Below are 726,083 nucleotides of genomic sequence, written 5' to 3' on the forward strand. Positions count from 1 at the left end.
AATAGCAAGACTAGGGAGCTTGTCAGGTAGTGAAGCGACTATTTCAACCTCACCTTTAAACGACTCTCTAACCGTTCTAATGTTGTCGAGTTTGGCTTCTACCGTTGGACCTGCGTCGAACAAGTCAACATAGCCACGGTGTTCAAACCCTTCTTTTTGTAATAAACGCAAAGCAGGCTTGGTTTTCTCGTGCACTTTACCTATCACAGTTTGTGCTTCTGGACTTAGTAGGTTTGCATAGATGGGATACTTGGGCATAAGTTCACAAATAAAAACTTTGTCCCCGAGACCGACCAAGTGATCTGCTTGCGGAAATTCAATGCTAAAAAAGTGTTCTTGCAGCCACTGCCAAAATGGCGAATGGCCATGTTCGTCACTTACACCACGCATTTCTGCAATAACGGTATCGCTAAAGCGCTCGGCATGTTCTGCCATAAATAAGAAACGGCTTCTTGAAAGAAAGCGACCAGCTAACCCTTGGCGATGACCTTCACGTAAAAATAGTGTGCAGATCTCAGAGCTTCCGGTGTAGTCGTTACACATCGACAGAATATCGACGGTATTATAGACACCCAAAGTTCTTGAGTGATGTACTGTTTTGCCAAGATGATAGTGATATAAAGGCACAGACATACCTACCGCAGCTTCGATCGCAGTGGTGCCTATAATTTCGCCCGTTTGTGTGTCTTCAAGGACGAATAAATAGCCTTCGTCGTATGGTTTTGACACTGACTTTGCAAAGCTTTCAACTGAGCGGTTAATTTTATTAGACAACAATTCGTCATCTACTGGCAGTGAGGTAAACCCATGGCCAGACTCAACCGCAATAGTTTTTAGCGCGTCGAAGTCAGTTTTTTGTATTGGTCTTAATACTAACATGAGAAAGAGGAGACCGAGGTCCCCAGCTCCTTAGCCGTTTACTACTACAGCAACCGCTTGTTCAAAGCGTGCTAGACCTTCTTGGATCTCTTCATCAGTGATCACAAGAGAAGGCGTAAAACGAACTACGTTAGTGCCAGCAACTAACGACATTAAACCGTGCTCTGCACTTGCTACTAGGAAGTCGCGTGCACGGCCTTCAAAGTTGTCATTGAGCACTGCACCTAGAAGAAGGCCTTTACCGCGCACTTCAGAAAATACATTGTATTTGTCGTTAATGGCATTTAGACCATCTCTGAATAGTTGCTCTTTGGCTTTTACGCCAGCTAACACCGATTCTGTATTTACTGTGTCAAATGCAGCTTCCGCTACCGCGCATGCTAGTGGATTACCACCATAAGTTGAGCCATGGGTGCCGACTTTAAGGTGAGCTGCAATTTCAGTGGTGGTAAGCATAGCGCCAATAGGGAAACCGCCACCTAGTGCTTTTGCGCTAGTAAGGATATCAGGTGTTACACCCAGTCCTTGATAAGCATATAGATCACCAGTTCGGCCAACACCCGTTTGTACTTCATCAAAAATAAGTAGCGCGTTGTGTTTATCACATAGTTCGCGCACAGCTTGGACAAACTCAGCATTTGGAGAAATAATCCCGCCTTCACCTTGAAGCGGTTCCATCATGACTGCGCAAGTATTGTCTGAGATTGTTTTTTCAAATGCAGCTAAATCGTTATAGTCGATATGAGTGATATCAGCAGGTTTTGGACCAAAACCATCAGAATAGGCTGCTTGACCACCAACCGTTACCGTGAAGAAAGTGCGACCATGGAAGCCTTTGTTGAATGCGATAATTTGCGTTTTTTCTGCACCAAATTTATCCAGAGCCCAACGACGCGCAAGTTTAAGTGCAGCCTCGTTTGCTTCAGCGCCAGAGTTTGCGAAATAGACTTTTTCTGCGAACGTTGCATCAGTTAACTTTTTGGCAAGGCGAAGCGCCGGCTCGTTGGTCATCACATTTGATAAGTGCCAAATTTTTTCGCCTTGTTCTTTAAGTGCAGAGACGAGCGCAGGATGACAATGGCCTAGACAGTTTACGGCGATACCGCCTGCAAAATCGATGAACTCTCTACCTGTCTGATCCCATACTCGAGAGCCTTGGCCTTTAACTGGAATAACGGCTGACGGGTTGTAGTTTGGAACCATGACTTCATCGAATAATTCGCGATTTGCTTGCATGACGCTTTCTCCTAAATTGTTATCATTGTGCGGTATTACTGTCGGGCAGAAGCTGATTACTTGTTGTTCTGCTCACAGTCAACTTGCTATTTCTTCATTATTACGCGCTTTTGTAATAATTTGCAGTGCAATAATTCACATATTTGCTATCATTTATGTCAAATTAACATGGTTAAATTGCAAAATGATTAGTTCACAAGACGAAAAGCTCATTGCACTGTTGCGTAATAACGCACGAGAGAGCATCTCTGAGTTGGCACGTAAGTTAGACCTTTCCAGAACCACAGTACAAAATCGTATCGCAAAATTAGAGCAAAATGGTGTAATTAAAGGCTATCGCGTAGAGTTTGCTGAGCAGTATATGGATGATTTAGTATCTGCACACGTTTCTATCAAGGTAAAACAAAAACTTACTACAAAGGCGAATTTAGCATTACAGCAGTTGCCAAATGTTTCTGCGCTTTATGCCATTAGTGGGGAATATGATTTGATTGCTATTGTTGAAGCACAGAGTTTGGAGCAGTTGAGCCATCTGCTAGATGAAATCGGTAATTTAGAGGGGATTGAGCGTACCAATTCGTCGGTTATCCTAGAAACCAAATTTAAGCGATAACGCGTTCTCCTGATCTTAATGAATATTGGATAATCAAGCTCTGGGAAGGTGAGGCCAGTCCTTTTCATAAAGCTCGACTTTGAAGTTTGTTAATTTTACTTTCTCAAATTGATCTGGAGAAATAAGGGCCCTTTCTTTGTTAAGAAAATATATGAGCTCACATAGAGCGTTCGATATAACTCGCAACCTAGTTAGAGTGAAATTATTGCTTTGTTTCAACTGGCTTAATATCAAAAGTTCTTTCAAAGCAGCAAAGCTTTCTGAGGATTTTATAAGTTCATCGTATACCGATAAAAACTGCTTATAGGACATACACCCTGCGCTATCTTGGGCTAAATGCTCACCAATTTCAGTTTGCATGAATTGAAATATAGGTCTGTCAACTTTGACTCTGCTGTAAAAGTACTTTTGAATGTCTGTATCAGCCAAAGCCCGTTCTATTTTTTTCAAGTAATAATTAAATTCATTGGTTTTACTATCATCCCCAAAATCTAAATAGCTAAATTCAGTTTTGAGAGACTCAACCCAATAAAAATATCGTGCAAACATATAAAGAGTAGATGATAGATAATGTTTTTTTGTCATAGGCCAAGCACCATACATAGGTTGACTATCATCATCTACCAAAAGAACGGGGTTTTTTGAATTGGATTGTCTTTGACAAACGTGCCACAGCCGATCTTGGAGGTCACTAGCGGATAGTAAAATTTTACCAGAATACTTTCTAACGATAGCTTCCAGTTGTTTTTTGATTTCTACTTTATTGTTGTAATCAAGTTCCCTGAGTTTTAAACCCGATTTATACTTTTCAATATCCCTTTTAAAGATATTGCTAGCAACATTTTTGGCTAAAAATACAACGATAGCTGTTCCTGCCGCAATACCTCCACCGAATCCTAACCCTGAAGCTATTTCTCGAATGAACCGCTGTGAAAAGTCAATTTCTGCCATGCTTTAAGATCTCCGTTTCAACGTTAGAATTGTATCTGCTTTGTTTAAAGTGATTTGCAGCAGCATTCAAACTGAAGGTTTCGCTAATACTAACAAGTGTAGAGTGTATAAAGTCAGTTACCCAACTTGCTCTGGTAACCAAATACTGGTGCCGGTGGCTGCGATATGATTCACATTGCCATTTAACACTTTGCTACCCACATTATTTGAGCTTTCCGGCCGGCTAACTAAATACCCCTGTACACAGCTGATCCCTAAGTTTTTAACTAGCTCAAATTGTTCGGTTTGTTCAACGCCCTCGGCAACAATCTTTAATTCTAACTGCTGTCCAAGTTCGCTGATGGAATTGAGGATCTTACGATACTTAGGGTTGCTATTGGCTTGAGTGATAAACAGTTTATCGATTTTTATCACATCTATCGGTAAATCGGCGAGGGTGCTTAGTGAGCTAAAACCTGTGCCAAAGTCGTCAATCGCGACACTTATTCCTGCATCTCGGCATTGTTGCAATTGTGAAATCGTTTCATTGCTGGCCTTGATAAGAGTGGATTCAGTGATCTCCAACATCAAAGCGGTGGCTGGTAAGCCGGTTTTCTCTAGGGCAGCATTTACCCATTCAAAGACCTTTCTGTGCTTTAACTGTATTCCAGAAACATTAACCGAGATCTTTACCTTTTTCATCCCTGCATTATGCCATGCACACATTTGCCTACACGACTCAAGTAGGATCCAATCACCAAGCTCTAAAATTAAATTAGACTCTTCTGCAATTGGAATAAATTCGGCTGGTGGAATTTGTCCTTCTATTGGGTGGTTCCAACGAATAAGCGCCTCAAAATAGTCGATAGCACAATCTTCAACATGCACTATTGGTTGGAATGACAGATAAAAGCTTTGCGCAGAGATAGCGAGTCGTAACTCTTCTAGGAGGTAGTGATAACGTCGCATTTTCGACCCCATTTCGGGGGAATAAACTTTAAAAATTCCACGACCATCCGTTTTTGCTCTATACATGGCAACATCAGCCATCTGCAATAATGAGTTCGGAGTTGCTGCACTATCTGGGTATACCGCGATACCGATACTTGCTCCAATTTTGACAAGCTTATTGCCAAGCAAGAAATCACGCTCTATATCACTAAGAATGGACTGGGCGATTTCTGTGCACAAACTTGGATTGTTTAATTTGGGAATAAATAGCGAAAATTCATCGCCGCCGAGTCTTGAAAGGTTTTGTTCAAGGCTATGAATAGGGTGGCGATCTTCTAAACCATATTGGCGAACCACTTTTGAGAGCCGAGCAGCAACTTGGATCAGAATTTCGTCGCCAAAACTGTGGCCAAATGAATCATTAACTTGTTTAAAGCCGTCCAAATCAATAAATAGCAGGCCACATTTTTGTTGCGCCAACTCAGCTTGCTTTAACTTTGCCTCAATATGGTCAATATATGCATGTCTATCTATAAGCTTTGTGAGCTTGTCTTGAAAAATTTGAGACTCTGAATGGCGTTTTACGCGAGCAAGATGGCTAGACAAGTCGTGGATCGCATGGCTGAGCTTGGCTAGAGAGGACTTATGATGTAGTGGCGCACTATCAACCTCTAGACGTGTCAATATTCCTCCAACGTCCTTATTCACCTCGCTAATATCTTCATCTTGATTACGGTAGCGGCGCTCTGATTTAAAAAGATACGCAACAATCGCGAGTAAAGTTGCAATTGAAATGAGAGTGATTGGAGAAGTAAATACGGCATACCAGACTGTACTTACATCCAGATATTTGGGTATTCCGAGTGTTGACTCTACCGCAACATAAGTGTGGTTTCCGTTTGCTGCAAAGTTCAAACCGTGCAGTAGTGGGGAATACCAAGGTGATACCATTGATACTGTAAGTTGCTCATTTAACGGGGTTGTAGCGATCAGCTCAAGCACATGGGTCTTAAAAGACAGATGCAGCAATATGACAACAAATAATGTGCCCAGAAGTAGGGGACTTATTAGTCTTATCGCGTTTGGCATGAATAGGCTTTCCTTAGTAATTCAGACTCTTGCATACTACGGAGTAATAGTACGCAGATGCGATCTTCATCGCAAAAATGTAATCTGAAATTATAGTTGCTAACCTAGTTTTTTACACACTTTAGCATTCAGTTGCAAACTTCATCGTGCAAAAGTACTAAAAATTTCACTTTGCAGACTGCTTTATATGAGCGGGATCAATTATTAGTTAAATTCACTTTACATGATAACCATTCTTAACTAGCTTTCTTGTTGACTCTTAATGTGATTGGCTCAGTGATTGCAAGGAACTCATAGCAAACTGAAATCACTGCTTATCTGATTTAGATTGCGCCAAAGCGGTGCAAAATTGCACCAAATTTGTACTGTCATACAAACTCAATATTTGTTTGCTGTACTTAGGGCTGTTGATTTTTAAAGCGAACGGTGAGTTGCCAGCTAATTAAAATTTAATTTTGCAATTTAATTTCACTTAAATCTCAATATGCTCGACATAAATCGTACACAGTTACCAGTCGTTTGCAGTATTAGCGTACGTCACTGTGAAATAAGGACTCACAAAAGGTAAACGGGGGTTATATGCTCACTAAACGGTTTTTCAAAACAAAAGACGAAGCAGAAATTACATTTTCATTTTCACACCCAGAAGCGAAAACGGTGGAACTTGCTGGTGATTTTAATGATTGGCAACCTGAGCCGATGAAATTCATCAAAAAAGACAGTGCGTTTAAGCTCAAACACCGTTTACCAACCGACAAAGATTACCACTTCAGATATTTGATTGATGGTGAAGTTTGGGACAACGATCATCAAGCAGATGATTATGTGCCCAACGGCTTTGGAGAAGACAACAGTGTTGTGTCCACAGCGAGAGCGTAACATTATAAATGGACAACATTGCCCAGCTTCTTTATCTCTATGGTATTGGTTATGAGTACCATAAATACACGGGTGATCATGTGGTATTTGATCACCAAACTCGCCTACAGGCATTGCAGGAGTGTGGTGTTGATGTCAGCAATCTAGATGAAATAAATACACTCAATTTTGAGCTGGATATTGCTAAGTGGTTAACGCCAGTTGAAGCCATTACTTTGGTTTGCAAAGAGACGCCAACTATTACGATAAGAGTGGATGCCGGCCTGCAAATTAACGAACTAATTGTGTCGATCCCCGCATTGGGTTATTGCTGTGTTTGCGATCCAAACAAGCAAGTAGCGATTGGGGATTACCGCTATCAAGATACACGTTATGTTCAACTTGAAGTGCCAATAAACGCGATTGAAGTCGGTTATCATAGCACTGAGGTAATGTTAAATGGTGCGCGGTTTGAGACAGAACTTTGGGTGACGCCTAAACAGTGTTATGACCCGATTGAACAACATAAAAAGCTCCTTGGACTGTCTATTCAGCTATATTCGTTAAAGCCTGCTGGCAGCAAGCTAAGTGCGGATTTTTATGAGCTAAAGCAATTAGTTGAGGCTAGCGCAGCTGAAGGGGTTGATTACATTTTGTTAAACCCACTGCATTTGTTGTTTGTTGATGAACCAGAAAAAGCGAGCCCGTACAGCCCAAATGACCGCCGCCTACTGCACCCTTTTTACATTTCTATCGAGCTTTTGTGTGAACAATTTGGCTTAGATGTGAGTGTGTTCGCCGACTATTTAGACGTCTCAAAGAGTAACTTGAACGCGACATACCTTGATATGACTCGTTGTATGGAAAGTAAGCTTAACGCGTTACGTTTTGCGTGGCAGTTATTGTGTGAACAAACTGGAGCGTGGCGTGCAGACTTTACTCGATTTTGCCAGGCTAAGCAGCAAGAGCTTAAGGCATTTGAGGACGATGACTTCGCTAAATTTTTACAATGGCTTGCGTTTGAACAATTAACGCAATGCCAGTCTTCGGCACTGAATGCTGGTATGGCTGTAGGTTTAATCAATGATTTAGCCGTTGGTTGTGCTGACGGCTCAAGTGAATACAACAGCAATAAAAATTTGTATGCCGCACATGCTCGCGTGGGCGCGCCTCCAGACCCTTGGGCAGAACTCGGTCAAAACTGGGGGTTACCAGCGTTAAACCCCGTTAAGTTAAAAGCGCAGCGCTTTGCATTTTTTAAACAGCTTATCCAAGCGAACATCACCGGTGTTGGGGCATTAAGAATTGACCATGTGATGGGCCTAAGAAGGTTGTGGTGGTGCTTTTATCAAGATCAGCAGCAAACAGGTTGCTATGTATATTATCCATTTGAGTACCTTTTAGCGATCCTCAAAATTGAGTCTGTCAAACATCAAGTAATGATCATTGGTGAAGACTTAGGGGTTGTTCCAATCGAAATCAAAGAAGCAATGTCTGAGTCTCATATATACAGCAATATTCTTTTTTACTTCGAGAAGGATTATCACGGTCAGTTTTTAGCACCTACGCACTATAAGCACAATGCGTTACTCATGGTTGCTAACCATGACGTCCCGCCATTTTTTGGCTGGTGGAGCCATGATGACCTTAGGTTGAAACGCGAATATCAGTTATTGAGCGAACCCCAACTAACAAAAGCGGATGAAGAGCGAACATCCGAGCGAGAGAAGCTTTGTCATTGGCTTAGTCGCTATGGTGAAGTGAGTGTCAGCCTTGCGAGCGAAGCCCGTTATGTGTATCAGTCGCTTATCAATGTGCTCGCCAAGTCGCCTGCAAAAATGCTGACAATTCAGTTTGATGACCTCGACGAACAGAAGTTACCAGTGAATATTCCTGGTACTGACCAAGAGTACCCAAACTGGAGAAGGCGACTTAATCAGACATCAGCGGAAATTATTGCAAGTTCTCGGCCGCTGATCCGAGATGCGGTAACCAGCAGGAAAGAATAGATGAATACAAGAGCAAAAATAGAAGACGCCCAAGTAGATGACTACATCAGTCAACTAGCCGCTTTGGAAGCCGGTAAGTGTCGCGACCCATTTGCCTTCTTAGGGTTACACCAGCTAGATACGAAGCGCTCAGTCGTGCGCTGTTTTATTCCAGGTGCGACAGAAGTTAAGGTGCTTACCAGCGATAGCAGCTATGCGCTTGAACGGTTTCGCAAAAGTGCGCTATTCACATTAGATTTTAAAGCGGATGACATCAGCAAAGATTACCTGCTTGAAGTGCACTACCCAGAGCAAACCGTCACTGCGAGGGATGTATATAGTTTTGAAAGTTGCTTGGCTGATGATGCTTTGTACTTATTTAATGAAGGAACACAAGCCCAAGCTTATTTGCATTTAGGAGCACATCAAGTAGAAATAGAGGGTACAGTTGGGTTTCGATTTGGTGTTTGGGCGCCAAATGCGTTGTCTGTTTCTGTGATAGGTGAGTTTAATCATTGGCAGGCCGTGCAGCATCCAATGCGATTACATCCAGCCAGTGGTGTATGGGAGCTTTTTATTCCAGCACTGGAGGTTGACTGTTGCTATAAATTTGCAATCACCACATTTGAGGGTGAACGCATAGAAAAGGCCGACCCCTTTGCATTTAAAATGGAACAAGCACCGGGCACGGCGAGTATAACTCAGGCTCGACCAGCCGCTTTCACATTGAGCCAAGCAGATCATGATAAAAAGGCGCTGCGTAATAAAATCAATGCACCCATTAGTATTTATGAGGTGCATTTGGGCTCTTGGAAACGCCGAGAGGAAGAAGGTAATCGCTATCTTACGTATCGAGAGTTAGCGGACGACCTTATCCCCTATGTAAAGGCTCTGGGGTTTACCCATTTGCAACTGATGCCTATCAGTGAATATCCTTTTGATGGCTCCTGGGGTTACCAACCGGTGGGATTATTCTCGCCAACCAGTCGCTTTGGTGGCGTGGAGGATTTTGCTTACTTCGTTGAGTGCTGTCATCGTGAAGAGCTCGGATTACTTATCGACTGGGTACCGGGACATTTCCCATCAGATCCTCATGGTTTACATAAATTTGATGGCACACACCTATTCGAACATGCTGATAAGCGGCAAGGATTTCACCCAGATTGGAACACCTATATTTTTAACTACGACCGCGCTGAAGTAAAAAGCTTTTTGCTGTCGAATGCGATGTATTGGATAAAAGAATACGCCATCGATGGCTTAAGAGTGGATGCTGTGGCATCGATGCTTTATTTGGATTACAGCCGTAAACATGGGGAATGGGTGCCAAATCAATATGGCGGCCGTGAAAACCTAGGTGCAATAGAATGCCTCAAATCAGTCAATACCCAATGTTATGGTGTTGATGAAGGTATTATGATGGTCGCTGAAGAATCTACAGCTTGGCCCGGTGTTACCCGCAGTGTTGAACACGATGGTTTGGGTTTTGGTTATAAGTGGAATATGGGGTGGATGAATGACACGCTAAACTATATGTCCAAAGACCCAATTCATCGCAAGTACCATCACCATGAAATGACCTTTTCGATGGTGTATGCCTATTCTGAAAATTACATCTTGCCATTAAGTCACGATGAAGTGGTACATGGCAAAGGTGCGCTACTGAGCAAAATGCCAGGAGACGATTGGCAGCAATTCGCTAATTTACGTGCCTACTATGGCTTTATGTTTGCTCACCCAGGTAAAAAGTTGCTGTTCATGGGCGCTGAACTTGCCCCCCGAGAGGAGTGGGATCATAACCAACAACTCAACTGGAAGTTGCTTGAAAGTGAAGCGCACCAAGGCGTGTATAAGTGTGTCAAAGCGCTCAATACGACCTATAAATCAACGCCGCAACTATTCGAGTGCGATAACAAATCAACAGGATTTAATTGGATTGATGGGGGGAACGCTGAGCAAAGCATATTTAGCTTTGTACGCTACGGACGAGATGGTGTCACACCGCTGGTGGTGATCGCAAACTTTACGCCACAAACCCATTTTCAATTCCGCTTAGGCGTGCCGTCAGCGGGTGTGTATCAAGTTATCTTAAACACGGATGACAAAGCGTTTTGGGGGAGCGGCATTGGAGTCGTTGCACATAAACAACAACTCATTGAATCGAAAAGCATAGCAAGCCATGGCTTTGAGCAAAGTATCGATATAACCGTTCCGCCTTTGGCAACCGTGTATTTGCAGCTGATCTCTGGTGGCACATGCTAACCAGTTATCGCGGCGATCATCAATTATTGGGTGCAACGGCCAGTGATAAAGGCGTTAACTTTTGTGTTTATGCACCGAAAGCAAAACGCGTAACCCTGTGCCTGTTCGACAAAAGCGGCCATAGCGAAGTGAATCGGATAGGGATGTTTCGGCATGAGGGCGGGAATTGGTCACTGTTTATCGAGGGAGCACAAGTCGGAGACTTATATGGCTATCGTGTAGACGGAGAGTATAGCGCGGAAAAAGGGCTGCTTTTCAATGCCAATAAGTTACTCTTAGACCCATATTGCCGCGACTTTTTTGGTGAGTTTACTTGGAGTGAACGACATTTTTGCCATTTGCCAGTAGGCCATATAAACCCATCTGATAACGCCTGTGATATGCCAAAGAGTAAAGTGACGGCGATTGAGAAGTATCAAGGGAAGCGACCTAAGACTCCGTGGAGTAAAACGGTGATCTATGAATGTCATGTTAAAGGGGCAACTGTTAGGCATCCAGATATTCCAAGTAAACACCAAGGAAAATACTTAGGGATTGCAGAACAAACTTTTATCGATCACCTCAAGCATATTGGTGTTACTGCGATTGAACTGCTACCTGTGCATGCGTTTATCAATGAGCAATTTCTTACGACCAAAGGACTAAAAAATTATTGGGGATATAACAGCCTCAACTTTTTTACGCCACACAAAAGTTATCTCGTTAACGACGACATCAACGAATTTAAGGTAATGGTAGAGCGACTCCATCAAGCCGGCATTGAGGTTATTTTGGATGTGGTGTTTAACCATACTGCGGAAGGTGGCTTGGATGGCCCGACAATTAGCTTTAAAGGGTTTGATAACCTGACTTATTACAGCACCTTGCCGAGTAAGCCCAATGTCTACATTAATGACACCGGCTGTGGAAACACAATGAATATCTCGAACCCTGTGGTATTAAGACTTGTCTTGGACAGCTTGCGCTATTGGGTGGAATACATGGGGGTGGACGGTTTTCGCTTTGATTTGGCGACGATCCTTGCTCGTCAAGCCTCGGGATTTTCAAATCAACATGCATTTTTGCAAGCGATCCATCAAGACCCAGTGCTTAGCAAAGTAAAACTGATTGCCGAGCCTTGGGATATTGGTCCTGGTGGGTATCAACTTGGACAATTTCCTTCTCCGTGGCGTGAGTGGAATGATAAATATCGAGATACCGTTAGGCGCTTCTGGCGTGGTGATGAGGGAGTATTGCCAGAGCTTGCGATGCGTATTCATGGCTCCAGTGACCTATTTGAACATAACTTACGGGGCCCTTTGAACTCCATAAATTTTCTTACCAGTCATGACGGCTTCTCATTGTTTGATTGGACGGCTTACGAGCATAAACACAATGAAGCAAACGGTGAGGCAAATAGAGACGGCCACAGTGAAAACTTTTCATTTAATTGTGGGGTAGAAGGGTTCAGTGCAGACCCTCAAATCAATGAATTGCGTCTCAGTATGCAGAAAAATGCATTACTCACTTTGTTTTTGTCCAAAGGGATCCCGATGATTTGCGCGGGAACCGAAATGGCACATACGCAAAGTGGCAACAATAATGCTTACTGCCAAGACAACTGCACTAGCTGGCTGGCATGGAAAAACCACCAGCAACACCACACGTTAACTTTTTTTATCCAAGATTTACTTGCGCTTCGTAAGCAATTTGCCGCGTTTTCTCACTCATTTTATGTCCATGACAGTGACAGTCGTTTTGCGGTGAATTGGTTTAATGAACAAGCAAAGCCGTTATCGCCTGAACAATGGCGAGAGCCGAGCCGCAAATGGTTGAGTTACACCATTACCGATCAGCAGTTAGGGCAAAGCTTATTGATAATTCTGAACGCCAGTGAAAGTGCATTGCAAATAAAGCTGCCATTTAGTGCATTTTCATCTCATTGGCAGCAAGCAATCACCACTGCGGTTGAGCCGCATCGACCAGAGTTAGATTCTTATTTACAGGTTCCAGCTAAGTCAGCATGGATATTTACATCAATCAAAGGGGATGAAAAGCATGGCTAATAAAAGTGCGCCAGTATGCGTGGTAAAACATTGGCAAGATGCACCAAAGATAGATGAAAACACCTTGAGTGATGATTTGACTCGTCACTTTTACTACACCTTAGGTCGAGACAAAGTAGGAGAGTCACGACTGTATTTGTACCATGCATTAGCCTTGACTATTCGTGACCGATTAGTCGCCCGTTGCCGGGCAACAAAAGAGCACATTAAGAGTAAAAAGACGCGTAAAGCAGCCTATCTCTCGTTGGAGTTTTTAATGGGTAGAGCACTGTCTAATGCGGTGTTAAATCTAGACTTAGAAGAACAAGTTCAAGCGGCATTACAAGAATACTGTACTGAGCTTGAAGAGGTCGCGCAGGCTGAACATGATGCAGGTCTTGGTAATGGTGGTTTAGGCCGCCTTGCAGCTTGCTTTTTGGATAGCTGTGCTTCATTAGCCCTTCCTGTTGTTGGTTACGGTTTGCGTTACGAATTTGGGATGTTTAACCAAACCTGTGAACAGGGTCACCAAGTAGAACAGCCAGATAACTGGCTCCGTGAAGGTCATCCATGGGAGCTTGCCGCACCAGAACAAGCCCGGAGAGTTAAGTTTTTTGGTCATGTTGAAGTACATACCGACAAAAATGGTAGGCAGCATCGTGAGTGGCTTGATACGCAAGATATTCTCGCCGTGCCTTACGACGTTCCTGTGCCTGGATATCGTAATGAGGTGGTAAACACATTAAGACTATGGAAATCAGAGGCAACCGATGAGTTTGACCTCAACGAATTTAACGCTGGTAGCTATTCAGAAGCGGTGGCGAAAAAGAATCTTGCTGAGCAGATAACGATGGTGCTGTACCCCAATGATGCCAGTGAAAATGGTAAAGAGCTGAGACTAAGGCAGCAGTACTTTTTATCCAGCGCGAGCTTGCAAGACGTGATCGCAACGTGGGTTGAGCAATACGGCGATGATTTCAGTGATTTTGCGGACTATCACGTATTCCAACTCAATGATACCCATCCAAGTATTGCCGTAGCTGAACTAATGCGTATTTTATTAGACGATTACGCGCTGGAGTGGGATGCTGCGTGGAAGATAACGACATCAACCATGGCATATACCAACCATACTTTATTGCCTGAAGCATTAGAGCGCTGGTCTGTGAGTTTATTTGAGCGCTTGTTACCAAGGTTGCTAGAAATTATCTATGAGATCAATGCCCGCTTTTTGTCGGAAGTTGCACTGAAATGGCCCGGTGATATCGAAAAGCAGCGCGCGCTGTCACTCATTGAGGAGTCTAGCCATCCTCAAATTCGCATGGCGTATCTTGCGATTGTAGGCAGTTATTCTGTCAATGGTGTTGCTGCACTTCATACCGAGCTATTAAAAGCTGGTTTGTTTAACGATTTCTATCAACTGTGCCCAGAGAAGTTTAATAATAAAACGAATGGGGTGACGCCAAGACGCTGGTTATCGCACTGTAATCCAGAACTGGCGCAATTGATTAGTGATAAAATTGGTGATGGATGGCAAGCTGATTTTTCTAAAATTAGTGAACTACGTCGTTTTTACGATAACCACGCCTTCCAAAAGCAATGGTTAACAGTCAAACAAAACAACAAACAACGTCTTGCTGAGCTAATTGCCCATGAATGTCAGGTAGAGTTTGATCCAACTATGATGTTTGATGTTCAAGTCAAGCGTATTCATGAATACAAGCGTCAGCTACTTAACGTATTGCACGTTATCCATCTATACGATCGGATCTGTCGTGGTGATGTGGCAGAGCTCGTTCCTCGTTGCGTACTGTTTGGAGGTAAGGCTGCACCCGGTTATTACATGGCGAAGAAGATCATTAAATTAATCAATAATGTTGCCAATGTTATCAACAATGACCCAGCGGCGAGGCCCTATCTTCGAGTGGCTTTTATGCCCAATTACAATGTCTCAAAAATGGAAGTGATTTGTCCTGCAACAGACTTATCAGAGCAAATTTCAACCGCAGGAAAAGAAGCGTCTGGCACAGGCAACATGAAGTTTATGATGAATGGTGCAATCACCATAGGCACCTTAGATGGTGCCAATATTGAAATACGAGAATGCGTTGGTGCAGACAACTTTTACTTATTTGGTGTAACTGCTGAACAAGCACAGCAAGTGCGCCAAAATTATCAGCCCCTTAAGATAATAGAAAGCAACAATGACCTTAAACGTGTTATGGCTTTGCTCGAAAGTGGGCACTTTAACCTATTTGAGCCTAATATCTTTGATGACGTAATTAACTCAATTAAGAGTAGTACCGATCCTTGGTTAGTGGCACAAGATTTTCCTTCCTATGTTGAGAGCCAAGATCATGCGGCTCAAGCATACAAAGACAAGGAACATTGGCTGCGCATGAGTATTCTCAATACCGCAGCAAGTGGAAAATTTTCTAGCGATAGAACAATTCAAGATTACAGCGATGATATTTGGCGCTTGAGCCCAATGCAGTAGTCACCGCAAAAAAGTTATGGAGAGAAGAAATAATGCCTAATTATGCGAATCGTTATATTAGTACCCTCACTCGAGAAACATATGCTTTAATACTTGCGGGTGGAAGAGGTTCGCGCCTTCACGAGCTCACCAATTGGCGAGCGAAACCCGCTGTTTATTTTGGCGGCAAACATCGAATTATCGATTTTCCACTGTCTAACTGCATTAACTCAGGGATCCGTCGGGTTGGCATTGCCACGCAGTATAAGTCGCACTCCCTTATTCGTCATGTTAATCGCGCATGGGGACACTTTAAAAAGGAGCTGGGAGAATCTGTAGAGATATTGCCAGCATCACAGCGATATGGTGATGAATGGTACTGCGGCACAGCAGATGCAGTTTTCCAGAATATGGATATTATTCGTCATGAGCTTCCCAAGTACGTTATGATCCTATCGGGTGATCATGTCTACAGAATGGATTACGGTGGCTTGCTTGCAAAGCACGTTGAGACAGGTGCAGATATGACCGTATGTTGTATTGAAGTGCCCTGTGAAGAGGCTGCAAAAACGTTTGGTGTAATGACGGTAGATGAAAGCAACCGGGTGCGTCGCTTTGATGAAAAACCGGTAGATCCGACGTCAATCCCTGGAAAGCCAGGTGTATGTTTGGCGTCTATGGGGAACTATGTGTTTAACACTGAGTTTTTATTCGAGCAGTTGAAAAAGGATGCGGAACGAGAAGGGTCTGGCCGTGACTTTGGTCATGATATTATCCCATCCATCATAGAAGAGCATAATGTGTATGCGTATCCATTTTGCGACCCATCACATGAAGGGCAGCCATATTGGCGAGATGTAGGGACGCTTGATTCATTCTGGGAAGCAAATATGGAGTTGGTTTCTCCTGAACCACAACTTGATCTCTATGATCCTCATTGGCCAATTTGGACTTATCAGGAACAGTTACCACCAGCTAAATTTATATTTGATGATGATGATAGACGCGGTATGGCCGTAGACTCAACGGTTTCTGGTGGCTGTATTATTTCTGGCTCTAAGGTTAAGCGTTCATTGCTGTTTTCCAATGTGCATGTTCACTCGTATTGTGAAATTGAAGGAGCCGTTGTGTTGCCTGGTGCCAAAATCGGGCGTAACTGCAAAATCAAAAACGCAATCATTGACCGCAGTTGTCAAATACCAGAGGGGATGACAATTGGTTACGATACTGACTTAGACAAAGAGAATGGCTTTAGAGTGTCGAATAAGGGGATCGTATTGGTGACCCGAGATATGCTCGCAGAGCTTGCGGAAAAAAATAATAAATGATCCATGTAGAGGTACTATGCATGTAATTTTAGTGGCAGCCGAAAACGATCGGTTGCCAAATTGTAAGGTAGGGGGCGTCGCAGATGTAATACGTGACGTGCCTTATGCATTGGCGCAGCTTGGCATTAAAGTATCGGTGGTGACACCTGATTATGGCCAAGCTGCTTTAAATCGAAACCTAGTCGCTGATATTGCTGTCCCTTTTCGTCAACACCTAGAAACGGCGACTCTTTGGTCTGTTGAAGAAAGCGACAATGTCACTCAGTATGTCATTTCACATTCATTGTTTAGTGAGCATCATGGCGCTATTTACTGTAATGATCCTCACCAGCCCTTCGCCACGGATGCAAATCGATTTGCGTTTTTTAGTGCGGCAGTTGCTGAACTTATTGAACATGAGTTGATAGCAGAGATAGATGTTGTACACCTACATGACTGGCATGCTGCTGTCGTTGCGGTACTTCGTCAGTTTAGTCCAAGATTCAAACGCTTAAAGGCGCTGAAGACAGTCTATACTGTGCATAACCTTGCGCTTCAAGGGATCCGGCCTTTTAATCAAGACTTTTCCAGCCTTGAGTCTTGGTTTCCGACACTCACCTATGATGGACTCAGTATTTGCGATCCTAAATATCCTCACTGCTTTAATCCGATGCGAGCGGCTATTAACCTGTCAGACAAAGTGCATGTTGTTTCTCCTAATTACGCCAAAGAGGTAATGATCCCAAGTCATCCGGAGCTTGGTTTTTTTGGTGGCGAAGGGTTAGAGAGCGACATGCAGCATGCTTCTTATGAGGGACGGTTAGCAGGTATTTTAAACGGTTGTGTGTATGATGAGTCAGGTGACGAAGAGAATCTAACTCTTGCTGACTATTTGGCGCTTGCTGAGCAGCATGTGTTTCAATGGATGGCGAAGTCTAGCCAAGTATTATCCCGGTTTTACATTGCCCACCAACGCATACTCGCTTGGCGCGGTGAAGCCTTTGGTGGCAAGCTAATTACAAGTGTTGGTCGTCTCACCGATCAAAAAGCACTTATTTTAAGACAGCCTACCCAGTCAGGCATTGTGCTCGATGACATTGCAAAAATAGCCAAGCACCAAGGAGCACGTATTGTGATTGTTGGCTCTGGTGACCCAAGTCTTGAGCAGCTATTTACCGAAGTAATGGCACGCCATAACAATGTCTTGTTTTTAAATGGTTATGGTAAAGCACTCGGCGAACAACTGTACCCGTTAGGTGATTTATTTTTAATGCCAAGCTCCTTTGAACCTTGTGGTATCAGCCAAATGCTTGCTATGCGTGCAGGACAACCTTGTATCGTGCATAAAGTGGGTGGACTATATGATACGGTAAAACACAATGAAACAGGCTATTGCTTTGAAGGAGAAACACTCGCTGAGCAAGGTAGCCAGTTTATTGCGATTTTTGAATTAGCGCTTGCTGATCTGATGAACGATAGCGAAAAATATCAACAACTCAGGCTGCAAGCTCGTATGCAGCGCTTTGACTGGTCTGATGTTGCACAAAAATACTGCGAACAATTATATAGATAGCGAAAATGTAGATAAAAAATTTTCGCATCTGTGTTAAGTATTTAGCAATTGGCTCAGTTGCTAAACAAAAAACTAGGTCAAAGGTATCAAAAGATAGCTTTGGCCTTTCTTTTTTGTCATTTTGCATTATCTTTTAAGCTATTATTTTGATTCTTAATAGCTTAGGTTGATTTTCTTTATCATCATAAAGGGTTAAAATCTAAAAATTGCTAAACCAAAAGTGTGATTGTTCACTTTAGGTACAAAGGAGTTTTTGTTTGAAGGTTTTTGTGGCCCGCCAAGCCATATTTAATCGTAAAAAACAAGTTGTTGCATACGAATTGTTGTTTCGCGATGGTGTAAAAAATAGCTTTCCAAATATTGCAGATGATGCAGCGACAGCCAAGCTGATAATGAATAATCAACTTAACCTCGGCATGCGATATCTCACTTCGGGAAAGAAAGCGCTAATTAATATTGGTCCAGACTCGTTACGTCAGGAGCTGTGTGAGTTTCTCCCAGCAAATGATGTGATCTTGGAGCTATTGGAGACTATTCCGCCAACAAAACAAAATTATGAGCGGATAAGAGGCTTATTTCACAGCAACTTTAGACTCGCGTTGGACGATTTTGAATACTCAAAAGAGTGGGAACCTTTCTTAAAGCTCGTTAGGTTGATTAAGTTCGACGTCATGGAAAATCCGCTGGATACTATAGTGCCAGTAATTGACATGATCAAAGAGCGAAAGAACATCAAACTACTAGCGGAAAAAGTCGAAACCGAAGAAGAATTCGAGCAAGCTAAAAAGATGGGGTTTCAGTTCTTTCAAGGCTACTTCTTTGCAAAACCAAAGATGATTGAGCAAAAAGACATTACTATTAATTATGTGATTGTCATGCTCATTTATGAAGAAGCACTTAAACCGAATATGAGTATTACGCGATTAGCCGAATTGTTTGCTCAGGACACTGCGCTTGCGTACAAACTGCTAAGGCTAATTAATTCCGGCGTATTTCCAATCAAAAGTCGTATCGAATCTTTAAAACAAGCCTTGGTATATTTAGGAAACGAGCGTGTAAAAAAGTTTGTAAACTTAATTATGACAGCCCACGTAGCAGAGGGAAAACCGACAGAATTAACACGCCTCTCTATCGTTCGTTCGCGATTTTGTGAGCTTATCGCACAGCAAATTTCGCCAGGACTTGCCAATATGAGCTTTATGACAGGGTTATTTTCTCTGCTTGATGCCATTCTTGACAGGCCAATGGAGCAGGTTGTAAACAAGCTACCTTTTCCTGAGCAGCTTCATGATGCTTTGATAGGTAAACCCAACACGCTATATTATATTTTAAATATCGTTAGAGCCTATGAGTCTGGAAGCTGGTGGACTCTGCAGGATGCGTGCAGTTATCTAAACTACAAAGACGAAAACCTTCCTGATTTTCATGCTGCTGCGATAAACTGGGCTGATATGTATAAAAACCGTGTGTATTGATGAATAGAATTATTGCGATGGATGCGATCCGAGGGTTCGCGCTACTTGGCTTGCTTTCCATGAATATGGTACATATGGCCAATTTTGAGTTGGGCTATGTACCAGCCCAAACAGCCCACAATCTTGATCCGTTCTTCGCAATGGTTAATAGTATTTTCTTTGATGGTCGATTCAGAACCTTATTTGCAATGTTATTTGGAGCGGCATTATGTATTCAGGTAGCAAAGACGAATGATCAGAGCCTTGCAAGGCATCGACTAACATGGCTAATGGTCTTTGGCGTGTTACACGGCGTGTTGATTTGGCCAGGAGATATTTTATTTAATTATGCGTTGAGTGGATTTGTCGCGCTTCGATTTATTAATGCGAGTGACAAAAAGTTAAGTCGCTATGCAATAGGGTTCATTTTAATCCCTTCTATTGCTATCAGCTTATTGCTGTTAATTGATCCAGAACCACAAATAAATAGAACTTCAGAAGTCTACCTCGAGTTTTTGCAGCAAATTCCAGCAAACTACCTAGAACTGCTCACCCTTAATGGTCTCTACTTTATCATTATCAGTTTACTTATCCCGGTTATTACTTTGTGGTATACCGCGGGGTTAATGCTACTCGGTATGCGTTTATATCGAAGTGGAATGTTTGATTTAGAGCGTACTGAACCTGTTCGTAAAATTAACTTGTTTGCCGTGATAGCCATTATTTTGTCATTTGTCGGCTTTGTTCTTGAACGTAAGCTAGGCGTCGAGTTTTTTGAAGGAATAGATTGGATCCTTGCAGTACCCGTTGCGTTGTTTTATGTCGTCGTAATTAAGGCGGCAATGCGAGGTACAAAACATCAACTTTGGAGTCTCCAATGTGTTGGGCGTCTCGCGCTTTCGCTTTATCTTCTCCAGTCAATGGTGTTTGTAAGCTATTTTTACTTTATAAACCCGAGCGCTATCAGCATTTGGGAGCGGGTGGATTATTTCGCGGCATTTGTAATTGCGTCTATAATTCAATTAGCCCTTGCGGTGGTATATTGTAAGCTGTTTAAGCAAGGTCCATTTGAGAAGTTATTGAAGGTACTAGTGCTACGAAGAGCCCGCTATGATTAAAAAAGTACTAATTGGGTTAGTGCTATGGATGGTGTGTTTTAGTGTTGATGCTAAACAGTCTTTAAATGTCTTGTTTGTTAATCCTTCTGTGCCTGGTGAACCATTTTGGCAGCGCGTCCAAGGCATTACAGAAGCGGCAGCGGATCAATTCGATATTAGATTAGATGTGATCTATGGAGAAGGAAACCGAATTATACAGCTCGCTGAGCTTAAAAAATATTTGAGTTATCGTGCTACTCCCGATTATGTCATCCTCATTAATTATCCTGGTGGTGCTGAAGAAAGCCTAAAGCTTTTAGAAAAATATGGGATCAATCATATTACTTTAGAAGAAACGATTTCTGGCCCTGAAAGGCTCGCGATAGGTAATCCAAAAGAACACTATAAGTATTGGCTTGGGGAAGTGCATCATGATAATGACCAAGCTGGTTACGATCTGGCAAAGAAACTATACCAACAAGCTAAAACTAACGGTCATGAGACAATTTATCCTATTGCTATCAATGGTCACTATGGCACAGAGTCAGATATTAGAAGCAACGGTGCAAAGCGCTTTTTTGATGAAGTTGGCGTGGTGGTTCAGCAAACTGTCTACGCTGGGTGGTCAAAAGAGCAAGCGCTTGATAAGACTAAGAAATTGTTGCACCGCTATCCAAAAACAAACCTTATTTGGTGTGCGTCAGATTTGATGGCGATGGGAGCTATCACCGCAGCTGCATCAAGCACCTCACAAATAGTGTTTGGCGGATTTGATTGGTTGTCGGATACTTTTGAGCTTATTGAACATAATGAGATGCAAGCATCCGTTGGCGGGCACTTTATGATGGGGGCTTGGGCGTTGATTTCGGTGTACGATCATTATTATGGGCACCCCTTTTGGAAGGATAACACTGAACTTGCGTTTGACTTAAGCGTAATCACCAAGGAAAATCTAGCGGACTATTACTGGATAAAGTCAGCGAAAAACTGGCAATCTATTGATTACAAGGCTATGAGTCTTAGAGGAAAGCCTAAAAAGCAGTATCATTTTTCTCCTGAGCTATTAAGAAAAAGTTTGCAAAAGTAGAAATGCAGTAGTGTAAAGCGGTTGAAGCGATTACAATACGGGTTTTTACTCAAAGTGGTTGTATCGTGACAGAGCAAAAGCGCCTCAATAAATACATCAGTGAAACAGGATTCTGCAGTCGTCGAGAAGCTGATGACTTAATCGCCTCAGGCCGTGTCAAAGTAAATGGAATTCTACCAGAAATGGGCACCAAAGTGTCTGATGCTGACACTATCATCATTGATGGTAAGCCTCTGAAAGCAAAGCCAAAGGCTGTATTTATTGCTTATAATAAACCTGTTGGTGTAACTTGTACCACCGAGCGCAAAATCAGAAGCAATATTGTCAGTGCAATCAACTATCCTGAGCGTATTTTCCCTATTGGTCGCTTAGACCGTCCATCCGAAGGATTAATTTTCTTGACCAACCAAGGCGATATGGTCAATAAAATCCTTCGCGCCGGCAATAACCATGAAAAAGAATATGAGGTTGTGGTCGATAGGCCCATTGATGAGCGCTTCGTAAAACGTATGTCCTCAGGTGTTCCAATCCTTGGCACCGTCACAAAGCCTTGTAAAGTACGTAAAACCGGGGCTAAGTCTTTTACCATTGTATTGACGCAAGGCTTAAATCGTCAAATTCGCAGAATGTGTGAATATCTAGGATTTGAAGTAACACACCTTAAACGTATTCGGATAATGAATATCGATCTAACCGGCCTTAGCTCTGGTAAGTGGCGTCACCTTAACGAAAACGAAATGCGAGCGATTAATCACGCAACAGAATCATCGAGTAAAACACAAGAGGCATCAGCGGGTGCTGGTGCGGGAAAACAGCATGATAAGCCTAGAAGTGAAGTTAGTGAGGTTGGTCGTCCAAAGCAAGATAGGCGAGCGCATAACAGCAAAGATCGAACAACTGAACTCGACAAGCAAAATAGCGTTAAGCCTAAGCCAAAAACGCGAAATGGTGAACAAAATCACAGTCACAACAAACGTAAGTCAAGCCCAAAGCCCAATGCTAAGCCTGCAAAAAGGGTCAAAGGTACTTTGTCCTTAAATAAGAATAAGTGACCTGAAGTTCGGATAATTAAGCAAAGAGTAGGGCAATGTAAAGCCCCTTGACAGCTTAATTAGAATGGGCAAAACGAAATTAATAAGGGCTATAGAAATAGCCCTTATTACATTTATTCAAACTGTTACTTTTCATCATCAGGTAGAGTGACGTTCAATTCTAATACTGCTAAATCATCCTCGTTTTGTTCAAACTGGACGTTGACGGCATCTGAATCTACTTTTACGTATTTGCGAATAACATCGAGGATGTCTTGCTTAAGTTGTGGTAAGTAGTCAGGTGTACCACGCTTTGAGCGTTCGTGCGCAACGATGATTTGCAGTCGCTCTTTCGCTAATGATGCGCTATTTTTTTTCTCAGAACGAAAATAATCTAGTAATGACACCTTACCCTCCAAAGATCCGTTTGAAGATACCTTTCTTCTCAACTTGTAAGAAACGGAAATCAACGACTTCACCTAATAAGCGGTTAATTGCATCGCTATATGCTTGGCCTGCATCAGACTCTTGGTCTAAGATAACCGGTTGCCCTGAGTTAGACGCATTAAGTACTGCTTTTGATTCAGGTATTACACCTAGTAAGTCAATCGCTAGAATTTCTTTAACATCGTCTACCGACAACATTTCACCGCTATCTACACGCTCTGGGTTATAACGTGTAAGCAATAGGTGTTCCTTAACCGGCTCTAGGCCCATTTCAGCGCGCTTCGACTTGCTTTGTAGAATACCTAAAATACGGTCTGAGTCACGAACGGATGAAACTTCAGGGTTAGTTGCTACCACGGCTTCATCAGCGAAGTACAATGCCATCATTGCGCCTGCTTCAATACCCGCTGGTGAGTCGCAAATGATGAAATCAAATTCTTCTTTCATCTCATTTAGCACACGCTCAACCCCTTCTCGAGTGAGGGCGTCTTTATCACGAGTCTGAGAAGCTGGAAGAATATAAAGTTTTTCAACGCGCTTATCTTTAATCAATGCTTGATTTAGATTTGCTTCACCGTTGATAACGTTGACAAAATCATAAACAACGCGACGCTCGCATCCCATGATTAAGTCGAGGTTTCTAAGACCAATATCAAAATCGACAATGGCTGTTTTATAACCCTTTAGCGCTAAGCCAGTACCAATTGCTGCACTTGACGTTGTCTTACCAACACCGCCTTTACCTGAAGTTACGACAATAATTTTTGCCATCTGATTTATCCTTTGACCAAAGCTGTAATTTTTAATGATTCGTCTTGTTGTGTTATTTGAGCAGCTTGACCCCAGTGTTCACCTTGCAGCGAATCACTGATCCAATAACTCCCGTTTATAGACACCAGCTCAGCTTCTAAGCGCTGACAGAATATACTCGTGTCTTCTTGGCCTTGCGCACCTGCGATTGCACGACCACGTAAAGTACCGTAAATGTGCACGTTACCATCGGCGATAACTTCTGCACCATGACTTACAGCACCTAGCACGATCAGATCACGGTCTTTAGCATAAATTTGCTGACCACTACGTACCGTTCCGTTCACAATTTGAGCAGGAAGATAAACTTGTTTTTCTACTACTTCTGCTGCTTGAGATTGTGATGGGGTACTCGGTTGCACATCCCTTGAATAGTTTAGTACAGAAAACCCGGCTTCTTTGGCTAAGTCGTGCTGACTTTGAGTACCGCTACACACACCCACTGGATTGAGCTGTAAATCGACCAGTGTTTGCTTTAACTCTTTGAATTCTACAGTTTGCTCCTGAACATCAGCTAAATTAACCACAATTGGTGCACCTTGAAAAAATTTAGGCGCTTGCGAAATTTTGCTATCAAGATCTTGCCTTAACTTGGTCAGATCTAAAGAAAACAACTGCAGCACAGAGAGTGTAAATAGATTTCCTTTTAGTTCGAATGTTTGATTTGCCATATGTACTCAAATTTCTGTTACAACCGCCGCTAAAGCCTTATCTAGCTGACTTTAGCGCGTAGTAAAACTTTCCACAACTTACTAATAGCATGGTATAGTGACCGCCCATGATTAGCAAGAATTTATAGGCTTATAATGCTCACTGCCATATACAAAAGTCCAAAAAAAGCGGATACCTATCTTTTTGTAACTAAAAGAGATGATTTTTCCAATGTCCCTGCACCGTTAATGGAAACTTTCGGCACTCCTATCTATGTCATGATCATTGACCTTGCGAGAAGAACAAAATTGGGAATTGCTGATCTTGAAACGGTTAAGCAAAAATTAACTGACGATGGGTTTTACTTGCAACTTCCACCGCATACAGAAAGCTTGCTTGATGAATTTAGAAAGCAAAACGGAGTAACAGATTCGTGATAAAAAAAATTTCCCTACTAGTAGCCTCAGTTTGCTTGTCCACATCAGTCTTTGCTAACACTCAAGCGAAGTTTGATGAATACCTCAAAAACTTAAAACAAGAAGCGGTTGACAAGGGCTATACACAACAATTAGTTGATGAGGCTTTTGCAACAGCAGTATTTAAGGAAAAGGTGATTAAGGCTGATAAGTCCCAGCCAGAAATTGTCGAAACACTAGAAACTTATTTACCCAAGCGCGTCCCTGAATGGAAAATCCAACAGGCCCGCAAACTCTACAAAGAACACCAAGAATCTTTAGAAAAAATAGCAAAAGAATATGGCGTACAGGCACGGTTTATTGTTGCCCTATGGGGCCTTGAAAGTAACTTTGGTCGTATTCAAGGTGGCTATCCAGTCATTAGTGCGTTAGTGACGCTTGCTTTTGATGGTCGTCGAGAAGCTTTGTATAAAAGACAGTTGTGGGCTGCGCTGGATATTTTAAGGGATGGTCACATCGGTCTGGGTGATTTCAAAGGATCTTGGGCAGGAGCAATGGGTCAAACTCAGTTTATGCCAACTTCATTTAAGTCTTATGCCGTTGATTATAATAAAGATGGTCGCAAGGACATTTGGACGACGCAAGAGGATGCTTTTGCGTCAATAGCCAATTACCTGAAAAGTGTGGGCTGGAACGATGATCTTACTTGGGGTCGCCAAGTTAAGCTACCTGAAGGCTTTGACAATAGCTACATTTTAAAGCGTGGCACCAAATCACACAAAGAGTGGCTTAGTGAATGGCGTAAGTCTGAGCGTTCATTGCAGGAGTGGCAAGCGCTTGGTCTTCGCAGAATGGACGGCACTGACTTGCCACAAGTGAATATCACAGCCGCTTTAGTGATGCCAGATGACGCCAATGGCCGGATGTACTTGGCTTATGACAATTACAAGGCTTTAATGAATTGGAATAGATCTTATTACTTTGCCTCAAGCGTTGGATATTTATCTGACCGTATAGGCTATCCAAAAATTTAGCCTAGAAAATCTGATTTAGCCCGTTCTAGCAACGGGCTTTTTTATGCATTTTTATTGGTGGATATAGCTTGGTAAACAGAAAGACATATAGCTGAGGCGAGTATTATTCTTAATGCAATAAAAAAGGCAGCGTCCAACTCGCTGCCTTTTGGTTGGGCTAATGTATGCAAGTGTCAATAGTAGGACAAAGGTTGAACCTTGCCCCAAAAGACTCGGTACGAAAATAACGTATATGCAATTAAGGTCGGCACCACAATGACTACGCCATATAATAAGAAAGTAAGAGCCGATGCGTCAGCGACCGCTTCGAAGATGGTTAGCTTGCCCGGAACTACAAATGGGTAAAAGCTATAAACTAAGCCGAAGAAGCAAAGCACAAAGATAAATGCTGAAATCAGGAATGGTAGCCAAGCCCCATTATCTGGTGACTTTGGTAGTTTCTGTAACACAAGTTCTAAAATTACAAAGAGCGACAAGCAAATAATCGGGGCTGGTAATACGACTAAGGCCATCGGGAGGTCAAACCAACGCTCATAGATCCACTCATTAATCGCTGGGTTGATGATAGAAACGAGCAACACCCCAACAAAGGCTACTCTCGCAAATTTTTTGCACCAGCTAATAGCATCTTGTTGCAATTTCCCTTCACATTTCATAATTAGCCATGCTGAACCAATTAAGCCATACGCGCAGACAACGCCAATTCCACTAAAGATTGCAAATGCATGGGCAAGAGGGGTATTTTCAAAGCCTATGACATAAAGCCCCAGCATATACCCTTGCGCAAACGAGGTGAGTAGCGACCCAAATTTAAATACTTTGTCCCACCGCCTTTGGCGTTTAACTCTCGCTTTTGCTCTGAAATCAAAAGCGACACCACGCATAATTAAGCCAAAGAGTAAAAACACTACAGGAATGTAGAGCGCCTGCAAGATCATGCTATGGGCTTGAGGAAATGCGATAAATGCAAGGCCTACAGCTAAAACTAACCACGTTTCATTAGCATCCCAAAATGGACCAATAGAGGCTATCATAGTGTCTGCGGTTTCTTTATCGTCCAGCGGGATCATCATGCCAACGCCAAGGTCGTAACCATCTAATATTGCATAAACAAGCACTGCGAGTGCCATCAAACCGGCATAGATGAGAGATAGATATTCCGGATTAAACACGAGTCACCTCCTCAGCAAATTCCTTCATGTCGTACTCTTCCACTTCTACAGACTTGCTAGCAGTGTGGAACAAAGTGCGAATATAAGCGTACAGTAAGATTGCATATATCGTCAGATAGCCAATGAGTGTAAATAAGACGTTTTCTGAGGCAATTGTTGTGACTGCATCTTCAACTCTTAAGATCCCACTGACGATATAAGGTTGGCGGCCAATTTCTGTGACATACCAGCCTGCGAGGGTAGCCACCCAGCCTGAGAAAGTCATCGCAACAAGCGTTTTCAGTTGCCACTTAGGTAACTCGCCCTTTTTCCATAATGTAAAACGAGTAACAAACGCAACTAAGATCATCAGCATGCCCATCCCAACCATGATTCTAAAACCGAAAAAGACGGGCTTAACAGGTGGGTGTTCACCTTTAAATTCATTAAGCCCTTTAATTTCACCGTTAACGTCGTGGGTAAGAATAAAACTTGCCATGTTAGGAATACCGAGCGCAAAGTCGTTGCGTCTTTCTTCCTCATTCGGAATTGCGAATAATAATAGTGGTGCACCTTTCTCTGTTTCCCAAACCCCTTCCATTGCTGCAATTTTTTGTGGTTGATGTTTTAGCGTATTTAGGCCATGCAAATCGCCAACGAAAGCCTGCAATGGAGTAAGCAGCGCCGCAACTGTTAATGCAACGGTTAGCGCTTTCTTGGGGGCATGTTTTTCATCGTTTTTCAGCATTCGATACGCACTGACACCAGCTATCAAAAATGAAGCCGTCAGCGCACTAGCTAATAACATATGGAAGAAGCGATAACCGAATGAAGGATTGAAAATAACTTCGAACCAGTCCGTGGGATATACGATACCGTCTCTAAGTTCAAAGCCTGTCGGGGTTTGCATCCAACTATTCAAAGACAGGATCCAAAATGCGGAAAGCGTTGTACCTATGGCGACGATAAAAGTGGCTAAAGTATGTATTTTAGGTGGTACGCGCTTCATGCCAAACAACATGATCCCTAAAAATGTTGCTTCCATAAAAAATGCGGTCAATACTTCATAACCGAGCAAGGGACCTGCAATATTGCCGACTTTCTCCATAAAGCCGGGCCAGTTTGTACCAAACTGGAACGACATGGTAATGCCGCTTACGACACCGAGTGCAAAGGTTAATGCAAAAATTTTGACCCAAAAGCGATAAGCTCTTAACCAAACCGGGTGTTCGGTTAGGTCATACTTGAGTTTAAAAAACGCCAGAAACCAAGCTAACGCGATGGTTATCGTGGGAAAGAGAATATGAAAACTAATATTTGCTGCGAATTGTATTCGCGACAACAACAACGTATCAAGCATGACGCACCTCGCACTTTAAGACTTACGTAATAATTTATCCTTTAAATCTATTACTTTACTCACAGAAGAACCGAGCTTCATCAACGATTGCAATTGCTCTGGTGATAGGCGTTGAAGTTCCGCTGACCACTTAGTGACGGTTTCAAGTAGGTCATGAATGGATTGCATTTGCTGCTGTGCATACACTTCTTCAGGTGAGTTGGCGCTATCTAGGATTTGGTCACGAAGTAGAGTGAGTGTTGGGTCGATTTCCCTTTTTCTTCTCTCTTCAAATACGCGGTTAGCGAGATCCCAAATAGAGCCGTTTGGAGAGTAGTATTCTTTACGGTCGCCGGGAATATGATGCACCTTAACTAGTTGCCAAGATTGCAATTCTTTTATTCCCATACTCACGTTACCGCGTGAAATTTTTAACGCATCGGCGATTTCGTTCGCTGTTAATGGTTTTTCATTAATAACCAACAAACCAACCATTTGTCCTATAGTTCTGTTGAAACCCCAACGGCTTCCCATTTCGCCGCAATGAAGTACAAAATTTTCTATTTTTGGTGATAAGTTCATTGTTCTAAACTTTCAGTAATTATTGAAACTTTAATATAAAGGTCACTTTGACTTAGATCAAGCATTAATTAAGCTCAACTACAACATAGTGAAAGTTAACCCTCCCCGAATATCTATAATTGCCATCCACTGACCGCAAATCAATATAAATTTCAAATCATTGTGATTTAATGCGGCCGCAATCACACGGATTATGCTGCACAGCCTCTTACTTTTGCAGCGGTACTCACATGACACGGGAATTTATACATGCTAAGAATCCTCCTTTTCACCTTATCTATCTTTAGTTGCACTGCCTTTGCTGAGCGCGCGACAACCATATTGATCTCCATCGATGGATTTAGATGGGACTACATTGAAAAACACGATGCAAAGAATATTGCAAATCTTGCGAAGCAGGGCGTCCGAGCGACTAAGCTATGGCCTCAATATCCGACTAAGACATTTCCAAATCACCTGTCTATTGTTACGGGTTTAAAACCAATCAATCACGGCATCGTCGATAATTACTTTTGCGATAAGAAGCGTGAAGAGTGTTATAAGATGGGGATGGGTAAAGTGGATAGCTCTTGGATAAGTGGTATTCCCTTATGGAATCTTGTAAAAATGCATGGATATAAATCTGCCGCTTATTTTTGGCCAGAATCAGACGCTAGAATCAATGGTATGACGCCTGACTATTACTATCATTATTCAAAGAAAGCCGATTACAAGAATCGTCTTAATGAAATACACAATTGGCTAAAATTACCAAAAAGCGAAAAACCATTGTTTGTCGCCAGCTACTTTTCTCTAGTGGATTCTATGGGTCATGGATACGGACCTGACCATGAAAAAACGAGAGAAGCAGTACAATTTGTTGATGGCTTAATCGGAGATTTTGTCGTTGCTTTGAAAAAGGACAAAATTAAAGTGAACCTAGTACTCGTTTCTGATCATGGTATGGCAAGTATAGAGCCAGACAAAGCTGTGATCCTCGAAGAGCTAGATATACCTAAAGAATGGACTATCAAAAACAGTGGAACGAGAGTGTCGCTTTATGCGCTAGGCGAAGAAAAACTTGAAGCTGAGACACTTATACAGCAGTTACGTGAAAAAGCGGAGGGTCGTTATGAGGTGTTGAGTAGTGAGCGAAAACAGCAACTTAATGGCGGTGAGTCTTCTCGTATCGGTGACATTATCCTGCAAGCAAAAGCACCTATTGTCTTTATGCAGAAAGGCAAGCAAGGCTATTATGGTACACATGGGTATGAGGTAACAGCTGATATGGCCGCATTTTTTGTCGCAAGTGGCCCCGCCTTTAAATCGGGTGTAACGATAGAGCAAGCTAGCAATTTAGAAGTTTACCCAACACTTACACACATTATGGGGCTTAAGCCACTTAATGAGCTTGATAGTAGGGGAGAAAATCTATTAAAGCTGGTTAGGCAGTAAAACAAACTATTTATGATGTTCAGGGCTAATGCGTAACTTAGCTCTGAACTAGGTGAGTAGAGTAAGTTACTTTTTATTGGAAGATTTCATCAACCGTTTTGCTAAAGCAAATACAATATAGACAAGAACCAAGGAATTAAGGACAAGCAATGCATCTTTATCAGATACGAACATCCATATCGCCGCAAGCGCAAGGCAAGCAAGTGTAAAGTGGCCAACTAGTGGATTGGTAGTCTTTTTCTTCATTAAGAACTTCGCTGTATTTATGTTCAGATTATTTTACACCTGATAGCTGAGACAATACCAATAATCCGTTCAAAAAACTAAATATTTTTAACCATGTGGTTATAATACGGGCACACAGAATGTGGACGTTCTAATTCGTTATTGGTCTGACCAGAGTTTGATATAGATTAACTGTTTCACTCAAACGAATAGCTAAAATGTCATGGAAGTACATTAAAGAGAATTTTTAGTGGTACAAATAAATAAAGCAAAACATTGGTTAGACCTTAAAAAGCTGATACTCATTCTTGCCACATTATGCGTATTTACATCGTTACTAAACGCATTGTTTTCGAGCTACCAAGTGCAAAAACAGGTGATGGTAAAAGATACGCTAGAGGCAAATCGTGCCTATGCAACTAAGTTAGCAGATGTTACCGATCTCTTCTTGCAATCAGTATTGATGCAACTAAAAGCGTCGAGCGAAACCATTGCGACGCAGCTAGATAACCCTGAGGTGGTTAATAAAGAGTTGAGTCAAATGCTTACAAGGACACATAGTTTTGACTCTATCGTGTTAGTAAACGCAAAAGGTGAAATTATCGGTGCCCAACCAAGTTCACTTGGTGTGATAGGAGCTACACTCAAAAATGAAGTCGAAACTTTGCCACTTCGTGAAAAAGCCCCTTTTATTGTAGGTCCATTTGTTTCGCCGGCTGGGAATTTGATGGTGAGCCCAACTCATCCAATGTTTGACCAAGAAGGAATATTCGTAGGTTTTATCGCAGCTGGGATTTATCTTAAAGGTGACAATATCTTAGGCCGATTATTAGCAAACCATCATCACCAAGACAAAACCTATATTTATGTTACTGGCCCCAACGGTAAACTCATTTATCATCATGATGATCATCGTATTGGGCAAGACGTCACCAAAAATGAGGTCGTTGAATCATTACTCAGCAAAACTTCAGGTTCCGCCCAAATCGTCAATACCCAAGGGGTAGCAATGCTAGCTGGGTATGCTTCAGTACCGACGAGTGGTTGGGGGGTCGTGGCACAACGCCCATTAGAGGTCACGATGTCACAATTAGCGAACACCATGCGGCACGTCTTAAAAACGACCATTCCGTTTACCGTATTCTTGCTGATTTGTGTGCTTGGACTCGGAACCTTAATTGCTAAGCCATTATGGCGATTAGCTAAGTTATCAGAGCAAGTGCAAGATGGCAGAAACATCGATTTTCCACATGTATCCACATGGTATTATGAAGCCGCGTGGCTTTATCAGGCAATGCACAGTAGTGTTAAAAACTTAGGAGCACAGATCCAGCGCTTTGACGATGAAAGAAAGCAAGATCAGCTGACTCATTTATTCAATAGACGAGGAATGGAAAAGTGGCTAGAGACTGCCTATGAGCAGCAAACTCCGTTTAGCATTATTGCGCTCGATATCGATCACTTCAAACACGTGAATGATACTTACGGCCACGATGTTGGTGATGTGGTAATCAGAAAACTCGCAGAGCTGATGCGCACTAATGCACGTGAACAAGATCACCTATGTCGTAGTGGTGGTGAAGAGTTTTTGATGTTTCTACCGCATGTAGATATAGACAAAGCAGATAGGATCGCTGAGCGTCTGCGCGCATGTACCGCTGAAACTGAGTTTGGCGAGGCGGGACATATCACGATTTCTCTTGGGATCTCTCATTGGCCGCTATGCTCTGAGGATTTGCATCACGCACTTAAACTAGCGGACCGTAGTTTATATCAAGCGAAGGCTAACGGTAGAAACCGCGTAGAGCATGCCGTTTTAGCTAATCATAATGTAGCATAATTGGAAATTCGATATTAAAAAGTGAAATCTGCTCCGAATATCGGTAAGATGCGTTGCAATTTTTACCGTTACCTAATTTGGAGCTGTACTTTCCATGGCAAAAACATTGAAAGTTCCTCATACACTAGTCTTATTGCTAGGTATGATGCTAATTGCATTGCTGTCGACCTGGATTATTCCACAAGGCTTTTTTGATACTGCAACCACTGACACTGGCAGACAAGTTGTACTTGCTGGCACCTACCACATTGCAGAAGAATCTGTTCAACTTACTCCTTGGGATCTGTTAAAAGCTATTCCTCGCGCTTTTGCCGCCGCGCAAGACGTTATCTTCTTTGTGATGATAGTGGGTGGTGTACTCGCAATTGCACGTGCAACAGGCACTGTTGATGCATTGATCGGTCGCTTACTTGAGAAAAATGGCGATAAACCACAAAAGCTGATTTTTATGGTGGTGTTTTGTTTTGCAATCGCGTCAAGTGCGATAGGTACTGCAGGTGAATACATTCCGTTTGTGCTGATTTTAGTTGCGCTCTGTAAGGCAATGAAGCTAGATGCCATGACTGCCGTTGGCATGATCATCGCAGGCTACGGTATTGGATACGGTGTTTCAGCATTCAACCCATTTACGGTATTAATTGCCCAGCAAATTGCTGAAGTACCAGTATATTCGGGCATATGGTTAAGATTTGCTATTTTTGTTCCCTTTGTACTGATTGGCTTTCATCATGTATGGAGCTACACCAAAAAGGTACAGCAAAATCCTGAACACTCGATGATGAAAGATGTGCCTTGCCCACTGGCGGGTCAGGCCGCACCTAGCTATCCGCAGCTTAACGGTCGTCATAGAACCATTTTGCTTACTTTTATTGTGACACTTGTTTGTGCAGTTTGGGGAATTGCCACTCAGGGGTGGTATTTATACGAGCTAGGTGGTTTATTTATCGCATGGGGTGTCGTGATTTCAATTCTTGGTAAACTTTCAGCAGACGAAGCTGCAAACCGTTTTATTGAAGGGGTTTCAGACTTGGTCACTACTGCCGTGCTTATTGGCGTAGCTCGTGGTATTGCCCTTATTCTTGAAGATGGTCAAATCCTTCACACGATTGTGCATGGACTTTCAACTCCTCTTTCTTATGTTGCTGCAGAAGTTTCGGCCGTTGGTATGTTACTTATCCAAACGCTTTTAAATATGTTTATTCCGTCGGGCTCAGGTCAGGCATATGTGACTATGCCACTGATGGTGCCGGTAGGCGACTTAGTTGGTGTACCAAGACAGGTTGCGGTACTTGCGTATCAGTTTGGTGACGGCTTCTCAAATATGATAGTGCCAACAAATGCGGTATTAATGGGGATACTCGGCATGGCTGGCGTCCCTTACACACATTGGTTTAGATTCTGTATGCCGTTGATGGCTAAACTCATGGTCGCTGCGGCAACTGTACTGGTACTCGCTGTGATGTTTGGTTATGGTTTGGACGTACAACCGCAACTGTAGTTAAACAAATTTTCTTCTTAGATAGCGCCAATCGGCGCTATCTAACCTTCACTAGACTCAATTTCTCATCACAAAGCAAATTTATTGATCTGTATTTATATTCTATGTAGTTTATTAAGCTATTATTATTTATTAAACAAAAATCTTGGTCGGGAATGAGCCATACAGACTTCTATGAATTTAACGTTTAGCCATTTTTACAATTTAACATCCACTAATCAGCGATATCAATTTGCATTGAAACAGTTGTATGAACGATTTGATGCGGATCATTGTTTTGTGGGTAAATTTATCGATAACGATAAGCGCGTAAAGACCGTGATGTACCTCGCGGATGGTAAAGAAGTCGATAATATTATTTATGACCTTGAAGGGACACCTTGTTTTGATGCTAAAGCAAGCAATGATGTATGTTGCGTCACAAGTGGTTTACAGCAACTTTATGAAGAGGATGAGATCCTTCGCGTTTTAAGCATAGAGGGTTATCTTGGTTTAACTTTGCGAGCATTAGATCATACACCCATAGGAATAATGGTCTGTTTGTTTAATAAAGAAAAACAAGTTAGCCTAGAAGAAAAACTATGGTTTCAAGAATTAGGACACCTGATCTCAACGGAGCTTAGCCACAATTTAGAATTGACCAAACAAGGAATTTTACTCAAACAACTTGCAAAAGGTGAGCAAATAGCGGACTTATGCACTTGGACTTGGCAACTTAAACAGAACAAACACTACTTTTCCCCCCACCTAAATCATCTACTTAAGACAAAAGCTCATTCTCCGTCGCTGTCATTATTGCTCGATAAACTCACGATAGAAGATAGTGAACGACTGCGGATAGCTTTAGAGAAAGTCAAACTAGGTGGAACTCGGCATGTTGATTTACAAGTTTCGTTGACCTCTCGCACCGAACACTACGGGTTATTAAGAATTATTGGTCAAGTAGAGTCTGATGAGCAGCATAGCGATGAACTTGTATTCACTGCGACTATTCAAGATATTAGCTATATTTCATCGCTAAATAAACAGCTCGAACTCACTAATGTTGTGTTCGAGCATGCTACAGAAGCCATTATGATCACCAACAATGAAAATAAAATCATTATGGTGAATCGTGCTTTTGAGCGGCTAACGGGTTATACCGGCTACGAATTATTGGGCCAAGACCCCGCGGTGTTATCATCTGGTAAACAAGATAAATCATTCTATGAAGCCATGTGGGCATCATTGAGCACGGTTGGCCATTGGAAAGGAGAGATCCACAACCGTCGCAAGAACGGTCAGATTTATCCTGAGGAATTAACACTGAGTGTGGTGAAGGATGAGCAAGGTCGAGTTGCTAACTACGTCGGCATTTTTAGAGATATTACCGAATGGAAGCGTAACGAGTCTCAACTTACCTTCTACGCTAATCATGAACCATTAACCGCGCTGTTAAATCGCCGTAGCTTTATGCAGCGCTTAGAAGAACAAATATCGGGCTCAAGAAGTAACAATACCAGTTGCTCATTGCTTTTTATTGGCTTGGATAGGTTCAAAGAAGTCAACGATGTCTTTGGTCCGGAGATTGGCGATAAGGTACTTATTTCTGTAGCTAAACGATTGAAAAATGCGGTTCGCCAAAATGATATTATCGCAAGATACGGTGGTGACGAGTTTGCGTTACTACTTACGTGCAGCGATGTGGAAAGCGCGCTTAAGATTGCTCAAAAGCTTTCACAGAAACTCTCTCAGCCCTATGTATTTAATGAAATTACCATAGAAGTCACTTGCTCGACAGGCATAGCTCAGCTTGAAGCTGGCTCTCGGATCACCGCAGCAAATTTACTCAGAAACGCTGCGCATGCACTTAACAGTGTGAAAAAGACCGAGCGTGGACAGGTAGCCCTACACAATGCCGCAATTCAAAATGCCTATTTAAATAAAATAAAGCTTAAAGACAAGTTAAAACAAGCACTGAAAGAAGGAGCGCTTACCGTTTATTATCAGCCGATCGTTAATGCTGATACCAACCACATCACAAAGTTTGAAGCCCTAGTACGTTGGTTTGATGATGAATACGGAATGGTATCACCAGGTACTTTCATTCCTATCGCCGAAGAATTTGGTCTTATTCATTTAGTTGGACAGTTCGTGCTTGAGCGTAGTTGCCAAGACTTAGCAAAAATCCACCAAGCTGGTTTTACAGAGGTTGGGATCTCTATTAACCGTTCTGTTAGTGAGTTTAAAGCCAGTATTAATCAGGTGAAGTTAATTACCTCTGCCATCGAAAAAGCAAAGATCCCGTATGAAGCAATTACCATTGAAGTTACCGAATCGCTTGCCACAAATCGTTATACTTGGAAAACGCTTAATCAACTAAGAGAGCATGGGATAAAGGTTTCGCTTGACGATTTTTGTACTGGCTATTCATCATTAAGTAACTTGATAGAAAACCAAGTGGATTACCTAAAAATAGACAAGAGCTTTGTCGACAGCTTAATGTCTGATTACAACAAACAAGTAATGATAGACTGCCTCATTAAGCTCAGTGATAAGTTGGGAATTGGTGTGATAGCCGAAGGGGTAGAGCAGTTTACTCAACTCGAAAAGTTAAGAGAGCTCGGTTGTCATCACATTCAAGGATTCTTTTACAGCCCCGCAAAACCAATAGATGCCTGCCTTGAGTTACTCACAACAGACGCTTTTGTTGAACAAACACAAAGTGCGTTAGAAAAATAAAGGTGTGATATTTTGATATCACACCTAAAAAATAGCAGATTGCCTCTGTGCCTTTATTACAACAGTGGTTTTATCAACGCAGTGATTGCTTTAATGTGATCATCACGGTCGTTTAGTGCTGGAATATAGCGATACTTTTCACCGCCAGCAGACTCAAATATCTCACGGTTTTCAACTTCTAACTCTTCGAGTGTTTCTAAGCAATCGGCACTAAAAGCTGGGCTTAAAATTGCGACGTTTTTAATACCTTGACTCGGATAACTCTCAAGTGTTTTGTCCGTATAAGGTTGCAACCATTCTGCTTTACCAAAACGACTTTGGAAGGTCGTCATCACTTTTTCTTTATCAAGATTAAGTTTTTCAACGACTAAGCGAGTCGTTTGTTGGCAAAAACAATGATACGGGTCGCCTCTATCTAAAAATAACTTTGGTGTTCCATGATATGAAAAAACCAATTTATCTGGCTCTCCATTCGCCTCAAGATCTTCTCTAATGGAATTAGCTAAAGATTCAATATAAAGCGGATGTTTGTGATAGCCATTAATAAAATGCAGTTCTGGTACCCAGCGCCAACCTCTTAGCACCTTTGAGATCTGATCAAAGGTTGAACCTGTTGTCGCGCTGGAATATTGAGGATATAGCGGCACAATGATAATTCGTGTGATGCCTTTTTCTCTTAACTTCTCAAGCCCTGATTCAATTGACGGGTTGCCATAGCGCATGGCAAGCTCAACTTCGATGCCTTCAAAACCTTCACTGCGTAATTGCTTTTCTATTTTATCAGTTTGCGCTCGACTAATGGTTATCAAAGGTGAGCCTTCATCAGTCCAAATTGACTGATAGGCGTGTGCAGATTTTTTAGGGCGAACACGTAAAATTATGCCATGCAAAATCATTAACCAAATTAGTCTTGGAATTTCGACAATACGGGGATCGGAAAGAAACTCAGCGAGATAAACTCTAAGTGCTTTAGCCGTTGGTGCATCTGGGCTACCTAAATTTGTAATAAGAATACCCGTTTTGGAATTAAATCGGCCTTCATGGGGGTTATCTGTTATGGCTGAAAAGCGAGACACCTAACGCTCCTTAGATTATCATTTTAATAGGATTATTTTACAAGAAAGGCTATACGGGAGTAAGCCTAATTTCGATCTAAACTGGCATAAATCAATTTGCGCCTAAAATTAACTCACACTATAGTTGTAATTATCATTAATTAATCCCTTCTCTATTGCTATTCATGGATTGAGGGCGTATTTTCCTGCAAATCTTTAAGGGAAAATCAATTTTTTGTTAGTTTTGGACATGTCTAATGAGAACCAACCACCCAGTAACCCAAAGAGAAAAAACCTTTTCTCGCGATGTAAAACTCATCTCCGTCACTGATCTGAAAGGTAATATTGTTGACTGCAATCAAGCGTTTATTGATGTTAGTGGATTTTCCCGTGATGAGTTAGTTGGACAACCTCATAATATAGTACGACATCCAGATATGCCACCTGTGGCGTTTCAAACCATGTGGGCGCAGCTTAAAACAGGTAAGCCATGGATGGGGATCGTAAAAAACCGCTGTAAAAATGGTGATCACTACTGGGTCGATGCCTATGTAACCCCAATAACAGAAAATGGCAAAATCATAGGCTATGAGTCGGTTAGAAGCTGCCCAGATAGGGCGACGGTTGAACGGGCAAGTCAACTTTATACAAACGTAAATACTAATAAAGGAAGCAGTTTCAGTCTTCCCAAATTACGTGTTGTTTGGCCAGTATTTAACATCGTCTCGTCACTGGCACTTTGGTATTTTGCTTCAGAATCTGCAGGCTTTTTTTGGTTAATGGCCAATATGTTAGCATATTCAGCTTATGCAACTTGGCGCGATAAAGAACAGCTGAGACGACTAGAATCTGAGTTGGCGCACAGTTTTTGCGATGAGATATCTGAGCAAGTTTATTCGACTTGGGATGGCACCATGGCATCAATCCAAGTACGCTTAAAGAGTGAAAGGGCACACCTAGATACAATTCTTACGCGTGTTGAACATGCGGCGCAAAACGTATCAAAAGGAGCGCATACGGCGAGTAAAGAAGCGCGAGCAACTTATGCCGATTTACAAAAGCAGCAAACTGAGACTGAGCTTGTTGCTACTGCCATGAATGAAATGACAACAACCATCAACGATGTCTCTAACAGCGTGCAATTGAGTGCTAAAGATGCTCAAAACTCCCTTGATTTGACTTCTCAAACAGAGCAGATCGCTAATAAAACCAAAATTGCTTTTGGTGATTTAAGTAATACCATTGCCGATATCCGCAATTCTGTTGAAGGTGTCTCTAAGCAAACTGATAAAATTGCTGCCGCCGCACAGATTATTGAACAAATCGCTGAGCAAACTAATTTGCTAGCACTAAATGCAGCAATTGAAGCTGCGCGAGCTGGTGAACAAGGTAGGGGCTTCGCAGTAGTTGCTGATGAAGTTAGACATCTAGCACAGCGTACTCAAGAGTCGACTAAAGAGATCCATGCAATCATTGAAGAGCTAACCAGCAGCACACAAGCGTCAGTAAATATTGCTCAGCAAGGCCAAGAAGAATCGCTCCATGGTATTGAACAGCTGAATCAAAGCACCGATATGCTACAACAAATCACCCAAGCAGTTATCCAAATTAGTGATATGTCGATGCAAATTGCAACTTCTGTTGAGCAACAAGCGACCGTGTCTGATGACATTAATCAGCAAGTTGTGAATATTGCTCAGCTTGCGAACAATAGCCTGGATAGTGCAGACAAAGTACATCAAGAGAGTAAAGATTTAGAATCGACCGCAAAAGAAATGTACGAGCTGATTGTACGCTTTAAGCGTAAGTGATGCTATTTAGTTGAGTTAAATGTAGTAGTTCAATCCATCGCTTTTTTGCTAAGACACTTAAATGATAAAAAGGACATCAGTGGATGTCCTTTTTCATAATTATTTTCATAATTAAGGCTCATAGCTTAGTAGTGACAATACTTTTTCAATCGCCGCATCTTTGTTCTCTTTTCTAAATGTGATGTCGAAGGGATCGACTTCAACGTCAACAGGAACACCTAGCACCTCCACATTCAAATCCAAACTGTTTTCATAGTACTCATTACTAAGCTCATAAATCCAACCATTAGGCAGCATCCGTGGAAAAGTATCGGAGGTAGCACCAGCCGTAGCGCGTCCTACCAATGTTACTTGAGGGAGCGCAGACATCGCCAACGCAAAGGTTTCGCTAGCACTGAAAGTACCGTTTGAGGTTAGGAGATAAATATCTTTAAGATAATATGGCCTGTCATTATCAGGCTCTGCATAAACCGATGTCAGCTGATGTAACGCCCCAGCATAAAATGTACTAATATCCCAAACAAGCGTATTTTGTGAGATAAAGCGCTTGATTAATTCTAGTGCTTGTATGTCATGGCCACCTTCATTATCGCGAATATCAATAATCAGCTGATTAGTACGGGATAAGTCTGTGAAAATTTCATCCAGTAAATCGTTGAAAGCCGCATTGGCATAACTAATATCTTGACGCTCAATACCTGCTACATCAATAAAGTTTTGAAAATGATAGAGTTTCAAATAACCAATATGTTGACCACCAGTGTTAATCACTCCCCAATTAGGGCCATTTGGACTTTGCTGCTTACGCATTATAAAGTCTTGCTTTGTCTCTTGATCCAGATATTGTGCAATCGTCATTTGTAGTTGATTCGTTTGCGTTTCAATATATTTTTCAGCAAGTTCACCACTCAAGTTTAGAGCAACCGCTTCTCGTTCTAACCTTTTGGATAGGGTAGGTTTAGCTTCAAAATTTATCGGTTCTTCTTCAAGGCTAAAATAAAGCCTGGTGTGACCATCATTTAGTAGCTCAAGTATTTCACGAAATACGCCTAGTAGTTTTGTCTCATTGGCATCACTTAGCTGCCCAGCATACTGGTTATAAACAGCGTCCCAATCTATATTACGCTCAGAGAAAAATGCATAGTGATTTTTCATATCCAGCCAAAAAAGTTCAAAGATTGCCTGTGCGTCAAAGGTATAGTCACTTTTATCTGAGGTAGATATAAATCCGTCTTTACAGACTTCATCGAGACTGGATATTTCAGTGTATTTTACAGGGCCAGAATCGTAGGGTCGTTTATAGGTAAGCAAGCCTGCACTTTTGGCGCTAAACGCATCAAATAACGGAAGAGGGTCTAATGTCAGAATTGGATAGCAAGAGGAGCCTGTTACTTGCCAGGTCACTAGACGCTCATCAACTATTTGTTTTATTTCACCATAATGTTCCGAATACCAAAGCTCATTTCTTTGCGTTTGTTGAACAACCTCTACGCTGCTTTTATTTTCGTCAAAGTGGCAACCAGCAAGGACGATACACAAGATTAAAGTGATGGGTCTTAAGTTGAATTTTTTCATCATAACTTCCTATCGATTAAAATATGAAGTTATTTTAAAGTGTAAGTGGTGATTTGATTGTCGCGGATTTGTCAGGGGTTTGTCATAGTTAATAGATCAACATTGGGGACAAATTGATAGTTAGACATGCGCCACCGAGTTCACTTCTGCTTACCGAGACCTCAGCGTCATAGTTCAATAAAATTTCTTTTACGATGGTCAAGCCAAGGCCTGCACCCCGTCTTCTTCCTGAGCGACTTTCATCTACCGTAAAAAAGGCTTGGAAGACTAACTCATGTTTATCTTCTGCAATGCCAATGCCATCATCTTCCACAGTTAAGAGAAGTTGAGCGTTACATAAACTTAGTGAAACACGGATCTGCTCGACTGCAAATTTATCAGCATTAACAATTAAGTTATGAAGCACGCGTTTAACATCTGTTTGGCAGGCTCTTATCCATACTGAGTTTGGACAATTTATAATTATAGGGTGATTACAATACTTTTCTAAAGTGACGATGTATTCATTAATTAGTGTACTCAAATCAAAATTGGAAACGCTGGTCTTTGCGGAAAACTGTTCTACTTTACTGAACTCCAAAATCTCATGCACCAGCATTTCAAGCTCTTCACATTCCTCAAATAACTCTCGAACCAGATTTTTGTTCTTTGGTGGAACATCAAGCAACTCAAGCTTGAGCTGAAGTCGGAATAATGGCGTTTTGAACTCGTGAGATACGGCTCTGATCATATTCCTTTGCTGTGCAAAGGCACACTCTAATTTTTCAGCCATTTGATTAAAGGCGTAATTGACACGTCCGACTGCTAAAAGTCCGGTATCAGCACGTTTAGATAACAATCCGTGTGCAATTAATTTACTAGCATGTTCTAACCTAGAAAGTCGAAATTGCAACCAAAGTGAGTGCAACAAAAATAGGACTAGGATTAGTCCTAAGGGTAAACCATACTGAATAAAATTGAGGATCGCCCCTGCAGAGCCTTGCACTCCAAGCGCAGAAAACGCTATTAACTCTTTACCTTGTATTTTTGCGATTACGGTTTGTAATTCCTCATCATAAACGTTTTCGATGACTAACTTAGTCGTTTGCTCAAATGCAGGTCTATCTAGTGTCTGTACTTTTAGATTACTTTTTTCTGAGATCTGGGCAAGTAAAGCTTGCCACTGAGCATCATCCAAGCCAGGACGAGCTGCATCTAAAGCATAAACATAGGCTAGATAATCTAGCTCTACATCCATTTTCAGCTCTTTTGAGAAATAACTTGTAGCTAGAGAAGTCAAAAGGGGGTTTATCACTAAAAACAAACTAACAAAGAGTAAGCTTGCAAATGCTAAACGTATGCTTGTCATTCAGTTTCCTTGCTATTTACAAAAATATATCCTTTCCCTCTTACAGTGATGAGGTGTTGATAGGGCATTTCATCACCGATAATCTTTCTTATCTTCATTATTTTATTGTCAACTGTACGATCGAAACCATCAAATGAGCGGCCGTACAGCTGAGTTGAAATTTGGTCGCGACTTAGAATAGAGTCAACATTAGACGCCAAAAAATGGAATAATGTGTATTCACTGTCTGAGAGACCAAGCGGTATACCATCTTGGCTTGCTTGCCTTGTCGATGAGTTAAATGAGAAGGGGCCAACACGGATCACGTGCCCATTTTGCTGTTTATTCTCACTTTCTTCTGCTAAGCGAACTAGTTTTCGAAATCTCGCTAGGATAATTCGTGGGTTGACTGGCTTATGAATAAAGTCATCAGCCCCCATTTCTAATAGCGTAATTTCGTCTATATCATCGTGACTCGCGGTTAACACAATCAATTTACCATTGTACCTGTTTTGTAGTGACCTACAGATCTCGAAACCATCTTTATTTGGCAACATCAAATCAAGCAATACAAAATCTGGCTGAAGTTTCAGGACATGCGCCAATCCGCTCACTCCATCATTTTGGATACTCACGATAAAACCATGTTTTTCAAAGAAGCGCCTAAGCAGTTCCGCAAGGCCTAAGTCATCTTCAATTATTACCAATGATCTTGAGCTCATATATACTCCTTAAAATCCAGACCGAACGCTCAGAGCCTAAATCTTCCGTTTCAAACCCGATTTGGCGCGTTCTTTAATATTGGTTTGAATATAAATTTGATCTGTTGTTGCGATTTTAGCGTGACCTAAATCTTCAGATAGATGCTTTAGCGGTCGGTGTTGCGCATCATGCGTTGCACCTGTATGTCTTAGCCAGTGTGAAGTTGCGGCTTCGAGTTGCTCTGACTCTTCTGTAAAGCCATCTTCCTTTAGTTTAGCCACTGCTAAGTCAAAACTTTGCTGAACAATACGGCGTAATTGACGAACGTTCATACCGCCTTGGCCCCTTAGTTTATGAACAATTGGGTAGGGCTCATCAACGCGAGGTAGGGCGCTTAACCCCCGGTACTGCCGGTAACGCTTTAAATAACTGATAAAGTCTTCGCTAAGCGTTACATCCCTTAGCTTATTGCCTTTACCCATAATTCTTAGGTACCAAAAGTCATCTTGATCTTGCCAAAAGTGGCTCATTACTGGTGACCAATGAGGGCGGTCAGATAGCTCTGAAATGCGTAAATACAAGCCTTTTAAGCAAGCTAATACGAAAAGATTTCGTTCTAGGTCCGGCTGCTGTTCACTTAAATCACGTGTTACACCAAAAACATATTCCCATTGCAAATCACTCAGCGTATCAGGAAGATTGATTTGCGATTGAACCACTAAATACGGGCTATTTTTCTTAACCACTGGAACAAAGTTAGCAAATGATTTTTCTTCTAAAATGGCAAACTTGTAAAACACATTGAGCGCGGTAAACATTGCTGCCAACGTTTGCTGGCTAGCGCCGTTTTCTTTGAGAACAAATGGCCGCCAATTTTCGTTAACCTGACGGATACCTTGGTTTTGCTTATAACGCCACTGCACAGAAGTTTGTGTCCATGCGTTATCTGGCTCTACCACAAAATCCACATATGCCTCGATGTCTTCGCGTTTTAGCTCAAACACTGACTTCTCAGCAACCAGCCACGACCATAAATAAAAGCGCTCAAGCTCATTACGAAAGCGGTTAAAAGTTGCTTCAGACTTACGACCGTAAACATACAAAAACTGAAATAAGAACTGTAGCTCGCTATGTACCGGTAGTGATTTACCATGACGAGCCAAGAATTTTTCCAGCTCTGGATATTCATGCCCAAGCGTATCATCTTCAAGATGGGCGATTTGATACCTAAGCTGCTTTAAAGTGTCGACCAGTGGTAAAATCATGATAAGTCCGATATTGGTTAGTATTGGACATATTATAATAATTCAGATACGTATTATGCAATACTGTATAAATAATCCCATAATTTATATTATGTTAAATTTGTTGTGTGGCGTTTTTGACCGTCATCTGAGACCCCTATTGTAAGGGGTTGTTCATTTCTAGATTTGAGTATGGATCGGATTCCAATGAATGGATGCTCTGAAGCCCCTATTAAATCTGGACCTCAGATAATTTCGCTTTAAATCTTTAAAATCTCATCAGGCATTTGTTTTTAGACAAAACCTGATCGTTTTGCCTCATTTCGCGATCATTCCTGCTCAATGTACGTTTAGAATTAGATCGAAATTCGCCGTTTTAAATTGAGTTTAAACGACCTTTAAACGGACATTAAACACGGTTTAAATCTTGTTTAAAGCAACCACACGGTTAAAGTCACTTCCAATCTGCACTGTGATCATCACACCATCAATGGCCAGTTTGACCACGCTTTTATTAAACGAAATGAACTCGCCAGTTTGTACAATGCGCATCAATTCAGATGCTTTCTCAAACCCTAATAAATTGATAGCTGTCATCAGTACTGAGTGTTCAATGACGATGAGCGTACTCTTGGTTTGTGGTGCTACCTTTATTATATGGTTGAATACTTTGCTTTGCATGTGAGCAAGCGTAAATGCGGTTCCTGAGTCTACCTTGTTTAATACTTGCTTTGCAGCTGCGGTAGCCATTTGCTTTTTGAAATGACTTTCACCTTGGTTGATGATCTCGTTAAAAATGGGTGTAGTAACTTCGCGTAAGTTCTTGTCCAAGCGCCCTAACATTTCCCCCGTTGATTTATCGGCACCTAACCATGCTTTGCCAGGATTGTAGTTCCAGCCTAGGTCGATGCCTGACAACTTTTCTAACTCTTCGCCTGTTTCTGGATCAGCCACTTTAAACGGTTTTAATAATGGGTCGACTACATTGTCTGGCGTTACGGTTAAGCCCATGCGTTTAATATCAGCATCACTTAGGCTCACAACTTTACAGCGGCACATCCATCCGTTTGGTGGGTAATGCGAGTCCCAAAACTTATGATCTAAAGGCAGTAATATATAGTGCCACTTTTTATGCTCCGTTCTTACACGCTGATCACCTGCCGTTAAGTATAGAAGATATGGACGTCTGTGCTTTAGTCGCTCTTGCTGTTGCCAGCGCCCAGCTGCTCGCGCTGTATTTTTGTTATTTTGGTAGATAACGCGTGTTCGCCAGCCGCGCTTACCGTTATATGACCAGCCATGTTTTGCAACTACCTCATCAAATCGCTTTCGAAAGGATGTGATAGTTTCACCTTGCTCAATAGATGCTACTACTGACTTATATAGGTCATCCAACAGCTCTGTTTTTGTAGCGCCTGCAACTGTGAATGCTCGCGCATGAATATGGCCCTGTAGGTCTTTATATGACTCGGTGGGTATTTGGATTTTTTGTTTAAGGTTGGAAATGGCCTCATCGAATTTAACGAGTTGGCCATGCTGGGGAGATAAACCTGGCATACGTGCCCTACTTACTCAGCAATTTATTGGTTTTATCCTTGGATCCAAGGCTTGAACCATAGAAAAACTGCAGGATTGCACCAAGTGTGGTACCGAGTAAAAAGCCTAAAATGGTATCGGCATAGCGCCTTGCGGGCTCTGAGATGTCAATAAAAGTAATGCAGCCTATATAAATGAAGGTTGCGACCGTTAAAAACCACGCGTACTGGTAAACAAATCGCTTTGCCATTTTGTCATCTTGATCTAGCGCTTTGTTTTGCATATTCCGAGCGCTATCCAAATTTTTGAATGCCAGCTCGGCTAGGTTCTCTTCCTTATTTAGTACCGCGAGTCTAAATTGGGTTTGTAGCTCGCTGTTTTTGCTTATCTTATCAAACGCCTTTGTTGCATCGCCTTCGCCTGTAAGCGTTTGCGCCATATCTACCACTTTTGTGGCTACCTCTGCGCCATTATCACCACCAATCCATTGGCCTATCTTTTTATCCAGGCCGGTTAGCTTAGCTAGGCCCAAAGCAATCGTAATTGGTTCCATAACTCACCTCACAGCTTGGCTATATCAAGCGAAACAGCATTGTCATTGCCGTGATCATCTTGCTTGTAAAAGCGAATAAAGCGCACACTATCTATTACGTTTATTGACTCAGCCAATATGTCCATTGCACGATGCCATTTGCCTGTTTCATCAACGATTTCCAAGCGGCGTAAACCTAAAATACGCTGCGGATTTACTTTGCCCTGTTTGTCAGTAGAGAACGCTTTTTTGACGACAGCTTTAATATTTTGATTACTACCTTCTGACCATTCATCTAGACACTGGAATATTAACTCTGTAGCTAGCTTTTCCTCTGGACCTAGCTCGATACGCTCTTGAGACTGTATGCTTACGGCAAGCTTATTATCGAACGAGCGCAGCGTTACATTCCCTTTCTTACCACCCAGGTTAACGTCGTATTCTTGGGCTAATAACTCCATAAAGTTATCGGCTTGTTCCATCTGCAAACGCTTAAACTCGGCAAGCTCTTTTTGCTGTTTTTCAGCCAACGCTACGGCCTGTTTTACAAACTCGTCTTTAATTAGGTCGGTTTGCTTAATATTGGCGATGGCGACTAAGTTGCCCTTGCCGTCTTTCATGTAACCTTCAGGTATATCAGTCATCGTTTATCTCCGTAGAATTGGCTTCATCCATCCCTTGTAAAAACTCCAGTTCAAACGCTTTACTGGCAACGTCAGCCAGTGCGGTTCCACTGAGGTTTGGGAATTCAGAAAGGATTTTGTCTTTTAGTTCGGTTAGGCTTGCTGAGTGCTTGGCAAATTCAAATATCTTGGCAATTTCCACATCAGTTGCCTGGTCAAATTCATCAAAGGAATTCACATCCATGTGGTTGCTATCCTTCGCTGCAAAGTCCTGTTTTGCAGCTGTGGCAATTCCAGCACCATCGTCCCTTACTTCTAACACCGCCTGACCTTCCTGTGGCTTTGGTACTCCTAGTGTTTTATAGGCGTGATCTTCAGTTACTTTTATCAACTTGGCGGTTTCTCTAATGACATTAACCGCGTCTAGATTGATCTCTTTTTTGTCTCGCCAAATGTATTTGGGCGGCTCTCCACCATCAAAGTTAACGTGATGAATAGCCTCTAAAATTTGATTGCGATAACTCGATACACGTGCCCTATCCGCCCGTTGGTTTTCGCCTGCGCGCTTAGCGTGTGTTTCGCTCGCCGCGCGTGCGCCAGACTTTTGCTCAGTTGCCAACGTTTGTGAGGTGAGTGCTTTACTCATCTCCGCATTACACATATCTATCAGCTGTTTTTGTACAGGCTCACCGCTGAGCTTGCTTTCGATGATCTCAATAGATGAATCATCCGGTATGGTCGCGATACCATCGGTAATAAGTTTTGCTAATCCATCAATTAGCTCATCTACTTGGTCATCGGTCTTCCCGACAGGGTGCTTGCCAACAGGAAATGGCACGCCAAAACGCTCGCAAAGCTGTACAAAAAACTTAAAACCACCGTGCTTAAACATCCATGGCCAAAAGCAGCTACTCAATAGGGCTACACCGTACGGGTTCTTAGCGCTCGGCATATGTCTAACACACGTCCAGCGCTGGTCTACCAACTCCTCGCCGTGCGGGTTGTCACGGGTTTTGAGTAGTAGTTCGTGGTCGGGGGTAAACACGAATCTGCTTGCTGGCCACATCTCAATTTTGTTTGGTAGCCAAGTGTTGTCTGCCTTTTCATACGCGCCGAGGTGAGTCACAGCAAACCCATGCAAAATAGCGCTGTAGTTGTGCCAGTCTACGTCCATCCATTCGGTGTTTATTGCAGGCTTTCTTGCCATTAGCGTCTTTGCTAGCTCATAGCTCTTTTTACTCGCTGCATCATCACCGCCAGGCACCAATTCAGCTGTAAACGCAAACATGCCAGAGCACAGTGTGCGTAGCTCACCAATTACATGTGCATCAGCGGCAATTTCGTCATAAATTAGGGCGCTTTTGCCAGCTTTACGCAGTATTGGGTCTGGGTTTGGTAGTTCACGCATCATGGCCCAGTGATTTGGGTCACTTTGGCTCATGTTGAACATTTTTTGCAGGGCTCTATAACCCCGATAACTTAAATGAGGTTTAGACATGGTAGCCCCCTATGGTTTTTGTTACTTTTTTGCTGCGTACTCTGGGCATACCACCTGCCCCAGTGCTGGCAATCATCCATAATATGGTGAGCGCACAGCTCAAGTCGTAGTGGTGTGTACTTTGTTTGTCGGGCCAGTTATCTAGCTCATCCATAACCAGTGGGCATTTTGAATTAAACGCAATTTGGGCAGGTACGTTGGTCACAAAGGGCTCCAATCCCTCTATACGTTCTTCCTGACTTACCGTTGCGGTTACCCCGCGTAAAGGCAGTGCAATACCTTCGTCTAATCCGCGTTTTATGTAGTCTTGGCGCATGTATTCAAATGCATTGTTATTCTCAAACCCCCACACCAAACAGTTATATTCACGCTGTAGGCGTATCAGGTCATTAAGTAGCTTGCTCGTGCCTCGCACCTTGCGGCTTTCGTACTCAACATGCAGCTTGCCCAGCTCTTTACAAAACAGGCCAACCAGCAACGCGCTAGGGTCTGCCCCTGCTGTTTTACCCATGCTTGGGTCACATGCGCCGTAGGGCGTCCAAAGATTTAGTCGGTTTACCCAAAATTCAAATTGAAAGAAGATCTGCTCTTCATCGCTCTTAGCAATACCCTGCATTTCACGGTTAAATTCGCGCTTGTTTGACGCCCACATCACCATTAAGTCATACAGGCTACGCACGCTTGGCCATGATGTTTTTGAGCCTTTACTCATTTGGCGCTTTTGCTTAATCCAAAACTTAAACGATGGTTTATCTTCTTTGGCTACAGCTTGGCCTTTTGCTGCCGCTTTTTTCTCGAACTCTTTGTCTTTAAAAAGCATCAAATCACGGCATTCTTCCCATAAATCCATGCGCTCAGGGAATTGCTCAATGGCTTTAAAGCGGTGTACTAAATGGCCAGGTGCGTTTTCAGCACGCGAGATTGGGTCGTCGCTGTTTAAAACCGTGTTTACACCAAGGAATTTTACCGTGCCATCAGGTGGGCCAAGGTATTGCACAGCGGCTTCTAAAAATCCCCAACGTGAATCTCGCTCAGTGGCTGAGCGGGCTTCTTTATCCGTAATAATGTCATCGGCCATAAGTAATTTGGGGCGGCTAGCGCCGTGGAATGCACCACGAACAGACTGCTCAGCCCCTCGGCTTTCAAAGCGTACGCCTTGCGCGGTAACAAACTCACCAATCTTCCATGTGGGGCTGGTTTGGCAAACCTCAGGAAAGTCTAAGAGCAAATTATTATTCTGCAGTAACTCAGTTTTTACCACTTCCAATGTTTTGGCGGGCATCTTGGCTTCAGCGCCAAACAAAATCGCGTAATCAATAAAGAGTGCGGGCTTTGGTAAATCCAACTCTTTGCAAACATCATCGTCTTGTAGCAGGGCCAATACCGCCACATAAACAGGTGATATTTTCACGCCCAGCGTTGATTTACCCTCACCACGAGGCGCAACAAACCAGTTTTTCCAACCATTGGTTAGCTTTAGGGCCTCAGGAAACCAGTTCATAAAGTAGCGCTGAAACTCGCTAGGCTCTTGCCCCTCGTCCAACCACATATGGTGCGGAAAATACGTATACACAAAAAACTCAAAGTCCCCGCCGAGCACGCGCTTACGTCTTGCCTTTATGGCCTCTGGGCTTGGGTCTATGTCACGCTGCTTAGCCTCAATGTCTAACCGAAGGCCTGCGGTGATCTGCTCAAGCTCTGCCAGGAACTCTTTACTATTTAAGTCGCCCATCAGTCATCCATAATGTTGACAAGCTGCGGGCCAAACGCGGTTAAAATCACAACCAGTTGCGGAGAAAAGTCAGGGTGGTGCTTGCTTACAAAGGCGGTCAGTTTCTTGATCACTTCTACCGCCACCGTACGGCGCTCAATGGTTTTGTTACCCCCACTAAGCTTCATAACCTTGCTATACATGTCACTTAGCTGCGTAAGCACTTTTACCCGCTCAGCTGGCGTCATAGCGGTTTCTGGGTCTCTGAGTAGGCTAAACGTTTCACTGGTTTGAATGGTAAATTCTTCGATAAAATCTTGAGTAAACTCCCCTGCTGGCCCTACCGCTTTTCTGGCTGCTGTGCGCGCTAAATCCCAGTCATCGCCACTGGCTTTGGCTTCGGCTTTCCAACGTCTTGCGGTGCCGTCGGCTACACTATGTTTTACAGCGGCAACAGATAGCGCCAATAGCTCATTAACGTAGCTGTGGCGCACTGCATTTTTAATATCAGCAGAGTGCGCCATATCAACCTCCGGTTTTAAGCTTTAGCAGCTCAACGGCAATCGCAACCGCAAGGCCAGCGCCACCGCCAAGGCCCGCAATTTTTACACGGTTGTTGGTCACATGGCCTTCCACCTTTTCAACACGCGTTTCTAGGCCGTCAACCCGCTTAGTTAAATCGGCTTTAATGTCGGTGACTTCTTTGAGGATTGCGGTTTGTGTCGCTTGTATTTGGCCAATAGATAGGAATAACTGGTTTTCTTGTTCTGGGGTCATAGGTACCACTCCCCTGAGGCCATTTGCTCGGCGAGTTCATCTGCACGATTGCCAACTTGCACCGCCCAACGAGAGTTAAGCATTTCATGGGCTGCTAGCTCCCAATCTCCGCTTTCAACTGCTGCAATCGTATTTTTAAAGTTGAGCAATCCAGTAATGCCAAGGTTAAAGGCCATGTTGATTAGCACGGCTTCGCGGGCAGGATTACATTTTGTGGTGTTAATGTTGCTGCGAACGGCGTGGGTGAACTCTGTAATGTCATTACTGAGTAAATAGTCCGACTCGGCTTCAGTGATGCCGCGCTGCTCTAAGTTCCTACCAACACCGATTGTGGCGTACCCTGCAGGGCAGTTGTACACCGTTAGGCGCTCGCCTTCGTGCCGTTTTAATTGGTTAAATAGGTTAAAGTCCATGGGCAGTCCTACGCTTGAGTTTGGTTTTAACTTTTACAAAGCACTCAGGCACAGGTTTAGGTGGTTTTACGGCACGTTTTTTAGCAATCAGTGCTTTCACACTATTGCGTAACAGCTGTAAATATCGTGGCTCACAGGTTGCTGCAATCGCTTGCTTTTCTTCACGCGTTTTTGCTGCAACGATTAGCTCCGCCAACACCCACACAGGCAATGATTTTGCTTTGCTCATGGGGTGATGATCGCGTAATCATCTTAGGCCAAACATATGGAAAGTAGTTTTCAACGGGGGGGAGTAAAGCGGTTAAATTAGGCTAAATTAAAATCGGCCATACTTCAATACTGGCCGCATTAATACTAAGTATTAGTCATGTATACATAGAGGTTTAAGCTATCGTAGCTGCGAGCTCTACATATTTGAAATATGAAGGAAATGTTAAATAAGGTACATTATCGCTTATTTGGCCGGAGTAAGATGCCGATAAACTATCAGACTCAAATTGGTTTAATAAATGTACATTCTTTTTTACGTGTTTAGTCATAGTCTTTGAGTCTTTTAGATTGTGATAAGTGAATTCTAGTGCGACTTTGTGGTACTCAGTAGAACTTGCGTCTGCTTGCCGGTGATTCAACAGTGCTGCGATTGCAATAGTCTCATACGAGGTAGATCTATAATCTCTATCAAGTTTCATTGCTATATCTTTGGGAATATATTGGTTCCCTTTCTTTTTATGTTCATAAGAAAAGTGAAACTCTGGATGGGAAAATTCACATAGAAGTTGAATGAGAAGATGTGAATCAAATTTTATGCTCTTGCCTAGAGAGAGTAAAATGGACTCATATTTATCGATTAGTTGTTTGACCCTACGTAATGACAAGCCATAACAATTTGCAACCTCTCCAAATATTTCAGCTAGGTGATCTAATTTAGTACCATTTTTAAGAAATGGTAAAAATAAACCGTCTAACAAGGCGTTGATATTTGAACGCGCGATCAAGAATTTTGCAAACGTTGTTTTATCTGGTTCAGGAAGCTTCGCACTTCTCCCAAAAAAACGCGATAAATATTCACTGCCATCAAAGGTTGCGCCATATATGGCTTTAATAGAATGGCTTAACTGTTCTGTATCGGTAGCAACCACAAACACTAAGCCATCAATATCGAAGATATGCTTAATAGTTTCTAAAAACTCTACTGCATAATTTGGTCTGCATCTATCTAGTTCATCAACTAACACAAAAACTTGTTTTTCAGGTGTGGCAAGAACAACTTCCCTTAAAACCTTTCTCAAATCTTTTAACGCTTGTTGCTGCTCAAAATAAAGTGAAGATAAATCTTCTTGCTCTTTTGTCTCTTCAAGCTGCATATCTTTACCAATTGTGTAATAGATTGCTTGTCCAGAGGCTATGGAAGCCGTTGCCCCCAGTAACTTAACAGAGCTGTTGTAAAGAGATTTAAGCTTTTTCAGGGCATAATTTATATTGCCTTTAACGTTTTGTTTAGTGCTGACCATCTTAACTTGGTTAAGTATCTCAGAAACTATTACAAGCAGCGGGTCATTTGAAAAGTCAGACTCCCACGCGTTTATGTAGATAGTCGGTAGCTTTTCCTCATAGCGCAGTTGTGTATATATTTGTCTTAAAAAGTGGGTTTTGCCTATACCCCACTGGCCGTTAATATTTAGAGTCAGTGCCTTTTTCTGCGATTTAATATAATTGCTAAGGAACATTCCATACTCTTTGTTGCCAAGCTGACAATTTTCCCATTTGTACTCTTCTTCCCAACTCTGGAATGGATCTGCTGACATAACTTTCCTTCGAATTTTGTATTTATGATTTAGATAGGTAGAGTAGAGTAAAATGAATGAGCTTGGAAGAGTCCAAGTTTCAATCACATAGCGATTGAAACTTGTGATTTTGAATAATTGTTATAACTTAAACTCCATCTGTTGCTCCTTGTAAGCGTTGTGCTCGTTTAGGATTTTCATGATCCACTGCCTTGTAATGCCAAAACGTTTAACCAGGGCTTGAATGGTGGTCCCGTTTTTCACCTCTTCAACTATCACCTGGTCGCGTAGCTGTATCAGCACCTTGTTTAGCATGGGCACTTGGTACTGGGTCTCTGCATAGTTGGCCAGTGCTAGGCACATTTCCTCGCCAAATACCTTTACAAAGTGGCTCTCTGGGTTAGCTGCTTTTGGTATATAAAACATCTGGCCTTGGTGCTCACTAAGTAGTTGAATGGTTTTTTCAACGCCTAGTACTTTTACAAACTGCCTAATGCCTGCAGGCAGCGCCCGTAAGTCAATGTTTAAGTCACTCATCAAACAGGCCCTCCACGCTGTATTCGCGCTCTATGTCGCGCCTGTCTTGTAGTGCCTCTAAACGATGGCGGGTGCGGCTGATAGCAATATCCTTTTTACTTGGTTTGCGAGCGGTTAGGTTTTCGCTATAGCGCTCGCGGTTTACCACAATCGTAAATTCGTTAAAGCTGTTGCTGTTTGCCATTGCCTTGCCCTCTTGCTAACCAGCCTTTGAGTATTTCAATCAGCTGTTGCCAGTTGTCGCTAGCGTCTTGTAATGGCACGCCGTCAGTGTGCTTTTTACAAAACGTCTCGCATGCTTGTTTGCTGTCTATCTTTACCAATCCCGCTTTGGCTAGTAATCCCCAAAGACGGTAAATATGGCGCAGTGCTGAGGGCATGCGCTTACGTTTACGTGTGTTTGGGTTTAGCATGCGGTAGCGCTTAAGTAGCACTTTGCGCTCGTCTGTTGTGAGCTTGGTGCTGGTAGACACGCGAAACTTGCTCACCTCCAATACATTTTGGCGGTGGGCATCATCACTAATGTTTGCGTAGTGCTGTGCGGCTTTAATTTGCTGGACTAAAGTCATGCTACCTCCTCGATTGTAAAGTCTGGTAACAGGCTGAATTTAATGATTTTTACATCCCATGGCTTGTCGTCACTGGTATGTAAACGGGCAATATCTGAATAACGCAAGGTAAATTCGTTGGTAAAACTTACCGATGATTTTACCTTTTCTAACTGCTTGCATTCGTATAGCTTTATACCCAAGAGGATGGCAAACGCCGCTTTAATGTTGCCGTTTACGCTATCCAGAATAATGCCTTGTGTGTCGTGCTTACAGATTGCCGCCAACATTTGGGTGTTGTTTTTGGTATCGCTAACCGCAAATTTGGCGCTAAAAAAACCTTCGTTTACTTCGATTGAAAATGCCATTGTCTTTATTCCTGTTTACTTAGCCTTGTTGCAGCAAGGCTTTTTATTTCAAAGGTATACGAGTGACTACTTACCCAAACCACCGGAAGTACTTGAGGTTCGCGTTGGCAGCTCGCAGGTCAATTGCTCAAAGCTTTTCTCAAACTGAGATTGACGCGCTGGGTCTTGAGCTTGCTGGCTGGACTTTGCGTGACTTTCACGCTTGGCGCACTGGCAACAGTCTTGAGGTAAATGCATTTCTAGAGGCGGTGAGTTCTGCATCTTCCTTATCTGCGCTATCTCCTCAGCCGTTAAAAATTCGCTTAGCCGGCTATCATGTTCTGTCTGAGGCGGTTTCATTGCTGTCTCCGTTAATTGAGTCTTTGGTGCTAGAAGTTGAGGACACTTATCCTGGTCAACTTTGCTCGTTGAGTGAGGTATATCAAAAGTCGCGTTTAACGCTTGATGCTGTATGGCCATTTGGCTCCCCTTGTCCGTTTCAATTTAAATAGTGGGTTTGTTTAAAATCGCAGAGAAGATAGAGTTCACCATAAGGCGGTCTACTTTCTTGTTTGGGTTCTTGCGTATATGGGTAAGCAAGTGTGGTAAAAGGTTTTCAACCAGCATGCGAGCATTACCCTCAACGCGTTTATGTAGCCACTGCCACCACTTGTCGTTGTCTTCAGCAATGGTGATGGTGTTTTGGGTTAGCTCATAAAACAGGGTTTTTATGTCTGCGACTGGCAGCTCACCAACTGGGCTTGGCCAAAAGCACACTCGGCTTGAAATCAACTCGTAGCGCTCTTCACTTTGTAGCTTGTCGATGAGCTTAATGTTGCCAACCAACACAACGCCTACGCGTGCTTGGTCTGAAATAGTACGCAATGGGTCTAGTGCATTGGGGCGGCACTTGTCGGCCTCGTCCAAAATAATCAGCCGCTCAGAATCCTTTAGCGCATTAATGATTTTTTGCAGTCGCTTGTAGTTAGACGCTTTAGGAATACCCAGTTGTATTGCCAGGCTCTCTAGCACTTGGGTTGAAGCGGTTTCTTCGCTGCCGTAAATTAGCAAGGTGTCGTCGTGGTCTTCGCAATAACGCTCAATGCCTTTGGTTTTGCCAAGCCCTGCTTGCCCTGCAAATACCGCAATGCGGCGTCTGTCTCGTGCTTGCTCACACGCGGTTTTAATCAGGGTAGGTACACTGGTTTTTACAAAGGGCACTTCACCATAACGAATGCGAATAGGCGGTTTAGCTTCTGGTTCTTGCTGCTCTGTGGGTTTTTCATCTACCGTTGTCGGCTCTAAAATACTCCATACTTCATGCAAGTATTTACTCGGGTTGGCGGCGTACTTGCCGTTTAACAGCTGGCTAACCATGCCCGTAGTTTTGCGTAAACGCGAGGCCAGTGAGCTACTTGTAATGCCTTCTCCGCTTAGTTCTTTGTCTTTCATCCGCTTTTTAATACGCGCAAGCACTAGCTTGTCATCTTCTGAGTAAGTTGGGCTGATGTCTGTTCCGCCTGCTAGTTGCTCAGCATCAAACTCACCAAAAAAGTGTGTCCAAAGTGCATCAACCACTTTGTTTGGTTTTACCGGGCTTTGCCCAGCTAGTACCTTGTTTACTTGCGCTAATGGCCAACCAAGGCAGTACTCTGTCTCGGCAATGTTAAACAGGTCTATCTCGGCGTTTAATACCGCGACTTGTTTTTGTTGGGTTGCACTGTAGTGCTCTGTAAATTTCATTCGTCATCCTCCAATACAAACGCTTCAGCTAGCTCAGGCTCGTACTCGTCAAGGTCAACCGCAAAGTCGTTTATATCAATGCTGTATGTTTGTGGGGCTTGGTGTGTAAGGGCACTGGTGTCGGCTGCTAATGCTTCAACGGCCGCAACGTCTACAATGCGCTTTTGTGCCGCACGGGCTTGTTTTTCTGCTAAGTGGTTAAGCAAGCGTTTTTCTTGGTTAACCAAACGCTCGCTTTGTTTTTGCTCAATACGAGAGGTAGGAATAGCGTGTGACTTGTTCTTAAGCTGGCAAACCATAATGAACTCACCCGTTTTCTCGTACAGGTTAATAAACGTGTCGTCGTGTAGGTCATACCCTGCTACTAGCTCTTGGCCATTAAACTGGTGCAAATAGTCAGCGCTGTAATAGCGGTTATGTAGGCGAATACGGCCACGGCGCACATTGACCTTTTCACGGGGTAAAATCACAAAGTCGGTAGCTGGCGGCGCATCTTGCTGTAGCCCCTCTTCCCACACTTCTATGCGGGTTTTGCCTTTTATTTCTGGGTGTGGGCTGTTGTGGTAGTCGTGCAAAAATGCCGTAAACTCCGCAACCCATTCATCTACTGTGGGTAAGGTGCGTTTACCTTGGCGTACTTCTTTAAGCACTAGCTGTTTGTGGCGGTCGTTATGGTCGCGGCCACAATAACTCGCAAAGCGTTTACCAACGCGGTCTTCCATATGTAAAAAGAAGCGCTCAATCCACTTTGCTCGGGCGTTACCTGGTATGGCAAAAATGGTGTCTATATCAAACTGGGCATATACACCCGTGCACTCGTCGGCCATCATTTGGCTTTTATAGCCAGAGCCGTTATCTATATACAAAATGCTTGGTATATGGCTGTGCGTTCTAATTGAACGTGTTAATGCAGTAAGGGTACTGATTGACGACTCAGCCTCACCTAGCTCCCAACCAACAATGCATCGGCTGGCTACATCCTGAAATGCAGTTAGCTCTGCGCGCCACGGTTTACCCGTATTTGGGTGTGCAAGGTAAACGTCCAGCGTATGACCATCGCCGTTATACAAAAAGCCCGGCGGAATATGCTCGGTTGAGCGTATGAGGTGGTCTTTGTGCTTTTCACGGTAAAGTTTGTTACCAATACGATAAGGGCTTTGTGGGCCAAGCTCATGCGGTAGGCCATTAATAAAGCGGCGTACTTGGTAGTCTTCCGCTTTGTAGCCCTCTTTAATAAGTTGATCAGCCACTTGAGCAAAGCTAGGAGAGTTAACCGCATGGTATAACTCAAGCGCACGGTGCGCCCAGTTAGGCTGTTTAGCCGCCCTACCCTTATTATTTGGCAGTAACCCCTCCATGCCATACTCTTTATACGCGTTGTGCCAGTTGTACAAGGTTGCGCGAGACGGTAACTTGCCAACGGCATTAATGGCTTGATGTATGGCAGGGGTAATAAGGCCAGTTTTAACGCTACTCGTTAGTTGGTTAAACGCGGCCTCGAACGTACAGTTCATGGCAGCTAAGTGCTTAATAATGGTAGCGCGTGCCTGCGCTTTTTTACGTGCACTGTCGCTGGCTTGGATCCAGTTCTTTGTGCCTGGCAAGCTAGGTAAGTTTTTAAATTTAGCTACGGCAGGATGCATTATTTGTCTCCTTTACTTAGGCGGAACGACTCCAGTAGGCGCTCGCGTTCGGTGTCTACGTATTGCCATTCGGCGTCGTCGAATTTGGGTAAGTTCTCTATGCCTTGCACGTACTCACCAAACTCCATATGTAGTTGGCTGAGCATGGTGCCTATTTGGGTGTAGATGCTGGCGTAGGCGTGGTGCACCACTTGAGCCGCTGCAATGCGTGCGGGTAAATCAAGGGACCGAAACTCAACTAACTGCGTCACCCCTGCTTGGGCCTGTTGCAGCGCGTCGTTTAATAGCTCGGTGGTACAAATAGCGTCTTTGCGGATCTCGCTTACAAACACCGGCATATCAAATCGCGTGGTTGGCACTTTGCGCAGGCGCTCGTGCTCTAGCTCATTGATGGTGTGGGCCAGCGTGTCTTCTAGCTCTGACTTTTTGTCGATAAGCTCTGCGACTTGCTTTTTTATCGCTGAACCTGATGTTTCAGCTAAAACCTCATAGTCTTCATCATCCAACTCTTTAAGTGTTTCAATGGGAACTTTGGTTAGCTCACTAAGTTGATGTTGTGACATATTCAAAAGTGACAATTTGTCACTTTTACTTTTCGGTAGCATGATTAGCATTTTGGCTACAGCCATTGCACGAGCTGCACTTCGGTAGTGAATACCTCTATCAGCAATAAGGTCTTTTAACTTTCCGTGAGGAACTTGTGCTTTCACATTTAGCAATATAAAGCCCATTTCAGCAGCATCCGTAAACTGCCTGTTTGCTAGGAATGTGATGCGCGCCATACAGTCTTCAACCGTTTCTGGCATAACAATATTTAGCGCTGATGTATGCTTTGAAACTTGATGCATAATCTCTTCTGCAGACTCGTCGCCTACCATGGCGGCTAGCTCTTTACTCATTGCAACCCCCAAATTTTAGATAGATCTTGGTCTTTGATAGTCATGTGAATACTGGCCTTAGTTCTTAATTGTGAGTTCTTCTAGGAGTGCTTGTTTTTGGTGTTTAAGCTGTTCGATTTGTACATCATATTCAGCAGACTGCTGCAGCTTTTGGGCTCTTAGGTCTACTGCTTTGTACATAAGAGGGCCAAGTAGAATATTTGAGGGCTCCATGCTTTTAAGTGCCCAGCATAATGCTGGTAGCAGGTGAATAGGCATGTGCATTGTTTGGCTTGGTGCAAACCACTTGTTTAGTTTTGTTTCGTCAACTTCTACTTCTAGCACTTTAAGTGCTTGGTTCATTCGAGCAGCTAGCCCTGCTCTGGTATATCCACAGCGGCGCATACAGGCATTTACGGTATGAACAAATTGGTGATACACATCGCAATCAGGTGGAATATCTGAGTCTAAAATATCTGCTAATAGGTCAGTTGCAGTCATGGTAAGAATCTCCCCAAATTAACCTAGATTTAATTGGCACTTAAAGTCATGCTTGGTTTAGGCACTGGCTTACCGGCTTTAATGGCTGTTATGATCTCTAATTTTCTAATGCTTCTATCTTTAGGACCTCTCTTGGATGGCGTGGCGTATTCATCGCCGAACACATCAACCATACTTTTATCTAGAGCCAAGCATATAGCTTCAGCAACGGATTCAGATTTCACTTTCCCTTTAGCTACATTCGAGACGTGCGCTGGTGTGACATCCTTAGCAGCTGCAATATCTACAAATTTAACGTCTCTTTTTGTTAGCTCTTTCTTGATTACTTCAAATGTCATTTTCTGCTTTGCCATGATAGATTTACCTTATACTAAATTTGTTTGCCAAAATTATTTAGCGCCATTCTTAAATTCAAGCTAACGCTAAATATATTTGTTGTCAAGTTAGATGTTAAATTTAAATGATAAATAAAATAGGTATTGACTGCTAAATATGTTAGACGCTAATATTGCAGATACAGAGATCGATAAGGTAATTGAACTACTTCACGAAAAATTTGACGTAAGTAGTGATAGGGCTTTGTCGCTAAAGCTAGGGCTTTCACATAGCGGCATAGCAATGGCTAAAAAAAAGGGAACCTTGCCTTATGCAGCAATAGTAAACGCCTGCATAAAAAATGAGATTTCTTTAGATGAGGTTTTTGGGATAGCAGTAAATCAATTGCAAAACAGAAGCCCTAAAGATAAAAAAGACTCATCATTACCAAAAAACAGTGTAGAAGACGCACTTGTGGCATTGGCTCTTGTTGAGAAAATAACCGATGATCTACTTTACTCCAAAAATTTGGACGCTGAGCGCGAACTATTAGTCCGAAAAAAGTTGCAACCAATGCTTATTCAAAAGGCATATGAGCACAACTTTAATGAAATAATGATTCGGACTATTGCTGAGGGAGCGCTCTACATGACTTGATAAAAGGATAGAAAATGATTAAGAAAAATTTACTAGCGGTAGCTTTGATCTGCGGGCTAAGTACTACAGCAGCATATTCATTAGAACCATTGAAAGAAAGAGCTAGAGTGCAACGTATGAATGCAGACCTTCTCTTACCTGACGGTAGTATTCTAAATGTTGATGTATCATTTGATTGTGGTAGTGATTATCAAAATACTGCAATTATGGTTATGAGCGACTCCGGTGCGCAACTAATGGCAGCCGCATACACATATTTATTTGGTGAGCGCGCTGGTAAATCAGTCATTCAAGCGTGGGAAAACAAACAGAATAAATCAGATCCTAGAAAACCAACCTACCTATTTATCCTCGCACCAAGAGAGCAGCAATTCAATTTGGAAAATAAAATTACAAATAAATTTAACAAAGAATTATCACATGTTATTATGTCTAGTAGTAATTTAACCAAGTCCGAAGTTGAATCCATTCCAGAAATACCAATGGTCATAGCTGGATGTGGTGTCAGAAACCATAACCCTGTAGTGATTCAATAGTTAATTGGGGGCTTTGCCCCCTTAGCAAGAGAGGATTCTAGCTATGTTTTCAGCAAGGATAATAATTGCTGCAGCCGCAGCAATCATATTTACAGCTAAAGCAATTGAAGTTGAGCACTTGAGTAGTGTTGCGCAAGATAGCAATGACTATTTTTACCTTCCTTCTCATGAAGGGCTTCTAAAATATGATGGACAGCACCTCTTAAATCTGAGCCAATACTCGGATCTTCCTCAAGACTTAGCAAGAGATATAGAAATAAGTAAACGAGATATTGCTTTCGTTCTTTATAACTCAGGTGAAATCTGGAAAGTTAACTTGAAAAACCTATCGGCAGAGAAGTTTGCAGATTCTGAAGCTACGAATATAGAGCTAAATCAAGATAGCTTAATCCTTCAAGAGGAGTCTAGGGTTTTAGAATATGATATACAGTCCAAAAAAATTGCAGTTTTACTTGCTGGAAAAGACCGAATATTTGATCTAAGCGCTGGCTTCGGAAATGTTTACGTTCTAGCTAATGATGGGCTTTATAGAATAGCTAATAAACAAAGCCAAATCGTTTTAAATGAGAACGTTCGAGCTGGAAATTTAGAGGTCACGCCTCATGGCGTTGCCTATTTTGCAAATGAGTATTTAGCTTACTACACACACTTACATGACCGTGTAGTAAAAAACTCTGATATAAAGAGTGCTGAAAACTTAACCTATGTATCCCCCTACTTTATTTACTTCACTGACGGCAATAAGGTCAATGAAGCTTTGCTATCAACGTTAGAGGTTACTCGTACCAATATTAATTCGGACAAAAATACATATATATCGCTATTTGCGGACAGTTCCCAACGGCTCTGGGGAGTGAATATTAATGAGTTCGCTATTGTGGAGGGTAATACAAGAATAACCAGTCTTGATTTCGGGTCTGAATACAATGTGATTGAACGAGTTGATTCTGAGTGGTGGATAGGGACTACTAAAGGAGTCTACATATACGATAAGCCTGCAAAGTGGCTTAATGATCAGCTCATAGGTGACGAAAGAGTCTTCTTTGAAGTGACAGCAATAAAGCACTTTGGTGGGAAAGTCATTGTAATGGGTGACAGCGGTGCATTTATAGTTGATATAGAAAATAAATCAGTGAATAGGTTGTACGAAGGGTATGTAATTAACGCTAGTATAATTGGTAAAAACCTTTATTTAGCAACTGATAAAGAAGGTCTGATTAGTTTCAATGAAAACTTTGTTCTTGATGACTTGAGCACGATAAACGCAGTTTTGCCTAGTCGCGAAATTATTAATGTAAAGCAAATTGAAGATAAGCTCTATATCAGCACGAGCGCAGGGCTCATAAGTACAAACCCCAATAATTATGCGAAGTATGAGTATCTAAGCGATGCAAAAGCAACCGATATTAGCAAACTACAAGATACTCTTTACCTAGCTACTTATGGCGACGGACTGTTAAAAAAAGTAGGCTCTGATTGGCATAAAGTTCCATCCCCAAAGTACATCAAAGAATTAGTCGAGCATCAAGATGAGTTGCTGTTGTTGACAAGCAATGGAATACATTCAATTGGCTCAAATAAAGATACAACAAAGCTAATTCATGAAACAAGAACACATTCATTCATGATTGGTGGTGTAAAGCTTTTTGGCAACAAATTAATTGCAGTAAGTGATCGTGCACTCATTGAATTAAACCCAGTACAAGACTATTCGATTACACCTCCTCAAGTGAGTTTTGTGAAGTCTAAACAGGGCCTTCATATAGACAAAGGTGAGGTCGAAATCGCAGTTGATGATTGGCTCAATATAGCCGTAACTAGTCTAGGTTATTTCGAGGTAGCAGACATAAACTACGAATACCGATTAAATAGTGGAGACTGGGTACATTTAGCAAGTCCGATGATACAACTGAATAACTTGGCTCCAAATGCTTATCAGCTCGACATCAGACAAAAAATTGGGAACTTCGTTAGTGATAATGCTGAGTATAAGTTTTATGTCCGCTCGCATTGGTATAGTTCTCCAACAGCAATGGTTGCTTACTTTGTTATTATTTTACTTATCACTATAGCTATCGTTATATACGGATATTGTTGGGTTGAGTCATTCCACCGAGTTTATCGGAAAAACCAAATTAAATATCAATCAGATAAGTTAAGCCAAGCTGTTTTTTCCTTGGAACAGGTAAAAGTACTCTGTGGTGGTGATGATACTATGCTTACTGAAGGCCTTGTTAAACTTGAGGCTATTACAAAGGCTCTTGAACCAATGGCGCACTGTAATGCCAGTCTAGGCGAACAAAGACTTGGCTCTGGTCTTGATATGTTGCAACTTCAGACAACATTACAAGCTAAGATAATGACTAAGTTTGAAGTAACAATCGGGAAAGAGAGGTTAGCAGAACAATTAGAAAAAGACATTTATTCTGTGGTTTATCACGCTGTCCAAAATGCGATAGCATACTCTCATGGAACTTTAGTTAAAGTTAATGTGCACAAACTTCGAGAGAATATAGAAGTTGTTGTTGAAGATGACGGCACAGGAATACCATTTAAATCTAGGCTGCACTTTGGGGCTGGTTTCTACACAATGAGACAAATAGCAAAAGCGTATAAAACCAAGCTAAAAATTAAAACGGGTCGTAATGGTACCTGTATATTAATGAACTTCCCCCTCATTGAAGCTAAGAGTAAAAAGCCTGTTAATCAGCAAGTAGCTAGCTTTTAATAGGTGTAAGAGCCAGCTACTTACACCTAACTTGTTACCCTAATTTTTGTTTAGCTTCAGCGATCCGCTTCTGCCAATCCCCTGCCCATCCTTGTTCGTCGGCCTGTTGGCATAACTCGATCACCTTTTGCCATTCCTGCTGCTTTTTGTAGATGACGGCCAACTGATAGTAGCCTACGTGCGATGGTATATAAAACGGCGTTTCCCTTGGTGGCATCCCCCACTCGTCTAACCGTTTTAACATGGCTTTATGTTCGCCTTGCATCGAGAGTATGGCCTTGGCCGAGTTGTCTATTTGCTTTTGGCAATAGAAAATAGCCCTTTGCAGGTTGTTACCTTGCTTGCGGTGTTTGTAGTAAAACTTAACCGCGCGGCCGTATAAAAAGTGTAGGTCGGTAGAGCTGGTGTATGGGGTTACTGAGTCTTCAGCTTTGTTTAGGATCTTTTGGCAGAGCTCAAAGTCACCTTCTTTGCTTAGGAACCAGCCCGCTAATGTTTGCAAGAACCTAACTTTGGTGGTTGATGTGCTGTGGACTTTGCCTTCGTCAATTTTGTTGCTACCACCCAGTGGGTCGTACTGGTCGTGTATGCGCTTTCGCTCGTATGGCTCTATCTCATTGAGCCACCATCGCTCTAGGCCAAAAAACTTAATCAATCCCTGTGGTGCCGCTTCCTGTTTTGGCTCTACAAATTTAAATACGCTTTCCATGATTTATCTCCTTTATATCTAGCGTTTTATCATTATAGTGTGTCTGGCGTAATTACAACTCGCAAAAAACTAATATATAAGCAAGCAGGAGAATACATTTGAGAGAAGCAGAGTTCGCTATATCTATTTGGGAGATGACTGAGAACGGGCCTACAGGCTTATTCAATATGACGCAGCCTTTCTTTGACCTACCAAGACGCCAAGACATCATCGTGTTAGATGGCAATTACTTCCGTGTGTGTGAGGTTGTGCAACATCATCAAAAACCATTTGAGCCTGAGTTGTTTGTTGAACGCTTGGGTGAGTGGGAGGACTTTGAGCGTAGCGATATCTTTAGAAAGCAAGCTTAAATGTTGTGGGGCTATCGAAGCCCCAATAATAGAATTAAACTGGGCCACAGAGCAGATGATTCAAAAAATTATAGAAAGCACAGGGAAAACTATATTCACCTATTGGGTATTTTGGGCCTTTATACTAATACCTATTATCTTATCTTTGATACTAATGTGTGCTATCGCAATTGGTGATGCGCTTGAATTTACCAAGATTACGAAGACAAGCCTAGACACTTTTATTGAGTACCAGAAAGTGCCGCTAGTGATCCTTGGCCTCTCTATTCCTTTTGGAACCTTAGCTGCTGCAAACTTTAGAGCTAAGCAGTTTCATAGGAATCTTGAGCGACAAGAGTATGAGCATCAAATCGATTTATATCATAAAGAACTAAGCTTTTTTGAGAAGAAGTTTGAGGGGGCTCTTTTACCAAAACGGATGACTTATGTTGCTAAGCACCATGCTGCATTACTATTTAGTAAGTCTAGGGAATTTCCAGAAAAAGGTACTCTTTTCGACCCTTCTCCTGTAACAAAAAATGGTGTTTACATAGCGAGTTTGATTAATCCAGCATTGCAATACCTATACAATATACATACTCAGAACGATGAAAATCATTTAGCTACCGTTGATAGTGAGCTATTCAAAAAGTTCTTTGTGCATTTAGATCAATATCCACCTGAAAGTCATATAGATTTAGAGTTATTAACTTTCATGACCAAGTTTCACGTTATGATCAACAAGGTATCGAACCACATTGGAATCGATAAACCTCGCATCAATGATACTTTTATTGAGTATGTTCGCTTTTACAGAGAAGCAATTGAAGTACTGGCTACTGTATACCAATTAAATATGTTTAAAGATTTTCCACTCGCTAATGATGTATTTACATTGGTACCAGAAATCGCTGATAGAAGTGATAACTTTGATAGAAATACACTCACAATTAGGTTTATTGCAGACCATTACATGCTGAATTACAAGTTTGACGACTGGTAGCAAAACACACACGATTAATCATGATAGTTACCATCAAACAGAGTGGTTATATTTGCCACCCTATCCACTACTACAATTACTCGCAATATATTAAAGGTATATCAGTCCACCTTGTTGTATATCTGGGTGATAGAAACTCTCTTTTCATCGCCCAGTCGCTATTTTGAACCTCGCTCCCTAGCCTTGCCGCTGTAACTCCGTAGCGTTTGTTAATCTCGTCTAGCACACTCATTAGCTCAGGTTTATCGTTTGACTCGTTAAACATATCCGCTTGCAGAAAGTTGTCGTCTTCTAGCTCAAAAGCGCCTATTCCCGCTTTGTAATATCGCACGCCGGGTTGGTATAGCTCTGCAAACACTTCATTCACTGCGTTTGCGAAAACCATGCTGTCGCACGATGCAACTGGTAGTGACGTAATGAATGACTTTTTAAAAAAGCCTGTTTCAAAAGGCGATGAGTGAGCAAATATAATAATCCGTTTTGCTAAAGATTTTTGCCGCCGTAGTTTTTTAGTAACAATGGAACAATGAGTTATAAGAGCTGCCTTTAATGCGTCGGCCTGCGTTATACGTTCTCCAAAGCTTCTGGTGCTGTATATCTCTTTTTTGCGTTGTTTTACTTCGTCCCAGGTTAGGCACTTATTACCGTTTAACTCTTCAATCGTACGTTCTAGCACTACACTAAACTGAGTTCGCATATGCCTTGGGCTTTGGTTGGCCAAGTCTAAAGCGGTGTTAATGCCCATTAGTGTTAGCTTTTTAGATAAGCGCCTACCTACTCCCCATACGTCACTTACTGGCATTCTTTTTAATATGGCTTTGCGTGTTTGCTCATCTTCAATTACAGCTACGCCTGTGGCATCGCTAAACTTTTTTGCTGCGTGATTAGCTGCCTTTGCAAGCGTAGGGGTTGGGCCAAAGCCAACCCCTACAGGTAGTTTTGTAGTACGCCATACTGTTCGGCGGATTAATTGGCCATAGTTATACCAGTTGTTAATTAGTGATGTGTAGCCATCGAACTTTAAGAATGCCTCGTCTATTGAGTATACGTACTGTTGGTCACTAAACTGGCTTATGGTGTTCATCATCTTTTCTGACAGATCTGCGTACAACTCATAGTTAGAAGAGCGAATAATTACGCCATGTTGTTCTAAAACATGTTTAAGTTTGAAGTATGGCTCAAATTTTGGGATCCCTAGTATTTTAGCCTCTGGTGACGCTGCTACGATGCAGCCATCGTTGTTAGACAGTACAACAACTGGCTTTTTACGAATACTTAGATCAAACACCTGCTCTGCACTTGCATAGAATGAGGTAGCATCTACTAGCGCATACATCTGGTGAGTGCCACATTTTGTTTAAACATTCGGACAGCGCTGATAACAACGCCTTCAAGCTGAAAGGTGTCTGCTTCTAAAATTGATACTGGCGGGAACGCCCTAGACGCCGAAACCAGCTGCCGTCTTTGCATATCTAGTATTTTACAAACGAACTCACCGTTATAGTTGGCTACTATGACGTCGAAATGTTTTGGCTCTACTGAACGGTCTACAATCAGTATGTCTCCGTCAAATATACCAAGACCTTGCATTGAGTCACCAGAAGCTAAGCCAATAAAGGTTGCATTAGGGTGACTTATAATGAGTTGGTCTAGCGATAGCCCCAGCTCTTTGTATTCTGCTGCTGGAGACTCAAACCCAGTGATCCCAGCCTGAACTTTGATAGGAATAATTTTCATACACTGCAATTTATACTGTACACATATACAGTATATTTATAAATCCTACAATCTGCAATGAACTTACTAAGGTTTGCCTGTTGTACCGTTTACTACCTACCAATTTAACGGTTCTAGTAAGTTTGATAGCTACTATTACCCCAAAATGCTAAATAACGTCTCAAACGCCTGCTAAGCGCTTTAAACTAAATTGCAGTAGACTGATTCGTCTCGAAGTGGTTTAAACAAATTTAAACGCCGTTTAAACGTGTTTTAAACATGGTTGCAGTTGAATGTGTTGGGTTGGTTTGTGATTGGGTGGTAAAAAGCGCGGTAAGAGTTACCGCGCTTTTTGCTACTTGGCATTGATTTTATCGGCTACCTCATTTGGGTAGTTACCTACCAGCACTTGAGTACCATCATCTAAATGCAGCATTGAGCCAGTGCTAGTGTTACTACTATATGGTTCAACGTAGGTAATGCGTTCAGTATTGACGTAGATGCGTTCACCAAGGCCATATGGTTCAAACTGGATTAGCATCACTTTTACTCCTGTGCTCGCAGTTTTCTCTGTAGCTTGTCAATTTCTGCTGCAATCAACGCCCCCGCTTTAGTTAGTTCTTTTATCCTAGACTCTAGATCGTCTTTAGGCTCTAACTTGGGGTTACTTCCGTCCCAAGGCCAATGATGAACTCGTTGCCCTTGTTTAAAAACCTGCCTGTATTCTTCCCTTAGCTCAGGAGAAACACTGGCAACAGTTGCGTATACAATTCCAGCCATTGCAAGTGCGCCATTTTTATATTGGTCGTCTTGCTCTGTACTGTGCCCCTCTTCAATAAGCTGGCGGTTACGCTCACGCGTTATCAATAGGGCTCCGTTTACAAACCGACTTATCACTTTATCGGACTTTAACGCTACTGCACGCGGGTAGTCACCTACCAATACCGTAGTGCCATTGTCTAAATAGATAATAGAGCCACAGTCTGTTTCACCTGAGTGGTAGGGCTCAGCAGTTAAAATACGTGCTGTGTTTACGTATACCGGAGCGCCTTTGCCGTAAGGTTTAAATTCAACTAGCATAATTAACCTAATCCCACGAGCCACTATCAGAACTGCTAGAGCATGATGAGCTCGAACCCGAATCATAGCCAGATGACCAACTTGAGCTGCTATTGCCACTTGGTAGGTTAGACACGGCAGAATCAAAGGCGCGTGATGCGCTATCGCTAGATAACGGGCTGTGTTCACTAGTAAACGGAATGTTGGAGGCGTCAACGGTGCGTGACGTATCGTCAGATTTAGCGAAGTCGCAGCCTACATCATAATGGCTTGGCATGTGGTCTAAACCCCCATGAACAACACTTTGCGTAACGTTGCCTATGGTATCAATGAGTGCGTGGTGTAAATCTGTTTCGGTCACTTGCTCCCCCGCTGCATCAAATACGTCATCAGCAATTAAATGCCAGGTTAGCCATTCATTTGTTGCTGTATGATAAACCTGTGTACGGCCCCTATGTACACGACGAAAACTAAACTCAGACAGTTTGTACTGTTTCTTTGGCTTCTTTTTAAAAAATTTGAATAGGTTAAACATGGTCATCTCCTACTTAGACAAGTAAATGGAAAACGTGGGTATATCGCCTTTACGGGGTGTTACGGCATCGAGAACTGAGCGCATTAACTTGTAGGTTTTTGGGGCCTTTTTAGACTTTTCCCACTCAAACCCTGCCTCATCCAAAAAGCATTGCTCTATTTGGTCCCAATGCTCGACTAAAGCCTCCCAATAGGTACTGACTTTACTCATGCTTTGTAGGTTGCTTTTAACTGCAGGAACGGCATAAATCATCCGAAGGCAGCGGTTAAAGTCTGCGGGGTCGCGTGGGTGTGAAGTTTCGGTTGTATTTAAGCTAAGCAGGTTAAACGCCAGCGCTTGTGAGGAGAGACCGGTTTTGCCTTCAGCAATCAACGCCAGGGCTTTACTGTGTTGCTCATGTAGATAGTACATAGTCATTGTGATTTACCAAATATGTTCAACGGCTTCGTCTGCCGTCATGTCTGGGCTTAGTGTGTCGAAAATGCTGTCTATTGAGTTTTGATTTATTGAATCAAATATTCTGTCTCGTTCATCCCAGCAGCGGTCAATGTCGGCCTCCAGTTCTATACCAAAATCCATTTCTACATCGTCGCTAAAGCGGGTAATGATTGACACCTTAGGCACGGTGCCGTCGTTGGTGTCGAGCGTTGATTTTTTAACGAGTACTTGAAAGCCGTTAGACTCAAACAGTTTTGCAAATTGGTTCATTGGGACCTCATAAAAAGTTGTTGATCGTTTTTTACAGCCTGTTTAGTCTAAATAACTGGTGCAGTTGCACACTATGTAAACCAGTTTCCCTACTCCCTCCCCGCTATTCCATCGCTAACCTAGCTCCAAGATTTAAACGTGAGCAAAGGCAATGGCGCAAAAACGACCCAACACAAAACTCAATTGGTTTGAAATTTTTAGAGCCGGTGAACATACCGACTCAAACGGCAAAACGGCGGAGTTTAGCCAAACAGACCTACAAAGCGTGGTAAGCAACTTTAAAAAGCGCAGCTCGCCTTTGGTGGTTGGCCACCCTAAAACAGACGACCCAGCATGGGGTTGGGCTGAAGAGCTAAAAATTGAGGGCGACACCCTTTACGCCAAAGCGGAAGAGGTGGACGCTGACTTTGCTGAGGCGGTTGAAAAGGCCCGCTACCCTAACCGCTCTGTGCGCCTACGTAAAACCGACAATGGTTACGAGCTCGGCCACATTGGATTTTTAGGCGGTAAGCCCCCTGCCATTGACGGCATGCAATGGCTGTTTAGCAAAGATGAAGACGGTGAAGCTGTTGTCCTTGAGTTTGCTGCCAGTGACCGAATTGAGCAAGTCGCCCTAGATGGCGCGCAAGGCTTAGTGCGCCTTGTTACCAACCTTAAAACCTTTATTACAGACCGATTTGGTGCCGAAGAAGCCAGTAAGGTTTTTGCCGACTGGGAAGCTGAGCATATTCAGCAGCAAGTGACGTTGGCAGAGCATGAGCGCCATCAAGAAAGCATAGCTAACCCGCAAAGCGAGTTTGCTGCCCCGCAACAAGAGGAAACCGAAGTGAGTGACAAAAAACCAACCGAAAAAGAACAGGCATTGCAGGCCCAACTGGACGCGGCGAATAAACAAAATGCTGAGCTCCAGTTTAATCAGCGCAAATCAGCGGCACAAACGTTTATTGATAACACGCTCAATGGTGGTAAAGCGCCGCGCATAACCAATACCGAAGGCTTGGCGGAGTTTATGGCGCACCTGGAGCAAGATGCTGAGCAAACATTTGAATTTGCAGCGGCTGACGGTGACAAAACCAGTAAGCCAGTTGATTGGTTTAAGGGCTTTTTGCAAGCGTTGCCAGAGCAAAAAGGCTTAACCAAGGACTTTAGTAAAGACGACAAAGACGAACCGGGCGACCTTACTGCTGAGCAACTGGCCACCAAGGCGGTTGAGTTTCAAAAGTCGGAAGCCGACAAGGGCCGCACAATCTCCATTAGCGCGGCAATGGATCATATTAAATCGGAGGCAAGCTAATGGCCATTCCTGGATTAATTCGTAATTTTGCGGCCACAAGCGAAATAAAACCTAACCGAATTGTGGCGGTATCCGTAGGTGACTTTATGGCAGCCGCTGCTGCAGGTGTCGCTGATAATGCGCTGGGCGTAACAGAGCAAGGCACAGATAACCACTTACGCGTGGATGTGGTGATGGACCAAATTGCGCCCGTTGAGCTAGGGGGCGACTTTGACGGTGGCGAGTGGGCGGTAAGCGATGCTGATGGCCGAGCCATTCCGTTTGATAAAGCAACGTTTGCTGAAGACGACACCATTAACGTGGTGGGCAAAGTGCTCGAAGCAGGTGACGCCGGCACTATTGCTGACATTCACGTTACCCCATTTTTAATTGTTAAGTAAGGATTGAGTTATGAGTAATGGCATGCCATTTATCCCAGTCACCCATCAAACGGCGATTGCAATTGCGTACAATAACCGTGCGTTGATCGCCAACACCTTGATGCCGTATTCGTCTGTAAATCGCCGCGAATATAAATGGGGCGAGTACGAGAAGGCCGCAAAGTTTACGCTACCAGATACTAAAATTGGCCGTAAGTCTGGCCCTAACCAGGTTGAGTTTACGTTTAATGACCAAACCGGTTCAGTGACTGACCACGGGTTATCGGATGTTGTTCCCAGCGATGATGTAGACAACGCACCAGAAGGCTATAGCCCACTAAGCGTGGCTACAGAGAATATAACTGATTTAATCTTATTGGGCCGTGAAGTACGCGTAGCAGATAAGTTTGCAGATCCAACTAACTTTGGTAAGCACCATAAACTCAGTGCCGCTGGTTTTAAACATATTGATGACCCTGATTTAGATATTTTGCCATGGTTGCTTGAACTACTAGACGAACCACTCATGCGCCCTAATGCCATGACCATGTCTTTTAAAGTGGCCACCAAACTTAGAACCAACAAACGGATGATTAAAGCGTACAACGGTTCGTTAGGTGATGAAGGCTTAGTGCCTTGGCAGTTTATTAAAGACCAATTAGAAATTGAGCATATCAATATTGGTCAAGCCCGTATTAATACCGCTAAAAAAGGTAAGTCGCCAGTATTTGAACGAGCCTGGCGTGACAACCTCGCCTTTACATATCACGACCCATTAGCTGGGTTTGAAAACAAGCGTATGACTTTTGCGTTGACCGCTCGATACAAAAACCGAGTGTCGGGTAATCGGCCTGTTTCTGCAGGCCTGTTCGGTGGTACTGAGGTAATGGTAGGTGAATCAGTCGAAGAGCAAATTATTGCTAAAGATTGCGGCATGCTACTAACCGACGTGCTAACACCAGCACCTTAATTTCCATACTCCTTAAAGTAGAGCCAAAGGCGGGTTCGCCCGCCTTTTATGAGGTCACTATGTTTGTATCTGCCACCCACATTATTAGTTTACTTGGTATGTCTACCCTACTGCAGTTTGCGTCTGGCCGGATAGAACCAGACTACGATAATCGCCTGACTGCAGATGACATTAACGCGGCACTATTAGGTGAGCCGGTTGGTGAGAACCAAGTACAAATCTCCAGTTGGTTTAATGCAGCAGCCGCCAATGTGAACGCGGTGATAATGGGTTATGTGGCTAAGTTTGAGTTAACCGAGCTGCAAATTAATAGCTCTCCGCTCCCAAGCATTGCCACAGATTTAATGTGGTATGAGCTCAGCAATAATCCGGGCGATGAGTTACTGGCCCGTAAAAGTGCAGCGCTCAAAATGCTGGATAAAATCAATGCTGGCACCATTCAAATTAAAAAACCGATACCAAAAAGCCACGGCACAATGCGCACCGTAAAGCCTACTTCTAACTTTGATTGGAGCAGGTTCTAATGGCTGGGGTGTTTGTTGAAGTCTCCGGTGATGCGCTCGACATACTGCAGTTGCTGCGCCATAAGAGCGGCGACCCAACTGACATCCTAGACGACATAGGTGCATTTTTAGATCAGGACGTAACCACACGATTTTTAAACGAGCTTGCGCCAGACGGTACCAGATGGGAGCAGTCTGAAGCGGCAAGAACTGGTAAAGGCCGAAACCCAGAAAAGCCTGGTTTAACACTCACAGACAAAAGCGGTTTGGTGGGCTCGGTAACGCACAAGCCTGAGGGTGATGAGCTGATACATGGCTTGGGGGAAGAGTACGCCGCTATTCACCACTTTGGTGGTAAGGCTGGCCGTAATCATAAGATTACCCTGCCCGCTCGCCCAATTATAGGTATAGAGCAAACACAAGCCAGCACCATTGTTGAAATGGTGACCGGGTGGCTAGTTTAAACGAGGTTTAAATGCAGTTTAATTTTGATTTAAACAAGGTGGAGCGACTTTTAAAACAGCTTAATTTACGCGTGGGAGCCGCTGCCGATTTTAACGAGGTGCGCAATAACCCCATTCAAACTGCCTCTGTATTTGTGCTGCCACTAGATGATGACTACGCGCCAGAAGACGCAGTTACAGGCCAGCAGGTTTACAACATAACAGAGCTGTTTGCCGTGATGATTGTAATACCGTGCCATGGTGGCAACCAATACGCCAATAACCAAATTGCAGAGCTGCGTAACAAAATAAAAGCGGCGCTTGCTGGCGTTAAATTTGACGACTGGCAACCCATAGCACCCCACAGAGGCCGGATTGTAGAGTTTAACAGTAAGACCAATACCCTAATTTACCAGTGCCAGTTCAAAGTAACCGGCTACGTAACCGTAAACGCGAGGCCCATGCCATGACAAAATCTAAACCAACAGAAACCAAGCCGTCAGAATCAACACAAAAGGTAACGCGAGATGTGGCAAACAATGCGCTTGCGCTACTGGCTGAAAAGCGCCGTACGCAGGATGTAAGCGGTGCATACAAAGTTGAGGGCAACACTCTCCTACCAGGAGGTGATGCATGAGCAGCTGGCGATTTAAAGACAAGTTACTACTAGTGGATGCCCTTGGCACCACGCTCACAGGCCAACATGCCGTGTATGCCAGTGAAGTGGAGTTTGCCATCGAGTCTGAGACTGAAGCTGATGAGCTTGAAACCGCACACAGTGGTGCAAGCCTGGATGTGATTTTTGGTAAGCACGTAACCTTAAATTTTAAAACGCCACTCTCAATGTGTGGCACACCCGGGCAAGCCCCTGCCATCGCACCACTGTTATTGGCCTGTGGGTTTGTACAAGTAACCGATGCTACCAGCGTGACGTATGCATTAGGCGATGCGAGCAAAGCCAAAGCTTTAGTGCGCTTTGGGCAAAACACCCATGAAATCAGTGAAATGCTAGGCAATGTATCACTGAATCTGGAAAAAGGTATACCTAAGCTTAACTGGCAGTTTAAAGGCTTGTTTAGCCCTCCTGTGCAATCGGCCGCAGCCCCAGCTGTTGACTGGAACCGTTGGCAGCGCCCTGAGGTGCTGGGCGTTGAATGCGCCTCGGCTTTTACCCTTAATGAGGTATCACGCGTGCTGCATAAGCTCACTGTAGATGTTGGTAATAATGTGATCTTCGACCGCGCCATTAACCATGAGGCTATTATGCTTACCGGGCATGAATCGAAAGCCCAAATGACGGTAAGTGCTGATAGTTTGGGGAATTTCAACCCATTTAACGACATTGGCAAGGTGCAGCACTTTGAGTTTAGCCACGGTACTACAGCCGGTAAACAGTTTACGCTCATTGGCCGCTACCAACTCCCTACACCTAAATACACCAATTTAGACAGTGAGTTAACGGGCTATGAGCTCGATGGCAAACTGGTGCCAAGTGGCGCTGGTTACGATGAACTAACGTTAGTATTTGAGTGATCCAAATGAAATTAAAGAAATTAGAGCAATTAAAAAATGCAACCATCCTAGCCCCCATCAATTTTGCATTTGGTGGCGTGGATTTTAAGTTTGACGCCAAGATAAAACTGGTACCAGAAGCTGAGATGACCAAATTGGTCGATGGCAGTAAAAAGGATGATGCCATCGTGCGCGAACTACTGACTGGTTGGGACAACTTTGTGGATGACGGTACCCAAGTAGCATTTAGCAACGATGTACTTAACGAGCTACTGAGTTATGGCGCTATCGCTGGGCGGCTCTCGATTGAATGCGTAAACGCACAATATCGCGTACAGGAAAAAAACTAGTCGACGTTGCTAGGTGGTATGTGGGTGACCTAGCAACCAACAACTCAACACTTGATGACGATGAAGCCCACTTTGGTGCGCCAAGTAAAACCAAGCCACAGGCCGACTCGCTCTATGTACTCCCTGAGAACTGGACGGCGGTCTTGGCACTGAGCACTGCCGGCACACAGTGGCAGTTGTGTAAACAGGGCATGGAACTCGCTTTGGATTACGCTCGTGCAGAAGTGGCTTGGCGCTACGCCGACATAACACTCACACCAACGGATTTTAGCAAGCTGCAACAATTAGAGCGGTTAATAGTAGGATTAATAAGGCGGCCCGATGAAAAACCAACTGAACCTAGCGTTACGCTTAAAGTATGATGGTCGAGCGGTTACATCTGGGACCGCCAGAAACCTACGAGATTTAAACCAATTACCCCAAGCACTAAATCGGCAGGTAGCGGCTAACCAACGTTTAGGAGCAAGCCAAGGACAGTTGATGCGCCAGCAGTCTGCCATGGGCAGTCAATTGGGGTTATTAAGCTCTGGCTATGACCAGTTAGCGGGCAGTATTGCCTCTATTGTGAGCCTTGGAACGGCTGCCATGTTTGTGCGAGATACAGGCAATGCACAGCTTTTAGACACACGGTTACAAGGACTCACAGGTTCTGCTCAAGAGTACAATGCCGTTCAAAACTATTTGTTTGCGACTGCAGATAGACTCAATACCAAGTACACCACTCTTACGAACTCGTACGCAAAGCTTTTAAACTTACAAGAGTCTGGCCTGCTTACGCAAAGTGAAGGTATAAAAATACTTGAAGGCTATGCAAACGCTGCTGCTAAAACAGGTTCAAGCGCAGTGCAACTAGAGCAAAGTCTATTTGGTTTAGAGCAAGGTATGGGTAACGGTGTTATTCGTGCTGAAGAGTTTAACCAAATAACAGATCCTATGCCTGGACTACTTCAAAAGATAGAAAAGGCAGCAGGACTGGCCGGAGGTGGCTTGCGCAAAATGGTCAATGACGGCCAAGTCACAAGCCAAATGTTTAAACAGTACCTTATTAAGGCATTTGATGAGTATGCCGGTGCAGCTGAAGCAACAGAGGGTAAAATCAATGCCTCGTTTGCTGAAATGAGCAACGAGTACCAACGCCTCATACGCCACTACGAGCAACCCGTAAACTTTGCAGTAACTACTGTAGTGAGCAGCATTACCGAGGCAATGCAAGCGCTGCGAGAGAACCAAGAGATTGTAGATGGGCTAACCACATCGGCCACCCTACTCGCGGTTGTGATTGGTAGCCGCTTAGCTGGGAGTGTGTATCGCTCTGCGGCCGCATTTACAACTAACGCAGTTTCAACGCATAAAGCGCTCCAGGCACAAGTTCAACTTGCTGCACAAACCAAGCGCAACGCCGCTATTGAGCTGCAACACTCTATACAACAACAGCAAGCCGCCCAGCGTCAACTAGCCATGGCACGCAATACCGTGATGCGTACCAATGCCATCCATAACTTGGCGCTAGCCAATCAACGTGCAGCCGCTGCACAAGCAGTACACACTGCGGCTACTTCGGCATATACGACCGCTGCAACCAGAGCAAGCTTTGCAACTCGTGCGCTAACTGGCGCAATGGGGTTATTGGGTGGCCCTGTTGGCCTTGCGGTTACAGCAGGCTTAGCAATAGCTTACTTTGCTAGCCAAAGTGATGAGGCCAGCACCAGTAGCAAAAAACTAAAAGTGCATTTATATGAGCTTGGAGACGCGTTTGACTCTGTAGGCAATGCATCTAGCATGGCCCAAATCAAGCGCGCACAAAAAGAAGCCGCTAACTATACCAAGAACATTGAGGAAGCGTACACCAAGCTAGCAACTCTTAAAAAACGTCAATCTCAATCTGGTAGTGACCGTAGTAAGTTTGTCTATGCTCAACAAATAACGGAAGTTGAGCGCTACATCACTTCCCAATCAAAGCTACGCGCAGAAAAGTTAAAGTTAGCCAACGAAGCGGCAAACCTGAATAGCAACCTCAATAGCATTGACTGGAAAATGCTGGAGGAAAATGCCACCTCAACAAGTTCCGCGTTACCTGAAAACATTCAGCGCTTGCAGCTGAGTTTGCTGGATGAAGAAGCGCGCTTAAAGGCAAGTCATGAAAAGCGCCGGCAAATGGTAATTGCTGCACGTGAAAGTGATGCTACCAATAAAGCAAAATACGATGCCATTTTAAAGCAGCTAGACGCAAAGCACACTGAAGACGTAAAAGCCCTGGCACAAAAGCGTGAGAATGACAAAACCCGCATACAAAACCAAGCAGAAGAAAAGCGCCGTAATGATTTACGCGCAGCGCTTGAAAACCGCATAGCACAAATTAAGGGCCATGCGAACCGTGAGGCACTCGCAGCCTATGAAAATGAGCTGGCGGTTGAGCAAGCTAGGCAACAGGCCCGCATCGATGCAGCACGCAGACAATCCATTGGCTTAGCGGCTAATGACGAGTCAGGCGAAATTAAATATAACGCCGATAACCAAATCCGCGACATCGAGCGCCAACAGGAACTGCTCGCTGCTGAGGGATTCCATTCAGAAGTCGAGAAACGCGAATGGGATCATCAAGAGCGGTTGATGCAGTTAAAGACCAAAAACACCGGTGCAATGCAGCAGCACTTAATGCAATTTGCCAACTGGGAGAAGAAAAACGCCGCTGAAAAGTCTGATGCAGTTCTGGGGTTAGGCGCTGCTGGATTAAAAGCACTTGGCCAACAAAGCAAAACCGCCTTTAAAATGTATAAGGCGTTTGCCATTAGCCAGGCATTAATTAAAACGTATGAATCTGCTACCAGTGCGTATGCATCGCTTGCGTCTATTCCGGTTGTGGGCCCTGCCCTTGGTGCGGCCGCAGCAGCTGCCGCCGTCGCGATGGGCTTACAACAAGTTCGCCAAATTAAGTCTCAACAGCCGGCAGCGGGTATTGCCCATGGTGGTTTAGATTACGTACCAAATGAAAGCACCTACCTACTACAACGTGGTGAGCGGGTGTTATCGCCCAAGCAAAACATTGAGGTGAGCGCCATGGCCCGCCACTACAACGCAGGGAACAGAGCACAATCAGGTGGTGGCAACTTAAGCTTTAACATTACCAACCATGTCGTCGTCCAGGGCGCAACAGACGAAGCCAGTGCACAAAGAACCGGAAATGATGTGGCAAATCAAATTAGAGGTTTGATCCTGCAAGACATACAGGAAAATGGTGTTATTATTCAAAGCATTCGACGTGTGGCATAGAGTGGTGACAAATTTATGAAAAAGCAAGAGAGGCATTTAATTTCAATAGTAGAGCGTATGTTAAACTCAAGGTTTGTAGTGAAGTTTTTAACTAATTTTTCAAAATTAACATCAAATCGAAATGGCACAATTTTGCTAATTTCTATAGCCTATATGGCTTTGTTTATCATTGCGCCTTTTATTGGAGTATTTGGTATAGATTTGAATAATAAAAATTTATCCGATTGGGTGAATGTTGCTGTATTTTTCAATAATGCTTTCACACCTTTCTTTCTTCTTACGACTGTTTTCCTGCTTTTCGCAACATGGAATACTAGTAGAAGGGAGTTTGAAGAAACAAACAAGCAACTAGCGCTACAAACTAGTGTTTTGCTTTATGACAAGGTAACAGATGTTTTACCTACAGTAGTTAAAGAAATTGATGAGTGGCTTGATTCGCCAGTAGACAGTAAAGTTATGATGAAAGCACGTAAAAATGTCAAAAATTTACCTTACTATGAAGAGTTAACCCAAATATCAAAATCTCAAGACGATTGCGTAAACAATACTATGACAAACAAAGCTGTATTTAGTGGTCTATGGCACTCAGTAAGCAAAATACGGTCAAACCCAAAGCTCTTTCGAAATAATGCCCATCAATGCTTGTATGCTCACGCAATAATTGCTGACGCTAATTTCGTAGAAGAGGCATGTAAACACTATGTGTTGCTTATAGGGCTGCTTACATCCTTAGAATCAGATTCATATAGTCGCTTACTTTACAAAACATTTTACTCTAATCTCAATGAAGAAAGTCAAATACCTTATTTTTTAGAAATCGTAAGCTTTAAAGCCCCGACAGTTGCAAATGATAAGTTATCCCTTCTGCTGAATATGTCACCCGTGTCAGGCAAAATTAAAGGTAAAGATATGTATTTTGAGCAAGCTCTATTTGGTATGTAAACCACTTTCCCTACTCCCTCTGGCTCCATTAATTTTTACACTCGCTCTAACGATTCGAACACGAGCGATGAGAAATAATGGAGCATCTGCCACTACCTAAGCCCCCAAAATCTTGCATTTTTAGACTGGTACCCAATAGCCAGCTTCACATCAATAAAGTTAATAATGCCTCTGAAGTGTTTGATAACGAGGGCGCATATTGGGAGTTTGATATAGAGCTAACCAATGTGCCAGAAAGCGATGCGCTTGAGCTAGATGGCTTTTTGGCCGCTTTGCGTGGCAGTGTTGGCCGGTTCTTGATGCATGACTATCGCCGTGAGCAGGAGCATTTAGATACCATTGCGTTTGTTAGTGGTGGTTATCAAGACGGCGCGAGCCTTGCTGTTACTAATTTACCACCTGGGCGAATTTATGCACGAGCCGGTGAAAAAATTCAAATTGGCTCTGGTGCAGCGGCTGAGCTAAAAATCTTAACCGAAAATGTACTCCCTGCAGCCACTGGCGCGACTATGCTCCGTTTTGAGTCGCCCATGCGCCGCATACCTGCTCATAACTCCCCTGTTTATTTTGTTCGCCCTGCTGGCGTATTTAGGTTGATTGATAATAAGCAAGGTTTGGCCGATGCCCAGTATAAAAACGGCGTGGTAACCAGTTGGCGAATTCGTGGGCGGGAGGCGTTTTAATGGAGGCGGTAAAAAGTTCGCTTATCGCGCAGTTAGACCGTGGCAACCCGCGCTATTTTGTCGACCTGAAGTTTAAATCAGGCAATTTGCGTTTGCATACCGGTGTGGGTGAACGCCGTTTTTTACATCAAACCTGGTATGGGCTAGGTGCCCTTGGCCAAGTGAGTGAAATCCCCGCCAATGACAACAACTCTGTGAGTAATATTCGGCTTACCCTCACTACTCCAAACTCTGAGATTTTAGGTGAAGTAGCCGCCAATGACCCCGTTGGGGTTGAGGTAGATATTTGGCTGGTTGTGGTTGATGAGCATTACCGCGTTGAGGGCTACCAGCTTATTGAAAGTGGCAGTGTTGCCGCTTGCGATAGTGAGCGCGGTGCACTTTCAAAGGTTGAGCTAACGGTGACTGGTGAGTCTCAACGCTGGCAGCAAGCTCGATTGCATCAACGTTGGAATGATGCAACACAAAAAGCGCTATACCCGGGGGATGAGTTTTTTAACGAGCAAGCCGCTGCGAACAGTACTATTTTGCCAGACACACAACCTGGTCGCCGTATTGGTGGGGGGCGCTATGTCCAAAAACACTAAGCTGCATGCGTATTTGGAAAGCTGCTGGCACAAGCCATTTAAGTTTGGCGAGTTTGATTGTTGTTTGTTTGTGGCTGATTGGATTAAGTATGTCCATGGGTTTGACCCAGCGCCAGAGCGTGGTGCTTACACCACGTTTAAACAGGGTTTAAACATCATTAAAAGCGACTTTAAACAGACCTTTGAAACCCGTTTAAACGTAGCGCCTATTGCGATTGACTACGCAGACCGTGGCGATGTGGCATTGTGTGAGTACGACGGTGAGCTGGTTGGCGGCATTGTAGGCCTTGGTTGCGTGTATTGCGTGTCTGATGAGGGGGTGACTTCCCTACCACTGGATGCGCTGCGTTACGTTTACCCATTGGAGCTTATCCATGAGTAAAGTAGTCGATGTGGTTGGTGACGTTGTTGGCGGCATACTAGATATTACAGGCGTTGGTGCACTGTTTAGTGGTTTGATGCCTGACCAAACTCAGCCTGAGCAGGATGTTGCGACACTCGCAAAAGGGCTACAAAAAGGCATTGACCAACCAAGGCGTATCACCTTTGGCCGCGACCGTGTGGGGGGCGTGATTGCACACCAAGCAACCAAAACACGAGATGAAAAAGAGTTTATACAACTCATTATACTGATTAATGGCGCACCAATTGATGCACTGGAAGATGTGTACATTGCAAACAAACCGCTCAGCAGTTACCCCCGCGCCTCATACAATTATGCTGTTGCAGATGGCCGCCACACCAAAGCGATTACTGTTGCGGTGCAAAAAATGGCGGGTTGGACAGATAAGCACATTGGCCGTGACCAAGCGCACATTTTTTTAGAGCTTGAAAACAATCGTGAAGTATTCCCAGATGGCGTGAGCGACTGCGAGTTTTTAATTCGTGGTGCACGTGTGTGGGACCCACGAGATGCAAGCCAAGACCCAGACGATAGAAATACATGGAAGTGGTCACAAAATGCAGTGCTATGTACCCTGCACTACGTTAGGTTTTATGGGGCAAACCAAGTGCCGGTTAGTCACCTGCCTATGAATTGGTGGATAGCTGCGGCTAATGTGTGCGACGAAGATGCCGAATACACCGATAGCCAAGGCGTAACTCATAAAGAGCCACGCTACACAATAAACGGTACCTTTGCGTTTACGTCTCGACCACTTGAGGTTTTACAGCAACTTGAACGTAGCTTTGCCGGCAAAGTATTCCGCCAGATGGGCCAGTGGTATGTGCGTGTTGGTGCCTGGTATGGTGCACCCACCTACACCGTCACCATGGCGGATGTGCTAGGCGATGTAAAAATAAAATGGCACGCGGATTTGCGCGAGCGTGCCAATACTGTACGTGCGCAATTTGTTGACCCCAAACAAAACTATGAGCGCACAGATGCGCCGCCAGTGATTGCACAATCTTACTTAGAGCAAGACGCCCAGCCGTTAGAGCAAACGCTATCTCTCCCCTTTGTACGCAGCAGTGCTACAGCTCAGCGACTTGCAGCAATACAGCTAGAGCAAACACGCTTAGGTGCCATTGAGCTACCGCTTAGGCATACCGGCCTACGTGCGGCTGTTGGTCGCACTATCAAGGTAAATATCCCCGAGTATCACATCAATAATAAAATCTATCGTGTAATAGACCGCCGTTTTAGGCTCGACCGTGGCGTGACTATCCGCTGTATTGAAGATAGCCCTGGGATTTGGGCTGATGGCATGGTGCCAGGTGTTGAGGATTTAACACCCAATACGGATTATGTGCCTGGTCAGTTATTGCCAGTTGAGGCGCTTTCAGTCAACACCCGGGAGGATGGTTATGTGGTTCTGCGCTGGGAGTATGGTGCAATTGAGGCCGTAGAGCATTTTAACGTTGTTATACAACGTGCGGTTGATGGACAAACACAAAAGGTGCACTCACAACGAGTCAACTACATTGAGGCGGTGTTACCCCCATTACAAGTTGGCCAATACCATGCTCTAGTGACAGCGGTTAACGTGTTGGGTAAAGCAAGCGTTGCCAATGCACTCACGTTTACACTAGATGTGCCCACAGCGCCCACCATAGATATTGAGACCACTGACAATAGCGCGATGCTCACGGCCGATATAGGTGATGCGATTGGTGTACAAGCTGAGTGGGTATGGCTAGGTCTTGCTGATGAACCCAACCCAGCGCCTGCGGTGCGGACTCCTATTTTGACCAAAAACAATCTAGCGCCAGATACGCACTACGCTGCAAAGTGCCGAGCAGTAACGCATAAAAATAAAAGCGCCTGGGCAGAAGTTGTGGTTATTACCAAAAAGGCCAAAGCGCCTGTTGAGGTGGTAGACGTGGTTTTTGGGGTATCTCAGCAAGCTACTTGGACGGCACTTGCCACAAATTGGTTGCCCCCATCACTTACAAATACCGTAACGATTAAGGCTGTTGATAAAGTTTCAAAAAACGTTTTATCTGAGCGGATACTCAAGGTGCATTTAGAGCCGGACAATGGACTCATTAGTATTGAAATTGAAGACCAGGCTCAAGTTCACCCGATTGAGTTAGCGTATGAAGGGGAAGGCACAAACCACCTCACTATTACTGCGATTTACAATGGCGTACTGAGCCGGCAGTCGTTTAATGCAGCTGGCGTAACCGTGGGTGACATTAATAAGATTAAGGACAATTTGGCCGCTGTTGATGCCGTGGCTGAATCTATTTTAGAGCAGGCCATTGCTGATAACGCCGCACTGGTTGCTAATTTGCAGTCTCGTGGTGAGTTTAACCAAAAAGCCGCTGCCATTATTGCTCGCATCGATGAGGATGGCGCAGTCACTCAAGAACAAATCACCCTACTGCAGTCATCACTGGAAAACGCGTCAGCAACGTTAAGCGAGCTGGAACGTACCGTTGCAACAGAGGACGCTGCACTCAGTGAGCGAGTATCGTACTTAACCGCTGAAGTTGGTGAAAACAAGGCGCAGATAACTACGGTTGAGCAAGCACTCGCAACAGAAACCGAGGCCGCAGCACTGAGAATGTCGGCCATTGAGTCTAGCGTGGGTGATAACAGTAGCAAGATAGTCAACATTGAACAAACCAGTGCGACGCAAAACGAAGCGAATGCGCAGCGCTTTAGTGCGATTGAGTCCAGTGTTGGTGAGAACGCAGGCAAGCTTGTTACGGTTGAGCAAACCATGGCGAGTGAAGATGCTGCCCTCAGTGCGCGCATTGAGCAGATAAGCTCACAAGCAGATGATAACTTTGCGCATTTAGAAAATTACTATTACACCGCAGTAGACACAGACGCCGCCATCTCTGCGTCTAAACTAGAGCTACAGTCGCAAATGGATAGTAACCTCGCCTACCTCAACAACCAGTTTTATACAAAATCTGAGTCTGATGGGGCCATATCCAGTGCTATCTCTACCCTATCAGCACAAGTCGACGGTCAAGTTACCGCAGTAAACCAGCGGGTGAATAGTGCTGAGAGTGATATTTACGGCAACTACCTCGCTATCAATTCGTTGCAGCAAACCGCTGGCAATTTAGATGATGGCCTGAGCGCACTCAACTACCGCGTTGGTAGTGTTGAAACCACAGCTGAGGGTAATGCTAACGCTATTCAGGGGCTTACTAGCCGCGTCACCAATGCAGAAAACGATGCGGCTAGTGCACATTTAACGCTCAGCGCTCATGCAAACCACTTGGGCCAACTTGAGGCCCGTGCAGAAATTGGGGTGAACTATAACGGCTTTGTTACTGGCATGGATGTAACACCGGGTAAGGTTAAGTTCGCAGCTGAAACGTTTGAATGGTATGCGAGTGATGCATATACCAGTGCAGAGCATGTTATACGGTCTCGTAATGGTGGGATGGCGGGCTTTAAAAATGGTGTGTATCAATGGAGCATATCCCAAACGGGAGCGTTTTATGGGAATTATGCAGAAGTTACCGGCGTAACTGCAGGCTCTGACACTCGAAAGTATGCGGTAGGCGTAGATGTGAAGGCTAGCTATATAGGGGTAAGAGCCACAGCAAAAGACTGGGCGTTTTATGCAACACAAGGAGAGATTGGCCCACATACCTCAGCGCACGAGTGCTTACTCCCGATAGAAGTAACGCCAGAGGTTGGTGATATTTTGTGTGATGACGAACTAATGCACATCGCAAATATCTCCAATGCTATTTGCACAGCCAAACTCAGCTCTACTCCGATGGAGGTAACGGTAAGAGGTATCTATACCCGCAGAAGGCCGCTTACCGATAGACAACCCGCTGGCCTTGTCGGTTTTGATGAGTGGGAGCAACTTGCCTATTTGTACGACATTGCCAGTTTTAACGCCGGCGGTGAAGGCGCGATGAACGTATGCGGTGAAGGCGGAAACCTTCAAACGGGTGATTTGATCTGCGCAAGCTCAATGCCAGGGAAAGGGATGCGCCAACCTACTCAATCTGAAGAGCGATATACCCTAGCTCAAGCCCGTCACAACGTCATTTTTGAATCAGCAGATCAAGTTAAACAGGTCGCTGTCATCTACAAGCGAGGTTAGCTATGGCCTATAGCATCGGTACTATTTCAATCACTGCGAATAGCAGCACAATTACTGGCAATGGCACTTACTTTGTACAAGTTGCAAAGGCGCAAAAAGCAGATTTACTGTTTGTGCATTACGAAGGACAAGACCGCATCCTGCAGGTAGTAAATGTGGTGGATGACTCGTCACTGCAGGTTAAGCAACTAGATGGCTCTGTATTTGAGCCTGGTGCTTCAGCTTCAAATTTAAAATATGGGCTTGTACAAAACTTTACTGATACGGTTACTGCAAAACTAGCGCAGCGTGTTGCTGATTTACAAACCCAGTGGTTTACGCGCGAGCAACAGATGACCGGTTGGTTTGAGTCCAACGAAGACACCTACCCTGTTACTGGCTTTTTGGGCGAGCAAGTTAATATACCCACCCCGGCTAAGATAGCGGCATTGGCCCAAGTGGCCATGGAAGCGAGCGACGCGCTTGCGCAAATGGCAACTGCCATCGAGCAAAACCAAACAACCTTGGCCACTGTTGAGCCAAGGCTTACCACTTTTGAGTCACAATATCAGTTTGTTGTTAGCGCAAATAACAACGTTACTCAAAAGCACAATGAGGTGGTGCTCAAACACAGTGAAGTGTTACAAGCCAGGGCTGAGGTAGCACAGAGCCTAAATACGATAACTCACAACGCTGAGGCTAGTTATGAGTATAAAAACGCAGCAAATCAAAGTGCTACTGAGGCCAAGTTAAATCAAGAACAAGCACTGGCAGCAGCCTCGTTAGCTGTATTGGCACAAAGTGAAGCAACTGAGGCTCAAGACCAAAGCGCTACGATTAAAGGTGAAATTCAAACTCTGAAGGCTGAATTTGAAAGCGCTTCTACCCAAGCGGTTAATAGTATTAATACGGCAGCAAGCACCGTACAAGAAAGTGCTCAACAAACAACAGCACATGCAAACCAAACCAAATCTGAAATAACCGATTTTGCGCAAGGCATACAACGGACAATTGATGACCGAGTATCGTCATTAAATCAGTTAATGACACGTTTTAACTCGGGAATACAAACCGTTGAAGCAAAGGTACTGGAGCATAAGCACCGTGCAGTAGTCGCTGAAAACAATGTGATCGTCTCTGCAGATAACGTTTTCGATTCAGAGCTGAGTGTATTGAGCACTGCAGTTGAAGTAACAGCTACAGCCTCTGTTGTTACACAGCATAAAAATACCATCGACGCTGTTGCTATACGTATCCATCTATCTGAGTTACACGCTCGGGCCCATAGTGCTATTGCAGTATTGGCCACCGAACAACTTGTATCGATTAATTCAAACCTGAACACCGCATTTAGTGCCGTATTAGCCGGCACATTAACCACTCAACAAATCAACGATCTATTTTGAGGTGAACAATGGCAGATCCAAACACCCTACAAGACGCCGTTTCGGCACTAAATCAAGTCGCAACTGGTCAAGAGCAGCTGCTTACGCAGTTTCAAGGCAAACAAGCTGACATAGAAGCAAACAACCAGGCAATGCAGGACTGGCAAACGCAATTGGGGACAGTTGATTTTATCAACCCTGATGGTTCAGTCCGCACGGTAAAAACATTGCGCCAGCTAATGGCAGATGCGCAAATGCAAATTGATGAAACCCACCCCCACCCTTACGCGATACGCAAATCTACCTTTGAAGCTATCCGCGCTGTAAATAATGAAATGTTCGCTGCCAGTGGATTTGTGCACTTTGGAATGCACAACTCTGCAAATTCAACCTCTATAAATGAGGGGCTACAGTCATTTGGGAGCTTCTTAGATCCAGCTACTGCAAACCTTATACTAATGGGTAGGAACAAGCTAGCGACTGCAGGTGACTGCAAATCAAAATCAGAGTGCGCGATTATCAATATCGCAGGTGTGACTACAAAAATAATAACTAAAGATATCTTAGACTATCATCACGCATCAATTAAATTTCCCCCTCCAGAGGACGGCTCAAGAACGTTTGATACTTTGATAGGGCAAAGCGTTAAACACTCTTCAGCTGAAGTCGCATTTGCAAGTGTTACAGAAACGAATAAAGTTGTTACAGATCGAGTTGATATGTGGGGGTTTGAAGTCTTTCTGAGGGAAATTAATGAGAATGATCCCTATGTTTATGCATACGGTCTTATTCAAAGTGAGCTCACTAAGATAGATTCGGTTCCAACTCAACAAAATTTAACAAGACCTAAAAGTTATTTTGCATGGTACAAAGGTGATGAGGCGACAATAGGTAGAGGTGTTAATTGGTTAACGGCTAGTGAATCGCAAAGAAAGGTTATAGCTAAAAACCCTGATAATAATATCTTTTTCGATGATAATACGGGTAAATTCTACCAATGGAGTGTTGCCGGTTGTTCATTTGCGGGCAATGGTAATGGAGACTGGTGGAATTTAACATCAATGCGAACCGGGCAATTGCAAATGTCCTCATCAGGAATAAATCAAAGGCTTCCGCCAAAAGGTAACTTAGACGTTAGACCCGAAAATGGAGGACTTGGGCAATATTACGCGGCAACTTTGAATCACCAGTATAACCCTGCACCTCATCTTGGGATATTCACAGCCCAACCAGAGAAAACTTACGGAGAAGAGTGTTATTTTTTAGTATGTGGCACTGTTAACCGGTTAAATCAAGGAGCGTATCATCCAAGCTTTAACCCTCTTGGTACTAAACTAATAAAAAACAAAGATATTGACGGGGGGGCTACATGGGATGATGAAAGCGCTCATTCGATATCAGAAAAAAAAGAATGCTTTGTACAGGGAAGCGCTTCAACCCCTGGCTATCAAGAATCTACGGGAGGGATTGGGCAAGTATCAGGGCGCCCAGATGAAAGGTCGTTTGACGCAATTTATTCTAGTGGCCAAGGAGGTGTTTGCATTGATATGCGATACTCAGCTTGGGGAGTATCACAAGCTGAATTGTTCAATAAAGACTTTGACGTAAAAAGAGGGGCATTCCGAGGTAGAGAACTACTAACTAGCCCATTGAAGGTAGGAATAGCGCCTTCAAGAAGTAGTCAGGTTTTATATTTTGATGGTGAAGCTTTGCCAGAAAAAGTTGTAAACTCTGGGCTTGGTGAAAGAGTGCTCCTTAGGGTCACAAATTGGGTTGGTGTAGTCTTCACTGATGAATATCAATCACTGTCATCTGGGGATTGGCATGAAATGCTAATCTCCAATCATCCAAGTTCTAGCCGGTTAGTGCTGATCATTGCAGGGAAGTCGCCGAGAATAATTGAATCAGGAGAAGCTGATAATTTAAAGGTTGATATTATGCTTATTGGAAGCAAAATGGGCTATCTACCGTCTTACGCTATATCAGTATCCGGTTTATATAGCCACATGGAAGTTGTCGCTAGTCCAACGAGCGTTATGATGTGTAATGATTTAAAGGATGGTTGGATAGGCACTTACACTAAACCGCATCAAGGGCCCATAAAGCTCTCTAGACCAGTCAGTGCGCATCCTGATCACCGTCGATACTTTTCGGATGATTATGGAGTAACATGGTCAAAAAGTTCAGTGAACATTGATGTAAAGTCAAATACAGTAAGCTCTCTTGTCGAGAACAATAACTTTATAGAAATTTTTATTTACAAAACCATGGCGGTCATGACAAGAAGTGCGGCAAATAACAGAATTTACAACTCGACTGATTCTGTATTCTCAACAGCATACTATCATGACAATTTAGGTAGGCTATTTAATTACTCACTGACAAAGAATGTGGCGAATGGTGAGGTTTTCAATGGCGGTCCGATTGTACCAGAAGTGCCACTGCTGATTTCAAATATACGACCGTTATCACTGACTTTAGATGATATCCCAAGTAGAGAATGTGAGCATGCACCAATTAAACTTGCTTCTCAATCATCGCCTGGCATGAAAGCTCTAACTTACTTTTCTGAACATAACTCTCAAGTCTATATTTATTATGCATTCACTGAGCTGGTTCATAGCGAAATTGGTTGGGGTGATGACAGTAAAATTCATATAAGTGATTATGAAACGACTATGCTCGATGAAAATGGTTGTACCGTTTTGGTTGGTACGGCCTGTACTATAGAACCATTAGGGTGGGTGAAAAATGATAAATAACCTAGAGCCAATTATTTTTTTTATAAAGCTTGGTCAAAATGATATTCCACTGTTAGGTGAACATGGGTTACCTCAATTAATTCCCCGCCCTATTGGAAAAGATATCGGTGAACTTGTAAGAAAAGGGAAATTGAATGATTTAGAGCGTTTTGCTGAAATACAGATTCAACAGGAGCAATGGGATTGGGCTAAGTCCTATCTTGACTACCTAGTAGAATTAGAGGCTGTGGAGCAATACAACGCTGAACTGCCTGAAACCACGCAAGATGCAGAAGGTAACGAACCAAAGCCGCTACCAGTTGCGCCGGAACGCCCCGCAGTTAGAACTGTCGAGGCAGTTCTGTCCCCCTTCAGAAGGGAGGTTTTCAAGCTACAACGTACTAATTACGTTGCTAACATCAAAGTCGAGCTAAATGGAAAGGTTTTTGACGGTGATGAAGCTAGTCAAGATAGAATGGCCAGAGCCTGCCAGTTTATGTCCGATACTGACGAGATAGTTTGGGTACTAGCGGACAATAATCCTTGCTCTGTGACTAAGTCAGAATTAATGGAAGCCGGCAGACTTGCTGGCTTAAAGCAAGCTGAGCTATGGGTGGAAAATAAAGATGATAATTAGTAATTACACAGCTCGAAACGGGACAATCTATACTGATGTTTTTATAACTCTATCAAAGCTCATAGTTTCGAACTCATCAACTATTGAGTTAAACCTAAAATCAAAACAGCTTGAACAGTCTCTAAAGGCAGCAACGGTTCAAGCTCAATTTCTGGTGTTTAAAGATCAGCAAGCTTTCGATGACGACTTTGATGCAATAGAGGAGCTAAAGTTGCTGAACCCTTATTACAATCCAGAGCACAAACACTCAAATAAATTTGTATCAATTTTACAGTTTAAAGTTGATAGCGAATTAGAAATGGAAGAAGCAAAGCTGATTGCGTTCGAGAGGCTAAAAGAACACCTCAATACAGCTTAAAACATCACTATTTAACATAATGGACGAGTTTAATTAGCTCGTCCAAAAACAAATGCCTTTTTATCTAATTTCTCGCGCCGCATTACATTTGGGTAGGAATTATAAAATAAAAAATTAGCTCTTAACTAAGTGTTTACAGTTGGTGCTCTACAGATCAACAATAGTAGAGAGAAGATCTTTAAAGATTAAGCTCACAGTACTTTTGTAGTTGAAGATATTTTAGCTGCAAATAAGATGGTAGATGTGGTCTTGCAAATTATGTTTTCATGCGAGATCTGCATACCGTAGCGTGGCCTTCTAACACTTAAACAATCCATGTCATTGTTGTAGGAGAAATTCTCTAGATACGACTCAATAACGTATTGGTTGAAACTGTTGATGAAGGGACGCATTTTATGACTAAAAGGAAATCTCTATGTTTAAAAAGATACTACTTCCAATCGCTGCAACTATGTTTTGTATTAGTGCTGCTAACGCCCTAACTCCACTAGAGGACCGTGCTCGAGTTTCTAGGATGAATGCCGATTTGCTGTTGCCTGATGGTTCTACATTAAATGTAGACGTGTCATTCGATTGTGGTAGCGACTATAAAAATACGGCGCTTATGGTGATGAGTGATTCTGGAGCTCAGCTATTAGCGGCAGCCTACACACATTTATATGGTGTTGAAGCCGGCGAAGCGGTAATGCATTCTTGGAATAATAAAAAGAATGAATCTGATCCTCGTAAACCGACCTATTTGTTTGTACTTGCTGAGCGTGAAAAGCAATTTGATTGGGAAAAATCAAAAGGTGACAATCAAAAACTTAACAAAGGCTTAAAGAGTGTTACAATGGAGCGTAATATAGTTGATAAAACGGCATCTGGAGAAACTAAGAACGATTTGCCTATCGTCGTAGCGGGTTGTGGTGTAAGAGATCACAATGCGTACGAGGTCAACTAGGAAGTAAGGCCAGCTCTTGTGGTTGGCCGTATTTAATGAATGGATTGTTTCATGCGTATCTTCGTATTTTTATTTCTTACTGCCCTTTCATTGCAGTTACAAGCGTTCCAATTTGAACATCTAAATGGCGTCGTTCATGACTCAAACGATAACTTTTATTTGTCCTCGCACAATGGAGTATATAGATACGATGGTCGTCATTTTCTTCCTTTAAGTAAAGCTGCTGGATTACCAAGCGGTTTAGTTCGTGATATTAAACTGCAACATAAAACTTTGTTTTCTTTGTACTCTAATGGTGACGTTTGGATCACGGATCTAACAAGTCTAGAATCTAAAAAAATAGCGTCTGTGGAAGCGACAAAACTTGCCTTAACAAACTCATCGCTTTTCACTTTAGGAAAATATGATGTTAAAAGGATTGATCTTGATTCTGGAGTAGTTAGTACAATATACAGCAGTTCAAGCCGAGTTTTAGACATTGACGCGTTTGCAAACTTAGCCTACCTAATGACCAGAGATGGTGTGTTTATAGTACAAGATGGTGTGATTAAAACTGTTGAAGCACTAAGCATTGATAACGGAAATTTAGCGGCAACACCACATGGCGTTGTTTATTTCGTTAATAATAGGATGAGTTACTACTCTACCCTACAGCAGCAGCTTATCTCTAATATGGAAATACACAATGCTGATAATATCGTGTTTGCTTCCCCCTATTTTATCTACTTTACAGATAACGAAAGTGTCAATGAAATCACACTCACAGACCTAAATATTACGAGAACCGGTATTAATACTAAGAAGAAAAACTACAGCAAGTTACATGTAGATGGTAAAAATCGGGTGTGGGGTTTAAGTCTAAACACATTCGAACCTATCGAAGTTGGTCTTAAGTCTTCTGAGTTGTCGCTAGGGTCTAAATACAACGTACTTGAAGGCGTTGCTGGAGAATTGTGGGTTGGCACTACAAAAGGCATTTTTCAAAAGGCCGACAGAAATCATTTTGAGCCATTAACTTGGTTAAATAATCAAATATCTGCACAGGCATTTGAGGTCACGGCCTTTCAACTATTCAATCGCGGTCTCGCGATAGGAACCAATGTGGGTACCTATTTTGTGGATTTAGCGAGTAAGAAAATAACAAAAGTTCATGATGATTATGTACTAAATTTTTCAGTGATCGATAATAATTTGCATATCGCAACAAATGGTTATGGGGTTGTGGAAGTTGATTCACACTTAGAATTGATCGTAGATAAAAAGCTTAGACAATTGCTTCCTAGTTTAGAAGTTTTAGACATTAATCATAGTGGGAACTATATCTATGCAAGCACCAAACAAGGGTTGTTGGTTGTTGATACACAAGACTGGACGCACCGTCTATTTGAAGACGGTGTAGTTGTCACTGACAGTTTTGTTACAGAGGAAGGCCTATTTGCAGCGACTTATGGAAAAGGTGTCTGGTTTAAACCCAATAGTGGAGTTTGGCAAAAGTTAAGCTCACCAAATTTTGTTAAGGAGTTTGTGGAGTTTAATGACAATTTGTATTTAGCGACCAACAATGGTGTCCACATTATAGAAAGAGGCGCGGATCATACAAAATTGGTACCTGGAACAAAAGCGCACTCTTTTACGATAGGAAGTCTTAAGGTACTGGGCGACAAGCTTTATGCTGCCAGTTCAGATTTTATATTTGAGCTGACAACGGCACCTTCAGTCGATCTTTATGCTCCAAAGGTAACAAGTGTCACTCTGGATGGTAAAACCTATTTGGAGTTTTCTGAACTGGTTAGTCAGCATCCAGCTATTGAGATAACGATTAGTGACTACAATTTTGTAGATCAGCATGTCAACTCGTTTGAAGCAAACATAAACGATACTGGATGGCAAAAATTGTTAGCTGCAGGAATCCAACTTAGCAATTTAAAGCCAGGAGGATACGATATTTTATTTAGGGTTGAGAATAAGGGACGCTTCAGTGATGTTACGGCGCTGACTTTTAACGTGGCTGCGCCATGGTATTCAACACCTTTAGCTATTTCAATGTATGCTGCTTTGGTCTTTATCCTAGTAATTGCGATTTCTGTGTATATATATATTTGGGTGCAGAGTTTTCATAAAGTTTTCAGGAATAATCAACGCCAATACCAAAAAGAAGACTTGAGTGATGCTGTCCTTAAAGTTGCCGAGGCTAAAAAGTTGTGTAGCGGCAATGACATTATGATTTCAGAAGGTTTAGACAAACTCGACCAAGCACTTTTGAAGCTCGAACCACTGGCACGAGGTCATGCGGCACTTGGAAAAGAAAAACTGAGCGTTGCTATCGGTATGTTGCAGGCTCATTGCTCATATATGAGTGATATGGAGCTTAATTTCAATATTTCTATTGGTGAGACACAACTTAAAAAACAGTTGGAAAAAGATATTTACAGTGTAACCTACCATTGTATTGATAATGCGCTTAAACACTCAAAAGCAACGCAACTCAGCCTGTCCATTAGCAAACAACAAGATCAAATTCACGTAATTATTTCTGATAATGGCAAGGGAATGGCGCTTTATTCACGACTTCATTTCGGATTAGGGATATATACCATAAAACAAGTTGCGAAAAGCTATAAAGCCAAGTTGAGTATTAAAAGCTCAAAAAAAGGAACTGCTATTCGCTTTGTGTTTCCTCTTTTAGAAATTGGCAGGCCGAGCAAAGAAGAAATTCAAAAAGAGGTTTTAGAGAGAATGAAGGATTAGACACGCTAACCAGTCTTTTTATCTTACAGATTTTATATGTCTTGGAAGTATCAAAGCGGCTTCGCTAAGGTCTTTACAAACTTAATCTTCTAATATAAAACAATCAACTACTTTAGCTATAAACAAAAAAGCGAGGGTTCCCCTCGCCTTGCTTAATTAGATAGACCTATTCGCAGTAATTCGCTACATACGTTAAATCGTTGATGTGCTCCGGACCATCCATAACAAAGGTCGCTTGTGCCGTATTTGGATCTAGTGTGTAGATCTTCGCGTCTTCACCTGAGTTACGGCCAGATACGTATAACGTGCCGTCTGAGCTTACTGCTAAACCCGATGCCCAATTTACACCATGCTCGCCAACGAGATCTAAAGACATGTCGCCTTTATCTAGTGTGTAAAGTGCTTTACCTGTTAGTACGTAAATCACGTTAGTATCTGCTGAATAGGCGATATCACCGTGTGAGAAGTCGTCACCTGCATAGCTTAGTTTACCAAGCACTGTTTTTGCGCCTGTTTGTATGTCAAACTCATAAAGATAGGTTTTGCTGCTTGCGAGTAATTTTGTACCGTCTGGCGTTACAGCTGAACGGTATAATGGCCATGAAATCGCATTAGCAGCTAGAGTCTGTTCTGCACTATCTAGTGAAACTTTCCAAAGTGATGATGTTTTAGTTGCACTGTCATTTTGTTCCATAAAGTAAAGTGCGCCATTGTGCGCAGCAATATTTGAGGCTGTGTTAGCGACGCCGTCAACGTATGCATAGGTACCATTAACCATGTCGAATTTATAAACATAGCTATTGCTGTCTTCACCAAAGTTATTGATGCCATACACGCCTACTTTACAGATTACTGGCGGCTCTGGAGGTGTAACTTCCTCCTCTTCTGTTACGACGACGTTGTCTAATAACGCACCATAAGAGTCAGAAGTACCTAAACCCTGAAAACGTAACTGTGTCGAACTACCTATCGCTTCAACTGTATACTCGTACTTTGTCCAGCCACGGCTCGTTGCATTCATTGTTACTAGTGTATTATCGCCAAACCATGCACGTGCGCGATTAGTTAAATCATTGTTTACCACTCGAGGTGAGTAATAAAAACTCACTTTATACTTTTTACCAGTCGTTGTAGGGATATTCTGGTAGATTGTATAATTTGCAGTCGAGTCAAGCTCTAGGTATTGGTTGCCGTCTTGAGGTACGACAATACCAAGGCTTTGTTTTTGAATTTCGAATTTGGCACCTTCTCTGCTCCAACCTTGGAGATTGTCAAATAACGCCCAATCACCAGAAATATTGCCTGATGTTTCAAACGAGCCGTTAACGACTAAATTGTCGGCTGCACTTGCTGTACCAACAACTGACATTAGCGCTAGGGTTGCAAAGTTAAGTTTCATAGCCACTCCAATAAAATAGAGTTAATGTAAATTTTTTGTTTACATTAACATCACTTAATATACTACCATTGTCGTATTTTTTAAGTTTGCGGTCAATGAATAACCGAAAAACCAGATTTTATGATGTTTTACGTCTCTAAACAGGTTTTTAAATTGATACTTTAGTATTGTTTTTGTGGCGTGAAAAATAGATGTTGAAACCTTTCCGTTATTTTGACTGAAGCTTAGGTTACGTATAACAAGGTCATTAAAGCTAGTGGTTAACGGTACATCTAAGAATGTTTGTTTGATTGCAGTAATGAAAGTCTAAGTAGTAGTTATCCTCGGAGGGTGCTTGGCCAAGTGCTATCGTATTATAAAGCAATTCAGCTCCTTTTCGGCCCATTTCATAGGGGTTTTGGCCAATATTGATTGTTGAAAGTCCCTTTCCCAAAGCTTTAAGTTGCATCTCTTCTGTATCTGCGGAAATGATCACAGCATTGTAATTCGTGATCTTCTCTTTGTAGGGTAAGACGCGCTCAATATAATTAGAGTGAAATTGGGCGAAGCCTGCTACAGCAATAAAAATCGGGGGGTTTTCATAACTTAGCAAGGTCAATAGTTGGCTTATCGCATCTTCGCGTTTACCCATAGTATAGAGTGGGCATCGTTCGTACTCTCGCCACCCCTGCTTGAGATCATTTTCTGTTTTTGTAAGGTTATCTATTGTATGTGTGGAGAGTGCATATCTAACGCCTTTAATTCTTTTATCTAAATTAGGTGTTGAGTGATGACCTGTTTGAATACAAAACGATTGAAGCGCAGCCTTTTTATAAGGCTTGGCGGCTTCTCCTAGTGCAACACCAAACGCAAAGTTATCGGTTCCTACATAGGCGAGACGGTAATCTTTATGCTCTGTTAAAAGGTCCGAGTCAAAAGTGATCACTGGGATCTTCAATTGCTTCGCCTTTTTGAGTGAACGTGACACGAGATAGTTTGAATCGGTAGTTGATATTAATAACCCATCTACCTTTTTATTCAATAGTTCGTTAATGATAAGGCTTTGCGTTCTAAAATCTTGATAGTCGTCAGCACCATCGTAGATACACTCTACATTTGGATGTTGTTTCGCAAAGTCTACACACCCTTTATACGATTGTTCATAAAAGGTGTCATTTTTAGTTTTGCCTACAACCGCAATGGTTATTTCCGCTTGAGTACTTTGGCTCAGTATCGCAAACAATATTAGCCCAAATATCAAGGTACAACGGGAGAATAGATTTTCCTTTAACTTCATGTTTAGAGTGAAATAATTTTCTTAAACTACTGCAAGCATAACGTAGATTTTTAGTAACGCAAATGAGGACAACATTCCATCTGGCGCTCACTAGTGCATCGCAGCATTTTTCAATACAAATTGATGAGCATCCATATAGCTTTTAATAGCACTTTGCGCAATTCGTATCGTCGCGGGCACATCAGTACTACCTTTATGAATGCAAAATACTTCCACTTTTTCCAGCTCGAATTCGGGATCTACTCGCTCTAGGTTATGATTATTAAATGCGATGATCTCTGGTACTAACCCGATACCCAAACCGCTTTCAATGAGCCCTATTGTATCGCTAACGGAATTGGTTTTGTGATGTGCTTTGAATGAAAGCGGTTTAACGATATTTTGTGTGGTATGGATAAATTCATAATTTGTGACTTTACCTTCCCAAGAGTTTGCAATGTAAGGAGCGGTTGTGTCGTTAAATTCACTGTCCTTTGCTTTATACAGCACGTCTCTAAATGAACCAATATATTGCTGTGATTGCTCCACATCTGCGCTTTTTCCCACTCTAACAGCAAGATCTATCCCCCGCTCTACTAGATTGAGAGGGCGATCTTCATTAATTAAATTCAGGCGGATCTTAGGATGCGCTTTAATCAGCTTACATAGTGCAGGTGCAACGATGGTTTGCATCAAAGCATAGGATGTTGTCACTGTTAACTGCCCTGCAAGTACTGATTGCTTAGATCTTGCTTTCTCCCAAGCTAATTCTGATAAATGGCTGATTTCAAGGCAGTATGCATAGAAGTCTTTACCAACGTTGGTCAATGATTGGCTTCGTGTGTTTCTATATAGTAGTGGTGTTCCTATCTCATCTTCTAGTTTCTTGAGATGTTGGCTGATCACTGATTTAGACAAAGATAACTTCTCCGCGGCTTTGGTCAGTGAGCCTGACTCTACCACCCCCTTAAATATCATCATTCTTCTTAGTTTGTTCATTTTGACTTCTCTTTTCACGTTACTTTATAAGATAAAGACCGCCACACCTAAATAAAATTACATAAATATTACATAAATTAAACATGTATTTTTAATAGTTATAAATGAAATGCACTTTTTGGTCTATACCAAATTAAGCGGCACTTTCCCAACCTAGCTAAAAGTGGTTATTGATAGTCTGCTTAATCGTTTTAGATTTAATCTTGTTTGAATTTTTAAGTCATTTAGATAACTTAAAGTAGCTGCGTTAACGGGCAGCTACTTTGATTTTTCGTAACAAGATCAGATGGCTGACAATAGATTTAATTTATTTTTTCAACAAAGAATGTGCGTCTAATTTACAGTGGTAGAAACATTGAGTTCGATTTTATGAAACAGTTTAATAAAGGTTGAATTTTGAGCGAAAGCGGCTGTAAAAATAAACTGTCGACTATCTGTCTGGAACAACACCCCCTACATCTATAGCTATGGATGGCCAGATTGTAGCTGGTTTTTGTTAACTTTCATTTACTTAATTTGTTATTTTGTAGATTGTATACTGTGGTGTTTGGTGTTATTGAAAATGCAACTAAATCCCTCAATTTGTTAGAAAGTGTAGAAGTTCTTCCATTCTCATTGTCCCTATATCAATAATATTAAAGGTACATTTGGTTAACATTTTAACTACATGCACTTTTATCTTCAGTTGCACCTTTAGAGACCAAAATAGGTCTAGTGCAACTTAATAGTTAGAACACCGATTGATTAAGGAATATGAAAGATGAAATCAATTAAGTTAAAGAAAAGCGCAATTGCTATCGTAACGTCACTCCAATTATTTGGGCTTAGTCAGCTCGCAACTGCGAATACCGACGTCCCAGAAATCTCACCAATTATGTACGATACACTTCAAGGTGATATTGAAGGTGCACCTTTGTTTGTAGATGTTGGTTCAGATGATTTTCTATTAACACAGGAGCAATGGCACACAATTCAAGTGTTCGCTCAAGCTGCTGTTGGCTTACCAAACAACGAGTCTGCATTTAGAAGTTCAACGCGCTACCCTGACAACACGCCTTTGAATAACCACTACAAAGCGTTAATGGAAACGTTTGGAGAAATCAACGCATCTGGTCAAAACTGGAATCATAATATCTACCCTAGCGTTATTGATTTAGCGACAAAACTTGCTAACTACTCAGACACTCATGCACTGTTAATTAACCCTTTTATCAGCCAATTAACCAACTTACATAACGCTTCACTTACGGGGGATATGCAAGCTGCTGAGCAGAGTCGCCAAGCCGCAATTTCATTTCTCAATACTTTTATGAGTTTTATTGATTCAAACCTGAATAAAACAGAAGAAGTGGTGAATGAACTTGTTAGTTTTCAGGGGGGATTGACTACGCATACAGGGGAATTGGAAACGCTTGAGAGTACATTTGCTGATATCTTGAATAAAGATCAGCCTGCGAATATTCGCGAAAAAATTAGTACCTTGCAAAATCGCCTAAACAGTCTTAACAACGAAAAAGACACTAAGTTGAAGATAGTTGCAGGCCTCTCTGCTGGAGGTCCTTTAGTGTTGTTAATCGGCGGCTCGGTGCTTGGCAGCCAAGTCGAAGAGCTTAAAGATGAAATAGATAAGGTTCAAGCACAAATTGATAGTTCAAACAAAGACCTAGCACATTCTGTGAGCCTGGCCGCATCTTACGAGATTGCAAAAGGTCAAGTAGATGGCATGAATGATAAGATCCTCAAAGCAATCGATAATGTGCGCTTAGTGCAAGTGCATTGGCAGTCTCTACTAGGAGATATGCGGTCACTTAAAGAAGTCTTGGAGCAACTAGACAGTGAAAATGCACTTCGAAATGCTAATGTTGTGGTAGCTGGTATTGTTTCATCTCCGCTTGCTAGTAGCGCAACAAACTCGTGGAAAGACATTTCAGACAAAGCGAGAGCATTTTTGCAAAACGCTTATCTACCTATCTCTGAGCAGTAATCAAATACAACATGCATTCCTTTCTTATTGCTATAAGGAATATATCACCGTACCTGAGCTAAATATGCTCAGGTACATAAGGAGTTACTATGAAACCAACTTTACTCAGCCTATTGATTGGCTGCGCTTTTTCGAGCCAAGCTGCGACTTGGAACGAGCTATATAATCTTGAGCTAAGTCAAAATCTACCGAGCGTTACGACTTCAAATCAACAACAGATAGACACACAAAATTATTTGGTCTCGGCCTTACATGTAAATTTGAATGACGTGCTTACCAGTGCAAGAGATCATAATACTATCGTCATTGCGGCTGACACTGTAGAAATCGACCGAAACATGATTTTCGATGCACCAAACAAACGAATTTTTATCGTTGCACGTAAAATAATGGGTAATGGTACGGTGAGTATCAATTTAGACACCCAAAATGCTCAAGCATCAACATTGGTATTTATGGCTGATAAAGTTGAGGCCAATATCAATATAATCACAGCTCATTCGCCAAGCGATGGTGAAATTGAACGTTTTAGTATTGCACCGGACTCGTTTGGTACGCTATATCAGGTAATACAAGGCAATAAGTTTGCAACGCCTGTTTCGCCAGCGTTAACGTCACTTATCTCTGTGCATAAAGAGTACTTTTTAGATGCATTTGAAAAGTCATTCGATATGGCGGCTTCTATCTATGATCAAAATCCAGCGTTGAGTATTGAGATGTTGAGCTGGCCTGAATCTATTTTAAACGCAGCTCATGATGTTAGAGAATCTTCCGTTCAAGCAAAGAATTTTTACTTGCAGCTTGCTAACTTTAAACAGTTTTTGTCGTACGCAACACTTAACAAAAACTATGTGCCTAGTCTATCCCGCGACTTTTATGAGTTAACGATTAAAGCATATATTGACGCGATGGAAGCATATCAGGATAGCTACAACAATTTTCAGCAACAAGGCCGAAGTTTAGAAAACAAGCGCCAAGATCTCACTTTGATGCAGGATAACCTATTCGACGTTGCATCTGCTGAGCAACGAATTATCTCTCGCTCTGTTGAGCAACTGACGAGCTTGGTAAAAACACTTGATGAACAAAAAGCATCATTCAGCGGACAAGAAAATAATGTCTTCTATTCAGGGGTCGAGTTTCAACAAGGAATTTTGGACTACAAACTAGATAAAATCACTGAAATTGGGCTTAAAGTACTTGAAACCGTAATTAGTGCGGGCACTGCATTTGCGGGGGCAGCTGGGGGTGACACCAGCGGTCTGAAAGACTTGGTCGCGAGCTTGCCCGCCACAATCCAAGAGATCAATGAGTTAAAAACCAAAATTGATGATATCGCGTCATTAATGGATAAAGTACAAACGGTTAGCGGCCAGTTAAACGTGTTATCGCAAAAAACCGCGGATCCGTTTTCTAGTAGTGAGCTTGCACAAGAGTTCAATCGTCTTAATTCACTGATTCCGACCAAAGAAGAGGCAAATCGAATTTGGGACGAATTTTTGATAACTGCTAAGGCACAAATGAAAAAGGCCATAGATGAAGACATTGATGGTGCACGTGACTACCTTGTTGCTATCGAAAAGTTGATTAATCATGGTAAGGCAATAGTTGCTGTAGAGATTGATATTGCCCAGGAGCAATCTAGACAGATAGATTTGCGGATCACCGCTGATGCAAAGCTTAAACAGATCAATCGTATAGATGCATTTTTACAAAACACTCAAAACAGTCTAGATGAAATTCAGGACATGGAGGAACAGCTATTCCGGACTTTGAATAATCTAAAACGTCCGATATTTGTTGCATTAACAAACTATCAGGCGGCATTTAGCTACTGGTCTCTTGATGACACCATAGTGACACCAAGCCTTAATCAAAGTTATCAAGAATACCGTCACGACTTAGCTTTACTACGTGAACAAGAGGCCGCGTCATTATTGCGTTTTAACCCTCGACCTCAAGATTTTATGCTCACCATAGAAGAGTTAGATGCGCCGCAGCAATTGCTGGATTTTGCGCAAGACGGTGAAATGAGTTTTACGCTGTCGTTGGAAGATATTGATTTTTCCCAGTTTGATCGAGTTAGATTAGACGAGGTCAATGTTGTACTAGAAGGTTCTGGGTTAAATGAGAGCCAGCGCTATGATATCGAAGTAAGATCTAGTGGTTCATATCAAGATAGGTTTAAAGGGCAACCCTATCAATTTAGTGCAGAGTCGTTATACCGATTGGTAAGTTACGAGCTGTTAGATAGTGAAACGACGCGCATAGATCCAATCACCAGTGGTGCAATCGCAAATGATTATGCAATTAATTATTTTAAACCAACTCCGTTTACCACTTGGTCAATTAAGCTGAAAAATCCACAGCTTTATGACTTAAGTAAAGTGACGAATATCAGAGTGTCGTTTAAAGGTAATGCGATCCCCAAACAATAGTGTAGCACTTGCACTTTACAGCCTAGTAGGGGCCACTTCACGTGGCGATCTGTTAGCAAAAGCTCGCAGGGTTAACCTGTTCCTACTTTGGTGAGGTTTGAATATTTGCTAAACCAGATCGCCTTTTCGTAGGAGTCACTTCACGTGGCGATCTGTTAGCAAAAGTCCGCAGGTTAAGTCTGCCCCTACTTTGTTGGGGCTTAAATATTTGCTAAACCAGATTACCTTTCGTAGGAGCCACTTCACGTGGCGATCTTTAACAAAAGCTCGCAGGATTAACCTGCTCCTATTTTAGTGTGGCTTGAATGTTGGGTAAACCAGATTACCTGTTCGTAGGAGCCACTTCACGTGGCGATCTTTTAACAAAAGCTCGCAGGGTTAACCTGTTCCTACTTTGGTGAGGTTTGAATATTTGCTAAACTAGACCGCCTTTTCGTAGGAGCCACTTCACGTGGCGATCTTTTAGCAAAATTCCTCTGGATGAGCCGCCACCTACTCTACAACTTGAGCCCTGTTATCTAGATGGCCACTAAAACGGGTTGCTAATAAGGCTGCAGCGCTAATAAGTGCCCCTACCCAAGCGGTGTCCTGCAGCGACATATTTTCAACAATTTGGCCACCTAAAACAGAACCGAGCGCAATGCCAACGTTGAAGGCAGTGATATTCAACCCTGATGCGACATCCACCGCTTTTGGACTAAACTTTCCGGCTAGCTGTACAACATAGACCTGAAGACCAGGTACATTTCCAAAAGCAAATGCTCCCCACACTAGTACTGTGATCACCACGCCTATTTTCGACTGCATGGTAAATGTCAACACAGCCAAAATGACCGAGAGTAACGCGAAGATGATGGTCAGAGCGCTTACCGGCCCTTTTTTATCGGCTAATTTTCCGCCATAGATATTGCCAACAGCAACAGATACACCATAAACCAGCATAATAATACTGACTGTAGCGGCGTTAAAACCGGCTTCCTGTTGTAAAATTGGCGCAAGATAGGTGAATGCCGTAAAGGTTCCACCGTAGCCGAGTATGGTCATAAGATAGACGAGCAGTAATCTGGGTTGCAACAATACCTTTGCCTGCTCAGATAGACTGGCAGATGCGCTTTGCTTTAGGTTCTTTGGAATTAATAAAGCACTTCCCAATAGAGCGATAACACCTAAAGCAGAAACTACTAAAAAAGTGGCTCGCCAGCCAAACTGTTGGCCAATCCAAGTACCCAAGGGGACACCTGTTACGAGCGCAACGGTCAGTCCCGTGAACATAATGGCGATGGCACTTGCCTCTTTGTCTTTTGAGACCAAGCTAGTTGCAATCGTAGAGCCAATCGAGAAGAACACACCATGAGCGAGCCCTGTCATGATCCTCGCTAAAATGAGGCTTTCATAACTTGGCGCTTGCCACGCAAGCAGATTGCCAAAGACAAAGAGTGCCATCAAGCTAAGTAATACAGATTTCCTATTCCATCGCCCTGTCAGTGCGGTTAAAACGGGCGCACCAACAGCAACGCCAATGGCATATAAACTCACCAGTAAACCTGCACTTGGCAGCGAAACTGATAAATCGGAAGCAATGGTCGGTACTAAACCAACAATGACAAATTCGGTGGTACCAATGGCAAATGCGCTTAATGTCAGCGCCAGTAATGCAAGCGGCATAAATAACCCTTTTAACGTGATAAGCAATAAGTTGGTGTAGTGTGAAAGCTTTTTTATTTGCAAAAAATAGCGAAAATGACAAAATACTTTTGTAGAAAATGAAAAGGAATACACATGACCGTTAGCTCAAAAACCGAAGATCTAGAAGCTTTTATTTGTGTTGTCGATACTGGGAGTTTTTCCGCTGCAGCAAATCTGATGGACGAACAAGTTGCAAAGGTTTCAAGAGCAGTAACTCGACTGGAAAAGTCCCTGTGTGTAACCCTATTCAATCGAACGACTCGACGGATAGAGTTAACCGAAGAAGGAGAGCTATTTTTACGCTATGCGCGGCAGGCACTCAATACCATTGAGCAAGGTGAAGAGGCGTTAAAGCTGTTACGATTTTCACCAGCTGGTAAATTAAGAGTGGATGCTGCAAGTCCTTTCGTTTTTCACCAGCTTACGCCTATATTAAAAGGTTTTAATGAGGCCTTTCCCGATATTACTTTGGAAATAACGAGTCATGACAGCATTATCGATTTGTTAGAGCATAAAACCGATATCGCAATACGAATTGGTGACTTGGCAGACTCTAATCTTCATGCGCGTTTGCTAGGTCGCAGTAAACTTCATCTTGTAGCCAGCCCTGACTATTTAAGTAAATTTGTAGGTAATGAACCACTGATTGATCTTCCATATCATAACTTGATAGGTTTTACCGATGCCCCACATCTCAACGTCTGGCCTTTACTAAGTCCGCAGCAGCTCAAGTTTTCCATTAGCGCATCCAGTGGTGAGACCGTAAGGCAATTGTGTATCGCAGGCCATGGCATTGCACTGCTATCTAACTTTATGGTGAGGCAAGATATAAAAGCCGGAAGACTTGTTGAAGTTTTTACCGAGCAAATTATTTCGCCAAATCGCAGAGAAGCAGTACAAGCCGTGTATTATCAAAATAGTGGTGTATCCTCTCGGATTTCGGCATTTCTAGACTACATTGCGCCTAGGCTCACGCTATAGTTTTTTCATTTTTTACAAATATATTTTGTATTTATTGCGGTTAATGAACATATTTTAAATCGTTAAGCTTCTCATAGTGAAAATAAACGTTGAGGAGGCCAAATGGCTGATTTATTTGAGTCGATTAACTTAGCTGGTAAAACATTGAGCAATCGCATAGTGATGCCGCCTATGACCCGCTCGCGGGCGAGTCAACCTGGGGATACCCCTAACAATTTGATGGCAACCTATTACGCACAACGTGCAACGGCTGGTTTAATTATTAGTGAAGGGACACAAATATCGCAACTCGGTAAGGGGTATGCTTGGACACCGGGGATCTATTCAGACGCCCAAGTTGCTGGCTGGAAACAAGTCACAAAACAAGTACATGATGCTGGCGGTGTTATGTTTGCGCAGCTTTGGCACGTTGGGCGCGTATCGCACAAAAGTAACACCGGTGGGATTCAGCCGATTTCAGCTTCAGCAATTCAAGCTCAGGGTGTGAAAGTTTTCATCGATGAAAATGATTCCCCTGATTTTATTCAAGCTCAAACACCTAGAGCAATGACCCAAACAGACATCAATAATGTAATGAACGAATATCGACACGCTGCACGAAACGCGATGCAAGCAGGCTTTGATGGAATTGAACTGCATGCAGCGAATGGTTATTTGATTAATCAATTTTTAGACTCTCACTCAAATCAAAGAACAGATGGCTATGGTGGCTCTGTTGATAACCGCATTAGCTTTTTGCGTGAAGTCGTAACGGCGGTGAGTGAAGAAATAGGCAGTGACAAAGTGGGCGTTAGACTTGCGCCGCTTACTACCTTAAATGGTACAGTAGATGAAAACCCTGAGCAGACATACCTCGCGGCAATTAAACAGCTAACTGTGCTCAACGTATGCTACGTACACATCGCAGAAGCGGATTGGGAAGACGCGCCAGATATGCCTCTGAAATTTAAATACGCAATTAGAGAGGCTTTTAATGGCGTGTTAATTTATGCCGGAAAGTATACGAAAGCGCGCGCCCAACAAGCTCTTAATGAAGGTTGGGCTGATATGATTGGGTTTGGTCGTCCTTTTATCTCAAACCCTGATTTGCCCTACAGGCTGGCAAATGACTTGTACTTAAACGAACATCAGCCTGAGACATTATTTGGTGGTAGCGAACAAGGTTATACCGATTACCAAATTCACGCCTCAAATCCAATAAACGTAAAATAGACAAAAAGTTAGCTTTCAATCTGCGTACGCATTAACTGGTGTGTACGCAGCTTTCATTTCAACGGCGTTAAGGTGAGAGCAATGTAGCGAACTTTTGCTCTCACTTTTCCTAAATTGTCGCTAATGATAGTGTATGCCAAAGCATATAGATTGGAGTTTAGCCTCAAAATAGGGAATAATGTCGCCAAATTAAAGACACATAAAACATTCTACATCTTATCTAAAAATGAAAAATATAATTCTATTTGCTATTGCACTTTTATGCACTAGCTCTGCTAACGCCCAGTTACCTATTGAAAGTTACGCGCAACTCCCTAATATGAGTAAAGTTTCACTCTCACCCAGTGGTAAAGCCGTTGCGTATTTACAAAATTATGATGGAAATCTAGTACTTACTGTTCATGACCTAAAAACTCATAAAAAAAACTATATATTGCAAACTGATAATAAAACGATAGCACTTGGTTGGTACGATTGGGCCAGTGATGACATGCTCTTATTTGGTGCTAATTACACCAAAGTGCAGCGAGGCGTAAAGTACACAACATCTCGTTTATTTAAATTTGATTTAAAAAACCCTACGGATGAATTGGTTCAAATCAACCGTGCTTATCGCAATGAAATTCCTGCCCAATTTCAAGACGATGTCATTAGCATACTGCCAGAACAACCAAACAAGATATTGGTACAAACTGACTTCGATATGGCAAACAAGCCGAGCGTTTATATCTTAGACATAGCTAAAGATAGACGCGAGAAAGTTGTTCGCGCAAGAAGAAAAATATCTAGCTGGATAGCCGATCAACAAGGCAATGTAAGAATGGGTTATGGGTTTGAAGGGATCACTGCCTATTATATGCTCTATGATAATGAGACGAAGGATTTAACCGATTTCTATACCTTTCAGGCTCGTGGTCCGGAAGCTATCCATATTCTTGGATTTGATAAAGACCCAAATATTATTTACCTCACCGCACTTCATAATGGTAAAAATGCGCTGTTTAAAGCAGACATTACTAAGCGCCCGCTTTTACCTCAGCTTATTTTCTCCGATCCAGACTATGATTTTGATGGCAGTCTCCTTTATTCACACGACGGTAGAGCCATAGGCTTCAGCCATTCCAATCTTGATAACTCGAGAGTCTATTGGGACGAAGACCGCAAACTCCTACAACGCTCACTCAAGGCGGCATTACCAAGCTACGACACCGTTGTAATAAGTATGAGTGCGGATAATAAAAAATACATTGCGTACGGCGATTCTGACCAAGACTCTGGTACGTACCTGATTGGTGACAGAGAAACCAGCTCTTTAGCGGGGTTAGGACGTTTATATCCAGATATTACTGGTGACAATTATCTGGGCAAACAAAGGGTATCGTTTACAGCGCGTGACGGCCTTGAAATTGAGGGTTACTTAACCTTACCTAAAGCATTCGATGCGGCTGCTCCCACAATCATCTTTCCACACGGTGGACCATACTCTCGCGACTACGCTGGCTTTGATTACTGGTCTGAACTATTGGCAAGCCGAGGCTTTGTGGTTTTCCAACCTAACTTCAGAGGCTCTTTTGGTTATGGTTTTGACTTCTTTAATGAAGCAAATCAAGGTTGGGGAGGAAAGATGCAAGATGACTTACAAGATGCGGCAAACTGGTTGGTTGCAGAAAAGTATGCACTCAAAAATAAAATTTGTATAGGTGGTGCAAGTTACGGCGGCTATGCAGCACTAATGGCTGTGGTAAAACATCCTGAAACGTTTCAATGTGCAGCAAGTTTTGCCGGTGTTACAGACTTAGAATCGATAGTCAGTCGTGCGCGCTTTTTCACAAACAAAGAGCTTGTTCGTGACCAATTTGGACAAGATACTGATAAACTTGAGGCACAATCTCCTGTTAACTACGCTAAGCAGATTAACCGCCCCGTGTTACTTATTCATGGTGATGACGATAAAGTCGTGCCTGTGAATCATAGTCGTGACATGGCAGATGAACTTGAAGATAATGACAAGAAGTTCAAATACATAGAGCTCGAGGATGGCAATCATCATCTGAGTTATCAAGCACATAGAGTGAAGACGCTTACTGAGTTTTTAGCTTTTTTCGAAAAACATCTTAAGTAGCAAAGCGCCGCAATTAGCGGCGCTTTTTATTGAGAGAGTAACTTCTTCTGTCACAGAGTTGATGTATGATAGAGGGGTAACATAAAGGAGAATTATTGTGCAGCTCGTTAAATTATTCGCCATGGCATTGATACCTATGCTCAGTGTATTTCAGGCCTCGGCAACGTCGTTTTTAGTCTTTGGTGATATGCCCTATACGGAGATAGACAGAGGCATGCTGATGCCAAATGGTGCTCTGCAGGAAAAGGTAAATGATATACAGCATGATTTTATGGTGCACGTAGGTGATATGAAATCCGGTGCTGAGCCCTGTACAGATCAACTGCTTAAAGATAATTATGCCCTGATCTCAAATGTGAGTAGCCAACCTTTTATATTCACGCCCGGAGACAATGATTGGACTGACTGTGACCGCGAAACTCTGACCCCTAGGTTTGATGAGTTGGAAAGATTGGATTTCATCCGTAAACACTTTGCGGTGCAAATGCCTGACCTACCAAAGTTTAAACGCCAGCAAACAGTACCTGAAAATCAATCTTGGATAGTGGATGATGTGCAGTTTTTAACTTTGCATGTACCTGGCACCAACAATGGTCGCAGACAAATCTTATTATCCGATAAAAAAGTAGTGCACGAAGAGTCCCATCGTCGTGATGTAGAGAATATTAAGTGGTTGGATAGCTTGCTAACACCAAGCCATAAGGCCGCGGTGATATTTCTACAAGCTGACCTTTATCAAAAAGAGAAGCACTCAGGACGTTGTGATAAAAACTCAAAAGCTAAGTGCGATGGTTATCAGTTATATCGAGAGACACTTGAAGAATATGCGGCTCAACTCAGTTATCCGTTGCTGTTGATACATGGAGATACGGGAGAGTTTTGCTTTTCTGAACAGTCAAAGAATTTATGGCGTCTTAACGGCCCTGGAGACTTTCAATATTTAGATATTGCAAAGGTTAAAGTTAAGGGAGGTAAAAAGAAGCCATTTAAGGTAACACCGCTTCTTTCGCAAGATAAAATAGCTAAATGCAAAGGGCTGTAAAGCCCCTTTACACACTTTCTACTCAGCTGTACATAAAGCGTAGCGCGAATAGCTTGCCGTACTTACAGTAAAAGCTCGCTCTGTTTATTGTGGCTTTCAAACTGCTCTTGCTTAACTGTATTGACAAAATGCCACTCACTTTCCACCTTCTCTTTTGTGAAATTAAGCGTTAAATAACCACGCTGATGAATATTGGCATATTCAAGATCATCGACTAGTAATTGCAATACCTCAGCGAATTGTAGCGCCTGCTCATCGCCTAATTGTAAGTAATACTCAAGCCCTGGAGAACTGACAGAAGCAGTCGCATATTCTTGACCACAAACAGCTCCGCTTGCATCGCAGAGCTTACCAGCCCAGGCGTTGTGTGTATCTCCAGCAACGACTATTAAATTTTTACTGGCCGCTTTTGCTGTTTGTAAAATTACTTCACGTTCAACCGGGTAGCCGTCCCATGCATCCAAATTATAAGGAGCGGTAAACGTGACTCGCGCTTTTTCTTGCTCTGACAACGTTGAGTCACCAGCAAGCATTCTCCCCTTTATTTGAGCAAGCTCTGTTAATTGCGTCGACATTTGTGCAGAAGGGTTGGCAAGAGACATGAGCAGCTCGGCTGGGATCATCATTTTGGTCATCAATACTTGTTGCCCTAAGACTTGCCATTTCGCTGCAGATGTCTTTAAGTTATCTGTGAGCCAAGTCAATTGGTTTACGCCTAAAAGCTGTTGCGAAGGCGCAGTTAGATCCGCCTGAAATCCGGCAAAATCTACTTGTCCTGTACTAGGGTCAATGTAATCTTGATAGTCGAGTGCTTTAGCGCGACTCTCGTGACGTGTATCTAGCATATAAAGTGATAACAAGTCGCCAAATTCAAATTTACGATAGAGGCTTTCGAGTTGGTCCTTAACCATCGGACGCACAGGCATCCATTCATAGTAAGCTTGCAGCGCAGCAAGTTTACGGGCAGCGTACTCCCCTTCTCCCTCGTTATGGTTCTCAGCGCCATCCATGTATGAGTCATTGCATACTTCATGGTCGTCCCATACCGCAATGAATGGCGTACTGGCGTGGAGAGCTTGCAGACCAAGGTCCGTACGATATTTTGCATAGCGACGACGATAATCATTTAATGAAATAATCTCGCTCGCATTATCTGCATCCAGCCCTCGCCCCATAGCGTCGGCATTTTCAGTGGCATACCCACCCATACCATATTCGTATATGTAATCACCTAAATGTAACACTGCGTCTAAATCGCTGCGTTTTGCAGCCTCTGCGTAAACATGAAAGTAACCAGCCGGATAATTTGCACAAGACATGACGGCAAGTTTTACCTGAGTTACATCGTTAACGGGTAAGGTTTTGCATTTACCTATGGGTGAATGCGTTTCCTTAGTGACGAAGCGATAAAAGTAGCGGCTATTTGCAGTCAGGCCATTAAGATCTACTTTAACGGTGTAATCGTTTTTTGCTAATGCGGCGAGCTGGTGGCTTTGTAGTAAGACGCCAAAATCTTCAGATTCTGATACTTGTAGAGTGACAGCCACACTGTTAGGTGTACCTTCAGGTGTGACTCGCGTCCATAATATAATGCTATCAGCTAAAGGATCGCCACTTGCGACACCATGGTTAAATGCGACAGCAAAACCGTTGCTTGCAACCGCTTTACTATCACTGCTGCCGCAACCTACTAACGAGACGCTAATTGTCGCTGCGCCAACGCCCATTAATGCACTTTTGATAAAATCTCGACGGGTAAAACTTGCCATTATTATTGTTCCTTAACTGCAAAATGCGCCATATTGGGCGCACTTATCTACTACTTAAAGGAACTAGCTTAGTTAAGCATTATTACAATTTAACGATTGGCCTTAATTAGTGCGGATTTGGAACAACTCGATTTCTGCCACTGCTTTTGGCTTCTAGTAACATTGTATCTGCACGACGAATAATGCTTTCAACACCAGACTCACCTGCGCCAAATTCAGCAACCCCAAATGAACTGGTAATATCGACCTCTTCACCGACCGCAATTTGAAATGATGCCTGCTCTATCATAATGCGTGCCCGCTCGGCGACTAAGATTGCCCCCTCTAAGCCGGTATTAGGCAGTATCAGGGCAAATTCCTCTCCACCTAGCCGAGCTATTAAATCCGTGTCTCGTAACATGTCAGAGAGTAGCGAGCTCACGTGAACCAGCACTATGTCTCCCGCTTCATGGCCAAATTGCTCGTTGATTGCACGGAAATTATCGAGGTCGGTCAGTATCACACTAAATGGTGTTCTGTAACGTTCATATAACCTAATTTGACTGTCAATTTTATCGCTTAGCTGCCTACGACTGGCGACCCCCGTTAATGGATCAGTTTTGGTAATAAAATCAAGTTCTTTACGTAAGTGATCGAGTTCGCTATGTATTGCTTTTGTTGTGGTAATGTTGTCTCCGTAGATAACAAAGGCATCATCTTGTAGCGAAAAACATCGTAATCTGAAGAACTCACCGCTTAAGGTATCAATTTCAATTTCTGGATAGTCTAATTCGCAGCCGTTGCTTAAGCCTAAAAACCATCCCGTGAGTTCATCCCCGTCGATTCTGTCATCAAACGTATCGTCTGTTTGGGGGTCGAAGATATTACTCAGTGTGCGTCCTGTTATGTGAGACGAGGGTTGTCCAATTAGCCTCGCCATTGCTTTATTGCAAAATTCAAGAACCGACTTGTTGCTAACAATAGCAACTGCATCGTCACTTTTATTGAGCACGCCACTCAGTAGGGATTGTAAATGGTTAGCGTTAGACATAATTCAATTCCGTTAGGCTTTTTGTTATTTTAAATCAATCGGGAAGATTTATCTTAGATCTCGCGAAAATCACACAAAAAAGACATTTTGATTTCGTTACCTACATCGATTGATTCTAATTTGACACCAATCATATTCCATTTCACTTATGTTTAATGCAACAAATGAAACGTATAGTTACCTCCATACACAAAGGAGGAACTATGTTAAAACCAACGCAACTCGCAACGATTATTTCTGCTTTGCTACTGCTAAGTGCATGTGGCGAAGCTGAGCAGGCAAGCAGTCAAACTCCGCCTCTTCAACCAATTGATGTAGCAGCAACACCGCAAATTAGCATTGCTGATTGGCACACCTATACAACACGCCTTTCTTCTCCAAACGAAGTCGCACTTCGCGCTCGTGTCACGGGAGTGATCGGCTCGGTAAACTTCAAAGAGGGAGATACGGTGCACCAAGGCGATGTTCTATTTGAGCTGGACGATAGAACTTTCTTGGCTGAGGTTGCCAGCCTTGCCGCACAAGTGAAACGTGCCGAAGCAGCCCTTTCGCAAGCAAAAAGTGAGTCAGCGCGTGCGCTTCGTTTAAGCAAGCAAAAAGCGATTTCAACCGAAGAAGTCGATGCCCGTGTTTCGCTTACCGCGCAGCGTGAAGCCGAACTAGATGCACTTAGGGCTTCATTTAAAGCGGCTCAGTTAAACTTAGAGTTTAGCAAGATCACAGCACCAATCAGCGGCAAAATTTCATTTGCTGAGGTCACTCAAGGTAACACCATTAGAGCAAACGACACCTTGCTTACAACGATAGTCGCAACTGATAAGATGTATGCGTATTTTGATATCGACGAGCGCACTTGGAATAGCCAGTTTGCATCAGTGACGGAAGGTGAGCCGCTTCCTGTGAAATTACAGCTACTCGGCCGTGAGTCACAGCCAGTCATGGGTGAGCTAGACTTTATTGACAACGCCATTGATGACCACTCTGGAACCCTAAAAGTACGCGCTTCTTTTGATAACCATAGTGGACAATTACGACCTGGCTCGTTTGCGCGAGTAAGTCTTTCATCCGGTGAGCAAAACGATCGAGTATTAATTCCAGACCGCGCAGTGGGTACAGATCTTAAAAATCGTTTTGTTCTTGTCGTCAACGACGCTAATACACTTGAATATCGTCTAATCACACTCGGTAATCGCTATGGCGAATTTCGTGCTGTTGAGTCGGGTTTAGCCGCTGGAGAGCGTATCGCGGTGAATGGTCCAGCGCGTGTAGGCCCAGGTATGCCGATAAGCCCAAACTCCGTGACGCTTACCTTGCCAGATAACATTGCCACAGAAGTGGTTGCGATGACGCCAAGCGATTCTTCACAAGGATTAAACTAATAATGAAATTTTCCCATTTTTTCATTAAGCGCCCTATTTTTGCGGCGATGATGTCGCTTGTGATATTAATCGCAGGGGCCATTTCCCTTTTTCAGCTTCCCGTGAGTGAGTATCCAGAGGTGGTACCGCCGACGGTTGTGGTATCTGCAACCTATCCCGGTGCAAACCCAAAAGTCATTGCTGAAACCGTTGCAACGCCGCTTGAGCAAGAAATTAATGGTGTTGAGAACATGCTGTATATGTTTTCTCAAGCAACCAGTGATGGTCGCTTAACGCTTACCGTGACTTTTGCGCTTGGTACTGACTTGGACCGTGCCCAAGTTCAAGTACAAAACCGTGTAAATAGCGCTATTCCAAGGTTACCGCAAGAAGTACAACGTTTAGGGGTTGTGGCTGAGAAGGCGTCACCAGATCTCACTATGGTGGTGCATTTGGTATCGCCAAGTGGCTCGCATGATACAAGCTACCTCTCAAACTATGCCGATATTTATGTCAAAGATCAGATAGCGCGCTTGCCGGGAGTTGGTGATGTAAAACTATTTGGCGGCGGTAAATACGCGTTGCGGATATGGCTAAACCCCGAGCAATTGGCTGAAAGAAACTTAACCGCAAGTGATGTGGTCCGAGCAATCCAACAACAAAACCGCCAAGTAGCAGCTGGCTCTTTGGGTGCTCAACCCACAACCAATGAAAATCAATTCCAAATTCTGTTAAACGTTAAAGGGCGTTTGGCAGATACCAGTGAATTTGACAATATTATTGTTAGCGTATCGAGCGATGGCGCGATCACTAGACTCAAAGACATTGGCCGAGTTGAGCTTGGACAAGATAACTACGCGTTAAGAGCTTTGCTAGATGGAAATGAAGCGGTGGCAATGCCGATTTTCCAGCGTCCTGGTTCTAATGCGATAGAGCTGTCGGATCAGGTGCGTGAAACCATGAAAGAGTTATCAACACGTTTTCCTGAAGGGGTTGAATACGATATCGTTTACGATCCGACAATCTTTGTTCGCGGCTCAATCGATGCGGTAATTTCGACATTATTAGAAGCCATTGTACTTGTGGTATTAGTCGTTATCTTATTCTTGCAAACATGGCGCGCTTCGATTATTCCGCTGGTAGCGGTGCCTGTATCGTTAGTTGGTACCTTTGCTGCAATGCAGTGGCTTGGTGTTTCTATCAATACGTTGTCGTTGTTTGGTTTGGTACTCGCAATCGGTATCGTGGTTGATGATGCCATCGTCGTGGTTGAAAACGTTGAGCGTAATATTGAAAACGGCCTTGCGCCCTTCGAGGCCACTAAACAAGCGATGTCAGAGGTGACAGGCCCTATTATAGCGATTGCATTGGTGCTTTGTGCGGTGTTTATTCCAACTGCTTTTATTACCGGCTTGTCAGGCCAGTTTTACAAACAGTTTGCCCTCACGATCACAATTTCGACGCTGATCTCGGCATTTAACTCATTAACATTATCACCAGCGCTAGCTGCACTACTATTAAAGCCGCACGGTGCTAAACCAGACAAACTCACAGTAGTGTTAGATAAATTGTTTGGTCAGTGGCTATTCAAACCGTTTAATCGCTTTTTTGATAAGGCAGCTCACGGCTATGTCGGACTGGTAAAAAAACTTATTAGACTGAGCACCATTGTTTTAGTGGTTTATTTAGGGTTAATTTTTGCTACTACTAAGTTGTTTAGCACCATCCCTGGCGGCTTTATTCCGCAGCAGGACAAACAGTATCTTGTTGCGATTGCCCAACTGCCAGACGCTGCGAGTTTGGATAGAACAGAAGCCGTTGTACGTGAGATGGAACAAATTGCGCTTCAGACTCCAGGTGTTTTACATTCCGTGTCTTTCCCTGGGCTTTCAGTAAATGGTTTTACAAACAGCCCAAATAGCGGGATTGTATTTGTTGCCCTAGATAAATTTGAAAATCGTACGTCACCAGAGTTGTATGCGTCGTCAATCGCTGCGCAGCTTAATCAGAAGTTTGCCATCATAGATGAAGCGTTTGTCGCGGTTTTCCCACCGCCACCAATACAAGGATTAGGCACCACAGGTGGTTTTAAACTGCAAATTGAAGATAGAGCAAACCTTGGCTTTGAGAAGCTATTCTCTGACTTACAAGCCGTGATCGCAAAAGCACGGCAGCAACCGGAGCTAATGGGACTGTACTCAAGCTTTAGGATCCAAGTACCACAAATGGACATTGATATCGACCGTGAGCAAGCAATGGTGCAAGGCGTACCGCTCGAGGAAGTGTTTAATGCATTACAGATCTATTTAGGTTCAATGTACGTCAATGACTTTAACTTATTTGGTCGCACTTATCAGGTTACCGCTCAGGCTGACGCTAATTTTCGCTCAGATCCTGCACAGATTCTGTCTTACAAAGTAAGAAACAACTACGGTCAAATGGTGCCACTTGGCGCGGTACTCAAAGTCACGCCGACAACGGGGCCTGATCGTGTTATGCACTATAACGGGTATCCTACTGCCGAGTTAAATGGCAGCCCTGCGCCCGGATATTCTTCGGATCAAGCGCAAATGGCAATTGAAGCAGTGCTAAACGAAACGCTTAGCGAAGGCATGGCATTTGAGTGGACTGAAGTCACCTATCAGCAGATCCTCGCGGGTAATGTGATGGTGTATATCTTCCCACTGGTTGTACTCTTGGTATTTATGGTTTTGGCATCGCAATACGAAAGCCTAAAGCTACCATTTGCAATCATCCTCATTGTGCCAATGACCATACTGTCAGCATTGGTTGGGGTGTGGCTAACAGGTGGTGATAATAATATCTTTACCCAGATTGCTCTTATCGTTTTGGTTGCTTTAGCGTGTAAAAACGCAATCCTAATGGTGGAATTTGCAAAAGAAGAGTACGAGCAAGGCAAGACTAATTTAGAGTCAATTATTGAGGCATGTAAACTACGTTTACGTCCTATTTTGATGACGTCAATTGCCTTTACCGCAGGGGTTGTACCTCTGGTACTTGCAACTGGTGCGGGTGCTGAAATGCGCGAAACCATGGGGATTGCAGTATTCTCAGGAATGATAGGGGTTACTTTATTTGGTCTATTGTTTACGCCTATTTTCTTTATGGCGATGACGAAGCGATTATACACGCCAAAAATACGTGAAGCGCAGAGTCCCCCCAATACCATTCCAGTAAAGGATTAATAACTTGTAATCATGTTTAAAGGCCCGTTGGGCCTTTTTTATGCTGCTTTTTATTGCCTTGTAACCACACTATTCACCTTAACTTCATCCGCTTACGCTAAATTATCAGATACCGTCTTTTTCTCGCCGGAGTCTGTTTATGAAATCTCAAATTGCCTTTGCCGCTTTAATTACCACTGTTCTCAGTGCGTGTAGCGAGGACATCTCAAATCGTAAAGTTGAGCTTAGTGAAACACTTAGCCGCTATCAATGTGATAATGATTCGGTGATAAAGGTTGACTACAACGACAGTGATAAGGCAACTGTCCATTTTAACGAACAAGTGGTTAAGATGAAGATTGCTCGTTCAGCCAGCGGTGCAAAATATCAAGGTGATGGGTTTGTGTGGTGGACAAAAAATGACGAAGGTATGTTGCTTAGACAGGAAGAAGATAAAAACAACCGCATCATCGCACGTTGCGAGATGCGGCCCAATGAAACCTTAACAGTGAAGGCGCAATCAAACTGATTATAAATGCTCGTCCCAATAGGCAACGTCACTTATATAGAATTAGGATGTCTTATACCGACAACTTTTCAGGTGTAGCTAAAGTACTTTTTACAAACTCAATGGCAGCGCTTACATCAGCAAATAAAACTTGATCTAATGGCTCTGGCATGCCAATTTCTTTGCGCATTTTTTCAATCTGGCTTTTCGCAATTGCCGACTTCAACACATACGCAGCACTAACACAGCCTAACTGCAAACAGCGCTTCGCTGTGTTTACCAGTAACTTATAGGCTTCTGGTGTCGCAGCTATGGCCTTTTCGGAATAACTTACGTAACCCCATGTCGAAGAATGAATCTCAGTTCGACATTGCTCTAATGCCCTAGAAAAATAATGGATCATAGACTCATTAATATTTCCTTCGAAACAGGCAAAGAGGATATTTTGCTCGGCCCAGAGGGTTACTTTCCCGCACCGAGTTTGATAACTATATTTTGACATTAATCCTTATCCGGCTCCTTTCGAAGTGCGGATTATACATCAGCACGACAAGGTTAAAAAAGAGCAATTGCTACTTTTTTAACCTAAATCGCATATTACGCTTATGGCTCAGCGAGTTGCTGTTTCGCTGCCTCAGATTCTTCTTTTAGGTAGTTGTTAAACGACAAGCCTAAAAACTGCGGTAAAGTTGCGCTAATAGCCAAGGAAGACAAAGTACCAATGAGAATGCCACAACACAACGCCATGGCAAAACTATTAAGTCCTGCACCGCCTAACCACCATATTGCCAACACCGTTGTGAGCGTTGTCAAAGAGGTGATCAGCGTGCGGCTCATTGAATCCTTTATCGCTTGGTCTATGGTATTGCCCACGGGACTGGTTTTCCACTGCTCTTCGAACAAAAGCTCTCTAACTCTGTCACCAATCACAATCGAATCGTTGAGTGAGTAACCAATAATCGCCAGCAGCGCTGCAAGCACGGTTAAGTCAAACTCTACTTGCGTTATTGCAAACAAACCTAGCGTCACAATCACATCATGAAAAAGCGCGATACTTGCGGAGACAGCTAAGCGCCACTCAAATCTAAACGCCAAGTAAATCAATACACTAAGTAATGCGAATATACCTGCAAGGCCACCTTGTTCGATTAACTCATTACCCACCTGCGCACCAAGATAACTGGCGTCTAATACGCTTGCTTGCCATTGTGTTTCAAGTCCTTCTATCCACTGTTTGACGTGTGTTTCATCGGTGGACTGAGGGGTTTGGAAAACTCGCCAGCTACCATCGTTTTGTAGAGAGATTCGCGCATCTTGAACACCAAGATCAGCTAGCTTGTTTTGCATTTCTGTTTGGCTCTGTTGTTTGGGTAAGTCGATAACCGTAACGTAACCGCCGGTAAAGTCTTGGCCTAATACAATGCCTTTTTGGGTGATGGCTATGAGACTTGCAAGGACAAGTAACAATCCAGAAATTAGCCCGACGAATCTAGCCTTTTGCGTTTTACTCGTCATTTTACTTTGCACCTTTACGTGATTTTGAATAAAGAGATTCTGATAACATACCGGAGACGACCACACCGGCGAAAATACTGGTTACTATGCCCAGCGCCAAAGTGATCGCGAACCCTTTTACTGGTCCATAACCGATACCAAGTAGGATAAGAGCAGTTATCATTGTGGTTAAGTTAGCATCGATAATACTCGACATGGCTTGTTGATAACCTTGCTTTAATGCAGTAACCATCGCAATGCCTTTACGCCTTAATTCGCGAACTCGCTCAAAAATAATCACATTGGTGTCGACCGCCATACCGATAGTCAAAACTAGGCCCGCAATGCCGGGTAAGGTAAGCACAACACCAGGAAGCAGCGACATTAATCCAATCAGGCAAACTAAGTTTACCAGTAATGAGGTAATGGCCACTGCGCCTAGCTTGCGATACCATACTGCCATAAACAGCAAAGTTAGGCTTAGCCCTAACGCCAAAGCTTTAAAGCCGCTTTCAATATTCTTTTCGCCTAATGAAGGACCAATGGTTTGCTCTTTCACAATGGTGATTGGGGCGTCAAGAGAACCCGCCCGCAACAATAATGCTAATTCCTGCGCACGTTCCATTGACTGCATATTGGTAATACTGAATCGGGTATTTAATACTTGTTGAATAGTGGCTACTGAAATCACTTCCGTTTTGCGCTTAATCTCTCCTTTTGGATCCGCGTAATATTCGCTGAATACAGTAGCCATTGGCTTACCAACATTGTTTCTAGAAAATCGGTTTATCTTTTCACCGCCTTGAGAAGATAAGAATAGTTGCACTAAAGGCTTTCCGTATTCGTCTCTTCCTGCTGTTGCGGACTCTATTTCATCCCCGCCAAAAATGGCAACTGGGTCGACTGAAACCAAAGCGCCAGATTTATCCTTTAATTTTTGACCTCCCATTTCTTGTAATGCATGAAATGAAAGCTTTGCTGTTGCGCCGATAATACGCTTGGCTTGTTCTGGGTCTTGCACGCCAGGTAGTTCAATTCGTATATAATTAGTGCCTTGACGTTGCGTAACCGCTTCTGTGATCCCAAGTTCCTCAATACGCGAACGTAAAGTAGACAGCGCTTGGGTCATTAACTGCTTATCGAACTCTGCTTTTTTCGCTTCGGCAAAACGGAAATTCACTTTCGTTAAACTGCCTTGTTTATGAGTTGTACTGGTAAATTGTGGGTAGAGTTCGCGCAGTGTCGCAGTAAGCGCAACGAGTTCATTTTGCCCTTGCGCTTTCGCTATGACCTCAACCTGCTCACCACTGATAACTTGAGGAATAGATAGGTTACGATAACGATTTTTGATCCGTAGGCTATTGGCTTCGTCTGCGAGTGACTGCAGTTTATTTTTCGCTGCTTGTTCTGTGTCAACCTTGAGCACGAACAACACACCGCCGTCCAAGTCGAGTCCTAGCTTGATAGGTTTGAGTCCAGTGCTTTCTAACCACTGTGGCATCGTTGAAGCACTAACAACCTTAACACTTAGCTTTGAGTGAGACTCAGCCATATAAGCACGCGCTTCGGCGGTTAGCGTGCGGTTTTCAAGTTCAACTAAATAGCCACCTTGATGAGACTCGATTTGCTTGACTTTGAATCCCTCTCCTTCTAGCTGAGATTTAAGCTCAGGCAGCGACAGAGACACAACCTCGTTACTACTTGTTTGAATTTGAATCAAATTCTTATTGGGATACAAGTTTGGTAGTGCACAAAGGATCAACAAGAACACAATAAGCGCAGTAAAAAAGCGTTTTACACGCGCGGTGGCTCCACGAGGGGTTGATGGCCTCGTTGGCGAATTTATATCTTTCATATTTTTCTCATTATCTATCTGAGCGATACCGATTTGCTAACGAATACTGGTCATACAGACGTTAGGTGCTGGTATCAAAAACTACTATTTGGGTGCTTTATTGGTAGTCGATAATGATTAAGAGGCGAAGTTGAGACTGCCTTTGAAGGTTAAGTTTGCCGGCTTACAGTTGTCGATAAAGCCATTATTTGGTCGAGTATCACACATGTACCAAGGCACGGGCTTAGGTCTATTGATGTCATAGACTGAGGCCGGTATATATTTTTCTGCTGCAAGCTCAAATACAAGCGCATATTCGGCTTGTTGTTTAGGATGCAGAAAATAACTAGGGTGGCTAGTACGCTCACGTTCCGGCAATAAGCCCTTTTCGTGATGCGTGGTTTCACCACTGAGCTTTATTGGACTCGCAGGACTTGGTTTACTGGGTAACTGATTGGCGTCAGCGAGGCCCTTTTGGGTGATGTTTTCGAACCTTGTGCTGTGCGTATCGGGAGTATGGGATAAGTGAGTATCAGGCGTTCCTGTCGCGCACGCAGCAGCTACCCATAACAACATGAGTAATGACATAACGGCGAAAAGGTTAAAACGCTTCATGAAAACTGATTAAACAACTTATTAGATAAAAACACGAGATTGGGGCGATAGTAGCAAATTCAAGATAGCGCTATCAATTATAATGAATATGAGAGGCATAAAAAAACCTCCAACTTGGGAGGTTTTTCTTGTCCAGCGAGTGGATTAAGGATTTACTTGGTCTTTTAGGCCTTTACCTGCTTTGAACGAAGGAATGTTCGCAGCTGGGATTTGGATTTCAGCGCCAGTTTGTGGGTTACGACCAGTACGCGCAGCGCGCTCTTTTACTGAGAATGTGCCAAAACCAACTAAAGCAACAGAACCGCCATCTTTTAGTGTGTTAGTTACTGCGCCAGTAAACGCTTCTAAAGCACGGGTTGCCGCTGCTTTTGAAATCTCTGCGTCTGCCGCCATCTTTTCAACTAGTTGAGCTTTATTCATTATTAGATTCCTATAACTTTATAATTTGCCTAAGCAAAACCTATGTTTATGCATTTTGCGTTTATGTGCAACCCCAAAATTGCGAAATTCGACGAAATATTTATTATTTTATTGCGTTTCGCCCCGGATCCTGTGGGTTTGTAATCAAACGCTATCAATTTGCTGGCAACTGCGCAAGCTTTGTACCCCATAAAATGCGATTAAAACTCACTATCAGGTAGAACCCCACACTCCACAGTGCGCCAAATGCTGGCCAAAAAATGTACCAAGGTGTTGAGATAGAAACTACATCAAAGTTAGCTGCGCCAAGATAGCTAGGTGGCGCGCAGACCAAAAATACCACTAATAATATCGGCGCTTTGAGCGTTAATAGTTTGGAAAGTGCATTATTTATTGTCAGCACCAATGCTATCCACAAAACCCAAAGCCAAAGCGGAAGTAATTCACTACCTTGGTAACTGAGGAGCTGCGTTTTGACCGCAATTAATTCAATGCTCATTCCTATGGCGGAACCTATGAGTGAAAGCACCAAATTGAGGCGTTTATTTTGGTGTCCTGCGAGCATGACGAGACAACCAACCAACATCAACCAAAGCGCGTCTGCTTGAAAAAATAATGCAGCAAACCAAATACTTTGGAAGAGTAGCGCGTTAGTAATCCAATGTTTGAGTACAGACATTTGACTGGTATCTTGGTTTTCTGGCGACTAAATGCACGGCACTGGTTGCTCTTTGTTTAAACGCCCCTTCGCAGTAGCATAAATAGAATTGCCAAAGGCGATAAAAGCGTTCATCGAAACGTTTACTATCAAGTGAAGGCCATGCTTTTTCAAACCGAACACGCCAGTCGTTTAGCGTTCTAGCATAGTGCAGACCGATATCATGGAGTTCGTGGACAACCATATCGGTGGAATTTAGGATTTGTTTGCTCATTTCACTCACGGAAGGAAGGCAACCGCCAGGAAAAATGTACTGCTGAATGAAATCCGATTGCTTGAGGTAATGTTGATAACGCTGGCAGGCGATGGTAATGGCCTGAATCAGCATCGCGCCTGTCGGTTTTAGCAAGTCATTGCATTTGGCAAAAAAGCCCGATAAATAGGCGTGTCCAACTGCCTCAATCATTTCGATAGACACCAGCTTGTCGTATTGGCCGTCCAATTCGCGATAATCTTGTTTTAGTAGTGTGATGTGCTGCTGCAGCCCTTCTTTTTCAATCAGTGCTTTTACGTAGGCATGCTGCTCTTCAGAAATAGTTGTCGTGGTTATATGGCAGCCGTAGTTTTTAGCAGCGTAAACCGCAAATGCGCCCCACCCGGTGCCAATCTCAACAACTTTGTCTGTTGCCTGAAGATCCAAGCGCTCACAGATTGCGGCTAATTTATGTTGCTGCGCTTCTTCAAGCGATGCCTCCTTTGAGGGATACACTGCGCTAGAGTACAGCATTTCTTCACTTAAAAATGATTCATACAGGTCGTTACCAAGGTCGTAGTGGGCGACAATGTTACGCTTTGAGCCTTGTTTTGAGTTTTTATTTTTAAGGTGCTTTATCTTATTCGCAATGCCGGAGAAAAATGCAAACTTATTTTCAAAGGCATCCAGCTGAGCTTGGTTTAGGACGAAGATCTCAATCAGTTTGGTTAAATCCGAACAACTCCAGTGACCAAGAATGTATGATTCACCCGCTCCGACACTGCCGCCAAGTGCAAATAGCTTATACATTTGCGCTGAATGAACTTGAATATCAACGCTTAGGCTTGTTTCTGACTCACCAAAACAGTATTTTTGGTCGCCTTCGACAAGTACCACTTTTCCGGTTTCTAAGGTGCTCAACGCGCCAAAGACGAGCTTTTTATACAATCTGTCGAATGTAGAAGGCGAAATTGATGAGGATATTGTCGTGGTATTTTCCATCTTATACTCTTCCGGGGTGCCCAACAAAAGGCACTTTTTTTAAAAATAACTTCAACGCTTGCCAGTAGATGCCTTTAGCTATGCTCCATGTCATTGCAGGAAACTGCTTAAGCAATTGATTAATATTTGCTTCATTGAGCTCCTGCTTTTTGAGCGTCATCGTGGCATCAAATAGCAATTCGTCACCTTTTCTGTTTTCAATATGGATTAGCGTATTGCTACCGGGTGGCTTCACTTTCCAATGGTAGTGCATATCCAAATTCATAAAAGGTGATACGTGAAATTGCTTTTTAAAGTTCACTTCTTTATTTAATTCAACTAAATAAAAATGACGCTCATTCCAAGGCGTGTTACTGACTTCTGCGAGCATATGGCTAAAACCAGCCCCCTTCTCGTCTTCAAAAAAGTAGAAATTAACCGGACTGAAGTAAAAGCCTAAACAGCGTATTTGCGCCATTAAATATACTTTGGTTTGTGATGAAACGGGTTTGCCTAGCGCATTTGACTTAGCACGTGCGCGCTCAACCAAGCTTTCGCCTTCTGCGAGGATATAGTCAGCTTGATTGAATTTAAGCAGTTTTAAGCCGGATGTACCAAGCTTTGACGAAATACTATTGAGTGCGTCGAGCTCACTTAAATCTAGCCACATCATATACATGGGGTAAGAGAAAGCATGCCCGGCATGAGCGAATCGCCGATGCCGAACTTTACCAACCAGTATTGCACTATTCAAAATGAGATACCCAATTGCTCGGCCACATCTACCGCACTTTTCACCCCATCTTCATGAAAGCCGTTGAACCAGTACGCACCACAAAAATAACTATGGTGTTTACCATCAATATCGGCTTTACGTTTTTGGGCCGCAATGCTGGTGGTATTGAAAACCGGATGATGATAAACAAAGCGACGGATCACTTTGTCTTCAGCTATCCCTTCATCGTGATTTAACGTGACACAGTATTGATGTTTAGCGTCAAACCCTTGCAGTATGTTCATTTGATAGGTGACGACAGCGGCTTTGTCCGTCGCTTCGTTTAACAAATAGTTCCAACTGGCCCACGCCAGCGGACGTTTTGGCAATAAACGGGTGTCAGTGTGCAGCACTACAGAGTTCGCAGTATAAGGTATCGCACCAAGTATCGCTTGTTCATCACTCGATGGGGTATTTAGTAATGCTAATGCCTGATCGCTATGACATGCAAAGACGACTTTATCGAAGTACTCATTACCGCCATCTTTGAAGACGATGGTCACACCAGACTCATCACGAACCACTGTCTCGATGTCGGCATTAAGCACAATATTGTCTTTAAATTCTGCTACTAATGGTTGAATGTATTCCCTGGAACCACCTGGGATAACATACCATTGAGGGCGATTTGTGATGTCCAAGAGCCCATGATTGAAGAAAAACTGGACAAAGAACTTGGCTTCAAAATCGAGCATTTCTTTGATACTGGTTGACCAAATAGCGGCGCCCATCGGCAAGATGTAGTGCAGCTTAAAAAACGCATTAAATTGGTGTTGCTGTAGCAGTTTGCCAAGCGTTTCAACACCTCGATAGTCGTCTTTTTCATACAATGACTTACAAAGACCGTTAAAGCGCACAATATCCTTTAGCAATCGCCAAAAGGTTGGTCTCAATAGGTTACGCTTTTGTGCAAATAACGTGCGAAGTGAATGGCCATTGTATTCAAACTTCGATTGACTGTTGTAAACACTAAAGCTCATTTCAGTCTCTTGGCGACTAACACCAATTTCAGCTAGCAATTTTTCAAACTTTGGATAGGTTCTGTCGTTAAATACGATAAAGCCGGTATCAACCGCGAGCTTTTCACCTTGGTATTCAACATCAATAGTTGCCGTATGTCCGCCAATATAATCATTTTTTTCAAAGACTTTCACGTCATATTGACGACTTAACAGGTATGCTGCGGTCATACCTGAAATACCGCTTCCAATTATTGCAATCTTAGCCACGGGCTATCCTTTTTGCGAGAGGTAACCACAACGAAAACGGCAGTAACCTGAGAAGTTTTAAAAATAGAGTAAATCTTTTTGGGAAATGTATTTCCTTGCTGCGCTTTTCTATTCCTTTGCTAATGTAACTCACGGCCTCATCGACACTTACAATAAATGGCATCGGAAAGTCGTTTTTATCTGTCAACGGCGTTTCTACAAATCCTGGGTGAACTAAGGTCACATCAATGTCTTTTAATGTTGCTGTTAGAGTGCGAGCTAAATAGCTGACAGCCGCTTTCGACGCACCGTACGCTTCGGCGCGAGGCAAAGGTAAAAATGCACTGCTGGAACTTACGATGCAAAGTTGCCCGCCTGATTTCATTTTTGGCAGTAAAACGTCTAGGCAGTGGCCGATTGAGATGACGTTGATATGCATTACTCGCTCAAACAAATGGCCGTCAAATTGGTTGGGATTATCGATATACTCACAACCACCTGCGTTGAGGATCACAAGATCCAAGCCGTCAATATCTTTGAAGTTATCTTCTATCTCTTCGCGGTTTGTTAAATCAAATGCTTTGCTCTTTGCACCTACGCTGCTTTCTAATTCGTCTAACACTTTTTGGTTGCGGCCACAAGCAGTTACTTGATGTGACTGTTTTGCATAAAATTCCGTAAGACCTTTACCTATCCCTGATGTTGCGCCAGTAATTAAGATGTTGCTCATGCCGTGATCCTTTTATCTAAAAGCCGAATAACACCACCGAGTAGTGGAACTTGGCGATACAGCATTTGCGCACTGTCAAAGTAATCCCGATGTTGCGCCACTTTTTCGCCAATAAAACTCAAGCGGCTATGACCATCGACTTCTATAAGCTTACCGCCGTTTAACTTGGGATGTTGGTAGGACATAGTCCAGTAGATAAAGCTGACGTCATCAACTTGATAGGCGTTCGTAACAAGAAATTCGATTTCAGAGACATTTTCATATAACCCTTGAAAATAACTCGTTAGCGCATCAAGTCCTTGAATTTTATGTAAAGGATCTACGAAACTGATGTCCTCAGTGTAAATTGAAGCCAATTTACCGAGACAGTATTTGTCTATTTCATTATAAATTGCCACGAATCGCTGCGTTCTGTGATCCATACCTATTTAAACCTTAAATGCGTCAAGTGCTCTTGCCCTTGCTTCTTTATGATCAACCAGCGGCTCTACATAGTCATCCTTTCCGCCAAATGCCGCTAAATAGTCATGGGGAAAATGAATATGCTTTGCTGGAACATTTTTTAATTCAGGCACATATGTACGAATAAAGGAACCATCGGGATCAAACTTTTCGCTCTGCGTGATGGGATTAAAAATACGGAAATAAGGCTGGGCGTCACACCCCGTACTTGCAGCCCACTGCCAGCCACCATTATTACTGGCAAGGTCGCCATCTATTAACTTTGACATAAAATAAGCTTCACCTTTTCGCCAGTCGATGAGCAAGTGTTTGGTTAAAAAGCTGGCAACAATCATGCGTAGCCGATTGTGCATCCAGCCAGTTTTATTGAGCTGACGCATTGCCGCATCGACAATCGGGTAGCCAGTTTGACCATTACACCAGAGCTCAAACGCTTGGCTGTCGTCACGCCACCTAACCGCGTTATATTTATCATTAAAATTAAAACCTTTACATAAACGCGGGAAAGCGACGATAAGATGGCGATAAAACTCACGCCAAATGAGTTCGTTCACCCAACAAAACTCCGGCTTACTTGGGTTTTCAAGCACTTCAGGGTGATGAAGTTGGATCTGTGCGATGAGCTGCTTGGGTGACACAATGCCTAATGCCAAATATGGGCTGAGCCCCGAAGTTCCTTTGATTGCAGGGAAATCACGGTCATCTTGGTAGTCTGCTAGTTTGTCCTTAATAAAACGATTTACAATCGTGACAACGGCATTATCATCCACTGGCCACTTTTCAGATCCATTGGTCATCTCGAAAAAAGTTGGCTTTTTGAAGTTTGCTTCATGTTGTTTGTCCAATGGCCAGCTAGTGAAGTGAAATTGCTGCCCCACAAAACGTTTTAACCATGCTTTTTTAAAGGGGGTAAACACCTTGAACATCTCACCGGAGCCCGTAAGCACAGAGCCTGGTTTGGCAATGAGATCGCCATCGAATAATTTTAACGTGATCACAGTTTCACACGCTTCATCGCGCGCCACTTCATTTACTTCATATTCTTTATTTGCATATAAGCAATCAATGCCTTTATCGTCACAAACAACTTGAAGCTGCGCCGGCAGCTCAGCGAATGTGCTCGCTTCAATGATATGTAGCCTAATGCCAAATTCACTAAGCTGACTGCCAAGCTCAATTAATCTGCGCTCAAGTAGGTCGAGCTGAATACTGGCTACGTTGTGTGACTGCCACTGTGGCTTGCAATAAAAAAAGAGCGCATCGCGTGCGCCCTCATTCACGGCTTCAATCAAAGCCTCGTTGCCGTAAACCCTGAGATCACGGCGAAACCAAAAAGCTGTTTTCATTATTAAATTCCGAATCTTAAACGCAGTTCGTTGGGGTATGGGTCAAAGTACACTTGGCTTTGCAAATACGCTTTAGGATGCACGGTGAGATGATGCTTGAGCAAAGTCAACGGTACATATAAAGGTACAATACCTTTGCGATATTGATCTATTGCACTGCACATCTCTTGCTTCTCGATACTGGAAAGCTCGTTCTTAAAATATCCCTGTAGATGCGTTAACGTGTTTGCTTGATTTTTGCGATTGGCAGGCTTGCTCAGTGCCGACATCAAACCACTGATGTATTTATGTTTCAGCGTCTCTCTATCAAATTGTTTGCCATCACCGAGTAGACGCCCTAGATCTTTATAGGCTTGGTAATTATGGCTCATCAACAGATATTTGTGCTTAGCGTGAAAATTCGTCAGCTCGTGTAGACCGATGTTTTCCGATTGAGTTAGTTCCTGCCAGCTTTTATAAACAAATACCCGCATTACGAAGTTTTCTCTGAGATGCATGTCATTCAATCTGCCATTTTCCTCGCAAGGTAAAAGCGGATTGTGTTTTATAATTTGCTCAGCAAAAATGCCAATACCTTCAGATGTATTACCAGTTCCTGCTTCGTTATAAACCTTAACACGCTCCATTCCGCAGCTTGGGCTTTTGGCGCAAAACACAAAACCGGAAAGGCTTTGTGTTTGTGAGGTTGCAACCTTTTCACCAAACTCCTTAAGTTTAGGTGCGACATCTTCTTTACCGTCGGGGCGACTAACTTTGATAATGTCGCCTACACGGGTCTGTCTGATGGTTGGTCTTGGAATTGGCATGCCTATCGCAACTTCCGGGCAAAAGCGCACATACTCAACATGTTCGGCGAATTCATCCATACAAAAGTTTGAACGCTTGTGGCCTGAATCAAATCGTACTTTGTCTCCAGCCAAACACGCGCTAATGCCAATTTTTATTGGTGATGAAAATTTCATTTCGCAACTATTCCTTTAATAAATCAACTTACCAATTGGGTTTAACAGCTTACTTAACCCTTTATTAAAGTGTAGTGCACTGCTTACCACGGTAAAGCACAGGCAGCCTTCTTTAGTGCGCGGAGAATGATTATGTTTGCCGTCTTGCCAAATAAAGTCGCCCGGTACGTATTCCCCAGCTTCATCTGCAAAATCGCCGTCAAGTAACAAGGTGATCTCAAAGCCCGTGTGGGTGTGCTCTGGAATTTCGCCTTCCGCACCAATTTGTAAAAGACTTGAGCGTAAGTCGCCATCTTCTAGCAATAACCGAGAGCGGGCGATTTTGCCTACACCTGAAAACTTGGTGCGATCGATATTCGCAATAGCCCGAGGTAACTGAACATCCCTGCCCTGATAGTTAAATGTGGGTTGGATATATTCTTTCACTTCGTCTATTTCATCATCCAGTGTTATCGCTTGCATCATTGCCTCAAAATCGCTGCTTAGTGCAGAGTCCATATCTCCTCCAAGCTGAACTCTCGCTTCTTGCGCTTCAAGCTGTTGGGTCTTTTTCTGGCAACAAGGGCATAGTTCGACATGTGCTGCAATTGCGACACTGATACTTGCAGGCAAATTACCTTCAACAAATTGGCTTAATAATGAATCATTAGGGTGATGCTTAATCATGCTTGATCTCCCATCTCTGCGCGAAGTTTCTGTAAAGCAAGCCGTAAACGTGACTTAACTGTCCCGACAGGTATATTAAGATGCTCTGCCAATTGTTCTTGAGACATTTCTTGAAAGTACACGCCTTTGACTATGTCTCGTTGTGCTGGCGGCAACTTATTGATGTATTTTTGAATTTGCGCCGTTTGCAAGTGATCTTGAAAACCGTCGTCGTCAGCCTGTGAATCTTGAATTATCGGCCAGATGTCTTCGCTGATGTGTTCTTCTTTATTACTCTTCATTTTACGCAATGCATCGAATGACGCGTTACGCATTACGGTATAGATCCACGTTGTGGCTGCGCCTTTGTCATGATGATAAAGGTGTGCTTTACGCCACACTGACGTCATCGTGTCTTGTACGAGCTCCATCGCTTGGGCGTCATTACCAAATTGCTTCACACCAAAGCGCCTGATTTTTGGCGCAAAGTACTCAAACAAGAACGCAAAAGCTTTGCGATCTCGTTTTTCTGCAACCTTAACTAAAGCGTCCGATAACGCTTGAGAGGGAGTTTCTTGCACTGCTTTGCGAGTTCCTGACTGAACGTTGCAATCAATAGATTGCTGTTGGCCTAACATAGCTCACCTTCCAATTTATAATTATAAGCTGTAGTACGCTGGAAAACTTGGCATGGATCACTATTTCTCATCTAATACAGTATGTAAGAACTCTGCCACCTGTTCAAATGTTTGTGCTTGTTTTATTTTCAGTTTTTGGGTCATCGAGATAGGTAAGATTTCTAGCCAACGATAAGCAACCCAAAGAGGTTGAGTAAAATGCTTGTCGCGGTACAAATCATCAAGGATTGGGTTGGCGATAAAAACACTCTGAAGCTTATCAACAAGAGTTTTGTCAACTAGACTAAATGCTTCCTCGCTACATTGCCATGGCGGCCCATCAATAACGTCACAATCGCCATAACGTAAAGATTGTGAGTCTACTTCCACATTACTGATCGCGACGCGCGATAGTGCCTCAACATCAATGAGCAGCTGACCATCATCATCTTGTGAAAAGTCGACGATTTTAACGTGCACGCCTTCTTTTGACACATTGTTCGGCGTATCCGCGAGGTATGGGCACAACACAAAACCTTGCTCTGTTTTCGCGGCCTCTTTTACCATATATAAATAGCGCTGCTCAAAGATCCGCAAGCGGGTGAACCCGCCTGGAAGCAAGAATATTGGCAATGGAAATAAAGCGAGTTTCATAATTCCCGTTCAAATATACAAAAACTAACGATAATTACGACTGCCCTATTTATCTGGATCAGTTAACGCTAAATTTATAACTATTCCCAAACACAGTGTTTAGCTATCACGTTACTAATTGAGAATGTGACGCCCTCAGCTTGCAAGCGCGATTTTTGCTCTTGAAATTTACTACTGTCTTGAGGAAATGAAATACGCCGTTGGCTATTTACTACTCTGTACCATGGTAACGTTGAACCTTGCGGTAGGTTTTTTAATAACTGGCCTACTTTTCTGGCATGTTTTGGGGAGCCAGCTAATCTCGCTATTTGCCCATACGACGCAACTTTTCCAAATGGGATACCGCCGATTACGGTGAAGACTTTTTCAGCGAGTTCTTGCTGAGGATTGCTGCTTTTCATATTGAATATTTAACTCTTTTAATTTATCCCAAAAATATCTTGCTACTGGCCCATGGTGGGAAATATGCAAACGATACGCGTGGATCTCGGCTTCAAACTCATCCTTTCTATCAAACACCCTCACTTGTTGCAAAACACCAGACTCTAATTCTTCTCTACAAAGGTCAAGGCCGATTAGGGCATAGCCCATACCTTGCAATAGGTATCTTTTTATTGCCAAAGCGTCATCGAGTTTCATGACATTGTTACTGTTTCTGTATGCCAAGCGCTCACTGTCAAACTTGAATTTACTTTCTTTCATTGCAAGAGATGGGTATTGCGCAAGCTCCGAAAAACTAAGCTCTGGTGGCATATAGCCCGTTAATGAGACTAAGCCTAATTTTACGTGTCCAATCGGCATTGATTCTAAATCGCCAGTTGAATGAAAAAGATCAAACCAAGGGCCAATGCCAAGGTTTGCAATCCCCTGTGTGACTTGCTCAAGCGCAAAAAAACGTTTACCACTTGAGATGTTCATTTCAGTTGCGGGAAACTTAATGAAGGCATTGCCTAATACTTGATCAATCTGGTTTTGATATACGATCGGTTCGTAACAGATGTTAAAGCTTGGTTCATTACCCGCCGCGAATTCAGTCGCGAGTAATGACAAATCTCTATGATGATTAAGCAATTTTTCGGCTTCAAAATAAAATCGACGACCTTGCTCTGTTAACACATTGCGATATTTCTCACGCTCAAAAAGGGCAAATCCCAAAGATTGTTCTAATCTTTTAATTGATTGAGAGACCGCAGGCTGCGTCTTATGAAGCTTATTTGCTGCTTCGGTAAGGCTAGGCGCTTCAACAACGGTGCAAAACGCTGCTAAGTCCGAAATCTTCATAAATAAATCTTATGCAGTATAGAATGTTTTATAATTTTTATTTTATATGTAATTCCATTATTCTGCACGCATTAAAATTGACGTTGTCATGGAGAACAATATGTTAAGAGTGTTTTCTGGAATTGTGCTGGCTACCCTATTAGTGGGCTGCCAAGAGCAAGCAGAACAAGCCCCAACAGAAGCCCCTAACCGACCAGTTAAAATTCATACGGTTTCGGATCCTAATAGCAGCACGCTTCGTAGTTTCCCTGCTGAAGTGGTGGCAAACCAAGGCTCCTACCTAGCCTTTCGTGTGAATGGTGAACTTATCGAGTTTCCAGTTCTCGCAGGCCAAGATGTACAAAAAGGGCAATTGCTTGCAAAGCTTGATCCTGAAGATTTCAACCTGCAATATGAACAACGTAAAGCCCAATTTGAACTGGCTAAATCGCAGTTATCGAGAATTGAACCGTTATTTGAAAAAGGCATAGCGACTAAAGCTGAGTTTGATAAAGCAAATGCAGACAAGCAAGTTGCGGAGTCTGCATTTAAAATTGCTAAAACAAACCTCGAATATAGCGAACTTAGAGCACCGTTTAGTGGTACTGTTGCCAAGGTATTTGTCAAAAATTACGAAAACGTCGTAGCAAAGCAAAATATTCTTCGCCTTGAAACACGCGATATGATGGATGTGGTTATTCAAGTTCCTGAGCGCATCGTTGCACGTGTTGATAAAGATTCTGATTACAAACCGACCGTTGTTTTTGATGGCTACCCAAGTAAGTCTTACCCGCTTACGATTAAGGAATGGGATACGCAGGCAGACCCTGCAACCTTAACCTACAAAGTCGTATTTAGTCTTCCAATCCCCGAGGACTTTAATTTGTTCGCAGGTATGACTGGCCATGTTTACGTCGACCCAAGCAAAATTACGAACCGTGAAAATACGGCAATTATCGTACCTAACCAAGCAGTATTCTCCGATAAAAAGCAAGGCACAGAGGGAAATAGTTACGTATGGGTATATCAAAGCGATAAACAGACCGTCACAAAACGCGAAGTTACCGTTGGCCAACTGAATCATACCGGTATTGAGGTATTGTCGGGTCTTGAACCTGGTGAAGAAATTGTTGCTGCGGGCGTGCATTACTTGCAAGAAGGCGCAAAAGTGAGACCTTGGACTAAAGAAAGAGGTCTGTAATATGAGTTTAGCCAAATGGTCAATTGAGAATAAGGTAATCAGTTGGATGTTTGCCTTGCTCCTGCTTATTGCTGGGGCGGTATCCTATTTGGGCTTAGGCCAACTAGAAGATCCTGAATTCACACTAAAAAAAGCCATGGTCGTGACTATGTATCCTGGTGCATCGCCACAACAAGTGGAAGAGGAAGTCACCTTCCCGATTGAAAATGCAATTCAGTCTCTGCCGTATGTTGATTATGTTACTTCGATTTCTTCTCCTGGTAAATCGCAGATCACTGTTGAGATGAAGAGTAAGTACCGTAAGAAAGACTTACAACAGATCTGGGATGAGCTGCGCCGTAAAGTAAATGATCTCTCGCCGAAGCTACCGCCAGGTGTTAGGTCGCCAAGCGTTATCGATGATTTTGCTGATGTTTACGGTGAACTCTACGCGATCACTGGCGAAGGCTATTCGTATGATGAGCTAAAAGACTACGTTGATTTTTTAAAGCGCGAATTAGTGCTAGTTGAAGGTGTGAGTAAGGTCACTGTTGCGGGTGAGCAGCAAGCACAAGTGATCGTCGAAATATCAACACAAAAACTGTCACAACTTGGCATTGCGCCTAGCTACATTTTCTCGTTGCTACAAGCTCAAAATACGGTATCTAATGCGGGTAAAATACGAGTTGGAGACGAGTCTATTCGCCTGCACCCTACTGGTGAGTTTACAGACGTTGCTGAGCTAGAGGGGTTACTTATCTCAAAGCCCGGTGCCAAAGAACTTATTTATTTGGGTGACGTGGCAAAAGTGACACGCGAGTATGCGGAAGTGCCGAATCATATTACACGTTTTGATCAAAAGCGTTCACTGCTGGTTGGGGTTTCTTTTACTTCTGGTGTAAATGTTGTTGAGGTGGGTAAAGAAATCGAACATCACTTACAGCAACTAGAATATCAGCGCCCATACGGTATTACGATCAACACGGTTTACAATCAACCAACAGAAGTAGAAACCTCGGTTGACGGTTTCATCGTTAGCCTTTTAGAGGCCGTTGCCATCGTAATTATCGTTCTGCTTATCTTTATGGGTGTAAAGAGTGGTATTTTAATCGGCGGTATTTTGCTTATTACTGTGCTAGGTACCTTTATCTTTATGAAGATATTCGCCATTGATTTACAGCGTATTTCATTAGGTGCTTTGATCATTGCTCTGGGGATGCTAGTCGATAATGCCATTGTAGTGACAGAAGGCATTTTGATTAACATTAAACGGGGTCAATCTAAAGTAAAAGCTGCTGTGAACATTGTTGAACAGACAAAATGGCCACTTCTTGGCGCAACCGTTATCGGGATCACCGCTTTCGCGCCGATTGGTTTAAGCTCAGATGCCAGTGGTGAATTTGCTGGTTCTTTATTTTGGGTGTTGTTAATTTCATTGCTACTAAGCTGGGTAACGGCAATCACACTGACACCATTTTTTGCCAATATGATGTTTAAAGGACCGAAGGAAAAGTCATCAGATACCAGCGAAGAAGACGACCCCTATAAAGGTGTGATCTTCACTGTGTATAAATCCATGCTTACCTTCTGCCTTAAAAATCGCGCTATTACCATTATTTCTATGGTACTGCTATTAGTGGCTGCAGTTGTTGGCTTTAAATCAGTTAAGCAGTCCTTCTTCCCGGCTTCAAATACACCGATGTTCTATGTGGATTATTGGCATTATCAAGGTGCAGATATACGCAGCACGGCGCAAAATGTTGAGAAAATTGAATCCTTTTTACTGGCCGATCCTATGGTTAACGAAGTAACGGCAACGATTGGTCAAGGTGCGCCTCGTTTTATGTTGACCTATTCGCCTGAAAAACAATATGACGCTTATGGTCAGTTAATTGTACGTGTAAAAGACCGAGAAGCTGTAGTGGCTATGATTGCTAAGCTTCGCGATTATGAGCTTGAAAATGAGCTAGACGGACGTCTCAAAATAAAGCGCATGGAAATAGGTCCTTCAACCGACGCAAAAATCGAGGCTAGGTTCTCGGGACCAGATCCTGTTGTGTTACGCCAACTAGCTGAAGAAGCCAAAGGTATTATCAGCCAAGACGATAAAGCGTTTAATATTCGTGATAACTGGCGACAAAGAACCAAGTTGATCCGCCCACAATTTAATGAATTGAAGGCGCGTCGTTTGGGGATCAGTAAATCTGACTTAGATCAGTTGCTACTGACTTCGGTGTCAGGTAACAAGGTAGGGTTATATCGAGATGGTACGCAACTGTTGCCTATCATTGCACGCTCTCCTGAGGAAGAGAGACTCAATGTTGAAAACCTTGGTGACTTACAAATATTCAGCCCTGTCCTTAGCGTTTACGTGCCAGTTTCACAAATCGTGGATGATTTTAGTGTCACTTGGGAAGATAGCCTGATCATGCGCCGCGACCGCAAACGTACCATCACGGTAATGGCTGATCATGACGTGATAGGTGATGAAACCCCAGCGAAGTTATTTGCAAGAGTGAAGGCGGATATCGAAGCCATTGAACTACCCCAAGGGTACGAGATGCAATGGGGCGGCGAGTATGAGTCGTCAAGCAAAGCGAAGAAAGCTATTTTTGGCTCATTACCAATCGGCTATTTAGCGATGTTTATGATCACTGTATTGCTCTTTAACTCTGTGAAAAAGCCATTAGTGATCTGGTCTACAGTGCCGCTTGCTATTATTGGGGTAACGGCAGGCCTTGTATTACTGCAAGCACCATTTAGCTTTATGGCGCTGCTAGGCTTGCTAAGTTTATCCGGCATGTTGATTAAAAATGGTATTGTACTGATGGATCAAATAAATATCGAAATTGACTCTGGTAAGTCCCCTTACCAAGCGGTATTTGATTCTGGTGTGAGTCGTGTAAGGCCGGTGTCTATGGCTGCTATCACAACCATACTGGGTATGATCCCGCTATTATTTGACGTGTTCTTCCAATCCATGGCGGTCACCATTATGTTCGGTCTTGGTTTTGCGACCATACTGACGTTGATTGTATTACCTGTGTTACATTGCGTGTACTTTGGTATCGAGCAACCAAAAGACTAGTTGAATAACATCCACCTTCTTCGGAAGGTGGATGTTATTATCGCTTTCGCTGTTTATCTTTCACCTTTTAAGCGACAGGAGTGCTACTGCCACCAACTGTCTAGCTTATCTGCAACAAGCGCAGCCCTCCAGCCTAACGCAAGATCGGGTTTCATCAGCAATTGCTTTTCTTCCGGTGACTTTTTCCACGACCAGCTGATCACCTGATTGATTTGTTTTTTCGAAGCAAACACATCAACCGGAATATCGTTAGTTTTGGCGACTTCGGCGATAATCTGTTTAATATCCTTGCACGCTGCTTTGTAACCTTTAAAGTCGATAAGCCTTCTCACGCGTTGTGGACAATCTTGTTCACTTACTTCTTTTGCTTTTTCTATACAGGCGAGAATTTCTTTACCAGAGCGATTAACTTCCATTGGCTCAACACCTGGAACATTACGTAAACTGCCCAGTGAGCTTGGACGACGTTTGGCAATTTCTACCATGTTATGTTCTTTAAGCACGAAATTTAGCGCTAAGTTCTTTTTCTCTGCCTTGGCTCTACGCCACGCTGCAAGTTCTTTTAGGATAGCAAGATCTCTAGGCTTAAGTTGCCACACGTTTTTGACATCAAGATAAAGTACTTCATCTGGTTGACGGAAGCTCCTCTTTTGGGCAAGCAACTCACTCTCTTGAAGTACTATGTTAAATAGCTGCTTTTCATTTACTCGTGCTTGAATAGTCTCAAAACATGGCAGTAAATGATATACATCGGAGGCGGCGTAATCTAATTGGCTTTGAGTTAAAGGGCGGCGTAACCAATCTGTTCTGGATTCACTTTTGTCAATGTCAACGTCTCTAAGTTGCTTCACCATATTAGCAAAACCAATACAACTACCCTCACCTAACAACTGTAAAGCAAACTGGGTATCGAATATTGGTGATGGGATAAAACCTGCAAACTTTAGAAATACTTCGATATCTTCTGATGGAGAATGAAGTACTTTTAAAACACTAGTATCTGAAAACAACGTCCACAGCCTACTAAAATCCATATCGGCTAGTGGATCGATAAGGGCAAGGTGGTTACCATCAAAGATCTGTAACAGAGCAATTTCTGGGTATAAGGTGCGGCGACGCATGAATTCGGTGTCGACGGCGAGCACTTTGGCTTTCGAAATAGACAAGACAAATTCATCTAGTGCTGTTTGGCTTTCAATAACTTGATACTGCACTGTTACTCCCATGCAATTTACATAACTAGCGATATCACGCTAGTTATAAAAAAGCCGGCTAGTGCCGGCTCTATTTGTTATTCTTTTAACGCTCTACGCAGTATTTTACCAACGTTAGTCTTTGGCAGTTCATCTCTAAACTCAACTAGCTTTGGTACTTTATAGTTCGTTAGATTATCTCGGCAATGTGCAATTATATCTTTTTCTGTTAAAGATGGGTCTTTTTTAACAATAAAAACTTTAACTTGCTCACCACTAACCTCATGTGGCACGCCAACCGCTGCAACTTCTAACACGCCTTCGTGCATAGCAACGACTTCTTCGATTTCATTAGGGAAAACGTTAAAGCCAGACACTAAGATCATGTCTTTTTTACGATCAACGATGTAGAAGAAACCGTCATCATCATAAGTAGCGATATCACCCGTTGCAAACCAGCCGTCTTTTAAACATTCGGCGGTTGCGTCTGGACGGTTGTAGTAACCAGCCATAACCTGTGGCCCTTTAACACACAGCTCACCGGGCTCACCTTTAGGTGTTTCATTGCCGTTGTCATCAACTATCTTAATGTCAGTGCTTGGTGCAGGTAAACCAATAGAACCGTTGTAGGCTTCAAGATCATGTGGGCAAATAGTAACTAGCGGCGCACATTCTGTAAGGCCATAACCTTCCATCAGTTTTGACTTTGTCACCTTCTGCCAGCGCTCAGCGACAGGGCGTTGTACGGCCATACCACCACCTAAAGACATTTTCAGGGTTGAAAAGTCTAGGTCGGCAAAACCTGGTGTGTTCAACAAGCCATTAAATAAGGTGTTAACACCAGTGATAGCGGTAAATGGCACCTTTGCAAGCTCTTTTACAAACGCAGGCATATCACGCGGGTTGGTGATCAAGATATTGTGACCACCGTACTTCATAAAGGTCAAACAGTTCGCTGTTAATGCAAAGATATGGTAAAGCGGTAGCGCCGTGATAACGACCTCTTTTCCTTTATCTAGTACTTTATCTAAACAGCCAGAGACCTGCTCAAGGTTTGCTACCATGTTGCCATGAGTAAGCATCGCGCCTTTAGATACGCCAGTTGTGCCGCCAGTGTATTGCAAGAAGGCAAGGTCACTTAGCGTCACATCAGGTTTCTGATATTTTGTTGGATCTGCTGCAATTACTTCTTTGAAAGGAATGGTATTTGGCAGGCTAAAGTCAGGCACCATTTTTTTGAAGTGCTTAACAACAAAGTTCACCAAGTGCTTTTTGAAGCCACCTAACATGTCACCAATTTCCGTCAGCACTACGTGCTTCACACTGGTTTTTGGTAAGGCCTGCTCCAATGTATGGGCAAAGTTTGCAAGAATAAAGATAGCTTTTGACTCGGAGTCATTTAGCTGATGCTCTAATTCGCGCACTGTGTAAAGCGGATTGACGTTTACAACAGTACAACCAGCACGTAGTACACCTAAAATGGTAACTGGGGTTTGCAACAAGTTTGGCATCATGACCGCAACTTTATCGCCACGGCCAAGTTTCAATTCATTTTGTATATAACTAGCAACTGCTTTGGTTTTTTCATCAACTTGCTGATAAGTCAGTGTCTTACCCATATTGGTGTAGGCTGGATACTGAGCATAATCTGCAAAACTTTTTTCAAATAATTCAAGCAATGAGTTGTAATGCTCTGGGTCGATAGTTTCAGGCATACCTTCTGGGTAGCGCTTAAGCCAGATTTTTTCCACTCTTAGCTCCTGTGTTCTCGTTATTTTTATATTCACCCTAAACCATAAACGATGTAAGGCACTTTAACAATTGAGCAAATACTCTAAAAACGCCATATTCCCACAATATCTGAGGATTTACAATCTAGATGCTGTTGAAACGTGGGCTTTAGCGCTCTTTGTGAACTTTTCTTTCCATGATTAGTTTATTCTTTACGCTCCTTCAGTTGTAAACGCTGTTTTGTCGCGGTTCTGGTGTGCTTCAATTAGCTTATAGCAAATTTCCGGGTTTTCCATATGGCAATGGTGGCCGCCAGGTATTTTCTCAAGCCTGAGTGAGTCGAAACAGCCCTTAAATTGACTATATTGTCTGACAATCATGTCATAGCCTTGTTCCGCTAACACCAATAAGGTTGGAATGGATATCCCATTGAGCGCCGACTTTGCTTGAGAGATGGAATACCTAAATCCAGAGTGATGCTTTAGTCGGGGGTCCAATCTAAGTTGCACGCCATCAGGATGCGGCTGGGTATTTCTTGTCACAAGTAGCGCTGCTATTTCTTCAGAAACATCACTGATTTTACTGCGTAGTTGCGCAAGTGTATTTATATCAGGATAAACCCGTGGTTCAGATTGTTTTAATTTATCTCGGGAATTAAACGCATTAATGAGCTGGGTTTTGGTATCACTCTCTGAGGTACTCATAATCCCTATTCCCTCGATTAGTACCAACGATAAACAGCGTGTTGGATAGCAGCTTGCAAACAAGTTAGCTATCATCGCCCCCATAGAATGACCAACAATATGGCACGTTTTGATCTGTGCTAAATCTAAAAAGCACTTTAAGTCATAGACATAATCGATAAAGTAATAAAAGGCGTCGGCACTTTTCCAATCTGAATGTCCATGACCTGGTAAGTCAAGCGCTATATGCGTGTATTGTTTATTGCAAAATGGCGCAAACGGCACAAAACTGTTGCTATTATCTTGCCAACCGTGAAGGTAGATAACGGTTTGCTCTCCTTCTCCCCAGTGTTGGTAGGAGAATGGCCCGATTTTTTGTTCTTTTATCGCATATAGAGACATCGACGAATTCTTTTAGTGTTCATTGTACCATCATTGATTTATCATCTTACCGTGACATATTTGAACTTACTACTTTGATTTGTTGAAAATATTTTTATCGAACATCCATTTTATTACGAATGCGTTTAAATTGATCAAATAGTAGAGAATCACAAACCTTCATCACGATAAGTACACGGGAATAACAATGAATTTCAAAACTAGCCTTTTGGCCTCATTTGTTGGATTAGTATTTGCGGCTCCGACATTGGCTGCTCCAAAAAACATTATTTACATGATTGGCGACGGTATGGGGCCGGCTTACACAACGGGCTACCGTTATTTTAAAGATGACCCTTCCACGAAAGTGGTTGACCCAACGGTTTTTGACTCTATTTTGGTTGGTATGGCGCATACCTACCCAGACGACGACACGGTTGTAACAGACAGTGCTGCGGGCGCAACCGCCTTAAGTACAGGAACGAAAAGCTATAATGGCGCAATTGCGGTAGATACCCATAAAGAACATTTGGAAACGATGCTCGAAGTGGCGAAAAGAAAAGGTAAAACAACCGCGCTTGTTGCAACATCGCAAATCAACCACGCAACACCTGCAAGTTTCGCGTCTCATAATGAATCACGTCGTAACTATGACGACATTGCCAATGATTACATAGACAATAAAATCGCAGGAAAATTACCTGTAGATCTTATGCTTGGTGGTGGCACTAAATACTTCATTCGTGAAGATAGAAACTTAGTTAATGAATTTAAAGATGCAGGTTATCAATACGTCGATGCTTTATCTAAGCTTGATACGCTAAATAAAATTCCTGCGATGGGTCTGTTCGCAGAAGTAGGTCTGCCATTCGCAATTGATGATGAGCCGCAGCGCCTAACTAAAATGACTAAAACGGCTTTATCATTATTGGAAAACCAGAATGATAAAGGCTTCTTCCTAATGATTGAAGGTAGTCAGATTGACTGGTGTGGACATGCTAATGATATCGCTTGTGCTATGCATGAAATGGACGACTTTGCAGAGTCAATTAAGCTGGCAAAGGCTTTTGTTGATAACAACCCAGACACTATCTTGGTGATCACAGCAGATCACTCTACCGGTGGATTAACGCTTGGTGCGAATGGTCAGTATCGCTGGGAGCGTGATGTGGTAGCTAAAGTGAAAGGTTCAGCGGGCGAGATAGCAAAAGCACTCGCAAAGACAAAAGACGTTAAAGCAACATGGCAAGATCTCACAGGTCTTGAGTATGATAGTGCGACTGAGCTAAAAGTAAAAGAAGCACTTTCACAAGATCCGAAGGCGCTTAGTGTTGTCGTTAAAGAGGCAATTAGTGATGCATCTTTCACTGGTTGGACAACGGGTGGTCACACCGCTATCGATGTACAAGTGTTTGCCCATGGTAAAGGTAAAGAAGCGTTTATCGGCTCGCAAAACAATACCGCAATTGCTGATAAACTGATTGGATTTATTAAAAAGTAAAAATCTTCATTTACTTTCGAAAACAAAGAAGGTCAGCATTTGCTGACCTTCTTTGTTTTTGAGTCTTGAAAGAAAGATTACGCGTAAACAGAAACGCCAATCATACTTTTGATCTCATCTCGTCTTGCTTCCGTTGCAATTGCTTTGTATTCACTAATTGCTTGTCCAGTACGAAAGTTAGGGCGGTCGTAGATAGTCGAACGTTGCTGCGATTGGAACTGCTCCACCAACGCAATGCCCTTTTCACTGGTTTTGATCTGAGCGGTATTGAGCTTAGCCGTATTTCCTTCTTCAATAGCAGGGCTCACCGCCTTTTTAGGCTGTGGCTTTACTTGATATGTACCTGCTTGTTGAATGATTGAATTTAGTTTCACGGTTTAGCTCAATAAATACGAAGTGCTTGTATAAAAATACGCCTTTATTCTCGACCTGGCAACTTTTTCCACGTCACAGTATCCCTCACATATTGCGGCTGGGCGTCAGCTGGATCCACAGATAAGCCTTGTGTGAAACTATCGTCAGCTATAAACAGCATGTAATAAGCATCAGGTAACGTGATATTGTCAATGATTTCGCATTCAAGCTGTGTGGTAAGCTCTGAGAATGCTTGCCATCCTGTACCAACACCGGCCGCACCACTTGATGTGAAGTCGATATTTTCAGGTTTAATAACTGTTTCTTCGGTGCTTGGTTGAATAACACCACTAGTTTCGCCGTTGTATTGGCATAAGTAGATCTCACCCATACGTGCATCTATTGCCGACACTACGCTGGACTTGCCTGCTTCTATGTATGCCTGTTGCGCCATCGCCTGCAAAGTTGAAACACCAACTAACTTAAGACCTGAAGAATATGCTAAGCCTTGCGCAACCGCTGTACTTATTCTCACCCCAGTGAAGCTGCCAGGCCCACGTCCAAATACAATGCCATCAAGCTCACTAAGGGTGATATCGGCTTCGCGTAAAATACGTTCAACTAAGGGAAGTATCTTTTGGCTATGCTGCTGTGGGCAAACCTCGAAGTGGCGAATAAACTTGCCTTCATAGTGCAATGCAATACTGAGTGCTTCGGTGGAGGCGTCTATGGCCAACAGGTTATTTTTCATTTTTATCAATATTCTCTAAAAATCGAATTGCCTTATTTAAGTCTCTCGTGCGAGACATATCAGGCAAACTACTTAAAAACGTCTGGCCGTATTTTCTCGTAACTAAGCGATTATCGCAAATAATCAGTACACCTTTATCGGTAGCATCACGAATTAATCGCCCAACCCCCTGTTTCAACGCGATAACAGCTTGGGGGAGCTGTATTGCATCAAAGGGTTCTAATCCACGCATTTCAGCGTCTCGCATGCGCGCTTGCAACAAAGGGTCATCTGGTGAAGCAAATGGTAGCTTATCAATGACAACACAACTCAAAGTGTCACCTCTTACATCCACGCCTTCCCAAAAAGAAGCTGTACCAAGTAGTACGGCGTTACCGTGCCGAATAAATTGCTCTAAAATTATCCGTTTCGATGCTTGACCCTGCATAAAAATGGGGTATTGCAGTGCCGTATTCAGCCCTTCGTACACTAAATGCATCGCCCGATAGCTGGTAAAGAGTAAAAATGTACGCCCTTTTGCAGCTTCAATCACCTGTTTTGCAAGCTTTACCAGCGCATGTAGCATTAAGTCGTCACGGGTTTCTGGCAAATAGCGTGGCAGGCAGAGTAAAGCCTGCTGCTTATAGTCAAATGGACTATCAACAATAAATTGTGAGGTCGGCTTGAGTCCTAAGCTACGACTAAAGTGCTTCAGGGAATTATCAACGGATAAGGTGGCGGAGGTAAATACAAAGCTTGCCTCAGTGGTTTTGACAATTTGTGCAAACTTACTTGATACATCAAGCGGCGTGATATGAATAGATAAAAAGCGTCTTGTGGTTTCGAACCAGTAACTAAATCCAGTTTGACTAGTATCGAAGGCACGTTCAAACTGATTTTTAAAGGTCATGACCTTTTCAAATGGGTGTTCTATTTTCTCGCTTCTATCCAGACAAAGCTTGAGCACTTTATAGAGAAAGTCTAAGTTAGCTATCACTCGATGCATGGCATCGCAAATCGGTTTATTCGCTAGCGCCTCACGCCAATCACCACGAGCACCATCGCCACCAAATACCAAACGCAAATCGGCGACACTAGTTTCCAATTTATTGAGCGTTTTGCCTAGTTGCAACATATCTGGAATATCAGAACGGTAGATCACCCTTAAATCGTTAATAAGCGCCTGCAAAGCTTTAGTGCTGATAGTCTCACCAAAATAGTCACTGGCTATTTCTGGTAATTGATGTGCTTCATCGAAGATATAGCTATCCGCGGTTGGCATGAGCTCCGCAAAACCTAAATCTTTTACGGCCATATCGGCAAAAAATAAATGATGGTTGATCACCACAACATCGGCATCGACTGCTTTTAATCTTGCCTTTCGAATATAACAGTCTTCGTAGTCTGGGCACTCTTTCCCTAAACAGTTATCTGCAGTTGAGGTAACGTAGGGTAATACCTTTGCGTCTTCTTCGATACCCACACAGTCGGCTAAGTCTCCACTGTGTGTTTCAGAAGCGAACTTTGCAACCATGGCAAGTTGGTGCATAACATCTGGGTCGTCGGTTGGCACATGGCTCAAATGCTGTGATAAGCGATAAGGGCAAAGGTAATTGGCCCTACCCTTTAGCAAAGTGACTTTTTTCCCACTGCCAAGCACCTTTTTTAAGGTCGGCACGTCTCGATGGAATAATTGCTCTTGCAAGGCCTTAGAGCCGGTTGAGACGATGACTTTACCTTTAGACTCAAAGGCAGGAATGAGGTAGGCAAATGTTTTCCCCGTCCCTGTTCCTGCTTCGGCGATGCATTGTCCACCATTTTGTATGGTTTCTTCTACCGCAATAGCCATATCAATTTGGGGCTGCCTTGGTTGATAGCCCGGGAAATGCTGGGCTAAAGGCCCCTTAGAAGAGAAAGTCGTAGATACAGCCAAAGTAATGTAGTTTGCAAACAGACAGGTCGCGAAATTGTATGTGGCTAAGCATCAGATCGCAACCGCTGTTTGGCAATAACTGAGTGTGGATACCAATTGAATTAATTCTCTAATCAATTTGAAGGGTGAAATAGCATATTAGCTTCGTTAAAAACTTCTCATTTAGAACAACTAAATAGCAAAATTTTGCCTAGCTACTAAAGCTATTTCCCCTCTTCGAAATAGATCATTTACTTAATACAACTGATATTACCTGTTGAGTTGTCGTTTAACCTTAATCATACCTACCCCACAAATAATGAAATACACGAGATACAAAGCGATGCGGTTAAGCCAAGTAGGTTCTGGCGAAGGCATGATAACACGCAAGTAATCGTTCAAAACCAGCATACCGACACCGACAATGATTGCTGTCAATTGAAAGTGGCGGTGATTGGCTGAAGAAATGGTAAACAAGGAAACTAGGAGCAGTACAAGGCTTAAGTAAAATGCTAAAACAGCCATGCTACCAGGCACAACACTGGGGGCTAACGCTAGCGCAGACAGACCTACAACGAGCCAACCTACGAGATTTTTTACTGATTTATACGACATGTTATTTCTCCTTAAATAAATGGTCGTTAATTTATGCAACCTTGTTTGATGTATTGAATACAAACAGAACTATCAAATGTATCGGTATCGAAACAGAACATGGCGAGTGTATCGATAATGGCACGCAAAATACAGTAAGAGTAAAGCGATAACAGCCTACATCATATTGATTGTATGAATAAAAATATAAAAAGTAAAAGCTGGTATCAAAACTGCAAATTAAGCTTACGTTAGAAAACACACAATAGTGATAATGGACACACTAAAAAGGACACAACATGTTTATTAAGTCGCTTATATATACCTCTTGCACGGTTATTATTTTGTATTGTGCTTTAACATATGCACAGCAACCTAATTCTCAAATAACAATGCTGGAGTCTGCTTTTTATCATCGTCAGTATCAGCAAGTCACTAAAATGCTTAACACGCTAAACGATAAAGAGCTTGATGCTGAAATAATGGCCGTGTCAGTTGCGGTTGCGCAAAATGATGATAATAAAGAAACACTGTTAAACATCTTAATTAAGCGCCATATAGACAATGCAAAGGTGCATTTTACTGCGGGTAATTTATGGTATCAAATTAAACAGCAGTCAAACCTTTTTAATAAACTTAGCTTAGTTGAAAAGTCTAACAAGCACTTTATAAGAGCCGCAGAATTGGCGCCAAATAATCCTGAGTACTTAGTATCTGCAGCGAAAGCATTAGCTATAGAAAGTGGCTTTTGGGATTCTGAAAAAAAAGCATCAAAAGCGATAGTTGATAGGCTAAAAGCAATGGATGACCGTTACTATAACTTGGCTTTGATGGATTACTTACAAAACACACAAAATGAAGAGTTAGCCCTAAAAACGGTAGCTTCTGTGGGTCAACATTATGCACAAGATATCATTTTGATCCATCGAGCTGCTAACTTATTGTGGACTTTTTCAGCGAAAGACGCAGCGCAGAGTTTATTCACTAACGGGTGCCTGATTGAGCAAATCGCATTAAGCCAACTACCAACGTGGAGAGATGCTTGTATTTCATCGGCTTATTTAGCGCTTCAGCAACACGGTGATAAGCGTAGGGCTGTTGATGCTATGGAACACTTATTGGAAAAAGAGCGAGTACAGGATGAGCAGCATATAGAGTATTTAATGCTTCAGGCTGATTTGTACCGGGAGCTCAAACAAAGCGAAAAGGCTAGAAGTGCCTACCTTCAGGCATTGAATCTCACCAAAGAGCGTTCAATAGAGCGATATATTCACCGGGCTCTCGCTGGACTAGACGATACATAAGCTGGGTTCGAAAAAGCGGGTGGGATATGTTGGGGAATAGATAAACCCTGGTATTGAAAGATGTTCAACAGGTTATTTTATGCAAAACAAATCTACGCCCATGTATCTAGATTCTCACCCTTATGTTCTTCATGAGATTTTTCCTCCTCATCCTCTTCATCTTCGCTTTCTTTAATTTTTTCATGCTCAGCAGCTTGGTGTTTAAGTTCGATCTCGGTTTTTAGATCTTTCTTAACTTTTTCAATCTTATAGTGCTGCACACCAGCTACATGAAATGCAGACTTATGAGTTACATCTAGCCGTACGATTGGGCCTAAAAAAGGTTTGAATGCATCCATCTGTTCCCCCACTAACCTACTGTTGGTCTTACTTATTATCGGCTGTTATAAGCTATTCTTTAATTTGCGTTAAAAAATGATTGCCAAGTAGAACAAAATTATGTTTATCTATAAATGAACTTTTTGAACAGCAGATATATTACAAAGGTAACATCATGCTAATGACACTGACAGCAATTCATCATCACCATCATCATACGGGATAACCTGTCAGTTATTTCGCTGGTGGGTTATTCCTTAAAGGAACCTCCGGCGAAGCAAAAAGTATAGTCAAAGTTTATTTCGCCCCGAGGTTCCGCCTCGGGGTTTTTCGTTTAAAGAATTAGGAAATAAATAATGAGCAACAGCAACCGTTTAAGAATCGCAATCCAAAAATCAGGCCGTCTTTCAAAGGATTGCCAAGCCCTACTCAAACAACTTGGTGTAAAACTAAATCTACGTGAACAGCGTTTAATCGCCCACTCCACTAACATGCCTATTGACGTACTTAGAGTGCGTGATGACGATATTCCAGGCCTTGTAATGGACGGCGTTTGTGATTTAGGCATTGTTGGCGAAAACGTGTTAGAAGAAGTTCAAGCTGAGCGTGTTCGCAACGAGCAGTTCGCTGAAGTCACTAAGCTTTCAAAACTGGACTTTGGTTTTTGCCGCCTAGCGCTGGCGTGGCCACAAGAGCTAGGTCAACAGGAAAAAGCGTGGTTTAACGGCAAACGCATCGCAACCACCTACCCTGAGATTTTAAAGCAATATCTAAAACGTGAGAACATCGATGCTAGCGTGGTCATGTTAACGGGCTCGGTAGAAGTAGCACCTCGAGCAGGCCTTGCTGACGCGATTTGTGACTTAGTATCAACCGGTGCAACGCTTGAGGCTAATGGCCTTATGCAAGGCGATACCATCTTAGAATCTAACGCTTGCCTCATTCAAAATGCAGCATTGACTGACCAAAGTAAGCTTGCGCTTATCGATAAGCTAATGCCACGCCTTAAAGGGGTGAAACAAGCAAAAGAAAGCAAGTACATCATGATGCATGCACCAAAGAATAAGCTAGATGAAGTATGTGCATTACTTCCAGGCACAGGTCAACCAACTTTACTTGCACTTGCTGGAAGCGATGAATATGTTGCACTTCACATGGTCAGCTCTGAAACCTTATTTTGGGAGACAATGGAAGAGTTAAAGGCGCTCGGTGCTAACTCTATTCTCGTCATGCCAATTGAAAAGATGATGGAGTAACAGCATGTTTGATTGGCAGCAAGCCACCAGCGAGCAACGCAGCGAATGCTTGAGCCGTCCAGCGGTCAAAGTGGGCGATAAGGTAAAAGCAGCAGTTGAAAAGATAATTGATAACGTCGCTCGCAACGGCGACAACGCATTACTTGGTTATGCCGAGCAGTTCGACACACGTATTAATCCAAGAATACGGGTAACGGGATCAGAGCTTATTGAAAGCGAATTTGCGTTAACAGCTGAACTTAAAAGTGCTATTGACCAAGCGTATAGCAACATTAAGAAGTTTCACCAGTTGCAGTTACCACAAAGCAAGAAAATTGAGACTCAGCCAGGCGTGACCTGTGAGCTCAGATATCAAGCGATAGAAGCCGTGGGTTTATATGTGCCAGGTGGTAGCGCGCCACTGCCTTCTTCTGTATTGATGCAAGGCGTGTGTGCGCAGCTAAGTGGTGCAAAAACAATCGTGTTGGCAACGCCGGTTAAAGGCGATAGCCAAATACATCCTGCGATTTTGTATGCGGCTAAATTGTGTGGCGTTACCGATGTGATTGAATGTGGTGGTGCAGGTGCAATTGCTGCCATGGCGCTAGGTACTAACAGCGTACCAAAAGTGAACAAAATTTTTGGTCCAGGCAATAGCTTTGTCACAATGGCAAAACAGCTGCTTTCTCAGTCAGTGCCGGGACTTGCGATTGATATGCCGGCAGGCCCTTCGGAGGTGTTAGTGATTGCAGATAAGGGCGCTAACCCAGAATTTATCGCCGCCGATCTACTTTCTCAAGCGGAGCATGGGGAAGACTCGCAAGTCATATTATTGGCGTCTGACAGTCAACTAATCGAAGAAACTGAAGCTGCAATCGAGCGTCAACTAAGCAAGCTTAGTCGCGCTGATATTGCCAGAGATGCGCTTAAAAACAGCACGCTGATTTTAGTTGAGAGCATAGAGCAAGCCTTTGAGATCTCAGCAGAGTATGGGCCAGAACACCTTATCTTACAGATAAGAGATGCAGAGCGTTTCCTGCCGCTAGTAAAAAACGCGGGCTCAGTATTTGTTGGTGACTATACGCCAGAATCAGCAGGTGACTATGCGTCAGGCACCAACCATGTATTGCCGACCTATGGTTATTCAAAAACCTATTCAAGTTTAAATCTGATGGATTTTTATAAGGCTTACACAGTACAAACCATCACAAAAGAAGGGTTGAGTAAGTTAAGCACAGCGATTTTACCTTTGGCACAAGCTGAGGGCCTAGATGCACACGCGAACGCCGTTAAAGTGAGGTTGGAGAATAATAATGACTAATATTGCGCTACCAAATAACATTGAAAAGCTTAAGGCCTACAGTTCTGCGAAAAGTGCAAAGCTAACAGGCACCACGTGGCTCAATGCCAATGAAAGTCCATACGCTCGTGTGCTTGAAATGCGCTTTGATAACTTAAACCGTTATCCAGATCCGCAGCCACAAGCGGTAATTGATGCCTATGCAGGCTACGCTAAGGTCGAGCAAGCAAATGTACTGATGACGCGTGGTGCCGATGAAGGCATTGAGTTATTAATACGCACATATTGTGAACCGGCTAAAGATAGCATTGCAATCTTTACCCCTACCTATGGTATGTACAAAGTTACGGCAGACACCCACAACATCGCTATTAATGAATTAAGCCAAACGCAGCTTGCCAATGACGATGTGGATACACTAACCGCTGCAATTGGCGACGCTAAACTTGTCTTCGTTTGTAATCCAAATAACCCAACCGGTGCAATACAACCTGCCAGCAAAGTCGCTGCACTTGCAGATAAGCTTAAAGGCCGTGCAATCGTGGTCGTAGATGAAGCTTATATTGAGTTCTGTGAAGAAAAAACCTGTGTTGAGCTTATCAAAGAATTCTCAAACGTTGTTGTGCTGCGTACGCTATCTAAAGCGTTTGCACTGGCAGGTCTTCGCGTTGGCTTTATGTTAGCGAGTGAAGCGCTATTGGCACCGGTGAGAAAAGTGATTGCGCCCTACCCTGTTTCTACAGTAGTGGCACAAATAGCAGCAACAGCGTTAACGTCAGATGCGATAACGCAGATGCGCCGGCAAGTCTCTATTTTGAACCTAGCAAAAAAGAAGCTTATACAATGGCTACAAGACAGCGAGTTCGTAAGCGCAATATTATGCGGCGAAGGCAACTTTGTTACTTTACAGCTAACCGACAAACAGTTTGTGGTTCAAGCGATGCGCCAAGGGTTAATCATGCGGCCATTTGTGCTGTTTGGCGAGGACAACTGGCTGCGGATCTCTATCGGCAACGAGCAGGAATTAAAACAAGTAGAAAACTGGCTGAAACAATGCCAAGTCACTGAGGAAGTATTATGAGCGCCCCCTATTTATTCATCGACCGCGATGGCACTATTATCGAAGAGCCAATAACCGATAAGCAAGTGGATAGCCTAGAGAAATTGGCACTATTACCCAATGTGATCCCAGCGTTATTACAACTGCAGTCGTTTGGTTACAAGTTAGTGATGGTATCTAACCAAGATGGTCTCGGTACGGATAGCTTCCCTCAAGCTGATTTTGATGCTCCTCAAGATAAAATGATGCAAATCCTCACCAGCCAAGGGATCCGTTTTGAGGAAGTTCTGATCTGTCCTCACTTTGACGAAGACAACTGCCAATGTCGCAAACCTAAAACAGGATTACTCACAGAACTGATGCGTTCTGGTAAAGTGAATCTTAGCAAATCATTTGTTATTGGCGATAGGCAAACCGATATTCAGCTTGCAGAAAACCTCTGCATTGAAGGTATTCTCTATAAAGATAACTGGCCTGCTATTGTGACGCAGTTAACCACCTTAAATCGCAGTGCACAAATTGCTAGAAATACCAAAGAAACACAGATTTCGGTAGCGATAAATCTGGACCAACAAGCCAATGGAGAGATTTCAACAGGGCTTGGTTTTTTTGATCACATGCTAGATCAGATTAGAACTCACGCTAATCTTGGCCTGAATATTCAGGCGAAAGGTGACTTACATATAGACGAGCACCACCTCGTAGAAGACATCGGGATTGCCCTTGGTCAGGCCTTTAAGACCGCGCTTGGTACAAAATCACAAATCGCACGTTATGGCTTTGCGTTGCCTATGGACGAATGTAAAGCAGAATGTCAGTTGGATTTATCTGGACGCGCGTCTTTTGTACTTAATGCTGACTTTACACGAGATAAAGTGGGTAACTTGGATGTTCAAATGGTTGAGCATTTCTTTAAATCCTTCGCGGATAATGCGGCAGTGAGTTTAATTTTGAGCGTAAGCGAAGGTAATGCCCACCACCAAGTTGAGGGCTTATTCAAAGCATTTTCTCGTGCTATTCGTATGGCAATTGCAGCAGATGCGTCACAGCAAATGGCAAGTTCTAAGGGGTGTTTATGATTGCAATTATTAATACTGGTTGTGCCAATATTAACTCAGTGCGTTTTGCATTTGAGCGCCTTGGTGTCACGCCTGAAGTGATCACTGCACCTGAGAAATTAGCCCGCTTTGAACGAGCCATTTTACCCGGCGTCGGCCATGCTAATGTGGCAATGAAGCGCTTAAATGAGCAAGGCTGGGCAGAGGCAATAGCTGACTATCAACGGCCTTTGATGGGGATTTGTTTAGGAATGCAGCTGCTTTGTGAGTCGACTGAAGAAGGTGATATTCCGTGCTTAGGTCGCATTCCGGGAAAGGTTGAGTTATTAGAGACTAACGAGTTAACTGCACCGCATATGGGCTGGAATAATCTTCGTGTGGTGAAGCCCCATGCGCTCACTACAGGGCTTAGTGAACAAGATCAAGTGTACTTTGTGCACAGTTTTGCGCATACCATCAATCAATCGACACTGGTTTCGGGTAAGTACGGTCAAGCGTTTTCTGCGATTGTTGCAAACGACAATTATGCCGGCATGCAATTTCACCCTGAGCGCAGCGGCAAGGTTGGCGCGCAGCTTTTACAAAACTTTATTAATTGGCAGCTATAAAAGGACGAACAATGATTATTCCCGCTTTAGATGTATTAGAGACCAATATTGTTCGTTTGTATCAAGGCAAGTACGAAACCGCACAGTTTTACCCATTTAATTTAGCCGAGCGTTTACTTGAATACCAAAACGCAGGCGCAGCCAAGCTACATTTGGTGGATTTAGAAGGCGCTCGTGACCCGAGCAAAAAGCAATGGCGCACTATCCAAGCGGCGACTAAGGCTTTATCTGTTCCCTTTCAGGTAGGCGGTGGTATTCGCAGTATTGACGACGTAAAGCAATGGCTAGATGCCGGAGCCGCCCAAGTGGTGATAGGCTCGATGGCGGTCGATAAACAGCAAGAAGTTGCTGCGTGGATTAAAGCATGTGGCGCCGATAAATTTGTGATAGCACTTGATGTGAACAAAACCGAAAGTGGCTGGTCCCCTGCCACTCATGGCTGGCTAAATGATGCGAAAAGCGATCTATTCGAGCTATTAGATTTTTATGTTGAGCAAGGTGTAAGTGATTTTTTATGCACGGATATCAGTAAGGATGGCACGATGACAGGTCCATCGTTTTCCTTATACGAAGACATCACTAAGCATAACAGTGCAATTAAAGTACAAGCATCAGGGGGCGTGAGCTCTCTTGACGATATTGCACGGCTTGCAAAGCAACAAGTAGGTGGAGTGATACTTGGCAAGTCGCTACTTGAAGGTGTATTTAGCGTTGAGGAGGCTTTAGCATGTTATCAAAACGCATAATTCCTTGTTTAGACGTAAAAGACGGTCAGGTGGTCAAAGGTGTTAAATTTCAAGGCCATGAAGTCGTCGGTGATATTCTTGATCTCGCCCAGCGTTATAGTGAGGCAGGTGCTGATGAACTGGTGTTTTATGAGATAAGTGCTAGCGTCGAAAAGCGTTTGCTCGATGTCAATTGGGTAGCTGAAATTGCCAGACATATCGATATACCATTTTGCGTCGCTGGTGGGATTAAATCGGTGGCTGATGCGGCTCGAGTGCTTGAGCAAGGCGCAGATAAGATCTCCATTAATAGCCCGGCCATTGCAAGGCCTGAACTCATTAAAGAGTTACATGACGAATTTGGCAAGCAATGTGTGGTTGTGGGCGTAGACAGCTTTTATGATAAGCAAACTCAAGAATATTTAGTATACCAGTTAACTGGCGATCCGAATGCGGCAAGTCGTACTCGATACAAAACGCAAGAATGGGTCAAACGAGTTCAAGATCTTGGCGCTGGAGAGATTGTACTTAATTGTATGAATCAAGATGGCGTGCGTAATGGCTATGACATAGCGCAGCTGAGCGCGATTAGAGCGCTGTGTAAAGTGCCACTTATAGCCTCTGGCGGCGCAGGCAGTATGCAAGACTTTGTTGATGTATTTAAACAAACTAATGTCGATGGTGCTTTGGCTGCAAGTGTATTCCATAAAGGTGTGATTGACATTCCAAAGCTCAAGCAGTTCTTAATAAATAATGATGTGGCGGCACGACAATGATAATTAATAAACAAAACATAGCAGAAGTAGATTTTGATAAGTCAGCACTCATTCCCGCTATCGTACAAGATGTATTAACAGGTGTAGTGTTGATGCAAGGCTTTATGAACAGAGAAGCTCTTGAGGCGACGCTAGAAAAGCAGCTAGTCACTTTTTATTCGCGTTCAAAATCACGCCTTTGGACCAAAGGTGAAACCTCAAACAATATTTTAACCTTGGTGGAAGTACATACTGATTGCGATAAAGACAGCTTGCTGATTTATGCAAAGCCACAAGGTCCAACTTGTCACCTTGGCAGCGAAAGCTGCTTTGCGGACACCATGCCAGAGCTTGCATTTTTAGGTAAGCTTGAGCGAGTGATTGCCCAGAGGAAAAATGCATCCCCTGAAAGCAGTTATACCGCCTCTTTATTTGCTAAAGACTTAAGTCGTAGTTGTCAAAAAGTGGGAGAAGAAGGGGTTGAAGTGGCGCTGGCGGCGATGAAAAACGACAACGAAGAGTTGCTCAATGAGTCCGCAGACTTACTGTATCATCTTATTGTCTTATTACAGCGACAAGGGCTTACGCTCAGTGAGGTGGTCAGTACGCTCAAAGATAGGCATAAGTAATTTGCCCTTTGGGTAAGTAATCCTTTCGCCTATCTTTTCGTTGGCTTGTTCCAGACATCGTGCATTAACAAGCCAACCTACCATAATCGGGATAAATCTGTAATTAGATCAACCCCTGTTCATATAAATAAGGTAAACTTCTCATAGTCTTACAACTATGCAGTGGCAAAATATTAGTCTAACTTTAATGGTGCGACTGCGAACAGTATGGAACGGTTTATGAAAACAAGATTACTTGGTCTAATGCTGGCAGGGTTGACAGCTGCCGGATGTTCAACATTGACCCCTGAGCAACAAGAGAAGCTCGATGATATGTCTAATTGCGAGAAACTTAATGCACTTCTAAGTGCATCACCCAATGGGTTTTCTGCGCTTAAAGGTGCTGAAGTCGGCGCAAAGTTAATCAACTCTTGGCAGGCCAAGGCACATCTAGTTGGCAATAAATGCCAAATCATAGAAAGCGCTTCTGGAAAATCAAAATATACCTGTTCTGAGCAGTTCAAGGAATATGAAAACGCGGTAAAAATCCATAACTATGCGCAGAGTCTCGCAAAGCAATGTTTAGATCACTCTTGGGTTGGTGATAGCCAAAAGAGTGGCCAGCTAATGCGTACGGAAATTATGTCACCGAGCTCTACTAGCAAAATTGCAATTGAACTAGGCAAAGGCCTCGACAAAGTCACGCCATGGATCGTTACGTTTAATGTGACTGAAAAATAAGATGTAAAATATGGAGAAGCGTTGTGCTTCTCCTACCCTGTCCCCTAGCATTCCTCCTTTGCAATCCACTTCACTTTGTCTGTTTAAGCGTTAATAAATTTTTAATTGTTGCTTTACTCGATTCTAATGTCGCTTCGTGTGGCGTCTTTTATATGAAAATATTGAATAGTAATTGTGGTGTAACGCGATAAAAATTTAGAAAAAATAAGCAGTATATATTTTGAGTGGAGTTGGGATCTGCAACAGTCTATATTTAATTGATGCTTATTATGCATTTCTTTGGTTTTGATGTGTTAATAAAAAACTTGTTTATTAAAAAAAAGTAGCATTTAATTCAGCTGCTATTTTTGTTGTTAGCGCTAAATTAACTACTATTTTTAAAGGAATTAAGATGAACACATTGATAAAGTTGTCTGCTCTATCCCTCTCTCTTGCTATGTTTTGTAACCCAGCTTCGGCTAATGAACAAGCTAAGCCATTTGAGTATACAGTAAATGGCAGTGTATATGAGATCCCCGCTTCTCAAGCTAAGAATCTAGATGAGATAATTGCGCTAATAGAAACTAATAACGATGTTTCAGGTTATGACGTTACTGAGACTAAGTTAGCAAAAACTGAGCGCACAGAAATTGCCAGTGATTTTTCAACGCTAGCTGGTGGTAACTTACGTGTTTATAGTGAACTCAATACGGGGTATTTAAATGATTTTGACCAAGCATTTACTTACACTTGTCCAAGTAATATGTTTATAAAATCAATTTCAAGCTACCATCAAGATAAACAAGAAGACAGACGTTTTAGCTTAGTCTGTGCAAAATTTACAACGGATAGCGGCAGTCGCATTTATCGTAAAACGAAAAAGTGGAGCGGTTACGTAAATTCATACGACCAAGCGTTTAACTTTGTTTGTCCTAATGGTCAATTCTTTGTCGGAATGTCAAGTCGTCACGATAATGGCACAGAAGACCGTTTGTTTAACTTTAATTGCGCATCTATGGCAACCTCGAGCACAGGCGCTGCACTATTCGCTGAATCATGTATTACAACTCAATACACAGGCTACGACCAACCTTGGACATTAGGTGGTAATGGTGCAATCATCGGCATGTCAAGTCGCCATGATAACAGAACGGAAGACCGTCAGACTGCAGTGAGTTATTGCTCAGCTGCGAGTGACTGGTAATACTTTCTTATAGAGTAGGGTTAATACCCTACTCTATGTCAGAGTTTCGTCATTTCACTGTCATACAAAAGTCGCACACTCAAAATGTAATTAGTTAGCGGATTTAAGACTCATTGTGACCAAACCGAATATTTTTCTCATCAATTTAGATTCTTGTACTGATAGACTCAAGGAATCTACTCTCCAGTTTGATAAGTACTCTCTACCCTTTGAAAGGATAAGCGCTGTAAAAGGTGCAGAGCTGAGCGCAGACGTTTTAGATACGAGTTATTGTAAGTTAAAAAACGCTAAGCAATATTTCCGGCCTTTAACATTAGGAGAGATAGGTTGTTATTTAAGTCATATAAAAGTACTGAGCAAAATTGTTGAGTTAGAACTGCCCTATGCTTTTATTTTTGAAGATGATTTCCAACTACACGACGACTTAGCACAGATTGACCAACTGATCGCTTCATTGCCATTTGATTGGGATATGATCAAGCTATTCCAGTCTCAGAAGAACAAGCGCACTCCGATTGCAAGCTTTCCGCTAAATAAATCACTATCGTTATTTATGCAAAATAAGGTACCAGCCGGAACCGTTGCCCAGCTTGTAAGTCTCAAAGGGGCAAAGAAAATATTATCCACATCAATTCCTTTCGGCAGACCGATTGATATTGATTATCAACATTTTTGGGAAAAAGATCTGAGTGTTTTTGTAATGAGCCCTTGTCCTGTTAGCCATGGTGAAAAGTTTGCGAGTACCATAGATAGAGCTCCAAGTGTTACAGGAGCAAAACGGTATTTTTGGCGCAAACAATTGCTACAGATACATAAGTTTATAAAAAACAAGTTTTATCGCGGGCTGGTTCTCAAACGCTATCAACAACACTTCTAGTTATATGGTGCGAAAGCCGCTGTACGCCTTTTGAACAATGGGTTTTATACTTGTACGTAATAGAGAAAAATTCGTGTTAAAAGTGTAATTTATGGGAAGACTTCTGAAAAAGATGTGCTAGTATCTAAGATTATTGCAATAAGTTTAACTTTTTGCTTAAACCATTAATAATAACAACGTTGAGGGAGCACAGACGTGTCTATAGAAATCAACTTTGAACTCTCTGATTCAGATCTTGAACACTTCCGTGGAATGATGAAAGCTGCTATTGAAAAAAGTGGCGATGTAAGTGATGCCGAAATCATTGCTAAAGCGCGTGATTTAGTGGCAACAATGGAAAAATCCAACCTTCCTGAATTTGTAAGCACTCGTCTAATTTCGTTACAAACGCTAATTGACGCAGTGTTAGATGAAGAATGGCAAATGCCTGAAGATGAAAAGCGTGAGATCATGGCTTCTCTTGCTTACTTCAGTGAGCCTGAAGACATCGTTCCAGATCATATCCCAGTATTGGGCTATGTCGATGATGCAATTATGATTGAACTTGTGTTACAAGAGCTGTCGCTAGATTTAAAAGCATACCGTGAATTCTGTGGCTTTAGAGCTACTGAAGAAGCAAGACGTGGTGATAATGCTAAGGTCGATCGTGAAAGCTGGCTTGCGGGCACACGCGCTCAGATCCGTTCTTCTATGCGTAGAAGTCGTTCTAAAAACCGTTCACGCTTCTTTTCTCGCATTATGTAAGTTAAGTGGCCCTAAGCTTAGCTAATTGCTTTTTAGCTTAGGGTTGTGGACTATAAAAGGGCTGATAATCATCAGCCCTTTTTGATTGCCATTATTTTATTTCATTTGGGTGAGAAACCCCCATCCACGCTTTATAAATTAACGCTTGCTCGCTTGATGGGTTAGGTGTAAATGTTATCTTTTTAGGCTTATCATGGTCGCGGTCAAGCTTGATTTTCGTATTCATCAACTTATCACGACGGATAAAATCTACCGTGATTGTTTGACCAGGCTTGAAGTTTTCTAAGCTCGCTTTTAAATCTTTACGAACATGGTGTTTATCAAATGCAACGATAAGGTCGCCTGCTGTTAGCCCCGCTTGCCATGCATTCCCATCTCGAGCTACATGGGTCAGCTCCAGTAATTCACCCTTTTGTCTTGCCATACCATCTAAGCTAGCGATCATTTTAGCCGACTCTGGATAATCATAAACAAGTCCTACTTTGTCGAATAACTTGTCAAAGTCTATGTTCGCTGGTGTATTAACATATTCATTCCACCAAGTATTGTAATCTTGACCGGTAAGCGCTTTTAGGATGTTTTTAACATCTTCACTGGTGAAGCTGTTTGGCAGTTTATGCTGTTGGTAAAGCGCTTTATGAACGTCACGGTAGCTAATTTTTCCGTTTGACTTTTCGAGTAAATCGATATCAAGTGCCATGGACACCAACGCACCTTCTGAATAGATATTGGTGCTGTAATTTATCCCATGATCGCCACCTTGATTGATCCATTTATCAAAGCTCGTTGCAGCAACCGACTGAACATGACGACCAGGAGTTTTCAAATGACGATTAACACGCTTAGTCAGCATTTTAAGGTATTCGTCATTGGTGGTGATCCCTGCACTTAGCAGCAAATAATCCTCAAAGTAGCTGGTTGAGCCTTCAGCTAGCCACAACAAATCCGTGTAATTTGGTGCGACGTAATTATAAGGAACCATACCCGCAGGGCGATAGTTTTTGACATTCCACGTGTGGATGAATTCATGTGCTGCTGTAGAGATAAAACCAATATAGTCATCTCTTTCTTTAAAACTGTCTCTATGTCTTTGAATAATCGTCGAGTTTAAGTGCTCTGTTGCCCCTCGTGCACCACTGGTTGCATGCACCATAAAGACATAACGGTCATAAGGATAATCGTGCCAAATGAGCGTGCCGGTTTGAACGAGTTTTTTAAGATCAGCGAGCATTTGGTCAACGTCATAGTTGCCCTCGCCCCAAATAACTAATTCATATTTGCGGCCATCTACTTCAAATTTGTGTAGCTGATTAATACCAGTTTCAATAGGGGAATCTAACAATATGTCGTAGTTATCGGCTTTGAAGCTGTGTTTTGAATCGGCAAAGTCCATACCAGAGACAGAACGCCAGCCCTTAGGTACATTGAGTTCAACAGAAACAGGCTCAGATCTGAAAGATTCACTAAACATCAAAAAGCCAGATGCATCAATAAACGCGTGGGTGTCATCTATGTGTCTGGCTCGAAGACCTAACTCATTGGCATAAATCTGATATTTAACCGTCAGCTCGGTAGGCTCGCTAAGGTGTACACGCCATGTGTTTTTATCAATTTTTTCCCATTTTTGTGCTTGCCCGCTTTGAGATTTTGCGTCAAAAAAGCGTACGCCGTTGGCTAAATCCAATATCTCGTAGCGACCTGTACGCCAATCTGGAAGTTGCACATCAATGCTTGATTGTGAGGATTTTGGAAACTTAACTTCTACTTCTGCAAGGTGATGCTGTGGTTGTGTAATTGAAATATGGTAGTCGACGTCAGCATAAACACTAAAGGTTGCTGTACATGCTAAGGCAATAAGACTTTTCTTCATTATTTTTGTTTCGGTAATTCGAGATAAAATCAATTTACCAAATCAGCGACTTACACGCGAAGTAATATCGATGAGTAAACAGCAAACTCCGATACTTTACCGTGTTAAATTTCTGCGCATAACGGCGTAATTTGTTGTAGACTTAGTAACTAAGAGATTATTTTATGATTGGAAATCTGTGACTGACAATGCCGTAATGCTCGAGCAGAAATTAAAGCAAGCCATAGAGGCTAGAAAAACGCTTGAGGATGCAAGAAAACAACAAGTAGAACTCCTTACTCAATTTGCTGCAAAGTTATCTTTAGCCTGCAAAGGGCAAGATGTTTCACTTGATAATCAGTTAGCTAAATTTCGTATTGCACTTAATAAAGGCGTCGATTTTGAGCTGCTTGTGCCTTTTATTGACGGAATTTCCGAGCCGCTAAAGTCACAAGAAGTGACCAATTCAAATAATCAAAAAGCATTGCAAACGGCAATTCAGCAAAGCGGAAAGTTACTGCAGAAGCTCAAGGGATTACCAGATGAGTCGCGCAGAAAGTTGCGTCATTTATTGGATGTAGAACTTGAAGATATCAACTCTACTAATGCTTATATCCCCGCGTTAGAGTCTTTGGTTTCTATCTACCATACGGTTTTACAATCAAAAGTAGAAATTACAGAAGAAACATCTCATAGCCATCACCCAGAACTAGCTGCTGAACTTCAAGCTTTGATCAACGAATTAATTTTCGAAGATGAAGTAATAGAAAAGGTTAAAGAGATCCGCGCAAGCGTTGCGGAAAACAACAGTTTAGATAATTTATATTCAGCAGCGACAGAAATCATTAAAATTATTGCGCAAACGATTGCCAAAGAGCGCCAATCCGCACAAGGTTTTTTGGTTTCACTGAATCAAACACTGGAAGAGCTACATCGCTCTATTGTTGAAACTACGGCGCGTTCAAAATCAACATCTAAAGAACTTCAGTCGTTAAACAATAAAATAGAATTAAAAATTCAAAACTTAAATCAGCAAACCCAAAACGCTAGCTCAATAACTGAGCTTAAAGCCTTGGTCGACAATGAGTTGAAACTCCTGAGTGCTGATTTGATAGAGCGTGAAAAGCTTGAAAAACATGAACGAGAGGCGCTGCTTGACTCGTTTGATGCAATTAATAATCGTATTAACACCTTAGAGTCTAAAGTTTCAAATTATAAAAAGCGACTCAGCGAACAAAAGTTCAAAAGCCTATTGGATAGCTTAACTAAGTTACCAAATAGAGCTGCTTTCGATGAGCGTCTAACCCATGAAATGCACCTATTTGAGATAAACGACTCAGATGTAACGCTGGTTGTTATCGACGTTGATCACTTTAAATCTATCAACGACCGTTATGGTCATAGTGCAGGCGACAAAACATTGCAAGTGATCGCACGAGCCCTTAAAAAGTCTATTAGGAAAAGCGATTTTATCGCACGCTACGGCGGCGAGGAATTTGTTTTGCTAATGCCAGGTATGCCGCTCACTCATGCTCAAAAACCGCTTGAAAAAGTAAGGCAAGTCATTAAATCTATACCATTCAAATTTAAAGAAAAAGAAGTCGAAATTACGATTTCTCTCGGTGCTACTCAGTTTGTCAAAGGGGACACTGCGTTGGGTGCCTTTGACCGAGCTGATGCAGCGCTTTATGAAGCGAAAAATAGCGGGCGAGATAGATTGTGTTTTAAGTAAATAGGGTTAACTTGGGTAAAGGCTGAGTGGCGAGACATTATGCTCGCCCCCGTTTTGCTTAGTTATGCCAATTCGCTGCGCATTACAAACAAGGAGTAAGCCTATGCAAGTAGAGCTAAACCCAACTGGGGTTCTTAACTTATTATCTAGATTGGAAGTCGATTTACTTCAGCAGTCAACCACAAGTGAGAGATATAGGCTTTTTAGAAATTGTGCATTGGCGGTATTGAATGTAGGTAGTCATACCGATTCCAGTTCTGAAATCTACGATAAATACGAAGATTTTGATATCCAGCTACTCGCACGCGAGCGAGGAATAAAAATTGCGTTAAGCAATCCCCCCGAGTCAGCTTTTGTCGATGGTCAAATAATCACCGGTATTCATGAGCATATATTCTCTGTGATCCGCGACATACTTTTTATCTGTCAAAAATACCACGGTGAAAACAAATCGCCGGTAGAAATTACCCATATGGTTTTTGACATGCTGCGTAATGCTGATGCGCTTGAAGTGAATAAAGACCCTAACATGATTGTCTGTTGGGGTGGTCATTCAATTAATGAAGTTGAATACAAATACACCAAGGAAGTGGGTTATCAACTTGGGCTTCGTGGCCTAAACATTTGTACTGGTTGTGGGCCGGGCGCAATGAAAGGCCCGATGAAAGGAGCAACAATTGGTCATGCTAAGCAACGGATCTCGAATAACCGTTATTTAGGCCTTACCGAACCCAGTATTATTGCCGCTGAGCCGCCTAATCCTATTGTTAATGAATTAGTGATTTTGCCTGATATTGAAAAACGTTTAGAAGCGTTTATACGCATTGCGCATGGCATCATTATTTTCCCAGGTGGCGCTGGAACAGCTGAAGAGCTGCTTTATTTATTGGGTATTTTGTTACATCCAGAAAACGAAAAGCAATGTTTACCTGTGATATTAACAGGCCCTAAAGAGTCGGCTGCATATTTTGAAGAACTCAGTGCCTTTGTTGAAAAAACACTCGGGAAAGAAGCTCTTTCTAAGTTTGAGATTATCGTAGACAATCCAGAGCTGGTAGCCAAAAAGCTCAAACAATCGATGGCAACGGTGCGCGAGTATCGTAAGTCTGAAGGTGATGCCTATTACTTTAATTGGACATTAAAGATTGAAAATGATTTTCAGCATCCATTTGCACCAACCCATGAAAATATGTCGGGCTTAGACCTACACCTTGAGCAACCAAAACAATTACTGGCCGCTAACTTAAGACGTGCTTTTTCTGGTATTGTTGCCGGTAACGTGAAGGATGAAGGTATTACAGCAATTAAACAACATGGTCCGTATGAATTAAGTGGTGATAAATCACTGATGGCCGATATGGATAAGCTGCTAGGTGCATTTGTGACTCAGGGGCGAATGAAGCTACCTGGAAGTAAATATATACCGTGTTATAAAATTAAAGCTTAGAGTGAATGAATAATTTGTTGTTAATAGATGCGCTTAACCTTATCAGGCGCATCTATGCTGTTAACGAACCAAAAGGTAATAAAGAACAAGAGGCCCATATAAAGGCCTCTTGTCTTCGTGTAGAGCAAGCTACTCGTAGCTTGTTACGTAAAACGGGAGCGACACACGCCGTTGCGGTCTTTGATGGTGATAAGAGTTGGCGTTATCACTTCTACCCAAAATATAAAATAAGCCGTCAACCAATGCCCGAATTCCTAAATCAGAACCTCGATAGGTTTTCAGAAGCGTTTGCAAGTGTTGGTGTTAAATCATTTAACCCGGAACATGATGAAGCTGACGATGTGATAGCGACGCTTGCCTGTAAAGCCGCTGCTGCCAACGTTAACTGCACGATAGTATCGACTGATAAAGGCTTCTTACCCCTGATAAATGATGCTATCTCTGTGTACGACTATTTCAAAAAGTCGATAATTTCTATTGAAGATATCAAAAGTCGATTTTCTGTCACCCAAAGCAAGCTCGAAATGTTTTGGGCACTAAGTGGCGACAAGACGAACGATATTCCAGGTGTGACTGGGGTTGGGGTCAAGACGGCGCAAGAGCTGCTGGCAAAGCATGACGACTTTGAAAGTATGCTAAAAGATGAGACCGTAAAGCCTGCTGTAAAAGCAAAATTAGAGGCCGGAGCAAGCGACTATGTTACCAGCCTTGCGCTAGTGACACTAAGAAGAGATATTGAAATTGGCTTTAGTTTGAAGGATATACGAGTGGTTTGAAGGGACTTTTGATTAGCAATGTATTACATCGTCGCTAAGCGCTAGGCGAATGTAGATGACTTTGATATATTGCATACAAGCGTATCTCAGTTATTGCAGATACAAGGTCCGTTTTACCCATTCTTTATTGAGCAGTTAGATGATTAGGAAAATACTACAGTACATATTTCTTGGCCTTGCGGTTTACGTTACTGTGGTGTTTCTCGTGATCAATTATTATAAAGATGACCCGCAAGCGATGATTTGGCAGGACCGAGAAGCGTTTAACAATCGTTTCATTCGTAATCTTAGCCTTGAAAAGCCGACTGAGTTAGACACTGTGTTAGATACCTTGGGTAGCCCGGATCTAACGTATGTAAAGAAGAAACAAGACAATACGATTGTACAAATTGTGTTTTATCGTACTCAGCTTGTAAAACCAGATGGTATTACTACGGAAGATGAATGCACCGGATTATTGTTTGAAAATGGCATATTAAAGCTTTGGGGACCTGGTGCTCGGGTCACATTTGATAAAGTGTGATACCAATTAGATTAATTTTCCAACCAATTTGAAGGGTACAATACCATATTAGCTTCGTTAACAACGCCTCATTTAGAACAACTAAATAGCAAAGTGTTTGCCTTGCTAACAAAGCTATTTTACCGTTTTAAAATAGAGCGTTTACTTAATAAAATTGGTAAAGATAGATGGATGCAAGGATAGTTACTAGTAAAACGCTGTTCGCGATAGCCCAAGGTACACACAAAGTATTACGTCTTTATTATCACAAAGAGAAGTGGTCTTCTATCTACCCCACCCTAGTTAAACTTGCACAGCTTTATATGGACTGTTATGAGTCCTCGCCTAGTAGCATGCATGGGCAGCTTGGACTGTATTCACAAAACTTAGGTTACAACACTAATCTGGTCATGAATCAAAATGTGTTGGTTTGTATGGCTTGTCATCACTTAAAGTTTTCTCGTGCGGTAACCGAAGAGCTATTGCTTGCAAGCTTTGCGGACTATTTATGCGTAGCGAGAGAAAGCGATCAACTCGCAGCAGGTAAAAAGTTAGATGCACAGCAAGATAAGCTTTGGAAAGTTCGCCATCAATTGGCCGTACAAATACTGAGTGATGGGCAAACACCTAACTTGCAATGTTTGCGAATTTTATCTCGCCTTTCAAACTACGACAGCAAGCTAGTGGCTTCTACCCCTCAGCGCTTTAATGACCATGCTTCTTTGATTGTTGCAATTGCTCACCGATTAGCAAGCTTAATAACGCCAACACACAAGCAAAATTGCGTGGCTTTAGACAGAGCGATTAAGCTTCTTTATAGCAAGCTCAGTTATGCTTTTGCATTAAAAGTGCTGAGTGCAATTGCAGGGGCATTTGTTAAACATCCTGCGGGGTTGCTGTGCGAGATTAAAGGCGAAGTGGGCTTTTTGGTGATACAAAGCAATAGTGAAAAAATAATTGCTGTTGTCGAACAAGGGCAAACCAAAAAGCTGGCGAAGGCCAACCGTAAATTCCAGTTTCACTGTGGTTTAACTGCAACAACAGATGCAAAGCTACTTTACAATATCTGGGACCGAGCTGCTGAACCAGCAGCACTTCCATTCGGTTCTGAACATTTACATCTACTAGAAACAGTAAAAGCCTTATCTCACAGTCAATTTCAAAGTATTCGTGCACTTGAAAAGCTGATTTGCGAGTTCGATTCGGTGTCAAGTGCATTGCAGATCGCAGCAAAGCAGTATAACCGTGAAAATCTAAAAGCCGCATCGGTTAGGCACTCTCTCGCCATGGTAGGACTTGATGCAGCTGGATTACTGGCGCAGCGAGTATTGCTTGAGCAGATCATAGCCAATCATAAGCTTCCTTTCACAGAAGATATCGTGCATAAATATGGCGTAATTAGTCAAATCATCGCCTTATATGTTGGTGAAAGTTATGGTGAACAATTTGAGCGTTTATTGTCGCCATTTGCAGCGGTTATTGTATTTTTAGTGACTAAACAAGGGGTAGAGATCCAACATGCCACGGCACTCCATTCTCGTGAGTATTCAGAAGAACTAGTATCAATTGCTAACCTATTTGGGATCCGCGCAATAGCAAAAGATAAATACTTAGACTTTAATCAGCAGTACTTTGAAAAAAGCATTCTTCATAAGGCAATGCTAGATAGCGAAACGTTAAAAAAATCTCAGACCAACACACAGTGTAAACTATTCATTTTTATTAAACTGATTGCACTTAAAGTGATATCCCCCACTTTTGTGTTAACAGCATGGCAAAAACAATTAGTCGATGACGTATTAGCTGAAAGTCGTTTTGTTACCGCACAAAAGTTTGATGTAGCGCTACTAGAGGCCGGATTTTACTCATCTATTGCCTGATATTTATTCTATAAATACTATCAATAACAAGCATAAATCATATGTATGTCATTTTTTCATTCCATACTGGAATAAGACCTAATTAATTGCTATAAAACGCGGCTTAAACAAGCGAACGTACACCTTTGTTAATTTCTACTAAACTTAGTCTGCAATTCTTCTCGGGTGTATTCCAACTTTTGATAAAGGAAAAAACATGGCACAGCAAACCATCACAGTTATCCGTGGCGACGGCATTGGCCCTAGCATCATCGATTCAGCAATCGAGATCTTAAAAGCCGTAGGTTGCGACTATGAATACGAGTACGTAGACGCAGGTTTGGCTGCTTTAGAAAAAACAGGTGAATTACTTCCAGCAGCAACGCTAGAAGCAATTGAGCGTAACAAAATCACGCTAAAGGGCCCACTAACTACACCTGTTGGCGAAGGTTTCACTTCAATTAACGTGACATTGCGTAAGCATTTTGGCCTTTACGCAAACGTTCGTCCAGTTAAGTCATTTGAAGGTACTAAAGCACGTTACGATGACATTGATATCATTACCGTACGTGAAAACACGCAAGGTATGTACTCGGGTCTTGGTCAAGTTGTTTCTGAAGATGGCAACGAAGCGGAAGCAATGTCAAAGATCACTCGCGAAGGTGCCGAAAAGATCGTAACTTTCGCTTATGAGTTAGCACAGCGTGAAGGTCGTAAGAAAGTAACAGCGGTTCACAAAGCGAACATCCTAAAATCAACTTCAGGTCTATTCCTTAAAGTTGCTCGTGAAGTGGGTGAGCGTTACCCTGAAATTGAATCAGCAGAAATGATCGTTGATGCCACTTGTATGAAACTTGTAATGACACCTGAAGAGTTTGATGTGATCGTCACAACAAACCTTTTCGGTGATATCCTTTCTGATCTTTGTGCGGGTCTTGTTGGTGGTCTTGGTATGGCGCCAGGTGCAAACATTGGTACTGATGCTGCCATCTTTGAAGCGGTTCACGGTAGCGCACCAGATATCGCAGGCAAAAACCTTGCAAACCCAACTTCTGTTATTCTAGCTTCAATTCAAATGCTTGAGTACTTAGGCGAAGCTGATAAAGCGGAAAAAATCCGCAGTGCAGTAGCTGACGTTATCAAGAGCGGTGACCGTACAACGCGCGACCTTGGTGGTAGCCACGGCACTACCGATTTCACACAGGCGGTAATTGAGCGTCTTTAATTCTTAACGCTCAATTTAATCCTTGGGTGGTGCGTTAGCACCACCTTCTTCTTAATCCCACTAGTACTCCACCAATTAACGCAAACCATCCGATACTGCCGCCAGACGATCCGCTATCACCAGAGTCCGTCGGCGTTGTTGTTGGTGCCGTCACTGTGATCTCAACAGTGCCTTTCGCGCTTTGATCTGCACCATCCGATAGCGTTAACACGACATTATATGTGCCCGCTTGAGTGTAACTGTGCGTTGTAGTTAAACCAGAACCTTGCGTGCCATCACCGAAATCCCAATTAGCTTGATAGTTACCATCACCACCAGCAGCAGTTGCGACAAAGCTTGCCTGTAAGTTAGATGTGGTCGCTGTGGCTTCAATGCTTAGTGGTACTACGACTGTCACTGAGGTTGATTTAGTTACCGCTTCACCTTCGGCGTCTTTCACATTAAGTGTTACCGTGTACGTGCCGCTTAGCTCATAAATATGTTCAACTGAGTTAGATGATGCTGTTGTCCCATCACCAAAGTTCCATTCAAGCTCATAAGGCGCTGTGCCACCGATAATTTCGGCACTGAAGATAAAGCCTTGCCCTACTGCGGCTGCTTTGATATCGCCGACTGCAAGCGGGATTGGCTCGATGTTGCCAACGCTAACATTTGAACTTAACGCTGAACTGCTCCCGTCAGCTTTGGTTCGTGTGAACATTACCGTATAGTTGCCAATATCTTGATAGCTGTGAAGAGGTGAAAGCGCGTTACTTGTTTGACCATCACCAAAGCTCCACAAAAAACTATCTGATTCGTTTAATGCTAAACCTTTGACATTAAACTTAACGGTGTTCTGAGATTGTACTTGAGTGATTTTAGGGTCGCTGAGATAAATTACACCGACTTGCGCACTGCTTGCATCTTCTTCTATGGTATTCAATCTAAGTTGAACACCAAAACCAGGCAAACTAACACCTGACTCTTTTTGGATGGAGAAAGTGTAATCCTGAGTATCATCAAACGTACTGATTGGCGTGAGATGTTGATCGCCAAGACCTGCTTTTTGAGTATCTAAACGCAGTGTTGCATCTTTGACCTGAATAATACTCGTTGCAGGTGTCGTACCGTCGGCTTTGAAAATTGGGTTTTGGTCTTGGTCAATTACCAACATATCGCCAGAACCTGGGTGTAACGAAGTAGAATTATTGCTTTGTCCATCGTTGCTGTACCACATCAACACACCAGAATTATAACCAGACAAAGACAAACCCGCATCCAACCCTCTAAATGAGCGTAAATGCGCGTAGTAAGCGTTACTAGGTTTAGCTCTGTAACCTGATATTTTACGAAAACCGTTGTAGACTAAGTCGTTTGTTGGCTCTGCGGTATTGGTATAAATTTGCGTACCATCCGCTGTCACTGCGATGTTATCTAGTAATACCCCTTTAAGTGTTTCAAAATCGTCAGTTTGATAAACGAATGTTACGGTGACAGTTTGTCCTCGGTACGCTGAGATATCAAAATCTAGCGTAATTGGGTTAGCCCCAAAAGCAGACGACTCGCCATCCATGTAATTAGTGACACTGGCATAATTTGGATGATTTGATTTTGTGGTATTGCCTGCAATTGGCTGTCCATTTACCGCCACTTGGAAAATATCGTAGTTAAGCTCGATACTATAATTTGCAAGCATGGATAATGAAATTTGGCTTGCGTTAGGCAAGCTTACGGTAAAACTTGCTTGGTTATTGAGTTTGTCGTCTTGTCCGGAGTAATAGTGATAATTTCCATCAAGTGGCGTTACAAATTCCTCTAGTTCCGCAGGCAAATTTATCTTTATTTGATTCGTAGTACCATTGTTCGCCCCAATATCTGTGAGTGTTACCGTTTGTTCTGTACTCAAATCATCAAACGTGTACTCGGTTTGGGTTAACCAATTACCTGCGTAATTTTGTTGCAAAAACTCAAGGCTTTTAGGGGAGAACTGGGTGGGTTGCGAGCCACTTAATTGACCTAAGTAACTGCCTGAAGACATGACTGACCAAAGCGCAACAGGTTCACCTATGTCATTGGAATTTAAGTCGTATTCGTCCGGTAATCCGAGGTCATGACCAAACTCATGGACAACCACACCGATTGCAGCATCAATAGGATTAATAGTGTAGTTATAAACCTTGTAATTGGTATCTGGAATTGTCTTTGGCTGGTTGTTTTCATCAAATACGAAGAAGCGATGTGACCAAATTGCGTCAGTATCTAATACGCCGCCACCTGCTTCTTGACCGATACTTGAATGAAATAACATGACATGGTCAATAATGCCGTCAGGCTCAAGGCGGTTGCCATCACCATCTATGTCATTCAAATCTGTTTTATCGTACTCAGATAAGTCGATATTAAATTGGGTCACAGCTTTGCTTACAGCTTCGAATACCAACTCTTCCGGTCGTAAGTCTCGGGTATCGCCTTCTTGTTCACCATAGTAGGCTGCATTTTGAGCGGCTCTTACCCAGCCAAATGCATTGCCAGATACCTTAAAGCTGCCCCCTGAGGCCGCTTGATAAAACTGGGTAGCGGATTGCAACGATTCACTGTTCGGTCCGTTATAGCCACTATCCGAATACAATAATGATTGGTAGTGAGACGCGGGGTAGCTTGGGTAGTACATATCCGTATCACCCGGGTTTAGTCGGTTTTGGTCGTTAGGCAAATCCGGGAAATCGACCAGAATAGCAAGGATTTTGGCTTCATTAAGTGTTTGCGCCGTGCCTACCGCAAATTGTTTGCCCAACTTAGTATTGCCAAGGTGCACATTTTTAATTGCATAAGGTGTTTTTATTTGGCTGGCAATGGGCTTTGTTTTGGTGAATTGCTCAATTGCAATTTTCCGCTCGTATTCACTCAGTGTGCGGCCGAGCTTTTTCTCCTGCCAGTAGATAACCTGATCTTTGTAGAGCACCTGCGCTGACGCAGCACTTGATAGCAGCGTGACCGATGACAATATGCTTAGTTTAAAAATATTCATCTAAGAGACCCCAGTACAATTGAGTTTTAAGTTTAGCATTTTTATCGCTTTGTTCCCGTATAAGTGCTACTAAATAAAAAATCTAATTGGTGGTGAATTTTAAATTGAAATGTAATATTTCAACATTTGAAAGGTGGAAAGGTGGAATTTATATCTAATACTGTGTAGGCTAACTTTGAAATCAACTTAAAGGCAAAATAATGACTAATTTCTTTCAACTAATCGTTCTCGTGGTGGTACTGGTCTCTTCATAGAGTTCAGCGGGGAGCTATTACTTGAAAGAAATACTCAAACCCCGCAACCAGCGGGGTTTTTTTTTGATTTTAGAAATATAACAGGCACGCACAGTCAACGAGGAATGAGGTAATGGCAGAGCAATACAACGGCTCCGAGCTAGTAGTAAAAGCATTGAGCGCATTAAAAGTAAAATACATATTTGGTTATCCCGGCGGATCGGTTCTTGATCTTTATGATGCCTTGTTTCAGCAATCAGATATTGAGCATATCTTGGTTAGACATGAGCAAGCAGCAACCCACATGGCAGACGGTTATGCCAGAGCGACGGGAGACGTCGGTGTCGTCCTTGCGACCAGTGGCCCTGGTGCCACTAACTGCATTACAGGGATCGCGACGGCTTATATGGATTCAATCCCAATGGTTGTGCTCTCAGGGCAAGTACCTTCAAACCTAATCGGCGATGATGCGTTTCAAGAAACGGATATAGTTGGTTGCTCTCGTCCTATCGTTAAACACAGTTTTAACTGCCGCGATGCGACAAAAATCCCAGAAGTATTAGCTAAAGCATTTTATCTAGCAAACTCTGGTAGACCGGGACCTGTTGTGGTTGAGCTGCCAAAAGATATTTTAAACCCTGCGCTTAAATTCGATTATCAGATGCCTGAACAGATTGATATGCGTACTTACAACCCGAGTGTAAAAGGGCATTCCAAGCAAATCCGCAAAGCGGTTGAAGCCATTATTGAAGCGAAGCGTTTGGTTATCTATTCTGGCGGCGGCATTATTCTTTCGAATACCTCGGAAAAACTAACTGAGCTGGTTGAGAAATTAAACGCGCCTATCACCAATACCCTAATGGGTCTTGGCGGGATCAGTGGCACACACCCTAACTTTATTGGCATGTTAGGGATGCACGGTAGTCTTGAAGCGAATAAGGCGATGGCGAATGCCGATGTTATCTTAGCGTTAGGGGCGCGTTTTGATGACCGTGTGACCAATAACGTTAAGAAGTTTTGTCCGGATGCCAAAATTGTTCACGTTGATGTGGATCCAACTTCAATTTCTAAGACCATTCAAGCGCATATTCCAGTTGTGGGCTGCTTAGATACAGTGATGGAGCAATTGCTACGCGGTATCGAAAAAAGCGAGAAGCGTATTGACCGCGCCGCACAAGAAGATTGGTGGCAAGCAATTACCACATGGCGTGCTCAGAAATGCTTGTCGTTTACTGCGGGTGTAGAAAAAATCAAACCGCAAACGGTTATCGAAAAGCTATACCAAATGACCAGTGGTGACGCGTATGTTTGCTCAGACGTTGGACAACACCAGATGTTTGCAGCGCAGTACTATCCGTTCAAATCACCTCGTCAATGGATTAATTCAGGCGGCCTTGGCACCATGGGATTTGGTTTACCCGCTGCGATGGGCGTAAAAATGGCATTTCCGCAAAGTGAAGTATTGTGCGTAACTGGGGATGGCTCTATCCAAATGAATATTCAGGAACTTTCAACCTGTTTGCAATACGGCCTTGCTGTCAAGGTCATCTCGTTAAACAACCGCTCGCTTGGTATGGTACGCCAATGGCAAGACATGATGTATGAGGGACGTCACGCAAGCTCTTATATGGAATCACTGCCTGATTTTGTTGCGCTTGCAGAGAGTTATGGCCATATCGGTATTCGGGTTGATAAACCTGAGCAACTTGATACGGCGCTGGAAAAAGCAATGTCGATTAAAGACAGACTTGTATTTTTAGATATTTTGGTTGATGAGTCTGAACATGTGTATCCGATGCAAATTAAGCAAGGTGCGATAGACGAGATGTGGTTGAAAAAAGGAGTAAAAGCATAATGAGAAGAATACTATCGATTTTATTAGAGAATGAACCTGGCTCTCTTTCTCGTATTGTGGGTTTATTTTCTCAACGTGCGTACAACATTGACAGCTTAACAGTGGGTACAACTGCAGACAAAACGCTATCTCGTATTACCATCACGACCCAAGGCGATGACCGCATTGTTGAACAAATCACCAAGCAAGTTAACAAGCTGGTGGATGTGCTTAAGGTTATAGATTTAACTGATATGCAGCACATTGAAAGAGAGCTGCTACTGGTAAAAGTCTATGCCAGGGATGAAGTAACACGAGCTGCTATCAATCGTGTTGCTGAGGTGTTCCAAGCCAGCATTATAGATATGGGCAAGCAAAGTTATATATTACAGATGGTAAGCTCAGCCGACCGTCTTGAGTCTTTCTTGGATCTATTACGTCACGAAAGCGACATTATTGAACTTGTGCGCTCTGGCGCGGTAGGTATTGGCCGTGGTGACAAAGCGCTGAAAGGATAAAACAACTTACCTTTTAGCTGTCACGATTATCTTTTTGCGCGGGTAAGCACGTTGTATTACGTACAACCCGCTGCAGTTATTTTGCATGGCAGCTTCGATTTACTCTCATTAGGTTAGTGGCTATAATCTCGTTTTTATCAAGTTAGATTATGCACATGGAACTCGAACGCTTCTGGCAGCTTGTCACCGCCCCCGATCATTCAAACGATAATGAATATTTAAAAACGCGTTTATCACCGCTAAGTTCAGAAGAAATTGCTCAGTTCGATGCATTATATACCAAAGAACTAAGAGCACTGTGGCATTGGGATAACTGGAAAGTGGCCTACGTGATTGCAGGCTGTAATAGCGAATATGATTTCTTAGATTTTTGTAATTGGATTATCAGTCGCGGCCCTGAAGCGGTAAGCGTACTCACTGCGGAACCAGACGAATTAGCTAATAAGTTTGCTATTCCGAATAAAGACGACCTGCCCTACCCGTTTATTGACGAATTAGATTTAGTTGCAGGGTTGCTTTTTGAAGAAAAAAATCAAGACGAACTCCCATATCACAGTGTCGTGAACTTTCCGCCGCAAGGTAAAAAGTTTAAAAATAAACCAAAACAGTTAAAGGCTGAACTACCTCAACTGTTTGGTCAATATTGGCTTGGATAAGGTTTAGTTTATTGTTTTATATGATGGGTTTTAGTTGTTCTAGAGTTAGACGCTGAAACTCATCATTACCATCACAAAATGTCACTGCTCCAGACGCTTATCAATCCTTCTCGCCAACAAAAAAACTTAAGAACACAACCTCTTGTTAAGTCGTAAGCAGTGGAATACTATGTTGATTCCCTATATCGAAAACAAAAAGAATAATGATGAAAGCCCCCTCCTCCTCTATTTTAAAATACTTCCCTAGTTTGGCGTTAGTGATAGCCTGTCAAAGTATGGCTGTGCAACAAAAATTGGTAGCCGATGATGGTAAAGCAGAAGATCAGTTTGGTTATAGCGTAGCGATAGACGGCACAACTGCATTAGTTGGTGCCCATAAAGTGGATGCAAATACGAGTCAGGATATTGGTGCGGCTTACCTATACACGCTAGGTGCGTCTGGCTGGCAGCAACAAGCAAAGCTCATCGCGCAGCCTGCCAATGCAGGCGACACGCTTGGCGGCAATGTTGCCCTTAAGAATAATATTGCCATGCTTGGTGCGATAAATCGGGACGATAAAGGAGAAAATGCCGGTGCGGTGTTTGCTTTTGAGCGCACAGAAAATAGCTGGGTACAAAAACAAATTTTAACCGCCAACGATGCAAAAGCGGGTGATGCCTTTGGACAAAGCATTGCCCTCACCGAGCAATTTTTAGTGATCGGCGCACCACATAGCGATGCGCCACACAAAGACTCAGGTTCAGCGTATGTATACGAGAGAGAAAACAATAGCTGGCATTTTCAGTCAAAGTTGACGGCAAGGGATGGTGCTGATGGGGACTTATTCGGAATTAGCGTAGCAATAGATGGCGATACTATTTTAGTCGGCGCAGATTTAAATGATGAAAAAGCAGAAAAAGCTGGTGCGGTTTATGTTTATCAATTCGATGGTAAAAAGTGGAATTCGCAAGCAAAACTGATGGCAAATGATGCTGGGAACACCGATATTTTTGGTGTTCGCGTGGCTATTTTTGGAGATACAGCCCTTATTTCTGCCAGAAGAGATGATATCGACGGTATAGGTAAAGATGCCGGCTCTGCTTATCTGTTTGAGAGAACAAATGATAAATGGACACAAACTCAAAAATTAGTGGCTCCAGATGCCAAAGCGGATGATAGATTTGCACGCGGTGTTGCGTTAAGTAAGGACATGGCGTTTATCACCGCCATGCACCATGATGAAAAAGGTAATAACGCGGGGGCACTTTATCTATACAAAAAACAACAAGGCCAATGGCAATATGCGTCTAAGGTATTTGCCAATGATGCAGCGCCAGAAGATAGGTTTGGTTGGAATATTGCGGTTTCAAATAACACCGCCATCATCGCAACTCCCCATCGCGATGACAAAGGAGAAGGCTCAGGTGCCGCCTATATTCTGGATTTGGTGGAATAATAGCGATTTATAATGTCTGAGCTGGCGCGGATAACGCCAGCAATGGGATCCTTCATGCTAAACCAACAAAGCGCATCGAAATTCACAACAAAATCGTCGAGTGTAACGGGTTACCTTTATTGCTTTGTTATATTTTTAGCCCAGCTGGACTATCCCACTTCCCCAATCACCATCGTCTAGCACGGTAATTACGAGATTGATTTTTGTCAAAAAAGTACTCTCTTTTGCCATCCATTTGACGAGTTTAATCTTAGAGTCGTTACCTTTGTAATCCTTCTTTTTTATATGGGACTGTAAAATATCTTGTATAGTGCCGGCTGCAAAATCTGTAACGCTTAGCAAGTCACTTGTTAATGGGTCATTGTGAAAGGGTTTGGCGAAACCTAGTATATCAAATTCATAATCACAGTACATATTTAGCACATTAACATATATTTTTTGAGTGTCTTTAAATGACCGTTCATTGCCGTCCTCATTTATTGTATCATTGTCGCAAAGCCACAAAGTCTTCTGTCCATGGTGCCCAAGTGCGCTTAAAAACATGCAAAGCGGATGTAGCACTCTCAAGAGCTTTTCTGCGTCCTTACCTTTCCAACCTGAAAAACTATGATTAGACAATAGAGCTAATAGCTCCTTATATGAGGCTTGTGTATTCAAGCCAAATACAGTATCAATATTTCGGTCAATCGAGACTGTCACTAGAGCACCATGTATATATTTATCCACTAATTCCAGATATTCCGATAATGCTCTTTTGATTGGACCGTATCTCAAATCTTTATAATTAAGCTCTTTGAATGGTTCATTCAAAGAATGTCTTTTTCTGAGCTCTTTGACATGTTCTTCAAATACAAAGCGTTTATCCGCAGATACTATAAGAAATGCATAGGTTGAAAAGTCAGCACCTTTATGTTCACCCCCAAAATCTGACAATATAAATAGCCCGTCATCGCAGCTAAAGTCAGGTAATTCTGGAATTTTGACGATATCTTTAGCAAGCAGTCTAGCGTACAAAGGATAGCTATCGTTTATACGTTTAAACTTGTATTCGTTTGGTTTTCTAATCCTCAAGCAAATTCTCCATCGGCCAAAAAGATTACTGATAGCTTCTTTGCATTGATACAATTGTTAGTGAGCATTACTTGATTCGCATGCACTGACTCGCCATTATATTCAGTGAGAAATTCATCAGACACTTCGAATCCGTATGCCTTGTATAACTCCTTTGCAGGCTCATTTGTCTTGGCGACAAAAAGGTTCGCCCTGCCGCATATTTGTGACAAAAGGAATTCAAGTATTTGTTTTCCGATTCCATTTCCTCTTGCACTAGGGCAAACAAATAACGCTCTAATCTCTGACCCAAATATTGCTCCAAAACCAAGAATATTTCTATCATCAAAAACGTATATCTTTGATTCCTTCAGCGCTGGTAGTCTCTTTTCATCATTTTCTAGAGGTAAGGGCTTAAATGTCTTTTTCTCAAAACGAAGCTCAACCAGCTTAGATTTCGAATAGAACTCAAAAATTCCCGGATAGTCTTCCTCTGTCAACTCTCGAATATTCATAGGGTGCTAGCTCTTATCAATTTTAAATATATCCATTGTGCGTTGTAGCGTATCGCTATTTAGTTTCATATCTTTAAACAATTCATTTAACGCTTTTGACGTATCTAATTCATGGTTTGCAGCGTCAAGTACAGCAGCGGTATTTTGTGATATATCGGCGGCAACTTCTGATTGTTCGCAGGCTGCGGTGGCAACAGAGGTCGTGAGTTTTTCAACATGCGCACTGTGCTCGTTTACTTTGAGCGATATCTTCCGCGTTTCCTCCACCTCGGTCATGGTATTTTGTGTGAGCAGTGTATTTTCTCTGATTGACTTAACAACGTTTTGGCTTATCTCTGACAAGCTAAGTAGTAGCGTGGAAATTTGCTCTGAAGATTGTTTACTGTTGTTTGCAAGTCCTCGCACTTCGTCAGCTACGACTGCAAAGCCACGGCCATGTTCGCCTGCGCGGGCTGCTTCTATTGCGGCATTGAGTGCTAGCAGGTTAGTTTGTTCGGCAACACTGCGAATTGAATCCAAGATAGTGTTTATTTCAGATACCTGCTTTTCCATACTCGCGGCCATCTCGTCGACGGCGTTCATACTCTTCGAGAGGGTTTTCATGGTATCTAAGTTCTTTTGGTTGTCTGCAAGTAATTGCTGTGATTCGATGTTAAGTTGGTCGCTGGCATCCAGGGTATCTTGCGCGAGTTTTGCAATTTCTTGGCTGGTTGCGGCCATTTCTTCTATTGCAACCGCAATGGAAGATGCCATGCCTTGGGTTTTTTGTGCATCTTCGTTCACATTAGAGGCCGCTATATGCATTTTTTCGCCAAGCTTAGTACCTACCTTTACCGACTTTGCCAAGCCTACCATTAAGTCTTTGAAAGCATTTATTGTGTTATAAACCGACTCGGAAATCTGTCCTAACTCATCACTTGTATTTAAACGCATATCTAAAGTTAAATCCCCCTCTTCCGCTACCTTTTTTAATATGTGCGTCAACTGTGAGAGCTGAGACCTCAGCGAGCGGATTAAATGGAAATTGATCAGCACGATAAAGCCAAGCACGGTGACGAAGAGCACGAACGTAAAAATGCTTTCAAAGGCAATATCAGATTTGCGCTGTTTACTATCTTTAATTGTTTTTTCCCATACCGAGTCAAGTTTGGCTTTTAGTTTGCCGATTAAATTAGTTGCGGTTGCGAACCACTCAGCACTTGATGGTAACTCATCGAAATCAATGTTCCCTTGAGTGTCGAGTTTATCCAAAATACGCTTGAACTCTTTCGCTTCCCTTGAAGATAAAAATTCGTTTAAATTGTTTTGGTGAGTACCTTCAAGGGCAGTTTCCAATTGATGTAATGACATCTCTAGCTGTTGGCGATAGTACTTAATATCGTCCTTAATGGTGTTTGAGATTGCTTTCCTTGCAAGTGCTCCATTAACCTTGCCACGGATCTGACCAAGGCGCTCTTTACTTTGGGCAATAAGGAAAGCAATAGAAAGTTCAGAAGATAAGGTTCTATCTGATACGTAGGCTTGAATTTTTGCTGCTGTGTTTAATGAAACTTGATTAAGTTTGCTGTAGTAAGCAAAGGCATTACTGCCATTCTTCCTGTCGACCTCACCTCTTACGCGGTTCTTATTGGCTTCCACTTCAAAAATATAAGGTAACCATTTTTGCACATTTTTATCTTTAAGAAACAGTGAAGAGTGAATACTCTTAAGCGTTGATATTGTTTGGTCGGCAATTTCACGTTGCGCGTCGACCTTTCGTTTGTTATCACTACTTGGATTACCAAGGAACCCTGCCGTTAAGCCGCGCTCTACCGCATGGTGATGCGCTACTTTCTCAATGGCGTCGAGCAAAACGACATAGTTGATATTTTGATCGGCCGCATTGTACTGTCTCCAGTTATTCAAAACGTTTTTGCCAACTAAAAATAGTAAAAATGCAAGCAGTGAGAAAGAACTTATCATCGTGAGCTGCATAATCGAGAATCTTTTCAAAATACCCATTCGTCTCTCCGTAGCGCGAGCGTAGATTATTGTTTAATCAAGGTAACTATAGTCCAACAAAATTAAGGTGAGATATTTTGTAACAAACATCGTAATTGAATTAGCGCTTTGAGGCAGTAAGGATATGATAAATGTTACTTTAAGTAATTTTTCTGAAAACAAATGGTAATGCAGTGTTGCTACATTCTTGTTGCTAATAATGGTATTGGCGTCAAAATTAAATAGAGGAATGTATGAAAGGATTTATCAAACTAATGTTAGTGAGCCTTGCGCTTATCTCATTGAAGTCATATGCGGTTGTATTTACGTGTAAAGGCATTGTGTACGACCTATATTCAAATGGTAATAATAGCTACGAAGTTAGGTTTGAGCGTGAGTCCGGAGTCGATCTTGAGCCTGTTATTATTTATCCAGAACAGCACTACCTTTTGGCTCCGGTTTTAGATGCTATCCGTGAAGGTGAAAAATACCGCACTGTATATCGCTTAGTTATTGAAAATAGAGATAGCGGTGATACTCGATGCCACGATGGTGAGAGTGAAAATGCCTTAATCGGTCTTACAAAAGTTATCGATTAAAAAACAAAAGGCGCCAACGGCGCCTTTAGAAATTAACCTGTAATGATCCTTAACATTCTACGAAGTGGCTCTGCCGCCCCCCATAAAAGTTGATCACCAACAGTAAATGCACTGATATATTTTTCACCCATTGTGAGCTTTCTTATCCTGCCTACAGGAATACTCAGTGTGCCAGTAACATTTACAGGAGTTAGCTCTTTTGCCGTAATATCACGCTCATTTGGAATAACGCGAACCCATTCATTATGTGCCGCTAGAATTTCCTCTATTTCTTCGACGCTTCGATTTTCACGTAACTTGATGGTGAGCGCTTGTGAATGACAGCGCATCGCGCCAATTCGTACGCACAATCCGTCGATAGGAATAGGCTGCTTTGACGAGCCAAGGATTTTGTTTGCTTCTACTTGTGCTTTCCATTCTTCTTTACTTTGACCAGACGGCATTGGAACGTCAATCCATGGAATTAAGCTGCCGGCTAACGGCACACCAAATTGATCTTGTGGTAAAGATTCATCTTTGATTTTTTCTGCCACTAGCTTATCGATTTCTAAGATGGCTGAACTTGGGTCGTCAAGTTGTGCTTTAACCGAGCTGTGGATCTCACCCATTTGAGTGATGAGTTCACGCATATTTCTTGCGCCTGCACCTGATGCCGCTTGATAGGTCATCGGGCTCACCCACTCTATTAAGTCTTGCTCGAATAAACCACCAAGCGCAAGTAGCATAAGAGAAACTGTGCAATTACCACCGACAAAGGTTTTTACACCTTGTTCAAGACCTTGTTGAATGACATCTTTGTTGACAGGGTCAAGCACAATAATACTGTCTTTTTCCATTCTCAGTGCTGAGGCTGCATCTATCCAATAGCCTTCCCAGCCCTGTTCACGCAATGAAGGATATACAGATTTGGTATAATCTCCGCCTTGGCAGGAGATGATAATATCCATTTCGCTAAGCGATTGAATATCGCTTGCGTCTTGAAGCGGCTTTGGCTCACCACCGCCTTTAACAACGGGGCCGAGTTGACCTGCTTGTGAGGTAGTAAAGAAGTGTGGATCAATGACATCAAAGTCATTTTCTTGCTGCATACGCTCCATTAGCACGGAGCCAACCATTCCACGCCAGCCGACGAGTCCTACTTTTTTCATGTTATGTGCCTTAATTCTTGATTATACGGATCATTGCGTGAGTCGTATGTCTAGATGGCTACCATAGCAAAAGAATACGCGGTGGACTAGCTAGAAATTAGGAATTTAATAAATAAAAAACCCCGCATGGCGGGGTTTGGATACAACATGTAAAGGTTGTCCTAATTAAACGCATTTGCGTCAACAAGAACTCGGTACGAAACGAGCTATGGTTTTGTTTTTAAAGCTCTTAAATAATGTTACTGGTTAAATATGACAAGTATATTAACAACCTAGTAACCTACTGAAGTATTTGGATATATTTTTATATATAGACCAACTATACACAAAGTTACAGAACTTAGTCCATGAAATAATGAATTAGTGGGAAAAAATATCTCGAAGATTGATAAAGATCAAAAAAGCCAAGGCTGACCTTGGCTTTGGTTAAAGCTTAGTTGTTCTTTAGAACTCGTAGCTGTAGCTCAGGCTAACAGAGGTACCGACATCTTTTTGTCGCACCACTACGTCAGATTGAGTTACTTCTTGATCTTCATTTAGCAAGTTCTTGACTTTAAATTTAACTTTAGAGTTAAAGTCAGGATACCAAGTATATACTAGGTCAAGTGAGTGGAATGGTTGCTCATAGGCATCATCTCTACCGCCGATCCCTGAAGCCAAAATACGCTCACCAAAGACGTTATACACTAATGAACCACTGTGTTGACCATCAGCCGAGTCATAGTTTAATTGCATATTAACTACATACTCTGAGTGACCCGTCATACGCTTCGTTGGGTTGGTTAAGTTACCAGCACGAGCAGGATCTATCGATACTTCAGAATCACTCAGGGTGATGTTACCTGACGTAAAGAAGCCACTCGCAAGGCCCGATAAGTCGTATAACCATTCGGCTTCGATACCGTATACTTCACCTTCCTCACCGTTTACGAAGGTTGCTGTATAGTCTTCATCACCAACGCGCAAGATAGTTTCTATTGGCGCCGTAATATCTTTATAGAATGCCGCAACTGAGAAGTTATCGCCATTATCCATATAGTATTCAAAGCGCGCGTCATAGTTTTTCAGGTCGCTACTCTTAAGGCCAGCTACACCGAAGGTGCGAATATCGGTTAATGGATCATAGTAGGCAACCGGTACTAACTCACGTAAGTCTGGACGTACAGTGGTTTCACCATAACCAAAACGTACTTGATAGTTACCGTCTGAAAGATACGTTAGCGATAGTGCGTTAAAGAAGTTATCTTCGTTAACGGTACCAGCTAAAATGCGCTCTTCGTCGTAAATCGTTTCCATTGTTACGCGGTCGAAGATCAGACTCGATGTCGCAAGTGACACCTGTTTAAAGTCTTCGTAACGAATACCACCACTAATACGCCAGGTATTATCAAAGAAGATATCAAACTCACCATAGCCCGCATCAATCTTTTGAGCCGCGATATAATCGTCTGCCGCTGGTGCTTGAGGTTCGTTGAAGGTCAACAAGAAAGTGTTGTTGTTCAAAAACTCATCGTCAAGATAACCCGATAATCCATAGATCTCAGATTCATCAAAGTTTACTGGGATGGATATGCCACTTTTGTTATTTACAACGAAGTTACTGGTATTGTAAACACGCGCTCTATCCATAAAGTCATAACCACCTTTAAGGGTAATTTCTATGCCCTCGAAGGTTAACGGTAAGGTGACATTGCCGCTGTAAGACTTTACGTTGTCTTCCATGTCTGTAAAGGCGTACGTTATACGGTTATCATCACCGGTAACGATGGAGTTTTTATAAGAACCGTCTTCGTTATAGTTATCAATAAACTTAAAGTCGATTTCTGTTGGAATATCGGTTTGCGCTTTTGACTCTGTATACTGCCAGTCAAAGCCAATCCCCCAATAATCGAGGAACGTGTGTTGACCAATCACTTGGTCGATATCCAATGTGCGTTCTTCGTAATCAAACTGATGTGAACGCTGTGCAGCGCCCGTTCCCGCAATTGTTCTAACGGTACTACCGTTAGGGCTTTGTAACACGGAAAACTCTGATTCGGTTTCGTTATCTTCGAGATAAATCTTAGAATAAGTAATGCTATGCTGATCTAAGCGGTAACCGATATTGAATACACCATTTAAGCGTTCAGTTTCAGTCGTTACTTTAGATTCTTTAAGTGTCACATAGCAGGAATTGGCTGTGTCTTCTGCGGTTTCTAGTTTTGAAGTACAGTTTTCAGCTAATGTGTCGTCAATAACGCCCGTCGTGCGGTCGCTATAATTCCAATCGTTGTCATAGGAACCTGCAAGCATAAAGCCTACCGTGCCGCCTAACCAATCTTCTTGGAAACTATTGCCAATGTTGGCTTTTACATCAAAGTTTGGATCTAGGGACTCTTCTTTGACTTGAATATCGCGAGGAAGTGAAGACACAAACCCTTTGATCACGTCAATTGCTTGATCCGCACGTGTTAGCCCGTCTTTATCTTTGAACCCGTTTTTGTCTACAACTTCACCGATGTCAAAGTTACCACGATATCTTACAACCGCATCTTGTAGTACTTGAGGTATACCTTCCGCGGTTCCGCTGTAGGTAAAGCCTTTATCAGAATTAAAGTTTTGGCCAATACCTACCTCAATACCCGCGGTGAACTCCGATGGTACAGACTTAGTACGGATATCGATGTTACCACCACCGAATGCAGCAGGCATTGACGGAGAATAAGCTTTTTGTACCGCTAGACTTTCAATAATGCTCGCTGGAAAAATATCGAGTGGAATAACGTTTCGGGTTAAGTCCGGGCTCGGTACTGCGGCACCATTCAGGCGAGCACTTGAGTAACGCTCACCTAGACCACGAACATAGATAAACTTGCCGTCAACTAACGTAAGACCGGTAACACGACGTAGCGCGGATGCTGCATCACTATCACCTGTTCTAGATAGCTGCTCTGCGCCTAAGATATCCGCAACGAAGGCTTGGTTTTTACGTTCTTCAATTACCGCCGCAGCACTACCTTGCAAACGAGTACCTACCGCAACAACTTCTTCGATTGCCTGTTCTTCTTCTGCAACGCTTGGTAGAGAAGTTGCGACTGTGAGTGCCGTACTGATGGCTAAAGCAACTTTTTTAAATTTCATTTGAGTATCCATATGCAATCCTGCCAAAAATCATAAAAAAGGCGCAATGACTGCGCCTTAATTGTAATAACTAAGGTCATTACGGATAATTAGTCAGCGTTTGAAGCCTCAATTGCTTTCTTAACCCACTGATACCATTCAGAAGATGTATCTTTATCAGATACCGCACCAATGTAATCAACAGTCGTGAAGAAGTTATCATTTAGGCTGCTTAGGTCGTTTGCTTCTACAGTGATAGCGGTAGAGCTTGAATTTGTTGAGAAGCCGTCTGCTGCAAGTACGTCAGCTGCACCGTTTAGAATTTGGTTCGAACCTGCGTTAACAAACCAGTCTTCTTTACCTTCACCTGCAGGTAATGGGTCAGAACCATTTTTAAAGTTTGCTGCACAAGCAAGTACAGAGCTTACATAGTTAAGCGTATCGGCTTCAGCGTTTGCCGCTGCATCTGGGTCTTTGAATTCTAGACATTCAGTGCCATTCGAAGCTGATGATTTAACTACTAACGCGTTGTAATACATACCACGGATTGCATCGTCAAACTTCATGCCTTGTGATTCGTCATCATCACGGATAGAGTTACCATCAGTCGTTATCACAGTTACGTTTGCGAAATTAAGCGTAGATGCTGGCGCTTGGCTATAATCAGGGCCTGCTGCTTTTTCACCATCGGTTTCAAAACCGTTGTTACCCATGAAGCCTTCTGTGCCTGCAGGGATTAGTACCGCGTCGCCGTTATCATCAGCATAAGTAACGTCACGCTTTGTTTGAATCGTACCGTGTTTAACAATAATGAACTGACCTTTACCCTGCCAGCCCGCATCAACGTCGATACCATCATCTTGAGTATCTGTTACTACGATATTTTTGATGTTTGCAGCACCACCGAAGAATTCGATACCATCGTCAAAACCTTGGTGAATGTGAAGGAATTCGAAGCTTGAACCAGAACCCACAGCATTCAGTGTTAGTGAGTTTAAATCGTCCCCAGGGCCGCCATCACGAGGACCAGAGCCTGCATACCAAATGTGCGCATATTTGATTTGACCGCTGCTATCTGCATTGTTTTTACCGCCATAGTAGCTTGTTACACCTTCAGAATCTGCATTACAAAGGTTGCCATCGCGCTCTGCATCAGTACATTCGTTTGTGATACCAAAACCGTTAACCATGATACCACCCCAGTCAGCAAACTGTGGACCGATACCTGCTAGGTTAAATGCGTCAAATTCTGCTGCTGAAGTGAAACGAATTGGCTCAGCTGCAGTACCAACTGCGTTAATTTTCGCACCACGCGCGATACGAACCACTGACTCACCAGAAGTGAATGCCATTACTGCACCTGGCTCTACAGTTAGTGTTGGACCGTTCGCCTCGATTGTACAACCAGTTGACGTGTTACAATCTTTACCGATTAAAAGTGCACCTTTGAATACGTGAGCGCCACCATTCTCAAGCTTTTTGAATGTCACATCAGCTTGTACCTCTAGTGATTTAGAAGCAAAGTCAGTGCCGTATACACAGTGTGGTGCTTGGAACGTACCTTGAACTTCAGTGCTTCCTACAGCGCGAGTTGTACAAGGGTTAGTTGTGCCTGTATCGCCACCTGTATCACCGCCCGAATCGCCATTGTTTGTTGTATTGTTTGAATTGTTAGTGCTGTTATCGTTTACAGTAGGTGTAACTTCGATGTCACCACCACAACCAGTAAGTGCCATAGCAGCGACGATTGCAGAGACTCTGAAGAGGTTTTTTAGTTCCATTGCTAACTCCAATAGTAGACTTTTAAAAAATTATTTTTTTACTGTGTTTAAATGATGTGACTAAATTAATGGGGTTTTATTACACGAAGATTACACAAAATGATTGTAATTAAATCTTCATAATAAAAATTGGAACTTTTAAAAATAAAAAAACCGCCCGAAGGCGGCTTTGGTGTTGCGATTATAAAATATTATAATAAAGCTTGTTTTAGTGTTTCAGCATGGACTTTTTCTCGCTTCACATATTTAATCCATTGTTTAGCGAGGTTTGCTGATTTTTTGTGCTTTTCGGCTTGTTCGAATGCCAATATAGAAGCATCAAAGTTTTGCAAGTTAAACTGTGCCATTCCAAGTGCAACATAGGCGTTAGACTCAAACGTTAAATCGCCTTTATTGAGAGCAAGTCGGGCGTGATCTGCGGCTTCATCATACTTTTCAAGATTTAAGTAGATCTCTGCAAGTCTCTGATCTAAATTGCCATGTTCAACTTTTTCAGTTGCTGCTAGGAAGAAAGGTAGTGACTTTTTATCTTCTCTTGCTTGAACGAAAGCTTCTGCGATAAAAGTTAAGTTTTTGGCACTGTCTTCAACGACACCTGCTTTTATTCCGTTATCAAGTGCTTGCGCTGCTTTAAAAGGCAAGGCGTTCATTAAATAAACTTGAGCAAGTTGCATATAATCAGACTTTGATTTTATAAAGCCCCTTTGCTTCGCAGTTTCAAATGTTGCAAGCTGTTTTTTCTCGGCACCTATTTCACCGTACATACCGCCAAGCTGGATCCAGTATTGTGGTTTGTCATAAAGGGTAACCATTTTCTCTAAAACAGCCGCCACTTTTTTCGGCTGATTTAATGAGTAATATATCGCTCGTTGAAGAACTAACCAGTTTTCTTTTGGTAGTTCACCTTCGGCTTCAACTAAATCAATCGCAGTATTTATATTGCTTATCGCGTCATTATATTTTTTTAGTTGATATTGCGCTTGCGCCTTTAAAATATAAAAGTTGCTTTTTGGGGCTTGCGTATTAACTTCTTTCCACTGATCAAGGAATGATAATGTACTTTCAAAATCATTGTTTGCCATGGCCAATTGAGCCAAACTAAATGTCGTAGAAAGACGCAGGGATTCAGGAATAGACTCTTCCGCAATAACTGCTTTGAAAGATTCGATGGCCTTGTCGAGCTTGTTCTCGTTGTAATAAATAAAACCATAGAAGTTATACATCATTGCCACTTCGTAGCTATTCATACTCGAAACGCGTTCTTTCACCGAATCTAATGCGGCGAGGCCTTCTGCAACTTGCCCATCGTCTGCAAGTTTTTGCGCGCGGGCCAGTTGACTATACACTTTTTCGCGTAGCGCGGGCACACGCTTGGTTTTAGTTTCTGAGTCAGCATAAGCCGTTGCCAAATTAACATTTGGTATGACCGATATGAGACTCGGCGCTATTAAACCTGTGCTAAATAACGCACTTACTAACGTAATTTTTTTAAACATTTTCATAATCGCAATCCTTAATGACGGTTAGCCATTAATTTGAAATGAAATCTTATTTTGAACACCCGCAACTTCAACCGGTTCACCGTTAACTACGCGAGGTTTGTATTTAAATTTCAACGCCGCATCAAGCGCTGCTTGGTCGAAGATTGATTCCGGTTCGGCGCTTACTACAACAGGGTTTCTCACAGTGCCTTGTTTAGTTACAATGAACTCAACAATCACATACCCCTCAATTCCGCGTGATAACGCACGTCTTGGATATACCGGTGCAACTTTAACGATTGGTAGATATTCACCATCACTGGACTCAAGTGCTAAACCACCCGCCAAATCTACGTCAGCGTCCACATTGGCACTGAAATCAAAGTTGCCGCCTGTTGCGTCAAGATTGTTATTCTGTGTTTGTGGTGCATCCATTGGTGGAGGCGGCTCTTTAGGTGTTGGTGGCTTTTGTGGCTTACGCTCTTTTTTCTCCACCGTCTCTTCTTTTTTAAGACGGACGAAATCTAGTACTTGTCCTTTTACAGGATCTGTCATTGCTCCTTCCCCTCCTTGGATAAGCGCTTGCATACCCAAGAAAAGGAAAAAGGTAACTATGCCTGCAATTACTAAAGCAATTAAGTAACGCATGGTATGTTCCTATGACTCCTGTGCTGCAATCGAAACATCAAATGCGCCAGCTGCGCGTGATGCATCCATTACTTTAATTAGCGTGTCAGTAGTTGCCTTTTTATCAGCTTGAATAACCACACTACCCTGCGGATTCTCCGCTTTAAGACGCTCGATGTTTGCTTGAACTGCACGGATGTCTACTTGGCGTTTGTTAATCCAAATTTCACCAGTATCTGAAATTGCAACCAGGATATTGGCTCTTTGCTTTTTCACCGCAGTAGCCGCTTCAGGGCGGTTAACATCAATACCCGCTTCTTTAACGAAAGAGGCCGTTACAATAAAGAAGATAAGCATGATAAATACAACGTCCAGCATTGGCGTCATGTTGATTTCTTCTGCTTCTTCTTCTTGGAATACTTTTGCAAGTGGTGCTCTCATAATTCTTTCCTCACACGACCGATTAATGGTCTAGTAGCATTTTATCTTCTAACAACTCAACTTCACGCTTGGCTTTACGCTGAAGGTAGGTCGATGCAAATACACCCGAAAGCGCGCCAACCATGCCTGCCATTGTTGGGATAGTTGCTTTTGATACCCCAGATGCCATCGAACGTGCACTGCCTGACCCGGTGATCGCCATTACATCAAATACTTCAATCATGCCGGTTACCGTACCTAGGAGTCCTAGTAAAGGACACAGTGCCACCATGACATTGATATATGGTAAGTTGGCGTTGAGTTTGATCCCCACGCGAGAGATAGTTGCTTGTCTTATCTGCTCTGCGTTCCAACTGTTACGCTCATTTCGAGAGTTCCAAGCTTGTAGGACTTCGTTTTTGTAGCCTCTGTATTTACCGAACACAAACATGAAGCGCTCGAGAATAAGTAGCCACATGGCGAAGGTTACGAAGCCGATGACCAGGAGAACCTGGCCACCTGTATCAAGGAATTCACGTAAAGCGTTAATTGCATCAAGCAATAAAACCACGATTACGCTCCTTTCTCGCTACGCTCTGCAATGATCCCCGCGCTCTGCTCTTGAAGAATAAGGAGCAAGTTACGAGAACGTGTGTTTAGTAGTGTGTAAAGGAATACGGTTGGGATAGCGACAACCAGACCAAGTACGGTGGTTACAAGGGCCTGAGAAATACCACCAGCCATGAGTTTAGGGTCTCCCGTACCAAACAAGGTAATTGCTTGGAAGGTGTTGATCATACCGGTCACTGTACCTAGTAGACCAAGTAGCGGTGCTACGACTGAAATAATTTTGATTAAAGTTAGGTTACGAGTGATCTTTGGCATCTCACGAAGGATTGCTTCGCTTAACTTAAGTTCTAGCGTATCGTAAGCCACATCTGGGTATTGCTCTTTCACTTTCATCACACGACCTAGCGGGTTGTCGTCACGGGCAACACTATCTTTAAGCTGACGGTTGATTTTAGAACCCATCAACATGAGTGATACAAAACGCTCAATTGCAATAAGCAGTGCAAGTAAACCAACACCTAGGATCACATAACCTACCGCGCCACCTTGGTGTACTTGTTCTTCGGTATTTGGCGCTTGTACTAGTAGACCGAGAATTGAGCCGCCTGTTGGGTCAAGGGCAAAATCAACAGAACCTGTCTTCGCATTTTGTAATTCACCCGCTGTTGAGGTGAAACGAGACGCTGGCTGACGAGTCAGTTCAGAAAGTGTTTGTGTATCGTTGTTGTAAGTCAGGTATTTACCATCAGCGATTAAGTTAAATGCACCAACGCGAAGCACTTCTTTATTTTGCTTGGCACCACCGGCTACGATAACTTCGGTATTAAAGCGCGACACTTTACCTTGTTCCGTCATTTCACGTTGCATCTCAAACCAGACTTTTTCAATGTCTTCGATTGATGCTAGACGCGATGTTGAGCCCATCTTTTTCGCAAGCTCAGTCATGTAATCATCACGACCTTTAATTTCAGCTGATACAACTGAAGTTGCGAACTTATTTGAACTATCGCCAGCTACTTGTTGAAGCACACCGAATAGCTCTTTTAATGTACCCATACGCTTGCTAAGCGTGTCACTTAGGTTGGCCAGTTTTATTTCGTTTTCTTCGAAATTGGTTTCTAGACGCTCTGATTTAGCCAACGCTTGGTTACGTTCACCCGTTAACGCATTTAACATTTGGATTTGGTTGTTTTGCTGCGCTTTGAACTCGGCTTCACGTTGTTTGTTTTGGGCTGTTTGTGCCGTTTGCCCTTGCTCTAAGGTTTTTAGTAGTGAATCTAAATCTAATGCTTGTTCAGCATGCGCAGATGCGGTTAACGCAAGGGTTGTTGCGAAAATAGCGTGTTTAGTGAATTTTTGTACGAATTTCATAGTGGTCTCACCTATTACTCTGCGGCCTGAACTGGAAGCGTTAACATGTCAGGTGCTAACTGCTTACGTGCGATGCGAATGCCTTTATTGATTTGGCTGATGTTGGTATCTGGTAATGCGTCAAAAGCGTTACTTTCTTTGTTCCAAAAACCAGCTTGGCTGCCATCTTTTGTGACATAAAGCAGTTCAAGACGACCAATTCGTAGGAAATCTACTTCACGTTCTTGTCCATTCACGTCAAGTAATGAGGTGTAAGCTTCGATAGTACGTCCGTAGTCCACTTCAACTTGGTAAGCTTCAAGTACGCGGCGGAACTTTTCGCTTGATGAAATATCAGCACGGTCCATCAAGTTAGTTAACTGAGTAATGCGCTCAGCACGCTCTTTGGGAAGGAAAGGCACATCTAATTCAACGAACTGTTTCAGACCTGTGATCATGCGCATCATGAGAGGTGTGATTTGACGCTCGATCACCGAAACCTGATCCATAGAGGTGTTAATTGCCGCCATTTCTTCAAGTTGGTTTTTGATTTGTTTTTCTAATTGAGCGTTGTAAACAGATAGGCCGTCGATTTCTTTGTTCAACGTCTTGAACTTTTGCAAACGAGACTGCATATCGTCTGCAATACCATCGATTTTTCCTTGAGACTTTAATGCAGATTCATTGATAGCTGCACTTTTGTCCATCGCTTGATTTAATTCTGTTGCTCCGGCAGAGGCCGTTGCTAGCATACCTGCTATAAGCAAGTGGTTAACGCACTTCATCGCATACACCTTATAAATTATTGCTAGTTGCTAAAAAACTGGGTGCAGTCTAATTACGAAAAATGACAACCATGTTGCGCAACTAATACACAAATATGACAGTTGTCATTGAAATTGCATTAATCAATTAACTTATTGGTTTTAATGGGATTTTGTTGGTTAATGAGATGTTGCAGGTGTTTTGTGTCATAAAAGGATCACAAAAAAGCCGCTTTTGTTAAGCGGCTTTTAAGCATTATTGGAATGGCGTTAGACTCTAAACTTGAGCACCATTTGTTCTAATTCGTCGAACTGTAGTTTCAATGACTTACACTCTTCAAGGGTTGCGGTTAGGTTATTACTGCCTTGCAGGCTGAGGTCACTAATATGATGAATGTCGCTATCTAATGTTTGGATAACGGTGTTTTGCTGGTGTGTGGCGCTGGCAACTGCATGGTTAACGCCGTCTATGGCATCAATCGAATTGCTCACCTCTTGCATTTTAGTACCAGAAGCATTAGCTCTATCGGCGCTTCTCGCTGAGTCTTCTAAACTCGCTTTCATTACAGCCACAGCTGAAGCCGAGCCTTGTTGTAGTTGAGCAATAGTGCTTTCGATTTCTTGCGTTGACTCTTGCGTGCGCTGTGCCAATTGCCTTACTTCATCGGCAACGACAGCGAATCCACGCCCAGCCTCACCTGCCCTAGCGGCTTCAATGGCTGCATTTAACGCCAGTAAATTGGTTTGTTCGCTAACTCCTTTGATCACTTCAAGTACTTGCCCTATGCTGCCTGAGAGTTTATCTAACCCGTCCAGCGTGTCTTGTGCCTGAGACATTTTTTGTGTCAGTGAAGCGATTTCTTCGATATTTTGAGTGAGTGAATGTTGGCTTTCAACAGAAAGCTTGTTGGCATTACTGGCAAGTTCTGAAGCATGGGTTGCATTGTTTGAGATCTCTTGTGCACTTGAAGAAAGCTCGTTGATGGCTGTCGCGACGCTATCGGTGCGCTTGGACTGATCTGTATACATAGATAAGGTATCTTGCGTTTGTGCAACCAAACTATTCACCACGTTTTCAAGTGTTACTGTAGTATTTTTTACCTGCGTAATTGAGGCATGAATTTTGTCGATAAATTGGTTGAAATAATCGGATAACTCGCCAAATTCATCTTGATTTTCTACAACTAATCTACGAGTAAGGTCACCTTCACCTTGGGCAATGTCTTTGATGGCCGCGTTGAGATTGTACATCGGGCGCATCAGATACTTAAGCAATAGTTGTAGCATCACCACAATCGCAATCACGCCAAGTAGCATATAGATAGCAGCCATATTTCTAAAAGACGATACGGACGAATAGGCAATTTCTTTATTAATGACAACGCCAAGATACCAGTCGACATTTTTGATGCCTTTCATTTTTACAAATGAAACGAGCTTTTCTGTGCCATCAATTTCAAGCTCCGTGAAATCCCGATTTAATGACAGGCGTTTACCAAACAGCGCTGACATCGGCTTGTCATTCAGTTTAGTATCTGGATGACTGAGTATTTTACCGCTTTCATCAAGTAAAAAACCGTAACCAAACCCTAAAAAGTCAATTTCGTTGATGATTTCTGTGATGGTTGACATGTCTATGTCCCCCCCAGCCACACCTGCAAATCGGCCTCCCTGTTTCACCGGTACAACGGCAGAAATAGTGAATTCGTTGGTGGTGACGTCAATATAAGGTGCGGTAAATGCGGTATCTTGTTTTTGCTCCGCGAGCTCGTACCAAGGGCGGCTAGTCGCATCAAAATCAGCAGGAAGTTGGATACTTGGATCGTCCAACACAAATGTACCATCTGGCGTGCCAATGAAAACGTTTTTGAAATCCCCCGCAGTGTCTGCGGTTTGTAACCGTCTTCTTATCTGTTCAGTGGAGTCATCAGCTCTATGTCCATCAGCAATCGAGACCACGATTTCAAGTCTGTCATTGAGCCAATTTGCGATATTTTGTGAAACCGAGCTGGAAATCTCTTGTAAAACCAAGGTAAGCCGAGCTTGAGTTTGGTCTCGCATAACGAGAAAGTTGTTTACGGTAAATAAGCCGAGCACAATCACTAACACAAGGGAGGCTGCTACGGTTACTTTGGTTGTGAACTTTAGCGCTTTAAACATCATGATCCTGTTGAACTTGTACTTTTCTTCAGCTAAACAATAAACTTGTTGGCCGATTATAATTAATAGATTTAGGAATTGGATTCCTTTGTAACTATTTTTATCAAAAACTCAAAGGTTTGTCTTTGATTATCGGCAGGAAATGAGAGAGGTTTAGAGTGAATGTTAAATAAAGGTGAGACTACGCTCACCTTGCGTTAAAGTAACGACGCTTGATAACGTCGCCAAGCAGTATCTAATTTAACACCTGCTGACTGCTCGAAGTATTGCCAGTCCCACTTTATGTCGTCATGTGGGTCCAACTGAGCATTGATCTCCTGAAGTAGGTCTCTATTACTTTGCTTCGATAACCAATCGATAAAGAATGCAGTATTTTTATAGCCATCTTTATAATTGCCACCAGGATTTTGGATGTCATCAGGAATATATCCAGCTTTTAGTCTAACAACATCCGCTATTCCCTCAATGATTGGCCCTATTTCCTTGTAATTATGATCATCTAGTTGATAAGCATGGGCAATTTCATGATAGAGAATACCGATAAGTTCGTCGACGGATTCTGTTTCGCTATGCGATTTAGAAAAGTTTTCCATGTAGTTTGCGCTGATATGGATGGTTGCGCCGTTAAAATCGCCCTCCTTATATGCAACCCCTTTTAGGTCTTCAAAGACGATATGGAGTGTAGGTAGTTTAGGCGCCATTCTCATATCTTTATACAGTAATCTAGCCACATTATAACTTATCTGCTCTATTACTTTGTTATCAATTTCTTGCCATGCGAAATGGTTAATTTTAGTTGTTTTGCTGAGCGAGACGGCAGGCAGGGGAAATTGACGCCATGCTAAGTCTGACTGAAACGCGATCGGTTTTAATTGCGCTGCGGCATTATCGATGTCATTTGCAAGTGCGAACGGCGCACTTGCAAATGTGGTCATAGCCGCAAGAAATATTCCTGCTTTAACCATTATTTATACTCCGACAATGAAGGCGGTCTTTGCGTTTTGGATTGACCCCATGCTTTATTAGGCTTGCTGGACATTTGATACTCCAATGTACCACCATTCATGATGTCGTTATGTGTGATGTAGCTACGCTTAAGTGGCTTGCCATTCAATTTAACGGATTTGATGTATTTGTTTTTATCACTGAAACCTTTAGCAACGGTTTTAAACGCTTTACCGTTTGCAAGTTTCAAGGTAACTTCTGGCACCTGAGGTGCACCAATCGCGTAGCTTAGGTCGCCTGGCGCTACGGGATAAAAGCCCATCGCTGAGAATATATACCAAGCAGACATCTGACCTACATCGTCATTTCCTGCAAGACCATCCGGTTTGTCTGAGCTTAAGGTATCCATGATCTGACGAATACGCTCTTGGGTTCTCCACGGCTTACCCGCGTAGTTATATAGATAGGCAATATGATGGCTTGGTTCATTACCATGGGCATAGTTACCAATCAGACCTGCAATATCTTCGTGCTCTTTGATCATCTCTTCAGAAAGGTGGGTATCAAACAGTGCATCTAGACGCGCTTCAAATGCATCATCACCACCCATTAATTCAATCAGGCCAGCTACATCATGCGGCACATAGAAGCTATATTGCTTAGCGTTACCTTCGGTGTATGGGCCCATGTATTTTGCTTCAAACGGGTCAAATTCCGGATCCCAGTTTCCTTTTGAATCTAACCCTTGCATGTAACCGGTTTCTTTATTGAACACATTTTTATAGCTCATTGCACGTTGGTAATAGTCTTTTGCTTTGCTGGTATTGCCCATCGCTTCGTACATTCTTGCAATGGCAAAATCATCGTAAGCATATTCAAGTGTGATAGAAATAGACTCAGGAAGTACGTCCATTGGTACATAGCCAAATTTCTTGTATTCAGGGATGGCATCGTACACTGGGTTGTTAGCCGTGTTTTCAATTGCTTCTACTGCTAAATCAATATCGTAATCTCTGATCCCTTTTAGATATGCATCGGCAATGACTGAAACCGCATGATAACCAATCATGGTCCATGTCTCGTGGGCATGGAACGACCAAATAGGTAACATTTTTTCATAGCTTTGCTGATAATGTACCAGCATTGATTGGATCATGCCGGATACGCGGTCTGGGTCGATATAAGTGAGTAATGGATGTAATGCACGATAGGTATCCCACAACGAGAATAAGGTATAGTGCTCAAAACCTTTGCCGTCATGAATTTCACCGTCAACGCCTCGATACTGTCCGTTGACATCTTGGTAGATATTAGGCGCTTGTAGCGCATGGTAAAGCGCAGTGTAGAACTGACGTTTTTGCGCTTTGGTGCCTTCCACGTCGACTTTATCTAAATAATTTGCCCACTGAGACTTGGCATTAGCGCGAACGGTATCAAAATCCCAATTTGGCACTTCCGTTTTAAGATTCTCTAATGCATTTTTGCGGCTAACTGCAGAAAGTCCGACCTTCACTAACAGCGGCGTTTCGTCTAGATCATCAAAGCTTGCAACAAACTTAACGGCTTTACCTGCTGTCATTTTTACTGCGGTATTCTCAATCGTAGAGTGTTTGCTGTCTTTTCCTAAGCAATTCATACAACGATAACGGTTGTTGTCTAGATTATAAAACTGATAGTCAGTGATAGGTTTTGAAAACTCGATGGCAAAATACATTTGGCGGTTACGCGCCCAGCCATTAGTTGCACGGTAAGCAACCAATGTGGTGTCGTTTATTTTGCGGATGTCGCTCCAAATCACTTTGTTTTCAAAATTATAGATTGCTGAGGTCAAATCAAGCAATACATGGCCTTGTTTTGCTTTATTGAAGCTGTATTTATGCATACCCACTCGCGTGGTTGTGGTGACTTCGGCTTTCACACCATAGTCAAGTAAGTCAACGCCATAATAGCCAGGCTCAGACCATTCTTGGTCATGAGAAAAGCGTGAGCGATACCCTATGTCTGGATTTTCAGCGGTACCAGCATCGAGTTTTACTTCGCCTGTCATTGGCATGATCAGCAAGTCGCCAAGATCTGAGTGACCAGTACCAGAGAAATGCGTGTGGGAGAAACCAACAATAGTATGGTCGTCATAGTGATAACCAGCGCAGCGCTTGTAGATTTCTGGTTGAGGGGAAACACCGCGCATAGGGTTATCTGTATCTGGGCTTAATTGAACCATACCAAATGGGACGACAGCGCCTGGGAAGGTGTGGCCATCACCGCCAGTACCAATGAAGGTATCGACCCACTGTGTATTTGATTCAGTGGCGTGAACTGTTGCGCTTAACAACACACTTTGTGTGATTGCCAACGCCCAAGTTTTAGCTCGCATTACTCTCTCCTAGTTTTTGTTTTGAATTGGAGCGTTCCAATTTCATTTTATAATACCCTTTATGAATACGTATTCAATACTCTGCGACGAAAAAATTATGCAATAAAAAAGGCGAGCTATGCTCGCCTTGTAAACTTTCGTTAACTTAATTCAGTTTTGCTTGCCACTTTTGCGACAGCTTAACCACGTTTAATCCGTACCATGCGATGTAGACATAACAAAGCAATGGCACAATAAAGCTGATCTGAATATGGAATTTATCCGCAACCACACCTTGAATAAGCGGCACAATAGCGCCACCGACAATGGCTAAACACAGCCAGCCAGAACCTTTACTGGTTAGTGAGCTCAAGCCTTCAATTGCCATTGAGAATATTGTCGGGAACATAATAGAGTTAAACAAGCCAATCGCGAGTACGGCAATCATCGCAATGTTGCCACTGGTGCTCATGGTCAATGCCAGTAATAAAATAATAACGACAGCGTTAAAAGCCACCGCTTTTGAAGGTGCAATAGTCTTTAAGGCAGCAGAGCCGATAAAGCGCCCTACCATAGCACCACCCCAGTAGTAACCGATAAGTTTTGCCGCGGCATGCTCTTCAAGTCCTGCGATTTCAGGTTCTGCGAAGTAATTTACAAGGAAACTCCCAATCGCAACCTCTGCACCGACATAGCAGAAAATAGCTACTACCCCCATTACTAAGTGTGGCGCTTCAATCAGGTTATGGTGTTTCGCTTTACAATCTACCGCTTCAGTATGCTCAGCAATGACAGGCAACTTTAAAAATGCGAATACAACGGCGATAGTCAATAGTGCAGCGGCCAAAATAAGATAAGGTACTTTTACACCCTCTGCGCTTGCCGCAGCTTCAACGGTTAACGTACCGGCTGAGCCAAACAATAAAAAGCCACCAACGATTGGGCCAATAGTGGTACCTAATGAATTAAGCGCCTGAGCAAGGTTTAAGCGACTTGATGCAGTGCGAGGATGTCCGAGTGCTGCTACATAAGGATTCGCTGATACTTGCAAAACAGTGATACCAGATGCAAGCACAAAAAGGGCTGAGAGAAAAATCCAATATTCGTGAACAACAACGGCAGGATAAAACATGATGCAGCCAATGGATGCCACGATTAAGCCCGTTAGTACGCCATTTTTATAGCCAAAGCGTTTAACTAAATACCCAGCAGGTAAAGAAATAATAAAGTAGGCACTAAAAAAGCAAAACTGGATCAGCATTGCTTCTGTGTAGTTAAGGTCAAACACGCCTTTTAGACGTGGGATGAGGACATCGTTTAAAACGGTGATAAATCCCCAAAGGAAAAAAAGCGTTGTCATTGCAATAAGCGGAAGTCGATAATTATTATTCTCGGTATTCCCGCTTGTGACGAAGGTTTGATTTGTATTTATTTCGCTCACAAGTGATACTCCAATCTGTTTTCACCTTGATTCTACACACTGTTACATGAAAATCACAAATGTTTTGTTGGATCGTTCCATGTTTTATCTGCTAAAGTAACGGAAATGTTCAGCAGTAGGTTAAAAGTTAGATGAATTTTAGAACAACGCAATTTTTAGAAGCACACATTAAAAAGACGCTCAGCTTTTACGCACCAAATTGCGTGGATGAACGTGGTGGCTTTAATCACTTCTTCAGGGATAATGGCGAGATTTATGATGCGAATACGCGTCACTTGGTATCAAGTACCCGCTTTGTCTTTAACTATGCTATGGCCTATGACTATTTTAAAGAGCCAACTGACTTAGACAAGGTTAAGCATGGTATCAATTATTTAGAAACTGTCCATAGACAAGAAAATGGCGGCTATGCGTGGCTGCTTGAAGGCGAAAATGTTATCGATGGCACTAACCATTGTTATGGCCTTGCCTTTGTTTTATTGGCTCATGCCTGCGCGCTTAAGGTTGGTTTATCGGACAGCAAGTCTGCAATCGAGCGAGTATGGCAGCTGTTAGAAGAGAAGTACTTTGAGCCTGAGTTTGGACTCTATAAGGATGAATTCGATGTGGACTTTAATCAGGCAGATAAGTACCGAGGTCAAAATGCCAATATGCATACCTGCGAAGCGCTAATTGCTTGCTTTGAAGCAACCCAGGATGAGAAGTTTTTACAGCGTGCATATTTGCTTGCCGACAATATGGTAAATCGTCAAGCCGCTAAGGCAGAAGGGCTAATTTGGGAGCACTATGATAGTCTATGGCAAATCGACCTTGAGTATAACAAAGACGATCCCAAACACTTATTCAGACCTTGGGGATTTCAGCCAGGCCATCAAACTGAGTGGTCAAAATTATTATTATTGATTAACCGCTACATGCCAAAGTCATGGCTTGTGGAAAAAGCCGTGCACTTGTTTGATGAGTCATTAAAAGCTGCTTGGGATAGTGAATTCGGGGGAATTTGCTACGGTTTTGCGCCGGATAAGTCTATTTGCGATGATGATAAGTACTTTTGGGTTCAGGCGGAGTCATTCGCTGCGGCTGCGCTACTAGCACTTGAAACTGGTGATGAAAAATATTGGCAGTGGTACGACAGAATTTGGCAATATGCTTGGGATAACTTCGTCGACCATGAATACGGTGCTTGGTATCGTATTTTGAATAACAAGAACGAAAAGTACAGTGATGAAAAAAGCCCGGCGGGCAAGACCGATTATCACACCATGGGCGCGTGTTACGAAGTCCTGCGTTCAATGAAGCTAAAAGGCGAATAATATGGCACTTGTTTGTTTTGGTGAGGCGTTGATTGATTTTTTATCGGATGGCAAAACACCAGAATCATTTACTAAATATGCAGGCGGCGCGCCTGCAAATGTGGCAGTAGCTGCGGCAAAGCAAGGCGTTGATGCGTATTTTTGCGGCATGTTAGGCAATGACATGTTCGGCCAGTTTTTAGCTGAAGAGCTACAGGCTAATGGCGTAAATACTCGTTACCTTGAGTATACAGATAAAGCCAAAACGGCATTGGCATTTGTCTCTCTAGATAAACAAGGTGAAAGAAGCTTTAGTTTTTATCGGCCACCAGCGGCGGATTTGTTGTTCAGGCAAACACATTTTTCTGAGGATATGTTTACAGAGCATTCTGTATTACATATATGCAGTAACAGTCTTACTGAAGAGAATATCTATAAAACCACAGTTTATGCGCTCGAGCATGCGCGTGCAAACAACATGCTTGTTAGTTTTGATATGAACCTCAGGTTGAACCTGTGGAGTTCGACTGCGCATATTCTTGATAGAATTTGGCATTGTATCGCGCTAAGTGATGTCGTTAAACTCTCACGCGAAGAATTGGAATACCTGAACGCGAATAGTCATTCGGGTAAAACCGAAGCGCAAACCATAGCCGCAATTATGGATAAGCAAACTCAATTATTATTGATAACCGACGGTGCAAACCCCGTTGAGATTTATCTACCAAATGATAGTGCTAAAGTCGCTGCGCCAAATGTTGTCGCGGTGGATACCACGGCTGCGGGAGATGCGTTTGTAGGGGGGTTACTTGCTGAGGTCATTCGAAAGTTTAAACCTACCCGAGATACTGAGTTTGCCATCACACTAAATGAGGCAAAAGGCTTAGTCGCATATGCTGCAAAATGTGGTGCGTTCGCCGTTCAACGCTACGGTGCATTTGCCGCGTTGCCGTCTAAAGCTGATATTGGCGAATAGAATACTTTTTCTAGGATAGATGCACGCTCGCATTTATCCTAGTCCCTGTTTCTTTAGTCGCAGTCTTTGCGGGGCCACTCTACTATATGCGCTTCAAAATCAGACTCTAAGTCTACCTCCAGCTCTGAGGTTGCCTTACCAAAAATACTGATCCCCGCATCTATCATGGCTTGTTTGGAACCATTATTTCTAAGAGGATGCCAGCTTGCCAGTCCCCTGCCCTCATGAAGTCGTCGATAACTACAACTGTTTGGCATAAAAAAGATATCTTTGAGGTTTTCTTTGGTTAGCTGTACGCAAGACGGAACTAGAACTTGCCTTTCGCTGTAGCGGCTACAACCACAGCTATTTTTATCGTTATATTGGCAAACAACATCAGTGTAGAGTAACTCTTCACCTTCGCGTAAAAAGTCGGTGCTTTCAAATGATTCATCTTCCTCATCGCTGTCGATAAAAGAGTGTAAACAGCATTTACCACAGCCATCACAAATCGCTTCCCACTCATCTCTAGTCATTTCTTCGAGTGTTTTTTCTTGCCAAAAGCTCATTACTTTGCCCCTTCATTACGCTTTTTTGCATCATATTTGATTTGTGACGTTGGAATCGATCACATCAAACAAGCGGCGCATTCTATAGGATAGTTGAACGTAATTCAAAATTGGCGAACTATTTATGGCTGACTATGATTAAAGTACTATTTTTATTTCATAATCTTCGGCGAGAGCGCTATTTGTCTGTGATTATGGGACGTAGAGAGGGTGGTTGATTGAGGCAAAGGTACGTCTTTTTATTGTTTGTACTCCTGTTGTCTCTGTGTCGTCAAGTGGAAGCTGCTGGCAAAGAGACGTTGCAACTAGAGTACGTGGCTTCAAATGCTAAAATTGTCGACGTCATAAATAACCCAAGTATCCATTGGCAAACTACCGATGATAAAGTGCTGAACTTAGGTTATTCCAACCTAAGTTACTGGGTACGTACGTCGTTAAATATTGATGAAAAAGAAGGGCCTTATTTACTTGAGATAGCCTATCCGGTGCTGGATCAGCTTGATGTTTACATGCTACAAAAAGGCAATATATTTGTTCATCAGCAATTAGGAGATAAGCAACCTTTCATTGACCGCCCTTTTGCGCATGAGCATTTTATTATACCACTCCCAAACGGCACGCATGGTAAGGTAGCACTATACATTAAAGTACGCTCATCCAGTGCGTTGCAACTTCCCGTGGTACTTTGGACAAATCATGACTTTTTGATAAATGACCAAGTTTTCCGTATCGTGATGGGGATCTACTTTGGTTTGATGGGAATAATGGCAGCTTATAATGTGCTCCTCTATTTTACCATTCGCGAATCCACATTATTTTACTATGTTTTATACGTTATTTGTTTAGCGCTCTTTTCCGCTTGTTTATCTGGTTTTGCCTTTCGATATCTTTGGCCAAATAGTCTTTGGTGGAACGATCAAGCAATCTTGTTTTTTCTTATCAGTTCGGTGTTAACCGGCACTTACTTTGTTATGACATTGCTCGAGATTGGTATTTCTGACAAGTGGCTTTACCTAGGTTGTCGCTTAATCTTGGGATTAGGGTTGGTACTCTTATTTTCTTCTGTGTTTTTTGACTATGCAGTGATGATAAAACTTACCATAGCGTATGCCGTATCAGCTTGTATCTGGGGCGTTTTCTGCCGTATTTTACGTTTGGCTGGGAAAAGCCGCTTAGCGACATACTATTCGATTGCTTGGAGCTCAGTGCTTATTGGCGGGATCATTCTTGCGCTAAATAAATTAGATTTAATCAGCCAAACTTGGTTTACCGAAAATGCGCTATTGATAGGTACTGCCATTGAGGTGGCCTGTTTGTCGATAGCAATAGGTGAAAAGCTCAATACCGAGAAAAACAAGCGCTTTCAGGCGCAATTAACGGCGTTCAATGAAATCCAAAAAGTAAATTCTCAATTAGAAAAGACTGTCGCCATCCGAACTCAAGCGCTACAGGAAGCTAACGATAGACTGGAGCTTGCGAGTCGCACCGATGCGCTGACTGGCGTTGCCAATAGGCGAGCGCTAGACGAAGCCTTGCATAGTGAATGCTTAAGAGCAAAGCGTTTTGAACACGATCTTAGTGTTATTATGATCGATATCGACTTTTTTAAGCAGGTTAACGATACCTATGGTCACGAAGCGGGAGACGATTGTCTGATTCACATCGGACGTATACTGTCCAATTGTGCTACGAGAGCGGGAGACTTTGTCGCACGGTATGGCGGCGAAGAGTTTTGTATTGTACTTGCACAAACCGATAGCTCGCAGGCTTTTGACCTTGCAGAGAAGATCAGAATGACATGTGAGGCTAGCCCATTGATAAGCAAAAGCTATAGTATAGAGATGACATTAAGCGCAGGATTACATACTCAGACTAAGCCACCATACATCGGTAAAGAATTGCTCGCCTCGGCAGATCAGGCGCTTTATTTTGCCAAGCGTAATGGTCGTAACCAAGTGGCAATTTCAGGAGAGTTGTAAAGTTGGTATTCGGCTGTAAATGAATTAGCTAAGTCACCATAGAAAAGGATATAAGATGAAGACACTTCACAGAATCGCTATTTTATTGGCTCTCCTCATTGGTGCAGTAGCTGCTTATAGCTATAGCAGCCACACTGGGATGTTTATTTTTGTGATATTGGGTGTGGCACTTGAAATTGCATTTTGGCTTAAGCTAATACCGCGACGAAATAATAAAACGTGAGCGCGAAAACACACTGTTGTATATCAGTTAAAAGCAGGCACTTTAGTTAACGGAAGCTTGATCTCCATGTTCAATCCGCCTAATAGACTATTAAAGGATTCAATTTGTCCACAGTGAGCTTCTACCACTTTTTTGCACATCGCAAGGCCCATCCCTTTGGATTTTCCCGAATTGGTCCTCGCAGATTGTGATTTGTAAAGCGGGTCAAATAGCTGTTGGTGCGCCTCATAGGATAGCGGAGTGCCTGAGTCTTCAATGCGAATGATTAGATTGCTGTCTACGCTAAAGAAACTCATCTTTACTTGGACCTTATCTCCTCCATGCTTAATCGCATTACCTAAGATCTCGAGAACGCAGTTAGTTATCGCGTCTAGGTCGATGGTTATCTTTTCTGTACCAGATATTTGATAGTTAACCTCTAATTGCTCCTTATTATCCTTAAATAAACCCGCGGCCTGAGTATGTACTTGATTTACCAGCTTGCAGATCGTGAAGTCTCTTAGATTAAGCATAGTTGCTAACTTTTCATTGTCAGTGACCAGCATCAATTGATTAATAAAGTGATTTAGCTCGTCAATTTTATCCATGAGCTTGCCGTAGCTTTCCTGAACATTCTCTACAATATTGTATTGTAGAGATTCAACTTGTACCTTCATCACCGTTAGGGGGGTGCGCAGCTCATGGGAGAGATCGGTAAATAAACGTTGTTCTTTCTTTTCTAACGCCTGCTGATTTTGACGGTTGAACTGCTTTTCTGTTTGTACTGTATTCGAGAGTGCATTCACCTGAGTTTGTAGCGTTGATAGCAGATTATTTTGGGCTGACTTATTTTGTTGCGCAAGTGCCAGCGTAAATAACATGACCTCTATTAAGTAGCCAAATTTAATCGCGCTTGATATATGATAAACATTGATAAAGCCCGCATACATTGTCCCACCGATAGCAATGAAATTTACAAAGATGACATGGTTTAGCAGGCTGAGGGAAAAAGTGACAGAACCAGGAGCCCTCTGTTTCAAAGACCAATAGCTGGTATAAAGAAATAGCGGGATGATACTTAAGCTTAATACTAAGTTGTAGTGAACCGATTTTGAATAGATTGCTACTGGAATAAGCAGTAGGTAAGCCGCTAAAAATCCATTATATAAAAGGTGTAAGGTTTTGTTTCTTTGCTTTAATTGCAGAAATTGTTTGATGAAAAGAAGATGAAACACTGGTACAAAAGTCATCAAACAAGCCGAAAATAAGGTGGCAAATTTGCCTTGTGAAGGCCAAAAATATTGAAATGTGAGCCCCGACATATCCAACACAATTAGCAAAAACAATAGCGTCCAAATACAATAATAAGCGTTGGTCGCGTTGGCATTAAAGTAGAAGTTGACCAATACAATAACAAACACGGCTACTATGATCCCGCTTAGTGTAGCATTGGTAACCGTACTGGTAAGAACATTACTGTTTAGCTCATTATCATTTATTAATCTAAGGTCAGCGGGGGCATTCGCAAAAGTCTGATAGCGGACAATAAGACTTGCCCCTCCTAAGTGTTCTTTTGATATTGGTAGATATAATTGCGGTGCTTCTACTTCCCTAATATTAAACGCGGTATTCAGGGTGTGCTGCGTTAAAAATGAGACCTCGCCGTTGTTAACCAAAGCAACACTTAGCCAAGGCAATCTTGCAAAACCAAATGCGATGTAATTTTTGCCCTCGGATATAAGCATATTTGGGGTGATCAACGCCCACTGATAAGACTCATTCTTTAGCTCAGGTGCTTTGCTTGAAAGTATCTCTGCAATAGATTGGCTTTCGCGCTCATTTATGCCGAGCGTTGAAGATAATTGCGCAGCATCGACTTCTCCAAAATGGACTGTTAATGGTTCACTTACTCTATGCTCGGCACTAGGCGTAAAGTCAACTGCACCAGCCGCCATAGAAAAAAGCATAAAAATTAACGAGAAAAGTCTTAACATAGTGATATAAGGCACAATAATTATAGCTAAATCCTACTTTTAAATAGTGAAGCAAATGTGGATCAAATTTGGAGGAGTAAACAAATGTAAATGCATCACAGAACTAATAATCAGTAAAAACAGCATATTACTACTATTAGTTACCATTGTTTCAAAAAATGCGATGAGAAAATGAGCATACGTGTCGAGTTACATAAAACTGAAATATAACTGTAACAATTGGGTGGTTAAATGCGCGGCTGAAATAAAAGTGTAATGAATGAACATTACTTACTCTAAGAGCGAAACTATGGTTAATCAATCTCAGACTTCAGCATCAGCTAAACTTTTTAACTGGCTGTCAATCGTATTACTTGTTTACTTAGTCTTAGTCGCAGTTGGCACTGTGAGTGGCGGTTTTAAATTGGCCTCAGGTGGAAGTGAAGGCGCGAAGGAAATCTTCGCATTTGCAACCAATCCAATCGTCGCCCTACTCTTAGGGGCTTTAGCAACTGCATTGGTGCAGTCCTCTTCAACGGTGACTTCTGTTATTGTTGGCCTCGTTGCTGGTGGATTACCTATTAGTATCGCAATTCCTATGGTGATGGGCGCAAATATTGGTACGACTATTACCAACACGCTCGTTTCTATCGGCCACATTCGTAGTAAAGAAGAGTTTAGAAGAGCGTTTGCCGCATCCACCGTACATGACTTCTTTAACTTATTAGCCGTTGCTATTTTCCTTCCTTTGGAAATCATGTTTGGCATGTTAGAGAAACTTGCGTCAGGACTAGCCCATGTATTTGTTGGTGATGCTGATTTATCGTTAAAAAGTTACAACTTTATCAAACCACTAGTGAAACCAGCGGTTAGCGTGGTAAAAGATGGTGTTAGCTTCTTAGATTCTACGGCAGCAGGTATTGCCATGGTTGTTATCGGTATCATGATGATCCTGTTCGCTGTGACTTACTTAGGTAAATTACTCAAAAAGGCGTTGGTAGGTAAAGCGAAAGAATTATTACACAGTGCGATAGGCCGAGGTCCTGTTGTAGGTATAAGCTCAGGCGCGTTAGTTACGGTAATGGTACAATCGTCTTCGACAACAACAAGCTTGATGATCCCACTCGCTGGCAGCGGCGTATTTACCACTCGCCAAATATATCCGTTCACTTTAGGTGCAAATATAGGCACTACAATTACCGCTTTGTTAGCAGCAACATCTATTACAGGTCCTGCTGCAGAAGTCGCATTAACGATTGCTCTTGTACATGTTATGTTTAACGTTTTTGCGGTAGCACTTATTTACGGGTTACCACTGCTGAGAGAAATCCCACTTCGTCTAGCTGAGAAGTTAGCTGAGATTGGTGCGCAGAATAAACCAGCAGCTTTGGCTTACGTATTAGGTTCGTTCTTTGTATTTCCGGGACTCATTATGCTCGCAGTACGATAAATAAAACGCACAAAGAATGTATTTAAAGCTCGGTATTGCCGAGCTTTGATTTTTTAGCCTTAGGGCGATAAGTCATAATTTTGTAATCTAGCTTTGAGATAATTAACATTGTCTTGTAAATAACGAAAGAAAGTAATGAGTAGCAAACCTAGTATTTTTAGTTTTAATGCAGCACAGATCACAAGTTCTATGAGGGGGCAGTACCGTGCTGTTCAACCCTATGAGAAACTTAGTCTGCAACCAGGTGAGCAAGGACTTTCTTTGGTGATAGAGTTGCCAATGGATGCGCGTATTGATGACCGAGTTAACGTTGTACTAACAAAGCACGGCGAGCGAAATGCGAAGTGCGAGGTCTCTTTGGTGGTTGATCCGGAGTCTTATCTCACTAAGATTGTAGAAATCAAAGTAAAGCAATCGCTTGATGCAGGTCCTTACTTTATGCAATTGAATCTAGTGGGACTCCACGATTACCTAAAGAATGCGGCTGAGTTTGATATCATTTTGAATGAACGAATTTTCGTAAGCGAGCCTGTATCTGAAGCGGTTACAACTCAGACTACTGGCTTCAAACGTATTTTTAACTCGGCGGTCAGCGCTGTATTATCCGTTTTTTAGCGACTACGTTGGTAATGAAATCTTACCCATAGAAAAAGGCAGTCCATCGCTATCACCTGATATGGTTTCATTCGCAAGTAGCGCAAATAACGCGGCCTCTTTGGCATCAGGGTTGACACCCAGTTGTGAGAAATCCTTGATTAAAACACGGTTACTCAGATGGCTTTCAATTCGCGCCATTAAAAACACATTATGAATTCCACCTCCGCTAACATATAGCTCTAATTCAGTTGTACCAAGCTCGTTCACCGCATTTGCGACGGTGATAGCTGTGAATTCTGTCAGTGTCGTGATGATATCTTCATGATTATAATCTTTTCCATCCAATGCATGATGCACGAAGGTTTGATTAAATAACTCTTGTCCAGTTGATTTTGGAAGTGGCTTATCAAAGAATTCGTGTGACAGTAAGGCTTCGAGAAAAGGAAATTGAATTTTTCCACTTGAGGCTATCTCACCATCTTCATCGAATGGCAGCCCTAATACGTGGCGACAATATTGGTCTACTAATGTATTTCCTGGACCGATGTCACTACTCATACTCTGCGTAAGTGTACAATTTTTTGGTAAATAAGTAAGGTTTGAAATACCGCCAATATTGAGTAAAACCCTATCGATACTCGTGCTCGAATATAATAGGTAGTCACCATATTGCACGAGAGGCGCTCCTTCATATCCCTTGGCGATATGCTTTTGTCTAAAGTCTGCGATGGTGATGATGTTCGTTTTTGTCGCGATAATATCGGCGTCAACGATCTGCAACGTGCTATTTAATTTTTCTAAGTCTGCAAAGGCTTGTTTTGGACAATGGTAAAGTGTTTGTCCATGACTCGCTATTAAATCAACAGTGTCGGCTGCGACTTGCCATTCTTTCAAAGCATTATTGATTAGACTTGCGTACAACTCGCCGAGCCACGCATTTAATTGACATAATGTTTTAAGATTTACCTGAGATTTAGACGCATGCTCACCGAGAAGCTGCTTTTGCGAAGGGGTGTATTCTATCGTGGTAAATTGTTCGACCGTTAGCTGTGTACTTTTCCCGGCACCTTCAATTTTACATAACGCAATATCTAATCCATCCAATGAGGTACCGCTCATTAGTCCGACTATATATTTGGTCTTTTTTTCCGCGATCGTGGCGAGTTTAATAATATCTGTTTTCATTTATAATGCGCGCTCCATGATCACTGCTTTTACCTGTTCATACTTTACACCGGACAAGCTGCCAAATCCTTCAAGTTGTCTGAATTTATATTTAGTAAAATAGGGGCAATTTAAGCCTAGTAAAAACAACGTTTTGAGGTGAGTAGAAAAATTTACGCCGCGTTGCGATGCAAACTGCGAAGCGTCTCTTAAAATATTTCGTGTTGTTTCAATATCTAATTCGTGGCTATCTTGTGCATTGACGATCAAATGTTTACCGCCGCAGACCCCGCAGTGACCGCATTGTTCTGGTGCGTGCATATCGCCGAAGTAGCTGGCAAGCGCTTTGTGATAGCATGAAGTCAGTTGGAAAAATTTGAGTAAATGTCTTAGCCGTGCAAGTTCGCCTTGCTCTTTAATTTGTGATTGCTGGTAGAAAGACTCAACCAGTTCATTAATGTTAACTTGTTGGATAGGCTTTGCATAAACCGACGTATATTTAGCGACTTTTACGTCAATCAATTGTTGGTTTTGCAAATACTCAACGACTTCTTGGGCTTTAGCCTGTGGGATGTTTTGCTCGCTTAATGCTTGATGTGAAAGTAATCCCCATTTCTTTTTGAATTCAAAACACGAGAATAGCTGAGTCAAAAACAGTTGCCGCTCAGGCGAATACTTAGCTAATATTTTATCTTTGTCTTGGCTGAATGCGATGCTTAGATCCGCAAAATAGCTGTAGTTTACTTGTAAGTAACCTTGCAGTTCGAGCTGGACAATAAGTGTTTTTAGTACCAATTGATTAATATTGGTTTTATAGGCGAGATCGTATTCATTGAGGTGATAATCTGTAGCTGGATCACCGAAAAGTTCATTAAAAAGCAGCGTTAATGACTCTCGCTCTAATGTACTGGCATAAACGAAGTTCTCTAATGTGGCAATTTTTTCATTATTAATTAAAGCAACGCAATGTGCATTCTCGCCATCTCTGCCTGCCCTACCCACCTCTTGGCTATATCCCTCAATAGATTTTGGCATATCATAATGTAGTACCCAGCGAACATCGGGTTTGTCTACACCCATACCAAATGCAATGGTAGCTACAACGATAAGATTAGCTTTCGCTAGAAAATCTGCTTGAATTTGGGCCTTTTTCTCACTCTGCAATGATGCGTGAAAAGCTTCTGCAGGAAAGCCACAAGCAGTTATCATTTTTGCTACTTCTTCTGCTTGCTTTTGCTGCGTGACATAAACGATACCAGCGCCTTTTGCCTTTTTTAAAAAGGCGAGTAAATATTCGTCTTTTTGAGATTCGCTAATATGCGCCGCACTTAAGAATAGATTCTTCCTGTAAAAGCCCGTTCTAATGATATTTTGATCGGATACATCGAATTTACCTGCCATATCGCGTGCAACTTTATTTGTTGCTGTCGCGGTGAGTAATAGCACTTGGTTGATACCAAGTTCATGGCGATATTTGGCCACTTTTAGGTAATCTGGCCTGAAATTATGTCCCCACTCAGAAATACAATGCGCCTCATCAATGACAAGAAAAGAGATATTGCTTTGTGATAACAAGGTACGTGCTTTTTGGCTATTCAGTCGCTCTACTGAAATAAAGAGGACTTTAAGTGCATTGTCTCGCACCGCATTTTCTATGCGCAACGTTTCCTCTTTGCTTTGAGTACTGTCAAGACAAGCAGTCGCAACCCCTTTACTTTGTAGGTAATCTCGCTGCTCGTGCATTAGTGCCAATAGTGGTGAAACGACTAAGCACATCCCTTGCTTCAATATTGCTGGTAACTGATAACACAACGACTTGCCTGCACCAGTTGCAAAAATAGCGATTGCACTTTGGCCTTGAAGTATAGATTCAATGACTTCCGATTGCCCCGGGCGAAGTGTGGTATGTCCAAATGTACTTTGTAGTGTTTGAAAGAGTTGCTGCTGTTGAGTCATCCTGAATCTTTTCTATATTTTTCTGAGATATTCGCTATTGTGCCATTTAAATTGGTGATTGCTTCATTAACGCGCTCAATGTCACTACGCTTAAATGCATGACGTCCAAGCATAAAATGTATAGCGTTATCGTTAACTACATAAGGGTGTAGCTGAATGCTTTGGTAGCCTAGCTTGTTGATATAGTAGTAGCCTGCGTCCTCATCTTCAATCAGAAAATCGACGCGGTTTTTAGCCACCATTTCTATTCGCCGGTCTAAGCTCGCGATTTCAAACAAACGCCTGTCGTACCAATCGATTTTTTTTATTTGTTTCACTTCCTCACCGTAGTAGGCTCCAGGATTGGCCGTGAATGTATAGCCTGCAGAAAACAATTCGATTAAGTTGCTATCGAGATCTATTTCCTTGTTAGCAAACAAGCGCATTTTTTCACGCCGATATGGCGAGGAGAAGTAAGCGATTTTTGCTCTATCGACGCTAAAACTTGCGGATGGCAGGACATCAATTAAGCCCTTTTCAAGTTCAGTGATCCCACGAGCCGATGAAGGAAGCTGAATGAACTCGATACAAAACCCGGCTCGTTCAAAAACTGCTCTCGTGATATCTACGTCTATGCCGTAAGGACGAGTGCCATACATAACAAAAGGCGGCCAGCTAGAGCCAATGCCGATTTTTAGGGATGACTTATTCGCGCAGTCGGACGCGTAGCTTTTTGGAAAAACTAAAACGAATAATAAAACGGATAGACGAATAAGCACTGCCAGAACTTATGACTCTTTTATGAAGTTCATTATGTCATTATGAAAGACCAAGCAGAAAAAGAAAGAAGAAATTGGTGATAAAAGCCAGATAATGGGTAACTTTATGTTTATGTGAATAAAAAATGAGCTTGACTGGCAAGCTCATTAATTGGGGATGGTTAGATTAGTTAGTTACTGCTTTCCATACATCAGCGGTTCCAGGTTCTTCACCTTGAGTCCACCATTTTGCTTCAAAGACATTGCCGTTATGAATTACTCGGTCGCCACCGACATATACTGTAGAGCGATCCCAAGTCGGGTATTGGGCGCCACCGTCTTTAATCGTAACATTAAATGTTGTATCAACAGCGTTCACCCCGTCTGATACGGTAACGGTTACTGGGACGGTTGTGTCGGCAGTGACATTTGCAGCAGTAATAGTCGCTGAGCTACCATTTGCTACTACGCTCAGCTCGGCTGGTGCACTCCAGCTATAGCTAAGCGCTGCGCCTTCAGGGTCAGTTGCTGACACATTGACAGTAGCCGAGGCCCCTTCATTAACCGAAATATCTGAAACCGGTGTAACGACAGGCGCTGCATTTGCACCTTCTGGGTTTACAACAACAACGATTGTTTTGGTTGTTGATAACACGCCATCATTGACCGTTACAGTCAAGTCGTAGCTTGTCTGTTGATTGACTGAAGGCGCGGTTACAGCGACAGCTGCGGTGTTGTTAGCAGATAAAGCCAAACCAGGGGCAGCAACCCATGAATAGGTTAATGGATCATTGTCTAAATCGCTTGCTTGCGCATCGACATTCACAACCTGACCTGAGGTCACATTGATTGGTCCAGAAACTCCGATAGAAGGTGCACGATTAGGGATCTCACCTGCTGTAAGGCCATCATACATTGCATTTAGAATGTCGCCATTATCAGCGTCAATTTCCCAACCAAATAAACCAGCCAGTTGATGAGTGTTTGCATACTGACCTTTTGCGATAACGCTGCGTGGGCTATCGTAAGTGATGAGTTTACCGTTACTTCTGTTCCAAACATATGCTGCTTGTGCTTGCTCATCGTAGCCTACTTCATAACCATTAACACCTGAACCACCTTGGCCTACAGCGTTCGCTGCAATTGCTTTATAATCCATAATGCCTGGTTCCCACACGCCTTCAGAGGTGGAACCTGTCAATGGGCCATTGCCCGGCGCCGTCATCGGATTACCAGGAATGGTTGCATTTGCATCTAGCACACCTTCCCAGCCGCGGCCGTACATTGCAACGCCCATAACGAGCTTAGAGGGCTGCACACCTTGTTGAAGTAGCAATTGAATTGCATGGTCGCTAGTATATGCTGGGCCTTTGCGTGGCACACCCTTGTCGTCAACGCCTGTCCCGTTACATTCATCAGTACTGAGATGAGAGCCACAGTAGATACCGGTTTGATGACCCGTTTCATTGTTCCAAGCGCCATAGAAGTCATAGGTCATCGCAAAGATATAGTCCATATACTGCTGAGCAGCTTGGTAATCTACATCTTCAATCTTGTCATAACCTGCACCTATTGCAGAAGTGAGCTCATATTGACGGCCGGTTTCAGCTTCTAATTCATCTAGCATTGCGCGAAGCTCTTGCATTAGCGCCACATAGGCTGGACCGTCGTTAATTGGATCGCCTAAGTCTGGATTTGGACCATCACCACCTGGGAATTCCCAGTCGATATCTACACCGTCATAAAATTTCCACGTTTTAAGGAATTGTTTTACAGACGCAACGAAAGTGTCGCGGTTTGCTTTATTTGTAAAGCCATGGAACGGATCAGATAGCGTCCAACCACCCACTGAAGGCAGAATTTTAAGGTCTGGATAACGTTGTTTTAGCGCCATTAATTGAGAATATACACCGCGAATAGGATCTTTTGCATCCACCCCTGGCATAGACTTTTGCACTGCAGCCCAAGGGTCGTGAATGACGACTTCATAATCTTGAGAGTCAGCACATGCAGTTTGAAGCGCTCTCCAACTATTACCATTTTCGATGGATTTTAGCGACTCGTTAGGTCCGCAAATCGGAATAAAGCCATATAAAATGTGCGATAGGTTATGAGCTGGGATCTTAGTTACGTCGTAATTACGGCCATAAATGCCCCATTCAACGAAATAAGCACCCGTTACACGGCCTGGTATTGTACCGTTATTACGGTTGTTCGGATCTACATTCATAGGAAGTGGCGCTAGATGTGCACCGTCAGTGTCGGCAATGACGATTTCTTTCCCTGCGCTTCTTGCACATACGGTACCTTCACACAGTTCTAAATAAAGCTGATGGCGACCCGATTTAGTGTAGGGGAATTGTACTACTCCGCTTTTAGTACCAGCTGCAAGCGTACCTTGGTTTACGAGTAGATCATCAAAATATACTTTATAGTTATCACCGCCAGAGCCACTCCAAGCATTCCATTTGATGCTAATATCGACAACATCTTTGGCTTTTACCAGTTGCTTGTAAGAGCCAAGCCCATCGACGTTAACTTCTACGAACGAATACTGTTGTGGCTGCCAATCTAATGTTGGTGTAGAAGGGGCTGCAAGTGCCCCGCCACTCAGTAAGGCAAGTCCTATATAGCTGGTTATTTTATTAAGTTTCATATCTTCAACCTTATTGTAGTTACATGTTGTACCCAATTAATTTGGGTTTTCTTTAAATTGCTTTCCAAACATCGGATGCGCCGGGCTCTTCTCCCTGAGTCCACCACTTGGCCTCATACACTTTCTGTTGATGCGTTACTCTGTCGCCTGCGACATAGGTAGTTGTACTATTCCAAGCTGGGTATTGGTTATTGGTGCTATCTTGAACGGTAATTGAGAAACTTACGGTCGTGCTTGCTTTGCCATCGGTGACATTAAGTTCAGCCTGAAAGGTTTGATCAGCCGTCACTTCAGGTGTTGAGATGGAAATCGTGTCACCTTCGCCACTAAAGCTAAGCGGTGCAGGAATACTCCATATGAATGTCAGTGGGTCATTTTGGTCGTCAAACGCATGAGCATGCACTGTCGCTTGGCTATTTTCTGCGATGCTTTGGTTAGAAATTGGATTCACCGTAGGCGCGGTGTTGTCACCCCCTTTTACAACGCTAAGATTGCTGGTGTAAGCGGCATGTGGCAAAAATACTTCGTTTGCTAATAAGGCATTTGCATCAAACGCAATTGAACCGTCCGCTTGCTTAACACCAATGTTGACCTTATTTCCGTAATTGCTATTAAGATAAAGAGCCAATTCAGCTTGCCATGTTGATGCATTAGTGGAGGTTACATTCAAGTTATGGCTAATTAATTCATTTCCAGATTGGTCAAACGTCCTAAACCACACGCTATCACCGACTTTAGCATCTTGCCCTTGCTTTAAGAAATAGCCGCTGCTCACCCATTCTGGTGGCGTGCCTGTTGAGGTTATTGTGATATCAGAGCAATTGTAAAATCCCTCTCCTGCGACATCAAACCGCTGCCAACGGGTATATAAAACTGCATCGCCCTCACGGCCTTGCGGTATATCTATTTCCATTTTATAGAAGCGTTTACCTTCAGGATCCACAACGAAATCAATATTGCCAAATTCATTAATAAGCTCTAAGTCATTCCAAGTCAGAGGAGATGTATCGCCATCGTAGTTTGGCTTTGACAAGAAGAACTGCCAAAAACTGGGATTATGAGGTGTTGTCGCCCTAAAGCTAATGGCAAGTTTATTTTGAGCGTTTGGCTCTACAACTGTACGCTGCCAGTGTGGTGAGACAACACTCATACCACTTTTGTTTGGGTCACCAGCTGAGCAAAGCGTACCATTGGGGATATTCGCTTTTACCGCCTCTAGGTTATTGTAGTCAGCGGTATTAGTCGAAAATTCATGTTCTTGCACAAACTGAAAATGGCCTGAGTCTAGAAAAGCTGCTCGACACGCTAGGTTTGGGATATTTGAGCCATCATCCGGCCACCAATAACCTCCTTGCGCTTGACAGATCGCTTGCCTTGCTTTGGGAAAGTCCATAAAACCATGAGCTGAAACTGCGCTTGAAAGCAAAACTGAGGTTGCGCCAAAAAGACCAAGCGCATATTTACGGTGTAAACTATTCATGCTTATTCGCCTTTTATAAAGGGGAGCAAAGCTCCCCATTTATTATTTACAAGTTGCAAACCTTGGTATAGTCGCTACTGACTGATGGTTGCTTATTACTCCACCATTTCGCTTCATACACCGCGTTTCCTTCAACAATTAAATCTCCTTGAGCTGCATGTGTGCCCTGTGGCAAGTTCGGGTAAACCACAATTTGACTGATAGGTGTACCTTTACAGCTAGTTACCGGATCTGTTGGCCCTGTACCAGGTGTCGCGATTGGTAGGTCGGTATATTCGCTGGTAAATGCATAGCGATTACCGTCTTTCTCAACCACAAAGTTAACGGGCCCAGAAATCGGCATGTAGTACATGACTTGGGCATTGATGGTTTCGCCGGGAGCAAAAGACTTAGGCGTACCACCCCACTCGTTTACAAGGGTGATAGAGAATCTGTGGAATTCGTTTTCGAAGCCGCCAATATTATTACCCGCAGCATTTGAGCCATTTACGTCCACTGCCATACCAAGCTTTTCTTGTGCATTCCAGTTAGATTTGAAAATTGCTGATGTTGCAACAGGAACATCAAACGAAATTTTTGCGCCACTCAAATCTATCGCTGAGTTGTTGGTAAAGGCAAAAGTTGGTGCAATTGGATAGTTAGCATCTCCGGCTGGGAAATCTTTAGCAACGAATGTGACATCAACTGCAGAAGCTGGTTTTACAAAGGTCTTATTTCCTTGTTTAACCGAGTATGGCGTGCCACTTTGATTAAACTTGTTGTAGGCTAAGCTTGTTAGCGATGAACCCATGAAGTATTCATTTTTGCTTACATCATAATCGAAGTCACCAGCAAGCTCCCAGAACATGATTCCGCCTAGTTCTTGGTTGATGACATAGTCGACTTTCGCAGCCATTGACTCTTCATCTTCAATGGATAAGAAAACATTCTTGCTGGCATTCCAGAGCCAAGGAGCAACCGCTACTGAATCATAATGGCGGGCATAGGTACCGCTAATCTGATGCTCTGGGTTGTTAACTGGATCTAGTCCATAATCACTTAGGTAACTTCCTAACACGCCATTTTGAAGGTTTTTAACATGCCAAAGCGGATTAGAACCTGCGGGTACTTCTAAGCCAACACCGTTCTTGTCGTGCCACAAGTTATCGATACCCACAGCACCATTACCACACTTGTTCTTTTCACCGCTGCCAGTCCCCGGAGGACAATCAGCTTGGTTAGGTAATGCAGCTTGCCCCCAAAGGCCATTTGTACCACCCGTTACATCTCTAAAACCACGAGTATAATAAGGGATACCGATGTTGATGCGCCCTGCAGAGACAGAGCCTCTGAAATATTTGACCGCCCAATCAGTGTTTAGGTAACCAATACCTTCAAACTCTTTGGTGCCGTAAACATTCCACTGTTTTAGCTCGGAATCTTCGCCGGTGTCGAATAGCGATGCGTTATGACCAACGTGCTGGTTCCACGCTCCATGTAAGTCATAAGACATGATATTGACGTAGTCTAGATACTTGGTGACTTGGAATGTCTCCATACCACGTAGAAGGTAACCAGAAGACGGTGATGCGATCGTCAATAGATAGTGTGTATTGTCTTGCTGACCTGCTTGATCTAATGCTTCTCTTAGCTTCTTCATTAACACTTGATAAGAAGCATTCAATGCCGCTCGACGCGGGTTTGATATCGCAAAATCATCCGGGTGACCTGAGTCGTTCATAGAAGATGGATATTCATAGTCGATATCGACACCATCAAAGTTATATTTACGGATAAATTCAACTGAACTTGCTACAAACGCGTCAATACCAGCGTGATTCACGCTGCCATCTGCATTGGTCGTCATCGTATAGAAACCGCCGCTGGCAACTCGCTTACCTGTTTCGTCGAAGTAGCCACCGGTTTCTGCCCAACCGCCGACTGAGATCAAGGTTTTAACATCAGGATGCTGTTTCTTAAATTTGTTTAGCAAGTTAAAGTGACCGGTATAGGGAAGAGATGGATCCATCTCTGCACCAGCAACCCCCGGCCAAGTCATATTCGTCGCTGCATTGTTAGGAGCTGTTGGATTACCTATTGAAACCTTGTTATTGGCATCAACGTGCGCGAAAGCGTAATTGATATGGGTGATCTTATCCCATGGAATATCATCAACTAAGTAGCTCGGTTGACCATTCTTACCTGTCCTCCAACTGGTAAAGTAACCGATGACGCGTCTTGGGTGATCGGTTCCCATTTTTTCTCGACCGCTTTCGTCATAAATATCACAGTAATTAGGCGATGTGTTTGGAGTCTGATAAAGACCATGCGGAACACAGCTGTTTACAACTGGCGGTGTTTCAACCACATTTGCGTTGAGTATGCTCTCTGCTGTCGCACCGGTATTATCTTCAACAACAAGCTTTAATGTTACTGTGCCCAGTTGCGTTGGTGTCCAAGTATGTTGAGCTGGTGCTGTTGCACTTTCAAATGCGACTTGGTCGTTAATAAGCAGGGTTAGTTTTGCTATTGAGCCGTCTGGATCTGAACCATCAAGAACGATGTCTACAGGCTGATTAATAACCAGATTATTACCTCCGCCTAACGAAAGGTTTGCTGTAGGTAACTGATTTCCTGCCGTATTAACGATGACATTGGTTATTAATGTGTTGGACACAGCTTGCTTGTCATCTGTTGCAACTACTGAAATTGCGTGTGTTCCAGCGGTTGCTGACCAATTAAATGAAAAATTATCACCTGTCGCTGTGGTATCAATACCAACTGACGTGCCATCTACAAAAAACTCTACCTGTGCGACTTGGCCATCACTATCTGTTGCATTTACAGAAATGGCAACGCTGTCATTTTCGTTAAAAGCGCTGCCATCAGCTGGAAGTAAGCTCTGTACTGTGGGTGGTGTGTTTGTGACAACGCTGTCACAGTCGCCCAATTTTTTCCAATCATCCCACTGACCGGAATGGGTAACTGGATCAGCCTGAGTCCACCATTTCGCTTCAAAAGCTTGTTGCGATTTTTGTACTTGAGCGCCGCCATTATATGCCGAATTTTGTGACCATTCAGGTAAGCCATCACAATTATAAGCATATGAGTTAGCGCATAAAATGGCTCCGAGGATAGAAGCCATTTGCGATAATTTAAGGGTCTTTACATGTTGTTTCATAGTTTGGTTCTCCAACCATTTATTGTATTTGGTTAACAATAACAACATAAACCTAACACATAAAATCAATATGGCAACAACATTTTTCTCTAGCTGATAACGTTAACGTAAGCGTAAATTGGAGCTTGCTTTTCATCAAAATGTAATACTAAATTGTTGATTAATATGCTTAGTTTTAGTTTTCTGATACATAGAAATAAAACTGTAATTATTTAATATTAAGCGATAGTTACTAGCCTACTTCTCTAAAGTTTATACAGTTACTAGTTTGTTTTTTAAGCATATATTGAAAAGTTATTAATAAGGTTGAAGGGTAATATTAGACTTAAGGCGTATTTTAATGGTTTCTTGTCGTGGCTTCCTTTTTGAACTAAGTTTAAATTAATTCATTTAGGAGATTGAACTTTGGAATTTGCTGAGCTATCAACGACTTCAAATGAAGCGATACGAGTGCTTTGTCTCGATGATGAGACGAATGTGATACGGTCATTAAATCGATTATTCCGTCAAAATGGAATACACGCAGAGCTCTGTAGTGATCCACAGCAAGCCTTGGCGCTGATCCGAGACTCCTCATTTGAAGTTGTTATTAGTGATATGCGGATGCCTGAAATGGATGGCGCTACATTTTTGCATGAAGTAAAGCGTATATGCCCGGACACGCAACGGATATTACTGACAGGATACTCAGATCTTGCTTCAACAATTAAAGCCATCAATGAAAGTGGGATCCATGCATATATTCAAAAGCCTTGGGATAACGATATACTCGTACATACCGTGAGAGAATGTTCAGAGAAATACAGATTAAAAAGCGTAAATAAGAGACTAAATGAAGAGATAGTACAAAAAAATGCGCAACTCACTGAGTTAAATGAAAACCTTGAAGGACTTGTACAAAAACGCACTGCGCAGATCCGCAAAGTGTTAAGTCAATTAGAGCAAGCTAATCAAAAAGAACGTAAAGAACATCGGGCTACCGTCGAGTTACTTTATAATTTTCTGAATGCAAATCCATTTATCGATGGTAAAAAAGCGAAGAGCATAGCCAAATTATGTAAAATTATAGCTAATAAGCTAGAACTTTCTAGTGAAGTAGCTGAAACGGCTATGATGTCAGGGTATTTAGCGGAAGTAGGTTTACTTGCTATGGACCCAGAAATTTATAAATCGCCACCCAGAAAACTAAGCGAAGCACAAAAGAAAATTTATTATACGCATCCTTCCATTGCACAGCTTATGTTGATGCCAGCGCAGCACTTATCTGACGTATCCGAGGCGATTTATCATCAATTTGAAAAATTTAATGGCCAAGGGATCCCTAAAGGTCTTAAAGGCAAAGAAATTCCTTTGGGCTCACAGATACTTGCTGTCGCCCGAGATTATTATGACAATTTATACAGCGCTAACGGTTCTGATAAAGAGAAAGCCGATTTAGCGCTAGATCTTATCCGAACCTATAGAGGAAATTTCTACTCCCCAGAAGTCGTTGATATTTTAGAGAAAGCAGTGAGTAACAACGAGCTAGGCCAAGAGCAAGTCGGTTCGGTTGATATATTGACAACTGAAAAACTCAAGCCTGGCATGATATTAGGTTTAGCGCTTCACAGTAATCAAGGAATTTTATTGCTACCAAAAGGCCATATCTTTACTGATAAGTCGATAGATAAACTTAAGCAGTTGGAAACACAACGCCCAATCCCCTTTCGAATTATGGTCAAGCGATAATAATAGCTTATCGACTTATCGACTTATCGACTTATCGACTTATCGACTTATCGACTTATCGACTTATCGACTTATCGACTTATCGACTTATCGACTTATCGACTTATCGACGACTGTACTATCGAATACTCGTTTGCTGGTGTTGTATAGATGATGGTAAATATAGCTTTTGAGTCTTTAATTGGATCAATATTATTGAGCGGTTCAATTATACTGGTTCGAGAATAAGGAACTTGTATTCGCGCAACACCGTCTAAAGAACACATCATACAAAAAAGTGAATTAACTCAGTTTATCTTCAGCTAAAACTATTAATAGAAAAAGCCCAGTAAACTGGGCTCGTTTGGCTACTACATTAATCTAGTAGTTTATTAAGTGCTTGAAGCGGATGTTTTGGTTTTTCTCCACTAAAGCGTTTAACCTGACATCGACAAGAGAAGCCAGTCACTAATATTTCATCTTGAGCTGCGTTATCAATATGATGCTGCCATGAGGATTCATAGAGCGCTTTTGAGTTTTCCTGATTTTGCGCTTCGTGGCCATAAGTTCCCGCCATGCCACAACATCCCGTATTAACCGCTTCTAAATTAGAGTTCAACTTATTAAAAATACCTTGCCAAACATTTTTAGATTCAGGCATCGCTGTTGTTTCTGTACAGTGACTTATCAACGTAAATTTTGATGGACTGATTGTCGCAGCCGTTGGGATATCGACTGTTGCAAGCCATTCATGCGCTAATTGTACCTTAAAGCCTCCCCTGCTCTCTTTGAGAATATCATTATATTCATCGCGATAGCACATCACCAAAGAGGCATCGAGCCCAACTAAAGGCCTGTTATATTCACTGATTGTATTTAAAAACTGTGCGGCAGTCTTCGCAGTCGATTTAAATTCCTTTAAAAAGCCTTTGACGTGTTGTGGCTTACCGTTTGGTTTGAATGGTAATACAAGTGGATAAAACCCAAGTTTTGATATAACTTGCACAAAGTCCGATACTAATTCTGCTTCATAGAAACTAGTAAACGGATCTTGAACAACAAATACCACGCTTTTTTGTTCTTCATCGCTTAACTTTTCAAAACTGCGCTCTGAATAGAAATATTTGTTCGGCACTAACTTGCTAAGCTGCACCTTACTTAGTGCTGGCGAATCAATATAGCCGATCATCCGTTCAACGAAAAAGTTTGATATGCGATTACTCTGTAGAGCGTTAACTAAATTTGGAAACTTAGCCATGGTAGGCAGTGCTCGCTCTATATTCGCAACTAAGTAGTCTTTAAGTGGACGATTATAACGGCTGTAGTAAAAGTTTAAAAACTTAGCTCGAAACGTAGGAACATCCACTTTTATTGGGCATGCCGTTGTGCACGCTTTACAGGCTAAACATTCATCCATTGATGCTTTAACTTCATGGGAAAAGTCATATTCGTTTTTCTTTCGGGTATTGAGAAAGCGCTCCCACCAAGTGGTATCATTTTCATGATTGATTAATTGCTTTTCTGCAGCAATCAAATCGACCCCTTTATTGCTTTGTAGTCGTAACCACTCTTTAAATAGCCCAGCGCGTCCTTTTGGAGAGTTTCTACGATCTTTGGTTACCTTGTACGATGGGCACATTGGTGAGTTGTCATCATAGTTAAAGCAAAGTCCGTTACCATTACAATTGATTGGCGCTTCGTAGTTTACTTTTACTTCAGTTGGGATTGTACGGTCAAACCAAGCTCTCTTCTGTGCATCGACTGACACTAATTGATCACTTGAATCCAGTGGTGTACAAATTTTTCCAGGATTTAGGCGATTGTTTTTATCAAATAAACTTTTAATTTTACGAAGTTCATTAAAGAGTTGCTCACCGAAAAACTCTGGTCCATATTCACTTCGGTAACCTTTTCCATGCTCTCCCCACATTAGTCCTCGGTATTTTGCAGTTAACGCCACTACTTTATCGGAGATCGCACGTAGTAATTTTTCCTGTTCGGGGTCGCACATATCAAGTGCAGGGCGCACATGTAAAACTCCGGCATCAACATGACCAAACATACCATAATCTAATTGGTAACTATCAAGTAACTCTCTAAATTCAATGATAAAATCAGCAAGGTTTTCAGGCGGAACGGCTGTATCTTCGGCAAAAGCAAGTGGCTTTTTATTACCTTTTGCGTTACCCAATAAGCCAACTGATTTTTTACGCATCGCATAGATCTTAAGGATATCCGCTTTATCGTTGGTAAGCTGATAACCAATAACACCCGCCTCTTTATTAGCAATAAGCTGATCTAGTCGTTGACATAAACTATCGACTTTAGACGAAATTTCATCTTCGGATTCACCATTAAACTCAACCATGTTAAGACCTTGCATCTCAACACCTGGTACATCTTGAATTAAGTCCGATACCGAATGCCAGATGATGTCTTCTTTGGCAAGACCTAGAACTTTACTATCTACAGTTTCGACCGATGTAGCATTAGCGGAAACCAAGAAAGGGCTGTTTCTAAGCGCTGATTCAAATGAGTCATATTTGATATTTATTAGGGTTTTATATGGCTGAATTGGCGTTAAATTAAGTTTTGCTTCGGTTACAACACCAAGGGAACCTTCAGAACCCGTAATAATTCGAGACAAATCAAAAGTAGTTAGTGAATCGTTGAATACATTTTCGAGGTCATAACCAGTTAAAAAACGGTTTAGTCTTGGAAATTTTTCTAGTATAAGTGCTCGATTGCTTCGACAAATCTCGATGACATTCGCATAAATGTGAGAAGTCTTTGAATTTTGCTCAGCTAGTAGCTCGGCTTTATCGATTGCTAACTTCGAGGTATTTAGCTCTGTTCCATCCACTAAAAAGGTTTTAAGCCCAAGAACATGATCGCTTGTTTTGCCATAAACGAGTGAACCTTGGCCCGATGCATCTGTATTTACCATACCACCTATTGTTGCTCGGTTACTGGTGGAAAGATCTGGAGAAAAGAAATAGCCGTAAGGTCTTAGAAAGTCATTAAGCTGATCTTTGATCACACCCGCCTGAACTCGAACCCAGCCTTCTTGTTCATTGATCTCAAGAATTTCTCTCATGTGTCTCGATAGATCAATCACGATACCGGGTGTAAGTGATTGACCATTCGTACCAGTTCCTCCGCCTCTAGGGCCAAAAGTGAGAGACAAAAATGGGTCTTGTTGGGCGATTTCAAGTGCAAGTTGTACGTCTCGATTTGTTCTAGGAAATAATACTGCTTGAGGGATTTCCTGATAGATACTATTGTCGGTTGACGTAACAAGACGAGTTGCATAACTCGTATCAATGTCCCCACTAAAACCTGCATCAGTTAGTTTACTTTGATAGAGGTTGATAAGTTCGTTTGCAGAATCCTGCTGACTAATATTTGCGATCATGACGGTATATTTTACTTGCTTTGAATTAATTGTATCACGAAGGATTAATGATCAACTTGAGAATTTTATGGTTTGTTACAATTGGAAATAGTTTATTTCACCACACACCTTATACTCATATTGTATAGGAGGAAATAACATGAAAATTATTTACGACCTTGCTGGTATTGTGTTTTGTATTCTAGCATTGATCTTCTTTGTTGTGCCCGGTCCATCGGTTATCTTTTTACTTGCGGCCTTGGTGTGTTTCTCGATGAATCATGAAGGCGCAAAGAAGCACCTAAAAAATGTGCAGCGTCTGTTTAAGCTTGGCTGCGAAAAGTTAGATAGGACATTTCAGAAATGAAATAGCCCCAATGTGTTGCATTGGGGCCATTAAATTATTTAGTAAACTTTTCAGCTAGATAAAGCCAAGTTTCAAGTACTGTATCTGGGTTAAGTGAAACAGAGTCAATCCCCTCTTCAACTAACCAAGCAGCAAAATCTTCATGATCCGATGGACCTTGACCACAAATACCTACATATTTGCCTTTCGCTTTAGCAGTTTGAATTGCCATTGAAAGTAGTTTCTTGATAGCTGGGTTTCGCTCATCAAACAGATGCGCAATAAGACCAGAATCGCGGTCCAGACCAAGTGTTAACTGGGTAAGGTCATTTGAGCCTATCGAGAAGCCATCGAAATATTCTAAGAACTCATCAGCAAGCAGGCAGTTTGATGGAAGTTCACACATCATAATGACTTTTAGACCATTCTCGCCACGTTTTAGACCATGAGCTTCAAGGATTTCAATAACTTGAGCCGCTTCTTCTAGGGTACGAACGAATGGGATCATGATTTCAACGTTGGTTAGATCCATCTCGTTGCGAACACGTTTAATGGCTTCACACTCTAATGCAAAACACTCTCTAAAGTCTTCAGAAATGTAACGAGATGCGCCGCGGAAACCAATCATTGGGTTTTCTTCTTCCGGCTCATACTGCTGGCCGCCAACCAAGTTTGCATACTCGTTTGACTTAAAGTCAGACATACGAACGATTACACGCTCCGGAGCAAATGCTGCACCTAGCGTAGAAATACCTTCAACTAACTTGTTGATATAGAACTCTACTGGTGATTCATATCCCGCGATTAGCTCTTTAATTTCAGCCTGTAGCTCTGTATCTTGCTTATCAAAATGAAGTAGTGCTTTAGGGTGAATACCAATCATACGGTTGATAATAAATTCAAGACGCGCAAGACCGATACCTGCATGTGGTAACTTCGCAAAATCAAACGCGCGATCTGGGTTACCTACGTTCATCATTATCTTCATCGGAATAGCTGGCATAGAATCGATGCGAGAAGAAATAACATCGAATTCAAGTTCACCTTTGTAGATATAACCTGTATCGCCTTCGGCACATGATACTGTTACCGTGTCACCATTGGTGATTAAATCGGTTGCATTACCACATCCAACCACGGCTGGGATCCCCAGCTCACGCGCAATGATTGCAGCGTGACAAGTACGTCCACCACGATTCGTTACGATAGCAGAGGCACGCTTCATTATAGGTTCCCAATCAGGATCCGTCATATCAGTAACAAGTACATCGCCTTGCTTTACCGAGTCCATTTGATCAATTGAAGACAGGACTTTAACTACGCCTGAGCCAATCTTATGACCGATTGCACGACCTTCAACAATAACTTCAGACTTTGATTTTAGCTGGAAGCGCTCCATTACGTTCGCATCTTCATTTGAACGAACGGTTTCTGGACGGGCTTGTACGATATAAAGCTTGCCGTCATTACCATCTTTTGCCCATTCGATATCCATTGGACGACCGTAGTGCTTTTCGATAATAACAGCTTGTTTTGCTAATTCTTCTACCTCTGCGTCTGTAATCGAGAATTGGTTAGATAGTGCTGAGTCTACATCAACAATCTCAACTTGCTTGCCGTGAGACTCATCACTTGAGTAGATCATTTGGATTGCTTTTGAGCCAATATTTCTCTTAAGAACAGCAGGTTTTGCTTTTGCAAGCGTTTGCTTATGAACATAAAATTCATCTGGGTTTACTGCGCCCTGAACTACCATCTCGCCCAAACCATAGCTAGAAGTAACGAAGACAACGTCTTCAAAGCCTGATTCAGTATCGATTGAGAACATAACACCAGACGACGCTTTGTCTGAACGCACCATACGCTGAATACCAGCAGAAAGCGCCACGCCTCTGTGATCATAGCCTTGGTGTACACGATAAGAAATTGCACGGTCATTGAATAGCGAAGCAAAAACATGCTTGATAGCGACCATTACGGCATCAATGCCACGAACATTTAGGAAAGTTTCTTGTTGGCCAGCGAAGGAGGCGTCTGGCATATCTTCTGCTGTTGCTGATGAACGAACAGCAAAGGAGACATCTTGGCTTGCGTCACCGTGTAACTGGCTATACGCCTCACGGATTGCTTTATCTAATTCTGGTTGGAATGGTGTATCGATAACCCACTGTCTAATCTGGGTGCCGACTTTGGCTAATTCGTTGACATCGTCAACATCGAGAGTATCTAGGATTGAGTGGATTTTTTCATTGAGGCCTGATTGCTCAAGAAATTCATTAAACGCATCAGCAGTTGTTGCGAATCCACCAGGTACTTGTACACCAGCGTTAGCAAGGTTAGATATCATTTCACCTAGAGAAGCGTTTTTACCACCAACTCGAGGTACATCTTGCATACCCAACTCTTGATACCAGAGAACGTAGTCTTGCACGGAACTGTCTCCAAAACAAATTGTATTAAATGTGAGAGATTAATTGACCTTTCCACTTGGTCAAGGGCATTCTACAACGGTAAGGCAGTCTTCGTAAACCGCGATGGCTTATTTTCAACAATTTCTGAATGAATAATAGCAAAATGAGAACAGCATTTTATATTTCCGATGGTACCGCTATCACCTCTGAAGTGTTTGGTCACGCAACGCTTTCAATGTTCCCTGTAGAATTTAATCACCAAACGATACCATTTGTAGAAACAGTAAAAAAAGCAAATGAAATCAAAAAATTAATAGACTCGGTTGCTGAGACTTCAGGTGAAAAACCATTGGTGTTTTTTACATTCGTTAATCCAGAATTGTCCGATATTATTTTATCGTCGCAAGGGGTTTGTTACGACTTTTTATCTTATGCCAGCGAAATAGTAAAAAGGGAGCTAAAAGTTCAGCCGGTGCCAAAAATGCACCGGACACATAGCATTCACGAATCTTCTTATGATTTTAGAATAGATGCAGTTAACTACGCACTTGCAAATGATGACGGCGCAAATATTAAAGACTATGACGAGGCAGATATCATATTGGTTGGTGTCAGCCGCAGCGGTAAAACGCCGACAAGTTTATATTTAGCATTGCAATATGGTATAAAAGCCGCGAATTATCCGATGACAGAGGATGATTTAGAAAGTGGAAAACTACCCAAATGTCTAGATAAATACAAAGGTAAGCTCTTTGGTTTAACCATAGATCCCGAAAGATTAGCCGCAATAAGGCAAGAAAGAATGGCTAACTCCAAGTACGCATCAATCAGACAATGCCGTATTGAAGTCAAAGAAGTTGAGATGCTATTTAAAAAGAATAGAACGCCTTACTTGAATAGTACACGTTATTCCGTTGAGGAAATATCAGCAAAGATTATTTCTGAAACTGGGTTAAAGCGCCATAAATACTAAAAAGGCCGCAATGCGGCCCTTTGTTTGTTGTTTATACTGTTTTACGAGCGTCTTTTAGTAGATCAGCAACTAAAAATCCTAGCTCTAAAACTTGGTCTGCGTTTAGACGCGGATCACACTGGGTGCGGTAACGCTGAGATAAGTCTTCGTCTGATAGACCATAGGCACCACCAACACACTCAGTGACGTGTTGCCCTGTCATTTCTAAGTGCACACCGCCAGGATAGCTACCCTCCGCTTTATGCACTGCGAAGAACTGACTGATTTCTCTTAGGATATTGTTAAAGCTACGTGTCTTATATCCAGTCGTCGCTTTTTCAGTGTTTCCGTGCATCGGATCCGAAGTCCAAATAACTTTGCGGCCTTCTTCTTGAATTCTGCGAACTAATTTAGGGAGTTTTTCCGGCAACACATCTGCACCCATGCGAGTGATAAGTGTTAGACGACCAGGAATATTATCAGGGTTAAGCGCATCGACAAGCTTAATTAACTCATCTTCTTGCATCCCTGGGCCAACTTTTACGCCAATTGGGTTTTTAATACCACGGAAAAATTCGATATGAGCGTGATCTAGCTGACGCGTACGTTCACCAATCCAAACAAAGTGAGCAGAACAATCGTACCAGTCCCCCGATAAGTGGTCTCGTCTAGTTAACGCTTCTTCATAACCTAACAATAGCGCTTCGTGTGAGGTATAAAGCGGAGTTTCCTTTAGGCTTGGTGCTACTGTTGAATCGATGCCACAAACTTCCATAAACTCAAGTGCTTCTTGAATACGCTCTGCGAGCTGTTGAAACTTGTCTTTTAACGGATTTGCAGCTACGAAACTCATATTCCAGCGATTTACCTGATGCAGATCAGCAAGACCACCCTGCGCAAACGCGCGAAGTAGGTTAAGTGTTGCTGCTGACTGATGATATGCTTTCATCAATCTATCAGGATCTGGGATACGCGCTTCTTCCGTAAACTCAAAACTATTAACGATATCACCACGGTATGAAGGTAAAGAAACACCATCAATAGTCTCAAAATCTGAAGAACGTGGCTTAGCATACTGCCCTGCCATTCGAGCAATTTTAACTACCGGGCATTTACCGCCATATGTTAATACGACAGCCATTTGTAAAAGTGTCTTGAACGTATCACGAATATTAGCGGCACTAAAATCTGAAAACGATTCTGCGCAATCACCACCTTGCAATATAAAAGCTTTACCTTCGCAAACATCTGCTAGGCTTTTATACAAGCTCCGCGTCTCTTCTGCAAAAACGAGCGGTGGTGCTGAATTTAGTTCTTTTTCAACTGATTTTAACTTCTCTGAATTTGGGTATTCAGGTTGCTGCAAGATAGGTTTATCTCTCCAGCTATTTGGGCTCCAATTAGCCATTGTATTTTCCTCATTCCAATATGTGTTACCACCATTGAACAGTACCCCAAGCCCCCTTATTCATCAAGGAAAAACTTTAGTTTGTTTTCACCAAGGAACACATCATACACATATTAATCTTATAACTTGAAACATTCGCTAAAACTACTTAAGAAATTAATCACAATATCGACCTCATTAAGATATGATGTTTTTTAATACATCTTTCCAGCGAGCACAAAACGGGACTTAAAGTTGACGAGTATCGGACTTTTATATTCTAGTCTTTAAGTCGCTATAATGAGTACGATCACTCATTTTAGAGTGAATTGAAGACCCTGGAACCTATACCAATATCAAACATAATCTTGTCGACGTCTTGTTTTTCACTTTGAGTGTCTTGATTAGTTGCGCTGACGAATGGAAGTCAATTCAAGAATTTGTGATCAAGCGGAATGCCCCAGCCTACCTCTTCAGCAAATCGTCTGATAAAGCATTTATATACAAAGATGACACACTGACTTTAGCTGGAGCGTTATGTTAAATTGAAGGTTTATTTAAGTTCAGACTAGTAATCTAATCCCTTCAACTCAGTTACAAGTCATTGGATAACAACTCGTCGTATTTTATGAGTAGGAAGGAAGCAAGAAAAAATGAGTCTATAGTGATAGCTATGAGTACGAATCACATCTGGTATATAATTTTTGAAAGTAGTGACGCGTAAAGATACTTCCAATAGGCCTATCCTCCAATGAGAACTCAACACTGAAAAGATTTTTCTTCAATGCTCTGGGTTATTTAAATAAAATAAATTTTCTTGATTAAGCTATCTTATTGAAACAACGAAATCTCGCTGGGCAACGTAGTAACGCAGTGCTTATCTCTATAATCAGATAAAAATAAGTAAAGTATTCTACTGTCAAGAAGGTAGTATTGATAACAAGAGTACTACTGAGTTTGCTATTGACCCTCACTCTTTTCTTTATGTCTAACACAACGACTTTTTTATTCTTACAGTATCAAGAGATAGTCACTTTGCCTAAAATAATTAGGTATAAGGTTACTCGCTCAATAGCTTAATGCTATTTTCCTTTCCAAAAATCTCACTATTTTCGGGACAGTTAATTTCAGAAATATTTTCCCATTAACAGTTAGCACATCTAGCTTGACTCGCTCTCAAGCAAGTTGTTCAGACGCTTGAAAAGATCTCTGTCGACTTTGCTCGTTAACGATCAGACCATGAATTCAGGTGTAAAAACGATATGATATTTAAATAATAAAAGCACAGGAGTAGTGTCTTCTATCTACTCGTGTTTTTCCGTTATTTTAACTTCGCTACAAATCGAGTACGGCATTGACATTAGTATTTATTCCGGCGAAGTTTGAATAATAGTAAGCAATCACTGAAGTAGCTGGTTTAGTTACTATAAAGTTAGTACTAGCGTTGCAACTCCGAACTGAACATATGCATGAAGCAAAAGAAACTTGTACTATAACCGTCTTCGTGTTTTAGTCAGGTACGACTACAAAAGTGCGGATGTTACTCGAAGATTCATAGCCAAGAAAAAGAAGTGGTAAGGTTGTTCTCTTTGAAAGTGCAAAATTAAACTCAGTATTCTACTCTATAATTTAGCCAATCCCATTAAAGGATCCCAAATAATGACTATTGCATAGTGAGTACTCACTTACTAACCATCTATCATCTTCCCTTTCCGGCCTAACTAGAATTTATCAAACCTTCATGCCTACGGAAAAGTGCTCGGTCGAAACAAAATAAGTGAACACTTACTATTGTTTTTCACGACTAAAATCTGAACAAGAAGAAGACTTTGTCAGTATCAAAAGTTGACTTTAATTTATGAAAAAGAGTATTATCGCGAGGAACCTTAAGGAACACATCATACAATTTAGATAATTTATATAAAATCATTACCAAATTTAAAAATTAATCAAAAAACTGATAAGTAGCGTTGTCATCCTGAGTGATCACTAGCCATCGCTTTTAAATGACTATTGCCCGTTAAGAACTCCCTCCAAAATTTATCAAAATCCAATTTTATAGGAGAAATCCAAAAAAATTTGATATAATTATGGCCTACCCATAAAGAACACATCATACGTAGATAAATGAAACAATCTCAGTTCCACAAAACTAATTAGCAGTTTCAACAAGACAACATAAAATCATTTTCCTATTTTAAAATTTACTAGCTAATATTTTATTTCTCAAAAAACCTAGACGCTCCGAATAAAAGCTTAATAAGTGAAGATAAATATGAGCTATCAGAGTATTTTTGATATAATTTGTATACATCTATTGGAACACATCATACTTTTATAAATAATAAGCATTTACTTCATCACTAAAATATTCACGAATAATTAATCAGATACCTAACTTCTCAAACTGATATTCTAATAAGGTATCCAACTTAATTCAGAAAATGGAGGTCTAGTGCAAATGATGTTGTTAGTTTGTTCCATTAGGGACTCATAGTAAAATCGCTTAGCGAGATTTCATTATTTTTGATATAATACTAAAGAGATAACTAGAACACATCATACAATGAATAAATTTAATATACGTTCAACTTTCGATATTCTTAACGAGCATATTAATCAGCTATGCCATGAACTGACTGAAGCCGATATAAAAAAAGCAACTTTTTATGAACTGCCTGATATAAAAAAGCAAGATGAAGAAACCGCTCCAACAAATATAGCAGTTACAAAAATAGAAGGTGAAAAAGCACTCTCTAAATGTTTAGATGCTTATCGCGATCTCTATTTGAACGACCGCGAAAGCGGAAAGTTGTTGCAAAGGTTCCCAGGTCTTTTGTTAGTCAATGACTCTAAAGAAATTATCAAGTCTAGGGTGAATGCTGTGAATCTTGCCAAAGAAAATTTTAAAAATGCTATTCTGGAAATTTCTAACAATGATGCCAGATTCGAAGCTGTTCATAGTGCAGTTCCTAACTTAATGACTTTGGCTGCCTATCGAAAAATACATAGCGAATCCACAGCTCCCTATTCCGTTCGATTTACCTGGATGAAAAAACATGCAACCAGAGTTTTGAGTAAAGAACTTGCTATGGAGATGTTGAATCGCTCTTCACTTTATTCAAATCCGAGGATGATAGATCAGGAAAAATGGCAACAGCTAGTAGAACAAGAAAAATATAGAGTTTCTAGTCTATCAGAAAATGCAAAGCTCAGAATTAGAAGGCCAACCAGAGTAACACCTGAGGTGAATGTGAGATATACAGCTCAAAATCGCTATCATGTAAGTGCCGCACTTCCATTTATACTCTTTAACCCGCATCCAGACACAAAACTTGGAGAGTTAAGTCATTTTACACAAAAAGATGATCATCCAAGAAAGCGAGAGTACAACTTTCTAGTCGATAGAATTTATTTAGAAAGATTTGAATAACAATAAGGTATAATTAATACGGAATTTAAAGATAGCACGTAATTTAACATAATCCTTATGAATAAGCATAGTCCATGGTAGGTGCTAACTGACTTAACCTTAATAAAGTACGATGTGTTCTATACCACTTTAGAACTTATAGGCTAAGATGAAATCGTTATCTTCACAGATTAAGTACTAAATTTCTTCAGGTTAAATTTTGATTTATCATTAAATTTTAAGCTCTGAAATAGCTTATCGACCACGGACTCGTATCTAGAAATCACTAATAAATCAACTACTGTTGCATAACAAATTTTTTCTATTTGATTGTTCTAAATAGGAAGATTTGAATTATTGATATGCTTCTTCTCTCCCAAAGATAAAAAATTAATTTGATCCGCTGATGTAGTTTCAAGATTTATTGATGTCAGTATTTTTACATTACAGAAAATTTTTAAGAAGGCTTTTAGCTCTTTAGACTGCATCGTTTTGAAGAATTAGATAGTGATAAATTTCGGTCGGAAAGTATCCTCAGTTGGGATAGAAATTAGCTTTGATATCAAAGTTCTTTATTTTGGCTAGAAATACCATTCTAGCCAAAATGGGAAATCTTATTTTTTGACGATTTCTTCTAATGTATCTTCATCAATTACTTCGACATTTTCAACGATACGTTTTCCACCTTGAATTTCGATACGTTTATGGTGTTTATTAAGAGCCAATATTTCGTCACAGAACTGAGCAGATGGGTGCATTTCGTACACATAATCAACGATTTTTCCGGACTTTTCATCCTTAACATTTGAAATATTGTATTCGGATATCGCCCCTTTCTCGATCAAATCTTTCATTGTTGTGGTCATATCACGACGAAGTGCCTTCAATTTATTCTCTGTAATTTCATCATCAGAATAAATTGAGCCGTATTTTTCCATAATTGAAATTAGGCGAAAATGATAAGTTTTACCTGGAGCTGCGTAACGCCATAGATGATACAAACGTAGCATCATCCAACGAGATAAACCACGTTTTAACTCTTGAGCACTATTGAAATAATAGCCTTTATACTCCAAGTTATCGATCATGTTATGAACAAATGCATTTAAACATGCAACACATTTGATGTTGCCGCCCTGTCCTTTTTTACCACTAAAATGTAGTGAGGACAGAAAGTTCATGTTTGATTCGTAAAATGAATCATCAATACTTGGGTTTTTAGTATCTGTAGCCGTATATTTGAACGAAAGTTTAGAACCTTGAAGGGCTTCCAAAGATTCCTTAATTTGCGGATAAGGCATTGATTGACCAACAGCTTTTAATTCTTGAGCAAGCTCGTTCATCGAAAAAATAACTGCGTATTGAATACCGGACTTAAAATTTATTTTAACAATCTTACCTTTAGAAGCTAGACGGATCAGCGCGCGCTCGACCTTTTCTTCTCGGTCAGATGGCCAAACTAAAAACTCTTCGTCATCACCATCTTTTTTAGTACTAACAACAGCTGGCGTAATTTTTATCTCACCTTCGTATAGAATACCATCTACTTTTTCAGATATTTTTCTCGTTACGATCGTTTTTTTAGGCGCTTCTTCTAACGGTAATTTTTTATGTCCCGAACGAACAAAGCGTCCCCATAAATCGTAATGATTAAAGGTATTAGAATAAGCTCTTAACCCATGGGCAGCATTTTCTAAAGATACTCGAACATCTTTATTATCCGTAAACAACGCCAAACTTTCGTTATCGATTGCACTTTCTACACCATGGATCTGTCCACGAAGTGAATCGGGCAAATTGTCAACAGAGATGTTCACCTTCCGGCTCATTGTTTTACTTCCAAATTTTCATGACGTCTAATAACAACATATTCGACAGAAAAAGTTAATGATTAAAGTTAGTAAAAAAGTGATCCGAAGTAATTTTTTTTGTTGGGATCATTTTTTTACTAAGTAGGCGCTATTTTCAGATCAAACTTTTACTAACAGAGGTAAAATTAACGCTGAAAAACCTTTGTTTAAGCCCTATTTAGCGGAATTACAACGACAAACCAGACGTCCTTGTGGAAAACTCTATCATTAATTAGTAAAGATCTGATCTATGCTAGGTAGAGATCAGATCTATACATACCTTAAAGCACATGATCTTATATCATCTGTGCATAACTATTTGATCTTACTTAGTAAAAAGTTGATCTCCACTACCATATCTGTGAACAATTCTGTGCATAAGCTGTTTATATATAACTTTTTGAAATAGTAGTTAGTAAAATTTCGATCTCGGAGTTATAAGAGATCTGATCTTAACCTAGTAAAAAGTAGATCTATAAAAATTTAAAAAAGTTATGTAAAACAGTTGGATAGGTCGTAATTTCTTTGCCTTAGCCTTTAATACCTATATATTTAACCATATCTAAACTTTCTTATTTATACTTAGATGTAAATCAAAATTACAAATGTCTTTGTTTTTTTGTGTTTACAGCAAAATATATGGACATTATAATAATCGTTATCAAATAAAGGATAATGTGTATGTCTATAAATAACAATGCGCTATCAACGTACCGGCTCTTAAAAGCTACTGCAGAAGTAGCAGAACAATCACTTGCTGGTCGTATTCAACATTATAGAGCTCATCTTAAAACTGAAGAAAAAGAGCTTAGAACTTACACGCAAAAAGCTGCTGCAGATCTACTTGGTGTAAATAATAGAACACTCAAAAGACGTCATGACCAAGGTGACTTTGATACCATCAATATAAAGAAAGGCGCAAACGGTCATTATGCATACACATTAGCAAATATCTTTGCGATGGCAGATGTTCTCGGTGTAAATGCTGATCAACGAAAGTCTAGCGATAAATTACAAGTCATCGTGATTAATAGTTTGAAAGGCGGTTGTGGTAAAACAACAAGTTTAGTGAATATCGCAGCAGCACTAGCTACAACTAATATTAAACGCTATCGCATCGGGATCATTGATCTTGATCCACAAGGATCGTCATCAAGCTTTTTTCCATCTAATGATCATGAACCGATCACTGTTGGCGATCTGATGAGAGATTGCATTGAATTAGATGAAGGTGAAACATGGAAAGATCTGGTCTCTAATTCATTCCAAGAAACCCACATTCCAAATATTCGCGTATTACCTTCTGGTATGGATGACTTTTACTTTGAGCACGAAACAGCAACAGAGTTAAAAGAAAGTTCAAGCTACGAAAAGACACGTCATTACCATAAGCTTAAAGAGAAGGTTATAGAGCCTGTACAAGACGAGTTTGATATTATCCTCGTAGATACCGCGCCTTCACTTAATTTTATGTTCTACAACGCATTGATGGCGTCTACGGCTATGTTAATACCTGTACACCCAGAGGCCGTAGACTTCGACGCTAATAATAAATACCTGAAGCGTCTTGGTGAGATATACCATACTGTTGCAGCTCTTGGTCATGAAGGCTGGGACTTTATGCAATTCTTGGTCACTAATTATGTTAAAGGCAACCATTCTCAGCGCGATATAGTTAAAGATGTACGTAGTGCTTTTGGCCGTCAAGTAATGAGTTACCCAATCAATCACAGCTCTGCAATTACAGCGAGCTCTTCATCGTTTAACACTATTTTTGACCAAAAGACTTCAGATAGTTTGGCAAGTCGTGAAGCATTGCTAAAAGCGCAAGAAAATATCAAAGACGTGGTTGATGAATTAGAGATGCTGATCCGTTCAAATTGGCCTTCAACACAATCCTCGCTAGCAGAATAAAAAGGTATTAATAATGGCTAGAAAACGTAAAAATGACACACGAATAGATCCTTTTGCTACTGCGGTTGAAGGCAGTAGCCTCGATGATCTTTTAGATCAGGCTAAAGTGGGCGATGTGGTTACTATGCCTGCGCCAAGCGATCCGACAAAAACCATAGTACTAACCTGTGAAGTAGTGCCGTTTAGCGAAATTGAGAGTAAAACCACAGTTTATGGGCAGAATCGCCGCGAGCAATCTTTATTAAGCGAAAAAGCAGTCGCAGATATATTACCTGCCATTAAAAAAGATAAGCGAAATCTCCACCCTGCTCTATGTTGGCATCACAATGGCAAACTTCACGTTTTATCAGGCTCAAGACGCCGTAAAGCCTGTTTGCTGGCTGAAGCAGATTACGTGGTGTTGAGCTCGAAAGACTTTAGTGACGAAGATGCAAAAACATTAGCGGTATCTTCCGATCAATACATCGCCCCGAGCCTTTGGGAATTGGGTAAAGCCTATTTTGATACTAAGCATAACTTGATCGAACAAGGCCAAAAAGGATCGTATCGAGAAATCGCTGCCGTGGAAGGTGTTTCTCACACAGCTATCGCAGACGCATTGAAAGCTTATGAAAGCATTCCGGTCGAAGTATTGCAGTTGTATCCAACTGCGAATCATTTAGGCCGTGAAGCGGCTAAAAAGCTCATCACTGCGAAACAAGAACAACCTGAGCAGTTTTCAGAGCAAATTGCTGCACTTAAAGCGCAAGATTTTATGACTGAAGAGATGTCAGATGAGAAACGTGCTGTTCAGATCACCAAATTCTTGACTACTTTCGGAAGTAGCGACTCACGTGTGGAATCCATGCTAGAGAACGACTACATTCGAGTACAAAGAAATCTTAAAAGCGGTGATGTTACCGTGAAAATAGATAATCGAGTATTGACTGATAAGCGTTTGGAACAACTGCAAAAATTACTTAGCAGTTATAATTAAGGTTTGTTCAAAAATTGCCGCGTTGGTTGAATTATCAAGCAACTCGGCGCTTTTTCTAGTCAGTTGACCTCCAACCAGTCCTTTTTTAGCGAATTTCTCGCATTTCTCTCTTTAGCTCAAATCACTAATTTCATATACTGGCTTTTTATTTTAATTTTGACGTGCACTTAATGTCTTCGCAGTTATCTAAAGAGCAACTTTTCGCCTTATTTGAAGAAATCAAACAGGAGCAGGCTAATCAATTTCCTTTGTCTGAACGTTTTCTTCGTCAGTACTTCAATTCAGCTTTACTTGCGAAAGCTAAGGAGTATTTGAAAGACGAACAAGTCTGCTACCTTCAACACAGCGAAAACTTTGCGCAAATCGACGCGCAGGTATTGGGAAATTACGGCAATACCTTCACTCAGCACATCAAAATAAACCAATCACAAGGTACCGTTTCGGTCGAAGCAAACTGCTCTTGTTCAAATAATCCTAAATGTCGGCACATTGCCGCGGTATTGCTCAAACTTAAAATCGAACATTCTGGTGGCTTTGGTGAGGCTTATTTGGTTAATGACTGGTTTAATGAACTCGGGCAGTTGCAGCAAGTCGATAAAGCAGACGCGGAAAACGTCTTACTCTTTGTGTTAGAGCCTCGAGCAAACGAAGTCCTTGTAAGTCCTAAGGTATCGCCAAATCGGCCCGATGGTGTTTACCCCTTAGGTCGAGTGTTAACCGAGCAGCAGCTTAACAGTCAGGTCGCTCCTGCTGGTTTATTAGAAAACGATTTTCGCTTATTTAGCTGGATCCGCTCGCAAAATACACCGGGTCATTTTGAGCTATTTGGCGCCTGGGGCTTTAATGCACTCACACAACTTGTACATACCCATCGCTGTTTTTATCGCAACCAGCGCCAACCTTTGGAGCTTGGGCACAAGCAAACGCTAGATTTTTACTGGCATCAAGAAGGCAAAGAATACCAACTGAAAAGCCGTCTAGCGAATGTTGAACACTGGCGCTTGATTAAAACCGAACCTCCGGTGTATCTAGATACCGAAAACTTGGTCGTCGGCCGAATTGAGTCAGAGCTTACCGCGCAGGAAATCGCCCACCTTCATACTATGCCTACCATCACGGCTGAAAAGCTAGAGCAGGTAATGGCACGTTTCCAAGATATCTTTACGGATGATGTCATTGCGCCTCCTGCAGGGTTTTCGCAGTTAGCGAGTAAGCAATCTAATGTTGCTAAGCTTATAAAACTAGATAGGCCAAATAAAATTCGCTTTGCAATTGAGCCACTTGGAAAAGGCGCGACGAAAAAGCAGTTAGCAAGGCTGGAGCAAGTACTCACAGGTCTGGGCTTTGTCCATGAGGGCGACGAATTTTTATTACCAACTGAGGATGGCGTTGAAGTCCATTGGTTTAACCGGGAGATCAGGCCGCTTTTACAAGGTAAACGTTGGATTGTTGACGAGCTGCCAAGCAATGGCCTCGTTGTTACACCTAAAGTGCTGTTAAGCCTTAAACGAGATAAACAACATCATGTGCTCGGAAAGGTGATGTTAGATGACAAGCCCGTTACGCTCAACTGGGATAAGCATCCGGTTCATGAGCTTAACAACCTCGCCCATGAATATCGCTACGTCGAAATCGGCGAGCAGTTCTATGCCATTAGCAAATCCATATTTGATGAATTGCTGGAGCTGAAATCTCGTTTTAGTTATTACCTTTCGAGCTCACAATTTAAATTTCCGTTGTCGTATGCCAAAAAGCTGTTTGAACTGACTCATATTCATGCTGACTCAGACGATCAAAAGCTGCTTGAATATCTCGCTGAGCTAGATAAACCGATAGAAAATCTTGACGTGATCCCTGCCAGCGAAGGACAGAGCTTCACCCTACGAGATTATCAAGTGCAAGGTGTTAACTGGCTTAAATTCCTTAATCGTCATCAGCTAGGTGGCATTCTGGCCGATGATATGGGCCTTGGAAAAACGCTTCAGGTTATTGCTTACTTTATTTCTCAGCACAATACGCTAGTGACACAACCAAGTTTAATTGTCTGTCCGACGAGTTTAGTGGGGAACTGGCGTGACGAATTTAAACGTTTCGCACCGCACCTACCTCTCACTATTATTCATGGCTCCAATAGAGAGGAAGCACTTACTAACTTGTCTGGTGCACGATTTATTCTAACGACGTATCCGCTACTTAAGCGTGATGTGGCGTATTATAAAGGGCTTGATTTTGATTCGATAGTGTTGGATGAGGCGCAATATATTAAAAACGAAAGCGCACAAATATCTAAATGCGTAAAGAGCCTATCCGCGCGTTTCAAACTTTGTTTAAGTGGCACACCGGTAGAGAACAATTTACTCGAGCTTAAATCGCTGCTCGATTTTGTCATGCCTGATGTGCTGGGGACTAAGCAGCAGTTTAAACAACACTTCCAGATCCCAATAGAAAAAGAACAAGATCGCCCTAGAGCTCGAGAACTCAGATCGCTGATCGCACCTTTTATTCTTCGTCGTACAAAAGCTGAGGTAGTGAAAGAGTTACCCAATAAGACAGAACTCATCAAAGAATTAGAGTTCTCTGATGAACAACATAAGCTATATCAAGGTGTTCAGCACCAAGTAGAAAGCAAATTGCTCAATCTATTTCAGGAGCAAGGCGTTGAAAGAAGCAAGCTGGCATTCCTCGATGCCTTGTTAAAGTTACGTCAGATCTGCTGTCATCCACAATTGGTTGATAAATCACTGACCGACCAACATGGCGCTAAATTTGAGTGGCTTGCACAACACCTGCCTGTGCTACTCAGCGAGGGCCGTAAGATAATTATCTTCAGCCAGTTTACCAGCGTGTTAGATCTCATTGCTGAGCAGTGCCAACAGCAACAGTTGAAATACACCATGCTGACAGGGCAGACAAGGCAACGGGATAAAGCCATTGAGGCGTTTACTCAAGGCAAGTGCAATGTCTTTTTGATAAGCCTAAAAGCAGGGGGAACTGGTTTAAATTTGACTCAAGCAGATACGGTTATCCATTTCGACCCTTGGTGGAATCCTGCGGTAGAAAATCAAGCAACAGATCGCGCCTATCGTATCGGACAAGATAAGCCGGTATTCGTGTACAAGTTGATTATGGCGAATTCTATCGAAGAGAAAGTGTTTAAGATGCAGCGCGATAAACAAGCCCTTGTTGACGCCCTATTTGCTGAGTCTGGTGTCAATCTTGGTCAGTTTGACGAGTCGCAAATGCTAGCGCTGATAAAAAATTAAAAATAATTTGGAACTAATCAACAAAGGTGAAGGTCTATGATAGTGCTTGTTGTGACATTGTTGAAACAGTAGGCATATGTTGATTTTCCCCCTTTGTTACTGATTGTAATAAGCCAGCTTAATTAAGTTGGCTTTTCTTTTTTCTGGCTCTAAAACATCTTTCACTCCATTTTTATTCCATAATCTCGCGCTTTAATAGCTACAACGGATAAACGCCATAGACCAATTAGGATAACGTTATGCTTTGCTACGATGCGACAATTTCACACTTAAACTTTATTGAGACACAATCAGAATCAGACTATGATCTACTTAATGAAGTTGCGAGTTCAGAAGACTTGTCCAGTATACTAACCATGTTACTGTTCGATGACACGCTTTCAGACAAGTTAAAGCGTCAAGTTAGACAACAATTGAAAAAGTTAAAAGCAAAGAGTAAATAAATCCTATGTCTACCCCATCAAGAATTTTGCTCGTCGAAGACGACCAAGATATTGCAGAGCAGGTGCTGTTGTTTTTTAGAGCATCCGGTTTTGAAATGTTTCATATTGCAGACGGTGCAGAAGTTGTATCTTGGGTAAAGTTAAACCAACCAGATGCAATCTTGATGGATATCATGTTGCCGAACCAAGATGGCGTAGAGTGTATGCGTCAAATTCGAGCGTTTTCTGAAGTACCTATTGTGATGCTGACTGCCAAAGTGGCAGAAGCAGACCGCTTAAAGGGCTTAGAAGTCGGCGCAGATGATTATGTATGTAAACCTTTTAGCGCCGCTGAATTAGTGATGCGCATGAAAGCGATCTTACGTCGTTGTGTGAATACCAATGCGTATCAAAAGCCTATCGAAGTAAATCGCGAAGAATTAACGGTTAAACTGAATGGCAGTACATTAGGCTTAACCAAAGTTGAGTTTGACGTCTTTGCGCTTTTATATGACGCACCAAACCGCGTCTTTTCAAGACAGCAAATTCTTGATTATATTCAACCGGATAACTTTGATATTTCGGATCGTGTAATCGACAGTCACATTAAAAATATCAGAAAGAAAATCAAAGGATTAGATTTATCTCCTAAAATTGTAGAGTCGGTATATGGCGCCGGATATCGCTACAATGGTCAACAGATCACTGAATGACTAAGTGATTGAAATTTATATCTAAGGTATTATCAAAGTAGAAGAACCGATGAGATCTCAATATGCTTTGGTCAATGCTCTCCAATACGCCTGCATGGTTTAGTCTTGCGCTATTTGCAGGCGGTGCGGCTACCCTACTTCCCGTTGTTTGGGTCATGCGCAGCACTTTCAAAAATCAACTCAATACTCAACTCGCTTCCGAGCAAGCACTTAGGTCGCAACTCAGCCAAGCCGAGCAACTCGCTGAGCAATTAAGAGCGCAGCAACTACAAAGTCATGGCCAACAGCAGCAATTGCAAGCAAGATTAGCTGAGCGTCAACGGCAAGCTGCTGAATATCAGCAGCTGTGGCAGCGAGAGCTAGATGCCAAGGAAGAAATTCAAGTGCATGCTCATGAGTTAGAAGTTGAAATGGCCAATCTGCAAACCTTGCTGGAGCAAAAGCAACTAAGCTTTGAGCAGCAGCTCGCGCAGCTTGAGCATGCGAAAGTCCAGTTGAAAGAAGAATTTCACAATCTCGCGAATCAAATATTTGATGAGAAAAGCGAGCGCTTTAGTCACCAAAGTAAAGAAAAAATCCAGCAATTGTTGCAGCCAGTACAAGGTGAGTTAAAGGGCTTTAGAGATAAAATGGAAGCCATTCATAGTGAAGAGCTTAAGCAACGAGCGTCATTGAAAACTGAATTGCTGCACTTACAAGCCAATAATAAAGCCATGACTGAGCAAGCAGATCGTTTGACCACTGCGTTACAGGGCCAAAAGAAAGCACAAGGTAATTGGGGCGAACTCATGCTCGAAAATGTGCTAGATAGCGCTGGGCTACGTCCGGGTTACGACTATCAGCGAGAAGTCAACTTTAATACCGATGAAGGCAAGTTTCGCCCTGATGTCGTGGTTTACTTACCGCAATCTCGTCACCTGGTAATTGACGCGAAAACCTCATTGAATGCCTATACAAGGTATATTAATGCCACAACCGATAGTGAAGCGAATCAAGCCATAGTGGCACACACTGAAGCCATCACTACACGGATCAAAGAGTTGGGTAGTAAATCTTATGAGCGCTTACCAGGTCTTAACTCCCCAGAGGTGGTCATCATGTTTATCCCTGTGGAATCTGCATTTGTTGAGGCGGTTAAGCATAAGCCAACGCTTTATCAGGACGCTTTACAAAATAATGTATTGGTGGCAACGCCAACAACGCTTTTAACCAGTCTTAATATCGTTAAACAGTTATGGCGTTTTGAAGAGCAAAGCAAGCACACCAGAGAGCTGGCGCTTCGAGCTGAGAAGTTTTATAACAAGCTCAATAGCTTCCTACATAGTATGGAAGGGGTGGGTAAACAGCTTGATAAAGCAAAAGAGAGCTACGAGCGAGCGTTTTCTCAGTTATATATGGGTAAAGGCAACTTAATTAAGCAAGCTTCTGAATTTAAAGAGCTAGGCGTTGCCGTAGTCAAGGAGCTACCCGAAGAACTCGAAGAAAAAGCTAAACTTGAGCTCGAGCCGGTAAGTCAGCTTGGCAACCACGATAGCTCGAAATAACGCTTGAAATCCAAAAAAGGCCCATTGGGCCTTTGAACGAAAGATAAAAGAATTTAACCTGAAATGATTAAGGTGCCTTGCACTTGGCATAGTCACTGTGGCGTGGCGTATCCGAATACAAGTGCATATAAAGCGCAAACTGGCTGACATCACGCCAAACATTGCTACTGGCCGGTGGGCATAGTGACTGCTCGATATAACCCTTAAGTGCCTGTCCCGTTAATGCAAGTTTAGTCGGGATACGGATAAACACATTGATGTCATCTTTACTGGTTTTTAAATGTGAGAACTGCCAGCTACCAACCATATACTGTTTGGTAAAGTAGCGGTTGATACGCATTTGGGATTCTTTACTAAGCTGCTGAGTGGGTGCCTCAGGCGTTTCGGTAACAAATGCCCATGCACTTACCAGTGAAATAATAGTGGCTAGTACAAAAGTCCAAATCACAGCAGGTGATAGTTTATTTTTTGGCTTTATTTGAAGTTGCTGCTGGCTCGCTCTAGATTCAACAATTTTTAACCACTCAGCATGTTTTAGCGTCCGTTGTGTCATTGGTACTCTCCGTTTCTGCATACTGGTATTTAAACGCTTCAATGTGGAGTAAAGATGGAGTGGGCAAACATCAGACCAGTGCCCTTATGAGGTATAAGGTAGATCAAAAAATTCTTTATTATTGATGAAAGAATAATTCTAAAATCCGCGTCTTTTCTTATGATAGTGACCTAATTTTAGGCTGGTATTGAATTAGTAAGTACCAACATTTTGGTCATAAGTTGAATGGGTACCGTACCACATTTTGTGTTATTTACTTGGGTACCTTATTCAGTCTTGATTTATCTTTATATCGACTAAATTAAGTAGTAATCGGTCTTTTACAGACTCTGCGTTCAACATATTCACGGGACAAACTATGCAATTTATTAATAACAAGCTGGAAAACGCTGTTCGCAAGCCAATCTCGTTGGCTGTCGGTGCCGCGCTTCTTTCAACTATTTCAATTCATGCGCAAGCAGAAAGTAACAACACTGAAGCCAAAGAAAGTGTTGAAGTCATCGAAATCACTGGTACGCGAAGAAGTCTTCGTAGTGTCGCCGAGAGCACGGTGCCGGTAGATGTGATTTCTTTAGAAGATATGCAAAGTACAGGTCAGCTGGAGCTAAGCCAAGTACTAACAACTCTAGTGCCTAGTTTTAACTTCCCAAATTCAACGCTGGCGGATGGCACGGATCACGCCCGTCCGGCAGTGCTTAGAGGTTTAGCACCGGATCACACCTTAGTGCTGGTAAATGGTAAACGTCGTCATGCTGGCGCATTATTGAATTTAAATGGTACCGTTGGTCGTGGTTCAACGGCGGTTGATTTAAATACCATTCCTGCTGCCGCGATTAAGCGTATAGAAGTACTACGTGATGGCGCTGCTGCTCAATACGGCTCCGATGCCATTGCTGGCGTTATTAATATTGTGCTTAAAGATGCAGAAGAAGGCGGCAGTATTAGTGTGACCTATGGTGAGCACGATACACAGATGGCAGGTGTCCCTGACTTATTACAAACCCGTGCAAACGCTGAGGGCGATTTAGACTTTGTATTAGGAGATGACCGCAAGCGTAATGATGGTGGTACTACAACGATTGGTGCCAACATTGGTTTTGCTTTAGGTAATGATGGTTTTATTAATCTGTCTGCCGAATATAGAGATAAAAAACCAACTAATCGTTCAGGCTTCGATCCAAGAGAGCAATATGCTCGTGATGAAAATGGTCAACTTGACTCAAGAGAGTTTTCATTCGATCGCTACAACCACCGTTTTGGTAAAGCCGAAGTGGAAGACTTTGCACTATTTTACAATGCGGGTTACAACCTAGATGCGGAAACCGAGCTTTATTCATTTGGTAGTTACTCGACACGTGAAGGTAACTCCGGTGGTTTCTATCGTCGCGCAAATGACAGCCGCAACTTAACTGCGGTATACCCAGATGGCTTCTTGCCTCAAATCGTCAGCGATGTAGATGATTACTCTTTTGCGGTTGGTGTAAAAGGCACTCAAGGTGAGTGGGATTACGATATCAGTACAAACTATGGTGTGAATGACTTCGCTTTGGGTGTCGTAAATAGTTTGAATACTTCGATGGGGGTAACAAGCCCGACTGAGTTTAATAACGGCGCTTTAGTTTATTCACAGTGGCTTGTGAATGCTGATGCTAAAACGGCATTGGATTTGGGCTTACCGGATGACGTATTTTTCACGATTGGTGCAGAATATCGCCGCGAAACCTATGAAATAGAAGTCGGTGAAGAAGCTTCTTACCTCACCGTGCTTGATGCAGAAGGCAATCCCGTTGCAGCTGGTGGTGCGCAGGTGCTCGCTGGTTTCTCACCAGCAAGTGCTGTCGATGAATCTCGTCATAACATCGCTTTATTCGCAGAGTTTGATACCTACTTAACGCAGGACTGGAATGTCGTCTTGGCGGGTCGCTTTGAAGATTATAGTGATTTTGGTAGCACTTTCACCAGTAAACTGGCATCGCGCTATGTGGTGTCGGATAACTTTTCACTACGTGGTGCAGTAAGCACAGGTTTTAGAGCGCCTTCATTGGCTCAAACGTCCTATAAATCAATTGCTACGGTATTTGAAAATGGCGTACCGAGTGAAGTTGGCCACTTCCCTGTTGATACGGCAGCTGCAAAAGCGCTGGGTGCTCGAGAGCTTGAACCGGAAGAGTCGGTCAATATGACGGCGGGCTTTGTCTACACACTAGACGCGTTCTCATTTACAGTGGATGCCTATCGAATTGACATCGACGATCGCATCGTCCTTTCTGAGAACTTAGGTGGTCCTGAGGTCATTAATATTTTGCAGCAAGCGGGTGAGCTCAATACGCAAAGTGTAAGGTACTTCACTAATGCTATCGACTCGCGTACTCAAGGTGTGGATATCGTGGCAACGTACAGTTTTGATCTTGCCGACTACGGTGATCTGCGTTTAAGTGCCGCGGTAAACATCAATGACACTGAAGTGACGCATGTAAAAGCAAACCCTGCTGAGCTTGAAGCCCTTGGTGACAGCTATGAGTACTTTGCTCGTCGTGAAATTGCACGATTTGAAGATGGGACACCAAAAGACAAATGGAACCTAGCTGCAATTTGGCAATTTGGCGATTGGCAGACGACATTACGTGCCACACGCTATGGTGAAACGGTAGATTCTTCGAGCGCAGTAGAGGGCGATGAAGTATTAGACGCTAAATGGATCACTGATTTAGAAGTGGCTTATAACCTAGGTGACAACTGGAAGTTTGCTGTAGGCGCTAACAATCTATTTGATCAATATCCACAAGATACTGTTAGTAATATTGGTTATACAACGTTTAACCAGATCTTTCCTTACTCTGCATTCTCGGCATATAACACCGATGGTCGTTTTGTGTATGGCAACATCAGCTACCGATTCTAAGCAAGCTTAGAAAGACGAAAGGCCAAGCAGATGCTTGGCCTTTTGTACTTTACTTACTTAATATCAACTCGCATTTTATGCGGGTACTTTATGCTGGCACATCTATCGCATGAGGTAAGTTTATCTGAATACACAAACCGCCATACTTCCCGGACTTCACTGTGATTTTTCCATTCATCGCTTCAATTAAGCTCTTACAAATAGATAAACCAAGACCTGAGCCTCCTGTTGCACGACTTCTCGATGCCTCGACACGGTACAAGCGTTCAAACAGTTTGTTTTGCTCGGCCTCAGATACGCCTGGTGAGCTATCATCTACTTGTAGGAATAGTCCTTGTTTATTGACCACGGCTTTAAACCTTACCTTGCCGGGTTTATCTGTGTATAAACATGCATTCTTAGCAAGATTATCGATAACCCTATCCAGCTTTGGTTTATCAATGTAAATACTCATATCATCGACGTGAATGTCGGCGATAAATTGCAGCTGATTACTCGTTACTAATCTTTCAATATCGTACACATAGCTTTGGATAACCGTTTTCGCGCCATGCTGTTGAGGGTGGATCACAAGCGCGTCATGATCAGCTTGAGACAATTGATATACGTTCGAGATCAATTCATTTAGCTGATTTATCTTGTTGTTGATCTTGGCATATGCAATCGTGCTGTCATCAATAAGATTGTGTTCCATCGCTTCGATATGGAGTTTTAAGACACTAAGTGGCGTACGTAACTCGTGGGAAATATCGGCCAGCATTTTATCTTTATGCTCAATATTCAATTGATACATTTTTGCTTTTAGCGCCGCATTTCTATGTTTGACGACAAAAAATCCGACTAGAAATAATCCAGCTAAAAAGGTCGAGATTGCTGTGATCACCCACATTTGTGTGGAAAGCTTTGCATTTTGTAAGTTAACCTCGGTTATGGCTTGTGCAGAGCGGGCTTGTTCCAGTTGTTGAGATTGAATAAGCGCGTCAATACTGGCTTTATAGGTACTTACTTGTTTTTCGAGTAACGCTTCATGAAGTTGAGTCTGCAGCTCTGAAGTCGACTTCATAAACTGATAGGCTTGGGCGTATTCATGATGTGCAGCAAGCGTTATCGCCTTAAGGCGATGATATTTTTCGAGCAGTAGCTCTGCCGTTTCAATTTCGGTTAGGGCGTCCAGCTTGGTGAGGAGTGTTTTTGCTTTGACTAATTCTTTGCGTTTTAGCCTAACTTCTAGCTCCGTCAGGTAGGCGTAAAATTGTTGCAGCGTTGAACTGGTTTGAGTGGCATATTCAATGCCTGCAAGTGCATCCGACAGGGCATTGTCTAAGTCTGCCTTGGCTATATGGATCAATGCGGAGTTACGATATGCTCTAGCGAGTGAAACCCTAGCATTGAGTTCTTTTAGAAATTCAATGGCCTCTTTTGTTTGCGCTAATGCTTCGTTCGTTTTTCCGTTCTTAAACTTCAGCTCTCCCAAGCGAAGGGCCGTGCCTGCGACATTACGTAATTCTTTTGAAGCTTTATCTGCAACGAGAGCTTGTTGGAAGAAATACTCTGCATTTTCCTCATCCCCCATACGCACAGAAATATCACCAAGATTGTAAAAATTAGCCCCTTGCTTTTCGTACTGATCAGTTCCTTTTAGTAATTCATAGGCTTTTAAATGATATTGCATAGATTGCGCAAGCAGATTTCTGTGGTCGGCAACAACACCTAGATTATTATAGGTTTGCGCCACTAAACTTGACTTGTTCATCGCTTCGGCTGAAGCGAGCGCTTTTAAGTAAAAAGACTCAGCCTGCTCAAGCTGGCTTAAGTTACGATAGTTAATTCCTATCTCTCTGTATAAATCATATTTGCGCGCTTCGGTAAGGAAAAACTGCTTTTCGATATAGCTAAGGGTAGATATTGATTTCTCATATAAGTCTTGCTTTCGATAAATCATGGCCTGCAAATAAATCGCTTGATATCGCGTTTCTTCTTCTTCACTGACGCTGGCCGTTTCAATTTTAACTAAGGCTTCGGTGTATTTGCCTGCCTTTTCTAAATCTTCTATTTCCTTGATAACTGTATTCCCAGCCTGACAATGCATCGCTGTAAGCAGTGCTACTGCTTTTATTAAGTTCTTGATGGGGGTCATGTATCAACTTCAACGTACTGTAATCAGTTTATAGTTTTACATGGAAAAGTGGGGTAAATATGGAAAGTGTAAAGGGGGTTTACAGCAGAATGAAGTGCTCATAAATCTGAGGTTAGTCATATTTTGATTTTTAGTCAAAATAAACTCAGAACAAAATTTTACTAAGTAAGTTAGTAAAAATGTGACCTGTCGCTGGTTTAGTTAGTAAAATTTTGGTTTGTGAAAGTGAAAAAAGTCACAAATGCGCTCTTTTTTGTCTGGATCTTAGATCTTTACTGTAAAGATCGGGATCGTTAGGTGTTGAGTTAATAAAATTCTGATCTCAAATAGGTCTAGGTTAGTAAAAATATGATCTGAGTAACTGACGTTGGTAAATACGTGATCTAAGTTATCAGAAGCTAGTAAAAATCTGATCCACAATAGATAAAAGGGCCTGACGGCCCTTGCTGATTAAGGAACTATATAAGTCGTTATCTAAATCGAATATTTAGAACTGGTTCATGGTGTTGGCTTCACCACCTGCTTTGAGTGCGTTCTCACCAGAGAAATACTCTTTGTGCGTGTCACCGATATTAGAGCCTGCCAAGTCTTGGTGTTTAACTGATGCTTGTTCGCGACGGATTTCTTGTCGTTGCACATCGCGTACATAGGCAAGCATACCCGCGTCACCAAAATAGCCTTCAGCCAGAATATCAGTGCTGAGTGCTGCTGTATGGTAAGTTGGCAGTGTAATAAGGTGGTGGAAAATCCCCGCTTCTCTTGCCGAGTCACGCTGGAAGTTTTGCACCAGTAGATCGGCTTCTGTTGCCAATTCGGTTGCGTCTAACTCTGGCGCCATCAATACTTTTGCATCCGCGCTTGGATTTGGGTATGCCGATAAGTCTTTACCTTGCTCCTGCCATTGTTGGTATACCTGTTCACGGAATTTTAATGTCCAGTTGAACGATGGCGAGTTGTTGTATACAAGCTTAGCGTTAGGCACTTGTTCGCGAACTCGGTTAACTAGCTCGGCAATTTGCTCGATATTTGGCTTTTCGGTTTCAATCCACAATAGATCTGCGCCTGATTGAAGACTGGTTACACAGTCTAGAACCACACGATCTTTTTCCGTGCCTGCTCTGAACTGGTATAAACCGTTGTCTAAGCGAACTGGCTTTTGCAGTTCGCCACCCAATTTAATTGCCATCTCACCTTCTTGTAAGTCAGCGGCCGAGGTAACTGGCGTGGTGTCTAAATAGCTGGTGTATTGGCTCGCAAGGTCGCCCTGCGCTTTTGATACTGGCACTTTTTGCGTCAAACTTGCACCCAATGAGTCAGTGCGTGCGACGATAACGCCATCTTCAACACCAAGCTCAAGGAAAGCATATCGTACAGCGTTAATCTTAGCTAAAAAGTCCTCATGGGGAACCGTTACTTTACCTGCTTGGTGGCCACACTGTTTTGCGTCCGATACTTGGTTTTCGATTTGAATTGCACAAGCACCCGCTTCAATCATTTGTTTAGCTAATAGGTAGGTTGCTTCTTCGTTACCAAAACCGGCATCAATATCAGCAATGATAGGCACTACATGGGTTTCGAAGTTATCGATTTTGCTAAGGATCTCTGTTGTATCTTGGCCTTTTGCTCTCGCTGCATCAAGATCTTTGTAGAGATGATCTAGCTCTCGCGCATCGGCTTGCTTGAGGAAGGTGTAGATCTCTTCAATCAAAGCTGGAACCGCTGTTTTTTCATGCATACTTTGGTCAGGTAGTGGGCCAAACTCTGAGCGCAGTGCAGCAACCATCCAGCCACTTAGGTATACGTAAGAGCGTTTTGTGGTTTTATTGTGACGCTTTACTGCCATCATCATTTGTTGCGCGGTAAAACCGTGCCAACAACCAAGCGATTGCGTGTATTGGCTGCTATCTGCGTCGTACGCTGCCATGTCTTCACGCATCACTTTTGCCGTGTATTTTGCAATGTCCAAACCGGTTTTAAAACGGTTTTGTAGGTGCATACGGCTGGCATACTCAGGACTGATAGACTGCCAAGTTTTTCCTTGGCTTTGGCATAGACTAGAGAAATGATCTAACTGAGTTTGATACTGAGACATAATTAGCTTCCTTTGAACGGGTACTATAAATCAAATTAAATTCTGGTTGTTTGTTACACGAAACCAACTGGTGTGAGAGTGGTTGGCTGCGGGCTTAATTAAACACTAGGCCGATAAATTAGATTTTTTAAATTTATAGTTATTATTACGAGTATATTTTTTGTGAATGGGAAAAGGGGTTCGTTTTTCCAAAAATTGTTTTATGTTTGACCTATCCCGTTCAAAAAATGTTAATCAAGGACTCTCCATGAGCAAGTATGTCACTCATTCAGGCTTCCAAATTGCGACTCCACTGGCGCAGTTTGTTGAGCAATCTTTACTTCCCGGTACGGGGATCGCGGTCAATCAATTTTGGCAAGGCGTAGTGGATATTTTTTCGGAACTTGGGAAGCAAAACCAAGCGTTACTCAACAAACGCGATATCCTGCAACAGCAAATTGACGATTACCACCTCTCTCATCCTGATTGGCAATCTGCAGAATATCGGACATTTCTTGAATCTATCGGTTATTTGCAGCCTGAGCCTGAAGATTTTGCCATCAAAACCGAACATGTAGAGCCTGAAATTGCGAGCGCAGCCGGTCCTCAGTTAGTGGTGCCTGTCAGTAACGCAAGGTTTGCGCTCAATGCGGCGAATGCGCGTTGGGGCTCCTTGTATGATGCGCTCTATGGAACGGATGTCCTTGGCGAAGAGGATGGTGCTGAGCGTACTCAAGCCTATAATCCGAACCGTGGATTTAAAGTCATGGCTTATGCTAGGCAATTCCTCGATAAAGCACTGCCGTTGGCTGAAGGTTCTCACATAGAAAGTACGAACTACGCGATTCTAGACGGCAATTTGGTGATTACACTCAACGACAGTACCCAAGTTGCACTGCAAAAGCCTGATCAGCTAGTGGGTTATCAGGGGGAGGCACAAAATCCAAGCGCGGTATTGTTGCGCCACCATGATCTGCATATTGAGATCCAAATTGATCCACACCATCCGATCGGACAGGCAGACAAAGCCGGGATCAAAGATGTCGTCCTTGAGGCTGCACTTACGACAATCATGGATTGTGAAGACTCAGTTGCGGCGGTGGATGCACACGACAAAGTATTGGTATACCAAAATTGGTTAGGCTTGATGAAAGGGAGCTTGAGTGAGACCTTCGAAAAGTCAGGTCAATCGCTGACTCGGACGCTAAATGCCGACCGAAGTTACGTAGATACACAAGGCCAGCGTATGACACTAAAAGGTCGCTCTATGATGTTTGTGCGCAATGTTGGCCACCTAATGACAACGCCAGCGATACTGGATGCAGAAGGAAACGAGCAGTTCGAAGGGATCTTAGATGCCATCATGACAAGCACGGCTGCGCTGCACGATTTACAAGGCAATAGTCCGTTTAAAAACTCGACGGCAGCAAGTATCAATATCGTGAAGCCAAAGATGCACGGGCCTGAAGAAGTCGCTTTCACTGATACCCTATTTAGCCGAGTTGAAGCGCTGCTCTCGCTACCCAAAAATACCATTAAAATGGGGATTATGGATGAAGAACGCCGTACTTCGGTAAACTTAAAAGCGTGTATTGCTGCTGCTAAGCAGCGTGTAGTATTTATCAATACTGGCTTTTTGGATAGAACGGGCGATGAAATTCATACCTCAATGCTGGCGGGCCCTGTATTGCCCAAAGTGGCAATTAAAGGACAATCTTGGATAGCGGCCTATGAAGATCAAAACGTGGATATTGGCCTTAAAACCGGTTTTAGGAAAAAGGCACAAATAGGCAAAGGAATGTGGCCAATGCCAGATAAAATGGCGCTGATGATGGAGCAAAAGCAAGGCCATCCTGAGTCTGGTGCTAATACTGCATGGGTGCCCTCTCCTACCGCAGCAACGCTCCATGCGATGCACTATCACTATGTGGATGTGTTTGCACGCCAACTTGAGATAAAAACACGTCAGCAAGCATCGCTTGATAACTTACTTACGCCCCCGCTGATGTTAGAAAACGATTTGTCTGCGGAGGATATTCAAGCCGAATTAGACAATAATGCGCAGGGCATTTTGGGCTACGTGGTGCGCTGGATAGACCAAGGCGTAGGTTGCTCAAAAGTGCCTGATATCAATCACGTTGGATTAATGGAAGACAGAGCAACGCTTAGGATCTCAAGCCAGCATATCGCTAACTGGTTATATCATGGCATTTGTAGCGAAGAACAAGTAGAAAAAACCTTTAGACGCATGGCCGCTGTTGTAGATGGTCAAAACGAAGGTGACAGCCTCTACCAACCAATGCTCAATGACCATAAACCGCTTAGTGAAAACCTCGCCTATAAAGCGGCGTTATCTTTGGTATTTGAAGGCCGAGTACAACCCAATGGTTACACCGAGCCGCTACTTCACGCTTATCGACAAGCCTACAAATCGCAGGCTAGTTAGCACCTTTTCATTTCGATGTCACTCAAATCAAGGCTGGTCAATCCAGCCTTTTTGGTTTTTCTGCTTGTGTCGAGGTAAACCTCGACCTACGTTGGATTTGTAGGTCGTGATTTATCACGACGAGCTTTTTCATCTGGATTGTTAAGGTGCTTGTCGAGATATGTGTTGAGATACGTGTCGAGGTAAACCTCGACCTACGTTGGGTTCGTAGGTCGTGATTTATCACGACGAGCTTCTTCATCGAGGATTATTTAGGTGCTTGTCGAGGTTTTTGTTGAGATATGTGTCGAGGCAAGCCTCGACCTACGTTGGGTTTGTAGGTCGTGATTTATCACGACGAGCTTCTATTTATATCTCGCAGTTATAGGCTATATTTGCGACACGGTAATCAAAGGTACTCGTGTTGAAACACCGTTGAGTGCAATTTTGTGGATCATTTCATCTATGGTAGTGCAGCAATCACTGAGAATGTAGACATTGTACTGCTCCGCCGATTTCGATAGCGCGGTATGGGTTACACAGTTTTGTGTCATCATGCCGCAGATATATAAAGTGTCGATACCTTTAGATTGGAGCAAATCGTTTAAGGAGGTTTGCTCAAAGCTGTCGGCGTAGGACTTTACGATATGGTGGCCGTTTTCTCGCGCTTGGCGTAGGCCATTATGAAGCTCTACACCGCTTGTGTCGGCATTGAAAAATGGTGCTTTTCCTTGCTCTGGATTAGCTATGTGCTGGACATAAATGACTTCCATATTTTGCTCTGCTGCTTTTTTGATAGCTGAATTGATGTTTGCTAGTGTATTTTTGGTATTCCATAGCGGGAAAAGCCCTCCAGGAAAGTAGTCATTTTGAATGTCGATCACCAATAGTGCGCTGTTGTTCATTTTTTTACCTCGTTAGTTAATTTGCAGAGGTATTGTGCTGGAGTTGTAACTTTGACTGGAGTGTCTAAAATGACATTTTTGAGTTCAAATTCGACAACGTAGATGAAACCAATCAAAGTGGCGATTTGTCACTATCCTTATGCGATGAAGTCGGCTGTGTATGGTCTAGAAGAGTTGTTTTTTCTAGCAGATAGAATTTGTATCGAAGAGTCACAGGATACCCGCTTTACAGCACATGTTGTCACCTTTAGTAGTGCTGTAAAGGGGGATTACAATATTGTGTTATTGCCGCCGAGTGTTAGTTCTGATTACTACCTCAAACCTGAACCTCAATTACTTGCTTGGTTAACCGAGCAGCACCAACGAGGTGCAGTTATCGCTTCTGCTTGTGCGGGGGCTTTTATACTTGCGGCCTCGAGGCTAAGTCATCAGCGCTTACTTACCACGCATTGGGGGTTAACTGAGGCATTCAAACGGCACTTTCCTAACCAGCCTATCGATACGCGAAAAATTTTAATCGATCACAATGATATTATGTCGGCTGGCGGTATGATGTCATGGCTTGATCTTGGATTAGAGCTAGTCAAAAAATATAGCGGTCACTTAGTCATGCGCAAGTTAGGCAAAACGCTTGTCGTAGATACGGCTCAGCGGGAGCAGAGCTACTATCATCAATTTCAGCCAAACTTTCAACATGGTGATGATGCTGTGCTGCGCGCTCAGCAATACATTAACACCCATTATGGTCGCAATATTTCAATTACAGAACTAGCTGATATCGCTCTACTTACGCAAAGAACCTTACAGCGACGTTTTGCTAAGGTGCTCGGACTCAACCCAAATCAATATCTGCAACGGTTTCGGGTGCAGAAAATGTGTGATTTATTAGAAAGCACGAGTAAGCCATTTGATTGGATTGCGCACCAAGTCGGATACGAGGATACGACAGCCTGCCGCAAGGTGTTTAATAAGTGTATGGGCTTAACACCAAGCGAGTTTCGAAAACGTTTCTAGTTAACCGAACCCGGGATAACAACTTGTTCTTTAGCAGCTGTTATCCCTTACTACTGCGTTAAGTTTGCTTGCAATAGGCCAGCTATTGACGCACAAATTTGCCTTGTATTAAGAAATAACTTCTGGCTAGAGTGATATTACACTTTTGAGCTTAGGTATTTTAGTTTAATAACTAACTTCTTATCCCAAGTTCAGGTTGGTTATTTAAACTTGACTTAAAGTAAAAAATGTTTGACTTATGGTTGGGCAAAGCTTACGCTTTTAATGTAAAAAATACTTAACCTTGAGTAAAGTGAGGGTAACATGGAAAGCAACAATAAGATTAAAGCGTTTTTAGACTCGTTGAGTTTCCGTGACTTAACGATTGCGATAGAGTTTTTGGTAACAGGTTATATCTTGTATTTTTATTTAGGCGAAATAACAGCGGCTACAGAACAGTTACGTCAAGATCCGAGTTGGGTATCAGGATTGTTGCTCAAGGTGATTGTTATTTCTATCGTGACATCTATTGCAGGTCAGCTGCTACTGAGCTTTGTTAGTGATAAAGATATGGATAAGCCGTTAGATGAACGTGAAAAATTGATTGCGCTATCTGGGTGCAAACCTGCCTACTGGGTGCTTCAGGTTGGTGTGTGTATCTCTATTTTCCAGTATTCTGCCGAAGCGCAAGATTGGTCGCAAGCGCTTCCTTTTGAACTACCATTTGCACCACTTCATATTTTAGTGATTGCATTTTTGCTGGCTGAATTGGTCGGTTATGGAACTCAGCTCGTCAAAGCTCGTTTGGGAGCTGTGTATGGCTGATTTACCAATAAAAAACAAAATCAGAATGCTGCGTTTTATGAGCGGTGAAATGACACAAAAAGAGCTTGCTGAGCGAGTGGGTGTTACGAGACAAACGATTATGGCGATCGAGGCTGCAAAATACTCACCTTCGCTCGAAGTAGCATTTAAGATAGCGCATGTATTTAATGTCTCTATTGAAGAAGTATTCGAATATCAGCCATAAAGTGCCAAAACAAGCGTGATGTAAAGGGGGTTTACGTCACGCTTTTTTGTTTCTGTGAGCACGGATACGTTTTTTGATTTAAATAGTTTAATAATTAGGCATTGTAATCTAGGCTTTAGGTAAATATATTGTTACTACTAAAGATAGTGCCTATGCAATGAACAGAGTCGTCATGTTATAAGGCCGATTGTCATAGACTTGCTCACGAGGTGTCATGGTTAAGCAGTACATATCAGTGAATAACTTGATTGGCACGATTATTTTGGTGTGGGGCTTGGTAATTCCCCCTGCCAGTGCAAGTGAATGCAGTAAAACGGTGAATATCGGCGTTGTTGCCGATTGGCCGCCATTAACTGTATTTGATGAGCTTGGACCTTGGGGCCTAGACGTAGACATTGCCGAAATGGTGTTCCAGCATGTTGCCGTGTGTACCACCTATATTCGCCTCCCTTCCAGCGCTCGCACTTTTGAAGAGATGTCAAAAGGAGTGATAGATGTCGCGGTAATGGTTAGCTACACTAAAGATAGAGAAGCATACGGAGATTTCTCTCTGCCCTACCGTTTTGAACGTATGCGATTATTCTCGTTATCACCTCCCACAGCGCTTGCCGATCTCGCTTCATTACTAAAGCAATCGAAAACCATAGGGTTAAGCATCGGATCTTACTATGGAGAGGAACTTAATAAGCTTAAACAAGATCCCCGCTATAAAGATCAATTTGTGAGTATTGCCAGTGCGCAGCGGCGGGTTGAAATGCTAATGAAAGCGCGCGTTGATTTTATTGTGGATGATATGATCACGGGGAACTATTTTATTAAAGAGCGAGGACTTGACGCTGCACAGGCTTGGCCTTATGTGGTACATGATAACCAAGTACATTTTTTGCTGCGTAAAAATGTTTTTAGTGCGAGGCTGAAAAGTAAAATTGATGAGGCGATCTTAGCGCTTAAGCCTAAGATTGAATTGTTAGTGGCGAGTTATCAGTCAAACGCGTCTTTTGGGGTTTCAACTGTCTCAAATAGATTTCCTAGTTACCAATCGTTACCGCTTTCAAATCTTAACTAGCAAGGATGTTTAGTCTTACTCAGTTCCATTATTTGATTCGGTTTTGATTGTTTTATAGTCAAACCAAGCTTAATCAAATTGTCACATCAAAACGGTAAATTATCGCAAATACCTGCAAAATCTCAGATTTTTTAAAATTTTTTAAGATTTTTTGTAATCCTTTAAAACCCCTTAGCTATCATGGGATTAACCTAGGTACAAACGTCAAAAATTTGGCTTTTTACAAAAAGTCAACCTTGAAGTCTCATCTTTATCACCCTAAGATTTATTTTAATTGAACGGTCAATTAATAAAAAGCTATGCCAAAAGTCGGAATGGAACCTGTTCGTCGTCAGCAGCTAATTGACGCCACTTTAGAGTCAGTTGCCGAGTTAGGATTACAAGCAACCACGATTAATAGTATCAGTAAAAGAGCCGGTCTCTCATCAGGGATCATCAGCCACTATTTTGGTGGTAAACAAGGCTTGATTGAAGCAACCGTGCGCTATCTATTAAACAACTTGAAATACAGTTTGTTGGACAAGACCTACGGAGGTTGTGGTGCCGAGCAGCGACTCATGTATATCGTAGAAGCTAACTTTGCCATGGTGCAGCAGCAGTCAAATACGACGCGCACTTGGTTGAGTTTCTGGGCGCAGTCCATGCACGATGACGAGCTACACCGACTACAGCGTGTTAACAGTCGCCGTCTGCAGAGTAACCTAGCGACTTCGTTTGCTGCTTTTATGCCGCGAGCACAGGCAAAAGAAGCGGCTGAGCTTGCCGCCGGTATGATTGACGGACTCTGGTTAAGAGCTGTGCTAAGCAAAGCTGACCATCATGCGTTTCATCACAGTGAAACGCTCGCAAAACGCTACATTCAATCACTTATTAAGCAGTTTGGAGGATAATGTGACAGTCCCTGTATATCAAAATTTTATTCATGGCCAGTTCTTGGCAAACCACTCAGGCGAAAAGTTTGCAGTAAAAAATCCAGCAACGGATGAAGTGATCTATGAGGTAGAGGTTGCTGACAGTCATGTTCAGCAAGCTGCGATTGAAAGTGCTAAAGCGGGCTTTGCATTATGGTCAGCGATGGCGCCAATTGAGCGTAGTCGTGTTTTACATAAAGCGGTATCTCTGTTGCGCGAGCGCAATGATGAGCTTGCTAAGATTGAAGTGTTAGATACAGGTAAACCTTGGCAAGAGGCTGAATGTGTAGACATTCAAACTGGCGCTGATGTGATTGAATATTTTGCAGGGTTGGCTCCCGCTCAAGTTGGCACTCAGCAGCCAGTGGGAGGGGACTTTTTCTATACTCGTAAAGAGCCCTTGGGGATTTGTGCAGGCATTGGCGCGTGGAATTATCCACTGCAAATTGCGTGTTGGAAATCAGGCCCTGCACTTGCCGCTGGTAACGCCCTCATTTTCAAGCCATCGGAAGAAACACCACTAGGCGCGATTAAGCTGGCCGAAATCTTTATTGAAGCCGGTGTCCCTGCGGGCGTATTCAATGTGGTGCAAGGTGCCGCTGAGGTGGGCCAATGGCTTACTACCAGCCCTGATATTGAAAAAGTATCGTTCACCGGTGAAGTGGGAACTGGCAAAAAAGTAATGCAAAGTGCGGCAAGCAATTTAAAAGAAGTGACGATGGAGCTAGGCGGCAAATCACCGCTTATCGTTTTTGAAGATGCTGATATCTCTCAAGCGATAAGTGCCGCGATGTTGGGCAACTTCTACACCCAAGGTGAAGTGTGTACCAACTGCACACGCGTATTTGTTCAGCGTAAGGTTTACGACGCCTTTTTAGCTGAGTTAAAGCAGCGTACTGAACAAAATATCATCGCGGGCGATCCGCTCGATCCAAACGTAAATCTTGGCGCTCTAATCTCAAAGCAGCATCACACACTGGTGATGGATTACATTGCAAAAGGCAAAGCTGAAGGCGCAACCGTACTGACCGGTGGTGAGGCACTTAGTCCTGAAACGGCGCCAAACGGCTACTTTGTCGCACCGACCGTATTTATCGACTGTCATGATGATATGACCATAGTGAAAGAAGAGATCTTTGGTCCAGTGATGTCGGTATTGGTATTCGATGACGAGGAAGAAGTGATTCAACGTGCAAACAACACCCACTTAGGTTTGGCTGCAGGTGTATTTAGTAAAGATATTCAACGTGCACACCGTGTCATCCACCAGCTAGAAGCTGGTATTTGTTGGATCAATAGTTATGGCAACTCACCCGCCGAAATGCCCGTTGGAGGCTATAAGCAGTCGGGCATTGGCCGCGAAAATGGTATCGAGACGCTAGATCAATATACTCAGACTAAGTCCGTGTATGTAGGTATGAGCGATATTGAAAGTCCATTTTAATCGAGGAGTATGATGACTGATTTTGATTATATTATTGTAGGTGCAGGTTCTGCAGGCTGTGTGCTTGCAAACCGCCTATCGGAAAATCCAGCGCACAAAGTGCTACTACTCGAAACTGGCGGTAGTGATAAGAGTATTTTTATTCAGATGCCAACCGCGCTATCTATTCCAATGAATACCGATAAATATGCTTGGCAGTTCCATACCGAGCCCGAGCCGCACTTAGACAATCGCGTTATGCATTGTCCTCGCGGCAAGGTACTTGGTGGTTCATCGTCAATCAATGGCATGGTGTACGTTCGAGGTCATGCTAAAGACTTTGACGAGTGGCAAGACAGTGGTGCACAAGGTTGGGATTATCAGTCTTGTTTGCCTTACTTCAAGCGCGCTGAATCTTGGTATTTAGGTGGCGATGAATACCGTGGTGAGCAAGGTCCGCTTGGCACCAATAATGGTAATGAAATGGCAAACCCGCTCTATCGCGCCTTTATTAGCGCCGGTGAGCAAGCGGGTTATGCGTTTACTAAAGACTATAACGGTGAGCAGCAAGAAGGCTTTGGGCCAATGCATATGACCGTCAAAGGTGGTAAACGTTGCTCGTCTAGCCGAGCCTATTTAGACCCCATTAAACATCGCAGCAACCTCACCATAGTCACGGGTGCCTTGGTACAAAAAGTACAGTTAGATGGCAAAACCGCTACAGGCGTTGAATACAGTGTGAAAGGAAACCTGAAAAAAGCGAATGCAGCGAAGGAAGTGATCCTAAGTGCAGGTTCAATCGGTTCACCGCACTTATTACAATTATCTGGCATTGGCGATAAAGAAGCGTTGACTGCCGCAGGCGTTGAAGTAAAACACCATTTACCCGGAGTGGGCAAAAACCTTCAAGATCACTTGGAGTTTTATTTCCAATATAAGTGTAAGCAGCCTATCACCTTAAACGGCAAGCTGGGGTTAATTTCTAAAGGTTTGATCGGTGCAAGATGGTTGCTTGATAAATCAGGTCTTGGCGCGACCAATCACTTTGAATCTTGTGCCTTTATTCGTTCGAAAGCAGGCGTTGAGTGGCCAGATCTTCAGTACCACTTTTTACCTGCGGCCATTCGCTACGATGGTAAAAGTGCCTTTGATGGTCACGGGTTCCAAGTTCATGTCGGCCACAATAAACCAAAGAGCCGTGGTGAAGTAACGATTAAATCAGCAGATCCAACGGTGGCGCCTAAAATACGGTTTAATTACCTAGCTGAACAAGAAGACATCGAAGGGTTTAGAGCATGTGTCAGATTGACTCGTGAAATCATTGAGCAGAGTGCGTTTGATGACTTTCGGGAGAGCGAGATCCAACCAGGTGAGCATATCCAAACCGATGAAGAAATCGATGCCTTTGTGCGTCAAGCGGTAGAAAGTGCTTATCATCCTTCTTGTTCATGCAAAATGGGTGAGGATGAAATGGCGGTTGTTGATTCACAAACCCGTGTGCACGGTGTAAAGGGGCTACGTGTTGTGGATTCATCTATTTTCCCGACCATTCCAAACGGTAACCTCAACGCGCCGACTATTATGGTCGCGGAAAAAGCAGCGGATATGATTTTAGGCAATTCGCCACTTGCCGCTGAGGGAGCAAACGTTGCTATGACACAAAACTGGCAGCAGGTTCAACGTAGTTCGGAGATCTAGTTTCGCCACTCGTATGGGAAAGTTCGTGCCCCATATGAGGCCTGCAGTGGCATGCAGTGCAAATCGTTTGCACTGCATTAATGCGGGAATAATGTAAATAAAAACAACGGAGAAAAAAATGAGTTACTTCTATCAATTTTGGGAGGGTGACAATGACAGTATGGCTTAGTGCAGGCATCATTTTCACCCTATTGGCAATTGCCTTTATTTTATTGAAGTGGGGGAATTTACAGTGCGTTGGTGTTACACCGGTTAAAACGTTCACTTTTATTGCAATCTTATTTACTTCTGGCCTAGATGTTGGCCTGATCATGTTTCCGCTTACGGAGTTTGCGGGTTACGCAGACATAAAAGCAAGCCCAGAGTATGCATTTACTAATCCGCTGGCCATAGAGTTTGGCTTTTGGGGATTTTTAATCTGGGGGTTCTACTTTCTTACGTGCTTTTATTTCTGCGTAATAGAGCCCAAAGTGAAATTCTTTGAAATTCCTTGGGTTAAATTCATTAATAACCTAGTTATTATCGGTACTTGTGCGTTTACCGCATTCTTATTGTTGTCTAATCTACCTTGGTATTTGCCAAGCTTAGGTGACGGTGAGTCGGTTATTCCTAGTTTCTATTTGATAGTGTTTGCGGCGATTGCTTTTGCGGTTTATTCAAGCACCAGCCTGAAGTACGTGCGCTTTTTAAGCATTACGACGACTTGGGTCTTTATCGGTTTAATCGCCTTTATGTGGGCGTCAGCGTTTGTCTTTGGTGACAGTGCAATGTCGAGTTATACCAACAACTTGGCGCTGATCGGTGGCTATTTTACTAATTTAGATCAGTTTGTGCTGCCACTGAATGACTATCACGAGTTCTATCTATTCTGGTGGTTTGCGTGGAGTATCATGATTGGGCAATTCACATCGCGTTTTGTCGGTGGTTTGAAAACCTATCAAGTGCTAGCGGCGATGTTGATTTTCCCGTCTATTCCAATCGCAGCATGGTTTAGTGTGCTTTATCACTACCATGAGGCTGGGATCCCAACTGCGGGTATTAAAAACTTTGCAATGGTCTTTGTTGGCGTGGTGTTTGTAATTAACTCACTCGACTCTTTGATCCGCCTATATACAGACAACCTAAACCTTACAGTTAGCCGTTTAGGAAAAAGAAACTATATTTTATTTAATATCGTGGCGTTATCACTGCTTACGCTGTTATTTAAACTAAACTTTTTACAGATCCAATGGGTTGGTGCGTTAGTCATAGGCTTGTTCTTCTCATGTTTTGGTTACATTGCATATAGCAAATACAAAACCGTGAGCAAGATTGATAGCTCGCCAAAAGACAACCTTATCGACTTTAGAAAAATTGAATCTGTAAACTAGGGATACAACTACATGACAACTTTAAAGAAAACACTTTGTGCACTCCCACTGGTACTCGCGTCTAACTATGCGGCGGCAGACTGGTCTGCAACGCTTACAGGTGCATCTGACTATACCTTTAACGGTGTGAGTCAAACGCAAAATGATCCAGCTCTACAAGGCAGCATCGATAAAGCCTTTGCTAATGGCGTGTATGCTGGGAGCTGGGCGTCTAACGTCGATTTTGGTGATGACACGTATCTAGAGTGGGACTTTTATGTTGGCCGCTTTATCGAGCTGAACCAAAGCTGGAGCCTTGACTATGGTATTGCTTACTATTCTTATCATGGTGGTGACAACTCAAGCGATGGTAACTACCCAGAGATCTATACTAAGTTTGGTTACGCGAGTGAGTTTGGCCAAACTGAGTTTAATTTTTGGTACAGCTGGGATTATTTCGGAACTGAAGCGGGTCATACTATTGCGATGGTAGCACATACTTTTGAAATTGCAGAAGGTCATGCACTACGAGCAAGCTTTGATATTTCCAATTCATTGGATGGCGATAAATATACGTGGGATGGTAACGATAAGTCTTACAATCACTATCGCCTTGCTTACCAAACTGCATTTAAAGGGTTTGATATTGAAGTGGCAGCTGAAAACACGAGCTTAGATTGGGACACGGCTGATGAACGTATCGTACTTTCTGTGTCGAGAACATTTGATTTATAACTCGCATTAAGATGTGATGATTGTAATACCAGCCTAACCTAGGCTGGTATTTTTTTGCCTACAAGGCACAATGATTCAGTATTGTTATAAGGATGATGATTATGAATCTTAACCAAGTTACCCTGCCCGTTGATAATATGGATGCAGCTTGTCAATTCTATCGAACGCTAGGTTTTACTCAAATTGTTGATACACCTCACTATGCTCGATTTGAATGCCCTGAAGGTAATGCAACCTTCTCGTTATCTTTAGAAACGCCTCCCATCAAGAATGGTGCGGTTATTTACTTTGAGCATGAACAGTTAGATGAGTGGGTCACTGAGCTTGAGGCCCGGGGTATCGTATTTGAGCAACTGCCTACAGAGCAGCGCTATCTGTGGCGAGAAGCCATACTGTTTGACCCCGCAGGGAACAAGATCAAATTATACTGGGCTGGTGAAAATCGACTGGATCCTCCTTGGCGTGTGGAACTTAAAGGATTTTAGTAAGTTCATTCTTGTTTATTTAATGTTAAAATTTGTTTTACAAACATTGTTAAATTGTGTAACTTTAATGGTGACTGTACAACTGGGTAAGAAGTCCGAGTGGAGTCGCTTAAGTTAGGGGATTTTTCACCAATCGCCTGATGGATTGTTTTGAAAGATTGAGAACGACGTATTGAACATTTCTACAGATCAAGTTGTACCATTCTCCCAATTTGCCGTTACCAGATAAACGGATGTGCTGTTGCGGCAAATTATTTCTCTATCCTTGACTAATTGCTAGGCCCAAGTTTCAAACTTATGAACTTTCTAAAAGGTATTCCAGCTGATGTAACCGAAGAAATTTTTGAAACGGTGCTGTCTCGTCCAAATATTCGTATTGAACGGATAGTATCAAACGGTCATACCTCGCCAAGCTCTGGATATTACGATCAAGACGAAAACGAATGGGTATTGGTATTAAAGGGCTGTGGTGAGTTGACTTTTGATGATGGTAAAATAGTAACCTTAAAGGCGGGTGATAGTCTTAATATTCCCGCACATCAAAAGCATAAAGTAAGTTATACAGACACTTCTGAGCCAACTATATGGCTCGCCATCTTTTATTAACTACCAAAGTTCAACTGAGCGAAGCTTAGATAAAACTAAAGTCGCCAACAAACACTTGGTTGTCGTTGGAAACTTGGGTAAACCACTCTTTTAGGCTTTCAATGGCAGCGGTTGTTTTTGCCGCAACGGTATCGCGATGCGGCGTCACGGCGTAAACGCTATATTTTTGTAATGACCACTCTGAACATAGCCGTTTTAGCCTCCCTGATGAAAGGTGGTGCCTAATTTCTGGTTCAGGTAATACCCCATAGCCAATGCCATCTAGGGTGAGCTGAATACAAGCCTGCATATTATTCACCATAAAGCGCGCTGCCGGCAGCGCTATTTGCTGGTGGGTTTGTTGGTGGCTCAAATGGTAAGGGTTTTGTTTACTACTCGAATGACCAATCAAGGCGTGAGGCGCTAAGCTGTCTGGGTGCGATATATTGAGTTGTGCCAGTGGATGATGGCAACTGACACAGGGGATTAGTTGCCAGTCAGCAAGGTGACGGGCAATAAGGTTTGAGTCCTGTAAAGGGCCTATACAGATAGCTAAGTCAACGCCTTCAGTGATGATATCGATGGGTTCGTCGGTTAAGATCAAATCAACTTTTATTTGTGGAAACTGCTCACTCAAGTAGCGCAGTGGCTTACTGAGTAGCCCTCCTCCAAACCCGATGGGGGCAGAGATCTTCAATATGCCAGAAGGCGTATGTTGTAATAACTCGAGTTCATGCTCCGCTTGCTCTGCGGTTTGCAGTATTTGTATCGCGGATTTGTAATAGATAGAGCCCGCTTCTGTGAGCGTGAGGTTACGAGTATTTCGATTAAATAAACTTAGGCCTATGTCTTGCTCTAATTTGCTGATCTGCTGGCTGACAGCCGAGGTGGTCATATGCAATAAGTCAGCGGCTTTACTCATACTGCCAGCTTCTACTGTTTTTGCGAACACTTTAAGTCCGCGAGTCAATTTCTGATTCATTGTTAAGACCTGCTTAAAATACCTTTAAGAAAAACCGCATTGCTCCAAAATACGCAATCATCATACCATTACAAATGAAAATAATTGTTATTTGTCTTGTATTCTATCATGGAGGTTTCTCGATGTTGATGGCCTGTCGTAGTTTGGCGCCACTCTCTTTAGCTGTTGCAGCTGCCCTGCCTTTTTCCTCACTTGCACAAAGTGATGCAAAATCAGAAATAAAAGAAGAGATGGAAGTGATCGTCGTATCCGCTTCTGGATTTGAGCAACTGCTAAAAAATGCGCCGGCGTCTGTTAGCGTTATCAATCAAGAAGCGCTACAGCAGCGCTTTTATCGAGACCTTACCGATGCCATGACAGATGTTCCCGGAGTTGTAGTAACTGGAGGCGGAGACAGGGAAGATATTAGCCTTCGCGGCATGGGCAGTCAGTACACGCTTATCTTAGTCGACGGGCAAAGACAAAGTTCGCGTGAGACTCGGCCAAATAGTGACGGCCCTGGTGTTGAAGGTGCATGGACGCCTCCTGTTGCTGCCATCGAACGTATCGAAGTTGTGCGCGGACCTATGTCTTCGCTGTATGGCTCTGATGCAATTGGTGGTGTAATTAACATTATCACTAAAAAAACGCCTGACGAGTGGCATGGAGAAGTCAGAGTTGACGCAACCAGCCAAGAAAACAGTCGCTCAGGTGATATTTATCAGGCTAATTTCTTTGCTGCCGGCTCGCTAATCAAAGATACCTTAGGGGTACAAATTTACGGCCAAACTACGCACAGAGACGAAGACGAAATCGTGTCTGGCTTTAGAGGTCGCGATGCCGACACGTTGAAGGTAAAACTGGCCTATACACCATCAGATGAACACGAATGGTTATTGGATTATGGTATTGCTTCACAAACGCTTGATGCCACGCTAGGTAAAACGGTAGCAATGCTTGCGTCAGGTGAGCCGTGTGGCCGCAGAGGCTGTCCTGAGTCCACCACAACCGAATACGATAGTGAGTCAATCTCTTTGACGCATAACGGTTACTGGTCATTTGGTAGCTCTCGTAGTTACTTAAAACATGAAGAGTTTGACAATAAATCCCGTGAGATGACGGTTAAAAACGTAGATTTCCAGTCTCTTTGGACGTTACCGCTTGGCGAGTCTCATACTAGCTCAATCGGTGTTGCTTATCTCAATGAAGACTTGACCGACAAAACCAGTAACCGCATTAGTGATTTGCAGCAAGTCGACAACGATCAATGGTCGGTATTTGCTGAGGATGAGTGGCGCATCGTTGAGCCATTTGCCCTAACTATGGGCCTACGCTACGACAAAGACGGTAACTTTGGCGGCCATGTTAGCCCGCGTTTATACGGTGTTTATACTGCATCAGACGTGGTGACCGTTAAAGGTGGGATCTCAACCGGCTTTAGGGCGCCGAACTTGCGTCAAAGCACTGCGGCGTGGGGCCAAGTGAGTCGTGGTGGTAATATTTATGGTAATCCAGACTTAAGCCCTGAAACCTCAATTAATTACGAGGTAGGCGTATACGTTGAGCTTGCTAAAGGGATCAGCACCTCAGCAACGGTATTCTATAACGAGTTTGACGATAAAATTTCACGGGTTTCATGCCCACTAACTCAATGTACGGACGGCCCTAACGAGTTTGGCTCGTTACCGACAACTTATGTCAATGTTGATGAAGCCGTAACCCAAGGGGGTGAAATTAGCTTCTCGGGTCAATTGACGGAAAAACTAAAGCTTAGCGCAAACTATACCTACACAGATTCGGAGCAAAAAACCGGAGTGTATGCTGGTAGCCCATTAAACCAGTTACCTAAACATCTGTTCCAAACTTCGCTTAATTATCAGTATTCTGATGAGCTAAACACGTGGTTACGCTTCCATTATCGTGGTGAAGAAAGCCAGCCTGTAACAGGGCCTTCGCAAAGTAGCTTAGTCGCACCTTCGTACAACCTAACTGATTTAGGTGCAAATTATCAGCTGAACGAAGCGATCAAGCTTGGATTTGGGATTTACAACCTTTTCGATGAAGAAATTACTGAAGCAGAATACGGCTACTTTGAAGATGGTCGTCGCTATTGGGCTTCATTGGCGTGGAGCTTTTAATGACACGAGTTCGCTCAGCGGCTAAGTCGTCGAATCGGCGATTTAAAAAGCTGTTTGATTGGCGCACTTGGCATTGGATGAGTTCAGCCGTGTGCTTGGTGGGAATGCTGCTATTTGCCGTGACTGGGATCACCTTAAATCACGCAAGCCAGATAGAAGCTGCACCTACTACATATGCCAAAGAAGCGGTGCTGCCAAGTGCTCTGTTGACCCAGCTTAACGCGGCGGCAGAGCAGACAGCGCTGCCACACAGCTTTCAATCTTGGTATCAGTCACACACAGGCGCGGCGTTACCTGCACTACAGCAAGTGCAGTGGAGCGAGTACGAATTGTATGTTGCGCTACCGAGAGCAGGTGGCGATGGCTGGTTTAGCATCGCCCTTGATAGCGGTGAGTTTTATCAAGAGATCACGGATCGTGGTTGGGTATCATACCTTAACGATCTTCACAAAGGACGTAATACAGGATTTGCATGGCGTATGTTTATTGATGTGTTTTCAGTAGCTTGTGTAGTGTTTTCACTCACAGGGTTATGGCTTTTATACAAGCATTCTCGAGGAAGAAAGTCGACCTGGCCGCTCGTCGCAGCAGGCTTTGTATTACCTGTTTTGGTGCTGATGGTACCCGCGCACGCTAAAGCTGATGAAGTTGAAATCACGATCCCGCGTTTAAACGTTGCGGAATATCACCCTCCTTATGTAGCAGTATGGCTGGCAGACAGCAAACAACAGCGAGTTGCCGATATTGCCGTTTGGTATGACGTTAATATGGCGGATAAAGAAGGTGAAAAGTGGCTAAAAGACTTACGCCTTTGGTGGCGTAGAAGCGGCCGTAGTCTATCCATGCCTGTAGATGGCGTGACTGGTGCGACAAGGCGTCCAGGTACGGCAAAGATTGATTTAACCCCTTGGCGTGATGAGTTTAAAGCTTTACCTGCGGGTGAATACACGCTGTTTGTGGAGGCTGCTCGTGAGCTTGGAGGTCGTGAAGTATTGAAACTGTCAGTGACCTTACCTATCACTGCGCCTGTCACTGTGATTGCAGAAGGTAAATCTGAACTCGCTACAACAATTTTAACAATGGAGCCTTAATCGTGAAAATTTCAACGTTAGTTTCTGGTGTCTTAGTTGCCTTAGCTGCATATAGCCCGTTAAGTGAAGCACACCGAGTATGGATAAAGCCAAGTACCACCGTGGTGTCTGGTGACAGCGAATGGATCACGTTTGATGCTGCCATCGCCAATGGGATCTTTAACCCAGATCATTATGCTTATCCACTAGAACGTTTATCTGCACTGTCCCCTTCTGGTAGCAAGGTCGAGCTTAAGAACGCCGCAAAACTTAAGTATCGTAGTGTGTTTGACATTGAGCTCAATCAGCAAGGCACTTACAAAGTGTTTAACCAAAGTCGCTCACTGGTGGCGCGCTGGACTGATGAAAACGGTGAAAAGCATTACTGGCCAGGACGCGGAAAAATTGGCTCAGTAGAAGCCTTTAACAAAGAAGTGCCAAAAGCGGCGAAAGATTTAAGTGTGACCGACGTTGCAAGACGATTAGAAGTATTTGTAACTTTGGGCGCACCAAATAATACCGCGCTTAAGCCAACCGGCAAAGGGCTAGAACTAAACCCGGTTACTCACCCTAATGATTTGTACACCGGTGAACCAATTACCTTGCAGTATACGATGGATGGTGAACCTGCAAAGGGGGCAGAAGTGATAGTGGTACGTCAGGATGAAAAGTACCGTGATAACAGCCAACCAAGCAAATATACAACGAATGCCAAAGGTGAAGTGACGCTAACGCTATCTGAGCCAGGCATGTATTGGTTTGAAGTGGAATATGAAGACGACAAAGCACAAGCACCCGCCACAAAACGTGCTGGCAGCTATGTCACTACCCTCGAGGTATTACCGCTTTAACCCATCGTCCCCATGTGGTTTGAGACGTGCAGTCGTCTCAGCCCATTTAATTTAGTGGTCATAACAGAGACGCCACTAAGTGCCCAAAGGGGGAGGCGTTCCTTCCTCCCCCTTTTCTTCCTTCTATGACTATTGATCACGCAGCGGTAGAACTTTTATGTTGGTAAGCTGAGTGCAAAAATATTCATTGTGAGAGACAAGTATAAATCCACAAGGAAGCTGATTAAGCATGGCAGCAAGCTCTTCTTGTGCTTCGAGGTCGAGGTGATTATCCGGCTCGTCAAGCAGTAAAAAGCCTTGCAGTTGCACTGCCAGCACGATGGCCGCTTTCATTCTCTCGCCACCACTGAGACTCGTGATAGGTCCTGAAATCTTATCTAGACTCAGACCAACGCTTGCAAAGCTGGTGATTAAATTATGATGTGGCGTGTCAAGTGAGCGCTCGGCAATATCTAAAACGCAAGGGCCATGCTCAAGCCAAGCGCAATGCTGATCTAAGTAAACAGATGTTGTTGGGCGCTGGATTTCTCCGCGCTTTAACTCTAGCTTACCTGCAAGGGTTTTAAGCAAGGTCGATTTTCCGATGCCATTTTCTCCAATTACCCTGAGCTTTTGTGTTGTATCCGTAAAAAGGTTCAGTGTCTTTTCCGGTCCAAAGCACAGTTCGGCTTCACATAAGCGGATCTTTTCTTTTGCTCGAAAAGTTGAGTTAAAATGAAACTGCTGTTTGTCTTCTCGATAGTAAACCGCATTTTTCTTAACCCTATCTTGAGCTTGCTGAATTTTATGGGTTTGTCCGGCATGACGCTTACTTCCTCTGTCTGACTTAAAGTCAGTAACTAGTTTACTTTGGCTACCAGCACGCACTTGTGCTTTTCCTTTACTGGCTTGCCTTTGATGTTGCAGATCCGCTGCAATTATGGCTTGTTTAAGTGCTTTTTGTGCCGCGCGATTTGCCAAGTGTTGTTGTTTTTGTCGAGCTTGAGTTTGAAGTAGCGTTTCTCTAAAGGCGTCAAATCCAAGCGAGTGATGAGTTAGCTCCCCCTGTTTTATGTGCAGTATATGGTCGGCTGCGTCCAATAAAATAGGATCGTGTGTGACGGCAACCACACCATGCTTGTGATGCTTTAGTCGCTCAGCTAGCCAGTGCTTATTGACGCTGTCCATGTGATTACTCGGCTCATCCAGTAATAGGATTGCAGGCTGAGATTGTAGTATCTCAATATAAACACGCATTCGCTCTCCTGGACTAAGCCTTGTAAAGGGGGTTTCCAAAGTGAGTGCTAGCGGTGCAAGTGTTGCTTGCCAAGTTGATTCTAACTGCCAATCATCTGAGATTAAGTCAAAATCGTGCTCAGAGGCTAATCCCTGATGGGCTCGATGCAGTGCTGCTAGCTTCTCTTTAAGCCCGAGTAGTTCAGAAACGGTGGTAAAGCGGTTAGTTGCATCTTGTGGGAGATAAAAGCATTTCCCATGACTTTGGCGCTCGCCCGAAGTTAGAGGCTGTTCACCGGATAGGGCTTTGAGTAAGTGTGATTTTCCTGCCCCATTTGGGCCTGTTATCGCAATAAATTGTCGCTCTATTGTTAGGTCGACATCGCAAAATAAACATTGACCATTTGCAAGCGTCAAGCTTGCTTGCTTTACCTGTATCCAAGGCATCATTCTGCTCCTAGTCGCAGCAGTGCAAAAGGCTAAAGGCACAAAGACTCGTAAAAGCCGTAAAAAGTAAAACAGAAAAAGAGTCTATAGATTGGTCTGAGAAGCCCCAAAGATAACCATAAGCCTTGCACTGGAAATTAATAATAAGTTCGTCAGTTACAAAGGGCTTAGTTATTCATTGTGATGGCAGCTCCTAATGAGGAAATAAAACGAATAGAGGCAAATAATTAGCGATAGATCGTGCCTACGTTTATTTTGCAGGCACAAGGGCCTGTTGATCTTTGCTGTTTGACTTTTGTTCTCCTGAGTGTGTTTTGGTCGCGACGCTCGACTTGCCGCCTAGTAATCTAGGCAAAAGTTGAGCAACAATGAACAAAGCGCACTCAGGTGAACCCAAAGGGCAGCGCTTGATTAGCATTTCTACTGTGTTATCGCCTGACTCACATAGAATAACTATGCTACGCAGGCTCTGCCTTGTATAAATACCAATCAAACTGCTGCAAAAACAAACTTGAAAGATACACAGGCCCTAGATTAAATGTCAAGGCGTGGAATTGATTAAATTACAATTGAATGGGCATAAATGGTTTGATTAAGACGCCGACCACAAGGGCCTGCAACACACTAACAAGCGTACCCAACATCACGTATTCGGTGAGCTTTCTGTCTTGGCTTTGGGTTAGATCGCCAAAGCGAAACACCGATTTAGCGGCGAGAATAAAGCCGATAGCAGCCCAGCTATCCAGTAACACGCAGCTCAGTAGTAATACACGTTCAAGTTGACCAATTAAACTTCCTGCTTGCGGCAGGCTATCAAGAGCTGAATTATTGAGTTGCCAACGCTCAAGCAGCATGCTGGTGAATATCGATGCAGGATGCAATACCATTAAATAGCCCACAACCAATATTAGCAGCTGGACATTGGCAAAAGGCTTGGTAAAGGCACTGAGGGCAATCTCAGGCTCTGCAATTTGCCAAGTGACGGCCACTAATATAGTGATATGTGCACATTGGTCTAGCACAAAAGGAATAACGCCTTTGCTAGAATAGGATTTAGCTAAGTCGATACAATAGTGGCTAATACCTACCGCTAGCGCAAAGAGCAGCGCATTCCACTGTACTCCCCAAAACAAAGTCGACTGCCAAAGTAGGATGATTGCAAGTGCAGCCCCGCCATGCACCACACTATGCCACAACAACTTGATGGACTTATAGTGGCGGGTATTTCTGTCATGCACCCAGCTCATAGGTTGGAGGTAAAAGTCAGTGATTGTGTGGCCTATTACTAACCACAATAACAATACTTGCCATTCGTTCATTAAGTCCACCTCGTGATATGTAAGTGTTGAGCATTCGACTATTGGTGCGAGCGTGCAATTGCTAAAAATTGATCTAATAAAGTGTAGTGCGCGCTATTGAGTAATTTAGTCACGTTCACCCGACTGGTGTTGAGTTGTTTTGCAATATCGGCATGGCTCAACTTAGGGTGTGAAATATGAATGAAAGCGGCCTCTGCTTGTTTTTGGGTTAAGTTCGAAAGTAATAAATCCACAAATGCCAGATTTAGTGCAAAGTGGGCATTGCTGCCATTGTTATACCTGAGTCTTGCTTGTCCAATTGCGTCCAACCCTCGGCCTGCAAGTACCAGCGCAGCACCTGTTGCGGTTGATAAATCTGCTGCTGTGATATTAACTTCACCGACCGCGAGGCTGAGCCTGGCATCGCTATGTCGGCTAATTAAAAACAACCGTAGCTGTAATGCTACATTGAACAGTTTCGTCGCATCTGGCAACACAAGCTGAAAACCGTCGCCGCGGTAAAAACTATAATAGCCCTGCTCCGCAGTCGCGATTTCAGCTAAGTAATCCTTTAACTCGCTTTGCAGACTTGTAAGTTGTAGTTGTGACAGCGATTGTGAGCCGACAATGTCTGCTGTGATCACCGCACCTTGAGGTATTGATGTCATAAAGGTAACTTAATTTGGTTACATTTAAGTAAGTAACTAATATTGGTTACATTTATTCTGGTCTGAAGCTGAATAAAAAGCAAGCAGTCGGTAAGGTTTGTTCGCTTTGGCAGTATTTTACCAAAGCGAACGCAGGTATGGAGGCAGACAAAGCTTCCGTATATGTGAGAAATAGGCATTTATCACATACGCTAAGGATTACATTATTGAAATATTTAAGATTTTGTTTTTATTGATTTTTGTTTCTAATTTCATCAATGATTTTAGCGTCCACCCAATAGATGTCGACGTTGTTATTTGCTTTATCAACAGCACGGTTGAACAGCAGGTATTTGCCATCTGAGGTGACCGTTGCATAAGCATCCCACTTATCTGAATTAACGTTTTCCCCCATATTTATTGCAGGTCCCCATATTCCATCAGGTTGCTTAAAGCTGATATACAGATCGGAGTCACCAAAACCATCCTCACGTTCACTATCCCAAATTAAATAGCTTTCGTCTGGCGCTATGAAAGGGTGTGCTGATTTTTTCCCTGAGTTAATTTCACTGCTTAAAAGTACTGGCTCTTGGCGCATACCATCTTTTACTGTTGAAATTCTAACCGTATTTATTTGCTTAAAATTATCAAATACATAGGTTCCAGTTGCGGAAGCGGACAATCGCATTATCCCCCATTCAGGGCGGTCAAACATGACTCCCAGGCTGGTAAGTTCAGACCAATCATCACCTGCTCTGTCTTTGTATTTTTTTGCCATGTGCATGCGTTTACCATCTGGTGAAAAGCTTACCTCTCCGGCACGAGGAAACTCAGTGTATTTCTCCCACTTATTATTAATTAGTCGAAAACCAATGATAGTTGGACGAAATCCAGTTTTATTTTCAGTGTTGTATACACCACGGTCTAAGGTGAAATAGAACTCTTTCATGTTTGGAGCAAATACGCCTTCTAGCTCCCATCCCGACTTAGAGATAATTCCAGGTGCGAAAGGTTCTGCTTTTAATCCAGGAGGTTTTTGTCCCATTAAAGGACCTTCCAGTATCGGGAATTCGTCTTGTGCCGAAGCTCGATGACTGAGAGAAGCAACAATCGTTAGTAAAAGAAACATCGGTGCTAATTTCATTGTTGACTACTCCCATAAATAGATTTTAACCAATTGATACTACGGATTACGGTTTCAGGGAAAGCGGTTTGATGTGTGCCATCGGGCATTGTCTTGTGCAGTGATAAGCTGTCACTTTGCGTGCTTTTTAGATAGTCGATAAATGCGTCGATTTGCGGTGCTAACTTATGTTCGTCTGTACCAACAGAGATAAACACTTTCCCTTTGAGTGGTTGTTTGGAGCTAGAGAGTGTTTTTAGCGCATCCAGTTGTCTAACAGATGGACTGCCTAACATATAGTTGTCAAAGGTATTTGGCTGGGTGAGCAGTATATAGGCGCCAAATAGTCCACCGAGAGAATAGCCAAAATAACTGCGACTATTGGACTTTACCGAGTAATTGCTTTCAACATACTTAATAACTTGATTACGAATAAAGGCCGCGTGGGCATTGGCTTGGCCAAATTGGTACTTGTGCTGTTGTTCACTGTTTTTTGACTTTGTAAAAGAATAATCAGCGTAACGGCTAACAAAAGGGCCTTCTTCTTGAAGCTGTGTGGTGTTGATATTTTTCCGCCAAGAGATACCAACGAGGATCACTTCATCGAACAAAAAGAAGGTTGCCGAAGACAATGCTTCGATATGCCATACCGCATCGGTAAAGTAGAGTACAGGATAGCTTTTATCTTTTGAGTATTCCTCAGGCAGCTTGATATAAAGTTCATATTGATGGCCGGTAGTGATATCTTTTAGTGGCACAACTTGTGTTCCGGGCATCGCATATTGCGGTACTTCACTGGCATGTAGCAAGCTACAGAATAGGAGTAATATCAGCATAAACAGCAAACGTTTCATCACACATTTCCTTCTTTCATGTTATTTTTAGACTAGTGAATAAGTATCTCGTACTGGCAACTTAGCAGCTGAGAACAAAAATGCATGACGTTTACATGATGTTGTGCTGAATTGTGACTTTTAAATAAAAAACTATTTCTATCAAGTGGTTATGTTGTTGAGTTTCGATTGCTTCAAGTTTATCCTTATACTGATAATTATAATAATTGGCGTGGTTAGTGCGTGCGCTAGGCACATTGGGGATTTATGGTAGAACAATATTGGGTTGGTGATTTTTTTGTAGATTTATCACGTAACCAGATTTCACACCAAGGTGAATGTCAAACGCTTGCACCAAAGGCCCTGGCAGTACTCACTTGCTTGGCTCAGAATCAAGGCAAAGTGATGAGCCTTGATACCTTGCTCGATACAGTATGGCCAGATACGGTGGTCTCTCCTAATACTTTGCAGCGTAGTATTGCGCAATTGAGAAAGGCGCTTGGGGATGATGGTAAGGTGCAAGGTTACATCCAAACGCATGCTAAAAAAGGGTATAGCTTAGAGTGTGAAGTACGTTGGGGAGGGCAAACGAACGAGCGGACGAATACTGAGCCGCAACTTGAGGTGATGCCAACCCCTGAACCTGAAATGCAACAAGATAAACACCTCAATCAAAGTCAGAATAAAAACAATCTCAGTCCTTATGTGTTTGTTTTACTTGCCTTCACTATTTTGCTTGGGGCTATCGGTTATCAATATTTTTCCATCAAAAAACCTTCACCACTGTTCTTTGATACTTTGCGCTCATTGACCGCAACTGACGATAAAGAATTTGATGCAAGCTATTCCCCAGATGGTCAATACATCGTTTTTCACCGCTATTTAGATAAGTTTTGCGATAATAAGATATGGGCAAAAAAGGCGGATACCCAGCAAGAGATCCTGCTCACAGAGCGCTTTGGAGCATACGGCAGGCATAGTTTCTCAAAAGATGGTGAGCAGTTACTGTTTTTGGCCACCGACGCTTGTAGCGAGCCCGTTACACAAAAGCGCTGCTACGACCTTGTAACACTCGATTTTACTAAAGCATTGAAAAGCCCTCAGCAGCCAAAAGTTATTCTCCAGTGTAAAAACTCAGTGGTTGATAAGCCTATCTGGCTGAACGATGGCAATGTGGTATTGAAGCAAAAACAAGGCGAGCGCTGGAAGCTGATCAATTACTCCATTGATGACGACAGCGGTGTCGATCTTTATACCGTAGAAGACGGGACGTTGATTGATTACGCTTATTCCCCTCAAGATGATTTAATCGCGGTCAGTAGTATTCATGCCGATGGCCTACATTATATTGATATGCTAAAACCCGACGGTGAGTTGATCTCTAGCCATCAGATCCAGCTGCCGCCGGAAATTACTAAATTTCACGATATCTACCCAAGTTTTGACCCACTCAACCAGCAATTGATTTTCAGTACCGGACGTCAGCTATTTAGTCTGACTTATGAAGGACTTGTGAGTAAAATTCAATTGCCGTTTTCAGATCGAATGAGACAGCCTGAATTTCGTCCTGATGGCAAAAGTGTACTGATGATCAAAGGGCCTTACGACAGCGATATCGTCAAATTACCGCTGACACAGTTAGCACAAGGCGCTCAAACATACACCAGCTTTGCGCGAACCAACCTTGGTGAAGATTATGCTGTCTTTCAGCCAGATGGAGATTTAGTGGCATTTTGGTCAGAGCGCTCTGGTACTGAACAGGTGTGGTTAAGCGATGGCAATAACACGCGACAACTGACTAACTTCCCCTTAGATACTTTTGTTCGCGGGATCCACTGGGCTGAGGATGGCCAAAGCATATTGGTCAGTGCCAGTGGTGTACTGACGCGAATTGCTTTAGATGGCAGCTTGACATCTTACCCGCACGCCTACCCTGTTTTACGCTTATATCAATGGAAAAGTGCAAAACAACGTGCGCTAACACAGATTCGGGTAAAGGGAGAAATGAAGTTAGCTGCTTATGACTTTGCTCAACAATCGTTTGAAATACTGACGCAGCAACCTGTGCTGTGGGCACTTGAAAGTGAACACGGTAAAATTGTGTATAAGGATAGACTTGATCAGTTTTGGCAAATCGGCGCTGTTGAACCTCAGCGGATCAGTGCACTAAACAATCAAGGCGGCAGAGGAAAATCTTTTGTAATGCGCGGCAATGGGATATATGGCGTCAATGAAGATAATCAACTTTGGTCCTATGATCTGGACAAGACGTCGTTTACTATACTCGGTGAAGTGCCTACCAGTGTTGACTATCTCACCGATATTAACGATAACGATGTACTATTGATAAATCGAATATCGGCCAAGAAAGAAGTGGTAGAGCTTACGGTTGCGAATCAATAACTGGAGTATAAAATGAGCCAATTAGCTCAATATCAGCGTTTTAGGCAAGAACTGGGGCAATTGCTCGCACAATACAAAGGCTATGGGTTTGTACTCGGTTTTTTGCTAAATCTGAGTATTTGGCATATTGCATCTCAGTTTGTTGCTGATCCCTTTGTCTCTAACTTTTGGAATCAAGTGTTTGTTTCCTTGCTCTTTTCTGCGGTTTTTTATCTGCGCTCAGAGCGTACGGTAAGTTGATGTGGCGCTAACTCCTCATTCTGAGTTAGTTCATAAAGTTTGGGTCCACTTAAAAGCTAATTACTTGTTGTCATAGCTTTTAAGTGGATCATTCAATTAAGTGAGCTGTTATAAGACTAAAGCTCTGATTTTAGAATATCAATGGCACGTTCTACTTGATTATCAGTACCATTGATTATGCTCTCTCTAGTTCTTGGCACTAAATAATCTGGCGCAATACCTGCGTTGATCAGAGGGTCACCATTATAGCGGCTTGATAGAGTATTGGTGTAATGAAGTTCAACACCTAAATTCCCCTCTCCTACTCCCCCGAAAAAAGGGATCCCAAATACTGTTCCGTTAATTCCTGATGTGTGTTCTCCTAATATGGGCAAGCCGCCACTGCGTGCAAATATTAACGCATGTTCCCCTTGGCTTTGGCTTCTCCTAGAGGAAAGTACAATGGCGGGTATCGAGAGTGGGTTGGCATCTCTATGAATTATTTGCTGAAATGACTGAGCCTTTTTATCTGCTTGATTTGGTGCTCCTTGCCATAGCACAGACAAAGTATCATTAATCGCATCTTGTTTGATAAACCAACTTAATACGCTTCGCCATCCGTCCCAGCTTTGTGGGTAATGGCGAAAGTCGATCACGACGGCTTGTGCATTTTTTAACGTTTCTTTTATCGCGTTCAGGTCATCTGGTGTAACGTTATAGATATTGAGTTTATATATATTGTCACCCAGATATTCAATGTTTGATGGTGAGTGAGGCACGTAGGGTGAGCTAACAAGAGGTTTTATTTCACTGGGTTCTATTGGCGTTATAGTTGCTTGATAAGTAGTGCCCGTTGACTTTTTAAGGGTAAAACTAAGCGGGATCTTTTCTGTAAAAAAGAACTGCTGTCTCGCAGTATGACTCAATCTTTGTAATTCACTTTTCAAAGAGTAAAGCGCTTTCCTTGAAAGGTACTCAATAATATCTTCACCATTGACGGTAAGTAGCTCATCTCCAACCTCAACGCCATTTGGATCATCTTGTTGAGCGCTTGTAACAATCGCTTTGCCTTCTACTATCTCGTAATAAAAAGTACCATAATATGTATTGTTATTCGTAAGCATATTAGTCGTTTTGATTATGATGTGGTTGTCATTCAATTTTGTGAACTCGGTATTAATTAGTTGCAGCCTTTTATTTGGCTCTTCAATTAAGCATGCGGCTAGTAGTGGATTCAAACTTGCTGGCCAGTCGACATCAATCTGTTCAAAGTAAGGCCAGAAATGTTGAATGTTGGCCCACATTCCTGACACAGTAGCCATACATGTTTCAATATGCGCGAAGTTAGGTTCAACTTGCCATCGTCCTAACTCTGTATATGTGCCACCTGTGAGCTCTGTTTTAACTGGTAGGTAGAGTGGTAAGTAGAGGGAACTCTGATAAAAGTTGAGGGTTACAAACAGTTCGTTGGGCGCGAATTCTCTCTCTTGAAGCTCGTTAAACGAGCCTGCGGTAAGCAAACTCGTATAAGCACTTACGTTTGCCGGCGCATTTTGTATCCAAGTATATGTTTGCGCATTGGGTAACAATTTTGGAATGTGATTTTGTTGTGTAACCAAGTAAGGCGCAATTTGTCTTAAGAGTTCAATCCCTTTTTCTCTGCGCTCTGTACTCGATGTTTGGTTTAATTCGACAATGCTTTCTGCGATGAAAAGTGACCAATCTGAGCCTCTCACCTCGGCAGAAGGATAAAAATACTGAACAGCATGCGCTAATTTAACAAACTCAGAAACATCATCAATAAAGCTTTGGTCAAAGCTCATATTAGGAAGAGGTGTGGGTGATGATGGTAAAGGCGTATTTGTTGGAGGCTTGTTAGAGGTTATATCTGTTGGAGTTGTATCACTTGTGTCACTGCCACATGCCGTCAGTACAAAACATAAAATTATGCTAGTAAGTTGCTTTATCATTTTTATATCCTTACGCAATTTTTTAGGTACAAGTTAGCTGTTATTTGAACAGCTGTAAACTTTAAGGAGCAAATGGGCAAGTTTGAATTGGCAAACGTGTAGCTAGATTGCCTAATTTTACTGTTATTAATTCAATTCATTTGCTGTGTTTAAATTCATTAATGCCAGTTGAAATTCGGTAGCAGGAGCATGTTTATTGTTTCATGCGAGTAACCAATTAGGGGAAGAATCACTTTGACTAATTAAAGTGAGACGTATACCTTAAGGCTGTTGCTGAGATGGAGACGGGATTTAATGCAAGCAATTGAGGGTAAGGAAAATGCGGTTGATTTCATTGAAAACTATAAGTTTGACGAAGCTGTACTGGAGTGGTTTGACTGGTATATAGAAACGCACTTGGAATATAAATTATCTGATGATGAGATCCAGGTGGTCGTTGAGGGTCTAAAAGACTATCTAATATTTGTGGTTATTTCACCACAAGCAGTTGCTGCAGCAAGCAAGTTAGTTGATGAGTTATTCCATGCATTTATTTTGCATACAGAACTATACCAAGCATTTTGCAAAGGTGTTGGGCAGTTTATACACCATTATCCAATTAGAAAAAAGTGGTTCTCGGGAATGAAACTCCACTAGAAAATATTGAATATAATGATCATTACCAATCCATAATAAGAACATACTGTCTAGCTTGTCAGGCATCAGATCTCGATCCGCTAACCACTAATCAAGTTCCCTACTTATTTAAAGTCGATTCAATATTGCCTGAAAAACACGCCGCCTTATTCGACATCAAGTTTTTTCAATCTGTACTGCCTAAGTTAGGTGTACATAACTTTATAATTCAAGAGTAAAGGAGATAGTCATGTCATATTTAAAAAATCGTGCTAAGCGTAATGAAGCTGCCCATTCACAAGTTGAGATTGAGCTGACGAAACCCAAAAAGTTTGTAGATGTATGCCTAGCAGGTGTTTGGCCTCGCAAGTAAGTAGCGCATAAGCAAAGCCGGTTTATGCTGGCTTTTTGGAAAGAGTATGCTGGATAAAATTGAAGCCTTAGAGCGAGCGTTACATTCGCCAGAGCTACGAAAAAATATTAATCTGATCTCGGACTACATCCATGATGAGTTTTCAGAAAGTGGACTATTTTGTGATGGTATGACAAAAGATGACATTATTGAAGGCTTGAAGAGTGAAGATCTCAGCGAGCATAAAATAATTAGCGAGGATTATAAGTTAGTTGAGCAGAGTCCCAATAAGGTTGTGATTGAGTACGTCTCCGCACTGGAAAATACCTTGGGTGAGAGGTCTTATGACGCACTAAGGCAGTCTATTTGGTATTTATGTAGCGATGAAAAATGGCGGTTGATAGGTCACTCTGCAAATTTGTTATAGCGCCAAGCCTGTAATCTATTGATAAAAGAGTGGATTGAGAAGCGCGAGGTAGAAGCACGCATCCTGCGTGCCTATTCAAAGTTAACTGGGCGTGGCTATAAGCAATATTGTGAGATGATCTTATACACTTGGTTGATATTGTCGCCTGCTTTAAATTCTTTACTAATCGGCGTTGGATCTGAGCCAATCCAGATTTTTAATTCCGCATCAAGGTCGAAGTGACCCGCAGATTCTTTGCTGTACTTTGTGATTTTGCTATACGGGATACTGAGCATTTCTACTTTGCTGCTCGTCATGCCTTGCTTGTCGATTAAAATTAGGCGTTTGTTGGTAAAAATAAACAAGTCGCGGATCACCTTGTAAGCTTGTGCAACTTCTTCTCCTTGAATTAGCGTATCTGCTAATAACTTATCTACTTCGCTATTGTCTACTTCGCTTGCATTACCGAGTAGACCACTTAATAGTCCCATTGTTATTCTCCGTTTTATTTCAATTCGTCTTAGGCTGATCGCAAGATAGTGCTTAGGTCGAAATGAATTAATGATGAAAGTGCAAAACCAGCATAGAAAAGCGTGCTGATTTTGCCAAATAAATAACCCGAGTTTGGAGTAAGGAGTTAGCTTATATCTCTTATCAAACAAATTTTGCCATCGCGAAATGCAAACTCTGAGCGGCCTTGTAAGGAGATGCTTTGTCCTGCTTTCATGCCATTGGCCAAGTCTTGGGCTAATTTAGCTTTGTAGGTCACATGAACAATAAACAGATCATTGTCTTGCGTGGCAGCGGTTAAAGATTGATTGCGTTCGGAAAATAACTTAGCGGACTGATTTGCTAATTCTGCAAATTCCATTTTACTGGTTGTACGCGTTGTAATTTCACCATTGGCGAGATTCTCAAACACGACATCATCCGTGAGCTGAGCTAGCATTCCCGGAATATCAAAATGATTGTAGGCAGAGATATAGTTTTTCACTAAGGTTTCCATTTTTTCCTCCTTGGTGTAATGGATGCTAATAAAAACTTAGATCGGTTTGTTCAATTTCGCACACTCTTTTTACCACTTTTTGCTGTGCCATCATTCGCATAAATCGGCCCAAATGTGCATAGCTTTTTGGCGCAGTATTAAACCCACTTGCCCAATGGGCTAGCATAAACAAATAATAGTCACAAAGCGTGAGCTGCTCACCAACTAAGTAGGTGTGTGTTGCTAACTGTTTGTCGATAAGTGCAAACATGTCGCCGACTCGTTGCTCAGCGGCTTGAGACATGGTCTTGCTGCTCTCTGGTGACAGCTGATATTTTTCAGGATAGAAATACAGCATGAGTTCTGGCTGAACCGTCGTGGTTAAATAAAAAAGCCACTGATAAAACGTGGCTCTCTGTGGGGTTGCTGGCGCTGGGATAAGCTGTCCTTCAGGGTGCTTTTCACATAAATGCAAACAAATTGCTGCACTCTCGAAGATGATTTGGTCACCGTCGACCAATGTCGGGATCCGTCCTGTTGGATTGAGTTCTAAATAGGTCGCAGACTTTTGTTGTTGTGTTTTTCTATCGACCAAGAGCAGTTCTTTTTCTAGTTGTAGGTGCTCAAGTACGAGATGCGGTGCCCAACTGGCATTACGAGGGTAGTAAAATAACTGATACATCTTTTGCTATTCCTTGACGATACTTTTTGTTAGCGTGCAATTGGTATTAGATGGTTGCAACTTTTACGGAGGCTGTAAACCGTTATTTTGCTTTTAGCTGGAGAATCAAAAATGTATATTGGCAAGCTGTCAAAGCAAACTGGGCTGTCAGTAAAGACCATTCGCTTTTATGAAGAGAAAGGGCTTATCCCTACCCCGGAGCGTGTTGGTAAATATCGCGTCTATTCTCAAGTAGATGTCGATCTGCTGTTATTAATAAAAGAAGCAAAATCGCTCGGCGTGTCGATTAAGCAATTACAGCAGGTGATTGAAATTAAAGGGCGGCAAGTCAACTGGGTAGAAATCAACACATTTTTAGTTGAATTCAAAGCATCCTGCATAGAGCAAGTTGCGCAGCTTCAGCAAAAAATACAGCGTATTGAACATTGCATCGCATCGCTTGATGAATGTCCACAAATAAAACTATCCTAACCTGAGGTTTGGATAAGGAATGTTCCAACTCATTGTTGCTAAAGCACAACTTAGTTTTTTCCTTGTCTAGCCAGCAAGATTTAGGGAAAACACCGCTTCCGCGTCCTGCTCTCGCTAAGGTACCTACATCCTGTAGGCAAGGCGAATTTACGCACCAATAGCTGGCTATTGGAAGTGAATTCAACGCAGTTAGCACTAAAACTGGCTGCTAGAAAGGCATTAATTATCCGCAGCTCAGGTAGAGTAACTTGACTCTCCCGTTAAGGGGAGACAGTACACTCGTTTCTCAGTCATGTGATAAGGAAACGACGATGAAAAAAATACTGCTACTAAACGGTAACCCCAAAACCAAAAGCTTGTGCCACGCTATCACCACAAGTTATGAGCGAGCTGCAAGCACCCAACATCAAGTACGCAGAATGGATCTTAGTGAAATGCACTTTGAAATCAATTTGATGTATGGTTATGAAGCGAGCCAACCATTAGAGCCATGCCTCAAGCAATTCCAAGAGAACTTACTGTGGGCGCAGCACATTGTGATAGTAAGCCCAATTTGGTGGTTGGCGTTACCAGCCAAGCTCAAAGGGCTAATAGATAGAGCATTACTTCCAGGCTTTGCTTTTAAATACAGTGAGGCCGGCACTGAAATTGAAAAGCTTCTACCGCATAAAACCGCAAGAGTCATTCTCACCTCAGACACGCCGCAAACTTATTTGCAAGAAGTTGCTGCTGGGCTTATGGCTCAGCTAGAACATGGGACATTGGGATTTTGTGGTATAGAGCCAACTCAACATACGCTATTTGGCCCTGCGCACTTAGCAACGCCTGAGGTAATTGATAACTGGCTGAGTGAAGTGACAAGCCTAGCCGTGCGGGGTGAGTGAATAAAAACACATAACTTCTATTGCTAAGCTTATTTTAAATCAAAATTTGCAATGCCGAATGTTGCTATCTTTTACACCAAGATGGCAACTTGGGCGGAGTGTATGCGAATTTGGAGTTTATTTCTTTTTGCGTTTCCATTATTGGGAGCTGCAAATGAGCCAATTCTGCCACTTGAGCCTGCAATAGGACTTGATGCCGATAAAGTTAGCTTGGGCAGATCACTTTTTTTTGATAAGCAGCTTTCCCGAGGAAACCAAGTCAGCTGTGCGTCATGTCACCAATTACTCACTCATGGCGCGGATGTAAAGCCCCTTTCCAGTGGTGTTAATGGCGCACTCGGTGAGCTAAAAACTCCAACTGTTTACAATGCGGCTTTAAATATTCGTCAAGCGTGGGATGGCCGTGCGCAAGCGCTTTATGATCAAATCGACTCACCTATCTTAAACCCAAAAGAGCATGATATGACGTGGCCAGAAGTCGTTGCCAAGTTAAATCAAGATAAAACGCTGGTCGCGCAATTTACTAGAGTGTACTCGCAGGGAGTAACGCAGCACACGATAAAAGACGCAATAGCGACTTTTGAAGGGTCGTTAATCACGCTTAATGCGCCGTTCGATTTATGGCTTAAAGATAAAAGCGTAAAACTGCCTAAGTCGGCTATTGCCGGTTATGAGTTATTTAAACGGTATGGTTGCATTAGTTGTCATCAAGGGCGCAATGTTGGTGGCAATATGTTTGCCAAAATGGGCACCTTTGGTGATTATTTTGGCGATAGAAATACACCAATTCAAAAAGCGGATTATGGTCGTTTTAACGTCACTGGCAATGAGCAAGATCGTTTTGTGTTCAAAGTACCGAGCTTGCGACTTGCTAGCAAACAAGCATACTTTTTTCACGATGCTAGTCATAGCAGCCTAGAAGCCGCCGTTGCGACCATGGCCAAATACCAACTTGGCCGCAATATCTCAGACTCCGATATTAACAAGCTAGTTGCCTTTATTGACAGCCTAGCAGGACATCACCACGAAATGGATTTGGAAAACCACGAATGAAGAATAAGGCCTTCATTGGCGTGCAAGCGTTACTGCTGTGCGCGCCAATTGCGCTTTTTGCGTATTTTTACTCGCAGCAAGAGCTCAGCAGTCAAACACACCAAGCACGAGTTACCCTGCTCTTTGAAGCCAAAAGTATTGATGCCAAACTGGATGCCGCGGTGTTACAAATGCTTAGTGCACAGCTCAATCAATATGATGAGTTAGCGCAATTAGCGCATGCAATTGATGCTTTGAATACACCACAGCGAGATGCATTATTTGCAGAAGCTACGCCTGACATTCGACAGCAATTTGATGCTTATCGTCGGCTACTCAGTAATAAAGTATTGCAAGTCGAGTCCATTAAAACTGCGGCGGCAAATATTAAAAATAGCCTGCTTTATCTTCCCGAGTTGCTAATCGAGCTGGAGCAGAGTGAGCCCGAACTGGCAACCCACGCCAATAGAATGCTTGCTAATTTAATGTTGGGTCAGCTCTACGAATTTGTCGCAGAGCCTTTAATGACCATCAACTCTGAAAGTAGCTTAGAGCAGCTTATCTATCAGCATTTTAATGTTGCCCTTGCTAACAGTGCAGAATTAAAGAAGGCAAAACAACGCTTTTTGTCTTTGCCGAGTGACCAAGCTTTTTCAGCACTTTACGCGGCATATAGCCAGCACCACAGTGAAACCATAGAAAAAACCAAGCATCAAAGTGAATTACTCTTACTGCTGACCATTGTGCTATTTTTGCTCTTGATTGTGTTTGCAAACCGGCTTTATGTGGCCAAAAATAAAATTCTGAGCACCAGCCAAACTTTGTCCGATGCCGTTGCGCGTTTAACCGAAGGCTTTGCTCTTTTTAGTCGCAGCGGCAATTTGCTGCTCTGTAACAGTGCTTGGCGTAATCATTTCGCAATTGCTGATAGCGAAAAAATGCCATGCAAACTAGAAGAGTGGCAGCAGCAGTTTGGAGAAATTTTTAACTCCGATGCCAATTTGCATCAAACCGAATCTGGCGCTTGGTTACAGGTAAAACAAACGAACACGCACAACAATGGCCAAGTGTTTGTGAGTGTTAATGTCTCCCTTTTTAAACAAGCGGAAGAAGAGCTTCGCAAGTGGGGCCATGCCATTGAGCAAAGCCCCTCCTCCATTGTGATCACTGACCCTCGTGCTCGCATTGAATACGTTAACCCTAAGTTTGAACAAGTTACTGGGTATTCACTTGAGGATGTGAAAGGACAAACACCCAAAGTACTAGGCTCCAAACAAGGATTTACCGACTACAAAGCGCTGTGGCAAACCATCAAACAAGGCAAAGTCTGGCGTGGTGAGTTTTACAATCGCCGTAAGTCTGGAGATTACTATTGGGAGTATGCGTCTATTTCCCCGATTAAAAACCAACAAGGGGAAATCATTAACTTTATTGCGATCAAAGAAGATATCACTGCACAAAAAAGCGCAAGTGCACAGCTTAAAACCGCAGCGGCGGTATTTAATGCAACGCAAGAAGGGATCATGACCACCAACGCAAAACTTGAGATCACCGCGGTCAATCCTGCTTTCACCAAAATTACTGGATACGAAGAACATGAAGTGCTTGGTCAACGACCTAATATTTTAAGTTCGGGTAAGCATGACAAACATTTTTATGAGCAGATGTGGCGCACCCTCAACTCGCACGGACAGTGGGCAAGTGAGATCTGGAACAAGCGTAAAGACGGTACTTTATATCCAGAGTGGCTAGCAATCAGTGTCGTGCATGATGACAAAGGGTTGGTGCAGCAATACGTTGCCATATTGTCTGATATGACCGAGCGCAAAGCGCAAGAGGAGCAGATTGAATATCAAGCCTATTACGATGTGTTGACCGGACTGCCCAATAGAACGTTATTACTCGAGCGCATTGAGCAAGATATTAAACGCATGAGCCGCACTCATCATCAAAGCGCAGTGTTATTTATTGATTTAGATAGGTTTAAGCGTGTCAATGACACCATGGGTCACGAGGCCGGAGATGCCTTACTTATATCCGTAGCCAAGCGCTTAAACGGCCTGCTGCGTAAAAGCGATACCTTGAGCCGCTTTGGTGGAGATGAATTTGTATTGTTATTGAGCCAAATTGCGCATCCGGATCATGCAGCTCAAGTAGCCGATAAAATTGTCAAAGCACTGAGTGAACCATTTGTGATCAACGGCTTTGAGGTATTTACCGGGGCAAGCATCGGGATCGCGATTTTACCAAGTGATGCAAAAGATCAAAAAGAGCTATTACGACTTGCCGATTTAGCCATGTATAAAGCAAAAGAGGCGGGGCGCAATCAGTATCACTTTTTTGCGCAAGAAATGCAGCAACAGGTGAATCGTCGAGTTGAGTTGGAGCAGCTGCTCCGAGCTGCGCTTGAACATCAGCGCTTAACCGTACACTACCAACCGATTGTCGATACGGTGTCGGGTAAATTATATGGTGTCGAGGCGCTCATGCGCTGGCCAACTGATTTCGGCCAGTATATTTCCCCTGCTGAATTTATTCCAGTCGCTGAAGAAAGCGGCCTAATTGCTCCTCTTGGTGAGTGGTTACTTGCTAAGGCATGTAATGATATTCGCAGATTAAATAAAGCGCTCGGTATGAATTGTTATTTGACGGTAAATGTCTCGAGTCAGCAGTATCGACTCGGCTTTAACGCCACTATCATTAAACAAATCATGCAGCAATCAGGCTTTCTTCCAGAGAACTTAACGCTTGAAATCACAGAAAGCATCTTACTTGAAGATGATAAAGCCGTAACCGCTTGGCTGCAAAGCTTAAGGGCAACGGGGGTCAACTTAGCAATCGACGATTTTGGCACTGGCTACTCTTCGCTTAGCTACCTGAAACGCTTCCCCATCAATATATTAAAGATAGACCGAGGTTTTATTCAAGATATAGATCAAAACCAAGATGCTGCCGTTTTGGTCAACGCGATTTTGTCGATGGCAGAGAGTTTATCGCTCAAAGTGATAGCTGAGGGCGTAGAACAACAAGGACAACTAGATTGCTTAAAAGGCTTGGGCTGTCAGTATGTACAAGGATACTTTTATGCCAAACCAATGGCGATTGAGGGATTAATTGATTGGGTTGAGCAATTTGCCATTGCATCGGAGCGAGCATCTCCTAAGTTGTGGTTGGATTGAAGTGTGTGGCTGTTAAATTGCAATATGGAGTGTTGTGATCCAATTAGAGCTGATATCTGGGTCCGTGAATAGGTTCCCAATCAAATGGCAACCCGTTCTAAATAGGTTGGCAAAGCTGTTTAGCTTTGCCAACTACTCAACGCAAAATGGCAGTTAGTAAAATTAAGATCTGTAAAAGTAGGCAAAGTACATTAGTAACAATGATTGCCATTCGCTGAAATCTCAGCCCATACATCAGCCAAAAACTAAACACCAACACATACCCGATTAAAAACGTAAAGGACAAGTTGGTTGGGCCTTGGCGCTCAAGTTCGCTAAGTAGCTGGCCGAATAATGCGATAAAACCGATACCGCCGAAGAACACACCGGCGAAATCCCAGTAGGTATCTTTCGTTTGATAAAAGCCTGTCAGCCATGTTTTCATTCGCTTACTTCCTCTGATAAGTAGATATCACTGATAGTGATTGATACGGGCAACAATATGGTCATGGTGAATAGTGCAAAAACGGTTAACTACGATTACGTCACAGCCAGCGCTAAGTGCAGATCTTACCCCTTGATCTGAGTCTTCAAATGCAAGACATTTAGAGGTTGCCACTCCCAGTCGTTTGGCCGCCAATAAAAATGGCTCAGGGTGAGGCTTACCTTGCCCAACATCATCTGCGGTAATTAATATTTCAGGAATAGGTAAACCTGCTGTGGTGAGTCGTGCAACTGCATTGTGACGATTTGCAGAAGTTGCAACGGCCCACTTGCGTTGCTGTGCTTTTATTTCGCTCAAAAACGATTTAGCTCCAGGAATGGCTGTGACGGTATGGGCAAGGTCGGCTTCTGCTTGTTCCAACAGCTCGACTTCATGCTGGCAATCTAAATGCGGAGTAAATTGTTCTATAAAGTCTTTGAAACGTGCACCTCTGCCCGTAGTTAATACCATTTCTAAATCGACATGATGTTTCTCACACCAAGGCGCGACGGCCTGTCGTACTGCAACTTCAGAATCAACAAGTGTGCCATCCATATCGAATATCAATCCCTGATAATGGTTCAGGTTGAGTGAATTAAGTGCCATTTTTACTCCTTATGATAATGTTTCATGCATAAACAAGCGTTTGTTGATGTTAAACCGGCTTTACCATGCATGTTCATGCAAATAATACGCTTGTATCTCGATCTTTTTCAAGTAAAATTACGCAAAAACATGCAGGAACATGCAATGCTATTGGCAGAACGTCATCAATTCATTCTCGATCAGCTTAATTTACAAGGGCGGATCACCTCAGTGTCCTTGGCGCAAACGCTTGATGTGAGCGAAGACACAATCCGTCGGGATTTAAACAAACTGGCTGAGTTTAAGCTCCTGCGGCGTGTTCATGGTGGCGCTTTAGCGCTGCAGGATAATACTCCTGACTATATCGAGCGTTTAGATAAACCCGATACTAGTAAAATTCGTTATATTGAACCTGCCTTAGCGATGCTCGTGCCTGGACAAACGATAGTGATTGATTCTGGCGAGACGTGCCGTTATTTGGCACAACACTTACCTAAAAATATGCCGTTGACTGTGGTTACGGGTTGTCCACTGATCGCCAAAGAGTTGGCCTATCATTCGCTGGTGGATGTGATTTTACTGGGCGGCCCTATGTTTAAACCAGCAATGCGGGTGGTAGGCATGACGGCGATCGAAATGGTGAAACGGATCCGTTTTGATATTGTTTTTATGGGGATTTGCTCGTTCCATATTCATCACGGTTTTAGTGCAAGCTATATCGAAGAAGCGGAGATCCTCTCTGCGACTATTCGTCAAAGCGATCACACTGTGATTATGGGACCGAGTAATAAACTAGATAAAGTCGCTACTTATCAGATTGTTACAGCTAACGAAATTGACACAATTATTACCGATGAAGAAATCAATCCAAGCTTAAAAAAGCAGATTGAGTCGCTAGAGATAGCGCTGACTTTGGTCTAGGTTAATAATGAAGCCAACAAATTAATATGGATCTACTTAGCAACTAGGGTCGCCGACTGACTATTGAGCTAAGCAGCTGCATACCTAAGGCTTTAATAAGGCAAAAATGTGATTGTTATAGAAACGCTCATTTTTGAATATAGCGCGTTTTAACACCGCTTCTTGCTCAAAACCTGACTTCTCTAGTAGCTTCATTGATGCATGATTGTCGTCAAATACTGCGGCAAAGATCCGTTCAATATTAGTCTCGTTAAATACCTCTGAGGTAATGTGCAAAATGGCTTTATGAGTAATTCCTTTACGCCAATGGCTTTTTGCGAGCCAATAGCCTATTTCACCAGAGCGCTCATATTCAAACTCGCCAGGGTTAACACCTATACAGCCGATAAGCTGCTGACCATCGCAAATCGCCCGAACATAGCCGTGTTTACTACCTTCATTTACCCACCACATGGCATCTTGCTCGGTGTAAGGTTGCGGAATTTTTGTTGATAAATACCGAACGACATCGGGATCGTTCAAAATCACGACCATGTTGGCAACATCATTGGCTTGGAACGGTCTTAGCTTGAACATTGAGCTCTCTTTCAATAAATTTAAACGTAAATTCATCAATAAGTTACCATTCCTTTTCGGGGTATACAATGCGTGCTTTGTGCAGAGAAAAGCAAGCTGGGGTTGATTGTCGTCATCTGACTTTATTTTGCGTATTCTGATTGCATTAAATAAGGTTAATTATTTTATGGACGAGGAATCTACAGTGCTCACTTTAAACCTTGCATCGCAAATTCTTCAATTGAGATTACCTAACCTTAACTCGGAATAAGAAGTTAGTTAAGCTACTAAAATACCTAAGTTCAAAAGCGTAATATCACTCTAGCCAGAAGTTATTTCGTAATACAAGGTAAATTTGTGCGTCAATAGCTAGCCTATTGCAAGCAAGTTTAACGCAGTAGTAAGGGATAACAGCTGCTAGAGAACAAGTTGTTATCCCGAGCTCATATATGGTCTCCTCCCTTATTGCAAGGCTTCTTTAGTAAATAACAGGGTCAGGATTGCTGTCATATATACGGTCTGTTAATGAGTTCTATTTGAAACTCTGACCTAGATGTAAATCGCGCATATTGTCCTAATCAGGTTATCGGTATTTAGCTACCCCTGAGCTCGACAGGTTTTCAATATGCCGGTTTGACCTGTTATGTCATCTACTTCAGTCACTTTCGCAATTCGGTGAAAGAAATCTACTTATCTTGCTTGATATGCCTCTTTTGATACTGTAATTGCCCAAGTCACTCCAGCCATTTTATTCGCATAAGCGACACAGGCTTTGTTATGCCCTCGCGTTTGTACAAGTCGATTTATCCAAAGACTAAGTTGGTCTGTTTTATACTTTGCTCTCGATACAACCGATTTCGCCCCTTGAATAAGTAAACACCTCAAATATCGATTACCACGCTTACTTATCCCGAGCAAAACTGATTTTCCACCCGTACTACGTTGCTTGGGCACGAGACCTAATGAGGCTGAAACATCTCGCCCTTTTGTATAACCACTACCATTACCCACTTCGTTAAAGTAACTACTTGCAACTATTGGCCCTATGCCCGGAATACTCTGTAAATTGACGCATATCTCATTGTTTTTAACTTGCTCTTTTATCTGTTGATTGTACGTTTCAATACTTTCATCAAGCACTTGTAGGAGTTTATAGAGTTGGCTAAGCACTTGTTTAAAGCTCGTGGTCAATACTCGCTCCTCACCTAACAAAGCAACCACTTCTTTGCGAACATTTTCGATACCTTTAGTAATGGCAATGCCGTACTCAAGTAGCAAACCTCGAATTTGATTACTCAGTGCTGTTCGTTGACCAATTGCAAGCTCTCTCACTTTATGGATTGTTTGACTATCTTGCTGCTCTAATGTTTTCACTGGAACTGAGCGAATATGTGCCTGCTGTGATGCAATTAAAATTGCATACGCATCGTTGTAATCATTTTTATTCCCCGTCAAAAATGGCTTCACGTGTTGTGGTGGTATGAGCTCAACTTGAAAACCTAATTGGCTAATTTCACGACCCCAATAATTAGAGGTTCCACACGCTTCCATGACTAATTTACAATTTGGCATTTGTGCCAAATAAGTCAGTAGTTGACGACGTTTAATAGCTTTCTTTACTACAATCTTATTGGATAGGTTACATCCAATAAAATGAAAAATATTTTTTGCGATGTCGATACTGATTGTTGTAATCTGCATTTGGTCTTCTCCCATTTTGATTGTTTGCAATTCAATCATGGCACACCGATGCCGAGTGTGGGAGGAGACCATTACATCAGGTTACCTATATTGTTTTTATTTTGTTTGCCCTAATTAAGAGAGTGGGATTACAAATTAATTGCAAAGGACTAGGAAGAAAAAACGATGGATAAAAATACCTTAATTGAATTGGTGACTGAGTACTTTAAAAAGATTGATGCTGGAGATTCAAGCTATTTAGACTTATTTCATGATGACGTGACTTTCTTTTTTCCAAAGTTTGGTGACGCTGTTGGTAAGCAAGCATTACTTGAGTTTGGCGATAAAATTGGCAGCTCACTCAACAGTATTTGGCACGATATTGCGCATTTTAATTTCATTGTGTCTGGAAAAACTGTTGTTGTTGAAGGGCGCGAAGGCGGTGTGATGCGTGATGGTACGCACTGGCCTGATAATCAAATTTCATCTGGCCGTTTTTGTAGTGTGTTCGAATTCTCTGATAACTTGATCACAAGAATGCATATTTATGTTGATCCAGACTTCTCAAGCCAAGATAGTGATAGAATTTCAATATTATCGCGCTAATGTTGAGCGTTTTGATAAATAAAAGGATAGCTGAATTATGGTTTTCTCTGAAAGTGAAAAAGACACCTTACTCGCACTCAAGGGAGTTGGCCCTACGGTAATAAAGCGTTTTGAAGAAATCGGTATTTGCAGTTTGAGCGAACTTGCGACTTATGAAGTTGAAGAAATTGCTGAGCGGGTCGCTTCTATGTTGCGAACAACTTGTTGGAAAAACAGCCCACAGGCCAAAGCTGCGATCCAAGCTGCTATTACCAAAGCCAAAGAAGTAAGTTAACTGACTGGTTTATGGGTGGTGTGATGTAAAGCCCCTTTACATTTAGTGGGTTAGATTTATGGGTTTTACCGCTCTATCATCCGCAGCTGAGAATATGAGTTAACCATCGTACATCGGGTTGCAACTTAAACTACAGGTTTTTAAATCAGGGCTCCTTTGAAGTGATGAATAAGGGAGTGTTTGCAAGAAAGCTCCCTTATTATTTGTTGCAACGAATAATCAATCTGCTGCGATAAAAGTAGCTTACTTTTCGTGTTGTAGAACATTCACTAAGTAGCCAAAAGGATCCCGAACATAAAAGCGGCGCACACCCCAGGGCTCCGACACGGGTCCATACTCAATCTGTATTTGCTCCGCAACAACTCTATTCAAAGCGGTGTCAAGGTCGTCGACTTCTATGGATAATTGAGGCACAGGCGTTCCTGATCCCCCTTCAGATGCCACACTAATTTGTGCGATCATTTCTTCACCTGAACTAAAAGTTTTAATCCAGCCATGGTCCATGACAAGTTCAAGACCAAAGACACGTTCATAGAATACTGCGGCATCCTCTGGGTTGGGGGTGTTAATATTTGAAATAATCCGTTTTACTTTCATTAGACTAAGCTCCAAATATGTCTAAGCGTGTGCTTAAAACTTTGTTTCACCGCCCTACTGAGAAGCGGCTGCTATAAAGTTGAGATCAAAACGTCCGTCCGGATCTTCTACTTTGATAAGCTCGTTAAACGGTTTGTTTTTTAACGCCTTATTTTCAGCAAAGATGTCTAGTAATAGTGGTTTTACTTCGTTTCCGCATAGTGCCTCGGCGAGCGCTTCATGAGATAGCTTGAACAACATATCCATATTCTCGTCCTCGTCTTCAACGAGTTCTATATCTTCCCAGCTCTCGAAAATGTCTCTCAGTTTACTGACTTCTGGACAATCATCTTCAAAATCAGACAAGATGATAAACTCGTCTGAAGCAACGTTTTTATGCTGCTCGAAACGGCTGTCGGGCAGGCTGTAGATATTCCAATTTACATCGTAATGCCAAAATTCAACAGATAACGACATATGAGAATAAGTACTTTGATTTACATAAAATTTTAACTCGTTGATACGCTTTTTAATAAGCGTAATTAAAACGTTTTCGTAGGCTTCAATAAGCGTATTTTTATCAAACATAATGTATCCTAACTGCAGTCTTAAACAATAAAACTACGTGCTCCTAAATTGGTTCTCAGTATTAATTCCACTCTACTATGTAAATGTGAACTTTTGTTACTGGTGTTTGCTAAAAGGAAATTTATCCAAAACAGATCAATTTAACCATCAGTGTAGAAAAAATACCAGATTATGCAGAGCCTGTATGGCTTTAATTTGACAGTATAGGTTTACTCAGAATAAGTTAGCTGTTTCGTTATAAAGCCACTGCACAATAGGGCCTTTACTTTGTTCTCTGCGTTGCACTATGCCCATTTCGACGACCAAAGAGTTAGGAATATGCTCGGTTGACAGCTCGAATAGTTCTCCCATGTACCAAGGCGTATTGACAACATGTTCAGGTACTAATGCCCAACCAACGCCTCTAATGACTAAACCCATGATGTAATAGTAACTGTCAATGTGCCAATGGCTTGTGGATATGGCTTGTGACTGAGTATTACCAATGCGGTCGCGTATTACGAGCTGCCGATGTCGATTTAGCTCTTCAATACTCGGGGCTGGATGTTGTGCCAGCGGGTGGTGAGGGGAGCAGATCAAGATTTGTTTAAAGCTGTTTATCGAAGTGAAATCCAGCGATTCTGGCAATGGTTTTTGGTGAAATAAAATGCCTATTTCTGCCCTTTTTGCGCTTACCCATTGTGCAATGTCGTCTTGAGAGCCATTAATAATGGCTAATTTTAATAACGGAAATTGCTGAGCCAATCGTTCAAACAAAGATTCAAATGCGATGATGGGTACTGCTTCATCCATGGCAACGGTGAGAGACACCTCTTCGCCACTATTAAGAGAATTGGCTCTTGATTGCAGTCGCTGACACTGCATGAGCACCGCTTCGGCTTCTTTAAACAGATCGAGACCAGCTTGATTTAACACTGGCAGTCTGGCGGAGCGGTCAAAAAGTGCAAAGCCTAGATCGGCTTCCAGATTGGCAATTGCGGTGCTGACCCGAGATTGTGCCTTCCCCAAGTGTCTTGCTGCAGCTGAAAATGACCCCAACCTGACGGCGGTGACAAAGGCTTCGAGTTGATCGAGTGTCCAATGCATGATTATTTAACCTATCCGAATTCCGGATGGATACTAATTTTGACCAATCTCAATTACAAGGATAATAACCGTTTTTCTTGCTTAAGGATTTCATCATGCTGTTAGATTCAGCGAGCAAAACCCCCACAAAAGACGCTAACGTTACCCGCACTTTTTGGCGTTATACCATCCCTGCCGTTGTCGCAATGATGGTCAATGGATTGTACCAAATCGTCGATGGTATTTTTATTGGTCACTACCTTGGTGCTCAGGGGTTGGCCGCTGTAAACCTTGCTTGGCCCATTATAGGGATCATTATTGGTTTTGGCGTTTTAGTCGGGATGGGAGCTGGCAGTTTGCTGTCGATTTATCGTGGCGCTGGCGACAATACAGGTGTGCAGCAGCTGATGAGCACCAGCTTTTGGCTCATCGCTATATTGGCTGTGGTTGCAATGATTGTCCTTGTATTATTCGGACCGAGTTTGCTCGAGCTTCAAGGTGCATCGGGCGAACTTTTACATTCCAGTTTGGCCTACTTACAGGTATTGAATTGGGGAGCTGGGGTTACCATTGCGGCAGGTGCGCTGCCGTTACTACTAAGAAACAACGGTAAACCAGAAATGGCAACAGCGTTGCTAATTATAGGGGCGCTCAGCAATATAGTGCTCGATTATTTTATGATTGTGAAAATGCAATGGCAACTGCCCGGTGCTGCACTTGCTACGCTGATTTCACAAGGGATAGTCGCACTGGCGGCGCTCTACTTTTTGCTCACGTCTAGTGACGAAAGTAAACCCAAAGGCGCGTTTAATCAGCCACTAGCTCTGGAAATACTAAAGCTAGGCGCTGCAGGGTTGGTGATGTTTTTATATTTTGGCTTTATCGTTGCGTTACACAACAAGCAGTTGCTGATATTTGCCAGTGAAGTTGAGGTGGCAGCTTTCGCTGTGGTTGGTTACCTTGGCGTTATTTACTATTTTATCGCAGAAGGCGTAGCGAATGGTGTCCAGCCGCCCATCAGTTATTATTATGGAGCAGGCCTTTACCAGCGCATTCACACTATGTTTAAGCTGGCACTCAAAGTGAGCTTGGGTGTTGGTGTGATGATGGTAACGATGTTTTATCTGTTTCCGAAGGATGTACTTGGGGTCTTCAGTGAGGATTTGGCTTTGCTCAGCGCGGCCGAGCGTGGTTTGCAGCTGCATCTATCCACGTTATTCTTGGATGGCTTTATATTTCTTACCTCGATGTACTTTGTTGCGGTAGGCAAAGGCGGTAAAGCGTTGGCTATTTCGCTTGGAAACATGTTGGTGCAATTGCCGTTTTTATATTTATTGCCCTTCTGGTTTGGTGTTGATGGGGTGTGGCTTGCGGTACCTATCTCAAACATCACGTTAACCGTTATTATCATCCCTCTGCTTTGGCGTGATTTATATCAGTTAAAGCATGCAGATATGGAGGCTACGTCAGGTGATAAGCAGTGCGCTTAGTTGCATACTGTAGGCGCTTATTTTAAGCGCCTTCTTAGGGTTATCTTTGGCGTATGTAGTAATTTTTTACCACGCAATCTAAATATCTCACAGCATTCACATGTCTAAATTTAAGCGGTTCGTTTAATCCTCCGAATAAAGGTATTCCGCCACCTAAAATAGTTGGAATGGTCGTGATAATTAGCTCATCAATGAGATCTTGTTGAAGAAAGCTTTGTATGGTTTTTCCGCCATCAATGTAAAGGTTTTTAAAGCCCTGCTGAGCCAGTTGTTTGACGATATCTGTCAGTTCACCTCGTACAAGCGACACCTTATCTGAAAAGGCTTTTGGTACATCTTTAAGCGTATTACTTAGTACAAAAACAGGTTTATTGTATGGCCATTCGCAATCAAATCCTTGGATTGTCTCAAAGGTATTACGTCCCATGATGATGGCATCTACGCGGGCCATAAAATCGGCGAACCCCAAGTCTGAACCTTCAGGGTTGGGTAAATCGTGTAGCCAGTCTAAGCAGTTGTTTTTATCCGCGATAAAGCCGTCTAGGCTTGCCCCAATATAGACGATGTTTGCCATTTTATACTCCAATTGAACCCCAAACCATTTCAAGATAAAATAAATTCTACGGTGTAGAATTTATTTTATCTTAGCGAGAGTAAACAATGAGTGTCAAGGATAAGAAGCGTGGCCGACCGTTAGCGGAAGGTGAAGCACTAAGTCAGGAGCGGATCATACAAGCAGCCAAATTGCAGATGAAGGAAAGCAGAAAAGTGCCTAGTATTCGAGCGTTGGCGAGCAGCCTAAATGTCGATGCGATGGCAATTTATCATTACTTTAAAAACAAACAGGCTTTGCTCGAAGCTTTGACCTGCTCTTTAGTCGATGAAATCTATGAACCTAGCTGCGCTGAAAAGTGGCAAACAGAACTACAAAAGCTCAGTGCAAGTTATTTACAGCTACTCGATGACTATCCAGGGTTGTTAACTGTGCTGCTGTCAATGGACTCAGTAGGTCCAGCTCAAGTATTTCAAACTCGATTTGAAGAAGTGACTCAAACGCTTGAATTACCAGGGCAGGCACAACAAGATGCGATTTGCTTACTGGTTGATTATTTACATGGGGTAGCACTCGCTATGGAGTGTAACCCAGATAGAGAAGCGTTAAATGTCTCGATGACAAGCGGTGCAATTGCACTAATTTGTAAAGCGATTGAGGCTTAAGTGTCATTGCGTTGTGGCGTTGTGGCGTTGTGGCGTTGTAAAGGGGCATTACAACACATAGAGGCGAAGTACCTGTTAGGGGCGCTTGAGATAACGGTTGGGAGTGGTGCCGATTATTTCTTTAAAATCTCTTATAAGGTGGGACTGATCGGTATAGTCCAACTGAGCAACAATATCTGCCATCGTAGTCACATTGGATTCAAGCAGTGCAAGTGCTTGGTGCAGGCGATACTTTCGAATTAGCCATTTAGGACTAAAACCTATGTAGTGTTGGCAAAGCCTTTGTATTTTTCGTATTGGCATGTCGCAGTGTTTAGCAAGTTGCTCAACCGTAAAAATATCGCTGTGATCTTGCAAGGTGTTGAGAATATATTCAGCCATAGCAGCACCTGTGCTTTGAGGGAGTGTAAACGACATTAAAAATTGTGATAGCACTTTTACCCGCTCTGCATCATCACTTGCCATGGTTAATGAAGAAACCAGCGGACTCGATGGCACATCGCAAAGATGCTCCCAAGAAAAGGTTTTATCGACACATGCCAAAGGGGTGATATTAAATTGCTCCACTAGGGCACCGACCCTAAATTTAACCCCCAAGAGCTGCCCTTTTCCACGCATTGTGTAATCGTATACTTTGCTTACAGGGCCAATAATTTTTATTTCATCGGTACTTTGCAGCAAATGAAAGTTGGGATCTGGTAAGTTTCTTTGTGTATGAGTTTTATTATCCGGCAAACACCAGTCGACAAACCAAAATTGCTCGACAAGATCTTTTAACTCTGTGCATGGGAAATACCGTCTAAGCTGGTAGTTTGGCGCGCTTTGTTGTTGGTGAAGTACGCCGTTGATTGGGCTAAGGTTAGATTTCATCGCTGCCTTGTTATGGATAGAGCTTATTGTTTGTTGTCGTGTTTTTACAATACCAATTTTAAATTGCGTGCTAGATTTAAAACAAGCTGCATGAAACTGCAGAGCAAGGTCAAACTCTTCTACTATAAAATTAAGGGAAATGCGATGCAACTAACAGGTGTGTACGAAATTATCAATTGGCAAGAAACCACAGAAAAACAATTTGATGATGGTGCTAAACTCTCCAAAGCCGTGGTGAGCCTCAGTTATGAAGGCGAAATTGAAGGCAGTAGCGAAGTTTATTATCAGCTTCACTATACCGAAGAAGGAGATGTTGAGTTTAATGGCTTTGAAGCAGTAACCGGGGGCTTTTCTGGGCAACAAGGTAAGGTTGTATTGATGCACGATGGTCGTTTTAAGCACGGTAAAGCACATAGTAATTTTACGGTGGTACAGAGCGATGTTGACGCGATTGCGGTGGGTGACAAAGGGTCATTTGAGTCGACTGAGGGAAAAAAGGCAAACTACCAAATAACACATAACTGATAGCTTCAATGTTATTGCGCTAGGCTAAGTAGCGGTGTCTTCTCATGTCTAGCGTGTACAGCGCATCAACTAACTCAGCAAAGTGACTAATGACGACATCTGCTTGCTCTGCGTAGTGAGGTTTGTCATTGGGGGCAAACAAGCATGACGGCATATTGGCGTTATGTGCCGCCTCTATATCGTAGAGGTAATCGCCAACATAAACACATTGATAAGGTGGCACTTGCCAGGTCTGAGCAACTTGCAGCAGTGCGGCTGGGTCTGGTTTGGCTGGCGCGTCGTCTCTCGTTAAAATCAATGGAATTGGCAATCCCGCTGTTTTAAGCTTCAATCGCGCCGCTTTTGCAAAGTTTCTGGTCACAACGGCAAGCGGGACACCCATTCTCGAAAGGTGCGCAACAGACTCCTTAACCCCAGGAATAACTTCACAGTGCTGTGCGTCACATAATTCATGTTGGTGGACGATGTTCATGGCCTCTTCACGCATGTAAGGTGAAGGCAATGTACTGATAAAACTGAGTAAGTCTTGCCCTACCGGACAGCCAATTTGTGCCCGAATAAGTGAGAAGTCGAGTTCAGATGTCACTAGTGTGCCATCTAGGTCAAAAATGATGCCTTTAACCGGTATCCTATCCATTTTTAATATCCTTTGGTTTCGCATGTGTACTGCGTAGCCCTACTTAAAGGTAGGTACGTAATTGAAGTTTGTAAAGATCAAGACGATGGAGTTTTGCTTTTGCGAGATGAGTGGCTCACTGAGGGTAACGGTGAGCCACTTTTTAGACTTTTCGAAGTTTTATGTGAGTTTGCGTAGTAGCCCTTGCGTGTTTTGTTTCATAGTGTTCGCCACCATAAAGTAACCAATCACAGCGACGAAAGTTGCGCCAGTTGCAGGCCCTAATAGCCAAATATAGGGGTGCAAGCGGCCATCCACATCGAATGTTTGGACTTGGATCACAAAAAGTGCAATGTCACTGACCACGGCTGCTACCAGCCCTGCTAATCCGCCAAGTAATAAAAACTCATAAAGTGTGGCGAGTTTTATCAAACGACCTTTGGCACCGAGTGTGCGCAAGATAACGATTTCTTGCATACGTTCGGCAAGGCTCGCCTGAACCTGAGAAATGAGCACCAAAGAACCGCTGATAAGCACGATACTAAGTACAAAGCTAATCGCCAGTGAGACTTGAGAAATCATCGACTGCGCCTGTTTGAGCTGGCTTTGAATGTCGATCATGCTAATTGTTGGATACGCTTTCAAAAACTGACTAATAACCTTAGTGTCAGCTATTTCAAGCTTGGCGGCAGTAAAGTAAGTCACTGGGAATTGGCCGGCGATTTTATCGTTAAATATCATCACAAAGTTAGGTTTCAGCGAGCCCCAATTGACACTACGTAAACTCGTTACTTTGGCTTCAATTGTTTGGCTATTGATTAGGAAGCTAAGCGTGTCCCCTACTTTTATCCCTACCCGCTCGGCAAGCCCTTGAGCGACGGAAACTTGAAGCGCATCAGAGTCGTCAAACCACTCGCCATCGACTACTTCATTGCCCGCTGGCAATTCATCTAGCCAGGTAAGGTTGAGCTCTCTCCCTACCCCTTCTCGTGCGTCTTCGTCTTTTTCTTCACCTTCTTGTAGTGAGACCCTGCGCGCAAATTCTTCGCCATTCAGCGCATTTACACGGCCCAAAAAGACGGGATAAAAATGTTCATGCTTGATACCACTTTCATCGAGTTTGCTTTGCATTGGCTGAATTTCTTGTTCCATGATATTGATAAAAAACGCATTGGGTGCGTCTTCTGGAACTTGCATCTGCCAATCTGAGATCATGTCATTTTTCAGCACCACTAAAAACAACATTAATTTGATAGCCAGAGCAAAGCTAATAAGCTGTACCGCATTTGCATTGGCACGTTTTTGCAGTGTGGCAATGGCTAAAGACCAACTTGAGCCCGGGCTCAACCCTAGTTTTCTGCCCGCTGAAAATAATAGTCGTGAGATCACGTATAGCACGGCCATGAGTAGCAAGGTTGCGCCGAATAAAATCGCGGTGATCTTAATATCGCGACTAAATAGCCACATTAACCCAAAAATAGTTAACACTGAAAGTGCCATATGAATTCGACTAATCGCGATGGTGTCTCCAAGGTTGCGTCTTAGGACGCGCAGCGGCGGGATATCAAATAAATCTAATAGTGGTTTTAATGAAAACATCATTGCGCATACCACACCCACGGCAATGCTCAACAGCCAAGGCCTAAACCCTGCTTCAGGCAGGGCCGTATCCATAAAGTTAATTAGGTAAGCGGCTCCTATACTTTGCAGTCCGTAACCGATAGCAAGACCGGCTACAACGGAAAAAAAGGTCACTAAAGAAAGGTGTAAAAGATAAATACGGCGGATGGTTTTGCGACTACCACCGAGCGTTTTCATCATGGCGACGGGATCATATTGGCGCTCACAATAGCGCTTTGCAGAAACCGCCATCGCTACGGCAGCGAGCATGATCCCAAATAGTCCAGCAAGGAGCAAAAAGCTCTCTGAGCGAGCTAAGTTTTCACCCAAAGGTGATTGCCTGTCTTTTATTCCCTGCCAAGATTGATTGCTCTTGAGTTGCGGCTTGAGCCAAGTGTAGTACTCTCCCAGCTGCTGCTCTGAGCCCGAAAATAGTAGGCGGTAAAATACTCGGCTCCCGGGTTGAATGGCTTTAGTCACCGCAATATCATCATAATTAATAAGGACGCGTTTGTTCCCCGCCAGCGAGAAGAAAGGGGCATCAGGCTCGCTAATAAGCACCTTACTCACGGTAAACTGCCCTGCCCCTATTTCTACCACGTCGCCAATGTTAAGGCCAAGGGAATAAAACAAGCCTTCGCTGAGCCATACATTGCCCTTTTTCGGAGCGGCTTGAACTTGGTAATTCTCACCATTAAGGCTATCTCTTAAAGTAAGCTTACCTCTAAGTGGATATGTCTCTGTCACTGCTTTTAGCGCGCCAAGTATTAACTCATCGTTGGCAAATAACATCGAGTCAAAATACACTTGCTTAGCGGTATTTAAGCCAAACTCTCGTGCTGTGGTCAGTACTCGGTCGTCGAAATCATGGTTGCTTGAAAGCCGCCTGTCAGCAGCAATAAAATCTGCGGATTTTTGTTCCAAATTCAAACGGATCCGCTCGGTAATGGAAGACAAGCTAAACACAGTCAATACTGCAAGCGCAATTGCAGCTAGGATGATGGTGAGCTCGCCTCGTCTAAATTCCCTAGAGAATAAAGTAAGTGCTAACTTAAACCACATTGACAGCCGCTCCTTGTTTTATTACTTCTAGTTTTCCAGCTTCAATATGAATAATGCGATCACACTGTTGAGCGAGTTGCTCATCATGGGTAACAAGCACCAAAGTGGTGCCATTCTCTTTGTTTAGGTCAAACAGCAAACGCTCGATAAGATGGCCGTTTTTACTGTCTAAATTGGCCGATGGCTCGTCGGCGAATAAGATTTTGGGTTTGCCAACAAAGGCTCTGGCGATGGCCACTCGTTGCTGTTCGCCACCCGAAAGTTGTGAAGGGTAGTGCGTTAGACGATGAGACAAGCCAACCTTTTCTAATAACTCTGTCGCTTGATTTTTTGCACCTTTGTCCCCAGCTAATTCAGCAGGAAGCATCACATTTTCAAGCGCCGTTAAGCTTTGCACTAACATAAATGACTGAAATACGAAGCCGACTTTTTCTGCTCGCAGTTGAGCTCGAGCTTCTTCATCCATTTTTTGCAATGATTCGCCATCTAAATGAACTTCTCCTTTGGATGCGATATCTAAGCCGGCAAGCAAACTAAGTAAGGTTGACTTACCAGAGCCTGAAGCGCCAACGATTGCCACGGACTCACCTGACTTGACAGTGAAATCGATATCACTAAGGATAGTGAGATTACCTTCGACGGTAGAGACCTGTTTAGTAAGGCCTTTTACTTGGATCATATTTAACTGAGAAAGCACTGACATGAAGTACTATTTCCTAAAGTTGTTGTTCATACTTGTTATTGTAATGACGCCGTTAAGCGCAAATGCCAAGCAAAAACTCATGATAGTTGGTGATAGCTTAAGCGCCGCTTATGGCCTGAAACAAGATGATGGTTGGGTTAAATTGTTACAAAATAAATACGAAACAGAACAAAATCCGATCGAAATTATCAATGTTAGCGTTAGCGGTCAAACAACAGGTAATGCTGTGGCAAAAATAAATCAGCAATTGAAAACGATTTCGCCTACTCATGTATTAATCGAGTTGGGCGGTAATGATGGCTTGCGCGGTTTCCCTGTAAAAAGGTTAAAGGCAAATCTCACACAGCTGGTGCAATCTAGTCAACAAGCAGGCGCCAACGTTGCTGTAATGGAAATCCAAATACCTCCTAACTTAGGTCCACGTTATACCAGTATGTTTACCGAGAGCTACCAACAAGTGACAGAGCAAACCGGTAGCTATCTAATGCCCTACTTTATGTTAGAAGTGGCGGACAAACCGGAGTTAATGCAAAACGATAACCTACACCCAAATAAAGAAGCACAACCTCTAATCCGCGACTTTATGTATCAAGAAATAAATCAATGGCTGGCAAAGTAAGCACGAAAAAAACCCGCTAAGAGCGCGGGTTTGGGTGTGTTTTAGTTTGAAACTTGAACGTAAAGCGATTACTTGAAGTTTGCGATGCTCGTTTTAGTCGCATCTACCGTTTTCCAAGCATATGATTGACCAACGACACCGTAAGGCACACCGCCAAGAGACCAGTTCGGGTTTGCGAAGTAGTCGTACTGTGTTGCATTACCAAATACATGTGGGTAAGCCATGATACTGGCGAAGTTGTCTTGTACACCGTGGCCCATGCCATCAACGTATACACCACCGCTGGTGTCACCTTGTTTGCGTGAATGCGCTAGACCTTGATTGTGGCCAAGTTCATGAACAAATGTTGTTGCACCACAATCGATACCTGTAATGCTGAACATACGGTTGCTCATGCTTGAATATAGGTTGCCATTGCTACCTTGACCTACCCAAGCTAGACCACATGTGATGTAGTTACCATTGCGCTCACCTGTACCAAGTACTGCGACCATATCTGCACGCCAAGTATTACGTAGGTTAGCTACATAGCTGCTGTTAGTCACAGAGTCTAACCAAGCACTCGTTGGTGTGATGTTGTAGTTACCTAAGTTTTGCGTACCTGCAAGGCGTAGTTGCAGATCGATACCGTTCTGGCTGTAAACTTGGTTTGTAAACGCAATCAACTGGTTGATTTTAGTATTAATGTTTGATGTAGCAGCCGCTGACTGGTCAGTATAAAGAATACCGATATCAACGGTGACTGCTGATGCGCTTGCAGATAGAGCGAGTGCTGTTGCCAGCGATGCTGCCTTTACTGTTGTATTCATTGTTTTTCCTTTCTTTTAGTTAACGTTACTTTTGGGTTGAAAAATATCTTCCTTCACAGAAACTGAGTTATGTTCTGTTTCGTCATGACTATCATGCGGATGCAGTTCTTCTTCTTTGTGAGAGCGATATAAGTCTCGCTTGGCTGCGATCCAGCCAAATTGGTCTTTTGATTCGAATACATAGTTGCCGCTTGGTGCGGTGAGTTGACCATATACGGCGTTTTTGCCTACCGTCAAAACGGTGGTATGGAAACGACCATCAGCACCAGTGACCTTACCAAAGACGCTTTTATCGCCGTTTTCTGCTAAGGATATGCCGGTCACTTCTGCTACAAATGACTCTTGTGTTTGCGGAATAAGCAATTCAAAGTTATCGCCGCCTTCTAATTTTCTGAGTGTAGGTAAGTCAAACTCAATATAAGCTTCATTGTTTAAGTCTTGTGGTAAAACCTTTGCGGCTGATAGCACGGCTTTTGCTTTATTCGATACCTTATTCACCGCATAAAAGTCGCTACTTTTTTGTATTGGCGCTGTTGTGGTGATGGCTTGCTTAGAACCTTGTTCAAGCGTGTCAAGCTCTAGGGTCGCCTTCGACTCATCTTCTGTGTTGTTCGAAACTTGAATTACATTTGCATGTGAAAGTTGAGCTTCAGGCATCATTTTCCAAAAAGCAATTCCAATAAAACCAACAAGTAATGCAACAATGAGCAATCGCATAATCCACCACGAATACGTTAATAAGTGGTGAAATACTATTCATTTTGCGGGTTTGTGATCAACTTTTAATTTACCAAGTGTTTTCATCTGGATTCATTAAAATTAAATATCTTCATGATATATATGTATAAATCTCATTAACAAATCTTTACAATGTGGTGTGGTTAAATGTGTTAAGTAGTGGGGTTGTCAAACTAATGTAACTAAAGTGTGTATTTTTAAAGTAATTGATTAGATTGACTTTATTTTTTCAATTAGTGGCATTATTTATCTGTTAGTCTCTATCTAGTTGATTTGTATATTTAAAGTTTTCAGCTTTAGTTGACGCTTTTATTCATAGTCCTGATGCGTGTTTAGGGTATTTTGCCATTTGTTTTGAAAACTGTTGTTTGACTTGGTGAAGTAACTGATCTGGAGTGAGCTCTGTAGTATTGTTAATCGCCGGCATAACAACAAAAGTTTTACTACGGTAGTCTATTGCCATAGGCACAATGGGGACTTCGGCGGATTGTGCTATGTAGATAAAACCTTTTTTCCATTCTGAGGTGTATTTACGAGTCCCTTCTGGGGCTAGGCCCAAAATTAATTGGTCGTTGGCATTGAAGATATCGCGAACCTGCGCGACCATACCATGAGGTGTATCTCGCCTAACCGGAATACCGCCCCATTTACGTAATAGCCAGCCAAATGGTGGGATAAAAATGGTGTGCTTGCCTAAAAAACGAATTTCAACATCAAGTGCAAGCTTGACAGCAATGCCAATAAAGAAATCCCAGTTTGATGTATGCGGCGCGACGGCTGCTACGAATTTGTCTTCACTTGGGAAAGTGCCAGCTATCCTCCATCCCATCATCTTAAGCATCAAGTTTCCAAGTTTTCGACCAATAGGGCTGTTCGAGCGTGGGATATTAGGTGGAATATTGATCAAGGTATCGGCCTTCTTTGTTTTTATTATTTATTGATGGTGAATTTATTTTAGTTGACAACTTTAGGTAGCCAGCGCTGGTGTACGATACCATCGTGTAAAATGAACTACTGAATAGGCAGAGAAATCTACAAAAGCATGATTGAACTAATGTCGATCCCTTACTGCTGTATCCCCGCCCCAGATTAATTAACCAAAGCCGATAATTCAAGTTTCAATAGCTTGTCGCTCTGAGCTAGGTTTAGTTGGGTGATATGCACTGGTGGATAGGTTGCCAAGTATATTTGGGGTTAAACAGGGTATCCCTTGTGTGGCCACTCAAGTTTGGGTTTTGCAGTTTTAATGCTTTTCTCTCTTCAAATTTAGCTTTTGCAATGGCTTCACGAGTAATTGGGTGATTGAAAAACAGTTTATCAAACGAGCCGTCTTCTATTGCTTTGTTGAGGCCATAGGTAAGGCGCTCCTTGAGTCGACGGTTGTTTTTATTGACGAAAAAATACATGGCGGTGGGATAACAAAATGCGAACTTGGACTCTACCACTGCACTATTCGTACTTTGTAACTCCGTCCATGGTTCGTGAAGCGCACGAGGAAAAAGCTCAAAGCGCTTTTCTTCTAGCATTTTAGGTAATAGGGCTGCCATGCTAGTAACCACAACAAAGCCATTTTTTTCGTAGATTGAGGTATCAGGCCAATCGATACCACTGCCAAGCGTGAAGCTCATTAATTGGGCGGGTGAGTTAAGTAGGGAGAGTCTTTCCTCGGTATCTTTATGGATAAGAAATAAACGCGCCCCCATCATCCCTTTAAGTAACGGCACATATACCGTTGCTAAACTTTTTTCCCGTTGGATTGACGTCATGCTCCAGTGAACATCTAAAAGCTTCCCTTGCTCCAAAATTTCTAAGGTGCGTCCTTGGGGGGTGTGATCGAAAGAGTTTTCAATGAGTTGGTAAGCGCCGTATTTATCGCGGCTCTTATTTAGAGCCAGTCTTAACAGCGCGATGTAGTAGTCTTGTTTGGGATCGGCAAATTCTTTAGAGATGTTATAGCGCACAAGATCGCTTGCACAGACGCTATATGACGTTAGTAATATGAAGGTTAAAACCAGCTTTATTGAGGCTATCATTCCTTTTCCTCGTCGCGCGTTCACAATGTATGCTTTAACTTTAGCGCAGAACATGAGTTGATAAAGTAAAAAAGACACCGAAGTGCCTTTTTACTTTAGCGAGTTAGATAACCTAAAACGTGACGCTTAGCCAATCATCATTGCCATCAAAGTGCAGCGACCTGACTTTTCCTTTGCCTTCGAAGTTTACTAAATTGACTTGTTCTGACCACACATCTCTGAGTGCATTGTGACGCATTTTAAGCTCTGTTATTGGTGAGAACAGCGGGGTTTCTTGATATACCCAAAAGAATTGGCCATCGATTTCCGCACCAACCAAATTTAAAGGCAGCACTTTCCCTGCGCCTGTTTTGATTTCAACGTGCTTACTGACATAATCCGCAAAGCTTGCTCTATCTGCAGCATTGTTAAAGATGTCGGCATTTTGACTCAGTAGGCTCTCTATCGCATGCTCAGTATCATGGAGATAAAATCTGTGCATGATCTCGATATTGCCACTGCGTTCGTTAAATAAAACAGTGGTGATCGCTGCTTTTAATTGGTGCGCCTGACAAAGCGGCGAAATCAGCACCAGTAAACAGGCTAAGCGCCAGGTTTTCATTAGTTATCCTTTTTCTCTTCGAATGGTTTTAGCTCGGCTTTCACGTCTTGCATGATATCGCGATACACTTTACCTTCACGCTCTTTCTTTTTATAGAGTTCTAGGCGGGATTCTATAATGCGCCTTGGGTAATGGTTATTCTCGATATCAACGTCAGCAGTTTCCCATCGCGGATCAACAGTCACGGATGCAAGCGGCTTATCTTTATCTGTAATAATTAGCTTGCTGACGTTACGGGCATTGCGACGCCAAATCTCGGCAGGGATAGTTCGCTCTTCTTTGCTACCATCTTGGTACGTGAGCTCAAGTAAGATTGGCATCACGAGTCCACCGACATTACTAAACTTAAGCACATAATAGTTTTTGTCTTCTTTTACCGCGCGCTCAAGGGTACGTTTTTCCCAAGGTTTAAGCTCAGATAAAAACTCACGATACTCATTTCGTTCTTCATTGGTTACCGTAAACTGGTCATTACTATCGTAAAAGTCTGTTATGTCTTGGTTTTTATCAATCCAAAGTGCGCGCCCTTGTTCTTGATTGCGTTTGACGAACAACGAGATTGGTTTGTTCTTTTCAAACTCACGTAGGCGGCCAAAGTCAATGTCTGGGTTTTTGGTGTCTAACCGCAATTGATAGATTTTATCTAATGAGATATCGACATGATCTGTGCTGTAAAACCAGCCACGCCAGAACCAATCTAAATCGACCCCAGAAGCTTCCTCCATCGTTCTAAAGAAGTCGGCGGGCGTTGGGCGTTTATATTTCCAGCGTAGGGCATATTCTTTAAATGCAAAATCGAATAGCTCACGACCTAAAATCACCTCGCGCAGAATATTAAGCGCTGCAGCAGGTTTAGTGTAGGCATTTGGACCGAGGTGCAATACGCTGTCTGATTGCGTCATGATTGGAGACTGATCTTCAGATTTCATGTAGGCAGCAACATCTCTTGGCTCAACGCCCCAAGGAATGGTGGGATCCCATTCGCGGCCAGCAACGCCATCTAAAAAGCTATTGAGACCTTCGTCCATCCATGTCCATTGGCGCTCGTCTGAGTTGACTATCATGGGGAAGTAGATATGCCCCACTTCGTGAATGACAACGCCGATTAAAAAACGTTTCTCGGCCAGTGAATAGGTGCGAGAGCCATCATCTTGCAATTTCGTACGAGGACCATTGAAAGTGATCATCGGATATTCCATCCCACCGACAGGACCATTTACCGATTGCGCGGTTGGATAGGGGTAATCAAACGAGAAGCGTGAATAGACTTCCATGGTATGAATAACGGCTTCGGTGGAGTATTTTTTCCACAAGTCCCCCCCTCTTTGGGGAAAAATGACATGGCCATCACGAGAGGCTGTTCGTCACCACCTTGCTGATAGCCTTTAGCATCCCACATAAATTTACGTGATGAAGCCCACGCAAAATCGCGCACATTTTTGGCCTTAAAGCGCCACGTTTTGGTGTCATCTGTGCCGGCTTTTTCGTTCTCTAGCGCTTCTTCTTCAGTAACGACAAATACCGGGCGTTTTGCTGTTTTTGCTTGCGCTAGTCTGTCACGCTGGGTTTTGCTCAGAACTTGCTTTGGGTTATCTAACTCACCGGTTGCAGAAACGATATGATCGGCCGGCACCGTGATTTCAACGTCGTAGTCACCAAATTCGAGCGTGAACTCACCACTGCCAAGAAACGCCTTATTGGTCCAAGCTTCATAATCTGTATACGCCGTTAGACGAGGGAACCATTGCGCGAGCAAAAAGATGTCATTACCATCTTTTTCAAAGTGCTCATAACCCGAACGTGCGCCAACCGCATCTTCTTCAACAATATTAAAGGCGAAGTCCATACTAAATTGTAGCTCTTTACCTGGTTTGAGCGGTTCGTTTAGGTCAACACGCATCATGGTATCGACAATCGTGATCTTGAGCGGTTTACCGCGACCGTCCTTGACATTATTAATGACAAAACCAAGTTCTGTGTCATCCATAAACTGCTGGCGTCTGAGTTGATTTAGTGAAATTTTTGCATGTTTTGTAACCGGATTACTCTGTAATTCGTTCCCAAAGGTTGCAGTGCGTTCAGCGATTGAATCGTTTTTGAAGATATTTTGGTCTAATTGTAGCCATAAATATTTGAGGGTGTGAGGAGAGTTATTTTTGTAATGTATGGTCTGCGTAGCGGTTAATCTTTTGGCTTTCTCGTCCAAATTTACATCAATATCATAATCCACCTTTTGTTGCCAATAACGCTCTCCGGGCTCACCGGCTGCGCTGCGGTAGATATTTGGGGTCGGTAAAGTCTCGTCTAATTGGCGAAACTTATCTTCAAAATGCCCTTTGGTTTGTGAAATGGCGCTGGCGTGTGCGACACCGGATAGCGCGAGTGCAACCAATAAAGGCATAGCTGGTGTTGATTTTTTCATTGTTATTTCCCGTTTTATCATGCCAAGGCATTGACCGATAAACATTTTTATTTCAGTTTTTTGCTCTGAGTGAGTAGAGGGGATTTACATGGTGACAAAGGAAGACAAATAAAACCTTCTACGTGTCAATAAACTGACAAATAAAAACACATAAATCAAAGTTTTGAGATAAAGTAACAAGATTTGGACACGACTGAAATGAGACTGTTTTGAGTGTTTTTTAATCTATTGTTTTTGATAGAAAAAATACAGTGGTCTAAAAAATTAATTTGTATGCCAAAAAGGTATTTTGCTGGGTTATTGTGTACATTTTATAAATAAATAAAGAAAACAAAATTAGTTGTTGATATTGACCCAAGTTTGTCTTTAAAATCGCGCACTTTACAATCTCTGGGTAAAACTGGCGTTAGTTTTGCTCTGTACTAAATACCCGTTTAGCGAATCGAATGTGGTGGGCAGTATGGATTTCTACATACTAAAAAAACAAGAGAAGTTTGTTGCAATTCCTGCAGACGAACAAAACTGTAAAGATTATTTAGATGACGGCTATTTTTATGTTGATAAAGTAGCTGCCTGTAACGAGAAATCGGCGATTAAACGCGTGCAAGATAAGCATAGTCGTGTTTTCAAGTTACCTGCTAAATTCTTTTTACTGGCATTACCTATAATCATTTTTGCTTGGTGGCAGTTGACTCACTAAGCTGTTAAAGCGTCAATATTCACAAGACGAATATTGCTCGACGATGCTATATTAGCGTTTCTATAGGAAAAGGAACGCTAAATGAAGGTTTTACACACGTCTGACTGGCACTTAGGGCAATCGTTTTACGAGCATGATCGCAGTGAAGAGCATCAGCTGTTTTTAGACTGGCTATGCGATGCGCTGGTGGAACAGCAAGTCGATGTACTGTTGATCAGCGGTGATATTTTTCATACCGCAACACCGCCCGCCAGTGCTGAAAAGCAACTGTATACCTTTATCCAAAAAGCATCTCAACTTTGCCCTCAGCTGCACATTATTCTGATTGCTGGCAACCACGATTCTGCTAATCGCATTGAAACCGCAAAACCACTCTTAACCTTATTCAACACCCATGTTATTGGACGCTTTAACAAACAAGCGCCTGAACAAGTTGTTATCGATTTACCTATCGCAGCGCAGCATATGCATGTTGTGGCAATGCCATTTTTGCGCAGTGCTGATTTACCAAAAGCGCTAGATGACGAGTTTGACTATCAAACCGGGGTGCAATTAGCTTATCAGCATGCGCTAAGCACGATAGAAGAAGTGAAAGGTCCTATTGTGCTAATGGGGCATCTGCACGCCAAGGGGGGAACGATTTCTGAAGATTCTGAGCGTAACCTCAACATTGGCGGTTTTGATGCGGTATCTGCAGGCGTGTTTGGCGAGCAGTTTGACTATGTTGCGTTAGGTCATTTACATAAAGCGCAAACCGTCGCTAAGCAAAGTGCTATCAGATACTGCGGCACACCTTTGCCAATGTCATTTTCCGAACGCAATTATAAGCATCAGGTATTGCTCGCTGAATTTAATGAGCAAGGTCTGGTCGATGTAAACCCCCTTTACGTTCCCCGTTTTAAAGATGTGCTATATATCCCTGAAAATGGTGCAAAGCGCTTGACTGAATTATGCGAAGCTATCGCGGCGCAGGATTTTAGCAAGTTCGATAGCGCTCCCTATATTCGCTTAAAATTATCTGCAGCGGAAACCAATAGCCGCTTTCGAGCCGAGATTGATGAAGCGCTAAAAGGAAAGGATATTAAGTTTTGTGGTATTGAGCGGGTGTCTAAAGGCGCAGCTACCAGTGAGTGGTTGTTTGAAGATTTGGGCAAAGTTGAATCGTTATCGCCCAATACCTTGTTGGATATTGCCTATCGCGAAATTGAACCAGAGCAGGAAAAAGCACCCGCGACATTACATGAAAAGTTAGCAGAAGTGATCGCGAGCATGGAGGAGTAGGGCGATGAAACTTGAAAAAATATTAATCACCAACCTTGCCTCTATAGAAAGTGCAGAAGTCGACTTTACTGCGGCACCACTCAAAGACACCGGTCTTTATGCCATTACTGGTGATACAGGGGCGGGAAAAAGCACTTTACTGGATGCGGTTTGTCTTGCATTTTATGGCAAAACCGCACGGTTAAAATCGGACGACAAAGAGAAAGTTGCCTTTAATGGCGATAATATTAAGTTAAACGACCCGCGAAACCTATTGCGTCGGGGTTGTGTTGCGGCATCTGCTAGCGTGGTTTTTATTGCTCAAGATAGCAAACGTTATCAAGCTATTTGGTCAGTAGAGCGCGCTAGAAAAAGCCCTAAAGGTAATTTGAAAACCGCCACTATTGAGTTGTTCAGCCTACCTGATATGACCCTAGTCTGTGAGAAGAAAAAAGAAACAGAACAAAAAATCGAACAGCTAGTCGGGCTTAACTTTGAACAGTTTACTCGAGCCGTGCTGCTTGCTCAGCATGAATTCTCCGCGTTTTTGAAGGCTGGGGGAGATGAACGGGCTCAGTTACTAGAATGTCTTACGGGTACCGAAAAGTTCAGCAATATCGGTAAAGCGGTTTTTGAAGCGCACAAACAAAAGAAAGTCGAGCTGCAATCCCTGCAAGATAGGCTAGGTCAAATTGTGCTTTTGTCACCAGAGCAGCTTACCGAGCTTGAAGCACAAAAGTTGGGATTGCTTGATACAAGAAATCGACAACAAGAAACAAGCACAAAGCTGCAAGCTCAGCTGCAATGGCTCGCGGATGTCGAGCTAAGAAAGCAAAAAATAGCTGAGGTGGAGCACACGCTAAAAACGCTTGAGCAGCAAATAGAAGAGGGAAAGCCACAGCAGGAATATGCGCAGCAAGTCTTAAAAGCCAATGAGATGCGTGATAACCGTGAGCAGCATGAGCTGGCGGATAAACGCGTTGCGCAGCTATCTCAAGAGCGGCTAGCATTGCAGCAACAAGATTTTGCATCCGCTATTGCAACGCTTAAAGCAAAACAGCAGCAACTGGAACAGCAGCTTATTACGCAGCAAGCCAATTTTGTAAAGTTAGAACCAAGCTTTAATACCATTCGTATATTGGATGAAAAGCTGAGCCTACACAAAGCGCAAGAACGAGAAACTAAGCCCTATCTCGACAAGCACGCCAATCTTATTGCGCAACATGAAGCTGCGATACAGAAGTATCAAGTGCAACAAGGCGAGATCGCTACTGAATTACAGCAGCTAGAGCAGGAGCAAGCGAGCTTGCACTCAGTTAGCAATATTGCCGGGCAATGGAGCGTGGTTCAGCCTCAATTCGATGATCTGCAAAAGTACCAACAACAACGTAACGATCATGAAACCCAGTTGCAAAAATTACCGAGCGAACAGCAAGCGCTAGGTACACAATTGAGCAAACATGAGGCTGAGGTACAGCACCTACAAAAGGTTTACGACACCGAAGCCAGCGCGCTCTCAGCGTTAAAAGAAGCACTCGCACCTTTGACTCGACAAGACCTAAATTTGGCATTGCAGAACTGGTCTCTATGCGCGCAAGCCTATCGTAGTATCGAAGAAGGGGATGCCTTGCTGCATCAGTTACGATCGCAACAAACGCAACATCATATTGGCTTGGAAAGGCTTGAGATACTGATCCGAGATACCAAGCAGCAAGACGAGTTGTCTAAGCAGCGTTTAGCCCTAACTCGTGATAACTTGGAGCAAGTGCAGTTACGCGCAAGTGAGCGGATCAGCGATTTACGCGCTCAACTGCGGGCAGGACAAGAATGCATGGTGTGTGGCTCAAAAGAACATCCTTATGGTGTGGAGCACATCGATGCCCACTGGGAACAACTACTATCGGATTTTCGGTCTCAGTATCAAGCTGCTGAGCAAGCTCGTGAACAAGTGTTGCAGCGTTATAATCAACAAGTCGGTGAAAAGGAGCGTGAGAATGCGCTATGGCAGTCAGTCACTCAGGAAATTGCTCACTGCACTAAGCAAATAAATGAGAATCGCGCTCGACTAGATGCATTGAGCGATGAGTATAAAGTTGGCAGCGCTGAGCAAGCTGAATTGCAACTCGTGAGTATTCAGTCACGGCTAAATGAACTATCAAAGTTACGCAATAATATCGACCGCCAGTGGCAATCGGTTCAGCAGGCACAACAACACCTCGAGCAGGCTAAACATAAAGGGCAGGCACTTCAGCAGCAGCACCATGATTTAGGTAATCATATTGCCTTTTTGCGAACCGAATATGAGCAGCTATCACAGACAGTAGACGCCTTACGCAATCGACTTGAAGCGTTAATTTCCGATAAGTCGTGGTGGCAAAACTTTGATTCATCTCCTCAAGCTGCCATTAGCCAACTTAAAACGGGGGTGCAAACTTGGCTAAAAACCACCGAGCGTACAGATGCGTTAACGGCGAATAAAGTTCAGCTTGAGCATCAATTACATCTTGCCAGTCAACAAAAACAAGATGAGGCGCAGCGGCTTGAGGAATTAGAACATACGCTTTTACAACATCAGCAGAATATTGAACGCCTCAATCGCGAACGTGCTGAATACTTACCACAGCAGCACACCAGATTAGATGATTGGATTGCAGAGCTGAAGCAGCAAGAACAGCAAAGCCGAGAGCAGATCACACAAACCCAGTTGGCGCTGAGCCAAACCGAAGCACAACGTGAAAAGACCCAACACAGTCTGACCCAGCTAGAAAAGCAAATTGCCGAGCAAACATCGCGGTTGCAGCAACTTGATGCGCGCTTTGAACAATGGTTGCTCGACCAGCAAGGGCAGCTAAACAAAGTAAAAGTATTAGCGTTACTTGAGGTTTCGTTGGATGAAGCGCGAGCGAATCTAGAAAAGTGTGCGCAAGTTCAGCAAACCTTTCAAAACACTAAGCTGCAGCTTAGTCATCAGCGTGAAGAACTCAGCCAACTTGAAAATAAGTACCCTGATGGAGTTGACAGTGCACAAGTTAAACTAAGTCATGCCGAGACGACGCAAGGACTTGAGCAAACTCAAAATCAGTTGCTACAAGTGCAAAGTGCATTAGAGGTTGATGCTCAGAATAAACAACAATTCTCTTTACAAGCGGCAAGTCTCGCTCAGTTGCAACAAGACTACGAGCAATGGCATTTGCTAGATAAGTTATTAGGTGACGCAACAGGCAAGAAGTTGCGTAATTGGGCGCAAACGCAAACGCTAAAAATCTTATTGCAGTATGCTAACCAGCAATTGCATACGCTTTCTAGACGTTATCTGCTTACCAATATCGAGCAATCTTTAGAAATTGCGGTCATAGATAAAGATATGGCTGACGAACAACGTAGCGTCAACACCTTATCTGGAGGAGAGTCCTTCTTGGTATCTTTATCTTTAGCACTTGGACTTGCTGCGCTTTCGTCAAATAAAGTGCAAATACATTCATTATTCATTGATGAAGGGTTTGGTACGTTAGACCCCGAGACGCTAGGTGTCGCGATTGATGCACTAGACGCGTTGCAATCACAAGGCCGAAAGGTTGGAGTGATCTCGCATGTTGCTCAGATGAGCGAGCGGATTGCCACCCGAATCCATGTGAATAAACAGCCGGGAGGCTACTCATCTTTAAATTTAGTACCACAAACATAAGGAAATTTGGATGCCGACTTTTACGGGCGAAGAAGCCCAAAACTACGACTCTAGGATCACAAAACTGGTGCCAGGTTATGCGTTAATTCACCAACTTACCGGGGCGCAACTTTTAGCACTTTACCCAGATAGCGCAACCATTTTGGTTGTGGGTGCAGGGACAGGCAAAGAAATTGTAGAGCTTGCTCAGCTAAACCCAAGTTGGCGGTTTATAGCGCAAGATGTATCCGCTGATATGTTGGCGATTGCAGATCAGCATTTTACTAAGTTGGGCCTACAGGAGCGTGTGCAGATCCATCATGGCGCGATTTCACCACAGGCCTACCAAGCGGATGCAGTACTGTGCTTGCTGGTGATGCACTTTGTAAAAGATAACGGCGATAAAGCAAGCTTGTTTAAACAAATGAGTGAGCAGCTAAAGTCGAATGGACGCCTTTTTATTGCCGACTTAGAAAAACCTGCGACAAGCTTTGAACGTGAAGCGCAATTAATCGTTTGCAAACAACTTGGGCTGACAGATGTTGGCGAGCAGCGTATGAGGGTGAATTTAGAACATGAGTTTTACCCCGTGGATAAAATGCGCCTTGCAGAGTTGCTAGACATCGCAGGGTTTGGCATTGCCAAATCTTTCTTTAAAGCCCTTGGCTTTGCGGGCTTTGTGGTAGATAAGCAGTAGCTTTTTTATCTAAATAACCTGAGCTTCGGATAAATCAGCCAGACCATATTCGGGTGTGGCTTTTCCTTTCTTACTTTTTCAACGTAGCTTGTATTAAGTTAGTAAAATAGTGATCTATACCAAGTCAATTGCTGCTCTGCCACTGACGTCACCGCGCTCTATCTAAACCTCAAGTCATTTACTTCTAAAAAGTTAGTAAAACTCTGATCTCAATGACTATGATACGGAAGGTAGATCAGTATTTTACTTAGTAAAAATTTGATCTCTTCACAAATTGGCATACAGTTTAGTTGCCGCCTAATATCTAACCTTGTCTTATTATCTCTACTAACTTATTGATTTTTATATTACTAAGTTGGCGATAATCCAAAAATGGTGAAATGATAAGGCGCAAGTTATAGTCAACGGCGAACTCATCATCCAGCCAAATTAGATTGTTAGTAAAAACCTGATCTCTGAGTAATGATTTCGCGTAGGTGCGTCCTGCAATAATATGCCAATCGTATGTTTTTGCTGAAAAATCAGGCGTTGAGAAGAGCAGGGCTTCTTGACTTGAAGCTTGAAGTAATGCGCTATCACGATATGACTGCCAAGTTGAATAGTTAGTAATATCGTGATCTGGCAGTCTTGCAGCAAATAAAAACTTGGCAAAAACATTGAAGATTTTCCGCCAACCATTGCCACAATGCGCATTAATATGTTCGATCTCCCCACTCGCTAACGCACTGACTTGTATTAAATTATTATAAGGTTCTATGCGTGGTGGATGTTCAATATAAAACGCAACTTTACCCGTTGCTACACCCAAACCATGAGTTAGTATTTTTTTGCTCTGTGCTGTATTAATCATACTTTGCTGCGATCTATTCATTTACACGTAAGTTTAAAATAAATAAGGTGAAATTGGCATGGTAAGGGTTTGAATTAAATTTTGCTTTTACTAGGGCCTTGATTGGCATTTCTAATGCGTTATCGCCTGACTCACATAGAATAACTATGCTACACAGGCTCTTCCTTGTATAAATGGCAATCAAACTGCTGCAAAAACAAACTTGAAAGATCAACAGGCCCTAGGTAAAAATCGAACCTATCGTTAATCTTAGTGTTTGGTTACTACGTATGACATCAAGATGGAATATGGAGAACTTATATGAAAGTATCACAGTTATTTTTCACAGCGATTTTAGTGCTTGCAGTTTCAGCATGCACAGGGCTGCCTGAGGGCATTAAACCAGTTAAAGACTTTAATGTTGAGCGCTATACGGGCACTTGGTTTGAAATCGCGCGATTAGATCATTCATTTGAAAGGGGAATGCAGAACGTCACGGCAACGTATAGCCAAAATCCTGATGGTTCAATTAAAGTCGTAAATAAGGGATATTTAACAGAGGAAGGAGAGTGGAAAGAAGCGGTTGGCAAAGCTAAGTTTGTTGCAAATGATGAAATAGCGCATTTGAAAGTGTCATTTTTTGGTCCATTTTATGGCAGTTATGTGGTATTCGAGTTAGATGAAGATTACCAGTATGCATTTGTTACCAGCTACAATCGTGATTACCTTTGGTTGCTTTCTAGAGCACCTAAAGTGCCCGATACCGTAATGAATCAGTTTAAAACCATGTCAGAACAATATGGTTTTAACACCAATGAACTTATCTATATGAGACACGAACCCGTTCAAAAAGAATAGTGTAAACCCCCTTTACACTAAAGTTCCTTTTGTGGGTACTTTAACTTACTAACAAAAGGGAGGCTGTATGTGAGTTGAGTCTAAGTGTCTTATTCCTGTAGGAAATGGTTAATAAATCATTCAGTCAACTGTAACAGGAACACTTCACACTGTTGCACGCTTTACAAAAAATAATACTTAGGAACTGGAGTAACTCATGAAGCGTGTAGCATATTCTCTCATTGCAGCGGCAGTTGCAATGGCACTTACAGCCTGTGATGGTGACGACGGAGCACAAGGTCCTGCGGGTCCTCAAGGTGAGCAGGGTACTGCTGGCCAAGATGGTGCAAACGGTACTAATGGCTCAAATGGCTCAAATGGTACAAACGGCACAAATGGACAAAATGGTACTGACGGCCAGGACGGTCAAAATGGACAAGACGGCCAAAATGGTCGTGATGGTAGTTACAGCGTACCTGGCCTTGTTCGCATCGCAACCGTCCCTGCTGGTGCTGAAGTAACTGGTCTATTTCTTTCTGAAGGGGGTGACTTGTTCTTCAATGTTCAGCACCCAAATGATACCAACACAGCTACTGATAAGTTCAATAGCAAGCCATTCAATACGGGTACTGTCGGTGTACTAACCGGTGTGAACTTTAATAATTTACCTGCAAATATCCCAAGCGCGCCAGTTCCTGCTTCGACCATGGAACAACAAACCGTGATTTCTGCAATTGGTCAATATCAAATTCTAGGCCAAACAGGTGATACATTCGCAAACCTTGGCACTAAGGGGTTAGCAGGTGGTTTGGGTGTACATTACAGCATCACAACTGGTGAAGAAATCATTAAAAATGATAACCCTGATTTCAATGGTTATATTCCAGTCGATGCAAATACAGGTTACCTATTCACAAACTGGGAAGCGTACCCAGGTGGTGTCAGTCGTTTGAAAATGAGTAAAGCGACAACGGGTAAATGGTCAATCGAAGAAGCCATGATGGTAGACTTTGACGGTGTTAAAGGCACTGCTGCTAACTGCTTTGGTTCAGTATCACCTTGGGGCACACCGCTGACTTCGGAAGAATGGATTGTCTGGTCTGAAGTTGATTCAACACAAGATCCACAGTGGAATAACCCTGCTGAAACAGGTAATGACACAATGGAAGCGTTAATGGCACCTGATTTCCCTAACCCTTATCGCTACGGTTACATTGCAGAAATCAAAAATCCTACAACCGAAACGCCTGATGTTGTAAAACACTTTACAATCGGTCGTTATGAGCATGAAAACTCAGTTGTAATGCCTGACCGTCGTACTGTCTATTCCTCACAAGATGATACCGGTGGCGTACTATTTAAATTTGTTGCAGATCAACCAGAAGACTTAAGTGCAGGTACCCTATACGCAGCAAAGCTAACTCAAGATGCAGGCCTTACCGATCCGGCTGTAACTGGCTTTGACATTAGCTGGGTTGAGCTTGGTAGCGGCAGTAATGCACAGATTGAAACTTGGGTGGCCGAATACGACGGCATCAATGAGACTGACTATGTTGAAGGTCAAACAAGCTATCTGTCTGTTGCTGATGTAAAAGCGTGGGCAGAAGGCGCTGCAACTTATCCAACTGTTGCAAACGGTGGCGGTAAAGTAACGGCAGGTAAAGCGATGGACAACCGTGCTATCTTCCTTGAGTCTCGTCAGGCTGCACGCCAAAAAGGCGCTACGGCTGAATGGCGTAAACTTGAAGGCTTAAGCATCAACCATAACCGCGTACTTGAGGCGGTAACTGGTCAAGATGTTGTTGCCGGTGAGGTGGTAGATAAAGCCTATATGTATATCGGTATCTCGGATATCGACAACACCATGATTGATGGCGAAGGTGACATGCAGCTTTCTGCGCGTGTTAAAGATTGTGGCGGTGTATACCGTGCTCATATCGATAACAACTATAACTTAACTCGCATTGAACCGGTTGTCATGGGGGCAACTTACCGCTCGTCACTAACTGGCGCTGAGCGTTGTGACGTCAATCAGCTTTCGCAGCCTGATAACGTAATCGTAATGGAAGATGGTCGCATCATCATTGGTGAAGATGGCTTCCAAGAAAACAACACGCTTTGGCTTTATGACCCTAAAGCAAAATAATTAAGTAAGTAGCAGCGCACTTCATGGTGCGCTGCTTTTTTTTAGCAAAATTTTGGAGTCATAAAAATGAAATACGTTAGCCTAACTCTAGTGGCATTGACGAGCGTAGCCTTGTTTGGTTGTAATGATGAACAGACTCAAGGGCTAACCAATACCGCACTTATGTCGGCGCAAACTACAACACCTTATAAGCAGGGTGATGATATTCCTGCGGCCGCATTTATGCAGCACAATGAAGTCTATAACCCTGAATCAGTGATCCCCCCTCAGTGTTACACCAAAACGGATGGCGTGAATAACCCTTGCTATGCCTGCCATCAATCATATGATGAAAAAAACCGACCAAACATGATGCGTGATGCCAATTTACAAGGCGCCTATGAGTTTTCCGATCTTGGATTTAAAAACCACTGGAAAAATTTGTTTAAAGATCGTTCTGAGCTTATCAAAGGTATCTCAGATCAAGATATTACTAACTGGGTCAACCAAGATAATTACAGCCCTTTCATCGAAAAACTAAAAAATAACCCTGACTGGAAAGGTGAGATTACCCCGCTTAACAACTTGGCATATCCGGAAAAAGCCTTCGATGAGCTTGGTATAGCAAAAGACGGCAGTGGCTGGGTGGCATTCAATTATAAGCCTTTTCCTAGTACTTTCTGGCCAACCAATGGCTCTACAGGAGATGTCATGATCCGCCTTGCTGACGTCTTCAGAGAAAAGGGCGAAACGTATAATCAGGACGTTTACCTTGCCAACTTAAGTCTGGTTGAAATGGCTGTAAAGGGGCTTGACGAAATATCAACGCCAGTGATTTCTGAATCGCGAGTTGGCGTAGATTTGAATGGTGATGGCAAACTCACACAAATCACCAGCATGCTGCGCAGTGAACGTTACCTTGGTGATGCCAATACTATCGAGCTTGCTCATCAGTTATACCCACAAGACACTGAGTTTTTACACACCGTTCGGTATATTGGGGTAGATGATAACGGCCAAGTATTTAATGCGCCAAGAATGAAAGAAGTGCGCTACATGAAGAAGCACAACTTTAAATCCAAACAATCACTCGGTGCTGCCTACTACAGAGAAGCGAAAGAAAAGTCATTCGAAAATTACCCACAAACGCTTTATTTGGGCGACCAAGGGATCAATAACAACTTTGGTTGGACGATTAACGGTTATATTGAAGACAAAAATGGTGCACTTCGTCCACAACATGAGCAAGAGCTTGCTTTTTGTAATGGTTGTCACAAAACCATTGGCTCAACCTATGACCAAACCTTCTCGTTTGCGCGTAAAGTCGAAGGCAAACTGGGTTGGGGTTATATCAATTTAAAAGAGATGCAAGATGTACCTAACAAAGGCGAAGAGCAGGGGGAGTTCTTGACCTATATGATGCGTGTTGGCGGCGGTGATGAGTTTAGGCAAAACCAAGAGATGCTAATGCGCTGGTTTAACGAAGATGGCACGGTAAACAGCAAAAAAGTGCAGTCTGCGAAAAACCTTTATGAATTGATCACACCATCAAAACCACGTGCGCTGGCACTGAATAAAGCCTACTTGACCATTGTCAAAGAGCAAAGTTACCTATTCGGTCGTGACGCCACCATAGTAAAAGCGCGTAATGTGCTTGAACAAGTCGATGATTCTCAACAGCCTCTAGAGCCAGAGCACCGATATGTGTGGGATATGCAGCTGAACTGGAATAAAGCCGAGTAAAGTATATTCAGGGTAGGACACTTCCTGCCCTGAGTTGATAAAGGCGCAAAGATAGGGGACTGGCACTGATAAGAGGTAGTTTCAAATTGAAATTGCACGCTAATCTTTTGGTAGCGGATAAGTGCATGTCTTTTCATTATTTCTGAAACTCCAAAAGCAAGTTTCTGAGGGCAATTCATTGTTTTTATTACAGCTTTAAAGTTACACTTGTTTTAAGACAGGAGTGGGTTTGAAATACGTGAAGAAGTTGCTGGTTTTTATTATTGTTACGGGGTTAGTCGTTATAACATGGTTATTTACACAAGATAACAGCATTCAGCTTACTCCGTTCGTGGGTGAAAATTCAAACTTAATCAAGGTATTACCTCAAGAAGAGCGCCTTGTTGATAAGTCAAATGCTCAACAACCGCTTTTGCTTCATGCTCACGAGAGTTCTGATGAGCTCTACGAGCAAGCAAACAAAATAAGAATATGCAGAAGAGTGCCTAAAACGCAGAGTGAACTCGACACTTGGGCTGAACGAGCGCATGCTAATGATGAGTACTATGAAATCATAGATAGTATGCATAGAAAATTTAAAATGTGCTTAGGCATCGTAGATCGCGATGGCCCTTATGTTGACATGTTGATAGAAGCTGCTGAAAAGGGCTCAGATAAAGCGGTGTCTTTGCTTTGGCTACTAGGCGACGTTGAGCTGGTTGATGAGCTGAAGTTAAAAGATGTCCCAAGAGATGAACAAGTTTCGCGTCGACAAGCATTTATCGCGACTAAATATCGCTTAGCGCACAAGGTCGCACTTCAAGGTGGTGAGAATTCGATGCTAAAGCTTATCTCTGGCTTTCAACACTTAGATCCACAGACTGGTGGGCAGGATTATGTTAAGTCTCTCGCTTTTGCTTACTTTTTTGTAGAAGTGGTGAGTAACAGTGACGTATTTGGCAGAGTTGAGTGGACAATCAGAGATCTCGAGGGAAAAATGTCACCAGAAGAAATTACTCAAGCCAACGAACTGACTCGTGACTTTTTAGCGCAGCATAGAGCGCTATAGACCTTGAAGGTAAGATAAAACTTAAGCTCGGAGCAGAGCTGAGTTACTCTTCTCGCTTTTTGGATCAAAATTTAACTAACCAATAGTATTCCTTTAGCGCTTAGATCAGGATTTTACTAAGCTAGCCCGAAAACAAGACTATCAGATCATATTTTTACCAACTGATTAAGCTTATTGGGCTCATTAGATCACGATTTTACTAACCTACCTTAGTTTGAGTTAGTAAATTTGCGGTGTATATCGCCACTATTGCTGATATTTTATGCTAAATGATGTGGTTTCAAAGAGTTAACAAAGGAATGTTAGTAAAATTGTGATCTAAAAAAGGCGCCGTTAGTGGCGCCTTAGTTAAAATATGATCCAATACAGCGTACTGAGCAGCATAGCGATAATGACTAGGTAAAATAGTGATCTGAAGTAACTAGGTTTGGTCGCAAAGATAGCGATAAGTAGTAATACTGCCAAGGTCATATAACCAATAAACTCTAAGCTACCGTAGGCCCCCTGAGTTTTAAGAGCAAGTGCCAAGCTGCCGCCGAGGCAGAGCCAGCCGGCAATGGTTAATTGACTTGTTACGTTACCTTTTGGACGTGTACCAAATACTTCTTTATAGTGATTGGGTTTTGCTACTGCAAAACCCATAAACGCTAGCAGGCAAAGTAAAAACGTTAGCCATTCCATTAGGCGTTTACCTCATGCTTTGCTTGGCGACGTGGTGTCGCTGGCGCTGCTTTGGTACTGCCGAGCTTTTTGGCTTGAACCAAGAAACCGAACGCGATACCAATAGCCATCACATCAAAACCAAATAATACCCACTGACCATTAATGAAATAGCTCACAATGCTGCCATCAGTGGTTAGCATGTTTACGACAGGCAGTAAGCCCCACACGATAGCATTTACTTTCGCAGAGAGCAGCCACGCTAGCCTATTCGATTTAAAGAGCGCGGCCAGAGTGAATACTCCCCACGTAACAAAGAACGCCAGAACTTCTTTGTCTGCACGTCCCGCTAATTCCATTGGAAGCAAACGGTTTGCATAAAAGAACATCACCGTTGCGGCTGGTAGTCCCATAATGGTGCCTAAATTGAGCGACTCCACAAGCCTAAGGCCTACACCCGGCTTGTCATCACCTTTAAGCTTTTGGCGCAGTCTTTTTGCCCACATAACAGCACCCGTTGCAATCATGGCACATCCCGCTAATCCAGCAACAAAGTATAACCAACGCAAAAGCGGCTCTGCTAAACGTCCAGTGTGCAGTGCTATCATTCCGCCGTAGAGGTTTTCAGCGCCAGACAGCGTCACATTGTGTGTTTTTAACAACTCACCAGATGCCGCGCTATACATCCAACTGGGCGGATCATCCTGCACTGCGCGTTGAGCATTGGCATAAAGCTTAACCGTTGCGCTTGCATCCCCTGGCGATGAGATCACAATGCGGCGAAGCGGTGCGTCACCAGAGTTAGTAAAATAATGATCTAACGCTGTATTTAATGCGAGCTCCTTCAATGGTTGTCCTGTTTCAGGGATCGCAGCAAGAAAGGGGTAGCGTTCGGCTCGGAGCGTTTTTGTATCTTCAAAGCGCTGCTCAGCAGGTTGTGGCAGCAACATAAAAATAAGCGTCACTAAGCCGGTATAAGTGATCATAATATGAAACGGTAATGCCACCACGGAAGAGAGATTGTGGGCGTCTAGCCAACTTCTCAGTCCTTTCCCGTTTCTAAATTGGAATAGATCTTTGAAAATGCGTTTATGGATCACTACGCCAGAAATAAGCGCAATCAGCATAAACAGAGTTGCAAAACAGACAATCCAGCGCGCGGTGATTGCATTCATGTAATGTAAGTCAAAATGCAAACGATAGAAAAAGTTACCGCCTTTAGTCTCTCTAAACTCAGGAAGCGCCTCCAGCGTTACTGGATCGAGATATTCCGAGTGACGTTTTCCACGTCTTTCCCCTTCGGCTGGCTTTTCAGAGTACATCAATAGCAAGCTTGGGCGACGCTCTGTTGGCATCTCAATACGCCAAGACTCGGCGCTTGGCGCTGTCTCTTGAAACCGTTCGATACTCTTTTTGACCGTTTCATTTTGTTGGGCACTATCATAATGAGGTAGGTGGTGCGTTGCAGGTTGCGCCCACAGACTGATCTCATGTCTGAAAAAGCTCGCAGTACCAGCAAAAAAGATTAAAAACAGCAACCAACAAACGAGTAAACCAACCCAAGTGTGTAGCCAAGTCATACTGCGGAAAAATGACTCTCTCACAGGGAGCCTCCAAAATGCGTCAAAGTACCGTAAAGAATACAAAGTAGTCCGATCATGCCAAGAAATACCTTTTTAAAAGAGCGGCATCCAAACACCCAAATAAAGACAATGGCGTAAAAGACGATGCCAGTTGTTAATGCATATAACAGCGCATCTAGGCGCGGAGTAGGTAAAGTTAAAGCCAATAAAGATGAAGCTAAAACAGTCACGTAATAGCCGCCGAAAATAGCGATGAAAAAGCGTGCAAGCACTTCAGCTCTGTACAAAATAGCCTTATTATTTGTGTTATCCCGACTAGGCATAGCACCCCTTTAAAAGACAGCAAACGTAATAGAATATTATCCAATAATTTGCATCTAAATGATAGTGATTCGCACTTGTTTTAAGTTGAGTGGAGTCGTTTTAACGACTAAGCACTTTAAGTTTTGTTGTTTAAATGGGGTTTTGAATATGGCTATGCCATAATGACCCTTGGTGTCATTGGGTAAAGTAAGTAAGGAAAGATGGATATTTTTGAACGTGTTAGGCAGTGCAAGCTGTGTGATAAAGCACTTCCCATGGGCGCAAAACCTATCATCCAAGGCAGTTATAACGCTAAAGTCTTAATTATAGGCCAAGCGCCGGGTTTAAAAGCACATCAAACCTGCCAGCCGTTTAATGATCCAAGTGGAGATAGATTGCGAGACTGGCTGGGTGTAAGTCGAATACAGTTTTATAACCCTGAACTATTTGCCATTATGCCAATGGCGTTTTGTTACCCGGGTAAAGGGAAATCTGGAGATTTACCACCGCCTAAAATCTGCGCGCCCACGTGGCATTCTCAGGTGTTAGCTACACTCAGCCAGATATCGTTAACACTACTTATCGGGCAATATGCGCAAAAATGCTACTTAACGCAATATTCATCAGTAACTGAGATGGTAAAAAATGCTGACTTTTCCAGTCAAAGTCATTTGCCATTACCTCATCCTAGCCCCCGTAATCAGATCTGGTTAAAAAAGCACGACTGGTTTGAAAAAGACAGTGTACCGCAGTTAAAGACAAGAGTTTCAGCTGCGCTATCATCTTGATAACGCGCTAATTAAGCTTTCACTTAATGCTTTAGGGTTAGGTTTAAAATCAAAGGCAATCTGATAGGTTTAAAACTAAGGAATAAAGGTCATATCAGCCAATATTTATCACCATTTAGTTGCGTAATTACGAGTATTACCTCATACTCCAGCCTGTTTACATAACAAACACTTTTTAACATTTTCAAAGGACTTGATAATGATATACAAAACTACCGGTTGGGCTGCTGTACTCCTTTCTCTCGTCGCATTTTATCCTAGTATGCAACCTGGTGCGTTTTCCGTTATAGGCTTCTACTTATGCCTGTTTTCCCTCATTATCGCAGCATTTGCGAGTCATATGGATAAACCGATTTATTTTCGCAGCGTGATCACACTGTCTCTTGTTAACATCTTGTTAGTGAATGATGGTACTCGTGCAAGCCTTTGGTTTGGCCAAAGCGACTGGGTCTATATCGGCTCTATGTACGGTATCTTTTTAGTCGTGGTGAGCATTTGTGGTTTTCTAGTGAGCCGAGACTTATTGATATCAACCTTAGAAGGTAAGGTTGAGTAAAAAATAAGTGCACAAGCAAAGCCTGTGCACTATATCAGCGGTAAAATACGCTTAACTCTTTGCGAGCGACTGGGCCACCGTTGTGGTCGGGCGACCAATCAACTGGCTGAGCGCATTACTCTGGGTTGCCAAATATCCTTGCTGTGCTTGTGCCTCGGCGTCAACCAATAACGCAGCAAACGTTGCTGGCACGCCAAGAGCAACCAAGTAGGCCAAGTATTCTTCTTCAGATACAAACTTTGCTTTTACTTCAACTTGAGTATGCTTTGACACCGCTTGTGCCAAACCTTCAATTGTAAATGCGTTATCGCCAGCCAGCTCATAGACTGAATTATCATGGCCAGAACTACTTAATACGGTTGCAGCAGCCAGTGCGTAGTCTGCACGAGCAGCGCTATTGATCTGAGCTTGCGGCGCGATTGAGGTAATGGCATTATTTGCTGTAAATACAGGTACTAAATCAGTGTAGTTCTCGTTATACCATCCATTTCTCAGCATGCTATAAGCCACGCCGCTTGCTCTCAAATACGCCTCTGTTTCTTTGTGCTCTTTAGCCAGCTTTAGTGGTGAATTATCCACATTCAAAATACTGGTATAGGCGATTAAGCGCACTTGGTTTTTCACTGCGGCGTCAATAACTGCTTTGTGTTGAGGTGTGCGGCTTCCGATCTGATTGCCTGAGATCAGCAGCAGCTTTTCAACACCTGCAAGTGCTGCATCAAGTGTATGCGGTTTGTCATAATCAGCTTGCCTTACGGTGATCCCTAAATTGGTGAGTGCCTTTCCTTTATCGAGATCTCTGACAAGAGCCACGATGTGCTTGGCTGGGATCTTTTGTGCCAAAAACTCGATAACTAATTGACCTAATTTGCCTGTTGCGCCTGTGATTGCGATCATGATGTATACCTCTTTTTAAAATGAGAATGTATTGGATGTCGCTATTATGCGTGGTGATTTTTGTTATCATAAGTGAGTTAATTCGATATGGTGAGTTCTGAAATTGAGTACAATAGACTTAAATGCACTAAAACTCTTAGCGATATTTGCAACGGTTGTGGATGTGGGAAGCTTTGCTCAAGCTGCGCGAAAGCTGGCTACTAGCCGTTCTAGAGTGAGTGAACAAGTGTCCCAGTTAGAGGCCATGCTGGGTGTTCGACTACTGCAGCGTAGCACGAGGCAACTCACGCTAACGCGAGAGGGGCGTGACATTTTGGCTCAAGCGCATTCATTGCACGCTATTTTGGATGATGTTGAGGTATTGCTCGATAACAAAGAGCCTCATGGTATGGTCTCAATAACCATGACACACGACACCGCACATAAGTTTCTGTTACCAAAACTTCCTGAACTCACGGCGCGATATCCGAAGATCCAATTAAATATCATCGTTGATGATGACAAGCGCGATATAATTAACGACCAAATAGATCTCGCCATCAGGGTTGGCTTTCCTAAAGATAGCGCACTGGTTGCAAGGCAATTACATCAAGAATGTTTTAAGCTCTATGCAAGCCCTAAACTGATAGCATTGCATGGTTTACCAAGTAAAGACACACTGCTAAATCAGTTACCTTGGTTACTGTTAGAGCAGGCTAAATCAACGGGGATGACACAGTTTTATCGTGGCGGTGAAGCCGTAAACTTTACACCAACTCAAGTACATTGGTGCAATTCCCCCATGCTGTTACAACAAATGACAGTGGCAGGATTAGGAGTTGCGCAGTTATTGCCTTCTACTGTGAAGCAAGAAGTTGAGCGTGGGGAGTTACAAATGATCTGTCCAGAGTTAAGTAGCGAGCAACTGGTGTTTTCTCTCATTTATCCATCACGTAAACAAATTCCACCTAGGACACGGGCGGTTATTGACTACCTATTGGAAGCGAATCTGTTTGGATAGCTTTAATTCTTTTTAACAGAATGATGTGTGATATTTTTACTAATTTAATTATTTTAAAGCGAACGTATACTTTCTTCCAACGGCTCATCACCTAGAGCCAATCCAATACCGTCTATATTTATCGAGGAAAGTATCATGAACCTAATTAACATCATTAAACCGAACAGTACAATGGCATCAGTATTATCTTTATTTGGCCGAGTAGGGCTATCAGCCATTTTTATACTGGCTGCGATTAATAAAATCCAATACTTCGAAGGTAATGCTGCATACATGGCTTCAAGTGGATTACCAAGCGAGCTGCTGCCATTGGTTATAGCCTTTGAATTGATAGGAGGGCTTTTCATTCTTGCGGGAGCATTTACTCAGCTGACAGCAATTGCATTTGCAGGATTTAGTATTGTCAGTGCGTTGCTGTTTCACTTTGATCTGGCCGACCAAATGCAGTTCTTAATGTTTTTTAAAAATATTGCAATGGCTGGTGGCTTTCTCGCACTTGCCGTGTCAGGTGCTGGTAAATTCAGTATCGATAGTAAGCTCGTAGAGAGTAAGTAACCTGAGCTGCGGATAATTAATGCCTTTCTAGCAGCCAGTTTTAGCGCTAACTGCGTTGAATTCACTTCCAATAGCCAGCTATTGGAGCGTAAATTCGCCTTGCCTACAGGATGTAGGTACCTTAGCGAGAGCAGGACGCGGAAGCGGTGTTTTCCCTAAAACTCTCTGGCTAGACAAGGAAAAAACTAAGTTGTGCTTTAGCAACAATGAGTTGGAACATTCCTTATCCAAACCTCAGGTTAAGTAATTACAAAATAAAAGCGCACAGGGTTGGGACCGTGCGCTTTTGGTAGTCCTGTTAAGCCTTTTTAAATTTAATTTGTGCGACAAAAAATAATGCTAGTGTTTGTGTAATTAGGACGGCCGCATGGAGGTAAACTGGAAAACCCAAGGTGGCATCAATGGTCGAAAGCGCCAACTGAGAAATATGGAAAGTTGGCAACAGCCAAGCAAACCATTGCATTGCTTCAGGAAATAGCGTGATAGGTAGCCACAGGCCAGAAAGCAATGAGAGTGGTAGGTAAACTAAATTAACCACTGCAGGTGCTGCTTTTGCTGACACTGACAGCCCAACTAACAGCCCTAACATACACAAAGGTAAGGTGCCGAGCAGGGCAATGGCAATCACGAGTAACCATTGAGCTAAACTTAAAGACACGCCAGAAAATAATGCCAGCAAGCTCATTAAGCAGGCTACGAGCAATGAAAAAGCCGTCGCACTCACACATTTTGCGAGCAGATACTGATAGGGAGAAACGGGAGAGAGCTGCTTGAGCATCAGCCAACCATTTTGCTTTTCAAGGGCGACGTTAACGCCAAAGGAAAATAGCGCAGGTCCTATCATGCCAAAAATCAAATAATTGATATACATATAGTTATGGGAGTCATGATGACTGAACACCACGCCGAAGAAAAGATAAAACAAGCAAGGAAATAGGGTGGCTGGGATCACAAAACCCTTACTTCTAAATGTGCTCAAAAGCTCAGTTTTGCTTTCTAGTATAAAGGATGCTGTGTTTATCATGGTTAAGCGCTCCTAGCATTCATTAGGGATAAATAAGCTTCTTCGAGGCTCATTGGGGCTACATATAAATTGCGGATAGAAAATTTCTCTAATAACTGCTGCAAAATATGGTTTGGCTCGTCCGTCAAGATAGTGAACTGATCGCCTTTAACATTCAGATCTATCATGGGAAGTGCGTTAACCAGTGCAGCAGCAGACAGGTCGCTGGTAAACTTGATTTGTGAGCGACGATAGGTGTTGGCAAGCTCTGGTATGTCGTTAAGTTTGGTACATTTTCCTTCTTTTAAAACTAATAATTCATCCGCTAATGCTTCTGCCTCGTGAAGATAGTGTGTGGTAAGGAGTACTGTTTTATTTTGTTGTTTTAACGTCCGTACGGCCTGCCACAGTTGCTGTCTTGACTCTACATCCATACCAACACTAGGTTCATCCAAAAAAACAATGTCGGGATTGCCTGCTAGTGCAATTGCCATAAACAGTCGTTGCTTTTGACCTCCAGATAACGTATCGAAAGTTTGTTCTAAAAATGGTGCTAATTGGCAGAGGGAAATTAACCGCTCCAATGGAATTGGGGCTTGATGGTAACTTGCAAATAACGCCAGAAACTCCTTCATCTTGGTTTGTAGAGGTAGTCCGCCTAACTGCATCATGGCACCCACGCGTTGGCGGCAAAAATCAGACTCAGGCTGATGGCCAAGAACGGAAACTCTTCCTGAAGTGGGTCTTAGTCTGCCAAGCATTATATTGATCAGAGTGGTTTTTCCTGCGCCATTTGGACCAAGAATGGAATATACCTTACCCTGTTCAAGCGTAAGGTTTAGGTCTGCTAATATTGGCTTAGTATTGTTGTATGCAAAACTGATATTTGATAACTCAATGGCATTGCTCACCGTCTTCGCTCCTACTGAACTGTACGATTTGCAGTATGCGTTGCTGTAAGATGAAGCGTGAGTGAGGGTTGTCAGAAAATAAAATGACAAATGTCAGAACTTAAAAAGAGAACTCACAGGCATTGCAACACCTGTGAGTATTCAGCATTACAGCCCTGTCATTTTTGATAAATGCGTAGAGAGGGCAAGTTGGATCTTAGTGTCAGGGGCCTTTACAGTAAACAAAGCCTCTTCAAAATCTCCTTTTGAAAAGCTATCGTGAATGTTATTCGACAGCGCATAAGGCTCACTTGGCATGCCGGTAAATGGGAAGATCATCCGATCCATGCCGCCATCACCATCTTCGTCATGGATCACGTGGATCGCATACTGGCCAGCAGGCACGCCTTCAAAAGTGACCGTCGTGGTAGGAGTTTGCGGTGTGACAATCAGCTTGCGAAAAAAGTGAGCGTCTGGATCATTCACATTTTTATCGCTGTGGTAGTCAGCGCTGTTGTCAAATAGCAGTACTAGCATTTGACCATCGGTATTGGTCACATCAGTGATCTCAACCGTAAGATTCGTTGGGGGACCTGCAACCGTATTTACGCTTACCGGACTTGTTGAACTACACGCCGCAAGTAGTGCCAGCGCAAACAATAAACTTAGGGACCTCATCCTTTGCTCCTATTAAGGGTTAAATTGTAGCTCCACAAGCTTGTCAGATAATTGTGTAAATACTGTTAAAAATTGTTAGATGCGAGCAATGTTAAAGACTGTTCTGACCAGTATGACCGCGCGCTGTAATAGATGGGAATAATCATTCGATGTAATAGAACGAAATAGCCAAATTTGACTAATTTTATTCTCGCGCAGGTTTGGTAGGCTAACTATTAAATAATTGCGCTGAACTTATTATCCCAAGTTCAGGTTAACCCGAGAGCTATTATGAAAATTATCCGAACGAACAAAGCACAGGCAACACAAGATGGTGCTGGCGTAAATATTAACCGCATCGCTGGATTTGACGGCAAGAGTTAGGGCCTGTTTATCTTTCAAGTTTGTTTTTGCAGCAGTTTGATTGGTATTTATACAAGGCAGAGCCGGCGTAGCATAGTTATTCTATGTGAGTCAGGCGATAACACAGTAGAAATGCCAATTAAGCGCTGCCCTTTGGGTTCACCTGAGTGCGCTTTGTTCATTGTTGCTCAACTTTTGCCTAGATTACTAGGCGGCAAGTCGAGCGTCGCGACCAAAACACACTCAGGAGAACAAAAGTCAAACAGCAAAGGTCAACAGGCCCTAGATCCTTATCTCATGATTGATGAATTGAAATCAGATAATCGCAGTGACTTTATGGCTGGCTTCCCACCGCACCCACACCGAGGCATTGAAACCTTTACCTATATTCGTAAAGGCGGCTTTGAGCATAGAGATCAAATGGGTAATGTCAAAGCCATTCGCAGCGGTGATGTGCAGTGGATGAGTACCGGGCGTGGTGTGGTGCATTCAGAAATGCCGCTAAGTGACGAAGAGGGCATGCATGGCTTTCAAATTTGGTTAAATATGCCAGCAAAAGACAAAATGCGAGCGCCTAGATATCAAGATACAACTGAGCACCCTGCACCACAAAAAGCGATAGCAAAAGCAGGTTATTTCAAAGCACTGGCGGGCGCATGGCAAGTGGAGGGCGAAGTACTTACATCATCATTACAGTCTCTTGCAGGGGAGGGAGCACTTGCAGATGTGACCCTAACTGCGGGAAGTCAATTGCACCTTGAACTGGCTCAGTTCGGCAAGGTGATGATCTACATTCATTCGGGCAGATTTGAAAACTATGGGGAGCAAACGTTGCTTGAGCTTGACCCAAGTCAAAACCTCGCTCTCCTCGCGACGGATGATGTTGGCTTTTTGATCCTTGCAGGGCAGCCGATTAATGAAAAAATAGCGCATATGGGACCATTTGTGATGAATACCCAAGAGGAGCTTCATCAAGCGGTAAGAGATTATCAACAAGGACGCTTCGGCGATATTGTATAGGGGGTTTACATGGGATTATTAATTGCCGGTCAATGGCACGATAAGTGGTATGACACAAAAAGTAGCCAAGGCAAGTTTGAGCGTGAGTCTGCAAAACTAAGAAATTGGGTAACAAAAGACGGCAGTGCGGGGCCAACGGGTAAAGGGGGCTTTAAAGCAGAGTCCGGACGCTACCATTTGTATGTTTCCCTTGCGTGTCCTTGGGCTCATAGAACGCTCATTTTCCGACAGCTTAAACATTTAGAGGCGCATATTGATGTATCGATTGTAGACCCTGATATGTTAGACCAAGGTTGGTGCTTTACCAGTCAGCGTCCAGAAGTCGGTGATAGCCGGTATCAGCTCAGCTTTATGCATCAGCTGTATACGAAAAACGACCCAAATTATTCGGGTCGAGTCACGGTGCCAGTCCTTTGGGATAAACAAACGGAGCAAATCGTGAGCAACGAATCGAGTGAAATCATTCGTATGTTTAATCGTGCTTTTAATCAGATAACGGGAAACGACACTGATTATTACCCAGAGGCGCTACAGCATGAAATCGATGAAATAAACGACTTTGTTTATCACAACATCAACAATGGCGTATATAAGGCCGGGTTTGCGACAACCCAAGATGCTTATCACAATGCGGTAAGCGCGTTATTTAACGCGCTAGATAAGCTCGAAGCAAGACTCGCTGCGCAACGTTATCTTGTGAAAGGACAATTAACGGAAGCCGACTGGCGATTATTTACGACTCTCATCCGTTTCGACAGCGTGTACCATGGTCACTTCAAGTGCAATATTAAGCAAATCGAAAATTACCCCAATATTTCTGCCTATGTGCGTGACTTATATCAACATCAAGGTATTGCAGATACGGTTGATTTTTACCACATTAAAAGGCACTACTACTTTAGCCATACGATGATCAATCCAACCCAAGTAGTACCAGAAGGGCCAAGCATTGATTATCACCGTTTTCATAACCGTAAAGGCATCACGTTGTAAATAACCTCCGCGTGCAGGGTAACTAATCTTTGTCTTTGTTTCTATTTGGACTAGATTTAATAATGCGTTTGCTTATAGCTGCTCCTTGTGCTTAAGTGCAAACGCATTTTAGGTCTTTATGCCTAACAGTCAGGCCACTGTCCAAGGAGAAAATGTGTCTTCTTCCAATATTGCTAAGGGCGCTATTGTACTGCTGCTCGCCGTGATGGTGAGTGCCATCTTATATTTTGAAAACAGTATCCATCGTGACCTGAACGAGGGCTTTTATCAGCGCTTGGAGCAGGTACATTCGGCACAAAACAATATTTACTTGGGAGAGATAGACGATAACCGCCGGTTTCTTTATTTTCTGCTAGATACCCCGCCAATTCAGGGTATCGCCAGAGCGGAAAAAAACGATGGTATCGACCCTCAAGAAAACACGCCGCTTGATGTTTGGCGGGCACGACTAAGCACGATTTTTAGGTCAATGTTATATTCGTATGAAGGCATTAATCAGATCCGCCTACTTGACGCCCATACAGGCGTTGAGATGGTTAGGGTTGAGCGGCAACTAGGCCAAGTGATCACGGTCCCTGATAGCAAATTACAAGATAAAAGTAAGCACGACTATTACGTTCAAGCACTGCAACTGCCAGAACGTACTATCTATTCCACAACTATCAACTTAAATCGCGAGCACGGACAAGTCGTCACGCCTTTTCAACCAACCAAACGTTTTACTTTACCGACTTACGATATAGATAACGAATTATTTGGTATATTGGTAATTAATACCAATGCTGAAAAGATGATAGAGAGAATTGTCTCTCAAGTGCCTAGTATGCAAAAAGTGATGCTCTTAGGTGCAGATGACTCGTTTATTTATCATCCTGAATTTTCGCTACGATACAGCAAAGATATAAACCCCGAAATCAACTTTCAAACATTATATCGCGTGACGCCATGGTCCAATAAAATCCAACTGGTGGAAGAAAAGTCAACGGGAGACCAGTTTCTTGCGCTCATTAGCAAGGTTGAAGGGGCTAACTTTAACAACTTAGAAGTTAAGCTCGTTAATCTTATCCCTTTTGCTGTTTATCAGCAAAGCCTCAATGAAAAACGATTAACCACCTATGTTTTACTCGCGATTGCCTGCGGTGTATTCGCTCTAGTCTTTTTTGCATTTTGGCAATATACCCATAGTTTACGTGCGCTCGATTCAACGCGAGCAGAGTTTAAGGCGATTTTAGATGGTGCATCAGATGGTGTGCTTGGCTTTGATAACAGCTTAAAGCTCACCAGCTTTAATGAGTCGGCACAGCGTTTCTTTAAGCAGCTGAATAACAGTCGTTTAGGTAACAACCCACAGTTTTTGCCAGAGGCTGTGCATCAGTTTTTATTTCACTATGCCAATATGGTTTTACAGGGCGAAGTGGTGGAGTCTAAGTCATTACAACTAGACTTGAATGCTCATGAGAACATCTGGCTTTCACTTAGTTTATCTCCAATCTATGCAGGAAACGGGCGCATTCAGGGGGTCGCACTATTCGTTGAAGACATCACTGCGAAAAAAGAAGCGGAAGCACAGTTAGTTGGTGCAAATGAACGACTAGAGCAAGAGGTGAAGGAGCGCACCAAAGAGCTGGTGGACGCTCGGGATAAAGCAGCGAAAGCGTCAGAAGTGAAAAGTGCATTTATTTCCACTATCAGCCATGAAATGAGGACGCCTCTCAATGGTATTTTAGGATCACTAAACTTGGTGAGAAAAGAGCCCGTTACTAAGCACCAACATAAGTACCTAGAAATGATGGAAACGAGCTCGACTACGCTTTTGTCGTTAATTAACGATGTACTGGACTTGTCGAAGATAGAAGCGGGTAAGCTGGACATTGATAATGAGCCGTTCAACCCGCTCTCTGTCATTGAGCATGTCGCGCTATCTATGTCGGCGAAAGCCAAAGAACAGGGTATCACTTATATTTTGGACCAAACTGGTTTAGCGCATATTGAACTGTGCGGTGATGCGGCGCGCGTTAAACAAATAATTTATAACCTCCTTAGTAACGCAATTAAATTTACTAAAAAAGGTCATGTGAAGTTGACCGTTACCACCGAACAGTTAGACGACACGGTATGGCTTAAAGTCACTGTGGAAGACACTGGGGTTGGAATTGAGAAGGCCAATCATAACAAGCTATTTCAATCGTTTAGTCAAGAATCCGCTAATACCTCGAACGAGTTTGGTGGGACAGGCCTTGGACTCTCTATTTGTCAGCAGTTAGTCGAAAAGATGCTCGGCCATATTCACTTTGAGAGTGAAAAGTTTAAAGGCAGCAAGTTTTGGTTTGAATTACCGTTTTCTAGTACGCAAACTAAGCCCATCAACGTGCCTGAAGTATTGGCCGGTAAAACAGTCTCTGTGTTCAGTAAAACTAAATTGGAGTCAGACACTATCGCTAAGCTTATCGCTAAATGCGGTGGTAAGTACGTTGAGAAAGAGACGCAGAGTGATATATACATCATTACCAATGAGCAAGATTATATTCAAGTGAAGTCAGCTCAAAATCACTTTGAAAAACTTATTTTAGTGGGGGATGAGCTTCAGTGTATTAACGATGCTGATAACATAGTGCATATTTCTTCACCTCTTCGGGTTGGAGAATTTGTCGCGCTATTTGACTTAAATAAGGCAATTCGATTACAGCCTAGCTTGAAGAAGTCAGGTGAGACAGTCGCGTTAAGTGGTAACTTGGTCGCGGGCTGTCACATCTTGGTGGTAGACGATAATCAAATCAACCGGATTGTGGCAAAAGGCATTTTGGAAGGACAAGGGGCTAAGGTGAGTTTTGCCGTTGATGGTCAAGATGCTGTGAATAAACTGCTTTCATTTGAGCATCAAGAGGTAGATTTTGATGCTATCTTTATGGACTGTAATATGCCAGGAATGGATGGGTATCAGGCCACAAGAGCGATCCGTCAAGGTCAAGGTGGTGATAAGTATAAAGATGCGATCATTATTGCGATGACTGCCAGCGCCCTTGCGGGTGAAAAAGAACGTTGTCTCAATGCAGGAATGGATGAGTTTGTGACGAAACCTGTGGTCGTTGAACAGTTATTTGACGTGCTAGATGCGCTAGGTGTGCATGCTAAGGATGATGACTCTTTGCTCACTCAATCGTTTGAAAGCGTGGCAGAAGAGCAAACGGGCATGCCGATAAACGAAGCTGACGTGCTTGAGCGCCTCTCTGGGGACGAAGAATTACTTAAAAAGGTGTACACCTTATTCTTGAACGACTCTGAAAATCAAATGCAACAGCTTAGATTGAGTATCAAAAATAGTAATTGCGACGCATCGGCAAAATACAGCCATGCACTTAAAGGTCAAGCTGGTGATTTAGCCGCAGAAGCACTCTTTGATCTGCTTGATAAAATAGAGACTTATGCGCGTGAACACCAAGCTGGGCAGTGTAAATCACACTTGGAACAAGCGCAAAGTGAATACGAAAAAGTCGTCGTATTTGCGAAAAAACGTGTGAGTGAGCTAGAGCTTATGGGTAGCAGTAGTGAATAGTTATTCGCATGGTAACGTTAATAATGGTGAGGTTATTCACCATTATTAACTTCTAGGCCAGTCATAATCCATTTGGGTTGCGGTTTTTCTTGCAACAGATTGCCCAAAGCGTTTTTTCACCAGCTCTAAACTCATATCGATACCTGCCGAAATACCCGCTGAGCTAGTAAAATTCTGATCCATCATAAATCTTACATCCTCAACGACTTCTAAAGAGGGATATTGCTCTCTCAAATCGTCGATATCCTGCCAGTGGGTGGTGACTCGCTTGCCATCAATAAGGCCTGCTTCGGCATATAAAAACACACCTGTACAAACAGATGCGCACTGAGAGGTATGATTCGCTGTTTCTGCAAGCCAATTAAGTACGTTGTGATCTCCGCAAATTTGGTGATGAAGTCCGCCGACTACGATGAGCAAATCAAACTTTGGATGCGAGTAAATACTGTAATGGGGGTTTACACTCATGCCGCCACGCGAGGTAACAGGAACATGACTTGGCGCGACAAGGCTGACGTTAATCGGCGTTTCGATAAATCGCTTTGCGGTGTTGAATACCTCAAACGGACCACAAAAATCTAAACATTCCGCACCGTCATAGATAAAAATACCAACTTCCATCATTTTTTCTCACAGATCAGTTTTTTACTAACTTGGCTGATTTTAGTTAAATTTTCAAGGTAAATTGTAACAACCCATGAAAAAACTCTACTCACTGTCGTTTTAGTGTCTTTAAGCTACTATGAACTCTAGCTTTTCTGCTCCATCGCAGAGAACCTTGTTTCTCCCGCAAAGCGATTGCACTTTTAGAGGCGATCCGTAATATCTTACCCACGATAACAACAAGCGATGAAACAAAATGTTCAAACCTTCCATCACATTATTAAGTGCAGCCGTATGTTTAGCCCTTGCGGGTTGTGCGGGCACTGCAGACCAAAGCCAAGAACCAGTAAAATCACTGCAAAGTAAGCAATATGATAACGTGCTTTTACAGGAGTTTTCAGGTCCTTATCAAGGCGTTCCTCATTTTGACAAAATGAAGCTTGAAGATTTAGAAACTGCGCTTGAAATTGGTATGGCTGATAATTTGAAAGAAATTGAAGCAATAGCCAATAATCCAGCTAAGCCAACTTTTGAGAACACCATTGTTGCACTAGAAAGAGCGGGGGCCGCTTTGGATCGCGTTTTTACCTACTATGGTCTTTGGAGTGCAAACATTTCAAGCCCAGAGTTTAGAGAAATCCAATCGCGAGTTGTGCCTAAGTTTTCAGAGTTCAGCTCTAAAATTACCCAAAACCAAGCGCTTTTTGAACGCGTAAAAGCAGTATATGAAGGCGCTGAATATAAAAAGTTAACTGCTGAAGAGCAGCGTATCACTTGGATGCGTTATAACGGCTTTGCTCGCAATGGTGCGACGCTAAAAGGTGAAGAAGCTAAGCGTTACGCAGACATCAATCTTGAGCTATCAAAGCTACATACTAAGTTTGCAAATAACGTCCTTGCAGATGAAGAAAACTACGTGGTTTACCTCACTAAAGCGCAGTTGTCAGGTTTGCCCGAGTCGTTTGTTGCATCGGCAGCGGCTGCTGCAAAAGCACGCGGCAAGGCGGATATGTATGCGATTACAAACTCTCGCTCTTCAATGGATCCATTTTTAACCTACTCAACAGAGCGTGAGTTACGCGAGAAAGTATGGAACAACTATTATAACCGAGGCAACAACGGTGGTGAGTACGACAACAAAGCGATTATCTCTGACATCTTAACGCTTAGACATGAGCGCGTTAACTTACTGGGTTACGATAATTACGCGCAGTGGCGTCTTGAAGACCGCATGGCGAAAAAGCCTGAAAACGCGATGGCGCTGATGAAAAAAGTGTGGCCAGCAGCAATTGCCCGCGTGAAAGAAGAAGTTGCTGACATGCAAGCGATCGCCGACAAAGAAGGCGCCGATATCACCATCAAGCCATGGGATTACCGTTTCTACGCCGAGAAGGTTCGCCAAGCTAAATATCAATTGGATTCAAACGAAGTGAAAGCCTATTTACAGCTAGATAATCTGCGCGAAGCAATGTTCTATGTTGCAGGCCGTTTGTTTAACTTTGAGTTCACCGAAGTGCCTAAGGGCTCAGTACCAGTGTTCCACCCTGACGTTCGTGTATGGGAAGTAACAGACAAAACCACCGGTGATAATATCGGCCTTTGGTATTTAGACCCGTTCGCACGTAAAGGTAAACGCTCTGGTGCGTGGGCCATATCATATCGTAGCCATACAACATTTGATGGTAAAACAAATGTGCTTAGCTCAAACAACTCCAACTTTGTGAAAGCACCTGAAGGTGAAGCGACCTTAATTTCTTGGTCAGATGCAGAAACCTATTTCCATGAGTTTGGTCACGCGCTGCATGCGCTTTCATCAAACGTGAAGTACCCAAGTTCAAACTCTGGTGTGCGCGACTACACTGAGTTCCAATCTCAGCTATTGGAGCGTTGGTTGGCAACGGACGAAGTGATCAATCGTTACTTAGTTCACTATAAAACAGGCAAACCTATGCCTAAAGCGCTAATCGAGAAAATCAAGAAGTCAGCAACCTTTAACCAAGGTTTCGCGACGACTGAATACCTTGGATCGGCTATCATGGATATGCTTTTCCATACCACAGATCCTGACAAGATTGGCGACCCTGTTGCATTCGAAAAGTCTCAGTTAGGTGCGCTTGGCATGCCGGACGAGGTAGTGATGCGCCATCGTACAACTCACTTTGGTCACGTATTCTCAGGTGAAGGTTATTCAGCGGGTTACTACGGTTACCTGTGGGCTGAGGTATTAACTTCTGATGCAGCAGAAGCGTTTGCTGAAGCGCCAGGTGGCTTCTACGACAAAGACGTTGCACAGCGTTTAGTGGATTACCTATTCTCAGTTCGCAACTCAATGGATCCAGCAGAAGCGTATCGCAAGTTTAGAGGCCGTGACGCTGAAGTTGAGGCGCTAATGCGTGATAGAGGCTTTCCGGTAGAGAAGTAAAAAGTTTACTCTGCTATTTGGATAATAAAAAACCCCTGAACCAAGGGGTTTTTTATTAAGCTTTAGCTTTTGGATTTCGTGCCGTCACCAAATAGGGATTTAAGGCCGTCGGCAAATTGCTTTATTTGCGCTTTCATCGAGCGCTTTACACTAACTTCAATGCTACCCAAAATCATTCTGCCGTGAATATAAATGCGTGGACGCTGTTTCACCTGCCCTGCAGATGCAAGCGTATTTCTTGTGTTTTCTACTGAACCCATAATATTACGAATATCGGTGACGACATCGACTGTGTCTGGTACAAAGATTTCGTCACTGCCTAAAATGCAATCTATATAAATATGTACTTCAGGGTGACTAAAAATTGCGTTACTAAAATCTAGTTCCAAGCTGCCAAGGTAGTTTTTTAGGTGGATCTCTTTAGGTACGACCCACTCGCCACTGCGATGGTTGGAACTAAGTATAGAGGTAACGCTTATCGCCTCAGCACCATCTACGCTTGAGGTAAATTTTGGACCCAAACGAGCGGCTTTTTCGCTGTGATATCTTGCATCCGACTTGAGCGGTAAATCAGCACTAAGTGCTGCAATTTGTTCTTGTTCGTTCAGGTCGTATGCTTTATCCAATCGTCTCTCGAATGCATCAGCCGAAAGCTCACCGTGGCTGTAATTTAGAATTAACTGGTCAATCACCTCTTCCCTGACGGATTCGAGAGGCCTATCTTTTAATGGCACAGACATATGGTTGGTTCCGTTCTCTTGATTTGTGGTTAGAGTAGCAACAACCAAGCCAACATTAAATTATTTATAAAACAAGTGGTTAGTGTTTTTTAATATCAACTTACTCTATTTATTTACTAATATTTAGTTGTACAAAATAGTATTTGGTCAAAATTACCACTATTAGATTGCAGGTAACGCAGTAGCGCAGGTGTAGTTTGATATTGTTAGTCACTTTGCTATGGTAGTAGGTGTTCGCAAAACAACCAAAGGAGATTAGTTATGGCGAAGAAAGGCGATGTTAAAGCGCTTAAAAAAGAGCTGAAAGCGCGTAAAGCAAAGATTGAAAAGCATGAAGCGAAAATCAAAAAGCTGAAAAAAGCGATTAAAAAGGCTTAAAAGCCATTAGCCCTAACGCAAAGGGATAAGTAAGCGAGCGGTAAATATACCGCTCTTTTTGCGAGTCAGATTAAATCGAAAGATGGCTATATAGCAACCAAGTTCCCACACAGATTAAGATCACCCCACCAAAGATTTCAGCTCGACTACCAAGAAACTTTCCTGCCGAATGCCCAATCATCACGCCAATTGTTACCATCATGGTGGTGGCAAGGCCAATGAGCGCAGCGGCGAGCCATATATTCACATCAACAAATGCGAGACTGACACCGACAGCCATCGCATCAATGCTAGTGCCAAACGCTGTGATAATGGTTTTTAACCAAGGCTGCTTTGCGTGTTGCGTTGGTGCATCATCGTCACCCTTAAGGCTCTCATAAATTATATGAGCGCCAAGTCCTAACAATAAGATAAACGCAATCCAATGATCCCAAGCCTCGACATAGCCAGCTGCAGATTGTCCTATTAACCAGCCAATTAGCGGTGTACTGGCTTCAATAATCCCAAAAATAAGGCCGATTTTTATGGCTTCGGTAAGCCGAGGTGATTTTAGGCTGGCGCCTTTACCGATTGCCGCGGCAAACGCATCGGTAGACATGGCGTATGCTAACAGTAGCAGGGTGACGAAATTCATTTACATTGCTCCGGTCGGGCGATTTGAGTCCACGATACATCCACACGCCCGACCACAGGCATGGATATATCGATGGTCTCGCCAACCGAGAGGTGTCCGCACCATGGCATTTTGGCCAATTATGTTGATACGAACTCTTCCGAGCATTGGAAGCAGGCTACTCCCCAACGAGTTGCGATAATATCAAGAATTGCAGTGGATGCAAAACCAAAATTGAGCAGCTCCTGACGGTGATAATTCTCGTTACCTTTATGACGGGGCAAAGCAGTCTATTTCGGTTGTGATAAGCTGCTCCTTTGCATCACCGAGTATAAGTACCTCGCCATTAGGGTTCACAAGAAGGCTTTGGCCGATAAATTGAATTCCCGTGCCATTGCTGTGGTCCATTCCTAGGCGATTGGCTGAAATAATATGGACTTTATACTTCTTGGCTTGTTTTATTATGGTATCAAGGCTGTCTTCGCCACAATAATTTGAAGGGTTCACAATGAGCTGTACGCCCTGCTCGGTGAGTTGCATCAGCCCCTCTTCAAACCAGATGTCGTAACATAATAAAATACCCACTTTAATACCCATTACTTCGTGCACTTTGAATGCATTACCTGATTGAAAAAAGCGCTTATCGGGCGGTGCTAAAAAAACCTTACGATGTACGCCAACAATCCCTTCTGGACCCACTATAGCCGCACTATTAAAGTGCTCACAGCCTGCCTTCTCAATGATGCCAGCGATGATAGTACCGTGTTGTTGTTGTGCGATAGATTGAAGCAGGCTGATAGTCGTGCTGTCGGATAACTCCTCTGCCATTTCCTCCATATGAGTATGGCAAAGAAAGAGGCTACCTGAAGTACATAATTCGGGTAAGACGATGAGATCAAAGTCAGCCTTTGATAAGGTTTTTTCTATGGTTGTCCAGTTGCATTGAGGGTCGCCATAGTTGACTGCAAATTGATAAAACCCCACTTTCATCGTTCACCTACGTAATATTGGGCCAAGCAAACTGCCTAAAGGTCAGATTGAATCTAGCACCAATCTCTTTAGGTGCAGGAGGTACGGCATGTTGGAACTGCGTTTGAAAGCCATTTCCCATGATGAATAACGAACCGTCTTCTAGCTGCTGTTCAAATTGCTCATCGGGATTTTCTTGATGACGAACTTGAAACAAGCGCTCGGCACCTAAGCTCAGAGAAGCGATAACATTAGTTGGCCCAAATGCGGACAGATCACTGTGAAAGTCCATATACTCCTCACCATCTGGATAAAAAATACAGACACAGACGCTAAATTCGATACCTATTTGAGTCTGTAATCGCTGCTGTATTGATGCAATCAAATCAGGCCAAGTTTGGCGTCTACCATGATAGCTAGGAAATACCGCTGGATCTTCGAGCCTTGGCTCTACAAACATCATTTTCCAGGGTCTAATCTCTGTATTTTCACCGTTAGGCAAGGTGATGATTTCAGGCTGAGATAAATCACAGTGCTTGATTAACCACTGATACAGTGAGTGGCTTTCTGCCTTGGTAAGAAACGCTGGAATATACTCTGCCTCGGCGTTATCGATAAGTGGAAGTTTCATGACTAATTCCTTGTTGTTGCTATTTTTCTTTAACAAAAAGAACAGCACTAAAGCAAGACACTAAAGCAGCTCCCTTTTCCTACTTCAGAGGTTGCGCTGATCCGCCCTTTGTGGCGATGGATAATTTGTTGGCTGAGTGCAAGTCCAATTCCTGAGCCATGAGGTTTTGTGGTAAAAAATGGTACGAATATTTTATCAAGTGCGCTGGGTTCTATTCCTTCCCCGTTATCAGCGACGTTGATCTCACATTTGCCGTAGCGATTAATCGTTGCTGATACAGTCACTACTTTTTCTTGGTTGTTATGTTTCATGGCATCTTTGGCGTTATTTAGTAGATTGAGCAGCACTTGTTCTATCATCTTTCTATCAACATTAATGCTCAGCGCAGCGGGCGTCACGTCAAAGTGTAGAGTGATATTGGCGTCCCTAAAGTCGCGTTTTATCAGCGGTGTAATGTCGTCAAATAAAGTCTGTACCGCAAGCGGTTGGAGGTCAAGTTCAGGAATATGCGTGAGCTTTCTGTAGTTATCAATAAAGCCAAGTAAAGACTGGCTTCTAATACCAATTGCTTGCAGGCTTTGTAGGTAGTCTTCAACGAGCTCTTGGTCTGTCACCGCTTCAGCTAGCTGATTATTGGTGATATTAACTAGCGTATTGGAGAGTGAATAAATCGGTGCGACGGAGTTTCCTATTTCATGGATAAGCACGCGGATCAGCTTTTGCCAAGACTCGATTTGGGTGCTCTCTAGCTGCTCTGAAATCGCGGTGAAAAGCCAAAGTTGGTACTGATTACCTTGATTGGAAAACGTAAAATATTTAAATAGTAAGTCTTTGGCGATGTGGCTACCTACTTTGGCTTGTTCAAGCTCTGGGTGTGCTGCAAGTAGTGAGTGTCCAGACTCTGCGCCGCGAATATCCAACAATTGCTTTGCGCTGTTATTACAAATCAAAATGGTGTGGCCATTTTTGATAAGGATCAGACCTGCTTCTATGTGTTGCAGCATGGTTTCGTATGTGGTGACGAGCTCTGCCTGCTTGGTTTTATCTTGCTGAGCTTTCTGAATAAGCTCGTTACAGATTGTAAGTGCTTGCTTACTTATTGGGTGCTTATTATCAATTCTAAAGCTGCCATCTTGATACTTGAGCGCAGTAAACACCTCTTCGAATTGTTGTTTTTGTCTTTGCAGTGTGGCAATAGACAGCACTGTGAATAGCACTGCAATCGCAATGAATAACCCACTAAACAAAAAGACGTAGCTGTGGAGAAAACCCAATATACCAAGTGTGGCGAATAAAATGGCTGCGAGTTGAAAAATGGCCATGCGAACGAGGCTATTATTCCACATCATACTTCTCCATTTTACGGTACAGTGACGCTCGAGTGATCCCAAGCGCTTTAGCCGCATGGCTGATATTTCCTTTAAAGTCTCGAACCGCCCGCTCTATGGTGTGCTGCTCTATTTCTGCGAGATTATAGGTGTCAAGAAATCCCGCGTTCTCCTCAGAGCTTGCCCCTGGACTGGTGAGCTGAAACTGCAATTGGGTTGAGTCAGATAAAATAACAGCGCGTTCAACCAAGTGTTGTAATTCTCGGATGTTACCGGGCCATTGATACTTGACTAAATCAGCCATCATTTTGTCGGTGACCGTTTTGCACTGGAGCTTGTATTTTTTGCTGTATAGATCAGCATAAAACTCAATAAGTAGCGGAATATCTTGGGGTCTATCTCGTAGTGCGGGAAGTGTGAGCTCTACGGTATTAATGCGGTATAACAAGTCCTGACGAAAACTGCCTTCGCGCACCATGCCATACAAATTCATATTGGTTGCGGTGATAAGGCGCAGATCAACCTCTATTTGTTTGCTGCCTCCGACTGGCGTAACCACTCGATTTTGGATCGCAGTAAGTAACTTTCCCTGTAACTCGAGCGGAATATTGGCTATTTCATCCAAAAACAAAGTTCCGGATTCTGCAAGTTCAAAGCGACCTGGCTTATTGGCTTTCGCATCTGTAAATGCGCCTTTCATATGGCCAAACAATTCACTTTCGAACAAAGAGCTGGCGATCGTGCCCATATCGACAGACATGAAAGTATTGTCTTTTCGTAAAGACTGTTTATGTAGCTCTCTGGCAACGACTTCTTTACCTGTGCCGCTTTCGCCTAAGATTAAGACGTTGGCATCGGTTTTAGCAGCCTTTTCTATGGTTTGAAAAACTTGCTCCATTGCTGGACTCGAAGCAATTAAATGCTCGAATGGTTTGTTTTGCGCTGCCATTGAGATTTGTGCGATTTGCGTGAGCTTCTTGGACTTTTGCCGTTGTTCGCTCAACTCGATGCAATTGGCAACCGTTGCAAGTAGCTTTTCATTTTGCCAAGGCTTGAGGACAAAATCGTTGGCGCCAAGTTTGATCGCATCCACCGCCATCGTTAGGTCGCCATAGGCGGTGAAGAGTACAACCACGGCATCTTCGTTTAAGGCTTTTATTTGTTTTAGCCAGTAGAATCCTTCGGCACCGGAGGTTGATTCTCGAGTAAAGTTCATGTCGAGCAATATCAGTGCAAAGTCCTGTGCTGACATTGTTTTAGCGATATCATGGGGACTCTCTAGCGTCACGACTTTTTTGTAATATTGTTTGAGCAACATTCTCGTGGCGACGAGAATTTCGCTGTTGTCGTCGACAACTAAAATTGCCTTATCGCTGATAGTCATTACATTTCCTTTCCTCATCAAACTGTACGATATCGTACACTAGGTGTTTAATTTTTTTACACTCTTTTGTTCCATTATTCCATAGAACTATTTTATGTTTTTGATTTTTATTTGTTTTTTATTTTGGCATGCAACTTGAGTTATTAGGCTAACCTAAACTCAAGAGAGTGACAAAATGGACAGAAAAATAACACCTAACAAAAGATTTCAGCTGTGGTGGCTGGTGCTACCTGTCATCGTGGTAGCGTATTTTGCATTTGATAGTGCAGCGAGTAGCAGCGGGGATCGTGTTAATCTGGCGATGGATAAAGTCAAGATAAGTACAGTGACAAAGGGCGAGTTTCATGATCTTATTCCGCTTAGAGGCAGCATTATGCCGAGTAAGTCTGTGTATCTAGATGCCATCGAAGGTGGACGAGTCGAAGCGCGTTTCGTCGAAGAAGGTGCGATGGTTAAAAAGGGTGACAAACTGCTCGCACTGAGCAACACCAGTTTGCAGCTGGATGTGATCTCCCGTGAGGCGCAGATCTCAGAGCAGCTAAATAACCTACACAATACCCGCTTAGCGATAGATCAAAACCGTTTAAACTTAAAACGAAACCTATTAGAGCTAGATTTTCAGGTAAGTCAAAGTGAGCGAAAGCTTGCGCAGTTCAAGCGCCTTGGTAGCGGGAATTTAGTTTCAAAAGATGAGCTACAAGCGGCCGAAGATGAAACTGAGTATCTAAAAAACCGCCGCAAGTTAATTATTGAGCAGCAGCAACAAGATGAAAAAATCCGTACGGCACAAATTGCACAGCTAGAAGATAGCGTCGAGCAGCTTAATAAAAACTTAGGTTTTGCGCGTAAAAATCTTGAAAATCTAATTATCAAAGCGCCTATGGATGGTCAATTGACTGCGCTAGACGCGGAACTAGGCGCGTCAAAGGCGAGAGGCTCACGTTTAGGGCAAGTGGATATTGTGTCTGAATATAAAGTGTCGGCCCAAATTGATGAATTTTACCTAGGCCGCGTGTATGCGGGACAAACCGCAAGGTTAACACTGCAGGGTAAGCCGTATGAGCTAACGCTCGCAAAGGTCTATGCCGAAGTGTCAAATGGTCGCTTTGAAGTGGATTTAACTTTTAATGGTGTGCTGCCCAGCGACATTCGTAGAGGTCAAAGTTTGCAGTTGGAGTTGTTATTAGCAGATGCGAAAGCCGCGACTTTAATACCAAATGGTGGATTTTATCAAGATACCGCTGGCAAGTGGGTATTTGTACTAGAGCAGGGCAGCCAAGTGGCGGTGAAGAAATCGGTGACTTTTGGCGAGCGTAACAACAAATATATTGAAGTACTTGATGGGCTGGCAGTCGGCGACCGAGTGATCACTTCAAGTTACAGCAGCTTTAAAGACATGCAGTCGGTCAGTTTGACTCGTTAATAGAATTAAAAGGCAAAAGAATATGTTACATCTAACTAAAATAAATAAAGTTTTTCGTACTGAGCTGGTTGAGACTTACGCCCTTGAGGATGTCACGGTGACCGTAGAGCGTGGCGAGTTCGTTGCTATCATGGGACAGTCAGGGTCAGGTAAGTCTACCTTACTTAATATCATCGGCATGCTAGACCATATTGATGGTGGCGAGTATGTTTTTGATGGCAAGGACATCAGCCAGTTAAGTGAAGGTCAGCTTGCTGATATTCGTAAAGACAATATTGGCTTTATCTTCCAAAGTTTTAACCTTATTGATGAGCTCACTGTGTATGAGAACGTTGAGCTTCCGCTTATTTATCAGGGGATCTCTAAAGCCGAACGAGCACTGCGTGTGACAGCCGTGCTGGAAAAAGTGAATATTGCGCATCGCAAAGATCATTACCCACAGCAACTTTCAGGTGGTCAACAGCAAAGAGTTGCAGTTGGGCGTGCCATTGTCGCAAAGCCAAAAATGATTCTTGCGGATGAACCAACCGGTAATCTTGACTCAAAAAATGGTGAAGAAGTCATGGGGCTGTTAGCACAGCTTAACCAAGAAGGGGTAACGATAGTCATGGTGACGCACTCAGATCACCATGCAAATTACGCGCATCGCACGATCCATGTTTTGGATGGCCATATTGTTTCGAGTCAAATGCAGGAGGTTCGCTGTGCTTAAAAATTACTTGTTAATCGCGTACCGCAGCTTGCTGCAACAAAAACTCTACTCAACAATCAATATTTTGGGTTTGGCGATTGGTTTAGCTATTTGTATCAGTATGGCTATCTTTGTTGAATCTGAGCTGGGTTACGACAAGTTTATTAAGGATCATGAGCAAATCTATCGCTCGTCTGTAAAATGGATGCCGCCAAGTGCGCCTGAACAATACTATGCGCAAGGGCAAGTATTTAACGCTGAAAACTATCAAGCACACTTTGAAGAAGTGGTAGATGCTACTCGCTTTCGAGAAGTGAGTGTCGCGCTTGGGCAAGGCAAGGAAAGTTTTCTTCATGATGGTGTATTACTCGCTGATCCCAACTTTGTCGATTTTTTCTCCTTAGATGTAATTGACGGAGAGCGTCAGTCGGCACTCGAGGCTCCCAACACTATTGTTTTAACCCAAGCAGCTGCAATGCTCCATTTTGGTCGCACGAATGTTGTTGGAGAATCTTTACTTGGGGCAGGAAAACTACCGTTAAAGGTCAGTGCCGTGATAAAAGACTTGCCACTGCGCACCCATTTAAATGTCTTTGCGCTCATCAGTATGGCAACGGCCACCACTTATTATGGTGATAACAGCTGGCAGCGTGACCCAAGTTTTAACTATTTCACCTACGTTAAATTAGCGGATGGGGTAACCGGTGAAGATGTTGAAGCAAAAATCCCAAGTTATTTAGAAAATCATTATGGCCCGGGAACTAGCGACACCCTTGGCTTTGAATTAATGCCTGTCACCGATATTTACCTTCACTCACATCAGTATGGTGAAATGAAAGAAAATGGTGATATCAATACCGTTTATTCGTTTAGTGTTATTTCAGCGCTTATTCTCTTTATTGCGTGTGTTAACTTTATGAATTTGTCGACTGCCACAGCAACCAAGCGCGCAAAGGAAGTGGGAGTACGTAAGACATTAGGCGCTAAACAGCAGCATTTAGTTATGCAGTTTGTGGTTGAGGCGATGATGTTGAGTTATATCGCGTTGATCATTGCTGTGGCGCTGGTTGAAGCTGGTTTGCCCTTGTTTGCGAGCTTTATCGGCAAGCCGCTCAGTTTTGACTTCTATTCAGAGCCGTTAGTGTTGACTACGCTGTTGCTGTTAGGGTTATTCGTTGGCTTAATCTCAGGCGCATACCCTGCCTTTTATCTAAGCCGCTTTAAACCTGCTAAAGTGCTTAAAGGAGAAGTGACACAGGGTAAATCTGGCGCGCTGCTGCGTAAAGGGCTGGTGGTATTTCAATTTAGTGTCGCCGTGGTGCTTATTATCGCCACCACGGTATCTAACCAGCAACTAAAGTACGCCAGAGCCATAGAACTCGGTTATGACAAAGACAATACTTTTGTGCTGAGCCGTCTTTATACAGATATCGCCAGTCAACAGCGTAGCGCATTAAAAACACAACTGCTCTCTCACCCAAATATTGTCAGTGTGACAGCAAGTTCAGCAGTACCAACAGAGACCATTGTCGATGCTTTTGGGATGGTTAATCCAAAAACACAATTGTCGCAGACCATGCCGACATTGGCAGTAGATGAAGATTATTTTAGCAGCTACAACATTAAGTTACTGAGTGGCCGAGGATTTAGTCGCGATTTTCCTGCCGATAAGTTTGCGATGCCGAGTGCGGCTGAGCCAAATCCGCGTTTTTCGGTTGTGATTAATGAAAAGGCAGCGCAGAGTTTAGGATTTAGTGCTGATGAGGCTGTTGGTAAAACATTTGAAGTACGATTAACTCGGCATTCAAGCGCTATGGCGACTATCATCGGGGTGACGCAAAACTACTATTTTTCTTCACTTAAAACAGAGATAAGCCCAACGTATCACTTGCTAAGAGAGAATGAAGGCAATTCGATGGCGATAAAATTTAAAGGTGATACAGCGCAAACTCGCGACTTTATAGAGGCCACTTGGCGCAAGCTAGTACCAGAACAAGAAATGGAACTGACTTATCTACAAACTAAGTTTGAGCAGATGTATCGCCAGGAAGACAAAGAAATCATTGTGTTTAATTTGTTCTCTATGCTGGCGATTTTCATTGCGTGTTTAGGCTTATTTGGTCTTGCCTCTTTTACCACAAAAAGGCGCACCAAAGAGATTGGGGTGCGTAAAGTGCTTGGTGCTTCGGTGATGGATATCGTGATATTGATCAACAAGGAATTCTCAAAGCAAGTGATGATCGCAAACCTGATAGCGTGGCCGCTTGCGTACTTTGTGATGCAGCAGTGGTTAAACAACTTTGTCTATCGTATTGACCTTTCAATCGTGCCATTTTTGATTGCAGCAAGTTTAGCGTTTGCAATTGCTTGGTTAACGGTCGGCTCGTTGACGCTAGTTGCCGCACAAGCGCGACCTGTAAAATCATTAAGATACGAGTAATTGCAACTAAACAGGCCTCACAATGAGGCCTGAACTGAGATAAGTTAAGCGCCAGGACCACACTCCAAGCAGTGCTTGATAATATCCGGGCCAAACTTCAAGTTTGCATTTAGATTTCGCAGTGCCGTTCTTAGGCCTTCTTCTATCACTGGGTGGTAGAAAGGCATGTCGAGCATTTGCGGCACGGTCATCTTGTTTTGTAGCGCCCAAGCAAGTAAATGCGCTATATGCTCAGCAGCAGGGCCGACAAATTCGGCACCTAAGAATAATCCGGTGCCTTGCTCAGCGTAGACTCGCATATGGCCTTTGTTTTTTAACATCACGCGGCTGCGGCCTTGGTTTTCAAAGCTTACCTCTCCGATGGCAAAGCAGCCGCAATTGCCATATTGCTTTTCCAGCTCTTTATAACTTGCTCCAACCATCGCAATTTGTGGGTCGCTAAATACCGCCGCAAGCTTTGCACGGCGTAGTCCTACTCTCACATCAGGGAAACGACCGGCATTTTCACCTGCAATCGTGCCTTGATCTGCGGCTTCATGTAGAAGCGGGATCTGATTGCTGGCATCACCTGCAATAAAAATCGGGGCGTTCCCTGAGCCATCAAGACATTGCATGGTATGTGGGTCGGCTAGCGGTACGCCTCGGTCATCAAGTTCAAGCGTGGTATTTTCTAGCCCAAGGTTATCAACATTGGGCACACGACCAGTGGCTGCCAACACATAGTCAAACTGCTCGGTTTGTGGTTTCCCTTGTTTGTCAATGTAGGTAAGCTCGGCTTTGTCACCGACCTGTTTCATATCTGATACTTTGGCATCTGTGTCGAGGTAAAACTCATCACTGAACACCGTGGTGGCATAGTCTTTGACGATTGGATCGGTTAGTGGTCCAAGGCCACCGCCGACACCAAATACTTTGACCTTTACGCCAAGTCGGTGTAGCGCTTGACCTAGTTCTAAGCCGATCACGCCGGGGCCAAATACGGCAACTGAGTCAGGCAAGTCATCCCAGTCAAAAACGTTATCGTTAATGACTAAACGGTCGCCAAAATTATTAAACGCACCAGGGTAGCTAGGTCTTGAACCTGTAGCGATAACAAAACGTTTGGCTGTGATCTGAGTGTGGTCGTCCAACTGTACCGTATGGCTGTTGATAAATTTTGCACTGCCGCGTAGTTTATCCTGCAGAGGCAATTCGTCTACAGCTTCGACGACAAAGCCAACGAAGCGATCTCGCTCACGTTTGACTCTCGCCATAACCGCTTTACCGTCAATTTCAGCGGGTTTTACATTAATACCAAATTTAGGTGCGACTTCAATTTGATGTGCGGCTTCAGCTGCGGCAATCAGTAACTTGCTTGGCATGCAACCAACCCGTGCGCACGTTGTGCCGTATACGCCAGACTCAATCATCAGTACTTCTGAGGTATATTTTTTGGCATTTCTATAGGCGCTGAGACCCGCTGTTCCCGCACCAATCACGACTACGTCGGTGTTTATCTTTTTCATTTTTTGCTCCGAAATCAGAAAGTGTGATACCAATTTACTTAATTAAGAGGTCTATTTGAGGCGAGAAAATCTTGTCGATAGCCAGGCAAAAATTTTGCTATTTAGTTGTTCTAAATGAGAAATTTTTAACGCAGTTAGCGTCAGATTTGCTCCTTCAAATTGAGCAAGTATTAAGATAAATTGGTATACTCCCCCATGACAGTCAGTTATTAGCCATCGTGTTGTGTTGAGGGGGAACATTTTGACTTGGTGAGCAAGTTCACCAAGTCATGTTGTGGGGGATGAGTGATTAAGCGAAATATTCAGCTAAATCGTCTGAGCCACCGATGTGTTTACCGCCGATAAATACTTGCGGCACGGTTTCGCGACCAGACAGCGCTTTAAGGCTGGTTAGCGATGCCTGTTGGCCAAGTACCAGCTCTTCATATGCCAGTCCTTTTTCTTTTAGCAAGGCTTTGGCTTTTTCACAGAATGGACAGCCAATCTTGCTAATAACGGTAACCGGCTCTGGTTTGATTTGGCGCGGGTTAATGTACTCCAGCATAGTATCTGCGTCTGATACCTCAAACGGGTCGCCAGGCTTTTCTGGTTCGATAAACATTTTGTCAATCACACCATCTTTTACCAGCATTGAATAACGCCAGCTGCGTTTGCCAAAACCTAAATCGTTTTTATCAACTAACATGCCCATGCCGTCAGTGAATTCGCCGTTACCGTCAGGTAGTAGTGTAATATTCTGCGCTTCTTGGTACTGTGCCCATGCGTTCATTACAAACGTATCATTAACGGATAAACACACGATTTCGTCGACACCATTTTGTTTAAATACGCTAGCAAGCTCGTTATAGCGCGGTAAGTGCGTAGACGAACAAGTTGGTGTAAAGGCACCAGGCAAAGAAAATACAACTACAGTTTTACCTTTAAAAATTTCATCGGTGGTGACGTGCTTCCACTCTTCATTTTCTCTAATTGGGAATGTAACCTGTGGTACGCGTTGACCTTCAATATTCTTTAACATTTTGCTTTCCTTCTTAAGTTGATGTAGCCATTATGCCGTGCGCATTTTGATTTGTATAATTGATAGTTAAGATTGAAGTGTTCAATAAAATTGATTGTTTTCAACTTCAAATATTTGTATTTTTTAACCTAGCCAATGCCGCTAAGTTGAGGTTAGTCAATTTTTACGGGAACAGGGAATATTTAGATGAAAGCAAACTTTGAATTAATGGCGGATTACAATCGCTGGATGAACGAAAAGTTATATGAAGTTGTTTCGGGATTGAGCGCCACGGAATTACATCAAGATCGAGGGGCTTTTTTTGGCTCCATCATGGGCTCGTTAAACCATATTCTTGTTGCCGATATTATTTGGCTTAAGCGCTATACAAAGCATAGCTATCATTTTGAAGCACTGAACGTTGTAGCAACGATGCCACTGCCGACAAAACTTGATGCGATGCTGTATGAAGATTTTGCAGCGTTGAGACAGGAAAGGGCGGAAATGGATAAGGTGATTATTGAGTTTGCGAATGAAGTCACTGAGGAGGCGCTTGCCGCCGATTTACACTACAAAAACACACAAGGTAAAACCTTTTCTCGCAAGTTTGGTTTTTTAGTGCATCATTTATTTAATCATCAGACGCACCATAGAGGGCAAATAACGACATTACTCAGCCAGATTGGTATTGATATGGGAGAAACCGATCTATTAGCCCGGATCCCCATATCATTTGGTTAGTGCTTTGGCTGGCTTTACCGCTTCGTTATGTCTAGTGTTTTGTGCTAGTGGCATCACCCGCTTATAAAGACTAAACCAATTCCGGTGATGGTGATGGTGAGGTTGTTGTCTGCCTTGAGTGTTATATCACTTTGGATAACACTGCGATCGGCCTTAAGGGTGATATTTTGTTTGGCGCTTACGTCAATTTGATTAGCGATGAGTTCAAAGTTAATCATCATCGCATTTTCAATTAATAAGTAAGTGTTTTTAGTGGTAAGGAGTTAAGTAGTTTTTATTTGCTACTTTAATAACAGGAGCATTTATTATGAATAAGCCTTAGCTATAAGCCCTTGTTGGTCTAGTATTTCTTTCTGACCAAATGATGCTAATACACTTAGATGGGCGAAAATATTTACTTTACTGACATTGTCAATGGTAGGCTGCCCACCAAGAAAAAAAGCGGGTTCAAAAGCATACATTTCGTTATATTTTAATTGAGAGAATCGAAGTTTACATTTCTCAAAAAGTAAGCCTCCACTCGTATCATTTATATCCAGCGATGTTGGCCTTTTTGCACCAAAGAAAAACTGTATGGCATCGTTTTCTTCTCCAACTGCTATGTCTTCGGCATTACCTTCTTTCTCTATAATCCAACCGTGAGATGGGTCGATTAGATATTTATGTCCAAATTTCTCTCCCCATAAGAATAGCTCTCCAAAAGCACTGCGAGCAATTACATAATATGTGTCTTGCTCGATGATACCTATATCTCCAAGCCATGCATCTAAGGTATCTTCAAAATCATCGGGATTAGTTAACCAAAAAAGTCCTTCCCCGAAACCAGAAAATCCGTATTCACTCCAATATTCTAATAATCTAGTAGGTAGTTTACCTTCAAACTTTTTTATTATTTCTGCTGGGGCTTGATTTTTTTCAGTAGGCTCTTCAAATTTTTCAAGAAACCACTCGAAATCTTCATCTATTTCAAATTGTTTGGTCATTATTCTAACCTCCTTACTTACACCGTTCTAATTCTATATTCATTTGGGTGGTAGGGCCCATTGTTCTCAACGCAACCCTTGCTGCCTCATCCATACCGGAAACTCCCTATAAACTGAAACGTTTTACCGTGGCTTGCATGCCTTCGATGGCGGCGTCTGGAAGTAGTAGGTCGTAGTGCCAACTAGTAGACATGTCATCAAGTGAATCGCGTAGGCCTTTGACGATGTTTTTAACTTCCGTGGCAGATTGTTTTCCAAGGTCTTGCCAGTTGATGTCTCTTAGGTATTTAACTGGGTCGCTTTTACCAACTTTTCTTTGTGTAAAGATCTGAAGCACTGCGCAGAGCGACTCTCCGGCATTTTTTAAGATAACCTTGCCTACGATTGTGGCATGTCTTGGGCCTCTATTGGAGGCTTTGAATAACCCCTACAGCATCTGATTTTGAAGGTAGTGAAACGATGTTTGTATTTTCACTTAACTCGGACACCCGAAGCGCTAAGCAGTTATGAATTGAGCTGGTGATCCTGACTATTTAATAAAAGCTTTTATCTTAGATGTGTTGTACTAATATTCTCCGAAAATCAGCGAACACAGCTTTCGAATAATATCATTGCTTTCTAGCTCGTTCATTTAGAACTTTAAGTAAGTCAGAATCGCCTTTTACCCAGAACTTGTCATCATCAGGAAAAATATTCTCTGGGTACTCATTTGCAAAATCTATAAATTCACCGTTCCAATGTTGTGGTATGTACTTTTCCATTTGCACGCCCTCATGATAAAATGCGGCTACACTTTTAGCATCAAAGTCGATAAACATGATAGGGAATAAATCAGCAACATCCCACCAAGATCTAGCTGATGGGAACCTAGATGCCAGTCTCTTACTTAGTTCTCTGCAACTTATTTCATTACCCTGAATTTTATCCAGAAAAGTTTCTACATTATTTTCATCTAAAGTATGGAGGCCAAACCTATCAGAGTCGTCAAGCTCCGGAACTTGATATCCATTTTCTATAAAAGCGTCTCTTAGTTTTACCAAATCTAATATCCATAACTCTCGTTCTCCCTTAAACCAGCGAATTTTGCTTTGATAGCGTATAACTACTATTACAACTTCGTTAATCATGACTAATAAAAATATTTTTAATGATAAGTTAACTTACTTAGAAAATACTCACGTTCTTTTTAATAAATAGATATGGATTCACATCCACTTGAGATTCTAATCATCTTCCTCATAAGCAAATGAACCGATAAAAACAGGGTCACTTTGAACAGAGCGTGCTATTTTTTTAGGGTCATAATCAAAATCAAACTGACAAATAAGCCACCTTGCTTTGGTAATACCGATTGACTTAGCAGAGTCTATGGCACTTTTTTCAAAGGAACTTGCATAAGATATTTCTGTAAAAAGTTCTGCAATATCGACAATTCCTGATTCTATATACTCAGATTCTTGATTTGCTAAGTCATAATAACCAACGCCACACAGATCTTGTAGAACATCAACTTCTATAGATTCATCCGCAGCTTCAACTCCAAGCCATATAGAAACAACACCTTCTTTTTCAAACCTCTGAGTATAATAGTCGTCTTCTTCTAGGCATTCCTCTTTGGTCATTTTAATGCGCCTTATTTATGAAATCCCTTGGGCAATGAAATATAACCACCTTCAACCCACTTTCTGATATTGTTTTTAAGGATCTAGACTTTCAGATCTTTTTATTATTTTTTGCAATTGATTGTAGATCTTTTCGAGTTTGGAGCTCTCGATCCCAGGGTGAGAGCATACAGTGTTAACTACCATTAACACTGAAGGTCAGCTCTGCCTCAAGTTCATCGTCAATTGAGGTTCGTACATATTTGCGACGTATCGAATCTTCACGACCAGTGTGTTTTACAAAGTTATAAACAACCGGTCTGAACAGTGCAGTTTTCCGCCGAAATTGGTTCACTTTTCTGACAAGCACCTTTCTTAATTACGACATCTAATACCCAATGCTAATAAGGGGGACGCAAACTAACCGTTTATATTACCTATATTCAGCCTAGCAGAGACGTTCAACAAAAGCTTCAAAACTATCCGAAACTAGTACAAAAACAGGACTTAATTCATCTGATTCATTATGATCCCAGAGTACAACTGACGGCTCAATATCGCTATCTTTGAAGTTTAAACATAAAAAGTCTCCACCAAAAACATGAGCAAAAGGAAGTAACTCAGCCCCCACTAAATCTTCATTGTCGGTTAGGCGCTCTTCAATCTGAGCGAGTACTACTTTTATTTCGTATTGCATAATATCGTCTGACAAGTTTGAATCGTTTGTAATAAGAAGTGTTTGCTCAATCAACCGCTCCTCATTGTCTATGTCGTAAGTTAACCCTTCAAAAGCAACGCCATTGTTGTTGCGGAAAAACTCGATAAATGAATGTGGAAGTTTCACTCTGCAAAAGCTTTCCAATTCAAATATGCTTGAGTTATTTAACTCATAAGAGTCATTACGTTTAGTGATCATATATAACCTCTATCTTTTGCTGTATGCCCAATGGCCTTTCGACCTTCCACCTTGGTGGTTAATCATATTATGAGGACCAAAAGGAACCAACTCCATAACACCAGGAATCTCTGAGTGATGCCAAGTGTTACCATCTCTCATACCTACAGGCAACTTTTCATCGAGCCACTTAAATTGAATGTAATCTGATTTTTTCCATAGTCCTTCTGGCAATTCTAACTTTGCTTTAATTAAACCAGCTGACGCAAAGTCAGGGTATTTTGTTCCAGATTTAAACGAAACATTAGGAACCAAACCTTTATCAATAGCCTTTTGCTTGATTGCTCTTTTTTCTTTAATAGTAAGCTTATCGCCTTCTGGAAAATCTTTCCAAGACCAAGGTTTATTTGAATTAATTAAACTCGCATAATCGGAAGCTTGTATCTCTAGTTTTTCAGCTGCTAACAACTTGTTTTGACCGCTGGGCAGCTCATTCCCTTTTGGTGGTTCCAATTCATCGGCTTTGGCTTTGGTGGGCTTGTCGGTGACGCCTCGAATTGGTGATTGGCCTTGATACTCATCCAGTGCTTTATTAACTCGCTGTCCGATTTCTTGGGCGGCTTGTTGCATATACTGGTCGATTTTGGGGGTGACGTCGTCTAGGCGTTTAACCGTGGCTTGCATGCCTTCGATGGCAGCGTCAGGGAGTAGTAGGTCGTAGTGCCAACTGGTAGACATGTCATCAAGTGAATCGCGCAGGCCTTTGACGATGTTTTTAACTTCCGTAGCGGATTGTTTTCCTAGGTCTTGCCAGTTGATGTCTCTTAGGTATTTAACTGGGTCGCCTTTAGCGACTTTTCTTTGGGTAAAAAGCCGCAGTACGGCAAGCGCAGCAGAGAGGGACTCTCCGGTATTTTTTTAAGATAACTTTGACTATGGTTATGATATGTCTTGGGTCTCTATTTATGACTTTGTCTTACCACTGCATACCATCTCAATAAAACAGTTGAAAGTTAGCTACCGTGGTTTCTCTAATTAAACAGGTAAACGAAAGCAGCAGAAGAAATTTGGTGAGAAATGTAGGCTAGGAAGACGATTGAACCTAGCCTCACAACATCTATGTATTTAAAGGACTTAAAAATGTGCTATTGGTTATGGGGCAATTGGTTCGAGAGTGCAACAATATCAGCCATGACACGTTTTTCTCCTAGAGCAGCTAGGAAAGCTAAATGTTCCGTGGCTTTTACCTTTTGGAGATTCTCAAGCTTAGGTTCGCCACCAAGGGCAAGAGCAGGCGCGAAGCCATAGATCTCTCCATTTTCAAGAGGGCCTAGCTTTTCGACAGCTCGTTCAAAAAGAGGCTGATCATTGATATCGTCTAAATCAATTTCTGAAGTTGTTTTTATAGAAAAGAAAAGGTCTAGGCTTCTAGTTTCACCTCTACTAACATATTTTTCATTATCAAAGGTCGGGAAAATCATGCCATAACTACTTGTTATTGAAATGCTATTCCCTGAATTCTTTCCCCAGACATAGATCTCACCGAATGCATCTAGTGCAATTACATGGAAGCTGTCTATACCGTCATTTTGCATTTTTTCAAACTTCGTGCCTCTTAACCATTCAGTCAAGATATCTTGATAATCCCTTGGGTTGACCATCCACAAGCGACCACTCCCCCAACCACAAAAGCCGTACTCCTTCCAATACTCTAGTAAATTATTAGGTAAAATACCTTGGTAATACTGGAGTTGCTCATCTGTTGGTTGAATCGCTTCTATCGCTGGACCAAACCCACCAAAGTTATAAAAATTGTCAAAAAACTTGTTCATTATTTGCACCTATGTAGATTCATATTCAATTTTGCATCTGGGCCCAATGCTTTTAGTGCTTTCTCTGCCTCATTATCCATTAGCTCAACACGACTTAACTTAGTCTTTTTACCTGAGTCATCAAAACCTTTTTTATTCCATCGCGCGCCAATAGATTGGTTAACACTAGCGTCACCTAAATCAACTACCTCATCTAACCCCCTGCAATCATATCAGGGTTATGTAAAGCATTGAGGGTTTTCATGTCCCTTTTTGCTAATTCTTCAGCTTTTCTAACAGCTTCTTCGCCGAAGTACTTTCCACTTTCTTGGAGCTCTAATTTGTATTTGTCAATTAACTTTTTCTTAAACTTTTCTCTAGCCGCCTTCTGCGCCTTACCAGTTCCTTTTCGGCCAATCTTTTTATAAGCATCGCGATTTTCAAGATACTGTTTTACTGTCATGCTATTTAGCCCGTCCATTTGTCCTTTTAATTGGCGGTCATATTCAACAGCGGTTCCTTTGGCATTCTTTTTAAAACAAGGCACATTGTATTGCGGCATACGTTTTATTGCCGCCCCCGGCAGCTCATTCCCTTTTGGCGGCTCCAATTCATCGGCTTTGGCTTTGGTGGGCTTGTCGGTAACGCCTCGAATTGGTGATTGGCCTTGATATTCATCCAGTGCTTTATTAACTCGCTGTCCGATTTCTTGGGCGGCTTGTTGCATATGCTGGTCGATTTTGGGGGTGACGTCGTCTAATCGTTTAACCGTGGCTTGCATGCCTTCGATGGCGGCGTCTGGGAGTAGTAGGTCGTAATGCCAACTGGTAGACATGTCATCTAGTGAATCGCGCAGGCCTTTGACGATGTTTTTAACTTCCGTAGCGGATTGTTTTCCTAGGTCTTGCCAGTTGATGTTTCTTAGGTATTTAACTGGGTCGCCTTTGCCGAGCTTGCGTAGTACGGCAAGCGCAGCCGAGAGGGATTCTCCAGTATTTTTTAAGATAACCTTTCCTACGCCTTTGACTGCTGAGCCCACAACTGGTACTAAACCAATACCCGTTAGGGTAAAAGCAAGCCAAGTGTCGGTGTCGTTGGCTTCATCATCGTCGGTCAGTAACATGACATTGGCAATGATATCTCGTAAATCCATGACTTGGTCGATAATCGGTATCATGGAAATCAAGGTGCCTACCACGATTTGTGACGTAGAGGGGTTTTGATTAAAGTCGCCTTGTAGTGTGCCCCATAACCAATCACCTGCTTGGGTTGCAATGCCATTGGCTTCTATCAGTGGTGTGGTATTGCCGCTACGTACCATTTCAGCCGCTCGCGCTGGGGTGATTTGTCCATACAGTGGATTTTTAGGGCGATTATCTTCAGGCAGGTAATCGCGTTTATCCTCACCATATTGCACGGTGTATTGACCGGGTGGTGCATTCTCAATTTTTGCTTTACCGCTGTCATCTAAATTACCGGTCAGCGCTGTGCCGTTTGCAAATCGAATAGTATAAGGTGCGCCCATAATTGGGCTGCCATCTTGATAGGTATAAGACAACTCAATGGTACTGCTCGCCATGGTGGCAATGCCATCGGCGGCAAGTGAGAGTCGAGCATTCTCAGAGAGCGCTTGAATTTGCGGTACACTCGGCATTGTGGCGCTTTGTTTGCCACCAATATCTTGCTCCATGCTGCCGTCAAACACGGTCATGGCTTTGCCTTTTAAGGTCAGTAACTTGTTTGCAAAGATGTTGACGTTACCACTTGAGTCAATGCTGATTTCACTGCCGCCATTGGCAAGAGTGAGGTTGCCAGAGCCACTGCCTTTAATCGTGATATTGCCTTGGCTTTGAATGATTTGACTTCCCGCCGGCGCGGTGATGGTGAGGTTGTTGTCTGCCTTGAGGTTGATATCACTTTGGATAACACTGCGATGGCTGCGACCCGCCTTAAGGGTCAAATCTTGTTTGGCGCTGACGTCAATTTGATTGGCGGTGACGTCTAGGTTGGTTGCTGCATCAGCAATGACTGACTTTTTACTCTCCAGTGCCAGTTGTTGTTTGGCGCTGGCAATAAAGGTTTTATTGGTAAGTAGTCGGATTGCACTTTTAACACTGCCAAGTTGTATGTCTTTGGCTGCAAAAATATTCATCGCGCCAAGTTGCGCAAGCCAGTGAATATAAGGCTGCTTTTTATCCCCATGTAACACCAAGTGCTGGTTGCCCGCTAGGGTTTGCAACACAATATGCGGGGTTTTTGGGGTGTCATCAAACATCAACAGGTTTTGGCCGCGAGAGCACAACACGTTTTGGGCGTTATTGGCGCTAGTAACAACAGATGGTTGGGTGTCATTAAGGGCAAACCCTAACAAGTAACTTTGGTCTGGGTCGTTGTTCATACAACCGATGAGCACATTACTGTCTGGCAGCAGTGGAAAGTGTAATCCTGTCGGCTGCTTTTGACCGCGACAGGCATATTGTGTGAGGCGCTTTACTGATTCAGTCACCTGACTATCAAAATGTACTTGCGTGGCATATTGCCCTTGGGTATCTAGATGAGGATTGGCCTTTGACCCCGACAGCGAGCGCACTGTGGCGGTAAACACCATCGGTTTTGGGCTATGCTCTGGGGGCGCGATACGTATTGGCTCACCCCGTGGTACACACACCGACTCGCTATGATACGCAACTTGCTTAGGGTCATTGGCACTGCCTTGCTTATACACCTGTTTACTGCGAATACAGGTATAATCGCCACCTTTTGCTGTGCCCAATTTACCATTTAACGAAAACGAATAACCGGCATTGGCTTCGGCTACGTTCCCTACCAACGTGACTTCATTTTTACCTTGTTGATAGGCAAGCTCAAGATTGCCGGTGCGCTCAAATTGCTCAGCAGGATTTTGTGCAGCAGGCTCAAAATAGCTACGCTGGGCCGAGCTGACCGAGGTTGGCGGATGGGCATTCACATGCACTTGTGAGCCACCCATTCTAAAACGATGGCGGCTTTGGCACTGCGTAAACCCGACAAAGCCGGTTTTATGCTCGTGAACCAGCCCATCTTTATCTGTCACCGACAGCAAGCCTCGTTCAATATAGGGGCTTGCAAGATTCCCCTCGGCAATCACTATCGACTCAATAAAATCATGGCATTCAAACCAATAAATTAGTCCGTATTTTGATAAGAGCCGAGTGAAAAAGGTGTAGTCGTTTTCAAGCGCTTGTACGCACTGCGGTAGCGTGGGTAAATCTTTAGTGACTCGCCATTTTATCCGGTCTTGTGAATAGCCGGCTTTTTGTATCAGCTTATTGAGGACAGACTGGACATTGGCTTGTACAAAGATTTGGCTTTTTTCTGTTTGCTTAAGTAACTCAAGGCGAGGCTTTAAGACCACCTCTGCACCACTGGTGTGCTCAGACACAAAACCAGATTGGATATCAAACAAAGTCCCAGTGAAATATGTCGATATTGCATCTGGTGACTCAATTTCAAACGTGAGCATATTGCCGACGAGTAATTCATCAGCAAGGTCAAATTGGGATTCTAGGTTCGCTTTGAGTAAAAAGCCGCTATTGATACAGGTCGTGAGTTCAAAATCGACGACATGTACAGGATGGTTAGTACCATACACCACAATCCTTGTTTGCATTTTTTATGTCCACTGTTGTTGGTTAAAGCCGTTCCACCAATACACAGTACGACTTCCTAGTGTGCTGCGATTGGTTTTTATTTGCGCGCTATTGTTACATAAAAGGCAAGCATTTTTAACTCATTTTTTTTACTCAGCATTCGAATGCTTATCTTTTGATGTAACGGACTGTTTTTAAATCTCAAGCCAAATAAAACGGTGTCAGTTTGCCCTCCTTGGCGGATATCAAAGCGCATCCATGCGCTCCTCGTTCATTCTTTTTAAACGACGAAAAAGAACGAACCAAGAAAACGTCGCCCCAACATCACACTTAATCCTCAAATCCTAAGCCGATATAGTGCAACCGCCTTGTAAGGCACGTCCCTGTGCCAGACAAGACTTGGCCGACATCCTGTCGGCACATTGCATATCGACTTATGCTTTTCGGGTGTGATGAAGGGGGAAATAAGTTGTCTGTTAGCTGTCCACAAAGCCATCAGAAACATAGTTGCTTGCAAGCACCACAAGAATTTATCAGCGCCTTGTATCTCCCTCATCACACCCGAAAGTAAATTGCCAATGAGTCATTTCAACGCATGGATGCGTGAAAAGCGGTGACAGGGCCAAGGATGGCCCTTACACCGCGGTGACGTTCATATTGGCAATTTACTTGAGGAGTCAGTGTGATGTTGGGAGTGCCTTTTCTTTTGCTTACTTGTTCTTTGGGCATCAAAGAAAAGTATGTCGTAGCCCATGGATGGGCGTCGAAACCTGTCAGGAGGACATATTAGCCTTGCCCTTCCATGGCTCGTATCAAAGCGCATCCATGCGCTCCTCGTTCATTCTTTTTAAACGACGAAAAAGAACGAACCAAGAAAACGTCGCCCCAACATCACACTTAATCCTCAAATCCTAAGCCGACATAGTGCAACCGCCTTGTAAGGCACGTCCCTATGCCAGACAAGACTTAGCCGACATCCTGTCGGCACATTGCATATCGACTTATGCTTTTCGGGTGTGATGAAGGGGGAATAAAGTTGCTTGTGAGATCGTCTACGATTAAGCCGTTTGCAAGGGTTACAAAAACTATCAGCGTAGCCTCTTAGTCCACAGTACAAATAGTTTTGTGGGAGGCGGTTCACCCGCCGAGCAGCTATGTTTTTCGAGGGTGGTAAAGAGGGATTAGTATTGCCTGTGAGTTCTAGTTTTTCTCTCAAAAGCAGCTAATTTTCCTGCAAGCACCAAACAAAACTATCAGCGCCTTGTATCTCCCTCATCACACCCGAAAGTAAATTGCCAATGAGTCATTTCAACGCATGGATGCGTGAAAAGCGGTGACAGGGCCAAGGATGGCCCTTTCACAGCGGTGACGTTCATATTGGTAATTTACTTGAGGAGTCAGTGTGATGTTGGGAGTGCCCTTTCTTTTGCATACTTGTTCTTTGGGCATCAAAGAAAAGTATGTCGTAGCCCATGGATGGGCGTCGAAACCAGTCAGGAGGACGGGCTGACTTTACGATAAGTTTCGAGCTATCAGCCGTTAGCAAAAAAAACCTCCGTGTTTAATATCAAAGCGCATCTATGCGCTTCTCGTTCATTCTTTTTAAACGACGCGATCGAGCGAACCAAGAAAACGTCGCCCCAACATCACACTTAATCCTCAAATCCTAAGCCGATATATAATACCAATTGCACTAAGTCTCCAATCAATTTGAAGGGTGAAATACCATATTAGCGTCGTTAAAAATTTCTCATTTAGAACAACTAAATAGCAAAATTTTTGCCTTGCCTATATGGATATAGGTACCTTGGCGGTAGCAGGACGCGAGAGCGGAGCTACTAAAGCTATTTCTCCGCTTCAAATTGCTCATTTACCTAATACAATTGGTATCGCAACCGTCTTGTAAGGCACATCCATGATGCCAGACAAGACTTAGCCGACATCCTGTCGGCACATTGCATATCGACTGATGCTTTTCGGGTGTGATGGAGGGGAATACGTTGCTTGTGAGATCTTCTACGATTTTAGCAATGAAGCCGTTTGCAAGCATTTCAAAAACTATCATCGCAGAATGCTTCCTAATTCACAGTGCAAATAGTGTTGTAGGAGACGGTTCACCCGCCGATAAGTTATGCTTTTTGGGGGATGAGAGAGTGCCTTGTCATTAGGTATCAAAGAAGCCCATGGATGGGCGTCGACACCTGTCAGGAAGACGAGCTGACTTTACACATAGTGTCGAGTTAATGTTGAACTTTACTGACTGTGGAGCAATCGTATATTGCTCCACACTAAAATCATTCAGCAGGCCTAGTCATCTAGCTTTACGGCTCCTGCAATCTTATCTATTTTCACCGAGCCTGAACCTGATTCGGTAATGGTCAAGGAGCCGGCATTTACCACACGAATATTTCCAGCGCCGTCTTCTATTTGAACGTGGCCCTTCACTGCTTCGATATCCGTATTGCCCGAACCATCAACGATGGTGACATCGCCTTGGGCGTGACGAACTCGAATATTACCGGACTCATCATCGATTTTAATATTGCGTCCGCCTTCAACAATCAGTGAGCCAGAGCCATCGATGATATCAGCGTTGCCGCTAAAATCGCGAAGGGTTAGATCGCCAGACTCATCTTCTATTTTGATATCCGTGCCGCCAGTCACATCAATATTACCCGAGCCATCCTCCAACTCTAGTGTATCGACTAATCCCTTTATAGTTATGTCGCCAGAACCATCGTCGATAACAAGTTGCTGGACGTTAGTGATATGGATATTGCCACTGCCGTCATCAATTTCAGCACCTTGAATATCTTCTAATGTGATATTGCCAGAGCCATCATCTAGCTTGATAAAACCTTTGATATTTTTGATGGTTATATCACCCGAACTGTCATCAAGTGTTAGCGCAAGTTGGCTTGGCATGGTGATGGTTAAGTCAATTCTAGGGCTGTTATTACGATACCATTGTACACCAGAACTTGTATCTGAGTCGGCCACCAACATGGCGGTGTCACCTGACTTTTCAAGGGTAAGTCGATAGTTTTCTGCTTCTGTGGTTAACACTGAAGCTTCCACTTGGATCGCTTGTTGGTTATCGTATCCAATTATCTGGATATTACCCGAGGTGGTATTTGCATCAAGTTTGCTGATGTCTGCAGCGTTGAGTTGCAAAGATTTATGGAGTGTTTTGGTTGCGGCTGCGCTTGGAGAGATATGTACGACACAGCCAGATAAAAGGCTAAGTGCAGCTAAACTAGTGAGGAGCTTTTTCATCGTTGTTATTTTCCATAGTGGTGATGACATACGGTTATCATTCAGCAATAGTTATACCAGAATGAAGTTATAAAAAAATCAATAGATTAAGCAGGTAGCGAACCTTAGGGTGGTCAAAATAGCGAAATCAAATAGTGAGTTGAACCAAAAGATTGCAGATATGACTGTCATATGTCTGTAAATCCGACAATGTAGTCTGGTGCTATTGTTTGTTGATTTTTCTAGCAGTGCAATGAAAGACATAACGAAGACAACCGAACTACACGCTGTCAATCCGAAATCATTCGTTGACAGTCACTGTAAACCAGACGCTGCTGTTTTTTTGGGAGTCGGAAGTGCCGCCAGCGCTGCAACTCTCGGGTGCTCTGCCTGTGTATTGACCCATAAAGGCCTACCTTGGTTATTGATAGATTGTGGCTTTGATACGGTGTCGCGTTATAAAAGGCATTTTTCGTCATTACCCGATGCTGTGTTTATCACTCATCTTCATTATGACCATGTTGGTGGATTGGAGCAGCTTTACTTTCAGGCTGCATTGAGTCAGCACCAAATCACGTTATATGCTCCAGCAGAGCTAATCGTTGGGTTGTGTAATATGCTTGCTTACACCGGACTGAGCGAAGGGACTTGCGGCGTATGGCAGGTTTTTCGTTTATTTCCAATCTCAGAAAGCTTTCTTCATCGTGGGCAACGTATACATAGTTATGCCGTTCGTCATCATGAACCCAATAGCGCTTTTTCGTTACATCTCCCAGGTAGCCTGTTTTACAGTGGTGACACCAAAGCTATTCCAGAGCTGCTCCATCACCGCGTCAGTAATGGCGAGGTTATTTTTCATGACTGCGGTCTTGCAAACAATCCCAGTCACTGCTCCCTTAATGAGTTGTTGATGAGCTATCGTGAAGACATCATTAAAAATATTTGGATCTATCACTACCAGCATCAAGAAGATGTTGTGAAGTTCGAACGCGCAGGACTCAAAGCGGCTATCGCTGAGCAGCCGATTGCGCTCTAAGTTTGCGACTGAGAGGTTAAATAGGCTTTTAATTCTCGAACAAACTCGCTGCCGATCTCATGGTGTATCGCTTTTATTTTTTCGGCGCACTCAATGGTGTTGTTATCAAGTGCTGAATATTCTAACGCCTGTAGATGTTCAGCTAGTACCTCAGCTCCCACTGCTTTTGCGGAGGTTTTGAGGTAATGCGCTTCGTCTTTTAACGCTTGAAAGGCACGAGTTTGGTATGCAGTTTTAATTTTTGCGCAACTAGATTTCGATTGTACTAGAAAGTCGGTGTAAAACTTTTTCGCCGTAGCAAAATCATCACCGATTAAATCGATAAGCACCTGAGGGTTGAGGGTTTTACTCATTGTGTAAAGTCCATATCTAACCATTTACCTAAGGTGTTTTTAAGCTCTTGTAATCGCACCGGTTTGCTAACATAGTCATTCATGCCACTATCTAAACAAAGCTCTTTATCCCCTTTCATAGCGGCGCCTGTGACGGCAACAATAGGAATCGCACTGCGCTCTTCACTGGACTCAAATGCGCGAATTAACTTAGTTAATTCATAGCCATCTATCTCTGGCATATGGCAATCCGTCAACAAAAGCTGATATTGCTGGCTTTTATACATCGCCAAGGCCTCTTTGCCGTTATTGGCGATATCACAGGAAACGCCAAGTCTAGAAAGCTGTTTGACGATGAGTTTTTGGTTAAAGGGGTTATCCTCGGCAAGGAGTATATGCTGCTTACCACTCGTATCCGATTCATCATCGGTAGGGCTAGATACTTTATCGTCTAGTGAAAGTAGCGCATCTAGTTCACTGAGATCGTTTAATTCACCTAAATCAGCCTCGTCACTTTGCTGACTTGCTTTAAGTTTACTCAGTAATTGACCGATGGCGTATTGAGTTTGCGGTGCAATTGGTTTTGGTTTTTGTGTGGTTAACGCTGTACTGTTCAAGTTAGCAAACGCCTTTTCATCAAGAAATACTAACTCTGGGATAGGTGAGTGTATTTGCTCTGCAGAGGCTCCGGCTTGCGTTGTGACAACACGAATAAGTGCGGTATCGTCTGTCTCTTTGATTTCATTGGGTGACTCGATGACTTTGAGCTCATTGCAAAAATGCGTGCAGGCATTGTACAACTGAGTCAGCGCCAACGAACTTTGCCAAGGGATATCACTTAACCAAGAGAGCGTATTAAATAGAATATTGGGTTGCTGTTGTGTTCTTGGGCGCCAAATAGGAATGGTAATGGTAAAAGTTGAGCCTTCACCGGATTTGCTTTTTAAGACGACCTTGCCGCCCATTAAGTCAATAAGCTTGCCACATATTGCAAGTCCTAACCCCGTACCACCGTATTTTCTCGTGATAGAGCGTTCGGCTTGTGTAAAGGGGGTAAACAGTTTCTTTTGTACTTCTGGTGCAATGCCAATGCCATTGTCTTCTATCTTAAATATCAAGTGAGATAAGGCTACGCCTTCACATGCCCAGTGCACATTGATGGTGACTTTCGCGCCGCCTTCGCGATCTGCAACGCTAAATTTGATGGCATTGCTGACAACGTTAAAGATAATTTGCCGCACTCTATTTTCATCGCCAATCACTTCTAGCGGTAGTTTTATGTCCTCATGCACCGTTAATTTTACTGATTTGTCTCGCGCGTGGGCTTCGAAGGTTTTGATGATGTTATTGAGCATTTTAGAAGGGGAGAAAGGATAGCTCTCAAGCTCCATTTTCCCTTGCTCAACTTTGGCTAAGTCTAAAATATCATTTAATATTGAGACTAAATTATTGGCTGAAATAGACGCGGTTTCTAAAAGCTCTTGGTTGTCTTCATCAAGCTCTGATAGCGCCATGAGATCTAAGGAGCCGATAATGCCATTCATGGGGGTTCTGAGTTCATGGCTCATCATGGACAAAAAGTCTGATTTAGTGCGATTGGCCTGCTCAGCTTTAATAATTGCAGTCTCAAGATCGGCGGTGCGCTCTGCGACGCGTTGCTCTAATTCTTGATTAATGTGCTGGAGTTTTTTCTGGGCAATATATACATCGGTTTGATCGATAACAACGCCGTCAATACGTGCTGGCCGACCCTGTTCATCAAGCCCCACAACACCTTTGGCATACACTACAACAATGTCTTTATCGTTGAGCAGGCCGCGATAACGCTGCTCAAAGGTTTCACCTGAGTTTAGCGACGCTTCTAGCGCTTGAGTAACACGTGCTTTATCGTCGGGGTGAAGGCTTGCTTCCCAAAGATGCAAATTGCCAATATCGTCTTCCGAAAGCTTAAAAATTTGATTCGCTTGATGATCCCAATTCCAGATCCATTGATTCGCCACTCGTATTGCTCGCCAAGTGCCTATTTTCCCCGCTTGCATGGCAAGTTCTTTGCTTTCTTCTGCATCATGCAATGCGACTAGCATGTCTTTTTCGTGAGTACAGTCAGCTAAAATCCCATAAACACTGTGTGTGCGAATACAATACTTAACTTGTTCTCCCTTGAACTCAAACCAATGAATTGTTCCCCTTACCTCAAGCCGGAACTCAAAATGCAGCATAAGACCTTGTTCAATATGGTGAGCGAGTAGCTCGGCAAATAGTGGCTGATCTTCGTGATAAATCATGCTTTTTAAGGTGTCCCAATCTAGTTCTGCCGAGGCTGGGAGGCCTATCAGTGATTTGAATTTAGGAGAAAAATACGCTGTCTTATTAAGGAGATCGTAGCACCAAACCCCTAGGTTTGCGCTGTTGACGGCGTGGCGCAAAATTCGAGTTTGTTCGTCTTCCAAAGGATTTTGACAATAATACGTAGAGAGCTCGGCAATATGTACAAATATTTCGTTGCTGCGAACATCATAAAATGACAGTAAAAATTGTACATTTGGCGACGTGCGCAACGACACTTGTACCAAAGAGCCGTCAGCAATTGTTTTTTGCTGCTCTTCTACGCATAAAGGAAAGATAAATAAGTCTTCAAGGTGCTTATTGATGACGTTATCGACAGGTGCGAACAGTTTTTCCGCAACGGCGGTTGTATGACTGACATACCATTCAGATGTAACAATCAAAATTGGCATACTGTCTTTAAGCGCAGTTAGCATCGTATCCCCCATAATATCCTCATAAAACAATATAGCAGTTCATGATTAACTTGCTGGATTTATAGTCAATTTAGTGAGGTTTAAAAATATGTGTACGTCTTACAGGGATATGTATACGTTCGATTTGGTGGGCCCAGATATAGTAAAACCAAATCAATAATGTGGATAAGGTAAGATGAGAATTTATAATGCAAAGGTGATTTTAGTCACGGGAGCATCCTCAGGCATAGGTAAAGCCACCGCGCTTAAGCTACTTTCTCAAGGTCATATTGTATATGGAGCTGCACGCAGGATGGAAAACATGGCTGAGCTAGTGCAAGCTGGTGGCGTTGCCCTCAAAGTGGATATTACCCACGAAGATGAAGTTGATGCTGCACTACATACGATTTTTACACGCCATGGCTATGTGGATGTGTTGATAAACAACGCTGGGTTTTCTGTTTATGGTGCGGTGGAAGAAACCAGCCAAGAAGATGTCAGAAAACAATTTGAAGTGAATTTTTTTGCTACAACGTTTCTCACTCAAAAAGTACTGCCAATCATGCGCGAGCGAGGTAAGGGGCACATTATTAATGTTTCCTCTGTGGCAGGCAAAGTATATACACCCTTGGGGGCTTGGTATCATGCTACTAAGCACGCTCTTGAAGGGTGGAGTGACTGTTTAAGAGTAGAGACACAACACTTTGGTTTAAAAGTATCTATCATTGAACCTGGCGCGATTGAGACTGAATTTAGCAACATCATGATGGCACCTATGCTACTTCGCTCTGATAATGGTCCATATCAGGCAATAGCTAAAAACATGGTAGAAGCAACATCGCAGGTGTATAAGGACACTAAAAATACCCGACCAGAGATCATTGCAGATACCATAGCGGTTGCAGTGAATAGTGAAGCCCCAAAGACACGCTACGCGGCTGGAAAATATGCGTTGCTGTTACTTTTTTTACGAAGGTGGCTATCGGATAAATACTTCGATAAATTGATTCTGGAGATGGTTAAGTAAGCAACGACTTAAATTTACAAGATGATAGAGTCCCGTGGCACTGAATAAAGCTGCGGGATTTGCAGAGTTCGATATGACAAAAGCGATTGTAATTAATGATATAGCAGCAGTGCATAAGATGTTTGATCTCGACCCGCCTCGCCATCCTTTGGTGTCGGTGATCCGAGTCGATGACGTATTACTTACCAAGAATATTCCTTATATAAATCAAAGCTATATTGTTAACTTATTTCAGATAAGCCTTAAGTCAGGGTTTTGCGATGAATTGACTTATGGCCGAAATAAATATGATTTTAAAGAAGGCACATTGGTATTTACCAAACCAGGTCAACGTATCACAGTTTCTACTGCTGAGAGAAAGGTGGAACCGGGGGGGTGGACACTTTTGTTTCATCCTGACTTGATAAGAAAGTCTGCACTTGGAAAGTGTATAGAGCAATTCAGCTTCTTCTCTTATGATAGTCATGAAGCATTGCATTTGTCAGATGAAGAAAGAAAAAACCTGACTGATTTGGCGGATAAAGTTGAAGTAGAGTACAAGCAGGGCATTGATAGGCACACCCAAACTCTGCTTGTTGCAAACATCGAGCTTATTCTCAATTATTGTGTGCGTTACTATGATCGGCAGTTTTATGTGAGGACAAATACAAACTCTGACGTTGTCGCTCGGCTTGACACATTATTGGATGATTACTTTGGTAAACAAAAGGCGTTAGAGCTAGGGCTTCCCACCGTTGCCTATTGCTCTAGCGTACTTCACATGTCTTCATCCTACCTCAGCGACATGCTAAAACGTGAAATAGGTAAATCGGCACAACAAGTCATTCAAGAGCGCCTTATTGATAGAGCAAAAACCTGCTTGTTAGGTACGGATGAACAAATTAGCCAAGTGGCCTACTCATTGGGATTTGAGTACCCACAGCATTTTAGTAAATTGTTTAAGGCAAAAACAGGGCTTAGTCCACAGCAATACCGCCGCGAGCACTAGTATGTAAGTTGTCCTTAGTAACACAGTGCTTGGAAGCACCAAGTAGAGAAGCGATACTTTTTGTTTACACTGCCTCTACATTGAGCCTTTCTGCGAGTAGCTGGCGCTCAGTATTTAGTCCTCTGTAGTCTCGAAGTCCTGCGAGAAGCGCCCTGATTAATACTGTATCAGGGTTTTCACCTTGTAGTTGAGCCTCCAACAGAGCGATTGTATGCTCTACAATCTCACGCTTTTGTGGTGCAAGCTTTAGCTTTTGGGATTTTTCTTGGAGCTGTAAAAAAGCTTGTTGGACTTTTTGTTCGTGGAGTTGTCGTTTTTTAGCTTCGATCTCTTTTTGGGACGGAAAATCCTGTTCGGTTAACACCGGCAACAGTGTTTGATTTGGTAGCGCTGTACAAATTGAGTCCATGCATGACACCACCCAATTAACCAGCTTTTCAGTGTCGAAATCAATACCTTCTATCACGGGCAGCGAAAGATAATTAGCAATAATACCATCAAGCGTCATCGCGAGATCGGTTTTCCATGGACGGACTTGCTCGCCATAGTTTTCAAGTAAAAAACCTTCCTGTAGCGTAAGCCACGTCAAGCGAAACTCTTGATAGAACATGATCAAGTTATTTGAAAAGCTCAGTGACTCCTCCTGTAATAAGAGTTGAAACATCGCTTGGTACTGCTTTAAATCTTCGTGCTGGAAGCGGATTTGTTGTTTTAGCTTAGCAATTGGTGTCAATTTATCACTTTCTAATATTGCTCTTATTTTATCTAGCAGATCCGCTGTTTGACGCTCAAAAACGGCTAATAGTAGTTCGTCTTTTGACTTAAAATGTAGGTAGATAGCACCTTTCGAAATGCCCACCTTATTGGCGATGGTTTGCATGCTAAAGGCACTATCGCCCTCTGCTAAAAGTAACTGCTCCGCGCATGCCAGTATTAATTTCCGCTTATCAGACATAGCTCCTCCTGTTCACACTGCAGTATACAGTCAATTTAAAAATGACCAATAGGTCAGTTTTAAATTGACTAAATTTAAAATATGGTCAATTATTATGTTTTCTATTCAACGGGAACATCATAATTATGAACAATACATCATCTTTAATACAGCTAGTCAGGTGCACGCGGCCAAGTCGCCTATTACTATCCACTCTGGTTTTATTTACGCTTATCTCTAGTGTTTTAGGTTTGTTGGTGCCTTTGCAAACGAAAAAATTGCTGGAAGAACTCGGAGAAAATGGTCATTTTTCAAATGAACAGGTAGTCATATTAATTATGGTGTTAGTGTTTTCCGCTGTGCTAACAGGGCTGATGACTTACATCATGGGTAAAATTGGCAATGAGCAAAAGCTTAAATTACGCGGAGACCTTTTTCAGCACCTCATTCGTTTGCCTGTTTCCTTCTTTGATAATACTAGAGCTGGGGAGCCCGCGAATCGTATCGTAAAAGACACAGAAATTATTGAAAACCTAGTGAGCGAGCAGTCTGTGTCTTTTATATCTGGTGTGGTTTCATTATTTGGCTCTTTTATTATTCTATGGTTTTTAGACTGGCAAATGACACTTGTAATGCTTGGTGCAGTGACAGCTAGTTTTCTGATTATCTTACCGTTTTCCGTGAGGCTAACGGATCTGTCTAAGTCATTACAAGATACTGAAGCCTCTATGCTTGGAAGGTTAACCGAACTGTTTGCCAATATCCGCTTACTAAGAGCGCAAGGTGCAGAAAAAATAGAAGCTAAAAAGAATAATAATGAATTGAAGTCACTCTATAAAACCGCAATGTCAGAACATACGCTTTTAGCTACCATGGGCGCATTGGTGAATTTAGTGATCATGGCTTCGATAGTGTTAGTACTAGGATTTGGCGCATCAAGGGTTGCCAATAGTGCAATGACTCTGGGCGCTTTTGTTGCGTTTATCATGTTTTTACTGAACATTGTGTTGCCGATGGGGCAGTTAAGCATGGTGGTAGCCGCGTTTAATAAAGCAAAAGGAGCGGCCGTTCGTATTAATGAGATCTTAGCAACGGCACCAGAAAATGAAAGTGGTCATACAATTAGCCTGACTGATAAGTCAATTTATGTTCGCAATTTATCTTTTAGCTATGTTGATGATAAACCGGTATTTAAAAGCTTGAGCTGTGAATTCTTAAGTGGAAAAACGACCGCGATTGTTGGGCCATCAGGAGTTGGTAAGTCTACACTTTTCGCTTTGTTGCAGGGCTTTTATCAGGCGAGGCGTGGTTACATTGAAATTGCTGGGCTTAATGTTGAAGAGCTAGACCGGGCCAATTTGAGAGCGCAAATCGGTTACGTTGCGCAAGAGAGCCCGCTGCTGTGTGGCACCTTATATGAAAACTTGGTATACGGTGCTGATGAAACAATAGATGATGGACAATTACAGCATGCCATCGCCACGGCCGATTTAGCAGAGTTTATAGCGACACTTCCTGATGGGTTGAATACTCGAATTGGTGAGCGTGGCATTACTCTATCTGGCGGACAAAGGCAACGAGTTGCATTGGCGCGAGCACTATTAAAAGACCCTGCATTGCTGCTGTTGGATGAAGCAACGGCAAGCCTTGATTCACAAAGTGAAGCCGCTATTCAAATTGCCCTGAAAAATGCGAAAAAAGGTCGTACTACAATTATCGCTGCGCATCGACTCAGTACGGTTATGGATGCTGATAATATTATCGTCATTAACAAAGGTGAGATTGAATCACAAGGAGACCATCAGTATTTGATGCAACATTCTTCGCTTTACCAAAGCCTAGTGAACAAACAGTTCAGCCTGCAAGCTGCAAGCTAATAACTTTGGTTGAGGCCTGTCAGTTGGATTGATGGAAAGTGGATGAACAGTACTGTCATTGGGTAAATGGTTGTATTAATACTTTTTGATGTTTTTTTAAAATGAGATAGCACTAAAAGTTTAGGTGTGATAAAAAGTAACCATATTTAACTAAGTGCTATTTTAGTTGTTGGTTAAAAAGGATTAGTTTTTAGGGAAGACAAATTAATTTTCGTAGGTTTGTTTATGCCCCATAGAGCATCACACACAAGTTCGCATACCTCTATCCCGCTGATTGTAGCGCTAACAAGCGTGTTGTTATTACTGACTTTACTGAGCTTTCCAAGTAAGAGCAAACAGCCTGTAGAAACCAAAGTAGCAATACATAAGAGCGGCGCGATAAAGCATGAAGTCCGCCCGACAGAATAAGAATGAAAAATTCTTAGATGCTTGTGGCTAGTTTGAAGTATCTAGCTCACACCAATACCTTACACTTTGTAACAGTTCGGGGTTACTAAATTTTATTTATTTAAAACATATAGTTAGTATCTTGAGCTGGCACCACCATAAAGTTTCTGCAGGCATTCAGCCTATCATCTCACCTCGATAATTTGCTTATTATTTCTAACTCGGTATAGTTTGACGTCGGCCAGAATAGTAATAATATTGCTCAGTTTATGGGCGCAGGACAAATTGGCCTTACTTCTCAGAGGCAGGTATGCAATTAATTCAGTTAAAGTCAGATGACCCACAAGTAGTCGCGGTGTTTTCTGAAATCGATAAGCTTATGAACAGCTTATATCCAATCGCAAGTGCACAGTCTTTATCAATAGAAGAAATTAACCAACCTAACGTGTATGCCGTTGGCTTACAAAATGAAGAGGGCATTGTAGCGTGCGGTGCGATTGTAAAGCAGTTTGATAAAACCTTATACGGTGAAATTAAACGCTTGTACGTAAAACCTAGCTATCGAGGTAAAGGGCTTTCTAAACGTATTATGCAAATTTTGCTTCACTACGCGGGTGAAGCGCAGATCCCACTTATTCGGCTGGAAACCGGCTCTAAGCAAGCCAGTGCGATAAGTCTTTATGAGAGCTTGGGATTTGAGCGATGTGAACGCTTTGGTATGTATCGTGACAACCCGTTAAGTGTCTTTATGGCGTTATCACTAAAATCTTAACGTAGTAAAATAGGGATTGTCAGTATCGGCAGAGATACAGGCAATCTCTGCAAGCACCACAGTGACAGCTTGGCTTTCTTGTTCTAAAACTAAACACTCCTGTTTGTCGACTATGGCCGTGTTTTCGCACCTGCCACGCACAACGTCACCATCTTTCATCTCAATAGTAACCGCTAGGCGTTTTATACACGCCTGTTCAATATAATCATACTGTTGGCAACTGATCATAGGTACGTCCTTATTGAATAAAGCCACCTGCTTGTTCAGGTGGCTTTTCGAACTTGACTTTAGAGAGACTTAATTCCCATATTGTAAAGCGTAAAGCCATAAATATCGGCATACTGTTCAATTGTCTTGCTTATCGGTGTGCCTGCGCCGTGTCCAGCATTGGTTTCGATACGAATAAGCGTCGGGTTAGGACCTGTGTGTTTGCTTTGTAGCTCAGCTACAAACTTATAAGAGTGTGCAGGTACTACGCGGTCATCATGATCACCTGTTGTGATCATCGTTGCTGGATAATTTACACCAGCCTCTACGTTATGCACAGGTGAATAACCTTTCAGGTATTCAAACATCTCTTTGTTGTCCTCCGCCGTACCGTAGTCGTAAGCCCAGCCAGCTCCAGCAGTAAAGGTGTGGTAACGCAGCATATCAAGTACCCCAACCGCAGGTATAGCCACTTTGAATAGGTCTGGACGTTGCAACATCGTTGCACCTACTAACAAACCACCGTTCGAACCACCGTTAATTGCAAGCTTTTCACTTGAAGTATAATTTTCAGATACTAAATATTCGCCTGCAGCAATAAAGTCATCAAAGACGTTTTGCTTTTGCATTTGAGTACCTGCTTTGTGCCATTTTTTACCGTACTCACCGCCGCCACGTAAGTTTGCTACCGCATAAACGCCACCTAGTTCCAGCCATGCTGCTCGTGTTGCCCTAAAGGAAGGCTTAAGACTGACGTTGAAGCCACCATAACCGTACAACAGAGTCGGGTTATTACCATCTAATTTCAGCCCTTTTTTATGGGTGATGATCATCGGCACACGAGTGCCATCTTTGGAGGTGTAAAAAACCTGTTTAGACACGTAAGCATCTGAATCAAAATCTACTTTATCTGAACTATATAACTCGCTACGCCCTGATTCTGCATCGAAAGCAAAGATAGATCTCGGGGTGTTGTAGTTAGTGAATGAGTAATAAAGTACTTTGTCTTCTTCCTCACCGCTAAAGCCACTCACAGTGCCTACACCTGGAAGCGCAATGTCACGGATCAGCTTACCTGTGAAGTCATATTGTTTTACCAATGAAATTGCATCTTTGATGTAAGTCGCAAATAGATAACCTGAACCTGTTGAAACCGATAGTACATTGTCGGTTTCTGGGATCACATCTTGCCAGTTTTCTGGTTGTGGCTGTTTCGCACTGACTTTAACGATACGACGGTTCGGCGCATCAAAGTTAGTGCTTAAGAACAATGTGTCGCCTTCACTGTGGATCACGCTGGTATCAGAGTTGGTATGATCTAAAATCGTTACCCAGTCACTATTTGGTTTGCTTAAGTCACGAATAAATAACTTGTTACCTGATGTTGATACCGCAGCAGAGATCACTAAGTATTTTTTATCGTCTGTTACACCACCATAAACATAACGGTGTTTTTGCGCATCAGTAGCACCAAAAATGACCTTGTCTTGATCTTGAGGTGTGCCAATCTTGTGGTAATACACTTTATGTTGGTCAGTTTTTGCAGAAAGTTCACTGCCTTTGGGCTTGTCATAGCTTGAGTAGTAAAAGCCTTCATTACCAAACCAAGAGATACCACTAAACTTAACGTCGACTAGCGTTTCACCAACCTGCTCTTTAGTCTCGGCGTTTAGCACAATCACTTTACGCCAGTCACTCCCACCTTCTGAAATTTGATAAGCCACTAATGAAGCGTCTTTACTAAAACTTAATCCTGCAAGCGATGTCGTGCCATCGTCACTCATGGTATTTGGGTCTAAAAATACTTCAGCTTCACTACCTTCTTTTTGGCGGTACAAAACACTTTGGTTTTGCAATCCATCATTTTTGTAAAAATAAGTATAGTTGCCGTGTTTAAAAGGCTGAGAAACACGCTCGTAATCAAGTAGTTCGGTGAGGCGTTTTTCGATGTCTTTACGATATGGAATCTGCGATAAATATGCTTGAGTAGTCTCGTTTTGTGCTTTTACCCACGCAGCGGTTTCTGCGCTTTTATCGTCTTCTAACCAGCGATATGGATCCGCCACTTGCGTACCGAAGTAGTTGTCTATCACTGTGCCTGTTTTAGTGATTGGATATTTCACAGATTGCGTCAATGCCGCATTATTAGATTGTTCATTTTCGGTATTAACACATCCGACAAGCGCAAGAGCAATGGCTCCAGCTAGTATCTTCTTTATCATTGTGGGGATTCCTATTGGTTCTTATTAGCTACTATCTCGCCGCAGTTTCTTGCGCCTTACTCAGCAATAAGACTTTTCGATACGGCATTTTTCGTTAAGCATTTATCAGTGTGGGACATGATTACGCTACTAGAATTGCTGTGGATTGTAGTGAGGCTCGTGTATTTGTCTACAAATTGTAGACAAATACACGAGTAAGAAGGTTAAATTGAAGTTGATTTGGCGTAATTATTATTGCCTTTGCATAAATATTGTGACTTCAGCCATTACAATACCGAACTTTTCAATATAAGAGCGGTTCATGAGAGTGGTTTGATCAAAAGACCACATCCAATCATCAAAGTGTACTTCGTAGCTGGTGTCGTCAACGGGTAAGTCCATTCTATACTGCCAATTCATCGCATTGCCGAAGGTTTCGCCTGATGCTGAGTTGAGGATATCGTCGGCGCGGCCGGTATATTTATTGCCTGCAGCTTTTGTAATAGTCCAAACTCGCGTTTGAGCCCCGTCGCCGAGCAAATAGTTGAAGGACTCATCTAAAATAAGTTCAGACTTGTTGTTAATAGAGCCCTTGATATCGACAGTAAACTGTTGAACTAAGTTGCCATCTCTGTCTTGGACTATTCCCCACGCTTTTACATCACCAACAAAAAACTCGTAGGGGTCAAATTGCGGTTTAAGTGTAGCGTACTTTTTACCGTCAATCCCGGAGCTGCAAGCCGACAATAAAAGTAAGGTGAGTACTGCAAGAGTGATGCGCATTGTTTTCTCCTTAGGCTTGAAGCCACTTTGAGTGCTATTGCTTTTTATATATGAGCCAAATAGCGAAGATGAAATTAATGGAAAAAAGCCATATGCTACTTCCGCTTTAGACCTAGAAGCTCGGCTCGCATGGCTGGTTCGGATGTTTTTTCACCGAGCCAAATATTGAAAAAACGGGTAGTAAATTCCGAATCTTTCACTTCGCCAATAAGCTTTTTATCTTGGTAAAACTGTGTAGTTCCTTCGGGGGTTCTTACACCAAAGAGCACGGTCCCTTTAGAGACATCGGGGAAAGTTTTTTCCATTTCTGCCAGCCATTGCTCACCTTGGCTTGAATTACTGAATCCTTGCTTTTCCATCTCTTTAAGAGATCGTTTTGCTATCTCCTTGCCATCAAGCTCGCGTAAATAATGTAGTGCCAATACAAAAGGCTGGTCTTGAGAGTACGCGCCTTGTGGCGCATAAAGGCTGGCATCATAAACATCCCAAAACAAATAGGTCATTCGACTTGTTTTGCCGACCTGCTTCGGGTTTTCTATAAATTGATTTACAAGATCACTGGTGCTTGCGAAACCCTGAGCGCTGAATAGCAACATCAAAAAGGTAAAGATCGTCCTTTGCATACTAACCTCTTCCTATGTAAAAACGGTTAGCTTCTTATACGAACGAGCTGGAAAGTTTGTTCACTTTGCTGATGTCTGAAAGGTGCTGTCATCCCCCTTTACAATTTGCTAAGCTGACTAAAACCTACATACAGGAGTTATTATGAGCCTTTCAATTCGCCCAGCAGAAGTAGCTGATGCCGCGACAATACTGCACTTTATCAACGAACTTGCAATTTATGAGAAAGAGCCAGATGCAGTGCTCAATACCGTGGAAGAAATAGAACAGAAATTGTTTGGTAAAGAAGCCAGAGCACACAGCGTTATTTGTGAACTAGATGGTGAAGCAATCGGGTTCGCAGTGTATTTCTTTAATTATTCTACTTGGCTTGGCAAGCACGGACTTTATCTTGAAGACTTATATGTGTCACAAGACAAACGCGGTGTTGGTGCAGGTAAAGGGATCATGAAGTACCTCGCAAGACTTGCACTACAAAAGGACTGTGGTCGCTTTGAGTGGGTGGTGCTGGACTGGAACAAACCATCAATCGATTTTTATGAAAGTATTGGTGCTAAAGCACAAAACGAATGGATTATTTATCGCCTATCAGGGCAAGAGCTCATCGATTTTGCTGAGCAAGTATAGTGAAGTTTATTGGCCTGTTGGCTATACATTATTTGAAGAGAAACCCCGATCTTTAACAATTGAGCCGAGTAAACATACGTAGAATTTGTACCCAATATTTTTGGTGAATATTGTAAGTGTGATTTTTATTAATAGAAACAATGATATATTTTTAGAGTGTTCCCCGCAGACGCGGGGCTAAACCGGAGGTAGTGGCCTACTTTGATGTCGCTTACTCGTGTTCCCCGCAGACGCGGGGCTAAACCGCGTAGAGCCAACGCAGGGCAGAGCGTATGAGGGTGTTCCCCGCAGACGCGGGGCTAAACCGGTAAGTTGATAGTGAGTAAACTGGGTAGCACGCGTGTTCCCCGCAGACGCGGGGCTAAACCGTAAATGAGAGCTCTGTTATTCGAGGTACGCATCGTGTTCCCCGCAGACGCGGGGCTAAACCGCCGCTTACTGAAACCGCAGGCAGTGCACTGGCGTGTTCCCCGCAGACGCGGGGCTAAACCGTTTTTGAGCTTGTCATAGCTGGTGTTTAAATCGTGTTCCCCGCAGACGCGGGGCTAAACCGAACGTCAACTCCCAATAGGGTTTGGCTATAGAGTGTTCCCCGCAGACGCGGGGCTAAACCGGGATTTTCCACAATGGGCATATCATCCATAAAGTGTTCCCCGCAGACGCGGGGCTAAACCGAATCTACTTTTCAGAGCGGGATTTATGAATTTGTGTTCCCCGCAGACGCGGGGCTAAACCGTTAAAAGCAAAGAACATGCAGAGTTTATTGTTGTGTTCCCCGCAGACGCGGGGCTAAACCGCCTGTTACACTGGCGAGCATACTTGAGGATGAGTGTTCCCCGCAGACGCGGGGCTAAACCGCATCTGCCGCGCTTGCAGTTGTTTTAATGCTGCGTGTTCCCCGCAGACGCGGGGCTAAACCGACCGAAATCGCAGCAGTGCCAAGAACAAGGCCGTGTTCCCCGCAGACGCGGGGCTAAACCGGCATAAACGTCTTGCGTGTCATAACCCGAATCGTGTTCCCCGCAGACGCGGGGCTAAACCGATTAATCAGATGAGTGAGCTAACCGCAGCTGCGTGTTCCCCGCAGACGCGGGGCTAAACCGCATTCGATAACTGGCGCTGTGGCTTCTTGTGCGTGTTCCCCGCAGACGCGGGGCTAAACCGATTTCATGAGCAATGAGTTGGTTCTGATTATTGTGTTCCCCGCAGACGCGGGGCTAAACCGTGGAACTATCACAAGTCGTATCTTAAACGTACGTGTTCCCCGCAGACGCGGGGCTAAACCGGATTCCCCGGAACATCTAATTTGACTCTTGCAGTGTTCCCCGTACGCACGGGGCTAAACCGTACGGAGAGCAATCCAGCCCTATGGACATAACCGTGTTCCCCGTATGCACGGGGCTAAACCGGTGGAGATGTGAAAACAAATAAGCAGCTCGAAGTGTTCCCCGTATGCACGGGGCTAAACCGATATGTATCAAATGCCGATTATTCAGTTTGGAGTGTTCCCCGTATGCACGGGGCTAAACCGTACAAATTCAATTTATCCACGTTTGGAATAGAGTGTTCCCCGTATGCACGGGGCTAAACCGTGTTAGATTTCGTATCGTTTGTGAATGATAAAGTGTTCCCCGTATGCACGGGGCTAAACCGCGGTTAGTGGTAGACCGTGAGTTACGCCATGAGTGTTCCCCGTACGCACGGGGCTAAACCGTTGTTACGCAAATCGAAATTCTCAATCTGAGAGTGTTCCCCGTATGCACGGGGCTAAACCGTCCATAATGTTCTCCTTAAAGTGTGTGTTTTAGTATTCCCCGTACACACGGGGCTAACCAGTAGAACATTTTAGTAGGAAAGCTGTGGTGAGTAGCTTGGCTGGAAGTGGCGGCAGGGTGAGACTCGAACTCACATCATATATAAACTGTATATAACCGTTACCCATTGGAAACACTGCCGCCATAGTTGATTATTAATCAACCATCAAAAAAGTGCTAGCGTGATCTCTCTGTCAGTTTGTCTCAGGTCAATGACTTACTTTGTTTGTTCTGATACATTTATTTTACGAAAATTTTACCAGAGTGTTGTATGCAGGCTAAGGAAGAGCTGTATTTTAGATATATTGAAGCGGTATTGTTTTGGCAGGGAGAAATCCAGACTGGTACTTTCCAGAGCAAATTTAAGCTTTCAAGGCCCAGCGCACGGCGTTATGTCACCGACTTTATTGAGCGTTATCAGATTGCCGCAAGCTATAATGAGTCTGAGAAAGCCTATGTGCTGGCAAGCCCCTTTACACCTAATTATATCTCTCAGGATTTTACTGAGTATACTAGTCTCACTGGGGAACAGTACGTCCACAACTTGAGTTCCTCCACCATCACAGCGCTGGCACTACCACACAGAAAGCTCAATCCAACCATTTTGCGGCCCATACTGAATGCCTGTCGGCGACAAAGCGTGCTGGATATTCGCTATCAGTCTATAAAAGAAGGCGGTGAAACCGAGCGCGTGATCCGCCCTCACACGCTGATTAACTCTGGACTGCGCTATCATTTGAGAGCCTACTGTGAAAAAGCCAAAGGCTTTAGAGACTTTTCATTATCGCGTATCGTCTCTGCTTCGCCAGAATTTATCAGCAAAGCGCAAAGGTACAAAAAAGACGACGAAGCCTGGCAGCAGGAAGTCACTTTAACCATAATCCCCGACCCAAGACTCAGCGAGTACGCCCAGCAAGTTATCGCTCACGACTTTGATATGCACAATTACCAAAAGCAAATTAAAACCAACGCTGCACTGATCAACTACCTGATCAGCATTTTGAGGTTAGATGTTCAGCACCCACACCCGGAAGCACAGCAAATTGTGATGGAACCAGCCTGCTATAGAGAGCTGAGGGCCAGAAGGTTGTTATGGAACAGTTAAACAAACGCCCCAGACCGGGTAATTTCTTTACTGGTTGCAATTGCAGGATTGTCGGCGTTTTATTCGCGTCGTAAGCTGAGTGTATTGAAAGCAAGGAAGTAACAGTGTGAGTGATTTTAACAGCGACATTTTTCAGTTTTGGGGTAAGGCCGACGAGCATAAGACTCTACCCGCAGTGTGCCATATGCTGGATGTGGCCTTTGTGGCCCGGGCGATTATTCTCAAGCTGGCAGCTCAGGAGCGGGCTGTCTTACTGAAGCCGTTTTTATCTATTGAAGGCGTTGATGAGGATACCGCGATTGCTATGGTAGTGCTACTTATTGCCCTGCATGATATTGGCAAGATCACACCTGGGTTTCAGTATAAGTTGCAGGATCGGGTAAAGGATTTGTTCGACATTAACACATTCAAGGTGTGTGGAGACGCGGAGACCAAACATGGCAATTCAGGGTTTGTTATTTTGCATGACTACTTGTGCGGGCAGTATGGTGTAGATAAAAATGTTGCGAGAGTAATATTTTCTGCGGTTGCCAGTCATCATGGTGTATTTGTAGCAAATAAAAAGCAATGTGGTTTGTGCGGCAATGAGCAATGGAGCGAAGTGCAGAGCAATGCGATAGAATGGTTAGCCGATTACTTTTCCATTGACCTTTATCTATTTAACCAGCTTGCAGCACAAACCTTAACGCCAGCTTGGTACTCTTATATGGCTGGGCTGTGTTCGGTTGCTGATTGGATTGGTTCAGATGAATCAAAGTTTAGGTATTGTACAGCCAGTGACTACAATGCTGTGCAAAGAATGGATACTGCAAATGCGCTTGTGAGCTTATTAAATATCAAGCATGTCATAGCTTCAAATAACAAGGCAGATTTCGTAGATGTTTTTGGTTTTAAGCCTAATGCTTTGCAATTAAAGGTTTTAGAGCTTATCAAGCTCAACGAACTGCCTTGGTTCTCGATTATTGAAAGCGGTATGGGGAGTGGTAAAACAGAAGCGGCGCAGGTTTTAGCCGATCATTTCATTCGCCATCTAGGCCACTCGGGTTTGTATGTGGCTATGCCATCACAAGCGACAGCAAATCAGTTATTCAAACGGACTTTAAGGTTACTCAAAAAAGATGTGCTTGGGTATCAGAATATAGAAACCCACTTAAAACACAGCAACGCAGATTTTGAGCCGCAATATGAAGCATTAAAATTAAAAAGTATCGACTATCATCACCATCAAAACACCACTCCCTCAGTGGTAGCAAATCAATGGTTCACATCAAAAAAACATGGCTTACTGGCTGGTGCATGTGTGGGGACTATTGACCAGTTGCTAATGGCTGCAATGCGCTATAAGCATAATTTTGTCAGACTATTTGGGCTCTCAAATAAAGTTCTGATACTGGACGAGGTGCATTCATTACAGAGTTTTCAGCTAGATTTGCTTAAAAATACATTGTATTGGATGGCCAAGCTTAATGTCAGAGTCATCATTCTTTCTGCAACTTTGCCCCGAACGATGTTGGTTGAGCTGGTTCAGGCGTATGGGCAAGCATCTGAAACAGAAATTGAAGTAGAAGATAAACCCTATCCAAGGATCACTACTTACAGCTCAGGTGCTTTGGCGAAGTCTCACACAATTATAGAAACTGAGAGTGATAGTAAAAAAGAAGACCTAACCAGCCCTCCCGGAACATACAAGATAAAGCTGCACTCAACGTCTCCAAAGTTGTGTATCAGTAATATGGCAAATGATGTTCTAACGACAGCCAATAATGCAGGTTGTGGTGTGTTTGTTTGTATTTTGAATACTGTTGATAAAGTTCAGGAAATGTCCAGGCTCATTGCAAGATATTGCAGCGAAAGTGATGGTCGAGTTGAGTATCTAACTTTCCATGCAAAGTATCCATTAGCCACACGTTTGTCCATTGAAGAGATCATCGAATATCAGGTTGGCAAACATCCTGCGGACCATCGTAGCATCAACCCTAACCGACCAGTGAAGGATAAATGTTTGATCCTAATAGGGAGTCAGGTTTTGGAACAAAGTCTGGATTATGATGCATGCGAGATGTTTACCCAAATTGCACCAATTGATCTGCTCTTGCAAAGAGTTGGCCGTGTGTGGCGTCATCAAATTAATAATACTGCTCGCTCTAAGTTTATCAAAACACCCACGTTAAATATCTACCTGCCATCAATGGATAAAATTCCCGAGGACTATGGAGAATGGTTTGGTCACGGTGAAGTATTTATCTACCCCTCACATCTACTGGCTGTAACAACTCGCTTGCTTTGGGAGAAGAATGAGGAAGTTGGTGGGGGCGGCTTTGCCATTAATATTAATAGCGATATGGATTCATGGATCAATAAAGTGTATGCCGATGTCGACCAACAAATAACCTGGCTCGAGCAGGAATACGACAAAGCATTTGAATTCAGATTGGATAAGCGGACGCAATATACTTTGGCTAAAAAGATGATGTTTGATGCGGATAAGTCGAGCGTCAGGGCTCTATTAAAGTACACGAATGGTGAAATTGAAAACGATGACATTGTCCTCAGTACACGTTTAACCAGTGTCAGCGTTCAATTGATTTTTCTTGTTGATAACGGAGAAGGTGTGCTTGTTCCGGTCACAGAGTTTTCGCCCTATACACAAAATGTGCAAGCGTTTAACCAAGGGGCAAAGGAATATGCAGAATCAGAAGCGATTGATTGGCGAGCTGGAGAAAGGCTTAAAAAAGCTGATATTGCTCGTTTAAAACAGGCACAAATATCACTGAGCCACGCCAAGTGGGTGGCGCACTTTAAGGAGCAAGAAGAGTACTGGCCGTTTAGTTTTGTCGCTAAAGAAATCTGGCGACGTTCGCCAACACTGTTTAACTGTATTCCTGTTGTTTTGGGTCAAGACTTATCTTACTTCAAGAGTGAATTGGGAGTGCTCAGGTTAGATCCTAAATTTGGGCTTAAAGTGGATAGAAGAAAAGTTTAAAAGTGGAGTTTCCGGTTTTGTTAAAGGTGGCAGTAACACTGTGAAGCTTTGTCCAAAATTAATGAAATTGGTAAGCAATAATTGGTTTACTTACAGAGAGTGAGGGAATATGAAATACGATTTATTAACTGAAAGCTGGATACCAGCCCTGGATTTACAGGGGGTAACCAACGAATACTCAATACTATCTTTGCTTGAGGCAGCCCCAAAGTTAAAGCGGATAGTACACGAAAAGCCGCTTGTGGTGGCATCGGTACAACGCTTATTACTGGCAATCTTGTATCGCAGTTATGGCTACCTGGAACCGGACGAGTGGGATGAGGTTTTTGCAGCTGGAGAGTTTGATGAGCAAGTCTCCAGCTACCTTAGTTCGGCTGAGTGCGCAGAACGGTTTGACCTTTTTTCAGAAACGAACCCCTTCTTTCAAACAGCGAACTTCACGAAAGAAAAGGGTGTAACAACATCGGTCAAAAAGCTCTCTCCTGATCTGGCGAGCGGTAACAATAAAACCCTATTCAATCATATTGCTGATAATCATGAGTTCTCACTACCGGCAAATGAAGCCGCACTTCAGTTACTTGTTTGTCAGTATTTTAGCTTGGGCGGTGGTGTGAGTGGCAGTTCGGTGCAGTTTGGTAAGCACCCAAACCTGACCAATGCCCCATTAGTTGGCGGTGCAGTTGTAATGGTGGAGGGCGAAAACCTGTTTCAAACTTTGATGCTCAATTTACATATGCCTAAAAATGAAGAGTGGCTCGAGCGCAAAATGGACCTGCCTGTATGGGAGCAAAATGAGCCAGAGCAGCCTCAGGCTCGTGAAATGCGAGGGTTGAGTGATTATCTCACTTGGCGTGCTCGTCATGTGCGTTTACTGCCCCAGAAAGATGGCAGCGTTGCCCGTATGTTTTTTGCTCAGGGTTTGCCTAATCCAAAAGAAATGGAGCAGGAGCCTTATTTCGCGTATTACTTCAACAAAGAAGATAAAAAATTACCTGTCAGATTAAGCTTCGAACGAGCATTTTGGCTAAATACTGCGAGTTTGTTGCAATATGCGAAATCATCTAAAGTGGGTATAGAGCCTGAAGATTTAAGGCCAGCGGGTATCCAGTTGTTAGCCGCTGAGGATAACGAGCTTATCGATAAACTAAAACTTAATTGCCAGTTAATGGGCTTAGAGAACAAGAAAGCTAACCCTTTAGCTTGGTTTGAAGAGCGCTTGCCATTACCACTTAATTTGGTCGAAAAAGACCCTACACAACCAAGCCGAGATGGCCTGGTTTTACTAAAAGGTATACAGAGGGCTGAAATAATTCACCGACAGCTATTGAGTGCAGTAAGAACCTTTGCTTCTCATCTGCTACCAGATGGTGCCAGGACACAAGATATTTCAACAAAGGTTGAGTCGATCAACCCTGCACGTTTCTACTGGCCCAAGCTTAATGAACCGTTTGAACAATTTATTTGGGCATTAAGTAATAACAGTGAAGAGGCCAAATTTAGTTGGCGTAAAGTGTGCCAGGAAACTGCATTTGCTGCATTCGAAGGTGCAACACATAGCTGGTGCTATAGTGGAGTTAGAGCACAAAAGGGCTTGAGCATCGCTAAACAACAGCTAGAAGAATCGCTATACGGAAGAACGTGGCAGCGTCACGTTTACTGGAGTCAGGATACTCAGGAAATCATCAGGCAGTTATATCAGTGGGGTAATCCAGATTACCCCAAAAGGGATATTCTGGCTGCGCTTAGGAAGTCTTTGGATCTGCAAAAAGGCTCTCAACTGACGGCGATATCTTACTTAGGGCCATTACTTTCCAGTGAGGATGAACGCTCCAAAGTGCAGGCTTTTGTTGCTGGTTTATTTGCAAGTCACGCCAAAGTGTATCAAGAAGCGCAACATAGCAGTTTTGGTCACATTTGGTATCAGGCGGATAAAGATAAGCGCCCCGGCATGAGCTTTCGCTTTGGGTGCCTACTGGAGGCCAAAGGTGAGCAGTTAAAACAAACGCTGCGCCAGATGGTACAAATTCTAAAAAGCAAAGACATTGCCATTGATTACCGAACCCTGATGGAAGATCTCTATCACTGGGATAGCGACGACAAACGCATTCAACTTAAATGGGCCAGAGATTACTGGGCCAAACCAATTCAATCCGATGAGTCTACAAACTCAGCAGACGCGACAAATTAAAAAGGAGTTACCTTATGTCTTTTATCGAATTTCATGTATTACAGAACTTTGCCCCCAGCAACTTAAATCGTGACGATACCAATACGCCTAAATCTTGTGTGTTTGGTGGTTCACAAAGGGCGCGTATCTCAAGCCAGTGTCAGAAGCGTGCGATCCGCACTCATGGAGCATTTAACGATGCAGTGGTAGAGCATCAGGGCGACCGCGCGGTACGCACTCGTAAGCTAGCTTTTAAGATTAGAGATTTCTTGGTTGCCAATAGCAAACCTGAAGAGGCAAGTAATATAGTCTGTGAAAATTTACTTGGCCTTGCTGAGCTGAAGTTGGTGCAAAAAGAAGAAAAACATACGTTCAAAACTGAATACTTGCTTTACCTGGGCTTGAATGAAGTAGAAGCGCTTAAGAATATTGCGCTTGAAAATTTCGATGAACTAAACCAGAAGGACAAAAAGAAGCTAGATAAAAAGCTCGCAAAACTAGTGGGTGAAGTATTTGGTAAGCATCAACAGGCTTTCGCCGCAGATATCGCACTATTCGGCCGTATGGCCGCAGACAACAACAATATCAATGTAGACGCTGCGTGCCAGGTTGCTCATGCAATTTCAACCAATATCGTTACGCCAGCCATGGACTTTTTCACTGCTGTGGATGACGAATTGCAAGCGGGTGAGCAAGGCTCTGGCATGATGGGTGGCGTTTACTTTAACAGTGCCTGTTATTACCGCTATGCCCAGATCAATATTGATAAACTGGCTGCCAATCTTGGACAGGATAAGGAACTGGTGACTGGCGCGGTAAAAGGCTTTTTCCGGGCGTTAGTTCAGGCGGTGCCTTCGGGTAAACAAAACAGTTTTGCGGCGCAGAATCCGCCAAGCTATATCAAAGTGAATGTGCGCAAAGATGGCGCGCCCTGGTCTCTGAGCAACGCATTTACTCAGGCAGTAATGATAGACAAGCCTGATGAAGCGGAGCTTGAGCACCAGTCAGCACAAAAACTGGAAATGTTCGCTAAGAAGCTTGCAGGTATGTATGGTGAATCGGGCTTTATTTTTGAGGGCCGCAGCACTTATATCGATAATCTGGAAGAGTATCAGGACAAAGACAGTGGCACCATTGCACAACTGGAAGCTCAGATGCTGGATGCACTGCAAGGTGCTTTGGAGTGTCAATGAGCACTTTGTTGATCCGATTAGCTGGACCAATGCAGTCATGGGGGCTAAAAAGTGCCTTTGAGCTGCGCAACACTCAGCTTGATCCGACAAAAAGCGGCGTGATCGGTTTGCTGTGTGCATCACTAGGGCGTGAGCGAAATGAGCCTCTGAATGATCTTACTGCATTGCGAATGGGCGTGCGCATAGATAAACCAGGCGATCTGGCATTTGATTATCAAACGGCGCTGAATGTGGCAAAGGCTGACGGTGGCAAGCCGGACACGCAGTTGTCGCACCGAGCTTATCTGGCAGATGCCGCTTTTTGGGTAGGCTTTGAAGGCGACGCGGTTTTTCTTAGAAAGCTGCATCATGCTTTGTTAAATCCGGTCTGGCCGCAGTTTTTAGGGCGTAAGTCCTATTTGCCGGGCATTCCTTTAGTTGATCCCCACAATGCGTGTATAGAGGCACCTTTAGAACAGGCGTTGCAACAAGCACCAAGAATGCAAGCCGAGCATGAAAAGGTAGCCGGAACACCGATGAAATACATTATAGACAGCGAAGCACAAGAAGGCACGGAGCAACGGCATGACGTGCCACTGAGCTTTGAGATAAACCACCGGGCCTTTACATTTAGAAGCGTTAAAAGCAGTTGGGGGTTGGTGGATACGGAGGAAGTGCTATATGTCTGACACTCTTTGGTATGAAAGCCGATTGTATTTTGATCCTGACCAGGAAGGAGAAGATCTTGGCTTTTTACATCCTGATGATCTTTACAAGCAGCATCAGTGGGTGTGGCGTTGTTTTGTTGAAAGCGAGCTGACTCAGGCTGATTTTATGTTTCGCGTGGATATGGCGTTGCCAGTGCCAACAGTGTTTATTCGCTCAAAGCGTCAGCTAAAAGAAGCGATTAAAAGCTGGAAAATAGTCACTCAAACACAGCCGGATCAGCTCAAAGAGGAAGGGCTGGTTCAGTTCTCTTTGCGAGCTAACCCCACGGTAGATATTACGCCAAAAGGAGAGAAAACTCGCCGTCACGATGTTTTGATGCATGCCAAAAAACAGGCTCAAGAAGCAAATAGCGATGTGAATGAAGCTGTTGATATTGCTGCAAAAGCCTGGCTTGACAAAAAACTACAAAAGGGTGGTCTGGAGTTGCTGACTCAGTGTATTGAGTTCAGCAATTACAAGCAGCACAAAGTGGTTAAAAAGGACGGGGCCAGGCCCATCCAGTTGAGTACACTGGACTATTTTGGTGTGGCAAAAATCACCGATGTGCAAAAACTGGAGCAGGCGTTGCTTTCAGGCATCGGTCGTTCCAAAGCCTTTGGCTGCGGGCTGATGCTGATCAAACCACTGTAATCTAATCTGTAAGGCGGGGCGACTCGCCTTTTTCTTAGCTAATCTTTTACTTAATTTAGGAGTGCAGGGAATGGCATTTCTTCCTTTAAAACCTATTCCAATTAAAGATCGTAACTCAATGATTTTTATTGGTATGGGGCGTATTGATATGCGCGACGGCGCATTTGTTGTGATTGATGAAGTAAATGGTGAACGGATGCTGATTCCGGTGGGCTCTGTGGTGTGCATTATGCTGGAACCGGGCACCCGGGTGAGCCATGCGGCGGTCAAGTTGGCTGCAACCACGGGCACATTGCTTATTTGGGTGGGAGAAGCGGGAGTCAGGCTTTACTCTGCGGGTCAGCCCGGTGGTGCGCGCTCCGATAAATTGCTCTATCAGGCCAAGCTGGCGTTGGATGAAAATCTGCGACTTAAAGTCGTGCGCAAAATGTTTGAGCTACGCTTTGGCGAACCGGCACCAGAGCGGCGATCGGTTGATCAGCTGCGGGGCATTGAAGGCACGCGTGTACGCAAAACCTATGAGCTGCTTGCTAAACAGTATCAGGTCAGCTGGCAGGGACGACGCTACGACCCTAAAGATTGGGCGAAGGGTGATGTGATCAATCAATGTATCAGCGCCGCCACGTCTTGCTTGTATGGCGTCACCGAAGCCGCAGTGCTGGCCGCTGGCTATGCGCCTGCCATTGGCTTTTTGCATACAGGAAAGCCATTGTCGTTTGTGTATGATATTGCAGACATTATAAAGTTCGATACCGTGGTGCCTGTGGCGTTTAAAATTGCCAAACGGCGACCACAATTCCCCGATCGTGAAGTACGCATCGCCTGTCGCGAAGCGTTCCGTAAAGACAAGGTATTACCACGCCTTATCCCGCTGATTGAAGAAGTATTAGCCGCCGGAGAGGTAACACCGCCCGAGCCCTATGCTGACGCACAACCGCCCGCTATCCCTGAACCTGAATCCATTGGTGACGAAGGTCATCGCAGCGGAGGACCACTATGAGTATGTGCATGGTTGTTACTGAGGCAGTGCCACCTAGGTTAAGAGGTCGCTTGGCGGTGTGGCTACTGGAAATCCGTGCGGGTGTGTACGTGGGGGATGTAAGTAAACGCATTCGCGAAATGATCTGGTTTCAGGTCAGTGAGCTGGCGGAAGACGGCAATGCGGTTATGGCTTGGGCAACTAATACCGAGTCGGGTTTTGATTTTATCACTTACGGCGAAAACGCCAGAATGCCAGTCGATTTTCAGGGCCTGAGACTGGTGAAGTACACGCCCTGAGTAGATGATAGCCAGGGGGCAGATTAGCGAACGCCCCACTTTTTAATTCGATTTAATGCTCATTAACAAGTTGGAGATTAAGATTTTTACCTCATAATGAGAGGTACTTTTGTACCTAAAATTTTCGGTAACTTTTACTAGGTGATTTTTCTTTATTAAAAACAATTATATAATTTTAGAGTGTTCCCCGTACGCACGGGGCTAAACCGAGTTAGATGATGATTTGTTTTATATTGTTTTTGTGTTCCCCGTACGCACGGGGCTAAACCGATTACGCAGCACTGAAAGAGGAAGACCAGTAAGTGTTCCCCGTACGCACGGGGCTAAACCGCCGTTGTTATCACCCTGAACCCCAAACGAAACGTGTTCCCCGTACGCACGGGGCTAAACCGTAATTCAATTAGTTTAAAGGGGAACAGAACTACGTGTTCCCCGTACGCACGGGGCTAAACCGTGATGACTGAAAGAAAGTAAGGTTTATCAGGGGTGTTCCCCGTACGCACGGGGCTAAACCGGGCGCTATAGGGACGTTACCCGGTCTTTATGGGTGTTCCCCGTACGCACGGGGCTAAACCGGACGACACCATTGTCGGTGAGCTGGCAACGGGGTGTTCCCCGTACGCACGGGGCTAAACCGCCAAGAAACCCACATGCACAACCATTCATGGCGTGTTCCCCGTACGCACGGGGCTAAACCGTCTGGCGATAGTGCGCTTTTTACCTCTGGACGGTGTTCCCCGTACGCACGGGGCTAAACCGCTAACCTGGTGCTGTGTGACATCCATGCCGCCGTGTTCCCCGTACGCACGGGGCTAAACCGTGGAGAGCTTTGGCAATCTCAGGGAATACAATGTGTTCCCCGTACGCACGGGGCTAAACCGTGGCGGCATTGGTATTAATGGATTGATTGGCTGTGTTCCCCGTACGCACGGGGCTAAACCGCTTATAAACGCATTTTACAATGAGTCGTTAAAGTGTTCCCCGTACGCACGGGGCTAAACCGTCGGCCAATGACGACACGCCATACCCCGCCAGCGTGTTCCCCGTACGCACGGGGCTAAACCGTTATAGGTTTGCGTCGAGCTGGTGAAAATGAAGTGTTCCCCGTACGCACGGGGCTAAACCTATTACCAGTCAATTCAGCTTTCATTAAAATCCGTGTTCCCCGTACGCACGGGGCTAAACCGTTATTGCTGAGTATGGTCGCCTTTTAAACGAAGTGTTCCCCGTACGCACGGGGCTAAACCGGTTGTAGTTCTCTTTCACTAAAGCTTCGTTCTGTGTTCCCCGTACGCACGGGGCTAAACCGCGCACGTTTCAACCCCAACGTATACAGGTGCCGTGTTCCCCGTACGCACGGGGCTAAACCGTTTATGAACCATATAGTCAGATTCAACATCTAGTGTTCCCCGTACGCACGGGGCTAAACCGCCCGTCCACATCCGCGCGCAGCACACAATAACGTGTTCCCCGTACGCACGGGGCTAAACCGCCGATCAGCACGTTTACTTTTCTATTGAAATTGTGTTCCCCGTACGCACGGGGCTAAACCGATCCTTCATGCAAAAAAATTGAGCAGTTACTTGTGTTCCCCGTACGCACGGGGCTAAACCGAAATTGCAATCTCTGACCGTGAGGAATGGATGGTGTTCCCCGTACGCACGGGGCTAAACCGTGAAAGCGTCAATGCACTGAGACTATTGCAGGCGTGTTCCCCGTACGCACGGGGCTAAACCGGCTTTAATATAGTTACCATCCCGTTTGAGTCAGTGTTCCCCGTACGCACGGGGCTAAACCGTCAGTAGACCCTGCGCTGGTTGCTGTCCCCCTGTGTTCCCCGTACGCACGGGGCTAAACCGATGGAAGGGGTTTGTTATAGAAAATAATTTCAGTGTTCCCCGTACGCACGGGGCTAAACCGTTATTACTTGGCTTGTTGAGGATAGCCATAGAGTGTTCCCCGTACGCACGGGGCTAAACCGCATTTAAAAAACTGGAAGGAGCAAAGTCAGCCGTGTTCCCCGTACGCACGGGGCTAAACCGATTTCAGAACAGTATTTTTATGTATGTTTTGGGTGTTCCCCGTACGCACGGGGCTAAACCGTGATGATTTAAAAATTCTAATCAACAATATCACGTGTTCCCCGTACGCACGGGGCTAAACCGTGAGCCTTTAAATCTGGGTCGACTGGTATTAGGTGTTCCACGTACGCACGGGGCTAAACCGGATTATCGTAATCGGTCTGTTTTGATATATACGTGTTCCCCGTACGCACGGGGCTAAACCGTGGCCTTCTATCTCGGGTTTCTCCCCAGCAAACGTGTTCCCCGTACGCACGGGGCTAAACCGGCGGGCAACCGCCTTTTATGAGGTCACTATGTGTGTTCCCCGTACGCACGGGGCTAAACCGATTACGGAGGGGAGTGGGATGGAGAAATAATTGTGTTCCCCGTACGCACGGGGCTAAACCGGTCGGCAAAAATTAGCAATGCACTTGGCATTAGTGTTCCCCGTATGCACGGGGCTAAACCTGAGTTATTCAGGTCTGAATCATGTGCTGTAATTCGTCCGTGAAGCAGCATCCCTCACGCATCCATGCGTTCACCTCAGCAGGCTGCGAAACGCTGTTTCGGTCCTACTTCGCCCCCGTATGCACGGGGCTAAACCTGAGTTATTCAGGTCTGAATCATGTGCTGTAATTCGTCCGTGAAGCAGCATCCCTCACGCATCCATGCGTTCACCTCAGCAGGCTGCGAAACGCTGTTTCGGTCCTACTTCGCCCCCGTACGCACGGGGCTAAACCGTCGACTTTGATTCAGATACAGCAGAATCAGCTGTGTTCCCCGTATGCACGGGGCTAAACCTGAGTTTTTCAGGTCTGAATCATGTGCTGTAATTCGTCCGTGAAGCAGCATCCCTCACGCATCCATGCGCTCACCTCAGCAGGCTGCGAAACGGTGATGACTCCAGACTTCCTGTCTTTCGCCCTTCGGGTCAGCAGAGCTGTTCAAAAATATTCCAGATATTTTTGTCGGTCCTACTTCGCCCCCGTACGCACGGGACTAAATCGGAGTTACTCAGGTCTGGATCATGTGCTGGAATTTATTTATGAAGCTGTTAACCGGTGGGGACTTTGGACTTGCTCATACACGCTCCGGATTAAGTGATAGCCACCCTTGTTCGCCGGTTACTTATCCACATGACCTAAATCACGCTCAGGATCTAACAAATCTCTCACTCTTCTTTTGAGTACCTTGGCTTCTGGAAAGCCATCATCTGCTTTGCGGCACCAAATTAACGTATCGTTGTAGTAAATTTCGAATACGCCTTTACTTGCAGGCGCGAGCGCAACTTGCTTTAAATCGTCGGAGAAAGTTGAAAGCAACTCTTGTGCAAGCCAAGAGGCTCGCAGCATCCATTGGCAAAGCACGCAGTAATGAATTGTAATGATCGGTTTTTGCATGAATTTACATTAACTTGAAGATTGTGATTGGATTTTAGCACTGTGATTTATGGTGTGGCTAGTATGAAAAAAACGGGGGTTACCCCCCGAAATTATCCAGGGAGACCTCAATCATAAGGTCAGACTTTAAGTTACGGGTTATTCACATAGTAACAACCCCTTTTGTGGTAAGTTGAGGGGGAGACGTGATGAAAATTAGGATTCTAGTGATCGTTTCTATATTGAACCAAAGTTGCGTTTAAATTATCAATCCAACGTTGTCTATTTTTAAATTCTGATTGTATTGCCTGGCGTTGAGTCGATGTTAGATCAGGATGCCAAATTGAGAATATAAGTACAATTCGGTCACGGTCGCTGCCATTATGTGCCATATGCAAATAGGAGTCATCGAAGATGGTGAGTTGATGTTCTTGCCATGAAGCACGCTCGCCATTGACGTCTAGGTAACAGTCATGGGGAATATCTATGGCTAAATGCACTGTTAAGCTGTGGTTCGAAAGGCCGTAATGTGGAGTGATGGTTTGGCCTTTGGCTAATTTAGAGTAAAACACTTCGTATGGAGATGCTGTTAAGCCATAACAAGGTACTTTCTCTAAGGCCTTTTTGAGTATAGGAAAGTGCTTTGACACTGAAACGTTTTCCACACCCTCTTTAAAAAGGGATAACGCTTGCCAGTTGTTACTGTTTGCGAGCATTGGAAATGCGCTTTCATACTCTTTACCCGACAAATAAGGCGTAAGGTGTGAAGATGCGCTACTAAACGTAGTGTGGAATTCTTTGATGATGTCGGGGATCGTAGCGTTAAAGCTTTCATACCATGCAAATTGCTCCGCGGGCCAGATAGGATGAGCACTTAGATTCGCAACGTAAAAAAGGTGTGGTGCTTGGGCTGTTTCAAAAGGTTTACTACTGTATTGCACCCAGCGACCCGACTCAATGCTTGATGCTGTACCAAGGTTCTTTTCCATACACTGCCAAGCTTTTTGGAAGCGCTCAAGTGTTTGAGGGGCGGTGCTATTGGCGAGTTGAAGGCGCTTAAAGCTGCCTGTGAGTGCTTCACATAGGGTGTAACATACGAGTGCTGTACTGTCTTCTCCCTTCTTCTCTAATAAATGTCCAAGGTAGAGATACACTAAGTAGTTTTTGGGTGCCAGAGTAAGGCAGTGAAAGTAGGCCTTTTCACTTTCAGGTAACGCTCCAATTTGCTCTAAAATTACAGCAACCCGATAGCTTAGTTCAGCACTTTGAGGATAGCTATCGATTAGCTTCGATAATAATAATGGCCAACTATTTTGTGGCTCGCATTCGAGAATTGGCTGTAAAAGTGAATCTATATTGAGTGGTTGTGTCTCTTCGTTTGTCATTAAAGTGGTTTCTCTTTCTATTTAACCTGAGCTGCGGATAATTAATGCCTTTCTAGCAGCCAGTTTTAGCGCTAACTGCGTTGAATTCACTTCCAATAGCCAGCTATTGGTGCGTAAATTCGCCTTGTTTTCCCTAAAACTCTCTGGCTAGACAAGGAAAAACTAAGTTGTTCTTTAGAAACAATGAGTTTGAACATTCCTTATCCAAACCTCAGGTTATTTATTAAGAACGCCAATATCGAATGGCAAAGTCATTCGATAGTTATTACTCGTAGGGTTAAATGGCTGTGTTCCATGCCAAAAATAAGAGGGGAAGATCACGATTTGCCCTCGTTGAGGTTTTACGGTTTTGAATGGTGGAAAATCGTAGGGTGGTGCCAGTGGTGGCCGCCCAAACTCAATTACACCATTATTGCTATCGTCATTTGGCGTGTTGATATATAGAACTACACTAATCCAGCCTGCGGGGTGAATATGGCTTACGTGGAAACCTTGCTCCGTCAGTTTGACAGACCATGAGCCTGTAATGCATTTCTCTTTGCGTAAATGAGCTAAAAAGGGATGCTCTGGATCTAAATCTAACTTATTAAGGCATTTATCTATATCTCGCAGCAGTTGAGTTCGAGCTTTGGAGATGATTTCGATATCTCTATTAAGCAAGCCTCCTGAAATTTGTGAGCCATTTACTAAGGTCTGTTCACTTGGTGCTTGTTTACCTTGATGAAGTGTTAGTAAGCATGACTCCAACGCTTTAAGAAAGTCTTCAGTGTCTTGATAGCCGCCCGGAGCACTTAAGTTTGTGGTCAGAATAAAATCCGGGTTGCATAGAGCGTGGTGCTTTTGTTTATCTGTGGCTTGAAATACTACGCTTAGCCAAGCTAAAGCAAGTTGTGAGTTGGGCTGCGCTTGCAACACTTTTTCGAGCAGGGATTGTGCGGTACCGAACTCTCCAAGCTGGATTGCAAATTTTGCTTGCTCACATATCCTGTCGTAATTAATGACTATCTTATTGGCACTATCGAAATGCTCAAAGGCTGCATTTAGATCATTGTTTGTGGCCGCCAGACGCCCTCTTAACGCGAGTAATGTAGCGGAAGTATCGGCGTAACCTGACGTCTTGATACATTCCTCACATAACCTGTACTGATTGGTATTCCAGTAAAGTTCAGCTAGGCACTCTATGAGTTCTAGGCGGTTATTTGCTGACTCCATCGCGTTTAGTAAACTGGTAGCAAAAAGCTGATGCTGCCCACTTTGCCAATAAAGCTCGTTAATCGCTTTATGTATGATTGGATTGTATGGGGCTTGTTTCAAAGCCAGATTGTAGGCTTGTTGTGCTTGTTCAAATTGACCATTTGCAAAAAAGCAGTCGCCGAGGTTGTAAAGCGGTTCATAGTGCTCAGGTGCTTTTTGATGCACAAATTTAAAGCATTGAATCGCTTGGTTAAATTTAGCCTGTAATTTATAACAAAGGCCCAAATTGTGTATTGCCCGAAAGACAACCGGAGAGTGTTGAGGAACTTGTTGATAATAACCGATCGCCTCACTGAGGTTTCCTCTTGTTTTTTCAACGTCCCCGAGTATTTTGGTGAGTTGTCCAGAATCATCTAGAGATTGTCCTTTGAGAGCCCATTGGCTTGCCATGTCGAGCTGATTTTGTTCAAGATACAGAAGCGACAAGTTTTTAAGTAAATCTAGATTTTTGGGCTCAGCTTCATACAGCGCAAGGTAGTGGGCTTCTGCTTGCTGTAAATCACCCGATAGCCAGTAACATTTGGCTAGATGAGTTAAGATTTCAGTTTTAAGTGGAGCGAGTTTAGCGGCATCACTTAATGAGGTTATTGCGCTTTGCCACTCGGCTAGTGATTTATAGCAAATTCCCAAAAGGTAATGCAGATCGGGGTGAGGCGAGTCAGTAAAAGGCTGTAACTTAGTTAACGCTTGTTGATATTGTTTTTGTTGGATCAATTTGAAAGCATCTTGAACTGCAATAGTAATTTCGGGCGCTTGCTTCATATTATTTTTTTCTTAAACGGTCAGCGGCATACTTTTTATTTTAGCCAAACTCGACTTAGTTGCGAGTAAAGTGTTGTTATTTTGAAGTTTTGTTGGTTTCGATCAATTTTTCAGTAAACGCAATGGAAAACTTAGTAACTCACTGTAGATAAAGGAACTAATACAGCAACAACAGAAAAGGGAGCCGAAGCTCCCTAGTTTTTCAGTATCAACTGATTAGAACGTGTACACTGCACTCACGAAGTAACGTGGGCCAATTACGTCATACAACTCTGGGAATGTATTTGCTTGTTGTTGAGCATCACCTAATGGCGTTGGCTCAGTGTCTAACACATTTTTAATACCAAATGTTGCTTGTACATGATCTGTGAAGTGGTAGCTTGCGCTAAGATCAAGGTACCATAAAGCTTTAGATGTAGGCACAATTTCGTTTTCGCCAGTGTCATCATCAACTTCACTCAAGTATCGCACTAGTGCTGACACGCTTAAGTCGCCTGAAGTCCAAGTAAAGCGGTTATTACTTTGGAACTCAGGGCGTGGCGTACCACAGGTATTACCAAATTTACCTTCACAGTAATTTGTATCGGTAAAGCCTACACTCGGAGTTTCAAAATACTCTTCAAGAATGGTGTTCTTTGAATTGATATTCAGTGTTGAGCCATTTTCGCCAATACCAAAGCCAAGTTCAGTCGTCCAGTTGAAGTTAATATCATAACCTTTAGTACCTAACTCAGCTATGTTCGCATTGAGTGCAGTTACTAGGTCAACGTTGCCATCAGGACGACGAGTAATCGCTTGACAGAACTCAGAGCTTGGATCCTTAAGCTGGTTGTAACAAATATCTAGAATATTGTTTACGCCACCACCTAGCACGTCGATAGCATCGTCAATTTGAATGTCGAAGTAATCAACGGTTACGTCAAAGTTTTCGGTAGGTGTAATAACAAGACCTAGTGTAACTGTTTCCGACGTTTCTTCCTTCAGCTCTGGGTTACCACCAAAACTCCCTTCGATTTGCGCGTTTGCTTGCTCGAATACACCGACTTGAGAAGATGCAACACCGTGCGCCTCACAAAGTGCTCTGTCTGTTGTGCCTTCTACAAAGCCGTCAACACTACATGGATCGGTTGCACTTGGGAAGCCATTCGCTGCACCTTGGAATAGCTCTGCGATGTTAGGCGCACGAACAGACTCTTGATAACCTGCACGGAACGAAACGTATTCGTTTACTTTCCAGTTTAATGTTGTTGCGAATGAAGAAGCATTGCCGATGTTTGAATAGTCAGAAAGACGACCTGCGAACCATAGCGTAATGTCTTCAGCAAATGCTGCATCTGTTACTAGTGGAATATCGATCTCTGTGAAGATCTCATCAACACTATAGCTACCAACTGTTGGTTCACCAGCGTTAAAGCCAAGAACATCACCAGATGCTAAAAACTCATCAGGGCGGAAGCTAGAGTCGTCAAAGCGGCTCTCGTAACCAACTACAAAACCAATAGGCATATCAGCAGATGGTACGGTAAATGGTAACTCACCAGCAAAATCGATGTGGAAGATTTCTTGTTTGATGTTTGTTACGTTAGATGCACCAACATTGATAAAATCAATCGCAGCCTGTGAAATATTACCTTCACCGAATATGTTCAATGGTGCACAACCGCCAGATGTGTCTTGACATGCGCTACCGTCATCAGTAACTAAAATCGCTTGTCTGAAACGCGTTTCAGACACGTCATTATTAAGAAGGTTAGAGCGGTCTAGTTCAGAGCGGCTGTAGTATGCATTGTATGCCCAATCACCGATAAAGCCATCTACACCGACCAATAAACGCATCGCATTACGTGTATCAATCGATTGACGTGGACCATTTTCAACCATACGGCGGCCAATAAACGGTAAAACATAATTTCCGTCTGCGTTAAGCGCACTGATCATATTACCTGTAGGCTCACCGTCCGCGTCAAGTTCAGGTACCAGCGCATTCATTGCGGCTTGAACATCAGCACCAAAAAATGGACTATTGGGGTTGACTTCTAGGTTGCCTACAAATGCAGGAGTTGGAGCTAGTTGTGACGGTACTTCGTTGCGGATGAAAGATAACTCACTATATAAGCGAGTTTCATCATTGATGTAATAGTGTGCAAAAGAGTTAAGCGTTAGACGCTCTTGCGGTAGTTGAAGGTAGTTATCAGGGGCATAGTTAAATGCATCGGCTGATGTATAGGGTAGACCCTCACCGTTAGGACCAAAACGGCCTAGAGTTGTACCATTAGGAAGCGTAGGGCCTGAGAATACACGAGTGCCAGGAATACCAGATGAACCACCAGGCACTAACCCTGTGTCGCCTTCAGTGAGTGTTACGTTAGTAAAGTCTCTATCGCCCTGAAAGATTGACTCACGTTTGGCGTAACCAATATAAACAGTAGCATTACCTTTACCGTCGGCAAAGTTTCCACCCAAGGTAAGGTCAGTGTTGAACTTTTCACCATCGCCTTCCTCTGTGATGTCGTATAACGCAGAAATTTCAGCGCCTTCGAAGTCATCTTTCAAACGAAAGTTTACAACACCAGCTAGTGCATCAGAACCGTATACCGCACCTGCACCACCTGTAATGATGTCTACACCTTCAATAAGAGACGCTGGAATTGTGTTTAAGTCGACAACACCTGTTTGTGTCGCTGGTACCCAGCGGCGACCGTTAACAAGTACAAGTGTACGCTCATTGCCAAGACCACGTAAGTCTACTCGAGCGGTACCATCACCCGGGTTATTTGAGCTAGGGCCGAAAGAAGGAACTGTCAATGGTAGCTCGGCAAGCTTTTGCTCAACGTTTAAGTTACCCGACATGGCAAATTCTGAACCGTCTAGTTCGATAACCGGTGTTTTTGCAGTTAACGCTACACGTTGAATACGAGAACCTGTAATAGAAATTCTTTCGACTTCTTCATTGGCACCATCAGCTGCTTCTTCGGCTGATGCTTGGATGCTTAAACTTCCGCCGATTAGGCACGCGGAAGTGATAAGCATACTTAACTTAGAACGCTTGAATTGTTTCATGATATCCCCTGATAGGTTTGTTTTAGATACCCTTGGCAAGTTTAATTACTCATCACAAAGGCTTATTAGTATCACGACGAAGTTATGACGGAAGCTTGGAATATGCCAGTTGAGATACGTAAGGCGGTGGGAATCAGTGACGACAGGCGAGAAAAAAAAGATCAAATTTAATTTGCAGATTACATAGTGACAATCTATAACAATAATATGTTAACTATTGTGAAATAGGATACAAAGTATTAGTATCCTTGTTAACCTGTTGATGTGTTTAAGGTGATGAATGAAAAGAGTGACGATCTCTATTCCTAGCTATTTGTCTGAGCTTGGCGTCGAAATAAGTACAAAATTAAAAGAAGTCTCGGTTTGTTCCCAGTTTGTTTATTATCAAAGTATTGTTGATGTTTTAGAAACTATTTCAATGGGTGAAATCGACTGTTTGTTAATTGATATTTCACATGATATTGACCTGGAAAAGCAAGGAGCAATCACAAAACAGCTTGACTCTGTGCCAACTATTAAAATAACGACAGATGTTAAGTTAAATGCTTCTACAACAATGAGCGTTGATGGGAAGGATACAGAAGGTGCTCTGATCACTAATATTCTTCAGGTGGCACTTTTGCATTCTACAGAGGCGCCATCAGAGTATGTCCCAAATCAAAGACTGATTGTAAAAGACTCGGGGCACATTCATGTGATAAAAGTGGAAGACTTAGCTTGGGTTGGTGGTGCGGGGAACTATGTTGAACTTCATATGATCAATCGGCAGCGTTCAATCTTGCATAGGGACACGATGTCATCAATGGAAAAAAGTCTTAAAACCTTTGGCTTTTCTAGGATCCACAAGTCTTCACTTGTTAATTTAAATGCTATCAGTGAACTGAAGACAAGAGATAATGGAGATTACGACGTTATTCTAGAAAACGGAGATTCACTCCACCTATCAAGACGTTATAAACAAAACTTGTCTTCTCTTTTACAGCCAACATAAGCTGACTATAGTGTCAGCTCACTCCTTTGGCAAAATTCACGAACTCGCTGAAGATAGAGTCTTTAATTAATCTATCGGGTGTGAAGGCGTAATAGTTTTGATACGTACTTTCGATAGTGCCAATGAGGCAGACATCATAGTGCCGTTGTAATTCTGATTTTATCGAAAGTGGGGCTGGAAAAATGCCAAATCCCTGCTGACCTAATGCTTTCATCAAGGCACTGTCATCCACATGACCTGCGACTTTGATTTCTATATTTTGCTCTTGCAGCCAAAATTGAATCGAATTCGTTACTGGGCTGTGTTTCGCGGGAAGAATGATTGGTTGTGCTTGTAATGACTTTGGGTAGTTTGCCCTAAGTTCTTCACAACTAGAAATTGAACCATAAAAGCCAATCTGGCTCTTTCCTATTTCGTGACAAAATACCTTAAATGGCAGATTACTATCAAGAGGTTTGTCCGCTAGTACGATATCGAGTTTATGCATCGCCATCTGAGCCAATAATTCCGACTGCTGACCATCAATACAGTGCAAGTTGGCAACTTGCTCATTTTCTATCAAAGGCGCAAGCCATTTTGATACTAACGATTTTGGAATGGCATCTGAGATACCTACTTTTAATGTGCGATGTATGGCTGTTGCACCATCTTGTGTTGTTTCTAACCATTCTTTGGCAATCGAAAACATATCGTCCGCATATTGCTTTGTTAAAATGCCGAAGTCAGTCAACCTGAGTCCTCTGCCTTCTCTTATAAATAAAGGTTTCCCTAGCCGATCTTCTAAGCTTGATAGCTGCGCGCTGATGGTTTGAGGCGTCAAATGAAGGACTTTACTTGCACCTGCGATGCTGCCTTCATTGCTTACTTGCCAAAAATAGTAAAGGTGATTGAAGTTTATGTTCATATTGTTCGTAAAAATCTTGCTTTTAGTTAGATATAATCAGCTTTTATCTTTTCTTGAACATTAGTAGATTTGATCTCATGGCGCAAGTAGAAGTTGAGAGAATGTCCCGGATAGCGTAAGCGTTTTTAATTCGAGTCATTCTAAGTTTTCAACAAAGTTATATGTGATGCGATTGTCTGAGGTAATGATGAAATTGAACCTTGTTGATGTAAATGAGCCGATAGCGGTGTCAAGTAAAGTGGCTTTTGCTAAAACAATAAATGAAGCGTTGTGCGGCTATGCAAACAATATTCGAAAAATAAATGTACGAATTGAAAAACAGGTGGACAAGCAGATTGGCAAGTTTACCTTATGCCAAGTTGAGCTTTTATTACCCGGATTACCAACATTAAAGGTCAAGGCAAAAGGTAAAACTTTGTTGCAGGCATTAAATCGGGCATTAAGCAACTGCAAGCAAATCTTAAAACAGAATTATTTTAAACTCGGTTAGTTTTCAGTACCGAGTGATTCCATTCCCAAGCACTTGCAGCGGCAAGGAAGCCGCGCAATTTTTCTTAAAGATCCTCGATAAATTACCGATATGTAGGTCAAAGAAAATCATATTGGCCAAAGAAAATGAACGTGAACTTTTTAATTCACTCACCAGCTCAATCAACCTCGAGTCAGATGGAGCAGAAAACCAAGGTTGAAGAAACGGCAGAATCTAAACCACTCAGATTATCAGAAAAAGATATGTCTAAGTTATCTGGAGAAGAGGTAAGAGAGGAGCAGGAAGAAGCAGCACTACCACCTCACATTCAAAAAATGGTTGAAAAGCTAGAAGAACTCAGAGAGAAAATAAAGGAAGAGCAAAAATTACTCGAAGAGCTAAAAGCAAATGACGCTTATTCAGATGAAATGAAAGCGGAGCTAGTTACACAAAAACTTGAATATATTTTACGTATGCAGAATCAAGTTATTGAATTAACCCAAAATATCCAAAAAGCTTTAAAAGAAGCTGGGATAACCGATCCTGGCATCTTGCTTAAAGCGTTAGCTTAAAAACCCAACCAACAATATTTTACCTTGTGCCATATTTGGACGTTGGCAACATAAATCTATGCGCATGTTTGCGGCGGACTTATACAAGCGCTTTAACTTAGGAAAAGGCTTAGTGACCAACTGTAGGGTTTTTACTCTAAGGCTCCTTCTGGTTATGCCGTCTAGAAATGCATAAGACGTAGAGTTTAGTGCTGAGTGGCAGGCGCTTAACATGTCGTCTGTTATCTGATGTTGATGAATCGCTTCAAACCCAGCTTGATCAGTTAAATTCCCTGTGGATGCGGCAAGCACACAGACAGAGTACACATCAAATATTCCGATTGCGCGAACTTTCTGGCTGCTCGGATCTTCGTATGCGACCATGACACACGGAAGGTTATCGGGATTATATTCCATTTGATGCACCTGATAGAGTCTCAGCTCTGTATCAATATGTTTGTTCATTAGCTTTTCAAGTTGCCCAACTTGAGGCAAGGGCACGCCTTTATGTAGCGTATGAATTTCTCTCGTTTTGCTGCTTTCTTCTGCGGCTTTGACTAGCGGCATGATTTTGTTATGAAGGTCGTCGTCAGCAAACGGCTTTGACAGTACAAACGCGGCGCCATAGTCAAGGGCGAGCTTAATTTGCTCACGATCGTCGACAGTCGTTACCATCGCCATGGTGACATCAAGCTGTTTTTGTTTGATTGCTTTGACGAGAGCGAGTCCTGAAATATCGGGCATATGCCAGTCGGTCAATACAATATCTGGATGCCAAGAACCAATAATCTTTAGTGCTTCTTTTGCACTTTGTGCTTTCTTTATCAACAGCTTACGATATCTAAAACGTACTAAACCGCGACGAATAATCTCAAGTGTTGCCGCACTGTCATCCACGAGCAATATCTTCACACATTACCACTTTATTGAAAAATATAGATTTATTATAGGCATGATTTTTAACCAATACTAAAATGAAAGTAAGAAAATAATGAGTGCGTAATATGTTTCTAGGCAAACTACCAGTCGATGTATTTATCTATATGGCGGTGAATATCGGGCTACTGATATTAGTTTTTTGGTTTTATATTTTGCTGTTAATCCTGCGAGAGTTTAGATTGTTTGCAAAGACTGCTGGTGGAGCTGGGACATCCAACGCAGAGCAACAGTATCTGCTTCAACATTGTCGCGATGCAATTAACAAGTCAATGAAGTTTGTCGAAGATAACCAACACACCATTCAAGAATTGGCTAACTTACAAGTTCACTTAGAACAGCAATTAGCTGAGGTTAAACGCTCAACACAGGATCATATTTCGCCAGAAGAGCAAACTCGCATGGATGATTTAAACAGTAAGTTGCTTAAATCGCATCGGCTAATAAAAAAACTTCGAGGAGATTTGTCGAAAAGTTTAGAGCGACTTAAGCAAACGAGAAGAAAGCTATATGACCAATATGAGTCTACAGAGGAACTACAAAAAGAAAATGACACATTAAAGCAGCAACTAGAAGCCTCTAAGTCTGTGGGAGGTACATCCGAGCAAGAGCTAGAGCAACTGGTCGCAACCTTTGAAAAAGAGCGCCAAGATATGTCTCAAACTATCAATGAATACAAAAGACAAATTGCCGAACAAAGCCAGGCGCTGCAACAGCTAATGGTTCAAGAACAAGAGGTTGAAGATGGTCCAAAGTTGCAAGCTATTCAAAAAGAGTTGGAGCAAACCCGAGATGCACTTGAGCACTTGTCCAAAGAGAAGAAGTTTATAGAAAGCCGATATTTGGAGGTCGTCAAGAATCAAACCAAATAGTTAACAAAGTGTTTTATTTCTCGTGACATTAGTCTTGAGTTTGTGTAAGGTTTAGGCACTTACATTACCTGTTTTGCTTTTTATCTTTTGAGATTTTCTTCACTTGAAAAGTGACGAAAAAGATACATTCACTCGATTTCAAACTCTATCAAGTGACGTAAGCGCTAGTTGAGTGAATGGCTGTGAAAAGCACTTGTAAAGTGCATATTTCTCAATAACAAAGGCAGTTGTAAAAAGGATTATTTCATGGCCTATATTCCAGATACGAGTGCTCAAGACTCGGTGGTTGAAAGACCTAAAAAAAATAAAGTATTTATAGCGGTAGCAAGTATTCTCATAGTTATTGCTATTTTGTTTTTTGCACCAATTGTCGGGCAGTGGATAAGTGGTCAAACAGCTGTTTCAAGCGATAAAATTCATATTTCGGCAGTTAAACAAGGTGACTTTGTTCGCGATATTTCTGTTCAGGGAAAAGTCGTCGCAGCACGGCGTCCGACAATATATAGCCCTGCTCAAGGGACTGTGACCTATTTGGTCGAGTCGGGAGATAGCGTGATTGAAGGTCAAACCCTTGCCGTAATAGATAGTCCTGAATTAAAAAGCGAGTTTGCACAGCATCAAGCTAAGCTAAATCAGTTAGATACTGAACTTCAGCGACAAATCATTCAAGCTAAAAAACAGGACTTAGCACAGGAAAACTATTTAGGTAAGGCTACCGTTGTATTGAATGCTGCTAAGCGTGAAATGCGTCGCTCTGAAGACGGTTTGAAAACTCAAGTTGTCAGTGATATTGATTATCAAAAAGCCAAAGATGACCTGGAAAATGCGCTGCGGGAATATCGCTTAGCAATTAAAGAAGTTGAATTGCAAAAAGAAAGTCAGAAGTTTGAGATTCGGACCAAAGAGCTTGAACTTGAAGCACAAAAAGTCAAAGTAGCAGAGCTTGAAAGGCAGGTCGATGCACTTAAAGTTGTCTCACCAGTAGGGGGACTCGTTGGTAATTTAGTAGTCGAGCAAAAAAATTCAGTGGCTAAAAATCAGCCACTATTAAGCGTGGTCGATCTCTCCAAATATGAGATAGAGGTACAAATACCTGAGAGCTATTCAGATGATTTAGCCTTAGGAATGTTAGCCGAGGTGAACCTCAATGGTGACGTTTATAATGGCGAAATCGTTGCAATTTCGCCTGAAATTGAAAATGGTCGTGTTGCCGGAAAAATCCGATTTAGAGACGACACAATTCAGGGGTTAAGGCAAAACCAAAGGTTAACTAGTCGAATTGTACTCGAACAAAAAGAAAATATTGCCTACCTGCCACATGGTCAATACTTGGAAACATACAATGGACAGTTTGCTTATGTGGTAAAGGAAGGCACGGCTGTCAAAACGCCAATAAAGATTGGATTGAGAAGTATTGGACAAGTAGAAGTACTATCGGGGCTTAATATCGGCGATCAGGTTATCACCTCTGACGCGCGGATCTTTAAAGATGCCCCCAGTGTGAAAATAATTCAATAAAGGAGCTGCAACATGCTATCCATGCGTCACCTATCAAAAGCTTATTATACAGACACAATAAAAACTCAAGCTTTGCAGCCATTTGACTTACGTATAGAGCAAGGCGAGTTTGTTTCTGTGGTGGGGCCGTCTGGCTCTGGAAAAACAACGTTTCTAAATATTACAGGCCTGTTGGAAGATTTTTGCGACGGTAGTTACGAATTGGATGGTTTCAATGTTGAAAAGCTAAGTGATAAGGCTAAGTCAAAGCTACGTAACGAAAAAGTGGGATTTATTTTTCAAAGCTTTAATTTAATTCCTGAGCTAAACCTATACGATAATGTTGATATGCCACTTCGCTATCGCAAATTATCTTCAAAAGAGCGCCATGAAAGGATCATGGATGCGTTGAATAAAGTTGGCCTTGCATCACGCAAAGATCATTATCCATCACAGCTATCTGGTGGCCAACAACAACGAGTGGCGATTGCTCGTGCAATAGCCGGTAAGCCTTCATTTTTGCTTGCAGACGAGCCGACGGGTAACTTAGATAGCAAAATGGCAGATAGTATTATGGAGTTGCTCATGGATATTAACGCGCAAGGAACGAGTATCGTGATGGTAACGCATGATACGCAACAAGCTGAGAAAGCACATCGCATTATTGAAATTCGTGATGGCGTGATAATTGAGCGAAAACATTGTAACAAAGCGATTGCTTAAGGATAAGTTATGCTTAGCTACTATCTTAAATTAGCGCTTATTTCATTGCGGAAAACGCCATTTTTGTCATTTTTAATGGTTGCCACAATAGCTGTAGGTATTGGTGCTGCTATGACGACTTATACAGTGAGTTATCTGCTACAAAAAGATCCGATCCCTACAAAAAGTGACCGCTTGTTTAATGTTCGATTGAATAGCTATGGTCCAGACAAGCCGTTCAATATTTCCCAAGGGAAAGAAGTTCCACCTTTTATTCTTACCTATCAAGATGCAATAAATCTACAAAATGCGAAACAGGGCGTTAATCAAACGCCTCTTGGTAGTTTTAAAATAATGACTCGCACCACAGAGCAGTCAATTACTGAAGCAAAAATGACTCCAATCCGAAGTGCATACCGTGACATCTTCAACATGTTTGAGGTACCGTTTAAGTTTGGTGGTGCATGGGATGAAATTGCCGATCAGGATGGGCTGCAAGTTGCGGTCATCAGTAGCGAGCTGAATGATAAGTTATTTGGTGGAGAAAACTCCGTCGGTAAGTCATTGCTCTTAGGGGATTTACAGTACCGAGTGGTTGGTGTTACCGACGATTGGTATCCCATCCCCAAGTTTTTTGATTATAGAACTCGTGCTTTCAACAAACCTAGAGACGTTATTGTCCCATTCCAAGCGCAAATCAATAACGGGCTATGGACTGGCTCCGACGTATCTTATCAGTGCTGGAAAGAACCCGAAGATGACTCATTTTCGGCGATTTTAGCGTCTGAATGCGTATGGGTTTCATATTGGGTTGAACTAAACTCTGCGGCGGAGCGCAATAATTACATGGACTTTTTGATTAATTACTCGATGGAACAAAGAGAGTATGGTCGCTTTTTACGAGAGCCTTTACATCAATTATTTAATGTAAAGGAGCAATTAATTGAAAGAAAAATTATTAAAGATGATGGCAATGTAGCAGTGTGGCTTGCATTCGCATTTCTTGTGGTTTGTCTGCTTAACTGTATGGCTATGATGGTCGCAAAATTTCATGGTAAAGCCGGTGAAGTTGGGCTTCGTAGAGCGGTTGGAGCTTCTAAACAAGATATTATCACTCAGTTTACTGTTGAGACCTGTATTATTGGGCTCTTGGGAGGGATACTTGGGCTATTACTTGCGCAAATTGGTTTGAGTGTCACAGCGCAATTATACAGCCATCTTTATGCTGAGATGCTTGAGATGACCGCAGGTATAGTCATCATGACGATTGTATTGGCTGTGGCGAGTGCTGTGACTTTTGGTTTGCTACCGACTTTACATGCGGCAAAAGTACAACCATCTAGTCAGCTGAAAAGCCTGTAGGAGCATGACCATGAGAGATTTATTGCCAATTTTAAAAACCTTAAACAAAAATAAGGCTTCTCCGCTACTACTGATATTGCAAATTGCGCTGACATTTACAATTTTGGTTAATGCCATTTATATGATGATACTTAAAGAGCAAGAATTGGTGCAACCGACAGGGTTAGCCGAGAGCCAGCTGTTCAGCTTTAGAACTCATTTTGAAGGCAGCGATGAAGAAAAAAATGCAGCTCTTGATACCGACCTTGCCGATATCCGTGCACTAGCCAGTGTTGAGAGTGTAAGTACGATCACTAGTATGCCGCTTACTAACTGGGGCCGCTCACTAGATGTTGGTTTAACCCCTGAGGAAGATGAAAGGATAACTCACGCAGGCTACTATGGTTCGGATGACACCATTGTAGATACGCTTGGACTACGAGTGGTTGCGGGTAGAAACTTACAACATAATGATGTGGTACACACCTATTTTGATGGCCATACGGAATCAGCCAGCGTATTAGTTTCGCAGGACTTGGCACATAAAATTCGTCCTAACGATTGGCGCAGTGTGATTGGAGAAACTATTTATGTTGAATCGGTACCGCAAAAGGTTGTGGGTATCGTTGAAACTATGAAGTCACCTTGGCGATTTTGGTACGCTTACGATATGACCGTAATAAGTTCGGTTAGAGAACATTATGAAGAAAGCATCATAGTAGTAAAAGCAAAGCCTGGCCAAAGAGAAATTGCAATGGAGGAAGTTCAAGCCTTAATGCTTAAAAAGCCTGGTCGTCAACTTGATGCCTTTAAATCCTTCGAGCAAATAAAAACGGAAAACTTACAAGCTGATTATGCGGTGAGCCAAACGCTAAAAGCGGTGATCGCAGCTTTGGCGTGTGTAACTGTGCTGGGGATATTCGGTCAGGCAAGATACACCGTTTATAAACGTCGTAAGCAGATCGGTACTCGTCGTGCTCTTGGGGCGACTCAGGCTGATATTCTACGTTATTTTATGATTGAAAATGCGGTGGTGTCTTTGTTTGGCATTACACTAGGCATAGTCATCGCAATCACTGCGAATATTTATTTAGTTAATTACTTTGGGCTTACCAGTGTACCCGGTGATTATTTGATTGCAGGTGCGATAGTAATGTTGCTCGCAGGTCAGTTGGCGGTTACTTACCCTGCTATGATTGCTGCAAGAGTGCCTCCAGCTATCGCAACTCGAACAGCATAGCTACACGCTCCGCACTGAGCGCTGCTATTTCAAGCCTTCCGTTACTTTGTTAAAATAGCAAGTGGAGGCTTGAAATTACTATGCTTAAAATCTCAAATAATGTCACTCTAGCAGAGTGGGAAATCGATATTTCCGCTATTCGTGCCCAAGGTGCGGGTGGACAAAACGTCAATAAAGTCTCCAGTGCCATTCATCTTAGGTTTGATATCAACCGCTCAACACTGCCTGACTTTTACAAAGCGCGCCTGCTTGCACTTAAAGATTCTAGAGTGACCAAAGAGGGTGTCATTGTGCTTAAAGCCCAAAGCTTTCGTACCCAAGAGCAAAATAAGGAAGATGCCTTGGAGCGCTTAAAAACGCTGATCTTAGAGGCCACCAAAGTTGAAAAAGCACGCAGAGCAACCAAGCCAACAAAAAGCTCGCAAAAGAAGCGCCTGAATCAAAAGACCAAGCGCGGGCAAACCAAATCACTGAGGGGATCGGTGAACTGGTAATGACCTTAGTTGTTGATGATGTGGTTTCTTAATTTTCCCGCCAGTGTACGGCAAACTGAATACAAAACTCATTCGATTTAAAGCTGCTTGAACTAGTCATTAACCAGATATGTAAACGTAACTGTCAATATTTTTTCTTAAACATTAGATTAGATGTAACTAATTTTAATTCCTTATATTTCAAAACTATAGTCCACAGAGCCAAATTTTTCGCAAAAAAGTGTTTGCTTTTTAGTCTGTAATGTTAAAAAGTAACAGAGTAGTATTGGATTTTTGTTAGTAAGTAACATGTGATGTGTAGGGGCGTTTAGAGCACGTCACTGTGTGGTAGGTTTTTGGGCTGTGGTGCTAGTGATGGCATTGCTGGCTTTTTCACTGGTTTTTAAAAAGAAGAAAGGAACAACAAAATGTCAAAACTAGTCACTGATATTGGTAAACATAACCCTAAACGAAGCAAACTAAGCCTTGCGGTTTCGTCTGTACTTCTTGGGCTTTCTCCACTTTGGGTTGCTGCTGAAACTGTGGGTCAAAATGACAGCGATGTCAAAATCTCGGAACAGAACGAAGCGGTTGAAGTCATTGAAGTTCGCGGGATCCGGGGCAGTATTAATAGCGCACAAAACATTAAGCGCTTCGCTGATACGGTCAAAGACGTGATCACGGCGTCAGATATCGGGGCATTACCAGACAAATCGGTGACTGAAGCGCTGCAGCGTGTGCCGGGGGTTACGATTGAGCGATTTGCATCATCCGATGACCCTAAACATTATGCTGATGAAGGTACAGGCGTGCTGGTTCGAGGCTTAGACAGGGTTCGCTCTGAGGTGAATGGCAGAGACGCTTTTAGTGCAAATCCGTCAGGCGGTTTGAGCTATGAAGACTTTCCTGCTGAATTGCTAGGCGCGGTGGAGGTGGTTAAAAACCAAACTGCGGATCTTATTTCAGGCGGTATATCTGGCACGGTAAACCTTATCACCCGCAAACCATTCGACTCTGATGAGCGGCTTATCTCGTTCAATGCAAAGGCCAATTATGGCGACTTTAGAGAAGAAGTGACGCCTTCGTTTTCAGCGCTGTTCTCCGACAGTTGGGAAACCAGTGCAGGTAAGTTCGGATTTTTAATTGCAGCTTCTTCATCAGAATATCAGACTCGAGGAGATGGTGTTGGCCTTGGCAACTTCCACTCTCGAGGCGATTCCTTTATTCCTACCTTGGATCAATGGGGTGGCATAACCGGTGTTGATCCATCATCGCCTGTGGATGGCCCCGCTTTACCAGGGCAACCAGCTGGCAGTGTATGGCATGTGCCTGTCGCTATCCATATGAGCACAGCAACTAATGACCGTGAACGTACTGGCTTAACCTCTTCACTGCAGTGGGCAAATGCCGATGAGACCATAGTTGCGACATTAGAGCACATTCGCTCAGAAGCATCTCTTGAGTGGAACGAGCGCCAAATAGGACAAGCTGCTCAAGGCTTTAAAGGTTTCATGGGGTCTTCACAAAATTGGACTGAAAATACGGAAAGTGGCCATCCACTCACTACAGATGATGGTTTTGTGACTTCCGGTATTGCACTTGGCGTGAGCCCCGAAACGCCATTCTTTTATCGTAGCCGCTGGAATTACAACGAAAATACCGTGAAGGACACTTCATTTAAACTAACGTTAAAACCAATAGATAGATTGACGGTCGATTTTGATTACCAGCGGATCGACTCCGACAAAGAAGTGCAAAACTACAGTATGTCGGGTCAAACACGGGGAAACCATGTCCACGTTGTCTCGCCTTATTTCCTCGATATGCGTGGCTCAAGGCCGACAGTGGAGTTTCTCAGTGACAATATTCTAGCGGCAGGTTGGTCACCCAATGAAGATTGGAATGGACCTGTGCCTAACCTGTTTTTGGGCAGCGGTATGGAGCAGGTTGAGCGCAATACGGCAGAATCAGACAGTTTCAAACTGGATTTTAAGTATGAGCTAGACGGTCATTTCACGAGTGTCAGTTCCGGTTTTTATATGTCAGATAAAGACCTAACGGTGCGAGATACCGCTTACGAGGGCTGGTCTGCAATTGGCACTCCTTGGATCCAAGATGACCGGAATGCCGCCGCGGCGGTAAATCGTCCAGAATTATTTGAGCGCGTTGATTTTTCAGATTATTACAATGGTCAGGTATTACAGGGGCCGGTCAATAACTTCTTGTTCCCAAGCATGGAGCTGGTGAAAAACTACGCCGAGTCTTTGCGCCAAGGTTGTCGTGATGGTTGGCACAATGCCACCAACAGTGCGGCAAACAACGGCACATGCTCTGGCACTTATGTACCTTATGAAGATAAACCCAATCGCGTTGAAGGCCCATTCGCCGCACACAATATAAGTTCGACTAACGAGAAGCGTACTGAATTTTACATTCGTGGTGATTTTGACTTCGAGTTTCAAGACATTCCAGTGGTGGGTAACGTTGGCCTGCGCTACGTAAACTATCAACTTGAGTCTACGGGCGCTTTGGTGCAACCCGCCCTCATCAAACGTGGTGAAGAGGGGACATCACTTAATAATGTGATGCAGCAAGCAGAATATAAGCGATATTACGACATTGCTGGAGGAGAGTCCGAACTCAGTACCGTTGATGGCACAGATTACAGCACTTTGCTTCCGAGCTTAAATTTGAGTTTTGGTGTATCAGAAGACGTAGTGGTGCGATTTGGTGCGTCAAAAGCGCTGTATTACCCAAATTTAGTTGATGCCAGAAATATCAGTATTCTTAACTTGGATTACATTCGCGTGCTACAAACTCCCGGCGCTGATTATGACGAGGCAACTAACCCCGTTGTTGGGCTAGACGATATCAGTCTAACCGCACTTTCTGGGAATCCATATTTAGAGCCTGAAGAAGCGATCAATACTGACTTAACTACCGAATGGTATTTCGCGTCCGCAGGTTACGTGACGGTAGGGCTATTCCACAAAAAGCTAGATAATATAATCCGTAGCCGCGCCTTTGATCTTGATGTGTCTTATGGCGGCGAAGATTATGATGTCTCTGCTTACGGCCCCGCTAACACGGGCTCTGGCACCATTCGTGGGATGGAGTTTTCCTACTCACAATTCTACGACATGTTACCGGGAGCATGGAGCGGTTTAGGTTTGCAACTTAACTTTACCTATATCGATCAAGATGGACTTGAAGATCCAAATGAAGTCTCTAAAGGCACGCTTGGTTTCGATGAAAATGGTAACCCGCTAACCGATAATCGTAATACCTTCCGAGTGTTTGGAGGTTTGCCGCTACAAGGTTACTCAGACCAAAACTTTAATATCATCGGTATGTATGAGTACGAGGACATTTCTTTTCGCCTTGCATACACTTGGCGCTCTGAGTATTTGCTCACACTTAGGGAATCTGAAGAGTATGTCCCTGCCTATGCAGAAGCGTCAGGTATGATGGACGCAAGCTTGTATTACACCATCAACGACCATTGGAAAGTGGGTTTTGAAGCCAGCAATTTATTGGATACGGAAACCAAAACCAAGTATCAGATGGACCAAGCTGGGACAAAAACGCAGGCACTCAACTTTACCACGGATAGACGTTTTGCATTGAGCGTCCGTGCGACTTTCTAACGTCAGCAAAGGCCAAGTGCAGCTTGGCCTGATACCAATCGCAGTAAGTCAATGCGCTATTTTGATGTGGGGAATTAATGTTTAAACTCAAGGATTTGAATAAACGATGACAATATTAGCGAAAGGCACTGGCGACCCACTGCAACTAGAAGATAGCGGCTGGGATATTCTCACAGAGCAGGTCAGTTTGCCAGTTGCAGTGATAAAGCAAGACGCCATCAACCACAACGCGAATTGGATGGCGAATTTTGCAAAGGAAAGCCAAGTATTATTGGCACCCCACGGCAAGACGACGATGTCTCCAGCGCTATTTACACTACAGCTTGAACATGGCGCATGGGCCATCACGGTAGCGACCGTACCACAAGTTTCCGTAGCCATAGTTGCGGGCGCAAAACGAGTGATCTTAGCGAATCAACTTGTTGGCGAATATCATATGAAGCAAGTTGCTAGCATGCTTACTGATACTGACGTTGAGCTCTATTGTTTTGTTGACTCTATTGCAAATGCCCATGCCTTAGGCACATTTTTTACTCAGCATTCGCTGCGCATTTCCATTTTGCTTGAGGTGGGGGTTGAAGGCGGTCGCGCTGGTTGGCGCAATCTTGCAACGTTAGTGCAGCTGGTCAATGTATGCCAACAATATGCTAGCTTAGAGGTAGCAGGCATCGGATTTTATGAAGGCGTGATCCACGGCCATAACGCTGAGCAAAGGATTGTCACATTCGTTGACTCAGTAATAAAAACGGCGGCAGATTTACGACAAACAAACGTGTTTTCAAAGGCGTTACCTATTATCACGGGGGCGGGTTCCGCTTGGTACGATGTTGTGACAAAGACACTAAACAAAAGTGAACAGGCTCAGCAATTTCGTTTTGTGATCCGTCCCGGCTGCTACCTTATTCACGATACCGGGATCTATCTGGATGCGCAGCAAGCTGTGTTATCACGGAGCAATCTCGCTTGCGATTTGGGGGAAAGTTTGGTGTCGAGCTTAAGCATATGGGCTTATGTGCTTTCGACTCCAGAGCCGGGGGTCGCGATAGTTGGTATGGGTAAAAGGGATGTCGCATTTGATGCTGGCATGCCCACACCAGAGCTGATTTACTCTCCGCCGTCAAAGCAGCTGTGCTCATTAGGCGGCGCGGTAAAGGTCGAAACAATCATGGATCAACATGCTATGGTAAGTATTGCATCTGGGTGCGAGGTACAGGTTGGCGATATGATCTGCTTTTCGACTTCTCATCCTTGCTTGACCTTTGATAAGTGGCGACAAATTGGTGTTGTTGAGCGAGATTGGGTGATCACCCAAACCATTTCTACCTATTTTTAATTGAGGCGAAGCTGTGGACATTATTAGCAAAATTAAGGAAGGTTTGGGGCACTTTAGCCCAGCGGAAGAAAAAGTCGCTCGGCTTATTTTGGCTGAGCTTAACTTTGCCGCAAGCGCATCCATTAGTGAGTTAGCTGAAAAAGCACAAGTCAGTCACGCCAGCATCACACGGTTAGCGCGTAGCTTAGGCTGTACCAATGTACGTGACCTTAAATTTCAGCTGACACAATCAGCCGCAATTGGTGAGCGTTTTACAAATCCTGAGCCAATTGAAAAAGAAAAGATTTCTCATGTTTATACCTCTATTCAGGAGATCCTCACGCTCAATGCGGGACTCATCGATGAAGCGGTTGTGGAGCAGGCGAGTGAAGTGATTTGCGCCACACGTCATTGCTTAATTTTTGGGGTTGGTGGTGGTAGCAGCCTGATGGCACAAGAATGTCAAAATCGCTTATTTCGCTTGGACGTACTTAGTAATGCTCACTCCGATCCCATGATGATGCGCATGGTTGCCGCAACGGTGAATAAAGGGGATGTGGTGATTTGTCTCTCGCTTAGTGGTGTTTCTCCTGATGTGAAAGCGGCGGCGCTTATCGCCAAAGAGTATGGCGCTGAGGTTATTGCTATTTGCCCAGTGAGCGACTTGGCGGACATTGCCGATCATCACTTACCCATCAAAACTCAAGAAAGTGATTACATCTTTAAGCCCAGCGCTGCACGCTATGCCATGATGGCGGCGGTGGACATTTTGTCGAGCGAAGTTGCTATCCGTAATCAAAAGCGCTCAAGAGAAAAGCTCCGACGGCTTAAAACCCAGTTAGATCAGCATCGAGATAAAAACAGCAATATGCCACCTGCCGATAAACGCTTTCCTTTGGGGGATTAATGCTGAGCTCATCTCTTTATGTTGATACCCTCATTCAAGGCGCGACGGTGTATTTTGAACCAGACTCCAAAGCGCAAGTGGTGGATGTCGCGATTAGCAAAGACAAAATTGTTGCGCTTGGCAATTGCAACCATTTGCAAGCACAGCAATGCATTGATGCCACGGGCTTAGTGCTCGCGCCGGGTTTTATTGACGTACATACCCATGATGACCTTGAAGTGCTGCGAGGCCCACATATGCTGAGCAAAGTGAGCCAGGGTGTCACCACCGTCATTGCCGGTAATTGTGGCATTAGCGCAGTGCCTTACTGTACAAATCAAGCGCCGCTCGACCCTATTAACTTACTCGGGGAGCAATCAGAATTCGCCTATCGTGAACTACAGGATTATCAACATGCCTTTAATAAGGCCGCTCCGAGTGTCAATTTAGCCATGTTAGTTGGTCATACAACGCTCAGAGCGCAGGTCATGACGGATTTATCTCAAGCTGCCAATGCGCAAGAACTTGAACAGATGAAAACCTTGCTGCACCAAGCGATGGTGCAAGGGGCGATAGGCTTTAGTACTGGCCTTGCTTATTACAATGCGAAGGGGGCAAGCCAAGCTGAAGTGAATGCGTTGGCTGAGGTTGTTACACCATTTGATGGTATCTATACCACGCATTTACGCACAGAATTTCAAGGAGTCATCCGAGCCATGGACGAAGCCTTTGCAACGGCAGAGCATGCCAAACTGCCGCTGGTTATTTCACATATAAAATGTGCAGGTAGAGAGAATTGGGGCAGGGCACCTGAGGTATTAGCGCATTTTGAACAGCATAGGCAAACACACCTAGTGAGCTGCGATTGCTATCCTTACGCCGCGAGTTCAAGCACCTTAGATCTTAATCAAGTGACGGAGGAGACGGACATTTTTATTACTTGGTCGGAGTCTCATCCAGATCTTGCACAGCAAAGCTTGGCAGACATTGCTACGCAATGGCAAGTGTCTCAGCTTGAAGCAGCAAAGCGTTTGCAGCCAGCGGGTGCTGTGTATCACTGTATGCTGGAAGATGATGTGCAGCGGTTTTTAAGTTATGAACACAGCATGGTAGGGTCCGATGGTTTGCCGTGCGATCCGCATCCGCATCCGAGACTGTGGGGGACATTTCCGCGGGTGCTTGGACATTACTGTAGAGAACAACAATCGCTGCCGTTGGCATTGGCTATCCACAAAATGACAGCGCTGCCAGCAGCGCGCTTTAAGCTACAGCTACGTGGCAATATTCAAATTGGTTATTTCGCCGATCTGGTGTTATTCGACCCCAATCGGGTTCTAGACCAAGCAAGTTACAGCAATCCAAAACAACTTGCCTCAGGCATTGTGAAGGTTTGGGTGAATGGCAAGCTCAGCTATGTTGAGGGCGCGAATGCAGACACCATTGTCGATTTCGGCCGAGCAGGACGATTTTTAACGCGTCAAAACTAATAAAAATCAAAAATCATCAAGAGGTTAACATGACAATAAGAAGAATAGGTGCTGAGGGCGGCACGGGTACTGGTGGACAACACTTACCCTTTGCACGAGCGGTTGAAGCTGGCGGTTGGTTAAAAGTCTCGGGGCAAACGCCAATGCGAGATGGTGAAGTGGTTGAGGGTGGCATTGTTGATCAGTCGCGTCTGGCCATAGAAAACTGTATCGCGATTATGACCGAGGCAGGTTATGGCCTTGAGCATGTTACGCATGTTTCTGTGGTATTAACTGACGCAAGATATTTTCAGTCCTTTAATAAGGTTTTTGCAGAGTATTTTTCAGCGCATCCTCCTGCGCGAATTTGCATGGTGGCCGACTTAGTCGTGGATTGTAAAGTTGAGGTTGATGTCACCTGTTACAAAGGCGAATAGACGTTATACGAACAACAATGTTCACAGGAGGAGAAGCATGACGGATAGTCAGCAAGTGTATTTGCTTATTTTTCTGTTGTATTTGTTTGCCATGATAATGGTGAGTTGGCTAGCATCTCGGTGGCAACGGTCAAATTGCGACTATTTATTAGCTGGGCGAAAAGTACCGCTGATGCTGACGCTAGGCACCACCGTTGCCACTATGGTTGGCACTGGCTCGTCGATGGGAGCGGTCGGCTTTGCCTATCAACACGGTTGGGCGGGCACGCTTTATGGCATTGGCGGCGCGCTGGGTATTTTATTGCTGGCTTGGTTGTTTGCGCCGGTTAGGGCTGAGCGCTTCGCGACAATGAGTGAAGAGTTAGCAAGCTATGTAGGCAATCATCAAGTCGTTAAAAAGCTCTTAGCAATATTGATTTACGCGGCAAGTGTCGGCTGGCTTGGCGCACATTTGATTGGCGGGGGCATGTATTTAGCTTGGCTCACTGGGCTAGATGAGATCAGTGCAAAACTGATTATTGGACTGGGACTTGCGGTATATGTGACCTTAGGTGGATATTCGGCGGTAGTCTGGACGGATGCTATTCAGGCCGTTATTTTGTTTTCGGGCTTTTTGTTGATGACCTACTTTGTAGTCGAGGTGGTCGGTGGTTGGCAAACGCTAACCAGCGCTTCGGTTGCAGCGGGAGCTGGGCTCTTTTCATATCAAAATATTGGTTTATTGCCTGCTATTTCAATGGCGCTGGCGGTGCTGGTGGGCGTATTGGCAACACCATCGTTTAGGCAGCGGATCTACTCCGCCAAAAGCATAAGCAGTATTCGTATGTCGTTTATTATCTCGGGATTACTTTATTTAGGGTTTTCATGTATTCCTGCTGTGATTGGTATTGGTGCTTATGCAGTTAACTCGAGTTTAGACAATCCTTCATTTGCTTTTCCCTATTTGGCGTTAACGGTGATGCCGGTGTTGATTGGTGGCTTTATTTTATTGGCGGGTATTTCAGCGACACTTTCTAGTGCCAGCTCCGACGCCATTGCTGGAGTCAGTGTGTTGGTTGCTGATATTTATCTAACTTGGTGTAAGGGAAATATTGCGCCACACAATCCGCTTTTGGTCTCTCGTATAGCGATGTTGACTACCGTATCGCTGGCATTATTTATGGCGGTGTTGTCGAGCGACATTATCAGCTATATCACCAAAATGATTTCCGTTGTATTAGCGGGGCTTTGTGTGATGGGGTTATTGGGACGCTTTTGGCAAGGTTATACTTGGCAAGGCAGTTTAGTCACCTTGATGGCAGGTTCAGTGGCTGCCCTACTCGTTGGTATGAACGACGGCTGGCTGGCTTATTTTGGTAACCCGATTATTCCTGCGCTGCTCAGTGCTTTGGTGTTTGGTGTATTGACGAGTGTGGTGACAAAACCCAGTGTTACCGCATCGCCCGAAAAAACGGAAGTGACATCATGAAAAGCGCAATAAAACAGTTGGTGTGCTTTGGTGAATGTATGGTGGAGCATAGAGCAGATGGGACTAGCTCGTTTGGCGGTGATACCTTTAACACGGCTTGGTACTTAGCTCAGTTACTCAAGCAAAGCCACGATAACCACATAACACTCAGTTTTGCCAGCGCCATTGGTACGGACAAGGCCAGTACAAACTTGCTTGATATGTTGTCAAACACCAACATCAGACAAGACTATATTTCGCTTGAACCACATAGCACGCTTGGCGAGTACTGGATTACGCTCGATGAGAAAGGAGAGCGACGCTTTACCTTTGCTCGTGAACACAGCCCTGTAAGGCAGTATTTTAAGCGTGATGAGACGTTAACTCAGGCGCTTCACAACAAGGATATTGATGCAATTTATCTCTCTGGAATAAGCCTTGCCATTATATGTGAGTCGCAGAGAAAGCACTTATTTGAGGCGTTAGCTGCGTTTAAAAATCGAGGTGGACTCATCTTTTTTGATAACAACTATCGCCAAACCCTTTGGCGTAGCGATAACCCAAAATTGAGTTATCAGGCTGTAATGGCGCTGGCGGACATCGCATTTTTAACCGACGAGGACGAATACGCAGTGTATGGCACCGCAAATGTGGACGAAATAATCGCAGAGCATAAAAAACAAAGCTCACAACTCTTAGTTATTCGCCAAGGTGCTCAGCCATGCGTGATCGCGCCAGCTGATGATTCTTCACCCATTTATATCGCGGCGCAAAACATAGCGCCGCAACTTATCTTAGATACCTGTGGTGCGGGCGATGCATTTGCGGCGGGGTTTTTAGCACATTGGCTGAAAGGTTGCGATTTGCAAACGGCTGTTTGCTTTGCACACCAAGTTGCCGCCGAGGTGATCCAGCATCACGGCGCGCTGATATCCGCCGACTTTCTGCCAAAGCTTGTTACTCAGGAATAGTGTCATTATGAGAATGTACTTTAGTGTTTTTTTATTCACCGTGTTGTTGCCGATTTTAACTGCAAAAGCAACGCCACTGTCGCTTATGCCCATGCCGCAACAAGTGAGTATGACCGAAGGCTCGCTGGTGTTTGATAACGAAATCGAGGTTGCGATACACGGCTTTAGTGCGCAGAGGCAGGCATTTCTGTTCGCCAGAATGCAGCAATACATTGAGCGCATTACTGGAAAACCTATTCTTTTACGGGTAGTAAAGGGTGGCAAAGCGGACTTAACCATTCGCGTGGAAAATATCGAAACCGAGTTACAGTTTCCTCAGCTGAATATGCCAGAAGACTACCAGCTTCAAATTGAAGAGGGTGGAATAGTGCTTAGCGCAACCTCCGTTTTCGGCGCGCAGCATGGTCTTGCTAGCCTGTTACAATTGGCCCAGAGTAATACATCGAGGCAATTCATACTCCCCTATACAACGATCAGCGATAATCCCCGCTTCCCTTGGCGTGGGCTACTTATTGATAGTGTTCGCCACTTTATGCCAATTGCGACAATAAAGCGCCAACTCGATGGTATGGCCGCGGCAAAGCTAAACGTTTTGCACTGGCACTTAACTGATGACCAAGGCTGGCGAATGGAAAGTAAGGTGTTTCCTAAGCTGACTCAACTGGCCTCAGACGGATTGTATTATCGTCAATCAGAAGTGAAAGAAGTGATTGAGTATGCAAGCCTTTTAGGGATCCGCGTGGTGCCTGAATTTGGAATGCCGGGGCATGCAAGCGCGATTGCCGTCGCTTACCCAGAGCTGATGACGAAAGCGCAACCTTATGAGATGGAGCGTCATTGGGGAGTATTTAAGCCACTGCTCAATATCGCAAGTCCTGATGTGTACGCCTTTATCGACGATTTACTGGCTGAGATGACGAGTCTATTTCCAGACGGCTACCTGCATATTGGGGGTGACGAGGTAGAACCTGAGCATTGGTTGGAAAGCCCTGAAATACAGGAGTTAATGGCAAAACATGCGTTGAAAGACGGTCACGACCTGCAAAATTACTTTAATACTCGTGTACAAAAGCTTATTGCTAAGCACCAACGTGTGATGATGGGATGGGATGAAATTTTTCATCCGGCGTTGCCTACGGATACTGTCGTGCAGTCTTGGCGTGGTCATGATTCGTTAAATGCAATTGCAGAAGCTGGTTATCAAGGCATTTTATCAACCGGATTTTATATTGATCAGCCGCAGTATTCATCATTTCATTACCGTAACGACCCACATCCGGTGCTACCGACAGTGGATCTCACTCAACCGCGAGTATTAAGCTTAGCCTTTACGATCCCACGCCTAAAAGGCAGCGCAGTCAAAGGCGATCTTGTGGTGTTGGGTGAGAAAGTGCTTATAAAGCTTAATAACAACCGCCATCAGCTAGCACAAACAGATAAGCCAATTACTCGCAAGACTCAGCAATTTACCGCAGCCATGGATAGTTGGATGGGACCGTTACAGTTTGAGTTTAATACAGCGCAGCAACAAGGCACGGTAATGATCGGTAATAGCCGTTATCCGCTCACACTTGAGGCGCTTGAAAAACCACAACCAGTCGAGGTTTCAACGCCGTTAAGCCAAGAAAATGGTGCACGTATTTTAGGTGGCGAGGCGACCATTTGGAGCGAAATGGTCACCGAACATAATCTTGATGTCAGAATATGGCCGCGGCTTTTTGTGATTGCTGAGCGTTTATGGTCTGCTAAAACGCTTACAGATAGCAAGCAGATGTATGCGCGGTTGGATCATATTAGCGATTTTGCACATAACGTCATTGGCTTAGGTCATAAAACGCAGCAACAAGCGGGTTTTAATAGGCTTATCAGCACAACTTTGGGTGAGCCAAAGCGTAAGGCCTCGCTTGCATTACTCACTCATCTCGCAGAGCTTGTAGAGCCAAGTCACTATTACACGCGTCATCATATTAAGTTCTTAAACGACGAGTATCACCAGTTTGCAGCGCTTGATAAATTTGTCGACTATGTTGCGGTTGAAAGCCGTCAGGTGAGGCTGCTTGAGGAGCGAGTCGAAAGCTATATCGCTGGTGATAACACAGCCTTAGCGCACATTGGCGCGATATTGCAACGTTGGCAAGCGGGGCTTGAGGCGTTAACTCTGTTACAGCAAAGTCCCAAACTTACAGAAGCACACTCAACGGCGTTAACGGTGACGCAGTTTATTACATTGAGTCAGCAAGTGCTTGCGGTTTGTAAAGGGGCTTTACAGGCTCCGCACCTAGATAGCCAGCTGCTAGCGCTGCAAAATTTAACGGATGAAGTGGTCATAACAGGAATTTATCCAGTTCGAGCGCTTTACCTTCATTGTAAATAGGAAAGTCATGAGAAAGGTCATACTCAGTTTATTTTTGCTACAGAGCAGTGGTTATGTAGCTGCCAACACGGTTGTAGATACACAAGATTGGATAACGGATGGTGTTTTCACGCAAGGTATTGAGGGACCTGCGGTGGATGATGCCGGCGTGTTGTATGCGGTTAATCATCAACAGCAAGGCACCATTGGTAAAGTGACTGCGCAAGGCAAAGTCGAAACTCTGCTGACATTAAAAAATGGCTCTATTGGTAACGGTATTCGCTTTGATAAGCAAGGCAATATGTATATAGCCGATTACGTCAATCATAACGTGCTTAAAGTCACCAAAGCGGCACTTGCACAAGGTGGTGATTTGTCACAATCCGTGACGGTATTTGCTCACGATAATCGCATGGATCAACCTAATGACCTTGCGATCATGGACAACGGAATTCTTTTCGCCAGCGATCCTAATTGGCAAGCCAGTAGTGGTAAACTTTGGCGTATAAATACAAACGGAGCAGTAACCTTATTGGAAGCGGATATGGGCACCACCAATGGCATTGAAGTTAGCCCTGACAATAAAACACTTTATGTGAATGAGAGCGTGCAGCGTAAAGTATGGCGCTATGAGTTAGATGAACAAGGCAATATTAGTAACAAACAATTATTTATCTCGTTTACCGATTTTGGCTTAGATGGTATGCGCACGGACAACCAAGGCAACCTTTATATCGCCCGTTATGGCGCTGGTGTGATCGCTGTGGTTTCACCTCAGGGCAAGCTAATTAAAGAAATTAAACTGAAAGGCAAGCACCCGACTAATGTGGCTTTTGGTGGCGAGGAGGGGAAACGCTTATTTATTACCATGCAAAAACGCGGTGGTATCGAGATGGCTGAGGTAGAGTTTGCAGGGCGTGGCAAGTAGTGTAGTGGCGGATGATAAAATGGGCTGGAAAAGTTTTCAGAGTTGGTGATATAGAGTGTCACTAACTCTGGAAACCGCTTTGTTAAGAAGCACAATGTACTTTATTCTTCCCAAACTAGGAGATTGCCACTTCTCCATAATTCTCCATCCCAAGAAATCACATCATCCAAATATTTACACAAAGTATGCTGCCTTCTGCGTGGAGAACCATCCTTTTTGAACCATTTATTAACGAGAGTTATGGGTTTGGGGACACATAATTTTTTTCTATTGTTAAGAGCAGGTTGCCAGAAGTAGATTACTATCGATTCTGCCATTTCGAGAAAGTATCTTGATGCCTCTGTTGGATACTTTATTTCACCAACCCAAAACTCCTGCTCTTTGTTAATTTCGTGTATTCTATGATGAGACTTGAGTCTGCTCGAGAAACTACCTTCAGTTATTCCACAATATTGAATTGTTGATTCTCTTTCGTATTTCAACTTTCCTGTGGCAAGGTATAGACCATTTCCCCACTCTGGATTACATTCGACTTCGCTTAAGTTGAATGGCCCACGCCACTCTACAATCACAGTTGTGTGAGACGACACTAATTTCTCCCTTTAATACAATGGTTACTGATTAGGTACTTGTTTACAAATGCCCATCTACAATGCTTCTGAACCATTAATTTTATTTAGTCACCAATATAACTTGATATTAGATCCGAATTTCCAGCGATCATCCTAACCCCATTTAACTATGAATAAAATTACAGCTAATTACACCTACATTGGCGATTGATTATTGAATTATTAATAAAAAGCCTGCCGCTAGCGCACCAGGCTTTTTGCTAGATTTTCAATCAGTAAAAATTGTTTTGCGATATCTTCAGCCCAGCTGGGATCATATTCATTTTGCAGTTTTTTTGGGCTAAATAAATTGGCACCATAATCAAGAGTGATCAGTATATCGCTACCTTCTATAAACATTTGGGCTTTTACTTCGGGGATTTTTAACCCTTTTGGTAGGTTACCGGATGAAAAGAACGTTTTGACTTGCGACAATTTCGCCATATATTCTGGCGTGAGTACTTCGCGGCAGGTTTGTTCATCTTTAGCATAGACTTGATACTCTTTCTCAAAGTCTTTTTGTTCAAGTTTAACTCGCTGTAATCCTTTTAGAGATTGGCGTCGACTTATCAGCATGTTCCAAAGTCCCGCATCTTGTAATACCACGATTGGGGTATCTACCGGTTCAGGCATACTCAGTTTTATAACTGCACCATTAAACAAACGTTTACTGTCATTATTCTGATGAAGCGTGCGTATATGCACTTCGGTAAAGTAAAAATGAATGCCATTTACTTCGCCGTTAAATCCATCTTCAGCTATTGCTCGTCCTCCTTTGGTTAATATACCTGCACTGATAGCTTCCTCGCAGATAAGTAAATTACCGCCGACTGAATATTCTAAGTTAAGCGCCGAAGCAATTGGCGCCATCATATAAGCTCGAGTTAACACTCCCTTAGTGAAAGACTTAAGAGAGTGTTTTAACAAAAAGTAGATAGGAATTATTGAGATTAAGAGAAAAGGCGCAAGAAATAGTAACGGGATTGCAATACCAATTGCCCACCACTTATAGCGTTTAAGCGGCTTCAATTTATTGTCAAGATCGCTATCAAAGCTGGATGTGGTTTTATCTAAATTGTAATAGGCCTCTTTTAACTGCATCTCAACGCCAGCTAGGCGTGGATCAATATGATGGAGAGACCTTTGGTCTAATAAAGCCATAAACTTTCCTTGTAAGTCATGTTTAAATACAACTGGTATAAAATTTTACCCAAATAAAATGGTAAAGGTAAAATTTTTGTTTTATGCGGTATTCACCGCTATACCTATCCCTAGATAAACTAGTTTGCCAGTGGCAAAGTCAGAGTAAACTTAGCACCACCAAGTTCGGAGAACCCAACATGGCAACTGCCGCGATGCCAAGTGGCGATTTTGCGTACGATAGCCAGTCCTAGGCCATAACCACCGTTATCTTTGCTGCGACTTTCATCTAAGCGTGAGAAGGGAATAAAAACCGACTCCCACTGAGATTTAGGAATTCCATCACCGTCATCCTCAATATGGATATAGGCATTGTTTTTGTCATACTCAATATTAATCGCTATGGTTGAGCGACCATATTTATCAGCGTTTTGTACGATATTTTGCAAAGCCCGAGAAAGATAATGTAGGTTGCCAGAGATGATAACTGTATTACTCATTTTCTTGAACGTTATTTTTTTATCGGTAAGCTTATTGAGTTTGCTTATCTGATCGCTGACAAGTTCACAAAGGTCAATTGGCGTTATCTCAAGTTTCTCTACTTCAAATTCAAGCCGTGCGTAAGCTAGCATTTCATCAATCATCGCCTCCATTTCGACTACATCGTCCGCCATATCACTTGCTTGCTCACGGCTTTGCTCTGGCAGCATAGCTAAAGCAAACTTAAGTCTGGCAAGTGGGGTGCGCAGGTCATGAGAAACCGCATTAACGAGTAGTTTTTGGTTTTCAATTAGCCTTGCAACTTGAGACGCTAAGTCGCGGATCTGCTCGGTTAAATTTGAAATGGCAGAAAACCGGGAATGTCGGGTCGCTTTGGGCAGTTGACCTTGAGTGAGATTTTCGGTGATATATCTCAGTTGCAATAAATCAAGCCACAAGGGTCTTATCCACAGCATAAGTAAAAACGCGAGCACGGCATAAGAAAGCAACTTGATGATCCATTGTTTATTGGCGGCAGAAGCCGCCGGTGCTAATGGCCCTAATTGCAGCAGCAATGTTGAATCAGGTACTTTGAAAGTCAGCCAAGCGCGGCCTTCATCGTCAAAACTCGTTAAAATACCACCTTGAACTAAAGTGCTGGCTTGCTCAGGCAGCCAAGCGACATCATCCATGTTGAGTATTTTGAGCGTTTCTGACTCTTGGGGTAGCTGGTCTGAGGAAATCGTGGATTTCAGTGTGTTGGCAACCGCTTTTGCATGTCGCAACTCATCGGGCGCGGAGTGCACCCAATGAGACCAAATGGCTTCGCTCACTTGGTTGATAACGACAATACTGGTAAACACAGCCAAATAGAGGCTGAGTAATAGTTTTAGCACAAATACACTAGCCCCAAGCAGACTTAGAGCAGAGGTAGCCCTTACCCCACACGGTAATAAGCCTCGCGGGTTGCTCTAGATTGTCGCCAAGCTTTTTACGCAAACGGCTAATACGTACGTCAACGCTTCTATCTAATCCGTCATATTCGCGGCCAACAACATGTTTATAGATATAGTCTCGACTCAGCGTTTCGCCCGCATGGCCTGCCAATGTCTTTAGTAAATCAAATTCATAGCTTGTGAGCTCAACTTCATCTCCAGCCAAATAGACCTTACGGTCCGATTTATCTATTTGTAATTCGCCTAAGGTAATGGAATCAGACTGAACTTCATCATTTTGTGTACGTCTTAATAGCGCATTCAAACGGGCAAGTAGTACGTATGGCTCAACAGGCTTGATAATGTAATCATCAGCACCGATCTCAAGCCCTTTTACATGGTCGAAGTCACTGTCTTTGGCGGTAAGAAATAAAACCGGCCCTTTAAACTCACCGCGTGCAGCTTTGCAAATAGAAAAACCATCAAGTCCCGGTAGCATAATATCTAAAATGAGAATGTCAGGTTTTTCTGCTTCAATCGCTTTAATGGCGTTAATACCATTGTGTAATTGAACGACTTCAAAGCCGTTATGGATTAAGAACTTTGCGGTTAACTCCGCTAGTTTTACATCATCTTCGACAAGTAATACCTTGGCCATTAAAACACACTCCAATCGCTTCTGAGTTTGCGTCTATATTGTTGGTTGACGCTTGTGTGTACTTCAATATTTTGTTTTGCAACAACGTTATTTTTAGCATCTTTTAGGGTAAAGAGCATGGACTTTGAGAGTTGGATAATTTGTGTTGATTTTGCCTCCTTGGCCTGCTCCCAGCATTGTAATTTTTGTTTTTCCTGAAATAAACATAGGTTCATTTTAGAGGGCGATTGCCAAGCAATTTTTGCCGTCATTTCACAGCGTTGCCCTGCTTGTTTCACCATACATGTAATCGGTTTTATTTCTAAATTAATGCCATTGTTGGGTTTGGTTAAAGCTCTACTTGGTGCGCTGAAAATTATAATTATGATTAAGTACAACCTAAAATTCATATTTTCCCCCGACAAAAACCGTCGCGGTATAGCTATCCTCGACTATCGGGCTATCTGTCATTGTGCTATCAAGTTGCTGATATTTGGCGTTAAATTTAAAGGTCCAAGACTCACTCACGGGATAAGAGTAGGCAAAGCTAACATAGGGTTGGAAGCTTGAGCTGCCTTTATACCATAGCTCACTATTCGGTGTATCCGCTTTGTCTATGCCGTAGTAATAGTCCACCAGTTGTCGACTTTTCCATTTTAGCCCCGCTTTAATAAACACATAAGTGTTAGGTGAATTATCGAATCTAAAACGATAGCTAACTCCAACATCAGCATTGTAACCTTGATAAGTGTTGGTGATATCGGTGAGCCATGATGCGCTGATTTTTACGCTATCACTCATTATCCAGTGGGCTAAAACGCCGCCATCTATGGCCCATTTTCTCGACTCAATATCGTCTAAGGAGATAGCGGTTTGCTCTGCGGCAAATTCACCGCCAGGCAGCTCATTGCTGGCATCAAACCCCATTTTTTGCACGAATATATTACTTGGGTGAAATTTCTCGAAATAGGCCTGCTCGGTATTAAATGTGCCGATCAAGCTAAGATCAAATTTATCAGTGTAGTGAAAGGTATAGCCCAAAGTCCCATTATCAAGAAAGAGGTGTTCACCGTAATAACTAATATAGGGCACAACAACCAAGGGAATATTTTCACCGTCATGGAGTGGGTTGGAGATCACGCCGCCGCCAAGCGCAATGCCAAATCGCCATTCATCGACTGGCGTACACTCGCTGTCATTGGCGTCACATGGCACCACCGTGGCATTTACCTGAGTGGTAACCAGCAAGGTTAAGGCCATTAATAACTTATTCAACTTGGAACTCCAATTCTGAATTTGGGCTTTGCACTGGCTTTTTGGAGGTGTCAATCAAAGCGCATTATTACTACCAGTGTAATTTACCAGTCGCTGTACAAATTACCAGAAAGGGTAACATTAAATAACAAAACAAGTAGCGAAGATAACAGAAATTTTAGTGTGAAAGTTTAGGCTTACGTTGGCACTTAACTTACAAGGAAACATATCATGAGATGCAAAATTTGGCTCAGTCTTCCGCTTGCCGCTAGCCTTTGCGCATGTGGTGGTAGTAACGACAATGATGAAGATAAATTACCAGAACTTAACGCGCTTAATAATAGCTCTGCGCCGTTGAAGTCAGCTTCATCAGCACAGTTTAGTCAGTTTATTAAAAACGGCATTTTCGTTGCCAGCGGTGGGTTGAATAATGGCGATGATTTGGAAAATCCATCAGCAACCACAGATAGTGCACCTTACTCAGGCACCAATCAACTGGTTGAAGGGGTATCAGAAAGCGACCGGATTAAATTCGATGGCCGTTACTTATTCATCGGTGGCTCGACCAGCGTTGCATATGCGGATACTGACAGCAAAACCTTCGTTAGGATCTTAGATACAGAAGCTACGGATGTCCCTACACAAGTTAATGAATTAGCGGTATCAGATTCAGAGTTTGCAAGCCAAAATCTTTACCTTAAAAACAATCAACTCATCAGCGTATTAATGGACTATGAGTATGATTTTGCTGATGATATGTCATCGCTAGAGGTGCGACCTGAGGTCAATTATCAAGGCGTGATTGAGCTTGCTTTTAGTAACGTATCCCTACCCGCACAGGCTGAGGTCGAAAAACGCTTTCAAATTGATGGTTCACTAGTTGGCAGCAGATTAATCGGTGACAAACTCTATGTTATCGCCGACCATACTATACGCTACAGTGGTTTTAATAGCGCTGACAAAGTAGCAAGCTACAATCGCTTAATGGACACTAACATTAACGATTTATTACCTCAATTTAGAAATTTAAAGCAAGGAAGTGCAGCGCCACTGGTTGCCGCAGATGGCTGTTATTTGCCAGCAGATGCTACCGCGCAAGATGGATATAATGGCTTAACAACAGTGACTGAGATTGACATTCGCAATCCTGATGAGGTGAAAACAACTTGCGTCAGTACGCGCACCTTTGGCTTTTATATGTCTGCAACAGCTGTGTATCTTTACAATTACTCCTTTAATGGCAGTGATGGAGATGTCAACACATCAATCTGGGATCCATCAGGCATAGTATTGCATAAGTTATTGTTAACGGATGAAGGGGTGACATACCAAGCAACTGGTGAGGTGGAAGGTCAACTTGCTCGTGTCAGCGATACGATGGCTGCGACTCGATTTGATGAAAAAGATGGCGTTCTGCGCGTAGTAACGAGTCAGTATGATACAGATATCGGTAATAGTCATAAGTTGTATATGCTTAAACCACAAGGGAATGAACTCAACACCGTGGCGACGCTACCAAATAGCCAAAATCCAACCCCTATTGGCAAAATTAATCCGGATACAGGGCTTGTGGATGAAGACATTTATGCGGTTAGATATTTTAACGATACCGCCTATATCGTGACCTTTAGACAAATAGATCCTCTCTACGTTCTGGATTTATCTGACGCATCACAGCCTAAAATTGCGGGAAGTTTAGAGATCCCCGGTTTTTCTTCTTACCTGCACCCTGTTGGTGACGGTTTGCTTCTTGGGGTAGGTCAGCACCTTGGAGACCCTGATGGAAACGTGCAGCCCGGCACCAAAGTGAGCTTGTTTGATGTTGCAAATCCTGCTGAACCCAAGCTATTAAAAGATCATACGTTTGCAGGGGGGTTTACACCGCTGGAATATGATTATCGCGCTTTGGCCATGCTAAAAGACAATGCCTCAGTAACCCGGTTCACTTTGCCGATTGTTTATTGGAATACAGAGCAAGTGAATGAAAGTAGTTATAGCTGGTATAGCCAAAACGATCTCGCCGCATTTGAAATTATCCACGGCGTGGACTCAACACTCACTTATCGCGGGAGTAGCCGTGCCGAGGTAGCAACGCCCATAGCGAGTGACAAAGCACTCGGGTATACCGAAGCAGATAGAGGGCTTATTCAGGCTGATAAACTGCTTTATATCCATGGCAACTACGTGTGGCAGAGTAATTGGCAAACGCCTGCTGACAACAGTGGACCACATTAACCTAACTCCCTTTGAATATTAGGTTGTTGTACACTGTTTCGTTGCCAAGCGGTGAACTGTAGCACTGCTTACCACAGCTTCAGAGTTAACGTTACTTTTGCTGAGTCTGTATCAGCGAAACAGTGATTTTGGCCCCGCCCAGCGCGGGGCTTTTTTGAATTACAATGGTACCGCCAAAACGAGTGACTATACGTTGCACAAAGGCCAAACCAATGCCATACCCTGATTGCGATTGAGAATCGTCGCGATAAAACGGTAGTAGCACTTTGTCTCGAACCTCGTTACTTATACCTATTCCATCGTCTTCAATAATAAACTGAACCTTGTCATTATCGACTCGGGTTGCTAGTGATACTTTAGCGTTGGCATATTTTATCGCGTTAGATAATAAGTTATTGATTAGCATGCGTAAGTACTGATCTTCACCGATGACCCAGCAAGGTTTTGACGACAGTTTTAGTGTTAAGTCTTGATAGTGGGCGTTATTAGCTAACTGGCGAGTCATCGCATTCAAGTCAACAGGTTGAAGTTCCACGTCGTCAAGACGGTGCTGCAATCTTGCGTAATCTAAAATAGCATCAATCACTTGCTCCATTTCATCAAGGTTTTGGTTGATCCTATCTTCGTACTGTGTCCGCAGCTCATCATCATGAGTTTCAACCAGTGTGTCTAGCCCCATTCTTACCCTTGCAAGTGGCGTACGTAACTCATGAGAAAGTCCGCTGCTTAATAGCTTCATGTCAGTCATTAACCCGGCTATTTGTCGTGCCATTTGATTAAACGCTTGCTCAATATCCTTTAAGTACCATACCGTACCGACTTGCACGCGGGCGTTGAGTTCGCCTTTACCCAGCTGATGTGCGGCATTTTTGAGCTTTAACAGTCTGGCAATAAATGGGGTTAAAAAGGCGACGACGACAACGATAACGATAGCGTAAAATAACAAGGTCATGAGCAGGCCATATTTAGTCTGCAATTGCTTCTGCATTGTTAAAATATAGACATTTTCTTGGCTTATAAGTATGCAAGCGCTTACTGATGATTCGCTTTCGAGGTAAATAAACCGCTGTTGAGAGAGTTTGCGGCTTAAGCTCACAGGAAGTGGATAGTCGGCTCTTGGTACAAGTTGAGCGGTTAGTGTTTGGTGCAGTGGGATCGCAATAATTTGTGATTCAGGTATGTTGTCTTTAGCCATTGCGGCAATAATTGGTGCGGTTGTGCTAAGTGGATCGTAGTGGGCTTCATTATTTTCTGAGGATGAGGCGATAAGTGTGTCAAATATCAGACCTGTGATAACGCTTGCGAGCGTTAAGATGGTAAGCAAAGCAAACACGAAGCGCCACATTACCACACGTCCTTTGCCAACTGATATCCTTTACCCCATACCGTCTTTATTTTAAATGGGTTTTGGCCATCATCACTTAGCTTCTTTCTCAGTCGCGAAACACGCAAATCTATAGAGCGGTCAAACCCATCATAATCAAATCCTCTGAGTGCTTTAGTAAGCTCATCTCGGGTAACAATTTGTCCAGCTTTACTGGCAAGTACCCAAAGCGCATCAAACTCATTGCTGGATAAGTTAACGAGCTGCCCAGCAAGAGTAACGCTTCTGTCTTTTTTATTGATATAGAGAGCGCCAAACTCAAGTGTTTGTTTGGGAGCGGTATCTTGAGGATGATGGCGCCTTAATAGCGCTTTTATGCGAGTTTCTAATAACCTGCCTCTTACTGGCTTTTTGAGATAGTCGTCAGCACCCATCTCTAAGCCGATAATTTCATCAATTTCCTCATCCCTTGCTGTTAGCATTAATATTGGGATGCTTAGCGACTGACGCAGTTGCTTGCAGACTTCAAAGCCATCCAAACTTGGCAGCATGCCGTCTAAAATCACCAAATCGGGAGGAGAGGCTAAAACGTGCTCCAGCCCGTCTTGACCATCATGATATAGCCCCACTGAAAATCCCTTGGTAGAGAGGTAATCACTCAGCCACTGGGCCAATTCTTTATCGTCTTCTATTAGGACTAACTCGGCTACCACAACTACTCCTAGAAAAGTCGCCAACGCACGGCGTTACTTTTTTGTTGTTTAAACACCCAAGCATATTGCAGCGCATAGCTTGCGAGAATATCCTTGTTATCTTCTAAGGTAATAAGCAAATCTTTCTCAACTAAAATCTCGCCTTTCCAACTCGCGGTTTTTTGCTGCTGCCAACAAACCAGCTCTTTTTCATCGGCATGGAGACAAAAGTTACCGGCCACAGAGGTTTGCCAGGTCACTGAGAGGTCGATAAAACATTGCTGACCTTGTTCGAGCGCAACACATTGCCCGGGTTTTACGGTCCATACGGGGACGTTAATTTCTTCTTTCGCTTGAGTTTGCATTGCGAGTAGGGCTAAGCCAAATAGTCGTTTTTTCATATTTAGCTCCTCAAAAAACGTAGCTAAGTGACAAGCCAATGCTTTCACCATGCTCAATTCTATCGTTAAAACTGACAATTGCTTTGGTGATAGGACTATCCATAATACCTGATGCATATTTGGTGTAGCTGACGTGGCCATCGACTATCCAATTTTCTGTTAAAGCGCGTGAAAATCCGAGCTTTACCCCAAGATTAGCCCCGCCTTTGGCATCGTAACCTTTAAATGGTGCGCCACCGTAGTAATAATCTAACATGGCCGAGTTTCGGTATTGTGCACCGACTGCGCTATAAAAGTGCCAGTTTTTGTATTGCCAGGGTTTAGAGATCCATAATGAAGCGTAGCTACCATCTGAATAATCTGAGTTAATCACTTTTGGTGCAACAATAGCTCTAATTTGTAAGCCAAATACATCCCCTGTAGCTCTTACCCCAAGATAAGACGAAGTGTTTAGCCCATAGCGAGTCCCGCCAAAACGGTAATTTATTCGCCCATGAGCGGTTGAGAGTAGGGCATCAAATTCCCAATTTTCTGTTTCATAAAACTGATAACCGAGTGCAAGTGCTGGGTCAAACTTCTCAGCGCGGCCTGGAAATTCGACAAATAGACCATTACTAAAATAGTAGGCGCCATGTACAGTGGGCGAAAACGAGGTCTCGGCATTATTGTAAATATCGCTGTTGTAATTTATCCCGTAACCAATGGCCAAATAGCCGTGACCTTCTTTTTTGGCGTTAGTGCTTTTGGCCTGCGCTGCACTTGCGGCCATAAGCACGGCTGCAATCAATAAATGTGTTTTCATAGCAATTTCTATTAGTTATTAATTTGCTAGTTACTGTAGTGAGTGTAAGCGAGTATAGCTGTATCGACTTTCTGCAAGTTGTATCGAATTGTATCCAGCTTGTTCTGGCTTTCCATAATGGTCTGACATTATGCCTGAAAATAAAGGAAGTCGTTACTGTTTGATACATTTTGAAAAAGTCAGAGACAGCATGGCGTGCATACCTTAGTTATTGTTTTATCACTTAAACGAAACGAGGTATTTCTCATGAGAACACTAAAACTGGTCACATTATTGTGTGGTGGTCTGTCGTTATTTGGTTGTAATGATAGTCAGTCGACGTCTAACCCTAAACCGAGCCCTGTCTCTCCTCCCGTAGCCGAAGTTGATTTTCAAGCGATGCTCGAACAAAGTGTTGAAGCGGGTATCCCTGGTATTGTGCTCTATATTGATTCGCCTACGCTTCAATTTTATGGTGCTGCCGGGTTAGCAGATAAAGAAAATACGATACCCATGACCACGGACGCTAGGATCCCAAATGGCAGTGCGGGGAAAAAAGTAACAGCGCTCTTAATGGCGATGTTGCATGAACAACAGTTATTAGATCTAGATGCACCGATAAGTGATTATTTGTCTGACGAACTTTTACAACAGATAGAAAACGGTGACGAAATGTATGTTCGGCAGTTACTCAATCATACGGCTGGATTATATGATTATCTCAATGATGCTAACGGCGAATTTTTTGCTGCAGTATTACAACAGCCAGACTTAATAAAAACGGACAGCTTTGCGCTGCAGTTTGCTCTCAATCAAGACGCCAATTTCAAACCCGGAGCTGCGTGGAAATATTCTAATACCGGGTATTTATTGGCGGGCCTAATTATGGATAAAGTTTTGGGGGAGCATCACTCAAAGGCGATGCGTGAGTATATCTTTGAACCATTTGGCTTAAGTAGTATGAGTTATGGAGGGATCGAAAAGGCGTTTGGTGAAATTGCATCAGGGTACTTTGTTGATGATGAGGGCAATGAAATTAATACGCAGCCTTACTATGCCAATATTGGTGTGGCTGATGCACCGATTGTATCGACGGCTAAGGACCTTGGTGACTTATTTAAAATCATAATAACGAGCCCAGATATTCCCGCTAAGGTGCGTGAGCAATTGCTAGGCGAATCTGTATGGGTGGATACTGATGTCACCGGACAGCAATACAGCATGGGTATCTTTAGCGAGCAAGTCGGAAATAAACCGGTTTATCATCATAACGGTGCTGAGATTGGGTACGCGACGTTAAATTGGTATCTGCCGTCAGAAAACATGGTTATGAGTGCAATTATTAATTGCCAAGGCTACAACCAATGCAATGCAGAGATTGACAAAATCTCAGATAAGTTACGCGATACACTTTTTGGTTTGTAAAGATAAGGGGCTACTCAGTGGTAGCCCCTCAAGTCAATGCAGAAGTCTAAAACTGGTATTTTGCTCCAATAAACGCAAAACGTCCTACACCTGAGCCGTAGGCACTATCAAAGTTACCTGAGCCGCCGACGATAAAAGGACCTTTTTCATCAAATAGGTTATTCACACCACCATAAACAGAGAGAGTGCGGTTATCGCCTAGCTCCATGCTGTAGTTTACCGTTAAGCTATGAGTCGTAACTGATGGCAGCGCACCTTGCCAGAGCGGCTCTGGATCTGCGATACAGCTTGTCTCACCAGCTGTACAGCGTTCGTTATTTTTGGCGATAGCAGCCTGCCAGTCTTCATATCTCGAACGGCTGGCTTCCACTGCACCTTTATATTTTGTGCTCCAGCGTACACGCCAATCATTCTTATACCAAGTTAGTGAAATAGCGCCTTTGTCTTCAAATATATCGGTGTTGAGGTAGCCTTCATAAAGGTCTTCGTATTGCCCATCAGGACCCGTACTGGTGATTGAGTATTCGATCACGTGTGTCCAATCGGCTTTTACCTTAAAGCTACCGTAATCGCTAGCGTCATACACATACTCTAGTGCGATATCGTAACCTTTAGTACGGATCTCATCCGTGTTGATGACACGTTGATTGACTTCATAAATCTGCCCTTCTTCATCGCGTTTAATATCACGACAAAACTCGTTACTGTCACCGAATTCCATAGACGAAGCGTAACAGAACTTAATGATGTCTTCGTTAGCCAGTGAGCTTACCGCATCATCAATTTGAATATCGTAGTAATCTAGCGCAATTCTAAAATCCGGTGCAAAGGAAGGCGCTAAAGATAAACCAATGGTGATGGTATCTGCGGTTTCCTCAAATAGCTCGCTATTTCCTGAGTTGGGTGAGTAGCCGTTATTTTCGTCTTCAAAAGTACCTTCAGCGGCGATAGCGGCTTGTATTCCCGCATCTTTGCGGCAGTTGTCGTGGCCTGCATCTGTTGACGTCGCGGTAACACCATCACAGATATCATCAAAGCTATCATAGTCGCCACGAGGTGGTGACATAAGTTCGGTGATTGTCGGTGCTCTCATGGCTCGAGCCCAGTTTGCACGAATGGAATAACCTTCGATTGGCTCATAAATAAAGCCAGCCTTGTAACTTTGGATTAATCCCGTATTTGCCCAGCTGTAATCTGCGATACGAGCAGAGACCTCGGCGCTAAGCGATTTTGCCATTGGTGCGTCTTTTAATAGCGGTAACGATAATTCACCGAAGATTTCACGAACACTTACATCGCCTTCAAATGTGGGCACATAGTTAAACGTGACGCCACCATTTGGCACGTTGGTCGATACGCTCTGTGTATCTTTTCTGTATTCAAAACCAAAAGCTGAAGCAACGGCGCCTGCTGGGAGTTCAAATAAATCACCAGTAACAAATCCAGATACCGTTACCTGATCAATATCCGTTGTAATGGATGGATTGGCGCGAATATAGTCTGCCGCTTCAGGTGTGATTGAGCCTTCACCGAATAAATTAATTGGTACACAGCCTTGGCTACGTGCTTGCTCGTCTTTACACTGAATCGTACCATCAGCAAGGCGCTCAGCATTTAGCGCTTGTTTAACTCGCGCAACGTAGATTTCGTTACTGCGGGTTTGTTCTTGCTTAAATTTACCGTAGCCAACAGAAACATCCCACTCCCAGTCATCCCAAATATAACCGCGGAGACCACCCCAAGTTCTGATTGTTGTTCTTTCATTGCTGTTGACTATATTACCAACTTCAGTAAACAGCCTATCCCATTTTACGCCTTTTGAGCTTGCCTTATCTCGAATTGCTTCTGGCATATATGGATTATCATAAGGGATACGGCCCATGCAGTCGGAGCCAAATTGATTGCTGTTTGGGTCATAGGTCACAATCGCATCGCACTCATCTTCGCTTTCTGGCGATTTAACATTGCGAGAGGTATTACGGCTATATTGCAGTTGGAAGTATGCTTCTGTACCTGAGTCAAACTCGTACTCTGTTTTAATTGCCGCTGAGAGATCTTTGTCAGGCACCTTTAACATTGTAAATTGGTTGAAATCGATACCGTGAAGTTCTTCTTGCCAATCGTCACGTAAGGTGGTGCCGTCGTACCAAAAGCCGGAGTTAGGTTTGGCACTGCTTGACTCATCAAATACACCACCGGGAATTGAGTCGCTTAAACTTGTCCACTGTGATTTATCAATATCTCTCATGCAGTGATAGGCACTTTTTGTATCAGGGTCGTAGTTGGCAGTGAGCATCACGTTGCACATACGGTCGGTATCGTAGTCCCAGCTATCTTGCTGCTGAGCACGCTTTCTATCCCAGTAGCTTAGTCCTTTTTCTTCGTCGTAAGTAGCACTGACAAATAAGTAGCCTTTACCATTATCGTAAGTCGTACCGTAATCAGCATTTACCGTATATTCACGAGCGCCGCCTTCGGTACTTTCACCACCACGAGCACTAAATGTAGCCCCTTCTTGATCTTGCTGAGTTATGATGTTCACAACACCTGCAACTGCATCGGAGCCATAAGCCGCTGACGCACCACCGGTAATGATTTCAACTCGCTCAACCATACCTTTGGGGATGGTTGATAGGCTTACATAGTTGCCTGAATAACTGTTAGAAACTACTCGTCTACCATCAATCAAAGTTAATGTTCTGCTTTCGCCTAATTCGCGTAAGTCGATAGTTGAAAGCCCGGTATTTTGAACACTGCTTTGCGAGTTACCATTGCCTGTACCCTCACTGACCTGAGGCATTTCTTCAAAAAGAATATCTGAAAGCGAACCGAAGCCTGCATCATTGAGAGACTCAGCTCCCATAGTGGCGATAGGAGTAGGTACCGAAAAGCTATCACGCTTGATGCGAGAACCGGTGATGACGATTTTTTCTAGTGCTTTATCTTCACCTTGCGTTTTAACTACCGAACTACTTTGTTCAACTTGTTGACGGTCGATTTGTTGCTCTTCTGCCGTTGCTGTATTGCTACATGCGAGCGCAATAGACAGGGCGAGTAATTTAATATTATTGTTAGGTGACACGGGAGTCCCTCTTTTAATTTCTGATTGTTGTTTATTTATTAGATAGTTAGGGCTTGTTGAAAGAAGTACATACCTCATTGTTTTGACTAAGCAAAAAAGCACTGCACCTCATTTTAGCCATTGTGACCGTCACTATGATTCATGCAACGAATTGGACATCTATTCTTTGACGTTTTTAACTCTATTTAATATCTATTCTAAAATAAGTATATAATTCAATTTATTACGTCTTATTTTTTGAGGTATTGCATTGTTGCCATGATGCTTGTCGCGTTACTTTTGTCTTTTGGTCGCTAATTTAGGTATGATTTACAACGTATTTACCCATGGTTATAAAAATGCAGCACAGTGCGACTTATCAGTTATTAGATGTCAATATTGATCCGGTTGGGCATATTTTGTCCAATGCCGGGCAGGAGTGTTGTGTCCAGCCTAAATTTATCGAAGTGTTGACTGTATTGGCGCTTGCTTACCCAAACGTGGTTACTCGAGAAGAAATCATTGAGCAGGTTTGGGGAGGGAATCTATTTGTTGGAGAGAAAGCGCTAACTAATGCAATTTGGCATCTTCGTAAAACTTTTAAAACCCTACTTGCAAGTAACGAAGAAGAAAGCAGCACTGCTGATTTTGAGGTGATCGAAACCATAAGGAAGTCTGGATATAGACTAAAAATAAAGCCAACCTTCGTCGATATCAAGGCTACTCCCAGTAAGCCTAGCGAGCAAAATTTACCTTTCAAGCTCAAAGTGGCAGGGGTAGTAACCACATTATTCATTCTACTGAGTGTTTTTATATACTTCTTAGTTGAACAGTCAAGCCATCAACTCGAAAGCGTGACGGATTACCCAGGACGTGAGCTTTTTCCTAGTGTCTCCCCGAATGAGCAATACCTAGCGTTTGCTTGGAGAAAGTTTGGCAGTCATGCAGGACTATATTTAAAAAATCTAAAACGTCTTGATGAACCTCTTGAAGTATTAGTCGATGGTCCTGGAAATGTGTCGGTATCCGTGTGGGGGCGAGACAGTCGCACGCTCTTTTATATAGAGAAGCGCTCAGAAGCATGTACGATTAAGTCACTGGATATAGTGATCAAAACACAATCAGATATAGCTAGCTGTATTGCAGATACGACCACTACCTTAAGCTATTCGGCTGAAAAAAACCTCCTTGGATTTATCGCAAAGCAAGGCCCTACGGATCCTCCAAAAGTAACCTTGCTAAATTTAAACGATAAAACAGCGACAGAATTAGGTTGTGAGCTAGATTGTGACGGGAGTGGGCTTGAAAGTATTGCGCTTTCTCCCGATGCCAAGCAAATCGCGATTAGTCGTAACTTGCCGAACGGACTTGAAAATCTCTATTTGAAAAATCTGGATACCGGGAAGGAAGTTAAAATATTAAGTGGACATGATGACCTGCGAGGCGTGAGTTGGCATCCCAATGATGATTATTTGGTTGTATCAATGATTGAACATGGCGCACGTCGCGCGTATAAACTTTCACTTGAAGGTAAAGTATTGGGGACATTGCCGTTTGATGGGTTAAGTTACCCAAGCTTTAGTCAATCAGGGCATTTATATTTTCATGACTGGAACATTAATACTTCTATTATGAAACTTGACCTTAACGCGCAGGTCACCAGTTCACCCTTCCCATTACTACAATCACAAACTAGTTTCCGTTATCCCAGTTATTCACCTGTGTCGGAGCGTTTACTCTTTGTGTCTAACCAATCAGGGTTTGATGAAGTTTGGGTGTCTAATTTGGAAGGTGATCAGCGAATACAACTGACAGAGCTTGGGTTACAAGCAATGCACCCTGTATGGTCACCTGATGGCACTAAAGTGATTTTTACCACAAAGTCACATCAAGGAAGCCAACTTCAACTTTTGGATATGGCCACAAAACAAGTAACGCAACTCAAAACTGGGCTAAAGTATCACGGTAAACCCAGTTGGTCTCAAGACGGTAGCTCAATTTATATTTCTGATGACAATAATGTATTTCGCATTTTTCTTGATTCAAAAACCGCTCCAGTGAAGTTAACTACTGGCACCACCGCACTTGAACATGAAGGGTTGTTGTACGTATATAAAAGCGAGACACAAGAAATGTGGCGTATCGATCTGGCAACTGGGGTCGATACGCTGTTATTTGAAAATGCACACTTGGCTTCGAGCGCAAGCTGGTCAGTGTCCGATGCGGGACTTTACTATTTGTATGTTCGTCGTGGAGACTTCCGCATTAGTTATTTTGACTTTGCCAGTAAAGCGCATAAAGATATTATCCGAGTTCCAGAACGTAGCTTTAGCCGAAGTCGCGGGCTTGTATATATAGCAGAAAAACAGTGGCTGCTATTTACCGGTTACGAAATCCCACAAGTAGATATAAAACGAATCGAAATGTAGTCATGAGTCACAATTTCTCGACTATCATAACCACAGGTTTGGATAAGAAATTAGCTATCCCAAGCTCAGGTTATATAACAAACTCAAGGCAATTAGCCCTTAGATGAAGGATTTAAACAATGATTGAAGCTGGACAAAAATTACCACAAGCCGAGTTGAACGAACTTACTTCAGACGGCATGGTTAATCACGAAGTAACAGCGTTGTTCGCTGGTAAGAAAGTAGTGCTTTTTGCGGTTCCTGGTGCCTTCACACCGACTTGCTCGGCGTCTCATTTACCCGGTTTTGTCGTGAATGCAGATAAATTTGCAGAAAAAGGTGTTGATATCATCGCATGTGTATCGGTAAACGATGCTTTTGTAATGAAAGCTTGGGGTGATGCACAAAATGCAGAAGCAATTATGATGCTTGGAGACGGCGATGCGAGCTTTACCAAAGCGCTAGGGCTTGAAATGGATACCGGTTCATTTGGCGGTGTACGTTCGCAGCGTTACGCTATGATTATTGAAGACGGCGTCGTGACAACACTCAATGTAGAACAACCTAAGCAATTTGAGGTCAGTAAAGCAGAAGCTATTTTAGATGCTCTATGACTGTAAAATTCAATGACCTGAAGTTCAGGTAAATAATACCAGTTCGCTTTGAATGGCCTAAAGGTGCGCTTGTCTGAGCGAATTGGTATGAAAAAGGGCTACTATTTTTACATTTAAAAATCATCCAAAAAATGATTAGAAGACGTGCGCCATGGCTGGAGACGAGAGTTTTCCTACTCTTGTAAAAGGTTACATGGAATTAATGTCGTTACAGTAGTTTTTCCGACAATGTCAGAGGTCAATATGTGATGGTAAAATCAGCCCATGATTTTGACGAGTGTGGCTACGTTATAAAACACAATTTTATACCGTCCGTCGAACTTAACAAAATAAAGCAAGTCGTTTTAGCGTTTCATCATGCGTGGCGGGCTGACAATAATGACTTTTATCAAAACAGAGCAGTAAATTCTGCCTATCTTACTGCACCAAAGTACCTAGGCGAACAGCAAAGGCTTGTCCTTTTTCAATTCATTGCCTCTACTCCTCTGGTGTCTCTAGCCGCATCCATATTTTCGGGTGAATTTAGGTTTATGAATACTCAGCTATTTTTTAACCCAGTGAACACCACTCAACTCAATTATTGGCACCGAGATCCGCAATACCATTTAACCATCGAAGAGCAAAAACAAGCGTTGTTGTCGGGGCCCGAAGTGGTTCACTTTCGGTTAGCACTGGAAGATGAGCCCGGAATAGAATTGATCCCAGGTACCCACAAGCGTTGGGACACAGTTCAAGAGTTAAATGTGAGGTTAGAGCAATCAGGGCATCATAATCATGAAAGTCTGTCAGAAGGTAAAACTATTCCACTGAAAGCGGGTGATCTTCTCGCTTTCTCAGCCAATATGATACATCGCGGTATTTATGGCAAAAATAGGTTGGCACTTGATATATTATTTTGTGAGAGTGACCCCAAACTCACTCAGTATATTAACCAAGAGTGTTTACCCGAGGGAGAAATGCTGACGTTACTTGACGTACCACATGTTTTTCACCGTTAAGTAGTTTATTTCGAGGTAAGTAAAGCTCAACACGATTAGCCCCTGTTGAGCTTAAAATATGAATTAATTAACCTGAGCTGCGGATAATTAATGCCTTTCTAGCAGCCAGTTTTAGCGCTAACTGCGTTGAATTCACTTCCAATAGCCAGCTATTGGTGCGTAAATTCGCCTTGTTTTCCCTAAAACTTGCTGGCTAGACAAGGAAAAACTAAGTTGTGCTTTAGCAACAATGAGTTGGAACATTCCTTATCCAAACCTCAGGTTAATTAGATTCTATAAGTCGCATTCGCAGGATTGGAAAAGGCTTGCCCATATCGTCAGTTGGTGAGCGTTCATATACCTTAAAACCTTTTGCTTCATAAAAGCCGACGGCTTCTGGGTTTTGCTCATTGACATCGACAAACTGCACATTTTGTGTTTCAAGCGCAAAGCGAAGCAGTTCAGTACCGACACCATGTCCTCTGCTTTTCGCTAGCACAAACAACATCTCGATTTTTCGGTCATGTACACCGATAAAACCGACAATATTCGCGTCGCTATTTTTTACACAGTGCAGCGTAACGTTTGGAAACGCCTGTTCAATAATAATAGGTTTAAAATAAGCGATGTCCGCCTCAGTGATAAAATCATGAGTGGCTCGCACAGAGTCTTCCCAAACAGCCAGTAATTCCTGGTAATCGCTAGGTGTAACTGGACTTATCATCATTTTTCCTTTTGCCTAATAAAACAGTCCAAATGGGTAAAACAATAAACCAAAGGGAGATTAGCCAGCCGGACGAGCATAACATACCCGATGCATTATAGGGTACAACGGGTATTACAGTAAATTACTTGTATGTGGTTGTATAGATAGTGCGCGCCCTTAACTATTCATCTAGTCGAAAAAATGCAACTTGATCGGTAAGTAGTTTGGCTTGATTTTCCATATTTCTACCTGAACGAGATGTTGTTTCAACCAGAGTAACGTTCTGCTGAGTAATATTATCCATTTGCGCGATGGTGGTGGAAACCGCAGCTATCCCTTCAGCTTGCTCTTTCCCCGCGTTATCTATATCGGCCACCATTTTGCTCACCTCGGCAATTGATTGCATTAGCTCATCGAAAGTCGTGCCAGACTCGTATACAAGTTTGCTGCCTTGCGCCACAGCATCAACGCTATTTTTGATCAATGCTTTGATTTCACGTGCCGCTGATGCACTACGTTGAGCAAGATTTCTCACCTCTCCGGCAACCACGGCAAATCCGCGTCCAGCCTCACCAGCCCGGGCTGCTTCAACGGAAGCATTGAGTGCTAAGAGATTTGTTTGGAAAGCGATTTCGTCAATGACACTGATAATGTCAGAGATTTTCGTGCTGTAAGATTCGATTTTACCCACTGCGGTAATGGCATCATCAATCGATGCTTTACCTGAGTGTGCTTTTTCTCTAACAATAGTCGCTTTCTCTGCTGCATTACTTGCGCTACTCGCATTCTTTTTAACCGTAGCGGTAAGCTCTTCCATAGTGGCGGCGGTTTCTTCTAAGCTCGCCGCTTGATTTTCAATGCGGCTATTGAGTTCTTCGTTGTTATTCGCGATTTGTTTAGCCACATCAAACACTTGCTCTGCACCATTGTTTATGGTGTTAACTAAGTCGCTTAATTTATCGAATAAGCCGTTCATTGCTTGTTGTAGCACCGAGAACTCGCCACCTATGTGGTGGGTGATCCTATGTCTTAAATCACCTTGTTCCATTGCTAAAATAGCATCTTTAATATGTTCAACCGCTTGTTTTTGTTCTGTGATATCCGTTGCATATTTAACGACTTTAAAGGGACGGCCTTGTTGATCGAGGATAGGGTTATAAGACGCTTGGATCCATACCTCTCGACCTTGTTTTGCCAATCTTAAGTATTGTCCTGAGTCGAATTCACCTCGGTTGAGCTTTTGCCAAAATTGCTGGTATTCAGAGCTAGTGGCTTGTTCGTGTGTGGCAAAAATACGGTGATGTTTACCTTTGATTTCATCAAGTGAGTACCCCATCGTATCTAGGAATGACTCATTGGCCCATAAAATAGTACCGTCCATTGCAAACTCAATGACGGCTTGTGATTTACGAATGGCTTGAAGCTGACCATCAAAATCAGCAGCAATGGCCTTTTGCTCGGTAATGTCCGTTGCGAACTTAACAACTTTTATTGTCTTGCCTTGCTCGTCTAAAATGGGGTTGTAGGTAGCACTAATCCAGATTGCTTTGCCACCTTTGCCTAAACGGTGAAACTCTCCGGATTCAAATTGGCCCTGTTTTAAACGCTGCCAGAATGCTTTGTATTCACTGCTTTGCGCGTAAAAGCTGTCGACGAACATGCTGTGATGCTTGCCAATGATTTCTTCTTTTTTATAGCCCATGACAGACAGGAAGTTTTCATTTGCTTTTAAAATATTACCTTGCAAATCAAACTCGATAACGGCTTGCGAGCGATTGATGGCTTTGAGTTGTCCGGCAAAGTCGAAAGACGCCAGTTTTGCTTGAGTAATATCCGAGGCATATTTGACGATTTTGCCCAACTGGCCATTTTCGTCATAGATGGGAGTATAGGTTGCTTGGATCCACAGAGTGTTTCCTGATTTGGTTAGGCGTTTAAACTCACCTGATTGATGCTTTCCTTGTCGTAAAGCGTGCCAAAAGTCTTGATATTCGCTGCTCTCAGCGTCTTCTCGTGCCACAAAGAGTCGGTGATGTTGACCTTGTATTTCACTTAATGTGTAACCAACCGCATTTAAAAATAGCCTGTTTGCAGTCTTTATGTTGCCGTAAGAGTCAAACTCAATAACGGCTTGAGTTTGTTTGATGGCATCAACTTGCCCTTGAAAGTCAGCAGCTTTTGATTTTTGAGCGGTGATATCTGAGGCATATTTTACGACTTTGATAGGTCTATTCTGTTCATCAAAAATTGGATTATAAGTGGCTTGGATCCATATCGTTTTACCTGATTTTGTTTGCCTTGCGAATTCACCTTCAAAAAATTCGCCATTGTTTAGGCGTTGCCAAAATGCTTGATACTCCTCACTGGCTGCGTAGTCATCCTTAACAAACAGACTGTGATGCTTGCCTTGTATTTCCTCTAGGCTGTAACCCATAACAGACAAAAAGTTGTCATTCGCGCTCAGCACTTTACCGTGCATGTCGAACTCGATAATCGCAAAGGACGCTGATAAAGCTTGTAAATTTGCACTCATGTTGGCAATGGTGGTGAGGTAATCACTGATGTCAGTCGCAATAACTAAAATTCTGCCTTCTTGAGTACGTGATAGCTCTAGTAACAACTTCTTCGGTTTGTTGTCATTCGCTGTATTGAGTGAGAGCTCAACCTTAGCATGTGCTTGGTGCTCAAGTTGAGCGAGTCCACGCTTAAGCACGGCGGCATCTTCTGCGGTGTGACATATAAAAGCGAGAGATTTCAGCTCGTGGGTAACTGGGTATCCGAGTAAGCGGTTAAAGGCCGGACTAACCTGAAAAATATCTGTTTGATAATCCACTTCTAAGTAAGGGGTTGTTGCCTTAAAGTGTTGAAATAGCGCTGTATCTTGTCCATCTTGCTTTTTTGCTTTTCCCAAGCCAAACGTGATCATATATAAGCCACTCGTCGCGGTAAATTTTAACAATATTAACTATAGTAAAGTTGCTTAGGTCCGCCACAAAATAGCCGCAAAACAAACATATAATCGTGCGACTTAAAGCAAATTACCATCACGGATAATAAGGGTATAGCCGTAACTCAAATGTCTTGGTAAAATCTTCGCCAATTTTTATAAAAACGAGCATTAAGATGGGCAGAGCATTTGAAGTCCGCAAAAACGCCATGGCAAAAACGGCGGCGGCAAAAACAAAAGTAAACTCAAAATACGGAAAAGAGATTTACGTTGTTGCTAAAAATGGCGGCGCAGATCCTGAAACGAACTTGTCACTACGTCGTTTAATCGACAAGGCAAAGAAAGATCAAGTTCCTGCACACGTTATTGATAAAGCAATCGAAAAAGCGGCAGGCGGTGCAGGTGAAGATTACACGCCAGCGCGTTACGAGGGTTACGGTCCTGGCAACAGCATGATCATCGTTGACTGCTTAACAGACAACATGAACCGTACTATCAAAGATGTTCGCTTACCGTTTACCAAAACTGGTTCAAACTTAGGTAACCCAGGTTGTGTGGCGCATATGTTTGACCACTTTGCAATCTTAGGATTTGCAGGTGATGACGACGAGTCAGTTTTGGAAGCGCTAATGATGGCTGATGTTGATGTTACTGACGTAGAAGTTGAAGACGGCCAAGTTTCTGTTTTCGCACCTCACACTGAATACTTCAAGGCGAAAACTGCACTGACAGAAGCGTTTGAGGGGATCACGTTTGAGGTAGACGAAATCACTTGGGTGCCGCAAACTCACGTAGAAATTGAAGATCCAGAAGCAATCGAGACATTCGAAAAGCTAATCAATATGCTTGAAGATGTGGATGACGTACAAAACGTTTACCACAATGCGATTGTCAAAAGATAAGCCGCTTATCGATATAGCGCACAAATAGTTAAGGCCGACATAGTTCGGCCTTTTTATTGCCTATGCTTTACACCTCGCAACATTAGTTTTTATCATGGCAACAGGAAACAATAATAGTAGCGTTTGCGAGCCAATATAGATGACCCAATTAACGTGCCTTGCAATGGGAAAGTAGCCATCCCCTTGGTTTGCGAACAGCCAAAATTGACCGATAATAGCATCCGCTAGCATTGCTAGGATAAAGCCGCTGGCAACTGCGAAGTTGGCTTTTTCGTTGAATTTAACGTTTTGAATAATAAGCCAAAAACCAAATACGCCGAGCAAGGTCACTAATAAGCTATAACTTGCGCTCAACAGCAGGGAGTATTGGCTTATCGTGGGTAGGTACATCATTTGATAGCTAAGCGACGATAACGTAATAGACACCACAACCAATACGGTCGCGGTTGCTAATGTTAATGCAAATTCCCGTCTTAAAAACCGAATAAGCAGTCCAAGTAAAAGCCCATAACCAAGGGCAAAAAACCAAATAGAGTCGATCAAGTAGTCATGTTTTATGGTTTGATCTTGACGATGATAAAGTTCAAAGAGATTGAGGTTGACGATATCTCCGCCAGTACACAAGAGCAGAGCAATCCAACAGAGTTTTATATCTTTGTGCAAACTGCTCGGGCTAGTAGCCAAGCTTGTTTTACGAACATGCCACCCTAATCGCAACACAAGAAGTAGTGAGGCTGATGGTAAAACCCATTGAAATAAGGCTTGGTGACTTTGCCAAAGTAGACTGCTGCCAAGCAAAGACGTCACGGTCGCAATGCCAAGTAAAAGCAATGTGATAGGTTTATAGTGGACGGTTTGCAGTATATTATTCACAGTCATTCCTTGTTGGCAATTATGGCAAGCTGTTTAGAGGCTCGTTTTTTCACCTTATGCAAAGTGTAATAATTATCTGCGTAATTGCCTCTTGCTGTATCAATTTACAGTACAATCATTTACAGTATTTGTCTTGTAGATCTATTACATTGCTACTTTTTATAAGGGTAACGCTTTCATGTCTAATCTTAAACTCAATATAGCGCTTTCATGCTCAGTTCTTGCATTGGCTTTTTCTGGGTTTAATGTCATTCAAACCAAATTAGCAACCTCTCCTGTGGCAATGCACGTGTATCAGAGTCCTGCTCAACAGCCCCACTATAATGAAACTCAGTATACGCAGGGCACTCAGACTTCAACTGACGAGTCTGAACAAATTGCTAAGTTAATGGCTCGGATCAATAAACTTGAAACGAGGTTACAGGCGTTGTCGATGGAAAAGTCAGATTTACTCTCTGAGCAGGCGCCGGATGAGTTTGAGTCTTTAATCTTCTCTTTGATAGAAAAGCGTGAACAGCAGAAAATCGACGAGATGAAAGCAGAAAACCCGATTTATGGCTTTTATGAAGACTTACCCGAAGACTACGAAATGCGGATCAAAACTGATCCTGAGTACGCAAGTCAAATCAGCAACGATTTAAAACAGAAAATTCTAAATAACAGTTTACCGGCGGCGGAGCGTTTAGCTGCAATGAGTCAGCTGCAAATGAACATGTTTATGCTAAATCGCAATGAGTTAGAGCAATATGATTATCAAGCAGTAGAATCTATCCTCAATATGACGCATAACATGAGTGATGAAAAGTTGAGGTTACAGGCGCTTGAGCTCGTGTCGCGTACACCTATCGTTGATGAGCGTTTGTCACAATCGTTTGTGAAAATGTTAGAGCAAGAGCCTAATGATTACGTGAAAAGTCTCGCAGCAGAAGGATTGATGTCACAGTACTTCCAGTCAGGCGCCGATCCAAAGCAGCAACAAAGGATCGCACAAGATTTGCTGTCTCTTTACGAAAATGCATCGGACCCTAAGGTTAAAGCCATCCTCAAAAACTTGATGGGTGATGAGCGTATGCTAGAAGAGTTAAAACGCCAGTCTAATGGCTGACGTACATTAAGGCTAACTGAGTGAGAAGCTGAGCTTTACCAAACTTTGGTACTTTTAGTAATAGTTGCACTTGGGTGTTCAGCTTAATCCTCGACTCTGGGGCCTGTTGACCTTTGCTGTTTGATTTTTGTTCTTCTGAGTGTGTTTTGGTCGCGACGCTCGACTTGCCGCCTAGTAATCTAGGCAAAAGTTGAGCAACAATGAACAAAGCGCACTCAGATGAACCCAAAGGGCAGCGCTTGATTAGCATTTCTACTGTGTTATCGCCAGACTTACATAGAATGACTATGCTACGCTGGCTCTGCCTTGTATAAATACCAATCAAACTGCTGCAAAAACAAACTTGAAAGATCAACAGGCCCTAGTTATTTAATACCGAAAATCAAGGAAATGATAAATGCAAATCGTTGCACTTGATGCGAGTGTTCCATCGCTTGATACATTAATAGCAGAAATCGATGCGCTGATGAATTCGCTATATCCTGTTGAAAGCAACCAGTTATCGGTATTGCAAGAGTTATGTTCACCTACTGCGCATTTTATTGGCATTATCCAGCATGACGAGATCATTGCTCGCGGCGCAATCGTCGAAAAGCATCATGATTGTCTCTATGATGAGTTGAAAAGACTGTATGTAAAGCCAAATCATCGCGGTCTTGGTTTATCAAAAGCAATCTTGTCCGAGTTAATCGCTTTTGCAGATAATCGTCAATATTCACTGATACGGTTAGCAACCGGAGTTAAACAACCAGAAGCCCTCAGGTTATATGCACAGTTTGGTTTTATCGAAAGAAAAGAATTTGGTGATCATAGATCGGATCCGCTGTCTGTCTATATGGAGTTAAAACTTGGAAAATAAGCAGTTAGATATTGAATATCAAGTAATCAAGGAACATATCAATGAGTTTCCAACCCCCATCACGTTTAAACAAGGCGCCAGATTGACCGTTGGTGAAGAATATGAGGGCGAAGAGGGGTGGGACAATTGGTTTTTCTGTGAAACTGAGGAGCAAGTGTCTGGTTGGGTACCTGCTCAAGTGTTTCGCTTAGTCAATCCCAAACAAGGTATCGCATTAGTGGACTATACCGCTCAGGAACTATCGGTAGTTCAAGGTGAACACTTATTAGGGCATAACCAACTCAATGGTTGGGTGTGGTGCTCAAGTAAAAAGTCAGAGCTGCAAGGTTGGGTACCGCTTCGTAATCTAACACCAATCTAGCGGGTGTTGCTTTTTAGCAACACTCCTCACTTTTCTTTACTACTTTTTTAAAATACTTGTGTTTTTCGTCAGTTTCCCGCCCACTCAGTCACTTTTATAGCAATTATTTCAAGATGGATTTTATTTTTAATCTATTGATTTTTAACTGCTTTTATTTGTTTTCTGGTTTCTTAGAAAATATAAGAAAAAATTTTCGATATTTTTATAAAAATTTTTTCTGGCGGCTCTACTCAATACCGAATGTGAATGATTGTCGCATGAAACTTAACCGCTTTGGGCTGCACTTACATCCTAATTTTTTATGGTGTTGCTTTTATGCGACATCTTAACTTATTGAAAATAAATATGTTTTTATTTTATCTCAAAGTCACCTGTTGCTAAATGGCAACAATCTCACTGAATCCATCCTTAATGAAAATACCCCTTATATTTTAACTTATTGATTCTTAATTACTTTTAAACTTTGGCATCAAAGTTGGAATAGTTATCTCGAAAGCAAAAAACATTCGCTTCAACACAAACCAACGTAGAGAAGCAGAAACGACAAGTTTAGAAATATGAGAGGAACTGATTATGAAAACTTTAGCAATCGCACTATCAGCAGCTGTACTTTCTTTCGCATCAGTAGGTGCTCACGCAAACTCTGAGTTTGATAAATACGATGTTGATGGAGATGGTTACATTTCACTAGGCGAATCAAAAGCAAATCCAAATTTGATGGCGCAGTTTAAAGACCTTGACGCCGACCAAGACGGCCAATTAAGCCAGTCTGAGTTTGATAACTTTGAAGGCTAAGCACAAGCCGACGACATAATAGCAAAGTTTTAAATATACCCCAATTTAAGGAAAAGATTATGAAAAATGTATTAGCAGCACTATCAATCGCAGGTTTATCAATGGTTTCAGCGTCAGCACTCGCTGGTGATGACTTCGCAAAATTAGATACTGATGGCAACGGTTCAATCAGTGTAACAGAAGCGAGCGTAAGCGCATCATTGAGCGAGCAGTTCGCGGATTTAGACACTAATGCCGATGGCGAATTGAGCAAGTCTGAATACGCAAATTACGAAGGCTAATTTGGCACTGGATTTAATAATGAGTTAAAGAACTGGGTCGCATGCCTAGCTCATCAGAACAAAATGACACAATTGAAGGATTAGATCATGAAAAACGTACTAGCAGCACTATCTATCGCGGGTTTATCAATGGTTTCAGCATCAGCATTTGCTGGTGGCGATTTCGAAAAACTGGATACTGATGGCAACGGTTCAATCAGTGTTACTGAAGCAAGCGTAAGCACTTCGCTAACTGAACAGTTTGCAGACTTAGACACCAATGCTGATGGCGAGCTAAGCAAATCTGAGTACGCGAACTACGAAGGTTAATTGCTAGGTGGGCTTAGCGCCCACTACCTTTAACATCATTACGAAAACGACAGAAGGATTGGACTATCATGAAAAACGTATTAGCAGCACTTTCAATTGCAGGTTTAACATTCGCTTCAGCTTCTGCATTAGCTGGTGAAGATTTCACTAAATATGATACTGACGGTAACGGCACCATCAGCATGACTGAGGCAAAAGTAAATCAGTCGCTTGCAGAGCAATTTACGCAACTAGATAGCAATGCCGACGGTGAGTTAAGCGAGTCTGAATTCGCAAATTACCAAGGTTAATCAAGCCGTCCAAAAGCAAATCATATTTAGGAAATTTTAGGAGCAGAATGATGAAAAATGTACTTATCGCACTATCAATCACAGGTCTAACATTGGCTTCAGCAAATACTATCGCTGGTGAAGACTTCGCAAGCTATGACACAGATGGCAACGGTGCTATTAGCATGAGCGAAGCAAAAGTAAATACAGCGCTTATCGAACAGTTTAAAGACTTAGATGTAAACGCTGACGGAGAACTAAACGAAACTGAGTTCTCTAACTTTAAAGGTTAATTTGCGACTAGAGCCGCAATGAGAGACGGGCATAGTGAGGAGAATGGCTATGAAACTTAGAACGGTATGTGCAACGACCATAGGTGTATTGGTGAGTACGATGGCACTGGCGGCAACCTTGTCATTTCAAGATGTAGACAAGGATAAAGACGGGCAGATCAGCCAGCAAGAAGCATCAGTATCATCAACACTACTTGGTCAGTTCGAGAAGCTAGATGCAGACAAAAATGGTCAGCTAAGCGCTTCTGAATTCTCTAACTTTAAAGGCTAGGAGGTCACAATGAAAAAGTTAGCAACAGCAATTACAGCCGCCACAGTACTTTTTGCCGGCTCAGCAATGGCAGCAGAATTTAACGATTTTGATTTAGACAAAGATGGTTTTATCTCTAAAAGTGAAGCGTCACTGTCAGAATCTCTTGCTTCAATCTTTGATAAGCTCGACAGCGACGGAGATGGCAAACTGTCTGAGAAAGAATTTAATCAGTAAGCAAGTGGCAATCCAAAGCGCCACGCCTCCCCAAGCTCGACTTTGTAGTCGGGCTTTTTTATTTCGAGCTACTAGACAGCTTAAGGTGTAGATAGGGAGTGGATTAACTTAACTCATTAATCCAGCGATGATCCCTGATCCATTTTTGCATTTTAGGAAAACCTTGTTCTGGACAAGTCATGTCCCAGGTAGTGAGTAGTGGATATCCGAGCCCATTTCCTTGTGAAAATGCCGCTATTAAGCTGGAGCTAGAACCCTTATATCCCTGCTGGTGTAATACGACTTCGAGAGGTAAGCCTATATATTGAATGGCAGCAACCGACCAAGCAATGGCGGCCATTTCTTCACCTTGCATGGCTTGTTTCTCTCGGCCATTTTTTAGGCCATTTTTATACACATCTTCATGAAGTTGGCCGCGGAATATTGGCTCGCATACGGCGATATGGCCAGCTTCGTGCAATATATCACCTGGATATCGCAATTTCTCATTATCAATATAGAGCGTGCCCATTACCGTTTTTAGACCCGGTAAAAACGTATTTTCCTCGACTTCATGAAACCGAAAAGGTAGCTGGATTTCGGTGAGAAAATCACAAATGCGTTTAGTATGCTCGTGCATGGTAATTCCTTTAATTGGCCAACTTACATTTTTAAGTGAGTTTAACCTAATGTTTCATTTGCGCAAATTACCATAAATTACAACTTATTATAGAGGTAGCTTGATCACCGCTAGCATCTCACCATCGTCTTCATTGATTCCAATTTCTTCAAAGCCAAAACTTGCGTAAAACGCTTTTGCAACGGGGTTGCTCGGTACATAACAGATTTCTATGGTGGTAAGGTTTGGTGTCTGCTTGATTTCTTCGAGTGCGAGGGTGAGCGCTTTACGCCCAATCCCTTGTTGCTGAAATTGCTGATCAACCATAAAGCGCCAAATGGAGATGCGCTCTATACTCTCTTGTACCCACATTAGCATCCCAACAGCTTCATCATCTTGATAAATTGCGCGCGTGGTATAGCCATCATTAAATTTTGATTCCACGATGGAAAACATGTTGCAGGCTACCAAATCTTGCTGCTCAGGGCTGACATCTAAATCGCAAATGGTTTCGTAGTTGTGTTTATCAATGGCTCTTAGAGAGATATTCATCACGGCGTCCTTGTATTGTTATAGAAACACTATTTCAAACATGGTTGTTTTGGCAAGAGAAAGTTTGCTTTATTAGCCGCACAATCATTGACCGTTAAGCGCTTCTTCCTCACACTGGAAAGCACCTTCGGCTTTATGTCGTTTTGCCCAAAAACAAGGACCTTGTGATGCAGCTTACCAGATTACTTAATATCTCTATTCCTATGATCCAAGCGCCAATGGCGGGTGTGCAAAATTGGCGCTTAGCGGCTGCAGCAACAAATGCCGGAATACTCGGTTCAATTCCTTGTGGGATGCTGAGTAAAGAGCAGGTCGTTGCTGAAATTGAGCATTTTAAAGCACATGCTTCAGGCCCATATAATCTTAACTTTTTTTGCCATGAAATGCCGGAACTTGACCCTTATCAACAAGACAAGTGGAAGAAAAAGCTGGCTTCATATTACGATGAGCTGGAGTTAACACCTAGCGATGACATGGGGATCTTAAGACGCCCATTTGATAGGGAAATGGCTGAGGCCATCGCGCCTTATAAACCTCCCGTGATCAGTTTTCATTTTGGTCTTCCAGATGCCGAATTGGTTGAGTTGGTAAAATCGTGGGGGACGACTATTTTATCTTCAGCAACAACCTTGGAAGAGGGGATATGGTTAGCTGAAAATGGTGCAGACATCGTGATAGCACAAGGGATTGAAGCGGGTGGACATAGAGCAACCTTCACCGAGACAAAGCTTGAGTCTCAGCTACATACTCGTCAATTGGTCACTATCCTCGCTGATGCGCTATCGGTTCCTGTAGTAGCTGCAGGTGGTATTGCTTCTCATCATGATGTCACTATGATGCATGAACTGGGGGCATGTGGAACACAAATCGGCACTTGCTTCTTACTATGTGATGAAGCTAGCACCTCTTTGGTACATCGTGATGCACTTAAGTCACTGGCTGAGCCATCCGCCGTGACCAATGTGTTTTCTGGTCGCCCTGCGCGTGGGATTGAAAATCGACTAATGATAGATCTCAGCTTTATTAATGATGATGTACCCACTTTTCCATATGCATCAGCTGCATTGACACCATTACGCGCCGCTGCTGAAAAGCAAGGAAGTGGTGATTTTAGCCCACTTTGGGCAGGGGTTAACCGCCAAGGCTGTATGGAAGTCAGTACACAAGAGATGGTAGAACATCTATGGAATGTTAAATAAGAAACTTTAGTTAACAAATTTGACACATTTCGAGTTTATGCTCTAGCGTTTTATGACAAGGCCAACCCAGTTGTGCCTTGCTCTTTGTTACCTACGTAAATCGATTATTTGCTTGGGTGACGTATTCGTTATGACAATAATAAACACGGAGTCGTGCATGAGACATTCTATTTTAACAGCCGCGTTATTCGCTTCATTTTCTTCGCTGGCAACCCCTACTTGCCCAAGTATTACCGCACTAGAAACCCATTATGCAGCACCTAATATGCTCAAGCGTAGCTTTTCTAGCTCATTTAACAAATACTTATCTTGGCTGCCGAGTTACCATATGGTGCACGATCAAGTAACCGCTGCTGGTGCTACAACTCAGATCACTGCTAAATTTGACTACGGTAGCATCACTCATAAAGACTTGGAATTCGAGTCGGTGGAGTTTTACTACCGTGCTGAGTCGGACACAAATTGGCAATATCTTGGTGAGCAAACCACCAATGGCGATGGCAAGGCGTTTATCACCTTGCCTGAGTTATCGGCGGGTCAGTATCGTATATACGCAGGCGTACCAGCTGATGGCACTGGTGCACAAGGTTATGTCACGGTTGTTGAGCCAGACACTCAAGCGGTCCTGTTTGACATCGATGGCACATTGACCGAATCCGATGCCGAGCAAATTGGCGACTATACCGGAATAGATCATGCCGACCCCAAAGATGGCGCTTATGATTTAGTTCGCCACTATCTTGATTTGGGCTATCAGCCCGTATTCTTAACAGCCAGAGTGTATTGGTATGCTAAAGGGACACGCGGTTGGTTAAATTGGATGGGCTTACCGCAAGGCTTTCTACGCACATCACTTAGCAATGAAACCAGCCTGTTTAAAACGGCAGAGTATAAAACTGCGGAAATTAATCGCTTAAAAGCGCAAGGTATTGATGTCGTCCGAGCTTATGGTAATGCGAAAACAGATGCTGAAGCCTTTATCAAAGCGGGGATCCCAGCTTCAGAGGCGTTTACTATTGGTTCTGATGCTGGGCATTACGGTACCACAGCAATTACCGGCAATAGTTACCAAGTTCATTTAGGTGAGCTCACAACTTATCCTCACGCTGATTGCTTGTAGACCTTACCCTCGATTGATCCAAATTTTTTAGAAATTCGCAAAAGGAGCCGTATTTTGGCTTCTTTTGGGGAATCCTGTGTACTAACTTACGCTGCCATTATTTACTTTTGTTTACGTAACATTCATCAAAATTTCATTTTTCACACTATTCTGGCTTGACCTCTGACCATTGTAATCTAAAGTTTATTTGTTACTAAATTGTAATAATTGGAGCAAGTATATGAAAAGGTTAATTCTCAGCGCCCTGCTTGGGTTGCTATCGGTCGTTACCTCTCCCGCCCACAGCGGTGAGGAATTAGAGTATCCCGTGGTATTAGTTCACGGTCTGTTTGGTTTTGATAATCTGCTCGGAGTAGATTATTTTTATCGCGTACCACAAGTGATCCATGATGAAGGTGGGCAGGTTTATGTTGCAGAAGTATCATCAGCCCATAATTCAGAATTGCGTGGTGAGCAACTACTAGAGCAAGTTGCGTTGGTTCGAGCATTAACGGGTAAAGACAAAGTTAATTTAATTGGTCACAGCCAAGGCGCGCAAACTATTCGCTACGTTGCCTCAGTTAAACCTGAGTGGGTGGCCTCAGCGACTAGTATTGGTGGCGTAAACTGGGGGAGTCGTTTTGCTGATGTTGTTCGCGGTGGAGTAGACAGTGGTTCATTTTCGGAGCAGTTTTTAGCGTCGCTTGCTAACGGCCTTGCGGGGTTGATTGATTTGTTATCTGGTAAAGCAACCGCACCAAAAGACGCACTCGAAGCACTAGGTGCTTTGACCACGGCTGGCACATTAGCATTTAACCAAAAATACCCAGAGGGTGTGCCAAGTCATTATTGTGGCGAAACGCAAAGTCTAGCGAGCAATGGCGTGCATTATTTTTCATGGAGTGGCAGCAAAGCATGGACCAACGTATTTGACCCAGCTGACAACGCACTGGCACTGTTCTCTCAAGTCTTTGATGAAGCCAACGACGGCCTAGTATCAGCTTGTTCTAGTAATTTAGGTCAGGTGATCAACAACCAATTCAAAATGAACCATTTAGATCAGGTAAACCACACCATTGGTATTCATCACTTGTTCGAAACAGACCCATTAACCGTTTATCGCCAGCATATTCGCCGCTTAAAAGGTCTGGCGCTATGAAAAAGTGGGGCCTTTTGCTAATCATTTTGACTATGCTGTCGCTGGGTTATATCGAGAGTGAACAGCAAGAGACGCCGCGTCATGTTCCCCGGTTCGCGGAGTTATCTGAGCTGCAAAATGATGCGCATAAGGTCCCACAACCCACAAGGAGTGCATCTGCAAGCGTACATTGTGAGACCATTAATAAACAGCATAAGCACCAAATCGACGATTGGCTTTTTGAGCTACAAAACCATAACCAAGTCGAGCGGTGGCAGGCTTATCTGGAATTATTACCACAATGCCTTCACGAAGTTGCTGGTCTCTTCGTGCAATTTAAGCAGGCCTTAATTGATGTGGATACGCATCTTAATCTACTAGAACGTGTTGAGCTGCTACACGCACTGCAGCGGCAATTTTTTACGGATGAAGTGATAGCAGTTTGGTTTGAAGATGCTAATGCGTGGGATACGCAAGCTTTGAGTCGCTGGCAAATTTTGTCAGACGCATCTATATCTGAATCGCAAAAGCAGCAATTAATTGAGACGCATATCAGTGGGCTTCCAAAGCGTGAACAAGTGTTATTTCAAACCTCAGCCCAGTTACACACCCTAAACGCAAATTGGCAGCAAAAACACTATAACGAACTAAGTGCTGACTATGGCGATAAAGCCGCAACGCGTATACTTGAAGTCCAGAAGCAACAGAAGTATTGGCAGCAAAAACTACAAAGCTTTATGCTGCAAAAGCAAAATATTCTAGCCGAGCTTGGTGATAGCCAAATCGCAACAGAAAAAGTCGAGTTACTACTCAAACAAACCTTCACGGAAAACGAGCAAAAGCGAGTTGCTGTATTGGTTAAGTGATAATTTTTTAGTTATTGATAAGATGTATAGGCCGGTTACATGGAGCAGCCAAACCTTCAGCCATGAGCCCATCTTGATAACTGGTAAATACAATCAAACAAGCAGTAAAACATGAAAATTGAACCAAACCTGTGGCAGCTTTATTTACAAGTATATTTTCAACCAATACAGCCAATCCGCTTTGATACACGGGGCGCTATCTTGAGCCTTTGGAATCCACATGGAAAGGTACTTTGTAAAGATGAAAATCAGCGCTTATCACGATTTTGGCAAGGGGCTTTACAGCGCGCAAATGTGCCTTATCAGTTGCTGTGGGGCGGTGATCAGCAAATGCAATATCGAGAGTTAAGTGTTTATATAAAGTGTGATTTAGCATCGGGATACCGATGGGCGACACGATTAAAGCAATTGGGGTTTTATTTCGTCGAAGATAATCAATTGCATCTCTATAACAGTAGCGATAAAGCGCAAAGCGATGTGGTGACGGATAAGTTCGTATCTCGGTTTTGCTTTGCCAAATTACCAAAGCAGAACCAAGCAATACAACCAAAAAACAGGGCCTAAATTAGGCCCTGTTTGCTCTACTTCATTGGTTTATTTTAAGTCAAAGCGGTCTAGTTGCATTACCTTCACCCAAGCGGCGATAAAATCGTCTACAAACTTCTGTTTGGCATCGTCCGATGCATAGACCTCGGTAATTGCGCGAAGTTCAGAGTTAGAACCAAAGATTAAATCAACCGGTGTTGCCGTCCATTTTATCTCTCCAGTTTTACGGTCACGACCTTCGTATAAGCCTTCTTGCCCCTCTACCTTTGACCATTTAGTCGACATATCTAGTAGGTTAACAAAGAAGTCGTTGCTCAATTGACCTGGTTTGTCAGTAAATACACCGTGCTCTGCGCCTTTGTAGTTTGCGTCTAAGCTACGTAGGCCGCCTAATAGTACTGTCATCTCAGGTACAGATAAGTCCAGCATATTGGCTTTGTCTACTAACATTTCAGTTGGTGACATAAATGCCTCATCACTGTAATAGTTACGGAACGCGTCTGCTTTTGGCTCAAGGTAGCTAAATGATAAGACGTCCGTTTGTGCTTGTGAGGCATCGGTACGGCCTGGTTTAAACGCTACATTTACTTTGTAGCCTGCGTCGTTTGCAGCTTTTTCAACTGCTGCAGAACCACCTAACACAATCAAGTCGGCAATAGAGACTGCTTTTTTGCCAGCGCGCTTATTAAAGCGGGTTTGAATGTCCGTCAATGTAGCTAGCACTTTGTTTACCTCGTCAGGGTTGTTTATCTCCCAACTTATCTGAGGCTCAAGGCGTAAACGGCCACCGTTAGCACCACCACGCATATCAGTAACACGATGGCTAGATGCTGCCGACCATGCCGTTCTGATCAGTTCTTGCTTTGTTAGACCTGAGTTCAAGATTGATTTTTTCAGGGCGTTTATGTCCTTGTTATCAATCATCTTATAATCCGCTTTTGGAATTGGATCTTGCCAAGTCAGTACTTCGCTCGGTACTTCTGAACCTACATAACGGGCTCTTGGACCCATATCACGGTGGGTCAATTTGAACCAAGCTTTCGCGAACGCCAACTCATATTGCTTTGGATCTTTGCGGAAGCGTTCAATGACCTTACGATATTCAGGGTCAAATTTTAATGCTAAATCCGTGGTGAACATTATTGGTGCATGGCGTTTACCTTCAATGTGGGCGTCTGGCACTAGGTTTGCCGCAGCTTTGTTGTCAGGGATCCATTGGGTCGCACCTGCTGGGCTTTTTGTCATTACCCAGTTGAAGTTCATTAGGTTGTCGAGATAATTGGTTGACCATTGAGTTGGTGTGACCGTCCAAGCCCCTTCTAAACCGCTTGTTGTGGTGTCTGCACCTTTACCCGTGCCGCATTTATTTTTCCAGCCTAGACCTTGTGCTTCAATCTCTGCAGCGGCTGGTTCTTTACCCACACAATCAGATGGCTTTTTAGCGCCATGTGCTTTACCAAAGGTGTGACCACCCGCGATCAGTGCGACCACTTCTTCGTCGTTCATGGCCATGCGACCAAATGACATGCGAATATCTTTTGCGGCAAGTAATGGGTCTGGTTTACCGTGTGGACCTTCAGGATTGACATAAATAAGTCCCATTTCAACTGCTGCCAATGGACCCTTTAGCTTGCCTTTTTTGTCACGACGCTCGTCTTTTAAGAAAGCATCTTCTGGACCCCAATAAACTAAATCTGGTTCCCAATCGTCTTGACGGCCACCGGCGAAACCAAAGGTCTTAAAGCCCATTGACTCAAGCGCAACGTTGCCCGCTAAGACCATTAAGTCTGCCCACGATAGGCTACGGCCGTATTTTTGTTTAATAGGCCACAATAATCGTCTTGCTTTGTCTAAGTTCGCGTTATCAGGCCAGCTGTTTAACGGATCGAAACGTTGTTGGCCACCTGCCGAGCCACCACGGCCATCGTGTACACGATAGACCCCAGCGCTATGCCATGCCATACGGATCATAAAGGGACCATAATGACCCCAGTCGGCAGGCCACCAGTCTTGCGAATCAGTGAGTGTTTGCTCAATGTCTTTTTTGACTTGCTTAAGATCTAGTTTGCTAAATTCAGCGGCATAGTCAAAGCTTGCGCCATAAGGGTTGGATTCTGGGCTGTGTTGTCTTAATGGGCTTAGGTTTAGTTGTTCTGGCCACCAAAATTGGTTGGTTTTCGCTTCGCTCATTGCAGCAAAGCTCGGGGCTGATAGCGTTGTTGTTACTGCGAGCGCGACGGCAGACAACATCGTTCTAGATTTTCTATTCATGGGGTTTTCCCTCGTAATTAAAGTGTGTCTCAAACTGCGTGTTAAACTTTAGTTCACAAATTAAAAAGAGAAAATCCAGAAAAACAAATTGGTATGTTCGGAAAAATAAATCGATAAAAAATCTAACTTATCAAAGTGTTATATTTATTTTCTATAGCAAGAATATTTTTGAAGTAAAACTTTAATTTAGTCTTTTGCAATAATTGGCTTGGAACAGAAAGCTTGTAAGACCATATTGAATTTTGGTAGCTAGCTAGGTGCGCAAAGATTGTGCTTAATAGTCTCGTAATTGTATTGGGTATGAAAAAATATACGGCGGAGTAATGAGTCCTACTCCGCTTTATTCGCCAATATTGAAAATAGCAATGGCACTTGATGCCTGATATCTTGCTAAAGGGGGGATTGATACGCAAACCCCCTTAGAGCTATAAAGAGCAAGGCTACGGGCAGGGGCCTGAAAATGAAAACATCGGCTCTCCATGTAGGTCGTAGTAAGTGTGTGTACAACTATCACCACCGCCGCCACCACCGGTATTACCATGGCCTTGACTCAGCGGAATATTTCCCCAATTTGGGCTTGAACTACTTCCACCGCCGCCACCGCCGCCAGTACCACCTGAGCTACTTACCGTTTTAGGAAATGTTTTATCTATCGCGTCGGCTAAACACTTAGATATTTGACTGGCCTTCATTATTCCGACGCTACCGCCACTCTTCTGAATATCGAACAACCTTTCACCTCCAATTACAGTTCTTCGAGCATTGACCTCAGCATCCACGGTGCCATCAAGCATTTTTAAATCGAATACGACTTGATTTCGTGTACCTGCACCAAAGTATTTTGAGTGAACGGTAAAGTCGGTAACAATTTGCTTAGTTGTATCAAAATACTCCACAGTACCACCGATCCCAATAGAATAGATAGCGGCTTGAAAGTTGGCACCTGTTATCCTTATATCTTGGAATGAGCCTTTATAATTGCTATCACGATCCGCCTTATCATTAGCTTCAATTCCTAATTTACCTCTTGCTGAAAGATTATGAGCTAAATCCCATGCCTTCATCTCTGGGCTATTACTACAGTCGGTGGCTAACGTATTGGCCGATGTAGCTAGACTGTTGAATGATAGGTTTGACTGGTTAGAGCCAGAAACTAAAGAATCAAAACTAAAGTCCTGCCTTAAACTACGAGTGACATTCGTCATCACTTTGTAGCCATTGACGATAGTTTTATGAAGCGTTATCACATCAGCGGGGATCTGTTGCATATCGGCGATTTCAATAGTTAGATCTAGGGATATACCGCCTTGATTTTTATGCCTAATATAAAAGCCGTATGCTCGCTCTTGTGCGATGTCATAAACCACTAATTTGTTGGCAGCTGAATAGCAAGCTTCATCTTCTGGTCCACCAGAACTACCGACGAAGCATTGCATGGTGGGGACGTATTTAGATCTTGATGCGATACTTCTTGCCTCACTATAACCACAGTTATCACAAATGACAGACTCGTAGAAGTCTCTTGAACTAGTTGATGCCTCATTCGAACTTGCGCTGCTGCTGTTGGAGTTAAAAAGTAAAACAAAAAACAGTAATGTAATTACCTTCATATTATTTCCTTATATATTGGTCAATTCACGCACTGAGTTTACATTTATTTCTTTAAGTGTAAACATTTATTTATCATAACTCTGCTTGTTGCGCGCATTTAGGTTTTGGCTTCTTAACATTTTTAAAATGTAGTCCCCGCTTTACTCGCCAATATTGAAAATAGCAATGGCACTTGATGCCCTTTATTCAATAACTGAAAGCCGTGTCCAGACACCGCCTCTAAACCTTCAAAGCAGTTATATGGACTAAAAGGGTGCTCATCAAAGTGGGTAATTGTAAGACCTGTTTGCATTAATGACTGCATCACTTCGGCGATTGAGTGCGGCCAAGTCGCAATGGTTTGTTTGCTATCTTGGTGGTTCTCGGTATAGGTTGATTCTTCGCTAATATCCGGCTGAGTTTGTGGGAAGTAAGGGTAACCTAAATGAAGGTCAATACTTGGGTGAAACTCCACAAAACAAAACTGACCGCCGGGCTTTAATGCACGGGCAATAGTGGCAGCCCACTGAGATAAATCTTGTAACCAGCAAATGGTGCCATAGGATGCAAAGACAATGTCGAATTGTGTGGTATTCTCAAGCCCAAATTGCGTGATATCCTGACAGATAAAACTGGCATCAAGCCCAGTTTGTTGAGCCAATGTATTTGCTCGCGTAATGGCTTCTGTTGAAAAGTCGACACCAGTTACCTTAGCCCCCAACCTTGCGAATGATAGGCTATCTAGGCCGAAGTGACATTGTAGGTGAAGCAGACTCTTGCCTGATACATTACCAAGTAGCTCACATTCAATGGGATTGAGCGAAGAGGTACCTTGTAAAAAGCGATTGACGTCATAAAACTCAGAGTCAAAATGTGCCTTGGCTCGTTCTTCCCATGCCGCACGATTGAGAGAGACATAATCCATATTGAATTCCCTATTTTTGTGGATTTTCTTTAACAATAAAAAAGTTGGCTCTGTTAGTCTAGCAAAGCAGTCTAATCAGCCGATCTGGTTAGACTGCTTTTGTACTTTTCTTCAATCAAACAGGCGGCAGCGATACATAGATGGTCCATGTTTTTTGCTGCAATTATTTGTGCTGACTTTGGCAATCCGTTCTCATCAAAACCTAAAGGTACAGATGTAGCTGGTAATTCTAGTGCATTGAATAAGCCTGCGTAAGCGAAATCGGCGGGATGGAAGAGCATTTTGCCATGTTTTGGCGCCGCGCTTGGAAATACAGGCATAATCAATATACCATTGTCTCCAAGCTGATTTTCGATGTCTTTTTGTAACCCTAGTCGTGTTTTTGGATCAAGGCTGACGCACTTTTTGAGGATTGGGAGTGAGTACTGATAAGTTAGTGTTGCTAAAATAGCAGGAAGTGAATACTGGCTTTTATGAAGCATGTATTTAACTAACTCCTGAATTGGACGGATTCCTTGACCATCTGATATAAGTTCGGCAATGGAAAGGTGCTGTACTGCTTCAATCCATATCATCAATGCATCTTTAATGGCATGGTGGTTCCATGATTGTACATTGGCCCCCATTGAAGCAAACATTTGACCCAATACATCAATAGGCTCACTCACGTTTGCGGCAACAGCTCTTGCAAAGGTAACCTTAGGTGATGAGCACATAAATACAGAAATTTCTGTTATATTAATGTCGCAGCTAGAAAAAGCGGGTAAATGTTTGACGTTCTTATCCAGGCCATCAGGGCCTGCCATGATCTTTAATAGCGGCATTAAGTCTTTAGCTGTTTTAGCTATTGGGCCTGCGCAAAAAAATGCTGCGACTTTTTGAGCATCCTGATTTTCTAGTCCAGTATCATGAAGAGGAGGGTGGCCTGTTAATGGAACTAGGCCTCCCGACGGTTTATGGCCATAGACTCCGCAAAAAGCCGCAGGGATCCTTATTGAGCCACCACCATCGGTTCCTACGCCAAAAGGTACGATACCAGCCCCAACTGCGGCAGCATCACCTCCACTGCTGCCTCCAGAGGTGTAGTTCAAATTCCAAGGGTTAGAGGTTTTTCCGTAGACTGGATTACTACATTCAGGCCACAACGCCATTTCTGAACAGTTTGAAAGGCCAATAACAATAGCACCAGCCTTTTTTAAACGGGCGACAACAGTGGCATCATTCGATGCGTATTTTTCTATGCGTTTCATTGATCCAACTGTATGAGGAAGTCCTTCAAAGCCAAGACTCTCCTTTACTGTAAACGGCACACCATGTAAAGGTCCAACAACCTTACCTGATTGGATCATCAAGTCCGCTGCCTTCGCTTCTTTCAAAGCTAAAGCAAAACGCTCAATGACAACTGCATTGAGTTTACTGTTGCGTAGACATGTTTGAATGGCGGCCTGTACGACTTGGAATGAAGTCACCTTACCATTCAAAATGTCTTCGGCAATAACAAATGCACCTCGTTTCCAGCATATGTAAGGTGTATCAGACATATGTTTACATTTCCATTTCTGATATTTCTCTTGAGTCAACCTGAGCCGGTTGGTCGTCATTTTTCATCATCGACTGCAGAGGGGGGGTGTGCTTTTTATCGTGCGTTAAGCAACGTAAATGATCACCCATATTTGTGTACGGAGAAGAAAGTGAAGAGTTTACCTTCGCTTTCTTCACATAAAACGAGGGAATACAGAAAATTACAGTAGACTTTATGAGGTCTGAGGCAATTGCAATAAGACTCTTGGTCATGACTACTCCATGCTTTATGTTGAATTGCCATTTTACTTTTTTCATCACATATAGGCGAAGTCGAGCTAGTTTAAAGAAATATCGAGAAACGAATCGAGCGCGATCTTTATCGTTAGTCGCCTTGTATAATCTAAAATTTATTGTTTTTTCATAGAGGTTAGGTATTAATTCAGGATCTAATGGTTGAGACGGATCTATTTGTTCAGTTATAAGCTCTAGTAACTCTGGAAAAGGGTAGCATTTAGGAGCATTTTCTTTACTAAAGCGGGGAAGCAATTTTGCAAAATGGTTAGCAGAGCGGCCATCTAGGTAACTACCGTTGATGAAATTAGGTAGTACGACATGGAAATAGCCCATATTGGCGACTTTAAGTGTCCAAGCCATTTTGAGAGGGTCGTTCATAATGAGATACCAATTACTCCAACTATCTTGGAGTGCTAATTGAGCTTTTACATGACGCTCCATTGCGTCAACATAATCCTGTGTAAGTTCATGATTTCGATCCTTGCTAATCATAGATGCTATTTGAGTGATTTCATGTGCAACATAAGCAAGACCTGCACTGTTTGCAGGGTCAAAAGTGAAAGCGGCATCTCCAAGTAAATACCAGCCGCTTTTTGAGTAATATTGCTCAGCTTCGTACATGTAGTTGTTGTAGCTACATGTATCATCTATGCTACCCGAACGTATCATGGCTGAAATGGAGGGATGGTCATTGTCTAGAATAGTTAGTAAGGATTCTAACTGAACATTTTTTTGTCCTAATAGCTCTGGCCGATAGGTTATGCCTATACTTACGTGATCTTTGCCTGTACTCGCTTTGAGAGGAATAATCCAAATCCAATATCCTTGGCCATAAAAATGATGGGTAACATAGTATGGATCATAGCAGTGGTGGTTAACTCGAGTATCCGTCATTTCAAACAGTTTTGTACGGTCAAACGAATTCATCCTGAACCAAAAAGAGCTGCGTTGATAAGCAGGGGCTTTATGCAGTTGCAATTGTTTGGCTAGTAGTCTTCGTCTTCCACTCGCATCAATAACCCAGTCAGCGTCAATGTGGGTGGTCTCTCCGTTTTGCCCTTTGAGAACAACTTGATGTTTATGGTCATTATTATCAGATAAAATAACCTCCTGTACATCTTGATCTATTCTACGTATTCCTAATGTCGCATTGATATCTCTAATATCTTGATCGAATACGTTGCGATTTAGATTAAAAGACGGGAGTCGGTTTATTCCGGGGGCTTCATGTACAACATATTTGTTACACTTTTTGTCGTAAGATTGTTTAAAGTAATAAGACAAACCATATTTATGATAATGTTTTTCTTCTAGCAGAGTACTTAATCCAATCGCATTTAAAAATTGGACGGTCACTTCTACAGTGGATTCCCCAACCAAAGGAGAACGTGACTTTTGCTTACCTACTAATGTTACATTTATATCAGGGAATTTCTTTCTGAAGTACATAGCAGCTAGGTTACCTGCAATACCGGAACCCATTATGATTAAGTCGCTTTTCATTGTTTTTCCTTAATTACGATCTAACGAAAGCTAAACGTATCTACCTGGAGAGATAATGTGATTTGGGTCGATACTAGATTTTATGTTTCTAGTTAGCTTATGTGCACTTAGCTGTCGTTCATTAAATAGTTGTACTTGCCCAGAGCCAATTCGATACGGTACAAATCCATTGCGTAAACCGGCCTCATACAAAGCTTTATAGCAAGCTATCGCTTGCTCACTTTCGGTTGTGCTGCTCGCTGAAAAGAGTATTGGAAGCGTGCTATCAAAAGCAAAAGGTGAGATGCTCGTTAAAGTGATTGGAGCATCAAAGCCATAAACGTTACATATATCTGTAACCATCTTGACGTAACGATCACAATCCTTCCCTGACATAGATACTATTGGTGCATACCAAAGCAGTCCACACTTATCTCTCGCAGGGTTGAGGTTTTCATCGGGTGGAGGATTTCTTGCTCTCCAATATGCTAAGGGGAGGGCTACTTCGTCTGGCTTTCCAGCCATCATTGATAGGCCTTTACCCATTTTTTCAAGGAGTGTAGTTACGTTTTCTGAGCAAACCTTAGGCAAGTAGCTTACGGCTGACTGCAGAAAACTGAGTTTTGCTTTATTGATAAAGAGAATTTTTACAGTATTAGGGGACAGCTGTTTTTTAATGAATTTTTTTGCTGACTTTACACTGTCTTTAGTTCCGTATATGGCACCAAACCCAAACCAAGATTTGATATTGTGTACCGATGCATATTTTTCTATCTCATTTGGATCTAGTGGGTTGGTATTTCTATTATTTCTTAAAGATGCTAGTGTAGAATTCATCGTGATTGTGCGAGTTGAATTAATAATGTTAATCCCACCAACTCCTAAGCTGGGAATTGACAAAATATTTCTAACTGAATTTACAATGCTTTCGAGGCTTTCTGACTCAGGCAGCCAAAAGTAAAATGACATTACCTCAGGTGTTCTGCGGGCTAGAGTGATTGTGGCACTAGTGACTATTCCATAATTACTTTGGCAAAATAGGCCGTCTGAATATGGGCCAATTCCCCATTTATATGCGGCACGATATCCCTTTTCCTCCAAAATTTCCGACATGGGAGATTTATATTCTTCCCCATTCGGCAACACTGCATTTATTGAGATTATGGACTGAAAATGGTCTGAAATCGGTGTTATTCCATAACCTTTTTCAAGTGCGTTACCAAGTATACTGCAATCAGGTCCAGCCCCTGTAACAGGAACTAAAAAGTCAGTGTTTCTATCTTGGAGAAATTTATACAATTGACCTTGAGTAACTCCTGGCTGAAGTTCTATAAGTCCTAGTTCGGCGTCGAAATAAACAATTTCGTTTAACTTGGATAAATTAACTATAATACTGATTCGGCCATCGCATTCCGTTGGAGGGATGGCACAACCATATCCCCAGTTTTTTCCTGTACTCACAGGATGTAGTACGAGATTATAAGTGTTAGCTATCTTGACTATATCTTTAATTACCTCAACGTTAAGTGGGTAAACAACTCCTTGTATCGAGCTCGCTCTCTTAATTGTGTCTGCTATAGAGAGCTGATCGATGTTGTTACCAAAGTGAGCTTCGACAGAGTCTGATAGCTCATCGAATAACGTCTCGAGCAGATCTGTTGAGTTTGTAAAGTCGTTCATTTTAAAAATTTAACCCTGAAATACGTAGGAATAATTTAAGCTGATTAAAATCCGACTTTCTATCCTTTGGTAAACGCTGATACATTTTAGATATTGAATTATCTAAGCTATTATTTTTCTTTTTTTTCCCGTTTGTAATAACTACAGATACTGGACTGATTGGTGTGGAAAATACTTTAAAATCACTACTTAGGTTATCACTTACAACTTTTTTGAACTCTTCTATTGAAAATGCTGCTTTAAGTGAGTAATAGTAATCTTTTGCCAGTATAGAATTTTGTTCCAAGCCAGAGCGGGATACAAAATAATCTATAGATTTTTCTTTTTTTAATTTTCCGAAATCATTTATGTATAGGAATCCACCAGGTTTTAATACTCTAGATATTTGTTTGAAAGTTTCATTTAAATGATGTAAGTCGGGAAGGTGGTGTAATGCCATTGAAGAACATAAAACATCAATACTATTATCTTTAATAGTGCTCAATTGGCAAATATCCTCCTCACGAAAACTAATGTTAAAAAGCCCTTTATCATTAGCTATCTTCTTTGCTTTTTCAAGCATCGGGAGTGATAAATCAACACCTAAAAATTGACATTGCGGATTTAACTGCGCAATCATGCTTAGCAAAATACCTGAACCACACCCTAAATCTAGCACTCTATCATTAGGGGATAGTAAAAAGCATGTTTTGGATAAGTGATATAAATAAGTGCCAGACAGAGTTCCTGAATCTTTGCCACCTTCAGTGTAAGCTTCCACAGCCGGTATATTATCCATAATTAATTCAGGTTCAGCCTCTCGAACAAAGTCTGAGTGTCCAAGTAGCTCTCTATATGCTGTTTTAATAAGCCCAATGTCCATTGTTATCCATTCCTATTCAATGATTTAAAACTTTCAAAATAAAAATCTTTTATTTTCGACATGTTTTCAAAATTAATTTGAAACTCACTTAGTGCGAGTTCAGTATCCTCTTTACTCCATTGTGGTATTTTTTGAAACTCAGGCTCAAATGGAGAGCTTTCAGGAATGAAAACGTTGTCAAACTTTTTCTCACAAAAAAATTCATAAAGATTTGTGTTGCTATTTATCATAAAACCTGAGCGATTATATATTTCTTTAAATTTCTGGATTGCATTAGGTACATCGAGAGTTAGAGCTACCGCTAGAGCATTATTATATTTAGGATGATTTTTTATTTTTCCTAGCTGACTGAATAACAACACATCTCTGAAAAATCTTAGACTGCTTGGGTGAACAGATATCGCGAGGTTATCAATATATCGAGAGCGCTTAGCCCAGCGAAACATAATGTTATACAGCATCAATGAAACGCCAAATCCTTTTTTAACTGCCAATGCACCTACTTCTGCAACTCTCCTTTCAGCTTGACGAATCGACAATATCTCTTGTTGGTGAATGCTCTCCATTGGTAATCCAATGTATGAGTCCTCTATTAGAGATAAAGTACCAACAACTTCATCGCCTTTCTTTGCGATAAATACAGTCGAACTTGAACTAAGATTGAAGGCTGTAAGCTCAGGCATAGGCTGGTTCTTAGGTATAATGCCTCTCTCTTTATACATGTAATCAATTAAGTTTATCGCTTGCTTTCTTTCGTCATAACTATTTGCAAGCTTATATATGACACCATTGTTTTCTTTTATTGATTTACATATTTTTTTAAATGCTAAAGAACGATAAACTGAAGTTGGTATTAAGTTTTCTAAAGACAGCTTTTTATATTTCAACGTGTCCATGTGATACTTCCTTTGGTATAAAAATATTTAGATTTTGATAGAGCGTGTAGCTTTTTCTAGTAATCTATGAGAGATAGGTGTCTCACTTTTCTGCCACTTATTACATATATTTAAAACCCAATTTGGATTATCTTTTGCACAGTCATTTAACCAGTTAGCAACAGAGTCTATGACATATTTGTCTTGGTCAGACTTAAGGTTATTTAGAATTACTTCTGCTAATTCAGGAGCTTTCTTTAATTCAGGTATATGTTTACACCATACACCGCGGGGCCTAATACTCTCTGATGCAAATCGCCTAATTCTAGGTGAGTCGGAATATGTTAATGGTTCCAGTACGCTAATTGCTGCTGTAATATCGGAAGCTATGTCCGCCCTAACAGCAAGCCAAGACCATTCACGAACACCAAAGTGATGGTCATCAATCAATGGTATAAGTGAGCCTATTTTTTGTTCTAGATTAAGGTTGTTATCACAGCCAATAGCGTAGGCAACCCACCCTCGAACTGAGTCGGAAGGATGTTTCTGTAGCGCTAATTTATCTTGCGGAGACAGTTTTGAATTTAACAACACTCCCATGGCTGACATTCTTTTCGTGATCCCTAAGTTTCTCGATTCAGATATAGAAATAAGGTCATCGGAAGTGAACAGACGCAAAGATGTTGCTAACTCTGCAAAATCAACCTCCAAGCATTCGACTAATGTCTTAGATTCCGTAATCCCATGATTTAATTTATCTAATTCTAATTGGGTTAGTTGTCCTTTTCGGCTAGCCCCTTTTTCCCTTGTTGCCGTATTCATTTTTCATATAACCTATAACTGTTTAGCCATCTAATAACTTGACATCTAACTATTTGGTGCTACAGTAAATCAAATTATCAACTCAATGTAAATAAAAAACAAAAAATGTTTCTTTGTGTGAATTTTTGTTTTATTTGATGTTGTGTTTTCGGAGGCGCCTCATCTCTTAAGTTGATTTATGCTTTAGTGTTGGTTATCCGCCGATATTTTAGCTGTTTCAAGGCTTGAATCGACTCGACTCATGGTAGAATGGGTGGTTTGTTAAAAATTTATTCTCTTTGTGATGCTTCGTGTTGTGTAAAGTTAAAAAATTGAGGTGATTTATGTCTGAAAATAAAGAGTTCAGCTTTTCTGAAAAATATAAGCTACTCCTCTCATTAGAAGGTCGAAAGACTGACATTATAAATATGCAGTCCGTTTTTATTATTTTATCGATGGCAAACTTAATTAATTTAAGTTGCCAGAAAGAATTAGGTAAATACGATATGCAGGAGAATAGACTTGTAATACTTTTAAAATTATACAAAGAAAAAAAATCTTTACAGGTCAGTGATTTTTCAAAGCTACTAGATATTTCCTCTGCTACGGCGACAAGCTTATGTAAACGTTTGGAGAGAGATGGGTTAATAACAAAAGTTCGCTCTGAAAGTGATAATAGGCAGGTTTATACCACGCTAACAAAAGAGGGAATTAGTTTTGTTGAATCAATAGCTTTTTCTCATAAAGACTGGATCGTAAATTTACTTGATGGAGTAAATAAAGACGAGCTTAGTCAGTTTTTTACTTTGGCAAAAAAAATTAGTGTTGAACTCAACAGTAATATTGAAAATATATCAAAAAAGGAATGATAGATGAAGATTCTTTATATTTCTTCAAGTGTTCGAAGCGAACAGTCACTTACTAATAAGCTTGCAAATGAGTTTATTGCGAAGTTGCAAACTCGATTCCCTGAAAGTGTGGTCGTTTCTAGGGACTTGGGAGACCATCCGGTTAAAGGGCCTGATCTGCAATGGACTCAATCAAATACAACTCCAGATTTGGATAAAAGTTCACATGATTGGGATGTGTTGGCTCAATCAGATGCGCTTATTGAAGAAATTGTAAGTGCGGACAGAGTTGTTATTTCAGCACCTATGTATAATTTTTCCGTCCCATGGACTTTAAAGTGCTACATTGACAATATCGTACGAAACGAGCGTACTTTCACAATTGACCCAGTAGAGGGCTTTAAACCAAAACTATCAGCGGATAAAAAACTGGTATTAATTACCTCAAGTGCTGGTAGCTATGAGTCAGGTACGCCAATGGAAGCCTATGATTTCTGTACACCTTATATTCGTTCTGTATTTGGGTTCATGGGACTCACGGATTTTCATGCAGTATCAGCAGTTAATCAATGGGCAAGCGAAGAAATGAGAAATGAGGCGATAAACGAAGCACATGATGCTTTGGAGGCGTTGTCGGTCTCTTGGTAATATGGATGAGTTTTGACTAGAGAAAAATTATTTAAATCTATTCACTGCTTACTCTCTAATAACTAGGCTATAAAACTGTTCTAAATTAATATTGGAAGTTATCGATATAGGTCAGTTTATTCTGACAATATCGATAACTTTATCACCCTCAGAATTGTTATGCGCCTGAGGAATAATTGTTTTATTTCTTCGGGTCGTGCTTGTCGAACCACCACTGAATATAAGCTACTTTGTTTAGCAGGTTAGATGGCCTTTTGGTTATTCCGTGTGAGGCATCTGGAATTCTGACCATAGCTGTTTCTACACCTTGTAGCTTAAGCGCTTGATAATACTGCTCAGTTTCTGAGATTGGTGTACGATAATCCGCTTCACCTGTCAGTAGCATGGTTGGGGTTTTTACATTACCCACATAGCTAATAGGCGAGCGTTTCATATAATGTTCCATGTGCTCCCATGGTTTTCCTGGGAACCAGTAGTCCGCAAAAAATGGATAGAAATCTGCTGTTAATACAAAGCTATACCAGTTGATCACCGGTTTTGCTACGACTGCTGCTGCGAATCTATCCGTGTGACCGACAGTCCACGCGGTGAGCACGCCGCCACCTGAACCGCCCGTAACAAACAAGCGGTCTTTGTCTATATAGCCTTCGCCAATCAGGTGATCTACACCTGTCATTAGGTCGTCAAAGTCATGGCTTGGGTAGTTATGGTGGATAGTTTGAGCAAACTCTTTGCCGTAGGAGTCGCTGCCTCGTGGATTCATAAAAAGCACTACGCTGCCTTGGGCAGCAAAAAGCTGTACCTCGGCGCTAAAGTGTGGGCCATAGTTTGCAACTGGGCCACCGTGGATCTCAAGTACGAGCGGATACTTTTTAGATTTATCGAACCCAGGAGGGTAGGCGACCCAAGCTTGAATTGGCAGTTGATCATGTGTCGACTTTAGCCAAACTTCTTCAACTTTTGCCAGTGTTTTATCGCCAAGGGCATCTTCGTTAAGCTTTGTAATTGGTCTTGGCTCGCCGCGTTTTACAATTGCGACATCGGCAGGGCGCTGGGTATCTGCGAGTGTAAAAGCCACTAATCCACGGTCACTGATGGCATAGTCACCACCTGAATAGGGGCGACCAAAACTAACACTACCAATGGCATCCGTTATCTGCTCAAAACGCCCTTTTAACGGCTGATAGCCAAGTGTGGTTTTCCCTTCACTGTCATAACTCACATAGACGCCACGGCTGTTGGCGGCCCAAGTGACAGAGGCAAGGCTTCTATCTAAATCGGCTGCATAGGTTTTGGTTTCGCCTGATTTGAGATCTTTGACATAGAGTAGGCTATTCTCGTAATTGGTTTTTTTATCATCATAACCAAGGTAAGCCAGATAGCGGCCATTAGGTGACACCTCTGGGTGATTATCTGGGCCAACTCGGTCAGTTACTGCTGTGATTTCAAGCGAGTTTAGGTCTAGCTTATAGACTTCGCTGTTGGTTGGGTTTAATTGGTTATCCTTGTGGCGATTAGCCGAAAAATACAGCGTCTTTGCGTCATCAGCAAAACTCAGTTCGCCGCCATGATCAAAGTTGCCAGAGGTTAACTGTTTTGCGTTGCCACCGTTGGCGTCAATTTTGAAAATATGATTAAAGCCCGGTTCGGTATAACCAGCACCGTCGGCGCGATAGTATACCTCATCGATAAATACGGGGGGTTTTGCCCATTCTGCCCCTTTAGGTTTCCCTGCAACAGATACCGGTGGTGCCTTTTGGCTGGGAACAAACTGGCTAAAGTATAAGCTTTTACCATCTGGTGACCAATGTAGTCCTGATGGTCCATGGGCTAAATTGCTGATCTTGGCAATGGCACCGGTTGCTAACCATTTCACATAAATTTGGCTGCTACCGTCGCGAGTAGAAACAAAAGCGATGCGATCATTACTAGGCGACAGCACAGGAGAATAATCCATGTGCAATCCAGAGGTAACTGGCTGCATTGCATTGGTAGCAAGGTCTACAGACCAGATATTACCGACTTTTCTATCACTTTTGATATCCATGCGGTTGCGTACGAAGAAGACTTTGTCACCGTCATTGGTGATGTCAATTTGATTAGCATATTCAAGATTAAATATATCGGTTGGCTCAAGCGATGCGGCTTGCACAGCGCAAGCTGAGCTTGCAATCGCGACGCCTGCTAGAAAGTATTTCATGACTCATCCTGTTTCTAATTATCATTTCCACTATGCGCCATATTGCAGCTTAATCAACTCTTTGCGGTGAACAAATTAAAAATCCATAAAAAAGTGCTTTACCTCAACTTAGCTTGCGGTTTTATTGTTGCTACCAGTTAGCGAAATTTATAATGAAGAGGATGATATGTACTTAGAACACGTAAATTTGGTAGTTAGCGACCTAGAAGAGGTGCTTCACTTCTATCGCGTCGCATTTCCTCACTGGAAAATTAGAAGCAAAGGGCAAGGCGAGTGGTATGGCAAAGCACGAACCTGGCTGCATTTTGGTGATGACTACCAGTATATAGCGTTTAGCGATCACGGTGAGGGTCAAAACAGATCACTCGAAGGTCACCAAGTCGGCTTGGCACATTTTGCCTATGTGGTTCAAAGTATCGAGCGTGTCGTCAATAGGTTAACCGAAGCAGGTTATGTAGTCGATAAAGTCGGAGCGCAGCATCCACACCGAAAAAACGTTTACTTTATTGATCCAGCCGGATATGAAATTGAGTTTGTGGAATATATGAGTGATCTGCCCTCTGAGCGTAATAGTGACTAATGTAAAAAATAGGCCCAAACTAGGGCCTATTCGTGCGTTATATCTATTGTTGATAGTTTGACCAATGTTTAATTTGTTCAAATACCGCTTTCGGTGGTGCCGTTTCCTCATGCACTAATTGAATGTCGGTATGCATGATGGACCGTTTAGGATGCATTTCAGTCGTTTGATGCGAATGACCGCTGTTCGCACCACTCCAGAAGCGTGTAAAATTCAGTATTAAGCTTGACCATTCATCGTAGTCAGTCAAAATGGATGTGTTTTCACTGTCATCATTGAGGTTAAAGTCCACTAAAACATCAGAAGTGCTGCCATTACAGTTGAAATCAATGGCTTCTGAGTTGGGATTATTAAGGCCTTTTGATTCGTCCAATTTGGCTTCGTCTAATGGCAGGTTTTTACCATGAGAGTAGTCAATAACAAAGTTCGTAATATCATCTGTCGGGCCGTTTAAAATTGCAGTGCCTTCCGGAAAGCAGTTTTCGTTTTTACGGAACCAGCGACGTAAGTATCGATCGCCTTCGTTATTGCCAATGGTTGATAACCCACTGAGTTGATACAAATAATTCATCACGCTAAAGTGATTTGGCTTAAAGTTAGTATTTTCATTGCCGCCGTGATACAAACCGAGATTATGCCCCAATTCGTGCATAATCGTTCCTGCTTGGTAGTTGTAGGTCACATTGGTCATGAGCTCAGACTCTAAGTTCAGTCCCCAATTCCCCAGCGAGATAATAAGGTCGTTGCCAAATAACTCAGCTAAGCCAGAAGATCCGCCACTGCCGTCTGCTTCTTGACTGTTTGCCATCAGCATATAGTGAAAAATTGGCCGGCGTTTAAGGTCAAAATGCTTGGCTTTATGATCAAGAATACTCGGCGCTTGCTCTGAACTTGCAAAGGTTGTGGTTTGTACAAAGGGGATCTGCTCGCCGCCACCCAAATCATGTTGTTCAGGTGATAAGCCTTCTGTTTGGTGATACAAGTTACCTACGTCAAAGTGCACTGCTATATCTTGAGCTGCAAACGCCGCTTTTACTTTGTCTAGTGCGGGTTTGTGAGGCGTAATACCTGCATCATTACTTTCCATATAGTCAACTTCTATGAAAATATCTCTGACGCCAGCTCTTGCACCCCATTCGTATAAAGGTAAGCCTGCGAATGTGCCACCAGGCTGCTCTGAACAATCAGGGATTCCATCTAAGTCCTCATCTTTATCACAGAGCACATCATTATTGCCGCCAGGTGTAAAAAAGGCGGCAGATTGCCAATCGCTAATCGAATTGGTATCTGTTAATAGGCTTGTTCTGACAAGGCTTTGACCTAGTTGATTTGAAACTGGTAATAACTCGGCACTTTCTTGCCATTCTGAAGGCGTTGCTGGTGCTTTATCACTTTCACCAAAACGGACAAAATCAACCGTTTCACCTTGCTTGTTTTGTAATTCGACATACCCAGATATATACCATGCTGGCGCAAACTGTCCATCGCCGACTAGCATCAACTGATTAGAGCTTGTAACGCTGCGCTGCCATGTTTGAGGTCCATGTTCATTTTGCACTACGATATATTCGCCCGGTTCAAGTAGCTGTGACTTCAACGGAAAGACTTTAGTGCCGCCATCATCGTAGTTTTCCAACTCGATGCTTTCGGCAACAAGTTGATAATTACTCAAATCGATAGTTTCGTCTGTACCGTTGTAGATTTCTACCCAGCGGTTATCATCGATGTACCTAGACGATGAAATCTCGGTGATAAGTAAATCTTTCTGTCCAGTAACAAAAGTAAGCTTTTCAGCTTGGGCGATGGCAGTCCCATAAAAGTTGGTCACCGTTTCTGAGATGGTTAATTCATATTCAGTGCCTGCTTTAAGGGGCTCCATTGGTGTTAAAGAAAAAGCGTATCCATCTTCTTGCTGTGTTTGTCCTACTGAAAATTCTACGCAAGTTTGATTACCAGATTCTCTTATATGAATTGCGCCATTACACTCTGAAGTACCAATTTCACTTGACCAAGACGCGGACATATTGTCGTCAAAGTGCAGCTGGATCTCACCTGTTAAGCTAACCCGAGTCGCTGAGGACTCTGGCAAACTTGTCATTAGTCGTGGTGCTGTTGTATCGATAATTTCTATCTGAACTTCTGCAGAGTTTGTGAGGTCGCCATCGCTCACGCCGAAGTGCAAAATCTCTTTAGTTATGTTGTTATGAGTTGGGGTATAGCTGTATGTCTGCGTTGTTGCATTAATTAATTCAACAACACCCGAAAGTGCCGGCTCGAAAGTGACCTCCAGTGCATCGCCATCTTCATCTTTTACATCCAGAGTAAATTCTAAGGTGTTGTTATATTCAAGGCTGTGTTCTGACCCTGTAATTAGAGGGGCTCTATTTATTTGTTTGATGGTGACAGAAACTTCTTTTTCTGCCTTATCACCGTCATCATCTGTAGCAGTTATCAAGAAGGCTACTTTGGTATCTTCAGTGACTTCTGGTGCAGTAAAAGAAAGACTAGAATCGCCCAAGGTAAGATCGATGACGTCTGGTCCTGAGGTTTGTTTTATTGTGCGAGACGAAATTGATCCATCACTGTCTGAAATTGTAACCCCACCACTTAGGAAGCTCCGCTCCCCAATGCTTGCTTCGATTGCGGTTACGATTTCTGGTGGAGTATTCTTATCATCACCGCCAAAAAGGTCACAAGCACTCAGGTGTACTAATCCTAAGCTGATTAAAGAGAGTTGAAATATTTTTTTATTCATTATTATTTTCTCTGATTGTTACAATATACTTACTAAAAACTTACCCTTTTTAGGGTCTTTAAGTACAGAGGTTGATGTTAATGAATGTAAAAATAGTCAACGCGGGGTTTATTCTGCTCTCAGCTTGGCTGTTAAAACATGATCTTCCCATTTTCCAGCAATGCGTAGATATTGCTTAGCATAGCCTTCTTGTTCAAAGCCTAGTTTTTGCAACACTCGTGCGCTTGCCACATTGCTGGGCATATAATTTGCCATGATCCTATGCATGTTTCGCTGATCGAACATATGTGAGATTGCAGCTTCTAAGATCTCGGTCATATAGCCTTGACCCGCAAATTGTGATGCTATGGAGTAGCCTAAATAACAAGCTTGAAATGGACCTCGTGCAACTTGGGTGAAGCTACATAGCCCAGCTATCTGAGGCCGTTCTGGTAATAATGCAATAAAGTGATAAGCGGTATCGGATCGTGCGGCATGTTCGGCTTGCTCTGTGTGAGCCAACCAATAATCCATTGAGTAGTAGCTTTCTGGTCGAGACGGCTCCCACGGTGCAAAGTAATCACGGTTCTCTAGGTGATAAGTGACAAGCTTCTCTGCATACTCTGAAGTGAGTGCAACAAGTTTTGTTCTTGCTGTACGGATCATATCCTCAATAACCCAAACTTCTCGTCATTTACCCACTCGCCGTTAATTTGGAAGTTATGTTTTAGCGTGCCTTCAAGCTCAAATCCTAGTTTTTTGAGTAAATGGTGAGAGGCTTGATTTCCTTGCGTAACGGTGGCGATGAGCTTGTGGTAATTACATTCGTGCAAGGCAAAATCAATGACGGCCTTAGAAGCTTCAAAGGCGTAACCCTTTCCTTGAAATTTGGGTGAGAGCATAAAACCTAACTCAGCCTGTTGAAATGGTGTCCACATACTTAAAAATCCGTGTAGCCCGATAGGGGTCGCTGTGGCCGTTTCTTCAATCACTAAGGTGAGCCAAGTGTTATCTTCTTTGTGCCACTGCCCAAGTCCGGCGCTTAAACCATGGTTAAACTTTTCACGCAGTGTAGCTTCATCGGTGATCTCACCGACAAAACGCATGACATCTGGTTGTTGATGAAGTTCTAACCAAAGCGGCCAGTCTGTATTAAGTATAGGTCTTAAGGTAAGTCTTGCTGTGGTGAGCTGCATGTAAAGTCCTTTCGCTTAGTTAACTTTCACTTATTAAACATGTACGGCCAGACTATCACAAATTATTGATTTATCACGTTTCTTATTTCTTCAATTAAGACAATGCTCGCCTCATTGTCACCGTGAACACATAAGGTGTCGGCGCGTAAGGAAAGTGACTTCCCGCTTGCAGTTGTAACACTGCCTTGCTGGTGTAATTGCTTAACTTGCGCAAGTAGCGCTGATTTGTCATGCACTGCGCCCGCTTCAGAGCGGGGAGTAAGTAAGCCTTCATCGGTGTAGAGTCTATCGGCAAAGGCTTCAAAAATCAGTGATACATTATAGTCGTCGGCGAGTTGTTGGTGACTTGCTTGTTGCGCAGTGGCTAGCACCATCAACTTAAGCTCACTTGGATAGTGTGAAATGGCCTTGATAACACAGCTTAATATCCTTTGTGACTTCATCATATCGTTGTAAAGTGCGCCGTGTGGTTTTACATAATTTAGTGTTAAGCCTTGCACCTTTGCCATCCCTTCAATTGCGGCAATTTGGTAATGTAAGGCGTTGATTATCTCTTGCTCAGAGAGCTGCATTGAGCGGCGGCCAAACCCTTGGCGGTCTGGATAGCTTGGATGTGCGCCAAGCGTCACTTGATGCGTGTTGACCAGCTTTAGTGTTTGCGCGAGTACATCAGGATCTCCTGCGTGAAAACCACAAGCGACATTGGCCATGTCGATATGTGGCATTACGTGTTCGTCTAACCCCATTTTCCAAGCGCCAAAGCTTTCACCCAAGTCGCAATTTAATAACATGCTTATTTCCTACTTCGTTACTGCAAGCTCTAAATCTTGTCTATCTGTCACCAATAAATGGTGTGGACTATTCATAATACAAAACTCAGGTGCCGCTTTTGCTATGGCTAACTGAGCTGTCAGGCTGGAACCCCAAAAAACCGGAAGCTGCCCCTCTTTACAAATCAATGGCTCGCCAAAATTGGGCTTGCTAAGATCTTTGATCCCAACCTCATTAGGTTCACCAAAATGAAGTGGTAACGCATAGGGAAGTCGGCTCAGTGTTGCCGCTTGAATGGCACTAATAAGATTTTGCTTGATTAATGGGCGCATCGCCAATATTTGATTTGCCTCGTACTTATCCACTGAGTTGCAAGGCAAGTTACTGATGTAAAGTGGTAAAGGCGTGGTTGGATTCGCCGATGGCGGGTTTATTCCATACTGCGCGAGTAAGTTATCAAAAGAAAGATAACTGGCAAAAGCAAAGGTAACTAAATCGTCGCGCCAGTGCTCTTCTATATTATGGCATTCTTGGGCGAGCTGGCCATGCTTTAAAATCTGATACTTGGGGAGGTGGTAGCGAATGTCTATATCTTTCCCCAAAGTGTCAAAGTTAAAATTACCCGGCTCGCTGGGCGGAATAATTAGCTTGCAAACAGATTGATTACTCTCACAAAAGCGAAAGAATGAATATGCTTCGCTTTGCGGCAAAATAATCACATTACATTGTGTGAACCCAGGCACGAACCCTTTAGTAGGGCCCGTATAATCACCATCCTTGATCATTTTTCTTATTGCATGTGGTGCACTTAAAGAAGCACTGGGATCCATAGATTCCTCCAATTAGTGGTTTACTGTAACAGGCAGTGACCCTTCCGCTTTCGCTATTCCTAAAATCACTTTGGCCAGCGCCGTGTAGGCAGGCCCAGCTACTTTTTTATCATGATTTACGTCTACATTATAAGCATAACTTGCTAATACTGCGTTACTAAGCGGGCCAAAGGTACTAATTTCGTATGGTGCTCTTAGGCTGATAAATAGCTGCTTTTTACCCAGTTTCTGACCGTATTGCAGTAATGCTTTCAGCGCCTCAGGTTGCACATTACGCGCCACCCCATGCTCTCGTAACTTTTTCACATCGTCCATGCCGCCAATCTCTACCGCACTTTGCGGTGGTGATGCATGTGCGGCGATTATCATGTCGGCCTGTTTAATTGCTTCATGTGCAATGTTTGGGTCGTAGGCTTGTAGGCTTGTACAAGAAAGTGTGAGCGAATTTTTGCTGTATGTTTGTAATGCTTGTTCAAGCGCAAAACATTTTTGCCTATCAGGCATGATAAGGTGAACAACTTGAGCGTTACCTCTGAGCGGTAATACACCATCGTTTTTTACTTCGGTGATAGCTGCTAGTGCAAGCTCTGCTTCTAAGCGACGATGGCTTGGATTACCCAGTGTTGAATTGGCAATGGCCAAAGAAGCGCTCGATTGTGGCAGCTTTGTCTTGAGCTTAGCGATACGCGCCATAGAACTGCTAAGTTGTTCTTGGTTTAGTTTATTGGTATCAAGCGCGTCAGCTAGCTGAGCCATATATTGCTCAAAGCGTTTGATGTCTGCACGATTGCGAATAGCAATAGGCATTAGCGCGATATCCACGCCGGCGTTAAACGTTTCAATTGTTGCATCGACTGGATTAAAAAAGTCGCTGATCCCAGCCATATCTAACGCATCGGTGACGGTCACGCCTTGGTATCCCAACTCGTGTCTTAGAAGTTGTGTCATGATCTGATAAGACATAGTCGCGGGCCTTATCATGCTCTCACCTTGAGAGTTAACGACTTTACTGTTGTCGAGCGCCGGATATTGAATATGGGCAGTCATTATCATGCCAGGAGGCGATGCTTTGATTATCTCGGCAAAGGGCAATAAATCTTGCTGGTTAATTTTTTCGCGGTCGTGATCAACGCGAGGTAGTCCCGTGTGGCTATCGACATGTGTATCACCGTGGCCAGGAAAATGCTTTAGCGCAGAGAGAACGCCTGCGGCCTCAAATGCTTTTACCTGCGCAAGACCTAATTTGGCGACCACTGTTGGATTTTCCGAGAATGAACGCACATTGATCACCGGATTGTTCGGGTTGCTGTTCACATCTACTGTTGGGGCGAAGTTTACGTTGATCCCTAAGCTATTTAGCTCCTTTCCAATTGCGCTTGCCACTTTGGTTGCGTATGTATCACCCTGTTTTGGATAGGTTGCTCCAATACTCATATTGCCGGTAAACGACGTTGCTTGTTCACGATTTATTCGCGCAACTCTGCCACCTTCTTGATCGATGGCAACAAATAAAGGAAGTTGACTTTTACTTTGTTGTGCCGCACTTTGCAAAGCATTGGTTAGACTGACGATTTGCGCGGTGTTTTGCACATTTTCGGCGAACAAAATAGCGCCGCCGATGTCGTATTTACTAATTAATTCGGACAGCTCAGGCGGTAAAGTTGTCATCGCTGCTCTACAATCTCCACTTGGCTTTTTGCTTTCACCGCAGTAATAGCGGAAATCGAGCATAAGCTTTTGTCCAAGCATTTGCGAAGTGGTCAGTGGCACTTGTGCTGCTGTTGCGTGAGCTGAAGTGATGAAACTCATGAATGTGATAGTTCCTAAAGTAGTGAGCAGAGATAATAATCGCACAATCAATAATAAACGCTGAATAAAATTGCCTACACTTTAACATTGATTTAGAAGCGACTACAAAATGCTTTCTATTAGGGCCTGTTGATCTTTCAAGTTTGTTTTTGCAGCAGTTTGATTGGTATTTATACAAGGCAGAGCCAGCGTAGCATAGTCATTCTATGTAAGTCTGGCGATAAAGACTTTGTGCTCCTGCAAAGTCACCTTACCCCACATCCTTGTGGGGCAACACAGAAGAGATGCTAATCAAGCGCTGCCCTTTGGGTTCATCTGAGTGCGCTTTGTTCATTGTTGCTCAACTTTTGCCTAGATTACTAGGCGGCAAGTCGAGCGTCGCGACCAAAACACACTCAGAAGAACAAAAATCAAACAGCAAAGGTCAACAGGCCCTAGGCGGTAACAGCATAAATGAAGCACAGATTTTAAAAGGAATAAAAAATGAACAACCATATAAACTATGTAGAATTAGCAGCAAAAGACTTAGTAGCAACACAAGCTTTCTTCGAGCAGGTGTTTGATTGGCAATTTGAATCTTACGGGCCAGATTATATTGCGTTTGCAAATTCAGGCCTTGATGGCGGCTTTTTCCGAGCCGATGTGTCTTCTAAACAAGCGCAAGGTGGAGCGCTCGTAGTGTTATACAGCGATGAGTTGGAAGCCGTGCAAAGCAAAGTAGAGCAAGCGGGCGGAGAGATAAGCAAAGCTATATTTGAATTTCCTGGCGGTCGTCGCTTTCACTTTATTGAGCCGAGCGGCAATGAATTTGCAGTGTGGTCTAAATAACCTGAGCTTAAAAATAATTGGTTAACACATTCCTTATTCAAACCTCAGCTTAAATAACCAAACGATGTGTTGTAAAGCCCCTTTACAGCACACGTAAATACTGAGGTTTTATTGCAATAACCTTTCGTTTTCAGAACAGATAAAAACTTGAATTCGTTGCTATTGTGAACAATAGTTATTAAACACTGATGCAAACATCTCTTTGTGTTTGATACCTACTTATTGCGTGATCAGCCAATAGACTTATCTAATGGGTTTAGGTTTAGCGTAGAAGTGCAGGTGGCAAGGGCAATCATTGTACAAAACACCGCTAAATGCATCATCACCATACTTAGGTTTGATTAGGCAATGAGACGGATATTCTTAGTTGTTGGTATTTTACTCTCCTTAACCATGCTTATGGCTGATAAATTGGGCCTATTCTTATTATTGCCTATTACTTTTATTGCCATCAGCGCTTTAGTTTTTTTGTTTGTAGCACTGCTTTGGTGGCAAGTACAAGATACTAAAAAAATTATGGTTGATGATGGCTCTAGCGTGCCACAAATGGTGTTAGACAGCGATGGTGTTATTCTACAAGCCAATGAGCAAATGCAATCCATACTGGGTGTTGGCAGCTCAGTAATAGGGTTAAAGCTTGAAAATTTAATCGCGGTGAGCGGTAACATCCATAGCGAGGGCAAGAGTGGTGCAATAAGCATGTTCGAAGCGCTTGTTATGCAAAGTTATGGTAATTGCACGACCAAACACAGTGGCAAAGTTATTACTCCTGTTGCTTTACCAATTAAAGTCGCGGATACCGTTACAGGATATCTCTGTTATTTTAATACTAGCAGCAGAGAAAACCGCCTCGCTCAGGCACTAGAAGAAGAAAAAGAATTGCTCGAAGTGACGCTGAGCTCTATTGGTGATGGCGTGATCTGTACAGACGTAAATGGCGTGATCACTTATATTAATCCAGTCACAGAAGCCATTCTCGCGATGTTAAATGAAGAAGTGGTCGGGCGGCGATTTGATGATGTTATGTCTATGTATCACGAAGAAACCAAAGCTTCGGTGAATAAATTCCCTGAGCTTTGTCTAAAGCAAGGTCATACCATTTGTTTACCTGAACTCACTTCCATTACTAATCATCTTGGCCTTACCTTTGCTATCCAAGATTCCTTCTCTCCTATTATAGCTAAAGACGGCAGCTACCTTGGCACTGTAATGGTCTTTCAAGATGTGACAGAGTCGAGATTAATGGCGAAAAAAATGAATCACCTTGCCCATCACGATGCATTGACCGGGTTACCCAATCGCTTATTGCTGCATGACCGTTTAGTGCAGGCTTGTAAACGAGCCAAGCGCATGAGTCACCAGTTTGCTTTGGTATTTATTGACGTCAACAAGTTCAAAAAAATCAACGATTCACTGGGGCACGATTATGGCGACTTATTGCTCAAAGAAATTGCGAGTCGATTAACTCAGCAAATTCGAGGATGCGACACCGTTGCCAGAATGGGGGGCGATGAATTTGTGTTACTCATTGACGGGATCCAAGATAAAAAATATGTACGTAAGGTGGTGAGTAAAGTATTGAGTAGCGTTAATGGACAATATTGTTTGCGCCAAGTTAGCCTAAAAGCCACGGTGAGTGCTGGCGTTGCAATTTATCCTGATGATGGTGACAACACGGAAGCTTTGTTAAAGCATGCTGATACCGCAATGTATCGAGCTAAAAAAGCCACACAAACGGAATTTCAATTTTATAACGCACGCCTAGATCACGAATCGGAGCAGCGTTTAGTGCAAGAAAGTCGGATCATTCAGGGGTTAGATAATCGAGAGTTTATTCCTTATTATCAGCCTATTGTCGATGCGCATACCCGCAAGATTAAAAAACTTGAAGTGCTCGCAAGGTGGCAGCAAGATGAACAATTGTTGGTACCTGAAGACTTTTTTGAAGCGGCATGTGATGGCGATCTGATGGTAGAAATTGGGCAACAGCTCAGAACACAGGCCTTTCAGGCGATGAAAACATGGTTTTACGAGTACGATAATCTCGTGGTTAGCTTTAATTTTTCGCTTGCTGAACTCACCAATAAAACCGTAATAAAAAACTTTATGGAGCAGGCTGCGCAACATCAGTTGCCATCTCGGCAAATTGAAATAGAAATCAAAGAAGTTGACCTGATAGAGCTACTTGATAAAGCACCGGAAGTGATGGCGGAATTAGAGCAAACCGGTATGCGGATCTCAATTGATCATTTTGGTGTCGGGCATACCAGCATGCTGTACTTGCAGAAGCTCACGTTTGAAACCATTAAAATTCCACCGGCTTTCCTTGCGACCCCGCAGTCGGTTGCCTCACAAAATGATATCGCAAAATTGATTGTACAGATGGCAAAGAGCTTGGATGTAGAATGTGTAGCGGTAGGTGTTGAGACCGCGTTGCAAGCTAAGTCTCTTAATCTCAATGGCTGTCACCTTATTCAAGGCAACCACCTTTTCGCTCCCGCTACAGAGTCCGAGATCACCCCAATTCTCAGTATCCACATGAGCGTAGAGCGGCGCAGATTAGGTCAAAACTAGTATTGATAAATTTATCTAAAAAATATTCCTAAAACTTTCCCTTCGTTCGTTTATAGATTTACAGAGCTTCACTCACTCGCTCTGCCAACAACAAGAATGAAGGGAATACCATGAGTAATAATACATCTCGTTATAACAAACATCTTATTGCGCTTGCTATCAGTGGCGCGTTATTGGGTTCGCACACTGCGGTTGCACAAGCAAAAGAAACGCAAGAAACTACAGAAAAAAAGAAACTACTCGACCTTGAGCGAATTGTCGTGACTGGCAGCGGTGGGCGCGGCCAAACTAAGTTGGAATCATCGGTCTCAGTGACCACATTAAACGCCGAGCAGTTGGCGCGAGAAGCACCGCTAGGTACGGCGGATCTACTGGAAAGCGTGCCAGGCTTTTGGGTTGAAGATTCAGGTGGTGAAACCAACAATAATGTTGCGCCTAGAGGACTACGTGGCGGTGAAGGCTTCCGTTACATTGGCGTTGAAGAAGACGGGCTACCTGTGGTGTACGACGGCGTATGGGTTGATTTTTATCAGCGTCAAGATATCACGATTGAACATATGGAAGCGGTTCGTGGGGGCACCTCAGGTCTACTGACCACCAATGGCCCTGCGGCATTAGTAAACTTTATTACCCGTAAACCGGATGATATTGAAGAAGCGACGATCCGCCTAACTGCTGCCGATTACGGCATGTATCGCGGCGAGTTCTTTTATGGCACACCCATTAGTGACAACTGGAAAATGTCAATAGGCGGCTCTTATCGTCGTTCTGATGGCGTGAGAGACACAGAGTTTACCGCTGATCATGGCGGTCAACTTCGACTCAATTTAGTACGTGAGTTTGACAAAGGCCAACTCACGCTGTCTGCCAAACACCTTAATGACCATACCACTTTCTTTGTGCCTATTCCGCTAAGAGATCAAAGCGACCCTAAAGGCATTGCTGGTGTTGACCCACAGCATGGCACCTTGATTGGTAATGGTCAGCGCTTTTTACACTATTTACAGCCTGATGGCAGTTATAAAACACGAGACCTTAAAGATGGGCAGCATACCAAGTTTAGTACGCTGGGCTATCACTTAGATTGGGAGTTAAGCGACCGTTGGCTGCTAAATACAGCTGGCCGTTACTCACAGTTTGAAAACGACATGTATATTTTGCTTAACTTCGATAACTCGACGCTCGTCAATGCCAATACCCGGCTTGGGCAGCAAGATGTGCAAAATATGCTGGACCAGTTTGCCAGTGATGGCGCCGTTGCCGCACGGTATCGATACGTCGATAGTGGTGAAATACTGACAGATGTCAGCAATTTAAACGGAAACGGCTTAGTCACCACAAGCTACCCGCTTTACTCGCGCTATGATGCCGAGCAGTTTGTTAATAAGCTCAATTTTACCTATGAAGGTGATCAGCACACGCTGACCATAGGGTGGTTATTTGCCTATGTAGATACGGACTCTTTGCCAGTTGATAAATGGGAATCGCAGTTTTTAACGGAAGTAAAAGACAATGCTCGATTACTCGATATTGTTGCAGTTAACAGCAATCAGCAAGTGGTTGGTCAATTAACCGACCACGGTTCAACAGGTTATGCTCCTGGTTGGGGACAGGCAACCGCTTTTGGTACCAGTACTTCCAACTCTTTATTTATTAATGAACAATATCAAGCAACCGATAACCTTCGTATTGACGGTGGGGTTCGGGTTGAGTGGTTGGAGCTAGATAGCACCGCCTCAGCGACCACATTTGCACAGCCTGTAGCGGGCGCTTTTGACAGCGCTGGTAATGACATAGATAACAATCTTGCCAACAATTACGTCGATATGCCGTCAAACAAATTCCTGTCAAAAACACGTAGCGAAACCGAAACTGCATGGACGGTGGGATTCAATTATACCTTCTCGGATGATGTGTCAGTATTTGGTCGTTATGCCGATGCCTTTGAAATGCCAAGGTTAATGAGCTTTGGTCAGAATATTCCCTCAGGGGTTGATGCCGACTTTAATGACAGCGTTAATCTAACCTTTAGCGAGTTGGGTGCTCGCTATGCTGGTGATTCAATTGGCGCATCACTGACCTTGTTTAGAACTAAATTTAATGACTTAGTGGAACGTAATTTTACCGGCAGCGATGGTGAGGTGGCGAATCAAACCATAGATACAGTCACCGATGGTCTTGAGTTTGAAACAGTGTGGCAGGCGCATGACAATTTACAGCTTGAGCTGACAGGCGTGTTGCAAGACCCAAAAATGGAAGGATTTACCGGAGCATTTGCACATTGGGAAGGCAAGCAAGTGAAGCGCACACCCAAAGTGCAGCTTAGGTTAACGCCAACCTACTACTTTGACGATGGTGATATCTATTTAACTATTCACCATTTAGGAGAGCGTTACTCAGATGGGGAGAATAAGTTTGAGCTCCCTGCCTACACCACAATCGATATGGGGGTGAATTATCGCTTTACCGACGCGGTTGCGCTGCATGTGAAAGCGACAAATATCAGTGATGAGCTCGGGTTAACCGAAGGAAACCCGCGGGCCATCAACGATGTTCAAGCAGGATACGACTATTACTATGCTCGGCCGATCTTAGGACGCACCATCAGCGCCTCGCTGACGCTGAATTTTTAGGACCTAATGTTCTTTCAAGTTTGTTTTTGCAGCAGTTTGATTGGTATTTATACAAGGCGGAGCCTGCGTAGCATAGTTATTCTATGTGAGTCTGGCGACAACATAGTAGAGATGCCAATCAAGCGCTGCCCTTCGGGTTCACCTGAGTGCGCTTAGTTCATTGTTGCTTAACTTTTTGCTCAGCCCACTATGTAGCACGTCGAGCGTCGCGACCAAAACTCACTCAGGGGAACAAAAATTAAATAGCAAAGGTCATTAGGCCCTGTATTTCCCTTGCTAATTTGCACACTGCCTAGTGCTCATTAGTTCACTCAAGCCCGCTAAAAGCGGGCTTTTCTCAGGAAGTTATTTATGAACCAGAGTGTCTTTTATACATTTTTGCAAAGCAGTTTATTACTGTTTTCTTTGTTGCTCACACCACTTTGTGCAGCGCTACAGATCACCCCAAAACCACTGAATGCTAGTGTTGGTAATGGTCACTTTAACCTTACCCATGACAGTAAAATTACCTTTAACCAGCAGCAAGCTCAAAGCGTTGCGCAGCAATTAGCGACCTTTTTACGCTCGCCTACGGGCTATCAGTTGCCTGTGTCTCAGGTTGATAGCACAACTAAAAATAGTATTGCCTTTAAGATTGTCGATATACCGCTATCTCAAGAGGGATATGCGCTGAGCGTGACGCCTGAAGGGGTTGAAATACAAGCGAATACTGCGACCGGATTATTTTGGGGGATGCAGTCACTGCGACAATTACTCCCTGCTGAGATAGAGTCGCGTATGCCCATCAATCAGGCGAATTGGGCAATACCTGCGGTAGAAATAAAAGATCAGCCCCGATTCTCATACCGTGGCATGCATTTAGATGTAAGTCGGCACTTTTTCGATGTGGCGTTCGTGAAGCGTTATATCGATTGGCTGGCGATGCATAAATTCAATGTCTTTCAGTGGCACCTAACCGATGATCAAGGCTGGCGAATCGCCATTGATGCGTACCCTAAACTAACCGAGATTGGGGCAACACGGCCTCATACCGTGGTTGGCCATACCTATGATTATCAACCATTGTTTGATAATAAAACGGTATCGGGCTTTTATACCAAGGCGCAAATTAAGGACGTGGTTGAGTACGCGCAGGCGCGACATATTGAAGTGATCCCTGAAATCGATATTCCGGGGCATAGCAGTGCGATGCTTGCCGCATATCCCGAGTTATCTTGCCACCAGCTAGCAGTGAAGGTACAGCCGCAGTTTGGGATTTTTGAAGATGTGCTATGTCCCCGTGAAGACGTGTTTGCGTTTCTTGGTGTTGTATACAAAGAGGTTGCCGAGCTATTTCCGAGCCAATATATCCACATTGGTGGCGATGAGGTGATAAAAAAGCAGTGGTTAGAAAGCCCCGAGGTGAAAAAGTTGATGCAACAGCATCAGTTAACCACACCTGAGCAAGTGCAAAGCTATTTTATTAAACGGGTCGCTAAAATCGTCCAAAATCTTGGCAAAACGGTAATTGGTTGGGATGAAATATTAGAAGGAGGGGTGGCGGATGACGCCGTGATCATGTCTTGGCGGGGCACGGAAGGAGGCATCCAAGCTGCAAAAATGGGCCATCAGGTGATCATGAGTCCTTATCAATATATTTATTTTGATGCCTATCAATCGCGCAATCTTGATGAACCCAAAGCCATCCACGGGCTTTCAAGTCTAAAAAACGTTTATCAATATGAGCCACAGCCCAGCCACTTAAGCGCTGAGCAACAAGCCTTTATTATTGGTGCGCAAGGTGCACTTTGGACTGAATATATAAAAACACCTCGTCATGCCGAGTATATGCTGTTTCCACGCTTGAGTGCGCTGGCCGAAACATTGTGGTCGAATAAAACACAAAAGTCGTGGTCTGATTACAGCCAATATCGTTTACCCGCGCTTTTAAAACGCTACCAGCAGATGCACCTCAATACCGCTTATAGTAGCCATAAGCCTATTATTTCAAGCGAGATTAATGGGCAGCAGCTCGTCGCCACCATTACCTCTGAAATTGCCGACACGGCTATTTACTATACCTTAGACGGCAGCGAGCCAACGCTACAATCGCAGCAATATCAAAAGCCACTAGTGATAACTGACGAAACGCAGCTTCGCGCCCGCAGTTATGTAAGCGATTTGGGGCAATTGGTAGGCGATGCGCGTTTAACGCTTTCACCTCATTTAGCGCTTGGAAAAGAAATAACGCTTGCCTCGCTAGCCGCCGAAGGCTCTGCGATTAAGCTGCAGGATGGTCAATTTGCTTATGATCAATTTTACAGCGTTGATGATTATGCGATTTTTTACGATACCGATCTTGAGGCGGTTATTGACTTAGATGCGTCAACGCAAGTGCAGCAGGTTAAGCTGGGCTTTGATAGCGGGCGACATAGACAACTGCACCCGCCAACACATATTCAAGTGCTGGGTTCAAGTGATAAACAGCAGTGGCAAACGTTAGCTGAGGTTAACAATCCGCGTGGGCCAATGTCAGTGTTGTCGTTTGCTCCTGTAAGTGTACGTTTTTTAAAGGTGGTGGCCATTAATAGTAAGCAATCTGACGATATTCAAATCCCCAAACTTCCCCTGTATATCGATGAAATAGCGGTATATTAATCACACCAGCCCTAATACTAAATACGTAATTAGGGCATTATTTATGATTCCATTCCCAACTTCCTCGGCTCAAACGTTTACATAGATAGAGTGGCAGCAGTACGCGCTCTATCCGAACAATAACAATATTTTAGGAGCCAACATGTTTGCAAAAAAACAGATAATTACTGCCTCACTGTCAGGCTTAGCCTTGTTGACTGCGAGCCACTACAGCGTCGCACATCCTCATCCAGATAACTTAGCATTACGCTGGCAAGTCGTGGATCATGGCATTGGAGAGAATATCTTTCTTGGCAGTTTGACGATTACTAATAATGGTCTTGAGCCGTTGGGTGAGTCTGGCTGGGCGCTTTATTTTAGCTCGGTAAGGCCGCCTGCAAGCGTACTACCAGACTTAGATCCAAATGGTCAGTATGCGCGCCAACATATCGCCGCGCAGAATCTAAGTTTAGAAAATGCCGATGACGCAAAAAGTGGTGATTACTTTGTACTTAAGCCCACAGCGGGTTTTGCCCCCATTCAACCGGGTGAATCTCGTACTATTGAAATCGTTGCACAGTATTGGCAAATGCTGAAAAACGACTCACCGTCGGGTTTTCACATTAGCTACAATAATCAAGCGCCTCAAGCTGTGCTGGTGGACGTGATGATGGATCCAAGCGATCCAAAACAAACAAAGCAAGCGGTTAACGATAATATGCCGGTGCAAACGTCCGCCATCCGATTCGCCGAAAACAGCGCGACGCACATGACATTGCCGCTGAAAAATCGCTTGGTTCCGCAGCCCCATTCAGTGGTCACACCGAATGATGAATTCTTAACTTTGATGAGCCAATTAACCAGTATTTCAGCGCCGACTTCATTGACCAAAGAAGCCTCCTTCTTACAAACTGCGCTGCGCGATATTCTGAGTGGCACATTTGCGATTAATAGCACTGTGCAAAATGGCCCGAACCTTATCAAGTTGCAGCTAGACCCAAATCTCGATACCAATCAAGACAATCAGCCGGATTCAAGTGGTTATAAGCTTGAGGTCGATGCATTCTCGGGGATCACCATTACCGGAAGTGACGCCCAAGGGGTGTTTTATGGCATTCAAACACTTCGTCAAATGATCCCTACCGCTGTGTATAAAACGGCTAAAAACTCAGCCACTTTGTCCGACAATGCCGTACTACCCGCTAGCACCATTTTGGATGCACCACGGTTTGAATATCGAGGCATGATGCTGGATGTGTCGCGTAATTTCCAAAGCAAAGAAACGGTATTTAAGTTGTTGGACTTGATGGCATTTTACAAGTTAAACAAATTTGAAATCAACCTTGCCAACGATGAAGGTTGGCGACTAGAAATACCCGGTATTCCTGAACTCACGGAGTTTGGAGCAAAGCGAGGATATGACCTGAGCGAAAGCACGATGCTGCATACTTTTATGGGAGCTGCCAATGGTTTTGCACCAGGAGATGGGATTGAAAATAAACCCACGGATGAAACCGCTGCAAACTTAGGCACCGCGCCTAGTTATCAGGGGTTTGAAATTGCTCAGCAAAATTTTCTCGGTAAAGGCTGGGGCTACTACACGGTGAATGATTTTAAAGAAATTCTTCAGTATGCCGCTGACCGTCATATCGATGTGATCATCGAATATGATTTTCCAGCCCATGCGCGCGCAGCAATCAAAGCGATGGAATATCGCTACAACAAATATAAAGATAGCGACCCAGTTGAAGCAAATCGTTTTAGGTTGATTGATCCGCTCGACCAGTCGCAGTATTACACCCCACAATTTTATACCGACAACTTTGTGAACCCAGCACTTGAGAGCACTTTTACTTTCCTCAACCATGTGGTGAAAGAAACACGCGCCATTTATGATGCCGTGCCCGATGCAACATTGACTCGGCTGCATGGCGGTGGTGACGAGCTGCCACATTTAGGTCCGAATGAATGGTGGGCGCAATCTCCGGCGGTAGATCAAAACCCAGCTACAGCGGGCAAAACCGATGCAGAGCTGTTTGACTACTTCTTTTTACGCTGGAAGCAGATAGTCAATCAGCATGGTTTTGATATGGCAACTTGGGGCGATGTGTTATCGCACAATGGTACGGGTAATGTAAGTTACGGTGAGATATTCCCCGTGTTTTGGAATAACGTGTGGGGTTGGGGCAATGAGCATCAGGCCTACAAGTTTGCGAACCAAGGTCATAAAGTCGTGCTGGCCCATGCGACAAACTTGTATCTTGACCTTGCGTATAACAAACATCCTGATGAAATTGGCTATCACTGGGCAGGTTACACAGATACCAAAAAGGCGTTTGAATATCGTCCGTTTAATATCTACGCTAACGCCGAGCATGACAAGCTGGGCAACCCAGTACCGTGGGATCCAAAATGGGTGTTACTGAGCGAAGCGGGTAAACAAAATGTTCAAGGTATTCAGGCGCAACTTTTTGGCGAAAACCAAAAGTCACCAGAAATTCTTGATTATATGACTTTCCCGAAATTACTGGGGGCCGCTGAGCGTGCATGGGTGCAAGATATGCCAGCGCAAGGCGCAGCGACTACCGAGGCTTGGCACACCTTTACCAACACTTTAGGACAATACGCTCTACCACTATTGGACTATTACCAAGTGGTCGATATTAATGCTCAAATACCACAGCAGGTCGGGGTAAATTATCGTATTCCATTACCTGGAGGCGCGATTGAAGGTGGTAAGTTAATCGTCAATACCCGGTTTGTTGGCATGGCTACGGAGTATTCGGTTGACCAAGGCGCAACATGGCATCGCTATGAAGGGCCTGTGACATTGACGGCGTCATCTAAAGTACAACTCAGAACGGTGAGTGATTCGGGCAAAGTAAGCCGAGTCGCAACGGTTAATTAAGCAAATTGGTTTAAGCAACGCCAGCGAACCTATTAATTTATGGGTTCGCTGCACGCTAACACAAATGGAAGAGTAGGATGCGTATTCATGCCACCGTTATTATCTTTTAAGCGTAAAGCCGTTGATACCACTACGGCAGCTGCAAACGACGACCTTGCACGTCGTCAGCAGGTAGAGGAGTTGTTTTTAAAACAACAGCAAAAGCTGATCCGCCACATTATGGGCAAAGGGTTAGACAAACGTGAGGCGGAAGACGTTGCCCAAGAGGCGTTTGTGAAATTGCTTGGACTTGAGCAGGATAATGTCAGCAACTACATCGCCGCGTACTTGTATAAAATTGCAACCAATTTGGCCATTGATAAGCTGCGGCGTAAAGCGCGTAGCCCGTTTGATGATCGTGAGCACGATAGCGATCAGATGCCACAGCCTTACGCAAGTGCTAACCCTGAACAAAACCACCACAACCAAGAGCTACTTAAAGAAATGGAAAAGTCTCTCGCAAGCTTACCCGACAAATGTAGGCTGGCTTTTTTGTTGTATAAAATACGTGGTCAAAGCTATGAGGAGATAGCTTTGACCTTACAGATATCCCCAAGTATGGTAAGAAAATATGTATTACGTGCAGTTCGTCATTGCTACCAGCAGTTACAGCATGAGCTATGATCATGAGTGTTAAGGATATAAACATGACTCCATTATCTGACGATTTAGCAATAATTGAAGAACAAGCCGCTGATTGGTTATTAATCTTAGACGAGCAGCAGATCTCACCTCATGACAGCACTCAATATCCACAGCCGCTTAACGTGTGGTTAGCTGAAAATCCGCTTCACAGTGATGTGTTCAACAACATGTTGGAGCTTTGGACGCTTTCAGCCCAACTTGACGATGACTATGTTACTCAGCAGCTTGCACTGCTGGATGCAGAAAACGCCAAAGCTGCAACAGGCATTAAACCACAATCCAAACGCCGCGCTCAGCCTTGGTATCTTGCGATTGCCGCGACTTTACTGCTAGTTGGTTTGGTGACTTTTATGGCACCAGAGCAGCCACTACAGCAAGCACCTGTTGCCAGTGCTAAGCCAGCCCCTGTCGATACAGTGTACAGCGAGTTCTTTCAAACTAAGGTCAATGAGCATCGCACCATTACCCTTGATGATAATAGTCAGGTTGATTTAGGGGCCAATAGCCAATTAGCTGTTCGCTACAGCAACACTTCAAGAGAACTGCTGTTGTATCAAGGTGAGGCGCTGTTTAGCGTGAATAAAGACAAGCAGAGACCGTTTATCGTGCGCTACCAAAATAGCCAAGTTGAGGCGCTAGGCACAGTGTTTAATGTTCGCGCCAATCCGGCTTCAATTAGAGTCGATGTGCTTGAGGGCCGTGTGGCTGTGACTCAGCAACAAGCGATCAAATTGACCCAAGGGCAAGCGGTAGAAGTCACGCAGCAAGGCGAAGTTACCCGTAGTAAAGCCCAAGGTGAAGCGTTGACCATGGCGTGGCAAAAAGGCTACTTAGTGTATCAAAACGCAGAACTAGGCAATGTGCTTAATGATGTGTCGCGATATAGTGAAATCAAAGTGAAGTTAAGCGATCAGCGCCTAGCAAAACTGACCTACAACGGCACCTTTTTAACCACTGAAATAGGCGATTGGCTCAACAGTTTAGAAAAGATTTATCCGATCACTGTGATGCAAAAAGGCGAGGAATACACCCTAATCGCAAATTAGCTAAAAGTGTCATAGCAAAGTCACAATATAAGTGGTACAAAGTTTATACAATAATAAATACATTGATTTAAACTATGTTATTCAAGCTATTAATCCCGCTGTTAGCGTGGTTAATATGGTTTGGTGGCGTTGCATTTGCTACCACGGATCATCAATTTAACTTGCCTCAAGCGACTTTGCAGCAGCGTTTACTCGATATTGCTGCGCAAAGTGGCTGGCAGTTAAGTGCAGCCGAAATCCCAGATAACATTAGCGTTGAGCAGATAACTGGCCGCTACACCCTCGAACAAGTCTTGCTTACCAGCTTTCAACAAGCTGCCTACGACTTTTCCCTAGACCAAGAGCAGCAGCGTATTTTTGTGACTCCTAAAAAACTTGATTCTGCACAACACTTTGAGCGCATTATCGTAACGGGTGTAAGCGGCAAAAACCGTAGCATTTTAAACTCGTCTATTTCAATCACTCAGCTTGCAAGTCTACAACTTGAAAAACAAACACCGTATTCCAGTGCAGAAGCGCTTAAGAATATCACCGGCTTTTGGGTTGAAGACTCGGGTGGCGAAACTAACAATAATGTTGCGCCAAGGGGACTTAGAGGCGGCGAGGGGTTTAGATTTATCAGCCTGATGGAAGATGGGTTGCCCGTGAGCTATGACGGCATTTGGGGGGACTTTTTTTTACGTCCAGACTTAACCCATCAAGCCATTGAAGCGGTGCGTGGCGGCAGTAGCGGTATTTTTACGGTGAACGGGCCTGCGGCAATGGTGAACTATATCGGCAGGCGAGGCTCAGAAAATCCTTTTAATTTAGTGAAAGTGAGTCAGGGATTGAGTTATGACTACACTCGTTTTGATGGCGTGTTTAGCGGAGCGTTGAATGATGAATGGTTTTATACGGTAGGCGGGTTTTATCGTACTTCCGATGGTATTCGGGAGCCGGGTTATCAAAGCGACTTAGGCGGCCAAGTGAGTGCGCGCATGAGCTGGTTAACCGATGCATTTGAGCTTGATTTTAGCTATAAACATTTAAACGATAAAACCAGTTTTTACGCGCCTTTAGTGATGCAAAATAGCGGCGAAATTCGAGAGCTGGCGAGCCTGCCTTATGACGATGGAACGCTACTGAGCGACGATCTCAGGTCTCTCACCTTCTTCACTCCGGAAGGACGCGTGCAGCGTGACTTAGAAGACGCTCAGCAAACACGCCTAAATAGCTACACTTTACTATTTAATACGCCGCTTTTTGAACACGTTAACCTGAGCAATCGTACGCGATTTTCAAGTTTAAACAATGACTTGTATACCTTAATGAATTTGGGCAACCAAACCATAGTCGACGCCACAAGCCGATTACAACACGCTGATATCACCGAATTTAAACGCCACTTTGCAAATAGCGCATTGCGCCCTCGATACTTACGTTATTCAGATAACACCTTAGTTGCCAACCCTGCAACGCTTAATGGTAATGGTCTCGTGACCGCTAGTTATCCTTTATATTCACGTTACAAACAACAGCAGCTGGTAAATCATTTTAGTGTGGACTATCTCGACGCGCAGTGGTCACTGACCCTCGGCCATATTTACGCTCGAAGTGATTTCGACGAGTTACCACTAGATAAATGGCTTGGCGCGTTACTAACGGATGTAAAGCATCAACCAGAACGGCTGGACATCGTACTGGTTGATGGGCAAGAAAATGTGATTGCCAATTTTACCGATCAAGGTTTTTTATCTTACGCCGGTCCCGTTTATTTAAGCGGTAGCGGCTTGTCTCAATCACATTCGCTGTATGCCAATATAGACTGGCAGCTCACTGAAAACCTTAGAGTTGATTTGGCACTTCGTAATGAACATCTGAATCTCACCAGCACGCTACTTGAAGGGGTAAAGTCGTACACAGACTCATCAAAGGCCACTTATTCTCACTACCTCCCGGCTACCACTTTACGTGATTCCTTTACGCAAAATGCGCTCAGTATTGGCGCAAATTACCAAATCGGCGACGCTATGGCGATATTTGCACGTTATTCCGACGCCTTTGAAATGCCACGGCTCATTAATTACGGCAATGGCCTCGGGTGGGCTAAAAGTGAAGAAGAGCGCGTACAACAAGATTTTGGTCAACCCATTCGCTTGGCTTTAGGTGAAGTTGGACTGCGTTATCAAACCGCTGATTGGCAGTTTAGTGGCGCGTTATTTGAGACCAAATTTGATCCGCTCCCGCTCACGGTGTATCGCGGTGCGGCTACGACTCAACAAGCCGTTTCAATCAATACCCAAACTCGAGGGTTGGAGTTCGAATTTGACTATCAATATAGTCCGGCCTTGCAATTTAGAGCGATAGGTGTGTGGCAAGACGCTGGGTTTTACGGCATTCCTAAGCAATTGCCACAAAGCGAATTTAATGGCAATCAAATAACGCGAACGCCGGAGTTACAACTACGACTGACGCCGGAATACAAAGCAGGACCTATTACCGCGGCTATCACCTGGTCGTATGTTGGTAAGCGCTATTCGGATATCGCCAATCGGTTTGCCTTACCAGCCTATCAAACATGGGACTTATTTACCGAGCTGGCAATTAATGAACAGCTCAGCGCACAGCTTGAGGTTAAAAACCTCACCAATGCTTTGGGGCTAACTGAGGGCAATCCTAGGGATGATTTAAGCCATCAAGAGGCCATCTTTTATGCTAGACCCATTTTTGGTCGCACCATCAAACTTTCGTTAAGTTATCAGTTTTAAGCGACGCCGCTATTATTCGAGCAATTCTATTCCTTGACTTAAAGTGAACTTGAAGTTGTATGCTCCTCTTAAACGAATGACAGTGAACAAACGATAAGAGGTAGAGGCAATGCAAAATAGCTTAGATAAAATCGTCAATGACATTAAAGCCAGCTGGAGCGGGTTAAATTCAAGCACCACAGTGACAGTACGTGAATTGTTAAGCGAACTTACTCAGTCTCCACCGCACGAGCCTTGGCTTGCGAGCATTATGCGTGAAAGACTAGCATCAAAAACACTCTACCAAGACCCTGACCATGGTTTTATGTTGCTAGTCCATGCCGAGGAAAAGGGCACGTACCGCCCGCCCCATGATCATGGCGCAGGTTGGGTATTTTATGCTGTGCAATCTGGCGAAATGGAAATGACAACTTACAAACCCATCACCACAGCAAACGGCGAAACCCACCTTGTATCCCGAGGAACAGACACGCTCACAGCCGGCGATTGCCGAGTGTTTCTACCCGGCGATATCCACGACACCCGCTGCTTAACAGACAACTTCGTTCAATATCGTTTAACCAGTTGTGACTTCAAAGAAGAGAAACGCTCAGGACGGATGATCCAGTATTTGAGTGAGGTGTAGTGGTTTGCCAAAACTCAAGGCGATAGTGGGTTTAAGTGTCTTCGCTGACATTTAATCAAGCTGTTTTGAAGGAGCTATAGCTGCTAAAAGCGAGGAACAGACGGTCGGCTCTGTGCCAAACTCGGATCTTCAAGGCGTGAACATGAAACTTTGTAGGGTGACGCCATCCGACAAAAATGATGAATTTACTTAGAAACAGCCCGATTTACAACGTTGAAAGTCATCGGCAGACGTTAGTGGCATCAAAACTTAACGGTGCGGCGTACTTTCTAAATTTACCTTGTCAAGTTATGCGTTGGCTTATTAGCGAGTATCTCTTTGTTGTAGGAAAAAATAAATTACGCCCTTCACTATTAGCAATGACCTATATTTTGGCGGGCTTAGAGCTGATTTAAATGATAGTGCAGACCTAAAAATGGTGCGTTCAAGCAAAGCTTTGAAAGCTAAAAAATGCTGCGAGAGGGATAGCAAATGCGTTGGTTTTTTGTGAAGCGGAAAGTAAGTAGTAGCGTTGTCTGCCTTTTAAGCAGGCGTGAATTAAAGGAGTAGTTTCATGAAATGTTTGGTTGTAGTGGCACATCCAATTAGAGATAGCTTGTGTCATTACTTATGTTCTCAGGTTGTTGAACACCTCGAATCAAAAGAGTACGACATAAGTATATTAGACCTGTATCAGCGTGAATTTGAGCCTGCTCTAACACACAAAGAGCGGCAGAGTTACTATAATAATTCATTCGATAGCAGTTTAGTTCAACAGGATATTGCACTTCTTACAGAAGCAGAGTCTCTGGTGTTGGTTTTTCCAACATGGTGGTTCGGTTTCCCTGCTATTTTAAAAGGTTGGTTTGACAGAGTTTGGGCTCCCGGACATGCTTATGACCACGACAAAGACTTGGGGGCGATTAAGCCACGACTGAGTAAACTAACAGAAGTTAAAGTCGTGACGACGCTAGGCTCCCCTTGGTGGGTGGACACTTTTGTACTTTGGAAGCCTGTCAAGCGTGTACTCAAAATAGCTTTGCTTGGAGCGTGTGTTCCCAAGTGTAGTTTTAAGTATTTATCTTTGTATAAAAGTGAAAATGTATCAAAACAAAAAGTGGAACAGTTTGTACAAAAGATAAAAGCAAGTTTCTGAACACACAGCTTTAACAAGGTGCTACGGAACAGCTCTAAGAGAAAACAAGTGACACCCATTACTATAATAATTAGTGGTAGGTGTCAGCGATTTACAATCCCTAATCAAGCATTCCCTCCTTGGCTAATATCAAAGCGCATCCATGCGCTTCTCGTTCATTCTTTTTAAACGACGAAAAAGAACGAACCAAGAAAACGTCGCCCCAGCATCACACTTAATCCTCAAATCCTAAGCCGATATAGTGCAACCGTCTTGTAAGGCACGTCCTTGTGCCTGACAAGACTTAGCCAACATCCTGTCGGCACATTGCATATCGGCTTATGCTTTTCGGGTGTGATGGAGGGGAAATCGCGCTGTCTGTTAGTTCTGGTTTTATCTCCTGAAGCAGCTAAGTCGCTTACAAGCACCACAAGAATTTATCAGCGCCTTGTGTCTCCCTCATCACACCCGAAAGTAAAGTGCCAATGAGTCATTTCAACGCATGGATGCGTGAAAAGCTGTGACAGGGCCAAGGATGGCCCTTACACAGCGGTGACGTTCATATTGGCAATTTACTTGAAGAGTTAGTGTGATGTCGGGAGTGCCCTTTCTTTTGCTTACTTGTTCTTTGGGCATCAAAGAAAAGTAAGTCGTAGCCCATGGATGGGCGTCGAAACCAGTCAGGAGGACGGGCTGACTTAACTCATCATCTCGAGTCTTTTGGAAAAGTCACCTTCCATGGTACGTATCAAAGCGCATCCATGCGCTTCTCGTTCATTCTTTTTAAACGACGAAAAAGAACGAACCAAGAAAACGTCGCCCCAGCATCACACTTAATCCTCAAATCCTAAGCCGATATAGTGCAACCGTCTTGTAAGGCACGTCCTTGTGCCTGACAAGACTTAGCCAACATCCTGTCGGCACATTGCATATCGGCTTATGCTTTTCGGGTGTGATGGAGGGGAAATCGCGCTGTCTGTTAGTTCTGGTTTTATCTCATGAAGCAGCTAAGTCGCTTACAAGCACCACAAGAATTTATCAGCGCCTTGTGTCTCCCTCATCACACCCGAAAGTAAAGTGCCAATGAGTCATCTCAACGCATGGATGCGTGAAAAGCTGTGACAGGGACAGGGATGTCCCTTACACAGCGGTGACGTTCATATTGGCGATTTGCTTGAGGAGTCAGTGTGATGTTGGGAGTGCCCTTTCTTTTGCATACTTGTTCTTTGGGCATCAAAGAAAAGTATGTCGTAGCCCATGGATGGGCGTCGAAACCTGTCTGGAGGACGGGCTGACTTCACGATACATTTCGAGCTACCAGCCGTTAGCAACATAAACCTCCATGTTTAATATCAAAGCGCATCCATGCGCTCCTCGTTCATTCTTTTTAAACGACGAAAAAGAACGAACCAAGAAAACGTCGCCCCAGCATCACACTCAATCCTCAAATCTTAAGCCGATATAATACCAATTGCACTAAGTCTCCAATCAATTTGAAGGGTGAAATACCATATTAGCGTCGTTAAAAATTTCTCATTTAGAACAACTAAATAGCAAAATTTTTGCCTAGCTACTAAAGCTATTTCTCCGCTTCAAATTGCTCATTTACCTAATACAATTGGTATCGCAACCGTCTTGTATGGCACGTCCGTGTGCCAGACAAGACTTAGCCGACATCCTGTCGGCACATTGCATATCAGCTTATGCTTTTCGGGTGTGATGGAGGGGGGAATAAGTTGCTTGTGAGATCTTCTACGCTTTTTACGATGAAGCTATTTGCAAGGGTTACAAAAACTATCAGCATAGCCTCCTAATTAGCAGTGCGGATAGCTTTGTGGGAGATGTATGGACTCCTCCCCCTTATCGGGAGCAAGAGAAAATAAGTGACCCCCATCACTATAGTAATTAGTGGTGGGGGTCAGCGATTTGCTTTTAAGCGACCATAGTCAATTACACGCTAAGGACAAACCACATCAGAAACGATATCAATGTTGATTTGTGTCTTTGACATGATTATTTCTTCTCCACGATAATTGCAGTGATTGTTGTATCACCAACATTTTTAACTTGATGTTCCCATTGGTCATGCCACATCACGTAGCCATCCGGGATCTCCAAGGTCATGTCTTTTTCACTCGTTGTTATCGTCGCCTTGCCACCTTTTTCGAAGTAAACAGTCTCAGCATTGTGTTTATGCCAGTTATCCTGTTCCCCTGGTTTGAGTGTCATTTTAAGTACAGTAACCTCTTCGTTCTCTAGCAGTAGTTGATATTGGTTTGGAGATGCAATGTGTGCAGCCTCGACCTTCGTGTCTTGTGCAAACGCATTTCCAAACAATAGGACTGAAGTAACAGCAGTAAATACAACCTTTTTCATAGGAATTCCTATTTATGCATACCACGAATAGGGTAGTTGTTTGCAGGATTTCGTATCCAACCTAAGCCACTAATCAATGACTGAAGTTCAGGTCTTACAAACGGGTTGTTTGAAATATCTACTACATGAACTTTTCCTTCATTATTGACAACAAATAGCCCCGGCTCAGCAAATGGATGATCAGTTTCTTCAGGCGATCTTGGAGCTGATATAAACAACCCAAGTTCTTGCATTTGTTCAACAGTAAGACCGTATGCGATAGGGAAAGTCACATTAAGTCTTTCCATATGACTTTCGAGTTGTTCTTTACTGTCACCAGAAACGGCTATCAAATCTACGCCTGTTTGAGCGAGTTGGTCTTTCGCACTTTCTAACTGGTTTAAGTAGCGAGTACAAAGTGGGCAATGCTGCCCTCGGTAAACAACAACCATCTTCCAATCCAAACCATTTTCAGGCGTAGACAACTTTTTAATATCACCATTTAGAAGTTTGGTTTCAATTGCAGGAAAGTCTGAACCTGCATGAAGTTTATTGGTATAATCAATGCTCATGACTGTTCCTTAAAAATGCTTGTTAATGTGCGTTTCGAAACGTTTGAAGTCGTTTTCAACATCTGCGTTTTTCATCACATCAAAGCACGCAAATGTTTCCATTGGCTTCATTCCAAAGAACTTGAAGTTCATGTGCATAGGGAACATTAAATCGTCGATTGATTTCCCATCGAAGAATTCTTCTGGATCATTAAAGGCTTCTTCCGGCGCATTAAAGGTGAGAGACATCATGTATTTGGTGTTGGTTAACGTGCCGCCCTTACCATAGTTTTTCTTTGGTGATTCTGCTGTGCGACCGTCGCCAACGCATAAAGCTCCTCCCATGCCTGCTGTGTATACTTCATCCATATACTTTTTGAATGACCAAGACACGCCCATCCAATTGCTTGGTGTTTGCAAAAATACAATGTCTGCCCATTGATGAAGTGCTAATTGCTCCTCCACATCGTACCCGTCACTCATTGTTACTACGCGCGTGTTATAACCTTTATCTTCCAGCATGGTTATTGCCTTATCAATCAAGGCTGCATTTAGCTTACCTTCAGAGAATGGGTAATATTGGTGGGCATTAATAATTAATACGTTTTTAAGATCAGTAGTGCTCATAAAACAACTCCAAACTAAATTTCAGCAAAAATAAGTAAGAGAGACACTCTCCTACTCAATCAATGTGTGGTATATTTTAGTAACCTGATTTAAGTTATCAATTAGTATACTTTTAGTAACCTAGTTGTTTTTTAGGAAAACTGATGGAAAGTATCGTAAAAACAGACAGTAAAGGTAGAAAAAAAGTTTTAAATGCATGCACTGAACCCTGTGCTATCGAAAAAGGCATGCGTTTAATTGGCGGAAAGTGGAAAGGTTCCATTATTTATCACCTTAAAGATGAACCTGTAAGGTTTAATGACTTAACCCGTATGCTTGGCGGTGCCAGCAAAAAAATGGTCGACCAACGCCTAAAGGAACTAGAAAGTGAAGGGATGGTTCGTAGAAAAGTGATAAGTGACAGACCTGTCGCTGTAACTTATGAATTAACCGATTTTGGCAAAACCGCACTGAGTATTTTAGATGAACTCAGGATCTGGTCAGAGTCCCATCAAATTTAACAGTAGCTACTTTGAATTATTTAGCACAGCCCAATGCAGATTCTTATTTTGGAAATCTGCTTGGCGATTTTGGCGGAACAAGGCATGTAAAAAACTTGCCACTCACAGTGAAAAAGGCATTGGATAATCATTATCTAGTCGATAAATTTATAGATAACCATACAAAAATAACTGACACCCATCACAATTAGCAAGCGGCGATTGCCGAGTGTTTCTACTTGGCGATATCCACGACACCCGCTGTTTAACAGATAACTTCGTTTAATATCGTCTAACCAGTTGTGACTTTAAAGAAGAGAAACGCTCAGGACGGATGATCCAGTATTTGAGTGAGGTGTAGTGGTTTGCAAAAATTCAAGGCGATAGTGGGTTTAATTGTCGTCGCTGACATCTAATCATGCCGTTTTGAAGGGAGTTATGGCTGCTAAGAGCGAATTTGAGACTGTCGGCGCTCTTCTTGGGAGAGTCTTCGATGCTGCATAGCAGGTGTTCAACTAACTCATTTATGCTACAAAATCCGTTAACATAAATGAACTAAGGGTCAGATTTGAGCAATGAACGGGCATTCAAAATATCCCTTCGTGTAGTTCACTTAGGCATGGGCTTACATTTTCAAAAAACGACCAATTTCAGACGGGTTTTCAATAGATGGTCAGTATAACTAATTAGTGGTCATATTGAGTACTCTAGTCGAAAATGAGAATATTAAAGAACTGAAATCATTGGTTTTTATGTTGGCGCAAACCTTGCTGTCTCAAGGTTTCTTTAATTTCATAATGGATTAAAAAATGAGAAACCTCGGATATTTTTTGTTTTTACTAATTTTTGCGTCAGGTTGTACTACAAACAATAGAGACCAAAGTCACACTCTCAACGAAGAAAAACACCAACCAAATGACGTTACTATTGTAGAAGAGGTCGTTTTTGAAAGCGAAGGTGTACAATTATCAGGGAGCATGTATATACCTAAAGATGCGCGAGCTGCAGTAGTATTAGTGCACGGCTCTGATCCTGTCCCACGAATGACTAAGTTAGCACAGTCACTGGCTAAGAGAAACTTACTAGTTTTGACGTACGACAAGCGTGGGGTTGGTGAATCTGGTGGCGTTTACGTAGGGCCTCAGGTGGGAACCAATAATATAAGTGTTGATAATTTAACTTTGCTTGCGAAAGATGCAAGTGCTGCGGTAGATGTGGTTCATGGCTATGACAAAGAGTTATCGATTGGACTTATTGGTGCGAGTCAGGCTGGCTGGATTATTCCAATTGCCGCACTCAATAATCAATCAGTAGAGTTTATGGTTCTCTTCAGTAGCCCTACAATCACAACTCTGGAACAACTTAGATTTCAGTTTTATACAAATGGTAGGGAAGACTTTTGGGAAACTCATACTGATGAAGAATCGCGTGAACATACTTTACATGATCCTGACAGATATGATTTTAAAGCAACTGACCCGAAAATTTCTTTGAATTCTTTATCGATACCTGGGCTTTGGCTCTTCGGAGAGCAGGACATACAGGTCCCAGTCAAAATGTGTATCGAGCAACTGAATAGGATGAAAGCTAAGGGCAAGCCTTTTGAATATGTATTATTTCCATCGCTAGGCCACAATACTAATAAAGCAGAGCCTCTAGATATTGCGATACAATGGATAAAGCAAAATAATTTTCCCTACTAATTCGCAATTGTTGTTTTGCTGATGTTGATCAAATAGAAGAGTGCAGTTAACTAATGGCTCAAATGTGACGAAGCGGCTATGCCGAGCGTTATTGAGTTCTCTTGCTGCCAGGGCGACTTTATGAGCACCCTAAATGAATCTCCGCTTCTGACAATTGTTTAATAGAGGTCGGTGTTTAACACCGACCCTATACACTTCCTTCGGATTCTATGACCAAAATTCTCGCCTCTCCACGAGGGTGGGCAACATGCTCAGTACCAATTGACGCATAAAAAATATCACCAGTTTGCAATAGGGCTGATTGTTCAACGCCATCCTCTTTATAAAACATGTCAACCACGCCATCTAACACGACAAAGACTTCTTCACCATCATTAACATGCCACTTATAAGGCTGATCTGTCCAATGCAGGCGGGTTGTAATACCATTCATATTGGCGATGTCTTTTGCGCCCCAAGCGCGTTGTGCTGTGAATGTTTTGCTTCTAATTATTTCCATGATGCTTCCAGCTAACTATATGGTCTAAACCCATAATGACTCCCGTGCTGCGTTTAGTAGAGTAATGAGTCCTATGTGGGAGCCATTACTCTACTGTTTTTATATCGTGAGTAAGACACTTAACCTAAGCGTTTTTTGGCGTTTCTTTTCTCTTCCATCGCTCGCATTTTCCTAATGGCCCAGCCATCAATGGTCATAATAAATAAGATTAGTATTAGCAAATATGTAAGGGCTGTTACTATTAAAGGATATGAGTCGTACAGTAAACGAATTGGAATAGCCAAGCTTTCTGAGAGGCCTATCAATTCTGGATGCCTAAGAATATGTTCACCAATCATTCCAAGGCAGAGTATGGCGACAAAGCCATAAATATACGAGATCGCAATTTGTTCTTTGGCTGTATTATTGTTATTGAAAAGCTTGAATTTGAAAGGCGTGATACTGCGTAAATAATTAATGAGTGAAACACGATAAACAATTAAAAGCAGAGTCATGATGTTTAGAGAAAAATATACGCTTTGAGATATGATTAAATCCCATGGCAAAATAGGCTTTATCGATAGGTCGATAATCTTTTCAAAAAATAGTACCCAAGCCAAATATACTCTATGTCCATCTTTGCGGCATAGGATTATTATATTTATGAGTAAAATAAAGAAGATTATTTCAGTAACTGAAATTCTCGGACTGTCGAATAAGCTCGCTAAATATTGCATTTTTTATCCCACTGTACAGTTGGAAAGGTCACTGTTTCAGTCACTTTCTTGTAAACAGCTTGAGGGTCTCCACCGACATCTCCGCCGCCACCAACACCGCCAAATACATGTTTACATTGTTGTATGTTTAACTTTGTTTTTTCGTGTCTTGAATGAGGTTTCATTGCGGTAAGTCTCCATTAAACTCTGTAAAAACATATTCACATTGCCGCGCCTTTAGATTTTCTTGTTGGTTTTTACGCATGCAGTTCATCGCTTAGCGGTCTCCATCGTCTAGCTTATCTAAAAATTGTTGGCGTTCCTCTTTCGAAACTGAACTGAGTAACGATTTTAAGTATCGCACAGTAGCTGGGTTTAGTAACAGTACTCTAGCAGGGTTTTGTTTTACTTTATGTTTTTTAGCCAAATACTTGTTTACACACTCCTCATAAGCACCATGAGAAGGTTTGCAATATTCGTTTTCCCAATTACTGATTGTTTGGTGAGAGACACCCATATTTAAGAATTTAGCAAAACCTCGAAGACTAAGGCCGAGCGATAAACGCATGTAGAGAATATTTTCACCACTGAACTTAGAGCCAATTAAGCTAAGATCTTCGATCATTTTCGTCTTGCCTTTTTCCTGCTCTGTCATCGTCCTTGCCAAATTTATGAATGGGTGAATATGTATAATTGTGAAATTTATGTTTCTTACTGTCAATGTTTTATTTTTAACTGTAACCACTATGAATCGTCAAACACATTGGACAAAAGCTCATATATTCTCTTACTTCTAGAGCATGTGATAATTATTAGTGCAGGTGAGTGCAATATGCGTTCAAGTATTCATAAGACTATTTATTCACACTTTTTTAATTTTTAAGATGGTGAGCGATGAAGGAACAAACTCAGAAAGTAAAACCAAAAGAATCATACTTTAAGTTGCTGTACATCATGCTAAGCGGGCAATGCAATTACTTTAGTCTTGAGCGAAAACATGCAAATCTTCACTGCCCTTTATGTGCACTTCGAAGAGGTCATACTCGAGGGCACAATAATGATTAATCAAAGTCAACCAACAGAAAGACGGGAAAAAGTAGTAAAGCCCAAAGCGGCGCAAAAACAGCACTATCCAAGCAAAGTATTATGGGATAAGCGAATATGGCAAACTTACCTCTGTTAAAAATTAAACTCTGCTTATGGGCAGAGTTATATCGCAAGTATTAACTTATTCCAATTACCATGAAAGCGCGAATTCACTTTGGTGAGTGCAGACCTAAGCGATTACCTTCTGTATCTATAAATAACGCGAAGAAACCGCTTTCGTCTGCATGTGGGGTTTTGGGGGTCAGTATTTTCCCACCGTTTTCTTCTACTTTTGATAGCACCAGCTGTAAATCTTCACCCGCGTTTAAATACAAAGTAACGCCAGTGCTGGAAGGAGTGCAACCTTCACCTTGAACAATCACACCTACGGTAGATTGCCCTTCGTACGGGAAGAGTGCCATTGTCATTTCAGGCATATCTATGGTTTCAATGGAGACCGCAAAAATGCTGCTGTAGAACTTTACGGCGCGGGTTAAGTCGGTTGCTGGAATTTCAAAAATTGATGCGAAGCTGTGCATGTTATCGTCCTTATTTTATTGTGTGTCGGCTAGTTATTGGTGACTAGGTTGGGTTTACTGGGCTCGTTTAAGGCTCAACGAGTTCGACTTTAAGATAATGCGGGGAGACAACAATTAATTGTAAAAAAGCGACAGGACTATTTATAGAAAAGTCGTGAAAGCGTCATACCTTCGTCATCGAGAAACGCTCGCGGGTTTACCCCAGTGAGCGCTTTAAAGTCCTTAATGAAGTGAGATTGATCATAATAATTGCTTTTGTACGCGATGTTGGTGAGATTGTCTTCACGATTTATGAGGAGTGTTAAAGCGCTTTGCAAGCGTACAAGTTTACTTAAATGCTTTGGACTAATACCGACAAGGTCTAAAAATTTCCGCTCTAGTTGGCGTCTTTTATTGGGATTTGATTTGGTGATTGCATTAACAGATATATCGCCATTTTGTGCAAAGATAATATCTACCGTTGTTTTTACAATGTGCTCAATTGTCTGCGGGTCGCTGAGCTTGTAAAGGAAAAAGGCCTCTAAAATCTCAATCCTTTGGCTTGTGTTTCGCGCTTGGATGATATCGCTTTCAAGCTTTGCGGCTTCATCTAGCTTAAATAATTCGTAAATCGATGTTTCTTGATTTTTTAAGTTTTTTATAGGTTTCGAAATAAAGTGGGAAAAGGCATAAGGAAAGAAGCTGGCTGCAAAGGTATGAACGTATCCGATTGGTTGAATATAAAAAGGTGAAACGGTTTGTCCAAGTACCATTGCGCGCGGTTGCAGTATGTAGTCATGTTCTGATGTATAGCGCTTAATATCGTCGCCCAATATAAAGGCCAGCTCAATGCAGCCGTCGGGGACAATACGTTGCTTTGCGGCATTTTTATCTGCAGTAATTTCCAGTGTCCAAAAGCAATTGATAAATGAGGACAAATTTTCACTAGGTAAAAATCTTTCGTAATCCATAAAGTCTCCGTATCTAGCTATGGACACTGGTAAATTTAGCAACCGTTTTATGGTCTGCTTTTTAGACGCGCTATACTTGCTACTGACCTTTATTGATATGCTTATTTATCCAATCTTGGTAATAAGATACACGCGTTAATACGGCGGTTGAACCGTATTTACCTAAAGTATAATTTTCCAAATCGCCTTCAATTTCTCGCCACGCTGCCAATCCAACCAATACCGGAGTTGAGCCTTGATAAATGATTGCTGCGCCGCCGCTATCTCCAGAGCCTATGGTGCCTTCTAACGGTAGCGCATCGGCTCCTTGTTCGAAGGTAAATCTGAGCCAGTGGGCTTTTGCTTCTGTGATCACGTTGTTGTAAACATGCATTTGATAGTCGTCTTGAGTGAACGCCCAATCTGAGAAAAATTTGGTGACTTGATACCATGCATAGGTCGTTAGGCTTGGTCCCTCAGAGTCGTGCTCTTCACCCGTTATTCCCGTTCCGATAGCGCCGCGACCAAACCCAGTTATTTCCATACCTAACTCTTCATTTCCCTCATATATAGCGATGGGTTGAATGTGTGTCACAGGCTTACTTAAGCGAATTAACGCAATGTCTTTGGCGTTATTTAGCTGCTCCATAAGCGGTGCCGGGTCGCCTTCACTCCAATCACCTTCTACCTTTTTGTAATCCGGATGAATAATGATTTGTGCAATTTGATTTTCAACGCCATGTACCATGATAGGTTTGCCTTGGTAGTCATACATAAACGTATAAATGACGTGAGCTGGTGCCAATAACCAATGCTTATCGATTAACACCGAACCGCCTTGGAATGGCATATCAACATAAAACTGCGGGATGCTGTTAACCTTATACAAGTCAGGGTCAACATCATGTCTTTTGACAACCGCATGGTTCTGAAAAGAGGCAAACATGAGCAAAAAAATGGCAAGGTATTTCATCATTATTCCTTATTTATTATATTGTTATTATTTCCAAAGTGGCCAATAAATCATCATACTGAAACTTTCTTTTCAATGCATCAATAAATGTACCTATTTTTATACGGCACTCCCTCTCAAAAATATCTGCACGCTCACCAGATTAAAAGAAATAAAAACAAATGGTTACCGTCATGCTATGACGCCAAAAATAGTGCAAATTAGTTGGGAAACATGATTGATAAGAAATGTGACTGGTGCAATCAAGTTTGTGAGGTAACAGCATTAAGGTAAAGTTAATTTATGTGCTCTAGGCTAGGCTATTTGCCGTTTATGCAATCAAAAGCGAGTTGCTTGCAAGGAAATCTCTGAAAGCTAAATCGCTTTGCGGCAACCACATAAAATAAATTGAAAGGAACAACGCATGATAAGGATGATATTTGCAACTTTTCTATTGCTTTGGGGCACGCAGGTTAGCGCTCAAGAGCTTATCTTATCGAAGGTCGTCAAGTTAAAGGTTGACTCACCAATCACTATTTCGCATGTGTCTGAAACGTTAGTGTTGGCGTTTAAATACAGTAAGTTGCTTCACGAAACGTTAGATCCGAAAAGATTTATACCTGCTGTTGATTTATCTGGGCATGAACATCAATTTGTACGGAGTTTGTTTGAGGTCGATTCAAGAATGAAATTGCCAGCTTGGCTCCAGATACTTTCAGAAGAGGTCGCAAGCACCTATCAAATACAGAATGTCCAACAAAAATCTATTCAAGAAATTACGATATTTAGTAGTTACAACAAAGAGGAAACACACGGGATAGTGTTTGTTCTTGAAGCGCAAGTAATTCATAAAATAGAGGTTTTTGGACAACAATCACAGTTTCAAAATGTGATAAATAACATAGCGGCAAGGTTTTAGGGATCTAATAATCAAAGTGCTGTGGCGGAGGTCCAATCACTGCTGCTCAGCACGTTAAGTTACTGGCTTTCGATTCGCGAAAACTATCTAAGGCTTTGCTGCTAATCCAGTTAATCCAATCAAGCTTCAAACCTAACCACACTCTTGACCTCAAGTTTACTTGAAGTAGTACAGTCACCACTTATTAGCATGGCGCAATGGTAGGAGTGGTAACGCATGTTAGAAGATACAGTAAATACAGAGGATCAAACTGCTCTGGGAGCCGGACAAAAGCGGGTGTTGTTCAGCTTGGCTGTGGTACTCATTTTGCCAACGCTTGGCATGAGTAGTATCAATGTCTTGTTGCCAACACTTGCTGAGGAGTTTGGCGTGGGGCAGGCATTGGTGAATTGGGTCGTTGTGGCATATTTACTTTCGCTTACCGCGTTTATTCTTGGTGCTGGCGCTGTTGGAGATAGCGTTGGCCGAAAAAGGGCACTTCGCATTGGGATCAGCGTCTTTTGTGTGGGCTCCATTGTCGCTGGGCTGAGCGTAAATCTTTGGATGTTGATTGCTGCTAGACTGTTTCAAGGCATTGGCGCTGCGCTGTTATTATCTCAAGTATTTGCACTGGCAAGCGTTGCGATGCCAAAGCGTAAAGTTGGACTTGCAATGGGGCTACTCGGTACTACCGCTGCGATTGGCACGGCACTGGGGCCATTGCTAAGTGGCGCAATGCTAGAGTGGTTATCATGGCAGTTCACTTTTTGGTTGATGATATTGCTTGGAGGTGCAGCTTACTTTTTAATAGCAAGATTTCTGTCTGATGATGTCGCAAATCCACCTGAGCCACAGCGTTTTGATGTTATTGGAAGTGTGTGGCTGTCGGCGTCATGCCTATTTTATGTGTTGGCTATGCCATCGAGTAGTTCGTTTAGCCTTGTCTTACATAGCGTATTTTTCTTCTTTTCTGTGGCTTTTATCTACTGTTTTGTACAAAGTCAAAAGCGTGCTCAGTTTCCACTTGTGAGTTTGGCTTTTCTGAAACACAAGCTACGCAACACCTCGTTAATCGTAAGCTTTATAGTTGACGCCATCGCGATGTCGACATTAGTTGTCGGACCTTTTTATCTCACTTATGCGTTAGGGCTGAGCCCGGTCACGGTTGGTATTATTGTGTCTATTGGACCTTGTATTGCTGCTGTCGCTGGTTATCCGTCAGGCGAGGTGGTTGATCATTTTGGTATCGCGTTTGCTATGTTTTTGGGCTTGCTGATGATCCTTATTGGGACAATTAGCTTTGCAATCCTACCTTCATTATTTGGACTTTATGGCTATGTTGTGGCGTTATTTGTGTTAACTCCCGGAAGGCAGTTGTTTCTAGCGGCTCACCATACCTTTGTGATGATGACAGTAGCCGAAAAAGAAAAGGGCATGGGATCAGGGCTCATTAATTTATGTAAAAACTTAGGGCTAATGACTGGAGCCTCATTACTTGGTGGTGTATTTAGCCTGTTGTTGCAGGTAAAGAGTGCGGCCTTGGCAAGCTCTGCACAACTTAATATGGCATTTTCACTGACCTTCTTACTCGCTGCACTGTTTATTTTGGTATCGCTCGTTGCTGTATTTGTGATTAGCCGAAAGCAAGCGTTTTAAAAGTAGAATGCGTATCTCGAAAAATTTTTTCGTCCTTTTTTCAAACTTAAGGTTTTCTTAATTTTCGCTTTTTAAAGTTTTTACATCAGAACAGGAAAGGTGTGAAAACGATGGGCGAAGCACTACAAGCAACAAACTCACAAAGTCGTCTTAGATGGGCAAACAAGACTTGCGGCGCGCGCGCTGAATTGGAGCACGCTATCCACAGTGGTTTTGCCCATGCTTTTGGCGCTGACATTCATGAGTATTATCCCCTTTTAAGCCATTTAAACTACCGTCAAAGCGATTGCTTTTTAGGTCTTAGATTTGCAGCCAAAGACGCATTATTTGTGGAGCAGTATCTTAATCGTCCGGTAGAGCTGTGTCTCTCAACGGTTTCAGAGCGTAATCATATCGCGGAACTTGGCAATTTGTTCTCAACAGGCCGAATGGCAACGTTAAGCCACTTTATTGTACTGACTCAAGCACTGCTTGAGAGTGACATCCGCTACTTGGTGTTTACGGCAACCAAACAAGTGCGTGCATTGATGAAGTTATGCCAAGTCGAGGTTAACAAGATTTCTTTGGCACACGGCACTATCGCCTCAGCTAAAGATTATGGCAGCTATTACCAATGTGCTCCGATGGTTTGTTCGGTCGATTTACATCAAGCCCAGCAGGTGATCACAAACACTGAAATGTATCAACACTTACTACAAGGACTCGAGGTCGAAATCGCGAGCTTAAAAGGGGCATTTTTATATGTGTGATTTCTTAAAAAAACTGCCACATCAAGACAGTGATGTGATTTTACAACAAGGGCAAACTCGTCTCACTTTTGCTGAGGTAAAGTCTTACACGCAAGCTTTGGCAGAGCGCTTTATTGTGATGAGTGGCGAGAGTGTTGCGGTTTCGTTAGACAACTCTATCGCTTGGTTATTGGTAGATTTTGCACTATTACAAGCAAATAAAGTGTCTATTCCAGTACCTCATTTCTTTACCACAGCGCAAGTTGAACACACCCTTGAGCAGTCAAAAGCAAACTGGTTGATCAGCGATACCAAGCTTGAAAATAGCGCTGAATTTTCGGTGTTGGATGTCTATGGTCAAGCAATCTATGTATATCAAACTAGGTGCGAAAGTACGGGAACCTATTTTCCTAAAACGCAAAAGATCACTTATACCTCAGGTTCAACAGGCGCACCAAAAGGCGTATGTCTGTCGGTTGAAAACCAGCTTGTCGTGGCGAGCAGTTTATGCGAAACCATCGCACTTAATCGCCCTAAGCACTTGTGTTTATTACCGCTACCTGTGTTGCTAGAAAACATCGCGGGTGTGTATGCGCCGCTGTTGAGTGGTGGCATGGTTGAGGTAACCGAACTAGCGTCGCTAGGCTTTTCGGGCAGCCAGTTGCTATATCCACAAAAGTTGCTGCAAAAGATAAGTGAAGTACAACCAAATAGCTTAATTTTAGTGCCTGAGCTGCTGCGTTGCCTGCTAAGTGCCACGCAGCAAGGATGGCAACCCCCTGCAAGTTTACGCTTTATTGCAGTCGGTGGCGCGAAAGTTGACACTGAACTGCTACAGCAAGCTAAACAGCTGGGCTTACCTGTGTTTCAAGGGTATGGACTTTCCGAGTCAGGGTCTGTTGTTGCACTGAATACTGGTGAGCAAGATGGTAGCGTCGGTAAGTTACTGCCTCATATTCAGGCACGTATTGTGGCAGATGAGTTAGAGATCAAAGGGAATAACTTTTTAGGTTACTTGGGCGGCGAAGCGATAGCCCAAGATGCGTGGTTAAAAACCGGCGATAGAGTGTCGAAGCGTGAGCAGCATTTTGTCATTGAAGGCCGGCTAAAAAATCTTCTGATCAATAGCTTTGGACGCAATATTTCTCCCGAGTGGCCGGAGTCCGTTTTGCTTGCCTATGTACCTTTACTGCAATGCGTTGTGGTGGGTGATGGCAAGCCATTTTTAACGGCGCTTATTTATACCCCGACACAACTAACAGCAGCTGTGATTGACAACGCCATTGAACTTGCCAACCAGCAACTCCCTGATTACGCAAAAATAAAACGTTATGTGCGCGTAGATGAAGCCTTTTCGGTAGGTAACGGCATGCTTACCGCGAACGGTAGACCTAAACGCGACGTGATTTTAGCTAATTTCGCGCAGCAAATTTCAGCGCTTTACTCCCAGAATCAATACGAAGCGGCAGAGTCCGTAGCTTCGGTTTAAAAGGAAAACGACAATGAGCAACTTTTACCAAACCCTACAATCAGAAACGGAACAAGCGCGCCAATATCTACTAAGCGCACCCATTATTCATGATGTTTTTCATGGTCAGATCACCAAAGGCCAATACGTTTCATTTTTACAGCAGGCGTTTCATCACGTAAAGCACACAGTACCACTCCTTATGGCGTGTGGCGCAAGGCTTGATGACAGTAAAGAATGGTTGCGAGAAGCAATAGGGCATTACATCGAAGAAGAAATGGGACACCAAGAGTGGATCCTCAATGATATTGCCGCCTGTGGTGTGGATAAAGAGGTAATACGTCATAGCATGCCAAGCTTCGCAACTGAAATGATGGTGTCTTATGCGTACGACAGTATCGCTCGTAAACATCCATTGAGCTTTTTTGGCATGGTTAATGTGCTTGAGGGCACTTCCATCGCACTTGCCGATGATGCAGCTCGTCAAATTGCGAATAAACTTGGTCTGCCTCGTAGCGCATTTTCCTATTTAACATCTCATGGCGCGTTAGATGTTGAGCATATTGACTTTTTTGCAGGGCTGATGAACAAGATCAGCTGTGAAAAAGAGCAAGCGATCATTATTCACAGCGCTAAACAGTTTTATCGCTTGTATGGCGACATATTCCGCAACATTGAAGCGGTGCCTGCAGGTGTTGAATTTGCGGAGGTAGGCTGATGAAAGCAACAAAACTTGCCGTTATCACTGGGGCCTCTCGGGGGATCGGCCGAGCCATTAGTAAACAGTTGGCCATGCATAATTGGCGTTGTTTGCTGATTGGTCGAGACAGCGAAAAATTAAAGCAGGTGATAGCGGGGTTATCCGGAGAACACGATTATCTTGCTTTAGATATCACCGCTGAGAACGCTGCGACACAAATCGCGAGAAAAGCGGCGACTATGGGTGGGGTTGACTTACTCGTCAACAACGCGGGCATTAATACCATGGCTGGGTTTGCTGAAATTTTACCAACTGACTTAAAAAAGCAGATGGAGACGAATTTATTGGCGCCCATGCTAGTTAGTCAAGCCTGTTTACCACAACTGATCTCAAGTCATGGCACCATAGTTAACGTAGGTTCAGCGTTTGGTTCTATCGGTTTTCCATATCAAAGCAGTTATTGCGCTAGCAAGTTCGGTCTGCGTGGTTTTACAGAGGCACTGACACGGGAGCTCGATGACCAAGTAGCGGTTAAATATCTCGCGCCACGCGCAACCACAACTGAAATGAATGACGACCGCGCGACAGCTGTAAACCATGCACTAGGCAATCAGATGGACTCGCCAGAGGTCGTCGCACAAGCCTTTATGAAATTGCTCCATAGCAACACCAAACGTGCTGCCATTGGTTTTCCTGAAAGATTTTTTGCGAGACTTAATGGCTTGTTACCAGAGCTTGTTGATAACGCATTAATCAAAAAAGTGAAAACCATCCAAACCATTTTTTCCACTAAGGAGTCATTACGATGAACGCACTAAAAACCTTGTTAGTTTCAGCAACATTACTGGTATTCAGTCAAGGTGCTTGGGCTGCATTTGACGATGATCTTAGCCAAGTCCAAACTAAATGGGCAATGGTAAATTATGAAACCGAGGGTGATGCCCAAGAAAAAGCATTTGAAGAATTGGTTAAGCAGAGCGTGGCATTTGTTGAACAATATCCAGATCGCGCTGAAGCTTACATCTGGCGTGGTATTGTGCAGTCGAGCTTTGCAGGAGCGAAAGGTGGCTTGGGGGCGCTTGGTCTTGCCAAAGATGCGAAAGCCTCATTCGAAAAAGCCATTGAACTTGATAAAAACGCACTGTCTGGTTCTGCATTAACGAGTTTAGGCACGCTCTATGCTCAGGTCCCAGGCTGGCCAATTGGGTTTGGCAGCGATAAAAAGGCGAAAAAGCTGTTCCAAGAATCATTAGCGATCAATCCGGCAGGAATTGATGTAAACTATTTCTATGCACAGTTTTTATATGACGAACGTGATTATAGTGCTGCACTTGCGCACTTGAAAAAAGCGCAGAATGCGCCAAGTCGTCCGGGTAGAGAAAAAGCCGATGAATACCGTCAAGAAGAAGTGGCACAGCTACTGGCGAAAGTCGAAAAAAAGCTAAAAAGAAGGAATAAATGAGGCTATTACTTGTAGAAGACGATGAGCTACTGGCACAGGGGCTCATCGCATCACTCAAAAAAGAAGGGTATGCCATCGAGCATGCGCCGACGCAAAAACAAGCAATCAGTTTTGTTGAATCTGGTGAATTTGAGCTGGTGGTGCTTGACCTAGGTCTACCCGACGGAGATGGTTTGGCAGTACTCAAGGCGTTGAAAAAAACCAAATCGCAAACCGCTGTGCTCATTCTAACCGCGAGAAATAGTCTTGATGATAAAATTGCAGGGTTGGATTTAGGGGCTGATGACTATTTGGCTAAGCCGTTTGAGCCAAAAGAACTGTTTGCGCGTTTGCGGGTAATTGGTCGACGCTTCACCAAACAAGTGAGCAGCACGTTGAGTTGCAACGATGTCGTGTTAGATCTTGCCAGTCACGAGGTGCTTGTAAGTGGTAGCGCTCAAGAATTACCTCGTAAAGAATATATGCTACTCAAGGCGCTGATGGAAAATAGCGGCCGTGTGCTGTCTAAAACTCAGTTAGAATCTAAGCTCTATGATTGGGGAGAAGCTTTAGGCTCTAACGCTATTGAGGTACATATTCACCACCTCCGCAAGAAAATGCCCGATGGATTTATCAAAACGCTGCGTGGCATTGGCTATGTGGTTGGCAAGGGGGCTTAGTGGGCACGAGAAGCTCGCTTGGAGGTGCTTCAATAACGAGAAAGTTGACCCTAATTTTAGTGTCAGCTTTGGTGCTGACTGCATCCATGGCGCTGCTACGGGGTTATCACTCCAGCATGGCGATGGCACAAGCACAATTAGACAGCCATTTAGAGTCCATCGCAACACTCGTTAATACTCAAGTTACTGCGACTACCTTGCCCAGTGGTGCGGGTAACAACGCATTTTACTTTTTAGTGCTTGAACACAATCAAGTTGTTGCGGGTAGTGAGCTACTTGCTAAGTACAAGAACAAGCTTAAATATCATGCTGGGTTTAGCACTCAAAATGTGGGGGCGACTAGACTCAGAACTTTCAGTGAAGCGTTTGGCGAAAGGCAAATACTGGTAGCAGAGCCGGTACAAAAGCGTTTTGCACTTGCTGAAGGCATGATTGTCTCAGCAATGACGCCATTGGTGGTGATTATGCCGTTTCTTGCGGTGTTTATTGCATGGATTATTTATACGGCGTTAAAGCCTTTACGAGATCTTTCTAAAGAGCTTAGACGACGTAACCCCAAAGACTTTACACAGCTGGCAGTGCAAAGCGACAAAGCAGAAGTGGCAATCGTTATCGCGACGCTAAATGACCTCTTTCAAAAGGTTGAAGTCGCGTATCTCAAAGAGCGTTATTTTGCTTCCGATGCCGCTCATGAGTTAAAAACGCCGATCGCAAGCTTAAAAATTCACCTGCATAATTTAACGCACGATACTAAGCATCCCAGTGCCATTGCTATGTCAAAAGGGCTTGAGCAGCTAAACCATGTGGTTGAGCAAATGCTGACGCTAGCGCGTACAGAGCCAGAACTGTGGCATAAGCAATTTGCGCAGCTAGACTTAGTGGCATTAACTCAAGACCTGATTGCTAACTGTTACCCGAGAATTGAACAAAAATCACAAAATATCAGTTTAGAAGCGTCAGAATCGACCATAGAGGGCTGCGAGTTCACATTAACCACACTATTTTCTAATCTAATTGGTAATGCGATTAAATACACGCCAATTGAAGGTGACATAGAAGTAAAAATTCAGCAGCATGCGCAGCGGATTGTGTGGCAAATCGATGATTCGGGTTGTGGTATGTCGGATGCGGAAATAGAGCGAATTTTTGACAGATTTTATCGCGTTGGTGGAGATAAACACCCTTCAGGGGAAAAAGGGGCTGGTTTAGGAATGGCGATAGTCAATCATATAATTGCAATTTATCATGCAGATATCTCTTTTGCTCGCAGTCATTTAGGTGGGCTTAGAGTTTGTGTAAATTTACCGAGGGGGCTGGATGCTAAGGACTAAGGTCTCTTCGCTGTCTTTCGCGCTTGGTTTGCCTTTGGCGACCTGTAGTTTCGCCTTGTGGGCGGAAGAAAGTTATACAATTATTCTTAAAAATCATTTGTTTACACCTGCACAAGTTGAGGTTCCTGCAAATCGTAAAGTAAAGCTCATCATCGAAAATCAAGACCCTCAAGTTGAAGAGTTTGACAGTTTTGATCTTAATCGTGAAAAAGTGCTTTTTCCGAACCGTAAAAGTGTGATTTATATCGGCCCGCTAGCACCCGGTGAATATAGTTTTTTTGGTGAATTTTCACCAAATACAGCACAAGGTATCGTTATCGTGAAGGAGCCAAACAATGCTTCTTAATGCGGTGGTGGTGAGCGTGAACCAATTATTACCAGTAACTGTACTTTGGGTACTATTAGCACAATGTACCAATGCTGCTTTACCACTTAAAACGACACTCATCGCGTTGAGTGCGGGGCTAGTCGGCTGTTTTGGCATATGGTTTTTGGGTGGAGAAATAGCCTCGAGTTTTGATTATCGCGGGTTCGAGTTATTGCAAATAGGACTGCTACTCAGTTTATTTTGCTTAATGATTGCAACAAAACGCACCGGACATACGGCACTTGCAGCCTTGGCCTTTGGACTAGCCGTGGTATTGTACTTGCACCATTTGGCAAGCTTTGCGTTCTCTTATTCAAAGCCAGCGGATGGTCAAACCCTCGCTATTGGCACCTCGCTTGGTGTGGGGATCTGTTTGAGCTTTTCTATTCTACTCTTCTTTTTCCTTGATTGGCTGAAGAGTAAGCACTTACCTTGGTTGTTGCTGTTGTTATTGGCTTTACACGGTGCGAGTAAGGTGTCGATTGCATTGGACTTGGCGCTTCAAGTGGACTTAATTAGTGCCGCCAGACTTGAAATAGACTTGCGACAGATTGTGGACGAACACAGTGTTGTTGGTCGAGTGCTGAGAGTATTAGTGGGGTATGAGGCAACACCAAATGCTGCGACGCTTGCAGGGTTTGGAGGCGCGTTGATTACGTTCTTGGGATGTACATATTGGAGAACAGCGCATGCGAAATAATGTTTTACTCGCGCTGCTGGTGAGTTTTTTTTGGATTGTGGCGTTTAGTGCAAAGGCGGATGGTATGGTGGTGGACAAAGTTTATCATCCATACGTTTTACCGCTTGAACGTGAGTTGGAGTGGCGACTACTATCTCGCCAAACCGAGCAAGGGAATGTGTTGGCACAGCGTTTAGGACTTGGTTGGAGCCTCACCGAGACAATGACCATCGAAGGTTACGCAATAGGTGAGCGTGACGATGAGGGCAATTTTGACTTGGCAGCTTACGAGCTAGAGTCGCGGTGGCAATTTGTAGAGCAAGGGCGCTACTGGGCGGATATAGGCATGTTGTTCGAGCTTGAAAAACGCCATAAATTCGATGCCTATGAAGCAACCGCAGGGTTTTTATTTGAGAAGGAATTTGGCCGCACGAGCCTTACCATGAATGCATTTTTGGTGAGGGAGTGGGGTAAGGACATTGAGGATGAATGGGAATCTGAGTTTAGAGCGCAACTGCGCTACCGCTTGTATAGTGCTTTTCAGCCTGCAATTGAAGTCTATGTCGGAGAAGACTTTTTTGGTGTTGGTCCGGGGTTTATCGGATTGCATCGATTCGAAGGTCAAAAACAGCTGAAATGGGAAGCGGGTTTTATTTCGGAGATCAGCCAATCCGGCAAAGATCATAGCTTTAGACTCGCATTGGAATTTGAGTTTTAAGCGCCGCTTTTACTTTGTTTAAATAAAGGGGGAGATGCAGCAAAAATGTCATTAGCTTATGGTGCATCTAGCTGCTAACTTTAGAGTCGAACTATAGATATCAAGGAAACGATATGTATCGCACGCTAACTTTATTGGGGTTGTTGTTCGTTAATAGTGCTTATGCACAGATTGCACTTGAACGCGATATTCAAGAGCACATCGTGGTTGCGAACAAAGTATCTTTGCAGGTTTATCATGTTGCGGGCAATGAACCTGCCGTTGTTTTTGAAAGTGGCTCTGCAGCGCCTGCCATTTATTGGACACCAGTAATGATGGGTCTCGCGCAGCAAGTACCCAATGCATTGGTGGCCTATAACCGTGAAGGTTATGGCAAAAGCGAGCTTAGCCGCAGAGCTTATAGTATTGATACGGATAATCGTAATCTTCGTGAAGTGTTGAGAACGCTTGATATTCGGCCGCCATTTATTTATGTCGGTCATTCATACGCATACTATGTAATGCAAAACTACATCACCTATTATCCAGATCAAGTTGCAGGCTTGTTATATGTTGACCCTGTGACCGTTTACTTCATCGATAAAACCCATGCCTTAGCGCAGGATAAGCTACTAAAACCCTTGAGTACTCTGCCAGAAAATACCTTCGGTGAAGCTCTGCGCCGGGAAACTCAAGCGCTAAGTGAAACCGTTGCGAGTGTTCGGGCGCATCAAGCACCTGATCATATACCGTGTCGTGTTATCGTTGCCCAAAGACCATTTGATCCAACTCAGCGCGATGTTAAAGCATGGCGAGAAGGACAAGAAGCGTTGGCATCACATTGTGATTCTGAGCTAATTATAGCCAAGGGGAGTGACCACACGGTACCTATGAATGCCCCGCAAGTGGTTGTCGAGCAAGTGGTGCAATTAATTCGGGAATTAGAGTCAAAAAAGCCTCTCTAGCTTTATGAATATTTTATTGCAATCTCTATTATTTACACAGGGTTAGGGGAATAATGTGTTTAAAAAATAGGGTGTTGAAAAAGCCGTGAAAAAATATTGATATTTGTCATTAGCAAGTCATATTGATGATTAAAAATACATTGACTTAGGGCGGAATCCCTATATGATGTTCATAGACAGAATTTGAGTCAGTGTTTTAAAATCTCCATTACGTTGTTGTATAAGTGTTTGCTTGTAGTAGTACCGTCCTGAAGTTTTATCCACTCTACAAATTTAGGTCTATGCGCCCACATGGGCATAGCTCATCAATGCGCAGCATTGGTTTTTGTTTTTATATCAGGATTAGTATTATGTCTAACACTCTTACAGGTACCGTTAAGTGGTTTAACGAGTCTAAAGGTTTTGGTTTCATCGCTCAAGAAAATGGCCCTGACGTGTTCGCACACTTCAGCGCAATCAAAGGTGACGGTTTCCGTACACTTGCTGAAGGCGAGAGAGTAGAATTCACAGTTACTGACGGCCAGAAAGGTCCTCAAGCTGAGAACATCGTTAAGCTTTAATCGCTTAATTGATGAAGAAAAAGCAAGCTAAGGCTTGCTTTTTTTGTGCCTAAAATTTTGCTATTTGCTCCCTCGGGTTGAGTGAATAATGAACAAGCTTGTATAGCGCGGCTAGACAGATTAACCCCTCAAATTAGCATTGTATTTCTGTGTGTCTTGGCGAGATGTTCAAGCGTATTGATCGCCGAAGCATAAATCTCTCGCGATGTTTTATTGAGCCCGCCGCTAGCTGCTGAGATTTCAAATGTACGCTTCATATCACCAAGTAAATTGATTTTTTCGTGAGGATTTTCAGTTATTGATATTAGCGCGCCGATAGCCATCATTTGGCCTGAATCAATAAATCCTCCTTCAAATAGTTCTCGGGACATAGCCCGTACTTCCGCAGCTGAAATGTTGTGAACGTTGTATTTAGAGGCAATAGTTTGCCAATTATGTTCGGCATTGTTTGCGGTTTGGCTAATGGAAACTTGGGTGTCTTTCTGTACTGCTTCAGCCTCTTTTGGTTGATTCTGGCCATGGCTGCTATAAATTGTTGGTGATCCAACCCTTTGGGTTTGACTAACAAGCATGGGTAATCCTTTATATGATGAAATGCAGATTAATAACTAAGCAATTGTCGTGCCGCAACATTTTGGGTAGCTGTTCTTAATTCAATAGCGAGTTAAAGAAGAATATAGAGGACGCTCTACTCACTTTTACAGTATCATATGCCCATGATACACAGTCTTAAAAGTGATACGGTTAATTATGTCTTTACCTGCTTGCCCCAAGTGCAATTCTGAATATGTTTATCAAGATCAAAGTCAGCTAATATGCCCTGAATGTGCTTACGAATGGGATCCAAACGCGACTGCTACCGAGGACGACATTCAAGTAAAAGATGCCAATGGCACACTATTAGCGGATGGCGATAAAGTCACTGTGATTAAAGATCTTAAGATTAAAGGCAGCTCACAAGTCATTAAGATTGGTACTAAGGCTTTGGTAAGACGTGTGCTAGATAAAAAAGACCATGAGCTTGACTGTAAGGTTGATGGCGTGGGTGAAATGATGGTTACGGCGAAATTTGTCAAAAAAGCAAATACTTAAGTGGATAAGTGTTCAGAGGTTATGGAGTTTTGAAACGCCATTGACCTCCGCGAAAGTTAGCGCTCATAAGGTCACTGGAGTCACATACACGCAAAGCAGAGAAGCCATAGATAATGACGGAGCAACGGGGACACCCATCACTATTTTGACTTTGGAACATAGCGAGCATAGTTTTACGGTGTGTAAACGATGTAATAAAGGGGCATAGTGTTGTGGTTCAATAAATCTGGACACTACTTTAGGTGGTATCATTACCACCTGACACTGCTGCGTCAAATACGGCTGTCAAATTTGATCAATATCTAAAAACCAAATCTGACAGATTAACAGTCAGCCTTGTCTAAACTAGGCTTATATTTTTTTCGACTAGATTTCTGCAGCGACCACCGAAATCTCAACAAGCAATGCATCACGGGCCATGCTCGCTTCTACACAAGCGCGAGCTGGTGCATAACCTTCAGGCACCCAAGCATCCCACACTTCGTTCATTTCTACAAAATACTTCATGTCTTTAATATAAATTGTCGCAGAAAGAATGTGTTTGCGGTCGCTGCCTGCTTGAATAAGTAGCTCATCAACTTTCTCAAGCATGGTTTCGGTTTGTTCCTTAATTCCTTGTTCTGCGTCTTTACACACTTGGCCACATAAATAAATAGTACCATTATGTTTTACAATACGGCTCATTCGTTGTTTGGTGTCAATTCGTTCAATCACTGTTTTTCCTTTCTAATTGTTACTGTAATCGGTAGGTATAGGCTGAAATGTTATCTTTTTTTAATAAGATGAGCTACATGCTTGGTACTGGTTTTTATGAAAAGCAGTGGCGGTTAAGTACTACCCATACAAACCAAGATACATGGGAGAATTTTGAATTAAAGCAATTGGGTTTAGCTAGAGTTCCAATACCTTACGATAACTTTCTGTTTTACTTACTTTCGCAAACGCAATACGTAATCGTTCGACAATGTCGGCTGGTAACTGGTTGTTCGTTGCAAGGTAACCTTTTACCGAGAGTGCTTCCACATCGTATAAAAAGGTAAAGTGGTCGGCTGGAAGGTTAAGTTCCGTGGCCATGGTTTTGATATAACGCGGATCATCAATCACTAAATCAACGCGATTTGCAACGAGCAATTCATATGACTTTTCGATGTCGCTGGTTTGAACAAAGTTAAACCCTAGTGCTTTAAGTGTGCCTTCGGCGATATCACCACGCTGAACTGCTATTTTGTATTGTTTAGCATCCTCAAGTGATTGAATTTTTATGTCCTCACGATAGCGATTGGTAACAAACCCTAAATGAAACACAGCAACAGGACCAATCCAATGAAAGCTGTCTTCTCTCGCGGGGGTCTTTGCGATGCTATAAATCAAGGTATGTTTGTCATGCTGCGCTAATTTAAAAGCTCTAGCCCAAGGGTAAATAGAAAACTGTCCCTCGAGTTCAGCCGCTTTTAAAATCGCTTTGACCAGATCGGTACTTGAGCCTGCAACTTGGTGATTTTCTATGGTTTGATTGGGTGGAGAAAGTTCCGTAACAATCTGTAATTTCGCCCATAAGGGCAACGGGCTAATCAGCAAAATAAACAGTAGTAGACGTCCAACAACAGCATTCGTCATTACCAAAAAACTCCACACGTTAATGCGTTAATCTATATTTAGCATAGATGGATTTTATTTTTCCGTCATTAACCATTCGTCGCAAGGCGATATTTATTTCCGTTTGTAACTCAGTTAAATGAGGCTGCAAGCGCATATGTACAGGTAATCGGCTGATTTCATAGCAAGACTGAAATTTGCGATACTTTGGTTGTTGTGAAATATAGTAGTCAGCTGTCACCGAACCAATCATGATGTAGTCTAAACGCTCATGTTCAAGCTGTGCTAGCAGTTCTTTCTCCGATACATTTTCATAAACAACTATCTTGTCTTCACCCAAGTGCGCTTCAAAATTATCGTAACGATATCCTCTTACTTTGCCGACTAATGCGCCATAAAACTGCTCGGGCCTATGCTTGCCCACACAGCGAGATTGATACCCAAACAGTACTTCGGTTGAGAAGGCATAGTCGATGCTGTAAATCCCTGGGACGTCTGCTTCGGCCCGCCACGCTTTATTGATCCCTGGTTCAATATCTATTTTACCTTGGTCGAAATAGCGCTGTCCTCTGGCGACAGAGAGCGGCATAAACTCAAATTGGTGTGAAGTCAGTTTTGCCAACTCTTGAAAAATGTCGACAAAAATACCTTTGGGTTTTCCCTGTTCTTCAAAATAGTAAGGAGGATTGGCACCGTGATAGACCAGTACGGTATAGGTGTTCGCCTGTGCTAAGCCGGTTATTAGCTGCAGGGAAAGCATTACTATTTGAAAACACCGCATCGTAATCTTCAGGCTAAAGTAAAGGTATCTTCATAATATGCATGATTTTTAAGCGATGCAATTAATCCTTTCCTGATACCGTATCGAGATAAATACATGAGAGTGATTATTTGTCACAAGCTATAAATATGGTGAATATTGCTTATATTGAAAATTGTCGACAATTTGCGGCGAGGCTGGTTGACGTGCGCGTCAACCAGCACTATATTGTCTACAACTTAAATTACTAAGACTGGCTAACTAATGATGAGCTTTTTTGACGAGCAAGCGGTTACTTCTTCTGATAAAGCATTCTTTCGTATGCGAAAGGAAATTGTAGAAGGTGAAATAACGGCAGGTTCTAAGCTCAGTGAAATGGAATTGTCGACAAAGTATGAAGTCAGCAGAGCGGTTGTTCGCGAGGCAATTAATCGCTTGGAGTCATGTCACTTAGTTGAACGTAAAGCCAATGTCGGGGCGCGCGTTGTTACTCTCACACCGGAAGGGTTAATGGAGCTTTATCAGATCCGTGAAGCACTAGAAGGTATGGCGGCAAGGCTTGCTGCGCAGCACATGACTGACACTGAAATTCAAGACCTAGAAGGTTTGTTGTCGAGTCAATTCGATGAAGTCAAAAACCAACATTCTTATTATCAAGAAGCGGGCGATCTCGATTTTCATTACCGCATTATTCTTGGCAGTAAAAATGCGAGTCTTATCTCTATGCTAGTCAATGGACTGTACCACTTGGTACGTATGTATCGTGTGCAGTTAGGGATGGCCGGTCCCCGCGTCACCACGGCATTTGACGAGCATAAACATATCGTTCGTGCGATCAGTAACCGCGACCCAGAACTGGCAGAAATACTGATGCGTCGACATATTCAATATTCTAAAAATAATATCGCAACCAAGTTAGCAAGCAATCAATCACACTTTTAAGAGAGAGCATCATCATGAGCGCAGGAAAAAAATTTCGTGAAGCATTAAAAGCCAACAAACCGCTTCAAATCGTCGGTACTATCAACGCATATAGCGCGATGATGGCAAAGAAAATCGGTCATCAAGCTATCTATCTTTCTGGTGGTGGCGTTGCTAATGCATCTTATGGTTTACCTGACTTAGGAATGACATCTCTAAATGATGTAATTGCAGATGTAAGTCGCATTACCTCGGCTTGTGATCTACCTTTAATGGTCGACATTGATACTGGATGGGGCGGCGCATTCAATATTGCAAAAACCATCCGAGATATGGAAAAAGCAGGTGCAGCTGCGGTACATATGGAAGATCAAGTAGCGCAAAAGCGTTGTGGTCACCGTCCAAATAAAGAAATCGTGTCGACCGAAGAAATGGTTGACCGTATTAAAGCAGCAGTTGATGCGCGCACCGATCCTGACTTCTTCATTATGGCAAGAACAGATTCGTTTGCACAAGAAGGGCTAGAAGCGGCAATTGAGCGTGCGAAAGCCTATGTGGCGGCAGGCGCTGATGGCATTTTTGCAGAAGCAGTACAAACTGAAGAACACTATCGTGCATTCAGCGAAGCACTTGATGTGCCCATCCTAGCGAATATCACTGAGTTTGGTAAGACAGAACTTTGGAACAAAGCTGAGCTGGGTGAGTGGGGCGTAGATATGGTGCTTTACCCATTGAGTGCGTTCAGAGCGATGAACAAAGCGGCGGAGCTGGTGTATCAGTCTATTTTAGAAAATGGAGACCAGAAAGCGGTACTCGATACCATGCAAACCCGTATGGATCTGTATGATTACCTTGGCTATCACGATTATGAGCAAAAGCTTGATGCATTATTCGCCGAAGGTAAAAATAAGTAAAAAATTAAAGCTGTTCAGGGTTGCTCAGCAGCACAAAATATTAATACCCAGCAGGTAAAAAATTCAGGAGATAATAATATGGCTAAAGTACTAAGTGGCGCGGGCCTTCGTGGTCAAGTAGCAGGAAAAACAGCACTATCAACGGTAGGTAAGTCGGGCTCAGGTTTGACTTATCGTGGTTACGATGTAAAGGAACTAGCTGAAAGTTGTCAGTTTGAAGAGGTTGCTCACCTTATCCTTAAAGGTAACTTACCAAATCAAGCTGAACTGGACGCTTATAAAAGCGAGCTAAAAGCAATGCGCGGTTTGCCGCAGGCGTTAAAAGAAGTATTAGAACGTATTCCTGCTGATGCACACCCAATGGACGTATTACGCACGGGTTGTTCAATGCTTGGCAATCTTGAAGGTGAAGCAAGCTTTGATGAGCAAGGTAAAGTAACCGATCGCATGCTAGCAAGTTTCCCAAGCATTATTTGTTACTGGTATCGCTTTAGCCATGATGGCGTTCGTATCGATGTGGAGACGGATGACGACTCAATCGGTGCACATTTCTTACACTTATTGCACGGCGAAAAACCAAGTGAGCTACATGAGCGTGTGATGCATGTATCACTTATCCTTTATGCAGAGCATGAGTTTAACGCGTCGACCTTTACAGCCCGTGTTTGTGCCTCAACGCTTTCTGATATGCACTCTTGTATTACTGGTGCGATTGGTTCTCTACGTGGCCCACTTCACGGTGGCGCAAACGAAGCGGCAATGGAAATGATTGAGCGCTTTGAATCTGCGGATCACGCAGAGCAAGAAATGATGGGTATGCTTGAGCGTAAAGAGAAGATCATGGGCTTTGGTCACGCTATCTATTCAGAATGTGACCCTCGTAACGAAATCATAAAACGTTGGTCTGAGAAGCTAGCAGCAGATGTGGGTGATACAGTACTTTACCCTGTATCTGTACGCTGTGAAGAAGTCATGTGGCGCGAGAAAAAACTATTCTGTAATGCCGATTTCTTCCATGCATCAGCTTATAACTTCATGAAGATCCCGACTAAATTGTTCACACCAATCTTTGTTATGTCACGCTTAACAGGTTGGGCTGCACACGTTATGGAGCAGCGCGCAGATAACCGTATCATTCGTCCATCGGCGGAATACACCGGCGAGGAGCTACGTCCAGTTCCTACCATTTCTGAGCGTTAATCGAACACTGTTCGAATCTATTCTGGCGGTCGCCATGGCCGCCTGTTCTCCGTCACTGATTGTTGGAAGTTGCTATGAATACTCAATTCCGTAAACGTTTACCTGATTCTGAGCTTTGCTATTACGATACAAAAGAAGCGGTAGAAGCCATCAAACCAGGTAGCTACGAGACTTTACCTTATACCTCACGCGTCCTTGCTGAAAACTTAGTACGCCGCGCTGAGCCTGAAAAACTCAATGATTATCTTGAACAAATTATCGAGCGTCGTCGCGATTTGGACTTTCCGTGGTTTCCTGCTCGTGTGGTTTGCCATGATATTTTGGGTCAAACTGCACTAGTCGACCTTGCGGGTTTGCGTGATGCTATCGCTGAAAAAGGCGGCGATCCGGCTAAAGTCAACCCAGTCGTACCGACTCAACTGATTGTGGATCACAGCTTGGCTGTAGAGCATGCCGGTTATGAAGAAGATGCATTTGAGAAAAACCGCGCGATTGAAGACCGTCGAAATGACGACCGTTTTCACTTTATCAACTGGACCAAAACGGCATTTAAAAACGTTGATGTGATCCCGCCAGGCAACGGTATTTTGCACCAAATCAACTTAGAAAAAATGTCGCCAGTTATTCAAGCGCGCGACGGTGTTGCCTTCCCTGATACGCTTGTTGGCACCGACAGCCACACGCCACACGTTGATGCACTCGGTGTTATTGCCGTTGGTGTGGGTGGCCTTGAAGCAGAAAGCGTGATGCTAGGCCGTGCGTCCTACATGCGATTGCCGGATATTGTTGGGGTTGAAATCATTGGCAAACGCCAACCGGGGATCACCGCAACGGATATCGTACTGGCGATCACTGAGTTTTTGCGTAAAGAGCGCGTCGTTTCTAGCTACTTAGAGTTCTTTGGTGAAGGTACGCAAGACCTTAATTTAGGTGACCGTGCGACAATTTCAAACATGACACCAGAGTATGGCGCAACCGCAGCCATGTTCTACATCGATGAGCAAACCATTGATTATTTGAAGCTCACAGGCCGTGATGACGAGCAAATCAAGTTGGTGGAAAAATACGCTAAGCTGACAGGGCTTTGGGCTGATTCTTTACAAAACGTGCAGTACGAGCGTGTACTTAAGTTCGATTTGTCAACGGTGACGCGTAATATTGCAGGTCCTTCAAATCCGCATCGCCGCGTTGCAACTAACGACCTTGCTAATCAAGGTATTGTTAAAGAGATTGAAGCGCCAAAAGATGGCTTGATGCCAGATGGTGCCGTGATCATCGCTGCTATCACCAGCTGTACTAATACCAGTAACCCACGTAACGTAGTTGCCGCAGGCTTGCTGGCACGTAATGCCAATAAATTAGGCCTTGCTCGTAAACCTTGGGTGAAAACGTCTTTTGCACCGGGGTCAAAAGCGGTACGTTCTTATATGGAAGAGGCAAAGCTCCTACCTGAGCTTGAGCAGCTCGGTTTTGGTGTTGTTGCCTTTGCTTGTACGACTTGTAATGGCATGAGTGGCGCACTTGATCCGAAAATTCAACAAGAAGTGATTGACCGTGATTTATACTCAACGGCAGTGTTATCGGGTAACCGTAACTTTGACGGTCGAATTCACCCTTACGCGAAACAAGCCTTCTTAGCTTCACCACCGTTGGTTGTGGCTTATGCAATTGCAGGCACCGTGCGCTTTGATATTGAAAATGGTGTCTTAGGTCGCGATCAAGAAGGCAATCCGGTCACGCTTAAAGATATCTGGCCAAGCGATGAAGAAATCGATGCGGTGATCAAAGAAAGCGTTAAACCAGAGCAATTCCGCGCCGTTTATGAGCCAATGTTTGACCTCACTGTAGACTATGGTGAAGACAACGACCCTCTTTATCAGTGGCGTCCAATGAGTACCTATATTCGTCGCCCTCCTTATTGGGAAGGGGCACTCGCGAGCGAGCGTACCATGAAAGGCATGCGTCCATTAGCGATTTTAGGCGACAACATCACGACTGATCATTTATCGCCATCGAATGCGATTTTAGCAAGCAGTGCGGCGGGTGAATATCTGGCCAAAATGGGCTTACCAGAGGAAGATTTCAACTCATACGCGACACACCGAGGTGATCACTTAACGGCGCAGCGTGCGACATTCGCCAACCCCAAACTGTTAAACGAAATGGTGGTAGAAAACGGTGAAGTAGTACAAGGTTCACTGGCGCGTGTTGAGCCTGAAGGCAAAGTCACCAGAATGTGGGAAGCTATCGAAACCTATATGGAGCGTAAACAACCGCTGATCATCGTTGCTGGCGCAGATTACGGCCAAGGCTCGTCTCGTGACTGGGCTGCAAAAGGTGTGCGTTTGGCTGGAGTTGAAGTTATTGCAGCGGAAGGGTTTGAGCGTATTCACCGTACCAACTTAATCGGTATGGGTGTACTACCGCTTGAGTTTAAAGCGGGCACGACCCGAAAAACGCTTGAACTCGATGGTACAGAAACCTATGACGTTGAGGGTGAACCGGCACCAGGTGCTACATTAACTCTCGTGATTAACCGTCAAAGTGGTGAGCGTGTAGAGGTGCCTGTGACTTGTCGATTAGATACCTTTGAAGAAGTGTCTATTTACTCTGCAGGTGGCGTGTTACAACGCTTTGCTCAAGACTTCCTCGAAGCGGAAGGTGTATAACCATGAGTCAATTTAAGCCGCAAATTAAAATTCCCGCCACTTATATGCGTGGCGGCACCTCTAAAGGGGTGTTCTTTAATTTAACAGATTTACCCGAGTACGCGCAGCAACCGGGTGAAGCGCGAGATAACTTGCTGTTACGTGTAATTGGCAGCCCAGATCCCTATGGTAAACATACCGATGGCATGGGCGGTGCGACTTCCAGTACCAGCAAAACCGTGATTTTAAGTAAAAGCGACAAAGCCGACCATGACGTGAATTATCTTTTTGGTCAGGTCGCTATCGACAAGCCATTTATTGATTGGAGCGGAAACTGTGGCAATTTAACGGCTGCAGTAGGTGCATTTGCGATTAGTAATGGCTTAGTCGACGCGGATAAAGTGCCAGAGAACGGCGTCGCCGTCGTTAAAATCTGGCAGGCGAATATTAGCAAAACCATAGTGGCGCATGTTCCAATCAGCAATGGGGAAGTGCAAGAGACGGGCGACTTTGAACTGGATGGCGTAACTTTCCCAGCAGCAGAAGTGGTGGTTGAGTTTATGGATCCAAGCGACCCAGATGTTGATATGTTTCCGTCGGGCAATCTCGTCGATACGTTAACTGTGCCTGATGAAGGCACCTTTGAAGTGACCATGATAAGTGCCGGGATCCCTACGCTTTTCTTCCGTGCTTCCGATTTAGGTTATGAAGGTACAGAGTTACAAGAAGCGATTAATGGAGACTCAGCTGCACTAGAGCGATTTGAAAAGATCCGTGCTTATGGCGCAGTTAAAATGGGTTTAATAGGTCATATTGACGAAGCGAAAGTTCGCCAACATACCCCCAAAATTGCCTTTGTTGCACCTTCTAAATCTTATGCTGCGTCGAGCGGTAAAGCGGTGGAAGCCAATACCATCGACTTAAACGTTCGCGCCTTATCTATGGGTAAGTTGCACCATGCGATGATGGGCACAGCCGCTGTGGCGATAGCAACCGCGGTGGCAATTCCTGGCACCTTAGTTAACGAAGCCGCTGGTGGTGGCGATCTTAACTCCGTAACCTTTGGACATCCGTCAGGCACCTTAAAGGTTGGCGCGGAAGCACTACAAGAGTCTGGTCGTTGGCAAGCTAAAAAAGCCGTCATGAGCCGCAGCGCTCGCGTGCTAATGGAAGGCCGAGTTCGCATCCCAGAGGCGTAGCTCCATACTAAATTAAAGGCTCTGTTCCCAAGAGCCTTATTCTCTACATAAGAAAACTCCCGAGTTGTTGCTTGGTCGTTAAGGTATGCCTGTCATTCGGCTTCTTCTTTGATTTCCACCATGCAGACTTGAAATTCATAAGGACAATATGATGTTTGAAGCTTTACTTTCTGTGGCAATCACAACCGCGGTATTACTTGGTTCACCCGGTCCTGCGCCACTAGCACTAGCTGCGACGGGGGCGAGTCAAGGTGTTAAAAAAGGTTTCCCGTTCTTAGCTGGTATTTTGGCAGGATTGCTTGTCGCGGTGATCTTTGCAGCCACAGGGGTTGCAGGGTTACTGGTTAGCCATCCCCAAGTGACACTCATGCTCAAATGGCTTGCAGCCGCCTACTTAATTTATGTTGCCTACAAAATTGCAGCAAACAACGCGGCGCTTGGCGGTGCAGGTGCGCAGCTACCGAGCTTTAAAGATGGGTTTATTCTTAACCTCCTCAACCCCAAAGCCTACGCGGCTTGTATCGCTATTTTTGCGACGGCTTCGGTGCCGGCAAGCTCAAACCTAGTTGCTACGGTACTTGCCGCTAGCGTGTGCTACGTGGTGGCGATAGTGATCGACACAATGTGGCTGGTATTAGGTGGTGTGATTTTTAAAACACTGAATGATGAGACCGTACTTAAACAGATCCGAATTGGTTTTGCGTTGACTTTGGTTGTGCTCGTTCTTTACGGGCTATTTGTCGTTTGAGGTTGATGGGAAGTCACAGGCATAGCTTTTAGACTTGAATAGATGTAATAATCTGAGTTATGCAACCGTCACTCAGAAAAGCCAATGATCGCCCCACCAGATGAAAACAACGTCCCCATAAGTGATATCCGTGTTGAATTTTCGGACTCGGCATTTGCTTTGAGAACGTTAAGAGTGGGTGAATATCAACGGTTGGAGCACCTGTTTTCGCTTAGATATGGTGCAGAGTACGATGCCGAAGAGTTATTAAAGTTACGACAACAAAGAGTGCTAGTACCTTTTTTACAAGCAGCTGAAGATAAATCAAAGCACTGTATTTGTGTGCGGCAAACTCAAACGCGCGAAATGCTTGGCATGATCTTAATTACAGTCGATGACTCAGCGGCCAAAAAAGTATTGGTAGAAGAGAGTTGGTTTATTCACGATACTCTGTTCGACAAGGTGTTTTGTTTATTCGTGACAGAGTATTTGAATACTCTAGGCTTCGCTTTGGTTGAATTTAGAGTCGACGAGCGTAATGATTTAGTACGCCGGTTGGTTGAGCAACTTGGTGCGCACTTTGACGGCATATTACATCGTGAAGGTGTTTATCGGAACGAGTGCTTCAACCTTGCTGTGTACTCTATATCTCAGGAAGAGTGGCAGTGCGTTGTTCCTCTGTATTCTATTTACAAAGCATTGCCACAATAATAGGGAAGCTTAAAGTGTGCATTTATGGAAAGTAAACCAAAGTATCGGCTGAGTCCGTTAGCGCGACTAGCTCGGCAACTTGATAATGATGCATGTTCCGGAATTAGATTCTGTTTCACACTCAATTACGCCATTAAAATACTGAGTGACAATAGCGAGCGCAACACTTAGCCCTAAACCCAAGCCTTTTTGGGTGCGATTACCGACAACAAAAGGATCAAATACTTTATCTTTGATTTCATGTGGAATACCGCCGCCGTTGTCCGTGACTTTAATCGTATATCCAAGTTTTGAGGCTTGAGCTGATATAATCACACATGGGCTTTGCATTGAGTTATCAGCAAAGGCGTGGTAAAACGCATTTTCTATTACAGGTTGGAAAACCTGCTGTAACAACCTTTCAGGCGCGGTGATAGCAAGTGCTTCGGGAATATCTAAGGTAATATCAATATGTGGGTGTTGATTGGCAAGCTCACTCACACAATGTGTGATAAGTGGCTGTAAGTAAACAGGCTTTACTTCTCCTTCAAATCCAGTATTGGTGATTATTTTGAGCTTGTCGATAATACCAGTGATCCGCTCGGTACTATTGACGACGAGTTTGGCACAGCTTTCAATATTTTCTATCGAATGCAATAAAGCAGACTTGGCTATTTCATTTTTATTAACCCTTTGTCTTACTCCTTCGACAAGCAATAGTTGGTTACTGGAAGCGGTCATGGCGACGCCAATCGGCGTGTTAATCTCATGGGCAAGTCCTGGGATCAATCGCACCAGCGTTGCTGACTTTTCGGCGTTTATCAGGCGTTTTTGAGTCTCACTGAGTTCGCTGATCGCGTGATTAAGTGCTTTGTTTTTTTCTATTAACTCTTCAGTTTGGCTTTTTACCTCCGTATTTAGATAATCAATAATACTTTTACGGATGGCCGAACGAGAGTTGTACAACGCGATGAGGCTAAGTAATAGCAAGATAAAACAAACAAACGCGGCGCCATAATAGGACTTTACCTTTTTATTGCTGCTTGCAAGGAGTGAGCTGAAATCCTGCTCTCTGCGTTCTAAAAAGGCATTGATGTGCGTCATTATTTGTACTTTACTTTGGAGGTAAGCCTCGCTGTACAAAATCTTGAGGGCCTGCTGATTTTTCCCTGCTGCCACTAGGTCAAAGGCTTCACGCTCAAGTGAGACGAGTGCTTCACTTTTATCCTCTGCATTTCGCAACATAGTTAATTCATCCGTAGAAACCCCATTTTCTAATAATAATGTCAGCAGCGCTTTTGGTGCTTCTTTTTCAAATGGTGCTTGACCCTCTTTGACCAGCAACATGTCCCAATAGACGCGGTGCAAATGCTTAGGGCGGGGGGAAGTGCCGTTACGGATCGTTAAGATCTCATCAAAAAATTGCTTAAATTTGGGGTTGCCCGTGGCGGCATAAGCCCGAGCCATCATGGTGAGTTGATCTGAGCTGAGCCTCAACTCTTGGGATAAACGAACAAGATTAAAATTTCTTTCTATTTCTTGCTCTTGCGCTTCCTTATTGACGAATGCCAAAAATGTGAACACCACAGAAAGAAAAAAAAGCAGCATGGAGAGCGCTGATATATGGTAGAAGTACTTAAAGCTAAATGACTGACTTGGATGAAGTATGTTGCTTTGACTGGCTGCCATGTATTCAACGTTGTTAAGACTCGAATACACAAAGTATAGTTAACCTAAGCTCGGAATAACAATTTGTTCTCTGGCCGTTGTCATCCCACGTTCTGGTTGGTCGTTCTCGGCTTTTGTTACTTTGCCGAAGTGAGAAAGCAGCCAAATGGACAACAAGTATTTAGCTGCTCGATGGGTCTAGTCGAAAGTAAGCACGATCCTGCCATTAATGTCGCTATTGAGCATATCGTCAAATATATCGTTGATTTGCTCAAGTGGTTTGGTTTCAATAATGGCTTTTACCTTGCCCTCAGCAGCAAACTGTAAGCATTCAGTGAGGTCTTGACGAGTACCAACGATACTGCCAACAACACTAATACCTTTAAGAACGGTATCAAATATAGGAATAGGCATTTCTTCAGGTGGTAAGCCAACGAGCACACAAGTACCGCCGCGCTTTACGCTGTTAAATGATGTGGTAAAGGCTGGCTTTGAGACCGCGGTACAAACCACGGCTTGGACTCCACCAAGCTTATTTTGCATCAACTTTGCGGGATCGCTCTGCTTAAAGTCGATACATAAATCGGCGCCAAGATCTTTTGCTAGTGCTAACTTTGATTCGCCAGTGTCAACTGCAACTACATTCAGCCCCATTGCTTTGGCGTATTGCACTGCTAAGTGACCAAGGCCCCCTACACCAATAATGGCAACCCATTCACCGGGTTTGGCTTTCGATACTTTTAGTGCTTTATAGGTGGTGACGCCCGCGCAGAATAGAGGTGCGGCATCGACAAATGACAAGCCTTCGGGGATTTTTACCACGTAGTTGGCATCGGCTTTACAGTACTGTGCGTAACCGCCGTCGACGGAATAGCCGCTATTTAACTGCTCTGGGCATAAGTTTTCGTCGCCTTTTAGGCAGTGTTCACAATGACCGCAGGCGCTATGAAGCCAAGGTACACCCACTCTATCACCAACGGCTAGATGTTTAACATCGTCAGCTTTTGCGATAACGGTACCCACACCTTCGTGACCAGGCACTAGTGGTAATTTAGGCTTAACCGGCCAGTCACCATGACAGGCGTGTAAGTCGGTGTGACAAACACCACAGGCGGCTATTTCAACGATGACCGCTCCTTGAGTAAGTTGCGGTTTCTCAATTTCTTGAATTTCTAACGGTTGTTTAAATTGGTGCACTAACGCTGCTTTCATCTTTTTGCTCCTTGATTGAGTCGATAGTAGCTTAGCAGCTATAACTAGGAACAATTTGATCCGAAACAATGAATGAGGTGAGAGTAAATAACCTGAGCTGCGGATAATTAATGCCTTTCTAGCAGCCAGTTTTAGCGCTAACTGCGTTGAATTCACTTCCAATAGCCAGCTATTGGTGCGTAAATTCGCCTTGCCTACAGGATGTAGGTACCTTAGCGAGAGCAGGACGCGGAAGCGGTGTTTTCCCTAAAACTTGCTGGCTAGACAAGGAAAAAACTAAGTTGTGCTTTAGCAACAATGAGTTGGAACATTCCTTATCCAAACCTCAGGTTAAATAAAAATGGCGAGCACAATGCTCGCCATTTCATTACTTAATTATAAAAAGTAGGGTGTTATTTTCTTCTACGTAGTAGCACAAGTGGTGCAGCTAGTAGTAACCAAAATAGTGAACCGCTTGAAGATTTTGATGGTGTCGGCGTAGGCGTTGGATCTGGAGTCGGCTGTTCTGACTCTTCATCCATTAAGTTTGTTACCTCGACCATAATTTTCGCAGGCTCAGATACATTGCCACCGGTATCAGTCGCCACGACTTCAAGCTCAACGCTTTCTAGTCCTGAGTCGAAGTCTAGTTGCTCGCTGTTGGCGACAATGACCTGTCCTGATGAATTAACCGTGATAGCTGAAGAAGTTGAAGCAATAACAATAAACTCAGAAACTGGGTTCGCAAAGTCAGATGCGTATTCAACCTCTAGCTGGCCAATAACGGTATCTACTGCTGTATTTTCCTCGACAGAGAATGACTGATCAGCGGTGATGATTGGCGCTTTCGCTGATTCTTCTGACGGAGAAACAATAACTGGCACCGCCCCGTTACTTGATAGAATCATGAAATCATTGTCGGAGAAAGTTAGGTTTGCTGACTCACCAGGTGCAAGCTCTGTTACTTCATTACCAGCATCATCAACGAGCATAGCTAAACCTTCCGCTTCAGTTGTAGCTACTTCCATTGCTGGTGCTTTTATCATAAAGCTATTCGCGAAAGCTTCATCTAATGAGTTAGAGGGGATAGGCATCCAAGTCTCTTCTTCCGTGCGGAAGCGAATTTTGGCTTCCACTCCAGTTGCGATCTGCTCGGCAGTAAGTCCAAATGCATCGGCACAACTGCTCATGGTGACGAAATTATTACCTGATGCAAAGTTAATATTAGTAATAAAACCGCTTCCTGAACCATAACCATGAGTAAATGAGATAGCGCTACCAGATAGGAAATTGCCAAACCATTCTTGCTTGCCGTTTTGAACAGTTACATCATAAGTGCCATCTGGCGATGTCTCACCTTCAGCTGGCAAATCGAAATCAGCCATAAAGCCACCTTGATAAGTGTGGATAATAGGTTGATTAGTAACCATGGTCGTGAATAGCATGTAACCGGTATCACAAACGCTAGTTGGAACTGAAGTTGTTTCTACAGAAGCACCGATTATATCTAAACGTTCGCTATCACCTGTTTCATCTTTTGCAACAGTTGGAGCGAAAAATGGCTCTAAAGTCGCAGCGCCAGTATTGGTTAATACGTGTCTAGCACCTTGGTCATCAACGACAGGCATGACTTTAGCATTCGCGGCGGCTTTTGGTAGCACATGATAAACCAAGTGCAGCGCTTTTGCGTCGCCAGACATAAAGTTCAATGCACCATCAAGCTCTAACGTTGTAAGGTCGTGTGTTGCATCCAAGAATGCCATGTTGGCAGAAGTTAATGTCCACTCAGGCAGTTTAGTTGGATCTATAGTTGCTGTGACGTCAAACGAGATGGTTTGTCCTGCAGGAACGGTGATCGACTCAGGAAAGGCCATACTGAGTGCACCACGCTCTGCGTCGTCAGCAAATCGCTGCTCATATGCCAATGTATAGGTCTGTTCTTGATTCGAGAAGTTTTTAACGACTACCTTCTTGGTGATAGATGAAGTTTCAGATAGTGACACCAAGCCAAATGATAGCGCTGCTTGCATCGTATCTTCAGCCCATGCTGCAACTGGAAGGTTTGCCGCTTTTTCAACATCTACAAGACCTGAGCCGATAAAGCTGATTGGCGCAAGCGCAGCATTTGGGTTTTGCGAGCGAGGCTCCATGGTAACATCTAAGTTAGCCGCGTTCATTAATGTTGCTTTTAGTTCAAAACCATTGCGATTTGGTAGTGCTTCTTTAAGCATACTCATGGCTCCAGCTGTAATAGGGCCAGAGAATGAAGTTCCACTTGCTGGAGTGAGTCCATCACCAAGGCCTGGATGTGCAGTCATAATGCTAACACCTGGCGCTGTGATTTCAGGTTTTAACCTTCCGCTGATAGAAGGTCCACGAGAGGTAAATGACGCGATCATGCCTTCTTTTAGAATGATTGTGGCATTCACATTATAGGCAACATTGTTTCCAGCCAATAACTGTTGTTTAAGTGCTTTACCTTGGCTGTAGCTCAAACCAATAGTTGGGATCTCAATACCTGGAGCACTGCCTCCAGGCTCTGTTGGACCACCACCTTCAACATTATTGGCAATCATAACCAATTTAGCGCCCTTCGCTTGGGCGTTTAGCACTTTTTGGGTGAAGTTACATGCACCGCGGTCAACGAGGACAGCTTTGCCCGTAAAGTCGACCTCATCTGCAAAAGGATCACAAGCAATAGATGTTGCATCTCCGCGGTCGTTCTTTTCAGTCTCAACAAATGCTAGCGGGGTTGTGTCGCTACTAAATTCAAACTCTTCAAAGCCCTCAGGGTTAAAACTTGCCGCACCAGCTTCAGTCGTTTCGCCCATCAAGGACGCTAAAATGTGCTGACCTTTTATGACAGAGTGCTCCATAGCACCAACAGAAAGTGCATTATCTGTTGTACTTGGGCCACCAACTATAAATGGTGTAGGGCCATCATTACCTGCTGAGATAACAACGTTAGTACCTAGCATCACGGCTTTATCGATAAGTTCTTGAACTGCACCTGCACGATTATCGCCAAAATCTCCGCCTAGTGACATGTTAACAACATCTACTCTGTCAGAAATATCACCGTCCCCATTGGGATCCATTGCAGATTCCAACGCTAAAAGTTGAGCCAAGCCAGGGCAAGTTTCTGCACAGACGGAGTAAACAAATAATTCAACGTTTGGTGCGATACCTGTTACTGAATGAGAAACGTGTGTACCGTGGTTAGTACCTGCATCAATTGGATCTGGATCGTTGTTGATAAAGTCATATCCACCTAATACTAAGCCTTGTGGCCAAGCCGGCGTATCTGCAGGGTTGCTTGCAGCAGCTTCATACGCTTCAACTGTGCCAGGGCCACCAAACGCTTGGTGGGTGTAATCAATACCCGTATCAAGTACCGCAACACGAACTCCTTCACCTGTAACTTCACCAGTGGAAACTAAAGGCGTTGCCTTTATGTAGTCGGCACTGTCTGCCACATTCAATTTATAATCAAATACAGGTAACACAGAATGTACCAATGGATTGTGTAGTAGTTTGTTAACTTCAGCTTCTTCGCCATTGACGATAATTGCATTAGATAGCTTAGACGTTTTAGCGACAACCTGCAGCGTAGGACTAGTGCTAGCGATTGCGGTTTCTACGCTCTGTTGAGCTTGCTGAATACTTGATGTTGCATTTTTGACGTTAATACCAGTAAGGCTTTGTTCTGCAATAGAAGGTGTGTGTAATTTAACTAACCACGTAACGACGTTGTGAGTTGATTTTCTCGCCTGTTTGTTTTTAAAATCGGGATATTGGCTTTGTAAAGGAGGTTTGTTTTCAAAATTATATTGATTGTACGTCGCAGCGGTAACGGTAGAAGAAGATAAAGCTGTCACTACGGCGATTGCGAGTGCTGACTTATTTAGAGTTGACATCGGATTTCCCCATCATACTTGTTATGATTTTTATTTGTTTTGTTTACATCCTGGATCAGGATTTGAACAAATATAGTTCCTTTTTGGGTGTCATTTCAACTTTTTGTTACGGAAAATGGGATTTTTAATTTTTTAATTCTTTTGTCATTAACAATTTCATGACGTAGGATCATTAAGTGGGGAATATGCCTTTTCTCATTGTTTCGAACGTTGCTGAGATGGTGAAGCCAAAATGCATTAGCAACACAGCAAGTTAATTGAATATTTTTATTGCTAATATTTTCACACTATTCTTAAATAATAATTCATTAAAAAGAAGTCGTTAGCCCAATAAATCTTATATATCGCAGGAAAGAAAATGGATCTTAATAGCTTTAATCTCGGATGTTTAGCAGGAATTTTTTCCGCAAATAAGCAGTCTCCTGAATTGACTGTATTGTTTGACGAGTTCGTGCAATGTTTTGGTAAATTGAGTGGCGTTGATACTCAGTTTGATTTGAATGATTGGAGTAGTGTTCACACTGAGTATGGTGTAGCCATTTCCCCTGTTCAGGCCGCTAAATGTTCTCAAGAACAGCTGCGTAGTTTGGTTTTTATGCAGGGCGTAAAAGCAGCGATTGAAGATAAATTGAGTGAAGGCTTATCCGAAGTTCGTATTTTATACGCAGGCACCGGTCCCTACGCCACGCTATTGCTTCCATTGTTAGCACTACGCCCCAGTCTTCCTATAAAAGCTACCCTACTTGATATACACCCAGAAAATGTCGTAGCGGTGAAAAAGTTAATTGATACTTTTGATGTCGAGCACTGTATCGAACAGCTGGTTTGTTACGATGCATTAAAATGGCAGGGTGAAGAAAAATGTAGCTTTGATATCGTGATTTCCGAGACGATGACGGCACTACTAAAAAGAGAGCCACAAGTTTGGATCTTCAAGCATCTATTTCCTTACCTCAAAGAAGACGGTATTTTGATCCCTGAGTCTATCGCATTATCGGCAACATTAAATAGAAAAGGGGAGCAAATACACATTGGAGAGTTTTTTAACTTACAGAAATCTTCGGTACAGAAACTCAGTGGTGGTGACGATACGCTATTAAGTGGGAAGCTGGTTATCCCAGATAGCCACCAGCCAGGAGATGGCTTTAAGTTGCAAACGGATATCGTCGTTTATGATAGCTACGCACTTGGTGAAAATGAATGCAGTCTCAATATTCCGTTTACCATCCCATGTGAAGCAACTAATTTATCAGCTGGCGCTATTGTCAAATATGCATACGTCAATTATGAATCTCCCGAGTTCGTGTTTGAATTCCCATCACCGCCGAGTTTCGTGCAAGATAATTGCCTTGCGCCCATAGATGAACAGGGAAAGCTTGGCCTTGTTGGAATAAAAAGTGTTTTTCAGCATTCTCAGCTCATCAAGTATGGTAAGAATATGGCTATGCCTGAAAATCTTTGGTTATGTCAGCAAGCTTTGTGTGATGCTTTTAATGTTTCGCTTCAAGATTGGCTAGCGAAGCTCTATCAATCCGTTACTTTAGAGGCTTTTGAGGAGTGGCTAATGGAACAAGAATCGAGATTACAGGATAGCCTTTTTATTAGTGAACTTAATTCGAAACTTTTACTTAAGTATAAAAGCGAATGAGATGGTCACATTAGTTCGAGGTGTTTTTACACAACTTCCAGCTTTGAGCGAAATGGAGAATGCGGATGATAATAAGGAATTTATCTTGAGCAATTCGCTGCTTGCTCATCAGCAGTTATTTTCTGAATCCAACATACACTATTTAACAATCCACTCAGGCAGTGAAATAGTTGGCTTTATTATTTTAGCCGTTGAACTAGAACTGAAAAGTGTTGAATTTCGCCGGATTGTGGTTGCTAAAAAGGGATTGGGAATAGGGCAAGAAGCGATAAATCAGATGGAAAAATATGTGTTAGAGGAGTTGCGTATAACGCGCATTTGGCTAGATGTATTTGCTGATAATACACGAGCACAACACATATACCAAAAGCTTGGATATCAGCAGTTCGATACGATGCCTTACGACAATAAAATCCTGTTATTATTCGAAAAGCACTTACATTAATGTCTAAATCAAGTAACGAAAATTATCAAAAATGGTTAGCTGTATATGGGCGGTTAGTGGAGTTTTCACTCGAGGATTGGCTGCTTATGGCTCCGTATATAAAAATCGGTCATATCACAGCCGATACGATGCTATTCGAACAGGGTGAGAAAATCTCGAGTGTTTATTTCTTATTAGATGGATATGGACGTTATTTCTACCTAGATGAAAAGGGTAATGAACGGAACAAATCTCTGCTACAGAAGGGCGGGGCATTCTCTTGTTTATCTTGTTATCTAGAAGAGCAGCCGAGTCCATTTTCAACGCAAGCGCTAACGGACAGTGTGATTGCCGAAATTCGCTATGCTGACTTAGTCACTGTATCTGAGAAAAACCTCAACTGGGGGCGGTTTGTGCGCAAAATTTATGAACAGTTAGTGCTTAAAAAAGAGAAACGCGAAGCGGCGTTACTCCAGTTAAGTGCAAAGGAAAGGTATTTACGCTTTATCACAGAAAATCAAGCATTAAGCCGCTCGGTTGCATTGCGCCATATCGCGATGTACCTTGGGATCACGGATGTATCACTGTCGAGAATTAGAAAAGAGCTTGGCTTAACATAGGTTAAGGCGCAGCAACAAAATTCGCATTACCTTATCTTTAATTTTTGTCCTACAGATAAGGAATAACATCATGCAAAAGCTACTGCCTCCTATTTTACTGCTTTTATTTGTCATATTGATGCCTGTGGTGTGTTGGTTAACTGCTGCACCACATTTTATTTATTACCCTTTCAATCTATTAGGGTTAGTACCGATTGCTTTGGGGTTTGCACTGGCCAAGTCGGGCAGCACGATATTCGCGAAGGAAGAAACCAATATTATGACTTTCAATAAGCCTGATAAATTAGTGGAAGCTGGGGTATTTCAATATACCCGCAACCCCATGTACCTAGGTTTTGTCATTGTATTACTGGGCTATGCTGTATTAACCGGTGGTGCACTTGTGTCATTTTTGTTTGTGATTGCTTTTTTACTTATTGCCGACAGATGGTACATTCAATTTGAAGAAAAGATGATGGAACAAACTTTTGGAGATGCCTATTTACGCTATCAAAGGAGAGTGCGTCGTTGGCTTTAAATTCCAAGCATAAATGAGGATAAAGTGGTGCAAGATATTGATTATTCAAAATCCCTACAAACAATCGTTGGTAAGGTGGTTAGAGTGTACCAATCTGGAGATATGCTTACCCAAGATCATCAACCTCAGCGACTCAATATTGAGTTAAACGACGCGCAACAGGTAGTGCGTATGTGGTGGGGATAGCCCCGCCCAGTTTGTATATTGATTGATGAAGATGGTGTATTTCGTCCAATAATATGACTATAGGTATTAAGATGCATATTGGCCTAGTTAAGGTATTTTTTGTTTTAGCCACGTTCACGAGCCTAGCAGTCTATGCCGTTAGCTACGATGAAATAACAGATATTGATGCGCTGGCGGCGCATTTTGATGAGCCGACTTTTGAACAACACTTTTCAGAGGAAGGTATGGAATTTATTTGGTTTTACTTTAAGGATATTGACCACTCTTTTTTGATTAATACTGAGACTGGAGAGGTCTGCCATCATTTTAAAGGCAAAAAGAGAGAGTCTTGTTTTCCGGCAAGCTATTTTGAGTAAATCTGTATGAAGGAGCAGCGATGTCACACTCTAGTTGTAATTTAGTCCAGTCCCCTTGCATCAGAAAGTGTTGTTTGGATGATAAAGATGTGTGCTTAGGCTGCTTTAGAACGTTGGACGAAATCACCGGCTGGACAAGTTACAGCGAAGATGAAAAGCTCAAAGTCTTAGCGCATTGCACGAGGCGCAAACAGCAACATACTCAAAAATATAAAGGAAATTAAATGAAATTGGTAATTGGGACCGAATCAACTTGGTCATTAAGAGCGCTGTTATGTGCGTCTATCCTAGATATTAAGTTAGACATTGAACTTATCGATTTGACCTCTTGTGATGACAAAGCAAAGTTGGCCAATGTATCGCCGACTAAACAAGTACCAGTTTTGCTCGTGGAAGGTCATGTCATTACTGATTCACTCGCGATTGCAGAGTTCTTCAACGACCTTAGTGAAGGCGGTTTGCTGCCACAAGACCCTTATGAGCGTGCACAGGCACGTAGTCTTGTCGCTGAGATGCACGCTGGCTTCACTGCGCTACGCTGTGAATTACCTTTTTCTTTCACGCCAAATACGTCAATAAATTTGTCGGATGCGGCAAAGCGCGAACTAAAAAGGGTAGAGACTCTTTTTGCTGCGGCTCACTCCCCATTTATGTTTGCAAAGCCAACTATGGTCGATGCATTTTATGCTGTGCTTGCTTATCGTTTATTTAGCTACGGTATTCAATTGGCGCAGCCCGCAACGGAATATCAGAATGAATTGGTTGCATGGCTTGAAGCTCGCAGCATATTGCACTTAGTGCATCCGTAGTTTTATAGTGAATGCGAAAGTACCGTATGAATCTTGAATTTAAAGACTAAGCAAAAGTCGAAGTGCCAAGTTACGCAAAGTAATACTGCTTAATAGTGTGTTATTACCAGCCACAGTACTTGGTTTTGTCTACCTGCCAGACTTACTCCAAGCAAACATTAATGGTGCTGGAAAACTCATGGCTGCCGTGGGGATGGGGCCAGCTATTGCATTGGTTTATAGCATTATTATTGGTGTGGCGGAGCAACAGTTTGCCCGGTTTGATAACCAAGGTATTACCTTTGGTGGTCCTGTCTCTGGTGAAACCTTTTGCAACTGGCTCGGCGTGCGTGAGCTGACATTGAGCGACGACCAAACAGCGTTGCACGTACAGAGTTCAGGCTTGAATACTACGGTGATGTTTCCATTAAAAAAATATGGAATTTCGCTCTACGATTATCAGCAAATACAAATGTTTCGCTTTCGACACAGTTATTAAGTTGTTAGTGTCTCGATTTCGACACATGTTTTATCGAGTACGAACTCAGCTCTACTGTATTGTATTGATTCTTATATAAAAAATATTTGGCCTAAAATTTGATTCATCATCTGTATTCTCAAAGTGGAGTACAGAGTATGGATATAAAACTGGCGAAAACAAAGCGCATGCCGCTTAAGAAGCTCGCATTGCTTGTTATTGTGCTACTTGTGGTCGGTTTGGTGTTTTTTGCCAAAGCATATACCCAAAGTGCATCAAACGTGGTTTTCCAAGAAGAGTTAATCGTTGCTAAAGTTCAACAGGGCGAGTTTGAACTCAGTGTTAAGGGACTTGGCAGTCTTGCATTGGAAAAACGCCATTTGGTTACCAGTAGTAGTGGTGGAAAAGTAGTTGAAGTGTTGGTTAAACCGGGTGAAATGGTCACTCAAGGTACGCTACTTGCTCGGCTTGAAAACCCATCACTGCGCGAAGCGCTCATTCAAAAACATAGCCAACTTACCAAAATTTCAGCACAACATGAGGCCGAACTTGCAGAATTAAAGGCCAAAGTGCAAGAGGCCCAAACCGCACATCATGATGCTTTGCTGGCTTATAAAGCCGACAAAATTCAGTGGCAGGCGCAAAAAACCTTAATAGAAAAGGGCAATAGCACTATCTCTATGCTTGATCATCAACGCAGCGAGTTTGCAATGCAGCGTAGTCAAAAGCAAGTGGAGTTACAGCAAGCTAGGGTTGCCACTCAGCAAGAAGTGCAACAGGCAAAAGCCAAAGCGCAGCTGGCTGAGCAAGCAAGTCTACGTTCCGAAATAAAGCTACTTGAAGAGAATATTGCTGCACTTGATGTGCGCTCGCCAATTACTGGACAAATTCAGGATGTGCTGATTGAAGTGGGCATGCAATTGTCTAATACCAGTTCGGTTGCAGAGGTGGCAGATCCGCGTTTGCTGGTTGCTAAGATAAACATCGCAGAACTAGATGCGCCGCATGTACAAGTTGGGCAGTCGGCTACAATCGATACTTACACTTCGCGTTTTAACGCCATCGTAAAACGCGTTTCCCCAAAAGTCACCAATAGCCAAGTTGAGGTAGAGCTGAGCATTGAAGGCACTTTGCCAAGAGAAGCCAGAGATAAACTCAACATTGAAGGGGTTATTGTAACGAGCCATAAGGCCGAGGCGATATTCGTCGCAATGCCAGCCAATGCTGTTGCAAATAATCAAGCGAGCGTGTTTGTTGTTGATGAGCATCTCGCCACGAAAAAAACGGTTAAATTTGGTCAGCGTTCGGTAAACTACATCGAAGTGCTTGAAGGGCTTAATAAAAATCAAATTATCATTATTTCCGATATGGAAAAGTATACTCAAGATAGCCAAGTGCTAGTGCGTTAACAGGACATCATTATGAACTCAGTCATTCAACTTAATAATATCGAAAAGCGGTTTCAGACGGACGAAATTGCAACTCAAGCGCTAGACGGCATTAATCTCGTAGTAGAGCCCGGCGAGTTTGTGGCTATCACGGGACCGTCAGGGTGCGGCAAGTCAACGTTACTGTCAATTTTGGGCTTGATTGATGAACCAAGTAACGGCGAGTACTTTATCAGTGGTAACCAAGCATTTAATTTAAGCTCGGACGAGCGTGCTCATATTCGCGCTAATCATATCGGTTTTATTTTTCAGGCCTTTAATCTTATCAGTGATTTAAACGTGCTCGAAAATGTCATGTTACCGCTGACTTATATCGGCGGCATTAGCCAAAAAGAAATGGAGCAAAAAGCCAAAGACGCGCTGGCGATGGTGGGATTAGAAAACCGCATCAATCATTTTCCTTCTCAGCTTTCAGGCGGTCAGCAGCAACGCGCTGCAGTTGCAAGAGCCTTGATTAACTCCCCAGATCTCATCCTTGCCGATGAGCCGACCGGTAACTTGGACTCAAATAATGCCCAGCAAGTGCTAGGGTTGTTAAGCGATCTTCATGCTGCTGGAAAAACGATTTGTATGGTAACGCATGATATCGAATCTACGACTTACGCTAGCCGTGTTATCTCTATGCTAGATGGCACAATTTTAAGAGACAAAAAGCAGCTTGAGCGCGCAAGCAAAGTCGTTGGAGCTTAGTATGGGATTACTTCTAGACTTTCGTTATGCACTGAGAAACATCGCCAAATCAATGCGCTTTACGTTATTGATGATGTTTATCATGGTTGGCAGTTTGACCATATCTTTGATTGGTTTTAACTATATTTATACGGTGGCATTTTCACATAGCCAAGTGGGTAGTGGCAGCCCAGAAATCAGGATCTTTAAGGTTCGTAACCCTATCAGCATGCAAAATCGGTTTGAATACAGCATGCTGCCACAACTACGAGAACTTGATGAAGTTAAACAACTTGAGGAGTGGCTTTATATTGCGCCGGCGAGTGTTTGGGTAAGTGACGCTGAGCGAGGCAATCATTATCGAGGCTCCTATGTTGATGAACGCTTTTTTCAGTTTCTGGACATTAAACCTGCACTTGGGCGATTTTATACTGCTGAGGACTTTGTGGGGGCGGCCCAAAATGTGGTCGTGATTTCAGACTATCTCTGGTTGCATCTATTTCAAGGTAGCAAAGACGTTATAGGGCGCACAATGGTTGTTGACCAAAAGCCTTACGAGATAATCGGTGTGATGCCCAAACACAATAACTTCCCGATATTTTCTAAACTTTGGCTGCCTCTTAAAGGCAATAACACAGCACCTGCTGATACCATCGATATTATTTATAAGATGCCAAATGAGACGGTAGAGGCGAAGCTTGAGCAGCGTTTAAGCTTATTTTTCACTGATTATGCACAGCAACGTGTTAGCCAGTCAGCACTTGAGGTAGATAAAACGGTTCGGGTTGAATCCATGACCTTGGTGGAATACAACACCGACGGTGAAGCGGTATTTATATTTACTCTGTTTATGGCTGGTATCGTACTTATTTTGCTTATTTCCTCAATCAACATTGGTAACTTACTTTTTGCCAAAATCATCGAGAGACAAAAAGAGTCGGCTATTCGGGCCGCGATTGGCGCGAAAAAATTAAGGGTGGTTCAGCAGCATGCTTGCGAGGGCTTGATCTACTGCGTTAGCAGTTGGGTGGTGGCGCTATTATTAACAGATCTTGGTTTGCGAGCGCTGAACTTTTTTATGAATATGATGTTTGGTGGCAAAATGCCGTACTGGTGGTATTGGCAGCTAAATACAGTCACCATCTTGGTGTCACTACTGCTGATAAGCTTGGTATTTGCTATTGCAGTGCTGTTACCTGCGGTGAAAACCGCTAACTTTAACATCAATGATGTACTGCGAGACGGCACGCGTGGTGCAACCGGAAAACAGGCGGGATTGATGTCAAAACGCCTACTGTCTTTGCAGGTGACCTTAGTGAGCTTTATGCTGATGGCGTCGAGCACCATAGGCTATGTGATGTATTCTATGGCGGGAAATATTGACGGCGAGACCCTCAAAGGGGTGTACTCAACTGAGCTGCAATTTCAAACTGAAAGCGAGTTTTCGAGTGATAAAGCGGTCGAAATGGCAAGCGCATTGGTCGTGGGAATGACATTGGATCCTGCCTTTAAAGAAGGGCGCGTGTATCAACGTGAGATGGAGCTTGATGTGCTAACAAGTGAGGGCGAAGTTTATACCGATAAAATCATAAATATTGAAGCGGTATCCCATCTTTTTAAGCGCGAATTGCAAAGTGGTAGGAACTTCACGGCACAAGACAACACAGAAGCGGCGCCCGTAGTGATCATTAGCCAGTCTCTCGCACACGCGCTGTTTGGCAGTGAGGAAGTATTGGGGCGCTCACTGATGTTACGTGATGCAAAATGGCCAAGCGCTAAAATAGTTGGTATTGCAGTGGATGAGATGAGCGTTGTTGCTAGCGATCGTCGTCATGAAGTCTATTTTAGTTTTCGTCAATATGCGCCAAAGGAAAATGTAATGGCGGTTAAGTTCATTACTGAGTTGCCGCCAAGCCAAAGTTACGAAGCCTTTTATCGCGTGTTAGGTCGGCTCTCAAGTAAGCTCGAAACCAGCTATATTTTTGATCACTACGACAACCATCGCTCTATGATGGGGGCGTTCACCAGTATCATTTATGTGTTTTTGATTGTGGGTGGGTTTGCCTTGACGCTTTCTTTAATTGGTATTTATGCCATGGGCCTGAGTAATATTAACAAATCTAGCTATGAAATAGGCATTCGCCGTGCGCTTGGCTCCAAAGATCGTCAGATCATGTTGTTATTTATCAAGAAAAATCTAACCCATACCGTTACAGGACTGACCATTTCTGCATTAATTTTCTATATATTATGTTATCTTGCTGTAGACTTTTTCCGCGGTATTGTGCCGTTTAGTGTTATGTTTGGTGCTGGTAGTATCACTCTATTACTGGTATTTGCTGCGGTATGCCTTGCGCTTTATATCCCGGTGAAACGCAGCATAAAAGTCCAACCTGCGGTTAGCTTAAGAATGGAATAATAATTTGAAAAAGGTGCTAATAGTAGACGACTCGCTTGATATTCAGGCGAGTCTGAAGTTTTTACTTGAGGATGAAGGCTACGCTTGTCACGGTGTGGTGACACCAGAGGCTGCATTTGATTATGTCAGTACACAGGAAGTGGACTTGGTGCTCTTGGATATGAACTTTACCCAAGATACCACCAGTGGCAAAGAAGGGCTGATGGCGATTGCTAAGCTCATTCAAATCGATCCGCTCTTACCCATTGTGGTGATGACTGGTTGGGCGACGCTAGACCTTGCCATAGCTGCCCTAAAGCAAGGAGCGGCCGATTTCATTGAAAAGCCATGGGATGATGAGCGCCTTGCTCATAGCATCAAAGTACAAATCGAAAAGCGAGCTGACAGACAACATTTAGCGCGGCTATCTGCTGAAAACGAGCGCCTTAAAAAGCCCCAACACACAGTAGATTTTGTTACGCAAAGTGAGAAAAAGCAGCGTGTACTGACACAGCTCACCCAGTTGGCACAAAGCGATATGAACATCTTGCTGACCGGTGAAAATGGCACAGGAAAGAGCTATTACGCGCAGTATGTACACGAGCATTCAAGTCGTGCTGGTGGCAGTTTTATCTCGATTAACATGGGGGCGGTGAGTGACGAGCTATTTAACTCTGAGTTATTTGGCCATAAAAAGGGGGCATTTACTGATGCGAAAGCAGATAGAGTGGGTGCATTTACACTCGCCAGTAATGGCTCGTTGTTTTTAGATGAAATTGCCAATTTATCTTTGCAGTCTCAAGCAAAATTGCTTCAAGTGCTAGAAGAGCGAAAGTACGTGGCGGTTGGCAGTCACAAAGTCTTGGACAATACTGCGAGGATTATTTCTGCCACTAACTGCCAACTCAATGAAGCGATTGCCAATAATCAGTTTCGCCAAGACTTATATTATCGATTAAATACGGTGGAAGTAGAAATACCGCCATTAAGAGCGTGTCCAGAGGATATCTTGCCATTAGCAGAGCGCTTTTTAATGCGCTTTAGTCATGATTATAAAAAACCATCACCGAGCATTATGCCCTGTGCTGCTAAAGCACTGAGTGTATACGATTTTCCAGGTAATGTGAGAGAGCTTAAGCATATGATGGAGCGCGCGGTGTTTACTTGTTCAAATGCTCAGATATTTGCCAGTGATTTGGCGCTCAACACTACACCGTACTCAGCGTTGCAATCGATGAATACTGCTACTGCGAGCGCATCAGAAAATCATGATTTAACGCTGGATGAAATTATTGAGCAAGCACTCTTTAAAAGACTGGAATTTCACGGTGGTAACGTATCAAAAGCGGCGAAGAGCTTGGGACTATCGCGCAGTGCGTGGTATCGCAAAATGGACAAATATGAGTAGGAGATAAGCAAACTTGTTTTATCGATTTGGACACTGGCTGTTAAGTGCATTACTACTTGTAATTACTAATGTTTTACTCCTTGTGCACGACTATCCAGCAACACTTATTATGTTGATAGACTTAGTATTTGCACTATGTTTTGCTTTGCTCGCTTATAAATATGGTTCGACTAGACAAAACACCATTAATCTCATTGATACCTTGTTGATATCACTTCGCCAAGGCGATTATGCCCTAAGAGCGGTACACGGCAAAGACGCACAATTACGTTCAACGGTGGAGCACTTAAATGCGCTTGCGCAAACCATGCAAGCCGATCAGCGAGCGCTGGCCGAGCAAAGCGATCTGCTAAAGCAAATCATTGAAAAGCTTGATTGTGCACTTATCGTGTTTGACAGCCAAAGCGTTGCATTTGCCAACAGCTACGCTGAGCGCACCTTTTTTGACTGTTACAAAGACGATGCTTGGTGCTGGTTTCAGTCATTACAAGCTCAGCAAAAACAAAGAAAGGTTTCGGTGATGCTAGAGGGGACTGAGCATGCTTTTTTGCTTGAACACGACAGCTGCTACATTGCCAATAAACCTCACACTTTACTGGTTTTAAAACAGCTCGATAGCATTTTATATCAACAAGAAAAAGACGCCTTACAGCGTTTTGTTCGTATTTTAAGTCACGAGATCAATAACACTTTAGCGCCGATCGGCACGGTAGCGCGCAGCCTTACCAAGCGCCTAAACGGTGAATTAGATATAGAAAGGTTTAGCAGTGGACTGTCACTCATCAACGAGCGCGCCAATTACCTTAAATCTTTTATGGGCAACTATGCCTCCCTTGCCAAACTGCCTCCTGCGCACAAGCAAATTGTCGCGCTCGGTGAGTTTTGCGCTCAGCTACAAAGTATCTACCCGCAACTAAAGATAGTAACCACAGCCGATCTGCTCGGTTTTTTTGATACGAGCCAAATCAAACAGGTGCTTTGCCACCTCATTAATAATGCTCAAGAAGCGTGCACACCTTCGCCAGAAGTTACACTCAACATCACCCCAGATGCTGACAAATTAGTGTTTTCGGTCACAGACACTGGCCCCGGTTTCTCTAACCTAAACGAAGCCGCTGAAGCATTTTACACCACCAAAGCTGATGGCAACGGCATAGGCCTGATGCTCTCTCGCATCATTATTGAAAACCATGGTGGACAACTCAAACTAGGCAATAACTCAAGCGGTGGTGCAAAAGTCAGTTTTAGCGTAGAGCGGGGTGGGAGTTGAGTGCTGAAAGCAGCAAAAATAACAAAGAGACCCCGAGCAAAAGTAATGAAGACACCCAATGTAATGTATTAATAATAATTAGTGAAAGAGCGCAATTATGAAGCGGGTTACAGGGTGAAAAATTAATTAAAAAACAACATTAATAAGGATTGTTTATGATATCACGATGCATTTTATTGGCACTTGCACTGGTTAGTACCATTGTGTTTGCAACTCCACATAATGGCTCGCTTGACCCAACTAAGGGAACTTGGCAAAACAAAGATGAAGATGGTGATGGTGTGTTAGACGAGCATGATGAGTTTCCATTCGATGGTCAACGCGCTCGTTATCCCGAAATCGTCGAGATTGAACCTAATGATAACCCTAGCAATGCGGTAAAAGTTGCGCATCAACTTCCGTTTAAAGTAAAGGGGGTGATTTCAAACGCGGGTGATAATGGTGATTTGTACCAGTTTAGCGCAAAAAAGGGCGACTATATCTCAGCTCGCATTATCTATAGCTCAGATAATTTTAAGCCCAAAGTGTATTTTTCTGAACAAGGTGGTTTGGTGATCAACTCATCGCAGATCCATACCCATAGCGCACTCAAAATGGCGCATATCCTGACTAAAATACCCCATGATGGAAAATTCAATTTGAGCGTCATTGATGACTTGTCGGGTGGCGCGCCGGACTATTCCTATGAAATTTACGTATTTAAAGATAATGACACCGATGGTATTGATGATCATGTCGAATATGCAATTGGTGTTGAACCAACTCGTATTGATACCGATAGGGACTCTGTTCATGACTTCTATGAGTATTATGTAAAGCAAGGTACTACACTCGATGAGGACAACAACGGGGTAATTAATTTATTGGACTTAGACAGTGATGGCGACGGCATTAGTGATAAGCACGAAGGCTCAGGAAATGCAGATCAAGATGATAAATTAAACTTTTTGGATCTTGATTCTGATAATGACGGTATAGCGGATGCCGACGAAAAACTCAATACGAAAGGATGGCCTGAAGACTCTGACAAAGACGGGGTTGAGGATTTTATTGATCTGGATAATGATGGCGACAAAGTTTTAGATATTTATGACGCCGAGCCATATGAGCGAGTGCGAGGCTTTAAATTAAGTGATTCACCGAGTGTACAAATATCCTCTCAAGCTGGCTATTACAATGGCTATTCATTGCCTCGAATTTATCGTATCGGCGATAGTGTTGTGTTTTCTGGAGATGACTTTGCCGGGCTGGAGAACCCAAAAGTAGTTATCTATAACGGTGAAGAGATTTATAATATCACGCCAACATCGCACACTAATTCAGCGCTAATCTTTGAACTCAATCTACCATTTCGTAAATATAAGGCATTTATTTACACTCGAAATAAGCGTTCTAATGAAGTGCGATTAAGCCCATACAAAGCGGGCTCACCGTTAATATTTGGATATGCCTCAATCAAAGTTCAAGAAGGCGAGCAATATGAGCTTAAGGGAGTGGGGTTTGATGATAAAACCCGTATCACAATGGGAAATAAAACTCTTGTTCCTTCAACTCATACACCATCTAGCCTTACATTTACGATACCAACCGGGATAACAAAAGGCATATTACAATTAACGAATAATGTTGGAACGAGCAATAAGGTTCGGTATCGGCTGCAAGCACGCTAAAAAATAAACAATAGCAGACTAAAGAAGATTAAAACACCCACCGCAAAGATAGAGAAAAAACGGTTCAAGTTTGTCGTGGGTGTCAGCCATTATCTGCTCTAATAAAGGAAAAAAGATGAAATCTAGGAATGGCATTATAACGTGGGGCTTTGTTATTTTGTCCCCGTTGGCACATGCTGATATCAGTTATATTGATAAAACTCATATATTGAATACGCTTACAAATAACATTGAGCAACAATATGTTGAAGTAAAAAAGATAGATAAAATTTCAGACGCTCTTACAGAGCTCAAAGCAAGTCCTGCATTTACTCATAGTCAGTCACAAGAACAGTTTGCCTCGCTACTAACCGCAGAATTGCAAAAGTTTGACAAGCACTTTACTGTGCAATGGCGAAATCCAAATGAAAGCCAGAATAATAAAACAAAGCGTGAATCTTGGTTTACCAAATTAAGTCGGAAAAATTCAGGCTTTAATCGTGTTGAAGTACTCGATGGCAATATAGGTTATGTTGACTTTTGGGAGTTTGATGAATTATCGAAAAACTCAAAAAACATAGCAGAAAGTGTAATGGGATTTGTATCTAATGTAGATGCTCTTATATTTGACCTTCGTAATAACGGGGGCGGCAGTGCTGAAATGGTGCAGTTTATTAGTAGTTATTTTTTAAAGCCAAACACCCATTTAAACAGCATTTATTGGCGAGCGACTGACTCTACTCGTGAATTCCGAACTTTTGATAATGTTAGTAGTTCAATTCATCTGGACACTCCCATGTACATACTCACGAGCAATGATACGTTCTCTGCGGCAGAGGAGTTTGCTTATAACTTAAAGTACCTTGAACGGGCTACTTTAGTGGGGGAAACAACGAAAGGTGGAGCAAATCCTTGGCAGTTTTATGAGCTAGGAAGTGGTTTTAGAGCTGGTATTCCAATAGCGAAGGCTATTAATCCGAAAACGAAAACAAATTGGGAATCGATTGGCGTTAAACCTCATATTGAAACATCGCAGACTAACGCCTTAGATGTGGCGTATAAAATAGCGCTTAATGAAGTTAAAAAGTCAGTAAGCAATGAACATCAAATCAAGGAAATTAACGACAAGCTTGAAGAGTTATCGAATGACACACCATTCAAAGAGACGCCACAAAGCACCATGTAATAATAGCGACCGTTATAATCATTACGAATAGAGGGAAGATTAAAGGAAGATTAAGACACCCACCTCAAAAATACAGCCAAAAACGGTTGAAGTTCGTCGTGGGTGTCAGCCTTTATCCTTAATTATCTCTGCCATTATCTGCTAATTTGTTATTTTACTATCCAAGGCACTATGACATGGTCATAGCCAATGCTTAAAGACACGTAGACTAATAGCGCAGCCATTACTAAGTTAAAAGCTTTAAAATACTTGGGATCGGAGATCTGTTTACCCATTATTGAACCCACTATCGAATAGCTAGTGGGGGCTCCGAATGCAAGTACAGCAAGGAGCATTGACCATATGACAACGGCAATGCCGGTAATGCCAACGCTTGGAAACTGAATGGTAGAAACCGGCAAGGTTGCGATTAGCGCTTTGGGGTTGAGTAGCTGCATGAAAAGTCCGTCTCGAAAGCTCAACGATTTGGCCGGACTTCGCGTATCAGAGAGCTCAACGTTAGCATGTGCCACTTTCCAAGCAATATATAGAATATAAAGACACCCTGCCAAGCTTATAAAAGGCAGTAGCTGTGGATTAATAAACTTGAGCCCGACAATCCCTAAGATAACGAACAAGATGAACATTGCCATTCCAACGCCGGCGAAAAAACCGAGATGAACACGCGTCTGTTTGTTTAGACCACTATGTAGGCCAAGCAAGTTGATAGGCCCAGGGGTATACATTACCCCGATAGCATAGGCGAAAATTTCTGACATGATTTACTACTCCGATATAAGCAGTCGACGAGCTAAGCTAACGGCCCAACTGCAACTGAAATTGTTTTGGTGTCATGCCAAATACGCGTTTAAAGTTACGATTTAAGTGACTGGCATCAGCAAAGCCGGACTCTACCGCTGCGGTGGTGGCGCTACGGCCTACAAGTAGCTGTTTGCGAGCATAGTTGATACGACAATTCAAAACATACTGGTGTGGAGTTATGCAAAAGTGTTCTCGAAAAGCTCGAATAAAGTGATATTTAGACATATTGGCGACATCAGCGATGTCATCAACCGAAATATCGTTGGCAAGATTAGCCAATATATAGTCTTTAGCTCTTAGTACTAAAATTTCAGCCCTTGTTTTACGAAGTGGTAACTCTAAACAGCCATGCAAACGAACCAATGATTGAGCCAACTGAAACAAGGCGGCTTCGTGCTCAATTTTGGAGTAGGATCGTCCCAAAAGTTGCTGAGATATGGTAAGAACTTGATAGCGCAACAGTGGGTCATTGAACAAGGTGTCGTTAAGTCTGAGTACTGTTTCTTGTTTATAACCAAGAGAGCGAAACAGTGGTTGCAATTCTCTTGGGTGCACGTAAAGCATCACATATTCTAAGCTGTGTTCGCCCCCAGAATGACCGTCATGGATATCTTCGGGATTGAAAAGCATTACGCAGCCAGGCTGACTTTTATAAAAAGCACTGCGACAGAAAAAGTCTTGTCTGCCTTTTAGAGTGAGCCCGATCGAGTACTCTTCATGAGCATGTTTGGTGTAGGTGAAATCACTCATGGTTGCGCTCAGCATGGACACATCATCCTGCTGAGCGCTATGGGTATATATAAAGTGATTATTTTTACTCACACTCCCTCCTTCTGTTTGAGCACTTTTGCAAAACTACCAAGTCAATATATTCAAACTATCAATAAAAAACTTGAACGAAATTGCTGATGTATTCACTTCGGAGTTTGCTTAATACTCTTCACAAGGAAACTTAGTTAACCCGGGCTTTGGTCATTAAACCTATCAAATAAATCACAATAGATGCAAAGCCAAAGAGCAGAGGTGATTCAACTGCTTACCTATTACGGGAAAATATTTGATACCATAGCTGCCAACGAAGGTTAGCATGCCGTTAGCCGAATATATATTGAAGGTCGGAAATTTACCCCTAATGAAACATTTTAAAATATTTGCCGTAATAATCTCAGTGCTCATTTTCAGTGGCTGCGCCGCCCACATTCAAGAGACAAGTAAAACAGCGAATAGAGCTGTAGTGAACACGCCACAAAGTGTATTTTTGGATATTACTCCATCGCACTCAGTTTCTAAAAGTAAGTCACTTTCTAACAGCATTAATGAGCTAAAAGCGCTAATAGCCAAAGACTTTAATGGCAGTATTGTTGAGTCTGGAAGTGCAGCTCAAGCACCTTTATCAGTCGAGATCACCATCGAGCACTTTCGTTATGTGTCTGGATTTGGCCGCTTTATGGTAGGTGTAATGGCGGGTGATGCCGAGCTGAAGCTCAATGTAAAGCTAATAAACACCGACACTAACGAGGTGGTTGGTGAGTCGATACTAGATACTCGATCTGAGTTTATCGAGGGCATTTTTGGTGCAACTACTTCTAGGCAGCTTGAAGCAGTATCTAAGAAAGTGGTGAGTATGATTGGCACGGTGGAGCGCGAAGGTAAAACTGATAATACCGCTAACTCATAGTCGATATTGAAGTTCCAAATACTCAAAGAAACCTAGTTTTTGACGATGGGGCTCCTGTATACCTTTTTGAGCCCCACTTATGCGCATTACAAACAAAGGGACGTGAAGCTAATATGAAAACGAAGTTTGTTGATATTACACTTGTTCTAAAAGCCTTGATGTTAACTGTCGCGATCGGCATATTTTTTAACGCGAAAGCGTGGGGTGATAACAGCCCACAGCTGTTGCGTGATAGCTCAGTTAGCGATGTACAAGCGCCCTTGGAAAATCCAGATTTAAAAGGACTACGGACTTATGTTGATGACTGGGTCAAAAAGGCAAGGGGGCAATATAATCTGCCTGGAGTTGCGGTTACTATCGTCAAAGACGGTGAAATTGTATTACTTAAAGGCTATGGATTTGCTGATGTATACAGCCAAGCTATGGCTAAACCGAATAAAACACTATTTCGCATCGGTTCTATCACCAAAACAATGACTGCACTTGCAGTGATGCAGCTGGTGGAGCAGGGTAAGCTATCTATAGATACTGATATAAATGAATATCTGAGCGAATTTAAAATACCTGACACCTTTGAAGCGCCTATTACAATCCGTGCCCTATTAAGTCATCGGGCGGGTTTTGAAGAAGCGGATGCCGGTAACTTGTTCGTTGAAAATGCCTCAGAAATGCTCAGTACAGAGCGATATCTCGCAACACATATGCCCAAGAGAATTTGGCCACCGGGTGTTAATGTATCCTATTCCAACTATGGTTTTGCTTTGCTTGGTTATCTGGTCGAGTTGCAGTCGGGTATGGATTTAGCGACTTATATGGAGCAACATATTTTTTCTGTACTGGGTATGCAAAACACGACATTACGAGAGCCAGTAAAAACCAGTGCAGCCTTAACTGCGATGAAACCTGAGCTACAACAACAGCTTGCAACGGGGTATTTTAGGGATAGACAAGGAAATAATATCGCCAAACCTTTTGAATTTATTGGGCATGTAGGTGGTGCGGGGGCCATTTCTGCAACTGCACATGATATGGCGCTTTATATGTCAGCTCTGATGGGGGATAACAACCTGTTCGTGCAGCCAACCACCCAAAAAACAATGATACATCGACTTTACGACGATAGACCGCTGGCGACAGGGATTGCTCATGGCATGTTTGATGGCAAGTTTAAGGGTTATGAGCAGCGTCATCACTCTGGTGCCACACATACGTTTGCCGCCAACATGGTGATCTTTCCTGAAGTTCAATTAGGTATTTTTGTTTCAACTAACGTTATGGGAAGCGGGGCACACTTTGTTGAGGCTTTACCGACTGCGATATTTAATAAATTTTATCGAAACAAGCCGATAAATCTTGTAAAGCCGTCGCAGCTCAGCACATCTTCCCAAGCAAACATCTACACGCAGGTTTTAAAGCAGCAAGTTAGCCAAGCAAACCTTGAAGATTATACGGGAACATTTCTGAGTACTCGTCGTTCGTATACTCAACTGGAAAAACTGGCCGCATTAGATGCGGCGGCTGAGATAACCATTGATGATCAAAATAGGTTAGTTATGATGGTTGCAGGGAATAAAATAAAACTGAAGCACCTTGAAGCGGACGTCTTTCAAGCCGGAGCTCGAGACGCGCCTATTTTTTACTTTTATCGCGATGGGACAGGGACGGTAAATCGTTTTTCGGCGAGTATGTGGTCTGGCGATTATGAACGAGTAAGCTTCTTACAAAGCCCACTTTTCTTCAACTTGGCGTTGGCGATATCTTCGTTGTTATCGCTATCCACTTTATTGTTCAGTTGTGTTCGAGCTCGTAAAAGCAAAAGGCTTGGCGTAGTTGAAAAGTTGGCATGTTTTTGTTCAAGTATGATACTTGCAGCGGTGCTGGGCTTTGTTTTAATGAGTGCCGGTATTGTTTTCGATGAATATCAATTTCACGCAAGCTTTCCCACCATAGAGGTAAAGCTGCTACTGTCTTTGGTGATAGCAATCGTTTTCACGACCTTTTTGAAAGTGCTAAGTCTTCCAATCATGTTGCGCATGAGTGATTTGCATTGGTTTTATAAAATACACGATGTGATTTTTACACTGAGTTGCTTGAGTTTTATTTATGCATTTTGGATTTGGAATGCGGTTGGATTTAACTATTTTGGCTAGATTTCAGCTTTTGTGTTTATGTTCTTCTCGAACGAATGCCAAATTAGGAGACAATGCATTACCAATTATCTGTGAATAAAAAGCGATAGTGTATAGCCTGATTTAGTTGTGTAGAGCAAGCTGCAAAACACAAAAAACCAGAGAAACCAAGTTTATAGTTTTACAAAACACTGCAAAATAATGACCGTAATGTTTAGAGTCAAGAATTGAATCAAATCATGAACTCGGCTAAGGTCGGTAATGTAATGAAAAATATATAAAAAAGAGCAATTCTACAGCTCATCATAATTTAAGGTAAAAGTTAATGAAAAGATTCTTTCTAGGGATCATAGCTTACACTTTTTCATCGTTAGGATGCATCGCTCAAGAGCAAAATATGAATTACGCCTTTATTGGGCATTGGATATTTAGTAAACATGAAACGATTGAGAGTTTTAAAAATTCAGGAATGACAGAAGCCGAAGTCAACAAGTTCTCATCAATATTACAACCAGCAGAAATAATCATAACCGAAAATATATATTCAGGGTTTATTCGCGGCAGAGCGCCAACTCATACTCCATATTCAATTATTTCTGTTTCTGACAGTGGCCAATGCTACAAACTTCAACTTGAGGATCCAAGAATACCTTTAGATATCTAAACGCATGGAGTGTGCGTAATCAACGATAAGCTCTTGCTTCCATCTGTTAAGGGTTCAAAGGAAGTTTTTAACAGAAAACGATAACATGATGCTTATATAGCATGTTAAGTCTGTATTTGCGTTATTCAGGCTCTACACGTATGCAGTTTCTACCCGCCTTTTTTGCTTGGTATAGGGCAGAGTCAACTCGCTTTAGCATCTCTGATAAGTCTTGACCATCTTGTAAACTACCTACGCCAAAACTGGCTGTTATCTTGTGTGGGCAGGACAATTGAATGGCTTCAATTGCTTTACGGATCCGCTCAGCTACTTTCTGTGCATCATTAAGACTGGTGTTGGGGCATAAGATAAGAAACTCTTCACCGCCCCAACGAGATGCGATGTCCGTTGACCTTAGACTATTTTGAATTTCCTGCGACACACGCATCAACACTTCATCGCCGATATGATGGCCAAACCTATCGTTTACTTGCTTAAACAGATCCAAGTCCAGAATAATCGTACTGAGGGGGAGCCCGTTAGTTAAACACTCTGCCGTTTCCTCGTGTAGTGCCTGATTCATTTTCCTACGATTGTATAAATTGGTGAGTTCATCCTTATTCGAAAGCACTTCCAATTGTGCGGCCTTGACTTTATCTTGTGTGACATCCAGCATCAGGCCAATTGAATTAAGGGGCTGACCAATGCCGTTTAGTAGCGTTTCACAGTGGTGTCTTACATAAAGTGTGGAGCCGTCAGCTCTAGTTACAACATGCTCAAATGTGGTGCTTCCACCGTCAACAAAAACATTGTGGAGCTGCTGTTTTATTGCTAGCTCGGCGCTTGGATCTAGTGCATTGATAAAGTCGTCCCACTGTGTAATGGCTTCGCCATCAATACCGAGCATTGCAGCAAGTTTATCGCTCATTTTAACGCTGTAGGTTAGGTGGTTAAGCCGCCACGTACCGACATTAGCAAGCTTTTGAATATCCAGCAGAGCTTTTCTGTCGTATTCGTTCTCACGTAACCTTTGTTGCAGCTTGTGGTTTTCTATTTCTAATGCCAGAACTTCATCTTCAAGTTTAGCAATTAGATCTGCGTCATCTGATTTAGGTGGAAATACTTCGCTCATGCATAACCCATTGGCTAATTCAATTTTTCTGCGCACGTGTATTGAGTGCTTCTTCGGCCATTTGTGTACCGACTAGTCGCGATTTTATTTTTTCATATACTATTTCTCTGGTTGTTGAACTATCATCGGCGAATGGCGAAAAACCGCAATCATCACAAGTGCCTAGCTGTGGAATAGGAATAAACTCACTCGCCAGTAACACGAGATCTCGTACGGATCCAGGGCTCTCAATTTCGCGACTGTTCGGGTTAATCACACCAATAAATACACGTTGGAAGGGCTTGAGGATGCTGCCTATCAGCTTCAGGGTTTTCTTGGGGTTCTCTTCACCTCTAAGTGCAACGTAGAAGCTTCCTGCATTTATGTCGAAAAGCGTAGGCAGCAGATATTTATAGTCAATGTCGGCGCTATGGGTTGCATCAATATCAGCTCCCGGACAGGTATGAATACCAATTCGTTGCCTTTCGCTATCACTAAATTGGGCGAGACATTTATTGATTAGCTCAACAAAGGACTTGAGGGTCTGACCTGACGGGTCTAGTTTTAAAGACAGCCTCGCTTCTGTAAAGTCAATTTGTACTTTGTGTGCACCCAGTGCTAAGCAGCGTTTTACTTCGCCAACATGCTCAGTTATCAAATCACTGATAAAGCTTTCGTGATCGTAATTTTCAATCCCGTGAGATGGATAAACTAAGCTCAACATTGAAGGAGAAATAACGGCTTGTTTGACGGGCACAGTTGCGTGTTTGAGTGCGAAAGCGAGAAATTCATCCGCCGTATGTTGATAGCGAAATGGCGGTACTTTAAGGTGTGGCGCAAAGACCCGAGAGTGACCATCGTTAAAATCAACGAGCAAGCCCTGATCTGAGTAGCAAGGTGAATCGTGTAAGCAATAGTGAGCAAAACCATCAAACTTTCTTTGCTCGCCATCACTGACGACCTGACAGCCAATCGCTTCGAGCTCTTTTATCACTTGTTGTGTTTCGTGCTCTGCAATTTCGTTTAAAACCGCGTAACTTATCTTTCCTTGCTTATAGTCCCTGTAAGCGCTTATTAAACAGGGGTTTCGAGGAATTGATCCGATTTGTTCGCTGGGGATCTGGAACCGCGCCATCGTAGTCTACCTTTTCGAGTTGCTTATTCTAAGTAAAACGATAAAAAGCCATAAATAACCAAACAATTGTGCGCTTATACCAACCCAGTTACTTTGTCTGTTTTACAACCACACAAGCGCCAATGTGAGTATAGGATCAAATAGATATAATCGCCTTGATTGCATGGGATTTTAGTCGGTGAGATAACCGTTAGCGGAAAGTTCGCTACTTTTCTAAATTTTAGATTAAAAACGAGTCGATTTATGAAAAAAGCCGCTTTACGCGGCTTTTTCCTTACTTCTTGTACTTTTCAAACCAAGCGAGCGAGTGCTCGATTTTGCTGATCATCCGAGAAGGACGGCCTGCAATTCCATGTGGCGCACCTGGAATTTTGACCAGTACAGAGTCAATTTTACGTAGCTTAAGTGCTTGGTAGAACTGTTCGGTTTCGGCCATTGGCGTGCGCAAGTCTTCTTCACCCGTCATTAGCATGGTTGGTGTAGTTACGTTGCCAACAAGCGAAAGCGGTGAACGCTGCCAATAGTGTTCCATATGCTCCCATGGCATACCCGGGAATTGCGTTGGAATTTGACCAAGGCCACTGTCAGCGGTAAGCACTTTACTCAGCCAGTTGATCACAGGCTTTACGACAACCGCAGCGTTAAAACGGTTCGTTAAGCCAATCGCGTAGGCTGTTGCGATACCACCTGCAGAGCCGCCAGCAATAAACAGATTATCTTTGTCGATAAAGCCTTTCTCAAGCATAGCGTCTACCCCTGAGTTATGATCGGCAAAGTCTTCTTTCGAGCTGTATTTGTACTTGAGCAACATCGCAAAGCGCTCGCCGTAAGAGCTACTGCCTCTGTGATTGTCGTAAAATACCACATAACCTTCAGCGGCATAACGCTGTAATTCTGCTGAGAAATGGGGGCCGTAGGCTAAGTGTGGGCCACCGTGAATTTCTAGTAGTAATGGATATTGTTTTTTCGGGTTAAAATTTGGTGGGGTAATATACCAGCCCTGAATTTTCTCCCCGTCGAACGACGAGTTATACGTGATCTCATGCACTTTACCAAGGGTTTTATGTGCAAGTAGGTCTTCGTTAAGGCGGGTTAATTGCGTTACTTTGCCTTTTCTTGTTGTGATAGCGATGTCTGCAGGGCGCTCGCTCGAACCTTGAGTAAAGGCAATTTCCCCATCAAAGTTAGCACTAAATTCACCGCTTAGATAAGGGCGACCAAGGGTTGTGCCTGAGAGTGTATCTGTGATGTCGGTAATTTTGCCTTTTGTGGTGATGCTCGCGAGCTTTCGCTTGCCGTGGTCATCGTACGTCATCGCCAGTCTATCACTGCCAATCCAAGTTGGGTCTTGGATTGAGCGGTCAAAGTCTTTGGCAATCATGTGGGAGGTTTTGTCCTGCCAATCCATAATATTCAGTTTGCTATTACGGTAAGGGTTTAGCGCGTTCGATGCACTAAGGTAAGCCAGTTTTTTACCATTTTCGGAAAAGCTAGGTGCGTACTCACGACCAGGAGCCGACGTAAGCTGGGTGATATTACGGTTAAAATCAACTTCGAATAAGTCGCCTTCTAGGCGCTTGTATTCCCAGTCTGCAATGCGGTTTGCTGAAAACACAATCGCCTTTGCGTCTGCTCGCCACGCGAGTTTCCCACTATGGTGATAATTACCAGAGGTTAATTGGCGTGGCGTGCCGCCTTCACTCGGTAACACGAAGATCTGGCGATAGCCGGGTTTGATAAGGCCACTACCATCAGCTTGATAGTAGGCTTTGTCGATAACAATGGCAGAATCGGACCACTTCGCGCCTTTTGGTTTTTCTGGCATTTTGGCAATGACCGCTGGCTTTTCGGCAACCTTTTGGCTAAAAGCCAGCCATTTGCCATCTGGTGACCAAGTTAAGCCACTGATCCCAGATTGTAACTGTGTAAGTAGTGCCGTACGGTTTTGAGCAAGATAATGCACATGAATTTGTGTGCTACCGGATACATTGCTCACAAAGGCGATTTTGCTACCATCTGGCGACCAACGAGGTTGACTGTAATTGTTTTCATCAGAGAAGAGTGGTGATTGTGCACCTGACTTAGTATCGACCAGCCACAGGTTTTGTCGCTTAGCATCCTTCATTACATCATTGCTGTTACGCACATATACCACTTGAGTACCATCTGGTGATATTTGCGGGTCGTTTGCATATTCCAGCTCAAAAATGTCTTTAGCCTGTAATCCCACCTCAGTCTGTGCGACTGTTGGCAATGCAGCGCAAGCCAGTAAAGTGCAAATGAGCGTCCGTTTCAATCCATAAGGCATAATGCCACCCTCTGTATAATTTTTATTTAGGGCTACATAGTTATTCAGGTGCAATTCAATGTCACCTAATACGCGATAGAACGAAATAAAAACTCGATGTGTCAAATAGAATGGGAATGAGTGGCTGTTTTTTGTGTGAAATCGGATGAAAGTTGCGGATGTTTGAAGTGAGTGTCCGTAAGTTATCTGCGCGTAAGTTATCTGAAAAAATGAGTGTTCATCAATAATGGAAAGGCCGCTCAAGCTGCGCCGCTATCATTCCTTGAAGGCGGCACATAATTTAAGTTCCATTTAGCTGCTAGCGTTATGATTAACCAAGCTTGATTAAGCTGATTTTTTGGCTAATAGCTCTTGGCGCACGAGTTCAGCCCCTGCGCTCAATGCAGCGAGCTTACCTCTTGCCACTTCACGAGAAAGTGGTGCCATACCGCAGTTAGTGCATGGGTAGAGTTTGTCGGCGTCAACAAACTCAAGCGCTTTGCGTAGTGTGTTGGCAACTTCTTCTGGCGTTTCGATGGTGTTGGTTGCAACATCAATCGCACCAACCATCACTTTTTTACCACGGATCAACGCTAACAAGTCGATTGGTACGTGAGAGTTATGACACTCTAAAGAGATGATATCGATATTGGATTTTTGTAGCTTAGGAAACGCCTCTTCATATTGACGCCATTCTGATCCTAAGGTCTTTTTCCAATCGGTGTTGGCTTTAATGCCGTAGCCGTAGCAGATATGCACAGCGGTTTCGCATTTGAGTCCTTCAATAGCGCGTTCAAGCGCCGCAATGCCCCAGTCGTTGACCTCATCAAAAAAGACATTAAACGCCGGTTCGTCAAATTGAATGATATCGACTCCAGCAGCTTCCAGCTCTTTGGCTTCTTGGTTAAGGATCTTAGCAAATTCCCATGCTAGCTTTTCACGGCTTTTGTAGTGGTCATCATACAGCGTATCTATCATCGTCATGGGACCTGGCAATGCCCATTTGATAGGTTTGTCTGTTTGGCTGCGTAAAAATTTGGCATCTTCAACAAAAACTGGCTTTTGGCGAGATACTGGGCCAACCACGGTCGGAACACTGGCATCATAGCGGTCGCGAATTTTTACCGTTTGACGCTTCTCAAAGTCCACACCGCTTAGGTGTTCAATAAAGGTGGTTACAAAGTGCTGACGGGTTTGCTCGCCGTCACTCACGATATCAATCCCTGCAAGTTGTTGCTCTTGCAAAGCAATACGTAGCGCATCGTTTTTGCCATCAATAAGCTCGTCGCCCTCTAGTTTCCAAGGTGACCAGAGGGTTTCTGGCTGAGCAAGCCAAGCGGGCTTAGGTAGACTGCCAGCAGTAGACGTTGGTAATAGTGTTTTCATAATAAATGCTGTTCCATATTCCCGTTGATTATAAAGCGTAATTTGCAGACCACTGTTCAAGCACGGTTTGGTAAGGCTTGATAAAATGCTCTTCGGCAAATCGACCTTGTGCAATCGCCAACTGGCTGCGCTCTTCGCGGTCATAAACAATCTGTGTTAATGAGTGATCTAGGTTTTTTAAGTTTGGCTGATAGCACTTGCCTGCAACCGCATTGGCGTTGTAAATCTCAGGGCGGTAGATCTTTTGGAATGTTTCCATAGTGCTGATGGTGCTGATCAACTCCAGATTGGTGTAGTCATTCAGTAAGTCACCAAAGAAGTAAAAAGCCAAAGGTGCAACGCTATTTGGTGGCATAAAGTAGCGCACCTGTAAGCCCATCTTTTTAAAATATTGCTCAGTTAATGATGACTCATTTGGCTGATATTCAAAGCCAAGCACCGGGTGCTGATTTTCAGTGCGGTGATAGGTTTTGTTATCCGATACACTTAGGCAAATCACCGGTGGCTTACTAAAGTGACTCTTGTAAGCTTCTGAATCGACAAAGTATTTAAATAGCTTACCGTGTAAGTCGCCAAAGTTAGCTGGGATGCTGAATTTAGGTTGATCTTTATTATGATCAAGCAATAGCACGCTAAAATCATAGTCACGTACGTAAGATGAGAAGTTGTTACCAACAATTCCCTCAATGCGTTCATTGGTTTTGTGGTCAACAATATTGGTTTTTAACACCTCAATTGACGGGAAAGTTTGTCCACTGCCTGCAATATCCATATCAACTGAGACTATCTCAAGCTCAACAGAATAACGGTCGCCTTTTGGGTTATCCCAGTTAGCCAATGCGTTGAAGCGATTATCAATCATCTTTAAGGCATTGCGTAAGTTTTGCTGGCGGCTTTCGCCTCTTGCCAAGTTAGCAAAGTTAGTGGTGATCCGCGTGCTGTTTGACGGATGGTAATTCTCGTCAAGACGAATGCTCTTAATAGTGAAAGTAAACTCGTTATTCATGTTCTTCAGGTATCCAATTCTAATGCTGACGCGCTCGGCAATTACGTTTCACTGCGATAAACAGATATCCACGGGGACGCAGTGAGAGTGCCGAACATTAAGTGATGTGAGATTTATACGTGGATCACAAGATGAAGAAAAACGGTTTTATTTCACATAAAACATGAGTCTGATTCATGAGTTACAAAAATAGATGCCGCTTATTGAGTCATATGTGCAGAAAATATGAGCAATTGTAGAGTGAAACTCTTTGGAAATCCGAAAGTCTAGACTGCTAAATGTCTAAGTTGCATTTGTTTCAAGTAAAACGTGAGGAATATTCAAGGCTTATCTAAGTTAAAAGCACCAATGGCAAAGCGTTATGTTGTTATACTCGCCAGCGCTTAGGTGGCACAAAGGCTAAAAGCAACGCCGATATTGCTCACTTAGGTGATTGCGCCTCAATTAAAAGAAGAGATAAGTGGAATGAGTGAGTTGATATTGTTGTTTGTGTATTGTGCACTACTCGGTAGTGTTGTCGGCTTTTTAGCCGGGTTGTTAGGTATTGGCGGTGGGCTGGTTATTGTTCCGGTGCTTAGCAGTATTTTACTGTATTTTAAGGTGTTACCACCGGAGCAGGTGGTGATAGCCGCCGTAGCGACATCGCTGGCATCCATTTTATTTACTTCTACCTCATCGGCAATCGCGCATCATAAAAACGGCAATGTACCATGGGATTTAGCGCCGTGGATAATGACGGGCGTTGCATTAGGCGCGCTTATCAGTGGTTTTTTGGCTGCGCTATTACCCGAAAATGCAGTGCGCATTGTATTTGCAGTAAGCGTGGTATTGATAGCAATAAAAATGTTTTATAGCAGCAAAAATGAGAGCACAACCCAAAGACAGTTGCCAAATAAAGGCATACTTACGGTATTAACGACGATCACCGGTGGTTTGTCTGCCATGATAGGTATTGGTGGTGGAGCGCTTCTGGTACCGCTGTTGACGTTTTTCTCTGTTGATATGAAAAAGGCCATAGGATGCGCTTCTGCATGTGGCATTGTTATCGCGCTCTTTGGTTCCGTTGGCTACATTAGCTCGGGCAGTGCGCACTTTGCACTTTCGGATGGTTTCGCCGGATTTGTTTATTTGCCAGCCCTGTTAGGAATTGTGTGCACGTCTTGGTTCACCGCTCCAATGGGGGCTAAAGCCACGCATCACTTACCTGTTGCCACGATTAAAAAGGTATTTGCTGTGCTGCTGTTAGTGATGGCTGTGAATATGGCGGTGAATTAAGTACTTTTGAGCCAAAACGAACTATGGCGTGTTTGGCTCAGAAGCTCTGCTTATCTTACTTTTTGAACGGATCTTCGGTTGGTTCAAAATGTTTGTTTAACTTGCCATTTCTGGTGCTATTGATGTACTCCCCAGATGGATCTTCGCTTATCAATGTGAAGGCACTGACTGGCGATTCAAAGTTAAAGTTTGCCAATTCCACCCAAGCAACATGAGGCGTGCGAGCATTGCAAAAGTAATAGGTTTGGCTCCTATGTGCTGCAACGGTTGTCCACAAGGTATTAGATATATTTGGGCTGGCACTGCTTGTAAAATTATAGCCAAGGGGTACTGATGCACTTGCAGCAACCGAGCGAGCCTGTGCAAGGGCATCATGCTCATCGTTTGGTAAATCTAAGTGATTAAGATAAAACGCAGCGCGCTCGAATCTATCGGTTGAGTATGGACCACCAGGGATCGTATGGCTCGGCTGACTGTTTTTATCACTCCATTGCCACAGCCAATAATCATTAATCCTTAGCTGATCTTCATAACTTGGTTCATTGGTAACTATGCGATAGTCAGCGCTGTGATGGATCTTAAAAACCCCATTCTCAACTTCGATAATGGCTGAATCGCCACTGATATCCGACACTATTAAATGCAATGCTGCGGTTTTACCTTCGCTGTTAGGTACTTCTGCACCAACGATCTGAATTTCTTGTTTGCTGAATACGTCAACGACTTCCTTGACGAGTACAAATTTGTCTAACACATATTGCAACCATCTCAGGACGCTCAGCTGCTTTTTACTTTTGCATGCTGATTTACCGTACGTCGCGCCTGAGTCGTACAATACATTTGCGACAAGCCCCATAGAGTTCATACCATCGGAGGCTGCCCAGCCACTGCAATCATCTCCAACCATAGCGACCACACTACTATAGGAAGATGTCCACGTAAGTGGGTTGCGAGTTTTCTCACTTGCTATTGCCTCTAGCTCCGAAACAGGCTCAAGCCCCGATTTTTTTAGTCCTTTTTCAAGTACAAACAAGCTGGTAGGTAATATAAACATCCAGTCCATATTTCTGGCAGTAGCTAAATATGCTCTATTCCAGTTATTAAAAGCTCTAGTACACATAACAACCTCACAAGAAAATTAAATATCCTTTTGATGAGTGGTTTCTCATCAACCTACTGTTTCATACTAGGCTTTGAGAAAGGCTAAATACATTACATAAAGTTACAGTGCATTACATGAATGGTGTCAGTAACCATTAGTACGAAAAACTAACGATTCGACAAGTATTCGTCTCAGGCTCCCTAAAACAAAAGTGGTGTGAGGTTAGTAGAATGAGTATATTTGCAAGAATTGGGTTAATTGCTATCAGGTATGACGTTTAGAGGAAATGGGATGATAAGAGAGATAACTCGGGAAGATTTTGAGTCGTTTTGGCCAACGTTTTCAGAAGTGATCCAAGCGCAAGAAACGTATGCATTTGACTCAAATATGAGTATGGAGCAGGCATTTTTACGTTGGTGTGAAACGCCGCTCAAAGCTTTTGCATATGTTGAAAATGGGCAAGTACTTGGCAGCTATTATTTGCGACAAAATGCGATGGGTCCGAGTAGCCACATATGTAACTGTGGTTACATGGTGTCGAGTTTGGCTCGTGGTAGAGGAATTGCACGGCTGATGTGTGAACATTCCCAGCAGCAAGCGTTAGCGCTGGGGTTCGAAGCCATGCAATTTAATAGTGTGGTATCGACCAATGAACTGGCGATTAAACTTTGGCAAAAGCTTGGTTTTACCATTGTGGGCACCATTCCCAAGGCATATAAACACAGGAAATTGGGCTTGGTTGATAGCTATGTTATGTATAAATGGTTAGCTGATTAAAATGGACAGGCTCTAAACTAACGTGGCGAATGTTATTTTGCGCAGTCGATCAGTATTTGTTTACTGCACATAGTCTTAAGTAAAAAGCTGATAAGCCGCTTGACGTTGGGTATGGATTTTTTTGTTGGATGGGTCAAGATCCATAAATCTGCATAGTGCTCACTCGCTGGTGCAAATTCAATTAAATTAGGGAAATGCCTTGCAATATAGTGCGCCCCTCTGATCATACCAAGCCCTTCGGATGCAGCCTGATGACGCAGCACCAAATCTTCAATTGATAGAGAAACTGGGGCGGTTGGATAGGGCGTATCAAGTAGCCAAGTCGGTCTTTCTGCTACGCCGGCGGTTATCCAAGAAACGCTTTCACTCGTGCGTTTATCGAGATAGTCTTTATGCATGAAGTAACCAAGTGAAATCGGAAATAGCCGGTGACCAACTAAGTGCTCATCCGGAACGTGAGAAGCTCGGATCACGACATCGGCTTCTGATTTCTCTAGATCGGAAAGTGCATAGGTAGTATTAATCGACAGCGTGAGGTAAGGATTGTTTTGCTGAAATTCATGTAATTCGTCTAACAAGACAAACTGCAAAATCGCTGGGGGGATAGATAAGTTTATTTGTCGCTTTAACTGCTTAACCGAAGTATTAATTTGGCTTAAGTGAGGGGCAAGGCTAGCTTCCATGTTTTCAGCGGCACTGAGCAGTTGCAGTCCCAATTCAGAAAACGAGACTTTGCCTTGCGAAAGCATGCATATATCAAGACTAAAGCGTTGATTTAAAGCATGTAGTCTACGAGATACCGTCGTGTGGTTTACGCCGAGAACTTTGGCCGCACCTCTGAGTGTATTGGCACGCTTTAGTGCAAGCAGTAATTGAAAGTCGTCCCAGTTTTCCATGCCTACAACACCAAAGTTTAGATGCAATTAAAGTAAAGTGTTTTTCGCATCATGTACAGCGAACGCAGATATTTTCCATTCACCATCAACTAAATAGACGTAATAGCTTGCGCCTACTTTATTAAAAAGTGCGCCTGATTGGGTGTACCGCTCAGCGATGTTACTTACCAACGCAATATTTTTATCAAGAAAATGAATGCTGACCTTGCTCCATTTTACGTGATTGACACCTTGTTCCTTCAGGCGTGTTAAGAATACTTGCACCTGTTTATTCATTTGCGTTTGTGTGATCACGCTCGGCTTTGAACTTGATGACATTAACATAAGCGTATCTGTGTACAGTTGAGGACTGGTTGGTAAATCACCAGTTTGCAGATAATGGTTGTATTTACTCATGTAGCTGTCGAACAGTTTATTGATTTTAGCTGTGTCCGTTTCTGCCAATAACTGGCTACTAAAAGTAAATAAAATAAATAGGATAGCGGTTCTCATAAGGTGTTGCTCCAAGTCAGTTTTTTATGAGTCTAGCAGGCAAAAGCTGGTTTTATGTGGATTATTATGTGATTGCTATGTTGCGCTTACGCACCACGAAACTAAACAATTTTTTCAAATACAGGATTAGCCTAATTGTCGAGTCAGCAAATCACAGATGAAGCAGGCTTGTTATCTGCAACATAACGATAGTCGAGAATCAGCAACAATGTAGTGCGGGATTTCGGATTGAAATAGAAGTAGCAACCCTTACTCTATGGTGTAACTCAAACCGTTAAGGATTGTTATGACTTCACTTGCTAACATGCCATTTTCTTTGCTCGAATTAAGCCCGATGAAAGAGCGAGATACCGTTTCACAAACCCTCGCTAACAGCGTGGCTTATGCGCAAAAAGCGGATGAACTTGGCTTTAAACGCTTTTGGATGGCTGAGCATCATAATATGCGTGGCATTGTCTGCGCAGCAACCTCCGTATTGATAGGGCATATTGCCGGACATACTCGCAATATTCGGGTGGGGGCGGGTGGCGTGATGTTGCCAAACCATCCACCGTTAGTCGTCGCTGAGCAGTTTGGCACCTTAGAAAGCCTCTATCCGGGGCGTATTGACTTGGGATTAGGGCGCGCACCTGGCAGCGATCCTATTACCAGCCGAGCACTACATCGCGATGACAGGCGTGCGGAGCAATTTGACGATGAAGTTGCTGAATTACAAGCCTTGCTCGGGCCTTATGATGGTCACTCCTCGGTGCGTGCTATTCCGGGTGAAAACACCAAGGTACCAATCTGGTTGCTTGGTTCGAGTCTTTATAGTGCCCAGCTCGCCGCAAAGCGAGGTTTACCGTATGCATTTGCGGGTCATTTTGCGCCACGATTCGTGCATGATGCTATCGCGCTTTATCGCCGCGATTTCCAACCATCAGAGGTATTAGATAAACCTTATGTAATGCTTGGTTTACCCGTAGTTGCAGCCGATACCGACGAGCAAGCGCAGTATTTAGCTACTACGTCAAAACAGCGTATCTTAGCGTTGATGCGAGGTCAGGCGTTATGGTTGAAACCCCCCGTTGACTCGATGGACGGGTTGTGGAATGCCCAAGAGCAAATGCAAGTCGAAAGCTTTTTAGGCCTATCTGTGGTTGGAAGCCCCGGGACGGTCCATCATAAACTCAGCATGATTAAACGTGAATTAGCGGTCGATGAGTTTATTTTTACCAACGATTTATACGAGCTAAGTGATAGAAAACATGCGCTTGAAATCTTGGCGAGCTTAACGTAAAAGTCGGAGTGTGAAGGTAGTACTTAAGAGAAGGTTTGCGGTACACTGTGAGTTAAAAATTTACAAGGAACGAAAGTTGAAAACGACTTGGTTGCGTATCCTTTCTCTACTTATTCTGCCTTTTATGTCGGGGCGAAAGAAATAGCGCTGACTTTTGATGACGCCCCATTACTGGGGAGTGAGTTGATGTCAGGTACGGAAAAAAGACGCTCCGTCATGAAAATGAAAACACTAAGGTACTAGAAGCTAAACTTGCTGAGCTTGAGGTGTTTAAATCACCCTGAATAATAAGTTCAGCGAGACAATATTTGCAGTAACAACTAAAGGAAAAATGATGGATCAAGTTGTACGCGTCGGGGTTGGTGTGGTCATAATGCTCGATAATAAAATTTTGCTTGGTGAGCGTATTGGTGCTCATGGCGCACATACTTGGGCAACGCCGGGTGGCCACTTAGAGTATGGAGAGGACATTGAGGCATGTGCAATAAGAGAGGTGCATGAAGAAACGGGGCTAGATGTTGTAAACGTTGAAAAGCTTGGTTTTACAAATGATTATTTTGCCGATGAGCAGAAACATTATGTCACTTTGTTTGTCATGGCAAGGTGCGATACTCATGATGCAGAAGTTAAAGAGCCAAATAAATGCAAACAATGGCAGTGGTTTTCGCTTGATGAATTGCCGCAGCCTCTGTTTTTGCCTTTGGTGAACTTTTTAGAAGAAAACAACACACTTTATCGATACTAAAATAGCAATTGGGGCATAGCATGGAAGAGGTAGTCGTTAGATATATTCATTTTATCGGTATTTTATTTTTGGCATCGACGCTCGCGATTGAAAACGTGCTACTCTCCAAATCAATGAGTAGTCAGAGCATTAAGCGGTTAGCGGTAGTTGATGGCTTGTATGGTGTCAGTGCGCTTGTAACCCTTGGCGCAGGGTTAACGCTATGGTTTGCAGTTGGCAAGCCCAGTGAGTTCTACACTAAAAATCCGATTTTCCATGCCAAAGTCGGACTATTTTTGTTAATCGCTTTACTATCTATCATTCCGACTGTGTTTTTATTGAAGCACCGTAAGACAACAGCAGCTAATTTGTCTGTGCCCCAGCGCATCATCGTCATTAAAAGGCTAGAAATGCTGTTACTTTTAGTTTTACCGCTACTTGCTGCACTTATGGCAAGAGGCTATGGGTTGCCCTCATCATGAAACAAAATATTGTCAATATTGCGCTCGTCGTTAAAGACTACGATGAAGCCATCGACTTCTACGTCAATAAACTAAGTTTTGAATTAATAGAAGACACCTATCAACCCGAGCAAGACAAACGCTGGGTGGTGGTGGCACCGCCTAATTCTCATGGTACGACGTTACTACTTGCCAGAGCTTCTACGCCAGAGCAGCAGAAGTTTATTGGTGATCAAGCTGGTGGGCGGGTATTTTTATTTTTAAATACCGATGATTTCTGGCGTGATTATGAGCGCATGAAGTCTATTGGTATCCAGTTTATTCGCGAGCCACAAGAGCAAGATTATGGCACGGTTGCTGTATTTGAAGATCTCTATGGCAACCGCTGGGACTTATTGCAGCTAAACCCTGATCATCCCATGGCAAAGAGATGATCTCAAAGTTACCAAAATGGGTTGAGGTCGGCGCCTTTATATTGGCGCTCGTCGCAGGATTTGTGAATGCAATCGGCCTACTTAGCTTCGAGCACCAATCTGTTTCTCATTTATCCGGCACTGCGACTATGTTTGGAACCAGCTTTTTAGGTGGCAACCTCAAAGAAACCCTGCACTTATTTGGTGTGTTAATTGCGTTCTTGCTTGGCTCTGCACTTGCTGGCTTTTTGCTGCATGGCACCACATTAACCCTTGGCAAGCATTACGATACCGCGCTGATACTTGAAGCTATTTTGCTTACTGTATCTCTCGTATTACTGATACAAGGCTCATTTTACGGCCACTTTTTTGCCTCCGCAGCTTGTGGACTACAAAACGCATTGGCTACTACCTACAGTGGGGCTGTCGTGAGGACAACCCATGTAACTGGAATTGTTACGGACTTGGGACTAATGATTGGGGCTTTGTTTAGAGGCGAGCCTTTGGATACCAGAAAAGCAAAACTGTTTGTGTTGATAATCTCAGGGTTTGTGGCAGGTGGTGTGTTGGGCGCTTGGCTTTATAATAAGTTTTACTTTCAGGCGCTGTGGTTGCCCATAACCAGCTGTTTGCTGATTGCAGGTGTTTACCGCTTTGCGCTTAGGGACAGGAGATAGTAAGTGGTTGTGTTGATATATCTTGGTTTGGATTATTGACTACTTAATCGACATCGTATAAATTGGCTCGCGATTTTAATTTGGATCTTTCCACGATGTTTTACATCCTATATAAGAATTTTGTCAGAAGGCTTAGCTCCGCGCATTAACACGATGAAGTGTTGCTCGGAGCTTACTTTCTAAATCTTCATCAGAGACATTGGCGACTACCTGAATAAAGGTGGGCAGCGTTAGTGTATCTGATGATTGGAAAGACGAAGCCGGCGATGATACTTCATCGCCGGCTTTTTTGTGCCTGAAATACAGGGGCACAAGTTTTCAAATTTTTTGAAACGGGAGGTCGGCATCACAGCCGAACTCCCGTTTTTTATGGATGTAATTTAATGAACTTGATTTTAAAAGGCCTGATAATGTCAGGCAGTAACCTAAACAAAGACCAACTTAATATTGGCTTTACTGCTTTTGCTTTGCTCATAATTAGCAAGGTAAGCGTTTGCTGCGCAGAACAGGGGTAAAGAGATGTTATTGACTTTATTGCTAGCCTTTATCGCGTTTTTAGTCGGGGCAGATGAGCTGATGCTTGGGCCCATTCTTGAGCCTATTGGGCTCGAATTAGGTGTAAAGCCTGAGCGAGTTACACTGTTTATTACCACTTACAGCGTCGCCCTTGCGATTGTGGCTCCGCTATTTGGGGCGCTGTCGGATAAAGTAGGACGCCGCGCCATCATCTTACCTGCAATCGTGGTTTTTGGTGGGGCTTCCATCGCGACAGGGCTTGTCACTTCATTTGAATGGGGCTTAGTTGCTCGTGTGATCACAGGTATTGCCAGTGCTGGCATGTTACCTATTGCGTTCGCCATCGCGGCGACCTCTGATGGAGATGCGCTCAAACGGATCGGTTGGGTGCAAGCTGGTTTAACTCTTGGCATGATCTCAAGCCCTGCGTTTGGTGCGTTTTTAACGCATTTAATGTCGTGGCGAGCCGCTTTTGTTGCACTGGGGATCGCCACTTGGGTTGTTGCGTTATTACTGACTGTAAACCATCGCGCCATCCCAAATGACAAAGTGGTTGAAGGCACCAAAATACCAGTAAAACTGTGGCAAATACCAGGTGTTGTTGGTGCGCTACTTACCATGTTTATTGGGTTAGGTGGTGGTATTGGCTTGTTCAATTTGATTGGTCAGCACTTAAGAGATACACAAGCGCTGTCAGTGTGGTTTATTGGTGTACTGTATGCCTTATTAGGCTTAGTGAGTGTTGTCGGAAACCTGATGATGCCAAAGCTTGCAACCCATTTTGAAAGTGGGCGACAGGTCATGCGTGCCTCGTTGGTAGTTTGTCTAATTGCTAGTAGTGGCATTTATTGGTATCAAGGTGTCTCTCTCATACCTTTGTACTTTTTGATGACTCTTTGGGCATTGGCTGGCGGCGTTGGTTCACCGGCATTACAGGCATATATTTCAGAGCTTTCGCCTGCACATCGCGGTGTGCTCATCTCACTGGCTATGAGCATGATGCACATTGGTGTAGCGAGCTGGTCTGCCGTCGCAGGCTTTGCTTATAGCCTTGGTGTGACTGCGATGACGCTGCTTGCTATTACTTTGTTTAGTCTTGCTATTTTGTGTTTGCGCCCCGTAAAAGGCGCATCAATTTAGGAAAACTACTTAGTTTTGGCTTCAAAGCAATGAGCTGAGTTAATCGGTTTATTAAACAGGCTGGTGTATGCCAGCCTGTTTTCGCGCTGGTTATTTTTCTGCCGAAAGTCCAAATGCCTTTGCTACTCCAAGCATGGGTAAAAACGTGTCTGAAAGCGTGATCTCAGCTTCAATTCCGTAAGTACGATGTAGCTGCGTATGACTAAGGACTTCCTCTGGGGATCCGGTGGCAACCAATTCGCCCTGTTGCAGCAGATATACTTTATCGGCAAAACTTGCGGCAAGGGCAAGATCATGAACTACCGCAACTACGCCCGCCCCCTGTTTGGCTATCTGCTGAGCTAGCTTCATGACTTGATACTGATGATATAAATCCAAGCTTGCAGTAGGCTCATCAATCATCAGGTAGCAGGGCTTGTTAGCATCTAAGGTAGGTAGCAGCTGGCAAAGTACCCGTGCAAACTGAACCCTCTGTTTTTCTCCTCCTGATAGCTGAGTAAAGCAGCGCGCCGCCAAATGATCGACCGATAAAGTCCGCATTGCTTGCTGTGAATATTCACGAAGCGAGTCTGGTGTACAATTGTGCTGATGTACATAGTGCGACATATCCACTATCTCTTGCACGCAAAATGGGAACTCACAATCATATTGCTGTGTGAGTACGGCGCGGATATGGGAAAGGTCTAGGGCATTTAAGTCTTGCACCCTTTGTTGATGATAGGTGACATCGCCCTGTGATAGAGAAATATCGCCGCACAGCGCCTTGAGTAGGGTAGACTTGCCTGCCCCGTTGGGGCCAAGAACAACGGCAAACTCCCCCGGGTTGATTGAAAAATCAATGTTTTTGAGCAACAATTTTTGCCCCACTTGGACACTGACGTTATGCGCTTCTAACATACTAAAGCTCCTTTATACGATACGTTTTTACCAGCATGATCAGGAAAAAAGGGCCTCCTAAAGCACTGGTGATAAGGCCTATCGGTAATTCAGATGGGAGAATGAGTGTGCGAGCGAGTAAGTCTGCCAAACACAGTAAAATTGCCCCACCCAACATCGAAGCAGGTAACAAATAGCGGTGATCTGGGCCGATTAATAAGCGCACTATATGAGGAACAATAAAGCCAACGAATCCAATAATACCAGTTAGCGCAACCGCTGCACCGGTGCACAATGCGGTATAGGCAAACACTTTCTTTTTTAGGCGCACGACATCGACCCCGAGGTGTCTAGCTTGTTGCTCGCCAAGTAAATAGAGGTTGAGCGGTTGAGCTAAGCGGCTAAAACCAAAGCAGCATGCCAGCATTAAACACAGCGATGGGATGATAGTTGTGAAACTATTGCCTGCAAGTGATCCCATGCTCCAAAAGGTTAGGTCGCGTAACTGTTGATCTGAGCTGATCAACGTTAGTATTCCAATGACCGCACCAACAATGGCGTTTACTGCAATACCCGCTAACAACAAACTGACAATTGTGAAGCGATTACCTTGGCTGGATAAACGGTAGATTAAACTACACACACCAAGACAGCCCAGAAAAGCACCGATTGGCACGGCGTAAATTCCATAATAATCCGCAAAGCCACTGAGTAACGTGGAGCCCAATACGATGGTACTAATTGCGCCGAGTGCGGCACCACTAGAGATCCCAATTAACCCTGGATCTGCCAGCGGGTTTCTAAAGATTGCTTGCATTGCGGCGCCGCATGCACCAAGTCCAGCACCAACCACAATTGCGAGCACTAATCTTGGAAATCTAATTTGCCAGATCACCGCATGTTCTAAGTTGCTTGATTGACCTGCAAAGAGAATATCCATCAGACGACTGTAGCTAATGCTCACTCCGCCGCTGGTAAGGCCAATAAAGCTCACCACGATACAGCCAATAATCAGTCCCAACAACATCCATTTTCTGGCAACTTCAGCGGGAATTAAAGATTGCTCGAGTGCTAGCATTACAGAGACTCATTTTTTGGTGCTGACTGGGCTGCTCTAAATCGGTAACCCTTGGGCAGTGTGGCGTTTGGGTGGAGTAAGGTAGCGAGCTCAACTACGGCTTGTGGAGTGCGTGGGCCCATGCCAAGTAAATACGTTCCATCGATAAGTATAACTCGGTTGTTTTTAACGGCACTTGAGAACTTAAAGTGGGGAACTTGGCTTAAATCCGTTGCTTTTTGCTCGCCATGGCGGCCCATACTAATGATCACATCTGGATCCATGGCGATAGCCGCTTCGGTTGCGAGCGGCTTCCAACCGTCAAAATGCTGTGCAGCAACATTAACGCCGCCAGCCGCGTTGATAACCTCATCTGCAGAATTTCCAGCACCCGCAACAATCGGTTGGCCACTACGCAGGCTCAAAACAAATAATACCTTAGGTTTGTTGTTCACTTGTTTCAGGACATGCGTTAAGGCCTTTCTGTCGGCTTGAATATACTCGACTAGCGCTTGGCCTTTATCTTTGACTGCCAGTAACTCGGCGATTGTTGTTATTTTTTCTTCGACGCCAGCAAGATCATCGTTATCGCTGAAAATAAAAGTGGGTAATCCGGTGTCTTGAAGCTGTTTTAATACCTTGTCTGGGCCTGTATCTGCTTCACCGAGTAGTAAATCAGGATTAAGGGAAAGGATCCCTTCAACGTTGATTTTTCTTACGTAACCGATTTGTGGTTTATCGGTCGCAGCAACAGGAAATACGCTAGTACTGTCCACGCCAACGATACGATTTTCCTCGCCAAGTGCATAAATAATCTCTGTGATAGAGCCACCAGAAACCACAATGTTTTTGGCACCTTGCTCCGCATAGGTAGGTTGTAGAACAGAAGTGAGTAATAGCAAACTAGAAGTTAGCAGTGTCGTAATTTGAGCTTTCATTACAGATCCAAACTTGTTAGTATTTATTGCGAATAGTAACAGTTATCATTTGTCTTTATCAATATGAAATTAATTATCTGCATCACAGTCTCCGCTTTGCTGCATGGTTTGTGGTGGTTATTTCCTACAAGCTCTGCGCTGGTGTGGCACTCAGGCGTTGCTGCAAATGAAGTGAGTAAAGTCACCAAACCACTCATGATTTCGTTTGCGGCACAATCTTCCCAAGAGCCGCCTCAAAAAGTGGTAGCAGAGCAAGCGCCATCTGATTTTAATGGCACCACGCACTTACTTAAAAAACCACAGAAGCAAGAGCAGAAAGCCAAGCCTGTACCTAAACCTCAGCAACAGGCCAATGAACTGCCACAACCTAAAAAGCTTAATAAAGCCATAGTGCCTGAGAATAAAAGGACTATTGAAGCAACGGAGCCTACCTCAACACGAGAAAATACGTCGCAGCAAGAAGCAACGCAAATAGCCTCAGCGAGACATCTCAGTGAAGCAAATAGTACCGATGACTCTCCTGTTAAATTAGATGCTTTACCTCTATTCAAAGCACCAAGACCTGCGCTTAGCTACCCACTACGTGCCAAGCGAAGAGGGCTTGAAGGCGTGACTATTTTTGAAATTGAGCTGGACCAAAAAGGCGAAATCGTGAATTTAACTTTGGTTAAAAGTAGCGGTCATCAATCTTTGGATATTGCTGCTCGCAAGAACGTTGAGCAATGGCAGTTTCATCCAGTTTTTCGTGACGGTAATGCTGTAAAAGCCTTGTTTACCGTACCCATTAAATTTTCCCTTTCTTAGAGAGTAATACTACGATGCAGTCCTGGTTTTCCCAACTTGGCCCGATGCAATGGCCATTTTTATGTTTGTCGGTTATTGCGCTTGCGGTGATCATTGAGCGGCTTTGGGTGCTTAGCCGCGCTTGGTTTACCGTTCATGAAATCAAGCGTAAACCCCATTTTTTTCGTAGCAAAGCAGTCGGCGCTTTGCGGTTACAAGGGTATGTTTTTGAGTGGCGTAAGCGGTTAGTGATCTTAAGCATTATCGGCACGTTAAGCCCATTAATGGGACTCTTTGGCACCGTCTGGGGGCTGGTATTAATGTTTAAAACCATTGCCGAAACTCAGCAAGCGGTGACACCCGCGTTATTAGCGGATGGATTATGGGAAGCCATGTATTCAACCATGGCGGGACTGGCGATAGCCATGCCATGTTTACTTATTTATGGTGTTTTGCAAGCGATGGTTGAGCGGTTTCAAAGCGAGCTTGTGCTCTATATGAATACTCAATTTACCTTGGTGGAGGCAGATAATGCTTGAGCTGCCAACACCCAAACCTCAGCATCTAGGTGCTGATTTAACCGCGTTACTCGATGTGCTTTTTATCGTCCTTGTATTTTTGCTGCTCAGTGTGGCGGTAAAACTCAACGTCTTGGAGGTCAACTTACCAACAGCGGGAAAAAATGGTGAGGTTGTACTGGAAAAAACACCTAAGGTAGTGAGCATCATGTTCAATCATGATCAAATAGCCTATGCCTTAGACGAGCAGCCGTTTAGCGCGGAAAACACGCTGATACAAGCGCTTGGTCATTTAGACAAGTCAGAGGTGATTTATATCGCCGTGGATAAACAAGTACCCAGCGAAGCACTGGTATCACTTTTTGCACAGCTTAGTAAGCTTGAAATTCAAGTAGCGAACTTAATAGTTAAAAGCGAATAAAAATAATTACCATTTAGGTTGGTGTGTGTTATATTGCGCCGCGACAATCGCATTTCATCTTGGGGAGTCTGTCTACTAAAGGCCGGCACTATGTTAGAACACTAGGGAAGATCAGGGGCAAAGTTGAAGTGCGTGTAAAAAATAACGACACTCGGAGTATTCTTATGCGTTTATCTAAATTAACCCTTTTCATCGTGCTTGCCACTTCTGCCACCTGGGTACAAGCCGCCTCTTCTGCCAATGAGGATGTAGATCAGTCGACAGTGGTAAAAACAGACTTAGATGCAGTGACTGTAACGGCAACACGTACCGCAAAAACTGCATTGCAATCGGCACAAGCAGTGAATGTTATTTCGTCGGAGCAAATAGAGCGCAAATTAGATAGCAGTGTATTTGAAACCTTAGATACCATTCCTAATGTTTCCGCCAATGGTGGACCAAGAACGACAGGACATAAGTTCAATATTCGTGGTTTTAGTGACGCGGAAGACGTGATGGTGACGATTGATGGCATGCTGCAAACTTTTGAAAAATATCGCATGGGTAGCCTGTTCACTGATCCGGAATTATATCGCTCAATAAGCATTAAACGAGGCACGAGTACCGTACTGCATGGCGGTGGTGCGCTTGGTGGTGTTGTTCAGTTTGAGCTAAAAGACGCCGCTGATTTTTTACAGGATGGTGAAGTCGCTGGCGCTAAAATTAAACTCGGTTATGACAGCAACAATGCTCAGAAAAATGCTTCGGTGATCGCTTTTGCAAGGCCGAATGATTCGCTCGACTTGCTTGCTGGTGTGGTAAAGCGCGACAGTGATGATTGGGAGCTTTCTAATGATGAAGCTTTGGACAACTCGGCAATAGAAAATAGCTCTGTTCTGTTAAAAGGGGAATATTTCTTAAGTGATGATGCTATTGTGGGGGCAAGCTACACCGAAACCACAGATAACCAGCGAACCGAGTTTAATACAACAGATCCAGGCGCATGGGGAACGGTGTACCGTGAGGTAGAGCAGTCCGTTACTAATCTGAGTTATGAACTAAACCCTGCAAATAATCCCTACCTGAACCTCAGCGCTAAGGCCGGTTATACCAGCAGTCAAGTGACTGAATCCGATGGTGTCGGCATGCTTGAGGACTACATTGGTATTGAATCAAACTATGAATACAACATCACCACTCTGGATGTAATGAATACCAGCGTATTGGACTCACATACTTTGACCTATGGTGTGCAATATACCGACAAAGAGCGAATTGGTGAAAAGACAGCATTACCTTGCTTAAAACTTAACTACGAGACCTATGCTTGTGAGCAATACGGTCCGACTCCAACCACCGCTGAGATGACATCCCAACCGGGTGGTACGCAAAAGCGCTCCGGTGTGTATATCCAAGATGAATTTACTTGGCAGCAACTTACTGTGATCGCAGGGCTTCGCTATGAACGCTATAGCACCTCACCAACAGCTAAATTTCAACAGGCGTTTGCAGCATTAGATAGTAAAGTGACACACAGTGATTGGGCGGGTGCTTTGAGTGTAAATTACCAACTGACACCACAGTGGGCTGTGTTTGCAAACCGCCAAGAAGGTTTCCGTGCGCCACTCATTGACGAGCTGTACGATCAATACGGTGGCAGACAGCCAGGATTAGCGTTAGACGTAGAATATAGCAATAACACCGAAGTTGGCGTGACCTATCAGGCAAATAACATACTCACTGACAATGACACATTAACTGCGCGTTTTATCTACTTTGATATCTCGGTAGACGATGAAATCACGTCGGTCACCAGTAATGTGACCAACCCCGTACCTGCACCACGTTATGCTAATCGCGCTAGCAATGATAGAGATGGCATTGAGCTGGAAGTAAACTTTGCAACACCACGCTTTTACAGCAACTTTTCTTACAGTGACATAGACGGCAAAGATCAAGACAACAAGCCTTTATGGTATTTGCCTGCAGACAAAATGGCTTTAGATTTAGGTGCCTCGTTATTTGATCAAGCCGTTCAAGTTGGTACGCAAATAGTCAGGCGTGGCGATCGTGATGTGCAGGTGATGGACAGTGCAACAAGGCAATACTCAACGCAAACACAAAAAAGCTACACCCTGACTGATTTATATGCGAGTTGGGATATTAATGCTGCCTTTAATCTAAGAGTTGCTGTCGATAATGTTTTTAACAAAGAATACAAACTGATGGCTGGTACCGGTGGTGGAATAGGCGATTACGGTTTTGGCCGCAACATTAAAACCCAGATCAGCTGGCGTTTTTAAGGAGAGATCATGAAGCAATTAATTCAAGACTATAAAACCTTGTTAGCGGGTGAGCCAAGGACACGGCCCGTTGATGCTGCAATGCAACTGGGCGTGAGTGAGGCCGAATTATTGAATGCCCAACTTGAAGAAGCGGTGACTGCCACAGTAACGCGCTTAGATGAAACGCAGCTTGCCGATATCCTCAAGAGCCTGAAAAAGCTCGGTAAAGTGATGGCGTTGACGCGTAACGGCAGCGTGGTCAATGAAATTAAAGGGTTATACGAAAAGCTCTATGTTTCAGACAATAATGGCAAACTAAGTGGTATAGCGATTAATCCTGGTGGAATCGACTTACGGCTATTTTTGTATCGTTGGCAAAGCGTATTTTTAGTTGAAACTGAAAGTCATACGAGCTTGCAGTTTTTTGATGAAAATGGCCGTGCGGTACATAAGGTTTATACCACGGCTGAGTCGGACTTTAATGAACTGGTGAATATTAAAGCGCGCTATCAACTAACATCACAGCGCTCTTTTAGCGTGAAGCCATTTGAACTTGTGGAGCCTGTAATTACCTCGCCTAGCGCTGAGCAACTAGATAACTTTAGGAGTCAGTGGAGTGAGCTTGAGGATGTGCACCATTTTCCAAAGCTTTTAGAGATATACAACCTTGAACGCTTGCAGGCCCTTGAGCTCGTCGGCTCACCATGGAGCTTTGAGCTACAGAGCTTTGAACTTGCTGATATATTTCAGCAAGCAAAAACGTTTAAGCAAGAGATCATGGTATTCGTTGGCAACCCAGGTGCGGTACAGATCTTCTCTGGGAAGGTTGAAAACCTCAAGCAAGTTGGCCCTTGGTTTAACGTCTTAGATCCTGAGTTTAACCTGCATATAAAAGCAGACGATTTGACCCGCGCGTTCGTGGTCAGAAAACCCACGGATAACGGCAATACGGTGGTCACCTCTATTGAGTTTTTTGATGCCAATCGCGAAACGGTATTAACGCTATTTGGCCGCCGCATTGAAGGCAAAAAGCAAACTAGCGAGTGGCAGGCCCTCTGTGAGCGATTGATCCATAAAGGACAAGCTGCAGCGTAATAAGTTTACCGTGTTAGTAGCAAAGCCCTGTTCATAGGGCTTTTTTCATTTTTACTCGCTAGGTACTAGGAAGACATAATGAAAGAAAGACAATGTGCAAGACTAATTATCGTCAATGAAAAGCAAGAGTTACTGCTATTTCAGTATCAGGATGAACATCACCATGAAGCTTTTTGGGCAACGCCTGGTGGCGAATTACAAGGCAACGAGACTTACCTAGATGCCGCTGCTAGAGAGCTCTATGAAGAAACAGGGTTGGAGCAAGAAATAGGCCCCGTAGTGAAAGAGCGTGAAGCTATTTATGCAGTTGCTCGCTCCATCCCTGCGGTTTGGCAAGAAAAGTACTATCTTATTCGATGCTCAAGTAACGACGAGGTCTTTGCGGCACGTTGGACTGAAGAAGAAAAAGATACAATTCAACAATGGCAGTGGTGGAGCCTTAACGCAATGACGCAGGTAAATCCAGCGCAATTTAAGCCTGAGTGGTTGCCACAACTGCTTCGAGAGCTAACCGATAAAAAACCTGAAAAACTATCTTAATTCGCTTTTTTAAAATGTTTTAACCAAGAGGTGGGTTAAAGTGTTTGTACTGGTTAAGTCATTACGTGAATAGGTTTTAAAGTGATCACATAACGGTGGGAGTCACTGTTAACTTTTGTTAATACTCTAGAGTTCAATCGCTTTTTTCTCAATAGTTGGCACATTACACAAGTAAAAGCAGTTACGAAAAACAAAACAAAGATAAACGCTAAAATAAAAAGCCAAAATCCTAAAAACATAAGTCTAAGTTGTACGTGATTCTAGTTGTGACAGCTAACGCTCCATAACGGGCGGCCAATACGTAGGTTGCTTGGTGTTAGATTGGAGCGGAGCGACAACAAAAATTAAATCGCTGACACCCACCACAACATAGGTTCAAACTGTGCTGGGTGTCTGTGTTATTCGCGTGTTATTCTTTTGTTGAGTTCTTTTTGGTTCATTGCCTTGTTATACAACTTTTAACTCATGAGTCCAATCCTTCCATGAAATCGACTTGCCCGGTAATGCTATTTTTGAGAAAGGCCACACTGATTGAAGCCAACTTAAGACAGTCTGATAAAGTGTTTTTTCTAACGCAATACTATCATCTCGAATCCACAAGTAGACTTCGCAGTCATAATTTAGTGATCGGCTTGGATCTATATAAACAGAGCCTAGGCATTTTTCCTGTGAATTGTTAAATATGGAATATGCAAAAGCATCCCTTGATTCAAACTCTTGTTTATGAATTTTTAAGCTTTCTATATTTTCTTCGAGGGTCATATTAACTTTAGGCCACTCAGTTTCAGGGCCAAATAATCCTTGTAGCCTTTTTTGACTGGACATTACAGCTTCAAAGTCTAACTCAGCAACTTCTTCTTCAAGCACTCTGAAGTGAAAATTTTCACTATCAAAAAACGTCGGAGGCTTAAACGACTCAGGAATAAATGGATTGGGCATACTCTGGGCTATCCGTAGTTGTATAACATTTTAGTATTTATGCGACATGTAGTTTGTGTTGCATAATAGCTTGTTGGACTGAGCCGCCACCTGCTTGGTGTGTCAGAGCTGGTGTCGTTTATGCTATGGCATGCTTAGAAAAATAGGATTTTTGGAGGTTTTAGCGCTCTTTGCTAGTTTGAACAGCTAATCTATTATTAATTAAGCTTTCCCTGCATCGCTCAGCGTTTATTATGTGCTCATTACACCTAAATTTGGCGAGATAAGCAACGACATTTTTTGCATACTCAGCCTAAACAATTAAGCATATTAACTACTTGATTTAACACAGAGCCCTAGCTGCTAACAGCAGATAGCAGACACCCATCATAATATAGAAGCGAATTGTGGTGAGTGTTTGTTAAAGCTTGCTCTTTGATATTCAGGTGCCAAACTTGGACACTGAAATCATGCATAAGAAAATTGCTTCCTAGCTCCGTTTTAAAACGGGTAACACCTCTGTTATTTCGTTATCTAATATTTCCAGCACACTAGCGAAGCTATGCTTAGGCTGCCAATCTAACTTGTTTTGTGCCGAGGAGGAGTCATACACACGGTCCAAGCTCGCTGGCAATAGCCACCCTCTTTGCTCAAAATTTGCCGCTATTTCAGGGCACTTTTCCTTAATGACTGCGCTTGCATTGTTATAGAGATGCTCGCAGTCATTGAGACTAAATGGTGTAGAACCAGAGATAATAAAACGATTAAAACCGCACAAACGCTTAACTATGGCGCATAAATGAGCATTTGCGACATCACGAACATCTATACCTCGAGTAAGGCGGTATATTGCCATCAAATCTGCGGGCTCAGGAAAGCATCGAGACATTTGTAATACTGTAACCGGAAGATTGAAAAGGTTTGAAATTTCATTCAATTTGTTTTCTGCAAGTATTTTACTTTTATGGTATATAGACTTGGGTTTAGGCTCGACCTGCTCCGTTATCCAACTAGCAAAACCTTCAGAAGATGAAGCGTAACCATAAAGTGCGGTTGTACTGGTAAAGACAAAGTGCTTAATTCCTGCTTTGACCCCAGTTAAGGCAAGCTGTTCGGTTGCATCAACATTGATAGCTAAAAACTCCTCATCAGCTATTAACCCAACATGTGGCGCATGAAGTGCTGCGGTATGAACAATAATATCCACACCTTCGAGGGCTTTAGAAATTAACTCGCCATCGCAAATATCACCGATAAAGTCTACCGTTGAGCAGGGCGTTTTATCCAAACCTACTACGTCATGATTTTTCATCAATTTGATATAAATAGCACGCCCGACTCGCCCAGCAGAGCCTGTTACCAATATTCTCATTTTGTGTACCTTTTACTATTTGAAATTCGAAGCAACCCCATCAGAATAAATTAAATCGCTGACACCCACCATAACATAGGTGCACACTGTGGTGGGTGCTTGTATTAGCCTCGAGCGCATGCCTTATCCAAGCCTCTGGTTAAATAATATGATTAATGCTCAGTTTTCTGATTTATAAAAGCTTTCTAACTTATCTAAAAAACCATACAGTTTTTGGTTCATTTCGTCATAGTTATGGTTCAGTAAAACCTCTGGCTCATCTACAAATGGATGCTGCAACGCGTCACTGAGATCGTCATTTTCAATCAGTAATGCGACGATATCTTTAGTAAATTCCATATGGCACTGAAAACCGTATACTAGGTCTCTGTAGGCGACAATTTGCCTTGGGCACCCCGCGCTATATGCAATCACTTGTGATCCATTGGTGAGCCCCGGCATATCATTATGCCAATGACCGACATCCAACACTTTTCCAAAATGACTAAATAATGGATGTGTCATCCCAGCTTCCGTCAAGGTTATCGGGTATTTTCCTATTTCACGCTCAGGGCTAGGCTCAAATGCGGCACCTAACGCTTCACCAATGAGTTGCGACCCTAAGCATATGCCAAGCACAACTTTTCCGGCGGTAATCGAGTTAAAGATGACTTCTTGCTCACCTTTTGTATCGAAGTGTGGGCATTGCTCAATAGTTGTCGACGGATCTTGAGGTCCTCCCATGACAATCAAAAAATCTAAGCCTTCGATATTTTTTGGGAGAGATTCGCCTTGATAAACTCGCGAATAGGTAATGGTATGACCGCGTTTATTTGCCCACGATTCATAGGCGCCGGGCGCTTCAAAATGTTCATGAATGATAAAGTGAATATGCATCTTTATGCCTTTTAATTAACGATAGGCTGTAGATGGTATATTAAATTTGGATGGCGTAATTTATACTAACAGACGTTTAATATTGATAAGTCGCCAAGATGCAAGCTAATGACCTCATCAAAGGTTCTCCTAATAAACAAATCATAACTAAAAAGACGAATATGGCTTCTGGCTATATTGATGACTTCCATTCACATTCGTGGCATCAAATTGTGTTTCCTTTGCAGGGGCTATTACAATCGAGTATCGGCGATAAAAGCGGGATTGTTCCTCACAATGGCATGCTCTACATACCCGCAAATACAGTGCATAAATCCATAGCGATTACAGATACACAGTTTTTGGCGATTTACCTTAATCCCGACAAATATGTTCAGTATGGAGACGAACCAAAGTCCTGTCTGGTAACGCCGTTTATTAAAGCGTTAATACTGCTGCTATTCGAAAACAAGACGCTCACTCAAGCAGAGTCCAATATCACACATTTGTTAACGGTATTGCGGGATCAAATCACGATCGCAAACCATTATGAAATACCCCTACTCATACCTACCGATAAACGCCTTTTATCCATTTTCTTACAGCTTAAAGAGCAACCGGATCTACCATTTACTTTAAAGGAATGGGCAACAAAAGTGGGCGCTTCTGAGCGCACTTTGTCGCGATTGTGCTCAAGAGAGTTTTCTCAATCATTTTCACGGTGGAGACAAAATGTGAGGTTAGTTTTATCTTTGCAATTGTTAGGGTCGCAAAAGAGCATACAGGAAATTGCTATTGAGTTGGGGTACGCTTCTGACTCTGCGTTTGTTCAAGCGTTTAAGAAATTGTTCAACCAAACACCGAGAAAGTACCGGATTGCCAACTTACAGCACAACGTAAATTTATTTTGATCAACTTCTGTTGCTTTCAGGTTACCTGTACTAGAGACGAAAGTATCTTATCGCGAATGCTTTTAAGTTCTTCTCGCTTTATGTAGTCTAGGCGGGATTTGATTATTGGAGGCATTTCGCGATGTTGCGAATTCTTTTATGTGCTAGCTTAGGATTAGCACCAAGTTTTGGGTTAGTTGCCAAAGAGGTAATGACCCCTGACAAGCTTTGGCAAGTAAAGCGCGTGAGTGCGCTTGGGTTATCTAAAGACAACACCCATGTAATTTATCGAGTTACAACGCCAAGCGTTGAAAACAATGACTTTGATAGCAAAGTTTATCAAGTGCCGTTAAAGGGTGGGGCGTCTCAGCTTTTAAGCGCGTATCAAGGAATATTGTCAGACGACAACATTTCACCAGATGGCAGCAAAAAACTATTTCATGACACCGTCAATGTTGAAGCTGTGTTAGCCACGGATAGACACAAAGCGCTTACGCAAGCAGATGCGTATGTATTTGATGATTTAAACTACCGCCATTGGGATACCTGGAAAGACGGCAGTGTTAAACATGTGTTCTATCAGGATCTAATTACAGAAGAAAAAGTCGACATCATGAAAGGGATGCCTTTTGATAGTCCGACGTCACCATTTGGTGGTTCAAGCGATTATGTTTGGGGTCCAAAAGGTGAAAATATCTACTACGTCAGTAAAAAGCTGACTGGCGCAGAATATGCGAGCAGTACCAACACAGATATTTACCGTTATAACTTAGCCAGCAAGAAAACCACCAATCTAACCGAGCAAAACTTGGGTTATGATAAAAGCCCAGAGTTCTCGTCGACTGGGCAATTGGCTTTCTTACGTATGGATGAAGCGGGTAACGAGGCGGATAAAAATGACATTATCGTTAAGTTGGGTAACAGAGAAATCAATCTAACTGCGCATTGGGACGGCACGGTAAGCAGTTTTGAGTGGAGTCACGATGGCAAGCATATTTATTTTATTGCACCAATTGACGGGACAATCCAGCTATTTCAAGTAGCGGTGAACACCAAAACCAAAGCTAATCCAAAAATTCAGCAGCTAACTAAGGGCATGTTTGATGTAAATAGCATTGTTGCTGCCTTAGACGGTAAGTTGGTGGTTACTCGCAATAGCATGAATCAAGCAAAAGAGATTTTCCGCTTTGATCTGAATAGTAAAAAGCTTGTTGCGCTGACAAATGTGAACGAGGCGTTTTATGCTGATTTGGATTTACCGAACGTTGAAAAGCGAATGGTGAAGACAAAAGACGGCGAAGACATGCTAACTTGGGTTATCTACCCACCTAATTTTGATAAGCGTAAGCAATATCCAACACTGTTATACCTTCAAGGTGGTCCACAGTCGCCGTTATCACAGTTTTATTCCTTCCGCTGGAACTTCCAAGTGATGGCATCACAAGGCTACATTGTGGTTGCGCCAAACCGCCGTGGTATGCCAGGGCACGGTGTGAAATGGAACAAAGACATCAGCCAAGATTGGGGTGGTAAGGTAATGCAAGATTACCTTGATGCAATCGACGATGTTGCGAAAGAGTCATACGTTGACAACAAACGTATCGCGGCAGTTGGCGCAAGCTTTGGTGGCTACTCTGCGTTTTACTTAGCTGGCAATCATGATGGCCGCTTCAAAACCTTTATCGCGCACTGTGGCATTTTTGATTTGCGCAGTATGTACGGCACAACCGAAGAAATGTTCTTTGTGAACAACGAATTGGGTGGCGCGTACTGGGAGCAAAACAATGCGGCCATCAGCAAGGCATACAATCAGTTTAACCCAATCAGCTATGTCGATAAGTGGGATGCGCCGATGTTTGTGATCCATGGAGGTAAAGACTACCGTGTACCGCTGAGCCAAGGGATGCAAGCTTTCCAAGCCGCTAAACTACGTGGTTTAAAGAGCCGTTTCCTTTATTTCCCTGAAGAAAACCACTGGGTACTGACACCGCAAAACGGGATCGTCTGGCAGCGTGAATTCTTCAAGTGGTTAGAAGAAACCTTATAATTGATGTCACTACTGTCAGCAATGAGTAGTTAAAAAAATGCCAGATTGCACAGTGTGTAGTCTGGCATTTTTGTTTTGCAGTGTTACCTTGGTGCTGCGCAAGTATTGTTGTGCCCAAAAATTGGCGGCATACTAAATTAGTCAACGGAAAATAGAAGGAAAATTAAATGATTAAAAGGATAATAAGTGGTTTTTGGTTACTTACATTGGCTGTGAATATACAAGCAGCTGAAGAAGCGTTAACGATTGATAGTGTAGTGCCTAACAATATGGAACTGGCTTTTCCGAATGATGCCAATATTTACCCAGATATCAGTGACTTCAAGGTACTTAACGCGGTACTAATGAGTAACGAAAACGGTGAACGTTGGGCAATGATCACGATTAAAAATCAATCGAGCGGGCGTCGGACATTAACACAAAAACACCTGCTGGCACTAACAGCAAACGGGCAAAGGATCGCGCCGATGAAGCTTTCTGAAAGTTTTGCTGGCGGTGAAACACTTTCACTCACACTGGCTTTCGGTGAGAACAAGTTTCCGTTGCTTAACGTGTATACGCGTAATTAATCTAATATTCGACCCAAAAGAACATTTAGGCTTTCTGTAACGTGAATAGTCCCATATTAACTGTACTTGGCAGCCAAACTGCTAACTGCGCTCTCAATACTTGAGTCTCCATATTCATGCGCTTAGCACAGTAGGTTATTGCTTCTTGATAGCGCAGCGGTTTTTCTCTCAAGTGCAGTAATAAATCCGCTTGCCAGTCATTTAATACATTCATTTTGATGCGATATTGTTGGCGCGATATTGCAATATGCGTTTGCTCAGGCGTTGGCAAGGTGCACGGTTTTGCTTGCTCAAGCTGGGTTATAAGTGGAAGCAAAGGGTAATCGGTTTGAATAAGTTGTACGGATTCTGGCACCGATATGACAAAGTCTTCGGCAATGCCGCAAAGGAGTTCAATCTCGTTTATTAGCGCGGTTGATTGCTCGGTTTCCGGTCCAGGTTTTAACAGTGCAAGCGCTTTGGCTCTTTCAAACTTAGCCAGCTCTGAAGGCAAGCTAAACATAGCTTGCTGGTGGGCATTAAAATCACCGGTAGGTTTAGTGTGTGCTAAAAAATCAGCGAAGCGTGAGCCTAGTTGATGTAGTGTCCAAGACTCTGAGGGTAAGGTGACAATAAAGGCTTTGGCGAAGGTGTCGAATACTTCGTCGCCCATAAACTGGCAAAGTAGAGCAAACTCCCCCCGAAGACATTCTACTAAACGCATCACATAGCCTGCAGCATAGATGTCTACTCTTCTCATGGCTCCCAGTGTTTTGTTACTTTTTACACAGTCATGCAGCGTTAAACCATGCGGATTTGCAGCGGTATTGAGCTTTTGTGGTAGGTCGCCTCGTACCATTAAAACGGTGCTAAGCCACTGCTGAGTTTGCGTTAAGTCTGGCGTTTTCATTATGTTAATTCTGCTCGCTCTTTGACGATTGGAGTTGACAGCGCGTAGGTGTTAGTAACTGTATCTTGCTTTGGAATATGCCCTGTCAGTACCAGTTTTGCTTTGCTTAACTCATCAACGAGTTCTGGAAAACTGGGAATATTGGCATCCCATTCTAGCAGGGTAGACACGCCACCCGTTAAGTGCTGCGCCAGTTGGTAAAGCTGCCAAACCTTGGCGGGCACTGGCTGGTCATGAGTGTCTATCAAACAATCACCGCAGTCACTAGGACCGGCAAGATGGATTTGAACGATGTGCTTATGGGGGAGTTGACGAATAAACGCTTCGGCGTCAAATCCATGATTAAAGCTACTAACAAAAACATTGTTTACATCCAACAGCATACCGCAGCCTGTTGCGGTGACTAACTCACTAAAGAACTCGCTTTCAGTGAGGGTTGAATGTTGAAATTCAAGATATGTTGATGGGTTCTCAAGCACTAAAGGCCGTTCTAAAAAATCCTGAACTTGGTCAACACGGTTGATAACGTGTTGTAGGCTTTCGTCAGTCAATGGCATAGGTAGGAGATCGTGACTATTCAAACCAGCAATGCCTGTCCAACACAAATGATCGGAAATAAGCTGTGGCTTAACGAATTCACTTAACTCCTTGAGCTTGCTTAAGTATTCAAAGTTAAGCGGGTCGCTGCTACCAATATTCATTGACACACCGTGCATCACTAGCGGGTATTGTTCCTTTAACTGAGCGAGGACATGCCGGCCATAGCCGTGATTATCTATATAGTTTTCACTGATGATTTCAAACCAGTCGACGCTAAGAGATGTACCGCGATCTAAATGGGACATAATAAAGGGATAGTGCTGGCTTCTCAGGCCAACACCAAACCCCAAGTCGGTTAGTTTTTCGATAGCGGACGCAGCAAGCTGCTGCGTCCGAATTGGATTTGTCATGCTATCTTTCCTATCAAGTTGATGGAGGAAGAGCTAGACGAATATCTGAAGGTTTTGGCTTCTCTTTAGGTTCGCCATCTTCGTTCAATAAACCATTGGCATTGCAGTATGCTTGCCAAGCAATATCGTATACGGCATCCCCTTTTTTATATGGCATTAGCACATGATCTGTAGATTGAACGGTTGGAGTTTGTTGGCCTTTCGGATAAGTGTAATCAATAGCAGAGAAGCTGTTATCTTTTAGGTTAAACTTAAATAACTGCATATCGTATTCTTCATCGGAAAGTTTTGGGAAGAGTTGAGAGGCTGAGATAGGCACTGCACACCCACCCAAGTTATTACACTTATTATCAGCAGGGGCACTTTTTGGCCCTGTTGATACGCTACCACCACAGCTACCGCCAGGCGTTGTGCTATGAACAAAACCACAGCCACCTTGTGCTTTACAGTCGTTACTTCCCTTACAACTGTGATAAACCTCAGGAGGAGGTAAGTCATCCGAACCTATGTTGGTATAGCTCATTCCTTGGCAGGCGTGATAAAGGGTGTTCGGATTTTGCGGGGCGATACCCGTTACTAAATCCGGCGCAATTCCCGTGGTTGCCCAGCAAATCGAAATCCTATCGCCTGAGCCACCCATTGCAGGGCCCGGAAATTCACTGGTTTTACCCGACCAATAACGGTCAAGTGCTGTAGTTAGACCTTTAATTGTGCCTACCGCAGATTGACTGAATAATTGATGCGTATTGCCAATATTGGACGAGAGTTTAAGGTTGTTAAGCGCTTTTACTACACTGCTGACGCAAGGTAGATTTGGGTTTTGCTTAGCTGCTTCATCACCGCCGTTGGGATCCAATAACGCCTCATTCCAGTTATTACCCTCAGCAAACCAAGTTGACCATGTCATGTAACGTTCGTCCGATTGACTTGAAGGCTTCTCAAAGTCGACAATGAGCTTCATAGTATCGGTAAATATTTGAAAGTGATCTTTATATTTGTTGGTTATTCGGGCACAGGCTGAACCGGACAATGGCTTGCCATCGGTGCTCTCATAGTCGTGCTCTAAAGCTTGTTCATTTGGTTGAAAACGTGTATCTACGGTGCTCGGGTGAGTTGGATTATCCGCACTTTGTAATTTACCCAAGACATTCTGGGCCCAAGATTCTTCTGCCCAGCGTAAACATATCATTTTTGCAACGCCGTCGCCTTCACCTTGATCTGTGATTGCATTCACATTATTCATGAGTGCTTCTTTTAACAAATTATGTTCATTATATTTCTCAAGAGAGCCCTTTATTTCAGGAAATTGGGCTTGATATGAAGCATCATCGGGACGTTCATTAAAGTAGTTTCTCTGTGCTCTTGCATCGTTTGCTTCAGCCTTTGAGAGCGCATAGTCGAGTAGACTCGTGTTATCATCATACTCAATTTGAATATAGTCCCAATAACTCAAGTACATGTGTCCAATTGAGCCGAATAGTGGCAAATCACTTTCGGTGTAATCCGGTTTCCACCAGTTGTATGGGGCTTGTTCAAAATACTTCGGCTGTTTTGTTTTTGCGTCTGGTTCCAAAAACTGTGGCTGAATAATTTTTTTAGCGTTTTCTTCAGTCTCTTCTATCAGCATAAAGAGTAAGGTCTGTTCTTTATTCAGCTCTGTTGCGTTAACGCGCAGGTCTTGTAATGTTTTACCAGGAAAAATTTGTTCGAAATAAGCCTGAACTTCTGGGCTTAGCTTAGATAAGTCTGTAGTACAGTCTGCAAAGTCCAAAATATGTGGAATACCGTTTTGGTTGTTGTAGCACTTCCAACCGAATTTTTCGTCAATTAACGCCTGACTAGTAAAGCTCGGTGTGAGCCCTAATTTACTCGCCATATTAGAAGCGAGTTGCAGATGCAGCATCTCTTCAATAAATACACTATAAACGCCGTTAAACACCTGCTCATTGACATTTAGTTTATAATCACTATCAATAAACCTGTCTTTTAAATCGTAGTCGTAAGGAGATAATCGTTCTGAAGGAATGTATCCTGCAGTCGGACCAAGTCCAGGCCAGTAACGGCCGGGGTAGAGATTTGAAGAGTCCGCAATCTGGTGTGTACCTTGAATCGAGTAGAGGCCGGTCATATAAAGTGGGATTGTGAATAACTCCACGTTAATCGCAGCTTGCGCAATTGCTTTCAGGCAAGATAAATCAGCAGCCTTATACTCGCTACTGCGCGCTTTAATTTGTTGTTTTTGTGCACTGCTTAAGAGGATGTTGGCGTCAATCTCTTTATCTACTTCTACCGATGGGCCTGTTTTGTTCTGCACATTCATGGTTTGCTCCTTTGTGACGGTGAACGTTGTGCAATACCACTGGCTTAAATAAAAAATACGTTAGGATATAGGATATTTATCCAAGACAACTCAAAATTTAAGCAAGTTGATGTCGGTGAGCGATGAACACTCGTTATACAAAGTAGTCGTAAAAAAAGATAAGGTCGATTACGAGATATTACATGGTGGTAACTTTTTCATAACCTATTTAAGGAGGAACAACATGAATAAACTGAAAGAGATAAAAGAAGTGGTTTAAAGTCAGAGCCTTAAACCACTTTGAGGAGCTAGTAACGCGCTCAGAACTTAGATGGTGCAGGAGGCACTGTCAGTGTTTTCTTCGGGCTATCTTTTAACTCTTGCAGTAGCTCTTTCACTGCACGCTCGACAGAAGGATCTTTACCTGCATGGATAAGTTCAGGTCTATCGATCACTTCGATATCAGGGCTGACGCCTTCGTTCTCTATAATCCAATTGCCTTCGTTATCTAGAATTCGGAAGGTTGCAGCGATAACCTGGCCTCCGTCAACAAGACTTGGATTGCCAGAGATCCCGATAAGACCACCCCAAGTGCGAGTACCAATCAGTTTGCCAAGGCCCGCCTGACGGAAGTAGTAAGGTAAAGCATCACCGCCTGAACTTGAATAACCATTGATAAGCATCGCTTTTGGACCATCGTGTGCAAACGAAGGAGTTTTTGTTGGTTCAACACCACGGCGTTTCCAATAGTTAAGTGGCTTACGAGCAAGCCAAGTGATCATGTGCTCAGGGATAAAGCCGCCACCGTTATAACGGTCGTCGATGATCAGCGCATCTTTGCTCGTTTGTGGCATAAAGTTCTTAAATAATGAACGGTTACCATCATAATGGGTATTTGGTAGGTGAACGTAGCCAATCTTACCGTTTGATAGTTTATTCACGTAGTCTGCGCGTGATTGAACCCATGCCATGTAACGTAAGCCTTGCTCGCTGGCGACAGGTTTTACTGTGGTTTTCCAGCTATTATCAGCGCTTGGTGATTTACTCAATACCAGCTCAACTTGCTCGCCTTGGGTGTTTTCAAGTAGCTCGTAGAAGTTAACCGCGTCTTTTACCGAGCGACCATTTACCGAGATGATGTAATCACCTACATTGGCATTCACACCAGTTTCATCGAGTGGTGAACGGTAGTCTTCATGCCAGTTCTCACCTTTGTAGATACGCTCAATTTTTACGTAGCCAGACTGATGAGCACTTATTTCTGCGCCAAGTAAACCATGCTTTTTGCGCTCGGCTGTTGGGGCATCACCAGATTGTACGTAAATGTGACCTGCGTTGATTTCACCCGCAATTTCGCTAAGTACATAGTCTAAATCACTACGGTGTGCGACAGCGCTGGCAAGTGGTTGATACTTCTCCAAGATAGCATCCCAATCTTGACCATGGTGATGCTCGTCGTAGAACCAGTCGCGTAAAGTGCGCCAGCCTTCTACATACATTTGTTGCCACTCAACTTGCGGGTCGATTTTCAGTGTCATCTTAGATAAATCAAGTTGACTGGCTTTTAAATCTTGCTTTGGCTTTGGTGCAATTACACTGAAGTTGTTACCAGCGCGAGCGATCAGGTGCTTACCACCAGCGGCAACTTTATAGCTGCTTACGCCTTCGGCGACGGTTTCAAGTTTGCTATCTGGTTCCGTGCCGAGGAGCTTTAACGCACCGCCTGTTAAGGTTAGTACGCCCCCTTCAACACCTGTAAGTGCACCGTAGTTACCCGCCGGGGCTGAGAGTGATACAACCCGCGACATAAAGCCGCTGGCCTCAATGTAATTTTCTTGTTTGTCACTGTCCTTTTTCGTTTCTTCTTCTGATTGAATGCTTAACTCATCACTTTCAAAGGCATTAAGCGGCTTAATCTGACTATTCACCGCAACGCTATAAATGCGTGTAGCATTATTAAACATATAATCAAATTCATAGCTGCTAAAGGTGAGGTTATAGTCACGCTCAGAAGTGAAATAAATGTAGTTACCGTCAGGCGAGAAAGTAGGATTACGCTCACTGGTCATGTTGTCAGTCAGTCGAGTGACCTTTTTATCCTCGATATTATAGTGCCAAAGTGAGGCGTAGCGGTTCTCGTTGTTTTTAACAAAAACAATATCTTCACTGTTTGGTGACCAAGTATATTCGGTTAGACCATCTTCGTCGTATTTGGCGGTATCAATTTTATGCATATCACCAGATTTCGCATCGACCCACCATAGCGTGTGGTTTTTATCAGCAAAGAGCAGTTTGCTGTTATCAGCCGACCAAATTGGCGTAAAGCGCCAGATGGTACCATTGTCGGTTAACTGGATGGTTTTGTTGTTATTTGCTCTATCTTTGAGATAGATCTCATATTCACCTGTTTTATCGCTCATGTAGGCAATATAACGGCCATTCGGTGACCAGCTTGCTTCAATTTCACGGCCTTCTGGTGTGTAAGAGAGGTTACGAGTTGGACCCTGTTTTACTGGGACTGAGAATAACTCACCACGGGCAGTAAACAATGCACGCTTACCATCGTGTGATATATCCATGGAATCAATAAAGTCGCTAACGTTTTTACTATATGGCATGGCATATTGACGCACACCAGCAACATCGATTTTTAGCTTTTTAGTTGTCTTTGTCGCTTCGTCAAAGCGATATAAGTAACCGCCATTTTCGTAGACAATGGCATCTGGTCCGGCTGATGGCCACAGCACGTCAAAGTCTTTGTGGTCAGTCATTTTAACCGGTGACTTACCATCGCGATATTTATAAAGGTTGAGCGTGTAGTCACGATCAGACACAAAGTAAATACTGTCATTCACCCAAGTTGGTTGCTGATCTGTGGCTTTGTCAGTGGTGAGTTGTTTAGACGTATTGTTTTCAAGGTCGTAAATCCAAACATCCTGTGCTCGACCACCACGAGAGCGCTTCCAGGTTCTAAACTCTCTGTCGATTGGCGTGTAAACATACTTGCTACCATCAGGGGAAAGCATACCACCGCCAGTTTCTGGGATGGCCATCGGCTGCTCAAGTCCACCTTCTACTGGTACCATATAGGGGCGACCCATACGTTTGCCCCACGGTGTTCGATTTGCTCTAAAGACGATATGTTTGCCGTCAGGCGTCCAATCCATCACACGGTAATCGAACCCACCACGAGGTGGCATTTGCCCAACATCGTTGTAATAAGTGAGTTGCTTTAATCCTGAACCATCAGCATTGATCACATAGATTTGACGGCTGCCATTATATTCAGCGGCAAAAGCGATTTTGCTGCCATCTGGAGAGAACTTAGGGAAAGTCTCAAAACCAATATGGTCAGTCAGACGTTGGCTTTTACCAGTGTTGGTATTGGCAATATAAATGTCGCCAGCATACACAAAAGTGACTTTATCTTTGTGAATATCTGGAAAGCGGAGTAGGCGGGTATCTTCGGTCTGATACGCTGAAACAAAAGGTGCAGCTGCCGCAGCAATGGCGAGCACGAGTGTTTTTATCTTCATCATAATATAGGCACTTCCGTTATAATTTTGATACATAATAACGATTGAAAAGTGAAATGCACCCAATTTAGATGAGTAGCTTGTTTCAAAATGTGAAAAAACACCCCAACGCGGAGTGTGGTCGCGAAGAGGTGTTGAGTAGTTGGGGGGAGGTACAGATGTACCTCAATCATGTGTTGATTTAGAACTGAGCAACAAACGTTAGGTTGCTTGTTTCACCGCCGTCAGTGTCAACTACACTACCTTTAAGGTAGTAAGTGTCGTTGAAGAAGTATTTAGCTTCTACTGCTAAGTCTGAATCATATGAACCTAGACCAAGCGCAAAGTTGCGAGTGAAGTAGTAGTTTGCAAGCACGTTTGTTACGTTGTCGTCAAAACCATCAGTATCAATACGGTTGTGCTCTAAGTCGATTGTGAAGTAGCTGTCACCACCAACGTGCATGAAGTAACGTGCACTTAGGTTTAGGTAATCAAATTCGTCTTCAGTTTCAACTGTGAAACCGATGTAATCTGTAGAATTTAGTTCGTGGTTGTACTCAGCTTTGAACCAAGTGGTATCACCGTTTTCAAACTCTTCTTGGCGAATGCTTAGCTTTAGGTTGTCGTTGTAAAGGTAACCAAAACCGAAAGAGTAATGGTCGTCAGCTTCGCCAAGATCTGCGATGCCAGCAGTTACAAACCATTCTTTAGTGATAAAGCCTTCACCACGCGCTGAGAAAGCATTTGAATAATCATCGTTAAAGTAACTTACGCCTACATTGCTGTCCGTATCAAGGTAGCCAAAGTCATCCCATACGCCTACTGATTCTTGAGGTGCGAAGAAATAGCGAGAAGAAAGCATCAGTGCGCGGTTGTCAGAGCCATCATAGTCATAATCTGTGTAACTAGCGGTGTTGAACCACTCTTTTTGTACGTTACCAGTGTTAGCCTGAGCTGCTGCTGAAACAAGTAGTGAAACAGCTGCGATAGATAGTAGTTTTTTCATAGTCATCCCTTTAATTTCCATATATTGAGCTACATCGACTCAACGGCGCGCATGGTAGTATTAGAAATCTGAACGGAAGCTGACAATAATGAAAAAAGTTTGGATATTGGCAAAAAAGCTGAGACTTAATTATGCTTTTTATCTATAAGATAAACATAAAGGAAGAGAATATGACGAACTCATTCCATGGCATATCAATAGGCACTGAGCGCTTTGGAGATGATATTTATCTCACACTTAAGCCTACAGGTAAACTCACTCATGAAGATTATGTTGTTATTACACCAATAATCGAGAGTGCACTGAAAGCAGTAACAACGCCTAAAATCTATGCATTTCTTGATGCGACTGATTTTGAAGGCTGGGAGCCAAGAGCCATGTGGGATGACTTCCGACTCGCCTTTGAGCATAGCACTGAATTTGCCAAAGTAGCAATATATGGCGGCAAAAACTGGCATCGACTTGCTGCAACAATAGGTAACTGGTTTGTTACTGGTAAAGTGAAGTATTTTGATGATAAAGAAGATGCGCTGAATTGGCTTAATGAACGAGAATGATTAAAGTTGAATTAAATTCATGATTTGTGCGCTGTGGCTTGAGGCGCTAATCACGTGTGCAAAAAGTGGATTATTCAACCTATCATCAGTATAGTGAATTAACACCATTGGCTTTTGTCATAACGGCTTAGGAGCTTCAACTGTGAAAAAAATACTGATCACTGGTGCAAACCGCGGTATTGGACTTGCGTTAACTAAAACCTATCTGCAGGCTGGTTGGCACGTGTTAGCAACGTGTCGAGACCCGCTTATTGCTTCAGAACTAAATTCTCTTGCGCCAATTTTTCCTGAGCTCCAAGTATTTGCCCTAGATGTGACCAATTACGACCAGATGGAAGAATTAAGCGAGAAGCTGGCCCCTGTTGCCATCGATATTGTTATCAACAATGCGGGCATTTATGGGCCGAAAGATTATGCTTTTGGTGAAACCGATATAGAAGCGTGGCGAGAAGTGATGGAGGTTAATGTATTTTCCACCATGCGACTTGCAGAGCTATTTTACACCCATCTTTGCAACGGCAATGAAAAGGTTTTTGCAGCCATCTCTTCCAAGGTCGGCAGTCACACCATGAATACTAAAGGCGGTGGCTATATCTATCGCAGTTCGAAGGCGGCGTTAAACTCAGTGGTAAAAAGCCTATCAAATGATTTACTGGGTGAAGGGATCCGCACTGTTGCTATTCATCCCGGCTGGGTCCAAACGGAAATGGGTGGCCCTAATGCGTTAATTACCCCAGACGAGTCTGCAAATGGGATCTATTCTGTGTTATCTCATTTTGTGGATGCACAAAGCGGCGGTTTTTACGACTATAGCGGTGATGCTATTCCTTGGTAGTTAAACATTAGCTAACCTGCGCTGACACGAGAAATAAAAGATCCTGGCTACTTAACGAGACAGATGCATTGAGTAGTGCCCACATAGTAGTAAAGGAATGTGCATACAGTGGTAGAAGTTCAAAATTTAGTCTTCACGCGTCGTGATGGTGACTTGAATCGAGCCGTATTAGATGAGCTTAGTCTCAGTATTGCCGCTAAAGAACAGGTCGCGATTGTTGGGGATAGCGGGTCGGGTAAAACTACCCTGATCCATCTTATTGGTGGTTTATTAAGGCCTGACAGCGGCAGCATTGTTATTGATGGCCAAAATATTACTCAATTTAATGATACCGAGCTGGCGCTCTATCGTCGTGGTTTGGGGATGATATTTCAACACTATCAATTACTTGCACCTCTATCCGTCTACGACAATATCGTTTTTCAAGCACAGCTCAATCAATTGAACCCAAAGCAAAGCGATGTTAATGCGCTGGCTGAGCGCTTGGGGATTTTGCATAAATTAACAGCCTTGCCTCAGCAATTGTCAGGTGGTGAGCAGCAGCGAGTTGGTATCGCACGTGCCATGATCAACAAGCCTAAGTTATTGCTGGCCGATGAGCCGACGGGGAACTTAGATGCTGCGAAAAGCGAAGAAGTGGTATCACTTCTGCGTGAGCTGTGCGAAGAGCAAGGCGTTAACTTGCTTATGGTTACGCACAGCCAACACCTTGCTGACAGCCTAGATAGAAAAATCACCATTCAAAATAACCGTGCTTATGGTTAAAACGATGGAACGGCTGAGTGCGTTATCAGAAATTAGACTGATACTCACAGTTTTTATCCAGTTCTACAAAAGGCATCTTTGGTTGTTTTTGCTATTCGTTTTTGGCTTATCTTTGGGTAGTGCTTTGCTTGGCTCAATTCGAGGACTAAATCAAGAAGCAACAGATCGCTATCAGCAAACCAGCGCACTTATTAACAATCCAATTAGTCACTTTGTTCGGCCAAGCGTAGGCCGCGAGATGTTGACTGCCGATGTATGGACGGCGCTTCGAAACGCAGGAGTCGTATCTGCTGAGCCTGTTTTGGAAGGCGTGCTTACCCTGCCGAACGGGAACAGGCTCCGGATCAAAGGAGTTAATACTTTGCAATGGCTGTCTGTGCCTAAAGCGCAATCACAGGGAGGTAAGTCAGGCAATCAAACTGCATCGTTACAATTTGGATTTAGCACAATTTACGTATCTGACACGATGGCTCAACAGTTGTCGCTCAGTAGGCATGAAGTGATCAAGCTTCTTGATACGGATGTACACTTCGTTGTTTTATCGGAACTGACCGGTGATGCCGCATTAGCCGATATTGCATTAGTTGACCATTTACTGAATTCAGCAGGTCGAATAAGTTATATAGAGATTTCAAATGCAGTATTGGATGAGACAAAGGTTAGGCAGGTTATTGGTGACAAAGCACAGCTACAAAGTGCACAAGCACAGTCATTCGACTCGTTGTCGAAGGCATTTTTCTTCAACCTGCAAGCACTTGCATTCCTAGGCTACGTAGTTGGCGCTTTTTTAAGTTTTAACGCCATAAAACTTTGTCTGCACGCAAGAAAAAAACTACATCAGCAACTCACACTACTCGGATGTATTCAAGCAAATGTAGTCGCAGCGGTAGTTATTGAGGTGCTCGTCTTAAGCTTGATTGCCGCACTGGTGGGCGCAAGTGTGGCTTTCTTGGGGGCAAACTTATTGGTGAGCGAGATCTCTATGGCGTTGGAGAGCCTATTTGCATTAGATAGGCGTTTACCGGTTCATTTCAGTTGGTCAGTCGTGCTGCAAGCATTTGTGTTAAACCTTTTGGTACTTGCCAGTGTGGCCTATTACCAAGTAAAGCCTCTTACTTTTTATAAATCTTGGCAGAGTAAAATAGTGAGTGGAAGTCTACTGCTTGTGCCTGCTGGGTATTTTTATCTTGGTAGCGAAGCGCCATTTCATGCGCTTGGGCTGTGTGTTTGCCTCCTATTACTCTTTTTTATGATAACACCAGTGGTATTGCGAGCCGTGTTTGAAGGCATACCAACTCAGCATCCAATAGTTAAATGGATGAAAGCAGACAGTGGCGAGCAGATCAGAGTACTTGCAATAAGTGTTTATGCCGTACTGCTTGCGGTTGGCACTTCCGTAGGGTTGCAAATTATGGTGAGTAGTTTTAGTTCAGCTTTGCAGATCCATTTAGATGGTCGCCTTAGTGCAGATCTATATGTGAGGCCTAGTGAAGTTACCGATGTGCAATATCAATGGCTCTTAAGCCAACAGGGTATTGAAAAGGTTGGTGTGTTCTGGCGTGCAGAGATAAGTTATGGTCTGAGTTCACGTCAACAAGGTACTCAATCAGCGAGCTTGATAAGCTTCGGCCGTTCGGGTGAGCATCACTACAATCTGATGTTGCTTTCGGGATCGCCACCTAATAACGAGGTGCTTTACTATGATGCGAATAAGAACGTAAGTGGGTGCCTTACTAATGAGCCAAGCAAATTATTGTATGGCGTAAAGATGGGCCAGCGTATTCGGTTGCAGCAAGGCAAAAAGCATATTAACTGTGAGATAACGGGTTTTTATTACGATTATGGTGAACAGCGCGCGGTGTTTGTCGCTGTTAGTGATGCAATTGAAAATGCTGGGCTTAACTATGAAGCATATGGTTTTTCAATTGTTCTAAAGCCAGATATTGATATCGCTTTATTTAAGCAAAAGGTCATACAGCAATTCCATTTAAACGACTCTCAAGTGGTTCAAAATCAGCGCTTTAAACAATACGCTACGCGTTTGTTTGAACATACGTTTTACGCAACGCACGCGTTAAATTTAATGATAGTTGCAATCGCGCTATTTGGATTGTGGGTATCATTATTGACACTCGGCGCTAAGCAAATTCAACCTTTGGCCATCTTAAAAACATTAGGTGTTACCACTTGGCAAGCGTTTGCCATTAAATTAGGGCAGAGCGCCGTTATTTTGCTGGTGAGTTTGGTGCTGGCGACGATACTCGGAGGAATGCTCGGCTGGATATTGCTTAAATTTGTGATGCCAATTGGCTTCGGTTGGACGATCCCTTTTCTATTACCTTATCTTGATATCGCGGTCTTTATCACCCTCATTTTTGGTTTAGCTTTGCTGGTTAGTGTACTACCTCTACTCAAACTGAGTCGTCACGATACTGCGGATCTGTTGTATGAAGACTAATTATTTTATCGTTTTATTACTATTAATTGTGGGAGTCGGCTGCACACCGGAGCTATCAGAAGTCCCTAATTCAAAAAATGATTTTTTCAATCTTGAGTTGGGTGACCCCGTTTCTCCTTCATACCAATTAAGTTTTCCGCGTGATCACGGCAGTCACCCGGACCAAGGCATTGAATGGTGGTATGTTACTGCAAACTTAAAAAGTGATTCAGGGCAAGAGTTTGGTGTTCAATGGACGTTATTTAGAACCTCAGCTGTCAGCGGTCAATATGTCAGTCCATGGTGGGATGGTGAGTTATATTTTGCGCATTTTGTAATTCAAGACAATACAAGGCACCAAGCCTTCGAACGTTATGGCAGAGCAGGACAAGTAAAAATTCAAGCTGACCCATTTATCACGCAATTAGATAATTGGTATTTGCGCAGTGAGACGGAAACATTTTTTCCGTTAACGCTCCATGCTGAGGAAGGAAAAAGCCGTGTTAATTTAACACTGAGAAAAAGTCCGATAGTGCTTCATGGGAAGAATGGTTACAGTGAAAAAACGTCCGACGGCCATGCCTCTATGTACTACAGCTATCCTTTTTTAAGCGTCTCGGGTGAGCTTACTTTTCAAGGTGCAACACATCAAGTCAGCGGTGACGCGTGGTTCGATAGAGAATGGTCTTCCTCGTTTATCAGTAAATCACAACGCGGCTGGGACTGGTTTAGCATTCGCGGTCAAGATAGTTCGAATGGTGCACTAATGGTATTTTGCATTCGTGATAGCCAACAAGTCTACAAAGATTGCCGAGGCACTGAAATTACAGCTGAGGGTAGCGCGACAGAAATAGCGCATAAGGATATTCAATTAAGTGTTTTGGAGCAGGTTTCGTTAGATGGAGTAAGCTATCCATTTAAATGGCAACTACGACTAAAGCACAATCCTGTTATTCTGATCGAAAGTACCAATCCTGATGCGAGAAACCAGCTGACTATCCCGTATTGGGAAGGAAGAGTAAAAGTGTCCGGCGGCTATACCGGTGAAGGGTACGCTGAGCTAGTCGGATACGAATAGCCCGCATTGGCTATACCGATTAACTCGTACCTATATTGTCTTTATATTTCCTAGTGAGATAGTACTAGCCCACAATAAACATGAATTTATCCTGAAATCTTGTTTTGACAGCGCTTTTTTCTGTCAAACTCAGTCCTAGAAAGCTAGACTCTAAGAATATCTTACTATCTGTGTTGCTATGTTAAATACGTTTTTTGTAACCGACCCCGCACCAGAGTTGCTACTCAACGGAACTTATGATGCTACGCTTGTGGCGTTATCTGTGCTTGTGGCTGTTATTGCCTCATTTTTTACGCTTATCCAGATCGACTTTGCTGAGCAAAATCAAAATAGCCGTATAAATCGACTCGCAAAATTTGGCGGTGCTGTGGCCATGGCTGGTGGCATTTGGAGTATGCACTTCATTGGCATGTTAGCGTTTTCACTCTGTGTAGAAGTGGATTACGATCCTTGGCTTACTGCGGCGTCTATCTTCCCCGCTTTCTTAGGCTGTTGGGTTTCGTTTGATTTGATAACACGACCAAATGTCACACTTGCAGTTAAGGGGCTCGCCGCTGTCATTTTGGGGGCCGGTATTGGTACCATGCACTATAGCGGTATGGAAGCCATGCAGCTTGGCCCTATGTTGGGCTATGACCCTACACTTTTTGGTTTATCAATTATCGTTGCAGTGTCACTCGCTTTCATCGCAATCCAAACGAGAAGTAAGCTGCGCGATTATGTCAGCGACAACAATATCAGTGTCGTGAGGTGCTTAGGTGCTTTGGCGCTCGGGGCGTCGGTATCGGGAATGCACTACACAGGTATGCAGGCGGCGAAATTTGTATCTGACTCACCAATAATCAGCCAAGAAATGCAAGATCAGCACACACAGTCACTCGCATTGTTTATTGCTGCTGTCAGTATGATCATTAGCGCTTTATCTGCGCTTATTCATACTGCGAGCAAGTACCGTTCGGTGGCTGCAGACAAAGCCGCTAATGAATCTAGGCTTGCGGCGATCCTAGAAACGGCCGTTGACGGGATCATCACCATCAATGGTGACGGTATCATTAAGAGCTGTAACCCGTTAGTTGAACGAATTTTAGGATGGTCTGAGCGAGAAACGGTTGGTCGCAATGTTGCGGTGTTTTTACCTAAAGAAGCGCAAACGAATGTATCATTCGACAGCGCTTACCTTGAGCAATTTAAAGGGGTTGGTCGTGACATCAAGGCGCTACACAAGCAAGGGCATTTAGTGCCTATCCGATTGGGGATAGGAGAGGTTGAGCTAAAAGATCAAAGTGCGTTTTATGTGGGTTTTATCACTGACTTAACAGCCCAAAAGCAAATGGAAAAAGCGCTGATTGAGCAAGAAACGCGTTATCGGACACTATTAAATAATATGCCTGGCGTGGCGTTTCGATGCCGGATTGATAGCGAATGGACAATGTCGTTCGTAAGTCCCATTGTTGAGCAGCTTACAGGCTATCGAGCAGAGGAGTTTATTTCTGGGCAAGTTCATTTTGCTAGCTTGATTATTGAAGACGATAAAAGCTTAACGCACGATGTGGTTGAACAAGCACTACAATGCGGCAAAGCGAGTTACTCGCAGGAATATCGAATATTACACAAGTCAGGCCATACCAAGTGGGTGCTGGATAAAGGTTCATTTGAATACGATCAAGCGGGTAAAGTTGAGGGTATTGCGGGCGTATTACTTGATATTAGCGAGCGCAAGAACATGGAAGACGAACTACGTGCCGCGAAAAGCATCGCTGAAAGCGCAGCGGCTTCCAAGCAAGCGTTTTTGGCGAACATGAGTCATGAAATTCGCACGCCGATGAACGCCATTTTAGGATTTAGTGAAGTACTGAGAGAGTCTGAGCTGAAGCCCGATCAAAGTAAGCATGTAAATACGATACTTACCAGTGCAAAGGCGCTGCTGCATTTACTTAATGACATTTTAGACTCCGCTAAGCTGGACCAAGGCAAGCTCGACCTGATTGAGAATGATTTCTGTATTTCTGAGCTACTCGACAACGTGGTATCGACGTTTTGGTATCAAGCAAAGAAAAAGGGCTTAAAACTAGAGCTCACGATGAGTCACAGTTTGCATCAAACTTATCATGGTGCTTCCGACCGCTTACGGCAGGTATTGGTTAATTTATTGGGTAATGCCATTAAGTTTACTGCACAGGGCAGTGTAGAGCTTAGCGTTGAATCCTCTCATGACGATTATGTGCTGTTTAAAATTGCGGACACAGGTATAGGGATTGCCAACGATAGACTAGATTCTATTTTTAACCCCTTTGAGCAGGCCGATGAGAGCATGAGTCGCCGCTTTGGTGGTACAGGCCTTGGAACGACCATTAGTCGCCAGCTAGTCGAGTTAATGGGTGGAAAAATATGGGCTCACAGTGAGCTTGGAAAAGGGTCTACTTTCTACTTTACTGTGCCTCTTAAGAAAATCGCGGCATTCACAATAGCGCAAGATGTTCATGTCGAACTTCCCCCATTAAATATCTTGGTTGCCGATGATATTCAACAAAATACCGAATTGTTGAGCTTATTACTTGAAAAGCAAGGTCATAGTATAGAGGTCGCAGGGGATGGGCTTGAGGCTATTGAAAAAGCAAAAGCGCAACAATACGATCTTATTCTAATGGATATTCATATGCCGGGTTGTGATGGACTTGAGGCGACGCGCACTATCAAAGCATATGAACGAGAAAATAGGCAACAAGAGACACCGGTAATCGCACTCACCGCGAGTGTGTTAGGCGAGGATAGAGCGGCTGCAAAAGCTGCAGGGATGGCTGCATTTGCCTCAAAACCGGTGGTGATAGAAGATTTAACTCGCACCATTGCTGAAACGCTCAATATCAATATTGCTCATACGGCGATTGGAGTAAGGCAAACCAGCAACAAACAGCTTATAAATAGAGCCAGAGCGATAAATTTGTGGGGCAGTGAGGCTCGGTTTTTAAAAGAGTTGGCGCGTTTTTGGGAGGGTAAAAGAGAAGAAGTGATAGCGCTCTTTGCGCACGAAGGTCAGTTTACGAATGATGTACTACAGAGTATTCATACTATCAAAGGCGTTGCCGGAAACTTGGCTTTGGAGACGCTATTTGGTCTGCTAGAGCAAATCGAGCGTAAAAAGGAAATTGACGAGCGCTTGAGAGCCAAAATGGCGCTCATTATTGAAAAACTTGACGACGTGGTTGGGCTAAGTGATGAAGAAGTCGTGACCAACGCATTGAGTGAGGGCGACGTTTTTTTGTTTAAGCAAAACTTGCCACAAGTAAAAGAGATGATAGATGAGGCACAAGTCGAGGATGATGTGCTTGACGCTTTGCTAGAGAGTGCCCCCCTCACTTACCGAAGCCAGGTAGAGGCGTTGAAACATGCATTGGATGATTTTGAATTTGAACGTGCGGAGGAAATTCTCGCACAATTAATGAGTACTGATGTGTAATGATAAATGAACACAAGCCTCTGATCCTAGCCGTTGACGATGAAGCGACAAATTTGCAAATTCTAAAGCAAACGCTGGGCAATCAATATCGTATGAAGTTTGCAAAGTCAGGAAAATTGGCGTTGGAGTTAGTTGATAAGGAACTACCTAACTTAATTTTACTCGATGTTATGATGCCGGAAATGACAGGCTTTGAAGTCTGCTCTAAATTAAAAGAAGACCCTACTACGGCGAGGATCCCAGTGATTTTTGTGACCGCCTTGAGTGAAGAGTTTGACGAAGCTCGAGGTTTTGAGTTAGGTGGTGTTGATTACATCACAAAGCCTATCAGCCCTGCAATAACTAGAGCCCGAGTGAAGACGCACTTGTCTTTAGTCAGTGCCACTGAGCTTAAAAGTGCATACGTTGAACTGATGCAACGGCTCGGTCAGGCGGCGGAATACAAAGACAATGAAACAGGCCAACATATTGCAAGAATGAGCCGCTACTGCTTTGTGCTTGCTAAAGCTTGTGGTTTACCGGAAGCGTATGCTGAAGATTTGATGCTCGCCGCCCCGATGCATGATATTGGCAAGGTCGGGATTGCCGACAGCATTTTACTGAAACCCGGACGTTTAGATGCCGAAGAGTATGAGGTGATGAAACAACATGCTGAGCTGGGTGCAAGTATACTCGCGGACTCTGATTCAAAACTCGTCAAGCTTGCATATTTAATGGCAATGGAGCACCACGAGAAATTTGATGGAAGCGGTTATCCAAAGGGATTAAAAGGGGAAGAAATCTCACTTGAAGGACGGATCTGTGCACTTGCAGACGTGTTTGATGCACTTACTTCAAAGCGCCCATACAAAGAGGCCTGGCCTATTGAAAAGGCATTGGCCTTTATCCATTCTGAAAGTGGTAAGCACTTTGACCCAAAATTAGTTGAATTACTCGATGAAAACCTACCAGAAATCCTAAAGATTAAAGCGCAGTATGACTGAGGGGAGTTTATCTTCGCTGGCTAATTGGAGATTAATTCTTGTGAGCATAGAGAGAGTAGTAAGGCATTTTTAGGCGGCGTATATTGTAAAGCATTTGCCATGCGAATAATTTGTATCTATATTGGGTTCTAACCATGGAACTATCAACAAGGATACTATTGTGAATTCAGTTTCAACGATGGCAATAAGTCTTACCGCCATGTTAACTTCACTACCTAGCATCGCCAGTTCAACAAATTTTATGGAGCTTGGATTTGGTCGGTTAGCGTTCGATAACGTCAGTGAGATTGAGCCTAAAGGCTTTGTCATTACAGCAAATATAGAGTTTGGTGGGCTTTACCTAGAAGGTTCTTCTGCTCTTATGGCTGATGACGTCGCGGTTACCGGATTAGTTTATGGTGCAGAAGAAGACGTATTAACTACATTAGATTTCGATGTTGACTCTAGAGCTTATACCCTATTGGCCGGTAAGCAGTTTGATTTGAATGATCATAGCCTTATTGATATCTATGGCGGTTATTCTAGGCATAGACTGGAGATAGCTTATTCAGGCTTAGTCAATACGACGTACTATGATGGTTACACCAATAAAGAGCTTATATTATTTCTTGATCAAGGGGCTAATGAGTCAAGTGATCATTATCATTTAGAAGCTGCTTATGACTATACACATGTAGACCTTAATTTTAGGCTAGGTGTTGGGTTTGAGCGGATCCAGGATGATGTAAGTGAGAATAATTTAGTGTACCTGGCTGAGGTTGGATATCGTTTTACCAATAATATTTCCGCAAACGTGAGCTATAGAAATGCTGAGGTCTACAATACTCTCAGTCTGAATTTGAGGTATAGCTTCTGACTACAATGCCCTTGTCATGCCGTTAATCTTGTTGTGAACGGCATAACATCCACTTCCAAAGCGCCTAGCTAATTTTCTTCCGCGTGGTTTACGACACTGAGTGAACCCGAACAAGTTAATGCATTGATTAATAGTAACAAACTTTGTTACAAAGTCATTTTGTATTTATTTTGGGTTCTGGTTGTATTTATATGTAATTGCCGTAGTATGCGCCACGAATTAAATACGAGAATGATGGAGTGGATCGTGAATTCAATTTTAAAGCAAGTGGCATTAGTATCTGCATTATTTGCATCAACAACCAGCCTAGCAAACTCAACAGACTTCGTTGAACTAGGTTATGGAAAAATCACGCTTGATGGCGTTGATGAATTCAAGCCTACGGGTATCGCAGTTACGGTAAACAAGGCATTTGAAGGCTTTTATCTTCAAGGTACTTATGCTGCATTAAGTGATGATTTTAAAGGTACTTTAATCGAAAGTGATTATTACGCAAATATAGAAACAACGGTTAAAGTTGAGACAGATTTAAACTATCTCACCCTTTTAGTTGGTCATCAGTTTGATTTAACAGATGCTGGCTTTGTCGATGTATATGGTGGTTATTCTAGATACAAATTAGAAGTGGATTACTCAGGCATCGCAGATATTGCTTATAACGATGGCTACAGTTATCAAGAAAGCTTCTCTGATAAAGAGAGTGACACGAGCGATCATTACCATATTGAAGCTGCCTACGAGCATTCATTCGGAGCTCTGAACGCACGTGTTGGTCTTGGTCTTGAACGTATTCAAGATGATGAAAGCGAAACTAACTTTGTATACTTAGCCAAGCTTAGTTACCAATTTACCGACAGCATCTCAGCTAATGTTAGCTACAGAAATGCAGACGAATACGATAACTTTGGTGTAAACCTAAGATATAGTTTCTGATATCACGGTTACTAGGGTCGGCAGGGCCTAGATAAGATACGGTTTCTTTCAGTAGAAATCGTATCTAAAACAAAATGCATGTTCTAATCCAAACTTTCGCTACTATACCTGTTAACATCAAGCTATTATTTCTCTGACATTCGTGTTCATCTCTTCGAATTCTCCTATCAAATTAAGCTTTTAGCATCGCATCCAGCATTGTAATCCCAATTAGTCTTAACACTTGCTCAATTTAAAGGAGTAAATCAGGCGCTAACGGCGTTAAAAGTTTCTTATATAGAGCGGCTAAATAGCAAAATTGTTGCCTTGCCTACATGGGTGTAGGTACCTTGGCGATAGCTGGATGCGGTAGCGGTGTTATCGACAAGATTTTTTCGCCTCAAGATAGATCACTTATTTAAGCGATTTGGCATAATTGTATTGCGTTAATCACATAAATTAATATTAAAAGTGTTTTTATTCTAGAAACACTTAAACGTGCAACAAAACCTTGTTATGCTCCGACCTTTACTATGTAGATAGATAAGGAGATGATCATGAATTCTACAGTTAAGTTAGCTGCTTGCCTTTCATTAGCTTTGGTAAGCTCAAATTGCTTCGCGCAGTCAAAAGATTACGTTGAGATAGGTTATGGGAAAATCTCAATCAAAGAGCTGAGCGAAATAAAACCAACAGGGCTTGCGCTGAGCGCAAAAAAATCCTTCGACCAATTTTACCTACAAGGTACCTATATAATATCGAGTGATAAAAACAGTCAGCAAAATGATATCGCTAGTGGCGTTGGCGCTCGAATCATCGAAACAGAAGTTGATACAGACTGGAAACAATTTACTTTACTAGTGGGTCATGAATTTCAACTATCAGAGCAATCATCGCTGGATTTATATGGTGGTTATTCTCGGCTCAAATTGCAAATGGATGCAACTGCGGAAGTGGAATATATTATCAACCGCGAATACCGTTATAGAAATGAAATTGACGTATCAGCTAACAACGATGCCGATCTTTATCATCTTGAATTGACTTATGCGCGCTCAGTAGACTCATTTGATGCGAGGGCCGGTATTGGGTTTGAACGCATCAATGGTGAGGAAGGAGAAAGTAGTTTTGTATACCTTGCTGAGATTGGCTACCATTTTACTGATCATATTTCTGCAAATCTAAACTATAGAAATGCTGATGTGTACAACAACGTTGGTTTTAATCTGCGCTATAGCTTTTAGTCGTTGAAAAAAGGTGCGTGATGGGCGTACCTTCTTAATTTGCTAAGCGTATTTATCCATCAACTGAGCATATTGGTAATACGCGAGTTGGCCTACTCTTCTTAATTGCGGCATCGGAAACATGGGTAGTGGCTTAGTATAGATTGGTAAATTCGGGACTTTAAGACCCATTAATTTTTCAGCAAGTCGAATACTTGCCTGAGCACTAAACGCTACACCTGAGCCGCAATATCCAAGTACATACCCGGTATTGTTTTCGCTGTAGATATGGGGAAGATCATCAAGCGCAGCGGCAATATAACCACTCCAAAAGTAATCAACTTTAACATCGAGTTTAGGAAAGCAATCGTTAAGTGCTGAGCGCAAGTTGTATTGATATTTTGCATTGTCCTGATCATGGCCAAACACCGCGCCTCGCCCACCAAACAAAATACGGTTGTCAGGAAGGCGACGATAGTAGTATTTAAGCCGTCTGGTATCCATGACGACTTGCTCTGTGATTAAGCCATTGGCAGCGAGTTGCTCATCGCTGAGTGGTTCAGTCACGATTATACTACTTAAAATAGGCAAGTAGCGCCCTTGAGTTAACGGTGAAAACTGTCGCTGAGCATAGGCATTCGCTGCGATCACTACCTTATTTGCTGAGACTTTGTGGCCGTTCACTTCGAGCTGGTGGTTGCCATTTTGGTTCTGGTGGCGGGTGACCAGGCTGTTTTCATAAAGTTGCACACCAGCTTGCTGAGCTAATGTCTTGTAACCTAGCAACAGCTTCAAAGGGTGAATACCAAACGCGTTGTCGAATCGTAATGCGCCAAACCCTTGCTGGTTGTGCATATAGGTTTCGGTCAGTTGTTGCTGAGACAGTAACTGATGGCTCTTGCTACCCATGGTTGCAGTGAGAAATTCGGACTGCGCTTTTAGTAGCGAAAATGCTTGCTGGTTGTGTGCAACTTTCAAATACCCAGATGCTTGCACGTTGCAATCAATGTGATTGGCGTCGATATGTTCACGGACTAAAGCAACGGCGTTGTTGTACTCTTGATATATGGCTTTACTGACATCCAGACCATACTTTTTGGTCAGTTGCGCATAACCAAGCCGTCCCGTACTTGGTAGCACAAATCCTGCATTTCTCGCGCTCGCGCCAAAGCCAACTTGATTTGCTTCAAATAGGGCAACGCTTTGATGATGAGTGGTTGCCAAATGGTAAGCGGTAAGTAAGCCCGTAAAGCCACCACCGATCACTGCGATATCTACTTGTAATGGTTTATCTAGCGAGGGGGTGGGTGCACCTAAAGGGCAGGTTGCAGCCCAGTAACTATTGGCAAAAGCTTGGCCTTGGCAGTGTGGCTGAATGAGTGGATCAAACCCTGACATCTTAAAACTCCAATACCATTTCTGCTGCTTGGCAGTGGCATTCAGTACCACAAATAGTACAAACATAGCCGTGATAGATACAGTCGTCTAACCACTTATCATCATGGACTTTAATCAGTTTGCCACCGGCCTTAGTGAAGTATTTAACGGCACCGTTACCAGGGCTTTGTTTCCAAAGATGTGCAACGCCAGCTCTCGCGCCTTGTTGTGTTAATGCTGTTATTGCGTGTTTTAGTAATTGGGGTCCAATACCTTGGCCCTGTGCGTTCGGTGATACCGCGATACATTTAAAATATGCCATATCATTTTGATCAACCGGCCACAAAGACGGTGAACTCCACTTATCTATAGGCCATTGTCCGGCACTATATGACGTTCTGAAGCCGAGTAACTCATCTTCATCGTTTAGGGCAACAAAGGAAGCATTTATACCGTCTTTACAGCCTTTTTGGCGCATTTGTTCAATGCCTGCGTTATCAAGATAATTATCACCATGAACGAGATTACCAAGTGCGATAACACGCTCGAAATGTTCTGGTTGTAAAGGAATAATTTTCATAGGCTGCTCTGTTGTTGTTATTTACTGTGAGGCATTTTGACTAGCATATCACGTTAGATTATGTACCAAAAACGCTAAGGTTCATCGATTTGAGTAGACGTTATTACATATGTTGTAAGAATAAAAAGTGAACAAAATTTGACAGCGATGTCATTTTGTTAATAATTGTTGAATTGGTGGGTTCCACTATTAACAACAACATGTAAAGGAAAAGTATGAACAGTCTAAAATTAGCGACCGCAGTTTCGCTTGCCATAACTGCAAGTCAAGTGATGGCCATGAGTCCGCAACCCGATCCACAAAACCCCAATGGTTATATTGTTTCTCGAATAGAATTGGAGAATGCCCAGAGCGCGAAGACCAATAATCCTATGTATGCGATTTGGTCAAAAGCACTGGAAACAAGAGATAATGCGGTTGTAGAGGCTATTGCGCCTGGGCTTGCCAGTAATCCAGATAATGTAAAAAGAGCTGAGCGGGTATTTGGTCAAACTCAGTGGCAATTTCTTACGCAAATGGCGGCGCCTGAATACACCTATACGCGCTTTTTGCGTGCTATTGGCAAGTTTCCCGCATTTTGTGGCGACTATACTGATGGTCGAGACGCCGACGCAATCTGTAAACGCTCAATCGTGACTGCATTTGCGCATTTTGCCCAAGAAACGGGGGGGCATATTGCCAAAGACAACACTTCTGATAACCCTCTTGGGTTAGAAGAGTGGCAACAAGCATTGGTTCATGTGCGTGAAATGGGTTGGTCAGAAGGGCAAGCTGGCTATACCACGGGGTGTGGACAAAATGACTGGCAGAACCGCCGCTGGCCATGTGGAGCGGGGCAAGGGTATTTTGGCCGAGGCGCTAAGCAGCTTTCATATCACTTCAATTATGGCGCATTCAGTGAAGTCATGTTTAATGGTGATGCAACGGTGCTTTTAAACAACCCAGGTCTAGTAGCAGACTCTTGGCTAAATTTAGCGTCTGCAATTTGGTTTTTCTTAACACCGCAAGCACCAAAACCTGCAATGTTACACGTTATTGATAGAACTTGGACGCCATCAATACGTGAAAGTGAGGCGGGGATTGGTTATGGCTTTGGTACCACGATTAATATTATCAATGGTGGTATTGAATGCGGCGCGCAAAATAAAGACAAAGGTCAACCCGTTAACCGCATTCGTTATTGGGAAGGACTCTCGCATTATTACAACATCACCATTGAAGCTGATGAAGAAAATACCTGTTGGCAGCAAACACCATACGGCAGCTTAAACCTCGACGGCGCGACTGATGTCCTTTACACCAACTGGGAAGGTGATTGGGCTTATTATGCAGACCGCCCAGGAGGTTATTCATTTGAGTGCAAACTAGTGGGGTATCAAACAGCTTATTCCGCACTTGTGCCGGGAGACTACGAGAAATGCGTGACAAACTTTTATCAATCACACGCAAGCTGGCCTGAAGTTCGTGTCGTTGATGACTTACCAACCAACCCGACTGAACCGCCTGTTGACGGTGTACCCGCTTGGGATGCCGACAAGGTTTACTTAAAAGGTGATAGAGCGAGCTACAATGGTGTGATCTACGAAGCCAAGTGGTGGACCAAAGGAAATATCCCAACAGCCGATGGCTCGGGTCCTTGGTTAGCGGTTAACTAAATAACCTGAGCTTCGGATAATTAATGCCTTTCTAGCAGCCAGTTTTAGCGCTAACTGCGTTGAATTCACTTCCAATAGCAAGCTATTGGTGCGTAAATTCGCCTAATTACCCCTAAAACTCTCTGGCTAGACAAGGAAATAATTTAATATTATTTTAAAAACAATGAGTTAGTTCATTTCTTATCCAAACCTCAGGTTAAATAAGCTAATAGCTGTGGGGCTGACTATATTGGTCCCACAACTTTTAAGATTCTCTGGCAAAGATCATAAACTCCAATTGATGCCCCATGGTATGCGCGCTAAAATAGTGTTTTAGCAATAATCGAGACCATATCGTGTCTGTAACTCGCTCGTTAGTCCAAACTCTGTCTGAGTGCATTGAACATGTGCTAGATACTTCTCTTCATGCCGATAAAGCATTAACTCAATTACTACAGAACAACCCTCAGTGGAACCTTGATGAAAGGCAGTATGTGGTGAGCAATTATTACCATATCTTCCGCTTTAAACGGTTACTGACTTACCTACTTGCGCATGAAGAAATGCCGCTAGATGGCTTTGGCTACTGGTTAACTTGCCAAGTTGTTACGACGCAGCCGCTTCCAGAGTGGGTGGATACTGAGCTATATAATCTGGAAAAGCTGCAAAGCTTAATTGAGCAGGCGCCTCAAGCCGTTCGTTTATCATTACCTGATTGGTTAAACGAGGTTGCGCATGAGCAACTGGGTGAGCAGTGGCCAGCGGTTGCATCCGCGCTAAATCAAAGTGCCCAACAATATTTGCGAGTCAATAGCCTAAAAAGCGATATTGCGACAGTAACAGAGTCTCTGGCAAAAGAAGGGATCAAGGTTTCACAGGTTGCGCTTGATTCTCATGTTGCGCTAAAAGTTGAGTCCAATAGCCATCTGTTCCGCTCTCAAGCGTTTCAGGCGGGTTGGTTTGAAATGCAAGATGCAGGTTCTCAGCAAATAGTGCCTTTTTTAGAAATACAGCCTGGCCATAAAGTGGTTGATGCCTGTGCAGGCGCTGGTGGCAAGAGCTTACATATAGCGGCGCTAATGGAGAATAAAGGTCGCTTGTTGTCTATGGACATCCATGAACATAAGCTTGAAACGCTGAAGCAACGAGCGAAACGTGCAGGTGTGCATGTTGCTGAAACGCGTGTTATTCAAAACAATAAAACCATTAAGCGCCAAAAAGAGAAGTTTGATCGCGTGCTATTGGATGTGCCGTGCTCTGGTCTTGGTGTATTAAAGCGGAATCCAGATGCAAAGTGGCACTTGAATTCGCAAAATTTAGACACACTTATTGCTTTGCAAACCGATATTCTGGCGCGTTACAGTCAAATGTGTAAGGTGGGCGGCAAACTGGTGTATGCAACTTGCTCCATTCTTCCTTCTGAAAATGAGCAGCAGGTTGAACGCTTTTTGGCAAATAACCCCAATTGGCAGCTAGAAGACTCACTACGTTTACTTCCAGGAGTAAATTCAGAATTTGACGGTTTTTACGCCGCACGATTAGTAAAAAATAGTTAGGAAACAAGATGAACCCAATCATTGCATTACTTAAAGAGCACAATATTTCGGATGAACAGATCCAAGCGGTATTTACCCAGCTGACTGAAAATCCAATGATGGCGATGGCGACTATTCAGCAACTCGGTATTCCACCCGAAAAACTTCAACAGTTGATGGCTTTGGTAATGCAAAATCCTGCACTGATCAAAGAAGCAGTTAACGAATTAGGTCTTGATTTTGAAAAGGTTGAGGCTGCAAAAGCACAGCTAAAACAGTAGTATTAATGGCTATGCCCTAGACAAGCTCAGACTTGTCTAGGGCATAGCTAAATAATTCACATGCAGATCAAATCTTGTGAGTAAAACCACTGTATACCCCAAATAAAAATGTAAGAATTGCAGAAAATAGTGTCGAGCCTATCGCGTAGGCAAGTATTGCCTTACCCCAATTTTTCCACTTTATTAGCTCATTTTCCGCCATTTTATAGTTAAGTATTATGCTGTACAAACCAGAAAATAAGAGCGAAAAAATTGCGTAAAGCTGCTCGGCGAAGATACCCAGCATTAGTGGAATTGAGAATATCAGTATGCTTAGGGTTAGAATGAGTAGGTGTCCTATAGCGTACTCCAGCATTGTGTAGGGCGCAGAACGATACACTAGCTTAGAGGCTAATCCGAGTAAGAATGCCAGAATAAAGACGCGATAAATGTGCGTTGCTTCATATAGTGCGATTTCAGATTGCCATTTGAGCTGCTCTTTCGATTCCAAAAGTTGACTGCTTGATATGAAGCTGATTTCAAGTAGATGCGAGGCAAGCACGATCACGGTGAGTAGAATAAAACTAAACTTGAAGGGATTACCAAAACGGCTTCTCTGTCCATTCAAGTATCCAAGAATGGTCTTAAAAGGTCGAAGTAATAATCCAAAAAGTAATTTAAAAAAAGGGGATTCGAGTTCAAGCAGTGCGCTTTGAAGCAAAATGCGTAAGTGTTTAAAGGTCAGCCTCGATGCTTTTTTCTGTCCACAACCTGAGCAGTACTCGCCAACAAGTTGAGTGTGACAATTTAAACAGTGCGATTGATTGTCAAAATTTGCGTGATCCATAGATGTATTTATTATTTTTTCTTGTCGACGAATGCTACCTTTTTTTGTCTCTAATAATCAAACAATATAGGTGTTAAGGCCCACTTTTCTAATACCCCATCTGAACTTATCGTCGTGAGCACATTGCTATCGGAGATGTGTACATCATAAACAGTGCTGCCCAAATTCAGTTGTGCTATTGGCCAGCTGACAATTTCTTTTCCCGACGTTAATTCCCATAGCGAAATATATTCCTTGGAAGAGGTGGTTAGCAGAAACTTGTCGTCAGCGACGAACTGTGCACTTCGAAAAAACTTGAAGCGCTGAGGATAGGATAGAGATAACACTGCTTGACCTGTACGCGTATCAATGAACTTTTGGTCTTGCAGGGCGTCTGATACGAACAGCCAATGTTCATTTTGTGATAATGCCAAACTGGTAATACGATGAGGCAGCTCATAATCTACAGTGACTTCTTTACTAGTTAACTCAAGCTTTTTAGCGTGACCGTCTAAAGAGGCCGAGTAGAGCGAGGTCAAACTCTGGTTAAAAATCAAATGTGTAATGCTGCTTTCATGAAGGTTTATTCTGGTGATGATTTGCTCATCTAAACTCAAAAGTAGTGTGCTGCCGTCATTGTAGCCAAGGACGATAAGCTGCTCGTCACTGGACCACAGAGCCTTGGTAACGCGAATGAATGAGTCAAACTCAGGTAATGGATAACTGACAACTTCGTTTGAGTGCAATTGCCAGATGTTGAGTTGGGAGTCCGAAATACTCAGAATACTGCGCTTGCTCGGCGCTATTAAAGCGTCACGAAAAGTAAGTTGGTATTTACTTCCTTCGACTTGTTTAATCAGCTGTTGGCTTTGGTTATCCCATACTTGTAGTAAATGATCGTCAATGAGTAGTAAGGTTAGCGCCGCGTCACTAGAAAGTTGGGCGAGACTAACCGGCAACTGAGTCAATTGTATTTGCTCTGTTGGCTCTAGAGTTTGCCTTTTGCTACATCCGGTGAGGATAAGCAAAGCGACTATCATTGCGTAAAAAGCGAGTCTCATTCTATACCTTAAGTTTTAGCCTTTCCCTCTTTCTCAAAGAAAGTTAAACACATCCTAATGACAGTACCAAAAATGGCTTGTGCTGTATTTATATATCGGCGTAAGGTAAAGCTCCATTAATATTAACCTTGGAGTATGGAGTGAAAGGGTTTCTTGGTTTAGTGTTACTTGCCGCAATTTGGGGTGGCTCATTTTTATTTATGAAGGTGGCCGCCGGTGTCCTTGGTCCTGCTGTACTCATTGAATTTCGAGTCTTATTTGGTGCGTTAACGCTCGCCGCGGTTGCCTTAGTATTAAAGCGTAATTTACATTTTTGGCAGTACAAAAAGCACTTTTTAATCCTCGGACTGTTTAACTCAGCGTTACCTTTTATGTTATTCGCTTATGCTGTGCAAACGCTTGATGCTTCCATGCTCTCAATTTTAAATTCAACCGCACCATTTTGGGGGGTGTTAATCAGTGTGTTTTGGCTAAAAGTGCCAACGCAAAAGTCGGTGTGGCTAGGGTGTGGGTTTGGGATTGCAGGTGTTATCACGCTAGTTGGGTTGGATAGCACCGTATTGGACGAAGGTGCATGGTTACCTATTATTGCAACCCTGTGTGCGACTCTGAGCTATGCGGTGGCCTCTCATTACACCAAAACGGCACCAAAAATGAGCGCATTTAATCATGCCCATGGTAACTTATGGGGCTCTGCGCTATTGGTATTGCCTTTTATTTGGTTTATGCCAATGAGAGAAACGCCTGACTCTACAGTGATAAGTGCGGTAGTTGGACTTGGCATATTATGTACGGGCTTTGCCTATATTCTCTATTTTAAGTTAGTCGAAGATCTCGGCGCTGCATCTGCTTTATCTGTTACCTTTTTAATTCCAGTGTTTGGGATTTTATGGGGACATCTCTTTTTGCAAGAGCAAATCGGTGCTAACACAATCCTTGGCAGTATTTTAGTTTTGCTTGGAGTCAGTTTAGTAACTGGGTTACAAGAAAAGATATTTCCACCAAAAGCGATGAAGGAGCTGTAGGTGAGAGGTACTGGTTTCTTAAGAAGGGTGGTCAAAAAAGTGTTTCTCAGAAACGATAAAAGGGCCTAAAAGGCCCTTTGGTGAAGTATCGTTCAAGTTAGTGTGGTCACTTTAACCCCTTAAAGCAACCAACCAATTGTTTTGCAACTGCGGCTTATCTCAATAAGTTTCTAAGCTAGCGAGAGGAAGAAACCTGCAATTGCTGCACTCATGAGGTTAGCCATAGACCCTGCTAACACTGCTCTGAGCCCTAGGCGAGCGATATCCTTTCTACGACTTGGGGCCATACCACCAAGTCCGCCTAGTAAGATGGCAATCGACGATAAGTTAGCAAATCCACATAAAGCAAATGTGACAATCGCTTGAGTGTGCGTGCTCAACGTATCGCGATAATTCATATAATCTAGGTAGGCAACAAACTCGTTAACTACCAATTTTTGGCCGATAAAACTACCTGCCGTCACGGCTTCCGACCAAGGTACCCCAAGTAGCCAAGCAACAGGGGCAAAGACGTAGCCTAAAATTTCTTGTAGCGTCAGTGTTGGGTAATCAAAAATTCCACCAATACTGCCTAGTAAACCGTTTAGTAGCGCAATTAGTGCCACAAACGCAAGTAGCATCGCACCTACGTTCAGTGCTAAGTGCATACCGCTTGATGCACCTGATGCTGCTGCATCAATTACGTTTACTGGTTTATCATCACCACTATCTACATCAGATAGATTTTCGTGTGGCTTCTCGGTTTCTGGCACAATCATTTTTGCCATTAAGAAACCACCAGGAGCTGCCATAAAGCTCGCGGCAATGAGGTATTTAAGCTCAACGCCAATCGCCACATAGCCCGCCATAACAGAGCCTGCCACCGTCGCCAAACCGCCCACCATAACCGCAAACAACTCTGATTGCGTCATTTTTGGAATAAACGGTTTTACGATCAAAGGGGCTTCCGTTTGGCCGACAAAAATATTTGCCGTAGCTGAAAGCGACTCTGGTCGTGACGTTTGTAGTAACTTTTGCAAGCCACCACCTAAAATTTTAATGATCCAGTTCATGATACCAAGGTGATACAACACAGCAACGAGCGCTGAGAAGAACACGATCACTGGTAATACCTGAATCGCAAAGATAAACCCTAGCGAGTCTTGTTTGGCTAATGGCCCGAACAAGAAACCGATACCGTCATTAGCATAGCTAATCACTTTGGCAACCGCGCTAGACATTGAAGCTAATACATTTTTACCCGCTTCAATAAAGAGTACAAAGCCACCAATAAGGACTTGCAATAAAAATGCAACGCCTACGGTACGCTTATTAATAGCACTGCGATTTGTTGAACACGCAAATGCTACGCCTAGGAGCATCATCATGCCCACTAAGCTCATAATTGTTGTCATGCCAATTTCCCGTTATTCTTGTAGCAAATATTTTATTTTACTTTTAATAATATCAATCGCAACGCGATTCATACCGCCACGGGTCACAACCAAGTCGGCATTATGCTTGGATGGCTCGATAAACTGATAAAACATCGGTCTTACCGTCGCCTGATATTGTTCTACCACAGATGACAGACTTCTTCCTCTGTGCTCTATATCTCTTTGCATGCGACGCAGCAAACAAATATCCAAAGGTGTATCAATGAACACCTTGATATCAAACTCTTCACTTAATGCAGGATCGCTCAGTAGTAATATACCCTCGACGATTAGTATCTTAGCAGGGTTTACTATTCGGGTTTTATCACTACGTGTATGCTGTCCGTAATCGTAGGTAGGAACCTCTACGGATTCACCTAGGCGAAGCTTAGTTAAATGCTCGCGTAACAACTCGTGTTCAAACGCATCAGGATGATCATAATTCGTTTGAGTACGATGCTCTATAGGTAAATGCGATTGATCTTTATAATAGGCGTCCTCTTCGATTACCGCGATAGTGCCTGAGGCAAGCTCATTCACTAGTTCGTTGTAGATCGTTTGACTAAAAAGAGACTTACCAGACGCAGATGCGCCAGCTATGGCTATAATAGTTCGTGTCACTAAAGTTCACACCCAGCAGTTGTTTATGTTGGAAGATCACAATAGCAAAAAAGACACGATTAATCTCTTTTGCCTCGCTTAATGAGCAAATTTAACGGGTTTGGCGGACTCAAAACAGGACTTATGTCCGCTTGAGGGCGACAGAGCTAAATTAGCAAGATCGCAGCTTTTCGTGAATTTTGTGACTATTTTATGACAGCGGACTTATGTCCTGTACGATTTTTTTAACCAAACATAAAGTAACCAACGCTTAAGGTAACCATGTATTTAAGAATAAATAATAGCCTGAGCAGTATAGAGAGGTATCTATGGCAAGAGCAATCATTTTAATGGCGGATAGCCTAGGCATTGGCGCAGCACCGGACGCAGAAAAGTTTGGTGACGTAGGCGCTAATACTCTCGCTCATTTATTGCAGGCGTATAAAGAAGAAAAAGGACAAGCGTTAGACTTACCTAATCTTTCTAAACTAGGCCTTATTGCAGCATGTGAAGCTGCAGGTAAAGAAACTTGCGCTGTGGCGCAAACCGTAGAACCAAGTGCTGCTTGGGGATATGCAAAAGAATTATCGAGTGGCAAAGACACGCCGTCTGGCCACTGGGAAATGGCAGGGGTGCCAGTATTGTTTGAGTGGGGTTACTTCCCAAATACTAACCCATGTTTCCCACAAGAATTTATAGATGAATTGTGCAAACGTGCAGACATACCTGGCATTTTGGGTAACTGTTACGCGTCGGGCACAACGATTTTAGAACAGCTGGGTGAAGAACACGTGCAAAGCGGCAAGCCGATTTGTTACACCTCAGTTGATAGCGTCTTTCAAATAGCCGCTCATGAACAATCGTTCGGACTTGACAAGCTTTATCAAGTATGTGAAATCGCACGGGCACTGCTTGATGAAATGAATATAGGACGAGTGATTGCGCGGCCATTTATAGGCACTTCAAGTGCCGACTTTATTCGTACTGGTAACCGCCGAGACTATTCGGTATTACCGCCTTCGCCGACTGTGCTAGATAAGCTAGCCAATGACGGTGGCGAAGTAATTAGTATTGGTAAAATTGCAGATATTTATGCGCATCAAGGGATCACACAAAAGCACAAAGCGCCTGGTCTTTTGAATCTGCTAGCAAAGACAAGCGAAGTGATGGACACAGCGCCAGACCACAGCCTTATCTTCACCAATTTAGTCGACTTCGACGAAAAATTTGGTCACCGCAGAAATGCAGTGGGATATGCAGAAGCACTTGCTGAGTTTGACGCATTTTTACCGGAAATTATTGCCAAACTAAAAGCTGATGACTTGCTTTTAGTGACTGCCGACCATGGTTGTGACCCAACCGCAGAAGGCACAGATCATACGCGAGAGTACGTGCCCGTATTGGCATATACACCGGGTATGAACAATACTCCGTTAGGAGAAAGACAAAGTTTTGCTGACATAGGTCAAACGCTTGCCCAGTGGTTTGATTTAGATGCAACGCAGTACGGTGAAGGCTTTAAGGCCGAGATAAAAGCCTAACTAAAGGAAACAATATGAGCACTCCACACATTAGCGCAAAGCCAGGTGATTTTGCAGAAACGGTATTAATGCCGGGCGATCCACTAAGAGCAAAATACATTGCAGAAAACTTTTTGGAAGATGCTCGTCAGGTAACTGACGTTCGCAACATGTTTGGTTTTACTGGTACTTACAATGGTAAGCCAGTTAGCATTATGGGTTCAGGCATGGGTATTCCATCTATGTCAATCTACGCTCGTGAGCTTATTGTTAGCTTTGGTGTTAAGAACCTGATCCGCATCGGTACATGTGGTGGTATTAGTCAAGACATCAAGATCCGCGATGTGATCTTTGCACAAGGCGCAAGCACAGACTCAAATGTGAATCGTGCTCGTGTACGTGGCTATGACTTCGCTGCGATTGCTGATTTTGGTTTATTAGAAAATGGCGTAAACGCTGCTCGCCGTTTAGGTATTGAAGCAAAAGTTGGTAATGTTTTCACTACAGATACTTTCTATCAAGCCGATGGCGAATTTTATAAAGAATTAGACAAGCTAGGCGTAATGGCTGTTGATATGGAAACAGCTGGTTTATACGGCGTAGCGGCTGAATACGGTGCAAAAGCGATGGCACTATTCACAGTAAGTGACCATGTTATTACTGGTGAAGCAACGCCACCAGAAGAGCGTCAAAGCACGTTCAATGAAATGGTTAAAATTGCGCTAGAGTCAATTTAATACAATTTGAAAAGTTCCTTGGTAACGTAATCGCAGAGTTTTGGAGACACGCCTAAAACAACGCGAATCACACCCAAAAAAGCCGCTTGAAGCGGCTTTTTTTTTGATCTTGGTCCATCCAAAATTCCCTAGTTTACACTACATAAAGGTGGTAGAGTTTTTCTAATGATAAGGTATTGGTATTGGACGATGGCGATTTTTGTTCTGGGCTTGTTAGCATTAATGGCGAATGCCGAAGTTGACTTAGATGCGTTTGAATCTCTGGTTAAAAACGCGCCTGATGAAGCGCTTAAGGCATACCAAAGCGCGATTGCTCGGGAGGATCTTGCTGTTGCAGATTTATATCAACTTCATTACCTTGCCATTAGAGCGAGTGCCAATACGTTCAATAACGCCATTTTTATTAAAGCGCTAAATACGCTTAAAGCGCCACCCTTCAAGACTTTGGCTGACGAAGATAGGGCGAAAATTCTGACTAATATTGGTGTTGGTTATCGTCGCCGTAACCAGAATGAACAAGCTATCTGGCATTATCGATGTGCAATGAACACTCCAGCCAGCTTCCAGCATAAGTCCGCACTTAAAGTGAACATCGCGATTGCGTACACGCGCCTTGAACAACCCGCGATTGGCTACAATCTCTTAAAAAGCGTGGATAGAGAAATGTTACCAAGCTTTATGCAAGCAGGGTTGTTAACCGCGCTTGGCAATGCAACATTTGCAATGGGCGAAGCCGATGAGGCGCTGAGCTATTACGTTGATGCGGCAACCCATTACGCAAAAGATGAAAACTATAGGGCTGTGAAGCAGGTATCAATCAATGGTCTTGGGATATACGTACTCAACTCAGACTTCTCAAACTACCACAAGGCGCTTGCTGATATTGCAACGGAGCCTTCTCTAATAGAAGATAATCAGAATTATCTTGGTTGGTTGCGGGAGCTGGTACAACAGCTAGAGCAAAACAAACAAGCCGTAACCGTGTCGACAACAATGAAAGCCTATTCGCTCGGCGCTGCAAATGCAGGATATGCGTCCATGGTGAATGCGCATATCGACAAGTTTAATCTGTCGCTGCCCAAAGTCACTTCACAGATCATCGTCAGAGATCCGCTTCCTGTTGAATTAGGAAAAACCTGGTGCCCGAAACTTTGACAAAGCCAATTTTTTTGCCATGGTTATGTTATCGTTAAATAAATACGGCTTGTGAGTTTTGGAGAAATAATGTCGCAATGGGTAAAAGGAGAAATCGTCGAAATCACACATTGGACGCCCACATTATTCAGTATCAGATTTAGAGCGGATATCGCACCGTTTAAGGCTGGTCAATATACTAAATTGAGTTTGCAACAAGGGAATAAGCGCATTGCGCGAGCCTATTCTTTTGTAAACCCGCCGTCAGAACCAATTCATGAAGTCTTGTTAGTTGAAGTGCCCGATGGCAACCTTTCAGTGCCTTTACATCAGCTACAAGCCGGTGATGAGCTCAATGTAGCTTACCAAGCAAACGGTTTTTTTATACTAGATGAACTACCACCTTGCGATACGCTTTGGATGATAAGTACAGGTACGGCGGTTGGCCCATTTTTGTCTATGCTCAGAGAAGGCGAAGTATGGCAGAAGGTTAAGCGGGTGATCCTTATTCATGGTGTACGGCTAAATGCAGATTTGTGTTACCGTGAAGAGCTCGAGCAGCTGCAGCAACAAAGGGATGGCTTTACTTATGTGCCGCTTGTTACACGGGAACAACCTGAGATCGGTTGCCAAGGGCGCGTCACTGAACTGATAGAAAACAAGCAATTATTAACTCACCTTGGCTATAAGCAGTTTCCAGATAATAGTCATTTTATGCTTTGTGGTAACCCCGAAATGGTGAAAGAGCTAAGTGCTCAGTTGCAGAGTATGGGGTACGAACGCCATAGGCGAGCCAAGCCCGGGCAGATCACCGTTGAGCAATATTGGTGATCCTATGCAGGCTCGTGTTATGTATCTCTTGTGTTTATTAATGCTGGTAACTGCGAATACTGTTTCTGCAGAGCCAAAGGTCATTAGGGTCGTGGACGCAGCGGAAGAAAATGGCACGCCGCAGAATCAATATTTTTTGTCAGTCTTGCGCTTAGCTTTAGATAAGTCACGAGAGCAATATGGCGAGTACTGGATAGAGCCGATTGATTTACCAATTAATCAATCACGGCAATTTAAGGAATTGCTAAAGCACAATGTCGATGTATTCTGGACGGTCTCAACAGCCGCTAGAGACACTCAAGCAAAGCCAGTGGCCATTCCCATAGCGTTTGGCAGCTTTGGTATAAGGGCACTGGCAATGAACGTGGCCGACAGCGGCAAGCTGAATGTGCATTTATCATTAGCTGAGCTACAACAGTTCAACGTTGTCTTGGGGCAGGATTGGCCCGATGTTCAGATTTTTGAAAAAGCGGGTTTTACGGTAGAAAAATATGTTGATGGGTTGGCAGTTTACAGAGTGCTTGCAAATAGTGCCGGTAAAATTTTTCCAAGAGGTGTCATTGAAGTCGTACCTGAGCTCAAGGCGTTCGATAACAAGCAAGTGACTTATAGCGATAAGAACCTGTTACTCTACCCTTCAATGGTGTACTTCTATGTCCGCAAAGAGGATATTAAACTACATAAACGCCTTGAGTATGGCTTAACACAAGCATTTGAAGACGGCTCTTTGGCTGCGCTTTTCTATGACAGTAATATGATGGTTGAGCTGAAAAAACACTTTAATTTGCAAGGGGCTGCAATCCATCAAATTGAAAATCCGTTAATTATCTCTAAGAAGCAGCTCGATGTGATTACGCAGTTACAAATCGAGCTGCTAAAACAACTTAACTATTCACCAGCTCGTTAAAGCTCTGGTTATCTGCAAGGCTTGCAAACGCTGGCTCGTGTTGTAACTCGTTCTTTAAGTTAGGCGCATATTCCAAAGCCATACGGATGTCGGCCATCGCATCTGCATGCTTATATAGCATGGAGTAAGCACACGCGCGCTGCCAATAGGCATAGCCATAGTCACTGTCGATTTCTAATGCTTGATTACACAAAGCAATTGCAGTGTTGGTTTGACCAAGCTCTAATAACGCATCGGCTTTGTAGGCAATCGCCTCGACATCTTCCGGTTTGCGATTTAGGATCTCATCGTAAATTTCAATTTTAGAATTCATGTCACTCTCAAGATTTGCCCGCATCCACAGAGAGTGTACTTCATTCGTTATAGAGATTTTCTTCTGGTTATTGAGGATTTCTTCAGAACGCTCGCGTAATTTCTCTTCAATTACCTGAAGGCGCTTTTCATATTCGTCGGTGATCGTGCCAACGCGCAGGCTAACGATATCTTCTACTTTACTCTTAATATCTCTAAAAGAAGTCCAACCAACGACAACTAAGATAGACGCAGCTGCTGTGATCAAAAAGAGCACATTATTGATGGTATCCGTGGTGTAGGTAATTGCGCGATCTGCAGTATCTAGCTGAGAGTGGCTGATTTTCTTTTCTATATCAGCTCTTAAGCGCATTTGATCTTCTCTGACTGCTCTTAATTCATCAAGAATATAACGCTCAATTAAGGGTCTATACATGGGCTCTTGTAATTGTGATAAAGCCTGTTGTTGTTGGTTTTCTGTCGGCTTTTTTGACGTTGCCTGTTCATTCGCCATGCTCGTAAAACTACAAGCGACGAGAAGGATAAATAGTACTATGCTTTTCATATTGATGTTCTTGAAACTTTATATTTTTAATATGGTGCATGAGTTAAGGTGGAATTGCAAAAAGCGGAGAAGAAATATTGGCTTATGTAATGAAATTAGCGTTTTATAGCCTGATTATACTCTCTTTAACGAGTTTGAGTGCCTCTGCAAAAGATCTACTCGTGGTAACCGAAGAGTGGAAGCCGTACAACTTCACCAATGACAAAGGTGAGGTTGTTGGGAGAGCAACAAAAAAGGTAAAGGAAGTGCTTGCTGCTGCTGAAATTGACTACGAGATAAAAGTTTACCCTTGGGTACGGGCAATGAAAATTGCCAAAGAGCGCCCAAATACAATGATTTACTCTATTTATCGTACCGCAGAGCGTGAAGCTGACTACGAATGGGCATGTCCTTTGATCCGCCCTGTGGGTGTGTATTTCTTCAAACTTAAAACGCGCAAAGATATTCAAGTGGCTTCATTGGAAGATGCTAAGCAATACACTTCTGCAGTAGTAAAAGGCAATATCTATTATGATTTTTTGATTCAACACGGATTTACTCAAGGAGATCATTTGGTGGTCGCCGCCGACTCCAAAAGCTTTTACAAACTCTTTTTCAAAGGGCGGATAGACCTTGTAATGTCTACGGAATACATTATGAGTGAGGAACTTAAAACCGCTGGGCTTAACGATGATGAAGTTACACCGCTTTTAGAAGTGACGAAGGCAAGTCAGCAGCGTGGATGTATGGCATTTAGCAAGAATACAGATCCGATGCTCATAGACCGAATTAGGCGTGCTCTGGCAAAGCATAATCAAGAATTTGTTGGACCATAATGGGCAATCCTCAGTGAAAGATTGCCCAGAGTGTTAGGGTACTAATCAATATTAGTAGCTAAGCTCAATTTGACCAACTGCCACGCTGCCTTTATCCCACGTTGTTCTGCACTTGAGGTCCAAAACAGCGCCACTTTCGTAGTTATTGTCTAACATTGTGGTGTAGCTAACAAATTGCTCTTCTGCTACGTTTGGATCAGATATATCTGTCCAATAAAAAGCTTTACCAGTTTTAAACTTGAACCATTTATCGATACCGCCATCACTTACTTTTCGTATTCTTGAAATCGAACAGAAGGCATTAGTACCAGTTAATCCTTTAGTTGTTCCATGAACGGTTAGCGTAAATTGGCCAATATTGGCATTTAGCGGCACGCTACAGTTGAAGTAACGATCAGTTCTTAAGTAGGCTGGATTAAAAATAAAGTAGCCATTTCCCGTGGCACCCGCTTGTTCGCTGTGTTTTTGTGTTAACGCCTCTAAGTTACCAACCGCATTTGCATGTTTAGTGAAAGCAGCAGCCTCTAGTTTAGTGTCTAAAGCACAGTTATTTGCACCTGAGTACAATTCCACAGTAGCGTATGCTGAGTTCGCAGCGAATAATGAAGCGATAATCGCAAGTTTGGTTTTCATACTAATTCCTTGTTTTAGTTAGCGAAGTGGGTACATTAACAGGGAGAGTCTCGTGTGTAAATTAAATGTTTTTTAAATATTAATGAAAGTGTTTTTTCAGGAGAGTAAAAGGAAAAGCGCACCACTCGGTGCGCCTAATCAGTGCCATGGTGAAGGGGAAATTAACTAAAGGTGTTACACCAATCAAACCCTTCATAATGATAAACGAATGCGCAACATAAAAAGATCATCATTTTTTAAAGTTTTGCAGCTTGTTGCACCACAATCGCGTGGCGCTTTGCTAATCTTTGGTGATCTTTATCGTATCCACCACCAATCACGGTCGCGACAGGGACACCATGCTTTTGACATAAGCTCAGCACCAGTGCATCTCGTTTCGCAATGCCAAGCCATGAGATGTCCAATTTACCTAAGTTATCACCTTGCCAAACATCGACACCAGCGTCGTACAGCACAATATCTGGATTTAGATCAATCAATAATGACTCAAGTGTATGAGCAACAATTTCGAGGTAGTGAGTGTCACTGATCCCTACTTCTAAGCCAATATCTAAATCGCTATCATGCTTACGAAAGGGGAAATTTTTCTCGCAGTGGATTGAGCAGGTATAAACATACGGGTTGTGTTTTAGCATAGCGGCGGTACCGTCGCCTTGATGAACATCCAGATCAAAAATTAGGGCATTGGTGATCTGATTGCTGTCGAGCAAATGTGTGGCTGTAAAGGCAAGATCATTCACCATACAAAAACCAGAGCCAAAATCATAGTGTGCGTGGTGCGTGCCTCCGGCTAAATGGCATGCAATACCGTGTTTAAGCGCAAGTTCTGCAGTTTTTAGTGTTCCAAGAGGCGCAGTAAAAGTACGTGCCATAAGTTGCTCCGACCAAGGCAAGCCGATACGTCGCATCACTTTAGCGTCGAGTTGGTTACCCCATAAGTCCCAAATATATTGCTCGCAGTGCACGCTTTCAAGTGGCGATGGGTTGCCTGACTCTGGGCTATAAACATTGTTGTGAATGAGCCCTAATGCATCTACTTCTTGGTAAAGACGCGCAAATTTACTCATCACGAAGCGGTGCTTTGGGTCAAAATTGAATGAGTAATTAGAGTGATAAACTAGTGGTAAATTTGGGTTGTTCAAAAACGGCTCCGGAAATGGCGATATGGCAGTGTAGCAATATCAATCCCCGAAGCCGAGCGCTTTAGCTTTCAGTGTAGCTTGTGTTCTGTCTCGTACTTGTAGTTTTGCGAGCAAACAAGAAACCGAGTTACGGATCGTACCTTCCGCTTTATATAATGCATTGGCGATTTCCTTATTGGAATATCCTTTCGCGATTAGTTTTAAAATATCCTTTTCTCGTGTGGTGAGCTTATCTAAAGTGGGGTCAGGTTTTAGTAAGGTCTCAGCAAGCTCGTCTTGGATAATAAGTTCACCTTGATGGACTTGTCGAACTGCATCAATTAACTCTTCTAAGTCCACGTCCTTAAGAAGGCAGCCTTTAGCACCAAGTTCTAGGGCTAATTTTAGCTTTGCAGTATCGTTGAAGGTAGTGAGGATAATGACTTTAAAGTTTATAGCCAAAGGCAAAAGCTCGGTGAGTACATCAACACCATCTAGCTCAGGCATTCGCATATCTAAAAGCACAATGTCAGCTGTAATTTGGTTTGATTGAACCTGTTGAATGAACTCACAGCCGCTGCCACAGCTTCCAGAACAAATAATGTCACCACTTAGCGAAAGCAGTGCTTGCATACCTTGGCGCACAAGCGCCTGATCATCGACTAGGTAAACTGATATTTTAGCCATTTGTCGTCCCAAAATGGATAGTTAATGTTACGCCTTGATGAGTTGACACATCAAGACTGCCGCCGAGTTCTTGGATCCGTTCCTGCATACCAGCCAGACCATTTCCAAATCGAATACTATTTAAGGTAATGCCGTTGTCACTTATTTGTACTTTTAACCCTTGTTGACAATACACTCGTACTTGCATTTTATCCGCCTTGGCGTGCTTCAAGGTATTGGTGATGGCCTCTTGGCAGCATTTTAAAATGCAATTGGCATAACTTAATTTCTCGAGTAAGGGATGATGTTCATAGTCGAGTTCAATGTTAAGACGAGGGATTGATTCAGTAAGCCTCAGCAATGCATCATGGAGATCGATATGCTCGTTGCTACGCTTGTCGCTGACTAAATCGCGAATACATTTTAGGGTGTCTTTAGCTTGCAAATAGCAGCTATCTAATAGCTCGGTTAATGGTTCAGCCGCAGTTCGTCTTGCGACATCTAAATTTACAATCAGACTGGTTATTTGATGTCCAACATCGTCATGTAATTCTCGTGCTAATTGAAGCCGCTCTTGTTTAGCAATACTTTGGCTTAGCAGAGACTGCGTTGCAGATAGCTCACTGTGCGCGAGTTGTAGCGCTTCTTTGGCTTCTTGTTCTTTTTGCATTCTTTTACACACCACGTACGCAAATAACTGAAAACAAGCAAATAACACAGCGTTGAGATATTCAAAACCATGTCCCCAAAAAAAGTATTGCGACGCAACATATAAGCAGGAGGTAACTAGGATATACCCAAGCGCAAAACTTAAAGGAACATAAAAAGCAAGGATCCCAACGAGTTTTACGTTGTAAATGAGATGAATTGCGGCCGGGGAGGTAAGGTTAATTGATTGGATCAAAAGCGCCAATACAAACAGCATTGAATATCTAACCTTGTAGCCATAGTATTTTTCGGATTCATTGATACATAAAAGTACGAGGATCAAAACACCGATATGCTGTACCCAAGGCAGCCATTGTGCTTTTTGCTGAGCATAAATCAAACTTGGTACTGCAACGGCTAACCAAGTGAAAATGGTTGTTACCAACCAAGCCGTCGGATAGCGAAAAAACGCCGACATCTACTTACTCCGCTAAAAACCTGCTCCGCAGGTATTATTCCTTTATTCTCTTGCGAACCTATCCTAGCAGATATTTGTGACTCTGTGATGATGACGAATGTCATAAGTTTTACATTGTAAATCAAAGTGCAATAACGGTTTTTCACCCTTGATACTGCATTGATTTGTGGCACCACTATTCCTGTTCTATCTTTATGTAACAATCTTTTCATAATTAGGGATACTCAGAATGAAAAGTGTTAAGGCAAAACTTATTTCTGCGGTAACTGCGGGTTTAGTGGTAATGCTCATCGGTGCGATGATTACTGTTTTGGTGATGAAACGCGTCGCGGAGCAGTATGACAGCATGATAGACAATGAATTGGCTGCTCGCGAGCAAATAAACATAGTGCTCGATGATTTCAAAACCCAAGTACAAGAGTGGAAAAATGTACTCATTAGAGGAAGAGATCCTGCCCAGCTAAATAAATATTGGTCAAGATTTGAAACCAAAGAAGCTGAGGTACAAAAGCAACTCAGTTCAATTGTTTCAGCTTATGCATTACCAACTACCCTAGAAAATAAGTTGCGAGAATATCAAAAAGAACACCTCACCTTAGGACAAAAATATCGTGAAGCGGTGGAACTATTCAAAAGTTCAGGCTTTGATATTAACCTTGCTGATGCTTCAGTAAGTGGAATAGACCGCCAAGCAAGTGTTTACTTACTTGAAATTAATGAGCAAATTAACGCGTTAGTAGACACGAGAACGAGTGAAATTGTCGCGACAAAAAACCAACTTATCTTTTTTAGTACCCTAGGACTCATCATTATTGCGCTTGTGACTTTAGGATTACTGACTTGGTATATGCAGCATTTAATCACTCGTCCAATCCGCCGTGCATCTGATGTGGCGAAAGCAATTGCGAGTGGTCGATTAGACAACAACGTCGTTGTACACAGTAACGATGAAATAGGTAATTTACTGGCAAATTTACGGCAAATGCAAACTAGCTTACTTGATGCGACTCAAAAGCTAGAGCTACAAGCAAAAGAAAACTTACGGATCCGTTATGCGCTAAATAACGTGGCCGCGCCCGTGCTTTTATGTGATGACAGTAATCAAGTGATCTACGTAAATGCACAATGTGATTCTTTATTTGATCGTTACCGCACTGCGTTAAGTGTGCCGACTGAAGTCGTTAATCATCCAATTCCCGAAGCTTTACTTCACAGCTCTAAAGCACTGCACCAGGCTGCGGGTCAATTAGTACGTCAGCTAGAGTGGGAGTGGTGCGTAGGTGACATAATCATTGCAGTAACCGCCAACCCAGTTTCCGATCAAAATGGTAGGGTGTTAGGTACGGTATTTGAATTTAAGGATTTAAGCCAGACAAGACGTGCAGAACAACAGGTTGAACAGCTCATTAAGTCAGCTTCCGATGGCAAACTGAGTGAACGTATAAACCTTGAGGGATACGTTGGCTCTATGAAATTAATAGCCAGCGGACTTAACAAACTACTTGATGCTGTTGAGCAGCCCATTAGCCAAACAAAACAATATCTTACTTCGCTTTCAAAAGGAGAAATTCCCGAGCAGATTAGCGGTGAGTTTAAGGGCGAATTTGCGCAAATACATATGGCCTTACAACGCGCCACCTCATCACTATCGTTACTTATTGAGGATACTTACAGTTTAGTTGCCGCCGCAGGAGAAGGGGAGCTCTCTACTCGCGCGGATGAAGCCAAACATCAGGGTGAATTTCGGAAAATCATTCGTGGCGTTAATGAAACGCTTGATGCGGTCTCTAAACCCGTAGCCCTTACTAGTGGGTATCTAGAAAGTATCGCAAAAGGAGAATTACCCGCCTTAACGAATGATGGTTATAAAGGAGAGTTTGATAGCATCTATCAAAGCCTCTTTGCTTGTGTTGGTGCGATTAAATTGATGCTAACCGATGCCGAAAAGCTTGCTGAAGCGGCCAGCGAAGGAGACTTGCATCATAGAGCAGACGCTAGCAATCACCATGGCGCATACGCCTGCATAATTACAGCCATGAATGAAACGCTGGACTCGATTGAAGCGCCACTTAAGGAGTGCATGAATGTGATGGATGGGCTGTCTCAGGGAAATTTAACTCGCCAAGTTGAAAAAAGTTATGCGGGTGATTTTGCGCTGCTGAAACAATCGGTGAATACCAGTGTTGGCAACTTAGCTAATATGATGCAAAAGCTACTCGCCATGGCGGAATCCATCACGGTTTCGGTACAGCAGATCACCACAGGCATCGAAGAGTTAAGTGAACGATCCTCTTCTCAAGCTGCATCTATTGAAGAAACACGGGTATCAGTTGGTGAAATCACCGAAACCGTGCACTCAAACGCCAGTAATGCGCAATCTGCTAATCAGTTGGCCATTGAAGTGAACCAGCAAGCACAGCAAGGTGGAAAGGTGGTTGAATCAACGATTGAGGCAATGACCGAAATTAGTAAGAGTGCCAAAGAAATACTTACCGTCATTGAGGTTATTGATTCTATTGCGTTTCAAACTAACTTATTAGCGCTGAACGCCTCTGTTGAAGCTGCAAGAGCCGGAGAAAAAGGAAAAGGTTTTGCGGTCGTTGCCTCAGAAGTGAGAAATTTAGCGCTGCGCAGTGCAAGCGCCTCAAAAGACATTTCTGAGTTGTTGGGAAGCAGTAACATCAAAGTGAAGCAAGGATCTAAGCTGGCGTCAGAATCCGGTGAGACGTTAAAAACCATCGTGGAAAGTGTGTATGGACTTGCATCGCAAGTGCAAACTATCGCTGAGGCCTGCAATACGCAATCAAGTGGTATTGAGCAAATTAATCTAGCGATTAAACAAATTGATGGTATCACGCAACAAAACAATACTTTGGTAGAGATGACGAATGCATCGGGGCTGTCATTGTTGAGTAAAGCCAATGAATTGCGAGAGATGGTTGAGCAGTTTGATATCGGCAAGACTAAAGCGGAGTTGATGAAAGTGGTGAGCTAAAGATCAGTAAAATCTAGCACATACGGTTGCTAATTTTATTGTTTTTAGGAACATCACGTGACATGATTGGATAAACTTGGTGGCTTTTTAGCCGCTAACAATGTTTAGGGATGAGGCATAAACCATGGTTACACCAATCATTATTATACTGTTACTTTGCAGCCCGTTATTACTCGGTATTATCTATTCAAAGGTAAGAGGCGTACAGGTAGAGACAACAACGCTTGCCTGTTGGGGTCTCGGTATCGCATTTATGTTCTTTTTTATTGGCCATATCGTAAAAGCACAGGGAATGGTAGAAATGTTACCTAGTTGGGTGCCGTATAGGCTTCCTTTGGTGTATTTCACTGGTGTCATCGAACTCGTCGTAGCGATTCTGTTATTTATACCTAAATATCAATTATCTACAGCAAAAGCGGCTATTGCCATTTTTATCCTGTTTTTTCCCGCAAATGTGTATGCCGCGCTCAACAGCGTTGGCTTGGGAGGACATCAGTGGGGACCAGTTTATTTGCTAATTAGAGCACCACTGCAAATCATATTGATTGCTTGGGCATATTTTATGTGTGTAAAACCGCTATCAATGCCTGTGGCTGAAATTAAATAAAGCTCAGCTCAAATAGAACATATAAACAGAAAGAGGAGTGAGATTTCCTCACTTCTCTCTCTGCGTTTTGCGACTATTGGCCTTTTACTTTCTCGTTCTCTAGGCAAGGTTTACCAGCTAAATGAGCCGCCAAAATTTGTGCTATTTTGTCTGTTAGCCAGCTCGGACCTTCGTCAGTCATGTCGTTGTGTTTTGCATTCGCTATCGTGACAACACAATCCTGATATTTTTGCTTTTCAGCAATATTTGGTAACACTCCTTTGTCTGCTGGAAAGTCACTTGCTCGTATCGACAATACCTTTACATCAAGGCTTCTCGGTAATGGCACTCTGCGATGGTCTAGCGTAATGATTTGGTTTGCAAATTTAGCACCGTGATTGATTAACCATGCTGAAATGTCACCGCCATTAGAATGGCCAATTAAGAGGATATGCTCAAAGTCAAAGGTGGTGAACTTCAGCTTAAAGTAATCGTGAATAAACATTAGCGTATCAGCGCCACGCTGCCAGTTTTCTGCGCGTGTTTCGTATAAGTTCCCTTCGACGGAAAGAGGAGGGTCAGTTGCAAGCTCATGGCCTACAGTAATAACCAAATATCCTGCTTGGTTTAGCGTCTTGACCAAGAATTGATAGTCGGTATGTGAGACACCATAGCCGGCGCTTAGCAGAGCAACGGGACAAAGCGCTGCAGTTGAGCAGTTATCGGTATTGGATGGTTGATGAATTTCTACAGGAATTGCTCTATCACGAGCGGGATCAATCACGGATTCAGCGGCCAAGGTGAATGGCAGACATAGCAATAATAAAAATGAACGTAACATATTTATCCTAAAAAATAGTGGCGCTCAGCAAAAGCCAAAAGCGCCACAACTGGTTGGAGTCTTTTACAAGTTATTCAAAAATTGGTTAACTGATACTAGCTCTCTTTGCTTTTGCATAATGCAGGTATTTGTTGCCAATTCCAGTTGTTTAAGTGATTTACTTAAGCCTTCTATCTCGTTTTGCATTGGTCCAAAAAACTGCTGCGCCTGTTTTAGCGCATCTGCGTCACAGTACGAAAAAAGGTAAAAAGGTAGCTGTGACTTGGCAAAAGGAGGGAAGCGTTCCTTTAAGCGCTCAAAGTGCTGATAAAACCACTTTTGATAAAGCGCTTTTCGCTCATCGCCTTTACCATTCCCACTTAATATGTAATTAAAGTCGGAGGCAGTTACATGCTCGCTTAGGGCATAATCTAGTACTTGTTGTTGCAATTCTTGAGGACCAAAATACCCCATGGCAAGCAATAGGTTAGTACGTTGAGTTGGGTTATTAGTCGTTTCAAAAACCTTTTTGTACGACTTCAACAGCTCAGCATCACCGTAGTAAGCGGCTATTTGCAGGAAACTTCTCGCCAAGTAGGGGTCAACTTTATCAGGTGACGTTAAATATAAACTCGCTTGTTTTTTGGCATGCGTAATAATGGTTTGATGCTTGGTCTCGAAAGCCAGTGCTCTAACCAATGCTGCACGTATTTCCGATGTGGCAGCTGGTTCATTTGCCTTTGCCTCAAGTCCATATCGAGAAAATGCAGGCTCAACATACGTGGTATAAAGTTTCTTCCAAAGTAACTTATTTGAATCGTCTTCATACTGTTTATGTTGTGATAGTAATTGAGTAAGAGCGGCCTTTGCTACTTTGGGATGAGTGTCGTTAATAAACTCACTGAGTGTTAACATCAACGCATTGGCATTTATTTTTCCAGACTCCATCAGCGCGTCAACATTGCTTAGTAAGTCTAATCTCTCCCGCTCGTTTAGCTTGTTTGGGGCATGTGATATTAGGCTTGCGAGTTGAGACTCAGAAAGATCCCAGCGGTAATAACCTGTCGCATTGTCGTTTGGTAAGATCCACTCAGGCTCAAAGTCTAATTTAATCTGTTGTGTCTTGGAGTCTAGAAGTATTGTCTTAGTGGCCGTTTTGTCACCTTTACCATAGCGCAGTGTGATGGGGATATGCCAAGTTTGTGCTGCCGCTTCTTGCCCTTTTATTACAAAACGTTGTTGGGATAAGGTGGCATTCTGACCATCTAACTTAATCGTCAAAAGTGGAAATGAAGCTTGTGATACAAATGAGTTTAGCACTGTCGCAACATCTTTATTAGACACTTTACCCAGCTCATTCCAAAGATCTTTGGCTTCTGCATTTTTATAAGCAAATTTACGGATATAATTGCGCATGCCTTGTTTGAATACTGCTTCCCCAAGCCACTGCTCAACCATGTAAAGTACCGCGCTACCTTTGCTGTACGCAAGTCCCAAGCCGTCTGTTACATCAGACTCTGTAATAACCGGTTTGCGGATCGGTGAGGTAGTTGCTTGAGCGTCATAGGGCATGGCACTGTGTTGAGATAAGGATAAATTTGTCTCTAGCTCAGGAAACAACTGTAATGTGATCTTTGCAGCCATCCAAGTGGCAAATGCTTCGTTTAACCAAAGATCATTCCACCATTTCATCGTGACTAGATTACCATACCATTGGTGTGCGAGCTCATGAGCAATAACGTTCACATGCGAAGTTTGCGCTTGTCTTGTCGACGTTGCTGGATCGATAAGTAATATATCTTCTCGGTAAGTCACAAGGCCTGCATTCTCCATTGCTCCGAACGGAAATTCAGGGACTGCGACTTGGTCTAGTTTTTTATAGACATAGGGTAAGTCAAAATAGTCTTCAAGTGCTTTGAGTATCTTTGGCGTGTTTTCGATGGAATAAGCGGCAAGATTTGATTTCTTTTGTGGGGTAATAATGTTACCTGGAACCGACATCCCTTTAACATCAAGTACTTCGAATGGGCCAACGGACAAGGCAACTAAATAAGAAGGAAGGGGCGGCGTCTTGTCGAAGTAGTGGGTGGTCATGCCATTTGACTTTTTGGTCTCTAAAACAGGTGTGTTGGCGAATACTTTTTGATCGTCAGGGGCGGTAATAGTGAGTTGAAATGGAATTTTATACTCAGGTTCATCAAACGTTGGTATTGCTCTTCTTGCATCACTCATCTGAAACTGAGTAAATAAGTAAGGCACGCCATTGTCTAAGGTTTTATAGAGACCGACGCTATTGCGATTGTAAGGGGCGGTATAGTCAATAGTAAGCGTGTAGCGACCCGGTTGCAGTGTTTTTTCGCAACTTAGTCTCACTTTACCGGTTTCGAGCATTTTATCTCTGAGCTCACACGACGCTTTTCCGACTAACTCAGCAGAGTTGATTGCATAGTCTAATCCGTTGAGCTCAATAAATTGGGTGGCTTTGAGCACCTCAAGTTTTATAGTCGTGTGTCCTGAAAAACGCTCCTTAGATGGATCTAAGTTAAATGTGACTGCTTGTTCTATCGGTTTAGCTACGGTGGCTAGACGATGAAGTTCAGCATTAGATTGGGCATCAACAGAAGCACTAGTAGCTAGTAAAATAGCACTGCATATCAGAGATTTAGATAGCATAAAAATCCTTTATCCATATTTGTTATTGTTGTAATCAATGTGCTGTATGTTGTCACTAGGTGTGAACAACACATAATGAATGCGATGTTCCATTTACTTTAACAAAACTTGTTGCAAAAAGAGTGTGGATAAAGGTTTGCTATCCGATCAATATTTAAAATACTAAGTAATATCAATAAATTGTAGCGGTGGACTAGTCGACTTTTTGTGTAACAAAAATTGTAACAGGCTCCACCGTACTTAATTATGTTTCCACATATTGAAACTACTTATGTTTCACTGTGTGTTCTAACTTCAGATAAGCTCCGATTATATTTAACCAGTGTAATAACCGTGACTTTGGCTTTGATTTGCAATAATTCATTGTTGCTCCTGTCGTAGTAGTGAGTAACCTGAGTTCAGGTTAAGTAATTTATGACTGTATCTTGGGTCAAAATATGGCAGGATACCAACGATAGTTAATTACAATTAATATAAGTTGAGCTTATGGATAAGAGGTTAAGGCACTTAAGTGCACTACGCTGTTTTGAGAGTGCTGCTCGGCTCCAAAGTTACACTCAAGCTGCGCTCGAATTGAACATTACGCAAGCGGCAGTAAGTCAACAAATGCGGCAACTGGAAAATGCACTTGCAGTTAAGCTTTTTGTAAGAAAAGGCCGCAATATGCACTTAACTGAAGCCGGCGAAGTGTTGTTAATGTCTACTCAAAGTGCGTTTAAGCGCATTATTGGGGGATTAAATCAAATTCAAACGCAAGAATTGGCTGGTAGCTTGACCATAACGTCAACCCAGTCTTTTTGCTCTTTATGGCTAATGCCTAACTTATCTTCGTTTTACGAGTCTCATGACGACATCCAAATTCGTGTGCTTGGCTCTAATCGCTTTGAAGATATTCGTTTAAATCATATTGATATCGCGATCCGGTTTTCTACTAAGAAAGAGTTAGCGTGTCCCGCCGGACTTGAGCAGTTATATCTTGGGGAAGATAGTAACTACCCTGTTTGTTCACCAAGCTACAAAGAAGCGCTGCAAATTAAGTCTCCGAGTGATTTAGCAAGATGCAACCTTATTCACCACGACGATGACAAAGTAAGCTGGGAGCAGTGGTTTGAGTCTCAGGGGATATGCGGTTCAAGTATTTGTGCCAAAGGCCCACACACTCGAGTCTCTTCTAATGACATGGCATTGAGTGCGGCGCTTAAAGGCCAAGGTGTTGCAATCGTCTCCAAAGAGCTATTTTTAGACTTTCAACAAGCTGGACTTATTGTGCAGCTTTTTGATATCCCTCACCCTGTGGTATGGCAACGCTATGTGTTATTCGATCCCTATTCACCAAAAAGAGCTCGGATCCAAGTATTTATTGATTGGCTAATTAACCATTTGCCATAAGGTCTAGTTATGGCTAATTAATTGAGTTTCTTTCGTATTATTTCATGAATTCGGAAGTAAATGTGAACTTGAAATAAATATTAAACTTAAATTTAACATTGCCGAATTAGACTCCGTTCCCGCAAGGAAAACTCGCAAGGATGCCAACATTCAAATACCGAGGAAACGATGAAAACTTATACTCTCACGCCAGTCGTGTTGATGCTCATGAGCAGCGTCGCCAATGCAGAACCTGAAGTTCACTACGAGTCTTGTAAATCCACTTTTAACTATCTAGCCGCACAGTATCAAGGGACGACGGATAAAAATAATTCAGGTTCGCAGTGGTGCTATTTAAAACAAAGCATTGAAGGCGCAACATGGGGTCATGTCAGAACAGAAACCATCCCAGAATTCAAAACAGTAACCGGAAAAGCGTGTAAAACGCCATCGGAGTATCAGGGTGAAAAATTTTATGGCTGTACAACCCGAAATCACACCGCACCTTGGTGCTATGTTGAAGAAGGCGGCTGGGAAGAATGCCAGCCAGAAGCGCCGCCAGCGCTTTTAGCTCACACTCAACCGCTACAAAGTAAGCGATTAGATAGAGTTGCACTTGGCTCATGTTTCAAAACCAAAGGAGATATGCCCGAAGCGCTCGCTAAACTAATTGGTCAACAACCGGACCTATTTCTTTGGTTAGGGGACAATATCTACGCAGATACCACCGATATGGCAGTGATGCGTCAGAAGTACGATGATAAAAAGAACAATAGTGAATATCGCAAGTTTTTAGAGGCTAAGATCCCAGTGATGGCGACTTGGGATGACCACGATTTTGGTTGGAACAATGAAGGCAAACATTATCCACAGAGAGTAAACGCACAGAAAGAATACTTACGCCACTTTGATGTTGATAAGGCTGACCCAAGACTAAACGGTCAAGCTGGTATTTACGAAGCCAAAATGCTGGGTGGCTCGGGCGAAACCACACATGTGATCACATTGGATGCCCGTTACTTCCGCTCTCCAACCTTTTCAAGTTACGGTGCGTGTGAAGGTGAAAGTAGCACCATATTGGGAGAGGCGCAGTGGCAATGGCTTGAGCAAGAGTTACAAAAGCCATCAGAAATCAAGCTCATTGCAAGCGGCATTCAAGTACTGCCTCCGCTGCATCAAGGCAGAAGTAAAACTAACTACTGTGCTTATGGAGACGGCAAAACATTTAATGCTGCCATCGCGTCATTAGAAGAAACAAATATGTCTGGTACTAGTTATGAGTCTTGGGCTGAAATGCCAGCACAAAGAGAGCGTTTGCTTAGGTTGGTACAGAAATCAGTGAACGAAGGTAAGACTAAGGCCGTCGTGTTTTTGTCTGGCGATCAACATTGGGGAGAGCTTTTGCAAAAGACTATTCCCGCAAGCAGCACATATGGTCAAGCAGTTAACGTCTACGAAGTGACGGCATCAGGGTTTGGTCAAAACTGGCCTTATCATATCGAAAACCCATTAAGGTTACCGATCTACGCAGATGACAAAGGGGATGGCAATTTTGCCAAAGCATGTCAGTTACCGTTCAAATATGCAGGTGTAACCTACCAAGGTTGTATTACGCGAGACAACGATAAGCCCTGGTGTTATACCCAAGTGGATGATAACCAAAAAGGTATTGAAGGTGAGTGGGGCAACTGTGCGCCAGCAGGTGCCAGTATTCCAACCGGACGAGTTGGTGCAATAAGCAAAGACATCGCAAAGTTGACAACATCTAACCGCCATTTGATTAATAAATCGGGAAGTAACTACGGCTTGATAGATATAGATTGGCAAAATCGTGAACTGAAAATGTCTATTGAAACGGCAAACGAGGAAGCGGTTTCAACTATTATCAAGTTTTGATGTTTCGTTATTAGCTGAGCTTAGTGCTCAGCTAATAAGATAGTAACTCTTTGTAAACTATCGAAATAAAATGTATATTGCGTGCAATCTAGGAAGAAAGCAGGTAAACTGCACTTCGGATAGTACTTCAGGCAAATTAAAAGGACATTAATTTGAAATTTGTTATTTCACTTTTACCCGCACTTTTTTTGACTAAATTAGTTTTTTATCTTACTGATTTTGAATATTTTTTATTCGAAGATCCCTTTGACTTCGGTAAATTGCTTATCGATATCAGCGTTTTTGGATTCTTTTATTTTATCGCTATTTTAGCTTACGAGTACTTCTTTGGTGAAAAGTTAGAGCTCAAGCGCCAAGTCTCGAACAAAAGAACGAAAGGTTCAACGTAAGTCTATTGAGAGCTCGAAGGTTTTTTATAAGGCTCTAGTAAGCGAAACACCAAAAAACCAACCGCGCTTAATACAATTGCAATTTCATATCGTTGATAAGCGCTTGAGATCCCTATTGCCCCGGTTAACCAAATACCTGCAGCGGTTGCTGTGCCATGTGTGGAATTATCATTTTTCACAATAGAGCCGCCACCAATAAAGCCAATTCCAGTAATGACACCGTACATTACTCTTGCTTGCGCTTCATGTGACTCAAATACATCCATACTTGTTAAAATAAAAGCACAACAGGAAATAGCGACTAATGGGAATGTTCTAAGCCCCGCACTATCAGAGCGACTTTCTCTATTAATAGCCAAAGGTAGGGTGGAAAGGTGTTTTTTGAACTTATCGCTTTTAATAAGTTAACTAACTTCTTATCCCAAGCTCAGGTTAACTAAAAATGCAAAAATAATTTGGTAAAAGTGATACCAAATGAGTGCTAAATCAATATTAATCCAATCTGGCATTTTTTATCTCCTATACTGTTATTGGGTTAATGCAAAAGGCATTCCTTTGAGTTGGCATAACCCATGCAGAATGAAAGCGTCTATAACTTTTAGGAGAGAACAATGGATTTATTGAGGATCATAATTGCAATCCTGCTTCCACCACTTGGTGTATTCTTGCAAGTCGGTCTTGGCGGGGCTTTTTGGTTAAATATTTTGCTGACATTGTTGGGTTATATACCAGGAATTGTGCATGCAGTGTGGGTGATCGCCCGTCGGTAAAAAGCGGACAACAAGTAACAATAACACGGTAATCTTTGCAGGGGATTATCCTGCAAAGATCTCCAGCACGATTGGCATTACTGAAAGCACAAGTAATGCAGCCATCACAAAATTAAACCATCCAAGGCTTTGCTCATTTTTTTAATACATGTTGCAGCGATGAACCAAGCACTAACCTGATCCCAACACAAGGAAATGACACCAACAGAAAGACAATGGTGATCATCAAGTTTTGACTCATAAAGTTTGTACCAGCGGAGGTATAAGTTGAAATAGTACCTATTGCCACAATCCTGTTTTTGCGTTTACCCAAAGGCATTTTGTTATCTGCAGTTTAGTCTTTGTTTGGTCGTGACAATTGGATTTCATACTTCACTATTGAGTTTGTGTGTAAAATAGGTAATTAGTCGAGGTGTTGTTTTTGGTTTTGTTATAAGATAACATATTTAAAGTTATGGTATAACATAAATAAAAATAGGATCTCTCTCATGGTATTAAAAGGTAAACTTTTGGCAGTTGCCATTTCTGCAATTCTTCTTTCTGCATGTGGTGGTACTGAGCACACAATCGTAAAAGTAGACCCGCCAGCACAAGATAATGGCAACGATGACGATGGTCATGATGGTCATGATGATCACGATCATGGAGATACGATCGCAGACGCAAATGGTCGTCTGTTAGTTACTAGCGCTGAAAGTAACGTTGTGAATGTGTACTCAACGGCGGATAAATCACTTATCGACTCGATTGGCGTTACCCACTATCCAAAATATGTATATAGCTCTGAAAATCACCGCTTTGCTGTCTTGGTGCAACGTGACCAAGGTTTAGTAGAATTTATTGATGGCGGTTTATATGAAGAGGAGCATGGCGATCATCACCATACTCATGAAGAAGCGCCTGCACTTGCTTCGTTCCATTTAGAATCAGTGAAGCCAACACACGTTACAGTGGGCGAGTCGGGTATTGCTGTGTTCTCAGATGGCGACAAAGACAGCCAACAAAATGCCAGTGCCGCGATGTTTAGTGAAGCGCATATTAGCGGCGAGCAAAGCGAAGTCGCTGCATTACATTACGACACTTACATGCACGGTGCAGCGCAAGCTAGAGGTGAATTTTTAATTAGCACAATCAGAGACCCTCAAACCGAAACTTCTCTACCTTCGCAAATTGGTTTATATCATGCGCATGGTGACCATTTTCATCAAGAGCAGGTATTTAACGTAAGTTGTCCTGCACTTCACGGCAGCGCGCAAAATGAAGAAGCTGTGGCATTTGGTTGCGGTGACGGTGTTGCGCTTATCACTCAGCAAGGTGAAAGCTTTAGTGCAGTAAAACTAGCTAACCCAGATTACTTTGCTGACGGGCAGCGAATTGGCACCCTTAAAGGCCACCATGATGCAGAGCAGTTTATCGCATCAGCAGGTAATGATGTGCTGATGGTTGACCCTGAGCATGGCCATATCGAGAAGCTTGAATGGCAAGTAAGTGATAACTATCGCATTGCTAGTTTTGGATTTAGCTTTGCGGGTGAGCATGTTGTGGTGATGGATACCTCAGGTAAACTCAGCATTTTTGCCGGTCATGATCATGATGGCGAGCACCATTTTGAAGCCGCAGGTGAAGTACAAGTAAGTGATGCTGATTTAACTACGATGCCAGAAGGTCATGGCTTCCAAATTACATTTTCTCATTCAGAACAAGCAGTATATGTGAGCGACCCAATTGCAAAACAAATTAAAAAGTTTGATTTAGAAGAAGCCAAACTGGTAGACACATTTGAGCTAGATTACGTACCAGAAAAACTAGTATGGCTTGGTATTGCAGCAGAGGAGTCTCACGACCATTAATACTTAACCTGAGATTCGGAAAAGGAATGAGCCTACTCATGTAGTCCCTGACAATTTTTAACACTGTAGATAGTGGCTTTGCCACCTTAGTTAAGCTAAGGTGGCTTTTTTTAAGGAAAAAATATGAGAATTAGACCAGCCACCATCAACGACTTAACTAACCTGAGGTTTGGATAAGGAATGTTCCAACTCATTGTTGCTAAAGCACAACTTAGTTTTTTCCTTCTCTAGCCAGAGACTTTTAGGGAAAACACCGCTTCCGCGTCCTGCTCTCGCTAAGGTACCTACATCCTGTAGGCAAGGCGAATTTACGCACCAATAGCTGGCTATTGGAAGTGAATTCAACGCAGTTAGCGCTAAAACTGGCTGCTAGAAAGGCATTAATTATCCGCAGCTCAGGTTAACTAAACTTCTAGACTTAGAACAGCAAGTGGTTGAAGCAGAGCGTCCGTATAACGCAGCAATCAAATCGCAAGACGCCAAATACTATGATCTTGAGAAATTACTCACTTGTTCAAATACGTTAGTGGTTGTTGGTGAAGTGTCAGAGCAAATAGTCGCAACAGGATATGTGCAGATAAGGGCGTCTAAACAGCAGTTACAGCACACGCAGCATGGTTATCTTGGTTTTATGTATGTAACACCAGAGCATCGTGGTAAAGGTTTAAATCAAGAGAGCATGGAGCACTTAATCGCTTGGTGTAAAACCCAAAACGTCAACGACTTTTACCTTGATGTATACAGTAGTAACGCCGCAGCAATTCGCGCTTATGAAAAAGCGGGATTTACACCTTGCCTGCTGGAAATGAAGCTACACCTCTAGATTAACCAAAGTTCACAGCCAACCTTTGTGTTTAAAGAATAAATAAGGCGCAAAACCAGAGAGCAGCATAATAGCAATGGCAAAAGGATAGCCCCAAGCCCAGTTTAGCTCTGGCATATTATTAAAATTCATCCCATACACACTGGCAACCACTGTGGGCGGCAAAAATACGACAGAGGCAATGGAAAAGGTTTTAATAATTTGGTTTTGTTCGATATTGATAAAACCCTGCGTAGAGTCCATCAAAAAATTCACTTTATCGAATAGAAAGGCGCAGTGCGACATTAGGGTTTCGATATCTCGTGTGACTTCCCGTAGCGTTTCTCGCTCCTCAGATTGCACCCCCACATGACGCATTAAAAACGAGATATTGCGCTGCGTATCCATCAAACATAAGCGCACTTTACCGTTGGCATCTTCTAGCCTTGAAATACGACTAACAGCTTCTTCTAGATCTGAGTCTTCTTCCTCAAGCACATAGGCACTGAGCTTTTCAAGCTGGTGGTGCATATCCTCAAGCATGTCCGCGTGGTTTTCGACTTTTTGGTCGAACAAAGTCACTAACAGCTGTTTTGGGTTATCGCACGCTACTTGCCCTTTACGCGCACGCAGTCGCAGCAACCTAAAATCCGCAAGCTCGTCATCACGAATGGTTAATAAGCAGTTTTTTTGTAATAAGCAGGCCACGGTCACCGTATTAAAACGCCCGTCATTGGGAGACATAAACAAAGCGTGTACATGCAGACCTTCGCTGTCGATAAAACAGCGCGAAGAGGCTTCGATTTCCTCTACATCATCCGCACCAGGAAGGGTAATATTTAGCGTGTTTGCCAGAGCAACTCGCTCCTCCTCAGTGGGATTAATAGTATCTATCCAATGGGCGTTTTTGATTGCTATTTCAATCGGGGTGTCGGTGCTTGGTTCCATTTCGGAAATTACACCGTGTTCAATCGAAAAAAACCTTAGCATCTCATTACTCTACACGACGACTCTTTGGCAAAGTATAAGAGTGAATGTATTAATCAACAATGACAATCCAAGGATTATCCGCAGATTATTCAGCTTGATAGGTGTAGATATTACGCGCCGCAACCGAGTTATTCATGATTGTTGTATAATTGGCAACCAGTTTAAAGCCATGGCGCTGAAATAAATGATTCACTGCTAAGGCATCTACTCGACAACGAGTGTGGATAGGTTGGCGAGTAGTGGCTAAGGTGTCTTGCAGTAATTGCTTGCCAACTCCTTTACCGCGAATATTCGCATCAACCATAAAGTTCGAAATGTACAGGCCTGACGTAAGATCAAAGCGCGCCTTATCTTTAAAATGCGCGATTGGCACTAGCGACAAACTGCCTATAAGTTGCTGCGTTGAGTCATCAAAAATAACGCGTACTTCGCCTTCTTCGATTTCCTTTTCCATAAGCAAGCGAATGGCTACTTGGTCTATTTCCTCATTACGTGGCGGCGCTGAAAAAGTCGCGATGTATAGCTCAGTAAGCTGCTCAACAATATCAGGGTTTGGGGTAGAGATTATTTCAATCATGCAGATACGCTCCGTGTTTTTGGATCAGCTTGGTAACTTTCAAGTAAGTGCTCAATATTACGTTTAAACAACTCGCTGGCATGTTCTGTTAGTACCGTATTTTTTGCTATCGCATGGCCTAGATACAAATTGTATAGCTCATACGCCGCGCACTGTGCATCAAGCTCAGGATGAAAAATACCGCTTTCTATCCCTTGCACAATTTTATGCTTAATATAGCTAAATAATCGGTTATGTTGCTCGGTAACCTTGGTATGAATCGGGCTGTCTGTATGGCAATTAAATTCAACCAACGCTTTGATAAACGGGCAAGTTGAATGTGGTTCATTAAATAGTTCACGAGTCCAGTCTGCCCATATAGAAAAGAGCATTTTGAGTTGCACTAGGGGTCTTGGTGTCGTGCCGGTGCGACGACATGCAGCATAAATTGATCTTCACAGTAATCGAGGATCGCTAACTGCATATCTTCTTTACTGTCAAAATGCGAGATAAGCCCGCTGCGAGACAAGCCACAAAGCTTGGCCATAGAACCAATAGTGACTTCTATCAAGCCATATTGGCTACTAAAGCGCATACCTTGCTCTAAAATGGTTTGTCTCGTTCTCTCGCCTTTATTCATCACTTATGCAGCTATTCTTTGAGTAATACGTTGAATAACGCCAGTATCGCCTAAAATGCGGCGATGTCCAAGGCCTGAGGTTTGGATTAAACGCTCAGGAGTGGCTGCGATAAGCGACTCTACGTGTTCAAATGGCGCAAATCGGTCCTCGGTATCGTGAATAAATGTCGGCTTAAATTTAAGTACACCGTCGTGGAATTTATCTCGGATCAAATGCCAATGCGTGCCATACCTTGTGGTGATAGCGCCTAACACTTGGTGCAGCATTTTTTCAGAAATGCCCGCTCGCGCGACGCGCTCAAACATCAGCTCAAAAAACTGCACGGGAGTTGCAACATTAATAACCACGCGATTTTCTAGGCGATAATCTGGTAAGTTCATCAGCGCCACAGCGCCCATAGAATGGCCCACCAAAGCCACGATATCATGGCGATCGGCTTCTAGCTTTTCAATTAGAGTATCCAGTGCCTCAACAAAAGCCAGCAAATGGGCTTGCTTACCATGAGATTGTCCATGACCAACATGATCAATCGCCATAACGCAAAACCCTGCCGCAACGAGTTCTGGGATCAAGGTATCAAAGCAACTGCTGTTATCGGCCCAACCATGACTCAACACAACGGTCTTCGGACCAAGGCCAAACACGTTTACATGAACGCGACCAAGCGAGGTCAGAATATTGAACTCACCATTGGGTTTTTTATTTTTAAACTGATATTGACGCTTACCATGCGGGCTCATCAGTAATACCTGACCTAACCTCGAAGTGATAGGTGGCGCAAGCGTGCACATAAGCCCTGTGACACCCCGGCTTATCTTGGTGATAAGCGAGCCGTCTTTGTCATTAAAGTAGCTGAATTTCATCCTGACCTCTAAAAAGAACACTTGTACTTTTATTAAAATAGAACAACTGTACTTTTTTGTAAAGCATAACTACCACCTTTTAATATTGCAGCTGGTTTACCGAGCGATACACCCCCATGTAGGAGCTGGCTTACCCAGCGATCTTTATAAGGCACCAACCGCTGCACAAAGCACCTTATACTGACTCCACACCGCGTAGGAGCTGGTTCACCCTGCGATCTTTATAAGGCACCAACCGCTGCACAAAGCACCTTATACTGACTCCACACCCCCGCGTAGGAGCTGGTTCACCCAGCGATATTTATAAGGCACCAACTGCTGCACAAAGCACCTTATACTGACTCCACACCACCGCGTAGGAGCTGGTTCACTCAGCGATCTTTATAAGGCACCAACCGCTGCACAAAGCACCTTATACTGACTCCACACCACCGCGTAGGAGCTGGTTCACTCAGCGATCTTTATAAGACACCAACCGCTGCACAAAGCACCTTATACTGACTCCACACCCCTTCGTAGGAGCTGGTTTACCCAGCGATCTTTATAAGGCACCAACCGCTGCACAAAGCACCTTATACTGACTCCACACCACCGCGTAGGAGCTGGTTCACTCAGCGATCTTTATAAGGCACCAACCGCTGCACAAAGCACCTTATACTGACTCCACACCCCCTCGTAGGAGCTGGTTTACCCAGCGATCTTTTTAAAACGCCGGCTGCGGATTACTCAGGGCTATGAGGGGCATACCCTCAATAAGGTTTGTCTTTAAAGAACGGCTAAGCGTGAAAAGCGATGAAAATGTTCCAAATTACGCAAAGTTGGCGGAGTATTGAGTGTTTTATTGTTTTTTCATTGCAATTTATCGAGAGAAGCTTGTCTTTATATTTAACTAAATGTAATGTTTGGGTTAATTTCAAGGGAGCTAACGTAAAACAATGGTGGACAGATGCAAACGCCAGAGGAATATGAGGTAAGCCAGCGGATAGGTAGGTTAATACTTGGGTTAAAGCGTACCAGAGGTATGACCCGAGAAGATGTCTGTAAACGTTTAGGTATAGGTTCGCGCACGTTAGACAATTACTTAAACGGGGTGAGCTCATTTAAACTTGGGACATTGTTAAAGTTTGCGGATCTTTGCAAGGTAAAGTTGGCTGATATTTTGGATGATACCGAGGCGCTGAAGCGCTTGTATCCTGAGAATATTAAAGACAAAGGCAATATCTTTTTGCTATTTATGAGCTCTATTGTCAGCGTTTTAGTATTTGAAGTTATCTTCATAGCACTACTGATCTTGTTATTTTTTTATGCGCGTAATGACAAGAATAGCCAAAGCATTGTTGCAATTTTTATATTTGCTTTTTCGTTAGAAATCGCCGTTGTTTACTGGCTTAAATTTGTATTGATCCCAGCTATTGAAAGCTATTACATTGAAAATATCTATGCTTTTGCAACTCAACTTTTACTGAGTTTACTGCTTGCGTTAATGATCAAATACAGAATGTTTTTAGGTGCGTGGTTTACCAAAGGGAATTCAGCCAGCATTTTTGAGAAGAACCAAGTAGACGCGCCGCTTTATGCACTCGCATGTACGTTAGCTTTGATTGATTTTGCCGCATTGATGGAAAACTTTATCCGTAACCTAGAGCATTTAGGTATAGATGAAGAAGTTGCCAAACCATTTTGGGAGCTGACCTTTATGTTTGATTACTTTGCTTATATTAAGGCCGTGCCTTATCTGCTCTGTATGTTTGTTTTATACGCAGGAATAACAGCGCGCCGTAAGCAGGTTTTAAATAAAGCAAATGCTGCGCCTACACAATAATGTGAAGATTTTCCCATAAAAATAGAGAAGTCTGTGTGTTTTTAATTATTGATTTTTTATGATCTGCAAAATAGTAAATAAGCGGGTGTAGTAGGGGTTACTTAAATCAATTGATACCAAAAATTCAAATATAATGGTAAGTTTGTTTCTATTTTGGGTTGTTTTGCGAGTGTGCACCTAAAAATAGTACTGTCATCTACTTGTCTTTATATTTAACTGTATGTAAACTTTTGGTTAACTTGGTTGGGGTGATTGAGAGATATGGTGGGGCGATGCAGACGCCAGAAGAATACGAGGTAAGCCAACGTATCGGCCGACTGATACGGGGGCTAAAGCGCAAAAAAGGGATGACCCGAGAAGAGGTTAGCCGGCGTTTAGGTGTGGGTGACAGGACCCTTGATAACTATTTAAATGGCTCTAGTTCCTTTAAGCTTGGGACATTGCTTCGGTTTGCTGAAATCTGTAAAGTAAAGTTATCAGATATTTTAGAAGATACAGATAAGCTCTCTAGCCTGTATGGAGAAAAACATGAGGAAAAGAACAATGAAGGCTGCACAGAAAAAGCCGATAAAAATAGCCCTTAGTCGTTCATTGTGCAATCAAGTTTATGGCGGGGTTGGTACTGTTTCAGGAGAATCTCCAAAAGTTGCACAGGCAAAATCTTCATCAGATAACCAAGGTTAAGGTTCAATATGAAAAGTATATTTAATTTAGCTTTGCTAACATGTATTGGCGCTGCTGTTTTAGTATCACTGATGAGTGCACCATTTATTGAAGTTGCGATGTCTTTGATGTTGATCGGAATAGTATGTTTGGCTAAGAACGATGACAATAGTCAATTACTCACAATGTGCTTTGCTTCTGTATTTATTTTGTCTTCTTTCGCGATGTATATTCTTAAAAATTTTGTAATCCCAAGCGTTGAAGGTGGTTATGTTCAAAATATCTACGCTTACTCAACTCAATTAGTTCTTAGCTTGTTGTTGCTTTTTTTGCTCAAGCACAGAATGACAATTGCTGTACTATTGACACGAGGAAAGTCAGCTTCAGTCTTTGAAAGGAATTATGCTGAGGGTCCATTATACCTTTTAGTAATATTTCTAGTCTTTGTTGATTTTATGGCTTTAATGGAGAACTTTATCCGTAACCTTGAGCATTTAGGCATCAATGAAGAAACTGCAAAAATATTCTGGGAGTGGACGTTCTTTTATGACTATTTTGCATACCTAAAAGCTGTTCCAATGTTGCTCTGCGTTACTTTATTGTATGTTGGCTTGGTAGTTAGAACTAAAAGACAACCAATCCAAAATTAGCTAAATCTTATGTAAACGCAGTAGCTTTCGAATACTGCGTTTCAATTTTATATTGCAAACACCTGCCACAGTTAGAAAGCATGAGCATTTTATTCCCCTAGTTATGTTTCAACCTCAATACCTATGCTGCTCTCATCTATTTAGAACATGTACTTGTCTTTATATTAAACAAAATGTAATGTTTGGGTTAATTTGGTGTTTTGGTTAAAGGGAAAGCGGGGCGATGCAAACGCCAGAAGAGTACGAAGTAAGCCAGCGCATAGGACTGTTAATAAAAGGTCTAAAGCATAAACGCGGGATGTCTCGAGAAGATATATGCCGCCACCTCGGGATTGGCATGCGAACGCTAGACAACTACCTTAATGGTGTTAGCTCTTTTAAGCTTGGCACGTTAATGAAGTTTGCTGACCTCTGCAGAGTTAAACTCGCTGATATTTTGGATGATACCGAAGCGCTTTCACGACTGTATCCAGACAATATGAAGGACAAAAGCAGTATTCTTACATTGCTTTTCGGTTCTCTTGCAACGGCAATGCTTTTTGAGTCAATCACTTTGTTTTTGTTAATTATGTTGCTTTGCTATTCATACAAAGACAAAAACAATCAATGTATGGTCGCAATTTTTGTAGTGATTTATGCATTAAGTAATGCATTTGGTTACTGGCTTAAATACGTTGTTTTCCCCGCAGCTGCTAATAGCTTCATTCAAAATGTATACGCTTTTTCAATAAACTTGGCACTAAGTTTATTTTTGCTCTTTTTAATTAAATATAGAATGAAATTTGCGGTGCTTATCACGCGAGGAAGATCTTCCGAAGTATTTGAGAAGAGCCTTGTTGAAGCTCCACTTTACTTCCTTGCTCTGATCCTAGCAGTTGTTGATTTTTGTGCGCTAATAGATAATTTTATTCGCAATTTAGATCGATTAGGTATGGATGAAGAGAAGGTAAAAATATTTTGGGAGTTGACCTTCTTCTATGATTATTATGAATACCTTAAAGCCCCGCTGATGTTGCTTAGTATAGCACTTCTCTATGCAGGGGTACTTGCACGGAAAAGAAATATGCAGCAGCCCCAAAGCGCGTAGTAATAAGTCGATAAGTAAATCATGGAAATAGAAGGGTAGCGAGGCGATGCAAACGCCAGAAGAGTACGAAGTAAGCCAGCGCATAGGGCTATTGATAAAGGGCCTCAAGCACAAACGCGGGATGTCTCGAGAAGATATATGCCGCCACCTCGGGATTGGCATGCGAACGCTAGACAACTACCTTAATGGCGTTAGCTCCTTCAAGCTTGGTACGTTAATGAAGTTTGCCGATCTCTGCAGAGTCAAGCTTGCCGATATTTTAGATGATACAGAAGCGCTCTCACGACTGTATCCGGACAATATGAAGGACAAGGGCAGTATTCTAACATTGCTTTTGGGTTCTCTTGCTTCCGTTATGCTCTTTGAATCCGTTTTCTTAGTTTTACTAATTTTACTGCTTTGCTACTCATACAAAGATAAAAACAATCAATGCATAGTTGCTATTTTTGTTGTGGTCTACGTGCTAACTAATATTGGTGGCTACTGGCTAAACTATGTCGCTTTTCCAGCAGCTGAAAACTATTATATGCAGAACGTATACGCATATTCGCTACACCTATCATTAAGTCTGTTACTATTCCTTCTGCTCAAGTACAGGTTGATGTTCTCGGTATTGGTTACCCGCGGAAAATCGGCAGCTGTTTTCGAAAAAAGCCTTATTGAAGCTCCTCTCTACTTTTTGTCTATGATGCTAGTCACTATAGACTTTTTGGCGTTAATGGAGAACTTTATTCGTAATCTGGAACGATTAGGAATCGACGAGGAGAAAGCTAAAATATTCTGGGAGTTAACCTTTTTTTACGATTACTTTAGGTATCTTAAGGCCGTACCATTATTACTCAGTTTAGTACTCCTCTATGCAGGAATACTCGCACGGAAAAGAAATACGCAGCAGCCCCAAAGCGCGTAATAATAAGTCGATAAGTAAATCACGGAATAAGGAAATGGTAGGTCGATGCAAACGCCAGAAGAGTACGAGGTAAGCCAACGCATAGGATTACTAATAAAGGGTCTTAAGCATAAACGCGGGATGTCTCGAGAAGATATATGTCGCCACCTCGGGATTGGCATGCGAACGCTAGACAATTACCTTAATGGCGTTAGCTCCTTCAAGCTTGGTACGTTAATGAGGTTTGCCGACCTCTGTAGAGTCAAGCTTGCCGATATTTTAGATGATACTGAAGCGCTCTCACGACTATACCCAGACAATATGAAGGACAAAGGCAGTATTCTTACGCTAATCTTGGGATCGGCTTTTGGCGTAATTATTTTTGAATCTACTTTATTTATCTTATTGTTAGTTTTGTTCTTTTACTCTTACAAAGACAAAAATAGTCAGCTGTTGACGCTTTGCTTTGTAGTAGTATTTTTGTGTTCAACGGTAGCTGTATATACACTAGAGAACTTTATTTATCCGGTAGTGGATAACAATTTTATAGGAAACTCTTGTGCATTTTTTATCCAGCTATCACTCAGCATTTTATTACTCTTTTTACTAAAACATCGGATGGCTTTTGCAGTGTTGCTTACCCGAGGAAGAAGTGCCTCTGTGTTTGAAAAAAACTATGCGGAGGGGCCATTACATTTCTTAGTTTTGACCTTAGCGTTAATAGATTTTTTAGCCTTAATGGAGAACTTTCTGCGCAATCTGGAGCATTTAGGTATAAACGAAGAAACCGCAAAGGTATTCTGGGAAGTAACCTTTTTTTATGACTATTTTGCTTACTTAAAATCAGTGCCTATGCTGCTGTGTGTCGCGGTACTTTATATCGGGTTTATAGCTCGAAGAAATGCTCCGCTACAAGTTGGGTATCTTGAGTCAGCACCAAAATAGGGCTGTTAACATATCGTGCTGTATGTGGATTAGCACTCGCTACAATTCAGGCATTAAACGTATGGGGTAAGCTATCTCGTCGCGAGTGTTAGGATGGTGTTTAGTGGATTTAAATTACCGTAATAGCCATCTATATTTGCTTGAACCCATTCATCTTTTGATATGTCTGGCCAATTGACAGAAAAGCCTAAGAAAAATAGTAGCTCCTCAAAGAAAAAACGTTGAGTTCTACCATTGCCCTCTCTAAAGGGATGAATAATATTTAATTCACAGTAGATATCCGCAAGCTGGGCTAAGATTTCTGGTTTAGCTGCGTTTATATCCAATGTTTCAATTTGCTGGAACTGCTTTTGTACTTCAACATTGATTCGTGAACAAGTACAAAACCGAGTTTCCCCTTTGGAAATGTCAACAGTGCTAATCTCGCCAGCCCAATCATATACATCTTGAAATAAATCAGTGGAGATGTCGTAAATGATTTAAACTAAATTCGTGGAGGGATTTGATTGTAGAAGAGTATTTACTATATCTAAAGGCGGTAACCGCTAGCTCAGCTTCCGCTAACTCATTTGCATCTGTAATATTAAGCTTATTAACTAGTACGTCAGATTTTGGATAACAATAACTATCCTGAGCAACGCCGTATTTATCTCGCATATTTTGCTTTTAAATCAGCAATTGATTTGCTCACGCTCTCTTTTTTAAAGCTTAGACCTTCGTATTTAGCGCTTATTTCAAAGTTGCTCATTTTAGGTATAAATGTTTGAACATTTTTTGCTTTTTTCACCGAAGTAACAGCCACAAATACACCTCTTGTCTGACTTCTTAAGTATAACTTAGCACTATAGTTATGCCAATAGTTCAAAACAGCCCGCTTCTTTTACTTACACCATAGCTTGGCGTATATGAAGCGCCACTCGACTTTGATTGTTTGATATGATATTTGACAATCTAATGATGACTCAGGCTCCTTGCAAAGCTAGCTTCGTGTGTGGGGCATTCTGTCTATGTGCCTAAAAAACTCAGAGGACAACATGTCTAATAAAAGTCTTAGTGCTCGAATTCCTGCCTATAAAATGGCATTTGCAAGTGGCGAACTGCAGAGAACCTATAAGGATCTCGTCTCTATTGTTCAAAGTCTCAGAGCTGAATTCAGTAAGCAGTATAAAGGCCAGTTTACAGTCGCAAACGTGTTACACGGATATATTGACTTTACATACTTTTATCTGCAAAACGATTACCTTAAAAAACACAAACTCAAATTGGCAGTGGTGTTGAACCATCAAGAGGTGCAATTCGAACTTTGGCTCCTTGGGCAAACAAAGGATGTTCAAATTGAATATTGGACAAAGTTACAGGGTAACAAATGGGTGAATCAAGAGGTTATGCCTGAGTGGTCAATCTTTGAAATTCTAATGCTTGCTGACCCTGACTTCGACAATGTAAAAGTGCTATCAGAGCGGCTCCATGGTGTGTTTGCTGAACTGTCTGAGGAGATCTTTGCTACATTGAAGGCCTATCAGCAGCACACATAACATTCTGAGCTTTCGCAGGTTATCTGCGCCGTAAAGCTTAAGTTGCTAATTTTTCAAACTTTAAATTTGTTTAACTCTATTTCTAGCGAAAAAAAGAGTGCTAATAGTAGCACTCTTGTCAATGCAAAACTCAACAGCAATAGCCTTTAGTTGCTAGTCCATGCTTGGGGCACTGGAGTACACCAACTCAATTAGGTTATTCATCGTTCTTGATTTTTGCATATAAGCCTTTTCCATATGGGCAAGCTCTTGTAGTTCAAATAAGGTCGTTTCTACGAGTGCCAGCCATTTTTCAGTGGTGTCTGGTACCGCTTCACTTTGCTTTGTTGCTTTTTTTAGTGCGTCGTAATAAATAGTTAAGTCACGATATTGGCTTTGATAGTCCATTGTTGTTCCAACCCGTCTCTTTTAATTTACAGCAAAGTAACAGGAATTCTCAGCAGAAATCTGCGGAAATATTTTTTTTTACAACTTTTTAATTCGAAAGATAATTAATATTAGCAAAGGCGGAGATCACATCCTTTGCAAAGGCAATGCGAGGGTGTTTTAACGCGCCCTTTTTCCATACCAAATAGATATTATTTTCGGGGCCTACGGGGCCAAGTTGGATCAGTTCACCTGCTTTTATGAGATCTCGGCAGAGATAATCGGGGAGGACGGAGTAACCTATTCCAGAGCGAATAATGTTAGCAATTGCTCTAATGTCTGGACAAATGGCGATGACATTAGAGTTGCAGCTCGCATTAAATACACGGTCAAAGTATTGTCTAACTAAAGGTAAGTCTTGATCGTACGTGACGACGTTATAGCTTGAGAGTAAGTCGGCGGTAATATCGCTGTCTTGAATTTCTCTGCCCTCTAAACGGTTCATCACTAGCCACAATTGCTCTTTGTCTAGAACGAGATAGTCAAAGGTTGTGGGATCTGGCGCAGAGGCGGCAATGGCGATGTCGGCGGTGTCGTTTATTAGTGCGTCGAAAATGTTAATTTTATTGCCAATATGAAGTACCACGTTAATGTTGCCCGCTTGCAGTAAGTTGGCGATTTGTGGACCAGAGACAAAGCTTAAATACTCCGCGGGGCCAGCAATATTTAGTGTGCCAAACACCGCATTGGAGCGTGCTCGAATTGAAGTGATCTTCTGCTCTAAAATATCGATATGACCAGATACCTGCAGCGCTAAGTCATGTGCTGTTGGCGTTGGCTTTACCCCTCTTGCTTGACGTTCAAACAGGGCTTTTCCTACTACCGCTTCCATGGTTTGAATATGTGCCGTGACAGCCGGCTGCGACATCCCCAAGTTGGCCGCTGCCTTGGTGATATTTTTGCAGCGGTATACTTCCACAAAGGTTTTTAGTTGGGTGAGATGAGACATAAAATACTTGAGCCATAAATATTCTGATTGCTCCTACCAATTTATCCGAATTCTCCTGTGTCCGCAAATCGCCTAAACTCGTCGATATTGAACTGGTATGAGGAGCCGGGATGAAAAAAGGTATAGTGAATATTTTGGGTTGGGTGTCATCGTTATTGGGTGCAGTACTTACGCTTAGCGCTCATGCAAGTGAAGGTGAGGTATTAGTGTTACTTTCGAGCGAAACATCGATGGAACTTGCTAGTGGCGAGACAATAGAAACAGGTTACTACCTCAATGAGTTTGGGATACCTGCAAAGGCATTGGTGGATGCTGGATATAAACTGGTCTTAGCAACACCAAAAGGCAATGCCCCTGCTGTTGATCAAAAATCAGTGACGGTTGATTACTTTGGCGGTGATGAGACTAAATTACAAAGCATCAAAAAATTTATTGCTAACCTGCCAGATATTAATGATACCGCAAGTTTTAGCGAGATCCTTGCAGCGGGGCTAGACGAGTTTGATGCGGTATTTATTCCAGGCGGACACGCACCGTTAATTGACTTGGCGAATAATCCGCAGGTGGGTGAAATTTTGCGCCATTTTAACCGCGAGAATAAACCAACAGCCGCGATTTGCCACGGCCCAATTACGTTGCTATCGGCGCAAAGTGAACCAAAAGCGTATTATAAGAGTTTAACAACACAGTCACCTGTTCAAGCGAAAAACTGGATTTATGACGGATATCAAATGACGATATTTTCGAACCCAGAAGAACAGGTATTTGAAAGCACGTTAAATGGCGAAAAGCTCAACTTTTACCCAGCAGCAGCTATGTCTCAGGCTGGAGGAGAGATGCAGTTTGCAAATGCATGGCAGCCAAAAGTGGTTGTTGATAGAGAGCTAATTACAGGACAAAACCCGTTTTCAGACACATTACTGGCAGAAAAGCTGCTAGAAATGTTAGCGAAAGAACCGAATATTAAACAGTAAGGAATTGAGTATGCTTAATTTTGTATTTAAAAATCAAACCGAAATTCTTTTTGGTAAAGGCCAAATGCGTGAAATCACCTCACGATTACCGGAGGCTGCAAAGGTGCTGCTACTGTACGGTGGCGGCTCGATTAAAAACAATGGTGTATACGACCAAGCTATGAGTGCATTGACAGGTGTTGAGGTTGTGGAATTTGGTGGTGTGGAGCCAAACCCAACATACGAAACACTAATGCAAGCGGTCGCGACAGCAAAGCAAAACGATGTGAACTTTATTCTTGCGGTTGGCGGCGGCAGTGTTATTGACGGCGCAAAGTTTGTGGCGGCAGCTTTTAATTTTGACGGTGAGCCTTGGGATATTTTGGTAAAAGGCGCAAGCTTTAGCAACCCATTGCCGATTGGTGCTGTACTTACTTTACCTGCGACTGGCTCTGAGAGTAACGGCAACTCAGTAGTTACTAAAAAGGCAACTTCGCAAAAGCGTGCGTTTTCGTCACCAACGGTACAGCCGCAGTTTGCGGTACTCGACCCAGAATACACTTATTCACTGCCGCCTCGCCAAGTGAGTAATGGGGTAGTGGATGCGTTTGTTCACGTGATTGAGCAGTATTTAACGTATCCAGTAAATGCGCCACTGCAAGACAGATTCGCAGAAGGTATTTTACAAACGCTTATCAGCGAAGGGCCAAAGGCGTTAAGCGAGCCTAACAATTATGATGTAAGAGCAAACGTTATGTGGTCTGCAACTATGGCGCTAAATGGCCTTATTGGTCAAGGCGTGCCACAGGATTGGTCAACGCATATGATTGGTCATGAGCTAACGGCATTGTATAACCTTGACCACGCGCAAACGCTTGCGATTGTATTACCTGCGGTGATGTATGTGCAACGAGACAAAAAAGCCGAGAAAATCAAGCAACTTGGTGAGCGTGTATTTGGTATTGCAGCCGCAGACGAAGCACAGCAAATTGACCAAACGATAAAAGCAGTTCAAGACTTTTTTGAGTCGATGGCGGTGCAAACGCGTTTAGCTGATTACCAATTAGACGAAAAAGCAGTACAAGAAGTTATCGCTAATCTAGAAAAGAACGGCATGACGGCGCTAGGTGAGCACGGCGATATTGATTTAGCGAAGGCGAAAGAGATTTTAATGTTGGCGTTGTAAGCTTATTAAAATCACAAGAGCAGGCGGATCAGCGTCTGCTCTTATTTTAGCCCAGATAACATACAAAAAATTGCGTGATTGATATCGCTTTAAACACAAAACTTTAATCTATTATTGAAATTGGTTGCGTGAAATACTTGGTTTACCTCGCCTATCTTCAGTGCTAATCTACGGCAGTATTCAAAAAAGTTTAAGGAGAATTTGATGATTGTTTTATTGAGCCACCCGGTAAAAGTTGTAGCTAGGTGTGATTAGTAGACGCTAACTTTCGTCTCTTCTAAATTTTTACTCCTTTTACCCGGTGTGATGCCTAACGGGCTTCTCCGGGGTCAATGATATTCATTAACCCTGCTTGATTTTTGCAGTCTTTCTGCATTTTTGAGATTTTATAATGAATACATCTTATTCGCCAACACAGCTTGGTTGGCAAGCATTTTTTCAACAGCAACTGACACTCACAGAACTGGAATCATCAAATCTTGGCCGCGTGATAGCGCACCACAGAAGTAATTATTTAATCCAGTTGCAATCACGGCAAATTTCTTTAGCTACTCATGTATCACTGCCTAGTATGACGGTTGGTGATTGGGTTTTGTTGGATGAAAATTATCAATTTATTAGGCTATTATCCCGCAAATCGGTTATTTCAAGGAAAGCTGCGGGCAGTAAAGTCGCGGAGCAATTGATAGCCGCAAATATCGATAGCCTGTTTATTGTTTGCTCGCTAAATCAGGATTTTAATCTAAACCGGATCGAACGTTACTTAGCACTGGCTAATGAAGCGCAAGTGGAGCCAATAGTTGTTTTGACTAAGAAGGATTTGGTTGACGGTTGGCAACAGCAAGTACAACTTGTTCAGGAGTTGGACCCATTTTTGACAGTCGAAGCGATTAATGCGTTGGAGCCGAGCTCCGTTGAGTGCCTAAAAGCTTGGTGTAGCACGGGAAAAACGTTGTCATTTGTAGGTTCTTCTGGTGTGGGTAAGTCCAGCTTGGTGAACACGCTGTTAGGGTGTAAAGAGCAGCTCACCGGTTCAATCCGTGAAGATGATGCAAAAGGGCGGCACACAACAACTGCTCGCTCGTTACATTTTATGGACAATGGCTCAGTGTTGCTCGATACGCCAGGAATGAGAGAGATCCAACTAGCCGACTGCCAACAAGGGATCAGTAAAACATTTGCAGAAATTGAAGTGTTAGAAAGCGCCTGCCGTTTCAGTGATTGCTCACATCAAAATGAGCCCGGGTGTGCTGTTCAGCAAGCGATAGAGAGTGGAGAACTTGAAGTTAGGCGCTTCAACAACTTCATAAAACTAAGAAGTGAACATCAAAGAAACAACGTCAGCCTAAAAGATAAGAGAGACAAGGAAAGAGCACTTGCAAAGAAGTATCGTTTTGTACAAAGCGATACTAGAAGACTAAAAAAGGGCTACTGAGCAGTACTAGCTAGTTCTGTTTTATCTTAAAGCAAAGTGGACTCGCTCCACTTTGGTTTCGTTTTCTACGCTAAAGTACAGCTAAAGCGAAAAGCGGCTAAAAAGACACCCATTTAAATTTAGAAGAAACAGGGGGAGGCATTTAACGCTGTGACTACTCAAAAGCTATGTAAACTAAAAAGTAAACTCTAGATCTTTAATAACCCTTGATTGGATACTCCTAATTAAACTATTGTCTTTAAGTGCACCAGAAAAGCGGCCAGTTCTAACTCTCTGAACTTCCATATCAAATTCACATGGTTTTGAAGCTGCAATCTGCTCTAGATCTATGAGGTTAGCGCTTTTTGCATTAAATGTATTGCTTGTCGAGTTTCCAAATTGTGTTGAGAAAGAGCCTGTCACTAACCCGCCCGTATTATTCGGGCATGCATAGTTAACGATAAGAGATGTCTCACTCGCTAAGTCTATTCCATCAATATGAATTTCAATATCTTCATCATATCGAAAAGTTTTCTCTGCTTCGGGGTAAGTATCAGAAAGCCTAAAGGAAGCTCAACTGACGCAGAAGCATTTTCTTCCTTCTTCCGATTTAACTGGATAGTATATAGGCTGTTACCAGTTACAACTGAGGATCTGCCCTCGTAATCAATATCTAGAATGTCGGTATCTTTAATCAGTTGGATCGTCTGACCATTTACGATCGCTCTTAGTGTATCGCCTTCGCTTAAGTTTACATTAGAGCCGAACGAGTCCCCAACATTTAACTCGGCCACGATTCGGGCTCTTTCTCCATTTGAATTTATTGATATATCCGCACTAATTGCGTTTGTTTTCAAAAGATTAGATTCTGTTTCAGATGTGCAGGCCGTGAGAAATGTGCTGATACTGGCTACTGTTATAGGTAGCAGATAAAGTTTAGATGGTTTCATTTTTTACCCGTGATTCATTTAAAAACAGATTCTCCAATTTAGAAACAGAGATTGCAAGTTAAAAAATGTAATGGGATTATACGAAAAAAAGAAACAAAGTGGCACCCAGTCGAATTATGAGTCACACTTCAGAGCTCAATTTACAAGGGTTCTCTGACTATGGCAGAAACCAAAAAAACCTTCGTTCGTGCAAGTTTTGCAAGGTAGTGAGTTGAGTAACTTCCCCATCTGTCAGGGTGTTTCAAACACCAGAGAAGTTAGAATAAGATAGTCAGAATGAATATGTAGCGAACATAGCTATTTGGTACAGCAACGTGGTTGTACTGAATATTGTAGGTATAAAGTTCTTCAAGCTAAATCTCTCCTGTTTATGGATAATTAGCCATAATTCAAAATTATAGAGAAAGCTATGTACTGCTGCGCAGAAAATGGCAAAGCTTATCGACATCCACTATAACTTCAGCTCTGATTGATCAGCAAATAGTTAGCCAAGCATGTGTGTAGCCATTGTGCCGGTGAGAATCAATTGCACTGGGTTATTAGCGTCTCATTCAGAGAGGTAACTGCGCAATAAATTGGGGCCATACTATAGGAAATTCCAACATATTCAATCATGTAGAACTGAATCAATTAAAATGAGAGACTGCCTTAAAAACCAGTGTACGATGAAAGCAACGCCGCGTTGGACACTGAATATTTAGATAAGGTGATTAGGGCTTAGCTGTTAACAGGGCAGAGCTTATCTTCGGTTAATGGTTGTTAACGAAGTATGCTCTCACCCTGAATGAAAAAGGAACTCAAAACGCAGAAGAATTATTTAAGGCGAGTCATGAAAGATATTCTGAGAAAAATCACAGAGCAACCGAGTGCAAAGTTTATTAAAAAGTTACGCTAAGCAGAGCGGCTGTTAAAGCAAACAAAACGAGTAAAAACAAACTCTATAGCCTACACGAACCGGATGTTGAATGTATCTCTAAGGGAAAAAGTGCGAAGCCGTATGAGTTTGGTGTTAAAGTGAGTGTCGCGACAACATTGAAAGAGCAGTTTGTGGTTTGCGCTCATGCAATGAACTGTCGATAAAGATAATGCTCAGTCTGGATTGATTACTGATATAGTTCAGCCAGTCTGAGCATCAAAACCTCAATATTCAGGATCGACCACTTACTAACTCACTCACGCGTGAGTTTCTGATTATCCTAGCATGGCTATAACACACCTGTATTTTGTAGCTTTAGGTTGATCACTTGTACCGTTTACTCTGAGTGCGAATGGATGAAAAAATGAACGCCTTCACACAGAACTATCTCACTGTGGACAGCAAACTGATGCCATGAGTCCAACTGAGCTGAGGTGATAGTATCTTTTTTACCTGAAAGTATTGTCATGTGCTCTGCAATTAGGCTGCTTTGTTCGCATTTATGCTGCTCTGCGAGGTAAAAATCGCTCCTCAGTGTCGGCAGGAAAAGCTCGAGTAGCTCCATGTTACCCAATACTTCTGGCGGTGTACCATTGAGCTCCTTTATCACCTGAATGAATTGCGCATCATTCAGGCTGGTACAGTCTTTATCTAGGCAAGGTAATTTGGGCCCGGGACTGCCAGGTGCAACAAAGTGCTGAGGTTTACGATAACCTAAGTGAATTGCTCGGCGCACAACCTCAAGCGCGACTCTGCTGCCTAAGCTATGGTCAAATACCGCGTAATTACCATTCAAATCAGAGCTTAATTCAGGCTTCAGTGCGTCAACCAGTTGCGTCATCTCTGCGAACGGTGCAAGCTCGAAGTTTGATCCTCGGCCTGGAGGTTGAACAATACACAGTTCTATATGAGGGTGCAGCAGCTGCTGCCATGGGATAAATACGTGTGTACCTCCGCCTGCATAGGGAAAACATATCAGCTTAACTTTGGCTGCGGGTTTTTTACTGGTCTTATAATCCATTTATTCATTTTTAAATCAACTTATAGAGCTGACGTATTGATAATCATACATTGAGGCAATGCCTGACACTCATTATGAACTGCTTATCCAATGTAAAAAATATCGCGAGGATTCAACTCCTGTGACAAGAAATTCATTCATTGCTGATCTGAGTGAGCACAGATTAAATAAAAGACGTGTTTATTGTTCACCGCAGCTCAGTTGACTTGCTGCAACAAAAATTGCTGTGTTACTTTTAATTGCCCGAAAAATGTTAGAGCAAGTATCTACTGTAAGTTTATGAGTTTGTTTATCAAACTAGCTTGTACTGATATTAGGCTAAGGTAATACAGGCGAACGCCAGCATTATCAGTACAAAGCAGCCTGTAGGACAGACGACACGGTTAGGTATAAATGCGTAGTGAGGTTTACATGGAACTGAATATTAAGGACAGCATTGAAAGACACAAGCGTTCCACATCCGCTATTCAGGTAAAGCGTTTATTACTGTGTGCGGTTATTTGCTTACCACTGCTTGGCTATATGTTCTTTCCAACTGTACCAGTTATCAAGAAAGAAGAACTGAGGATCTCCAGTGTAAAGCAAGGAGAGCTGAAAATTGAAGTCGCAGGTTATGGCAAATTGCGCTCCTGAGATTTGCACGTGATTAGCAGCGATGACAAAGCGATTGTTGAAAAAGTATTTTACTATCCCGGTGATCGTGTTGAAGCCAATACCGTGATCGTAGCAATGAACAACCCAGAATTGGTGCGCAAGGTAGATCAAGCGAGGTTTGAACTAGTTAAGCATAAAGCGAGCATGGAAGAAAAAAGCTTCAGGATCAATACACGCTACTCGAGCAAGAGCAGGCGGTTCACAACTTGCGTAGCCAAATTCAGCTGGAAAAACTCAATCATGACGCACAGCTTGAGTTACATAAGAAAAATATTGTTTCAGACATTGATTTTGAGCGTACAACGTTAAAGCTGTCCGATCTTGAGAAGCAACTTGAAACCAGTATCGGCCGTCTAGCGTTTTTAAAAATTCTTCATGCAAAACGAATTGAGCTACAACAAAAAATTGAAGAGCAATTCCAGCTTAATTATGATACGGCTAAACAAATGCTGGATAGAATGCAAGTGACCGCGGGCATTGCGGGTATTCTCCAGGAACTGACGGTGGATATCCGCAGCAGCGTATCTGCCGGGGAAAAAAATAGCCTTGATGGGGTCTGACAGCAATCTGGTCGTAAGGTTAAAGGTTCCTCAATTTAATGCGGATAGAATCAATTTAGGTACACCTGGTCATATCCAGACCTTGGCGGGCAAGGTAGGCACTGTGGTACAGCGGAGCGATCCGACGGTCATTGATGGCAAAGTGAACATTGAAATGGCCTTGGTCGGCCAGTATGTTCCTGGGCTAAGGCCTGAACTCACGGTCGATGGTAATATTGAAATTGATACAATCAAAAATGCCCTCTACATTGAGTTACCTGAAAGTGTTAGGGCAAACTCGGAACAAGATTTGCTCAAAGTGGTCGATGACACCGGGCATTGGCAAAAGCTCCGGTTTGGTATGCAGTCAGACAGCCTTATCGAGATTAAAGGCGGTGCGGCTGTTGGGGATCGGTTTGTATTATCTCCCTTGGCTAATTTTAGTGACGCAGTAAGCCTGAAATTAGAATAACAAGCGTTCAGATATAAAGATGCATCTAAATTGACATTAGCATGCGTTTTGCTAGGTACTTGATGTGTCTGAATTATGAGCTGGAATATGCAGTGTTAAAGCATGCCATCTATAGTATTATAAATAAAATTTAACAATCAATAGTTTAAGGCATGAAGTATTTTTTTATAACAACAATATTTTTAAGCTCATTTTTGCTATTTGGGATCCAGCCCATGGTCGCAAAAATCATATTACCGTATTTTGGCGGGGGGAGTGCGGTGTGGACTGCCTGTATGCTTTTTTATCAGAGCTTATTATTGGTTGGTTATCTTTATTCATTTTGTATTAGTAAGCTGAGAACTGTCTATCAGCAGCTCGCGGTGCACAGTGTGTTGCTGGTTGTCGGAATGGCACTGATGCCGCTTAGTCTGGAGTCAATTGCGACGACGGAAATTTCAACACAGCCGTTTTTTGATATCTTCACTTTACTGTTGCTGGGAATAGGTGCGCCGTATTTTGTGCTGTCGGCCACTTCGCCACTACTTCAGTATTGGCTTAGTCATTCGGTAAAAAGCGTTCAGGTCTATCGGCTGTATTCAGTTTCGAACGTTGCAGCCATGATGGCACTGTTTTGCTATCCATTGATCATCGAATATAACTTGGCGCTGTCTATGCAGGTCTGGATGTGGTCAAGCTTGTATATCGCATTTTCTTTGTTCAATTTTTACTGCCTTTATCAGGTCTATCGCAATACGAACAAGAAAGCCACTCAGCCAGTTCAAACAGCGCAATCTAAGCTGGCATCAGGGGTAAATATCACCAGATGTATTAAGTGGTTTTTACTCTCTGCGACAGGTGTTATTCTGCTTGTATCGACGACCAACAACCTGACGATCAATGTCCCACCGATCCCTTTCTTATGGACTTTACCGCTGGCGTTATATTTACTGACATATATATTGTGTTTCTTCGATGAGAGAGTGTATCTTAAGTGGTACTGGAACCTTATGTTTTCTGTTGTATCCTTGGTGGCACTGTTTTTATTCTCTATTGGCTCGCAGTTTGCGATCACTGAACAAATCTGCCTGTATCTCGTTGTGTTGTTTGTTGCTTGTATTATCTGCCATGGTGAAATAGCCAAATCTAAACCAGGCAACGAAGACATGACCCTGTTTTACCTGATACTGGCTGCTGGCGGATGTGCAGGTAGTGTATTTGCGTCCATTCTAGCCACTGAATTGTTTACTCAGTACTATGAGTACATTGTTGGTATATGCTTGGTCTTTGTGTTGTCCATTGCAATGGAATGGCAAAAACAGCAAGGGAAAGTAGAGCGCAAATTGGTCTACCTAAATGTTGTAGGTTGCTTGGTGTTTGTCAGTTTGTTTTACCTGATGCAAAGTCAGTTTAATAAATATAATGTTTACGAATCTCGTAATTTTTTCGGTATTATACAGGTGAAGGATATTGTGAATATCGATAATCCACAACGCAGGCTAATCGATGGCTACACGTCGCATGGGGCGCAAGCATTGGCTCATCAAGGTAAGCCCATGCCATTAAGTTACTATCGCCCGGAAACAGGCGTAGGTGTTATGCTCAACCTGATGGCTAATAATGGCTCAGGTAATAAAGTGGGCATTATCGGTCTGGGTGTGGGGGCATTAGCATACTATGGGCAAGCACAGGATGAATTTGTATTTTATGAGATCAATCCGGATGTTGAGTATGTTGCTAAAAGATACTTTAACTACCTGACAACCTCGGCGGCAACTATAGATGTGCGCTCCGGCGATGCGCGGGTGAGCTTAGCTAATGATTACCAGCAAAATGGTGCTCATGGGTTTGACATGCTCATTGTGGATGCGTTTTCAAGTGACTCTATTCCTCAGCACCTATTAACCAGAGAAGCGCTCGCCTTGTATGAGCAGCACCTGGCGGCTGATGGGGTGCTGGTGTTCCACATTTCCAACAGTTACCTAGATCTGAGAGCGATTATGTCTGGTATCGAAGCGCAAAGTGGCTTGCAGTCTCGGTACTTTAAAACATCGGACTCCGCGACCGATACAGATCAAGCTGAGTGGGTGATATTCACTAGCAATATGCGCTATTTGGCTGATCCTCAAGTGGTGAGTAAGAGTGTGCCGCTGCGGGAAGTGAGTCAGAATGTGATCCAATGGAGCGATAACCATTCCAGCCTCCTTTCGGTGATCAAGCTATGAAAGCGGGGCGCCATCATAAAAGGGTGGCGCCTGAAACAGAGAGGTTTTTTTAATCGGATATTTGTGCAGTTTGGAACTGGCCATGTCTGGCGCAGCTCTAAGCTGTCCTTAAATGTAGTGCTAGTAGGTAAACGCTGGTTGTATCTGACTTATGTTCAACAAGTCGCATACACTATCGTGATGCCAACGCCAAAACGATACCTGGTAAGCCTTGTCCTAGCAATAATTAGGGGAGAATGCAGGTGAAGTTCGGGAGAGTTATTTTTCTCAGGGGAATTTATGGGGTCTGTTTTAAAAAGGTTTGTGCTTCTGCTGCTGATTATGCTCGGTATCGCATTGGCCTATATTTTCACTACGTTTAAGTTTAATAGCTTTCTTTACTACAATCTTATTGGATAGGTTACATCCAATAAAATGAAAAATATTTTTTGCGATATCGATACTGATTGTTGTAATTTGCATTTGGTCTTCTCCCATTTTGATTGTTTGCAATTCAATCATGGCGCACCGATGCCGAGTGTGGGAGGAGACCATTACATCAGGTTACTTAGTAACGTAATACAGCATGCTAAGCCTAAAACAGCATTTACCATTCACGCTGTATGCTCATGAATATACAGCGTATTTTTAAATTGCGATTGTGGATAATAGAGTTGGGGTAGAAGCTGATATTCGCAACAAGATATTTGAGCTGTTTTATACATAGAGGCATCATATTGGCAATTTTTGCCTTTGGCTAACTTATTAGTGCTGCAACAGCTCTGTGGCGAGATACATTGTGAGGAGTCTTAATTAGGGGGCGAAAAACTCTGTTTTTCTGTAGCTAAACACGTGGGCAAAGTGAGTGCACGTTCATTGCTGTCAGAGCCAGAGAGAATAAACACAGTCAATGTTAAAGGCTTTGCTTTATTCGCTCTATCCGTTGCTCAAAACTTGGGTGTGTGCTTAACCAACTATGCTGCTCGTCGTTTTCCTTGGCGAGTTTTTCAAATATAGAGATCATCGCAATACTATTACCATACAGCGCCATTAGCTTATTGTGCGCGTACAAATCAGCCTCGAGTTCAGCGTGCTGAGAGTAATTTTGGTTGATACCTAACATTGCGCCCTGCATCATAAGATCTGAGAGCGCAGAGATGTCACCCAATACGACACTCAAACTGACAAATACGATAGACGAGCTAACAAGAGATTCCATGACGTGATTATGCTCGACATGACCAATCTCGTGGAGTAACACTGCGCTAAGCTCTTGCTGAGTAGACGCCAGTTCGACCATGTTATCGGTGATCACAATAGTACCATTGGCCAATGCCATGGCATTGGCTTTATCTTTCCACTGCCTAAATTCAAGTTTAAATTCACGTTCACTCGATGCATTGGCGCCAAGTAATGAGACAAATAAAGCTCGAGTCTCTTGCTGCTTGATTTCACTTAGCTTTGACTCCGAGAATTCCGAGTTATCTAGCTCGTTTAGGCTTCCTTCGTCGATGATTTGGTAGATTTGTTTGGGCAGTGAGGCTGAGATCTCTTCAGCGAAGTAAGGCACGCCTTTGGTATAAAACTGATAACCACTAAATAAAACGACCACTACCGTGGCCGCTATAATCCAAAGCCACTGCGTTTCTTTAGATTGTTTGATTCTGCTGTGTATCTTTGAGCTCATCTAGCACTTCTCGCATCACATCGATGTTGTATTTTCTCACTATTTTTTGGCTATTAAATAACTGAGGTAGCTCAATTAAGCACACTAAAATTAGCAGTATCCAGCCATAAAAGAGAATAAGCGCAAGCCCTATTAACATCAAGGTTAGATTAATAGCACCACGTGCAGTTTTACCCAGATAAAAGTGATGTAAACCTGCAGCAAAGAAGTAATTGAGTACGGCGTAAGTATCAGGATCTTTTACTAGCTGTTCTTCTAGTTGGTAGTACTGCCTGCGCGCTTCTGGACTTAGCTGAGCAACTTGATTTCTCAACGCTTCTTCTTGTTCTCTTAATGCTATTTCGTCCATGCAAACTCCTAGGATTAGGTTATGGTAGGGGATCTGATTTTACTTCAATACAATCTGGATCATTGCAGCGCCTGATCCGACAAAAACCGATACGTACGCCTTTAAAGAAGCCGTATTTTTCGATTGCTTGATAGGTATATTCAGAACATGACGGCGTAAAATTACAACTTATATTGAAGTGGGCTTTTGCTCCACCATTCGCTTGATAGCGGCGAATGGCAGACAGAGCAAAGCGTTTAAGCACGTTTACGACCCAGTGTTAAGATCACGGCTTCGCGGCTCCAAAATAGCATAAAACGTTTGTTTTCGATAACTTGGAAAACAAGCTGCCAGCCATCTTGCGCTTCCATATTTAATGTTGCTTCAAGCTTTTTTAACGGTAATCCACTTGAGCCAAGTAATAGTGTACCACAGCCACCTTCAACTACATGGATAACTTTATATTCGTCGTATTGGGTCATAATACATCCCTGATTTAATTAGAATAAGTGAGATTTAATTCTATAGTAGCCAAGTAATCGCGACAATAGCGATTTCGTTGTTATTTTTTTAATTACAACAAAGTTTGATATTACTCATGAATAAAGCAAGACGTTACCCCAAGTGACCACTCTACAACGGCTTCAGCATGCAGTTTGGTCGTGTCATAAAGAGGGACTTGAGTATGCACTTGTTGAACGAGCAAACCTATTTCTGTGCAACCTAAAACTACCCCTTCAGCCCCTTGTTGATAGAGTGTATCGATGATGTCTAGATAAGTTTGCCTTGAGCTTGCGTTGACTTCACCGCGACATAATTCGTCATAAATTATGTTGTGAACTAAAGTTTGTTGGTCACCATCAGGTGTTATGACCTCAATGCCGTGAAGGTCTTGCAATCGTGCTTTATAAAAGTTTTGCTGCATCGTAAACATTGTACCCAATAACGTAACTCGCTTTACGCTGTCATCTTTAAGTCGCTTCGCGGTTGCGTCGGCAATATGCAGTATCGGTAATCCTGACGCTGCGCTAATTTCATCTGAAATTTTATGCATGGTGTTGGTACAGATCACAATGGCATCAGAGCCTGCAAGCTTCAACGAAGTAGCAGCACCAGCCAAAATGGTGGTCATTTTTTGCCAATCACCAGCTGCTTGAAGCTCTGCAATTTCGGCAAAGTCGACGCTATACAAGCAAAGCTTAGCACTGTGTAGCCCGCCAAGCTTTGCTTTAACGGTTTGATTGATAAGCTGATAGTAGCTTTGTGTTGACTCCCAACTCATACCACCAATTAGCCCAAGTTGTTTCATAGTGATTGCTCGTTATTTGCTGATAATAACGACAATAACGGATCTGGATTGAAACTTGAACCATCAGCCTAAGGCGAGTTGACGGTTTTTCTTACTCTTGAGTTTCTTACGCTTTCTTTGCCACCATAAATATAACCCAGTAAAACCAAGCAATACGGGGGCGAGCCCCATAATACACCAAATTATTTTACTGGTAAGCCCTGCAAAGTGGCCAAAGTGGAGTTTTCTAAAACTGTCGATTACCCGGTCTACAGTAGACGCCGTTCGAATATCGTAGGCAAAGGTTTGTTTACCAGATTGCGCGTCAAAGCTAACCGTTGCTGCATAGTTACTAATGAACGGGTTGGCATCGGCGACGCTGCCAAAAATGGTAATGCTGGTTTGCTCTGGCTCAAATGGAAATAGCCAGTAGGTCGGTTTAAGTCCGTCAACCGCACGATGGCTTTGGGTCATCATGGCATCAAAATCTAATGAGTGGTTAAACATTGTGTGGGTGACAATATGGTGCTCATCTTCTTGATGCTCAAAAGCCTCGTGGTAATACTCCACTGCATTAAAGTAAACGCCAGTAATGCCGAGCGCGAGTAATACCGGCGCACTCCAAATACCAATTACCTTATGCAGGTCGCTCATCATGACGAGTCGAGGAGCTTGTCGTCTAAAGCTAAAGAATCGTCGCCAAAAGCGCCGATATATCACTAAGCCGGACACACCAAGCAAAGTAAAAAGTATGGCAACAACTAAACCGATAACGACACCCATGTGTGGAAAGGTTTTGCTCACATCATCAAGTAGTAAGGTGTAATGTAGGTGGAGAATAAAATCAGTAAAATCGCTGTGAATACCCACAGGTTCGCTTAGCATTTTTCCCGCGTAAGGATCTAGATACGTTTTGAACCATGTGTCTGTATCATGCTTTAATAAATAGACTCTATCAGCTTCGTAGCCATCATCGAATATTTCCCAGCTACCAATTTCATAATTTGGGTGGGTGTCTGCGACATAATTAACGAGCATCTTCATGGGCTGACGTTGGACGTCTTGGTCCTGATAAGTCAATGTCGCTTGCTTTGGAAGTAATAGGCTATCTATCTCGAACTTAAACACCAACATGCTACCTGTGACTGACATAACGGCGAGCGGCAGTATCGCGATTAATGCCATTGCACTGTGCCATTTAAATAGTGTTTTACGCATTGTTTTCCTTTGAGTTAAAGCTAAATGAGAATGAATAAATGGATGAATTTACAGACTGAATTAACAAGGACACCCACCTTAATGCTTGCAGGCGCGTTAAGGTGGGTGTCCGTTTAAATCTTTCAGTCTATGTCCTTCCGTAAGCTCTCCTAGATGAATGACTAAAAGCGATAGTGAAGACCAACATCGGCTTTGCGCTCAGCCCCCATCCAGCAGTTACTTTCGTCATAGCATGCACCAACGTATCGCTTGTCACTGAGGTTACTAATGCTAAAAGTGATCCTAGCTTGCTCGTTGAGTTCATAATCAAAGGCGATGTCGAATAAGGTATAGGATGGCACGGTATCTGAGTTATATTTGCCAACATAACTCTCGCCAACATACCGAGCACCAACACTTACTTTAAGTGCGTCTAGCAGGCTTGGATAATAGTTTAACCAAAGCGAAGCGGTGTTATCTGCAACCCACACTAAGCGTTTCCCTACCAAATCTTGGTCTAATTCATTTTTAGTGACTTTCTGGTCTAGATGCGTGGCATTAAACTGCACATCGAGTTGTTGGTTAAAGGTGTGAGAAGCTTCGAGCTCAATACCTTTGGATTGGATTTCACCGGCTTGAGTTTTCGTGACAAAGTCTTTGCTGTTAATGATTTCGTTCTGCTTAGTGAGATCGAATAGCGCAAATGTTAGCTGTGTATCGCGAGATTGATATTTAACGCCAAGTTCCCATTGTTCTGCTTCAGTTGGCTTGAAGGCTTGTTGAGTTACGCTATCTTCTCCTGCAACGGGTTCAAATGACTGACTATAGCTCACGTAAGGTCGCCAACCAGAATCCAGCTGATAAAGTGCGGCAATCCTCCCGGTGAGTTGGGTGTCATCAATATTTGATTCCGTTTGCCACTCGGTGCCAGCGTAGTTTTTATCAGCAGTAACATCACTGGTGAAACTGTCGTATCTAAGACCTGCCAAGAGGGTCAATGCTGATATTGTCACTTCGTCTTGGATGTAAAACGCACGGTTACTTTGTTCAATATCGTGCGCTTCGGTATAGAAGTTAAGTGGCAAAGCGCTGACATCAAATGCTGCATAATTGGGCGCTGCTAGGTTGATGTTTGGTGTGCCTGTCCCGAGTGTATCCCAATACCCTACGGTTGAGCTTAAGCTTTTGTATTCGAAACCTAAGAGCAAGTGATGTGATGAGTCGCCAACTGTAAAGTGAGTAGACAATTGGTTGTCTAAAACATAGCCATGTTGCGTTTCATCGGTTTTATATGCTGAACGGACAAGTATGGTGTCGCTATCGGCAATTAAATTTTGGTTATAGGTATTTTGCTGCAGGCCTTCTGCATCGGTGTAACGCCAGTTGGCAAATAAAGACCAATCGTCAGACAAACTATGTTCCAGCTTTAGCCCTGCCATTAGCGTTGTTCTATCAAAATTAGACCAATTGATATCGCCTGCAAATGCATCTGCATCTAGATAACCATAACTTGCGCGCGCAAGCGTACCAACGCTATGTAAGGGGGTAGATGGTATGGCTTTGGGATCGTCTTGGTAATAAAGCTGTGCAGTTAACGCCGTATCATGGTTCGGTTGCCAGCGCAGCGAAGGTGCAAATACAGTGCGTTCTTCTTCCGTTGTTTTTTGCTGGCCATCACTTGTTCTTGATAGCGCAATGGCTCGATAGCTTAGTTCATCAGAGATAACACCTCCATGATCAACGCCGATTTCTTTGAGCGCTCTGCTACCGACTCTCAGGCGAACCTGTGTTTGCTCAGTGCCATTGGCAAGCTTTGCTATTTGGTTCACCATGCCACCTGGCGGTGCAGAGCCGTAAAGTACTGACGCTGGGCCTTTTAGTACCTCAATGGTGTCGGTGGCAAAGGCATCAACTTGAGGATATAGATTCCAAAGATTATTGGATTGCAGTTCTAGGCCATCGTAATAATTTCGATAAGATTCAAAACCACGAATAGTGTATTGGTCAAAAATGGTGACTGTACTGCGGCTTTCTGGTGTGATACCAGAAACATAGCGTAACGCAGCATTGACCGAGTCAGCTTGGCGTAGCTGCAGGGTGTCTTGATCTATATGAGAAATAGAAAAGGGCGCGTTGATTGGTGTTAAAGACGACTTTGTTCCGGTACTTTTATATTGGCTGCCCTGAACTTCTATTCTTTCTAACTCATCTTTTTGGTTTTCATTGGCACTGGTGGTTTGAGAAAGCAGTGAGAGGCACACTGCAGCATAGAGCGTGTTGATTTTCATTGTTCTACTACTATGGATAATGAGAGTGATTCTTATTATATATATTTTGCACGGTTCAGTTTTGTCTAAGAGTGCACTCGTTGTGAAATTTGCTTGGGTGAAAGAGAAAATAATTGCTTAAAACGGCGGCTGAAGTGCGCCTGATTTTTAAATCCGCTATCAATAGCAATTTGATTTAATGATGCAGAGCTATTGAGTAAGTCAAAATAAGCGTGAGTGAGTCTGGTGCGGATCAGATATTCACTGGCACTCAGATCAGATGCGGCAAAGAGTTTGTGAATATAACGTTTTGACCAGCCAGAGTGCTCACAAAGCATATCGATACAAAATGCTTCATCACTTGCATGTGCAGAGATGAGCCGTTTTAACTCCGCCAGCGGCGACCTTGGTAATTGAGTCGGCTGGCAAGCACTTAGCTGCAGTAAAATTTCATCTTCAAGCCATTTTGCCGCTGTTAAATTTAGCGTTGTGGCGGTTAAGGCGCTTTTGAGTAATGTTGTTAGACCAGAGGGAATTGTCAGCGCTTGTCCATGCAAAAGCCGCTTGCCGGTTCGAGCTACGAGCCAATTGATTGGAAAGTTGAAGCTAACAGCGTGGTATTGTGTCGGAAGGTGAAACACATGTTTTTGATTTGCTTCAAGGTAGATTAACTGTGTTAGATCAGCACGCTGCAAGGATTGCTCAGTCAGCCACCAACCATTTCCTTCAGAGATAAGGATCAAACTACCATAGTTTTCAGGCATCATCGCCGCAGTTTGCGCAGTGCGATGGTAAACAATGCCATCGAGCTTTACTTGCGAGATACTACTACAGATGAGCGGCACTTCGGTGTGTAGTTCACCGTCAGACACATGGTCATAAAACCCTTGATGTAATAATTGGCTGTAGAGATCTAATACAATACTCATTAAAAACAAAAATGGTGGCTCAAACGAGCCACCACTGTACTTGTTTTTTCAATAAACCCCAAACGAAATGAGATTTATTTGTAATAAAGCCAATTAATAGCTTGCAACAAGTGTTACGCCAGAGAAGCTAGAATAGCCACGCAACTTGATGTAATAGGTTGCACCTTGGCCTGAACTTAAACTACAAGATTCATTATTACCATTTAAGAACGGACGACAGTCATAGGTTGATGTCGTAGGTGCTGCACCTTTACGAACATACAAGTCTGCATCGCCAGAGCCGCCAGAGCTTGCAACTGTCAAGGTTACATTTGCTGGAACATCAATGGTGTATTGCAACTCTTGGCCAGATGCACCAGCTAGACCACTTACTGGGATGCCGTTTTCTAGGCAATTGCTACCACAGCCACCTGGATCAGATGAGTAAGTACCTGTGAGGGTCGCATTTGCATACGCAGCGTAACCATTTAGCATCACATACCAATCACCAGCAGTCGGATTAGTGAAGTCGCATGATTCATTGTTACCATCCAGATACGGGCGACAAGCGTAACTATTTAGCGTTGGTTGAGTGCCTTGCTGTACATACAGGTCGGCATCGCCAGTACCACCAGCAAGTGAGAAGTTCAGCGTGCTAGCACCTGCTGGAACAACCAACTTATAGAAGGTTTGCTGACCAGATGCACCAGATGCATTGACGCCTTGGCCATTAACTAGCTCTGTGATTGGATCTGGATCTGGGTCCGGATCAGTGCCATCAGCTAGTGTATAAAGTAGCTCGTTAGGTGAACCGCTTTGTGGGTTAGAGACTTTACCTTTTGATGAGCGTTGGCTCAGCAAGCTATCAATTTGTGACGGGCTTAGACTTGGGTTTTCATCCAAATATAGCGCAACAGCACCCGCAACGTGCGGAGCAGCCATCGAAGTACCGCTGATGGTATTGGTTGATGTATCTGAGTTATACCAAGCAGAAGTAATACTTGAACCCGGTGCATAAATGTCTAGACAGTTACCATAGTTTGAGAAACTAGAACGGGCATCGCTGCTTGTGGTTGAACCCACAGTGATTGCATTGGCTGCACGTGCTGGTGAGTAATTACAGGCATTGCTATTGTCATTACCCGCCGCAACAACAAAGCTAACGCCTGAGGCAACTGCGTTGTTCACTGCGTCATCAACCGCTTGAGAAACGCCACCACCCAAACTCATGTTAGCAACGGATGGGCCTGATGCATTGTTTTTAACCCAATCGATACCAGAGATAACGCCTGAATATGAACCCGAGCCGTTACAACCCAATACTCTTACGCCAACGATATTGACGTTTTTCGCTACCCCATATTCACCGCCACCAATTGTGCCTGCAACATGGGTACCATGACCGTTACAGTCTGTTGCATCATTGTCATTATCAACAAAGTCATAACCATGTGATGCACGGTTACCAAATTCATTGTGACTAATGCGAACACCCGTATCGATAACATAGGCCGTTACGCCAGTGCCATCAAAATCATAATGGTAGTTTGAGTTTAGCGGTAGATTACGTTGATCGACGCGATCTAGACCCCAAGTTGGATTTGCTTGGTCGCCGCTTGCTGTGATAGCAGGGGTCACTGTAACCACTTGGTCTTGTTCGATATAGTCAATATTTGGGTTATTAAGCAGACCTTTTAGTTGCTTTGCCGATGCATTAATCACCACACCGTTTAGCACGCCACCAAACTCTTTTGTAATGCTTACGTTATGTTTATTCTGTAACGCTTTAGCTTGCTTATTAGCGAAGGCTGCAACCGCTTTACTGTCTTTGACATTTAAAACAGAAGGTGTTGTGAACACCACAATATACTGATCATCGATTGCTTTGTTTGACTCTACGCTAAGTATTTTAGCGGCTTGTGCGTTGACTGAGGTCAAACCCGCTAATACTGCAAAACTAATAGCACTTAATTTACGCATTTTGTTGTTCCTTGCATGTTGTTTTGTTTAATTGTGTTTACCAATCTCAAGGTTATGAACTTATCTAGCTGCTGTAGACGCGTTATTCACCAAAGTTCAACGCTTGATTGCGTTTGTTTTGAGATAATGAACAACGCCAGCTAAATAAAAATTGCACATAATTTCGACTGGTTACACTAGGATAGAAGTAAAGCTTAAAAAATAAACAAAAAATACAAAAAAAATTTACAATATGTTTTTTAATGTATAGGTTAGCTGACCAAATAAGTGCGAGGTTTATCCTTTTTCTTTATATATTATCAATAAATACAGTTAGTTAATTTTGATTTTAGAGAGGGGTAACGCGACAGGGCAAGAGGAATAAATAGGCTGAAAAAATTCCAAATGAGTATAGAGTATGTGACTTTTTGTTAATTTATCTTTACATTTAAGCTTGGTTTTTGACTTTTGAATTGTAAACAAGGACAAAGCCAATCAAGGTGAAAACCATGCTTATTATTAAACCTGGTTGATACAGCTTTTACTTCTCTTAGACCCTCATTTTCTATGCCGCTTTGTTGAATATCGCGGTTATATAGCAACTTTAAAGCCACTAAACCATCCCAAGTTAAGCCCTTTTTGCAGTAACTGCATCACCATTGCTGTGCCTTGTGCTAAATCATCACTTTGCTCAGCCGCATATTCACAGACAAAACTAAACGGCAGTGCGTTCTTCATGCTTTGTAGACAAGCAAATTCGGCTTCCGTTAACGAGTGATACCCAGTGCGCATATCGCGCTCTCGGGCAAGTACCCAGTAGTTCGGTTTTGTCGACACTTCAGGGACTGCTGTACTGTTCTTTAACGCTTGCCAGCTGTCGACCGCATTATGTGTAAATCCCAATAAGTGAACGCTGGGGTGAAAAGTAAACTGCAAGTTTGGAAATTGTGCTGCTGCAATTTTTTGTAGGTGCACAAGTCCCAATTGAGGCGCATCTTCTGCGTCAAATGCACTGAGTAATGTACGTTCAAATTGTGCGATTTCAGTGAGAATAGGGTAGAGCTTAAATGGCTCAAATTGGCTTAAATATTCAGGAAGCGCGTCGCCAAACTGGCGCAATGAGGTCGAACGTGAAGGAAAGTGCTGTAGATAGCCCGAGAACATCTCATCAAACAGGGCATCACCCAAATAAAAGCCAAGCATTTCGTGATCTTGTTCTAACACTTTTTTTAATCTGATGTGGTAAGCGTTAGTGTATATTTGCGCACGTTGCGCGACATTCAGGCCACTTTGATATTCAATTTCAGCCATTAATTGGCTGTCATCGCCTTTTAGCATTGCAATAAAGGCGTGCTGCAGCGCGGCGAGATCAGCCATATGTTCTCCAACTGCTAGGGGCTATTCCTTTGGCCAAGTTCAGCTCTTGTAACAATCCCGCGAGCTCAGGAAAGTTATCATCACGCTCAATCATGGTGTTAATGGGAGATCTGTTTTGAGTATATTGTCGATATAAACTCCATACCTCTTCGCAAATTGGTTGGTCGTGCGTATCAACAATATGGGTCCCAAAATCGCTATGGCCGGCCAGGTGGATTTGCGCGACTGCTTGTGTTGGTATGGCGTTTAGGTAAGTTATTGAATCGAATTGGTGATTGCGTGAGCTTACATATACATTGTTGATGTCGAGCAATAACTGGCATCCGGTACGCTGGTGTAATTCGCTCAAAAACGCCCACTCTGTCAGCTCAGATTGTTTGTAGTTTAAATAACTTGAGACATTTTCAAAGATCATTGGACGCTCAAGGTAATCTTGTACTTGATTGATTCTTGCGGTGAGATGTATCAGCGCTTCTTCAGTGTAGGGAAGTGGCAATAAATCATGGCTATTAAATTCGCCTAAGCTGCTAAAGCAGAGGTGATCTGACACCCATTCGGGTTCAACCCGTGCGATGGTGCGTTTAAGTTGCGCAAGGTAATTCATATCTAGGGGCGAAGTACTGCCTATTGACATCGATACTCCGTGCATCACAATGGGGTAGTGCTCTTTAATCTGCGAGAGGTAATACCAAGGCTTGCCGCCGTCGACAAAGTAATTCTCAGAGATAATCTCAAACCAATCTACTTGTGGCTGAGTGTCGATAATAGCGTCAAAATAACACGTGCGTAGGCCAAGACCAAAGCCCAGAAAGGGTACTGACATAATTGCGCTCTTTTAATGCATTGTGCGTGTTTATCTATTGCAATAATAAGCTTGATAGATAAACACGCGCCGAGGTTAAAGCTTATTAGCTTTCCGCTTTGCCACCAATGTCAGCACAGGCCTTTGCTGGCATGCTGACAAATCCAGTCCCTTTGCAAGAAGCGTGTCCCGCACAAGCATTACTTGCGGTTTTACAATCGTTATGGCCTCCGCAAACGTTGACATCGTGGCAGTGCACAAGGTCGGCCTTTGCGACACTGCCAACCCATGCGTCTTTTTGATTGCCACCGACATCACTACACGCTTTACTCGGCATGGCAACAAAGCCTGTGCCTTTGCAAGAAGCTTGTCCTGAGCAGGCATTACTGGCTGTTTTACAATCGTTATGTCCACCACAAACATTGACGTCATAACAATGCACTAAATCTGTTTCAGCTGTCGCAGCTTGTGCGCTTGTAGAATTGTTTTCTGTGCTATTACAACCCACTAAACCCGCTACCATCATCGCCATTGCAGCGCCCGTTAATGCTTTCATGTTTTTAATCCTCTTTGTTATCTATTAACGTGCTTAGCTTCGGCCAAGGGGCTGCTTATCTTTCAAGTTTGTTTTTGCAGCAGTTTGATTGCCATTTATACAAGGCAGAGCCAGCGTAGCATAGTTGTTCTATGTAAGTCTGGCGATAACACAGTAGAAATGCCAATCAAGCGCTGCCCTTCGGGTTCACCTGAGTGTGCTTCGTTCTTTGTTGCTCAACTTTAGCTTAGCCCACTATGCGGCAAGTCGAGCGCCGCGATCAAAACTCACTCAGGAGAACGAAAATCAAACAGCAAAGGTAAGCAGCCCCTGGGATTATCGAAACGCAGTCACGTTATAAAAGACCTAGTAACCGCAAGATCCATTTCAGTGTAGAAGAAAAAATGGGGGATAAAGTTAAATCTTACGAAAATAGGAAGGCGTTAATCCCGTCCAGCGCTTAAATGCGCGGCGAAAATTAGTGATGTCGCTAAACTGTAAAGCGGTTGCAATTTGTTCATTGGAATAGCCTTGCTCGGTCACGTAAAACATGGCTTGTTGACGATGCAGTCTGTCTTTTTCGTTAATAAAAGTAGTCTGATGTAGCTTGAGTTTGCGTTTAAAAGTTGCAGCGCTCATGCCCATTACTTCGGCGATTTGCTCACTATGATATTTAGGATATTTTAATTGTAAGCGATGCAGTTGGGCGAGAAATCCACGCTGTGGTGAGGGCAAGGCCTTTAGCTGCCGAGCCACTAAATAAGGAAAAGTGCCAACTTGTCGCTGAGCTAAAGCTTGGTTACTCATTACAATGGCAAAATCACTGTGATCAAAGCTGTAAGCTAGGTGTATATGGCTCAGGTATTGCGCGACTTGTTTTGGCTTTGTATACGGAAACTGCAATGTTAATGTGGTTTCTGGGCTGCGCCACTTAAGGTAGCCACAACAAAGACTTGCCATTGCTTCGCATAAAAATCGCGTGACCGCAGGCTTACCTTCTGCAATGGCGGGTGAAAACAGTAAATGGCAGCTTGTTTCTGTCTGGAGTTTTCTAATGTGGTAAAAAGGCAATATATCCAAACCTTTAAGCAGTAGAACTTTGAGTAATTGCTGTATGTTGTGGCAATTAAATAGCAGCTCGGCATGGAGACTGATCAGCGTATTAAGTAGGTATTGGCCGTAAATAAAACTGACTTCCTGACAGCTCGCCTGACTGACAAGGTTGCTTACTATTGTTTCAAATTGCTCATAACTAATGCAGGTTGGATTAGCGTGCAGATCGGTATAAAACAATTTACTGCCTTTCAAAATGACGTCTGCATGTACACCACGCTGGGAAGCCAACTCCACCAAGGGGAGTGCAAAGTAGCGACTCGCAAGTTGTTTTGTTTGGCATTCAAAATAGGACATTAAGCCGCAGCTTCCTTGGCCTGATTCAGCTCGTTCACAAGCGCTGCTATCAGAGATTCAAATTCACAGTGTTTGTCATCAACTTCGATACAGCTCCATCTCACTGCACTATATTGCGGCTGGTTTTCACCGTCATCATAGTTGGCATGGCGGGCGATAAATTCAGCCGCACGGTTGGCAAAAGCTTGGGCTTGAATATGGTTGGTTTGTGGGTGAACGACCACAAATTTATCTGCTGCAAAACGACATAGCAGATCACTCTCTCGCATGCTCAAAGAGAGCATATCGGCAATATCGCGCAGTAACTGATTACTTTTTTGCATACCATGCTGGCGAGCGTAAGCGGAAAAATCACATATATCGAATAGTGTTAAGCAAAATGGGCTATTGCCATTGGCAAGGCGGGATTGTTCATGGCGAACTTGATTTTGCATATACTCAACGCTGTAGAGGCCGGTGACAAAGTCGGTCATGCTGTGGTCACGATAAAAACGCTCTTTTTTCATTAGGGTTTGATTGAATATGCTTTGTTCTTTATACCAGTAAAAGGCTGAAATACTCATCAGCACCATGCCAAAGCAAGCAGGGATCGCTTCAAAACTGGTTAAATAATGGGGCGTGAATACCACCATCTCATCCAAAAAATCCCACAGCATAGAAACATACATGGCACTCAACCCTGCAAACAGTAGGTTAGTGACGAGTCCTTTTGGTCGAGTGAGCAAGGTCACCGCAATCCAAATCAGTGTCATCAGCGTGAGGCCACCTTCACCAAGGCTATCGAGCCAATTGACGTCCGACAGTGGTCGCAGTACTGAGGTATAGGCCGTGATGGTAATGGCAACCAGTGTGAGTAGCACTAGTAGCAACCACCGCGATTGATGAAGTAAAAAAGGCTGAAGTTTCATGTTTGTTGTCTAGTCAAAATGTAGAGCGATATAGTAAAAATTTGCGCTTGCTGCTGATAGGGTCAATTTAGCTCAGTAAAGGCGATGTTTTTATGACAAAAACCGCAACATTTTTACATAGCAGCAGCTAGCAAACCGATTGTTATTCAGAGTTCAGGTTAAATATCGTTGCCAAAATCCTAAAGGCTGGGGGGTCATATCGGCTCAAATTCACGAGTTCGGGCGGCATAAACGCCTTGTTAAAGGCAGTAGGGCACTCTAGTGAAATAAAAGCGTCACGTTTTCGCACTAGGGTAGCCGCGACGTTTTAGCGGGGCGCTAAAATTCTACTCAACCTGTGCGAGCAAATAATGACAAAAAATCTACCGACAAGCTTTACGCTTTCTGCCGTTGCGATGATCTGCGCTGGACTGACGTTAAGCTCAGCTGCAAATGCTAACACCCTAACAGGGCAAGTTAGTTCCGTATCGCAAAAGAGCCACTTTCAAGGAGCAAAAGTGGTGATCAAAGAATTAGACAGAACCCTTATCTCTGAGCGAGATGGCCGCTTTACGGCAACTAATCTCCCGGCGGGTAATTATACGCTTGAGATAAGTTATCTTGGCGCTGAAACAGTGACTAAAAGCATCACAATTATTGATAACCAAGTCACCGATGTTCAAGTACAGCTTGGTTCTCAATCGGGCCAAATGGACGATATTATTGTTGTAGGGCAAAGAGCCGGACAAGCAGGTGCACTAAACCGACAAAAAAATGCTCTGTCACTTAAGTCGATCGTCAGCGCGGATTCCATCGGTCAGTTGCCGGATCAAAACGCAGCAGAAGCACTGCAACGTCTGCCTGGACTTTCTATTCAACGAGATCAAGGTGAAGGCCGTTTTGTGGCAATTCGTGGGATCGACCCAAACCTCAACAATGTGACCATCAATGGTGCCAACGTGCCTTCTCCTGAAGCGGGCGTGCGCTCGGTGGCGATGGATGTCATCCCAAGTGAGTTAGTGCAAAGCCTAGAGGTGAGCAAAACGGTCACACCGGATATGGACGCATCAGCGGTGGGCGGTAGCATCGAAGTAAAAAGCCTCAGTGCTTTTGACCGAGAAGGGCAGAGCTACAGCGTAACGTTACAAGCGTCACACAATGAACAGGTGAGCGAGACCAGCCCAAAAGCGTCGTTTAGCTTCACCGATATTTATACCGCAGGCAAAGAGGTGGAAGTTGGGGTTGCAACGGCGGTATCTTGGTTTGAGCGTGAGTTTGGTTCTCATAATATGGAAACCGATGGCGGCTGGATGGAACTAGAAATGGACGATGTGAACTCAGGAGAAGAAGTGAGCTTCTTTGGTGCTGAGGAAATGGAACAGCGCCACTATCGTATTACGCGAGAGCGTTTAGGGGCGGCACTGAATCTTGATGTGCATCACAAAGGGTTTAACAAATACTACTTACGCACGCTCTACAGCAAGTTTTCTGACGATGAATTTCGTCAACGCAATGAGTACAAGTTTGACAAAGGCGATGTATTTGCCGATGAGCTAAGCCAAAATGCGGCCTATTTCTCAGGTGCAGAAATGGATAGAGATACCAAAGACAGATATGAAGAGCAAAGCATTTTATCTGTGGTTTTGGGCGGCGAAAACTTAGTGCAGGATTGGTTTATTGAATACAGCATTGGCTACTCGAAATCAGATGAAAGCGAGCCAAATCGATTGGATACCTCATTTGCTGGAGAAGATTTTGCGCTAGGGTATGTACTGGATGGTAAGACACCCACGCTTGCAGCGGATGAAGCTTCCCAGCAGCTTAGCAATTTTGAAATCGATGAAATTGTCTGGGAGAACAACCTAAGTGAAGATGAAAATACCAGCTTTAGACTGGACTTAACTAAAGACTTCACTTTACTTGGTCACAATGCGCAAATTAAATTTGGTGGTAAATATGCCGACCGTGAAAAGTTTAACCGCGTTGATGCCAAGCTATATGACGGCGGCTTTGATGACCTAACGGCGAAAGACTTTGCCGCCAATGAGCCTGAGTATGAGCTTGGGGCCTTTGGTCCGGGTTTAAGTCGCGGCCAGATCCGCGACTACTTCTACAGTAATCGCAGTGCCCTTGAGCTAAACCAGCTTGAAACTGACATTGAAACACAAGGTCGTTCATACACCAGTGAAGAAACCGTCACCGCGCTCTACGCCATGCTGACGGTCGACATTGATAAACTCAATGTTATTGCAGGCTTTAGATACGAAGACACAGATTATGCAGCGAGTGGTAATCGTGTTGAACTCATTAATGATGAAGTGAATGACGTTGAGCGCGTCGAGATCAACCAATGGCAAGTTGAAGATAGCTACGACCATTTATTACCAAACTTAACTTTACGCTATGAAATCAGCGATAAGCTGATCACCCGTTTTGCCTATACACAAACTCTTGCGCGTCCAAGCTTTGAAGATGCAGCTGCATTTCAAATCATAGAAACAGAAACCACAGAAGATGATGGCGAAATTGAAATTGAGCGTAAAGCAGAAGTCGGAAACCCAGACTTAGACCCCTACAAGTCAACAAACTATGACTTTTCGGTAGAATATTACCCCGGCGCGATTGGCGTGTTATCTGCAGGCGTTTTTCACAAAAACATCGATAATTTTATTGCCAAAGCCGAGGTGCAAGATAACGGTCAGTGGCAAGGCTATAAAGAAGTTATTCAAAGCGTTAATGGCGGCGCCGCTGAACTGACAGGGGTGGAGCTTGCGTACACCAAGAACTTTCAAAACGGTTTGATGCTCTCAGCTAATGGTACATTTATTGACGCTGATGACAATCTACCAAACCAATCCGACACCGTGGGCAATCTGATGTTTGGTTATGAAAATAGCCAAATAAGCGCAAGGTTAAGTGCGTCGTACAAGAGCAAAAGCTTTTTGTTTGAAGAGAACAAGCAGCGCGTTTTCCAAGACGACCATCTGCAACTCGATTTCAGCATGAAGTACTTTTATACCGAGCAAACTCAGCTTTATTTCAACGCGATCAATTTAACCGACGAGCCGATGAGCATCTATCAAGGCGACTCTCGTTACAACTACCAATACGAAACCTATGGTCGTTCATTTGAGCTTGGAGTAACGGTAACGTCTTTCTAAGAGAGAAGTAGAGGTGGGTGTCCTTGTAAATTTAAAAGATGTATTAAAAGGACAGCCACCGAATCGAGCTAGGGTATTCACAGTATTAGCAGAGCTGTATTAGCAGGACACCCACCTTATTTATATGCAGGAGGATGCAGTGGTAACACTGTGTTGGAAACAATGAAAATAACATCAGTAGCTTTACTATTCGCGCTTAGTGGTGCAGCACAAGCCGCAGAAAATATTAACTTTCTGGCCTTTGGTGATGGCGGCTATCACCCAGATTATCCAAAAACAAAGCACATTAAATCGCCTAAAAATAAGGCCGAGTTTATTGCTGCTGAAAAGGCGGATTGGTTAGAAGAGCATCGTCCGCTCGAAGAGTTTAATCATGCGCCTATCTATGTTTATCCGGGAACCGAAACCGCAACGGAGGAAACCGGTGCGTTGGTGGTTGGGCAGGCAATGGCCTCTTTGTGTGAGAAAAAGCCATGCGACTTTGCTATTCAGCTTGGTGATAATATTTATCCTGACGGTGCGGCGGCTAACGATGGCAAAGACGACCAAAAGCGTATGGATGACTTGATTTTAGGACCGCTAAAGCCGCTACTTATTCAAAACCCAGAGTTGGTTGTGTATTCAGCGTTAGGCAACCACGATTGGAAGACGTCTCGTCGCGGCGTGAAATTACAGACCGAGTGGATGGCTAAGCAAGCTAATTTTCATATGGATGGCAAAGGTTATTACAGCTACACCTTTGGTGAGAAAGGCAATAACGTCGAGTTTTTTGTGCTTGATACCAATATGTTGCTCTCTGGTCAGCATTATTACGAAATTCCACTAAAACCGGATGGTAGTGAACAGGGACTGGCAAGTGCACTGGCGAGTGGTCAAGCCGAAGTTGAAGACATTGAAAAACATGAGCAACCTGTCAATGGGGAAGATCACAGGCAATTGGCTTGGCTTGCAAATGGGCTTAAAAACTCAACCGCAAAATGGAAAATTGTATATGGACACCATGTACTTTGGTCGATTGGTGGCACCAAGTACGATGAAGCTCATGTGCTACGCCGCTTAATCTTACCCGAACTATGTGAGTATGCAGATGCATATATCGCAGGCCATGAGCATGATTTGGAACTGTTAACGGACGACTGTTCGCGTGTACTCCCCGGAAACACAAAGCCTAAGTTACCACTTATTATCAGCGGCGCCGCATCAAAAATGCGTGGCACGCATACACCGCTTGCTAACTATCAAGAAAAGCGTTATCCAGAGTACGACCTAGTCTGGAATAAAGCTTTTACTTGGGGTTTTGCGCATATCGAATTAGACAACCAAAAAGACATGCTCAATGTGTCGTTTTACTCAACACCAAACGATTTAAGCGGTCAGCTGGTGCCAGAGCATAGTTTTAGCTTCGCTCACCGCAGTAAGTAACGGATCAGCAGGCGATAAACATGCGGTTTTAAGTATTTAAAAAGGGTGAAATACAGATTAAATGTAATGCTGTGTAATTGATAACTTCCGTTTTGATCAACTAGATTTAACAGGAGTTTTACATCTTAAGGAAAGCATCATGCTACCGTCATCAATTACACGCACTAAACTCCAATTACTTGGAATGTCATTATTGCTTGCTACAAGTACACTGGCTGCGCCAAGTGCGCTTGCTTACTCGAACGATACTTCTTGTAAACCGAATAACGATTGGTTTGGCAGCCCTGTGCCAAACCCTCCTGAAGGTGCAAATAGTCCGTTTGCATTTAAAGATGGTAAAGATCTCTCGACAAACTGCGATTTTCATCAGTGGTCGTGGAATAAGTTTCTTTATTTAACGCAGCCTGACAAGCGTGCTCCTGGTGGCTTGTTGATGTTTGGTTCTGGGTTTTGGCAGGTTGATAATGCGCTAAAACCTTATTTTGCCCCTTGGAATGATTTATTAAATCCAACCGGACTTCGCCCCGCAAATGTGTTGATCCTTGAAGATATAAATCAAGCAGGATCAGATGGTGTTATTTACAGCAAGTTTGGTGGGACTCCCGTACATTATTCGATCCACGTTAACGATACTTATATGAAGTCAGCAACCTCCCACCCAAAAGCAGATAGTAAAGCTGAATTTGCTGTGGGGTCGGTTGAGTTAAAGGTTGCTTGGATGGATGTCAAAGCGTTGCAGCAAGTCTATCCAAAGTTTGATTTAGCTGAGCATTTTTATATTCGTAAAGCGGTTTACCAAAAAGACAATAAATATAGCGGTACGGGAGAAGTAGCACTCGTTGGCATGCATGTTGTCGGTGTGGTTGAAAATCACCCAGAGTTTATTTGGGCGACGTTCGAGCATAAATTGAGTGCACCAGATTACTACAGCTCTGAGGGAAAGTTTAAGAAAAGCACGGCTTACTTACAGCAAGATAAAGTAGTGAGTAATAGTCACGATCTGCTATTTTATCGGGGCGGAACTGAGGTGCAAAATGCACATTTAACGTATCCAGCTTCTGAAACCACGACCAACACGTTTCGTTTATATCAGTACGGCGTGCCAAACGGCAATCCATATATAGCGGGTAATAACCCTGAGCTGGTGGGGAGTCAGACACAACAAGCTCAAGATGAAACTAACTTCAATAATATTACTGAACTAAATAGCTTAGTGAATGTAAAACTGGAACAAAAGAATCCAGTTTGGAGTAACTACTTTTACGCCGGATCAATCTGGCTGAGCACGCAAGATTACGATTTTGCAAATGGCATTAGTGGCAATATCGTGGGTAAGGGAGCCAACGAGGCGTTACGCGGCTCATTGGCAGTTGCCAATATTACTATGGAAACTTATACCCAAACTTTCAGCGATGTCACTGGCAGCGAGCCACAAATTAAACCAGCTAACTGTTTCAGCTGCCATGGTATAAGTGCAGGTAAATCAACGATGCAAGTAAGCCATATTTACAACAACTATTTAAAGTTAATGCAAAAGAGTCAGTAAATCAGGGTTCCTGAATGCGCACAGGCTCAAAATAGTAAGTCACCGATTTTAGCGGTGGCTTACTACTTCAAGGAGTTTAATCAATTTGCTTTGTGGGTTGTTTTATCTTTTGCATTAGAAAGAACAAAAGTCCTATAAAAACGATATTGATGAAAGCCATGATAAGGGCTACTTGATCCTCTGAGTGCCCGCGAAAGTCAGACAGCAAATCAGCAAAGATAAACAGGCTATAAAACGTACCTGCTATATTTAAGCCCCATCCTACAAAACGGGATGTCTTTACAAGCTGAGTGTAATCGCTAAGCTTTGCCATAATAAAGTGATACCCATACATCACACCTACGGCTGCCATCATTAAGCCGACAGCTGCATTGTCGCCTCGTTTATTTAAATAATATGCATCAAAACATAAAGCACCAACTGCAAATATGCCTATCAAAATAACAATGGCTTTAATCAAAAATTCAGCGACTGGGTTGGGCTCTCGCTTTGTTGAAACTTGAGATCTTGTTATCGTAACTTGCTGACCATTCCGGATTACTTGTTGCGGCTGTTGTTGATAAGCTTGACCATATTTGGGTTGTTGATTTTGCCCAATCACATCACTGATTGCACGAGTGGGCGTTCCTTCATCTAGAATATGCTCAACGCATTTCTTAATTAACTTTTTTATTGTCACAAAAACTCCTTGTTATAGAGATTAATTCGAGTATTACCAAAACTCTTTATCTAGTGGGCGGTTATTTTTTAGGTCATAAAAGGGGGCTTGTTTTACTAAATCTTCACCTAATATTTGAATATGGTCTTCGTGGTCAAGGTAGGGGCTTTCTATCGTTTCTTGCCAACCCTTATAAAACGAACTTGGTATGGGCTGAGTGGTATCCATAAAACGGTGAATTTCACTCCACAGCTGCACGCTGCTGTCCATATCTTTTGGCTCCCAATCGGTTGAATAAAGCGTTTGGCGCTTAAGTGTTTTTGGGTATCGCTGTGGGGCTAAAAACGCGAGGTTATGCCTCACACCTTTACCCGAGGAGACCTTTACAATATACAGTTCAACTTCATCAAGTGTTAACGAGAAACTCCCTTCGTTATTGCCAATGGGAAATGTGACAAGGCCAGTATTTCGGAAGAAGTCGACCCGTAGCACTTCAGAAGTATAGTGTTTAACACGGTAAACATAGACAAACAGGGGCAAAGCAAATGCTAGTAGTCCCGTGGTGAGCCATAAATACAAACTATCACCACTACCGAAATAAAAAATAATTGAAAGTAGCGCGATGATGGATGCCATATAGGCAAATACAATGTTTGCTAATTTACCAGTCCGTGAAAAGTCAGCACCACCAAGCGCTACTCGCCTATCAGAAGAAAAGAGGTTATTTTGTTGGACTGGTTGAGCGTGAGAAGATACGGTAGGGCTCACTTTCAGCATCCCTTTGCTAATGTTAAAGTCTCGTGGTGTCGAGTCCTCTATTTTTAGCAGCGGTGTTTCTACTATTGGCCGATCATGCACTACCTTATCTACAGGTGCCGAAGGAGTTAACGTTTGCGTTTCCTTTTTACCCTCAGTTTCCATCACCTTTTCAACAATTTTTTTTACCAAAATTACTATAAAAGCAAGAACTGATTGATTGGATTTTAACTTGTCTCTCATTGGTAGCCTTCAGTTAATTTAGGAGTCGCTGCAACACGCCAGCAGGGCTCATGCCATAATCTTCGATTTCGACGTTAATGACTTGCTCAGCCCAAAGATCTGGCTTTTCTATTTTTCCTTCTTCGTCTCTTTCTGACGCAGGTAACCTTAACTCTTGAGGTGAGCCTGAGTATATTGTTGCTCCTTTGCCTCTAGGATATTTTCGACACCGCATTCTGATTTGAATTTTAGAATGATTGAATTTATCAAAATAGGGATAAAGTGCACTTTCTTCAAATTCAATAATGAAACCCGTTAAATTAGGATTAACGATGATATTGGTATTTTGCCAAAAGTAATCCAATGCTGTTTGAGCTTGCCCCGTGGGTGCAACAGCAATTAACGAGCTCCAAGGTTTTCCAGCTAATAGTGGGCGAATGTCTAGCTGAATGTCTAAGTAACCAAGCTCTGATTCTGGAATATGACCTGGAATTTGCACATTAAACTTTGCAACTTGGAACTTGCCTTTGGAGGTTACCTTGTCATATATCCGAGAGGGAGTGTGTAATTGTACAACAGATACGTCACTAAATATTTTTGGAGAAAATAACTGATCATAGAGGCTATGAAGTGCATATTCAGGGTTTGTCTTCCAGCAGTAATAGGGGTTGTCACCAAACCAATCACGCTCGCCACCACCATATGCGTCACTGCCCCAAGGGCACGCTTTAATCCAAGCTTCTAGTGGTTCATCGCGTAATAGATAATAAATACCATATCCAAGTAATACTAGAATGAGTCCTACATAGCCCAGTTTACTCATGGGGTTTAAAATAACGCCTCTGGTGATCGTGGCAAGTATGGTTGGCGCGGTTTCAACCGCTAGCGCGACAAAGCCTACAGTTGCAATACTAAGGCCAGCAGCACCACCAGAGTCGCCGCGCTTAAACGCGTAATAGGCATCAAAGCCTGACAATCCGGCACTATATGCAGATGCTAGGAGGTTTAATCTAGCTGTCCATGTAATGATGTTTGCTTTTTTCGCAAACTCAGGGCCAAATTTACGAATGGCGCTGAGATTTCCTTTCGCCATTTTGTACTGTTGAAATTCTTGATATTGGCGTAGGCTAGGTAACCCAACTTTCATCTCTGTGACCATAGAGAGAGCAGAGAAATGAATAGCCGCTAAGTCGAAAATTGCACCAGTAATATCAGCAAATTTTCTTTGTGAGAATTCAAAATTCAAAAATGCTTGTCGAAAATTAGCAATTTCAAAGATATATACAATACCGAGTATACCCGCCATTCCTCCCTTTAACGACTGCCCAGATACAGACTCCGTAACAGCCGCATTTTGCCATTTTTGTAAGTTTGCGAGCCTATCAGACAACTTTTTAAGTGTTGCATGTTGATTATCTAGCTCTGTTGTATACTGTTTTGCTTCTTCTACCGCCGTATCATATATTGCTTGGGCTGTTGATTCTGATGACTTGGCTGATACATCAGCACCAGTAATTTTTATCAAGTATGCGATGGTTTTGTTTTTGCTTTCTATCGTTGTGATGGTTTCCGCTTGATTGAGAGACTGGGTTAGAAATTCAAGTCGTTTGTTTAAATTTAGTACGTCTTCTAACGATAGTTTGAGCTTAGAGCCTCTATATCCAACGTCTATTTTGCGTTTATTACTACCGCGAATAATTTGGTTGAGTTCTTTAATTTGCTTTTCTGCAGCCAATTTTCGAGACTGAGGATCAAGTGGCATATACCCTTCAGGAAAGTTCCCGTTGAGGTAATCTTGTACTCTCATTTCCACTTCAACTAAGTACCCAGGTGCTGAGATATCGACCAAGCGCATCAAAGGTTGCAGCACATCTGCTTTTGCATCAATGAGTTTTGCAAACGGATACTTCTTCCAAGCATTGTTTACCTTCACAAAAGAGTTGACCTGTTTTCTAGAACGACTGACGGCAACTTTTGCTTTAGCAAATTTAGCCTCTAACTCTCGTAGACGCGCACGTTCCAGTTCTAATTGTTGATCAAGCTGCGCTCTGCTCATTCCATGTTCTTGCTCTGTTAAGTTTTCAAGTACACTCTTCTTATACTCATATTCAGCACGCTTTTCTTGTAATTCTTTAAATGCTTTTTCTTTTTCTCTTTCAGCGTTGATAAGGGCTTGTTCTGACTGCGCTATCTCATGTTGTGTTGCATCCATTGCCTCACGAGTTTGGGCCTTTTGTTCCCCAAGCGTCCCCGAATGTGTAGAGAGATTATAAGCGGCCTCTGGAATTTCGAATAAACTGCCTGCTAAGCCCATAATCACTTGGGAGAGGCGGCGCCCCATTTGCTCACTCTCTTCTTGTGGCAAAACGGCTTCTTGATCATGGATCTTTTGTATTTTGGCGCTAGTTAAAGGCAATGCAAAGCGATCATATTCCGCTTTTTCGTAGTCGTGTAGTTTGTCGCCTGTAGGCTTTGGAAACAAAAATTGGGTGATTTGCTTAGCTGGTTTTGTTGGGTGTTGACCCAGACATTGCAGGATAAAATCTTGCCCCTGATAGCCTGAACTTAACTCATGCCAAAACTCTTTGTCCGTATTAAGGTGTGCAAGCGGTGCGGCTGGGTGAGGCTTTAACGCGAGAAATACATCGGTGACCAAGTCGTATGCTTCAAAGAACCTCAGATCTGATTGGTAGGCATAGTCTTTAAAGCACTCAGTAAAACCTGCACTAAGAGATTCTTGGTTTAAGAACTCGACTAGTTCGTCAGAGATTTCAGCAATGCGGCGAGCAAGTTTTTGGAAGGCGTTTTCTTCCAAAAACTTAAAGAATTTATCTTCCTCTAAATGAGAAGTGCGCCAGTCTTTTAATTTATTGGCAAAGTCGACTGCGTCTTCATCTGACTCTACAAGCTTCTCTCCACTGCTTTGAATTTCAATGTCTTTATCTAAAATCGAATCGGCTTGATGGTAAAAAACCTGCACCATAAAGCTGGCGAGTTCATACTTAGCTTGTTGTTGCAGATCAATTTTACCGGTTGCACTATCTAACCCTGATAATTTGTTGAGTAAGTGCTGAATATCCGTGGTGAGATCTTGAATTTGTGAGATGAAATATCGAGCCACATGGACCCCATCAAAAATCGGCACTTGGGCGATTTTATCGCGTTCTGGAAGATGCAGCTTTTGATGAAGTGTGGGGGTGTTAACTACTTTGCCTTGGTCGTTATAGCCTGTGGCAAATTGCCCTAAGTTATCCAGCTTAGTCATGCGCTGTGCTCTGAGCGCTGCTGCATCTTCTGGGGCAGGGCAATGTCTTTCTTCGTCAGCGAGTGGCGTGCCGGTATTTAAGCGCGGATCCTGTTCATTAAACCCGCCAAACAACAAGATCTGCTCCCATGACCACTGTACTTCAGACCATGCGATTTCTACGCTTACTTCGTTGCCATTTAGTTTATGCGGAACGAGAATGCTGCTGGTTGGCTTACAGGTTGCTGCACGTGTGCCTTGCGGTCGTGAGTTTGGCTTATTGGCCGACTTTTTCCAACTTAAAAAGCCTTTTTGCCAATACAAATTCACATCTGAGAATAGCGCCGGAGCATCAAAGTCTTCAGGTTCGATAACTTGTAGTTCACGCCATAAATAGCCATCGACGTAAATATAGATAAATCCGCTGGTTACTGGAGAGGCTGATTGTAGTTGCTGTTCTGGCGTATCGTATAAAAATGGATAAATGTGCACCAGCTCAATGTCGGCATCGCTGCTTTGTTGGTCTACCGTGTTTGAAGTGTAAAGGGGGACCTTATAATAGCCTTCTTTCGTGCCATCAACCGAGGTGTCTTTGAGCATCAAAGAGACCACTTCTTTGTCGCTTGCATAGCCCTCAAAAACAAGTTCTCTAAAATTACCGTTAGCATTGGTTTTGGTTGGTAAAGTGTGGCTCATCCTATCTTCACCTCTTCATCGCTTGGTTTACTACTGCCCGACACTTTTATATTGATCTTATTCGTACCGTCTTGGCTTAGTGGCTCCACGCCAATTACTACATCAAGGTCTGCAGGAGTGGCACCACCGGGTTGGTTTAATGGTGCGGGGGGCGTATTTTTATTATTAGATACCATTAAATCTCCCTGCCTAACCGCCGGTTTTCCCTCGATGTAAACATCAAAGCTGCCTTGCAGAAACTCTGCTTTTTTACCCAATGTTCGACTAGCGATACCTTTTTTATTACCGGGTTGGTCTCCCGTACTTTTTGAAAAGTTAGACTTGATATTGGCTGCACCGTTACCTTGAATTTTTACTGAGCTGGCAACGCTTGCGGCGTCTGATGAGCGGGCGATGTTGCCATAAGGAATAGGCACAACCACTTTGCCTATCTTAGTCAAACATACGTCTACTGTGCTTAACACACCGCCGCTGCCACTATGCACAGCGGTTCTACCGTTAATGAGAACATTGGTATTTGAAACGATAGCTGCTTGTCTGGCTTCGGCTTCAAAATCTCTGGCAACATCACTCTCAGTTCCTACTTGCCAACCCAGTTTAAGGGTTACCAAGTCTAAGAATGCTTGTGGGTCGCTAATTGGCAGATTGACATCCATTCCCGTTATTGGCTCAATATGGGGTAGAACAGCCGTTTGGTTTTGTTCATCCCATTGTGGTGGGTCGATGATGTAGTCAGGAATAAACGCATTGACCATTTGGCCTAAGGTAAAATCGCCGTATTTGGCTCTTTCGATTTCTTCTATAAAGGCTTGCTCTCCCGCAGCACGGTCGGGAAATATCGCAATACGGTAGGCTTGTCCCAGCGCTTGATTTCGCTTTGCACTAATATTTAATGGCAGTAGGGCTGGATTGTTGTGTCTCCAAGAAGCTGAACCTGAGGTTCGTAATTTGGCAGTTTGCGCGTCGACATTGTATTGCACGCTCTGGGCTTCGTTGCCTGCTCCGGCGCCGATAAAGCTCATTGTGTTGTCCTTAAATTATTCCTTTAGTCGCAGTTGTATTGATTTCACCTAATACAAACGGCGTAATTGTTCCGCATTGTCTGCGCTTTGTCAAAGTGTGAATTATTGTGAGCGTTTATTAACGTGAGCTGTATAAAACAAGTGCGAGTGGCAATGAAGGTGGAAGTGAGTGGATAAACCACCTTACTAATGCAAAGTGGTTTGGGTCGACTTGGATTGATAAGTTCTGGGAGTTAGGCAAAGCTTTCGTTGATGAGTTCTGCGTTATAGCCTGCATTACGAATAATAGCGATAACCTCGTCTTCTCCTTTGGTGCTTGAAATTTCAACGATTTTATCGTCTAGGCGGACATTCACTTGCGCTTGGCTATCAGCCGCTTGCATTGCTTCTGTGATTGCTTTTACACAGTGACCACAGACCATTTTTTCTACTCTTAGTCTTAACATCATTATTTCCTTTGTGGATTAAAGTGCTTGCACTGTGAAGCTTCCCTTGATGGTAAGGTCAACTACTATTTAACAATAAGCTTCTGTTAGATGAATGAACAATTTTATTTGACCTTACCATTAGGGTAAGGGTTAGTGTCCAAAAATGAGAGTTAACGCGTTTGCGGAGATAGAAATGGACAAGGTAATAAAATTTAATGTATCGGGCATGACATGCGCCTCGTGCGTTGGCCGAGTTGAGAAAGCCTTAGAGAAAGTGTCTGGCGTTGTCAGCGCCAGTGTTAACTTAGCCTTGGAAGCGGTGTCTGTTGAAGGCAGTGCGGAAGTATCGGCGTTGGTGAGTGCGGTTAAAGATGCTGGCTACAAGGTCAATACCAGTGAAGTGCAATATCAAGTTAAAGGCATGACTTGCGCGTCTTGTGTGAGCCGAGTGGAAAAGGCGGCGCAAGCATTACCGCAGGTAATTAAAGCCGAGGTCAATTTAGCGACTGAAAAGCTAACCTTAACTTTAGTGGCAGAATTACCGTTCGCTGAAATAGAAGCCAAGCTTAACGACGCCGGTTACACTGTGGTACAGCCACAAGCTGACTCGGATGAGTTAAGCGAACAAGTGACCGCAACTCCCTTTTATCGCGCTGATTGGTTCCCTGCAGTGGCGTCACTGACGCTCACCTTACCTATGGTGTTACCCATGTTTGCCATGTTGTTTAACCAAAACTGGATGCTCCCGGCGTGGATGCAATGGGCACTGGCAACACCTGTTCAGTTTTATTTTGGTGCGCGTTTTTATCGTGCCGGGTGGGGAGCAATAAAAGCGGGGACGGGGAATATGGATTTGCTGGTGGCCATCGGTACCAGTGCAGCGTATGGCCTGTCGCTTTATTTGTGGTGGACATTCAGCGGTGAGCATGGCGCTCCACATTTATACTTTGAAAGCAGCAGTGCCGTGTTGAGTTTGGTGCTGTTAGGTAAGTATCTTGAACATCGAGCCAAGCGACGTACAACCAGCGCCCTTAAAGCGCTTGAAAGCTTAAGGCCAACATCGGCTATGGTCTGGCGTGATAACAGTTGGCAAGAAGTCCCAGCTGGGGCAGTAAAAAGCGGCGAACGACTACTGATCAAACCTGGTGAGCGTATACCGGTTGACGGCGTTGTAGTTGAAGGTCACTCACAGGTAGATGAAGCGCTTATCAGCGGTGAAAGCGTACCTGTTTATAAAGCACAAACAGATAAAGTTACTGGTGGTTCGGTGAATCTTGATGGCGTGCTTGAAGTGGATGCAACCAGTGTTGGCGCGGAATCAACGCTGGCAAAAATTATTCGTTTGGTAGAACAAGCACAAGGCGCGAAAGCACCAGTGCAAGCGTTGGTGGATAAAGTGAGTGCGGTATTTGTACCAGCGGTATTGGTGATTGCACTCATTACATTTTTTGCATGGGGGCTCAGCACAGGAGATTGGCCAACAGGTATTCTGAATGCGGTGGCTGTTCTTGTTATTGCTTGCCCCTGTGCGCTTGGTTTAGCAACACCTGCCGCGATTATGGCAGGCACTGGCACTGCCGCGCGTTATGGGATCTTAGTAAAGGATGCTGGTGCATTGGAGCAAGCAACTGCCATCGATATGGTGATTTTTGATAAAACGGGCACGCTTACGGTGGGCAAACCAGAGCTTAGCAATATGCACACTTTTACGTATCATCAAGACGACGTGTTACAGCTGGCGGCATCGTTACAGCAATACAGCGAACACCCGCTTGCCAAGGCTGTGGTAAACAAAGCACAAGAAAAGCAATTGTCATTACTTCCTGTAAGCGACTTTAAAGTGGTTGCGGGTAGAGGCGTTAAAGCACAATACCAAGATAAAACAGTCTATTTGGGGAGCGGTTTTTGGATGCAAGAGTTAGGCTTAACTTTGCCTGCGCTACCAGAAGATATACCGGGCGCTTCTTTATCTTGGTTAGTGAGCCAAAATAGTGAACTGAGCTGCGAGTTTTTGGCGCTATTCTACTTTACTGACGAGCTTAAAGCTCATGCCTATACAGCGGTCAAACAGCTTAAGCAGCAAGGGATCAAAGTTGCAATGTTGACCGGAGACAGCCAAAGTAGTGCACAGTACAATGCTAAGTTGCTAGAACTGGACGATTATAAAGCGCAAGTTCTGCCAGAGCACAAAGCTGAGTATATTGCTAATGCCCAACAGCAAGGTTACTGTGTGGCAATGGTTGGCGACGGGATCAATGACGCCCCAGCGCTGGCACAGGCTGATCTTGGTATCGCAATGGCTACCGGTACGGAAGTGGCGGTAAGCGCGTCGGCAATGACGCTGATGCGTGGCGAGCCAAGCTTAGTGGCATCTGCTTTAGCGATGGCAAAATTAACCTATCGCAAAATCAAGCAAAATCTATTTTGGGCATTTATCTTTAATGTCATTGGCATTCCATTGGCAGCACTGGGTTACCTTAACCCTATTTTTGCAGGTGCGGCGATGGCGGCCAGTAGTTTACTAGTCATTAGCAATGCGTTGTTATTGCAACGTTGGCAACCAAAGGAGTAAACGTCATGGAAAAACTGATCACAATCGGCGAAGCCGCGCAGCGTACTGGGCTCTCGGCAAAGATGATCCGCCATTATGAAGCAAGCGGGTTACTAAAGTGCAGCAAACGAAGTGAAGCGGGTTACCGGCTGTACGACTCGCAACAATTACAATTGCTAGGTGTGATAAAGCAAGCACGAAAATTGGGGTTTCCTATTGCGCAGATCCAATCTTTACTCGATTTGTTACAAAACCCAGACCGTACTAGCCGTGAAGTCAAATCGATAGCGCAGCATCATTTGAATGAGATTGAGCATAAAATCAATGAACTTCAGCAAATGCGTGAGACCTTGAAACAGCTGTCGGACAACTGTAGTGGTGACGAAAATGCAAACTGTCCAATTTTAGATGGGCTTTGCCAAAATAGCCTAAAGTAGCCGAAGGTTAGAATAGCCAAACGTTAAAAAGCCAGTCTTCAATGATGAAGACTGGCTTTTTTGTTGTGTAGAATAGCGCTAAGCTTCGAGTAATAGTTTTGACTCGGTTAGTGCGAGCAGTGCAGTTTGTAACCTTGGCAGCGCCGCTTCAATTTCACTCGGTGAAATCGTACAAACGGCAGCGCGATACCAAAGCTGTGACGCTTTAGAACGACAGCCGAAACTGGCAAATGGCACCAGTGCTAATCCTGCGCTATCAATTAAATACCGACTGACTTGATCTGCATTTTCGAGTACGTTTCCATCGGGGGTTTCCATATTGATGGCGTCGATCTTCAAGGTCATATAAATGCCGGCATTTGGTATAAATGAATCGATTGCTATGCCTGCGCCTTTCATATCCTGAACACCCTGATGCAGTACCGCCATTGAGGTTAGTATTTTTTCTTTAAAGCCGGCTAAATAGCTTTGTAGATAGGCTTCATTTTGAAATAACACCGCGGTGGCAAGTTGCTCTGCCGTTGGAGCCATTGCACCTATATGTTCTTGGAACACCTGCATTTTTGCTATCACTTCGTGTGGGCCTGTCGCCCACCCAACTCGAATGCCTGTTGCGGCAAAAGCTTTGGTGCCAGCATCAACCACAATTAAGTAAGGCTTGATATCTGGGCAAAGCGACGCCGGATGATAATGCTCAACCTCTTGCATTGTCAGCATCCAGTACACTTGGTCGTAGATAACGTAGAGTGGTTTGGCGTTTATCGCTCTGCGGCGCGCGTTTTCTGCCACAACCATGTCGCAGATTTCACTGAGATGTTGCTTTGAAAACATGGAGCCATTAGGGTTTTGTGGTGAGCATAAGGTGATAAGGCGCGCATCAGATATATGCGCTTGAAGCTGTTCCGCTGTAGGTAAAAACTGATTTGCTTCGCTGGTTTCAATTGGCACGTGCTTGCCACCACACATGGTGGTGTAAAACATGTTATTCCAAGAAGGCACAGGGTAGATCACCTTGTCTTCTGCGCTCACTGTGGCGAGCATCGCAGAATACAGCAAAGGTCTTGCACCGCCAGAGATCAGCATCTCCGTATCTGGGTTGTAGCTGACGTTAAAGCGCTTTTTAGTTTGTTTTGCTACCTCATCGCGAAGTGATAACACCCCCTCAAGCGGGGGATAATCGTTATGCTTGTTCTCGTAGGCTTGCTGGATCTGTGCGGTAAGGTAGTCGGGCATCGGAAATTGTTGCGTGTCAAAATCTCCAATGATCAAATCACAAATTTCTTTCCCCTTTGCAAGCTGCTCCTGCACGTAAAACTCAAGGTGAATAATGTCCGAGTAATCAAGTGCATTGGCTAAATTTGATAGGTTTTCCATTGTTATATTTTTCTCCTTAAGTATTTATTCTGGAATAATTTAGTACTATTTAAACGAGTAAAGTTAGCGCTGCGACTTCTCTAACTTTGTTGAGTGCGAAGTCAATTTCGGCTTCTGTAGTATGCCTGCCTAGGCTAAAGCGGATGGTTGCCTGTGCCAGTTCATCCGATAGCCCAAGAGCGGTTAATACGTGGCTTGGCGATAGATTGCTTGACGAACAAGCTGAACCGGTACTGACTGAAATGCTTTTCTTTAATAGGCTCAGCATTTTTTTACCGTCGGTGTCATGAAAAGAGACGTTACAAACATGGGGGAGTCTTTCTTCGCTCATGCCATTGACTTGCACCTGTTGTAGCTCCAATAAACCATCTTCTAGCTTGTCTCTTAGCTGCTCAACTTTGTCAATTGCGCCATTGCTCAGTTCTCGCTGGGCAAGTTCTACAGCCTTGGCAAAACCAACAATGCCAGGCACATTTAACGTGCCACCGCGTAGTCCTTGCTCGCTTCCACCACCGGTGATCTGCGGTCTAATATCAACCACTCTATTGCCATGCTGATGTCTTAAGTACAGGCCGCCAACCCCTTTAGGGCCATAAATTTTGTGTGCCGAGCAAGTTAAAATATCAATAGGGCAAGTGGTCAGATTAATATCGACCTTGCCTAGCGCTTGTGTGGCGTCAGACATAAATAGAATGCCATGTTGCTTTGCAATAAAGGCAATGTCGTCGATTGGATTAATGGTGCCGATTTCGTTATTTGCGTACATCACGGTGATTAAAATCGTTTCAGGCGTGATTGCGGCCTTCATTGCGTCAATATCAAAGCTGCCATCTGGTAGCGGCTCAAGATAAGATACGCGAGCGCCTTCCTGTTCTAGATCTCTAAGTGTTGCAAGCGTCGCTGGGTGCTCAATCGATGAGGTAATAATGTGTTTGCCTTTGTGATTACAAGCACGAAACACGCCGCGGATCCCTAAGTTGTTGCTTTCAGTCGCACCAGAAGTAAAGATAAAATTTTCAGGTTGTGCGCCAAGGGCATCTGCAATTTTTTCACGCGCTTGTTCGACCGCTTTATGGGCGTTCCAGCCATGTAAACCATACATGCTCGCAGCATTACCAAAGTCGTTACAAAAGTAAGGTAGCATGGCTTGTAACACAGCTTCGTCGCACGGTGTTGTGGCGTTATGGTCTAAATAGATAGGAAAGCGTAGCGACGCTTCCGTGGTGGACTTACTCTCTAGTGCTGTAATGAGTGACATAAAAAATCTCCGTATAAAATTGGGGCAACAGTCAAATTGAAGCGGATAAATGCGTGCGTTACGCTTCGCAAGCTTCGGCTTGGGTGCTGGTTTGGGTGTTAATGGAATAATCTTCCATATCAAAGTCAGACAAGAAGATATTGGAGATCTTAACGATATTGTCGCCAAGGCTTTCGTCTTGTAGGAAAAGTCCTAATGCTACTTCAGTACCGTTCACGACTTTGTGAAAGTCATCCATTTCAGAGAAGTCCATAATGTGGAATACCCCTGCTTGAGGGTTCATTTTCAGTGCTTTTTGGTATGTGTCTTTATAGTGCTGTGCCATGATAAGCGGGCATTTTGCAGTCCATATATCCTTATCTTTTGATTCAGCTAAAACGATGTCTACTCCCTTACTGTTTTCGAATAGAATTTTAGTTACACCGTTGCTCGTTGCGAGTGACAATTGTGGGAAACTTGCTAAATCTTGCGAGATGATTTTACGTAAAGATTGGATCCCACGGTTTTTACAATTGCGCTCACCTTGAAGTACTAAACGGTCGCGTTTTACAATGCTGTAATCACTTAATACGGCTTCTAGCTCGTCAGGTAATGGCGCAAGCCCTTGGCTGTCGGTGGTCATTGCTGGGGATGCAGAAATATCACAAGACTCACTACCGCACTGTAAGCCCAGATCGTCTATCAACACGCCAAGCACCACTTTAAGTTTTTTCTTGTGCTCTAGAATCGCGTTGTTAGCAACATTTAACACCTTTACCATTGAATCTATTGAGAATTCGGTAGCGGAATAACGCGGATCAAAATGCCCACCTTCTAGATAAAAGGCGGAGACAGTCGGGTAGTGTTCAGCGACATCCATACGGATCATCTCTAGGAGTTTTTGCTCTACTTCTCCAACCATTTTTTCTTTTAATTTCATTTCGTTAGTCTCTATCTGTAGTTGTGTTAAAGGTGTTTAATACCTTTGAGTAACGGCCTAATTAGTTTGTTTACCGACAAGCATGTGCCAAAGCGGTAACGCACGAAGTAATTAATTTCCATGCCCTACTAACAAAGTGAGGTTAATAAAAAGTCAACTTCACCTTAAGGATGAATCTGCCAAGTTAAATAACTGTAAAGATTGCCACGGTGGTAAGGTCAATGTTTGTTTGCGTAAAAATTGAGTTTTTTAGAAGTTTTTTTGTGAAACTTTCATTTCAATTGTTTTAATCGAGTCAGCGCTAATTGGTGAAAAAGAAAACCAAAATCATGCTAAGTGACTTGTTTAATTAATAAACATCTTTTAGGCGGAATAAGAAGTAAGTAGGACTATGCGGATTTCTTGACCGAGTTGAGTCATTGCCGTTTGCACGGCATTTGCGTTAATCAAAATAAATGCGATTAGCTAAGCTAAAACATTGGGTTACATATCTATGTTGATTTAGTGAAAAGTGGTTTTTGTAGTTGCTGTAATGTCTCTGTAATCTGTTGTAACTCGGTGTAATAGATAAAATCACGACCCTTAAATATGCTTTTAAAGTAATAGCTTAAAGGAGCATATTAAAATGAATAAAGAACTAGATATTGCCATTGTGGGTGGCGGTGTATCGGGTGTATATAGTGCATGGCGCCTTCAACAAGAGCTTGGTGATACACATCGCATAGGCTTATTTGAATATAGCGATCGTATCGGTGGTCGTTTGTACAGTCGCACGCTACCGGGGTTGCCCAACGTTGTGGCTGAGCTTGGTGGAATGCGCTTTATTCCTGAGGATCATGTGATGGTGAGTACGCTGGTGGATGAGCTAAAACTCCAAACCAAAGACTTCCCAATGGGCTCAAAGCTGCCGTTATACCCTTCAAATGCAGAAAGCTCCCCTGAAGCAGGTAGTGAAAACAACCTCTTTTACCTGCGAGGGCAATATTTTAGATATCGTGATTTCGCCGAGTGTCCAGATAAAATCCCATACCAGCTTGAAGAAACAGAGCGAGGCTATGGACCGGAAGATCTTCAAGTTAAAGTCATGAACCTCATCTGCCCGGGGTTTGCCGACATGTCTCTTGCAGAGCAGATGAAAGTCAAAGTGTTTGGCAAGGAAATTTGGCGCTTTGGCTTTTGGAACTTGCTTGAGCATGTGTTGAGTAACGAAGCATACCTTTTTATGAAAGAAGCGGGGGGCTACGATGCCAATGTGGCGAATGCCAGTGCGGTTACTCAGTTGCCTGCCACTGAATATAGCGATGATACGGTATTTAAGACCCTAAAAGATGGTTTTCAGGCGTTACCGCTGAAGTTATGTGAAGAGTTTGCAGCGGCACCGGGCTGCCTTGACCGCTGTAAGCGCGTTAATATGTTGCATCGACTTGCAAAAATTGAGCTGCATGATTGTGGCGAGTATCGTTATCAACTCACTTTTCAACCAACACAAGTGAATAGCAGTGGGAAAGTGGTTGATAAAGATGCTCCAGCGTACAGCGTTAAAGTGAAGCGGCTTATTTTGGCTATGCCAAGGCGCTCGCTTGAGCTAATTGAATCGCCGTTCTTTGACGACCCTTGGTTGAAAGAAAACATTCCATCTGTGCTTATCCAAAAGGCGATTAAGATGTTTATGGCATACGAGCAACCTTGGTGGCGCAGTTTGGGCCTTGTTGCTGGTCGCTCTGTCACTGACTTACCAATCCGTCAAACTTATTACATGGGCACGGAATGCGATCAAAAAGAATGCCTTGAATACGAGACCAACGAAAAAGGCGAACAGGTATGTAAAGTAGAGCACTCCTATGGTGAGCCCAATACCAACTCGCTGCTAATGGCTTCTTACAATGATATTGGCACTATTCCTTACTGGAAAGGTTTAGAAAAGGGCGAGCATTACCAAGGCTATATGCCAGCCTATGGTGCACAAGGTTATACCGAAAATGAGATAGTACCTAAAAACCAGTATCAAATTACCACCGGGATGGTTGAAGCGGCACATCGCCAAATTCAAGCGTTACATAATCAAAAAGCGCTCCCAATGCCATATTCTGCAATCTACCAAGAATGGGGAGATGACCCTTATGGCGGTGGCTGGCATGAGTGGAAAGCCAATTATCGTCTCGATGAGATCATGTGCAGAATGCGTCACCCGGTTGCGAGTGAAGAAATCTATATTGTTGGCGAAGCATACTCCTATGAACAAGGCTGGGTAGAAGGGGCGTTAAATACGGCTGAATCAACATTGGCTGAGTTCTTTGATTTACCAACGCCTAATTGGTTATCCAAAGACAAAGCCCAGTATGAACAGTGGCTTGAGTCACACCACAACTACTTACCAGTAGATTGCCGTAAAGGTGGCTGCTCGTGTCAGCATTCAGCGCAACAGCCAAATGCCAATTCAGACACGCTAGACGAAGTCACTGAGTTCGCTTATCGAGGTATTAATCATGAGTACCGCTAATTTTACGGTTGCTGACCATTTACTGTGGCGGTTAAAGCAGTTGGGCCTTGATAAGGTGTTTCAAGTGCCTGGTGACTATGTGCAAGAATTTATGACTGCTCTTGATAACTTTCCTGGTATTGACGCTATAGGTGATGTAACCGAGCTAGGGGCAGGCTATGCGGCGGAAGGATATGCAAGATACCGTGGAATTGGCGCGGTGTCGGTGCAATACGGCGTTGGCACGTTCAGTGTGTTAAACGCCATCGCCGGCGCTTATGTCGAGCGTAGTCCTGTTGTCGTTATATCGGCAAGCCCATCGGCTGAAAACCGTGTAGATATTGAAGAAACAGGCGTGTTATTTCATCACTCTACCGGTGACTATAGCGCTGATAAAAAGGTGTTTGCAAATGTCACTGTCGCCAGTGAAATTCTTTCGGACCCTGCTTCTGCTCCTGAGATTATTGATAATGCGTTACGCCTTGCCATGAGTGAAAAGCGGCCTATTTATCTAGAAGCATGGCAAAACGTGTGGGGCGCAGCTTGTGATAAACCAGATGGCCATTTAGTGATCCCAAAACCGGCTTCTAATCCTGCGATGATGGCAAGTTTACTCGATAAAGTAATCAACCGACTCAAAGAGGCTGAGAAGCCATTGGTATTATTAGGCATTGAGATCACGCGGCTTGGCATACAAAGGGAAGTTGAGAGCTTGCTCTGTACTCTCAATATTCCGTATACCACGACCACGCTAGCCAAATCAGTATTAAGTGAGGCGCAAGGGCTTGGGAAGGAGTTGTTTGTTGGCACCTATGCGGGTGAAGCATCATGGCCTGAAACGTTTGATTTTGTTAGTAAACGAGATTGCATTTTAGCGTTGGGCGCGATATTCACCGACGATTACCTGACCATGTTAAAAACGCAAGGTAACGAATTGATCCGCGTGAATATGGGCAAAGCAAGAATTGGTAACTGCGAGCGTTTTAGTGGTATCGATTTAGCACAGTTTATTGATGATTTAACGGTGTATATTGAGCATTACCCGATGCAGCATCGTGCGCTTTGCTCGTTGCCGGAAAACCCCTATTTGATAAGTCCCGTACAAGATTGCGATACCATCAGCTACGAAAACTTCTTTTGCACATACCAAAAGCAGCTAGCTCAATGCCAAAAGGTGCGTGACTTCAACCTTATTTTAGGTGAAAGCTCTTCGCTTTATATGGCGGCTCGTTTAACTGGTATTGATGAAAGTCGCTTTATTAGTGACGCTGCTTGGGGGTCGTTAGGTCATGAAACCGGATGTTCACTCGGCACAGCCTTGGCTGACAATCGGCGTAGTGTAGTGGTTGCCGGCGACGGTGGGTTTATGATGATGTGTCAAACACTGTCTACCATTAGCCATAACAAACTCAATACTGCAGTGTTTGTAATGAGTAACCAAGTGTATGCAATTGAGCAGTCGTTCGTTGATATCTGTGCGTTTACTCCTGCGGGCGCATTTGCACCATTTGATGATCTGCATCGTTGGGACTATAAATCATTAGCGAATGCGTATTTTGTCGAATATTTGAATGTAGAGACCGTCGCGGATCTAAATGGGGTTTTTGCTGCGCTTCATGAAAACCCATGTAAGCCATATCTCATTAAAGTCAATATTGATAAAAAAGATCTCGCACCGGCGATACAAGATCTCGCCGAAGCCATTACGGGTAACAAAGTGGACGACTGTCCATGTGGAAATAGCACAGCGCAAGGAAACAACAATGCCTAAACAATCCAATAAACCAATCCCTGAATCTCAGTTAGAAGAAGCACAAAAGCGTATCGACCGCTATTGGCGCGCGACACAAGGATTTATACTCGCGTTAGAAAGCAAGCATGGCTTTTCTGCAAAGCAGTTGCTTACTTTATTGCCAACGGGGGGGACTTCGATGGAGCGCTTTAGAGAATATCAAGCTAAAGCGCTTATCTTTAACACACGGTTTCAGTTTTCGCCCTCGGTGATTGTGATGTGTAATAACACCGATGATGTAATGCGCGCCTATCAAGAGGCGATAGCGTTTAACTTACCCATTCGGGTGCGCTCTGGCGGCCATGATCACGAAGGGGAGTGTAGCGGCACAGATGTGGTGCTACTGGATTTAAGCGGTTTAAAAGACTTCTCCATTGAGAAAGAAGGCGATGACTATATCGCTCATATTGGTTCTGGATATCGCTTTTATCAATTAGTCCCAAAGCTTGCAGAATCTGGTTATAAAGATATTCCGCCGTTAACCATTCCGCACGGCACTTGCGCCACGGTTGGGTTAGCTGGGTATATTCAAGGCGGTGGTTGGGGCCCGTGGACGCGAGCAAAAGGGATGTGCTGTGAGTCACTCGTTGGTGCGACTGTTATTTTGCAAGATGGCTCGAGAGTTGAGGTATCTGAAACTGAAAACGAAGATATCTTATGGGCGCTACGCGGAGGCGGGGCGTTAAGTTATGGAATAGTGACGGAGTTTAGAGTTAAAGCTTTTGAGCTACCTGATGAAATCCACCGCTTTGAAATTAACTGGAATAATGAGGCGGTTGGCTCTACAGACTTAGCAACTTGGCAGCTGCTCAGCCAGTGGGAAGATGCGATTAACGATACGGGAAAGGATACCGAGAACTTAGTTGGTACTAACCTAAAAATCAACGCCATACCAGATGTTAGCGAGTGTAAAAAATCATCTGGTTACGAAAAAGCGTTAGCGCACCCAAGCACTATGTACGGCTATTGGCAAGGCTCCGAAAAGGCGCTGGTTCAGTTTGCTAAGCAGTATTTTCCTGCTGCTAAAGTGCAGGTGACGGGCACGGACACCAAGCAGAATTATAGTGAAGCATTGATGTCTGACTGGTCACGAAACTCCTTGGCTAATCTCAAAAAACTGGGATTAAAAGGAACGTTAGCTGCAAGCCTTGATGGGGAACCATTTACACCAGATTTTGATGCCCCAGCGCCACACAAGATCACCTCAAAGCTAGTGCGTGAGTCTGGCCTTACTGAACAAGGCAAGTTGGCGCTATTGCGTTCACTCACATCGCCTTTACTGTTTGCACAAAATGCCCCACTTGGACTATTTAGTTACGTCACTTTAGGAGCCATTTCGGGTAAGTTTTATGCCAATGATACGTGTGATGATGCTAAGAAGCGTGTTGCCTTTCCTTATACTACTGCGCAGTACACCATTCAATACCAAACTTGGTGGAATACCGAGTTAAAATACGACGGCAGTTACGACAGCAAACGCCTTGGTCAAGCAAATCCAGTATACCGCTATGTAAACCGTGCACTTGATTGGATTGAAGTTAGCCGCGACACCACTATTGAAGGGGCATACGGCGCGTTTATCAGCTTTAAAGACGCATCCATCCCGACGAAGACCTACTTCCAAGAGAATTATGAAAAACTCATTGAAATCAAAGAGGAGCATTCGGGTTTCACAGTTAAATTAGACTGTGGTAAAAAGGTTTACGTTAACTTTAATCGCCTAAGAACCCGTAAGACAATTATTTAACAGTGTTAAATACGAAGAGCAAAAAGCCAGTATCGGCTTTTTGCTTGGTTTCACCTTGAGGTAGGAGATGTTTTACACAGCGACTTTGTTATTTTTATATTGAATTTTTGGCTGGTGAGATGAGGGGGGGGGGTCTTCATCAAAAATTCGTTGGAAAACATAAACTGCTCGGCGAGTGAATCGCCTCCTACACACGTATTTACGCTACACAGTAGGAGCTGTTTTACACAGCGATCTTGTTGTTTTTATATTGAATTTTTGGCTGGTGAGATGAGGGGATTTCTTCATCAAAAATTCGTTGGAAAACATAAACTGCTCGGCGAGTGAATCGCCTCCTACACGCCTATTTACGCTACGTAGTAGGAGCTGTTTTACACAGCGATCTTGTTGTTTTTATATTGGATTTTTGGCTGGTGAGATGAGGGGATTTCTTCATTAAAAATTCGTTGGAAAACATAAACTGCTCGGCGAGTGAATCGCCTCCTACAAGTATGACTTCACTACCGAGTAGGAGCTGTTTTACACAGCGATCTTGTTGTTTTTATATTGGATTTTTGGCCGGTGAGATGAGGGAATTTCTTCATCAAAAATTCGTTGGAAAACATAAACTGCTCGGCGAATGAATCGCCTCCTACAAGCATGACTTCACTACAGGGAGGAGCTGTTTCACACAGCGATCTTGTTGTTTTTATATTGGATTTTTGGCCGGTGAGATGAGGGAATTTCTTCATCAAAAATTCGTTGGAAAACATAAACTGCTCGGCGAATGAATCGCCTCCTACAAGCATGACTTCACTACAGGGAGGAGCTGTTTCACACAGCGATCTTGTTGTTTTTATATTGAATTTTTGGCTGGTGAGATGAGGGGATTTCTTCATCAAAAATTCGTTGGAAAATATAAACCCTCGGCGGGTAAATCGCCTCCTACAAGCCTATTTACGCTACGCAGTAGGAGCTGTTTTACACAGTGATCTTGTCGCTTTTATCATGTGCTTTACGCTGCGGCCTTGAAAGCATTTTAAATATCTAACACCACCACTTCCATTTGGTCTTGCGCATCATAAGGCTGGATCTGCATTTTTATTTGGCTCTCAGAAAGCAACTCCAGCTGACCTTCTGCGGCTTTGTATTTGCTATGAACGACCTTTACCGCATGAAGACCAAACCCGATTTCTCGCTCTAAGCGTAAAACCAAACCATATGAGGTGGTGGCACCACCGTTGGTTCGGTAAAGTACATAGCTATCGTCATTGATGTTTAGTCGATTAAGTTCGGCAAAGGAGTTGTCAACGCCGCTTCGTTTGATCTCGGAATAATCACCAGCGGCAAAGATAAATACGATGAAACTCGGCACTGCTGCGGCCAAAGCGACTAAGAAGCCAGACACTTTGAGTAACTTGGTGTGTCGAAATAACGACCACAGCAACACAGAAGCGGGTAAGATGATGGCCAGTATCATAACGAAAAGGTAATTATGCTGAGGAGCCGCAAATCTTAATTCCCAAGGCAAATTACTCATATTTAGGGTGACTAGTAACACAACAATGACCAGCGCAATACTTGAAAGCAGTTTCATCTATTAAACCTAAATTACAACCAAATCAGTAAGACCGAAAATAAACCTATTACTATTTAAACAAACTGAATTTCCCAGTAAATTCTTTAAGCTCTGTGCTATCGCCAAACATGCAAATGCCAAAGTACTCTAAGTCTTGTTCTGGTGTTTCAGCGGTGGCGCTTACTTGCTGTTCGGATGTGCCAACAATCATGGTATCTGTAAAATCGGTAAAGGGGATGTTCCGAGCCTCAAGCTCTGCTCGCACTTTTCTGATTTTATTACTATTATCCGCTTTAAGCACAATAAAAGGGTAGTGCGAAATCGATGGGTGAATGCCGCCATCTTTGTCTTGATACGGTAAAAAACAGAGCTCATCGGTATTACCAATTTGGTCAATGAGCCCAGCGGTCATATGGCCAATCGCATTAAAAAGCCGACCAAGTTCAACTTTCTTATTGAGCACAGCAACAAATCGCTTCGAGTTTTCGTCTGGTAAAACGGAAAAATCAGTCATAGATTTCCTTGAGTTAAAAAAGAGGCGCTTAACCATATCATAATAAAGCGATCACCGCGCTTCGGTGTCGATAATTGATTGTAATTCCTTAAAACTTTCCTAAGGAGAGACAGTAAATTTTGTAAGGCCAATCAGTTGTCCTGAATTGGTGACAACATGCACCTCCCACTTACCTGTTGAGTCGGCGGGAAAGTTGGTTTTATGGCTCCAAGCACGATAGCCTTCCTCGCGTCCACCGCTAATATTTAAGGGGATTCGGTCAACGACTTGTTTGTTGTGTACCCACACGTGAAAGATCTTTTCGTTTAGTCCCCGTGGTGCTTTTACCGCGCTCCAACTGTATAAGCCTTGTTCGTGAAGCGAGTGGGTATCGAGGTGTTGGATACTATTCATCGGTTTTCGTTGTTGCCTATCAACCTCATAAGCCAGTGCTATATCGGTGAGTCGTAAGGCCGCCGGGGGAACCCAGCTACGTAACTGCCACAAACCAGCGCTAAGTGTACTTAGCAGCAGAGCCAATAAGGGAAAACGCCACCATCTTGCGTGTGGCATAACATTGCCAAGACTCGGTAGGGTAAGAATAATAGCGGTGACTAGCGCTATTTGTATACTTTGGTCAGTTGTCAGGTTAAGCAAAATCGGTAGCGTAACTGAAATCACAACAAACAAAGCAAAATTGTGGAATACCATAAACAGCACATTGTGCCGGGCTAGCTTTTTGTAATATATCGGGTCTACAACGGAGATAAACGCGCAGAGTGCAATTAAGCAGGTAAACGCGGCCTGTGGATGATTCCATGTCGTGGCAGCCAAGAAAAAAGGCAGTGCGAAGAATAGGCTTTCCTGTTGCACCATTTGTAGGGCAAAGCGCATAAAGTTGGGTGACAACACAATACCAAAACGTTGCTCCACTTGGTCGCGAAGCCAGTTATCAATAATAAGCCACAGCCAACTGGTGAGTAAAAGCAGAGCGATGATCTGTGAAAACGACTCTTTCCGTTCAACCAAAATAAAGCTTGCTATACCGCTACAAAAAGCTAGCACAGCCATCAGGCCGGGCCACTTTTGCATCATCAAAATAAATTTTGTTATTAGGTTTTTGAAATAACGCATTGAGATAGAAATTGCTTGCTGGTCTTTAAGATTCAAGCACTTCAACCATGAATGCAGTATGAGTTTAGCAATTAACACACATAACTGGCTAACATTGGTTTGGATGGCGTTAAATGTATTTTGATTTTTTCGCGAATATCACTCGACTGGTTTTGGCTTAACTTAAAAGCGCCATGCATCGTATTGATTTTAATCTTGAAAAAGTTAATGGCGTTAAACAGCGATTGGCGTTGATTGGCAGGCACGCTATCAAGCTGCCAATCACTATTTGAAAACTGCTCAAAATGCGTTATTTGCGCTTGCATTGACGCGTATTTTTCATCGTCAGTAGTAATAAGCGCGAGTTCACCTTCAACTATCACATTTGCGTACAACCACGTGGGGAGCTTAATGTCAGAGATAACTGCGGGTGAGAGGTAATGATCTTCACAGTGGAAAACTGCTTGAATAACACCGTCCGCGTGGAAAATTGGGTTATCTTTTGTAGCGTGTCCAAGTAAATAAGCATGGTCATCACTTAATGTTAGCGGTACAAAAACGGTGTTTATCTTGCCTTCCTGTATCACCGTCAGCGTAGCCAGCGGGTGTTTTGTGATCACAGATCTGAGTATGTTCGGATTGCTTTCAACGTAGTAATTTCTTGGGTAACTCATAACTTTTCCTCCAACCTCGCTTTCACTTCAGGCCACATCTCGTCGGTGATGGCAAATCGTGCCGTATTACGATAACTTCCGTCAGGCAGGCGTCTATCTTTTAACGACAAGCCTTCAAAATGGGCACCTAGGCGTGCGATGGCATTACGAGACTTATGATTACATTCATGCGTTTGAAATTGCACACGTACCAATCCAATCGCTTCAAAGGCATATTTGAGCAACAGGTATTTGGCGTGGGTATTAACATGCGTGCGTTGAAATTCAGTACCAATAAAAGTGTGGCCGATTTCGGCACTTAGGTTGAGTTTATCAAGTCTAAACAAGCGGCTATTACCAGCCAGTTTACCTGAGTCTTTATCAATGATTGCAACAACCAGTTGTTCGCTTTCGTCAAACTGCGCAGAGCCGTAAAACCATTGCTCTATGGTTTTTTGATCGCGACAATAATTATTAAATACCCATTTCCAGATCTCAGTTTTTTTGCCTCGAGCCAATAACTCAGGTAAATGCGCGGCTTCAAGTGGGATGAGCTTAACGCGATTGGATTCTAGCGTTTGTTTTGAAAACATCAATATTTCATTCATTCTGTGTTTTAATGCTTGCATATTGCGCTGATTTTGGTTGATATAAAACAACCAGATTTAATAATTTAATTAGACCAGTTTTGATTTCTATTAGCCCAGAAATACAGTCTCAAGATGCTAAGCATAAACGCTTAGCAGATGTTTTACGCTGCGCCATTACTGAGGGTAAGCTCACACCCGGTGACAAACTTCCTTCCGCCCGAAAGCTGGCTGAGTTACATGGTATGAACCGGCACACTGTGATGAATGCCCTACAAAATCTGGTAGCTGAAGGCTGGCTGGTGGTTAAAGAGCGTAGCGGCTATCGAGTCAATACTGAATTGCCTATTTTCAGTAGCCAACAGATAACTTCAGAGGTGCCTTCTACACCACAAATCGTACCGCAATTTGCTAAAACATTGGCACCAGTGAGCAGCACTAAGCGTACGGCCTACCGCTATAGTTTTGCAGGGGGCTTACCAGATCTTCATGCCTTTCCCTATGATGAGTTTAAGCGGTTTTTGGTAAAGGCGTGTCGCAAAACCAATGTCAGTCATTTTCACTATTCAGACATTGCGGGGTGCGAGTTACTGAAATCCCAAATTCAGGCGTATTTGCGCCGAGCAAGGGGGCTAGTATGTGATGACTTGCTGATTTGTAATGGCTCCCAAGAAGCGCTTTTTTTGGTGGCAAACGCATTTATTAATCCAGGTGATGGTGTTGCCATCGAAATGCTTGGCTATCCACCTGCGCGGCATACTTTTACCAATGCAGGTGCTGAAATTTTTGCTTTAGCACAAGACGCAGAAGGCATTAAAGTGGAGGCCTTGGCACGCTGCCTTGAACAAAATAAGGTGAAGTTGCTGTACTTAACTCCTCTACATCAATATCCAACTACAGTGACTTTATCTGTACCGAGGCGCATGGCGATTTATCAGCTGTGCCAGCAGTATGGCGTGTTTATTATTGAAGACGATTACGACCATGAGTTTCATTATCTCTGCCCGCCGTTGCAGCCTATGGCGGCAAGCGACCCAAGTGGTATTGTGATTTATATTTCTACCTTCTCAAAAATCATGTTTGCCGGTGCTCGTGTGGGCTATATGAGTGCACGGGCAGATGTGCTCGCGCAATTGGTGGCACGTAAACAGCTACTTAATCACAAAAATGATGCCCTTACCCAGTTGGCTGTGGCTTACTGGATGGAAGAGGGCGGATTTGAGCGCCATTTACGCCGCATGACCAAAGCCTATCAAGTACGCCATCAGGCGATGGGGCAGCACCTTAGCGAGCTTAAAGCCAAATTAGATATCGACTTTGAAATGCCACAAGGCGGCATGGCGTATTGGGTAAACAGCAAACGCGACGTCTCGAGATTATCCGAAAAGGCGCTTGAAAAAGGGATTTACGTACAATGTGAGCCTGAATTTACCCTCGATAAGGCTAGTAGTTTAAGTCATATTCGCTTAGGCTTTGCGGCGCAAGAAGTCGAGCATCAGCAAGCTGGGCTGAGTGAGTTATTTGCTTTGGTCGCAGAGCTGGAGAAAAATCATGAATAAGCAACAAGCACTGGCCGAATTTGTTACATTCGGCCCACACAAAGCGCAGGCGTTAAATATCCTATTGAGCGATAACAGTGCAGTATCGCTTGCTATTAGCAAGGCGATGTTAAGTGTGGTATTGGCAAAATATCTCAGTGGTGAAATCGACGAAGATGACCTCGAAAATTGGGCTGGGTTTATTGAACTGCGTGACGAGGTTGACTGCACCTTGATAGATGATTACCTCTATGCGTTGAATAATCCAGAGCTGATGGGTGGAATTAACCTCGATTCCATCGGTAATATGCTGAAACTCATTAAAGGTTAAACACAAAAGGAAATACCATGAGACTAATAGCTGCCGCATTGTTTTTATTACATAGCCAAATCACGTTGGCGGGAGGAGATGTGTGTGAAAATCCTATCTCAACCATAGACATCAACGAGTGTGCAATGAGCGAGCTTAACGTCAGAACTGAAACACTTGAACGTTACTACCAAAAAAGCCTTGAGCATAATGCCTTTGATGAGCAACTGGTGGAAGCGATTAAAGCTTCGCAGTTGGCGTGGCAAAGCTATCTCGATGCACACTGTGGCGCGGTATATACCCAATGGCGAGAAGGTACTATTCGTGGTGTGATGGCACTCGAATGTCGTAAGGAGTTAGTTAAAACCAGAACCCATACTCTTTGGGCTAACTTTTTGACTTATATGGATAGTACGCCTCCTGTGCTGCCAGAACCTGAGTAAACGCGTGGTTTTGGCGATAACTTTTCAATCGCCTCTTGGGGATATTATTCCTGCAGTGGTTGTGCCTAACTTAGTCGGGAGCGACCACTGATGATGTCTTATTCCTCAATAGCATCACGCCTAATCCAATAAACCATAGGATTTGTCCGAGACCAAATATAGCCGTAGTAATCTCAAAAAATGGGTTCTTGGCAAGGAAAGATAAACCTGAAAATAAAGTTAAAACCCCTGCTAGACTCACAAGCAAACCCCAATAATGAAGCAGTGGGCTAAATATTTTATGTTTGAGACCGACGCAACTGATTGTAAGCACCCAAATCGCGCCAACCAATTCAATGCCACCGCCAAGTGCATCTACCACTATCGAAACGGTGCGATTGATCGTTAATGCAAGCGCCGGATCCATCTCATGAAATTTTGCAATCGCTTCAATGCTGGTTAAAAAAACCATGGTACTGGCAAGGACAATCGCCGCCCAAATATAGCCCACAATGCTAGCAAACTTCATACAGTCAGGTGACATTGTGTGAAAGCGTTGATGAATTGCTTGCACCAACACAATCAGGGAAAAACTGAAAATAATCCCAATAACGATATAACCAAGAAAAAAGGTATCGCGATTTTGCACAAAAAAATCTAGATAAAGCGTTGGCGTATTGTGCTCACTAGAGTCCAACACCCCAAAAAATAAAACAAAACCAAATAAATAAGTCGCCGCTTCTGTGAGTGCTGCGACACCTCCCCATTTTTGTAATGACATAGCGATTCCAGTTAATTTGATTGTTATTGTTGTGCTCAGTTTAGCAACATATTAAGGGTCAGCTCCAGAATAGGGCGTGTTTATTTGTAACAATAGTTTATTGAGCAGGGAAGGGGATTCGGAAGAGGAGAAGAGCACCACTAGGTGCTCTCTAAGCCATATTAAAGATGAACGATGCTATCTGCATTGCCATCAGGATCGTTCGATGCTTTACCATCAGTACCTGGGTTACCATTTCGCATCATGATCACAGCACAGGCCGCAGGTGAAGCCATTGAAGTGCCTGACATCGTTGTTGTTCCACCACCATTTTTCAGTGATAAAATGCCAACACCAGGAGCTGCATAGTCTACAGGTGGGTTGCCATAGTTTGAAAAGCTTGCAAAACGGTCATTTGAATCGGTCGCTGAAATAGTGAATACACGGTTGTGTGAAGCACTAGCTGGAGATACATTTGCCGCGTGCTGGCTTTCGTTACCAGCGGCTACCACAAAGAAAGCACCAGATTGTTGAGCTGCGCTTTCAACAGCATCATTTAGCTCTTGGTTGAAGCCGCCACCCAAGCTCATATTTGCGCAGTCGCCAGGACTTGCATTGACCGCAACGTGATCGACACCAGCTAAAACACCTGACCAGCTGCCTGAGCCACGAGCATCTAACACTTTTACTGGAACTACAGTGGTGCCCGCTGCAACACCCACTACATCAATATCGTTATCGAGCGCGCCAATCGTACCCGCTACGTGTGTGCCGTGACCGTTGCCGTCGTCCATACCTGCATTTCTACCGCTAGAAAAAGCAGAGAAACCGCGGCTTGCGTCAACGTTTAAATCTTGATGATCTAAGTCGATACCAGTATCAATCACCCAAGCGGTATAACCGTTGCCATTCACAGGACCGCCAACACGCGTTACGCTCCAAGGTGTTGTTTGTGGGTTACTACCACCACCTGGTTTTCCCTTTGCTTTTGCCGGGCTTGCATACACTTTACCATCGGGAGTAAAGCGCATCACATCGCTATTTCCTGCAAACGCGGATTTAGCTTTGTCACAGCTCATGTTCACGGCCATGCCTTTAATGGTATTTTTATAGACATGTTTCGCTTGTGCATTCGCTTTTGCGACCATGCCACGCGCTTTACCTTCAACATCAAACTTTGAAACATCATCTTTAAAACGCACGATGCAGGTATTCGCAATTTCGGCATCCACGGCTGCTCCTTGATACGTTGCATCTTGTGCAAAAACGGTAGTAGCACCAAACGTCGACATGATGGACAAAGTAAGTAGTGTTTTTTTCATCTTATTGTTCCTATTTATAATTATTTTAAAATTAACCTTTGAAACAGGTTGGTAACAAAGTTAGCTGTATATTAATGATTGTCAAAGGTAGAACGAAAAAAATATCTACTTTTTCCTATTTAGGTGCATAAATGAGTAGTATTTTGATTTTAACTTATCCAATCAAGTTGAGTTTATGCGCTGTATTGGAGTGGGTGTGTTGTTAGTATTGGGCTGCATTCTAGTACTTAACTTGAGATTGGATGAAGAATGAGCAAACTTATTGTATTTAAAATTTGCCTTAATCACCCGCAGCTCAGATTACTTAATACATTAATGAATGGGGGGATTGGAAAGGAAAAAATAAAAGAAAAAATAAGTGACACCCACCACCTTGAAAAAATAAGTGACACCCACCACCTTAAACATCCAAGCTAAGGAGGTGAAGTAAAAAATATGAAAGCACTTCCATCACTTCGGTCAAAAACGTTTATCGATTGGTTGTTTTTTAGCACTCAGCATATCTCTACATCAAAACTGAGCTATCGCGCACGACAAAGCGCTGCAAATACATCAGTAAGAAAATTCTAGAATTGAGAATGTGAGTTTTGCTAAGCTAGCAAGTGCTCGCAGTTTGTTAGGTTTGTCCGTCGTCGTTTTTGCAGTGTTTCGCAGTAAGCGGTTATTGTTCGCTCTCGGCCCACTGCACCATGAAATACCTGAGAAAATTGCGTAGTGAGTTTTATCCAGTTCTCAGGCTCTATATTTAATCGAGTAAGAATGGGTTGAAACTCAAAGATATAGCCTCGTTTGTCGGCGCGGATACATTGGCCTGTGAGTTCAACTAATTCAATATAGGATTTGAGTTCAAAAGGTAGGCCTTTTGGCATATGTTTTCGTGGGCTGCCAGCAAAACGTAGTAGGCTTTTTGGCTGTTTTCCCAGCTTTGCATGTCCTATGCGTTTTTTGATGCTGGTGTAGTCAGAGGTTTCAGGCGTTGCGGTAATTTTGGCTCTAATAGGGTTTAAGTCTACGTAAGCGAGACAAGCAGCCAGTGCTGCTTCATCCAGTAATGCTTGGGATTTGAATCGTCCTTCCCAAAATCGGCCTGTACAATTATCTTCTTTGTTTGCTCTACGGGCGATGTCTTCGTTAAGCACTCGCATAAACCAGCTAATATCTGCGAGTCTTTCTCTGTACTCATCAACCAGCTCGTCGAATATCAATTGTTCCGACTCATTGAGTGGTTCACCTTCAATAAACTTTTGGCTTATCCAATTACCCTTAAACAACTTGTGCCATCTTATCACAATCGCTTCATCCGACATCCGCTTAGCCTTTTTATCATCAACATATAAAACAATGTGAGTGTGATTACTCATCACAGCATAAGCACAGATATCAATACAAAACACAGACCCCAACATCAGGAGCTTTTCTTCAACCCAATCTCGGCGGTGCTCATATGATTTTCCGGTAAATTTATCTTCACCGCACAGAAAGGCGCGCCTTACGCAACGGGAGATACAGTGGTAGTATTTGGTGTCGGTTAAACTGATTTGTCTTTTACGGGCAGTTGCCATAGTTTGGTTTCTTCAATCCTTTGAGTGCAGAGTTAAAGCTTAGGTGATATCTTTAGAAGGTGCAAATTAGTGGTGGGTATTAGCGATTTGGTGTTCTAAATGCTCGGAACTGCCTGAGCGAGGGCAGTTTACTGTGCCCGAACACCTCGAGATCTTTCCAGCCTTCACAACCAGATAAAACTGCCGAGATGATAAGAAATAAAACATCAGCAAGATCATGATGTAGATTGATAGAAGGATACTTATCTTCAACAAGTTCAAGGTGGCTAAATAACGACATAATTAACAAGTAGATAGTGATAATGTGGGCGTTATTAGATCAGAAAAAGACTGGGTGTTAAAGCCTTTTTACAAAGTGCGATCCTGCCGTGATTATTCCACATCTTTCTATGAT

At 43.0% G+C, this 726,083-nt stretch carries 631 protein-coding genes, 8 pseudogenes, 2 CRISPR repeat arrays and 1 riboswitch (1 of these 642 only partly in view); of the genes and pseudogenes, 334 read left to right on the plus strand and 305 right to left on the minus strand.

Going from position 1 to position 726,083, the window contains the following annotated elements:
* Nucleotides 1-879, minus strand: the 5' portion of a protein-coding gene (astA, locus tag CTT31_RS20335; protein ID WP_039495145.1) for an arginine N-succinyltransferase. The gene continues 147 nt to the left of window position 1, outside the view; 879 of the gene's 1,026 nt are visible here — the first part of the coding sequence; the start codon lies at nt 877-879; its stop codon lies beyond the left edge, outside the window.
* Nucleotides 880-909: 30 nt separating this feature from the next.
* Entirely contained in the window at nt 910-2,115 is a 1,206-nt protein-coding gene (locus tag CTT31_RS20340; RefSeq protein ID WP_260492905.1) for an aspartate aminotransferase family protein, read from the minus strand.
* Nucleotides 2,116-2,299: 184 nt separating this feature from the next.
* Between CTT31_RS20340 and CTT31_RS20345 the strand changes: the two genes are divergently transcribed.
* A complete protein-coding gene (locus tag CTT31_RS20345; protein WP_010372995.1) occupies nt 2,300-2,728 on the plus strand; it encodes an Lrp/AsnC family transcriptional regulator in 429 nt (142 codons plus the stop codon).
* A gap of 33 nt (nt 2,729-2,761) precedes the next feature.
* Here the strand turns inward: CTT31_RS20345 and CTT31_RS20350 are convergent, their stop codons facing one another.
* Together CTT31_RS20350 and CTT31_RS20355 are read right to left on the minus strand one after the other, a co-directional pair.
* Complete coding sequence (locus tag CTT31_RS20350; protein WP_260492906.1) at nt 2,762-3,679, minus strand: hypothetical protein; 918 nt, start codon at nt 3,677-3,679, stop codon at nt 2,762-2,764.
* A gap of 117 nt (nt 3,680-3,796) precedes the next feature.
* Entirely contained in the window at nt 3,797-5,698 is a 1,902-nt protein-coding gene (locus tag CTT31_RS20355; RefSeq protein ID WP_260492907.1) for a putative bifunctional diguanylate cyclase/phosphodiesterase, read from the minus strand.
* A 579-nt stretch (nt 5,699-6,277) separates the two neighbouring features.
* Here CTT31_RS20355 and CTT31_RS20360 point away from each other — a divergent pair.
* The 11 genes from CTT31_RS20360 to rluF all read left to right on the plus strand — a co-directional run bounded on the left by CTT31_RS20360 (nt 6,278) and on the right by rluF (nt 22,876).
* Nucleotides 6,278-6,577, plus strand: a complete 300-nt coding sequence (locus CTT31_RS20360; RefSeq protein ID WP_010372991.1) for an isoamylase early set domain-containing protein — start codon at nt 6,278-6,280, stop codon at nt 6,575-6,577.
* 8 nt (nt 6,578-6,585) lie between these two features.
* The gene (gene malQ, locus CTT31_RS20365) at nt 6,586-8,565 is read left to right on the plus strand and encodes a 4-alpha-glucanotransferase (protein WP_260492908.1); all 1,980 of its coding nucleotides are present in this window, start codon (nt 6,586-6,588) and stop codon (nt 8,563-8,565) included.
* Nucleotides 8,566-10,806: a 1,4-alpha-glucan branching protein GlgB gene (gene glgB, locus CTT31_RS20370; RefSeq protein WP_260492909.1), complete on the plus strand. Its 2,241-nt coding sequence runs from the start codon at nt 8,566-8,568 to the stop codon at nt 10,804-10,806.
* Complete coding sequence (glgX, locus tag CTT31_RS20375) at nt 10,800-12,851, plus strand: glycogen debranching protein GlgX (protein WP_260492910.1); 2,052 nt, start codon at nt 10,800-10,802, stop codon at nt 12,849-12,851. The genes glgB and glgX overlap by 7 nt, the downstream gene beginning before the upstream one ends.
* Nucleotides 12,844-15,327, plus strand: a complete 2,484-nt coding sequence (locus CTT31_RS20380) for a glycogen/starch/alpha-glucan phosphorylase (protein ID WP_260492911.1) — start codon at nt 12,844-12,846, stop codon at nt 15,325-15,327. Before glgX ends, CTT31_RS20380 begins: the two co-directional genes overlap by 8 nt.
* A 32-nt stretch (nt 15,328-15,359) precedes the next feature.
* The gene (gene glgC, locus CTT31_RS20385; RefSeq protein WP_010372983.1) at nt 15,360-16,634 is read left to right on the plus strand and encodes a glucose-1-phosphate adenylyltransferase; all 1,275 of its coding nucleotides are present in this window, start codon (nt 15,360-15,362) and stop codon (nt 16,632-16,634) included.
* Between the two features lie 16 nt (nt 16,635-16,650).
* Entirely contained in the window at nt 16,651-18,186 is a 1,536-nt protein-coding gene (locus tag CTT31_RS20390) for a glycogen synthase (RefSeq protein WP_260492912.1), read from the plus strand.
* A gap of 257 nt (nt 18,187-18,443) precedes the next feature.
* On the plus strand, nt 18,444-19,661 hold the full coding sequence (locus CTT31_RS20395) for an EAL and HDOD domain-containing protein (protein WP_010605397.1): 1,218 nt from the start codon (nt 18,444-18,446) through the stop codon (nt 19,659-19,661).
* Nucleotides 19,661-20,758 carry a DUF418 domain-containing protein gene (locus tag CTT31_RS20400; RefSeq protein ID WP_249122350.1) on the plus strand — a complete coding sequence of 366 codons (1,098 nt, stop codon included), beginning with the start codon at nt 19,661-19,663 and terminating at the stop codon, nt 20,756-20,758. Before CTT31_RS20395 ends, CTT31_RS20400 begins: the two co-directional genes overlap by 1 nt.
* Entirely contained in the window at nt 20,751-21,824 is a 1,074-nt protein-coding gene (locus CTT31_RS20405; protein ID WP_260492913.1) for an ABC transporter substrate-binding protein, read from the plus strand. The genes CTT31_RS20400 and CTT31_RS20405 overlap by 8 nt, the downstream gene beginning before the upstream one ends.
* 65 nt (nt 21,825-21,889) lie before the next feature.
* Complete coding sequence (gene rluF, locus CTT31_RS20410; RefSeq protein ID WP_260492914.1) at nt 21,890-22,876, plus strand: 23S rRNA pseudouridine(2604) synthase RluF; 987 nt, start codon at nt 21,890-21,892, stop codon at nt 22,874-22,876.
* A 125-nt stretch (nt 22,877-23,001) separates the two neighbouring features.
* Here rluF and minE read toward each other — a convergent pair whose 3' ends face one another.
* Genes minE through minC form a run of 3 tightly spaced genes read right to left on the minus strand, consistent with a single transcriptional unit; the run spans nt 23,002 to nt 24,783 of the window.
* Complete coding sequence (minE, locus tag CTT31_RS20415; protein ID WP_010372964.1) at nt 23,002-23,262, minus strand: cell division topological specificity factor MinE; 261 nt, start codon at nt 23,260-23,262, stop codon at nt 23,002-23,004.
* Between the two features lies 1 nt (nt 23,263).
* A complete protein-coding gene (minD, locus tag CTT31_RS20420; protein WP_010372960.1) occupies nt 23,264-24,073 on the minus strand; it encodes a septum site-determining protein MinD in 810 nt (269 codons plus the stop codon).
* Between the two features lie 5 nt (nt 24,074-24,078).
* Nucleotides 24,079-24,783: a septum site-determining protein MinC gene (minC, locus tag CTT31_RS20425; RefSeq protein ID WP_010372958.1), complete on the minus strand. Its 705-nt coding sequence runs from the start codon at nt 24,781-24,783 to the stop codon at nt 24,079-24,081.
* A 135-nt stretch (nt 24,784-24,918) separates the two neighbouring features.
* On the opposite strand from minC, the gene CTT31_RS20430 reads away from it, so the two are divergent.
* Together CTT31_RS20430 and CTT31_RS20435 are read left to right on the plus strand one after the other, a co-directional pair.
* Nucleotides 24,919-25,200, plus strand: a complete 282-nt coding sequence (locus tag CTT31_RS20430; RefSeq protein WP_010372955.1) for a YcgL domain-containing protein — start codon at nt 24,919-24,921, stop codon at nt 25,198-25,200.
* The gene (locus CTT31_RS20435) at nt 25,197-26,213 is read left to right on the plus strand and encodes a lytic murein transglycosylase (protein ID WP_211857064.1); all 1,017 of its coding nucleotides are present in this window, start codon (nt 25,197-25,199) and stop codon (nt 26,211-26,213) included. Before CTT31_RS20430 ends, CTT31_RS20435 begins: the two co-directional genes overlap by 4 nt.
* A gap of 173 nt (nt 26,214-26,386) precedes the next feature.
* Here the strand turns inward: CTT31_RS20435 and CTT31_RS20440 are convergent, their stop codons facing one another.
* Genes CTT31_RS20440 through CTT31_RS20450 form a run of 3 tightly spaced genes read right to left on the minus strand, consistent with a single transcriptional unit; the run spans nt 26,387 to nt 29,285 of the window.
* Nucleotides 26,387-27,385, minus strand: a complete 999-nt coding sequence (locus CTT31_RS20440; protein ID WP_211857062.1) for a cytochrome d ubiquinol oxidase subunit II — start codon at nt 27,383-27,385, stop codon at nt 26,387-26,389.
* Nucleotides 27,378-28,724 (minus strand): cytochrome ubiquinol oxidase subunit I, encoded by a 1,347-nt coding sequence (locus tag CTT31_RS20445; RefSeq protein WP_039495168.1) that lies wholly within the window; start codon nt 28,722-28,724, stop codon nt 27,378-27,380. Before CTT31_RS20445 ends, CTT31_RS20440 begins: the two co-directional genes overlap by 8 nt.
* 15 nt (nt 28,725-28,739) lie before the next feature.
* Nucleotides 28,740-29,285 carry a GbsR/MarR family transcriptional regulator gene (locus CTT31_RS20450; RefSeq protein WP_010605404.1) on the minus strand — a complete coding sequence of 182 codons (546 nt, stop codon included), beginning with the start codon at nt 29,283-29,285 and terminating at the stop codon, nt 28,740-28,742.
* A 249-nt stretch (nt 29,286-29,534) separates the two neighbouring features.
* Between CTT31_RS20450 and CTT31_RS20455 the strand changes: the two genes are divergently transcribed.
* The 4 genes from CTT31_RS20455 (at nt 29,535) to CTT31_RS20470 (ending at nt 37,003) form a co-directional block, all read left to right on the plus strand.
* Nucleotides 29,535-30,719 carry an alkaline phosphatase family protein gene (locus CTT31_RS20455; RefSeq protein WP_211857060.1) on the plus strand — a complete coding sequence of 395 codons (1,185 nt, stop codon included), beginning with the start codon at nt 29,535-29,537 and terminating at the stop codon, nt 30,717-30,719.
* A gap of 475 nt (nt 30,720-31,194) precedes the next feature.
* On the plus strand, nt 31,195-32,784 hold the full coding sequence (locus CTT31_RS20460) for a sensor domain-containing diguanylate cyclase (protein ID WP_260492915.1): 1,590 nt from the start codon (nt 31,195-31,197) through the stop codon (nt 32,782-32,784).
* A gap of 94 nt (nt 32,785-32,878) precedes the next feature.
* Nucleotides 32,879-34,282, plus strand: a complete 1,404-nt coding sequence (locus tag CTT31_RS20465) for a YfcC family protein (protein ID WP_017216779.1) — start codon at nt 32,879-32,881, stop codon at nt 34,280-34,282.
* Between the two features lie 174 nt (nt 34,283-34,456).
* Nucleotides 34,457-37,003 carry a putative bifunctional diguanylate cyclase/phosphodiesterase gene (locus tag CTT31_RS20470; RefSeq protein ID WP_260492916.1) on the plus strand — a complete coding sequence of 849 codons (2,547 nt, stop codon included), beginning with the start codon at nt 34,457-34,459 and terminating at the stop codon, nt 37,001-37,003.
* Between the two features lie 56 nt (nt 37,004-37,059).
* Here the strand turns inward: CTT31_RS20470 and hemH are convergent, their stop codons facing one another.
* A complete protein-coding gene (gene hemH / locus CTT31_RS20475; protein ID WP_211857056.1) occupies nt 37,060-38,079 on the minus strand; it encodes a ferrochelatase in 1,020 nt (339 codons plus the stop codon).
* 236 nt (nt 38,080-38,315) lie between these two features.
* Between hemH and CTT31_RS20480 the strand changes: the two genes are divergently transcribed.
* Complete coding sequence (locus CTT31_RS20480) at nt 38,316-39,869, plus strand: methyl-accepting chemotaxis protein (protein WP_260492917.1); 1,554 nt, start codon at nt 38,316-38,318, stop codon at nt 39,867-39,869.
* A 111-nt stretch (nt 39,870-39,980) separates the two neighbouring features.
* On the opposite strand, the gene CTT31_RS20485 is transcribed toward CTT31_RS20480, so the two are convergent.
* The 18 genes from CTT31_RS20485 to CTT31_RS20570 form a co-directional block, all read right to left on the minus strand.
* Nucleotides 39,981-41,447, minus strand: coding sequence for a S41 family peptidase (locus CTT31_RS20485; protein WP_260492918.1), 1,467 nt, complete (start codon nt 41,445-41,447; stop codon nt 39,981-39,983).
* A gap of 85 nt (nt 41,448-41,532) precedes the next feature.
* Nucleotides 41,533-42,792 carry a sensor histidine kinase gene (locus CTT31_RS20490; RefSeq protein ID WP_260492919.1) on the minus strand — a complete coding sequence of 420 codons (1,260 nt, stop codon included), beginning with the start codon at nt 42,790-42,792 and terminating at the stop codon, nt 41,533-41,535.
* Nucleotides 42,789-43,493 (minus strand): response regulator transcription factor, encoded by a 705-nt coding sequence (locus CTT31_RS20495; protein WP_260492920.1) that lies wholly within the window; start codon nt 43,491-43,493, stop codon nt 42,789-42,791. The genes CTT31_RS20490 and CTT31_RS20495 overlap by 4 nt, the downstream gene beginning before the upstream one ends.
* 36 nt (nt 43,494-43,529) lie before the next feature.
* The gene (locus CTT31_RS20500) at nt 43,530-44,738 is read right to left on the minus strand and encodes a tyrosine-type recombinase/integrase (protein ID WP_039495180.1); all 1,209 of its coding nucleotides are present in this window, start codon (nt 44,736-44,738) and stop codon (nt 43,530-43,532) included.
* 399 nt (nt 44,739-45,137) lie between these two features.
* The gene (locus CTT31_RS20505; protein ID WP_260492921.1) at nt 45,138-46,274 is read right to left on the minus strand and encodes a phage head morphogenesis protein; all 1,137 of its coding nucleotides are present in this window, start codon (nt 46,272-46,274) and stop codon (nt 45,138-45,140) included.
* Between the two features lie 7 nt (nt 46,275-46,281).
* Nucleotides 46,282-46,806 carry a hypothetical protein gene (locus CTT31_RS20510; protein ID WP_237116095.1) on the minus strand — a complete coding sequence of 175 codons (525 nt, stop codon included), beginning with the start codon at nt 46,804-46,806 and terminating at the stop codon, nt 46,282-46,284.
* Between the two features lie 8 nt (nt 46,807-46,814).
* A complete protein-coding gene (locus CTT31_RS20515; RefSeq protein ID WP_260492922.1) occupies nt 46,815-47,429 on the minus strand; it encodes a DUF3164 family protein in 615 nt (204 codons plus the stop codon).
* Nucleotides 47,422-48,906 carry a DUF935 domain-containing protein gene (locus tag CTT31_RS20520; RefSeq protein WP_260492923.1) on the minus strand — a complete coding sequence of 495 codons (1,485 nt, stop codon included), beginning with the start codon at nt 48,904-48,906 and terminating at the stop codon, nt 47,422-47,424. The genes CTT31_RS20515 and CTT31_RS20520 overlap by 8 nt, the downstream gene beginning before the upstream one ends.
* Nucleotides 48,899-50,638, minus strand: a complete 1,740-nt coding sequence (locus tag CTT31_RS20525) for a hypothetical protein (RefSeq protein WP_260492924.1) — start codon at nt 50,636-50,638, stop codon at nt 48,899-48,901. Before CTT31_RS20525 ends, CTT31_RS20520 begins: the two co-directional genes overlap by 8 nt.
* Complete coding sequence (locus tag CTT31_RS20530) at nt 50,638-51,141, minus strand: DUF1804 family protein (protein ID WP_260492925.1); 504 nt, start codon at nt 51,139-51,141, stop codon at nt 50,638-50,640. The genes CTT31_RS20525 and CTT31_RS20530 overlap by 1 nt, the downstream gene beginning before the upstream one ends.
* A 1-nt stretch (nt 51,142) precedes the next feature.
* Nucleotides 51,143-51,394 carry a hypothetical protein gene (locus CTT31_RS20535; RefSeq protein ID WP_260492926.1) on the minus strand — a complete coding sequence of 84 codons (252 nt, stop codon included), beginning with the start codon at nt 51,392-51,394 and terminating at the stop codon, nt 51,143-51,145.
* A complete protein-coding gene (locus CTT31_RS20540; RefSeq protein ID WP_260492927.1) occupies nt 51,391-51,807 on the minus strand; it encodes a glycoside hydrolase family protein in 417 nt (138 codons plus the stop codon). The genes CTT31_RS20535 and CTT31_RS20540 overlap by 4 nt, the downstream gene beginning before the upstream one ends.
* A complete protein-coding gene (locus CTT31_RS20545) occupies nt 51,797-52,036 on the minus strand; it encodes a hypothetical protein (RefSeq protein WP_176032263.1) in 240 nt (79 codons plus the stop codon). Before CTT31_RS20545 ends, CTT31_RS20540 begins: the two co-directional genes overlap by 11 nt.
* A gap of 154 nt (nt 52,037-52,190) precedes the next feature.
* Nucleotides 52,191-53,612 carry a KAP family P-loop NTPase fold protein gene (locus CTT31_RS20550; RefSeq protein WP_260492928.1) on the minus strand — a complete coding sequence of 474 codons (1,422 nt, stop codon included), beginning with the start codon at nt 53,610-53,612 and terminating at the stop codon, nt 52,191-52,193.
* 120 nt (nt 53,613-53,732) lie between these two features.
* Nucleotides 53,733-54,128 carry a Mor transcription activator family protein gene (locus tag CTT31_RS20555; protein ID WP_260492929.1) on the minus strand — a complete coding sequence of 132 codons (396 nt, stop codon included), beginning with the start codon at nt 54,126-54,128 and terminating at the stop codon, nt 53,733-53,735.
* Nucleotides 54,121-54,312 (minus strand): hypothetical protein, encoded by a 192-nt coding sequence (locus tag CTT31_RS20560; protein WP_260492930.1) that lies wholly within the window; start codon nt 54,310-54,312, stop codon nt 54,121-54,123. The genes CTT31_RS20555 and CTT31_RS20560 overlap by 8 nt, the downstream gene beginning before the upstream one ends.
* Nucleotides 54,290-54,697: a regulatory protein GemA gene (locus CTT31_RS20565; protein ID WP_260492931.1), complete on the minus strand. Its 408-nt coding sequence runs from the start codon at nt 54,695-54,697 to the stop codon at nt 54,290-54,292. The genes CTT31_RS20560 and CTT31_RS20565 overlap by 23 nt, the downstream gene beginning before the upstream one ends.
* Complete coding sequence (locus CTT31_RS20570; protein ID WP_260492932.1) at nt 54,694-55,044, minus strand: hypothetical protein; 351 nt, start codon at nt 55,042-55,044, stop codon at nt 54,694-54,696. The genes CTT31_RS20565 and CTT31_RS20570 overlap by 4 nt, the downstream gene beginning before the upstream one ends.
* 104 nt (nt 55,045-55,148) lie before the next feature.
* On the opposite strand from CTT31_RS20570, the gene CTT31_RS20575 reads away from it, so the two are divergent.
* Nucleotides 55,149-55,535 (plus strand): hypothetical protein, encoded by a 387-nt coding sequence (locus CTT31_RS20575; RefSeq protein WP_260492933.1) that lies wholly within the window; start codon nt 55,149-55,151, stop codon nt 55,533-55,535.
* On the opposite strand, the gene CTT31_RS20580 is transcribed toward CTT31_RS20575, so the two are convergent.
* Genes CTT31_RS20580 through CTT31_RS20600 form a run of 5 tightly spaced genes read right to left on the minus strand, consistent with a single transcriptional unit; the run spans nt 55,528 to nt 60,141 of the window.
* Nucleotides 55,528-56,766: an AAA family ATPase gene (locus CTT31_RS20580; protein ID WP_260492934.1), complete on the minus strand. Its 1,239-nt coding sequence runs from the start codon at nt 56,764-56,766 to the stop codon at nt 55,528-55,530. The genes CTT31_RS20575 and CTT31_RS20580 overlap by 8 nt on opposite strands.
* Complete coding sequence (locus CTT31_RS20585; protein ID WP_260492935.1) at nt 56,763-58,409, minus strand: Mu transposase C-terminal domain-containing protein; 1,647 nt, start codon at nt 58,407-58,409, stop codon at nt 56,763-56,765. The genes CTT31_RS20580 and CTT31_RS20585 overlap by 4 nt, the downstream gene beginning before the upstream one ends.
* Nucleotides 58,409-59,308 carry a hypothetical protein gene (locus CTT31_RS20590; RefSeq protein WP_260492936.1) on the minus strand — a complete coding sequence of 300 codons (900 nt, stop codon included), beginning with the start codon at nt 59,306-59,308 and terminating at the stop codon, nt 58,409-58,411. Before CTT31_RS20590 ends, CTT31_RS20585 begins: the two co-directional genes overlap by 1 nt.
* A 57-nt stretch (nt 59,309-59,365) precedes the next feature.
* Nucleotides 59,366-59,788 (minus strand): hypothetical protein, encoded by a 423-nt coding sequence (locus CTT31_RS20595; RefSeq protein ID WP_237116078.1) that lies wholly within the window; start codon nt 59,786-59,788, stop codon nt 59,366-59,368.
* A 29-nt stretch (nt 59,789-59,817) separates the two neighbouring features.
* A complete protein-coding gene (locus tag CTT31_RS20600) occupies nt 59,818-60,141 on the minus strand; it encodes a hypothetical protein (protein ID WP_260492937.1) in 324 nt (107 codons plus the stop codon).
* A gap of 139 nt (nt 60,142-60,280) precedes the next feature.
* Here CTT31_RS20600 and CTT31_RS20605 point away from each other — a divergent pair, with 139 nt between their 5' ends.
* Genes CTT31_RS20605 through CTT31_RS20615 form a run of 3 tightly spaced genes read left to right on the plus strand, consistent with a single transcriptional unit; the run spans nt 60,281 to nt 64,024 of the window.
* Complete coding sequence (locus CTT31_RS20605) at nt 60,281-60,760, plus strand: hypothetical protein (RefSeq protein WP_260492938.1); 480 nt, start codon at nt 60,281-60,283, stop codon at nt 60,758-60,760.
* Between the two features lie 14 nt (nt 60,761-60,774).
* On the plus strand, nt 60,775-61,296 hold the full coding sequence (locus tag CTT31_RS20610) for a hypothetical protein (RefSeq protein ID WP_260492939.1): 522 nt from the start codon (nt 60,775-60,777) through the stop codon (nt 61,294-61,296).
* 43 nt (nt 61,297-61,339) lie between these two features.
* Nucleotides 61,340-64,024 (plus strand): ATP-binding protein, encoded by a 2,685-nt coding sequence (locus tag CTT31_RS20615; protein WP_260492940.1) that lies wholly within the window; start codon nt 61,340-61,342, stop codon nt 64,022-64,024.
* A gap of 34 nt (nt 64,025-64,058) precedes the next feature.
* Here CTT31_RS20615 and CTT31_RS20620 read toward each other — a convergent pair whose 3' ends face one another.
* Complete coding sequence (locus tag CTT31_RS20620; RefSeq protein WP_260492941.1) at nt 64,059-64,733, minus strand: hypothetical protein; 675 nt, start codon at nt 64,731-64,733, stop codon at nt 64,059-64,061.
* A 98-nt stretch (nt 64,734-64,831) separates the two neighbouring features.
* Here CTT31_RS20620 and CTT31_RS20625 point away from each other — a divergent pair, with 98 nt between their 5' ends.
* On the plus strand, nt 64,832-65,083 hold the full coding sequence (locus CTT31_RS20625; RefSeq protein WP_260492942.1) for a hypothetical protein: 252 nt from the start codon (nt 64,832-64,834) through the stop codon (nt 65,081-65,083).
* Nucleotides 65,049-66,065: a hypothetical protein gene (locus tag CTT31_RS20630; RefSeq protein WP_260492943.1), complete on the plus strand. Its 1,017-nt coding sequence runs from the start codon at nt 65,049-65,051 to the stop codon at nt 66,063-66,065. Before CTT31_RS20625 ends, CTT31_RS20630 begins: the two co-directional genes overlap by 35 nt.
* A 76-nt stretch (nt 66,066-66,141) precedes the next feature.
* Here CTT31_RS20630 and CTT31_RS20635 read toward each other — a convergent pair whose 3' ends face one another.
* The 7 genes from CTT31_RS20635 to CTT31_RS20665 form a co-directional block, all read right to left on the minus strand.
* On the minus strand, nt 66,142-67,401 hold the full coding sequence (locus CTT31_RS20635) for a Y-family DNA polymerase (protein ID WP_260492944.1): 1,260 nt from the start codon (nt 67,399-67,401) through the stop codon (nt 66,142-66,144).
* The gene (locus tag CTT31_RS20640; RefSeq protein WP_260492945.1) at nt 67,389-67,802 is read right to left on the minus strand and encodes a LexA family protein; all 414 of its coding nucleotides are present in this window, start codon (nt 67,800-67,802) and stop codon (nt 67,389-67,391) included. The genes CTT31_RS20635 and CTT31_RS20640 overlap by 13 nt, the downstream gene beginning before the upstream one ends.
* Nucleotides 67,803-68,136: 334 nt before the next feature.
* On the minus strand, nt 68,137-68,322 hold the full coding sequence (locus CTT31_RS20645) for a hypothetical protein (RefSeq protein ID WP_260492946.1): 186 nt from the start codon (nt 68,320-68,322) through the stop codon (nt 68,137-68,139).
* A gap of 5 nt (nt 68,323-68,327) precedes the next feature.
* The gene (locus CTT31_RS20650; protein ID WP_260492947.1) at nt 68,328-68,861 is read right to left on the minus strand and encodes a hypothetical protein; all 534 of its coding nucleotides are present in this window, start codon (nt 68,859-68,861) and stop codon (nt 68,328-68,330) included.
* Between the two features lie 7 nt (nt 68,862-68,868).
* Nucleotides 68,869-69,375 (minus strand): hypothetical protein, encoded by a 507-nt coding sequence (locus CTT31_RS20655; RefSeq protein ID WP_260492948.1) that lies wholly within the window; start codon nt 69,373-69,375, stop codon nt 68,869-68,871.
* A 9-nt stretch (nt 69,376-69,384) separates the two neighbouring features.
* A complete protein-coding gene (locus CTT31_RS20660; RefSeq protein WP_260492949.1) occupies nt 69,385-69,792 on the minus strand; it encodes a hypothetical protein in 408 nt (135 codons plus the stop codon).
* A gap of 6 nt (nt 69,793-69,798) precedes the next feature.
* Nucleotides 69,799-70,083, minus strand: coding sequence for a hypothetical protein (locus CTT31_RS20665; protein ID WP_260492950.1), 285 nt, complete (start codon nt 70,081-70,083; stop codon nt 69,799-69,801).
* A gap of 151 nt (nt 70,084-70,234) precedes the next feature.
* Between CTT31_RS20665 and CTT31_RS20670 the strand changes: the two genes are divergently transcribed.
* From CTT31_RS20670 to CTT31_RS20775, 22 genes are all read left to right on the plus strand, one after another.
* Entirely contained in the window at nt 70,235-71,377 is a 1,143-nt protein-coding gene (locus CTT31_RS20670; protein ID WP_260492951.1) for a hypothetical protein, read from the plus strand.
* The gene (locus tag CTT31_RS20675) at nt 71,377-71,757 is read left to right on the plus strand and encodes a hypothetical protein (protein WP_260492952.1); all 381 of its coding nucleotides are present in this window, start codon (nt 71,377-71,379) and stop codon (nt 71,755-71,757) included. The genes CTT31_RS20670 and CTT31_RS20675 overlap by 1 nt, the downstream gene beginning before the upstream one ends.
* A gap of 10 nt (nt 71,758-71,767) precedes the next feature.
* Entirely contained in the window at nt 71,768-72,706 is a 939-nt protein-coding gene (locus CTT31_RS20680) for a capsid protein (RefSeq protein ID WP_260492953.1), read from the plus strand.
* Nucleotides 72,707-72,765: 59 nt separating this feature from the next.
* Nucleotides 72,766-73,230, plus strand: a complete 465-nt coding sequence (locus tag CTT31_RS20685) for a hypothetical protein (RefSeq protein ID WP_260492954.1) — start codon at nt 72,766-72,768, stop codon at nt 73,228-73,230.
* Nucleotides 73,230-73,673: a phage virion morphogenesis protein gene (locus tag CTT31_RS20690; RefSeq protein WP_260492955.1), complete on the plus strand. Its 444-nt coding sequence runs from the start codon at nt 73,230-73,232 to the stop codon at nt 73,671-73,673. The genes CTT31_RS20685 and CTT31_RS20690 overlap by 1 nt, the downstream gene beginning before the upstream one ends.
* Before the next feature lie 11 nt (nt 73,674-73,684).
* Nucleotides 73,685-74,122 (plus strand): phage tail terminator protein, encoded by a 438-nt coding sequence (locus CTT31_RS20695; protein ID WP_260492956.1) that lies wholly within the window; start codon nt 73,685-73,687, stop codon nt 74,120-74,122.
* Nucleotides 74,119-74,289, plus strand: a complete 171-nt coding sequence (locus CTT31_RS20700) for a hypothetical protein (protein WP_260492957.1) — start codon at nt 74,119-74,121, stop codon at nt 74,287-74,289. Before CTT31_RS20695 ends, CTT31_RS20700 begins: the two co-directional genes overlap by 4 nt.
* Complete coding sequence (locus CTT31_RS20705; protein ID WP_260492958.1) at nt 74,286-75,185, plus strand: hypothetical protein; 900 nt, start codon at nt 74,286-74,288, stop codon at nt 75,183-75,185. Before CTT31_RS20700 ends, CTT31_RS20705 begins: the two co-directional genes overlap by 4 nt.
* A gap of 5 nt (nt 75,186-75,190) precedes the next feature.
* Nucleotides 75,191-75,514 carry a hypothetical protein gene (locus CTT31_RS20710; protein ID WP_260492412.1) on the plus strand — a complete coding sequence of 108 codons (324 nt, stop codon included), beginning with the start codon at nt 75,191-75,193 and terminating at the stop codon, nt 75,512-75,514.
* Nucleotides 75,475-75,876: a DUF1799 domain-containing protein gene (locus CTT31_RS20715; RefSeq protein WP_260492413.1), complete on the plus strand. Its 402-nt coding sequence runs from the start codon at nt 75,475-75,477 to the stop codon at nt 75,874-75,876. Before CTT31_RS20710 ends, CTT31_RS20715 begins: the two co-directional genes overlap by 40 nt.
* Entirely contained in the window at nt 75,836-78,784 is a 2,949-nt protein-coding gene (locus tag CTT31_RS20720) for a tape measure protein (RefSeq protein WP_260492414.1), read from the plus strand. The genes CTT31_RS20715 and CTT31_RS20720 overlap by 41 nt, the downstream gene beginning before the upstream one ends.
* Before the next feature lie 15 nt (nt 78,785-78,799).
* The gene (locus CTT31_RS20725; protein WP_260492415.1) at nt 78,800-79,726 is read left to right on the plus strand and encodes a hypothetical protein; all 927 of its coding nucleotides are present in this window, start codon (nt 78,800-78,802) and stop codon (nt 79,724-79,726) included.
* A 77-nt stretch (nt 79,727-79,803) separates the two neighbouring features.
* Nucleotides 79,804-80,409 (plus strand): hypothetical protein, encoded by a 606-nt coding sequence (locus CTT31_RS20730; RefSeq protein ID WP_260492416.1) that lies wholly within the window; start codon nt 79,804-79,806, stop codon nt 80,407-80,409.
* Nucleotides 80,409-80,996, plus strand: coding sequence for a hypothetical protein (locus CTT31_RS20735; RefSeq protein WP_260492417.1), 588 nt, complete (start codon nt 80,409-80,411; stop codon nt 80,994-80,996). Before CTT31_RS20730 ends, CTT31_RS20735 begins: the two co-directional genes overlap by 1 nt.
* The gene (locus tag CTT31_RS20740; protein ID WP_260492418.1) at nt 80,980-81,378 is read left to right on the plus strand and encodes a DUF6950 family protein; all 399 of its coding nucleotides are present in this window, start codon (nt 80,980-80,982) and stop codon (nt 81,376-81,378) included. The genes CTT31_RS20735 and CTT31_RS20740 overlap by 17 nt, the downstream gene beginning before the upstream one ends.
* Nucleotides 81,371-85,519: a phage tail protein gene (locus tag CTT31_RS20745; protein ID WP_260492419.1), complete on the plus strand. Its 4,149-nt coding sequence runs from the start codon at nt 81,371-81,373 to the stop codon at nt 85,517-85,519. The genes CTT31_RS20740 and CTT31_RS20745 overlap by 8 nt, the downstream gene beginning before the upstream one ends.
* A 2-nt stretch (nt 85,520-85,521) precedes the next feature.
* The gene (locus CTT31_RS20750; RefSeq protein WP_260492420.1) at nt 85,522-86,904 is read left to right on the plus strand and encodes a hypothetical protein; all 1,383 of its coding nucleotides are present in this window, start codon (nt 85,522-85,524) and stop codon (nt 86,902-86,904) included.
* An 8-nt stretch (nt 86,905-86,912) separates the two neighbouring features.
* Nucleotides 86,913-89,645, plus strand: coding sequence for a hypothetical protein (locus CTT31_RS20755; RefSeq protein ID WP_260492421.1), 2,733 nt, complete (start codon nt 86,913-86,915; stop codon nt 89,643-89,645).
* Complete coding sequence (locus CTT31_RS20760; RefSeq protein WP_260492422.1) at nt 89,635-90,261, plus strand: hypothetical protein; 627 nt, start codon at nt 89,635-89,637, stop codon at nt 90,259-90,261. The genes CTT31_RS20755 and CTT31_RS20760 overlap by 11 nt, the downstream gene beginning before the upstream one ends.
* Nucleotides 90,251-90,619: a hypothetical protein gene (locus tag CTT31_RS20765; RefSeq protein ID WP_260492423.1), complete on the plus strand. Its 369-nt coding sequence runs from the start codon at nt 90,251-90,253 to the stop codon at nt 90,617-90,619. Before CTT31_RS20760 ends, CTT31_RS20765 begins: the two co-directional genes overlap by 11 nt.
* Nucleotides 90,620-91,034: 415 nt before the next feature.
* Entirely contained in the window at nt 91,035-91,562 is a 528-nt protein-coding gene (locus CTT31_RS20770) for a hypothetical protein (protein WP_039495181.1), read from the plus strand.
* Between the two features lie 51 nt (nt 91,563-91,613).
* Nucleotides 91,614-94,310 carry a sensor histidine kinase gene (locus CTT31_RS20775; RefSeq protein WP_260492424.1) on the plus strand — a complete coding sequence of 899 codons (2,697 nt, stop codon included), beginning with the start codon at nt 91,614-91,616 and terminating at the stop codon, nt 94,308-94,310.
* Nucleotides 94,311-94,476: 166 nt separating this feature from the next.
* On the opposite strand, the gene CTT31_RS20780 is transcribed toward CTT31_RS20775, so the two are convergent.
* The 3 genes from CTT31_RS20780 to CTT31_RS20790 form a co-directional block, all read right to left on the minus strand.
* A complete protein-coding gene (locus CTT31_RS20780) occupies nt 94,477-95,709 on the minus strand; it encodes a DUF642 domain-containing protein (RefSeq protein WP_260492425.1) in 1,233 nt (410 codons plus the stop codon).
* Between the two features lie 253 nt (nt 95,710-95,962).
* A complete protein-coding gene (locus CTT31_RS20785; RefSeq protein WP_211857452.1) occupies nt 95,963-96,949 on the minus strand; it encodes a substrate-binding domain-containing protein in 987 nt (328 codons plus the stop codon).
* Nucleotides 96,950-97,075: 126 nt separating this feature from the next.
* Entirely contained in the window at nt 97,076-97,963 is an 888-nt protein-coding gene (locus CTT31_RS20790) for a LysR family transcriptional regulator (RefSeq protein ID WP_211857047.1), read from the minus strand.
* Between the two features lie 760 nt (nt 97,964-98,723).
* Here CTT31_RS20790 and CTT31_RS20795 point away from each other — a divergent pair.
* Both CTT31_RS20795 and CTT31_RS20800 read left to right on the plus strand, forming a co-directional pair.
* Nucleotides 98,724-99,947, plus strand: a complete 1,224-nt coding sequence (locus tag CTT31_RS20795; protein WP_211857045.1) for an alpha-xenorhabdolysin family binary toxin subunit A — start codon at nt 98,724-98,726, stop codon at nt 99,945-99,947.
* A gap of 89 nt (nt 99,948-100,036) precedes the next feature.
* Complete coding sequence (locus tag CTT31_RS20800) at nt 100,037-102,385, plus strand: hypothetical protein (protein WP_260492426.1); 2,349 nt, start codon at nt 100,037-100,039, stop codon at nt 102,383-102,385.
* A 492-nt stretch (nt 102,386-102,877) separates the two neighbouring features.
* Here the strand turns inward: CTT31_RS20800 and CTT31_RS20805 are convergent, their stop codons facing one another.
* Nucleotides 102,878-104,050 carry an MFS transporter gene (locus tag CTT31_RS20805; protein WP_260492427.1) on the minus strand — a complete coding sequence of 391 codons (1,173 nt, stop codon included), beginning with the start codon at nt 104,048-104,050 and terminating at the stop codon, nt 102,878-102,880.
* A 114-nt stretch (nt 104,051-104,164) separates the two neighbouring features.
* Between CTT31_RS20805 and CTT31_RS20810 the strand changes: the two genes are divergently transcribed.
* From CTT31_RS20810 to CTT31_RS20825, 4 genes are all read left to right on the plus strand, one after another.
* On the plus strand, nt 104,165-105,052 hold the full coding sequence (locus tag CTT31_RS20810; protein ID WP_260492428.1) for a LysR substrate-binding domain-containing protein: 888 nt from the start codon (nt 104,165-104,167) through the stop codon (nt 105,050-105,052).
* A gap of 102 nt (nt 105,053-105,154) precedes the next feature.
* Entirely contained in the window at nt 105,155-106,264 is a 1,110-nt protein-coding gene (locus CTT31_RS20815) for an alkene reductase (RefSeq protein ID WP_260492429.1), read from the plus strand.
* A gap of 319 nt (nt 106,265-106,583) precedes the next feature.
* On the plus strand, nt 106,584-108,386 hold the full coding sequence (locus tag CTT31_RS20820; RefSeq protein ID WP_260492430.1) for an alpha/beta hydrolase family protein: 1,803 nt from the start codon (nt 106,584-106,586) through the stop codon (nt 108,384-108,386).
* A 97-nt stretch (nt 108,387-108,483) separates the two neighbouring features.
* A complete protein-coding gene (locus tag CTT31_RS20825; protein ID WP_211857039.1) occupies nt 108,484-109,428 on the plus strand; it encodes a hypothetical protein in 945 nt (314 codons plus the stop codon).
* 62 nt (nt 109,429-109,490) lie between these two features.
* Here CTT31_RS20825 and CTT31_RS20830 read toward each other — a convergent pair whose 3' ends face one another.
* Nucleotides 109,491-111,197 (minus strand): alkaline phosphatase D family protein, encoded by a 1,707-nt coding sequence (locus CTT31_RS20830; protein WP_260492431.1) that lies wholly within the window; start codon nt 111,195-111,197, stop codon nt 109,491-109,493.
* 106 nt (nt 111,198-111,303) lie between these two features.
* Nucleotides 111,304-112,227, minus strand: a complete 924-nt coding sequence (locus tag CTT31_RS20835; protein ID WP_211857037.1) for a sensor domain-containing diguanylate cyclase — start codon at nt 112,225-112,227, stop codon at nt 111,304-111,306.
* Between the two features lie 203 nt (nt 112,228-112,430).
* On the opposite strand from CTT31_RS20835, the gene CTT31_RS20840 reads away from it, so the two are divergent.
* From CTT31_RS20840 to CTT31_RS20850, 3 genes and pseudogenes are all read left to right on the plus strand, one after another.
* Nucleotides 112,431-113,606 (plus strand): efflux RND transporter periplasmic adaptor subunit, encoded by a 1,176-nt coding sequence (locus CTT31_RS20840; protein WP_211857035.1) that lies wholly within the window; start codon nt 112,431-112,433, stop codon nt 113,604-113,606.
* A 2-nt stretch (nt 113,607-113,608) separates the two neighbouring features.
* A pseudogene (locus CTT31_RS20845) lies at nt 113,609-116,783 on the plus strand (efflux RND transporter permease subunit).
* 147 nt (nt 116,784-116,930) lie between these two features.
* The gene (locus CTT31_RS20850) at nt 116,931-117,299 is read left to right on the plus strand and encodes an MliC family protein (RefSeq protein WP_211857031.1); all 369 of its coding nucleotides are present in this window, start codon (nt 116,931-116,933) and stop codon (nt 117,297-117,299) included.
* 52 nt (nt 117,300-117,351) lie between these two features.
* On the opposite strand, the gene CTT31_RS20855 is transcribed toward CTT31_RS20850, so the two are convergent.
* The 18 genes from CTT31_RS20855 to CTT31_RS20940 form a co-directional block, all read right to left on the minus strand.
* Nucleotides 117,352-117,681, minus strand: a complete 330-nt coding sequence (locus CTT31_RS20855; protein ID WP_260492432.1) for a hypothetical protein — start codon at nt 117,679-117,681, stop codon at nt 117,352-117,354.
* Nucleotides 117,682-117,881: 200 nt separating this feature from the next.
* Entirely contained in the window at nt 117,882-118,793 is a 912-nt protein-coding gene (gene secF, locus CTT31_RS20860; protein ID WP_211857027.1) for a protein translocase subunit SecF, read from the minus strand.
* A gap of 1 nt (nt 118,794) precedes the next feature.
* Entirely contained in the window at nt 118,795-120,627 is a 1,833-nt protein-coding gene (secD, locus tag CTT31_RS20865; protein WP_260492433.1) for a protein translocase subunit SecD, read from the minus strand.
* Nucleotides 120,628-120,744: 117 nt separating this feature from the next.
* Entirely contained in the window at nt 120,745-121,221 is a 477-nt protein-coding gene (locus tag CTT31_RS20870; protein ID WP_260492434.1) for a hypothetical protein, read from the minus strand.
* Nucleotides 121,222-121,365: 144 nt separating this feature from the next.
* Nucleotides 121,366-121,641, minus strand: a complete 276-nt coding sequence (locus CTT31_RS20875; RefSeq protein WP_010377204.1) for an HU family DNA-binding protein — start codon at nt 121,639-121,641, stop codon at nt 121,366-121,368.
* Between the two features lie 154 nt (nt 121,642-121,795).
* Nucleotides 121,796-122,320 (minus strand): DUF2878 domain-containing protein, encoded by a 525-nt coding sequence (locus CTT31_RS20880; RefSeq protein ID WP_260492435.1) that lies wholly within the window; start codon nt 122,318-122,320, stop codon nt 121,796-121,798.
* The gene (locus CTT31_RS20885; RefSeq protein ID WP_211857021.1) at nt 122,292-123,554 is read right to left on the minus strand and encodes an SAM-dependent methyltransferase; all 1,263 of its coding nucleotides are present in this window, start codon (nt 123,552-123,554) and stop codon (nt 122,292-122,294) included. The genes CTT31_RS20880 and CTT31_RS20885 overlap by 29 nt, the downstream gene beginning before the upstream one ends.
* Before the next feature lies 1 nt (nt 123,555).
* Nucleotides 123,556-124,287 (minus strand): DUF1365 domain-containing protein, encoded by a 732-nt coding sequence (locus CTT31_RS20890; RefSeq protein WP_260492436.1) that lies wholly within the window; start codon nt 124,285-124,287, stop codon nt 123,556-123,558.
* Nucleotides 124,284-125,537, minus strand: a complete 1,254-nt coding sequence (locus CTT31_RS20895) for an NAD(P)/FAD-dependent oxidoreductase (RefSeq protein ID WP_260492437.1) — start codon at nt 125,535-125,537, stop codon at nt 124,284-124,286. The genes CTT31_RS20890 and CTT31_RS20895 overlap by 4 nt, the downstream gene beginning before the upstream one ends.
* Nucleotides 125,530-126,246 carry an SDR family NAD(P)-dependent oxidoreductase gene (locus CTT31_RS20900; protein WP_260492438.1) on the minus strand — a complete coding sequence of 239 codons (717 nt, stop codon included), beginning with the start codon at nt 126,244-126,246 and terminating at the stop codon, nt 125,530-125,532. The genes CTT31_RS20895 and CTT31_RS20900 overlap by 8 nt, the downstream gene beginning before the upstream one ends.
* On the minus strand, nt 126,243-126,668 hold the full coding sequence (locus tag CTT31_RS20905; protein WP_039495225.1) for a nuclear transport factor 2 family protein: 426 nt from the start codon (nt 126,666-126,668) through the stop codon (nt 126,243-126,245). The genes CTT31_RS20900 and CTT31_RS20905 overlap by 4 nt, the downstream gene beginning before the upstream one ends.
* Before the next feature lie 6 nt (nt 126,669-126,674).
* Nucleotides 126,675-128,054, minus strand: a complete 1,380-nt coding sequence (gene phrB / locus CTT31_RS20910; RefSeq protein WP_260492439.1) for a deoxyribodipyrimidine photo-lyase — start codon at nt 128,052-128,054, stop codon at nt 126,675-126,677.
* 2 nt (nt 128,055-128,056) lie between these two features.
* Nucleotides 128,057-129,016, minus strand: a complete 960-nt coding sequence (locus CTT31_RS20915; protein ID WP_260492440.1) for a YbgA family protein — start codon at nt 129,014-129,016, stop codon at nt 128,057-128,059.
* Nucleotides 129,017-129,031: 15 nt separating this feature from the next.
* Nucleotides 129,032-129,682, minus strand: a complete 651-nt coding sequence (locus tag CTT31_RS20920; RefSeq protein ID WP_211857011.1) for a ChrR family anti-sigma-E factor — start codon at nt 129,680-129,682, stop codon at nt 129,032-129,034.
* Nucleotides 129,679-130,299: a sigma-70 family RNA polymerase sigma factor gene (locus CTT31_RS20925; RefSeq protein WP_039495233.1), complete on the minus strand. Its 621-nt coding sequence runs from the start codon at nt 130,297-130,299 to the stop codon at nt 129,679-129,681. The genes CTT31_RS20920 and CTT31_RS20925 overlap by 4 nt, the downstream gene beginning before the upstream one ends.
* A 60-nt stretch (nt 130,300-130,359) precedes the next feature.
* Nucleotides 130,360-130,932: an LON peptidase substrate-binding domain-containing protein gene (locus CTT31_RS20930; RefSeq protein ID WP_211857010.1), complete on the minus strand. Its 573-nt coding sequence runs from the start codon at nt 130,930-130,932 to the stop codon at nt 130,360-130,362.
* A gap of 80 nt (nt 130,933-131,012) precedes the next feature.
* Nucleotides 131,013-131,333, minus strand: a complete 321-nt coding sequence (locus CTT31_RS20935) for an MGMT family protein (protein ID WP_260492441.1) — start codon at nt 131,331-131,333, stop codon at nt 131,013-131,015.
* Nucleotides 131,299-132,213, minus strand: a complete 915-nt coding sequence (locus tag CTT31_RS20940; protein WP_010605459.1) for a LysR family transcriptional regulator — start codon at nt 132,211-132,213, stop codon at nt 131,299-131,301. The genes CTT31_RS20935 and CTT31_RS20940 overlap by 35 nt, the downstream gene beginning before the upstream one ends.
* Before the next feature lie 100 nt (nt 132,214-132,313).
* Here CTT31_RS20940 and CTT31_RS20945 point away from each other — a divergent pair, with 100 nt between their 5' ends.
* Both CTT31_RS20945 and CTT31_RS20950 read left to right on the plus strand, forming a co-directional pair.
* On the plus strand, nt 132,314-133,393 hold the full coding sequence (locus tag CTT31_RS20945) for an efflux RND transporter periplasmic adaptor subunit (RefSeq protein WP_045988555.1): 1,080 nt from the start codon (nt 132,314-132,316) through the stop codon (nt 133,391-133,393).
* A 1-nt stretch (nt 133,394) separates the two neighbouring features.
* On the plus strand, nt 133,395-136,460 hold the full coding sequence (locus tag CTT31_RS20950) for an efflux RND transporter permease subunit (protein ID WP_260492442.1): 3,066 nt from the start codon (nt 133,395-133,397) through the stop codon (nt 136,458-136,460).
* Nucleotides 136,461-136,543: 83 nt separating this feature from the next.
* Here CTT31_RS20950 and rnd read toward each other — a convergent pair whose 3' ends face one another.
* The 3 genes from rnd to CTT31_RS20965 form a co-directional block, all read right to left on the minus strand.
* A complete protein-coding gene (gene rnd / locus CTT31_RS20955; RefSeq protein ID WP_211857006.1) occupies nt 136,544-137,674 on the minus strand; it encodes a ribonuclease D in 1,131 nt (376 codons plus the stop codon).
* Between the two features lie 77 nt (nt 137,675-137,751).
* Nucleotides 137,752-139,404 (minus strand): long-chain-fatty-acid--CoA ligase FadD, encoded by a 1,653-nt coding sequence (gene fadD, locus CTT31_RS20960; protein WP_045988558.1) that lies wholly within the window; start codon nt 139,402-139,404, stop codon nt 137,752-137,754.
* Nucleotides 139,405-139,596: 192 nt separating this feature from the next.
* Nucleotides 139,597-140,469 (minus strand): alpha/beta fold hydrolase, encoded by an 873-nt coding sequence (locus CTT31_RS20965; RefSeq protein WP_211857004.1) that lies wholly within the window; start codon nt 140,467-140,469, stop codon nt 139,597-139,599.
* Between the two features lie 187 nt (nt 140,470-140,656).
* Between CTT31_RS20965 and CTT31_RS20970 the strand changes: the two genes are divergently transcribed.
* Nucleotides 140,657-141,949 carry an alkaline phosphatase gene (locus CTT31_RS20970; RefSeq protein ID WP_260492443.1) on the plus strand — a complete coding sequence of 431 codons (1,293 nt, stop codon included), beginning with the start codon at nt 140,657-140,659 and terminating at the stop codon, nt 141,947-141,949.
* 77 nt (nt 141,950-142,026) lie between these two features.
* Here the strand turns inward: CTT31_RS20970 and CTT31_RS20975 are convergent, their stop codons facing one another.
* The 4 genes from CTT31_RS20975 to CTT31_RS20990 all read right to left on the minus strand — a co-directional run bounded on the left by CTT31_RS20975 (nt 142,027) and on the right by CTT31_RS20990 (nt 145,560).
* Nucleotides 142,027-142,323 (minus strand): hypothetical protein, encoded by a 297-nt coding sequence (locus tag CTT31_RS20975; protein WP_017216823.1) that lies wholly within the window; start codon nt 142,321-142,323, stop codon nt 142,027-142,029.
* Between the two features lie 44 nt (nt 142,324-142,367).
* Nucleotides 142,368-143,054 carry a tRNA (adenosine(37)-N6)-threonylcarbamoyltransferase complex dimerization subunit type 1 TsaB gene (gene tsaB, locus CTT31_RS20980; RefSeq protein ID WP_260492444.1) on the minus strand — a complete coding sequence of 229 codons (687 nt, stop codon included), beginning with the start codon at nt 143,052-143,054 and terminating at the stop codon, nt 142,368-142,370.
* On the minus strand, nt 143,044-144,882 hold the full coding sequence (locus tag CTT31_RS20985; RefSeq protein WP_260492445.1) for an ATP-dependent DNA helicase: 1,839 nt from the start codon (nt 144,880-144,882) through the stop codon (nt 143,044-143,046). The genes tsaB and CTT31_RS20985 overlap by 11 nt, the downstream gene beginning before the upstream one ends.
* Before the next feature lie 333 nt (nt 144,883-145,215).
* A complete protein-coding gene (locus CTT31_RS20990) occupies nt 145,216-145,560 on the minus strand; it encodes a hypothetical protein (RefSeq protein ID WP_039495260.1) in 345 nt (114 codons plus the stop codon).
* Nucleotides 145,561-145,838: 278 nt separating this feature from the next.
* Between CTT31_RS20990 and CTT31_RS20995 the strand changes: the two genes are divergently transcribed.
* Nucleotides 145,839-146,843, plus strand: coding sequence for a tetratricopeptide repeat protein (locus CTT31_RS20995; RefSeq protein ID WP_260492446.1), 1,005 nt, complete (start codon nt 145,839-145,841; stop codon nt 146,841-146,843).
* Nucleotides 146,844-146,935: 92 nt separating this feature from the next.
* Here CTT31_RS20995 and CTT31_RS21000 read toward each other — a convergent pair whose 3' ends face one another.
* Nucleotides 146,936-147,181 (minus strand): hypothetical protein, encoded by a 246-nt coding sequence (locus CTT31_RS21000; protein ID WP_211856999.1) that lies wholly within the window; start codon nt 147,179-147,181, stop codon nt 146,936-146,938.
* 336 nt (nt 147,182-147,517) lie between these two features.
* Here CTT31_RS21000 and hisG point away from each other — a divergent pair, with 336 nt between their 5' ends.
* The 12 genes from hisG (at nt 147,518) to CTT31_RS21060 (ending at nt 158,055) form a co-directional block, all read left to right on the plus strand.
* Nucleotides 147,518-148,417 carry an ATP phosphoribosyltransferase gene (gene hisG / locus CTT31_RS21005; RefSeq protein WP_039495263.1) on the plus strand — a complete coding sequence of 300 codons (900 nt, stop codon included), beginning with the start codon at nt 147,518-147,520 and terminating at the stop codon, nt 148,415-148,417.
* 4 nt (nt 148,418-148,421) lie between these two features.
* Nucleotides 148,422-149,717, plus strand: a complete 1,296-nt coding sequence (gene hisD, locus CTT31_RS21010) for a histidinol dehydrogenase (protein ID WP_260492447.1) — start codon at nt 148,422-148,424, stop codon at nt 149,715-149,717.
* Nucleotides 149,710-150,777 (plus strand): histidinol-phosphate transaminase, encoded by a 1,068-nt coding sequence (gene hisC, locus CTT31_RS21015; protein ID WP_260492448.1) that lies wholly within the window; start codon nt 149,710-149,712, stop codon nt 150,775-150,777. Before hisD ends, hisC begins: the two co-directional genes overlap by 8 nt.
* A complete protein-coding gene (hisB, locus tag CTT31_RS21020) occupies nt 150,774-151,835 on the plus strand; it encodes a bifunctional histidinol-phosphatase/imidazoleglycerol-phosphate dehydratase HisB (protein WP_260492449.1) in 1,062 nt (353 codons plus the stop codon). The genes hisC and hisB overlap by 4 nt, the downstream gene beginning before the upstream one ends.
* Complete coding sequence (gene hisH / locus CTT31_RS21025; protein WP_260492450.1) at nt 151,832-152,422, plus strand: imidazole glycerol phosphate synthase subunit HisH; 591 nt, start codon at nt 151,832-151,834, stop codon at nt 152,420-152,422. Before hisB ends, hisH begins: the two co-directional genes overlap by 4 nt.
* A gap of 11 nt (nt 152,423-152,433) precedes the next feature.
* Nucleotides 152,434-153,168, plus strand: coding sequence for a 1-(5-phosphoribosyl)-5-[(5-phosphoribosylamino)methylideneamino] imidazole-4-carboxamide isomerase (locus tag CTT31_RS21030; protein WP_260492451.1), 735 nt, complete (start codon nt 152,434-152,436; stop codon nt 153,166-153,168).
* Nucleotides 153,150-153,923, plus strand: coding sequence for an imidazole glycerol phosphate synthase subunit HisF (gene hisF / locus CTT31_RS21035; RefSeq protein ID WP_010377140.1), 774 nt, complete (start codon nt 153,150-153,152; stop codon nt 153,921-153,923). The genes CTT31_RS21030 and hisF overlap by 19 nt, the downstream gene beginning before the upstream one ends.
* Nucleotides 153,920-154,531: a bifunctional phosphoribosyl-AMP cyclohydrolase/phosphoribosyl-ATP diphosphatase HisIE gene (gene hisIE, locus CTT31_RS21040; RefSeq protein ID WP_260492452.1), complete on the plus strand. Its 612-nt coding sequence runs from the start codon at nt 153,920-153,922 to the stop codon at nt 154,529-154,531. Before hisF ends, hisIE begins: the two co-directional genes overlap by 4 nt.
* A 219-nt stretch (nt 154,532-154,750) precedes the next feature.
* Complete coding sequence (locus tag CTT31_RS21045) at nt 154,751-155,251, plus strand: hypothetical protein (RefSeq protein ID WP_039495275.1); 501 nt, start codon at nt 154,751-154,753, stop codon at nt 155,249-155,251.
* Between the two features lie 391 nt (nt 155,252-155,642).
* Nucleotides 155,643-156,434: a dermatopontin-like protein gene (locus CTT31_RS21050; protein ID WP_260492453.1), complete on the plus strand. Its 792-nt coding sequence runs from the start codon at nt 155,643-155,645 to the stop codon at nt 156,432-156,434.
* Between the two features lie 115 nt (nt 156,435-156,549).
* Nucleotides 156,550-157,311, plus strand: a complete 762-nt coding sequence (locus CTT31_RS21055) for a glycosyltransferase family 25 protein (protein ID WP_260492454.1) — start codon at nt 156,550-156,552, stop codon at nt 157,309-157,311.
* 195 nt (nt 157,312-157,506) lie between these two features.
* Entirely contained in the window at nt 157,507-158,055 is a 549-nt protein-coding gene (locus CTT31_RS21060) for a YkvA family protein (protein WP_211856991.1), read from the plus strand.
* A 91-nt stretch (nt 158,056-158,146) separates the two neighbouring features.
* Here CTT31_RS21060 and CTT31_RS21065 read toward each other — a convergent pair whose 3' ends face one another.
* A complete protein-coding gene (locus tag CTT31_RS21065) occupies nt 158,147-159,925 on the minus strand; it encodes a M61 family metallopeptidase (RefSeq protein ID WP_260492455.1) in 1,779 nt (592 codons plus the stop codon).
* Between the two features lie 178 nt (nt 159,926-160,103).
* Here CTT31_RS21065 and CTT31_RS21070 point away from each other — a divergent pair, with 178 nt between their 5' ends.
* From CTT31_RS21070 to CTT31_RS21095, 6 genes are all read left to right on the plus strand, one after another.
* Complete coding sequence (locus CTT31_RS21070) at nt 160,104-161,636, plus strand: diguanylate cyclase (protein ID WP_260492456.1); 1,533 nt, start codon at nt 160,104-160,106, stop codon at nt 161,634-161,636.
* A 103-nt stretch (nt 161,637-161,739) separates the two neighbouring features.
* Nucleotides 161,740-163,083, plus strand: coding sequence for a nucleotide 5'-monophosphate nucleosidase PpnN (ppnN, locus tag CTT31_RS21075; RefSeq protein WP_211856988.1), 1,344 nt, complete (start codon nt 161,740-161,742; stop codon nt 163,081-163,083).
* Between the two features lie 5 nt (nt 163,084-163,088).
* Nucleotides 163,089-163,859 carry a flap endonuclease Xni gene (gene xni / locus CTT31_RS21080; protein ID WP_260492457.1) on the plus strand — a complete coding sequence of 257 codons (771 nt, stop codon included), beginning with the start codon at nt 163,089-163,091 and terminating at the stop codon, nt 163,857-163,859.
* 139 nt (nt 163,860-163,998) lie between these two features.
* Nucleotides 163,999-164,382 carry a DUF3192 domain-containing protein gene (locus CTT31_RS21085; protein WP_010377120.1) on the plus strand — a complete coding sequence of 128 codons (384 nt, stop codon included), beginning with the start codon at nt 163,999-164,001 and terminating at the stop codon, nt 164,380-164,382.
* A 167-nt stretch (nt 164,383-164,549) separates the two neighbouring features.
* Nucleotides 164,550-166,241 (plus strand): hypothetical protein, encoded by a 1,692-nt coding sequence (locus CTT31_RS21090; protein ID WP_039495288.1) that lies wholly within the window; start codon nt 164,550-164,552, stop codon nt 166,239-166,241.
* Nucleotides 166,242-166,437: 196 nt separating this feature from the next.
* Nucleotides 166,438-167,445, plus strand: coding sequence for an isocitrate dehydrogenase (locus CTT31_RS21095; RefSeq protein ID WP_010377116.1), 1,008 nt, complete (start codon nt 166,438-166,440; stop codon nt 167,443-167,445).
* Nucleotides 167,446-167,479: 34 nt separating this feature from the next.
* On the opposite strand, the gene CTT31_RS21100 is transcribed toward CTT31_RS21095, so the two are convergent.
* Nucleotides 167,480-170,452: an immune inhibitor A domain-containing protein gene (locus tag CTT31_RS21100; protein WP_260492458.1), complete on the minus strand. Its 2,973-nt coding sequence runs from the start codon at nt 170,450-170,452 to the stop codon at nt 167,480-167,482.
* Between the two features lie 366 nt (nt 170,453-170,818).
* On the opposite strand from CTT31_RS21100, the gene CTT31_RS21105 reads away from it, so the two are divergent.
* The 4 genes from CTT31_RS21105 (at nt 170,819) to CTT31_RS21120 (ending at nt 175,129) form a co-directional block, all read left to right on the plus strand.
* A complete protein-coding gene (locus CTT31_RS21105; protein WP_211856981.1) occupies nt 170,819-172,540 on the plus strand; it encodes an acetolactate synthase 3 large subunit in 1,722 nt (573 codons plus the stop codon).
* Entirely contained in the window at nt 172,540-173,037 is a 498-nt protein-coding gene (ilvN, locus tag CTT31_RS21110) for an acetolactate synthase small subunit (protein ID WP_010377111.1), read from the plus strand. The genes CTT31_RS21105 and ilvN overlap by 1 nt, the downstream gene beginning before the upstream one ends.
* 155 nt (nt 173,038-173,192) lie before the next feature.
* The gene (locus tag CTT31_RS21115; RefSeq protein WP_010377109.1) at nt 173,193-173,693 is read left to right on the plus strand and encodes a DUF4240 domain-containing protein; all 501 of its coding nucleotides are present in this window, start codon (nt 173,193-173,195) and stop codon (nt 173,691-173,693) included.
* Nucleotides 173,694-173,968: 275 nt separating this feature from the next.
* Nucleotides 173,969-175,129 carry an FG-GAP repeat protein gene (locus CTT31_RS21120; RefSeq protein ID WP_249122376.1) on the plus strand — a complete coding sequence of 387 codons (1,161 nt, stop codon included), beginning with the start codon at nt 173,969-173,971 and terminating at the stop codon, nt 175,127-175,129.
* Between the two features lie 135 nt (nt 175,130-175,264).
* Here the strand turns inward: CTT31_RS21120 and CTT31_RS21125 are convergent, their stop codons facing one another.
* The 3 genes from CTT31_RS21125 to CTT31_RS21135 are packed head-to-tail and all read right to left on the minus strand — an operon-like array spanning nt 175,265 to nt 178,695.
* Nucleotides 175,265-176,200, minus strand: a complete 936-nt coding sequence (locus CTT31_RS21125; protein WP_260492459.1) for a hypothetical protein — start codon at nt 176,198-176,200, stop codon at nt 175,265-175,267.
* Nucleotides 176,197-176,694 carry a GNAT family N-acetyltransferase gene (locus CTT31_RS21130; protein WP_260492460.1) on the minus strand — a complete coding sequence of 166 codons (498 nt, stop codon included), beginning with the start codon at nt 176,692-176,694 and terminating at the stop codon, nt 176,197-176,199. The genes CTT31_RS21125 and CTT31_RS21130 overlap by 4 nt, the downstream gene beginning before the upstream one ends.
* Before the next feature lie 6 nt (nt 176,695-176,700).
* Nucleotides 176,701-178,695 carry a methyl-accepting chemotaxis protein gene (locus CTT31_RS21135; protein ID WP_260492461.1) on the minus strand — a complete coding sequence of 665 codons (1,995 nt, stop codon included), beginning with the start codon at nt 178,693-178,695 and terminating at the stop codon, nt 176,701-176,703.
* Between the two features lie 233 nt (nt 178,696-178,928).
* Between CTT31_RS21135 and CTT31_RS21140 the strand changes: the two genes are divergently transcribed.
* Nucleotides 178,929-179,273 carry a hypothetical protein gene (locus CTT31_RS21140; protein WP_010605496.1) on the plus strand — a complete coding sequence of 115 codons (345 nt, stop codon included), beginning with the start codon at nt 178,929-178,931 and terminating at the stop codon, nt 179,271-179,273.
* Nucleotides 179,274-179,305: 32 nt separating this feature from the next.
* Here CTT31_RS21140 and asd read toward each other — a convergent pair whose 3' ends face one another.
* The 13 genes from asd to CTT31_RS21205 form a co-directional block, all read right to left on the minus strand.
* Nucleotides 179,306-180,421 carry an aspartate-semialdehyde dehydrogenase gene (gene asd / locus CTT31_RS21145; protein ID WP_069019193.1) on the minus strand — a complete coding sequence of 372 codons (1,116 nt, stop codon included), beginning with the start codon at nt 180,419-180,421 and terminating at the stop codon, nt 179,306-179,308.
* Between the two features lie 444 nt (nt 180,422-180,865).
* Entirely contained in the window at nt 180,866-183,553 is a 2,688-nt protein-coding gene (locus CTT31_RS21150) for a TonB-dependent receptor domain-containing protein (RefSeq protein WP_130165554.1), read from the minus strand.
* 77 nt (nt 183,554-183,630) lie between these two features.
* Nucleotides 183,631-185,301: a hypothetical protein gene (locus tag CTT31_RS21155; RefSeq protein ID WP_260492462.1), complete on the minus strand. Its 1,671-nt coding sequence runs from the start codon at nt 185,299-185,301 to the stop codon at nt 183,631-183,633.
* A gap of 191 nt (nt 185,302-185,492) precedes the next feature.
* A complete protein-coding gene (locus tag CTT31_RS21160; protein ID WP_260492463.1) occupies nt 185,493-186,803 on the minus strand; it encodes a tetratricopeptide repeat protein in 1,311 nt (436 codons plus the stop codon).
* Between the two features lie 21 nt (nt 186,804-186,824).
* Nucleotides 186,825-187,430 carry an energy transducer TonB gene (locus CTT31_RS21165; RefSeq protein WP_010378710.1) on the minus strand — a complete coding sequence of 202 codons (606 nt, stop codon included), beginning with the start codon at nt 187,428-187,430 and terminating at the stop codon, nt 186,825-186,827.
* Between the two features lie 9 nt (nt 187,431-187,439).
* Nucleotides 187,440-187,850 (minus strand): ExbD/TolR family protein, encoded by a 411-nt coding sequence (locus CTT31_RS21170; protein ID WP_010378708.1) that lies wholly within the window; start codon nt 187,848-187,850, stop codon nt 187,440-187,442.
* A 22-nt stretch (nt 187,851-187,872) separates the two neighbouring features.
* Nucleotides 187,873-188,400, minus strand: coding sequence for a MotA/TolQ/ExbB proton channel family protein (locus CTT31_RS21175; protein WP_010378705.1), 528 nt, complete (start codon nt 188,398-188,400; stop codon nt 187,873-187,875).
* 2 nt (nt 188,401-188,402) lie between these two features.
* The gene (locus tag CTT31_RS21180) at nt 188,403-189,770 is read right to left on the minus strand and encodes a MotA/TolQ/ExbB proton channel family protein (protein ID WP_010605502.1); all 1,368 of its coding nucleotides are present in this window, start codon (nt 189,768-189,770) and stop codon (nt 188,403-188,405) included.
* Nucleotides 189,771-189,784: 14 nt separating this feature from the next.
* Nucleotides 189,785-190,534 (minus strand): DUF3450 domain-containing protein, encoded by a 750-nt coding sequence (locus CTT31_RS21185; RefSeq protein WP_260492464.1) that lies wholly within the window; start codon nt 190,532-190,534, stop codon nt 189,785-189,787.
* 249 nt (nt 190,535-190,783) lie between these two features.
* Entirely contained in the window at nt 190,784-192,673 is a 1,890-nt protein-coding gene (locus tag CTT31_RS21190) for a methyl-accepting chemotaxis protein (protein ID WP_260492961.1), read from the minus strand.
* Nucleotides 192,674-192,870: 197 nt separating this feature from the next.
* Nucleotides 192,871-193,638, minus strand: a complete 768-nt coding sequence (locus tag CTT31_RS21195) for a basic secretory protein-like protein (protein ID WP_039495311.1) — start codon at nt 193,636-193,638, stop codon at nt 192,871-192,873.
* A complete protein-coding gene (locus CTT31_RS21200) occupies nt 193,638-195,992 on the minus strand; it encodes a GH92 family glycosyl hydrolase (RefSeq protein ID WP_260492465.1) in 2,355 nt (784 codons plus the stop codon). Before CTT31_RS21200 ends, CTT31_RS21195 begins: the two co-directional genes overlap by 1 nt.
* 145 nt (nt 195,993-196,137) lie before the next feature.
* A complete protein-coding gene (locus tag CTT31_RS21205; protein WP_039495314.1) occupies nt 196,138-197,412 on the minus strand; it encodes a sugar MFS transporter in 1,275 nt (424 codons plus the stop codon).
* Between the two features lie 131 nt (nt 197,413-197,543).
* Here CTT31_RS21205 and CTT31_RS21210 point away from each other — a divergent pair, with 131 nt between their 5' ends.
* Together CTT31_RS21210 and CTT31_RS21215 are read left to right on the plus strand one after the other, a co-directional pair.
* Nucleotides 197,544-198,725 (plus strand): AGE family epimerase/isomerase, encoded by a 1,182-nt coding sequence (locus CTT31_RS21210; protein WP_260492466.1) that lies wholly within the window; start codon nt 197,544-197,546, stop codon nt 198,723-198,725.
* A gap of 1 nt (nt 198,726) precedes the next feature.
* A complete protein-coding gene (locus tag CTT31_RS21215) occupies nt 198,727-199,680 on the plus strand; it encodes a carbohydrate kinase family protein (RefSeq protein WP_260492467.1) in 954 nt (317 codons plus the stop codon).
* Nucleotides 199,681-199,733: 53 nt separating this feature from the next.
* Here CTT31_RS21215 and CTT31_RS21220 read toward each other — a convergent pair whose 3' ends face one another.
* A complete protein-coding gene (locus CTT31_RS21220) occupies nt 199,734-200,228 on the minus strand; it encodes a YcgN family cysteine cluster protein (RefSeq protein WP_260492468.1) in 495 nt (164 codons plus the stop codon).
* A 242-nt stretch (nt 200,229-200,470) separates the two neighbouring features.
* Between CTT31_RS21220 and CTT31_RS21225 the strand changes: the two genes are divergently transcribed.
* Nucleotides 200,471-202,207, plus strand: coding sequence for a sensor domain-containing diguanylate cyclase (locus tag CTT31_RS21225; RefSeq protein ID WP_260492469.1), 1,737 nt, complete (start codon nt 200,471-200,473; stop codon nt 202,205-202,207).
* 246 nt (nt 202,208-202,453) lie between these two features.
* Here CTT31_RS21225 and CTT31_RS21230 read toward each other — a convergent pair whose 3' ends face one another.
* Nucleotides 202,454-204,376, minus strand: coding sequence for a sensor histidine kinase (locus CTT31_RS21230; protein ID WP_260492470.1), 1,923 nt, complete (start codon nt 204,374-204,376; stop codon nt 202,454-202,456).
* A 316-nt stretch (nt 204,377-204,692) separates the two neighbouring features.
* On the opposite strand from CTT31_RS21230, the gene CTT31_RS21235 reads away from it, so the two are divergent.
* Together CTT31_RS21235 and CTT31_RS21240 are read left to right on the plus strand one after the other, a co-directional pair.
* On the plus strand, nt 204,693-205,832 hold the full coding sequence (locus tag CTT31_RS21235; RefSeq protein WP_069019181.1) for a Na/Pi symporter: 1,140 nt from the start codon (nt 204,693-204,695) through the stop codon (nt 205,830-205,832).
* 135 nt (nt 205,833-205,967) lie between these two features.
* Nucleotides 205,968-206,447 (plus strand): hypothetical protein, encoded by a 480-nt coding sequence (locus tag CTT31_RS21240; RefSeq protein ID WP_260492471.1) that lies wholly within the window; start codon nt 205,968-205,970, stop codon nt 206,445-206,447.
* Between the two features lie 3 nt (nt 206,448-206,450).
* On the opposite strand, the gene CTT31_RS21245 is transcribed toward CTT31_RS21240, so the two are convergent.
* The 6 genes from CTT31_RS21245 to CTT31_RS21270 all read right to left on the minus strand — a co-directional run bounded on the left by CTT31_RS21245 (nt 206,451) and on the right by CTT31_RS21270 (nt 217,582).
* Nucleotides 206,451-207,614: an anhydro-N-acetylmuramic acid kinase gene (locus CTT31_RS21245; protein ID WP_211856943.1), complete on the minus strand. Its 1,164-nt coding sequence runs from the start codon at nt 207,612-207,614 to the stop codon at nt 206,451-206,453.
* A complete protein-coding gene (locus tag CTT31_RS21250) occupies nt 207,615-209,549 on the minus strand; it encodes a RecQ family ATP-dependent DNA helicase (protein WP_260492472.1) in 1,935 nt (644 codons plus the stop codon).
* Nucleotides 209,546-210,307 carry a substrate-binding periplasmic protein gene (locus tag CTT31_RS21255; protein WP_102058129.1) on the minus strand — a complete coding sequence of 254 codons (762 nt, stop codon included), beginning with the start codon at nt 210,305-210,307 and terminating at the stop codon, nt 209,546-209,548. Before CTT31_RS21255 ends, CTT31_RS21250 begins: the two co-directional genes overlap by 4 nt.
* Before the next feature lie 166 nt (nt 210,308-210,473).
* Nucleotides 210,474-212,942 carry a glycosyl hydrolase family 18 protein gene (locus CTT31_RS21260; RefSeq protein WP_260492473.1) on the minus strand — a complete coding sequence of 823 codons (2,469 nt, stop codon included), beginning with the start codon at nt 212,940-212,942 and terminating at the stop codon, nt 210,474-210,476.
* 52 nt (nt 212,943-212,994) lie between these two features.
* On the minus strand, nt 212,995-214,422 hold the full coding sequence (locus CTT31_RS21265) for a lytic polysaccharide monooxygenase (RefSeq protein WP_260492474.1): 1,428 nt from the start codon (nt 214,420-214,422) through the stop codon (nt 212,995-212,997).
* Nucleotides 214,423-214,468: 46 nt separating this feature from the next.
* Entirely contained in the window at nt 214,469-217,582 is a 3,114-nt protein-coding gene (locus tag CTT31_RS21270; RefSeq protein ID WP_260492475.1) for a glycosyl hydrolase family 18 protein, read from the minus strand.
* A 405-nt stretch (nt 217,583-217,987) separates the two neighbouring features.
* Between CTT31_RS21270 and nosR the strand changes: the two genes are divergently transcribed.
* Nucleotides 217,988-219,310 (plus strand): response regulator c-di-GMP phosphodiesterase, NosR family, encoded by a 1,323-nt coding sequence (gene nosR, locus CTT31_RS21275; RefSeq protein ID WP_039495332.1) that lies wholly within the window; start codon nt 217,988-217,990, stop codon nt 219,308-219,310.
* Nucleotides 219,311-219,665: 355 nt separating this feature from the next.
* Here nosR and ydiJ read toward each other — a convergent pair whose 3' ends face one another.
* Nucleotides 219,666-222,704, minus strand: a complete 3,039-nt coding sequence (ydiJ, locus tag CTT31_RS21280) for a D-2-hydroxyglutarate dehydrogenase YdiJ (RefSeq protein ID WP_260492476.1) — start codon at nt 222,702-222,704, stop codon at nt 219,666-219,668.
* A 139-nt stretch (nt 222,705-222,843) separates the two neighbouring features.
* On the opposite strand from ydiJ, the gene CTT31_RS21285 reads away from it, so the two are divergent.
* Entirely contained in the window at nt 222,844-223,050 is a 207-nt protein-coding gene (locus CTT31_RS21285; protein ID WP_010605524.1) for a PGPGW domain-containing protein, read from the plus strand.
* A gap of 34 nt (nt 223,051-223,084) precedes the next feature.
* Here the strand turns inward: CTT31_RS21285 and ppsA are convergent, their stop codons facing one another.
* Complete coding sequence (gene ppsA / locus CTT31_RS21290) at nt 223,085-225,460, minus strand: phosphoenolpyruvate synthase (protein WP_260492477.1); 2,376 nt, start codon at nt 225,458-225,460, stop codon at nt 223,085-223,087.
* 143 nt (nt 225,461-225,603) lie between these two features.
* Here ppsA and ppsR point away from each other — a divergent pair, with 143 nt between their 5' ends.
* Nucleotides 225,604-226,413 (plus strand): posphoenolpyruvate synthetase regulatory kinase/phosphorylase PpsR, encoded by an 810-nt coding sequence (ppsR, locus tag CTT31_RS21295; protein WP_039495336.1) that lies wholly within the window; start codon nt 225,604-225,606, stop codon nt 226,411-226,413.
* Nucleotides 226,414-226,444: 31 nt separating this feature from the next.
* On the opposite strand, the gene CTT31_RS21300 is transcribed toward ppsR, so the two are convergent.
* Nucleotides 226,445-227,800: a class II 3-deoxy-7-phosphoheptulonate synthase gene (locus tag CTT31_RS21300; RefSeq protein ID WP_010605527.1), complete on the minus strand. Its 1,356-nt coding sequence runs from the start codon at nt 227,798-227,800 to the stop codon at nt 226,445-226,447.
* 307 nt (nt 227,801-228,107) lie between these two features.
* Here CTT31_RS21300 and CTT31_RS23635 point away from each other — a divergent pair.
* Nucleotides 228,108-228,227 (plus strand): annotated as a pseudogene (locus tag CTT31_RS23635) (ISAs1 family transposase); the annotation flags it as partial.
* 2,118 nt (nt 228,228-230,345) lie between these two features.
* Nucleotides 230,346-231,212 (plus strand): DNA replication terminus site-binding protein, encoded by an 867-nt coding sequence (locus CTT31_RS21305; RefSeq protein WP_260492478.1) that lies wholly within the window; start codon nt 230,346-230,348, stop codon nt 231,210-231,212.
* 593 nt (nt 231,213-231,805) lie between these two features.
* Here the strand turns inward: CTT31_RS21305 and CTT31_RS21310 are convergent.
* Nucleotides 231,806-233,020, minus strand: a complete 1,215-nt coding sequence (locus CTT31_RS21310; RefSeq protein WP_017216875.1) for a hypothetical protein — start codon at nt 233,018-233,020, stop codon at nt 231,806-231,808.
* A gap of 702 nt (nt 233,021-233,722) precedes the next feature.
* Between CTT31_RS21310 and CTT31_RS21315 the strand changes: the two genes are divergently transcribed.
* The 6 genes from CTT31_RS21315 to CTT31_RS21340 all read left to right on the plus strand — a co-directional run bounded on the left by CTT31_RS21315 (nt 233,723) and on the right by CTT31_RS21340 (nt 241,873).
* Nucleotides 233,723-234,955, plus strand: a complete 1,233-nt coding sequence (locus CTT31_RS21315) for an AAA family ATPase (RefSeq protein WP_017216876.1) — start codon at nt 233,723-233,725, stop codon at nt 234,953-234,955.
* 13 nt (nt 234,956-234,968) lie between these two features.
* Nucleotides 234,969-235,931, plus strand: a complete 963-nt coding sequence (locus CTT31_RS21320) for a ParB N-terminal domain-containing protein (RefSeq protein WP_017216877.1) — start codon at nt 234,969-234,971, stop codon at nt 235,929-235,931.
* Between the two features lie 170 nt (nt 235,932-236,101).
* On the plus strand, nt 236,102-239,194 hold the full coding sequence (locus CTT31_RS21325) for a DEAD/DEAH box helicase (protein ID WP_260492479.1): 3,093 nt from the start codon (nt 236,102-236,104) through the stop codon (nt 239,192-239,194).
* Between the two features lie 239 nt (nt 239,195-239,433).
* Nucleotides 239,434-239,637, plus strand: a complete 204-nt coding sequence (locus CTT31_RS21330) for a hypothetical protein (protein ID WP_010376203.1) — start codon at nt 239,434-239,436, stop codon at nt 239,635-239,637.
* A gap of 5 nt (nt 239,638-239,642) precedes the next feature.
* Complete coding sequence (locus CTT31_RS21335; RefSeq protein WP_260492480.1) at nt 239,643-240,329, plus strand: response regulator; 687 nt, start codon at nt 239,643-239,645, stop codon at nt 240,327-240,329.
* A 62-nt stretch (nt 240,330-240,391) separates the two neighbouring features.
* Entirely contained in the window at nt 240,392-241,873 is a 1,482-nt protein-coding gene (locus tag CTT31_RS21340) for a DNA recombination protein RmuC (protein ID WP_260492481.1), read from the plus strand.
* A 67-nt stretch (nt 241,874-241,940) separates the two neighbouring features.
* On the opposite strand, the gene CTT31_RS21345 is transcribed toward CTT31_RS21340, so the two are convergent.
* Complete coding sequence (locus CTT31_RS21345; protein WP_039495343.1) at nt 241,941-242,426, minus strand: hypothetical protein; 486 nt, start codon at nt 242,424-242,426, stop codon at nt 241,941-241,943.
* A 358-nt stretch (nt 242,427-242,784) separates the two neighbouring features.
* On the opposite strand from CTT31_RS21345, the gene CTT31_RS21350 reads away from it, so the two are divergent.
* On the plus strand, nt 242,785-245,328 hold the full coding sequence (locus CTT31_RS21350) for a TonB-dependent receptor plug domain-containing protein (protein WP_260492482.1): 2,544 nt from the start codon (nt 242,785-242,787) through the stop codon (nt 245,326-245,328).
* Between the two features lie 88 nt (nt 245,329-245,416).
* Here the strand turns inward: CTT31_RS21350 and CTT31_RS21355 are convergent, their stop codons facing one another.
* Nucleotides 245,417-247,465 carry an ATP-binding protein gene (locus CTT31_RS21355; RefSeq protein ID WP_260492483.1) on the minus strand — a complete coding sequence of 683 codons (2,049 nt, stop codon included), beginning with the start codon at nt 247,463-247,465 and terminating at the stop codon, nt 245,417-245,419.
* 487 nt (nt 247,466-247,952) lie between these two features.
* Nucleotides 247,953-249,557, minus strand: coding sequence for an isocitrate lyase (locus tag CTT31_RS21360; RefSeq protein ID WP_039495346.1), 1,605 nt, complete (start codon nt 249,555-249,557; stop codon nt 247,953-247,955).
* A 247-nt stretch (nt 249,558-249,804) separates the two neighbouring features.
* On the opposite strand from CTT31_RS21360, the gene CTT31_RS21365 reads away from it, so the two are divergent.
* Nucleotides 249,805-251,982 (plus strand): malate synthase G, encoded by a 2,178-nt coding sequence (locus tag CTT31_RS21365; RefSeq protein ID WP_260492484.1) that lies wholly within the window; start codon nt 249,805-249,807, stop codon nt 251,980-251,982.
* Nucleotides 251,983-252,350: 368 nt separating this feature from the next.
* On the opposite strand, the gene CTT31_RS21370 is transcribed toward CTT31_RS21365, so the two are convergent.
* A complete protein-coding gene (locus CTT31_RS21370) occupies nt 252,351-252,866 on the minus strand; it encodes a cysteine hydrolase family protein (RefSeq protein WP_260492485.1) in 516 nt (171 codons plus the stop codon).
* Nucleotides 252,867-252,968: 102 nt separating this feature from the next.
* Here CTT31_RS21370 and CTT31_RS21375 point away from each other — a divergent pair, with 102 nt between their 5' ends.
* The 11 genes from CTT31_RS21375 to CTT31_RS21425 all read left to right on the plus strand — a co-directional run bounded on the left by CTT31_RS21375 (nt 252,969) and on the right by CTT31_RS21425 (nt 263,162).
* On the plus strand, nt 252,969-253,880 hold the full coding sequence (locus tag CTT31_RS21375) for a GlxA family transcriptional regulator (protein WP_260492486.1): 912 nt from the start codon (nt 252,969-252,971) through the stop codon (nt 253,878-253,880).
* Nucleotides 253,881-254,183: 303 nt separating this feature from the next.
* Entirely contained in the window at nt 254,184-254,684 is a 501-nt protein-coding gene (locus tag CTT31_RS21380) for a hypothetical protein (RefSeq protein ID WP_010605544.1), read from the plus strand.
* Nucleotides 254,677-254,889, plus strand: coding sequence for a helix-turn-helix transcriptional regulator (locus CTT31_RS21385; protein ID WP_045988593.1), 213 nt, complete (start codon nt 254,677-254,679; stop codon nt 254,887-254,889). Before CTT31_RS21380 ends, CTT31_RS21385 begins: the two co-directional genes overlap by 8 nt.
* 214 nt (nt 254,890-255,103) lie before the next feature.
* Nucleotides 255,104-255,955 carry a substrate-binding periplasmic protein gene (locus tag CTT31_RS21390; RefSeq protein WP_211856916.1) on the plus strand — a complete coding sequence of 284 codons (852 nt, stop codon included), beginning with the start codon at nt 255,104-255,106 and terminating at the stop codon, nt 255,953-255,955.
* Between the two features lie 299 nt (nt 255,956-256,254).
* Nucleotides 256,255-256,845 carry a transcriptional regulator BetI gene (gene betI, locus CTT31_RS21395; RefSeq protein WP_260492487.1) on the plus strand — a complete coding sequence of 197 codons (591 nt, stop codon included), beginning with the start codon at nt 256,255-256,257 and terminating at the stop codon, nt 256,843-256,845.
* Between the two features lies 1 nt (nt 256,846).
* Entirely contained in the window at nt 256,847-258,310 is a 1,464-nt protein-coding gene (gene betB / locus CTT31_RS21400) for a betaine-aldehyde dehydrogenase (protein WP_045988596.1), read from the plus strand.
* 9 nt (nt 258,311-258,319) lie between these two features.
* Entirely contained in the window at nt 258,320-259,987 is a 1,668-nt protein-coding gene (gene betA / locus CTT31_RS21405; protein ID WP_260492488.1) for a choline dehydrogenase, read from the plus strand.
* A 152-nt stretch (nt 259,988-260,139) separates the two neighbouring features.
* The gene (locus CTT31_RS21410; protein ID WP_010376175.1) at nt 260,140-261,357 is read left to right on the plus strand and encodes a choline transporter; all 1,218 of its coding nucleotides are present in this window, start codon (nt 260,140-260,142) and stop codon (nt 261,355-261,357) included.
* A gap of 12 nt (nt 261,358-261,369) precedes the next feature.
* Nucleotides 261,370-262,071, plus strand: coding sequence for a TorF family putative porin (locus CTT31_RS21415; protein WP_260492489.1), 702 nt, complete (start codon nt 261,370-261,372; stop codon nt 262,069-262,071).
* Between the two features lie 101 nt (nt 262,072-262,172).
* A complete protein-coding gene (locus CTT31_RS21420; protein WP_211856908.1) occupies nt 262,173-262,556 on the plus strand; it encodes a VOC family protein in 384 nt (127 codons plus the stop codon).
* Between the two features lie 297 nt (nt 262,557-262,853).
* Entirely contained in the window at nt 262,854-263,162 is a 309-nt protein-coding gene (locus tag CTT31_RS21425; RefSeq protein WP_211856906.1) for a cupin domain-containing protein, read from the plus strand.
* A gap of 25 nt (nt 263,163-263,187) precedes the next feature.
* On the opposite strand, the gene CTT31_RS21430 is transcribed toward CTT31_RS21425, so the two are convergent.
* Entirely contained in the window at nt 263,188-264,123 is a 936-nt protein-coding gene (locus tag CTT31_RS21430) for a LysR family transcriptional regulator (RefSeq protein ID WP_039495368.1), read from the minus strand.
* A gap of 122 nt (nt 264,124-264,245) precedes the next feature.
* Between CTT31_RS21430 and CTT31_RS21435 the strand changes: the two genes are divergently transcribed.
* The 3 genes from CTT31_RS21435 to CTT31_RS21445 are packed head-to-tail and all read left to right on the plus strand — an operon-like array spanning nt 264,246 to nt 268,161.
* Nucleotides 264,246-266,240, plus strand: coding sequence for a ligand-gated channel protein (locus CTT31_RS21435; RefSeq protein ID WP_260492490.1), 1,995 nt, complete (start codon nt 264,246-264,248; stop codon nt 266,238-266,240).
* Nucleotides 266,240-267,331, plus strand: a complete 1,092-nt coding sequence (locus tag CTT31_RS21440) for a PepSY-associated TM helix domain-containing protein (protein ID WP_211856903.1) — start codon at nt 266,240-266,242, stop codon at nt 267,329-267,331. Before CTT31_RS21435 ends, CTT31_RS21440 begins: the two co-directional genes overlap by 1 nt.
* 2 nt (nt 267,332-267,333) lie before the next feature.
* A complete protein-coding gene (locus CTT31_RS21445) occupies nt 267,334-268,161 on the plus strand; it encodes a DUF4198 domain-containing protein (RefSeq protein WP_260492491.1) in 828 nt (275 codons plus the stop codon).
* A gap of 129 nt (nt 268,162-268,290) precedes the next feature.
* Here CTT31_RS21445 and CTT31_RS21450 read toward each other — a convergent pair whose 3' ends face one another.
* The 5 genes from CTT31_RS21450 to CTT31_RS21470 form a co-directional block, all read right to left on the minus strand.
* A complete protein-coding gene (locus CTT31_RS21450) occupies nt 268,291-269,826 on the minus strand; it encodes an ATP-binding cassette domain-containing protein (RefSeq protein ID WP_260492492.1) in 1,536 nt (511 codons plus the stop codon).
* A gap of 560 nt (nt 269,827-270,386) precedes the next feature.
* Entirely contained in the window at nt 270,387-271,142 is a 756-nt protein-coding gene (locus CTT31_RS21455) for a DUF3307 domain-containing protein (protein ID WP_260492493.1), read from the minus strand.
* Between the two features lie 38 nt (nt 271,143-271,180).
* On the minus strand, nt 271,181-271,789 hold the full coding sequence (locus CTT31_RS21460) for a hypothetical protein (RefSeq protein ID WP_260492494.1): 609 nt from the start codon (nt 271,787-271,789) through the stop codon (nt 271,181-271,183).
* A gap of 229 nt (nt 271,790-272,018) precedes the next feature.
* Nucleotides 272,019-272,912: a TolB-like translocation protein gene (locus CTT31_RS21465; protein WP_260492495.1), complete on the minus strand. Its 894-nt coding sequence runs from the start codon at nt 272,910-272,912 to the stop codon at nt 272,019-272,021.
* On the minus strand, nt 272,909-273,745 hold the full coding sequence (locus CTT31_RS21470) for an alpha/beta hydrolase (protein WP_211856898.1): 837 nt from the start codon (nt 273,743-273,745) through the stop codon (nt 272,909-272,911). The genes CTT31_RS21465 and CTT31_RS21470 overlap by 4 nt, the downstream gene beginning before the upstream one ends.
* Before the next feature lie 246 nt (nt 273,746-273,991).
* On the opposite strand from CTT31_RS21470, the gene CTT31_RS21475 reads away from it, so the two are divergent.
* Both CTT31_RS21475 and CTT31_RS21480 read left to right on the plus strand, forming a co-directional pair.
* Nucleotides 273,992-276,127 carry a winged helix-turn-helix domain-containing protein gene (locus tag CTT31_RS21475; protein ID WP_260492496.1) on the plus strand — a complete coding sequence of 712 codons (2,136 nt, stop codon included), beginning with the start codon at nt 273,992-273,994 and terminating at the stop codon, nt 276,125-276,127.
* A gap of 12 nt (nt 276,128-276,139) precedes the next feature.
* On the plus strand, nt 276,140-276,367 hold the full coding sequence (locus CTT31_RS21480) for a hypothetical protein (protein WP_010376146.1): 228 nt from the start codon (nt 276,140-276,142) through the stop codon (nt 276,365-276,367).
* Between the two features lie 116 nt (nt 276,368-276,483).
* On the opposite strand, the gene CTT31_RS21485 is transcribed toward CTT31_RS21480, so the two are convergent.
* On the minus strand, nt 276,484-278,316 hold the full coding sequence (locus CTT31_RS21485; RefSeq protein WP_211856896.1) for a S41 family peptidase: 1,833 nt from the start codon (nt 278,314-278,316) through the stop codon (nt 276,484-276,486).
* A gap of 294 nt (nt 278,317-278,610) precedes the next feature.
* On the opposite strand from CTT31_RS21485, the gene CTT31_RS21490 reads away from it, so the two are divergent.
* The 3 genes from CTT31_RS21490 to CTT31_RS21500 all read left to right on the plus strand — a co-directional run bounded on the left by CTT31_RS21490 (nt 278,611) and on the right by CTT31_RS21500 (nt 279,710).
* Nucleotides 278,611-278,952: a glycine-rich domain-containing protein gene (locus CTT31_RS21490; RefSeq protein WP_260492497.1), complete on the plus strand. Its 342-nt coding sequence runs from the start codon at nt 278,611-278,613 to the stop codon at nt 278,950-278,952.
* 229 nt (nt 278,953-279,181) lie between these two features.
* Entirely contained in the window at nt 279,182-279,304 is a 123-nt protein-coding gene (locus tag CTT31_RS21495; RefSeq protein ID WP_017216907.1) for a hypothetical protein, read from the plus strand.
* A 46-nt stretch (nt 279,305-279,350) separates the two neighbouring features.
* Nucleotides 279,351-279,710, plus strand: a complete 360-nt coding sequence (locus tag CTT31_RS21500; protein WP_130165605.1) for a nuclear transport factor 2 family protein — start codon at nt 279,351-279,353, stop codon at nt 279,708-279,710.
* 95 nt (nt 279,711-279,805) lie between these two features.
* Here CTT31_RS21500 and CTT31_RS21505 read toward each other — a convergent pair whose 3' ends face one another.
* The 3 genes from CTT31_RS21505 to CTT31_RS21515 all read right to left on the minus strand — a co-directional run bounded on the left by CTT31_RS21505 (nt 279,806) and on the right by CTT31_RS21515 (nt 281,356).
* Complete coding sequence (locus CTT31_RS21505; protein WP_260492498.1) at nt 279,806-280,180, minus strand: PH domain-containing protein; 375 nt, start codon at nt 280,178-280,180, stop codon at nt 279,806-279,808.
* Nucleotides 280,181-280,326: 146 nt separating this feature from the next.
* Nucleotides 280,327-280,695, minus strand: a complete 369-nt coding sequence (locus tag CTT31_RS21510; protein ID WP_010605566.1) for a nuclear transport factor 2 family protein — start codon at nt 280,693-280,695, stop codon at nt 280,327-280,329.
* 25 nt (nt 280,696-280,720) lie between these two features.
* Complete coding sequence (locus tag CTT31_RS21515; RefSeq protein WP_211856894.1) at nt 280,721-281,356, minus strand: glutathione S-transferase family protein; 636 nt, start codon at nt 281,354-281,356, stop codon at nt 280,721-280,723.
* Nucleotides 281,357-281,467: 111 nt separating this feature from the next.
* On the opposite strand from CTT31_RS21515, the gene CTT31_RS21520 reads away from it, so the two are divergent.
* From CTT31_RS21520 to CTT31_RS21535, 4 genes are all read left to right on the plus strand, one after another.
* Entirely contained in the window at nt 281,468-281,827 is a 360-nt protein-coding gene (locus tag CTT31_RS21520; RefSeq protein ID WP_260492499.1) for a MerR family transcriptional regulator, read from the plus strand.
* Nucleotides 281,828-282,138: 311 nt separating this feature from the next.
* Entirely contained in the window at nt 282,139-282,711 is a 573-nt protein-coding gene (locus tag CTT31_RS21525; RefSeq protein ID WP_010376134.1) for an NAD(P)H-dependent oxidoreductase, read from the plus strand.
* 102 nt (nt 282,712-282,813) lie between these two features.
* On the plus strand, nt 282,814-283,764 hold the full coding sequence (locus CTT31_RS21530; RefSeq protein ID WP_260492500.1) for a cytochrome-c peroxidase: 951 nt from the start codon (nt 282,814-282,816) through the stop codon (nt 283,762-283,764).
* Nucleotides 283,761-286,922, plus strand: a complete 3,162-nt coding sequence (locus CTT31_RS21535) for an EAL domain-containing protein (RefSeq protein WP_211856892.1) — start codon at nt 283,761-283,763, stop codon at nt 286,920-286,922. Before CTT31_RS21530 ends, CTT31_RS21535 begins: the two co-directional genes overlap by 4 nt.
* A gap of 136 nt (nt 286,923-287,058) precedes the next feature.
* On the opposite strand, the gene CTT31_RS21540 is transcribed toward CTT31_RS21535, so the two are convergent.
* Both CTT31_RS21540 and CTT31_RS21545 read right to left on the minus strand, forming a co-directional pair.
* Nucleotides 287,059-287,346, minus strand: a complete 288-nt coding sequence (locus tag CTT31_RS21540; RefSeq protein WP_019647463.1) for a hypothetical protein — start codon at nt 287,344-287,346, stop codon at nt 287,059-287,061.
* A 27-nt stretch (nt 287,347-287,373) separates the two neighbouring features.
* Complete coding sequence (locus CTT31_RS21545) at nt 287,374-287,991, minus strand: HAD-IA family hydrolase (protein ID WP_223193534.1); 618 nt, start codon at nt 287,989-287,991, stop codon at nt 287,374-287,376.
* A gap of 24 nt (nt 287,992-288,015) precedes the next feature.
* Between CTT31_RS21545 and CTT31_RS21550 the strand changes: the two genes are divergently transcribed.
* On the plus strand, nt 288,016-288,891 hold the full coding sequence (locus CTT31_RS21550) for a DeoR/GlpR family DNA-binding transcription regulator (protein WP_260492501.1): 876 nt from the start codon (nt 288,016-288,018) through the stop codon (nt 288,889-288,891).
* Nucleotides 288,892-288,975: 84 nt separating this feature from the next.
* On the opposite strand, the gene CTT31_RS21555 is transcribed toward CTT31_RS21550, so the two are convergent.
* A complete protein-coding gene (locus tag CTT31_RS21555) occupies nt 288,976-289,467 on the minus strand; it encodes a GNAT family N-acetyltransferase (RefSeq protein WP_193522024.1) in 492 nt (163 codons plus the stop codon).
* Between the two features lie 669 nt (nt 289,468-290,136).
* A complete protein-coding gene (locus CTT31_RS21560; protein ID WP_260492502.1) occupies nt 290,137-291,147 on the minus strand; it encodes an IS110 family RNA-guided transposase in 1,011 nt (336 codons plus the stop codon).
* 165 nt (nt 291,148-291,312) lie between these two features.
* Between CTT31_RS21560 and CTT31_RS21565 the strand changes: the two genes are divergently transcribed.
* Both CTT31_RS21565 and CTT31_RS21570 read left to right on the plus strand, forming a co-directional pair.
* Nucleotides 291,313-291,732: a nuclear transport factor 2 family protein gene (locus CTT31_RS21565; RefSeq protein WP_211856889.1), complete on the plus strand. Its 420-nt coding sequence runs from the start codon at nt 291,313-291,315 to the stop codon at nt 291,730-291,732.
* Between the two features lie 37 nt (nt 291,733-291,769).
* On the plus strand, nt 291,770-292,006 hold the full coding sequence (locus tag CTT31_RS21570) for a helix-hairpin-helix domain-containing protein (RefSeq protein WP_130165615.1): 237 nt from the start codon (nt 291,770-291,772) through the stop codon (nt 292,004-292,006).
* A 243-nt stretch (nt 292,007-292,249) separates the two neighbouring features.
* On the opposite strand, the gene CTT31_RS21575 is transcribed toward CTT31_RS21570, so the two are convergent.
* The 3 genes from CTT31_RS21575 to CTT31_RS21585 all read right to left on the minus strand — a co-directional run bounded on the left by CTT31_RS21575 (nt 292,250) and on the right by CTT31_RS21585 (nt 294,256).
* Nucleotides 292,250-292,603: a VOC family protein gene (locus CTT31_RS21575; protein ID WP_045988624.1), complete on the minus strand. Its 354-nt coding sequence runs from the start codon at nt 292,601-292,603 to the stop codon at nt 292,250-292,252.
* A 54-nt stretch (nt 292,604-292,657) separates the two neighbouring features.
* Nucleotides 292,658-293,170 carry a hypothetical protein gene (locus CTT31_RS21580; RefSeq protein WP_039495406.1) on the minus strand — a complete coding sequence of 171 codons (513 nt, stop codon included), beginning with the start codon at nt 293,168-293,170 and terminating at the stop codon, nt 292,658-292,660.
* 213 nt (nt 293,171-293,383) lie between these two features.
* Entirely contained in the window at nt 293,384-294,256 is an 873-nt protein-coding gene (locus tag CTT31_RS21585) for a LysR family transcriptional regulator (protein WP_130165616.1), read from the minus strand.
* 95 nt (nt 294,257-294,351) lie between these two features.
* On the opposite strand from CTT31_RS21585, the gene CTT31_RS21590 reads away from it, so the two are divergent.
* Nucleotides 294,352-295,725, plus strand: coding sequence for an MATE family efflux transporter (locus CTT31_RS21590; protein ID WP_260492503.1), 1,374 nt, complete (start codon nt 294,352-294,354; stop codon nt 295,723-295,725).
* Nucleotides 295,726-295,765: 40 nt separating this feature from the next.
* On the opposite strand, the gene CTT31_RS21595 is transcribed toward CTT31_RS21590, so the two are convergent.
* The gene (locus CTT31_RS21595) at nt 295,766-296,299 is read right to left on the minus strand and encodes a dihydrofolate reductase family protein (protein WP_260492504.1); all 534 of its coding nucleotides are present in this window, start codon (nt 296,297-296,299) and stop codon (nt 295,766-295,768) included.
* 86 nt (nt 296,300-296,385) lie between these two features.
* On the opposite strand from CTT31_RS21595, the gene CTT31_RS21600 reads away from it, so the two are divergent.
* A complete protein-coding gene (locus CTT31_RS21600) occupies nt 296,386-296,943 on the plus strand; it encodes a TetR/AcrR family transcriptional regulator (RefSeq protein WP_260492505.1) in 558 nt (185 codons plus the stop codon).
* Nucleotides 296,944-297,018: 75 nt separating this feature from the next.
* On the opposite strand, the gene CTT31_RS21605 is transcribed toward CTT31_RS21600, so the two are convergent.
* Complete coding sequence (locus tag CTT31_RS21605) at nt 297,019-297,813, minus strand: helix-turn-helix domain-containing protein (RefSeq protein ID WP_239980908.1); 795 nt, start codon at nt 297,811-297,813, stop codon at nt 297,019-297,021.
* A gap of 144 nt (nt 297,814-297,957) precedes the next feature.
* Between CTT31_RS21605 and CTT31_RS21610 the strand changes: the two genes are divergently transcribed.
* A complete protein-coding gene (locus tag CTT31_RS21610; protein ID WP_045988631.1) occupies nt 297,958-298,338 on the plus strand; it encodes a DUF3224 domain-containing protein in 381 nt (126 codons plus the stop codon).
* Nucleotides 298,339-298,357: 19 nt separating this feature from the next.
* Here the strand turns inward: CTT31_RS21610 and CTT31_RS21615 are convergent, their stop codons facing one another.
* From CTT31_RS21615 to CTT31_RS21625, 3 genes are all read right to left on the minus strand, one after another.
* A complete protein-coding gene (locus CTT31_RS21615; RefSeq protein WP_069021016.1) occupies nt 298,358-298,975 on the minus strand; it encodes an HAD family hydrolase in 618 nt (205 codons plus the stop codon).
* Between the two features lie 159 nt (nt 298,976-299,134).
* Entirely contained in the window at nt 299,135-301,636 is a 2,502-nt protein-coding gene (locus CTT31_RS21620; protein ID WP_260492506.1) for an ABC transporter permease, read from the minus strand.
* Nucleotides 301,626-302,339, minus strand: a complete 714-nt coding sequence (locus CTT31_RS21625; protein ID WP_010376092.1) for an ABC transporter ATP-binding protein — start codon at nt 302,337-302,339, stop codon at nt 301,626-301,628. The genes CTT31_RS21620 and CTT31_RS21625 overlap by 11 nt, the downstream gene beginning before the upstream one ends.
* Between CTT31_RS21625 and CTT31_RS21630 the strand changes: the two genes are divergently transcribed.
* Nucleotides 302,338-302,958: an arylesterase gene (locus CTT31_RS21630; RefSeq protein WP_130127488.1), complete on the plus strand. Its 621-nt coding sequence runs from the start codon at nt 302,338-302,340 to the stop codon at nt 302,956-302,958. The two genes, CTT31_RS21625 and CTT31_RS21630, sit on opposite strands and share 2 nt — an antisense overlap.
* 68 nt (nt 302,959-303,026) lie before the next feature.
* Here the strand turns inward: CTT31_RS21630 and CTT31_RS21635 are convergent, their stop codons facing one another.
* The 6 genes and pseudogenes from CTT31_RS21635 to CTT31_RS21660 all read right to left on the minus strand — a co-directional run bounded on the left by CTT31_RS21635 (nt 303,027) and on the right by CTT31_RS21660 (nt 309,561).
* The gene (locus CTT31_RS21635; RefSeq protein ID WP_039495419.1) at nt 303,027-303,767 is read right to left on the minus strand and encodes a reprolysin-like metallopeptidase; all 741 of its coding nucleotides are present in this window, start codon (nt 303,765-303,767) and stop codon (nt 303,027-303,029) included.
* Between the two features lie 15 nt (nt 303,768-303,782).
* On the minus strand, nt 303,783-304,484 hold the full coding sequence (locus tag CTT31_RS21640; protein WP_211856882.1) for a hypothetical protein: 702 nt from the start codon (nt 304,482-304,484) through the stop codon (nt 303,783-303,785).
* A 334-nt stretch (nt 304,485-304,818) separates the two neighbouring features.
* A complete protein-coding gene (locus CTT31_RS21645; protein WP_312026968.1) occupies nt 304,819-305,412 on the minus strand; it encodes a 1-acyl-sn-glycerol-3-phosphate acyltransferase in 594 nt (197 codons plus the stop codon).
* 238 nt (nt 305,413-305,650) lie between these two features.
* Nucleotides 305,651-306,538: a hypothetical protein gene (locus CTT31_RS21650; protein ID WP_260492508.1), complete on the minus strand. Its 888-nt coding sequence runs from the start codon at nt 306,536-306,538 to the stop codon at nt 305,651-305,653.
* A 112-nt stretch (nt 306,539-306,650) separates the two neighbouring features.
* Nucleotides 306,651-307,139, minus strand: coding sequence for a DUF6702 family protein (locus tag CTT31_RS21655; protein ID WP_260492509.1), 489 nt, complete (start codon nt 307,137-307,139; stop codon nt 306,651-306,653).
* A pseudogene (locus tag CTT31_RS21660) lies at nt 307,139-309,561 on the minus strand (M1 family metallopeptidase). The gene CTT31_RS21655 and the pseudogene CTT31_RS21660 overlap by 1 nt, the downstream one beginning before the upstream one ends.
* A 460-nt stretch (nt 309,562-310,021) precedes the next feature.
* On the opposite strand from CTT31_RS21660, the gene CTT31_RS21665 reads away from it, so the two are divergent.
* The 4 genes from CTT31_RS21665 to CTT31_RS21680 all read left to right on the plus strand — a co-directional run bounded on the left by CTT31_RS21665 (nt 310,022) and on the right by CTT31_RS21680 (nt 315,882).
* The gene (locus CTT31_RS21665) at nt 310,022-310,261 is read left to right on the plus strand and encodes a hypothetical protein (RefSeq protein ID WP_010376069.1); all 240 of its coding nucleotides are present in this window, start codon (nt 310,022-310,024) and stop codon (nt 310,259-310,261) included.
* 81 nt (nt 310,262-310,342) lie between these two features.
* A complete protein-coding gene (locus CTT31_RS21670; RefSeq protein WP_260492510.1) occupies nt 310,343-311,542 on the plus strand; it encodes an exonuclease SbcCD subunit D in 1,200 nt (399 codons plus the stop codon).
* A gap of 4 nt (nt 311,543-311,546) precedes the next feature.
* Nucleotides 311,547-315,206, plus strand: a complete 3,660-nt coding sequence (locus tag CTT31_RS21675) for an AAA family ATPase (protein ID WP_260492511.1) — start codon at nt 311,547-311,549, stop codon at nt 315,204-315,206.
* Between the two features lie 10 nt (nt 315,207-315,216).
* A complete protein-coding gene (locus tag CTT31_RS21680) occupies nt 315,217-315,882 on the plus strand; it encodes a class I SAM-dependent methyltransferase (protein WP_260492512.1) in 666 nt (221 codons plus the stop codon).
* Nucleotides 315,883-316,186: 304 nt separating this feature from the next.
* Here the strand turns inward: CTT31_RS21680 and CTT31_RS21685 are convergent, their stop codons facing one another.
* On the minus strand, nt 316,187-316,729 hold the full coding sequence (locus CTT31_RS21685; RefSeq protein WP_045988642.1) for a DUF6942 family protein: 543 nt from the start codon (nt 316,727-316,729) through the stop codon (nt 316,187-316,189).
* A gap of 303 nt (nt 316,730-317,032) precedes the next feature.
* Between CTT31_RS21685 and CTT31_RS21690 the strand changes: the two genes are divergently transcribed.
* The 4 genes from CTT31_RS21690 to CTT31_RS21705 all read left to right on the plus strand — a co-directional run bounded on the left by CTT31_RS21690 (nt 317,033) and on the right by CTT31_RS21705 (nt 322,464).
* Nucleotides 317,033-317,569: a lipocalin family protein gene (locus CTT31_RS21690; protein WP_260492513.1), complete on the plus strand. Its 537-nt coding sequence runs from the start codon at nt 317,033-317,035 to the stop codon at nt 317,567-317,569.
* A gap of 196 nt (nt 317,570-317,765) precedes the next feature.
* Nucleotides 317,766-319,694: an alkaline phosphatase PhoX gene (locus CTT31_RS21695; RefSeq protein ID WP_260492514.1), complete on the plus strand. Its 1,929-nt coding sequence runs from the start codon at nt 317,766-317,768 to the stop codon at nt 319,692-319,694.
* A 66-nt stretch (nt 319,695-319,760) separates the two neighbouring features.
* Nucleotides 319,761-321,416 (plus strand): hypothetical protein, encoded by a 1,656-nt coding sequence (locus tag CTT31_RS21700; protein WP_260492515.1) that lies wholly within the window; start codon nt 319,761-319,763, stop codon nt 321,414-321,416.
* Nucleotides 321,417-321,645: 229 nt separating this feature from the next.
* Nucleotides 321,646-322,464, plus strand: a complete 819-nt coding sequence (locus CTT31_RS21705; RefSeq protein WP_260492516.1) for a hypothetical protein — start codon at nt 321,646-321,648, stop codon at nt 322,462-322,464.
* Between the two features lie 348 nt (nt 322,465-322,812).
* Here the strand turns inward: CTT31_RS21705 and CTT31_RS21710 are convergent, their stop codons facing one another.
* From CTT31_RS21710 to CTT31_RS21720, 3 genes are read right to left on the minus strand one after another with little or no spacing between them, the layout of a single operon-like run.
* Nucleotides 322,813-323,145 carry a DUF3325 domain-containing protein gene (locus CTT31_RS21710; RefSeq protein ID WP_045990636.1) on the minus strand — a complete coding sequence of 111 codons (333 nt, stop codon included), beginning with the start codon at nt 323,143-323,145 and terminating at the stop codon, nt 322,813-322,815.
* A complete protein-coding gene (locus CTT31_RS21715; protein WP_260492517.1) occupies nt 323,145-324,728 on the minus strand; it encodes a PepSY-associated TM helix domain-containing protein in 1,584 nt (527 codons plus the stop codon). Before CTT31_RS21715 ends, CTT31_RS21710 begins: the two co-directional genes overlap by 1 nt.
* Nucleotides 324,725-325,030 (minus strand): hypothetical protein, encoded by a 306-nt coding sequence (locus tag CTT31_RS21720; RefSeq protein WP_010605602.1) that lies wholly within the window; start codon nt 325,028-325,030, stop codon nt 324,725-324,727. The genes CTT31_RS21715 and CTT31_RS21720 overlap by 4 nt, the downstream gene beginning before the upstream one ends.
* 201 nt (nt 325,031-325,231) lie before the next feature.
* Between CTT31_RS21720 and CTT31_RS21725 the strand changes: the two genes are divergently transcribed.
* Together CTT31_RS21725 and CTT31_RS21730 are read left to right on the plus strand one after the other, a co-directional pair.
* Nucleotides 325,232-325,798: a uracil-DNA glycosylase family protein gene (locus CTT31_RS21725; protein ID WP_045990634.1), complete on the plus strand. Its 567-nt coding sequence runs from the start codon at nt 325,232-325,234 to the stop codon at nt 325,796-325,798.
* Between the two features lie 199 nt (nt 325,799-325,997).
* Nucleotides 325,998-326,354, plus strand: a complete 357-nt coding sequence (locus CTT31_RS21730) for a hypothetical protein (RefSeq protein ID WP_010605604.1) — start codon at nt 325,998-326,000, stop codon at nt 326,352-326,354.
* Nucleotides 326,355-326,405: 51 nt separating this feature from the next.
* Here CTT31_RS21730 and CTT31_RS21735 read toward each other — a convergent pair whose 3' ends face one another.
* A complete protein-coding gene (locus CTT31_RS21735; RefSeq protein ID WP_260492518.1) occupies nt 326,406-327,251 on the minus strand; it encodes an SDR family oxidoreductase in 846 nt (281 codons plus the stop codon).
* 103 nt (nt 327,252-327,354) lie between these two features.
* On the opposite strand from CTT31_RS21735, the gene CTT31_RS21740 reads away from it, so the two are divergent.
* Together CTT31_RS21740 and CTT31_RS21745 are read left to right on the plus strand one after the other, a co-directional pair.
* Nucleotides 327,355-328,251, plus strand: coding sequence for a LysR family transcriptional regulator (locus tag CTT31_RS21740; protein ID WP_039495446.1), 897 nt, complete (start codon nt 327,355-327,357; stop codon nt 328,249-328,251).
* Between the two features lie 135 nt (nt 328,252-328,386).
* The gene (locus tag CTT31_RS21745) at nt 328,387-328,806 is read left to right on the plus strand and encodes a DoxX family protein (RefSeq protein ID WP_084204279.1); all 420 of its coding nucleotides are present in this window, start codon (nt 328,387-328,389) and stop codon (nt 328,804-328,806) included.
* Between the two features lie 298 nt (nt 328,807-329,104).
* Here the strand turns inward: CTT31_RS21745 and CTT31_RS21750 are convergent, their stop codons facing one another.
* The 3 genes from CTT31_RS21750 to CTT31_RS21760 form a co-directional block, all read right to left on the minus strand.
* The gene (locus CTT31_RS21750) at nt 329,105-329,830 is read right to left on the minus strand and encodes an ABC transporter permease (RefSeq protein ID WP_260492519.1); all 726 of its coding nucleotides are present in this window, start codon (nt 329,828-329,830) and stop codon (nt 329,105-329,107) included.
* Between the two features lie 2 nt (nt 329,831-329,832).
* Entirely contained in the window at nt 329,833-330,720 is an 888-nt protein-coding gene (locus CTT31_RS21755) for an ABC transporter ATP-binding protein (RefSeq protein ID WP_260492520.1), read from the minus strand.
* Nucleotides 330,721-330,867: 147 nt separating this feature from the next.
* Nucleotides 330,868-331,377 (minus strand): DUF2141 domain-containing protein, encoded by a 510-nt coding sequence (locus CTT31_RS21760; RefSeq protein WP_010376030.1) that lies wholly within the window; start codon nt 331,375-331,377, stop codon nt 330,868-330,870.
* Nucleotides 331,378-331,851: 474 nt separating this feature from the next.
* On the opposite strand from CTT31_RS21760, the gene CTT31_RS21765 reads away from it, so the two are divergent.
* The 3 genes from CTT31_RS21765 (at nt 331,852) to CTT31_RS21775 (ending at nt 337,285) form a co-directional block, all read left to right on the plus strand.
* A complete protein-coding gene (locus CTT31_RS21765) occupies nt 331,852-332,739 on the plus strand; it encodes a pirin family protein (protein WP_260492521.1) in 888 nt (295 codons plus the stop codon).
* A 9-nt stretch (nt 332,740-332,748) separates the two neighbouring features.
* Complete coding sequence (locus CTT31_RS21770; RefSeq protein WP_260492522.1) at nt 332,749-333,732, plus strand: glutathione S-transferase family protein; 984 nt, start codon at nt 332,749-332,751, stop codon at nt 333,730-333,732.
* A 154-nt stretch (nt 333,733-333,886) separates the two neighbouring features.
* On the plus strand, nt 333,887-337,285 hold the full coding sequence (locus tag CTT31_RS21775) for an ATP-binding protein (protein WP_260492523.1): 3,399 nt from the start codon (nt 333,887-333,889) through the stop codon (nt 337,283-337,285).
* A 45-nt stretch (nt 337,286-337,330) separates the two neighbouring features.
* Here the strand turns inward: CTT31_RS21775 and CTT31_RS21780 are convergent, their stop codons facing one another.
* Nucleotides 337,331-337,906, minus strand: coding sequence for a DJ-1/PfpI family protein (locus CTT31_RS21780; RefSeq protein WP_017216953.1), 576 nt, complete (start codon nt 337,904-337,906; stop codon nt 337,331-337,333).
* 238 nt (nt 337,907-338,144) lie between these two features.
* Here CTT31_RS21780 and CTT31_RS21785 point away from each other — a divergent pair, with 238 nt between their 5' ends.
* Nucleotides 338,145-340,310 (plus strand): M3 family metallopeptidase, encoded by a 2,166-nt coding sequence (locus CTT31_RS21785; protein WP_260492524.1) that lies wholly within the window; start codon nt 338,145-338,147, stop codon nt 340,308-340,310.
* 62 nt (nt 340,311-340,372) lie between these two features.
* Here CTT31_RS21785 and CTT31_RS21790 read toward each other — a convergent pair whose 3' ends face one another.
* The 6 genes from CTT31_RS21790 to CTT31_RS21815 form a co-directional block, all read right to left on the minus strand.
* Nucleotides 340,373-341,050 (minus strand): cell wall-active antibiotics response protein, encoded by a 678-nt coding sequence (locus CTT31_RS21790; RefSeq protein WP_260492525.1) that lies wholly within the window; start codon nt 341,048-341,050, stop codon nt 340,373-340,375.
* Between the two features lie 448 nt (nt 341,051-341,498).
* Nucleotides 341,499-342,062, minus strand: a complete 564-nt coding sequence (locus CTT31_RS21795) for a manganese efflux pump MntP (protein ID WP_260492526.1) — start codon at nt 342,060-342,062, stop codon at nt 341,499-341,501.
* 7 nt (nt 342,063-342,069) lie between these two features.
* A riboswitch (yybP-ykoY riboswitch) is annotated at nt 342,070-342,240 on the minus strand.
* A gap of 71 nt (nt 342,241-342,311) precedes the next feature.
* The gene (locus CTT31_RS21800) at nt 342,312-343,031 is read right to left on the minus strand and encodes a nitrilase-related carbon-nitrogen hydrolase (RefSeq protein WP_211856851.1); all 720 of its coding nucleotides are present in this window, start codon (nt 343,029-343,031) and stop codon (nt 342,312-342,314) included.
* Between the two features lie 7 nt (nt 343,032-343,038).
* Nucleotides 343,039-343,641 carry an alpha-ketoglutarate-dependent dioxygenase AlkB gene (locus CTT31_RS21805; RefSeq protein WP_211856850.1) on the minus strand — a complete coding sequence of 201 codons (603 nt, stop codon included), beginning with the start codon at nt 343,639-343,641 and terminating at the stop codon, nt 343,039-343,041.
* A gap of 47 nt (nt 343,642-343,688) precedes the next feature.
* Entirely contained in the window at nt 343,689-344,990 is a 1,302-nt protein-coding gene (locus tag CTT31_RS21810) for a sensor histidine kinase (protein ID WP_260492527.1), read from the minus strand.
* Nucleotides 344,977-346,353: a sigma-54-dependent transcriptional regulator gene (locus tag CTT31_RS21815; protein WP_260492528.1), complete on the minus strand. Its 1,377-nt coding sequence runs from the start codon at nt 346,351-346,353 to the stop codon at nt 344,977-344,979. Before CTT31_RS21815 ends, CTT31_RS21810 begins: the two co-directional genes overlap by 14 nt.
* 175 nt (nt 346,354-346,528) lie before the next feature.
* On the opposite strand from CTT31_RS21815, the gene CTT31_RS21820 reads away from it, so the two are divergent.
* Genes CTT31_RS21820 through CTT31_RS21830 form a run of 3 tightly spaced genes read left to right on the plus strand, consistent with a single transcriptional unit; the run spans nt 346,529 to nt 350,907 of the window.
* On the plus strand, nt 346,529-347,776 hold the full coding sequence (locus tag CTT31_RS21820) for an efflux RND transporter periplasmic adaptor subunit (RefSeq protein ID WP_260492529.1): 1,248 nt from the start codon (nt 346,529-346,531) through the stop codon (nt 347,774-347,776).
* Between the two features lie 22 nt (nt 347,777-347,798).
* Nucleotides 347,799-348,488, plus strand: coding sequence for an ABC transporter ATP-binding protein (locus CTT31_RS21825; protein WP_206473702.1), 690 nt, complete (start codon nt 347,799-347,801; stop codon nt 348,486-348,488).
* Nucleotides 348,481-350,907: an ABC transporter permease gene (locus tag CTT31_RS21830; RefSeq protein WP_260492530.1), complete on the plus strand. Its 2,427-nt coding sequence runs from the start codon at nt 348,481-348,483 to the stop codon at nt 350,905-350,907. The genes CTT31_RS21825 and CTT31_RS21830 overlap by 8 nt, the downstream gene beginning before the upstream one ends.
* Before the next feature lie 44 nt (nt 350,908-350,951).
* Here CTT31_RS21830 and CTT31_RS21835 read toward each other — a convergent pair whose 3' ends face one another.
* Both CTT31_RS21835 and CTT31_RS21840 read right to left on the minus strand, forming a co-directional pair.
* The gene (locus CTT31_RS21835) at nt 350,952-352,412 is read right to left on the minus strand and encodes a dihydrolipoyl dehydrogenase (protein ID WP_039495470.1); all 1,461 of its coding nucleotides are present in this window, start codon (nt 352,410-352,412) and stop codon (nt 350,952-350,954) included.
* Nucleotides 352,413-352,701: 289 nt separating this feature from the next.
* Nucleotides 352,702-353,430, minus strand: coding sequence for a glutathione peroxidase (locus CTT31_RS21840; RefSeq protein ID WP_010605622.1), 729 nt, complete (start codon nt 353,428-353,430; stop codon nt 352,702-352,704).
* Nucleotides 353,431-353,616: 186 nt separating this feature from the next.
* Here CTT31_RS21840 and CTT31_RS21845 point away from each other — a divergent pair, with 186 nt between their 5' ends.
* Complete coding sequence (locus CTT31_RS21845) at nt 353,617-354,150, plus strand: DinB family protein (protein ID WP_260492531.1); 534 nt, start codon at nt 353,617-353,619, stop codon at nt 354,148-354,150.
* Between the two features lie 53 nt (nt 354,151-354,203).
* Here the strand turns inward: CTT31_RS21845 and CTT31_RS21850 are convergent, their stop codons facing one another.
* The 11 genes from CTT31_RS21850 to CTT31_RS21900 form a co-directional block, all read right to left on the minus strand.
* Nucleotides 354,204-354,371 carry a hypothetical protein gene (locus CTT31_RS21850; protein ID WP_211857512.1) on the minus strand — a complete coding sequence of 56 codons (168 nt, stop codon included), beginning with the start codon at nt 354,369-354,371 and terminating at the stop codon, nt 354,204-354,206.
* A gap of 84 nt (nt 354,372-354,455) precedes the next feature.
* The gene (locus CTT31_RS21855) at nt 354,456-355,133 is read right to left on the minus strand and encodes a GAD-like domain-containing protein (protein WP_260492532.1); all 678 of its coding nucleotides are present in this window, start codon (nt 355,131-355,133) and stop codon (nt 354,456-354,458) included.
* Between the two features lie 106 nt (nt 355,134-355,239).
* Entirely contained in the window at nt 355,240-355,470 is a 231-nt protein-coding gene (locus CTT31_RS21860) for a hypothetical protein (RefSeq protein ID WP_249122343.1), read from the minus strand.
* Nucleotides 355,471-355,741: 271 nt separating this feature from the next.
* On the minus strand, nt 355,742-356,260 hold the full coding sequence (locus CTT31_RS21865) for a group-specific protein (RefSeq protein WP_211856838.1): 519 nt from the start codon (nt 356,258-356,260) through the stop codon (nt 355,742-355,744).
* 96 nt (nt 356,261-356,356) lie between these two features.
* Nucleotides 356,357-356,755, minus strand: a complete 399-nt coding sequence (locus tag CTT31_RS21870) for an immunity 22 family protein (RefSeq protein ID WP_260492533.1) — start codon at nt 356,753-356,755, stop codon at nt 356,357-356,359.
* Between the two features lie 427 nt (nt 356,756-357,182).
* Complete coding sequence (locus CTT31_RS21875; RefSeq protein ID WP_211856837.1) at nt 357,183-357,650, minus strand: SMI1/KNR4 family protein; 468 nt, start codon at nt 357,648-357,650, stop codon at nt 357,183-357,185.
* 9 nt (nt 357,651-357,659) lie between these two features.
* Complete coding sequence (locus CTT31_RS21880; RefSeq protein WP_211856836.1) at nt 357,660-358,367, minus strand: HNH endonuclease signature motif containing protein; 708 nt, start codon at nt 358,365-358,367, stop codon at nt 357,660-357,662.
* A gap of 407 nt (nt 358,368-358,774) precedes the next feature.
* The gene (locus tag CTT31_RS21885) at nt 358,775-359,461 is read right to left on the minus strand and encodes a GAD-like domain-containing protein (RefSeq protein WP_130127731.1); all 687 of its coding nucleotides are present in this window, start codon (nt 359,459-359,461) and stop codon (nt 358,775-358,777) included.
* Nucleotides 359,462-359,654: 193 nt separating this feature from the next.
* A complete protein-coding gene (locus tag CTT31_RS21890; protein ID WP_260492534.1) occupies nt 359,655-363,089 on the minus strand; it encodes a contractile injection system protein, VgrG/Pvc8 family in 3,435 nt (1,144 codons plus the stop codon).
* A gap of 77 nt (nt 363,090-363,166) precedes the next feature.
* Nucleotides 363,167-363,325, minus strand: coding sequence for a hypothetical protein (locus CTT31_RS21895; RefSeq protein ID WP_211859302.1), 159 nt, complete (start codon nt 363,323-363,325; stop codon nt 363,167-363,169).
* 2,051 nt (nt 363,326-365,376) lie between these two features.
* Nucleotides 365,377-366,375 (minus strand): DUF4097 family beta strand repeat-containing protein, encoded by a 999-nt coding sequence (locus CTT31_RS21900; RefSeq protein WP_260492535.1) that lies wholly within the window; start codon nt 366,373-366,375, stop codon nt 365,377-365,379.
* Nucleotides 366,376-366,577: 202 nt separating this feature from the next.
* Here CTT31_RS21900 and CTT31_RS21905 point away from each other — a divergent pair, with 202 nt between their 5' ends.
* Nucleotides 366,578-367,360 carry an MBL fold metallo-hydrolase gene (locus CTT31_RS21905; protein ID WP_260492536.1) on the plus strand — a complete coding sequence of 261 codons (783 nt, stop codon included), beginning with the start codon at nt 366,578-366,580 and terminating at the stop codon, nt 367,358-367,360.
* Here the strand turns inward: CTT31_RS21905 and CTT31_RS21910 are convergent.
* The gene (locus CTT31_RS21910) at nt 367,357-367,713 is read right to left on the minus strand and encodes an Hpt domain-containing protein (protein ID WP_045990189.1); all 357 of its coding nucleotides are present in this window, start codon (nt 367,711-367,713) and stop codon (nt 367,357-367,359) included. The two genes, CTT31_RS21905 and CTT31_RS21910, sit on opposite strands and share 4 nt — an antisense overlap.
* Nucleotides 367,710-370,454: an ATP-binding protein gene (locus CTT31_RS21915; protein WP_260492537.1), complete on the minus strand. Its 2,745-nt coding sequence runs from the start codon at nt 370,452-370,454 to the stop codon at nt 367,710-367,712. The genes CTT31_RS21910 and CTT31_RS21915 overlap by 4 nt, the downstream gene beginning before the upstream one ends.
* Before the next feature lie 175 nt (nt 370,455-370,629).
* Between CTT31_RS21915 and CTT31_RS21920 the strand changes: the two genes are divergently transcribed.
* Both CTT31_RS21920 and CTT31_RS21925 read left to right on the plus strand, forming a co-directional pair.
* Nucleotides 370,630-371,460: an oxidoreductase gene (locus CTT31_RS21920; protein ID WP_260492538.1), complete on the plus strand. Its 831-nt coding sequence runs from the start codon at nt 370,630-370,632 to the stop codon at nt 371,458-371,460.
* A gap of 34 nt (nt 371,461-371,494) precedes the next feature.
* Nucleotides 371,495-372,448 (plus strand): helix-turn-helix domain-containing protein, encoded by a 954-nt coding sequence (locus CTT31_RS21925; protein ID WP_260492539.1) that lies wholly within the window; start codon nt 371,495-371,497, stop codon nt 372,446-372,448.
* Nucleotides 372,449-372,512: 64 nt separating this feature from the next.
* On the opposite strand, the gene CTT31_RS21930 is transcribed toward CTT31_RS21925, so the two are convergent.
* Nucleotides 372,513-373,403, minus strand: a complete 891-nt coding sequence (locus CTT31_RS21930) for a TetR/AcrR family transcriptional regulator (RefSeq protein WP_260492540.1) — start codon at nt 373,401-373,403, stop codon at nt 372,513-372,515.
* 125 nt (nt 373,404-373,528) lie between these two features.
* Between CTT31_RS21930 and CTT31_RS21935 the strand changes: the two genes are divergently transcribed.
* Together CTT31_RS21935 and CTT31_RS21940 are read left to right on the plus strand one after the other, a co-directional pair.
* A complete protein-coding gene (locus CTT31_RS21935; protein WP_260492541.1) occupies nt 373,529-375,259 on the plus strand; it encodes an ABC transporter ATP-binding protein in 1,731 nt (576 codons plus the stop codon).
* Nucleotides 375,260-375,956: 697 nt separating this feature from the next.
* A complete protein-coding gene (locus CTT31_RS21940) occupies nt 375,957-376,418 on the plus strand; it encodes a GNAT family N-acetyltransferase (RefSeq protein ID WP_010603965.1) in 462 nt (153 codons plus the stop codon).
* Here the strand turns inward: CTT31_RS21940 and CTT31_RS21945 are convergent.
* The 4 genes from CTT31_RS21945 to CTT31_RS21960 form a co-directional block, all read right to left on the minus strand.
* The gene (locus CTT31_RS21945; protein WP_260492542.1) at nt 376,407-376,646 is read right to left on the minus strand and encodes a Rho-binding antiterminator; all 240 of its coding nucleotides are present in this window, start codon (nt 376,644-376,646) and stop codon (nt 376,407-376,409) included. The two genes, CTT31_RS21940 and CTT31_RS21945, sit on opposite strands and share 12 nt — an antisense overlap.
* Before the next feature lie 59 nt (nt 376,647-376,705).
* The gene (locus CTT31_RS21950; protein WP_260492543.1) at nt 376,706-378,847 is read right to left on the minus strand and encodes a prolyl oligopeptidase family serine peptidase; all 2,142 of its coding nucleotides are present in this window, start codon (nt 378,845-378,847) and stop codon (nt 376,706-376,708) included.
* Between the two features lie 231 nt (nt 378,848-379,078).
* Nucleotides 379,079-379,609: a DUF3833 domain-containing protein gene (locus tag CTT31_RS21955; protein ID WP_211856823.1), complete on the minus strand. Its 531-nt coding sequence runs from the start codon at nt 379,607-379,609 to the stop codon at nt 379,079-379,081.
* A 95-nt stretch (nt 379,610-379,704) separates the two neighbouring features.
* Nucleotides 379,705-380,232 (minus strand): chalcone isomerase family protein, encoded by a 528-nt coding sequence (locus tag CTT31_RS21960; RefSeq protein WP_260492544.1) that lies wholly within the window; start codon nt 380,230-380,232, stop codon nt 379,705-379,707.
* A gap of 142 nt (nt 380,233-380,374) precedes the next feature.
* Between CTT31_RS21960 and CTT31_RS21965 the strand changes: the two genes are divergently transcribed.
* From CTT31_RS21965 to cas2e, 9 genes are all read left to right on the plus strand, one after another.
* The gene (locus CTT31_RS21965) at nt 380,375-380,857 is read left to right on the plus strand and encodes a GNAT family N-acetyltransferase (RefSeq protein ID WP_039496196.1); all 483 of its coding nucleotides are present in this window, start codon (nt 380,375-380,377) and stop codon (nt 380,855-380,857) included.
* A gap of 156 nt (nt 380,858-381,013) precedes the next feature.
* Nucleotides 381,014-382,632: a CRISPR direct-repeat array (repeat unit 29 nt; unit sequence GTGTTCCCCGCAGACGCGGGGCTAAACCG).
* 310 nt (nt 382,633-382,942) lie between these two features.
* Nucleotides 382,943-383,776 carry a WYL domain-containing transcriptional regulator gene (locus CTT31_RS21970; protein ID WP_260492545.1) on the plus strand — a complete coding sequence of 278 codons (834 nt, stop codon included), beginning with the start codon at nt 382,943-382,945 and terminating at the stop codon, nt 383,774-383,776.
* A gap of 106 nt (nt 383,777-383,882) precedes the next feature.
* Nucleotides 383,883-386,759, plus strand: a complete 2,877-nt coding sequence (gene cas3, locus CTT31_RS21975) for a CRISPR-associated helicase Cas3' (protein ID WP_260492546.1) — start codon at nt 383,883-383,885, stop codon at nt 386,757-386,759.
* A gap of 109 nt (nt 386,760-386,868) precedes the next feature.
* The gene (casA, locus tag CTT31_RS21980; protein WP_260492547.1) at nt 386,869-388,947 is read left to right on the plus strand and encodes a type I-E CRISPR-associated protein Cse1/CasA; all 2,079 of its coding nucleotides are present in this window, start codon (nt 386,869-386,871) and stop codon (nt 388,945-388,947) included.
* A 14-nt stretch (nt 388,948-388,961) separates the two neighbouring features.
* Nucleotides 388,962-390,119, plus strand: coding sequence for a type I-E CRISPR-associated protein Cas7/Cse4/CasC (gene cas7e, locus CTT31_RS21985; RefSeq protein WP_260492548.1), 1,158 nt, complete (start codon nt 388,962-388,964; stop codon nt 390,117-390,119).
* The gene (cas5e, locus tag CTT31_RS21990; RefSeq protein WP_260492549.1) at nt 390,116-390,787 is read left to right on the plus strand and encodes a type I-E CRISPR-associated protein Cas5/CasD; all 672 of its coding nucleotides are present in this window, start codon (nt 390,116-390,118) and stop codon (nt 390,785-390,787) included. Before cas7e ends, cas5e begins: the two co-directional genes overlap by 4 nt.
* Entirely contained in the window at nt 390,780-391,457 is a 678-nt protein-coding gene (gene cas6e / locus CTT31_RS21995) for a type I-E CRISPR-associated protein Cas6/Cse3/CasE (RefSeq protein WP_260492550.1), read from the plus strand. The genes cas5e and cas6e overlap by 8 nt, the downstream gene beginning before the upstream one ends.
* 70 nt (nt 391,458-391,527) lie before the next feature.
* Nucleotides 391,528-392,457 carry a type I-E CRISPR-associated endonuclease Cas1e gene (gene cas1e, locus CTT31_RS22000; protein WP_260492551.1) on the plus strand — a complete coding sequence of 310 codons (930 nt, stop codon included), beginning with the start codon at nt 391,528-391,530 and terminating at the stop codon, nt 392,455-392,457.
* Entirely contained in the window at nt 392,454-392,735 is a 282-nt protein-coding gene (cas2e, locus tag CTT31_RS22005; protein ID WP_260492552.1) for a type I-E CRISPR-associated endoribonuclease Cas2e, read from the plus strand. Before cas1e ends, cas2e begins: the two co-directional genes overlap by 4 nt.
* A gap of 180 nt (nt 392,736-392,915) precedes the next feature.
* A CRISPR array of direct repeats spans nt 392,916-395,268; the repeat unit is 29 nt; unit sequence GTGTTCCCCGTACGCACGGGGCTAAACCG.
* A gap of 654 nt (nt 395,269-395,922) precedes the next feature.
* On the opposite strand, the gene CTT31_RS22010 is transcribed toward cas2e, so the two are convergent.
* The 4 genes from CTT31_RS22010 to CTT31_RS22025 all read right to left on the minus strand — a co-directional run bounded on the left by CTT31_RS22010 (nt 395,923) and on the right by CTT31_RS22025 (nt 402,638).
* Nucleotides 395,923-396,198, minus strand: a complete 276-nt coding sequence (locus CTT31_RS22010; RefSeq protein WP_099029779.1) for an Rdx family protein — start codon at nt 396,196-396,198, stop codon at nt 395,923-395,925.
* 203 nt (nt 396,199-396,401) lie between these two features.
* Nucleotides 396,402-397,562, minus strand: a complete 1,161-nt coding sequence (locus CTT31_RS22015) for an aspartyl/asparaginyl beta-hydroxylase domain-containing protein (RefSeq protein WP_260492553.1) — start codon at nt 397,560-397,562, stop codon at nt 396,402-396,404.
* A gap of 216 nt (nt 397,563-397,778) precedes the next feature.
* Nucleotides 397,779-399,578: a 2OG-Fe(II) oxygenase family protein gene (locus CTT31_RS22020; RefSeq protein WP_211856807.1), complete on the minus strand. Its 1,800-nt coding sequence runs from the start codon at nt 399,576-399,578 to the stop codon at nt 397,779-397,781.
* A 216-nt stretch (nt 399,579-399,794) separates the two neighbouring features.
* Nucleotides 399,795-402,638, minus strand: a complete 2,844-nt coding sequence (locus tag CTT31_RS22025; RefSeq protein WP_211856805.1) for a TonB-dependent receptor plug domain-containing protein — start codon at nt 402,636-402,638, stop codon at nt 399,795-399,797.
* Between the two features lie 280 nt (nt 402,639-402,918).
* Between CTT31_RS22025 and CTT31_RS22030 the strand changes: the two genes are divergently transcribed.
* Entirely contained in the window at nt 402,919-403,629 is a 711-nt protein-coding gene (locus tag CTT31_RS22030; protein ID WP_260492554.1) for a LytR/AlgR family response regulator transcription factor, read from the plus strand.
* A gap of 13 nt (nt 403,630-403,642) precedes the next feature.
* Here the strand turns inward: CTT31_RS22030 and nhaR are convergent, their stop codons facing one another.
* Nucleotides 403,643-404,533 (minus strand): transcriptional activator NhaR, encoded by an 891-nt coding sequence (gene nhaR, locus CTT31_RS22035; RefSeq protein WP_039496207.1) that lies wholly within the window; start codon nt 404,531-404,533, stop codon nt 403,643-403,645.
* Between the two features lie 184 nt (nt 404,534-404,717).
* Here nhaR and CTT31_RS22040 point away from each other — a divergent pair, with 184 nt between their 5' ends.
* The gene (locus CTT31_RS22040) at nt 404,718-405,023 is read left to right on the plus strand and encodes a hypothetical protein (protein WP_223193636.1); all 306 of its coding nucleotides are present in this window, start codon (nt 404,718-404,720) and stop codon (nt 405,021-405,023) included.
* Nucleotides 405,024-405,148: 125 nt separating this feature from the next.
* Nucleotides 405,149-405,574, plus strand: coding sequence for a hypothetical protein (locus CTT31_RS22045; protein ID WP_045963170.1), 426 nt, complete (start codon nt 405,149-405,151; stop codon nt 405,572-405,574).
* Here CTT31_RS22045 and CTT31_RS22050 read toward each other — a convergent pair.
* Nucleotides 405,566-406,465 carry a response regulator gene (locus CTT31_RS22050; RefSeq protein WP_130127548.1) on the minus strand — a complete coding sequence of 300 codons (900 nt, stop codon included), beginning with the start codon at nt 406,463-406,465 and terminating at the stop codon, nt 405,566-405,568. The genes CTT31_RS22045 and CTT31_RS22050 overlap by 9 nt on opposite strands.
* Before the next feature lie 92 nt (nt 406,466-406,557).
* Between CTT31_RS22050 and CTT31_RS22055 the strand changes: the two genes are divergently transcribed.
* From CTT31_RS22055 to CTT31_RS22125, 15 genes are all read left to right on the plus strand, one after another.
* Nucleotides 406,558-407,361 (plus strand): hypothetical protein, encoded by an 804-nt coding sequence (locus CTT31_RS22055; protein WP_039496212.1) that lies wholly within the window; start codon nt 406,558-406,560, stop codon nt 407,359-407,361.
* Nucleotides 407,362-407,607: 246 nt separating this feature from the next.
* Nucleotides 407,608-408,879 (plus strand): efflux RND transporter periplasmic adaptor subunit, encoded by a 1,272-nt coding sequence (locus CTT31_RS22060; protein ID WP_211856803.1) that lies wholly within the window; start codon nt 407,608-407,610, stop codon nt 408,877-408,879.
* A 12-nt stretch (nt 408,880-408,891) separates the two neighbouring features.
* The gene (locus CTT31_RS22065) at nt 408,892-409,581 is read left to right on the plus strand and encodes an ABC transporter ATP-binding protein (protein WP_039496217.1); all 690 of its coding nucleotides are present in this window, start codon (nt 408,892-408,894) and stop codon (nt 409,579-409,581) included.
* Between the two features lie 9 nt (nt 409,582-409,590).
* Complete coding sequence (locus CTT31_RS22070; protein WP_211856802.1) at nt 409,591-410,922, plus strand: ABC transporter permease; 1,332 nt, start codon at nt 409,591-409,593, stop codon at nt 410,920-410,922.
* Nucleotides 410,923-410,932: 10 nt separating this feature from the next.
* Nucleotides 410,933-412,141 (plus strand): ABC transporter permease, encoded by a 1,209-nt coding sequence (locus tag CTT31_RS22075; RefSeq protein ID WP_260492555.1) that lies wholly within the window; start codon nt 410,933-410,935, stop codon nt 412,139-412,141.
* 80 nt (nt 412,142-412,221) lie between these two features.
* Nucleotides 412,222-412,635 (plus strand): alternative ribosome rescue aminoacyl-tRNA hydrolase ArfB, encoded by a 414-nt coding sequence (gene arfB, locus CTT31_RS22080; protein WP_010375624.1) that lies wholly within the window; start codon nt 412,222-412,224, stop codon nt 412,633-412,635.
* Nucleotides 412,636-413,042: 407 nt separating this feature from the next.
* A complete protein-coding gene (locus tag CTT31_RS22085; RefSeq protein ID WP_260492556.1) occupies nt 413,043-416,261 on the plus strand; it encodes a TonB-dependent receptor in 3,219 nt (1,072 codons plus the stop codon).
* Nucleotides 416,262-416,367: 106 nt separating this feature from the next.
* Complete coding sequence (locus CTT31_RS22090; RefSeq protein WP_260492557.1) at nt 416,368-417,594, plus strand: alanine racemase; 1,227 nt, start codon at nt 416,368-416,370, stop codon at nt 417,592-417,594.
* Nucleotides 417,595-417,607: 13 nt separating this feature from the next.
* Nucleotides 417,608-418,480, plus strand: a complete 873-nt coding sequence (locus tag CTT31_RS22095; protein WP_045963164.1) for a MurR/RpiR family transcriptional regulator — start codon at nt 417,608-417,610, stop codon at nt 418,478-418,480.
* Nucleotides 418,480-419,946 carry an N-acyl-D-amino-acid deacylase family protein gene (locus tag CTT31_RS22100; RefSeq protein ID WP_260492558.1) on the plus strand — a complete coding sequence of 489 codons (1,467 nt, stop codon included), beginning with the start codon at nt 418,480-418,482 and terminating at the stop codon, nt 419,944-419,946. The genes CTT31_RS22095 and CTT31_RS22100 overlap by 1 nt, the downstream gene beginning before the upstream one ends.
* Nucleotides 419,947-419,975: 29 nt before the next feature.
* On the plus strand, nt 419,976-420,362 hold the full coding sequence (locus tag CTT31_RS22105; protein WP_211856795.1) for a RidA family protein: 387 nt from the start codon (nt 419,976-419,978) through the stop codon (nt 420,360-420,362).
* A gap of 37 nt (nt 420,363-420,399) precedes the next feature.
* Nucleotides 420,400-421,830 (plus strand): sodium:solute symporter family protein, encoded by a 1,431-nt coding sequence (locus CTT31_RS22110; protein WP_211856793.1) that lies wholly within the window; start codon nt 420,400-420,402, stop codon nt 421,828-421,830.
* Nucleotides 421,827-422,780 carry a sugar kinase gene (locus CTT31_RS22115; RefSeq protein WP_260492559.1) on the plus strand — a complete coding sequence of 318 codons (954 nt, stop codon included), beginning with the start codon at nt 421,827-421,829 and terminating at the stop codon, nt 422,778-422,780. The genes CTT31_RS22110 and CTT31_RS22115 overlap by 4 nt, the downstream gene beginning before the upstream one ends.
* Nucleotides 422,781-422,787: 7 nt before the next feature.
* Entirely contained in the window at nt 422,788-425,154 is a 2,367-nt protein-coding gene (locus tag CTT31_RS22120; RefSeq protein ID WP_260492560.1) for a beta-N-acetylhexosaminidase, read from the plus strand.
* 7 nt (nt 425,155-425,161) lie between these two features.
* On the plus strand, nt 425,162-426,061 hold the full coding sequence (locus CTT31_RS22125; protein WP_260492561.1) for an SMP-30/gluconolactonase/LRE family protein: 900 nt from the start codon (nt 425,162-425,164) through the stop codon (nt 426,059-426,061).
* A 101-nt stretch (nt 426,062-426,162) separates the two neighbouring features.
* Here CTT31_RS22125 and CTT31_RS22130 read toward each other — a convergent pair whose 3' ends face one another.
* The 6 genes from CTT31_RS22130 to CTT31_RS22155 form a co-directional block, all read right to left on the minus strand.
* Nucleotides 426,163-426,651 carry a hypothetical protein gene (locus CTT31_RS22130; RefSeq protein ID WP_211856787.1) on the minus strand — a complete coding sequence of 163 codons (489 nt, stop codon included), beginning with the start codon at nt 426,649-426,651 and terminating at the stop codon, nt 426,163-426,165.
* A 222-nt stretch (nt 426,652-426,873) separates the two neighbouring features.
* Nucleotides 426,874-427,833, minus strand: a complete 960-nt coding sequence (locus CTT31_RS22135) for a DUF3137 domain-containing protein (RefSeq protein WP_260492562.1) — start codon at nt 427,831-427,833, stop codon at nt 426,874-426,876.
* 119 nt (nt 427,834-427,952) lie between these two features.
* Nucleotides 427,953-429,188, minus strand: a complete 1,236-nt coding sequence (locus CTT31_RS22140; protein ID WP_260492563.1) for an ATP-binding protein — start codon at nt 429,186-429,188, stop codon at nt 427,953-427,955.
* A 7-nt stretch (nt 429,189-429,195) separates the two neighbouring features.
* The gene (locus tag CTT31_RS22145) at nt 429,196-429,885 is read right to left on the minus strand and encodes a response regulator (RefSeq protein WP_010375648.1); all 690 of its coding nucleotides are present in this window, start codon (nt 429,883-429,885) and stop codon (nt 429,196-429,198) included.
* Complete coding sequence (locus tag CTT31_RS22150; RefSeq protein WP_010375649.1) at nt 429,885-430,274, minus strand: DUF3019 domain-containing protein; 390 nt, start codon at nt 430,272-430,274, stop codon at nt 429,885-429,887. The genes CTT31_RS22145 and CTT31_RS22150 overlap by 1 nt, the downstream gene beginning before the upstream one ends.
* Nucleotides 430,264-431,139 (minus strand): MipA/OmpV family protein, encoded by an 876-nt coding sequence (locus CTT31_RS22155; RefSeq protein ID WP_260492564.1) that lies wholly within the window; start codon nt 431,137-431,139, stop codon nt 430,264-430,266. The genes CTT31_RS22150 and CTT31_RS22155 overlap by 11 nt, the downstream gene beginning before the upstream one ends.
* Nucleotides 431,140-431,349: 210 nt before the next feature.
* Between CTT31_RS22155 and CTT31_RS22160 the strand changes: the two genes are divergently transcribed.
* Nucleotides 431,350-433,353, plus strand: a complete 2,004-nt coding sequence (locus tag CTT31_RS22160) for a beta-propeller domain-containing protein (RefSeq protein WP_260492565.1) — start codon at nt 431,350-431,352, stop codon at nt 433,351-433,353.
* 91 nt (nt 433,354-433,444) lie between these two features.
* Here the strand turns inward: CTT31_RS22160 and CTT31_RS22165 are convergent, their stop codons facing one another.
* Genes CTT31_RS22165 through CTT31_RS22180 form a run of 4 tightly spaced genes read right to left on the minus strand, consistent with a single transcriptional unit; the run spans nt 433,445 to nt 436,572 of the window.
* Nucleotides 433,445-434,698, minus strand: coding sequence for a sensor histidine kinase (locus CTT31_RS22165; protein WP_211856778.1), 1,254 nt, complete (start codon nt 434,696-434,698; stop codon nt 433,445-433,447).
* Nucleotides 434,698-435,390 carry a response regulator gene (locus CTT31_RS22170; RefSeq protein WP_211856776.1) on the minus strand — a complete coding sequence of 231 codons (693 nt, stop codon included), beginning with the start codon at nt 435,388-435,390 and terminating at the stop codon, nt 434,698-434,700. The genes CTT31_RS22165 and CTT31_RS22170 overlap by 1 nt, the downstream gene beginning before the upstream one ends.
* Nucleotides 435,391-435,398: 8 nt before the next feature.
* Nucleotides 435,399-435,770 carry a DUF3019 domain-containing protein gene (locus tag CTT31_RS22175; protein ID WP_211856774.1) on the minus strand — a complete coding sequence of 124 codons (372 nt, stop codon included), beginning with the start codon at nt 435,768-435,770 and terminating at the stop codon, nt 435,399-435,401.
* Nucleotides 435,771-435,780: 10 nt separating this feature from the next.
* Nucleotides 435,781-436,572, minus strand: a complete 792-nt coding sequence (locus CTT31_RS22180; protein WP_211856773.1) for a MipA/OmpV family protein — start codon at nt 436,570-436,572, stop codon at nt 435,781-435,783.
* A gap of 246 nt (nt 436,573-436,818) precedes the next feature.
* Here CTT31_RS22180 and CTT31_RS22185 point away from each other — a divergent pair, with 246 nt between their 5' ends.
* The gene (locus CTT31_RS22185) at nt 436,819-437,976 is read left to right on the plus strand and encodes a serine hydrolase domain-containing protein (RefSeq protein WP_211856772.1); all 1,158 of its coding nucleotides are present in this window, start codon (nt 436,819-436,821) and stop codon (nt 437,974-437,976) included.
* Between the two features lie 46 nt (nt 437,977-438,022).
* Here CTT31_RS22185 and CTT31_RS22190 read toward each other — a convergent pair whose 3' ends face one another.
* On the minus strand, nt 438,023-441,058 hold the full coding sequence (locus CTT31_RS22190) for a TonB-dependent receptor domain-containing protein (protein WP_260492566.1): 3,036 nt from the start codon (nt 441,056-441,058) through the stop codon (nt 438,023-438,025).
* Between the two features lie 338 nt (nt 441,059-441,396).
* Here CTT31_RS22190 and CTT31_RS22195 point away from each other — a divergent pair, with 338 nt between their 5' ends.
* The 3 genes from CTT31_RS22195 (at nt 441,397) to CTT31_RS22205 (ending at nt 445,057) form a co-directional block, all read left to right on the plus strand.
* Complete coding sequence (locus tag CTT31_RS22195; protein ID WP_211856770.1) at nt 441,397-443,466, plus strand: winged helix-turn-helix domain-containing protein; 2,070 nt, start codon at nt 441,397-441,399, stop codon at nt 443,464-443,466.
* Between the two features lie 119 nt (nt 443,467-443,585).
* Nucleotides 443,586-444,059 carry a peroxiredoxin gene (locus CTT31_RS22200; RefSeq protein WP_211856769.1) on the plus strand — a complete coding sequence of 158 codons (474 nt, stop codon included), beginning with the start codon at nt 443,586-443,588 and terminating at the stop codon, nt 444,057-444,059.
* 248 nt (nt 444,060-444,307) lie between these two features.
* The gene (locus tag CTT31_RS22205; RefSeq protein WP_211857505.1) at nt 444,308-445,057 is read left to right on the plus strand and encodes a phytanoyl-CoA dioxygenase family protein; all 750 of its coding nucleotides are present in this window, start codon (nt 444,308-444,310) and stop codon (nt 445,055-445,057) included.
* Nucleotides 445,058-445,319: 262 nt separating this feature from the next.
* Here the strand turns inward: CTT31_RS22205 and CTT31_RS22210 are convergent, their stop codons facing one another.
* Both CTT31_RS22210 and CTT31_RS22215 read right to left on the minus strand, forming a co-directional pair.
* Nucleotides 445,320-445,760, minus strand: a complete 441-nt coding sequence (locus tag CTT31_RS22210) for a GNAT family N-acetyltransferase (protein WP_260492962.1) — start codon at nt 445,758-445,760, stop codon at nt 445,320-445,322.
* Between the two features lie 163 nt (nt 445,761-445,923).
* A complete protein-coding gene (locus tag CTT31_RS22215; RefSeq protein WP_260492567.1) occupies nt 445,924-448,668 on the minus strand; it encodes a methyl-accepting chemotaxis protein in 2,745 nt (914 codons plus the stop codon).
* A gap of 197 nt (nt 448,669-448,865) precedes the next feature.
* Here CTT31_RS22215 and CTT31_RS22220 point away from each other — a divergent pair, with 197 nt between their 5' ends.
* Nucleotides 448,866-449,591 carry a YebC/PmpR family DNA-binding transcriptional regulator gene (locus CTT31_RS22220; protein ID WP_010375669.1) on the plus strand — a complete coding sequence of 242 codons (726 nt, stop codon included), beginning with the start codon at nt 448,866-448,868 and terminating at the stop codon, nt 449,589-449,591.
* Between the two features lie 60 nt (nt 449,592-449,651).
* Here CTT31_RS22220 and CTT31_RS22225 read toward each other — a convergent pair whose 3' ends face one another.
* Nucleotides 449,652-450,464: a hypothetical protein gene (locus CTT31_RS22225; protein WP_260492568.1), complete on the minus strand. Its 813-nt coding sequence runs from the start codon at nt 450,462-450,464 to the stop codon at nt 449,652-449,654.
* 178 nt (nt 450,465-450,642) lie between these two features.
* Between CTT31_RS22225 and CTT31_RS22230 the strand changes: the two genes are divergently transcribed.
* The 10 genes from CTT31_RS22230 to CTT31_RS22275 all read left to right on the plus strand — a co-directional run bounded on the left by CTT31_RS22230 (nt 450,643) and on the right by CTT31_RS22275 (nt 455,223).
* A complete protein-coding gene (locus tag CTT31_RS22230) occupies nt 450,643-451,569 on the plus strand; it encodes a hypothetical protein (RefSeq protein WP_260492569.1) in 927 nt (308 codons plus the stop codon).
* A 397-nt stretch (nt 451,570-451,966) separates the two neighbouring features.
* Nucleotides 451,967-452,428, plus strand: a complete 462-nt coding sequence (locus tag CTT31_RS22235; RefSeq protein ID WP_260492570.1) for a GNAT family N-acetyltransferase — start codon at nt 451,967-451,969, stop codon at nt 452,426-452,428.
* A complete protein-coding gene (locus CTT31_RS22240) occupies nt 452,418-452,789 on the plus strand; it encodes an SH3 domain-containing protein (protein WP_260492571.1) in 372 nt (123 codons plus the stop codon). The genes CTT31_RS22235 and CTT31_RS22240 overlap by 11 nt, the downstream gene beginning before the upstream one ends.
* 573 nt (nt 452,790-453,362) lie before the next feature.
* Nucleotides 453,363-453,584, plus strand: a complete 222-nt coding sequence (locus CTT31_RS22245; RefSeq protein WP_010375679.1) for an EF-hand domain-containing protein — start codon at nt 453,363-453,365, stop codon at nt 453,582-453,584.
* 59 nt (nt 453,585-453,643) lie between these two features.
* A complete protein-coding gene (locus tag CTT31_RS22250; RefSeq protein WP_260492572.1) occupies nt 453,644-453,865 on the plus strand; it encodes an EF-hand domain-containing protein in 222 nt (73 codons plus the stop codon).
* 87 nt (nt 453,866-453,952) lie between these two features.
* Complete coding sequence (locus CTT31_RS22255) at nt 453,953-454,174, plus strand: EF-hand domain-containing protein (protein ID WP_010375681.1); 222 nt, start codon at nt 453,953-453,955, stop codon at nt 454,172-454,174.
* 68 nt (nt 454,175-454,242) lie between these two features.
* Entirely contained in the window at nt 454,243-454,464 is a 222-nt protein-coding gene (locus CTT31_RS22260) for an EF-hand domain-containing protein (RefSeq protein WP_017218753.1), read from the plus strand.
* Between the two features lie 50 nt (nt 454,465-454,514).
* On the plus strand, nt 454,515-454,736 hold the full coding sequence (locus CTT31_RS22265) for a PLC family EF-hand domain-containing protein (protein WP_010375683.1): 222 nt from the start codon (nt 454,515-454,517) through the stop codon (nt 454,734-454,736).
* Between the two features lie 49 nt (nt 454,737-454,785).
* A complete protein-coding gene (locus CTT31_RS22270) occupies nt 454,786-455,007 on the plus strand; it encodes a crotonobetainyl-CoA--carnitine CoA-transferase (protein WP_010375684.1) in 222 nt (73 codons plus the stop codon).
* A gap of 9 nt (nt 455,008-455,016) precedes the next feature.
* Nucleotides 455,017-455,223: an EF-hand domain-containing protein gene (locus CTT31_RS22275; protein WP_010375685.1), complete on the plus strand. Its 207-nt coding sequence runs from the start codon at nt 455,017-455,019 to the stop codon at nt 455,221-455,223.
* Between the two features lie 103 nt (nt 455,224-455,326).
* On the opposite strand, the gene CTT31_RS22280 is transcribed toward CTT31_RS22275, so the two are convergent.
* The gene (locus tag CTT31_RS22280; RefSeq protein WP_017218751.1) at nt 455,327-455,842 is read right to left on the minus strand and encodes a hypothetical protein; all 516 of its coding nucleotides are present in this window, start codon (nt 455,840-455,842) and stop codon (nt 455,327-455,329) included.
* Between the two features lie 87 nt (nt 455,843-455,929).
* Nucleotides 455,930-456,373 (minus strand): GNAT family N-acetyltransferase, encoded by a 444-nt coding sequence (locus tag CTT31_RS22285; protein WP_017218750.1) that lies wholly within the window; start codon nt 456,371-456,373, stop codon nt 455,930-455,932.
* Nucleotides 456,374-456,516: 143 nt separating this feature from the next.
* Between CTT31_RS22285 and CTT31_RS22290 the strand changes: the two genes are divergently transcribed.
* The 5 genes from CTT31_RS22290 (at nt 456,517) to CTT31_RS22310 (ending at nt 461,239) form a co-directional block, all read left to right on the plus strand.
* Complete coding sequence (locus CTT31_RS22290) at nt 456,517-457,572, plus strand: NAD(P)H-dependent flavin oxidoreductase (protein WP_260492573.1); 1,056 nt, start codon at nt 456,517-456,519, stop codon at nt 457,570-457,572.
* A gap of 157 nt (nt 457,573-457,729) precedes the next feature.
* Nucleotides 457,730-458,692, plus strand: coding sequence for an LNS2 domain-containing protein (locus tag CTT31_RS22295; RefSeq protein ID WP_017218748.1), 963 nt, complete (start codon nt 457,730-457,732; stop codon nt 458,690-458,692).
* Nucleotides 458,693-458,912: 220 nt separating this feature from the next.
* Nucleotides 458,913-459,830, plus strand: a complete 918-nt coding sequence (locus CTT31_RS22300; RefSeq protein ID WP_017218747.1) for an esterase/lipase family protein — start codon at nt 458,913-458,915, stop codon at nt 459,828-459,830.
* The gene (locus tag CTT31_RS22305) at nt 459,827-460,675 is read left to right on the plus strand and encodes a lipase chaperone (RefSeq protein WP_260492574.1); all 849 of its coding nucleotides are present in this window, start codon (nt 459,827-459,829) and stop codon (nt 460,673-460,675) included. The genes CTT31_RS22300 and CTT31_RS22305 overlap by 4 nt, the downstream gene beginning before the upstream one ends.
* Before the next feature lie 111 nt (nt 460,676-460,786).
* On the plus strand, nt 460,787-461,239 hold the full coding sequence (locus tag CTT31_RS22310) for a hypothetical protein (RefSeq protein ID WP_260492575.1): 453 nt from the start codon (nt 460,787-460,789) through the stop codon (nt 461,237-461,239).
* Between the two features lie 30 nt (nt 461,240-461,269).
* On the opposite strand, the gene katG is transcribed toward CTT31_RS22310, so the two are convergent.
* The 9 genes from katG to CTT31_RS22355 all read right to left on the minus strand — a co-directional run bounded on the left by katG (nt 461,270) and on the right by CTT31_RS22355 (nt 473,546).
* The gene (katG, locus tag CTT31_RS22315; protein WP_260492576.1) at nt 461,270-463,492 is read right to left on the minus strand and encodes a catalase/peroxidase HPI; all 2,223 of its coding nucleotides are present in this window, start codon (nt 463,490-463,492) and stop codon (nt 461,270-461,272) included.
* A gap of 440 nt (nt 463,493-463,932) precedes the next feature.
* Complete coding sequence (locus CTT31_RS22320; protein WP_260492577.1) at nt 463,933-465,102, minus strand: hypothetical protein; 1,170 nt, start codon at nt 465,100-465,102, stop codon at nt 463,933-463,935.
* Between the two features lie 122 nt (nt 465,103-465,224).
* Nucleotides 465,225-466,007, minus strand: coding sequence for a class I SAM-dependent methyltransferase (locus CTT31_RS22325; protein WP_260492578.1), 783 nt, complete (start codon nt 466,005-466,007; stop codon nt 465,225-465,227).
* A gap of 71 nt (nt 466,008-466,078) precedes the next feature.
* Nucleotides 466,079-467,548 carry an amidase gene (locus CTT31_RS22330; RefSeq protein WP_211856747.1) on the minus strand — a complete coding sequence of 490 codons (1,470 nt, stop codon included), beginning with the start codon at nt 467,546-467,548 and terminating at the stop codon, nt 466,079-466,081.
* Nucleotides 467,549-467,552: 4 nt separating this feature from the next.
* Nucleotides 467,553-469,328 (minus strand): NAD(P)/FAD-dependent oxidoreductase, encoded by a 1,776-nt coding sequence (locus tag CTT31_RS22335; RefSeq protein ID WP_260492579.1) that lies wholly within the window; start codon nt 469,326-469,328, stop codon nt 467,553-467,555.
* 30 nt (nt 469,329-469,358) lie between these two features.
* Entirely contained in the window at nt 469,359-470,987 is a 1,629-nt protein-coding gene (locus CTT31_RS22340) for an FAD-binding oxidoreductase (protein WP_260492580.1), read from the minus strand.
* A gap of 1 nt (nt 470,988) precedes the next feature.
* Nucleotides 470,989-471,849 (minus strand): class I SAM-dependent methyltransferase, encoded by an 861-nt coding sequence (locus tag CTT31_RS22345; protein WP_260492581.1) that lies wholly within the window; start codon nt 471,847-471,849, stop codon nt 470,989-470,991.
* Between the two features lie 2 nt (nt 471,850-471,851).
* Entirely contained in the window at nt 471,852-472,745 is an 894-nt protein-coding gene (locus tag CTT31_RS22350; protein WP_039496296.1) for an N-acyl amino acid synthase FeeM domain-containing protein, read from the minus strand.
* 27 nt (nt 472,746-472,772) lie between these two features.
* Nucleotides 472,773-473,546 carry a DNA alkylation repair protein gene (locus CTT31_RS22355; RefSeq protein ID WP_099029832.1) on the minus strand — a complete coding sequence of 258 codons (774 nt, stop codon included), beginning with the start codon at nt 473,544-473,546 and terminating at the stop codon, nt 472,773-472,775.
* 323 nt (nt 473,547-473,869) lie between these two features.
* Between CTT31_RS22355 and CTT31_RS22360 the strand changes: the two genes are divergently transcribed.
* Both CTT31_RS22360 and CTT31_RS22365 read left to right on the plus strand, forming a co-directional pair.
* A complete protein-coding gene (locus tag CTT31_RS22360; protein ID WP_099029833.1) occupies nt 473,870-474,394 on the plus strand; it encodes a MarR family winged helix-turn-helix transcriptional regulator in 525 nt (174 codons plus the stop codon).
* 3 nt (nt 474,395-474,397) lie between these two features.
* Complete coding sequence (locus CTT31_RS22365; RefSeq protein ID WP_211856744.1) at nt 474,398-475,021, plus strand: FMN-dependent NADH-azoreductase; 624 nt, start codon at nt 474,398-474,400, stop codon at nt 475,019-475,021.
* A gap of 181 nt (nt 475,022-475,202) precedes the next feature.
* Here CTT31_RS22365 and CTT31_RS22370 read toward each other — a convergent pair whose 3' ends face one another.
* Nucleotides 475,203-477,221, minus strand: a complete 2,019-nt coding sequence (locus CTT31_RS22370) for a S9 family peptidase (RefSeq protein WP_260492582.1) — start codon at nt 477,219-477,221, stop codon at nt 475,203-475,205.
* Between the two features lie 166 nt (nt 477,222-477,387).
* Here CTT31_RS22370 and CTT31_RS22375 point away from each other — a divergent pair, with 166 nt between their 5' ends.
* Nucleotides 477,388-477,801, plus strand: a complete 414-nt coding sequence (locus CTT31_RS22375) for a VOC family protein (protein WP_260492583.1) — start codon at nt 477,388-477,390, stop codon at nt 477,799-477,801.
* A 43-nt stretch (nt 477,802-477,844) separates the two neighbouring features.
* Here the strand turns inward: CTT31_RS22375 and CTT31_RS22380 are convergent, their stop codons facing one another.
* The 6 genes from CTT31_RS22380 to CTT31_RS22405 all read right to left on the minus strand — a co-directional run bounded on the left by CTT31_RS22380 (nt 477,845) and on the right by CTT31_RS22405 (nt 485,141).
* A complete protein-coding gene (locus tag CTT31_RS22380) occupies nt 477,845-480,556 on the minus strand; it encodes an Ig-like domain-containing protein (protein WP_211856739.1) in 2,712 nt (903 codons plus the stop codon).
* A 108-nt stretch (nt 480,557-480,664) separates the two neighbouring features.
* Nucleotides 480,665-481,201, minus strand: coding sequence for a GNAT family N-acetyltransferase (locus CTT31_RS22385; RefSeq protein WP_211856737.1), 537 nt, complete (start codon nt 481,199-481,201; stop codon nt 480,665-480,667).
* Nucleotides 481,198-481,731 carry a GNAT family N-acetyltransferase gene (locus tag CTT31_RS22390; RefSeq protein WP_211856735.1) on the minus strand — a complete coding sequence of 178 codons (534 nt, stop codon included), beginning with the start codon at nt 481,729-481,731 and terminating at the stop codon, nt 481,198-481,200. Before CTT31_RS22390 ends, CTT31_RS22385 begins: the two co-directional genes overlap by 4 nt.
* Nucleotides 481,732-481,793: 62 nt before the next feature.
* Nucleotides 481,794-482,522, minus strand: coding sequence for a 5-oxoprolinase subunit PxpA (locus CTT31_RS22395; protein WP_260492584.1), 729 nt, complete (start codon nt 482,520-482,522; stop codon nt 481,794-481,796).
* 9 nt (nt 482,523-482,531) lie between these two features.
* Nucleotides 482,532-483,332 (minus strand): D-glutamate cyclase family protein, encoded by an 801-nt coding sequence (locus CTT31_RS22400; protein ID WP_211856731.1) that lies wholly within the window; start codon nt 483,330-483,332, stop codon nt 482,532-482,534.
* A gap of 12 nt (nt 483,333-483,344) precedes the next feature.
* Nucleotides 483,345-485,141: a glycoside hydrolase family 3 protein gene (locus tag CTT31_RS22405; protein WP_260492585.1), complete on the minus strand. Its 1,797-nt coding sequence runs from the start codon at nt 485,139-485,141 to the stop codon at nt 483,345-483,347.
* Nucleotides 485,142-485,624: 483 nt separating this feature from the next.
* Here CTT31_RS22405 and CTT31_RS22410 point away from each other — a divergent pair, with 483 nt between their 5' ends.
* The 10 genes from CTT31_RS22410 to CTT31_RS22455 all read left to right on the plus strand — a co-directional run bounded on the left by CTT31_RS22410 (nt 485,625) and on the right by CTT31_RS22455 (nt 502,937).
* Entirely contained in the window at nt 485,625-485,969 is a 345-nt protein-coding gene (locus CTT31_RS22410; protein ID WP_010603872.1) for a VOC family protein, read from the plus strand.
* A gap of 348 nt (nt 485,970-486,317) precedes the next feature.
* The gene (locus CTT31_RS22415) at nt 486,318-488,543 is read left to right on the plus strand and encodes an EAL domain-containing protein (RefSeq protein ID WP_249122336.1); all 2,226 of its coding nucleotides are present in this window, start codon (nt 486,318-486,320) and stop codon (nt 488,541-488,543) included.
* Between the two features lie 110 nt (nt 488,544-488,653).
* A complete protein-coding gene (locus CTT31_RS22420) occupies nt 488,654-491,176 on the plus strand; it encodes a TonB-dependent receptor domain-containing protein (protein WP_260492586.1) in 2,523 nt (840 codons plus the stop codon).
* A gap of 351 nt (nt 491,177-491,527) precedes the next feature.
* A complete protein-coding gene (locus CTT31_RS22425; RefSeq protein WP_260492587.1) occupies nt 491,528-493,813 on the plus strand; it encodes a beta-N-acetylhexosaminidase in 2,286 nt (761 codons plus the stop codon).
* Nucleotides 493,814-493,955: 142 nt separating this feature from the next.
* Nucleotides 493,956-496,700 (plus strand): family 20 glycosylhydrolase, encoded by a 2,745-nt coding sequence (locus CTT31_RS22430; RefSeq protein WP_260492588.1) that lies wholly within the window; start codon nt 493,956-493,958, stop codon nt 496,698-496,700.
* Between the two features lie 87 nt (nt 496,701-496,787).
* The gene (locus CTT31_RS22435; RefSeq protein ID WP_045988918.1) at nt 496,788-497,363 is read left to right on the plus strand and encodes an RNA polymerase sigma factor; all 576 of its coding nucleotides are present in this window, start codon (nt 496,788-496,790) and stop codon (nt 497,361-497,363) included.
* Nucleotides 497,364-497,386: 23 nt separating this feature from the next.
* The gene (locus tag CTT31_RS22440) at nt 497,387-498,430 is read left to right on the plus strand and encodes a FecR family protein (protein WP_260492589.1); all 1,044 of its coding nucleotides are present in this window, start codon (nt 497,387-497,389) and stop codon (nt 498,428-498,430) included.
* A gap of 74 nt (nt 498,431-498,504) precedes the next feature.
* Nucleotides 498,505-501,177 (plus strand): TonB-dependent receptor, encoded by a 2,673-nt coding sequence (locus CTT31_RS22445; RefSeq protein WP_260492590.1) that lies wholly within the window; start codon nt 498,505-498,507, stop codon nt 501,175-501,177.
* A 109-nt stretch (nt 501,178-501,286) separates the two neighbouring features.
* On the plus strand, nt 501,287-501,802 hold the full coding sequence (locus CTT31_RS22450; RefSeq protein WP_260492591.1) for a cupin domain-containing protein: 516 nt from the start codon (nt 501,287-501,289) through the stop codon (nt 501,800-501,802).
* Between the two features lie 553 nt (nt 501,803-502,355).
* Entirely contained in the window at nt 502,356-502,937 is a 582-nt protein-coding gene (locus CTT31_RS22455) for an NAD(P)H-dependent oxidoreductase (protein WP_211856717.1), read from the plus strand.
* Between the two features lie 1,992 nt (nt 502,938-504,929).
* Here CTT31_RS22455 and CTT31_RS22460 read toward each other — a convergent pair.
* From CTT31_RS22460 to CTT31_RS22470, 3 genes are read right to left on the minus strand one after another with little or no spacing between them, the layout of a single operon-like run.
* Nucleotides 504,930-505,292: a cupin domain-containing protein gene (locus tag CTT31_RS22460; protein WP_039496341.1), complete on the minus strand. Its 363-nt coding sequence runs from the start codon at nt 505,290-505,292 to the stop codon at nt 504,930-504,932.
* 8 nt (nt 505,293-505,300) lie between these two features.
* Nucleotides 505,301-505,843: a peroxiredoxin-like family protein gene (locus CTT31_RS22465; protein ID WP_211856716.1), complete on the minus strand. Its 543-nt coding sequence runs from the start codon at nt 505,841-505,843 to the stop codon at nt 505,301-505,303.
* A 9-nt stretch (nt 505,844-505,852) separates the two neighbouring features.
* Nucleotides 505,853-506,449: an NAD(P)H-dependent oxidoreductase gene (locus CTT31_RS22470; RefSeq protein WP_017217774.1), complete on the minus strand. Its 597-nt coding sequence runs from the start codon at nt 506,447-506,449 to the stop codon at nt 505,853-505,855.
* 143 nt (nt 506,450-506,592) lie between these two features.
* Here CTT31_RS22470 and CTT31_RS22475 point away from each other — a divergent pair, with 143 nt between their 5' ends.
* The 3 genes and pseudogenes from CTT31_RS22475 (at nt 506,593) to CTT31_RS22485 (ending at nt 508,631) form a co-directional block, all read left to right on the plus strand.
* Nucleotides 506,593-506,949 carry a winged helix-turn-helix transcriptional regulator gene (locus CTT31_RS22475; RefSeq protein ID WP_260492592.1) on the plus strand — a complete coding sequence of 119 codons (357 nt, stop codon included), beginning with the start codon at nt 506,593-506,595 and terminating at the stop codon, nt 506,947-506,949.
* 11 nt (nt 506,950-506,960) lie between these two features.
* Nucleotides 506,961-507,125, plus strand: a pseudogene (locus CTT31_RS22480) (ACP phosphodiesterase); the annotation flags it as partial.
* 612 nt (nt 507,126-507,737) lie between these two features.
* Nucleotides 507,738-508,631: an alpha/beta hydrolase family protein gene (locus tag CTT31_RS22485; RefSeq protein WP_260492593.1), complete on the plus strand. Its 894-nt coding sequence runs from the start codon at nt 507,738-507,740 to the stop codon at nt 508,629-508,631.
* A 187-nt stretch (nt 508,632-508,818) separates the two neighbouring features.
* Here the strand turns inward: CTT31_RS22485 and CTT31_RS22490 are convergent, their stop codons facing one another.
* The 7 genes from CTT31_RS22490 to CTT31_RS22520 form a co-directional block, all read right to left on the minus strand.
* Nucleotides 508,819-509,130, minus strand: coding sequence for a cupin domain-containing protein (locus CTT31_RS22490; protein WP_260492594.1), 312 nt, complete (start codon nt 509,128-509,130; stop codon nt 508,819-508,821).
* A gap of 119 nt (nt 509,131-509,249) precedes the next feature.
* A complete protein-coding gene (locus CTT31_RS22495) occupies nt 509,250-509,846 on the minus strand; it encodes a hypothetical protein (protein ID WP_099029854.1) in 597 nt (198 codons plus the stop codon).
* Complete coding sequence (locus CTT31_RS22500; RefSeq protein WP_172439918.1) at nt 509,834-510,010, minus strand: hypothetical protein; 177 nt, start codon at nt 510,008-510,010, stop codon at nt 509,834-509,836. The genes CTT31_RS22495 and CTT31_RS22500 overlap by 13 nt, the downstream gene beginning before the upstream one ends.
* A gap of 92 nt (nt 510,011-510,102) precedes the next feature.
* The gene (locus CTT31_RS22505) at nt 510,103-510,480 is read right to left on the minus strand and encodes a helix-turn-helix domain-containing protein (RefSeq protein WP_010603855.1); all 378 of its coding nucleotides are present in this window, start codon (nt 510,478-510,480) and stop codon (nt 510,103-510,105) included.
* Nucleotides 510,481-511,081: 601 nt separating this feature from the next.
* The gene (locus CTT31_RS22510) at nt 511,082-511,450 is read right to left on the minus strand and encodes a VOC family protein (protein ID WP_260492595.1); all 369 of its coding nucleotides are present in this window, start codon (nt 511,448-511,450) and stop codon (nt 511,082-511,084) included.
* Between the two features lie 137 nt (nt 511,451-511,587).
* Nucleotides 511,588-512,400, minus strand: a complete 813-nt coding sequence (locus tag CTT31_RS22515) for a response regulator transcription factor (RefSeq protein ID WP_260492596.1) — start codon at nt 512,398-512,400, stop codon at nt 511,588-511,590.
* Nucleotides 512,401-512,479: 79 nt separating this feature from the next.
* Nucleotides 512,480-513,355, minus strand: coding sequence for a trypsin-like serine protease (locus CTT31_RS22520; RefSeq protein WP_260492597.1), 876 nt, complete (start codon nt 513,353-513,355; stop codon nt 512,480-512,482).
* 400 nt (nt 513,356-513,755) lie between these two features.
* Here CTT31_RS22520 and CTT31_RS22525 point away from each other — a divergent pair, with 400 nt between their 5' ends.
* The 14 genes from CTT31_RS22525 (at nt 513,756) to CTT31_RS22590 (ending at nt 525,501) form a co-directional block, all read left to right on the plus strand.
* A complete protein-coding gene (locus tag CTT31_RS22525) occupies nt 513,756-514,250 on the plus strand; it encodes a hypothetical protein (RefSeq protein ID WP_211856706.1) in 495 nt (164 codons plus the stop codon).
* A 216-nt stretch (nt 514,251-514,466) separates the two neighbouring features.
* Nucleotides 514,467-515,885 carry an MFS transporter gene (locus CTT31_RS22530; RefSeq protein ID WP_260492598.1) on the plus strand — a complete coding sequence of 473 codons (1,419 nt, stop codon included), beginning with the start codon at nt 514,467-514,469 and terminating at the stop codon, nt 515,883-515,885.
* 110 nt (nt 515,886-515,995) lie between these two features.
* Nucleotides 515,996-516,634, plus strand: coding sequence for a thermostable hemolysin (locus CTT31_RS22535; RefSeq protein WP_211856704.1), 639 nt, complete (start codon nt 515,996-515,998; stop codon nt 516,632-516,634).
* On the plus strand, nt 516,627-518,102 hold the full coding sequence (locus tag CTT31_RS22540; RefSeq protein ID WP_211856703.1) for an AMP-binding protein: 1,476 nt from the start codon (nt 516,627-516,629) through the stop codon (nt 518,100-518,102). Before CTT31_RS22535 ends, CTT31_RS22540 begins: the two co-directional genes overlap by 8 nt.
* Before the next feature lie 13 nt (nt 518,103-518,115).
* The gene (locus CTT31_RS22545) at nt 518,116-518,799 is read left to right on the plus strand and encodes a TenA family transcriptional regulator (RefSeq protein WP_039496368.1); all 684 of its coding nucleotides are present in this window, start codon (nt 518,116-518,118) and stop codon (nt 518,797-518,799) included.
* Nucleotides 518,799-519,590: an SDR family oxidoreductase gene (locus CTT31_RS22550; protein WP_260492599.1), complete on the plus strand. Its 792-nt coding sequence runs from the start codon at nt 518,799-518,801 to the stop codon at nt 519,588-519,590. The genes CTT31_RS22545 and CTT31_RS22550 overlap by 1 nt, the downstream gene beginning before the upstream one ends.
* Nucleotides 519,587-520,243 (plus strand): tetratricopeptide repeat protein, encoded by a 657-nt coding sequence (locus tag CTT31_RS22555; RefSeq protein WP_260492600.1) that lies wholly within the window; start codon nt 519,587-519,589, stop codon nt 520,241-520,243. The genes CTT31_RS22550 and CTT31_RS22555 overlap by 4 nt, the downstream gene beginning before the upstream one ends.
* Nucleotides 520,240-520,902 (plus strand): response regulator, encoded by a 663-nt coding sequence (locus CTT31_RS22560; protein WP_260492601.1) that lies wholly within the window; start codon nt 520,240-520,242, stop codon nt 520,900-520,902. The genes CTT31_RS22555 and CTT31_RS22560 overlap by 4 nt, the downstream gene beginning before the upstream one ends.
* The gene (locus CTT31_RS22565) at nt 520,902-522,233 is read left to right on the plus strand and encodes an ATP-binding protein (protein ID WP_260492602.1); all 1,332 of its coding nucleotides are present in this window, start codon (nt 520,902-520,904) and stop codon (nt 522,231-522,233) included. Before CTT31_RS22560 ends, CTT31_RS22565 begins: the two co-directional genes overlap by 1 nt.
* Nucleotides 522,220-522,579 (plus strand): cupredoxin domain-containing protein, encoded by a 360-nt coding sequence (locus CTT31_RS22570; RefSeq protein WP_010603824.1) that lies wholly within the window; start codon nt 522,220-522,222, stop codon nt 522,577-522,579. The genes CTT31_RS22565 and CTT31_RS22570 overlap by 14 nt, the downstream gene beginning before the upstream one ends.
* Complete coding sequence (locus CTT31_RS22575; RefSeq protein ID WP_017217753.1) at nt 522,569-523,300, plus strand: hypothetical protein; 732 nt, start codon at nt 522,569-522,571, stop codon at nt 523,298-523,300. Before CTT31_RS22570 ends, CTT31_RS22575 begins: the two co-directional genes overlap by 11 nt.
* Nucleotides 523,290-523,997, plus strand: a complete 708-nt coding sequence (locus tag CTT31_RS22580) for a hypothetical protein (protein WP_211856700.1) — start codon at nt 523,290-523,292, stop codon at nt 523,995-523,997. Before CTT31_RS22575 ends, CTT31_RS22580 begins: the two co-directional genes overlap by 11 nt.
* Before the next feature lie 113 nt (nt 523,998-524,110).
* Entirely contained in the window at nt 524,111-524,941 is an 831-nt protein-coding gene (locus CTT31_RS22585) for an alpha/beta fold hydrolase (RefSeq protein WP_102058327.1), read from the plus strand.
* Between the two features lie 350 nt (nt 524,942-525,291).
* Nucleotides 525,292-525,501: a cold-shock protein gene (locus CTT31_RS22590; protein WP_010603820.1), complete on the plus strand. Its 210-nt coding sequence runs from the start codon at nt 525,292-525,294 to the stop codon at nt 525,499-525,501.
* Nucleotides 525,502-525,629: 128 nt separating this feature from the next.
* Here the strand turns inward: CTT31_RS22590 and CTT31_RS22595 are convergent, their stop codons facing one another.
* On the minus strand, nt 525,630-526,073 hold the full coding sequence (locus CTT31_RS22595) for a hypothetical protein (RefSeq protein WP_260492603.1): 444 nt from the start codon (nt 526,071-526,073) through the stop codon (nt 525,630-525,632).
* A 178-nt stretch (nt 526,074-526,251) separates the two neighbouring features.
* On the opposite strand from CTT31_RS22595, the gene CTT31_RS22600 reads away from it, so the two are divergent.
* Nucleotides 526,252-526,593, plus strand: a complete 342-nt coding sequence (locus CTT31_RS22600) for a zinc ribbon domain-containing protein YjdM (RefSeq protein WP_017217750.1) — start codon at nt 526,252-526,254, stop codon at nt 526,591-526,593.
* A gap of 366 nt (nt 526,594-526,959) precedes the next feature.
* Here the strand turns inward: CTT31_RS22600 and CTT31_RS22605 are convergent, their stop codons facing one another.
* The 3 genes from CTT31_RS22605 to CTT31_RS22615 all read right to left on the minus strand — a co-directional run bounded on the left by CTT31_RS22605 (nt 526,960) and on the right by CTT31_RS22615 (nt 528,949).
* Nucleotides 526,960-527,307, minus strand: coding sequence for a RidA family protein (locus tag CTT31_RS22605; RefSeq protein WP_260492604.1), 348 nt, complete (start codon nt 527,305-527,307; stop codon nt 526,960-526,962).
* A 177-nt stretch (nt 527,308-527,484) separates the two neighbouring features.
* Nucleotides 527,485-528,210: a substrate-binding periplasmic protein gene (locus CTT31_RS22610; RefSeq protein ID WP_211856693.1), complete on the minus strand. Its 726-nt coding sequence runs from the start codon at nt 528,208-528,210 to the stop codon at nt 527,485-527,487.
* 19 nt (nt 528,211-528,229) lie between these two features.
* A complete protein-coding gene (locus CTT31_RS22615; protein ID WP_260492605.1) occupies nt 528,230-528,949 on the minus strand; it encodes a substrate-binding periplasmic protein in 720 nt (239 codons plus the stop codon).
* A gap of 267 nt (nt 528,950-529,216) precedes the next feature.
* On the opposite strand from CTT31_RS22615, the gene CTT31_RS22620 reads away from it, so the two are divergent.
* From CTT31_RS22620 to CTT31_RS22650, 7 genes are all read left to right on the plus strand, one after another.
* Entirely contained in the window at nt 529,217-529,891 is a 675-nt protein-coding gene (locus CTT31_RS22620) for a GntR family transcriptional regulator (RefSeq protein WP_010370199.1), read from the plus strand.
* Nucleotides 529,892-529,905: 14 nt separating this feature from the next.
* The gene (gene prpB / locus CTT31_RS22625) at nt 529,906-530,784 is read left to right on the plus strand and encodes a methylisocitrate lyase (RefSeq protein WP_010603812.1); all 879 of its coding nucleotides are present in this window, start codon (nt 529,906-529,908) and stop codon (nt 530,782-530,784) included.
* Between the two features lie 78 nt (nt 530,785-530,862).
* On the plus strand, nt 530,863-531,984 hold the full coding sequence (gene prpC, locus CTT31_RS22630; RefSeq protein WP_211856690.1) for a bifunctional 2-methylcitrate synthase/citrate synthase: 1,122 nt from the start codon (nt 530,863-530,865) through the stop codon (nt 531,982-531,984).
* Nucleotides 531,985-532,058: 74 nt separating this feature from the next.
* The gene (gene acnD, locus CTT31_RS22635) at nt 532,059-534,653 is read left to right on the plus strand and encodes a Fe/S-dependent 2-methylisocitrate dehydratase AcnD (protein ID WP_260492606.1); all 2,595 of its coding nucleotides are present in this window, start codon (nt 532,059-532,061) and stop codon (nt 534,651-534,653) included.
* A gap of 2 nt (nt 534,654-534,655) precedes the next feature.
* Complete coding sequence (gene prpF, locus CTT31_RS22640; protein WP_260492607.1) at nt 534,656-535,831, plus strand: 2-methylaconitate cis-trans isomerase PrpF; 1,176 nt, start codon at nt 534,656-534,658, stop codon at nt 535,829-535,831.
* A 148-nt stretch (nt 535,832-535,979) separates the two neighbouring features.
* Nucleotides 535,980-536,579: a LysE family translocator gene (locus CTT31_RS22645; RefSeq protein WP_260492608.1), complete on the plus strand. Its 600-nt coding sequence runs from the start codon at nt 535,980-535,982 to the stop codon at nt 536,577-536,579.
* 84 nt (nt 536,580-536,663) lie between these two features.
* A complete protein-coding gene (locus CTT31_RS22650; protein WP_260492609.1) occupies nt 536,664-537,269 on the plus strand; it encodes a GNAT family N-acetyltransferase in 606 nt (201 codons plus the stop codon).
* A gap of 66 nt (nt 537,270-537,335) precedes the next feature.
* Here the strand turns inward: CTT31_RS22650 and CTT31_RS22655 are convergent, their stop codons facing one another.
* The 3 genes from CTT31_RS22655 to CTT31_RS22665 all read right to left on the minus strand — a co-directional run bounded on the left by CTT31_RS22655 (nt 537,336) and on the right by CTT31_RS22665 (nt 544,024).
* Complete coding sequence (locus tag CTT31_RS22655; protein WP_260492610.1) at nt 537,336-538,937, minus strand: sensor histidine kinase; 1,602 nt, start codon at nt 538,935-538,937, stop codon at nt 537,336-537,338.
* A gap of 177 nt (nt 538,938-539,114) precedes the next feature.
* Complete coding sequence (gene adhP / locus CTT31_RS22660; RefSeq protein ID WP_260492611.1) at nt 539,115-540,128, minus strand: alcohol dehydrogenase AdhP; 1,014 nt, start codon at nt 540,126-540,128, stop codon at nt 539,115-539,117.
* 392 nt (nt 540,129-540,520) lie between these two features.
* Nucleotides 540,521-544,024 (minus strand): S8 family serine peptidase, encoded by a 3,504-nt coding sequence (locus CTT31_RS22665; protein WP_260492612.1) that lies wholly within the window; start codon nt 544,022-544,024, stop codon nt 540,521-540,523.
* Between the two features lie 358 nt (nt 544,025-544,382).
* Here CTT31_RS22665 and CTT31_RS22670 point away from each other — a divergent pair, with 358 nt between their 5' ends.
* The 16 genes from CTT31_RS22670 (at nt 544,383) to CTT31_RS22745 (ending at nt 559,069) form a co-directional block, all read left to right on the plus strand.
* On the plus strand, nt 544,383-545,672 hold the full coding sequence (locus CTT31_RS22670; RefSeq protein WP_211856682.1) for an SAM-dependent methyltransferase: 1,290 nt from the start codon (nt 544,383-544,385) through the stop codon (nt 545,670-545,672).
* A gap of 1 nt (nt 545,673) precedes the next feature.
* A complete protein-coding gene (locus tag CTT31_RS22675; protein ID WP_039496395.1) occupies nt 545,674-546,117 on the plus strand; it encodes a GNAT family N-acetyltransferase in 444 nt (147 codons plus the stop codon).
* Nucleotides 546,117-546,716 carry a Crp/Fnr family transcriptional regulator gene (locus CTT31_RS22680; protein ID WP_039496397.1) on the plus strand — a complete coding sequence of 200 codons (600 nt, stop codon included), beginning with the start codon at nt 546,117-546,119 and terminating at the stop codon, nt 546,714-546,716. The genes CTT31_RS22675 and CTT31_RS22680 overlap by 1 nt, the downstream gene beginning before the upstream one ends.
* Before the next feature lie 70 nt (nt 546,717-546,786).
* A complete protein-coding gene (locus tag CTT31_RS22685) occupies nt 546,787-547,233 on the plus strand; it encodes a methyltransferase family protein (RefSeq protein WP_260492613.1) in 447 nt (148 codons plus the stop codon).
* A 27-nt stretch (nt 547,234-547,260) separates the two neighbouring features.
* Complete coding sequence (locus CTT31_RS22690; protein ID WP_239359693.1) at nt 547,261-547,419, plus strand: I78 family peptidase inhibitor; 159 nt, start codon at nt 547,261-547,263, stop codon at nt 547,417-547,419.
* Nucleotides 547,420-547,490: 71 nt separating this feature from the next.
* Nucleotides 547,491-547,775: a hypothetical protein gene (locus tag CTT31_RS22695; RefSeq protein ID WP_211856678.1), complete on the plus strand. Its 285-nt coding sequence runs from the start codon at nt 547,491-547,493 to the stop codon at nt 547,773-547,775.
* A gap of 20 nt (nt 547,776-547,795) precedes the next feature.
* Nucleotides 547,796-547,999, plus strand: a complete 204-nt coding sequence (locus CTT31_RS22700; protein ID WP_130127601.1) for a DUF1289 domain-containing protein — start codon at nt 547,796-547,798, stop codon at nt 547,997-547,999.
* Nucleotides 548,000-548,584, plus strand: coding sequence for a glutathione S-transferase N-terminal domain-containing protein (locus CTT31_RS22705; RefSeq protein WP_260492614.1), 585 nt, complete (start codon nt 548,000-548,002; stop codon nt 548,582-548,584).
* 97 nt (nt 548,585-548,681) lie between these two features.
* Nucleotides 548,682-549,062, plus strand: a complete 381-nt coding sequence (locus CTT31_RS22710; protein WP_249122332.1) for a hypothetical protein — start codon at nt 548,682-548,684, stop codon at nt 549,060-549,062.
* A gap of 137 nt (nt 549,063-549,199) precedes the next feature.
* Nucleotides 549,200-550,450 carry an efflux RND transporter periplasmic adaptor subunit gene (locus tag CTT31_RS22715; protein WP_211856676.1) on the plus strand — a complete coding sequence of 417 codons (1,251 nt, stop codon included), beginning with the start codon at nt 549,200-549,202 and terminating at the stop codon, nt 550,448-550,450.
* A 12-nt stretch (nt 550,451-550,462) separates the two neighbouring features.
* Nucleotides 550,463-551,179 carry an ABC transporter ATP-binding protein gene (locus tag CTT31_RS22720; protein ID WP_211856674.1) on the plus strand — a complete coding sequence of 239 codons (717 nt, stop codon included), beginning with the start codon at nt 550,463-550,465 and terminating at the stop codon, nt 551,177-551,179.
* Between the two features lies 1 nt (nt 551,180).
* Nucleotides 551,181-553,577, plus strand: coding sequence for an ABC transporter permease (locus CTT31_RS22725; RefSeq protein ID WP_260492615.1), 2,397 nt, complete (start codon nt 551,181-551,183; stop codon nt 553,575-553,577).
* A gap of 4 nt (nt 553,578-553,581) precedes the next feature.
* Nucleotides 553,582-554,964 (plus strand): sigma-54-dependent transcriptional regulator, encoded by a 1,383-nt coding sequence (locus tag CTT31_RS22730; RefSeq protein ID WP_211856670.1) that lies wholly within the window; start codon nt 553,582-553,584, stop codon nt 554,962-554,964.
* Between the two features lie 13 nt (nt 554,965-554,977).
* On the plus strand, nt 554,978-556,234 hold the full coding sequence (locus CTT31_RS22735; protein ID WP_260492616.1) for a sensor histidine kinase: 1,257 nt from the start codon (nt 554,978-554,980) through the stop codon (nt 556,232-556,234).
* Between the two features lie 155 nt (nt 556,235-556,389).
* The gene (locus tag CTT31_RS22740) at nt 556,390-557,904 is read left to right on the plus strand and encodes an MSCRAMM family adhesin SdrC (protein ID WP_260492617.1); all 1,515 of its coding nucleotides are present in this window, start codon (nt 556,390-556,392) and stop codon (nt 557,902-557,904) included.
* A gap of 79 nt (nt 557,905-557,983) precedes the next feature.
* On the plus strand, nt 557,984-559,069 hold the full coding sequence (locus CTT31_RS22745; RefSeq protein ID WP_260492618.1) for a S41 family peptidase: 1,086 nt from the start codon (nt 557,984-557,986) through the stop codon (nt 559,067-559,069).
* A 149-nt stretch (nt 559,070-559,218) separates the two neighbouring features.
* Here the strand turns inward: CTT31_RS22745 and CTT31_RS22750 are convergent, their stop codons facing one another.
* Entirely contained in the window at nt 559,219-559,827 is a 609-nt protein-coding gene (locus CTT31_RS22750) for a LysE family translocator (protein ID WP_260492619.1), read from the minus strand.
* A 37-nt stretch (nt 559,828-559,864) separates the two neighbouring features.
* On the minus strand, nt 559,865-560,692 hold the full coding sequence (locus tag CTT31_RS22755) for an AraC family transcriptional regulator (protein WP_039496419.1): 828 nt from the start codon (nt 560,690-560,692) through the stop codon (nt 559,865-559,867).
* Between the two features lie 310 nt (nt 560,693-561,002).
* Here CTT31_RS22755 and CTT31_RS22760 point away from each other — a divergent pair, with 310 nt between their 5' ends.
* The 3 genes from CTT31_RS22760 (at nt 561,003) to CTT31_RS22770 (ending at nt 564,341) form a co-directional block, all read left to right on the plus strand.
* Complete coding sequence (locus CTT31_RS22760; protein ID WP_130127609.1) at nt 561,003-561,548, plus strand: DUF4410 domain-containing protein; 546 nt, start codon at nt 561,003-561,005, stop codon at nt 561,546-561,548.
* A 113-nt stretch (nt 561,549-561,661) separates the two neighbouring features.
* Nucleotides 561,662-563,698 (plus strand): serine hydrolase domain-containing protein, encoded by a 2,037-nt coding sequence (locus CTT31_RS22765; RefSeq protein ID WP_260492620.1) that lies wholly within the window; start codon nt 561,662-561,664, stop codon nt 563,696-563,698.
* Between the two features lie 304 nt (nt 563,699-564,002).
* Nucleotides 564,003-564,341 carry a hypothetical protein gene (locus tag CTT31_RS22770; protein WP_260492621.1) on the plus strand — a complete coding sequence of 113 codons (339 nt, stop codon included), beginning with the start codon at nt 564,003-564,005 and terminating at the stop codon, nt 564,339-564,341.
* A 121-nt stretch (nt 564,342-564,462) separates the two neighbouring features.
* Here the strand turns inward: CTT31_RS22770 and CTT31_RS22775 are convergent, their stop codons facing one another.
* The 5 genes from CTT31_RS22775 to CTT31_RS22795 all read right to left on the minus strand — a co-directional run bounded on the left by CTT31_RS22775 (nt 564,463) and on the right by CTT31_RS22795 (nt 571,245).
* Entirely contained in the window at nt 564,463-565,452 is a 990-nt protein-coding gene (locus tag CTT31_RS22775; RefSeq protein WP_260492622.1) for a sensor domain-containing diguanylate cyclase, read from the minus strand.
* A 19-nt stretch (nt 565,453-565,471) separates the two neighbouring features.
* On the minus strand, nt 565,472-566,566 hold the full coding sequence (locus tag CTT31_RS22780; protein WP_211856655.1) for a uroporphyrinogen decarboxylase/cobalamine-independent methonine synthase family protein: 1,095 nt from the start codon (nt 566,564-566,566) through the stop codon (nt 565,472-565,474).
* A gap of 274 nt (nt 566,567-566,840) precedes the next feature.
* Complete coding sequence (locus CTT31_RS22785; RefSeq protein WP_211856653.1) at nt 566,841-568,874, minus strand: S9 family peptidase; 2,034 nt, start codon at nt 568,872-568,874, stop codon at nt 566,841-566,843.
* A gap of 324 nt (nt 568,875-569,198) precedes the next feature.
* Complete coding sequence (locus CTT31_RS22790) at nt 569,199-570,239, minus strand: methionine synthase (RefSeq protein WP_010370114.1); 1,041 nt, start codon at nt 570,237-570,239, stop codon at nt 569,199-569,201.
* 28 nt (nt 570,240-570,267) lie between these two features.
* Entirely contained in the window at nt 570,268-571,245 is a 978-nt protein-coding gene (locus tag CTT31_RS22795; protein WP_045990348.1) for a DUF1852 domain-containing protein, read from the minus strand.
* 465 nt (nt 571,246-571,710) lie between these two features.
* Between CTT31_RS22795 and CTT31_RS22800 the strand changes: the two genes are divergently transcribed.
* On the plus strand, nt 571,711-572,520 hold the full coding sequence (locus CTT31_RS22800) for a sulfite exporter TauE/SafE family protein (protein ID WP_260492623.1): 810 nt from the start codon (nt 571,711-571,713) through the stop codon (nt 572,518-572,520).
* A gap of 55 nt (nt 572,521-572,575) precedes the next feature.
* Here the strand turns inward: CTT31_RS22800 and CTT31_RS22805 are convergent, their stop codons facing one another.
* Nucleotides 572,576-573,640, minus strand: coding sequence for a linear amide C-N hydrolase (locus CTT31_RS22805; RefSeq protein ID WP_260492624.1), 1,065 nt, complete (start codon nt 573,638-573,640; stop codon nt 572,576-572,578).
* A 273-nt stretch (nt 573,641-573,913) separates the two neighbouring features.
* Between CTT31_RS22805 and CTT31_RS22810 the strand changes: the two genes are divergently transcribed.
* Complete coding sequence (locus CTT31_RS22810; RefSeq protein ID WP_260492625.1) at nt 573,914-574,399, plus strand: GNAT family N-acetyltransferase; 486 nt, start codon at nt 573,914-573,916, stop codon at nt 574,397-574,399.
* A gap of 32 nt (nt 574,400-574,431) precedes the next feature.
* On the opposite strand, the gene CTT31_RS22815 is transcribed toward CTT31_RS22810, so the two are convergent.
* Nucleotides 574,432-575,295, minus strand: coding sequence for a LysR family transcriptional regulator (locus CTT31_RS22815; protein ID WP_260492626.1), 864 nt, complete (start codon nt 575,293-575,295; stop codon nt 574,432-574,434).
* Nucleotides 575,296-575,322: 27 nt separating this feature from the next.
* Nucleotides 575,323-575,787 carry a hypothetical protein gene (locus tag CTT31_RS22820; RefSeq protein WP_260492627.1) on the minus strand — a complete coding sequence of 155 codons (465 nt, stop codon included), beginning with the start codon at nt 575,785-575,787 and terminating at the stop codon, nt 575,323-575,325.
* 286 nt (nt 575,788-576,073) lie between these two features.
* Between CTT31_RS22820 and CTT31_RS22825 the strand changes: the two genes are divergently transcribed.
* The 6 genes from CTT31_RS22825 to CTT31_RS22850 all read left to right on the plus strand — a co-directional run bounded on the left by CTT31_RS22825 (nt 576,074) and on the right by CTT31_RS22850 (nt 580,997).
* Nucleotides 576,074-577,066 (plus strand): LLM class flavin-dependent oxidoreductase, encoded by a 993-nt coding sequence (locus CTT31_RS22825; RefSeq protein WP_260492628.1) that lies wholly within the window; start codon nt 576,074-576,076, stop codon nt 577,064-577,066.
* A 334-nt stretch (nt 577,067-577,400) separates the two neighbouring features.
* Nucleotides 577,401-577,811 carry a nucleotide triphosphate diphosphatase NUDT15 gene (locus CTT31_RS22830; RefSeq protein WP_211857494.1) on the plus strand — a complete coding sequence of 137 codons (411 nt, stop codon included), beginning with the start codon at nt 577,401-577,403 and terminating at the stop codon, nt 577,809-577,811.
* Between the two features lie 20 nt (nt 577,812-577,831).
* Nucleotides 577,832-578,272, plus strand: a complete 441-nt coding sequence (locus CTT31_RS22835; RefSeq protein ID WP_130165792.1) for a DUF2214 family protein — start codon at nt 577,832-577,834, stop codon at nt 578,270-578,272.
* Complete coding sequence (locus CTT31_RS22840; RefSeq protein WP_039496449.1) at nt 578,269-578,685, plus strand: VOC family protein; 417 nt, start codon at nt 578,269-578,271, stop codon at nt 578,683-578,685. Before CTT31_RS22835 ends, CTT31_RS22840 begins: the two co-directional genes overlap by 4 nt.
* On the plus strand, nt 578,682-579,341 hold the full coding sequence (locus CTT31_RS22845; protein WP_211856639.1) for a YoaK family protein: 660 nt from the start codon (nt 578,682-578,684) through the stop codon (nt 579,339-579,341). The genes CTT31_RS22840 and CTT31_RS22845 overlap by 4 nt, the downstream gene beginning before the upstream one ends.
* A 519-nt stretch (nt 579,342-579,860) precedes the next feature.
* On the plus strand, nt 579,861-580,997 hold the full coding sequence (locus tag CTT31_RS22850) for an MFS transporter (RefSeq protein WP_260492629.1): 1,137 nt from the start codon (nt 579,861-579,863) through the stop codon (nt 580,995-580,997).
* 90 nt (nt 580,998-581,087) lie between these two features.
* Here the strand turns inward: CTT31_RS22850 and CTT31_RS22855 are convergent, their stop codons facing one another.
* From CTT31_RS22855 to CTT31_RS22865, 3 genes are read right to left on the minus strand one after another with little or no spacing between them, the layout of a single operon-like run.
* Nucleotides 581,088-581,894: a heme ABC transporter ATP-binding protein gene (locus tag CTT31_RS22855; RefSeq protein ID WP_260492630.1), complete on the minus strand. Its 807-nt coding sequence runs from the start codon at nt 581,892-581,894 to the stop codon at nt 581,088-581,090.
* Between the two features lies 1 nt (nt 581,895).
* Nucleotides 581,896-582,951 (minus strand): FecCD family ABC transporter permease, encoded by a 1,056-nt coding sequence (locus CTT31_RS22860; RefSeq protein ID WP_039496456.1) that lies wholly within the window; start codon nt 582,949-582,951, stop codon nt 581,896-581,898.
* Nucleotides 582,951-583,868 carry a heme/hemin ABC transporter substrate-binding protein gene (locus tag CTT31_RS22865; protein WP_260492631.1) on the minus strand — a complete coding sequence of 306 codons (918 nt, stop codon included), beginning with the start codon at nt 583,866-583,868 and terminating at the stop codon, nt 582,951-582,953. The genes CTT31_RS22860 and CTT31_RS22865 overlap by 1 nt, the downstream gene beginning before the upstream one ends.
* Nucleotides 583,869-583,931: 63 nt before the next feature.
* Here CTT31_RS22865 and CTT31_RS22870 point away from each other — a divergent pair, with 63 nt between their 5' ends.
* The 6 genes from CTT31_RS22870 (at nt 583,932) to CTT31_RS22895 (ending at nt 589,489) form a co-directional block, all read left to right on the plus strand.
* Nucleotides 583,932-584,672 carry an energy transducer TonB gene (locus tag CTT31_RS22870; RefSeq protein ID WP_260492632.1) on the plus strand — a complete coding sequence of 247 codons (741 nt, stop codon included), beginning with the start codon at nt 583,932-583,934 and terminating at the stop codon, nt 584,670-584,672.
* Nucleotides 584,673-584,686: 14 nt separating this feature from the next.
* Nucleotides 584,687-585,190 carry a MotA/TolQ/ExbB proton channel family protein gene (locus CTT31_RS22875; RefSeq protein ID WP_010370061.1) on the plus strand — a complete coding sequence of 168 codons (504 nt, stop codon included), beginning with the start codon at nt 584,687-584,689 and terminating at the stop codon, nt 585,188-585,190.
* On the plus strand, nt 585,183-585,590 hold the full coding sequence (locus CTT31_RS22880; protein WP_039496462.1) for a biopolymer transporter ExbD: 408 nt from the start codon (nt 585,183-585,185) through the stop codon (nt 585,588-585,590). The genes CTT31_RS22875 and CTT31_RS22880 overlap by 8 nt, the downstream gene beginning before the upstream one ends.
* A gap of 164 nt (nt 585,591-585,754) precedes the next feature.
* Nucleotides 585,755-587,872, plus strand: coding sequence for a TonB-dependent receptor domain-containing protein (locus CTT31_RS22885; protein ID WP_260492633.1), 2,118 nt, complete (start codon nt 585,755-585,757; stop codon nt 587,870-587,872).
* 9 nt (nt 587,873-587,881) lie between these two features.
* On the plus strand, nt 587,882-588,949 hold the full coding sequence (locus CTT31_RS22890; protein ID WP_211856626.1) for a ChuX/HutX family heme-like substrate-binding protein: 1,068 nt from the start codon (nt 587,882-587,884) through the stop codon (nt 588,947-588,949).
* A gap of 78 nt (nt 588,950-589,027) precedes the next feature.
* The gene (locus tag CTT31_RS22895) at nt 589,028-589,489 is read left to right on the plus strand and encodes an NUDIX hydrolase (protein ID WP_010370051.1); all 462 of its coding nucleotides are present in this window, start codon (nt 589,028-589,030) and stop codon (nt 589,487-589,489) included.
* 447 nt (nt 589,490-589,936) lie between these two features.
* Here CTT31_RS22895 and CTT31_RS22900 read toward each other — a convergent pair whose 3' ends face one another.
* The 3 genes from CTT31_RS22900 to CTT31_RS22910 form a co-directional block, all read right to left on the minus strand.
* A complete protein-coding gene (locus tag CTT31_RS22900) occupies nt 589,937-590,428 on the minus strand; it encodes a hypothetical protein (RefSeq protein WP_260492634.1) in 492 nt (163 codons plus the stop codon).
* A gap of 469 nt (nt 590,429-590,897) precedes the next feature.
* The gene (locus tag CTT31_RS22905) at nt 590,898-591,779 is read right to left on the minus strand and encodes an NAD-dependent epimerase/dehydratase family protein (protein ID WP_211856624.1); all 882 of its coding nucleotides are present in this window, start codon (nt 591,777-591,779) and stop codon (nt 590,898-590,900) included.
* Between the two features lie 159 nt (nt 591,780-591,938).
* On the minus strand, nt 591,939-592,655 hold the full coding sequence (locus CTT31_RS22910) for a type 1 glutamine amidotransferase (RefSeq protein WP_260492635.1): 717 nt from the start codon (nt 592,653-592,655) through the stop codon (nt 591,939-591,941).
* Nucleotides 592,656-592,753: 98 nt separating this feature from the next.
* Between CTT31_RS22910 and CTT31_RS22915 the strand changes: the two genes are divergently transcribed.
* The 3 genes from CTT31_RS22915 to CTT31_RS22925 all read left to right on the plus strand — a co-directional run bounded on the left by CTT31_RS22915 (nt 592,754) and on the right by CTT31_RS22925 (nt 596,140).
* Nucleotides 592,754-593,545, plus strand: a complete 792-nt coding sequence (locus CTT31_RS22915) for an AraC family transcriptional regulator (protein ID WP_260492636.1) — start codon at nt 592,754-592,756, stop codon at nt 593,543-593,545.
* Between the two features lie 121 nt (nt 593,546-593,666).
* Nucleotides 593,667-595,571, plus strand: a complete 1,905-nt coding sequence (locus CTT31_RS22920) for a S9 family peptidase (protein ID WP_211856621.1) — start codon at nt 593,667-593,669, stop codon at nt 595,569-595,571.
* 167 nt (nt 595,572-595,738) lie between these two features.
* On the plus strand, nt 595,739-596,140 hold the full coding sequence (locus CTT31_RS22925; RefSeq protein WP_211856619.1) for a hypothetical protein: 402 nt from the start codon (nt 595,739-595,741) through the stop codon (nt 596,138-596,140).
* A gap of 25 nt (nt 596,141-596,165) precedes the next feature.
* Here CTT31_RS22925 and CTT31_RS22930 read toward each other — a convergent pair whose 3' ends face one another.
* The 5 genes from CTT31_RS22930 to CTT31_RS22950 form a co-directional block, all read right to left on the minus strand.
* Nucleotides 596,166-597,029: an HvfC/BufC N-terminal domain-containing protein gene (locus CTT31_RS22930; protein ID WP_260492637.1), complete on the minus strand. Its 864-nt coding sequence runs from the start codon at nt 597,027-597,029 to the stop codon at nt 596,166-596,168.
* Nucleotides 597,029-597,979 (minus strand): MNIO family bufferin maturase, encoded by a 951-nt coding sequence (gene bufB, locus CTT31_RS22935; protein ID WP_260492638.1) that lies wholly within the window; start codon nt 597,977-597,979, stop codon nt 597,029-597,031. The genes CTT31_RS22930 and bufB (CTT31_RS22935) overlap by 1 nt, the downstream gene beginning before the upstream one ends.
* A gap of 13 nt (nt 597,980-597,992) precedes the next feature.
* The gene (locus tag CTT31_RS22940; RefSeq protein WP_260492639.1) at nt 597,993-600,299 is read right to left on the minus strand and encodes a ferritin-like protein; all 2,307 of its coding nucleotides are present in this window, start codon (nt 600,297-600,299) and stop codon (nt 597,993-597,995) included.
* 299 nt (nt 600,300-600,598) lie between these two features.
* A complete protein-coding gene (locus tag CTT31_RS22945; RefSeq protein ID WP_260492640.1) occupies nt 600,599-603,850 on the minus strand; it encodes a S41 family peptidase in 3,252 nt (1,083 codons plus the stop codon).
* Between the two features lie 145 nt (nt 603,851-603,995).
* Nucleotides 603,996-604,799, minus strand: a complete 804-nt coding sequence (locus CTT31_RS22950) for a putative porin (RefSeq protein WP_211856609.1) — start codon at nt 604,797-604,799, stop codon at nt 603,996-603,998.
* 170 nt (nt 604,800-604,969) lie between these two features.
* Between CTT31_RS22950 and CTT31_RS22955 the strand changes: the two genes are divergently transcribed.
* The 10 genes from CTT31_RS22955 (at nt 604,970) to CTT31_RS23000 (ending at nt 617,923) form a co-directional block, all read left to right on the plus strand.
* A complete protein-coding gene (locus CTT31_RS22955; protein ID WP_260492641.1) occupies nt 604,970-605,356 on the plus strand; it encodes a SpoIIAA family protein in 387 nt (128 codons plus the stop codon).
* A gap of 142 nt (nt 605,357-605,498) precedes the next feature.
* Nucleotides 605,499-606,191, plus strand: a complete 693-nt coding sequence (locus CTT31_RS22960; protein ID WP_260492642.1) for an SDR family oxidoreductase — start codon at nt 605,499-605,501, stop codon at nt 606,189-606,191.
* Nucleotides 606,192-606,299: 108 nt separating this feature from the next.
* Entirely contained in the window at nt 606,300-606,956 is a 657-nt protein-coding gene (locus tag CTT31_RS22965; RefSeq protein WP_039496492.1) for an ABC transporter ATP-binding protein, read from the plus strand.
* Between the two features lie 4 nt (nt 606,957-606,960).
* A complete protein-coding gene (locus tag CTT31_RS22970; RefSeq protein ID WP_260492643.1) occupies nt 606,961-609,414 on the plus strand; it encodes an ABC transporter permease in 2,454 nt (817 codons plus the stop codon).
* On the plus strand, nt 609,404-610,471 hold the full coding sequence (locus CTT31_RS22975) for a lipocalin-like domain-containing protein (RefSeq protein ID WP_211856606.1): 1,068 nt from the start codon (nt 609,404-609,406) through the stop codon (nt 610,469-610,471). Before CTT31_RS22970 ends, CTT31_RS22975 begins: the two co-directional genes overlap by 11 nt.
* 178 nt (nt 610,472-610,649) lie before the next feature.
* Nucleotides 610,650-613,928: an MHYT domain-containing protein gene (locus CTT31_RS22980; RefSeq protein ID WP_211856605.1), complete on the plus strand. Its 3,279-nt coding sequence runs from the start codon at nt 610,650-610,652 to the stop codon at nt 613,926-613,928.
* Nucleotides 613,928-614,911, plus strand: coding sequence for an HD domain-containing phosphohydrolase (locus CTT31_RS22985; protein ID WP_130165824.1), 984 nt, complete (start codon nt 613,928-613,930; stop codon nt 614,909-614,911). The genes CTT31_RS22980 and CTT31_RS22985 overlap by 1 nt, the downstream gene beginning before the upstream one ends.
* 160 nt (nt 614,912-615,071) lie before the next feature.
* The gene (locus CTT31_RS22990; RefSeq protein ID WP_260492644.1) at nt 615,072-615,767 is read left to right on the plus strand and encodes a hypothetical protein; all 696 of its coding nucleotides are present in this window, start codon (nt 615,072-615,074) and stop codon (nt 615,765-615,767) included.
* 246 nt (nt 615,768-616,013) lie between these two features.
* Nucleotides 616,014-616,700, plus strand: a complete 687-nt coding sequence (locus CTT31_RS22995) for a porin family protein (protein ID WP_211856604.1) — start codon at nt 616,014-616,016, stop codon at nt 616,698-616,700.
* A 536-nt stretch (nt 616,701-617,236) separates the two neighbouring features.
* Nucleotides 617,237-617,923 (plus strand): porin, encoded by a 687-nt coding sequence (locus tag CTT31_RS23000; protein WP_249122327.1) that lies wholly within the window; start codon nt 617,237-617,239, stop codon nt 617,921-617,923.
* Between the two features lie 42 nt (nt 617,924-617,965).
* On the opposite strand, the gene CTT31_RS23005 is transcribed toward CTT31_RS23000, so the two are convergent.
* Nucleotides 617,966-619,300 carry an NAD(P)/FAD-dependent oxidoreductase gene (locus tag CTT31_RS23005; RefSeq protein ID WP_211856603.1) on the minus strand — a complete coding sequence of 445 codons (1,335 nt, stop codon included), beginning with the start codon at nt 619,298-619,300 and terminating at the stop codon, nt 617,966-617,968.
* 1 nt (nt 619,301) lies between these two features.
* Nucleotides 619,302-619,859: a GNAT family N-acetyltransferase gene (locus tag CTT31_RS23010; protein WP_130165827.1), complete on the minus strand. Its 558-nt coding sequence runs from the start codon at nt 619,857-619,859 to the stop codon at nt 619,302-619,304.
* A 215-nt stretch (nt 619,860-620,074) separates the two neighbouring features.
* On the opposite strand from CTT31_RS23010, the gene CTT31_RS23015 reads away from it, so the two are divergent.
* The 3 genes from CTT31_RS23015 to CTT31_RS23025 all read left to right on the plus strand — a co-directional run bounded on the left by CTT31_RS23015 (nt 620,075) and on the right by CTT31_RS23025 (nt 623,309).
* Nucleotides 620,075-621,514: a chitinase gene (locus tag CTT31_RS23015; RefSeq protein WP_211856602.1), complete on the plus strand. Its 1,440-nt coding sequence runs from the start codon at nt 620,075-620,077 to the stop codon at nt 621,512-621,514.
* Between the two features lie 335 nt (nt 621,515-621,849).
* Nucleotides 621,850-623,049, plus strand: coding sequence for an RsmB/NOP family class I SAM-dependent RNA methyltransferase (locus CTT31_RS23020; protein WP_260492645.1), 1,200 nt, complete (start codon nt 621,850-621,852; stop codon nt 623,047-623,049).
* An 8-nt stretch (nt 623,050-623,057) separates the two neighbouring features.
* Complete coding sequence (locus CTT31_RS23025) at nt 623,058-623,309, plus strand: DUF2999 family protein (RefSeq protein ID WP_039496508.1); 252 nt, start codon at nt 623,058-623,060, stop codon at nt 623,307-623,309.
* Between the two features lie 67 nt (nt 623,310-623,376).
* Here the strand turns inward: CTT31_RS23025 and CTT31_RS23030 are convergent, their stop codons facing one another.
* Both CTT31_RS23030 and CTT31_RS23040 read right to left on the minus strand, forming a co-directional pair.
* Nucleotides 623,377-623,799, minus strand: coding sequence for a hypothetical protein (locus tag CTT31_RS23030; RefSeq protein WP_249122379.1), 423 nt, complete (start codon nt 623,797-623,799; stop codon nt 623,377-623,379).
* Between the two features lie 386 nt (nt 623,800-624,185).
* Entirely contained in the window at nt 624,186-625,175 is a 990-nt protein-coding gene (locus tag CTT31_RS23040; RefSeq protein ID WP_260492646.1) for a WD40 repeat domain-containing protein, read from the minus strand.
* Between the two features lie 140 nt (nt 625,176-625,315).
* Here CTT31_RS23040 and CTT31_RS23045 point away from each other — a divergent pair, with 140 nt between their 5' ends.
* The gene (locus tag CTT31_RS23045; RefSeq protein ID WP_211856598.1) at nt 625,316-626,200 is read left to right on the plus strand and encodes a DMT family transporter; all 885 of its coding nucleotides are present in this window, start codon (nt 625,316-625,318) and stop codon (nt 626,198-626,200) included.
* 170 nt (nt 626,201-626,370) lie between these two features.
* Here CTT31_RS23045 and CTT31_RS23050 read toward each other — a convergent pair whose 3' ends face one another.
* A complete protein-coding gene (locus CTT31_RS23050) occupies nt 626,371-627,594 on the minus strand; it encodes a NupC/NupG family nucleoside CNT transporter (RefSeq protein ID WP_010369948.1) in 1,224 nt (407 codons plus the stop codon).
* Between the two features lie 12 nt (nt 627,595-627,606).
* Nucleotides 627,607-628,236 carry a uridine kinase gene (gene udk / locus CTT31_RS23055; protein ID WP_010603723.1) on the minus strand — a complete coding sequence of 210 codons (630 nt, stop codon included), beginning with the start codon at nt 628,234-628,236 and terminating at the stop codon, nt 627,607-627,609.
* A 308-nt stretch (nt 628,237-628,544) separates the two neighbouring features.
* Here udk and CTT31_RS23060 point away from each other — a divergent pair, with 308 nt between their 5' ends.
* The 5 genes from CTT31_RS23060 to CTT31_RS23080 all read left to right on the plus strand — a co-directional run bounded on the left by CTT31_RS23060 (nt 628,545) and on the right by CTT31_RS23080 (nt 633,344).
* Nucleotides 628,545-629,756: a phosphopentomutase gene (locus CTT31_RS23060; RefSeq protein WP_211856596.1), complete on the plus strand. Its 1,212-nt coding sequence runs from the start codon at nt 628,545-628,547 to the stop codon at nt 629,754-629,756.
* Nucleotides 629,757-629,770: 14 nt separating this feature from the next.
* Entirely contained in the window at nt 629,771-630,472 is a 702-nt protein-coding gene (deoD, locus tag CTT31_RS23065) for a purine-nucleoside phosphorylase (protein ID WP_010369942.1), read from the plus strand.
* Between the two features lie 189 nt (nt 630,473-630,661).
* A complete protein-coding gene (locus CTT31_RS23070; RefSeq protein WP_260492647.1) occupies nt 630,662-631,627 on the plus strand; it encodes a tetratricopeptide repeat protein in 966 nt (321 codons plus the stop codon).
* A gap of 69 nt (nt 631,628-631,696) precedes the next feature.
* Complete coding sequence (locus tag CTT31_RS23075; protein ID WP_260492648.1) at nt 631,697-632,437, plus strand: ferredoxin--NADP reductase; 741 nt, start codon at nt 631,697-631,699, stop codon at nt 632,435-632,437.
* A 4-nt stretch (nt 632,438-632,441) separates the two neighbouring features.
* On the plus strand, nt 632,442-633,344 hold the full coding sequence (locus CTT31_RS23080; protein ID WP_211856590.1) for a hypothetical protein: 903 nt from the start codon (nt 632,442-632,444) through the stop codon (nt 633,342-633,344).
* On the opposite strand, the gene CTT31_RS23085 is transcribed toward CTT31_RS23080, so the two are convergent.
* Entirely contained in the window at nt 633,322-634,149 is an 828-nt protein-coding gene (locus CTT31_RS23085) for a TPR end-of-group domain-containing protein (protein WP_021032582.1), read from the minus strand. The genes CTT31_RS23080 and CTT31_RS23085 overlap by 23 nt on opposite strands.
* A 140-nt stretch (nt 634,150-634,289) precedes the next feature.
* Between CTT31_RS23085 and CTT31_RS23090 the strand changes: the two genes are divergently transcribed.
* Nucleotides 634,290-635,015: a substrate-binding periplasmic protein gene (locus CTT31_RS23090; protein WP_260492649.1), complete on the plus strand. Its 726-nt coding sequence runs from the start codon at nt 634,290-634,292 to the stop codon at nt 635,013-635,015.
* Between the two features lie 51 nt (nt 635,016-635,066).
* Here CTT31_RS23090 and CTT31_RS23095 read toward each other — a convergent pair whose 3' ends face one another.
* From CTT31_RS23095 to CTT31_RS23110, 4 genes are all read right to left on the minus strand, one after another.
* Nucleotides 635,067-635,648 (minus strand): hypothetical protein, encoded by a 582-nt coding sequence (locus tag CTT31_RS23095; RefSeq protein ID WP_260492650.1) that lies wholly within the window; start codon nt 635,646-635,648, stop codon nt 635,067-635,069.
* Nucleotides 635,649-635,884: 236 nt separating this feature from the next.
* On the minus strand, nt 635,885-636,790 hold the full coding sequence (locus CTT31_RS23100; RefSeq protein ID WP_193521669.1) for a histone deacetylase family protein: 906 nt from the start codon (nt 636,788-636,790) through the stop codon (nt 635,885-635,887).
* Nucleotides 636,791-636,829: 39 nt separating this feature from the next.
* Complete coding sequence (locus CTT31_RS23105) at nt 636,830-637,456, minus strand: response regulator (RefSeq protein ID WP_211856584.1); 627 nt, start codon at nt 637,454-637,456, stop codon at nt 636,830-636,832.
* Nucleotides 637,449-638,561 carry a sensor histidine kinase gene (locus tag CTT31_RS23110; RefSeq protein WP_260492651.1) on the minus strand — a complete coding sequence of 371 codons (1,113 nt, stop codon included), beginning with the start codon at nt 638,559-638,561 and terminating at the stop codon, nt 637,449-637,451. The genes CTT31_RS23105 and CTT31_RS23110 overlap by 8 nt, the downstream gene beginning before the upstream one ends.
* A 229-nt stretch (nt 638,562-638,790) precedes the next feature.
* On the opposite strand from CTT31_RS23110, the gene CTT31_RS23115 reads away from it, so the two are divergent.
* Together CTT31_RS23115 and CTT31_RS23120 are read left to right on the plus strand one after the other, a co-directional pair.
* Entirely contained in the window at nt 638,791-641,556 is a 2,766-nt protein-coding gene (locus CTT31_RS23115) for a methyl-accepting chemotaxis protein (protein ID WP_239981595.1), read from the plus strand.
* A 124-nt stretch (nt 641,557-641,680) separates the two neighbouring features.
* A complete protein-coding gene (locus tag CTT31_RS23120) occupies nt 641,681-642,163 on the plus strand; it encodes a DoxX family protein (protein WP_193521667.1) in 483 nt (160 codons plus the stop codon).
* Between the two features lie 73 nt (nt 642,164-642,236).
* Here CTT31_RS23120 and CTT31_RS23125 read toward each other — a convergent pair whose 3' ends face one another.
* Entirely contained in the window at nt 642,237-642,983 is a 747-nt protein-coding gene (locus CTT31_RS23125; protein WP_260492652.1) for an alpha/beta hydrolase, read from the minus strand.
* 63 nt (nt 642,984-643,046) lie between these two features.
* Nucleotides 643,047-645,635, minus strand: coding sequence for a M1 family metallopeptidase (locus tag CTT31_RS23130; protein WP_260492653.1), 2,589 nt, complete (start codon nt 645,633-645,635; stop codon nt 643,047-643,049).
* Between the two features lie 486 nt (nt 645,636-646,121).
* Here CTT31_RS23130 and CTT31_RS23135 point away from each other — a divergent pair, with 486 nt between their 5' ends.
* The 3 genes from CTT31_RS23135 (at nt 646,122) to CTT31_RS23145 (ending at nt 649,288) form a co-directional block, all read left to right on the plus strand.
* Nucleotides 646,122-647,024: a LysR substrate-binding domain-containing protein gene (locus CTT31_RS23135; RefSeq protein WP_211856574.1), complete on the plus strand. Its 903-nt coding sequence runs from the start codon at nt 646,122-646,124 to the stop codon at nt 647,022-647,024.
* A 168-nt stretch (nt 647,025-647,192) separates the two neighbouring features.
* Entirely contained in the window at nt 647,193-648,899 is a 1,707-nt protein-coding gene (locus CTT31_RS23140; RefSeq protein WP_260492654.1) for an alkaline phosphatase D family protein, read from the plus strand.
* A gap of 152 nt (nt 648,900-649,051) precedes the next feature.
* Nucleotides 649,052-649,288: a hypothetical protein gene (locus tag CTT31_RS23145; RefSeq protein WP_039496542.1), complete on the plus strand. Its 237-nt coding sequence runs from the start codon at nt 649,052-649,054 to the stop codon at nt 649,286-649,288.
* A gap of 2 nt (nt 649,289-649,290) precedes the next feature.
* On the opposite strand, the gene CTT31_RS23150 is transcribed toward CTT31_RS23145, so the two are convergent.
* Nucleotides 649,291-649,689, minus strand: coding sequence for an MgtC/SapB family protein (locus tag CTT31_RS23150; RefSeq protein ID WP_260492963.1), 399 nt, complete (start codon nt 649,687-649,689; stop codon nt 649,291-649,293).
* A gap of 210 nt (nt 649,690-649,899) precedes the next feature.
* Between CTT31_RS23150 and CTT31_RS23155 the strand changes: the two genes are divergently transcribed.
* The 3 genes from CTT31_RS23155 to CTT31_RS23165 all read left to right on the plus strand — a co-directional run bounded on the left by CTT31_RS23155 (nt 649,900) and on the right by CTT31_RS23165 (nt 652,731).
* Nucleotides 649,900-650,058 carry a YqaE/Pmp3 family membrane protein gene (locus CTT31_RS23155; RefSeq protein ID WP_010369885.1) on the plus strand — a complete coding sequence of 53 codons (159 nt, stop codon included), beginning with the start codon at nt 649,900-649,902 and terminating at the stop codon, nt 650,056-650,058.
* Between the two features lie 509 nt (nt 650,059-650,567).
* Nucleotides 650,568-651,908: a YncE family protein gene (locus tag CTT31_RS23160; RefSeq protein ID WP_260492655.1), complete on the plus strand. Its 1,341-nt coding sequence runs from the start codon at nt 650,568-650,570 to the stop codon at nt 651,906-651,908.
* Nucleotides 651,909-652,338: 430 nt separating this feature from the next.
* Nucleotides 652,339-652,731 (plus strand): GNAT family N-acetyltransferase, encoded by a 393-nt coding sequence (locus CTT31_RS23165; protein ID WP_260492656.1) that lies wholly within the window; start codon nt 652,339-652,341, stop codon nt 652,729-652,731.
* A 12-nt stretch (nt 652,732-652,743) separates the two neighbouring features.
* On the opposite strand, the gene corA is transcribed toward CTT31_RS23165, so the two are convergent.
* From corA to CTT31_RS23190, 5 genes are all read right to left on the minus strand, one after another.
* On the minus strand, nt 652,744-653,700 hold the full coding sequence (corA, locus tag CTT31_RS23170; protein ID WP_045988330.1) for a magnesium/cobalt transporter CorA: 957 nt from the start codon (nt 653,698-653,700) through the stop codon (nt 652,744-652,746).
* 85 nt (nt 653,701-653,785) lie between these two features.
* Entirely contained in the window at nt 653,786-654,277 is a 492-nt protein-coding gene (locus tag CTT31_RS23175; RefSeq protein WP_260492657.1) for a GNAT family N-acetyltransferase, read from the minus strand.
* Nucleotides 654,274-654,648 carry a TetR family transcriptional regulator C-terminal domain-containing protein gene (locus tag CTT31_RS23180; RefSeq protein ID WP_260492658.1) on the minus strand — a complete coding sequence of 125 codons (375 nt, stop codon included), beginning with the start codon at nt 654,646-654,648 and terminating at the stop codon, nt 654,274-654,276. Before CTT31_RS23180 ends, CTT31_RS23175 begins: the two co-directional genes overlap by 4 nt.
* A gap of 11 nt (nt 654,649-654,659) precedes the next feature.
* Nucleotides 654,660-654,896, minus strand: coding sequence for a TetR/AcrR family transcriptional regulator (locus tag CTT31_RS23185; RefSeq protein ID WP_260492659.1), 237 nt, complete (start codon nt 654,894-654,896; stop codon nt 654,660-654,662).
* Nucleotides 654,897-654,899: 3 nt separating this feature from the next.
* Nucleotides 654,900-655,760 (minus strand): alpha/beta fold hydrolase, encoded by an 861-nt coding sequence (locus CTT31_RS23190; RefSeq protein WP_260492660.1) that lies wholly within the window; start codon nt 655,758-655,760, stop codon nt 654,900-654,902.
* A gap of 946 nt (nt 655,761-656,706) precedes the next feature.
* On the opposite strand from CTT31_RS23190, the gene CTT31_RS23195 reads away from it, so the two are divergent.
* The 6 genes from CTT31_RS23195 to CTT31_RS23220 all read left to right on the plus strand — a co-directional run bounded on the left by CTT31_RS23195 (nt 656,707) and on the right by CTT31_RS23220 (nt 661,816).
* Nucleotides 656,707-657,582, plus strand: a complete 876-nt coding sequence (locus tag CTT31_RS23195; RefSeq protein WP_260492661.1) for a helix-turn-helix domain-containing protein — start codon at nt 656,707-656,709, stop codon at nt 657,580-657,582.
* Between the two features lie 272 nt (nt 657,583-657,854).
* Complete coding sequence (locus CTT31_RS23200; protein WP_370649653.1) at nt 657,855-658,166, plus strand: helix-turn-helix domain-containing protein; 312 nt, start codon at nt 657,855-657,857, stop codon at nt 658,164-658,166.
* A gap of 108 nt (nt 658,167-658,274) precedes the next feature.
* Entirely contained in the window at nt 658,275-658,895 is a 621-nt protein-coding gene (locus CTT31_RS23205; RefSeq protein WP_239981948.1) for a hypothetical protein, read from the plus strand.
* 223 nt (nt 658,896-659,118) lie between these two features.
* Nucleotides 659,119-659,982 carry a helix-turn-helix domain-containing protein gene (locus CTT31_RS23210; RefSeq protein WP_260492662.1) on the plus strand — a complete coding sequence of 288 codons (864 nt, stop codon included), beginning with the start codon at nt 659,119-659,121 and terminating at the stop codon, nt 659,980-659,982.
* Between the two features lie 46 nt (nt 659,983-660,028).
* Nucleotides 660,029-660,892, plus strand: a complete 864-nt coding sequence (locus CTT31_RS23215; RefSeq protein WP_222244073.1) for a helix-turn-helix domain-containing protein — start codon at nt 660,029-660,031, stop codon at nt 660,890-660,892.
* A 45-nt stretch (nt 660,893-660,937) separates the two neighbouring features.
* Nucleotides 660,938-661,816: a helix-turn-helix domain-containing protein gene (locus CTT31_RS23220; RefSeq protein WP_260492663.1), complete on the plus strand. Its 879-nt coding sequence runs from the start codon at nt 660,938-660,940 to the stop codon at nt 661,814-661,816.
* A 71-nt stretch (nt 661,817-661,887) separates the two neighbouring features.
* Here the strand turns inward: CTT31_RS23220 and CTT31_RS23225 are convergent, their stop codons facing one another.
* Complete coding sequence (locus CTT31_RS23225) at nt 661,888-662,295, minus strand: Fic/DOC family protein (RefSeq protein WP_312026975.1); 408 nt, start codon at nt 662,293-662,295, stop codon at nt 661,888-661,890.
* Nucleotides 662,296-662,462: 167 nt separating this feature from the next.
* The gene (locus CTT31_RS23230) at nt 662,463-662,618 is read right to left on the minus strand and encodes a hypothetical protein (RefSeq protein ID WP_017217632.1); all 156 of its coding nucleotides are present in this window, start codon (nt 662,616-662,618) and stop codon (nt 662,463-662,465) included.
* A 232-nt stretch (nt 662,619-662,850) separates the two neighbouring features.
* On the opposite strand from CTT31_RS23230, the gene CTT31_RS23235 reads away from it, so the two are divergent.
* Nucleotides 662,851-663,351: a DUF7000 family protein gene (locus CTT31_RS23235; protein ID WP_260492664.1), complete on the plus strand. Its 501-nt coding sequence runs from the start codon at nt 662,851-662,853 to the stop codon at nt 663,349-663,351.
* A gap of 153 nt (nt 663,352-663,504) precedes the next feature.
* On the opposite strand, the gene CTT31_RS23240 is transcribed toward CTT31_RS23235, so the two are convergent.
* Both CTT31_RS23240 and CTT31_RS23245 read right to left on the minus strand, forming a co-directional pair.
* Nucleotides 663,505-663,738, minus strand: a complete 234-nt coding sequence (locus tag CTT31_RS23240; protein WP_010369844.1) for a hypothetical protein — start codon at nt 663,736-663,738, stop codon at nt 663,505-663,507.
* 88 nt (nt 663,739-663,826) lie between these two features.
* Nucleotides 663,827-664,726, minus strand: a complete 900-nt coding sequence (locus tag CTT31_RS23245) for a LysR family transcriptional regulator (protein ID WP_010369842.1) — start codon at nt 664,724-664,726, stop codon at nt 663,827-663,829.
* Nucleotides 664,727-664,836: 110 nt separating this feature from the next.
* Here CTT31_RS23245 and CTT31_RS23250 point away from each other — a divergent pair, with 110 nt between their 5' ends.
* From CTT31_RS23250 to rsgA, 3 genes are all read left to right on the plus strand, one after another.
* Nucleotides 664,837-665,700 carry a type 1 glutamine amidotransferase domain-containing protein gene (locus CTT31_RS23250; protein ID WP_260492665.1) on the plus strand — a complete coding sequence of 288 codons (864 nt, stop codon included), beginning with the start codon at nt 664,837-664,839 and terminating at the stop codon, nt 665,698-665,700.
* Nucleotides 665,701-665,710: 10 nt separating this feature from the next.
* Nucleotides 665,711-666,865, plus strand: coding sequence for an iron-containing alcohol dehydrogenase (locus CTT31_RS23255; protein ID WP_039496563.1), 1,155 nt, complete (start codon nt 665,711-665,713; stop codon nt 666,863-666,865).
* Nucleotides 666,866-667,256: 391 nt separating this feature from the next.
* Nucleotides 667,257-668,300, plus strand: a complete 1,044-nt coding sequence (gene rsgA, locus CTT31_RS23260; protein WP_130127657.1) for a ribosome small subunit-dependent GTPase A — start codon at nt 667,257-667,259, stop codon at nt 668,298-668,300.
* A gap of 464 nt (nt 668,301-668,764) precedes the next feature.
* On the opposite strand, the gene CTT31_RS23265 is transcribed toward rsgA, so the two are convergent.
* Entirely contained in the window at nt 668,765-669,229 is a 465-nt protein-coding gene (locus CTT31_RS23265; RefSeq protein ID WP_260492666.1) for a hypothetical protein, read from the minus strand.
* Nucleotides 669,230-670,144: 915 nt separating this feature from the next.
* Between CTT31_RS23265 and CTT31_RS23270 the strand changes: the two are divergent.
* Nucleotides 670,145-670,282 (plus strand): annotated as a pseudogene (locus CTT31_RS23270) (IS5-like element ISGpr5 family transposase); the annotation flags it as partial.
* A gap of 200 nt (nt 670,283-670,482) precedes the next feature.
* Here CTT31_RS23270 and CTT31_RS23275 read toward each other — a convergent pair.
* Complete coding sequence (locus CTT31_RS23275) at nt 670,483-671,166, minus strand: thioesterase II family protein (RefSeq protein ID WP_260492667.1); 684 nt, start codon at nt 671,164-671,166, stop codon at nt 670,483-670,485.
* Between the two features lie 411 nt (nt 671,167-671,577).
* On the opposite strand from CTT31_RS23275, the gene CTT31_RS23280 reads away from it, so the two are divergent.
* The 4 genes from CTT31_RS23280 to CTT31_RS23295 all read left to right on the plus strand — a co-directional run bounded on the left by CTT31_RS23280 (nt 671,578) and on the right by CTT31_RS23295 (nt 675,035).
* The gene (locus CTT31_RS23280; protein WP_211856554.1) at nt 671,578-671,799 is read left to right on the plus strand and encodes a hypothetical protein; all 222 of its coding nucleotides are present in this window, start codon (nt 671,578-671,580) and stop codon (nt 671,797-671,799) included.
* A gap of 227 nt (nt 671,800-672,026) precedes the next feature.
* The gene (locus CTT31_RS23285) at nt 672,027-672,380 is read left to right on the plus strand and encodes an HlyD family secretion protein (RefSeq protein WP_260492668.1); all 354 of its coding nucleotides are present in this window, start codon (nt 672,027-672,029) and stop codon (nt 672,378-672,380) included.
* Nucleotides 672,367-672,831, plus strand: coding sequence for an efflux RND transporter periplasmic adaptor subunit (locus tag CTT31_RS23290; RefSeq protein WP_211856551.1), 465 nt, complete (start codon nt 672,367-672,369; stop codon nt 672,829-672,831). The genes CTT31_RS23285 and CTT31_RS23290 overlap by 14 nt, the downstream gene beginning before the upstream one ends.
* Before the next feature lie 215 nt (nt 672,832-673,046).
* Nucleotides 673,047-675,035: a spermidine synthase gene (locus CTT31_RS23295; RefSeq protein ID WP_260492669.1), complete on the plus strand. Its 1,989-nt coding sequence runs from the start codon at nt 673,047-673,049 to the stop codon at nt 675,033-675,035.
* A gap of 357 nt (nt 675,036-675,392) precedes the next feature.
* On the opposite strand, the pseudogene CTT31_RS23300 reads toward CTT31_RS23295, so the two are convergent.
* The 13 genes and pseudogenes from CTT31_RS23300 to bufA2 all read right to left on the minus strand — a co-directional run.
* Nucleotides 675,393-675,497 (minus strand): annotated as a pseudogene (locus CTT31_RS23300) (IS110 family transposase); the annotation flags it as partial.
* Nucleotides 675,498-675,927: 430 nt separating this feature from the next.
* A complete protein-coding gene (locus CTT31_RS23305) occupies nt 675,928-676,701 on the minus strand; it encodes a M48 family metallopeptidase (RefSeq protein WP_260492670.1) in 774 nt (257 codons plus the stop codon).
* Nucleotides 676,664-677,050 (minus strand): TM2 domain-containing protein, encoded by a 387-nt coding sequence (locus CTT31_RS23310; protein ID WP_260492671.1) that lies wholly within the window; start codon nt 677,048-677,050, stop codon nt 676,664-676,666. Before CTT31_RS23310 ends, CTT31_RS23305 begins: the two co-directional genes overlap by 38 nt.
* A 19-nt stretch (nt 677,051-677,069) precedes the next feature.
* The gene (yidD, locus tag CTT31_RS23315; RefSeq protein WP_083229856.1) at nt 677,070-677,294 is read right to left on the minus strand and encodes a membrane protein insertion efficiency factor YidD; all 225 of its coding nucleotides are present in this window, start codon (nt 677,292-677,294) and stop codon (nt 677,070-677,072) included.
* On the minus strand, nt 677,287-677,511 hold the full coding sequence (locus tag CTT31_RS23320; protein ID WP_010369821.1) for a DUF4177 domain-containing protein: 225 nt from the start codon (nt 677,509-677,511) through the stop codon (nt 677,287-677,289). The genes yidD and CTT31_RS23320 overlap by 8 nt, the downstream gene beginning before the upstream one ends.
* 110 nt (nt 677,512-677,621) lie before the next feature.
* Nucleotides 677,622-678,338, minus strand: coding sequence for an aspartate/glutamate racemase family protein (locus CTT31_RS23325; protein ID WP_260492672.1), 717 nt, complete (start codon nt 678,336-678,338; stop codon nt 677,622-677,624).
* A 63-nt stretch (nt 678,339-678,401) separates the two neighbouring features.
* A complete protein-coding gene (locus tag CTT31_RS23330) occupies nt 678,402-679,535 on the minus strand; it encodes a PepSY-associated TM helix domain-containing protein (RefSeq protein WP_260492673.1) in 1,134 nt (377 codons plus the stop codon).
* A 161-nt stretch (nt 679,536-679,696) separates the two neighbouring features.
* Nucleotides 679,697-681,802, minus strand: a complete 2,106-nt coding sequence (locus CTT31_RS23335; protein WP_260492674.1) for a TonB-dependent siderophore receptor — start codon at nt 681,800-681,802, stop codon at nt 679,697-679,699.
* Between the two features lie 65 nt (nt 681,803-681,867).
* Entirely contained in the window at nt 681,868-682,710 is an 843-nt protein-coding gene (locus CTT31_RS23340; protein ID WP_260492675.1) for a helix-turn-helix transcriptional regulator, read from the minus strand.
* 93 nt (nt 682,711-682,803) lie between these two features.
* Nucleotides 682,804-684,669, minus strand: coding sequence for a S8 family serine peptidase (locus tag CTT31_RS23345; protein WP_039496595.1), 1,866 nt, complete (start codon nt 684,667-684,669; stop codon nt 682,804-682,806).
* Between the two features lie 570 nt (nt 684,670-685,239).
* The gene (locus CTT31_RS23350) at nt 685,240-686,025 is read right to left on the minus strand and encodes an HvfC/BufC N-terminal domain-containing protein (RefSeq protein WP_211856538.1); all 786 of its coding nucleotides are present in this window, start codon (nt 686,023-686,025) and stop codon (nt 685,240-685,242) included.
* Complete coding sequence (bufB, locus tag CTT31_RS23355) at nt 686,018-686,848, minus strand: MNIO family bufferin maturase (protein WP_260492676.1); 831 nt, start codon at nt 686,846-686,848, stop codon at nt 686,018-686,020. The genes CTT31_RS23350 and bufB (CTT31_RS23355) overlap by 8 nt, the downstream gene beginning before the upstream one ends.
* Before the next feature lie 85 nt (nt 686,849-686,933).
* Nucleotides 686,934-687,383 carry a BufA2 family periplasmic bufferin-type metallophore gene (gene bufA2 / locus CTT31_RS23360; protein WP_211856534.1) on the minus strand — a complete coding sequence of 150 codons (450 nt, stop codon included), beginning with the start codon at nt 687,381-687,383 and terminating at the stop codon, nt 686,934-686,936.
* Between the two features lie 159 nt (nt 687,384-687,542).
* Here bufA2 and CTT31_RS23365 point away from each other — a divergent pair.
* Nucleotides 687,543-687,758 (plus strand): annotated as a pseudogene (locus tag CTT31_RS23365) (hypothetical protein).
* A gap of 21 nt (nt 687,759-687,779) precedes the next feature.
* Here the strand turns inward: CTT31_RS23365 and CTT31_RS23370 are convergent.
* On the minus strand, nt 687,780-688,772 hold the full coding sequence (locus tag CTT31_RS23370; RefSeq protein WP_260492677.1) for a helix-turn-helix domain-containing protein: 993 nt from the start codon (nt 688,770-688,772) through the stop codon (nt 687,780-687,782).
* Nucleotides 688,772-689,680, minus strand: a complete 909-nt coding sequence (locus tag CTT31_RS23375) for a GGDEF domain-containing protein (protein WP_260492678.1) — start codon at nt 689,678-689,680, stop codon at nt 688,772-688,774. The genes CTT31_RS23370 and CTT31_RS23375 overlap by 1 nt, the downstream gene beginning before the upstream one ends.
* A gap of 350 nt (nt 689,681-690,030) precedes the next feature.
* On the opposite strand from CTT31_RS23375, the gene CTT31_RS23380 reads away from it, so the two are divergent.
* The 3 genes from CTT31_RS23380 (at nt 690,031) to CTT31_RS23390 (ending at nt 695,788) form a co-directional block, all read left to right on the plus strand.
* On the plus strand, nt 690,031-692,820 hold the full coding sequence (locus CTT31_RS23380) for a TonB-dependent receptor (protein WP_260492679.1): 2,790 nt from the start codon (nt 690,031-690,033) through the stop codon (nt 692,818-692,820).
* Nucleotides 692,821-692,982: 162 nt separating this feature from the next.
* On the plus strand, nt 692,983-694,242 hold the full coding sequence (locus CTT31_RS23385; RefSeq protein WP_260492680.1) for a metallophosphoesterase: 1,260 nt from the start codon (nt 692,983-692,985) through the stop codon (nt 694,240-694,242).
* Nucleotides 694,243-694,381: 139 nt separating this feature from the next.
* Nucleotides 694,382-695,788, plus strand: coding sequence for a hypothetical protein (locus tag CTT31_RS23390; RefSeq protein WP_211856524.1), 1,407 nt, complete (start codon nt 694,382-694,384; stop codon nt 695,786-695,788).
* A 76-nt stretch (nt 695,789-695,864) separates the two neighbouring features.
* On the opposite strand, the gene CTT31_RS23395 is transcribed toward CTT31_RS23390, so the two are convergent.
* The 5 genes from CTT31_RS23395 to CTT31_RS23415 all read right to left on the minus strand — a co-directional run bounded on the left by CTT31_RS23395 (nt 695,865) and on the right by CTT31_RS23415 (nt 702,835).
* The gene (locus CTT31_RS23395) at nt 695,865-696,467 is read right to left on the minus strand and encodes a hypothetical protein (protein WP_211856522.1); all 603 of its coding nucleotides are present in this window, start codon (nt 696,465-696,467) and stop codon (nt 695,865-695,867) included.
* Nucleotides 696,468-696,500: 33 nt separating this feature from the next.
* A complete protein-coding gene (locus CTT31_RS23400) occupies nt 696,501-697,445 on the minus strand; it encodes a hypothetical protein (RefSeq protein WP_211856520.1) in 945 nt (314 codons plus the stop codon).
* 13 nt (nt 697,446-697,458) lie between these two features.
* Nucleotides 697,459-701,364, minus strand: a complete 3,906-nt coding sequence (locus CTT31_RS23405; RefSeq protein WP_260492681.1) for a hypothetical protein — start codon at nt 701,362-701,364, stop codon at nt 697,459-697,461.
* Nucleotides 701,361-702,386, minus strand: coding sequence for a DUF4150 domain-containing protein (locus CTT31_RS23410; protein WP_260492682.1), 1,026 nt, complete (start codon nt 702,384-702,386; stop codon nt 701,361-701,363). The genes CTT31_RS23405 and CTT31_RS23410 overlap by 4 nt, the downstream gene beginning before the upstream one ends.
* Nucleotides 702,387-702,619: 233 nt before the next feature.
* A complete protein-coding gene (locus CTT31_RS23415) occupies nt 702,620-702,835 on the minus strand; it encodes a heavy-metal-associated domain-containing protein (protein ID WP_233525271.1) in 216 nt (71 codons plus the stop codon).
* A gap of 172 nt (nt 702,836-703,007) precedes the next feature.
* On the opposite strand from CTT31_RS23415, the gene CTT31_RS23420 reads away from it, so the two are divergent.
* The gene (locus tag CTT31_RS23420) at nt 703,008-705,386 is read left to right on the plus strand and encodes a heavy metal translocating P-type ATPase (RefSeq protein ID WP_260492683.1); all 2,379 of its coding nucleotides are present in this window, start codon (nt 703,008-703,010) and stop codon (nt 705,384-705,386) included.
* A gap of 5 nt (nt 705,387-705,391) precedes the next feature.
* Nucleotides 705,392-705,802, plus strand: coding sequence for a Cu(I)-responsive transcriptional regulator (cueR, locus tag CTT31_RS23425; RefSeq protein WP_010369762.1), 411 nt, complete (start codon nt 705,392-705,394; stop codon nt 705,800-705,802).
* Nucleotides 705,803-705,880: 78 nt separating this feature from the next.
* Here cueR and CTT31_RS23430 read toward each other — a convergent pair whose 3' ends face one another.
* The 3 genes from CTT31_RS23430 to CTT31_RS23440 are packed head-to-tail and all read right to left on the minus strand — an operon-like array spanning nt 705,881 to nt 709,353.
* The gene (locus tag CTT31_RS23430) at nt 705,881-707,176 is read right to left on the minus strand and encodes a pyridoxal phosphate-dependent aminotransferase (protein WP_211856512.1); all 1,296 of its coding nucleotides are present in this window, start codon (nt 707,174-707,176) and stop codon (nt 705,881-705,883) included.
* Nucleotides 707,177-707,225: 49 nt separating this feature from the next.
* On the minus strand, nt 707,226-708,434 hold the full coding sequence (locus CTT31_RS23435) for a cysteine desulfurase family protein (protein WP_260492684.1): 1,209 nt from the start codon (nt 708,432-708,434) through the stop codon (nt 707,226-707,228).
* 58 nt (nt 708,435-708,492) lie between these two features.
* The gene (locus CTT31_RS23440; RefSeq protein WP_211856508.1) at nt 708,493-709,353 is read right to left on the minus strand and encodes a hypothetical protein; all 861 of its coding nucleotides are present in this window, start codon (nt 709,351-709,353) and stop codon (nt 708,493-708,495) included.
* A gap of 625 nt (nt 709,354-709,978) precedes the next feature.
* Between CTT31_RS23440 and CTT31_RS23445 the strand changes: the two genes are divergently transcribed.
* The 3 genes from CTT31_RS23445 to CTT31_RS23455 are packed head-to-tail and all read left to right on the plus strand — an operon-like array spanning nt 709,979 to nt 715,371.
* Nucleotides 709,979-711,853: a flavin monoamine oxidase family protein gene (locus CTT31_RS23445; protein WP_260492685.1), complete on the plus strand. Its 1,875-nt coding sequence runs from the start codon at nt 709,979-709,981 to the stop codon at nt 711,851-711,853.
* Nucleotides 711,840-713,603, plus strand: coding sequence for an alpha-keto acid decarboxylase family protein (locus CTT31_RS23450; protein WP_211856506.1), 1,764 nt, complete (start codon nt 711,840-711,842; stop codon nt 713,601-713,603). Before CTT31_RS23445 ends, CTT31_RS23450 begins: the two co-directional genes overlap by 14 nt.
* Nucleotides 713,596-715,371 (plus strand): FAD-binding oxidoreductase, encoded by a 1,776-nt coding sequence (locus CTT31_RS23455; RefSeq protein WP_039496634.1) that lies wholly within the window; start codon nt 713,596-713,598, stop codon nt 715,369-715,371. The genes CTT31_RS23450 and CTT31_RS23455 overlap by 8 nt, the downstream gene beginning before the upstream one ends.
* A gap of 500 nt (nt 715,372-715,871) precedes the next feature.
* Here CTT31_RS23455 and CTT31_RS23460 read toward each other — a convergent pair whose 3' ends face one another.
* The 6 genes from CTT31_RS23460 to CTT31_RS23485 all read right to left on the minus strand — a co-directional run bounded on the left by CTT31_RS23460 (nt 715,872) and on the right by CTT31_RS23485 (nt 719,781).
* Nucleotides 715,872-716,249 (minus strand): hypothetical protein, encoded by a 378-nt coding sequence (locus tag CTT31_RS23460; RefSeq protein ID WP_260492686.1) that lies wholly within the window; start codon nt 716,247-716,249, stop codon nt 715,872-715,874.
* 140 nt (nt 716,250-716,389) lie between these two features.
* Nucleotides 716,390-716,947, minus strand: a complete 558-nt coding sequence (locus CTT31_RS23465; protein WP_211856504.1) for a hypothetical protein — start codon at nt 716,945-716,947, stop codon at nt 716,390-716,392.
* A 52-nt stretch (nt 716,948-716,999) separates the two neighbouring features.
* The gene (locus tag CTT31_RS23470) at nt 717,000-717,443 is read right to left on the minus strand and encodes a DUF2000 domain-containing protein (RefSeq protein ID WP_211856503.1); all 444 of its coding nucleotides are present in this window, start codon (nt 717,441-717,443) and stop codon (nt 717,000-717,002) included.
* A 99-nt stretch (nt 717,444-717,542) separates the two neighbouring features.
* Nucleotides 717,543-718,556 (minus strand): DUF5924 family protein, encoded by a 1,014-nt coding sequence (locus tag CTT31_RS23475; protein ID WP_211857484.1) that lies wholly within the window; start codon nt 718,554-718,556, stop codon nt 717,543-717,545.
* Between the two features lie 71 nt (nt 718,557-718,627).
* The gene (locus tag CTT31_RS23480) at nt 718,628-719,209 is read right to left on the minus strand and encodes an FMN-binding negative transcriptional regulator (RefSeq protein WP_211856501.1); all 582 of its coding nucleotides are present in this window, start codon (nt 719,207-719,209) and stop codon (nt 718,628-718,630) included.
* Complete coding sequence (locus tag CTT31_RS23485) at nt 719,206-719,781, minus strand: GNAT family N-acetyltransferase (RefSeq protein WP_211856500.1); 576 nt, start codon at nt 719,779-719,781, stop codon at nt 719,206-719,208. The genes CTT31_RS23480 and CTT31_RS23485 overlap by 4 nt, the downstream gene beginning before the upstream one ends.
* A gap of 95 nt (nt 719,782-719,876) precedes the next feature.
* Between CTT31_RS23485 and pdxR the strand changes: the two genes are divergently transcribed.
* The 3 genes from pdxR to CTT31_RS23500 are packed head-to-tail and all read left to right on the plus strand — an operon-like array spanning nt 719,877 to nt 722,066.
* Nucleotides 719,877-721,334 (plus strand): MocR-like pyridoxine biosynthesis transcription factor PdxR, encoded by a 1,458-nt coding sequence (gene pdxR, locus CTT31_RS23490; RefSeq protein ID WP_211856499.1) that lies wholly within the window; start codon nt 719,877-719,879, stop codon nt 721,332-721,334.
* Nucleotides 721,327-721,644, plus strand: coding sequence for an RNA-binding protein (locus tag CTT31_RS23495; protein ID WP_211856498.1), 318 nt, complete (start codon nt 721,327-721,329; stop codon nt 721,642-721,644). Before pdxR ends, CTT31_RS23495 begins: the two co-directional genes overlap by 8 nt.
* Before the next feature lie 17 nt (nt 721,645-721,661).
* The gene (locus CTT31_RS23500; protein WP_211856497.1) at nt 721,662-722,066 is read left to right on the plus strand and encodes a lysozyme inhibitor LprI family protein; all 405 of its coding nucleotides are present in this window, start codon (nt 721,662-721,664) and stop codon (nt 722,064-722,066) included.
* A 70-nt stretch (nt 722,067-722,136) separates the two neighbouring features.
* Here CTT31_RS23500 and CTT31_RS23505 read toward each other — a convergent pair whose 3' ends face one another.
* Entirely contained in the window at nt 722,137-722,826 is a 690-nt protein-coding gene (locus CTT31_RS23505) for a DUF4386 family protein (protein WP_211856496.1), read from the minus strand.
* Between the two features lie 161 nt (nt 722,827-722,987).
* Entirely contained in the window at nt 722,988-724,127 is a 1,140-nt protein-coding gene (locus CTT31_RS23510; protein ID WP_069022850.1) for a S8 family serine peptidase, read from the minus strand.
* 249 nt (nt 724,128-724,376) lie between these two features.
* On the opposite strand from CTT31_RS23510, the gene CTT31_RS23515 reads away from it, so the two are divergent.
* The gene (locus tag CTT31_RS23515) at nt 724,377-724,544 is read left to right on the plus strand and encodes a hypothetical protein (protein ID WP_260492687.1); all 168 of its coding nucleotides are present in this window, start codon (nt 724,377-724,379) and stop codon (nt 724,542-724,544) included.
* Between the two features lie 173 nt (nt 724,545-724,717).
* Here the strand turns inward: CTT31_RS23515 and CTT31_RS23520 are convergent, their stop codons facing one another.
* Nucleotides 724,718-725,689 carry a transposase gene (locus CTT31_RS23520; RefSeq protein WP_260492688.1) on the minus strand — a complete coding sequence of 324 codons (972 nt, stop codon included), beginning with the start codon at nt 725,687-725,689 and terminating at the stop codon, nt 724,718-724,720.
* A 94-nt stretch (nt 725,690-725,783) separates the two neighbouring features.
* Nucleotides 725,784-725,969, minus strand: a pseudogene (locus tag CTT31_RS23525) (transposase family protein); the annotation flags it as partial.
* Between the last annotated feature and the right edge of the window lie 114 nt (nt 725,970-726,083).

The organism is Pseudoalteromonas maricaloris (assembly GCF_024746855.1).
Lineage (GTDB): Bacteria > Pseudomonadota > Gammaproteobacteria > Enterobacterales > Alteromonadaceae > Pseudoalteromonas > Pseudoalteromonas maricaloris.

What these genes read in the sequence shown, in the direction of transcription:
- CTT31_RS20340 (WP_260492905.1), bottom strand. Translation starts at nt 2,115, where the DNA reads ATGCAAGCAAATCGCGAATTATTCGATGAAGTCATGGTTCCAAACTAC.
- CTT31_RS20345 (WP_010372995.1), top strand. Translation starts at nt 2,300, where the DNA reads ATGATTAGTTCACAAGACGAAAAGCTCATTGCACTGTTGCGTAATAAC.
- CTT31_RS20350 (WP_260492906.1), bottom strand. Translation starts at nt 3,679, where the DNA reads ATGGCAGAAATTGACTTTTCACAGCGGTTCATTCGAGAAATAGCTTCA.
- CTT31_RS20355 (WP_260492907.1), bottom strand. Translation starts at nt 5,698, where the DNA reads ATGCCAAACGCGATAAGACTAATAAGTCCCCTACTTCTGGGCACATTA.
- CTT31_RS20360 (WP_010372991.1), top strand. Translation starts at nt 6,278, where the DNA reads ATGCTCACTAAACGGTTTTTCAAAACAAAAGACGAAGCAGAAATTACA.
- malQ (WP_260492908.1), top strand. Translation starts at nt 6,586, where the DNA reads ATGGACAACATTGCCCAGCTTCTTTATCTCTATGGTATTGGTTATGAG.
- glgB (WP_260492909.1), top strand. Translation starts at nt 8,566, where the DNA reads ATGAATACAAGAGCAAAAATAGAAGACGCCCAAGTAGATGACTACATC.
- glgX (WP_260492910.1), top strand. Translation starts at nt 10,800, where the DNA reads ATGCTAACCAGTTATCGCGGCGATCATCAATTATTGGGTGCAACGGCC.
- CTT31_RS20380 (WP_260492911.1), top strand. Translation starts at nt 12,844, where the DNA reads ATGGCTAATAAAAGTGCGCCAGTATGCGTGGTAAAACATTGGCAAGAT.
- glgC (WP_010372983.1), top strand. Translation starts at nt 15,360, where the DNA reads ATGCCTAATTATGCGAATCGTTATATTAGTACCCTCACTCGAGAAACA.
- CTT31_RS20390 (WP_260492912.1), top strand. Translation starts at nt 16,651, where the DNA reads ATGCATGTAATTTTAGTGGCAGCCGAAAACGATCGGTTGCCAAATTGT.
- CTT31_RS20400 (WP_249122350.1), top strand. Translation starts at nt 19,661, where the DNA reads ATGAATAGAATTATTGCGATGGATGCGATCCGAGGGTTCGCGCTACTT.
- CTT31_RS20405 (WP_260492913.1), top strand. Translation starts at nt 20,751, where the DNA reads ATGATTAAAAAAGTACTAATTGGGTTAGTGCTATGGATGGTGTGTTTT.
- minD (WP_010372960.1), bottom strand. Translation starts at nt 24,073, where the DNA reads ATGGCAAAAATTATTGTCGTAACTTCAGGTAAAGGCGGTGTTGGTAAG.
- minC (WP_010372958.1), bottom strand. Translation starts at nt 24,783, where the DNA reads ATGGCAAATCAAACATTCGAACTAAAAGGAAATCTATTTACACTCTCT.
- CTT31_RS20430 (WP_010372955.1), top strand. Translation starts at nt 24,919, where the DNA reads ATGCTCACTGCCATATACAAAAGTCCAAAAAAAGCGGATACCTATCTT.
- CTT31_RS20445 (WP_039495168.1), bottom strand. Translation starts at nt 28,724, where the DNA reads ATGCTTGATACGTTGTTGTTGTCGCGAATACAATTCGCAGCAAATATT.
- CTT31_RS20450 (WP_010605404.1), bottom strand. Translation starts at nt 29,285, where the DNA reads ATGAACTTATCACCAAAAATAGAAAATTTTGTACTTCATTGCGGCGAA.
- CTT31_RS20455 (WP_211857060.1), top strand. Translation starts at nt 29,535, where the DNA reads ATGCTAAGAATCCTCCTTTTCACCTTATCTATCTTTAGTTGCACTGCC.
- CTT31_RS20465 (WP_017216779.1), top strand. Translation starts at nt 32,879, where the DNA reads ATGGCAAAAACATTGAAAGTTCCTCATACACTAGTCTTATTGCTAGGT.
- CTT31_RS20470 (WP_260492916.1), top strand. Translation starts at nt 34,457, where the DNA reads ATGAATTTAACGTTTAGCCATTTTTACAATTTAACATCCACTAATCAG.
- CTT31_RS20480 (WP_260492917.1), top strand. Translation starts at nt 38,316, where the DNA reads ATGAGAACCAACCACCCAGTAACCCAAAGAGAAAAAACCTTTTCTCGC.
- CTT31_RS20485 (WP_260492918.1), bottom strand. Translation starts at nt 41,447, where the DNA reads ATGATGAAAAAATTCAACTTAAGACCCATCACTTTAATCTTGTGTATC.
- CTT31_RS20490 (WP_260492919.1), bottom strand. Translation starts at nt 42,792, where the DNA reads ATGACAAGCATACGTTTAGCATTTGCAAGCTTACTCTTTGTTAGTTTG.
- CTT31_RS20495 (WP_260492920.1), bottom strand. Translation starts at nt 43,493, where the DNA reads ATGAGCTCAAGATCATTGGTAATAATTGAAGATGACTTAGGCCTTGCG.
- CTT31_RS20500 (WP_039495180.1), bottom strand. Translation starts at nt 44,738, where the DNA reads ATGATTTTACCACTGGTCGACACTTTAAAGCAGCTTAGGTATCAAATC.
- CTT31_RS20505 (WP_260492921.1), bottom strand. Translation starts at nt 46,274, where the DNA reads ATGCCAGGTTTATCTCCCCAGCATGGCCAACTCGTTAAATTCGATGAG.
- CTT31_RS20510 (WP_237116095.1), bottom strand. Translation starts at nt 46,806, where the DNA reads ATGGAACCAATTACGATTGCTTTGGGCCTAGCTAAGCTAACCGGCCTG.
- CTT31_RS20515 (WP_260492922.1), bottom strand. Translation starts at nt 47,429, where the DNA reads ATGACTGATATACCTGAAGGTTACATGAAAGACGGCAAGGGCAACTTA.
- CTT31_RS20520 (WP_260492923.1), bottom strand. Translation starts at nt 48,906, where the DNA reads ATGTCTAAACCTCATTTAAGTTATCGGGGTTATAGAGCCCTGCAAAAA.
- CTT31_RS20525 (WP_260492924.1), bottom strand. Translation starts at nt 50,638, where the DNA reads ATGGGCGACTTAAATAGTAAAGAGTTCCTGGCAGAGCTTGAGCAGATC.
- CTT31_RS20530 (WP_260492925.1), bottom strand. Translation starts at nt 51,141, where the DNA reads ATGGCGCACTCTGCTGATATTAAAAATGCAGTGCGCCACAGCTACGTT.
- CTT31_RS20535 (WP_260492926.1), bottom strand. Translation starts at nt 51,394, where the DNA reads ATGACCCCAGAACAAGAAAACCAGTTATTCCTATCTATTGGCCAAATA.
- CTT31_RS20540 (WP_260492927.1), bottom strand. Translation starts at nt 51,807, where the DNA reads ATGGACTTTAACCTATTTAACCAATTAAAACGGCACGAAGGCGAGCGC.
- CTT31_RS20545 (WP_176032263.1), bottom strand. Translation starts at nt 52,036, where the DNA reads ATGAGCAAAGCAAAATCATTGCCTGTGTGGGTGTTGGCGGAGCTAATC.
- CTT31_RS20550 (WP_260492928.1), bottom strand. Translation starts at nt 53,612, where the DNA reads ATGTCAGCAGATCCATTCCAGAGTTGGGAAGAAGAGTACAAATGGGAA.
- CTT31_RS20555 (WP_260492929.1), bottom strand. Translation starts at nt 54,128, where the DNA reads ATGAGTGACTTAAACATTGACTTACGGGCGCTGCCTGCAGGCATTAGG.
- CTT31_RS20560 (WP_260492930.1), bottom strand. Translation starts at nt 54,312, where the DNA reads ATGGCAAACAGCAACAGCTTTAACGAATTTACGATTGTGGTAAACCGC.
- CTT31_RS20565 (WP_260492931.1), bottom strand. Translation starts at nt 54,697, where the DNA reads ATGACTTTAGTCCAGCAAATTAAAGCCGCACAGCACTACGCAAACATT.
- CTT31_RS20570 (WP_260492932.1), bottom strand. Translation starts at nt 55,044, where the DNA reads ATGGCATTTTCAATCGAAGTAAACGAAGGTTTTTTTAGCGCCAAATTT.
- CTT31_RS20580 (WP_260492934.1), bottom strand. Translation starts at nt 56,766, where the DNA reads ATGAAATTTACAGAGCACTACAGTGCAACCCAACAAAAACAAGTCGCG.
- CTT31_RS20585 (WP_260492935.1), bottom strand. Translation starts at nt 58,409, where the DNA reads ATGCATCCTGCCGTAGCTAAATTTAAAAACTTACCTAGCTTGCCAGGC.
- CTT31_RS20590 (WP_260492936.1), bottom strand. Translation starts at nt 59,308, where the DNA reads ATGAGTAAAGAGCTAGCCGCCATGGTAGGCGACGAGTCTGCAGAAGAG.
- CTT31_RS20595 (WP_237116078.1), bottom strand. Translation starts at nt 59,788, where the DNA reads ATGACTGCAACTGACCTATTAGCAGATATTTTAGACTCAGATATTCCA.
- CTT31_RS20600 (WP_260492937.1), bottom strand. Translation starts at nt 60,141, where the DNA reads ATGGCAAAGCAGAAAATGACATTTGAAGTAATCAAGAAAGAGCTAACA.
- CTT31_RS20605 (WP_260492938.1), top strand. Translation starts at nt 60,281, where the DNA reads ATGTTAGACGCTAATATTGCAGATACAGAGATCGATAAGGTAATTGAA.
- CTT31_RS20610 (WP_260492939.1), top strand. Translation starts at nt 60,775, where the DNA reads ATGATTAAGAAAAATTTACTAGCGGTAGCTTTGATCTGCGGGCTAAGT.
- CTT31_RS20615 (WP_260492940.1), top strand. Translation starts at nt 61,340, where the DNA reads ATGTTTTCAGCAAGGATAATAATTGCTGCAGCCGCAGCAATCATATTT.
- CTT31_RS20620 (WP_260492941.1), bottom strand. Translation starts at nt 64,733, where the DNA reads ATGGAAAGCGTATTTAAATTTGTAGAGCCAAAACAGGAAGCGGCACCA.
- CTT31_RS20635 (WP_260492944.1), bottom strand. Translation starts at nt 67,401, where the DNA reads ATGTATGCGCTAGTAGATGCTACCTCATTCTATGCAAGTGCAGAGCAG.
- CTT31_RS20640 (WP_260492945.1), bottom strand. Translation starts at nt 67,802, where the DNA reads ATGAAAATTATTCCTATCAAAGTTCAGGCTGGGATCACTGGGTTTGAG.
- CTT31_RS20645 (WP_260492946.1), bottom strand. Translation starts at nt 68,322, where the DNA reads ATGCTAATCCAGTTTGAACCATATGGCCTTGGTGAACGCATCTACGTC.
- CTT31_RS20650 (WP_260492947.1), bottom strand. Translation starts at nt 68,861, where the DNA reads ATGCTAGTTGAATTTAAACCTTACGGCAAAGGCGCTCCGGTATACGTA.
- CTT31_RS20655 (WP_260492948.1), bottom strand. Translation starts at nt 69,375, where the DNA reads ATGTTTAACCTATTCAAATTTTTTAAAAAGAAGCCAAAGAAACAGTAC.
- CTT31_RS20660 (WP_260492949.1), bottom strand. Translation starts at nt 69,792, where the DNA reads ATGACTATGTACTATCTACATGAGCAACACAGTAAAGCCCTGGCGTTG.
- CTT31_RS20665 (WP_260492950.1), bottom strand. Translation starts at nt 70,083, where the DNA reads ATGAACCAATTTGCAAAACTGTTTGAGTCTAACGGCTTTCAAGTACTC.
- CTT31_RS20670 (WP_260492951.1), top strand. Translation starts at nt 70,235, where the DNA reads ATGGCGCAAAAACGACCCAACACAAAACTCAATTGGTTTGAAATTTTT.
- CTT31_RS20675 (WP_260492952.1), top strand. Translation starts at nt 71,377, where the DNA reads ATGGCCATTCCTGGATTAATTCGTAATTTTGCGGCCACAAGCGAAATA.
- CTT31_RS20680 (WP_260492953.1), top strand. Translation starts at nt 71,768, where the DNA reads ATGAGTAATGGCATGCCATTTATCCCAGTCACCCATCAAACGGCGATT.
- CTT31_RS20685 (WP_260492954.1), top strand. Translation starts at nt 72,766, where the DNA reads ATGTTTGTATCTGCCACCCACATTATTAGTTTACTTGGTATGTCTACC.
- CTT31_RS20690 (WP_260492955.1), top strand. Translation starts at nt 73,230, where the DNA reads ATGGCTGGGGTGTTTGTTGAAGTCTCCGGTGATGCGCTCGACATACTG.
- CTT31_RS20695 (WP_260492956.1), top strand. Translation starts at nt 73,685, where the DNA reads ATGCAGTTTAATTTTGATTTAAACAAGGTGGAGCGACTTTTAAAACAG.
- CTT31_RS20700 (WP_260492957.1), top strand. Translation starts at nt 74,119, where the DNA reads ATGACAAAATCTAAACCAACAGAAACCAAGCCGTCAGAATCAACACAA.
- CTT31_RS20705 (WP_260492958.1), top strand. Translation starts at nt 74,286, where the DNA reads ATGAGCAGCTGGCGATTTAAAGACAAGTTACTACTAGTGGATGCCCTT.
- CTT31_RS20710 (WP_260492412.1), top strand. Translation starts at nt 75,191, where the DNA reads ATGAAATTAAAGAAATTAGAGCAATTAAAAAATGCAACCATCCTAGCC.
- CTT31_RS20715 (WP_260492413.1), top strand. Translation starts at nt 75,475, where the DNA reads ATGCGTAAACGCACAATATCGCGTACAGGAAAAAAACTAGTCGACGTT.
- CTT31_RS20720 (WP_260492414.1), top strand. Translation starts at nt 75,836, where the DNA reads ATGAAAAACCAACTGAACCTAGCGTTACGCTTAAAGTATGATGGTCGA.
- CTT31_RS20725 (WP_260492415.1), top strand. Translation starts at nt 78,800, where the DNA reads ATGAAAAAGCAAGAGAGGCATTTAATTTCAATAGTAGAGCGTATGTTA.
- CTT31_RS20730 (WP_260492416.1), top strand. Translation starts at nt 79,804, where the DNA reads ATGGAGCATCTGCCACTACCTAAGCCCCCAAAATCTTGCATTTTTAGA.
- CTT31_RS20735 (WP_260492417.1), top strand. Translation starts at nt 80,409, where the DNA reads ATGGAGGCGGTAAAAAGTTCGCTTATCGCGCAGTTAGACCGTGGCAAC.
- CTT31_RS20740 (WP_260492418.1), top strand. Translation starts at nt 80,980, where the DNA reads ATGTCCAAAAACACTAAGCTGCATGCGTATTTGGAAAGCTGCTGGCAC.
- CTT31_RS20745 (WP_260492419.1), top strand. Translation starts at nt 81,371, where the DNA reads ATGAGTAAAGTAGTCGATGTGGTTGGTGACGTTGTTGGCGGCATACTA.
- CTT31_RS20750 (WP_260492420.1), top strand. Translation starts at nt 85,522, where the DNA reads ATGGCCTATAGCATCGGTACTATTTCAATCACTGCGAATAGCAGCACA.
- CTT31_RS20755 (WP_260492421.1), top strand. Translation starts at nt 86,913, where the DNA reads ATGGCAGATCCAAACACCCTACAAGACGCCGTTTCGGCACTAAATCAA.
- CTT31_RS20760 (WP_260492422.1), top strand. Translation starts at nt 89,635, where the DNA reads ATGATAAATAACCTAGAGCCAATTATTTTTTTTATAAAGCTTGGTCAA.
- CTT31_RS20765 (WP_260492423.1), top strand. Translation starts at nt 90,251, where the DNA reads ATGATAATTAGTAATTACACAGCTCGAAACGGGACAATCTATACTGAT.
- CTT31_RS20770 (WP_039495181.1), top strand. Translation starts at nt 91,035, where the DNA reads ATGTTTAAAAAGATACTACTTCCAATCGCTGCAACTATGTTTTGTATT.
- CTT31_RS20775 (WP_260492424.1), top strand. Translation starts at nt 91,614, where the DNA reads ATGCGTATCTTCGTATTTTTATTTCTTACTGCCCTTTCATTGCAGTTA.
- CTT31_RS20780 (WP_260492425.1), bottom strand. Translation starts at nt 95,709, where the DNA reads ATGAAACTTAACTTTGCAACCCTAGCGCTAATGTCAGTTGTTGGTACA.
- CTT31_RS20790 (WP_211857047.1), bottom strand. Translation starts at nt 97,963, where the DNA reads ATGAACAAACTAAGAAGAATGATGATATTTAAGGGGGTGGTAGAGTCA.
- CTT31_RS20795 (WP_211857045.1), top strand. Translation starts at nt 98,724, where the DNA reads ATGAAATCAATTAAGTTAAAGAAAAGCGCAATTGCTATCGTAACGTCA.
- CTT31_RS20800 (WP_260492426.1), top strand. Translation starts at nt 100,037, where the DNA reads ATGAAACCAACTTTACTCAGCCTATTGATTGGCTGCGCTTTTTCGAGC.
- CTT31_RS20805 (WP_260492427.1), bottom strand. Translation starts at nt 104,050, where the DNA reads ATGCCGCTTGCATTACTGGCGCTGACATTAAGCGCATTTGCCATTGGT.
- CTT31_RS20810 (WP_260492428.1), top strand. Translation starts at nt 104,165, where the DNA reads ATGACCGTTAGCTCAAAAACCGAAGATCTAGAAGCTTTTATTTGTGTT.
- CTT31_RS20815 (WP_260492429.1), top strand. Translation starts at nt 105,155, where the DNA reads ATGGCTGATTTATTTGAGTCGATTAACTTAGCTGGTAAAACATTGAGC.
- CTT31_RS20820 (WP_260492430.1), top strand. Translation starts at nt 106,584, where the DNA reads ATGAGTAAAGTTTCACTCTCACCCAGTGGTAAAGCCGTTGCGTATTTA.
- CTT31_RS20830 (WP_260492431.1), bottom strand. Translation starts at nt 111,197, where the DNA reads ATGGCAAGTTTTACCCGTCGAGATTTTATCAAAAGTGCATTAATGGGC.
- CTT31_RS20835 (WP_211857037.1), bottom strand. Translation starts at nt 112,227, where the DNA reads ATGTCTAACGCTAACCATTTACAATCCCTACTGAGTGGCGTGCTCAAT.
- CTT31_RS20840 (WP_211857035.1), top strand. Translation starts at nt 112,431, where the DNA reads ATGTTAAAACCAACGCAACTCGCAACGATTATTTCTGCTTTGCTACTG.
- CTT31_RS20850 (WP_211857031.1), top strand. Translation starts at nt 116,931, where the DNA reads ATGAAATCTCAAATTGCCTTTGCCGCTTTAATTACCACTGTTCTCAGT.
- CTT31_RS20855 (WP_260492432.1), bottom strand. Translation starts at nt 117,681, where the DNA reads ATGATCCATTATTTTTCTAGGGCATTAGAGCAATGTCGAACTGAGATT.
- secF (WP_211857027.1), bottom strand. Translation starts at nt 118,793, where the DNA reads ATGACGAGTAAAACGCAAAAGGCTAGATTCGTCGGGCTAATTTCTGGA.
- secD (WP_260492433.1), bottom strand. Translation starts at nt 120,627, where the DNA reads ATGAAAGATATAAATTCGCCAACGAGGCCATCAACCCCTCGTGGAGCC.
- CTT31_RS20870 (WP_260492434.1), bottom strand. Translation starts at nt 121,221, where the DNA reads ATGAAGCGTTTTAACCTTTTCGCCGTTATGTCATTACTCATGTTGTTA.
- CTT31_RS20875 (WP_010377204.1), bottom strand. Translation starts at nt 121,641, where the DNA reads ATGAATAAAGCTCAACTAGTTGAAAAGATGGCGGCAGACGCAGAGATT.
- CTT31_RS20880 (WP_260492435.1), bottom strand. Translation starts at nt 122,320, where the DNA reads ATGTCTGTACTCAAACATTGGATTACTAACGCGCTACTCTTCCAAAGT.
- CTT31_RS20885 (WP_211857021.1), bottom strand. Translation starts at nt 123,554, where the DNA reads ATGGAAAATACCACGACAATATCCTCATCAATTTCGCCTTCTACATTC.
- CTT31_RS20900 (WP_260492438.1), bottom strand. Translation starts at nt 126,246, where the DNA reads ATGAGCAACATCTTAATTACTGGCGCAACATCAGGGATAGGTAAAGGT.
- CTT31_RS20905 (WP_039495225.1), bottom strand. Translation starts at nt 126,668, where the DNA reads ATGGATCACAGAACGCAGCGATTCGTGGCAATTTATAATGAAATAGAC.
- phrB (WP_260492439.1), bottom strand. Translation starts at nt 128,054, where the DNA reads ATGAAAACAGCTTTTTGGTTTCGCCGTGATCTCAGGGTTTACGGCAAC.
- CTT31_RS20915 (WP_260492440.1), bottom strand. Translation starts at nt 129,016, where the DNA reads ATGAAATTTTCATCACCAATAAAAATTGGCATTAGCGCGTGTTTGGCT.
- CTT31_RS20920 (WP_211857011.1), bottom strand. Translation starts at nt 129,682, where the DNA reads ATGATTAAGCATCACCCTAATGATTCATTATTAAGCCAATTTGTTGAA.
- CTT31_RS20925 (WP_039495233.1), bottom strand. Translation starts at nt 130,299, where the DNA reads ATGTTAGGCCAACAGCAATCTATTGATTGCAACGTTCAGTCAGGAACT.
- CTT31_RS20930 (WP_211857010.1), bottom strand. Translation starts at nt 130,932, where the DNA reads ATGAAACTCGCTTTATTTCCATTGCCAATATTCTTGCTTCCAGGCGGG.
- CTT31_RS20935 (WP_260492441.1), bottom strand. Translation starts at nt 131,333, where the DNA reads ATGAAAAGCAGCAATCCTCAGCAAGAACTCGCTGAAAAAGTCTTCACC.
- CTT31_RS20940 (WP_010605459.1), bottom strand. Translation starts at nt 132,213, where the DNA reads ATGAAGATTTCGGACTTAGCAGCGTTTTGCACCGTTGTTGAAGCGCCT.
- CTT31_RS20945 (WP_045988555.1), top strand. Translation starts at nt 132,314, where the DNA reads ATGTTAAGAGTGTTTTCTGGAATTGTGCTGGCTACCCTATTAGTGGGC.
- CTT31_RS20950 (WP_260492442.1), top strand. Translation starts at nt 133,395, where the DNA reads ATGAGTTTAGCCAAATGGTCAATTGAGAATAAGGTAATCAGTTGGATG.
- CTT31_RS20965 (WP_211857004.1), bottom strand. Translation starts at nt 140,469, where the DNA reads ATGTCTCTATATGCGATAAAAGAACAAAAAATCGGGCCATTCTCCTAC.
- CTT31_RS20970 (WP_260492443.1), top strand. Translation starts at nt 140,657, where the DNA reads ATGAATTTCAAAACTAGCCTTTTGGCCTCATTTGTTGGATTAGTATTT.
- tsaB (WP_260492444.1), bottom strand. Translation starts at nt 143,054, where the DNA reads ATGAAAAATAACCTGTTGGCCATAGACGCCTCCACCGAAGCACTCAGT.
- CTT31_RS20985 (WP_260492445.1), bottom strand. Translation starts at nt 144,882, where the DNA reads ATGGCTATTGCGGTAGAAGAAACCATACAAAATGGTGGACAATGCATC.
- CTT31_RS20990 (WP_039495260.1), bottom strand. Translation starts at nt 145,560, where the DNA reads ATGTCGTATAAATCAGTAAAAAATCTCGTAGGTTGGCTCGTTGTAGGT.
- CTT31_RS20995 (WP_260492446.1), top strand. Translation starts at nt 145,839, where the DNA reads ATGTTTATTAAGTCGCTTATATATACCTCTTGCACGGTTATTATTTTG.
- CTT31_RS21000 (WP_211856999.1), bottom strand. Translation starts at nt 147,181, where the DNA reads ATGGATGCATTCAAACCTTTTTTAGGCCCAATCGTACGGCTAGATGTA.
- hisG (WP_039495263.1), top strand. Translation starts at nt 147,518, where the DNA reads ATGAGCAACAGCAACCGTTTAAGAATCGCAATCCAAAAATCAGGCCGT.
- hisD (WP_260492447.1), top strand. Translation starts at nt 148,422, where the DNA reads ATGTTTGATTGGCAGCAAGCCACCAGCGAGCAACGCAGCGAATGCTTG.
- hisC (WP_260492448.1), top strand. Translation starts at nt 149,710, where the DNA reads ATGACTAATATTGCGCTACCAAATAACATTGAAAAGCTTAAGGCCTAC.
- hisB (WP_260492449.1), top strand. Translation starts at nt 150,774, where the DNA reads ATGAGCGCCCCCTATTTATTCATCGACCGCGATGGCACTATTATCGAA.
- hisH (WP_260492450.1), top strand. Translation starts at nt 151,832, where the DNA reads ATGATTGCAATTATTAATACTGGTTGTGCCAATATTAACTCAGTGCGT.
- CTT31_RS21030 (WP_260492451.1), top strand. Translation starts at nt 152,434, where the DNA reads ATGATTATTCCCGCTTTAGATGTATTAGAGACCAATATTGTTCGTTTG.
- hisF (WP_010377140.1), top strand. Translation starts at nt 153,150, where the DNA reads ATGTTATCAAAACGCATAATTCCTTGTTTAGACGTAAAAGACGGTCAG.
- hisIE (WP_260492452.1), top strand. Translation starts at nt 153,920, where the DNA reads ATGATAATTAATAAACAAAACATAGCAGAAGTAGATTTTGATAAGTCA.
- CTT31_RS21045 (WP_039495275.1), top strand. Translation starts at nt 154,751, where the DNA reads ATGAAAACAAGATTACTTGGTCTAATGCTGGCAGGGTTGACAGCTGCC.
- CTT31_RS21050 (WP_260492453.1), top strand. Translation starts at nt 155,643, where the DNA reads ATGAACACATTGATAAAGTTGTCTGCTCTATCCCTCTCTCTTGCTATG.
- CTT31_RS21065 (WP_260492455.1), bottom strand. Translation starts at nt 159,925, where the DNA reads ATGAAGAAAAGTCTTATTGCCTTAGCATGTACAGCAACCTTTAGTGTT.
- ppnN (WP_211856988.1), top strand. Translation starts at nt 161,740, where the DNA reads ATGCAAGTAGAGCTAAACCCAACTGGGGTTCTTAACTTATTATCTAGA.
- xni (WP_260492457.1), top strand. Translation starts at nt 163,089, where the DNA reads ATGAATAATTTGTTGTTAATAGATGCGCTTAACCTTATCAGGCGCATC.
- CTT31_RS21085 (WP_010377120.1), top strand. Translation starts at nt 163,999, where the DNA reads ATGATTAGGAAAATACTACAGTACATATTTCTTGGCCTTGCGGTTTAC.
- CTT31_RS21090 (WP_039495288.1), top strand. Translation starts at nt 164,550, where the DNA reads ATGGATGCAAGGATAGTTACTAGTAAAACGCTGTTCGCGATAGCCCAA.
- CTT31_RS21095 (WP_010377116.1), top strand. Translation starts at nt 166,438, where the DNA reads ATGGCACAGCAAACCATCACAGTTATCCGTGGCGACGGCATTGGCCCT.
- CTT31_RS21100 (WP_260492458.1), bottom strand. Translation starts at nt 170,452, where the DNA reads ATGAATATTTTTAAACTAAGCATATTGTCATCGGTCACGCTGCTATCA.
- CTT31_RS21105 (WP_211856981.1), top strand. Translation starts at nt 170,819, where the DNA reads ATGGCAGAGCAATACAACGGCTCCGAGCTAGTAGTAAAAGCATTGAGC.
- ilvN (WP_010377111.1), top strand. Translation starts at nt 172,540, where the DNA reads ATGAGAAGAATACTATCGATTTTATTAGAGAATGAACCTGGCTCTCTT.
- CTT31_RS21115 (WP_010377109.1), top strand. Translation starts at nt 173,193, where the DNA reads ATGGAACTCGAACGCTTCTGGCAGCTTGTCACCGCCCCCGATCATTCA.
- CTT31_RS21120 (WP_249122376.1), top strand. Translation starts at nt 173,969, where the DNA reads ATGGCTGTGCAACAAAAATTGGTAGCCGATGATGGTAAAGCAGAAGAT.
- CTT31_RS21130 (WP_260492460.1), bottom strand. Translation starts at nt 176,694, where the DNA reads ATGAATATTCGAGAGTTGACAGAGGAAGACTATCCGGGAATTTTTGAG.
- CTT31_RS21135 (WP_260492461.1), bottom strand. Translation starts at nt 178,695, where the DNA reads ATGGGTATTTTGAAAAGATTCTCGATTATGCAGCTCACGATGATAAGT.
- CTT31_RS21140 (WP_010605496.1), top strand. Translation starts at nt 178,929, where the DNA reads ATGAAAGGATTTATCAAACTAATGTTAGTGAGCCTTGCGCTTATCTCA.
- asd (WP_069019193.1), bottom strand. Translation starts at nt 180,421, where the DNA reads ATGAAAAAAGTAGGACTCGTCGGCTGGCGTGGAATGGTTGGCTCCGTG.
- CTT31_RS21150 (WP_130165554.1), bottom strand. Translation starts at nt 183,553, where the DNA reads ATGGATACTCAAATGAAATTTAAAAAAGTTGCTTTAGCCATCAGTACG.
- CTT31_RS21155 (WP_260492462.1), bottom strand. Translation starts at nt 185,301, where the DNA reads ATGGAACTAAAAAACCTCTTCAGAGTCTCTGCAATCGTCGCTGCTATG.
- CTT31_RS21160 (WP_260492463.1), bottom strand. Translation starts at nt 186,803, where the DNA reads ATGAAAATGTTTAAAAAAATTACGTTAGTAAGTGCGTTATTTAGCACA.
- CTT31_RS21165 (WP_010378710.1), bottom strand. Translation starts at nt 187,430, where the DNA reads ATGCGTTACTTAATTGCTTTAGTAATTGCAGGCATAGTTACCTTTTTC.
- CTT31_RS21170 (WP_010378708.1), bottom strand. Translation starts at nt 187,850, where the DNA reads ATGAGAGCACCACTTGCAAAAGTATTCCAAGAAGAAGAAGCAGAAGAA.
- CTT31_RS21180 (WP_010605502.1), bottom strand. Translation starts at nt 189,770, where the DNA reads ATGAAATTCGTACAAAAATTCACTAAACACGCTATTTTCGCAACAACC.
- CTT31_RS21185 (WP_260492464.1), bottom strand. Translation starts at nt 190,534, where the DNA reads ATGAAGTGCGTTAACCACTTGCTTATAGCAGGTATGCTAGCAACGGCC.
- CTT31_RS21190 (WP_260492961.1), bottom strand. Translation starts at nt 192,673, where the DNA reads ATGTTTAAAGCGCTAAAGTTCACAACCAAAGTAACCGTAGCAGCCTCC.
- CTT31_RS21195 (WP_039495311.1), bottom strand. Translation starts at nt 193,638, where the DNA reads ATGGTTAAAGCAGGAATATTTCTTGCGGCTATGACCACATTTGCAAGT.
- CTT31_RS21200 (WP_260492465.1), bottom strand. Translation starts at nt 195,992, where the DNA reads ATGCGAGCTAAAACTTGGGCGTTGGCAATCACACAAAGTGTGTTGTTA.
- CTT31_RS21210 (WP_260492466.1), top strand. Translation starts at nt 197,544, where the DNA reads ATGAATTTTAGAACAACGCAATTTTTAGAAGCACACATTAAAAAGACG.
- CTT31_RS21215 (WP_260492467.1), top strand. Translation starts at nt 198,727, where the DNA reads ATGGCACTTGTTTGTTTTGGTGAGGCGTTGATTGATTTTTTATCGGAT.
- CTT31_RS21220 (WP_260492468.1), bottom strand. Translation starts at nt 200,228, where the DNA reads ATGAGCTTTTGGCAAGAAAAAACACTCGAAGAAATGACTAGAGATGAG.
- CTT31_RS21230 (WP_260492470.1), bottom strand. Translation starts at nt 204,376, where the DNA reads ATGCTTTTTTCTATGGCGGCTGGTGCAGTTGACTTTACGCCTAGTGCC.
- CTT31_RS21235 (WP_069019181.1), top strand. Translation starts at nt 204,693, where the DNA reads ATGGTTAATCAATCTCAGACTTCAGCATCAGCTAAACTTTTTAACTGG.
- CTT31_RS21240 (WP_260492471.1), top strand. Translation starts at nt 205,968, where the DNA reads ATGAGTAGCAAACCTAGTATTTTTAGTTTTAATGCAGCACAGATCACA.
- CTT31_RS21245 (WP_211856943.1), bottom strand. Translation starts at nt 207,614, where the DNA reads ATGAAAACAGATATTATTAAACTCGCCACGATCGCGGAAAAAAAGACC.
- CTT31_RS21250 (WP_260492472.1), bottom strand. Translation starts at nt 209,549, where the DNA reads ATGACTCAACAGCAGCAACTCTTTCAAACACTACAAAGTACATTTGGA.
- CTT31_RS21260 (WP_260492473.1), bottom strand. Translation starts at nt 212,942, where the DNA reads ATGAAACTTAATAAAATAACCAGCTATATAGGACTTGCCTTACTGAGT.
- CTT31_RS21265 (WP_260492474.1), bottom strand. Translation starts at nt 214,422, where the DNA reads ATGAATAGTTTACACCGTAAATATGCGCTTGGTCTTTTTGGCGCAACC.
- CTT31_RS21270 (WP_260492475.1), bottom strand. Translation starts at nt 217,582, where the DNA reads ATGAAACAACATGTAAAGACCCTTAAATTATCGCAAATGGCTTCTATC.
- ydiJ (WP_260492476.1), bottom strand. Translation starts at nt 222,704, where the DNA reads ATGATCGCAAATATTAGTCAGCAGGATTCTGCAAACGAACTTATCAAC.
- CTT31_RS21285 (WP_010605524.1), top strand. Translation starts at nt 222,844, where the DNA reads ATGAAAATTATTTACGACCTTGCTGGTATTGTGTTTTGTATTCTAGCA.
- ppsR (WP_039495336.1), top strand. Translation starts at nt 225,604, where the DNA reads ATGAGAACAGCATTTTATATTTCCGATGGTACCGCTATCACCTCTGAA.
- CTT31_RS21300 (WP_010605527.1), bottom strand. Translation starts at nt 227,800, where the DNA reads ATGGCTAATTGGAGCCCAAATAGCTGGAGAGATAAACCTATCTTGCAG.
- CTT31_RS21305 (WP_260492478.1), top strand. Translation starts at nt 230,346, where the DNA reads ATGAATAAATTTAATATACGTTCAACTTTCGATATTCTTAACGAGCAT.
- CTT31_RS21310 (WP_017216875.1), bottom strand. Translation starts at nt 233,020, where the DNA reads ATGAGCCGGAAGGTGAACATCTCTGTTGACAATTTGCCCGATTCACTT.
- CTT31_RS21315 (WP_017216876.1), top strand. Translation starts at nt 233,723, where the DNA reads ATGTCTATAAATAACAATGCGCTATCAACGTACCGGCTCTTAAAAGCT.
- CTT31_RS21320 (WP_017216877.1), top strand. Translation starts at nt 234,969, where the DNA reads ATGGCTAGAAAACGTAAAAATGACACACGAATAGATCCTTTTGCTACT.
- CTT31_RS21325 (WP_260492479.1), top strand. Translation starts at nt 236,102, where the DNA reads ATGTCTTCGCAGTTATCTAAAGAGCAACTTTTCGCCTTATTTGAAGAA.
- CTT31_RS21330 (WP_010376203.1), top strand. Translation starts at nt 239,434, where the DNA reads ATGCTTTGCTACGATGCGACAATTTCACACTTAAACTTTATTGAGACA.
- CTT31_RS21335 (WP_260492480.1), top strand. Translation starts at nt 239,643, where the DNA reads ATGTCTACCCCATCAAGAATTTTGCTCGTCGAAGACGACCAAGATATT.
- CTT31_RS21340 (WP_260492481.1), top strand. Translation starts at nt 240,392, where the DNA reads ATGCTTTGGTCAATGCTCTCCAATACGCCTGCATGGTTTAGTCTTGCG.
- CTT31_RS21345 (WP_039495343.1), bottom strand. Translation starts at nt 242,426, where the DNA reads ATGACACAACGGACGCTAAAACATGCTGAGTGGTTAAAAATTGTTGAA.
- CTT31_RS21350 (WP_260492482.1), top strand. Translation starts at nt 242,785, where the DNA reads ATGCAATTTATTAATAACAAGCTGGAAAACGCTGTTCGCAAGCCAATC.
- CTT31_RS21355 (WP_260492483.1), bottom strand. Translation starts at nt 247,465, where the DNA reads ATGACCCCCATCAAGAACTTAATAAAAGCAGTAGCACTGCTTACAGCG.
- CTT31_RS21360 (WP_039495346.1), bottom strand. Translation starts at nt 249,557, where the DNA reads ATGTCTCAGTATCAAACTCAGTTAGATCATTTCTCTAGTCTATGCCAA.
- CTT31_RS21365 (WP_260492484.1), top strand. Translation starts at nt 249,805, where the DNA reads ATGAGCAAGTATGTCACTCATTCAGGCTTCCAAATTGCGACTCCACTG.
- CTT31_RS21370 (WP_260492485.1), bottom strand. Translation starts at nt 252,866, where the DNA reads ATGAACAACAGCGCACTATTGGTGATCGACATTCAAAATGACTACTTT.
- CTT31_RS21375 (WP_260492486.1), top strand. Translation starts at nt 252,969, where the DNA reads ATGAAACCAATCAAAGTGGCGATTTGTCACTATCCTTATGCGATGAAG.
- CTT31_RS21380 (WP_010605544.1), top strand. Translation starts at nt 254,184, where the DNA reads ATGGAAAGCAACAATAAGATTAAAGCGTTTTTAGACTCGTTGAGTTTC.
- CTT31_RS21385 (WP_045988593.1), top strand. Translation starts at nt 254,677, where the DNA reads ATGGCTGATTTACCAATAAAAAACAAAATCAGAATGCTGCGTTTTATG.
- CTT31_RS21390 (WP_211856916.1), top strand. Translation starts at nt 255,104, where the DNA reads ATGGTTAAGCAGTACATATCAGTGAATAACTTGATTGGCACGATTATT.
- betI (WP_260492487.1), top strand. Translation starts at nt 256,255, where the DNA reads ATGCCAAAAGTCGGAATGGAACCTGTTCGTCGTCAGCAGCTAATTGAC.
- betA (WP_260492488.1), top strand. Translation starts at nt 258,320, where the DNA reads ATGATGACTGATTTTGATTATATTATTGTAGGTGCAGGTTCTGCAGGC.
- CTT31_RS21410 (WP_010376175.1), top strand. Translation starts at nt 260,140, where the DNA reads ATGACAGTATGGCTTAGTGCAGGCATCATTTTCACCCTATTGGCAATT.
- CTT31_RS21415 (WP_260492489.1), top strand. Translation starts at nt 261,370, where the DNA reads ATGACAACTTTAAAGAAAACACTTTGTGCACTCCCACTGGTACTCGCG.
- CTT31_RS21420 (WP_211856908.1), top strand. Translation starts at nt 262,173, where the DNA reads ATGAATCTTAACCAAGTTACCCTGCCCGTTGATAATATGGATGCAGCT.
- CTT31_RS21425 (WP_211856906.1), top strand. Translation starts at nt 262,854, where the DNA reads ATGAACTTTCTAAAAGGTATTCCAGCTGATGTAACCGAAGAAATTTTT.
- CTT31_RS21430 (WP_039495368.1), bottom strand. Translation starts at nt 264,123, where the DNA reads ATGAATCAGAAATTGACTCGCGGACTTAAAGTGTTCGCAAAAACAGTA.
- CTT31_RS21435 (WP_260492490.1), top strand. Translation starts at nt 264,246, where the DNA reads ATGTTGATGGCCTGTCGTAGTTTGGCGCCACTCTCTTTAGCTGTTGCA.
- CTT31_RS21440 (WP_211856903.1), top strand. Translation starts at nt 266,240, where the DNA reads ATGACACGAGTTCGCTCAGCGGCTAAGTCGTCGAATCGGCGATTTAAA.
- CTT31_RS21450 (WP_260492492.1), bottom strand. Translation starts at nt 269,826, where the DNA reads ATGATGCCTTGGATACAGGTAAAGCAAGCAAGCTTGACGCTTGCAAAT.
- CTT31_RS21455 (WP_260492493.1), bottom strand. Translation starts at nt 271,142, where the DNA reads ATGAACGAATGGCAAGTATTGTTATTGTGGTTAGTAATAGGCCACACA.
- CTT31_RS21460 (WP_260492494.1), bottom strand. Translation starts at nt 271,789, where the DNA reads ATGACATCAATACCTCAAGGTGCGGTGATCACAGCAGACATTGTCGGC.
- CTT31_RS21465 (WP_260492495.1), bottom strand. Translation starts at nt 272,912, where the DNA reads ATGAAATTAGCACCGATGTTTCTTTTACTAACGATTGTTGCTTCTCTC.
- CTT31_RS21470 (WP_211856898.1), bottom strand. Translation starts at nt 273,745, where the DNA reads ATGAAACGTTTGCTGTTTATGCTGATATTACTCCTATTCTGTAGCTTG.
- CTT31_RS21475 (WP_260492496.1), top strand. Translation starts at nt 273,992, where the DNA reads ATGGTAGAACAATATTGGGTTGGTGATTTTTTTGTAGATTTATCACGT.
- CTT31_RS21480 (WP_010376146.1), top strand. Translation starts at nt 276,140, where the DNA reads ATGAGCCAATTAGCTCAATATCAGCGTTTTAGGCAAGAACTGGGGCAA.
- CTT31_RS21485 (WP_211856896.1), bottom strand. Translation starts at nt 278,316, where the DNA reads ATGATAAAGCAACTTACTAGCATAATTTTATGTTTTGTACTGACGGCA.
- CTT31_RS21490 (WP_260492497.1), top strand. Translation starts at nt 278,611, where the DNA reads ATGCAAGCAATTGAGGGTAAGGAAAATGCGGTTGATTTCATTGAAAAC.
- CTT31_RS21495 (WP_017216907.1), top strand. Translation starts at nt 279,182, where the DNA reads ATGTCATATTTAAAAAATCGTGCTAAGCGTAATGAAGCTGCCCATTCA.
- CTT31_RS21500 (WP_130165605.1), top strand. Translation starts at nt 279,351, where the DNA reads ATGCTGGATAAAATTGAAGCCTTAGAGCGAGCGTTACATTCGCCAGAG.
- CTT31_RS21505 (WP_260492498.1), bottom strand. Translation starts at nt 280,180, where the DNA reads ATGGGACTATTAAGTGGTCTACTCGGTAATGCAAGCGAAGTAGACAAT.
- CTT31_RS21510 (WP_010605566.1), bottom strand. Translation starts at nt 280,695, where the DNA reads ATGGAAACCTTAGTGAAAAACTATATCTCTGCCTACAATCATTTTGAT.
- CTT31_RS21515 (WP_211856894.1), bottom strand. Translation starts at nt 281,356, where the DNA reads ATGTATCAGTTATTTTACTACCCTCGTAATGCCAGTTGGGCACCGCAT.
- CTT31_RS21520 (WP_260492499.1), top strand. Translation starts at nt 281,468, where the DNA reads ATGTATATTGGCAAGCTGTCAAAGCAAACTGGGCTGTCAGTAAAGACC.
- CTT31_RS21525 (WP_010376134.1), top strand. Translation starts at nt 282,139, where the DNA reads ATGAAAAAAATACTGCTACTAAACGGTAACCCCAAAACCAAAAGCTTG.
- CTT31_RS21530 (WP_260492500.1), top strand. Translation starts at nt 282,814, where the DNA reads ATGCGAATTTGGAGTTTATTTCTTTTTGCGTTTCCATTATTGGGAGCT.
- CTT31_RS21535 (WP_211856892.1), top strand. Translation starts at nt 283,761, where the DNA reads ATGAAGAATAAGGCCTTCATTGGCGTGCAAGCGTTACTGCTGTGCGCG.
- CTT31_RS21540 (WP_019647463.1), bottom strand. Translation starts at nt 287,346, where the DNA reads ATGAAAACATGGCTGACAGGCTTTTATCAAACGAAAGATACCTACTGG.
- CTT31_RS21545 (WP_223193534.1), bottom strand. Translation starts at nt 287,991, where the DNA reads ATGGCACTTAATTCACTCAACCTGAACCATTATCAGGGATTGATATTC.
- CTT31_RS21550 (WP_260492501.1), top strand. Translation starts at nt 288,016, where the DNA reads ATGCATAAACAAGCGTTTGTTGATGTTAAACCGGCTTTACCATGCATG.
- CTT31_RS21555 (WP_193522024.1), bottom strand. Translation starts at nt 289,467, where the DNA reads ATGTTCAAGCTAAGACCGTTCCAAGCCAATGATGTTGCCAACATGGTC.
- CTT31_RS21560 (WP_260492502.1), bottom strand. Translation starts at nt 291,147, where the DNA reads ATGCAGATTACAACAATCAGTATCGACATCGCAAAAAATATTTTTCAT.
- CTT31_RS21565 (WP_211856889.1), top strand. Translation starts at nt 291,313, where the DNA reads ATGGATAAAAATACCTTAATTGAATTGGTGACTGAGTACTTTAAAAAG.
- CTT31_RS21570 (WP_130165615.1), top strand. Translation starts at nt 291,770, where the DNA reads ATGGTTTTCTCTGAAAGTGAAAAAGACACCTTACTCGCACTCAAGGGA.
- CTT31_RS21575 (WP_045988624.1), bottom strand. Translation starts at nt 292,603, where the DNA reads ATGAAAGTAAAACGGATTATTTCAAATATTAACACCCCCAACCCAGAG.
- CTT31_RS21580 (WP_039495406.1), bottom strand. Translation starts at nt 293,170, where the DNA reads ATGTTTGATAAAAATACGCTTATTGAAGCCTACGAAAACGTTTTAATT.
- CTT31_RS21585 (WP_130165616.1), bottom strand. Translation starts at nt 294,256, where the DNA reads ATGCATTGGACACTCGATCAACTCGAAGCCTTTGTCACCGCCGTCAGG.
- CTT31_RS21590 (WP_260492503.1), top strand. Translation starts at nt 294,352, where the DNA reads ATGCTGTTAGATTCAGCGAGCAAAACCCCCACAAAAGACGCTAACGTT.
- CTT31_RS21595 (WP_260492504.1), bottom strand. Translation starts at nt 296,299, where the DNA reads ATGGCAAACATCGTCTATATTGGGGCAAGCCTAGACGGCTTTATCGCG.
- CTT31_RS21600 (WP_260492505.1), top strand. Translation starts at nt 296,386, where the DNA reads ATGAGTGTCAAGGATAAGAAGCGTGGCCGACCGTTAGCGGAAGGTGAA.
- CTT31_RS21605 (WP_239980908.1), bottom strand. Translation starts at nt 297,813, where the DNA reads ATGAAATCTAACCTTAGCCCAATCAACGGCGTACTTCACCAACAACAA.
- CTT31_RS21610 (WP_045988631.1), top strand. Translation starts at nt 297,958, where the DNA reads ATGCAACTAACAGGTGTGTACGAAATTATCAATTGGCAAGAAACCACA.
- CTT31_RS21615 (WP_069021016.1), bottom strand. Translation starts at nt 298,975, where the DNA reads ATGGATAGGATACCGGTTAAAGGCATCATTTTTGACCTAGATGGCACA.
- CTT31_RS21620 (WP_260492506.1), bottom strand. Translation starts at nt 301,636, where the DNA reads ATGTGGTTTAAGTTAGCACTTACTTTATTCTCTAGGGAATTTAGACGA.
- CTT31_RS21630 (WP_130127488.1), top strand. Translation starts at nt 302,338, where the DNA reads ATGAAGTACTATTTCCTAAAGTTGTTGTTCATACTTGTTATTGTAATG.
- CTT31_RS21625 (WP_010376092.1), bottom strand. Translation starts at nt 302,339, where the DNA reads ATGTCAGTGCTTTCTCAGTTAAATATGATCCAAGTAAAAGGCCTTACT.
- CTT31_RS21635 (WP_039495419.1), bottom strand. Translation starts at nt 303,767, where the DNA reads ATGAATACAACAGTAAAGGCAGCATCGCTGGCAACAGCACTCGCTCTA.
- CTT31_RS21640 (WP_211856882.1), bottom strand. Translation starts at nt 304,484, where the DNA reads ATGCGATTGCTCATTGTTGCATTACTTGTTGGTTTTATTGGAATTGCT.
- CTT31_RS21650 (WP_260492508.1), bottom strand. Translation starts at nt 306,538, where the DNA reads ATGATAGCCTCAATAAAGCTGGTTTTAACCTTCATATTACTAACGTCA.
- CTT31_RS21655 (WP_260492509.1), bottom strand. Translation starts at nt 307,139, where the DNA reads ATGAAAACCTGGCGCTTAGCCTGTTTACTGGTGCTGATTTCGCCGCTT.
- CTT31_RS21665 (WP_010376069.1), top strand. Translation starts at nt 310,022, where the DNA reads ATGGATTTCTACATACTAAAAAAACAAGAGAAGTTTGTTGCAATTCCT.
- CTT31_RS21670 (WP_260492510.1), top strand. Translation starts at nt 310,343, where the DNA reads ATGAAGGTTTTACACACGTCTGACTGGCACTTAGGGCAATCGTTTTAC.
- CTT31_RS21675 (WP_260492511.1), top strand. Translation starts at nt 311,547, where the DNA reads ATGAAACTTGAAAAAATATTAATCACCAACCTTGCCTCTATAGAAAGT.
- CTT31_RS21680 (WP_260492512.1), top strand. Translation starts at nt 315,217, where the DNA reads ATGCCGACTTTTACGGGCGAAGAAGCCCAAAACTACGACTCTAGGATC.
- CTT31_RS21690 (WP_260492513.1), top strand. Translation starts at nt 317,033, where the DNA reads ATGAAAGTATCACAGTTATTTTTCACAGCGATTTTAGTGCTTGCAGTT.
- CTT31_RS21695 (WP_260492514.1), top strand. Translation starts at nt 317,766, where the DNA reads ATGAAGCGTGTAGCATATTCTCTCATTGCAGCGGCAGTTGCAATGGCA.
- CTT31_RS21700 (WP_260492515.1), top strand. Translation starts at nt 319,761, where the DNA reads ATGAAATACGTTAGCCTAACTCTAGTGGCATTGACGAGCGTAGCCTTG.
- CTT31_RS21710 (WP_045990636.1), bottom strand. Translation starts at nt 323,145, where the DNA reads ATGGAATGGCTAACGTTTTTACTTTGCCTGCTAGCGTTTATGGGTTTT.
- CTT31_RS21720 (WP_010605602.1), bottom strand. Translation starts at nt 325,030, where the DNA reads ATGCCTAGTCGGGATAACACAAATAATAAGGCTATTTTGTACAGAGCT.
- CTT31_RS21725 (WP_045990634.1), top strand. Translation starts at nt 325,232, where the DNA reads ATGGATATTTTTGAACGTGTTAGGCAGTGCAAGCTGTGTGATAAAGCA.
- CTT31_RS21730 (WP_010605604.1), top strand. Translation starts at nt 325,998, where the DNA reads ATGATATACAAAACTACCGGTTGGGCTGCTGTACTCCTTTCTCTCGTC.
- CTT31_RS21735 (WP_260492518.1), bottom strand. Translation starts at nt 327,251, where the DNA reads ATGATCGCAATCACAGGCGCAACAGGCAAATTAGGTCAATTAGTTATC.
- CTT31_RS21745 (WP_084204279.1), top strand. Translation starts at nt 328,387, where the DNA reads ATGAACCTAATTAACATCATTAAACCGAACAGTACAATGGCATCAGTA.
- CTT31_RS21750 (WP_260492519.1), bottom strand. Translation starts at nt 329,830, where the DNA reads ATGATAAACACAGCATCCTTTATACTAGAAAGCAAAACTGAGCTTTTG.
- CTT31_RS21760 (WP_010376030.1), bottom strand. Translation starts at nt 331,377, where the DNA reads ATGAGGTCCCTAAGTTTATTGTTTGCGCTGGCACTACTTGCGGCGTGT.
- CTT31_RS21765 (WP_260492521.1), top strand. Translation starts at nt 331,852, where the DNA reads ATGCCAATTAAGCGCTGCCCTTTGGGTTCACCTGAGTGCGCTTTGTTC.
- CTT31_RS21770 (WP_260492522.1), top strand. Translation starts at nt 332,749, where the DNA reads ATGGGATTATTAATTGCCGGTCAATGGCACGATAAGTGGTATGACACA.
- CTT31_RS21780 (WP_017216953.1), bottom strand. Translation starts at nt 337,906, where the DNA reads ATGGAAGTTGGTATTTTTATCTATGACGGTGCGGAATGTTTAGATTTT.
- CTT31_RS21785 (WP_260492524.1), top strand. Translation starts at nt 338,145, where the DNA reads ATGTTCAAACCTTCCATCACATTATTAAGTGCAGCCGTATGTTTAGCC.
- CTT31_RS21790 (WP_260492525.1), bottom strand. Translation starts at nt 341,050, where the DNA reads ATGTCTGTGCCATTAAAAGATAGGCCTCTCGAATCCGTCAGGGAAGAG.
- CTT31_RS21795 (WP_260492526.1), bottom strand. Translation starts at nt 342,062, where the DNA reads ATGAATTTCGTCACCCTGCTACTGTTAGCATACGCCATGTCTACCGAT.
- CTT31_RS21800 (WP_211856851.1), bottom strand. Translation starts at nt 343,031, where the DNA reads ATGAAAGTGGGGTTTTATCAATTTGCAGTCAACTATGGCGACCCTCAA.
- CTT31_RS21805 (WP_211856850.1), bottom strand. Translation starts at nt 343,641, where the DNA reads ATGAAACTTCCACTTATCGATAACGCCGAGGCAGAGTATATTCCAGCG.
- CTT31_RS21810 (WP_260492527.1), bottom strand. Translation starts at nt 344,990, where the DNA reads ATGATGTGGAATAATAGCCTCGTTCGCATGGCCATTTTTCAACTCGCA.
- CTT31_RS21815 (WP_260492528.1), bottom strand. Translation starts at nt 346,353, where the DNA reads ATGACTATCAGCGATAAGGCAATTTTAGTTGTCGACGACAACAGCGAA.
- CTT31_RS21820 (WP_260492529.1), top strand. Translation starts at nt 346,529, where the DNA reads ATGGACAGAAAAATAACACCTAACAAAAGATTTCAGCTGTGGTGGCTG.
- CTT31_RS21825 (WP_206473702.1), top strand. Translation starts at nt 347,799, where the DNA reads ATGTTACATCTAACTAAAATAAATAAAGTTTTTCGTACTGAGCTGGTT.
- CTT31_RS21835 (WP_039495470.1), bottom strand. Translation starts at nt 352,412, where the DNA reads ATGAAAAAGATAAACACCGACGTAGTCGTGATTGGTGCGGGAACAGCG.
- CTT31_RS21840 (WP_010605622.1), bottom strand. Translation starts at nt 353,430, where the DNA reads ATGTTAAAGAATATTGAAGGTCAACGCGTACCACAGGTTACATTCCCA.
- CTT31_RS21845 (WP_260492531.1), top strand. Translation starts at nt 353,617, where the DNA reads ATGAAAGCAAACTTTGAATTAATGGCGGATTACAATCGCTGGATGAAC.
- CTT31_RS21850 (WP_211857512.1), bottom strand. Translation starts at nt 354,371, where the DNA reads ATGATGATTAACTTTGAACTCATCGCTAATCAAATTGACGTAAGCGCC.
- CTT31_RS21855 (WP_260492532.1), bottom strand. Translation starts at nt 355,133, where the DNA reads ATGACCAAACAATTTGAAATAGATGAAGATTTCGAGTGGTTTCTTGAA.
- CTT31_RS21865 (WP_211856838.1), bottom strand. Translation starts at nt 356,260, where the DNA reads ATGATTAACGAAGTTGTAATAGTAGTTATACGCTATCAAAGCAAAATT.
- CTT31_RS21870 (WP_260492533.1), bottom strand. Translation starts at nt 356,755, where the DNA reads ATGACCAAAGAGGAATGCCTAGAAGAAGACGACTATTATACTCAGAGG.
- CTT31_RS21875 (WP_211856837.1), bottom strand. Translation starts at nt 357,650, where the DNA reads ATGATCACTAAACGTAATGACTCTTATGAGTTAAATAACTCAAGCATA.
- CTT31_RS21880 (WP_211856836.1), bottom strand. Translation starts at nt 358,367, where the DNA reads ATGTCTACCAGTTGGCACTACGACCTACTACTCCCTGACGCTGCCATC.
- CTT31_RS21885 (WP_130127731.1), bottom strand. Translation starts at nt 359,461, where the DNA reads ATGAACAAGTTTTTTGACAATTTTTATAACTTTGGTGGGTTTGGTCCA.
- CTT31_RS21890 (WP_260492534.1), bottom strand. Translation starts at nt 363,089, where the DNA reads ATGCAAACAAGGATTGTGGTGTATGGTACTAACCATCCTGTACATGTC.
- CTT31_RS21895 (WP_211859302.1), bottom strand. Translation starts at nt 363,325, where the DNA reads ATGCGCTTTGATATCCGCCAAGGAGGGCAAACTGACACCGTTTTATTT.
- CTT31_RS21900 (WP_260492535.1), bottom strand. Translation starts at nt 366,375, where the DNA reads ATGTCATCACCACTATGGAAAATAACAACGATGAAAAAGCTCCTCACT.
- CTT31_RS21905 (WP_260492536.1), top strand. Translation starts at nt 366,578, where the DNA reads ATGAAAGACATAACGAAGACAACCGAACTACACGCTGTCAATCCGAAA.
- CTT31_RS21910 (WP_045990189.1), bottom strand. Translation starts at nt 367,713, where the DNA reads ATGAGTAAAACCCTCAACCCTCAGGTGCTTATCGATTTAATCGGTGAT.
- CTT31_RS21915 (WP_260492537.1), bottom strand. Translation starts at nt 370,454, where the DNA reads ATGCTAACTGCGCTTAAAGACAGTATGCCAATTTTGATTGTTACATCT.
- CTT31_RS21920 (WP_260492538.1), top strand. Translation starts at nt 370,630, where the DNA reads ATGAGAATTTATAATGCAAAGGTGATTTTAGTCACGGGAGCATCCTCA.
- CTT31_RS21930 (WP_260492540.1), bottom strand. Translation starts at nt 373,403, where the DNA reads ATGTCTGATAAGCGGAAATTAATACTGGCATGCGCGGAGCAGTTACTT.
- CTT31_RS21935 (WP_260492541.1), top strand. Translation starts at nt 373,529, where the DNA reads ATGAACAATACATCATCTTTAATACAGCTAGTCAGGTGCACGCGGCCA.
- CTT31_RS21940 (WP_010603965.1), top strand. Translation starts at nt 375,957, where the DNA reads ATGCAATTAATTCAGTTAAAGTCAGATGACCCACAAGTAGTCGCGGTG.
- CTT31_RS21945 (WP_260492542.1), bottom strand. Translation starts at nt 376,646, where the DNA reads ATGATCAGTTGCCAACAGTATGATTATATTGAACAGGCGTGTATAAAA.
- CTT31_RS21950 (WP_260492543.1), bottom strand. Translation starts at nt 378,847, where the DNA reads ATGATAAAGAAGATACTAGCTGGAGCCATTGCTCTTGCGCTTGTCGGA.
- CTT31_RS21955 (WP_211856823.1), bottom strand. Translation starts at nt 379,609, where the DNA reads ATGCGCATCACTCTTGCAGTACTCACCTTACTTTTATTGTCGGCTTGC.
- CTT31_RS21960 (WP_260492544.1), bottom strand. Translation starts at nt 380,232, where the DNA reads ATGCAAAGGACGATCTTTACCTTTTTGATGTTGCTATTCAGCGCTCAG.
- CTT31_RS21965 (WP_039496196.1), top strand. Translation starts at nt 380,375, where the DNA reads ATGAGCCTTTCAATTCGCCCAGCAGAAGTAGCTGATGCCGCGACAATA.
- CTT31_RS21970 (WP_260492545.1), top strand. Translation starts at nt 382,943, where the DNA reads ATGCAGGCTAAGGAAGAGCTGTATTTTAGATATATTGAAGCGGTATTG.
- casA (WP_260492547.1), top strand. Translation starts at nt 386,869, where the DNA reads ATGAAATACGATTTATTAACTGAAAGCTGGATACCAGCCCTGGATTTA.
- cas7e (WP_260492548.1), top strand. Translation starts at nt 388,962, where the DNA reads ATGTCTTTTATCGAATTTCATGTATTACAGAACTTTGCCCCCAGCAAC.
- cas5e (WP_260492549.1), top strand. Translation starts at nt 390,116, where the DNA reads ATGAGCACTTTGTTGATCCGATTAGCTGGACCAATGCAGTCATGGGGG.
- cas6e (WP_260492550.1), top strand. Translation starts at nt 390,780, where the DNA reads ATGTCTGACACTCTTTGGTATGAAAGCCGATTGTATTTTGATCCTGAC.
- cas1e (WP_260492551.1), top strand. Translation starts at nt 391,528, where the DNA reads ATGGCATTTCTTCCTTTAAAACCTATTCCAATTAAAGATCGTAACTCA.
- cas2e (WP_260492552.1), top strand. Translation starts at nt 392,454, where the DNA reads ATGAGTATGTGCATGGTTGTTACTGAGGCAGTGCCACCTAGGTTAAGA.
- CTT31_RS22010 (WP_099029779.1), bottom strand. Translation starts at nt 396,198, where the DNA reads ATGCAAAAACCGATCATTACAATTCATTACTGCGTGCTTTGCCAATGG.
- CTT31_RS22015 (WP_260492553.1), bottom strand. Translation starts at nt 397,562, where the DNA reads ATGACAAACGAAGAGACACAACCACTCAATATAGATTCACTTTTACAG.
- CTT31_RS22020 (WP_211856807.1), bottom strand. Translation starts at nt 399,578, where the DNA reads ATGAAGCAAGCGCCCGAAATTACTATTGCAGTTCAAGATGCTTTCAAA.
- CTT31_RS22025 (WP_211856805.1), bottom strand. Translation starts at nt 402,638, where the DNA reads ATGAAACAATTCAAGCGTTCTAAGTTAAGTATGCTTATCACTTCCGCG.
- CTT31_RS22030 (WP_260492554.1), top strand. Translation starts at nt 402,919, where the DNA reads ATGAAAAGAGTGACGATCTCTATTCCTAGCTATTTGTCTGAGCTTGGC.
- nhaR (WP_039496207.1), bottom strand. Translation starts at nt 404,533, where the DNA reads ATGAACATAAACTTCAATCACCTTTACTATTTTTGGCAAGTAAGCAAT.
- CTT31_RS22040 (WP_223193636.1), top strand. Translation starts at nt 404,718, where the DNA reads ATGATGAAATTGAACCTTGTTGATGTAAATGAGCCGATAGCGGTGTCA.
- CTT31_RS22045 (WP_045963170.1), top strand. Translation starts at nt 405,149, where the DNA reads ATGAACGTGAACTTTTTAATTCACTCACCAGCTCAATCAACCTCGAGT.
- CTT31_RS22055 (WP_039496212.1), top strand. Translation starts at nt 406,558, where the DNA reads ATGTTTCTAGGCAAACTACCAGTCGATGTATTTATCTATATGGCGGTG.
- CTT31_RS22060 (WP_211856803.1), top strand. Translation starts at nt 407,608, where the DNA reads ATGGCCTATATTCCAGATACGAGTGCTCAAGACTCGGTGGTTGAAAGA.
- CTT31_RS22065 (WP_039496217.1), top strand. Translation starts at nt 408,892, where the DNA reads ATGCTATCCATGCGTCACCTATCAAAAGCTTATTATACAGACACAATA.
- CTT31_RS22070 (WP_211856802.1), top strand. Translation starts at nt 409,591, where the DNA reads ATGCTTAGCTACTATCTTAAATTAGCGCTTATTTCATTGCGGAAAACG.
- CTT31_RS22075 (WP_260492555.1), top strand. Translation starts at nt 410,933, where the DNA reads ATGAGAGATTTATTGCCAATTTTAAAAACCTTAAACAAAAATAAGGCT.
- arfB (WP_010375624.1), top strand. Translation starts at nt 412,222, where the DNA reads ATGCTTAAAATCTCAAATAATGTCACTCTAGCAGAGTGGGAAATCGAT.
- CTT31_RS22085 (WP_260492556.1), top strand. Translation starts at nt 413,043, where the DNA reads ATGTCAAAACTAGTCACTGATATTGGTAAACATAACCCTAAACGAAGC.
- CTT31_RS22090 (WP_260492557.1), top strand. Translation starts at nt 416,368, where the DNA reads ATGACAATATTAGCGAAAGGCACTGGCGACCCACTGCAACTAGAAGAT.
- CTT31_RS22100 (WP_260492558.1), top strand. Translation starts at nt 418,480, where the DNA reads ATGCTGAGCTCATCTCTTTATGTTGATACCCTCATTCAAGGCGCGACG.
- CTT31_RS22105 (WP_211856795.1), top strand. Translation starts at nt 419,976, where the DNA reads ATGACAATAAGAAGAATAGGTGCTGAGGGCGGCACGGGTACTGGTGGA.
- CTT31_RS22110 (WP_211856793.1), top strand. Translation starts at nt 420,400, where the DNA reads ATGACGGATAGTCAGCAAGTGTATTTGCTTATTTTTCTGTTGTATTTG.
- CTT31_RS22115 (WP_260492559.1), top strand. Translation starts at nt 421,827, where the DNA reads ATGAAAAGCGCAATAAAACAGTTGGTGTGCTTTGGTGAATGTATGGTG.
- CTT31_RS22120 (WP_260492560.1), top strand. Translation starts at nt 422,788, where the DNA reads ATGAGAATGTACTTTAGTGTTTTTTTATTCACCGTGTTGTTGCCGATT.
- CTT31_RS22125 (WP_260492561.1), top strand. Translation starts at nt 425,162, where the DNA reads ATGAGAAAGGTCATACTCAGTTTATTTTTGCTACAGAGCAGTGGTTAT.
- CTT31_RS22135 (WP_260492562.1), bottom strand. Translation starts at nt 427,833, where the DNA reads ATGGCTTTATTAGACCAAAGGTCTCTCCATCATATTGATCCACGCCTA.
- CTT31_RS22145 (WP_010375648.1), bottom strand. Translation starts at nt 429,885, where the DNA reads ATGGCCAAGGTATTACTTGTCGAAGATGATGTAAAACTAGCGGAGTTA.
- CTT31_RS22150 (WP_010375649.1), bottom strand. Translation starts at nt 430,274, where the DNA reads ATGAATTTTAGGTTGTACTTAATCATAATTATAATTTTCAGCGCACCA.
- CTT31_RS22160 (WP_260492565.1), top strand. Translation starts at nt 431,350, where the DNA reads ATGAGATGCAAAATTTGGCTCAGTCTTCCGCTTGCCGCTAGCCTTTGC.
- CTT31_RS22165 (WP_211856778.1), bottom strand. Translation starts at nt 434,698, where the DNA reads ATGTGGCGCTTCGTGTTTGCTTTGCTTACCATCTTAACGCTCGCAAGC.
- CTT31_RS22175 (WP_211856774.1), bottom strand. Translation starts at nt 435,770, where the DNA reads ATGAAAAAACGACTATTTGGCTTAGCCCTACTCGCAATGCAAACTCAA.
- CTT31_RS22180 (WP_211856773.1), bottom strand. Translation starts at nt 436,572, where the DNA reads ATGAAAACACATTTATTGATTGCAGCCGTGCTTATGGCCGCAAGTGCA.
- CTT31_RS22185 (WP_211856772.1), top strand. Translation starts at nt 436,819, where the DNA reads ATGAGAACACTAAAACTGGTCACATTATTGTGTGGTGGTCTGTCGTTA.
- CTT31_RS22195 (WP_211856770.1), top strand. Translation starts at nt 441,397, where the DNA reads ATGCAGCACAGTGCGACTTATCAGTTATTAGATGTCAATATTGATCCG.
- CTT31_RS22200 (WP_211856769.1), top strand. Translation starts at nt 443,586, where the DNA reads ATGATTGAAGCTGGACAAAAATTACCACAAGCCGAGTTGAACGAACTT.
- CTT31_RS22205 (WP_211857505.1), top strand. Translation starts at nt 444,308, where the DNA reads ATGGTAAAATCAGCCCATGATTTTGACGAGTGTGGCTACGTTATAAAA.
- CTT31_RS22210 (WP_260492962.1), bottom strand. Translation starts at nt 445,760, where the DNA reads ATGATAAGTCCAGTTACACCTAGCGATTACCAGGAATTACTGGCTGTT.
- CTT31_RS22215 (WP_260492567.1), bottom strand. Translation starts at nt 448,668, where the DNA reads ATGATCACGTTTGGCTTGGGAAAAGCAAAAAAGCAAGATGGACAAGAT.
- CTT31_RS22220 (WP_010375669.1), top strand. Translation starts at nt 448,866, where the DNA reads ATGGGCAGAGCATTTGAAGTCCGCAAAAACGCCATGGCAAAAACGGCG.
- CTT31_RS22230 (WP_260492569.1), top strand. Translation starts at nt 450,643, where the DNA reads ATGTCTAATCTTAAACTCAATATAGCGCTTTCATGCTCAGTTCTTGCA.
- CTT31_RS22235 (WP_260492570.1), top strand. Translation starts at nt 451,967, where the DNA reads ATGCAAATCGTTGCACTTGATGCGAGTGTTCCATCGCTTGATACATTA.
- CTT31_RS22245 (WP_010375679.1), top strand. Translation starts at nt 453,363, where the DNA reads ATGAAAACTTTAGCAATCGCACTATCAGCAGCTGTACTTTCTTTCGCA.
- CTT31_RS22250 (WP_260492572.1), top strand. Translation starts at nt 453,644, where the DNA reads ATGAAAAATGTATTAGCAGCACTATCAATCGCAGGTTTATCAATGGTT.
- CTT31_RS22255 (WP_010375681.1), top strand. Translation starts at nt 453,953, where the DNA reads ATGAAAAACGTACTAGCAGCACTATCTATCGCGGGTTTATCAATGGTT.
- CTT31_RS22260 (WP_017218753.1), top strand. Translation starts at nt 454,243, where the DNA reads ATGAAAAACGTATTAGCAGCACTTTCAATTGCAGGTTTAACATTCGCT.
- CTT31_RS22265 (WP_010375683.1), top strand. Translation starts at nt 454,515, where the DNA reads ATGAAAAATGTACTTATCGCACTATCAATCACAGGTCTAACATTGGCT.
- CTT31_RS22270 (WP_010375684.1), top strand. Translation starts at nt 454,786, where the DNA reads ATGAAACTTAGAACGGTATGTGCAACGACCATAGGTGTATTGGTGAGT.
- CTT31_RS22275 (WP_010375685.1), top strand. Translation starts at nt 455,017, where the DNA reads ATGAAAAAGTTAGCAACAGCAATTACAGCCGCCACAGTACTTTTTGCC.
- CTT31_RS22280 (WP_017218751.1), bottom strand. Translation starts at nt 455,842, where the DNA reads ATGCACGAGCATACTAAACGCATTTGTGATTTTCTCACCGAAATCCAG.
- CTT31_RS22285 (WP_017218750.1), bottom strand. Translation starts at nt 456,373, where the DNA reads ATGAATATCTCTCTAAGAGCCATTGATAAACACAACTACGAAACCATT.
- CTT31_RS22295 (WP_017218748.1), top strand. Translation starts at nt 457,730, where the DNA reads ATGAGACATTCTATTTTAACAGCCGCGTTATTCGCTTCATTTTCTTCG.
- CTT31_RS22300 (WP_017218747.1), top strand. Translation starts at nt 458,913, where the DNA reads ATGAAAAGGTTAATTCTCAGCGCCCTGCTTGGGTTGCTATCGGTCGTT.
- CTT31_RS22305 (WP_260492574.1), top strand. Translation starts at nt 459,827, where the DNA reads ATGAAAAAGTGGGGCCTTTTGCTAATCATTTTGACTATGCTGTCGCTG.
- CTT31_RS22310 (WP_260492575.1), top strand. Translation starts at nt 460,787, where the DNA reads ATGAAAATTGAACCAAACCTGTGGCAGCTTTATTTACAAGTATATTTT.
- katG (WP_260492576.1), bottom strand. Translation starts at nt 463,492, where the DNA reads ATGAATAGAAAATCTAGAACGATGTTGTCTGCCGTCGCGCTCGCAGTA.
- CTT31_RS22320 (WP_260492577.1), bottom strand. Translation starts at nt 465,102, where the DNA reads ATGAAGGTAATTACATTACTGTTTTTTGTTTTACTTTTTAACTCCAAC.
- CTT31_RS22325 (WP_260492578.1), bottom strand. Translation starts at nt 466,007, where the DNA reads ATGGATTATGTCTCTCTCAATCGTGCGGCATGGGAAGAACGAGCCAAG.
- CTT31_RS22330 (WP_211856747.1), bottom strand. Translation starts at nt 467,548, where the DNA reads ATGTCTGATACACCTTACATATGCTGGAAACGAGGTGCATTTGTTATT.
- CTT31_RS22335 (WP_260492579.1), bottom strand. Translation starts at nt 469,328, where the DNA reads ATGAAAAGCGACTTAATCATAATGGGTTCCGGTATTGCAGGTAACCTA.
- CTT31_RS22340 (WP_260492580.1), bottom strand. Translation starts at nt 470,987, where the DNA reads ATGAACGACTTTACAAACTCAACAGATCTGCTCGAGACGTTATTCGAT.
- CTT31_RS22345 (WP_260492581.1), bottom strand. Translation starts at nt 471,849, where the DNA reads ATGGACATTGGGCTTATTAAAACAGCATATAGAGAGCTACTTGGACAC.
- CTT31_RS22350 (WP_039496296.1), bottom strand. Translation starts at nt 472,745, where the DNA reads ATGGACACGTTGAAATATAAAAAGCTGTCTTTAGAAAACTTAATACCA.
- CTT31_RS22355 (WP_099029832.1), bottom strand. Translation starts at nt 473,546, where the DNA reads ATGAATACGGCAACAAGGGAAAAAGGGGCTAGCCGAAAAGGACAACTA.
- CTT31_RS22360 (WP_099029833.1), top strand. Translation starts at nt 473,870, where the DNA reads ATGTCTGAAAATAAAGAGTTCAGCTTTTCTGAAAAATATAAGCTACTC.
- CTT31_RS22365 (WP_211856744.1), top strand. Translation starts at nt 474,398, where the DNA reads ATGAAGATTCTTTATATTTCTTCAAGTGTTCGAAGCGAACAGTCACTT.
- CTT31_RS22370 (WP_260492582.1), bottom strand. Translation starts at nt 477,221, where the DNA reads ATGAAATACTTTCTAGCAGGCGTCGCGATTGCAAGCTCAGCTTGCGCT.
- CTT31_RS22375 (WP_260492583.1), top strand. Translation starts at nt 477,388, where the DNA reads ATGTACTTAGAACACGTAAATTTGGTAGTTAGCGACCTAGAAGAGGTG.
- CTT31_RS22380 (WP_211856739.1), bottom strand. Translation starts at nt 480,556, where the DNA reads ATGAATAAAAAAATATTTCAACTCTCTTTAATCAGCTTAGGATTAGTA.
- CTT31_RS22385 (WP_211856737.1), bottom strand. Translation starts at nt 481,201, where the DNA reads ATGATCCGTACAGCAAGAACAAAACTTGTTGCACTCACTTCAGAGTAT.
- CTT31_RS22390 (WP_211856735.1), bottom strand. Translation starts at nt 481,731, where the DNA reads ATGCAGCTCACCACAGCAAGACTTACCTTAAGACCTATACTTAATACA.
- CTT31_RS22395 (WP_260492584.1), bottom strand. Translation starts at nt 482,522, where the DNA reads ATGTTATTAAATTGCGACTTGGGTGAAAGCTTTGGCGCTTGGAAAATG.
- CTT31_RS22400 (WP_211856731.1), bottom strand. Translation starts at nt 483,332, where the DNA reads ATGGATCCCAGTGCTTCTTTAAGTGCACCACATGCAATAAGAAAAATG.
- CTT31_RS22405 (WP_260492585.1), bottom strand. Translation starts at nt 485,141, where the DNA reads ATGAGTTTCATCACTTCAGCTCACGCAACAGCAGCACAAGTGCCACTG.
- CTT31_RS22410 (WP_010603872.1), top strand. Translation starts at nt 485,625, where the DNA reads ATGAACAACCATATAAACTATGTAGAATTAGCAGCAAAAGACTTAGTA.
- CTT31_RS22415 (WP_249122336.1), top strand. Translation starts at nt 486,318, where the DNA reads ATGAGACGGATATTCTTAGTTGTTGGTATTTTACTCTCCTTAACCATG.
- CTT31_RS22420 (WP_260492586.1), top strand. Translation starts at nt 488,654, where the DNA reads ATGAGTAATAATACATCTCGTTATAACAAACATCTTATTGCGCTTGCT.
- CTT31_RS22425 (WP_260492587.1), top strand. Translation starts at nt 491,528, where the DNA reads ATGAACCAGAGTGTCTTTTATACATTTTTGCAAAGCAGTTTATTACTG.
- CTT31_RS22430 (WP_260492588.1), top strand. Translation starts at nt 493,956, where the DNA reads ATGTTTGCAAAAAAACAGATAATTACTGCCTCACTGTCAGGCTTAGCC.
- CTT31_RS22435 (WP_045988918.1), top strand. Translation starts at nt 496,788, where the DNA reads ATGCCACCGTTATTATCTTTTAAGCGTAAAGCCGTTGATACCACTACG.
- CTT31_RS22440 (WP_260492589.1), top strand. Translation starts at nt 497,387, where the DNA reads ATGACTCCATTATCTGACGATTTAGCAATAATTGAAGAACAAGCCGCT.
- CTT31_RS22445 (WP_260492590.1), top strand. Translation starts at nt 498,505, where the DNA reads ATGTTATTCAAGCTATTAATCCCGCTGTTAGCGTGGTTAATATGGTTT.
- CTT31_RS22450 (WP_260492591.1), top strand. Translation starts at nt 501,287, where the DNA reads ATGCAAAATAGCTTAGATAAAATCGTCAATGACATTAAAGCCAGCTGG.
- CTT31_RS22455 (WP_211856717.1), top strand. Translation starts at nt 502,356, where the DNA reads ATGAAATGTTTGGTTGTAGTGGCACATCCAATTAGAGATAGCTTGTGT.
- CTT31_RS22460 (WP_039496341.1), bottom strand. Translation starts at nt 505,292, where the DNA reads ATGAAAAAGGTTGTATTTACTGCTGTTACTTCAGTCCTATTGTTTGGA.
- CTT31_RS22465 (WP_211856716.1), bottom strand. Translation starts at nt 505,843, where the DNA reads ATGAGCATTGATTATACCAATAAACTTCATGCAGGTTCAGACTTTCCT.
- CTT31_RS22470 (WP_017217774.1), bottom strand. Translation starts at nt 506,449, where the DNA reads ATGAGCACTACTGATCTTAAAAACGTATTAATTATTAATGCCCACCAA.
- CTT31_RS22475 (WP_260492592.1), top strand. Translation starts at nt 506,593, where the DNA reads ATGGAAAGTATCGTAAAAACAGACAGTAAAGGTAGAAAAAAAGTTTTA.
- CTT31_RS22485 (WP_260492593.1), top strand. Translation starts at nt 507,738, where the DNA reads ATGAGAAACCTCGGATATTTTTTGTTTTTACTAATTTTTGCGTCAGGT.
- CTT31_RS22490 (WP_260492594.1), bottom strand. Translation starts at nt 509,130, where the DNA reads ATGGAAATAATTAGAAGCAAAACATTCACAGCACAACGCGCTTGGGGC.
- CTT31_RS22495 (WP_099029854.1), bottom strand. Translation starts at nt 509,846, where the DNA reads ATGCAATATTTAGCGAGCTTATTCGACAGTCCGAGAATTTCAGTTACT.
- CTT31_RS22500 (WP_172439918.1), bottom strand. Translation starts at nt 510,010, where the DNA reads ATGAAACCTCATTCAAGACACGAAAAAACAAAGTTAAACATACAACAA.
- CTT31_RS22505 (WP_010603855.1), bottom strand. Translation starts at nt 510,480, where the DNA reads ATGACAGAGCAGGAAAAAGGCAAGACGAAAATGATCGAAGATCTTAGC.
- CTT31_RS22510 (WP_260492595.1), bottom strand. Translation starts at nt 511,450, where the DNA reads ATGCACAGCTTCGCATCAATTTTTGAAATTCCAGCAACCGACTTAACC.
- CTT31_RS22515 (WP_260492596.1), bottom strand. Translation starts at nt 512,400, where the DNA reads ATGGATTACGAAAGATTTTTACCTAGTGAAAATTTGTCCTCATTTATC.
- CTT31_RS22520 (WP_260492597.1), bottom strand. Translation starts at nt 513,355, where the DNA reads ATGATGAAATACCTTGCCATTTTTTTGCTCATGTTTGCCTCTTTTCAG.
- CTT31_RS22525 (WP_211856706.1), top strand. Translation starts at nt 513,756, where the DNA reads ATGATAAGGATGATATTTGCAACTTTTCTATTGCTTTGGGGCACGCAG.
- CTT31_RS22530 (WP_260492598.1), top strand. Translation starts at nt 514,467, where the DNA reads ATGTTAGAAGATACAGTAAATACAGAGGATCAAACTGCTCTGGGAGCC.
- CTT31_RS22535 (WP_211856704.1), top strand. Translation starts at nt 515,996, where the DNA reads ATGGGCGAAGCACTACAAGCAACAAACTCACAAAGTCGTCTTAGATGG.
- CTT31_RS22540 (WP_211856703.1), top strand. Translation starts at nt 516,627, where the DNA reads ATGTGTGATTTCTTAAAAAAACTGCCACATCAAGACAGTGATGTGATT.
- CTT31_RS22545 (WP_039496368.1), top strand. Translation starts at nt 518,116, where the DNA reads ATGAGCAACTTTTACCAAACCCTACAATCAGAAACGGAACAAGCGCGC.
- CTT31_RS22550 (WP_260492599.1), top strand. Translation starts at nt 518,799, where the DNA reads ATGAAAGCAACAAAACTTGCCGTTATCACTGGGGCCTCTCGGGGGATC.
- CTT31_RS22555 (WP_260492600.1), top strand. Translation starts at nt 519,587, where the DNA reads ATGAACGCACTAAAAACCTTGTTAGTTTCAGCAACATTACTGGTATTC.
- CTT31_RS22560 (WP_260492601.1), top strand. Translation starts at nt 520,240, where the DNA reads ATGAGGCTATTACTTGTAGAAGACGATGAGCTACTGGCACAGGGGCTC.
- CTT31_RS22570 (WP_010603824.1), top strand. Translation starts at nt 522,220, where the DNA reads ATGCTAAGGACTAAGGTCTCTTCGCTGTCTTTCGCGCTTGGTTTGCCT.
- CTT31_RS22575 (WP_017217753.1), top strand. Translation starts at nt 522,569, where the DNA reads ATGCTTCTTAATGCGGTGGTGGTGAGCGTGAACCAATTATTACCAGTA.
- CTT31_RS22580 (WP_211856700.1), top strand. Translation starts at nt 523,290, where the DNA reads ATGCGAAATAATGTTTTACTCGCGCTGCTGGTGAGTTTTTTTTGGATT.
- CTT31_RS22585 (WP_102058327.1), top strand. Translation starts at nt 524,111, where the DNA reads ATGTATCGCACGCTAACTTTATTGGGGTTGTTGTTCGTTAATAGTGCT.
- CTT31_RS22590 (WP_010603820.1), top strand. Translation starts at nt 525,292, where the DNA reads ATGTCTAACACTCTTACAGGTACCGTTAAGTGGTTTAACGAGTCTAAA.
- CTT31_RS22595 (WP_260492603.1), bottom strand. Translation starts at nt 526,073, where the DNA reads ATGCTTGTTAGTCAAACCCAAAGGGTTGGATCACCAACAATTTATAGC.
- CTT31_RS22600 (WP_017217750.1), top strand. Translation starts at nt 526,252, where the DNA reads ATGTCTTTACCTGCTTGCCCCAAGTGCAATTCTGAATATGTTTATCAA.
- CTT31_RS22610 (WP_211856693.1), bottom strand. Translation starts at nt 528,210, where the DNA reads ATGACGAATGCTGTTGTTGGACGTCTACTACTGTTTATTTTGCTGATT.
- CTT31_RS22615 (WP_260492605.1), bottom strand. Translation starts at nt 528,949, where the DNA reads ATGCTTTCCCTGCAGCTAATAACCGGCTTAGCACAGGCGAACACCTAT.
- CTT31_RS22620 (WP_010370199.1), top strand. Translation starts at nt 529,217, where the DNA reads ATGAGCTTTTTTGACGAGCAAGCGGTTACTTCTTCTGATAAAGCATTC.
- prpB (WP_010603812.1), top strand. Translation starts at nt 529,906, where the DNA reads ATGAGCGCAGGAAAAAAATTTCGTGAAGCATTAAAAGCCAACAAACCG.
- prpC (WP_211856690.1), top strand. Translation starts at nt 530,863, where the DNA reads ATGGCTAAAGTACTAAGTGGCGCGGGCCTTCGTGGTCAAGTAGCAGGA.
- acnD (WP_260492606.1), top strand. Translation starts at nt 532,059, where the DNA reads ATGAATACTCAATTCCGTAAACGTTTACCTGATTCTGAGCTTTGCTAT.
- prpF (WP_260492607.1), top strand. Translation starts at nt 534,656, where the DNA reads ATGAGTCAATTTAAGCCGCAAATTAAAATTCCCGCCACTTATATGCGT.
- CTT31_RS22645 (WP_260492608.1), top strand. Translation starts at nt 535,980, where the DNA reads ATGATGTTTGAAGCTTTACTTTCTGTGGCAATCACAACCGCGGTATTA.
- CTT31_RS22650 (WP_260492609.1), top strand. Translation starts at nt 536,664, where the DNA reads ATGATCGCCCCACCAGATGAAAACAACGTCCCCATAAGTGATATCCGT.
- CTT31_RS22655 (WP_260492610.1), bottom strand. Translation starts at nt 538,937, where the DNA reads ATGGCAGCCAGTCAAAGCAACATACTTCATCCAAGTCAGTCATTTAGC.
- adhP (WP_260492611.1), bottom strand. Translation starts at nt 540,128, where the DNA reads ATGAAAGCAGCGTTAGTGCACCAATTTAAACAACCGTTAGAAATTCAA.
- CTT31_RS22665 (WP_260492612.1), bottom strand. Translation starts at nt 544,024, where the DNA reads ATGTCAACTCTAAATAAGTCAGCACTCGCAATCGCCGTAGTGACAGCT.
- CTT31_RS22670 (WP_211856682.1), top strand. Translation starts at nt 544,383, where the DNA reads ATGGATCTTAATAGCTTTAATCTCGGATGTTTAGCAGGAATTTTTTCC.
- CTT31_RS22675 (WP_039496395.1), top strand. Translation starts at nt 545,674, where the DNA reads ATGGTCACATTAGTTCGAGGTGTTTTTACACAACTTCCAGCTTTGAGC.
- CTT31_RS22680 (WP_039496397.1), top strand. Translation starts at nt 546,117, where the DNA reads ATGTCTAAATCAAGTAACGAAAATTATCAAAAATGGTTAGCTGTATAT.
- CTT31_RS22685 (WP_260492613.1), top strand. Translation starts at nt 546,787, where the DNA reads ATGCAAAAGCTACTGCCTCCTATTTTACTGCTTTTATTTGTCATATTG.
- CTT31_RS22695 (WP_211856678.1), top strand. Translation starts at nt 547,491, where the DNA reads ATGCATATTGGCCTAGTTAAGGTATTTTTTGTTTTAGCCACGTTCACG.
- CTT31_RS22700 (WP_130127601.1), top strand. Translation starts at nt 547,796, where the DNA reads ATGTCACACTCTAGTTGTAATTTAGTCCAGTCCCCTTGCATCAGAAAG.
- CTT31_RS22705 (WP_260492614.1), top strand. Translation starts at nt 548,000, where the DNA reads ATGAAATTGGTAATTGGGACCGAATCAACTTGGTCATTAAGAGCGCTG.
- CTT31_RS22715 (WP_211856676.1), top strand. Translation starts at nt 549,200, where the DNA reads ATGGATATAAAACTGGCGAAAACAAAGCGCATGCCGCTTAAGAAGCTC.
- CTT31_RS22720 (WP_211856674.1), top strand. Translation starts at nt 550,463, where the DNA reads ATGAACTCAGTCATTCAACTTAATAATATCGAAAAGCGGTTTCAGACG.
- CTT31_RS22725 (WP_260492615.1), top strand. Translation starts at nt 551,181, where the DNA reads ATGGGATTACTTCTAGACTTTCGTTATGCACTGAGAAACATCGCCAAA.
- CTT31_RS22740 (WP_260492617.1), top strand. Translation starts at nt 556,390, where the DNA reads ATGATATCACGATGCATTTTATTGGCACTTGCACTGGTTAGTACCATT.
- CTT31_RS22750 (WP_260492619.1), bottom strand. Translation starts at nt 559,827, where the DNA reads ATGTCAGAAATTTTCGCCTATGCTATCGGGGTAATGTATACCCCTGGG.
- CTT31_RS22760 (WP_130127609.1), top strand. Translation starts at nt 561,003, where the DNA reads ATGAAACATTTTAAAATATTTGCCGTAATAATCTCAGTGCTCATTTTC.
- CTT31_RS22765 (WP_260492620.1), top strand. Translation starts at nt 561,662, where the DNA reads ATGAAAACGAAGTTTGTTGATATTACACTTGTTCTAAAAGCCTTGATG.
- CTT31_RS22770 (WP_260492621.1), top strand. Translation starts at nt 564,003, where the DNA reads ATGAAAAGATTCTTTCTAGGGATCATAGCTTACACTTTTTCATCGTTA.
- CTT31_RS22775 (WP_260492622.1), bottom strand. Translation starts at nt 565,452, where the DNA reads ATGAGCGAAGTATTTCCACCTAAATCAGATGACGCAGATCTAATTGCT.
- CTT31_RS22780 (WP_211856655.1), bottom strand. Translation starts at nt 566,566, where the DNA reads ATGGCGCGGTTCCAGATCCCCAGCGAACAAATCGGATCAATTCCTCGA.
- CTT31_RS22785 (WP_211856653.1), bottom strand. Translation starts at nt 568,874, where the DNA reads ATGCCTTATGGATTGAAACGGACGCTCATTTGCACTTTACTGGCTTGC.
- CTT31_RS22790 (WP_010370114.1), bottom strand. Translation starts at nt 570,239, where the DNA reads ATGAAAACACTATTACCAACGTCTACTGCTGGCAGTCTACCTAAGCCC.
- CTT31_RS22795 (WP_045990348.1), bottom strand. Translation starts at nt 571,245, where the DNA reads ATGAATAACGAGTTTACTTTCACTATTAAGAGCATTCGTCTTGACGAG.
- CTT31_RS22800 (WP_260492623.1), top strand. Translation starts at nt 571,711, where the DNA reads ATGAGTGAGTTGATATTGTTGTTTGTGTATTGTGCACTACTCGGTAGT.
- CTT31_RS22805 (WP_260492624.1), bottom strand. Translation starts at nt 573,640, where the DNA reads ATGTGTACTAGAGCTTTTAATAACTGGAATAGAGCATATTTAGCTACT.
- CTT31_RS22810 (WP_260492625.1), top strand. Translation starts at nt 573,914, where the DNA reads ATGATAAGAGAGATAACTCGGGAAGATTTTGAGTCGTTTTGGCCAACG.
- CTT31_RS22815 (WP_260492626.1), bottom strand. Translation starts at nt 575,295, where the DNA reads ATGGAAAACTGGGACGACTTTCAATTACTGCTTGCACTAAAGCGTGCC.
- CTT31_RS22820 (WP_260492627.1), bottom strand. Translation starts at nt 575,787, where the DNA reads ATGAGAACCGCTATCCTATTTATTTTATTTACTTTTAGTAGCCAGTTA.
- CTT31_RS22825 (WP_260492628.1), top strand. Translation starts at nt 576,074, where the DNA reads ATGACTTCACTTGCTAACATGCCATTTTCTTTGCTCGAATTAAGCCCG.
- CTT31_RS22830 (WP_211857494.1), top strand. Translation starts at nt 577,401, where the DNA reads ATGGATCAAGTTGTACGCGTCGGGGTTGGTGTGGTCATAATGCTCGAT.
- CTT31_RS22835 (WP_130165792.1), top strand. Translation starts at nt 577,832, where the DNA reads ATGGAAGAGGTAGTCGTTAGATATATTCATTTTATCGGTATTTTATTT.
- CTT31_RS22840 (WP_039496449.1), top strand. Translation starts at nt 578,269, where the DNA reads ATGAAACAAAATATTGTCAATATTGCGCTCGTCGTTAAAGACTACGAT.
- CTT31_RS22845 (WP_211856639.1), top strand. Translation starts at nt 578,682, where the DNA reads ATGATCTCAAAGTTACCAAAATGGGTTGAGGTCGGCGCCTTTATATTG.
- CTT31_RS22850 (WP_260492629.1), top strand. Translation starts at nt 579,861, where the DNA reads ATGTTATTGACTTTATTGCTAGCCTTTATCGCGTTTTTAGTCGGGGCA.
- CTT31_RS22855 (WP_260492630.1), bottom strand. Translation starts at nt 581,894, where the DNA reads ATGTTAGAAGCGCATAACGTCAGTGTCCAAGTGGGGCAAAAATTGTTG.
- CTT31_RS22860 (WP_039496456.1), bottom strand. Translation starts at nt 582,951, where the DNA reads ATGCTAGCACTCGAGCAATCTTTAATTCCCGCTGAAGTTGCCAGAAAA.
- CTT31_RS22865 (WP_260492631.1), bottom strand. Translation starts at nt 583,868, where the DNA reads ATGAAAGCTCAAATTACGACACTGCTAACTTCTAGTTTGCTATTACTC.
- CTT31_RS22870 (WP_260492632.1), top strand. Translation starts at nt 583,932, where the DNA reads ATGAAATTAATTATCTGCATCACAGTCTCCGCTTTGCTGCATGGTTTG.
- CTT31_RS22875 (WP_010370061.1), top strand. Translation starts at nt 584,687, where the DNA reads ATGCAGTCCTGGTTTTCCCAACTTGGCCCGATGCAATGGCCATTTTTA.
- CTT31_RS22880 (WP_039496462.1), top strand. Translation starts at nt 585,183, where the DNA reads ATGCTTGAGCTGCCAACACCCAAACCTCAGCATCTAGGTGCTGATTTA.
- CTT31_RS22885 (WP_260492633.1), top strand. Translation starts at nt 585,755, where the DNA reads ATGCGTTTATCTAAATTAACCCTTTTCATCGTGCTTGCCACTTCTGCC.
- CTT31_RS22890 (WP_211856626.1), top strand. Translation starts at nt 587,882, where the DNA reads ATGAAGCAATTAATTCAAGACTATAAAACCTTGTTAGCGGGTGAGCCA.
- CTT31_RS22895 (WP_010370051.1), top strand. Translation starts at nt 589,028, where the DNA reads ATGAAAGAAAGACAATGTGCAAGACTAATTATCGTCAATGAAAAGCAA.
- CTT31_RS22900 (WP_260492634.1), bottom strand. Translation starts at nt 590,428, where the DNA reads ATGCCCAATCCATTTATTCCTGAGTCGTTTAAGCCTCCGACGTTTTTT.
- CTT31_RS22905 (WP_211856624.1), bottom strand. Translation starts at nt 591,779, where the DNA reads ATGAGAATATTGGTAACAGGCTCTGCTGGGCGAGTCGGGCGTGCTATT.
- CTT31_RS22910 (WP_260492635.1), bottom strand. Translation starts at nt 592,655, where the DNA reads ATGCATATTCACTTTATCATTCATGAACATTTTGAAGCGCCCGGCGCC.
- CTT31_RS22915 (WP_260492636.1), top strand. Translation starts at nt 592,754, where the DNA reads ATGCAAGCTAATGACCTCATCAAAGGTTCTCCTAATAAACAAATCATA.
- CTT31_RS22920 (WP_211856621.1), top strand. Translation starts at nt 593,667, where the DNA reads ATGTTGCGAATTCTTTTATGTGCTAGCTTAGGATTAGCACCAAGTTTT.
- CTT31_RS22925 (WP_211856619.1), top strand. Translation starts at nt 595,739, where the DNA reads ATGATTAAAAGGATAATAAGTGGTTTTTGGTTACTTACATTGGCTGTG.
- CTT31_RS22930 (WP_260492637.1), bottom strand. Translation starts at nt 597,029, where the DNA reads ATGAAAACGCCAGACTTAACGCAAACTCAGCAGTGGCTTAGCACCGTT.
- bufB (WP_260492638.1), bottom strand. Translation starts at nt 597,979, where the DNA reads ATGACAAATCCAATTCGGACGCAGCAGCTTGCTGCGTCCGCTATCGAA.
- CTT31_RS22940 (WP_260492639.1), bottom strand. Translation starts at nt 600,299, where the DNA reads ATGAATGTGCAGAACAAAACAGGCCCATCGGTAGAAGTAGATAAAGAG.
- CTT31_RS22945 (WP_260492640.1), bottom strand. Translation starts at nt 603,850, where the DNA reads ATGTATCAAAATTATAACGGAAGTGCCTATATTATGATGAAGATAAAA.
- CTT31_RS22950 (WP_211856609.1), bottom strand. Translation starts at nt 604,799, where the DNA reads ATGAAAAAACTACTATCTATCGCAGCTGTTTCACTACTTGTTTCAGCA.
- CTT31_RS22955 (WP_260492641.1), top strand. Translation starts at nt 604,970, where the DNA reads ATGACGAACTCATTCCATGGCATATCAATAGGCACTGAGCGCTTTGGA.
- CTT31_RS22970 (WP_260492643.1), top strand. Translation starts at nt 606,961, where the DNA reads ATGGAACGGCTGAGTGCGTTATCAGAAATTAGACTGATACTCACAGTT.
- CTT31_RS22975 (WP_211856606.1), top strand. Translation starts at nt 609,404, where the DNA reads ATGAAGACTAATTATTTTATCGTTTTATTACTATTAATTGTGGGAGTC.
- CTT31_RS22980 (WP_211856605.1), top strand. Translation starts at nt 610,650, where the DNA reads ATGTTAAATACGTTTTTTGTAACCGACCCCGCACCAGAGTTGCTACTC.
- CTT31_RS22985 (WP_130165824.1), top strand. Translation starts at nt 613,928, where the DNA reads ATGATAAATGAACACAAGCCTCTGATCCTAGCCGTTGACGATGAAGCG.
- CTT31_RS23000 (WP_249122327.1), top strand. Translation starts at nt 617,237, where the DNA reads ATGAATTCTACAGTTAAGTTAGCTGCTTGCCTTTCATTAGCTTTGGTA.
- CTT31_RS23005 (WP_211856603.1), bottom strand. Translation starts at nt 619,300, where the DNA reads ATGTCAGGGTTTGATCCACTCATTCAGCCACACTGCCAAGGCCAAGCT.
- CTT31_RS23010 (WP_130165827.1), bottom strand. Translation starts at nt 619,859, where the DNA reads ATGAAAATTATTCCTTTACAACCAGAACATTTCGAGCGTGTTATCGCA.
- CTT31_RS23015 (WP_211856602.1), top strand. Translation starts at nt 620,075, where the DNA reads ATGAACAGTCTAAAATTAGCGACCGCAGTTTCGCTTGCCATAACTGCA.
- CTT31_RS23025 (WP_039496508.1), top strand. Translation starts at nt 623,058, where the DNA reads ATGAACCCAATCATTGCATTACTTAAAGAGCACAATATTTCGGATGAA.
- CTT31_RS23040 (WP_260492646.1), bottom strand. Translation starts at nt 625,175, where the DNA reads ATGAGACTCGCTTTTTACGCAATGATAGTCGCTTTGCTTATCCTCACC.
- CTT31_RS23050 (WP_010369948.1), bottom strand. Translation starts at nt 627,594, where the DNA reads ATGACAACAATTATGAGCTTAGTGGGCATGATGATGCTCCTAGGCGTA.
- CTT31_RS23060 (WP_211856596.1), top strand. Translation starts at nt 628,545, where the DNA reads ATGGCAAGAGCAATCATTTTAATGGCGGATAGCCTAGGCATTGGCGCA.
- deoD (WP_010369942.1), top strand. Translation starts at nt 629,771, where the DNA reads ATGAGCACTCCACACATTAGCGCAAAGCCAGGTGATTTTGCAGAAACG.
- CTT31_RS23070 (WP_260492647.1), top strand. Translation starts at nt 630,662, where the DNA reads ATGGCGATTTTTGTTCTGGGCTTGTTAGCATTAATGGCGAATGCCGAA.
- CTT31_RS23075 (WP_260492648.1), top strand. Translation starts at nt 631,697, where the DNA reads ATGTCGCAATGGGTAAAAGGAGAAATCGTCGAAATCACACATTGGACG.
- CTT31_RS23080 (WP_211856590.1), top strand. Translation starts at nt 632,442, where the DNA reads ATGCAGGCTCGTGTTATGTATCTCTTGTGTTTATTAATGCTGGTAACT.
- CTT31_RS23085 (WP_021032582.1), bottom strand. Translation starts at nt 634,149, where the DNA reads ATGGCGAATGAACAGGCAACGTCAAAAAAGCCGACAGAAAACCAACAA.
- CTT31_RS23090 (WP_260492649.1), top strand. Translation starts at nt 634,290, where the DNA reads ATGAAATTAGCGTTTTATAGCCTGATTATACTCTCTTTAACGAGTTTG.
- CTT31_RS23095 (WP_260492650.1), bottom strand. Translation starts at nt 635,648, where the DNA reads ATGAAAACCAAACTTGCGATTATCGCTTCATTATTCGCTGCGAACTCA.
- CTT31_RS23105 (WP_211856584.1), bottom strand. Translation starts at nt 637,456, where the DNA reads ATGGCTAAAATATCAGTTTACCTAGTCGATGATCAGGCGCTTGTGCGC.
- CTT31_RS23110 (WP_260492651.1), bottom strand. Translation starts at nt 638,561, where the DNA reads ATGTCGGCGTTTTTTCGCTATCCGACGGCTTGGTTGGTAACAACCATT.
- CTT31_RS23115 (WP_239981595.1), top strand. Translation starts at nt 638,791, where the DNA reads ATGAAAAGTGTTAAGGCAAAACTTATTTCTGCGGTAACTGCGGGTTTA.
- CTT31_RS23120 (WP_193521667.1), top strand. Translation starts at nt 641,681, where the DNA reads ATGGTTACACCAATCATTATTATACTGTTACTTTGCAGCCCGTTATTA.
- CTT31_RS23125 (WP_260492652.1), bottom strand. Translation starts at nt 642,983, where the DNA reads ATGTTACGTTCATTTTTATTATTGCTATGTCTGCCATTCACCTTGGCC.
- CTT31_RS23130 (WP_260492653.1), bottom strand. Translation starts at nt 645,635, where the DNA reads ATGCTATCTAAATCTCTGATATGCAGTGCTATTTTACTAGCTACTAGT.
- CTT31_RS23135 (WP_211856574.1), top strand. Translation starts at nt 646,122, where the DNA reads ATGGATAAGAGGTTAAGGCACTTAAGTGCACTACGCTGTTTTGAGAGT.
- CTT31_RS23140 (WP_260492654.1), top strand. Translation starts at nt 647,193, where the DNA reads ATGAAAACTTATACTCTCACGCCAGTCGTGTTGATGCTCATGAGCAGC.
- CTT31_RS23155 (WP_010369885.1), top strand. Translation starts at nt 649,900, where the DNA reads ATGGATTTATTGAGGATCATAATTGCAATCCTGCTTCCACCACTTGGT.
- corA (WP_045988330.1), bottom strand. Translation starts at nt 653,700, where the DNA reads ATGCTAAGGTTTTTTTCGATTGAACACGGTGTAATTTCCGAAATGGAA.
- CTT31_RS23175 (WP_260492657.1), bottom strand. Translation starts at nt 654,277, where the DNA reads ATGATTGAAATAATCTCTACCCCAAACCCTGATATTGTTGAGCAGCTT.
- CTT31_RS23180 (WP_260492658.1), bottom strand. Translation starts at nt 654,648, where the DNA reads ATGCTCTTTTCTATATGGGCAGACTGGACTCGTGAACTATTTAATGAA.
- CTT31_RS23185 (WP_260492659.1), bottom strand. Translation starts at nt 654,896, where the DNA reads ATGAATAAAGGCGAGAGAACGAGACAAACCATTTTAGAGCAAGGTATG.
- CTT31_RS23190 (WP_260492660.1), bottom strand. Translation starts at nt 655,760, where the DNA reads ATGAAATTCAGCTACTTTAATGACAAAGACGGCTCGCTTATCACCAAG.
- CTT31_RS23195 (WP_260492661.1), top strand. Translation starts at nt 656,707, where the DNA reads ATGCAAACGCCAGAGGAATATGAGGTAAGCCAGCGGATAGGTAGGTTA.
- CTT31_RS23200 (WP_370649653.1), top strand. Translation starts at nt 657,855, where the DNA reads ATGCAGACGCCAGAAGAATACGAGGTAAGCCAACGTATCGGCCGACTG.
- CTT31_RS23205 (WP_239981948.1), top strand. Translation starts at nt 658,275, where the DNA reads ATGAAAAGTATATTTAATTTAGCTTTGCTAACATGTATTGGCGCTGCT.
- CTT31_RS23210 (WP_260492662.1), top strand. Translation starts at nt 659,119, where the DNA reads ATGCAAACGCCAGAAGAGTACGAAGTAAGCCAGCGCATAGGACTGTTA.
- CTT31_RS23215 (WP_222244073.1), top strand. Translation starts at nt 660,029, where the DNA reads ATGCAAACGCCAGAAGAGTACGAAGTAAGCCAGCGCATAGGGCTATTG.
- CTT31_RS23220 (WP_260492663.1), top strand. Translation starts at nt 660,938, where the DNA reads ATGCAAACGCCAGAAGAGTACGAGGTAAGCCAACGCATAGGATTACTA.
- CTT31_RS23235 (WP_260492664.1), top strand. Translation starts at nt 662,851, where the DNA reads ATGTCTAATAAAAGTCTTAGTGCTCGAATTCCTGCCTATAAAATGGCA.
- CTT31_RS23240 (WP_010369844.1), bottom strand. Translation starts at nt 663,738, where the DNA reads ATGGACTATCAAAGCCAATATCGTGACTTAACTATTTATTACGACGCA.
- CTT31_RS23245 (WP_010369842.1), bottom strand. Translation starts at nt 664,726, where the DNA reads ATGTCTCATCTCACCCAACTAAAAACCTTTGTGGAAGTATACCGCTGC.
- CTT31_RS23250 (WP_260492665.1), top strand. Translation starts at nt 664,837, where the DNA reads ATGAAAAAAGGTATAGTGAATATTTTGGGTTGGGTGTCATCGTTATTG.
- CTT31_RS23255 (WP_039496563.1), top strand. Translation starts at nt 665,711, where the DNA reads ATGCTTAATTTTGTATTTAAAAATCAAACCGAAATTCTTTTTGGTAAA.
- rsgA (WP_130127657.1), top strand. Translation starts at nt 667,257, where the DNA reads ATGAATACATCTTATTCGCCAACACAGCTTGGTTGGCAAGCATTTTTT.
- CTT31_RS23265 (WP_260492666.1), bottom strand. Translation starts at nt 669,229, where the DNA reads ATGAAACCATCTAAACTTTATCTGCTACCTATAACAGTAGCCAGTATC.
- CTT31_RS23275 (WP_260492667.1), bottom strand. Translation starts at nt 671,166, where the DNA reads ATGGATTATAAGACCAGTAAAAAACCCGCAGCCAAAGTTAAGCTGATA.
- CTT31_RS23280 (WP_211856554.1), top strand. Translation starts at nt 671,578, where the DNA reads ATGGAACTGAATATTAAGGACAGCATTGAAAGACACAAGCGTTCCACA.
- CTT31_RS23295 (WP_260492669.1), top strand. Translation starts at nt 673,047, where the DNA reads ATGGTCGCAAAAATCATATTACCGTATTTTGGCGGGGGGAGTGCGGTG.
- CTT31_RS23305 (WP_260492670.1), bottom strand. Translation starts at nt 676,701, where the DNA reads ATGAGCTCAAAGATACACAGCAGAATCAAACAATCTAAAGAAACGCAG.
- CTT31_RS23310 (WP_260492671.1), bottom strand. Translation starts at nt 677,050, where the DNA reads ATGGACGAAATAGCATTAAGAGAACAAGAAGAAGCGTTGAGAAATCAA.
- CTT31_RS23320 (WP_010369821.1), bottom strand. Translation starts at nt 677,511, where the DNA reads ATGACCCAATACGACGAATATAAAGTTATCCATGTAGTTGAAGGTGGC.
- CTT31_RS23325 (WP_260492672.1), bottom strand. Translation starts at nt 678,338, where the DNA reads ATGAAACAACTTGGGCTAATTGGTGGTATGAGTTGGGAGTCAACACAA.
- CTT31_RS23330 (WP_260492673.1), bottom strand. Translation starts at nt 679,535, where the DNA reads ATGCGTAAAACACTATTTAAATGGCACAGTGCAATGGCATTAATCGCG.
- CTT31_RS23335 (WP_260492674.1), bottom strand. Translation starts at nt 681,802, where the DNA reads ATGAAAATCAACACGCTCTATGCTGCAGTGTGCCTCTCACTGCTTTCT.
- CTT31_RS23340 (WP_260492675.1), bottom strand. Translation starts at nt 682,710, where the DNA reads ATGAGTATTGTATTAGATCTCTACAGCCAATTATTACATCAAGGGTTT.
- CTT31_RS23345 (WP_039496595.1), bottom strand. Translation starts at nt 684,669, where the DNA reads ATGCGTAAATTAAGTGCTATTAGTTTTGCAGTATTAGCGGGTTTGACC.
- CTT31_RS23350 (WP_211856538.1), bottom strand. Translation starts at nt 686,025, where the DNA reads ATGGCTGATCTCGCCGCGCTGCAGCACGCCTTTATTGCAATGCTAAAA.
- bufB (WP_260492676.1), bottom strand. Translation starts at nt 686,848, where the DNA reads ATGTCAGTACCCTTTCTGGGCTTTGGTCTTGGCCTACGCACGTGTTAT.
- bufA2 (WP_211856534.1), bottom strand. Translation starts at nt 687,383, where the DNA reads ATGAAAGCATTAACGGGCGCTGCAATGGCGATGATGGTAGCGGGTTTA.
- CTT31_RS23370 (WP_260492677.1), bottom strand. Translation starts at nt 688,772, where the DNA reads ATGTCCTATTTTGAATGCCAAACAAAACAACTTGCGAGTCGCTACTTT.
- CTT31_RS23375 (WP_260492678.1), bottom strand. Translation starts at nt 689,680, where the DNA reads ATGAAACTTCAGCCTTTTTTACTTCATCAATCGCGGTGGTTGCTACTA.
- CTT31_RS23380 (WP_260492679.1), top strand. Translation starts at nt 690,031, where the DNA reads ATGACAAAAAATCTACCGACAAGCTTTACGCTTTCTGCCGTTGCGATG.
- CTT31_RS23385 (WP_260492680.1), top strand. Translation starts at nt 692,983, where the DNA reads ATGAAAATAACATCAGTAGCTTTACTATTCGCGCTTAGTGGTGCAGCA.
- CTT31_RS23390 (WP_211856524.1), top strand. Translation starts at nt 694,382, where the DNA reads ATGCTACCGTCATCAATTACACGCACTAAACTCCAATTACTTGGAATG.
- CTT31_RS23400 (WP_211856520.1), bottom strand. Translation starts at nt 697,445, where the DNA reads ATGAGAGACAAGTTAAAATCCAATCAATCAGTTCTTGCTTTTATAGTA.
- CTT31_RS23405 (WP_260492681.1), bottom strand. Translation starts at nt 701,364, where the DNA reads ATGAGCCACACTTTACCAACCAAAACCAATGCTAACGGTAATTTTAGA.
- CTT31_RS23410 (WP_260492682.1), bottom strand. Translation starts at nt 702,386, where the DNA reads ATGAGCTTTATCGGCGCCGGAGCAGGCAACGAAGCCCAGAGCGTGCAA.
- CTT31_RS23415 (WP_233525271.1), bottom strand. Translation starts at nt 702,835, where the DNA reads ATGATGTTAAGACTAAGAGTAGAAAAAATGGTCTGTGGTCACTGTGTA.
- CTT31_RS23420 (WP_260492683.1), top strand. Translation starts at nt 703,008, where the DNA reads ATGGACAAGGTAATAAAATTTAATGTATCGGGCATGACATGCGCCTCG.
- cueR (WP_010369762.1), top strand. Translation starts at nt 705,392, where the DNA reads ATGGAAAAACTGATCACAATCGGCGAAGCCGCGCAGCGTACTGGGCTC.
- CTT31_RS23430 (WP_211856512.1), bottom strand. Translation starts at nt 707,176, where the DNA reads ATGGAAAACCTATCAAATTTAGCCAATGCACTTGATTACTCGGACATT.
- CTT31_RS23435 (WP_260492684.1), bottom strand. Translation starts at nt 708,434, where the DNA reads ATGTCACTCATTACAGCACTAGAGAGTAAGTCCACCACGGAAGCGTCG.
- CTT31_RS23440 (WP_211856508.1), bottom strand. Translation starts at nt 709,353, where the DNA reads ATGAAATTAAAAGAAAAAATGGTTGGAGAAGTAGAGCAAAAACTCCTA.
- CTT31_RS23445 (WP_260492685.1), top strand. Translation starts at nt 709,979, where the DNA reads ATGAATAAAGAACTAGATATTGCCATTGTGGGTGGCGGTGTATCGGGT.
- CTT31_RS23450 (WP_211856506.1), top strand. Translation starts at nt 711,840, where the DNA reads ATGAGTACCGCTAATTTTACGGTTGCTGACCATTTACTGTGGCGGTTA.
- CTT31_RS23455 (WP_039496634.1), top strand. Translation starts at nt 713,596, where the DNA reads ATGCCTAAACAATCCAATAAACCAATCCCTGAATCTCAGTTAGAAGAA.
- CTT31_RS23460 (WP_260492686.1), bottom strand. Translation starts at nt 716,249, where the DNA reads ATGAAGAAATCCCCTCATCTCACCAGCCAAAAATTCAATATAAAAACA.
- CTT31_RS23465 (WP_211856504.1), bottom strand. Translation starts at nt 716,947, where the DNA reads ATGAAACTGCTTTCAAGTATTGCGCTGGTCATTGTTGTGTTACTAGTC.
- CTT31_RS23470 (WP_211856503.1), bottom strand. Translation starts at nt 717,443, where the DNA reads ATGACTGATTTTTCCGTTTTACCAGACGAAAACTCGAAGCGATTTGTT.
- CTT31_RS23475 (WP_211857484.1), bottom strand. Translation starts at nt 718,556, where the DNA reads ATGCGTTATTTCAAAAACCTAATAACAAAATTTATTTTGATGATGCAA.
- CTT31_RS23480 (WP_211856501.1), bottom strand. Translation starts at nt 719,209, where the DNA reads ATGAGTTACCCAAGAAATTACTACGTTGAAAGCAATCCGAACATACTC.
- CTT31_RS23485 (WP_211856500.1), bottom strand. Translation starts at nt 719,781, where the DNA reads ATGTTTTCAAAACAAACGCTAGAATCCAATCGCGTTAAGCTCATCCCA.
- CTT31_RS23495 (WP_211856498.1), top strand. Translation starts at nt 721,327, where the DNA reads ATGAATAAGCAACAAGCACTGGCCGAATTTGTTACATTCGGCCCACAC.
- CTT31_RS23500 (WP_211856497.1), top strand. Translation starts at nt 721,662, where the DNA reads ATGAGACTAATAGCTGCCGCATTGTTTTTATTACATAGCCAAATCACG.
- CTT31_RS23505 (WP_211856496.1), bottom strand. Translation starts at nt 722,826, where the DNA reads ATGTCATTACAAAAATGGGGAGGTGTCGCAGCACTCACAGAAGCGGCG.
- CTT31_RS23510 (WP_069022850.1), bottom strand. Translation starts at nt 724,127, where the DNA reads ATGAAAAAAACACTACTTACTTTGTCCATCATGTCGACGTTTGGTGCT.
- CTT31_RS23515 (WP_260492687.1), top strand. Translation starts at nt 724,377, where the DNA reads ATGAGCAAACTTATTGTATTTAAAATTTGCCTTAATCACCCGCAGCTC.
- CTT31_RS23520 (WP_260492688.1), bottom strand. Translation starts at nt 725,689, where the DNA reads ATGGCAACTGCCCGTAAAAGACAAATCAGTTTAACCGACACCAAATAC.